This window comes from Clostridioides sp. ES-S-0054-01 (assembly GCA_021561035.1).
Classification (GTDB): Bacteria; Bacillota; Clostridia; order Peptostreptococcales; family Peptostreptococcaceae; genus Clostridioides.
In genome coordinates this window covers 1481442-2404187 of sequence record CP067346.1, presented here as the reverse complement: position 1 = coordinate 2404187, position 922746 = coordinate 1481442, and the positions used below count along the sequence as shown (strand labels likewise).

The 922746-nt window shown below is 27.5% G+C and carries 793 protein-coding genes, 1 tRNA gene, 54 pseudogenes, 2 CRISPR repeat arrays, 16 riboswitches and 11 other annotated features; of the genes and pseudogenes, 437 read left to right on the top strand and 411 right to left on the bottom strand.

What is annotated here, in order from left to right; translation table 11 throughout:
* Positions 1-89: 89 nt before the first annotated feature.
* Both JJC02_11370 and JJC02_11365 read left to right on the top strand, forming a co-directional pair.
* Entirely contained in the window at positions 90-1010 is a 921-nt protein-coding gene (locus tag JJC02_11370) for a 5-bromo-4-chloroindolyl phosphate hydrolysis family protein (GenBank protein UDN53503.1), read from the top strand.
* Positions 1011-1093: 83 nt separating this feature from the next.
* Positions 1094-2251, top strand: coding sequence for a toxic anion resistance protein (locus JJC02_11365; GenBank protein UDN53502.1), 1158 nt, complete (start codon positions 1094-1096; stop codon positions 2249-2251).
* Positions 2252-2392: 141 nt separating this feature from the next.
* On the opposite strand, the gene JJC02_11360 is transcribed toward JJC02_11365, so the two are convergent.
* A complete protein-coding gene (locus JJC02_11360; protein ID UDN53501.1) occupies positions 2393-3892 on the bottom strand; it encodes an IMP dehydrogenase in 1500 nt (499 codons plus the stop codon).
* A 685-nt stretch (positions 3893-4577) separates the two neighbouring features.
* Here JJC02_11360 and JJC02_11355 point away from each other — a divergent pair.
* From JJC02_11355 to JJC02_11275, 17 genes are all read left to right on the top strand, one after another.
* Positions 4578-6002: a PTS mannitol transporter subunit IICBA gene (locus JJC02_11355; GenBank protein UDN53500.1), complete on the top strand. Its 1425-nt coding sequence runs from the start codon at positions 4578-4580 to the stop codon at positions 6000-6002.
* A gap of 34 nt (positions 6003-6036) precedes the next feature.
* Positions 6037-8166 (top strand): BglG family transcription antiterminator, encoded by a 2130-nt coding sequence (locus JJC02_11350; GenBank protein ID UDN53499.1) that lies wholly within the window; start codon positions 6037-6039, stop codon positions 8164-8166.
* Between the two features lie 29 nt (positions 8167-8195).
* Positions 8196-8618 carry a PTS sugar transporter subunit IIA gene (locus JJC02_11345; GenBank protein UDN53498.1) on the top strand — a complete coding sequence of 141 codons (423 nt, stop codon included), beginning with the start codon at positions 8196-8198 and terminating at the stop codon, positions 8616-8618.
* An 18-nt stretch (positions 8619-8636) separates the two neighbouring features.
* A complete protein-coding gene (locus tag JJC02_11340; GenBank protein ID UDN53497.1) occupies positions 8637-9788 on the top strand; it encodes a mannitol-1-phosphate 5-dehydrogenase in 1152 nt (383 codons plus the stop codon).
* 105 nt (positions 9789-9893) lie between these two features.
* A riboswitch (purine riboswitch) is annotated at positions 9894-9995 on the top strand.
* Between the two features lie 182 nt (positions 9996-10177).
* Positions 10178-10750 (top strand): xanthine phosphoribosyltransferase, encoded by a 573-nt coding sequence (locus tag JJC02_11335; GenBank protein ID UDN53496.1) that lies wholly within the window; start codon positions 10178-10180, stop codon positions 10748-10750.
* Between the two features lie 64 nt (positions 10751-10814).
* Positions 10815-11465 carry a fructose-6-phosphate aldolase gene (gene fsa, locus JJC02_11330; protein ID UDN53495.1) on the top strand — a complete coding sequence of 217 codons (651 nt, stop codon included), beginning with the start codon at positions 10815-10817 and terminating at the stop codon, positions 11463-11465.
* A 150-nt stretch (positions 11466-11615) separates the two neighbouring features.
* Positions 11616-14540, top strand: coding sequence for a sigma 54-interacting transcriptional regulator (locus JJC02_11325; GenBank protein UDN53494.1), 2925 nt, complete (start codon positions 11616-11618; stop codon positions 14538-14540).
* 614 nt (positions 14541-15154) lie between these two features.
* Positions 15155-15613, top strand: a complete 459-nt coding sequence (locus JJC02_11320) for a PTS sugar transporter subunit IIA (protein ID UDN53493.1) — start codon at positions 15155-15157, stop codon at positions 15611-15613.
* A gap of 58 nt (positions 15614-15671) precedes the next feature.
* On the top strand, positions 15672-15947 hold the full coding sequence (locus tag JJC02_11315) for a PTS sugar transporter subunit IIB (GenBank protein UDN53492.1): 276 nt from the start codon (positions 15672-15674) through the stop codon (positions 15945-15947).
* 58 nt (positions 15948-16005) lie between these two features.
* Positions 16006-17280, top strand: coding sequence for a PTS galactitol transporter subunit IIC (locus JJC02_11310; GenBank protein ID UDN53491.1), 1275 nt, complete (start codon positions 16006-16008; stop codon positions 17278-17280).
* Between the two features lie 130 nt (positions 17281-17410).
* On the top strand, positions 17411-18463 hold the full coding sequence (locus tag JJC02_11305; protein UDN53490.1) for a galactitol-1-phosphate 5-dehydrogenase: 1053 nt from the start codon (positions 17411-17413) through the stop codon (positions 18461-18463).
* A complete protein-coding gene (locus JJC02_11300; GenBank protein ID UDN53489.1) occupies positions 18463-19494 on the top strand; it encodes a zinc-binding dehydrogenase in 1032 nt (343 codons plus the stop codon). Before JJC02_11305 ends, JJC02_11300 begins: the two co-directional genes overlap by 1 nt.
* 90 nt (positions 19495-19584) lie before the next feature.
* Entirely contained in the window at positions 19585-20397 is an 813-nt protein-coding gene (locus JJC02_11295) for a transketolase (GenBank protein ID UDN53488.1), read from the top strand.
* A gap of 2 nt (positions 20398-20399) precedes the next feature.
* Positions 20400-21320 carry a transketolase family protein gene (locus tag JJC02_11290; protein ID UDN53487.1) on the top strand — a complete coding sequence of 307 codons (921 nt, stop codon included), beginning with the start codon at positions 20400-20402 and terminating at the stop codon, positions 21318-21320.
* Between the two features lie 174 nt (positions 21321-21494).
* Positions 21495-21941 carry a ribose 5-phosphate isomerase B gene (gene rpiB / locus JJC02_11285; GenBank protein ID UDN53486.1) on the top strand — a complete coding sequence of 149 codons (447 nt, stop codon included), beginning with the start codon at positions 21495-21497 and terminating at the stop codon, positions 21939-21941.
* Positions 21942-21972: 31 nt separating this feature from the next.
* Complete coding sequence (locus JJC02_11280; GenBank protein ID UDN53485.1) at positions 21973-22638, top strand: ribulose-phosphate 3-epimerase; 666 nt, start codon at positions 21973-21975, stop codon at positions 22636-22638.
* A 110-nt stretch (positions 22639-22748) separates the two neighbouring features.
* A complete protein-coding gene (locus JJC02_11275) occupies positions 22749-24251 on the top strand; it encodes a phosphomannomutase/phosphoglucomutase (GenBank protein UDN53484.1) in 1503 nt (500 codons plus the stop codon).
* 596 nt (positions 24252-24847) lie between these two features.
* Here JJC02_11275 and JJC02_11270 read toward each other — a convergent pair.
* The 3 genes from JJC02_11270 to JJC02_11260 all read right to left on the bottom strand — a co-directional run bounded on the left by JJC02_11270 (position 24848) and on the right by JJC02_11260 (position 26859).
* Positions 24848-25648: a PIG-L family deacetylase gene (locus JJC02_11270; GenBank protein UDN53483.1), complete on the bottom strand. Its 801-nt coding sequence runs from the start codon at positions 25646-25648 to the stop codon at positions 24848-24850.
* A gap of 608 nt (positions 25649-26256) precedes the next feature.
* Positions 26257-26457 (bottom strand): cold-shock protein, encoded by a 201-nt coding sequence (locus JJC02_11265; protein UDN53482.1) that lies wholly within the window; start codon positions 26455-26457, stop codon positions 26257-26259.
* Positions 26458-26682: 225 nt separating this feature from the next.
* Entirely contained in the window at positions 26683-26859 is a 177-nt protein-coding gene (locus tag JJC02_11260) for a hypothetical protein (protein UDN53481.1), read from the bottom strand.
* Between the two features lie 53 nt (positions 26860-26912).
* Positions 26913-27009: riboswitch (cyclic di-GMP riboswitch) on the bottom strand.
* Positions 27010-27257: 248 nt separating this feature from the next.
* Between JJC02_11260 and JJC02_11255 the strand changes: the two genes are divergently transcribed.
* The 4 genes from JJC02_11255 to JJC02_11240 all read left to right on the top strand — a co-directional run bounded on the left by JJC02_11255 (position 27258) and on the right by JJC02_11240 (position 28826).
* Positions 27258-27464 (top strand): hypothetical protein, encoded by a 207-nt coding sequence (locus tag JJC02_11255; protein ID UDN53480.1) that lies wholly within the window; start codon positions 27258-27260, stop codon positions 27462-27464.
* 64 nt (positions 27465-27528) lie between these two features.
* Positions 27529-27759, top strand: coding sequence for a hemolysin XhlA family protein (locus JJC02_11250; protein ID UDN53479.1), 231 nt, complete (start codon positions 27529-27531; stop codon positions 27757-27759).
* Between the two features lie 15 nt (positions 27760-27774).
* On the top strand, positions 27775-28032 hold the full coding sequence (locus JJC02_11245; protein ID UDN53478.1) for a phage holin family protein: 258 nt from the start codon (positions 27775-27777) through the stop codon (positions 28030-28032).
* On the top strand, positions 28032-28826 hold the full coding sequence (locus tag JJC02_11240; GenBank protein UDN53477.1) for an N-acetylmuramoyl-L-alanine amidase: 795 nt from the start codon (positions 28032-28034) through the stop codon (positions 28824-28826). The genes JJC02_11245 and JJC02_11240 overlap by 1 nt, the downstream gene beginning before the upstream one ends.
* A gap of 41 nt (positions 28827-28867) precedes the next feature.
* Here JJC02_11240 and JJC02_11235 read toward each other — a convergent pair whose 3' ends face one another.
* The 5 genes from JJC02_11235 to JJC02_11215 all read right to left on the bottom strand — a co-directional run bounded on the left by JJC02_11235 (position 28868) and on the right by JJC02_11215 (position 31824).
* Positions 28868-29005: a cyclic lactone autoinducer peptide gene (locus JJC02_11235; GenBank protein UDN53476.1), complete on the bottom strand. Its 138-nt coding sequence runs from the start codon at positions 29003-29005 to the stop codon at positions 28868-28870.
* Position 29006: 1 nt separating this feature from the next.
* Positions 29007-29600, bottom strand: a complete 594-nt coding sequence (locus JJC02_11230; protein UDN53475.1) for an accessory gene regulator B family protein — start codon at positions 29598-29600, stop codon at positions 29007-29009.
* Positions 29593-30954 carry a sensor histidine kinase gene (locus JJC02_11225; protein UDN53474.1) on the bottom strand — a complete coding sequence of 454 codons (1362 nt, stop codon included), beginning with the start codon at positions 30952-30954 and terminating at the stop codon, positions 29593-29595. Before JJC02_11225 ends, JJC02_11230 begins: the two co-directional genes overlap by 8 nt.
* A 420-nt stretch (positions 30955-31374) precedes the next feature.
* On the bottom strand, positions 31375-31575 hold the full coding sequence (locus JJC02_11220) for a hypothetical protein (GenBank protein ID UDN53473.1): 201 nt from the start codon (positions 31573-31575) through the stop codon (positions 31375-31377).
* Between the two features lie 12 nt (positions 31576-31587).
* A complete protein-coding gene (locus tag JJC02_11215) occupies positions 31588-31824 on the bottom strand; it encodes a hypothetical protein (protein UDN56418.1) in 237 nt (78 codons plus the stop codon).
* Positions 31825-32186: 362 nt separating this feature from the next.
* On the opposite strand from JJC02_11215, the gene JJC02_11210 reads away from it, so the two are divergent.
* Together JJC02_11210 and JJC02_11205 are read left to right on the top strand one after the other, a co-directional pair.
* Complete coding sequence (locus JJC02_11210; protein ID UDN53472.1) at positions 32187-32393, top strand: helix-turn-helix domain-containing protein; 207 nt, start codon at positions 32187-32189, stop codon at positions 32391-32393.
* 118 nt (positions 32394-32511) lie between these two features.
* Positions 32512-32688: a hypothetical protein gene (locus tag JJC02_11205; protein UDN53471.1), complete on the top strand. Its 177-nt coding sequence runs from the start codon at positions 32512-32514 to the stop codon at positions 32686-32688.
* A 217-nt stretch (positions 32689-32905) separates the two neighbouring features.
* Here the strand turns inward: JJC02_11205 and JJC02_11200 are convergent, their stop codons facing one another.
* On the bottom strand, positions 32906-33082 hold the full coding sequence (locus JJC02_11200; GenBank protein UDN53470.1) for a hypothetical protein: 177 nt from the start codon (positions 33080-33082) through the stop codon (positions 32906-32908).
* Positions 33083-33136: 54 nt separating this feature from the next.
* A riboswitch (cyclic di-GMP riboswitch) is annotated at positions 33137-33233 on the bottom strand.
* A 212-nt stretch (positions 33234-33445) separates the two neighbouring features.
* On the opposite strand from JJC02_11200, the gene JJC02_11195 reads away from it, so the two are divergent.
* The 4 genes from JJC02_11195 (at position 33446) to JJC02_11180 (ending at position 37881) form a co-directional block, all read left to right on the top strand.
* Positions 33446-33823: a BlaI/MecI/CopY family transcriptional regulator gene (locus JJC02_11195; protein UDN53469.1), complete on the top strand. Its 378-nt coding sequence runs from the start codon at positions 33446-33448 to the stop codon at positions 33821-33823.
* 109 nt (positions 33824-33932) lie between these two features.
* Positions 33933-34322: a BlaI/MecI/CopY family transcriptional regulator gene (locus tag JJC02_11190; GenBank protein ID UDN53468.1), complete on the top strand. Its 390-nt coding sequence runs from the start codon at positions 33933-33935 to the stop codon at positions 34320-34322.
* Positions 34323-34917: 595 nt separating this feature from the next.
* Positions 34918-35610: a response regulator transcription factor gene (locus JJC02_11185; protein UDN53467.1), complete on the top strand. Its 693-nt coding sequence runs from the start codon at positions 34918-34920 to the stop codon at positions 35608-35610.
* Between the two features lie 195 nt (positions 35611-35805).
* Positions 35806-37881, top strand: a complete 2076-nt coding sequence (locus JJC02_11180) for a sensor histidine kinase (protein ID UDN53466.1) — start codon at positions 35806-35808, stop codon at positions 37879-37881.
* 207 nt (positions 37882-38088) lie between these two features.
* Here JJC02_11180 and JJC02_11175 read toward each other — a convergent pair whose 3' ends face one another.
* The 4 genes from JJC02_11175 to JJC02_11160 all read right to left on the bottom strand — a co-directional run bounded on the left by JJC02_11175 (position 38089) and on the right by JJC02_11160 (position 41391).
* Positions 38089-38412, bottom strand: coding sequence for an AzlD domain-containing protein (locus tag JJC02_11175; GenBank protein ID UDN53465.1), 324 nt, complete (start codon positions 38410-38412; stop codon positions 38089-38091).
* Positions 38405-39106 (bottom strand): AzlC family ABC transporter permease, encoded by a 702-nt coding sequence (locus tag JJC02_11170; GenBank protein UDN53464.1) that lies wholly within the window; start codon positions 39104-39106, stop codon positions 38405-38407. The genes JJC02_11175 and JJC02_11170 overlap by 8 nt, the downstream gene beginning before the upstream one ends.
* Positions 39107-39383: 277 nt before the next feature.
* A complete protein-coding gene (locus JJC02_11165) occupies positions 39384-40769 on the bottom strand; it encodes a PLP-dependent aminotransferase family protein (protein ID UDN53463.1) in 1386 nt (461 codons plus the stop codon).
* Positions 40770-40968: 199 nt separating this feature from the next.
* The gene (locus tag JJC02_11160) at positions 40969-41391 is read right to left on the bottom strand and encodes a DUF3284 domain-containing protein (GenBank protein UDN53462.1); all 423 of its coding nucleotides are present in this window, start codon (positions 41389-41391) and stop codon (positions 40969-40971) included.
* Positions 41392-41868: 477 nt separating this feature from the next.
* Between JJC02_11160 and JJC02_11155 the strand changes: the two genes are divergently transcribed.
* The 7 genes from JJC02_11155 (at position 41869) to JJC02_11125 (ending at position 50110) form a co-directional block, all read left to right on the top strand.
* Positions 41869-44772, top strand: a complete 2904-nt coding sequence (locus tag JJC02_11155; protein UDN53461.1) for a sigma 54-interacting transcriptional regulator — start codon at positions 41869-41871, stop codon at positions 44770-44772.
* 32 nt (positions 44773-44804) lie between these two features.
* A complete protein-coding gene (locus JJC02_11150) occupies positions 44805-45251 on the top strand; it encodes a PTS sugar transporter subunit IIA (GenBank protein ID UDN53460.1) in 447 nt (148 codons plus the stop codon).
* Positions 45252-45371: 120 nt separating this feature from the next.
* Positions 45372-45674, top strand: a complete 303-nt coding sequence (locus JJC02_11145) for a PTS sugar transporter subunit IIB (GenBank protein ID UDN53459.1) — start codon at positions 45372-45374, stop codon at positions 45672-45674.
* A gap of 183 nt (positions 45675-45857) precedes the next feature.
* The gene (locus JJC02_11140; protein UDN53458.1) at positions 45858-47264 is read left to right on the top strand and encodes a PTS galactitol transporter subunit IIC; all 1407 of its coding nucleotides are present in this window, start codon (positions 45858-45860) and stop codon (positions 47262-47264) included.
* Between the two features lie 337 nt (positions 47265-47601).
* Positions 47602-48660, top strand: coding sequence for a galactitol-1-phosphate 5-dehydrogenase (locus JJC02_11135; GenBank protein ID UDN53457.1), 1059 nt, complete (start codon positions 47602-47604; stop codon positions 48658-48660).
* Positions 48661-48758: 98 nt separating this feature from the next.
* On the top strand, positions 48759-49445 hold the full coding sequence (araD, locus tag JJC02_11130; protein ID UDN53456.1) for an L-ribulose-5-phosphate 4-epimerase: 687 nt from the start codon (positions 48759-48761) through the stop codon (positions 49443-49445).
* 17 nt (positions 49446-49462) lie between these two features.
* Positions 49463-50110, top strand: coding sequence for a class II aldolase/adducin family protein (locus JJC02_11125; protein UDN53455.1), 648 nt, complete (start codon positions 49463-49465; stop codon positions 50108-50110).
* A gap of 151 nt (positions 50111-50261) precedes the next feature.
* Here the strand turns inward: JJC02_11125 and JJC02_11120 are convergent, their stop codons facing one another.
* Positions 50262-51629, bottom strand: coding sequence for a sodium:alanine symporter family protein (locus JJC02_11120; protein UDN53454.1), 1368 nt, complete (start codon positions 51627-51629; stop codon positions 50262-50264).
* Positions 51630-51815: 186 nt separating this feature from the next.
* Positions 51816-51904: riboswitch (glycine riboswitch) on the bottom strand.
* A gap of 425 nt (positions 51905-52329) precedes the next feature.
* Here JJC02_11120 and JJC02_11115 point away from each other — a divergent pair.
* The 4 genes from JJC02_11115 to JJC02_11100 all read left to right on the top strand — a co-directional run bounded on the left by JJC02_11115 (position 52330) and on the right by JJC02_11100 (position 57149).
* Entirely contained in the window at positions 52330-54450 is a 2121-nt protein-coding gene (locus JJC02_11115) for a DNA topoisomerase III (GenBank protein UDN53453.1), read from the top strand.
* 79 nt (positions 54451-54529) lie between these two features.
* Positions 54530-55783 (top strand): flagellar protein FliS, encoded by a 1254-nt coding sequence (locus JJC02_11110; protein ID UDN53452.1) that lies wholly within the window; start codon positions 54530-54532, stop codon positions 55781-55783.
* A gap of 194 nt (positions 55784-55977) precedes the next feature.
* On the top strand, positions 55978-56295 hold the full coding sequence (locus JJC02_11105; GenBank protein ID UDN53451.1) for a transposase: 318 nt from the start codon (positions 55978-55980) through the stop codon (positions 56293-56295).
* Positions 56253-57149, top strand: a complete 897-nt coding sequence (locus JJC02_11100) for an IS3 family transposase (protein UDN56417.1) — start codon at positions 56253-56255, stop codon at positions 57147-57149. The genes JJC02_11105 and JJC02_11100 overlap by 43 nt, the downstream gene beginning before the upstream one ends.
* Before the next feature lie 86 nt (positions 57150-57235).
* On the opposite strand, the gene ytvI is transcribed toward JJC02_11100, so the two are convergent.
* Positions 57236-58297, bottom strand: a complete 1062-nt coding sequence (gene ytvI / locus JJC02_11095) for a sporulation integral membrane protein YtvI (protein UDN53450.1) — start codon at positions 58295-58297, stop codon at positions 57236-57238.
* A gap of 210 nt (positions 58298-58507) precedes the next feature.
* On the opposite strand from ytvI, the gene JJC02_11090 reads away from it, so the two are divergent.
* The 52 genes from JJC02_11090 (at position 58508) to JJC02_10835 (ending at position 127002) form a co-directional block, all read left to right on the top strand.
* Positions 58508-58759, top strand: coding sequence for a hypothetical protein (locus JJC02_11090; GenBank protein ID UDN56456.1), 252 nt, complete (start codon positions 58508-58510; stop codon positions 58757-58759).
* A 751-nt stretch (positions 58760-59510) separates the two neighbouring features.
* Positions 59511-61295, top strand: coding sequence for a group II intron reverse transcriptase/maturase (gene ltrA / locus JJC02_11085; GenBank protein ID UDN56416.1), 1785 nt, complete (start codon positions 59511-59513; stop codon positions 61293-61295).
* 699 nt (positions 61296-61994) lie between these two features.
* Entirely contained in the window at positions 61995-63521 is a 1527-nt protein-coding gene (locus JJC02_11080; GenBank protein UDN53449.1) for an FAD-dependent oxidoreductase, read from the top strand.
* A gap of 26 nt (positions 63522-63547) precedes the next feature.
* Positions 63548-64105 (top strand): hypothetical protein, encoded by a 558-nt coding sequence (locus JJC02_11075; GenBank protein UDN53448.1) that lies wholly within the window; start codon positions 63548-63550, stop codon positions 64103-64105.
* Positions 64106-64576: 471 nt separating this feature from the next.
* Positions 64577-64846 (top strand): hypothetical protein, encoded by a 270-nt coding sequence (locus JJC02_11070; GenBank protein ID UDN53447.1) that lies wholly within the window; start codon positions 64577-64579, stop codon positions 64844-64846.
* Positions 64847-65048: 202 nt separating this feature from the next.
* Positions 65049-66035: a hypothetical protein gene (locus JJC02_11065; GenBank protein ID UDN53446.1), complete on the top strand. Its 987-nt coding sequence runs from the start codon at positions 65049-65051 to the stop codon at positions 66033-66035.
* Positions 66036-66101: 66 nt separating this feature from the next.
* Entirely contained in the window at positions 66102-66308 is a 207-nt protein-coding gene (locus JJC02_11060; GenBank protein UDN53445.1) for a hypothetical protein, read from the top strand.
* Positions 66309-66324: 16 nt separating this feature from the next.
* Positions 66325-66537, top strand: coding sequence for a holin (locus tag JJC02_11055; protein ID UDN53444.1), 213 nt, complete (start codon positions 66325-66327; stop codon positions 66535-66537).
* Positions 66538-66627: 90 nt separating this feature from the next.
* The gene (locus tag JJC02_11050; protein ID UDN53443.1) at positions 66628-67626 is read left to right on the top strand and encodes a DUF5011 domain-containing protein; all 999 of its coding nucleotides are present in this window, start codon (positions 66628-66630) and stop codon (positions 67624-67626) included.
* Between the two features lie 20 nt (positions 67627-67646).
* Complete coding sequence (locus JJC02_11045) at positions 67647-68267, top strand: hypothetical protein (protein ID UDN53442.1); 621 nt, start codon at positions 67647-67649, stop codon at positions 68265-68267.
* A 21-nt stretch (positions 68268-68288) separates the two neighbouring features.
* A complete protein-coding gene (locus tag JJC02_11040) occupies positions 68289-70880 on the top strand; it encodes an Ig-like domain-containing protein (GenBank protein ID UDN53441.1) in 2592 nt (863 codons plus the stop codon).
* Positions 70881-70912: 32 nt separating this feature from the next.
* The gene (locus JJC02_11035) at positions 70913-71971 is read left to right on the top strand and encodes a hypothetical protein (GenBank protein ID UDN53440.1); all 1059 of its coding nucleotides are present in this window, start codon (positions 70913-70915) and stop codon (positions 71969-71971) included.
* Positions 71972-74866, top strand: coding sequence for a hypothetical protein (locus tag JJC02_11030; GenBank protein ID UDN53439.1), 2895 nt, complete (start codon positions 71972-71974; stop codon positions 74864-74866).
* A gap of 51 nt (positions 74867-74917) precedes the next feature.
* Positions 74918-75133, top strand: coding sequence for a hypothetical protein (locus JJC02_11025; GenBank protein ID UDN53438.1), 216 nt, complete (start codon positions 74918-74920; stop codon positions 75131-75133).
* A complete protein-coding gene (locus JJC02_11020) occupies positions 75123-76202 on the top strand; it encodes a hypothetical protein (protein UDN53437.1) in 1080 nt (359 codons plus the stop codon). The genes JJC02_11025 and JJC02_11020 overlap by 11 nt, the downstream gene beginning before the upstream one ends.
* A gap of 13 nt (positions 76203-76215) precedes the next feature.
* Positions 76216-76740, top strand: a complete 525-nt coding sequence (locus JJC02_11015; protein UDN53436.1) for a hypothetical protein — start codon at positions 76216-76218, stop codon at positions 76738-76740.
* Between the two features lie 14 nt (positions 76741-76754).
* Entirely contained in the window at positions 76755-79112 is a 2358-nt protein-coding gene (locus tag JJC02_11010; protein ID UDN53435.1) for a laminin G domain-containing protein, read from the top strand.
* A gap of 16 nt (positions 79113-79128) precedes the next feature.
* Entirely contained in the window at positions 79129-81384 is a 2256-nt protein-coding gene (locus JJC02_11005) for a hypothetical protein (GenBank protein ID UDN53434.1), read from the top strand.
* The gene (locus JJC02_11000; protein ID UDN53433.1) at positions 81377-83203 is read left to right on the top strand and encodes a hypothetical protein; all 1827 of its coding nucleotides are present in this window, start codon (positions 81377-81379) and stop codon (positions 83201-83203) included. The genes JJC02_11005 and JJC02_11000 overlap by 8 nt, the downstream gene beginning before the upstream one ends.
* A gap of 1 nt (position 83204) precedes the next feature.
* Positions 83205-84809: a discoidin domain-containing protein gene (locus tag JJC02_10995; GenBank protein UDN53432.1), complete on the top strand. Its 1605-nt coding sequence runs from the start codon at positions 83205-83207 to the stop codon at positions 84807-84809.
* Positions 84809-86305 (top strand): hypothetical protein, encoded by a 1497-nt coding sequence (locus JJC02_10990; protein UDN53431.1) that lies wholly within the window; start codon positions 84809-84811, stop codon positions 86303-86305. The genes JJC02_10995 and JJC02_10990 overlap by 1 nt, the downstream gene beginning before the upstream one ends.
* A 193-nt stretch (positions 86306-86498) precedes the next feature.
* Complete coding sequence (locus tag JJC02_10985) at positions 86499-88010, top strand: hypothetical protein (GenBank protein ID UDN53430.1); 1512 nt, start codon at positions 86499-86501, stop codon at positions 88008-88010.
* A gap of 4 nt (positions 88011-88014) precedes the next feature.
* Complete coding sequence (locus JJC02_10980; GenBank protein UDN53429.1) at positions 88015-88620, top strand: hypothetical protein; 606 nt, start codon at positions 88015-88017, stop codon at positions 88618-88620.
* A gap of 71 nt (positions 88621-88691) precedes the next feature.
* Positions 88692-90998 (top strand): phage tail protein, encoded by a 2307-nt coding sequence (locus JJC02_10975; GenBank protein UDN53428.1) that lies wholly within the window; start codon positions 88692-88694, stop codon positions 90996-90998.
* A 48-nt stretch (positions 90999-91046) separates the two neighbouring features.
* The gene (locus tag JJC02_10970; GenBank protein ID UDN53427.1) at positions 91047-91745 is read left to right on the top strand and encodes a hypothetical protein; all 699 of its coding nucleotides are present in this window, start codon (positions 91047-91049) and stop codon (positions 91743-91745) included.
* Positions 91746-91885: 140 nt separating this feature from the next.
* Positions 91886-92503, top strand: coding sequence for a hypothetical protein (locus JJC02_10965; protein UDN53426.1), 618 nt, complete (start codon positions 91886-91888; stop codon positions 92501-92503).
* Complete coding sequence (locus tag JJC02_10960; protein ID UDN53425.1) at positions 92484-93617, top strand: hypothetical protein; 1134 nt, start codon at positions 92484-92486, stop codon at positions 93615-93617. The genes JJC02_10965 and JJC02_10960 overlap by 20 nt, the downstream gene beginning before the upstream one ends.
* Before the next feature lie 21 nt (positions 93618-93638).
* On the top strand, positions 93639-94121 hold the full coding sequence (locus tag JJC02_10955; GenBank protein ID UDN53424.1) for a hypothetical protein: 483 nt from the start codon (positions 93639-93641) through the stop codon (positions 94119-94121).
* A gap of 1 nt (position 94122) precedes the next feature.
* Positions 94123-95154, top strand: coding sequence for a hypothetical protein (locus JJC02_10950; protein ID UDN53423.1), 1032 nt, complete (start codon positions 94123-94125; stop codon positions 95152-95154).
* A complete protein-coding gene (locus tag JJC02_10945) occupies positions 95147-95512 on the top strand; it encodes a hypothetical protein (GenBank protein UDN53422.1) in 366 nt (121 codons plus the stop codon). Before JJC02_10950 ends, JJC02_10945 begins: the two co-directional genes overlap by 8 nt.
* A gap of 38 nt (positions 95513-95550) precedes the next feature.
* On the top strand, positions 95551-99189 hold the full coding sequence (locus JJC02_10940) for a hypothetical protein (protein UDN53421.1): 3639 nt from the start codon (positions 95551-95553) through the stop codon (positions 99187-99189).
* Between the two features lie 11 nt (positions 99190-99200).
* Entirely contained in the window at positions 99201-99977 is a 777-nt protein-coding gene (locus JJC02_10935) for a hypothetical protein (protein ID UDN53420.1), read from the top strand.
* Positions 99970-100383, top strand: a complete 414-nt coding sequence (locus JJC02_10930) for a hypothetical protein (protein ID UDN53419.1) — start codon at positions 99970-99972, stop codon at positions 100381-100383. The genes JJC02_10935 and JJC02_10930 overlap by 8 nt, the downstream gene beginning before the upstream one ends.
* Positions 100364-101179: a baseplate J/gp47 family protein gene (locus JJC02_10925; GenBank protein ID UDN53418.1), complete on the top strand. Its 816-nt coding sequence runs from the start codon at positions 100364-100366 to the stop codon at positions 101177-101179. Before JJC02_10930 ends, JJC02_10925 begins: the two co-directional genes overlap by 20 nt.
* Positions 101180-101187: 8 nt before the next feature.
* Complete coding sequence (locus JJC02_10920) at positions 101188-101862, top strand: hypothetical protein (GenBank protein ID UDN53417.1); 675 nt, start codon at positions 101188-101190, stop codon at positions 101860-101862.
* On the top strand, positions 101863-102981 hold the full coding sequence (locus JJC02_10915) for a Low copy number virion structural protein (GenBank protein ID UDN53416.1): 1119 nt from the start codon (positions 101863-101865) through the stop codon (positions 102979-102981).
* A gap of 15 nt (positions 102982-102996) precedes the next feature.
* The gene (locus tag JJC02_10910) at positions 102997-106368 is read left to right on the top strand and encodes an Ig-like domain-containing protein (GenBank protein ID UDN53415.1); all 3372 of its coding nucleotides are present in this window, start codon (positions 102997-102999) and stop codon (positions 106366-106368) included.
* 25 nt (positions 106369-106393) lie between these two features.
* The gene (locus JJC02_10905; protein UDN53414.1) at positions 106394-110071 is read left to right on the top strand and encodes a virion structural protein; all 3678 of its coding nucleotides are present in this window, start codon (positions 106394-106396) and stop codon (positions 110069-110071) included.
* A gap of 118 nt (positions 110072-110189) precedes the next feature.
* The gene (locus JJC02_10900) at positions 110190-112421 is read left to right on the top strand and encodes a hypothetical protein (GenBank protein UDN53413.1); all 2232 of its coding nucleotides are present in this window, start codon (positions 110190-110192) and stop codon (positions 112419-112421) included.
* 218 nt (positions 112422-112639) lie between these two features.
* Positions 112640-114007 carry a hypothetical protein gene (locus JJC02_10895; GenBank protein UDN53412.1) on the top strand — a complete coding sequence of 456 codons (1368 nt, stop codon included), beginning with the start codon at positions 112640-112642 and terminating at the stop codon, positions 114005-114007.
* A gap of 8 nt (positions 114008-114015) precedes the next feature.
* Positions 114016-114501, top strand: coding sequence for a hypothetical protein (locus tag JJC02_10890; protein UDN53411.1), 486 nt, complete (start codon positions 114016-114018; stop codon positions 114499-114501).
* Between the two features lie 7 nt (positions 114502-114508).
* Positions 114509-115387: a hypothetical protein gene (locus JJC02_10885; protein ID UDN53410.1), complete on the top strand. Its 879-nt coding sequence runs from the start codon at positions 114509-114511 to the stop codon at positions 115385-115387.
* Positions 115388-115422: 35 nt separating this feature from the next.
* Positions 115423-115737 (top strand): hypothetical protein, encoded by a 315-nt coding sequence (locus tag JJC02_10880; protein UDN53409.1) that lies wholly within the window; start codon positions 115423-115425, stop codon positions 115735-115737.
* Positions 115738-115767: 30 nt separating this feature from the next.
* On the top strand, positions 115768-116097 hold the full coding sequence (locus tag JJC02_10875) for a hypothetical protein (protein UDN53408.1): 330 nt from the start codon (positions 115768-115770) through the stop codon (positions 116095-116097).
* Position 116098: 1 nt separating this feature from the next.
* A complete protein-coding gene (locus JJC02_10870) occupies positions 116099-118279 on the top strand; it encodes a virion structural protein (protein UDN53407.1) in 2181 nt (726 codons plus the stop codon).
* Between the two features lie 10 nt (positions 118280-118289).
* Positions 118290-120053, top strand: a complete 1764-nt coding sequence (locus JJC02_10865; protein ID UDN53406.1) for a virion structural protein — start codon at positions 118290-118292, stop codon at positions 120051-120053.
* A complete protein-coding gene (locus tag JJC02_10860; protein ID UDN53405.1) occupies positions 120050-122170 on the top strand; it encodes a hypothetical protein in 2121 nt (706 codons plus the stop codon). Before JJC02_10865 ends, JJC02_10860 begins: the two co-directional genes overlap by 4 nt.
* A complete protein-coding gene (locus JJC02_10855; GenBank protein UDN53404.1) occupies positions 122170-123879 on the top strand; it encodes a hypothetical protein in 1710 nt (569 codons plus the stop codon). Before JJC02_10860 ends, JJC02_10855 begins: the two co-directional genes overlap by 1 nt.
* Positions 123880-125106: a hypothetical protein gene (locus tag JJC02_10850; protein UDN53403.1), complete on the top strand. Its 1227-nt coding sequence runs from the start codon at positions 123880-123882 to the stop codon at positions 125104-125106.
* 254 nt (positions 125107-125360) lie between these two features.
* On the top strand, positions 125361-125723 hold the full coding sequence (locus JJC02_10845; GenBank protein ID UDN53402.1) for a hypothetical protein: 363 nt from the start codon (positions 125361-125363) through the stop codon (positions 125721-125723).
* 27 nt (positions 125724-125750) lie between these two features.
* Positions 125751-126011, top strand: a complete 261-nt coding sequence (locus JJC02_10840; GenBank protein UDN53401.1) for a hypothetical protein — start codon at positions 125751-125753, stop codon at positions 126009-126011.
* A 79-nt stretch (positions 126012-126090) separates the two neighbouring features.
* Positions 126091-127002, top strand: coding sequence for a sigma-70 family RNA polymerase sigma factor (locus JJC02_10835; GenBank protein UDN53400.1), 912 nt, complete (start codon positions 126091-126093; stop codon positions 127000-127002).
* Positions 127003-127064: 62 nt separating this feature from the next.
* Here JJC02_10835 and JJC02_10830 read toward each other — a convergent pair whose 3' ends face one another.
* Complete coding sequence (locus JJC02_10830) at positions 127065-127442, bottom strand: PadR family transcriptional regulator (protein UDN53399.1); 378 nt, start codon at positions 127440-127442, stop codon at positions 127065-127067.
* Positions 127443-127708: 266 nt separating this feature from the next.
* Between JJC02_10830 and JJC02_10825 the strand changes: the two genes are divergently transcribed.
* The 5 genes from JJC02_10825 to JJC02_10805 all read left to right on the top strand — a co-directional run bounded on the left by JJC02_10825 (position 127709) and on the right by JJC02_10805 (position 134506).
* On the top strand, positions 127709-128143 hold the full coding sequence (locus JJC02_10825; GenBank protein UDN53398.1) for a hypothetical protein: 435 nt from the start codon (positions 127709-127711) through the stop codon (positions 128141-128143).
* A gap of 83 nt (positions 128144-128226) precedes the next feature.
* Positions 128227-129390, top strand: a complete 1164-nt coding sequence (locus JJC02_10820; protein ID UDN53397.1) for a hypothetical protein — start codon at positions 128227-128229, stop codon at positions 129388-129390.
* A 110-nt stretch (positions 129391-129500) separates the two neighbouring features.
* Positions 129501-130643: a peptidylprolyl isomerase gene (locus JJC02_10815; protein UDN53396.1), complete on the top strand. Its 1143-nt coding sequence runs from the start codon at positions 129501-129503 to the stop codon at positions 130641-130643.
* A gap of 447 nt (positions 130644-131090) precedes the next feature.
* On the top strand, positions 131091-132482 hold the full coding sequence (locus JJC02_10810) for a peptide MFS transporter (GenBank protein ID UDN53395.1): 1392 nt from the start codon (positions 131091-131093) through the stop codon (positions 132480-132482).
* Positions 132483-132712: 230 nt separating this feature from the next.
* Positions 132713-134506 (top strand): aminopeptidase P family protein, encoded by a 1794-nt coding sequence (locus JJC02_10805; protein UDN53394.1) that lies wholly within the window; start codon positions 132713-132715, stop codon positions 134504-134506.
* Between the two features lie 176 nt (positions 134507-134682).
* On the opposite strand, the gene JJC02_10800 is transcribed toward JJC02_10805, so the two are convergent.
* A complete protein-coding gene (locus JJC02_10800) occupies positions 134683-136065 on the bottom strand; it encodes a peptide MFS transporter (protein UDN53393.1) in 1383 nt (460 codons plus the stop codon).
* A gap of 256 nt (positions 136066-136321) precedes the next feature.
* Here JJC02_10800 and JJC02_10795 point away from each other — a divergent pair, with 256 nt between their 5' ends.
* The gene (locus JJC02_10795; GenBank protein UDN53392.1) at positions 136322-136669 is read left to right on the top strand and encodes a cupin domain-containing protein; all 348 of its coding nucleotides are present in this window, start codon (positions 136322-136324) and stop codon (positions 136667-136669) included.
* Between the two features lie 17 nt (positions 136670-136686).
* A complete protein-coding gene (locus JJC02_10790) occupies positions 136687-137721 on the top strand; it encodes a hypothetical protein (protein ID UDN53391.1) in 1035 nt (344 codons plus the stop codon).
* 49 nt (positions 137722-137770) lie between these two features.
* Here the strand turns inward: JJC02_10790 and JJC02_10785 are convergent, their stop codons facing one another.
* Positions 137771-138820 (bottom strand): PTS sugar transporter subunit IIC, encoded by a 1050-nt coding sequence (locus JJC02_10785; GenBank protein ID UDN53390.1) that lies wholly within the window; start codon positions 138818-138820, stop codon positions 137771-137773.
* 275 nt (positions 138821-139095) lie between these two features.
* Between JJC02_10785 and JJC02_10780 the strand changes: the two genes are divergently transcribed.
* On the top strand, positions 139096-140631 hold the full coding sequence (locus JJC02_10780; GenBank protein UDN53389.1) for a hypothetical protein: 1536 nt from the start codon (positions 139096-139098) through the stop codon (positions 140629-140631).
* A 151-nt stretch (positions 140632-140782) separates the two neighbouring features.
* Here the strand turns inward: JJC02_10780 and JJC02_10775 are convergent, their stop codons facing one another.
* Complete coding sequence (locus JJC02_10775) at positions 140783-141340, bottom strand: amino acid racemase (GenBank protein ID UDN53388.1); 558 nt, start codon at positions 141338-141340, stop codon at positions 140783-140785.
* A gap of 125 nt (positions 141341-141465) precedes the next feature.
* Between JJC02_10775 and JJC02_10770 the strand changes: the two genes are divergently transcribed.
* The gene (locus JJC02_10770) at positions 141466-142869 is read left to right on the top strand and encodes a PLP-dependent aminotransferase family protein (GenBank protein UDN53387.1); all 1404 of its coding nucleotides are present in this window, start codon (positions 141466-141468) and stop codon (positions 142867-142869) included.
* A 379-nt stretch (positions 142870-143248) separates the two neighbouring features.
* The gene (gene eam / locus JJC02_10765) at positions 143249-144517 is read left to right on the top strand and encodes a glutamate 2,3-aminomutase (GenBank protein ID UDN53386.1); all 1269 of its coding nucleotides are present in this window, start codon (positions 143249-143251) and stop codon (positions 144515-144517) included.
* Positions 144518-144609: 92 nt separating this feature from the next.
* On the opposite strand, the gene JJC02_10760 is transcribed toward eam, so the two are convergent.
* Positions 144610-144966, bottom strand: coding sequence for a hypothetical protein (locus JJC02_10760; GenBank protein UDN53385.1), 357 nt, complete (start codon positions 144964-144966; stop codon positions 144610-144612).
* 151 nt (positions 144967-145117) lie between these two features.
* The gene (locus JJC02_10755) at positions 145118-146212 is read right to left on the bottom strand and encodes an AI-2E family transporter (GenBank protein UDN53384.1); all 1095 of its coding nucleotides are present in this window, start codon (positions 146210-146212) and stop codon (positions 145118-145120) included.
* Between the two features lie 494 nt (positions 146213-146706).
* Here JJC02_10755 and JJC02_10750 point away from each other — a divergent pair, with 494 nt between their 5' ends.
* The 24 genes from JJC02_10750 to JJC02_10635 all read left to right on the top strand — a co-directional run bounded on the left by JJC02_10750 (position 146707) and on the right by JJC02_10635 (position 177084).
* Positions 146707-150102, top strand: coding sequence for a S8 family serine peptidase (locus tag JJC02_10750; GenBank protein ID UDN53383.1), 3396 nt, complete (start codon positions 146707-146709; stop codon positions 150100-150102).
* 9 nt (positions 150103-150111) lie between these two features.
* The gene (locus JJC02_10745; GenBank protein ID UDN53382.1) at positions 150112-151785 is read left to right on the top strand and encodes a S8 family peptidase; all 1674 of its coding nucleotides are present in this window, start codon (positions 150112-150114) and stop codon (positions 151783-151785) included.
* 271 nt (positions 151786-152056) lie between these two features.
* Positions 152057-152251: a DUF3787 domain-containing protein gene (locus tag JJC02_10740; GenBank protein ID UDN53381.1), complete on the top strand. Its 195-nt coding sequence runs from the start codon at positions 152057-152059 to the stop codon at positions 152249-152251.
* Positions 152252-152466: 215 nt separating this feature from the next.
* Positions 152467-152700, top strand: a binding site (T-box leader).
* Positions 152701-152775: 75 nt separating this feature from the next.
* The gene (asnS, locus tag JJC02_10735; protein UDN53380.1) at positions 152776-154173 is read left to right on the top strand and encodes an asparagine--tRNA ligase; all 1398 of its coding nucleotides are present in this window, start codon (positions 152776-152778) and stop codon (positions 154171-154173) included.
* Between the two features lie 254 nt (positions 154174-154427).
* Positions 154428-155792: a zinc ribbon domain-containing protein gene (locus JJC02_10730; protein UDN53379.1), complete on the top strand. Its 1365-nt coding sequence runs from the start codon at positions 154428-154430 to the stop codon at positions 155790-155792.
* 21 nt (positions 155793-155813) lie between these two features.
* A complete protein-coding gene (locus tag JJC02_10725) occupies positions 155814-156302 on the top strand; it encodes a zinc ribbon domain-containing protein (protein UDN53378.1) in 489 nt (162 codons plus the stop codon).
* A 275-nt stretch (positions 156303-156577) separates the two neighbouring features.
* The gene (locus JJC02_10720) at positions 156578-157249 is read left to right on the top strand and encodes an N-acetylmannosamine-6-phosphate 2-epimerase (protein UDN53377.1); all 672 of its coding nucleotides are present in this window, start codon (positions 156578-156580) and stop codon (positions 157247-157249) included.
* 84 nt (positions 157250-157333) lie between these two features.
* Positions 157334-158200, top strand: a complete 867-nt coding sequence (locus tag JJC02_10715) for an N-acetylneuraminate lyase (GenBank protein ID UDN56415.1) — start codon at positions 157334-157336, stop codon at positions 158198-158200.
* A 32-nt stretch (positions 158201-158232) separates the two neighbouring features.
* The gene (locus tag JJC02_10710; GenBank protein ID UDN53376.1) at positions 158233-159735 is read left to right on the top strand and encodes a sodium:solute symporter; all 1503 of its coding nucleotides are present in this window, start codon (positions 158233-158235) and stop codon (positions 159733-159735) included.
* Positions 159736-159869: 134 nt separating this feature from the next.
* Positions 159870-160322 carry a YhcH/YjgK/YiaL family protein gene (locus JJC02_10705; GenBank protein UDN53375.1) on the top strand — a complete coding sequence of 151 codons (453 nt, stop codon included), beginning with the start codon at positions 159870-159872 and terminating at the stop codon, positions 160320-160322.
* A 160-nt stretch (positions 160323-160482) separates the two neighbouring features.
* Entirely contained in the window at positions 160483-161286 is an 804-nt protein-coding gene (locus tag JJC02_10700; GenBank protein ID UDN53374.1) for a hypothetical protein, read from the top strand.
* Positions 161287-161343: 57 nt separating this feature from the next.
* Positions 161344-162231, top strand: a complete 888-nt coding sequence (locus JJC02_10695) for an ROK family protein (protein UDN53373.1) — start codon at positions 161344-161346, stop codon at positions 162229-162231.
* Between the two features lie 18 nt (positions 162232-162249).
* Positions 162250-163098: a MurR/RpiR family transcriptional regulator gene (locus tag JJC02_10690; protein UDN53372.1), complete on the top strand. Its 849-nt coding sequence runs from the start codon at positions 162250-162252 to the stop codon at positions 163096-163098.
* Positions 163099-163160: 62 nt separating this feature from the next.
* Positions 163161-163850 carry a Crp/Fnr family transcriptional regulator gene (locus JJC02_10685; GenBank protein ID UDN53371.1) on the top strand — a complete coding sequence of 230 codons (690 nt, stop codon included), beginning with the start codon at positions 163161-163163 and terminating at the stop codon, positions 163848-163850.
* A gap of 393 nt (positions 163851-164243) precedes the next feature.
* Positions 164244-165251, top strand: a complete 1008-nt coding sequence (gene asrA / locus JJC02_10680; GenBank protein UDN53370.1) for an anaerobic sulfite reductase subunit AsrA — start codon at positions 164244-164246, stop codon at positions 165249-165251.
* Complete coding sequence (gene asrB, locus JJC02_10675) at positions 165252-166043, top strand: anaerobic sulfite reductase subunit AsrB (protein UDN53369.1); 792 nt, start codon at positions 165252-165254, stop codon at positions 166041-166043.
* 12 nt (positions 166044-166055) lie between these two features.
* Positions 166056-167027 carry a sulfite reductase subunit C gene (gene asrC / locus JJC02_10670; protein UDN53368.1) on the top strand — a complete coding sequence of 324 codons (972 nt, stop codon included), beginning with the start codon at positions 166056-166058 and terminating at the stop codon, positions 167025-167027.
* 57 nt (positions 167028-167084) lie between these two features.
* Positions 167085-167861, top strand: coding sequence for a formate/nitrite transporter family protein (locus tag JJC02_10665; GenBank protein ID UDN53367.1), 777 nt, complete (start codon positions 167085-167087; stop codon positions 167859-167861).
* Between the two features lie 273 nt (positions 167862-168134).
* Positions 168135-170153, top strand: coding sequence for an FUSC family protein (locus JJC02_10660; protein UDN53366.1), 2019 nt, complete (start codon positions 168135-168137; stop codon positions 170151-170153).
* A gap of 214 nt (positions 170154-170367) precedes the next feature.
* Positions 170368-171225 carry an alpha/beta hydrolase gene (locus JJC02_10655; GenBank protein ID UDN53365.1) on the top strand — a complete coding sequence of 286 codons (858 nt, stop codon included), beginning with the start codon at positions 170368-170370 and terminating at the stop codon, positions 171223-171225.
* 96 nt (positions 171226-171321) lie between these two features.
* Positions 171322-172191: a radical SAM protein gene (locus JJC02_10650; protein ID UDN53364.1), complete on the top strand. Its 870-nt coding sequence runs from the start codon at positions 171322-171324 to the stop codon at positions 172189-172191.
* Between the two features lie 353 nt (positions 172192-172544).
* Positions 172545-173804, top strand: coding sequence for an extracellular solute-binding protein (locus JJC02_10645; protein ID UDN53363.1), 1260 nt, complete (start codon positions 172545-172547; stop codon positions 173802-173804).
* Positions 173805-173819: 15 nt separating this feature from the next.
* Positions 173820-176009, top strand: a complete 2190-nt coding sequence (locus JJC02_10640) for an EAL domain-containing protein (protein UDN53362.1) — start codon at positions 173820-173822, stop codon at positions 176007-176009.
* A gap of 307 nt (positions 176010-176316) precedes the next feature.
* Positions 176317-177084 (top strand): type I 3-dehydroquinate dehydratase, encoded by a 768-nt coding sequence (locus JJC02_10635; protein ID UDN53361.1) that lies wholly within the window; start codon positions 176317-176319, stop codon positions 177082-177084.
* Positions 177085-177381: 297 nt separating this feature from the next.
* Here the strand turns inward: JJC02_10635 and JJC02_10630 are convergent, their stop codons facing one another.
* The 3 genes from JJC02_10630 to JJC02_10620 form a co-directional block, all read right to left on the bottom strand.
* A complete protein-coding gene (locus JJC02_10630) occupies positions 177382-178059 on the bottom strand; it encodes a hypothetical protein (GenBank protein ID UDN53360.1) in 678 nt (225 codons plus the stop codon).
* A 148-nt stretch (positions 178060-178207) separates the two neighbouring features.
* A complete protein-coding gene (locus JJC02_10625) occupies positions 178208-178525 on the bottom strand; it encodes a helix-turn-helix transcriptional regulator (protein ID UDN53359.1) in 318 nt (105 codons plus the stop codon).
* 21 nt (positions 178526-178546) lie between these two features.
* Entirely contained in the window at positions 178547-178885 is a 339-nt protein-coding gene (locus tag JJC02_10620; protein ID UDN53358.1) for a helix-turn-helix transcriptional regulator, read from the bottom strand.
* A gap of 688 nt (positions 178886-179573) precedes the next feature.
* Here JJC02_10620 and JJC02_10615 point away from each other — a divergent pair.
* The 7 genes and pseudogenes from JJC02_10615 (at position 179574) to JJC02_10585 (ending at position 186988) form a co-directional block, all read left to right on the top strand.
* A complete protein-coding gene (locus JJC02_10615) occupies positions 179574-180140 on the top strand; it encodes a carbonic anhydrase (GenBank protein UDN53357.1) in 567 nt (188 codons plus the stop codon).
* Positions 180141-180441: 301 nt separating this feature from the next.
* Positions 180442-180903, top strand: coding sequence for a MarR family transcriptional regulator (locus JJC02_10610; GenBank protein ID UDN53356.1), 462 nt, complete (start codon positions 180442-180444; stop codon positions 180901-180903).
* 67 nt (positions 180904-180970) lie between these two features.
* Positions 180971-183217 (top strand): ABC transporter ATP-binding protein, encoded by a 2247-nt coding sequence (locus tag JJC02_10605; protein ID UDN53355.1) that lies wholly within the window; start codon positions 180971-180973, stop codon positions 183215-183217.
* Positions 183210-185042: an ABC transporter ATP-binding protein gene (locus tag JJC02_10600; protein ID UDN53354.1), complete on the top strand. Its 1833-nt coding sequence runs from the start codon at positions 183210-183212 to the stop codon at positions 185040-185042. The genes JJC02_10605 and JJC02_10600 overlap by 8 nt, the downstream gene beginning before the upstream one ends.
* Positions 185043-185898: 856 nt before the next feature.
* Positions 185899-186165, top strand: coding sequence for a hypothetical protein (locus tag JJC02_10595; protein ID UDN53353.1), 267 nt, complete (start codon positions 185899-185901; stop codon positions 186163-186165).
* A gap of 234 nt (positions 186166-186399) precedes the next feature.
* Positions 186400-186714 (top strand): YdcP family protein, encoded by a 315-nt coding sequence (locus tag JJC02_10590; GenBank protein ID UDN53352.1) that lies wholly within the window; start codon positions 186400-186402, stop codon positions 186712-186714.
* Positions 186715-186734: 20 nt separating this feature from the next.
* A pseudogene (locus JJC02_10585) lies at positions 186735-186988 on the top strand (DUF961 family protein).
* A gap of 222 nt (positions 186989-187210) precedes the next feature.
* On the opposite strand, the pseudogene JJC02_10580 reads toward JJC02_10585, so the two are convergent.
* Positions 187211-188416 (bottom strand): annotated as a pseudogene (locus JJC02_10580) (IS256 family transposase).
* 452 nt (positions 188417-188868) lie between these two features.
* On the opposite strand from JJC02_10580, the gene JJC02_10575 reads away from it, so the two are divergent.
* The 12 genes and pseudogenes from JJC02_10575 to JJC02_10520 all read left to right on the top strand — a co-directional run bounded on the left by JJC02_10575 (position 188869) and on the right by JJC02_10520 (position 198898).
* On the top strand, positions 188869-189087 hold the full coding sequence (locus tag JJC02_10575) for a hypothetical protein (GenBank protein ID UDN53351.1): 219 nt from the start codon (positions 188869-188871) through the stop codon (positions 189085-189087).
* Positions 189024-189650 (top strand): annotated as a pseudogene (locus tag JJC02_10570) (invasion-associated protein P60). Before JJC02_10575 ends, JJC02_10570 begins: the two are co-directional and overlap by 64 nt.
* Positions 189651-189676: 26 nt before the next feature.
* A pseudogene (locus tag JJC02_10565) lies at positions 189677-190465 on the top strand (conjugal transfer protein).
* An 87-nt stretch (positions 190466-190552) separates the two neighbouring features.
* On the top strand, positions 190553-191173 hold the full coding sequence (locus JJC02_10560) for a Crp/Fnr family transcriptional regulator (protein UDN53350.1): 621 nt from the start codon (positions 190553-190555) through the stop codon (positions 191171-191173).
* 155 nt (positions 191174-191328) lie between these two features.
* The gene (locus JJC02_10555; protein ID UDN53349.1) at positions 191329-192111 is read left to right on the top strand and encodes an aminoglycoside 6-adenylyltransferase; all 783 of its coding nucleotides are present in this window, start codon (positions 191329-191331) and stop codon (positions 192109-192111) included.
* 124 nt (positions 192112-192235) lie between these two features.
* Positions 192236-192997: pseudogene (locus JJC02_10550) on the top strand (hypothetical protein).
* A gap of 103 nt (positions 192998-193100) precedes the next feature.
* Entirely contained in the window at positions 193101-194378 is a 1278-nt protein-coding gene (hflX, locus tag JJC02_10545; GenBank protein ID UDN53348.1) for a GTPase HflX, read from the top strand.
* 239 nt (positions 194379-194617) lie between these two features.
* Positions 194618-195115: a MarR family transcriptional regulator gene (locus tag JJC02_10540; GenBank protein UDN53347.1), complete on the top strand. Its 498-nt coding sequence runs from the start codon at positions 194618-194620 to the stop codon at positions 195113-195115.
* 49 nt (positions 195116-195164) lie between these two features.
* Complete coding sequence (locus JJC02_10535; protein ID UDN53346.1) at positions 195165-195689, top strand: flavodoxin; 525 nt, start codon at positions 195165-195167, stop codon at positions 195687-195689.
* A gap of 315 nt (positions 195690-196004) precedes the next feature.
* Positions 196005-197369: an aldehyde dehydrogenase gene (locus JJC02_10530; protein ID UDN53345.1), complete on the top strand. Its 1365-nt coding sequence runs from the start codon at positions 196005-196007 to the stop codon at positions 197367-197369.
* A 208-nt stretch (positions 197370-197577) separates the two neighbouring features.
* Positions 197578-197697: pseudogene (locus tag JJC02_10525) on the top strand (IS200/IS605 family transposase).
* A gap of 34 nt (positions 197698-197731) precedes the next feature.
* Entirely contained in the window at positions 197732-198898 is a 1167-nt protein-coding gene (locus tag JJC02_10520; GenBank protein ID UDN53344.1) for an AI-2E family transporter, read from the top strand.
* 474 nt (positions 198899-199372) lie between these two features.
* Here JJC02_10520 and JJC02_10515 read toward each other — a convergent pair whose 3' ends face one another.
* Positions 199373-200026 carry a TetR/AcrR family transcriptional regulator gene (locus tag JJC02_10515; GenBank protein ID UDN53343.1) on the bottom strand — a complete coding sequence of 218 codons (654 nt, stop codon included), beginning with the start codon at positions 200024-200026 and terminating at the stop codon, positions 199373-199375.
* Positions 199989-201413 carry a sodium:solute symporter family protein gene (locus tag JJC02_10510; GenBank protein UDN53342.1) on the bottom strand — a complete coding sequence of 475 codons (1425 nt, stop codon included), beginning with the start codon at positions 201411-201413 and terminating at the stop codon, positions 199989-199991. Before JJC02_10510 ends, JJC02_10515 begins: the two co-directional genes overlap by 38 nt.
* A gap of 703 nt (positions 201414-202116) precedes the next feature.
* Between JJC02_10510 and JJC02_10505 the strand changes: the two genes are divergently transcribed.
* The 7 genes from JJC02_10505 (at position 202117) to JJC02_10475 (ending at position 209520) form a co-directional block, all read left to right on the top strand.
* Entirely contained in the window at positions 202117-203490 is a 1374-nt protein-coding gene (locus tag JJC02_10505; GenBank protein ID UDN53341.1) for an MFS transporter, read from the top strand.
* 102 nt (positions 203491-203592) lie between these two features.
* Positions 203593-204696 (top strand): histidinol-phosphate transaminase, encoded by a 1104-nt coding sequence (locus tag JJC02_10500; GenBank protein UDN53340.1) that lies wholly within the window; start codon positions 203593-203595, stop codon positions 204694-204696.
* A gap of 32 nt (positions 204697-204728) precedes the next feature.
* Positions 204729-204947, top strand: a complete 219-nt coding sequence (locus JJC02_10495) for a 4Fe-4S binding protein (protein UDN53339.1) — start codon at positions 204729-204731, stop codon at positions 204945-204947.
* A 16-nt stretch (positions 204948-204963) separates the two neighbouring features.
* Positions 204964-206013: a 3-methyl-2-oxobutanoate dehydrogenase subunit VorB gene (vorB, locus tag JJC02_10490; GenBank protein ID UDN53338.1), complete on the top strand. Its 1050-nt coding sequence runs from the start codon at positions 204964-204966 to the stop codon at positions 206011-206013.
* Between the two features lies 1 nt (position 206014).
* Positions 206015-206755 carry a 2-oxoglutarate oxidoreductase gene (locus JJC02_10485; GenBank protein UDN53337.1) on the top strand — a complete coding sequence of 247 codons (741 nt, stop codon included), beginning with the start codon at positions 206015-206017 and terminating at the stop codon, positions 206753-206755.
* A gap of 2 nt (positions 206756-206757) precedes the next feature.
* Positions 206758-207297, top strand: a complete 540-nt coding sequence (locus tag JJC02_10480; GenBank protein ID UDN53336.1) for a 2-oxoacid:acceptor oxidoreductase family protein — start codon at positions 206758-206760, stop codon at positions 207295-207297.
* Between the two features lie 123 nt (positions 207298-207420).
* The gene (locus JJC02_10475; GenBank protein ID UDN53335.1) at positions 207421-209520 is read left to right on the top strand and encodes an acetate--CoA ligase family protein; all 2100 of its coding nucleotides are present in this window, start codon (positions 207421-207423) and stop codon (positions 209518-209520) included.
* A gap of 260 nt (positions 209521-209780) precedes the next feature.
* Here JJC02_10475 and JJC02_10470 read toward each other — a convergent pair whose 3' ends face one another.
* Together JJC02_10470 and JJC02_10465 are read right to left on the bottom strand one after the other, a co-directional pair.
* The gene (locus JJC02_10470) at positions 209781-210296 is read right to left on the bottom strand and encodes a ferritin (protein UDN53334.1); all 516 of its coding nucleotides are present in this window, start codon (positions 210294-210296) and stop codon (positions 209781-209783) included.
* A 91-nt stretch (positions 210297-210387) separates the two neighbouring features.
* The gene (locus tag JJC02_10465; GenBank protein ID UDN53333.1) at positions 210388-211599 is read right to left on the bottom strand and encodes an ROK family transcriptional regulator; all 1212 of its coding nucleotides are present in this window, start codon (positions 211597-211599) and stop codon (positions 210388-210390) included.
* A 668-nt stretch (positions 211600-212267) separates the two neighbouring features.
* Between JJC02_10465 and JJC02_10460 the strand changes: the two genes are divergently transcribed.
* The 12 genes and pseudogenes from JJC02_10460 to JJC02_10405 all read left to right on the top strand — a co-directional run bounded on the left by JJC02_10460 (position 212268) and on the right by JJC02_10405 (position 229112).
* Positions 212268-213710, top strand: a complete 1443-nt coding sequence (locus JJC02_10460; protein UDN53332.1) for a cell wall-binding repeat-containing protein — start codon at positions 212268-212270, stop codon at positions 213708-213710.
* Positions 213711-213878: 168 nt separating this feature from the next.
* Positions 213879-214550, top strand: a pseudogene (locus JJC02_10455) (histidinol-phosphatase HisJ family protein).
* Between the two features lie 247 nt (positions 214551-214797).
* Entirely contained in the window at positions 214798-216681 is a 1884-nt protein-coding gene (locus JJC02_10450; protein ID UDN53331.1) for an alpha-glycosidase, read from the top strand.
* Between the two features lie 225 nt (positions 216682-216906).
* Positions 216907-217587 carry a beta-phosphoglucomutase gene (gene pgmB / locus JJC02_10445; protein ID UDN53330.1) on the top strand — a complete coding sequence of 227 codons (681 nt, stop codon included), beginning with the start codon at positions 216907-216909 and terminating at the stop codon, positions 217585-217587.
* The gene (locus JJC02_10440) at positions 217584-219869 is read left to right on the top strand and encodes a glycoside hydrolase family 65 protein (GenBank protein ID UDN53329.1); all 2286 of its coding nucleotides are present in this window, start codon (positions 217584-217586) and stop codon (positions 219867-219869) included. The genes pgmB and JJC02_10440 overlap by 4 nt, the downstream gene beginning before the upstream one ends.
* Before the next feature lie 228 nt (positions 219870-220097).
* Complete coding sequence (locus JJC02_10435; protein UDN53328.1) at positions 220098-220991, top strand: glucosaminidase domain-containing protein; 894 nt, start codon at positions 220098-220100, stop codon at positions 220989-220991.
* A 47-nt stretch (positions 220992-221038) separates the two neighbouring features.
* Positions 221039-223339, top strand: coding sequence for a hypothetical protein (locus tag JJC02_10430; GenBank protein UDN53327.1), 2301 nt, complete (start codon positions 221039-221041; stop codon positions 223337-223339).
* 689 nt (positions 223340-224028) lie between these two features.
* On the top strand, positions 224029-224523 hold the full coding sequence (locus JJC02_10425) for a DUF3794 domain-containing protein (protein UDN53326.1): 495 nt from the start codon (positions 224029-224031) through the stop codon (positions 224521-224523).
* A 27-nt stretch (positions 224524-224550) separates the two neighbouring features.
* Complete coding sequence (locus JJC02_10420; protein ID UDN53325.1) at positions 224551-225498, top strand: DUF11 domain-containing protein; 948 nt, start codon at positions 224551-224553, stop codon at positions 225496-225498.
* Positions 225499-225786: 288 nt separating this feature from the next.
* Complete coding sequence (locus tag JJC02_10415) at positions 225787-226329, top strand: N-acetylmuramoyl-L-alanine amidase (protein UDN53324.1); 543 nt, start codon at positions 225787-225789, stop codon at positions 226327-226329.
* Positions 226330-226649: 320 nt separating this feature from the next.
* Positions 226650-228131: a DEAD/DEAH box helicase gene (locus JJC02_10410; GenBank protein ID UDN53323.1), complete on the top strand. Its 1482-nt coding sequence runs from the start codon at positions 226650-226652 to the stop codon at positions 228129-228131.
* 216 nt (positions 228132-228347) lie between these two features.
* Positions 228348-229112: an alpha/beta hydrolase gene (locus tag JJC02_10405; GenBank protein ID UDN53322.1), complete on the top strand. Its 765-nt coding sequence runs from the start codon at positions 228348-228350 to the stop codon at positions 229110-229112.
* A gap of 104 nt (positions 229113-229216) precedes the next feature.
* On the opposite strand, the gene JJC02_10400 is transcribed toward JJC02_10405, so the two are convergent.
* Complete coding sequence (locus JJC02_10400; GenBank protein UDN53321.1) at positions 229217-232402, bottom strand: DEAD/DEAH box helicase; 3186 nt, start codon at positions 232400-232402, stop codon at positions 229217-229219.
* Between the two features lie 597 nt (positions 232403-232999).
* Between JJC02_10400 and JJC02_10395 the strand changes: the two are divergent.
* Positions 233000-233170: pseudogene (locus JJC02_10395) on the top strand (flavodoxin family protein).
* A 127-nt stretch (positions 233171-233297) separates the two neighbouring features.
* Here the strand turns inward: JJC02_10395 and JJC02_10390 are convergent.
* Entirely contained in the window at positions 233298-234014 is a 717-nt protein-coding gene (locus JJC02_10390) for a Crp/Fnr family transcriptional regulator (protein ID UDN53320.1), read from the bottom strand.
* 164 nt (positions 234015-234178) lie between these two features.
* On the opposite strand from JJC02_10390, the gene JJC02_10385 reads away from it, so the two are divergent.
* The 5 genes from JJC02_10385 (at position 234179) to JJC02_10365 (ending at position 240117) form a co-directional block, all read left to right on the top strand.
* On the top strand, positions 234179-234904 hold the full coding sequence (locus JJC02_10385; protein UDN53319.1) for a 4Fe-4S binding protein: 726 nt from the start codon (positions 234179-234181) through the stop codon (positions 234902-234904).
* A 59-nt stretch (positions 234905-234963) separates the two neighbouring features.
* Positions 234964-236556 (top strand): hydroxylamine reductase, encoded by a 1593-nt coding sequence (hcp, locus tag JJC02_10380; protein UDN53318.1) that lies wholly within the window; start codon positions 234964-234966, stop codon positions 236554-236556.
* A gap of 293 nt (positions 236557-236849) precedes the next feature.
* Entirely contained in the window at positions 236850-237755 is a 906-nt protein-coding gene (locus JJC02_10375; protein ID UDN53317.1) for a patatin-like phospholipase family protein, read from the top strand.
* Positions 237756-237878: 123 nt separating this feature from the next.
* A complete protein-coding gene (msrA, locus tag JJC02_10370; protein UDN53316.1) occupies positions 237879-238832 on the top strand; it encodes a peptide-methionine (S)-S-oxide reductase MsrA in 954 nt (317 codons plus the stop codon).
* Between the two features lie 154 nt (positions 238833-238986).
* Positions 238987-240117 carry a helix-turn-helix domain-containing protein gene (locus tag JJC02_10365; protein UDN53315.1) on the top strand — a complete coding sequence of 377 codons (1131 nt, stop codon included), beginning with the start codon at positions 238987-238989 and terminating at the stop codon, positions 240115-240117.
* 116 nt (positions 240118-240233) lie between these two features.
* Here the strand turns inward: JJC02_10365 and JJC02_10360 are convergent, their stop codons facing one another.
* Positions 240234-241202 (bottom strand): L-lactate dehydrogenase, encoded by a 969-nt coding sequence (locus tag JJC02_10360; GenBank protein ID UDN53314.1) that lies wholly within the window; start codon positions 241200-241202, stop codon positions 240234-240236.
* A gap of 644 nt (positions 241203-241846) precedes the next feature.
* On the opposite strand from JJC02_10360, the gene JJC02_10355 reads away from it, so the two are divergent.
* The 6 genes and pseudogenes from JJC02_10355 to JJC02_10330 all read left to right on the top strand — a co-directional run bounded on the left by JJC02_10355 (position 241847) and on the right by JJC02_10330 (position 246839).
* Positions 241847-243046 (top strand): alanyl-tRNA editing protein AlaX-L, encoded by a 1200-nt coding sequence (locus JJC02_10355; GenBank protein UDN53313.1) that lies wholly within the window; start codon positions 241847-241849, stop codon positions 243044-243046.
* Positions 243047-243097: 51 nt separating this feature from the next.
* Complete coding sequence (locus tag JJC02_10350) at positions 243098-243598, top strand: GNAT family N-acetyltransferase (protein UDN53312.1); 501 nt, start codon at positions 243098-243100, stop codon at positions 243596-243598.
* A 109-nt stretch (positions 243599-243707) separates the two neighbouring features.
* Positions 243708-244025, top strand: coding sequence for a hypothetical protein (locus JJC02_10345; protein ID UDN53311.1), 318 nt, complete (start codon positions 243708-243710; stop codon positions 244023-244025).
* Between the two features lie 91 nt (positions 244026-244116).
* Positions 244117-244345, top strand: a pseudogene (locus JJC02_10340) (VanZ family protein).
* Positions 244346-244442: 97 nt separating this feature from the next.
* A complete protein-coding gene (locus tag JJC02_10335) occupies positions 244443-245231 on the top strand; it encodes a putative ABC transporter permease (GenBank protein ID UDN53310.1) in 789 nt (262 codons plus the stop codon).
* Positions 245232-245519: 288 nt separating this feature from the next.
* The gene (locus tag JJC02_10330) at positions 245520-246839 is read left to right on the top strand and encodes an aminotransferase class III-fold pyridoxal phosphate-dependent enzyme (protein ID UDN53309.1); all 1320 of its coding nucleotides are present in this window, start codon (positions 245520-245522) and stop codon (positions 246837-246839) included.
* A 74-nt stretch (positions 246840-246913) separates the two neighbouring features.
* On the opposite strand, the gene JJC02_10325 is transcribed toward JJC02_10330, so the two are convergent.
* From JJC02_10325 to JJC02_10300, 6 genes are all read right to left on the bottom strand, one after another.
* Entirely contained in the window at positions 246914-247348 is a 435-nt protein-coding gene (locus JJC02_10325) for a hypothetical protein (protein UDN53308.1), read from the bottom strand.
* Positions 247349-247438: 90 nt separating this feature from the next.
* Entirely contained in the window at positions 247439-248815 is a 1377-nt protein-coding gene (hydG, locus tag JJC02_10320) for a [FeFe] hydrogenase H-cluster radical SAM maturase HydG (GenBank protein ID UDN53307.1), read from the bottom strand.
* Positions 248816-249901, bottom strand: a complete 1086-nt coding sequence (gene hydE / locus JJC02_10315) for a [FeFe] hydrogenase H-cluster radical SAM maturase HydE (protein ID UDN53306.1) — start codon at positions 249899-249901, stop codon at positions 248816-248818.
* 36 nt (positions 249902-249937) lie between these two features.
* Entirely contained in the window at positions 249938-251146 is a 1209-nt protein-coding gene (gene hydF / locus JJC02_10310) for a [FeFe] hydrogenase H-cluster maturation GTPase HydF (protein UDN53305.1), read from the bottom strand.
* A gap of 14 nt (positions 251147-251160) precedes the next feature.
* The gene (locus JJC02_10305) at positions 251161-251412 is read right to left on the bottom strand and encodes an iron-only hydrogenase system regulator (protein UDN53304.1); all 252 of its coding nucleotides are present in this window, start codon (positions 251410-251412) and stop codon (positions 251161-251163) included.
* Positions 251413-251792: 380 nt separating this feature from the next.
* Positions 251793-252833, bottom strand: coding sequence for a M42 family metallopeptidase (locus JJC02_10300; GenBank protein UDN53303.1), 1041 nt, complete (start codon positions 252831-252833; stop codon positions 251793-251795).
* Between the two features lie 470 nt (positions 252834-253303).
* On the opposite strand from JJC02_10300, the gene JJC02_10295 reads away from it, so the two are divergent.
* From JJC02_10295 to JJC02_10265, 7 genes are all read left to right on the top strand, one after another.
* Positions 253304-254464, top strand: coding sequence for a DUF819 family protein (locus tag JJC02_10295; GenBank protein ID UDN53302.1), 1161 nt, complete (start codon positions 253304-253306; stop codon positions 254462-254464).
* Between the two features lie 342 nt (positions 254465-254806).
* Positions 254807-254968, top strand: coding sequence for a hypothetical protein (locus JJC02_10290; protein UDN53301.1), 162 nt, complete (start codon positions 254807-254809; stop codon positions 254966-254968).
* Between the two features lie 191 nt (positions 254969-255159).
* Complete coding sequence (locus tag JJC02_10285; GenBank protein UDN53300.1) at positions 255160-255789, top strand: endonuclease/exonuclease/phosphatase family protein; 630 nt, start codon at positions 255160-255162, stop codon at positions 255787-255789.
* A gap of 234 nt (positions 255790-256023) precedes the next feature.
* Positions 256024-257283, top strand: coding sequence for a VanW family protein (locus JJC02_10280; GenBank protein ID UDN53299.1), 1260 nt, complete (start codon positions 256024-256026; stop codon positions 257281-257283).
* 266 nt (positions 257284-257549) lie between these two features.
* The gene (locus JJC02_10275; protein UDN53298.1) at positions 257550-258545 is read left to right on the top strand and encodes a protein kinase; all 996 of its coding nucleotides are present in this window, start codon (positions 257550-257552) and stop codon (positions 258543-258545) included.
* A gap of 245 nt (positions 258546-258790) precedes the next feature.
* The gene (locus tag JJC02_10270; protein UDN53297.1) at positions 258791-259858 is read left to right on the top strand and encodes an RNA ligase RtcB family protein; all 1068 of its coding nucleotides are present in this window, start codon (positions 258791-258793) and stop codon (positions 259856-259858) included.
* A gap of 535 nt (positions 259859-260393) precedes the next feature.
* A complete protein-coding gene (locus tag JJC02_10265; protein ID UDN53296.1) occupies positions 260394-262310 on the top strand; it encodes an endonuclease MutS2 in 1917 nt (638 codons plus the stop codon).
* 65 nt (positions 262311-262375) lie between these two features.
* Here JJC02_10265 and ytaF read toward each other — a convergent pair whose 3' ends face one another.
* Complete coding sequence (ytaF, locus tag JJC02_10260) at positions 262376-262999, bottom strand: sporulation membrane protein YtaF (GenBank protein UDN53295.1); 624 nt, start codon at positions 262997-262999, stop codon at positions 262376-262378.
* Between the two features lie 187 nt (positions 263000-263186).
* On the opposite strand from ytaF, the gene JJC02_10255 reads away from it, so the two are divergent.
* The 16 genes from JJC02_10255 to JJC02_10180 all read left to right on the top strand — a co-directional run bounded on the left by JJC02_10255 (position 263187) and on the right by JJC02_10180 (position 278868).
* Positions 263187-263831 (top strand): helix-turn-helix domain-containing protein, encoded by a 645-nt coding sequence (locus JJC02_10255; protein ID UDN53294.1) that lies wholly within the window; start codon positions 263187-263189, stop codon positions 263829-263831.
* 189 nt (positions 263832-264020) lie between these two features.
* Positions 264021-265079 carry a potassium channel family protein gene (locus JJC02_10250; protein ID UDN53293.1) on the top strand — a complete coding sequence of 353 codons (1059 nt, stop codon included), beginning with the start codon at positions 264021-264023 and terminating at the stop codon, positions 265077-265079.
* 103 nt (positions 265080-265182) lie between these two features.
* Positions 265183-266367 carry a D-alanyl-D-alanine carboxypeptidase gene (locus JJC02_10245; GenBank protein ID UDN53292.1) on the top strand — a complete coding sequence of 395 codons (1185 nt, stop codon included), beginning with the start codon at positions 265183-265185 and terminating at the stop codon, positions 266365-266367.
* A gap of 207 nt (positions 266368-266574) precedes the next feature.
* On the top strand, positions 266575-267288 hold the full coding sequence (rpsB, locus tag JJC02_10240; GenBank protein ID UDN53291.1) for a 30S ribosomal protein S2: 714 nt from the start codon (positions 266575-266577) through the stop codon (positions 267286-267288).
* 78 nt (positions 267289-267366) lie between these two features.
* Positions 267367-268278, top strand: coding sequence for an elongation factor Ts (locus JJC02_10235; GenBank protein ID UDN53290.1), 912 nt, complete (start codon positions 267367-267369; stop codon positions 268276-268278).
* 83 nt (positions 268279-268361) lie between these two features.
* Entirely contained in the window at positions 268362-269066 is a 705-nt protein-coding gene (locus tag JJC02_10230) for a UMP kinase (GenBank protein ID UDN53289.1), read from the top strand.
* A gap of 25 nt (positions 269067-269091) precedes the next feature.
* A complete protein-coding gene (gene frr / locus JJC02_10225) occupies positions 269092-269649 on the top strand; it encodes a ribosome recycling factor (GenBank protein UDN53288.1) in 558 nt (185 codons plus the stop codon).
* Positions 269650-269651: 2 nt separating this feature from the next.
* Positions 269652-269855 carry a hypothetical protein gene (locus tag JJC02_10220; protein ID UDN53287.1) on the top strand — a complete coding sequence of 68 codons (204 nt, stop codon included), beginning with the start codon at positions 269652-269654 and terminating at the stop codon, positions 269853-269855.
* Positions 269856-269883: 28 nt separating this feature from the next.
* Complete coding sequence (locus JJC02_10215; GenBank protein ID UDN53286.1) at positions 269884-270618, top strand: isoprenyl transferase; 735 nt, start codon at positions 269884-269886, stop codon at positions 270616-270618.
* A 12-nt stretch (positions 270619-270630) separates the two neighbouring features.
* Entirely contained in the window at positions 270631-271410 is a 780-nt protein-coding gene (locus JJC02_10210; GenBank protein UDN53285.1) for a phosphatidate cytidylyltransferase, read from the top strand.
* Between the two features lie 591 nt (positions 271411-272001).
* Positions 272002-273813: a bifunctional diguanylate cyclase/phosphodiesterase gene (locus JJC02_10205; protein ID UDN53284.1), complete on the top strand. Its 1812-nt coding sequence runs from the start codon at positions 272002-272004 to the stop codon at positions 273811-273813.
* A 107-nt stretch (positions 273814-273920) separates the two neighbouring features.
* Positions 273921-274124 carry a helix-turn-helix domain-containing protein gene (locus tag JJC02_10200; GenBank protein UDN53283.1) on the top strand — a complete coding sequence of 68 codons (204 nt, stop codon included), beginning with the start codon at positions 273921-273923 and terminating at the stop codon, positions 274122-274124.
* 161 nt (positions 274125-274285) lie between these two features.
* Entirely contained in the window at positions 274286-275440 is a 1155-nt protein-coding gene (locus JJC02_10195; protein UDN53282.1) for a 1-deoxy-D-xylulose-5-phosphate reductoisomerase, read from the top strand.
* Positions 275441-275452: 12 nt separating this feature from the next.
* Positions 275453-276457 carry an RIP metalloprotease RseP gene (rseP, locus tag JJC02_10190; protein UDN53281.1) on the top strand — a complete coding sequence of 335 codons (1005 nt, stop codon included), beginning with the start codon at positions 275453-275455 and terminating at the stop codon, positions 276455-276457.
* Between the two features lie 182 nt (positions 276458-276639).
* Positions 276640-277695, top strand: coding sequence for a flavodoxin-dependent (E)-4-hydroxy-3-methylbut-2-enyl-diphosphate synthase (gene ispG, locus JJC02_10185; GenBank protein ID UDN53280.1), 1056 nt, complete (start codon positions 276640-276642; stop codon positions 277693-277695).
* Between the two features lie 348 nt (positions 277696-278043).
* Positions 278044-278868 carry a hypothetical protein gene (locus tag JJC02_10180; GenBank protein UDN53279.1) on the top strand — a complete coding sequence of 275 codons (825 nt, stop codon included), beginning with the start codon at positions 278044-278046 and terminating at the stop codon, positions 278866-278868.
* Positions 278869-279325: 457 nt separating this feature from the next.
* On the opposite strand, the gene JJC02_10175 is transcribed toward JJC02_10180, so the two are convergent.
* Entirely contained in the window at positions 279326-279502 is a 177-nt protein-coding gene (locus tag JJC02_10175) for a hypothetical protein (GenBank protein UDN53278.1), read from the bottom strand.
* Between the two features lie 53 nt (positions 279503-279555).
* Positions 279556-279651: riboswitch (cyclic di-GMP riboswitch) on the bottom strand.
* A gap of 212 nt (positions 279652-279863) precedes the next feature.
* Positions 279864-280988, bottom strand: coding sequence for a DUF3810 domain-containing protein (locus JJC02_10170; protein ID UDN53277.1), 1125 nt, complete (start codon positions 280986-280988; stop codon positions 279864-279866).
* 187 nt (positions 280989-281175) lie between these two features.
* Between JJC02_10170 and JJC02_10165 the strand changes: the two genes are divergently transcribed.
* Together JJC02_10165 and JJC02_10160 are read left to right on the top strand one after the other, a co-directional pair.
* Complete coding sequence (locus JJC02_10165; protein UDN53276.1) at positions 281176-281400, top strand: hypothetical protein; 225 nt, start codon at positions 281176-281178, stop codon at positions 281398-281400.
* 29 nt (positions 281401-281429) lie between these two features.
* Positions 281430-281600 (top strand): annotated as a pseudogene (locus tag JJC02_10160) (GNAT family N-acetyltransferase).
* 104 nt (positions 281601-281704) lie between these two features.
* Here the strand turns inward: JJC02_10160 and JJC02_10155 are convergent.
* Positions 281705-281851, bottom strand: a complete 147-nt coding sequence (locus JJC02_10155) for a hypothetical protein (GenBank protein UDN53275.1) — start codon at positions 281849-281851, stop codon at positions 281705-281707.
* Positions 281852-281989: 138 nt separating this feature from the next.
* Positions 281990-282916: an AEC family transporter gene (locus JJC02_10150; GenBank protein UDN53274.1), complete on the bottom strand. Its 927-nt coding sequence runs from the start codon at positions 282914-282916 to the stop codon at positions 281990-281992.
* Positions 282917-283105: 189 nt separating this feature from the next.
* Here JJC02_10150 and JJC02_10145 point away from each other — a divergent pair, with 189 nt between their 5' ends.
* Entirely contained in the window at positions 283106-284977 is a 1872-nt protein-coding gene (locus tag JJC02_10145) for a sel1 repeat family protein (protein UDN53273.1), read from the top strand.
* Positions 284978-285070: 93 nt separating this feature from the next.
* On the opposite strand, the gene JJC02_10140 is transcribed toward JJC02_10145, so the two are convergent.
* A complete protein-coding gene (locus tag JJC02_10140) occupies positions 285071-286006 on the bottom strand; it encodes a magnesium transporter CorA family protein (GenBank protein ID UDN53272.1) in 936 nt (311 codons plus the stop codon).
* 521 nt (positions 286007-286527) lie between these two features.
* Here JJC02_10140 and JJC02_10135 point away from each other — a divergent pair.
* The gene (locus JJC02_10135; protein ID UDN53271.1) at positions 286528-287040 is read left to right on the top strand and encodes a flavin reductase family protein; all 513 of its coding nucleotides are present in this window, start codon (positions 286528-286530) and stop codon (positions 287038-287040) included.
* Positions 287041-287200: 160 nt separating this feature from the next.
* On the opposite strand, the gene JJC02_10130 is transcribed toward JJC02_10135, so the two are convergent.
* The 3 genes from JJC02_10130 to JJC02_10120 all read right to left on the bottom strand — a co-directional run bounded on the left by JJC02_10130 (position 287201) and on the right by JJC02_10120 (position 290770).
* The gene (locus JJC02_10130; protein UDN56414.1) at positions 287201-288262 is read right to left on the bottom strand and encodes a nitronate monooxygenase; all 1062 of its coding nucleotides are present in this window, start codon (positions 288260-288262) and stop codon (positions 287201-287203) included.
* Positions 288263-288385: 123 nt separating this feature from the next.
* Positions 288386-289279 (bottom strand): homoserine kinase, encoded by an 894-nt coding sequence (locus JJC02_10125; protein UDN53270.1) that lies wholly within the window; start codon positions 289277-289279, stop codon positions 288386-288388.
* A 9-nt stretch (positions 289280-289288) separates the two neighbouring features.
* The gene (locus JJC02_10120) at positions 289289-290770 is read right to left on the bottom strand and encodes a threonine synthase (GenBank protein UDN53269.1); all 1482 of its coding nucleotides are present in this window, start codon (positions 290768-290770) and stop codon (positions 289289-289291) included.
* A 106-nt stretch (positions 290771-290876) separates the two neighbouring features.
* Positions 290877-291108 (bottom strand) — a binding site (T-box leader).
* Between the two features lie 1028 nt (positions 291109-292136).
* On the opposite strand from JJC02_10120, the gene trxB reads away from it, so the two are divergent.
* Positions 292137-293045, top strand: coding sequence for a thioredoxin-disulfide reductase (trxB, locus tag JJC02_10115; GenBank protein ID UDN53268.1), 909 nt, complete (start codon positions 292137-292139; stop codon positions 293043-293045).
* 89 nt (positions 293046-293134) lie between these two features.
* Here trxB and typA read toward each other — a convergent pair whose 3' ends face one another.
* Positions 293135-294958, bottom strand: a complete 1824-nt coding sequence (gene typA / locus JJC02_10110; GenBank protein ID UDN53267.1) for a translational GTPase TypA — start codon at positions 294956-294958, stop codon at positions 293135-293137.
* Between the two features lie 211 nt (positions 294959-295169).
* Here typA and JJC02_10105 point away from each other — a divergent pair, with 211 nt between their 5' ends.
* From JJC02_10105 to JJC02_10080, 6 genes are all read left to right on the top strand, one after another.
* On the top strand, positions 295170-295412 hold the full coding sequence (locus tag JJC02_10105; GenBank protein UDN53266.1) for a hypothetical protein: 243 nt from the start codon (positions 295170-295172) through the stop codon (positions 295410-295412).
* 147 nt (positions 295413-295559) lie between these two features.
* A complete protein-coding gene (locus tag JJC02_10100; GenBank protein ID UDN53265.1) occupies positions 295560-295751 on the top strand; it encodes a DUF1450 domain-containing protein in 192 nt (63 codons plus the stop codon).
* A gap of 290 nt (positions 295752-296041) precedes the next feature.
* Positions 296042-298543: a copper-translocating P-type ATPase gene (locus JJC02_10095; protein UDN53264.1), complete on the top strand. Its 2502-nt coding sequence runs from the start codon at positions 296042-296044 to the stop codon at positions 298541-298543.
* Positions 298544-298702: 159 nt separating this feature from the next.
* Complete coding sequence (locus JJC02_10090) at positions 298703-299371, top strand: response regulator transcription factor (GenBank protein UDN53263.1); 669 nt, start codon at positions 298703-298705, stop codon at positions 299369-299371.
* Positions 299355-300632, top strand: a complete 1278-nt coding sequence (locus JJC02_10085) for a two-component sensor histidine kinase (protein UDN53262.1) — start codon at positions 299355-299357, stop codon at positions 300630-300632. The genes JJC02_10090 and JJC02_10085 overlap by 17 nt, the downstream gene beginning before the upstream one ends.
* A 403-nt stretch (positions 300633-301035) precedes the next feature.
* Positions 301036-301257 carry a hypothetical protein gene (locus JJC02_10080; protein UDN53261.1) on the top strand — a complete coding sequence of 74 codons (222 nt, stop codon included), beginning with the start codon at positions 301036-301038 and terminating at the stop codon, positions 301255-301257.
* Positions 301258-301545: 288 nt separating this feature from the next.
* Here JJC02_10080 and JJC02_10075 read toward each other — a convergent pair whose 3' ends face one another.
* A complete protein-coding gene (locus tag JJC02_10075) occupies positions 301546-302310 on the bottom strand; it encodes a DeoR/GlpR transcriptional regulator (protein UDN53260.1) in 765 nt (254 codons plus the stop codon).
* Positions 302311-302581: 271 nt separating this feature from the next.
* Here JJC02_10075 and fsa (JJC02_10070) point away from each other — a divergent pair, with 271 nt between their 5' ends.
* Positions 302582-303256 (top strand): fructose-6-phosphate aldolase, encoded by a 675-nt coding sequence (fsa, locus tag JJC02_10070; GenBank protein UDN53259.1) that lies wholly within the window; start codon positions 302582-302584, stop codon positions 303254-303256.
* 125 nt (positions 303257-303381) lie between these two features.
* On the opposite strand, the gene JJC02_10065 is transcribed toward fsa (JJC02_10070), so the two are convergent.
* Both JJC02_10065 and JJC02_10060 read right to left on the bottom strand, forming a co-directional pair.
* Positions 303382-304776: an SLC13 family permease gene (locus JJC02_10065; GenBank protein UDN53258.1), complete on the bottom strand. Its 1395-nt coding sequence runs from the start codon at positions 304774-304776 to the stop codon at positions 303382-303384.
* Between the two features lie 62 nt (positions 304777-304838).
* Complete coding sequence (locus tag JJC02_10060) at positions 304839-306185, bottom strand: MATE family efflux transporter (protein UDN53257.1); 1347 nt, start codon at positions 306183-306185, stop codon at positions 304839-304841.
* A gap of 248 nt (positions 306186-306433) precedes the next feature.
* Positions 306434-306536: riboswitch (purine riboswitch) on the top strand.
* 92 nt (positions 306537-306628) lie between these two features.
* Here JJC02_10060 and JJC02_10055 point away from each other — a divergent pair.
* A complete protein-coding gene (locus JJC02_10055) occupies positions 306629-308005 on the top strand; it encodes an NCS2 family permease (protein ID UDN53256.1) in 1377 nt (458 codons plus the stop codon).
* Positions 308006-308101: 96 nt separating this feature from the next.
* On the opposite strand, the gene JJC02_10050 is transcribed toward JJC02_10055, so the two are convergent.
* Positions 308102-309247: a DEAD/DEAH box helicase gene (locus JJC02_10050; GenBank protein ID UDN53255.1), complete on the bottom strand. Its 1146-nt coding sequence runs from the start codon at positions 309245-309247 to the stop codon at positions 308102-308104.
* 304 nt (positions 309248-309551) lie between these two features.
* Between JJC02_10050 and JJC02_10045 the strand changes: the two genes are divergently transcribed.
* The 32 genes and pseudogenes from JJC02_10045 (at position 309552) to JJC02_09890 (ending at position 349835) form a co-directional block, all read left to right on the top strand.
* Positions 309552-310259 (top strand): ABC transporter ATP-binding protein, encoded by a 708-nt coding sequence (locus tag JJC02_10045; protein UDN53254.1) that lies wholly within the window; start codon positions 309552-309554, stop codon positions 310257-310259.
* A gap of 46 nt (positions 310260-310305) precedes the next feature.
* A complete protein-coding gene (locus JJC02_10040) occupies positions 310306-311901 on the top strand; it encodes an ABC transporter permease (GenBank protein ID UDN53253.1) in 1596 nt (531 codons plus the stop codon).
* 101 nt (positions 311902-312002) lie between these two features.
* Positions 312003-313079, top strand: a complete 1077-nt coding sequence (locus JJC02_10035; protein ID UDN53252.1) for a flippase-like domain-containing protein — start codon at positions 312003-312005, stop codon at positions 313077-313079.
* Positions 313080-313232: 153 nt separating this feature from the next.
* Positions 313233-313394 carry a DNA polymerase III gene (locus JJC02_10030; protein UDN53251.1) on the top strand — a complete coding sequence of 54 codons (162 nt, stop codon included), beginning with the start codon at positions 313233-313235 and terminating at the stop codon, positions 313392-313394.
* Positions 313395-313735: 341 nt separating this feature from the next.
* Positions 313736-315004, top strand: coding sequence for a cation:proton antiporter (locus tag JJC02_10025; protein ID UDN53250.1), 1269 nt, complete (start codon positions 313736-313738; stop codon positions 315002-315004).
* 192 nt (positions 315005-315196) lie between these two features.
* Complete coding sequence (locus tag JJC02_10020) at positions 315197-315985, top strand: FAD binding domain-containing protein (GenBank protein UDN53249.1); 789 nt, start codon at positions 315197-315199, stop codon at positions 315983-315985.
* Complete coding sequence (locus JJC02_10015; GenBank protein UDN53248.1) at positions 315985-316434, top strand: 2Fe-2S iron-sulfur cluster binding domain-containing protein; 450 nt, start codon at positions 315985-315987, stop codon at positions 316432-316434. The genes JJC02_10020 and JJC02_10015 overlap by 1 nt, the downstream gene beginning before the upstream one ends.
* Before the next feature lie 3 nt (positions 316435-316437).
* A complete protein-coding gene (locus tag JJC02_10010; GenBank protein UDN53247.1) occupies positions 316438-318702 on the top strand; it encodes a molybdopterin-dependent oxidoreductase in 2265 nt (754 codons plus the stop codon).
* A 139-nt stretch (positions 318703-318841) separates the two neighbouring features.
* Positions 318842-319150, top strand: a complete 309-nt coding sequence (locus JJC02_10005) for a hypothetical protein (protein ID UDN53246.1) — start codon at positions 318842-318844, stop codon at positions 319148-319150.
* Between the two features lie 284 nt (positions 319151-319434).
* Positions 319435-319935, top strand: a complete 501-nt coding sequence (locus tag JJC02_10000) for a QueT transporter family protein (GenBank protein UDN53245.1) — start codon at positions 319435-319437, stop codon at positions 319933-319935.
* Between the two features lie 38 nt (positions 319936-319973).
* Positions 319974-320969 carry a WYL domain-containing protein gene (locus JJC02_09995; protein ID UDN53244.1) on the top strand — a complete coding sequence of 332 codons (996 nt, stop codon included), beginning with the start codon at positions 319974-319976 and terminating at the stop codon, positions 320967-320969.
* Positions 320970-321018: 49 nt separating this feature from the next.
* Positions 321019-321741, top strand: a complete 723-nt coding sequence (locus tag JJC02_09990; protein UDN53243.1) for a cell division protein — start codon at positions 321019-321021, stop codon at positions 321739-321741.
* 28 nt (positions 321742-321769) lie between these two features.
* Positions 321770-323707 carry an AAA family ATPase gene (locus tag JJC02_09985; GenBank protein ID UDN53242.1) on the top strand — a complete coding sequence of 646 codons (1938 nt, stop codon included), beginning with the start codon at positions 321770-321772 and terminating at the stop codon, positions 323705-323707.
* Positions 323700-324968 (top strand): McrC family protein, encoded by a 1269-nt coding sequence (locus tag JJC02_09980; protein UDN53241.1) that lies wholly within the window; start codon positions 323700-323702, stop codon positions 324966-324968. The genes JJC02_09985 and JJC02_09980 overlap by 8 nt, the downstream gene beginning before the upstream one ends.
* Before the next feature lie 325 nt (positions 324969-325293).
* Positions 325294-326334 carry a sigma 54-interacting transcriptional regulator gene (locus JJC02_09975; protein UDN53240.1) on the top strand — a complete coding sequence of 347 codons (1041 nt, stop codon included), beginning with the start codon at positions 325294-325296 and terminating at the stop codon, positions 326332-326334.
* A gap of 355 nt (positions 326335-326689) precedes the next feature.
* Positions 326690-328012, top strand: coding sequence for a purine permease (locus JJC02_09970; GenBank protein UDN56413.1), 1323 nt, complete (start codon positions 326690-326692; stop codon positions 328010-328012).
* 296 nt (positions 328013-328308) lie between these two features.
* Positions 328309-329670, top strand: coding sequence for a purine/pyrimidine permease (locus JJC02_09965; GenBank protein ID UDN53239.1), 1362 nt, complete (start codon positions 328309-328311; stop codon positions 329668-329670).
* Between the two features lie 72 nt (positions 329671-329742).
* Complete coding sequence (locus JJC02_09960; GenBank protein UDN53238.1) at positions 329743-331137, top strand: amidohydrolase; 1395 nt, start codon at positions 329743-329745, stop codon at positions 331135-331137.
* 61 nt (positions 331138-331198) lie between these two features.
* A complete protein-coding gene (locus tag JJC02_09955) occupies positions 331199-331669 on the top strand; it encodes a (2Fe-2S)-binding protein (protein ID UDN53237.1) in 471 nt (156 codons plus the stop codon).
* A 2-nt stretch (positions 331670-331671) separates the two neighbouring features.
* Positions 331672-333888 (top strand): molybdopterin-dependent oxidoreductase, encoded by a 2217-nt coding sequence (locus JJC02_09950; GenBank protein UDN53236.1) that lies wholly within the window; start codon positions 331672-331674, stop codon positions 333886-333888.
* An 81-nt stretch (positions 333889-333969) separates the two neighbouring features.
* On the top strand, positions 333970-334641 hold the full coding sequence (locus JJC02_09945; protein UDN53235.1) for a flavodoxin family protein: 672 nt from the start codon (positions 333970-333972) through the stop codon (positions 334639-334641).
* Positions 334642-335010: 369 nt separating this feature from the next.
* On the top strand, positions 335011-336225 hold the full coding sequence (gene dpaL / locus JJC02_09940; protein UDN53234.1) for a diaminopropionate ammonia-lyase: 1215 nt from the start codon (positions 335011-335013) through the stop codon (positions 336223-336225).
* A gap of 125 nt (positions 336226-336350) precedes the next feature.
* Positions 336351-337538, top strand: coding sequence for a YgeY family selenium metabolism-linked hydrolase (locus JJC02_09935; protein UDN53233.1), 1188 nt, complete (start codon positions 336351-336353; stop codon positions 337536-337538).
* Positions 337539-337668: 130 nt separating this feature from the next.
* On the top strand, positions 337669-339039 hold the full coding sequence (hydA, locus tag JJC02_09930) for a dihydropyrimidinase (GenBank protein ID UDN53232.1): 1371 nt from the start codon (positions 337669-337671) through the stop codon (positions 339037-339039).
* Positions 339040-339834: 795 nt separating this feature from the next.
* Positions 339835-340953 (top strand): transposase, encoded by a 1119-nt coding sequence (locus JJC02_09925; protein ID UDN53231.1) that lies wholly within the window; start codon positions 339835-339837, stop codon positions 340951-340953.
* A 110-nt stretch (positions 340954-341063) separates the two neighbouring features.
* Positions 341064-342401, top strand: a pseudogene (locus tag JJC02_09920) (amidohydrolase).
* A gap of 73 nt (positions 342402-342474) precedes the next feature.
* The gene (locus tag JJC02_09915; protein UDN53230.1) at positions 342475-342921 is read left to right on the top strand and encodes a 2Fe-2S iron-sulfur cluster binding domain-containing protein; all 447 of its coding nucleotides are present in this window, start codon (positions 342475-342477) and stop codon (positions 342919-342921) included.
* A gap of 38 nt (positions 342922-342959) precedes the next feature.
* On the top strand, positions 342960-343754 hold the full coding sequence (locus tag JJC02_09910; GenBank protein ID UDN53229.1) for an FAD binding domain-containing protein: 795 nt from the start codon (positions 342960-342962) through the stop codon (positions 343752-343754).
* Complete coding sequence (locus tag JJC02_09905) at positions 343744-346035, top strand: molybdopterin-dependent oxidoreductase (protein ID UDN53228.1); 2292 nt, start codon at positions 343744-343746, stop codon at positions 346033-346035. The genes JJC02_09910 and JJC02_09905 overlap by 11 nt, the downstream gene beginning before the upstream one ends.
* The gene (locus tag JJC02_09900; protein ID UDN53227.1) at positions 346036-347349 is read left to right on the top strand and encodes an amidohydrolase family protein; all 1314 of its coding nucleotides are present in this window, start codon (positions 346036-346038) and stop codon (positions 347347-347349) included.
* A gap of 35 nt (positions 347350-347384) precedes the next feature.
* A complete protein-coding gene (locus JJC02_09895; protein ID UDN53226.1) occupies positions 347385-348470 on the top strand; it encodes a dihydroorotate dehydrogenase in 1086 nt (361 codons plus the stop codon).
* Positions 348471-348713: 243 nt separating this feature from the next.
* Positions 348714-349835 (top strand): hypothetical protein, encoded by a 1122-nt coding sequence (locus JJC02_09890; protein UDN53225.1) that lies wholly within the window; start codon positions 348714-348716, stop codon positions 349833-349835.
* Between the two features lie 175 nt (positions 349836-350010).
* On the opposite strand, the gene JJC02_09885 is transcribed toward JJC02_09890, so the two are convergent.
* The gene (locus JJC02_09885; GenBank protein UDN53224.1) at positions 350011-351243 is read right to left on the bottom strand and encodes an IS256 family transposase; all 1233 of its coding nucleotides are present in this window, start codon (positions 351241-351243) and stop codon (positions 350011-350013) included.
* A 1456-nt stretch (positions 351244-352699) separates the two neighbouring features.
* Between JJC02_09885 and JJC02_09880 the strand changes: the two genes are divergently transcribed.
* From JJC02_09880 to JJC02_09840, 9 genes are all read left to right on the top strand, one after another.
* The gene (locus JJC02_09880) at positions 352700-354058 is read left to right on the top strand and encodes a purine/pyrimidine permease (protein ID UDN53223.1); all 1359 of its coding nucleotides are present in this window, start codon (positions 352700-352702) and stop codon (positions 354056-354058) included.
* 105 nt (positions 354059-354163) lie between these two features.
* A complete protein-coding gene (locus tag JJC02_09875; GenBank protein ID UDN53222.1) occupies positions 354164-354952 on the top strand; it encodes an FAD binding domain-containing protein in 789 nt (262 codons plus the stop codon).
* The gene (locus JJC02_09870) at positions 354952-357258 is read left to right on the top strand and encodes a molybdopterin-dependent oxidoreductase (protein ID UDN53221.1); all 2307 of its coding nucleotides are present in this window, start codon (positions 354952-354954) and stop codon (positions 357256-357258) included. The genes JJC02_09875 and JJC02_09870 overlap by 1 nt, the downstream gene beginning before the upstream one ends.
* Before the next feature lie 138 nt (positions 357259-357396).
* Entirely contained in the window at positions 357397-358674 is a 1278-nt protein-coding gene (locus tag JJC02_09865; protein UDN53220.1) for a transposase, read from the top strand.
* A 181-nt stretch (positions 358675-358855) separates the two neighbouring features.
* Positions 358856-359575 carry a putative selenium-dependent hydroxylase accessory protein YqeC gene (gene yqeC / locus JJC02_09860; protein UDN53219.1) on the top strand — a complete coding sequence of 240 codons (720 nt, stop codon included), beginning with the start codon at positions 358856-358858 and terminating at the stop codon, positions 359573-359575.
* Between the two features lie 106 nt (positions 359576-359681).
* A complete protein-coding gene (gene mocA, locus JJC02_09855; protein UDN53218.1) occupies positions 359682-360251 on the top strand; it encodes a molybdenum cofactor cytidylyltransferase in 570 nt (189 codons plus the stop codon).
* Positions 360248-361267, top strand: a complete 1020-nt coding sequence (locus JJC02_09850; GenBank protein ID UDN53217.1) for a molybdopterin-binding protein — start codon at positions 360248-360250, stop codon at positions 361265-361267. Before mocA ends, JJC02_09850 begins: the two co-directional genes overlap by 4 nt.
* Positions 361268-361604: 337 nt before the next feature.
* Positions 361605-363230 carry an ATP-binding cassette domain-containing protein gene (locus JJC02_09845; protein ID UDN53216.1) on the top strand — a complete coding sequence of 542 codons (1626 nt, stop codon included), beginning with the start codon at positions 361605-361607 and terminating at the stop codon, positions 363228-363230.
* A 366-nt stretch (positions 363231-363596) separates the two neighbouring features.
* Positions 363597-364850 carry a cytochrome P450 gene (locus JJC02_09840; protein UDN56412.1) on the top strand — a complete coding sequence of 418 codons (1254 nt, stop codon included), beginning with the start codon at positions 363597-363599 and terminating at the stop codon, positions 364848-364850.
* A gap of 245 nt (positions 364851-365095) precedes the next feature.
* Here JJC02_09840 and JJC02_09835 read toward each other — a convergent pair whose 3' ends face one another.
* On the bottom strand, positions 365096-366208 hold the full coding sequence (locus JJC02_09835; protein UDN53215.1) for a tyrosine-type recombinase/integrase: 1113 nt from the start codon (positions 366206-366208) through the stop codon (positions 365096-365098).
* Between the two features lie 319 nt (positions 366209-366527).
* Between JJC02_09835 and JJC02_09830 the strand changes: the two genes are divergently transcribed.
* Entirely contained in the window at positions 366528-366905 is a 378-nt protein-coding gene (locus JJC02_09830; GenBank protein UDN53214.1) for a BlaI/MecI/CopY family transcriptional regulator, read from the top strand.
* A gap of 426 nt (positions 366906-367331) precedes the next feature.
* Here JJC02_09830 and JJC02_09825 read toward each other — a convergent pair whose 3' ends face one another.
* Positions 367332-367595 carry a hypothetical protein gene (locus JJC02_09825; protein ID UDN53213.1) on the bottom strand — a complete coding sequence of 88 codons (264 nt, stop codon included), beginning with the start codon at positions 367593-367595 and terminating at the stop codon, positions 367332-367334.
* A gap of 317 nt (positions 367596-367912) precedes the next feature.
* Here JJC02_09825 and JJC02_09820 point away from each other — a divergent pair, with 317 nt between their 5' ends.
* The 4 genes and pseudogenes from JJC02_09820 (at position 367913) to JJC02_09805 (ending at position 371488) form a co-directional block, all read left to right on the top strand.
* On the top strand, positions 367913-368488 hold the full coding sequence (locus tag JJC02_09820) for a hypothetical protein (GenBank protein UDN53212.1): 576 nt from the start codon (positions 367913-367915) through the stop codon (positions 368486-368488).
* 97 nt (positions 368489-368585) lie between these two features.
* A pseudogene (locus JJC02_09815) lies at positions 368586-369584 on the top strand (DUF4003 domain-containing protein).
* A gap of 339 nt (positions 369585-369923) precedes the next feature.
* The gene (locus JJC02_09810; protein ID UDN53211.1) at positions 369924-370562 is read left to right on the top strand and encodes a lactate utilization protein; all 639 of its coding nucleotides are present in this window, start codon (positions 369924-369926) and stop codon (positions 370560-370562) included.
* Positions 370563-370588: 26 nt separating this feature from the next.
* Positions 370589-371488, top strand: coding sequence for a YegS/Rv2252/BmrU family lipid kinase (locus JJC02_09805; GenBank protein UDN53210.1), 900 nt, complete (start codon positions 370589-370591; stop codon positions 371486-371488).
* A gap of 106 nt (positions 371489-371594) precedes the next feature.
* Here JJC02_09805 and JJC02_09800 read toward each other — a convergent pair whose 3' ends face one another.
* Positions 371595-373259 carry a glutamine--tRNA ligase/YqeY domain fusion protein gene (locus tag JJC02_09800; protein ID UDN53209.1) on the bottom strand — a complete coding sequence of 555 codons (1665 nt, stop codon included), beginning with the start codon at positions 373257-373259 and terminating at the stop codon, positions 371595-371597.
* A gap of 291 nt (positions 373260-373550) precedes the next feature.
* On the opposite strand from JJC02_09800, the gene JJC02_09795 reads away from it, so the two are divergent.
* The 7 genes from JJC02_09795 to JJC02_09765 all read left to right on the top strand — a co-directional run bounded on the left by JJC02_09795 (position 373551) and on the right by JJC02_09765 (position 381508).
* Entirely contained in the window at positions 373551-374264 is a 714-nt protein-coding gene (locus JJC02_09795) for a DUF2140 domain-containing protein (GenBank protein ID UDN53208.1), read from the top strand.
* A gap of 154 nt (positions 374265-374418) precedes the next feature.
* Positions 374419-374982, top strand: a complete 564-nt coding sequence (locus JJC02_09790) for a hypothetical protein (protein UDN53207.1) — start codon at positions 374419-374421, stop codon at positions 374980-374982.
* 305 nt (positions 374983-375287) lie between these two features.
* Positions 375288-376988, top strand: coding sequence for a hypothetical protein (locus JJC02_09785; protein UDN53206.1), 1701 nt, complete (start codon positions 375288-375290; stop codon positions 376986-376988).
* Positions 376989-377157: 169 nt separating this feature from the next.
* Positions 377158-377775 (top strand): hypothetical protein, encoded by a 618-nt coding sequence (locus tag JJC02_09780; protein ID UDN53205.1) that lies wholly within the window; start codon positions 377158-377160, stop codon positions 377773-377775.
* Positions 377776-378134: 359 nt separating this feature from the next.
* Positions 378135-379328 (top strand): aspartate kinase, encoded by a 1194-nt coding sequence (locus tag JJC02_09775; GenBank protein ID UDN53204.1) that lies wholly within the window; start codon positions 378135-378137, stop codon positions 379326-379328.
* Positions 379329-379345: 17 nt separating this feature from the next.
* On the top strand, positions 379346-380638 hold the full coding sequence (gene lysA, locus JJC02_09770; protein UDN53203.1) for a diaminopimelate decarboxylase: 1293 nt from the start codon (positions 379346-379348) through the stop codon (positions 380636-380638).
* A 216-nt stretch (positions 380639-380854) separates the two neighbouring features.
* Entirely contained in the window at positions 380855-381508 is a 654-nt protein-coding gene (locus JJC02_09765) for a hypothetical protein (GenBank protein ID UDN53202.1), read from the top strand.
* 157 nt (positions 381509-381665) lie between these two features.
* On the opposite strand, the gene JJC02_09760 is transcribed toward JJC02_09765, so the two are convergent.
* Positions 381666-382751 carry an AI-2E family transporter gene (locus JJC02_09760; GenBank protein ID UDN53201.1) on the bottom strand — a complete coding sequence of 362 codons (1086 nt, stop codon included), beginning with the start codon at positions 382749-382751 and terminating at the stop codon, positions 381666-381668.
* Positions 382752-382942: 191 nt separating this feature from the next.
* Here JJC02_09760 and JJC02_09755 point away from each other — a divergent pair, with 191 nt between their 5' ends.
* The 3 genes from JJC02_09755 (at position 382943) to JJC02_09745 (ending at position 385567) form a co-directional block, all read left to right on the top strand.
* Entirely contained in the window at positions 382943-383659 is a 717-nt protein-coding gene (locus tag JJC02_09755) for an rRNA pseudouridine synthase (GenBank protein UDN53200.1), read from the top strand.
* 55 nt (positions 383660-383714) lie between these two features.
* Complete coding sequence (locus tag JJC02_09750) at positions 383715-384296, top strand: class I SAM-dependent methyltransferase (GenBank protein ID UDN53199.1); 582 nt, start codon at positions 383715-383717, stop codon at positions 384294-384296.
* A gap of 398 nt (positions 384297-384694) precedes the next feature.
* A complete protein-coding gene (locus JJC02_09745) occupies positions 384695-385567 on the top strand; it encodes a MurR/RpiR family transcriptional regulator (protein UDN53198.1) in 873 nt (290 codons plus the stop codon).
* 595 nt (positions 385568-386162) lie between these two features.
* A CRISPR array of direct repeats spans positions 386163-386391; the repeat unit is 31 nt; unit sequence GGTTTTATATTAACTATATGGAATGTAAATA.
* 476 nt (positions 386392-386867) lie between these two features.
* On the opposite strand, the pseudogene JJC02_09740 reads toward JJC02_09745, so the two are convergent.
* Both JJC02_09740 and JJC02_09735 read right to left on the bottom strand, forming a co-directional pair.
* Positions 386868-386945, bottom strand: a pseudogene (locus tag JJC02_09740) (transcriptional regulator).
* Between the two features lie 609 nt (positions 386946-387554).
* Positions 387555-388253 carry an alpha/beta hydrolase gene (locus tag JJC02_09735; GenBank protein ID UDN53197.1) on the bottom strand — a complete coding sequence of 233 codons (699 nt, stop codon included), beginning with the start codon at positions 388251-388253 and terminating at the stop codon, positions 387555-387557.
* Between the two features lie 257 nt (positions 388254-388510).
* Here JJC02_09735 and JJC02_09730 point away from each other — a divergent pair, with 257 nt between their 5' ends.
* Positions 388511-389068, top strand: coding sequence for a TetR/AcrR family transcriptional regulator (locus tag JJC02_09730; GenBank protein ID UDN53196.1), 558 nt, complete (start codon positions 388511-388513; stop codon positions 389066-389068).
* A gap of 384 nt (positions 389069-389452) precedes the next feature.
* Here the strand turns inward: JJC02_09730 and JJC02_09725 are convergent, their stop codons facing one another.
* A complete protein-coding gene (locus JJC02_09725) occupies positions 389453-389926 on the bottom strand; it encodes a GNAT family N-acetyltransferase (GenBank protein ID UDN56411.1) in 474 nt (157 codons plus the stop codon).
* Between the two features lie 405 nt (positions 389927-390331).
* Positions 390332-390546, top strand: a binding site (T-box leader).
* Between the two features lie 246 nt (positions 390547-390792).
* On the opposite strand from JJC02_09725, the gene JJC02_09720 reads away from it, so the two are divergent.
* The 6 genes from JJC02_09720 to JJC02_09695 all read left to right on the top strand — a co-directional run bounded on the left by JJC02_09720 (position 390793) and on the right by JJC02_09695 (position 397069).
* Positions 390793-391827: an N-acetyl-gamma-glutamyl-phosphate reductase gene (locus JJC02_09720; GenBank protein UDN53195.1), complete on the top strand. Its 1035-nt coding sequence runs from the start codon at positions 390793-390795 to the stop codon at positions 391825-391827.
* A gap of 41 nt (positions 391828-391868) precedes the next feature.
* Positions 391869-393086: a bifunctional glutamate N-acetyltransferase/amino-acid acetyltransferase ArgJ gene (gene argJ / locus JJC02_09715; GenBank protein UDN53194.1), complete on the top strand. Its 1218-nt coding sequence runs from the start codon at positions 391869-391871 to the stop codon at positions 393084-393086.
* 14 nt (positions 393087-393100) lie between these two features.
* The gene (gene argB / locus JJC02_09710; protein ID UDN53193.1) at positions 393101-393961 is read left to right on the top strand and encodes an acetylglutamate kinase; all 861 of its coding nucleotides are present in this window, start codon (positions 393101-393103) and stop codon (positions 393959-393961) included.
* Positions 393962-394007: 46 nt separating this feature from the next.
* Positions 394008-395195, top strand: coding sequence for an aspartate aminotransferase family protein (locus JJC02_09705; GenBank protein ID UDN53192.1), 1188 nt, complete (start codon positions 394008-394010; stop codon positions 395193-395195).
* 107 nt (positions 395196-395302) lie between these two features.
* Positions 395303-396325 carry an ornithine carbamoyltransferase gene (argF, locus tag JJC02_09700; protein UDN53191.1) on the top strand — a complete coding sequence of 341 codons (1023 nt, stop codon included), beginning with the start codon at positions 395303-395305 and terminating at the stop codon, positions 396323-396325.
* Between the two features lie 126 nt (positions 396326-396451).
* Positions 396452-397069, top strand: coding sequence for a DUF4878 domain-containing protein (locus tag JJC02_09695; protein ID UDN53190.1), 618 nt, complete (start codon positions 396452-396454; stop codon positions 397067-397069).
* A gap of 190 nt (positions 397070-397259) precedes the next feature.
* Here JJC02_09695 and JJC02_09690 read toward each other — a convergent pair whose 3' ends face one another.
* The 6 genes and pseudogenes from JJC02_09690 to JJC02_09665 all read right to left on the bottom strand — a co-directional run bounded on the left by JJC02_09690 (position 397260) and on the right by JJC02_09665 (position 402148).
* Positions 397260-397958, bottom strand: a complete 699-nt coding sequence (locus JJC02_09690) for an amino acid racemase (protein UDN53189.1) — start codon at positions 397956-397958, stop codon at positions 397260-397262.
* Positions 397959-398123: 165 nt separating this feature from the next.
* Positions 398124-399341 (bottom strand): M20 family metallo-hydrolase, encoded by a 1218-nt coding sequence (locus JJC02_09685; protein ID UDN53188.1) that lies wholly within the window; start codon positions 399339-399341, stop codon positions 398124-398126.
* Between the two features lie 30 nt (positions 399342-399371).
* A pseudogene (locus JJC02_09680) lies at positions 399372-399784 on the bottom strand (GNAT family N-acetyltransferase).
* A 491-nt stretch (positions 399785-400275) separates the two neighbouring features.
* Entirely contained in the window at positions 400276-400914 is a 639-nt protein-coding gene (locus tag JJC02_09675) for an ABC-2 transporter permease (protein UDN53187.1), read from the bottom strand.
* A complete protein-coding gene (locus JJC02_09670) occupies positions 400914-401768 on the bottom strand; it encodes an ABC transporter ATP-binding protein (protein UDN53186.1) in 855 nt (284 codons plus the stop codon). The genes JJC02_09675 and JJC02_09670 overlap by 1 nt, the downstream gene beginning before the upstream one ends.
* Positions 401769-401773: 5 nt before the next feature.
* A complete protein-coding gene (locus JJC02_09665; protein ID UDN53185.1) occupies positions 401774-402148 on the bottom strand; it encodes a GntR family transcriptional regulator in 375 nt (124 codons plus the stop codon).
* Between the two features lie 423 nt (positions 402149-402571).
* Here JJC02_09665 and JJC02_09660 point away from each other — a divergent pair, with 423 nt between their 5' ends.
* The 3 genes from JJC02_09660 to clpB are packed head-to-tail and all read left to right on the top strand — an operon-like array spanning position 402572 to position 406160.
* On the top strand, positions 402572-402916 hold the full coding sequence (locus JJC02_09660) for a replication/maintenance protein RepL (protein UDN53184.1): 345 nt from the start codon (positions 402572-402574) through the stop codon (positions 402914-402916).
* A 16-nt stretch (positions 402917-402932) separates the two neighbouring features.
* Entirely contained in the window at positions 402933-403529 is a 597-nt protein-coding gene (locus JJC02_09655) for a hypothetical protein (protein UDN53183.1), read from the top strand.
* A gap of 36 nt (positions 403530-403565) precedes the next feature.
* Entirely contained in the window at positions 403566-406160 is a 2595-nt protein-coding gene (gene clpB / locus JJC02_09650) for an ATP-dependent chaperone ClpB (GenBank protein ID UDN53182.1), read from the top strand.
* Positions 406161-406374: 214 nt separating this feature from the next.
* Here clpB and JJC02_09645 read toward each other — a convergent pair whose 3' ends face one another.
* Entirely contained in the window at positions 406375-407802 is a 1428-nt protein-coding gene (locus JJC02_09645; protein ID UDN53181.1) for an MFS transporter, read from the bottom strand.
* A gap of 141 nt (positions 407803-407943) precedes the next feature.
* On the opposite strand from JJC02_09645, the gene JJC02_09640 reads away from it, so the two are divergent.
* The 3 genes from JJC02_09640 (at position 407944) to JJC02_09630 (ending at position 409978) form a co-directional block, all read left to right on the top strand.
* Complete coding sequence (locus JJC02_09640; protein ID UDN53180.1) at positions 407944-408840, top strand: AraC family transcriptional regulator; 897 nt, start codon at positions 407944-407946, stop codon at positions 408838-408840.
* Positions 408841-408976: 136 nt separating this feature from the next.
* Entirely contained in the window at positions 408977-409447 is a 471-nt protein-coding gene (locus JJC02_09635) for a methylated-DNA--[protein]-cysteine S-methyltransferase (GenBank protein UDN53179.1), read from the top strand.
* 390 nt (positions 409448-409837) lie between these two features.
* Complete coding sequence (locus tag JJC02_09630) at positions 409838-409978, top strand: hypothetical protein (GenBank protein UDN53178.1); 141 nt, start codon at positions 409838-409840, stop codon at positions 409976-409978.
* Here JJC02_09630 and JJC02_09625 read toward each other — a convergent pair.
* Entirely contained in the window at positions 409975-410346 is a 372-nt protein-coding gene (locus JJC02_09625; protein UDN53177.1) for a helix-turn-helix transcriptional regulator, read from the bottom strand. The genes JJC02_09630 and JJC02_09625 overlap by 4 nt on opposite strands.
* 545 nt (positions 410347-410891) lie before the next feature.
* Between JJC02_09625 and JJC02_09620 the strand changes: the two genes are divergently transcribed.
* Complete coding sequence (locus JJC02_09620) at positions 410892-411149, top strand: hypothetical protein (GenBank protein ID UDN53176.1); 258 nt, start codon at positions 410892-410894, stop codon at positions 411147-411149.
* Positions 411150-411257: 108 nt separating this feature from the next.
* Here JJC02_09620 and JJC02_09615 read toward each other — a convergent pair whose 3' ends face one another.
* Positions 411258-411407, bottom strand: coding sequence for a VanZ family protein (locus tag JJC02_09615; protein UDN56410.1), 150 nt, complete (start codon positions 411405-411407; stop codon positions 411258-411260).
* A 347-nt stretch (positions 411408-411754) separates the two neighbouring features.
* Here JJC02_09615 and JJC02_09610 point away from each other — a divergent pair, with 347 nt between their 5' ends.
* From JJC02_09610 to JJC02_09590, 5 genes are all read left to right on the top strand, one after another.
* A complete protein-coding gene (locus tag JJC02_09610; protein ID UDN53175.1) occupies positions 411755-412054 on the top strand; it encodes a hypothetical protein in 300 nt (99 codons plus the stop codon).
* A 321-nt stretch (positions 412055-412375) separates the two neighbouring features.
* A complete protein-coding gene (ilvD, locus tag JJC02_09605) occupies positions 412376-414031 on the top strand; it encodes a dihydroxy-acid dehydratase (protein ID UDN53174.1) in 1656 nt (551 codons plus the stop codon).
* A gap of 291 nt (positions 414032-414322) precedes the next feature.
* A complete protein-coding gene (locus JJC02_09600) occupies positions 414323-414952 on the top strand; it encodes a TetR/AcrR family transcriptional regulator (GenBank protein UDN53173.1) in 630 nt (209 codons plus the stop codon).
* Positions 414953-414977: 25 nt separating this feature from the next.
* Positions 414978-415790, top strand: coding sequence for an alpha/beta hydrolase (locus JJC02_09595; protein UDN53172.1), 813 nt, complete (start codon positions 414978-414980; stop codon positions 415788-415790).
* Between the two features lie 507 nt (positions 415791-416297).
* The gene (locus JJC02_09590; protein UDN53171.1) at positions 416298-417236 is read left to right on the top strand and encodes a S8 family peptidase; all 939 of its coding nucleotides are present in this window, start codon (positions 416298-416300) and stop codon (positions 417234-417236) included.
* Between the two features lie 606 nt (positions 417237-417842).
* Here the strand turns inward: JJC02_09590 and JJC02_09585 are convergent.
* A pseudogene (locus JJC02_09585) lies at positions 417843-418762 on the bottom strand (Rpn family recombination-promoting nuclease/putative transposase).
* Between the two features lie 752 nt (positions 418763-419514).
* On the opposite strand from JJC02_09585, the gene JJC02_09580 reads away from it, so the two are divergent.
* The 6 genes from JJC02_09580 to JJC02_09555 all read left to right on the top strand — a co-directional run bounded on the left by JJC02_09580 (position 419515) and on the right by JJC02_09555 (position 425735).
* On the top strand, positions 419515-421170 hold the full coding sequence (locus JJC02_09580) for a helix-turn-helix domain-containing protein (protein ID UDN53170.1): 1656 nt from the start codon (positions 419515-419517) through the stop codon (positions 421168-421170).
* Positions 421171-421230: 60 nt separating this feature from the next.
* Positions 421231-421983, top strand: a complete 753-nt coding sequence (locus JJC02_09575; GenBank protein ID UDN53169.1) for a TSUP family transporter — start codon at positions 421231-421233, stop codon at positions 421981-421983.
* 699 nt (positions 421984-422682) lie between these two features.
* Positions 422683-422976: a winged helix-turn-helix transcriptional regulator gene (locus JJC02_09570; GenBank protein ID UDN56409.1), complete on the top strand. Its 294-nt coding sequence runs from the start codon at positions 422683-422685 to the stop codon at positions 422974-422976.
* Positions 422957-423598, top strand: coding sequence for an SdpI family protein (locus JJC02_09565; GenBank protein ID UDN53168.1), 642 nt, complete (start codon positions 422957-422959; stop codon positions 423596-423598). Before JJC02_09570 ends, JJC02_09565 begins: the two co-directional genes overlap by 20 nt.
* Before the next feature lie 263 nt (positions 423599-423861).
* A complete protein-coding gene (locus JJC02_09560) occupies positions 423862-424026 on the top strand; it encodes a hypothetical protein (protein ID UDN53167.1) in 165 nt (54 codons plus the stop codon).
* A gap of 476 nt (positions 424027-424502) precedes the next feature.
* Positions 424503-425735, top strand: a complete 1233-nt coding sequence (locus tag JJC02_09555; GenBank protein ID UDN53166.1) for an IS256 family transposase — start codon at positions 424503-424505, stop codon at positions 425733-425735.
* A 162-nt stretch (positions 425736-425897) separates the two neighbouring features.
* Here JJC02_09555 and JJC02_09550 read toward each other — a convergent pair whose 3' ends face one another.
* Complete coding sequence (locus JJC02_09550; protein ID UDN53165.1) at positions 425898-426746, bottom strand: hypothetical protein; 849 nt, start codon at positions 426744-426746, stop codon at positions 425898-425900.
* Positions 426747-426777: 31 nt separating this feature from the next.
* Positions 426778-426966: a hypothetical protein gene (locus tag JJC02_09545; protein ID UDN53164.1), complete on the bottom strand. Its 189-nt coding sequence runs from the start codon at positions 426964-426966 to the stop codon at positions 426778-426780.
* A 330-nt stretch (positions 426967-427296) separates the two neighbouring features.
* Between JJC02_09545 and JJC02_09540 the strand changes: the two genes are divergently transcribed.
* The 3 genes from JJC02_09540 to miaB all read left to right on the top strand — a co-directional run bounded on the left by JJC02_09540 (position 427297) and on the right by miaB (position 430950).
* Positions 427297-427695: a hypothetical protein gene (locus JJC02_09540; protein ID UDN53163.1), complete on the top strand. Its 399-nt coding sequence runs from the start codon at positions 427297-427299 to the stop codon at positions 427693-427695.
* A gap of 294 nt (positions 427696-427989) precedes the next feature.
* Positions 427990-428253 (top strand) — a binding site (T-box leader).
* Positions 428254-428402: 149 nt separating this feature from the next.
* Complete coding sequence (locus JJC02_09535) at positions 428403-428954, top strand: tryptophan transporter (protein ID UDN53162.1); 552 nt, start codon at positions 428403-428405, stop codon at positions 428952-428954.
* Between the two features lie 559 nt (positions 428955-429513).
* On the top strand, positions 429514-430950 hold the full coding sequence (gene miaB / locus JJC02_09530) for a tRNA (N6-isopentenyl adenosine(37)-C2)-methylthiotransferase MiaB (protein ID UDN53161.1): 1437 nt from the start codon (positions 429514-429516) through the stop codon (positions 430948-430950).
* A gap of 281 nt (positions 430951-431231) precedes the next feature.
* Here the strand turns inward: miaB and JJC02_09525 are convergent, their stop codons facing one another.
* The 3 genes from JJC02_09525 to JJC02_09515 form a co-directional block, all read right to left on the bottom strand.
* Complete coding sequence (locus JJC02_09525) at positions 431232-431570, bottom strand: DUF3784 domain-containing protein (GenBank protein ID UDN53160.1); 339 nt, start codon at positions 431568-431570, stop codon at positions 431232-431234.
* 306 nt (positions 431571-431876) lie between these two features.
* Entirely contained in the window at positions 431877-432488 is a 612-nt protein-coding gene (locus JJC02_09520) for a CoA pyrophosphatase (protein ID UDN53159.1), read from the bottom strand.
* A 477-nt stretch (positions 432489-432965) separates the two neighbouring features.
* Complete coding sequence (locus JJC02_09515; protein ID UDN53158.1) at positions 432966-433142, bottom strand: hypothetical protein; 177 nt, start codon at positions 433140-433142, stop codon at positions 432966-432968.
* 52 nt (positions 433143-433194) lie between these two features.
* Positions 433195-433284: riboswitch (cyclic di-GMP riboswitch) on the bottom strand.
* Between the two features lie 453 nt (positions 433285-433737).
* A riboswitch (TPP riboswitch) is annotated at positions 433738-433838 on the top strand.
* Between the two features lie 129 nt (positions 433839-433967).
* Here JJC02_09515 and JJC02_09510 point away from each other — a divergent pair.
* From JJC02_09510 to JJC02_09440, 15 genes are all read left to right on the top strand, one after another.
* Positions 433968-434258 (top strand): MTH1187 family thiamine-binding protein, encoded by a 291-nt coding sequence (locus JJC02_09510; GenBank protein UDN53157.1) that lies wholly within the window; start codon positions 433968-433970, stop codon positions 434256-434258.
* On the top strand, positions 434233-435003 hold the full coding sequence (locus JJC02_09505; protein ID UDN53156.1) for an ABC transporter permease: 771 nt from the start codon (positions 434233-434235) through the stop codon (positions 435001-435003). Before JJC02_09510 ends, JJC02_09505 begins: the two co-directional genes overlap by 26 nt.
* Positions 435004-435024: 21 nt before the next feature.
* Entirely contained in the window at positions 435025-436035 is a 1011-nt protein-coding gene (locus JJC02_09500; GenBank protein UDN53155.1) for an ABC transporter substrate-binding protein, read from the top strand.
* On the top strand, positions 436004-436738 hold the full coding sequence (locus JJC02_09495) for an ABC transporter ATP-binding protein (GenBank protein ID UDN53154.1): 735 nt from the start codon (positions 436004-436006) through the stop codon (positions 436736-436738). The genes JJC02_09500 and JJC02_09495 overlap by 32 nt, the downstream gene beginning before the upstream one ends.
* Positions 436739-436901: 163 nt before the next feature.
* Positions 436902-439745: a DNA mismatch repair protein MutS gene (gene mutS / locus JJC02_09490; GenBank protein UDN53153.1), complete on the top strand. Its 2844-nt coding sequence runs from the start codon at positions 436902-436904 to the stop codon at positions 439743-439745.
* A 10-nt stretch (positions 439746-439755) separates the two neighbouring features.
* A complete protein-coding gene (mutL, locus tag JJC02_09485) occupies positions 439756-441717 on the top strand; it encodes a DNA mismatch repair endonuclease MutL (protein UDN56353.1) in 1962 nt (653 codons plus the stop codon).
* Between the two features lie 37 nt (positions 441718-441754).
* Positions 441755-442690: a tRNA (adenosine(37)-N6)-dimethylallyltransferase MiaA gene (miaA, locus tag JJC02_09480; protein UDN56408.1), complete on the top strand. Its 936-nt coding sequence runs from the start codon at positions 441755-441757 to the stop codon at positions 442688-442690.
* A 113-nt stretch (positions 442691-442803) separates the two neighbouring features.
* The gene (gene hfq, locus JJC02_09475; GenBank protein ID UDN56352.1) at positions 442804-443061 is read left to right on the top strand and encodes an RNA chaperone Hfq; all 258 of its coding nucleotides are present in this window, start codon (positions 442804-442806) and stop codon (positions 443059-443061) included.
* Positions 443062-443187: 126 nt separating this feature from the next.
* On the top strand, positions 443188-444468 hold the full coding sequence (locus JJC02_09470) for a methionine gamma-lyase family protein (protein UDN56351.1): 1281 nt from the start codon (positions 443188-443190) through the stop codon (positions 444466-444468).
* A gap of 68 nt (positions 444469-444536) precedes the next feature.
* Complete coding sequence (locus JJC02_09465) at positions 444537-445883, top strand: Sapep family Mn(2+)-dependent dipeptidase (GenBank protein UDN56350.1); 1347 nt, start codon at positions 444537-444539, stop codon at positions 445881-445883.
* A gap of 132 nt (positions 445884-446015) precedes the next feature.
* Positions 446016-447098, top strand: a complete 1083-nt coding sequence (locus tag JJC02_09460; GenBank protein UDN56349.1) for an SIR2 family protein — start codon at positions 446016-446018, stop codon at positions 447096-447098.
* 86 nt (positions 447099-447184) lie between these two features.
* A complete protein-coding gene (locus JJC02_09455) occupies positions 447185-447817 on the top strand; it encodes a cyclase family protein (protein UDN56348.1) in 633 nt (210 codons plus the stop codon).
* Positions 447818-447868: 51 nt separating this feature from the next.
* A complete protein-coding gene (locus tag JJC02_09450) occupies positions 447869-448408 on the top strand; it encodes a prolyl-tRNA synthetase associated domain-containing protein (protein ID UDN56347.1) in 540 nt (179 codons plus the stop codon).
* A 49-nt stretch (positions 448409-448457) separates the two neighbouring features.
* Positions 448458-449144, top strand: coding sequence for a DUF554 domain-containing protein (locus JJC02_09445; protein UDN56346.1), 687 nt, complete (start codon positions 448458-448460; stop codon positions 449142-449144).
* 181 nt (positions 449145-449325) lie between these two features.
* Entirely contained in the window at positions 449326-450201 is an 876-nt protein-coding gene (locus tag JJC02_09440; protein ID UDN56345.1) for a kinase, read from the top strand.
* Between the two features lie 129 nt (positions 450202-450330).
* On the opposite strand, the gene JJC02_09435 is transcribed toward JJC02_09440, so the two are convergent.
* Together JJC02_09435 and JJC02_09430 are read right to left on the bottom strand one after the other, a co-directional pair.
* On the bottom strand, positions 450331-451395 hold the full coding sequence (locus tag JJC02_09435; protein UDN56344.1) for a 4Fe-4S dicluster domain-containing protein: 1065 nt from the start codon (positions 451393-451395) through the stop codon (positions 450331-450333).
* A 413-nt stretch (positions 451396-451808) separates the two neighbouring features.
* Positions 451809-453008 (bottom strand): coenzyme F420-0:L-glutamate ligase, encoded by a 1200-nt coding sequence (locus JJC02_09430; GenBank protein ID UDN56343.1) that lies wholly within the window; start codon positions 453006-453008, stop codon positions 451809-451811.
* A gap of 118 nt (positions 453009-453126) precedes the next feature.
* On the opposite strand from JJC02_09430, the gene JJC02_09425 reads away from it, so the two are divergent.
* Positions 453127-454014: a LysR family transcriptional regulator gene (locus tag JJC02_09425; protein UDN56342.1), complete on the top strand. Its 888-nt coding sequence runs from the start codon at positions 453127-453129 to the stop codon at positions 454012-454014.
* Between the two features lie 189 nt (positions 454015-454203).
* On the top strand, positions 454204-454761 hold the full coding sequence (locus JJC02_09420) for a GNAT family N-acetyltransferase (GenBank protein ID UDN56341.1): 558 nt from the start codon (positions 454204-454206) through the stop codon (positions 454759-454761).
* 252 nt (positions 454762-455013) lie between these two features.
* Here JJC02_09420 and JJC02_09415 read toward each other — a convergent pair whose 3' ends face one another.
* Positions 455014-455874, bottom strand: a complete 861-nt coding sequence (locus JJC02_09415) for a YitT family protein (GenBank protein UDN56340.1) — start codon at positions 455872-455874, stop codon at positions 455014-455016.
* A 498-nt stretch (positions 455875-456372) separates the two neighbouring features.
* On the opposite strand from JJC02_09415, the gene JJC02_09410 reads away from it, so the two are divergent.
* The 8 genes and pseudogenes from JJC02_09410 (at position 456373) to JJC02_09375 (ending at position 464159) form a co-directional block, all read left to right on the top strand.
* A complete protein-coding gene (locus tag JJC02_09410) occupies positions 456373-457776 on the top strand; it encodes a HAMP domain-containing histidine kinase (protein ID UDN56339.1) in 1404 nt (467 codons plus the stop codon).
* A gap of 218 nt (positions 457777-457994) precedes the next feature.
* Positions 457995-459779 (top strand): annotated as a pseudogene (locus JJC02_09405) (FtsX-like permease family protein).
* Positions 459780-459817: 38 nt separating this feature from the next.
* Positions 459818-460651 (top strand): helix-turn-helix transcriptional regulator, encoded by an 834-nt coding sequence (locus JJC02_09400; GenBank protein ID UDN56338.1) that lies wholly within the window; start codon positions 459818-459820, stop codon positions 460649-460651.
* A 37-nt stretch (positions 460652-460688) separates the two neighbouring features.
* Positions 460689-461150: a glyoxalase/bleomycin resistance/dioxygenase family protein gene (locus JJC02_09395; protein ID UDN56337.1), complete on the top strand. Its 462-nt coding sequence runs from the start codon at positions 460689-460691 to the stop codon at positions 461148-461150.
* A 152-nt stretch (positions 461151-461302) separates the two neighbouring features.
* Complete coding sequence (locus tag JJC02_09390; protein UDN56336.1) at positions 461303-461728, top strand: VOC family protein; 426 nt, start codon at positions 461303-461305, stop codon at positions 461726-461728.
* Between the two features lie 452 nt (positions 461729-462180).
* Positions 462181-462501: a Fe-S cluster assembly protein HesB gene (locus JJC02_09385; GenBank protein UDN56335.1), complete on the top strand. Its 321-nt coding sequence runs from the start codon at positions 462181-462183 to the stop codon at positions 462499-462501.
* A 138-nt stretch (positions 462502-462639) separates the two neighbouring features.
* Positions 462640-463284, top strand: coding sequence for a tRNA (guanosine(46)-N7)-methyltransferase TrmB (trmB, locus tag JJC02_09380; GenBank protein UDN56334.1), 645 nt, complete (start codon positions 462640-462642; stop codon positions 463282-463284).
* Positions 463285-463412: 128 nt separating this feature from the next.
* Complete coding sequence (locus tag JJC02_09375; protein ID UDN56333.1) at positions 463413-464159, top strand: hypothetical protein; 747 nt, start codon at positions 463413-463415, stop codon at positions 464157-464159.
* Positions 464160-464291: 132 nt separating this feature from the next.
* Here JJC02_09375 and JJC02_09370 read toward each other — a convergent pair whose 3' ends face one another.
* Positions 464292-464570: a hypothetical protein gene (locus tag JJC02_09370; GenBank protein UDN56332.1), complete on the bottom strand. Its 279-nt coding sequence runs from the start codon at positions 464568-464570 to the stop codon at positions 464292-464294.
* Between the two features lie 271 nt (positions 464571-464841).
* Here JJC02_09370 and JJC02_09365 point away from each other — a divergent pair, with 271 nt between their 5' ends.
* The 12 genes and pseudogenes from JJC02_09365 to lexA all read left to right on the top strand — a co-directional run bounded on the left by JJC02_09365 (position 464842) and on the right by lexA (position 475140).
* Complete coding sequence (locus tag JJC02_09365; GenBank protein ID UDN56331.1) at positions 464842-465288, top strand: hypothetical protein; 447 nt, start codon at positions 464842-464844, stop codon at positions 465286-465288.
* Positions 465289-465558: 270 nt separating this feature from the next.
* On the top strand, positions 465559-466011 hold the full coding sequence (gene accB / locus JJC02_09360) for an acetyl-CoA carboxylase biotin carboxyl carrier protein (protein UDN56330.1): 453 nt from the start codon (positions 465559-465561) through the stop codon (positions 466009-466011).
* Positions 466012-466026: 15 nt separating this feature from the next.
* Positions 466027-467388 (top strand): acetyl-CoA carboxylase biotin carboxylase subunit, encoded by a 1362-nt coding sequence (accC, locus tag JJC02_09355; protein UDN56329.1) that lies wholly within the window; start codon positions 466027-466029, stop codon positions 467386-467388.
* 14 nt (positions 467389-467402) lie between these two features.
* Positions 467403-468257 (top strand): acetyl-CoA carboxylase carboxyltransferase subunit beta, encoded by an 855-nt coding sequence (locus tag JJC02_09350; GenBank protein UDN56328.1) that lies wholly within the window; start codon positions 467403-467405, stop codon positions 468255-468257.
* Positions 468258-468277: 20 nt separating this feature from the next.
* Positions 468278-469222 carry an acetyl-CoA carboxylase carboxyltransferase subunit alpha gene (locus JJC02_09345; GenBank protein UDN56327.1) on the top strand — a complete coding sequence of 315 codons (945 nt, stop codon included), beginning with the start codon at positions 468278-468280 and terminating at the stop codon, positions 469220-469222.
* Positions 469223-469410: 188 nt separating this feature from the next.
* Positions 469411-469671: a stage V sporulation protein S gene (locus JJC02_09340; GenBank protein ID UDN56326.1), complete on the top strand. Its 261-nt coding sequence runs from the start codon at positions 469411-469413 to the stop codon at positions 469669-469671.
* 152 nt (positions 469672-469823) lie between these two features.
* Positions 469824-470195, top strand: a complete 372-nt coding sequence (locus JJC02_09335) for an ACT domain-containing protein (protein UDN56325.1) — start codon at positions 469824-469826, stop codon at positions 470193-470195.
* Positions 470196-470224: 29 nt separating this feature from the next.
* Positions 470225-470422, top strand: a pseudogene (locus JJC02_09330) (hypothetical protein).
* Positions 470423-471069: 647 nt separating this feature from the next.
* Positions 471070-472184: pseudogene (locus JJC02_09325) on the top strand (transposase).
* A 111-nt stretch (positions 472185-472295) separates the two neighbouring features.
* Positions 472296-472943, top strand: a pseudogene (locus JJC02_09320) (hypothetical protein).
* Positions 472944-473273: 330 nt separating this feature from the next.
* A complete protein-coding gene (locus tag JJC02_09315) occupies positions 473274-474401 on the top strand; it encodes a tyrosine-type recombinase/integrase (GenBank protein ID UDN56324.1) in 1128 nt (375 codons plus the stop codon).
* A gap of 103 nt (positions 474402-474504) precedes the next feature.
* A complete protein-coding gene (lexA, locus tag JJC02_09310; protein UDN56323.1) occupies positions 474505-475140 on the top strand; it encodes a transcriptional repressor LexA in 636 nt (211 codons plus the stop codon).
* A gap of 146 nt (positions 475141-475286) precedes the next feature.
* On the opposite strand, the gene JJC02_09305 is transcribed toward lexA, so the two are convergent.
* From JJC02_09305 to JJC02_09295, 3 genes are all read right to left on the bottom strand, one after another.
* Positions 475287-476444 (bottom strand): MBL fold metallo-hydrolase, encoded by a 1158-nt coding sequence (locus tag JJC02_09305; GenBank protein ID UDN56322.1) that lies wholly within the window; start codon positions 476442-476444, stop codon positions 475287-475289.
* 328 nt (positions 476445-476772) lie between these two features.
* A complete protein-coding gene (locus JJC02_09300; GenBank protein ID UDN56321.1) occupies positions 476773-477405 on the bottom strand; it encodes an OmpA family protein in 633 nt (210 codons plus the stop codon).
* Complete coding sequence (locus JJC02_09295) at positions 477398-478756, bottom strand: hypothetical protein (GenBank protein ID UDN56320.1); 1359 nt, start codon at positions 478754-478756, stop codon at positions 477398-477400. The genes JJC02_09300 and JJC02_09295 overlap by 8 nt, the downstream gene beginning before the upstream one ends.
* Positions 478757-478925: 169 nt before the next feature.
* Between JJC02_09295 and JJC02_09290 the strand changes: the two genes are divergently transcribed.
* Positions 478926-479525 (top strand): ATP-binding cassette domain-containing protein, encoded by a 600-nt coding sequence (locus JJC02_09290; protein ID UDN56319.1) that lies wholly within the window; start codon positions 478926-478928, stop codon positions 479523-479525.
* Positions 479526-479687: 162 nt separating this feature from the next.
* Here the strand turns inward: JJC02_09290 and JJC02_09285 are convergent, their stop codons facing one another.
* The 6 genes from JJC02_09285 to JJC02_09260 all read right to left on the bottom strand — a co-directional run bounded on the left by JJC02_09285 (position 479688) and on the right by JJC02_09260 (position 487681).
* Positions 479688-480890, bottom strand: coding sequence for a pyridoxal phosphate-dependent aminotransferase (locus JJC02_09285; protein ID UDN56318.1), 1203 nt, complete (start codon positions 480888-480890; stop codon positions 479688-479690).
* A gap of 31 nt (positions 480891-480921) precedes the next feature.
* Positions 480922-482460, bottom strand: coding sequence for an AbgT family transporter (locus JJC02_09280; protein ID UDN56317.1), 1539 nt, complete (start codon positions 482458-482460; stop codon positions 480922-480924).
* Positions 482461-482500: 40 nt separating this feature from the next.
* Positions 482501-483670 carry an amidohydrolase gene (locus JJC02_09275; GenBank protein ID UDN56316.1) on the bottom strand — a complete coding sequence of 390 codons (1170 nt, stop codon included), beginning with the start codon at positions 483668-483670 and terminating at the stop codon, positions 482501-482503.
* A gap of 397 nt (positions 483671-484067) precedes the next feature.
* Positions 484068-484589, bottom strand: a complete 522-nt coding sequence (locus JJC02_09270) for a MarR family transcriptional regulator (GenBank protein UDN56315.1) — start codon at positions 484587-484589, stop codon at positions 484068-484070.
* A 138-nt stretch (positions 484590-484727) separates the two neighbouring features.
* Positions 484728-486296, bottom strand: coding sequence for a sugar hydrolase (locus JJC02_09265; protein UDN56314.1), 1569 nt, complete (start codon positions 486294-486296; stop codon positions 484728-484730).
* A 26-nt stretch (positions 486297-486322) separates the two neighbouring features.
* Positions 486323-487681 (bottom strand): MFS transporter, encoded by a 1359-nt coding sequence (locus JJC02_09260; GenBank protein UDN56313.1) that lies wholly within the window; start codon positions 487679-487681, stop codon positions 486323-486325.
* 171 nt (positions 487682-487852) lie between these two features.
* Here JJC02_09260 and JJC02_09255 point away from each other — a divergent pair, with 171 nt between their 5' ends.
* Positions 487853-488902, top strand: a complete 1050-nt coding sequence (locus tag JJC02_09255) for a helix-turn-helix domain-containing protein (protein UDN56312.1) — start codon at positions 487853-487855, stop codon at positions 488900-488902.
* Between the two features lie 194 nt (positions 488903-489096).
* On the opposite strand, the gene JJC02_09250 is transcribed toward JJC02_09255, so the two are convergent.
* From JJC02_09250 to JJC02_09155, 20 genes are all read right to left on the bottom strand, one after another.
* Positions 489097-489570, bottom strand: coding sequence for a DUF861 domain-containing protein (locus JJC02_09250; protein UDN56311.1), 474 nt, complete (start codon positions 489568-489570; stop codon positions 489097-489099).
* A gap of 1 nt (position 489571) precedes the next feature.
* The gene (gene eutH, locus JJC02_09245; GenBank protein ID UDN56310.1) at positions 489572-490663 is read right to left on the bottom strand and encodes an ethanolamine utilization protein EutH; all 1092 of its coding nucleotides are present in this window, start codon (positions 490661-490663) and stop codon (positions 489572-489574) included.
* Positions 490664-490674: 11 nt separating this feature from the next.
* Entirely contained in the window at positions 490675-491226 is a 552-nt protein-coding gene (locus JJC02_09240) for a BMC domain-containing protein (protein UDN56309.1), read from the bottom strand.
* Positions 491219-491491, bottom strand: a complete 273-nt coding sequence (locus JJC02_09235) for a EutN/CcmL family microcompartment protein (GenBank protein ID UDN56308.1) — start codon at positions 491489-491491, stop codon at positions 491219-491221. The genes JJC02_09240 and JJC02_09235 overlap by 8 nt, the downstream gene beginning before the upstream one ends.
* A gap of 12 nt (positions 491492-491503) precedes the next feature.
* Positions 491504-492229, bottom strand: a complete 726-nt coding sequence (locus tag JJC02_09230) for a TIGR02536 family ethanolamine utilization protein (GenBank protein ID UDN56307.1) — start codon at positions 492227-492229, stop codon at positions 491504-491506.
* 41 nt (positions 492230-492270) lie between these two features.
* Positions 492271-492900 (bottom strand): phosphate propanoyltransferase, encoded by a 630-nt coding sequence (locus JJC02_09225; GenBank protein ID UDN56306.1) that lies wholly within the window; start codon positions 492898-492900, stop codon positions 492271-492273.
* 12 nt (positions 492901-492912) lie between these two features.
* Positions 492913-493674 carry a cobalamin adenosyltransferase gene (locus JJC02_09220; GenBank protein ID UDN56305.1) on the bottom strand — a complete coding sequence of 254 codons (762 nt, stop codon included), beginning with the start codon at positions 493672-493674 and terminating at the stop codon, positions 492913-492915.
* Positions 493675-493800: 126 nt separating this feature from the next.
* Positions 493801-494088 carry an ethanolamine utilization microcompartment protein EutM gene (gene eutM, locus JJC02_09215; protein UDN56304.1) on the bottom strand — a complete coding sequence of 96 codons (288 nt, stop codon included), beginning with the start codon at positions 494086-494088 and terminating at the stop codon, positions 493801-493803.
* Between the two features lie 94 nt (positions 494089-494182).
* The gene (locus JJC02_09210) at positions 494183-495652 is read right to left on the bottom strand and encodes an acetaldehyde dehydrogenase (acetylating) (protein ID UDN56303.1); all 1470 of its coding nucleotides are present in this window, start codon (positions 495650-495652) and stop codon (positions 494183-494185) included.
* Positions 495653-495654: 2 nt separating this feature from the next.
* On the bottom strand, positions 495655-496362 hold the full coding sequence (locus tag JJC02_09205) for a BMC domain-containing protein (protein ID UDN56302.1): 708 nt from the start codon (positions 496360-496362) through the stop codon (positions 495655-495657).
* Between the two features lie 9 nt (positions 496363-496371).
* Complete coding sequence (gene eutL, locus JJC02_09200) at positions 496372-497025, bottom strand: ethanolamine utilization microcompartment protein EutL (GenBank protein ID UDN56301.1); 654 nt, start codon at positions 497023-497025, stop codon at positions 496372-496374.
* A gap of 19 nt (positions 497026-497044) precedes the next feature.
* Positions 497045-497926: an ethanolamine ammonia-lyase subunit EutC gene (eutC, locus tag JJC02_09195; protein UDN56300.1), complete on the bottom strand. Its 882-nt coding sequence runs from the start codon at positions 497924-497926 to the stop codon at positions 497045-497047.
* 12 nt (positions 497927-497938) lie between these two features.
* Positions 497939-499303 carry an ethanolamine ammonia-lyase subunit EutB gene (locus JJC02_09190; protein UDN56299.1) on the bottom strand — a complete coding sequence of 455 codons (1365 nt, stop codon included), beginning with the start codon at positions 499301-499303 and terminating at the stop codon, positions 497939-497941.
* 17 nt (positions 499304-499320) lie between these two features.
* Positions 499321-500754, bottom strand: a complete 1434-nt coding sequence (eutA, locus tag JJC02_09185; protein ID UDN56298.1) for an ethanolamine ammonia-lyase reactivating factor EutA — start codon at positions 500752-500754, stop codon at positions 499321-499323.
* 183 nt (positions 500755-500937) lie between these two features.
* Positions 500938-502347, bottom strand: coding sequence for a histidine kinase N-terminal domain-containing protein (locus JJC02_09180; GenBank protein ID UDN56297.1), 1410 nt, complete (start codon positions 502345-502347; stop codon positions 500938-500940).
* Positions 502340-502915, bottom strand: a complete 576-nt coding sequence (locus JJC02_09175) for a response regulator (GenBank protein ID UDN56296.1) — start codon at positions 502913-502915, stop codon at positions 502340-502342. The genes JJC02_09180 and JJC02_09175 overlap by 8 nt, the downstream gene beginning before the upstream one ends.
* Before the next feature lie 100 nt (positions 502916-503015).
* The gene (locus JJC02_09170; protein ID UDN56295.1) at positions 503016-503465 is read right to left on the bottom strand and encodes a EutP/PduV family microcompartment system protein; all 450 of its coding nucleotides are present in this window, start codon (positions 503463-503465) and stop codon (positions 503016-503018) included.
* Between the two features lie 6 nt (positions 503466-503471).
* Positions 503472-503822: a BMC domain-containing protein gene (locus JJC02_09165; GenBank protein ID UDN56294.1), complete on the bottom strand. Its 351-nt coding sequence runs from the start codon at positions 503820-503822 to the stop codon at positions 503472-503474.
* A gap of 241 nt (positions 503823-504063) precedes the next feature.
* Positions 504064-505194: an iron-containing alcohol dehydrogenase gene (locus tag JJC02_09160; protein UDN56293.1), complete on the bottom strand. Its 1131-nt coding sequence runs from the start codon at positions 505192-505194 to the stop codon at positions 504064-504066.
* Positions 505195-505352: 158 nt separating this feature from the next.
* Positions 505353-505529, bottom strand: coding sequence for a hypothetical protein (locus JJC02_09155; GenBank protein UDN56292.1), 177 nt, complete (start codon positions 505527-505529; stop codon positions 505353-505355).
* Between the two features lie 324 nt (positions 505530-505853).
* On the opposite strand from JJC02_09155, the gene JJC02_09150 reads away from it, so the two are divergent.
* Together JJC02_09150 and JJC02_09145 are read left to right on the top strand one after the other, a co-directional pair.
* A complete protein-coding gene (locus JJC02_09150; protein ID UDN56291.1) occupies positions 505854-507440 on the top strand; it encodes a recombinase family protein in 1587 nt (528 codons plus the stop codon).
* Positions 507441-507646: 206 nt separating this feature from the next.
* A complete protein-coding gene (locus JJC02_09145) occupies positions 507647-508447 on the top strand; it encodes an ABC transporter permease (GenBank protein ID UDN56290.1) in 801 nt (266 codons plus the stop codon).
* A gap of 279 nt (positions 508448-508726) precedes the next feature.
* Here the strand turns inward: JJC02_09145 and JJC02_09140 are convergent, their stop codons facing one another.
* A complete protein-coding gene (locus tag JJC02_09140) occupies positions 508727-509263 on the bottom strand; it encodes a signal peptidase II (protein ID UDN56289.1) in 537 nt (178 codons plus the stop codon).
* 976 nt (positions 509264-510239) lie between these two features.
* Between JJC02_09140 and JJC02_09135 the strand changes: the two genes are divergently transcribed.
* The 3 genes from JJC02_09135 to JJC02_09125 all read left to right on the top strand — a co-directional run bounded on the left by JJC02_09135 (position 510240) and on the right by JJC02_09125 (position 512111).
* On the top strand, positions 510240-510677 hold the full coding sequence (locus JJC02_09135) for a cytidine/deoxycytidylate deaminase family protein (protein UDN56288.1): 438 nt from the start codon (positions 510240-510242) through the stop codon (positions 510675-510677).
* A 138-nt stretch (positions 510678-510815) separates the two neighbouring features.
* Complete coding sequence (locus JJC02_09130) at positions 510816-511604, top strand: N-acetylmuramoyl-L-alanine amidase (protein ID UDN56287.1); 789 nt, start codon at positions 510816-510818, stop codon at positions 511602-511604.
* A gap of 48 nt (positions 511605-511652) precedes the next feature.
* Positions 511653-512111: a hypothetical protein gene (locus JJC02_09125; GenBank protein ID UDN56286.1), complete on the top strand. Its 459-nt coding sequence runs from the start codon at positions 511653-511655 to the stop codon at positions 512109-512111.
* A gap of 100 nt (positions 512112-512211) precedes the next feature.
* Here JJC02_09125 and JJC02_09120 read toward each other — a convergent pair whose 3' ends face one another.
* From JJC02_09120 to JJC02_09110, 3 genes are all read right to left on the bottom strand, one after another.
* Positions 512212-512562: a hypothetical protein gene (locus JJC02_09120; GenBank protein ID UDN56285.1), complete on the bottom strand. Its 351-nt coding sequence runs from the start codon at positions 512560-512562 to the stop codon at positions 512212-512214.
* Between the two features lies 1 nt (position 512563).
* Positions 512564-512947, bottom strand: coding sequence for a YtxH domain-containing protein (locus JJC02_09115; GenBank protein ID UDN56284.1), 384 nt, complete (start codon positions 512945-512947; stop codon positions 512564-512566).
* A 508-nt stretch (positions 512948-513455) separates the two neighbouring features.
* Positions 513456-513839: a hypothetical protein gene (locus JJC02_09110; protein ID UDN56283.1), complete on the bottom strand. Its 384-nt coding sequence runs from the start codon at positions 513837-513839 to the stop codon at positions 513456-513458.
* Positions 513840-514186: 347 nt separating this feature from the next.
* On the opposite strand from JJC02_09110, the gene JJC02_09105 reads away from it, so the two are divergent.
* Positions 514187-514678, top strand: a complete 492-nt coding sequence (locus tag JJC02_09105; GenBank protein UDN56282.1) for a prolyl-tRNA synthetase associated domain-containing protein — start codon at positions 514187-514189, stop codon at positions 514676-514678.
* A gap of 88 nt (positions 514679-514766) precedes the next feature.
* On the opposite strand, the gene JJC02_09100 is transcribed toward JJC02_09105, so the two are convergent.
* Entirely contained in the window at positions 514767-515501 is a 735-nt protein-coding gene (locus JJC02_09100) for a class I SAM-dependent methyltransferase (GenBank protein ID UDN56281.1), read from the bottom strand.
* A 383-nt stretch (positions 515502-515884) separates the two neighbouring features.
* On the opposite strand from JJC02_09100, the gene JJC02_09095 reads away from it, so the two are divergent.
* A complete protein-coding gene (locus JJC02_09095) occupies positions 515885-516934 on the top strand; it encodes an ABC transporter substrate-binding protein (GenBank protein ID UDN56280.1) in 1050 nt (349 codons plus the stop codon).
* A gap of 174 nt (positions 516935-517108) precedes the next feature.
* Here the strand turns inward: JJC02_09095 and JJC02_09090 are convergent, their stop codons facing one another.
* From JJC02_09090 to JJC02_08940, 31 genes and pseudogenes are all read right to left on the bottom strand, one after another.
* Complete coding sequence (locus tag JJC02_09090) at positions 517109-517456, bottom strand: cupin domain-containing protein (protein UDN56279.1); 348 nt, start codon at positions 517454-517456, stop codon at positions 517109-517111.
* 1163 nt (positions 517457-518619) lie between these two features.
* On the bottom strand, positions 518620-519369 hold the full coding sequence (locus JJC02_09085; protein UDN56278.1) for a YdcF family protein: 750 nt from the start codon (positions 519367-519369) through the stop codon (positions 518620-518622).
* A gap of 20 nt (positions 519370-519389) precedes the next feature.
* Positions 519390-522827 carry a PAS domain-containing protein gene (locus JJC02_09080; GenBank protein ID UDN56277.1) on the bottom strand — a complete coding sequence of 1146 codons (3438 nt, stop codon included), beginning with the start codon at positions 522825-522827 and terminating at the stop codon, positions 519390-519392.
* 32 nt (positions 522828-522859) lie between these two features.
* Positions 522860-524212, bottom strand: coding sequence for a bifunctional diguanylate cyclase/phosphodiesterase (locus tag JJC02_09075; GenBank protein UDN56407.1), 1353 nt, complete (start codon positions 524210-524212; stop codon positions 522860-522862).
* 961 nt (positions 524213-525173) lie between these two features.
* Positions 525174-526013, bottom strand: coding sequence for a prephenate dehydrogenase (locus JJC02_09070; protein ID UDN56276.1), 840 nt, complete (start codon positions 526011-526013; stop codon positions 525174-525176).
* A gap of 20 nt (positions 526014-526033) precedes the next feature.
* Positions 526034-526567, bottom strand: a complete 534-nt coding sequence (locus tag JJC02_09065) for a shikimate kinase (protein ID UDN56275.1) — start codon at positions 526565-526567, stop codon at positions 526034-526036.
* The gene (aroE, locus tag JJC02_09060) at positions 526557-527387 is read right to left on the bottom strand and encodes a shikimate dehydrogenase (protein UDN56274.1); all 831 of its coding nucleotides are present in this window, start codon (positions 527385-527387) and stop codon (positions 526557-526559) included. The genes JJC02_09065 and aroE overlap by 11 nt, the downstream gene beginning before the upstream one ends.
* Positions 527388-527432: 45 nt before the next feature.
* Positions 527433-528629 carry a prephenate dehydratase gene (gene pheA / locus JJC02_09055; GenBank protein UDN56273.1) on the bottom strand — a complete coding sequence of 399 codons (1197 nt, stop codon included), beginning with the start codon at positions 528627-528629 and terminating at the stop codon, positions 527433-527435.
* Between the two features lie 2 nt (positions 528630-528631).
* Complete coding sequence (aroC, locus tag JJC02_09050; GenBank protein UDN56272.1) at positions 528632-529711, bottom strand: chorismate synthase; 1080 nt, start codon at positions 529709-529711, stop codon at positions 528632-528634.
* Positions 529689-531002 carry a 3-phosphoshikimate 1-carboxyvinyltransferase gene (aroA, locus tag JJC02_09045; protein ID UDN56271.1) on the bottom strand — a complete coding sequence of 438 codons (1314 nt, stop codon included), beginning with the start codon at positions 531000-531002 and terminating at the stop codon, positions 529689-529691. Before aroA ends, aroC begins: the two co-directional genes overlap by 23 nt.
* Complete coding sequence (locus JJC02_09040) at positions 531002-532066, bottom strand: 3-dehydroquinate synthase (GenBank protein ID UDN56270.1); 1065 nt, start codon at positions 532064-532066, stop codon at positions 531002-531004. Before JJC02_09040 ends, aroA begins: the two co-directional genes overlap by 1 nt.
* A gap of 21 nt (positions 532067-532087) precedes the next feature.
* On the bottom strand, positions 532088-533101 hold the full coding sequence (aroF, locus tag JJC02_09035) for a 3-deoxy-7-phosphoheptulonate synthase (protein UDN56269.1): 1014 nt from the start codon (positions 533099-533101) through the stop codon (positions 532088-532090).
* Positions 533102-533560: 459 nt separating this feature from the next.
* Positions 533561-534517, bottom strand: coding sequence for a CorA family divalent cation transporter (locus JJC02_09030; GenBank protein ID UDN56268.1), 957 nt, complete (start codon positions 534515-534517; stop codon positions 533561-533563).
* 348 nt (positions 534518-534865) lie between these two features.
* Positions 534866-535309: pseudogene (locus JJC02_09025) on the bottom strand (two-component sensor histidine kinase).
* A 303-nt stretch (positions 535310-535612) separates the two neighbouring features.
* Positions 535613-537430 (bottom strand): ATP-dependent zinc metalloprotease FtsH, encoded by a 1818-nt coding sequence (gene ftsH, locus JJC02_09020; GenBank protein ID UDN56267.1) that lies wholly within the window; start codon positions 537428-537430, stop codon positions 535613-535615.
* Between the two features lie 30 nt (positions 537431-537460).
* Positions 537461-537904, bottom strand: a complete 444-nt coding sequence (locus JJC02_09015; protein UDN56266.1) for a MarR family transcriptional regulator — start codon at positions 537902-537904, stop codon at positions 537461-537463.
* A gap of 497 nt (positions 537905-538401) precedes the next feature.
* Complete coding sequence (gene metA, locus JJC02_09010; GenBank protein UDN56265.1) at positions 538402-539292, bottom strand: homoserine O-succinyltransferase; 891 nt, start codon at positions 539290-539292, stop codon at positions 538402-538404.
* 29 nt (positions 539293-539321) lie between these two features.
* Positions 539322-540587: an O-acetylhomoserine aminocarboxypropyltransferase/cysteine synthase gene (locus JJC02_09005; GenBank protein UDN56264.1), complete on the bottom strand. Its 1266-nt coding sequence runs from the start codon at positions 540585-540587 to the stop codon at positions 539322-539324.
* A gap of 108 nt (positions 540588-540695) precedes the next feature.
* Positions 540696-540798, bottom strand: a riboswitch (SAM riboswitch).
* Positions 540799-540851: 53 nt separating this feature from the next.
* Complete coding sequence (locus tag JJC02_09000) at positions 540852-543509, bottom strand: cation-translocating P-type ATPase (GenBank protein UDN56263.1); 2658 nt, start codon at positions 543507-543509, stop codon at positions 540852-540854.
* Positions 543510-543636: 127 nt separating this feature from the next.
* A complete protein-coding gene (gene yaaA, locus JJC02_08995) occupies positions 543637-544380 on the bottom strand; it encodes a peroxide stress protein YaaA (GenBank protein ID UDN56262.1) in 744 nt (247 codons plus the stop codon).
* 6 nt (positions 544381-544386) lie between these two features.
* On the bottom strand, positions 544387-544854 hold the full coding sequence (bcp, locus tag JJC02_08990; GenBank protein ID UDN56261.1) for a thioredoxin-dependent thiol peroxidase: 468 nt from the start codon (positions 544852-544854) through the stop codon (positions 544387-544389).
* 292 nt (positions 544855-545146) lie between these two features.
* Positions 545147-546844 carry an adenine deaminase gene (gene ade / locus JJC02_08985; protein UDN56260.1) on the bottom strand — a complete coding sequence of 566 codons (1698 nt, stop codon included), beginning with the start codon at positions 546842-546844 and terminating at the stop codon, positions 545147-545149.
* 295 nt (positions 546845-547139) lie between these two features.
* Complete coding sequence (locus JJC02_08980; GenBank protein ID UDN56259.1) at positions 547140-548294, bottom strand: arsenic efflux protein; 1155 nt, start codon at positions 548292-548294, stop codon at positions 547140-547142.
* A gap of 250 nt (positions 548295-548544) precedes the next feature.
* Entirely contained in the window at positions 548545-549384 is an 840-nt protein-coding gene (locus tag JJC02_08975) for a 4-hydroxy-3-methylbut-2-enyl diphosphate reductase (GenBank protein UDN56258.1), read from the bottom strand.
* A gap of 12 nt (positions 549385-549396) precedes the next feature.
* Positions 549397-549993, bottom strand: a complete 597-nt coding sequence (locus JJC02_08970) for a 1-acyl-sn-glycerol-3-phosphate acyltransferase (protein ID UDN56257.1) — start codon at positions 549991-549993, stop codon at positions 549397-549399.
* Positions 549994-550042: 49 nt separating this feature from the next.
* Positions 550043-550693, bottom strand: a complete 651-nt coding sequence (locus JJC02_08965) for a (d)CMP kinase (protein UDN56256.1) — start codon at positions 550691-550693, stop codon at positions 550043-550045.
* A gap of 45 nt (positions 550694-550738) precedes the next feature.
* Entirely contained in the window at positions 550739-551992 is a 1254-nt protein-coding gene (locus JJC02_08960) for an NAD(P)/FAD-dependent oxidoreductase (GenBank protein ID UDN56255.1), read from the bottom strand.
* Positions 551993-552015: 23 nt separating this feature from the next.
* Positions 552016-552657 (bottom strand): histidine phosphatase family protein, encoded by a 642-nt coding sequence (locus JJC02_08955; protein ID UDN56254.1) that lies wholly within the window; start codon positions 552655-552657, stop codon positions 552016-552018.
* 199 nt (positions 552658-552856) lie between these two features.
* On the bottom strand, positions 552857-553270 hold the full coding sequence (locus tag JJC02_08950; protein UDN56406.1) for a DUF1653 domain-containing protein: 414 nt from the start codon (positions 553268-553270) through the stop codon (positions 552857-552859).
* Positions 553271-553415: 145 nt separating this feature from the next.
* Entirely contained in the window at positions 553416-553757 is a 342-nt protein-coding gene (locus JJC02_08945) for a LytTR family transcriptional regulator (protein UDN56253.1), read from the bottom strand.
* Between the two features lie 563 nt (positions 553758-554320).
* Positions 554321-554698, bottom strand: coding sequence for a BlaI/MecI/CopY family transcriptional regulator (locus JJC02_08940; GenBank protein UDN56252.1), 378 nt, complete (start codon positions 554696-554698; stop codon positions 554321-554323).
* 339 nt (positions 554699-555037) lie between these two features.
* Between JJC02_08940 and JJC02_08935 the strand changes: the two genes are divergently transcribed.
* The gene (locus JJC02_08935; GenBank protein ID UDN56251.1) at positions 555038-555517 is read left to right on the top strand and encodes a DUF2798 domain-containing protein; all 480 of its coding nucleotides are present in this window, start codon (positions 555038-555040) and stop codon (positions 555515-555517) included.
* 145 nt (positions 555518-555662) lie between these two features.
* Here JJC02_08935 and JJC02_08930 read toward each other — a convergent pair.
* The 7 genes and pseudogenes from JJC02_08930 to JJC02_08900 form a co-directional block, all read right to left on the bottom strand.
* Positions 555663-555863 (bottom strand): annotated as a pseudogene (locus tag JJC02_08930) (pyridoxal-dependent decarboxylase).
* 106 nt (positions 555864-555969) lie between these two features.
* Positions 555970-556941, bottom strand: a complete 972-nt coding sequence (locus tag JJC02_08925) for a carbohydrate kinase (protein UDN56250.1) — start codon at positions 556939-556941, stop codon at positions 555970-555972.
* Between the two features lie 25 nt (positions 556942-556966).
* Positions 556967-558448, bottom strand: coding sequence for a sucrose-6-phosphate hydrolase (locus tag JJC02_08920; protein UDN56249.1), 1482 nt, complete (start codon positions 558446-558448; stop codon positions 556967-556969).
* 83 nt (positions 558449-558531) lie between these two features.
* On the bottom strand, positions 558532-559962 hold the full coding sequence (locus JJC02_08915) for a PTS transporter subunit EIIC (GenBank protein ID UDN56248.1): 1431 nt from the start codon (positions 559960-559962) through the stop codon (positions 558532-558534).
* 170 nt (positions 559963-560132) lie between these two features.
* Complete coding sequence (locus JJC02_08910; GenBank protein UDN56247.1) at positions 560133-561119, bottom strand: LacI family DNA-binding transcriptional regulator; 987 nt, start codon at positions 561117-561119, stop codon at positions 560133-560135.
* Between the two features lie 85 nt (positions 561120-561204).
* Positions 561205-561482: pseudogene (locus JJC02_08905) on the bottom strand (cell wall-binding repeat-containing protein).
* 50 nt (positions 561483-561532) lie between these two features.
* Positions 561533-562423 carry an MBL fold metallo-hydrolase gene (locus JJC02_08900; protein UDN56246.1) on the bottom strand — a complete coding sequence of 297 codons (891 nt, stop codon included), beginning with the start codon at positions 562421-562423 and terminating at the stop codon, positions 561533-561535.
* 148 nt (positions 562424-562571) lie between these two features.
* On the opposite strand from JJC02_08900, the gene JJC02_08895 reads away from it, so the two are divergent.
* From JJC02_08895 to JJC02_08885, 3 genes are all read left to right on the top strand, one after another.
* Complete coding sequence (locus tag JJC02_08895) at positions 562572-563432, top strand: YitT family protein (protein ID UDN56245.1); 861 nt, start codon at positions 562572-562574, stop codon at positions 563430-563432.
* Between the two features lie 408 nt (positions 563433-563840).
* Complete coding sequence (locus JJC02_08890; protein UDN56244.1) at positions 563841-564407, top strand: TerD family protein; 567 nt, start codon at positions 563841-563843, stop codon at positions 564405-564407.
* Positions 564408-564447: 40 nt separating this feature from the next.
* A complete protein-coding gene (locus tag JJC02_08885; GenBank protein ID UDN56243.1) occupies positions 564448-565029 on the top strand; it encodes a TerD family protein in 582 nt (193 codons plus the stop codon).
* A 119-nt stretch (positions 565030-565148) separates the two neighbouring features.
* On the opposite strand, the gene JJC02_08880 is transcribed toward JJC02_08885, so the two are convergent.
* A complete protein-coding gene (locus JJC02_08880; protein ID UDN56242.1) occupies positions 565149-566066 on the bottom strand; it encodes a LysR family transcriptional regulator in 918 nt (305 codons plus the stop codon).
* 129 nt (positions 566067-566195) lie between these two features.
* On the opposite strand from JJC02_08880, the gene JJC02_08875 reads away from it, so the two are divergent.
* A complete protein-coding gene (locus tag JJC02_08875; protein UDN56241.1) occupies positions 566196-567827 on the top strand; it encodes an FAD-dependent oxidoreductase in 1632 nt (543 codons plus the stop codon).
* A gap of 2 nt (positions 567828-567829) precedes the next feature.
* Positions 567830-568777 carry a (4Fe-4S)-binding protein gene (locus tag JJC02_08870; GenBank protein ID UDN56240.1) on the top strand — a complete coding sequence of 316 codons (948 nt, stop codon included), beginning with the start codon at positions 567830-567832 and terminating at the stop codon, positions 568775-568777.
* Positions 568778-569229: 452 nt separating this feature from the next.
* Here JJC02_08870 and JJC02_08865 read toward each other — a convergent pair whose 3' ends face one another.
* A complete protein-coding gene (locus JJC02_08865; protein UDN56405.1) occupies positions 569230-569598 on the bottom strand; it encodes a C-GCAxxG-C-C family protein in 369 nt (122 codons plus the stop codon).
* A gap of 480 nt (positions 569599-570078) precedes the next feature.
* On the opposite strand from JJC02_08865, the pseudogene JJC02_08860 reads away from it, so the two are divergent.
* The 5 genes and pseudogenes from JJC02_08860 to JJC02_08840 all read left to right on the top strand — a co-directional run bounded on the left by JJC02_08860 (position 570079) and on the right by JJC02_08840 (position 572920).
* A pseudogene (locus JJC02_08860) lies at positions 570079-570249 on the top strand (UDP-glucose 4-epimerase).
* A 159-nt stretch (positions 570250-570408) separates the two neighbouring features.
* Positions 570409-570756 carry a hypothetical protein gene (locus JJC02_08855; GenBank protein ID UDN56239.1) on the top strand — a complete coding sequence of 116 codons (348 nt, stop codon included), beginning with the start codon at positions 570409-570411 and terminating at the stop codon, positions 570754-570756.
* Positions 570757-570795: 39 nt separating this feature from the next.
* Positions 570796-571770: an exonuclease domain-containing protein gene (locus tag JJC02_08850; protein ID UDN56238.1), complete on the top strand. Its 975-nt coding sequence runs from the start codon at positions 570796-570798 to the stop codon at positions 571768-571770.
* Between the two features lie 107 nt (positions 571771-571877).
* Positions 571878-572537, top strand: a complete 660-nt coding sequence (locus tag JJC02_08845; GenBank protein UDN56237.1) for a DUF421 domain-containing protein — start codon at positions 571878-571880, stop codon at positions 572535-572537.
* A gap of 2 nt (positions 572538-572539) precedes the next feature.
* A complete protein-coding gene (locus JJC02_08840) occupies positions 572540-572920 on the top strand; it encodes a DUF4363 family protein (GenBank protein UDN56236.1) in 381 nt (126 codons plus the stop codon).
* A 249-nt stretch (positions 572921-573169) separates the two neighbouring features.
* Here the strand turns inward: JJC02_08840 and JJC02_08835 are convergent, their stop codons facing one another.
* From JJC02_08835 to JJC02_08740, 20 genes are all read right to left on the bottom strand, one after another.
* Positions 573170-574216, bottom strand: coding sequence for a DUF4872 domain-containing protein (locus JJC02_08835; GenBank protein UDN56235.1), 1047 nt, complete (start codon positions 574214-574216; stop codon positions 573170-573172).
* Positions 574217-574331: 115 nt separating this feature from the next.
* Positions 574332-575531, bottom strand: coding sequence for an argininosuccinate synthase (locus JJC02_08830; GenBank protein UDN56234.1), 1200 nt, complete (start codon positions 575529-575531; stop codon positions 574332-574334).
* Positions 575532-575783: 252 nt separating this feature from the next.
* Positions 575784-575991 (bottom strand) — a binding site (T-box leader).
* A 111-nt stretch (positions 575992-576102) separates the two neighbouring features.
* Complete coding sequence (gene truA / locus JJC02_08825; protein UDN56233.1) at positions 576103-576840, bottom strand: tRNA pseudouridine(38-40) synthase TruA; 738 nt, start codon at positions 576838-576840, stop codon at positions 576103-576105.
* Positions 576841-576861: 21 nt separating this feature from the next.
* The gene (locus tag JJC02_08820) at positions 576862-578295 is read right to left on the bottom strand and encodes a HAMP domain-containing histidine kinase (GenBank protein ID UDN56232.1); all 1434 of its coding nucleotides are present in this window, start codon (positions 578293-578295) and stop codon (positions 576862-576864) included.
* 2 nt (positions 578296-578297) lie between these two features.
* Complete coding sequence (locus JJC02_08815; protein UDN56231.1) at positions 578298-578996, bottom strand: response regulator transcription factor; 699 nt, start codon at positions 578994-578996, stop codon at positions 578298-578300.
* 28 nt (positions 578997-579024) lie between these two features.
* Complete coding sequence (locus JJC02_08810) at positions 579025-580413, bottom strand: hypothetical protein (protein ID UDN56230.1); 1389 nt, start codon at positions 580411-580413, stop codon at positions 579025-579027.
* Between the two features lie 136 nt (positions 580414-580549).
* Positions 580550-581698: a class I SAM-dependent RNA methyltransferase gene (locus JJC02_08805; protein UDN56229.1), complete on the bottom strand. Its 1149-nt coding sequence runs from the start codon at positions 581696-581698 to the stop codon at positions 580550-580552.
* A gap of 53 nt (positions 581699-581751) precedes the next feature.
* A complete protein-coding gene (larE, locus tag JJC02_08800) occupies positions 581752-582555 on the bottom strand; it encodes an ATP-dependent sacrificial sulfur transferase LarE (protein ID UDN56228.1) in 804 nt (267 codons plus the stop codon).
* Between the two features lie 641 nt (positions 582556-583196).
* On the bottom strand, positions 583197-583559 hold the full coding sequence (locus JJC02_08795; GenBank protein UDN56227.1) for an arsenate reductase family protein: 363 nt from the start codon (positions 583557-583559) through the stop codon (positions 583197-583199).
* 288 nt (positions 583560-583847) lie between these two features.
* A complete protein-coding gene (locus JJC02_08790; protein UDN56226.1) occupies positions 583848-584519 on the bottom strand; it encodes an amino acid ABC transporter ATP-binding protein in 672 nt (223 codons plus the stop codon).
* Between the two features lie 31 nt (positions 584520-584550).
* Complete coding sequence (locus tag JJC02_08785) at positions 584551-585162, bottom strand: amino acid ABC transporter permease (protein UDN56225.1); 612 nt, start codon at positions 585160-585162, stop codon at positions 584551-584553.
* A gap of 37 nt (positions 585163-585199) precedes the next feature.
* Complete coding sequence (locus JJC02_08780; protein UDN56224.1) at positions 585200-586003, bottom strand: amino acid ABC transporter substrate-binding protein; 804 nt, start codon at positions 586001-586003, stop codon at positions 585200-585202.
* A gap of 124 nt (positions 586004-586127) precedes the next feature.
* Positions 586128-586385, bottom strand: a binding site (T-box leader).
* 82 nt (positions 586386-586467) lie between these two features.
* Complete coding sequence (locus JJC02_08775; GenBank protein ID UDN56223.1) at positions 586468-587775, bottom strand: hypothetical protein; 1308 nt, start codon at positions 587773-587775, stop codon at positions 586468-586470.
* Positions 587776-588571: 796 nt separating this feature from the next.
* A complete protein-coding gene (locus tag JJC02_08770; GenBank protein ID UDN56222.1) occupies positions 588572-588949 on the bottom strand; it encodes a C-GCAxxG-C-C family protein in 378 nt (125 codons plus the stop codon).
* Positions 588950-589062: 113 nt separating this feature from the next.
* Positions 589063-589557: a methylated-DNA--[protein]-cysteine S-methyltransferase gene (locus tag JJC02_08765; protein UDN56221.1), complete on the bottom strand. Its 495-nt coding sequence runs from the start codon at positions 589555-589557 to the stop codon at positions 589063-589065.
* Positions 589558-589706: 149 nt separating this feature from the next.
* Positions 589707-593960 carry a 2-hydroxyacyl-CoA dehydratase gene (locus tag JJC02_08760; protein ID UDN56220.1) on the bottom strand — a complete coding sequence of 1418 codons (4254 nt, stop codon included), beginning with the start codon at positions 593958-593960 and terminating at the stop codon, positions 589707-589709.
* Between the two features lie 387 nt (positions 593961-594347).
* Positions 594348-595517 carry a hypothetical protein gene (locus JJC02_08755; protein UDN56219.1) on the bottom strand — a complete coding sequence of 390 codons (1170 nt, stop codon included), beginning with the start codon at positions 595515-595517 and terminating at the stop codon, positions 594348-594350.
* Positions 595518-595894: 377 nt separating this feature from the next.
* Positions 595895-596911 carry a type I glyceraldehyde-3-phosphate dehydrogenase gene (gene gap / locus JJC02_08750; protein ID UDN56218.1) on the bottom strand — a complete coding sequence of 339 codons (1017 nt, stop codon included), beginning with the start codon at positions 596909-596911 and terminating at the stop codon, positions 595895-595897.
* A gap of 739 nt (positions 596912-597650) precedes the next feature.
* Positions 597651-598259: an NUDIX hydrolase gene (locus tag JJC02_08745; GenBank protein ID UDN56217.1), complete on the bottom strand. Its 609-nt coding sequence runs from the start codon at positions 598257-598259 to the stop codon at positions 597651-597653.
* 73 nt (positions 598260-598332) lie between these two features.
* Positions 598333-599034, bottom strand: coding sequence for a hypothetical protein (locus JJC02_08740; protein UDN56216.1), 702 nt, complete (start codon positions 599032-599034; stop codon positions 598333-598335).
* Positions 599035-599260: 226 nt separating this feature from the next.
* On the opposite strand from JJC02_08740, the gene JJC02_08735 reads away from it, so the two are divergent.
* On the top strand, positions 599261-599527 hold the full coding sequence (locus JJC02_08735) for a DUF1294 domain-containing protein (GenBank protein UDN56215.1): 267 nt from the start codon (positions 599261-599263) through the stop codon (positions 599525-599527).
* Positions 599528-599662: 135 nt separating this feature from the next.
* Here JJC02_08735 and JJC02_08730 read toward each other — a convergent pair.
* The 9 genes and pseudogenes from JJC02_08730 to JJC02_08690 all read right to left on the bottom strand — a co-directional run bounded on the left by JJC02_08730 (position 599663) and on the right by JJC02_08690 (position 604846).
* Positions 599663-600049: pseudogene (locus JJC02_08730) on the bottom strand (YjdF family protein).
* A 509-nt stretch (positions 600050-600558) separates the two neighbouring features.
* Positions 600559-601784: pseudogene (locus JJC02_08725) on the bottom strand (RtcB family protein).
* Positions 601785-602115: 331 nt separating this feature from the next.
* Entirely contained in the window at positions 602116-602610 is a 495-nt protein-coding gene (locus JJC02_08720) for a hypothetical protein (GenBank protein UDN56214.1), read from the bottom strand.
* 49 nt (positions 602611-602659) lie between these two features.
* The gene (locus JJC02_08715) at positions 602660-603121 is read right to left on the bottom strand and encodes a pyrimidine dimer DNA glycosylase/endonuclease V (GenBank protein UDN56213.1); all 462 of its coding nucleotides are present in this window, start codon (positions 603119-603121) and stop codon (positions 602660-602662) included.
* A 49-nt stretch (positions 603122-603170) separates the two neighbouring features.
* Positions 603171-603626 (bottom strand): peptide deformylase, encoded by a 456-nt coding sequence (def, locus tag JJC02_08710; protein UDN56212.1) that lies wholly within the window; start codon positions 603624-603626, stop codon positions 603171-603173.
* Complete coding sequence (locus tag JJC02_08705; protein UDN56211.1) at positions 603607-603861, bottom strand: helix-turn-helix transcriptional regulator; 255 nt, start codon at positions 603859-603861, stop codon at positions 603607-603609. Before JJC02_08705 ends, def begins: the two co-directional genes overlap by 20 nt.
* A 96-nt stretch (positions 603862-603957) precedes the next feature.
* Positions 603958-604472 (bottom strand): annotated as a pseudogene (locus JJC02_08700) (ABC transporter permease).
* Positions 604461-604604, bottom strand: a pseudogene (locus tag JJC02_08695) (ABC transporter permease). Before JJC02_08695 ends, JJC02_08700 begins: the two co-directional pseudogenes overlap by 12 nt.
* Positions 604601-604846 (bottom strand): annotated as a pseudogene (locus tag JJC02_08690) (ABC transporter ATP-binding protein). Before JJC02_08690 ends, JJC02_08695 begins: the two co-directional pseudogenes overlap by 4 nt.
* Before the next feature lie 318 nt (positions 604847-605164).
* Between JJC02_08690 and JJC02_08685 the strand changes: the two are divergent.
* The 6 genes and pseudogenes from JJC02_08685 to JJC02_08660 all read left to right on the top strand — a co-directional run bounded on the left by JJC02_08685 (position 605165) and on the right by JJC02_08660 (position 609388).
* Positions 605165-605386: a hypothetical protein gene (locus JJC02_08685; GenBank protein ID UDN56210.1), complete on the top strand. Its 222-nt coding sequence runs from the start codon at positions 605165-605167 to the stop codon at positions 605384-605386.
* A 162-nt stretch (positions 605387-605548) separates the two neighbouring features.
* The gene (locus JJC02_08680; protein ID UDN56209.1) at positions 605549-606742 is read left to right on the top strand and encodes a 3'-5' exoribonuclease; all 1194 of its coding nucleotides are present in this window, start codon (positions 605549-605551) and stop codon (positions 606740-606742) included.
* Between the two features lie 70 nt (positions 606743-606812).
* Positions 606813-607634 (top strand): nucleotidyl transferase AbiEii/AbiGii toxin family protein, encoded by an 822-nt coding sequence (locus JJC02_08675; protein UDN56208.1) that lies wholly within the window; start codon positions 606813-606815, stop codon positions 607632-607634.
* Positions 607616-608047 carry a hypothetical protein gene (locus JJC02_08670; protein UDN56207.1) on the top strand — a complete coding sequence of 144 codons (432 nt, stop codon included), beginning with the start codon at positions 607616-607618 and terminating at the stop codon, positions 608045-608047. Before JJC02_08675 ends, JJC02_08670 begins: the two co-directional genes overlap by 19 nt.
* Positions 608048-608081: 34 nt before the next feature.
* Complete coding sequence (locus tag JJC02_08665; GenBank protein ID UDN56206.1) at positions 608082-608486, top strand: type II toxin-antitoxin system HicB family antitoxin; 405 nt, start codon at positions 608082-608084, stop codon at positions 608484-608486.
* Between the two features lie 73 nt (positions 608487-608559).
* A pseudogene (locus JJC02_08660) lies at positions 608560-609388 on the top strand (recombinase family protein).
* 43 nt (positions 609389-609431) lie between these two features.
* Here the strand turns inward: JJC02_08660 and JJC02_08655 are convergent.
* Positions 609432-609533: pseudogene (locus tag JJC02_08655) on the bottom strand (ABC transporter ATP-binding protein).
* Positions 609534-609646: 113 nt separating this feature from the next.
* Positions 609647-610237, bottom strand: a complete 591-nt coding sequence (locus tag JJC02_08650) for a TetR/AcrR family transcriptional regulator (GenBank protein UDN56205.1) — start codon at positions 610235-610237, stop codon at positions 609647-609649.
* Between the two features lie 291 nt (positions 610238-610528).
* Between JJC02_08650 and JJC02_08645 the strand changes: the two genes are divergently transcribed.
* On the top strand, positions 610529-610762 hold the full coding sequence (locus JJC02_08645) for an ATPase (protein UDN56204.1): 234 nt from the start codon (positions 610529-610531) through the stop codon (positions 610760-610762).
* Positions 610763-610988: 226 nt separating this feature from the next.
* On the opposite strand, the gene JJC02_08640 is transcribed toward JJC02_08645, so the two are convergent.
* The 5 genes and pseudogenes from JJC02_08640 to JJC02_08620 all read right to left on the bottom strand — a co-directional run bounded on the left by JJC02_08640 (position 610989) and on the right by JJC02_08620 (position 617060).
* Positions 610989-613376 carry a cell wall-binding cysteine protease Cwp13 gene (locus JJC02_08640; GenBank protein UDN56203.1) on the bottom strand — a complete coding sequence of 796 codons (2388 nt, stop codon included), beginning with the start codon at positions 613374-613376 and terminating at the stop codon, positions 610989-610991.
* Positions 613377-613568: 192 nt separating this feature from the next.
* Positions 613569-614324, bottom strand: a complete 756-nt coding sequence (locus tag JJC02_08635; GenBank protein ID UDN56202.1) for a 2-hydroxyglutaryl-CoA dehydratase — start codon at positions 614322-614324, stop codon at positions 613569-613571.
* Positions 614325-614348: 24 nt separating this feature from the next.
* Entirely contained in the window at positions 614349-615500 is a 1152-nt protein-coding gene (locus JJC02_08630) for a 2-hydroxyacyl-CoA dehydratase (protein ID UDN56201.1), read from the bottom strand.
* A 197-nt stretch (positions 615501-615697) separates the two neighbouring features.
* Positions 615698-615934 (bottom strand): annotated as a pseudogene (locus tag JJC02_08625) (EcsC family protein).
* Positions 615935-616070: 136 nt separating this feature from the next.
* Entirely contained in the window at positions 616071-617060 is a 990-nt protein-coding gene (locus JJC02_08620; GenBank protein UDN56200.1) for an adenosine deaminase, read from the bottom strand.
* A gap of 254 nt (positions 617061-617314) precedes the next feature.
* On the opposite strand from JJC02_08620, the gene JJC02_08615 reads away from it, so the two are divergent.
* Positions 617315-618568, top strand: a complete 1254-nt coding sequence (locus JJC02_08615) for a sodium:glutamate symporter (protein UDN56199.1) — start codon at positions 617315-617317, stop codon at positions 618566-618568.
* Between the two features lie 97 nt (positions 618569-618665).
* The gene (locus JJC02_08610) at positions 618666-618890 is read left to right on the top strand and encodes a ferrous iron transport protein A (protein UDN56198.1); all 225 of its coding nucleotides are present in this window, start codon (positions 618666-618668) and stop codon (positions 618888-618890) included.
* 90 nt (positions 618891-618980) lie between these two features.
* Here JJC02_08610 and grdB read toward each other — a convergent pair whose 3' ends face one another.
* The 5 genes and pseudogenes from grdB to JJC02_08585 form a co-directional block, all read right to left on the bottom strand.
* Positions 618981-620288 (bottom strand): glycine reductase complex selenoprotein B, encoded by a 1308-nt coding sequence (grdB, locus tag JJC02_08605; GenBank protein ID UDN56197.1) that lies wholly within the window; start codon positions 620286-620288, stop codon positions 618981-618983.
* 76 nt (positions 620289-620364) lie between these two features.
* Entirely contained in the window at positions 620365-621651 is a 1287-nt protein-coding gene (locus JJC02_08600; GenBank protein ID UDN56196.1) for a glycine/sarcosine/betaine reductase component B subunit, read from the bottom strand.
* A 280-nt stretch (positions 621652-621931) separates the two neighbouring features.
* A complete protein-coding gene (locus JJC02_08595) occupies positions 621932-623254 on the bottom strand; it encodes a sigma-54-dependent Fis family transcriptional regulator (GenBank protein ID UDN56195.1) in 1323 nt (440 codons plus the stop codon).
* The gene (locus JJC02_08590) at positions 623254-625248 is read right to left on the bottom strand and encodes a transporter substrate-binding domain-containing protein (protein ID UDN56194.1); all 1995 of its coding nucleotides are present in this window, start codon (positions 625246-625248) and stop codon (positions 623254-623256) included. The genes JJC02_08595 and JJC02_08590 overlap by 1 nt, the downstream gene beginning before the upstream one ends.
* An 83-nt stretch (positions 625249-625331) precedes the next feature.
* A pseudogene (locus tag JJC02_08585) lies at positions 625332-625854 on the bottom strand (hypothetical protein).
* Positions 625855-626079: 225 nt separating this feature from the next.
* Here JJC02_08585 and JJC02_08580 point away from each other — a divergent pair.
* A complete protein-coding gene (locus JJC02_08580) occupies positions 626080-626625 on the top strand; it encodes a helix-turn-helix domain-containing protein (GenBank protein UDN56193.1) in 546 nt (181 codons plus the stop codon).
* A 13-nt stretch (positions 626626-626638) separates the two neighbouring features.
* Positions 626639-626815: pseudogene (locus JJC02_08575) on the top strand (noncanonical pyrimidine nucleotidase, YjjG family).
* A 157-nt stretch (positions 626816-626972) separates the two neighbouring features.
* On the opposite strand, the gene JJC02_08570 reads toward JJC02_08575, so the two are convergent.
* The 4 genes from JJC02_08570 to JJC02_08555 all read right to left on the bottom strand — a co-directional run bounded on the left by JJC02_08570 (position 626973) and on the right by JJC02_08555 (position 630524).
* A complete protein-coding gene (locus JJC02_08570; protein UDN56192.1) occupies positions 626973-627593 on the bottom strand; it encodes a hypothetical protein in 621 nt (206 codons plus the stop codon).
* Positions 627583-628605, bottom strand: a complete 1023-nt coding sequence (locus JJC02_08565) for a methyltransferase (protein ID UDN56191.1) — start codon at positions 628603-628605, stop codon at positions 627583-627585. Before JJC02_08565 ends, JJC02_08570 begins: the two co-directional genes overlap by 11 nt.
* 1 nt (position 628606) lies before the next feature.
* Complete coding sequence (locus JJC02_08560; protein ID UDN56190.1) at positions 628607-629245, bottom strand: cobalamin-dependent protein; 639 nt, start codon at positions 629243-629245, stop codon at positions 628607-628609.
* A gap of 127 nt (positions 629246-629372) precedes the next feature.
* On the bottom strand, positions 629373-630524 hold the full coding sequence (locus JJC02_08555) for a GNAT family N-acetyltransferase (GenBank protein UDN56189.1): 1152 nt from the start codon (positions 630522-630524) through the stop codon (positions 629373-629375).
* A 421-nt stretch (positions 630525-630945) separates the two neighbouring features.
* On the opposite strand from JJC02_08555, the gene JJC02_08550 reads away from it, so the two are divergent.
* Complete coding sequence (locus JJC02_08550; GenBank protein UDN56188.1) at positions 630946-631758, top strand: Mrp/NBP35 family ATP-binding protein; 813 nt, start codon at positions 630946-630948, stop codon at positions 631756-631758.
* A gap of 89 nt (positions 631759-631847) precedes the next feature.
* On the opposite strand, the gene JJC02_08545 is transcribed toward JJC02_08550, so the two are convergent.
* From JJC02_08545 to JJC02_08515, 7 genes are all read right to left on the bottom strand, one after another.
* Positions 631848-632039, bottom strand: coding sequence for a hypothetical protein (locus tag JJC02_08545; GenBank protein UDN56187.1), 192 nt, complete (start codon positions 632037-632039; stop codon positions 631848-631850).
* Between the two features lie 230 nt (positions 632040-632269).
* Complete coding sequence (locus JJC02_08540; protein ID UDN56186.1) at positions 632270-633481, bottom strand: nitrogenase component 1; 1212 nt, start codon at positions 633479-633481, stop codon at positions 632270-632272.
* A 1-nt stretch (position 633482) separates the two neighbouring features.
* Complete coding sequence (locus tag JJC02_08535) at positions 633483-634760, bottom strand: oxalate:formate antiporter (protein ID UDN56185.1); 1278 nt, start codon at positions 634758-634760, stop codon at positions 633483-633485.
* Positions 634761-634859: 99 nt separating this feature from the next.
* A complete protein-coding gene (locus JJC02_08530) occupies positions 634860-635654 on the bottom strand; it encodes an ABC transporter ATP-binding protein (protein ID UDN56184.1) in 795 nt (264 codons plus the stop codon).
* Positions 635654-636634 (bottom strand): iron ABC transporter permease, encoded by a 981-nt coding sequence (locus JJC02_08525; protein ID UDN56183.1) that lies wholly within the window; start codon positions 636632-636634, stop codon positions 635654-635656. Before JJC02_08525 ends, JJC02_08530 begins: the two co-directional genes overlap by 1 nt.
* A 16-nt stretch (positions 636635-636650) precedes the next feature.
* Positions 636651-637541 carry an ABC transporter substrate-binding protein gene (locus JJC02_08520; protein ID UDN56182.1) on the bottom strand — a complete coding sequence of 297 codons (891 nt, stop codon included), beginning with the start codon at positions 637539-637541 and terminating at the stop codon, positions 636651-636653.
* Positions 637542-637582: 41 nt separating this feature from the next.
* The gene (locus JJC02_08515; protein ID UDN56181.1) at positions 637583-638332 is read right to left on the bottom strand and encodes an AAA family ATPase; all 750 of its coding nucleotides are present in this window, start codon (positions 638330-638332) and stop codon (positions 637583-637585) included.
* Positions 638333-638480: 148 nt separating this feature from the next.
* Between JJC02_08515 and JJC02_08510 the strand changes: the two genes are divergently transcribed.
* The 3 genes from JJC02_08510 to JJC02_08500 all read left to right on the top strand — a co-directional run bounded on the left by JJC02_08510 (position 638481) and on the right by JJC02_08500 (position 641657).
* The gene (locus JJC02_08510; GenBank protein UDN56180.1) at positions 638481-639221 is read left to right on the top strand and encodes an AraC family transcriptional regulator; all 741 of its coding nucleotides are present in this window, start codon (positions 638481-638483) and stop codon (positions 639219-639221) included.
* 308 nt (positions 639222-639529) lie between these two features.
* Positions 639530-641149: a Na/Pi cotransporter family protein gene (locus JJC02_08505; protein ID UDN56179.1), complete on the top strand. Its 1620-nt coding sequence runs from the start codon at positions 639530-639532 to the stop codon at positions 641147-641149.
* Between the two features lie 313 nt (positions 641150-641462).
* On the top strand, positions 641463-641657 hold the full coding sequence (locus JJC02_08500; GenBank protein UDN56178.1) for a peptide ABC transporter substrate-binding protein: 195 nt from the start codon (positions 641463-641465) through the stop codon (positions 641655-641657).
* Positions 641658-641891: 234 nt separating this feature from the next.
* On the opposite strand, the pseudogene JJC02_08495 reads toward JJC02_08500, so the two are convergent.
* The 3 genes and pseudogenes from JJC02_08495 to JJC02_08485 all read right to left on the bottom strand — a co-directional run bounded on the left by JJC02_08495 (position 641892) and on the right by JJC02_08485 (position 643184).
* A pseudogene (locus JJC02_08495) lies at positions 641892-642408 on the bottom strand (hypothetical protein).
* Positions 642386-642640, bottom strand: a pseudogene (locus JJC02_08490) (hypothetical protein). The pseudogenes JJC02_08495 and JJC02_08490 overlap by 23 nt, the downstream one beginning before the upstream one ends.
* A gap of 262 nt (positions 642641-642902) precedes the next feature.
* Entirely contained in the window at positions 642903-643184 is a 282-nt protein-coding gene (locus JJC02_08485) for a hypothetical protein (GenBank protein UDN56177.1), read from the bottom strand.
* A 306-nt stretch (positions 643185-643490) separates the two neighbouring features.
* Between JJC02_08485 and JJC02_08480 the strand changes: the two genes are divergently transcribed.
* The 4 genes from JJC02_08480 to JJC02_08465 all read left to right on the top strand — a co-directional run bounded on the left by JJC02_08480 (position 643491) and on the right by JJC02_08465 (position 646018).
* Positions 643491-643757, top strand: coding sequence for a DUF3795 domain-containing protein (locus JJC02_08480; GenBank protein ID UDN56176.1), 267 nt, complete (start codon positions 643491-643493; stop codon positions 643755-643757).
* A 267-nt stretch (positions 643758-644024) separates the two neighbouring features.
* Entirely contained in the window at positions 644025-644789 is a 765-nt protein-coding gene (locus JJC02_08475; protein UDN56175.1) for a 1-acyl-sn-glycerol-3-phosphate acyltransferase, read from the top strand.
* Between the two features lie 62 nt (positions 644790-644851).
* Positions 644852-645136, top strand: coding sequence for a transcriptional regulator (locus JJC02_08470; protein ID UDN56174.1), 285 nt, complete (start codon positions 644852-644854; stop codon positions 645134-645136).
* Positions 645137-645478: 342 nt separating this feature from the next.
* The gene (locus JJC02_08465; GenBank protein ID UDN56173.1) at positions 645479-646018 is read left to right on the top strand and encodes a DUF1697 domain-containing protein; all 540 of its coding nucleotides are present in this window, start codon (positions 645479-645481) and stop codon (positions 646016-646018) included.
* Between the two features lie 312 nt (positions 646019-646330).
* Here the strand turns inward: JJC02_08465 and JJC02_08460 are convergent, their stop codons facing one another.
* The 13 genes from JJC02_08460 to yfcC all read right to left on the bottom strand — a co-directional run bounded on the left by JJC02_08460 (position 646331) and on the right by yfcC (position 658900).
* On the bottom strand, positions 646331-647875 hold the full coding sequence (locus tag JJC02_08460) for a hydantoinase/oxoprolinase family protein (protein UDN56172.1): 1545 nt from the start codon (positions 647873-647875) through the stop codon (positions 646331-646333).
* 20 nt (positions 647876-647895) lie between these two features.
* The gene (locus tag JJC02_08455) at positions 647896-648975 is read right to left on the bottom strand and encodes a DUF917 domain-containing protein (GenBank protein ID UDN56171.1); all 1080 of its coding nucleotides are present in this window, start codon (positions 648973-648975) and stop codon (positions 647896-647898) included.
* 53 nt (positions 648976-649028) lie between these two features.
* Positions 649029-650318: a cytosine permease gene (locus JJC02_08450; protein UDN56170.1), complete on the bottom strand. Its 1290-nt coding sequence runs from the start codon at positions 650316-650318 to the stop codon at positions 649029-649031.
* A 163-nt stretch (positions 650319-650481) separates the two neighbouring features.
* Positions 650482-650693 (bottom strand) — a binding site (T-box leader).
* Between the two features lie 186 nt (positions 650694-650879).
* Complete coding sequence (locus JJC02_08445) at positions 650880-651101, bottom strand: hypothetical protein (protein UDN56169.1); 222 nt, start codon at positions 651099-651101, stop codon at positions 650880-650882.
* Between the two features lie 42 nt (positions 651102-651143).
* The gene (locus JJC02_08440; GenBank protein ID UDN56168.1) at positions 651144-651578 is read right to left on the bottom strand and encodes an MOSC domain-containing protein; all 435 of its coding nucleotides are present in this window, start codon (positions 651576-651578) and stop codon (positions 651144-651146) included.
* 33 nt (positions 651579-651611) lie between these two features.
* A complete protein-coding gene (gene moaC / locus JJC02_08435) occupies positions 651612-652082 on the bottom strand; it encodes a cyclic pyranopterin monophosphate synthase MoaC (protein ID UDN56167.1) in 471 nt (156 codons plus the stop codon).
* 3 nt (positions 652083-652085) lie between these two features.
* Positions 652086-653045, bottom strand: a complete 960-nt coding sequence (gene moaA / locus JJC02_08430; protein ID UDN56166.1) for a GTP 3',8-cyclase MoaA — start codon at positions 653043-653045, stop codon at positions 652086-652088.
* Between the two features lie 46 nt (positions 653046-653091).
* Positions 653092-653595: a MogA/MoaB family molybdenum cofactor biosynthesis protein gene (locus tag JJC02_08425; GenBank protein ID UDN56165.1), complete on the bottom strand. Its 504-nt coding sequence runs from the start codon at positions 653593-653595 to the stop codon at positions 653092-653094.
* A 470-nt stretch (positions 653596-654065) separates the two neighbouring features.
* Positions 654066-654404, bottom strand: coding sequence for a heavy metal-binding domain-containing protein (locus tag JJC02_08420; protein ID UDN56164.1), 339 nt, complete (start codon positions 654402-654404; stop codon positions 654066-654068).
* A 157-nt stretch (positions 654405-654561) separates the two neighbouring features.
* Positions 654562-654933: a CoA-binding protein gene (locus JJC02_08415; protein UDN56163.1), complete on the bottom strand. Its 372-nt coding sequence runs from the start codon at positions 654931-654933 to the stop codon at positions 654562-654564.
* A 47-nt stretch (positions 654934-654980) separates the two neighbouring features.
* Positions 654981-655589, bottom strand: coding sequence for a molybdenum cofactor guanylyltransferase (locus JJC02_08410; GenBank protein UDN56162.1), 609 nt, complete (start codon positions 655587-655589; stop codon positions 654981-654983).
* A gap of 24 nt (positions 655590-655613) precedes the next feature.
* Positions 655614-656981, bottom strand: a complete 1368-nt coding sequence (locus tag JJC02_08405) for a GTP pyrophosphokinase (GenBank protein ID UDN56161.1) — start codon at positions 656979-656981, stop codon at positions 655614-655616.
* Positions 656982-657505: 524 nt separating this feature from the next.
* The gene (gene yfcC, locus JJC02_08400; GenBank protein UDN56160.1) at positions 657506-658900 is read right to left on the bottom strand and encodes a putative basic amino acid antiporter YfcC; all 1395 of its coding nucleotides are present in this window, start codon (positions 658898-658900) and stop codon (positions 657506-657508) included.
* A 345-nt stretch (positions 658901-659245) separates the two neighbouring features.
* Here yfcC and JJC02_08395 point away from each other — a divergent pair, with 345 nt between their 5' ends.
* The 5 genes from JJC02_08395 (at position 659246) to JJC02_08375 (ending at position 663804) form a co-directional block, all read left to right on the top strand.
* Positions 659246-660328: an SH3 domain-containing protein gene (locus JJC02_08395; GenBank protein UDN56159.1), complete on the top strand. Its 1083-nt coding sequence runs from the start codon at positions 659246-659248 to the stop codon at positions 660326-660328.
* A 14-nt stretch (positions 660329-660342) separates the two neighbouring features.
* Complete coding sequence (locus tag JJC02_08390; GenBank protein ID UDN56158.1) at positions 660343-661017, top strand: ABC transporter ATP-binding protein; 675 nt, start codon at positions 660343-660345, stop codon at positions 661015-661017.
* Positions 661018-661029: 12 nt separating this feature from the next.
* Positions 661030-662190 carry an ABC transporter permease gene (locus JJC02_08385; GenBank protein UDN56157.1) on the top strand — a complete coding sequence of 387 codons (1161 nt, stop codon included), beginning with the start codon at positions 661030-661032 and terminating at the stop codon, positions 662188-662190.
* Positions 662191-662317: 127 nt separating this feature from the next.
* Positions 662318-662524 (top strand): hypothetical protein, encoded by a 207-nt coding sequence (locus JJC02_08380; GenBank protein ID UDN56156.1) that lies wholly within the window; start codon positions 662318-662320, stop codon positions 662522-662524.
* Between the two features lie 1049 nt (positions 662525-663573).
* Positions 663574-663804, top strand: coding sequence for a hypothetical protein (locus JJC02_08375; protein ID UDN56155.1), 231 nt, complete (start codon positions 663574-663576; stop codon positions 663802-663804).
* A gap of 132 nt (positions 663805-663936) precedes the next feature.
* On the opposite strand, the gene JJC02_08370 is transcribed toward JJC02_08375, so the two are convergent.
* The 7 genes from JJC02_08370 to recQ all read right to left on the bottom strand — a co-directional run bounded on the left by JJC02_08370 (position 663937) and on the right by recQ (position 671740).
* Positions 663937-664626: a thiamine phosphate synthase gene (locus tag JJC02_08370; GenBank protein UDN56154.1), complete on the bottom strand. Its 690-nt coding sequence runs from the start codon at positions 664624-664626 to the stop codon at positions 663937-663939.
* Positions 664627-665730 carry a 2-iminoacetate synthase ThiH gene (thiH, locus tag JJC02_08365; GenBank protein UDN56153.1) on the bottom strand — a complete coding sequence of 368 codons (1104 nt, stop codon included), beginning with the start codon at positions 665728-665730 and terminating at the stop codon, positions 664627-664629.
* A 16-nt stretch (positions 665731-665746) separates the two neighbouring features.
* On the bottom strand, positions 665747-666517 hold the full coding sequence (locus JJC02_08360; protein ID UDN56152.1) for a thiazole synthase: 771 nt from the start codon (positions 666515-666517) through the stop codon (positions 665747-665749).
* Between the two features lie 62 nt (positions 666518-666579).
* Positions 666580-667383 (bottom strand): thiamine biosynthesis protein ThiF, encoded by an 804-nt coding sequence (thiF, locus tag JJC02_08355; protein ID UDN56151.1) that lies wholly within the window; start codon positions 667381-667383, stop codon positions 666580-666582.
* The gene (thiS, locus tag JJC02_08350; GenBank protein ID UDN56150.1) at positions 667376-667570 is read right to left on the bottom strand and encodes a sulfur carrier protein ThiS; all 195 of its coding nucleotides are present in this window, start codon (positions 667568-667570) and stop codon (positions 667376-667378) included. Before thiS ends, thiF begins: the two co-directional genes overlap by 8 nt.
* Before the next feature lie 43 nt (positions 667571-667613).
* A complete protein-coding gene (thiC, locus tag JJC02_08345) occupies positions 667614-668915 on the bottom strand; it encodes a phosphomethylpyrimidine synthase ThiC (GenBank protein ID UDN56149.1) in 1302 nt (433 codons plus the stop codon).
* 141 nt (positions 668916-669056) lie between these two features.
* Positions 669057-669168, bottom strand: a riboswitch (TPP riboswitch).
* 88 nt (positions 669169-669256) lie between these two features.
* Positions 669257-671740, bottom strand: coding sequence for a DNA helicase RecQ (gene recQ, locus JJC02_08340; GenBank protein ID UDN56148.1), 2484 nt, complete (start codon positions 671738-671740; stop codon positions 669257-669259).
* Between the two features lie 187 nt (positions 671741-671927).
* Positions 671928-672049, top strand: a riboswitch (FMN riboswitch).
* Positions 672050-672180: 131 nt separating this feature from the next.
* On the opposite strand from recQ, the gene ribD reads away from it, so the two are divergent.
* From ribD to JJC02_08320, 4 genes are all read left to right on the top strand, one after another.
* Entirely contained in the window at positions 672181-673293 is a 1113-nt protein-coding gene (ribD, locus tag JJC02_08335) for a bifunctional diaminohydroxyphosphoribosylaminopyrimidine deaminase/5-amino-6-(5-phosphoribosylamino)uracil reductase RibD (protein UDN56147.1), read from the top strand.
* A 32-nt stretch (positions 673294-673325) separates the two neighbouring features.
* Positions 673326-673991, top strand: a complete 666-nt coding sequence (locus JJC02_08330) for a riboflavin synthase (protein ID UDN56146.1) — start codon at positions 673326-673328, stop codon at positions 673989-673991.
* A gap of 22 nt (positions 673992-674013) precedes the next feature.
* Positions 674014-675207, top strand: coding sequence for a bifunctional 3,4-dihydroxy-2-butanone-4-phosphate synthase/GTP cyclohydrolase II (locus JJC02_08325; GenBank protein UDN56145.1), 1194 nt, complete (start codon positions 674014-674016; stop codon positions 675205-675207).
* Between the two features lie 105 nt (positions 675208-675312).
* Positions 675313-675774 carry a 6,7-dimethyl-8-ribityllumazine synthase gene (locus JJC02_08320; protein UDN56144.1) on the top strand — a complete coding sequence of 154 codons (462 nt, stop codon included), beginning with the start codon at positions 675313-675315 and terminating at the stop codon, positions 675772-675774.
* A 255-nt stretch (positions 675775-676029) separates the two neighbouring features.
* Here JJC02_08320 and JJC02_08315 read toward each other — a convergent pair whose 3' ends face one another.
* From JJC02_08315 to JJC02_08305, 3 genes are all read right to left on the bottom strand, one after another.
* On the bottom strand, positions 676030-677229 hold the full coding sequence (locus tag JJC02_08315; protein UDN56143.1) for a pyridoxal phosphate-dependent aminotransferase: 1200 nt from the start codon (positions 677227-677229) through the stop codon (positions 676030-676032).
* Positions 677230-677318: 89 nt separating this feature from the next.
* Complete coding sequence (locus JJC02_08310; GenBank protein UDN56142.1) at positions 677319-678053, bottom strand: glucosamine-6-phosphate deaminase; 735 nt, start codon at positions 678051-678053, stop codon at positions 677319-677321.
* 43 nt (positions 678054-678096) lie between these two features.
* Complete coding sequence (locus JJC02_08305) at positions 678097-679476, bottom strand: PTS transporter subunit EIIC (GenBank protein ID UDN56141.1); 1380 nt, start codon at positions 679474-679476, stop codon at positions 678097-678099.
* A gap of 461 nt (positions 679477-679937) precedes the next feature.
* Between JJC02_08305 and JJC02_08300 the strand changes: the two genes are divergently transcribed.
* A complete protein-coding gene (locus JJC02_08300; protein UDN56140.1) occupies positions 679938-680579 on the top strand; it encodes a PAS domain-containing protein in 642 nt (213 codons plus the stop codon).
* Between the two features lie 254 nt (positions 680580-680833).
* On the opposite strand, the gene JJC02_08295 is transcribed toward JJC02_08300, so the two are convergent.
* Complete coding sequence (locus tag JJC02_08295; protein UDN56139.1) at positions 680834-682285, bottom strand: alanine:cation symporter family protein; 1452 nt, start codon at positions 682283-682285, stop codon at positions 680834-680836.
* 470 nt (positions 682286-682755) lie between these two features.
* Here JJC02_08295 and JJC02_08290 point away from each other — a divergent pair, with 470 nt between their 5' ends.
* Both JJC02_08290 and JJC02_08285 read left to right on the top strand, forming a co-directional pair.
* A complete protein-coding gene (locus tag JJC02_08290) occupies positions 682756-684021 on the top strand; it encodes an ArsB/NhaD family transporter (GenBank protein UDN56138.1) in 1266 nt (421 codons plus the stop codon).
* A gap of 36 nt (positions 684022-684057) precedes the next feature.
* Positions 684058-684513 carry a hypothetical protein gene (locus JJC02_08285; protein UDN56137.1) on the top strand — a complete coding sequence of 152 codons (456 nt, stop codon included), beginning with the start codon at positions 684058-684060 and terminating at the stop codon, positions 684511-684513.
* A 141-nt stretch (positions 684514-684654) separates the two neighbouring features.
* Here the strand turns inward: JJC02_08285 and JJC02_08280 are convergent, their stop codons facing one another.
* The 12 genes from JJC02_08280 to JJC02_08225 all read right to left on the bottom strand — a co-directional run bounded on the left by JJC02_08280 (position 684655) and on the right by JJC02_08225 (position 693583).
* Positions 684655-685026 (bottom strand): NifB/NifX family molybdenum-iron cluster-binding protein, encoded by a 372-nt coding sequence (locus JJC02_08280; GenBank protein ID UDN56136.1) that lies wholly within the window; start codon positions 685024-685026, stop codon positions 684655-684657.
* Positions 685027-685028: 2 nt separating this feature from the next.
* The gene (locus JJC02_08275; GenBank protein ID UDN56135.1) at positions 685029-685397 is read right to left on the bottom strand and encodes a winged helix-turn-helix transcriptional regulator; all 369 of its coding nucleotides are present in this window, start codon (positions 685395-685397) and stop codon (positions 685029-685031) included.
* Positions 685398-685670: 273 nt separating this feature from the next.
* Complete coding sequence (locus tag JJC02_08270) at positions 685671-686549, bottom strand: NAD(P)/FAD-dependent oxidoreductase (GenBank protein UDN56134.1); 879 nt, start codon at positions 686547-686549, stop codon at positions 685671-685673.
* Positions 686550-686565: 16 nt separating this feature from the next.
* Positions 686566-686883 (bottom strand): thioredoxin, encoded by a 318-nt coding sequence (trxA, locus tag JJC02_08265; GenBank protein ID UDN56133.1) that lies wholly within the window; start codon positions 686881-686883, stop codon positions 686566-686568.
* Positions 686884-687038: 155 nt separating this feature from the next.
* Positions 687039-688271, bottom strand: a complete 1233-nt coding sequence (locus tag JJC02_08260) for a HAMP domain-containing histidine kinase (GenBank protein ID UDN56132.1) — start codon at positions 688269-688271, stop codon at positions 687039-687041.
* Positions 688261-688932: a response regulator transcription factor gene (locus tag JJC02_08255; GenBank protein UDN56131.1), complete on the bottom strand. Its 672-nt coding sequence runs from the start codon at positions 688930-688932 to the stop codon at positions 688261-688263. The genes JJC02_08260 and JJC02_08255 overlap by 11 nt, the downstream gene beginning before the upstream one ends.
* A gap of 15 nt (positions 688933-688947) precedes the next feature.
* The gene (locus JJC02_08250; protein ID UDN56130.1) at positions 688948-689784 is read right to left on the bottom strand and encodes a hypothetical protein; all 837 of its coding nucleotides are present in this window, start codon (positions 689782-689784) and stop codon (positions 688948-688950) included.
* Between the two features lie 25 nt (positions 689785-689809).
* Positions 689810-690484 carry a DNA-binding protein gene (locus JJC02_08245; protein ID UDN56129.1) on the bottom strand — a complete coding sequence of 225 codons (675 nt, stop codon included), beginning with the start codon at positions 690482-690484 and terminating at the stop codon, positions 689810-689812.
* Between the two features lie 13 nt (positions 690485-690497).
* Positions 690498-691226, bottom strand: a complete 729-nt coding sequence (locus JJC02_08240; GenBank protein UDN56128.1) for a DNA alkylation repair protein — start codon at positions 691224-691226, stop codon at positions 690498-690500.
* Between the two features lie 126 nt (positions 691227-691352).
* The gene (locus tag JJC02_08235; protein UDN56127.1) at positions 691353-692042 is read right to left on the bottom strand and encodes a radical SAM protein; all 690 of its coding nucleotides are present in this window, start codon (positions 692040-692042) and stop codon (positions 691353-691355) included.
* A gap of 7 nt (positions 692043-692049) precedes the next feature.
* Positions 692050-692613 carry an ECF transporter S component gene (locus tag JJC02_08230; GenBank protein UDN56126.1) on the bottom strand — a complete coding sequence of 188 codons (564 nt, stop codon included), beginning with the start codon at positions 692611-692613 and terminating at the stop codon, positions 692050-692052.
* A 1-nt stretch (position 692614) separates the two neighbouring features.
* Positions 692615-693583: a nucleoside hydrolase gene (locus tag JJC02_08225; GenBank protein ID UDN56125.1), complete on the bottom strand. Its 969-nt coding sequence runs from the start codon at positions 693581-693583 to the stop codon at positions 692615-692617.
* A gap of 100 nt (positions 693584-693683) precedes the next feature.
* A riboswitch (PreQ1 riboswitch) is annotated at positions 693684-693727 on the bottom strand.
* Between the two features lie 345 nt (positions 693728-694072).
* Between JJC02_08225 and JJC02_08220 the strand changes: the two genes are divergently transcribed.
* The 6 genes from JJC02_08220 to pcp all read left to right on the top strand — a co-directional run bounded on the left by JJC02_08220 (position 694073) and on the right by pcp (position 698312).
* Positions 694073-694690, top strand: coding sequence for a TetR/AcrR family transcriptional regulator (locus JJC02_08220; GenBank protein UDN56124.1), 618 nt, complete (start codon positions 694073-694075; stop codon positions 694688-694690).
* Positions 694677-695090, top strand: a complete 414-nt coding sequence (locus JJC02_08215; protein ID UDN56123.1) for an FMN-binding protein — start codon at positions 694677-694679, stop codon at positions 695088-695090. The genes JJC02_08220 and JJC02_08215 overlap by 14 nt, the downstream gene beginning before the upstream one ends.
* Before the next feature lie 2 nt (positions 695091-695092).
* Positions 695093-695569 carry a flavodoxin domain-containing protein gene (locus JJC02_08210; GenBank protein UDN56122.1) on the top strand — a complete coding sequence of 159 codons (477 nt, stop codon included), beginning with the start codon at positions 695093-695095 and terminating at the stop codon, positions 695567-695569.
* 461 nt (positions 695570-696030) lie between these two features.
* Complete coding sequence (locus JJC02_08205; protein UDN56121.1) at positions 696031-696696, top strand: DUF969 domain-containing protein; 666 nt, start codon at positions 696031-696033, stop codon at positions 696694-696696.
* Positions 696697-696717: 21 nt separating this feature from the next.
* Positions 696718-697650 (top strand): DUF979 domain-containing protein, encoded by a 933-nt coding sequence (locus JJC02_08200; protein ID UDN56120.1) that lies wholly within the window; start codon positions 696718-696720, stop codon positions 697648-697650.
* Between the two features lie 20 nt (positions 697651-697670).
* Positions 697671-698312, top strand: coding sequence for a pyroglutamyl-peptidase I (pcp, locus tag JJC02_08195; GenBank protein UDN56119.1), 642 nt, complete (start codon positions 697671-697673; stop codon positions 698310-698312).
* 117 nt (positions 698313-698429) lie between these two features.
* On the opposite strand, the gene JJC02_08190 is transcribed toward pcp, so the two are convergent.
* Complete coding sequence (locus JJC02_08190; protein UDN56118.1) at positions 698430-698762, bottom strand: helix-turn-helix transcriptional regulator; 333 nt, start codon at positions 698760-698762, stop codon at positions 698430-698432.
* 266 nt (positions 698763-699028) lie between these two features.
* On the opposite strand from JJC02_08190, the gene JJC02_08185 reads away from it, so the two are divergent.
* On the top strand, positions 699029-699649 hold the full coding sequence (locus tag JJC02_08185) for a flavodoxin family protein (protein UDN56117.1): 621 nt from the start codon (positions 699029-699031) through the stop codon (positions 699647-699649).
* Positions 699650-700052: 403 nt separating this feature from the next.
* Here JJC02_08185 and JJC02_08180 read toward each other — a convergent pair whose 3' ends face one another.
* The 5 genes from JJC02_08180 to JJC02_08160 all read right to left on the bottom strand — a co-directional run bounded on the left by JJC02_08180 (position 700053) and on the right by JJC02_08160 (position 704998).
* A complete protein-coding gene (locus JJC02_08180) occupies positions 700053-701456 on the bottom strand; it encodes a HAMP domain-containing histidine kinase (GenBank protein ID UDN56116.1) in 1404 nt (467 codons plus the stop codon).
* A gap of 3 nt (positions 701457-701459) precedes the next feature.
* Positions 701460-702185 carry a response regulator transcription factor gene (locus tag JJC02_08175; GenBank protein UDN56115.1) on the bottom strand — a complete coding sequence of 242 codons (726 nt, stop codon included), beginning with the start codon at positions 702183-702185 and terminating at the stop codon, positions 701460-701462.
* Between the two features lie 111 nt (positions 702186-702296).
* Complete coding sequence (locus JJC02_08170) at positions 702297-703070, bottom strand: ABC transporter permease (GenBank protein ID UDN56114.1); 774 nt, start codon at positions 703068-703070, stop codon at positions 702297-702299.
* Positions 703071-703075: 5 nt separating this feature from the next.
* Positions 703076-703963, bottom strand: coding sequence for an ABC transporter ATP-binding protein (locus tag JJC02_08165; GenBank protein ID UDN56113.1), 888 nt, complete (start codon positions 703961-703963; stop codon positions 703076-703078).
* A gap of 12 nt (positions 703964-703975) precedes the next feature.
* Positions 703976-704998, bottom strand: a complete 1023-nt coding sequence (locus JJC02_08160) for a hypothetical protein (GenBank protein UDN56112.1) — start codon at positions 704996-704998, stop codon at positions 703976-703978.
* A 1117-nt stretch (positions 704999-706115) separates the two neighbouring features.
* Here JJC02_08160 and JJC02_08155 point away from each other — a divergent pair.
* The 5 genes from JJC02_08155 (at position 706116) to JJC02_08135 (ending at position 709218) form a co-directional block, all read left to right on the top strand.
* Complete coding sequence (locus tag JJC02_08155; protein ID UDN56111.1) at positions 706116-706292, top strand: hypothetical protein; 177 nt, start codon at positions 706116-706118, stop codon at positions 706290-706292.
* Positions 706293-706995: 703 nt separating this feature from the next.
* The gene (locus JJC02_08150) at positions 706996-707211 is read left to right on the top strand and encodes a GrpB family protein (GenBank protein UDN56110.1); all 216 of its coding nucleotides are present in this window, start codon (positions 706996-706998) and stop codon (positions 707209-707211) included.
* 504 nt (positions 707212-707715) lie between these two features.
* Positions 707716-708075: a DUF3796 domain-containing protein gene (locus JJC02_08145; GenBank protein ID UDN56109.1), complete on the top strand. Its 360-nt coding sequence runs from the start codon at positions 707716-707718 to the stop codon at positions 708073-708075.
* Positions 708076-708077: 2 nt separating this feature from the next.
* Positions 708078-708278: a helix-turn-helix transcriptional regulator gene (locus tag JJC02_08140; GenBank protein UDN56404.1), complete on the top strand. Its 201-nt coding sequence runs from the start codon at positions 708078-708080 to the stop codon at positions 708276-708278.
* 601 nt (positions 708279-708879) lie between these two features.
* Positions 708880-709218 (top strand): TIGR04076 family protein, encoded by a 339-nt coding sequence (locus JJC02_08135; GenBank protein UDN56108.1) that lies wholly within the window; start codon positions 708880-708882, stop codon positions 709216-709218.
* 478 nt (positions 709219-709696) lie between these two features.
* Here the strand turns inward: JJC02_08135 and JJC02_08130 are convergent, their stop codons facing one another.
* Positions 709697-710659, bottom strand: a complete 963-nt coding sequence (locus JJC02_08130) for a cysteine synthase family protein (protein UDN56107.1) — start codon at positions 710657-710659, stop codon at positions 709697-709699.
* Between the two features lie 192 nt (positions 710660-710851).
* On the opposite strand from JJC02_08130, the gene JJC02_08125 reads away from it, so the two are divergent.
* Together JJC02_08125 and JJC02_08120 are read left to right on the top strand one after the other, a co-directional pair.
* Positions 710852-711403, top strand: a complete 552-nt coding sequence (locus JJC02_08125) for a helix-turn-helix transcriptional regulator (GenBank protein UDN56106.1) — start codon at positions 710852-710854, stop codon at positions 711401-711403.
* A 682-nt stretch (positions 711404-712085) separates the two neighbouring features.
* Positions 712086-712509: direct repeats of the CRISPR family, unit length 29 nt; unit sequence ATTTACATACCACATAGTTAATATAAAAC.
* Between the two features lie 761 nt (positions 712510-713270).
* Positions 713271-714542, top strand: coding sequence for an amidohydrolase family protein (locus JJC02_08120; GenBank protein UDN56105.1), 1272 nt, complete (start codon positions 713271-713273; stop codon positions 714540-714542).
* Positions 714543-714702: 160 nt separating this feature from the next.
* Here JJC02_08120 and JJC02_08115 read toward each other — a convergent pair whose 3' ends face one another.
* The 7 genes and pseudogenes from JJC02_08115 to JJC02_08085 form a co-directional block, all read right to left on the bottom strand.
* On the bottom strand, positions 714703-714834 hold the full coding sequence (locus JJC02_08115) for a transposase (protein UDN56104.1): 132 nt from the start codon (positions 714832-714834) through the stop codon (positions 714703-714705).
* Between the two features lie 104 nt (positions 714835-714938).
* A pseudogene (locus JJC02_08110) lies at positions 714939-715034 on the bottom strand (transposase).
* A 55-nt stretch (positions 715035-715089) separates the two neighbouring features.
* Positions 715090-717447 (bottom strand): HAD-IC family P-type ATPase, encoded by a 2358-nt coding sequence (locus JJC02_08105; GenBank protein ID UDN56103.1) that lies wholly within the window; start codon positions 717445-717447, stop codon positions 715090-715092.
* 453 nt (positions 717448-717900) lie between these two features.
* Positions 717901-719358 carry an aminomethyl-transferring glycine dehydrogenase subunit GcvPB gene (gene gcvPB / locus JJC02_08100; GenBank protein UDN56102.1) on the bottom strand — a complete coding sequence of 486 codons (1458 nt, stop codon included), beginning with the start codon at positions 719356-719358 and terminating at the stop codon, positions 717901-717903.
* Positions 719358-721832, bottom strand: coding sequence for an aminomethyl-transferring glycine dehydrogenase subunit GcvPA (gene gcvPA, locus JJC02_08095; protein ID UDN56101.1), 2475 nt, complete (start codon positions 721830-721832; stop codon positions 719358-719360). The genes gcvPB and gcvPA overlap by 1 nt, the downstream gene beginning before the upstream one ends.
* Positions 721833-722040: 208 nt before the next feature.
* A riboswitch (glycine riboswitch) is annotated at positions 722041-722145 on the bottom strand.
* 470 nt (positions 722146-722615) lie between these two features.
* Positions 722616-722696: transfer RNA gene (locus JJC02_08090), tRNA-Leu, on the bottom strand.
* A gap of 109 nt (positions 722697-722805) precedes the next feature.
* Positions 722806-724536: a Na+/H+ antiporter NhaC family protein gene (locus JJC02_08085; GenBank protein UDN56100.1), complete on the bottom strand. Its 1731-nt coding sequence runs from the start codon at positions 724534-724536 to the stop codon at positions 722806-722808.
* A gap of 487 nt (positions 724537-725023) precedes the next feature.
* On the opposite strand from JJC02_08085, the gene JJC02_08080 reads away from it, so the two are divergent.
* The 3 genes from JJC02_08080 (at position 725024) to JJC02_08070 (ending at position 727821) form a co-directional block, all read left to right on the top strand.
* The gene (locus tag JJC02_08080; GenBank protein UDN56099.1) at positions 725024-726010 is read left to right on the top strand and encodes a lipoate--protein ligase; all 987 of its coding nucleotides are present in this window, start codon (positions 725024-725026) and stop codon (positions 726008-726010) included.
* A 90-nt stretch (positions 726011-726100) separates the two neighbouring features.
* Positions 726101-726205, top strand: a riboswitch (SAM riboswitch).
* 110 nt (positions 726206-726315) lie between these two features.
* Positions 726316-727119 carry a methionine-binding protein gene (locus tag JJC02_08075; protein UDN56098.1) on the top strand — a complete coding sequence of 268 codons (804 nt, stop codon included), beginning with the start codon at positions 726316-726318 and terminating at the stop codon, positions 727117-727119.
* A 102-nt stretch (positions 727120-727221) separates the two neighbouring features.
* Positions 727222-727821 (top strand): TerD family protein, encoded by a 600-nt coding sequence (locus JJC02_08070; protein ID UDN56097.1) that lies wholly within the window; start codon positions 727222-727224, stop codon positions 727819-727821.
* A gap of 69 nt (positions 727822-727890) precedes the next feature.
* On the opposite strand, the gene JJC02_08065 is transcribed toward JJC02_08070, so the two are convergent.
* The 7 genes from JJC02_08065 to JJC02_08035 form a co-directional block, all read right to left on the bottom strand.
* Positions 727891-729750 (bottom strand): EAL domain-containing protein, encoded by a 1860-nt coding sequence (locus JJC02_08065; GenBank protein ID UDN56096.1) that lies wholly within the window; start codon positions 729748-729750, stop codon positions 727891-727893.
* A gap of 445 nt (positions 729751-730195) precedes the next feature.
* Positions 730196-731164, bottom strand: coding sequence for a siderophore ABC transporter substrate-binding protein (locus JJC02_08060; protein ID UDN56095.1), 969 nt, complete (start codon positions 731162-731164; stop codon positions 730196-730198).
* Between the two features lie 90 nt (positions 731165-731254).
* The gene (locus JJC02_08055) at positions 731255-732010 is read right to left on the bottom strand and encodes an ATP-binding cassette domain-containing protein (protein UDN56094.1); all 756 of its coding nucleotides are present in this window, start codon (positions 732008-732010) and stop codon (positions 731255-731257) included.
* A complete protein-coding gene (locus JJC02_08050) occupies positions 732007-732963 on the bottom strand; it encodes an iron chelate uptake ABC transporter family permease subunit (GenBank protein ID UDN56093.1) in 957 nt (318 codons plus the stop codon). The genes JJC02_08055 and JJC02_08050 overlap by 4 nt, the downstream gene beginning before the upstream one ends.
* Positions 732953-733906, bottom strand: a complete 954-nt coding sequence (locus JJC02_08045) for an iron chelate uptake ABC transporter family permease subunit (GenBank protein UDN56092.1) — start codon at positions 733904-733906, stop codon at positions 732953-732955. Before JJC02_08045 ends, JJC02_08050 begins: the two co-directional genes overlap by 11 nt.
* A 246-nt stretch (positions 733907-734152) precedes the next feature.
* Entirely contained in the window at positions 734153-735133 is a 981-nt protein-coding gene (locus JJC02_08040; GenBank protein UDN56091.1) for a membrane dipeptidase, read from the bottom strand.
* Positions 735134-735191: 58 nt separating this feature from the next.
* The gene (locus JJC02_08035; protein ID UDN56090.1) at positions 735192-736394 is read right to left on the bottom strand and encodes a DUF819 domain-containing protein; all 1203 of its coding nucleotides are present in this window, start codon (positions 736392-736394) and stop codon (positions 735192-735194) included.
* 193 nt (positions 736395-736587) lie between these two features.
* On the opposite strand from JJC02_08035, the gene JJC02_08030 reads away from it, so the two are divergent.
* A complete protein-coding gene (locus tag JJC02_08030) occupies positions 736588-737142 on the top strand; it encodes a cupin domain-containing protein (protein UDN56089.1) in 555 nt (184 codons plus the stop codon).
* A gap of 114 nt (positions 737143-737256) precedes the next feature.
* On the opposite strand, the gene JJC02_08025 is transcribed toward JJC02_08030, so the two are convergent.
* The 12 genes from JJC02_08025 to asnB form a co-directional block, all read right to left on the bottom strand.
* On the bottom strand, positions 737257-738048 hold the full coding sequence (locus tag JJC02_08025; GenBank protein UDN56088.1) for an HAD hydrolase family protein: 792 nt from the start codon (positions 738046-738048) through the stop codon (positions 737257-737259).
* Positions 738049-738075: 27 nt separating this feature from the next.
* Positions 738076-739164, bottom strand: coding sequence for a cysteine protease StiP family protein (locus tag JJC02_08020; GenBank protein UDN56087.1), 1089 nt, complete (start codon positions 739162-739164; stop codon positions 738076-738078).
* Between the two features lie 52 nt (positions 739165-739216).
* Positions 739217-740455, bottom strand: a complete 1239-nt coding sequence (locus JJC02_08015; GenBank protein UDN56086.1) for a phosphoribosyltransferase family protein — start codon at positions 740453-740455, stop codon at positions 739217-739219.
* A complete protein-coding gene (locus tag JJC02_08010) occupies positions 740433-741509 on the bottom strand; it encodes an HpcH/HpaI aldolase/citrate lyase family protein (GenBank protein ID UDN56085.1) in 1077 nt (358 codons plus the stop codon). Before JJC02_08010 ends, JJC02_08015 begins: the two co-directional genes overlap by 23 nt.
* A 63-nt stretch (positions 741510-741572) precedes the next feature.
* The gene (locus tag JJC02_08005) at positions 741573-742709 is read right to left on the bottom strand and encodes a toxic anion resistance protein (GenBank protein ID UDN56084.1); all 1137 of its coding nucleotides are present in this window, start codon (positions 742707-742709) and stop codon (positions 741573-741575) included.
* Positions 742710-744272, bottom strand: coding sequence for a hypothetical protein (locus JJC02_08000; protein UDN56083.1), 1563 nt, complete (start codon positions 744270-744272; stop codon positions 742710-742712). It lies immediately after the preceding gene.
* Positions 744273-744358: 86 nt separating this feature from the next.
* Entirely contained in the window at positions 744359-747118 is a 2760-nt protein-coding gene (locus tag JJC02_07995; GenBank protein ID UDN56082.1) for a calcium-translocating P-type ATPase, PMCA-type, read from the bottom strand.
* Positions 747108-747737, bottom strand: a complete 630-nt coding sequence (locus JJC02_07990; GenBank protein UDN56081.1) for a TerD family protein — start codon at positions 747735-747737, stop codon at positions 747108-747110. The genes JJC02_07995 and JJC02_07990 overlap by 11 nt, the downstream gene beginning before the upstream one ends.
* Before the next feature lie 85 nt (positions 747738-747822).
* Positions 747823-748401, bottom strand: coding sequence for a TerD family protein (locus JJC02_07985; GenBank protein ID UDN56080.1), 579 nt, complete (start codon positions 748399-748401; stop codon positions 747823-747825).
* Positions 748402-748439: 38 nt separating this feature from the next.
* Positions 748440-749018, bottom strand: coding sequence for a TerD family protein (locus JJC02_07980; protein ID UDN56079.1), 579 nt, complete (start codon positions 749016-749018; stop codon positions 748440-748442).
* 543 nt (positions 749019-749561) lie between these two features.
* Positions 749562-750794: an IS256 family transposase gene (locus JJC02_07975; GenBank protein ID UDN56078.1), complete on the bottom strand. Its 1233-nt coding sequence runs from the start codon at positions 750792-750794 to the stop codon at positions 749562-749564.
* A gap of 267 nt (positions 750795-751061) precedes the next feature.
* A complete protein-coding gene (asnB, locus tag JJC02_07970) occupies positions 751062-752945 on the bottom strand; it encodes an asparagine synthase (glutamine-hydrolyzing) (GenBank protein UDN56077.1) in 1884 nt (627 codons plus the stop codon).
* 202 nt (positions 752946-753147) lie between these two features.
* On the opposite strand from asnB, the gene JJC02_07965 reads away from it, so the two are divergent.
* Positions 753148-753822 (top strand): superoxide dismutase, encoded by a 675-nt coding sequence (locus JJC02_07965; protein UDN56403.1) that lies wholly within the window; start codon positions 753148-753150, stop codon positions 753820-753822.
* A 112-nt stretch (positions 753823-753934) separates the two neighbouring features.
* Positions 753935-754471: a metal-dependent hydrolase gene (locus JJC02_07960; GenBank protein UDN56076.1), complete on the top strand. Its 537-nt coding sequence runs from the start codon at positions 753935-753937 to the stop codon at positions 754469-754471.
* Positions 754472-754834: 363 nt separating this feature from the next.
* On the opposite strand, the gene JJC02_07955 is transcribed toward JJC02_07960, so the two are convergent.
* The 10 genes and pseudogenes from JJC02_07955 to JJC02_07910 all read right to left on the bottom strand — a co-directional run bounded on the left by JJC02_07955 (position 754835) and on the right by JJC02_07910 (position 767134).
* On the bottom strand, positions 754835-755455 hold the full coding sequence (locus JJC02_07955; GenBank protein UDN56075.1) for a TVP38/TMEM64 family protein: 621 nt from the start codon (positions 755453-755455) through the stop codon (positions 754835-754837).
* 210 nt (positions 755456-755665) lie between these two features.
* A complete protein-coding gene (locus JJC02_07950) occupies positions 755666-758197 on the bottom strand; it encodes an FAD-dependent oxidoreductase (protein ID UDN56074.1) in 2532 nt (843 codons plus the stop codon).
* Between the two features lie 106 nt (positions 758198-758303).
* Entirely contained in the window at positions 758304-758921 is a 618-nt protein-coding gene (locus JJC02_07945; protein UDN56073.1) for a PepSY domain-containing protein, read from the bottom strand.
* 360 nt (positions 758922-759281) lie between these two features.
* On the bottom strand, positions 759282-760166 hold the full coding sequence (locus tag JJC02_07940) for a mechanosensitive ion channel (protein ID UDN56072.1): 885 nt from the start codon (positions 760164-760166) through the stop codon (positions 759282-759284).
* A gap of 188 nt (positions 760167-760354) precedes the next feature.
* Positions 760355-761605: an MFS transporter gene (locus JJC02_07935; GenBank protein UDN56071.1), complete on the bottom strand. Its 1251-nt coding sequence runs from the start codon at positions 761603-761605 to the stop codon at positions 760355-760357.
* A gap of 248 nt (positions 761606-761853) precedes the next feature.
* Entirely contained in the window at positions 761854-762612 is a 759-nt protein-coding gene (locus JJC02_07930; protein UDN56070.1) for an ABC transporter permease, read from the bottom strand.
* Complete coding sequence (locus tag JJC02_07925; GenBank protein ID UDN56069.1) at positions 762606-763331, bottom strand: ABC transporter ATP-binding protein; 726 nt, start codon at positions 763329-763331, stop codon at positions 762606-762608. Before JJC02_07925 ends, JJC02_07930 begins: the two co-directional genes overlap by 7 nt.
* Before the next feature lies 1 nt (position 763332).
* Positions 763333-763701 (bottom strand): GntR family transcriptional regulator, encoded by a 369-nt coding sequence (locus JJC02_07920; protein UDN56068.1) that lies wholly within the window; start codon positions 763699-763701, stop codon positions 763333-763335.
* A gap of 171 nt (positions 763702-763872) precedes the next feature.
* Positions 763873-765420: a bifunctional diguanylate cyclase/phosphodiesterase gene (locus JJC02_07915; protein ID UDN56067.1), complete on the bottom strand. Its 1548-nt coding sequence runs from the start codon at positions 765418-765420 to the stop codon at positions 763873-763875.
* Positions 765421-766104: 684 nt separating this feature from the next.
* A pseudogene (locus JJC02_07910) lies at positions 766105-767134 on the bottom strand (CPBP family intramembrane metalloprotease).
* Here JJC02_07910 and JJC02_07905 point away from each other — a divergent pair.
* From JJC02_07905 to JJC02_07895, 3 genes and pseudogenes are all read left to right on the top strand, one after another.
* Positions 767132-767956: pseudogene (locus JJC02_07905) on the top strand (IS256 family transposase). The pseudogenes JJC02_07910 and JJC02_07905 sit on opposite strands and share 3 nt — an antisense overlap.
* Positions 767940-768608 (top strand): annotated as a pseudogene (locus tag JJC02_07900) (hypothetical protein). Before JJC02_07905 ends, JJC02_07900 begins: the two co-directional pseudogenes overlap by 17 nt.
* Positions 768609-770349: 1741 nt before the next feature.
* On the top strand, positions 770350-771465 hold the full coding sequence (locus tag JJC02_07895; GenBank protein ID UDN56066.1) for an Rpn family recombination-promoting nuclease/putative transposase: 1116 nt from the start codon (positions 770350-770352) through the stop codon (positions 771463-771465).
* A 224-nt stretch (positions 771466-771689) separates the two neighbouring features.
* Here JJC02_07895 and JJC02_07890 read toward each other — a convergent pair.
* The 5 genes and pseudogenes from JJC02_07890 to JJC02_07870 all read right to left on the bottom strand — a co-directional run bounded on the left by JJC02_07890 (position 771690) and on the right by JJC02_07870 (position 774051).
* A pseudogene (locus JJC02_07890) lies at positions 771690-771937 on the bottom strand (hypothetical protein).
* Between the two features lie 322 nt (positions 771938-772259).
* Positions 772260-773081, bottom strand: coding sequence for an IS3 family transposase (locus JJC02_07885; GenBank protein ID UDN56402.1), 822 nt, complete (start codon positions 773079-773081; stop codon positions 772260-772262).
* Between the two features lie 70 nt (positions 773082-773151).
* Positions 773152-773496 (bottom strand): annotated as a pseudogene (locus JJC02_07880) (helix-turn-helix domain-containing protein).
* 151 nt (positions 773497-773647) lie between these two features.
* Positions 773648-773878: pseudogene (locus JJC02_07875) on the bottom strand (hypothetical protein).
* Positions 773874-774051, bottom strand: a pseudogene (locus JJC02_07870) (ABC transporter ATP-binding protein). Before JJC02_07870 ends, JJC02_07875 begins: the two co-directional pseudogenes overlap by 5 nt.
* Positions 774052-774302: 251 nt before the next feature.
* On the opposite strand from JJC02_07870, the gene JJC02_07865 reads away from it, so the two are divergent.
* Positions 774303-775220: a hypothetical protein gene (locus tag JJC02_07865; protein ID UDN56065.1), complete on the top strand. Its 918-nt coding sequence runs from the start codon at positions 774303-774305 to the stop codon at positions 775218-775220.
* 141 nt (positions 775221-775361) lie between these two features.
* Here the strand turns inward: JJC02_07865 and JJC02_07860 are convergent, their stop codons facing one another.
* From JJC02_07860 to JJC02_07835, 6 genes and pseudogenes are all read right to left on the bottom strand, one after another.
* Positions 775362-776543, bottom strand: coding sequence for an amidohydrolase family protein (locus JJC02_07860; protein UDN56064.1), 1182 nt, complete (start codon positions 776541-776543; stop codon positions 775362-775364).
* A gap of 360 nt (positions 776544-776903) precedes the next feature.
* Positions 776904-778172, bottom strand: coding sequence for a hypothetical protein (locus tag JJC02_07855; protein UDN56063.1), 1269 nt, complete (start codon positions 778170-778172; stop codon positions 776904-776906).
* A gap of 10 nt (positions 778173-778182) precedes the next feature.
* Positions 778183-778996 (bottom strand): annotated as a pseudogene (locus tag JJC02_07850) (hypothetical protein).
* Positions 778997-779004: 8 nt separating this feature from the next.
* Positions 779005-779595 (bottom strand): annotated as a pseudogene (locus JJC02_07845) (hypothetical protein).
* Positions 779596-779647: 52 nt separating this feature from the next.
* Positions 779648-780364 (bottom strand): annotated as a pseudogene (locus JJC02_07840) (ABC transporter ATP-binding protein).
* 72 nt (positions 780365-780436) lie between these two features.
* On the bottom strand, positions 780437-780793 hold the full coding sequence (locus JJC02_07835; protein ID UDN56062.1) for a GntR family transcriptional regulator: 357 nt from the start codon (positions 780791-780793) through the stop codon (positions 780437-780439).
* Positions 780794-781141: 348 nt separating this feature from the next.
* Between JJC02_07835 and JJC02_07830 the strand changes: the two genes are divergently transcribed.
* From JJC02_07830 to JJC02_07810, 5 genes are all read left to right on the top strand, one after another.
* On the top strand, positions 781142-781600 hold the full coding sequence (locus JJC02_07830) for a GyrI-like domain-containing protein (GenBank protein UDN56061.1): 459 nt from the start codon (positions 781142-781144) through the stop codon (positions 781598-781600).
* A gap of 3 nt (positions 781601-781603) precedes the next feature.
* Complete coding sequence (locus tag JJC02_07825) at positions 781604-782566, top strand: ABC transporter ATP-binding protein (GenBank protein UDN56060.1); 963 nt, start codon at positions 781604-781606, stop codon at positions 782564-782566.
* Positions 782560-783309 (top strand): ABC transporter permease, encoded by a 750-nt coding sequence (locus JJC02_07820; protein UDN56059.1) that lies wholly within the window; start codon positions 782560-782562, stop codon positions 783307-783309. Before JJC02_07825 ends, JJC02_07820 begins: the two co-directional genes overlap by 7 nt.
* Before the next feature lie 131 nt (positions 783310-783440).
* Positions 783441-783758: a transposase gene (locus JJC02_07815; protein UDN56058.1), complete on the top strand. Its 318-nt coding sequence runs from the start codon at positions 783441-783443 to the stop codon at positions 783756-783758.
* Complete coding sequence (locus JJC02_07810; GenBank protein ID UDN56401.1) at positions 783716-784612, top strand: IS3 family transposase; 897 nt, start codon at positions 783716-783718, stop codon at positions 784610-784612. The genes JJC02_07815 and JJC02_07810 overlap by 43 nt, the downstream gene beginning before the upstream one ends.
* 158 nt (positions 784613-784770) lie before the next feature.
* On the opposite strand, the gene JJC02_07805 is transcribed toward JJC02_07810, so the two are convergent.
* The 5 genes from JJC02_07805 to JJC02_07785 all read right to left on the bottom strand — a co-directional run bounded on the left by JJC02_07805 (position 784771) and on the right by JJC02_07785 (position 788070).
* The gene (locus JJC02_07805; GenBank protein UDN56057.1) at positions 784771-785073 is read right to left on the bottom strand and encodes a PTS sugar transporter subunit IIB; all 303 of its coding nucleotides are present in this window, start codon (positions 785071-785073) and stop codon (positions 784771-784773) included.
* A 138-nt stretch (positions 785074-785211) separates the two neighbouring features.
* On the bottom strand, positions 785212-785844 hold the full coding sequence (gene thiE / locus JJC02_07800) for a thiamine phosphate synthase (protein UDN56056.1): 633 nt from the start codon (positions 785842-785844) through the stop codon (positions 785212-785214).
* A 20-nt stretch (positions 785845-785864) separates the two neighbouring features.
* Positions 785865-786656 carry a hydroxyethylthiazole kinase gene (gene thiM / locus JJC02_07795; GenBank protein UDN56055.1) on the bottom strand — a complete coding sequence of 264 codons (792 nt, stop codon included), beginning with the start codon at positions 786654-786656 and terminating at the stop codon, positions 785865-785867.
* A gap of 23 nt (positions 786657-786679) precedes the next feature.
* Positions 786680-787474 (bottom strand): bifunctional hydroxymethylpyrimidine kinase/phosphomethylpyrimidine kinase, encoded by a 795-nt coding sequence (gene thiD / locus JJC02_07790; protein ID UDN56054.1) that lies wholly within the window; start codon positions 787472-787474, stop codon positions 786680-786682.
* A 100-nt stretch (positions 787475-787574) separates the two neighbouring features.
* A riboswitch (TPP riboswitch) is annotated at positions 787575-787667 on the bottom strand.
* 91 nt (positions 787668-787758) lie between these two features.
* Positions 787759-788070: a GIY-YIG nuclease family protein gene (locus JJC02_07785; GenBank protein UDN56053.1), complete on the bottom strand. Its 312-nt coding sequence runs from the start codon at positions 788068-788070 to the stop codon at positions 787759-787761.
* Positions 788071-788404: 334 nt separating this feature from the next.
* Here JJC02_07785 and JJC02_07780 point away from each other — a divergent pair, with 334 nt between their 5' ends.
* Positions 788405-789274 carry a methionyl aminopeptidase gene (locus tag JJC02_07780; protein UDN56052.1) on the top strand — a complete coding sequence of 290 codons (870 nt, stop codon included), beginning with the start codon at positions 788405-788407 and terminating at the stop codon, positions 789272-789274.
* 53 nt (positions 789275-789327) lie between these two features.
* Here the strand turns inward: JJC02_07780 and JJC02_07775 are convergent, their stop codons facing one another.
* The 48 genes and pseudogenes from JJC02_07775 to JJC02_07540 all read right to left on the bottom strand — a co-directional run bounded on the left by JJC02_07775 (position 789328) and on the right by JJC02_07540 (position 838727).
* Positions 789328-789516, bottom strand: coding sequence for a ferredoxin (locus JJC02_07775; protein UDN56051.1), 189 nt, complete (start codon positions 789514-789516; stop codon positions 789328-789330).
* A gap of 160 nt (positions 789517-789676) precedes the next feature.
* Complete coding sequence (gene cysE, locus JJC02_07770; GenBank protein ID UDN56050.1) at positions 789677-790267, bottom strand: serine O-acetyltransferase; 591 nt, start codon at positions 790265-790267, stop codon at positions 789677-789679.
* Positions 790268-790293: 26 nt separating this feature from the next.
* A complete protein-coding gene (gene cysK, locus JJC02_07765) occupies positions 790294-791202 on the bottom strand; it encodes a cysteine synthase A (GenBank protein UDN56049.1) in 909 nt (302 codons plus the stop codon).
* A 198-nt stretch (positions 791203-791400) separates the two neighbouring features.
* Positions 791401-791619: pseudogene (locus JJC02_07760) on the bottom strand (potassium-transporting ATPase subunit C).
* Position 791620: 1 nt separating this feature from the next.
* A pseudogene (locus tag JJC02_07755) lies at positions 791621-791739 on the bottom strand (potassium-transporting ATPase subunit KdpA).
* Between the two features lie 293 nt (positions 791740-792032).
* On the bottom strand, positions 792033-792368 hold the full coding sequence (locus JJC02_07750; GenBank protein ID UDN56462.1) for a hypothetical protein: 336 nt from the start codon (positions 792366-792368) through the stop codon (positions 792033-792035).
* The gene (locus JJC02_07745; GenBank protein ID UDN56048.1) at positions 792359-792718 is read right to left on the bottom strand and encodes a hypothetical protein; all 360 of its coding nucleotides are present in this window, start codon (positions 792716-792718) and stop codon (positions 792359-792361) included. The genes JJC02_07750 and JJC02_07745 overlap by 10 nt, the downstream gene beginning before the upstream one ends.
* Before the next feature lie 17 nt (positions 792719-792735).
* Positions 792736-792951, bottom strand: a pseudogene (gene tnpA / locus JJC02_07740) (IS200/IS605 family transposase).
* A 477-nt stretch (positions 792952-793428) separates the two neighbouring features.
* The gene (locus tag JJC02_07735; GenBank protein UDN56047.1) at positions 793429-794055 is read right to left on the bottom strand and encodes a YitT family protein; all 627 of its coding nucleotides are present in this window, start codon (positions 794053-794055) and stop codon (positions 793429-793431) included.
* A gap of 371 nt (positions 794056-794426) precedes the next feature.
* Entirely contained in the window at positions 794427-795389 is a 963-nt protein-coding gene (locus JJC02_07730) for a sugar ABC transporter substrate-binding protein (protein UDN56046.1), read from the bottom strand.
* A gap of 23 nt (positions 795390-795412) precedes the next feature.
* Complete coding sequence (locus JJC02_07725; GenBank protein ID UDN56045.1) at positions 795413-796363, bottom strand: ABC transporter permease; 951 nt, start codon at positions 796361-796363, stop codon at positions 795413-795415.
* A 22-nt stretch (positions 796364-796385) separates the two neighbouring features.
* The gene (locus tag JJC02_07720) at positions 796386-797882 is read right to left on the bottom strand and encodes a sugar ABC transporter ATP-binding protein (GenBank protein UDN56044.1); all 1497 of its coding nucleotides are present in this window, start codon (positions 797880-797882) and stop codon (positions 796386-796388) included.
* Between the two features lie 12 nt (positions 797883-797894).
* Complete coding sequence (locus JJC02_07715; protein ID UDN56043.1) at positions 797895-799079, bottom strand: hypothetical protein; 1185 nt, start codon at positions 799077-799079, stop codon at positions 797895-797897.
* Positions 799072-800022 carry an N-acetylglucosamine kinase gene (locus JJC02_07710; protein ID UDN56042.1) on the bottom strand — a complete coding sequence of 317 codons (951 nt, stop codon included), beginning with the start codon at positions 800020-800022 and terminating at the stop codon, positions 799072-799074. The genes JJC02_07715 and JJC02_07710 overlap by 8 nt, the downstream gene beginning before the upstream one ends.
* A 1-nt stretch (position 800023) precedes the next feature.
* Positions 800024-801118 carry an ROK family protein gene (locus JJC02_07705; GenBank protein UDN56041.1) on the bottom strand — a complete coding sequence of 365 codons (1095 nt, stop codon included), beginning with the start codon at positions 801116-801118 and terminating at the stop codon, positions 800024-800026.
* A gap of 437 nt (positions 801119-801555) precedes the next feature.
* The gene (gene hisD, locus JJC02_07700) at positions 801556-802821 is read right to left on the bottom strand and encodes a histidinol dehydrogenase (GenBank protein UDN56040.1); all 1266 of its coding nucleotides are present in this window, start codon (positions 802819-802821) and stop codon (positions 801556-801558) included.
* Positions 802822-803064: 243 nt separating this feature from the next.
* A complete protein-coding gene (locus tag JJC02_07695; GenBank protein UDN56039.1) occupies positions 803065-803556 on the bottom strand; it encodes a hypothetical protein in 492 nt (163 codons plus the stop codon).
* 116 nt (positions 803557-803672) lie between these two features.
* Positions 803673-804890: a homoserine dehydrogenase gene (locus JJC02_07690; GenBank protein UDN56038.1), complete on the bottom strand. Its 1218-nt coding sequence runs from the start codon at positions 804888-804890 to the stop codon at positions 803673-803675.
* Positions 804891-804974: 84 nt separating this feature from the next.
* Positions 804975-805210: a binding site (T-box leader), on the bottom strand.
* A gap of 63 nt (positions 805211-805273) precedes the next feature.
* Positions 805274-805514: a binding site (T-box leader), on the bottom strand.
* An 82-nt stretch (positions 805515-805596) separates the two neighbouring features.
* On the bottom strand, positions 805597-807453 hold the full coding sequence (locus tag JJC02_07685) for a PAS domain-containing protein (protein UDN56037.1): 1857 nt from the start codon (positions 807451-807453) through the stop codon (positions 805597-805599).
* A gap of 566 nt (positions 807454-808019) precedes the next feature.
* Complete coding sequence (locus JJC02_07680; protein UDN56036.1) at positions 808020-808859, bottom strand: YihY/virulence factor BrkB family protein; 840 nt, start codon at positions 808857-808859, stop codon at positions 808020-808022.
* A gap of 201 nt (positions 808860-809060) precedes the next feature.
* Complete coding sequence (locus tag JJC02_07675) at positions 809061-810758, bottom strand: phospho-sugar mutase (protein UDN56035.1); 1698 nt, start codon at positions 810756-810758, stop codon at positions 809061-809063.
* A gap of 62 nt (positions 810759-810820) precedes the next feature.
* Entirely contained in the window at positions 810821-811411 is a 591-nt protein-coding gene (locus JJC02_07670; GenBank protein UDN56034.1) for an SGNH/GDSL hydrolase family protein, read from the bottom strand.
* A gap of 109 nt (positions 811412-811520) precedes the next feature.
* Positions 811521-812318 carry a G5 domain-containing protein gene (locus JJC02_07665; protein ID UDN56033.1) on the bottom strand — a complete coding sequence of 266 codons (798 nt, stop codon included), beginning with the start codon at positions 812316-812318 and terminating at the stop codon, positions 811521-811523.
* Positions 812319-812959: 641 nt separating this feature from the next.
* Complete coding sequence (locus JJC02_07660) at positions 812960-814174, bottom strand: helix-turn-helix transcriptional regulator (protein UDN56032.1); 1215 nt, start codon at positions 814172-814174, stop codon at positions 812960-812962.
* A 213-nt stretch (positions 814175-814387) separates the two neighbouring features.
* Positions 814388-814528 carry a hypothetical protein gene (locus JJC02_07655; GenBank protein UDN56031.1) on the bottom strand — a complete coding sequence of 47 codons (141 nt, stop codon included), beginning with the start codon at positions 814526-814528 and terminating at the stop codon, positions 814388-814390.
* Complete coding sequence (locus tag JJC02_07650; GenBank protein UDN56030.1) at positions 814528-815487, bottom strand: alpha/beta hydrolase; 960 nt, start codon at positions 815485-815487, stop codon at positions 814528-814530. Before JJC02_07650 ends, JJC02_07655 begins: the two co-directional genes overlap by 1 nt.
* A gap of 221 nt (positions 815488-815708) precedes the next feature.
* A complete protein-coding gene (locus JJC02_07645; GenBank protein ID UDN56029.1) occupies positions 815709-817745 on the bottom strand; it encodes a thioredoxin domain-containing protein in 2037 nt (678 codons plus the stop codon).
* A 177-nt stretch (positions 817746-817922) separates the two neighbouring features.
* Positions 817923-818600, bottom strand: coding sequence for a manganese catalase family protein (locus tag JJC02_07640; GenBank protein UDN56028.1), 678 nt, complete (start codon positions 818598-818600; stop codon positions 817923-817925).
* A gap of 205 nt (positions 818601-818805) precedes the next feature.
* Positions 818806-820494, bottom strand: a complete 1689-nt coding sequence (gene ilvB / locus JJC02_07635) for a biosynthetic-type acetolactate synthase large subunit (GenBank protein UDN56027.1) — start codon at positions 820492-820494, stop codon at positions 818806-818808.
* 50 nt (positions 820495-820544) lie between these two features.
* Positions 820545-821534 (bottom strand): ketol-acid reductoisomerase, encoded by a 990-nt coding sequence (gene ilvC / locus JJC02_07630; GenBank protein UDN56026.1) that lies wholly within the window; start codon positions 821532-821534, stop codon positions 820545-820547.
* 304 nt (positions 821535-821838) lie between these two features.
* Positions 821839-822078 (bottom strand): ACT domain-containing protein, encoded by a 240-nt coding sequence (locus JJC02_07625; GenBank protein UDN56025.1) that lies wholly within the window; start codon positions 822076-822078, stop codon positions 821839-821841.
* Between the two features lie 111 nt (positions 822079-822189).
* Positions 822190-822447: a binding site (T-box leader), on the bottom strand.
* A gap of 160 nt (positions 822448-822607) precedes the next feature.
* A complete protein-coding gene (locus JJC02_07620) occupies positions 822608-823369 on the bottom strand; it encodes a M48 family metallopeptidase (GenBank protein UDN56024.1) in 762 nt (253 codons plus the stop codon).
* A 4-nt stretch (positions 823370-823373) separates the two neighbouring features.
* Positions 823374-824195, bottom strand: coding sequence for an XdhC family protein (locus tag JJC02_07615; protein ID UDN56023.1), 822 nt, complete (start codon positions 824193-824195; stop codon positions 823374-823376).
* A gap of 41 nt (positions 824196-824236) precedes the next feature.
* Positions 824237-824992 (bottom strand): annotated as a pseudogene (locus JJC02_07610) (DUF3298 domain-containing protein).
* 40 nt (positions 824993-825032) lie between these two features.
* Complete coding sequence (locus JJC02_07605) at positions 825033-825902, bottom strand: DUF3298 domain-containing protein (GenBank protein UDN56022.1); 870 nt, start codon at positions 825900-825902, stop codon at positions 825033-825035.
* Between the two features lie 11 nt (positions 825903-825913).
* Complete coding sequence (locus tag JJC02_07600; protein ID UDN56021.1) at positions 825914-826396, bottom strand: sigma-70 family RNA polymerase sigma factor; 483 nt, start codon at positions 826394-826396, stop codon at positions 825914-825916.
* Between the two features lie 51 nt (positions 826397-826447).
* Entirely contained in the window at positions 826448-827380 is a 933-nt protein-coding gene (locus tag JJC02_07595) for a peptidylprolyl isomerase (GenBank protein ID UDN56400.1), read from the bottom strand.
* A 91-nt stretch (positions 827381-827471) separates the two neighbouring features.
* On the bottom strand, positions 827472-828305 hold the full coding sequence (locus JJC02_07590; GenBank protein UDN56020.1) for a polysaccharide deacetylase: 834 nt from the start codon (positions 828303-828305) through the stop codon (positions 827472-827474).
* Between the two features lie 757 nt (positions 828306-829062).
* Positions 829063-830465 (bottom strand): annotated as a pseudogene (locus JJC02_07585) (IS3 family transposase).
* A 119-nt stretch (positions 830466-830584) separates the two neighbouring features.
* Positions 830585-831913, bottom strand: a complete 1329-nt coding sequence (locus tag JJC02_07580) for an amino acid permease (protein UDN56019.1) — start codon at positions 831911-831913, stop codon at positions 830585-830587.
* Positions 831914-832707: 794 nt separating this feature from the next.
* Entirely contained in the window at positions 832708-833376 is a 669-nt protein-coding gene (locus JJC02_07575) for a bifunctional phosphoribosyl-AMP cyclohydrolase/phosphoribosyl-ATP diphosphatase HisIE (protein ID UDN56018.1), read from the bottom strand.
* A 28-nt stretch (positions 833377-833404) separates the two neighbouring features.
* Positions 833405-834163: an imidazole glycerol phosphate synthase subunit HisF gene (gene hisF / locus JJC02_07570; protein ID UDN56017.1), complete on the bottom strand. Its 759-nt coding sequence runs from the start codon at positions 834161-834163 to the stop codon at positions 833405-833407.
* Entirely contained in the window at positions 834145-834867 is a 723-nt protein-coding gene (gene hisA, locus JJC02_07565; GenBank protein ID UDN56016.1) for a 1-(5-phosphoribosyl)-5-[(5-phosphoribosylamino)methylideneamino]imidazole-4-carboxamide isomerase, read from the bottom strand. Before hisA ends, hisF begins: the two co-directional genes overlap by 19 nt.
* The gene (gene hisH, locus JJC02_07560; protein ID UDN56015.1) at positions 834864-835469 is read right to left on the bottom strand and encodes an imidazole glycerol phosphate synthase subunit HisH; all 606 of its coding nucleotides are present in this window, start codon (positions 835467-835469) and stop codon (positions 834864-834866) included. Before hisH ends, hisA begins: the two co-directional genes overlap by 4 nt.
* Before the next feature lies 1 nt (position 835470).
* The gene (hisB, locus tag JJC02_07555; protein UDN56014.1) at positions 835471-836049 is read right to left on the bottom strand and encodes an imidazoleglycerol-phosphate dehydratase HisB; all 579 of its coding nucleotides are present in this window, start codon (positions 836047-836049) and stop codon (positions 835471-835473) included.
* 2 nt (positions 836050-836051) lie between these two features.
* The gene (gene hisC, locus JJC02_07550; protein UDN56013.1) at positions 836052-837101 is read right to left on the bottom strand and encodes a histidinol-phosphate transaminase; all 1050 of its coding nucleotides are present in this window, start codon (positions 837099-837101) and stop codon (positions 836052-836054) included.
* Positions 837102-837134: 33 nt separating this feature from the next.
* Positions 837135-837761: an ATP phosphoribosyltransferase gene (locus tag JJC02_07545; GenBank protein UDN56012.1), complete on the bottom strand. Its 627-nt coding sequence runs from the start codon at positions 837759-837761 to the stop codon at positions 837135-837137.
* 21 nt (positions 837762-837782) lie between these two features.
* Positions 837783-838727, bottom strand: a complete 945-nt coding sequence (locus JJC02_07540) for an ATP phosphoribosyltransferase regulatory subunit (protein UDN56011.1) — start codon at positions 838725-838727, stop codon at positions 837783-837785.
* A 527-nt stretch (positions 838728-839254) separates the two neighbouring features.
* Between JJC02_07540 and JJC02_07535 the strand changes: the two genes are divergently transcribed.
* Positions 839255-839431: a hypothetical protein gene (locus JJC02_07535; GenBank protein UDN56010.1), complete on the top strand. Its 177-nt coding sequence runs from the start codon at positions 839255-839257 to the stop codon at positions 839429-839431.
* Positions 839432-839595: 164 nt separating this feature from the next.
* On the opposite strand, the gene JJC02_07530 is transcribed toward JJC02_07535, so the two are convergent.
* Positions 839596-840249 carry a hemolysin III family protein gene (locus JJC02_07530; protein ID UDN56009.1) on the bottom strand — a complete coding sequence of 218 codons (654 nt, stop codon included), beginning with the start codon at positions 840247-840249 and terminating at the stop codon, positions 839596-839598.
* A gap of 160 nt (positions 840250-840409) precedes the next feature.
* Between JJC02_07530 and JJC02_07525 the strand changes: the two genes are divergently transcribed.
* The gene (locus JJC02_07525) at positions 840410-840976 is read left to right on the top strand and encodes a DUF1836 domain-containing protein (protein ID UDN56008.1); all 567 of its coding nucleotides are present in this window, start codon (positions 840410-840412) and stop codon (positions 840974-840976) included.
* A gap of 139 nt (positions 840977-841115) precedes the next feature.
* Here the strand turns inward: JJC02_07525 and JJC02_07520 are convergent, their stop codons facing one another.
* The 13 genes from JJC02_07520 to JJC02_07460 form a co-directional block, all read right to left on the bottom strand.
* Entirely contained in the window at positions 841116-841325 is a 210-nt protein-coding gene (locus tag JJC02_07520) for a hypothetical protein (protein UDN56007.1), read from the bottom strand.
* Positions 841326-841400: 75 nt separating this feature from the next.
* Entirely contained in the window at positions 841401-842054 is a 654-nt protein-coding gene (locus JJC02_07515; protein ID UDN56006.1) for an NAD(P)H-dependent oxidoreductase, read from the bottom strand.
* A 573-nt stretch (positions 842055-842627) separates the two neighbouring features.
* Entirely contained in the window at positions 842628-843821 is a 1194-nt protein-coding gene (locus tag JJC02_07510; protein ID UDN56005.1) for a phosphopentomutase, read from the bottom strand.
* A gap of 2 nt (positions 843822-843823) precedes the next feature.
* On the bottom strand, positions 843824-844993 hold the full coding sequence (locus JJC02_07505) for an alanine racemase (protein UDN56399.1): 1170 nt from the start codon (positions 844991-844993) through the stop codon (positions 843824-843826).
* Between the two features lie 31 nt (positions 844994-845024).
* The gene (locus tag JJC02_07500; GenBank protein UDN56004.1) at positions 845025-846131 is read right to left on the bottom strand and encodes an aminotransferase class V-fold PLP-dependent enzyme; all 1107 of its coding nucleotides are present in this window, start codon (positions 846129-846131) and stop codon (positions 845025-845027) included.
* Positions 846132-846142: 11 nt separating this feature from the next.
* Positions 846143-847018, bottom strand: a complete 876-nt coding sequence (locus JJC02_07495) for a phosphotriesterase-related protein (protein ID UDN56003.1) — start codon at positions 847016-847018, stop codon at positions 846143-846145.
* A gap of 32 nt (positions 847019-847050) precedes the next feature.
* Positions 847051-848097, bottom strand: coding sequence for a hypothetical protein (locus tag JJC02_07490; GenBank protein UDN56002.1), 1047 nt, complete (start codon positions 848095-848097; stop codon positions 847051-847053).
* 111 nt (positions 848098-848208) lie between these two features.
* Entirely contained in the window at positions 848209-849510 is a 1302-nt protein-coding gene (locus JJC02_07485) for a YhfT family protein (GenBank protein ID UDN56398.1), read from the bottom strand.
* A gap of 129 nt (positions 849511-849639) precedes the next feature.
* On the bottom strand, positions 849640-849999 hold the full coding sequence (locus JJC02_07480) for a DUF2620 domain-containing protein (protein ID UDN56001.1): 360 nt from the start codon (positions 849997-849999) through the stop codon (positions 849640-849642).
* A gap of 32 nt (positions 850000-850031) precedes the next feature.
* The gene (locus JJC02_07475) at positions 850032-850379 is read right to left on the bottom strand and encodes a PRD domain-containing protein (GenBank protein UDN56000.1); all 348 of its coding nucleotides are present in this window, start codon (positions 850377-850379) and stop codon (positions 850032-850034) included.
* Between the two features lie 173 nt (positions 850380-850552).
* Positions 850553-851476: a hypothetical protein gene (locus JJC02_07470; GenBank protein UDN55999.1), complete on the bottom strand. Its 924-nt coding sequence runs from the start codon at positions 851474-851476 to the stop codon at positions 850553-850555.
* A 300-nt stretch (positions 851477-851776) separates the two neighbouring features.
* Positions 851777-852817, bottom strand: coding sequence for a Fic family protein (locus tag JJC02_07465; GenBank protein UDN55998.1), 1041 nt, complete (start codon positions 852815-852817; stop codon positions 851777-851779).
* A 106-nt stretch (positions 852818-852923) separates the two neighbouring features.
* The gene (locus JJC02_07460; GenBank protein UDN55997.1) at positions 852924-854315 is read right to left on the bottom strand and encodes an MATE family efflux transporter; all 1392 of its coding nucleotides are present in this window, start codon (positions 854313-854315) and stop codon (positions 852924-852926) included.
* A 505-nt stretch (positions 854316-854820) separates the two neighbouring features.
* Here JJC02_07460 and JJC02_07455 point away from each other — a divergent pair.
* Together JJC02_07455 and JJC02_07450 are read left to right on the top strand one after the other, a co-directional pair.
* Positions 854821-856314 carry a hypothetical protein gene (locus JJC02_07455; protein UDN56397.1) on the top strand — a complete coding sequence of 498 codons (1494 nt, stop codon included), beginning with the start codon at positions 854821-854823 and terminating at the stop codon, positions 856312-856314.
* Between the two features lie 174 nt (positions 856315-856488).
* The gene (locus JJC02_07450) at positions 856489-856875 is read left to right on the top strand and encodes a hypothetical protein (protein ID UDN55996.1); all 387 of its coding nucleotides are present in this window, start codon (positions 856489-856491) and stop codon (positions 856873-856875) included.
* A 178-nt stretch (positions 856876-857053) separates the two neighbouring features.
* Here the strand turns inward: JJC02_07450 and JJC02_07445 are convergent, their stop codons facing one another.
* From JJC02_07445 to JJC02_07435, 3 genes are all read right to left on the bottom strand, one after another.
* A complete protein-coding gene (locus JJC02_07445; GenBank protein ID UDN55995.1) occupies positions 857054-859273 on the bottom strand; it encodes an EAL domain-containing protein in 2220 nt (739 codons plus the stop codon).
* A gap of 244 nt (positions 859274-859517) precedes the next feature.
* Complete coding sequence (gltA, locus tag JJC02_07440; protein ID UDN55994.1) at positions 859518-860912, bottom strand: NADPH-dependent glutamate synthase; 1395 nt, start codon at positions 860910-860912, stop codon at positions 859518-859520.
* A complete protein-coding gene (locus JJC02_07435) occupies positions 860912-861805 on the bottom strand; it encodes a sulfide/dihydroorotate dehydrogenase-like FAD/NAD-binding protein (GenBank protein ID UDN55993.1) in 894 nt (297 codons plus the stop codon). The genes gltA and JJC02_07435 overlap by 1 nt, the downstream gene beginning before the upstream one ends.
* A 619-nt stretch (positions 861806-862424) precedes the next feature.
* Here JJC02_07435 and JJC02_07430 point away from each other — a divergent pair.
* Positions 862425-863276: a sulfurtransferase gene (locus JJC02_07430; GenBank protein UDN55992.1), complete on the top strand. Its 852-nt coding sequence runs from the start codon at positions 862425-862427 to the stop codon at positions 863274-863276.
* Positions 863277-863403: 127 nt separating this feature from the next.
* Here the strand turns inward: JJC02_07430 and ggt are convergent, their stop codons facing one another.
* The 3 genes from ggt to JJC02_07415 all read right to left on the bottom strand — a co-directional run bounded on the left by ggt (position 863404) and on the right by JJC02_07415 (position 867929).
* On the bottom strand, positions 863404-865017 hold the full coding sequence (gene ggt, locus JJC02_07425) for a gamma-glutamyltransferase (GenBank protein UDN55991.1): 1614 nt from the start codon (positions 865015-865017) through the stop codon (positions 863404-863406).
* A gap of 220 nt (positions 865018-865237) precedes the next feature.
* The gene (locus JJC02_07420; protein ID UDN55990.1) at positions 865238-867175 is read right to left on the bottom strand and encodes an FtsX-like permease family protein; all 1938 of its coding nucleotides are present in this window, start codon (positions 867173-867175) and stop codon (positions 865238-865240) included.
* A complete protein-coding gene (locus JJC02_07415; GenBank protein UDN55989.1) occupies positions 867162-867929 on the bottom strand; it encodes an ABC transporter ATP-binding protein in 768 nt (255 codons plus the stop codon). Before JJC02_07415 ends, JJC02_07420 begins: the two co-directional genes overlap by 14 nt.
* A gap of 287 nt (positions 867930-868216) precedes the next feature.
* Here JJC02_07415 and JJC02_07410 point away from each other — a divergent pair, with 287 nt between their 5' ends.
* The 5 genes from JJC02_07410 to JJC02_07390 all read left to right on the top strand — a co-directional run bounded on the left by JJC02_07410 (position 868217) and on the right by JJC02_07390 (position 873176).
* On the top strand, positions 868217-868891 hold the full coding sequence (locus JJC02_07410; GenBank protein ID UDN55988.1) for a response regulator transcription factor: 675 nt from the start codon (positions 868217-868219) through the stop codon (positions 868889-868891).
* Positions 868892-868914: 23 nt separating this feature from the next.
* The gene (locus JJC02_07405; GenBank protein UDN55987.1) at positions 868915-869919 is read left to right on the top strand and encodes a sensor histidine kinase; all 1005 of its coding nucleotides are present in this window, start codon (positions 868915-868917) and stop codon (positions 869917-869919) included.
* Positions 869920-870029: 110 nt separating this feature from the next.
* A complete protein-coding gene (locus JJC02_07400) occupies positions 870030-871259 on the top strand; it encodes an efflux RND transporter periplasmic adaptor subunit (GenBank protein ID UDN55986.1) in 1230 nt (409 codons plus the stop codon).
* A gap of 7 nt (positions 871260-871266) precedes the next feature.
* Positions 871267-871941 (top strand): ABC transporter ATP-binding protein, encoded by a 675-nt coding sequence (locus JJC02_07395; protein UDN55985.1) that lies wholly within the window; start codon positions 871267-871269, stop codon positions 871939-871941.
* Positions 871942-871943: 2 nt separating this feature from the next.
* Positions 871944-873176 (top strand): ABC transporter permease, encoded by a 1233-nt coding sequence (locus tag JJC02_07390; protein ID UDN55984.1) that lies wholly within the window; start codon positions 871944-871946, stop codon positions 873174-873176.
* Between the two features lie 251 nt (positions 873177-873427).
* On the opposite strand, the gene JJC02_07385 is transcribed toward JJC02_07390, so the two are convergent.
* From JJC02_07385 to JJC02_07370, 4 genes are all read right to left on the bottom strand, one after another.
* Positions 873428-874693 (bottom strand): dihydroorotase, encoded by a 1266-nt coding sequence (locus JJC02_07385; protein ID UDN55983.1) that lies wholly within the window; start codon positions 874691-874693, stop codon positions 873428-873430.
* Positions 874694-874745: 52 nt separating this feature from the next.
* Positions 874746-875894: a DUF362 domain-containing protein gene (locus tag JJC02_07380; GenBank protein ID UDN55982.1), complete on the bottom strand. Its 1149-nt coding sequence runs from the start codon at positions 875892-875894 to the stop codon at positions 874746-874748.
* Between the two features lie 91 nt (positions 875895-875985).
* On the bottom strand, positions 875986-876531 hold the full coding sequence (locus tag JJC02_07375; GenBank protein UDN55981.1) for an NADH peroxidase: 546 nt from the start codon (positions 876529-876531) through the stop codon (positions 875986-875988).
* Positions 876532-876752: 221 nt separating this feature from the next.
* Positions 876753-877697, bottom strand: coding sequence for a DMT family transporter (locus JJC02_07370; GenBank protein ID UDN55980.1), 945 nt, complete (start codon positions 877695-877697; stop codon positions 876753-876755).
* Positions 877698-878093: 396 nt separating this feature from the next.
* Here JJC02_07370 and JJC02_07365 point away from each other — a divergent pair, with 396 nt between their 5' ends.
* Positions 878094-878975: a polysaccharide deacetylase gene (locus JJC02_07365; GenBank protein UDN55979.1), complete on the top strand. Its 882-nt coding sequence runs from the start codon at positions 878094-878096 to the stop codon at positions 878973-878975.
* A gap of 59 nt (positions 878976-879034) precedes the next feature.
* Here JJC02_07365 and JJC02_07360 read toward each other — a convergent pair whose 3' ends face one another.
* Entirely contained in the window at positions 879035-880243 is a 1209-nt protein-coding gene (locus JJC02_07360) for a tyrosine--tRNA ligase (GenBank protein ID UDN55978.1), read from the bottom strand.
* A gap of 73 nt (positions 880244-880316) precedes the next feature.
* Positions 880317-880569 (bottom strand) — a binding site (T-box leader).
* 385 nt (positions 880570-880954) lie between these two features.
* Here JJC02_07360 and JJC02_07355 point away from each other — a divergent pair.
* From JJC02_07355 to feoB (JJC02_07345), 3 genes are all read left to right on the top strand, one after another.
* Positions 880955-881395 carry a GNAT family N-acetyltransferase gene (locus JJC02_07355; protein ID UDN55977.1) on the top strand — a complete coding sequence of 147 codons (441 nt, stop codon included), beginning with the start codon at positions 880955-880957 and terminating at the stop codon, positions 881393-881395.
* Between the two features lie 326 nt (positions 881396-881721).
* On the top strand, positions 881722-881949 hold the full coding sequence (locus JJC02_07350; GenBank protein ID UDN55976.1) for a ferrous iron transport protein A: 228 nt from the start codon (positions 881722-881724) through the stop codon (positions 881947-881949).
* Between the two features lie 26 nt (positions 881950-881975).
* Complete coding sequence (gene feoB, locus JJC02_07345) at positions 881976-884096, top strand: ferrous iron transport protein B (protein UDN55975.1); 2121 nt, start codon at positions 881976-881978, stop codon at positions 884094-884096.
* 132 nt (positions 884097-884228) lie between these two features.
* Here feoB (JJC02_07345) and JJC02_07340 read toward each other — a convergent pair whose 3' ends face one another.
* The gene (locus JJC02_07340; GenBank protein ID UDN55974.1) at positions 884229-885047 is read right to left on the bottom strand and encodes a MerR family transcriptional regulator; all 819 of its coding nucleotides are present in this window, start codon (positions 885045-885047) and stop codon (positions 884229-884231) included.
* A 410-nt stretch (positions 885048-885457) separates the two neighbouring features.
* On the opposite strand from JJC02_07340, the gene JJC02_07335 reads away from it, so the two are divergent.
* From JJC02_07335 to JJC02_07320, 4 genes are all read left to right on the top strand, one after another.
* A complete protein-coding gene (locus JJC02_07335; protein ID UDN55973.1) occupies positions 885458-885640 on the top strand; it encodes a hypothetical protein in 183 nt (60 codons plus the stop codon).
* A 193-nt stretch (positions 885641-885833) separates the two neighbouring features.
* Positions 885834-885986 (top strand): hypothetical protein, encoded by a 153-nt coding sequence (locus JJC02_07330; GenBank protein UDN55972.1) that lies wholly within the window; start codon positions 885834-885836, stop codon positions 885984-885986.
* A 103-nt stretch (positions 885987-886089) separates the two neighbouring features.
* Positions 886090-887004, top strand: a complete 915-nt coding sequence (locus JJC02_07325; protein UDN55971.1) for a DUF2935 domain-containing protein — start codon at positions 886090-886092, stop codon at positions 887002-887004.
* Between the two features lie 270 nt (positions 887005-887274).
* Complete coding sequence (locus tag JJC02_07320; protein UDN55970.1) at positions 887275-887922, top strand: lactate utilization protein; 648 nt, start codon at positions 887275-887277, stop codon at positions 887920-887922.
* 196 nt (positions 887923-888118) lie between these two features.
* On the opposite strand, the gene JJC02_07315 is transcribed toward JJC02_07320, so the two are convergent.
* From JJC02_07315 to JJC02_07300, 4 genes are read right to left on the bottom strand one after another with little or no spacing between them, the layout of a single operon-like run.
* Positions 888119-888658, bottom strand: coding sequence for a hypothetical protein (locus tag JJC02_07315; protein ID UDN55969.1), 540 nt, complete (start codon positions 888656-888658; stop codon positions 888119-888121).
* Positions 888659-888662: 4 nt separating this feature from the next.
* Positions 888663-889559 (bottom strand): 4Fe-4S binding protein, encoded by an 897-nt coding sequence (locus tag JJC02_07310; protein ID UDN55968.1) that lies wholly within the window; start codon positions 889557-889559, stop codon positions 888663-888665.
* A 10-nt stretch (positions 889560-889569) separates the two neighbouring features.
* Entirely contained in the window at positions 889570-889719 is a 150-nt protein-coding gene (locus JJC02_07305) for a hypothetical protein (GenBank protein UDN55967.1), read from the bottom strand.
* Positions 889712-890296 (bottom strand): TlpA family protein disulfide reductase, encoded by a 585-nt coding sequence (locus tag JJC02_07300; GenBank protein UDN55966.1) that lies wholly within the window; start codon positions 890294-890296, stop codon positions 889712-889714. The genes JJC02_07305 and JJC02_07300 overlap by 8 nt, the downstream gene beginning before the upstream one ends.
* A 425-nt stretch (positions 890297-890721) precedes the next feature.
* Between JJC02_07300 and cdeA the strand changes: the two genes are divergently transcribed.
* Entirely contained in the window at positions 890722-892047 is a 1326-nt protein-coding gene (cdeA, locus tag JJC02_07295; protein ID UDN55965.1) for a multidrug efflux MATE transporter CdeA, read from the top strand.
* A 94-nt stretch (positions 892048-892141) separates the two neighbouring features.
* Here the strand turns inward: cdeA and JJC02_07290 are convergent, their stop codons facing one another.
* From JJC02_07290 to JJC02_07260, 7 genes are all read right to left on the bottom strand, one after another.
* Positions 892142-892936: an ABC transporter permease gene (locus tag JJC02_07290; GenBank protein UDN55964.1), complete on the bottom strand. Its 795-nt coding sequence runs from the start codon at positions 892934-892936 to the stop codon at positions 892142-892144.
* Entirely contained in the window at positions 892937-893812 is an 876-nt protein-coding gene (locus tag JJC02_07285; GenBank protein UDN55963.1) for an ABC transporter ATP-binding protein, read from the bottom strand. It abuts the gene before it with no gap.
* 3 nt (positions 893813-893815) lie between these two features.
* On the bottom strand, positions 893816-894184 hold the full coding sequence (locus JJC02_07280) for a GntR family transcriptional regulator (protein UDN55962.1): 369 nt from the start codon (positions 894182-894184) through the stop codon (positions 893816-893818).
* 181 nt (positions 894185-894365) lie between these two features.
* A complete protein-coding gene (gene deoC / locus JJC02_07275; GenBank protein UDN55961.1) occupies positions 894366-895025 on the bottom strand; it encodes a deoxyribose-phosphate aldolase in 660 nt (219 codons plus the stop codon).
* Between the two features lie 35 nt (positions 895026-895060).
* Entirely contained in the window at positions 895061-896605 is a 1545-nt protein-coding gene (murJ, locus tag JJC02_07270) for a murein biosynthesis integral membrane protein MurJ (GenBank protein ID UDN55960.1), read from the bottom strand.
* Between the two features lie 447 nt (positions 896606-897052).
* Positions 897053-897937 carry a sigma-70 family RNA polymerase sigma factor gene (locus tag JJC02_07265; GenBank protein UDN55959.1) on the bottom strand — a complete coding sequence of 295 codons (885 nt, stop codon included), beginning with the start codon at positions 897935-897937 and terminating at the stop codon, positions 897053-897055.
* Positions 897938-898227: 290 nt separating this feature from the next.
* Positions 898228-898701 carry a type I restriction enzyme HsdR N-terminal domain-containing protein gene (locus tag JJC02_07260; GenBank protein ID UDN55958.1) on the bottom strand — a complete coding sequence of 158 codons (474 nt, stop codon included), beginning with the start codon at positions 898699-898701 and terminating at the stop codon, positions 898228-898230.
* A 264-nt stretch (positions 898702-898965) separates the two neighbouring features.
* On the opposite strand from JJC02_07260, the gene JJC02_07255 reads away from it, so the two are divergent.
* Positions 898966-900141 (top strand): DUF1002 domain-containing protein, encoded by a 1176-nt coding sequence (locus JJC02_07255; protein UDN55957.1) that lies wholly within the window; start codon positions 898966-898968, stop codon positions 900139-900141.
* A gap of 80 nt (positions 900142-900221) precedes the next feature.
* Here the strand turns inward: JJC02_07255 and proC are convergent, their stop codons facing one another.
* The 8 genes from proC to JJC02_07215 form a co-directional block, all read right to left on the bottom strand.
* A complete protein-coding gene (gene proC, locus JJC02_07250; protein ID UDN55956.1) occupies positions 900222-901025 on the bottom strand; it encodes a pyrroline-5-carboxylate reductase in 804 nt (267 codons plus the stop codon).
* Between the two features lie 39 nt (positions 901026-901064).
* Complete coding sequence (locus JJC02_07245; protein UDN55955.1) at positions 901065-901649, bottom strand: helix-turn-helix transcriptional regulator; 585 nt, start codon at positions 901647-901649, stop codon at positions 901065-901067.
* Between the two features lie 986 nt (positions 901650-902635).
* Entirely contained in the window at positions 902636-903244 is a 609-nt protein-coding gene (locus tag JJC02_07240; GenBank protein ID UDN55954.1) for a DNA-3-methyladenine glycosylase, read from the bottom strand.
* Between the two features lie 106 nt (positions 903245-903350).
* Positions 903351-906089 (bottom strand): PAS domain-containing sensor histidine kinase, encoded by a 2739-nt coding sequence (locus tag JJC02_07235; protein UDN55953.1) that lies wholly within the window; start codon positions 906087-906089, stop codon positions 903351-903353.
* Positions 906090-906236: 147 nt separating this feature from the next.
* A complete protein-coding gene (locus JJC02_07230; GenBank protein UDN55952.1) occupies positions 906237-907028 on the bottom strand; it encodes a MetQ/NlpA family ABC transporter substrate-binding protein in 792 nt (263 codons plus the stop codon).
* A 37-nt stretch (positions 907029-907065) separates the two neighbouring features.
* Entirely contained in the window at positions 907066-907722 is a 657-nt protein-coding gene (locus tag JJC02_07225) for an ABC transporter permease (protein UDN55951.1), read from the bottom strand.
* Positions 907715-908680 carry a methionine ABC transporter ATP-binding protein gene (locus tag JJC02_07220; GenBank protein UDN55950.1) on the bottom strand — a complete coding sequence of 322 codons (966 nt, stop codon included), beginning with the start codon at positions 908678-908680 and terminating at the stop codon, positions 907715-907717. Before JJC02_07220 ends, JJC02_07225 begins: the two co-directional genes overlap by 8 nt.
* 105 nt (positions 908681-908785) lie before the next feature.
* Positions 908786-908892, bottom strand: a riboswitch (SAM riboswitch).
* A 286-nt stretch (positions 908893-909178) separates the two neighbouring features.
* The gene (locus JJC02_07215; protein UDN55949.1) at positions 909179-910123 is read right to left on the bottom strand and encodes a YafY family transcriptional regulator; all 945 of its coding nucleotides are present in this window, start codon (positions 910121-910123) and stop codon (positions 909179-909181) included.
* A 103-nt stretch (positions 910124-910226) separates the two neighbouring features.
* On the opposite strand from JJC02_07215, the gene JJC02_07210 reads away from it, so the two are divergent.
* Positions 910227-910694 carry a hypothetical protein gene (locus JJC02_07210; protein ID UDN55948.1) on the top strand — a complete coding sequence of 156 codons (468 nt, stop codon included), beginning with the start codon at positions 910227-910229 and terminating at the stop codon, positions 910692-910694.
* Positions 910695-910861: 167 nt separating this feature from the next.
* Here JJC02_07210 and JJC02_07205 read toward each other — a convergent pair whose 3' ends face one another.
* Positions 910862-911461: a hypothetical protein gene (locus JJC02_07205; GenBank protein UDN55947.1), complete on the bottom strand. Its 600-nt coding sequence runs from the start codon at positions 911459-911461 to the stop codon at positions 910862-910864.
* A 243-nt stretch (positions 911462-911704) separates the two neighbouring features.
* Here JJC02_07205 and JJC02_07200 point away from each other — a divergent pair, with 243 nt between their 5' ends.
* Positions 911705-912301, top strand: a complete 597-nt coding sequence (locus tag JJC02_07200; GenBank protein UDN55946.1) for a DUF3793 family protein — start codon at positions 911705-911707, stop codon at positions 912299-912301.
* A gap of 99 nt (positions 912302-912400) precedes the next feature.
* Here the strand turns inward: JJC02_07200 and JJC02_07195 are convergent, their stop codons facing one another.
* The 13 genes and pseudogenes from JJC02_07195 to JJC02_07135 form a co-directional block, all read right to left on the bottom strand.
* Positions 912401-913360 carry an NrtA/SsuA/CpmA family ABC transporter substrate-binding protein gene (locus tag JJC02_07195; GenBank protein ID UDN56396.1) on the bottom strand — a complete coding sequence of 320 codons (960 nt, stop codon included), beginning with the start codon at positions 913358-913360 and terminating at the stop codon, positions 912401-912403.
* Between the two features lie 33 nt (positions 913361-913393).
* Positions 913394-914125, bottom strand: coding sequence for an ABC transporter ATP-binding protein (locus JJC02_07190; GenBank protein UDN55945.1), 732 nt, complete (start codon positions 914123-914125; stop codon positions 913394-913396).
* On the bottom strand, positions 914118-914888 hold the full coding sequence (locus JJC02_07185) for an ABC transporter permease (GenBank protein ID UDN55944.1): 771 nt from the start codon (positions 914886-914888) through the stop codon (positions 914118-914120). The genes JJC02_07190 and JJC02_07185 overlap by 8 nt, the downstream gene beginning before the upstream one ends.
* 84 nt (positions 914889-914972) lie before the next feature.
* Entirely contained in the window at positions 914973-915683 is a 711-nt protein-coding gene (locus JJC02_07180) for an AIM24 family protein (GenBank protein UDN55943.1), read from the bottom strand.
* Between the two features lie 116 nt (positions 915684-915799).
* Positions 915800-916901, bottom strand: a pseudogene (locus JJC02_07175) (transposase).
* A gap of 81 nt (positions 916902-916982) precedes the next feature.
* A pseudogene (locus tag JJC02_07170) lies at positions 916983-917051 on the bottom strand (IS200/IS605 family transposase).
* A 799-nt stretch (positions 917052-917850) separates the two neighbouring features.
* Entirely contained in the window at positions 917851-918003 is a 153-nt protein-coding gene (locus JJC02_07165) for a FeoB-associated Cys-rich membrane protein (GenBank protein ID UDN55942.1), read from the bottom strand.
* Positions 918004-918028: 25 nt separating this feature from the next.
* A complete protein-coding gene (feoB, locus tag JJC02_07160; protein ID UDN55941.1) occupies positions 918029-920185 on the bottom strand; it encodes a ferrous iron transport protein B in 2157 nt (718 codons plus the stop codon).
* A gap of 98 nt (positions 920186-920283) precedes the next feature.
* The gene (locus JJC02_07155) at positions 920284-920505 is read right to left on the bottom strand and encodes a ferrous iron transport protein A (GenBank protein ID UDN55940.1); all 222 of its coding nucleotides are present in this window, start codon (positions 920503-920505) and stop codon (positions 920284-920286) included.
* Between the two features lie 12 nt (positions 920506-920517).
* On the bottom strand, positions 920518-920730 hold the full coding sequence (locus tag JJC02_07150) for a ferrous iron transport protein A (GenBank protein UDN55939.1): 213 nt from the start codon (positions 920728-920730) through the stop codon (positions 920518-920520).
* A 522-nt stretch (positions 920731-921252) separates the two neighbouring features.
* On the bottom strand, positions 921253-921858 hold the full coding sequence (locus JJC02_07145; protein ID UDN55938.1) for a dienelactone hydrolase family protein: 606 nt from the start codon (positions 921856-921858) through the stop codon (positions 921253-921255).
* A gap of 125 nt (positions 921859-921983) precedes the next feature.
* Complete coding sequence (locus tag JJC02_07140) at positions 921984-922412, bottom strand: CPBP family intramembrane metalloprotease (protein ID UDN56395.1); 429 nt, start codon at positions 922410-922412, stop codon at positions 921984-921986.
* A 21-nt stretch (positions 922413-922433) separates the two neighbouring features.
* Positions 922434-922691: pseudogene (locus JJC02_07135) on the bottom strand (CPBP family intramembrane metalloprotease).
* Positions 922692-922746: the final 55 nt, after the last annotated feature.

The following is a 922746-nucleotide window of genomic DNA, read 5'->3' as shown; positions in this document are numbered from 1 at the left end:
TTCAAATTCCTTGACAGTAATAAGTAAGTAATTGTATAATCAAACTGCAATATATTAATAATATTAGTAAGAATGAAAGGATATAAACTATGTACAAATCAGAAAATTTTTCCAAAAAATCTGTGTTAATAAATTCATTTTTAAGTAAATTTTTAAAAATAATTGGATGGGGTTTGGTAGGCTTATTTACGTTGTCAGCTTTAGTACTTTCAACTATTTCCATTATAATTGGGTGGGCTATAATACTTCCTATTCAAGTATGTGCAGTATTTTTAATCATAGGTGGAGTTTGTGTTTTTAAAGGTAAGAGATTAGGGGACCAAATTTCTCGTTATAAAAAATATTGTACAATTATAAATAACAGAAATATTATTCCAGTAGAACTTATTGCAGAAAGTACATCTAAATCATTAAATTTTATAATAAAAGATGTACAAAAGATGATAGACAAAAATTACTTTATAAATACTTATATTGATAAAAGAAATAATCAAATTGTGTTGACAAATGAAGCTTTCGTTCCACCAAGATATGAAGATGTAGCATATGAAGTTAAAGAAGAAGAAAAAACTGACGAGGCTAATGAAGTCGATACAATTATAACTAAAGGAATTAATTATTTAAAACAAATAAAAGAGGCTAATAAAAATATTAAATCAGAATCAATGTGTAATAAAATTGTACAAGTAGAAGATGTTACAAGTAAAATATTTGATGTTGTAAAACATGACCCATCAAAACTTACTCAAATACAAAAATTTATGGACTATTATCTTCCAACCACTTTAAAGCTCTTAAATTCATATCATACATTGGAAGGGCAAGGAATAGATAGAGAAAATATAACAACAACTATGGAAAGTATTGAAAATACAATGAGTACGATTGTAGTAGCTTTTGAAAATCAATTGGATTATCTTTTTGAAGATGAAGCAATTGACATATCTACAGATATTACTGTTTTAGAGAACATGTTAGTTCAAGAAGGATTAACGAGTGGTAAATTTTAAACAATTAATTAGCTATAAGGTATAAAAATATGTATTATATAAGGTAATCAGTACTTTATGAAGGAAGAGGAGAGAAAGATATAATGAATAATCTAGATGATATACCAGTTATGCCAACTTTGACGCTTGACCCATTTGGAGAAGAATCAAGCATTAGTGATATAAATAATTCTGACATATTGATGAAAAAGGATGAAAAAGACCCAGAAGAAGAAAAGCTATCTGAATCTGAACGTAAAATGGTGAAGGAATTTGCAGAAAAAATAGATATTACGAATACAAATATGATTTTACAATATGGAGCTGGTGCTCAAAAAAAGGTAGCAGGCTTTTCTGAAACAGCTTTAAAGAGTGTCAAAACAAGAGATTTAGGAGAAGTTGGAGATATGCTTACAAATCTGGTTACTGATTTAAAAGCATTTTCAGCAGATGAAAAAGAACAAGGTGGTTTTTTAGGAATCTTCAAAAAGGCAAATAATAAAATTGCAAATCTAAAAACTAAGTATGATAGTGCAGAAGTAAATGTAGATAAAGTAAGCAAAGAACTTCAAAAGCATCAGGTTAAAATATTGAAAGATATAGCGATGCTTGATAAGATGTATGAATTGAATTTAGCTTATTCAAAAGAACTTACTATGTATATTATAGCAGGAAAACAAAAACTAAAAGATATGAAAGAATATGAGATGCCAAAACTAAGAGAAAAAGCTCGTTTATCTGGTTCAACAGAAGATGCTCAATCTGTAAATGATATGGTTTCACTTTGTGATAGATTTGAAAAGAAGATTCATGACTTAGAATTAACTAGAATGGTATCGCTTCAGATGGCCCCGCAGATAAGATTGGTTCAAAATAGTAATAATCTAATGGCAGAAAAGATTCAATCAACTATAGTAAATACTATTCCATTATGGAAAAATCAAATAGTACTTGCCCTTGGAATTTCTCACTTAAATCAAGCTATGAAAGCACAGTGTGAAGTTAGCGATATGACAAATGAGCTTTTATTAAAGAATGCAGAAACTTTGAAGATGGGAACAATAGAAACAGCAAAAGAATCAGAAAGAGGAATTGTAGATATAGATACAATTAAGAAAACTAATCAATCTTTAATATCTACTATTGATGAGGTAGTTAAGATACAGCATGATGGTAGAATAAAGAGACAAGAGGCAGAAGTTGAGTTATCAAAAATAGAAAATGAACTTAAAAGTAAGCTTCTTGAGTTTACAGTTAAATAAAAGAGTATATTAGAAAAGGGGTGTCTCAAAATAAACTTTTTAGTTTATGAGGCACTCTTTTTGTATGAAATAAATATATTTTTATCATTTCAACAATGAAAAAGAGGCTTATCTATTTTGAGACAGCCTCTTTTATTTATATTATAAATTTCTATTATCTTTTAACATAACATCATGAGCTCCACCTTCAACTATACTAGTAGAAGATACAAGTGTAAGCTTAGCATTTTTTTGAAGTTCAGGGATGCTAAGTGCTCCACAGTTACACATAGTAGAACGAACCTTACTTAAAGAAAGAGTTACATTGTCTTTTAAAGAACCAGCATAAGGTACATAAGAGTCAACACCTTCTTCAAAAGAAAGTTTCTTATCTCCACCAAGGTCATATCTTTGCCAGTTTCTAGCACGAGCAGAACCTTCTCCCCAATACTCTTTCATGTAACTACCATTTATATTAACTTTGTTAGTTGGACTCTCATCAAAACGAGAGAAGTATCTACCAAGCATTATAAAATCTGCACCCATAGCTAAAGCTAAAGTTATATGATGGTCATAGACGATACCACCATCAGAACAAATTGGAATGTAAATACCTGTTTTTTCAAAGTATTCATCTCTAGCTTGAGCAACTTCAATTATAGAAGTAGCTTGTCCACGTCCTATACCTTTTTGTTCACGAGTTATGCATATAGAACCACCACCGATACCAACTTTAACAAAGTCAGCACCAGCTTCAGCTAGGTAAAGGAATCCTTCACGGTCAACTACATTTCCAGCTCCAACCTTAACTGTATCACCATATTTTTCACGAATGAAATCAAGAGTTATTTTTTGCCATTCAGAAAAACCTTCTGAAGAATCTATACATAAAACATCAGCACCAGCTTCAACTAAAGCAGGAACACGTTCAGCAAAATCTCTAGTATTAATACCAGCTCCAACTACGTATCTTTTAGAAGAATCTAAAAGTTCAAGTGGATTTTCTTTATGAGAAGAGTAATCTTTACGGAATACCATATACATAAGATTACCATTATCATCAAGTACAGGAAGAGAATTAAGTTTGTGGTCCCATATAATGTTGTTTGCTTCTTTTAAAGTAACATCCTTGTTAGCATAAACTATAGATGACATAGGAGTCATAAATTCACTGACCTTAGTATCTAAATCCATACGACTTATACGATAATCACGACTTGCGACAATACCTAATAATTTGCCAGTTGAAGTTCCATCTTCAGTAACAGCAACTGTAGAATGCCCAGTTTTTTCTTTTAATTCAAGTATGTCTCTTAATGTGTTATCAGGTTTAATATTTGAATCACTTACAACAAAACCAGCCTTATGGGATTTAACACGTGCTACCATAGCAGCTTCATCTTCAATAGTTTGAGAACCGTATATAAATGAAATACCACCCTCTTTAGCAAGTGCAATAGCCATCTTGTCATCAGAAACGGATTGCATAATAGCAGAAGTCAAAGGTATATTCATATAAATATCTGCTTCCTCACCCTTTTTAAATTTAGTAACAGGTGTTTTTAAACTTACATTAGCAGGTATACAATCAGTAGAAGAGAAACCTGGTACAAGAAGGTATTCACTGAAAGTATGTGATGGTGTATCAAAATAAAACGCCATTTTTTAATCACTCCTTATATTTTTATACTTTTTATAATTGATAGTATTAATTATAACTTATTCTTTAATTTTATTAAAGTATTTTGTCAAATATTGAGATTTTTGAAAAATTTAAACTATTTTAATTGAATTTGTTTAATATATATTGCCTTATAGGGTAAAGTTGTATATTAAATAATGTTTAGTATTTGATAGTAGCTAATTTGAAATTAATCTTTAGTTATTCATATATTATACTTGTATATTTTATATTGATAATATTACCATAGAGTGTATAAATCCAAAAAGTACAGATAAATTAAGTCTATATTAGTATATCCAAAAGTACCTTTAATAAATTTATTTAATTGAATTATTATTGCCTTTTCCATTAAATTTAAGTAGTTTTAAAGTAATAAAGTATTCTAATTTTGATTAGTTCTAAAATAATAATACATCCTATTCTATTAAAAAAAGATATTATAAATTTAAATATTTTATAAAAATAGTATTATTTGCATAACTAAATACTCTAAAATACTACATAAATAAAATTAAACAAAAACTAAAATGATAAATGTCATTATCTCAAGTGACATAGAAACGGTTTCTTAAAGTTGTTACTATAAAGTATAAACTCTATAATAAAAGTATAACAAAAGGGAATCATATCAATATAGAATATAATTCAAATGGAGGTAAAATTATGAGTAGTTCTAATCAATCAATAATAAAGACATCTATACAGCGAATCGGGAAATTTTTGAGTGGTATGGTAATGCCAAATATAGGAGCTTTTATAGCGTGGGGTCTTATAACAGCATTATTTATACCAACAGGATGGATGCCTAATGAAAAATTGAGTACTATAGGTGACCCAATGATAAAATACCTTTTACCACTATTGATAGCTTATACTGGTGGTAAAGCAATAGCAGGACAAAGAGGTGGCGTAATAGGTGCAGCAGCAGCTATGGGAGTAATTGTTGGAGCAGATATACCGATGTTTATCGGAGCAATGATAATGGGACCATTTGCAGGATGGGTAATTAAGAAGTTTGATAAATTTGTAGATGGGAAAATACCAACAGGATTTGAAATGTTAGTAAATAACTTTTCAATAGGTATAATAGGTATGCTTCTTGCAATATTAGGATTTTATGCAATTGGACCAGCAATAGTAGCAGGTACAGCTCTCATAGAGTCTGGAGTTCAATTTATAGTTAGCAGAAGTTTATTACCTTTAGTTTCAGTATTTATAGAGCCTGGAAAAGTATTATTCTTAAACAATGCAATAAATCATGGTATATTAGGGCCTATAGGTATAGCTGAGGCAAAAGAAGCAGGTAAATCTATAATGTTCTTATTAGAAAGTAACCCTGGACCAGGTTTAGGAGTTCTATTAGCTTATTGGATGTTTAGTAGAGGAAGTGTAAAACAATCAGCACCAGGAGCTGTAATAATACATTTCTTTGGTGGTATCCATGAAATCTACTTCCCATATATTTTAATGAATCCAGTTTTAATATTAGCTACAATAGCAGGTGGAGCAGCAGGAATATTAACTTTCTCAATATTAGGAGCTGGTCTTGTAGCAGCACCATCACCAGGAAGTATATTTGCACTTATGGCACTAGCTCCAAAGGGAGGATTACTTCCAGTGTTAGCAGGAGTTGCAGTGGCAACAGTTGTATCATTCTTAGTAGCAGCACCATTTGTTAAGAGAGCTTCAGAAAATCAAAGCGAAGAAGATAGTACTTCTTTAGAAGAAGCTAAAGCAAAAATGAGTGATATGAAATCTGTAAGTAAGAATTCTGAGAAAATTGTTGAGGAAAAACAGCTTGAAGTAAATGAAATTAAGAAGATTGTATTTGCATGTGATGCAGGAATGGGTTCTAGTGCAATGGGAGCTTCTAGATTTAAAAATAGAATAAAAAACTTAGATTTAAATATAGAAATTACAAATTCATCTGTTGACAATCTTCCAGATGATACACAAATAGTAGTAACTCATAGTACACTAGTTGAAAGAGTTTCTAAGAATAATTCAAGTGTTGAGATAGTTTCAATAAACAACTTTTTAAATGACCCAAATTTAGATGCATTATTTAAAAGATTAGAATCTAAATAAAAATAAAAAGTACCACTAATTAGGAGTGGATAATTTGAAAAAAAAGAAGATTACATCTAGACAAAAAAAGATAATACTAATGATAGTAGAAAATTCAAAGAAAAATATCCCAATAACTATTTCTGAGATTGCAGGGGAGTTGGAGCTAAGTTCAAGAACTGTACTTAGAGATATGTCTGGAATTGAAAAATGGTTTGATGAAAATGATTTTAACTTTGTAAAAAAACCAGGTGTGGGATTGATTTTAGAAGAAAATGTAGAAAATCAAAACTTTATAATTGAGTTGTTAGAAGAAGAGAAGATAGAAAAAGAATATAGCAAGGAAGAGAGAAATTTAATTATATTATCAAAGCTACTAGTTTCTAATGAGCCAGTAAAATCTTATTATTTTACAAAAATATTAAAGGTATCTGAAGGGGTGCTGAATAATGATTTTGCCTCAGCAAGTAAATGGTTGAAAAGATTTGATATTGAGCTTGTTAGAAAACCAGGGCTTGGTGTGTATCTAAAAGGTCAAGAAAAAAGCTTTAGAGAGGCATATGTAAATCTTATATATGATTCATTCAATGAAAAAGAAATACTAGATATGGTCAGAAATATAAGTGAAAATATACAGACAGATAAAGCGATAGAAATTTTAAGTGAAAATAGACTTTTAAATTTGATGGATAGGTGCATAATAAGAAAAGTTGAAAGTACATTAACAAAGAAGCTTTCAGACTTAGATGTAAATTTAGCTGATAGTGCATATATAGGGCTTGTAGTTCATATTTCATTGGCCTTACAGAGGATAAAAAATGGTGAAAATATAACTATGGACAAAGAGTTTCTAAAAGAATTATCTATGACAGAAGAGTTTAAATTAGCTCAAGAAATCGTAAAAGGTATGGAAATAGATTTTAGTATGGATATACCATTAGATGAAGTTGGATATATAACTATGCACATAAGAGGTGCAAAGCAGAGGTTATCTTCAAATCATAAAGCTTTAAACTTAGATGATATAGAAGTAATGGATATTACAAATAAGATGATAGATTTAGCTGAAGATGAATTTAAAATAAGCCTAAAAAATGACGAGAGACTGTTTAAAGACCTAGCAAATCACTTAGGACCTTCTATAAATAGATTGAACATGGGGTTAGAAATAAGAAATCCTCTTTTAGAAGAAATAAAAAGCAAGTATTCATATGCCTACAATGGTGTTGAAAAAATTTCTAGAATTATAAAAGAGAAACTAAATATAAATTCAATTCCTGAATCTGAAATAGGATATATTGCAATGCACTTTGCATCAGCCATAGAAAAAAATCTGATGATGTATACTAATATAAATATTGTTGTAGCATGTCCAACTGGAATAGGTACTTCAAGATTCTTATCAACTAAGATTGAAAACAAATTTCCCAATTTAAATATACTTGAAACCATTTCAGCTATAAATATAGATGAAGAGTATTTGAGGGAAAAAGATGTTGATTTAATTGTGTCTACAGTAGAATTAAATACAAATTTAGATTATATATGTGTAGGTCCATTTATGAGTTTAGATGACGAACAGATAATCAAGGAAAAAATAAAGTCTATAGCTCAAAATAAATTAATTAATTTAAATGTAAAAAATGATACTAAAAATAAGGATAAAGTATACGAACAGATAACAGAAAGTATGAATATAGGAAAAGATATTCTTCAATTTTTAGAGGAAATTCGATTTGAAAAATTTGAAAGTAAAGATTTAAGTGAGCTTATTGTAGACTCATCAAAAATATTTGTAAAATCTAGTGAAGATATAATATCTATAGAAGAATCTTTAAAAGAAAGATTAAAAATTTCAATTCCATATATAGAAGAATCAAAAATTCTGTTGTTACATTGTATGAATGAAAGAATAGATATTATGAAGTTAGCGATAATAAAACTAGAGAATGGAATCATGCTAGATTCAAATGAAGAAATCGACAATGTAGTTTTTATGTTACTTCCTAAAAATTCACCAAGTTATCAAAGACAAATAATGAGTGAAATAAGTGGTTCGCTAATAGATAACATAATTTTTACTAATAAAATAAATAAATTTTCTATAGAAGAGATAAGATTAGAAATAAAAGATATAGTTTTTAATTTTTATACAAACAGATTAAAAGCATTTATAGATAAATAAAATTAATATTAAAAAGGAAGGTTGATATTATGAGTAAAGTATTGAATGAGAATAATATATTTTTAGGATTAGATAGTGTTTCAAAGGAAGAAGCTATAACTTTAGCAGGAAGAAAATTAGTTGAAAATGGATATGTAAAAGAAGAATATATACCAGCAATGTTAGAAAGAGAAAAAGTAATGACTACATATATGGGAATGGGAGTTGCTATTCCACATGGTGTAAACGAAGCAAAAAAAGAAATATTATCTTCAGGAATAGTTATATTACAATTCCCTAATGGTATAGATTTTGATGGAGAAAAAGCATATTTATTAATAGGAATAGCTGGTGTTGGAGATGAACATTTAGAAATACTATCCAATATAGCAGTAGTTTTAGATGATGATTTAACAGAAAGACTAAAAAATTCAAATGACAAACAAGCTTTTATGGAAGCTTTTGCCAACTAATCTTAGGAGGAACTTAAAATGAAAAAGGCAATTCAGTTTGGAGCAGGAAATATTGGAAGAGGATTTATTGGAGGTTTATTAGTTAAATCAGGTTATCATGTAGTATTTGCTGATGTAAACGAAGAGATATTAAACTTAATAAACAAAGATAAAAAATATACTATACGCATAAGAGATGTAGAATGTATAGATGAAGTAATTGATAATATAAGTGCAGTTTCATCTATAAAAGAAGAAATAATAGATGAGATTGTAGAGGCTGAAATAATAACTACAGCAGTTGGACCTTTAGTTTTGACTAAAATAGCTTCTACAATTGCAAAAGGTATAAAGACTAGAAAAGAAAAGGGATTAACAAGTAATCTAAATATAATAGCTTGTGAAAATGCAATATATGCAAGTTCTTCTTTAAAAGAAGAGGTACTTAAGTATTTGAATAAAGAAGAAGTAGAGTATTTAGAGATGTATGTTGGTTTTCCAAATTGTTCAGTTGATAGAATAGTTCCTCCTGGTAAAAATGAAAATCCTCTTGATGTAACAGTTGAAAATTTTTATGAATGGAATGTTGAAAAGCAAGGATTTAAAGGAGAAATACCAACTATAGTTGGAATGAATTTAGCTGATAATCTTATGGCTTATATAGAACGTAAATTGTTTACACTGAATACAGGTCATGCTATAACAGCTTATATAGGATATTTAAAAGGATATAAGACTATAGAAGAAAGTATAAAAGATGAATACATCTGTGATATAGTTAAAAATGCAATGATAGAAAGTGGAGAAGGGTTAATCAAAAAATACAATTTTGATTCAGAAGCACATTATAAATATATTGATAAGATTTTAAATAGGTTTAAAAATCCGTATCTTAATGATGATGTAGTAAGAGTTGGAAGAGAGCCATTAAGAAAATTAAGTGATAAAGATAGATTGATTAAACCTTTAATGACAGCAAAATCATATGGCTTATCAGTTGACAATTTGATTCTTGGAATAGGTGCAGCACTTCATTATAACAATAGCGAGGATGCCCAAAGTGTAGAATTACAAGAGTTGATAAAGTCTAATGGAGTAAAAAAAGCTGTTGCTAAAATAGCTAATATAAACAATGATGAAGAACTTTTAAATAATATAGAAAAAAGTTATATATTTATGGAAAATTTATAAATTTACTTGAAAAAATTTAATTCTGATGAAGTATCTATAATATATTACTCTACACAGTTTGAATTATTTGTTGAATAATAGAGAATTATAATATATAATTAAAAAGAATAAATTAATATATTTACCTGTATATTTTTGATAATATGGTTCAAATGTTTCTACCAAGCTACCATTAATAGCTTGACTACAGGAGTGAAGAAGATATAGTTTATACTTATTTTAAATTATATATTAAGTTAATTACTTTGAATTTTAAGCTCCTGTCTATGATATAGACAGGAGCTTTTTTAGTATTTTAATATAAAATACTTACAAGAATAGATAGCAAAATTAGAGTAAATATAATTTTTTTATTAATATAATTTTAGAAAAGGTTAGGTGGGAGTTCAATGAAGGCTTTACAAGAAAAGATATTGAGAGAAGGTAGTGTTTCAGGAAATGATATACTAAGAGTTGATAGCTTTTTAAATCATCAAATTGATGTGGCTTTTTTAAATGAAATAGGAAGAGAGTTTAAAGAGAGATTTAAAGGAGAAAAGGTGGATAAGATATTTACAATAGAAGCTTCAGGAATAGCTATAGCATCAATCGTTTCACAGTATTTTGATAATGCACCTGTAGTATTTGCAAAAAAATCGGAATCTAAAAATTTGGATAAAGATGTATATGAAACTAATGTATATTCATTTACTAAGGCAAGAGAGTATTCGGTTAAAGTTTCTAAAAAGTATATAAACAAAGGTGAAAATATATTGATAGTGGACGATTTCTTGGCAAATGGAAGAGCTGCTCTTGGACTTAAAGATTTAATTGAGCAAGCAGATGCAAACTTAGTTGGAGTAGGAATTGTCATTGAAAAAGGTTTTCAAGCTGGAGGAGCACTTTTAAAGGCTAATGATGTAAGACTAGAGTCTTTGGCAGTAGTTGAGTCTATAGATAATGGAACTGTAAAATTTAGGTAGTTTATGATATTATATACTTGTGCTTAGCACATATTTTAATTATGTAATTATGGAGGATTTTTTTATGAGATTTTTTATAGACACAGCCAATATTGAAGAAATAAAAGAAGCAAATGATTTAGGTGTAATTTGTGGAGTGACTACCAATCCATCTCTAATAGCTAAAGAAGGTAGAGATTTTATAGAGGTAGTTAAAGAAATAAGTGAAATAGTAGATGGACCAATAAGTGCAGAAGTAATAAGTTTAGAGCATAAAGGGATGATAGAGGAAGCAGAAAAACTATCTAAGATACATAAAAATATAGTTATAAAGATACCTATGACAGCAGAAGGTCTAAAGGCAGTGAAAGTGCTGTCAAGTAAAGGTATAAAGACTAATGTTACGCTTATATTCTCTGCTGGACAAGCTCTTTTAGCTGCTAGAGCTGGGGCTACCTATGTAAGTCCTTTTGTTGGAAGATTAGATGATATATCACAAAATGGTCTTGATTTAATTGAAGAAATCGTTGATATATTTAGTGTAAATAGTATTGAGGCTCAAATAATAGTTGCTAGTGTTAGAAATCCAATACATGTTTTACAAGCTGCTAGAATGGGAGCAGATATAGCAACAGTTCCTCTTAAAGTTATAAACCAAATGATTAAGCACCCTTTGACAGACAAAGGAATAGATAGCTTTATGAAGGATTGGGAAGGTGCTTCTTTAAAATTATAATTATAAACTGTGATTATAAGTATATTAAAGAGGTTATTATGGAAATTCTAAGTAATAAGGCTAGGCTATTTTGCCTAGTCTTATTTTGGTGTATAATATATTGAAACATATTATTGAAATAGATTAATTTTTTAAGTGAGGAGGCGAAAAATGGATAAAATATTAAGAGAGATACAAAGAGAAGATAAAAAAAATCCATATACTGACCAAGAACTTGCTGAAATGTTAAATATAGCTAGGTCTGAAGTGATAACAGTTAGGAAAAAAAATAATATTTTAGATTCGAGAGAAAGAAGAAAAAAAATATTAATAAAAGATATATCAAAAATTGTAACTGAAAATCCTCAAATGTCTGAAAGAAAAATAACTGAAATATTAATAGAAAATGGATATAATATATCAAGAAGTGCAGTGTCAAAATTACTAAAAGAAGAAAATTTAAGTCAATCAAAGAGTGGGCTTAAAGATAAAGGAACAGCATCATCAGGAAAGTATGTGAAGGTAAGTAAAGTTGTAGAAGAAGATGGATTTGAAGAATTAATAGGTATAAAAGGAAGTTTAAAAGAAAAGGTAAATCTAGCTAAATCGGCAATAATGTATCCTCCTAATGGCCTTCATACTATAATATATGGAGAGACAGGTGTAGGTAAAAGTGAATTAGCTACATGTATGTATAAATATGCTGTAAAAAACAATATCAAGGAAGAAAATAGTCCATTTATAGTATTTAACTGTGCAGATTATGCAGAAAACCCTAATCTATTAATAGCTCAACTATTTGGAGTAGTAAAAGGTGCATATACAGGAGCTGATGCAAATAGAGAGGGTCTTGTAGAACAGGCTAATAATGGGATTTTATTTTTAGATGAAATTCATAGATTACCTGCTGCTGGGCAAGAAATCTTATTTTCATTAATAGATAGAGGCGAATTTAGAAGGCTAGGAGAAAGCAGTTCTAATAGAAAGGCAAATGTTCTCATAATAAGTGCTACAACAGAAAATCCAGATTCTAATTTACTTCAAACGTTTAGAAGACGTATACCAATGGTAATAAATTTACCTAATATGAGTGAAAGACCAAAGTCTGAAAGATATGAAATAATAATAAAGTTTTTTGAAAGAGAAGCAAAACGAGTAAACAAGAATTTTATAATAACTAAAGAAGTTATGTGTGCACTTATGAATTATAAGTGTACTGGAAATATAGGTCAATTAAAGAGTGATATACAAGTAACTTGTGCTAGGGCTTTTAGTAAATCGATATTTTCTAGTGATAAGGTAATTATAGATTTAGATAGTTTAAGAGATTATATCAAAAGTGGATATTATGATTGTAATTGTGAAAATGAAAAGTATTCTGAGTTTTCAGTTGAAGATATATATATAGATATTAGTGAATTGGTGAGTGGAAAAAATAGAATTTTATCTGATAATGAGATAAGTGAGATATATAATTATGCAGAAAAAGAGCTTAAGGTTCTGGAAAGTAAGTGTTTTTCAGAAGAAGAATTAAAAAATGCATTTATAGAAAAGTTAGATAAGAAGTTTAATGCTATTAAAAACAATAAAAACTTATCTGATAGAAGAAGTCGAATAGATTGGGGAGGACAATTAAAAGAGTCTACACTAGAGATAATGGATAAGGTAATTGTATTTATTAAGGAGCAGTTTAAGTATGTAAATCAAGGCTTGTATTTGGCTCTAGCAATTCACATTGAACATGCTATAGGTAGGATAAAAGATGAAAAAACTATAATAAATCCGAGTTTAGATAAAATAAAAGCATCAATGCCAATGGAATATGAGCTATCAAGATATATAATGGGTATAGTGGAAGATTTAACACAAGTAACCTTTCCAGAGGATGAACTTGGATATTTGGCCTATTATATAAATAAATTTTGTTATAATGAGGAAAGTATAAAAGATAAAGTTAAAGTAGTAATAGTTACACATGGTAAAGTTGGCATTGAAATGTCTAAAGTTGTAAATCATATTCTAGGTATAGAATGTACACTAGGTATAGAAATAGCACTTACAGATACACCATCAGAAGGTATAGAATATGTATTAGAGGAACTTCAAAAGATAGAAGCTAGAAAAGGTATCTTAGTTCTAGTTGATATGGGTTCTTTAGTAATTCTTGGTGATGAAGTTGAAAAAAGACTTGGTATTAGATGCAAAACTGTAAATAGAGTAGATACGCTATTGGCAATGGAAGCAGGAAAACTTGCTACTATTGAAGGAAAAAGTTTAGATGGTATAATAGCAGATTTAAAGAAAAATAAGAATTATGCTATGATAAATACAAATAAATTTAGTTATAGAAAAAATGAGTACGGAAAGAAAAATGTAATCATTACTTTGTGTTTGAGTGGTGTAGGTACAGCTTTAAATTTAAAAGAGCATATAGAAAAACAAATTAAGGAATATGATACTTCAATTGAAGTAAAGCCAATTGCTTTTTTAAATAATAATTTAGAAGAAGAGTTAAATGAAATTGAGGCTGAATATAATATTATTGCTGTCTGTGGAACTATTGATATAGATTATAAAAATGTACCTTTTATTTCTTATAATGAGGTACTTGGAAAAAATGGTATTAATAAGGTATTAGAGCATTTGAACAATAAACAGCAAGTTTTAAATGGTGACAATCAGTTAGATAATTTAATACATGAAGATTTGATTTTATATAATTTTGAAGGAATTTCAAAGGAATATATAATTGATACTCTTGTTTCAAAACTTGAGGAAGGAGGATATGTGGATTCGAAATATATATTGAGTGTATATAAAAGAGAAGCAATGGGAAGTGTCGTGATGGCTTCTAAGGTAGCTGTACCACATGGACTTCCGGAAAACGTTATAAAGCCTGCGATAGCAATCGCAAGATTGAATAAACCTATAGTATGGGATAATAAATTTATGGTGGATTTGGTGGTATTATTAGCACTTAAAGAAAATAATAAGAAAGAAATACGAAGTTTATTTTCAAAGATTAATGACCAGCGAACTCTAGAAATTTTATTGAATACTGAAGATAAAAATGAAATAAAAGAAATTTTAAGTTAACTAATACAGAAAAGTTAGACACAGAAGTTTATTTTATTATGAATTTAAAAATACTCTACCTTTGAGGTACTAATGGTTTAATATAAGGCTAATACTGTATAATCAAGTTTATTGATTTTATGGTGTTGGTCTTTATTTATGTATATATAAAACTAATAGATGTTTTTATATAAGTTGAATTTGTTTTACATAAATTTATTTTGTGTTAAAAATAAATTTTATTGAATAATTATATGAAATTTTTTTCATATAAAAATAAAATCAATAGAGAAAGTACGTAAAAGTAAATTGTGTTTAGATTGACTAACTTTATAAAATAACTGTTAAACATAAAAAACCATTTATAAAAAACAAAAAAATAATTTCTCTAACAAAAAAAACCACAAAAAATATAAAAAAGTATGGTTAGTTAAGTGATTAACAAGTAAAAATTAAAATAAAAATCAAAAAAAATTTATCAATGGAAGTAAGCTAAAATCCTAGAAGAGAGCATTATTTTTGGGAAAACATTTTCTTTTGTATCACAAAAAAAGCCACTTTTTGGCATACAACATGCTTTATATAAAGGCAAGAAAAAACAAGGTGTAAGACAAAGGCAATTAGGAGGTGTAAATATGGAGTTTATAAATTTTGTAAGTGATAAAGTTATAAACCTTAAAATGGACTGTAAAACAAAAGAAGATTTCTTTAAAGAAATACATGATAAAGTTTTTAAGTTAGGCTTTGTAAAAGAAGAATTTGGAGAAAAGATATTAGGAAGAGAAAATGTATTTCCAACAGGTTTAAATCTAGGCGATTATGGAGTAGCTATACCACATACAGATGCAGAATATATTAAAGAACAATTTATAGCAGTCTGTACTTTTAATGAACCAGTAGTATTTAGTTCTATGGAAGACCAAGATGAAAAAGTATCTGCAAATTTAGCTTTCGTATTAGGGCTTAATCAACCACATAGTCAATTATCTGTATTAACAGAATTGATGGAAATTATGCAAAATAAAGAATTAGTTGATAAGTTAATGAGTTCTACTGATAAAGATGAAGTTTTAAAGACAATAAAGTCTTTATAAAAATAAAAAAGTACTAAAAATAAAAAATAGAAAATAAAATTATTGGGAGGAAATAAAAATGAAAAAAATATTAGTAGCATGTGGAGCGGGAATAGCAACATCAACAGTGGTTTGTGACAAGGTAGAGAGATTAGTCAAGGAAAATAACATACAAGCAGAAGTTATACAATGTAAAATAGCTGAATGTGCCACAAAGCAAGAAGGAGCAGATTTAATAGTATCAACAACTATATTACCAACAACTTATGATATACCAGCAATAAAAGCAACAGCATATATAACTGGAGTAAATATATCAGCTTTAGATAAAAAAATATTAGATGCTTTAAAATAATCCTATCATAGATACATTGAAATAATATTTTATAAAACAGAAAAAGGAGGATTTATAAATGGATAAATTATTAGCAGTAGTACAATACATTTTAGATATGGGACCGACAGTAATACTACCAATAACAATTGTAGTACTAGGAATGATATTTAGAATTAAGTTTACAAAAGCTTTAAAGTCAGGTCTTACAATTGGTATAGGGTTTGTGGGTATAAACTTAGTTGTAAACCTATTAACATCAACACTAGGACCAGCAGCTCAAGGAATGGTTGAAAGATTTGGACTTAACTTAACAGTAATAGATGTTGGTTGGCCAACAACAGCATCAGCAACATGGGCTTCACCAGTTGCACCAATATTAATACCGGTTTGTTTATTAGTAAACTTACTATTATTATACTTCAATAAAACAAAGATATTAAACGTTGATATATGGAATTATTGGCACTTTATAGTAGCAGGTGCAGTTGGATATATAGTAACAGGAAGTTATGTTTGGGCTATATTCTGTGCTATATTAATGGAATTATTAGTACTATTTATTGCAGAAAAGACAGCAAAAAATGTTCAGGAGTTTTATGATTTGGAAGGTATAGCATTACCAACCGGTTCAACAGCTTCATTTGCGCCACTTGGATATTTAGTAGGTAAATTTGTTGAAAAGATACCAGGAATAAATAAAATACAAGCAGACCCAGACTCTATACAAAAAAGATTTGGTATATTTGGAGAACCAATGATGATGGGTATTATACTAGGTATAATACTTGGAGCACTTGCTGGATATGATGTAGCAGGAATATTCAATGTAGGTATATCAATGGGTGCAGTAATGTTACTTATGCCTAGAATGGTTAGAATATTAATGGAAGGTTTAATTCCAGTTTCAGAATCAATAAGAGATTTCTTACAAGAAAAATATGGAGACAGAGAACTGTATATAGGTCTAGATGCAGCTGTAGCAACTGGACATCCAGCAGTTATATCAACAGCTCTTATACTTGTTCCTATAACTTTATTCTTAGCAGTTATACTACCAGGAAACAAAGTTTTACCATTTGGAGACCTAGCGACAATACCATTCTATATGGCATTTATAGTGTGCTTTAGAAAAGGTAATATAGTTCAATCAGTTATAACAGGAACGATAGTAATAGCTATATCACTTTATATGGCTACAAACTTTGCAGATGTTCATACACAATTATTACAACAAGCAAATATGATGCCAAAAGGAACAACAATGGTTACGAGTATAGACACAGGTGGTAACTTGTTAAAATGGGGAATATTGAAATTATCTCAATTAGTTTCTTCACTTGGAATATTCTAACATGTAGTTAATAGAGATTACTCTTTTTTAGTAAAGTATGCGAAAATTTAACATTTAGCAGCTACTAGAAAAGAGTAATATTTTTTATAAATTTTTAAAAAATACAAAATACAAGAGGAGGAGATTTATCGTGAAAGCAGCAGTATTACATGGCACAAATGATATGAGATTTGAAGATATAGAAATAAAACCATGTGAAAGTGATGAAGTAAAAATAAAAGTTATGGCAGCAGGAATATGTGGGTCAGATCCTCCAAGAGTATTAAAACATTGGAAATATCCAGTTCCAGCTATACCAGGACATGAATTTTCTGGAGTAATTGCTGAAGTCGGTAAGGATGTAAAAAATGTAAAGGTTGGAGATAGAGTAGTTGCAATTCCTTTTATACCTTGTAATGAGTGTGAATATTGTAAAAGAGGATTATTTTCATTATGTGATGAGCATGGAATGTTAGGAGCTAAGAGTTTTGGAGCTTTTGCAGAGTATGCAAATATAAAAGCTACAAATGTACTTCCAATAGGAGATATGGATTTTGAAGATGCTGCTATGATAGAGCCACTAGCAGTTGCTATGCATGGAGTACTTAATATAGGTGTTCAAGTTGGAGACACTGTAGCCGTAATGGGTAGTGGAACAATGGGACAGTTAGTAATACAAGGACTTAAAATAGCAGGAGCAGGAACAATTATAGCAGTTGATATATCTGATAATAAATTAAGAGAATCAAAGGAATTAGGGGCTGATATAATAATCAATGCTAAAGATGTTAACCCAGTAGAAAAAATAAAAGAACTTACTGATGGAAAAGGTGTTGATATAGCTCTTGAATGTGCAGGCTCAAAAATAACTCAAGAACAATGTTTACTTATAACTAAAAAGAAAAGTAAGATAGGATTTTTAGGAATAGCATATTCAGATATAACTTTATCAGAAGAAGCATTTGAAAATATATTTAGAAAAGAACTAGAATTAAAAGGTTTCTGGAATTCTTATTCTGCACCATTCCCAGGACAAGAATGGACTAAGGGAATCAATCTAGTTAATGAAGGTAAGATAAAATTAAAAGAAATGGTGTCTCATAGATTCTCGCTTGAAGATACTTATAAAGCATTTGAAATGATAAGAGATAGAAAAGAAGAATTTAATAAAATATTAATTTTACCACAAGGGGTTGAAGAATAATGAAGGCAGTAGTTAAAACTAAACCGGGCTATGATAATGTAGAAGTCTTAGAGGTAGAAGAGCCAAAAGCTACAGGAGACAAGGTTAAAATAAAAGTAGAATATAGTGGTATATGTGGTTCAGATATACATTCATTTAAAGGTGAATATGCAAATATAAAAGTTCCAGTAACATTAGGTCATGAATTTTCTGGAATTGTTGTAGAAGTAGGAGAAGATGTTAAAAATATAAAAGTAGGAGATAGAGTTACATCAGAAACTACTTTTGAAACTTGTGAGAAATGTATATACTGTGAAACTAAAGATTATAACTTATGCCCAACTAGAAAAGGGATTGGTACTCAAATAAATGGAAGTTTTGCTGAGTATGTACTATCAAGAGAAGAGAGCATACATGTACTTCCTGAAAATGTATCTTTATTATCAGCAGCCCTTACAGAGCCACTAGCTTGTTGTGTTCACGCAGCTCTTGAAAAGACTACTATAGAAAGTTCTAATACAGTTTTAATAATAGGACCAGGACCAATTGGTTTATTATTAGCTCAAGTTGTTAAATCTCAAGGTGCTACAGTTATAATGTCTGGTGTTACAAAAGATAAAGAGAGATTAGAAATAGCTAAAAATCTTGGAGTAGATAGAACAGTAAATGTAATGGAAGAAAGTTTGGCAGATGTAGTGAATGAAATGACTGATGGAAATGGAGTAAATAAAGGATTTGATTGTTCTGGATTTATTCCAGCAGTTAATGAAGCTTTAAGACTAATTAGAAAAAAAGGGACTTTCGTACAAGTTGGAATATTTGCTAGAAAATTAAATGAAATGGACCAAGAAGCAGTAATCCAAAGAGAGTTACAATATATAGGAAGTAGGTCTCAAAAGCCGAGTTCTTGGATTACAGCATTAGATTTAATGGCAAGTGGAAAAGTAAATACAGAAGTTTTAGTTACTAGAACTGTTAGTTTAGACGAATTCAAAGAAGGTATTACAGCTTTAATGAACGGCGAAGAAATAAAAGTAGCAGTAAAATCTTAAAAAACATTTGTATTATCTTAAAAAAAATTGTAAAATCTACTGTAGGATAAAAAAATGTAAGATCTTAAAAAATAACAGGAGGAAGAAAGTATGAGCACTCTTAGAGATCATTCTAATAACATTAGAAAAAACATAATAAAAATGGTTGCAGAAGCTAAAAGCGGACATCCAGGTGGTTCATTATCAATAGCTGATATGTTGACAGTATTATATTTTGAGAAGATGAACGTATGTGTAGAAAATCCAAAAATGGCTGATAGAGATAGATTTGTTCTATCAAAAGGTCATGCAGCACCAGCTCTATATGCTACATTAGCAGAAAAAGGATTTTTCCCAGAAGAAGAATTAATAACACTAAGAAAATTTGGTTCTAAGTTACAAGGTCATCCAGACATGAAAAAAGTAGCAGGAATCGATATGTCTACTGGTTCTCTTGGTCAAGGGCTATCTGCAGCAAATGGTATGGCACTTGCAGGAAAATTAGATAACAAAGACTATACAGTGTATACTATATTAGGTGATGGAGAAATCCAAGAAGGTCAAATATGGGAAGCTGCAATGACAGCATCACATTACAAATTAGATAATTTAATTGCATTTGTTGACTTAAATGGATTACAAATAGATGGTTCTAATGAAGAAGTAATGAATGTAAATCCAGTAGACGACAAATTCAAATCTTTTGGATGGAATGTAATGGTAATAAATGGACATTCTTTTGAAGAAATAGGAAATGCAATTGATGAGGCTAAAAAAGTTACAGGAAAACCAACTGTAATAATAGCTAAAACAGTAAAAGGTAAAGGTGTTTCATTTATGGAAAATAATGCTGCATGGCATGGAACAGCTCCAAATGCAGAACAAGCAGAGCAAGCATTGAAAGATTTAGAAGGAGGTCTATAGGAATGGGAATAGCAACTAGAGAAGCTTACGGACAAGTGTTAAAAGAACTTGCAGAAAATAAAGATATAGTAGTATTAGATGCAGATTTAGGAAAAGCTACAAAAAGTATAGCATTTAAAGAAGTTGCCCCAGATAGATTTTTTGATATGGGGATAGCAGAAGGTGACATGATTGGTACAGCAGCAGGTCTTGCTACTTGTGGGAAAATACCTTTTGCAAGTACTTTTGCAATCTTTGCAGCAGGAAGAGGATATGAGCAAATAAGAAACTCTGTAGCATATCCAAATTTAAATGTTAAAATAGCAGCTACTCATGCAGGTGTAACAGTAGGTGAAGATGGTGGTAGCCATCAAGCTATAGAAGATATATCTCTAATGAGAGGTATACCAAATATGGTTGTATTAAATCCAGCAGATGCTTTAGAAGCAAGACAATCTATACTTGCATCTATTGATTATAATGGACCTGTTTATATAAGATTAGGTAGAGCTGCAACTCCTGATGTAAACAGTGAAAACTATAAATTTGAAATAGGAAAAGGAACTGTTTTAAGAGAAGGTTCTGATATAACAGTAATAGCTACAGGAATAATGGTAGCAAAAGCCTTAGAAGCAGCAGAAGAACTTGCTAAGGAAGGTGTAAATGTAGAAGTTGTTAATATGTCTACAATAAAACCATTAGATGAAGCATTAATAAAAGAAACTGCTAAGAAAACTGGAAAAGTAGTTACAGCAGAAGAACACAGTATAATAGGTGGTTTAGGTTCAGCTGTATGTGAAGCTTTAGCAGAAACTAAAGATGTAGTAGTTAGAAGAATTGGTGTTAAAGACGTATTTGGTCAATCAGGTACACCAGCTGATTTATTAAAACACTATGGATTAACTACAGAAGATATAGTAAAAAATATAAAAGAGTTATTATAGATATAAATATGTCTAAATAACAAATTGATTTGACATAAGTCAATTAAAGCTGTCTTAAAAATAGAAAGAAATTTCTACAATGGGACAGCTTTATTTTTACAATACTTTATTTTTATGGTAACTATGAAATAATATAAATACAATCAAAAAAATTATAAAAAGAGGTGTTATTCAATGAAAATATCTATTGGATGTGACCATGGTGGTTATGAATTAAAGGAATATATAAAGGAAAATTTAATAAATAAAGGTATAGAAGTTGAAGATGTGGGTACAAATTCAAAAGAAAGTGTGGATTTCCCAATATATGCAAAAAAGGTAAGCCAAAATGTTCAAAGTAAAAAATCGGATTTAGGCATACTTTGTTGTGGAACAGGAATAGGTATGTCTATAGCAGCAAATAAGTTTAAAGGAATTAGAGCAGCTGTTGTTTCTGACTGTTTTTCAGCTCAAGCTACTAGAGAACATAATAATACAAATGTACTTTGTTTAGGTGAAAGAGTTATTGGGAAAGGTTTGGCAATGAGAATTGTTGAAGAATGGTTAAATTCAAGTTATAATGGAGAAAGACATGCAAGAAGATTACAAATGATTGATGATATAGAAAAAGAAAATTTATAAATATCTAAAATTTATAATAAGGGGGAGTGTTATGTCTATTATTTGTGCTTCAATAATGTGTGCAGACCAAATGAAGTTAAAAAAGGAATTAGAAGCTCTTGAAGAAGCAGGTGTAAAATTACTTCATTGTGATGTTATGGATGGGATATTTGTTAAAAACTTGGCTATGGGACCAGAACTATTAAAGTCAATAAGTGAAAATACAACAATACCCTTAGACATTCATTTAGCCACAGAAACTCCAGATAAATATATTGATATGATGTCTTATATAAAGCCAAAATATATTTCTTTTCATGTAGAATCGAGTACAGATGTAAAAGCTGATATACAAAAGTTAAGAAATTATGGTATAGGGCCAGTTTTGGCAATAAGTCCTCAAACAAGTGTTGATAAAATAGAAGAATATATAGGTTTGGTTGAGGGTATCTTAGTAATGACAGTAAATCCAGGGTTTGCAGGTCAAAAGTTTAACCTTTCTGTATTAGATAAGTTGGATAAACTTACAGAGATACTAGAAGGTTATGATAATCCTCCATTTATAGAGGTTGATGGAAACATAAATAAGGATACTATTAAACTTATGAATGGTAAAAAAGTAGATATATATGTTGTTGGTACTTCAGCTTTATTTAATGACAAGCCTCCAATTTCATATAAAGATAAAATAAAAGAGCTAAAAGAAAGTATAAAGTAACTATGCAATAAAATTATAATATGTTTCTGTTTAATGGTGAAAAGCTTAAATAGAAACAAGAAGTTTTATAATATTTAATAAAAATTTTAGTTGAGTAAGGAGAATTTTTTATGGGAGACCTATATAAACTGCAAAATGGTACTGATATTAGAGGAATAGCGTATGAAAATGATTCTAAAGAAGTCAACCTAACTGTAGAAGAAGTAAGAAAAATAGCTAAAGCGTTTCATATTTGGCTAAAAGAAAAGACTAAGAAAGATAAAGTAACTGTTGCTGTAGGAACTGATTCTAGAATAACAGGAAGTCAATTTAGAGGTACTGTTATTGAAACTTTAACTAATGATAATTGTAATGTAATTGATTGTGAGATTGCTACGACTCCAGCTATGTTTATGACAACTATTATGGATGGATATAATTCTGATGGGTCGATTATGATTACAGCTAGTCATTTACCTTATTACTATAATGGTTTAAAATTTTTTACAGAAAATGGTGGTCTAGAAAAAACAGATATAAAAGAGATGTTGGATATAGCTGTTAAAAATGATAGTGTAGACTATGAAGAATCAGATAAAAAAGGTGAAGTTATAGCAAAAAATTTAATAGAAGATTATTCTAATTTATTGATAGATAAAATTAGAAGAGGTGTAAATTCAAGTAAAAATTATGAAAAGCCTTTTTCTGGGCTTAAGATATTGGTTGATGCAGGAAATGGAGCTGGTGGATTCTTTGCTGAAAAAGTTTTACACATACTGGGAGCAGATACAACAGGTAGTCAGTTTTTGAACCCAGACGGTATGTTCCCAAATCATATACCTAATCCTGAAAATAAAGAAGCAATGGAAAGCATATGTAAAGCTGTGTTGGATAATAAGAGCGATTTAGGAATAATATTTGATACAGATGTAGATAGAGCTGCTATTGTAGGTAAAAATGGCAAACCAATAAATAAAAATGCTCTTATAGCTGTTATATCATCAATAATACTGGAAGAACATCCAAAAACAGCTATAGTAACTGATTCTATTACTTCAGAAGGTCTTGCTAAATTCATAAATGAATTAGGAGGAAGGCATCATAGATTTAAAAGAGGATATAAAAATGTAATAAATGAAGCCATAAGATTAAATAGTGAAGGTGAAGAGTGCCATTTAGCTATAGAGACATCTGGGCATGCTGCTTTAAAAGAAAATTACTTCCTAGATGATGGGGCATATTTAATAGCTAAAATTTTAATAAAAGTAGCAAAACTATCCTTGGAAGGAAAGACTATAGAAGAATTGATAGAAAACCTTGAAGAAGCTCGAGAAGAGAAAGAAGTTAGAATAGGAATTACTAAAGAAGACTTTAGACCATATGCAGAAAATATATTAAAAGATTTAGATTCTTATGTCAGAAGTATTGATGGATGGTTTGTAGCACCAAATAATTTTGAAGGTATAAGAGTTAATTGCGATGAATCAAATGGGGATGGATGGTTTTTACTTAGAATATCACTACATGAACCATTATTAGCTTTGAATATTGAATCAAATAAAATTGGTGGAGCAGAACAAATTTATTCTAAGTTAAAACGTTTCTTAGAAAAATATGATTTAAAAGGTCTTTAGGGTAAGTAAAAAACATATATTTATATTGAAGAATGAATGTAAATTTATACCTAAGATTACAAATATTACAAAATTGTAATCTTAGGTAACAGATATGTAACTGATTATGGAAACACTATATGATATTATAAATACAGAGAGATGAAATACATGGTGAATTATAGAGAAATATAATTTAAAATGTATTAATATAACACCAAAAAAGGTATAATCAAAAAATATGTAAATATAAACCCCAACATTCAGAAAGAGACCTCTAAGGAGGTTTTTTTCTTGTCTAAATAACTTAAAAGTATGTTTTTATATTAATTAACTTTTCTGAAAGTAAGTATTACCTTAAATAAATCAGCGTCTATAATTATTTCCATGTCTGCATTTTCTAATTCGATTATATTTTGAGCAATTGATAAACCAAGACCAGAGCCGTAGAAGATTTATAGATTTAATGACAATATTTATATATATTTTAAGAGAGGATGAATTTAGATATGTGTAATAATTGGATGAGAAAAAGTAGTATAGCACAAGACAGTGCTATATCACAAAATCTCAAATAATTTCCTTATTATAACTTAAGCTAAAACAATAAATATTTATTATAAATTAGGTGTATGAAGTATAGCAGGAACATCTTTATTGCTTAATAATTCATCAAACGATTTATGGTCGGATTTATAGCCAATACCTTCTCTACATTCTAACTCATCAACAAGTTTGTATTGTTGACAGGCGTTTTTTACTTTTTCATAATCTTCAATAGAATTGGCTTTATAAACTATCTTATTATTAAAGGTTATTTTATCAGCAAATTTGGGCTTTACAAAATATTTAGCATCTTTTATTTTACCAGTATTATATAAATTTTGGATAACTGAACCATTTTTTAAATGTTGCAAATGGTCATCCAACTTATAAGTATGTGCTATATGAGTTACATTCTTAAGCTTTTCTTCAAAAAGAAGAGCGATTTTTTCCATATAATTGAAGTCAGTATTACCATTTATATTTTTTTCTGGCAATAATATTACATTCTCTTTTTTTACACCAAGTTTATCAAGAGAAGCTAAAAATTCTCTGTTTCTGTATTTTGATTTTTGTATGTCTGTGAGATTTTCATATTTTTTATATTTATTAAAAACATATATACCACACCCAGTGGATACTAAAACCACAAATACATGACTTTTTCCTCTTTCTTTTATAGCGTTTACAATAGCACTACCAGCCCACAACACTTCATCATCTTGATGCTGAACATAGAAGACAACGTAATCTTTAAATCTTCTATTACTATAATTTACATAACTGTTAAAACCGGTTAAAATCAAGCATAAAACTAGAATGATAGATAAAATTCCATATTTATTTATAGTAAATTTTTTATTTTTGAATGTCATTTAATCATCTCCCTAAAAGTTGTCTTAGTTATATTATCAAACAAAATACTAAAAATTATTTCTTAAATACTGAAAATTATAGAGTGGATTAATGGAATAAAATTTTTTTATTAATTTAAAATTAAATAAATGTTTGTATATAAAACTAATCAAAATATTAGTGATTTATAAATCAATACTTTAAAGTATTTTAAATTTAAAAACTAGCTATAAACTAAGCGATTGTAGCCTTTTTATTTTTTAAAATAATTTTATGTTTATCATATTTCATTAAAAAATAAAACTCTAATATATAAATATGTTTTAATTTTGACAACTTATAAAAAAATATTCTATCAGAATTGAATAAAAAAGAAAGTATATGTGTTTGTGAGATAGTTGAAAATTTTGATATGCTACAATTAAAATTATAATATTATTATATAGTTTAACTAAAAAGGGTATTTGTAAGTCTAAGTATATACTTTATAAAGATATTTTTGTGAGGTTTATTTTATAAAAAGTATTTAGACTAAGTATACTCTTATTGAGATTGTTTTTTTACCTCTTTCCAAAATACATCAATAAAAAAAAGACTCTTAAAAGAGTCTTTCCGAAAAATCTATATATTATAATATAGTTATATTTTCTGCTTGAGGACCTCTAGCGCCTTTAACTATATCAAAGCTTACTTTTTGACCTTCTTCTAATGATTTAAATCCTGAAGTTTGTATAGCTGAGAAATGAGCAAATACATCATCTCCACTTTCCATTGATATAAACCCAAATCCTTTTTCATTGTTAAACCATTTTACTATTCCATTATTCATTAAAAATACTCCTATTAACCTATATCAAGATATACTTGATTTACTTGTGTATTACCACAAATACTATTATATCATAGCTTAATACAAATGTCTATTTAATTATAATTTTTAGTTAACATTTTTGTTTATCTTTAGTGTTAAAATAAATTTAAATATTTTGTATTACTATATATTAATATAAATGTAGATAAAACTAAAAAGGGTTTCCTAGAAAATAAAATCTACCTAATTATACTTACTTACTAATACCATCACTTGATGCAAGCAAGATTCTACAACATTTTCTCCGTACTCTATTATAAAATCATCTAACTGTGTATCTATAAAATCACAATAATCATATGAACTGCCAATATAAGCAGTTAGCATATGTGTACATTTATCCATTTTATCTCTAAACATAATATATTTATCCCCCTAAAAAACTTTCATAAAAAACAAAAAGAAAATATCTTTTTGGCAACTGGCTGACATAACTCATAAGATATTCTATAAGTCTTAGTCCCTATAGCTTTGCGTCACTAAATTTCTCTAGCTTTGCCGATTTAGTTTTATTCTACAATTACAATAATACAATAGAATTAATTATTATTCAACATACCTGATTGAAAAATTAATAAATTTATATATGAATGTTATTTTACTCCTGAAAACAACATAATTAAAGAAAGTGGAGTAGCAGAACCAACATTATAGAAAGTTCTTTTTTTATATAAATTAAAAATAATTTCCTTTTTTAGTTATAATTTTTTTATTTTTATCTATAATAAAAAAAATTATATTATAAAGGAGATAAAAGTATGAAGAAATTTATATCAATACTAGTTTTAATTATGTTAATAAGTATATTTATTAATTACAAAACAGACAAAATGGAAGAAAATATGGAAATAGGAGATTTGAAAGGCTGTTATATCGAACACCCTACAAAACAAGGGATAGATAATTGTAATATAGCATATTTAAAAAAAACTACAAAATTTGTAGATAATTTAAGAGTAAAATAATTTACACATTTAAAGGGCTTAGATAATTTCTAAGTCCTATTTTAATACAAACAAGGAGGTTTTCATGAATGAAGAACTTTTCAAAGACAATTTGAAACGACATGAGGTAACAATAAATAAACATAATGATGAAATAGATGAATTAAAAGTAGCAAATATAGAATCTAAGGCAGAGTTAAAAGCATTGTGTGAGAATTTGAACTCACTTACAAGCATGTTGAAATGGTTGATTGGAACAATGATTACAACACTTATAGGATTCTTTATATTTGCAATACAGAGAGGAATATTTTAAGGAGGAAAATAAAAGATGGATAATTTAATAAGTTTTATACCAGAGCAGTTGCTAATTTTAGTAGCTGCTCTCTCTATTATAGGTAAAGGTTGTAAAAAATATAAACAACTAGATAATAAATATATTCCAGTAGTGTTGTTAGCACTTGGAATAGGTTTTTCAGTGTGGATGTTAGGACTAAATCCTAGTGCAGTCTTACAAGGTGTAATTTGCTGGGGTATATCAATAGGTATAAATCAAACTTACAAACAGTTAAAGGATGGTGATAAATAATGAAAATAGCAATAGTACCAGGGCATACTTTAACAGGAAAAGGAACAGGAGCAGTTGGCTATATAGATGAAGGAGAAGAAAACAGAATACTAACTGACTTAATAGTTAAATGGTTGAAACAAGGTGGAGCAACTGTATATACTGGAAAAGTAGATAAATCTAATAACTATTTAGTAGAACAATGTGAAATTGCCAATAGGCAAAATGTAGACTTAGCAGTACAAATCCATTTCAACGCAAATAAAACAACTCTAAATCCTATGGGTACAGAGACAATATACAAAATTAATAATGGTAAGGTATATGCTGAAAGAGTCAACAAAAAACTAGCAACAATGTTTAAAAATAGAGGTGCAAAATCAGATGTAAGAGGACTTTACTGGCTTAGTCATACAAAAGCCCCAGCAATATTAATTGAAACTTGTTTTGTAGACAGTAAAGCAGATACAGATTATTATATTAGACATAAAGATATAATTGCAAAGTTAATAGCAGAAGGCATTTTAAATAAAAAAATAGATAATGAGGTGAAGCAAATGTATAAGCATACAATAGTTTATGATGGAGAAGTTGACAAAATCCCTGCAACTGTAGTTGGTTGGGGTTACAATGATGGTGAAATACTGATATGTGATATAAAAGATTATGTACCAGGTCAGACACAAAATCTTTATATTGTAGGTGGAGGAGCATGTAATAAGATAGATTCTATAACTAAAGAAAAATACACAATGATAAAAGGTAATGATAGGTTTGATACACTTTATAAAGCATTAGATTTTATTGATAGATAGATTGGAAGGTAGCAACTAGAGATAGTTGCTACCTTCTTTTTTTATAATTTCTCTTTTAAACTTTTAGGCATTTGGGGTTGATTAATATACCATACTGATGTTGTATTTGCAGATATAAAGGCTATAGCTATAGCTACACCCCCAAAGAATTTCATAAACTTATATAAAATTTTATTCATATTATAACTCCTTATTTTTTATATTTATAAAGATTTGTGTAATTAATAGTAAACTTACCCAAAATAAAGCTGAGGAAATATATATAATACAGTCATAAATAGGAGAATAGATACAACCTATAAAAATTATTATTAATAGAATTGTAGATATAACTCTAGAAAAAAATTTATTTTTTTTATATCTATTTTTATCCAATGGGTTATTAATGTGGCAAACTGGAGCAAGTAAATATATACATAAAAAACTTAAAGTAGATATTAACATAACGCATAGAGGTAAAGTATTAAGTTTGTTTAATTCAATTCCCCAAAACATAGATAAAGAAAAAATGCTAATAAAAGCAATAATACATAACCTGTTACTTCTTGCATGAAATCCTCCAGAAAACTGTCTTATTGAACAAAAAGATATTAAAAATATTATAGTATAAATAACTTTATTTAATAATAAACCTATTAGTAATGATATTATAGTGTTTATACATAGAGAAAATAGGATTTGTAATCCATAGGAACATATTTCTAAATCATTTTCATGTATTATTTGTTTTGAACTAAAGAAATAGGATACTTTGTCAGAAAAAAACTTAATCATAAGATTTACTTTCTGACATTTTAATAATATCATTATTATTCGAATAAGGATTATTAAGTGGTATTAATATATTTAAAGCAAACATAGTATCTGTAAACTCTATAGTGGATGCCCCAGAGTATTTTTCTAAAGTATTTTTTATGCTTTTTATTCCTAGACCATGAAATTCTTTATTTTTTTTGCTAGTAATAAAATTCTTATTTTTTTCTATAATAGGATTTGATTTAGTATTACTAATTTTTATTACAAAAAAATTATTTATTAATCTTCCTTGTAATGAAATACTTTTGTTTCCTTCTTTTATTTTATCACAAGCTTCAATTGCATTATCTATAGCATTTGCGAATATAGAACAGACGTCTTCCTCATTTATAAAATTACATTGAGTAAAGTCTATACCAGTTATAAATCTTATTTCTTTTTTTATACAAAGTTCTTTTTTTTCTTTTAGTATAATATTAAGTGCTATGTTTCCTGTATCAAACATATTATTATATTCATCAAGCTTTTTTTCAATATTTTTTATGTAGTTTGAAGTATCATAATTATTTTTACTCATTTCTTTTATACATATAAGATGATTTTTCATATCATGATATAATTCTTTTGTTTTTATATAGTTGTTTTTTACATTTTGATAATAATTATGTTCAAGATTTGTTTTTTCTTGTAATTTTAATAATTCAAGATATTTTTTATTATCTCTTAGCATTTTTATTATACCAACAATTAATGCTATATTTGATGCTGTTAACAATAATGCCATAATCATAATATCAAATTTTGTAGAAGCAGAAATATTTATAAATGAAAAAATACATTTATAGAATATAATAAAGGATAACAAATTGCTTACTATTGGAATAGATAAATAAATTTCTTTTTTTCCAATTTTTACACTGTTAAAAGCAGTTTTATAAATAAATAACATAAAAAATAGGAATACTTTTGATATAAATAAGGATTCATATCTGTAAAAATTTTCTTCTAATAAAAGGTTCATACTATCCAAATTATTTAGAAATAATGTTAACGACATAGCTAATGCATCAATTCCTATTAATAACATCCAATATGAAAATACAACTATTAAGGATTTAGCAAAGTTGACTCTATAGTTGAATTTATAAATACTGTAGGCCGAAATAATACATATTAAAACTCTAATATTAGGGGCAATATTCAAATGAAAAATAAAAATAATAACAAAAATAGAGATTAAAAAGGAAATATTTAATTTCATTGAATTTGTTTTTATTTTACTTGTATAATCAAATACTTTTTTGCATGCCCAAATGTCTATAATAGAAGAAACAGTTGTTATAAAAAAATCTAACATAATAAAACTCTCCATAACTTAAGTGATTTTGTATAAAGTTCATTTAATAATACGAAAATAATTTGAAATTTTATAGTAATTATATCATAAAATAAGTTATAATTGGATAAAATTACTAAATATAACATATATATATATATAAATAATTTTATCTATATACATTATTATTAATATGAATAAGTAAAACTATAATATAAGTTGTAACAATAAAACGAACGAAAATTATCATGTTATAATTGTATTAGATAAATTTTTGAATATACACCAAAAGTACTCTTTTTATAAGAGTACTTATTTTTTTAAAATTCATTAAAATTATCAAGCACATTACTCAACACACCTTAAAATTGATTTAAATAGGTATTTTTCATAGAGTAAATTATATGATATAATAAAAAATAGAAGTGTATTCGCAGTACACTTCTATATCTGCAACTAAGCATTCTCATGAGAGGGAGTGTTTTTTTCATTTCTCCAGACAATATTATTTGCTTCATCAATAATTATCAAATCAACCTTATTATCTTCTAATATCTCTGTTGCAGTACAAATAAGATTATCTAAGTCAAAACTTCGAGTTATTTCTAGTTGCTTGTTATTTACAAGTCTTTTTAGTATGTAAGTTTTAAAACACATTTATATCACCCCTTAAGCACTAAGACATTCTTGCAGACATTCTTCTGCTTCTTCTAATGTAGAAAATTCATCAACGTATTGGTCGAAGTTTCTAATATATTCAGTCTTATATTTAGTGCTATTCATTTCTATAAAAGCAATAGCTTTACCATCATCATAGTAGCGACTTATTACAAAATATTTTTCTGTAGTAGATTCATTTTCTTTATCTTTTTTAAATAAGTCTTTAGCGCTGAAATTAGGTGACATACTATAATTTCCAATCCTTATGTATTCACAATTATTATAATCATTAAAACGAATTTTAGCACGTCTAACAGTATCATCTTCTTTATAAGTTATAGTTTTGTCAGTTCTTTTAATAACCTCTATAGTGAACACGCAGTCATGGTCACATACACTTCTTGTTGCATAAGTTTTGCCAACTTCAAATTTTATCATTTCCATACACTCCTTTAAACTTATTTCCTTAAATGGTTAATATTAACCTTTTAAGGTTAATTTGATGATACTATTATTTAAGAAGAAAGTCAAGTGAAATTAACTATAAAAGAGAAATATTACCCTTAACAGGTCAATTATGATAAAATAGATTATAAGGAGTTGATAACATGATTTCATATAATCGTTTATGGAAATTATTAATTGATAAAAAAATAAAGAAAATGGAATTTAAAGAAATGACAGGACTAGGAAGTTCAAGTATCAGCAAATTAAAAGAGGATAAAGTTGTCTCTATGGCTACAATAGAAAAAATATGTTTAGCATTAGATTGCAACATAGAGGATATTGTTGAGATTAAAAAAGATGAAGAATAGATATTTGATAATTGTAAAATTATGTTATAATTAAAATGCGAGAATATATCTTGCAAGAGGCTACAATCTAAGGGCGAAAGTTTTCAGAAATCACCTTCGTATGAAAGGGGGTGAGTATATGAAAACACTTATGTTTATACTTGTTATAGCGTACTATATTACTATTGTAATAAAATCTATTACAACAATAGTAAAGTCTATAACAAGATTATTTGATTCTATAAGTAGATTAAAAGAATCTTTACATAAACTAAGAAATCGTCCTGACTGCAATCAAGACGATTTCAATGAATAAATCATTACTTAAATTATTTTGAATTTAAAACTTCGCTCTAGAGCAATAGATTGTAGTTTCTTTTTTGTTTTTGATACGAATTTACATATTTATTATATCGCATTTTAAGAAAAAATAAAACTATGAATATTATAAATATATTTTAATTAATTTTTTAACATAATAATCTTCAAATGTAGATAAAACAAAAAAGGGTTCTCTAGAAAACAAAATCTATCTAATTATACTTACTTACCAATACCATAACTTGGTGCAAACAAGACTCTACTACGTTTTCTCCATACTCTAGTATAAAATCATCTAACTGTGTATCTATAAAATTACAATAATCATATGAACTACCGATATAAGCAGTCAACATATGAGTACATTTATCCATTTTATCTCTAAACATATATATTATTATCCCCCTAAAAAACTTTCATAAAAGCAAAAAGAACAATATCTTTTTGGCAACTGGCTGACATAACTCATAAGATGCTCTATAAGTCTTAGTCCCTATAGCTTTGCGTCACTAAATTTCTCTAGTTTTGCCGATTTAGTTTTATTCTACAACTAAAACAATACAATAGAATTAGCTATTATTCAACAAGATTGTTTGAAAATTGAATAAATTTATAGATATGAACGTTATTTTACTTCAAAAAACTTAGACTAAATATGTAGAATAAACGGTAAAAATTAACTGTATGAATTGGAATCAGAAGCTACTAATATTAATTTAGAAGTTTAGACAAATTTGAGGGAGTGACATAAATTGAAAGAAGAAATATTAGTAGAAAAATTATTAAGAGCAGAATTAATAGTAATGGAGTATTTATGGAAAAAGGATTCTCTAATGCCTAAAAAAGAAATTATAAAAGAAATGAAACAGATTTATGGATGGCATAAAAGTACGATAAAAATACTACTAAAAAGGTTAGTTGACAAAGGTTATTTGGCTAGAGATATTATAAAATTTCAATCTCATTATAAAATAATAATAGATAACAAAGAATATTATGCTTTTAAGAAAAAGGTACTGAAATCTAGTAAAAGCAGAAAAATAATGCGTTCTCTTACTACTACACATAAATCTATAAGTAAAGAAAAACTAGACTCATTGGAAGAATATTATAGAAATTTAGAAGAATAATCTAAAAGTGGAAAAAATTGGATGTAAATATTTAGTGTGATTCTCTTGTTTGGAAAACTTTATTAGGATAGAATTTATTTATATATGAATCGGTAAGGGGGTGTATAACATGAAAATTAGTAAATTACCTGAAGCAGAATTAAAAGTTATGAGATATATTTGGGAAACTAAAAAAGTATTAACTTCTAGAGATTTAGTTAATGCAATGGAAGAACAAAATGGATGGAACGAATCAACTACATTTACAGTTTTAAAAAGATTAGAGCGAAGGGAGTTTTTAGGCACAGAGAAAATAGGTAAACTTACACATTATAATATACTAGTAAAAGAGAAAAAATATCTAAGGTTTGAAACAAAGGAATTTTTGAAGAACATACATAAGAATTCAATTTCAAGTTTAATATCAGCATTACATAGTAAAGATGATGAAGTAGATGAAGATAAATTAATTGAACTCGAAGAACATTTTAAGAGTTTGAAAGAAAAAAATGACAAATAGATATATAATAAACAAAATGAAGGTATGAAATTATAACTTTTTCTACCTTCATTTTGTTCATTATTCTGAACATGTTAAAAAAATGAAATAGGTTTGTCCTATATTTATATAAATTTTAATAGAATATGTATGGTATATAGTAGATAAGATGTATAAAAATAGAATTTAAATAGTAGCTATTATTGTAGTGAAATAAATGCTTCTAAGTATATTCGGGTGGAAGAATGGTGGAAGAAAATTAGTGAAATGTGATTCTTCCACCATTCTTCCACCCAGAAAATAAAAACCACTCAATAAGAATTAATATACATTAATTCAGCTGAATCTAATCAAAATACTTAAATAAAAGTAATCTGAAAACACCATAATTCAAATTAATTAATTCAAATAAACTTCAATAAAGTATAAATCTTAAGAAATATTTAAGAATTAGGATAATATTTTCTTAAGATTTATATTTTATTATATACTTATAAAGGAAAGTTACAAAAATGTAAGCCAATGTAATATAACAATTTAGTCATTGTTGAGAAAGTAAGTGAAAGATATTGTATAATAGAGATAAGTATTATTATACAATAGAGGAAGTGAAAATATGTACAATATATTAGTAGTAGATGATGATAAAGAAATTGTTGATTCAATAGAAATATATCTTAAATCAGAAGGCTTTAAAATATATAAAGCATATGATGGAATAAAAGCTTTGGAAATAATAACAGAGAATGACATTCATTTAATATTAATGGATATAATGATGCCTAAATTGGATGGAATCAAAGCAACAGTAAAAATAAGAGAAGAAAGAAACATTCCAATAATTTTAATTTCAGCAAAAAGTGAAGATACAGATAAAATAATGGGACTAAATATTGGAGCTGACGATTATATAACAAAGCCTTTTAATCTATTGGAGCTTATAGCTAGGGTTAAATCAAATTTAAGGCGATATGTAACTTTAGGCAATTATGAAGACACATGTAAAGAAATTTTAAAAAGTGGAACTTTGGAGTTAAATACACTAACAAAAGAAGTAAAAATTGATGGCGAGAACATAAAAATGACTCCAATTGAGTATAAAATTATTAAACTTCTTTTAGAAAATAAAGGACGAGTTTTCTCAATAGATGAGATATACGAAAAAGTATGGAATGAGGAAAGTTTTAATTCAGAAAATACAGTAGCAGTACACATTAGGCGAATAAGAGAAAAGATTGAGATAAATCCAAAAGAACCAAGATTTTTAAAGGTGGTGTGGGGAGTTGGTTATAAGATTGAAAAATTTTAGTGGAAAAATTATAAAAGAAAAGAGTTTAATATTTAATTGTATTTTGATTTTAGTCATTTTTACATTTACACAAATGTTAGGAATTTTAATATGTTTTAATTTTTTCTCAAGCAGTTTAAGTTATTCTATGGGAATTATGCTTTTTTTGAATTTTATCTTATATAAAATACTGACAATGTAGATGAGGTGAGTAACTTGGAAAAATATAGAGCATTAAAGTTAGTTTCATTAATCATAGTATCTATCTCATTTCCATTAACTATATTGTTGGCAACAATAGGACTTGCTGAGCCTAAATACAATATACAAAAGACTTCTACGAATAGTGGAATTTTTAATATATCTGATGATTTTTATTATAGTAATATATTTGATGAAGGAACAATGTCAGATTTATTATACAATATTAAGTTATCTGTGGATAGCCAGTTAACTAGTGAAGAAAAAAGTAAATTAAATTATGAGTTTCGCCAAACAAAAAGTAAAAATATAGATTTAAGTAGTAGTACTTATGATTATAATAGAATCATGAACAATAAAAATATTGCTACTAAATATTTAGATTCTCTAAAAAATATAAAAATATACGTTATCAATACATATTCAGGAGAATTTTATACAAATACAACATATAATACTTTAGAGGATTTTAAACAAAAAACTAAGAGTTATTGTGATATAGAGATAATAAGTAATGTAGAAAAGAGCTCATATACCAAGAAAATAAATGGAGAAAAATTTGAACTGAATAATGTTAGTATGGAACTAAATGGATTTGATGAATCTTTTGAGGCATATGTATCTTTTCCAAAAGAGCCTACTATAGGAGATGGAATAGTATACACTAACTTTCAAATATTTAAACAAGCTACAGAAAAAGTAAGATTATTTTTTGTAGCTAGTTTAAGTTTAGCAATTATATGTTTATTATCTATAGTTTTGTATAGTAGAATAAAATGTGAAGCCTTAAAAAAAAATAACATATTTTTATTAATATACAATAAAATACCTATGGAATTTAATACAATATTGGTATCTATTTCAATTGCGATTTTAACTGTGTATGCTCTTAATGTATCTTATCATATTTATGTAATTATGTTAGTTTCTTTATCTTTACTGGTAGTATCAAATAATATATTTTTTATAAATGTTCAATTAAGTTATTTAGAAAATAAAATATGTATATTTAAGTCAAGTATTATAATAAGAGTGATTTTATGGTTAATAAAAACTGTAAGTGAGGTTATTAACGCTATAAAGAAAGTATCTTTAGCAAGAAAAGTTATTTTGATAGTGATAACATCTTTAGTTTTAATCATGGTAATTAGTGTTCAAAGTATAAGCATTGGATTGTTGTTTTCTATATGTATTTTTTTAGGATTTGCAGTATATATAACTAAAAGACTTTCATATCTTAGTTATGTAATAGAAGGTACAGAAAGGATAAAACAGGGAGAATTAGATTATAAGATAAAAATTACTGGGAATGATAATTTTGCGTCTTTAGCTGAAAATATAAATAATATTGGAGAAGGTCTTGATAAAGCAATAGAAGAGCAAGTAAAAAGTGAAAGAATGAAGTCTGACCTTATAACAAATGTATCTCATGATTTGAAAACTCCGCTTACTTCTATAATAAATTATGTAGATTTAATTAAAAAAGAAGAATCGATACAACCAGAATATATAAATGATTATATAAATGTGCTTGAGTCAAAGTCAAAAAGACTAAAATTATTGATAGAAGATTTATTTGAAGCTAGTAGAGTAAGTAGTGGTAATATAGAATTACAAATTAGCAAGATTGATTTAGTACAACTCTTAAGACAAAGTATAGGTGAGCTTGAAGAAAAATTATCTAAAAATAATTTATATATCAAATTAAATGTTCCAAATGATAAGGTATATATATGGGCAGATGGAAGAAGAATGTATAGAGTATTTGAAAATCTTTTATCTAATATAGCAAAATATTCTTTAGAAGAAACTAGAGTTTATATTGATATATATGACTATGGTGAAAATATAAAGGTAACTATGAAAAATATATCTTCTTATGAATTAAATTTTGACCCAAGTGAGATTATGGAAAGATTTAAAAGAGCTGATGAATCAAGGAATACTGAAGGTAGTGGATTAGGACTTGCTATTGCAAGAGACTTAGTAGATTTACAAGGTGGAAAATTCTATATAGAAATAGATGGAGATTTATTTAAAGCAAATTTAGAGTTTCAAAAATATGAAGAAGAAGTAAAAAATATGGACTGAGATAGTATTTAAGTATACATATGCTTTTGACTGTCAGAAGCTTTTATTATAAGATATTAGAACATTGACAGTAGAGGATGAAGTGTAAAAACAGAGTAACTTTAAGCCACTCTGTTTTTTTATTTAAAATCAACAATATAACAACTTAAATTAAAATTGTACACATAGTTTATAAAATAATTTATAAAATAAAACATTATCCAAATATTACATGATAATTCCAAATAAATATATAGATATCACACCTGTAACAATAGAAATACCAATAGATTTAAACTTATATGCGACAAGAAGTACAATCATAAAAGATATAATTTTAGGATTAGATATAGATAAATATAGGCTATCTCCATTAAAAAATACATCTTTAGCAGTTAAGGAAGTAAGTATTGCTACAGGAATAAATTTCATAATTTTTTTCAAAAAATCAGGCATCTCTTTTTTTGAGAAAATTAACATAGGAAGTACTCTTGGTAGATATGTAACAATATACATTCCAATTATAATAAAAAATATATAATTATTATTCATAAGATTCCTCCTTTTTACAGTAAGATTCTTCTATAAAGAAACCAATTAAAGATGCTAAAATTGATGCAACTATTACTACTAAATTACTTTTGAATAATGAATATAAAATAACAGAAATAATGATTGATGATATAAATACTACAATATAAATCTTATTTTTTATTTGAGAAACTATTAAAGCTATAAACATAGAAGTTAATATGAATCCAGAAATGGAGCTGTCTATAGATATACTTTCTCCTAAAAATGCGCCAATAAAATTAGCTAAAACTGATGAAATTAAGCAGAAGAAATTGAGATAAATAGCATTTCTATCAGACCAATTTCCAGCAGTAAATTTTTCATAATTAACTGCAAAAGTTTCATCTGTTATAGTATGGCAAAATGGCAATATAAATTTTGGACTTTTATTTTTTATGTACATGTTCAAATTAGAGCTCATTAGAAAATGTCTTAAGTTAACTATAAATGTAGTCAAAACAATAGACGTTACACTTGCACCAGTAGAAATCATTGAAGCTGCGATGAATTGAGAGCTTCCTCCAAATACTAAAGTTACCATTAGTGCTATTTGAAAAGGTGAAAGACCAGATTTTTGTAATAGTATTCCTCCTACTATACCTATAGGTATGTAACCTAAAAATATAGGAATTGAAGCAATAAAGCTTTCTCTTAATTGTTGAGTTCTTTCCACAATAAATCACTCCTTTTGTATTAAATGTATTAAAGTATTAGTAAAACAGAAAAATAGATTAATTGTATAATTGCAATCATACTTAAAAATAAATTTGGATTAATATATAAATTACTATATAAAAAAGAGATAATCTTAAACTATTATTAAATTTTATATATTTGTTATTATGATGTAATAATACATATTAATCTCTATAAACTAATTATTATCTGGTGTAGTTTTATTTTAACAACAAAAAAAAATACACACAATTAAAATATTGTGTGCAATACAATTATTTTTCCTCTTCCAATAGTCTTTTTAATAAAGTCAGACCAGCTTTAAGCTCTTCTGTACTTTCTGTAGCACATACAGCTATTCTTATTGCAGAAATAGGTTTTTCTTTTCCAACAGCAAAACGCTCAGAAGCATAAACCTGTACACCTTCTTTAAGTGCTTGTATTTCAAACTTTTCTGACATTACTCCCTCAGGCAGAACCAACCATCTAAATATACATTCTTCATTTCCTAAAAGAGTATACCCAGATAAATATTGATTAATAATCTTGTTTCTTCTTCTTGCAGACTTACGACGTGCATTAATTAATTTATCAGCTTCACCTGATGTAATCATACGATAAGCAATTTCTGTTAGAAAATAAGATTGAGATAAATTAATATTGTATAATGCACTTGATAATGCTTCTCGATACTGTTTAGGTGTAGAGATATATGCTAGCCTTAAACTAGGTGCGATAATTTTTGATAAACTCGTAATATAAATTGTTTGATTGGGTAGGTAGGAAGCTACTGGATTTAAATGTGTTTCATTAAGTAAACTATGAATAGCATCCTCAATCACAATTAAGTTGTATTTAGATGCAATGTCTGCAATCATTTTTCGACCATTTTGTGACATTATATGTGTAGTTGGGTTTTGATAATCTGGTATTATGTATAGACCTTTAATATTTTCATTTTTGCAAGCATACAATAAGCCCTCTTCACTAATTTCATTATTTTCTTGTTTAATTGGAATTAGTTGTATTCCAAGCATTTTAGCTGCTGTCTTTATTCCAGGATAAGTTAGTGGGTCTACACCTATTCTATCTCCATGTTGAAACAAACCTGCCAAAATGGCAACAATTGCATTTTGTCCACCACTTGCAGGGAGTAAGCTATCTGCTGTGGTTTCAAGCCCAGCCTTATAAATTAGTTTGGCAATAGCTTCTTTTTGCCATTTAGCGCCATCTCTTTGTCCATATTGGAATATCGTTTTAAAATCTATTTCTTTAATTATATGTTTAAATAAAGTATTCATTTCTTCTAGTGTGAAATCTGGATTCATTGTGCCCATTTCAATAAACGTAATTTTATTATTACTGGACATTAAGAATAGATTTGAACGTGTATCATAAGACACAAAAGTTCCACTTCCTGTAACTCCACTTATTAATCCTTTTTTTTCACAAATTTTAAAGGCTCTAGAGATAGTACTTACATTAACATCTAGGAAATCTGCCAATTCACGTTGGGGCGGTAATTTAGTACCAGGCAATAAAAATCCGCTGTTGATATCTTGCTCTAGTTGTTCTGCAAGAGCCTTATATAATATCTGTCCTTTTGAAGGTCTCTTTGGTTTCCAGTTCATAGGATAATTTTCAAAAGAATTAATTGGCATAAGTTTTCACCTCACGTTATTAATTTGTTTTTTTCTTTCTTTCTTATCTCGAAATGATGAAAGTCACCAATTTAATATAATAATAACAGATTTATCCAATAAATTATATAATTTAATACAATCATTAAGTCTTAAATAATATTTTAATTTTATAAATATTTTTAGATACTTTTTAAATACAATATAATCTAACTTATATCTATAAATTAATATTATTATTTTCTAACTCCATTTCTAGATTTTTTATAAATTTATTAAATTCTTCTGGTTGCCTTTTTCCAAACAATACTCTTACAAGAACTGAATTGATTTTTCCAAATACATTTCTCTCGCTTTCACTTTCAGTAAAAATAAGTTTTGTATTTTCTAAATCAATATGTACTAGTTCATATCTAGTAATAATACTTTCTCTTTTATTGCTTGTTTTTATTTCATATACTCTATTTTTTTCGAAATTAGTTATTTCAATCTTAAATCTTTTATTATTTTTTTGTTGTACAAATGTGCCTACTGCTTTTTTTTCATTAAAATTAGGAAAATTTAGTCTTGCAGATTTTGTAAATATATTAAATATGTCTTTTGCAGAATATTTTAATAAAACTTCAGTTTTAAATGTATTCATATTGTTTTCTCCTCTGTATATAAATTTAATATTTATAAATTAATTTTTAAGTTAAAATAGTATAATATGCCATATAAAATCATATTAAAACTATTTATATAGCTAAAATATTATATGTATAAGTATGTATACTATTATATAAAAATAAAATTTTAAAACAGAAAGAGTTAAAAACACAGTTTATTATAATTTTTATTGTTGAGTAGATACGTACTATTATATATGATTGAGTAAGTTTTTCAATCATAAATTTATAAAGTATTTTGCATTACAATTTAAACAAAGAATTAAATTATTTAAGATTATGAATAACTAATACATTTAGTAAATTACTAAATATACAAAATGTAAATACTTATCAAAATGTATAAATATTTATGACATCTAGTTACTTACAGGGTTTGACTAGCAAAAAATATTAAAGTAAGTATGGCATGATAGTTGCTTATATATTTATCAAGAAAGGAGTTATTAAGCATGGAGTTGAGAGATAAACTTGTAAACATCATAAATACAGAAAATAAAAAAGATCCATTAACAGATGTTCAAATAGCAAAGTTTTTAAGTACAACTAGAGAGAATATAACTAATTTGAGAAAAGAGCTTAATATAAGTAATTCAAGACAAAGAAGATATCCTTATTTAAAATCAGCAATTTCAGCAATATTACAAAAGAATAAGAATATTTCTATATCAGAAATTACAAGGGAATTGATGACAGAAGGTTTTAATATATCCAGAAGAGTTGTAGAGGAACTTTTACCTAAAGAAAGTTTAGAAATGGATGTAGTCGAGGTAACTAAAGAAGAATCGAGTGACCCATTTGAAACTTTAATAGGAAATAAAGGGAGTCTTAGAAATGCTGTAGAGCAGGCTAAATCTGCTATATTGTATCCACCCAAAGGGTTACCAACATTGATTGTTGGAGCAAGTGGAGTTGGTAAGAGTTTATTTTCTAGACATATGTATGAGTTTGCAAAGCAAAAAAAGATAATAAAAGAAAGTTCCAATTTTGTTGTATTTAATTGTGCTGATTATAGTGACAATCCACAATTATTATTGTCTTTGTTATTTGGATATAAAAAAGGTGCATTTACAGGAGCTGAATATGATACACCAGGTCTTGTAGAAGAAGCTGACGAAGGAGTTTTATTTTTAGATGAAATACATAGATTGCCTCCAAAAGGTCAAGAAATACTATTTTCTATCTTAGATAGAGGAAAATTTAGAAGATTAGGTGAAACCAATGCTGAAAGAAAAGTAAGTATTATGTTGATTGGAGCAACTACTGAAAATGTAGAAACTAATTTATTATTAACATTCAGAAGAAGAATACCAATGCTAATAACTTTGCCACCATTGCATGATAGATTACTAAAAGAGAAAATAGACCTTATATACAATATCTTTCAACAAGAGTGTAATAGAATAAACGCAAAAATATTTGTAGATAAAAATGTGATTGAAATACTTGCATTAAAAAAATTTAGTGGAAATATAGGACAATTACAAAATATGATTCAGGTTCTTTGTGCAAGAGCTTTTATGAAGTTTATAAATTCTAAAGATGAAGATAATGAATCGATAGTGGTAGTAGATATAAATGAAGTTTTAAAACTTAAAGATTCTTTTAAAGATACAGCCTTTCAAGAGGTTGAATACACAGAGATAAGAAAATATTTGAAAAATGCTATATTTATACCATTTAATTTAGAAGAATCATCAGTAAAAGGAAATCTTTTGAGTAATGAGTATATATTACCAGAAGATATATATAAAACAATTGAAAAGAAATATTATGACTTAAAGTCTCTAGATATTGAAGATATAGACATAGAGAATATTTTATGGACTTTTATTTTAAATAGATTTGCTGATTTAAAGTTCAATCCAGATAGTGATGAAGAGATTTTTTCAATGAGTGATTTAAATAGTTTTGTAAGTGATAGCTTAGTCAAACTGGTAAAAGAACTTATGAATGATATAATTGAAAAAAATATTAATTTAGAAGTAAATAAAAATATGTTTAAATATCTAGCGATACACTTAGAAGAAGCTATAAAAAGAATTAAGCTAAATCAAAAGATAATAAATGTAAATTTAGAAAAAATAAAGATTGATTTTTTAAAAGAATATGAGATTGGTAAAAGTTTTGCAATAAAAATTGAGGAATCAATTGGTATTAAGGTTCCAGATGATGAAATTGGATTTATAACGCTATATATAAAGTCAGCTCTAAAAAATGAAGTAAAAAAAGATAAAGTAGGGTTAATAATAATTTCTCATGGACGTATAGCTACAGAGACTGTAAATGTAGTTAAAGAACTTTTAGGCGTAAAATTTCCTGTAGCTATAGATATGCCTTTAGATGAAAAACCAATAAATATATACAATAAAGCAGTAGAATTGTCAAAAATAATAGACCAAGGAAAAGGCATATTATTTTTGGTCGACATTGGTTCACTTACAAACATAGGTCAAATAGTAAATAAGAGGACTAATATAAATACTAAAACTATTGATAGAGTAGACCTCTTAATGGCACTAGAAGCAGCTAGAAAAGTTTCTATGGGAGATGAAGAACTGGATGAAATCTTTTTTTCTTTGTTAAAAGATAGGATGGGATATAACTATGAATTGGAAAAACACATAGACAAATCAAATGCAATTGTAACCTTATGTCTTACTGGAGAAGGAACTGCTAAGTACATAAGTAAAACATTAGAAGAAAAGTATGATAATACTAAATGCTATCAAATGAGTGCATTGGATGAAAATCTATTTTATAAAATTGAAAATTTAAAGGAGACAAACAATATATTAGCTATTGTTGGGACAATAAATCCTAAGATACCAGGTATAAATTTTATACCATATAATAAAGAACTTTTTAAAAATTTGGATATCTATCTATCAAAATCAAAACAACAAGATGACAAACTAATTAAATCGTATGAAAGAATGCTTGATGAGGATTTAGTGATTTTTGAACCAGATATATACTTTAAAAAGGATTTATTAGAATATGTATGTTCAATTCTTATAAATAAAGAATATGTAGAAAAAGATTACTTAGACTCTGTTTTACATAGAGAAGAGATGCTTCCAACATATTCTAAAGGAGCTATAGGTGTGCCTCATGGAGATTCTTCTACTGTAAATAGTACAAGATTTGTTTTTGTCAAACTAAAGAATCCTATTGACTGGGGTGTAGGCAATGTAAATTTCATATTTATGCCAGTTTTTCAGGCTAATGATAAAGAGGTTGTTAAAAATGTTGTTGAGATATTAAAAGATGAAGAATTTATGAACAATGCCAATAAGTGTTTTAATAAAGATGATTTTAAGAAAATTATATTTGATAAATTTAAACATCTATAGCCATAGCAAAAAAATTGAGAGGAGTCAGAGTAATGAATGTAGATTTAATATCATTAGGTTTAGAATCTAATGATTATGAAAGTGTTATTGAAGAATTAGGAAATATAATGTATCAAAAAGAATATGTAAAAGACACATACATAAATGCTGTCTTGGAAAGAGAAAAGACATTACCAACAGGTCTAGATATTGGCGAAATGTGTGTTGCTATTCCACATACAGATTCAAAACATGTAAATGAATCTAATGTAGCTGTGGGCATATTGAAAAAACCCGTAAAGTTTAATTCAATGATAGACCCAAAAGATAGACTTGATGTAGAACTTGTATTTTTATTAGCAGTAAAGAATCCAGATTCACAAGTAAAACTGTTAAAAGATTTAATGTCAGTTTTTCAAAATATAAAGCTATTAAAAAATATAAAAAATGCATCGACAAAGGAAGATGTAGCTAAATTATTGGATTTTATAGAAATTTAATGTAGGCAATATTAGAAATAAAAAATTAAAATTTAAACAATCAAAGTAAGTATTATTTTATAGATAGGTTTAATCTATATAAAATAAAAATTTAGAGTATAAAATTAGGAGGAAATTATTATGAAACAATTTAATGTATTATCAGTTTGTGGTTCAGGAACAGTTACATCATCAATGGTAGCAGGTAAATTAAAAGAAGTATTAGGAAATAAGGGAATTTCTATTACTACAACAGAAGCTAGACCAACAGAAGCACTGAATTTAGCACAATCAGGAAGATTTGACTTTATAACATTTACTAGTCCACTTCAAACGGGTGATTATGGAATCCCAACTATAAATGCATTTGCTTGCTTAACTGGTATAGGAGAAGAGGCATTCTTTGAAGAAGTTTTAACTGTTATTGAAGGGATAGACAAGTAAGTTTTGTAGGTGTGAATTATAGTATTTAAATCATTGATTTAGATACTATAATAAGCCAACATTAACTAAATATTTATGAAGAAAACATTTTTATATGTTGTTATAAATTAAAAAATAATAAAAATAGTTATTTAAGAAGTATTAAATTAATCTTATAAATATTTATAAATAGGAGGATAAAAGATGTTAGAATTTATGAAATCCATAATCGATACATTTGGTTCTGCAATTATAGTTCCAATTATAATATTCATAATAGCAAAGATATTTAAAGTAACTACTAAGAAATCGTTTCTTTCTGCTGTGTATGCAGGCGTTGCTTTACAAGGTTTTACACTGATTCTAAATTCATTTACACCAATAATAACACCAGTTATCAATAGGATGGTTGATAGTACAGGAGTAAATCTACCAGTTTTTGATGTTGGCTGGCAAGCCACATCATTGGTTGCATTTTCAACAAGTGCAGGTATGATATATTTAGGTCTGGGGATATTATTACAAACAATTTTATTTTTAATAAAATGGACAGATGTATTCCAACCATCAGATTTATGGAATAACTATTCTTATATGGTATGGGGAGCAATGGTCATAGGAGTAACAGGAAATTTTCCTTTAGGTATAGCATGTATGGTTTTATTAAACTTATATAGTTTGTTAATATCAGAGTTAGTTGCAAAGAGATGGTCTAGCTATTATAGGTACCCTAATTGTACGATAATAGCCATGCATAATGTTGAGGCTTCTGTGTTTGCAGTATTTGCAGACCCTATATACAATAAATTGGGGCTAAATAAAATAAAATTAAATCCTAAAGAATTAGAGAAGAAATTAGGATTCTTAGGTGAACCAATTACTTTAGGGCTTTTTTTAGGGATGTTTATAGGTATATTAGGTAATATGACAAGGATAACTACTATGGAAGCTTGGGGAGAAATAATGAAAGTAGGTATATCTACAAGTGCTGTTATGGCAATTTTCCCTAAAGTAGCAAGTATGTTTGCTCAAGCATTTGCACCTATAACAGAATCTGCTAGAAAGATTATGCAAAAAGCTGGAAATCGTGAGTGGTACATAGCAGTAAATGATGCTGTTGGATATGGTGAACCTGCAACTCTAATATCGGGTCTTATATTAATTCCAATAATGCTTGTAATAGCTATGGTACTTCCTGGTAATAAAGTATTACCAGTTGTAGATTTATTAGCAATTCCATATATGGTGCAAGGTTTAGTTGCTATACATAATGGTAATATACCAAAGGTACTAGTTTCAGGTATAATTTGGTTTGGATTAGGATTATATATTTGTACATCTACAGCACCATTATTTACAGATATGGCTACAAATATAGGTGTAGCTATACCAGCAGGAGCAATGTTAATAACAAGTTTTAATATACTAGGAAAACCTTTGATGGGATTAGTTTTCTTTGCATTTCTAAGTGCAAATCCAATTTATATAGGTCTTGCAGTTGTAATTTACTTTGTTCTGTGGGCATTATTTAGAAAGAATAAAGCAAGTATTCTTGATTATCTAGAAAAACAAGCACTTAAAAATGTAGAAGAAGAGCCTGTAGCAGTTTAAGTTTGTAAAAATAAATAAGAATAACTAAAGGAGTTTATAATTGATTTTATATAAGTATCAGATAATACCTGAGAAATATTTAAATGAAATATAGACTTCTTTTTATTTAGATAATATTTGTAATTATAATTTGTGTATTTTTATAGTTGAGTTTTTCTGTATAGCCTGAAAACATACTCTTTTATATTTATACAGTAATGTAATTTGATTTTATAAAATGTAATCCCTATTGGCAAAAGACTTTGTATATAAGGTATTTATCTGAATACACTATTTATCTTTTGTATGGCATAGATATTGCTATATAGAAGTATATAGCATGAAAGGAGATATTTATATGGAGAATAAAATGAGAGCATCAGTATTGTATAATGTAGGTGATGTCAGATATGAAATGGTAGATATACCAGAAATAACAAATACAGAAGTGCTTGTAAATGTAAAGTATGTTGGAATATGTGGTTCAGATTTACCTAGGTCTATGGTAAGTGGTCTAAGTGGAAATACAGCATATCCATTAATTTTAGGTCATGAATTTTCTGGTGAAGTTGTTAAAATTGGAGAAAAAGTAAAACATATTAATGTAGGAGATAGAGTAGCTGTTGCACCATTAGTACCTTGTGGAGAATGTGATTATTGTAATGAAGGTAATTTTGGCTTGTGTGATGATTACAATATAATTGGAACAAGAGTAAATGGAGCATTGGCAGAGTATGTAAAAGTTCCAGAAGAACATATTTTAAAACTACCAGATACATTGGACTATGAAACTGCTGCTGGAATTGAACCAGCAACTATAGCTTATCATGGGATTTCAAAGTCTGACATTAAAGTAGGAGATAGTGTAGTTGTGTTAGGGTGTGGTCCAATAGGTCAGTTTACTATACAATGGGCAAAGGTATTTGGTGCATCTAAGATTATAGCTGTTGATATTTTTAATGAAAAGTTAGAACTTTCTAAATATCTAGGAGCAAACTATACATTGAATTCAAAAGAAGTAAATGTAATTGAAGAAATAAAAAAAATAACAAATGGTGGTGCTGATATTGTAATAGAGACTGCTGGTAGTAGATTTACACAAGAACAATCTCTACTTGTAGCAAAAAAGAGAGGTAATATAGTGTTTGTAGGTATATCACACACAGAATTACCACTTAGTGTAGAAGCTACTGAGTGTATATTACGTGGCGAACTTACTTTGAAAGGTTCTTGGAATTCATATACAAGCCCTTATCCTGGAAGAGCATGGACTGCAACATTGGATTTTATGGGAAAAGGTGATATTGTTTTTAAACCCATGATTTCACATAAAATAGGTCTTAATGAAGTTGGTGACTTTTTAAGTAAAATGAGCAAGAGAGAGATTGATTTTAATAAAATCCTAGTAGAAATATAAAAATTTAACAGACAAACTAAAAAACAATTAAATTTTATAATTACAATATTAGGAAAAATAAAAATAATTTTCTCAAATAAAATATAGGAGGAAGAAAAGTGTTAGAAAATTTAAAAAAAGAGGTATTAAAAGCAAATTTAGAATTACCTAAGAAAAGACTAATTACTTATACTTGGGGAAATGTAAGTGGGATAGATAGAGAAAAAGGATTAGTAGTGATAAAACCAAGTGGGGTAGAGTATAGTAGTATGACTGTAGAGGATATGGTTGTAGTTGATTTAGAAGGAAATGTAGTTGATGGTAAATTAAGACCTTCTTCGGATACTCCAACTCATCTAGTCTTATATAAAGAGTTTGAAGAGTTAGGGGGAATAGTACATACACATTCAAGTTGGGCGACAATCTGGGCTCAAATAGGAAAGCCTATACCATCTTGTGGGACTACTCATGCAGATTATTTTTATGGAAGTATACCATGTACCAGAAAAATGACTAGAGAAGAAATTTGCAGTGAATACGAAAAGGAAACTGGAAATGTAATTGTTGAAGAATTTATGGGAAGAAATCCAATTCATTGCCCAGGAATAATTGTGAATGACCATGGACCTTTTACATGGGGAAAAGATGCAAATGAAGCTGTGCATAATGCAGTAGTTTTAGAAGAAGTTGCAAAGATGGCTTATTATACAGAGTTAATGAGTCCTGATAATATTATGGATAAAGTGCTTATGAATAAGCATTTTTCAAGAAAGCATGGAAAAAATGCATACTATGGTCAAAAATGATTATCTGGAGGTGAATTATGCTAGAGTCTTTAAAGGTCAAAGTTGTGGAAATAGCAATTAAAGCAGAGCGTTATGGTTTATGTAAAGAAAAAGCTGGCAATTTTAGTATTAGAGATAAAGAGACTGGATATATACTTATAACACCCTCAGGTGTAGGAAGAGAAGAATTAAAAGTTGAGCATATTTGTGTATTAGATTTGGATGGAAATGTAATAGAAGTTGAAAAAGGTATTAAACCAAGTAGTGAGGTGTTGATGCATATTGAAATATACAAAGTAAGGGAAAATGTAAATGCTATATCACATACTCATTCTTTATATGCAACAGCATTTTCAGTAGCAAAGAAACCAATTATACCAATTGTATATGAATCAGTTAATTATGGTGGTTATGTAGATATTGCTCCGTATGAAAGACCGGGAACTTTAAAACTAGCTAAGAGTGTTTCAAAACTATTGCTAGATACAGATGCATGTTTACTAGAGAAACATGGACTTACAACTGTAGGTAATGATTTAGAGGAAGCATTATTAAAATCAAGATATGTAGAAGAGGTAGCAGAAATATACTATAGGTCTTTAGTTTTAAACCAGTTCAAAGAGCTTGAAGTAGTAGATGTCGATGAATTTAAATCATGGAAATACCCAGAAGAAATAAAATTTTAATCTAAATAATTTTCATTGAAAATAGTAATTAAAATATATGTACTATTTATTTCAATTACTATATTTCTGTAGATATATTTATTATATATTTTCAAAAGAATATAGAATTCCAAAGTCATATAAAATTGACTTGGAATTCTATACTTTTTATTTATACATTTTTATTTATTTGATTTTCTGGAGAGTTTATATGTTCAAAGTATTTTTTAGTTTCAGATACTATTATAGGTGATAATGCAAGTAAAGCTATCAGGTTAGGTATTGCCATAAGTCCATTTACAATATCAGCAATTATCCAAACAACTTCTAATTTTAAGAATGCACCTAATAGCACCATAGCTACAAATACAGTTCTATATCCATTCATACCTTTTACACCAAACAGGAATTCAAAACATCTTTCTCCATAATAACTCCATCCTAAAATGGTAGTAAATGCAAATAATGTCAAACTAACTGTAAGTAATATTGGTCCAAATGTAGGAATTGCTCCGTTAAAAGCTGCTTGTGTCATAACAGCTCCATTTAGGTCTGAACACCATACTCCTGAAATAACAAGAGAGAATCCAGTAAGAGTACAGATTATAATAGTATCTATAAAAGTACCCGTCATAGATATAAGACCTTGTTCTGCTGGCCATTCAGTTTTAGCAGCAGCTGCAGCTATTGGAGCACTACCTAGACCAGATTCATTTGAAAATACACCACGAGCTATACCATTCCTAATTGCCAGTGACATAGTTGCCCCCAGAAAACCACCAGTAGCAGCAGTAGGTGTAAATGCACTTTTGATTATTAACATAAAAGTTTCAGGAATTTTATTCCAAAAAGATATTAAAATGATTCCACAGATTACGACATATATAACTGCCATAAAAGGTACTATTTTAGTAGCTACATTAGATATACTTTTAAGACCTCCAAATACAACCAAAGCTACAAATACTGCTAATATAACACCTGTAATTCTAGGGTCTATTCCAAAGCTATTATTTATCGCATCTGTTATTGAATTTACTTGGGTAAAAGTTCCTATTCCTAAAAGTGCAACTAGTATACCACTTATAGCGAAAAATATTGCAAGAGGTCTCCATTTTTCCCCCATACCATTTACTATGTAGTACATTGGTCCACCAGACACTTGACCATTTTTATCTTTAGTTCTGTATTTTATTGCAAGAACACCTTCTGAATACTTAGTAGCCATTCCAAAGAATGCTGCTATCCACATCCAAAAAAGTGCACCAGGTCCACCAGCTTTGATAGCTGTAGCAACACCAACAATATTACCAGTACCAACTGTAGCAGCTAGAGCAGTACATAAGGCTGCAAAACTTGAAACATCACCACTACCTTTGTTTTCCGCAGAGAATATTAACTTAAGAGCCCTTGGAAGTTTAGCTATTTGTACAACTCCAAGTTTAGCGGTAAGTAGTATACCAGTACCAACTAGTAGTACTAGTAGGGGTGGTCCCCAAATAAAAGCATCAACTTTGTTTAAAATATCAATTAGATTCATAAAAACACCCCCTCATTTTTGCTTTACATAATCAATAGAATTTTTAATGAAGTAATTGACAGGAAATAAGTATAATTTATTAATAATTTCTAGTGTAATAAAAAAAGCTAAATCTAAAAAAGATTCAGCTCTGGATATACACTAATTAGCAACCAAAATAAAAGTATTAGTAAATACTATTTTTGGTAAATAATCCCTGTCCTTTTGCCTGAGAGATTGAGCATAAAAACCTTGCCCCTTCGGCGCCCATAATGGGTCTCTCCAGAGTTCCGTAAATTTTACAGTCCTACTTTAAAAAGTACCTGAGAGTGTTACTCCTTCGGTGTGCTATATAGCAACTCTTCTATAAAATCTTAACCGGATATTGATTTGTCATAGCTTATTGTATTAATAATATTAATATAAGTTTTTATATTTTGTCAACTAAAAAATAAAAAACAAAGAAAAAATATAAAAATGTAATCATATTTACGAATTATAAATTTATAAAGTTAAGTAATGTACGTGAAAATAAATTCTGTAATAGGCATACAAATTAGATAAAAAATAAGTTTTAAATAAAAAATAAGAAAATCTTAAATAATTAATTAGATATGATTAAATTATGGTAATATTATAGTTACGATATTAAGAAAAGTTCTATTTATTTAGATTTTAAGCGTAATATTAGATTAAGTATAAGGAAAGGAAGTATTTTTAGATGGGAAAAGTATTAGTACTGGCAGAAAAACCTTCTGTTGGAAGAGATATAGCAAAAGTTTTAGGGTCAAAAAATGAAAAAAATGGATATATAGAGGGTCCAAGGTATGTGGTAACTTGGGCTCTAGGTCATTTGGTTACACTTGCTGACCCTGAAAGTTATGGAGAAAGGTACAAATCATGGAGTTTAGAAGACTTGCCAATACTTCCTAAGCACCTGAAGACTGTTGTGATAAAAAAGAGTGGAAAACAGTTTAATACAGTTAAAGCTCAAATGAATAGAAATGATATAGATGAAATAGTTATAGCAACAGATGCAGGTCGTGAAGGAGAACTTGTGGCAAGATGGATAATAGAAAAGTCACAAGTAAAAAAAACTCTAAAGCGTCTTTGGATTTCTTCGAGTACAGACAAGGCAATAAAAGAAGGATTTGCAAAATTAAAAAATGGAAAAGAATATGAAAATTTATATTATTCAGCAGTAGCACGAGCAGAGGCTGATTGGATTATTGGAATAAATGCAACTAGGGCTTTGACGACAAAGTACAATGCACAACTTTCTTGTGGAAGGGTTCAAACTCCTACTCTTGCAATGTTACTTAAGAGAGAAGAGGAAATAAGAAATTTCAAACCTAAAGAGTATTATGGATTGGAGTTAATTGCTACAAAGGGAAATTCAGATATAAAATTTATTTGGAATGATAAAAGCAATAACTCTTCAACTTTTAGTAAAGAAAAGATAGAATCTACATTAAAAAAAGTAAAAGGTGTAGACATAAAAATATCTGACGTAAACAAGTCATATAAGAAAAAATATTCACCTGCACTTTATGATTTAACAGAATTACAAAGAGATGCAAATAAAATGTTTGGATTTTCAGCAAAAGAAACTCTATCTATAATGCAAAAACTGTATGAGCATCATAAAGTACTTACTTATCCTAGAACTGATTCTAGATATTTAACATCAGATATTGTTGGAACATTAAAAGATAGAATAAAAGCTGTAAATATTAGTGATTACTCAAAGATTTGTAGTAAATTATTAAAAAACAATATTACAGCCAATAAATCATTTGTAGACAATTCAAAGGTAACAGACCATCATGCAATAATACCAACAGAGCAGAAGGTATTTATGAGTGATTTTAGTGACAAAGAACGAAAAATATATAATCTTGTAGTAAAAAGATTTTTAGCAGTACTATCTCCTCCTTTTGAATATGAACAGACAACTATAAATGCAACTGTAGAAGGAGAAATATTTAAGGCTAAGGGAAATAAAGTAATAAATTTAGGTTGGAAGGAAATTTACAAAGATATTGAAGATGGAGATGAGTATGAAAATATACCAAATATTTTAGAAAAAGATGTACTTAAAGTTAAGGGATTAAAGATAACTTCAGGGAAAACAAATCCACCACCATACTTAAATGAGGGTACGTTATTGACAGCTATGGAGAAAAATGGTCTTGGGACAGTTGCTACAAGGGCAGATATAATAGAAAAATTATTCAATTCATTTTTAATGGAAAAGAAAAATAAAGATATATATATAACATCAAAAGGGAAACAATTATTAGATTTAGTTCCAGTAGATTTGAAGACACCAGAACTTACAGCTTCATGGGAAAAGAAATTATTGGATATTTCAAAAGGAAAACTTAGTAAAAATACATTTATAAATGACATGAAAGATTATTCAAAAGATATCGTACTAGAAGTAAAAAATAGTGATAATAAATTTAAACATGATAACTTAACTAAGAATAGATGTCCAGAGTGTGGTAAATTTATGTTAGAAGTGAATGGTAAAAAAGGTAAAATGTTGATTTGTGAAGATAGAGAGTGTAATACTAGAAAAACTATATCACAAGTAACTAATTCAAGGTGTCCTAACTGTCATAAAAAATTAGAACTTCGTGGAGAAGGTGAGGGAAGAATCTTCACTTGTAGTTGTGGGTACAGAGAAAAGCTGTCTTCTTTTAACAAGAGGAAGCAAGAAGAAAAAAAGAAGGCATCAAAAAAAGATGTTAATCAATATTTAAAAAATCAAAAGAAAAATCAAGAAACATTTAATAATCCATTTGCAGAAGCACTAGCTAAACTAAAAAATAAATAATTTTAAAGTTATTATTATATCAATTATATGTACTGATATAATATAGTGTATAATTTAGGCATGAAAGTAGGGCTGTTAAATGGATTTAAGTGATATATTTGAATACTATTGTAAAAAGTGTGAAAATACATGGAATAATTCAAGTGGTGAATTATTGGAGAACATAGAAACATATAGTAGGGATTCACAAAAAAAGAGTGAAAAAGAATTAGATAAATTGATAAATACAATATCAGTTCATTTAGAAAGGTATCCAAATGACTCTGTATTGAGAAAAATGTGGGTAAAAAAAGGCGAGATTTTCTTACAAAAGACATTAGAAAAAGAAAATATTTTTAAGTTAGAAAAAATGGATATAGAGGATAGAAAAAAATTTTTAGATATAACAAAACAGTTTATTAGAGATGTTAGAAAAATTGATGATGATTTACCTATAGGTGATATTATGCAAGCTATGAGGAATGTATGGATTTTAAATGTATTACAATTATTATTTGGTAAAGAGGTCTATTATTCAAAAGCTAACTTTGCATATAGCATGTTATATCCATATACTGATAATTATTTAGACAATACAAGCATAAATAAAACTGATAAGATTTTATTTAATAACTGGTTAGAAAAAAGGCTCTTGGGAGAACAAATTAAATCTAATAATTATCATGAAAGTAAAGTATCTCAAATGATAGATTATATTGAAAGTATCTATCCTAGAGAAAAGTTTATGGAAGTATATGAATCACTATTATTAATATTTAAAAGTCAAGTAAAGAGTTTAGAACAACAAAATAAGGAAAATCATTTGTGTAAGAAAGATTTATTATCCATTTCTATTGAAAAAGGTGGCTCGTCTGTTTTAGTAGATGGATATTTAATAAGCGGATTGATGACAAAGGAAGAAATAGAGTTTTGTATAGGCTATGGATTTTTATTACAAATATCAGATGATTTACAGGATATAAAAGAAGATTTAAAATATAATCATAAAACTGTTATGACAGAGATGGCAAAAGAAGGTACTTTAGATAAAGTTGCAAACAAACTAATAAATTTTACTATTGAGTTAATAGATGGTTTTAAAATTAACAATAAAAGTGAATCTGTAATAACTATGATAAAGAATGACTGCTTAATGTTAATTTTGTTTTCTATAGTTTATAATGCTGAATTTTTTTCTATAGAATATATAAAAGAAATAGAGAAATTTATTCCATATACAATAGATTATTCATTAAAAATTGAAGGAAAAATGAAAGAAAAATTTAGAAGTATAGATGTTTTAAATAATGAAAATGAATATAAAGAAATGATTGACATTATTTGTGCAGAGTAGAAAAAAGGGAGCGTCTCAGAATGGACTTTTTAGTTTATGAGGCACTCTTTTTGTATAAAATCAAATGTATTTTCATCATTTCACAATGAAAAAGAGGCTTATCTCTATTTTAGTATAATCCCCTTATAGTAGACATTTAAATAAAAGGCTATTATAATAGGTCTAAAAAGCGTATACTCTAAGGGGGTTTTTCTATGTCTAAAAAACACAAAAAATATAGCAAAGAACTTAAACTAAAAGCTGTAAACTTATATATAAAAGAAGGATACTCATCATACAAAATTGCTGAGATGCTGAATATAAGAAGCAAAACACAAGTTCAAAACTGGGTAAAAGATTATAAAAATAAAGGTAAAACTGCGTTTAATGATGAAACTAGGGGCAGATTTAAAAATATTAGTCTAGAAAATGATAATAGAAAATTTAAATCTGTTGAAGAAGAATTGAAGTACTTACGCATGGAGAATGAATTCTTAAAAAAGTTAAGTACCCTATTGGACAAGTCAAAGTAAGCGATAAATTTAAAACAATTAAACTTATGTCTAGGAAGTATAGTATTTCTAGTATGTGTAAGTTGATAGGTGTGTCAAGAAGCGGTTACTATAAATGGCTAAGTTATTCTAAAAAATCTTCCGATAGGGGTATCAAAGATAGAATTATTAAGGATTATATAATTGAAATACATAAAAAATATAGAGGAACTTACGGTAGAAAAAGAATTTGTACTTATTTAAATAAAATACTTGATAGCCCTATTAATCATAAGAGAGTATATAGGTTGATGAAAGAACTAGGTATTAAATCTATTATTAGAAAGAAAGTATATAGACGTAAGTTTAAATCATATGAGATATATGATAATATATTAAATCGTGAATTTAGAGCTAATCAACCATTAGAAAAAATTTGTATGGATATAACATACATACCTATCGGTAAAAAATTCTTATATATGAATGTAGCCAAAGATTTATTTAATGGTGAAATAGTGGCATATGAGATAAGTACAAAAATGGATACTAAATTAGTTAATAATACAGTAAATCAACTAATAAATATGAATTTAGCTAAAGATTGTATTTTACATACAGATCAAGGTTCACAATATACAAGTAGATCTTACTCTAAAAGGCTTAAGGATAATGGTATTATACAATCAATGTCCCGAAAGGGCAACTGCTGGGATAATGCTCCTATAGAAAGTTTTTTCAGTCATTTTAAATCTGAATTAATATATTTAATTGATACTACAGATCCAAAGAAAATGATTAGTCTAATAAATGATTATATTTATTTTTATAATAATGAAAGAATACAATTAAAAAACGGAATGAGTCCGATTGAATATCGAACTCATTGTGCGTAAAGATAGCCTTTTTTAAGTCTGTCTACTTGACAGGGACATATCCAATTTTGAGACAGCCTATTTTAAATTTAAATAAAAATGTTAAACTATTTAAATGCAGTAATAATACCATTATCATGTAAATTTTTTATGATTGTAGCTGCGATAGGGAATCCAAATAATCCGGCTATTCCAAACAGTTGAGCTCCAACAAACATACACATTAATGTTATTAAAGGATATAGACCAATTTGGTGTCCTACTACTTTTGGTTCTAATATTTGCCTAACAACGGTTATAATTATATATAGTATTAAAAGTCCTATCGCTAAGTGAATATTTCCATTAATAAGTGAGATAATCATCCAAGGTGTCAAAATACTTCCTGTCCCTAAGACTGGCAAAATATCAACAAGTGCTATGATGACAGCTATAATAAATGCATTTTCGACTTTTAGGAGGTTAAGTCCAATAAGGAGCTCTATAAATGTTACTGATAGTAGTATTGCGTAGGCTTTTAGTAGTTTTAAAAGAGCATTAATACTGCTATTTTTTATATTTATTATCATAAATTGACTTTTTTCTGGAAACTGTTTTAAGAGAAAGTTTACTATTTTTTGATAGTCAAAAGTAAAGAAAAAAGAAGCAATTAAAGTAATAATAAGTTTTAACATAAACGCAGGTGTTTTGCTTGCAATACTAGCAATAGCATTGAGTGCATTTGTTGAAACAGAAGCTACTAAGGACATCATAGATTGGCTTATATTGTCCCAACCAAGTATTAGTGCTAGGTTAACATTAGGTGTACTAGCATCTATCTTTGAAAATAAAGTGTTTAGTGTTGGTTGTATACTTGACTTATATATATCAGGAAGCCTAAAAAACATGTCACTTACACTTGCAAATATCTTCACACCAAAACTAACTAATAAAAATATACACAGTCCATAAAAGGCTAAAAGTATTACTACAGAAATAAATGTACGATTTAAATTTGTATTATGTGTAATAAGTCTTATAATAGGTCTTAAGATGGATGCAATGATAAAACTGATTACAAAAGGCATTAACAATGGTAATAAGAATTTTAATACAATATATATAATACTTGCTATTAAAACTACATATGTAAATTTAATTATAAAATTCTTTTGCTTTTGAATGTCCATAATATAAAACCTCCAATGTATTTGACATTATTCTAAATATGGTCTTTTTTACATAAAATATACTACTGTATATTGATTATAAACTATAAAGCTTCCACAAAGTAAAGAAATTATGTAAAATTTAGGTTAATTTTGCATAAAGATATACTTTTACATTTTACAACTACTAACCAAACACTAAAAAATATTTTAAATAAAGAACATAAAATTGTGATAAAATTAATTTATCGATGTTTAAAGATAGAAATCAATGAGGATGAAGTTGCAAACATAGCTCTACATATAGGAGGAGCTGTTGAAAGAGCATCTTATAATAGCAAAGATAAGGTTTTCAAAACCATAATAGTTTGTACATCAGGTATAGGTACATTAATTACTGAGTTAGTGCGACACGTTTCGCAGAAAGATAGAAATATTAAGGATGCGACAATTGAATTTATTCAATTAGAACTTATAGCTTGAAGAGTAGAATGATGGAGTAACGCCCTGAAATGCTCTCTCTAATAGTCCCCACATGCATGAGAAGTTGAATATTTGATTGTATGAAGCTGGGTAAGGCAGGTTGAAAATTGCCCTAACAGAGAATTTCATGTATTTAATGAATGAAGCTGAGGAAAGTAGCATAGAGGTATGCAATGCAATCTATAGACCGTGAGGCTACAAAATATCCATGGTGAGAATGTATTATAAGTACTGACGAACTTCCGAATGTACGGGTCCTTAGTTCTAAGTAGTAGAAATGCTACACCCTCTTGTGAGGTGTCAGTGAGGTTTAGTAAGATTTGACTTTATGAAAGACCTTATAGTGTTATAGGCACTATCAAGCTGACGGGCTTAAAGGAAGCACCTAAAGATATATGTATAGCTAAAGCTATAGGAACGTGGAAAGCTTGGAACATGGAGGAAATTCAATTCTGATGAAGTGTTGATAAGGAAAGGTATTTAACTATAACTTATCTTAATCCAAGTGATAGTGAAGCCATAGTACCAAGGAAACAGAGATAATAATCTGTGGAGGGATGGGCTTTAGTCGGAAATATTAATAATTAAAATATAATATTATTATCATAAAAGATAATTTCAAAGGTTCGAGTAAGACTAAGAGAATGTACTGTCAAATTTATTTTGATGGGACGTGACTTTGATAGATAGAAATCAAGAAGAAAAGAAAAAGGATATTCTTAGATATAATGAATATTATGGAACTCAAAAAATGTTTGATAATTTATATGCAAGAGCAGAAAGAAATGAAAATTTTTATAAACTATATGAATTAATCATAAGTGAAGAAAATATCCTTTTAGCATATAGAACAATAAAGTCAAATAAAGGTAGTACAACAAAAGGTAGCAACCCACATACAATTAAAGATATTAAGAAATGGAGTGAGGAAGAAATAATATTATATGTCAGAAAAAGACTTGTAAATTACAATCCTCAAGCCATTAGAAGAATATTTATACCAAAGCACGATGGGAAAATGCGACCATTAGGAATACCAACGATTGAAGACCGTATTATTCAACAATGTATCAAGCAAGTATTAGAACCGATATGTGAAGCAAAATTTTATAACTATAGTTTTGGATTTAGACCGAATAGAAGCGCAAAACATGCAATATCAAGATGCTATCATTTGATGCAGAGAGCAGATTTACATTATGTAGTCGATATTGATTTAAAAGGATTTTTTGATAATGTTAATCATAGTAAATTATTAAAACAAATGTATAGCTTGGGCATTAGAGATAAAAGGGTAATAAGTATTATATCAAAAATGCTAAAGTGTGAAGTTATAGGTGAAGGTATACAACAAAAAGGAACTCCACAAGGGGGGATATTATCTCCACTACTATCAAATATAGTTCTAAATGAACTTGACTGGTGGATACACTCACAGTTCTATGGTATGCCAACTAAACATAAGTATAGCTGTCAATTAGCACATTGCAGAGCACTAAAAGGAACAAATCTAAAAGAAATGCACATCGTAAGATATGCAGATGATTTTAAAATATTTTGTAGAGATTATAAAACTGCCTGTAGAATTAAAATAGCAATTACAGATTGGTTGAAAGATAGATTAACTCTTGAAATTAACCAAGATAAATCAAAAATTGTAAATTTAAGAAAGCATTATTCTGAATTTTTAGGACTTAAAATGAAAATTCACAGAAAAGGAATAAAAGACTATAATGGTAACAAAAAAGATAAGTATACAATTAAAAGCTGTATGTCAAATAAAGCAGTTAATAATCTGACAGATAAAATTAAAAGACAAATTAAAGTTATACAACACTCTGATAAACCAAAGGTTGAGTTAGCAAAGCTAAATCAAATGATTTTTGGTTATCATAATTATTATGATAGTGCTTCTCATGTTTGTAAGAGTTTTCATACTATAGAATATAATGTTCTGAAGTATATGAAAAACAGGCTTAAACCTTTTGCAACAAAAACAGGAACAAAGAATAATGTAATTGAGAAATATTATGGAGAAAGTAAAGCGATTAAATATTATTGCCAATACGCACTAATACCAATCTCATACGTAAAAACAAGACCTCCAATGCAGTTTAAACAAGAAACCTGTGATTACACAGAAAGAGGAAGAGAATTAGTTCATGATTATTTAAAACTTACAATAACAAGTAGGATAGCAGATATGATGAGATATTTCTCGAAGAATGAGAGTGTAGAATATAATGATAATAGAATATCACTATTTTCAGCACAAAATGGTCAGTGTGCAATAACAAAATGGGTTCTTAAAACTTTTCACTTCCATTGTCATCATAAAATACCAAAACATTTGGGTGGTGATGATAGCTATCAAAATCTTGTAATAATGGAAGGTAGAGTACATAAATTAATACATACAGTTGATGAAGAGTTAATAAATAAAATAGTAAAAGAACTTTCGCTAAATAAAACTCAAATTAATAAAGTAAACAAATACAGAGTACTTTGTAATCTAAATAAGATAAATGTTGCATGATAAATGAAATAATAATTTATTCTTGATAATATCTTAATATTAATTATTCAAATTATTGGTATTTCGATGGAACGCCGTATGAGCAGGAAACTCTCATGTACGGTGTGAAGTGGGGGAAAAGATGGAGATGACTTCAAAATCTTACCTATCACTATTTATAAGATAAAAATTTATATAAAAAGTGAACTTTATATGTAAAGTTCACTTTTTTGTATTTTTGATTCAATTTTTGTACCAAGTTTATTTAAATGATTTTTTTGATACTTCAATCCTAATTTTTCTCGGTTTGTGAGTATATAAGTTTTAGTACCGGTATTTATAGTCACTAATTTCTTTTTCAATGTACCCCATTTTCTAATTTTTGAAAAGGAGATATTAATCTATATATAATACGTTTTAATCATATGTCTGTTGTAATTTAAAGATTTTATATATGTATTTTGGGATATTTACAGTCTCTGTTTTTGCTGTTAGTGTTTTATCTAGCATAATAATTTAAGGTACTTAGTAATTATAATATTTTATTAAAATAATATTTTAAAATTCAGTTAGTATATATGATTAATAAATTTATTATATCTATTATGATTAAGTATATTGTTTATGATTAAGTAATGTATTTATTTTTACATTATTTATAATAAATAAACCATATGATGGGAAAACTATTATTATTTAATATGTAAAGGAGTATTTTAAATGAACGAATCATATTGGTTTTTAAATTCAAATCCAAAGGAATATAAAAAGTTAGGCGAAAATATAAAAGTAGAGTGTCTTATAGTAGGTGGAGGAATAACTGGATTGACAACTGCATATTTATTAGCAAAAGAGGGTAAAAAAGTAGCACTTGTTGAAGCTGATAAAATAGGATATGGAACTTCAGGAAGAAATACTGGTAAGGTAACTTGTCAGCATGATATATTTTATTCTAAGATAGAGAAAAAATATGGATTAGATAAAGCAAAATCATATTATAATGCAAATAATGAAGCTCTAAACTTAATTGAGCAAATAATAAAAGAGAATAATATCAAATGTGATTTTAAAAGAGAACCATCTTTTGTATTTACAGAAAAGGAAGATACTATAAAGGATATAAAGGATGAATATCGTACATGCAAGAAAATAGGAGTAGATTGTGAGTATCATGAAACTATATCAGATATTCCATTAGACATAAAGGGAGCTATTAGTTTCACTAATCAAGGTCAATTTAATCCAAAGAAGTATATTGATGGATTAGCAGAAATAGCAGTACATTTAGGTGTAAAAATATATGAAGAGACACCAGTAGTAGATTTAGAAAAAGGAAAAATATGTAGAGTTAAGACAAGAGAAAATAATATAATAGAAGCTGAAAATGTTATAATTTCATCTCATAGTCCATGGTATGATGGGTTGAATTTTTATTTTGCAAAAGAATATGCAGAACGTGCTTACTTAATGGCAGCAGTTTTAGAAAATAAATTACCAGATGGTATGTTTATAAGTATAGATGACCCATCCATAACTTTTAGACAATATAATGATGGAAATGAGAACTTACTAATTTTTGGAGGAGGAGACCATAAAGTTGGTCAAGGAGGAACTGAGAAAGAAATATTTAATGACTTAAAGCATTATGGAAAAAAGGTTTTTAAGGTAAAAGATTTTAAGTGCAAATGGTCAGCTCAAGATAATATGAGTTTTGATAATGTTCCTTATATAGGTTATATCAATAAAAGAGAAGACAATATTTATGTAGCTACAGGGTTCTCTAAATGGGGAATTACTAATGGAACTGCTGCAGGAATAATAATAAAAGATTTGATAGTAAATAATAATTCTGATTATAAAGATACTTTTAATCCATCAAGATTAGGTAGTTACTTTTCAAAAGATTTTATAAAGGAAAATGCAAATGTAGCAATAAATTATGTAAGTGGAAAATTAAAAATAGGTAGTGGAGATATGCCTAAGAACAATGGAGAAGGAAAGATTGTCAATATCGATGGGAAAAGATATGGTGTGTATAAAGACGATATGGGAGAATTTTATATTGTAGATACTACATGTACTCATTTAGGATGTGAACTTAATTTTAATAGTGAAGAAAAAACATGGGATTGTCCATGTCATGGTTCAAGATTCGATTATAAGGGAAATATACTTGAAGGACCAGCTCTTAAGCCATTAAAGCTTTATGGACATGGTGATAATGATGTTAATCCTAAGTTATTATAGAATTGTTTTAGAAAGGTAAAGTGTGTATGAATAAACTTTTAAAACCAATAACTATATTATTATATATAGTATATGTTTTCTGTGCTATATTTTTTGTTATGAATAGAGAATTTGGAAGTGTAGGATTAGTAGCAATCAGCTTAATTGGTACTTTTATACTTAGATTTTTAAATAAGCATAATGAAAGACTTTTAAGTAAAGAACTATATCTAGTTCTTGCCTTATTTATAATGTTTTCATCATTGTTAGGGACTTGTTTTAATTTTTATGATATAAATTATTATGATGATTTTTTACATCTATGGTCAGGAATAATATCTAGTATTGTAGCATTTTCCATGATTAGATATTTTTATATACAAAAAGATGTAAGTAAAATGAGCAAAATATTCTTAGTTATATTTGTATTTATGTTTAGTATGGGAGTAGCTAGTTTGTGGGAAATAGGTGAATTTTTAATGGATACTTTTATTGGCACTACTACACAAGCTGGTGGACTAGAAGATACTATGATTGATATGGTAGATGCTTTAATAGGTACAATTATAACTATTCCTTTTATAGTAAAAAAATCAAATGCATAATTTAAAATTGATTGCAATGGATTTAGTTTTATTCATATTAGATTTCAAGAAATTATATGATGAATTAAATCCATTTTTTATTCTCTGTATTTGTATAAGATATTGTATAATTTCTTATATTATGAAAATTAATTTGAAATATTTAAAAGAGTATATAATTATAAAGATAATATTTTATGTTAAATACATATATTCTACAAAAAGCGTAATATAAATTTTGTTTTTTGTTACAAAATGGAGAACTGTATAGGTATATATATAGATGATAAATATTCTTTGACGTTTGGCAAAAACTAAGTATTTTACTATTGTAATTTTAAAATTATATTTAATAATGTAAATTTTAATAAATTAAATAGTGTGATAGGTAGAATATTTTTTATACAATATTAATTTTTATGATACGAAAATTAATCATTGTATACATGTATATAAATAAATATAAAAAGTTAAATATAATAGGGGGAAAAGATGTCAAAAAAAATCAATTTAGAGAGCTGTTTTAAACATGCTATGGAAAAAGGATATAAGTATTTGGGTGTAGTTGTAAAAGTAGATGAAAATCATAGAGAGTTAATAGTAAATACAAAAAATAACTTTCAAAATAAACTTAAGTATTATAAGTTAGCTTATGATGAAAATTTGAATCATAATGTAGCAAAGGATATGAGCATAACTGACTTTACATATGGAAATACTTTAGCAGATATTGAAAATAAATTAAAAAAAAATTTTATATAAAGTAACAAATATGCTTTTTAATTTAACAAAGTATATATTATATAAGGTATATTAGCTAGTGAATGAAAAATATGTCCCATCAAAAATCCACGCAATACCAACAAATCTAATAATCCCAAATAAGCTTGTTAGCATTTAAATAATGCTAACAAGCTTAAGTATACTAATCTAAGATATTTTAAACAAGAAAGGCTTAAAGAGTATGAATAAAAGTATAAAGGAAGAAGATGTATTAAGCTATAGACCTAATCTAGAAGTAGGGAAATTTGATAATTTTGAATATAAATCAATAAAGTACACAAATGAACCTATAACAGTTAGGGATTATAAAACCAATATTTTGAAATCATTTGAAAAGTACCATCCCTCAAGCGTAGTATCAAAATTAAATAAAATTATATCATTATCAGAATCCTATTTGAGTTTGATAGAAAATGGTGCATACCAAGACAAAATTATGAAACAGTATTGTATTTCCATGACAGAAGAGGAACAAAACATACTAAAAATTGAAAATTTTAATAATTTATATGGTGACTCTAAGTTTGAAAGTTACTTAGAAATTTTAAATATAAAAAATGAATTATTGAATATAAGGAAAGTTTTCGTAATGGGGATGTATACAACTAAAAAGAATGACTATTTATTTGATGAGGTAGATTATTCGTTTATTGATAAAGTAAATCAATATGAATATGAAAAAAGTAATCATAATATAAATTATTTTTCTTTATATTATGATATTCAAATTGTATTTATTTTATTAGAATACTGTGATGATATAGAAAAAATAGTTAAAGAATTATATATGATTGAGAATAACAAAAATGAAAAGCCAATAAATTCAGAAACTCATATTATTTTAAGTAAAAAGTTTAATCTCATAAATAAAACTATGAAAAATGATTTATTTAATGATAAAAGTGTTCATGGAAATATAGATGCTTCTTTGCACAATATATTTTTAGCCAAGCATGATATAAATACATTTATAAATAATTTTATGAATTTAAGTGCTTTAAAGGATGATTTTAATTTAATTAATGAAATAAAGGAAGATAATCTAAATTACATAGAAATTAGAATTGATGAACTAATAAATTCTTGTATGTTATCTGTAATTTATAAAAAAGATATTTGTAATTCACTATGGAATAAATCAAAAATAAGAGAATTTTTTACTAAATAATTTACAATAGAGAAAGATAGTTGGTATATTCAGAAAATGAAAAGTATTAATAAGGAGGGTGAATATATGGCTGTTAAGCAAAAAAATATTAAAAAGAAAGATAAAGAAGAGCTTTATTCAAAAGCAGTAAGAATAAAATGTTGTTATTGTATTAAAAAAGAAGATTGTTTATATCAAGCAAGAAAAGAGTCTAGTGAAAGTCTAGGTTATATAACTTATTGTACATTAACTCCAAATATTCCTAAAAAACAACGTAAAAAAATAAAACGTTAGTCAAAGGAGAAAACACATGAAGAATTATTTAAAAAAGAGATTGAGAAACAGAGGATTTTGGGTTTCTCTATCAGCAATGTTGGTACTTACAATACAATCTTTTGGAGATGTTAATATATTACCGAAAAATTATTCTGATATAGTAAATTGCTTTTTAGCATTACTCACAGCACTTGGAATATTGAATGACAATTCTACAGAAAATAAGTGGTATTTAGATGATAAGTAATAGATTTTCTTAAGTAGCTAACATATTTACGTTCTAAAAAACTTTTCAAAAATATTTATAACAAAAATAAAAAACAAGGGAGATAGTATTATGATTTTTAATGATTTGAAGATACCAAGAGGGAGTTCTTTTGACCCAATGCAAGGAGTTAGATCTATAGATAATATAGACGGTGATGTGACAGAACTTGTCACAGTAGAAGGTGAAGTCAATGTGAATGTAATTGGGCAATATACTTTGAAATACTCAGCCCCAGATAAATCTGGAAATGTAACGACAGCAAATAGAATAATAACAGTTGTAGATACAGGTGCACCTATAATAAGTGGTGCTGATAATAAGACTATAAATTTATTGGAAGAACTAGACTTAAGGGATGGAGTTACAGCAATAGATGATATAGATGGAGATTTAACTGACTCTATAGTTATAGAGGGTGTAGTTGATAATACCATACCTGGAGACAATAACATTGTCTATGCTGTAGAAGATAAATCTAAAAATAAAAGTACAGTAAATAGGGTAATAACAGTTGTTGACAACATAGCACCTATATTATCTGGTGTTGAAGATTGTACTGTAGAATATGGATCAACATTTGATTCAAAAGCTGGAGTTACTGCCAATGATAATATAGATGGAGATTTAACTTCTAAGATAGTAATAGAAGGAGTGGTTAATACTTCTGTTTTAGGAGAACAAATATTAACATACAAAGTTTCAGATGTTGCAAATAATGAAGCAAGTGCTGTAAGAAAAGTCACTGTTGTTGATACTGTTAAACCAGTATTTTCAGGTATAGATGATTTAACATTAAACTTAAATGATAACTTTGATGCTCTAGAGGGTGTAACAGCTGTAGATGAAGTTGATGGAGATTTAACAGATTTGATAACTGTTGAAGGTGGGGATTTAGTTGATACATCTGTCGTAAAAGAGTATCAAGTTACTTATAAAGTATCTGATAAATCATCAAATGAAACTGTGGCAGTCAGACTAGTATCTGTAATAGATAATATACCTCCTGTATTAACTGGTGTTGAGGACAAGAATATAGAAGTAGAACCAACATCTAAAGAAGAAGTTTAATAAATAATAGAGGTGAAATTATGGGTAACTTTAATGTCGCTTATAGTGCTGGTGGTAACTTAGATAGAATAAAAAAAGTTGGAAATATAGAAGAAATAAATAATATAGAGAGTATAGATAAGATAGATAGTTTATCTGAAATAGAAAACATAGAGATTCTTAAAAATATTGAAAACTTAGAGCAAGTGAAAAATGTAGAAAAGCTTGAGTCTGTTTCTAATATAGATAACCTCAATGAAGTTAATATAGTCAATGAAATAAAAGAGATAGGAAGTATAAGAGGGTTTGCATCAAAAACACAGCCATATAATTATATGAGATTGCTAGAAGTTCCAGCACTTAGAGGAGTATTTGAAGAAGAGATAGTTTTACCTCCATCTGAAGTTGAGATTCTTGCTATATCTGTTACATGTAGTGGATATGGAGAAAATGACCACTATAATTTATATTTTAATGGACAATTGTGGTTTAAGGATTGGTACTTGGGGGAAGTAAAAGAAGGTCTTTTCTTAGGTTCATCTACATATGTATATGCAGCACCTCCAGATTCAAGAGTAGTTTTAAAATTTCATAATGATAGTGGTACTTCTAAGAAATTATGGTTTGGTATAAGAATGTTAAAAGACCCAGAACCAATTTAAAGATAGAAAGGAAAATTAAATATGTTAAGTAATGAAATAAAAGATTTTGTCTTCCATGAGTTTAAAACAGATGCAGATAGTTTTGTAAAAGATTTAGCAAATGTTTTAGCTTTAGGGAATTATACTAAAGAAGTAAAAGATATATCTGGAAATTTAATGAGAAAATCTTTGCCTTCAAAAGAGGATTGTTGGAATATAGTGTATCCAAATCCAAACTTTAAACTTATAAAAGATAGAGAAGTTTCTTCTTTTGATGAGATAAATGCAGGCGAATATGAAATAATAACTAAGGACCAAATTTCTAAAATAACTGATTCTGTTGTTGTAAGAGCTGTTACGAGACCATCTGATAGAATTACTCAGCAAACAACGAAAGTTGGTTCTGATGAAATTTCAAAATATGGGCTTCTGGATAATGATATAGAAGAAAATACAGTTATGTATCTGGAAGTGTACTTTCCAAAATATTTATGTGATACAGAATTGGATGACCCCACTCAACAACGAGATGGAAAAACTGTACCAAAAGTTGTAAATCTAAAAACTGGTGTAAAAGATGCACAAGCTAGAAACTATCACAACTGCTATATGAGAATTTTTGATAATCCAAATAAGGATTATTCTGGACCAGCAGAAAATGTTATAGATATGGTAACTGGTGATATATCTGAATTTAATTCTGCTTCATCTGAATGGTGTAAACTATCTTGGTTTACAGATTTTGATGAAAAATTTAAATCAGAACTTGGTATAACTGGTTCAGATGCTCTTTTAAGAATACCTATTACATCTTCTTTAAATAATAAAACTAAAATAAGAGTACTTGCTAATATACATCCAAATAGAGTACTTATAAATGTGACAGGTAATCCAAATGTAGATTATGAGGACAATAGATATTTGGTTGGTCAAGCATATATAGGTTCTATTGACAGTTTTGATTTTGCTAAAAAGGACATAGCTGGAAATTTTGGTATATTTACAACTTCTTCATCTGTACCTTCTATACCAAAGTTTAATATCAAATATAGTGAGCCTTTTAATGGAGTTAATATACTTGGAACTGATGGTGGCAAAACATCAGGAAAGAGTGTTATATCAAATGCAGGGTCTAAGTCAGCATGGGTAAATATAGGTACATTCCCTTGGTTAAATAATTCACTACTTAGTACTAGACCAGTAGATACTGTAATAAAATATACCTATAATAGGAGAGATGTACCAAGAGATTTTGAAGCAAATATTGCAGGTGGTAAAACGACTATATATGAACCTAGTTTACAAATTACAATAGGTGCTTCTGTAAACAATGAATTTGTATCTGAGTTTGGATTAATGAATCCAAACGTAAAATATTATAACGGATATGGAACATATTGTATTACAACTAATGCAAGAACATCTATATCAAGGGAAAGAGTTACTTTTCCATCTGAATTGCCAATAACTATAGATAAACCAATAGTAAAAGATATGACAGTAGAAGTTCAGGTAACTTATAATGAACAAGACCTATACAACTATATTAGAAGATATGTAGCACAAAATGATGGAAAAGGTCTTTTAAATGACTTAAGCTACTATATCTATGGTTCACAAGATGGAATGGTTGAAAGACCAATTTATTTTTATCTAGGTTTTGATGAAGTAGAAGAAAGAACTACCCAAGAAGGTGGTTCAAATAGAGATAAGTATGGAAATCTCATAGATATAAAATACCATCAAACTTATGGTGTACATACAGCAAATGGAACAACAGATTTTGCAATGTATAAAACAGACTCTGCTGACTATTTCCAAAGTCACTATTTTATGTTCTCATCAACAGAGCAATTCATGAAAAAACATATGTATGGTAAATCAGTTTATACAAACGAATACTTTGCAGATAGAATAAAAATTGTGCATAGTGCAGAAGGTGTTCGCGGAGCTTTATCAGGTATGATAGTGATAGATGCTGAATCACTTTTCCCATTTGATGAATTAATAGTAAATAAAACTTTTGAGAAGTACGAAGATAAACCAGAAGAAACATACATATACCTTCCACTAACTACTCCTTATACTCCTTTTGCAAATTCTCCAAATGAAAGATACGGTGTGGGAATATTAAAAGAACTTAAATACAATGAAAGTAATGATGATTCTAAGTGTGAAGCTGCATTAAGAGAAATACAAGATATGTATAAAGATATTTATTCTTGTACAAATAATGAAGAATCAGTTTATTTTGCTGATAAAACGAATAATGGATTAGAGATAACATGGGATTCTTCTGATACGAATATAGTGAGTTTTTCTAAAGGAGCAGATGTTGAAGAACCTACAATAGAATTAAAAATAACTCCTGAAAATCCAACTTTAGCAGTTGGAGAAAAAAAATCTCTTTCTTTACTTGAAGGAGAAGAAATAGTAGTAGATGATAAAGTAGTTTGGACTTCATCAAATGAAAGTATAGTTACTGTTTCTCAAAAGGGAGAATTAGCAGGGATAAAAATAGGTGGAGCCGTTATAACTGTTAGATATAAAAGTAGAAAAGTTCAAACTGAAGTAAATGTAAATTCTACAGATGAATTGGACGAATCAGATTCACAAGAAGAACCTGTTATATAAAATATGATGAGAAATAGAAAGGATGAATATTAATGTTAGGTATAATTAATAGACCAGATTTCTATGAAGGAGATAAGGAAATCTATTTATCTGCTAATGTAAAATCTGGAGAAGTCTCTAAAACTAAAAAATTTAAGGTGCTTGTAAAAGCATCGAAGCGAACTGATTTACAAAGTGTTCTAGAGGATATAGGAAACATATCTATACCAAATATAGTTACAGAAAATCTGACATTTATACAAAAAGGTAGTTGTGGTTCAACTATAGTATGGTCGTCTTCTAGCCCAAATATAATAGGTCAATCAGGAAAAGTAACAAGACCCGTATTTGGTGAACAAGATGCAAAAGTTACTATAAACGTCATTGTGTCAAAGGGAAGTGTAAGTAGAAGTAAAGACTTTAAAGTTACAGTACCAGCATGGACCCAAGAAGGTGAAGTTGAATCTGCAGCCAATGCAATAACTTGGGAACTTATTAGAAATAAAAATACTGATATAAATAAGGTTACAACTGACTTAATACTTCCAACTACAATAGGAAATGAAATAGCGATAACATGGACTACAAGCAATTCTACTTGTTTGAGTGATAAGGGAGTAGTTACTAGACCTGCATATAAAGATGGTGATAGTATTGTATCTGTTACAGCAACACTTACTAAAGGCGAACTTACATCTACAAAAACTATAACTAATATTAGAATACTTAAACAAGAACCTACTAATCAAGAAAAAGTAGATGATTTTGTAAAAACTTTTGACTTTGCTTCATATATTGCACCAAATAAATCATTAACAGAACTTAGTGATAACTTTACATTGCCTGCTAAAGTTGAAAATATGTTATTGACTTTTTCGGCACTTGATAATGAAGGTGAAGATTTAACATCAGCAAATATAAAATTAGAGCTTGATAGTCAGTCTCTTTCTTATAAAGCCACAATAGTGAGACCTAGTTCTAGCACTGGTGACTTCAGTTTTAATTTAAAAATTGAAGCTAAAATCACTGTTTTATCAGGAGAAGAAACTTCAGAAGAAGTTAAGGCTTCTAAGATATATTCAGCTAAGATATTAGCTATAATTGAAGAATAGATGATTGCAACTTTTAAGTTTAGCACTGGCGTTTTCGTCAGTGCTAATTTTAAATATAATCTTTCTGGTGATGAAAATGCTATAGGTTTATTTTATAAGGTAGAATGTGAACATACAAAAAGTAGTATAGATAATACTTTGTTGATGTTAAAGAATGACGGAAAGTCAATGTGTATTAGTAAAAAACAGAAAACTTTTATAAAAAGTAAGAAGTCTTTACGACAACCATCAGTTGTTAGTATCTATATAAATAAAATATATGAAAAGCTATATGATAGAAATATTAGTGAATATATAAGTAGCTATAAAGATTGTAAGAGGTTTAGAAATTCTAATAATACATTAAAGTATCTAAGTAGAGAAGATCAATATTTAGATAAATCAATTATAGAGCATATGATATTTGTAGAATATAAAAACACTAGAGATAAAATACAAATAAATAAAGATTATAATACGCTTCAGACTAATCAAAATACCTTATTTTTCCAAGATAATACAGCTGAAGTAAGCAATGTTGATAAATATCTAAAAAATTATGACTATGGAGATATGATAGATACACCAAGTAAACAAGTTTTTGGAGATACTATAGCTATAAACATAAGTGACACGGAAAATGATACATATATATTTGATTTTGAAAAAAATGTAAGAGATTTAGATAAAAAAGTAAATGTAAATGATTTTATAAACGTTGAGAGTTCAATAAATAATAAAATATTTGTAGAAAAGCCTAAATTAGTTGAAGGCTATATTAAGAACTTATCCATAGATTTACAAAATCTTATAAAGGATGGAGATTTGAGAAAGATTTCTGTGGAAGAAAATAAAACGTCTACATCAAATTCTTCAGCTAATGCATATATTAATTTGCCTTATTTTATTGATATAACAAACGTACCAGAGGTTTTAATAAATGATAACATAAAACTACGAAATAGTTTTAATAATAAAATACTTATAGAAGATAAAAAATATTTATCAAAGGGATATTCAGGTAAAATACAAACATTTTTAGAATCTAAATATAATTTATATAAAGGTGAAGATTATATGGAGCCATATTATTTACTAGATAGTATTGAAAAAAATATAGATGGTAGTCTTCATATTATAGATAATATTAAAAATTTTACACATGAAGGTTCAAATATTCAAATATATGAGATACTTGATAGTTATGATTTTGTAAAGGGGAAACCTACATTTAACTTATATAATTTAGATGTAAGTATAGGAATGTCTGACAACCGAAAAATTTATATTTCTAGTATAGACTTATTTTCAAAATACTACAACCCAAAGTTTGATTTTAAAAATGATGAATATAACTTATTAATGTCAAAGTCTAATAATAAGGAAACCTCTATAACTGAACATAAGTTATCTGGAGAATATAATGAGGGTAATTTATCTACTATTGACCTAACTATATATCCAGATTATCTTTTAAAGCCGTCATTATATGTATCTGAAAACTATGTATATAAACTATTAGAAAGTGGCAAATATAGACTCTTAATAAATAAAGAATTTGAAAAAGGAACAATACAAAAAAATGACTTTAAAATAGATTATGATTATAATCTGATAAATTTTTATAAAGAGGGGAATTTGTTAAATGTTTTAGGTCATATAGATGAGCTATATAAATACAATAGTAATCTTTATAATATGTATCAAATTCAATTTGGAATAATAAAAAAAATCAAGGGTGTATCATCTAATGAATCGCCAATTGAATTAAAACTTTCAAAGTTACCTACATATAAAAATGATGATGGTTATTTTGGAGTTGCGACAGAATATTTTCCTGAATTCGTAGTAATAGACGGAAGTGAAGACGAATTGATTCTTCCCAAAAATGGTTTTGATTATAACATATATAAAGATACGATATTTGGTGATAACCTCATAATAATAGATAAGGACAAGTATGTAAAAAAATACACACAGGCAGGAAATCAAATAATTGAATTGCCTATAGAAAATCCAGTTGATTATTTTGCAAATATAGCAATAGATGTTATAAATATTGATGTTTCTGTTATGAAGTATGTTCTTGATACACTATACAATCAATGGAGGCATAATATTTACAGATATGCTGGGATAGAACCTGAAAAAGCCATAAAAGATTTATTAGATTCAACAATGAAATATATAGGTGAAAAATACTATTGGGATAGATGCAAAATACCACATCTTGAAAGAACCTTAAAACTTTTCCTATGGTATTCAGAAATGAGTATATTGTGCAATTCAGAGTATGAAGTTGTATATATAAGAGAAGATTGTGAGATTGATTATTCTAATAAAACATTAGGAAATTTAGAAAAAAATATATTATATATTGATAACTTAGAATTGACAGATGACTTTGTTTTATCAAGTAAAGAAAAAGGTGTAAATTCCAAGTTAAAATTTAAAGTTAATCAAGAATTTGATTTACAGCTAAAATTTAAAGCCTATATGGAAAATAGTGGTGTGCTAGAGATACATATAGGGGAAGATATTTATACATTTTTAGGAGATGAAAAACCATCTCATAATATAGATTTAAAAATTCCAAAAGAAGTTAAGGAAGTAGAAATTTTGTTTTTTTATGATAATGAGGAATCTTTTATAGATATAGCAGTTTTTAAAATAAAAGATATGTTCAATAAATCCGTTAATATAAAGTATCTTGGAAAGCTTGGTAAAACAAACAAAACTGTAGAGTATTTGATAGATATGCTAACCATTGCAGGTGAGTCGATAGAAGATACACAAGTTAAATTAGGAATTCAAAATTCAGTACAAGTTGCATATGCACTTGATACATTTAAGGATTACATGTTTAAGCATCATGATAATAAAGAAAAAGGGAAGCGAAGGGTAATTAAGAAATAACAAATAAAAATTACTAAATAACTATCAAAATAAAGGAAGGGAAGAAATCTTATGGTAAATTATCAAATTCAATATAAAGAAAAAGTAAATCAAAATGAATTATCTGGACCACCAAATGAAGCAAATGAATTTTGGAGGGTGGTATGTGACATGCCAACTTTACAATCAGCAATAGCAACTACTAAATCACTAGTGAAAAAATACGGGTATGAAAATTTTCAGATATGTAAAGTAACTAGTATAAGGGTTGAAGTTCATGCAGAGTAAAAAAAAATTGAATAAAATATCTACAGGACATATATTTAGTGAGGAATTTAATGGTACAATGAATCCTCTATGGGATATATTTCCAAGTGACAACAATAGAATCACCTTTACAGGTGATTCTATTAAAATACTTGAAAATACTGATAAAACAGAATTATTGATACCATCTCCAAAAGATTCTGGATACGTATTTCAAACACATATAAGATATGAACCAAAAGAATCTAATAATGGTGGATGTATAGTTAAGTCTATTACTGAAAATTACATAGAATGTGAATTATCAGCAGAAATCGAACCAATATATTATTCATATTTAAAAGTAATGTATTCTGATAACTTTGTATTAAATCTTAGAGCATCAAAAGATGGATTAAATTGGGAAGATTTTGGAAGTACAAAATTACTTGATTCTAATTCTATAGGATATTATCTAAATGACAATAAAAATGCATTAGAAATATTTAATTGCGAAATGTATAAGAGTAATTTTATAACTATTATAGGAATTGACAAAACACAAAGTATTAAAATATATGATGAAAATAATAAAGAAATAGTTACAAATGTAGATATGAAATATACTGAAGATTCTGTTGTTATTGATTTATCATCAAAACTTTTTCCAATAAATAATGTAAGGATAGAAGTTGAAAGTGGAGGTAGATTATCTGACACTATAACTATAGACAAGTTATACGGTGGAGATGTGTATTCATTTGAACCAGAAATTAGGTTTATTGTCAATGAAGCTAATATGGATAATGGTGATTTTGATTTAGGGCTAGTACAAGGTAAAGAGAGAGTTTATGAGTTACAGGTAGTAAATGAAGGTAATTTTACTAAAACTGGAATTTTAAAAATAGTTGGAGTTTCTAGTTATGATAAGGGCGATAGTATGGCTTATTTGATGCCATATGGGGATTCAAGTGGAAGCTCTGAATTGTCTAAAGAGCTAGAGATTAGTTTATTGTCTGGAACTACAACTAAGTTTCTAATTAAGATAATAAAGGATTCTAGTTGTATAACAATTGATGACAAATATAGTTTTAATATTATATTCATGTAAGGTGGTAGGTGAGATGGGTGTAAGAATAAAAAGATATGGAAAAACAGAATATTTAAATGACCATAATCAATTAAAGAATACGGATATAGAAAATCAACATCCAATAAAAGCTATTACTGGATTGAATAAAAAATTAGATAATATAGAGAACAATATAAGTATTAATATAGATAATATAAGAAGTAACAGAAATGATATAGATATTATTAATAAGATGATAGAAAATGGAGAAATCGGTAGTGGAGGTTCTGGTGGTGGAGCTGATATAACTCCACTAGTTGAAAGAGTAAAAGTATTAGAACAAAATGTAGTTATATTAAATAATAATAATTTAGAATTAAAAGAGTTCGTGGTTAATGTATTGAATGAAGTAAATCGATTAGAAGATGAGCTTATAAAAACAAAACTTATTGTAGATGAGTATCATAAAAATACCAATTTGAATAAAAATAGTTTTACTGATGCTTTGATAAATGATGACTATATACAAAATCTAATTGGTTGTAAGATTGATATAAATAATGACAATGTAAGGTAAAGTGAGGTGATAATATGCAAGGAATTGATAAATACACTTTAGTGTACTTAAAAGCAGAAGATTTCACTGACAGCAGTTTTAATAATATAGAGATAACTTCTGGAGGTGCTCAAATTATAGATGATGGTTGTTTTGGAAAATGTTTTAACTTCACAAATGTAAATCAACGATTGAGAGTTCCAGATGGTTCATATAAATTAAATGATGAATGGACTATAGATTTTAGATTATATATGAATTCACTGAGTACTCCTACGACCTTTGATATTCTAGGTAAAGGATACTATCAAGGTGGAGTTAATAATGGATTTGTTATTAGAATAGAAAATAATGGTTTAATTAGTATTATGTTAACCAATAACTCAACAGTAAGAAAACGATTAAATACTTCAACTCAAGCTATAAAGGTTAATACTTGGCAACATGTATGTTTTATGTACAAAAATTATAATTTAAGCATTTATATTGATGGAAAATTCGCATGTTCTTTTATTGATTATGAAACAGATATAAATGGTACAGGTAGAGATTTAATCTTAGGTGGAGGATGGGAAACTGATTTCACTAGGTATTCAAACCATAGAATAAATGAATTTAGAATTTCTAATGTAGCAAGATGGACAGAAGATTTTAAATTACCAACAGAACCGTATGATTATTCTCCTAATATTGAGGTAGTGGAGCAAACCGAACATCATATAAGTTTTAATGTATTATCAAATACAACTACTATAAATAAAGTTAAAATTTATATAAACAATGAATTAGAAAAAGAGTATATTGATATTTTTGAAAATTTAATATTTGATATTATATATGATGAAAAATATCTAATTGGAGAAAATGAAATAAAATTTGTTATTGAATACAATGATACTAAAAGTGTAGAAGAAAAAGTATATCATCACAGACAAGGGATTGATGAAAATACAGTATTCTTTTTAAATGGAACAGAAGTAGTTGATAGTAGTTATAATCCAAAAGTTATAAATAACAATGGAGTGACAATGTCTGATGGTGGTAAATTTGATAAATTCTATAATATGAAATCTGGATATTTACAAATACAAAATTTTAATCCTCATTTTAGAAATTTTTCAATAGAGTTTTATTTGAAGTTTAATGATAATAGTACACAAGATATATTATTTGATACTAGAGTTTCTTCTTTTAACAAAGGATATTTAATTTATACAGAATCTAAAAAATTAACATTCTACCTTAGTTCCTCTTCATATTCTTCTATAGATTATTCAAACTTCGATAAAAGTGTTTACCATCATTTCGCTTTTGAAATTAAAGACTACAAATATATAAAGATTTATCATAATGGTATACTTAAAAAAATAGATACTTTATCTGAGATACCACAAGAACATGCAAGCAACAACATATATATGTCAAAAAGATGTGATGGAGGTAATTATCGTTTTACTAATGAATTAAGCATGTTTAGAATTTCTAAAGTGAATATATACAATGAAAATTTTACACCAACAAATATTCTATATTGTTACGAACCTATATTGAAGGCAAACCAAGCATCTGAAAATCAATTAATATTATCAATAAATGATAAATCGAATGTAATGAATAAGCTTGAAATTTTTGTAAATGGAACATTAAAAGAAACTATAGTAGATAATTTCAATAACATTTCTTTCAATTTATTGTTAAACGATTATAATGATGGTTTTAATGAATTTGAGTTATTAATGACATTTAACAATATTAAGCGTATTATAAAAAGATTTAAAATTTATAAAGATAAAGAAAGTCTAATACTTACAAGTAAATATTTTGAGGTAAAGAAGATTTTATTTGATAAAACATATACTCACTTTAAACCTTTATTTTTAAGTAATGGTAGTGTTAATGTTTTATATTCAACAAATGATAATGAATTTACATACTGTGATATTAATAGTTTTACACAAATAAATTCAAATAACATAAGATTAATGTTTTTAATGGATTCAGATGCTGTAATTGAAGCTTATAAAATTTATCTAAAGGATTGTATTGATACAACTAACATTAACTTTAATGAAGTTTTGCCTCCACCAAATAATATAGATAAATTTCCAGTAACTGGTGGTGGAGGGCTTAGTAAAGAATTATTTGATGTTATAAAGCGTAATTTTGATATTTTAAACAATAAAATAATAGAAGAACAAAAATATATAAAATATATAAATGATAGAATTATTTCAGTAGAAGATAAAGTGTATGATATTGAATTTGATGTAGATGAGTATCATAAGAATTCTGATTTAAAATGTAATCGATTAACTGACACTCTTATTGATGATAGGTATATAAAACAATTAATAGATTGTAAATTATATGTTGATAGTGACAATGTCAAATAAAAAAGAAGGTGGATAAATGGCTACAGTTGGCGAATCATTGCTACAACCAGAAGAAGGATGGAAAAGAATTGATAATATTAACAATAGTTTTAAATATATAGGATTATGGAAAAAAGACACAAATACAGGTCTTTATAATAACACAGGAATGTTCATACCAGAAAATGCTACTGTAGAAGAAGTAAATTCAAGTTATATCAAATTTGCTTTTTATGGCTCAAAAATAAGAATTTTTCATTCTAGATATCCCAGTCATTCCTCTAATATAAAATGTACTATAGATGATATTAAATATGAAATTTATTCTATTCATGGAGAAACTATAAGGCAATATCTTGCTTTTGAAAAAATAAATTTAGAAAAGAAAACTCATATAGTAAGGATTGAAAGCAATGATAGTGTTAGGTTTGATTTTGATTGTATAGATATAGATGTAGATGGATACATGGTGGAACAAATTGAAACCAAACTAACGAAAAAATCTACATTAGAATCTATGGAAATAGGAGATATAATTCCTTGCAGATATACAGCTCCTATTCCTGGAAAGGTAGGATATTTTTCAGAACTTGGAATTTGTAATTGTGAAGGAATAGATGTAGATACTTCATCAGATACACCAGATGGAAAGTTTTATTTTATAAAGGTTGATGGTAATAAGTTTATCGCTGATAGAAATATTCAATCATCTATTTCATGGAATGAATTAAATAAAAGTAAATTAACTTGTAAAATGTTTTCTCCAAATGCTTTAGTATTTAATGGATTTAATGGAAGTTTATCGTATGTAAGTATACCTATATCAAAAATTAAAACAATTAATGAAATAGCAATAAAGATAAAAGTATATAAAGAAGACTGGACAGTAGGAACAGAAGATAGATTTTTTAGCTGTACAGAAGGTGGAGGTTATGCATTTTGTTATGTACCAAAAGATAGATACCTTAGACTAGAGATTGCTACAAATTCTTCAGATTATTCAACTTTATATTTTATTACTGGATTTAATATTGATTTATCTAATAATGGATGGAAAACTTTTTACATATCATATAATGGAGAATCAGTTAAAATATATGATGGAGCAATTTTAAAATTGGATAAAAACCTAAACGGAGCTATTATATATGGAAGTACAGATCATCTTGTATTAGGTAGTGAACCAGGAAGAGGGGTTTCTGTAGACGAAGGTTATCGATTAAATGCAAAAATATCAGAGTTTGCAATATGGGATAAAGCAATAGACCCAGTAACTATAGAAGAAAATCTAACTGGTAATGAAGAAAACCTAATTTGCCTATTTAAATCTAATTATGCAATTGGAGACAAGCTTTATGATTTATCACCAACTAAAAATAACGCAACTATTAGTAATTGTGTAAAAGAATATGATTATATTAATGACTATTATTATACTATTCCAAATGGAGGTATAGCGTATAATGATGATATAACTGTGTCTTTTCCAAAGACAGCTTTAAAATCAAATGAAGATGATGACTATATTTTAGAACAAAGTTCAACATACAGTACAGGATTTCTTGCGTATTTAGCTTTCAACAAAACAAACATAGATTCTGATGACTGTTGGCATAGTAATTCTGAAGATAATCCATATATTAAAGTATCATCAAAAAAAGGTAAAATACAAGCTTCTGGCTTTAGGTTAACTAACAGAGATTGCCCTCGTTCTATTCAACCTCCATCTACTTGTACTGTATATGGGAGTAACGATAATGAAACTTTTGTAAAAATATATGAAGCATTAAATTTACCTTCAGATAACAAAGCTACCTCTTATCATTACTTTAATTCAAAAGTTGAATATTTAAGTTATAGATTTAGTTTTAAACCTGTAGGGTTATATGTGGCTATAGGTGAATTAGAAATGTTCAAAGAATACGAATATAAAAATACATCTTTAAGTTTAATTAATAAAAATAAAGGTGGTTGGCCAATAGAAAATGATTGGGACAAATACATAAGAAATAGTGATTTAAAAGAAAAGATAATAGCAGGTGATAATGACATATGGAACTATCACGATATAGCTTCTTTATGTAAAGAGAAAGTTATTACAGGATTAAAAGATATTAACAATGAAAATATAGAACCCGCAAATGGAAATATATTAATACCAGTTCGTGGTAAAATTGAAGATATTGATGATTTGTCAGCAAAAAGATTTAATATATGTTTATCTTCATCTGTTGCTAAAAATACAGGATTTAGACCTACGTTAATTACAGAGGTAGGTGGAAAAAATGGCTAATATAGGAAGTACTTTACCACAACCAGAGCAAGGATGGAAAAGGTATGACAATACAGATAGCAGAATAAAATATATAAATAAGTGGACTATGTATAATGATACTACAACTGCTTATAACAATACAGGATGTATTACAAATTATAGACATGGTGAAAATGGTATATTAGAATTTAGATTTACTGGTCCAAAGATAAGATTAATAGTTCCTGGGTCTGATGCTTCTCATACTAATAAATGTACTGTAGAAATAGATGGAGAGAAGTTTATAGCTAGTCAATGTACACCAAGTCTTGTGCATCCTAATTACATTTATCAAATGTTATTTTTTGAAAAATTTGATTTAACTGATAGTATTCATACAGTTAAATTATATATAGAACCTGGAACTCCACCACCTCCAAGTGCTCCTTATGGAGATAACTACTTAAGCTTAGATTCAATTGATATTGATACAAATGGACAATTACTACATTACAAATTAGAAGAAAATAAAATAATTAATGATATTCAAATTGGAGAATATATATCTTGTGATTATATTTATGATAATGGATTTTCAAATTTTGGCGATGGAAAAACATTAACTTTTATTTGTGTTAAAAATAATTTCAATCAACATATCTTAATTTCTGACATAGTAATACCAAACTTGAGCTTTGATGAAATAAATGACAAAGGTTTTATTTATGGAAAAAAATTGGATAATCATCCATATAAAGGTTACTCATGTATTATAAAATCAATCACAGATAGTCCATATAATGACAGTTACTTACATTCAGAGTATGATAAATTCATTTTAAATAGTAGTTTGAATAATTTAATTACTTCTGGAGATAAAGATATATGGCATCATAATTTGTCATCTATAACTGACACCTTTTCTGCTTCAGACAATATGAAAGTAACAGTTAGAGGAGGTATAAGCTCAAATTCATATAATGTGGTAAATACATCTACTAAAAGTGACACAATTGGATTTAGACCAGTTTTAATTATGAATAATATATATTTATATCCAGAGTTTAATATTGATTATACTTTTGGAGAATGGAATGGGATTATAAGTATAACAAATATATTATTAGATAAAACAATAGAAGTATCAAAAATAAAAGTGAAAATAACAAATAAAAATAATACAGAGATATTATATACAGATTTATTAAGTGTAAATGAAGGTAATTTAAATTTAAATATAAGCAATGTTGGCTTGCTAAATGGACTGAATATACTAGAAATCATTATAGAAGATGAAAATGGATATGTTTCAAATCCTAAGACTATAAAAGTCTTTAAACACAATAAAGGTCTTATTCAATATTATAAAATAATTTTAACTGATAATATATCATTTGATAAATCATATAAAAATATGAAAGTTAAATTGAAATCTACAGGTTCAATTATTGGAATTTATACTATAGATAATATTAATTACAACGTTTTTGACATAAATTCTATTTTTAACATAAATTCTAATAATATTAATTTGTTACTATTAATGGACAAAGATACTATTTTAAATGCATATAAACTAATTTGTGAAGACATTGAAACCATTAATTTTGATAATATTGAATTAAAGCCACTACCTCCATATGATGAAGGAAATTCTGGCTCGATAGATAAAGAAGAGGTAGTAAAAATAATAAACGAAACTGTCAATTCAAAACTCGATTTAATAAATAAAAATCTAAATATATCTAATTTAAAAATTCAACTAAAATATGATAAAGAATTAAATCTTTCAGCTAACTATACATCTAATTATTATATAGATGCCAAGCTTGATACAGTAGAAAGAGAAGGTGAATAGTATGGCTAGTATTGGAGATTCCCTTCCTCAACCAGAGGAAGGCTGGAAGAGGTACAATGATGATTTTATAAATATATTCTACTCTGAATTGTATAAAAGAGTTCCTATAAGTTCATGTTATGGTGGAATGGGTACATATGTTAAAAATGTTCCTTATGATGAAACAGATATTAATTTTAGTTTTATTGGTTCAAAAGTAAGAATAATGTGTGACGTATGTAGCGATAGGTCTGATTTAATTGATATTAATCTTGATGGTAAAGTTGAACAATTTAGCACAAGAACTGGTAACGCTATGAATTTTTCTAAAATAGTATATGAAAAATTAGACCTAGATAATAAACTACATAATATTAAAATATCAATAAATAAAAATAGTGTTGTTGTTTATTTATTCTTTGACTGTATAGATATAGATGAAAGTGGACATATATTGTCACCAATAGAATATAAATTGACACAACGAACATCAATAGAAGATATGGAGATAGGAGATATAATATCTTGTAGATATACTGCTTCTATTGCTGGGGAAGTAGGAAGTTTTTCAGAGTTAGGAATTTGTAACTGTGAGGAAATCCCTAGGGATGTATCAAGTGCAACTCCAGATGGAAAATTCTTTTTTATTAAAGTAGATGATAATAAGTTAATAGCAGATAGAAACATACAAAACAATATATCTTGGAATCAGACTAATGGTAATTTAGATTTTTTATGGAAGGAAAAGGTATTTCCTTTAAGCACATGTGAAAGTGACGAAACAGAAGAATATATTTTAAAAGCAAGTAGTGTGTTTGCAGAATGTTATCCTTTTTATGCATTTGATGATTATATTAATAGTATGTGGCATAGTAATCCTGGATATCCTCAAACAGTACAGGTTACATTCAAAAAGAAACATCAAATTATAAATTTTTATAAAATAACAATAAGAAATAATTATATGATACAAGCTCCTGCAAAATGGACAATTGAAGGTAGTAATGATGAAACAATATGGAATATTTTACACAATGGGTCAATCAATGCATCTCCTAGCCCAGGACAGGTTTTTTATTTCAATTTTAATAATGAAACTGAATATAAACATTATAGAATCAAAATAACAGATTCTTATTCTACAACAAGTCATGTTGCTATAGCAGAAATAGAATATTTTTATATAAAAAAAGATGGAAAGATATGTTTGCCAGATGGTGGAGTAGCCTACAATGATGATATAACTGTATCTTTTTCAAAGAAAGCTTTAATATCAAAAGATAAAAACTCATTTTCAAGTTCAACGAATAAGAACCAAGGTGGTTGGCCAACCGTTAATGATTGGGATACATATATATGGAAAAGTAATTTGAATGGAAAGGTAGAGTCTGGTGACAATAACATATGGAATTATAAATATGTTGCATCTTTAACCAATAACATTGCGATTTTATCAGTTGTAGATGTAACTGGAACAAGACCAGATGGAACCTCAGTTGCTGTTAGAGGATATAATGATAAATACGTAAATGATAGTAGTCCTAAAAGGTTTGGCATAATAAATAATGCCTATACGGCTTCTAATGTGGGATTTAGACCAATGTTAGTTATAGGTGGTGATATATAATGGCTATTATAGGCGAAAGATTACCAGAACCAGAAGTAGGCTGGAAAAGATATGATGAATCAAATATACGAGCTATAATAAAGGGTTCTTTTTGGGGAAAAGAAGTTCATAATGCTTTTTATGGAGGCTCCAGTATTTGGCTTAAAAGTGTTGACAGTAGCTACAAATTTAAATTTTATGGAAATAAATTTAGACTTATATCAGATAGAAATACAAATAGACCTAAAGATAATACTAAATTAATAATAGATGGAGTTGAACACATTTGTAATACATATGGACAAACAAGTGGTCAAATACTTCTCATTGATGTAGTTAATTTAGACAATTCTATACATGATGTTATAATATCTCCAGTTAAAGAGGGTCTTGCAACTATTGACTGTATAGACATAAATAAAGATGGATATATTATTGATTTACCTTTAGAAAAAAATAGAATTATTAATAAAATAAAAGTTGGAGAATACATTCCATGTAATTACACTTACAATAATGGTTTCACAGATTTTTATAGTGGGACAGATATGAATTTTATTTGCGTAAATCATACAGATATAGAATCGTTTTTGATATCTGATAAAGTTTTTCCTAATTTATCTTTTGATGAAATAAATCAAAAAGGATTTATATATGGTAATGAATTAGATAATCAGCCTTACAAAAATGATGTATTAATCGTACGTTCGTTAACTGGAGGTGTTAATAATAATGGACTATCTGAATATGATAAATATATTGTAAGTTCAGATTTAAATGGTCTAATAACACCAGGAGATAAAACTATCTGGAATTGGGATATTTGTAGTATCACAAGTTCTATATCAGCATCTGATAATTATAAAATAATAACTAGAGGCTATTCTAGTGTTACAAACTATTCAACGAATAATACTTTCAACAATAAAGGTCCTACTTTTGGTTTCAGACCAGTACTTATTATTAAACATCTATATGCTTCTCCATCATTTGAAATAAATCAATTTGGAAAATTTGGTAATTGTTTTAATATAACAAATATAAATTTAGATATTTCAATAAAAATACCTAAAGTCATAGTTAAAATAACGAATATAAATAATTTACATACTTTAATTTCTACTGAATTAATAGATGTTGTAAATGGTTCTTTAAGTGTAGAGTACGTGTTTGATAAGAATGATTTTATATTAAATAAGACAAATGTACTAGAGGTTACTTTAACTGATGAAAACAACATTTACACATCTATAAAAATAAGTTCATTTCCTATTGAAGATAAGTTATTTATTTTTAATAATTCGATAACATCTACTATAATTGAAAATAAATATAATAAAGGCAGAATGATTGTCTCTGCTAATATTAAAAATAATTATATTATATTACACTTAAATAATAATAATTACATTGAGATAAATCTTGAAGAGTATGTCAGCTTAAATCAAAATACTAAGTTAAAATTTTTATTAGATAAAGATTCTGATTTAACGTCTTATGGATTGGCATTTATATAAGAAGTTATCAACATCAAAATGAATGAAATTTTAAATGAGAAAATAATTATTATGGATAATAAATAAAATTTAAACTAAAATGTACAAAATAAATATAAGTAACAGTATATTAAATAATGTCAAGATACATAGTGTATTTAACTAATCTTAAAGAATCATAACAAATAAAGATGATTAAAGGAAAGAAATAACCATGGACACATCAAAAAAGCTATTTAATGAACAAGAATTTTATGGTAAAAATATTTATCTATTAGGAACTTCAGAATTTGGACCAGTAAACACTCCAATAAAAATAAACTCAATTTCTCACATGAATTCAAATTTTGGCAAAAAAGGTTCTTTAGTTGAAGCGTATAAAATTATAAAAGAATCTAAATTAGACTGTAAAGTTTATCTATGTAAAGTTACAGGAGCACATGCAGAAATTTATTTAGATGTAAAATGTGCTAATGGTGAAGTAGTAAAAAATTGCATACATATTAAATCAAAGCATGCAAATGAAATATATAATGATATAGAAATAATAGTAAATCAAGATGGCTTACAGGTAATCTATCCAAAAAGTTTGGGAGATTATATACTAAAATATCCATATGAAAATTATCCTACCTTGTATGATTTATCAGAAGCTATAAATAAAGATTCTCAAAAACTAAAAGGTATGATAATTTGTAGTGTTTATTGCGATTCTTATATGAAAACAAAGGAATCTATAAGTGAAGTAAATCAAGGTATGCATAAACTTAGTGGAGGATATAGTGGATTAGACCTTGATAAAAACATAATGTACAATAACTTAGACAGTACATACACTGTTTTGGAAGGACTTGATATAGATATTATTATGCCTTTAGGAGTGTATTATGATGATACATTTACAGATGACAGAGAAAAAATAGATAAATATTATGACCTAACTAGGGAATATCTAACCATTAAGAATGGAGAAAGATACTTAACTTTTTATGAACAATTACTGAATTTCTGTAGGATTCAAATGAAAACAGGTATTATAACTCATGGTGTCATTGGACTTAATTTAACTAATGAGATTTGGATAGATGAGAAAGAGTATATTAGTGTACTGGAATGTTTCAAAAAAGTGAATGAAGTATCAAAATTTAATAAAAATTATGAACAATTGGTAAGTGTAGTGGTTGGGGATGTATATACCACATATGGTACTAATATTGTAAATTCAAGTATTGTATATGCTCCTCTTATAGCAAGTTTAGATATCATAGAAACTACCACAAATAAGGAAATTCCAGAATCATTTTCACTATTTAATACGTTTGATATTTCAACAATAAAAAAAATGACTGAGCTTGGATATGTATCGTTTAGATTTAGTCAGCTAATCAGAAGAGTAGTCGTATCAAATGGAATCACAATGAGTAAACATACTGAATATAAGTATTTATGTAATGTAAGAATGATTCAGTTGACTATGTGCTATATAAAAAAAATGCTATATTCTCATATAGGTGAAAATATAGATGCTTTGTTATCATCTGGATATTTGAAAGAAAACTTAATACAATTGTTAGATGAATTAAGAGATAAAGAAATTATAAGTGAATATATAATAAATGAATTGTCTAAACATAAGTCCGGAGAATTATTTTTAGATTTGAGTTTAAAGACTATATATATGTTAGAGTATGTTAGAACCTATAGTGGATTGAGTATAGGTAGGTGAAAAAATGGATACAGAATTTATGGAAAATAATAAAAATAGACTTATAAATGAAGAACACATTGACAACTTTGAAAAAATAGAAAGAATGTTAGAATATATTTTGAAAATAGAATTAGAGGATGATTGGGGAGTAATTTCTTTTGATACAATAAAAAAAGATGAAACAGATAAAATTGTACTGCCACAGATAAATTATAGTGTAAAATTAAGAGAAATATCTAAAGGAAAAAGTCATAAACCAATATTAACTGATGTAATTGATGAATTAGATGAAAATCAAGAAAAAACAGGTAAGGTAATTAAAGTATATAGACAAAGTTTTGATTGTATACTAGAATTTAGATTTCTAGCTAAAACACAAAGAGAATGTAGAAGACTTATGGAGGATTTTGAGGATATAATAGTGTCTTATACAGGATTTCTCAAGAAAAAAGGTCTTGGTGAGATTTTCTTTTTAAAAGAGATAGCAACTAAAGATAGTATAGGTTTTGATAAAAATGTTTCAGTCAAAATATCTGAATATTTTATACGATTAGAGAAAGTAAAGACTTTGAATGTGAATAAATTAAAAAATATAGAAATGAAATTTTCTGTAAAGGATAGAATTTAACCAGGAATAACGTAAATTTTACTTGGTATAAAATCTATAACATCTACAAGATTTAAAGGGGGAAAACCTTTATGGCAAACTTAGGAAATATGTATCCTAATCTTCCAGGAATGTTAGTTGAATTTAAGGATGGTGGTTCTGCACTTAGATTTGGCTCAGATGAATACAATACTGATAGTATGCTGTTACTTGGTACAGCAGTTGATGGACCAGTAATGGAGCCAGTAGCTATAGATGATTCTTCTATAGAATTGCTCTTTGGTTCAGATATTAATTTAAATGGAATCCCAAATGGTTCAACGTTAGTTCACGCATATAAGCAAGCTAGAGATGCTGGATGTCAAGATATAAGGGTGATGAGGGTATCTGGTACATGTGCAACATCAAGTATAAGTGCACCATCACAAGTTATTGAAAAAAATAAGAAAATAGATGAGGATTTATCCATTGTTCATGGATGTGAGAAAACTGATATAAAACTAAGTGGAAAAGGGATTGTTGCAAGTTCTATTAGAGTGTATGTAAAAGGAACAGAACTATTATCTGGATTTGCATATAATGAATCTATTAAGAGTATATCAATAGAAAAAAATGCTTGTGATGCAGGGGTACCTATTTCAGTAGCTTATAGCTATAGATACTGGGTTGAACAGAAACCAGAATACTTAACTTTGAATAAAGATAAAAAGATTTTTTTATCTAATATCCCAAATGGAGCTGCTATAGTGGCTACTTATGATGGTAAACCTATAAATGATGATATGGAAATGAATGATAATGTCATAACAATACCATCTTTAGAGGAGGGAGAAAAGGTAGCTGTAGGTTATAGAATAGAAGTTGTTGGAGAAGAAATAGAAACTCAAACAGACGGAAATGCTTTTATGACTGCTACATCAAGTCAAAAACTACTTTTAAGTAATACTCCAGTAGATGGAACACTTATATTGTATGTTGGTGGAAGTAAGGTATTGGATTTGAATTCTTTTTCAGTAGATAAGAAATCAAAGACTATAACTCTTAAAAAAGAATGTTTTCAAATGGGACAAGTAGTATCAGTAAGCTATTATATGCCAGTTAAAGAGAATATAGAAAGAAAAATAAGATTAAAGTCTAGGTTTGCTGGCGATATATATAATTTAGGTCAAGTGAAAGTAGAAGATTTGAGAGACACTTTTGGCAATTATATAGGAAAATATGTGAAAATCATTAAGCCAGAGTCTAAAATGAGTATTGGAGAAGAACCTTTGATATTATCAACTCTCGACTGCTTAACTTTTGGAGAGTTAGTAGATGCAATAAATAATTTACAAACAACATATTTTGCAGAAACGGATACACCAGAAGTACTTACAAAAGACCTGATAAAATCAGCTACGTATTTTATAGGTGGTTCTAATGGTTTAGGTATGAGTAAGGAAGATATGTTTAAGGCATTGTCAGGAGAAAGAGATAGAAATGGATACATAGTAAAACAAGGTGCTTATCAGTTGCTTGAAAATTATAATGTAGATTGGATAGTACCTTTAGGTATTTATGCTGATGATAAATTATTTGACAGACATCAAGACTTTGCATATGAACTTGCTTTATTTTGTGCAGTGTTATCTTATAGAAATAAATCTACATATGGCGTAATATCAATGAATCCATTAAAAGACACATCTTTGTCAGGTGTTCAATCACACTCTAAATATTTAACACAATATAATAATGAGTTTTTAATGAAGGATGATAAAGGCTCTATAATTACTGATGGACAAGGAAACTGTATAGACCTTGGAAAATTTATATCAGTAGTTGCAGGGCCTACACCTATAGTTGAACATAAGGTGAGCTCACTTAGAGAAGGAAATCCAGCAGTACTTTATGCTGCTCTAAATACAAGTATTTTGACACACTCATCTCCAACAAATAAGGTATTAAGTGGTGTAAAATCATTAAAGTACTCTTTTTCAAATGCACAATTAAATGATATAACAGGAAACAAATTTGTTTCATTCAATTCTAAAAAGTTAAATGGTAGAACTTGTTTAAATAAAGTTTTTGTAGTAGATGCTCCAACATCTGCAAAGAAAGATAGTGTATATTCAAAATTATCTACATTAAAGGTTATGAGAGCAGTAACTGATAATATAAGAGAAGTGGCAGACCCATTTATAGGGGAAGCAAATACAATAGAACAAAGAAATGCATTAAGTGCAACAATTGCAAAGAGATTAGATACACTACTATTACAAGGGGCTATATTAGATTACAGTTTTAATCTAATAGCAACACAACAAGATTTAATATTAGGACAGGCTAAGTTAGAAGTTGGCATAGTAGCACCACAAGAACTTAGAAAAATAACCACTATAGTAGGGTTAAAAAAATAAAAATGGAGGAGAACATCCATTTAGATTTAATAGTTAGGAGATACTGTTATGGCAAGTACGAATATAAACACACTAACATCATTTTCTGGAGCTGATTTAGTTGTAAGCTTTGCAAATCAAGTTATTGGGGAATTACAAAAAATATCATGGGGTATAGAACGTGAAAAAAAACCAGTATACACATTAGGAAGTCCCGATGCACGAAGCTTTTCAAGGGGGAAAAGAGAGATTAAAGGGTCATTAGTATTTGCTATGTTCGACCAAGATTCTCTAATTAAATCTATGAAAAGCATTTTAAAATCATCAGAGTCTACAATATTTACAACGTCAGGGAATTTAGCTATAACTGAAGAGGAAAACTTTATAAATGCAGTAGAAATGTTGAAGTGGAATGTGACGGCACAAGATGCTATAAATTTAAGTAGGAATATGGATAGTAAGTCTAAGTATAATGAAAATAATTCTAAAGTAAGTGATGAAGACTTTAAAATACCTAATGGATTTAGTCCAATAAGAGATAGTAGAATAGTTTATTTAGATTCTTTGCCACCATTTGATATAACAATGACTTTTGGAAATGAACAAGGTCAATGTGCATTTCAAAAAATATATGATGTTGATATAATAGACGAATCTAGTGAGGTGTCTATTGATACAATCGTTTTAGAGAAAAAGTTAAATTATAGAGCTAGAAAAATATCACCACTTATACAAGGTGTATATTCAAAAGAAGAAAAGTTAAAATAAGTGATAAAGTCAAATATGTAAATAGATAAAAGAGGAAAATTAAAAGGTCTCATGTAGTTAAATGCTTGCAAGTATATTTTGCTTATTCAAAAACTACATGGGGTTTTTCCAAATATAAATAAAAAGAGAGGTAGAGTAAAATGGATTTAGACAATACTTTTTACAAGGCATTTTCAAGTACAGATTCTCTTGCATTTGTTTTATTTCCAGAATCTAAACCAATTCTTTTAGGTAGTTTGACAAGTATATCATACTCAATTCAAAGAAATAAAAAGCCAGTAGCATCAATAGGAAGTACACAGGTATCTGGATATACTCGAGGACCTAAGATGATTTCTGGAAAAATGGAATTTGTTTTAATAAATCAGAATCTAATAAGTGAATTGACAAGTAAGGTTTCAGTTTTATCTAATAAAAAGAAGATTAGCTCAGATGAATTGCCCTTATTTGATGTAATGATAGTATCCTTAAATGAATATAAATACGTCACACAGATGATGATATATGGCATAGATATTACTAATGATAGCCAAATTATTTCTATTAATGATGTTTTTATAAAAAATAAAATTTACTTTGTAGCAACAGATTTGAATGATTTTGCAGGTTTACCAAGTAATAAAACAGTACAAAATACTGTAAGTAATTCAAATATATTCTCAAATTCAATATTTTCTTATGATTTTACTATTGAAGGATATGAACACTCTAAAAAAAGTAATTTGAAAGGCGTTAGTTATGACAAATTTAAACTTTAATAGTGCAAATAAAAAAGAAACTAAAAAGAGAGATTATAGTACATATAAAGAAGAATTTTATGGTAGCTCTGATGTATTGATTTATATAAATGGAAAACATAATAAACAAATAGCTGCAATAAAATTTTATGTAAAAGAACAAAGTAAACCTATTTATGGATATACATCTAATACATTTGATGATATAGCTGTGGGAAATAGGATAGTATCAGGTTATATAAAAGTTCCTGTAAGCAATGCTTTAAAAAATACATCTAATTCCTTAGAACAAGATATAAATACTTGTGATAAGTCTATTTTAAATAAAGAAGAAAAAATATCTATACCAGATTGGATATATGGATATGATTTAAGAGGTCTAAATGATAAATATATATGTAGAGAAGATAACAATATCTTATATAAAAATCAATGTAATATAGATGATAATGATGTTTCATTTCTTTATGATAAGTCTCTATTTTATGTTGATTTTGGAAGTAAATATGACATTAGAGTACATTCTGTACAAACAGCTTTGGTATATATGGGGTATATGTATGAAGAACGAAGCTTTAGTGAATTAAAATACGGTTATTATTGTGTGTGTACATTTGATATGGTTAAAGCTTTTCAAAAAGAAAATAAGATTATACCGACAGGAAGGTTATGTGAAAAAACTTGGAATTTAATATTTAAAAAATTATATTCTAATTATAATATTATCATTTTGAAGAATAATGAAAAAGAAATCTGCATTAAAGATAAACAAGAAGAAAATCAGTATAAATCAGGTTGTAATTTAAAAGCTATAAATTCTTTTATTTGTGATGAACTAGAATGCGATTATAACTTAATAGATAGTTTAATATATGATTGTAATTATGCAGAAGATAGTCAGAAATCAGACTTAGAAAATTCAGACTACCAACTTTCTTTTAATCCTAATAATATAAATACACTTAGGAAAAGTAATTTTTCTATAAGTCTTATATATGGAGAAAAAAAAGAAAAATATCGAAAAATTATTGGAGTAACGCCTATATCAGTAAGCCAAGAAATAGATACAACAGGAAATCCTGTGTATGATATATATGAATTCATAGCAAAAGATGTAATTGAAATTAACAGCTAAATAAGGTCTGGAGGGGATTAAATGAATTATGATGAAAAAGAAATAGAATTATTGGCAAAACAAGCTAAGTTGGACTTAGAATCTCAATATGGAAAAAATATAGATGAAATTGATTTATACGCAGATGTTTTTAGTGATGAGAGTAAAAGTGAAGAACTGAAAAATTTAGGATTAGAAGATATTCCTTTATTTGAAAATGGTCCAGGAACAATTCAAGTACAAGCATGGAAAAAGAAATGGTCTGGTTATGATATATATATGATTGATATTTTAAAAAAGAGATTTATATTTAGAACTATTAACAGATTTGAATATAAGCAATTATTATCTCTTCAAAATATTGACACTTTACAACGTGAAGAAATTATATGCAAAACTGTGACATTATGGCCAGAAGAGTATGATTGGAAAGATACTACTAATGCAGGTTTACCAACTTCATATTCTGAAGTAATTATGGAAAAATCAGGCTTTACAAAAGATTTTATAATAGAGGTAATATAGTATGCTTTTAATAGAAGATATTATGAATATAAAAGAAAAAACTGGTTATAAAAAATTAATTCATATTAAATTTGGTACACATGAATATATATTTAAATTAATTAATCTTAATACATATATAAAAGCTAACCTTGTTTTTGATACATATGAAGAATTTAATGATTTTATATGTCAATCTGCATTAATATATCCTAAAGAATTCGTTTTTTCAAAAAGTCCAATAGCAGGATTAACAGATGAAATTTCTAAAAGAATAATTCATGAATCTCACATTTTAGATGAAAGTTCAATAATAGATTATTTTGAGGAAAGTAGAAGCAAACTTAATACTTTTTTAGAACAGAGTAAATTATTTGTAAAAGCAGCATTTCCAGAGATTTCTCTTAAAGAAATACGAGATTGGGATTATGAGAAGCTTATGGAAATGACAGCTAAGTCTGAATATATTCTTAAACTGAGAGGTGTAGATGTAAATCTTGAATATGACAAAGATTATCTAAATAATAAATCTAATAAAGAATATATTAATAGTAACAATAATATAAAATCTAAAGATTATCATTTAGATTCCAATAACCTTACAAATACAAGATGGGATAGACCAGAAAAACTAAAAGTATTGGAGAATAAAAATATACAGAAGTTGAATATGGAAACTGAGCGTATAAGCTGGGATTTTATAAAAATAGGGAATAAAAATGATAAAGATAATGTTATCAATTCAAGGGATATAAATGATAAAAATAGAAATTCTACGAAAAATAAAGATGATATTATAAATAGTAATAATATAAGAAATTCTAAAATAAGCAATTTTCGTATTAATGAAAATTTGAAAGACTATAATAATAACATATCAAAAATTCATTTAGAAATAAGAAGTATTTTAAATAGAGCAGGATATAAAAATATTGACATAAATTATATTTTAGGTGGAAAAGATTCTAATATAGATTTGAATTTTTATGAAAATAGACTTGAAAAATTTAAAATGAAGATGCTAAAAATGATTGGAGATATTATAGATGAATAATGTACATAATATTGAAGAAAAATTTTATGAAGAATATAAAAATTTTTTATTAGGGAGAAGAATAAAAGCTAAGGCAACTTTTAATAATATTAAATCTAAAGTAAATGAAGAATATGATAACTTAGAAAGTAAAGATAACACAATAGAAGATGATATTTTGATAAATAACAATGAAGCATTAAACATGAAAATTTCTGCTCAATCTCCTTTAGATATTGATATAGATTATGGTGAAAAAATTATAAAAAATTTATTTAAAAATATAAAAAATTTAAATATAAGAACTACAATACAAGATGATAGAAAAGATATAACAAATGAGGAAATTGAAAATGTAATATCTAAGATAATTTTGTAAATTTATAAAAGTACTTATGAACTAAAGAGGGTGAATTTATGAATAATGAGTCTAATAAGAGTTCAAATCAATCATATTATGGGGCTGTTGCTCAGGAAATAACTGATAGGGATAGTCAAGAAATAGTCAATATACTATATAGAGAATCAACACTTAGAAACTTAGATGGTAAGTATAAACCTTTAAGCTATTACGAATATATTCAATATGAACATAGGCTTAAATATAAAGATAATATTGACAATATTTTTAGAATAGGAGATTGTTGTTTTGAAATACCTCCAGAGTATATAAGTATAACTTCTATTAATGATAGTGAGAGTTTAGATGAGGATAGATTGTCAAATATAGGGCAATCTAAAAAACAGAATATAAGAAAAGAAATATTTGTAGACTTAATGATAAATGGTATAAATCAAGTTAATGGGTATCAAGTTGAATCACCATTTGACTTCAAATATTATGTAGATGGATTAAGAAATTTAATTTGTCAGTTTAAATACACTCCATTTGTTCCAATTGAGTGTAAAGTTGTAAATGATGCAAATAATATAAACAATGTAGCTTTAAAAAGCATGTCCGTTGAAACTGTAGAAGGTTTTTCAGAGAGTCTAAGGGTTAAAATAATTATGGAAGAATTTAATGTTAAGCCTTATTTTAATAGAAATGATGTTTCATTGGATAATCATATAGATTGGGATTTGTACAGATTTTACACTCAAAAAAATCTTGAAAATTCTAACTTATCAAATCTTAAAAAGATAAAGTCGGTAAACTTCACTGGTAAATTTAAATTTAAAAAATTACACTTAAAAAATATCGATTTTAGTAAAATAAAGAGCAAAACTACTATAATGGATGAAATTTACTTTGATGAAATATTGAGTAATGAAGAAAATGTATATCTTACATATATCAATTTTAATTTAAATAACATATTTTCTAATATAAAACTGAATAATGGTGAAACACCAACAAAACAATACATGGGATTTAATAAAATTGACTTTATCTTTGAATTTAAAACTAGTGATGAGAGTATAATAAAAAAATTCAATAAATTAAATAGTAAAAATACAGATATTATAAAAGTAGAAAATGAACTTGTAAATCTGACTGGAACAGAGTACATGACTATAAAAGATGTTCAAATAGATACTGTTTTTGGATTTCCTGGACTGTATAATATAACCATTAAATGTAGAAGTTATGATATAGATAAAATCCAAAAGATGAAACCAATAGGGTTTAGACCATTCAATGAAATTAAGGAAACATATGAATATAATGAAATTCCTGAGGGGAGGCTAGGTACAGAAGAAGACTTTATAGATTATACATCTAAAGGTATAGATAATAAAACTATGCAAGATGTTTGTGCTAACAATAAACTTATGTATTTAGAAATGTATCCAAATCTCAGTTTACCAAAGTACGACGAAATAGACAATGCTATGCAAAAGATAAGAGATTTTAGATTTAAAAATGGAGTTAAACAAACGTCTCTCATAAAATATCCTAGAACAGATATTGTTATGTATGAAATAGGGGGAAATGAAAAATATAATGGTTTTGTTGAGCCAGATTTTTATATTATATACCCTGTTAAATTTGAATGTAATAAAATTAATACACAGCTAGAAACCATTAAACCTGACATAGTTGTAGAACCAGAATATAAATATGGATACGAACCACAAAGTATAAGTACATTAGGCAATGAATTTAAAGAAGAGCTACTTTGTAATGAGTACTTAATATTTAAAAATGAAAATTTTAATCAAATACATGGTAATGATATTGGAACATTTAATATTAAACGAGTAAAACCAAAACAATCTTTTAAAGAGCTTCCTGAAAATAATCCAAATACAGTTGTAGAAAATATGTTAATTGATGAATTTTTATATTCACAAAAAGGAACCCTCATTAAAGCATTTCCAAATTTTATATTTATGTTATGTGATGAGGCTACAGATTGTTTTGATGGTCAAAAAAGTTGGACAAATTACTACATATATAAATCTGTTATGGAGATAAAAGTATCACAAGATGTTGATTCTCCTATATCAAGTGCAAAAATAGTTATTTCTAATAGTAATAATGAAAAAAATTTAGATGATAATAGTGTTTGTACAAAAAATGATACTCTAAATATATTCAATAAAAATCAGTTTGTAACAGCAGAATTTTTAAAAGGATATAAAGAAGAGTCAAAATATGAAATTAATTTAAAAATAGTAGAAAACAGAAATAAATTAGATAGTCAAGAAGTTTTAAAAGAAGGAACTAGAGTACATATTCGCATGGGGTATGGTTCAAATCCTTCAAAATATCCAATTGTGTTTAATGGAACTATAGTTGAAATAAATATTTTAAAAGACACTATTTTAATAGAGGCAAAGTCAGATGGATTAGAGCTTACAGATAAATATCTCGATGAAAAAATGAATTTTCTAGGTGACAATATAGATTTAAAGAAAGATGCAAGTAATATAATATTAGATTTAATTAGTAAGAGAAACTTTAAAACAAAATATCAAAATATTGAATACAATGAAAAAAATTTTAAGAGTAGGTATGGTGTAGAGCATTTTGGTATGTATGATTTTAATTCTATAGAAACTTATGGAGCAATTCAAAGTGACATATCTAAAAATATATATCTAAGTAATTATAAAGGAATATATCTCGGTGATATTCAGAGTATTGATTATATAAGTGAATCAATTTATGAGTTTTTACCAATAGGTAAAAAGATATGGGATATATGTAAAATGAGTGAAAAATCTATGCCTGAGTTTGTGGTATATCCAAGACCATTCTTGTTTGAACATAGATTGTTTTTTGGCTTGCCTGTTTGGATGTATAAATTTAATACAAATAAGATAAAAAGTGATGTATATGAGTATTCTAAAGCTTTTTCACAAATGCATATAGTAGATTTTTATGACTCAATTATAAATAATAATATAATTATAGATAATAACAATTTGTTAACAAATGCAAGAGGCGTTTATAATGTATTAGGAAATCTAGAATCCACACCTTTTATAATAAGTGATTGTAATATAAAATGGTCAAATCAGAAGCTCAAAGTATTAGATAATTCAAGGATACAAAATTTTAATATATTTTCTAATTTAGAGGATGAAAATTTAAAATACAGAGAATTATATGCAAACAACAGACATATGTCCATAAGAAACTGTATATCAGAAATTCAAAACTCGTGGAAAGAAGCTTATGATGGAGATTTGATTATTACAGGAAAACCACAAGTAAATGTATATGATTTAATAGCAATTAATGATTTACTTGGAGAAGTATCAGGTGTATGTTTAGCAAAGAGAGTAACACATTCTTTAAATATGAAAACTGAATTTACAACATCAGTTACACCAGGTTTATTGACTGCAAATTCATTAAAATATAGTGGTATGAGTAATGTACTAAAATCATGTAATAAAATATTGTTTTCTATATCAAACATATTAAATAATGAAAGGTTAGTAAATTCAGATAATACAACTAATATTTCTAAACTAACAAGATTAGATAATTATGAGACACTAAACAATATGCTTACTGCACAATATGAAATGTTTAATTATAAAAACTCTATAATCATATATCCATTATATAAAAATTCATATATGAAGCTTAATCTAAAATAGGAGGGAATCATATGAAGCTTAAAGATAAATTAATAGATAACATAGTAGATCCATATTCAAAAACAATATTTACAACTTCTATAGGTAAAGTAATAGATTTTAATATATGTAAAAATACAGCAGATATATATGTAGAGAACTTAAAAGGGAATAGTGCAACCTTTTCCAATGTACCTATTCAAAATATAGGGGAAGGAGTTCAACTATCACCATTAGAAAAAGGTGATAAAGTCTATATACAATTTAATAATGATTCTGTGTTTCAACCTAAGATAACAGGAATGGTGGATGAATCATATAAATGTCTATCAAAAAAAAGACGAAATCACATTAGAAAAGGATGCCTTTTATCAAATATAAAGAGAGACTCAAGAAAAATAACTAAGAAAATGAGCGAGACCTGGCTAGATTACAACAATAAAGATAAATTAAAATATAAAGATTTTATGGATAAAAATCCTATTGATAGTGTTGTAGAAAAAATAGAAAAAAAAGGATTTTTTGGAGGTAAAGAAGTTGGTGTATATCATCCTAAAAAATCTTCTATTGTAAAATTGAGAGATGATAGCAGTATAGATATATTTACAGCAACTAATGTTGGGCTAAGGATAAATGCTGAAAATAAAACTATAGAAATTTTTGGAGATTTTTCTGCTAAATCGGAAAACTGGTCGGTAATATCAAATAATATAAATATATGTGCTGAGGATAAGATTATTTTATCTGGAAGTGAGATAGTTATTGATACAAAAAAGATAAAGATAAATGGAGTAGATAAAAATGTTTGATTTTTGTATAACAGATAGTGGAGAACTTATATATGATAATAATTCCAATAATTTGTTATACTTAAATTCAGATGATTTACTTAGACAAAAATGTATTTGTAGAATAAAATCTGTAACAAAAGATTGGTTTAATGTGGACTATATAGGTTCAGATATAGAAAAGTTTTTAGGGACATTAAATAATAAAAACACCTTAGATTTAATTATAGAATCTATTGAAAATGCCTTATTTTATGATGAGTTAGTTGAAAAAAATAGTTTGTTTTTTATACCTAAAATATACAGCGATAAGCTAGAATTATTAATTTTTATAAAAGAAAGAAGAAGTAACAATCCAATTGTTATTAACATGGAAATTGATGTAGTTAGTGGGGTGAAAATTAAGTATGATATTAATACACAATAAAAATTTTGAATCTCTGGTCAAGGAAACGGAAGTGGAACTAAATAAAATTGGATTTGACACAAGTCCTGGCTCTATAGCTAAACTTTTTTCTGATATAATAAATAAAAATATATCAGAATTTTATGATGTACTTACAATGAGCCATCTTCAAGCTTTTGTAACTACTGCTACAGGTAGATTTTTAAATGCTATAGGTATATTAGTTGGATGTAAAAGATTGTTTGAAGAATCGGATGAGGATTATAGAAAAAGAATTACTCATCAGACATTAACCTTGGCTAAGGCAAATGAAACTTCCATAAGATTAGCTGTTTTAAGCATAGAAGGTATAAAGGATGTAATATTAAAAAGATACTCTCATGGACCAGGTAGTATGACTATCATACCAATAACTGAAAATATAAATGATGAAGATTTACTTTTGAATGTAAGAGAAGCCTTATTGGATATAACATCATTTGGAGAAAAGGTCATAGTAAAGTTACCTAATTTTAAATATGTAAAGTTAAATATAGGTTTGGTATTTTCTCCCTATATAGATGAAATAGAGAAACAATCTATAAGAGTATCTGTAAGAGAAGAAATGATAAGCTATATAAATTCAATAAACATAGGAGAATCACTATTTATAAATGAATTGACTCAAAGAATCATGCAAGTTAGTGATTCTATACTAACGTATTCTTGTAACAGTATTAAGATAAACAATAAAAATTGTTTATTAATTAATCATGATTGCAGATGGGATGAGAAATTTATTGTTTCTCCAGATGAGGATTCTGTAGTAATTATATAGGTGACATAATGACTGAAAACGTATATTTGGAATTAATAAAGAGTGTTGTAGCAATTACAACTGCAATTATCACTGTAGTTGGAGCTTACTTAGGTAGAAAAAAATATAAGATAAAGAATAAAGAACAGTATAGAGCTACAAATAATAAATTAATGCTGTATTCACATCCCATATTTAAAAAAATAGAACTAAATAAAAATATTATAAAAATACATTTTACACTTGAAAATAAGGGAAAAGAGGCTGTTTTTAAAGAAATACTGATTAATCATATGAATATATTTAAGGTTCATGCTTTAAAATTATGTAAAAAGGTAGATTATGGAAAGATAGTAGATACAGATGAATTATATACAGAGAGTGTTTATACATTAAATAATATTATTGCTGATTTGAAAAGTTTTTATAAAGATAATAATTGCTATTCACAAGAAGAAGTAAACGTACTTGATATAGTAATGGATAAGTATAATCATTGGAATTCAGATAGGCAGCATGAAATAGTTGCTAGGATTCAAGAAATTTGTGTATCTGCCTTTTATCCAGATATATACACTAAGTCTATAACAGTATTTGACACATTTCTATTTGTAATGAATGATATTATGTTTGATGCAAATAAAACATTAAATAATTTAAATGGAGATTTAGTAGGGCTTAGGTTTAGAGGAGTGATTATCTAAATGAAAGAAAGTGATTTTGCAAGATATACAGAAAAAATAAGGTCAATGCTTCCTTTTTGGTTTGAAATGAAGAAAAAATCCAACAAATCTATTGGGATTGAGTTTTTAAATATATTTGGCATGGAGTTGGATGAAATAGAAGAAATGCTACTTTATGCTTCAAAGCAAATGTATATTGAGTCAGCAGATGAGGAATTTATTGATTTGGTATATAAAGTTTTATTACCAAGCAACTTTAACATAAATAATATTTCTATGGTGTATACAAATCAACTTATACTTGAAAGAAGTTGGGACCTGTATACTTTTTTTGGAATAAAGAAAAATGAAAAAAATTTAGAAAATAACATAAGACAGCCAGATTATTATTTTATTGATGAAAAGAAAAAAGTAATTTATGTTAGAGAGCCATATGATAAAGAAGGAGATTTACCTTTTGGGAAAATAAAAATAAAGTGTATTAATAAAGAATTTTTATTTGAGTTGAGTTTACATCATGTATGGAATTTTTTTGATGAATTTGGTTCTTTGGTAGGATGTTCTAGACTTAAAGGAGAAAAGAATCATGATTATAAGCTTAGAATTCTTGATGTTTTTAAAAATCCAGCTAGTTCGACAAAAAGAGGTCTTGCTAATGGAATTGCAAGAGAGCTTGGGATTAGAGAAGTAAAAGAATGGAAGGATATGAGTGAAGATTTTATTATATCTGAAAAGATGGTTTTGATAAATACTATATCAATAGACAACAATCTAATAGATTTAGATGATGTATATATCACTTCTAGAGGAGAAATTCTTTTAAAGGGAAATCCTGATAAAAAAAATAAATCAGTAGTTATTTCCTTTATAAAGAGTCTTGAAATGTATCAACTAGTAGATATAAACAATAAAAAATTAAATATAGAATTATATAATTCAGATGCAACCCCAACCAATCTATTAATTGATTATGTAACAAAAATAAAAGAGGATACTTCAACTTTCTGGAATGATTTTAGGTATGATGAAGATACCTGGGTAAAGGAAGACGAAGATTATAATAATAGTTTTTCATTTTTACCAACCTTTCTTGATGCCAGTATAAAAGGATTTTCAAAATATGGATATTATAAAAAGTAGATTGGAGGTGAAAAAATGGAAGAAGGTAAAAATATAATTATGCAAGAAAATGAAATGCTGAGTTATACTAATTTTAAATTGCCAGAAAGAGTAGAAATAGTTCCATATCTAAATACTAACATAGCAAGTAGAATGAAAGCATTTCAGTCTGGAATAGGAGATTATAATGATTGTAAGTTATATAAATCAGAAGATACTACATATAAAAAGACATTTAAACTATTAAATAAAATATACGGAATAAGAGCAAGTAACAAAGTGAAATACAACACTATAAAATTTTATTATAGATATAAGATGGAAGCAAAAACTAATTATATAACTTATGATTCTAAAGTAAGTATTAGAGTAAGTGCAAGAGAAGTATCTCCAATTAGGGAAAAAATTGAAGGAGAGCCATTTGGACCAACCTATACATCTGAACTAGCTTTAGACTATCTATTTGATGAGTATACTCAAGTGGCAGATATTTACTTATATAGTTTGATACCAGAGTTAAAAAATAAAGATTATTCAAAGAGATATAAATTTGATATAGAAATTTATGATATAAAAGGGCCAGTAAAAATATATTCATATACACATGGATATAGGGATTTTTTAGAAGATAATGAAACTGATGATAAGGTTGAATTTACTGAGTATGGTTATTTTGACCATAAGGTATGCATAAAAGCTATAGAGGTTACAAGGCAAAAAGAATATATTGAGATATTTCCCCCACTAGAATATGATTCACTTGTTGGAGCTATAAATGGAGATTTTCAGGTATCAGAAAATGGGAAAAAGGATATGGTAGATACAGCTCCAGCTTTTGAAGCTTCTACTGATGTTTATGATAGAAAATATTATTGTATCATAGAAAAATTTAGCCCGGAAGAAGCATGTGTTTTATATGAATTTGAAAATCAAGTAGACGAAGAGGATTATACTCTAATCAATGGAGATAAAATAAAATTTTATTCAGATTCTATAATTGCAGATTCGACTGAATACAAAGAGTTTTTGGGGCAAGTTGATAGAGGGGAATTCATAATTGATGATAATAGAAAACATACTTATGTATATGGTCTTACAGAATTTAGTTTAAATTCGAATGAGTATAAGAGGTTTGAGCTTGTAGTAGAAGCAAGTATAAGTGATGTGGTGATTTTAGATTACCCAAAGGTGCTTACTATAAGGTATGGGCATATTGATGATATTATAATTGTATCTTTAAGAACATTGCAAAATGCTTTAGCACGTTGGTGTCCAAGCATACATAATGGATATTACTATTATAATCAAGATGAGTATTATTTATATAATAAATGCAATATGAATGGTCAAGAGAAAATATTACAGGATAGCTTTAATAAGTCTAGGATATTAATAAAGATTACTTTGAGTGTATCAGAACCAACAGGAAAAATTGAAAAATATGATATTAGAAAAGTTAATAAAAAAGACTTATTACTTGATAGTTCAAAATTTTTCTATAAAGATAATATGCTGTGGGCAAAACCAATAAAATATTATAACGATTATTATTATGATTTTCTTGATGAATATATTTATGAAACAACACCTTTTTTATTTGACAAAAAACCTACATCCATTCAGGAAATATCATGGATACAAAAATCCAGTCTATTTAGTACTGTAGATGTATATTATGTAGGTCATAACGATATTTATGGAGAATGGATGCAACCTGTTAAATTGATTTATGGAGAACCCCTTCCTCAAAATTTAATACTATGCAAAGTATTTAAATTAAGATTTGTACTTAAACCATCCAAAATGCCTAAACTACAACATCGAGAACTAATTTATGAATGTGAATCTGATTGGAGAAATTTTATTGATTCTTTCCTGAGTTTTAATTTTTATTATAGAGAAGAAGTATTGATGCCATTATCAAATAATTCTATTTCAGTATCTATAACTAATATAATGGATTTAGGAGATACAGTAGAAAAAACAGAGAATTTAAAATATGTAATGCCATCAATGAAATTTGATGGAAGTGTAGAATTTTATATACAGGATGATAATGTACTTACTAATTTAGAGGGAAAACTAAATTCAGACAAATGGATTCAAGTAGAAAATAATACTAAGATTGAGGCTAAGAGATTTGTGAGGTTTAAAATTGTTTTAAAAGAGAGAGCAAAGCTATACAGTTTAAACCTAAAAGTTGGGAGATATGAGTATACAGGAATGAATTTAGAAATGTTTGTACCTGCAATAGGGGATATACGAGTTAAAGCCACTTATAATCCTACAGAATACTCCTCTAAATATGAAAATATAACATCATATAATCTACCATATGACACTCAATCACATACAATTATAAAAAATATTGAGGAATATGCAGAGGTAGTTGCAAAAGCAAATGATTTTAAAATAGAAAATATAAAAAGTATAAAATTTACCAAAGTAGATGTATATTCTGAAGAATATAATATTTTATATGATGGTGGAGATAAAATAACTAAAAAACCATTAAATGCACAATCATTATATTTATCTCAAAATGATTTTATATCAGAATTAGATCAAGATGGAATAATATTTAAGGTTCCCTATACTAAAACTATAAGAATGTCTCCTATACCACAACAATATTCACCTATTATTATCTATGAAATTGGAATAGAAGAACCATATACTCAAGTATTTTTTATAAGTAAAACAGGAGAATATTCACTTGAAAATGAAGAAAAATTTGAATCTCTTGGATTTAAAACTTTATACTTACAAAACATAGATATAGATGAGACAACAATATCTATTACAGTAAATGATGTATTAATGAAGGACTATACTATTAAAAATAATGTTATAGTTTTTGAAAAAGAAGTACCTAAGGGAAGTATAATAAATGTTAGATACAAAATTAAGAACTCTTTTATAGCTTTATATGACTATGAAAAAGATGAAGTTGAAATAAAGCTACATAAATTTGAAGAAAAATACCCAACTAAGGTGAAGGTCTATTTTGAAACTCATAAAACATCTTCACTAAAAGAATTAAAGCATATATCATTAAATCCAATCTACAACACCCTATACAATGGATATATATACATATCAGATTATACCTTAGAACCTTACTTTTTAAAAATATACTCAGAAACCAACTTTATATTTGCCAATGGAAAAGATGATATAAGCATCTTAATATCAGTAACAGATAAGTATAATAATCCAATTGAAGGTGCTTCTGTAAACGTAGAATCTGCTCTTGGTACAATAGAAAAAGTAAATGATAGAACTGATATTAATGGAATAATTGCATGTATTTATACGAGTTGGACAGGCGATTGTGTAGACGTTATAAAAGCAATTGCCAATGAAAATGCTAAAGATGAAATCAATATAGTGAATAGAAAAATATAGATAAGTTACAAAAGGGGAATGTTTTATGGATATTAATAAACTGAAAACATTAAATTATAAGATTACAAATGGGTCTAATCTTCAAGGAGCTATTTTAATAAAAGAGGGGCAAATAAATTCTTTAGGAGATGCATATAAAAAAGGTTCTATTGAAGAAGAGACTTTTTTAAAATTAGCTGGGGATGTTACTTTTAGTATTTCAAACAATATAATTTATTTTAATTATTATGCAAGTGATTTATACATAGGAGAAGACTCTTTTGACTTTATTGTGAAATTAGAAAATGGAATTACATACATTCAAACGGTAGATATTTTAATTGAGCAAAAGATAGTACCTATAAATGCAAAAGAAAGATTTATAGAAATATATTTTGATAATGAACAAGATGATAGAGTAAATGTAAATATATCAAGCAATGTTGACCAATCTATAGAGTTACCAACCACAGTAGTCTATAGTTCAACAGATAAAGAATTTAACATTGATAAATGTGTTGAAACTAATGATGCTATAAATAATTTTAGTGAAATACCATACCCTTTATATGATTGTAAGGTTGAGATAGTGACTAAGGTTAAGAATGATACAGTAAATAATGGGGCAAGTATAAAAGTAATTGATAATGCAAATATATCATTTATAAAGAACAAGAAGTTTTTAGGGGATGAATATGGAAAAATTATATTTAAAAACTTTGTAAATAGGGAATATAATATCGATTCACCTACAAGAGAAATAGTTTATATAGTTTGGCATGCAAGAACAATCACAACTGAATATAATCCCAAAGATGATATTATAGTAAATCAAAGACCTGATGTAAGTACGCCTGATTTTAAATTACCTATTATAGATTATCCACAAGCACCAAAATATGAACCTGTTTTGGAAAAAGAAGAATATATATCTGGAGATTTATTTTCCAATACAAAAGTACATAAGGAATTTGATAATAAAGGTAATAAATCTATCAAACTTGGAAGAAGTGTTCCAAATGGAGCAGTAAATTTAGCCTATTATTATAATACAACGGCATCACTAGATGATACTGTTTCTGTAATAGAAACAAATACAAATAATGTAACATTGCATTTTGTTGAGGATTGGATTCACAAAAGAAATTTAGCTACTAAAAACGAAGATTATTTTCCAGAGACTATTGAATTTGATGGTGAAAAAGGTACGGAATTAGAAGGATATTGGGGGATTTTATACAGAGATTTTGTTATGTGGGATGAATCTACTGTCACTGATTTCAAGCCAGAACATAAAGTTCAACATGAGGAATTTAAAGGACTATTAGCAAAAAGAGTGCCTATAGATAAGATATACAATGATGGTGATAAATATGGTGTTTTAAATTTGACAAATTCTATATTCGAAGCTGTAAATTTTGTGGAAACTGATAATGAATTGATTGATTATAATCCCAAAACTTATAACGCATATACACGATATGAAGGTTTGGTTAGAAAATTAAAGGTATTATATAATGGGTCAGCTAAATACAGCGGTGTTGTAAATAAAAAAGATGAGATATCAAATTTGTATCCAGAGCAGGCAAGAGAAATAATAATGTATCCAGATGAAAGTGGTCTTTTGCATAGAATTGATGGAGAATATTTGGTAGATGACGATTTGTTTTATATAACAAATAAATTTAAGGACAATGTTCCCTTGTATTACAAGTATAAGTTAAAGTACAAAATTTATGATAATGTTGGATTAGACGTAAATGGTGTGTATAATTCAGAAAATATAAGCCTTATTTCAGGAAATAATTATCCAATAGATGAAAATAAATTTAAGTATAAGGTCTTTGTAGAAAAAACTAAATATGAAAATATATATGATGCATATATATATACATCATTTATTCCAACTATAGAAAATCCCATATATGTTATGTATGATGGATTGACAGAAGAAGCCTATGGAAAAGATAGTGTAAATCCTTTAGAAATTAAAGCAGGTATACTTGAAAAAATAAGTCCAGTTCAATGTTGTGATTTAGAGTCGTATAAAGTAAATAGGCTTCAAGGTATAACCAATAAGTCTTCTATAGAAGTGTTTGAATATGAAATATTAGAGGATAAAAGAGCCAAAATAAAAATTGAATATATTATAATGGCTGACAATTTAGAAATAGAACCTATTACAAAGGAAATAATAAATAAAAAGTATGCATTATATTCAGAACTCGATAGTTTTAAGAATGAAGATATGATTATATCTGAAAAGGATACAAATGGATATATGACAGCAAGAGATATATTTATGAAGTATTCATCTGATGAAGATAGAGACAAAATAAATGCAAACTCAACTTTTAGAGTTAAATACAATATTCAAAATTTAGATACTATGTATTCAAAGGATAAAACTTTGATATATACAGCATCAGATGGAAATGGATTTATATATGGGAGAACATATGAAGATACTGGATTTCCTGAGCAAGATTCAAGTATAATTGGAAATAATAAAAATACTAGAACCTTAGATAAAGATTCGATATATAAGTCAGCTAATGGAAAAGTTTATAAGGGATATTCAGTAGTATGTAGAAACATAAATCAAATTATTGTAGGAACGCCTCTAGAAAAAGAGCCTTTAAAAGGATGGTTTCCAACTGTTAAATATGCTTATTTCAGTAAAAAATATGAAAGAATTGATAAAACAATAGAACTTATATATTCTATACCAGAATACGATTTACAGATATTTGGAAAATATGGAAAACCATACATTGATATATCTGAAGAAAAAGGAAGTTTTGTTGGAAACAATACTATTAAAGTAAAAAATACTCCAATGTATATAAAAGTTGATAGTAGCTGGAGACCAACTAACTTAAGAGTTTATAAAATATTAAGTGATAAAAGTAAAAAAGAACTTGAAATCAAAGGATTTAATTTCAAGTATGGATTTATAGAAATTAATGATTCAGTAAGTGATAATGATAAAATACTAGTAGATTATACTTATGAAGAAAAAAATCTTCATTATAGAGGTTATTATAAAAATCAAGATAAAGACAGTAAAATTATAGATTTAAATTTAAATCCAAATATGTATAGTTTTTATACAGATACTTCAAATGAGCTAAATGAAATGAGAAATTCATATGATTTATTCAATCGAACAATTCATTTCTTTTTAAAACCAATGAGAATAATAGATAGGGGTACAGGTGATATTCTAAAAGACAACTATTTTTGTGTATACCATAAGTTTGATAATCAAGAAGCCTTAGAACCATTTGATTTACATATAGGTAGAATTTTTGTAAGACATCATACCTCATTAAAGTCTACAAATCTAATAGATACTAGATTAAGAGGTGGAGGTATTATCAAAGAAATGGAAGATAGACTTCGCAGAGATTTAGAGCCTGAAAGTGATTATTATTTAGATATTGGTACACTTGATGGTAAACCATATCAAGAAAATTCTGTAATTATAGTAAGAATAGATAATAAGCTACTTTATAAAAATGGGGGAAGATTTTCTGAAGAAGATATTAAAAATGCTGTTCAGAAATGGGCTGCCTATGGTAGTTATCCTATTATTGAATTTGTAGATGTAATAGGAGATGAGGAGTTACCTCAGACTAGCATAGAAGTCAGTAAAAACATAGATAATCAAAAGCATGTTAGACCAAGTATATGGATAGAAAATGTGAACTACAATATATAACATATTTTAATATTCATAAAAAATATATTTAAATGAAACTCGTTAAAAAATAATTAAATTAAAAGGTTAGTAAATATAACTTTAAAAATGTATTACTAGATTAAATGAGGTGATTTTATTGGGTGTTTTACCTTCAGCAACACTACTTACAAATGAATTGAAATTACATGATTTTAAAGGTGTTAAATTATCCGTTACGTTTGGAGATGCTGATTTAAATGATGGATATTCATATGCAAAAATGAATTTTAGAGCAAGTGATATTAAATTTGATTGGTGGATAGATAAACCAAGATTAAATATTATAACAAGTGAACTAACTTTAAATGATAAAAAAGTTTGGAGTGAATTAAATCAAGGTCCTAATAGTGGATTAAATGCAGATTGCCTAGATGGATATCATGCTGTTGATTTTAAAGACAGACTAGGATACAACCATTTTAAACATGCTGTAATGGTTTCTAATAAAAGATATATTAAAATAGCCACATTTACTCCAAGAAGAGTTGGAAATGCACCTGATTTTTCTACAGATGGTAAGCTTCCATATCAAGGTATATTTGCAAATAGTATAGTGGCTAAAATGAAGAATGAAGATTATATTGATGAATTTGTTAAATCTACATCTGATTACATAGATTACACAAAGCCTAATATAGGGAAATTTGACCATACTGATATGATGACAGAAGGGATTTATAACTCACTATTTAGAGGTTCTATAACTTTTCTTAAAGAGAATAGTCCAACTACTATGGATATTCATATTGGTTTGTTTGAAGATCCTACAAACAAAAATAAAGATGGATGGACTTGTACGAGTAAGTTTTTTTATGTATCATCACATGATGAAAAATTACCATTTCTAAATGAGGATTTATCCTATGAAGAAACTTTAATAAAAGAAGATAGATTAAGAACACAAGAAAATAATGTTGTAAATAGTCATTTAAACAACAATACAGAAGATAAAGAAAAAGACCCTATAGAAAAGTTAAATATAGAAGAAAGTATTTCAACGTATTCAAGTATAACACCACCAAGTGAAAATCATGCGCATGAAAGACCTCTTGATTTAAGTGGTTATAAGACTCCTCCAGACCCTAGCAAAAATGACTATAAAGCAGAACAATTTCCACCATATAAACATGAAGGAGATAGTTATCAAAGAGATATAGATGTATTGAGACTGTATCATGTGAAGTCAGATTCTACTACAGTTGATGGTGTGGAAATAGTTACTCATAAGTTTGAATTATACTTAGCTATAGATGAAAAAACGGAAGTACATATACAACCATATATGTCTAGTTCTTGTATAGTTCATCAGTATCAAAATCCAGTTACAATATCTGGACTTCCTGAAACAAATCATTTTATAAAACCAAAGTCAATTTATGATAATAGATACTCTCATATTAGGCATAGACATTATGATTATGAGTCTAGATTGGACAAGATTGATAATGAGGTAGAAGAAATTTGGGATACTTTTGATTATTATGTCGTAATAGCTCAAGGAAGTGATAATGCTAGAAAAATTCTTATGACAGATGATAATGGAAATGTTTTTTGCTCAAATGATAATATGGAAAGACATACTGATTATAGGAGAAATGGTTCAAGAGTTTTAGTTAGTGATACAAATAAGTGTATTAGTGAAAGTTCAGTTACAACTAGAGAACTTGCCCAACTTAAAGAAGTGAGAGCTAATGTTCAAGAACAGTTAGATGAACTAAGAGATGATATTGATGATATAAAAAGAGACATAATGGATATAGAAAATGAAATTAAAAATATTAAAAAAGATTATGTCAAAAGACGAGGGGATTCTATGTATGGAGATTTAACCATGATTCAAAATTCTAAGATAGTTATAACTGATGAAGGAGATAGAAAAATATCATTACGTGGAGACGTTAAGGATACTAAATATCCTGATAGTGATGGAGAGATTGATCATTTTTGTTTATATGATGAAGCTATTGAGTATACAGGTCATGATGGTAATAAGAGGAATGGTAGACGAATATTATCATATAGACCTCAAGATGGAAATGGTGGATGTGTGTGGTTTTTCAATAACGCTATTCGTTTTGGAGATGGAACTGGTCTGCCAGGTCCTAGACTTATACTATCTTTTTGTCCCCCTGGAGATTATAAACCATTTAAAAAACCTAAAGTAGGTGATATATGGATAAAACATATATTGGATACAACAACAGAAGATAAAGATAAGGAGAATGCTAAATACCCTATAGGTCTTTATGTTTGTACTAAAAGTGATGGTAAGACAACTATTGATGATAAATATCTAGCAGAATGGACTCCAATAGCACAAAAAAAATAGTAAGTATACTAGGGTAAAGGGATTGTTTTAATTAAAATTGAAACAATCCCTTTTATAGTAATCGTATATATTATTTATGGCAAACTTAAATTGCAAGATTTATTTGTATAAAAAATTGATAATATAATAAAAAATGTTGAACAAATTCGAGTATAAGCAAGGTATATTAAGAGTGAAAGTAATTTTACAAGAATAAAATAGAAAAGAGGTGAGCTTATTTGGAACATCCCAAGATAAATATATGCAAATCTATAGAAGGAAACTTACTGCACTATATTTATAGATTTAAAAATATTTCATCAGAAACAGAAATAGAAGAGTACATAAATAATCAAGACCCAATTATAGAAATACTAGAAGAAAATGCTGATATAGAATCGACTAACATTAAAGATTTTTTACTTAGTAGAAATGATTTTCCAAAAGGATATAATGGATATACTGAATTTACGCTACCATTTGAAATAGTAATTCCTTTTAAAAAATTAATTGTAAATTTAAAAAATGATTTATCATCAGTACCTCAAGAAAAAATAGAAATACAATTAAGTTCATATCAAACTATAGCAAGAATTTTATTTAAGAAAAGAACTGATTATAATGAATATGAAACATATAGGACTATAACAGAACAATATGAGATTGACGATATAATAAAGATTAGAAATAATAATGGATTTCTAATAAAAAAATGTAATGTGGAATACAATAAAGTCACATTAGATTTTTCTATAGATATAGTTACACATATAGATATACATGCACATGGAGTATTTGACCCAGTGGTGTCTACAATAGAAGGCAAAACTTACACATTATTTTATCAGAAAAAAGAAAGACAAAAAAATAAATATGAGTATAGAGTAATAAGTAAATTTCCAGATGGATATATAACAGAACTATCAAATGTAGGAGTTTGTGAATTATCTGAAAGCCCAGACGAAATAATTCAAGTATTAGAAGTAAAAGAAGATGACATTAAAATAACCAAGTGGAAAGAGATAAAGAGAGAAAAAGTCTCAAAAGATATAAATATCAATAAAGATGATTTATATAGTAAAGTAATAAATACTATAGCTAGCCAAGAAATACATTCAGATGATTCCACTCTAATAACTGATGGAATAAGGTATGTAAAAGTACCAAATATATGGCATAAGGATAAAAGAGAATTATTTTATAGAAAACCTAGAGTTTTTAGAATGAAAAATATATACAAAACTATATCAACAGACTATTGTAAACCGATAGTGTTTCAAGGTAAATTTGAAATATTAATTGATAAAATGATTATTTATAGAAAAGATGTAACAAATTTAAGTACAGATGAGCAGAAAAAAGCAGTCGATATAGCAGATGAAAATGCTACAATATTTAAAACATACATAAGGCAAGGTGGCAAATACTATAATGAATACATAAATAATATAGAAGATAATGAGACAGTTGAGATAGTTGTATTAAATTCTAGATATCCACTTTTATCAATAAAAGACTACTGCTTGTACTCAAATAAGTACAACTACACTATATATTTATATGATGAGAAAGGAAATATATCAGACCCAGTAGTGGCTGTATTATAGGTGTACATATGTATGATAATATCAATAGTCCTACAAAAATATATACAGAAAATACAATAACTTTTTCAAGAATAAAGAGTTTAAAATGTATAAGTTACAAATTATATGTAAATGAAAAAATAGGAGAAAAGTGGCAAAGTTATTTATTAGCTGAAATACCAAATCCAAAGGTTGAAGTTCTATTAAATGAAAGTAAGGTGCTAGAGTACAATTCAAATCAAAAGTGGGATGTATCTAAGGAGATAAGTGAGATAGTAAGTAAATCTATAAGAGTTAGTGTAAATAGTGTAGAGTTAAGTAGAAATAGTTATACATTTAATTCTAAGTTTAAAATTTTATATATTCATGTAGAGCTATCTCCTACAGATTTTATTGAGATACAGTATCAGGTTGATAGGATAAAATACGTGCATAAAACTTTAAATAAATGTGAGTACAGTGTAATACCTGTTTTTAAGAAACAATACTTGACAGGGCAACACTCTTTATTATAGGTGAGTTATGAGTGAAAAATTTACTAAGATTTCAAGAAAAAATATAATAGATAAACTATATACTGATGAAGAGATAATTAAAAGTTCATCTGAAAAGGATATATCTTATTATTCAGATAATTTGTTTTTTGATAGAATTTTATTTAATTTTGATAATAATAGATATGCAAATTCCTTATTTATAAATGAATTTAAAAATAAGGACTATTCTGATGTCCTAAATAGCACAAATATAAAGTTTGATTTTGATAAAACTTGTATATATTTAAGCGAGGGTGACAGTTTTGGAGAATACAATTCAGTTGATATTTATACGCATGAACATAAAAGTTCATCTTTGAATAATTTTTTTCTGCTTGTAGACCAAGATATACCAAAAGGGTCAGAAGTAATATATTATCTAATAACTGATAAAGAAGAAGCATTTCAGATAAGAGCAAATAATACTGTACCGTATACGATACAAAAAGAGGAAGATATACCTAAAACCGTAAAAATAAGAGCTAAGATATGGTCAAATCTGGCAGGAGAATCACCTAAAATTAATGCAATAGCCCTTCTCTATAATGATGATTTTACAGAGGCTCAAATGGGGTTAATTAATCCTGATTTAGGAAGACTTCCAAATACTGAATATCCAGATTTAAATGATGTAACAACAATATTAAGAGATCCTAAAAATAATGATAAGTTGATAAAAGTAAGTAATGCTACTGAAGATGTTTTACTTAATTATAGTGAAGAAGGAGATTTAGATACTATAAATATTTATGAAACTGTATCAGGGGAGAAAAAAGAGGATATTTATCTTATATATGATGATTATGAAAATAGTGATAAAGAAGTTGAAAAAGTCTTAATGCAGGTTATAAGCAAGAAAAAATAGTAATGTATACAGACAATATGGTGAGTTGGTGAAATATGAGAATACAACAGAAAAAAGACAACATTTATGTGAAAGGTCTAGACAAGGTTGATGCATATCTAATAAATGTAATTCAGAGATATTTTGAATATGATGGTAAAAAAGTATTAGGTTCTAAAGAACAAATTATAGATGAGGTTATACAAAGAGTTAAAGAAGATTTAATACTAGCTCAAATTCAAGATTTATTGGAAGAGTTTTTATTAAAAAAGGGAATATCATTTGAGGAAAATAAAGTGATAATAACTAATAAAGATTTAATAGTTATAAATGGTCAAATAAGAGAAGATAAAAATACTGAAGGAACATAAAACCACAAAATAAGCAGAGGAGGAAACTTTATGCAAGATTTTGAAGAAGAGAAGTACACTATTTCAAAAGAAAGTTTGGAAGGATATACTATGGAAAGTGGTGTTATTATAGGAAAAAAATTAACTAGAGAATTAGAATTAATGGATGAAAATATGTATGAAGTTTATAAGTTATCTTTGTGGATTAAACTGATAAAGGAAGGAATTAGACCAATTAAATGGAACAAATCAGAGTGGAATGGTACTAGAATAGAATTTGAAATAATGAAAACTAAAGAAGATGTACAAATGGCTATCAATGAGTTAATTAATATACTTAATAAATGTTATGAAAAGTATAAATTAAAGGTTGGAATATAATATGTTAGATACGACATTGAATATAAGTAAAGTAAAAGATGAGATTATAGAAAAAGTTGTAAGTGAAATAGTATCAAACTGTTCAACTGATGAGGAAAGAGCTATTTTAGAAAATGAATTTAAGATGAAAATTAGGAATAATACATTAATAACAAGTTTAGATGAACATGAGACAAATATTAACTCTCAATCAATTAACAAGACTATGAATGAACTATACATAGATTTACTGACCAGTTTTAGTGTAGTTAACTCAATGACTGAATTGATATCAAAACATGATAGTATGAGTATGTCATACATAAATAGTATAAAAACAAAGATAAATCAAATAAAAGATAAATTAGAGAGTTGTAGATACTCTACTTCATTTAAACATATGTCTAAATTTATAATAGATAGGTTTAGAAATTCAAATAATTTTGATAAAAGCAGAAATCTTCAAAAAGATAGATATGGTCAATGGATACTAGAAAAGTGTTATGTTAATTTTGATGAAAAGGAAAACAGACTGACATTACCATTTTTAAAACGGGATAACATGTTGAGATATGACAATAAAGTATCTACAGCATGTTTAAATTATAGATTTCAGCTTGGTGAAGGATTTATACAATCTGACAATAATAAAACCTCTCTTGAAAATGCTATAGATGGAAATCCAACATCATTTTGGAGTGATACAATACTGTCAGATGCTCCATTAAGTGTTTCGTTTGAAAGTAATAAACCACAGGTTATATATGTAAGAGATAATTATTTTTATGGAATAGATTCTGGTGCAGTTTGTGACCTTGAACTTAACTTTGAATCTATCAATAAAATAAACGAGATAAATCTTGTTCCATTTACAAAATATCCTATTGACATAGTAGCTATAAGATATAAAATGACAGATGATGAAGATGAGGCGTTGATAGAATTAGTAACACCAGATAATAAGGATAAAACATTAAAAAGTGTTTTTACTAGAGATAAAGTTACATTTAGGTTTCCAGATATAATATGTAAGAGAATATACATATTATTTACACAGAAACATTATATAAGAGAAACATATGTATATAATCCAACTGAAATAAGTAAAAGTTTACTTTGGTTTAATAATAAAAATGACAGAAAAGAAAAAGTGACTAAAGCTGTATTTAAACCAGTGTATTATGATAGAGAATTGGCTAATTCTCTATGGCAACAAATGAATGATAGAATATTATCCTATTCTTATGATGAGTTACTGTCTATAATAGTTGGAAATGACAAGTTGAATCATAAGGTATTAAAGTATGAATACAACTATGGTTTGTATGATATAGGATGTTATAATAATCATTTTGATAGAACAGGTATTTATATAAGTAAACCCGTAAATCTAAATTCAAATATAAAAAGTATACATATAGTAACTGACGAACTACATCCTAAAAATTCATTTGGTAAAACTGTTACTGATATAGAGTATTATATTACTGCATCTGATAATCCAGATACTAAAGATTGGATTCCTATATTTCCAATGAATAAGGATATTATAGAATCCGAACTTCTATTTATCACAGGGAGTACTAGAGCTTACTTTAGATTTGAGGCAGAAACTATTTATAAAGTAATGAAAGATGGAGAAGAGATACCTTTAAATAGTGAAGAGTTTTATATACATAAGAATCCAAAAACTGGATTTTTTTACTGTATTCAAATATTTAACTATGATTATAATGCAGTATATAGTATAAGTTATAAGCCTGTTGCTGGTAGTGATTCTGTAGATTTTTCATCAAAGTTAGAAACAACTATAGAATCTTTTAATGGAAAAAATACATCAAGCTTTGAACTTAAATATAGACCATTCACAGAATCTACTGTTGATTATTGTGATGTAAAGGTTGTAGATATATCAACTAGTAATATTAACTGTGAAATAGAAACTTTAAACGTAACAGATATATCAGAAAATGGTAATAGTTATAAGAATTTTAATAATTTAGATGACAAACTTCAATTTTATATATTTGAGAATTCAATTTATTTTAATAAAGAGATAGAAAGTAAATATATTATAGATATATCATATAAGCATTTAGTATCAAAAATAAAACTAAAAGCACTATTTAGAAGAAACACAGTTAAAGACGTATGGCTAACACCTGCTTTAAAAGAAATAAAATATATGATAGATACATTTTAAAGGTGATAATATGAATAATTATAAATATAAAAAGCCAAGTATATTGTTTGAAGAAAGAATTAAAATTCTAATAGAGGATTTAAATAAAAATTTTGGTTCTGGGAAAATAAAGACGAAAACAGAATATCTTTACGAATTTAAAAATATGATTATCGATTTTTACAATAAACTTGGAAAACCATCATTTAAATTCAATAGGGCAGTATATATACCATCATTTTCAGACTATAGTGATATGTTAAAAAAAGCTAAATATGATATGCATATCTTAATATGTAGCTATGAGGAAATAGAAAATAACTTACAAATATATTTTAAAGATGTTAAAGAAGAGACTGGTATATTAATGAACAAACTAAACCATATAGAAATAGAGATAAATGAACTAGATAAAAAAGTGGACTCGTTGAAAACTGTCAGTAATATAATTTATTCAGATGATTTTATAAAAATTAGTAATAGAAATAACTTAAATAATGCTTCTTGTAATGTGTTAAGTGGAGCATTAACACTAGCAACAATATCAAGTAAATGTGTAAATGACAATATAAATGTACAAGTTTTAGATACATCAAATGGTTTCCCTGGAAATACACATGAAATATATCCATCTTATAATAAAATAAAATACATTGGAGAAGATGATTCTCACATATATTTATCAGATATGTTAGATGGAAATGATGACACTTGGTTTGAGTTTGAAATGTATAACTTAGAAGACGATGTAAAAATAAAAACTGCAATGGTTGGGTTTAAGTATAAAGAAGGTATAAGTTGGATAAATGATGATAGTATTTTAAAATTACATTTTAAGATTTCTTTGGATATACCTGTCAATATAAATTGGTTTAAAATTTATGGCATATCAAGACCAAATGTTAATCTACATAATCCTATAATAAAAAGGATAATTGTAAGAGATAAGTATGAAAATGTTCAAATATTACATCTAAATCAATACCTAGATGAAGAAAATACAATAACCTTTAAATCAAGTATAGTTAAAGAAATTATAGTTGAATTAGAACAAGAAGACAGCAATTTTACTAAAGTATGTAGAGAGTATTTTTTAAATATAAATCCAACTAGGATTCCATATTTTTTTTATGATAATGAGAAAGATTATGTACAATTTGATAAGCCTCAAAAAAGTATAGAGATGATAGGACTTAAGTACAATCATGATGATAAAAATATAATTTATCCATCTACAAAATCAACTGATAATTTTTTAACAAAAGAGTATATAAAATCTCAATTATTTTATAAAAAGATAAGTGAAGATAATTATAAATTTCAATACGAAGGAGTAAATGCAAAGAGATATGTTATAGGTATAAAAAATATTGAACTTAAATATAAAGTTTATGATAAATATGGAGTATATCTATCACAAAAATTTTTATCAACTGAAAGTATAAGGTCAATTACTTTAAATTCTAAAGATTACATACCTAAAAGATTTGTGGAATATTTGGACCAAAACAAAAAAATTGATGATTATATTAAATACTATATAAGTTTTGATGATGGTTCAGTATGGACTAGAATAAGACCAAGACATAGGACTGAATATGGTTCTTGTACAATAGCCATAAACAGTAATATATCAACTATAAATAGAAATAAAAATCTTACATATGTTGATATGCTTAATGATGTTAATGAATTTAGATTGAAAATAGAGTTATATAGACCAGAGGAAATAATTGATGAGTCACCTATAGTATATAGTTACAGTATAGATGTAGGTTCGGAGGAAATTATATGATGAACATTCAAGAGTATCAATTAAAAATTAAAGAAGAAGAGATAATAAAAAGACTTTTGAATAATGGAGATTTAGTAACTTTTTATGAAGTGAATAAGTTTATAAGTGAGTTTTTTGAAAAAAAAATAATTGGATTACCTTATTTTAAGCCAATTACATTATTACCATATCAAAATTCGGATAAAGAACAATTTAATACTATGTTTGAAAATATAGAATATGATTTGAAATCTATTTATGAAGTACATAACCATCAAGTAGACTCTTCTATAGAAACTGTAAGTAAGTATGATTTAGAAATGATAAACATATATAATGAAGCAAATAAGATTATTGCTTATTCAGAAATAGCAAATGAGTTTTCAAGCAAAAAAAAGTCTTATTATCCTTATGTTATAACTTTTAATACACTTGAAGATACAAACACTATAAACTTAGTAAAAAATAATATACCTAAGTCAACTTGTGAAATAGATTACAATACATCTACCCTTAGAAATGAACTTCATTCAATTCCGGATGACAAAATAGATTTGAGTAAGTCAAATTTGAAAATATTATCAAATGGGCAAGAGATAAGTACAAATACAAATTTGATATTAAACGAGGCTCTTAATGAAAGTATATCATTGAATATAACGCCAATTAAAAATGAAGTTCAAATAATTACTATAGACTTAGAATTGGATAATATCAAAACAATATCTAGAATTGAACTTAGTGGTTATTCACTACAGGATACCGTTATAACATTATTACTTTCTTCTGACAACAAGAACTTTAAAGAGAAGTTTAAATGCAATGGAGAAAAAAATAATATATGGAGATTTAACAAGGAAGATGTTTTATCAATTAAATTTATAATTGAAAAATACGAAATTGACCAAGAAGAAATAGATAACTTAGGTTCATTATTTGTATTAAATAATATTTCACTTTATAATGACAAATATTCTAAAACTAGTGTGTATACAAGCAATAAAATCAATATTGATGAACCTATATCAAATATAACATTAAATCCAAAAAATAAAATACCACCGATGACAAACATATCGTATTTCGTAGGTATAGAAGATAAGAATAATAGTGTAGAATGGAAGAGTATAAAGCCAGGTATAGCTTTAGACTTAAATCTCTTATATAAAGAAGAAAAGCTACTTAATTACTATACATCTGATTTATTTGGAAAGCGTGATTTTGATATAGAGTTAAAAAATTTTTTGTTTTATGTACAACAACTTCCAGAGTATGTAAACTTAAATTCTATTGAAATGAGAACTGGACATTCTCAATGGATGATTGAAAGGTTAGATGTAAGTGATAAATATAATCAAGAATATCCAAGTTCCTTAAAGGTATCTATAAACGATTATGCAAAACATAGAGTTACTGGAATAGCACCAATGGATGCAAATACTATGGAGATAATGTGCAAAAGTGTATGGAATTATATAGTAATGAGTCAATATGTTAATTGTCTTGAAGAGACTGTAATAGAAAATAAATATTTTAGCTTTGAAAAGGACAAGGAAGTGTTTGATGTAATTGTACTTGTGAATGGAAGACAAGTATTTAAAAAGGATAATACATATGCATTTAAGTTAAAAAAAGGAGAAAACAAAGTTCAAATAATGTTTTTACTTGGTAAATTAGATTTATCAGAACCAGTAAAAACCATCAAGCATAATTTTAATTTAATGTCTAATAGTGATTCTATATTTGCTGGTTCAAAGATGGAAAGAGTAACATATAATTCTTTAGTGAAAGATATAAGTGCTCATTCTCTTAAATATTATGCAATAAAATCTACAGATAATATAGACAGTATAGTTGTAAAATTTGACCCCAATTATATGATTAGTCCAAATGACCCTGTGAATATTGAATCAAAAGAAAAAAAGATTCCTCAATATCAAAGACCAGACATAAAAATTAATACAGCTGAATATTTTAGAATATTTGTAAAATATAAACATATGTTACCATCAACAATTGAAAAGTTAAAATCTATGGATGGTAATAGTTTAATAAGATGTAGAGTAATGGCTAAATTGTCTACTTCAGATATATCTGTCACTCCTGTAATCAATAATATAAAGGTGGTGGCTGAATAATGTCTATAACATTATATACGAAATCATCTGATAAAGAAAATAAAGTTAGTTTAAGATGGGAGAATACATCAAGTTCACCATATTTGTACAGAGTATTTAGAAAAAAAATAGGAGATGATTTTGGCAATTCTGTTGATGAAGTATTTCAGCCTATTTCTGTATGTGAACTAGAAAAATTAGAAAGTGACATAAAGGTATTAAATATACATCCAAATATAGGAGAAGAAATTAGTTTTAAATGTTATAGGGGTATTACATGGAGTATTAAGAAGTCAGCTTCTTTAAAAAAATGGATGGAAGAGCCTTGCAAAGAGGATACAAGAGGATATGGTCTTGGTAAAATAAATGTAACTCCTGTATCAAATAGAGAATTTTGTGAAAATCCAGATAGTTTGTTGAGAGACAGTAATGGTATGTATGTTTATGATGTGATAGTTATAGGATTCTCTAGTGGTGAAGATTACACAAATGAAAATAAATTAAACAAAATGGCATTAGATGCTATATTTGAATTTATGAACACAAATAGAAGTGTTATTGTAAGTCATGATTTAATTTCCTCTATATTTAGAGAAGATGAAAGTTTAAATAGATTAAGAGAATTTTTTAATATAAAAGTTGGAAAATGGAAGGAAGATAATATATTTTTTGATGAAGGTCATGGATTTACAAGTGCTGTATGGGGGAATGAAGTAGTTATAAATAAATCAGATTCAGTTACATTATATCCTTGGAATATAGGAAATAATGAAGAAAAGATAAAAATATCATACACTCATACTACATCAAACTTTGCATATGGAGATATATGGTTTAATATAATACCACAAAAAACAGAAGGGAACTCAAATTGGTCTGTTTCACAAGAAAATGCATCCTCATATTATCTTACGACATGGAACAATACTGCTATGATTCAAATAGGACACAATATAAATGATATTGAAGATATTGAGGAATGTGAGAAGAAAATATTGGCAAATACTATTTTTAGAATGAAACAATTGACTGAAAATATGTCTATTGAAGACAAGCCTGGGGACACGTCTATTCCAATTAAGCCAAGTATAACAAATCAGTATACTACTGAAGATAGGAAAGTCATTTTGGAGTATACTTCTATGGATACAGGAAGTATATACCAATATTATGTAGAAGGAATAGATTTAAGTACAAAGGTAGTAACTGAATCAAATGTAGCTACAACAATCGTTACTACAGGTATCAAAGATTACAATTGGTGTTTACATCCTGTAGAAAGTGATATTAATCCAATTATTTTAAATAATCCATCTATTATATACAATAAAACTCAAAGAGAAACAATTATGACACAACCTTTACAAAAAGGATATTATATGTTTAGGATTTATACAACTGATTATTCAGGTAATAAATCTAAAGTAGAAACTAAGATTTTTCATGTAGATGGTAAAGCAGGTGAAACTTCAAATAGGGTATTAGATGAAATTCCAAATGCTGTCAAGTTTAATAATAGGTATAGAGGTCCACAAGAAAGTTGTAAGATAAGTTCAATGTATCATCAAGTGTATTATAATATAAGAAAATTAAGTGACAAGATAGATAGATTAGATGTAATGAAAGAAGAAGTGCTTATAGATTCAAGTTATAGTTATGGAAGCTTTATAGATATAATTGGCAATATACAAGAAGAAATAGACATATTGTATGATGTAAGGGGGGATTAGATGGATAGAGTTGTTATTAATAATTTGCCAGTAGCAAATAGAAATGATTTTGGATATAAAGCAATAAATACAAGTTCAATGCATAATGATAATCAAAACAATATGCTAAATGATATACTAGATTTATTTAATAAAACTAATGAGATAGAACGTATGTTAAATAATAATATAAATTTAATAAAACTTGAAAATGCTCAGTTGGAAGCTGTAAACTCAAACTTAATACAAAAGTATAATCAGTTGTTAAATAAGTATATTGATATACAAAAATCTAATAAATTAAGAAAAAAAATAATACTACCCCAAGATTGTAAGTCTGATGAGAGTACATTTGGAGCTATAATAAATAACATAACATCAGATATAACTATAAGACCCTCAAAAAAGATTTCAAAATTAGCTGTTTTTGATGACGTATCAAATTTCATGTTTATTCCAAAAAGTCTTGTAGTTAAGACAAAAACTACTAGTTTTGGTGTTATATCAGAACAAGACAATGATGTATATGCTCCTTTTTCTAAAGATAATAATTTATATTGGACAAAAAGAGTAGTTACAAGTAATTCTGTAGATTTTTTGGATACAGAGTATGAGATTAATCTTCCAGAAGATATTATGACCACATCAGAAATGAATGAAATATATATACATCCATTTTTATGTAGTGTAAAAAATGTATACATAAGATTTGGTGATTCTAGTTATTGGGAAGAAATAGAGGGAATTGAATATCATTCAGCAATAACACGAAATAATTCAACAAATGAATTTTTAAATTCAGTTAGAGCATTCAGAATAAACTTTCCTAATAAAAAGGTTAATCAAATAAAGATAGTTTTAAGAAGTTATAATTATGAAGAATGTGAAACAAATCTAAGAACTTTTATTTACGGTATAAAATCTTTAGGAGCATATATAAATTACTATAATAATTACAAAGCTTCTACATTTAGTTTTAAATGTAATATTGATGAGAAGAGAGATGTAATGATTACAGGTATAACTCCGCACTTTAATAATAGCAGTGATAGTGGAAAGTATTCCGAAGACTTCATATTTGATGTATATTATGAAGATAAAGGAGAATATTACCATAAAATAGTAGATACTTTTCCATTTAAACCTCCTGCAAAAAATTTGATGTTTAAATGTAGAATAGGAGAAACTTATAGTGAAATAAATATAAAAAGTATAGATATAAACTATACTTATTGTGGCGAAGACTAGTAGTATTTTTAAGTTTGAATGACTGTATTTAATATTTTGCATATGATATAATTAGTAGTACAAATTTGGAGGTGGTACTTTTGATAGCATTAGTGTGAGGTTTATAATAAAATATTTTTAAATTTTGTCTTTATAAAAGACTTTTTTTTGTTTCTTAATTGTCGATTGTGACAAGTGACCTATATACTCTTATGCTTAGATTTATTATTGAAATAGTGGGTAGAGTGATATTGAAAAATTAGGAGGTGAAAACTATGCATTTATTATACAAAAATAAAAGTGAAATTAAAACAGTAACTAAAATTGTAAATATTATTTTTAAAATTATTGATGAGTTAAAATTATTTATCAATAACGTATTGATATACAATATAAATAAAGATGAGTTAAGATATTATTTCTTGAAATTTGATTTACATAATAAAAACTTGTTATTTAATATAAAGCTCTACAATTCAATTACGAAGACAGTCGTTATAAAAAGTTATGTATTAACAGATTTAATAAGAGACTGTGAAACTAAAAAAATAGAATTAAAATTGAACTATGATATAAAAAATATGATATTAAAATCAAAAGAGAATATACATAAAGATATTACGGAAATTTATATATAATTTTATTAAATTCATGGGAGGATTAATATGAATTTTACTATTTATAAAGATATAGATAATTATGTCACAAGAGAAAATAGCGTCCCAAAGCCACCAGAAAAAGGAGAGATAATGATATGTCAAATATGTAATAAGCCAATAATGCCAGAACACTTTTCTATAGATGAATATAAAAGAAAGAGAGAATTTAAGTGGCATATACATCCAAAATGCTTTGAATACATAGATAAACTAGCAGATAAATCAGTTCCTGGTCTACTTAATGAAAGAAAATGTTTATTTAAGTAAATATTTTCTTATATAAATGTATAGTTTTATAATCTTAATAGATAAGAAGTAATAATATAATGCTAAGAAGGTATATAATATGAAGAAAAAAATAACTTATAAAAATAATTTGCAAAAGTATGGAATGAGTGAATATCAAAAAATACATGATTTGGTATATGAATTACAAGCTGGTTCAAAAGATGCAGCACAAGAACTAATTAATTCGTTTAGAACAATGTTAAATAAGTATATTTCTTTAATAGTGTATGGACAATATTCTATAGAAGATTACTCAATAAGAAGTTTTATTAAATTATTTGTAGAAGAAGAAAATGAACGATTGAAATTAAATTCATATTTTGTTAATGGTCATGGTCAAAGGGTTGCAGATAAGACTGTTGCAAAAATAGTTGGTATATTTTCAAATAATGATAAAGAAGACATACAACAGGAGATATGTGCTATTTTTTTATCGATGTGCCATAAATATAAAGATACAAAGCCGTCTTTTCACAATTATATCAAGAGAAATTTTCATTATTATGTTTTTAGACATTTAGAAAAATTATCTAAAGACCCAATAGCAAGAGGTCTGTATTATCAGAAAAAAATATGTAAGATATATGATTCTGACCAACAATTACCTATAGAAGAAACTATTTGTGATAAAAATGCACAAAAAGAAATAGACGAAGTGCTCGATTATGTCGAGCTTTTTTATAATCTACAGTTGTCGATTGCAATAATTGAAAAAGATATGGTTATAAATATATATGATGATGAATTTTTAAATAATAATTGGATTAATGGAATTACATGCTCTAATATATTTAAAAATCTTACAATATTTGAAAGACGGATACTAGTAATGTGGTATATGGAGGATAATACTGATTCAGAAATAGCAGAGATGTTTGGGTTTTGCAGAGGTACAATAAATAAAAAAAGAGCTTGTGCAAAATCTAAATTGAAAAAAGCTGTTAGATTGATTAATTGCTTAAGTGAATGAGAATTATTACTGCTATGAAATTTAGACCACTCTAACAACTTGAAGAGTGGTCTTATTGAGGATTATTCTAATTCATTTGCAATAGTATTATAAAAATTTGCTGATTCTATTAGCATCTGTTTAAAGTCTGTAGACCTTTCATTGTAGTAGATTCTTCCTTTTTCAGTTATCTTATAGAGTTTTTTACGTTCTTTTTTAGTTGCAACTTCAATAAGACCTTTTGTAAGCATTTTTTCTATTATTGGATACATAGTTCCATTGCTAGGTTTCCAAGATAAATTAAAACTACCTATATAATCTGTAACTTCCTTTCCATAAACACAACCGTCTTTTTTTATCATTAAATTTAACGTGTACAGCTCTAAAAATATGCCACTAGAAAATTTATTGTCATTTTCTTTTGTATTTACCGCTTTCATACCCATTGTCGAATATTTCATATGTTTTCTCCTTTTAAATATTATTTTTATAAATTCTGATAGAGTTATTAATAGACAATTTACATGATAAATAATTTACATTATGTATTTGAATAATATAATTGAATCTACACTATGAATTTTGGCTTATATATTTTATATAATTTTTACATGTACTTGATTATTATTATATAACATCAAACAGTCGCAAACAACAATTAATAAGTTATAAGATATTTACTTTTATGCTATAAATAAAATTTTAAATAAAGGAATGGTGAATAAATATGTGTAATACAAATATACAAGAAGAAACTATTTTAGAACAAATAAAAAAGATAAATGAAGAAGACAACAAAATTGTTACTAATATAGTAGATAATTTTATAAATAAGATTTATGATGAAATTAATAATAATGAAAACTTTAGTTTAAAACATGGTTTTTTAATTGTAGGAAAATTATTAGTTATTTTAGCACAATCATTATGTGATAATGAAGAACATTTTTCGAAGGAATGTGATGAAGCAAAAGACATGGTTTTAAACAAGATTATGGAGGCTATTATGCCAAAAGTTGATTGTGGAAAAGTTATTGATGAAGATTTTGACATAGAAAATTTATCAATAAGAAGAATAATGCTTGCACTTGGTATAGCCATAGATTACATTATGTGGAAAACTGATTTAGCAAAAAACTATCAAGAAAATAATATTAAGTAGCTATATACTAAATAAGAATTTTGACAAAGTAATATTTTATATGGCAATATAAAGAGTATAGAAAGTATTAGGAGGAACATTGAGTGTTAAAAAAGTTATTTGGTATTATGAAAAAAAGACAAAAAGTTGATGAAGCAAAAGAAGAAGGTGAAATAATATTAAAAAATGGAGAAGGATTATATAAAGAAGAGTTTATTGAAGAAGAAAAGATATTAATTGATAAAAAAGGAATTGTAAATAAAGAAGATAAAGTTTTAGAACAAGAAACATTCCTATATAATGAAGATGACAAAATGCTAGTTAATAAAGATATAGCATGTTGTAATAAAAGCGAGAATTCATATATAAAAGAAATAAATATTAATGCTGATAATAAAACATTGAATAAAATGGAAACAGTAATGATTGATAAATACATAGATGATGAAGATATAGTAGAAAAAATAATAGATAAAGATTTATTAATTAATGAAGAAACTATAGAATTATATGAAAAAGAAATATTTATTACTGAAGAAAAGATGAGTATACATAAAAAAGAAGTGTCGATTGAAAATAAAGAAGCAGATTTAAAAAAATTTGAAGAAAAACAGATAAAAGAAACGAGTGAATACTTAACAGAAGAAGATTTAGATTATATAAAAGAAATAAAAATAAAAAGGGGTAAAAGTATAAAAGCAATAAACTTGTATACTAAAGAAGAGCAGATTTTCGATACTCATATACAGTGTAGTAAAACCCTTAAAATACCATTAGGATATATAAGAGAAAATTTAAAATATGGATATATGGATTACTTTGGAGATGCAATAAACTATTTAAGTAAAGTGTTAAATGTGGAAGAGTACTGTAAAAATGAATGGAGCTATTTAGAAAATAATAAATCTCCATCTGAGATATTTAATATTCTCAATGATAAAATATTTAGTACAAGACTTTCTGATAAAAAGAGAAATGAAATTTTGACCAATGATAAAATTGAAGCATTAAAAATGAATTATAAATTTGAATGTATTGACGTAGAATATGATGAATATTTTAAAAAATATAAGTCTATAATCAAAAGAGGTGGAAAGAAAAAGATTGAACTAGTAAATAAAAAAGGTGAAGTATTAGAGATATTTAAGTCTTTAGAAGAATGTTCTATTTATTTACAAAAAGAAAAAAATGAAGTTATACAGATGTTAAAGTATGGAGATACAAAAGTAGGAAGAAATTTTATAAGATATAGTTTGAGAAATATTTAACTTCATTTTAAATTCATGAGAGTTTCATTTCTGATTCACACATTTAATATTATTTTAATGTAAAATAATAAAAGTGAAGTATTGTACAATCAAAATTAAGGAGGATATTAATGTCTGAAGAAAAAAATCCAAAAGAAAATCCATTAGATGAAATTAAAAAATCAGATAATGTAAGTTCTAAAAAAGATGATGTGTCAGATGAAAAGAATACTGATAACAAAATTAAAAAAAGAGAGGTAAAACTAAATAACAAAACACTTAAAGCAGTTATAGCAATTGTTGCAGTAGGAGCTATATGTTTAGGTGGAGGTTATATTTTTGGCAAAGAAGCTGGAAGAAAATTGCCTGCTACTTCAAAACGCTATAATAGCAATGAAGTAGTGGCTACTATTGGGGATAAAAAAATAACAGGTGAAATGTTAAGAAAGAGAATGGAGCCATTATTTTATTTAAATGCAAAAACTACTATGACTGATGATGAAATACGTTCATATGAATCAAATATGATTGAGACTATGATTACATCTGATATATTATCCTCTGAAGCAGCAAAAGAGAAAATAAGTATAACTGATGACGAATTGGATGCTCAGTATAATAATTTAATGACTAGTATAGAATCTGCAATGGGGATGACTAAAGAAGAGTTTTTAAAACAGTTTGATTTGACTGAAAAATATATAAAAGATGATATGAAAAAAGAACTAGTAGCATCAAAATATTTAAATGAAAAAGCAAAAGTTACTGATAAAGAAGCAGAGAGTTATTATAATAAAAACAAGAGCAATTATTTACAAGTTAGAGCCTCACATATCTTAATAAAAACTGTTAATGATAAAGGTAAACAAGTTAGTGATAGTAAAAAAGCTGAACTTAAGAAAGAAGCTGAGGAAATACTTAAAAAAGCCCAAGCTGGGGAAGATTTTGCTACTCTAGCCAAAAAATATTCTGAAGATAGTAGTGCAGAATCAGGTGGAGATTTAGGTTTCTTTGGTAAAGGTCAGATGGTGGAATCTTTTGAAAAAGCAGCATTTGCATTGAAAAAAGGAGAAACATCTAACAAACTTGTAGAAAGTGATTATGGATATCATATAATTAAGAAAACCGATGAAAAATATCAATCATTTGAAGAGATAAAATCCGATTTAGTAAGTAGTCTAACATCAGAAAAACAAAACCTACTTATACAAAATCTAAAAGAAAAGTATAATGTTAAAATTACGGATAAATATCAAATGAAAGCTAAAGAATAGATGAAATCAATTTATTAAAAAAAAAGAAAAATTTGCTATATGGATAAAAGCTATTTTTGCTCTCAAAATAGAGAGTCTAAAATAGCTTTTATTATTTTGTAGTAAAATCCATTTATATATATGAATTGATAAAGAAATAACATGCAAAAAAACGTTAATAAAAAATATTTTAAATTTGAATTATTTAAATAAAAATTAAAAAAATAAGCAAAAAGAATTAAAGGTTTAAGATATGGTTTAAATATATGTATATTAACATTTTTGACTGAAGATACTAAAAAAATAATATTTTTCATAATTTTAAAAAATATAATAAAGAAATGAAAATACTGTTGATAACCTATTGAGTAAACATAAGAAAGATGATATTATAAGTATGTACTAAAATGATTAAAGCAATTTTAGTACTAAATTTAATTATAAAAACAATAAGGGGGGCGTTTTTTTATGTCAAATACAGAAAGCGTATCTAAAAAAGGTGGTCATCCGAAGAGTTTTTGGCTTATTTGCATGACAATTTTATGGGAAAGATTTAGTTATTATGGTTTAACAGCTTTATTGGTATTATTTTTTACAGCAAGTGTAGCTCAAGGTGGTTTAGGTCTTTCTACTCAAGAAGCGACATCTATGTATGGATTATTTACAGGTCTTATATATCTTACACCATTAGTTGGTGGTTGGCTAGCAGATAAAGTTTTAGGTCAACAAAAATGTATTTCTATAGGTGCACTTTTAATAGCAATAGGTGACTTCGTATTATTTGCTTCATCTACATCTATTTCAATGGTTTGGGTAGGCCTATCAATAATCATTTTAGGAAATGGTTTTTTTAAATCAAGTTGTTCAAATATAGTTGGGGATATATACCCTAAAACTGATGTGTCAAGAAAAGATGCAGCATACAGTTTATTCTATATGGCAGTAAATGTAGGTGCATTTATAGCTCCAATAATATGTGGATTACTTTCTGACAATATATTTGCAGTAAGGGGAGCAAGTGGAGATATAGTATCTTATGGATATAAGATGGCATTTTTAATCTGTGGTATAGGTATGATGTTAGGTATGGTTATATTTACACTTTTTGCACCAAAATTATTAAATGAAGTTGGAAAATATCCTGTGACTAAAGGCAATAAAGGTGAAAAAATTGAGTATGGACCACTTACTAAGTTGGAGAAAAATAGGATAATAGCAATGGTTGTTTTATTTTTATTTGTGGTCTTATTCTGGACAGCATACTATCAAACACAAAGTTCGTTTATGATTTATGTAAGGGATAATGTAAATAGAACTCTATTTGGATTTGAAATGCCAGTAGCATGGCTTACATCACTAAATGCTATATTATGTGTTGCTTTATGCCCAGTATTAGCTGCCCTATGGGTTAAATTATCTAATACAAAAAGAGGTGATTTCTCTATTCCAGTTAAAATGGGATTAGGAATGATAATAATGGGTGTTGGTTTTATAGTTATGGTATTTGCTACATTATCTAATGGTCCAGATGGAATGGTAAAGGCTAGTATATTGTTTATAGTGCTGACTTATATATTTACAACAGTAGGTGAATTATTCTTATCTCCTATAGGACTTGCGATGTTTAATAAATTAGCTCCAGCTAAGTATGCTACATTATCTATGGGAGCATGGTATCTAACAAGTTTTTTTGCAAGCTTATTATCAGGAAAGATTGCTGGTTTTACAGCCACACTTGGTTTTCTACAGATATTTGGAGGAATAGCAGTTATCTTAATAATATTTGGCTTAATATTATTGGGAATAAGAAATATATTAACAAAATTAATGGCTATGGATTTACTAACAAAAGAAGAATAATTCATGTTGAATTAGTATAAATATAAGGAAATTACATTTAAATATAAAATAAAATGTAATTTCCTATTTAATTATGAAAAAAGCTTTATGTAGATAGATATTATAATTAAAATTATAATTATTAAAATTAGAGTATATAAGATTTATATAAATTATATGAAAAATATTTATGTAATAAGTTTTACATACTTATATATTTAGTTATTTTATTATTTTAAGGAGGTCTTGTTGTGAATATAAAAGATAGATTAAGTGAATTAAGAAGACTTATGGAAGAAAAAAATATAGATGCCTACATGATTCCATCTTCTGATAATCATCAAAGTGAATATGTAGGAGATTACTTCAAATCAAGAGAATTTATATCAGGATTTAATGGTTCAGCTGGTACAGTTATTGTTACTAAAGATGAAGCTGGATTGTGGACAGATGGAAGATATTTTATACAGGCAGAGTCTCAACTAGAAGGAAGTACAATAAAATTATTCAAAATGGGGCAAGAAGGTTGCCCAACTACAGATGAATATTTGTATACAAATATTCCTGAAGGTGGAACTTTAGGCTTTGATGGTAGAGTTATATCTGCTAGAGAAGGAGCTACATTAGCTGAAAAATTATCTAAAAAAGGTATAAAGATAGAATATCAATATGATTTAATAGATAGTATATGGACAGATAGACCTGCTTTATCGGATAGTAAAGCGTTTTTATTGGATGTTAAATACTGTGGAGAAAGTTTTAGCTCAAAGTTAGCTAGATTAAGAGAAAAAATGAGTGAAAAAGGTACTTCTACTCATGTAATAACTACTCTTGATGATATAGCATGGCTATTTAACATAAGAGGTGGAGATGTTAAATATAATCCGGTTGTACTTTCTTATGCAGTAATAACTTTAAAAGAAGTATATCTGTTTGTTGATGAAAGCAAATTAAATGAAGAAATATTAAATGAACTAGCTAAAGAAAATGTTCAAATAAAGCCATATAATGATGTGTATGAGTTTGTAAAAAATATAGACAAAGCTGAAAAAGTTTTAGTGGATGGAACTAAGCTTAGCTATACAATTTACAATAATATACCTTGTGAAGTTGAGAAGGTTGATGGATTCAACCCAGTAATGTTCTTTAAAGCTCAAAAAAATGAGATAGAATTAGAAAACATAAGAAATTCACATGTAAAAGATGGTGTAGCTTTCACTAAATTTATGTACTGGTTAAAGAAAAATGTAGGTAAAATGGAAATCACTGAGATAAGTGCTACTCAAAAATTAGAGGACTTAAGAAGAGAGCAAGAAGGTTTCTTTGAGCCAAGTTTCAACACAATTGCTGCGTATAAAGAACATGCTGCAATGATGCACTATAGTGCAACTCCAGAGTCAAATTATAAATTAGAAGCAGAAGGATTATTTTTGGTGGATTCAGGTGGACAATATTATGATGGAACTACTGATATAACTAGAACTACAGTTTTAGGACCTATAAGTGATGAATTAAAACTACACTTTACTTCTGTAGCAAGAGGAATGATAAATCTTTCTAAAGTTAAGTTTTTGCATGGTTGTAGAGGATATAACTTAGACATATTATCTAGAAGTTGTATGTGGAATATGGGAATTGATTATCAATGTGGAACTGGACACGGTATAGGATTTGTGTTAAATGTTCACGAAGCTCCAAATGGATTTAGATGGAGAGTAGTACCTGAAAGATTTGATAGTGCAGTTCTTGAAGAAGGAATGGTAACTACTAATGAACCAGGTATATATATAGAAGGTTCTCATGGTATAAGAACAGAGAATGAAATCGTAGTTAGAAAAGCTGAAAAGAATTTCTATGGTCAATTTATGGAATTTGAAGTTGTTACATTAGCTCCTATTGACTTAGATGGTATAGTTCCAGAATTAATGAATCAAGATGAAAAAGATTATTTAAACTGGTATCATAAACTAGTTTATGATAAAATATCTCCTTTCTTAACTGATGAAGAAAGAGAATGGTTAAAAGTTTATACTAGAGCTATATAGTTTGTAACTGGATATAATAAAAAGAGTGTGTCTCAAAATGAACTTTTTAGTTTATGAGGCACACTCTTTTGTATGAAATAAAATATATTTTTATCATTTCAACAATGAAAAAGAAGCTTATCTCTATTTTGAGATAGCCCCTTTTATTATATTTTTTATTAAGTTTAGAAAAAATTTTAATTTGATAATTCTACTAATTTTTTATTCATTGTAAGTAGTATAAATCCAAATATCAATAAAAATGATGGTATCACTATGAATACTTGTAACATACCAAGTTGGTCTATAATAGCTTGAGTATAACCAGACAATTTATTTGCTGCAAATTTACCTAAAAACCAAACACCCATTAGGAATGAAATATACTTTTCAGGAGAAAGTTTATTCACCATGCCATATCCAACTGGAGAAAAGCAAATTTCTCCTATACTTTGGAATGTTAAAAATCCAACTACCCAAAATACACTTGCCTTATGAATTGAATTAGGGTCTGTTCCTGTCTGTATAACTGCTACTATCATAAATAAAAATGCTATAGCCAATAGTATAAAACCTAAGCTCATCTTTTTAGGTACACTTAAATCACCTTTTTTAGTTTGAGATAATTTTACCCATACTAGAGCAGATATAGGTCCAAGAATGACACAAAGGAGACCATTGTATGAATCTATCCATGAAGTAGGGATTTGAAAATTGCCAACAGTAAGATTTATGTGTTCCTTTGTATAGAGTGCAATAGACATAGAGGCTTGGTTATATGCTATCCAAAAAAATACTGTAAAGAAAGCTAATACCAATATTACTATTATTCTTTTTTTCTCAATCAAAGTTAATGGCTTTGAAGCGAGCATTTTCTTATATTCCAGTGATTTTTTTATAGATTCTCTCCCATTACTGGATTCATTATTTAAAGGTTTATAAAACTTTTTATTACCAAATACAAAGAAGAATAAACCTATTAGAACTGTAATTGATGAAAATAAGAATACATATCTATACCCATACATGCTTATAGATGCTCCACTTTTTACAGCTAACCATTCATTAGCAACTAAACCACATATTAAAGGTCCAAATAAAGTACCTAGATTAGTAGCCATATATGTAATAGAGAAAGCTCCATCTTTTCTTGGGTCATCATTGGTATATAAATTTCCAACCAGAGTATGTAAGTTTCCTTTATAAAAACCTATTCCTAATCCAGATAAGAATATCATAATGTTTATATCCATCTTACTATTTGCTATGTATCCTAAAAAATAACCAATTGAAACCATTATCATTCCAAGTATGATACAGTTTTTAGGACCTAGAAATCTGTCACTGACCCATCCACCAATAACTGGAGAGAAATAAGTCCATGCTAAAAAAGATGCAAGCATTGATGCGGATTCTGCTGGTGTTAACCCTAAACCACCTTTGGAGACTTGTTCAGCTAAAAATAATAATAATACCAATTTCATACCATAGTATGCAAGTCCCACAAAAGTGAATATTGAACAGCAGAAATATAAATCTTTAGGTTGTTTAAGTTTTTCTTGAGTTTTTAAAACTGACATATGTCGAGAACCTCCAGATAAATAATTTAACAAAATTTTACCATACTATATGAGTATATGTTTTTTTCATAGGGACGTCAACTTATGAGATAATTTAATTAAGTCGAAATATATGTAAAAATAGTATCATTTTTGTATATTCAGTAATATTTTTTTATGATAATATATGTTATTATTATATTAAAATACAAACATATTATGGAAAGGATATGCCAATTTAGCAGTTCAATTGATTGTTTGGCAGGTGAGATGAGCTATGATAAGAAAAAAATCTGAATTACAAGTAGAAGTAAAAGAAAATTTAAATGGTGGTATTGGAAAGGTTAAGCTTGAAAACATAGTAAAAAATGAAGAGCTTAAGGGAAAAGGAAGATTATTTAAAAGAATAGCTTTACCAGTAGGAAGTTCAATTGGTGTGCATGACCATACAACAGATTTTGAAGTATATTATATACTAAAGGGAAGAGGTAAAGTATTTGACAATGGGGAATTTGTAGAAGTAAATGAGGGTGATGTAGTGTATACAGCTGATGGTGAAAAACATTCTATAGAGAATATAGGAGAAGAAGAACTTGAGTTTGTAGCACTAGTTTTATATATGTAAAATATGGAGGAAGAGTCATGACAGGCAAGATAGAAGAAATTAGGGACAAGATAAATAGATTTTGCAACTCCAATTTAAATCAAGAATACAAAGATATAAGTTTTAAGATTTTGCAAAACCTTTTAGATAATAATAAAGAGATAATTTATTCTTCTAGAGCTGATATATGGTCTTCAGCTATACTAAATATAGTTTTAGAGCAAAATCTTTTGTATAATAAGAAGCATCCGCTACATATAACAAAAAAAGAATTTTCAAAACAAATAGGTGTTTCTTTAAACACTATAAATAATAAATCGTCTTTGATAAAGGATGCTTGTAGTATTGACTTTTTAAATCAAGATACTATAGCTATTTCTAATGTAGAATTTTGGGTAAAAGAGACGAATTCTAAGTCAAAGTCTATAGATTTAGATTTAGAAAAGAAGAAAATATTGTATAAAAGATATATTAAGTTATCACAAGATGCTAATAGTGATATTGAATCAATTAGGTATATGGAGGAAGCTGTAAATATAGGAAAAAGTATGATTACTAAAGAAGATAAAGAACTTGGATTTTGGAAAGGTTTATCTACTAGAGCCTATATGATAGCACTTGAATCTCTTGCTAGGAAATTAGAAAGTATTAATAATTTAAAGGAATCCAAAAAAGTATTGGAATATTTAATAGAAATTAATCCTAGTGATGAGCAAGGAATAAGATATAAATTATTAAATATATTAATTAGATTAAATGATAGGACTTCAATAAATAAATTATTTGAACTTTATAAAGAAGAAAAATCTGCTACATGGATGTACAGTAAAGCTCTTTATTACTTTAAAAATAAAAGTATGTTTTTGGCAAATGATTCTATTAAGATTGCTAGAAGTAAAAATAAGTATGTTGGATTGTATTTATTAGACTGGCGAAATGCTTTTGGTAGAGAATTTGTTACAGAAGAAGAAAAGGCAGAAGCTGTATATTACTATGATGAAAACATAGTGATTTGGAATGAAGTCAAAGGTTCTATGGATTGGTTATTAAAAAAAATGTTGGAATTTTCATAAAAAAAAACTACTCCTTACTTTTATATAAGTAAAAGGAGTAGTTTTTAATTTATACATCTAGTTTTAAATCTTCTGGCTTTATTAAACCTTTTTTTCTCATAAATTTTGAAATCAACAAAGTTACAATAGCAGGAAGTATAAAGTTAAGTAAAAATATACCAACCCACATAGATATACCTCCTTTTCCAGCACTTTGCATAGCAGTCACTGTTCCAAATTGTCCAACCAATCCACAAGTACCCATACCAGAACCAATAGGGATATTTTCCATTTTGAATATTGTTGTAGATAATGGTCCAAGTAATATTGAAGCTACCGTCGGTGGTATCCAAATTTTCCAATTTTTTATTATATTAGGGACTTGTAACATAGAGGTACCAAGACCTTGTGCCACAAGACCACCAACTCCATTTTCTCTAAAGCTCATAACAGCAAAACCTATCATTTGACAGCAACAACCTACAGTTGCTGCTCCACCAGCAAGACCACCCAAACTTAGCACCATACAAATAGCTGCACTACTAATAGGTAATGTAAGAGCTATTCCAACAAGTGCAGAGACTAGAGCTCCCATTATTATAGGTTGCATAGTTGTAGCTTGCATTATTATATTTCCAAATGAAGTCATAAATGCTGAAACAGCTGGACCAATAAACTCAGCTACAAGCACTCCAATTAGTATTGTTACAGCAGGTGTAACCAATATATCTACTTTTGTTTCTTTTGAAACCAATTTTCCAACTTCTACTGCAAAAAGTGTAGCAATAAATGCTCCAACAGGTCCTCCTAATTCGTTACCACAAGCTCCAACAAGTGCACAAGAAAATAGTACAAGAGGAGGTGCTTGAAGTCCATATGCAATAGCCACTGCTATGGCTGGACCTGTAACTTGTTTAGCAATAGGACTTATAACTTCAGTAAAAAGAGAAATATTGAAGTTATCTCCTAATGTATTAAAAATTGTTCCAATTAAAAGGGAAGAAAAAAGACCAAGTGCCATATAACTTAGTGCATCAATAAGATACCTTTGAACAGAAATTTCAATGTTTTTTCTTTTAACAAATGACTTGAAATTTCTTTTTTTGTAATTGATTTCCAATTCAAAATCCTCCTCATATAATATAAGTATAAATTTCTTTTGAATTAATTATATAACTTTTCAGCTGACAAGACAAATGTTGTTTCACTAAAATTAGACTATTGTAATAGTAAGAAATTAACAGTAATTTTAGTTTTAAATTTTAAATTTATGGTTTATAATTAATATAGGGATATTCTGAAATATAATAATTTTCCAGTTTATCCCAATATTTAACTTAGGTAGATTGCTTACAAAACAAATGATTATATATTAGGCTAAAAGGAAGTGGATAGATGAGATTTGTAGAAAATAAGAAATACAGAAAAATTGCCATAATTATATCTATTCCTATATTGCTTGTTGCGCAGTACTACCTTTTTAAATTTGGAATACTTAGACCAATGGTAAAGGGAGTAGAAATCGAAATTGTAGATGGGGAATATGTTAAAGATATAGATAAATATGTAGTAAAATTAAATGAAACAGTTACTTTGTCTACTGGTGAATATATTAAGGTTCCTTCATATGCTAAAGAGCCAAATATTTGGTTTAATGTGTTGGATAATTCAGGAACTTTGAAAATAGATGGAAATAAGATGACAGCATTAAAGGTTGGGTATTCTTCTGTGGGTATTATGAAAAATTCAAGAGTATTAAAAAAGGCTACCATAAAAGTAGTAGACCCAAAGGTAGAGTCACTAGATATGGAGATTAATGGAGATTTAAGACATGTTGGTGATAGTGCTACTATAGAAAGCACAGTAGAAGTTGATTATGATAAGTTTAAAAAATCATATAAACCAATTTATAAGAGCAGTAATGAAAATGTTTTAAAAATCAAAGGAAATAAAGTAAGTGCAGTTGGAGTTGGGAAGGCCACAATATATGCTAAGTGTGGAAATAAAGAAGTTGAGAGAACCTTTAGAATTCAAGCTAGAGTTGCTGAAATAAATATGAATGATATAAAAATAGAGGTTGACCAAAATGAAAAACTAAAACCAGATATAATAACTTCTCCACCTGGTTTAGAACCACCAAAAATATATTATGAGTTAGTAGATTCAAAATTACCTGTAGAAAGAGCAATAAGTCTAGGTAGTGATGGAAATGTAGTAGGACTTAGAGAAGGTAAAGATAGAGTAAGGATAACTTGTGGAGATAAATCTAAAATAATAACAGTAACAGTAGTCAAAGAAACTATAACTAATGACTATATACAAAATTTAGTTGGTTCGCATAAAATAGTAAATAATAAAGTCATTATTAAACTTGAGTGGGATTATATGAAAGGTGTCTTTGATTATGATATATATCTTAAAGACAAATTGTCAGGAGAATCATTTAAGAAATTTAAATCTATAACTATAAATGAAAGTGATTTGGGAAAATCACAAAAGGTATATGCTACTATAGAAGTAGATATGAAGGATAATCAAAATGTAGATTTTGATATTTATGTTGTAGGTAAAAAGGATTCAGACACAACTAAACCAAGTAATATAATAAATATTAATAATGGAAATGGAAGCTCAAATAATGATAATAATATTCAAGATATGAAAGTTGAAAATATATCGGCTAATGTTGATAGAGATAATAATGTTATTAGAGTTAACTGGAGTAGTGTATCTCATAAGGATTGTACTTACAGTATATATGTGAAAAATAATACTAATGGAGAAGGAGAATTTACTTTATATCAAAGTGATATACAAGGTAATGAGCATACTATAAGTATTCCTGAAGGAGATTTAAATCTAGATATTTATGTTGTTGCAAATTCGGATGGAAAAAACTCTCAAAATAGTGATGTTATAAATGTAAGATAGATTTGTGCACAAATTAAGAGTATCAATTTTGTGATTTATTGGAAAATTAAACCTAAAAAAGAGGATAGTATGAGGAGAATCATACTATCCTTATTTATATAGGGGTTTCAAATTTTCAGTTTAAAAAGTATTTTTTATTATTAATATCGTTTTAAATTGACTTTAATGCAGCTTCTATTGCATATATTAGGGTTGTATCAAACAGTGGGATAGAAGTGTCATTTTGAAATATTGTATTGTTTACTATTATACGGTCCTCTTCATTTGGAATTAAAACCTCAATCCCATTATTAATAATTATCTTTTTATAAAAATCTTGTTCCATTGTATATTTAGTACTCAATAAAGCTACTTTTTTTACTCCTTTTTCTTTCAATACTTCAGCAGTTACATTTGCTATGTTTAGTAATGGAATATGTATATTTTCTTGTATTTTATCTGCTACCTTATGCATAGTATTAGTACATATAACAATAAAATCTGCCCCTGCACCTTGTAATTTAATTGCAGCATCAGATAGAATTTTAGCACTTTTTTCCCAATTTCCACTAGACTGGCATTCTTCAATTTCTTGAAAATCTACACTGTAAAGTATACATTTAGAAGAATGTAGTCCACCTAATCTTTCTTTTATTACTGTATTAATAACCTGGTAATATGTAATGGTACTTTCCCAACTCATACCACCAATTAAGCCTATAGTCTTCATATTTATACCTCTCTTATTCTGTTTATTTTGAAATAGCTATTTACAAATACAAGTATAGCATTTAAAATATAAGCATACAATAATAAAATTGTATGGAGGACAATTATATTAAAAGGAGTAATTATATGCCAATAAATTCATTTGAAAACTATCCTATGACATGGAAACCAAAATTAAATAATCGAAAACCACCGATATATAAAACTTTGGCAATGTTATTGGAAGAAGATATTAAAATGGGAAATTTAAATCCTGGAGATAAGTTACCACCACAACGAGAATTAGCAGATTTTCTGGATTTAAATTTAAGTACAATAACACGTGCATTTAAGCTTTGTGAAGAAAAAGGGTTAATATGTGCAAAAGTGGGAAAAGGAACTTTCATTTCTTCTGATGTAAATGTAAGTAATACATTGTTATATCAAACAGAATCAAAAGATATAATTGAACTAGGTACAGTACACCCTCCATACGAACAAAATACATATATTATTGATTTTATTAAAAATGTATTAAAACAGCCAGAAATGGATAGATTTTTGCAATACATGTCTCCTTCTGGTACATATATGCAAAAAAAATCAATTGCAAAATGGATAGAAAGAAATAATGTATATACTAGTGAAGAAAATATAATACTATCTACAGGAGGACAGAATGCTATATGTGCAACTTTACTGGGACTATTTAAAGCTGGTGATAGGATTGCTACAGATTCTTTGAGTTTTTCTGGAATTAAATCAATAGCTAAAATGATAGGCATTCAATTGATTCCAATTCCACAGGAAAATAATGAAATGTCAATTGAATCTCTTGAAAGTTATTGTAAAAATGAAAATATAAAAGGTATATATCTTATACCAGACTATCATAACCCAACAACACATTCTATGTCTAATTTGTCTCGCAAAAAAATAGCAGAGATAGCAAAGAAGTATAATATAATAATTATTGAAGATGCAATAAATAGTATTCTTAGACCTAATATACAAACCCCTATATTTTCTTTAGCTAGCAACAATACTGTATATATTTTTAGTACATCTAAGTTTTTATGTGCTGGTCTTAGAATAGCATTTGTAGTTGCTCCAAAACACTATATAGAAAACTTAGAAAAGGCACTATATAATATGAATCTAATGGTTTCTCCATTTACTGCAGAAATAGTACACCGTTTACTGTATTCTCCTATTATAGATAAAATTATAGAAGAGAAAAAAGATGCTATTGTAGAAAGAAATAAAGTTGCTGATAAAATTTTATCAGACTATAATTTAATTGGTGATAAAAATTGTAGTTTTCGTTGGTTACTTCTTCCTGATGAATTAGATGGAAAGTCATTTGAAATATGTGCAAAAAAACTAGGAGTTCAAGTATACTGTGCCGAACGTTTTTCAGTAGGAAATTCTACTGTACCAAAAGCAGTTCGTATTTGTGTAACAGCTCCAAAAGATGTAGAGGAATTGGAAAAAGGGCTGAATATAATAAAGTCACTTCTTAAGAGTCAGAGCTATTTCACTATGATTTAATTAAATAAATAAAAAAGCGGAGAAATTTATTATAATAAACCTCCGCTTTTATTATTTAATAAAATACTTTAATTTCTATTAAAGTTTTAACTTGAATAATCTTGAAAACATAATCGTTTTATGATAAAATAATTCTTAAAAATAGAAAAAATTAATCATTTGTTAAAAAAAATGCATAATATATTGTAATTTATTGACGAAAGCGTAAAAGTTTTCACAAATGCATAAAATAATAGAAAAAATGCAAAAATTGATTTAATTTCATTTGTTACAAAATCTATATGGCAAAATTAAATCTGCCTATCAGAATGATATAAATATTTCAGAAAGGAGGATGCTATCAAATGATATAAGTAATTAATGTTGATAGCAAAAAATTATGAATGAACAAACTAGAATATCCTTAGAGAGAGCTGCTGAACTAAAATCAAAAATTGATGATTATATTCAGGCTAGAAAAACGATTAACAGAGGTCTTGAAAAAGAAGAAGAGATAAATAAACGAAAACAGAAAATATTAGGTATACTAAATGGAACAGAAGAAGATTGGAATAACTATAAATGGCAATTATCAAATAGAATAACAGATGTAGATACTTTATCAAAGATTATAACTCTAACTAAAAAAGAAAAAGAATATATAAAAGAGGTCGGTACTCAATTTAGATGGGCAATATCTCCATATTATTTGAGTTTGATAGACCCAGAAGATATATGTGACCCAATAAAATTACTGTCCATACCAACACATATAGAACTGGAAGATGAACAAGATGACTTAGACCCCATGGGAGAAGAGTACACTAATCCAGCTGGATGTATAACTAGAAGATACCCAGATAGATTAATAATAAATGTAACAAATGAGTGTGCTATGTACTGTAGACACTGTCAAAGAAGAAGAAATATTGGGCAACAAGATTCTCATAAGTCAAAAGCTATTATCCAAGAATCTATAGACTATATTAGAGAAAATGAAGAAATAAGAGATGTGCTAGTGACAGGAGGAGATGCTCTTACATTAAAAGATGATTATTTAGAATGGATTCTTAGTCAACTTAAAGAAATACCACATATTGATTATGTTAGATTAGGAACTAGAACTCTTGTTACAATGCCACAAAGAATCACAGATGAATTTTGTAATATGCTAAAAAAATATCATCCTATATATATAAATACGCATTTTAATCATCCAATGGAAATAACTAAAGAATCTAAGGAAGCGTGTGAAAAACTAGCAAATGCAGGAATTCCATTAGGAAATCAAGCAGTATTATTAAATGGTATAAATAATGATAAGTTTGTAATGAGATGCTTGAATCAAGAATTATTAAAAATAAGAGTAAAACCTTATTATATATTCCAAAGTAAACATGTAAAGGGAACAAAACATTTCAATACATCAGTGGATGATGGTCTTGAAATCATGGAGTATTTAAGAGGATATACATCAGGAATGGCGATACCAACATATATAGTGAATGCTCCAAAAGGAGGAGGAAAGACTCCTTTGCTTCCACAGTATCTTGTATCAAAAGGAACAGATTATGTTATGCTTAGAACATGGGAAGGTAAAGTTATAAAAATGGAAGATGAACCTGCTGTAGATATAAAGAAACTTATAAAAGAGCAGGCACAGGATTAAAAAATAGTTAAAGTGTGGAAAAAGAAACAACTTTAAAATAAAAACAAAATGGATGACAAATTTATACCAAATTTGCATCCATTTTTTATTAGTTATTTATTATTTTGTTGTTGATTAACTAATTCAAGATATCCACTTGGGTGGAAGTAATATATCTCAGAAGTATTTTCATTTATAAAGTAACCAATGTCACCATCTGCATCTGGTAAAAATACATAACCATTAAGATTTTTAGCTTTTAATGCTTCAAAGTTGCTAGCATTTCCTTGATATATGTAATCAACTTTATTGTTGTATTTTACTAAAAGTTCTTTAGCTTGTTCTTGAGTCAATTTAGTATTTTGGTTTACAGGAACATTCTTTTGAGAATCGGCATAAGAAGATTCATTTACTGGTGCAGTTAATAACAAACAAGATAAAACTAATAAAGATATAAGTGCTTTTTTCATACTAAAACCCTCTTTCGTATTTTAATTATATAAGATTCATTACTTAATAATATTGTATGTTTCCTATAATTAAATATTACCATTAAAGAGAATAATATTACAGTTACACAGCTGTAACCTTTGATTACAAAATCGTAATTAAATTATGTTTTTATTCCATTTGTATTTTATCATGTCTACGATTTACAAATTCACAGAAATATATCTTTATGACACCCATTACAGGAGCGGATAGAATCATACCAGGTATACCAAAGAATCCTCCACCAACAGTAACTGCTAGTATTGTAAAAAATGGGCTAAGACCTAGTTGTCCACCTACAATTTTTGGTTCTATAAATGTAACTTCAACTTGTTGAATTATTATTAAATAAATCAAAGAAGTTAAAGCAGTTGTTGGATTATAGAATAAATTGATTATTACAACTGGTGCCATACCTATTACTGGACCAAAATATGGAACCATATTCATGATACCCATAAGTGTACCAAATAATAGTGCATATTCAGATTTCAAAAAGTAAAGACCAATTCCAGAAAGTAATCCAACGATAAAAGAATCTAGAATTTTACCTGTAAAGTACTTACCAATATTTAAGTTCAAACTCTGGCACAATTCTATTATAAAATCTCCATATTTTTTACCTAAAGAAATGTAAATTACTTTCTTTGTAAATAGTAAGAACTTTTCTTTTTCTAATAATATATAGAAACAAATTATAAAGCCTAAAAGAAATTGTACTATAAATTTTCCTACAGAAAAAGTAGTACTGAATATCCCACCAAGTGAGCCAATAAGTAAGTTACTAAACTTAGGCATTACGCTCATAATTTTGTCACCGTATTCTTTTAATGTATTAGGGTCTACTGATTGTAAACTTTTACCTAAATCAAATAAAAACTGCTCTGTTTTATCTATATATGTAGGAACTTGAGTTACTAAATCAGCCAAACTGTTTACTATGGATGGTACTGTAAATAATATAAAAGATACTAGTATGATTATGAGTACACCATAAGTAAGGAGTAACGAATGTATTCTCTTAAAGTTTAGTTTACTTTCCAAAAGTTTTACTAGTGGATTGAATATATATGCTAGTATAAATGCTATTATAAATGGTGTTAGTAGTGACATTAATAGACTTATCACCCCAAAGAAATATTTGTAGTTATCGATAAGCTTAATCAAGATATATGAAACAACTACAGTAAATACAATATTTAAATAAATTTTTTTATCTTGCAAAATGACACAACCTTTCTTATATTTGTTAAATTTAGATATACTTAAATTTAAGTTCAAGTTAATATTTATAGCTTATTATACAATAAAAAGCAGTATTAATATAGTATGATTAATATAAAATTATAAATACATGAAAGCTTTATATTTATGATAAAAATTAAGTACATTATGTTTACTTATAACTTAAATTGAAAAAAGTGATATTTTTTATTAAAGTAAGTTTTTTGTAATATAAATTTTGAGTAAAAAGCCATCTTTCATTGTTTTTAAAAATATACATTTCATTTAATTATGACAAATAAATGTAAAATTTAAAGATTTTAGAGGTGATTTTATTTAGGTATATAATTTTAAGAGTAATGATATACAAATATACTGTATTATTATAAATATCTCTATTATAAATTGCATGATTGAACTTTAAAAATTATATACTCTGATACATTTTAGAACTATAGAAAACATATACATTAATAATAATTTTAAAAATCGAGGTGATTATAATAAATTATGAATTAATTGTAAAATATAATGGAGATATATTGAGATTAGAACAAGAATTAGGTGTATCAGTAGAGATACTTAATCCATCATATGCAATAATAACATCAAGTAATGAAGAAGATATAAATGCACTTTTAACTTATCCAGAAATTGAATTTATAGAAAAACCTTTTATATTACAAACGCAGGATGTACAAAGTTTTTCAAGTACAGGAATAACAGGTTTTAAAAATAGAACTGGCTTAACTGGAAAAGGAACTATAATTGGTATAATCGATTCGGGTATAGATTATACTCTACCTGTATTTAGAGATAGTGATGGAAGGTCTAAAATATTATATTATTGGGACCAGTCTATTCAAGGAAATCCACCAGAAGGTTTTAGAGAAGGTACATTGTATACTAATGAAGATATAAATAATGCTATAGCTGGAAATATGTATATACCGATTTCAACAACTAGTTTACATGGTACACACGTTGGAGGCATTTGTGCAACCATTGCAAGTGATGCTAGGATAATAGTGGTAAGAGTAGGGAATATACAGACAGATGTTTTTTCGAGAAGTACAGAGTTTATGAGGGCAATTAAATTCATTTTAGACAGAGCATTAGAATTAAGAATGCCTGTTACATTAAATATAAGTTATGGAAGTAATGAAGGTTCACATAGAGGAACATCCTTATTTGAACAATATATAGATGATATGTGTTTGTTTTGGAAAAACAATATAGTTATAGCAGCTGGAAATAACGCAGATAAAGGTGGTCATAAAAGGATTAGACTTCAAAATAATACTACAGAGGAAGTTGAGTTTGTAGTTGGAGAAGGAGAACGTATATTAAATGTAAACATATGGCCAGATTTTGTTGATGATTTTAGTGTACATTTAGTAAATCCATCAAATAATCAAACACAATCAATTTCTCTAACTTCAGGTGAAATAAGAAATACTTTGGGGGAAACCAGAATAACAGGTTATTTTTATCCTATAGCTCCATATTCTCTTACAAGAAGAGTTACTTTACAATTGAGTTCAAATACACAGATAACCCCTGGTTTATGGAGAATTGTATTTGAACCAATAGACATAGTAACTGGTAATGTAAACATATACTTACCAACTTCTGAAGGATTAAATAGAAATACAAGGTTTCTAATTCCTACTCAAGAACTTACTGTAACAGTTCCTGGGACAGCAAGTAGAGTTATAACAGTGGGTAGTTTCAATTCAAGAACAGACATAGTATCTATATTTTCTGGAGAAGGAGATACACAATTAGGTGTATTTAAACCAGATTTATTAGCTCCAGGTGAAAATATAATATCTTTTTTACCAGGAGGTACAAGTGGAGCATTAACTGGAACAAGTATGGCTACTCCTCATGTCACAGGAGTTTGTTCTTTGTTTATGGAATGGGGAATTGTAAATGGAAATGATTTGTTTTTGTATTCTCAGAAATTAAGAGCATTACTTTTAAGAGGGGCAAGGAGATTGAGCAATCAATCTTATCCAAATAATTCATCAGGCTTTGGATTTTTAGATTTATCAGATATAGATTTATACACTCTATCTAGTATAAATCAGGACTTAGAAGCAGAAGACCTTGAATATAGAAGTACTAAAAAGTTATTTAAAGGTGAAGAAAATAATTATAAAGCTATAGATGGTTACAATACGAACACAAAAGATGAAATTAGACAAGAGAGTTTTTATCATGAGTATATGAAGAGACAAACAGGGACTTTGGCAGGAATAAATATAATTCATACTCCTGAATTTGAAAGTGAGTTAAATGCTCTAGGTATGGGTTTTGATTTTTTTAAATTGAGTGATTCTCTAGGTATATTGCCTATAAATGCTGATGATTACAATAGTATACAAAGGATACTAGAACTTCCATCAATTATAAGGTCAGAATCAACTATAAAAATGTCTTTGCTTGGAGAGATTAATCAAGGTACTTTTGGAGGTGTAGTTGCAACAGAAGAAATAGGTGTAAATTTCTTTAAAAATAATCCAAATATTACTATAACGGGTAGAGGTACCATTATAGCAATTGCAGATACAGGAATAGACTATTTACACAGAGATTTTATTTATCCAGATGGAACTTCAAAAATACTATATTTGTGGGACCAAACAAAAGATGGAAATCCACCAGAAGGTTTTTATATTGGAACAGAATATACACGAGAAGATATAAATAGAGCTATTGCAAATAATGACCCTAGTCTATCTCAAGATGAAGTTGGTCAAGGAACTATGTTAAGTGGTATATGTGCAGGGCTTGGAAATGTAAATAGTGAATATGCAGGTATAGCAGAAGAGGCTGAACTTATAATAATAAAACTTGCTAAGATAGATGGTTTTTATAATAATGCAATGTTGTTTGCTGCATCTCAGTACGCATATAAAAAAGCTTTTGAACTTGGAAGACCAATAGTTGTAAATGTATCTTTGGGTAGTAGTAGTTTGGTTGGTTTAACTAATAGAAGTAATAGTGAAAAAGCATTTTTTACTAGAGGGCTATGTCTAATAGCAGGAGCAGGAAATGAGGGAAATACTCAAACACATACATCTGGTAGGATACCACCCACAGGTTTTGTTGATATTGAGTTGGAGTTAAATGAAGATGAAGAAGAAGTATCATTAGAACTTTGGTTAAATAAGCCAGATAAGGCAGATGTAATAATAATATCACCTTCAGGTGAGGAAAGTAAAAGTGTTGGTGTATCAAGTTATAATAGGATTACAGGTTTATTTGATTTAGAAGGAACTGAGTATTTTATAACGTATGTATATCCAACTACTTTTTCAGGTCAGCAGTTTACGAATATTACTTTGAGAAATGCTAAAAGAGGAGTATGGAAAGTTAGGTTAATTGGAGTTTATATTATAAATGGAATATACAATTTATACCTGCCAAACAGAGTGTTTTTAAAAAGTGGAACTAGATTTAGACAGGTTGATCCTTTTTATACTATAAATTATCCTGCTGTTCAGGATGATTTAATAACTGTAGGAGCCTATAATACTATTAATAATAGTTTATGGCAAAGTTCATCAAGAGGTCCAACTATTGAAGATAGATTGAAGCCAGATTTAGTAGCACCAGGAGTTAGTATAATAGCAGCTTACCCTGGAAATAGGTATGCAACCATAACAGGGACAGCAGCAGCAAGTGCACATGTATCAGGTGCAGCAGCAATGTATTTTCAATATACTTTTGTTGACGGTAGATATCCAAATCAAGCATATGTTCAAAAACTAAAAACATTTCTGCAAGCTGGAGCTAAAAAAGATTCAAATACAGTATATCCAAACACAAGCGTTGGATATGGAGCTTTGGATGTTAGAGGCATGTTTGATGTTTTAAGGTAGGAGGGTTTTATGGAAAAATCTTATTGTATAATTTATCAAGGTGATATAGAAACTGCACTTCAAGAAAATGGAATAAATAGGTATATGGTCTTAAATAGTCAGCTTGCAGTAATATATGTACCTATAGATTTTGATGAAACTATTTTAAATAATATATTGCAAGTTGCTTGGTGGGAAGAATCTGCTCCAATGAGCAGTCTAATTGATATAACTAATAATGTAGATAATGGAGAAACTATTACAACAGCAGCTGAAACTGAGTATATCTATGAAAATCCATATAATGATATAACAGGAAGAGGAATTTTATTGGCAGTTATAGATTCTGGTATAGATTATTTGCATCCTGACTTTATAAATGCCGATGGAACCAGTAAAGTTTTATATTTATGGGACCAAGAAGCAAATACAAATTCGCCTCCGGAAGGTTTTATTTTTGGAAGTGAATTTACAAGAAGTGAGTTAAATACAGCCATAAATAGAAATGATAGAAGTTTAAGTCAAGATAATATAGGAACTGGAACTTTAGCTTCCGGTATACTGGTTGGAAATGGAAGAGTAAACTCACAGTATAGAGGTATTGCTACAGAATCAGATTTAATAGTGGTGAAATTAAAATCATATATTGGTACTTATTATGCTGGAAGGATAAATTACAGTGTTTCAGATTTTTTAGCAGCTATAACATATGTTACTAATATAGCACGAACAGAAAATAAGCCTCTGATAATAAATTTGACCATTGGAGTTAAGTCAGGTGCTGTAGCAACTACCTCAATATTAGATACATTTAATATATTGAGCAGTGCTGGTGTAGTAGTAGTGAGTGGTGCAGGAAATCAAGGGAATACAGATATTCATTATTCTGGAAGTTTTAGCCGTGTAGGTGAGGTTCAAGATGTAATAATACAAGATGGAGATGACTATGCACTTGATATAACTTTAAATACGAATGGCCCAGATAAAATAGGAGCACAAATAATATCTCCTTCAGGTGAAGTCAGTCATGATATAAGATATTCTCCAGATTTTTATATATATAGAGGAAAATTTAATTTAGAAAATACTACTTATGCAATGCGATTTATTTATCCTTATATTACTTCTGGAAAAGAAAATCTGGAGATGAGATTAAGAGATATAAAGCCTGGTGTATGGACTTTAAGATTAACTTCAGAACTTGTAATCGGAGGAGGATATGACATATACTTGCCAAATAAAAACTTGATAGCTCAAGATACAAGATTTTTAGACCCTGATTCAATAGCTACGATAACTATGTATGCTGCTAGTGATGATGTAATTACAGTTGGTGCATTTAATAATAAGACTGATAGTATGTGGATTGGTTCTTCAAAAGGACCAATTAGAGGGAGAGGAATTAAGCCAGATATAGTAGCTCCAGGTGTAGATATAATATCTACATATAAAAATGGAACATATAATACATGTACAGGTACAGGAGTGAGTAGTTCTATAGTAACTGGCGTTTTAGCTTTATTAATGGAATACTTAGAAAAACAAGATAATATACCGAGATTAGCACTCTTTACGCAAGTTTTAAAAACGTATTTGATATTGGGAGCTACAAAACTTGATATATATACATATCCAAATGTATCACAGGGATATGGAATTTTAAATTTAAAAAATACAATTCAACAGATAGCAAATACTCTATAAATAAAAAATAATATAAAATTATACTTTATAAATAGTTTGATTTCATTATAAAATCTATATAGTCAAAAAATGGCATTAGAAATCAATACGAAAATTAAAAATACAGTTCTATATTATTTGTATATGAGATAAACATTTTGTATACAAATAGATATAAATTAAGTTTTAAAAACATATATTATTTATTAAAAAATCATTATAACTTTGACTTATGAATTTAATTTGAAAAATTGTTAAAACTATTACAAAATAAATAATAGAGGTGATAGTTTTGGAAAATAAAAAAGCAAGAGCATTAAAAGGTAGAGATAATAAAAGACTTAGAAGTCCACTTTTAGTTGGAAATGAGTCAACAGCAGCATGGGCTGATGTTGAAAAATTAAAACCTCATAGTAAAGTTTCAGTACCTTCACTTAAGGGTGTTGAAGAAGCAAAAGATTGGGTTGATAATGGAAGTAAGTTATAAAATTTTAAAAATTCAGTAACGAAGATGAGTATTTATTGTGATTATGTAGAGTAGTGTTGTTTTAAATAATTGAATCTAATTTGATAAACATGATACTACTCTACTTTTTTATAAATACTCATATTATAAATGGCAATCAATATCAATTATATAAACTTATTGACTAAAAATTTATAAATTGGTATAATTTTGTTAATTAGCGGAAATAATAGAAGATAAATACTGTGAAGAGAAGAGTAGATATAAAATGTAGTTTTAGCGAGTTGAGGATGGTGAAAGCTCAATACGAGGTTTATGTTGAAGAACATCTTGGAGTTTCTAATCGAAAGCTTATTTAGTAAGTAGAATTAGACGGAAGGCACCGTTATAGGCTTTAAGCATTGCTTAACTAAGAGGTCATTATGACAACTAGGGTGGTACCGCGAAAGTAATAGTCTTTCGTCCCTTTATATAGGGATGAAGGGCTTTTTTTATTGAAATTATACTTAGAAGAAAATAATACAATTATACTAGGAGGATTTAAAATGCAAAAGGAATTTATAACAGTAAAAGAATTGTACAGAGATAAAGAGCAGTACATAGGGAAAACTGTAAAAGTAGCTGGATGGATAAGGACATCTAGAGTATCTAAGAACTTTGGATTTATAGAGTTAAATGATGGAAGTTTCTTTAAAAATATGCAGATAGTATTTGATGAGAAAGTAGAAAATTTTAAAGAGGTAGGAAAATTACCAATAAGCTCATCTATACTTGTAGAGGGAGAATTGGTATCTACAGAAGGAGCTAAGCAACCAGTAGAAATACATGCAAAAAGTATAGTTGTGGAAGGAGAATCAGATAGTTCATATCCACTACAAAAGAAGAGACATACACTTGAATATTTAAGAACAATAGCACATTTAAGACCAAGAAGTAATACTTTTTCAGCTGTATTTAGAGTAAGATCAATAGCTGCATATGCAATACACAAGTTTTTCCAAGAAAGAAACTTTGTATATGCACATTCTCCAATCATCACAGGTAGTGACTGTGAAGGTGCAGGAGAAATGTTTAGAATAACAACTATGGATTTAAATGATATTCCAAAAACAGAAGATGGCAAAATAGACTATACTCAAGATTTTTTTGGAAAAGAAGCTAATTTAACGGTTAGTGGTCAATTAAATGCTGAAATAATGGCACTTTCTTTTAGAAATGTTTATACTTTTGGACCTACATTTAGAGCAGAAAATTCTTATACGGGAAGACATGCTTCAGAATTCTGGATGATAGAGCCAGAGATAGTTTTTGCAGACCTTGAAGATAACATGGAACTTGCAGAAGATATGATAAAATATGTTATAAGCTATGTTTTAGAAAATGCTCCTGAAGAAATGGAATTCTTTAATAGTTTTATAGATAAAGGATTATTAGAAAGATTAAACAAGATAGTAAATTCTGAATTTATTAGAATAACATATACTAAAGCAGTGGAGTTATTGATTGAATCAGGTCATGAATTTGAGTATCCTGTTGAGTGGGGATGTGACCTTCAAACTGAGCATGAAAGATATATAACAGAGCAAATATATAATTGTCCAGTTTTTGTTACAGATTATCCAAAAGATATAAAAGCTTTCTACATGAGAATGAATGAAGATGGAAAAACTGTTAGAGCAATGGATTTATTAGTTCCTGGAGTTGGAGAAATCGTAGGAGGTTCTCAAAGAGAAGAAAGAGAAGATGTGTTGTTAGATAGAATTCATGAAATGGGATTAAGAGAAGAAGATTATTGGTGGTACTTAGAACTTAGAAAATTTGGTACTGCTACTCACTCTGGATTTGGTCTTGGATTTGAAAGAATAATTATGTATATGACAGGTATGTCTAACATAAGAGACGTTATACCTTTCCCAAGAACTCCTAAAAATGCTGAGTTTTAATAATTATATATAATACAACCATAAAAAATAACTTGTATATTATCTAGTTTAGATATATGCAAGTTATTTTTATTGTACTTATAAATATATAATTTGATTACTTTTATTTTGCGATATTGTATAATTTTTTAGTAAAATGCAACACAAACAATAAACAAATAAAATAGATAAATATATCCAATTAAGGTATAATTAAGTTTTATATGATATAGTTATACTTGATAATTTACAATAGTAAAACTTGGAGGGCAAAAATGAGTGAAAAAAAAATAAATAATATGAATTATTCACATAATAATTATTCCAAAACGACAGGTGAACCAACTAGAAAAATAAAAAATAGTCACTTAACTCTTAAAAATAAAGAAGAAAAAATCTGTTCTAGTTGCAATAAAGAAAATAATACAAAGGATAATTACTGTAAATTTTGTGGAAATGAGCTTTATGAAATAGCATCATTAAGACCACTTGAAACAAAACTAGACTTGAAATCTAAAATAAAAGAGCTTTCATATCATGCAAATACAAGAGGAATATTTTTAACAACATTTACAACTATATTTATATTATTTATTATTGCACTGATATTTAAAGCTATTATAACTATTCAATTTAATGATATTAGTTATTTGATAAATCCAGCACATATAATCCTAGCTCTTAACTTAGGTCAAATTAGTGTATCTATGTCTACCATGATGGGCTCTGGGTTTATAAATGCTAATATAGGGTTATTGATATTACTTATAATTCCTATTTTAGGATTAATAATATCAAACTTAGTTTTTATGAGAAAAAGATGCATAGATTCAAAAACTGTATTAGCAAATTCTCTTGGAGTTGGAATTCTTTATGGATTAGTTTTAGCTATTTTATCTATTTTTACTAATGTAAAAACTAGTTCACATAGTATGTTAGAATATGGATATGCATTAGAATATAGTTATGAATTTTTTAGTGTTCTTTTAAATGGATTTGTATTAGGATTTATATGTACATACATAACTACTTATAAAAAAAGTTATGAAAAGGAAAATATGTACATGTCTCTTTTTTCAAATTCTATAAAAATATTTATATTAGGATATGTTTTAGTATTAGCAATACTATTTGTACTGACTATATCTGATAGTAGTTACTTAAATGAATTAGATATGAGTAGTTACTCAAATGGAGCGAATTTATTTACTATACTACCACAAATAGCCAGTTATATGTGGGCTTTTGCAAATGGAATTTCAGTGACTATAATAAATTCAACAGTGTCAATATTTAGTTTAGGTTCATCATCTTTATTTGGAGATACTAAATTAATGTTTTATGCAATGGGAGCTTTGTCTGTGTTAATACTATTATTAAATGGATATAAATTAAGATTTAAGTATAGTACAGATAATGTCAAGCCTGTAATAGTGTTTAGTGTGTATTATGCATTTTTAATGGGGATGTTGGCTTTGTTTAGCACCTTTATACTTGATAGTAATATTAATTTTTTTAATACAACCAGTTATGGAACAACTTTAATAATGCAATTTAAAGTATTTCAAACTATTATAATTTCATTTGTATATAGTTTTGTGATATCTTTATTAGGATATAAGCTGAACTCAGCTGATTAAATATGATTGGAGGGAACTTCTATGGAAAATAATAATAATACAGTAGATGATAAATTTTCTAAAGTTAAGAAAAGCTTTGGTAATGGAAAATTTAAAGTTGAATTATATAAAGAGAAATCCAAGTTAAATAGAGAGATTGATGATATTCAAGAAAAGAAAGCTAAGATATTCTTGGAAATGGGAATATTAACATATCAAAAAATTAGAGAAGATTCTATTGATGATGAGAGTTTTGATAAGTTATGTGATGAATTATTAGAACTTGATAAGATAATCTATGAAAAAAATATGGAAATTAATGAAATAGAAACTGCAGAGAGTAATGTAATCTGTGAATGTGGTTATGTTGGAGGTATAAATGATAAATATTGTGCTGAATGTGGTAAAAAGTTTGAGTTAGATAATGAATATGATGATTTTATAGTTTGTGGATATTGTGAAAGCGAAATAGATTCAGAGTCTGAATTTTGTCCATGTTGTGGCAGAAAAATTATAATGGATTTAGAATAATGTTGGAAAACCTATGTATTGTGTACATGGGTTTTTTTATTGAAATTATCGATATATAGTATTTATAAAAGCATCTATATGAAATGAAAATAAATACCGAAAAAATGAAATAAAATTTCTTTTGTATATAAAAAATGAGCTTATATCTGGAATAAACTGGTAAAAAAATAGAAATAAGAAAAAAATATGAAAAAATATTGCAAAGAAAAAGTTTTCATGTTATTATTAATACATAAATCAAGAAAATAAATTTCAGAAATGAGGTAATTGAAAAAATGCTAGATAAGGTAAAGGGAAGATTAATAGTATCATGCCAAGCTTTAGAAAATGAACCTCTTCATAGCCCTTTTATAATGGGTAGAATGGCTAAGGCTGCTATGGAAGGTGGAGCTGTTGGAATTAGAGCTCAAGGAGTTGAAGATATTATTGAGATAAAAAAAGTTACCGGACTTCCTGTTATAGGTATTATAAAGATAAATTATGAAGATTCAGATATATATATAACACCAACTAAAAAAGAAGTTGATGAGCTTTTGACAACAGGATGTGAAATGATAGCTTTAGATGCTACTAATAGAGTTAGACCAAATAATGAAGATTTAAAAGAAATTATAAAGTATATAAAAGAAAATGGTGTTCTAGTAATGGCAGATATTTCAAATTATGATGAAGCTATTAAAGCACAAGAATACGGTGTAGATTGCGTTTCAACTACACTATCTGGGTATACTCCATATACGAAAACATTAGAAGGTCCAGACTTTGTATTAATGGAAAGATTAGTTAAAGATTTAGAAATACCTGTAATAGCAGAAGGAAAGGTAAACACTCCTCAAGATTTAAAAAAGGTTTTTGAACTGGGAGTTCATTCATCAGTTGTAGGTTCAGCAATAACAAGACCACAATTAATAACAGAAAAATTTGTTAAAGCAATTGAAAGTAATTAAAATTTAATTTATAAATTAAAAATTTATTATATTTAACTATACTTGAAAATTAAAATTGGAGGTAAAGATATGAGAACAACAGATATGAAGGGAATTTATTCAGCATTATTAGTTTCATTTGATAAGGAAGGAAATATAAATGAAAAAGGGTTAAGACAAATAATTAGACATAATATAGATATTTGTAAAGTAGATGGTCTTTATGTAGGAGGTAGTACAGGAGAAAACTTCATGCTTTCAACTGATGAGAAGAAAAGAATCTTTGAAATAGCTAAGGATGAAGTGAAAGAAGAAATAAAATTAATAGCTCAAGTTGGTTCAGTTAATTTAAAAGAAGCAGTAGAACTTGCTAAATTTACAACTGATTTAGGATATGATGCTATAAGTGCTGTTACACCTTTTTACTATAAATTTGATTTTGAAGAAATAAAACACTATTACAACACAATAATAAATTCTGTAGATAATAGATTAATAATATACTCTATACCATTTTTAACTGGTGTTGACATGAGTTTAGACCAGTTTGGTGAATTATTTGAAAATGAAAAAATAATAGGTGTTAAGTTTACAGCAGCAGATTTCTATTTATTAGAAAGAATGAGAAAAACATTCCCAAATAAATTAATATTTGCAGGATTTGATGAAATGATGCTACCAGCTACAGTTTTAGGTGTAGACGGAGCAATTGGTTCTACATTTAATGTAAACGGTATCAGAGCTAGACAAATATTTGAATTAACTAAAAATGAAAAAATATCAGAAGCACTTGAAGTACAACATGTGACTAATGATTTAATAACAGATATATTAGGAAATGGTTTATATCAAACAATTAAATTACTACTTGAAGAACAAGGTGTCGAAGCTGGATACTGTAGACAACCTATGAAAGAAGCAACTGATGAAATGAAATCAAGAGCAAAAGAAATATACAGAAAGTATTTTTAATAAAGTGCTTTTAGTATGGGAGGATTAATCAAATGGTAGGATTTACTTGGATAGATTTTGCAATACTGGTAGTTTACTTATTGGCAGTTTTATTTGCAGGATTGTTATTTTCAAAAAAAGAGATGAAGGGAAAAGAGTTCTTTAAAGGTGATGGAACTATTCCATGGTGGGTTACATCAGTATCAATATTTGCCACATTATTAAGTCCAATATCGTTTTTATCATTAGCAGGTAATTCTTATGGTGGAACTTGGATTTTATGGTTTGCACAGTTAGGTATGTTTATAGCTATACCTTTAACAATAAAATTTTTCTTACCTCTGTATAGTAGGTTAGAAATAGATACAGCTTATGAGTATTTAGAAATGAGATATGAAAGCAAAGGTCTTAGAGTACTTGGAGCTTTAATGTTTATAATATATCAAATAGGACGTATGTCTATCATAATGTATCTTCCATCAGTGGTTCTAGCTGGCCTTACAGGAATACCTGTAAATGTATTGATAGTAGTTATGGGTGTAATAGCAATAATTTATTCATATACAGGTGGATTAAAAGCTGTTTTGTGGACCGACTTTATACAAGGTATGGTACTAATAGTAGGTGTTACAGGTACATTATTCTATTTAATAGCAAGTATAAATGGTGGTTTTGGAACGGTAATGGATACTCTTACAACTGGACACAAGTTCTTAGCTACTAATGAAGTTATGTTTGATAAAAATATACTATCTACAAGTGCCTTTATAATATTTATTGGGGCTGGCCTTAATACTTTTTCATCATATGTATCAAGCCAAGATATAGTTCAAAGGTTTACTACGACAACTGACATAAAGCAACTTAACAAAATGACATATGGAAATGGTGTTTTATCAATGGGGCTTGCAACAGTATTTTACCTAATAGGAACTTGTTTATTTATATACTATACTCAAAACCCAGATTTAGCTCAAACAGTTCAACAAGACCAAGTATTTGCATCATATATAGCTTACGAATTACCAGTAGGTATAACAGGAATATTACTTGCAGCGATATATGCAGCTTCTCAATCAACTTTGTCGACAGGGCTTAACTCAGTTGCTACAAGTTGGACTTTAGATATACAAACTATCATAACAAAAGATATAAGTATGGAAAAACAAACTAAGATAGCACAATATATATCATTAGGTGTAGGTATACTTTCTATAGTTGTTGCAATAGTCCTAGCAAATGGAGAAATAAAATCGGCATATGAATGGTTCAATAGTTTTATGGGTCTAGTTTTAGGTGTTTTAGCAGGAATATTTGTGCTTGGTGCATTTTGTAAAAAAGCAACTAAGTTGGGAGCATATGTTGGATTCATAGTCTCAGCAATTTTAGTTGTTTACCTAAAATACCGTATGCCAGAAGTAACTTCTTGGGCGTATTCTTTAATAACAATAACTACTTCTGTAGTGGTAGGTACAATATTTAGTGCAATAGAAGCTAAGGTTAAAGCAAAAGAATCTTTACCAAAAGCTGAGACTACTGTTTATTATGAAAAATAATATAAGATTTAAATGATAAATTGTCTTATAGAGTGATTATATAAATAATTTAGTTACTCTATAAGACTGTATAATAGACTTTATATATAAAAATATAAAAATAGACTTTATAATTATATAGGGAGATAGTGTTTATGATATTTGGAAATATAAATCATAGTAAGACATATTCAACATTACATGAAGATTTACTTAGATGTTTTAAATATGCTAAAGAGAATTCATTGATAGATTATGAAAAAGGTACTTATACAATAGATAGTGATGATATTTTTGTAAATATTGTAGAGTATAAAACTTGTGAAAAAGAAGAAAGATTCTGGGAAGCTCATAAGAAGTATATAGATGTTCATTTGATGCTTGACGGGTGTGAACGAATAGACATAAATTTTATAGAAAATTTAGAACAAAAAATATATGAAGAAGAGGGAGATTTTTTACCTCTTGATGGTAAAAACAATGGATATGTTGAACTTAGAAAAGGTGATTTTTTAGTTTGTTATCCAGAAGATGCTCATATGACAGCGATAAAAGTTTTAGAAAAAGAAAATATTAAAAAAGCTATTTTTAAGGTTTTGGTTAGATAATGAGAATTTATATAACCACTAGGGCTGAAAATAGTGATTTAACTTTCAGCGATTAGTGAGATTTCGTAAATTTTAGTTAGATTACTATTTTCAGCCCTAGTTTTTTATAAGATAAATTGAAAATAGTTAAAAGCTTAAAATTTTGTAAAGGAGTTAACTTATGGAAAATATAGATGTATTCTTATTAATAGGACAAAGTAATGCTAGAGGATTGGGAAATCCAAAAGAGAGCATCATTCCAAATGAAAATTGTTTTGAATATTTGAGTACTGATGAAATTATAAATATGAGATGTGAGCTAGAGACTTCAGAAGGTGATGGTACTATAGCACCTGCATTTTCAAATGAATGGAATAAGCTTACTGGTAATAAAGTTTGTTTTATTCACAATGCAAAAGATGGTTCAAGAATAAAAAATTGGAATCATGATAATAACTGGTTTCTAAATGATGCTATAGAAAAATTTAATGCAGGATGTAGTACCTTAAGTAAACATTATAATATAGAAAATAAATATGTCATTTGGATTCAAGGTGAAAGTGATGCAAAATATGGCAGTGATGCCTTGTACTATAAAGAAAGTCTAAAAAAAATTGCGTATAGACTTAAAGAAGAGTGTATGATTGACAAAATGTTTGTAAGTCTAACTGGTTATTGGCTTGGAGAAGATGAATATTTTATTAGAACAAGACGAATTGCAGCAGCACAGGAGTCTGCTTGTAATGAATGTGATGTATTGTGTGTAGGAAGCAAAATTGCTATGCAATTTCATGATAAAGGGTTAACTATTGATGATGTTCATTATACTCAAGAAGGTCTTAATATATTAGGAAAAGACTTATGTAAAAATATTTATAAATATCATACAACTAAGGAAAAAAAACTATTAAATGATACAATAGATTTATCAGAAGCTAGAAAATATATATGTGAATTGGAAAAGATAAATAAAAAATTTGTGTAATATAAGAATTTAAGTGGTGTTATCAATTTATAAAAATAATTTGTATGGAGATATATTATGAAAAATTACGTTTGTATAGATGTTGGAGGTACTTCAATAAAATATGGATTTATTAGAGAAGATGGATTAATAATTGATAAATCAAGTCTAGATACTGAAGCAAAAGAAAAAGGTGGAGAAGGAATATTATCTAAAATAAAACAGATAGTAAAAAAATATATAAAAGAAAATGAAATAAGTGGTATATGTATATCAACTGCAGGTATGGTTGACCCAGTTGAAGGTAAGATAATATTTGCATTAGAAGAGTTAATTCCAAACTATAAGGGTATGGAGTTAAAAAAAGAGGTGGAAAAAGAGTTTAATATAAAATGTGAAGTTGAAAATGATGTTAATTGTGCTGGACTTGGTGAAATGTGGCTTGGAGCAGGTAAAAGTGCAACATCTTCTATATGTTTAACAATAGGTACTGGAATTGGTGGATGTGTTATAATAAATAATAAACTGATAAATGGGTTTAGTAATAGTGCTGGCGAAGTAGGGTATATGAATATAAATGGAAGTTCTTTTCAAGAATTAGCGTCTACTAGTAGTTTAATTAAAAAAGTAGCAAAAATAAAGAATTTAAATGAAAATGATTTAAATGGAAAAATAATTTTTGATTTGGCAAAGAATAATGATGAAGATTGTTTAAAAGAACTCGATAATATGATAAAATCATTAGCAGTTGGAATTGCAAATATATGTTATGTAATAAATCCAGAAGTAGTAATTTTAGGTGGTGGAATTATGGCACAAGAAAAGTTCCTCAAACCAAAAATAGACAAAGCATTAAAGGAGGTTCTTATAGACAGAATTTACAAAAATACTAATGTAGAATTTGCAAAGAGACAAAATGATGCAGGAATGCTTGGAGCATTATATAATTTTTTGAACAAAATATAAAGAATAGAAGGGTTTTTAATGAGTATTTTAGAACAATTGGAATCACCAACTTTTAAAGTCACAAAATCAGATAAATTATTGATAGCTTATATAAAAGAAAATATAGAAGATGTATTTTATAAGCCAATATCACAAATAGCTAAAGAGAGCAATATTGGTGAAGCAACTATAACTAGATTTGTAAAAAAAATGAATTTTAATGGATTGCAGGATTTTAAAGTTACTTTAGCGCAAGAGATATCAACCATCAATAAAAAGAACATTATAAACAAAAACATACAAAATGATGAGCCAGCTTTGGATACAGCAAAGAAACTTTTAAGCTCAAATATAACCACTTTAGAGAATACTGTAGAGATAATTAATAGTGCTGATGTTCATGATTGTGCAAGGCTTATAATAAATGCAAAGAAAGTTTACTTTATAGGTATTGGATATTCTGGTATAATAGCACAGGATTCAAACTATAAATTTATGAGAATAGGACTTAATTGTGTAAGTTTTGATAGTAGTCATACGATGATAATGATGTCTTCCATAATGGAAGAGGGAGATTTAATAGTGGCAATTTCACATTCTGGTGAAACTGCGGAAATTATAAAAACTGTAAAACTTGCAAGAGCTAATAATGCTAAAATTATATCGATTACTGAAAATAAAAATTCTGAGTTAAAGGATATTTCAGATGTACACTTATCTTATGTATCAGGAGAAACTGTACTAGAGACTGGTTCAGTATCTTCTAAATTAGCACAATTTTTCATTATTGATTTAGTATATACACAGGTAGTAAAAGAACTTTCTAATAAAGCTATTGAAAGAAAAATTAAGACTACAAATGCTATAAAATTGTTTAAAAATGAATAAAATAAGAAATTTGTAATGTTTTATAGAGCTTTCTTAAAAATTTAGGAATGGAGAGATATTATATGTCTAAATTAAAAGATTATAATATTGATAAATTAATGATTTTTAATAATTTATGTACTAAAACGAAGAATCAACTTAAGGAAAAAGCTAAACTAAAAAGATTACAAAAGAAAGAAATTTTATTTTATGAAAAAGATAGCTTAGACAGTGTTTATATACTTTTAGAAGGAAAGGTATCTATTTTTAAGATAAGTGAAAATGGTGAGAGAAAGGTAATTTTCATTTTAAATACTGGTGAAATCATAAATGATATTACCTTTGACTCTTCTAAAAATTCTACTGTTGGATGTGAGGCATTTGAAAACTCAATTATAGCTTATTACAGTATTGAAGAATTCTTAGAAATTATGCAAAGTGATTTTCAACTTACAAAAGATATTATTTCTTATATGGAAAGAAGAATAAGACGTTTATATAGGCAGTTAAAAAATTCTATATCTATAAAAGTAGATAAAAAACTTGCAGCAAAATTATATAGATTAAGTAAAGAATTTGGGATTTGTTGTGGAGAATGGACTTTACTAAATGTAAATATTACAGTTACATATTTAGCTGATATGCTTGGTTGTAAAAGAGAGACTGTTTCCAGAATGATAAAAGTATTGCAAAAAGAAGAACTTATTAAGATTGACAATAAAGGTTTTTATGTTAAAGAAATTGAGTTATCAAGATACTTTAAAAATAATTAATTATGCTTAAGTAAGGGTATTATTAGAATTTTAATTAAATAAAAATATTATTAAAAGAATCTATTTATAGATTCTTTTTTATTATTTAATTTACTAATCTTTGTCTTAACTTTATTAAATCATATAAAAAAGCAAATAAGGTTCTTTATTATTTATTCAAAAAATTAAGTAAATGATGGGTTTATTGTATTTAATAATTGTATTTAAGTGATTAGATTTACAATAGAATAATATAAATAATAAAAAATATTAATAGAATTTATTAAACTTTATTAATATTTTTTTATTATTTTTAAAACTGTGATAATTATCACAGAAGTATAGAAAATAAAGTGTTAAGATTTAAACAAGATAACAAGTAAGTAAAACTAAAATATAAGAAAGGTGATAAAAATGAAATTAAAGTTAGATTCATCTAAATTCAATGAAGGTCTGAATTATCTAAAAAAAGACTACAAGATATTCGCACCAGTTTTAATACCATTTAAAGGTACTTTTTCAGATACTGATATTATAAGATACAAGGAGGTAAACTCTTTCGAAGAAATGGAGTTTGCCAAGAAAGCAAATTTTTCACCAAAAGAAGTTGTACTCCCAATAAATCAAGTATTATTTTATTTTACTGAAAAAGAGTTTAAGGAAAGCGATTTAGACAATAAAAAAATTTTAATTTTCTTAAGAGCTTGTGACATAAATGGGATAAAAAGACTTGATGAAATATATTTAAATAATGGCGAAGAAAAAGATTATTTTTATAAAAATATTAGGGATAAAGTAAAATTTGCACTTGTAGGATGTAGGGAAAGTTTTAGAAACTGTTTTTGTGTAAGTATGGCTTCTAATAAAACTGATAATTATTCAATTGGACTAAATATAGAAGGAGAGACTTTATATTTAGATATAAAAGATAGTGAATTTGAAGTATTTAATGGGGAAGTAACTGAATTTAATGTTAATTATGTAACTGATAATTTAATATCTGTAGATGTACCAGAAAATATTGATTCAAATGAGATGATAGGAAATTCAATATGGGATGAATATGATACAAGATGTATCGGATGTGGTAGATGTAATTTTGTATGTCCAACATGTTCATGTTTTACAATGCAGGATATTTTCTATAAGGAAAATGAAAATGTAGGTGAGAGAAGAAGAGTTTGGGCTTCTTGTCAAGTAGATGGATATACAGATATAGCAGGTGGGAATTCTTTTAGAAAAAAACAAGGTGAAAGAATGAGATTTAAAACTATGCATAAAATACATGATTTTAAAAAAAGATTCGGATATCATATGTGTGTTGGTTGTGGGAGATGTGATGATGCCTGTCCACAATACATATCATTTTCAAAGTGTATAGAAAAAATAAATGATTTAGTAACTAGTAAGGAGGAAATATAAATGAACTCATATATACCAGTAAGTGCAAAAATACTAGATATAGTTAAACATACTGATAAAGAATGGACTTTTAGAGTGAACTGCGATACAAAAGGGGTATTACCTGGAAAGTTCTATGAGATATCTATACCTAAATATGGTGAAAGCCCAATATCAGTATCAGGATATGGAGAAGATTATGTTGACTTTACAATAAGAAATGTAGGAAAAGTAACTAGTGAGTTGTTTAATTATAAAGAAGGAGATTCTTTTTTTATAAGAGGTCCTTATGGAAATGGATTTGATGTATCTCTTTACGAAGGAAGAGAAATTGTAGTAGTAGCAGGAGGAAGTGCATTGGCTCCTGTAAGAGGAATAGTTGAATATTTTTACAATAATGAAGAAAAATGCGAAAAGTTTAAGCTAATAGTCGGATTTAAATCACCAAAAGATGTTTTATTTGCAGATGATTTAAAGAGATGGAGTGAAAAACTTGATATTTTAGTTACTGTAGACGGAGCAGATGAAGGATATAGTGGAAATGTAGGATTAGTAACAAAATACATACCAGAATTGGACATAAAAGATATAAATAATACTTCTATAGTTGTAGTTGGACCTCCAATGATGATGAAATTTACAGTAGGAGAATTTTTAAAAAGAGATTTAGATGAAAAGAATATTTGGGTTTCTTATGAAAGAAAGATGTGTTGCGGAATAGGTAAATGTGGACACTGTAAGATGGATGATACTTATATATGTTTAGATGGACCAGTATTTGATTATTCATATGCTAAAAATCTTATTGATTAGGGGGCGAAGTTTGTGATAAGAGATTTAAATACCAAAAAAGTAATGAAAAATGCTTACAGGATTACAAAAACAAAATATGAGACTTCTTTAAGAGTTAGAGTGCCTGGTGGGCTTATTGACCCTGAGAGTTTAACTATAGTTTCCAAAATTGCAAGTGAATATGGTAATGGCCAGATACACATAACCACAAGACAGGGCTTTGAAATATTAGGAATAGACATGGAAAATATAGAAGAAATAAATAAAATTATACAACCTGTTATTGAAAAAATGAATATAAATCAAAGTGAGAAAAATGCAGGTTATCCAGCAGCAGGTACAAGAAATATAGCAGCGTGTATAGGAAATAAAGTCTGTCCAAAAGCTCAATATAATACAACTGAATTTGCTAAAAGAATAGAAAAAGCTATATTTCCAAATGATTTGCATTTTAAAGTAGCTTTAACTGGATGTCCAAATGATTGTATAAAAGCTAGAATGAATGACTTTGGAATTATTGGCATGGCTTTACCAATATATGAAAAAGATAGATGTGTAAATTGTGGGGCATGTGTAAAAAAGTGTTCTAAAATATCTGTTGGGGCATTAAAAACAGAAAATAATAAAGTTGTAAGAGATGGAGATAAGTGTATAGGCTGTGGAGAGTGTGTGCTAAATTGCCCAACAAATGCATGGACTAGAGATGAGAAAAAATACTATAGATTAGCTATAATGGGTAGAACAGGAAAGAAAAATCCTAGACTAGCAGAAGATTTTCTTTTATGGGTAGATGAGAATAGTATAATAAAGATAATACTTAATACTTACAAATATGTAGAAAAGTATATAGATAAAGATGCACCAGGAGGAAAAGAACATATAGGATATATAATTGATAGAACAGGATTTATGGAATTTAAAAAATGGGCACTTGAGGGTGTTGAACTTCCAGAAACAACTAAAATGCATGAAAACATATATTGGAGTGGAGTTAAATATCTATAAATTGAGTAAAACGTATATTTAAATAAATTAAAAATTTAATAGAAGGAAGAGGGAATTATGCATAAAGAGACTTTGGATAAATTAACTAATGCAGCTATAAATAAAATAAATTTATTAAACACGAGTAAAGTAAAATATTTAGTATCTTCTGCGTTTGCAGGACTTTATGTAGGTATAGGTATACTTTTGATATTTACTATTGGAGGACTTTTGACTGATGCAGGTTCACCTATGACTAAGATAGTAATGGGATTATCATTTGCAATAGCACTTAGTTTAGTTATAATGACAGGAACAGAATTATTTACTGGAAATAATATGGTTATGTCTGCTGGTATGTTAAATAAAGGTGTAAGTATAAAAGATACTTCTAAGATATGGATATACAGTTGGGTAGGAAATTTAATCGGAGCTTTGATTTTAGGGCTTATATTTGTAGGAACTGGTCTAGTAGACAAAGGACCTATAGCTGAATTTTTTGCCAATACAGCAGCTAGTAAAGCATCCATGCCATTTACAGCTCTTTTCTTTAGAGGGATTTTATGTAATATTCTAGTATGTGTATCAGTATTGTGTTCGTTTAGAACTAATAGTGATACTGCAAAAATAATTATGATATTCTTATGTTTATTTGCTTTTATAACATCAGGTTTTGAGCATAGTGTAGCAAATATGACAATTTATAGTGTTTCATTATTTTCACCAGCAATAACTACAGTTACTATTGGAGGAGCTATTTATAATTTAGTAGCTGTGACACTTGGAAATATTGTTGGAGGAGCTTTATTTATGGGACTTGGAACTTATATATTAGGCAAAGAAAAACTTAACTAAATTTATTGTATAAATTATATAACTCTCTTAATAAATACAGTTTTAGTATTGTTGAGAGAGTTATTTTTATTTTTTGAAAAAATATTTGAAAGAAAAAACATATGGGAGCATACGAAGTTATATAACTAATATATATAATAAAATATGTTAAAATAAGAACTATATAATGGAAAGTATAAATAAAAGTTAAAGTCCTACCGTAAAAAAGGTCATTTTGAATAAGACAATAAATATGATAAAATTGGTCTTGTTGAAATTTTTAGGGGGGATATGATGACAAAAAAACTAGTAATATCAAAAACAAAATTGTTTATTTTTATAATAGCATTTATTTCTATATTTATATACCTATTTGGAAGTAAAAACACACTTATAGGTGTAGGTATAGTAACGGCTATGTTAACACTATTAGAAAGAGATTTAACTATTTCTCCAATTAAAAATTTACTAAAGTATTTAGCAATAAATATAATTTTGGGAGTACTATCATTTTTTGCAGTACAAAATATGTATTTAGGAGTTTTATTAAATTTTATAGCATTATTTATAATAGGATATGTATTTAGTTATGAATTAAAAAGAGCAGTATATGTACCTTTTGGTCTAATGTATATATTTATGGTAAGCATACCTGTAGGAATAAGTGAACTTCCTATGAGATTATCAGCTTTAGCTATTGGAGCAGTTGTAATAATGATTGCTCAGTTTGTTATGAATAGAAATAGAATGAGAAAGGTTGGAGATAAAGAGCTAATATCTATATGTGATGAATTATTAGAAAAAATTAGTCTTTTAAAAAACATTATCAATGATGATAATTCTATAAGTAAATCTAATATGCGAAAAATAGATAGCTGTAATTATAGAATAAATTCTATATCGAAAAATTTAAAAATGGTTATTTTTGATAATAGAAAAGATGACTTTTATATCAGTATTAAAGGCATAGATATAATAAATATTTTATTTTCATTAGAAAGAATAAATTTAATCCTGGAAAGATATAAAAAGGATAGTAAGGAATTTGAGGATGAAGATATAAAAAATATATTAGAAGAAAGTAACATAAATAGTAAATCAGATGTTCTAGCTGTAGCAACCAAAGAAGTAAATTATATTAAGATGTGTTTAGAAAATAAAGATACAATAACTGATAAAGAAATATTGGGATTTAGAGACTATGTTATTGCTCAAGATACTAAAAATATAAATTTAAAAGAAATTTATAGTGTGTTGGAAAATTTATATGAGTTTTTAGTAGATTATAAAAAAGTAAAATCAAGAGATGAAAAGAGAGCTGAAAGAAAATCAAAGGTACCTCGTGAATTTAAAAGACTATCAATATATAAGAAAAACTTTAATTTAAATTCTATAAGATTTACTTATGCAGTAAAGATTGCTTTAGCTACAGCTATAGCTGGTTTTATTATGGATTATTTCCATTTAAGAGATGGAAGGTGGATAATGTTAACTGTGTTTTCATTGACACAACCTTATGCAGAAAATTGTATACAAAGGTCTAGAAAAAGAATAGAAGGTACATTTATAGGAGCTATAATATTTATTGTATTATTTTCAATAATAAAAGATAGTACATTAAGGTCGTTAATAGTTCTTTTAGCAGGATATATAAACTCTTATGTAGTTGACTATAGGAAGTTAATAGTATGCGTAACTGTTTCAGCTCTTGGTTCAGCAGTAGTTATGGGAGACCCAAATGTTTTAACAATAAACAGAATTTCATACGTAGCATTGGGAGCAATTATTGCATTAATAGTAAATAAGTTTATATTACCATATGATGCTAAAACAGGTTATCAACATGTTATAGACATGTATAAAGGAATAGTTAAAAATATAATTGATGAAGTCAATAATTCTATAGAAAATATAGCTGATGTTTACTATATAAAGAATTTATTATTGGTACCATCACTTATTGAAGATAGACTTATGCTGATAAATGCCATATATAAAGATAAACATCAAGAAGATTTCTTAGAAAATCAGAAACTACTAATAAGTAATATGTATAATCTATATATAAATGTTAAGAAAAATAAAATAAAAGATGAAGATGTTGAAAAAATATTGAGAGATACTAATTATATTTCAAATTACAGTGCAGATAAGTATGATGAGGGAAGAATAGTAATTTTAGAGAGTATTGTAAATACTAAAAGTCTAGGTGATAAGATAATATGTCTAAACTTACTACAAACTTTAAATGGTGTCAAAGAAATGTATAGAATAAGTAATATAGCTAGAGTTTCAATAGAAGAAGCTGCCTAGATATTAAACTATAGAATAGCCATATATTTAAAATAAAGTATATGGCTATTTATTTTATAAAATATTAAAAGAAAATAATATATAAAAAACAAAAAACATAGATTTATGAATTTTATATGAAAATAGTTAAAATATTGATTTTTTTCATTGGTTGAAAAAACAATTTACTTAGGATAAACTATAATAGTATTCAAATATTATGGGGGTTAGATTTATGAGTAAAGATGTAAAGGTAAAGCGTGATAAGAAATATGATACATTTAGTATAACTATGGAACTTGAGAGACCTTTACTTTATGATGAGGTTGAAAACAAAGATGATAAAAATAATAATAGAGAATTTAACATAAAGAATAAGATATTTAAGGGAATAGGTATACTATTTGTATTGATTTTGCTTGTTTTTTTCATATGGATAAACAAAACATATGAACCTCAAAAGCTAGCAAAAGAAGCTCTAGTCAGTGATAGTAAGATTGAAGTAACTGCAAATGAAAATATTTCATTTACACCAAAAGGAAGAAAAGTTTCTAAAGGTTTAATTTTCTATCCGGGTGCTAAGGTAGAAATAGAATCTTATGCACCACTTGCCAGAAAAATAGCAGAAAGTGGATATGAGGTTGTAATCGTAAAGATGCCACTTAATTTAGCTATACTTGGAACTAATAAAGCGCAGAAAGTTATGGATTCTTACAACAATATAGAACATTGGGTAATAGGAGGGCATTCATTAGGAGGAGTTGCAGCATCAAATTTTGCACGTGATAATAAATTAATTGATGGAGTTGTATTTTTAGCTTCTTATCCAATGGGGGATGAGCTGAAACAGTTAGGAAAAAAAGTTATATCTATCTGGGGGAGTAAAGATGGTGTAGTAAATTTTAAAAGTCTTGTGGAATCAAAACAAAAACTTCCTAATGATACAACTTATGTTGAGATTGAAGGAGGAAATCATGCGCAATTTGGAGATTATGGAAAACAAAAGGGAGATAATGATGCTATTATAAGTCAAGAAAAACAACTTAACATTACTGTCAATAGTATTATTAAATTTTTAAAGAATATATCTTAAACTAAGATTTAAAGAATATAATTTTATGAGGTATTATTTTAAGTAAGTGTTAATAATATAATAGAATGAAGATTTGATTACAAGGGGGATTTTAATATGGAATATGATATGCCACTTTATAGACCACCAAGTGAGGCTTATAGTCTTATAATACAAGTAACACTTGGATGTTCTCACAACAAATGTACATTTTGTAGTATGTACAAATCTAAAAAATTTAAAATAAAACCACTAGAAGTAATAAAAAATGAAATTGATATATTTAGAAGACATTATAAACATGTAGAAAGAATATTCTTAGCAGATGGAGATGCACTTATAATACCGATGGAGAAATTAAGAGACATCATTTTATATATAAAAGAAATTTTTCCAGAGTGTGAAAGAATTACTATGTATGGTTCTCCTAAATCTATAGAGAAAAAATCTGATGATGAGCTTAAAGAGTTAAGAAAACTTGGTGTTAAGATGATTTATCTAGGGCTTGAAAGTGGAAGTAATGAAGTATTAGAAGATATTAAAAAAGGATTTAATAGTGAACAATTAATAAAAGTTGGTAGAAAAGTTAAAAAAAGTGGTATTAAATTATCAGCCACTGTAATAGCAGGTCTTGGAGGAACTAAAAAAACACATCAGCATGCAATTGATACAGGAAAAATGCTAGGAGCAATTTCGCCAGATTATGTAGGTGTACTTAGTTTAATGGTAGAACCTAATACTGAACTTTACGATTTACTTAAAGAAGGAAAGTTTACCGTATTGGAAGATAAAGCCGTGTTGCAAGAGATTAAAGAGATGATAAAAAATATAGATGCTAATGAAAAAGTTGTATTTAGAAGCAATCATGCCTCAAATTATGTAAATTTAAAGGGGACATTACCCAACGATAAACAACGTCTAATTGACGAAATTGATTATTATTTAAGTAGTCTAAAACTAAAAAGAGAAGAATATAGAAGATTGTAAATTTTAATCTTATCAGTATATAAACATATAAATAAAATATTGCAAAATAAAAATAGAGTGACTTCATAAAGTTACTCTATTTTTATTTTGCAATGTTATCTAGCCTATCCATACATCATTTCCAATTGTAATATTTCCTTTATTATCTCAAGCATCTGTTATGTGGTTGAGATATAGTACCTAGTCTTCAAAAAAGATAGGAAATATATAAGTAGAATTTGATTTCATTTTATCACTTTCAAATTACTTGTCTTGTTCACTTTAGGAGTTAAAAAAGTTGATTTCTAAATAAGCAAATGATAAAATAAAAACAGAATATTTTGGGATTGTTATAATTATGAGGATGTGGTGAAATGAAATTAAATACTATAGTTAAGAGTGTAATTATTCTTTCTCTGTTAATAATGTGTGTTGGCTGTCAAAATAATAAAGCAACTAATATAGTGATTGACAATAATGATGATGACATTATTGATTTAAGAGTTTTTGGATTTAAAAATGAAGCGATTAATGTTGTAGCGATTGAGGAGATTTTGCAGGATTATATGGCAAAACATCCAAATGTTAAGATTAATTATGAGAGTGTTAAAGGAGTAGAGTATTATAATGTTTTAGAAAAAAGATTAAATTCAAATAATCATGATGATATTTTTATGATAGATGAAGAGCATTTGCAAAAGTTAAAAGATAAAGGATACTTTGAAGATTTATCTAAGTTGTCTACTATTAATAATTTTAGTAAAAAATCTTTAGAGCAAATGAAAGAAGACAATGGAAAGATTTATTATGTTCCTTCTACAATATCTGCTTTTGGACTTTATTGTAATATGGATATCTTAAATAAACATCATCAAAAAGTACCTCAAAATGAAAAAGAATTTATGGAAGTATGTCAATATTTTGTTGACAAAGGAATAACACCAATTATAGCTAACAATGACATTTCTTTGAAAACAATAGCTATAGGAAAGTCTTTATACCCACTCTATCAAGCAGATAATAGTCATGAACTTATTAAACATATTAATAAGAACCCTGAAGTTTTATCCGATTATATGAAAACTGGATACGAATTTGTAGAGAAAATAATTAAAAACAAGTTTATTGATGCAACAAAAACATTGAAAACAGAAAAAACGAAAGATGACTTAATTCAATTTGAAAAAGGAGAAAATCCTTTTATGTTGACAGGGGCCTGGGCTTCGGTACGAGTTCAAAATGATGCACCAAATTTAAACTTTGAAGTTCATTCATATCCAATCTTAAAAGAGGGGTCTATGCTTGTCACGAATATAGATACAAGGTTATGTGTTAATGCTAAGGGAAAACATGTAGAAGAAGCAAAAAAGTTTATTGAATATATTACACAGGATAATATCATGTGGAAATTTGTAAATAGTCAATCTTCTTTTAGCCCATTAAAAGAGTTAAGAATTGCTGATGATAAAACAATTAAACCACTCAGTCTATATATTAATGATAAAGATGCTATTTTAGGTACAGATTCGCGTATTCAATATCCAATTTGGTCATTAACTCGTGAAGGAGTACAAAAACTGATGAAAGGTGAGGACATTGAATCTGCATTAAATATTATAAAGGACTCTAAATAGTCGGGAGAGATTATCATGAAAAATAAGCCAATAATAATTATATGTAGTATTCTTGCTATAGGAATAGTTGGAATGACTATGCTGACTTATGTTAATTTTGTGCGTGGTTCATTATGGGAAAAATCTGTTTATGATATTCTAGAATCTACTACAGCAGAACAGAAATCTTTTAAACTTTACGTAGAAAAAGATGTTGAAAACCTTACAAGTATATTGAAAGGCGTGTCTTTTGAAGATGAGGAAGTGAAAATATCAATTCTTCAGAAGTTAGAATTAGAGGGTATAAATTATGTATATGTGAATTTGAAAGAAAAAACTTTCATTAACAATAGTGATAAAGAACAATTGCCGGATGAAGAAGTTGAGAAACTCAAAGCATTTCAATCTGATAAAGGTATTATAAAACCTTATTTTAATCGTAATACAGGAGTAAAGATGGTGGCAGTTTACGTTAAATCAGGAGATGAGTTGATTATTAAAGAGACGCGTGCTGATTATATTGCTGAGCAGTTTTCTTTATCATTTTATAATGACTTAGGATTCTCTTATATTGTTGATGATACAGGAAATGTTTTAATAAGAGCTAATCATAAAAATGCAAATAGAACAATGCAGAATCTCTTTGATATTATAGACCTAGAGGGAAATGATAAAAAAACTGTTAAATCATTTGAGGATGCATTGTTGAATCACCAAAAAGGATATGCTTTATTTAATTATCATGATGATGCAAACGTATTTTGTTATGTACCAGTGGGTGATATAGATGGTTGGTATATTGTCTCCATTATTCAAAATGATGTCATTATGACACAAGCTAATCATATCATTATATTTACTATCATACTATCTTTAATTATTATAGGAGCTATAGGGTGTATAGTATTTATTTATAGACATGATAATAGAAAGCATAAAAACGAAATTATGTATTTAGCATATTATGATACCTTAACTAATTTATATAACTATCAGAAATTCAAAGAAGAAGGTAATAAAAAAATTAAAGATAATAGTAAAAATTGGGCAGTCATCTATATAGATATTGCAGGATTTAAGATTATTAATGATTTAAATGGATATAAGTATGGAGATAAAATTTTAAAAAGTTTAGCAGGTATATTAAGTGATTCTATTCCATACCAAGGAATCACTTGCCATATGACTGCTGACAAATTCTTATTGATGTGTGACTATAAAGAAAAACAGGACTTAGTTGATTTATGTGCAAAGATATATCAAAAATTCTATCTTGCTCTTAAAAGTGATGGAATTGAAAAAGAGAGAGTTATGAAGTTTGGAATTTGTTGCTTAGAAGATATGATAGAAATAAAAAATATCGATAGATTAATTGATGGTAGTCATCTTGCCTTAACAGAGGTTAATATGAATCGTAAGGATTATTATTGTTTCTATAATTATACAATGAGAGAACGTATAATGGAAGAAGCAGCTATTGAATCAAAAATGGAAAAAGCTTTAGAAAATAAAGAATTTACATTGTATCTACAACCTAAATACAACGTTCAAGGTAGCCATATATTAGGAGCTGAAGCTCTTGTTAGGTGGATAGATAAGAGTGGTAACATGGTAATGCCAGGCGATTTTATTCCTATCTTTGAAAAGAATGGATTTATATTAAAGTTAGATGAGTATGTGTTTGAAAGTGTTTGTGAACATCTTGCAGGTCGTATAAAAAAACAATTACCTGTTGTTTCTGTATCAATTAATATTTCACGTTTACATTTTTATCAAGCAGATTTTTTAGAAAGATATTTGAACATTAAAAACAAATATCGAATACCTGATTATTTACTAGAATTAGAAGTTACTGAAAATATTTTATTGGAAGACATGAAGAAAGTACAAGAAGCTATTGTGGAATTACAAAGTAATGGTTTTATTTGTTCAATAGATGATTTTGGTAGTGGATATTCTTCATTAAATGCATTAAAAAATTTATCTTTTGATGTAATTAAATTAGACAAACTTTTCTTGGATAATACCAATAATACAGAGAGAAGTGAAGAAATTATTAAATCTATTATTAATATGGCTAAACAGATTAACATAAAAACAGTTGCAGAAGGTATTGAAACAAATGAACAGTTAGAGTTCTTGAAAAAAACAGATTGTGATATGATTCAAGGATATATTTTCTCAAGACCATTACCAATTCATGAATTTGAAAAATTATTAAACTAAAATATGATAATTATTTTATAATTTATTGTAGATGAGAATTTATTATTTAAAAATCATTTTTCTAGTGTAATTGTAATGACAATTATGATTTAATTGATATGTAAGCGATTGTTCTCCTTAATTGTAGAGTGCAATCGCTTACTTTATTTACTTTATTAAACTTTTTGAATATATATAATATAACGTTTATTGTTTTAAGAATAAATATTATTTTGGAGATAGTATTATTACAATATACAATATTTTTACAGTATAATGATATTATGAAGTAAAGAGAATATAGAGGTTTATATATGTGGAGGGAAGCATGAAAAAAATAGTACAAATAAAAAATATTATTATAGGAGAGGGTATACCTAAAATTTGTGTGCCAATTATGGGAAAAAGTAAAGCCGAAATTCTAGAAGAAGTTGAAGGTCTAAAAGAAGTTTGCTTGGATATTGTAGAATGGCGTGTTGACTTTTTTGAAGATGTAGAAGATGTTCTAAAGGTTAAAGAGGTGCTTTATGAATTAAGAAGATATATACCAGATATACCTTTATTATTTACATTTAGAAGCAAAGTAGAAGGTGGAGAAAAATTAATATCAAAAGATTATTATATTACCTTAAATAAAGAAGCTTCTAATACAGGATTAATAGATTTAATAGATATAGAATTATTTACAGGAGATAAAGTTGTAGATGAAATAGTTGATTTTGCTCATAAAAAAGAAGTGAAGGTAGTCATCTCTAATCATGATTTCAATAAAACGCCCCCAAAAGAAGAAATTATATCTCGTTTATGTAGGATGCAAGAATTAGGAGCAGATTTACCTAAGATAGCTGTTATGCCTCAAAGTAAAAAAGATGTGTTAGTATTACTCACAGCTACAAATGAGATGGTTCAAATATATGCAGATAGACCAATAATAACTATGTCTATGTCAGGAATAGGAGTTATAAGTCGATTGTGTGGAGAAATATTTGGTTCTTCTTTGACTTTTGGAGCAGTTAAAAAGATTTCTGCACCAGGTCAAGTATCAGTTAAAGAGTTAAGTTCAGTACTTAACTTATTACACAATAGTATTACTTGATTAGATACTATATAAAGTAGTAACATTAAGTATTAACTGGTTTGATATTATGTAAAATATAACATTGTTAATGATTATTTCTTATTTTTTAGTTAAAATATCAATCAATATAGATTGTTTTAAAGATAGTCAATTAAAAGTAGATATTTTAAGATTTTTATAAATTAATCATGGCATATTTGAAATATGCCATTAAAAACCTGAAAAATTTTAAATTACAAATGATACACTAATATTTTTTGCTATTTATAATCAGTTAAATATCTATAATGATTATATTTTTTATGATTACTTATACTAAAAATTATATATGTAATACAAGATAATTACTCTATTTTTTACATATTGAACATTACAACATTTATATCTATCATCATCAATTACACTAGAATGTATAGGGTATTTATTTTCTTTTAACCAATATTTTTGCATATTCTTTGTCCAGGATTTTGGAAATTTAAATACCTTTTTATTTATTACAACATCTTCATCTTCAAAAATATTAACTTCTCTTTCAATTTTTATCTTTCTATTATATATCTTATTGATAGAATTTTTATCAAGTTCTATATCTCTGTACATATCAGGGCAATAACAATAGACATAAGTTCTATTTTTTCGATGTTTAAATTTTACAAATTTTTCTATACTGAGTTCCAATTTTTCTTTATCATCTTTTATAAATTTAATATCTTCTATATTGTCACTTGAAAAAATTTCTGACAATCTTAGTGTATCTACAGTTTCTCTAATTATTTGTTTTTTATAATAGCAAAACTCATTTCTTAAAGCAAGATTTAATTTATTAAGTATATGATTATTCTTATATTTAAATATTTTGATTTTTTCTAATCCAATCTTGTCTTTAAATCTTAACTTTTCATATTTACAAGTTATCTTTCTAAAAAGAATATACTCTACATCAATATATTTTTTTGCAATCTTAAATTTATCGCTACCTTCAATCACAATCATAGCCTATCTCCAATCGTTTTATATTAAAATAAGGCCATAGAACATGGTCTAATAGTACTAATTAGCACTATAAGACAATGTTAACACAAAAAGACAAAAAAAGGTTATTTATTTCAAATAACCTTTTTTTTATATAAAATATAAAGAATTATATTTTATTCTTTTTTATGATATCTATAATCTGTGATATCAGATTTAGCTCTCTTGAATTTAAGTCTTTTAATTCTTCATTTATATCATTTTCTAAATATATCTTTCCGTTGGAAGTAATATCTTTTATAAGAACATCTGCAGATATATTTAATACACTTACAAATTTTATGAATGTTTTAAGACTTGGATTCTTTTTACCACTTTCGATTTGAGTTATATACCAAGGCGATACTCCAACCATATTTGCAAACTCCTTTGAAGTTAAATTTGCTTTTTTACGTTCTTCTTTAAGTCTTTTACCTATATAATTCATTATTGTCACTATTTCCCTCGCTTATATTTCTTTGTATTTAATGATGCACTTTATTAACTCTAACATTGCAATTTGTTCTTTTTCAGTTAATTTATTAATCATTTCATAACATTCTAAAGGTACAGAGTTATCAACGCCTTCTGTTGTAATAATATTTGCAAATAACACTTCAAGTGGTATATCTAAAGCAGTAGCGATTTTCATTATAATATTGATAGATGTATTTGTCTCAGCTCTTTCAATCTGACCAATATATGTTGGATGTAAACCTGCTTTTTCTGCTAGAAATTCTTGACTATATCCCAATTTTGTTCTATAGACTTTTATTCTATCTCCTATTATTTTTCCTATATTTGCCAATTATTATCCCTCCACTTTAGATTATATTCATAGTTTAAGTTGTTTTATATAGACTATTTATACTTTTTTAGTCTAAATATAGACTATATATGTTTTTATACTGGAATAAGTGCTATTTATTTTTGTATAGTCTGTATCTACAATAAACAAATATGGATAAATCATATTTTTAATTAGACAAATATTTTTCATAATTTCATAGCCATACTACAATAATAAAACGAATTAATAATATGTTAATTATAGCATTTTTTATTACAATTACATATTAGATATGTAGAATATATTTTGAAAATTTGAAAAATTTTAGATTTCATATGTTGAATAACCAATGTAGCTAGAAAATTTTTTAATAAGTATTTCAAGTTTAGTTATTATATTAGTAAGGTAGATATTTTTAAATCTAATCATATAGAAGTGAAATAAAAAAGTAATTATAGGGTAAAATTTTTATAATAAAATTTTGAAAAAATATAATTAGATAAATAATGAAAATAGATAATACTAGTTTAGATTATAAAAAAATAAATATACAAATACTTATAAACATAAGTTATATGTAAGATTTATAGTAGATTAATAATTTTATAAAAATATTTAATAAATATAAATTAAATTATATATGTATATATTGCAGTTCAATAGTGATATAATAATAAAAAAATTTTTAAAGAAAGTGAGATTACATATGAGAAAACTTGAAGAGATACTAGAGTATAATAAATCATTTATAGAGAACAAAGAATATGAACAATATGTGACATCAAAACATCCAAACAAAAAAACAGTAGTCTTATCTTGTATGGATACAAGATTAACTGAACTTTTGCCTAAAGCTATGAATTTGAAAAATGGAGATGTTAAACTAATAAAAAACGCAGGAGCTACCATAATGCATCCTTTTGGAAGTATTATGAGAAGTGTTCTAGTTGCAATTTACGAATTTGATGTAGATGAGGTTATAGTTGTAGGACATCATGGATGTGGTATGTGTAATGTTGATACAGATAAATTACTTGGCAAAATTTTAGATAGGGGAATATCTAAAGATGTAATACTTACACTTCGTAGTGCTGGAATTGATACAAAACAATGGTTACATGGATTTGATTCTGCAGAAGAGTCTGTAAAAGATAGTGTTGATTTAATAAAAGGACACCCTTTAATTCCAGATAGTATTATTGTACATGGTCTAATTATATCACCAGAAACTGGAAAATTAGATGTTATTGTAAATGGATATGGAGATAAATAGAGTATTATAGTCTTATATAAGCAAGGTACTGTTAGATAAGATGTTGTTTCAAAATTTATTTTGGAACAACTTTTTTATTTGAAAACATATGAAAAGGTTTGTTTTAAGCTTTGCAATAAAAATATAAGTAGTTGACTAATTAAAAACCTTACTATTATTTATTAAAATTATAATTATATAATGCAAAAATGTTTATTAAATGAAATTTATATGAATTTTTATAAATATATTGAAAAAATGTATATGGTATAGTAAAATAATGATTAGCCGACTAAGTAATATAAAAATAAGGAGGGCAAGTATGAATAGCAATTCTGAAGAAAAATTGAATGATGTTTTCTTGCAATTAATGCGTATATATTTTATAAGAACTCATTTTTATTTTGATAAATTAGGCTTATATCATGGTCAGCCACAAATACTTTTTTCTTTAAAGATGAAAAATGGGCAAAGTCAAAAGGAATTAGCAGATAAAAGGAAAGTAAAAGCATCTACAACTACAGTTATGATAAAGAGGATGGAAAAGTCTGGACTTGTAGAAAGAAAGCAAGATGAAAAGGACCAAAGAGTATCTAGAATTTTTTTGACAGATAAAGGCTTAGAAATATGTAATAAGGTTGAGGAATTTAACAAGGAATTAGAAAGAGAATTCTTTTTAGGATTTAGTGAAGAAGAAAAAATAGTACTTAGAAGACTCCTAATGCAAGTGCGAGATAATTTAAAAGCAGGATGTCATAAGCATGAAGATGAAAAATACTTTTAAAGTTTGAAATAATATTTTTCAATTTAATGTTATTAGACTAATTAATATTACAGAAGGGAAGAAATGTATGTTTAAATTAATTAAATATTTAAAGAAATCGGCATTATCAATAGCAATAATAGTCTGCCTATTGGTAATTCAAGCGGTATGTGATCTTTCTTTACCAGAGTACACATCCAATATAGTAAATGTAGGTATACAACAAGGTGGAGTAGAAAATTCTGTTCCATCTGTCATTAGAGAGGGAGAACTAGATAAAATTACTTTATTTATGGATAAAAGTAGTAAGGATAAAGTACTAGATAATTATACTTTATTGAATAAGGAAGATTATGCTAAGTATAAAGATAAGTATCCAGGTCTAAAAGATGAATCTCTTTATGAGTTAAATATTAAAGATAAAGACACTATAGATGATTTAAATATTATTTTTGGTAAAGCTATTTTAATAGTATCAGGGCTTGAAGGTGATAGTAAAGAAGTAAAAGCTATGAAAGCTCAACTAATGAGCAAACTTCCACCACAAGCTACTCAAGGTGGGGATATTGATATATTTAAATTGTTATCAGCAATGCCAAAAGAGCAGTTAGATACATTGACTAAAGAGATGAACAAAGGCTTTGAAGGTATGCCAGAGAGTATGATAACACAAAGCTCAGTATCATATGTAAAGTCAGAGTATGAGAAAATAGGTATTGATACAGAGAAAACTCAAAATAGTTATATATTATTTACTGGGGCTAAAATGCTTGGTATAGCTATGATTAGTATGGTAGCCACAATAACAGTAGGATTTTTAGCAGCAAGAGTAGCAGCAAGTGTAGGTAGAAATTTAAGAAGTGGAGTCTTTAGAAAAGTTATGTCATTTTCAAATACTGAAATGAATGAGTTTTCTACAGCTTCATTAATTACTCGTAGTACAAATGATATTCAACAGATACAAATGTTGATGGTTATGTTGCTTAGAATAGTATTCTATGCACCCATAATGGCTATAGGTGGAGTAATAAAGGTTTTAAACACAAATACTTCAATGGCATGGATTATAGCAGTAGCAGTAGTTGCTATTTTATCATTAATTGTAGTGTTGTTCTCAGTAGTTATGCCTAAGTTCAAACTAGTTCAAAAGCTTGTTGATAAGTTAAACTTAGTAAGTCGTGAAATAATTACTGGTATTCCAGTTATCAGAGCTTTTAGTACTGAAAAACACGAAGAAGAAAGATTTGATGAAGCAAATAAAAATTTAACTAAAACAAATCTTTTCGTAAATAGAGTTATGACATGTATGATGCCTGCTATGATGCTTGTAATGAACCTTATAACAGTTCTTATAGTTTGGAGAGGTGCATATAGTGTTGATTCTGGAGCAATGCAAGTTGGAGATATGATGGCATTTATACAATATACAATGCAAATAATAATGTCATTCTTAATGATATCAATGGTATCTATCATGCTTCCAAGAGCGTCTGTTTCAGCTACACGTATAGATGAAGTACTAGTATCAAATATAAGCATTAAAGACCCAGAAAAATCAGAGGCACAAGAGTTTAGAGAAGATAAAAAAGGTCTTGTTGAATTTAAAAATGTTTCATTCATGTATCCAGATGCAGAAGAACCTATATTAACAAATATATCTTTTACAGCAAAACCAGGGGAAACAACTGCTTTTATAGGAAGTACTGGTAGTGGTAAGTCAACTCTTATAAATTTAATTCCTCGTTTCTTTGATGTTACTGAGGGAGAAATATTACTTGGTGGAGTTAATATAAAAAATGTTTCTCAACATGATTTAAGAGAAAAAATTGGATATGTACCTCAAAAGGGAGTATTGTTTTCAGGTACTATAGAATCCAACTTAAAATATGGTAGAAAAGACGCAACAGATGAAGAAATGAGAACAGCAGCTGAAATAGCTCAAGCTACAGAATTTATCAATTCTAAACCAGAAGCTTTTAAAACTGAAATTTCTCAAGGTGGAACAAATGTATCTGGAGGTCAAAAACAAAGACTTTCTATCGCAAGAGCAATAGCAAAAAATCCAGAAGTTTATATATTTGATGATAGTTTTTCAGCACTTGATTTAAAAACTGATGCAGCTCTTCGTAAGGCTTTAAAATCAAAAACTGCTGAAAGTACAGTACTAATAGTTGCACAAAGAATTAGCACTATCTTAAATGCAGAACAAATAATTGTTTTAAATGAAGGCGAAATAGTTGGAATAGGAACACATAAAGAGCTTCTAAAAAATTGCGAAGTTTATGAGCAAATAGCTTTATCACAACTTTCAAAGGAGGAGCTAGCTAATGAGTAGAATGGGAAAAGGCCCTATGGGAAAATCTATGGGAGCAGGGCAAAAAGCAAATGATTTTAAAGGAACTATGCGAAAACTAATTGCATATTTATCTAAGTTTAAAATATCAATAATTTTGGTAATTGTATTTGCTATTGGGAGTGCATCATTTTCTATAGTAGGTCCAAAAATCTTAGGTAAGGCAACTACAAAGATATTTGAAGGATTAGTAAGCAAAGTTTCTGGAGGAAATGTAGGTGTAGATTTTAATTCAATTGGAAAAATCTTAGCATTTTTACTTTTCCTTTATTTGATAAGTGCATTATTCTCTTTTGTGCAAGGATTCATAATGAGTGGAATTTCCCAAAAAGTATCCTATAATTTAAGAAAAGAGATTTCGGTAAAATTGGATAGATTACCAATGAAATATTTTGATACTAAGACACATGGTGAAATATTATCAAGAATTACGAATGATATAGATACCTTAAGTCAAAGTTTGAATCAAAGTATGACACAACTTATAACATCAGTGACAACTATGATAGGTGTTTTGATAATGATGTTATCTATAAGTGGGATTATGACACTGGTAGCAATTTTAATATTGCCAATATCAATGTTTGTAATTTCAAGAATAGTAAAGAAATCACAAAAATACTTTAGGTCTCAACAAGAATATTTAGGAAATGTAAATGGTCAAGTTGAAGAAACTTATAGTGGTCAAACAATAGTAAAAGCATTTAATCGTGAAGATGAGGTAATTGAAGAGTTTGATAAATTAAATGATAGTTTGTATAATTCAGCATGGAAATCTCAATTTTTATCAGGTATAATGCAACCACTTATGATGTTTATTGGAAACTTAGGTTATGTAATGGTATCAATCTTAGGAGGTTGGCTAGCAATTAAGAAAACAATTGAGGTTGGGGATATACAGTCATTTATACAATATGTAAGAAACTTTACACAACCTATGACTCAACTTGCACAGGTTGCTAATTTACTACAATCAACAGCAGCAGCCTCTGAAAGAGTATTTGAGTTTTTAGAAGAGGAAGAAGAAGAGCAAATTGCTGAAAATGCAGTTTCAATAGATGGTTTAGAAGGCAAAATTGATTTTGAAAATGTCAACTTTGGATATAACCCAAACAAGACTATAATAAATGATTTTTCAGTAAATGTTAAACCAGGTCAAAAAGTTGCCATTGTTGGGCCTACAGGAGCAGGGAAGACTACAATAGTTAAACTTTTGATGAGATTTTATGATGTTAATAGTGGTTCAATATTGATTGATGGTCATAATATTAAAGATTTCAATCGTAGTGAACTTAGAGAAATGTTTGGTATGGTTCTCCAAGATACATGGTTATTTAGTGGTTCTATTATGGAAAACATAAGATACGGTAAGCTTAATGCTACAGATGAAGAAGTTATAGAGGCTGCTAAATCTGCACATGTTCATAGATTTATCAAGACATTACCAGATGGATATAATATGAAATTAAATGAAGAAGCAAGTAACGTTTCTCAAGGTCAAAAACAATTATTAACTATAGCTCGTGCTATTTTAGCTGACCCTAAAATCTTAATATTGGATGAAGCTACAAGTTCTGTAGATACTAGAACAGAAGTACTGATTCAAAAGGCTATGGATAATCTTATGGAAGGTAGAACAAGTTTTGTTATAGCCCACAGATTATCAACTATACGTGATGCTGATATGATTCTTGTAATGAATGATGGAGATATAGTTGAACAAGGAAATCATGAGGAACTTCTAAAAGAAGGTGGATTCTATGCTAATCTTTACAATTCTCAATTTGAAGAAGATGAAGCAATGTAACAGAAAACTTTCTTGGTATAGGAGTATCATTAATAAGATAAATTAAATAGATAAGGGGCTGTCTCAAGATAGAGGAGCAAGCCTCTTTTTTATTGTTGAAATGATGAAAATATATTTAATTTCATGCGAAAAAGAGTTTTTTATGAACTAAGAAATTCATTTTGAGACACCCACTTATCTATTATTTTATGTCTTTACAAAGTGTGTATTTTATTATAATGTATAATAATGAAAATATTGGAGGTGATTATCAAAATGTATATTTAATCTTATTCTTTAAATTTTATTATGGATAAAATTTAATTTTAATAGTTGATAATTATATTAAAGTATATATTTATATTGATTTTATTAATCATGTAAAAAACTACTTAAATTTAAGAATTGGGTTAAATATAAAATGATAATTACATATGAGTTAATTGAACTGATGTATTTTTAATATATATTTAGAATTTTAATCCTTCTTATGATATAAGTAGCTTGTTTTGTATACTTAGATTTGTAAGGTGTTCCTTTTCTATTTGCAGGCGTTCTTAATTGAGCGTCTTTTTTCATGCAAAATTACTATGAAAGGAAATACTATGAAAACAAAATCGAAAAGTATATTAAGAAAATTAACAACCTATATCATGGTTTTAGTAACTGTCTGCGGTACGTTTTTAACAAACCCTACCTCTGTTTCAGCTAGTGAATTGGTTCTAAACGAACCGACTGAATATAGTTATACAGGAGTAAGCCCACACTTAGGTTATGCAATCACGCACAATCCAATTTATGTATGGTAAACAGTCATGATACGCTGCCATCATGGAACAATCAAGAAGTACAAGTAACAGTTGGCGATAGTATTACGTTGACAGATTCTAACGGTGTTCTAAGTGGTATGGCTTTAGAATCTAACAACACAAACGCTACTTTACAACAAAATGGAAATACCATCACAATTACACCTAGTGCAAGTTCAAATGATGGTTCTATCACTTATCGTAAAGTACCTCAAAGTGAGGTTGGTACTTCTATTGTTTATACAAAACCGCAACATCAAACCCTTGTTGAGTTTCACTTAGAAAGTTCAAAGCAAGCTACTGTTAAGGTTGATGTTATCCTATCTTTGCATTAGGTCTTGTGTTATCTGTAAGTGCATTAAGCGCTCTATACTTCCGACGTAAAAAAGCAAAAGCTGAATAATAGAAAGCTAGACGCAAGGATCACGACAAGACATTGACGTACCTTGCGTTTTTCTATGGAAAGGAATAGCTTATGCACTCGATACGTTCCCCAACAAGAACAACCTTAACAATAAAACATTACAATTTAATCTAAAACACATTCAAGAAAGAACGAGGTAAAATATATGGAGTTAAAACACGTAATACCCAACATGGAAAAAACATTTGGACAATTAGAATATGCTGGCGAGGGTAAAGTTGAACAGCGAAGAATCAATGGAAAACCTACCATTCTCTCACGAAGCTATAACCTTTATTCTGATATTCAAAGAGTGGACGATATTATCGTTATTCTTCCAGCCGAAGCTGGCGAAAAGCATTTTGAAATCGAGCAAAAAGTAAAATTAGTAAACCCACGTATTACAGCAGAGGGCTACAAAATCGGAACTCGTGGATTCACAAACTACATCATGTATGCTGACGATATCGTCAAGGCATAAGAAAGGACAGGTAATTAAACCTGAGATTAGCTGAAGGAGTCGTAATTGAAAAAGAAAAAACATTTGGAGATTTGAAGTTTTCCGCTCTACGTAGAGAGGTCAAGATTGTTGATGATGAGGGTAATATAACCGAAACCCTATTGCTGACACGGTGGCTACTGCCACATTTCAAGGTGCAGATGTAGAGTGGTATATCAAAGCCGAAGATATCATCTTGAAAAGACCAGCACAAAACCAGCAAGCCGACCAGAAACAGAATCATGATAAGAAATAGTTAGCCTATGAGAAAACTATTTCAGTATCGGAGACTGTAAATTAATTTGTGCTTTTAAAGATAATTTCTACTTTATAGCAACAATTATTTATTTACTATTAATATTTCCCAATATATGAATTTTATTCTAATAAATTGTAAAAAATATATACTGGGATATTTTTAAATATTTTTGTAAACCATATATATTATGGCAAATTTTTAGAATATGATTTTTTAAAATTATATTCTATTATCAAAGAATATAGATAACTGATTATATATACTATCCCAGTTTCTATATCTCATAGTCCATTTTTTCATCACATTTTCACTTGCTAAGAACAATATTTTTAATAGTGAATCATCTGATGGAAAAGTGGACTTTGTTTTTGTGACTTTTCTAAACTGTCTATTAAGTCCTTCAATTATATTTGTAGTGTACATTATAGTCCTTATTTCTTCAGGAAAACTAAAAAATGGTGCTATAACATCCCAGTTATTTCTCCAAATTTTAATTGCCGAAGGATACTGTTTACCCCATTTTTCATCTATTTTATCTAAAGCCGATGAGGCTTCTTGTTCATTAACTGCTTTATATACAGATTTAAAATCACTTATTAATGCTTTTGAATCTTTGTATGAAACATATTTAAAAGTATTTCTTATCTGATGGATTATACATTTTTGTATTATAGAATTAGGATAACTTGCGGCTATCGCCTCTTTGAAGCCATTTAATCCATCAACACTAAAAATTAGTACATCTTTAACACCTCTATTTTTTAAATCGGTTAAAACACTATACCAAAACTTTGAAGTTTCGTTTTCACCTATCCATATTCCTAAAATATCTTTGAAACCATCCTTATTTACTCCTAGAACTACATATGCAGCTTTATTTTTTATTTTTCCATCATCTCTTACTTTGTAATGAATTGCATCCATAAATACAAAAGGATAAACTTGTTCAAGAGGTCTATTTTGCCACTCTTTAGCTCTTTGAATTATAACATTTGTTATATTACTTACTTGATCAGCTGAAATTTCTATACCGTATAAATCTAATATCTGGTCATGTATATCTCTTGTTGACATACCTCTTGCATAAAGTGATATTATTTTTTCTTCGATTCCTGAAATATCTCTAATATTTTTAGGAACGACTACTGGGTTAAAGTCATTATCTCTGTCTCTTGGAACGTCTAGTTGTAAATCTCCAAATTGTGATTTTACAGTTTTTTTGCTATATCCATTTCTTCTATTAGTTGTATTCTTGTTATGGCTGTCGCCCTTTTAATAACCTAGCTCTAATGCCATTTCTTGTTCTAACATCTCTTGTAGTATATCTTTGAACATATCTCTTAGATAGCTACTTATATCTCCAGATTTTATAAATTCTCCATCTGATATAATTTCTTTGACTAATTGTTTTCTTAAAGTATTCATAAAAAATCTCCTTTACGACATTTGATTATATTTAAATCATTGCCATAAAGAAGATTTTTATTAACCTTGAAGCACAAATTATTTTACATTACCCAGTATCGTGGAAAAAAGATAAAGCAAAGTGACAAGCATTTGCTGTCTAACTTCTTTACTGTTTCAATGGTTACCTTATTCTCTTGTGTCATGATACCTTTTCATTTAAGGTCGCTTATGGCTGTGAATTGGGAAACGGTCACACTTGATGATTTTATCAATCAACTACAAACTCTGTACTTCTTAGGTAGTGTAATCACTGCCCTTTTTGTATGCCTTATTGTGGCTTTTCTTTATTACTACTATAAGATTGATAACATCAAACAGTTAGAACACAGACAAAAGAGCGAATCAGTCATTTTCCTAAGATGTACTACTATCTCAAAGATGGGCTTATTCACATCAATGTTGAAATCACTATGGGAAAGTATCAAGACCAACTTTTACAGCTTGAAAATAAGCTAGAAACTGGTTTGTATTGTGAACTTGTGGATAAGGAATTAAAGGATTCCTATATTGAGTACACCTTGCTTTATGATACTATCGCTAGTCGTATTCAGATTGATGAAGCAACGGCTGTGATATTAATACTGTCATTCAGTCTTACAACTATGGCGGTGGCTTCATCAATTATGTAGCTAGCAATGGAAAGAAATACAGCTATGAACTGGCAGAATCTTTTTCAAAGGATAAAGCTGGTGGTGTAAAGGTTGATTACCAAAATCCTATCGCAATCCCTATAAATGGTGGTTGGAGATACAACTACGGAAATCAGTTCTATGTATTACTTGTTTCACAATACCTTACACCAGTCCAGTTTGATGATGAAACTGTGCAAGCAATTATGAATGAAGCACTGAAATATGAGGGTTACCCTTATGTCTTTGGTGGTTCTTCTCCCTCTACTTCATTTGATTGTAGCGGATTGACACAATGGAGTTATGCCGTAGCTGGGATTCAACTTCCTAGAGTTGCACAAGCTCAATATGACGCAACACAGCATATCCCCTTATCCGAATCCAAAGCTGGAGATTTAGTCTTTTTCCACTCGACCTATGACGCTGGTAGTTATGTGACGCACGTTGGAATCTATGTTGGTAATAACCAAATGTACCATGCAGGGAATCCGATTGGATATACCAACCTTACCGACAGTTATTGGCAAGCTCATTTAATTGGAGCTGGACGCATTATCAAATAGAAAGGAATTTATTATTGATAGGAAGTATGAGCTTTGGAATTTATAAGAACTTTACAGCCATTGATATGCACACCGTTCATGAAAAAGAAATCATTGAGAAACAGGTTGTTTATACGAATAGCATTGAGAGTTTTGTAGAATCCTTTAGCAAGGAATATTTTTCATGGCAACAGTCGCAAGATTCACAGGACAAACGAATTGAACGTTTGAAGAATTATCTGACTGAAAACCTACAACAGTTGAATACTGAAATGGTTCGCTCGGATATTCCTACTAGTTCTATTGTCAACAGCTTTCAAGTATGGAGTGTGACACAGAACAATGAAAATGCCTATGATGTACTCTTTTCAGTAGGACAACAGATTTCAGAGGGCGAGAACAAAAAGAATATCGCTTCCACCTATACTGTTACTGTCTATGTAGATGAAGTAGGCAATATGGTAATTATTAAGAACCCTACCATTGACAGCAAGCCACAAAAGGTAAGCTATGAGCCTGTACTTTCTGATAGTGACTAAACGTTGGACGCAAATACAACAGAGGAAATTAATAGTTTCCTAGACACATTCTTCAAGCTCTATCCTACTGCAACAGAAAAAGAGCTATCTTACTATGTAAGTAATCAAGCACTTGATGTAATTAATAAAGATTATGTATTTGTGGAACTTGTGAATCCTGTTTATACACAAGTTAACAATCAAGTGACCGCTATTGTAACAGTGAAATACCTTGATAAGGAAACCAAAGTTACACAGCTTTCCCAGTTTGAGCTTACTTTGCAGAAAAATGACAACTGGAAAATAATAATGGAATAGTTTCTATGTAAATATATTTTTACTATCTTACCTAACTAATTGAAAGATGATATAATTTAATCAAAGATTTGGTAAGGAGGGATGAATATGCATTTAATTGATTTTATGAATGAAGATATTAAAAAGAAGCTTGTTAAAAAAACGTATAAAAAGAAAGAGACTATTCTTTTTGCTGAGCAAGAAAATGAATATGTAATTCTTATGATTGACGGTATTGCAGAAGCATTCATCTTAAATGTGAAAGGAAACATCTCAACTATTCATCTTTATAGAAGTGGTAGTTTTTTTGGAGAAATGGAACAATTTAATGATGGGAAAAAACCCGTTGAAATTGTCGCTTTCACAGATTGTAATGTATATAAACTTCATAGAGATGATTTTTTAAACTGGTTAAGGGGAGATTTTGAAGCTACAAAATTTCTGATTCGAGAAATATCTAGTAAATTAGTTGTAAATGCTGAATTAATTGAAGAATTATCATCTTTAAGTGTTAAAGAACGACTTCTGAGGTGTATATCCTTACACTATTATAGAAGTGAATTAAATCTGCTTACCAAAAAACAGCTTGCTAGCGAAGTAAACGCTCCAATTAGAAGCATTAATCGTGCTATAAATGAATGTGTACAAGAACATCTAATTGCTTATGAAAACAAAAGATTTAGTGTAATTAATCAGCGAGAGGTATTAAAGAATCTTCCTACAACATAAGTATAATTTCAAAAAAGTATTGGATAATAATTATTCAATACTTTTTTATTTCGGGTCAATTGACCTATTTTTTTTTATTTCTTCATTATATAATACTCGTATGCATAATTATGTTGGATTGATAGCTAATAAAAGAAAGTGAGAGGTGTTATATTATGACTAAAACACAACAGGAAATGATACAAAACGTATTAGAATTTTCAAAAAGAGATAGTAGGATAATAGGACTTGCAATTAGCGGTTCTTATATCACAAAATCGTTAGATGAATATTCTGATTTGGATTTTCTGATTGTAGCAGATGATAAATCCTATGAAGAAGTTATCGAAGAGAGATTACTTATTGTGGAACAGTTTGGAACATTAGTTTCTGCTTTTACTGGCGAACACGTTGGAGAACCTCGATTGATAATTTCCCTCTATGATTCCCCTGTTCTTCATGTTGATTTTAAGTTTACAACCTTAGATGGTTTACTAGATAGGGTTGAAGATTCAGCTATTCTCTATGAAGAAAACAACTGCATAACAGAAATTTATTCTAAAAAAGAAGCATACTTCCCAACTCCAGACTTACAGTGGATTGAAGATAGATTTTGGATTTGGGTTCATTACGCTTGCACTAAGATTGGACGTAGAGAACTATTTGAAACAATTGATTTTTTATCTTTTTTAAGACAATCAGTACTTGCCCCATTAATACAGCTTCTCTTAGGTAAATTACCTCGTGGAGTTAGAAAAATTGAATTGGACGCACCCCAATATATTGAAGCATTAGAAAAGACGGTTGCTACCCATGAATATGAAAGCTGTGTTAATGCATTGCAGGCTACTATCAACCTGTATCTTGAGTTAAGAGAGGAATTATCACAAAGTCCTATTGTCCGAAAGGTTGAAGCTGAAAGGGTTGCATTACAGTATTTTCAAGATTTAATCAAATAAACCCAAAGTAAAAAAATATTGAATAGTAAATATTCAGTGTTTTTTCATTTTTGGTCAAATGACCTAGATTAGTTGTTGTAACCATTCTATAATTATTTTGAAAGTAACAGTATGGAGGATAACTATGAGTGATATTTTAAGTAGAATTACAAATAAAATTGGGGATAAGAATATAGTTGATAAGTTATCAGCTCTATCAAAATCAGATTTGAACTCACTTCTATTAGAAGTGTTTGATAGACAAGCAAATACTTTAACTGCAACTGATATTCTAAAGTCATACCAACTAAATAGATTTACTATCCCTAGCAGTATAGATCCAGAAGAAATTCATACTTTGGAATCAAAATTATTGAGAAAAGCATTCAATATGGATATCAAGACGATTATGCTTTCTCCCTCTGCTCCATTAGGTAGCTGTAGCGTTTTTGGCTCCGTAGATCAATATAACGTAGTAAGTGCTTTACGAGGGACAGAAACACTTGCAGACCCCTCAAATATGTTGGCAATAATTATTGCTGATAAATTAAAAAGAAAAGAAGAAAATAATACCATACCTATCCACATGGCTACTACTGCTAGGGCAATAAGAGCACAAAATTTTGTAGGTAAAGATTTATATTCACATTTTGGCTTATATTGTATGGTTTCATCTGGTATAGATACAGGGTCTTACACTTGTGAAAAAATGTTGTTAGAAAAGCACTTAAACTATTATAAAGATATATTAAGTGAAATAGAAAATGTTCGTTTCTCTATTATTCTACGCAAAAGAAACGGATACAAAGATAATGACGGATTTTTCGACAGAATGGTTGAAACTATCAAACTTATTTTTCCTAATATAGAGTTATCAATTCATAATAATGATGTTGATAATAATTATTGTCATTTAAGGATAAGTTAGAAAATAGAATTCTTGATGAATTTAATTATAGAGCCATAATCTCGTGTTATATATTAAATAAAAAGTAGCAGATAAGGAGAGTATGGATATGGCGAAAAAAGGGATAATAGTAGGATTAAACATAAATAATAAATCTGAGGATTTTAATGAACTGATGATTGAGCTTGAAAACTTATGTTCAGCATGTGATATTGAGGTTGCTGGAAGTATAACTCAAAATGCAAAGCAGGTTAATAGAGTGTATTACATTGGCACAGGTAAAGTTGATGAATTATTAAACTTAATAAAGAAGGAAAATGCAGAGATTGTTATATTTTACAATGAACTTTCTACATCACAACTAAAAAATCTTGAAGAAAAGCTTAATTGTGAAATTATAGATAGAACAGCATTGATACTTGATATATTTGCAAAGAGAGCAAAAACTAGAGAAGCTAAACTTCAAGTAGAAGTGGCAAGTTTAAAATATATGTTGCCAAGACTTATAGGTTCAAATGAAAATTTAGGGCGTCAAAGTGGTGGTGTTGGTACTAAAAATAGAGGTTATGGTGAGAAAAAGTTAGAACTTGACCGTAGAAGAATAGAAGAAAAGATAACATCTTTAAATAGGGAATTAAATGATTTAAAATTCCAAAGAGAAACTCAAAGAAGTCTGAGAAGAAAATCAAATCTTCCAAATGTAGCTCTAGTTGGATATACAAATGCTGGTAAATCTTCAATAATGAATAAATTAGTAGATACATTTAAAAACTCTGAAGAAAAGAAAGTATTTGAGAAAAACATGTTATTTGCTACACTGGAAACTTCTGTTAGAAATATAGTTATTTCAAATAACAAAGAATTTTTATTATCTGATACTGTTGGATTTGTAAGTAATCTACCTCATGATTTAGTAAAAGCATTTAGGTCAACATTAGAAGAAGCATGTGAGGCAGATATATTATTACATGTTATTGATATTTCAAATCCAGGCTATAAAAGTCATATTAAAGTAACAGAAGATACTTTAAAACAAATAGGTGCAGATGATATACCTCTGATACATGTTTATAATAAAATTGATTTAATTGATAAAGACGTATTAGATAAGATTGTAGATAATATCGACAAAGAAGGTATATTTGTTTCAGTTAAAAAAGATATAAATATAGATAGAATGATAAAGTGTATTTGTGATAGTATATTTAAAGATTATATAAGATGTAGCTTCTTAATTCCATATGACAAAGGTCATATAGTTTCTTATTTTAATGAGAATACAAGTGTTATAAGTATGGAATACAGAGAAGAGGGAACTTTTTTAGATGTAGAATGTGGAAATATAGAATATAATAAGTATAAAAAGTATGTTTTAGAGTAAGTTCTAAAAAATTGTTGTAACTTAAAATACATTTAATGTCTGATTTTATAATGAATTATAACATGATTGTAAAATATGATTGCATGAAACGGTATAGTTATTAAGCTATGCCGTTTTGTAATTTATAATAAAAAATAAATTCATTGACATAAAGGTAACTAGTTACTATAATAAAAGGTAACTAGTTACTATTTATATTTTTTAAAAATTAAAATTTACTATAAAGAGGGGGGATAATAATGGATATGGAAACTTTAATGAAAAAATTTATGATAGATGATGAAAGTAGAAAACAAGCTATATTTACAAATATATTTGTAATGCAAAATAAACTTCAAACTACCTGTGATAAATTAGACCCAGAGCTAACAATGAAACAATGGTTACTTTTGGCAATTACTACTTCTGTAGATGAAACTCTTACATTAACTAAACTTGGAGATCTTATGGGATGTTCAAGACAAAATGTAAAAAAGTTAGCTATTGCTTTAGAAAATAAAGGTTTTGTACAAATTGACCAAAATGAAAAGGATTCAAGAGCTGCTAGTCTTTTAGTAAAAGATAAAGTAAATGAGTATTCTGAAAAAGTGAGAGATATGCAGAAAGAAATATTGGATATTCTATTTAAAGATTTTACAGAACAAGAAGTGGAACAATTATTTTTTGGAATGATAAAACTAAATACAGGAATTGAAAATATAAAAAAGTATATAAAAAATAATGAACTTGAAAAATAGGTGAGTGTCAAATCAACTTTGTATGACATAAAATAAGGAGGTAAATTATATGAAAAATACAGTAGTGATTTATAAGAGTAAATATGGTTCAACAAAAAAATATGCTAAATGGCTTTCAGAACTGTTGGATTGCGACATTTTTGAAATTAAGAATATCAATATAGAAAAAGTTATGAAATATGATACAATTATCTTAGGAGGAGGACTTTATGCTTGTAATATAGCAGGAATTTCTTTCTTTAAAAAAAATTATAAAGAATTACAGAAAAAGAATCTAGTAGTATTTGGTGTAGGGGCTACTCCATATAATGATGAAGTAATAAAGACCTTAAGAGAAGTAAACTTTAAGGGAGAATTAGATAATATTCCTTGTTTTTATTGTCGTGGGGCATGGGATGAAACAAAAATGTCTTTGTTAGACCGTACTCTTTGTAGCTTTTTTAAAAAATCTATAGCTAAAAAAGAACGTCAAGGTCTTAAACCAGTAGAAGCACCTTTATTGTCTGGAGAAGCTTTTGATTGGTGTAATAAAGAAAATTTAGAACCAATACTTGATTATGTAAAAAAACTTTAAGTGGTATATATTTATAGTCATTTATCATCTAAAATTAAACTCCATAGAAATTGATTAGAAGTTATCTATAAAATAATATTGTTATTAAAGGTGGATAATTTAAGTGTTTCAATAAGATTTATAATTTGAAAAAGTATTGATTTTAAAAGAAATTATTTTATAAGCTTACTTATATTTAATAAGGGGGCTTTTTTTATTGGAAGATTTATGTTATATTGAGGTGAATTTATTATGACATAAAAATAATGTTAATATAAATTTAAATCTTTATCTAAAAATGTAATAGTATAATTTTAAAAGAAAGGATTTTTAATTATGGAGATAAATGAGCTAGTGATGGTGCAAAGAAAATATTATAATACAGGTAAAACAAGAGATATATCGTTTCGTCTAGAACAGTTAAAGAAACTTAAGTCAGTTGTATTGCAAAATGAAGAAAAAATACTTTTGGCACTTAAGAAAGATTTAAATAAATCGGATTTTGAAGGTTTTATGACCGAGGTAGGTATGTTTTACAGTGAATTAGATTTTGCTATAAAAAATATAAGAAAATGGAGCAAAATAAAAAGAGTTAGTTCAGGTATGGTTAACTTTCCATCTATATCTAAAATTATTCCGCAACCTTATGGTGTTACGCTCATAATGTCACCTTGGAATTATCCATTCCAATTAGCACTTATACCATTAGTTTGGTCATTGGCAGCAGGGAATTGTGTTATATTGAAGCCTTCTGAATATTCTGTATCAACATCTAGTATAGTTAAAGATATAATTGAAAATGCTTTTTCAAAAGAATATATTGCAGTTGTTCAAGGAAGTCAAGAAGAAAGTGAAAAGTTATTATTAGAAAGATTTGATTATATATTTTTTACAGGAAGTACTAATGTTGGTAGAATAGTCATGAAATCAGCATCAGAGCATTTGACTCCTATAACTTTAGAACTTGGAGGAAAAAGCCCTTGTATTATCTTAAAAGATGCAGATATAGACCTTACTGCCAAAAGACTTACTTGGGGAAAACTAATAAATGCAGGACAAACATGTGTAGCCCCAGATTATATCTTAGTGCATGAAGATAGAAAAGAAGAGTTAATAGAAAAAATAAAGTATTATATTAATAAGTATTTTGGAGATAATCCATGTAATAATGAACAATTTCCTAAAATCATAAATGAAAAACATTTCAATCGTATATTATCTCTTATTGATAATGACAAAGTAGTCTATGGTGGAAATTTTAATAAGGAAATATTAAAGATAGAGCCAACTATAGTAGACAATACTAATTGGGATGATGATATAATGAAGGAAGAGATATTTGGACCTATATTTCCCATTCTAAGCTATAAAGATTTAGATGAAGTAGTAAAAGAAATTATACAAAGACCAAACCCATTAGCTCTTTATATTTTTACAAAAAATAAGCATTTAGAAAATAAACTTTTAGAAATGATTCCAGCAGGTGGATGTTGTATAAATGATACAATTATTCATATAGCTACGAATTACTTACCTTTTGGTGGTGTTGGCGAAAGTGGTATGGGTTCATATCATGGAAAAGCTGGATTTGATACATTTACTCATTATAAGAGCGTGTTAAAAAAATTAAATTTGGATGTTCCTATTAGATATGCTCCATATGATAATAAATTAATTAAGATTCTTAAAAAGATAATGTAGGGTGTATTGTAGAAAAATAAATATAAATAAAATTGAGCGTTTTTATTCTGAATGTATTTTATTTTTAACCTATAAGGCGAAATTCCTCTTTATTACTGTAGGAGGTGGAGGATGTAAGCCTAACCGATAAGTTATTTTTTTACTTGATTTTCATAGAAATGTATCCTATTATTAATTAAGTAGTAAAAATTAAGAGGAAATAATTACAATGAAATTAGATAGTAATAATCATTCAGTATTCTTGCTAAATGCTTATAAATCAACATCAAGTACAAGAATAAAGAATGAGTTTCTGCGTATTCTTAAATATCTATGGAAAGAATATTTCAAAAGGCACTGTTTATAGAAATAAGGAGGAAAAAATGAAAATTAATTGGAATACAAAGTACACAACAATAGCAATTTACACATTTATAATAGCTGCTTGTAGTATCATATTTTATCTAGTATCATCACAAATTGATGTATTTTCTAATAATTTAGATGCTATATTTACGACTTTACAGCCTTTTATAATAGGATTTGCTATTGCATATCTTCTTAATTTTATTTTAAAATTTTATGAAGATAGAGTTTTTATAAAAAGTGAGAAATTAAAAAGCTTAAAACAAAAATCAAAAAGAGGATTGGGTCTTTTATTAACATATGCAACAGCTGCATTGATACTTTACTTATTTATGTATTTCGTATTACCTCAAGTAATTGAGAGTATTATTGGACTAGCAAATGATATACCGATGTATGTAAATAATGCAACTAAGCTTATTGATAAATTAATGATTGATTTAAATCTTGATGAACAATATTTTAGTTTGGCAGTAGACAAATGGAATGAGTTTGTTGCATACATCATAAAATTTGTAACAGATTTAATACCAATATTAGGAAACATATTAAAGAATGTAGCTTCTAGTATATGGAACATTGTATTAGGACTAATTGTTTCAGTATACTTACTAATTGATAAGGAAAAATTTTATGGATTAAGTAAAAAAATAACTTATGCGTTATTTACAGAAACACAAGCTTCTAGAATTTTAGAGTTAACTCATAGAAGTAACTATACATTTGGAAGATTCCTAGGTGGCAAGATATTAGATTCATTCATTATAGGTATTTTAACATTTGTGATACTTACATTAGTTAAAATGCCATATGCATTATTAATATCAGTTATAATTGGTATTACAAATATTATCCCTTTCTTTGGACCTTTATTTGGAGCAATACCATCTACAATAATAGTATTGTTTGTTTCTCCTATAAAAGCTTTATGGTTATTGTTGATTATATTAATAATACAACAAATAGATGGAAATATTATAGGACCTAAAATACTAGGAGATTCAATTGGTATATCTGCATTTTGGATTTTATTCTCATTATTGGTTGCAGGAAAGCTATTAGGTTTTATTGGCATGGTTATAGGAGTTCCTATGTTTGCTGTAATTTATTCTATAATTAAAGATATTATTGAGGGTAAATTGGATAAGAAGGGATTACCAACAGATACTTCTGATTATATGTAGACAAAAACATATGTTATTTTTAGTTAAAAATATATAAGTTAAGAAATATTTAAAGCACTGAGAAAACTAAACTCTTGGTGCTTTTTAGATATAAAATTATTATAGAAGAGGTGTTTTTTGTGGCATTTATAGAATGTAAATTTAAATCTAAATATACAGTTATTTCATGGTTTAGAAGATGACCAAAGCTCATGGATTAGATATACTAATATAGAACATTATGCTAAAAATAAAAATATAGCTCTCGTAATACCAAGAGTAGAAACGAGTTTTTATATAGGTATGGTTTATGGACATAAATATTTCACTTTTGTAAGTGAGGAATTACCTAAATTTGTTAGAGCTATATTTCCTTTATCAGAATAATCAGATATTCAAGGAATATGAAGAGTCTTTAAATATAGTAAAGACTGAAATCCTAAAATCCAATTACGATTTTAAAATTTCAGTCTCTAAGAATCCGATAAAATTTTATTAAGTTCTTATGCGAGTTATTATTGGAGTGAAGTTATCAACTATATCTATATAGTATTTGCTCAGCTCTTCTAAAATATCTTCGCATAAATCAGTGCTATGACCAAGGTTAATGAGAAATTGTTTTGTAAAATACTTTATTACAGCTTGAGAAGATATATCGTACTTGTGTGAAATATAAACCCTAATTATTTCAGGTTTCATAGCAAGTATACCAATACAAGAAAGTATTAACTCATCATGTTCTATAGATTCTTTATCATTAACATATCTTTTCATGACCATTTCAGTTACACTTCGTTGATAGCTTAAGATAGCTTCTTCATAAGCTATATCCAAATAAAAATTTCTATATGCTTCATTTTTTAGAAGGAAGCAAAGGTCAGCATTCATAGCAAGAAAGAACATCATCATAGTACCTTCTTCATGATAGTTATAGATTAAAGACTGCATTTCATTTCTTATATCTTCATATATTATAGCTCCTATTTCGCTTTTACTTGAGAAGTAATAGCTTATTAGACCTAAATTTGTATTGGCTCTTTCTGCAATTTGCCTAGTTGTTGTCTTATGATAACCTTGTTCAAAAAATAATTCTCTAGCAGCCCTTATAATACTAGCTTTTGTTTCTTTGCCTTTTTCTGATTTTGACATATTTACTGTATATACCTCTCTTTTCAATCTTTTTTGAAAATTTGCTAACTATAAATATTGTAATAGAACCACCTATTATAGGAACTAAAATTCTGTCAGATACAGTAAGAATTCCAATCATATTTAAGAATGCCAATATAACACTTACTGTAACAGCATATATAGCCCCCTTTTTTGTAGCACCTTTCCAGCAAAGACCAATTACAAATGGTGCAAATATTACACCTGTACATAGTGGAGCTGGCCAAAATAACAATTCTAATAAACTATCAAATTTAAGCGCTATAATTGCACCTATTATAGCTGTAAAAGCTGATGCAACTTGAGAATACTTTAGAGTATTTTTCAAATCATTAAATTCTATATTAGGGTGTAACAATTTGTTATAAATATCTCTTGATATGATAGCACTCATTGAGGTCATTAATGAATCGGCAGTAGACATTATGGCAGCTAGTATAGCAGCTAAGAATAATACAGAGATTAATGGTGGTAAGGTAGTTGATATCATTTGAGGTAAAACCTGGACAGATGATATGTTTGGAAATAAACTACCACCAATAGCTCCAATTATTCCTATAGGGAAGGCAAGAAATAATAGTATAAATCCTGCAATTACACTACTTTTAACTGCATTTTTAGCATTATCAGCACATTGATATCTTAAAAAACTTTCATAAGAAAATATCGAGCCTAAAACTAATGGTAAAACTGTATACATAAAATCACTAATTGACTTATCTCCTGGAAAGAATGGTTCTTTTACCATTGATTGTAACATAAGTAAAGGGTTGTCGCCAACTAATTTTAAGCTTATATAAGCCACTATTGGCAAAAACACTATACAAATAGCAAGTTGAATAAATGCTGATACTGCAACTCCCCACATTCCTGATGTATAAGTATATATAATGATGACTATAACTCCTATAATTACTGCTATATCATAAGGGATACCAAATGCAGTAGATACAGAACCAAAAGAAATTAATTGACTGCCCATAATGGCTAGTATTGATATTGGTGTTACAAGACTCTGATAAGCTCTTAAAAATACACTATGACCATACCTAGTTTCAATATAATCAGCAGGTGTTATATCACAAGATAAGTTTCTTAATTTTCCTGCAAAAAATGCATTTATAAAGCAAGCTAAAGCTGCACCTATAGTAGAATACATGCCAACCCACAGTCCTCTTTCAGCTCCCCATTGAACTCCACCAACTAAGCACCCCCCTCCAAAAGATGTAGCAGCAATAGTTGCAGCTAGTATGGGTAAAGGAAGATTTCTACCTGCAATTAGGAAATCGGATGCTGTTTTAACTTTTTTTGAAAAATAAAAACCAATCCATATGTATATTGCGCACGTAACAATTAAAAGTAACATAGTCTCTTCTCCTTTATAAAATATTTTAATAAAATATATAAAATATATTTAAAATATATTTTATGTAAAAGTAGCACGATATTTATTTTATTGGCTTTAGGTTAGTATAGCTATAATAATTTATGATGTTAGATGGAAATTATATAAAAGAAAAAATTGAAAATTCTGAAATTTATAAATGTATTGATGTTCATCTGATAGATTCTTTTTTGTAATTGTAACACGCTTTTATTTTTAAATCAATAGTACATGTATAAAAATAAAAGGGATTTAAAGAAGAAAAAATATTTTCAATATCTAGATATAGTATGAAAATATCTTAAATAAATTATTCTTGAATAAAATTATAAAAATTTAAAATTACTAGAAATATGATAAAATAATTTAAAATATGTATTTTGATGACTTTTTGAAGCAGTAAAATGATAAAAAACAAATCTAAATTAAGTTTAAATAGATTTTCAGTTAATTTTAATAGTAAAAAATAAAATCTAAAAAGTGTTTGACAATTAATAATTTTGAGAATATAATTAAAATAAAATTATACACATATAAAAATTTTACGCTAAATCAAGGAAGATATATTTAGGATTTGGAATATAAATTATTATACGTGAATAATAAAAAGTAATCAGATTTTATAAGGGAGGGGTAGATGTGAGTAGTCAAGAAAGGAAACCTTATATCAAATTTTAGAGATGATATGAGAGACCCTAAGAAAAGAGCAATATACACATATTCAAGTTCTATAAACCTAGCGTACAATTTTATAGGTTATTTTGTATCAACCGTGACAAATATCTTTTTAACTGATGTAGCAAAACTTGGTGTAATTATGGCAGGTGGTATGCAAATTGTACAATCTTTTATAAAAATTGCTGTAGCTCCTATAACGGGTACAGTATTTGACAAACAACCATTCAAAAAAGGAAAATATTATCCATGGCTTAGATATGCACCAGCAACGTTAGCATTAACATATGGGATATTTTTCATAGTTCCATTAATGAAAATAAGTCCAGCATTACTTTTACCTTTAATGACAGCTTTATTATTAATAGCATCTTGTGCTCAGCAAGTAGTTTTCACTATAATTTATGCTATTTACCCTGTGGTTGCTAAGACACCTAGAGACAGAGTTATAGGTTCAACTACTACTAATATATTCAAAGAAGTTGGTAAATTCTTAGTAGGTTTTTCATATCCGTTATTATTAGTTTTATTTGCAGATGTATTAGGTGGAGAAGGAATGGGTTATTTAGGTACATATTTATTCTTTGCAGTAGGGTGTCTTTTAGTATTTTGGTTTTCTTCAACAGAGATAATAAAATCTGGTGCAGAAGAAGAAGTTCTTCAAAAAGAAGAAAAGCCAAAAATTAAAGCAAGTGAAATGGCAAAAGCACTATTTACTAATGTACCACTTATGATGGCATTTTGTTTAGAGTTTCTTATATGTATAAGATCTATAGGTTTAGGACCTTTGGCTCCATATTATTTTAAATATGTAATAGAAGACGAACGTGGATTAGCAGTATTTTTATCAATAATGCCTTTGGTAAGTGTAGCATTCATGTTTTTCGCACCAGTATTTATAAAAATCTGTAGAGAGCAAAAACTAGCCTCAATAATTTCTTTTTCTATCTGTGCATTATGCCACTTATTGGTTGTATGGACTCCTTGGGGAAAAACTACTTTAGGTGTAACTATGTTGCTGGCAATTGGAGGAGGTTTTTCAAATGTAGTATCAATAATAAATCTTAACTTCTTTGCTGGTTCTTGTGATTATGGGCATTGGAAATCAGGAAAAGATTTACCTGGTTTAAGTATGTCACTGTATCCAGTTGCAATACAAGTAGGAGTATTACTTGCAACTACTATAAGAACAGTCTTGATGAATTCAATGGGATATCAAGCTGATATAGTAGTTACAGAGGCAGTTAAAACAGGTTTTATAAATATGATTTCTTATTCTATGGCAATACCTTTAATAATAGCTGTTGTTATAGCAATACTATATCCAGTGAGTGACAAGAAATTAAATCAAATAAGAGAAGAATTAAATCAAAGAAATGCTTAGTTAAAAGAAAGTTTAGTAGATGATTAATTTAAGTTATTAAAGTAAGTAGACGCAATAGCGTTTATATAAATGAAAATACATATACAGAGGGGGCTTTTAAAAATGATAGAAAAATTATTGAGAAATACAGTAAAAGAATTACATCAATATGTTCCAGGTGAACCAATAGAAAAAGTTAAGGAAAAATATGGTGTAAAAGAAATAATAAAATTAGCTTCAAATGAAAATCCTCTAGGTCCATCACCAAAAGCAATGGAAGCTATGACTTATATGTTAAAACAAGGTCAACTTTATCCAGAACCAGAAGCTAATGAACTTAGAAGAAAATTAGCTGAAAAATTAGATTTAAGACCAGAAAATTTTATTGTTGCTAATGGTGCGGACAACGTTATTACACTAATAGGTGAAGCTTTTATAAATAGAGGGGATGAAGTTATATACTGTAACCCAACATTCCCATCATATAGAACTGCAACTATAAAAAATGAAGGGATACCAGTAGATGTACCTTTAACAGAAGATTATAAGTATGATTTACAAGGTATACTAGATAAGATTACAGATAAGACAAAATTAATATGTGTGTGCAATCCTAATAATCCAACAGGAACAATTGTAGATGATAAAGAGTTAGAAGAATTTTTAAAGAAAGTCCCTGAAAATATTATAACTATATTGGATGAAGCATATATAGAATTTTTAACAGTGCCTAATTATGTAGATGGACTTAAGTATGTAAGAGAAAATTACAATGTTATAGTAACAAGAACTTTCTCTAAAATATATGGTCTTGCAGGGCTTAGAGTAGGGTATGGTATTGCTAAAGACGAAATAATAAGAACTTTATTTACAGTAAAAGAGCCTTTCTCTGCAAACCGTATTGCTATAAGTGGAGCAACAGCAGCACTTGATGATGAAGAATTTATAAAAGAAACGTATGACTTGAATAGAGTTGGAATGGCTTACTTTAAAGAAGAGTTTACAAAAATGGGATTTGATGTTGTGGATTCACAATCAAACTTCCTTTATGTAGATATGAAAACAGATATACCTAAGCTATTTGAAGAGTTGAAAAAAAGAGGTTTTATAATAAGACCAAGTGCTACACATGCACGTGTAAGTATTGGAACTATGGAGGAAAATAAGAAATTTGTAGCAGTTTTAAAGGAAATATTAAATATTAAAGAAGAAACAAGTATTGGATAATAGATAGGAATATTACGAAATGGGGGGTAGATATGAGCTTAAAAATAAACGCAGATAGATGTAAAAGTTGTGGATATTGCGTTATATCTTGTAAAAAGGGAGCATTAAAAATATCAAACAATATAAATAAAGAAGGATATGCTCATGTAGAGGTTGATGAAAGTAAATGCATACTTTGTGGAATTTGCTACCAAGTGTGTCCAGATAATGTTTTTGAAATAATTAAAGAAGAAGCATGTCAAGAAGCTTAGAAGGAGTTGGGATAATATGAAGAAGATGTGGAAGGGGAACCACGCCATTGCAGAAGCAGCTCTAAGAGGTGGTTGTGAATTTTATGCAGGATATCCAATTACACCACAAACAGAGGTAATGGAATTTTTATCACATAGAATGTCTGAACTTGGAAGAACTTTTATACAATCCGAAAATGAGATGGCTGCTATATATATGGTATATGGAGCATATGCAAGTGGAATGAGGTCTATGACGAGTTCTTCAGGACCAGGAATATCTTTAAAACAAGAAGGAATCTCGTATTTATGTGCAAATCACTACCCTTGTGTAATAGTAAATGTGCAGAGATGGGGTTCTGGTCTTGGTTCGTTGGATTCAGCACAGACGGACTATCTAAGAGATACTAGAGGGGGAGGAAATGGAGATTATCACTTGATAGTTTATGCACCAAACAGTATTCAAGAGACTGTAGATTTAATGTATAATTCATTTGATGTAGCAGAGAAATATAGAGTGCCTGTTGAAATTTTAACAGAAGCAGCTTTAGGTCAAATGATGGAACCAGTAGAGTTTCCAGAGTTTAAGAAAAGAGAAGAAGATTTAGGTTGGACTTACGATGGAAGTAATAGAGACCATGCAAAAGTTGCAGATAACCAAAAGTCAGCCTTTTGTATGGAAAAGCGTATGAGAATAACTGAAAATGAACAACGATGGGAAGATTATCAAGTCGAAGATGCAGAATATGTGTTTGTAGCATTCGGTATACCATCAAGAACAACTATGAATGCTGTTATAAGACTTAGAGAACAAGGTGAAAAAGTTGGAATAGTAAGACCAATAACAGTATGGCCTTTCCCATATAAAGCATTTGAAAAGGTAAACAAGGATGTAAAAGGATTTATATCAGTAGAATCAACAGATACAGGTCAGTTAGTAGAAGACGTTGCTTTAGCTTCAAAGAAAGTATGTAAAGAAAATGTACCTGTGTATGGTCTATTTAGTGGAAATCATATACCAAAAACATTGCAAGTAATGGACACTTATAGCAAAATAAAATCTGGTGAAATCAAGGAGGTGTTCTAATATGGTTGCAGAAAAATTAACACCTAGCGTTGTTTCAATACCAAACAAATTTTGCCCAGGTTGTGGTCATGGAATAGTAAATCGTATAATAGCAGAGGTAATAGAAGAACATGGATATGAAAAAAATCATGTATTGACTTTAGGAGTTGGCTGTGTTTGTAATATGAATTTTAGCTGGAATGGAGACAAAATGCAAACTGCACATGGTAGAGCTTCTTCTACAGCTATAGGAATCAAAGTAGCACGTCCAGAAACATTAGTAATGACTTATCAAGGTGATGGAGATGCTTATGTTATAGGTCTTTCTGAAACTTTAAATACTGCATACAGAAATCATAATGTGACTGTATTTGTAATAAATAACAACAACTTTGCAATGACTGGTGGACAAATGTCATGGACTACTATGCCAGGTCAAGTTACAACAACAAGTGTAAATGGAAGAGATATAAAGACTACTGGTAGTCCACTAAAAGTTCCTGAAATGGTGGCAAGTTTCTTTGATGTAGCTTATGTAGCAAGAGGTTCAGTTCATAGTCCAAAGGAAATAATTAATCTAAAAAAATATATAAAAAATGCAATAGAAGCTCAATTAAATGGAGAGGGATATTCATTAGTTGAAATATTAGCACCTTGTCCAACTAACTGGGGTGTATCACTAGAGAAATCTATCAAATGGATTGAAGAAGAAATTGTGCCATATTATACTCTTGGCGAATTTAAGCAAAGGGATGGTGAATAGTTATGGAAAAAGAGTTAGTATTTGCAGGATTTGGTGGTCAAGGAGTTTTAACTCTTGGTTTAATTGTAGCTGAGTCAGCACTTGAATTAGGAAAACAAGTAACTTGGATGCCTGCATATGGTCCAACTATGAGGGGTGGAAAAGCATATAGTGTAGTAAAGTTTTCTGATGAAAGTATAGGTGGACCTGACATGGAAGAAATAGATGTCTTAGTGGCAATGAATAAGCCATCTTTAGATTATATAAATTTAGTTAAAGAAGGTGGAACAGTAGTTATTAATACATCTACAATAGATGAGAATGTAGCATTGAGAGAAGATATAAGTGTAGTTAAAATAAATTGTCAAGAATTAGCTCAAAGAGTAAATAATCCAAAAGCAGCAAATATAGTAGTCCTTGGAGCGTTAATTGCTAAGACTGGATTATTTGAAAAAGAATTAGCTTTAAAAACTATGTGTGATTTCTTTGAGGAAAAAGGAAAAGGAAAATTTAATGTTCAAAATGAAGCAGCATTCATGGAAGGATATAATAACGCTATTTGATAAATTACCCTTATCTTAAGTGATTTATCTCAAGATTTAACAACCTTTAGTGCCAAGAGAAACTTCATCTTGAGATAAAATTCACTTAAAATCATAACTATAAACATATAGGAGAGTGAATTTATGAGTTTGGAAAAACTTATTAGACCAAAAAGTATCGCTATAGTAGGAGTGACTGATAAACTTGGTTTTGGCAGAAGTGCAGCACTTAGTATAGTAAAAAGTAAAGATACAGATAGAGTATATTATGTTAATCCAAAAAGAGAAGAATTGTTTGGAAGAAAATGTTATAAAACGATACAAGATGTTCCAGAAGTAGTAGATTGTGTAGTAGTATGTACACCTAGAAATGTAGTTTTGTCTGTATTAAAAGACTCTGGAGAATTAGGGACAAAGGCAGCTGTAGTATATGCTAGTGGATTTGCAGAGGAAGGTACAGAAGAAGGAATAGATTTAGAAAATCAACTTATAGAAATATCAAATACATATGATATGAAAATATTGGGTCCAAACTGTATGGGATTGATAAATTGTATAGATAAAGTTAATCTATGGGCAGGAGGTTGTAAATGGGATTTAGATACTAAAAAGCCTGGTATAGGAATTGTAGGGCAAAGTGGTTTTATAACTGCAGAGATTGTTTCAAGTGATTATTTTAATATATCTTATGGCTTTTCAACAGGAAATGGAAATATAGTTACATTAGAAGATGCAGTAGATTTCCTCACAGATGATGATTATGCATCAGTAATAGCTATCTACCTTGAAGGTTTAAAAAATCCACAAAAGTTTATAGATGCTCTAAAAAGAGCTGCTCAAAAAAGAAAACCAGTAATAATCTTGAAGTCAGGAAGGTCAGAAAAAGGAGCTATTTCTGCTGCTTCTCATACAGGAAACTTAGCTGGTTCAAGTAAGGCTTTTAAAAGTATTTTTGAAAAATATGGAGTAATTTCTGTGGAAAACTTAGAACAATTTATGTGCTTAGCACAAGCTTTTAGTGTTCTAGATGGTAACTTACCTACAAATTCTAATTTTGCAGCAATAAACTTCTCAGGAGGAGAAAATACTATTTGTGCAGATTTAGCAGAAGAAAATGGTGTAGAACTTGCAGAAATATCTTCTGAAACTAAAGAAGAAATGAAAAAATATCTTCCGGGATTTGCAACACCTAAAAATCCACTAGATGCTACAACAGCATTGTTCCACGAAAAGGATATGATAGTAGGTCTATTACATACCTTTGAAAAGGATGATAGTGTTGGATTTACTATGGTAGGTGCTAATATAAGGGATGAAGAAAATGAAATGCATGAAACACTTTGTCAAGCTGTAAGTGAAGCTAGAGAACAAGGATTGAAAAAGCCTGTGTTTGCAGTTCCTACACTTGAAGGAAATAGATATTTAGATTATAGAACTAGATTAGAAAACAATCAAGTGCCTATAATGTCATCAGTTGGAACTACATTTACTTGTTTTAATAAAATGGCTAAGTTTATAGATTATGATTATTCAAAGAGAACTTTGGAATTTAAATATGTCAAGAAAAGAGAGTTAAATAATGTAGTAGCATTATCAGAATTAGATAGTAAGATTGAGATGAAGAAATATGGAGTACCAGTACCAAGGCAAGGCAATGCAAAAAGTATTGACGAATTAGATGAAATCTTAAAATATATTAAATATCCTGTTGTTTTAAAAATAAATTCTTCTGAAATATTACACAAATCTGATGTTGGAGGGGTTAAAATAGGAATTAAGAATAGAGATGAGGCAGTAGATGCATATAATGAGATTTTAACTAATGTAAAAAAAGCAAAACCAGATGCTAATATTGAAGGTATACTAGTTCAAGAAATGGTAGAAAGTGGTATAGAAATTATTATTGGTATAACTAATGATGACCAATTTGGTCCGATGTTATTAGTTGGTTTAGGAGGAGTATTTGTAGAAGTATTTAAAGATACTACTTTATATCCATTGCCTATAAATCACGATGAAGCTATCATGATGCTTAAAAAATTAAAATCATTTAAGCTTTTAAATGGCTATAGAGGAAGTGAACCTTGCGATATTGATGCTCTTGCAGATATGATGGTTAAGTTAGGAAAATATGCTTATGAAAATAAGGATAAAGTCAAGGAAATAGATTTAAATCCAGTGTTTGTATATCCTAAAGGAAAAGGCGTATGTGCAGTAGACGCCTTAACAGTTAAATATAAATAGTTTATAGGTTTTGGTATTAAACCATAATTAAAGCACCGACTGAAAATCGCATTTTGTAAGTTAGATAGTGTGATTTTCGGTCACCCAAAATTTAATTTAAAAATATTTTAAAGTATAGTTTTAAGTTTGATTGTGAAATAGTACTGTATAAACAATAAAATACTGCATATAAAACGAATAATAAAAAGTGTTTTAATGAGAAGAATCAATTTTGATTTTCATTAAAACACCTTCTTTATTGTATTAAAAACTTTTAAACATTATATTGTAACAGGTGGATTTGTTGGAGCTGTATATGTACGATTAGCAAATTCTTGGTCAACAAAGAATAGACCACCCTCTCCAGCAAGTTTAACACGCTTTATATTGTCTTCACAATTTGTTTCTTCTTCTGCTTGTTCAGATATAAACCAAAGTAAGAATTGAGAAGTTCTAAAGTCTGACTCAGAGTTTGCTACAGCTGCTAAATTGTTTATTAAAGCTGTAACCTTTTTTTCATGAGCTAACGTACGCTCAAGAATATCCATTGCAGAAGTAAAGTCTGAGTCTGGCATTGGGATAGCATCAAGTTGAACCTTTCCTCCTACATTATGTAAGTATTTGTAAAAAAACATAGCATGGTCTGTCTCTTCCTTATACTGAACATAAAACCAATTAGAAAATCCTTTAAGCCCTTCTGCTTCAAGATAAGAAGACATAGAAAGGTAAAGATACGCAGAATATAATTCATGGTTAATCTGCTCATTAAGTAATTTTTCCATTTTAGCTGAAATCATTTTTATACCTCCAAATTTTAAATGTTCTTATAAAATATAATAATATTAAATGGAAAAATATTCAATAAAAGTGTTTAAATATTTTACATATTTAATAAAAATTTATACTACCATTAAAAAAATTATAACTGACAATGGCTATAGAGCCGATTAATGGTGCATTTGCTCCAAAATTTGAATGTCTTACACTTATTTTTTTATATTTAGAAAAACTTGCTGAAGCAGTCAATTTTTTTAATAATGTATTTTCTATAAATGTACCAGGTACATTAAAGTCATAGCCTATTATTATAGAGCTACAATCAATCAATGTAAGTGTATTAACCAGTGCATATGATACATATGTACAAAATTCATCAAGCAAAAACATAGCAAGACTATCTTTATTATTTGCCTCATCTATCAACTTGACTAAAGAAAAGTCTTTACAGTTAATTAATGGAGAGTTTGAATAAATATGGCTCAATGATTCAATTCTTTTAATTAGATTACTAGCACTTGTGTAATAATCTAAACATCCATTGTTACCACAACTACATAATGGTCCACTAAAATTAATTGATGTATGTCCTATTTCTCCGCTTTGTCCTAGGTTACCAGTATGAAGCTTATTTTCTAGCACTAGACCAGCACCAATACCATTCATTATGTGTAGGTATATATAATTTGATATATTTTTACCTAAACCATACATTTTTTCTGCTAATGCACCTGAATTAGCATCATTTATCAAAAATATTGGCAAATCAGACATTTCTTTTATAAAATCTACTATATTTAGATTTGATACATCTCCAAAGTCTGGAGGATTTAGTATAGTACCATTTATATCATCTACTGGACCTATTGAAGAAATACCGATTCCAATTATCTCTCTCTTATTGATTTTCATTATCTTAGTAAACATTCTCTTTATTATATCTTTTAAGACATCATTTGATAGATATTTAGGGTAAGTTTCAGAAAGTTGTTTTACAATATTACCTTTCAAGTCTGAAATAATTACCTTACATATATTTCTTCTTATTAGAATTCCACAAATACAGGGTGATATATTAGAAATATCTAATAAAATAGGTTTACGACCTGATGAATGTGCATTTAAAGTTGATGATTCTATTTCCCTAATCATGTTTTCATTAATAAGTTCAGTAACCAGATTTGATAAGGTCATTTTAGTAAGACCTGTAGATTTAGCTAAATCAACTCTGGACATAGGTGTATTTGTAGAAAGTAATTTCAATATTATTAACTTATTTTTAATTTTTACATCTTTTATATTAGAACCTTGCTTGTTACTCATCGTAATCTCCTTAAATAAAGTTAAGTGTTTTATTTTCAAGGATACTATCACCTTATAATAGAGTAATATTTTTTTACTTGAAAATATCATTAATTAGAATATATCACATTATATATCATAAAACACATAAAAAATATGTTAGAATTAAATTAAAAGTAAAAAAGTAGATTGATATATAAATAAATAGCAAATACTTAATCAAAAAAAGATAATAATAACAGTTATTTTGACCAAGAAACTACTACTTCAAACATTACCTTAAGTAGTTAAGTGGATGGTAGTTCACACATAATAAACTTGATGTAAGATATGTTTTTAATAATATTGATAAAAGATTTACTTAAAACAAATAGATTATGTAAATCTGTAATTTATTTATTGTATACAATAAAATTTCATTTTGTAAAATATTAAAATAAATATGGAATATATATATCTATTTTTATTACAAATTGTTACTAAATATATGTACAATAGAATGAAAATCTATTAAATTGTAACTAAAATGTAAATTTTTCCTTTAATCTATTCAATATTATGGAAACTTTTTGTAATTTATGATATAATAAATATATAATTATTAAATTATAATAAATGACTATAGCGTAGATGTACTACTATGCTATAGTCATTTTTGGATTAAACTTGATATATCAAGGGGGAAGAATATGAGAACAATTAAAAGAGTTTTAGCATTAGGCTTAACATTAGCTATATTTCTAATAAATGTACCTAATGTAAATGCATTAACATCAGATACAATTAAAGGTAACAATATATATGAGACAGCTGGATTAATAGCAGATAAAAAGAATTATGATACAGCAATCATGGTAAATATGGATAATTCTATAGCGGATGGTCTTTCAGCAAGTGGTCTTGCAGGTGCTGTTGATGCTCCAATTTTGCTTGCACAAAAAAATAAAATACCAAATGAAACAAAACAAAGATTAAAAAATGTTAAAAAAATATACATAATAGGTAAAGAATTATCAATAAGTAAGTCAGTAGAAACTGAACTGAAAAACACAGGAGCACAAGTAACTAGGTTGGGTGGAGATGATAGAATAAAGACTAGTTATAGTGTTGCTAAAGAGGTAAGTGGTATTAAAAAAGTTGATGAAGTGATATTAACTAATGCATATAAAGGAGAAGCAGATACAATAAGTGCTGCACCTGTGTCAGTAAGAGATGTAGCTCCTATAGTACTTACAGATGGGAAGAGTGTGCCTTTTTCAACAAGCAATGTAAAAACATATGCAGTAGGTGGAAGTATCTCTATGAGCACTAGTTTGGTTAATAAAACTAATGCTAAAAGACTTGGTGGTTCAGATAGATATGATACAAATAAGAAGGTTATAAAAGAATTTTATCCAGATGCGTCAGAATTTTATTTAAGTGATGGATATGATTTAGTAAATGCACTTACAGGTTCTACAATTGCTAAGGAAAATCCAATTGTATTGGTGTCAGAAAGTAGTGATAGGTCTATATTAGCAGGAGCAGATAAGATTACTCGATTAGGTTCAATAAGTGATAGTGTGTATAATAAGTGTGTTTCTGCTGCACAGAATAATGGAGATTCATCTACAAAAGGTGAAACACAGACTAGAGATGAGACAAGCATATTAGGTAAACCAACAGCTAGTTTAGACGCTTGCTTAAAATGGGCTAAATCTAAAAAAGCTAATGATTTATTTATAGAGTTAATACCAATATTATATGATACTGCTGTTCAGGAAGGTGTAAATCCTGTCTTAGCAGTAGCTCAATCTGCAAAAGAAACTGGTTTTTGTAATTTTGGTGGAGTATTAGACGCATCATTTAAAAATCCTTGTGGTCTTAAGACTACAGAAGGTGGTTCTGATACTGACAAGAATGCACATTCAAGATTTGACACTTGGGAAGAAGGAATACTAGCTCAAATTCAGCATTTATGTTTATATGCAGGACAAGATGGTTATCCACTTTCAAATCCAGTAGACCCTAGACATGAAAAGTCTTTATTTGGGAAAGCTAAGACAGTTGAAAGTCTTTCTAATAATTGGGCTGGAGGACAATATGGACAAGATTTAGTTAGGATGATGGGAGAAATCGAGTCATTAAAGTAATTGAAGTATGTAAAAGCTAGGTTAAGGAGAAGTATCTTTAATGATTTTCTAAAATCAAAAATAGGTGCTTCTCTTTTTTTTAAAAATAAAAGTATGTAAATAAAATTTAACCATTATAATTTTCTTTTAACAAATGTATACAATAAACTTGTTGTATAATTAAGATAGATAAATTATAACGACTATGTTCCAGTATTTAATAAGTTTAAAGAAAAATATAAAAAGGACATAGAGTTATTACTAGGTGTTGAAGTTGGTTATAGAAAACATCTAAAAAATGAAATAGAAGAAATAATAAATTCTAATCCTTTTGATTTTATATTGTGTTCAACTCATACAATTGATAATGTACCTGTTCCATCAAAGGTGTATTTTAAAGGGCTTAGCAAAGAAGATGCATATTATAAATATTTTAATAGCATACTTGAAACTAATCGTGAATTTGGAGATTACAATATATATGGGCATTTGGATTATATATCTAGGTATGGAATATATTCAGATAATAGAGTTATATACAATGATTTTAAAGATGTTATTGATGAGGTTTTGAAGTCAATAATCAATAATGGAAGTGGTATAGAGCTAAATACTTCTGGTTATAGATATGGACTAAATGCTATACATCCAAATGAAGATATATTAAAAAGATATAAAGAACTTGGAGGATTTATAGTTACTGTAGGTTCTGATTCTCATAGAGTAGAAGATATATGTAAAGATTTTGATGTGGCCTATGATATGCTTAAGTATCTTGATTTTAAATATGTATCTTTATTTAAAGAAAGAGAAACTTATTTTATCAACATAGAAAAAGTTAAATCTAACAATATAGCTTAGAGTGTGTTTTGAAGTAAATTAATGGATAACCAAAAAGTTAATAGTTATAGTATTGTATCCTCTAGAAAAATACTAGAGGTTTTTATTTTACAAAAATAACTAAAGGGAATTAAATTTAAATAAGATTGTTTATTTTAAATTGAATAGTTATTGTTAATATATTTTACTATTATATATTTTTATTGTGATATAATAGTAAAATATATTAACCTATCTTTAAATTATTATAAAGGAGGGAAAAATTAAATTGTCTAATAAAAATAAAGAGAGTATAACTTTAAGCAATCAAATCATAGAAAAAAATCAAAGAAATTTAACAAAAGAAGCCATATTACATATACCAATGAGCAATTATGCATATGGTTATGATAAAGAAACATTACATATAAGACTTAGGACTAAAAAAAATGAAGTGAAAAGAGTAAGTTTGAGGATAGGAGACCAATATGTGTGGGATAAAGGTGGTGCAGGAGGAGGGAATCTAAATGCATCTGGAATTGGTTGGTCTGGTGGAACAAATATAACAATGGATAAAGAGGCAGAAACAGAATTATTTGATTATTGGATAGCTAAGTGCAAACCTTTGAATAAACGTTCAAGATATGGTTTTATAATAGAAGGTCAAGGAGAAAAGATTTTATTTACAGAAAAAAGAATAATAGAGTTAGGAAATGAAAATGATGAAAAAGAACTGTGTGAAATAAGTAATTTTTTTGGATACCCATATTTAAACTATATAGATATACCTAAAGTACCAAGTTGGGTCAAGGAGACTATTTGGTATCAGATATTTCCAGATAGATTTGCAAATGGTAACCCATCTATAAATCCAGTAGGAGTGGATGAATGGGGAGCTATTCCAACAAGAGATAATTTTACTGGTGGAGATTTAAAAGGTGTGATAGAACATTTAGATTATTTGAGTGATTTAGGAATAAATGGAATTTACTTTTGCCCCATTACAGTTGGAAAAACAAATCATAGATATGATACGATAGATTATATGGAGATAGACCCCGCATTAGGAGATAAAGAGACTTTAAAAAAACTAATAGAAGAAGCGCATAAGAGAAATATAAAAATAATGTTGGATGCTGTTTTTAATCATATAGGATATTATTCTAAACAGTGGCAAGATGTAGTTAAAAATAAGGAAAATTCCCGATATAAAGAGTGGTTTTATATAAAAGATATGAGTAAAATTGATATTCCAATAGAAGAAATAGATGAAAAAAATATACCTTACGAAACCTTTGGATGTGAAAAATATATGCCTAAACTTAACACAGAAAATTCAGAAGTAATAGAATATTTATTGCGTGTAGGTAAATACTGGATAAAGGAATTTGACATAGATGCGTGGAGATTGGATGTCTCAAATGAAGTGGACCATGTTTTTTGGAGGAAGTTTAGAGAAGAGATTAAGAAAATAAAACCAGATACATACATATTAGGAGAAATATGGCATGGTAGTTTACCGTGGTTGATGGGTGACCAATTTGATTCAGTTATGAATTATGTAATGTATGAAGCTATGAAAAAATTCTTTTGCACAAATGAGATAAATGCTGAAGAATTTAAATACATGATAAATGATGTAATGGTAAGTTATCCAATACAAGTTAATGAAGTTATTTTTAATTTGCTTGGAAGTCATGATACTACAAGAATATTGAACTATGCTGATGGAAATGTTGATAAATTTAAACTTGCATACCTATTTATGTTTGTACAATCAGGGAGTCCTTGTATATATTATGGTGATGAAATTGGAATGGAAGGAGAACTAAGTTTAATATCTGAAGGACAAAGAAAGTGTATGGAATGGAATGAAGAAAAGTGGAATAAGGATATATTTAATTTTATGAAGAAGATTGTTAAGCTTCGTAAAGAAAATGGAGAACTTAGGTCTATATCGAATGAATGGTTACTAGCAGATAAAGAAAATGGAACAATTATATTAAAGAAAGAATCAATTTCTATAATAATAAATAATTCATCTAAAGATGTAATTTTAACATTGCCAGATTATTTAGCAAATAGAAAAGCAAAAGATTTATATGAAGAAAAAATAGTAGATTTAAAAGAAGAAATAATATTAGAAAAATACAAGTTTATCATTTTAAAATAATACAAAAATGTATTTACTTTAGATTTCATGATAAATTGCTATACTGTTTTAAATAAATCTTTATGAACTATAAAAAATTATAGTGTGCAAGAAAGTGAAATGTAAGTAAATTTTAAGTTAAAGACTGAATTAGACTAGATAACTTTATAAATAATATCTTAAATACAAGATAGAAAATAGATTGATTATTAGTCTAAAAAATTCTTTCAGAGAAAGGAAATAAGAATGATTGAAGCATTTATATTTGATTTAGATGGTGTAATTACAGATACTGCATATTATCACTATATGGCTTGGAAAAAACTGGCACACAAGGTTGGTATAGATATAGATACAAAATTTAATGAATCTTTAAAAGGTATAGGTAGAATGGAATCACTGGATAGGATATTAGAATTTGGAAACAAAAAATATTTATTTTCAGAAGAAGAAAAGCTGGAAATGGCTGAAGAAAAAAATAATTATTATGTATCGTTAATAAATGACATAACTTCAAATGATATTTTGCCAGGTATAGAAGACTTGTTAATTGATATAAAATTTAATAATATAAAGATAGGTTTATCTTCTGCAAGCAAGAATGCAACAAATGTATTAAATCATTTGGGTATAAGTAATAAATTTGATTTTATAGCTGATGCAGCAAAATGTAAGAATAACAAACCACATCCAGATATATTTCTTATGTCAGCTAAAGGGCTTGATGTAAATCCACAAAATTGTATAGGGATAGAAGATGCAAGTGCAGGTATAGACGCTATAAACTCAGCTAATATGTTTTCTATTGGTGTTGGAAATTATAAAAATTTAAATAAAGCAAATTTAGTTGTAGATTCAACAAATCAATTAAAGTTTGAATATATACAAGAAAAGTATAATGAGTATATAGTTAGGAGAATTATATGAAATGTTTATTTAATAATATAGATGAATGGAAGATTATACAAGATAAGATTGAAATCAAAGAAAATAGATTAGCAGAATCCATAATGAGTACAGGTAATGGTTATATGGGTATGAGGGGAAACTATGAGGAAAATTATAGTGGAGACACACATAAGGGGTCTTATATAGCTGGAGTATGGTTTCCAGATAAAACTCGTGTTGGATGGTGGAAAAATGGATACCCAGAATACTTTGGTAAAATTCCTAATTCAGTCAACTATATAGGTGTAAGAATTTTTATAGATGATGTAGAATTAGATTTAGTAAAATGTAAAGTAGAAGATTTTTATAGAGAATTAGATATGAAAAATGGTACTTTAAATCGTAGGTTTATCGTAAATATAAATGATAAAAAATTTGAAGCTAAGATTACTAGATTTTTAAGTATATCTGTTAAGGAACTAGCAGTAATTAAATACAGTATAAAAGCATTAAATTCTAATGCTAAAATAAAATTTATACCATATTTAGATTCAAATATAAAAAATGAAGATTCAAATTATGAGGAAGAATTTTGGAATGGAATTTCTTCAAATTCTTTAGAATATAAAGGAAGTATTATTTCGCGAACAAAGGAAAATGCATTTAATACACCAGTGTTCACTGTGGGTGCAATGATGTATATTAAGACAAATGGTGAAGTAGAAGCTATATCTCATAAGAGCGATTATAATTACTGTGAAAATTCAATAACAATGGATGTTTTAAAAAATGAAGTTGCAAGTATAGAAAAATATGTATCTATAACTTCAACTAGAGATTATAAAGAAAGTGAGCTATTAAGAAAATGTGACGATATTTTAAATAGAGAAGTATCTAAAAGCTATGATGATATATTGAATGAACACACAAAGTTGTGGAATAAAAGATGGGAAAGTGCAGATGTAAAAATAAATGGAGACAAAAGTAGCCAACAAGGTATACGATATAATTTATTTCAATTATTTTCAACATATTATGGAGAAGATTCACGATTAAATATAGGTCCAAAAGGATTTACTGGCGAAAAGTATGGAGGAGCTACTTATTGGGATACAGAAGCGTTTTGTGTTCCAGTATATCTTGGTATAGCAGATAAGAAGGTAACTAGAAATCTTTTAGAATATAGGTACAATCAGTTAGCACAGGCAAAGGATAATGCAAAAAAACTAGGGCTTAAAGGTGCTTTATATCCAATGGTTACGTTTGATGGAGTAGAATGTCATAATGAATGGGAGATAACATTTGAGGAAATCCACCGAAATGGAAGTATAGTATATGCAATATATAACTATACAAATTATACAGGTGACTTTGAATATATAAAAGAAAAGGGAATAGATGTAATAATAGAAATAGCTAGATTTTGGGCAAGTAGAGTTCATTTGTCTACGAAAAAAGATTTGTATATGATACATGGAGTTACAGGACCTAACGAATTTGAAAACAATATCAATAATAATTGGTATACTAACTATATAGCTAAATGGTGTTTAGATTATGCTGTAGAAAATATCTTACGATTAGAAAAAGAGTATAATGAGTGTATTGACAGAAATAGTGTGACTAGGGAAGAAATTGAGTTTTGGAAAATAATATCAAAAAAGATGTATTTGCCATATGATGAGGAATTACAAATAATAATTCAAAACGATAATTTTTTAGATAAAGAATTTATAGAAGTAAAAGATTTACCAAGAGAAAATCTTCCTCTTAATCAAAATTGGTCTTGGGATAAGATTCTTAGGTCGTGTTTTATAAAGCAAGCAGATGTATTACAGGGAATTTACTATTTTGGAAATAGATTCACTAAAGAAGAGAAAAAGAGAAATTTTGACTTCTATGAAAAATATACTGTTCATGAATCTTCTTTATCTTCAAGTATTTATTCTATTATTGCCTCTGAAATAGATAACTTAGAAAAGGCTTATGAATTATACTCAAGAACAGCTAGGCTTGACTTAGATAATTACAATAATGATACAAATGATGGACTTCATATAACTTCTATGTCTGGTTCATGGCTTTCCATTGTACATGGATTTGCAGGTATGAGAACGTGGGATGAAACACTATCTTTTGACCCTAAGTTGCCCAAAGAATGGAAAAATTATTCTTTCAATATAAACTATAGAGATAATATTATTAATGTAGATGTATGTAGTAATTTAATTAAAATAGAAAATTTAAAAGGTAAACCAATAAAAATTATTGTATATGGTAAAAAATATATATTAGAAAAATATATAAAAATTGATAAATAGACTTAATAATATTTTTATTATGTAAATAGTTAAAATAAGTTTATCTAATTATGAATTTATTTTAACTATTTTTTTGTTTAATAGAAAACTATATATTATAACAATAATCGTTCTTTTAATTAAATATATTTCATAAATCTTCATAAAATCTTCAGAATTTCGTAAAGAATATGTCACAAAAGTAAGATATATTGTAGTCAGCAGATAATATAAGGGAGGACAATATTTATGAAGAATAAAAAATTCATTGTTATAATACTGATAATATCAATTTTAATAGGTGTATTAGTGAAGGAATATTCATCTAGAGAGATAAGTAAGGATGATATAAATGTCAGTAAGTATATAAAATATTCTGATTTAGCAAGCAAAAACAATGTACAAGTTAACTGGAAGTATGTAGCGTCCATTGTTGCTGTGTTAAATAAAAATAACTTAAAAAATGTTAAGGATTCACAGATAGAAGAAGTATCGGATTTATTTGTTAAGAATTTTTCTAAAAATAATAAAGTAAATAAGTTAAGTGATGTTTTGAATGAGTTAGAATTTAATAATAGACAAAAAAGATTGGTTGATAATTATATAGACAACCTTAATGATTATGGTATAAAACCAGAAAGATTGAAGTCTGATACACAATATATGAAGTTTATCGACGAAATTAAAACAGAAGCTATACAAAATTATAAAGATTATAAAATACTTCCATCTATAACTATTGCACAAGCTATAATAGAGTCTAGCTGGGGTAAGTCAACTTTGGCAAAACAATATAATAATCTATTTGGTATAAAGGCTGATGCTTATTGGAAAGGTAAGTCAGTGACTTTAGAAACAAAAGAACACTTAGATACAATTATAGATGATAAATTTAGAATATATGATGATAAAAACGAATCTATAAAAGACCATGCAAAATTTTTAGCCACAAATAAAAGATATAAAACTAATGGCGTGTTTGATGCAAACACGTATATATATCAAGCTAAAGCATTAGAAAAGGCAGGTTATAGTACTGCAAAGGATGAAAATGGAAATAGTATATATGCAGCTCGTCTAATAGAACTAATTCAACAATACAATCTTCAATTAATAGATAGTGAAATTCAAAGTGAAATGTAACTTTGACGTAACATAAGGATGATATATTTATCGAGGAGGTGGCTTTTATGAAAAAAATAGTCTCGATATTTATAAGTTGCATGGTTGTTGTAACTATTATTACTGGATGTAGTAGTGGTGAGGTAGATAATATCAAATCATCCATGTACAATGTTAAAAATTTGGATTTTAGTTTTGAAGTGAAACCTGAAACCTTTGAGGTATCAGTTGAATCTGATGGTTCAAAAGAAAAGATATCTGAACCATTAAAAGAAAGGAAGGTATCAAATTTCAAAAAGACAAAAACAGAAGTATCATGGACATATCCTGATGAAAACATAGACATAAATATAAAAAAAGAGGACAATTATTTAGATGTAAACATTAAATCTAATTTAGAAAAAGAATCTAGTTTTAATTGGCCTAAGGTCGAAGGTGAAAGTTATGTACTACCACTTTATGAAGGTAAGTTTATACCAAGTAATGATAAGTATTGGAAAGAACATTTAAATGAGTCCACTTATAATGTTATAGAATCTTTTTCAATGCAATTCTTTGCAGTGAATAAAGCAAAATATTCTGTGCTCTATATTATTGAAAATGAATTCAACAATGAAATTGAATTTAGTTCTAAAGATAAGATTAATTTTACATTTAAACACGAATATCCAAGTATCAATAAAAATAAAGAGTATGGGTTTAAAATATATCTGACTAATAAGAATATTACAGATATAGCAAAAACTTATAAAACTTATATAGTTGATAAAGGAGAGTTTAAAACATTAGAAGAAAAATCTAAAGAAAACAAAAATATTGAAAAACTTTATGGAGCACCACAGATTTATTTTGGAGATAAATCTATAATCACAATAAATGATATTAAATGGAATAAACTAAAAGAAAACTTACCAGATAATTTGATTGATTGGATGAAAGAACTTTTAAGTAGGAAATCTGATGATAGTGAATTTATAGAAGTGATTAATCAGATAGAAACTCAAGATTATATAGATAAATATCAAAGGAATCAAATAGTACAAGCATTTAATGAAGTTATGCAGATGAATACTTTTTATAATGATAAAGTTTTTGACAGCAAGGATAAAGATATAAAAAAAGTATTACAAAAAGGTATATCTAAATTAAGTAGAGTAGAACTTATAGAGTTTAATAAGAAGTTATTAAAATCAAAATTGGGTGATAATGTAAATGATGTTGCTACATGGGCAAAGTATAATACAATTGATGTAATTAATGATATTAATAAATCTGGAATTAAAAATGCGTGGATAGGATTTGATGATATGGAGGAAGGTTATATATCTTTAGAGATGGTTAAGAGAGCTAATGATTTGGGTTATCTCGTAGGACCATATGATTCATATCATTCTATACACAAGCCAGGGGAAGAAAAATGGAGTACGGCGTCATTTGAGGATAAATCTCTATATGAAAATGCTACTATAGAAAATAAAAAAGGTGAAAAAGAAACTGGATTCCAAGGAGAAGGAAGAAAATTAAATCCTACATTGTCTTTACCAAGTGTGAAAGAGAGAGTACAAAGTATATTGGATGAAGGATATGAGTTTAATTCTTGGTTTATAGATTGTGATGCTACAGGTGAAATCTATGATGACTATTCTTCAAATCATATAACAACTCAAGCACAGGATTTAAAGGCTAGACTTGAGAGAATGTCATATATAAGAGATAATGCAAATATGGTTATAGGTTCAGAAGGTGGAAATGATTTTTCAAGTAGTACCATAGCATTTGCACATGGGCTTGAGACACCAGCATTTGCTTGGGTAGATAAAGATATGAGTAAGAATAAAGAAAGCGAATATTATGTTGGTAAATACTATTCTCCAACAGGAGGAGTACCAGAAGTATTTTCAAAGCAGATACCTGTAAAAGAAAAATATAAAAAAATATTTATAGACCCAGCTTATTCTCTACCCTTATTTAGATTAGTTTATAATGATTCTGTTGTATCTTCTCATCAGTGGTTATGGGGAACTTTTAAAATTAAGGATGAAGTTGGAAGTAGAATGATGAGAGAAGTATTGTATAATACACCACCTATGTATTATATAGATAGAACTGAATGGGAAAAACACAAAGATGAAATAATTTCTCATAATAAAATATGGTCAGAATTTAATAAAAAGGCTATTAAAAGGGAGATGACAGACTTTAAATTTATTTCTAAGGATAGATTAGTTCAAATGACTGAATATGGAGAAGATTTAAAGGTAGTAGCCAATTTCTCTCAAAAGGATGTTAAGTATAAGGACGAAGTTATAAAAGCAAATTCTCTGGTAATATATGATGACAATAATAAAATAGTATATAAACCAGAATAGTAGGTTTAATGGAAATAAAGAGGGTTTAGATTTTAAGTAAAAAATAATATGATAATTTATTTAGTTTGTATTAAAATAGTGACTATATTAATCTGGATAATTAATATGGTCACTATTATTTATAGTTTTTTAGTATAAATAAGCTTTAAATTTTTTAAGGAGGTATTTATGAGAGTCCAACGATTACTTGGATTACTTTGTATTCTTACCAATATTGATAAAATCACAGTTCAATAACTGGTAGATAGATTTGATGTATTTAAGCGAACTATTTTCAGAGATTTAGATATGCTAAATTGTGCAGGAATTCAAATTGTATCCTATCTTGGAACTGGAGTATCAGTCATGCAAGGTATAATGTCAATAAAGATGGATAATATCCTAGTTTTGGCATTGAAAGTGAGATAGATTTTGCATTTATAGAACACTTCTTTTTTAAAATGACTGACCGGCAGTCTATTGAATTATAATAAACTATATTTAAAAAGTCAATAGAATATATAGAGAGTTATACATAATGAAAAATTCTAAGATACATTTTTATTATTAAATAGAAATCAATACATATAAAAAATTTACTATACCTTAAAAATAGATAACAACTAGATGCTGAATAATCAAAAATGGGTAATTTAGGATAGTTTTTATGAATAGTATTAATATATAGGTATAGGGAGATTGATGTAATTATGTATGAAAATAATAAGGTAATATATAATTTTGAAAGATGTGAAAGACTAGAGAATACTTTTTATTCATCTCAATTTAACACATATAAAAATTTTAAGTTGATTTCTAAGAAATATGTAATAAATTCATTGGAAGCATCTGTTTGTAGTGTAAAGGTTCATAATATGAGTCTGATTGATACTATGAAAAGTGTATCCTTAGAAGATGAACAAATGACAGGAAAGAAGTTGATTTTAGTTGGAGATATAAATACTGATGTAATACTAAATTATGTAGGTAATAAGAAAAATCGAAATTCTAATAAAAAAAATATACTTAAATTAAAAATACCCTTTAGTACATTTATACAAATGCCTAGAAAAATAGAAAATAAAGATAAAATTAATTTAAAGTATCTTATACAGGACATGACATCATCTATTTTAGATGATAATAATTTATTTATTAGTGTGACTGCAATTATAAGTTATGATAATAATTTTAAAATAGAGTAATTTTTAAGTTATAGAAAGGTGGATGCAATGAGAATAACAAGAACTACTTTTAATGATGTATTTTCAAATGATGTAAATGGAAGCATTTTAAAAGTAGAAAAATATGTTGATAAAAAGTGTGCATCTGTATTTGATATTTTGACCTATACTGTTATTGTTAAAAATACGAGTAGGTACAAAACTGGAAATATATTTTTTAAAGATTATATTTCTAAATATATAGAGTTTATAAGTAATACTGTAAAAGTTAATGGTATTATAAAACGTGGTTTAGACCCACAACAAGGTTTTTACATAGGGAGAATAGATGCAAGTTGTAATAAAATAATATCTTTTAAAAGTGTAGTTTTGCCAAATTCAGCATATGGAGTTATAAAGAATAATGCTAATATATACTATTACTACAAGTGTAATCTAGATAAATTCCCAACAAGGATATCAATAGAAAGCAATAGAGTTTATACTAATGTAAATAAAAGCGTATTTAAGCAATTGAATATAAGTAATACTTTAAAGATGCCTAAAAATTTAAAGGATATATTAAAAGTAAATATAAATAGTAAAATACTTGATGTTAAACCTATGAAAAATCCTATAGACAAAGGAAATGATTTGAAACTATGCGACTTGATAGTTTTTGGGAGTGTAGAGGTTGAAATAGACTATAGTTGTAAAAATCGGAGTAAGTTTAAAATAGTAAATAAGCTTAATAATATTCAGAAATATAAAGATTATAGCAATGACATACAAAATAATAACGAAAATATAAGCGATTATAAAAAGCAAACAAGTTTTAGTGATAATAAAGTAAAAAAGTTAATGAAAACTTTTGGATTTTCCTGTTTCATTTGTTCACCAGTTGGAATTGTCTATGGAGATATGAAAAACATAAATATAAAAACTGAACATACATCAATAAATAAATTAAATCCAGGTGAATTATTTATAAATACATCACTTTTATTATATTATTAGTTATTTAAATCTAAAACTTAAGATTATTAAACTAGCATTTGATTAAATGAAACTAGATATTGATATATGTATTGTATATATAAATGATTAATTAAATAATTATAAATAATAAGAACAGTATAATATTTAAAAAATGTAGATTTATGATAAAATAAGACAAATATGTTAAAAAAATGATAATCACGGAGAACTTTTGCCTTCTCAAATTAATATATTATTATTAGTAATAACTTTAAAATTATATTACTATTATATAAAAATTGGCTTAAAAGAAGGTGAAAAAAGTAAATGAAAATATGCATAACAGTAGGTCATAGTATACTAAAAGGTGGTAAAAGTACAGGTGTAAGTGGTATAGTTGATGAATACAATTATAACAAAAAATTAGCTCCTATGTTAGCTGAGATGCTTATAAGTCAAGGTAATACAGTAGATGTAATAATTTGTCCAGAAAGACACTTTATGTCAGAAAGAGAAGAATTTTTCTATAGAGTTCCAAAAGTAAATAGTGGCAAATACGATTTATTAGTAGAGCTACATTTAAATAAAGGTGATGGAACAAAATTTGGTACAGAAGTTCTTTATTATGGTAATGAAGGGTTAGAATATGCTAAAAGAGTATCTAATAGACTTGGAGAATTATTTGAAAATAGAGGAGCTAAAAAAAGAGAAAATTTATATATATTGAGAAATACAAATCCGGTTGCAATACAGATTGAAAGTTTTTTCTGTGATAATGTAAATGATTGTAACAAAGCAAATGAAGCAGGTTATGATTATATAGCACGATTGATTACAGAAGGTATATTGAATAAAGATATAGATATGTGAGATTATGGTGATTTAGGTGTTGATTAATACCTTTTTATTTTAGATACAAACTAAAACACAGTATATTAGTATAATTTTAAAAGATATATTAGTTTAGTTAGATAAAAGAAATGCTCCCTTAAAATGTTGATTTATCAGTATATTTAAGGGGGTATTTAAATTCAAAAATTTAATCATTTTTGCACGAAACTGTATATTTATATAATATCTATTTTTATGTTTAGTATAATAAATAACATAAAAATATTGAAATCTTGTATTATAATAATATAATGTAGAAAAATATAAGAGATAAAATAAATATAACAAGGTGGTAAGAAATGAAGTATACATTTGAAAGTTTTAATTTAAATGATAAGATACTTAAGTCATTGAAGAATTTAGAATATAATATACCTTCTAGAGTACAAATAGAGGTTATTCCAAATTTGTTAAATGGTCAAAACATAGCAGTGAAGTCAAAAACAGGGAGTGGGAAAACAGCAAGCTTTGCAATCCCTGTATGTGAGAGCATAGATGTGGAGTACAATAATATTCAGGCACTTATAGTAGTTCCAACAAGAGAATTAGCTCTACAGGTAAAAGATGAGATATCAGGAATAGGGAGATTAAAGAAGGTGAGATGTAGCGCTATCTTTGGTAAACAACCTATAAAAGAACAAATAGCACAATTAAAGCAAAGGGTTCATATTGTTGTAGCTACTCCAGGTAGAATAATTGACCATATAAATAAAGGCACTATTAATTTGGACAATATAAGGTATTTAGTGATAGACGAAGCTGATAAAATGTTTAATAGAGGTTTTGTTGAACAAATGGAAGAAATATTATCGAGTTTGCCTAAAGAGAAAACAATAGGACTCTTTTCAGCTACAATGAGCGAAGAGATAAAGTATATATGTGAAAAATATATACCAAATTATAACATTATAAATATAAATGAAAATAATGAGAAAGCAAAGCAAATAGATGATAGAATAATAAAAGTAAATGAAAGAGATAAGTATATAATTTTAAAAGAGTTAATATACAGTGAAAATCCAAAGAGTGTAATAATTTTTTGTAATACTAGAGAAAAAGTATCTAGATTATATAATAGAATGAGTAAAGATGGTTTTTTAGTAAGGCAGTTACATGCTGATTTATCACAAGAAAAAAGAATATTTGTAATTAAAGACTTTAAAGATTTAAAATTTAATGTGTTAGTTAGCAGTGATGTAGCATCTAGAGGAATACATATTGATGATATTTCTTTAGTTGTAAACTATGATGTACCTTATGATAAGGAAAATTACATACATAGAATTGGGAGAACTGGAAGAAAAGGAAGTAGTGGAAAGGCTATTACTATAGTAGATGCATGGGATGAAAAATATATAGAGGGTATAGAAGAATATATAGGATATAAAATATATGAAATACCTACAATAGAGAAAAGTAGAATTATATCAGGTAAAAGGTTGTTTGAAGAATATTCAAAAAAACTTTTAAGAGAAGCTTTAAAAAGAAAGAAAGTCAGTAAAAGTTGTCAAAAATACGAAGATGCTAAACTAAATTTAGAAGATGAAGTTGTAAGATTATATTTAAATGCTGGGAAAAAGAAGAAAATAAGAGTTTTGGATATAGTTGGAGCATTTAGTAACCTAAAAGAAATTACTAATGATGATATAGGCGTAATAGAAGTTCAAGATTTGTGTTCATATGTAGATATATTAAATTATAAAGGAGATTTAATATTAAAAAAATATAAGGAAATACCTATAAAGAAAAAAATGGTTAAGGTAAAGAGAGATATGAGGTAGTTGAAGTTAAGATTGTGAATTAAATTTAACAAAATAAATTAATTTTGTATTTTTTAAAATTATTATGTTACAAAACTTAAAAAAGTAAGTCATAAAGTGACAAAAAGAGTTATTGATTTTGAAAAAGCTTTAAGCTATAATGACCTTAAAGGTTTATAACAATATTAACTATGAATATAAGTTATAAATATATAAAAATATTGGAGGAGGGAACATATGTCATATTTTACCTATAATGACAAAAAATGCTACTATAATGAAATAGGAGATGGTACACCATTACTTTTTTTACATGGTAATACTGCTTCTTCTAAGATGTTTAATGAAGTAGTTGATTTTTATAAAGACGAATATAAAGTAATATTAATAGATTTTGTAGGTCATGGTCAATCTCAAATAGTGGATAAATTCTCTGCAGATTTATGGTTTGATGAGGCTATGCAAGTTATATGCTTTTTAGAAAAAATGAATTATAAAAAAGTAAATATAATTGGAAGTAGTGGAGGAGCTCTTGTAGCATTAAATGTTGCCCTTGAAAGACCTGACTTAGTTAATAAAGTAATAGCAGATAGCTTTGAAGGGGAAGTTCCTCTAGAACCATTTGTAAAAAATGTGAAGACAGAGCGTGAAGAATCAAAACAAGATGCTAATGCAAAAGCTTTTTATATTTATAATCACGGAGAAAACTGGGAGAAAGTTGTGGATAATGATACAGAAGCTATTTTTGAACACTATAAAACTATAGGTAAATTCTTTCATAAACCTCTAGAAACTATGCAACCAGATGTACTTTTAACAGGAAGTAGAGAAGATGAGTTTGTATCTTTAGTATCTCCTGATTTTTTTGAAAATACTTTTTCATCACTTCTTAAAAAAATTAAAAATGGTAAAATGCACTTGTTTGATAAAGGTGGTCATCCAGCTATTTTATCAAATGGATTAGATTTTTCAGATGTAGCAAAGAAATTTTTAAAAGAATAATTTAGTAATACTATTATTTAAAGTTTTAGGATTTACATAAAATGTAGCTTATCTATATAAATTTTAGAATAAATTTATATAGATAAGCTATAAGATTAAATACTTTAATTAAATAAATCTATTATCTCATCATCAGACAAACTTTTCAATACACTTTCATTAGAAAGTTCTCCATTTATAAACTGATTTATAAGTTCTTTTTTACTTTCTTGTAATTTTATTATTTTTTCTTCTATAGTTCCTTTAGCAATTAATTTTATAACTTGTACTGAATTTTTCTGACCAAATCTATGAGCCCTATCACTAGCTTGATTTTCTACTGATGGGTTCCACCACGGATCAAAGTGAATTACCATATCAGCAGATGTAAGGTTTAAACCAGTTCCACCTGCTTTTAGAGATATTAAAAAAACTTTTTTATCCATACTTTTATTAAATGTATCTACAAGTTCAAGCCTTTCTTTAGCATTAGTTTTACCATCAATATAATGATATTCAATTTTGTATTTATCAAGTTGTTTACTTATGTTTTTAAGTACAGAGGTAAATTGTGAAAACAGTAATATCTTGTGGTTTTCATTTATACCATCCCTAAGTATTTCTAGACACGTTTCAATTTTTGAACTTTTTTTACTGTAATCTTTTACTACTATACTTGGGTCTAAACAAAGTTGTCTTAGCTTTGTTAAGTAAGAAAAGATAACTATTTTATCTTTCTTTAGATTTTTATCTTTTATTTTCTCTTGTATATCTTTTGCATATACACTATATATTTTTTTCTGTTCTTTATTTAACTCTACAAAAAAGTTTTTCTCAATTTTATCTGGAAGTTCTTTCATCACTTGTTTTTTGCTTCTTCTAAGAATAAAAGGTTTTATTAGTTTTTTCAAATTTTCAACATTATCTTCTTTATTTATGAATAACTCTTGAAACTTTGCTTTAGTATATAAATAACCAGGCATTATAAAATCGAATATAGACCATAATTCTAGCAGATTATTTTCTATAGGTGTACCAGTAAGTGCAAATTTATTTTCTGCATTTATATTTTTTACAGACTCCGTTACTAAAGCTACTGGATTTTTAATATTCTGAGCTTCATCTATGATACAATAATCAAACTTTATTTCACTATATTTCTCCAAATCATTTCTAAGAGTTCCATATGTTGTAAGTATTACATCAAAATTTTCTAACTCCATAAGATATTTTTCTCTATCTCTTTTACTTCCATGTATCAATAAAACTTTTATATCTGGAGCAAATTTTTCCAATTCATTTTTCCAATTATAAATAAGCGATGTGGGTGTAACAATAAGGCTTTTTTTATTGGATAATGATAATAAAAATGCAATAGTCTGTATTGTTTTACCAAGACCCATTTCATCAGCTAATATACCACCAAATTTATAATAATCTAAAACTTTAAACCAATTAAAACCATTTATTTGGTAGTCACGAAGGTCTGCTTTTAAATTGTTTGGAATATCTAAATTTATACTATCAAAACTTCTAAATTTTTCACAAATACTATCTAATTCTTTTTTGCCATCTATAAACTTTAATTTTTTACCTTTTATCATATCATTTATATATAGAGCTTTATTATTATGAATCTTGTTATTTTTTGACTTACCAATTATATCTAGATTTTCAACTAATTCAAAAAAATCTTTTGTTTCTTTTTCTGATAAATCTATAAAGTTTCCATCTTTAAGCTTATAAAAAGTACGTTTTTCTTGAAGAGCTTTTAAAATAGCTTTGTACTCTTTTGGATTTATATCAGATATATTAAAATTAAATTCTAGATAATTTTGATTAGTTTGATTAATTGAAGCTTGAATTGATGAAGAATTATATATCTTTTTCAATTTAAACTTTTCAGAATAATATATATCTCCAAATTCTTTTAAAGATTCTAATTGTGAATCTAAAAATGTAAATAGGTCATAATCACTTCCTTTAAATACATAACTGTTATTTTCTTTTACAAATTGCGAAGAAGTTATTTTATTTTCAATTTTAGTTTCTTTTTGTGTATTGGGAAGTATGAATTTTTTCCCTTCATTGTCATATATATACTTTACATCACAATATATATTGTCATCAATCATATCAAAATAGAACTCAGCTTTAAAATCTTTTGTTATATTATTTTTTATGTTGTCGTCCAAATAAACTTCTTGAGCTATTGATTTTAACCTAGGAACTAATAATCCTAAAACATCTTTAGAATCTTCTTTATCAAATTTCAATTCTTTAGATTTTGATAGTACTTGATAAATTTTTGAATAATCATGAGCTTTTTTATGTGATAGTAAGTAGATATTATCATCATATAAAAGTACATCATTTTTTCTAGTAAGTGGAACTGGTAGTGAATCTTGAGAAGATAAGACTATTTTATCTTCTATATTTTTTAAATTAAATTTTACTGGCAAAGTATCATTTAATATTTTTGGATGGTATTCTTTTTTAGAAAAAATAAGTGTAAAGTCTTTGTATTTAATAGCATTTAAAAACTGTTTTAAAGAACTTGCATTTATCTCCATAAATTTCTTTGAATATGATGAAGAAAAGTTGTATGAAAGATTTGTACCATACTCTTCTATAATATCTACTAATTTTTCATCTTCATCGGCAAAATAATGAATGTTGGGGTTGTAAGTAAATTTTTTTCCAAAATCTAATTCATATCCGTTAAGTTTTGAGTATGCAAATTCAGTGATGTTTTTTAAAATGTACATTTTATCAATTCCAATTTTAAATTCGGCAATTGCTTTATTTGAATCAACATTTATTAATACATCTAAATTAACTCTTTCTCTTTTAGTATTATCTAAAAAAGAAAGCAGTTGCTTACTTAAATCTAAGTTGGTTTTAGAATTAGTATTAGAAATTTTATCCTTATTATCACCTAATATGTCTATTAAAATAGGAGGAACATCTTTTTTATTTTTTATTTGTTTTAAGCTTTTTATCACAATAGCAACTATATGTTTACATATGAAAATTCTTTGATTTACACCCTTTGATTGACAATCAGCACAGCTACAATCATTTTCAATTATCTTAAAGTATCTTATATCTATAGTTATTGAACTAAAATAAAAGCTATAATTATCTTCAGAATTGACTCCACCACGAAATGTCAACAAATTATTTTGTAGGTCATCAATATCTATGTCTATATAATCAACCAATTGATTGGTGTAGTATTTTACACCTCTTGACCATCTTGATGGTTCTGTATTTCTTCTTATTAATTTATATATCATATCTATTTTCATATTATTCACCTTACCTCATTGTATATATTATAATCTAAATACATTCAATTTACACTCTAAATTTAAGAATAAAATTAAGGTAGATATGAATAGTATTTATCTATTATAAGATATATGTAAATAACAATTTACTATTAGGTTTTTCTTGAATTATCCTATAAGCTATGAGTGAAAAATGATTATATAAACAAATTATTAGTAAATATAAAATTTTATTATTAAAAATATTCTTGGGAATTACAATACATAAAATATAAAGCATGATATTTGAATAAAAAGAATGTATAATAAGTATAGTAATTTATATTTATTATTAGGAAAGAAAAATATTGATATGGATAGTTATATGTAGCTTAAAGCTAAAATACCATGTAAGGAAACTGGTATAGAAATAAAAACACCTCTAAAGAGAATTGGGAAAAGGGGTAAAGGCAAATTTAAGCCAATATCATAGGATGAGGCTTATAGAGAAATAGCAGAAAAATTAAATAGAGATTTAATTACAATATAAAATGTAAATAAAACAAGTACAAAGTATTTTCTGATGAAGTATATAAAATATACTGTTAGAATAAAGTGTGTTTTAGGTTAAATTTAGAAAAATATTTTAGATATACTGCAAAACATTTAAAGGGCATGGGATTAAATCACTACAAAACTATAGTTGTAACCAGAGCATTTGAAAGGAATTCAACTAAAAAAAATTTTAAGGTATTAAAAAAGGCTTACAAACTTGGAATAAAAATAGCCATTGATATTAATAAATAGATAAAATTTTACTTTATAGCATAGTTAAAGGAGTATTAATTGTTAATACTCCTTTAACTATGCTATAAAGGTTTCTAGAAAGTAATTAATAAAGACAATATTATTTGAATATGAATGTTATATGAGCCTAAATATCTAACTTGTTTTGAAAACAAAAGATTTCAAACTTATTTTTATTAAAAGATAACAGACCTTCATCCCTCATCTTTCCAAGTTCTCTTGACATAGAACTTCTGTCAACACACAAAAAATCAGCCATTTCATTTCTTGAAAAAGGAATTGTAAATTTGTGGCTATCTGTTTGTTCTATCTGTTTTGAAAAATACATAAGTAATTTCTCACGAGTTGTTTTACGAGAAAGTAATTCTATTTTATTGTGAAGCAAAATATTTTTTTCAGCTATTAATTGTAGCATGTTTTCAACAAGTCTATTGTGAAATATACATGTAGATGAACAAATACTAGTTACATTTTTAAACTTTATAAATAAAACTTCACAAGAAGATGTTGTGGTCACTGTAACATTGCTTTTATGTAGTCTAGTACATGCAAATACCTCTCCAAATAAATCTCCAGGCAAGAGTTCAGCTACAATATTCCTATTACCTTCGATATCTTCTTTTATTATATGTGCACTTCCTTTAAGCATAATTCCTATTGAAGTAACTTCGCTTCCAACAGAGAATATTATACCATCTTTTGGGTAAATCTTATCTACAACACCTAAACATTCTAACATTGCTTCAAGTTCATCACTTTTAATTCCTTCAAATAGAGGAATTTTTTTTAGTAGGTCTATATGTTTTTCTAAAATTTTTTTCAAATAATCACTTCCCTGTTGCATATGCAACCGATAATTTATTTTTATTGTACTATACTAAGTTTATAAAAGCAAGGAGATATAAAAACCTTGCTATAAGAAATTTGAAATAAAAAGATGTAAGTCTTAAAAATAAATGTATAAGAAATCAATATTTTAAATTAAAAAAATTTTATGAGGTGATATAAATGATGAGAAAAATAATTAAAATTGATGAGAAAAAATGTAATGGTTGTGGACTATGTGTTGAAGCTTGTCATGAAGAAGCTATAGGAATGGTAAATGGAAAAGCAAAACTTTTAAGAGATGATTATTGTGATGGTTTAGGTGATTGTCTACCAACTTGTCCAACAAATGCAATTTCATTTGAGTATAGAGAAGCAGCAGAATATGACGAAGCTGCAGTAAAAGCAAATATGGAAGCAAAGAAAGCACAAAAGAAAAATTTAGCATGTGGATGTCCAGGCTCTCAATCTAAGTCAATAAATAGAGACGTTTCAAATAGTACAGCTGTAAACAATGATGTAGTAGAGATAAAAGGTTCTCAACTTAATCAATGGCCAGTACAAATAAAATTAGTACCGGCTAATGCGTCATATTTAAAGAATGCAAGTCTTTTAATAGCAGCAGACTGTACAGCATATGCATATGGAAACTTTCATAATAAATTTATGAAAAATAAGGTAACATTAATTGGATGCCCTAAACTTGATGAAGTTGACTATGCTGAAAAACTTACAGAGATTTTAAAAGAAAATGATATTAAAAATATAGTAGTAACACGTATGGAAGTTCCTTGCTGTGGTGGTATAGTAAATGCTGTTAAGACAGCTCTACAAAATAGTGGAAAAATGATACCATGGCAAATAGTTACTATATCTGTAGATGGAAAAATTGTGGATGGAGAAATTTAGTTAAGCGAATTACAGAAAAGTCTAATAAATTTTAATAAATAAAAAGGGAGGAATAAAAAATGGAAAAAATGTTTTGTTTTCAATGTGAACAAACAGCAGGAGGTAAAGGTTGTACTATAAACGGAGTTTGTGGTAAAAAAGGGGGGACAGCTAACTTACAAGATGAACTTACAGGGGTGTTGATTGGTCTTTCAAGAGCAACTATTGGAAATAAGAATAGACCAACAAGTGAAACAGATAAAGTTATGATAGAGGGATTATTTACTACTATAACAAATGTAAGTTTTGATGATGAAGCTATAAAAAGACAAATTGAAAAAACTGAGATAGAAAAAAATAAACTTGTACCTAGATGTTCGGATTGTTCAACAACTTGTAATAGAAATGATAACTATGATATGAAGAATTTGTGGAATGATAATGAAGATATACGTTCCCTAAAATCATTAATCTTATTTGGATTAAGAGGTATGGCTGCCTATGCATATCATGCAATGGTACTTGGTTATACAGACAAATACGTAAATGAATTTTTCTATGAAGGATTAATAGCAGTTGGAGGGGACTTATCTATTGACGAGCTTTTAGGTTTGGTTATGAAAACTGGAGAAATAAACTTAAAATGTATGGAATTACTTGATAGAGCAAATACTGAAACTTATGGAACACCAGAACCAACTCAGGTACCTATGAAAATCGAAAAAGGTCCATTTATCGTAGTTACAGGACATGACCTTTATGATTTACACAAATTATTAGAACAAACAAAAGATAAAGGTATAAATATATATACTCATGGTGAGTTATTACCAGCACATGCATATCCAAAATTAAAAGAATATAAACATCTAAAAGGTAACTTTGGTACAGCATGGCAAAATCAACAGAAAGAGTTTGACAATATTCCTGCTCCAATACTATTTACAACAAATTGTTTAATGCCTGTTAAAGATAGTTATAGAGATAGAGTATTTACTACAGAAGTAGTTGCTTATCCAGGTATGGTTCATATTGATGAAGATAAAGATTTTTCTAGCGTAATAGAAAAAGCTTTTGAACTTGGAGGATATAAAGAAGATGTTCATATGACTGGTATTAATGGAGGAGATACATTAACTACTGGTTTTGCAAGAGGTACAGTTTCATCTGTACAAGACAAAGTAGTAGATGCTGTAAAGAGTGGAGCTATAAGACACTTTTTATTGGTTGGAGGTTGCGATGGTGCAAAACCTGGAAGAAATTATTACACTGAATTTGTAAAGCAAGCTCCTAAAGATACTGTTATATTAACACTTGCATGTGGAAAATATAGATTTAATGATTTAGACCTTGGAGAGATAGGTGGTTTACCTCGTTTAATGGATATGGGACAATGTAATGATGCTTATAGTGCAATCAAAGTGGCAGTTTCATTGGCAAATGCTTTTGAATGTGGAGTAAATGATTTACCTCTTAGCATGGTACTATCATGGTATGAACAGAAAGCTGTTTGTATACTTCTTACATTGCTTCATTTAGGTATCAAAAATATCTATATAGGTCCTTCTTTACCAGCATTTTTATCTAAAAATGTATTAGATATATTGGTAGATAAATTTGCATTGACACCTATATCTACTCCTGAAGAAGATATGAAGAAGATTTTAGGGTAAAGAAGATAACTATATCTAAAAATAAATATATTTATAGTTAAAATATTTTTAAGTAATTGAAAAATAAACCTGCTTTTAGATATTCTTTTCAAGAAGCTTTGCATTAAATTTATAATACTTAGATATATAATACCTTATAAGTTTTATTTTAAGTATTACAAATTTGCATAGAACTTAAATATTAAAATAGGAACATTGTAATATGTAATTTGCATAAAATATATATACTATAGTGAAATTATTTTGACTAAAATTTAAAATGTATAAGGTGGTTTATGTGGGGGTATATATATATGAAAAATTCTAATTTTAATATATTGGCATTTGATGGTGGTGGATTAAAAGGAGCATTGAGTATATCCATACTTGAGAGGATAGTAAAAGAGTATCCAAACCTATTAAATAATATAAATATGTTTGGAGGTACATCTACAGGAAGTCTAATTGCATTAGGGCTTGCATATGGTGTAAGCCCTAAAGAGATAAAAGAATTTTATTCAATCGAAAATTCAAAGCATATTTTTAATAAAAGTTATACAGAAATACTTAGACCAAAGTATGAAAACAAAAACTTAAAAGAAATTTTACTGAGTATATTTCCAGAAGAACTAGAATTAAAAGATTTAAATAAATTAGTAATGATACCAAGTTTTTATATAGGAAATGAAGAAAGTTCATGGAAACCAGTATTTTATAACAATATGCCAAATTCTCTTACAAAGACTAGTAAAGTTGTAGATGTAGCGATGGCAAGTAGTGCTGCTCCAGTGTTTTTTCCAACATATAATTGCCATGTTGATGGAGGAATAATAGCAACTGACCCAAGTTTAGCGTGTATAATTCATGCCATTGACAGTGGACTTAAGCTTAAAAATACAAGACTTTTTTCGATAGGAACTGGATATGTATATAATAGTATAAAGGCAGATACTACTGAATGGGGAGCTATTGACTGGATAATTAATAAAGAACCCGAGTTACCCATTATATCTATTACATTAGAAGGGAATTCTCAAATGAGTCAGTTGTTTTCTCAAAAACTTCTTGGAGATAATTACTATAGACTAAATCCTAAGATGGAAAAAGATGTAGCTATGGATGATTGTGACGCGTTAGAATATTTGACATCTTTAGGAGAACATTGTGATATAAAAGATGCTTTTGGATGGATAAATAAAAAGAGTTTTTATAGAAATTAGATTCAATTTGCTATTATATTTGTACACATTATTTAATTGATTAGGTAAAAATAATAAAATACAGATTATTAAATTACTTCTTAGGGAATAAATAAAGTATACTTTATTTAAGGAGTGATGAAAATGATAAAACTTGCTACTTTTGCAGGTGGATGTTTTTGGTGTATGGTAAAACCTTTTGATAAGTATGATGGAGTTATTAAGGTAATTTCTGGATATACAGGCGGTCATATTGAAAATCCTACATATCAAGATGTATGTTCGGGAACAACTGGTCATGTTGAAGCTATTCAAATAACTTATGATGATGATATAATAAGTTATGATGAGCTCCTGAATATATTTTGGAAACAGATTAATCCTACAGATGATGGTGGACAATTTGGTGACAGGGGAACTCAATATAAGACTGCCATATTCTATCATGATGAAGAACAAAAGAATATAGCTTTAAAGTCAAAAGAACATTTGGAAAATAGTAAAATATTTGATAGTAAAATAGTCACTGATATAATTCCAGCAACTAAATTCTATGAAGCAGAAGAAAATCATCAGGATTATTATAAAAAAAGACCATTAAACTATAATATGTATTATAAAGGGTCAGGTAGATATAATTTTGTAAAAAGTCACTGGGATGGAAACAATATAAACAGGGAAGAATTAAAAAAGATTTTAACTCCTATACAATTTGAAGTCACTCAAAATGATATGACAGAGGTACCTTTTGAAAATGAATACTATGATAATGACAAAGAAGGAATTTATGTTGATATTGTAAGTGGAGAAGTTTTATTTTCTTCAAAAGATAAATTTGATGCTGGATGTGGGTGGCCAAGTTTTTCAAAGCCCGTTATAGATAAATCTATCATTGAGAGAAGTGATTTCTCACAAGGTATGTATAGAATTGAGGTAAGAAGTGCTAAAGGAAATTCTCATTTAGGTCATGTATTTGATGATGGACCAAAAGAACTTGGAGGATTAAGATATTGTATAAATTCTGCTTCTCTTAGATTTATACCTAAAGAAGATATGGAATCGTTAGGATATGGAGAATATCTAAAACTTTTTAAGTAATTAGAACTATTTATTGTAAACTTAGCAAAGGGTGAAAATATAAGAAAATATTTTCACCTTTTGTTTTTTTGTCAATAATATGATAAATTATTAATTGTAATCTTATAATTTATATCAATAGATTAAGAATTTAATTTTGAAAGAGAGAAAATAAATGAATTTAAAAGAATTTAATGGAAAGAGATTAAAATCAGCTAGAATATTTAGAGCAAAGACGATAGAACAATTATCTAAGGAAACTAAAATAAATAAAAAGGATTTAAAAGCTTTTGAAGAAAATAAGTATGTTCCAAATATGGAAAATACATTAAAATTATCTAATATATTAAATTTCCCAAAAGAGTATTTTTATAGAAATGAAAATATAAATGTAGTTGTAGAGGATATCCACTTTAATCCTCAATCTAAGCTACCTAGAATAGAAGAAATTTCTTACAGGGAAAAAATAATTATAATCCATAAAATATATTCGTTTATGGAAAGTTATATTAAGTTTCCAAAAGAAAATTTGCCAAATAAAAAAATAATGTCAGATATTAATATAAATGATATAGAATCTCTTGCATGTAGGACTAGAGAATTTTGGGATTTAAATAATAGTCCAATAGTAAATATGGTAAATCTGTTAGAGTCTAAAGGAATTATAATATCAGGTATGAATATAGACAGAAAAGGGGCAACAATTTTTACTCAAAAACAGAGAATTAATAAAGAAGCTAAATATCTAATATCTCTTGGTAATGATAAAAAATCAGCATCAATTAGAAATTATAATTTGGCATATGAGTTTGGTTATATAATAGCAAGTGAATTAAGAATAGCAAGTAAGCAATTTTCAGAAGATGAGTATGCTTGTGCATTTTTATTGCCAAAAGAAAGTTTTTTAGAAGATTTGATTCATCCAGACGATTTGGACTACTATGTAGAACTAAAGAAAAAGTGGATTGTGCCTATATCTGCTATGATTTTTAGAGCGTATAATCTAGGCAAAATAAATTACAAAAAATACAATTATCTTTTGAATGAGATGGATAAAAAGGGATGGTTAAGAGAAGAACCACTAGATAAAATGAAAAGTTCAAGCCCAACGTATTTAAAAAGAGCAGTTGAATTATTGATAGAAAATAAAATAATGAGTGTAAATAGTATAGTATCAAGTTTAGAGGAATTTGGAATAAATCTTTATACAGAAGACTTAGAATTATTGATGGGATTAAAAAAAGGATTCTTATCTAAAAATATAAATAAAAAAAGTAAAGTTATAAAATTTGATGGTAAAAAATAGGTTGATATTTTGGTATTAAAGTTAAAAGCAGGTATAAATGATTTAAACTTAACTTGGTTAAAAGTTTTTTGTTATGAGCAATTTACCTGCTTTTAGTGCAAAAAATAATCTTGAATCTAAAGTGTTTTTGAAAGTGCAATATGCTCTCTTAAAACAGAGCAAGATTTACTAAATTCATTTTGCTCATCTTCAGTCATATTGATTTCAATAATCTCTTCAATACCATCTTTTCCTATAACACAAGGAACACCTGCAAATACATTTTTTTCATTATATTGACCTTCCAATAATGTAGAAACTGGCAGAACTTTTTTCTCATTGTGTAGTATAGCTTTTACAATTTCTACTAAAGCAGTGCCTATCCCAAATTCTGTACAATCTTTACCATTTATTATACTTATTCCTGTTTTTTTATTTTTTTCAACTATTGATTGTAAGTCTAAATTGCTATAAGTATTTGGATTATCCTTTATCATATCCAAGATTGGCTTACCACCAATTGAAACATGAGACCAAGGAATCATTTGAGAATCTCCATGTTCACCCATAGAATAAGCTTGAATTGATTGTTGAGCTATTTTAGTTTCTTCAGATAAAAGTCTTCTAAGTCTTGTTGAATCTAGAGCTGTACCAGTTCCAATAACTTTATTTTTAGGAAAGCCAGATTTTTCCCAAATATAATTTGTAACTACATCAACAGGATTAGATATGACTACAAATATACCATCAAAACCAGAATCAACTATAGGTTTTATTATAGATTTTATCATTCCAATGGTTGGTCTTAGTAAGTCTAATCTAGTTGTGTTTTGTCTACGTAAAGGTCCTTCTGAAGAGTCTGCAACACTTATTACTACTATGTCAGAATCTTTACAATCGGCAAAAGTTCCTTTTTCTATATGTATTTTATGTGGCAGATATGAAACTGCATCAGCTAAATCTAAAGCTTGAGCTTTTGCCTTAGATTCATCTATATCAATCATAAAGAGTTCATCACAAACTCCTTGAGTTATCAAACTGAATCCACAATGAGAACCAACATGTCCTGAACCTACAATAGATATTTTTCTTGGCTTTATTGCCATTTTAAATCACTCCCCTTAAGATAACGATACATTTATAAGAATATTATATATTATAAAAAGATAGCGTATAAACTCTATAAATTTATATAAATACTTTATGTTTTTATAATTTTCTTATAAAGTTTTATAAAATATTAGTTACTGTTTTTTATGTGTTTTAATATTCTATTATTTCAGAAAATTTATTTAATATGATTTTATACTAAAATTTTTAAAAAAGCAATGTTAATATACCTTATACTAATGAATATTAAGGGAATAAACACATACTAAAAATTATTAATAAGTATTATTTTATTGATATTTAGAAAATTTAATATTAGAAAAGTAATGTATATTTCAAAACTATTAATAATAGACGAGATTAGTAAAACAGATTAAATTTAGTTTGCAAGTTTAATCTGTTTCAATACATTTTTTATGTTGTAAGAAAACGTATAAGTATGTACATTTGTAAAATATCGAAATAATATACGATTATAAATTTGTTAACATTAATATCTATATGTTAAAATATAGTATAAGATTGTTAGTGAAGAATAGGATGAGTTCTATTTTAGTTCACTTAAATTAAAGTTAGATTAAGATTTATATATTAAAAAATTAAAGTAGTTTAGAACTAAGGAAATGGAGAAAGAGTTATAATGGAAAAGTTATACTATACAGACCAGTATATAAAAGATTTTACAGCAGAAATAGTTGAAATAAGAGAAGTAGAAAATAAGTTTCATGTTTTATTAGATAAGACAGCGTTTTTCCCTGGTGGAGGAGGTCAGTTTGCAGACTTAGGAAAAATAGACAACTATGATGTAATAAGTGTATATGAAGAGGGAAAAAAAGTATACCATGTATTAGATAAAAAACCAATAAAGATACATAGAGTAAAATGTAGTATTGATTGGGATAGAAGAGAAGATGGTATGCATCAACACTTTGGACAACATGTATTATCAGGATGTTTTTTTAAGACTTTCAATGCAAATACAACAGGTTTTCATCTAGGAAGTGAGTATAGTACAGTAGATATAGAAGGAAATTTAGATGAGGATAAAATTAGAGAGATAGAGTTGCTTTCTAATGAAATTATTCGTCAGAATATACAAGTAGAGACATTACTTCCAACGAAAAAAGAATTGAAAAAGATTTGGTTAAGACGTGATTTGCCAAATACTGATGAAGAAATAAGAGTAGTAAAAATAGGGGATTTAGACACGAATGCATGTTGTGGAGTACACCCAAAATCAACTGGTGAATTGAGAATGATAAAAATAAAGAAATGGGAAAAACATAAATCGAGTACAAGGATAGAATTTTTGGCAGGTAAAAGGGCAGTGGATGAAGTATTAAAAAGGGATGTATATTTAACTAAAATATGCAGATATTTGAGTTGTAGTGAAGAAGATGCTATAAATGGTATCGTAAATCTAAATAGTAAAGTGGAAGAGGCTCTAAGTAAAAAAAGGAGACTTGAAGAAGTAGTAGCTACATATCAGGTTAAAGAAATGCTTGAAAATGCAAATAAGATTGGTAATATCGCAGTTATTAAAAAAATTTATGATGATGAAGATTTGAAATATGTAAATAAGATAGCAAATAAAATTACAGAAGATGAAGATAATATTGCATTATTAGCTGTTAAATTTGAAGATAAAATAAATTTAGTTTTTGCATGTTCTAAAAATTTAAAAGATATTAATATGGGAGTTTTATTAAAGGATGCAATAAGTCTTATAGATGGTAAAGGTGGAGGAAGTAAGGTATTAGCTCAAGGGGGTGGAAAGAATAATGGAAATTTAGAAGCTACACTTGACTATGCATTTATGAAGATAGAAAAAACTCTATAAATATATTGTATAAAAAACATCAATAGATAAAATAGATATGGGGGAATAAATATGGAACAACAAAAGGATTACATAGAGCTATATGAAAATGAAGAATTAATAGAGATAAGAGAAGCTCGTATGGATGATTTGGATATAATAGCAAAATTTAATTATAATTTAGCTAGAGAAACTGAAGGAAAAGAGCTTGATATGGATATCTTGACTAAAGGTGTAAAAGCATTATTGTTGGATGAGAGAAAAGGAAAATATTATGTATATACAGTATTTGATAAAGTTGTTGCACAGATTATGTATACATATGAGTGGAGCGATTGGAGAAATGGAAATTTCCTTTGGATTCAGAGTGTATATGTAGAGAAGGAATATAGAAGAAAAGGTATCTTTAATTATTTATTTAATTATATAAAGAATATATGCGATAAAGATGAAAACATTGTTGGAATGAGATTATATGTGGAAAAAGAAAATATAAATGCAAAATCAATATATGAGTCTTTAAATATGTATGAATGTGATTATAATATGTATGAATATGAGGTAATACGTTAGTAATATAAATTTATAATATTATTGTATTGATGTTATAAAATATTGAGTATATTGATAATCATGTGAAATAAATTGGATATTATAATTAGAATTTTTAGGGGGTATAAAAATGGACGTTTTAAAAGGAATGTTTTATGTATTTTTATTTTTAGATTTAGTATCAATATTCTCTTTCTTTTTTAACAAAGGAAAAATAGCATCTAATAAAATTGTGTTTAATGCAATAGGGGTACTTACATTTGTACTTTGTTTTATGCTTTTTAGCTATTATCCTAATAATAATCTTATTGGCAAATTTATTGCATTTTTATTTTTTATATTTGGAATCGCAGGAGTTATGTTGAAAGAAAAAAAATTTTTATATGCTAGGCTTCTTTTAACTTTAGTTATTGTTTTTTCTACACTAAGATTGTTCATTATTCAATAAATTGTATTTGTATGAAGCTTTGTTAAAGTCTGCACATTTAAGTGTAGACTTTTTTGTATTTTTACTTAAAAGTTAAGGAATATTTATTCCCATGGGAATTTTTTCCCTATAGTATTTAAAAATTTAAATAAAAAACTATAGTTATAGCAATTATACTTGTTAGTGTAGGATTTGAATCAATACAATATATTCTTGCTCTTGGAAGTAGTAATATAGACGATATTATTTTAAACTTATTAGGTGACATAATTGGAATTACTATTTACATAAATATGAATAAATTATTTCCTAATGATATTAGAAAAATTAAGCAGAAATAAAAGAATAACAAATATAAAAAACGAAAAAACTATTTCTATAATTATTTTTACATTATGCATAAAATAAGATAACTTAGTGAAGGAGTAGAGATAAATTATGGAAATAATAAAGTATATCTTATACTTTTTTATATATTCTTTTTTAGGATGGGCAGTAGAAAGTATAGGATGTTCCATAGCAAGTAAAAGAATAATCAATAGAGGGTTTTTAAATGGTCCAATATGCCCTGTTTATGGTTTTGGAGCAGTGATTGTGATATCACTATTGGGAAGATTTAATAATATAATTATAGTATTTCTATTAGGCATGATTTTAACCACAATACTAGAGTATTTTACAGGATTTATTTTAGAAACCTTATTTCATGCAAAATGGTGGGATTATTCTGACAGAAAATTCAATATAAAGGGTAGAGTATGTTTAAAAAATGCAATATACTTTGGTATAATGTCTGTTTTAATAATAAAGTTCATACATCCATTTGTAAAGTATTTTGTAGGTATGATTCCATATAGAATATTAATTTCAATGGCTATAATTACAACACTTTGGACTATACTTGATTTAATTGTTACTATTATGACACTTAAAAAGTTAGATATAAAGTTAAACTTACTAGACGATATAATTTCAGACCTTAATGATATAAATGTAAAGTTGGATAAATTTGATAGAGAAGAGATACAAGCTTTATTTAAAACAATAAATAATAATGAATTAGAAGCTAGAGAAAAAATAAATACAATAAACAGTAAATTAGACCGTATAAAGTCCAATGTTATTTTACAAAAAAGAGTTATAAAAGCTTTTCCATATATAAAACATAAAAAACAACAAGAGCAATTAGAGTATTTTAAAACGATTATTAATGAGAATAAAAGATAATTATAAAATTTAATAAAAAATAGAATAATGGTATTTATAAGATAATTTTCAATGGACTCTATAAAAACAGAATAGAGTCCTTATTTTTTTGAAAAATAATGTTTATTTGATGAAAGTAAAATATATTGTTTCTGAATAACAAATATTTTGAAAATTATAAAAACATATATTGACAATTTGTGCCGAAGATAATAACATTAATTATATAAAGAATTTTATATGAGAATATCTTTATAAATCGCAATAATTTTAAAACATAAATTTATTTAAAGAAGGGATGATTTGCCAATGAGCGAAATAACTAGTCAAATGATAAGTATAGAAGAAAAAAAGTATGTTGCTAAAACTCAAAAAATACCTTACTACCCAGTAGCATTTAAATCAGGTGATGGTGCTATGTTATATGATTATGAAGGTAATGAATATGTAGATTTTTTAGCAAGTGCAGGTTCTGCGAATGTAGGTCATGGTAATAAGGAAATCTCACAGGCAGTTAAAGAACAAATGGATGATATCACACAATATACACTTGCATATTTCCATAGTGATCCTCCTGTAAAGTTAGCTGAGAAGCTTGTGGAGATAGCCCCTGGAGATAATGATAAAAAAGTACTATACAGTGCAACCGGTTCTGCTTGTATAGATGCTGCTATAAAACTAGCAAGAGGGTATACTGGAAGAACAAAGATAATATCTATGTGTGAATCTTATCATGGAAGTACTTATGGTGCTATATCTATATCTGCATTAAGTACAAATATGAGAAGAAAAATGGGTCCATTGTTATCAGAGGTTTATCACTTCCATTACCCTGATAAAAATAGAACAGCTAAAGAATGTTTAGATGAGATAGAATATGCTTTTGAACACTATCTACCAGCAGAAGAAGTAGCTGCAGTATTTATAGAACCAATAGCAGGAGATGCAGGAATAATAGTGCCTCCAGTAGAGTGGGTACAGGGATTAAGTAGAATATGTAAAGATAATGGAATATTGCTTATAAGTGATGAAATACAACAAGGTATGGGAAGAACAGGTAAGTGGTTTGGTATAGAAAATTTTGGTGTTGAGGCAGACCTTATAGTTCTTGGAAAATCTGTTGGAGGTGGATTACCTTTAGGAGCAGTTGTTGGAAGAACTGAGATAATGCAAAGTCTTGATGCACCAGCACATCTATTTACTTTAGCTGGAAATACAACAGTATGTGTAGCTGCCTTAAAATCTATAGAGATAATTGAAAAAGAAAACTTACTTCAAAAGAGTATAGAAATGGGAAATTATATTAAAGCGGGATTTGAAAAGTTAAAAGAGAAATACGATATAATTGGAGAAATAAGAGGTCTGGGATTATCTATAGGAGTTGACATAGTTAAAGGTAAAGGTTCTAACGAAAAAAATCCAGATGCTACAACTAAGATATGTTATAGATGTATACAAACTGGTTTAATAATGATATTCTTAGGGCAATCTACTTTAAGAGTACAACCTCCTTTGGTAATAACTAAAGAACAAGTAGATAAAGCAATGAGCATCATAGATTCTGCAATAGATGATTATTTAAATGGTAGAATTGGTGATGAAGTATATGAAGTAACTCAAGGTTGGTAAAATAAATATTAAATAAAAATAAGAGTTATCTCAGTTTTAGAAAGTAATTTCTGAAATGAGATAACTCTTTTAAGTTACCCACAAGTAAGAAGATTATTTGGTTCATTAAAGGTCATGTTTCGGGTGTCATTCTTGTGAGTATCAGAAACAGTATTACGAGAATAGTTACCTTTGTTCGTATTATCTGTTAATTTAGTTATAATTAATATTGCCAAAAGAATAAAAATTACTGTGTATAAAGCAATAACATATGGTTTTCTTTTATACTTGTATTTGTTGTTAAAAAAAGAATTCCCATAACTATTTTTATTTACTTTATATTTTTTGATGTTTGTATTCTTTTTCTTGTTACTTTTCTTTTTACCATCCTTTTTTCTATTTTTAGGGTAAGGAATGACTTTATGTGTATTATCAAGTTTGGTGTTTTTATTTTTTTGAATATTGTTTTCCAGGATAGCTTTCTTTTCTCCAAATTGAATAGTTTTATTGGTATTGTTGTTATCTTTCAATGTTAATCTCCCTCCCTTAAACTTTCCCTTTAGATAATATTACTACTAACCCATGGAATATACAATAAATAATATATAAGTAATAAAATTTTATAGGTATAAATCTCTCTCTCCACGTTCTAAGGCAGTCATATTGTTAGATACTATGTTTCTTATATCTTCTCTTTCTATCTTAGCTATTTCCTCTGAGATAAGTTTTTTGCCCATAGTTTTAAGTTCTTCATCTCCATAGTCAATCAGAAATTCATTTAATGTAGTAAGAGCATTTGGTGTACAGACATTATGGATTTGTCGACTTTTAGCTAAGCTCATAAATCTATCGCCAGTTCTACCCTTGCGATAACAAGCTGTACAATAGCTAGGTATATATCCATCAGTAATTAATTCTTTAAGCACTTCTACAGGGCTTCTATGGTCTCCAACTTCAAATTGTTCTGTGTTGTCACCATCTTCGTATGCTTTATATCCTCCAACACCTGTTAGAGAACCTGCACTAATTTGTGATACACCGTATTTTAACAATTCATTTCTCATTTCGGCAGTTTCTCTAGTGGACATTATGATTCCAGTAAAAGGAACAGCTAATCTAGTTATAGCTACTATTTTTTTGAACATATCATCAGAAACTAAGTGAGGAAAATCTTCTAAGCTCATGCCCTCAGCTTTTTTTAATCTAGGGAAAGATATAGTATGGAAACCTACACCAAATTTTTCCTCTAAGTGCTCGTTGTGCATCATAAGCCCTAGAACTTCAAATTTAGGGTCAGATAAACCAAATAAAACTCCTGCACCAACATCATCAACACCAGCTTCCATAGCTCTGTCAAAAGCTGTTAAATGGTAATAGTAGTCATTTTTTATAGATTGACCATGCATTTTTATAAATGTTGGCTTATGATAAGTTTCTTGGAATAATATATAAGTTCCTATTCCTTTTTCTTTTAGTAACTTATACTCATCTACACTTGTAGCCGCTATGTTAACGTTTACCCTTCTTATATTTCCATTTTCGTTATACGTTGAATAAATTGCATCTAAGCAATCTAGGATATAATTTATATCACAATTCTTAGGGTCTTCACCAGCTTCTAGAGCAAGTCTTTTATGACCCATTTTTTCTAATATTTTAACCTCTTCTTTTATTTCGTCCATAGTAAGTTTTTTTCTTTTAAATTTGTTGCATTTACTGAAACCACAGTAAACACATTCATTCACACAGTAGTTTGATACATAAAGAGGGGCAAATAAAACCACTCTATTACCATATATTTCATTTTTTATTTGCCCAGCTATACTAAATAATCTATCTAATTGTTTTTTATCTTCTACTTCGAGAAGTATAGCTATATCTTTATAACTAAGTTTTTCCCTTTTATCAGCCTTATCAAGTACATTTTCAATATCATCATAAGTTGAATTTTTTGCATCCTTTAATAAAGAATTAATAAGTTCATGGTTTATGAACATTTACAAACGCCTCCATTCAATATTATCACCGCGAGAATAGTCGACCTTAAGTCCTAATGACTTGATGTTTTCTTCTAAACTTTGGTGATATTCACAAGCTTCTTGACCAGTAAAGGCTTTGTTATCGTAAAGAGAATATTGTTTTCTAAATTCTTGAGGAGAAAGGTTTGGCATAATTACATTACAGCCAGCTAAAAGACCTGCATTTCTACCACTAGGGTTTATAGATGCAAGAGCTGTTGTAGCAGGTAATAAAACTTTTGGAAGTAGAAGTCTTGTAATTGAAAGCATAAGTAATGTCTTTTCTAAATCTCCATGTTTATAATCCTTAAATATTGTATCATGGTGTGGAATAAAAGGTCCTATTCCAACCATATGAGGATTTAATTCTTTTAGGTATAATAAGTCACGAACAAGGTCATCATTGCTCTGAAATGGTGAATCGACCATAAATCCAGCACCTACTTGATAACCAATTTCCTTAAGGTGTTTTAGGCATTCTTTTCTAGTACTAAGCTTAATGTTTGGCGGATGTAATTTTTTATAATGACTGTCTGTAGCAGTTTCATGTCTTAAAAGATATCTATCAGCACCACATGAAAAGTATTTTTTATACGAGTCATAACTCTTTTCTCCTAGTGATAGGGTTATGGCACAATCCTCATATTTATTTTTTATGCTTGAAATAATTTCACATATTTTATCATCAGTAAAATATGTATCTTCACCACCTTGCAAAACAAATGTTCTGTATCCTATTTTATAACCTATATCACAACATTCAAGTATTTCATCAAGTGAAAGCCTGTATCTTATGATATTTTTATTGGAAGATTGTATTCCACAATAGTAGCAATTGTTTTTACAATAGTTTGTAAGTTCTATAAGTCCTCTCAAGTAGACTCTATTTCCATAATGTTTATTTCTCATGTCGCTAGCTTGTTTATAAAGATAGTTTCTTAAATTTTGTTCAAAGTTATATTCTTCATTGTCGATATTTTCTATTAAATATAGTAGTTCATCAAAACTTAATGAATTAATGCTGTAAAGTTTATCTATAAAGTATTTAATCTTATTCTTAGTCATATTCCAAATATGTAATTATTAAATATAGTTAAATTTTTAGTAATTGAAAAGTTCAAGCGATCTTTCCAAAATACCTTTTACATATGCTATTAAGATACCATAGTTTACAATAGGTACATTGAAAGATTTTGCCTTTTCAATTCTAGATAACATTCCAACTCTATTCATCATACAAGCTCCACAGTGAACTACAAGGGCATATTTATTTATATCTTCAGTGAATGATATTCCAGAACTAAATTCAAAACTAATATTTTTACCAGTTTTCTTTCTAATCATATTAGGTATTTTTACTGTTCCAATATCATCAGTCTGTCTGTGATGAGTACATCCTTCGGCCATCAAGACTTTATCACCATCTTTTAAATTTTCTAAAGCGTAAGCGCCATTAATCAATTCTTTAAGGTCTCCCTTTTGTCTAGCAAATAATATAGAAAAAGATGTAAGAGGAATATCTTTTGGAGTATCTTTATCTACTTGTGGAAATACTTGAGAGTCAGTAATAACAAGCTTAGGTTTTTTACCCAAATTAGATAGAGTTTCTTTTAAACTATCTTCTTTTGTAACTATAGAAATTGCCCCATTATCCAAAACATCTCTTATAACTTGCTGTTGAGGAAGTATAAGTCTACCTTTTGGAGCTGCTTTATCTATTGGAACAACTAAAACAACTAAATCATTTGGCTCAATTAAATCTGATACCAATCTAAATTCAGTGCTATCTTTAGGTAAAACTCTTATTATTTCATTTTTTAAATCTTCAATCCCAATTTTATCTGTTGATGAGACAGAAACAACTGGACATTTAACTTTATTTTTAGCTAGGTTCAAAATTTCTGATTGATTCTCAATTGTATCAATCTTGTTAAGAATTAAAATATGAGGTATATTCTTATCATTAAACTTTTCAATTAGTGATAAATCTTCTTTTGATATACCAATTTGGCAATCCACTACTAGTAAAGCTATATCTGTCTTTTCTAAAACATCAAGTGATTTACTTATTCTAAGTTCACCAAGCTCACCAATGTCATCAAGACCGGCAGTATCTATAAGAACACAAGGTCCTATAGGAAGGATTTCCATTGGTCTAAATACTGGGTCTGTAGTAGTTCCAGCAATATCTGAGACTATTGCAGCACTTTGATTTGTTATAGCGTTTATTATGCTAGATTTACCTGCATTTCTTTTGCCAAAGAGACCTATATGTACTCTTATTGATTGTGGAGTAGAATTTAGACTCATTTGTACTCACCACCTTAAATTTCTTTTTTTGATATACTAGTTTTTACAGATACGTGAGGTATATTTCCCAATTTACCAGTCAAACTATTAATAGTGTCCATTTCGCCAACAACTGCTATGCATACGATTGATACGCCTTCTTTTTCGCAAGGAATTCCCATTCTTCCTTTAATAATACCTTTAAAACCTGATACAACATCATTGAATTTAATCTGACATTCTTTTGGTTCTTCCAAAATAGCACTTATAACTGCAACCTTTTTCATAAATATCCTCCTAACGCAGAAAATATGTCTCAAACAAATCCAAAATCAAAAAACTTTTCTTTGTAAAGAAAAGTTTCTACAAAAGAAAAGTCATTAATTACACAAGTATAATGTGCTATATTAAACTATTTCCTTACAGATTAGATAACTCTTTTCTGGTAGGTTTAGCTTGTAAAAATTTAATTTAACAACAATTAACTAAAGAAAATTTTTACACAATTTATATAAATTATAATAAAAATTAACTAAAGAAAATTGAAGCTACTTATATAATAGTAGTAAATTGAAATTAAGTCTATATAAAAACCAATTTTTGTATAAAAATAAAAATTAAAGTTGGTTATTTGTTAAGAATTGACTTTGATAAAATATATAATTAATTATTCTTTAAGCATATAATTTATAAGTAGTTTTAGTGTATTCTCAATAGCTTCTATATGTGTTCTTTCATAGTGGTGACTATTGTTTGTTCCAGGACCAACACATGCTATTTGAACATCTTCTCCCCAACGAATAGCTTCTGAAGCATCTGAACCGTAGAAAGTAAATACATCAACAGCGTAGTCTAAATTATTGTCTTGTGCAACATCGACAAGTTTGTTTCTTAAATTAAAATCATATAATGATAAATTATCTTTTGCAACTATAGTTACACCATGTTCACTAGATGTTTGACTTGGTCCAGTAGGTGCTATATCTATTGCTACAAATTCTTTTGTTTTTTCAGGTAAACATTTAGACACACCATGCCCAATTTCTTCATAATTACTTATATAAAAGTTAGTAGTATGTTTAGGTGTTAAATTATTTTCCTTAAAATATCTACATATTTCAAGAACCATTGCCACAGCTGATTTATTATCTATATATCTAGATTTTATAAAACCAGATTCTGTAGCTTCAAAGCGATGGTCTAGACACACAAAATCCCCAACACTTATTCCTAAATCTAATACATCTTGCTTTGTAAATACTTTTTCATCAAGTCTAATAATCATTGTTTCTTCATTTCTTTCAGTTGCAGCTTTTGTTTGACCATATATATGAGTAGAAGCATATTTAAATACAACACTTCCTCTAATTTTTTTACCTTTTCTAGTTATAACAGTGCAGTTTTCTCCTTCTATAGCATTCCAACATCCACCACCAACTTTATGATACTTAAGAGTACCATCAGATGATATTTCTTTTACCATAGCTCCAAGTGTATCCATATGTGCAGATATTGTTATTTGATTTAAATCATCTTCACCAGGAAGAGTAGCTATAAGCGCACCTTTTTTTGTAAGAATAGTATCAAGACCTAAATCCTCAAAATCTTTTTTACTTTCTAAAACTGCATTTTCAGTATACCCAGCTGGGCTTGGAATGTCCAAATATTTTTTCATTAAATTTATAGTATTAGTTAAATTTAAATTCATATTATTTCCTCCTAAATAAATATATTCATACAAATTATAACATAAATACGAATGTTCTGAAAACTAAAATTGAAAGAAAAAAATCTAAACGTATTTAAAAAAAAGTATATAAAATAAATTTAATTTACATCATGTAGATTTAAAGTGAAAATAGTTTGATTTAATAATTAATAGGAATAAATACAAAACAAAATAGATAAATAATAAAATATTTAGTTTAATTATCTTTACAAATAAAAATTTTAGTAATAAAATAATTGTTGAAAAAGATTTTAAATTCAGATTATTCATATCTAAAGTAATTAATTTGTAGACCTTTATTAATATATGTAAATATTTAGTCATATATGTATTTAATTAGTATGATTTAGGTAAAAATATTTATTTTAATTGTTTATTGTCTGAAAAAAGTCTTTACTTAGGAATCATAAAAAATCAAATTAATTAGGAAAAGAAAGGGTGTGTATAATGTGATTGAGAATGGATTTGTATATTGTAGTTTCTTGATTGTATTCGTAGGTGTAATTTTCTTTATGGTTGATAAATTAAAATGGAAGGTATTTGATGTTATTAATCCAATGCTTTTAATATATTTAGGCTCAGCTATACTTGCATCATTCGGTTTATTTGCACAAAATGAAGATGTTGGAACGTATCAAAATATAATAACAGTAAATTTCCTTCCATTAATGTTGGTGTTCTTATTAATTCAATGTGATTTAAGAAAAATATTAAAGATGGGGCCTAAAATGTTACTATCATTTTTCTGTGCTACATTTACATTTATGCTTGGATTTGTTATAGCATTCATAATTTTTAAAGGCTCAATGGGTGCAGATTCATGGAAAATTCTTGGAGCAGCATCTGGTTCATGGATAGGTGGCTCATCAAATATGATTGCAGCAGCTAATGCTCTAGGAGTTGCAGAAGAAGGTCTTAGTTATGCGATACTTATGGGTTCTATAGGATATACAGTATGGATGTCTATTTGTCTAATGTCTGTAAAGTTTGGAGCTAGATTTAACAAATGGACAAAGTGTGATACAAGTTTTATAGATGAGGTTACATCAAAACTTGAAAAAGAAAATAGTGACAATACATCACCTACATTTGTAGAACTTATGATTTTACTTTCTGTTGGGTTTGGAGTTGCAGCTTTCGCACAAATTGTATCTAAAATACTTCCAACTTCAGGTATACTTAATGAAACTATGTGGGTAGTACTTGTTGCATCTACAGTGTCAATATTATTAGGTATGACAAAAGTATCAAAGCTTAAGGGAAGTACACTGGTAGGAAATGTGTTTATGTATGTACTTCTTGCAGCTACAGGTAGTAAAGCAAATTTCTTTGGATTATCAGAAGCACCTGTTTACATAATGTTTGGATTAGTAGTAGTTTTTGTACATGCGATTTCATTTATAGGGCTTGCAAAACTATTTAAACTTGATTTATTTACCTGTGAGGTAGGAAGTATAGCTAATATAGGTGGGGTAACAACAGCTCCTATGATTGCTGGGGTTCATAATCCTGTATTAATACCAGTAGGTGTACTTATGGGGCTTTTAGGAAATATTATAGGTACTTATTGTGCTCTTATGGTAACTCAAATACTACATATGTTAGCTTAATAAAAATATGGTATAAAATTAATAATTTAAGTAAGAAAAGTCATTTTAATTTAAGCATAAGCTTTTATTGAAATGGCTTTTTTTGTTTGACAAGATAATTTATTTCAAGAAGATATTTTGACATATTTAGTGTATAATATTGTAAAATTTACCAAAATCGAGATATATTTAATTTTTGTATTGAATCGAACATCTGTATGGTGTATAATAAATATACAGAACGAATGTTTGCAGAACGGGTGTTTTTTGAATTTATTTTAATAATTTATGAATATATATCATAATGCATAAATATATTTAAATATAAAGATTAAAAAGAATTTAAAGGAGTGTTGATAACTTATGATAATTCCATCAAGAAGAATACAAGATATAACATTAACAAATTTAAAAAATGGTGAAGTAACTTTAATTGAATTGGATGAAATATACAAGAAGATGGGATTTTTATTTGTTGTTAGTGAAGGCAAATTGAAAAAGATAAAAAAGGAGAATCATCATTAGAAATGGATGAAATAATAAATATTATAATAATTTATAAAACCTAACTTATGTAGAATATAAATACTTAAGTTAGGTTTTTTTGTGATAAAGTTTATAAGTATTTGATTTTATAAGATAAGTAATGGTTTAAGTGAAAAGTAAATAAGTTTAAACTTTAATAAGTATTATATTGCATAAGAGGTGATATTATTATGAAAATAGTAACCTACAATATTCATAAAGGTATGGATTCAAATAATAGATTAACTCTAACTAAAATGGGACTATATTTAAAACAGTTGGATTGTGATGTAATTTGTTTACAAGAAGTATTATATCCTCAATTTCTAGCTTTAAAAGCTGTTTTAAATATGGATGGTGTCTTTGCTACAAATGTAAAAAAAGTAAATATGATATATGGTATTTGTACATTTACAAAATTTAAGATGCTAAACAGTAACCATTTTTTCTTAACTAGTAAAAAAGAGCAACGGGGAGCACTTTGTATAACTATAAATGCATATGGAAGAATTATAAATATAATAAATACTCACTTGGGTCTTGATAGACAGGAGAGAGCAAAACAATTGGACGAAATAATGGACTATAGAAACAGATTAGTGGGGACAGTTGTTTTGTGTGGTGATTTCAATGAGAAAAATGTCTTTTTAAGTATGTTTAATGATATGGCCATTTCACTAAACAAGTCTTATTTACCCACATTTGAAAAATCAAACTCTAGAATAGATTACATTTTTGTCAATAAAAATACTGAAATAAAAGGATATACAGTAGAAAAAATTTACTTGTCTGACCATTATCCTGTGATAGGTTACATTTAAATTTCAACATAAATAAAATTAATTATTATAAAATCAACAATTTTTTTATTAAGAAATAATGAAAATATAATAAAAAATATCAAAAATAAAACTAATTATAAAACATAAATTTACAATAAAGTTACATTTGATTAAATTCCTTGTTTAAAAAAAGCTATTCAAATATAATCTAAAGTAGTTTTGAAGTGGAAACTCTATCATGCAAAATTAAGAGTGTTAAAATGAGGTGAAGTTATGGGCAGAAGTGCAACAAGGGTTTCAAGATTAGGAAAAGAAAAAAAGAGAAATATTATAATAGTATTAGCAATTTTAGTTGTAGCTATAGGAGGATTTACTTATTTTTTTAACAACAGATTTCTGTATAATGGGAAAATCGCTAAAAATGTGTATATAGAAGGAGTAAATGTATCTGATATGACTAAACAAGAAGCATTAAAGGCTATAACAGATAAGTATACTCCAGAAGATTTAAATCTTAGCTATGATGGGAAAAAATATACGATATCTCCAAAAGATATTGATTTAAGATATAATACAGAAGAAGTTGTGAAAAATGCATATGAGACTACAAAAAAAGGGTCTTACTTTCAAAACTTAAAAAAATATATTGATATAAGAATAAATAAACTAGCTCTAAAAATAGAATCCAGTTATGATGAGGCAAAGCTTAGTTCTAAAGTATCTTCTATAGCAGACAGTATTAATGTCAAAATGAAAAATGCATCTATTAGTGTTGGAAGTGGAGGATTGAATTACACAGACTCTGTCGTGGGAAGAGAGTTTGATTTAGCAGCAAATAAAGAATCTATATATGATATGATAAAAAATAAAGAGCATAAATCTTTAGAACTTAAAGTAAATCTTCAAAAACCAGATATAACAACTGAACAAGTAAAAGCTGTGAATTCTGTTATAGGTCAATATTCAACTACTTATTCTCAGGCCGTAGAAGGTAGGTCATATAATGTAGGTTTATCGGCAAGAAAAACTAGTGATGTATTATTAATGCCAGGTGAAGAATTTTCATATAATAAACTTACAGGACCTAGTAATAAAGCAAATGGTTATAAAGATGCACCAGTTATAGTTTATGGTAAGCTAGAACAAGCAGCAGGAGGAGGTGTTTGCCAAACATCTTCAACAATTTATAATGCTGCTCTTCTTTCAGGGATGGAGATAACTCAAGTTACAAACCATTCATCCGCATCTACTTATGTACCTAGAGGAAGAGATGCTACTGTGAGCGACGGGGGATTAAACTTAAAGTTTAAAAATCCATATAATCATCCTGTATATATTAAAAATTATGCAGGTGGAGGAAGTGTATCATCAGTAATCTATGGTAATTCTGGTGACAAACCGAATATATCCATAGAAGTAAAACAAACTGGGCAAAATAAGTATTCTACATATCGAATATTTAAAGATTCAAGTGGAAAGGCCATAAAAAAAGAACATATATCAAATAGTTCTTATAAAGAACTGAAAAAATAAATAATTTTTTTAAGTGATATTTATAATATAAAAACGAGGCTGTATCAAAATAGAGATAAGCCTCTTTTTCATTGTTAAAATGATGAAAATATATTTGATTTAATACAAAAAAGAGTGCTTAATGAACTAAAAAGTTCATTTTCAGATACCATCATTTTTTTGTATAAAATTATCATTAATAGTTCTTGTTTTAACATTACAATCATTAATATATAGAAAATATTCCTATATATTGGTATAATTGTAAATAGATTTAGTTATATAAAATGTATGAGGAGGTGACATGGTTGAATTTTATAGGCAATAGATATGAGGTAGTAAATTCTGATGACGTTTTAGAAATTAACAAAATCTATAAGGCTAGAGATGTTTTTTACAAAAAAAATGTGCTAATAAAAGTCATAAAGCACAATGATTATATCTGTGAGGATTTTGTTTCAAATTTAATTGATGAAAGTACTACTTTAGATGAGATAAACTCTCCTTATATACTAAAAATAATAGATGTTGGAATTCATTGTACAGAAGAAGCAACATTGTATTATGTTGTAAGTGAAGACTTTAATGGTATCGGATTAGATGAATTAATTTTAGGTAATTATCTTCATTTAGAAGCAATCGTAAATATAATGATACAAGTTTTAAAAGCTTTAGAAATGATACATAGGAATCATTCATATCATGGTAGTTTAAAATCAAGTAGTATAATAGTAGATACAGAATATAATATCAAAATTTGTGATTTTGGAATTACAAAAGCAAATAATGGGGTTAATACAAGAAGCTATGGGAACAGAAAATATTTATGTCCACATCAACTATGTATAAATTATACCGATAAAGAGAGTGATTTTTTTGCGACAGGTCTTATTCTATTTGAATCTATATTTAAAAAATTACCTTTTGGAGAATCAAATTCAGAAGAAAAAATGTTACAATCTATTGATAAGGGATTAGATTGGAATAGTATAAAAGCAATTAATGGAAATACAGAACTTATAAATGTTATAAAAAGGCTTCTTGGAAGAAATAATAAGTATACTAGAGCCAATGATATTATTATTGATTTAAGTAAAGTAATGTATGAAAAAGCATATATAGAAGTTGAAGATGAGAAAGAGGAAGAACAGAAACAAGACAAAGTTATACAGGTTAAAAAAGAATATAAAAGTAAAATGAGAAAAAAATTACATAAAAAACTTGTTGTTGCCGGTCTAGCTATAGTCATGATTTCGATGATTATTATTAGTTCCATAATATAAAAATTGTATATTAAGTATTTTAAAATCAATGTCTATAAATGATATACATAGAAATTTTAGTGTAGTCTTAAATTATGAAAGGAAGTGGTTATTATGTTAACAAAAAATAATGAGGTACTAAATGTCTAGGAGTATTTTAACAAATAGCCACCTGCTTTTACAGTTTAGAATAAAAAAGCTGTGGCTAAAGGTTACAGCTTTTTGCTACTTTTTAAAGGCAGGAGCATACTAAAAAGGAGCAAAACATGAGTAAAATAACAATTATAGCAAGTAATAAATGTTGGATTGAAGATATAGCAAGGAAACAACTTGAAGATATTTCAAAGTTAAATGGAATTTTAAGAGTAGTAGGATTACCTGACTTACATGCAGGTAAAATACCTGTGGGTTTAGCAGTTGAAACTAGAAATATTATTTATCCACATATAATTGGAAATGATATAGGCTGTGGAATGACTTTATTTAAAACTGGAGTTTTAAAAAAGAAATTTAAAAAAGATAGATGGATTAAGTCTCTTGGCAAGATTAAAGACTTGTCTGATGTAGAAATAACAAATATATATAAAGAAGAATGCCCAATCTTAAACCTAGGAACTATAGGAAGTGGAAATCATTTTGTAGAAATCCAATGTATAAGTGAAGTTTATAATAAAGAAAAATTTGAACAGTTAAAATTTTCATCTGATGATGTTATGATGTTAGTTCACTGTGGGTCAAGAAATTATGGAGAAACTATTCTAAAAAAATTTTATGATAAAAATGGGCTTGAAGTTGAAAGTGATAAAGCAGTAGATTATATTAAAAGTCATGATAATGCTTTAATCTGGGCAGAGCGTAATCGTGAAGCTATCAGTAAAAAAATTATGCAATCAATAGGTATATCTGGAGATATTGAAAAAATATTATCTATAAATCATAATTTTATAGAAAAAAGAGAAGACAAATTTATACATAGAAAAGGTGCTGTTTCAAGCGAAAGAGGAGCTGTGATTATACCAGGTTCAAGAGGCAGTCTATCATATATAGTTATGCCTACTGAAAATACAGAGATATCTTTATATTCTCTATCACATGGAGCAGGCAGAAAATGGTCTCGTTCAATTTGTAAATCTCGTCTTAAAAATAAGTATAATAAAGATACTATAAAGCAAACTAAATTTAAAAGTCAGATTCTATGTAATGATGTAAATTTATTATTTCAAGAAGCTCCAGAGGCGTATAAAAATATAGAGCAAATTATTGAAAGTTTGATAGAATATGAACTTATTCAAGTAGTGGCAACCATGAAGCCATTGATTACTTATAAAGGATAATTTTTAAAGTTAAAAAAGATTAAAATTATATTATAAATAGCTAATTTTTTGGAACATTTAAAAGTGTTTTATTATTATTAGCTATTTTTTTATTTTGTAGAGATGATAATTTATAGAGCTAAACTATTTGATATATAATGATTACAAAGTTAGACTCTATTGGAAACTGCATATACATGAATTGATGACAATATAAGTGATTCCAAAATATAAATGAAAGTATAAACTTATTTTCGCTATAAAAATTTTCACTGTACAAAAACATTAATGATATTATTTTTATTGACACAAATATATAATTTATGGAATAATATTAGAAGCACTGGTATAAGTGTTTAAATAAGAATAGAAAAGGAGAAGTGTTTTATGAAAAAAATACTAACATTAATGAGTCCGGAGTTAAACTTCTTAATAAATAAGGAGTTTGATATATAATAACTCCTTATTTATTAAGTTGTTCGCAAAATAACTATTATCAAAGTAAATGATATGGTGATTTAAAAGACAATGACTTATAAATAAAGGAGAAAAAATAATGAATAGTAATACATTTGAAAGATTACAACTAAATGAAGTTAAAGAATTAATAAAAATACATTGTGTAAGTTCGCTAGGAAAAAATTTAATAGATAAATTAACTCCTAGTGGCAATATTGGAGTAGTAAGAAGAAAGTTAGCAGAAAATAAAGAAGCTAGAAAGATAATTGAAAATAGTAATCACATACCACTTGAAGGGTTGTTTAATGCAGGTTCTACAATAGATAAAATTGAAAAAGGAATGATAATAGAACCTATTGAACTTGTAAATATTGAAGATTTTTTAAGAGGTTGTAGGAAGATGAAAGCTTTTATGTTAGAAAAAGAATTTTATTCACCTACATTAAGTTCTTATGCTTTAAACATAACAGAATGTAAAAATATAGAAGATGAGATAAATTACTGTATAAAATCTAATAAAGTTGATTCTAATGCGAGTAAAGAATTAAAAAAAGTAAGACGAAATATAGAAATTACAGAAGGAAAGATAAAAGATAGATTAAATAAATTTATAACATCAACTGTAAATAAAAAGTATATACAAGAGTTTATAATAAGTAAAAGAAATGATAGATATGTAATACCAATTAAATCTTCTTATAAAAATGAAGTTGATGGTACTATATTAGATACATCATCAAAAGGAAATACTGTATTTATTGAACCTATTAGTATTTCAAATTTAAGTACAGAGTTAACTATGTTAAAAGCTGATGAAACTATTGAAGAATACAAAATATTATCTTATTTAACAGAACTTATATTTGAGAAGATAAGTCAGATAAAATTAAATATAGAAATACTTTCTGAATACGATATGGTATTTGCAAAAGCCAAGTATAGTCAAAAAATAAAAGGAATTACTCCGAAAATAAATAATAATGGCTATATAAAAATAATTAAAGGTAAACATCCACTTCTAACAGGAGATGTAGTACCTTTAGATTTTGAAATAGGCAAAAACTATAGAAGTCTTATAATAACAGGTCCTAATGCAGGAGGAAAAACTGTAACCCTTAAGACTGTTGGACTATTAACTTTAATGGTTCAATGTGGATTTGATATTTCTGCAAAAGAAGGCAGTGAATTTAGTGTATTTGAAAAAGTTTTTGTAGATATAGGGGATAATCAAAGTATTGAAAATGCCTTGAGTACTTTTTCATCACACATAAAAAATATTGCAGAGATTATGAATTTATCAAATAATTCCACTCTTGTTCTGTTTGATGAAATAGGAAGTGGAACTGAACCTAATGAAGGAGCTGGATTAGCAATATCATTGTTAGAAGAATTTTATAAAATGGGATGTATAACAATAGCATCAACTCATTATGGAGAGATAAAAAAGTTTGCTACATTGCATCCAGAGTTTGAAAATGCTGGTATGATGTTTGATAAAGAAACTTTAGAACCCATGTATAAGTTAACTATAGGAAAATCTGAAGATAGTAATGCCCTTTTTATTTCTAAAAAAATGGGAATAAAAAATAGAGTTTTAGAGAGGGCTAAAGAATATATAATTGATAGAAGCTACAATTTAGATTTAGTTAAAAGAAGTAAGTTACAATCTAGTGTTGAAGATAAAGATAGTTCTGAAGTCATTTTAAACTATACAGATTATAATGTAGGGGATAAAGTAAAATTATTAGATGAAGATGATTTTGGAGTTGTATATAAGCCAATAGACAAGTTTAATAATGTAGAAGTATTATTTAAAGATAATTTTATTTCAGTAAACATAAAAAGATTACAACTTAGCATAAAAGCATCAGAATTATATCCAGAAGGATATGATTTGGATACATTGTTTACTAGTTTTGAAGATAGAAAATTAGAAAAAGATATTCAGAGAGGTTCGAAGAAAGCTCTTAAAAAGATTCAGAAAGAAATTAGACAGAATAGAAAACAAATATAAAAAGCACAAAAGGAAGCAATCTAAAGAGAAAATTTTATCTTTAGATTGCTTCTTTATTAACATAATTAACATATTTTCATAAATCCAATTACTAACAAGATTAAACCACTTAACCAAGATAAATTTAAATTTACATTTTTAACAAACATATTTCCTAGTAAACAACCAAATAATACTGCAATTACATTTGATATTAAAGAAAATAGAATAACTTGTATATAATTTACACCTACAAGACCACTACCAAAACCGATAGCTAATCCATCTAAACTTAAAGCAATTGCAAGTGTAAATGCTTCAGCAGATTTAAGTACTTTAGATTTACTTGTATCCAAGGTATCAGGTTCAATACTTACATTAAAATTTAATTTGAGGTCTAACATATTAAAGTTATAATCTTTTGAGTGTATAGATTTTTTCTTAAAATAAGATTTAAAAAAGCTTTCAATTAGTCTAGTACTTCCTAATAAAAATAAGATAAAGAAACATATTAACATTGTTATATTTTGAGGTAAGAAGTCTCTAACTATTGTACCTGCAAAAAGTGATATTGCCAAAATAGCTGAACAAACTACACTAATAATTATATTTGAATATAAAGGAACTTTAACTTTATTTACGCCATATCCAAAGCTTGTTACAAAGGCATCTATACAAAGAGAAGTAACTAATAAAATTGATTCAATCACAGTAGATTAACATCCTTTCTCTTAAATTTTGTACTTATATTAGTTATAGTATTGTAAAAATGGATAAATTGTTACAGATAATCCAATAGATTGTTGATAAAATTTCAACATCATACAACACCTAAATAACAAAAAAATCATATTATATAATAATATAAAACCAATCATAATAAAGTAGGTGAAAATAATGGAGCAACAAAACAAGGTTGGGAATTTCGGTGATTTGTTGAAGATTTTATTAGAAGAAAAAGAATTATCAATGGGGGAATTGAGTAAAAAAAGTGGAATTGATAAATCTACTATATCTCGTATAGCTAATAATAAACAAAAACCAAATATAAATCATTTAGAAAAGATGGCAATACATTTGAATATTAATCTAGAAGAATTATTAAAAGCTTCAGGATATGAATTTAGAAACAATAATAATCAAATATTTAATACGGATAGTGATTTTAGTAATTTTGATGATGTTCTTGGATTTGCAAACTTAATCAATGATAAGAATTTTAATGGAAATATTGAAAAAGAGTTAAGTAAGTGTAAATTATATGTCCAAACAGATGAAGGTAAAAAATTACTTTTTGATAATTTTAATAAAAAAATAGATTCTATTGAAAAACAAGGTCAATTTACAGATAGATTAAGAGAAATGTATGCTGACTTTTGTACAGAGGGACTTACAATAAAGAAATATTTATTGATTGGAAGTATGCTACTTTACTTTGTTATATCGACAGATGTGATTCCAGATTTTGTATTTCCAATAGGGTTTATGGATGATTTAGTAGCGTTAAATATAGTTACAAAATTACTTAAAAATGATAAGTAGTTTTAGAATCATATTTAATATGTAAAGAAATGAAAGTATATATAAAATTTATTATTTTTTATAAGAAACAGATTAAAAGTTTAAAACGAATAATTTAACATATATTTTGTAATTATTTAAGTATATAAAATAAAATAATATCCAAACTAATACAAAATAGTAATAATTGTTTTGTACTGGAGGATATTTATGAATTGTAAATGGATATCTAAAATAGATGAGAGAAAAAAATGTCATAGAGAGGCAGATTCTTCTGGATATTGTATCTTTCATAAAGAAAATAAATCTGATGAAGAGATACAGCTGATGATGGATACTCTTTATAAAGAAGAGATATGTGAATTTAACGGATTTGTGTTTGAAAATGAATTCAATGCGGAAGAAATCTTAACTTATGATTATGATGTGTTAAATTTTTCTGAAGCTATGTTTAAACAGAAAGCAAATTTTAAAAAGTATATTTTTAAAAAGAATGCTATTTTTGATTATACAGAATTTAAAGAGCAGGTATTTTTTAATGGTTGTGTATTTTTAGGAAATTGTTATTTTAATAAAACGAAATTTAATAAAGAGCATATAAATGATATTATATTCGAAAAAGTAAAATTTAAAGGACCTGATTTAGTGGTAAATAAAGTAGAAAATTTTCCACGAATGGATGGAATAATTTTTAGTATGTGTACAAAATTTGTGCTGAAAAATGTAGACTACGAAAAAGGTGAGTATAAACATGGAAAAATAAATTACAGGATAGCTAGAAACCAAGCAACAAAAATTGGAGAATACGAGAGGATAGGACATTATTATTATAAGGAAAGGATTTATAGCAGTAAAATAATGAAACGCTCTGAATATCCTACATTCAGTGATTATTTAGTTGAAAAATTTTTTGATCAAATAGCACGCTATACTACAGGCTATGGAGAAAAACCATGGAAGATATTATTTATTATTATAGCTATAATAAGCATTTTTGCTTTACTATACCTATTTGTAGATATAGAAAGTTCAAATAGTACACTTGTAGCTTTAAATATAAATAACATATCTGATTACTCATTGAGTGAAATTTTAAAAATGTATATAGACTTATGGTATTTTAGTATGGCTACATTTAGTACAGTAGGATATGGAGATATGGTTGCTACAGGTTTGATTGGTAAAGTTTTAGTAGGAGTAGAAGTATTTTTTGGAGTTACAATAGGAGCGATTTGGGCATCTGTGATTATTAAGAGAATGCTAAAATAATATCTGTGTAAATATGGATAGGTATTAATTACTAGATATAAATTGGACTAAATAGGGAAAATTTAAATATAAATATACTTAATAATCCAAGAAGGTGAAAAATTTGAAAAATGCACTAAAAAAAATTATAGCATTAGCCATGATTCTAGTTTTTATAATACCAAATTATTCATATGCAGATGAAAAATCTGTAGACAAATATTCAAAAACATCTATACTTATAGACCAAGAAACAGGTAGAGTTTTATATAGTAAAGAACCTGATATGAAAGTACCATTAGCTAGCTTAAGTAAGATGATGACTTTTTTACTTGCAATAGAAGCTATTGAAAATAAAGAAGTAAAAGAAACTGATAAAATAAAAATAGACAAATCTATTGCATCAGTAAAAGGGTCGAGTTATAAACTTAAAGATGGTGAAGAAGTGCCACTTATAGAACTTATGAGAGGTCTTATGATTGTATCAGGAAATGATGCGGCAATTGCTATAGCAAAACATATTTGTAAATCGAAGGAAGCATTTGTGGATAGAATGAATAAAAAAGCAAAAGAAATAGGAATGACTAATACGCATTTTCTAAATCCAAATGGTCTTCCAATATACGATTTAAGTAATCCAAAAAAACCAGCAAAAGAAAATATATCTACTGCAAAAGATATAGCTATTCTTGGAAAATACATGTTTGACCATTATGAAAAACAAGTAACAGCTATAACTGATATGGAGACATATACGAATTCAGATAGAAGCTTTGAAAAAAGCAATACAAATGCATTATTAAGAATTATACCAGAAGTAGATGGTATAAAAACTGGATATACTGGTAATGCTGGATATTGCTTATCATTTTCTATGGTTGTAAATAAAAATGAGAAAAATGAGAAAAAACGTAGAGTAATAGGAGTTGTATTGGGTACTAATCATAAAAATAAAAGAACATCTGCTTCTTTAGCACTACTGAAATATGGGAAAGAAAATTTCAATATGAAAAAAGTAATTGATAAAGATAGCTTTATTGGTAAGAAATATATAAAAGGAATGAAAGAGTTGGAGGTTACCTTAAAAGCAAAGGATGAACTTTATACAATATTAAAAGATGATGAAAGTATAAAATCGGAAGTTAAAATTAAAAATATAGAGTATCCTGTTAAAAAAGGCGATACTATGGGTACTATAAAATACTATACTAATTCAGGTGACTTACTTGGAAGTGTAGATATAGTAAGTAATAATAATGTAGATAATCTACCATTAAAAACAAAATTAAAAATGAAATTTGCAAATTAAATTCAAAAAAATGGTATAAAATATACAAAAAAATATAAAAATAGAAAATATGGAAAAAATATTGTTATTTTTTCACCTCTATGATATACTACTAGAGGTGAAAAAATAAAATAAATCACACACAGCATTGGGATCCTTAAAAGGTGCCTATTACATGGTTTTTTAGGGAGAAGATCAAGCTGGAGGTATAAAACCAGGAGGTAAGATATGTCAGTAATATCAATGAAACAATTATTAGAAGCAGGTGTTCATTTTGGTCATCAAACAAGAAGATGGAATCCTAAAATGGCTAAGTATATATTCACAGAGAGAAATGGAATATATATAATCGACTTACAAAAAACAGTTAAAAAGGTTGAAGAAGCTTACAAGTTTACTAAAGAAGTAGCTGAAACAGGAAAGCCAATCTTATTCGTAGGAACTAAAAAACAAGCTCAAGATGCGATAAAAGATGAAGCTGAAAGATGTGGAATGTACTTTGTTAATGAAAGATGGTTAGGTGGAATGTTAACAAACCACAAAACTATAAAAACTAGAATAAATAAATTAAGAGAATTAGAAAAAATGGAAGAAGAAGGTGTATTTAATGTTCTTCCTAAAAAAGAAGTTATAAAATTAAGAGCTGAAAAAGAAAAACTAGAAAAATACTTAGGTGGAATAAAAGACATGCCTGAATTACCAGGTGCAATGTTCGTAGTTGACCCAAGAAAAGAAAACATAGCTATTCAAGAAGCTCACAGATTAGGTATACCAGTAGTTGGTATAGTTGATACTAACTGTGACCCAGAGCAATTAGACTTTGCTATACCAGGAAATGATGATGCTATAAGAGCCGTAAAATTAATAACTGGTGCTATGGCAACAGCTGTAATTGAAGGTAGACAAGGTGCTGAAGAAGAAGTAGCTGAAGACCAAGAATAATAATTTGACAATTAAATGGTAAGGGTCGCCCTTACCATTTATAATATGGAATAGAATAAGTAGGAGGAAACTTAAAAAATGGCTAATATAACTGCTCAAATGGTAAAAGAGTTAAGAGAAAGTACAGGCGCAGGAATGATGGACTGCAAGAAAGCTTTACAAGAAGCTGAAGGAAATATGGAAAAAGCAGTAGATTTATTAAGAGAAAAAGGATTATCAAAAGCTGCTAAAAAAGCTGGTAGAGTTGCTGCTGAAGGTCTAGTTGCAATAGAAATTAACGATGATAATACAGTTGCTTCTATGGTAGAAGTTAACTCAGAAACAGATTTCGTTGCTAAAAACGAAGACTTCAAAGTGTTCGTTAAAGATGCTGCTTGTATGGCATTAGCTACTGATAAAGAAGATATAGCTTCTTTATTAGGTGAAACTCATAAAGAGGGAATAACTTTACAAGAAGTTTTAAATAATAGAGTTGCAAAAATAGGTGAAAAATTAGACTTTAGAAGATTTGCTAAAGTTGTAACTAATGGACAAGTTGCTGGATACATTCACGGTGGTGGAAAAATAGGTGTTCTTGTTGAAATGGAAACAGAAGCTAGAGATGCTAAAGTTTTAGAATTAGGTAAAGATGTAGCTATGCAAGTTGCTGCTATGAATCCTAAGTATGTTTCAAGAGATGAAGTAGATGCTGAATACATAGCACATGAAACAGAAGTATTAACTCAACAAGCTTTAAATGAAGGAAAGCCAGCTAATATAGTTGAAAAAATGGTTAAAGGAAGATTAGAAAAAGAATTAAAAGAGGTTTGTTTATTAGAGCAAACTTTCGTTAAAAATCCAGATATAACTGTTAAACAATTAGTTGCTGATGTTGCTAAAGCAGTAGGTTCTGATATAAAAGTTGTTAAAGTTGTGAGATTCGAAGTTGGTGAAGGTATACAAAAGAGAGAAGAAAACTTTGCAGAAGAAGTTGCTAAGCAACTTAAGTAATAACCAAAGAGAGAACACGCAGGTGTTCTCTTTTTTAAAAAATAGAAAAAATGGATATAAAGGACTGAAATAGGAGGTTTCTGATGGATAAACCAATGTACAAAAGGGTATTGTTAAAATTAAGTGGAGAAGCATTAGCAGGAGAAAGAGGTTTTGGTATAAATAATGATGTAGTTAATGATATTGCTATTGCTATAAAAAAAATACAAGAAATAGGTGTTGAAGTAGCTGTAGTAGTAGGTGGAGGAAACTTCTGGAGAGGTAGAACTAGTGAAGGAATGGATAGAACTACTGCTGACTATATAGGAATGTTAGCTACAGTTATGAATGCAATGGCGCTACAGGATGCGCTAGAAAATATAGATGTTGCCACAAGAGTTCAAACTGCTATAGACATGAGACAAATTGCAGAACCATATATAAGAAGAAGAGCAGTTAGACACTTAGAAAAGGAAAGAGTTGTTATATTTGGTGCAGGAACAGGAAACCCTTACTTTACAACAGATACAACTGCAGCTTTACGTGCTGCTGAAATGGAAGCAGAAGTTATCTTGTTAGCTAAAAATGTTGACGCAGTATATGACAAGGATCCAAAAGTACATGCAGATGCTAAGAAATTTACAGAATTAAGCTACATGGAAGTTATACAGAAAGAATTAAAAGTAATGGACTCTACAGCTACATCTTTATGTATGGATAATAAAATTCCAATAAAGGTATTTGAGCTTACAACAGAGAATATAATAAGAGCAGTAAAAGGCGAAAATATAGGAACTACTGTAAAATAATGAAGAATGAAGGAGGAGTAAAATTATGAAACTAGAAATACATAAGCAGTTAGAAGAGAAAATGAATGGGACAATTGATGCCTTAAAGTTTGAATTTGGAACTATAAGAGCAGGAAGAGCTAATGCACAAATGCTAGACAAAATAAGGGTTGATTATTATGGAACTCCAACTCCAATAAATCAAATTGGTGCTATATCTGTACCAGAGCCAAGAATATTAATGATATCTCCTTGGGATAAATCTGCTATGCACGAAATAGAAAAAGCTATAGCTAACTCAGACTTAGGATTAAATCCATCAAATGATGGTGAAGTTATAAGACTTTCTGTACCTGCTTTAACAGAAGAAAGAAGAAAAGAATTAGCTAAAAAAGCTAGTAAAGCTGCAGAGGAGTTTAAAGTTAGAATAAGAAATGAAAGAAGAGACGCCAATGAGAAAATTAAAAAGATGGAAAAAGGCGGAGAATTAACTGAAGATGAATTAAAGAAAGCACAAGATGAAGTTCAAAAAATGACTGATAAATTTATAAAAGAGATAGATACATTATTATCTAAAAAAGAAAAGGATATAATGGAGGTATAATATTGAAAAAATATTATAGCCTTTTAGGTCTTCATGTGGATGAGGTAAAACAATATTTTGATGAACAAGATATAAATTATACCGTAAAATCTATTGAAGGTAAAAAGGATAAAGATAAACTTGTAGTTCCTAGAGTTATAAAAATATCTGAGATAGGTGATAGTGTAGAACTGATAATCACATACTTTTCTGACTCCTTAATTTAAGGAGTCAGAACAATATTGGAGGCAAAATATGAATAACAACATTATATATGACATAGACTTAAATAACATACCTACTCATATTGCTATTATAATGGATGGAAATGGAAGATGGGCAAAATCTAGATTCCTTCCAAGAACTGCAGGACATAAGGCTGGAGTAGAAACTATAAGAGATATAGTAAAAGAATGCTCAAAATTAGGTGTTAAGCACTTAACATTATATGCGTTTTCAACAGAAAACTGGAAAAGACCGAAACTTGAAGTTGACACACTTATGAACTTATTATCTACATACTTAAGAAATGAAATAGCTGAACTTCACCAAAACAATGTAAAAGTAACTGCTATAGGAGATATAAGTGCTTTACCAAAAACTTGTATAAGAGAATTAAACTCAGCTAGGGAAATGACAAAAAACAATACAGGAGTTAACTTAAATTTAGCATTAAACTACGGAAGTAGAGCAGATATAAAAAATGCTCTTATAGATATATTAAAAAATTGTGAAAGTGGTAAAATAGATATAAACAATATTGATGAAGATATTATAAAAAACTATTTAAGCACAAAGTCTATACCAGATCCAGACTTAGTAATAAGAACAAGTGGTGAACAAAGATTGAGTAACTTTTTACTTTGGGAAGTTGCTTATTCTGAGTTTTACTTTACTGATATACATTGGCCTGATTTTAAAAAAGAAGAACTACAGAAGGCTATATACGTATATCAAAAAAGGGATAGAAGATTTGGAGGACTTAAGTAAGGAGATTATTTTATGCTTACAAGAATTATTGCTTCACTAGCTCTGGTTCCATTATTTCTATTTGTTGTATATGGAGGGATTCCTCTATATATAGCTGAGACAGCAATAGTTTATATTGCATTACATGAGTTTTATAAGGCATTTAAAATAAAAGATGTACATCCAATATTCATTATGGGATATTTATTTTCTGTTTATTTAGCTGTAAAAAATATTTTTAATTTACCATTGGAATATACTTATGCAGTGATTTTTATTTTATTTTTAGCAAGTATAATTTATATGTTGATGGGCAAAAAAAATGTTATAGATGTTTCGATTACATTTTTAGGAATTTTTTATATAGGAGTATTTTTAGATTTTATAGTTATAACTATAAATGGATTTGAAAAAGGTAGTATCTATGTATGGCTTATATTTGTTATATCTTTTATGACAGATATATTTGCATATTTTAGTGGTTATTTACTTGGAAAACATAAGTTAATTCCTAAAGTCAGTCCTAAAAAGACTATAGAAGGAGCTATTGGAGGAATAATAGGAAGTACACTTTGTTGTATTTTATTTGGATATTTATTTGGCATTGATTTGCTTCAATTGGCGATAATAGGAAGTATAGGAAGTGTAATAGCTCAGTTAGGAGATTTATTTGCATCTTCTATAAAGAGATATGTAGGGATAAAGGATTATGGAAAAATAATACCTGGTCATGGGGGTATATTAGATAGATTCGATAGTGTTATATTAGTTGCACCTTTTGTATATAGTACGATTAAATTTTTTATTAGATAAAGATTGGTTTGGATTTAAAAGAGCAGTCTATAATTGCTAGTAATGAAAATAGCTATGTAACTTTTAAAAGCAGAGAGATTCTGCAGTTATTAGTTACATAGCTATTTTCATTGCTTGATAATCATTTATAAATTTTATTTTTATAAATAATTAATAAGAGATAAGTAGATTATTGTTACTATTGTATAAATATTAGGTATAATTTAAGTAATATCTCAAAAAAAAAGGAAGATATTTCTATAATATGATAAAATAAATTCAAAGAGTTAATTTCTAGGTAAATAGTACTTTAATTATTTATTAAAATAGATTAGATATTCCATCTTTGATGTTATTGAGTTGGTGATTAAATTTAGAATAGACTAATATTTAAAAATAATTTTTGACTTAGGTCATGATTTATTATTTTTATGAGTTATATCATCATGCAGATAGTGCTTTATACAGAGCAAAAGAAGAAGGAAAAAATACATATTATATGTTTTCTATCTAAAAATAAAATTTGTACTATTAACGATTTGTCAATCTTAGGCATATAAATGATTGGATATTTGTAAATTATATAGACATATTATAATCGAGGTAACAATAATGAAGAAAAAATATGATTTTTTAATTTATGCTGTTGTTTGGATAGTTGTTATTATTATTTTTATATTTTCTCTATACCATAGTATAGAACATATTAAAATCATAAATTATACTGGTATTATTCGCAGTGAAACTCAAAAAGTTGTTAAGCAAGAATTAAACAATAAAAGAAATGATAACTTGATAAGGAAACTAGATAGCATTTTAATAGAGTTGAGAACAGGTAATGGAAAAAATGGATTGCAAAGGTGTGACAATAAGGAATTTCAAGAAAAATTAATTCAAATGGATGCTATGTGGAAATCTATGAAAAAAGAAATTATAAAAGTTAGAAATGGTGGTTCTGGTTGTAAATTATACGAATTGAGTGAAGTGTATTCTTCGTTATCTAATCAAGTTGTTTTTATATCTGAAAAACATTCTGACATAAAATTGCATTCTTTCGCCACTATATTATTTATCTATCTTATAATTTCAACAATAATTCTCTTAATTTGGGAATGTTACAATAAAAGAAAATTTGATAGGATATTTTATACTGATAATTTGACAAAAATAAAAAACCAAGTTGCATTTGAAAATCGAGCTATTGAAATTTTACATCATGCATATAATGGAGAGTATGTGCTATTAAATATTGATATTGACAATTTTAAATATATTAATGATACACATGGATATGAATATGGAGATAAAGTTTTAATAATAGTTGCAAATACACTCTCCAAAACTTTTAATACTAAAGAAACTTGTGCAAGAGTTGGTTCAGATAATTTTGTAATACTTGCAAAATATAGAGATTCTCTCTTAGATGAGATTAGTAAGATTCTGACTGAGGCCATAATATCTGAATTAAATATGAATGTAACTCAAACTATATCTTATTGTATAGGTGCATATCTAGTTGAAGTTGATAAATTGGATTATAAATCTATTAATTCTATAATGGATAAGGCAAATATTGCACATAAGGTAAGTAAAAAGAGAGGGATTTCCTCTACAGTGTGGTATAATGAAAATCTGCTAAAGCAGTTACAAATGGAAAATAATATTTATAATCATATGTACAAAGCACTAGAAAATGAAGAATTCCATATGTATTTGCAACCAAAATTTCAAATATCTTCTTTAAATGTTGTGAGTGCAGAAGCACTTGTACGATGGATTTCTCCAGAGTTTGGTTTTTTGTCACCAGATCAATTCATTCCATTGTTTGAAAAAAGTGGATTTATTATTGATTTAGATTTTTATATGTTAAAGAAAGCATGTTCGTTTATAAAAAAAACATTTATGAAAAAGAATCAATATACTTATCCTATTGCAGTTAATTTTTCAAGAGTTACTATTTACCAAAATGATTTTTACCAAAGATTTTTAGATGTTGTTAGAGAATATGAAATCCCTTTTAAGTATATAGAAATAGAGCTAACTGAAAGTGCTTTTAATGAAATATCTGAGTCGGTTATTTCAATTTTAGATAAACTTAGAAAGTTGGGATTTTTAATTTCTATGGATGATTTTGGTTCAGGATACTCTTCATTAAGTCTTTTGTGTTCTTTATCGATTAATGGTTTGAAGTTAGATAAAAGTTTACTTAAAAAAACCTTTAATCGAGAGAAAGTATATAGTATTATTCAATGTATTATCGAAATGTCACATAGTATAGATATGTCTGTTGTATGTGAAGGTATTGAAACTAAAGAGGACTTAGATTTTTTAAAGACAATTAAATGTGATGTGGGACAGGGATTTTATTTCTCTAAACCCATAGAAGAAAAAGAATTTTTTAATAAATATGTAATTGAAAAATAATATAATGATTTTTTCTACTAATTCGTGCATTGAATTATTTATCTAAATAGATGAAAATTTTCCAAAATAGATAAAATGTGATAGAATATATTTTGCGAGGTGATAATATGATTTCATACGCTCCATTATGGAAATTATTAATTGATAGAAAAATAAAGAAAATGGAATTTGTAAATATATCAGGTATAAGTATTTCTGTTTTAGGTAGATTAGGAAATGATAAATCTGTTTCTATGGATACAATGGAAAAGATATGTCTAGCACTAGATTGTAAAATAGAGGATGTTGTTGAAATAAAAAGAGACATCTAGGGATACTAAAACATTTTATAATACTTTATAAAATACAGAAACCATAGATTGGTTTTGTTTATAGGATGCTATATGAAATTTCTATGAATAGTAAAAATAATTGTTTTAGTAGTGTTATAATGTTCTGATGGGGTATATTTATTATTAGAAAGGATTATTATATGAAAAAGATATCAATTTTAGGTTCTACAGGCTCTATAGGTAAACAAACTTTGGATGTAGTTAGAGAAAATAGAGATAAGTTTGAGATAGTAGCAATATCAGCTAATAGTAATATTGAGTTATTACTAGAACAAATAGTAGAGTTTAAACCTAAATATGTAACAGTTTTTGAGGAAGACAAAGCATTAAAATTAAAAGAAATTTTGTCAAAAAATATAGAAATAGAAGTTTTAACAGGTATGGAAGGATTAAAAATAATATCATCACTTGATGAAGTTGATGTACTTTTAACCGCTGTTGTGGGAATGATAGGGTTAGTTCCAACTCTTTGTGCTATAAGGAAGGGAATAGACATAGCATTAGCGAATAAAGAAACGTTAGTAACTGCTGGAGAACTTGTAATGAGAGAGGCAGAAAAATATAATGTAAATATTCTCCCTGTCGATAGTGAACATAGTGCTATATTTCAATGTCTAAATGGAGAAAATAAAAAAAACATAGAAAAGATAATACTTACAGCATCCGGTGGTCCTTTTCGAGGAAAGAAAAAAAATGAGCTTATAAATATGACTAAAAATGAAGCTTTAAAGCATCCAAATTGGAGTATGGGAAGAAAGATAAGTATAGATTCTTCAACACTTATGAATAAAGGTCTTGAGGTTATAGAAGCTAAGTGGCTGTTTGGAGTAGGACAAGAAAATATAGATGTAGTAGTTCATCCACAAAGTATAATCCATTCAATGATACAGTATACAGATAGCTCAATAATAGCACAATTAGGATGTCCAGATATGAGACTGCCAATACAGTATGCTCTTACATATCCAGATAGAATGGAAAGTAGCTTTGAAAGAATGAATTTTTCAAAATTTAGTACTTTAACTTTTGAAGAACCAGATTTGGAAACTTTTCCATGTTTAAAATTGGCTTATGAATGTTTAAAAATGGGAGGAACTTATTCTTCTGTTTTAAATTCAGCAAATGAAGTTTTAGTAAGTGAATTTTTAGAGGATAAAATTGGTTTCTATGACATACCATATTACATAGAGAAAACTTTAGAAGTTCATAGTAGCATAAGTAAACCAACATTAGAGGAAATTTTAGAAACAGATAGATGGAGTAGAGCTTATGTTGCAAATCTGATAAAAAAATAGGAAGGTGAATTTATGACTATAATAGCTGCATTAATACTATTTAGTATAATTGTATTAATACATGAGTTAGGACATTTTATATTTGCAAAAAGAAGTGGTATCAAAGTAAATGAGTTTTCTATAGGTATGGGACCTAAGATATATAGTGTAAAAAAAGATACTGAGTATTCTATAAGGGCTCTACCGATTGGTGGATATGTCAGTATGGAAGGTGAAGATGAAGAACAAATAAGTCCAAATTCTTTTGGAAATAAATCTATATTACAAAGATTTAGTACTATTGTAGCAGGACCAATATTTAATATAATATTAGCAGCAATACTTTTGGTACCAGTATTTTTGTATATAGGTTCTCCAACAACTAAATTAGGAAAGATAATGCCAGATACTCCTGCACAGGCGGTAGGACTTCAAGTAGGAGATAAGATAAATAAAATTAATGGTAATTCTGTTAAGACTTGGGATGAAGTTGCAAATATAATAAACACTTCTTCTGGTGGAGAATTAAAACTTAGTATAACTAGAGACGGAAGTGATAAAGTTGTAAATGTAACACCTAAAAATAACAATGGAAAGTATGAAATAGGAATTCAACCACAAAGAGAAAAAGATTTTTTTGGTTCAATAGTAAATGCTTGTAAAACTACTGTAGATATGACAAAACAGATGCTGACATTCTTAGGTCAAATGATTACAGGGCATGTCCCAGGAGGAATTGGAAATGCCGTAGCAGGTCCAGTAGGTGTTATTGGTATGGTATCAGATGCAGCTCGTACGGGCATCATAAATGTAGTATATTTAGCTGTTGTCATAAGTTTAAACCTAGGTATAGTAAATCTATTGCCAATACCAGCACTTGATGGATGGAGAATACTTATGTTATTATTAGAAGCTATTAGAGGTGGTAAAAAACTCGACCCAAATAAAGAAGGCATGATAAATGTTGTTGGTTTTGGAGCCTTAATGCTATTTATGCTTTTTATCACATATAAAGATATATTAAGATTATTTCAGTAATTTAGTTTTTTAGAGAGTTTAAGAAAAGGGGCTATGTAGTTTTAAATGAGAATAAATTAATTTTAATGTATGAAATTTATTCTTATTTAACTATATAGCTTTTTAATTTATAATATACATGTAGATTATAATGTTTTAATATTTTAATAGATTTAATATAAAATAATATATAGAGGTGGAATATGAGTTACGAGAGAAGAAAGACTAGAGAAGTAAGTGTGGGCAATGTAAAAATAGGAGGAGAAAATCCTATAAGTATACAATCTATGACAAACACTGATACAAGAGATACAGATGCCACAATAGCTCAAATAAAGAGACTAGAGGAAGCTGGTTGTGATATAGTTAGAATTGCTGTTCCTGATATTAAAGCTGCTAAAAATATAAGAAAGATAAAGTCTAGTATAAATATACCAATTATTGCCGATATACATTTTGACTATAAGTTAGCTCTTGAAGCTATAGAACAAGGTGTGGATGGTATTAGGATAAATCCTGGTAATATCGGAAGTATAGAAAAAGTTAAGATGGTAGTTGAGAAATGTAAGGAAAGAAATTTAAAAATTAGAATTGGAGTTAATGGTGGTTCTTTAGAAAAAGAACTCTTAAAAAAGTATGGCTCTGCAACTGCTGAAGCATTAGTTGAAAGTGCAATGGGACATATTAAGATTCTTGAAGATTTAGATTTTCATAATATAGTTATATCTCTAAAATCATCTGATATTTATAAAACTGTTGATGCATATGAATTAATATCAAAAAAAGTTGATTATCCTCTTCATGTTGGGATTACGGAATCTGGAAGTATCTATAAAGGGACAATAAAGTCTTCTATAGGAGTAGGGGCACTTCTTCTTAAAGGAATTGGAGATACTGTTAGAATATCTTTAACAGGTGACCCTGTTGAAGAGGTTTTTGTTGGCAAACAGATTTTAAGAAGTTTGGGACTTTTGAATGATAAAATTAAGGTTATATCATGCCCTACATGCGGTAGATGTAATATAGATTTAATTAGTGTTGTAAATGAGGTTGAAGAAAAGATTGGTAGTATGGAAAAAGATATCACTGTTGCAATTATGGGCTGTGCTGTAAACGGACCTGGTGAGGCTAGAGAAGCAGACATAGGTATTGCTGGTGGTAAAGGTGAAGGTCTTTTATTTAAAAAAGGTGAAATAGTAAGAATGATTGATGGTGACAAATTAGTTGATGAGTTGCTAGAAGAGATTGAAAAGTTATAGTATACAATCGAGATATTATTAATTGACTAGATTTTTAAATACTTTTAGACTAGGTTTTATCTATAGTATTTAATCATCTGGTCATTTTTAATTTTATAAAGTTCACTAAATTTAATAAATCTACATTCTGATTTAATGATACATGTATGATTTAAATTTTAGTTTTGAGTTATAAAAATTAAAAAAATATTTAATATAATGAAAGTTTCCATCAATAGTATTGAAATTTGATTGAAACTATGATAAGATATAGTTACTAGAATTATTGGTAGATTATGTTAACATAAATATTAATGTTTTTGGGAAATTGTTTTATTAGAAATTAAATAGAAGAAGGGGTGAAGAACTGTGAGATATAAAAAAATGTCTAGTTTACCTATTTTAGTTGTTGCCTTATTGATTACTGGAACGACAACAACATTTTCTCTTAATACAACCAATTCAGAAAGAACAAGTGTATACTTAGCAAGCACAGAAAGTACTGTCACAAATAAAATCTCAGATGTTTCAAATAGTAAAGGTCTTGTTTATAATGAAAATATTCCATTATTTATAAATAATAGCAAGATACAGTATGATGATACTCCGTATCATTGGCCTAGCAATGTTATAAACTTAACAAATATCAGTAAAAAGGCGATTATGGATTATGAAATTACATGTTTAGCATATGATAAAAATGGAAAACCACTTGAGCTATACTGGGATGCTCGAAATGTAGCAACAAACGGTGAAGTAGGAAGTGTTGGATTTAGCCCAGATGGTGTAGACTATGGCATTGTTGCAGGTATATCTCCTGTGTCTCCAAAATCATACTCACATACTTATAGAAAAATGCAACAACAACCACCAAAGGACATAATAAATATGTTTGAAAAACAACAAGGTAAGGCGTGGGTAGAAAAATGGTTGAAAGAATGGCAGCAAATGGAGAAAGAATATGCAAAGAAAAATGCAATAGTTCCAGGTAAGAATCAAAATGATGCTTCTCTATTGTTTGATAAATGGAAACAATCAACTGGAGAGCATGATGTAAAGTACATCATATCCTGTGTAAAACAAGTAACATTTAGCGATGGTAGTGTATGGAAAAATTCAGCATACGAGAATTGGTTGAAAAGCTTTCAAGGGAAAGCAGTGGCTACTAGCGTATTAGAAAATTACTATAAGTAATATTTAATGATAGTAAAATTAAGTATGAATTTAACTAATGTTAATCTAGCTAAATATAAACTGCTTTGTTTGAAAATGCCAGTGTTACAAAGACATTTTTATTGTGACAAAATGGCTTATATGCAGAAGATTATAGGCATGTGTCATGTTTTGATACATGCTTTTTTATTTTGAATATATACTTTCTATAAATTTAGGATTTTTAGTTATGTAATTTTATATATACATTTTTAGTTTTTTACATAGATAGTGAAATAATGTGATAGTTTTGCGTTTTAAAAATCTTAGTTAAGATATTTATTAAAAAAGATAATAGAAATGTTTGCAATAGAATAGTTAAAGGTGAAAATGTTATACAGATAGTATAAGAAAGATTAGTATTATTTAATTTTGATAAAAGAATAATTTGATAAAAGTAGATAAAACTAAAAATGGTTTTCTAGAAAATAAAATCTATCTAATTATATTTACTTACCAAGACCATTACTTGATGTAAGCATTTTTCTACTATACTTTCTCCATACTCTAGTATAAAATCATCCAATTGTGTATCTATAAAACTGCAATAATCATACGAACTACCAATATAAGCAGTTAGTATATGTGTACATCTATCCATTTTATCTCCAAACATATATCATTTATCCCCCTAAAAAACTTACATAAAAAACAAAAAGAAAATATCCTTTTGGCAACTGGCTAACATAACTTATAAGAATCTTATAAGCCTTAGTCCCTATAGCTTTGCGTCACTAAATTTCTCTAGTTTTGCCGATTTAGTTTTATTCTACACTTACATAATACAATAGAATGAATTATTATTCAACACACTTATTTGAAAATTAAATAAGTTTAGGAATATGAATTTGATTTTGCAGAAAAAATAGATGTACTTTCAAATTATATGAGATTGATTGGGGCTAAATAATTTATTTAAATAAAAAATAGCTGATTTAATACCAACTGTATATAAATAGAGTCTTGAATTGTATCACTTAGTTATATGGATATAATTCATAATAAGTTAGCAATAAATCAACCATTTTACTATAACTCTGAGTACCTTCAGCAACACCATTAGCTTTTAAGTAAGAGTTGTTAAACTCATTAGAAATTTCATCAATTTTACCTTCATATTTTTGCCAAAATTCACTTTCATTTTTTAAATCTCTACGGACAGAATCTGAAATACCAGTAGAAATAGCAACATAGGCATTATAATCAACCTTACTTAAAGCAGAAGCAGTATGATTTAGAGCTAAAATATAACCAGAATAGTTAAAATCAATATCAGGATGTTTTATAGAAGTAAGATACGCTATAAAATTAGCCTCATCTTCACTAGCAAATCCCCTTTGATGTGCCATTTCATGCTCAACTGTACAAGGAATATACAAATCAGGTATTGCTACATTTACATTTGCCTCACCTGTAAAAGGAAAGTATATGCCAGTTATTCCTGTATAGCACATGAGATTTGATGAAATAATATACTTAGGTTTAGAATAACTGCCACTAACACTAGGTAATATATCAAAGACATTATCATATCCTAGTTGGGCTCTATTTATGACACCCTTGTAATCTGTATTAGATTTTACAATGCCATTTTTATCTTGTAATGTGAGTTTTCTAGTTTCATTTGCTTTAGTTACAAGGAATTTATATAATTTAGTAAGTTCTTTAACACTATGTTGTTTTGATTGGATAGAAGTATTGTTTTCTAAGTTATATTTATTTATAAGTGTATTTTCAAGTGGAATCCTATTATAGTTTATTCCCCAAAGCACTACAAAAAGAAAGTAGACTATTGATACAATAGATAATATATTTAAAATAGAATTCTTTAGAAATGTATTTAATTTTTTGTTCTCATTAAGAATTGTAGATAAAGTAGAACATAAAAATAAGAAGATAGATATAACTATTATGTAAATTGTAATTTCATAGAGAGAAAATGGAAAAATTCCTGAGACTTTACTCAATATTTGTACAATTATTTTATCTATAAATTGAGAGTAATATTTTTCAATAATATTTGGAACTTTGCTGGCTATAAAATTTAAAAGCAAAGCAAGAGGAAAAAGAATTAAAGAAAAACATTTTGTTTTTTTGCTCATGTTTCACCTCGTATACACTAGTTTATATAAACATATTATATATCAATTGAAGATAGATTGCAAAATAAGTATAAATATATCCATTTATAACTTTATACTAAATAAATGATAAGTTATAATATATTAATATGAATATATATATAGCTAATAATAGAAAATATTAATTATATAAGGAGTAGATAAAAATATGATAATAAAACTTACTAAAGACAATTTCAATTTTAGGTTTAAACAATATGAAGGGATGTTTTTTCATGCGGAAGTAACTGAAGAAGATGAGTCAATTAGATACAAAATAACTAAGGATAAAGAAGGTACAGAGTTAAAAGAATTTGGAAGTACACATATAAAAGATAACATGATATATGTGCCTCAAATAGAAGCATACATAGATTTAAACAGTATAAAATAAAGCTTGTAAAGTTTTAAGTAAAAATAAAGATTATGTTAGATAGAGTAGGATTAGAAGTAATTGTGGACAATGAAAAAGGATTGAACTTATACAAAAAGTTAGACTTTGAAATAGAGGACATTAAAAAATATGTTGTAATCAGAGATGGAAAATTTGAAGATGTTTATACTATAGGAAGATATAATAAAAATTTAATCTAAAGAAGCTAATAGAGAAGTAGAATAGAATATCTTTAATAAATAGTTTTCATTAAAGATATTCTATTTTACTTCTCTATTGTATTAAAAAACTTATTTTTAAATGTTTAAAAAAACATTCTATATACAAATAAAATTATTAGCAATATCAAAGCTATTTTAAAAGCTAAACTAGCAACAGTTTTGATAATTTTTACAGAAACACCTATAGCAACTATAGCAAATACTATTTTAAAGAGTAAATCTATATCCATATTTAAGCCTCCTATTCTATAATACATATAGATATTATTGACAAATATCTAGGAAAAAATTCCATCAATATACTACAATAAAATGTTTATATTTGTAATTTATTGAATATGTTATTATATAATACATAAAAAAATAAATCAAGCTAATAATAAAATACTTATAAAAGGTATAGATATAACTGAAAATAGTGTTGTAAAAAACACACATTGTGAAGCCAGTGTTATATTAGAGTCATATTGATTAGCCATTATAGCAGTATTTGCAGCAGCAGGCATGGAAGAAATTACTACTGGTATAGCTAAAATCATCTTATCATCTATCCATCCTTTTAGAATAAAATATACAATTACGGGAAGTATCAATAATCTTATAAAAGTAACTATATATAACTTTTTGTTTACAAAGCAATAGAGAGCTGAAGAATTAGCAAGTAAGCTTCCAATGATAATCATGGATATTGGTGTAGTTATATTTCCCAACATCTTAAGTGGTTCATTTATAAATTGGGGTAATCTAAGTCCTGTCACAAATAAAAAAATTCCAATAACAATAGCTATTGTAGCAGGGCTTATAAGTGATTTTATTGAAAAACCTTTATTTGTGCTACCTTTAGATAAAAGGTAAATTCCTAAAGTAAAAGAAAATAAATTAAAAGGTAAATTGAATATTGCAGTATAGAATATAGCTTCATGACCCAGAACTGCCTCAATTACAGGATAACCCATAAAGGCAACATTTGAAAAGACAACTATATACTGATATATTCCCAAATCTTTTTTATCATTACATTTTAAAATGTATTTTAATAAAAATGCAATTACAATTGAAACTATATACATAATCAAAGATGTAAATAATAACAATAGTATTTTTTGTATCATCTTATTATCGAAGTTAATTTGCATTGAACTAATTATCATTGATGGTAAAAAAACTGTCATTGTCAAAGTTGAAAGTTTAGATGTACAGTGCTCATCTAATAAGTTGAATTTTCTGACAAAATATCCAACTAAAATAATTATAAATAAAACTGCAACTTGAATAAAAATATTGCTGAAATTCATAAAATGTCCCCCCTATATATACATTATATACCAATTGCATAATAAAATCTAATGATTATAAAATTTAAAATTTAATGTTACAATATAGTGACAAAAGGTAAAAATTCAATATTATAGCATTAATTATAGATTATAATGTATAATAATGTTTGAGAGAATATATTTTATAAAATGGGTAGGTAGCGAATAATGAAAAATACAAAATTTTCTATAAAAAAAATAAAAAATATATCTAATGACCCGAAAGTCGTACATACTAAAGGTGCTCTTCTTGAAAAGATGGGTAAGACAGAAAGTGCAATAGAATTGTACAAGAGTGCTGCATTAGATAATTATGTGAAATCTCAATATACTTTGGGAAATATATATGAAAGTAAAAAACAATTTAAAGAAGCAGAAAAGTGGTATTCAATGGCATATAAAAGTGGAAGTGAGGACGCTGCTTTTGATTTAGGCAATATGTATTATAAATTAGATGGTTATGAGTATGCTATATATTGGTATGAAAAGATAGCAAATTTAGGTTATTTACAAGCACAAAACAATTTAGGTGTATGTCATTTTAAAATGAAAGATTTTATAAGATGTGAAAAATGGTTAAAAGCAGCAGCAGACAATAATTTAGGTAAAGCTTGTTTTAATTTAGGAGTATTATACACTTTTTTGGAGAAGGATGATGAAGCATACGAATATTATAAAAAAGGTTCTGTGCTTTTAGACGATGATGCAAAATATAATTTAGCAATATTAAATGGAAAAAAGAAAGATAATAAATCAACAGTAAGTTTATATAAACAATTGTATAAGTCAGGTCATATGAAAGGTTGCTTTAACTTGGGTATGATTATGGAAATAAATGATAATCTAGAAGAAGCAGAAAAGTATTATAAAAAGAGTGCCGATAGAGATGATGTAAAGTCTGAGTATAGACTTGCATATGTATATGATAGAAAAGAAGAATTGGGAGATGCAATCTATTATTATGAGAAAGCAATACAAAAAAATCATACACTTTCTAAATATAGACTTGCTAATTTATATAATAGGGAAAATGAGATAGAAAAAGCAAAAACTTATTATAAAATGGCAGCTGAAGATGATATAACAGAGGCAAAAAATAATCTAGCTGGTATATATTTTGAAGAAAAAGACTATGAAAATGCTATTAGGTATTATGAAGATGCCATAGCTGTTGGATGTAAAAGTTCTCTTGAAAATCTTGGGGATTTATATTATAAAAATCAAGATATAGAAAAAGCGATTTCGTATTATTCAAGAATTCCAAATAACGTATCTTGTCAAATAAAATTAGGAAATATTTATGAAGATTTAAATAATATCGAAGAAGCTATAAGTTGGTATAAGAAAGCATCTGAAAATGGAGATACTAGGTCTAGCTATAGATTGGGGTGTATATATGAAAATCTAGGAAATACAAAAAATGCTAGAAAGTATTTTGAAATGGCAAGTAGCAAAAGTCATATGAATGCTCGTATACATCTAGGTAGAATTTATTTTAGAGAAGGTAAGTTGGAAGAGTCTAAAATGATGTTTGATACACCTGCTAATGAGAATAATGTGTATGCCCAACATATGGTAGGATTAATTTATGATATCTTCTATAAAGATTATGTAAATTCTAAATTTTGGTATGAAAAAGCTAGGTCACAAGGTTGTGTTGAATCGATATATAATTTAGGGCAAATTTATTTAAAGTTAAATGATGACGTAGAAGCTGAGAAATATTATAAAGAAGGTATTAAATATGGAAGTAAGAAGTGTGAGTATATGCTTGCGGGTCTTTATTATAAAAAAAGTCTAGATATGTATACTTCTTTGGCAAATGAAGAATACGATAATTGTGGAGAGATAGTAGAAGGTTTTCCTAATTTAAATATAGACTTCGATGAAGTATTAATTCCTCCATTTAAATTACAAGAAGAGGAAATAGATGAAGAAGAGTATGTACCAATTTATATACTAAATATAAAAGAAAGTTTAGATTCAATGTTAGAAGGACTTGAAACTGAAATGATTATAGATGAAGAATATGATAACTAAAAAAGCATTGTAAGATTATATAAATTTAAATATATAAAAGCCATTAGAATAAATGAAAATCAATTAATTCTAATGGCTTCTTTTATTAATCTTTTATAATAACTTGTTTCTTGACATGAAAAATGTAATCACTATACATATTATAGAGGTAATAAGAAGTATTATCCAAAATCCATTTGGGTTATTAGAAAATGGCATGTTGATAACATTCATACCAAAGAATCCTGATATTATTGTAGGTATTGAGAAAATTAGTGTGACCACTGTTAAAATTTGCATAACATTATTCTGATTATTACTTATAATTGCGCTGAAAGCATCCATAATTCTACTCAATATATCTCCATATATTTTAGCCATATCAAGAGCTTGTCTATTTTCGACTATAACATCTTCTAATAGGTCTTCATCATCTGGATATTTCTTAATGCCAGCAGTTCTAACCATTTTGTTTAAAACAAGTTCATTAGCTTTTAGTGATGTAGAGAAGTATACCAAAGACTTTTCTAATTCCAATAATTGAACCAATTCTTTGTTTTTCATTGATTTGTAAATTTCTCGCTCTATTATGATTGTCATTTTATTTATTTTTCTTAAGTAATGCAAGTAATAAGCTGCATTTTTGTGAAGAATTTGAAGCAAAAAGCGAGTCTTTTTAAATGTAAAAAAATCTTTAATATGACCAACTATAAAGTCGTTTAAAATCTTAGTTTGTGCATCGCAAACTGTTACAATAGCTTCTTTAGTTAGTATAATACCTAAGGGTATTGTAGTATAATGAGAAGAATTAGAGTCACTTTCGTCTACTGGTATATCTATAAGTATAAGAGTATGATTGTCTTCAACATCTATTCTTGAGCGTTCTTCTTCATCTAGTGCAGATTCTATGCTTTCTACATCTATATTTAATAAATTAGAAATTTCGTTGATTTCACTATGATTAGGTTCAACAAGATTTATCCAACAGCCATCTTCAAAAAAACTAAGTTTCTCTAATTTTGAATCTATAGTTTTGTAATATCTTATCATGGCAACACATCCTTTATTCAGTTTTATATAAATCTCATCATTTAATAGTATCTATTAATTAACTAATTTATATAACTGAATATATGTATTAGTTTTAATTTTAGATATTATTAAGTGATGAAAATGTAAAAAATTCTCTCCGCAACGGACTAGTATCCATTGCCCATCACTCTCCTTATTCATTATTTTATATATGCCTATTTACGCAATTCGTATTTTAAGCACTCTTTAATATAATACCTTTTCCAAGTATATAAATCAAGTTTTGATTTGATTAAATAATATTTTTGCCATAATTTACATATAAAATATACAAGTTATATTTAATTTAAATAAAGAATATATATATTATGAGTGAAATTAGTAAATATATTAAAAAAATAAGGATGTATCTATGTATTTACTTATTTGTAATAATATATTTAAAAAAGTGCATTTTATTTTCAAAACTGAATTTCATTTATAATTTATAACGAAAATAAAAGGGCATAAATATAAGAGAATGAGAGGTTATCAGAGATATGAGTGATTTTAAAGAAATTTTGGCAGAAGAGATTAAGAATAATCCATTTGGATTGATAGGTAAAGATTGGACACTTATAACTGCAGAAAATGAAGGAAAAGTAAATACAATGACTGCCAGCTGGGGAGGGCTTGGAGTTATGTGGGGAAAAGATGTTGTTTTTGTAGTAATAAGACCACAGCGTTATACTAAGGAATTTATAGATAATACAGATAAATTTTCTTTGACTTTTTTTGATGAAGATTTTCGCAAAGAGCTTTCATATTGTGGGAAAGTATCTGGTAGAGAAGAGGATAAGGTATCACAGATTGGATTTAATATAGAACACTTAAATAATACACCTTATTTTAAAGAAGCTAAGATGGCTATTATATGCAAAAAAATGTATAGTCAGAAACTTGAACCTAAATGTTTTATTGCTGAGGGCATAGATGGAAGATGGTATCCACAAAAGGATTACCATACTTTATATATAGCTGAAATAACCAATGTACTTGTAAAAGAAGATTAGATAGAAGATTAATATATTAATATTACATTTAATTAAATAAAACATCTATAAAAAGAGGTTGACACAAAAAAGCTAAGGAAGTAAATATGTTAATAAAGATTAATAAATAACGTATTTAAACTCCTTAGCTTGATAAAATTTTAATTTACCATTCTTTAAATTATAATTCAGAAATTAATTCATTGATAACATCTTCAACAGTACTTAATTTATCAATTTTATAGGCATCATTTCCACAAAATAAAAGTGAATTTTCAACATCTCCTTTAACTGCATTGATTAGAGCTTGAGAAATACAGTAAGGTGTTTCTTTTGGATTACAAGGAATCAAACAATTATAGCATTTCTTTATTTCTGGACGATTTATCTTAACTTCTTCTATAAATTTGTTTCTTATAGCACGTCCAGGAAGACCTACAGGGCTTTTAACTATGTGAACATCTTCTTCACTAGCATTTATGTATGCCATTTTAAAGTTCTCATGTGCATCACATTCATAAGTAGCAACAAATCTTGTACCAACTTGTACACCACCTGCACCCATGTCTATATATTTTTTAACATCACTACTAGAAGTTATACCACCAGCAGCAACGACTGGGATGTTTCTACCAAATTTTTCTCCATAGGTATTTGCAACTTTTAAAATTTCAACAAATTCCTTATCATAGTCTATAGAATCTATGTTATCAAGTTCCTCATTAGAGTATCCAAGGTGACCACCAGCTTTTGGACCTTCGACAACTATTAAGTCAGCAGTAGTTTTCTCTTTTCTATCCCACATTTTTAAAATTACACTAGCAGCTTTTGAAGTTGAAACTATGGGTGCTATTTTTACATTACTTCCTTTTACTAATGATGGTAGTTTGTTAGGTAATCCAGCTCCAGATATTATAAGGTCTACACCAGCTTTAACAGCTTCTTTTACGTATGTTTCATATTCTTTCATAGCTACCATAAAATTAATACCAATAATACCACCATTTGAGATTTCTTTAGCTCTAGAAATATGTTTTTTTATAGCTCTTAAATTTGCATTTATAGTGTTAGTTTCAAAATCTTCTTCGTCATATCCAATTTGAACTCCAGAAATTACGCCAACACCACCAAGCTTAGCAACTGCACCAGCTAGTGATGATCTAGATATACCAACGCCCATTCCACCTTGAATTATAGGAACTTTTGCAACTAAATCTCTAATTATTAACTCTTTTATGATAATCCCTCCTCAATGTAAACATGTTTAAAGAACTAGATTATAATACTTAATATTATTACCTAGTCCTAATTATTATACTACAAATTATAATAAAAGAGTAGTTATATTTTGTACATGGGACGATAATTATATGATATTTAAAACAGCTCCATTAGAATCACAACATAACTCTTTTATTTCCCAATCAGATTTTAATTTTGATAGATAATACTTCATATTATCTACAAAACCATCATCATTTTCCTTTATTAAAGACATTATAGTAGGTCCAGCTCCACTTAAAAATACTCCAATACTATTTAATTGTTCAGATTTTTTAACAATATCATTGTAATTTTCAATTAGAGTTCCTCTATAATCTTGATGCAATTTATCTTGACAAGCTACTTTAAGAAGGTCAAAGTTTTTGTTTAGTAGAGCAGATACTAGTAAAGCAACTCTACTGACATTGAATATACCATCAGAATATGGTATTTTCTTTGGTAAAATACCTCTAGCTTTTTCAGTTGATAGCTTAAAATTAGGTATCATTGCACAAAATTTAAGTTCATTAGGAATTTTTATAATATCATAGTGTATATTCTCATTATCAGTAACAGATACAATCATATTTCCTAAAATAGCAGGAGCAACATTATCTGGGTGACCTTCTATTTCTGAAGCTATACTTAGTAATTGAGTCTTATTTAAATTAGAATTTGATAGAGCATTTGCAGCTATAACACCAGCTACTATACAAGATGCACTACTGCCAAGACCTCTACATATAGGTACATCGCTTTGGATTTTTATTTTGATACCAGTAGGTATTTTTTCTGGCTTAACTCTATCAAAAAAGTACTTCATAGATGTATAAACTAAATTATTTTCATTTTTGTAAGCATCTTCACAACCTTCTATTTCAAGACCACTTTCAATTTCTTCAACATAAAATTTATTGTATATATTTAATGCAATTCCAAGACAATCAAATCCTGGACCTATATTAGCACTTGTTGCAGGAACTATAATCTCTAACATAACAATCACCTATACCTTTAAGAATTTTTTTATAGCTAGTTTTAATTCATCTTTTTCACAAATATCTTTATGTAGTATTTCAGCATCTTTAAGATTTTTAATAGGTTTTGGTATATCTATTTTAGAAATACTTGATAATCTGTCAATTATAGCAAAGTCATCAAGGTTTTTAAAATCACAGTCTATAGATTTTAGAACATTTTCAGAAAACTTGAATGGACTTGCAGTACTTACAATAACAGTTTTTGTGTTATCAGAAGTTTCTTTTTTATACTTTTCGTAACAATTGTATGCAACAGCAGTATGAGTATCTATCAAATAATTATAATTTTTAAACACATTATTTATCGTGTTTTTAACTTCTTCTTCATTTGAATATTCTCCATAGAATGAAACTAAATTTTTTTCCATATCCTCATTTATCTTGTAGACTCCCTTATCATTAAGGTCTAATAGCAATTTATTTACAATATCAGTATTTTTATTTGATATTTCAAACAGTAAGCGTTCTAAATTACTAGAAATTAATATATCCATAGAAGGAGAAGTAGTCAATTTTAATGCTCTATTTTTATCATATACACCAGTTTTAAAGAAATCATAAAGAACATTGTTATCATTTGATGCACATATCAATTTGTTTATTGGAAGACCCATTTGTTTAGCATAATATCCAGCTAGAATATTACCAAAATTACCAGTTGGGACAACAAAATTTATTTTATCATTTAACTGTATCTCACCATTATCAACTAATTTCATATATGAATAAAAATAGTATGCAACTTGTGGAAGAAGTCTTCCTATATTAATTGAATTTGCGGAAGATAATATATAATTATTATCCAATAATTTTTGATTAAATTCCTTATCAGAAAAAATTTTCTTTACACCTGATTGTGCATCATCAAAATTTCCTTTTATACCAATTACATATGTATTTTTTCCAGTTTGAGTTTTCATTTGAAGTTTTTGTACTGGACTTACACCATCTTCTGGGAAGAATACAATTATCTTTATTTTATCTATATCTTTAAATCCTTCAAGAGCAGCCTTTCCTGTATCTCCAGATGTGGCAGTAAGAATCACAACATCTTTCTCTAAATTATCTTTCTTGATAGATGTTTTAAGAAGATGAGGCATTATAGTAAGTGCCATATCTTTAAACGCTAAAGTTGGACCGTGGTATAGTTCTAAGAAATAAGTATCATTTACTTTATTTAATGGAGCTATACTAGTGCAATCAAACTTTTCGTCATATGCATTTTCTATACAATTTTTAATTTCATCTTCAGTAAAATCACATAAAAATTTACTAAGTACAAAAAATGCTATCTGAGAATACGTTAAATTTACTAAATTTATAAGTTCATTTTTTACATTTGGAAATTTACTTGGGACATAAAGACCACCATCATTTGAGATTCCTTTTATTATTGCTTGTGATGCAGTTACTTTTTCTTCGGTGCCTCTCGTACTTGAATAATACATTTTTTATAACCCTCCATATATTTTAAATTTTTAATTAGCTAATTAAGTTAGATACAGAATACTTTAAAAACTGAATTTGGATAATAAAAAAAGACCCTCATCCCTAAAAAGGGACGAGAATCTGTTTCCCGCGGTTCCACCCAAATTGATTTTAAAAAATCCACTTGATACTTTAACGCAAGTAATAAAAACGTCTATTCCTACTAAAATCATTAAGATAACTTCAGATAGAAGCTCCTAGGTAGTTTTCAACCTTTCTAGTTAGGGAAACATTTCAGCTAGTAGTTTCCTTCTCTGGTAACCGATTCAGATTTACTCTTCCTAATCAATGCCTTTCAATATTCTTAATATTATTAATTATTCTAGATTATAAAACAGACAAAGTCAAGTATTAATATAAAAATTTGGAAAAAATATTTTTTAAAGTGGAAAAAAATATAATCAAATTGGGTATTAGAAAAATATTTTTTTAACTTTTTTAAAAGCTTAAAAGGTTAGAATTTCGTAGTGATGAAGCTGTTTTTAATAAAAGTAATCAAAAGATAACTGTTACATATCTGTAATATTACAATCTTATACTACACTATATTACAAAAAAAGTTTACAAAACTTTAATTTGAAAAATGTAATTATATGGTATATCATATAAATATAAGTAAATAGTGTTAATATTTAAACTATTAATAATAATTGGTTTAATAAAATTATATAATTAATAATGTTTAATTTGAAGAAATTATTAGTGTAAAACTACATATATGTTCAAATTAAATTCATAAATATTTCACATAATAGTAGTATACTGTAAACAAAAGGAGGTATTAAATATGGGAATAGTATTTATAACAGTAGCATTAGTTTTGGTTATGTATGGACTTTCAATTCTGTCATATATATCAGAAAGCAATATATTAGAAGACACTGTAAATGATAACCAATAAGGTTTTAAATTATATAAATAAGTGAGAACTGTAAATAAAAGTTAAATTTTATTTGCAGTTTTTTTATATATATGTAAAATAAAGTAAACTAATAAAAAATAATCCTCAATATTTAAATAACGGGTTATTAAAATTCTTAAGAGCTATCGGAAAAAATGGGTTTTGTTCAAGAAGATAATTTGAAGAATATGTTTTTTAGGAGATAATAATCAACCAATTTGGAAAGGTACATTCATATACTCAAAACTAAATAGAAAAAATAGACAAATTGAAGTTTATTTAACTTAGTTAAGAGAAGTAAATTACTTTTGTCAATTAACAAAAAATAATGTTTTATTTATAGTATATATGGATAATAATAGTAAAGTATAATAATAATGAGAATAATATATAAGAAATAATAATATAAAGAGAGGTAAAACGTTATGGTAGATATCATTGTAATTGGTGCTGGACCAGCAGGTTTAACTTCAGCAATTTATGCTATGAGAGCAGGATTAAGCGTTACAGTATTTGAAAAAAATATTTATGGAGGGCAAGTTGCAAGTACATCTGAGGTGGAAAATTATCCAGCAGTTCAAAAGATTTCTGGAGTAGAATTTTCTAATAATATATATAATCAAGCAGTTGCTCAAGGTGTTGATATTCAGTTTGATGAAGTTGAAGAGATAAATTTAGAGGGAAAAGTAAAGGTTGTAAAGACCTCTTCGGGAGAACATAAAGCAAAGGCTGTTATTCTTGCAAATGGAGTTGAAAGACGTAAATTAGGTTGTGTAGGAGAACAAGAATTTACAGGTAGAGGAGTATCTTACTGTGCAACATGTGATGGAGCATTTTTTAAAGATAAAGAAGTAGCCATAGTAGGTGGAGGTAATACTGCACTAGAAGATGCTTTGTTTTTAGCCAATAATTGTACAAAAGTGTATTTAATTCACAGAAGAGATAGTTTTAGAGGTGAAGAAGTATTGGAGAAATCTGTGAAAGCAAGAAAGAATATTGAGATACTTTACAGTCATAGTGTAGAAAAAATTGAAGGGGAAAAGACTGTATCAAAAATAGAAGTAAAAAATTTAAAGACCGAAGAAAAAAGAACTATAGATGTTAGTGGTATTTTTATTGCTATAGGTCTTAAACCTAATAATAAAATGTTTGAAAATGTTCTTGATTTGGATGAAGGTGGATATATAGTTTCAGATGAGTCTTGTACAACATCAATAGAAGGTGTATATGTAGCAGGAGATAGTAGAACTAAGTTTTTGCGTCAAATAATAACAGCAGCATCAGATGGAGCTATTGCAGCCGTTCAAGCAGCTAACTATATAAATGTTGAATAGTATAAATTTCAAATAAAAATAGCCATATAAACTGAAATCATCTTTCAGTATTATATGGTTATTTTGCTAACTAGAGGTAAATATATGTTTTATTTACCTTGTCTAGACTTGTTATATCTTAATCTATCATGTTCATTTAAGAATCTTTTTCTAAGTCTTATAGAATCAGGTGTAATTTCAACTAATTCATCATCTTCTATAAATTCTAGAGCCTCTTCAAGAGTAAATATTCTAGGAGGAGATAATTTTATAGCATCATCTGAACCAGAAGCACGTACATTACTCATTTTCTTGTTTTTACAAGGGTTGACTACCATATCATCTTTTCTAGAATTCATACCAATTATCATACCTTCGTAAACTTCTACACCAGGGTCTACGAACATTACAGCTCTATCACTTAAAGCATTAAGAGAATATCCCATAGTAACACCAGGTCCTTGGGCTATTAAAACACCATTTCCTCTTGAAGGTATTTCTCCTTTGAATTCTTCAAATTTTTCAAATGAACGAACTAAAGTACCTTCTCCACGAGTAGCGTTTATAAATTCACTTCTATATCCTAAAAGACCACGAGTAGGTGCCAAGAATTCTATTTTTACATAGTCTCCTTCTATTGACATAGATTCCATCATACCTTTTCTCATATTTAATTCATTTATAATAGTACCAGAGTAAACTTCAGGACAGTTTACGACAACTCTCTCTATTGGTTCCATTAGTTTTCCATCTTCTTTATGCATTAAAACTTCAGGTTTAGAAACACCAACTTCATAACCCTCACGTCTCATATTTTCAAGTAGTATAGATAAGTGAAGCTCTCCACGTCCAGAAACTTTGTATCCATCAGTAGTATCAAGAGGTTCAACTTTAAGACCAACATTTACTTCAAGTTCCTTTTCAAGTCTGTCTTTCAAATGTCTAGTTGTAACGAATTTTCCACTTTTTCCAACGAATGGAGAGTCATTTACTAAGAAGTTCATAGAAAGAGTAGGCTCTTCTATTTTTATCATCTCCATAGGTAATGGGCTATCTAAATCGCATATAGTTTCACCTATAGATATATCAGGTATACCAGCTATAACAACTATTTCTCCACTAGTAGCTTCATCAACTTCAACTTGTTTTAAACCTTCATACACAGAAAGTTTTGATACTTTTCCCTTAGATACAACAGAATCTTCTCTACATATAGCAACTTGTGTATTGTTTTTAAGAGTACCTTTGTAAATTCTACCTATACCAAGTCTACCTACATAATCATCATATGCAAGAGCTGATATTTGGAACTGTAGAGGTTCATTATCGTAATCAGGATAAGCTTCAACGTGATTTACAATAGTTTTAAATAGAGGAGAAAGGTCTTCACTATCATCATCCATTTCAAGTTTAGCAATACCTTGTTTAGCAATACCATATATTATAGGGAATTCGCATTGCTCATCTGTAGCATTTAAGTCTACAAATAAATCAAAAACTTCATTAACTACTTCTTCCGCTCTCTGGTCTTTTTTATCAATCTTGTTTATAAATAATATTGGTTTTAAACCGAACTCTAAAGATTTTTGTAAAACGAATCTAGTTTGAGGCATTGGACCTTCACTAGCATCAACTAATAAAATAACTGTGTCAACAGTTTTCATGACACGTTCAACTTCAGAAGAAAAGTCGCTGTGTCCTGGAGTATCAACTATATTTATTTTGTAATCTTCATAGTTTATTGCACAGTTTTTTGAATATATAGTTATGCCTCTTTCTTTTTCAAGGTCGTTGCTGTCCATAACGCAGTCTTTAACTACTTCGTTCTTTCTAAAAACACCACTTTGAGAAAGGAAAGCATCAACCAATGTTGATTTTCCAGCATCAACGTGGGCTATAACTGCGATATTTATAATTTTATGTTTTTGTGACATTTTTGTTGCTCCCTTCGATTAAAATAACTTATTAATTATAGCACAATATATTATTAGGTACAAGGAGGAATATATTAAATTGTATTAATGTAGTTTAAATTGGACAAAAATGTTAGTTTTGTATGTAGAATTTATTCTGTTTAAAAAAAAATTTTAGACAAATAATAATCTTAATAGATGAAAATATTAATAAAATAGTAAAGGATGATATATGTTGGAAGTAACCAAAATAATAATTAAATATTTTGCAAGTGAAAGTGATATTTTCGTAAAAGAAGAAGTTTGTAATTTTGACGAACTTCTTAAGTGGTCTCATAAATTTATTGAAGGTAAAAAGATAGAAGATGTTTTATATATAAAGTCTAAAGAAAACTATAAAGTAAATGTGATTAAGTCTTTAGAAATTAAGGAATTGGAAATAGTAAGAAAACAACAGATACCACCATACATGTAATATTAATAGTATATAAAATTAATTTACAATGTTTATAATAGGATAAATATGGAATATATGGTAATAATTTATATTAAAAAAACTTTTATAAAGATTATATTTGGGTATATAAGTATTAACTAGACATTAATTAGGAGGAACTTAAATATGATAAGAGTATGTCCAAACTGTTCAAATGTGGATGTAAATAAGTTAAAAACTTTGGTTGGAGAAGAAAATGTAAAGACTGGTTGTATAGGTCAGTGTAGAGCATTTAAAAAAGAAGCCGTTGGAATAATAGACAATGAGCTTGAAATAAAGGAAACAGAAGCAGAATTCTTTGAAGCATGTAAAGAATAAATTATAAATAAAATATAAATTATAATAAATAGAGTATGTAAATTGTATAAGTATCAAACAATTTATATGCTCTATTTTTATGTATATATTTAATTATGGGTATACTTTTTTAGTAAATACAAATAAATATAACTAATACATTTATTTATTAAAAAAATATTGATTAAGTATACCTATAGGGGGTATAATAAAAATATAGATTTCTAAATATATAATTTATCAATATTACATATCAAAATAAAACGTTACAAATTAGTTGAAAATATATTAAAAGAAAGGAAGATTTTATTATGAGTTCAAATAAAGTGGTAGAGAGTTATAAAATTACAGGTATGACATGTGCAGCTTGTGCAAAGGCAGTAGAGAGAGTAACTAAGAAAATGGATGGAGTATATGACCAAAGTGTAAATATAGCTACTGAAAAACTAAAAATAGAATATGACAATTCTAAGGTTAGTTTTGATGATATAAAGCAGGTTGTAGAAAAAGCAGGATATGGAATAATAAAGGAAGAAAGTAATAAAAAAATTGATATGAAAATTGATGGAATGACATGTGCAGCTTGTGCAAAAGCTGTAGAGAGAGTAGTAAAAAAATTAGATGGAGTAGAAAGTATTAGTGTGAATATTGCAACAGATAAAGCTAATATAGACTATGACCCATCAAAAGTAAAATTATCTCAAATAAAAGCAGCTATTGAAAAAGCTGGGTATAAACCAATAGAAGAGGTAAGAAATAAAGTTGATGTGGATGAAGATAAATTGAGAAAAGAAAGAGAAATGAAGTCTTTATTTGTTAAATTCATAGTTGCAATAGTATTTGCAGTGCCTTTGTTTTATATAGCAATGGGACCTATGATAATAAAGCCTATAGGGCCATGGCCTTTGCCAGAAATTATAAATCCCATGACAAATACTTTTAATTATGCATTGGTTCAGTTAATTTTAGTAATACCAGTAATGATAGCTGGATATAAATTTTATATAAATGGATTCAAAGCACTTTTTTCTTTAAGCCCCAATATGGATTCTTTAGTTGCAATAGGAACATTAGCAGCATTTTTATATAGCTTATACACAACAATGCAAATAGCAAATGGACAAATTCAAGGTATGCATCATCATCAGTTGTATTATGAAAGTGCAGGAATAATAATAGCACTTATTTTACTTGGTAAATATTTAGAATCAAAATCAAAAGGAAAAACATCAGAAGCAATTAAAAAGCTTATGGGACTACAACCTAAAACTGCAATAGTGTTAGTTGATGGTAAAGAAGTTGAAACTCCTATAGAAGAAGTAGAGATAGGAGATATACTATTAGTAAAACCAGGGACTAAAATACCAGTAGATGGAGTTGTAATAGAAGGATATACATCAGTTGATGAATCAATGCTTACTGGTGAAAGTATACCAGTAGAAAAGAATGTTGGAAGCAAAGTGACAGGAGCTAGTATCAATAAAAATGGTGTTATTAAGTTTAAGGCTGAAAAAATTGGTGGAGATACTGCTCTTGCTCAAATAATAAAGTTAGTTGAAGATGCACAAGGTACAAAAGCACCTATTGCTAAACTTGCTGATACTGTATCTGGATATTTTGTACCAATAGTAATTGCAATAGCTGTAGTTGCATCATTATTGTGGTTTTTAATAGGAGGAAAAGATATAGTATTTGTACTTACTATATTTATATCAGTACTGGTAATTGCTTGTCCTTGTGCATTAGGATTAGCAACACCAACTGCCATAATGGTTGGAACTGGAAAGGGAGCAGAAAATGGAATATTGATAAAAGGAGGAGAGGCACTAGAATCTGCACATAAAGTAAATACAGTAATATTTGATAAAACAGGTACTATAACAGAAGGAAAGCCAAAAGTAACAGATATAGTATTAAATAATAATGTGAAAGAAGAATATCTTATTAAGATTGCTTCAAGTGCAGAAAAAGGCTCAGAACATCCTCTTGGAGAAGCAATAGTTAAGTATGGAGAAGAAAAGAATATAAAATTTGAGAAAGTTGATAATTTTAAAGCTATACCAGGTGCTGGTATACAGGTTACTATTAATAATGAAAGTATATTGCTTGGAAATAGAAAGCTTATGAATGACAATAATATAAAGCTTGGGGATTTAGAAGAAAAATCAAATGTATTGGCAAGCCAAGGTAAGACACCTATGTATATAGCTGTAGATGGAAATCTATCAGGCATAATAGCAGTTGCAGATGTAGTTAAAGAAAGCAGTAAAAAAGCAATACAAATACTTCATGATATGGGAATAAAAGTTGCAATGGTAACTGGAGATAATGTAAAAACTGCAAATGCTATAGCAAATCAAGTAGGTATAGACATGGTTTTGGCAGAGGTTTTACCAGAAGATAAATCAAAAGAAGTTGAAAAACTACAAAATCAAGGTAAGTTTGTTGCAATGGTAGGAGATGGAATAAATGATGCTCCAGCCCTTGCAAAAGCAGATATAGGGATAGCAATAGGAAGTGGAACAGATGTAGCTATTGAGTCTGCGGATATAGTACTTATGAAGAGTGACTTAATTGATGTTCCAACGTCAATTAAACTTAGCCATGAAACTATAAAAAATATAAAACAAAACCTATTTTGGGCATTTGGATATAATACGATTGGTATACCTGTAGCAGCTGGATTATTGTATATATTTGGAGGACCTCTATTAAATCCCATGATTGCAGCAGCAGCCATGAGCTTAAGTTCAGTTTCAGTCGTTTCAAATGCACTTAGACTTAAAAACTTCAAGGCTTATAAGAGAGATTAGATTAATAAATTAAATAAAATGTATTCAAAAGAGCTATCTTTAAATTAAAAGGATTAATTTACAAATTAAGATAGCTCTTTTTTCATGTAAAATTCACAACAATAAGATAAAATATAAGTAATATATGAAATTTTAAATAAAATAGAAAGGATTGATAGAATGAATTCGTCAATACTTGTAATTGAAGATGATTCAAATATACAAGAGTTAATATCAGAATTTTTAAGTGCAGAAGGTTATCAAGTTGATACAGCAAATGATGGGCTGGAAGGTATACAAAAGTTTAAGCAAGGAAGTTATGACTTAGTGATATTAGATATAATGATGCCAAATCTAGATGGTTATGGAGTTTGTAAAATGATAAGAAAGTCATCAAGTGTTCCAATTATATTTTTGACTGCTTTGAATGATGAAGGAGACCAACTTAAAGGGTTTGATTTAGAATGTGATGACTATATAACAAAACCATTTTCATTTAATCTTCTTATAAAAAGAGTAGAAGCAATTTTAAGGCGAAGCAATAAGACTATAAATGACAAATTTATAGTTTTTGAAAAATTAAAGTTAGATTTAAACACATATATCGCAGAGATAGATGGAGAACCTATAGAACTTACACTGAAAGAGTTTAATATATTAAAAGCTTTGATAGAAAAGTATCCACAGGTTATAACTAGAGAAGGTCTTTTGGATAGTATATGGGGTTACGATTATTATGGCGATACTAGGATTGTTGATGCACATATAAAAAATATAAGAAAAAAAATATCATTACCATATATTAAAACTGTAAAAGGAATAGGATATACACTTGAGAAGGATATTTGATAAATGGGAAAAATTAAGTATAAAGTATAAGTTATTTTCAATAACGACATCATTATTAATAGCATTAGCCTTAATAATATATCTAATTTTATATTTTTTATTGCCATCATATTATCATGAGTATAAAATTGAGTCTCTTCAAGAAAGCTTAAAGTCTTTGGTAGATAATTCAATTCATTTTGATACATATATTTTAGAAGAAAGACTTTATTATATGGCTAAAGACCAAAATTTGGCTATTTTATTAAAGGATAGTCAAGGAAAAATTGTATATGGTAAAAATGAAGTAGTTATTTTAAGATATAGTAAGTACATGATTAATAGTCTTGAGGATGAGTATAGAACATCTATACCCATATATACTAAAGATTCAAAAGATGGACCATATATCTTAGAACTCGTTATGCCATTACAGCCAATTGACGAAGCAAACGAAGTTATAAGAAAATTAATGCCATATATTATATCAATAGCAATATTGATAGCGATTATTGGAGCATATATATATTCAATCGTGATAACAAAACCTCTTATAAACATAATAGAGAGTGAGAGAGAACAGGAATATAGAAGAAAAGATTTTGTTGCTACAATATCACATGAGCTAAAAACTCCAATAACCATAATAAGTGGTCAAATTGAAGGTATGATTTACAATGTAGGTAAGTATAAGGATAGGGATACTTATCTGAAAAAATCGTATGAATGTACACAAGAATTAAAAGATTTGGTAAATGAGATGATACAGGTTTCAAAATCAGAAATACTTGAAAAAGATTTGAAGTTGGTATCAATAAATATAAGTGAACTATTAAATAGACTTGTAAAAAGACAAATATTTTTAATAGAAGAAAAACATATGAAAACTATTTTAAAAATAGAAGAAAAGCTAGAAATTAAAGCAGACCAAGAGAGGATAACTAAGGCAATTAATAATATAATAAATAATGCCATAAAATATTCTCCTGAAGAATCAGAGCTTATAATTAGGCTCTATGATAAAAATAAACGAGTAAATAAAAGGATTTACAATCAAAGAGTAGTTTTAGAAATTGAAAATACTGGTGTAACTATAGGGAAACGTTATTTAGAAGAGATATTTAACCCATTTTATAGAATAGAAAAATCTCGTTCAAGAAAAACTGGAGGAAGTGGACTAGGACTTTATATAGTCAGTCAAATCTTTAAAAGTCATGGGTTTGATTATAGCATAAAAAATAAAGAAAATTCTGTAGTATTCACAGTCGAATTTAAAAATTAACTTAACTATATAAATAATATATAACTTTCAATAATAGTTCATTTTAAAATCACAAAAAATTCATACTAAAAATGTATTATGTAAATATAAAGAAGATTTAAACCATGAAATACACCAAACTATAATGATGAGATTTCCTTACATCCTCCATATAAGTCATCATTATAGTAACCCAACAATTAAGTTACTGTGAATTTAAAAAATAACACCAAGCGTATAATCTATGCTTAGTGTTATTTTTATTTTGAAATAAAAAATATCTAACTTATTGAAATGTATGGATTTAGATAGTCTTAAATTATATTTAAGGATTTAAAAATTATAATTGATATTACAAATAAATATATGTACTTTGGGAAAAATAAATATAGCAAGTATCATATTTACAGAGGAGGTAGTTTTGATGGACAGATTAAAAAGAGATATGAAAAATATGAAAGAAGATTTAAAAGAAGGCGTTAAAAAGACAGCTTATGTTATGAAAAATACTGCTGAGGATTTAAAAGATGATGCACAAGGTGCTATGGTAAACTTAGAAATGAAAAAAGATGAGATGATGGAAAGATATGAACAAAAGAAATTTTCTAAAGAATTAGAAAAGCAAATGAAAAATGAAATGAAATAAGATTTTATTTATGAATAACGCATTGTTGTACTCATATAAAAAGTAGCTAGTATTATTAAATGGTTTATTTAAGGAAATAGACTTTCTAAAAATAACTGTATTATATTTAGAAAGTCTATTTCAAATTAGTTTTAATGAATAGACATAAGTATAAAATAAATATTATAGAGCTAAATTTTTAAGAATAGACGCAAAGATAAAATAAATATTATAGAACTAAGTTTTTAAGAATAGCTATCAAATAAAGACTTATATTTACAAGAAATTCTATAAAATATATAATTAAGCTTATAAAACATTTACGTTAAATTCTGATAGAATATCTACTATATCAGGAGTAGGAGTTTTTTCTGTAATTATAGAACTAATATCTTCTAAATGAGCAAATTTGAAATTTCCATCAAATTTAAATTTTTTATCTTCCATAACTATAAACACCTTTTTACTTGAATTTATTATAGCTTTTTTTGTCAGACCATCTTCAATTTCAAAAGTTGTAAGTGAAGAGTTGAATACATCCACTCCACAACTACCCATAAAAGTCTTATCAAATTTATATTTAGATATAAACTCTATAGTTGGAGTACCGACAAAACCATCTAGACTGAGATTTAATAAACCTCCAGTGGAAATTATATTTAAATTATTTGGTTTTGAAGTAACTACATTTAGTATGTCCAACATATTTGTAACAAGTGTTACTTTTTTATTACTTTCAGCTAATAACTTTGCAAGCAAGATATTAATTGTAGAGATGTCTAAAAAAATAGTTTCTCTATCTGCAATTAAATTAAATGCTTTTTCTGCTATTATTTTCTTTGTCGGGATATTAATTTCTTTTCTATCTTTTGTGTCCTGATTTTCTAGAGTTTCTCTTGCTAATACAGCTCCTCCATAAATTCTTCGTATTGAAGAGATTTTTTCTATATTTTTCAAATCTTTTCTGATACAATCTTCTGTAACATTAAACTTAGAACTGAGCTCTTTTACAGTAACTCTACCTTCTTTTTTTAGGATATTTAATATAGCTTGAATTCTTTCTTCTGCAAACATTTTCTACCTCTTTTCCCAATATAGTATTATAGTAAATATTATAAGATAAAATACAATATATCAACTATTTTAACATGAAATACAAAATTAATTTAATATAAAAAGTATGTTTTTTTTAATCATCTATTTAGAATTTAATAAATAAAGAAATTATAAAATTAAATAGAAAACTAAAACAATAATAAAGAAGAAAAAACAATAACAAAATATTGAAAATAATACCAAATAAATATATAATAAGAATAAATAAAGATTAAAGGGGGATATTTTAATGCAACTAATCTTAGATACAGGTAATGTGGAGGAAATTAAGGAGTTATGTACTTGCTTACCAATAGATGGTGTAACTACAAATCCAAGTATTATTTCAAAAGAAAAAAAGAATTTTGAGCAACTTATAAGTGAAATTGGTGAAATTATAGGTGAAGATATGCCTATACATGCTCAGGTGTTAAGTACAAAGTATGAAGAAATATTAGAAGAAGCATTATATATAAGTAGCTTGAGAAAAAATATATATGTAAAAATACCTGTAACGCAAGATGGTTTAAGAGCTATAAAAGACCTTCATAAAAAAGGAATAAAAATAACTGCTACTGCAATATTTACAGCTCATCAAGGATTTCTAGCGGCAAAGGCTGGAGCAAATTATATTGCACCTTATGTAAATAGACTTGATAATATATCTGGGGATGGGGTATCTATGGTTTCAGAACTTATAAAAATAATAGATACTTATAAAATGGATACAAAAGTACTTGCAGCAAGTTTTAAAAATGCACAACAGGTTATAGAATTAATGCAACATGGAGTGCATAGTGTTACAGTACCTTATGATATTTGTAAATCTATGATGAATCATCCATTAACTGATTGGAGTGTAGATAAATTTATAGAGGATTGGGAGAATACTTTTGGAAAAGGAAGTAAAACAAATAATATTTAGTATTATTATAAAAGAGTAGCCTTATGTTTAACTTATAAATTGATTTATATAAAAAGCTGAAAATATGAATTAACTTAAGATAATAACTTAAATTATTAAAAAGAAAATTCATATTTTCAGCTTTTTTAAATTTCTAGACCTATAAATCTCCACCAAGGGAATGTTATACATATTATTATGAAATAAGTTAAAGGAATCAAAGTTAAGCCATATTTGAAAATAACATTGCTATTGTATAGATTTTCACCATGTCCAACCATTATTGTAGCATGATGAAATGGTAATATGTATTGTATACTTACTATAATGTAGACAAATAGGCATAAAGTAATACTATTTTCCCTTAGTATGTGCAAACTTCCAAGTAATGGTATTACTACAGATGATGTAGTGACAGCACTTCCAAGACATATATTCAAGATTATTGTGAGAGTTATCAAAAATAATATCGAAATAATTTCTGAAGAGTTTGGTATAAACTTTATTAAATAATTCCCCATTATGTCTACAACTCCAGAATACTTTAATACTCCTCCAATTGAAAATGCTGCTATGAAAAAAATAAGTACTTTCCAATTTATTTCTTTTAAAGTGCTAAATCCAATTATTTTTCTTAGCAATAAAAGAAGTACACAAATTGACATTATAATTAATGTATTTATGTTATGTAGAAATTGAGTTAAAAACATAAAAAACATTATTCCTAGGCATAAAAATACGTGTTTTTGTTCTTTGTTTAGTAAATTAAATTCTTTTTTTAAATTAGAATATGAAAACTGAGGTTTATTAATATCAAGATTTTCATGAGAAACAAATTTTATTGAATACAACTCTTTTTTAAAGACAAAGATAAATAAAAAATAAGTTATAAAACAAGTAATTATAGTTGGAACAGACATGTAAAAAGCCCATTGACCCCAATTTATATTACAGTTTCCAAGTTCTAGTACAACATAGTTTAGAAGAGTGTCTCCATTTACAAAAAACATTGATGTAAAGGTGGAGGCTGTAAATATGCTAAATAAAAGTATAGATTTTGAATCTTCAGTTATTTGTTGTTCTTTTAAAAATTCTTTGTAAAAAGCAGACACAAGAATAACCCTTGGAAATGGTTGTGGGATAAAAAATATTAAAAGTATACCTAAAGTATATGATAAAAGAATCATTTTTTTAGGGGTATTTACAGTATTTAAAATAAGTTTTTCAGAAATAATTTTTGCAACACCTGTTTTTGTAACTGCATTAGTAATTATATATGCAAGAATTATTATATAAAAATTTTCTGTAAATAAAAATTGTAAAATAACATTTATTGGTGCAATGTTAAAAATAAAAGCTAGAATTACAAAAAACAATGCAACCACAGTTTTTTCAGCAGAGTCTATGGCCCATATCAAGATAGTCAAAAAAGATAAGCAGATAGAAAATTTTATATTGAAACTGTAATTAAGAGATAAGTAGAGAATTATGGTAGCTATAACAGTCATATAAAATTGTTTTGGCTTAAGAATAATACCCATTTTTATATTCACCTCCATAATTTATTATATCATAATGAAGGTGAATACATTTTATAAAAAGCTTATTCATTGATTCTATGATTTACAATAGCTTTAGTTTTCCAACGCCCTTTCTTATAGTAAATAACTGTAACAATAAGACCTAAAGTCCAACCAAAAGGAATACCCATCCAAATTCCATCTGTTCCAAAAAATCTAGAAAGCATATAAGAAGCTGGAATTCTTCCAAGCCATAAAGATACTATGGAACTTATAAGGGCAAACATAGAGTCACCAGCACCTTTCATTGCACTTGAAAGTACAAAAGAGGTACCAATAAATAAGAAAAAAGGTCCTATTATAAATAAGTAAGAAGAGCCAATTTTAATGACATCTTTATCAGTATTAAATAAAGCAATTAGATTTTCTCTAAACAATAAAATTAAGGCAACAACTATGAATGCTAAAATTAAAGCCATTTTTATGGATTCTCGAATTCCTTTTTTAACCCTTTCTTTTTCACCAGCACCTATATTTTGAGCGACAAAAGTAGAAACAGCAGAACCGAGATTCATGATAGGTAAGCTTATAAAATTTTCTATTCTAAGACCAGCTCCAAAAGCTGCCATAGCAGATGTCCCATAACTATTAACTAAAAATTGAAGAGCCATATTTCCAATTGAAAATAACATTTGTTGAATTCCACTTGGAAGCCCTAATCTAAGCCCATCTTTAAAGATTTTATTATCGTATACAATTCCTTTGATTTTGAATTTAAGCACTTCATGTTTTTTGTTTAAATAGATTATACTGATTATAAATGATACTGCTTGAGCCATTATAGTAGCAAGTGCAACTCCCTCAACACCCATTTTTAGTACTACAATAAAAGCTAAATCTAAAACTATATTTAGAATTGTAGCTATTATTAAAAAATAGAGTGGAGTTACTGAATCTCCAAGCCCTCTAAGTATCGCACTCACTGAATTGTATCCAGCAGAAAATAGTATTCCGCCAAATATTATAGTAAGATATAATTTTGATTGGGCAAAGACTGACTCTGGTGTATTCATAAGCTTAAGCATGGGTCCACCAAATATTATTCCAAGAACACTTATTAATATAGAACCAATAAATAAAAGTATATATGTGGTATCAATGGTTGCTTTTACTTTTTTTAAATCTCCTGAGCCATAAAATTGTGACACTAAAATAGAAAATCCAAGGCTAATACCCATAAGCATTGCTACTAATAAAAACATTATAGGGTTAGCTCCAGAGACTGCTGCCATTGCTTCTTTTCCAATAAATCTACCAACTATAATACTATCAGCTGTATTGTATAGTTGTTGAAATAAACTGCCAATAAGCATGGGCATGGCAAAAAAGAATATGGATTTTCCCTCATGATCTATAGTTAAATCTTTCACTTTATTCCTCCAAATAAAAAATTTATTAATTTATTATAATATAATCTTAACATAAATTTTATATTCAAACTATAAATAAATTGTATCAAAGCATAATATATTTTTTAAAAATGTAAAGAATATAATTATAATTTGAATTGAGTAAATCAATGTTTAATATAATCGAATATTAATACGAAATCAATATAATATATACGTATATATTGACAAAATTAACTATATAAATTAAAATAATATTCGTAAATAAAAATCATGTTTTTTATTGTATAACATATAATTTTGACAATATGGGTCATAAGTTTCTACCGGAATACCGTAAATATTCTGACTATGTATACTATAATTCAGTTAATTAAATATTTAATTAACTGAATCATGAAGGATACGGCTCAGCTTATCAACTACTGTGCCGTTTTTTGTAAAATTTAATAGGAGGTGTTGTTATGCAAACAACAAACAGTAGTACTATGCAGAAACTTTTTCCAATTTTAACTAATAAAAATGTTGACATGAAGAAGGAAGTAATTGCAGGAGTAACTACTTTTTTAACTATGGCTTATATAATAGCTGTAAATCCAAATATTTTGTCTGAAACAGGTATGCCAGCAGGTGCACTTGTTACAGGTACATGTTTAGCAGCAGCATTTGGATGTATTTTAATGGGTGTAGTTGCCAACCTTCCTTTTGCTTTAGCATCGGGTATGGGTCTTAATGCATTTTTTGCATATACAGTAGTTTTACAAATGGGTGTTCCTTGGGGAGTAGCTCTTACAGCAGTATTTGTAGAAGGTATTATTTTTATAGTATTATCAGTAAGTGGAGTTCGTGAGGCTGTTGTAAATGCAATACCAAGAAATATGAAACTAGCTGTTACAGGTGGTATTGGGATATTTATTGCACTTATAGGTTTAGTTAATAGCGGAATTGTCATTGGAGACCAAGCCACTCTTATTAAAATGGGTAAATTTACACCAGCAGTAATAATAACTTGTATAGGATTAATAATTATTGCTGTATTAGATAAAAAAAGAGTTAAAGGTTCTATACTTTTTGGAATAGTAGTAAGTTCATTACTTGCTTGGGCATTTGCTTTTATGAATCCAGAGTATGCACAAAAATTAGGTATATATTTACCTGGTGGAATATTTAAATTTGAAAGTTTAGCACCAATAGCAGGTAAAATAGATTTAGGATATGTACTACATCCAACAAACATAGGTGGTTTTTTAGTAGTAGTTTGCACATTTTTATTTGTTGATTTTTTTGATACAGTAGGTACATTAGTAGGTGTTTGTTCTAAAGCAAACATGCTAGATGAAAAAGGGAATGTTCCTAATGTAGGTAGAGCTTTACTTACAGATGCAGTTGCAACTACAGTTGGTGCAGGACTTGGAGTATCTACAGTTACAACTTATGTTGAGAGTTCAACAGGAGTTATCGCAGGTGGAAGAACTGGATGGACAGCAGTAACAGTTGGAATTTTGTTCTTAGCTGCAATGTTTTTCTCTCCTGTATTTATAGCAATTCCATCATGTGCTACAGCTCCAGCTTTAATATATGTTGGATACTTAATGCTTGGTACAGTTAAGGACATAGAGTTTGATAATATAACTGAAGGTGTTCCAGCTTTTGTTACTATTGCTTGTATGGCATTAACATATAGTATAGGTGATGGTTTAACTTTAGGTATATTAACTTATGTTTTCGTAAATGTATTTTATAATATATTTGGAACTAAAAAGGCAGAAGATAAAAAACATGTTTCTATGGTAATGATTGTTCTGGCTATACTATTTATAATAAAACTTTGGCTATTATAATAGATATTATTTAAAATTTTAATTTAATATAAAGTAAAGAGCTGTAATTTCTAATCTATTTTAATGATAAATTACAGCTCTTTCGTATTTGTTATATTATTTAATAATGTCTATTAGTTTTCCATTTTGTAAAGCTTTAGGTGTGATTGTTATATTGAATTCTTTTTGTAAATCTTTTATAATGTCTAATTCTTTTTTTGTTATTATTGAGATTGTGTTACCATTTCGATTTCCTCTAGCAGTTCGACCGCATCTATGCAGATATTCGTTTTTACTTTTTGGAAAATCCAAGTTAAAAACATGACTTACATCTACTATGTCAAGTCCACGAGCAGATAAATCAGTTGTAATTAAAATCTTTGCTTTCCCAAGTTTAAATTTATTTATTGCATTTTTCCTATCTTCTTTTGCCATGTTTCCAAAAATTCCTATTGCTTTGTAATTATGATAATTTAGTTTTGATACTAGAACTTCTATATTTTTTTCATTATTTACAAATACGATAGCTCTTTTTGGATTTGTAGCAGATAATGTTTTTCTAAGAAAAGTAAACTTATCCCTTATATCACCTAATAAATATGAGTGACTTATGTTAGGATTTATTTGTGATTTTTCCATTGTTTTTATTATTTCAAATTCTTTCATAAGTTTATCACAAATTTTTATAGTGCTATCAGTAAGACTTGCAGAACAGCCTATAATTTGTCTATCTCTTAATGTAGTTTTTATTATGTCTTCTATACAAGTTATGTTTTTTCCATTCAATAGATTGTCCACTTCATCTAAAACAATGGTTTTTATATTATGTGATTTTAACTTCTTTTGTTTTATCAAGTCTAAAACTCTTCCACAAGAGCCAATTACTATGTGTGGTTTTACTGCTTTTATATTTTTTATTTGTTTTTGTATATTGACCTCTCCAATTAAAGCTAAAGAAGTAACAGAGATTTCTGCATTTTTAGCCAACAATTCAACTTGATTTGTAATCTGCATTACTAATTCATGCGTAGGTGCAAGTATAAGAGCTTGTGTTTCTCTTTTTGATGTATCAATTTTTTCAAATATAGGTAAAAGGTACGCTAGTGTTTTTCCTGTTCCAGTCTGTGAATTAATCAATAAATCCTTATTTTGCATTATATTTCCTATAACAAGTGACTGAACTTCTGTTGGAGAAGTTATGTCTTGTTTTTTAAGTCCATCTATTAGAGTGGAACTTATTTTTAGCTGTTCAAATGTATTCATATTTTGCTCCTTATATTTAATAATTATAGTCAACTATTTTTTATTATACATTGTTTAGGCAAATTGAACTATATATTCTTTTATAATTATGTTTGACACACTCCCCATAGCTAAAACAAGGGGATTCTTGGTGGCTAAGAATTAATAATAAGTTCTACCAGTTGGTTTGTGTTTTTTAGCTTTATATTTCTGATAACTTTGTATTTTATAAATTTTTAAAAGAAACAAATAAAAGTTGTAATTATTTGATATTTGTTATATATTATATATAACAAATATCAAAACTATAATATGGAGGGAAATTATGTTAAAGGTAATCAATGTATCTAAATCATATAAAAATAAAAAAGTAGTAAATAGCATCTCATTTGATGTAAATGATGGAGAACTTTTTGGATTTATAGGTCATAATGGAGCAGGTAAAACTACTACTATTAAAGCAATTGTTGGGATACACGATTTTGAAGAGGGAGAGATACTAATAAATTCTAAATCTATAAAAAAACAGCCTGTTGAATGTAAAAAGGAAATGGCATATATACCTGATAATCCAGACTTATACGAATCACTAACTGGCATACAATATCTTAATTTTATAGCAGATATATTTGAAGTTGCTAAAGATAAAAGAGAAAATTTAATAAAATATTACTCAAATAAGTTTGAACTTAATAAAGCATTAGGAGATTTAATATCTTCATATTCACATGGTATGAAACAAAAATTAGCTATAATTTCGGCTTTGGTACACAGCCCGAAAATTTTAATTCTTGATGAACCTTTTGTAGGTCTTGACCCAAAAGCTTCATTCATATTGAAGGAAATTATGAGGGAATTTTGTGACAAAGGTGGTTGTATATTTTTCTCAACACACGTTTTAGAAGTTGCTGAGAAAATTTGTGATAAGATTGCCATAATAAAAGATGGAAATATAATTGCTTATGGAACTACAGAAGAAGTTAAGGGAAGTAATTCACTTGAAAGTATCTTTATGGAATTAATAGAAAAATAAAATGTTTTTTATACAATATAGTGTCTAAAGTGAGGAATGATAAAATATGAGCAATCTAAGTATATTAATAAAAACTAATATAATAAATGAATTTAAATTAAATGCATTAAAAAAAGCTGATGATAGAGAAAAACAAAAAATAATGGGAATGATACTTTCAGCTTTTATCATAGCAGGGTTATTAATTTTTTATGTAACGAGTTTAAGTCTTTCTTTAGTTGATATCTTAAAGCAAACAAATCAGACGGAAATGCTACTGATATTTGGTTTTGGATTATCGACACTAACAACTATTGTTACATCATTATATAAAACATCATCATATCTATTTCAAGCAAAAGATTTAGACATTTTGAATAGTTTACCTATAAAAGAATCTACAGTACTAGCAAGTAAGATATTAATGTTGGTTGGAGCAAACTATTTATTTTCTTCAATATGTATGATTATACCAGCAGTGGTTTACTTTTTAAATTCTGATGTAAGTATAACCTATTTCCCTTATTTGATATTGCTATTTTTAGCTTTACCACTATTACCAATAGTTGCTTCATCAATAATTTTTATATTTATAGGACAGATATCATCAAAAATAAAATACAAAAATTTAGTATTAATCATAGGTAGTATTATATTGATGTTGCTTTATACTCTACTCATGTCAAGACTTAATTCTATATCAGTTGAGATGTTAAAGAATAGTGTGTCTATTTTAGAGTCGATTAGAAAAATATATCCACCTATATATTATTTTGTTGATGCTCTTAAAACAGGAAGTGTAGTTTCATTTTTAATATTTATAGCAATTTCGATAATACCATTTTTTATGTTTGTAACTCTATTTGCAAAAAAATTTAAAAATATAAATGCTAGGATGAGTGAAGGATATAAGTCAAAAAGTTATGAGTTTAAGAGTCAAAAAACTTCAAGACCTTCAAAAGCCCTATTGAAAAAGGAATTTAAGAGATATACTTCTTCATTTATATACCTTTTAAATTCATCTGCCAGTCTGTTATTTTTGATAGTAGGTACAGTTTTAATATTATTATTTGGAGTAGATAAAATCGGTGAGTTACTAAAATTGAATATAGATTTTAATTTTATAAAAATACAATTATTAGGAGTATTCTTCCTTATAATAGTAATGAATTGTACAACATACTGTTCAATTTCTCTTGAAGGAAAAAATTTATGGATACTGAAATCTTCTCCAATAGATGAAAGAGAAATATTTTGGTCAAAAATATTGATGAATTTTTTATTGAATGCACCATTATCTATTTTATGTTTAATATTAGTATCTATAAGACTAGACTTTGGAATTCAGTTTATTATTGTATCAATCTGTTTACTTATAAGTTTTTCAATGTTTATAGCCTTGATGGGATTATTATTAAATTTATTATATCCAAATCTTGATTGGAAAAATGAAGTGGCTGTGGTAAAGAGAAGTGCAAGTATGATAATTACAATATTAGTATCATTAGCTTATGTAGTTATACTTGGAGGTATATATATATTACTTGGAATTTCGTTTTTAAATATATATATTATTTTAGTAAGTATACTTACATTAATATTAGATTTTATGATATGGAGAATTATTTCTACTAAAGGAGTAAAAATATTTAAAGATTTATAGATGTATTTATGTCAAATAAAGACTTATTTTTTTAGTATTGCAAAGAATATGTTAAGTAGTATACTATGTATAGTGATATGAAAAAATTTAGGAGAAAATAAATGAGAAAATTATCCAAAAGAGAGAAAGATTTTATTCAATATGGATTTTTACTATTTTTGATATGTATTACTACTTATTTAGTATTAACTACTTTAGATGTAAAACTAATACCTAAAGTTATAAGACAAGTAAATAAAAATTATATATTCCTTGGTATATTAATAATTATAGTATATATGCTAATTGAAGCTGTTGTAACTAATTTGATAATAAATGCAGTTCAAAAAACAAAAGTAAAATTTATTGGTATTAAAATGGCTACAATGGGATTTTACTATAACTTAGTTACTCCATTTGCATCTGGAAGTCAACCAATGCAAATATATGCACTTACAAAATATGATGTGAGTCTTAGCAAATCAGTGGCTATAGTTACTAATAAGACTGTAGTATTTCAAAGTACAGTTACCGCATTTTGTGGAATTTTAATTTTGCTAAATAAGTCATTGCTAATGGCTCAAGTACATTCTGTAAGAGTTTTGATAACTGTTGGAATGATTATGAATGTAAGTATGTTGTTAGGTGGACTACTAATAGTATTTAGTCCAAAACAAGTAAAAATGGTAGCAGAAGTTTTGATTAATTTTTTATCTAAATTTAAAACCTTTAAATTTTTAGATTCAAAACGTGACAGAGTAAATCATTATGTTGATGATTATAATTATTCTATAAAAATATTTATTAAAAATGTGAGAGTTCTAGTTTTAAGTATATTACTTACTATGTTACAATTAATAGCGTATTTTAGTATAGTCTATTGTGTTTATAAAGCTTCAAATTTAAAAGGAATATCATATATACATGTAATGACACTACAGGTGTTTTTATATATGGCAATATCACCAGTTCCAACACCAGGAAATGTTGGGGCTAATGAGGTTACATTTTTTACTATGTTCTCCAATGTAATTCCAAAAGAATTATTGGGGTATTCAGTACTCCTATATAGTGGGTTTGTATACTATTTTATATTAATAATTTCAGGGATATTTACATTTAGGACGCATTATACATTAAATTCTTGGAAAAAGGAAGATAAAATAAATTCTAATTTAGATGAAGTTATTGAAAATTGAATTAACAAAATAATTAGGGAAATTCTATATATAAATATAGTGTTAGATAAGCTGTATTATATTAAGATATTTCCCTTTTTTGATTAAAATTATAGAAATTTGAAATAATAAGTAATAAATAGAAAAATTTATATTGTTTTGGAAGGAGAAAGCATGAAACAAGATAAAAAAAATGAAAAACAAAGTAGGATTTCTAAAATAAAACAAAGTACTGATAATAAACTTGAAATAGCTCAAGAGTTACATCCAAGTAAAAATATAGGAAATATGCTTGGATATAGAATAGATAAGAAAAAAATGAATCGACCAAGTTAATGAAAATATTGAAAATAGTACATTTTAAAAAATATATATAATGAAATGTATTATTGTTAAATTTAAACTTATTTTAATAGAAGAAAAAGTCGAAAAATATCTAAAAAAGATATGAATATAAATAATATTAATATATATATACTATAAACTTGACAAAATCAACCTTTTAATTACTAGTAAAAAATAGCAAAATTATATAAGCGTTATTTAATTGTCAAAAATGAAGGGTAAATTGCATATGCTAAAAAATATGATTGATAACATTTATTTGTGTGCTATAATTATATAGGAAAACAATAAGTATATTGCATAATGTATGCATATTGGGAGGAGAGACTGACATGGAATCATCTATACACACAATTGCTAGTAATAATTTATTGATAATTTTTGCTATTGTAAGTATAACTGGAATAATTTGTAGTAAACTTAGTGAAATAATAAAAGTTCCAGATGTAGTGCTATTTTTACTTGTAGGTATTTTAATAGGACCATCCTTTTTAAAATTTATAGATATTCGTGGTTTTCAAATAGAAAATCAACTAATACTTACATTTGGTTCTGCATTTATTTTATATTTAGGAGGAAAAGAAATAAGTTTAAAAGTGTTGAGAAATGTAAAGATATCTGTATTCTTACTAGCTACTTTAGGAGTTGTGATATCTGCTTTTATAATGCAACAAGTGATAGGATTTACTTTTGGAATAAGCACAATGACTGCTTTATTAGCAGGAACTATAATAGCATCAACAGACCCAGCTACTCTTGTACCTATATTTAATCAGGTAAGGATAAAGGATAGGGTAAAGCAAACTGTAATAAGTGAGTCAGCTTTTAATGATGCAACAGGAGCTATACTAACATCAGCAGTGTTAGCTGTAATTTTATCAAATAAATTTTCATTAAGTGAAAATGTTTATGAATTGGGGACAATGGTTATTGTCGGAGTTGTAGTTGGTTTAATTACAGGAATACTGCTTTTGAAATTGGTTAATGATAAACCTTATGGAATATTCAAAGATTTTGCACCAATAATATCTGTTATTTCAGTTGTAGTTGCGTATGAATTATCTACAAAATTAGGTGGAAGTGGATATATGTCTTGCTTTATTGTAGGTATAATAACTGGTAATAAGAAAAACTTTAAAATTTGGTTAAGCCAAAAATCTTATGATGCAGATTTTTATGTTGCTGAAACTTTAGGTACTATTTGTCGTATGGCAATATTTATAATATTGGGTAGCCAAGTTAATTTAGCTCAATTAGGTAAATATTTTATACCTTCTGTAATTACAGTATTAGTCTTAATGTTCATAGCAAGACCACTTTGCGTTTTAGTTTGTACACTTGTAGATAGAGAAGCAAAGTGGAGTAAAAGTGAAATATTATTTATGATGTGGGTAAGGGAAACTGGTGTAATACCAGCAGCACTTTGTGGTATTATTTCAGCAATGAAAGTTCCTGGATATGAAGTAATTTCATCAGTAGTATTCATGACTATACTAATTACATTAGTAATACAAGGAAGCACTACAAAATTGGTAGCTAAAAAACTTGGATTATTAGAAGAAGAAGTGATAAATATAAGTGAAAAAGTATCAACTTTTTAAGATTTTGCTTTAAATAATAAATATTAATGGCTATTTTAATATTGTCTAATGATAATTATTGAAATAGTCCTTTTTTATGTATAAGTAATTTACAGAATTTACATATTAAACATATTTATTATCAAAATTTGTTGAAGCTATGATATAATTAGTTGTATTTAAAATAAGAATAGCAAATAAGGGAGGAAATTTATGTTTACGGTTATGGATATTGTACAACCAGATACAGTAGAAGAAGCGTACTCAATTTTAAATAAAAGAAAAACTAATCAGGTGATTGGTGGAAGTGCTTTTTTAAGAATGGGGAAAAAAAGAATAGGAACAGGAATAGAATTATCTAACTTAAACTTAGATTATATAAAAGAAGATGAAGATTATGTTGAGATTGGCTCTATGACTACTTTTAGAGCATTAGAAACAAGTTTGGTAATAAAAAATAATTTTGGAAGAATAATAGAAGATTCAGTTAAAGATATAATAGGTATTCAGTTTAGAAATGTAGTAACAGTTGGTGCAACAGTATTTTCTAAATATGGTTTTTCTGACTTGATAGTAGCATTGCTTTCATTGGATACGGAAGTAGAATTATATAAGACTGGAAGAATTAGTCTTGAAGAGTTTCTAAATAGAGATTATGAGAAAGATTTACTTATTAAGATATACATAAAGAAGACAAATAAGAGTGCTTCTTATAAATCACTTAGAAATGCAAAGAGTGATTATCCAATCTTAAATGTATCTGTATCAAAAAACATGAAACAATTTAAGTTATGTGTAGGAGCAAGACCTCAGAAAGCTACGATTGCAAAACAAGCTAGTGAATTTCTATCTAATAATGAAATCAACGAAATTAATATAGATAAAGCAGTAGAAATAGCATCAGAAGAATTAACTTTTGGTTCTAATATGAGAGCATCTAGGGATTATAGAAAAGCTATGAGTAAAGTACTTTTAAAAAGAGCTATAATGGAGGTTATTTAATGTTAGTGAAGATTAATATAAATGGGAAGAAAAAAAGTGTCGATATAGAACCAGAAGAATATTTGGTTGATACTTTGAGAAAAGTTGGTAATTTAAGTGTGAAAAGAGGTTGTGACACAGGATGTTGTGGTCTCTGTACAGTTTTAATTGACAAGAAACCTACATTATCTTGTGCAACATTGACATTGAGAGCTTTAAATAAAGAAATAACTACAATTGAAGGTTTAGAAAATGAAGTTAAAGAATTTAGTGAAGTTTTGGTAAAAGAGGGAGCTGAGCAATGTGGTTTCTGTTCTCCTGGTTTTATACTTACTGTACTTGCAATGAAGGATGAACTTGAAAATCCTACAGATGAAGAAATAAAGCATTATCTTACAGGAAATCTATGTAGATGTACAGGGTATATGGGACAGTTAAGAGCTATCAAAACTTATCTGGAGGTAAAATAGAATATGAATATAGTTGGAAAAGGAATCAAAAAAATAGACGGAATGAGTATCACAACAGGAAAACCTGTATATACAGATGATTTATCGGCAAAAGATGCTTTGATAGTAAAGATACTTAGAAGTCCTCACGCTTATGCAAAGATAAAAGATATAGATACATCAAGGGCAGAAATGGTTGATGGTGTTGAATGTATTTTAACATATAAAGATGTACCAAAATCTAGATTCACACTTGCTGGTCAGACGTATCCAGAGCCATCTCCATATGATAGATTAATTCTTGAAGATGTTGTAAGATATGTAGGTGATGAAGTAGCCATAGTAGCAGCTGTAGATGAAAAGACTGCAATTAAAGCCATGAATCTTATCAAAGTAAAATATGAAGTACTTACACCTGTTTTGGATTTTGAAGAGGCAATAGGAAATAAAGTTGTGGTACATGATGAAGATAGACATTGTAACTTTGATATAGGTATGCAAAGAGAAAAGAATATAGTATCACATCATGATTATACAAAAGGAGATGTGGAAAAAGTATTAAGTAATTGTGATATAGTGATTGAAGAAACTTATTATACTCAAGCTCAAGCACATGCAATGATGGAAACGTATAGAGCGTACAATTATTTAGACCATACTGGAAGATTGGTTGTAGTAAGTTCAACTCAAATACCATTTCATGTGAAAAGACATTTATCTCGTGCTTTAGAGCTACCAGCTAGTAAAATTAGGGTTATAAAACCTAGAATTGGTGGCGGGTTTGGTGGTAAACAAACGGCATGTGTTGAGATTTTTTCGGCAATTGTAACTTTAAAAACAGGTAAACCAGCTAAAATAATTTATGATAGAAAAGAAACTTTTAATTGTTCAACAAGTAGACATGCAATGAGATTAAAGGTTAGGTTAGGTGCTACTAATGATGGAATAATAAAAGCTATAGATATAAATGCACTTTCTGATACAGGAGCATATGGAGAGCATGCATCTACAACTATTGGTTTGGTTGGAGAAAAAACTTTACCAATGTACAATAAAGTTGAAGCAACAAGATTTATTGCAGATGTAGTGTATACTAATAAGATGCCAGCGGGAGCACTTAGAGGGTATGGAGCATCTCAAGGATGTTTTGCTGTTGAATCAACTATAAATATGCTTGCTGATAAATTAAAAATGGACCCAACTGATTTAAGGTTAAAAAATGTGGTAACACAAGGTGAAACTACATTTGCATATGGGAAAACTTTAAATAGTGTAGATTTAGTAAAATGTATAAATAAAGGCAAAGAGCTTATTGGATGGAATGAAAAATATCCTTGTAAACATCTTGAGAATGGAAAAGTTAGAAGTGTAGGTATGGCAATTACTATGCAAGGTTCTGGTATAGAAGGACTTGATAAGTCTTCAGCTGAAATAAAATTGAATGACTGTGGAGATTATACACTTATGATAGGTTCTACCGATATGGGTACAGGAAGTGATACAATTTTAGCTCAAATGGCTGCTGAAGTTCTTGAGACAAGTATTGAAAATATAACAGTTATATCAGCTGATACTGACTTAGTTCCATATGACCCAGGTTCATATGCTTCAAGCACTACTTATGTAACAGGTATGGCAGTAGTTAAGGCAGCTCAAGATTTAAGAGAAAAAATAATTTCTGCTGGAGCAACTAAACTAGGTGTTGATAAGGATGAAGTAGAATTTGATGGTGCAAAGTTAACTAGTAAAAAAGGTAGTACGTTACTATTTGATATAGCAGTAGATTCTACAATCGGACCAGATACTAATCAATTGATAGGTATTGCTTCTCATGGTAGCCCTGTATCGCCACCACCTTTTATAGCCGGTTTTGCAGAAACTGAAATTGACAAAGAAACTGGGAAAGTTGATTTAGTAAATTATGTGGCTGTAGTAGATTGTGGAACAGTTATAAATAAAAATCTAGCTAAGATACAAGTTGAAGGTGGAATTGTTCAAGGGATTGGAATGGCATTATTTGAAGAAGTTAGATATACAGAAAAAGGAAGCATGGATACAAATACATTTATGCAATATAAGATTCCAGCTAGATGTGATATTGGAAATGTTAAAGTAGATTTTGTTGAAACTTATGAGCCAACAGGGCCATTTGGTGCTAAATCTGTTGGAGAAGTTGTTATAAATACACCTTTACCAGCGATACAAGAAGCTGTGTTTAATGGAAGTGGTGTGAGAATAAATACACTTCCTATTACACCTGAAAAAGTTTTTATGGCAATGAATAAATAATTACTTATAAAATTTTAGGCTAGTTTTACATGTTAAACAACCAGTTATGTCATACCTGTTGAAAGATATTTAATAAGTAGTTATTATAATATTATGAAATTTACTTATAAAGTACAAAATTAACTAAGGGGATGATGTTTTGGCTGGAAATCTAAATAATATGAGAGCAGTAAATAATTTTAGAGGAGATAAGAACATTTTAGAATGTTTAGTCAGCTTTGAGGGTCGTTCAATAAGTCAGAGAAAAGTGAAGGTATTTTTTAAAGAAAAACAAAATCAAATAGAAATTGATTTTGCAGAAGAAGAAATTTCTAAAATAGTTGAAAATGTTGTTCTAAATACATCATATCAGGAAATGTTATACGATGAAATAGAGAAACAACTAGAGATTGATTGTATAGGTACTTGGATGATATTATCTAAATTAAAAGACGGTAGAGTTCACTGATTTTAAAATAAATTATTAGAGCCTAATTTTAAGGCTCTTTTTTACTGTTTTTTATCAACAATAGAAAATTTATTTTTAGTTTGTATATAATTGTAATATCATATATTTCATATATAGAAAATTGAGCTTATATGTATTATATTGTATAATGTAAATTGAATTAGTAAAATAGTTCGTTAAAATAAATTGTTTGTATAAAATAACTGTTTAAGTTTATAGATTTTGTATAAAATAAAGTTATGTTATTAATTTTTTAGAAATAAAACTTTTACTAGGAGACAGATATGAGAAAAAACAGTATTAATATAGCACTAACTGCAGCTGTTACAGCAATCTATGCAGTTTTGACATTATCATTGGGATTCATAAGTTATGGTCCAATACAATTTAGGGTGGCAGAGATTATGATGCTTTTGGCATTTTTAGATAAAGGATATATAGTAGGTCTTACATTAGGTTGTTTTTTAGCAAATGTAATAGGACCATATGGTGTACCTGATATAATCTTTGGAACATTAGCCACATTTATAAGTGCAGGTCTGATTTATATTACTAGAAAGTTAGGTAGGCAAAATAAAATCACTTTAATTATAGCTTCTATATGGCCTACTATTATAAATTCGATTGTGGTTGGGCTAATGTTAAATATATTCTTTGGGCTTCCATTAATTTTATCTATGATACAGGTAGGTTTTGGAGAATTTGTAGTAGTAACAATTATAGGAGTACCATTTTTTTGTTTTTTAATGAAAAAATATAAAAATATTATTAATATTAAATTTTAAATAATATATAGTTACTTAATTGATTGAGAGTATTATTAATGAAAAGAGGTGTTTATTTGTCAAAAGAAAAAAGATTGACTGATGTTTGGACGTATATTAATGATAGACAAAAGTTTACAATAAAAGAGCTGTCAGAGGAATTTAATCTTTCAACTAAAACTATCCAGCGATATTTAATAGAACTAAATAAAATGGGACTTCCAATTCAGACAGAGAAAGGTAGAAATGGAGGGTATAGAGTACTAAATAATAGCTATATACCTCCTGTTGTATTTACAGAAAAAGAGGTTATGACTATACTATTTGCACTTAAGTCACTTCAGATTTATAATTATAAATTAATGGAAATAGAAATTAATTCTATAATGAGAAAAGTCAGTTATGAGCGTAAGAGCAATATAAGAATAGGCATAGAAAATATGAAAAGGTACATTGGATTTGTAGCTAATGATGAAGCTGTTAAAAGTAGTGATGTGGCTGAGTTTTTTAGAGCTTCCTCAGAGTCTCTAATTTTAAATATTAAGTATAAGTTTGGCAATCAAGTTTTGGAAAAAAATATATGTCCTATAGGTATATATTTAAATAAAGGAACATGGTTTTCACCAGTATATGATTATAAAAGTGATAAAATTATCTTAATTCGTATAGATAAGATAATTGAGATTAAAAAAGTAGGTGAAAGCAAAGAAGTACATATAAGTTTGAACGAGTGGTTAGAAACAGCATATAGTAATTTATATGAAAGTATATTAAGTATTAAAAAAATTGGTGAAACTATTTGCCTAAATGTATTATTAACTAAAGAAGGTGTTTCTAAAATAAAGAGTAGTTCTTATGATTTAGATATAAAGCTGAATGAAGATGGCAGTGGAGTAATTAACACATTCATAAAACATGAAGAAATAGATTGGTATGTTTCTATTTTATTTTCACTTGGAAGTGATGCTAAAGTTATGGAGCCAAAGTTTATTAATAAGTTGCTTTATGATAAGGCAGATGAGTTAAGATATTTTTATGAAGAAAATATGGTATAATATTTAGAAATGTTGAAATTAAATAATTATTAAGGAGATATATATTATAATGGAAAATTTTAATAAGAATGCTAAGATAATTGGTATTGGAGTTGAGGGTATTAATATAATAAATGAAATAGAAGAAAAAATAAAAGCAAATATGGATATAGAAAAAATAAATATAAGTCAAGATATAGAAAAAGAATATGTTAGAAGTCTTTTAGATGGAGTGGATATATTATTTTTAGTATATTCATCCGAAGATAAACAGATTAGAGAGATTATAAAAGCTGTTTCATATATGTCGAATGAAAGAAGAATCTTATCTATAGGAATGGATTGTTCAGAAAAAGAAAATAAAGAAGATTTAGAGCTTGGAAGAGAATTTAAAATCAATAGTGACAGTGTATTTAAATTTGTTGATTTAATGAATATCATGATAGAGTCTATTTCGGATTCCTGTATGATAAATATAGATATAACTGATTTAAAAGAAGCTATTTTAGGAGATAAAGGAATTAAGTATTCTTTTGAAGAATTTGAAGATACAAGGGGATATAGTGAAATGGCTGATATTTTATTTGACAGAATGGAATATATCGGTGAAGAATTTATAAGTAAAAAAGGAATTATATTTGTTGAAGGAAATCCAAAATTTTCTATAATGGAATTGAATGATTTAATAAATAATATTCAGAGCAAGATAGAAGAGAGTTATGAAGTAATATTTTCTTTATATCTAAATGAAAATTTAGATGGAAACATTAAAGTAGGTTTATTGTATAATTAGTATATTTTAGATATTAAGGAGAGCATACATGTCTGAAAATATAGGAGTTAAAGAGTATTGGTTAATGGAAGAATTTTTTTATCAGGAAACAGACACGCCACAGATTTTTAGAGAAGAAAGTATAATTGCACTTGGATTTGATATAAAAATAAATTTAAAAAAAGTATTCAGTATGGGAAAAAAATCAGAAAAGTATATTAATGAGAATTGTAATGACAAAGATTTTATAAAAAAGTTTATGTCGATTAAAAAAGGAGATTATTTTTTATATAAAGCATATCAAAATATAGAAGAAAAAGTTAAATGTAATGTGTCTATTGGTATGGTTGAAGAAAATTTTGAGAATGGATATGAATTAAGTCATATTTTAGGACATACACTACCAGTAAAATGGATGCATAATTTTGATATAGTTTCAAGTTGTAAAGTATATACAAGTGAATTTTATAAATTAAATAATAGTGAGATTAGCTCGTACTTAGAAATTATTAAGTTACAAGATAAGAAATCACTGAGAAAAAGAATAGTAGAAGAAAGTGACAATAATAAATGGTATTTAAAAAACTATTATTATAAAAATGTAGATAAATGTGTAGATGATGAAGAATTATTTATTCAACCTACTAATCTAGAGCAGTTGGAATACTTAAAAAATATAAATGCAGATGATTATATCTTATTATATAATAGTGAGAAAGTAATATGTGAAAATGACCATACAATGAAGAGTCTATTTGGTGTATGTCAAGTTATGGAAGGATTCGATAAGGAGAAAATAAGTACTTTGGAGGGAGGATACTTTTTTCCTGTTAAGTGGATAGAGTATGAAAAGGAGAATATAGATGGAAATGCGTGGGTTGTATTTGAAAACAATAGTTTAGTTGAAAAGTATGTAAAAAGATTTACCAATAAAATGCCCTTAAATACTATACTTTATGGTCCACCAGGGACTGGTAAAACATACAATACAAAGCAAATGGTTTATAATCTAGTAAATGAAACTAGCTTAAAAAACAGGGATTATACAGGTTATTCAGATTATAAAAACAATGTAGAATTTTGTACATTTCATCAATCATATGGATATGAGGAATTTATAGAGGGCCTTAAGTCTGATGGTGAAGGAAATTTTAAACCAGAAGATGGAATATTAAAGGATATATCCATAGAAGCATGTTATGATGCATTGAAATTTGAAAAAAAATTGAAGCTTGAGTTAGAAAAAGATAGCTTGACTTTAGAAGCTATAAAAACGAGAAAAAAGAAACTAGTATTAGAAAATATAGAATCTAGTGATAGTTTTAATTTTGAAGAATCAGAAAACTATGTTTTAATAATAGATGAAATTAATAGAGGTAATATATCTAAAATATTTGGTGAGTTAATAACATTATTGGAAGATGATAAAAGGCTCACTAAATCAAATCAGACCATTGTCAAATTACCATATTCAAAAGAAAAATTTTCTTTACCTCCAAATTTGTATATAGTTGGAACTATGAACACATCAGATAAATCAATAGCACTCTTAGATATAGCTTTAAGAAGAAGGTTTAATTTCGAAGAAATTATGCCAGATTATGATTTATTGCCTGTTATAGGTGATATAGATATTAGAAAAATGCTATCTACAATTAACAAAAGAATAGAGTTTTTATATGATAGAGACCATGTCATTGGACAAGCTTATTTACTTAGTGTAGAAAATATTAATGATATAGTAGTAGTATTTAGAAGTAAAATAATACCACTTCTTCAAGAGTATTTTTATTATGATTCAGAGAAAGTGGGTATGGTTTTGGGGGGAATTGGAAGAAATGAAAAAGATAAATACATTGTTTACAAAGAAGAACTTATAGCTTCTGAATTATTTAAAAATAATAATACATCAATAATGGAGAGTAAAGTTAACTATTGTATAAAACAAAACATATCTAGTGAGGAGTTAAAAAATATATATGAGTAAAAATATATATGTTAAAGAAACTTACGAATGGATAAGAGTAGGTAATGGTGCAAATGAGCTTACAGAAATTGAATATGAAAAATTGCTTAAATATCTAGAGAACAATAATAATGTATTAAAGAGTAATATAATAGATATTAAATACAAAAAACTTAGATTCATAAACTATGTAGGTATTATATGTTTTGAAAATGTAATACTTGAAATACTTCCTAAATTGTCATTAAGTGATAATCTTGTAAAAGACAGAGAAATGTTACTACAGATGCTTTCTACATGCAATAAAATTCCAATTATAATGAACGAAAAAATAAGATTGAGTTTGAAAAATTATAATCTCCTAAATTTTTTTGTTATGTATTTTATTGAGAGCATGCAAACACAGATGAAGAGAGGAATTCATTTTGAATATATAAATAAAATAGAGAACTTGAATGTTATAAGGGGCAAAATATTATTAAGTACATATGCAAGAGAAAAACAAATTTCTCCAATGAAAATAAAATGTGAGTATGATGAATATAGTGAAAATAATTTCTTAAATCAAGTTCTTAAAAAAGCATGTGTATCTATTTTATGTAGAATAAATGATAATTTAATTCAAGGGAAAATTAAAAAAATTTTAAGTTATTTTCAAAATGTAGATTTAATTTATGTAGATAGAGAAAAATTATTAGATTATAAATTTTATAAAAATAATGATAGATTTAAAGATTGTTATTTACTAGCTAGACTTATACTTTTAAATTTATCTATGGATAACAGTCAAAACAATCAAGATGCATTTTCTATATTATTTGAAATAAATACTTTGTATGAAGAATATATAGGAGTTTTAATAAAAAGTATATGGGATAATTCATTTAGAGAGACGTACATACAAGATAAGAGTAAATTTCTCTTAAAAAATGAACAAACAGGGAAGAAAAATTTTAATTTAAGACCAGATATAGTTTTATATGACTTAAAAAATGAATATGAAATTATAATTGACACTAAATGGAAAGCTATTGAAGTAGATTCAAATGTTTTTTACAGGTCAAGTGATATATATCAGATGTATGCATATATAACAACATATGAAAATGCAAAAAGATGTATATTATTATATCCCTGTATTCAAAAAGATAAAAATTATAGTTCTTGGAAATTATCAGAATCATTTAAGGGTAAGTTTATAGAAGCAAAAACTGTGAGATTAGATGATATAAAAAACACAAAAAATGATTTGAAAAAGATAATTTTTAATTATAAATTTTAAAAATAAGAATTTTAAAATTTATAAAAGTAATTTTATACAGATATAAAAATTTTTAATAGTAAAAAAATTTTAAAGAATTTAAATTAAAATTTTTGAAAATTATTTCTATATAAAATATGGCATTGTAATTGCTTATTTAATAGAGGATTCTTGTAAAATGAAAGAAGTATATCTACTAAATTGAAACTAAGTAGATATACTTTTTATTAAGTATTGTTTTAAAAATAATATTATTAAATTATAACTAAGCTTTTCTATTATGATATAATGAAATAGATAATGTGAATGATTATTATATAGAATACTTATTTGGAGTTGATATTTTATGGACAAACACAGTGATTCAGTAATGTATGGTGGAATGGAAGTATACAATATTTGGGGAACAACAACAGTAGACTCTATAATTGGAGAGTCTGATGTAATGCTTGCTCTTAAAGATAGAATTTGCAAAATTGGAAATAGCGATTCTACTGTAGCTATAACTGGAGAAAGTGGCACTGGAAAAGAGTTAATAGCAAGAGCCATTCATCTCGCAGGAAACAGAGGGAATAAAACATTCGTTGCTATAAACTGTGCTGCTATACCAGAGCCTTTACTAGAAAGTGAACTTTTTGGGTATACAAAAGGAGCTTTTAGTGGAGCAGATTCAAAAGGTAAAATTGGTAAATTTGAATTGGCCAATGGAGGGGTAGTATTTTTAGATGAGATAGGAGATATGCCAATTCAACTGCAATCAAAGCTATTGAGAGTACTACAGGAAAAGAAGTTTACGAGAATAGGTTCAAATGAACTAATTGATATAGATGTTAGAATCATATCAGCTACTAATAGAGATTTATTTGAGTTGGTTAAGGAAAATAAATTTAGAGAAGACTTATACTATAGATTAAATGTAATACCTTTAGAGGTACCTCCACTTAGAGAAAGAGGAGACGATATACAAATATTAATAAACAATTTTATAGACAAATATTCTAGAAAGATGAAGAAAAACGTGTACCATATAGAACCAGATGTAGAACAAATGTTACTTAAATATCCTTGGCCAGGGAATATTAGAGAGTTGGAAAATACTATAGAACTTGCCTTAAATCTTCTTGAAGAAGATGGGATAATACATAAAGGTATAATAAACAGAAAGATAATTGAATATTTTAAGTTAAATAATATAAATATAAAACTGCTTGAGGAAAATGATTATGAGATAAGTATGGAACAAGACATACTTACGCTTGAAGAATTTGAAAGAGCGTATATAAAGAAAGTATTAAAATTTTATGGAAATGATACTAAATCTAAAAAACTAGCTGCTAAAAAACTTGGAATATCGCTAGCTACATTGTATAGAAAAATAGATGTATAATAATTAGACTTTTTATTCTCAATTCTAAAATTTGAAATTATAAAATTGATAAAAAACACTTAGAAAACTATTATCTAAGTGTTTTTTTGTGTAATAGTATTTTATTATCCAAAAATAAAAAAAATTTAAAAGAATTTAAAAAAATAAATGTTTTAACAAATTATCAAATACTAACAAATATAATAAAAATTATATATGTAAAAGAATTTTGTTAAAAATTTGGCATTATAATTGCTTCATATTGAATTAAGATGACAAAATAAAAAAAGAAAGGATGTTGTGTGAGATAATAATAACTGTCATTAAAAAATAGTTGGGAGTGATAACCTTGAGTAAATATCAAAAGAATATTTCTATGTTTGATATTGATGGAAGGCCACCAATTTTAAAGTGTTTACCACTATCAATGCAACATATATTGGCAATGATAGTTGGGACTGTTACAGTACCTATAGTAGTAGGAGGAGCTGTGGGTGTTAGCCCTACACAAATAACACTTTTGGTGCAATATGCATTAATAATAGCTGGCATATCGACACTTATACAACTATATCCAATAGGAAATATTGGTTCAAGATTGCCTATAATTTTTGGAGTTGGTTTTACTTATGTACCAACACTTGTAGCAGTCGGAGGAAATTATGGATTAGCAAGCATTTTGGGTGCACAATTAATAGGGGGAGTGGCTATAGTATTAATAGGGGTATTCATAAAAAAGATAAGAAAATTTTTTCCGAATATAGTTGCAGGAACCGTAGTTTTTACAATTGGATTATCTTTGTATCCTATAGCAATAAATTATATGGCAGGTGGTGTAAATAGCCCTACTTATGGCTCCATGCAAAATTGGGCAGTAGCAGCTATAACACTAGTGGTAGTTATAGGTCTTAGTCAATTTGCAAAAGGATATGCAAAATTGGCAGCAATATTTTTGGGAATTATAGTTGGATATTGTGTATCTTTAGCTTTGGGTATAATAAATTTTGACCCTATTAGAGAGGCAGCTTGGTTTGCAGTACCTAAACCACTTGAATTTGGAATGGAATTTGATATGCCTGTAATAATATCGGTAGTAATTGTAAGTATAATCAATGCTGTTCAAGCAATTGGTGATTTATCAGCTACTACAATGGGAGGTATGGATAGGAATATCACGGACAAGGAATTATCAAGTGGAGTAATAGGAAGTGGAATTTGTACTATGATAGGAGCTTTGTTTGGAGGTTTGCCACCATCATCATATAGCCAAAACGTGGGAATGGTAGCTATGAACAAAGTAATAAGTAGATTTGTGCTCGGAATGGCTGGTATATTTATGTTATTGTCGGGGTTTGTACCTAAATTTGGTGCATTAATGACTACTATACCATATTCTGTTTTAGGAGGAGCTACAATATCTATATTTAGTATGATAACAATGACAGGGATAAAGTTAATTATTACAGAAGAGTTGTCATCAAGAAATATTACTATTGTTGGTTTGGCAATTGCTTTAGGAATGGGAATAACATCAGTCCCAGCAGCCCAAGAGGCATTTCCTTCATTTGTAAAATTGGTATTTGGAGAATCTCCAATAGTAATTGCTACACTAGTTGCATTCGTTTTAAATCTAATAATACCAAATAAAAGTCTAGAGGATGAAGCTAAAGAAAGAGCTGTTATGGAAGAGACTAATTAAGACATAATAATTTGAAAGGGTTGTTTAAATCATTTATTATGAGATTGTTAGATTGTTTTTGATAGCTATTCATTTTAATAAAAAATTTAGCAAATAAATATATACCAGGCAATTAATGTTTATTCAAATAGGAAATCGGGGAGGGAATATTTGCAAGTTTGTTAATTTTTTATAAAAATAGCTCAGTTTAGCTGTGTTTATCGGTTGAGCAATAAATTCATGGTCATAAAAATATTTATAGAAAATAATTATAAAAATATTTAGTCAAGATATTTATGTATGGGAGGATTTATTTTATGAAAACACGTAATACTTCAAAATATGATGTCGATGGGATACCACCACTAAAGGAATCAATACCTTTAGCTTTGCAACATCTATTGGCAATGATAGTAGGAAATATGGTACCTGCGATATTAATAGCAAACGTGGTAGGACTTAACCAGGGGCAAGCAACAATGTTGATTCAGGGCTCTATGTTAGCAGCAGGTTTGGCAACATTTTTACAATTATATCCAATACCTTTATTTAAAGGATTTAAGTTAGGCTCAAGATTACCTGTAATGATGGGAATGAGTTATGTATTTTTAGGAGCATGTCTTTCAGTAGCAGCTAAAGATGGTTTAGCCGCTCTATTCGGGGCACAGATTGCTGCTGGGGTAATCGTATTCTTTGTAGGATTTGGAGTTAAGAAAATTAGACATATATTCACTTCAATAGTTTCTGGAACTATAATAGCATGTATGGGACTTGGATTATTTGCAACAGCTATAAAGAATTTAGCTGGCGGAGAAGGTGCACAAACGTTTGGAAATCCAATAAACTTTGCAGTGGGAATTATAGTTGCTTTTGTAATAATAATGATAAACAAATACGGTAAAGGTCTAGTAAAAAATTCTTCAATATTAATAGGAATATTAGTAGGTTATGCTATATCTTTAGTTTTAGGATTAGTTGATTTCTCAGCAGTTCAAGGAGCATCTATAGTATCTTTACCAACACCAGCAGCTTTTGGATTGGAGTTTAGACCAGAGTTAATAGTAATGTTTACTATTATTTACATAATAGGTATAGCTGATATGATGGGTGCATGTACAATAGCTACAATAGGAGCAATGGATAGAGAGGTAACTGATGAAGAGTTATCATCAGTTGTTTTAGGAAATTCTGTAACTTCTATAATTTCGTCATTATTTGCAGCTCTTCCAACTGGAGTATTTAGCCAAAATACAGTAATTGTATCTATGAATAAAGTTACAAGTAGATTTGTAATAGCACTAGGTGCACTTGTATTATTACTAGCAGGAATATCTCCAGCACTAGGAGCAATAATGACAACTATACCATCTTGTGTTGTTGGAGGAGCAACTTTAGTAGTGTTCTCGTCAATAGCAATGTCTGGTTTTTCTATTATGAGTATGGATGGATTTACTGAAGAAAACAATCTTATAGCAGGTGTATCTATAGCAACAAGTATAGGTCTTACAACTGCTCCACAAGTTTTAGACCAATTTCCAGCAACAGTTGGAACTGTCCTTGGAGGTTCAAGTATAGTTTCTGGAGCAATAATAGCTATATTACTTCAAACATTATTTAAATTAAAGTCAAGTAAAAATGCTGAAAACGTTACTTCAAACTTTGAGGAAAATATTGGATAAATGTATTAGATATAATATGAGAAAGCTATATGATAAAATGTTGTAATGAAAGTATTCGAAGGGGGATTTAAGATGATTGATATACTAATAAAAAATGCAATAATTGTTACAGTTAATAAAGATAGAGAAGTCATATTCGATGGAGCAATAGCTATTCAAGGTGATAGAATAGTGGATATAGGAAATACCGCTGATATTGAACCTAAGTATCTCAATGCTAAAAAGATTATAGATGCTAATGGAAAAGTGATATTCCCTGGTTTTATAAATACTCATAATCACCTATTCCAAGTATTATTAAAAGGTTTAGGCGATGATATGGCACTGCACGAGTGGTTAAATACAATGATGTTTCCATCAGCAAAATTCTTAACAGAACAAGATACTTATGATGCTGCAATGCTTGGATGTATGGAAGGTTTAAAAAGTGGTATAACTACAATGGTTGATTATATGCATACACATAATAGACCAGGGCTTACAGATGGAATAGTAAAAGCATATAAAGATTTAGGTATAAGAGGAGTTGTAGGTAGAGGCTGTATAGATTTAGGTATTCATAAAGAACTTATAGAAGATGTGGAAACGGTTGAAAAAGATTTGAGAAGAGTATTTGAAAAATATCATAATTCAGAAAACGGAAGAATAAAAATCTGTGTAGCACCTTCTTCAATGTGGGCTATATCTGAAGAAATGGGTAAAATGCTTTGGAATATAGTTAAAGAATATGATTCGTATTTTACAGTTCATATATCTGAAACAGAATTTGCAAGAACAGCAACAAAGGATATACATGGAGAAATCGATATAAAATTGCTTGAAAAATGGGGTATAGTAGGTCCAGAAGTTGTAGCAGTACATTGTGTATGTATAACTGATGAGGACATGGAAATGCTTAAAAAGTATGATATAAAAGTTTCTCATAATGTAGCAAGCAATATGTATCTTGCCTCTGGTGTTGCACCTGTTCCAGAAATGTTAAAAAAAGGCATAAATGTAAGTTTAGGTCTTGATGGTGCAGCAAGTAATAATGCACAAGATATGGTAGAGCTTATGAAACTAACAGCTTTACAACATAAAGTAAATAATTGTGACCCTCTTGCAATTTCTGCAGAGAAAGTTCTTGAAATGGCGACAATAGAGGGAGCAAGAACTCTTAGAATGGAAGACGAAATAGGTTCTTTGGAGATTGGAAAAAAAGCTGACTTAGTAATATTTAATTCAATGCTTTCTCCAAAATCAATACCTCTTCACAATCCTGTATCAACTTTGGTATACTCAGCTAGTATGCATAATGTAGAAAGTGTTTTAGTTGATGGAAATATAGTGCTTGAAGATGGAAAAGTAACTACAATCGAAAGTGAAGAACAAGTATTATTGAATGCACAACATGCAGCAGAAGAATTATGTAAGAGAGCTAATGTAACTAATAGAATGGAAGGACATAAGTGGAATAGCTTATACTAATATTAAAATGAGATTGTAATAATATTCTATTACAACATTAGTTTATCTGTAGGAGGAGAAAATGGAAAAAATAAAATTAAATATTAATGATTACATGTATGAAGTAGAAGTTGAAAAGAATGAAACTCTTTTACATGTACTTCGTGAAAAATTAAATCTAACTGGAGCGAAACAAGGTTGTAATAGTGGCAGTTGCGGAGCATGTAAAGTTTTGGTAGATGGTGTTGACATAAAATCTTGTAAACTTCTTGCAATAAACTGTGAAGGTAAAGTTATATACACTATAGAAAGTTTTGCTAATGGGGAAAATCTTCATCCAATACAAGAAGCTTTTATAGAGGTTGGAGCTGTACAATGTGGATATTGTACTCCTGGTATGATTATAACAACACAAGCTCTTTTAAATAGAAATGCATCTCCTAATGAGGATGAAATTAGAGAGGCTTTTAAGGAAAATCTCTGTAGATGCACAGGATATGTAAAAATTATAGAAGCTGTAAAATTATCTGCAGCTAGATTAGGGGGTAGATAATTATGGAAAAGGTAATAGGAAAATCATACCCTCTAAAAGATGCAGCTTTAAAAGTTACTGGTCAAATGAAATATGTGGCTGATATGAAACCACAAAATGTACTTCATGCTAAAATGCTTTTAAGCCCTGTAGCACATGCAAAGATAAAAAGTATAGATACAAGTGAAGCTGAGAAAGTAGTGGGTGTTAGAGCTATAGCCACTCATCTTAATACATCACAAAGAAAATACAATGGTTCTTTAAGATTTTATGAGCATAATATACCTGAAAATGAAGTTGTTTTTTCAGATACAGTTAGATTTGTTGGTGACCGTGTTGCAGCAGTTGCAGCGGAAACACTAGAAATAGCAGAAAAAGCTGTAAAACTTATAAAGGTTGAATATGAAGAGTTACCAGCTGTATTTACTATACAAGATGCAATAAAAGAAGATGCCATATGTATACATGGAGATTCAAACATAGTTTCACAAAATAATATAAATGGAGGAGATGTAGAAAAAGGCTTCAAAGAATGTGACTATATATTTGAAGATGAATACTCTACTCCAGCGATACATCATAGTGCAATAGAGACTCATAGTGTAATTGCACACTATGATTATAATGATAAATTAACTGTACATACACCTTGCCAAAATACATTTGGATTTAGAATAATATTGTCTCAAATTTTTGGGATGTCGTTAAATAAAGTAAGAGTTATAAGACCTGCTATTGGAGGTTCATTTGGTGGAAAATTAGAACTTACAATTGAACCAGTAGCAGCTGCACTGTCAAAAATGACGAGAAGACCAGTTAAAATGGTTCTCACAAGAAAAGAATCTATGATATCAACAAGAACTCGTCATGGGTCTTTTGTAAAATTAAAAACTGGTGTAAATAAAGATGGAGAAGTAATAGCACAAGATATAAAAATATACACAAATACAGGAGCATATGCATCAAGTGCTTTAAATGTTATAGGAGCACTTAGTCATAAAGTGTTTAAAGTTTATAAAATACCAAATATAAAGTTTACTGGAATGCCTGTATATACAAATACACCAATTGCAGGAGCTATGAGAGGCTATGGTTCACCTCAAATATTTATGGCTCAACAAGCTCAATTTGCAAAGATAGCTAAGGAAATAGGGATGGATTTGGTTGACTTCCAAAATAAAAATGCTGTAGAACCAGATGATGTTGATATAATTTTCCATGGTTCTCTTGGAAATCCTAGAGTATTGGATTGTATAGAGCAAGGCAAGAAGATGTTTAAGTGGGATGAGAAGAAAAAACTTCCAAAAGAAGAAGGAAAGTATTTAAGAGGTATAGGTATGGCAATAGGTGCACATGGTAATGGAGTTTTTGGTGCACATAGAGATGTTGTCACATTGACTCTTAAATTAAATGAAGATGGTACATTGACACTACTTACAGGAGCACATGATATGGGTAATGGTGTTGTAACTATGCAAACAATGATGGTAGCTGAAGTTTTAGGAATAACACCTGATAAAGTTGATACATTTGAAACTGATACTGATGCATGTACATTCAACCTTGGTGACTATGCAAGTAGAGGGGTATTTGTAGAAGGTGGAGGAGCTAAAAAGACAGCAGAAAAATTAAAGACACTTATATTAGAAGAAGCAGAAAAATTACTTGAAACATCAAAAGAAGAGTTATATCTAGATGGTGGATATGTAATTAGTAAACTTAATGAAAATATAAAAGCATCGCTTTCTGATGTTGCAGTATATAGTCAAAGTAAATCATTAAGAGAGTTAACTGTTGTTGAAGACTATTCTTCACCAGCTGGACGTACTTCTTATGGTGTACATTTTGCTGAAGTCTTAGTAGATAAAGAAACTAAGGATATAAAAGTAGTTGATTTTGTAGCTGTACATGATGTTGGTAGAGTTATAAATCCTCTAAATTTAGAAGGTCAATTAGAAGGTGGAATTCATATGGGTCTAGGATATGCACTTAGTGAAGAGTTGGCATTTGATGAGCAAGGTAGACCTAAGGCTACTGATTTTAAAACGTATAAATTATTTAGAACTGTAGATATGCCAAAGTGTCAAATTGCATTTGTAAATGGTTATGAAAAAGCTGGACCTTTTGGTGGTAAAAGTATTGGAGAATGTGCTGTTGTGCCAGTTGCACCAGCTGTCGCAAATGCAGTATATAATGCAACTGATGTAGAAATACATTCATTACCAATAAAATTAAAATAATAGAAGTTAAAGTAGAAATAACAATTTATTGTATTTGTAAATGATAATAAAAATAGATTTATTTGATGAGGAGATATTGCTATGGCAAAGATATTAGGTATTTGTGGAAGTCCACGTAAAGGAGCAACAGAATATGCAGTATTAGAAGCTTTGAAAGAAGCAGAAACTATACCTGGTATAGAAACAGAGTATTGGTCAGTTAGAGGGAAAAAAATAAGCCCTTGTGTACATTGTGATGCATGTATAAGAAAAGAAACTATGTGTATCATAAAAGATGATATACAAGAATTAGAGCAAAAAATATTGGAGGCAGATGGAATTATAGTAGGTTCTCCGGTTTATGATATGAATATAACTGCTCAACTTACAGCAGTATTTAATAGACTTCGTCCAATGTATTTAGTTCATCCAGGAAAACTTCAAAATAAGATTGGGGCAGCTATAACTACTGGTGGAACTAGATATGGTGGTCAAGAACTTACAAAACTTCCTATAATAAATTTCTTCCTAATGCATGAAATGTTAGTATCTGGAGGTTTAGGTGGATGCTATATAGGTGGTACAATATGGAGTAAAGATGGAAAAGCAAAAGGTGCCCAAGAGGACGAGACAGGTATGGATACTGTAAGAAGACTTGGAAAAGGTGCTGCAGAAGCTGTTATGGTTTCTAAGTTTGGTCTTGAAAAATGGAATGTTGTAAAAGAAGAGTTAAATGTTAAAAAGGATGAGAAATCTCCTCTTAGAGACCACTAGAAACTTATTTTATTATTGATTATTAGATGTATAAAAATAGTGATGTAATCTGTTATTGCATCACTATTTTATGTTTTAGTTTAGATTTTGTAAGTTTTATATTAAAAAATATACAGACAAAGTGTTTTAAGATTTATTTTTAAATTTTAAAAATGAGAATTAAAAAGTGAGAAGATAAAAAAGGTTTTTCAATTATTAAATTCTGTAGACATTGTATCAGTCAAAGACAGAAGAGCAAAAACAATAAAAGCATTGCAATTTCTATATTAAACAACCATAGAAAAATATCCAATATATATTTAGTGTTGGCATGTTAATTGCTAACATATTAAAGTATAAAAATTTAACAATAATTTGGAGGTATTTTAGATGTTAAAAGAGATTAAATGGAAAGTAAATAATTTGCCAAAGGGCGATAAGGAAAATTGTATCAAATTTTTAAATGAAGAAGAAATAACGAAGGTTAGAAACTTTCATAAAAGCTTTCCTCAATATAAAGAAACTCCACTAGTAAATCTAGAAGGTTTAGCAAAAAAATTAGGTGTTGCAGGAGTATATGTAAAAGATGAATCTTATAGATTTGGATTAAATGCATTTAAAGTTTTAGGCGGTTCTTATTCTATGGGTAAATATTTAGCTCAAAGATTAGATACAGATATATCTGAATTAGGATATGATAAATTGACTTCAGATGAAATAAAAGAGAAATTAGGAGAAATAACTTTCTTTACAGCTACAGATGGAAATCATGGTAGAGGAGTTGCTTGGACAGCTAATAAATTAGGTCAAAAATCTGTTGTATTAATGCCAAAAGGTTCTTCTGAATTTAGATTAAATAAAATTAAAGGAGAAGGAGCAGATGCTAGTATAACAGACTTAAACTATGATGATGCAGTAAGATTAGCTAATGATTATGCAGAAGCTGATGACCATGGAGTAATGGTTCAAGATACAGCATGGGACGGATATGAAGAAATACCAGCATGGATAATGCAAGGATATGGAACTATGGCTCAAGAAGCTATAGAGCAATTAAAAGAGTATGGAGTAGATAGACCAACACACGTGTTTGTGCAAGCAGGAGTTGGTTCACTTGCTGGTGCAGTACAAGGATATATTGCTTCAATATATGATGAATGCCCAATAACAGTAGTAGTAGAGGCTGATGAAGCTGACTGTTACTATAAATCAGCAGAAGCAGGAGATGGAAAGCCAAGATTTGTTGGAGGAGATATGCCAACTATAATGGCAGGGCTTGCTTGTGGAGAACCAAATACTATAGGGTTTGAAGTATTAAAAAATCATGCAGCAGCATTTGTTTCAGCACCAGACTGGGTTTCTGCTAAAGGTATGAGAACATTAGGTAATCCTTTAAATGGTGATGAGAAGGTAATCTCTGGAGAGTCAGGAGCAGTTACAACTGGTCTTTTAATAGCAGCTATGGAAAGAGACGATTTAAAAGAGTTAAGAAAAGATTTAAAATTAGATGAAAATTCAAGAATACTTTTAATAAGTACAGAAGGAGATACTGACCCTGATAAATACAGAAGTATAGTTTGGGATGGAGAGTATCCAAGTATATAAGTAATTACTAAAATGTAATTATTAAATATTGGTTTACATATTTAGAAGATATATAAATTCTAAAATTTAGAAAATATATAACATATAAAATACATACATTGTAAAAAATCTAGGGGGATAATGAAATGTTAAACGAACAAAGAAAGCAAGAAGTAACTGAAATATGTCAAAAATTAATTCAAAATCCTAGTTCTTCTGGAAACGAAGAAGGAGTTGTAAAAGCAATAGAAGAGTCTTTTGAAAGGTTAGGTTTTGATAGCTGGTCAAGAGATAAATATGGAAATATAGTAGGATGTATAAAAGGAAACAAACCAGGTAAAAAAATATTATTTGATGGACATATAGACACAGTTCCAGTTCCAGATGAAAGTAAATGGAGCGTTCCTCCTTTTGAAGGAAGAATAGTAGATGGAAAGATATATGGTAGAGGAACTTCTGACATGAAAGGTCAATATACAGCAATGATGTCAGCAGTTGCATACTTTGCAAAAGATACTAACAAAGATTTTGAAGGTGAATTATACGTAGCAGGAGTTGTTCACGAAGAAATATTCGAAGGAGTTTCAGCTAGAGAAATAAGTAAGGCTGTTCAACCTGATTATGTTGTAATAGGTGAATCTTCAGAATTAAATTTAAAGATTGGTCAAAGAGGTAGAGGAGAAATAGTAGTAGAGACTTTTGGTAAACCAGCTCACTCTGCTAATCCAGAAAAAGGTGTAAATGCAGTTTACAAAATGGCTAATGTAATCCAAAAGATACAACAATTAGTACCTCCAACTCATCCAGTTTTAGGTGATGGAATACTAGTTTTAACAGATATAAAGTCTTCTCCATATCCAGGAGCTTCAGTAGTGCCAGATTACTGTAAAGCAACTTTTGACAGAAGATTATTAGTTGGAGAAACAAGAGAAGGAGTATTAGCTCCAATACAAGCATTACTAGATGAAATGATGAAAGAAGATAAAGAATTAAATGCAAAAGTTTCTTATGCAGTTGAAAAAGCTGATTGTTACACAGGAAATACTATAGAGAGTGAAAGATTTTTCCCAGGTTGGTTATATGATGAAGAAGATGAATTTGTTCAAGCAGCATATAAAGGATTAAAAGAAGCTGGAATAGATTCAGAAATAACTCAATACTCATTCTGTACAAATGGAAGCCACTATGCAGGTGAGGCTGGAATAAAAACTATAGGATTTGGTCCTTCTAAAGAAAATCTTGCTCATACAATAGATGAGTATATAGAACAAGAACAATTATTTATAGGAACAGAAGGTTACTATGGAATATTAAAATCTGTATATGGAAAATAATAGTTAGTTCACAATAAATTATTTAAATATATTCTAGAGGTGCTGGATATAGCACCTTTAGAAAATACAATTTTAAATAAGATTATGATATTTAGAAAATACTTTAAATCTTAAAAGTTAGGAGGTATATATGGGAACAATACTAAGAGGTGGAACTATAATTACCTCTGATAAGACTTATATAAGTGATTTAAGGATAGAAGATGAAAAGATAGTTGAAATAGGAAATGATTTAAAAATAAATGATGATAAGGTCATTGATGCTACAGGTAGAATTGTAATTCCTGGTGGAATAGATACACATACTCATTTTGATATGAATGCAGGCTCTATCACAACTGCTGATAATTTTGAAACAGGAACAAGAGCAGCTATAGCTGGAGGAACTACTACAATATTAGATTTTGCAGAAGCTAGTGAAGGTGAAAATCTACTACAAGGTGTAGAAACATATCATAAAAAAGCAAGCGGAAATTGCTATTGTGATTATGGATTTCATATGACAATTACATGTTTAGATAAAGATACATTTAATCATATGGAAAAGCTTATTTCAGATGGCATAGTATCTTTCAAGATGTATATGGCATATGATGGCATGAAAGTAGATGATGGAACAATATACAAGGTTTTAAAGAAAGCTAAAGACTTAGGTTGTATAGTTGAATTTCATTGTGAAAATGGCGATTTACTAGATGTATTGATAGAAGAAAATGTACAAAATGGTAATTTAGGAGCAAAATATCATCCACTTACAAGACCTAATATAGTTGAAAAAGAATCTGTTTCTAGACTTGCTGACATAACTCAATTATCTAATTCAAAATCTTATGTAGTACATCTAAGTTGTAAAGAGTCACTTGAAACTGTGAAAATTGCTAGAGAAAAAAATATAGATGTGATAGTAGAAACATGTCCACAGTATCTATTATTGGAAGATAATTTATATGATAAGGATGGATTTGAAGGTGCTAAATATGTAATGTCTCCTCCTTTAAGAAAAAAAGAAGATATAAGTTATCTTTGGGAAGGATTAGCTAATGGGGATATTCAAACAGTTGGCACAGACCATTGTTCATTTAATTTTAAGGGGCAAAAAGATTTGGGAATTGATGATTTTAGTAAGATACCAAATGGAGCACCTGGTGTTGAACACAGATTAGCCCTTTTATATACATATGGAGTCTTAGAAAATAGAATAAGTGCAAATAAGTTTGTGGAAGTTACCTCTACAAATGCTGCAAAAATATTTGGAATGTATCCTAAAAAAGGTGAGATAGCTGTAGGAAGTGATGCAGATATAGTCATTTTAAATACTAATAAAGAAGAAACAATTAGTTATAAAACTCAAAAACAAAATGTAGATTATACTCCATATGAGGGTTTTAAGATTAAATGTAAAGTTGAAGATGTATTTTTGAGAGGAAACCATGTAGTACAAAGTTGTAATATTAAAGAACAGCCAACAGGACAATATATTAAAAGAAAAATTATTAAATAATGCGGGGGGAAATAAGAATGATGGATATACTTATTAAGAATGCCATAATAGTAACTGTGAATAAAGAGAGAGAAGTTATTTTTGATTAAAAAATAGTTACGCACACTTGTGACTTTAGTCATGAGTTAGTAGCTAAAATAGTCAGCATATAGGGAAACTTATATGTAGAGATAGGATAGAACCTATCCAATACTACTTGAATTGCTAAAAACCCCTAAAGCTAACCAAACTAAAACATAAGGATGAAATAAACCTAAGTGTGAAAGTTACGAAAGTAGAAAAAATTGGTTAGATGGTATAAGGTTAAATCCTAAGTACTTTAAAATGGGCAATCAGCAGGTAAGCTCTGAATAGGAGAAACTTCAACGACTATTCCTCTTGAGGGAAGTACACTACAAGCTATCGGTAGTGGAAGTGGGTAGACCTTAACGGATAATGCCGAAGGATAAGATATAGTCTGTGCTTGCATGAAAGTGTAAGAAGTTCATAAGAGAACTGCATAGGTAGTAGCGAACTTATGTGAACGACAACCTCAAAAATGATAAAAGTTAAGACTTACGGTTCTTACATATGTTATTTAAAAATAAATATAAAAACCTTCGAAATAATTGTTTTAAATAATTACGTTTGTTAATATTAGTATGGGTGATGAAAATGGAAGTGAATCAGATATGTATATTTAGTACAATACTATATAGTATAGTATGTAAAATATAGACATTCAGTATTAACATAATCTATTAACCAGTATTAACATAATCTATTAACATAATCAGAAAAAACAATTAAAGTGAGGTGATAGTAGTGGAAAAAGCTTATAAGTTTAGAATGTATCCAAATAAAAAACAGCAAGAGTTAATTAACAAAACTTTTGGATGCTGTAGATTTGTATATAATAAGTATCTTGCTAAAAGAATAGAAGTTTATAAAAATGATAAAGAAACTTTTACTTATAAACAGTGCAGTTCTGATTTGACCAATTTAAAAAAAGAATTAAAGTGGCTTAAAGAACCTGACAAATTTTCACTACAAAATGCCTTAAAAGATTTAGAAAACGCATATGAAAAATTCTTTAAAGGAAAGGCAGGATTTCCTAAATTTAAATCAAAGAAAACTAATAGATTCTCATATAAAACGAACTTTACAAATGGAAACATTATGTACTTTAGTCAATATATAAAATTACCTAAACTTGGTATGGTTAAAGTAAGGGATAAACAAGTCCCTCAAGGGAGAATACTTAATGCTACTATATCTAAAGAACCAAGTGGTAGATATTATGTATCACTATGCTGTACTGATGTAGATATTGAAGCATTTGAAAATACTAATAATCAGATAGGTCTAGATTTAGGAATTAAAGAATTTTGTATCTCAAGTTGTGGACAATTTATAGAAAATCCTAAGTATCTTAAGAAGTCATTAAGAAAACTTGCTAAATTACAAAGAGAATTATCGAGAAAAACAATCGGTAGTTTAAATAGAAATAAAGCAAGATTAAAAGTTTCTAGATTTCAAGAACATATAGCTAATCAAAGGAAGGATTTTCTACAAAAACTATCTACTAAACTAATAAAAAAGAATGATATTATTTGCATAGAAGATTTACAAGTAAAGAACATGATTAAAAATCGTAAACTATCTCTCTCTATTTCTGATGTATCGTGGTCAGAATTTGTTCGTCAATTAGAATACAAGGCTAATTGGCATGATAGACAAATTGTAAAGGTAGGTAAGTTCTTTGCAAGTTCACAAATATGCAATAAATGTGGGTACAAAAACGAGGAAGTTAAGAACTTAAATGTAAGAGAATGGATTTGTCCTTGTTGTAATGAAACTCACGATAGAGATATAAATGCAAGTATAAATATATTAAAAGAAGGATTAAGACTAATAACAGTTCAAAATAGATAGCATATGTAAGAACCGTAGGAACTACGGGGATAGCCTGTGGAGAATACATATTTTAGTATGCAAAATTCTATGAAGCAGGAACCCTGTGACTTTAGTCATGGGAGGTTCAGGGGGCATTAGTAGTAAAAGATAACAAGATTGCTGATATTGGGAACTCTAAAGAAATAGAAAGTAAATATACAGATGTTAAAAAAGTGATAGATGCTAAAGGTAAAGTTTTATTCCCAGGTTTTATAAATACACATACTCATTTATTCCAAACTTTATTAAAAGGATTGGGAGATGATATGGTACTTAAAGATTGGTTAGAAACTATGACGTTTCCAGCAGCTAACTATTTAGAAGCAAAAGATACTTATGATGCTGCAATGCTTGGATGTATTGAAGGTCTTAGAAGTGGTATAACAACAATGGTTGACTATATGTATCCTCACAGCAAACCAGGTCTTTGTGATGGAATAATAGATGCTTATAAAGAATTAGGAATAAGAGGAATACTTGGAAGAGGATGTATGAATACAGGAGCTCAATTTGGAGTTCATCCTGGAATAATGCAAGATGTAGAAACAGTTGAAAAAGATGTAAGAAGATTATTTGAAAAACACCATAATACAGAAAATGGAAGAATCAAAATAGGAGTAGCTCCAGCAGCAATATGGTCAAATTCTCAAGAAATGCTTGAGATGTTATGGAGAATAACAAAAGAATATGATGATGCTTTATTTACAGTACATATATCAGAAACTCCTTTTGATAGAGAAGCAGCAAAAGAATTGCATGGTCAATATGACATAGATGTTTTAGAGAAATTAGGAATACTTGGACCAAATGTGCTTATGGTACATTGTGTATATTTAACTGAAAAAGATATGGAACTTGCTAAAAAATATGATATGAAAGTGTCTCATAATACAGCAAGTAATATGTACTTATCTTCAGGTGTTGCGCCAGTGCCAGAAATGCTTAAAAAAGGAATAACAGTTAGTTTAGGTGTAGATGGAGCTGCTAGTAATAACTCTCAAGATATGCTTGAGCTTATGAAATTGACAGCACTTCAACATAAAGTTAATAAGTGTGACCCATTAGCAATGTCAGCAGAAAAAGTTCTTGAGTTGGCAACTATAGATGGAGCAAGAGCTATTGGAATGGAAGATGAGATAGGTTCATTAGAGATAGGTAAAAAAGCTGATTTACTAATATTCAATCCAATGCTTTCTCCAAAAGCAATACCTATGCATAATCCAGTATCTACATTAGTATATTCTTCTAGCATGAAAAATATAGAGAGTGTTATAGTAGATGGAAATATAATAATGGAAGATTCAAAAATATTAACAACTGATGAAGAAAAAGCATTGAAAGATGCTCAAGATACAGCTGAGAGACTTTGTGTAAGAGGGACTATAAAGAATAGAATGGAAGGTCATAAATGGAATAGCCTTTACTAATAAATGTGATTTTATTTATAAAGAAGTATAGTAAAAACTTTAGCTTAAAAATATGAGTTTTGAGGTGATTTATTTGATTATCAAATGTACTATAAATAATAAAGAAAAAGAATTAAGTATAAGACCAGATGACTTTTTAGCAGATACATTAAGAGAAAATGGATATGTAAGCGTTAAAAAAGGCTGTGATACAGGTTCATGTGGTTTGTGTACAGTAATGGTAAATGACAAGGCAGTGCTTTCTTGCAACTATCTTACTGCTAGAGTAGATGGTCAGCATATCACAACACTTGAAGGTGTCTTGGATGAAGCAAAGAAATTTGGGGATTTTCTTGCAGATGAAGGAGCTGACCAATGTGGATTTTGTGCTCCTGGATTTATAATGATGGTCTTAGCTATGAAAAGAGAGCTTCAAAATCCAACAGAAGAAGAAGTTATAGATTATGTAAATGGTAATCTTTGTAGATGTACAGGATATAAAGGTCAATTAAGAGCAATACATAAATATTTGAACACTTAAACTTTTAAGTGAAAATTAAATTGATATGGGGAGAGAATATGATAACTATAAAGGAATATGTAGTTCCAAAAAGTTTAGATGAAGCTTATGAACTGCTAATATCAAGAAAAAACAACATAATACTTGGAGGCTGCGGATTTTTAAAACTAGGTAGTAAAAATATTGGTTCAGCAATAGATTTAAAAGACTTAGCTTTAGATTATATAAATGAAACTGATGATAGCATATTAATTGGAGCAGATACAAGTTTAAGAACTTTAGAATTAAATAAGGTTATTAAAAATTACTGTAATGGAGTAATTTCAAACGCTGTTTCTAATATAGTAGGAGTTCAATTTAGAAGTGGAGCTAGAGTAGGAGCTAGCGTATTTGCTAAGTATGGATTTTCAGATTTAATACCTTCATTACTAGTAGTAGATGCAAAGGTTAAGTTATATAAAAAAGGGGTTATGAACTTAGCTGATTTTTTAGAAAGTGAGCTTGAAAAAGATATATTAATAGAAATTATATTACCTAAAAAGGATGCTATAGGTGTATTTGATTCTATAAGAAAATGTACAGGTGATTTTGCAGTATTAAATGGAGCAATGTTAAAAGAAGGAAATACTTATAAAATTGCAATAGGAGCTAGACCAAGAAGAGCAAAAATTGCCTATAAAGCAAGTGAAATACTAAGTTTAGAAAATGATATAGAAAAAGCTAGCGAAGTATCAAGTGAAGAACTTTCATTTGGAAGCAATATAAGAGGAAGTAAAGAATATAGAAAAGATATGGCAAAAGCCTTAGTAGTGAGAATGTATAATAGTATTGGGGGTGAGTGTGATGGTAAATAAAGAGGTAAGAAAAATAGATAGTGAAGCCATTGTTACTGGAAAACCAATATATACAGAAGATTTAATTTTTCATAAGGATGTTTTAACTATTAAGCTTCTTAGAAGTCCACATGCTTTTGCTAAGATAAAAAACATCGATATAAAAAATGCATTAAAAGTAAAAGGTGTAGTAGATATATTCACTTATAAAGATGTTCCAAATTATAGATATTCAATGGTTGGAGAGTCATATCCAGAAGCATCACCTCATGACCAGCTAATACTTGAAGATATAGTTAGATATGTAGGAGATGAAGTTGCTATAATAGCTGCTGAAGATGAAAGGTCTGCCATTAAAGCTATGAAACTTATAAAAGTTGAATATGAAGTAATGACTCCAATATTGGATGCAAGGGAATCAGAAGGAAATAAAATTTTGATACATGAAGAAGATGATTTATTTTGTCCATTTGACTTTGGATTAGATGCTACAAAAAACATAGTATCAAGAGAGAAAATGGGTAAAGGAGATGTAGAAAAAGAGTTTAAAGAGAGTGATGTAATAGTAGAACAATCTTATATGACTCAATCACAAGCACATTGTATGATGGAGACTCATAGAGCTTATACGTATATAGATACAAATGGTAGACTAGTAGTAACTTCTGCAAATCAATCAGCTTATCATATGAGAAGACAGGTTTCTAGAGCATTGGGAATACCTCTTTCAAAGGTAAGAGTAATAAAACCAAGAATAGGTGGAGGTTTTGGTGGAAAAAACATAGCTGTAACAGAGATATATGCGTCATTTGTAACTTGGATGACGAAAAGACCAGCAAAACTTGTTTATACTAGGGAAGAAACTTTTGCAATGACTAACACTAGACATCAGATGTTTTTTGATATAAAGGTTGGGGCAGATAGAGAAGGAAACATAAAAGCTATAGATATGAAAGCATTAAACAATACAGGTGCTTATGGTGATAATGGACCTTCTGTTTGCTCTGAATCAGGGCATAATGTACTTCCAACATATAATAATGTACCTGCAATAAAATTTGATGGAAGAACTGTATATACTAATTTAGTTCCAGGGGGAGCATTGAGAGGATATGGAGCAACTCAAGGTACGTTTGCACTTGATTGTGCAATCGATGAATTAGCACATAAACTTAACATGGACCCAACAGAAATAAAGTTGAAGAATATTATAAAAAAGCAAACTGAAGGCGGAATAATGAATTTTCCAATAAGAAGTTGTGCACTTGATGAATGCATAATTAGAGGTAAAAAACTTATTGGATGGGATGAAAAATATCCTGTCAGGGATATTGGAAACAATAAGGTAAGAGCTGTTGGAATGTCTGTGGGAACTCATGGTTCTGGTATAGCTAACATAGATATGGCAATAGTAAATATGAGAATGGACGAAGATGGTACTTATAAGTTGTTTTCTGGGTCTTCAGACTTAGGAACTGGTTCTGACACAATACTTGCACAAATAGCTGCAAAAGCATTGAATACATCTATTGACAGAATTTCCGTTTATACAGGAGATACAGATATGTGTCCATATGATACTGGTGCATATGCTTCTTGTACTACTTATGTAACTGGAAATGCTACAATAAAATCTGCTGAAAGTTTAAAACAGAAGATATTAAAAGTAGCACAGAAGAAACTCAATTTACCAATAGATGATTTAATACTATATGAAGACAGAGTTTGTTATAGTGAGGATGTAGAGAAATTTGTTTTATTAAGTGAATTAGGAAGAGAATCTGTTGGTGGTGGAAATCAAGAGGTTTTATATTCATCTGAATCTTATGGTATACAAGAAAGTGCTAAGCCATTCTTAGCAGGATTTGCTGAAATCGAGTTAGATAAAACAACAGGTGAGTTTAAAGTAATAAATTATGCTTGTTCTACTGATTGTGGTACAGTTATGAATCCTGCACTTGCTAGAATACAAGTTGAAGGTGGTGTAACTCAAGGTATAGGGCTTGCAATGTATGAAGACCCTAGACATGGTTCTGATGGAAAACTTCAGACTTCTAATCTATTGCAATACAAAGTTCCAACAAAAAAAGATATAGGAAATATATTTGTTGACTTTGTAGATAATTATGACCCAACAGGTCCATATGGGGCTAAATCTTTAGGGGAAATAGTTATTCATACACCTGCACCAGCAATAGCAAATGCAATATACAATGCCACAGGAGTCCGTATAAGAGAACTTCCTATAACTTCTGAGAAAGTTTATATGGCTATGAAAAAATTAAATCAGGGAGGTAAATAAATGATTGCTATAAAAAGTAAATACTTAATATCTTCTGCTGATGAAATATATACAAATTATGCTGTTGTAGTAGAAAATGACATTATAAAAGATATATTACCAAATGAAGAAGTTGAAATAAAATACAAAAATATTGAAGAAATAATAGATAAATCAGATGCTATAGTAATGCCAGGATTTGTAAATGGTCATATGCATCAATATGGAGTACTTTCTAGAGGAATACCAGCAAATGTACATTTTACTGATTTTGAGGGCTTCTTAAATGACTATTGGTGGCCATTTATAGAAAATAGAATAGGATTAAAAGAAGTAAAGGCGACAACTAAAGCATCAGCGATAGAACTTATAGAATCTGGTGTAGTAGCTTTTTGTGATACCTTAGAAGCTCCAAACACAGAGGTAGGAACTTTAATTGAGCAAGGTAAAATACTAGAAGAGATAGGGATGAAAGCGATTTTATCCCTGGAAAGCTGTGAGAGAATAAGCTATGAAAATGGACTTAGATGCTTAGATGAAAATTCTAATTTGATAAAGTGGAGCAGAGAAAATAGTAAATTAATAAATGGAATAATGTGTACTCATACAAGTTTTACATGTTCGGATAAATTTATTAAGAAAGCTAAAGATGAAGCAAAAAAATTAGATGCACCAATGCAATTCCATTTATGTGAGAGTATTTATGAACCAAACTATGCTGAAAAATATTTTGGTAAAAAAGCAGTTGACCACTATAATGATTTAGATATATTGGATGAAACTGTATTAGCCTCTCAGTGTGTAAAAGTGAGTGATGAAGAGATAGATATATTAAAAGAAAAAGGCGTAAAAGTGGTTCATATGCCTCTTAGTAACTGTGAAGTAGGTGGAGGTTTTTCTCCAGTACCAAAAATGATTAAAAAAGGCATAAAAGTAGCACTGGGTACTGATGGATATATAAATGATTTTTTTGAAGTTATGAGAGGTGCATTTTTAATGCATAAATCAGTTGAAGAAGATGCATCAGTAATGCCAGCAAATTTAGTATTTAAGATGGCAACAGAACATGGTGCTTATGTGTTAGGTCTTCAAAATTCTGGCAAAATAATAGCTGGTAATAAGGCTGATATAATAGTTATGGAAGATGAATTTAAAACTCCTATTACTCTTGATAATATATTTGACCAGATAGTAGTTCAAGGTAAAAAAGAATTTATATCAAATGTATACATAGATGGTAGACATATTTTAAAAGAAAAACAGTTAGTTGATTTAGATAAAAAGGCTATTATTAAAGAAATGAAAGAAGTTGCTTGTGAATTTTGGAAGTTTTAATGAATGTAAATATATATGAAAAGGGGAAGCAGATAATGTATAATTTTTTAGGTAAAGAATTAAAATCACCACTTATAATAGGTTCAGGCCCATTGACATATAGTGCAGCTGGATGTAAGATATTAAGCGATGCAGGAGCAGGGGCAGTTGTTACTAAGACTATAAGAAAAGAAAGAGCTATAAATCCAGCACCACATATGGTTAGAAATACAGCTAATGCTCTTTTAAATAATGAGAAATGGACAGATTTTGAGCCAGAGCAATGGATAGATTTTGAAATACCACAAATGAAAAGAGATGGGACTGTCTGTATAGCTTCAGTAGGTCATACGATTGAAGAAAGTAGTGAGTTAGTAGAAAAAGTTGCAAATGCAGGAGCTGACTTTATTGAATTAGTGTCTTATGACTATAGAGATTTGATACCAATGCTTAAAGATGCAAAGAAGAGAGTAAATATACCAGTAATAGTTAAACTTCCTCCTATGATAGATGAAATAGGAGATTTTGCTAAAAAATTAGAAGAAGCAGGAGCAGATGCAATAACTGCTTGTGATTCTGTAGGACCAGCATTTAGAATAGATATAGAAACAGGGCAACCTTTATTAGGGGGAAATGGAATAGGCTATTTAAGTGGAGAAACTATTAAACCAATAACTTTACAAAGAATATATGAAATAAAAAAACAGGTTAATATACCGATAATTGGATTAGGCGGATGTGTAAGTGGAGATGATGCCTTAGAAATGATTATGGCAGGTGCTGACTTTGTTGGTATATGTTCAGTAGTAATTTTAAAAGGTGCACAAGTAATATCTAAAATACATGATGATTTAAAATCTAATCTTAATAGATTAGGTTATAACACTATAGAAAATGCTTGCGGTATAGTACATAATCATATGGGAGATGTAAATGAAAGACTTAGTTTTGAATTTACTTATGATGAAGAAAAATGTACTAAATGTAAGATGTGTGAGAGAGTTTGTGCATATCAAGCAAGAAAATTAAATGATAATATGGAATTGAATGAAGAAGAGTGTAGATATTGTGGTCTTTGTATATCAGTTTGCAAACCAAAAGCACTTGGAAGAAAAATTTCATGTTCAGAGTTGAATGTATAGATTATCTTATAAAAATAAAACTTTAGATAAAAATAAGAAGGGCTATCTCAAAATAGAGATAAGCCTTTTTTATTATTGCCCTCCTCTTTGTTTATTTGTAATTATTTTAGATATTAATTAGTTTTGAAGCAATCAAGTATGCTAATTTTTCTTAATTAAAATTTTAATAATTCTTATATAGATGTTAACATTGTATAGCATTTGTATAAAATGTTATAATAATTAATAGGGATGGTGATGCAAGTGCAAGAGAAGATTTTAGAATTATTATATACTATAAATGAAGATGTAGTTAGTATAAAAAATGATATGTCAGAAGTAAAACAGGAAATAAATGTGTTAAAAGAAGATATGTCAGAAGTAAAACAAGAGATAAATATAATGAAAGAAGATATGTCAGAAGTAAAACAAGAGATAAATGTGTTAAAAGAAGATATGTCAGAAGTAAGACAAGAGATAAATATAATGAAAGAAGACATGTCAGAAGTAAAACAAGAGATAAATGTGTTAAAAGAAGATATGTCAGAAGTAAGACAAGAAATAACTGTAATGAAAGAAGACATGTCAGAAGTAAAACAAGAGATAAATGTGTTAAAAGAAGATATGTCAGAAGTAAGACAAGAAATAACTGTAATGAAAGAAGATATGTCAGAGGTAAAACAAGAAATAACTGTAATGAAAGAAGATATGTCAGAGGTAAAACAAGAGATAACTGTAATGAAAGAAGATATGTCAGAGGTAAAACAAGAGATAACTGTAATGAAAGAAGATATGTCAGAAGTAAAACAAGAGATAACTGTAATGAAAGAAGATATGTCAGAAGTAAAACAAGAGATAACTGTAATGAAAGAAGATATGTCAGAGGTAAAACAAGAGATAACTGTAATGAAAGAAGATATGTCAGAGGTAAAACAAGAGATAACTGTAATGAAAGAAGATATGTCAGAAGTAAGACAAGAAATAACTGTAATGAAAGAAGATGTCTCTGAAGTTAAATCAGAAATAAACTTTATGCAAGAGAAAATAAATAATATTAATGAAGATATGAATGGAATTAAGGAAGAAGTAGCCATAGCAAACGAAAAATTATATGGAATTGAAGTTAAAATTGATAGTCTAGAAAGTGAAGATAAATCAATGAAAGAGATACAGGTAGAACAGAATAATATTTTAGGAAGTTTATTACATAATTCTGAAATAAATAAAGCTACTCATGATAATATGGAACATAACATAGCATATATAAAAGGAGATACTAATGCTATAAAAGAGGATGTAGCTGAAATAAGAAGAGATTTGAATTTAGTAGAGTTAGCCACTAGTAAAAATTGGAGTGATATTGTCAAGCTAAAATCAGTAAAATAGAGAATGTATATAGATTTGTGTAAATATATATTTTTGCTATTAAATATTACTGGAAATTTTCAATTCTAGTAATATTTTTTTATTATCAGGAAATACTAATAATGGTATTTTATACACATTTATTGTATGTTAAATTTAGGTTTTTATACACTAAATGTACCATTTTTCAAAAAAATTATATTATATAATTTTTAGGAATTCTATCTCCAAACATTATTGTAAGTTGACCTAATGTAGCTGACCAATTTTGATTTGGAGAGTTCCATTTCTCAATAATTTTCATAGTTGATAGGTATAATGATTTTCTAAGTGACTCATCTGTAGGAAATACTGTTCTGACTTTAGTATATTTTCTAAGTTGCCTATTAAAACCTTCCAGTGCATTTGTAGTATATATAATTCTTCTAATATCTTCTGGGTATGCAAAGAATGTTGATAAATTACTCCAATTATTATACCAAGAATCTATTACTACTGAATATTTTTGATACCATTTTTCCTTCAAGGAATCCAAGTTCAAGAGTGCTGTTTCTTCATTAAATGCCTTGTAAACTGATTTTAAATCTTTCATAAATTCTTTTTGGTCTTTTGATGCTATATATTTAAAACTATTTCTAATTTGATGAACTATACAGGTTTGTATACTTACATCTGGATATACCGTTTTTATTGCTTCTGGAAGTCCTTTTAGACCATCCATACAGGCAATCAATATATCTTCAAGCCCTCTATTTCTAAGGTCATTGCAGACTGATAACCAAAACTTAGCACCTTCGGCTTCACCTATCCAAATACCTAGAATATCTTTTTTTCCAGTCATATCTAAAGCCATACATATATATGCAGCTTTAGAAACTATTTTATTATCATCTCTTACCTTAAAATGCATAGCATCCATATATACAATTGGATAAACTGATTCTAAAGTTCTACTTTGCCATTCGGCGGCAGCCTCCACAACCTTGTCGGTTATTTTAGATATCATTGATGGTGATACATCTATTCCATACAGCTCTTCCATTTCTGATTGAATATCTCTTACACTCATGCCACATGCATAAAGACCAATTATTTTTTTATCTAGTTCATTGCAAACCGTTTCATATTTTTTTACAACCTTCGGCTCAAACTCAGCATTTCTATCTCTTGGTATATCTAAATTTACCTCTCCAAAACTGCTACTTACATTTTTAGAACTATATCCATTTCGATAATTTTTATCACACATATCTTTTCTTTCATATTTATTTCTACCTAAATGCTCCTCCATTTCTGCATCTAATAGTTGCTGAATAACATCTTTGAATAGTTTTTGCATAAGGCCATTTTTCCCAACCACATCTTCCATTGTCTTGCATTTTTTAACTTCTGTTTGATAATCAACATCTGGAACAATTATATCTTTCATTTTCAAAACCTCCAAAATTTTTTATATGAATATTATTCCAAATTTACCAATTTTGTATACCAAAAAGACTATAGGTAAATTTGTTTTTACACAAATCTACTTACAGCCCCGTAAAATAGCATTTTTATTCACTAATTTATCATCCACAAACTAAGAATCTTATACAAAAGAATTTATAGTATTCTTACTATTTATTATAAATTTTAAAAATGAAAATAAAAAATTGAGAAAAGACCGTTAAAAAATTATTTTTTGGTCTTTTTTTTATTTAATATAATTGATTTATAAAAATAAAACTTAAAATTTAAATGATAAAATGTGATAGAACGTTTGAAATAAGTAAAATTTTATCAATAAAAACATAAAAATTTTATGCTATGTAAATGTATACAAATATTGGCACTAAAATTGCTTTATAAAAATTATAAATGGTAATATGAATAAAATTTTTACTATAAAAATAATATTGCTATTTTACTTATAGATATTAATATCTATAAATAGATAGAAACTTGTATATTTTATGTTGCAGATACAAATATAGTAAAGGAGAGTACGCTGGTACAACTGAGATACATAGCTTATTAAGTTTTTCTGTCTTATGAGAATTATATTATAAAATATTCATAAATATTTTGAGTTTAAATTAAAAAATTATTTAATGCTTAGATTAATTGCTATTTAATTAATTTAATAACAAAAACAGTGAAAGAGTAAATAATATTATTTACAGGGGGTAAAGCAAAGTATATTAAATAAACTGTACTTTTAGCCCCGTACATAGAGAAATCTATGTAGGACACAACTTTAAAACCAGTAAATCCTAAAGCCTTGCAACTACAATAAAAGATAGAAAGAAACTTTTATGAATGTGGTGAAAACCAGAAACAATAGTGAGGATGGTATACGGTGAGAGCCTAAGTACTTAAGAATGGACATTTGGTCGCCAAGCCTAGAAATAGGAAGGTCAAACGACTATCTCGAGAGAGAGTACACTATAAGCGATTGATAGTGGAAACGGGTTGCTCTTAACAGGTAATGCTGAAGATGAAGAAATAGTCTACGCTCATATGAAAGTATGAGGTCACTAAATTTAAAGTGACATCTATAAAGTAGCGTTTATAGGTAAATGTTTAAAACTTGAAGAATATAAATACTTATGAAAACTTATAACTTATAATGATTAAGATTGAAAGATTTAAACTAGATTAAATTTACTATAAAAAATTTATAGCTATAATACTCTTATGTTTGTAAAACATTGTATATAACATATACAAAATGAAAGAATAAGTTTACTTGTTAATAATTAAATTTATTGTACCTGTTTTTTGAGGTCAAAAACTTAAATATATACTGGAGTATAGTAAAGATTTATGAACGTCATTAGTTTAATATATTAGATTTTTAAGTATTTATATAATTCAATAAGTTTTATGTAACGGGAGTTTTTATTATGAAAGCAAAAAGTACATCAAAATTTGAATTAGACGGAATACCACCACTAAAGGAGGCAATTCCTTTAGGGTTACAACACTTAATGGCAATGGTAATAGGAAGTTGTTTACCTGCTATATTGGTTGCAAATGCAGCTGGACTTAATCATAAGATGTCAACGTTATTGATTCAAGCAGCATTAATTTTTGCAGGATTATCAACTTTATTACAATTATATCCAATACCTTTATTTAAAGGATTTAAATTGGGGGGAGGAATACCAGTTATAATGGGAGCTACAGCTATGTTTATAGGAGCTGGGGTATCTGTTGCAGGTAAGTATGGACTACCAGTCTTATTTGGTTCTCAAATAGTAGCTGGTATAGTAATAATTATAATTGGTTTTGGTCTTAGAAAAATACGATTTATATTTACTCCAGTCGTATCTGGAACGATAGTTGCATGTATGGGTCTTGGTCTTTTTCCAATAGCTATAAAAAACTTAGCTGGAGGTGTAGGCAATGAAACTTTTGGGAATCCAATTAATTTTATAGTTGGAATATCTGTATCTCTTATGATACTAGGATTAAATAAGTATGGAAAAGGATTATTTAAAGATGCGTCAATATTAGTTAGCATAATTTTTGGATACATTTTATCACTAATGTTAGGAATAGTAAATTTTTCTTCAATTCGAGAGTTTACTTTGATTGCACTTCCAAAACCACTTGCTTTTGGTCTAGATATAAGACTTGAAGTTGTAGTAATGTTTTCAATAATATATTTGGTTGAGATAGCTGATATTATGGGGGCTTGTACACTTTCGGCAGTAGGAGGGCTTAATAGACAAGTAACAGACGAGGAACTTTCTTCTGCTGTCTTAGGAAATGGAGTACTGTCTACAATAGGTGCATTATTTTCTGCAACTCCAATGGGGATGTTTGGTCAAAATTCTGCAATCGTTTCCAATACAAAGGTTGTAAGTAAATTTGTATTAGCTATTGGGGGAATTGGACTATTTTTGGCAGGAATATCGCCTTTATTAGCTAATTTAATCAGAACAATTCCTCCTTGTGTGGTTGGGGGAGCAACACTTGTTATATTTTCAACTCTTACAACATCTGGTTTAAGACTTGTTAGTATGGATGGATTCAATCAAGAAAATAGCATGATATTAGGTCTTTCTATGGCTTCTGGTATTGGATTTATGGTAGCTCCTCAAGTCCTTGAAAAATTTCCAAAGTTTATAGAAACGTTACTTGCAGATTCAAGTGTAGTTTCAGGAGCTATGGTAGCAATAATAATTCAAGCTTTATATATGGTAAAATTTCATAAAAATAAGAATGATAAGATTGAGGACAAAAATGAAAATTTATAATGTAAATAGTTAATATATGCGAATTAAACCTATTAAAGTTATAGGTATAAATTAAAAGATTTATTAAAATTTCTGGGTTTAATAACCTAATGATAGGGGGATAAGATGATTACTATAAAAGAATATTCAGTTCCGCAGAGTTTAGAAGAAGCATATAAAATTTTAACTTCTAAAAAAAATAATGTTATTTTAGGTGGATGCGGATTTATAAAATTAAGCAATAAAAATATAGGAACAGCTATAGATTTAAAAGATATAAATCTAAACTATATAAAAGAAGATGAAAAAAATATTTTGATAGGTGCAGATACTTCTCTTAGAAGTTTGGAAATCGATAAAACTATTAAAAATTACTGTAGTGGAATACTTTCAAAAGCTGTTTCTCATATAGTTGGCGTTCAATTTAGACAAGGTGCTAGAATTGGTGCAAGTGTATTTTCAAAGTATGGTTTTTCTGATTTAATACCAGCACTTCTGGTTGTCGGGGCTAAGGTAAGATTATATAATAGAGGAATATTGGAGTTAAGTGAGTTTTTAGATAGTGAATTAAGTAAAGATATATTGGTTGAAGTGATACTACCAAAAAGAGATGCAATAGCCGTTTTTGATTCAATAAGAAAATGTACAGGAGATTTTTCTGTATTAAATTCAGCGATGCTAAAAGAAAATGATGCTTACAAAATAGCAATTGGTGCAAGACCTCAAAAAGCTAGATTAGCACTTGAAGCAAGTAGCATATTAAGTAAAGAAAAAGATATAGATAAGGCATCTACTATTGCAAGTAAGGAATTGACTTATGGAAGCAATATGAGAGCTAGTAGAGAGTACAGAATGGACATGGCAAGTGCATTAGTTAAAAGGATGTATAATGCTATTGAGGGAGGGAATAGATAATGATTAATAAGGGGATAAGAAAGATAGATAGTACAGCAATTGTTACAGGAAAACCTCTATATACTGAAGACCTTATTATGCATAAAGATGTTTTGACATTAAAATTGCTTAGAAGCCCACATGCTCATGCTAAGATAAAGAATATAGATACATCAAGAGCCGAAAAAATTCCAGGGGTTGTGGGTATTTATACGTATAAAGATGTACCACAAGTCAGATATTGTGTTCCAGGTCAAACAGAGCCAGAAGCATCTCCTTATGATAGAGTTTTGCTTGAAGATACAGTTAGATTTGTTGGGGATGAAGTAGCTTTAGTCGCAGCTGAAGATGAAAAAACAGCACTTAAAGCCTTAAAAATGATAAAGGTAGACTATGAAGTCTTAGAGCCTGTGTTTAATGCAAGAGAGGCAGAAGGAAATGAAGTTGTTATACATCCAGAAAAAGACATAGTAGAGCCATACCCTTTTGGATTAGATGCAAAAAATAATATAGTGTCAAAGGAATTTTTTGAATTTGGTGATGTCGAAGCTAAATTTAAAGAAAGTGATTTTGTTGTTGAATCCTCATATAAGACGCAAAGTCAATCACATTGCATGATGGAAACTCATAGGTCATATTCATACAAAGATATAAATGATAGAATCGTTGTAGTTTCATCATTACAATCACCACACAATGTAAAGAGAATACTTAGAAAAGTGTTGGGTATTCCTTCTTCAAAAATAAGAGTAATAAAACCTAGAATAGGTGGTGGATTTGGAGGAAAGAATATAGCGGCTACAGATATATTCACTGCATTTGTTACTATGAAAACTGGTAGACCAGCAAAATTTGTATTTACAAGAAGTGAAACTTTTGTAGGTTCTAATAGTAGACATGAAATGTTTTTTGATGTTAGAGTTGGTGCAGATAAAGAAGGAAATTTAAAGGCAATAGAGTTAAAGTCATTAAACAATACAGGTGCTTACGGCGGGAATGGTGTGTCTGTTTCTTCAGAATCTGGACACAATACCTTGCCAATATATAATGATATTGATGCTGTTAGATTTGATGCTAGAACAGTATATACTAATAGGATACCAGCAGGAGCACTTAGAGGATATGGTGCTACACAGGGAATATTTGCAATAGATAGTGCTATTGATGAATTAGCACATAAGATTGGAATGGACCCACTTGAATTTAGAATTAAAAATATAATAGATAGATATACTAACGGAAAAGCAGCTGAAAACGAAATATTAAGTTGTGAGTTGAAACAATGTATAGAAAAGGGTAAGAAATTAATTAATTGGGATGATAAATATCCATGTAAAGATATAGGAAATAACAAAGTAAGAGCAGTAGGTATGGCAGTGGCAAATCATGGTTCTGGTATACCACGTGTAGATATGGCAACAGTAACTATAAGAATGGATGAAGATGGCACATACAAGCTATTATCTGGTCTTGCTGATTTAGGTCAAGGAGCTGATACAATTCAAGCACAAATTGCTGCTGAAGCTTTAAATACTACTGTAGATAGAATATCTATTTACACAGGTGATTCAGATTTGTGTCCATACGATACAGGAGCATTTGCTTCTTGTACGACAACGGTTACAGGAAATGCAACAATAAAGACAGCAAATAAATTAAAAGAGATATTGCTTTCAGTAGCAGAATCAAAGCTAGGATTTAAAAAAGAAGATTTAGAGTTGGGAAAAGACAGAGTTTTTGTTAAAAACGATAATAGTAAGTTTGTGTTATTAGAGGAATTGGGTAGAGAATCAGTTGGAGGTATAGGATTTGCTAGTGATGATGTACCAGTAGTTTTGGAAGCAACAGAATCCTTTGGTATGTTAAAAAAAATAAAACCATTTATAGCAGGATTTGCAGAGATAGAATTAGATAAAAGTACAGGTGAATATAAGGTAATAAATTTTGCATGTGTACCTGATTGTGGAACAGTTATAAATCCAACTCTGGCTAGAATACAAGTAGAAGGTGGAGTAATGATGGGGATAGGATTTGCAATGTATGAGGACCCTAGATTTGATAAAGATGGAAGATTGTTAACAGATAGTTTCTTACAGTATAAAGTTCCTACAAAAAAAGAAGTGGGAAATATATTGGTAGATTTTGCTGATAATTTCGACCCAGGAGGTCCTTATGGTGCTAAATCATTAGGCGAAATAGTTATACATACACCAGCACCAGCTATAGCAAATGCAATATTTAATGCTACTGGAGTTCGTATGAGAGAGCTTCCTATGACTTTTGAAAAAGTTTATATGGGTATTAAAAATAATAATAAACAATTATAATAAGTGAACTGGTATATAAAAATATGTAACTTTAAATTATTTTGTAAAATAAAGTAATTAAATGGACATTATATATGGTGTTTTGTAAAAATACCGTATATAATGTCTAGTAGAGTATATTCTAAAGGAGGTGAGTTCATGCCAAATAGAATAAAAAATATACACTATGGAACTCAGAGACAACAATTAAAAAACTTAACTAAAAAAGAATATCAAGCTCTACGAGAGATGTGCTTCTTAGCTAAGAACTTATATAATGTTGGTACATATAATGTCAGAAAGCATTATTTTAATCAAGGAGAACATCTCAATTATGAAGCCAATTATCATGTATGTAAAGGAAATGAGAATTATAAGCTTCTCAATAGTAATATAGCACAACAAATATTAAAAGAGGTTGATAGTTCATTTAAGTCATTTTTTGGGTTAATTAAATTAGCAAAAGAAGGAAAATATGATTTTAGAGGGATAAAGTCACCTAAATATTTGGATAAGGATGGGTTTTTTAGTATAATAATAGGTCAAATAAGAATTAAAGGAGATGGTACTCTAAATGTACCCATGTCTCCAGCGTTTAAAAAATTATATGGAAAAGTAAGCATAAAAGTTCCCCAAAATATATTAGAGAAAAAAATTAAAGAAATAAGAATAATACCTAAACATAAGGCTAGGTTCTTTGAAATTCAGTATTGTTATGAGATACCGAAATCAGAGGAAGTTTCAAATCAAAAAAATGCACTAGCTATAGACTTAGGTTTAGAAAACTTATGTACATGTGTTACCAATTTAGGTGATAGTTTTATCATAGATGGAAAAAGGCTCAAATCTGTGAATCAGTGGGCAAACAAACAGAATGATAAGATAGAGGCCTTAAAATTGAAAAAGAATATAACTGCAATTACAAGAAAACAATTTAAGGTTTGGAATAAGAGAAATAATCAAGTTAAAGACTATGTAAATAAAACTTGTTTTTACATAATTGATTATTGTGTAAAAAATAATATTGGTAATTTAATTGTAGGATATAATGCTAAGTTGGAAAAAAGTGATAATATGGAGAGGAAAATATATAGAAATTTTATAAGAATTCCATTTGGAGAGATAAAAGGAAAATTAGAATATCTGTGTAAAATAAAAAATATCAATTTTATTAGGCAGGAAGAAAGCTATACCAGTAAATCTGATTTTTTTGCTGATGATTTTCTACCTGATATAAATGTGGACAATGTGAAAAAATATGACTTTAAAGGGGAAAGAATAACACGTGGTCAGTACAAATCTAGTATTGGAATAGTTATAAATGCAGATGTAAATGCGAGTCTTAATATATTAAAAAAATCACAAGTAGTTAATTTATCTAATTTGCAGAATAATCCTCAAATATTAAAGCAACCACAAAGAGTAAGAATATCTTAATTATATTTAAAAGATAAACTGATAGCGTAAGCTTACAGCTTAGCGGCGAATTGGATCCGCCTTGTTGTTTACAACAGAATCTATTTACTTTCGAGTTTATGGAATTTCAAAAATCACTTTTACTAAAAAGGTTTAGCTATAAAAATTAAGAAATTATAAACTAGTTATAAGAGGTGAAAGTGTGGAACTGTCAAATATAATAGAAAAGAATGAAATAATAACTGTAGTTGGAGCAGGAGGAAAAACTTCATTTATAAACTATTTTGCAGATTTTTATAGAGATAAATTGAAAGTTCTCCTTACAACAACAACTAAAATATATGTACCAAGTGATTATGATAATATAATTATGACAATAGATGGAACTATTATTCCATCTATTTGTCATGGAATAACAGTCTGTGGTAGCTATATAAATAATGAAAATAAAGTAGTAGGTATTGATTCTTATATTTTGGATGAAATTGTAGACCAATTTGATTTAGCTTTAATAGAGGGAGATGGTTCAAAGAGAAAAAAACTTAAAGGTTGGAATGCTAAAGAACCGATAGTATACCATAAAACTACGAAAACTATAGGTATATTAGATATAACATCATTTGGAATGAATATTAATGAAGAGAATATACACAGAGTAGATATATTTAAAAAAATAGCAAATTTAGATACATGTAGTATTAGTAGCTCTACAGTAAGTCTAGAAAACTTAAAAAATATAGTATTAAATCCAAATGGATTATTTAAAAATTATTCTGGAAAAAGAGTATTATTTATTAATAAAGTTGAAAATGAAAAATATAAAAATTTAGCTATAAAATTAATAAAAAATATTAAGAAGTATGAAAGCGGAATAGAGATATTTTATGGAAGTATAAAACAAAAATTTTGTGTAAGATATTGAAGTATTAAAATAGTTTATATGATATTATATATATAGATAATATCAATAGTGATACTATAAAAATCATAGAACTATCAATATATTATAAATACTAAGGATGATATATATGATAAATGCAGTGATAATGGCATCAGGTTTTGCCAGAAGAATGGGAGCAAATAAGCTTTTATTAGATTATAAAGGCTGTTCTATAATAGAACATGTATTTAAAGCAGTTAGTAAGACTAATTTTCATCAAGTTGTAGTGGTAAGTCAATATGAAGAGGTTTTGTTATTGTGTAATAAATATGGTTTTGAATATATAGATAATAAAAATGCAAATATAGGTCAAAGTGAATCTATAAAATTGGGAGTTTTAAATAGCTCAAAATGTGATGGTTATATGTTCTTTGTAGGAGACCAGCCATTTATTGATAACTTATATATAGATAAAATTATAAACACTTTTAAATTAGATAGAGATTTTATAGTAATTCCAAGATACAAGGATATATGTGGAAATCCAGTTATATTCCCATATAGTAAAAGAGAAGAACTATTAGAACTTAAAGAAGATGAAAAAGGTAAAACTATTTTAAAAAGTTCATCAAAAATAAAGTACGTAGAAGTTCCTAAAGAAATGTTATTTGATATTGATACAAAAATGGACTACGAAAGAATTGGGGGTAAATTATGAAGCTAATAAAAACTATAGATGCTGTTGGACAAGTTTTATGTCATGACATAACTCAAATAATACCTGGAGAATTTAAAGGAAGAAAATTTAAAAAGGGTCACGTAGTAAAAGAAGAAGATATTCCAGTTTTATTATCTCTTGGTAAAGATAATTTGTATGTATGGGAAAAATCAGAAGGAATGATTCATGAAAATGAAGGTGCATTGTTTTTAAAAGAACTAACTGCTGGAGAAAATTTGGATTTTAGTGAAATAAAAGAAGGAAAGATAGACTTTATAGCAGCATGTGATGGTCTTTTAAAGATAGATGTTGATGCACTTTTTGATTTGAATTGTGTTGGCGAAATAATGATGGCTACTCTTCATAATAATTTTATAGTAAATAAAGGTTTAAAAGTAGCTGGAACAAGAGTGATACCTTTAGTTATAGATGAGAAAAAATTAGAAGATGCAAAAAAGGTAGTTGGTAATAGAAAAATAGTAAATGTAGTTCCTTTTAAACCTAAAAAAGTAGGGATTGTTACTACTGGAAATGAAGTATTCTATAGCAGAATTGTTGATAAATTTGGACCAGTAATAGAAGAAAAAGTGAAAGGTTTTGGTTGTGAAGTTATAGGACAGACTATATGTCCAGATGATAAAGAAATTATAAAAAATGCAATAAAGGAATTTATAAGTCAAGGAGCAGAACTTATCTGTTGTACTGGTGGTATGAGTGTAGACCCAGATGATGTTACGCCAACAGCCATAAAAGAAACTGGAGCTGATTTAGTAACATATGGGTCACCGATATTACCAGGAGCTATGTTTTTACTTGCTTATTATGGAGAAGTTCCAATTATGGGTATACCAGGGTGTGCAATGTATCATAAAACTACAGTATTTGATATAGTTTTATCTAGAATTTTGATTGATGAAAAACTTGATAAGTATGATATAGCTAAATACGGTCATGGTGGTCTTTGTATGAACTGTGATGTATGTACTTACCCAGCATGTAATTTTGCTAAAATATAAATCTATTAAAAAAGAGTATTTACAAATTAAGTACTCTTTTTAAATATGAAACAAAATAAACAAATGATATTTTAAGAAAAGTATAATTTATTTAGAAGTTGTAATAACTTATTTTCAATATGTAAAAGAATGAATAAAGTTGCAATTTGATTTCTTTATAAGTATAATATAATAGATTGTTAATTTTTATAAATTTACAATTTTTAGTATTATTTTAATAAATATTTCACAACTTTAGTATAAAAAATATACTATTTACGTGATAATAGATAATAAAAATGTTATCAAAATTTTATGATAAAATAAATTATGAGCAAAAAGAAAGGAAAATATATTAATGTTACAAGTTACAGGTGTTGGACTTAGATTTGGTGATAAGGAACTATTTAAAGATGTCAACTTAAAATTCACTAAAGGTAATTGCTACGGAATAATAGGAGCCAATGGTGCGGGAAAATCTACTTTTTTAAAAATATTATCAGGAGAAATAGAACCAAATACAGGTAGTATATCTATAACTGATAAAGAAAGAATGTCAGTTTTAAAACAGGACCACTTTGAATATGAAGAAGAAACTGTTTTAAACGTTGTTATAAGAGGTCATGAGAGACTTTGGAACATAATGAAAGAAAAAGATGAACTATATATGAAGGAAGATTTTAACGAAGAAGATGGGATAAAAGCTGCTGAACTTGAAGGTGAATTTGCAGAACTTGACGGATGGGATGCAGAAACTAACGCTGAGAAAATACTTATGGGTCTTGGTATAACTAAAGATATGCATTACAAACAAATGAAAGAATTAGTTGGTGGAGAAAAGGTTAAGGTATTGCTAGCACAATCACTTTTTGGTAAGCCTGAAATACTATTAATGGACGAGCCTACAAACCACTTGGATTTTAAATCAATAAACTGGTTAAATAATTTTATAATGGATTTAGAAGAATCTATAGTTATAATAGTATCACATGATAGACATTTCCTAAATCAAATATGTACTAATATAGTTGATGTAGACTTTGGTAAAATACAAATGTATGTTGGAAACTATGATTTCTGGTATGAGTCAAGTCAATTAGCTTTACAACTTGCTAAGGACCAAAATAAAAAGACTGAAGAAAAGATAGCTCAATTAAAGGAATTCATAGCTAGATTTAGTTCTAATGCATCAAAGGCTAAGCAAGCTACATCAAGAAAGAAACAGCTAGAAAAATTAGAAGTTGAAGATATACAACCATCTAGAAGAAGATATCCATATGTAGGATTTACACCTGCAAGAGAAATTGGGAATGAAGTTTTAGAAGTACACAATTTAACTAAAACTATAGATGGAGTTAAGGTTCTTGATAATGTATCATTTAGATTGGATAGAGATGATAAAGTAGTGTTTATGGGTGATGAAATAGCTACTACTGCACTTTTTAACATAGTTATGGGAGAGCTTGAACCAGACAGTGGAGAATATAAATGGGGAGTAACTACTTCTCAAGATTATCTTCCAAAGAATCATAATAAGTTTTTTGACGGAGTAGAATATTCTTTAGTTGACTGGCTTAGACAGTTCTCTGAAGAAAAAAGTGAAAGCTTTATAAGAGGATTTTTAGGTAGAATGCTATTCTCTGGTGAAGAAGCGTTAAAAGAAGCTCAAGTTATATCTGGAGGAGAAAAGGTTAGATGTATGCTTAGTAAGCTGATGCTTTCAAATGCAAATGTACTTGTACTAGATGACCCTACTAATCACCTAGACCTAGAAAGTATAACTTCTGTTAATAAAGGTCTTGAAAAGTTCCCAGGAGTGCTTTTATTTACTTCTCATGACCATGAGTTTATATCTACTATAGCAAATAGAATTATAGAGATAACTCCAAATGGAATAATGGATAGAAAGATGGATTTTGACGAGTATTTAGAAAGTAAGGAAATACAAGACCAATTAGCTAAAATGTATGGAAAAGATAAATAAATTACTCTAGTTATTAATCTTGAATTTAATATAGAACCCGTTTAAAAGTATCTTACATGTTATATAAGCTAGAAAGTTATATATTGATTTTCTAGCTTATAAAAAATAACAAGGAGGTACTTTTTTTATGAAATTAAAAGATGCAATAGAGGAGTTTTTATTAGAACTAGATATAAGAGGAGCAAGTGGTACAATTACATGGTCTACTAAATAAATTAAACTGTAGAAGTATTATATATGATGATATAGATAATAATAAAAATGGTGTAGAATTATTGTTCTAAAAAAGTATTTTAGAAGAGATAATTATGTTAAAGTAACCTAACTCTAGAGTTAACAAGAAAAGGAGAGCATAGTAGTATGTCAATTAAGAAACAAGTTCCATATGATGAAGGCTTAGATAACACTCTTAATTTATTACATGAGGGATATTTATTTATTAAAAACAGAGTTAGTCAGTATCAATCTGATATATTTGAGACTCACCTACTTGGACAAAAAGTGATTTGCATGACTGGAGAAGAGGCTGCAAAAATTTTTTATGATTCAGAACTTTTTTATAGAAATGGTGCAACACCTAAAAGAGTACAAAAAACATTATTTGGAGTTGGAGCTATTCAATCTATGGATGGAGAAGCTCATATTCATAGAAAGCGTTTATTCATGTCATTGATGACTTCATCACATCAAAATCAACTTGCTAAACTTACAATGGAGAAGCTTAAAAATTCTATTAAAATTTGGGAAAATGAAGAGCAGATTATTATTTTTGATGAACTAAATGAAATATTATGTAGAGTAGCCTGTCAATGGGCTGGAGTTCCATTAAAAGAATCTGAAACCAAAAAATTAGCAAAAGAATTTAGTTCAATGATTGATGCATTTGGTGCTGTTGGGATTAGGCACTTGAAAGGAAGACGATTTAGAACTAAATCAGAAGAGTGGATAAAAGATATCATAGAAAAGGTACGGTTAGGCGAGATTAAAGCAGAAGAAGGAACAGCACTTCATGCTATAGCTTTTTATAGAGATTTGAATGGAAATCAGTTAGATAGTCATATGGCTGGAGTAGAGCTTATTAATGTACTACGTCCTATTGTTGCTATTTCAACCTTTATTACATTTTCAGCTTTAGCACTACATGAGTATCCAGAATGTAGGGAGAAACTCTTAACTAGAGATAGTAATGAACTTAAAATGTTTGTACAGGAGGTTAGACGCTACTATCCATTTACACCTCTTTTAGGTGCAAGAGTTAAGAAAGACTTTATCTGGAATAAGTGTGAATTTAAAGAAGGAACACTTGTGATACTTGATGTTTATGGTATGAATCATGACCCTAGAATATGGAATAATCCTGATAATTTTTTGCCAGAACGTTTTAGAGAGAGAAAGGATAACTTGTTTGATTTTATTCCTCAAGGTGGAGGAAATCCTGCTAAAGGACATCGATGTCCAGGAGAAGGGATTACTATCGAAATCATGAAGTCTAGTTTGGATTTTCTCGTAAATAAGATTGAATATGATGTGCCAAATCAGAACCTAAATTATAATCTAAGCAGGATACCTACGCTTCCTGAAAGTAAATTTATAATAAATAATATTAGAAGAAAGATTTAAAATTGTAACTAAATAGTGCAAATAAGTGTAGTTTATCCTAGCGATTCTATGGTTTGTAAAATTAGAATAGTTTTAAGGTATTAGTATAAAAGTAAGAAAAAATTATAGAATAGTGAATGTCTCCAAATCAAAATTGTTCCTCTACATTGGGTAAACTTACAATAAAGTTTGGAGACATAGTACTCAAAAATTATAATTTTAGATTGCAATTATAATAGTTAAAAAGTCTAAATTCAAATATAGTGTTAATTAGCGTTAAATAGACTTTCAGAAATTTTGTCAGAAGCTTCTTTATCCATTTCCTTAAGTACATGAGAATAAATATTTAAAGTAGTATTTATATTTGAGTGTCCAACTCTTTCAGATATAACCTTTATCGGTACTTTAGAATTTATGAGTAAAGTAACATGTGAATGTCTTAAATCATGAAATCTAATATGAGGTAAGTCATTCTTTTCTAAAAATCTTTTAAATCTTTTACTCATAACGTCTTCAGCAATAGGTTCACATTTCTTATTAAAAAACAACAAATTACTATTATTTCTAATAGAAGATTTTAATAAATTTTTATTCTGTTTTATTTTATATTCTTTTAATAAAGACATTAATTCTTTTGGAGCAGATATTTTTCTTATAGAGTTTTCTGTCTTTGGTTCCTTGAGAATTACAGAACCATTAATTCGTGAAGTTATCTTATTTACTGTTATTGTATTTTCTTCAAAATCAATACTATCCCAAGTTAGACCTAAAATTTCTGAAATTCTAAGACCTAATCCAATGGCCAAATTAATAGGTAATTCCATATCTGTATTTTTTACTAATTCTAATAATTTTATCATTTGTTCTCTATCATAAATTTCATTTTTAAATTTTTTATACCTTGGAGTTTCTATATTATCCATAACATTTTCTTTTATTAATTTGAGCCTATAAGCTCTTTTTATTGCAAGTTTCAATATATTTATATGAATCTTAATTGACTGAGGATTTAGTTTATAAGAAAGTTTATCTATGTAATTTTGTATGTGAATAGGATGTAAGTCTTGTATTTTATATTTCCCAATAGATGGATTAATATAATTCTTACAGATACTAACATAGCTATTGTATGTAGATAAAGATATATTTTCACTATATTTATTTAGAAAATCTAATAGAAATTCTGAGACTGTAATTTCATTTGGAACTAAAAAACCTTCCTTATATAAGCTTTCTTTTACCTCATTTAATCTTTTACTTGCTTCTCTTTTTTTATCAAAAGTACCCATATTTTTTTGTTTTCTTTTGCCTGTTTCTTCATCTATAAATTCCAGGTAAACAATATAATTTTTATTTCTTTTTCTAATAAATGCATTCATATACAACCCACCAATCAAAATTTTATACATTTATTATAACATATATATACTTAAAAATAGTTTTTGAAATAGAGCTACATTCATTTTAATATATTGTATATATTTATTACAAAAATGTATATATTACGTCAAATATTAGAATTTTAATTTAATAATCTGTTATACTTATATAAAAGATACTTATTTTTATATTAATAGATTGTGTGTTTGATTTATATTAATAAAATTGGATTGGATATTTTAAATAAAACCTTTGACTCTAAAAGTCTATTAATATAGTATTTAATTATGTAGAAGTTTGAGAGGAGTGTAAAATCATATGACTATTACTAAGATACCACCAGCAGAATTAAAAGTCATGAAATTTATTTGGAGTTCAGATTTTACTGTAGCATCAAAAGATGTAATTGAAGCTATGGAAAAACTATATGATTGGAAGCAAACTACAACACTAACACTTTTATCAAGATTAGTAAATAAGCAATTCTTAAGTGCGAGAAAGATTGATAGACATACACATTATACAGTTCTTATTGAAGAAGAAGAGTATTTACATTTTGAAACAAAAACTTTTTTAGATAATATGCATGGAAGTTCTATTGAGAGTTTTATGAAATCTTTGTTCAAGAAGGGGGTAAATGAAAAAGAATTGAATTCTGTTGAAAAGTGGGTTAAAGATATTAAAAAAGATGAATAATTTGGTGTAATTAATTATCATAAAATAAATAGTTTTTACAATAATTGGTCAAATAAATCAAATATAAAGTTTTATGTAAAATTTGTAATTTTTTATTAGTATTTTTATCTTACTATTATAATATTAACACAATAAGTTTGATATAAAATCAAACCTATTAGAATTTAGTTTATATTAGATTTGTGGTTAATATTATTCTAACTTGGCATTGTATACGAATTTAAAAGTAAAATTTTTTGTATGTTAATCATGTAAATTAATTATTTTAGATACAAAAGGCATAATTTTATTTTTGTTTTAATTATTTTTAGAGTAAGGTCAGTATACAATAGATTGTATTAAATATGTTTATATTTATAAATTTGAGATATATTAATAATTATTAAAATAAAAAAGTTCCTAGTTTTTAGGAACTTTTTTATTTGCTTAATACAAAGTGTGAGTTTTTGCCTCGGCAATAGCTCTTGCTGTACTTTTAGGTTTTTCAGTATTTTCTTTTTTATAAAATTTAATCACTTCTTCTAAGTCTTTATTTTCAATGTTATTTTTTTTGTTTTCAAGAATATAATTTATAATTGATTCATTTATTAAATCTGTCAAAATCTTATTTTCATCATTAGTCATCTTAGATATTTCTTGTAATAAAATTTCATTAACTTTTACTGTAATTTGTTTTGTATTTTTTATCATATTAACCACCTCTTGAAAAAATTATATCACCTCAAAAAAATAAATTCAATATGTTTTAAAATTATAGAATTTTAATTCTTAAATTCTAAAAAATAGAAAAATTAAATAAAAGCAGTTTTAGGTCTTAACAGATTAATAAAATATATTTAATGATAAAAGCTTTACTCTATATAATTCTAAGATAAAGGATTTATAAGTGCTTAAGGTGAATTAAATATAAGACAACTTCTTAAAGCAAATGGGTGTGGTATTTAAATCTAAATGTAGACATATAATATTAAATATGCTAATATATCAAAATAATAAGGGGGGAATTTATGAAGCTTAAAGAAGCATTGATTACATGTGTTGTATGTAGTGTATGTTTAACTCCGCTATTAGTAAATGGAGAAACAAAAATAGATGCAGAGCATTGTAAAGAATCTATAGTAAATATAGATACTATAGTAAAGTCAGGTAAAAGCTTTAACTCCAAGTATAATCAAGGTATGGAAGACTATAAAAATAGTGATGAGTATAAGTTAAAAGTACAACAGGAAAAACTACAAAATCAGTTAGGTATTAAAATAAAAAAGTTAGTACCTATAACTTTTGAAGTTAGTTATTACACAAGCCTTAATCAAGAAAATGGATATGGAGCGATAACTGCTACAGGAGATGATTTAGAAGATGGTTTTGTAGCAAACAATCACTTGAGTTTTGGAACTAAGATTATTGTAGATGGAAAATTAAAAACTGTTATGGATAGGGGGTCTAGTAAGTATTTTAGTAATTCTAATGCGATAGATGTATTTGTGCCTAAATGGAGTAATGAAAGTGAATCAGAGTACTATGATAGAGTTAATAATATGGGAAGGCATTACAAAAAAGGCTACATTATTGTTGAAGAATGATGTTCTTTGAAGTAATATTTATTGATTGTAGTATTTAACATATATATAATAAATATAAAACTATTAGTACAATGAGATATATTACTAGGAGGGCAATATGGAACAATCTTTTATAAATGGAAAAGTAAACTTATTAATAGAAAATTACAAAGTATTAAATGAAGTTAAAGGTTCTTGGCAAATGGGATTGATACAACATAGTTGTGCACTTGCATTTACCCTTAAGAACAAGATAATAAGCCCTAGACTAATAGAAGAACGAATAGAGCTTATTAAAAAAAATACTGGTTTATTCTCTAATTTTAGAGGATATAATATGTTTTATATGGCAACACTACTTTCATTTGAATCAAATCCAGAAAGTAGTTTTAAGATGATTTTAGATATATACAAAGAACTTAAAAGTGTAAAGTTTTGAGGCGATACATATTTACCATTTACAGCATCAATAGTTTATGAAAATAGAGAGAAAATGGATTATCTTACATGTATATCAAAAATGAAAATAATATATGACTACATGAGGAAAAAACATCCATTTCTAACTTCTAGTGATGACTATTGTAATATAGCACTTATTGCAATTCATTCAAAAAATTTAGACGAAGATTTAGAACACATAGAAAAATGTTATGAATTTCTAAATGAAAATGGTTTTTATAAAGGAAATGATTTACAAGCATTATCCCAAATTCTTTTGTTTAGTGATGATAGAACTATGCTTAAATGTAAAAAGACTATTGAACTTAAAAAAGCATTTAAAGAAAATGATTGTAAAATGAATTATTATGGATATCCAATAATAGGAGCAATTTCATTATTAGATTATAGAGAAGATGAAATAATAGAAAAGATAAAAAATGTTTCAAATAAACTGAAAGAAGAAAAAGGCTTTGGAAATTGGTCTTTAGGAAAAAGTAATAGAGTAATGATTAGTTCTGCTATTGTAGCTTCAATTTATGCAGATTTGATACAAAATGAGAATAATATAGGCTCTATAACTAATAATATATTTTTAAATATTGTTGTTGCTATTCAAATTGCATGTGTAATGGCAGCAACAAGTGCAGCTATAGCATCTTCTTCATCAAATTAATAAGATTTATTGAAGTTGGATATATTAAATTTAATAATACAATTTATATGTTTAAAAAGAATATAGTATTACATTTAAATTAACTGTGATATTCTATAACATTAAACATATAATTAATATATAGATTTTAGGCAATATATAATACTACATACAATATAGGGAAAGTAGAATAGTACATCTACTTTCCTTTTTTGATTGAGTAAGTTATTTTGGAAAAAATTATGGAAAACTATTTAAGTTTTATATTGTATTTTTTTTTAGATGTACTAAAATAAACTTATAAAGAGAATAAAGTTTATAAATAATTAAGTACATATTAAAAATAAGGGGGAAGTTAAAATGGATCAAAATTTAAATTGGCTTAATGAAAAAAGAATAGAAAAAACAATAAAATCTCTAGAAAACAATAATATGAAAGGGTATTTAGTAAGTAATAAAGAAGAGCTTCTTAAAAAAATTGAAGAAATAGTTAAAGAGGGCTCTCTAGTAGGATGTGGAGGTTCTATGACCTTATTTGAAACAGGAGTGATTGATTTTATAAGAGAAAAATATGATTTTCTTGATAGATATGCAAAAGGTATCAAACCAGAAGAAATGAAAGAAATATACAGAAAATCATTTTCTGCAGATGCTTATTTTACAAGTACTAATGCAATAACAGAGAGTGGAGAGCTTTACAATGTAGATGGAAATGGGAATAGAGTAGCTGCTATGATATATGGACCTGATAAAGTAATAGTTATAGCAGGAGTAAATAAAATAGTTAAAGATGTAGACGAAGCTATAAAAAGAACAAAAACAATAGCTGCTCCAGCGAATTGTAAAAGATTGAGTACAAATACTGGATGTAAGACTACTGGTATATGTATAGACTGCTCAAGTCCAGGAAGAATATGCTGTAGTTATACGCTTATAAAAAGACAATTAACACCAGAAAGAATACATGTGATTTTTTTAAATGAAGATTTTGGATACTAAAAGAATAAAATGAGTAAGGAGAAATAATGAAAAAAGTAAAACTTATATACAATCCTAATTCAGGTGAAAAAAAGATATTATCAAATTTAGACACTATTATAGAATTATATCAGGAACAAAATTATTTATTGATACCCTATAGATTGACTATTAAAGAACCTCTAAAGAATGCATTTAAGGAAGTGGATAGTTCTTATGAGTACATATTGATAGCTGGTGGTGATGGTACTGTAGATTTAGTAGTAAATGCAATGAAAGAATTAGACATAAGAACTCCAATTGGAATTTTGCCTACAGGAACTGCAAATGATTTTTCAAATGCTCTTCAAATTTCATTTGATATAAAAGAAGCTATAAATGAAATCATAAATTCAAAACCTAAGAAAATAGACATAGGGAAAGTCAATAATAAGTACTTTATAAATGTTGCAAGTGCTGGTATGTTTACGGATGTATCACAAAGGATAAATACAGACTTAAAAAATTCATTTGGAAGAATTTCTTATTATATAAAGGGAATAGAAGAAGCATTGTATATGAGGAAATTTAAGATAAAAGTATCTTCTGAGGAAATGTATTATGATGGAGATATGTATCTTATGTTGATTTTTAATGGCAAAACAGCAGGAAATATAAATCTAGCATATAAGGCTGAAATAGATGATGGATATCTAGATGTAATTATTTTTAAAGGAATGCCAATACCAAAATCAATACCAGTTTTGATAAGTGTGCTTAGAGGTGATTATTTAGATCAATATAATGGAAATGAAATACTATACTTTAAAACTAAAAAGCTATATATAGAATGTGAAGATTCCCTTATAACAGATATTGATGGAGAAAAAGGACCAGACTTTCCTCTTAGCATAGAATGCATAAAAGATGGAATAGAAGTTATGGGAATCTGTAGCGAAAAAAGTTAATCATTTAAAGTAAATGATGAAGACTAAAATAAAAAATTACTTCTAACTAAGGTTATTTATAGTAGAAGTAATTTATATTTTAAGTCTTCATTTTTTGATTGTAAGATTATTTAGTCGGTTTAAAAGAGCTTTTTAGAGGAACTATTCTATTAAACACAAATTTTTCATCAGTTGTATATTTATTGTCTATACTAAAGAATCCATTTCTAACAAATTGGAATTTATCAAAAGGTTTAGCATCTTTTATCTGTGTAGGTTCAACGAAACCTTGTAATATTTCCAATGAATTAGGATTTATTTGTTCTAAGAAATGTTTACCTTCATTTTCAGGTATATCATCAAGGATTAATGGTTCAAATAATCTGAACTCACATGGTATAGCTGATTTAGCATCAACCCAATGTATTGTAGATTTTACTTTACGACCTGTAAAGCCAGAGCCACTCTTAGTTTCAGGGTCGTAAGTACCATGTATTTCAACTACATTTCCATTTTCATCCTTAATTACATCAGTACATTTTACAAAATAAGCACCTTTTAAACGGACTTCATTTCCTGGGAAAAATCTGAAATATTTCTTAACAGGTTCTTCCATAAAATCATCCTGTTCTATATACAATTCTCTAGAGAAAGGAACTAATCTCTTTCCTTGAGATTCATCTTTAGCATTATTCTCTATTTCAAGCATTTCAATCTTATCTTCTGGGTAATTAGTTATAATAAGTTTTAAAGGTCTTAAAATTCCCATAGTAAGAGGAGCCTTTGGTTGTAAATTTTCTCTTAGGAAATAATCAAGCATTTGACTATCTACTGTAGAGTTAACTTTTGATACTCCTATTTCACTACAGAAATTGCGTAATGCTTCTGCAGTATATCCCCTACGTCTGATTCCGGATATAGTAGGAACACGAGGGTCATCCCAAGCATCAACAATACCTTCATCTACAAGTTGTTTTAATTTTCTTTTACTCATGACAGTATTATTTATATTAAGTCTAGCAAATTCTATTTGTCTAGGTACGTTTTCCATTTCACATTCTTTAATAAACCAATCATAAAGAGGTCTTTGGTCTTCAAACTCTAAAGTACATATAGAGTGAGTTATTCCTTCAATTGCATCTTCAATTGGATGAGCAAAAGCATACATAGGATATATGCACCATTTATCTCCTGTATTGTGATGTGTTGAATGAGATATTCTATATATAATTGGGTCCCTAAGGTTTATATTTGGAGAAGACATATCTATTTTAGCTCTTAATGTTTTTTCACCATCTTTAAATTCACCATTTTTCATTCTTTCAAATAAATCAAGGTTTTCTTCAATAGTTCTATTTCTGTGAGGACTTTCTTTTCCTGGTTCAGTTAGAGTACCACGATACTCTCTCATTTCTTCTTGTGTCAAGTCACATACATAAGCTTTACCTTTTTTTATTAGTATTAAAGCTCTTTTGTACATTTCATCAAAGTAGTTAGATGCAAAATTTAATTCGTTCCAATCAAATCCTAACCACTTGACATCTTCTTTTATGGATTCTACATATTCAACATCTTCTTTTAATGGATTTGTATCATCAAATCTTAAATTAGCTTTTCCATTAAACTCCTTAGCTAATCCAAAATTAAGACATATGCTTTTTGCATGACCAATATGTAAATATCCGTTTGGCTCAGGTGGAAAACGAGTTATTATACTGTCATGTTTTCCTGTTTCTAGGTCATTTATAATAATGTTTTTTATAAAGTTAGATGAGTTCGTTTCATTTGACATATTTTATACCTCCTATTTAATTTGATTATAATACAGAACACTACACTGTATTGCATAATATTAATTTTAATCCAAGATTAGAAAAAAATAAAGGTGTAATTAAGAGTATTATGCAAAATATTAACTTTTATACTAAAAACATGTTTTTACAGTTTATTTACAAAAAATGAGATTGGTTGAATTAATCTTTAAAAGACTGTATTATAGTATGTATATTGTTAAGAATATTATGTGAAGTTAGTTATCTAAATTTATTTTAAATCTGTTGACAGATTTATAAAGGAGACGATTATGGGAAAGGTTGCAAAGATTTTATTAAGTTTAATTGTTATTGTTCTAGTATTTGCAGGTATTGTTGTATATATCTTGACACCAAAAGAGAGATATGATGTTAGTTCGCAAAATAATAAAATCATAGATGAAGAATACTTATCAAAAGGCTCATATATAAATTCTATGGAAGTAGTAAAAAATCCGCTTAGAATGGTTGGAAAAGTATCTGTTTCAGAGGAAGAGTTTAAAAATTTAATATATACATTGATGCAAAAGCATGACATTAAGGAACTTGAAAATAATTTTGTTGAAATGAAAGATGGTAAAATAAAGGTAGCAGGACCATATAAGGTTTTTGGTTTGATAAATAGTCAGTATGAACTTGAATTGAGACCTACTTTAAGCGATGAAAATTTAGTTGTGAGTCTTGAAAATGTAAAACTTGGAAAATTCAAGATAAGTGATAAAGTGTTGGAAAAAATATTAAATAACTACAATAAAAAAGTTCCATTTGAGGTTAATGGAAATAAGATTAGCTTAGAAAAAAGTTATCTTTATCCAGTAACACTTAAAAATATATCTATAAAAAAAGGAAATGTTGATTTGGATATGGAAGTAGAAATAGATTTAAAATCGCAAATAAATGGAGCATTAGGATATTTAAAGGACTCTGGAAGGGTTCAGGATATACTAAATCATTTGATTAATTTAAAGAAAACGTCTGTTGGTTAAAAATATAGAACATTTATACTTTTATTATATTTTATATAATGTTAAAACACTTCAAAATCAAAATTTGTAAAACAACATTTATTATGTTAGAATATTTTATGGCATTAAATTGTAAGTGTATAATATTATCTAATTACTAGATTGGGGGGAAATGATGAATAAAGTCTATATTGTAACAACATATACAGGAACTGTATTATCTTACTTAATAAGGAATATAAGTAAAAAATTGTATACACATGTGTCAATATCACTAAATGAAAATCTAAAACCAATGTATTCTTTTGGAAGATTAAATCCAAGGAATCCATTTATTGGAGGGTTTGTTGAAGAAAATATAAATCAAGGATTATATGCTATAAGAAAAAACACTGTGTGTAGGGTATATTCATTAGAAGTAAATAATTTACAATATGAAAATCTATATAAAAATATAAAATTAATTAGTGATTATAGAGAAGATTACTATTACGATATAATGGCATTAATATATTTGCCAATGAATATTCATAGACAATCTGAATATAAATATGTATGTTCAAATTTTGTTGCTGATATGTTAGAAAAAAGTGAGATAGACATTTTAAATAAACAAGCATTTGAAGTAACACCAAATGATTTTTATAATTTATCTGGTTTAACCTTAGAATATGAAGGTTTATTATCAGAATATAATTCTAGACAACATTCTTATGTATCAAAAATTGCAAACATCTAAAAACTTATTTTAGAGTTTTTCATATAAAAAAATATTGTTAGATAATTAGGCTGAAGATAGTAGTTTAACTTCGAGAGAATTAAGAATTCGTAAATCTTAGTTAGAATACTTTCTTCAGTCTTTAAATTTCTATTATTATTTGTATTTTTATAGTATTTTTGGATATATATATTAGATATAATTAAATAAACAGAAGTATAAATATATAAAGATATCTTAACACATAATAAATATGATAAATATTTATTTTTTGTAAATATATGGATATAATAGTAATAATAACATTTTGTAGAGAGGAGTATTAAATGAAACGATATCTTAAAACATATGGAGTTGCATTAATAGTTGTAGTAATTTATGCATTTATTAAATTACCTGTACTAAGATTAGATTTCACATCTTTATTTTCAGTAGGAATAATTTTCTTTGTTGTAGCAGGGATACTAGATATGATGTTAGATAGAAATGAAAGAGCATCTAAAATTGCTAAGTATAATTTTTCAATAGCAATAGCTTTACTTGTGTATATTGTAGTAGTTCCTTTTATAACTTCTACACCTGTATTTCATGCAAAATCATATAAAGAACTATTGGGAAAAGTAACTGAAAGTAAATTCACTGATGACATTAGTCCTGTCAGTGTAAATGACATTCGTCTTGTAGATGAAGATATGGCCATGAAATTGGGTGACAAAAAACTTGGAGAAGTTCCAGCAATAGGTAGTGTGTCAAAATTAGGAAAATTCCATATACAAAATGTGGATGGAGAGTTGTACTGGGTAGCACCTCTTGTTCATAGAGACATAATTAAATGGATAACATCTCTAAGTGGGACAAGTGGTTATGTAAAAGTATCAGCTAGTAATCCTCAAGACGTTCAATTGGTTCAAGAAATAGATGGAAAGCCAATAAAGATAGTTTACCAACCAGAAGCTTACTTACATCAAGATTTACAAAGACATTTATACATACATGGTATTGTAAATGCTGGCATGACAGATTTCACTCTTGAAATAAATGATGAAGGAAGACCTTATTGGGTTGTAAGTTTATATGAACATAAAATTGGTTATGGAGGAGCAAATGCTACAGGAATAGCCACTGTTGATGCAGAAACTGGAAAAATAAAGGTTTATGATGTTAAGAACACACCTAAATGGGTGGATAGAATCCAGCCACAAAACTTTATAACAGACCAGATTAAAGACTGGGGTGTTTATGTTAATGGATTTTTAAATTCTGTTATATCAGAAAAGGGAGTTTTAGTACCAACAGAAGGTACATCGTTAGTTTATGGTAATGATAATAGGTCTTATTGGTATACGGGTATAACATCTTCAGGTGGAGATGAATCTACAATTGGATTTATGTTAGTCGACTCTAGAACAAAAGAGGCTAGATTGTATAAACAGCCAGGAGCTACTGAAACGGCTGCAATGAAATCAGCTGAGGGTAATGTTCAAGAAAAGAATTATGAAGCTACATTCCCTGTAATGTATAATATATTGGGTCAGCCAACATATGTATCATCATTAAAAGATAAGGCTGGTCTTGTTAAGAGAGTTGCATTTGTATCTGTTGAAGATTATAATGTACTTGGAATAGGTGAAGATAAGAACGAAGCATTAAGAAACTATAAAGATTCACTAGAATCTAAAGGTAATGATTTAAAACTTGATAATGATTTAAAAGATGAGGTAATAGAAGGTACAGTGACAAGAATAAGCCCAGATGTACGAGGCGGAAATACTAATTATTATGTAACTTTAGATTCAAATAAAGAGATAATATTCAAGGCTACTTCAAAAGTATCTAGCGAATTACCACTGACTCAAGTTGGAGATAAAGTTAAAATATCGTATTCAAAAGAAGAATCTGGTGTAATTGAAATGTCAGAATTTGATAACCTAAATATTGCAAACTTTGAAGATAAAAAAGCAAAAGAAGGAACAGAAACTGATGAAAATACGGGTTCTCAAGATTCTGAAAATCAAGGTAATGTATAGTTTAAATAAAAAAATTGATAATAGTATTTAGTATGTTAATAGCTAATTTTTATAGAATTTATTTCTATAAAAATTAGCTATTTTATTTTAATTCTTTGTAAATTTAATATCATAAAATTAATATAATATTAGTACAACTTTGCAAATAATACTTCAAGGAGAATGTACTATGACTAATATGGAAAAAGAGATATTACTTTTAATTAGCAGGGTTAGATGTGTTACAGAATCTCAATTTAGAAAAATTTATGGAGAGCAAAAGAGATACAATAAAAAAAATTTCAAAAAAACTTTGAGAAAAATGTGTAGTGAATATACACTAAAAAAATATCCTTGTGATGTGGATTATTATAATTATAAAGACCTCTCTTATGTATACTATTTAAATGGTAGCAAGCTTTTTAAGGGAGATGATTTAATAAAGGCTCTAGTAGGGTCAGAGTTAGTTGTTAGAATCAATACTGCAGGTTGTGATGTAAAAAGATTTTACCGAAATGTTAGTGTAGATGATGTGAAATACGATTTATTTATTGAATATACAGACCAATTTGGTAGTATAAAGCAAGTTTTAGTCGACGTTGATTTAAATAATGAAATAGACATTTCTAAATATGAAAATCTTTCTAAAAAAATAGATAAATCTACAATTCCGTTTTTTAAAGTGCCAAATGTTTTGGTAGTTACACCAGATAACTTATCTGAATTAAATGATTTAGAGAGATATGATAATGAGTACAGTATAAATTTTATAGATTTAGGATTAAATAAACTATTTAATTGTATATAAGTTAATTTTAAAAAGAAGACTAGCGATTTGCCACATTTTGTAAAATAATTGTTGCAATATTATATAGAGTGTGATAAAACTATATTAATAAATTAATTAAAAATAATGAGCCTAGGGTAGAGGTAGCTGTATTCAATAGTATTCAATAGGAGCTGGTAAGTGTTGATAATTGATGAAAGGGTCTATAGCCGAAGAAATTTTGTTGACGAACGAATTTTCTGGACTTATGCAGAATATGCATAAGGCTGTCACTTTTAAAGTGGTGAGCTACAAGGTTACTTGGTCTATGAAATTTACACGTCCAAAGTATACCTTTGGGCGTTTTTATTTATCAAAATTTAGTTTGAGGGGGAAAAAGCATGAGTATAATTGTCCAAAAATACGGTGGAAGTTCAGTAGCAGATACTGACAAAATAAAATTAATTGCAGAAAATATAATAGAACGAAGAAAAGAAAATCCACAAATGGTAATAGTTGTGTCTGCCATGGGAAAATCCACTGATGAATATATAAATTTAGCAAAAGAATTAAGTAATGAACCTAGTAAGAGGGAATTGGATGCTTTGATGTCTACTGGCGAAATGATTTCAGCATCTTTATTATCAATAGCATTAAATGCACTTGGTTGTAAAGCTATAAGCTATAATGCTTATCAGTTAAATATAAAAACGAGTGGTCTTCATGGAAAGTCTCAAATTGATGATATAAACATAAAAAGAATTAAAAATAGCTTAGATGAAGGAAATGTCGTGATAGTAACTGGATTTCAAGGAATCAATGAAGATGGCGATGTAACTACTCTTGGAAGAGGTGGTTCAGATACATCTGCTGTAGCTCTTGCGGTTAAATTAAATGGAAAATGTGAGATATATACAGATGTTGATGGGATTTACTTTACAGACCCAAGAAAATATTCAAGGGCTAGTAAACTTGATGAGATTGAATATGAAGAAATGCTTGAACTAGCAAGTTTAGGTGCACAAGTAATGCATTCAAGAAGTATAGAACTTGCACAAAAATATGGTGTTGAAATCTATGTTGGACGTGCATGTGGTGCAGTAAAAGGAACGTATATAAGAGGGGGAAAATACATGAAATTAGAGGATAAAGTAATAACAGGGTTAGCTACTAGTGATGATGATAGTTCTATAACAATAAAAGATTTTAAAACAGAAAATATATCTAGTTTATTTGAGGATATAGCAACTATGGGTATAAGTGTAGATATGATAAGCCAAACTGCACCTATTTTAGATAAGATAAGTGTATCATTTACAGTTCCAAAAGAAGAATTAGGAGAATGTAAAAAGATAGTATCTAAATATACAGATGAAGAACATGTAGTAATTGATAATAATATTACTAAATTCTCTTTAGTAGGTCTTGGCATGAAAAATACTTCTGGAGTTGCTGCTAAAGTATTTAAGATATTCAATGAAAATGGTATAATGATAAAACTTATAACTACATCAGAAATTCGTATAACTTGTGCTATAAATTCTGATGATAAACAAGTAGCTATAGAGAAAATAGCAGAAGTATTTAATATATAAAATTTGGGGAGGCTATTATGAAACTTCATGGAACTATGACCGTAAATAATAATGAATTATATATTGGAGGAGTAAGTTGTTTAGAGCTTAGTAAAAAATATCAAACTCCACTTTATGTATTTGATGAAGCTTTAGTGAGACAAAATTGTAGAGAATATATAGAATATTTTAAAGCCAAAGAAGGAAAAAATAAGGTTGCTTATGCGGGGAAAGCTTTTTTACCTCTTTATATGTGCAATCTTATAAATGAAGAACAAATGTGTCTAGATGTAGTTTCAGGAGGAGAATTATATACAGCTTATAAATCAAATTTTCCTATGGAAAAAGTTTTCTTCCATGGAAATAATAAGACTAAAGAAGAAATAAACATGGGATTAGATTTAGGTGTAGGTAAATTTGTAGTGGATAATTTTTATGAGTTAGACTTGATTGAAGCGTTATGTGAAGATAAAGGTAAAACTCAAGAGATATATTTTAGAATAACTCCTGGTATAGAAGCTCATACACATGATTATATAAAAACTGGACAGATAGACTCTAAATTTGGATTTGCTTTAGTAAATGGAGATTTATTTAGAGCAATAGAAAAGTTAAGTGAATATAAAAATATTAAACTTGTGGGTCTTCATGCTCATATAGGTTCACAAATATTTGATGTAGAACCATACATAGATACAGTAGATATAATGATGAACTTAGTAAAAGAAATAAAAGAAAAATTCAACATACAATTAGCAGAAATTGACCTAGGTGGAGGAGTTGGAGTTTATTATAGTGAAGGAGATAAACCTAAAACTATAAAAGAATTCTGTGAAACTATAATCATTAAAGCAGAAAATTCATGTAAAGAGCTTGGAATAGAAGTGCCTACATTAGTAATAGAGCCAGGAAGGTCAATAGTTGCAAATGCAGGAAGTACATTATATACAGTAGGTTCGATAAAGGATATAAAAGATGTTAGAGTTTATGTAAGTGTAGATGGCGGTATGACAGACAATGTAAGACCTTCGTTGTACCAAGCTAGTTATGAATGTAGTATTGTGAATAAAATTAACCATGAGACTATGAATCATGTAACAATAGCTGGAAAATGTTGTGAAAGTGGGGATATATTAATTGGAGATATAAATATAATGGACATTAAAAGCGGAGATATACTTATAACAACATCAACTGGTGCATATGGATATTCAATGTCTTCAAATTATAATAAAATACCAAGAGCAGCAGTAGTGTCAGTGTTTGATGGAAATGATAAGCTAATTTGTAAGAGACAAAGCTATGAAGACTTATTAGCTTTAGAGATATAAAATAAAGAAGTATATAATAAAAATTAAATATTAAAGTTTATTACTAGCAGATTTGCTAAGATATGTATCTCTAAATTAATTTTTAGTTTGTTGTATCATTCTTAGTATATCTGCTTATTTTTCGCTTTACTAGCAAATTTCTTGTAATAAATATAAAATATTTTAAAAACTTTCTAATTATGATAAAATTTAAAGTATATGACAAGGAGGGATTTAATGAGAGGAAGAGTAATTTTATTAATATCGATATTATCTATATTTCTTGTAGGATGTTCATTTAATAAAAAAGATGAAATAAATTTAGTAGAGCAGGGAAAAACATATTTAGAAAAACATGACTATAAAAAAGCTATGGAATCATTATCCTCTGCATTAGAAGAAGATAATACTAATGAGAATGCAAGAGCTATGTATATGCAAGCTATGAGAATGTCAAACATGACTGAGTTTGAAGAATTAAAAAATTATGAGGATGCGATTAAGGAACTTAAACTTATAGAAAAAATAAAAAATGGTTCATCTGCTATTAAAGAAGAGGCAACTAAAAAGAAAGAAGAATTAACTAAATTAGAAAAAGAACAAAATGAAGCAGAAGAACAAAGAAAGAAAAAGGCAAAAGATACGGCGGGAGAAGATAGGTATAGAGTAGAATCAGATGCAAGGAAATCTTCTTATAGTGAAAGTAATAAGAATAATAAATCTAGTTCTAAAAATAGCAATAAAAAGTCAAAAGGCGATAAGCCTGATAATAACAATTCTTCTCAAACTCAAGAAAAGCCAAATAGTAGTAATCCAACTCCAGTACCAACTCCACAAGATACTAGTGGTGGTTCAGATAATAGTGGAAATTCTCAAAACTCAAATAATTAATAAATATAAAATGTCTACATGCATTTAATGAACAAAATATATATTATAAAAAATATCTCTTAGCAAGTTTTCTTACTAAGAGATATTTTTTTGAGAAATAATTTAACAAATAACAGTCAATTTTTAAACTAAAAATTAAAATCACAGTATATATAAGCTATTGTAAGCGATTATCTATATATTTATCGACGTAAGTTTTTACGACAGCAGCTATTGGTACTGAAAGAAAAACTCCTATAAAACCAAATAGAGATTGACCTATTAAAATAGCAGAAATTACCCATATAGCTCCTATACCAACCTGATTACCCATAACTTTTGGCTCTATAAAATTTCCATCTAATTGTTGCAATATAAATATAAATACAATGACCCATATAGTTTTTTGAGGGCTATATAATATTGTCATGGCTATCGGAGGGATTGCACCAATAAAAGGACCAAAATAAGGTATTATATTACCTAAGAATATTATTGAAGCTAAAAATAAAGCATTTTCTATTCGGATAACAAATTGAAATCCTAAAAATGCAATTATACCAATAATAAGAGAGTCTAATATTCTACCAAGCAAATAATCATAGAAAATATCATGAGTAGTTCTAAAAAATTCTATAATGTTATCTGCTTTGTTTCTAGCAGTAGAAGAGTATAGGAATCTCTTAAATCCCAATGCGATTTTTTCTTTGTCATATATAATATATATAGATAGTATAAACCCCATTGTCATATTAAATAACATAGAGGATATGCTAAGTGTATAGATTAAGACGTTTTTAGGAATTCTACTAATAAAATTACTTGCTTCTTTTAATACATTATCTAAACTATATTGTATATGAGGAATTAAAGCTTTTAGAAAATCTATGTTTGACATATTTTTTTCTATAAAATTGTTCATATAATCAGTATACATAGGCATTTCATTTATCAATCTATTTAATGTATTGGCTATTGATGGAATTAACAACCTAATGGCAAAAGCTAAAATAATACCTATAAATATATAAGATAAAAAAATGGCTAAAAGCCTATGTGTTTTGAATTTTATTTCAAAGAGCATTACAAGTGGATTTAAAAGTAAAGCAAGTAAAATAGCTAGAAAAAATGGGCTAAAAAACTTTAAGAATCCTTCAATGCTAGATATAAAATCTGATGGAGTATTAATAAATTTAAAAAATAAAATTCCAATAAACACGACTATTAAATAATACTTTATATTTTCTTTTGAAATAATAATCACTTCCTTAAAATAGTGTTTAGTCAGCTATTACATATTAATAGTATGTGAAAAGAAATTACAATTATTTAGGAAAATTAAATAATTTTTTAGCTTGTTTTTAATTAAGGTCTAGTATAGTATAATAATGTAGCAAAATTAACATTGATAAAAATATTAAATAACATATAATTTAGGATAAGGAAGGATTATGTATGAGAATTAATAAGTATATAGCTTCTTGTGGAATTGCATCTAGAAGAAAATCAGAAGAAATAATTCTTGAAGGAAGAATAAAAGTAAATGGAAGTGTAGTAAAAGAGTTGTCTTTTAATATTGATGAAGAAAAAGATATAGTAGAATTTGATAATAAAAAAGTAAAGCCAAGTGAAAATTATATTTATATAGTATTAAATAAACCAGAGGGATATATAACTACAGTAAAAGACCAGTTTAACAGACCAAGTGTAATAGATATACTTAAAGATGTGAAGGAAAGAGTATATCCAATAGGGCGATTAGACTATGAAACTAGTGGGTTATTAATACTTACTAATGATGGCGATTTGACATACAAACTTACTCATCCAAAACATGAAATTGATAAAACGTATGTGGCAAGTGTGAAGGGGATTATAAGTAATGATGAAATAAGAAAATTCGAAACAGGATTAAAAATAGAAGATTACACAACAGCACCTGCCAAGATAAGAGTAACTAAAGAAAATAAAGAAAAGAATTATTCAGTGTGTGAAATAACTATACATGAGGGTAGAAATAGACAAGTAAGAAAAATGTGTAAAGCTATAAATCATCCAGTTTTAAATTTAAGAAGGATTTCTGTAGGGAAAATAGTATTAAAAGACACAAAAATTGGAGAATACAGATACTTAACAGAAGATGAAATAAAATATTTAAAATCAATAAAATAAGATAAAAATAAACTAAAAAAATGAAATAAAGTTAATGGTAGGGAGAAATGGTATTATGGCATATGCAAAATATTTAACTAAAATTACAGATATAAATAAATTTTATTTAGAAAATATTATAAATGAAGGTGATATAGTAATTGATGCTACTATGGGAAATGGGCATGACACAAGGTATTTAGCTGAAAAGGTTGGGGAAGAAGGCTTTGTATATGCTTTTGATATACAAGAGGAAGCGATAAAGTCTACAAGAAAGAAATTAGAGAAAGAAGGATATACAGACAGAGTAAAATTGATATTTGATGGGCATGAAAATATGAATAAATATATAAAAGAAAAAGTTTCATGTGTTTTATTTAACTTGGGGTATCTCCCAAGAGCAAAACATTCAATTATAACCAAACCAGATACAACTTTAAAGGCTATAAAATTGAGTTTAGAAATGTTAAAAGAAAATGGAGTAATAAGCATTGCCATATATACAGGGCATGATGGAGGTCAAGAGGAAAAAGATTGTATATATAACCTTGTCAATAATTTAAATCAAGATGAATTTAATGTTTTAGAATCCAAGTTTTTAAATCAAGTCAATAACCCACCACAATTGATTTTAATTGAAAAGAAAAAATCACAATAAATACTAAAAAACTTGACAAGATTCTATTAAGAGTTAATATATATATTGTGACCTACTAAAAATACTTTAAATAATAAGTATATGATAACTTACTTTCAAAATAAAATATACACTTAAATATGCATAATAAGATGGATAACTTTTAAATGAGTAAAAATTGAAAAATTTAAAAGAAATATTGGATAAATATTAAAAAATGCAAGAAAAGATGGTATAATAAATTTAATCAAAAATACTATGTGAAGTATAAGGTACAGAAAAGTTAGAATTTTATGAGTTTAAGAAGCTATAATAAAAACTAAGATGAAATTGAGATAAAAAATAAAGTAATAAAATTTTTAGAGAAAAAGGCAGTGTTAATAAAAACAAAATAGTTTAATAACTAAAAGGAGAAAAAAATGGAAGAAACAAATGAAATGAAGGACAGTAAACATTTGATATCAAATATACAATCTCAATATACGAGATTGAGTAAAGGACAAAAACTTATAGCGCAATATATTTTAAATAATTATGATAAAGTTGCATTTATGACTGCATGCAAATTGGGTGAAACTGTAGGAGTAAGTGAATCTACAGTTGTAAGATTTGCAAATGCCTTAGGTTATAGTGGATATCCTAAATTACAAGCTGCACTTCAAGAACTCATAAAAAATAAACTAACTACAGTACAAAGAGTTGAAATGGCAAATGATTATTCAGATGATTTCGCAATATTGAACAAAGTTTTAAAGAGTGATATAGATAATATAAGATCTACATTAGAAGAAATTGACGAAAGAGCATTTAAAGAAGCTTCTAATAAACTTTTAAAAGCGAGAAAAATATATATACTTGGAATGAGAAGTTCTTTTGTAGTAGCTCAATATTTAGGTTTCTACTTAGATATAATACTTGACAATGTTCATATAATTAGAATGGATATGGGAGATGCTTTTGAGCAGATTGTAAGAATAAATGAAGAAGATGTTATAGTTGCGATTAGTTTCCCTCGTTATTCGAAGAAATCTTATCAAATTGTCAATTATGCCAAGGAAAAAGGAGCTCATGTAATATCATTAACAGATAGCTTATTTGCACCAGTAGCATCACTTGCAGATAATACTCTTTTAGTTAAAAGTAATATGGCTTCGTTTGTAGATTCTCTAGTTCCAGCTCTTAGTATTTCAAATGCTCTTGCTATATCTGTTGGGATGAAGGAAAAAGAAGATATTAAACAACACTTTGATGATTTAGAGCAAATTTGGAAAAAATATTCTGTGTATGAGTAAAATTTGTATATTAATAAGTATTGTTGATTATTAAAAGGTTCAAATATAGCGATGTTTGGACAAAAGTATTATAAAATAACTGACTGACATTTAACTGACAAAACCATTTTTTAGGTTTAATTGACAGTCAGTTTTTTTATGTAAATAATATTTTGCTTAAATTGTCAGAAGTCTTTTTATCCGTTTCTTCTAAATGAGAATACCTATACATAGTTATTTTTATTTAAGATAACTTTTTGTTGTGCGTATATGTTTTACAGAAAAGAAGATAATTATAATTATATTAAATATTTTAGAAACCTAAAAAGAAAAAGGTATTATTGGAATAGAGAGTATAGTTAAGCATTTACAAACATATAGATGCTCTTACTTTGCTAAATTATCCCATTTTTATTTTATAATGTGAGTTTTATGATATAATAAAAATATAGAAGTTTTGCAGTGAGCGATTTTTGAGATAAAGTAGGGCATAACAGTTGAAATATAAAGCTTTGAGAGCATATGATAACTGTTATCAATTGCACTATTGCTCGCTCACTGCAAATTTAAGAGGATGGTATATGTATAAGCGTTGGAAATACTCAATTTATTTTGGGGTTTTATATTAACTATATGGAATGTAAATACAAATGAATCTGCAAATATAGTTGTACTACTTAATGGTTTTATATTAACTATATGGAATGTAAATAGATATTTCAAGCTCTTTTGCACTTTGAGATAAGTTACGTTTTATATTAACTATATGGAATGTAAATACTTTTCTAATTTTTTTATATTTCTTTCTAGAGTAGGTTTTATATTAACTATATGGAATGTAAATGTTTTACTGCTGGATAATAGAAGTTTCTTCTCATTGAATAAAGATTTAATCACTTTATATTTATCTTAATTCTGGGATAGTTTAATTATTATTCTCTAGTTGTAATTTGTGTTTCATGATTTTAAAATTTTCAATTCCAATTTTATCTCGTCTAATTGAGTTAACTTACCTTTTTGATTTTCTAATCAATCCATTTTTCTTTATATTTAAGAATCCATATTCTAATTTTATTGTATAGAACAAAATGTTTTTCTGCTATTAAATTAAACTCTTTAGAAAAATGTAATTCAACTGTTTTGATTTTTTATTCTAATGATACCTTAATTTTGGACATAATAAAACTCTACTAGAGTTAGATAGTTTTACATATTTTAACTGTATCTTAAAGGGATATAATTCAATAAAAGGAGTGCTTTTGAACAAACTTTTTTTATCTTTTTTATCTTCTACAGATTTAAGTATATCACCTGTCTGGCACTATAGAGCTTTGCAAATTTCGTTTAGAGTAGTAAATAGAATAGCTTTTGCTTTTCCAGTTTCTGAAATTGATAAATTTCTTTTTTGAACCTTTTTATATTTTCAAGTATAAATGGGGAGTATTTAGTACCATTAATTATAAATATCAAGAATAAAATGACTATAAGATAGTCGGAAAAATATAGTATTCTTGCAATTAAAGTAATTACTTTATCAGAACTGAAATCATATAAAAACATAGGTATCATGCATAAGAAAATTATCGAAATAAATGATGATAACAATAAAACTATATAGTATATTTAAAATTTAAGAGTTAATATTTATATAATAGATGTTTTATAGTTAATTTTGTTAGATTTTATTTGATACTATATCTTAATGACACAATAAATATGTATATATTAATAGAGAATGAAAGATTGAATTTTGTAGATAACTATAATTTATTGATAGTGATAAATAAAAGTTATACAGCTTTATAGAAGAAAGAGAGTTGTACAATATTACATCTCTCTTTTTTCTATTCTGATTAATCATTAAAGACTTCTTAATGTTCTGTATACTTTCAGGTTCTGTAACAATGACTGATTTGTTATTTATGTAACTATTTTAATAATACTAAAATAAAGTTAATTAAATAAGTATTTATAAACAATGTAATTATAGTAATAATATAATTATTTTTTATTTAACTAAAGTATTTAGCCATTCATATAATGTATTTAATTCTTGTGGTGTGTTAAACCAATGTTTACCATTTTCCATAATAGTAAGGTTGCAATTAAACTTTTCTATAAATTTCTCTACAACGCTGATTTCAGTAAGTTCATCATACCTACCATATAATATTTTTGTTGGTACATTCCATTGAGTGATAGGATGTTGTTTTGCATATTGTAGATATTCCCATGAAAGAGTATGCCCAAATGAAGTTGGGATAATTAGTTCATGTTTAAGTTGCTCTTCTGATACATTTGCCCAAAGCATCATATTTGAAATAAGCTGTTGCATATCAAGAATTGGAGATACAAAAATACACTCCTCTAAGTTCTCTTTTTCAAAACTCAACATACTAAACCATGCTCCAATACTATTTGCATATAACGAAATTTGATTCCAGTGGCACTTTGTATATTCCATAATTGATACTAGTTCTGGGACAACATGCCATGGATTAAATGAATTTTTTTCTTCTTTACGTTCTCCATGTTCAGGTAAATCAATACTTAAAACTTGCCATTCATGGGGAACAACAATATTAGCAAAATCTTCAGCCTCCTCTTTATTACCACATTGTCCATGTATGTAAATGTATAATTTACTTGAAGGATTTCCCCAAAGGATTGAAGGAACTCCATGAATTTTGAAATATTTTTTTTCCATAAAAATCTCCTCTCAGTTTGATATATTAGTGATTGTTATATTAATCAAACTCTAAAATAAAATTGTAATATATAATTTAATATAATACTAATGATATTAGTTTTAATACTAATTTAATTAGTATTATATGATATTAGTATTAAATTGTCAAGATTTTATGATAGTATAAAGAATTTTATAAATTACAATGATTGACGAAACTAATTAGATTAGCTAAACTAATAAGGTAATTAATTTTAAATGAAAGAGGGAGAATAATGCGTGTTAGTAGAGAAATGGTTATACAAGCTGCATCAGATATAGCTAATAAAGATGGGCTTAACAAGGTTTCTTTAAAAGTTATTGCAGAAAATCTAGGCATACGTACACCATCTTTGTACAATCATATAGAAAGTCTGGATGACTTATTGCTTGAAGTAGCTCATAAAGGAATGAGAGAGATGAATAATCAGATGACAAAGGTGGCTATTGGCAATTTTGGAGATACAGCTATAAAATGTATAAGTATTGCATATTTTAACTTTATAATTGCTCATCCTGGTGTTTATGAAACTATTCAGTGGGCTACTTGGCATGGAAATAATGAAACATTAGAAATCTTTGATGAATATAAATCCTTATTAGAAAAACTTATTCTTTCTTGTAATCTAAAGACAAAGAATACAGGTGAAGTATTAAACCTAATAATGAGTGTACTTCATGGTTATTCGACTTTGCAACTTGGGAAATCACTTTTGAATAAAGAAGAAGCTATAAAAGGTTTAATTGATTCTATTGATACTGTGTTATTAGGTATTCATAAAAAATACGATTAAGTAGGTAAATCAACTACTCTAATGCGTTTATTGAACACCTTTTTGTAAGGTATACAAATTAAAATTCCATCATAAAAATTTCATCATTTGTATTAAAGGAAAAGCCACAGGACAGCAGTGTATTTCAAGAAAATTTATTTTTCAATGAACAATCGTGCTTATAAAGAGGAGATATAAAGAGAAAACGCATGATTTAAGTTTAATAATTGAATTGATTTATATATTAGTCAAAAAAGATATCAAGAATAAATCAGAGTTTCATATTAATAATGTTTTTAAAGTATATTATTAAAAAAATAAAAAAGATAGTATTATTTTTAAATCTTAATTTAAAAGCAAAGTCATTATAAAATATTTAAGAGACTTTGCTTTTTATTTGATTTATTATATTAACAATTTCATAGGTGTAAAACGTATACCATCAGCAATTTGCTCAACAGCAGTATCTTTAAATCCTAATTTGTGATAAATTTCAACAGCATAAGGTGATGAATTCACAGTTATTTCAGTTAAATCAGTTTTATTAAAAGTACAATATTCCATACCTGTAGCCATCAGTTTTTTTGCAATACCACGTTTATGATAGTTTTTATCTACAAATAACATACATATATGATTTAAGTCTCTAATGGCTAAGGTTCCAATTAACTTTTCACAATCAAAACAACCCCAAAATAAGAGTGATTTTTCTTTGACTTTTTCAATAATAGAGTTATATTCTATAAATTTATGAAATGTCTTAATTCCTTCATTACAATAATCTGGAGATTCAAATTCTTCAAACACGTTCCAGATTAAGTCTAATGCATTTTTAATATCATCTTCTTTTAATTCTCTTATTAAGTATTCTTTAAACATCATAAACAGCACCTCTATTATTAAAATTTTTAATTATAATTATATACCTTAAATAAATTTAATTCAATACAATTTGTTTTATAAATTTAGAATATTATGATAACATATAATTTATATATAGTGTAGTTGAACCATAGAATGTATTTAATTATATATACAATTTAATAATTCCAATAAGTTTAACCAAAAAGAGATATAGATATTGTATTTTGAAATTATATTATTTTATAATGTAACATATTTTAGGCATTTCTTAAATTGACAAATGATAATATAAAAATTATATTGCAATTTAGATACAAAATGGTGGAAATTAACCATATAGAAAATATTTCCAAAAATTTATAAATTATATTGACAAAGTTAAAAAAATAAACTATTATATAAAACAATAAGAAAATAAATTAAAATTCTATGAAAAAGAGAGTAGCATAAAACTAATTGATAGAGAGCTGGGAATGGTGGAAGCCTAGTAATGAATTTTATTGTGAATAGAGCTTTGGAGAAGATTACCAGAATTAATAGTATGGTAATTGGTGAGTCTCGCCTTAAGAGATTAGAGTGGGTAAGATTATCTTATCAATTAGAGTGGTAACGCGGGTGTATAATTCGTCTCTTGGTCTTTGACCAAGAGGCTTTTTTAATTTTAAACATGCATTTGTAGATACTTTTTAATTTGATTATTAAAGATTATTGTAATTTTACCAATAAGAGTGGTACCGCGGAAAATCGCCTCTTAGTATTTATAATACTAAGGGGTTTTTTGTTTTAATTGGAAGGTTTTAATTTGTATATTATCAAATGATTATCATATAATAAAAAATAGAAATTTGAGATTATTTGAATATAAAAATGGAGGGAACAAGATGAGTAAAATAAAAGTTGGAGTTATTGGTGCAACTGGATATGTTGGAGCAGAACTGATTAGATTATTAATAAATCATGATAAAGTCGAAGTGACAGCAATAGGTTCAAATTCGTATGTGGGAAAAGATATAGTTGAGATATATCCAAGTATAGGATATAAAAATAGCATGATATGTATAGAAAATGAAAAAGTTATTGATATGTGTGATGTTGTGTTTACTGCTCTTCCACATGGAGTTAGTGAAAAGTTCGCAATAAAAGCAATTGAATCAAAAAAGAAAGTTATAGATTTAGGTGCTGATTTTAGGATAAAAGATGAAGAAATATATAGTAAATGGTATGGAGTATCTTTTATAGATAAAATCTTACATAAAAAAGCTGTATATGGATTAAGTGAAATATACAAAGATGATATAAAAGACGCAGATATAATTGCAAATCCTGGATGTTATCCAACTAGTATTTCTTTACCATTGATGCCATTATTAAGTTCTAAATTGATAAAAAACAATAATATAATAATTGATTCTAAATCCGGTCTTACGGGAGCTGGTAGAGAATTATCAATTAGTAGTCACTTTACTGAGGTTAATGAAAATATAACTGCATATAAAATAGGGAAACACAGACATACTCCAGAAATAGAACAAAATTTAAGTGAATCCTGTAAAGAAAAAGTAAATGTAGTTTTTACACCAAATCTAATTCCAGTAAATAGGGGAATACTATCAACTATATATTGCACAAAAGAAGATAATATTTCTATAAATGACATACATGGGAAATTAACTGATTATTATGAATTTAAAGAATTTATAGAAGTTCTACCTTTAGACAATGTAGCCTCTTTAAAGAATGTTAGGTTCTCAAATAAATGTGTAATATCATTGCATGAAAATGGAGATACATTGATAATCTGTTCAGCTATAGACAATATGATTAAGGGAGCAGCAGGACAAGCTATACAAAACATGAATATAATGTTTGGTATTGATGAAAATACAGGTTTAAAAAATATTTCACCATCATTTTAGGAATGAAAAAATACTAAACTCATATAATTAGGAGGATAAATATGGAAATTATAAAGGGTGGAGTTACAGTTTCAGAAGGATTTTTTGCTTCAGGAATTCACTGTGGCTTGAGAAAAAATAAAGAAAAAAGAGACTTAGCTTTGGTTTATTCAGATGTCTTATGTGATGCAGCGGCAGTAGTTACTCAAAATAAAGTAAAGGGAAATCCTGTTTATGTTACACAGGAACACATTAAAAATGGAAAAGCACAAGCTATTATAGTAAATAGTGCTAATGCTAACACATTTAATGGAAAAGAAGGACTTATAAATGCTTATAAAATGGCTAAATTCACCAGTGATAAATTAAATATTAAAGAAAATGATGTTTTAGTTGCATCTACAGGTGTTATAGGAAAGCCATTAAATATAGATGTAATAGAAGAAAATATGGATGAGTTAGTGAACAGTCTAAGTAAACAAGGCCATATCGGAGCAAGAGAAGCGATTATGACAACTGATATTATAAAAAAAGAAATAGCAGTAGCAATAATGTATGGAGATAAAAAAATAACTATTGGAGGTATGGCAAAAGGTTCTGGTATGATACATCCGAATATGGCAACAACTTTAGGATTTATAACTACAGATGCAAATATTGATGGAGTTTTGTTAAAAGAAGCTTTAAAAATTGCTGTCGATAAAAGTTTTAATAGAGTTAGCGTAGATGGAGATACAAGTACTAATGATATGGTAATGATTCTAGCAAATGGAAAAGCAAAAAACGATAGAATAAACAAAAAAGATGAGCATTATCAAGTATTCTTGAGTGCACTTACATATGTTTGTATAGAGCTTGCTAAACTTGTTGCAAAGGATGGAGAAGGATGTACAAAATTAATTGAATGTTATATAAATGGAGCATTAAGTGAAGAACATGCAGTAAAATTAGCAAAAACAGTAATATCTTCTTCACTAGTAAAGACAGCTGTATTTGGAGCTGATGCGAATTGGGGCAGAATATTGTGCGCTTTAGGTTATGCAGGTGAAGAAATAGACATGGAAAAAGTAGATATTATTTTTGAGAGCATGAAGGGATATATTGAAGTATGCAAAAATGGAAATGGATTAGATTTTAATGAAGAAAAAGCAAAAAAAATTCTTGAAGATGACGAAATAAGTATATTAGTAGATTTAAATATGGGGAATTCTAGGGGAAATGCATGGGGATGTGATTTAAGCTATGATTATGTAAGAATAAATGGAAGTTATAGAAATTAGGAGGAAATACTTTAATGATTAATATAGAAAAAGCAAATACACTTATAGAAGCTTTACCATATATAGAAAAACATCAGGGAAAGACTATTGTAGTTAAGTATGGTGGAAGTGCAATGAAAAAAGATGGTCTAAAAGAATCTGTTATGGAAGACCTTGTGCTAATGAGTTATGTTGGAATCAATATAGTTTTAGTACATGGTGGAGGGGCAGAAATCAATAAAATGCTAGCAAAAGTGGATATAGAAAGTAAATTTGTAAATGGTCTTAGATATACAGATGAAGAGACTATGGAAATTGTAAAAATGGTACTTGCTGGGAAAGTGAATAAAGACCTAGTAAATAAAATACATACAAAAGGTGGAAAAGCAGTAGGGCTTTGTGGAATAGATAATAATATGCTTTTATGTGACCCATATAAGAACTATGAACTTGGGTTTGTAGGAGAAATCAAAAAAGTAAATGTTGAGCTTATAGAATCTTGTCTAAAGTCAGGTTATATTTCGGTAATTGCAACTATAGGTGTTGGAGATGATGGAGAGACTTATAATATAAATGGGGATACAGCAGCTTCTGCTATAGCTAAAGAGTTAAATGCAGACAAATTGATACTTCTTACAGATGTGCCTGGATTATTAAGAGAACCAGATGAAGAAAAATCATTAATAACAGAAGTTATATTAGAAGATATCGACAAATTATTTGAAGAAGGTATAATTATTGGAGGTATGATACCTAAAATACAGAGCTGTGTAGATGCTTTAAATAATGGAGTAAATAGAGTACATATTTTGGATGGAAGAGTTCCGCATTCTATAATAACAGAGCTATTTACTGATAGTGGAATAGGTACACTAATAAGAAAAGAAAATGAATAATAAGTAAAATATAATAAAATTACAAATTTAAGAGGAGATAATAAAAATGAATAACAACAGTACAATTTCAAAATGGAATGAATACTTTATAGACACATATAACCAACCTAATTTTGTTATAGATTATGGTGAAGGAAGTTGTTTTTTTGATACTAATGGTAATAAATATATAGATTTTACAAGTGGATATGGAGTATCTTCTCTTGGATATAGCAATAATAATTTAAAAAATGCTCTAAAGGAGCAAGTGGACAAATTATTACATACTTCAAATCTATATTTTAATGAGCCGGTGTTGTGTGCAGGAGAGAAAATAATCAATGCAAGTGGAATGGATAAAATATATTTCTGTAATTCTGGAACAGAAGCAAATGAAACAGCGTTTAAAATAGCAAGAAAGTATAGTAGTGATAAATATGGTAAGGATAGAGGAACTATTATAAGTTTGAAAGATTCTTTTCATGGTAGAACAATGATGTCTTTAATGGCAACTGGTATGGATAAATATCATAAGTACTTTTATCCACTTCCCGAAGGTTTTAAATACATAGAAAGAAATAATATTGAAGATTTAAAAAATAATCTTGATTCGACAGTTTGTGCAATAATTCTTGAAGCAATTCAAGGTGAAGGTGGAGTTAATATTCTTGAAAAAGATTATGTTTTGGAACTAGTAAAAATATGCAAAGAAAAGGACATCGTAGTGATTTTTGATGAAGTCCAATGCGGTATAGGAAGAACTGGTAAACTTTTTGGATATGAATATTTTGATGTAAAACCAGATATAGTTACAGTAGCAAAAGGATTAGGAGCAGGAATACCAGTAGGCGGAGTATTAGTAAATGAAAATCTTTCAAAAGTACTAGGAAAAGGAGACCAAGGTACAACGTTTGGAGGTAATTTATTAGCTATGGTGGCAGCTTCAGTTGTATTAGATGAGGTGTCTAAAGACGGTTTTTATAATGAAGTATTAGAAAAAGGAGATTATATAAGAAAATCTATTGAAAATTTTAATAGTAAAGTTGTACTAAAGACAAAAGGTATTGGCTTAATGATAGGAATTAAAACCAATATCGAATCTAGTATTATAGAAGAGAAAGCTAGAAAAAAAGGATTGCTTATTTTGACTGCTGGCAAAAATGTATTGAGATTTTTACCACCATTAACAATCAGTTATAAAGAAATAGATGAGGCTCTTGAAATTCTAAAAGATATATTACTAAAAATTAACTAAATATTCAAAAATATACGATTAAAGACAAGAATTCAAAGTAAATAAAAAAGTAAAGTGCTAACAAGTTTAATTGAGTTTAAAAAGTTTATAAAAAGGGGCGAATTAATATGAATAATATAAGTTTAAAAGGGAAGAGTTTTTTGACACTAAAGGATTTTACAAAAGAGGAGATTAGATATTTATTAACTTTATCTAGTTATTTAAAAACTAAGAAAAAGGTTGGTATAAAGGGTGATTTATTACAAGGAAAAAATATAGCTTTATTGTTTGAGAAAACATCAACAAGAACTAGATGTTCATTTGAAGTAGCGGCTCATGACGAAGGTGCACATGTAACTTATCTAGGTCCTAATGACTGTCATATGGGTAAAAAAGAGTCTGTATCTGATACAGCAAAAGTTCTAGGAAAATTCTATGATGGAATAGAATTTAGAGGATTTAAACAAGAAACAGTTGAAAGTTTAGCAAAATATTCTGGTGTACCTGTTTGGAATGGACTTACAGATGAATATCATCCAACGCAAATCCTTGCAGACTTTTTAACAGTAATTGAAAATGTAGATAAAGATTTGAATAAAGTTAAATTTGTATATGTCGGTGATGCTAGAAATAACATGGGAAACTCCCTGATGATAGGATGTGCTAAAATGGGAATTGATTTCGTAGCACTTGCACCTAAGGAACTTTGGCCAAATGAAGAATTAGTTAAGGCTATGAAGGAAATAGCTAAGAAATCTAAGGGAGATATAATGTTGACTGAAAGTATTGATGATGTTAAAGGTGCAGATGTTATATATACAGATGTATGGGTTTCTATGGGAGAAGAAGAGCAATATGAGACGAGAATAAATCAACTTAAGGATTATCAAGTAAATATGGATATGATAAAGAAAACTGAAAATGAAAATGTTATATTTTTACACTGCCTTCCAGCATTCCATGACTTAGAAACTAAAGTTGCTCAAGAAATTTATGAAAAGTTTGGATTATCAGAGCTAGAGGTTACAGACGAGGTATTTAATTCAAAATATTCAAAGGTATTTGAAGAAGCTGAAAATAGAATGCATACAATAAAAGCTGTTATGGTTTCTACTATGATTGATGTAAATATGAACAATAATTTAATATAGATATAATTTAAGCTAAATTTTGCTTTAATGAAAATTTATAAAATATTTTAAATATATCATTCAAAAACTCTCATTATATGTTAAAATAACTTATGTATCAACAAATTAAGAGGGAGGGTTTGAGATATGAAAAAAATCATATTAGTTTTAACAACTTTTTTATTGGCAATATCTTTAACAGCATGTTCAAGTGCAAAACCAGAAGATACAATAGATAGTTTTTTTAGCAGTGCAAAGAAGTTTGACTTTGAAGGCATGAATAAGGTAATGGAAAATAATGACGAGAAATATAAAGATGTATTAAAAGAACTAGACACAAAAGACCCAAATGCACAGTATGTTTTAGATTATCTAAAACAGAATGCATCTAAAATCACATATACAATAAAAGATAGTGAGATTAAAGATAATAAGGCTACAATAAAAGTAGAGTGTAAATTTGTAGATTCAACACCATTACTTAAAGAGATAGTAGCTGAAGCATTTACAAAGATGCTTGGTATGAGTTTTTCAGGGCAAGACTTAACTGATGAGAAAACAACTGAAATGCTAGTATCAATTATGAAAGAAAAACAAAAAAGTGTTAAAGAGACTTATGTAACAAAAACTGTAGAGTTTGAATGTTCTAAAAAAGATAACAAATGGATAATAAGTTCAGCTAATGATGCAGTAGCTGATGTATTATTATCTAATCTTGTTACAGCAGGACGAGATTTATCTAATTCTATGGGTACTATTCAATAGTATAAACTTAAGTGCAATAAATATAAAAATATTTAAAAAGGATACCAGTATTGGTATCCTTTTCTATTAAAATACTATAATACATGGTTAAATTTTATATCATCAAGGAACTATAATATAAAACTATAGGTTTATATTTTTTTAACTAAACAAATACATGTATATTTTCTAAAATATAGTATCTAAAAATTTATTTAACTAGTTTTAGATATTTGTTGATAGTTGCTTTAGCTAAACATTTTGATGAATCAATAATATTAATTGAAGAATGAGATTTTTCGAAAACTACATTTAAGTCGGTACAAGCAATTATTACATTTTCAATAGATTCTTTTTTCACATCTTCAATAAGTTCATTCCAAATATCAATATTATATGGATTTCCTTTATCTGTTTTTATACTTTGAATAAGAGTATTTAATTTTGTCTGCCATTCATCTTTAAATATAAACTCATGCCCATTATGTAGTATGCCATCTTGATAAATTTTAGATTCAAATGTTGAATTAGTTGAAAAAAGAGTTACTTTTTGTGGGATAATAGGAAGTTTCTTAACTGTTTCTTCTACAATATTTAACAAAGGTATATTAATTGATTTTTTTAATTCTTTAAAGTATATATGTGCTGAATTACATGGCATAGCAATAAAACTTACTCCAATTGATTCAAGTTTTTGTAACCCATCAATAATAGTTTTTTTCATAAGTTCGTGATTTATTGGACGGTCAATATAAAATGGAGTAGGTAATGAATATATCATCATCTTTGGGAACTCATCATCATATTTTGCACCATACTGAAATTGACATTCATCAATAACTAAATCCATAAAGGGAGCAGTTGACCTTGGACCCATTCCAGCTAAAATTCCAATTAATTTTTCATTCATAAAAATTATCTCCTTAAATATATATTTTTGTATTAGGTATAAAATATCAAAACTTATTCTATAAGAGTATAAAAGTCTGTTTTTATAATAGATAATATTATACAATTATATAGTATAAGGTTAGTAGTGATAATATGTTTTTACTTGTATATTTTTGATATAAAATTATTTTAAATCGAGATTATCTAATATTTTTAGAAATATTTTTATAGCAGTATCTAAGTCATCTACAGAAACACTTTCATCAGGATTATGACTTATACCTCCAGAACATCTTATAAACACCATTCCAATGTCAGTTATATTGTCCATTTCTTGAGCATCATGACCAGCTCCACTATAAATATAAAAAGGATTAAGATTTAAATCTATAAAACTTTTTTCTATAGTTTTAGTTATTTTATTGGAACATGGTACAGGGACATTTTCAAAAGAAAGTTCACTTTCATAATTAAGTTTTCTATTCTCACATATATGAGATATTTCGTTGAATATCTTTTCTATTGAGCTATCAAGAACTTCTTGAGAACAAGAACGTACATCAAGAGTAAATTCCACCCTTTCAGGTACGACATTTGATGAAGATGGATAGAAATTCATCTTTCCAACAGTAGCAACTAAATTAGTAGTCATTTTAGCTATTTTTTCAATGGCTAATACACATTCACAGGCACAGCATCCAGCATCAAATCTCATATTCATTGGTAGTGTACCAGCATGTCCAGATTTACCATGTACTGATATTTTAAAACTTTTGAATCCTGTAATACTTGATACAATTCCAGCAGGAAGTGATTCATTTTCTAAAACAGGTCCTTGTTCGATATGAAATTCTAAATATGCATCTATATCTTTTCTAGGATGTAAATTTATTAAGTTTTTAGTATTAAACCCAAACTTTGTTATAGCTTCTTCAAGTGTAATTCCATTTTCATCAACAGATTTAAGAAGATCTTCTTTAAAAGTACCAGCAAAAACTTTACTTCCCATTAAAGAAGTTTCAAACCTAGTTCCTTCCTCTTCAGCAAAAGCAACTAGCTTAATATTGAAAGGATAAGACTTATTATTATGTTTTGCTTCTTCAAGTCCAACTAGAGGAACTATTATACCCAACATACCATCAAATATACCTCCACATTTTACACTATCTTGATGAGATGCAACTACTAATGTGGGAGCATTTGGAAAACTTGATTTATATGTACCTATAACATTTCCAATGTCATCAATTTCAATATCAAGATTCAAATCTTTCATCCACGAACTAATTAAATCAATAGATTTTTTATGTTCTTCAGTTAATATAAGTCTTGTAAGACCATTCGTTGTTGAACTTATTTTTCCTAGTGTTTGCAGATAATCCATACATTTTTTTCCTAGCATATTTACCTCCTAAAGATATAATTTTCATTACTATAGTAGTTTTGTAAAATAATATCTCCTTCCAGTTATAGGATAATTTTCAAGTGAAAATACTTTATGGTATCCAAATTTCTCATAAAATTTAGGTGCTTGAAAACTGAATGTATCTAAAAAAGCATATTTACAACCTCGTTCTTTAGCAATTTTTTCAGCATTATATAAAAGTTGACTTCCAGCACCTTTACATCTAAGCTTCTCACTAAACCATAAGTATTTTATAAAAAGCCAATTACCATGAGTAACACCTATAAAACCTGCAATAATTTGACCTGTTTTATCTCGATATATATTCCCAAATCCACTGGATTTTTATCTTCAAGTCTAGTAAGATTATATTTTAATAATCCTTGAAAAATAGTATTTTCATCTTGTTTTTCTATTTTTTCTGTAATTTCTAATTCCATATTTGAATTATCTCCTTGTATAATCTTTTATCTATTGCTGTTTTTAAGAAAATCAGTTGAAAGAATATAGTTTAATATTATTCTAATAGGTATTTATGTTGATGTCAAACTAAGAATACTGATTCTTAACTTTAATATTGTTGATATTAAAATTTTAAAAATTAAGATATAGTTTAAGTTAATTAAAAGAAATTCTCGATAAATTTAGTAATCTTAAATCATTGAATATTAAAATAAGTTAATTTACTATATAAGGACTATTTTTAGATGTTATCTTGTTTTTATGCTCAATAATATTGTTAGCAATTAAATTTATAAACTGATTATATTGTATAAATAAATCTATAAAGTAATAGAGCGTTATTAAAGATAAGTAATAAAATAATAAATACCTAGTAGAGATTAATAAAAAAAATAAAATACTATCAAAAAAGATTTGATAGCATTTCACTTAAAATACTTAAATACAAAAACATATTATACAGTACATTTTATACTTCTTTTTTACTATAGATTTTTGATGAGATAAAATACGAAATCACAAATAGAACAATAGCAATAAATGGAAGAGAATATACTAGTGTATTAAGTATAATTTCTATAGAAAGAGGTGAACTAGTACTTTCTAAAATGTTTTTAAAAACCAATAAAACTAGTGTTGGAACTAAAAAGCATAAAATCATTAACAAACGGGCTTTTTCTGTACCAAATTTATAAATAAGTGGTAGGATAAGGCTACCAAAACATACTGAAACTGATAAGATTAATGCATTAATAAGTAGAGTTTCACCTAATACAAGTGTATGTTTAAAATAACCAATAATGACACTAACGATAAGTGAAACAAGGATACCTATAAAGCTAAATATTAACATAGTTAAATATTTACTTAATACAATATCATTACGTTTAATTGGCATTGTAAGTACATAACTATCCCATTTATTTAAATCATCATATGAAAATGTTGAAACAATCATTATAGTACATAAAACTATAATAACACCCATAAAATTATTAACATTTCCATCTCCAAAAGAAGACATAAGTCCAAACATAATGATGAATAAAAATATAAACTTTACATTTCCCTTTAAATTAAGTAAATCTTTCAAAATTAGACCTTTCATTATTTATCACCTCTCACATAAAATAACATAATTTCTTCTATAGACGCATTATCAACAATAAAGTTTGGATGTCTTGAGATAAATCTATATTTATCTTTAAGAAGTACCTCATATCCAAATTGGCTTTTACGATAATATGAATAATCTTCTTTTGTAAGATTATCAAAGTCACTAGGCTTACATTTTAAAATTCCCATAGTATCAATTAATTCATCCTTATTTTCACTAAATACAATTTTTCCTTTATGTATAAAGGTAATATAGTCTGCTATTTTATCTAAATCACTTGTAATATGTGAAGATAAAATAATAGAGTGTTCTTCATCTTGTATAAAATCTAAAAATATATCTAGTATTTCTTCACGAACAATAGGGTCAAGAGAACTAGTTGCTTCATCTAGTATTAATAGTTTTGGCTTATGTGATAATGCTACAGCAATACTAAGTTTCATTTTATTACCCTTTGAAAACTCTTTGATTAGTTTATTGTCTGGGACTCTCAATTTTTTTAAATAGTCTTTGAATAATGTGTGACTCCAATTTTTATAGATTTTACTCATGATTTTTGAAACATGGTCAGTGTTTAAATTTTCGTGAAAGTTACTTCCCTCAAACACAACACCAATTTGTTCTTTAATTTCTTTTTCATTTTTTTTATTATCAAGACCAAAGATTTCTATGTTTCCACTATCATAAGAAATTAAATTTAAAATTGCTTTTAATGTGGTTGTTTTTCCCGCACCATTTTCACCTACAAATCCCATTACACTCCCTTTTGGTACTGAAAAAGATACATCTTGTAGGCTAAAATCCTTATAAGATTTGTTTAAATTTTTTATATTTATTGCATCCATACTTATTATTCTCCTTTATATAATAAAAATAAAATATCTTTTAATTCGTCATATGTAATATCACTACTTTTGGCTATATCAACTGATTTTTGTAGGTATTCTTCAATTAAACGAAATTGTTCTTCTTTGACAAAGTCCATGTTTTTACTAGATACAAAACTACCTTTACCAGTAACTGTCTCAATAAATCCATCTCGTTCTAAATCGCTATATGCTCGCTTTGTAGTAATTACACTTATTCTAAGTTCCTTTGCCAACAATCTCATACTTGGAAGAGCTGATCCTTCTGGTAACTCTCCGCTTATAATCATACTTTTAATTTGTGTAGTAATCTGTTCATATATTGGCTTTCCACTCGAATTACTAATAACTATATTCAACAAGACACCTCCTTAAAGTGTATATATAGTATATACACATTATATAAATATATATATAATATGTCAACTGATTTTAGAAAAAAACTGATTGGAAATATTGTACATTTGATAAATGTATTTTATAAAAGACTCACTTATTAAATAAGTTCAAATTTTTTTAAAAAAATTTATAAATATTATTCAAAAATCCTACCAATAAATTGGAAATACTAAATTAAAAAAGTATTAAAGTTTATCTTACAGCTAAATAAAAGTTTACTTAAGAAATAAACTTTTTGTATTTTCAGTTTTGACATACATGTTTTTTTATAATATATTTATATTATCAATTAGAGATAAGGAGAGTGAGAAGAGATATTTAACTTAGATAAGACATTAAAAAAAGATTTAAATCAGGAATACACAGAGAGTAAAAGTTTAGTTATGAATAAAAGTAAGTACATGAATGTTTGCTTTAAGAACTATATTAAAGTAGTAGAAGGAATGTATACTAAGAGAGACTTAATTCCATTAAAATTGATAAACTCTATGGATAAAAATAATAAGATTAGAAAAACGTTATATGAATTATCTTGTGAATTTGAATATCCAAAAACTTCTTTATCTTCATTGTTTACAGAACTGAAAAAAATGGATTTTTTACAAAGAGTGAAAAATGGTGAGTATATGATAAATCCACATATAGCATATAAGGGTAGTAGAGCTGATAAAGAAAGTTTATTAACAGAATATAATCAGATAAAAAGACCTAATAAGGTTAGTAAATAAGGAAGAAGGTTTTTATATGAGTTTAAAACTTGATAGAAATGTTCTACAGTGGTTTGATTATGTATTTGAGAATGAAAAAACTAGTTTAAGACATTACAATTTTAATTGTACGTTAAAGGAGATTAGTTCTACTAGTTTGAATAAAGTAGCTTTTATACTAGAAAAAAATAACTCTAAGTACTGGAAGCTTTATTTTGAAATACCAGCTGAAGTTACTTTAAAACTTAAACAAAACATTCATCCTTTATTTAGGGAATATATATACGAACAAATATCACTGTATAACAATAATCAAATTTACAATTTTGTAAATTCAAACATATTAAAAGTGTTTAATAATATTGCTATTTATCAATATAATATTTTAGAAAATCTATACACTATTGATTTTAAAAGGAGCTTTATAGATAAATGTCAGTATTTATTAATAGGTGAAAAAAGACTTATAGATGAAGACTTATATTTAATAGCAAAATCAAAAGAAGTATTCGATTTTTTTAATTCAGATGGAACGTTTAATCTAACTTTGAGTTTCGATATACAAAAAAATGAGAATTTACTTGATAGTCTTTTAGAGCTTAGAAAATCAATAATTATAAATGAGAGAATTTAATTTATTTGGATATAATATTAAAATGGAGGGATTTATATGGACGTAGAAAAAATGACTTTAAGAGTTCAAAAAAGTTTAAATGAGGCTTATAATGAAGCAGTAAAAAATCATAACCAACAAGTAGATGTAATTCATCTTTTTTCAGCACTTATTAATCAAGAAGATGGATTAATACCAAATATAATCGAAAAAATGAATATATCAATTGATTCTTTGAGAAATACTGTGAACTTTGAAATTGATAAGCTTCCAAAAGTATATGGAGAAGGTGCTGACTCACAAGGAGTATCAGCTACTAGAAAAATAAATGAGGTGCTTATAAAGGCAGAGAGTATTTCTAAAGAATTTAAAGATTCATATATAAGTGTAGAGCATGTTATGCTTGCAATGATGGAAACAGAATCAAAATCAGCTGTTGGTAAAATATTAAAGCAATATAATATAAATAAAAATGACTTTTTAAATATTTTATCACAAGTGAGAGGAAGTCAAAGAGTAGAAACACAAGACCCAGAAGGAACATATGATGCACTTGCTAGATATGGAACAAACTTAGTAGATTTAGCTAAGAAAAATAAATTAGACCCTGTAATTGGAAGAGATGAAGAAATAAGAAGAATTATAAGAATTTTATCAAGAAGAACTAAAAATAATCCTGTATTAATTGGTGAGCCAGGTGTAGGTAAAACTGCAATTGTAGAAGGTTTAGCAGAGAGAATAGTAAGAGGAGATGTGCCAGAAGGGTTAAAAGATAAAATTGTATTTTCACTTGATATGGGTGCTTTAATTGCTGGTGCAAAATATAGAGGTGAATTTGAAGAAAGATTAAAGGCAGTCTTAAAAGAAGTTCAGAGTTCTGATGGAAAAATTATACTATTTATAGATGAGATTCATACTATAGTTGGAGCTGGTAAAACAGAAGGTTCAATGGATGCAGGTAATCTTATTAAACCTATGCTTGCAAGAGGTGAATTAAACTGTATTGGTGCAACTACTTTTGATGAATATAGAAAGTATATAGAAAAAGATAAGGCACTTGAAAGACGTTTTCAGCCTGTAATTGCAGAGGAACCTACTGTTGAAGATACAATATCTATACTTAGAGGTTTAAAAGAAAGATTTGAGATACATCATGGAGTAAGAATACATGATAATGCTATTGTAGCAGCAGCGAAACTTTCTCATAGATATATACAAGATAGATTTTTACCAGATAAAGCAATTGATTTAATTGATGAAGCTGGAGCTATGATTCGTAGTGAAATAGATTCATTACCAACAGAATTAGATGTTGTTAGAAGAAAGTTGTTTACATTAGAAACTGAAAGAGAAGCATTACTTAAAGAAAATGATGATAAAAGTAAATCAAGATTGGATGATATTCAAAAAGAAATAGCAGAGTTAAAATCTAAAAATGATGAAATGACAGCCAAATATGAAAAAGAAAAGAGTCAAATATTAGATATTAAAAACTTAAAGGCTCAATTAGATGAAGCTAAAGGTAAAGCTGAAAAGTATGAGAGAGAATATGATTTTAACAAAGCAGCAGAGGTTAAATATGGTGAAATACCTAAATTAGAAGAACAAATAAAGCAGTACGAAGAAAATATGAACGATGGTTCTGAAAATTCTCTTTTAAAAGAAGAAGTTACTGAAGAAGAAATATCTAGTATTGTATCAAAGTGGACAGGCATACCAGTAACTAAGCTAGTTGAAGGAGAAAGAGAAAAATTACTTAAACTAGAAGATGAACTTCATAAAAGAGTTATTGGACAAGATGAAGCAGTTACAGCAGTTTCAAATGCAGTAATACGTGCAAGAGCAGGGTTAAAAGATGAAAGAAAACCAATTGGTTCATTTATTTTCTTAGGACCTACAGGTGTTGGTAAAACTGAACTTGCAAAAACTCTTGCTAGAAATTTATTCGATAGTGAAGACAATATAATTAGAATTGATATGTCTGAATACATGGAAAAACATGCTGTATCAAGATTGGTTGGGCCTCCTCCAGGATATGTGGGATATGAAGAAGGTGGTCAACTTACAGAAGCAGTTAGACGTTCTCCTTACTCTGTAATACTATTTGATGAGATAGAAAAAGCACATGAGGATGTATTTAATATGTTTTTACAGATATTGGATGATGGTAGGCTTACTGATAATAAAGGTAAGACTGTGGACTTCAAAAACACTCTTATAATAATGACTTCTAATATAGGAAGTAATTATCTATTAGAAGCAGGAGGAAATATAACAGAGACTACCAACAATTTAGTAATGAACGAAATGAAGCATAGATTTAAACCTGAGTTTTTAAATAGAGTAGATGATATTATAATGTTTAAGCCTCTAGACCAAGAAAATATCAAGAAAATTATAGATATATTTATGAAAGATTTAAAAAATAGATTGAAAGAAAAAAATATTACTATTGAGGTTACAAATTCAGCTAAAGATGTTATGGTGAGAGAAGGGTATGACCCTGTATATGGAGCAAGACCTCTTAAAAGATATATAGGAAATACATTAGAAACTGTAATTGCAAAGAAACTTATTGCTGGAGATGTGTACAATGGATGTACTATAGTTATAGATGGAAAAGATGAAAATATTGAAGTTTTAGTTAAGTAATGAAAAAAGGAGCAGGGTATAATATATCAAATATTTTACTCTGCTTCTTTTAATTTATAAACTATAATAAGATACATGTTTTGCCGAACTAATAAAAATATTGTTAAATCAATATATACAAACTAAATCTGATTCAAAGTAAGTATTTTAATAAGCTTTCTATAATATATTTATATTTTTAAGATAGTCATAAATTTAAGATAATTGTAAAAAATTATTGCTTATTTTTATCAGGTCTAAATAAATAAAAACCAATTAATATTGCACCTATTAAACAAAGAAGTGTAATAATGATATAAACATTTCTCATTCCAAATACAAATATTTTATCATTACCAATTATATAATCGTTAACCCTATACCCAGCTTTAATACTCATAAAATTATATAAAAGTGTTGTAGAAATGGTAATACCTATAACTTGCCCTAAATTTCTTACAAGGGAATTTATACTTCCGACAATTCCCAATTTACTTTTAGGACAATTTGACATTATCAGAGCATTATTGGCAGGTTGAAATATAGCTTGTCCTATTGATATTATTGATACAGAAATAACGAATAAAATAAGGATAGAACTCTCTTTCAATCTTGACATTAAGAAAAATCCAAAACTCATAACAATAAGACCAATTAAAATAATTTTTTCTGACTTAATTTTATCTGATATATTCCCAAATATAGGTGAAAAAATGGCTAAAATCAAAGGGGATAATATCATAAATAAACCTGCATGCATTGGGGAAAGCTTCATAGTATTTTGTAAATAAAATGGAATTAAAATACTAGATGATGCAATACAAATGAATGATGAAAGAGCACAAATTAAATTCAATGAAAATTTAAAATTTCTAAAAATTTCAAGGTCGAGAAGTGGTTGGGTATGTTTTTTTTCTAATATCAAAAATAATATAATAAAAATAATTGATAGTAATAGTGCAATTAATATATATGGATTTAGTAATCCTGTTTGTTGAGCACTAATTAGAGCACTAAAAAATAATGTTGTCCCTAAAAATTGAAGTATAGCACCAAGCTTATCCATCTTTTCTGAAGATTTTTTACTATTTGGAAGAAATTTTGTATTTAGAAGGATTACAATAATACCTATTGGAATATTTATAAAGAATATAACATTCCAATCAAATATTGATAAAATAAATCCTCCTACAGATGGTCCAACCATATTACCAATGGCAACTGCAGTAACTAAAATTCCTAGGGCTTTTCCTCTGCTTTCTTTTGGAAACAGTTCTGTGATAATTCCATGATTATTTGCCATGTAAGCAGAAGCACCTATTCCTTGAATAAAACGGCAAACTATAAGCAAAGTGAAAGAATTACTTAATCCACATAATAGTGAAGCTAATGTAAAAAGAATAGTGCCTGCTTGAAATATTCTGGATTTACCAATAATATCTCCAAGTCTTCCAAAAAATAATAGTGTTGAACAAATAATAATTGAGTAACTTGCTATTACCCATTCAATAGATGCTAGAGATACATTTAGTTTACTTGCTAGAACTGGAAGAGCAACATTTATAATACTAGAATCTAATGTTGCCATAAAAGTCATGGCAATGACTACAAATAAAACTGTCATTCTTTTTTTATTTTCATCTTTTTTAAAAGATTTTGTCATTTTTATTACCTCCTTATTATAATGACTGACATTACGTTAATGTTTACAAGAATAGTTACATTTTATATAATATCGATATGAAATAATAAATACAATAACGATATTGCTTATAATTAGCACTATTTTGATAAGAGGTAAATAATGAATGATAAAAACACATATTTTGACAGAAAAGGTCAAGAAAACTTTATAGATATTTTTTTTAAGGATGACATTAAAAAGGGAGCAAATTTTAAAAGACATTGGCATGAGCATCTACAAGTATATTATTTTGTTGATGGTATGGCATATCTTGAATGTGGATTGAATAATTTTAAGATAGTGTCTGGAAATATTGCAATAGCAAATAGTAATGAATTACATTATTTAGAAAGCCTATCAGATAATTTAAAGTTCTATATTATTCGTATTGAACCCACATTCCTTTTTAGCAATCAAGTTGATTTGTTACAAACTAAATACTTAGCACCATTAGCTCTAAACCATATTGTATTTGATAATTTAATTCAAAATGATTATCTTATTTTAAAATGTATTAAAACTATACTTTATGAATATAACAATAAAGAAATTGGATATGAGTTATCTATAAAAGCTAATATCTATCAATTGATAGTGTTATTACTAAGAAGTCATGTCTATAAAATATTTTCTGAAAATGAATTTATAGAAAGAAAGCATTCTTTAGAAAAATTTGAATGTATATTTGATTTTATAGAAGAAAAATATATGGATAAAATTACATTAAAAGAACTTGCTAGTCATGTGAACTTGAGTATACCCCATTTTTGTAGAACATTTAAGCAAATAACAGGTAAGACTACAGTCGATTTTATAAATGGAATCAGGCTTGATAAAGCTATATATTATTTAAATAAAACAGATTTAAATATGACAGAAATTGCTATGAAATGTGGTTTTGATAGCATAAATTATTTTAGTCGTTTATTTAAAAAGAATTATAATATATCTCCAACTCAGTATAGACATGAACATAGAGATACTAGTAATGTTTTTTTAAAAGACAATATAAAATAACTCATAAGTATACTTTATAGGAAATATATATTTTTGAATATTTGAGTTTTTTTAATAAACATTAATAAAATATAAGATATAAAAGAGTAATATTACTTATATAATTGGAAATATAAATGAGAAGGAGATAATGTCTATGAAAAATATATTTTACTATGAAACTAAAATTGGAAAAATAGGAATAGCAGAAAAAAATAATTATATTACAAATCTGTTTTTTGGAACGTCTGGATTAGATTCTGAAAGATATTTAGCCAAAGAAACAAAAATTATAAAAGAAGCAAGTAAACAGCTAAAAGAATATTTAGATGGATATAGAAAAGAGTTTGATTTACCGCTACAGTTGTCAGGTGGTGGGTTTAGTAAAAAGGTTTGGAATGAACTCTGTAAAATTCCATATGGTGAAACAAAGACTTATATAGAACTAGCAAATATAATTAATAATCCTAAATCATATAGAGCAGTAGGAATGGCTAACAGCAAAAATCCTATTTCTATTTTTATACCTTGTCATAGGCTTGTAGGTTCTAATGGTAGTTTAAGAGGTTATTTAGGAGGAATAAAGATAAAAGAATATTTATTAAAACTTGAAAAAGAAAATAAATAATCTAAACATATAATAAATAAAAGTTTAAAAATAATGATTTTTATAGAAAATTTAAATCCATCCTAAAGAATTAAAAGAACGTCAAATGAATATAAAAAAATTATATGTTTATAAAAAATTTTATAATAAAAATCACCCTGAAAAATATATAAAAATGGAAAAAATATACAAGATTCTACAATAATAGATTTTTTTGTTATTATTACGAGTTTTTTATTGCAACTGTAGAATAAAAGTATTATTATATAATTAAGATAATTATCTAGGAAAATTTTGGATAATCAAAATATATTTTATAAAATCAAAATATAATTACATAAACTTTATTAAAAATTTGTTGAGAATTTCTAACTAGCATTAAGAACGTAAGTTTGTTGGGGGATGGTATATGTGGAAAAGTCAAATACTGCTGTTACAAAAAAAGAAAAAATTGAAGATATAGGAATGAAATTAGAACATTTATTGAGTGAAGATATTGCTTTTTATGAATTATTACTTGAGATTTTGTATAAAGAAAAAGAAGAGAATTAATTCTCTTCTTTAAGGAATCTTTTTATATAGGCATTATCAATCATTTTTTCTATAGCCTCTCTATCTTCTTTTTCAAGAGAATATATTTTCTCTAAAAGCTGTTTTGTTTTTTCACTTACGGATAAGTTCTCTATGATTAATTTATCTTCTTTGCTTATTTTTGTATTCTCATTTACGCCTAATAAATAATCTGTTGATGTTTTCAGTGCTCTTGCTAATCTCACTATTATTTCACTTTTAGGTTCTCTCAAATTATTTTCATAACGTGATAAGCTAGCCTCAGTTATACCAACTTTAGTAGCAAGTTCTTTTTGATTTATATCTAATTCTTTTCGTAGATTTGCTATTCTATCTCCTAAACTTTCCATATGTACATCACTCCTTACCGAAATTATAAGTTATTTTGATAAAAAGTAAAATAAAATTACCAAAAATATAAAAAAAAAAGATTAAAATAAGAAAATATATTGAAAATTACCATTTGTATATGTATAATATGAATTATACAAATGGTAATTGATTGAGAGGTGATATGTTGAAAATAAAAAACTGAATTAAGTTAGTAAATATATATAAATTGTTGAATATTTTTAATCGAGATATAAACAATACATATAAGAATTTTTGATAATAAAATTACCAAATGTATAAAATAATTCAATAGAATTGATAATTTGATGCTTTATATAGATGATATAATTCAGTTATAATAGCTCAAAATGTGGTTTAGCAATAAAGCAAAGTATTATTAAAATAGTATTATTTAAGATAAGTTTTTATTAGATATGTAATTAATAGAGGTAATCGTATTGAAAAATGAAATAATAAGTTTAAAAATTAAATAATCTATAAATAAATTATATAATATTACTTTTTAGAAATTAAAATGGATTAAGTAAATGGAGGAATTGATATGGTAATAATTAGAAGCCAAGATAAAACTAATTTAATGAAGGCAAACCGAATTAAAATAAATGGTGGTCAAGTGTATGTAGTATTTGAAAATAGCATTGATACTATAAAAATAGGAGATTATGAAAGTAACAAAAGAGCTATACAAGTATTGGATAATATACAAAACTTTATTGAAAATGGAACAAAATATGATTATATAACATCTAATAAAATTAGATACAATATCAATAAAATATTTCAGATGCCAATTAAGTAGTGAGTGTGTATTTTATGTTTAAGAACTAAAGCCCACTTTCTTTTATACAGTATGAAAGAGGGCTTTACATATTTATAAATATTGAAATATATTTGTTTTATCGGTAAATTATTTAATAAGGTATATAATGGACCAATTAAATAATAGGAATTCTCCTAAAACAGCACCTAATGTGTTCATCATTAAATCATCAATATATGTAGCTCTGAAATTAAATAATTGACAGAATTCAATTGCTAATGAAAAACTTAATCCAATTAGTTACACATTGATAATATTTCTAAAATTTCTCCAAATTAAAGTTAGTAATACTATACTTTCCTATATCCCATTATCCCATATGCTCCCAATACCAGCTTTACTGAGTGCTAAAAAAATATATGCTTTAGTACTATCTTTATATTAGACTGTAAGCTTTAAAAATCTTTTAATAAAATATTAAAAATTTATTAACTTATAAAAATATATTATTAATACTAAAAAAATATAGATAACCAAATTTTCTACAAATATATATAGATGTATAAAAAATTTTATCGTATGTATAAATATTATAAATATATGGAAATAATAATAGTATATTTTGGTAAAGTAGGAGGATTTTTATGAAATGGATTAAATGGTATAGTATTACATGCATATGTATTTTTACAGTAGTAGCTTTTTATATGTTTATAATTCCTAGTAAAACAAAAACGATTGATACTTCATCTGCATATAGTTTTATTGAAAAGAAAGTGCCAAGTAGTGCTGTATATCAAGGGTATAAAAAGAATCCAGTTAATGGTACTACTACAATTTATTACAGCTATAACAATTCAACTCATATAGTTAGATTATCACATCCTGAAGACTATTCAAGGGAGATTAACTGGAATAAAGTTTCAAATATTAGATTTGATTAATCTGTAATATTTATAAAAGTCTAGATTTCTAGGGTAAGTATTTTGTAACCTTATTCATAGTTGAGCACTTTCTATTATAGAAGTGCTTCTTCTGATTTAGAGCATAAAAAATATTAATGAGCAATTTGTAAAATATATTAATTTGTAAAATATATTGAAAAGATAATTATATAATATGATTGTGTAATATATTGATAAAAATCGTAATAATTTTTCATTAATATATGCTAATATTTTTTTACCTTTTTCGTAATTAATTAATAGAAAAATATATTATAATAATATTATGAAAATTTTAAAAAGTAAGAGAGAGGTAATATTATGAGAAGTGATATAAAAAAAGGAATAGAAGGAGCTCCAAAGAGAGCGTTAATGTATGGAATGGGTCTTACTAAAGAAGAAATTGAAAGACCATTAATAGGTATAGTAAATGCGCAAAATGAGGTGATTCCTGGTCATCTTCATCTTGATGAAATAGCAGAAGCTGTAAAAAATGGAGTGAGAATGAGTGGTGGTTTGCCATTAGAATTTCCTGCTATAGGAGTATGTGATGGTATAGCTATGGGACATGTAGGAATGAATTATTCACTTGCTTCAAGAGAATTAATAGCAGATTCAATAGAATCTATGGCTATGGCACATGGTTTTGATGCTTTAGTACTTATACCTAATTGTGATAAGATAGTGCCGGGGATGTTAATGGCGGCTGCAAGACTTAATATACCAAGTATTGTTGTAAGTGGAGGACCTATGCTTCCAGGTAAAAAAAATGGAAAAGTGTATGATTTTAATTCTGCAATGGAAGGTGTTGGAGCCTGTAAAGATGGAACAATAAGTGAAGAACAATTAGAAGAACTAGCTATTAGTTCTTGTCCTGGATGTGGTTCATGTTCTGGACTTTTCACAGCAAATAGCATGAATTGTTTAACAGAAGCCTTAGGTATGGGTATACCATATAATGGTACTGCTGCATCGCATTCTGGAGAAAGAAAAAGAATAGCAAAATATGCAGGTATGTATGTTATGGAGTTGCTTAAGAACGACATAAAACCTAGAGATATTTTAACAGTAGATGCTTTTAAAAATGCTATAACTGTAGATATGGCAATGGCTGGTTCTACAAATACAGTACTTCACTTACCTGCAATAGCTTATGAATCAGGAATAGAGCTTAACTTAGATTTTTTTGATGAAATAAGTGAAAAAACTCCTTGTTTAACAAAACTAAGTCCAAGTGGAAAACATCATATTGAAGATTTACATATGGCAGGAGGAATACCAGCTATAATGAATGAACTTTCAAAGATAAAAGGAATAAATTTAGACTGTAAAACTGTAACAGGTAATACTATAGGAGAAAATATAAGAAATTGTGAAATAGAAAATGAAGAAGTAATACATACATTAAAAAATCCATATAGTAACCAAGGTGGGCTTGCAATATTGAAAGGAAATCTTGCTCTAAATGGAGCTGTTGTAAAAAAGTCAGCAGTTGCAGAAGAAATGTTAGTTCATGAAGGACCAGCAAGAGTTTTTAATTCAGAAGAAGAAGCTGTAAATGCTATCTTTGGTAAAAAAATAAACAAAGGTGATGTTATAGTCATAAGATATGAAGGTCCAAAGGGCGGTCCAGGAATGAAAGAAATGTTATCTCCTACATCAGCAGTTGCAGGAATGGGACTTGATAAGCATGTGGCACTTCTTACTGATGGTCGTTTTTCAGGAGCAACTAGAGGCGCGTCTATAGGTCATATTTCTCCAGAAGCTATGGAGGGTGGTTTAATCGGACTAGTTGAAGAAGGAGATATAATTTCTATAAATATACCAGACAAAAAATTAGAGTTAAAAGTAGATGAAGTTGAAATAGAAAATAGAAAATTAAAATTTGAACCTTTAGAACCGAAAATAAAGCATGGATACTTAAGTAGATATGCTAAACTAGTAACATCAGCAAATACAGGAGCAGTCTTAAAATAGTGGACTATATTTACGAAAATTAGAAAAAGTTAATAAAATATTAATTGGATATCTTAGGTGTCGTAGCACTAATGAGATATCCTTTTTATTTAAAATAAAAACACAGCAAAACCTTGATTATCTCTGAAAACAATGTATCTCTATTAAAGGAATATGAGTACAACATAGAGATGTATCTTGTCAACACTATTGAGGTAATATAAATTTTTAAAGGGCAGTTAATTCTTGACAGAATAAATATTAAAATGTATAATAAAAAAACAAACAGACAATCTGTTTATAGGAGGAAATATGAATAGAGAAGAAAAAAGTAAAAATAGTAAAGAAAAAATTATTCAATCGGCATTTTCACTATTTTCGTCTAAAGGATATGATTCAACATCTACACAAGATATTATCAATTTATCTGGTCTATCCAGAGGTGCAATGTATCATCACTTTAAAACTAAAGAAGATATACTGAGAAGTGTTACAAAAGAACTTTACTCACAAATGAATAATTTTTTAGAAAATCTTGTTGCTGATAATACCCTTACAGCAAATGAAAAAATAATAAAATTTGTTGTTCATAGTGCGAATGATTATACACATAGAAAAATGGTACATTGTAGCTGGTTAGAAAAAATACCATTCGCTTTAATAGAGGAAGTTCGTAATCTCAATAATGTAGTTGCACCCAATATTGCTAAGATAATTAAACAAGGTGTTGAAAATAAAGAATTTTCTTGTGAATATCCACAGGAATTAGCTGAAATGCTCGTTTTTAGTATTGACATTTTACTTGACCCTGTATTATTTAAACGTGAATACAGTGAAGTGTGTAATAGGTTGGATTTTTTACTGTTCATGTTAAAAAAAATGGATATTTCTCTAATTGATGAGTGTGGTATTCAAAAATTTAAGAATTTATTAAAACAATGATAATAGGAAAAGTGAGGAATAGACTATGTTTTATAATGCAAAAAGTTGTCAAATGATGATAGGCAGTAATACAGTGAACTATATTGAGTTTGGTAGTGGTAAGAAGACACTAATTATTTTGCCAGGATTAGGGGATGGTTTATTTCCTTTACATGGAAAAATACAGGCAATTGCTTTTGCTTTTAAATATAAGCAATTTGCAAAAGATTATAAGGTTTATATGTTCAGTAGAAAAAATCAAATTACAGAAAAATATTCTACAAGGGATATGGCTAAAGATCAAGCAGATATAATGAAAAAACTTGGAATTATGAAAGCGGAAGTAATGGGTGTTTCCCAAGGTGGAATGATAGCTCAATATCTGGCAATTGATTATCCTGATTTAGTTGAGAAACTTGTGTTGACAGTTACTTCTTCTAAGCAAAATGACACTATCCAAAACGTTATTTGTAGTTGGATTGATATGGCTAAGAAGCAGAATTACAATGGTTTAATGATTGACACAGCAAACAAATCCTATTCTGAAAGATATTTAAAAAAATACCGATTATTTATTCCTCTTTTAGGAAAAGTAGGTAAACCAAAGGATTTCAAACGATTTATTATTCAAGCGACTTCTTGCATAGAACATAATGCCTTTTCAGAATTAAATAAAATAACGTGTCCAACCCTAATTATAGGTGGTGCTAACGATAAAATTGTTGGAAATAAAGCTTCTTTTTATTTAGCAGAAAAAATTAAAAGAAGCGAAATATTTATCTATGAGGGATTGGGACACGCCACATATGAAGAAGCACAGGATTTCAACGAAAGAGTTTTAGAGTTTTTAAATAAGTAAATACCTTTGTTAAAAATATACATATAAACGTTGGAAATTTAATATGGAAAATGGAAACATGAAAAGATACTGGACTGGTATTTTTACTATACACAACCAGTTTCTGATGTATTATCTGCTATAAACTCAAATATAGCTTTTGTGTGGTGGTGCATTGGTAAATCACCTATACAAACAGAGGAATTTTGTAAATACAGATTATACCAACATTTGTTAACTTATGAAAAGATAATCAAAATTTTTATGAGCTTTTTATATAAAAAATATAATGTTTGTATACAAAACTATTAAAGACATTCTAGTAAATTTTGTATATACAAGCAAACATGTATTTTTTAATATAGTTATCTAAATATTATTTTATATACAATAAAATATGACTCCTAAAAATAAAAAATATATCATAAATATAAATAAGTAGATATAGGTTTTAATTTGATTTATAAACCTGTTATAAAATAAAATTTATAATTTTTATAAGCAATAGAATTTTTAGGAGGATATATGATGAATAAAAGAATGAAACTAATTCCATATGAAATAAATGAGAGTCCAAGAAGTACAAAAAATAAGTTTCCATATGGAATAAAACAAATGAATGCTAGAGGAATGTGGGATGAAGGTTATACTGGTAAAAATATTGTAGTTGGTATAATAGATACAGGCTGTGATATATCCCATCCTCTTTTAAAAGGCAAAATAATTGGTGGAGCAAACTTTAGTGATGACAGTAATGGAAATAAAAATATATATGAGGATTTTAATGGGCATGGAACTCATGTGGCGGGAATTATAGCTGCATCTAATTATAATAATGAGGTTATGGGAGTAGCTCCCGATTGTAAATTATTAATAGCAAAGGCATTAAATAAAGATGGTATTGGAACATATCAAAGTATAATTAATGCCATTAATTTTGCTGTAAACAACAAGGTTGATATTATATCTATGTCTCTTGGAGGAAACAAAGATGATAAAAATTTGAAAAATGCTGTCATGCAAGCAGTAAAAAATAATATTTCTGTAGTATGTGCAGCAGGTAATAATGGAGATGGAGATTCTAGTACAAGTGAGTATAGTTATCCAGCCAGTTATGCTGAGGTAATAGAGGTAGGTGCAATAAATGAAAACTATTTAGTTGAGAAGTTTAGTAATTCAAATACTACAATAGATTTGGTGGCTCCAGGAAGAAATATTATATCAACTTATATGGATAATAAACTTGCTATTATGAGTGGTACTAGTATGAGCGCACCATATGTATCAGGGTCACTAGCGCTAATTAAAGAATGGGCAAGAGAGGAGTTTGAAAGAGATTTAGATGAAGCTGAACTGTATGCACAATTAATAAAATGTACAAGAGCACTTGGAATACCTAGAACAGAACAAGGAAATGGATACTTATATTTAAATCTTTATAAATATAAGAATAATAGCAAAAGATAATTTCTAATTTAATGATAAAATAGTTATATTATATATAGTTGAGATAAATAATATAAATTATTTAGGTGTAGAATCTTATATATATTTATAAAGATATTGAATAATAAAGTTTATAGACATGTTAGGGAATTAGAGTTGTAAAATAAATATACGATATTATAGATAGCACATCTGAAAAAGGTGTGTTTTTCTATGTATTTATACATATAAAAAGACCTTTAAGATAATTTAGAATAGATATAAAAGTACTATAAGTTAAAAACTTTCTTATGAAAGATTAGAAATACAATATAATGTTGTGGTACAAATAAAGTAATATAAAATACAAATGATAAACATTATCAATAAGCGTTGGATTTCAAAAATAATTATGATATTCTATATTTAGAAAAACAAAGAGATTTTAAATAAAGGAATCTTTTATTTTTTAGATGTTAGTTACTAACTATTGATTAATCCCTTGTCCTTTACACCTTTCACTACGACGGACTTCATCTTCAAGTGATTTTTGCATCTCAATATTTATATAATTATTTTCTTCATCTTCAGCTAATTTATTATTGATTTTATAGAAAAAACATTAGCTAGATAGCTAATGTTTTTAGATTAATTGTTATTATAAATCTCTTTAATTTCATCTTCACTTAAATCAAAATCATCAAATTTGCTTAATATATCATTTAATTTAAAACCATTCTTTTTTAACATTACAATTAACTTATGATCTTTTCTTCTAGCTTCTTCTCTTTTACCTTTTTCAATACCTTCATTAAAAATTTCTTCCTTGAAGTTTCTACTTTTATTCATAATATATGCACCTCTTTTCAGATTTAATAAATATTCTTCATTTCTTCCTAGATCTTTTAACCTATCTAAAGCTTTCCTAATAACATAGTCATTATTAGCTATAATCCTAACATCTAAATTAGAAGGATTGCTAATGAGTTTTCCCCATAATAGGATTCTATTTACTATATTATTGTGTCTACTAATCTTAGGAAGCTCTACAAAGTACAATGCTGTTTTTTTTGAATAAATATCTGGGTGACCATCCATGCTTAATCTCATGCAGTTTATATAATCATCTATTTGATTATATTTTACATGATTTAGTATATGTATTCCAATTGTTTTTCCAATTTCTTTATATTCTTTACCTTCTTCTAATTTTCTACCATGTACACGACTAAGGTAATATTCAGCCCTTTCTAAAAAATCATCTTCAAGTGCTCTTTGCATCTCAATATTTATATGATTATTTTCTTCATCTTCAGCTAAAATATCAAGTCTAGGTCTTTTCTCACCAATGTAATTAATCGTTGGATCAGTTTCAACTCGGATTATTTTTTTTATTTGAGTAAAAGGTTTAATGTTTCTATTAGCATGTGGAGCATCTTTGAGAATATCATTTATAAAATTTACAAGTAAATCGTAATCCATTCTCTGTCCTTTTCTTCAACTATAGTTCGTTTATACTCTTTTGATGTTTTAATAATCTTAGATTTTTCTTCTAATTTTTCTCTCATATCAACACCTCTTTTTTTATTATATCAATTTTTTCTTAATTAATCTCTTTTTTATATATAATTACCTCCCTTATTATTTAATTGACTAATGAATGCAATTTATTTTTTTATTTACTTAAAATAGCTTATTTTTTCTTTATTTGAATAATATGGGATAGATTTACTTTTTTTGAAAAAATATTTTAATATATTAGGCCCTACTATACTTTAATATAAATATTTTTGGAGTATAAAAGTAAAAAAGCTGAATAAAGAAATGAATTCTTAAAACAGGACTAATTTATTTATATTGGTAAACTACCATTTGTTTTAAGTATATTATTTTGTAGACTCAAGTTTCTTAATCCATCTATTTGATATAGAATCTATATTCTTAGATAATAGAATATAATTTTTAAAAATCATATCCCAAAAATTTACTATAATATATATGGTTTCCAAAAATAATTAGAAATATCCCAGCATCTATTTTTTTACTTATATCATTCTTTCCTTTTTCCACTTCAAATAATAAGACTTCAACCTAACTTGAAGTCAATACTTTTTATTGACTATTATATAAAGTATTTTTATAATGTTCTTATTCATATAAAATTTTAGGGAGGTAAAAATATGAAATATTCCATAATTGATGCATCAAAAATAACAAATATTTCTCCATATGTTATTTGATTTAATGAAAATTGATGGTGATGATATTATTTTAACATAATAAAGAAAAAATATTTAGACAAAAACTAAGAGGTGAGTTTATGGAGTATTTTAGTGAGTCAGATAATGAGGTACAACGATTTGATTGGGGAGAGGTTACATGGATACACGAACCATCAAAAACACAATTTAATAGACTTAGTGCTGGGATTGTAAGATTTTTTCCAGGGAACTGTCAAGAAAAGCATTTTCATTTAAGTGAAGAACAACTTTTTTATGTAATTCAGGGAGAAGGAATACAAATAGTTGATGGCAAAAAGGTCAATATAAGGGAGACATCTATAGTTTATTGTCCACCATGTTCAGAACATGAAATTATAAACACTGGTAAAATCGATTTAGTAATATTAATCACTTATGTTCCTCATAAATTTTCAAGCTTGAGACAAATACCTATCATATTTTCTGAAAACACTATACAAGAGTTAATTAATGTAAATATAATTGAAAATCTTGCAAATCAAATATCTAATATATTGAAGCTTAGAATATCTGTATATGATTCAAAACACAAAAAAATATTTGAGACTAAGAAAGAAAACAAATTTTGCGATATTTGTAAAGGTATAAAAATGTGCACTAAAAAGCTTGTTAAAAGTATAAATAATGATAACTTTGCAAAAGTGTATCATTGTGAGTATGGTGTTTCCAGTTTAGAGATACCTATAGTATTAGAAGAAAATATAGTTGGATATATAGAATGTGGCAATTTTATAGTATATAAGTCTATTGATATAGATAAAAATTTATCTGAATTATCAAGTAGTTCAGAGATTGACATAAAATACATAAACAAAATTTACAATGAATTTCCATTAAATCCTAAAAGTAGATTATATGTATTAAAAGAAAATTTATTAATGATGTCTGAATTTATTCAGGAAATAGCTAGGAGAAATTTCTTTGAAAATCAACTTAGTATAAAAGATGAGGAAATATTGAAGAATAGAAAAGAAAATATAAGGCTTGAAGAAGCACTTAAAAAAGCAAATAGTAGATTATTAGAAGAAGAGTACATTATTAATCCGATATATATGTTCAATAATGCTTTAAAAGAATATCCTTTTGAATTAGAACTTTATATTGAAAAAGAAATTAAAAATATGAACTTAGAAGGTGTTTATAATCTAATAGATACAAAGAAATTAATATATAATGATGTTAGAGGTATTATTCAGGAAATGATATTTGTATTGTCTAGAACAGCACTTAGAGATTTAGGAGATTTAAAACTTATATCTTATTTAAGAAATAAATACAATAAAAAAATATCACTTGTAAACAGTGATGAAGATTTATGGGATGTGTTATTTGAATTTTCCAAGGAATGCATTGATAAGAATAGAACATTTTGGAGAAAAGATAAGGGAAATCTGATTGAAAATATAAACGAATATATACAAAAATATTATAAAGAAAATATAAATTTGAATAGTATATCAGAGGTCTTTTTTATAAGCCCAAATTACTTGAGTTCTATTTTTAATGAAAAAAATAAAGTTTCAATAACTGAGTATATAAATCTTCTTAGGATAGAAGAATCTAAAAAATATCTGTTAGATAGAAGCGTGAGTATTAGTGATATTTGTAAGAAAGTAGGTTTTAATAATAGTAGTTATTTTTCACAAATATTTAAGAAGTTTAATAATATAACTCCAAATGAATATAGAAAGAATATGCTAGATAATAAACCTTAAATAAGATTATATAAGATATATATTGTAAGAAAAATTGGAAGAGAGTGATGGAGGAATTTTATGTTTGCAATTATTTTTTTATGTATAGGGGGATTTTTAGCTGCTTTTGTAGATTCTATAGCAGGAGGGGGAGGACTTATAAGCATGCCTGTTCTTATGGCAATTGGAGTGCCAGTGCATCTTGCTATTGGTACAAATAAATTTGCAGCATCAGCAGGGTGTATAAGTAGTGCTTATAGATACACAAAGTCTGGAAAAACAAATAATGACCTTTTAAAAAAATTAGTACCATTTACTATTATTGGTAGTATTTTAGGTGTGAGATGTGTGCTATCAATAAGTGAAGATATATTAAATGTTTTAGTTGTAGTAATGATTTTAATAGTGGCTATTTACACCTTTGTTTCTAAAAATTTAGGGCAAGAAGATAATTTCGAATCTATTAATAAGAAAAATTTAAGATTAGGAATGTTTATGGCTCTTATAATGGGTTTTTATGATGGTTTTTTTGGTCCAGGTACAGGTACTTTTTTAACTTTTGGATTTATAAAAATATATGGATATGATTTTTTACATGCTTCTGCAAATACAAAAATATTAAACTTAACAAGTAATATAACTTCATTGTTATTATTCATGATAAATGGTCAAGTAGATTATAAGATTGCTATAGTGTTTGCATTAGTAATGATAATAGGCGCTTATATAGGTGCTAAAGTTGCTATAAAGAAAGGTTCAAAGATGATAAAACCAATATTTTTAATAATGGCATTGTTTATGGTCATAAAATTGGTATATCAAACATTACTTTAGTTTATTGAGCTTTTAATTTTTATAATCAATTGTAGAACTTTTAGACTTAACCTAATTATATAGTTTTATAAAAATTCTAGTTATCTTCTAATGTAGTTCATATATAATACACATATAAATTGTAATATTATAATAGAAGAATTATATATCATAAAAATATAACTTTGATTTATGTATATTAAATATATAATAATTTGTGGGAGGAATGTTTATGAACATATCAAGAAGAGCTATGAAGATAATTGAGCTGGCACAAAAAATTGCTAATAAAAGAGGTGTAACAGTACAAGACGCTTGGAATGATGCGATAAGAGAATATAAAGAAAAATATGAATATGTTGCATAATGATATGCGTGATATTTTAAATATAGGAAAAATACAAAATAAAAGAGAGTGTCTCAAAATGAACTTTTTAGTTCATGAGTCATTCTTTTTTGTATGAAATCAAATATATTTTTATCATTTCACCAATGAAAAAGAGGCTTATCTTGAGACAACAACTTTTGTTAAATTAAAAAATTTAGATAAAATAAGAATTGAATAAAATCAACTTAAGTAAATTGGAAATACTCATATGAAAATTTTCAATAACTATTTAGAAATAATTATTTAGAAATTTTTCTAAATAGCTATTGAAATAAAATTAGAATTATGTTATATTCTATTTAGATGAAATTCTAAATAGCGAGGTGATGGTGTTGGGGTTTCCAGAAACATTCAAAGCTCTTTCAGACCCTATAAGAAGAGAAATATTGGTTATGCTGAGGGAGAATAAAAAGTCAGCAGGAGAAATTAGTGAAAAATTTAATATGACAAATGCTACAATTTCTTATCATCTATCTCAACTAAAAAAAGCAGGACTCATATTTGAGACAAAGTATAAAAACTTTATTTTCTATGAAATAAACATTTCAGTTTTCGAAGAGGTTATGCTTTGGTTTTCACAATTTATGGAGAAGGGAGAAAAAGATAATGAAAAAAGCGATAAATAAACAATTTGTTTTATCTACTTTAATATGTTTTATACCATTTATTATATCAATCTATTTTTATAATAGATTACCAAATGAAGTTGCAATTCATTTTGATAATTATGGAAATCCAAATAATTATGCTCCAAAGGTTATAGCAGCTTTTGGTGTACCATTTTTAATGCTATGTGTCCATTTATATACATGGTTTAGACTTGAAAATGAACCTAAAAAAGCTAGTTTTTCAAACGTTATGCAACATTTATCAAAATGGGGAGTTGCTATACTTTCAGTCATTTTACAAATAATGATGGTTTTGTATTCAACAGGAATTAGTTTGGATTTTAATTTTTATACAGGGTTGGTTTTAGGCATATTAGTTATTTTATTTGGAAATTATCTTCCTAAATGTAAGAGAAATTATTCTATGGGAATAATTTCACCATGGGCTCTTAATGATGAAGAAAATTGGAATAAGACACATCGTTTAGCTGGATGGATTTGGATTATTGGTGGGATATTATTAATTATTAATGCTTTTATTAGCATCCCTTTTTATAATATCTTTGTAATCTTTGCAATTGTAATACTACCATTTATATATTCTTATTTACTATATAGAGTTTCAATTAGAAATAACTAATATAATCAATTACTATCATAATATTTGGATAAATAGAATACATTTCAGAGCTAAAATATATAAAGAAATTTATTAATATACTTATTTTAGCTCTGAGTTTATTTATAGAGTAGAATAAACTGTTTTTGTTAAGAATTTTGAAAGTAAAATCAGACTAAAAAATAAAGGCACTAATTTGTCTAACGTTTATTGGTGAAAAATAAATATATAGAAGTTATAATAAATATATAAATAAATATATAAAAATATATGAGAGGTGTTATATGTTTGGTAAACCAAAAGAAAGTGTTAGATATCTAGACTTCAATGATGTAGCAGAAAAGTTTGGAGAAAAAAAGGCTGTTGCAATTTTTGATGCTATAGCTGGAAAAAAATCTAAAGAACATATTATTAAAGATATAGAAAAATTAGTGAAAAATGAAGTTTAGATATATTATAATGTTTAGATTATGTATTATAGAAATCGTGTGATTTAGTTGACTTTATACGTATAGTGTAGAGTACTTATCAAATAATATCTAGATGTAGCGATGTGAATTTAGTCAATATATTATTAATAATATAATTGAAAAATTATTAAGATTAGCAAATTAAATTTTTATAACTAAGTTTTAACAGTTATATTTTTAAATTTAAATAAAAAACTTATTGTTATAGATTAATATTTATATAGCAATAAGTCTTTATAATTTAAAATTGTAATTAGTTTTGTAAAAATTATGATTTAGCAATGAATTATATGTAAAAATACTTTAGAGAGTTAAAACTTGAATAGTTATTTTAGATTATTTTTTGGGGCTGTAAGTAGATTTGTGTAAAAACAAATTTACCTATAGTCTTTTTGGTATACAAAATTGGTAAATTTGGAATAATATTCATATAAAAAATTTTGGAGGTTTTGAAAATGAAAGATATAATTGTTCCAGATGTTGATTATCAAACAGAAGTTAAAAAATGCAAGACAATGGAAGATGTGGTTGGGAAAAATGGCCTTATGCAAAAACTATTCAAAGATGTTATTCAGCAACTATTAGATGCAGAAATGGAGGAGCATTTAGGTAGAAATAAATATGAAAGAAAAGATATGTGTGATAAAAATTATCGAAATGGATATAGTTCTAAAAATGTAAGTAGCAGTTTTGGAGAGGTAAATTTAGATATACCAAGAGATAGAAATGCTGAGTTTGAGCCGAAGGTTGTAAAAAAATATGAAACGGTTTGTAATGAACTAGATAAAAAAATAATTGGTCTTTATGCATGTGGCATGAGTGTAAGAGATATTCAATCAGAAATGGAAGAGCTGTATGGAATAGATGTATCACCATCAATGATATCTAAAATAACCGACAAGGTTGTGGAGGCTGCCGCCGAATGGCAAAGTAGAACTTTAGAATCAGTTTATCCAATTGTATATATGGATGCTATGCATTTTAAGGTAAGAGATGATAATAAAATAGTTTCTAAAGCTGCATATATATGTATGGCTTTAGATATGACTGGAAAAAAAGATATTCTAGGTATTTGGATAGGTGAAGCCGAAGGTGCTAAGTTTTGGTTATCAGTCTGCAATGACCTTAGAAATAGAGGGCTTGAAGATATATTGATTGCCTGTATGGATGGTCTAAAAGGACTTCCAGAAGCAATAAAAACGGTATATCCAGATGTAAGTATACAAACCTGTATAGTTCATCAAATTAGAAATAGTTTTAAATATATAGCATCAAAAGACCAAAAAGAATTTATGAAAGATTTAAAATCAGTTTACAAGGCATTTAATGAAGAAACAGCACTCTTGAACTTGGATTCCTTGAAGGAAAAATGGTATCAAAAATATTCAGTAGTAATAGATTCTTGGTATAATAATTGGAGTAATTTATCAACATTCTTTGCATACCCAGAAGATATTAGAAGAATTATATATACTACAAATGCACTGGAAGGTTTTAATAGGCAACTTAGAAAATATACTAAAGTCAGAACAGTATTTCCTACAGATGAGTCACTTAGAAAATCATTATACCTATCAACTATGAAAATTATTGAGAAATGGAACTCTCCAAATCAAAATTGGTCAGCTACATTAGGTCAACTTACAATAATGTTTGGAGATAGAATTCCTAAAAATTATATAATATAATTTTTTTGAAAAATGGTACATTTAGTGTATAAAAACCTAAATTTAACATACAATAAATGTGTATAAAATACCATTATTAGTATTTCCTGATAATAAAAAAATATTACTAGAATTGAAAATTTCCAGTAATATTTAATAGCAAAAATATATATTTACACAAATCTATATACATTCTCTATTTTTTAGTGTATTGAGATTAAGTTTTGAATCTTCATTATCTTTATTAAAATATAACGCTTTATTAAAACATTGCTGAGCTTCATCAAATCTTTTATGAAACATGAGTATAACTCCTTTTAAGTTATACACATTACTTGCATTTTTTTTATAGTCAGAATCCTTTTTATCTAGATACTTTAAAGAGTTATTAATTGAATCTAAAGCATTGTATGTTGCATCTGAATAATCAGGATATCCATCGAAACGCATATAATTACATGCCTGTGCATAATAAAGATTTGAGTCAGTAGGATTAATACCAATAGCTTTTTTTAGTATGACTTCAACTTCTTTAAAGGTTTTTAGTTCAAAATCATCAAGTTTAAGTTGGGCAAAATCCATACTATTAATACCAAATTCTTTTTTGAAATCTTCATAGAACAAGAGCTTGTATTTATTATTTTCAACTACAAAGTATCTATTTACCTTTAAAGAATCATCTTTTTTATAAAGAAGATTTTTTATTTCAAAAGTTTCTTCTAATTTAACCACATTTTTATACTTTTTTCCATCATAGTTATAAGTTTCTATAGTTTTTTCTTTATCTATTTTATAACTAATTATTCTTTTTGTTTTAATTAAAATATTTTGAAATTCTTCAAGATTATCCAGACTAATTTTTTTCTTGCTATCTTTGCTTAATAAACTATATGCTGTTTCATAGTCACCAGAGTTCATTCTATCAATATATTTTTTTGCTACTTCAGTAGCACTTTCTTTTGGAGAACATCCCACTGCAGATATTACAATTGATAATGTTAAGAGTAAAGTTATGCCTTTAGTAATATTCATAATGTAATCACCTATAATTAAATTTTATTAATTATATTTTAGCATCAAATATTGAATAAGTCATCAGCTTTAATAACCAACTTATCAGTTTATTTTCTCTTTCTTTTAAATCATTACTATTAAATTTTTCTAATTTAATTTCACCAACAATCATACTATCAGACATAAATAATACTCTTTCTGTTTTTGATGCTACTTTGGCATCATGAGTTACAAGCATAATAGTTGTTCCTAATTTATTAACATTTATAAGAATATCAATTACTTCATTTGTTAGCTTGGAGTTAAGTGAAACTGTAGGTTCATCTCCTTGTTAAGTTAAAATATATTGATGGAATATGGGCAGAAGTTGAAGTAGGTTTAATTTGTATTTTGTGTACTAAGTATCATAATTTAGTATTACTTAAAAAAAATTTAATAAAAGATAAAGTCTATAGAATAAAAATAATATTAAAGATAAGAAAATATATAAGAGATTTGAAAATTTTTGTAATTTTTAATTTAATATATTATAATAAACTAGACATAAGTTTTTATGAGGGAGGAAAATATGAAAGAAAAGAAAAAGATGATTGGAGTAGTTATATCTTTTTTACTTATAATCAGCATTATAAATCCATTACAAGCTGAAGCAGAAGTTATTACTGATTCTAGTGTATATATTTCTTCAACACAAGAGAATTATATATCTAATAACACTAGATTTAAAACTATTAAATCTAAAACTAAACACAAACGTAGTAAATTTAGTAAAAGTAGAGTGAAATTAAAAAAAAGAACTATAAGAACTAAAACATATGGACATGGAATTCTAAATAAACACAAAAGACAAGGTATAAGAAGATACAATATTTTATCAAAATTGGTACTTTCAATAATAGTTATGTTTATTGTTATAGTTTTAGTTATACTAATACTTGTTAAAAGAAAAAAGAAGAAATTTTATTAAATACAATAATAAAAATTATATAGTTGTTTTATGTGATTTTGTTGTATTATATACAATATTGATTATTACATCAAGATTCATTAACTGAACTGACAGAGGGAGAATTAGAGTAAAAAAAAGACTATTAAAGGAATTGTTTATAGAATTTTGGATGTGAAAAGAAATGCATAAGCTAATTTACTATGTTTTAGAAAAAATAGATTATAAAATATATTTTTAAATTTATAAAAACATATTGACATTTTTTAGGAAAAATAATATTATTATTTCAACGCCAAAATTTAATAAAGTAAATTAAATCCTATGACAAGGAAGAGTAGTCGAATTTAGGTTCAGTATAGAGAGCTGAGGATGGTGGAATCTTAGCAAGAAAAAATTTGATGAATGGCCCTTAGAGGAGTAAATTGAAATCATAGTTTTGAGAGTAGACTTTATCGTCAGTCGCACGTTACAGCGAATAAGGTATGTAAGTACTTGATAATGAGATATATAAAAATTTGATTTTATATTAATTTTTATATAATTTAGGTGGCAACGCGGATAATCTCCGTCCTATTAGTTTAGGACGGAGTTTTTTATTTTATTGAAAACTTAAAATATAGAGGGTGGTGAGAAAGATGTTATGAATTTCCAAAGTTAAAGATGATGATATAGTAAATTGGCAAAAAAATAAATTGAAAATTAAAAAAACAGGAGGAACTACAAAAATGAAAACAAATACAAAAAAACTAACTTTAAATGCAATACTTTTAGCGATGGGATTATTGATACATCAAATTACACCAGCTATAGGATTACCAATGAAACCAGATATACCACTAGCAATGTTATTTGTAATATTAGTTTTAAATAGAGATGATTATAAAACTTGTTTAATAGCAGGCATAGTAACTGGAATATTTACAGCACTTACATCAAGTTTCCCAGGAGGTCAAATTCCTAATGTAATAGATAAAACTCTTACAGCAAATGTAGTATTTTTATTAATGAGCATTAGTTATAAAATGCCTTTTATAAAAAGATTAGCTAAGAAGACACAAGATACTATAGTAGTTGCAATAATAATGCCAGTAGGAACACTTGTAAGTGGAACAATTTTTTTATTAGCAGCTCAGGCTATAGTTGGTCTTCCAGGTGCTTCATTCACAGCTTTATTTTTAGCAGTAGTATTGCCAGCTGTTTTAATAAATTTAGTTGCAGGAATATTTTTATTCAAGATTGTTAGTTTATCAATAAGAAGAGTTAGTTATCAAGCTTAAATATGAAATAATACTTTTATAGGATATATAAATTCGAATATAATTTAGCAATGTCTAAATGTAACAAATGGAATTGGAGATATTAATACTGGATTGTTAAAGATGATTCTAAGCCAACTACAAAGACTATAAAAGCTGGTATGTATGGCTAAGAATGGTAAGTTTGGAAGTGATATGAAGTTAGAAATGACAGCTTAGGTGATGTAGATGGAATAGTTACTAGTGATGTTTTCTCAGGAAGTAGATATAATAACAGTTGAGGAAGGACAACATTTAATATTAAAAATTGTTATTTGATTGAGAATGAATAGATTTTATTATATTCAAGAGTAAATTGTGTATTCTAATATAAGAAAGGTGTTTTAAACTAAAATTTAAAACATCTTTTTTACTGTTATGATAAGGAATATCTATTTTTATTTTTTAGAAATATACTATATTTAAATTATTAAATTTATCATCAAAACATATGTAGAAAAATAATATCTTTAAAAGATTTTTCTTATTTGATATAATTAAGGTTATGTGTAATATAAGAAATTAACTAGGAGGAATAGACGTGAGCAAAAGAAAACAAGTAACAATACCTATAGAGAAAATACAAGAACAAGATAAATATATAGAACAAATACACAGACAAAACGAAGAATACTTCAACAGAACAGGAAAGAGGAAACTCGTGTTTACTCAAACATTTGGATGCCAAATGAATGAACATGATTCAGAAAAATTATGTTCAATGCTAGAAGAAATGGGATACCAAATGTCAATGATGGCTGAAGAAAGTGATTTAATAATATATAACACATGTGCAGTCAGAGAAAATGCAGAGCTAAAAGTATATGGCAACTTAGGACAATTAAAACATCTAAAAGGAAAAAATCCAAATATGAAAATAGCTGTATGTGGGTGTATGATGCAACAGCCACATGTTGTAGAAGAACTAAGAAAAAAATATAAACATGTAGACCTTATATTTGGAACACATAATCTATATAAATTTCCACAATTACTTACAGAATCAATGAATTCTGACAAAATGTTAGTAGATGTATGGGATGTAGATGGAGAGGTAATAGAAGGTCTTAGAAGTAATAGAAAATTTGAACTAAAAGCGTTTGTAAATATAATGTATGGATGCAATAATTTCTGTACGTATTGTATAGTTCCATATACAAGAGGAAGAGAAAGAAGTAGAACTCCTGAAGATATAATTAATGAAATAAAAGAACTTGTAGCAAATGGAACGAAAGAAATAACTTTACTTGGACAAAATGTTGACTCTTATGGTAAGACACTTGAAAATCCAGTTACATTTGCAGAACTTCTAAGAAAAGTAAATGAGATAGAAGGAATTGAAAGAGTTAGATTTATGACATCTCATCCAAAAGATATATCTGATGAAGTAATATACGCAATTAGAGATTGTGATAAGGTATGTGAATTTTTACACTTACCAATACAATGTGGAAGCAGTAGTCTTTTGAAAAAAATGAATAGACATTATACAAAAGAATATTATTTAGAAATAATAGAAAAGGCTAAAAAAGAAGTACCAGACATTGCTTTTTCAACAGATTTAATGATAGGTTTTCCAGGAGAAACAGAAGAAGATTTATTGGATACTTTAGATGTAGTTGAAAAAGTTAGATATGATTCAGCCTTTACATTTATTTATTCCAAAAGACAGGGAACACCTGCTGCTAAAATGGAAAATCAAATACCAGAAGAAATAAAACATGAGAGATTTAATAGAGTGTTAGAAGCTGTAAATAGGATTTCAGCAGATATAAATAATGGATATAAAAATAGAATAGTTGAAGTTTTAGTTGAAGGAAGAAGTAAAAATAATGAGAATAAATTTGCTGGTAGAACTAGACAAAATAAACTTGTAAATTTCGAAGGCGGAAATGATGATTTAATTGGGAAATTAGTTATGGTTAGAATTACTGAACCTAGAACTTTTTCATTAAATGGAGTACTAATAAATGATTAATATTGTACAATATAATAAAATTATGTAAACTTATTAAAATAGATGTACTATAAAACAAAATATATTAAATTTTAAAAACATACATTACATATGTTATGTTAATTTCAGTTTTATCATAAATAAATTTGATATAAAATGTAAATTGATGGTACATCTATTTTTATTTTATCAAGTTTTACCTAACTATATATTAGTATTTCCTTATTATATACTAATATATTATAGAATAAACATAAAAAAGTAGTTAATCTTTCATAATTAACTGCTTAGCCTACTAAATATTATTTTTTACATTTCTTATTAGAGTAATAGATATTGAAAACCACACTAGCAAGTGTAACGATTATAAATATCACAACAAATGGAAACATTTCTTTTTCATCCATTTGTCCACTTTCTACTCTATAACCAAGAAATGCCATAATAAACAACATTATAGATACAATAAAAATAACAATGCTAGAACTTCTACATAATTTTTTCTTATCATATCTAGCTTTATCTTTATCACTCATAGTATTATAACCTGCTAATAGCATACTTGCTTTTCCATTAAATAACAATATACTTAAAATGAAAAAGGCAATTGCGAATATAACTATAAATCCTACTGCAAACATTATAAGCATCTCCATATATTTTGACTTACAATTTACTAACTTATTTTATTTTACCATAAACATACATTAAAATCATTTATTTCATATCTTAACTTTATTAGATATATTATTATGCTATAATTTATCTATAGTGTGATAATAATACTTAGTATTTACCTTGAAATTGTATTGGTAATTATGTAATAATAACTGGACAATAATCAAATAAAAAAATGTGAAACATAATTTCTTGTATTTTTTAGAATTATTACATTTTAAAATTAGAAAAACTTGTTATTTAAAAATTTGAATGTTTACTTACAAGTATTATTCTGATAAGAAATTTAAAAAGTTTTCTAGTATTTTTGCTGTCATACCCCATATTACATAATCTTTATATTTATAGAATAGAATAGGGTAACTTCCACTTTCAAATTTATAATCTTTTTGGTTTGGGATTGAACCATAAGGTAGATTTTCATCAGGAAAAACTTTTACAGTATTATTATAAGTATTTGGAGGATTTTCTAAAAGATATTTTATAGGCACCAAAAAAGTATGGTCAACTTCATCTTTATTTATATTTAAATTATTAATGTTTTTTATATATCCTAAATACGGATGTATAATAAATTTTACAGGTGTTATAAGTAGGTCTAGACTAGATATGATTTCTATATTGTCATTAAAAGTACCTAGTTCTTCACAAGTTTCTCTGATAGCAGCATCATATGGAGTTTCGTTTGATTCTATTTTACCTCCTGGAAAAGAAATCTCGTTAGGTTGATGTTTTAAATTTTTTGAGCGAACTTCAAATAATATATGATGTATGTTATTTATCTCTACTATTGGAACTAAAACAGATGCCCTTTTCATATTTTTATATCCGTTTATATATGGCTTGTAATCTTTGAACTTATTTTTAATATCGTTTATCATTTTTTCCTCCTGAAATAATATTATTAAAAATTGCATAATTGAGTTTTAACAATAATATATATAATTATGATTTATCTAATTTAAGATATAGTAACTATCTATATTATTATATAATATAATGATAAATATATATTAACAAATAATAAAAAAATTAATTTAATTGTATATAAGTTCTCTGTAAGGTATAGGTATTACGTTTGTACAAGATATGTTCCTAAAAGTCCATTGGCATTTGCTGTAACCGGTTCTTCTAAAGTACCAATAGCAGGTCTCCAAGAATGGAATATTAATCTATTAAACGTGGAAATCATTAGAATCTATATTATTAGAATTGTATAATTGGTGTAAATAGTATATGAGATAAACTAAACTGTTTATTTCATAAAAAGTAGACAATAAAGATTACTTTAATTGTTTATTTATGCATTACAAAACGTAGATAAAACTAAAAAGGATTTTCTAGAAAATAAAATTTCTTTAATTGTATCTGCTTACCAATACCATTACTTGATGCAAACAAGATTCTACTACATTCTCTCCGTATTCTAGTATAAAATCATTTAATTGTGTGTCTATAAAATTGCAGTAATCGTATGAACTGCATATATATGCAGTTAGTATATGTGTACATCTATCCATTTTATCTATAAACATATATCATTTATCCCCCTAAAAAACTTTCATAAAAACAAAAAGAAAATATCTTTTTGGCAACTGGCTGACATAACTCATTTTGTAAGTCTTAGTCCCTATAGCTTTGCGTCACTAAATTTCTCTAGTTTTGCCTATTTAGTTTTATTCTACAATTACAATGATATAGGAAAACGTTTCATTTTTCAAGTTACATATTAAAAAATTTAAAAATTTAAAAAATATTTTATTTCTTAAAAATAAATTAGGTAAAATAATTATATTATATAATTTATATATAAATTAGAATAAGAGACTTTTATTATTAGTTTAAGTTAAGATAGTCTAATAAAATAAAATTTAACAAAGATAAATATCTTCTATAAATTTGGTATAGTTATAATGAAATAAAAAAATTCACTATAAAATTTTATATCTATGGAAAATTATTAAAATTTAATTAAATTTTAATAATTTGCAAGAAGTATATATGAATAGAATTAGATTTTCATGAAAAAGTGTCATTTTGCATTAGATATTTTCAAATGGATAAAATATCTAATATGAATAAAAAATTTGTTAAAATATGATAAGTGTAGTATAATCAAGTAGAAAAGATATAATATATTTGGGGAGCTAATATGCTGAGAGGAGATTTTATCTCGACCCTTTGAACCTGTTTGGATAATGCCAGTGTAGGGAGACTAGTAAAGATAAAAATAAGTCTTATCCTATTTTGGATAAGACTTTTATTTTACTTAGATATATTGTGTTTTTAGTAGTAAAATTTTAATATAAATAATAAAATATACCTAGTAGGTATTAATTATTTTAAAAGGAGTGATTTAAATGGTAATCGCAGACATAGCAGTAATGCCACTAAGACCTTACAAAGGTGAAGAAGAAATGTATAAAGTAGTAGATGCTTGTATTGCTGAAATTGAAAAGAATGGTCTTAAATGTGAAATAGGGGCAATGAGCACTACTGTTGAAGGTGATTTTGATGAAGTTTTTGAGTTATTAAAAAAGGTACATAAAATCCCTTTTAACCTTGGATGTGAAAGAGTTATAACAGTAGCTAGAGTAGATGAAAAAGCTGGGGGCTTGACTATAGATGAAAAACTTAGAAATCATAGATAAAGCCAAAGACAGTATATATCCAATAGCAACATTTTTGTTTATACTTATTATTTGGCAATCTATGGTAGAGGTTTTAGAAGTTCCACAATATATATTACCAACGCCAGTAGATATACTTAATGTATTTTTTAAAGATTCCCAAAATTTATCTATGCATGCTGTAGTTACTATAGGAGAGGCAATTCTTGGTTTTATAGTTGCAATTATAATATCATTGATAATTGGAATATTGATGGACTTTGTGTTGATAATAAAAAAATGTCTTTATCCTATTATGTTGGTTACTCAGATGATACCTACAATAATTATAGCTCCACTTTTTATGATATGGTTTGGATTTGGGACAATGCCAAAAGTATTGATGGTAACGCTTACTTGTTTTTTTCCTATATTAATAAGTTTTGTAGATGGTATTGAGAATATTGATAAAGATTATTTAAATTTATTTAAGACTATGAATTCAAATAAATTTAATACATTCATTCACCTTAAATTTCCTATGGCAATGGATAAATTTTTTTCTGGGCTTAAAATATCTGCAACTTATGCTGTAATGGCAGCAACTGTTGCAGAATGGCTAGGTGGAACAAAAGGTCTTGGCGTTTATATGCTTAGGTCAAAAAGCGCATATGCACTTGATAAAGTATTTGCATCTACTATATTAGTAGTTATATTTAGTTTAATATTTGTAGGAATTGTACAGGCTGTAAAAAAGGTTGTTATAAGGTATAGATTAACAGATTAAAAGTATTTGAGGGAGGCAATTATGAATTTTAAAAAATTAGGAATATTAGGTTTAGTAAGTGCTTTTACATTGGCAACAATAACTGGATGTTCTTCAAATAATAAAGACAAAAGTAATGATAAAGATACTTCTTCTAAAAAAGTAACTATGGTACTTGATTGGACACCAAATACAAATCATACTGGATTATTTGTAGCACTTGATAAAGGTTATTACAAAGAAGAAGGTCTAGATGTTGAAATAGTACAACCACCCGAAAGTGGAGCTGAGACTTTAGTAGCAACAGGGAAGGCTGACTTTGGTATAAGCTATCAAGAACAAGTTACTTATGCAAAGACTAGTGAAGACCCTCTTCCAATAAAAGCTGTAGCAACTGTTATACAGCATAATACTTCTGGATTTGCATCACCAAAAGAAAAAAATATCACTACAGCTAAGGATTTTGAAGGAAAAACTTATGGTGGTTGGGGTTCTCCATCAGAAGAAGCTGTTTTTAAAGCAGTTATGAAGAAAAATGGAGCTGATTTTAATAAGTTAAAAATAGTCAATACTGGTCAAGATGATTTCTTTGCAGCTATGAAAACTGTAGATTTTGCATGGATATTCGAAGGCTGGGATGCAGTTAAGGCTGATTTAATTGGATATGACTTAAACTTTATACCAGTAAAAGATTTAGATGAGAGATTAGATTATTATACACCTCTTATAATTTCTAATGAAACTGTGCTTAAGGATAATCCAGAGCTTACTAAAAAGTTTTTAAAAGCTACAACAAAAGGTTATGAATATGCAATAAAAAATCCAGAAGAAGCAGTAAAAATTTTAGTAAAACATGCACCAGAAGTAGATGAAAAACTAGCATTAAAGAGTCAAGAATATTTAGCAAGCAAGTACAAAGATGACTCACCACGATGGGGAGAAATGAAAGATAGTGTATGGAATAACTATACATCATTCTTAAAAGAATATAAATTAATAGATAAGGATATGAAGGCAAGTGATGCTTACACAAATGAATTCTTACCACAATAAAAAAGTAAAAATATCTATAGAAAATGTATCAAAAGTCTATAAAGATATTAAAGTTTTAAAAGATATAAGTATTGAAGTTTATGAAGGTGAATTTGTTTCTATATTAGGACCAAGTGGATGTGGAAAAAGCACTATCTTTAATATTATAACTAAACTTACAGATTATAATAGTGGCAAGGTGGATGTAAATGGTAAATATAGCTATATGTATCAAAAAGATTTACTCTTGCCGTATAAAACTATAATAGATAATGTGTCACTACCACTAGTTTTAAAAAAAGAAAAAAAGAGCAAAGCAAGGGAGTTGGTAAAACCTTATTTTGAAGTGTTTGGACTAAATGGATATGAAGATAAATATCCCTCAGAACTTTCTGGAGGAATGAAACAGAGGGCTAATTTTTTGAGAACTTTTGTAAACTCTAATGACATAATGCTTTTAGATGAACCTTTTGGCGCACTTGATTCATTAACTAAAACATCTATGCAAAAATGGCTTTTAGATGTTAAGAAAAAAGTAAATTCAACGATACTTCTTATAACTCATGATATTGATGAAGCTATAATGCTATCAAACAGAATTTATGTTATTTCAAAAAAACCATCAATAGTAAAAAAAGAATTTATTATAGATAGTAGAAATTTAAATGAAGATAATCTTGAAAATATCATTAAACTTAAAAAAGAAATAATATCTTTATTGTAAAAATAATATATATTTTTATTTAATAAGTATTAAACCTAGCAATCCAAAATGCGAGTATACATTTTGGATTGTTTTTAGTTATACGTCAAAATTTTATATATTATGTTAATAATAATCATCTACTATGATATAATATTTAATTAGAAAAGAAGGAGGTTTGATAATGCAAATAGATATGAATAAATTAACTCCTATGATGAAACAGTATCTTGAAGTAAAAAATAGATATAAAGACTGTATACTGTTTTTTAGACTGGGAGATTTTTATGAAATGTTTTTTGAAGATGCATTAGTAGCTTCAAAAGCTCTTGAAATAGCATTGACAGGAAAAGCTTGTGGTTTAGAAGAACGTGCTCCTATGTGTGGTGTTCCTTTCCACTCAGCCAATTCATATATATCAAAATTAGTTGAAAATGGATATAAAGTAGCAATAGGTGAACAAATGGAAGACCCATCTACAGCAAAAGGAATTGTTAGAAGAGAGGTTATAAGAGTCATCACTCCTGGAACAGTTTTAGATGGAAATTTACTTGAAAATAAAAAGAATAATTATTTGTTATCTTTATATAAGGATGGTACTAATATAGGTCTAACTTATGTTGACATAAGTACGGGAGAAACTAATGCAACATGTTTAAATGAAGATAAAGTCATTGAAGAAATTGCAAAAATCCATCCAACAGAAATAATTATAAATGATTTAGACTTTATAGAAAAGCTTAGAGATATAGCTACTGTAAGTAATATATACATAAATGAAAGTTTTAGCGATAACTATTTGGATATAAACATATTAAGAGAATATTTTCCGGATGTTTACCTGCAAAAACTAAAGTTTGATGACAAAGGTCTCATAAAGTCAAGCTTATCAATTCTTCTGAATTATATATACAATACTCAAAAACAAATAACATCTAACATTAATAATATAAATATATACAATTCATCAGAATATATGGTTTTAGATATGTTTACTAGGACTAATTTAGAACTTACTCAAACTATAAGAGGTAATAAGAAAAAAGGTTCATTATTGCATGTCCTTGATAAAACTTCTACAGCAATGGGAGGTAGACTTTTAAGAAAATATGTAGAAGAACCTTTGATAAACAAATCTAAAATTGAAAATAGATTGGATGTAATAGAAGAAATAAAAGATGACTTTATATTGAGAGAAGACTTAAACGATATACTTAAAAATATATACGATATAGAAAGAATATGTGGAAAGATAGCGTTTGAAAGAGTAACACCAAAAGAGTTAATTCACTTAAAAAATTCAGTAGAAAAGTTACCTAATTTAAAAGACACAATAGATTTATCAAATGCAAAAATCCTAAAAGAGTATGTTTCAGAAATGGATAAGTTGGATGATATATACAATTTAATAGATGAAGCTATCCTAGAAGAACCTACAATAACAATAAAAGATGGAAATATAATTAAATCAGAGTTTAGTGATGAACTTAAGGAATTGAGAGAGATTTCTAAGAACGGAGCGTTTCTTGTAAAAGAAATAGAAAACAGGGAAAGAGAAAAAACAGGAGTTAAATCATTAAAAATAGGATTTAACAAAGTGTTTGGATATTATATAGAAATAACAAAAGCCAACTTTAAACAGGCAAAGCTAGATGAAACATATATAAGAAAGCAAACACTTAGTAATGCAGAAAGATATATAACTCCAGAACTAAAGGAAATAGAAGAAAAGATATTACATGCTGAGGAAAAAATTAAATCTTTAGAATACGATATATTTGTAGAGATAAGAGATACTATATACAAAAACATAGACAGAATACAAAAAGTAGCTAAGACTATAGCTAATATAGATGTTTTTGTATCTCTTGCAACAGTTGCACACATAAATAACTATGTAAAACCAGCAATAAATGAAAATAATAAGCTTGATATAAGAAATGGTAGACATCCTGTTGTCGAAAATATAGTGGGTGAGGAAAATTTCGTTCCAAACGACACGTATCTAAATAGTGGAGAAAATATTATTAACATAATAACTGGTCCTAATATGTCTGGTAAATCAACATATATGAGACAAACTGCTATAATAGCGCTTATGGCACATATAGGTTCATTTGTACCAGCAGAGTACGCTGATATTCCAATATTAGACAGAATATTTACAAGAGTTGGGGCTAGTGACGATTTGTCTCAAGGTCAATCTACTTTTATGGTAGAGATGAACGAAGTATCTCTTATATTAAAAAATGCAACAGAGAGAAGTTTAGTTATATTAGATGAAATAGGTCGTGGGACTAGTACCTATGATGGTATAAGTTTAGCATGGTCAATAGTGGAATATATTCAAAAGAATATTAGATGCAAGACATTATTTGCAACACATTATCATGAACTTACCGATTTGGAAGAAGAGTTTAAAGAGGTTAAGAATTATTCAATAGCAGTCAAAGAAGATGGGGAAGGAATAATATTTTTAAGAAAAATAATTCCTCAAGGAGCAGACAAGAGTTATGGAATATATGTTGCTAAATTAGCTAAATTACCAGATGAAGTTATAGAAAGAGCAAAATATATACTTAAAGACTTAGAAAAAAATCATGTTTACAATAGTGTTGCAATAAATGGAGATAAAGAAAAAACTAATATAATTAATAGGAATTTAGATGAAGAATTAGTTAAGGTAAATCAAAGTAATTTTAAGAATAAATATGAAACTCTAAAAATAGAACATGAACTTATAGTAAAAGACTATAAACATATAAAAAAAGATTATGATAAATTAAATTCTAAATTCAAAGTATTAAATGATGAAATTACTTTAATGAAACAAAATGATGATAAAGAAAAAGCTAATAAAGAGGATTCTGTAAAAGAAGTAGCCTTAACTCAAATTTCTTTTGATAGTGTAAATAGAGATATACTAGCAGAAGAGATTCTAAATCTGGATATCTTAAATATGACTCCATTAGATGCTATAAATTCTCTCTATAATCTTCAGAAAAAAGCGAAAGAAATAAAATCTTAGAGGTGTAAAAATGAAAAGTATAATTAACATCCTAGATGATTTGACTATAAATAAGATAGCAGCAGGTGAAGTTGTAGAAAGACCTTCTTCTGTAGTAAAAGAACTTATTGAAAACTCCATTGATGCAGGTGCAAATAAAATCTCTATAGATATAGTTGATGGAGGAAAAAGTTTAATTAAAATTACAGATAATGGAACAGGAATACCTTCAAGTGAAGTTGAAAAATCATTTTTAAGACATGCTACTAGTAAAATTAAAAAAATTGATGATTTGTATGATTTGTATTCTCTTGGTTTTAGAGGAGAAGCATTGGCATCTATTTCAGCTGTATCAAAATTAGAGATGACTACTAAAACCAAAGATGAAATAATAGGAACTAAAATATATGTTGAAGGTGGCAAAATAATATCAAAAGAGCCAATAGGTTCTACTAATGGGACTACAATCATTATAAAGGATATTTTCTTTAATACACCAGCAAGACAGAAATTTTTAAAATCTACTCATGCAGAAACTATAAATATAAGTGATTTGATAAATAAACTTGCAATAGGTAATCCAAACATTCAATTTAAATATACAAATAACAATAAACAGATGCTAAATACTCCAGGAGATGGAAAGCTTGTAAACACCATTAGAAGTATATATGGAAAAGAAATAACTGAAAATATAATAGATGTAGAGTTTAAATGTAATCACTTTAAAATGAATGGATATATAGGGAATAACAATATATACCGTTCTAACAAAAACTTACAACATATCTATATAAATAAAAGATTTGTAAAAAGTAAAATAATCATAGATGCAATAACAGAAAGTTATAAATCTATAATTCCAATAGGTAAACATGCAGTATGCTTCTTGAATATAGAAGTAGACCCATCATGTATAGATGTAAATATACATCCCAATAAACTTGAAATTAAATTTGAAAAAGAACAAGAAGTATATATAGAACTTAGAGATTTTTTAAAGGTTAAGTTAATACACTCAAATCTTATTGGAAAATATGCCACTTATAAGGATAAAAAAACACAACCTAGAATTGCTATTAATAATAGAGAAAAAAGTACAGATTATGAATTAAGAAATAATAATTTATTAGAATCTAATCCTCAAAATAATAATATGGTTAAAGGTAAGGATGAGGTTATTGAAGTTGTTACTTTATCGAGTGAAAAACCAATAAATGAATTTCAATCTGTAAGTGAGGTCTTAAATGCAAGTGTAGAAGACAAAAATATTAATTATCTAAGTGAAAATAGTGTAAATAACAATATACAAGAAGAATTTCAAGTTGATGGAATTAGAAATGAAGGAAACTATTATTTGGGAGATTGTATTAGGGATAGTGAAGAAGAATACTTATGTAGTTCAAAACGTAAATTTTCTTTATATGGGTATTCTGTAATTGGAGTTGTATTTAATACTTATATAGTTTTGAGCAAAAATGATTGTATGTATTTGTTGGACCAACACGCTGCACATGAAAGAATATTGTATGAAAGATATATGGAAAAGTTCTATAGACAGGATATTAATATGCAAATACTTTTAGACCCAGTGGTGATTGAAGTATCAAATGTAGATATGCTTCAAATTGAAAATAACTTAGAGTTATTTATGAAATTTGGTTTTGAATTAGAAGTCTTTGGCAATAATCATATAATGGTAAGATGTGTTCCTACTATATTTGGAGTACCTGAAACTGAAAAATTTATACTTCAAATAATTGATAATATAGAAGAGATTACAAGCAATTATGATTTAAAAGGAGAGCGGTTTGCATCTATGGCATGTAGGTCTGCTATAAAAGCAAATGATAAAATATATGATATTGAAATAAAAAGTCTATTAGAACAGCTAGAAAAGTGTGAGAACCCATTTACATGTCCTCATGGAAGACCTATAATGGTCGAAATATCTAAGACAGAAATAGAAAAAATGTTTAAAAGGATTATGTAAAATATTTGGATATTTAAAATATATGGAAAGGAATGTTATGAAAAAAATACCACTTATAATACTTACAGGTCCAACTGCTGTTGGAAAGACAGATTTGTCAATAAAATTAGCAAAAGATATGGATGCAGAGATAATTTCAGCTGATTCTATGCAAATATATAAATATATGGATATTGGAAGTGCAAAAGTTACAGAGGAAGAGATGCAAGGAGTAAAGCATTATCTTATAGATGAAGTTAAACCTGACTATCCATTTTCAGTTTCAGAGTTTCAACAAAGAGCAAAAAAATATATATATGAAATAAATGAAAAGGGAAAATGTGTTTTAGTGACTGGAGGTACAGGACTTTATTTAAATTCTTTAATATATAATATGGATTTTGCAAAATCTGATGCCAATAATGAATTAAGGGAAGAACTTCAAAATCAGCTTGCTGAAAAAGGAATAGATTACATGCATAATAGATTGAAATCGCTTGATGAAGAAGCTGCTAATAGAATTCATAAGAACAATACTAAAAGAGTTATAAGGGCACTTGAAGTTTGTCTAAGCGGTAAGAAAATGAATGACTTTTCAAGTGATTTAAAATTTAATGAAGAATATGAACCTATAATAATAGTATTAAATAGAAATAGAGAACATTTATATGAAAGAATAAATATGAGAGTTGACATCATGCTTAAAAATGGGTTGGTTGAAGAAGTCAAAAAACTTTTAAGTATGGGATTTAAAAAAGATATGGTATCTATGCAAGGTATAGGCTATAAAGAGATATTGAAATATCTAGATGGAGAATATACATACGAAGAAGCTATTGAAATAATCAAAAGAGATTCTAGAAGGTATGCAAAGCGTCAGATAACTTGGTTTAAAAGATATGAAACAGCAAAATGGTTTGATTTAGACCAATATGAAAATATAGACGAATTAAAAAATGAAATAATCTTATATATTAAAGATTCTATAAAATAATATATAAATTTTTAAGTATACAACTTAATATTGAAAATTTGTTATAACTTATATAGAATATAAGGTAGGAATATTTTAGAAGTTCAATTTAATCTTGGGAGGGTACAAATCTAATGAAAAATACAGTTTTAAATTTACAAGATTTGTTTTTAAATAACGCAAGGAAAGAAAGAATACCTGTTACTATATATTTAGTCAATGGAGTGCAAGTTAAAGGGCTTGTAAAAGGATTTGATAGTTATATAATATTAATAGAAGGTGATAATAGACAACAAAACATGATTTATAAACATGCTGTTTCAACTATACAACCTGGGAAGTATATTAATCTAACAAATCAAAACCAAAATAATAATAATAACAACAGATAGATGACTAATTTAATTTAAGATGATTGAGAGGAGACTTATACTAACTTATAAACTATAATTTATTTGTTTTAGTAAAATAGTCTCCTTTACATGTTTAAATAAAATAATAAAGAGACAGGTGATAAAATGCTTAATGAGACAAAAGAATTATTAAAAGACTACTATGGAATAGATGATGATACTTTTAAACTGTCACAAGAAGTAATGGAAGATATAAAAGATAAGTTTGAAGAAATAAAAGAAATAAGAGAGTATAATCAATATAAAGTTTTAAAAGCTATGCAAGAATCTAAACTAAGTGATATGCACTTTAACTGGACTACAGGATATGGATATAATGATATTGGGCGTGAAAAAATAGAGGAAATTTATTCTAAAGTTTTTAATACAGAAGATGCTCTTGTAAGACCAATAATTGTAAATGGTACACATGCACTTACTTTATGTATACAAGGGATAGTCAGACCAGGAGATGAAATTTTATCTGTTACTGGTAGACCATACGATACTTTAGAGGGCGTTATAGGTATAAGAGAAGAAAAAGGTTCATTAAAAGAATATGGTGTTACATATGATGATGTAGATTTTTTAGAAAATGGAAATTTAGACTTAGAAGGAATTAAAAATAAAATAAATGATAGAACTAAACTTGTTATGATACAAAGGTCAAAAGGATATTCTTGGAGAAAATCACTTTCAATTGGTGATATAAAAGAAGCTATTGATGTAATAAAGTCTGTCAAACCAGAAGTTATAGTAATGGTTGACAATTGTTATGGTGAGTTTTTAGATACTAAAGAGCCTACTGATGTTGGAGCAGATGTTATGGCTGGTTCTTTAATAAAAAATCCTGGTGGTGGGCTTGCATTGACAGGTGGATATATAGCTGGTAGAAAAGATTTAATTGAACTTATATCTTATAGAATGACTTCTCCTGGAATAGGAAAAGAATGTGGTCTTACTTTTGGAACTACTAGAAATGTACTTCAAGGATTTTTCTTAGCACCTTATATAGTATCTCAAGCTGTGATGGGAGCTATCTTTTGTTCAAGAGCTTTTGAAAAATTAGGCTATGATGTATTACCAAAATACGATGATTTGAGAAGTGATATTATTCAATGTATTAGACTTAATAATGCTGATGAAGTAATAAGTTTTTGTGAAGGTATACAAGAAGCTGCACCAGTTGATTCTTATGTAAAACCTGTTCCTTGGGACATGCCTGGATATGAAAGTGAAGTCATAATGGCAGCAGGAGCCTTTATCCAGGGTTCTTCTATAGAGTTAAGTGCAGATGCTCCAATAAGACCTCCCTATAACGTTTATTTCCAGGGTGGGCTTACATTTGACCATTCAAAAATGGGGACTTTGAAAGCAATTGAATTTATAAAAAAACTAAAAAAATAAGCATATTTTTTTTTTAAAAGGTCAAAATATTTATTAGTATATTATGATGAAAATTAAAGGGTGATAATATGAAAGAGCAAATTAAAGAAAAAGTAAATTCTCTACAAGATGAAATGATTTCTTCAATACAAGAAAGTGTAAAAATACCTAGTGTTATATCTGAAGCAACTGAAAATTGTCCATTTGGTGAGAATATAGATAAAGCTTTAAGAGGCATATTAGATTTATGTAAATCTCTAGGCTTTAATACAGTATATAAAGATGGATATTATGGATATGCAGAAATAGGACAAGGTGAAAAAATGATAGGTATACTTGGTCATGTTGATGTAGTTCCAGAAGGTGATTTAGAAAGCTGGAATTATCCTCCTTTTGAAGCCGTTTTAGAAGATGGTAAATTATATGGAAGAGGGACACAGGATGATAAAGGACCTACAATATCAGCAATTTATGCAGTAAAAGCTCTTATGGATTTAAATGTAGACTTTAATAAAAGAATAAGATTCATTTTTGGGGCTGATGAAGAAAATCTTTGGAGATGTATAAATAAATATAAAGAAAATAATGAAGAAATACCAAACTATGGATTTACTCCAGATTCTAGATTCCCAATAACAAATGCAGAAAAAGGACTTTTACAAGTTCATTTAACTTGTGCTAGCAAAAGTGATATAGAATTATCAGTTGGAAAGGCTCTAAATGCAGTTCCAGGAAAAGCAATCTATAGTGGAAAATACTCTGATAAATTAAAAAAAGAACTTGATAAATTAAATTTTGAATATACTGTTGAAGGTAATAAAATCTGTATAATAGGAAAAAGTGTCCATTCAGCAGCAAGTGATACTGGTATAAATGCAGTGGCAAGACTTTGTATAGCTCTTAATAATATAGGTATTGATTCTAATATAATTAAATTTTTAGCAGAGGCTATTGGTGAAGATGCTAATGGAAATAATATAATTCCTAACTGTAAGGATGATGTATCAGGTAAACTAACAGTAAACATAGGTAGAGTAACCATTGATAGTGAAAAAGAATTTGCAGGAATAGATGTAAGAATTCCAGTAACATACAAAAAAGATGATTTTGTAAAAGAATTAAAGAAAATGACAGATAAATACAATTTAACCTATGAGGAATATGATTTCTTGGATTCAATCTACGTTCCAGAAGATACGCTTCTTGTTAAGACACTTAGAAAAGTATATGAAGAAGAAACTGGTCTTGATGGAACACCACTTTCATCTGGAGGAGCAACTTACGCAAGAGCTTTAGATAATTGTGTTGCATTTGGAGCTATTTTTCCAGGAAAACCAGAAACAGAACACCAAGCTAATGAATACTTAATAGTAGAGGATATTGTAAAGGCTGCTCAAATATATGCTCTTTCTATTTATGAATTATTAAAGATTTAATATAATATAAGGCTGTCTTGTAATAGGATTTTTTCTAGTAGGAGACAGCTTTATTGTTGTATCATAAAATAAATGATATGAATATTTAATAGATATAAAAATAATAGTAATATTTATATTAGGAGGAACTATATGAAAATAGCCATATTTTTGGGAGCAGGAGCTTCAGCAGCGGAAAATCTACCTATTCAAAATGAGCTGTTTAGCGAATATTTTAAAAAGCTAAATCCTACAAACTGTAATACTGATATGAATAGAGAATTATATATTTTCTTTAAACAGATGTTCAAAATTGATATAGTAAAAGATGATATAGATAATGCAAATTTTCCTACCTTTGAAGAAGTTTTAGGGCTTTTGGATTTAGCAGAACAAAGAAAAGAAGCATTTAGAAATTTTGGACTAGAAAATCTAAATAACAAAAGTGATAGTATACGTTTTTTAAGACAATATTTAATACTATTAATGGCTGAAGCAATTCATAATACACCTAGAACAGATAATAAATATCACAAACTTTTGGTTGAAAATCTTTTGGAAAATGATTTGCTTCTTGATACTACTTTTATTAGTGCAAATTATGATATACATATAGACAATACAGTTACGGGTTTAAGAGATAAGAATGATTTGCCAATTATGCTTGATTATGGCGTGGAGTTTACAAATTTTAAAGAAGAGTTAAATTGGAGAAAACCAAAAGAACCATTAATAAAATTATACAAGATACATGGGTCATTAAATTGGCTTTATTGCCCTATTTGTAATAGTGTAACTCTTACACCACACGAAGGTGGTGTCATGAAACTTATCAAAAATAGTTCAGAAACAAAATGTTTAGAGTGTGGTGAATTAACAGAACCTATTATAGTGCCACCAACATATTTTAAGAATATGTCGAACATATTTTTAAGTAATGTTTGGAATGAAACAGAAAAAACTTTAAGAGATACTGACCTTTTAATATTCTGTGGATATTCATTTCCTGAAGCTGATATGCACATAAAATACATGTTAAAAAGAGTTCAAACAAATAGAAAAAAATCTCCACTTAAGATAATGGTTTTTAATAATCATTTACAAAAACAAATAATTACTTTAAAGAAAGAAGAAGAAAGGTATAAACGTTTTTTAGGCGAAGATGTTATATTTACTAATAATTCTTTTCAAGATTTTTCAGTAAATCCCTTGAAGTTTATAAAAAATATATACTAGTGTGGTATATAATGGAATAAAATCTGATAGAAATAAAATGAATTTAGGTATATAATAGAAAATAAAAACATAGGGGGTATATAAAAATGAAGGTTTTTGATTTAACTCATGTTACACATAACGACATGCCTGTATATGCAGAGCCTAACAGACCAGATATCAAGAAAGTAGCTATTATTGAAGAAAATGGTTATCAAGAAACATTAATTAGTGTATTTTCTCACAACGGAACTCATATGGATTCACCAAGACATATGTATACTAAAGGTGATACCCTAGATAAGTTGGATATAGAAAATTTTGTTGGTAAAGCTTATGTATTGGAGCTTGAAAAGGGAAATAAGAATATAGAATTAGAATATCTAAAAAAATACGAAGATGAAATAAAAAATAGTGATTTTATAATATTTAAATCAGGTTGGTCAAAGTTTTGGGATAAAAAACAGTACTATGTAGACTATCCTACATTAACAGAAGAAGCTGCAAGTTATATAGCTAATACTAAGATAAAAGGTATAGGTATAGACATGTTATCAGTGGATAGATATGATACATCAATTTTTAAAGTGCATCATATTTTATTTGAAAAAGGAAAAATAATCATAGAAAATCTTACAAATTTAGAAAATGTTCCAGAAAAATTCCTATTTATAGCAGCTCCATTTAAGTATAATGACGCTGATGGTGCTCCGGTAAGAGCAATGGCTATTGTAGAGTAATATCTTAAAGAGGTATAGAAATAACAAAGTGTTTAAGGAGAAAAGAGAAATATGAGTAATTTGAAAGATAAAATTATAAAAGAGCAAGATGAAAATGAAGTGAGAATAAATGAAACTAAAATATATAGCGTTTTGGATAAATTAAATATTGAATATGATGTAGTAGAACATGAAGCTGTATATACGGCAGAGCAATTAGTAATTTTAGACGAAATAACAAAAGGGTGTCAATGTAAAAATTTATTTTTAAGAAATGCTAAAGGAAATAAGTATTACCTTATTGTAGTTAAAGGAGAAAAACAGGTCGATTTAAACTCACTTAAAGATAAGATAGGAAGTTCTAGATTATCATTTGCTTCACCTGAAAGATTATACAATGTACTTAAAATTCTTCCAGGAAGTGTAAATCCTTTTTCATTGATAAATGACACAGAAAGAAAAGTAGAGCTTTACATAGACAAGGATGTAATTAAAGAAGATTACTTAAATTTTCATCCTAATATAAATACTAAAACTGTAAATATATCTAGAAAAGGTTTTGAAGAATTTTTAGAATATTTAAAATATCCACTCCAAAGTATTGACATTTAAATTTTAATAATTGAAGTAAATTTTAATTAGCTAATCGAGGGGAGAAAAAATGTTTGGAGTAATAGTAAATAGTCTAGCAATTGCAGGTGGATGTATAGTAGGTCTTATAATTAAAGGTGGATTGCCTCAAAGAGTAAGTGATACTATAATGAATGGAATTGCCTTATGTGTATTGTACATTGGTATATCAGGAGCATTAGAGGGAAAAAATACATTAGTAACAATAATATCCATAGCTGTAGGTGCTTTGATAGGAGAATTAATAGATATTGACAAATGGGTAAATAAGTTGGGTGCTTTTTTACAAAGTAAATTTTCTAAAGGAAATAAAAAAGATTCTATCGCAGAGGGTTTTATATCATCTAGTTTATTATTTTGTATAGGCGCTATGGCAGTAGTTGGGTCATTAGAAAGTGGTCTTACAGGAAGTCACGATACTTTATTTGTAAAATCCGTTATAGATGGGATAGCTTCAGTTATATTTACTGCTTCTTTAGGTATAGGCGTAATGTTTTCTGCAATATCTGTATTTTTGTATGAAGGTATTATATGTATGGGAGCATCATTTTTAAATGGATTTTTAAGTGAGCCTGTAGTCACAGAAATGACAGCAGCTGGAAGTTTATTGATTATAGGTCTTGGTTTAAATGTACTTAAATTGACAAATATAAAAGTAGCAAATTTGTTGCCAGCTATATTTATACCAATATTATTTGGCACATTTGGAATAATTTAAACAATAATAATCTAAAATTTGTCTAAATTTTTTAGAAACTTTAGACAAATTTTTTATTTAGAAGGAGAATAGCTTTTATCATCAAATTAATAATTATAGTATAAATAAGTTTAATATTATGATTATAAAGTTTATATTAAATTTATTTTATTGATGAAACTAATGGGGAGGTTAAAACTCAATGATTACTTTTGATGTAAATGGAGCTATTATCAGATTTGATGATACAAAAAATAATTATAATAAGATAAGGAAAATCTTTAAATTATATGCTTTAGAAATTTCTAAAAACTTTGAAAGAGAGTGTCTGAATAGTTTTCAAAATCTAAAGCAAATATCTGATAGAGGTTTAAGTCTAGGAGAAAAATATATAGAGGAATCTTTTAAGAAGGGCATTGAGACTATAGTGAGTTTTGGAATTATAACTATAGACATCGATACCTTTAAAAGTGTTTATTGTGAAAAATATTTAGACTTCAAGAGACTTTTTAATAATTTGAATAAAACCTTTATTATACCAAATAAAAATAAAAAAAATGGTCATGCTAGTTTTTTAGAAATAGAATCAACAGTAAAGAAAATGAGCAATTATTTATACAATGATTGTTTTAAAATTCATTATGCTGTTGTAGATGCCCTTATAGAAAATCGAATAACTGAGGTACATTCTTATATTGATGAAGAATCTATAAAAAAATCTAATGCCTTATTTAATAATTATAAAGATGGTTTTATTGGTAAGGCTGATGAATGCAAAGTCGTAAAACAAATAATAACTTTAAATCCATATAGGGAAGATGTATACGAATTTTTGGTAAAAGAAGATGGAGATTTTAGTAAGGAAATTGAGAGATTAACTGAATTTTTAGGCTATGATATAAAAGAATATAAAGCATCATTAATGGATATCTACATAAATGAGTTAATGGAGAGCGATGAAAATGATGTTGAAAATGCAAAAGAAAAGATAGAAAAATATGCTAAATATATTGGATGCAGTGATGAGAATTTATATGTAGCAAGAGTTAATGCTATATATACTTTTGCAAATGCATAATTTGGACACTTATTACACACAACATTCTGGTTAAAAATTAAGTGGAAAATTTGACCTTTGAAACTCAAACTTAATAAAGAATCTGTCCTAGAATTTATTATCATAGGACAGATTCTTTATTAAATAAAATTATTTTAACCAAGAAGGATTTCCAGGTATAAATATTCGTTTACCAAATTTTGAAGTATACTCATCTAAAGCTTTTTCAATAAGCTCGTTATTACCCTTAAAAGAAGTGGTATTTTTTATAGTTTCAAGATTTTGGCTAAATGGGCAAGCAGATATACACATACCACAATCTGTACCTAAATATCTCCATTTAATATAGCATGTCTCATGTTCAATTACCCAATTATATTTTCCATCATCACTAATTTTAATATCATTAGAAAGTGAATGAGAAGGGCAGTTAAAAGAGCATTTTTTACATACCTTACAAAAATCTTCTAGTCCAAAATCAACATATTCATCTTCTAATAGAGGAATATCTGTAGTAACAACACCTAATCTAAGTCTAGAGCCATAATCTTTATTTGTAAGTATAGCATTTCTTCCTATATCCCCCAAGCCAGCATCACGAGCTATAAAAACAGGCATTACTAAATAATTAGCATCCATATGATTTCTAGCATCATATCCCAAGTTTCTTATATAGTAACTTAAAATCATACCGACGATAGATGCATCTACATAACACTTTGATGTTTCTATAACTTCACATATCATTGGAGCTCTATTTATCATTTCTTTATCCATCTCACATCCAAATACAATTGCATACTTGTGAGTTAGATTAACTTCTTCACCATAATTTTCTTCATGTCTACCCCTATTTGTATAAATATGATAGTCTCTTAATTTAGTTATACCAACTACAGAAGCTCCATATTGTTTTGCAAGACCCTTTATTTTTTTTGCCATTGACTTTGCATCTACATCTACTTTAGTATCAGAAACTTTTCCTTCACATAAAGATTTGATGTCAGATAGAAAATCAAATGCACTACTTGCCATTGGAGAGTTTAATTCGTTGTAAGTCATTGTTCCTTCACTACATAAATTTGGTCTATTTCTTATACTATCATCAATTTCTTTTTTGTCAGGATTTTTCTTATAATAGTCATTGTAAGCATTGCTGTCCTTTTTATAATTTGCCCTTGCAAACATAGTATTTCTCTCATCAACCCTTTTCAATTCTATTCCCCCTAGTAAAAATATATTTAAAAAATATAACACTATTGTTGTATAATTTAATTATATAGGAACAACGTTATATTTTCAATTTAAGTGTAATTTAGGCGTATTGAATTTTTAGCTAAATTTTTAAGTGAAAGTGGTATACCTATTATAACTAATGATAACCTAGAATCAATTAAAATGTTTTATAAAATATACTCCCAAAATGAGTAATCCTAGGGCATAAGTAAGATTTAGAATTATATAAATTTCTAATAATCTTGTTTAAATTATCTAAATATATCTTATCTAGGAACATTAAATAAACCTCTCAATAGATATAACTTGAAGAGTCGTATCTATTAAGAGGTTTTAACAAATTTTCAAGTTAATCTATTTAACCTAAAAAATTTAACTCTAATTAAAATATACTATTTTGTATAGTTATCGAAATATCCTTGTATGTAAATAATAGGAGTCCCCTTATCTCCACTTCCAGATGTTAAATCTGCTAAAGAACCTATAAGGTCTGTTAATCTTCTTGGAGTAGTACCTTGAGAAACCATGTTTCCTGTTAAATCATCAGATTTATTATCTTTTTCAACTATGTATTTTGAAATTGCTTCTTTTAACTCATCACCAGATAAGTCAGCAAAATCATTATCTGCTAAGTATTTTAATTTTACTTCGTTTGGAGTTCCCTCTAGCCCTTTTGTGTAAGCAGGAGATACTACTGGGTCAGCTAACTCCCATATTTTTCCTACAGGGTCTTTAAAAGCTCCATCTCCATAAACCATTACTTCTACATTTTTCCCTGTGATTTCTTTTATATCACCTTGGATTTTGTTTACAACTTCATCACAATTTATAGGGAATAATTTTACTGTTTCTTCTGTAGCTTTGTTTGAACCTAAAAGTCCATATTGGTCATTATAACCACTACCATCTACACTTGTTGTCATTATATCATCAAGTGAATATACTTTTTTAGCTCCATTTTGTCTTAAAATTCTCTTTGTTCTTTGTCTTGTATGTATATCACAAGTTAAAATACTTGTTGTATAGTCGAGAATAGTCTTTGGATTATTAGCAAATATTATTTCTACTTCTGCACCACAATCCTTGATTAAATTCTTATAATAATCAACATAATCTACACCAGTAAATGTGTGTTTGTTATACCCAAATAGCTCTCTATATTTTTCTTCTGTTAAAACATCTGACCAAGGATTTATTCCCTTATCATCAAGCTCATCAATGCTTATTAAGTGGTTTCCAACTTCATCAGAAGGGTAGCTTAACATTAATACAACTTTTCTACATCCTTTTGCAATCCCTTTTAAACATATAGCAAAACGATTTCTACTTAAAATTGGGAATATAACACCAACAGTGTCCTCTTCAAATTTATCTTTTATATCTTTTGCAATATTGTCAACATGGGCATAATTTCCCTGTGCTCTAGCTACAACAGCTTCTGTAACTGCAATTACATCTTTATCTCTAACTTCAAAGTTTTCACTTTTTGATGCATTTAAAACAGAATCAACAACTATTTTAACTAAGTCATCCCCTTGTCTTATAATAGGAGCTCTAACCCCTCTTGAAACAGTTCCAACTAATCTATCCATTATCTAAAATCCTCCTAAAGAATTAATATTGTCATATTAGTACCATGTATATTATAATTCAAATATGATTATAAGTAAAATAAATAATACTAATATTTGACATAAGGAGTAATTATATATGAATATAAAACTTGAATTATATAAGGTTTTTAACGCAGTTGTAAATAATAAGAGTTTTTCTCTTGCTGCTAAAGAATTGTTTATGTCACAGCCAGCTGTAAGTCAGTCAATAAAACAATTAGAAGAACAATTAGATACTTTGTTGTTTTATAGAAATAATAAAGGTGTAAAATTAACTCCAGAGGGAAAAATTCTAAGTGAACATGTCAATACTGCATTAAAGTTAATAGCATCAGGAGAGGACAGAATAAATAAATTTAAAAAATTAGAATATGGTTCTCTAAAAATAGGAGTAGGAGATACAGCTGCACGTTTTTTCTTATTAAAATATTTAGAAATTTTTCATAAGAAGTATCCACACATACATGTATCTACAATAAATAGAACGAGTAGAGAACTTATATCGTTACTCAAAGATGGGAATATAGATATAGCAATTATAAACATGCCAATAGAAGATGATACACTAAATATTGTTGAATGTATTGAAATACATGATATATTTGTGTGTGCAAATGATTACATAGAATACAAAGATAAAAAAATATCACTAGAAGAATTAAATACATTGCCCTTAATAATGCTAGAAAATAAAGCAAATTCAAGATTTTATGTAAATGAATATTTTTTATCAAAAGGTATAAAACTAAACCCAGATATAGAATTGGGTTCTCATGAATTACTTTTAGAATTTGCGTATATAAATCTTGGTGTATCTTGTGTTATAGAAGAATTTAGCGTAGATTATCTGGAAAACGGAAAATTATTTAAATTGGATATAAAAGAGCCAATACCTAAGAGAAATATAGGTTACTGTCATTTAAAAGATATATCCTTGTCCTTAGCAACAAAAGAATTTTTAAGTATGATATCTAGCAATATATAAATTATAATACATATTTTACAAGTAGATTAATATAAAAATAGAGATAAGTTAGTAAGTTTAAAAGATTCATATAATAACTAGTTTTTATTAAAAATAAAAATAAGGTTAATTTGAGAACATTTATATAATTAATATCGTATTTTAAATATGAACAGTGTATTTAGATTAATGTATAAAGGGGGATTAGAAATGTCTGATTCTGAATATCCTCAAATGAAAACCTTAGAAACTAGAAATTGTATATTAAGACCTGCATCATTAGATGATGTTGAAGATTTTTTTGACTGTTATAAAAATAAAATAGTAGTAAAACATTTACCATTTAGTGAGCATAAATCTTTAGAAGATACAAGAAAATTTATAAAATCCTTTTTTCTAAATCCATATAAAAAAGGAAAAATTGGACACTTTGCTATAGTATATAAAAGAGATAATAAAGTTATTGGAAATATGGGGTTTAATAATATAAATCCTAAAGCATTGGAAGCAGAAATAGGTATATGTATAAATCCAAACTATTGGGGACATGATTTTGCTACTGAGATAACCAAGAGAGTAATACAGTATGGATTTAAAGAACTAAACTTAAATAAAATAATTGCAATAACCTATGAAGAAAACCAAAATTCTACAAAATCATTAGATTTATTAGGATTTAAATTCACAGGAAAATATATCAAAAAAATTCATGCTGGAAACATTGTAAAAAATATTCCTTGTTATCAATATGAATTGAAAAAACAATAGATATAACCATTTAATATTTATGATAATTATTTAGTAATGATTGTTTTCTAAATAAAATTTCAATAAAGTGGTTGCCTCAAATGGTCGCCTCAAAATATAGATAAGCCTATTTTTGATTGTTGAAATACCTAAAATACATTTGATTTTATAAAAAAAGAGTGTCTCATTAACTTTTTAGTTCGCGAGACACTCTTTTTGAATAAATCGTATTTTAATTAAAATAGTATATATCCTTAAAGTATTAATTTTTTATTAGTTCTCTAAATTTTTAAATCCTTCTCCAAGAACTTCATGTACATCTGTAACAATAACAAATGCAGTAGGGTCAGTTCTTTTAACTAATCTCTTTAGATAAAGTTCTTGTTTTTTAGAAACTACGACTAATAGAACTTCTTTATTTTCTCTAGTGTATCCACCTTTACCATCAAGAATAGTAAGACCTCTATCAAGTTCTTCAGTTATAGCTTGTCTTAAACTTTCAGGCTCATCAGAGATAATAAAAAATGCTTTTGAATGGTCAAATCCTTCCATTATCATATCTGCTATTTTTATTAATACACAAAGTGCTATACCAGAGTAAAGAGCAGTTTCTAAACTACGATTTACTATACCAGAAGATATAACAACCATTCCATCTAAACACGACATGAATTTTGTAGCTTTTATTCCTGGGAATTTCTTACTAAGTATGAGTGCAATTAAGTCTGTTCCCCCAGTAGAAGCATCTGATTTAAACATTATTCCTAAACCTATACCAACTAAGATTCCTCCTGCAATAGAAGACAATAGTAAGTCATTAGTAAATCTTAACTTTGATAATGGGTCTGTTAATTGGACTATAGCAGAAAACACGACTGTTCCAAATAACGTTTTTAATGAATTTTTTGTACCCATAATTCTAAAAGCAAGTATTACTAATGGGACACCTATAATTAACATGATAGCTGATACTGGAAGTCCTGTAACCTTGTTTAGTACTAATGATAGACCACTAAGTCCTCCAGGAGCAATTGTATGTGGTTTTAAAAACATATTTATACCAATACTCATTGATATACAACCCAAAAATAGTCCAAGCATTTCAAGTAAAATTGGCGACTTTTGTTTTTTCATATAAACACCTCCATGAACTTGTCACAATTTAATATTATAACATATTTGCCCAGTTTATATTATATAAAATTTCTTGATATAAGTAATTTCAAGTATTTCATTATTCTTAATATTTTTGAATTTTTATATAGTGTTTTCATATCTTTACTGATGTTGTTACACTCCTATGAAGTTTTTTATATATTATAATTTTTTTATTCTTTTATAAAGTATCCCCTATAAAGATGGTTCTATGAAAATTTTCTCTATACTGTTTAACGTATATAGAGATTTTGTGTATAATTATAAGGTATTTAATGGAAAAATTTATCTTACTTTTATATGTTATCAAAAGGATTTATTAAATACAACAGACAGCTTGATAACATATAATTATATAAATATAATTTATGTAGATAGTTGTATTTTTAAATAAATTTTTACATATCAATAATTATTGTCTATTTTATATAAGCAACAATCAAACTAAAATAAAAGTTTAAGAAAAGAGTTGATTAAATGCATAAACCTAGTTATAAAACAGTATTTCATTCATACATTATTTTTTTCATGATTTTTATTTGCTTAATCCTGACAGTAATAGGTATTTTCTTATCACTTATTACTATTCAGAAACCAAATGGGGAATTTATTCGTAGTGACTGGCCGAAAAAATTTACAGAAAACTTTAATGAACAAATCGTATTTATAGATAATAAGCCACAAGTAAAACAGTCTGGGTTAGAAAAGCTTCGAGAAAATCAATTGTGGTTGCAAATTTTAGATTCTAGTGGAAATAGAGTTTATGGGTTTTTAGAACCAAAAGAGCATAAAGATTATTATTCTAATTCTGAATTATTAACATTAGCTAACCAAAATAATTCAAGTAATGGAACTGTATACTTTAATACAATTAAAAATAATAAAAATGACTATATTTATATTATATATTTTCCATTAAATATATCTAAAGTGAAGATGTTTTTTGATGGAGGTAAATTTATAGGTGGTAAATCAATTGTATTTTCAATCATAGGGATTATATTTTTAATAATTTTGATTTCTGGAATTGCTTATGGTTACTGGGTAACAAAGTGCATATCAAATATTACATCTGCTGTTAGTGATATTTCAAAACGAAGCTATCTTCCAGTTAATATTAAAGGTGTTTTTGCTGATATATATAATAGTTTAAATATTTTAAATGAAGAAATTCATAGAAGTGATGAGATACAAAATAAAACTGATATTATGAGAGAAGAGTGGATTTCAAATATAACTCATGTTTTAAAAACTCCACTTTCACCAATAAAAGGGTATGCAGAGCTTCTTACAGATAGTAGTACTAATTATTCACCTGAAAAAGTATATAAATATGCTTCAATCATGTTAAAGAATATAGAATATACAAATACACTTATAAACGATTTAAAATTAACCTATCAATTAAAAAATGGAATAATTCCTTTAAATAAAAATAAATATGATTTAGTAAGATTCTTGAAAGAATTATCCATTGATATTTTAAATTATCCAGAATATGAATCAAATATAGTTGAATTTAAGAGTAATATAGATAATATTAACTTTGATTTTGATTGTACACTATTAAAACGAGCTTTTAGTAATCTTATTGTCAATGCTTTTACATATGGAGATAAAAATACTAAAGTTTGTGTGCATATAACATTAAATGAAAGAATTGAAATCATTATATCTGATAATGGAAAAGGTATGTCAAGAGAAGAGGCATCAAATTTGTTTAATCGTTATTATAGAGGAAGCAATACAAAACAAAAAACAGAAGGAACTGGTTTAGGACTAGCAATAACGAAGCAAATTATTGAAGTTCATGGAGGAAATATATCTGTTGAAAGTATACCTGGATTAGGTAGCTCATTTTATATCATCTTTCCTATTTAATTAAGGTTAATTAAGGTCAAATAAAAAATATATTAAGGTTGATAGATTATTATATTTATATAGTAGTTTATCAATCTTTTTTATTTAAGAGGTGATTTGATTAAAAATATTATAAATAGAATGATAAAAGTATGGAGGAGTCTATTAGAGATTTAATTTAGATTAAAGCATAAAAATATTAGATTGAAATATCTTAGATAAGGGAAGAAGGTGTAAATTTGAAAATTATATTAAAGTATATTTTCACAAATATTAAAGAACGAAAAATTAGAACAGCAGTTATGTTATTGTCCCTAGTTTTATCAACAGTTTTACTTTTTGTTTCATTCTCAATTGGATTATCTTATAAAAGTGCACAAAGAAAAATGGCAAAAGGTATGTATGGTACAGCGACTATATCTGTCCAAAGTAAAAATCCAGATATATTAACCAATTTAGAAGACATACCTGATTTAAATGCTATAAAATCAAAGGTTGGTGTATTGGAAAGCTCTGCTATTTATAATAAAGGGGGATACTATGAAGAATTTAGTCTTATATCAGCAGACTTAAGTCAACTAAATAAAATCAACAAGCCACGATTAGAAAATGGCGATAGTATTACTGATTTTTCTGGTGATAAAATTATTCTTCCAAATCGCTTTACATCAAAATATAAAATAAAAAAAGGTGATTCTATTACTTTACAGATTTATGGAAAGTCTTATACTTTTCAAGTTAGTGATATTGCATCTTATGATACAGTATTTTTGAGGAATACAAGAGGTGTAAATGCACTGCTACCCAAAGAGACTCTATCAAAAATTATAAATAAAGGCAGTGGATATACAAGAGTTCTTATAGAGTCAGAAGAAGAAATTACAGAAAATCTAGTAAATAAATTATCCGAAGAACTTTCTACTGAAAAATATATGGTATCAAATACTATAAATGAAACTAAGATAATTTCAGATGCTAGACAAAAGACAATGCCTTTCTTTTTAATAAGTTTTTTTGCGTTAACCCTTAGTATATTTATCATATACAGCAGTTATAAGGTTATTACATTAGAACGTCTTCCTTTTATTGGAACATTTAGAAGTATTGGTGCCAATGAAAAAACTGTAACTCGTATATTGATGCTTGAAAGTATATTATACGGAAGTATGGGAGGATTAATTGCTATTCCTATTGGTGTAGTTGTTTTAAATTTAATGCTTCATGGGTTAGGAAATTCTCTCGAACAAGGAATATCAATTGTAGTAATATCACCCATTGGAGTGATTATATCTGTTATAGTAGCAATAATCGTTTCTTCATTTAGTGCATATATACCTGTTAAAAAAGCTAGCCATTTGCCGATAAAAAATATTGTACTAGGAACAGTAGAAGAAAAGAATGTTTCAAATCGTTCTATACTTTTTATAGGAAGTATAATGTTTATTTTATCTATTTTACTTCCAAGAATATCCCCTGAAAATACATTGTATCTAGCTGGTGGATTTTCATTACTGGGATTAATTGTAGCTACTATTGTGTTGATTCCTCTTATTACTGATATCATGTCTATAGTTTTTGAGTTTGTTTATAAAAATATTTTAGGGAATGAGGGTAAATTAGCTGCTAGAAATATGAAAAATAACAAAAATATAATACAGAATATCACTTTACTATTTATAAGTATTTCTGCAGTTATTGCAATAAGTGTTGTTGGTAACTTTGTTAAAACTTATATAACAGATGTGTTTCGTGACGCAGAATTACAAGGTTTTGCAGATGGAAAGATGAATGAAGAGTTTATTGAAGATGTTAGACATATGGATGGAATTAAAAAAATATTACCTCTTTATGTTATGAATAATGAGATTTCTGGTAATGGTGTAACATTATCAAGACTAGAGGGTACAGATAATATAAAACTATATAACTCTATGTTTGGAATCAATTATACAAATTTTGAGATAAAAAAACAAGTAATAGAAGCTTTTAATGATAAACGTTCTGTTATTTTGAATGAAGATACTCCTTTAATAAATATTCACGATAGGACAGGATATAATATATGTTAAAAAAAGAAAGTATTCATTTTATAAATAAAAATAGGTCACTTATAGTTTGTGAAGACAATTTTGTTTATCTCTTGCCTTGTATGCAATTAAAAAATTGGATATCGAATTTTACTATATCGTTTCCAAATCAAACAATAATTTCTGATAATTATACGATTATTCCTCATGGAAGTGTAACTTTGGTGTTTTTTTATGATGCCGCAGGGTTACATAGTCTATTATTTGGTCCAACTACTAAACCAAAAACAGTAGGAAATATTGCTAATAGATGTGATGTTATACTAATTATAGAATTTCAACCTGCTGGTTTTTTCCCGCTTATAGGTATACAGCAAAGTGAACTTATTGATAAAGTTGTTCCATTTTCTATAATTAATACTTCATTAGATTTAGAAATTAAAAAAATATTTAATGAATCTTTATCTATAGATAAATTGATTTTAAAGTTGGAAGAATTATTGATTTCTAATATTAAAATTGAATACTCATATGAGTTTATTTTGGCAATTCAGTTGATTATTCAAAACTATGGAAACATATCTTCACAAGAAATTTCTAAAAAAGTATTTTATAGTTCTAGGCATTTAAACAGACTCTTTAATCAGTACCTAGGGTTGAGTATGAAGTCATTTTCTCGTTTGGTACGTATTAATAAATCTATAAAACTTCTAAACAATAATAAAACTTCATTGATGTCTATATGTAATGAATTAGGATTCTATGATATACCACATTTTATTAAAGATTTTAAAATTGTCTGTGGAATAACTCCTCAAAAATACCGAGCTAATATGTCTGATTTTTACAGTGAAATTGCAAAATTTTAAGTTATAATACTTATAACAAAGAAAGGATAGTGATAAGATGAAATTTGGAGGAGTATTGCTAATTGTCAAAGACATAAATAAATCAAAAAAGTTTTATGAAGATGTTATGGAGCAAAAAATCACATTAGATTTAGGAGAACATGTATCATTTGAAAATGGATTTGGATTACAAAGTAATTATAAAGCTATAATTGGATATGATTTACCAATATATCAACAATCAAATAACTTTCAGTTGTATTTTGAGGTTAATGATATCAAACAATGGGAAAGTAAGATAAATAGAATAGGAAATATTGAATTTTTACATTATATAAAAGAATACCCATGGGGTCAAAGAACTTTTAGGTTTTATGATTTTGATAAAAATATTATAGAAATTTCAGAAAGTATGGAAAGCGTCATAAAGAGGCTTTTAAAACAAGGTTTAGCTTTAGAAGAAATTTCAAAACGCACTATGTATCCAGTTGAATTTATTACACAATTTCAACAATTATAAAATATTAAAATATATAATTTTTTCTTTATATTGCAAAAAACAAAGGCTTGGGGCATAATAGAAAAATACTTGAAATAAATTACATACTTAATGTTTGAATTTAGCTTAAAAATGAAAAGACGAAGAAATTTATACTTGGAGGTAATTACGTTATGCATGATGAACTGAAAATCAAAATGTACTCATTTACGATGGATTGCAAAGACCCACATGAATTAGCAAAATTTTATGCAGCGTTACTCAATTGGGAAATAGCATTTTATAATGAAGAATATGCATGTGTTGGTGCTCAAGGAACAAATCAGGGAACATATCCTGGTATAACATTTCAACGAAATTCTGAGTATAAACCGCCTGTGTGGCCAGAAAAACCTGAATCTCAACAGCAAATGGCTCATATGGATTTCGCTGTTAATGATTTAGAAGAAGCAGTTCAATATGCAATTCATTGTGGAGCTACAATCGCAGAGGAGCAATTTACTGATGACTGGAGAGTTATGATTGACCCAGCTGGACACCCTTTTTGCTTATGTCAGATGAAATCAATTATGGAAAGTAGCCATTTTTCATTGTTATAGATCAAAATATTGTTTATTAATTACAAAAAAGCACAACAGTATATACCGTTGTGCTTTTACTTATTATACATGAATACACTAAAAAATATAAATAGTAGAGCTTTATCAATAATGATAATTTTTAAAAAATAGTATTTTTTTATTGAATAATTTCTTAGATATTTTAAAGTATATAAATTTTGCATATATGAATTGGACATTATCAAATGTGTTATAATATTAAAACAACAAATAAAATTATTATATTTTTTAGAATAATAATTTTATTTGTTTACTAAGTTTATGATAGGGTATTTATTTAAGGTAATAAAATATTATATAAAATATTTTAAAGTCTTAGGTAATATTAGGTAGAAGTTTTAGTAAAATATGCAAAAACTAATTGATTATGTACCTTGTATGGGTATATAATAGATATTGTTTTAATAAAATATTTGAAAGGGAATGATTTGATGAAAATTACTTTACCAGAAACAGCTATTGATACTTTAAAAAGTATCTTAAAAGACAATCAAGATAAACCTAATAATATAAGAGTATACTTTGCAGGTGTTGGTTGTGGAGGTCCTTCTTTTGGATTAGCTTTAGATGAGAAAAAAGAAGATGACTTAACTTATGAAGTTGGAGAATTACAATTTGTAATGAGCTCTGATGAGTATAGTCAGTATGGAGATATAATAATAGAAGATACAGGATTTGGATTTAGAGTTATTCCTGAAAATATGAAAGATCAAGGTGGAGGAGGATGCTCTGGTTGTTCAGGGTGCCACTAAGATTAACTTTTTAGTAAGTTAAGAACTCTCTTTATAGAAATAAATTTCTATTTTAAGTGAGTTCTTTTTATTTTTTTGTGAGATAATGTATAATAAAAAATGTATTTTACTAATTTTTTATATGTAAGGAGAACTATTGTGAGAAGAAGACGAAAAAAAGGTGCAGATGAAAAACTTTTAAGTTATACAAAATATGTTTTAAGAGACGATATAGAAAAATTAAAGGGCAAGTGGAATTTGAAGTTTGGAAATGATAATCCAATACACGTTGAATTTGGAACTGGAAAAGGTAAGTTTATAACAACTTTAGCCAAACAGAATTCTGATATAAATTATATTGCTATGGAACTTAAGGAAGAAGTTCTTTTAAAAGCTGTTGAAAAAGCAGATGACTTTAATTTGAATAATATACTATTTTTATGGGGAGATGTAAGTAGTATCTTAGATTACTTTGAAGCTGAAGAATTATCGAGAATTTATATAAATTTCTGTGACCCATGGCCTAAAAATAGATGGAGTAAAAGAAGGCTCACTCATTCTAGATTTTTAGAAATGTACAATAAGGTTTTGAAAGATAATGGCGAAATTCACTTTAAAACAGATAATGAAAAATTATTCGAGTTTAGTTTAAATGAAATTGCTGCAAATAATTGGCTATTGAAGAATATTTCTCTTGATTTAGGAAATAGTGAGTATAAAAATAATGTTACAACAGAGTATGAAGACAAATTTATGTCACAAGGTATGCGAATATTTAGATGTGAAGCTAAAAAACGTAACTAGCAATATGTTTATAAGTTTAATAGTAGAAATTTATTTTAATTTATATTAATAAAGTGTACGAAAGTAGGTATATATAACAAGGAAACAGAACCCTCTCATAGAAATTAAATTACTATGATAAAAAATTTATGTGGGAGGGTACTATGAATTTAGCTAATTTAATACCATTTATTATTTCTGCAGCAGCTTTAAGTCCAATAAATTCAAATGATAAGGTTTTAAGTGAAAATCAACTTAAAGATATTTTTCCTGATGCGAATCTAAGAGCAGTTGTAAAACGATATATAAACCCAGATGAGATGACTATAAGCAATATAAAGGCTTTAGATGGAGAATTTTATGCAACTGGTGAGAGCATTTCGAATTTAAAAGGTATATCATATCTTGAAAATGTAGACAATTTTATTTTTTGGAACAATAATATAAAAGAAGTTCCTAGAGAAGCTTTAAGTCTAAAAGATATGGATTCAATCAATCTTGCCAATAATTATTTGATTGATGACGGTGTAGTAAATTCTCTTTCTCATAATGGTGTAGATGTAAATTACGATTTAAATTTTATTGATACAAAAGATAATCAGTATAAACTGGACTCTAAATATCATAATGTTGATATAGCAAAAGGTGAAAGTATTGATTTGAGAAAAATAATTACGAAGAAAATTGATAGTTATTATAAATACTGGGAAGTTACTGATAACCTTCCAAAAGATTTAGATTTTATTGTGTCTGTAAGTGATAAGAGTGTACTTTCATGTGAAGATATGATAGTTAAAGGTAATAAAACAGGTCAAGCAGTAGTAAAAGTTATATTAAGCAACAAAAATGATTTAAATACATCTCAAGAAGTTCTAATTACTGTCAATGTAAAATAATATGTAAACTTATTCAATCATTCTATTTTCAATTTAAGTGTATAATCAAAATAAAGGTTGCTAGTAACAGAACACTAATATTAGTGCTTTGTTACTAGCAACCTTATAGAAATCTATAAAAAAATAGATTATCTAAAAAATTCCATTTCTTCTGTTAGTAGCCCATATTCCTATTAAAATTATCAATGAATATATTATATACAAAACTATTCTTATATACTGGACATCTAATCCAAAAAATTCAATGTTATTCTGTGAGGTATGTAACATCACAAGGACTGCAGATATACCAATAAGCAAAGGATTGATTACTATTTGCTTATCAGTTCTTAAAATCATTATTTTACCCATCCAAATTATTGATAATATAAAAAATAAAATTTTAAGACCAAATTCTAATGTATCTACCAAAGCGAAAACATCCCTTCATTTATAATAAATTTTCAGCTCAACAAAAATATAAAACCCTATAAATAACTTTTAAGCCTGTACTAAATCTATAATAATATAACTCAATTAAGCACTATAAAACTTTACCTACATTAATATATACTACACTATACTTTAAATTTCTTAAACATAAATTAATGAAATTAACAAAATTTTATTCATAAGCATATAAAGATATATTTCACTATTTAAGTGCATATCATTATATATACAGTTTTAGGAGGTGAGGTATATGGAATCTAAATTTTTTAATTGGTACACTCAATCCTTAGGAGGAACTTTTGGCATTATATCATGTATATGCGCCTACTTAAATGGATACATGTTTGTTTATACAAATAGTGCTAGCAAATATTTTGAAAGTATAGGATTTTTGGGAATAATTTCAAGTTATACACTACTTCCACTTTGTATGCTTACTTTGGTATTTGGAGTTATATATTCTTATACTCCAGAAACATCCGACAAAAGTATTTTTAATATACCTTTTTTTACTTTAAATAAAAGATTAATACTTACTACAGTAGTTTTTGGTTTTATAGGCGCTAGAGTTTATTTTATAGTTCCTGCAATTTTAATAACTTTTAACCTATATAGCAATATTTTAATAGATAAACTAAAGTGTATACTATGTAAGAATAAAGAAAATGATACTAATTTGAAAGAAAGCGAAGTCTAAATTGCATAATATTGGTATTTGTCTTAAAAATTCCCGAGATATTAATTTGCATTCTCTTGTATTTTGCAAAAAATATTGAATTTTATTCATTTTATACTTATAATTTATATTAATAATGGAAAATTAAAACAAATATAAGTTACTGGTTGTTAATTTAAAATTAAAAATATATATTTATGTGTTGATTCTCTAGTCAGCACTTTTTCTTTTATAAATTTGTTTTTTGTGATATAATATTAGCACCAGGTAATAATACAAGGGGGTAACAACATGAACATCAATGAAATTAAGGAACTATTAAAGGTTATAGACTCAACTAACTTAGAATATGTAAAACTTGAAAATAGTGATTTAAAATTAGAAGTATCTAAAAAAGCTCAAGCTACAAATTCACCTGTTTTAAGTGTACAACAAGAATCAGTAGTAGATCTTTCCTTAGAAAAGCCAGTTATAAATGATATACCTGTCGAATCTAATGAGAATTTATCGGTAGTAGTAGCTCCTTTGATGGGGACATTCTATGATTCTCCAAGCCCAGATGCAGATAGCTTTGTTAAGGTTGGCGATGTAGTTGAAGAAGGCGATACTTTATGTATATTAGAAGCAATGAAGCTTATGAATGAGATAACAAGTGAAATTAAAGGTGAAATAATTGAAGTATTAGTTGGTAATGAAGAACTAGTAGAATATAATCAACCTTTATTTAAGATAAAACCATTGTAGTAGGAGGTATTTAAGTTGATAAAAAAAATACTAGTTGCAAATAGAGGCGATATAGCAGTTAGAATCATCAGAACGTGTAAAGAACTAGGTATAAAGACTGTTGCTATCTATTCTGAAATAGATAAAGATTGTTTTCATAGATATATAGCTGATGAATCTATTTGCATAGGACCAAACAATATAAGCAAGAGCTATAATAATATAGAAAATATAATATATCTTGCTCTTAAATTAAAGTGTGATGCTATTCATCCAGGTTTTGGATTTTTATCAGAGAATCCTGAATTTGCAAAGCAATGTGAAGAGAACAACATTATTTTTATAGGTCCAACAAGAGAACAAATGATTTTGATGGGAGATAAATCTAGAGCAAGAGAAACTATGATGGAGTTAAATATCCCTGTTGTTCCTGGTTCAGAATCTGTTTTGAAAACTAAGGAAGAAGCTTTAGAAGTTGCAAGAGAAATTGGATATCCTGTTATGATAAAAGCCTCAAGCGGAGGCGGTGGAAAAGGTATGAGAATCGTTAGAAAAGAAGAAGAGCTTTTTTCAAGTTTTGATATGGCGAGCTCAGAAGCTCTAGCAGCATTTTCTAATAGCGATTTATATATGGAAAAATTTATAGAAAATCCTAGACATATAGAAGTACAGGTATTTGGAGATAAACACTCAAATGCAATACATTTAGGTGATAGAGATTGTTCTATGCAAAGGAGAAATCAAAAAGTAATAGAAGAATCTTTAAGTCCATACCTTTCAGATGAAGAAAGACAAAAACTTCATAAAATCGCAGTAGATATAGTAAAAGGTGTAGGTTATATCGGTGCTGGTACTATTGAGTTTATAGTTGACAAAGATAAAAACTTTTATTTTATAGAGATGAATACAAGAATACAAGTTGAACATCCAGTTACAGAGATGGTAACAAATCTTGACCTTATAAAACTTCAAATATCTATAGCTAATGGGGATGAAATTCCTTTTAAACAAGAAGATATTACTTTTAGAGGTCATGCTATTGAGTGTAGAATAAATGCAGAAGATTCATCAAAGAATTTTGCTCCATCACCAGGTAAGATAGAATCATTAAATTTACCTGGAGGTTTTGGTGTTAGATTTGATACTTTTGTATATGCAGGATATACTATACCACCTTTATATGATTCTATGATAGGTAAATTAATATGTTGGGCTGAAACTAGAGAAGAATGTATAAATAGAATATATAGAGCTCTAGATGAAATTATTGTAGAAGGTATTAATACAAATGTAGAATTCCAAAAGGCACTTGTAACAAGTGAGGAGTTTAGAGAAGATACTCATCATACCAAATTTATAGAAGATGTCTTTATGAAGAAAGAATTTGCTACATTATAAGGAGTAAATAGATTATGATAAAAAAATTTTTATCATCAAAAGAATCTAAGTATGTTACGATTTCTTTAGATGACAACTTTAAAAAAAATAGTGTAGATGATAAATTTTGGACCTATTGCAAAGGTTGTGATAGTCATGTATTTAGAAAGGACATAGAAGAAAATTCATTTGTATGTCCAAAATGTTCAAGACATTATGGCTTAAGAGCAAGAAAAAGAATAAACTTATTGATTGATAAGGGAACTTTTATGGAATTTAATTCTGATGTAGAATTTCAAAATCCACTGAATTTTCCTAACTACAAAGAAAAAATAGACTCTTATAAGGAAAAAACAAACGAGTCAGAAGCTGTTGTCACAGGTTATGGAAGAATAAATGGAATTAAAACAGTTATTTGTGTAATGAATCCTGATTTTATGATGGGAAGTATGGGTTCTATTGTTGGAGAGAAAATAACTTATTCAATAGAATATGCTGCTGAAAATAATTTACCTATAATTATTTGTTCTGCTTCAGGAGGAGCTAGAATGCAAGAAGGTATGGTATCTCTTATGCAGATGGCAAAGACTTCTCAAGCACTTTCTAAACTTGAAGAAAAATCATTACCATATGTATCAGTTCTAACTGACCCTACTACTGGAGGAGTAACTGCTAGTTTTGCTATGCTTGGAGATATTATAATTTCTGAGCCAAATACCTTGATAGGTTTTGCAGGTCCAAGAGTAATAGAACAAACAATAAATCAAAAACTTCCTGAAGGATTTCAAACTTCTGAGTTTTTACTTGAAAAAGGTTTTATTGACATGATAGTAGATAGAAGAAAAATGAAGGAAGTATTATATCAAATTCTTGCTATGCACAAGAAATAGGGCATGAAGGAGGAACTGTTTTGATTGAAAATAATAGTGAAAAAATAAAGGTTTTGGAAAATGATATTAAACAATTAATAACTATTTCTGAGGCAAATAATATAGATTTAAGCGATAAAATAAATTCACTTAATGAGAAATTGGAAAAGCTTAAAGAAGATGCCTTTTCACATCTATCACCATATGAGAAGGTAATGTTAAGTAGAGATATAAAAAGACCTACGACGTTGGAATACATAGAACATATTTGTTCTAATTTTTTAGAGCTTCATGGAGATAGGCTTTTTAAAGATGACCCTTCTATAGTTGGAGGAATCGGTCAGATAGGAAGATTTAATGTCACTATAGTTGGTCACCAAAAAGGAAGAGATACAAAAGAAAATATAAAAAGAAATTTTGGAATGCCTCATCCAGAGGGATATAGAAAAGCGTTAAGACTTATGAAACAAGCTGAAAAATTTAATAGACCGATAATAACATTTATTGATACATCAGGAGCTTTTTGTGGCCTAGAAGCAGAAGAAAGAGGACAAGGAGAAGCTATTGCAAGAAACTTACTCGAAATGAGTAAACTTTCTGTTCCAGTAATCACTTTTGTAATTGGTGAAGGTGGTAGTGGAGGAGCTTTAGGTATTGGAGTGGGCAATGATGTTTGTATGTTAGAACATTCAGTTTATTCTGTAATTTCACCTGAAGGGCTTTCTAGTATTTTATTTAAAGATTCATCTAAAGCTAAAGAAGCTTGTGATGTTATGAAGCTTACAAGCAACGATTTATATGATTTAAAAATAATAGATAAGATTATAAAAGAACCTCTTGGAGGAGCACAAAAAGATATAGAAGCTGTTTCAAAGGAAATAAAAGCTTATATTTTAGAAAGATTAAATCATTATAAAGATATGGATAAAGAAGAAATTATGACTCAAAGATATAATAAATTTAGAAATATTGGAAAATGCTTATAGAATATAAAGAAATTTGTAGTTTTTTCAGCATAAAATGGTTTTAAAAAATAAAGGTTTTCTTAAAACGATTATAGAAGTATATTTTTATAAAAGTATACTTTAAATGATGATTGTAATTAGTAAATGGCAATTATGATTTAGTACTTTAGGTAATGGATACTTTAACAAATTAACAAGGAGATGTTGAAATGGAAGTACTAAAAGTTTCATCAAAATCTAATCCTAATTCTGTAGCTGGAGCCTTGGCTGGAGTACTGAGAGAACGAGGTATTGCAGAAATACAAGCTATAGGAGCTGGAGCTCTAAATCAAGCGATAAAATCAATTGCAATAGCAAGAGGTTTTGTTGCACCTAGTGGAATGGATTTAGTTTGCATTCCCGCATTTACTGATATAGAAATCGAGGGTGATAAGAAAACAGCCATTAAACTTATAATTGAACCTAGATAATATATCTCTTTATTAGAATTTAATTAAGTTTTAAAGGTTGGCTATAGAAATAGGATGCTATAGTGAACCTTTTTTGCTTTATATGTTTTATTTTATATAACTTTTAATGTATAATCTTAAGTAAACAAATAAGATTGGAGGAGATACACATTATGAAATTAAAATTATTTTTAGAAGAGTATGCAGTATGTAGATTAAGTAATGATAGTAAAATACCAACATGGATAGATACAGAAGGGTTTTACTCTATAACTAGAACTGATGATGAATTAAGTGTTGTATGCTTAAATAATAATATTCCTTCTGATGTTAAGTCAGAAAAAGAATGGAGAATACTTAAGATACTAGGTCCTTTAGATTTTTCACTTGTAGGAATTTTATCTAAGCTAAGTAGCTTATTAGCAGAAAATAAAATAAGTATATTTGCAATTTCTACATATGATACAGATTATATTTTAATAAAAGAAAAAGATATAGAAAATGCTTGTAAAATTTTAAACTGTAATGGATATGAAGTAGAGTAGTTAAATACTTTTACATGAGGCTTTAACTTATGATTTATATAGTCGAAATTTTAAAAATAAGTGTAATAAATATTTTTTGTTTTATAGGAATATTTATTGTATTTGGATTGATTTTTAGCATTACAGAAAATCTAAATAATAAATTTATCTTTTCATCTTTTGGAAAAACTGGAATTATTGTAACTGGAGCTATAGGAACGTTTGTTCATGAATTGAGTCATTTGATTAAAAAATAGCTACGCACACTCGTGACTTTAGTCATGAGTTAGTAGCTATAATAGTCAGCATATAGGGAAACCTATATGTATAGATAGGATAGAACCTATCCAATACTACTTGAATTGCTGGAAACCCCTAAAGCTAACCAAACTAAAACATAAGGATGAAATAAACCTAAGTGTGAAAGTTACGAAAGTAGAAAAAATTGATTAGATGGTATAAGGTTAAACCCTAAGTACTTTAAAATGGGCAATCAGCAGGTAAACTCCGAATAGGAGAAACTTCAACGACTATTCCTCTTGAGGGAAGTACACTACAAGTTATCGGTAGTGGAAGTGGGTAGACCTTAACGGATAATACCGAAGGATAAGATATAGTCTGTGCTTACGTGAAAGTGTAAGAAGTTCATAAGAGAACTGCATAGGTAGTAGCGAACTTATGTGAACGACAACCTCAAAAATGATAAAAGTTAAGACTTACGGTTCTTAAATATGTTATTTAAAATTAAATATAAAACCTTCTAAATAATTGTTTTAAATAATTACATTTGTTAATATTATGATAGGTGATTAATAAATTGTTCACCACAGTATTATATAATATATTAAATATGATAAAATCATTAAAAAGTGTATCAAAAAACAATTAAAGTGAGGTGATAGCAGTGGAAAAAGCTTATAAGTTTAGAATGTATCCAAATAAAAAACAACAAGAGTTAATTAACAAAACTTTTGGATGTTGTAGATTTGTATATAATAAGTATCTTGCTAAAAGAATAGAAGTTTATAAAAAAGATAAAGAAACTTTTACTTATAAACAGTGTAGTTCTGATTTGACCAATTTAAAAAAAGAATTAAATTGGCTTAAGGAACCTGACAAATTTTCACTACAAAACGCCTTAAAAGATTTAGAAAACGCATATGAAAAATTCTTTAAAGAAAAGGCAGGATTTCCTAAATTTAAATCAAAGAAAACTAATAGATTTTCATATAAAACTAACTTTACAAATGGGAACATTATGTATTGTGGTCAACATATAAAACTACCTAAACTTGGTATGGTTAAGATAAGGGATAAACAAGTACCTAAAGGTAGAATACTTAATGCTACTATATCTAAAGAACCAAGTGGTAGATATTATGTATCATTATGTTGTACTGATGTAGATATTGAAGCATTTGAAAATACTAATAATCATATAGGTTTAGATTTAGGAATTAAAGAATTTTGTATCTCAAGTTGTGGAGAATTTATAGAAAATCCTAAGTATCTTAAGAAGTCATTAAACAAACTTGCTAAATTACAAAGAGAATTATCGAGAAAGACAATCGGTAGTTTAAATAGAAATAAAGCAAGATTAAAAGTTGCAAGACTTCAAGAACATATAGCTAATCAAAGAAATGATTTTCTACAAAAACTATCTACTAAATTAATAAAAGAGAATGATATTATTTGCATAGAAGATTTACAGAGGATATGATTAGAAATCATAAACTATCTCGCTTAATTTCTGATGTATCATGGTCAGAATTTGTTCGTCAATTAGAATACAAGGCTAATTGGTATGGTAGAAAAATTGTAAAAGTAGGCAAATTCTTTGCAAGTTCACAAATATGCAATAAATGTGGGTATAAAAACGAGGAAGTTAAGAACTTAAATATAAGAGAATGGATTTGTCCTAGTTGTAATGAAACTCACGATAGAGATATAAATGCAAGTATAAATATATTAAAAGAAGGATTAAGACTAATAACAATTCAAAATAAATAACGTATGTAAGAACCGTAGGAACTACGGGGATAGCCTGTGGAGAATACATATTTTAGTATGCAAAATTCTATGAAGCAGGAACCTTGTGACTTTAGTCATGGGAGGTTCAGAATGTGTTTGATTTTCATGCATAAAATAAATTCAGTTAAGTTTTTCAGACCAATAGAAAGTAAAAATGATGGTATACTAGGATATGTAAGTCATAGCTATAAAAAAGATAATCTTTATCAAAGTATAGGAAATTTCTTTATAGGAATTGCACCTATTATAGGTGGAACAATAATGATTATTTTAATTTTTAAGATATTACTGCCAGATAGTTATATGAAAGTGACTCAAAATATAGATTTAAAGTTATATGTAAGTATGATTAATAATTTAAATATAAATGGTTTTATACACATTATTTTAGGTGATATTTCCAATTTTATAAGAATAATGTTGTTAACACCTAGTGTATATTCATTGAAGTATTTTATATTTATGTTTTTAATGTATTCTATATCTACACATATGTCACTTAGTAGTGCTGATTTAAAAAATAGCTTAAATGGTCTGAGCTTTATAGTTATAGTTATTTTTGTAATAAGTTCAATTACATACTTATTTGGATTTGATAACTTGAATATATCCAGTTTAATAGTTAAGTATAACATATTTATAAGTTTCTTTATGGCAATAGGGTTTATTTTTTCAATAGTAACTCTCATAATATCCTATATTTTAAGCTTAGTCAGCCCATTTAAAAACTTTAGTTAAATAAATACATATTTTACTAATATTTGGTTTCGTTAGAAACATATAAAAATATTATATAAAAAAGATTTTAGTAGAGCATAAAAAATTTCTCAATATATTTTAAAATATTTCTATAAATATATTGAGAAATAAAAAAAGAGTACTTAAATTAAACTAGTCTTTAAATGTGGATTTAGGGAATAGTTAGTTATAATTTCATCTAAAGCACTGCTAATCTCTTAAAAATGTAAAAAATGTAAAAAATGATTAAATTAAATATTTATACTCACTTGGTATAAATATCAAAAAATAATATAAAAGATTTATATTTTAGTTTTAGGAGGTTTAATTTTGAATAATGATAAGAAAATTATAAAAGTACATAATAAATCAGATAAACCTGACAATATTGTCATCAAAGAAAATGAACTCATAGAAAAATGTCTACTTTTGGAAAATAAACTTCCCGTGTTTATGAAGGACTATTTTATATATCTAAAAGGTTCTGTTGCAGTTTCCACACGACTTGCTTATTTAGAAGACATAAATTTTTTCTGCTCATATTTGATTGAAACCAAAGAATTAACAAATGCAGATTGTATAAAAGATATTACAGAAGATGATTTTAATAAAATAAAATCAAGAGATATAAATTTATTCTTAGGTGACTATTGTAGTAGATATTATAAAAATACAGAAAAAAATACATTAATTTTTGAAAATAACAATAGAGCTTTGGCAAGAAAAAAATCATCCATCTCTACTCTATTTAAATTCTTATACAGAAACTCTCAAATAGATAATAATATAACTGATGGGTTCAATCCAATAAAGCTTCCTAAACCCCAGCCAGATGCTATTAAGCGCCTTGAGATAGATGAAGTTGCTAAGATGCTTGAATCAGTAGAAACAGGTGAAGGTCTTACAGAAAAAGAAAAGGTATACTGGAGAAAAACTAAGTTACGTGATAAAGCTATATTGGCCTTATTTGTTACATATGGGCTTAGATTAAATGAACTTAGAGAACTCAATATCTCCTCTTTCAATTTTTCAAGAGGTGAATTTAAAATATATAGAAAGCGTGGAAAAGAAGTTTTAATGCCTATAAATCATACTTGTGAACATGTAATAAAAGACTATTTGCAAAACGAAAGAACAAGGGATGATTTATTAAATGATGAGGAAAAAGATGCTTTATTTTTATCTCTTCAAAATAAGAGAATTACAGCAAAAGCTATAAGAACACTAGTAAAAAAATATACATCTATTCCACTTGATACTACTAGAAATAATGGATATAGTCCTCACAAACTAAGAGCAACAGCTGCGACTTCTCTAATCCAAACAGGATTTTCTATATATGATGTTCAAAACTTACTTGACCACGATAATGTCACAACTACTCAGCTTTATGCAGCTCATAAGAAAAACGTAAAACGTGATATAGTTAAGAATTTTGAATGGATTGAGGACGATTAAAAATTAGGAACAAATGTTTGCAGATATAAATGGATTATGTTATAATTAAAAATATAAAGTGTATGGAAATAAAAACAAAATATGTTTGGAAATGAGTGATGTTATGTATTTAGATCTAACTGAAAAGCAAGTCTTGATATTGGAATTTATAAAGTCTCAAATCACATTAAAAGGTTATCCACCTGCTGTAAGAGAAATATGTACTGCTGTAGGATTAAGATCTACTTCAACTGTGCACTCTCATCTAAATAAACTTGAAAAACTGGGATACATAAGAAAGGACCCTACTAAACCAAGAGCTATTGAAGTTTTAGAACGTAGTAAAGTAAATGATGTTTCTGGAGCTAATCAAGAAATAATAGAACTCCCTTTAGTAGGTCAAATAACAGCTGGAGAACCCATTTTAGCTCAACAAAACATAGAGGAATACATTCCATTCCCTGCCAGTTTAGTAAAGGGCAGTAATAATTTTGTATTAAGAGTAAAAGGCGAAAGTATGATTAATGCAGGAATTTTAGATGAAGATTACGTTGTAGTAGACAAAAAAAATACAGCCTTAAATTCTCAGATAGTAGTTGCACTTATAAATGGTGAATCTGCTACAGTTAAGAGGTTTTTTAAAGAAGGAAATTTAATAAGACTTCAGCCAGAAAATGATTTTATGGAACCAATTATGCTCAATGACTCAGAAGTTGAAATTGTAGGTATTGTAACTGGTGTATTTAGAGTTATTAAATAGCTATTAAAAAATACATAAAAAAATAAGCTATTCGTATAGATAAAATGTGTTATCTATTGATTATAGCTTATTTTTTTATGTATTTATTTTATTTTTTAAATGATTTAAAGTTCAGAAGCTTTATAGATAAATTGGTTGTTTTTTTGTTATTTTCCATAACATATATCACATGGGTCATTTTTCTTACTTTCTGCAATTGTGCCTGATAATATTTTTTTACTTCTTGAAAGCCCACTACAATTTTTTGTAGAGTGATAACTCTTACCTTTTGGAGTAAAATACACTATTTCTTCTGAATTGGATGTATTTTGTTTATTTTTAAAAGAATCATTTTTACTTGTATTACTGTTTGATTTTCCATAGTTTCCATCTTCCCTAACACCTTTGTTATAACTTCCATCTTCACAACTTGTAAATACTCCATCACCTGTTGATTCAAATATTATATCTGAACATTCATCGCTTCTATGTACTTTTACTCCCATTTTTTCTAATTTATTCATTGTCTCCTGGTGTGGATGACCATATGAATTGCCCTTGCCTACTAAAAGAACTGCATATTCAGGGTCTACTTTATTCAAAAACTCTTGAGATGAACTGCTACGAGAACCATGATGAGCTACTTTTAAAAGGTCTACTTTACCAAGTTTCGGTAGTATTTCTTTTTCAGTGCCTTCTTCAGCATCACCTGTAAATAAAACTTTATCATTCCCATTAGTATATACAAGGACTAGAGATTGCTCATTAGTAGTATCTCCTCCATTTGTATTTAAAACTTCAAAATAAGAATCTTCTAAATAAAACTTATTATTTTCAAGTGGTACACTTGGAGATAAATCTTTATTTGCCAAAGCATTTATAAAATCTCTATAACTCTTTGTTTCTGCTGAGCCGTTCGATACAAAAACATTTTCTATATTGAAGTTTTTGACAACAGAATCAAGTCCACCTAAATGGTCTGCATGAGAATGGGTAGCTATAAGATATTTAATATCTTTTACACCTTGATTATTTAGATAGTCTACCATTAAATTCTCATCGTCGTTATCTCCCCCATCTATCAATGTAAAAGTTTTGCCATCTTGAATTAATATTGCATCACTATTTCCAGTGTTAATAAAATGAATTTTTACATTCTTATCGCTTGATATACTACTAGATAAAGAATCTTGATTATTTGATTGATTATTTCCGTTGTTTGATGTAGCACAACCAGTTAAATAAATTGATGTAAATACTATCAATAAAAGTATCAAAGCTTTAATTTTAGAATTTTTTTTATTTTTTATACTTCTTTCTATCACAAACTACGCCTCCATATTCACAATATACTAGTAATTATAACATGATATGCGTTTTTATGATATTTTTTTACATAATATTTTAAATAATAGATTATAGTACAATAACATAGAAAATTGACACTGTATAAGTTTTATATTATATAAAATGAAACATTTTACATCAGTAGTACCCAGTTATGCATTTTAAACGACCATTTACGTTTGATATATTGCAAACTTCTCCCAAAAACTATAATATGTTAAGTATCAACAAAAATAAATAAACTTTTTCCTTAAAGAAGGCTTAAAGCTCACACCAACTGCCTTCTTTTTTTTTACAAAAATTTAATTATTTAGTTTGATTAATATTTATTTCATATTTTAGTTCTACTCTTCTAGATGCATCTCTATTTACATTATTATCGCCATTTTTTATGAGTTCAGCTTTTGATCTTCCTATTGCGATAATATGTTTAGTCACTTTATCTTTGTATTTATAATCACCTATTTCATCTCCTACTATAAATTTGGCAACGCTATATGCTCTTCTTTGCGATAAATCTAAGTTGTATATATAACTTCCCACATCATCTGTATGACCCTCTATAACTATTTTGGATATATAATCACCATAATCCTTATAAATAGTTTCTATGTACTTTGGAACGAACATTTTTAACATTTCTTTGGCCTCTGGTTTTAAAACATCACTATCTACATCAAACATAGTTCTTTCACCAAAAGTTACTTGACCATTAGTTTTATCTACTTTCACAGGTATTCCGCTTTTTTTAAAGGTTTCCTCAACAGAAGCATTGACGTTTTTAGCTAAATCTTGTTCGACAGAACCTGAAATACTTTCTGAGCTAAATAGGATAAGAATCACAACCATCAATACAGTAGATAATAAATCTGTAAATGTTGGCCAAAAACTACTCTTTTCAAATTCTCTGTTAATAGTTCTTCTATATTTATTATTCATTTAACTCATCCTCACCTACGACCTTTATTTCTTTACCTTCTATCTCATAAATCTCCTCACTAAAAGGATTAAATACACTATCAACATCATCATTAAATAATTCTTCACTATCAAGAGGAACTTCATCGTGCATAAAAGAATTATTAAACATAACATCTAACTTATCTTGAATATCTAAAGAATTCTCAAACATTATATCCAGTTTAACTTGTAGGTCATTAGAAAAGTTTTCAATAATACTTGAAAGATTTTTTATTGAGTCATCTAATGTAAATTTTTCATCTAAAAGGATTTTTTGATTTTGAGATATTTTACTTTCATGAGTCATTAATTTAGTTAATAAATCTTGAGCACTTCTTTCATATAGAGCAAATCCTGCATTTATATTTTTTATATAATCTCTAATTTTGAACTGGCTTTCAGTCGCATTATATATATTTTTTGAAGATTCTTTTATGTCAAATAAAATCTCTTTATTTATATTATCTTGATTATCGTATTTATCAAACAACTTTACAAATTTTAGATTTAAAATATTAAACTGTTTATCTAATTTTCTTACACTCTGGTCAAATGTCTTAATAGAACTCTGAGAACCTTCTAGAAGGCTTTTTAAAGCTTCTATACCGCTGATAAATTCATCATTAAAGTCATTTAAATCTTTAGATATTTTATCAAATTTTTCAATAGCTTCTATAGACTTACTTATTTGTTTTATAGTATTTTTTACATCTTCTACTTTTAAATCCATTCTTTCTGATTTAAAATGAGTTATCTCAGATGTTAATAAATTTTCAGACTTTAACATTATTTGTATCAAAACATGTTCACAATCTTTTATCTTAGTAAAGTAACCTATAATTAGAGAAAATACAACTCCAAATATACTAGTTGTAAATGCAGTTTGCATACTACTAATAGTTGAAGGAAGTGAATTTATAATGTCTTTAGTATCAACACATAAAAGCATTGCAGAAAGCCCAACAAATGTACCTAAAACTCCAAGTAATATACTTATTGAAGATGAATTTTTTATGCTTCTAATCTTCTCTAACAATGGCAAATTATTATGCTTTAAATCAGATACAACTTCTTCTATGAATGAAGTTATATTTACGTCTGCATAAGGATTTTCTTTACTATATACATAGTAATCATCCCTTACCTTTTTATAAAACTCACTCGTTTTATAATCTCTATTGATTTCTTCTAATTTTGAACTTACAAATGAATATACTCTGTTATTTTCTAGTATTTTAAAAACAGAATATACAGTTATTGCAAGTAAAAACAATATAGTTATTGGATTAGTAAATATTGACTCTATTAAATTAGTTATTATGTTACTCAATTTTATCCCCTACCTTATAATTTATTTATCTATAATTTATACGTACAAGTTACTAAGAAAATACGTAAATAAACAAAATATTTATATTATATTTATGAAAAATGGTACAAATAGGTCATATTGTTAATAACATAATATATACGAGCTAAAAGTTATAGGGGGTGGCATAATGAATGACAACATAGTAGAAGTTAAAAATATAAATATGAACTTCTACACTAAGGAAGGCGAGCTTGAAGTATTAAAGGATATCAATTTTAACTTGAAAGAAGGAGAAATATTAACTTTGCTTGGTCCTTCTGGAAGTGGTAAATCTACAATCTTAAATATTCTTACTAATCTTTTAAAACCGACTAGTGGCGATATAAAGATTACTGGAAATATTGGATATATGTTTCAAAAAGATAATTTGCTTGAATGGAGAAATATAATGGATAATATAACTATTGGATTAGAAATTCAAAGCAAAAAAGATAAAAAATCTTTAGATAGAGTTGAAAGCCTTTTAAAGACTTATGGATTATGGGATTTTAGAAGTATGTATCCAAAAGAATTATCTGGAGGTATGAGACAAAGAGTTGCCCTTATTAGAACACTTTCTGTAAATCCAGATATTTTACTTTTAGATGAACCTTTTTCAGCTCTTGATTATCAGACTAGATTATTAGTTTGTGATGATGTTTATAGTATTATTAAAAATGAGAATAAGTCCACTATTTTAGTTACACATGATATTGGTGATGCTCTATCTATAAAAGTGCAACTTTAGAAAAAATCATTTCTAATGTAAACATCTAAGTGAAGATTATCAACAACAGTCACGCTTTGAAATTTTTTAAAATCATCCCAAAACTTTCAAAGACTATGCTCTGAAATATTTCAAAGCATAGTCTTTTTTAAATACGCAAATATATTATTTTTAGATATTACTTTATAATCCTTCAAATGCACTTCTTATTCTATTCATACATTCTTCTATAATTGGTCTAGGTGAAGCAACATTTATTCTTTCAAATCCTGCTCCTTCTTCTCCAAATATGTATCCTTCATCTAGCAATACCTTCGCCTTGTTAAACATTATATCTTCAAGCTGTTTTGCATCCAACCCATACCCTCTAAAGTCTAACCAAACTAAGTAAGTCCCTTGAGATTTTATCATTTTTACTTTAGGCATATGCTCATTAACAAAATCTTCTACATATTTAATATTGTTATCTATATACTCATTTACTTGATTCATCCAATCTTCACAATCATTATAAGCAACTTTAGTAGCAACTATTGCAAATGGATTGGGTAAGAATATGGCTAATTTAGCATCTGTTTCAAGTATCCATTTTTCTTGTAATTCTTTATTATTTATTACTATATTTGATAATTGCATACCAGCTAAGTTAAAACTCTTACTTGGAGCTGTACAAGTTATTATTCTGTCCTTATAATCAGGGCATGCTACTTCTAATGGTATGTGCTTTTCACCTTTACGAATAATATCACAGTGTATTTCATCAGATATTATCCATAAATCATATTTCTTACATATATCTACTATTTTTCTAAGCTCTTCTTTTTTCCATACCCTACCAACTGGGTTATGAGGACTACATAATATAAACACCTTATTATTTTCATCTTTAGCCAACTCTTCAAATCCATCATAATCCATAGAATAATGACCATCTTCAAACTTTAAAGGACTATTGACTACTTTTCTTTCATTATTAGTTATCTTAGCTTCAAAAGGATAGTATACAGGTTTTTCTATTATTATACCATCACCCTTTTGTGTCAATATTTGTATGAAAAAGCCTAATGCAGGTACAACCCCTGGGCTAAAGAATATATTCTCTTTTTCTATTTTCCAATCAAATCTTCTCTTAAACCATCCGCATACAGCTTCATAATAATCATCAGTTTGTTGAGAACTATATCCAAATATTTTTCTGTCTATTCTTTCATGCATTGCATTAATTATCTCAGGAGCACATGCAAAATCCATATCTGCTACCCATAGTGGTAGTGCATCTTCTGAAGACCCTGGCATAAATTGAGTCTTAAGATCATATTTAAGGCAGTTTGTTCCACTTCTATCTATTACCTCATCAAAATTGTATCTTACTTCAGTTGTTTCCATTTTCTTTCCTCCCAAAATTATTAAATGTGTTTTATAACCAAACTTGTCCACCTATTCCTACTGGTATACCTATTGTCATCCAAACTACTACTAAAACTGCAAGCACTGCAAAGTATCCTATAGTGTAAGGTATCATAGCTGAGAATATAGTTCCCATACCTGCATTTTTATCGTATTTTTGAACTGTTGCTAAAAGTATTATAAAGAATGCATTTAATGGTGATAAATGATTAGTTACAGAATCCCCTAATCTATATACAAACTGAGTAAATGCTGGATGTATGTTTAATTGCATTAACATCGGAACAAATACTGGTCCAAATATCATCCATTTTGTACTTCCACTTATAACAAATATATTTATAAATGCTACTAGCACCAAAAATAGCAGTATTATAGCTTGCGGTGGTAATGGCAATGAGTTAAGCAATGCTCCACCTTTTATAGCTAGTACCTGTGCTAGGTTAGACACTGAAAATAGTGTTAAGAACTGACCTATAACTATTGCAAGTACGATAAACGGTGTCATTGTTGCCATTGATTGACATAATATATCATTTAAGTCTTTTACAGTCTTGATTTTACCAACCTTCATTCCATACACAATCCCTGGTAAAAAGAATAGTATCACTATAAAAAACTGTAAGCAAGACATAAGTGGTGCCCCAAATATTAAAGAACCTTCTGGACTTCTTAAAAAACTATTAGCCGGTATACATAAAGCAACTAATAATGCTACGTAAGCTAACACGGTAAAACCTGCTGACTTCGCTGCTTTTGCTTGTTCTTTTGTAACCTCAAAACCTTGATTATCATCCATGCCTTCTGGCTTACCAGTATATTTACCTAATTTAGGTTCTATAAATTTAACAGTTACTATTGTTGATACTATAGCTACTATAAATGCAGACACAAATAGTGCATAATAACTAGCTAATAATGTCATATCAAACGCAGGTTGAATAGTTTGAGCTGCTGATACAGTTATTGGTGTTAGCGTAACATCCCATCCCCCAGGAATTACAGCTGTTGCAAATCCACCACCAACTGATGCAAATCCACAAAATATACCAGCTAATGGATTTCTACCTAATCCATAAAATATTGCCCCTGCAAGAGTTGGTACTAATACGAAAGCAGCATCACCAGCTTGATTAGCAAATACTCCTATAAAAGCTATTATAAATACAACCGCATTCCCCTTAACTTTTGATAAACTCATTTTTATAGCAGTTGAAAAAAATCCTGTTTTTTCACAAACCCCTGTTGCAACTGCCATAACTAGAACTACCCCCAGTACAGGGAAGTTTTGGAAGTTCTTAACAAACCCTTGCATAAATAGTACTAAACCTTCTGCACTTATTAAGTTCATAACTTCTATTAACTTGCCTGTAGCAGGGCTTGTTGCTGAAAAACCTAAAAAGCTTGCTATTGCAGATAATACTACTACTATCAATGTAATATATGTAAATAATGCTAGTGGATGTGGCATTTTATTTCCAACTCTTTCAATCCACCCTAAAAATCCTCCACCGCTTTTTTTCTTATCTTCCTTTAATGCACTTTGCATTTTTATCCCCCCATTTATAAAATTAGATTTATTTTAGTTATTATTTTTTATTTAAAAATTCAACTGCATACTTAGCCATAAATTCTAAACCTAACTTTAATGTATCTTCATCTATATTGTACTTAGGATGATGTTGTGCATATATTATTCCTTTTTCTTTGTTACCTACCCCTAGATAACAATAAAAACCGGAATACTCTTTTAATATTTCACCATAACAATCTGATGCACATATTGGCTCATAAGGATCTAACTCTAATCCATCTATATTAGAAACTACTTCTTTAGCCATCTTAACTGCTTCCTCATCATTTATAACAGGTCCTATACCTCCAGTATGAGTAACTTTCACATCCACTCCGTAAACTTGTCCAACACCCTTACTTATTTGCTTTATAGTATCAAACACTTTTTTACCTGACTCTTCAGTAAAATGTCTGTATCCACCTATTACCTCTGCACTGTTTGGAATAATATTTCCTATTGTAGTTCCTCCATGTATTGCACATGCATGTACAACACATTGTTCTAGTACACTTACATGATTAACTGGTATAGAGGATACTTTTAAAACTATATCGCAAGCTGGCTTTATCGGGTCTATACTTTGATCCGGTCTAGAACCATGACCACCTCTACCTGTTATATCTATTCTCCAACCAGAACCACCAGCCATACGAGGTCCTGGTTCAACAGAAATTTTACCAGCTTCAATATTTGACCAAACATGAGTAGCTATTAATCTATCTGGCCCTCCATTTTCCTTAAAGTACTGTATTATCTCATTGTGTCCTCCACCAACTTCCTCAGCTGCTTGGAAAACTAATAATACTCTACCTTCTAAATCTTCTTTTATATCATTTAACATATGTGCAAGTCCTAGTAACATAGCTCCATGAGCATCATGTCCACAAGAGTGCATTATTCCATCATATTCTGATTTGTATTCTACATCTGAATCTTCTTTCATTGGAAGTGCATCTATATCTCCTCTAATTGCAATTGTCTTACCTTCTTTTTTACCTTTTATCGTAGCTATTACAATATTTGGTTCAATAGATACAAAAGGTACCCCTATTTTTTGTAGTTCTTCCCTTATTCTTTGAGCTGTTCTTATTTCTTTAAAAGATAATTCTGGATACTTATGGAATTCTCTTCTCATCTGAATTACATAGTCTTCATATTTTTCACTTAATTGTTTTAAATTCATAACATCCCCCTAAAATAGTTATTATAATTTAAATATAGTTTAGCGTCTAAACTATATTTAAATAGTAGCACTACTTTTTCCCCATGTCAATATAAAACGTTTTCATTTTTGTTTTTCTCAATCATTTTAATTTTTTTCTGCATTAAGTCGATAAGTTATAGCATTTTTCTATTTATATTTCTATTTTCATATTAATCTATTGAAATTTTTTTATTTGTAACAAATTATATAATACTAGATTCTAAACATCAAAAAAGTTTAGCAGTTAAACTTTAAACCACTAAACTTTTTAATTCTATAAGTATTATATTTTATCTTCATATAATATATACTTAATCACTACCTCCATATATTAGCTATATATCATCTATTTCTTTCTATTTAGTTTCAATCTTAGCTACTCTTTTTCAGAATCATTATTTTCCTGTGGAGATTCTTCTAATAAATTAATAAACAAATCAATTACTTTATAAAAACTATCTATTTCCTCTAATGTACATTCTTTGATTAAGTATTCAAACGTTCTTGTAACATCTATGGTATCATATAGCTTATGTGCCTTACTTAACTCTACTCCTGATGTTGTCGGATATAGCAATATAGTTTTTGCATTTCCTTCTTTTTTTTCTTTAGTTATATAACCTTTTTTCTCTAATTTAGATATAGTCTGAGATATTGCACCTTTAGTTCTATTCCACATTTTAGCTAATTGAGTTGGAGTTATTCCTGGATTTTCTTCAATCGCTGTTAGCATATGCACCTCAGCCATGTTTATAAGTTCCCCAGTCCCATAATCTTTAGGCTTATTGATAAACTCATTATATAATATTACAAATTTATATAATGAGTTTGATTTCGCTTTAAGATACAAAAAAATATCATTCATACTTGCTTGCTCTTTCTTTACTATCTCTTCCATATAGCGTCTCCTTTTAAGTCACTTGTTTCTATATATGTTCTAATTGATAAGATTCTCTTTTTAGATATTATACCATATTAACTTTTATTTCAATCAATAAAGGAAACTATTGGAAAAGTTTCTTATTTATTCTGCAATCTATACAAAATATTTTCTTATAAAATAAGACGGTGTACAACTCCAGGCATGACAATAGCTGTTTATTATCCTTGAACCATAAGGAGATACAAACTTATCGTTTGGATTATATAGCTCCCAGAAACAATCAGCTCCATCCTTAACCATTTCACCCCAATAACCTCTTATACATTCAAGGGCTTTTTCTTTTCTATTATTTAATATTAAACATTCAACTAGATGATGATATGCATATGGAGTAACTATATCCACATCAGGTGGATTATTTAATAAGTTATCTAATATCTTTGTATTTGTTTCTTTATCAAATACATCAGCAAGAACACACCATATTTGAGATATCCAAGAAACTTGCTTTTCACTGCCACTTACAAAGAATCCTTGTTTTTCATCCCATAAATGATTTTTAGCACCTTGAACCACTCTGTCTATTTCATACTCAAGCTCTTCTTTTTTTTCATTATCGCCTAATATTACAGCTAACTTATGAGCTTGTTTTAAAGTATATATTAATACTCCTTGTGCCCCTGCCTGTTTGTTTAATCCCTCTTTCCAATCTAAGAAACACCACCAATCATTACTATCATAAACCACACCATTAATTCCAACTCTTTCTAAAGCTAACTGAACTTGAATGTATGCAACTTTCCATAATTCTTTTAAAACTTCCATATCCTTAGTTGCCTCATAATAGTCATATAAACATGATATAAAGAATAATGAATAGTCAAATAAAGCAGTATCATCCACTAATAATTTAGGTTCTATAAACAAACATGCTCCTACTTGACCTCTATTTTGAGTTAACCCTGCGAAAAGATATAAACATCTTTTTACTAAATCATTATTTTTAAAAGTTTCATAATTTGTTATAGCTTGTAGCCTTAAATCTCCTATCCAAAGGCGTCTATCACGTTTTGGACCATCTTCAAAAACAGTTTGCATACAATCTTGCATAGTTTTCAAAGCTATTTTATCTATTTGAATTAAGTCATCATCAATATTTGATAAATAATTTATCTCTGACATATCCACTGATGATACAAAATTACAATACACATCTTCTACTATTACTTTATACTTAGGAGATGTATCTAATACCTTTATTTCCAAATACCTAAATGCATATCTTCTTTTCATATTAATTTTATCAGGTAAAATATCTATATGCATAGTCTCTTCTTGAATCCAGCTACCACTTATACTTCCTTTGTAAGTTGAACTATCCTCTCCTATTTCACATAGTGTTTCTCCTAATTTAATTCTTAAATGGGCAGGTGCATCTGGTGGGCTACCTACTGGCTTTATTTTAAAGCTTACATATCCCACTTGGTGATTTCCAAAGTCAATACAAATGCTCTCACCCTTGCCTAAACTTATATTAGATAACTCATTTATTGATTTTGTATCTACAACTTCCCAATCATTTTTACCCATTTTAATATTAACAATTTGCTTAGGTTTAACTAATTTCTCTATAAGGTTTGGTTTTAGTCTTTCTGCTTTATCTATGAAATCTTGATTAATCTCCATTCTGAAATCTTTTATACTATTTGTAATACCAGACATATTTTTTCTCCTTAATTGCGTCACTATTATTTATTTCTCGCATCTAAATCTGCTTTTATTTTAGGATACTGCTTATCTAAGTCATAAAATTTCATAGTTATCATTGAGCATATTAAAAGTGCCATTGGAATATAAACATACATTACTTTAATTGCTACTAATGCACTTGCTGGTTGAACTTCTGCTTTAGCTATGTATCCACCCCAAGCTAGAAGTGCTCCACCTAACCCACCTGATATAGCTTGTGCGCATTTTCCTAAAAATCCATTTATTGAGTTTAATGTTCCAGTTGTATTTACCCCTGTTTTCCAAATTCCATAATCAACAGGGTCAGCTTGCATTGAGAAATATATACTTTCTTTTATTCCATAACCAAAAGCAGAAACTATAGAGCCTGCTATAATTAAACTTGTATTTAAATTAGCTATTAGTATTATTCCTAGACCTATAAATTGTACTGCTGCTGAAGTTATGTATAGATTACGTTTTCCTAATCTTTTAGCTAAAATTGGTACTAAGAAGTTTGCAAGTATTGGTACCATTGACATAATTGTAGCTACTGTTGTTGCCAAAGTTTTGCTTCCAACATTGTATGAGAAGTAATATATTAATGCACTAGATTGAATAAAGAATCCAGTCCACATGAATAATATGTTTAAAGCAAATAATTTCCAAGGTTTATTTTCTTTTAATGATTTTATAGTTTGGGATAAGGTTACATTTTCAGATTTTATTTCAACACGTTCTCTTACATTTGAGAAAGTAAATAAGAATATTGCACATCCTATAAATGCAAATAGCATCATAACTACTCTAAACCCTAGAGCTTCATCAGTTCCCCCAAACTTTGCTACCAAATTTAAAGCACTATAGCTTACTATTGTTGAACCTAAGAATCCAAAGAATTTTCTTGATGTTGATAATGCTGTTCTCTCGTTAGTGTCATCTGTTAAACTTGGTAATATTGAAGCCATTGGAATGTTTACTATAGTATAAGTTAAAGATAATCCAATATATGTAACATAAGCATAAATTAACTTTCCATTTAACGATATATCTGGAACACTAAATGCTAGTACTGAAAACAATGCAAATGGCACTGCACCAAATAGGAAATACGGTCTTGATTTACCCCAACGAGTATTTGTTTTATCTATACAATAACCAACCAATAAATCTGTAACTCCATCAATTACCCTTGTGACAATAAACATAAAACTTATTGCCACTGCACTTAATCCCATAACATCTGTGTAAAAATATAGAAGATATAACGATATCATTTGCCAAATTAAGTTGCAAGCCAAGTCAGATGACCCATAGCCTATTCTTTGACGCCAAATTCCTGGTCCATTCTTTTCATTAACAACTTCTAAAGTAGTCATTTTATAATCCTCCTTATTTTGTCGTTTTTATTATTTCTAATGACTTAATATCATTATATCCTTTAGAAAACGCTTGTACTATTGTCGTTTTTAACCAATTTAATTGATTTATTTTTATATTTATGATATTTTTATTTTATATTTAACAATCCTAAAGGTGAAGGAGATTTTATGAGTTTAACTAAATTATTTCAAAGTCTTTATATTTACAATGAATCTGAATTATTTTATAAAAATTATTATTTTGCAAAGCAAAATCCAGAATCACTAAAGCTATTTATTGATAATTTAAATGAGGATTACATAGCTAATAATAATCTAATTATTCCATATATTTATAATGAAAAGATTCCTCAACTTATGAGAGATGAAACTTATTTTGAGCATAATAGTAAGGATAACGTTATACTTATAAAACATAATCGCTACACACCTCAATTTATGCATGAGCATATATTCTTTGAAATGATTTATGTTTTATCAGGTAAGTGCCACCAGGTAATTAGTCATCATAGCATACATATGAAAGAAGGGGATATTTGTATAGTTTCACCTGGAGTAAAACATTCTATAGGAGTATTTGATGATAGTATTATTATCAATGTATTAATACGTAGGAGTACTTTTGAAGATGCTTTCTTTGATTTTTTAAGAAATAACAATTTACTTTCCTCCTTCTTTTTAAATAGTATTTATAAAGACAAGCAAAATGACTATATTCTTTTTCATACAAATGATGATAAATCAATAGAAATATCTATTTTAGAGATGTTTTCAGAATATAATAAACAAGATAGGTATTACAATAGTATACTTAATCATTTAATAATGGTGTTTTTTGCAAAGTTACTTAGAGACTATGAAGATAGTATAGAAGTTCCTGATATGACGAAGAAAGATAATTTAAAACACACAAATATTCTTACTTATATCCAAGATAATTATGTTGATATAACTTTAGAAAAACTTGCTAATGAATTCCACTTTTCTACACCTTATTGTTCTAAGATTATTAAAGAAATTACCGGTTGTAATTTTACTCAATTATTACAAAGAATTAGACTTGAAAGAGCTGAAAGTTTGTTAATTAACACAAATATTCCTATTGCTGATATTAGCAACAATGTTGGTTACCCAAATGTAGAGCATTTTATTAGATTGTTTAATAAAAAATATAATATGTCTCCTAGTAAATATAGAAAAAGCACGCCTAAAGTCTAACACTCTTCATAATTAAAAAGGGTTGTCTTAAATAGAGATAAGCTTCTTATTGTTGAAATTATGAAAATATATTTGATTTCATACAAAAAGAGTGCCTCATGAACTAAAAAGCTCAGTTTGAGACACCCCTAATTATTGATAGTTTGTGTTTTAAATTATTTATTTGATTATTATTAACTTAATTTAGTTTCTTGTTAATTTTGAGATGCCCAATCTGCTGGATATGTTACATATATAAATCTAGCATAATCAGGTACAGAAAATTGTATCTTGCTTCCTTTTGGTATAAATATTAACTCACCTGAAGAAGCAGAAACCTTTCTTCCATCTATTATTATATCTAAAGTTCCATCTATTACATAATCTATTTCATCATAGTTTAGAGTCCAGTCAAAAGTTGTTTCTTTCATTTCCATCATGCCACAGCCTAATCTTGGGCTTTCCTCTAATGTAAATAAATCTTTTGTGTAAACTACATCACTTGGGTTTCCTGTATCTAATCTATCAGACTCACTAACCTTTACAGTTGGTAATTTTATAGAAGTGATTCCACTAACATCTTTATTTCTAACAAAGTCTACAGTATCTTTAGTTCCATTTATTTTTTCTTCTATTATTTGTCTTACTAATGTTTCAATTAAATTTTTATCTATATTTGCTATATCCATCTTATGCATTCTCCTTTTTTAGTGTCTTATTTGCGATAACCATAGCTAATAATACTGCTGTTATACCACCGACTAATTTAGCAACTATCATTGGTGTTATCATATTAGCATTAAATCCTGCTGTAAATCCTAAGTGATCTCCAAATACGAATGCTGCTGATACAGAAAATGCTACGTTTATTATCTTTCCTCTATTGTCCATATCTTTCATCATACCAAACATTGGTATACAGTTGGCTAAACTTGCAACAAGCCCTGCTGCTGATACGTCATTCATTCCAAGAACTTTTCCTAAAGCCATTAATGGTTTATTAAATACCTTCGTTATAACAAATACTAATGGGAATGCTCCTGCTAAAACTATTGCTATATCTCCAACTATTTTTATACCTTCACCTATTGGTTTCATTCCAGGTATTACAACGATTCCTGTTAAAGCTTCAACTATTGCTGCAGCAAGTCCTAAAGTTATAACTATTACTACACCTTTTCCAAAATATGTGAATCCTTTTATCATAGCATTTTCAAATTTCAATAATCCAAGTGCTATAACTACTGCAAATATTATTATTGGTATTAAATTTCTAAGAACCATCATTACTTCAAATCCTGCAACTAATCCACCAACGAATGCTCCAATAGGTATTGTTATTATCCCTGCAAGTATTCCTGTTGCTAAGAATTTTTGGTCTTCTTTTTCGATTATTCCAAGTGCAACTGGTATTATAAATACTATTGTAGGTCCCATCATAGCACCTACTATTAATCCACCAAATAACCCAGCATTAGGGTCTTTGGCAAGTTCAAGTGCCAGTGGTGCACCACCCATATCATTAGCTAATAAACTTCCAGCAAACATAGCTGGGTCAGCTCCAAGCATATCAAATACTGGTACTACAACTGGTCTTAATACATTAGCAAGCACTGGAGCTAGGCATATAACACCAACCATTGCAACTGCAAGTGAACCCATTGCCATTATACCTTCTTCAAATTGTTCTCCAAGACCAAATTTGTTACCTATACATTTATCTATAGCTCCAAGTACCATGAAGACTACCATTACATAGATTATAATTTCGTTTATACTCATAATTCCCCCCATTATTTTATTAGACTTTTTATTATTTGACTGTCTACTGATGATATTACAGTCTTATATATTACTTCCTTTTCTCTTACTACATTTTCACTTTCTTTTAATGCATATTCTAGACTACTTAAATCCCCTGCTACTATATATACTAATTTTCCTCCTATAGCAAAAGATAATTGAAGTTTTACTAATACTAAGTCGCCTGATTTTAAAGTCTTATCAAGCATTTTTATTCCAGCGCATACTTTACTACTTTCGACAACGCCTATAGAGACTATATTATCTAACTCTTGGTACTTATTTTTAAATCCATCTAATATTTCTTTAGAAATTGCATTTATTACAAAGTTATCTACAATATATCCTTCTCCAAGTTTTATTCCATAGTCTACACATTCATTTACATAAGAAGTTTCTCCACCTACTATTATTAAAAATTTACCTGGACAAATACTTTTTAAGTACAATACATCAACTGAAGATTTCTTTACCATTTCGTTGGATACTTCTATACCTTTAGCAATACTTTTAAACTCTATAGCTCCTATACTTTTATTCATCAAACACCTCAAATGAATCGACTACTCCAACTATAGTTGCATCTACTGGAACATGAGCTTTTTCGATCGATTCTCTAGCTGAGGAACCTTTGGATATAAGAACTAAGTCTCCATTTCCTGCTCCTGCATTATCGGCTGCAACCATGAAGCCTTCCTTGTACGTGTCTTTAGTTTTTAAAATTTTTACAACTAAAAGTTTTTGACCACATAATTTTTCATCTTTTCTTGTGGCCCAAACATTACCTACAACTTTTCCTATATCCATAAAATTACCTCCTTACACTCTCTTTAGTTTGAGATGGTGTATTCTCATAAAATCTACAGCTAATGGTGTTATTATACTTTTTTTATTAACTAGTATGTTTTTGACCCCATTTATAGTTGGTTTTCTTAAGTCAGCTTCTGATATAAGTTTTTTATTTCTTAAATCTAAACTAAATTCATTATCTATTTTCATACTTTCTACACTGGTTAAATTTACAGTATCTTTATTTAAAACTTCTGTATTTTCTCTTTTAGAAACTATAGCACTTGATACTTCATTTTTTATACTTAACTTATTTTTAGTTATAGTATTTAAGTCTTTTATAATTTCTACACCAAATTTACACATTTCATCTTCAAATGACATAAATTTCTTATATAGTGCTTTTGGTGCAGTATCCTTATATTTTTTATATTCAATTCCTTCATCTAGGACATATACCTTTTTGCCCTTCATAATCATTTTTAGTATAAATCTTTCTTCCTCACTTGTTGAATTTCCAAGTGCTATATTTGATAATCCTCTCATACAAAGTCTTGAAACTATCACTATTTCACATTCTTTTATACTTTTATCAAATTCTACTATTTCAAATTCATCTTTTAATAAGTTAAATTTATTGTTGTCTTGTTCAAATACAATCACAGCCTTAGGTTTATTAGATACTTTTAGTTCATTACTGTTTATTTTTTTATAGATTTCTTCCATTATTAAATCTACAAGGTTATCATAATTCATATTAAATCCTCCCTAGAGGTAATCTATATAGTAGGTTAAATTTATGCTTTCTTTATTATTTTAGCAACAGTTCCCTTAGAATAACCACATGCATTGGCCTCATCATAATCTATATGCATGTAAGTTTTAAAGCTGTCACTAACTCTTATTACTACATCATCAAATGTTAAAGGTCTCTGACCCATAACTTTAGCTTCAACTATTTCTTTATCACATACATTGAATTTTTCAGCATCACTAGGAGTCATATGTATATGTCTTTTAGCAACCATTAACCCCTTGTCAAGTTCAACTTCACCATGTTGTGTTGATATTTTAATACTTAAAGTACCTTCTAAGTCTCCGCTTTGTTTTATAGGAGCTTTTAATCCAAGAGTTGAACCATCTGTTAAAGATATTTCTACCTGAGTTTCATTTCTACATGGTCCAAGTACAACTACATTTTTTATACTTCCTTTAGGACCAGTTATTGTAACTCTTTCCTTACAAGCATATTGACCTGGTTGAGATAAGTCTTTTAATTTTGTAAGAGTATATCCTTCTCCAAATAGTTTATCTACATCTTCTCTACTTAAATGAACGTGTCTTCCTGATGCTTCAACTTCTATGAATGCTTCTTTTTTAACTCTATTTATTACTTCTTCTACTATTTCATTTAATAGACTCTCCATTGTGTCCTCCAACTACTTATACTTATTAGTTCTAACTTTATATATCATTATCCAAAATACTGATGATAATCTATTAAGCGCTTTTATTAAATCTTCTCTGTGAACATTTCCATACTCACCTTTAAATGCTTCATAAGCTGCAAGTTCAACCTCTCGTGTATTACTTCTTATACTGTTTATAGCTACTACTACCTCTCCCATTTCATAACTTGGGAATTCGTGTCCTATGCCAAAATATTTTTTAGGATAGTGAGATTGTTCTCTAAGTTCTTGTGGAGTTAACCCTAAAAGTTTAAAGTCTTCTAGTTTCTCTTCCAAAACTTCACATCTCATTATATTTCTTACAAAGTCTAATACTTCTTGTAATTCCTTAACAAGTTTTGGCATACCTAGTTTTTGACAAAGAATCTGTGCTTTTAGTATTTCTGATTCAAGAGAGTCGATTTTACCTCTTAGTATTATTCTTTTATGGTCTTTAAAGACTAAAAGATTTCCATTTAATTGAGTCATATGTTCTGGTTTTTCATCTAGTTTAGCACCAAACACAGTAGTATATTTATATGTTTTCTCTTTAACTACTTCTTTTATAACTTCCTTAGGTTCATTATTTATATCTGAAAGTTTATCAACATATTTAAGTTCAATACTTCTCTCAGCTAAATAAGATTTTGCAGAAGGAGTTATTATTTGACCTTTTTCTATATAGAATTCAGTTATATTATCTTTGTTTTTTCCAAGTTTTCTTTTTACTTCATTTTCTGTTAAAACACCCATTTTATCACATCTCCTATTAGATGTATAAAAAAGACTACCTCAAAATACATTGAGTTTATTAGTAAGACTCATTTTTGAGATAGCCTCTTTTTTAATCAAAATTTAAATTTTAAAATTACTTTTATATTACTCAGCTGATACTTTTGGTAATATAGCATCTACTTCAAAGTGTGGTCTTGGTATAACATGAACTGATATTAGTTCTCCAACTCTCTCAGCAGCTGCAGCTCCTGCATCTGTAGCAGCTTTAACAGCTCCAACATCTCCTCTTACCATTACAGTAACTAATCCTCCACCTACTTGTTCTTTTCCTACTAATTGTACATTTGCAGCTTTAACCATTGCATCTGCTGCTTCTATTGCTCCTACTAATCCTTTAGTTTCTATCATTCCTAATGCGTTTGCACTTGCCATAATCTTATCCTCCAAAAATTTAATTTTATAGTTTTATATAGTTTATATTTTAGAAATTTATAGTTATAGCTATAAGTTTCATTGTTTATTTTAGTTATGCTAGTTCTTTGACTAATCTTTGAACTAGAAGATTTATTAATTCTTCTTTATCCATTGAGTCAAACATTGATTTTTCAACTTGAGATTTATCTCTTCCAAGTTCTTCTATTTCTTTGACTCCATAAGCTATTCTTTTAACATTTATTAAATCAAGTGGACCTACATTGTTTGAAGTTGAACTTCCACCTATTGCACCACAACCAAGTGTTAATGCTGGTACAAGGTTTGTTGATGCACCTATTCCTCCAAGTGCTGAAGGAGTATTCACAAGTATTCTTGATACTGGCATGTTAAGAGCAAATCTCTTTACCAACTCTTCATCATTTGCATGCATTGAGAATGTATGACCTGCACCCTCATTTAACAATATTTCTCTACATCTATTCATAATAGCCTCTACATTTTCTTCAACATAGAACGCTAGTATTGGTGTGAGTTTTTCTCTTGAATAGGCTACATTATGACCAACTTTATTTTCTCTTGCAACTAAGACCTTTGTATTTTTAGGCACATTTGTTAAATCTGCTAAATTTGCTATTACCTCAACACTCTTTCCAACTATTTGTGGATTCATAGTACCATTGGCTCTTAATATGAATTTTGCCAATCTTTCGCTTTCCTCTTCATTTAAAACATATGCACCTTGATTTTTAAGTTCTTTTAAAACAGTTTCTTCCATAGATTTTTCTATTACTATAGATTGTTCTGATGCACATATAACACCATTATCAAAAGTTTTAGAATCTATAATTCTTTTAACTGCCAACTTAACATTTGCCGATTTATCTATAAACGCTGGTCCATTTCCAGGTCCAACTCCTATAGCTGGTGTTCCCGAAGAGTAAGCAGCTCTAACCATTGCTTCTCCTCCAGTTGCCAATATTAAGTTTGTATCTTTATGTTTCATTAATTCATTCGTTCCAACTATACTTGGGTTAGTTATACATAATATTGAATCCTCTGGAGCTCCAGCCTTTATAGCTGCTTCACTTATTATATTAACTGTTTCAAGTATGCATTTTTTTGCATTTGGATGTGGAGAGAAAACTATAGTATTTCCTGCTTTTAAAGATATTATAGTTTTGTATATTACTGTTGATGTAGGGTTTGTTGAAGGTATAAGACCTGCTACAACTCCAACTGGTGTAGCTATATCTATTGTATTTGCTTCTTTATCTTCCCTAATTATTCCAATAGTTTTTGTATCTTTTAAAGTTTCATAAACTCCCATAGATGCAAAAGTATTTTTAATTACTTTATCTTCCCATTTTCCAAATCCAGTTTCTTCATTTGCCATTTTAGCTAATTTAGTAGCATTGTTAAATGCTGCATCTGCAACAGACTTCACTATTTTATCTATTTGCTCTTGGCTCATTTTAGAAAGTTTTTCTTGAGCCACTTTAGCTCTTTTTACAAGAGTTCTGACTTCTTGTATAGATACTAAATCTTTATCTAAAAGTGTCATAACTATCTATCCCCTCTGCTAAGATTTTTAACTAAGTTTATCAATTCTTCTTTTTTAAGAACATTTAAATCTTTATAAGTTATTGAAGAGTCTAATTTCTTAGCCATAGCTTTAAGTTTTTTCACGCTGTTCTTTGATAAATCATCTCTATCAAAATCAGAATTTTCTATTTTAACTTGTTCTAATACTTCTTTATTATCATTAGTATTTTCTATTTTTTCTTCATTAATTTCAGTTAAACTATTATCAACTATTTCAATTTCTTTGTTAATTTTATTTACGTCACTATATAGTTTTTCATCATTATTTTCACTATTCCCAGTGACATCTAAAATTACATTATTTTTTTCCAATAAACTTTTCGATACATTATCAGTTATTTCTAATGTAATTTCAAAGTTTTTCTCTTTATCTTCTGAAACTTCACAGACTTTAGGTTCTTTATTTTTAAATAAAGCATCTGTTACTTCATTATGGATTCTTGGTATAATATGTGATGTTCTTAATGTACCAACTCGAGAAGCTGCAATTTCACCTGCTTCTAGAGCAGATTTTACAGCACCAACGTCTCCACATATTGTTAAAGTAACAATACCCGCTCCAACCTTATCAATTCTTACAATATTAACATTTGCAGATTTCAAACAAGCATCAGAAGCTTCTATTGCAGCAACATATCCTATTACTTCTATTAAGCCTATAGCATCCATCTAACTATCCTAAAATCCTGTTGGATTGTCTGCAACTGATTTTACTGCTTCTGCAAATGCATCACATGCTGCTTTACAAGCCGATTGAGAACCTGTAAGTAATGCTCCACCAAAGTTTGTTTCAGTTGGAGGTGCAAATAATTCACACATCTTAACGTCTGCAGCCTTCATTGCTGCATCTAGAGCATACATTGCTTCAAGTGGTGGTGCTACTAAATAAGCTAATGCCTCACCTTCTCTTATTCCTGCTACCTCTGAAAGGTATGTACCTGTTCTTGATACACAGTGAGCATAATATGCTATTGAATCATCATCATTTGCACTTATAAAAGTTGCTCCATATTCTAGAAAATCAACTACTGCATTTAGACCACTTCTTACTTCAGCTGGACTTGGTCCTGCTATTATTCCTAAAACTTCACCAGCAAGTTTTGTTGAAGCATTTGCAGCACCTGCATACATTGATTTTGCATATACAACATCAACTTCTGAAGCTTTTGTTGCTTCATCAAGAGCTGTGTACGTAACATCATCACAGTCTGCAGTTATTAAACCTAAACTTTTATGATGTGATTTTAGTTCTAGTTTTTGCGCCATTTCTGGACTTATATTCGAAATTATTTTAATTCCTAGTATATTAGGACGAATTACATCGTTTTTCATATTCTACACTCCCTCGACTTTATTTAAGGTCTATTCCTGAAGCTTTTTTATCTAACATAGTTTTTATAAGTTCAGCTATATGAGCACCTGCTTCAACTGCAGTTGTTCCACCTTTGTGAATATTTGATATAACTGTTCTCTTTGCTTCTGCCATTCCTATGTATGGCTTATACGCTATATATGCTGACATTGATTCAGCCGTAACTAATCCTGGTCTTTCTCCAACCAACATACAGATAACTTCACAACCTAATTCTTCACCTAAGTGGTCCATAGCACCTACTCTACAATGTTTAACAAATAAAATTTCACTTGAGTCTATACCATACATTTTTAGACCTTGTTTTATAGCTGGTACACAGTCTTTTAAATTTGCTTCTATCGCAGCTGAACTAAGTCCATCTCCCACTAATATTAAAACCTTTTGATTTGTACCAAATTTAGATTTTATATTATTTATAGTTTCTGGAGAAAATTTTCTTCCCAAATCTGGTCTTGTTAAATATTCATCTTTATCTTTACATAAAGTTTCTACTGCAAACATATTATTTTCTTTTATAAATTCTTCATCTACATAAGAGAATACAGCGTCTTGTGCAGCAGCATGGTCTGCTCTAAATCTTAAAACTGTTTCTGTTTTATATCTAGTACCAGTTCTTCCTATACCTAATCTTGCAGGTGTTTTTGCTTTCATATCTAAATAAGCTTCTGCATCCTTAGGATTTTTTACTAGTAATTGCTTTCTTATATCAACTTCTGTTATATCATCTATACAAGCATTGTTGTCTACTACAATTTCAGTTGCTTTTTTAACAGTTTCAGATACAACATTAGTATCTAATTCTCCAACCATTTGTCCAACTAACTGTTCTACTAATGCTTTTAAATCCTTCTCATTCATACTAAATACCTCCTATCCTAATAATACAGATGCGTCTCCCGCTAACTCTGTCAACTTACCACCTTTAGAGAATCCCATCTTTTCCATCCAAGCATCAAATTCTTTTATTGCTGTTAGTCCAAACATTTCTCTAAGTGATGCTGTTTCATGGTATCCTGTTGTTTGATAGTTAAGCATAACATCATCTCCATGAGGTATTCCCATAAAATACGTACATCCTGCTGTTGTTAATAGTATAGCTAAGTTTTCCATATCATTTTGGTCAGCCTTCATATGGTTAGTGTAACAAACATCAACACCCATTGGTAATCCATGTAATTTACCCATAAAATGGTCTTCAAGCCCTGCTCTTACAACTTCTCTAGCATCATATAAGTACTCAGGTCCTATAAATCCAACAACTGTATTCACTAAGAATGGTTCATACTTTTTAGCAAATCCATAACATCTAGCTTCCATAGTAACCTGGTCTATTCCATGATGTGCTTCTGAAGATAATTCTGAACCTTGTCCAGTTTCAAAATACATAACATTAGGTCCTGTAGCTGTACCATGTTTTAAAGCTAGCTTTCTAGCTTCTTCTAGGGTATCGCCATTAAATCCAAATGCTTCATTTCCTTTTTCAGAACCTGCTATAGATTGGAAGATTAAATCTGCAGGAGCACCATTTCTTATTGCTTCCATTTGTGTAGTAACGTGTGCTAATACACATGTTTGAGTTGGTATTTGATATTTTTGTTTTACTTCTTCAAATCTCTTTAATACTTTAGTAACACTTTCAACAGAGTCATCAACTGGGTTTAATCCAAGTACTGCATCTCCTATACCAAAAGTTAAACCTTCAAGAAGCGATGCAAGTATTCCATCTGGGTCATCCGTTGGATGATTAGGCTGAAGTCTTGCTGATAATGTTCCTTGTTCTCCTATAGTTGTATTACAATGAGCAGTAACCTTTATCTTTTTAGCTGCATAAACTAAGTCCATATTTGACATTAATTTTGCAACTGCTGCTATCATTTCAGAAGTTAATCCTCTTGATATTCTTCTTATATCAAGACTTGTAGTATTTGAATCTAATATCCACTCTCTAAATTCAGATACTGTCCAATTTTTTATCTCTTCATAAACTTTTTCATTTACAGCATCTTGTATTATTCTTGTTACTTCATCTTCCTCATATGCTACTGCAGGATTATTTCTTATATCCTCCAACTTTATGTGTGATAAAACAACTTTTGCTGCTATTCTTTCTTCAGCTGATTCTGCTGCAAGACCTGCTAATTTATCTCCTGATTTTTCTTCATTAGCTTTAGCCATTACATCATATAAGCTTTTAAACTGATAAGTACGTCCAAATAATTTTGTCTTTAAAATCATTTACTTACCTCCTTCTATTAATTAAAAACTAATGTTTTTATTACCACAGGTAAAACTTTACCTTCAACTATAGGTTTTCCAATGTCGATATAGTCTCCATTTTCAACCTTGACACTGTCTATACAAACAATCTCTTTTTTATAATTTAATAATGCATAGATTGCTTGACCTAATACTTTTGCCATATCATTTTCAACGATTACTATAAAAGGTAAATCATTTTCTAGGATTTGTTGCATTCCATCTACAAAACCTTTAGCATACTCTTGTATATCTAAAAAGGTTGGATTTTTCTTTCCTATCATAGCTATAGCAACTTTCTGTAAATCATTTTCTAGCTTAAACCAGTTAAGTTTGTTTTTTATAGCTTCACTGATTTGTTTTGAAGTACCTGTTTCTTCATCAATTGACAATTTTAAAACTGGCAAGTTTTTAAGTGGAAACTTTTCGCTAGTATAAGTTATTGTACTTCCACTTACTTCAGTAGTATGAGAACCTGCTCCAACTACTGTGGCTCTTATTGTTTCCATGGATTTAACTACATTTACTTTTTTAAGGTATTCGCAATTTTTTATTGCTTGCCCCAGTAAAATTCCCAAGTCACCATATTCAAAATAATCATTTATTTCTCCATCGTAGTAAATATAATCAGCTACTCCACCAGAGAATGAAACATTTTTAATATTTTCATCTACACTTATTGACTTATTGGTTATTATAAAATCAAACAAAGGTGTCTGTTTTTTTAATCCTATGCTTTCCATTAATAAATCAACCATTATGTCAACTATTGGCTTTGTATTTTCTACTGTAGCCACTGTACCTACCTGAAGATTTAAATTATTATCTTTTATGATTTTATCTATTTTAGGTGATATATAAGTTATTTTTTTACTTATTTTATCTATCTTTATAAGCCTTCCACCTATATCCAAACACCCAGTATCAGTTACTTCTCCCCTTTTAAATGAAGCTATATTACTAGTTCCCCCACCTATGTCTATATTTACAATTGTAGTTGAATGTTCTTTTGAATAGATATGAGCTCCAGCTCCTTTTCCTGATATTATACTTTCTAAATCAGGTCCTGCTGTTGCAACAACAAAGTCTCCAGCAAATCCACTTAAAGTATGAAGTACATCATTTGCATTTTCTTTTCTAGCTGTTTCACCAGTTATTATTACTGCTCCTGTATGTATGTCCACTTTAGATATATTTGCTTTTTTATATTCATTTTCAACTATATCTTTTATCTGTTGACCGTTTATTTCATTATTTGAAATAAGAGGAGTGAAATAAACTTTACTTTTATAAATAATTTCTTTGTCTACTATACTTATTCTAGGTACCGAAAAATTTGATTCAGTATTTTCTACTATTAATTTAGAAAAAATCAACTGAGTAGTACTTGTTCCAATGTCAATACCAACACTTAATAACTCTTCTCTCATTTTCTCACCTCCTAAAATTTAAGTATGTCTTAAACAAGCAAAGAGGCTCAAAGTTATAATAAATATCTGTTAAATTGAATATATACTTATAATTTTTATAAATACATTCAACTAACTTAATCTATTAATAACCTTAAGCCTCTTTGCTCAATTAAAACTACCACTTTGTAGATGAGTTATTATTTAAATATTAATTTGTGTAGGTATAGTAATTAATACTTCTGTACCACTTTTACTACTTTTTCTACTTATACTGCCCTTTAACATTTGTGTTATATAACTATCTATTATATATGTCCCTAAACTATTTTTATTTATATTGTCACTATCAAATCCAACTCCATCATCTATAATGGCAATGTTTCTCGAATCACTATCTTTGTTTATTAATATTTGTATACTACCATATTCCCTACCAGTAAAGGCATGGTCATAACAATTTTGTAGTATTTCATTTATAACCAAAAGTATTGCTGTTGCTTTCTCTCCACTAATTTTAAAATCTTCACCTGTTATACGTATATCTATATCTTTACTAAATAAATACCCGCCTTGAATATTTGACACTAATAAATTGATACCTTCTCGTATAGATATATTATTATCCACTTCCTTAGATAATAAATAATGAGTCGAAAGTATTGCAAATACTCTGTTTATTATATTATCTAAACACTGTTTAACCTCGTCGTTTTGAGATAATCTACTTTGTTTTTTTATTATAGATATTACTGTATGAAGATTATTTTTTACCCTATGATGAGCTTCCCTTATAGCTACTGTTTTCAAAACTAATTCTTCTTCTTTTCTCTTTAAATCACTTATATCTTGTACTATTTTACAAACCTTAAATTCATCATCTTTGATGTACATGGTTTTTATTTTGAAAAACATATTACCTATTGAAACTTCATTTGTCTCATCATAATTTTCATCCATTAATATATCTTCAAATAATTTAGTCTCTATATACAAGTCGTTATAATGCATATCTTGTATATCACATTCAAATCCAAGATTTTTATATATCTCAGTTGCAATACGATTTTTAATTTTTAATTTTCCATTTTTATCAAATATGAGTATAGCTGAATTTAAATTATCAACTAAAAAATCATTATTTCCTATTAGTTTTATAAACTGATGCAAATTCTTATTTTCTTCATCTTCACTAGTGTTAAACTCATTCTTAACTTCACTACTTATATCTTTTTCAACTATTAATACTGCTAAAACTTTGTCATCCAATGTTATTGGCTGAATATTTTGTTTAACCAGTTTATATTCTTGTGTTAAAGCTTTTATATCTCTTACTCTTTCTCCTGTTTTTAAGCACTTTATAACTCCTGGTTCATTTTCAAGTAGAGCCTTTTTGCCTATAACATTTTCACAGTACACTGACTTTTCTTTAGGTCTACTATGTGCCACAACAATTGCTTCATCATCAACTTTACTTAATACATCTATAAAAACATCAGCCTCATAAAAGGAAGCCATTAAATCTAAGGATTTTGATACTTCTATAATTTTTTCAATTTCATTGTTATTTAAGTATGTTTGTGTAGTTGCTATTTTTTTTATCGTATTAGTCATCGTATCCTATTATAATCATTTTGGCAATTTCCATCATTGTAGTTCTTTTATCCATACTTAATTTTCTTATTCTAGTGTATGCTTCATCCTCAGAAATTTTAAACTCTCTTATAAGTATACCTTTTGCTCTTTCTACCAATTTTCTTTCATTCAATTTAGAATTTACCTTTTCTAAATCCTTTTTCATTTTTTCAAATTCATTCACCTTATTTAAACACATTTCTATAGTTGGTATAAGTGATTTTTCACTTGCTGTCTTTACTAAGTATCCATAAGCACCTATACTTTTGGCCTTTTCTACATATTCTTTATCTTCAAATGAAGTTAATAAAAGTACTCCACCAGCTAGATTTTCTTTACATATTATTTTGCCTGCCTTTATCCCATCAAATATTGGCATTTCTATATCCATTATAACTAAATCAGGTTTGTGTATTTTACACATTTCAACAGCTTCAAATCCATCACTTGCTTCTCCTATTATTTCATAGCCATGACTTTCTAGTATATCTTTTGTATCCATCCTTAACAGTGGTTCATCATCAACCAATAGTATTTTTTTCCCCATGTTCCTACCTCACTTAAAGATTAAATCTTCTTAGAATAGTTTATATATTTTTTATTTTATCATATTTTTATCATATTTTTGAGTAAAAAAATATTTTCCCTTAAATTTCCTCTATATTTTTAGATTTTTCTAGATATTTAAATAATTTTTCAAGTCCTATATCATCAACTGTGTCTATTTTAAAGATTTGACTTGCTCCTGCTAGTGATAGTCTTTCGTAAGCTATATTTACCTCGTTTTCAGTAGCTTTATTTATTTTAGTTATAATCCCTATTACATCTTTACAAAACATACTTGCAAAACCTGGTGCTATATAATTTTCTTCTTGTGTAGCATCATACACTATTGCTATAATTTTAGCATCTGCTGATGTTGTTATTAAGGCATTGTATAGGCTTCTATTTTCCATATACTCACCAGGAGTGTCTATTGCATTATTATAAAGTTCTACTGACTGAGTTTTTTTATATTTCAATTCTAACTGGTCTAGTTTTTGACATAAGGTAGTTTTGCCACTACCTGTCTTTCCCATAAATATTATATTCTTCATTGTACATCATGTCCTTGTTATTTTTGTAGATGAAAAGTTTAACATATTTCCTAAGACTTCTAAAACATCGTTTAACGCTGATTCTACAGAACTTACATCACCTGATATTACTACAGAACCACTAAATCTGTCTATAAAACCTAAAGATACATTTGAAGCTTTTGTGGCAACGTCTGCTGCTATTATTGATGCTTCACTTGGTGTTATTGTAAGTATTCCTATTGCATCTTTTTTATCAAGTACTAATCCTAACTTCTTATATATATCTTCATTAGGGTTAGCTATTATATGTGCTAATGTAACCTGCTTTCCAGGAACATATTCTTGAATAACTCTTTGCTTAGATTCTTCAGTCAAATTTATTCCCTGCTTTCTTTAAATATAGTTTACTAAAAAGTTATTTGCTTAAAATAAAAGAAGCTTCATAAGAATAATATTAATATTCCTAAGAAGCTCCATTGCTTTCTACATAAAGTATCACGCCTTTGTGATACTTTCATTATAGTTTTATGTTTTATATTTGTCAATATATAATTTATATTTTTAAAAACATTTTCCCTACTTGTATAATATTATGTTTACATGTAATAAAATATAGTTATTTAATATTATTTAATATGTTTATTATATCATCCTCAGTTGGAACTTTAGGATTAGTTAATGTACAAGAATCTTTTATAGCAAGTTTTGCTATTTCTCTTTCTTCGTTAGTTACATCTTCTAAACTTAATTTGCACTGTGTCAATTTAGTTGGCATATTCATTTCTTTTTGTAGTTTCTTTATTTCATTTACTAAATTTCTAACAGCTATTCTTATATTACCATTCCCAAGTCCTACTAATTCTGCTATTTGTGCATATTTTTTAGCTGTATCTGAGTAAGTTGTATTAGTATATCCTACTATTGATGAATTATATTCTATTACATGAGGAAGTAATATAGAGTTTGTTCTTCCATGTGGTATATGGAATTTTCCTCCTAATACATGTGCGATAGAATGATTTATACCAAGTGATGCTTGGTTAAATGCCATACCTGCTAAACAAGATGCATTGTGCATTTTTTCTCGAGCTTCTATATCATTTCCATCTTTATATGCTTTTATTAAGTATTTAAATACTAACTTTATGGCTTTTTCAGCTAGTGCGTCTGAGAAGTCATTAGAATTTGTAGATACATAAGCTTCTATGGCATGTGTTAATACATCCATACCTGTATCTGCTGTTATAAAGTTCGGTACAGTTTTTACAAGTTCTGGGTCTAGTATTGCCATGTCTGGAAGTAAATCATCACTTACTAATGGATACTTACATTTCTTTTGACTGTCCGTTATTACGGCAAATGATGTTACTTCTGAACCTGTTCCACTTGTTGTTGGTATTGCTATAAATTCTACTTCGTTAGTTTTTAATATTTTTTTAGAAAAATCCATTATAGATTTTGCTGCATCTATTGCAGAACCACCACCTAAAGCTATTATTACATCTGGATTTATAGATTTAAATGCTTCTATTCCCGCTACTACTATTTCTATTGGCGGGTCTGGTACTATTTCTTCAAAAACTTGATACGTTGAATTTACTAAGTTAGATGTTATTTTATCTATTGTTTTTGATTTAACCATAAATGGGTCCGTTATTATTAATACGTTTTTGTTTTTTAATTCTTGTAAAGCTTTCAGTGAACCTTCTCCAAATTTTATTCTTGTTTTAATCTCAAAGTTATTCAAATTTCTATCCTCCTTAAGTTAAATATACAAAAAAGCTCCATAGACTTTATCTATGGAGCTCCATTGCTCTTTTAACACCTCATTGTGCTATATTTAAAAATATACTATTTGATTAATATAATGTCAAGTCAATAGTATATAAAATCAATAATCAAAGCTTATGTATCAGCTTTACTTATATTTAATTCTTTTTCTAAAGTACTAAATGCTTTATCTAAAACTTCTTTAGGGTATTTTTTACCTATTATATTTACAAACCAACTAGCTTTAGCCATTTCTATTTCATTAAGTTTAGCTTCATCTTTAGGAAAAATCTCTATAACATTGATTTCCATATGCAAGCCCCCTATAAATTTTTGTTATAACTATTAGTTTCAAAGAATTATCACTTAAAATATTTAAATTTTAACTTTTTCATAGTAAACTACGATTTTATATTAATCTATGAAATTAGAGATTTGTCCTGATACAATTAAGTATCAAAATTTATTATTGATTTAAAACTTGAATAGTAAAGAAATAAAATAAATAGTCATATATTATAAAAAGTAGAATTATATAAATTTGCCTAATTAATAAATTCATTCTAATAAGTTTACTTGAAAGGCTGTATATAAATAATTTCAAATATATATCCTAATTTATAGGAGGTTTTAATTTTGAAAGCTGCAATTTATTCAAGAAAATCAAGATTTACTGGAAAAGGTGAATCTATAGAAAATCAAATACAATTATGTATGGATTATACAAAGTCTATTGGTATAAAAGATTTTTTGATATATGAAGATGAGGGTTTTAGTGGCAGTAATATAGATAGACCACAATTTAAAAAAATGATGCAGGATGCTAAAGATAAGAAATTCAATTATTTAGTTTGCTATAGATTAGATAGAATATCGAGAAATGTATCTGACTTCTCGACTTTAATAGAAAAATTAAATGAACTAAACATATCATTTATATCTATCAAAGAGCAATTTGATACTTCAACTCCAATGGGAAGAGCTATGATGTTTATATCAAGTGTATTTGCTCAACTAGAAAGAGAGACAATAGCAGAACGTATAAAAGATAATATGTATGAACTAGCTCGTAGTGGTAGATGGCTTGGGGGCAATACTCCTCATGGATTTAACAGTGAAAAAATCACATTTTTAGATGAAAATTTAAAAGAAAGAAGTATGTATAAACTTCAAGTAAATAATGAACAAATGGAGGTTGTAAAGCTAATATACAATAAATACTTAGAACTTAGGTCATTATCCAAGTTATATAAATATGTCTATCATAATGGAATAAGAGGTTCTCGTGGTGGTAAATTTGACCCTAGTTCTTTATCTAGAATACTTAGAAATCCAGCATACGTAAAAGCTAATGATAAAATTTTAGAGTATCTTAGAAATAATGGTATGGACGTTGTAGGCACTCCAGATAGAAAATGTGGAATCCTTACATATGCTAAAAATACGTCTGACTCAATAGCAGCAATTGCAAAACACCATGGAGTTATAGAACCCGAAATATGGCTTGAAGTACAAAATCAGCTAGATAAAAATCGTGATAAGACACCAAGAATAGCAACTGGAAAAACTGCTCTTTTATCTGGTCTTATAAAATGTGGTAAGTGTGGTTCTAATATGAGAATTACCTATAAAGGTAAAAAAACTGATAAAGATTTAAAATATTATTATATTTGTGGCACTAAAAAAACACTTGGTGCTGATAGTTGTAACTGCAAAAACCTTAATGGTCCATTAGTTGAAAGTTTAGTTATAGATAAAATTAAAAATTGTAAAGAGGAGTCTATCATAAGTTCATTTAATAGTAATAACATTAAAACTGATAATGTTTTTAATATTTTAAAATCTGAAACTAATTTACTTAAAAATCAAATTTTAGATAAAGAAAAGTTTATTAAAAATTTAGTTATAAAACTTGCAAAAAATACCAGTAGCAGTGCTTCTGATTATATAGTTTCTCAAATTGAGAGCTTAAATAGTGAGATTAGTATTTTAAAGGATAAGATTAATACTTTGGAATCTAGTAACGTCAATATTAATAGTGGAAGTATTAATCTTGATATTATCGTTAGTAATTTAAAGAGATTTAATGACGAAGTTGATAACGCCAGTTTAGATGATAAGAGATTGTTATTATCTACTATTATTAATTTTATCGTTTGGGATAGTAGTTTGGGAAATCTTAATATTGTTTATATGGGTGCTGAAATGGATAATTCTGTTTAGTTAAGCAATTAGTTGCACTTTTTTAGCTATAGTAGAAGCAATAAGCATATCAGATAAGGTTGCAATACTATCTAAAAGACCAGCTACCATAAAAAGTATTTATAATATTGAACTTAACATGGATGGAACAAAAACGCCTCTCAAAACACGTAAAGTTCCTGATTTTCAAAAGTATTTCGACATATTATGGAAGGAGCTAGATACACATGAGGCTTAATAAAAGATCTGAAGGATATATAAACTATGTTAAAGGTGTAAAAAGAGAAAAAAGAAATGTATTATTCTACCAGCTATTAATTCTAATCGGTTTTATTGTAGTATGGGAGCTTTTAGCTGACTTAAATGTTATAAATACATTTCTATTTAGCAAACCAAGTGATATTTACAATTTATTTATTCAATATGCATTTAGTGGTCAATTATTTAAACATATTGGAATATCTGTATATGAAACTATTCTTGGTCTTGTTATAGGGACTGTTTTAGGTATTTTGGTAGCAATTGCTCTTTGGTGGTCAGAAAAATTATCAAAAATATTGGACCCATTTTTGGTAGTTTTAAATGCTCTTCCTAAGACTGCTTTAGCTCCTATAATTATAGTTTGGGTAGGTGCTGGAATAGAAGGAATCGTCGTAACAGCAGTAACTATTTCTGTTGTTGTTACTATACTTTCAGCTTATAATTATTTTATGAATATAGATGAAGAAAAAATTAAGATGTTAAAGAGTTTTGGAGCTAGTAAGTCTCAGATATTATTTAAACTCATATTACCTGCAAATACAGGAAATTTAATAAATTTAACTAAGATTAATATTGGTATGGCATGGGTAGGTGTAATCGTTGGAGAATTTTTAGTTTCAAGATATGGAATAGGTTACTTGATAGTATATGGCTCTCAAGTATTTAAGTTAGATTTAGTAATGATGGGAGTATTTGTATTGGCTATCTGTGCTTGGGCAATGTACGCTGTAGTTAATATTATAGAAAAAATATACAATTCCAGATAAATAAAAATTTTATTTAGAATATTTCATCATGTTGCCAGCATAGCTCTATTTTGTGGGCTTTGCTGGCTTTTTATTGCATCCAATTATAACATAATACTTAAATGTAGTCATTTATTTACACCTATGCTTAAATTTCTACAAAAGAAAAGACAGTCAACTTTTTAATCAAAATTAACTGTGTTTCATATTCGATATTTTGAGCTTCTCTTGTTAGATAATCAACAGCTGAAGCGAGCCAGCCATTTGCTGTAATTAAATAGTTTACCTTGAAACTGGAATTTATCTTCTAAACTGACGATAGCAAAAATATATGTATTCTTTCATTGATATTTCTCTATTATGCAAAATTCCTATGATAACAAATATTATTTCTGCAACAGTAAGATAGCAGTCCTTTAAATCAAAAATAAAAAAGCTTGGTATCTGCAAAAAATCTAAACTTCCTCCCCAAAATACTTTATCTATCAAGCTACATATTGCCCCAGCAAGCCCACAAGATATAATTACTTTTACTGAATAGCTCGTTTGTTTATTTTTTGATTTGTAAAAAGCATATCCAGATACAATAATGAGGATAACCAAAATGTTAAACAATATCAGTACCCATAAATTAGATAGAATCCCAATAAAATTTCCACCATAAGAGAGATTTGTATTTTGAACAGGATTAAATCTTAAAAATTTTCCAATTATATCAAATTCAGAGTCCATTAAGAATAATCCTATAAGAGATTTGCTAATTTGGTCTAAGAATATTAAGCATATGACTGGAAAAACAAAAGACTTTACTTGTCTGATATTAACACCTCCTTGCAAAAATCATTCACTTTTTCCTTACTTAGTGTTGTTAAATTCCAAAAGTCATTCCGATTTATTGATTTCTCATCAATAATTATAACATGGATAAATTATAAAGTCATTTCTTTTCTAATTTCGCAGATAATACTTATTTCCACATAATTTATCAAGAATATCTTATGGAATTTCTTCCGAAACAGGCTCTTAACAAACCATGCTCCAACAAATAAGATTCTTTCATTTGCTATAATATAATTGTAAATTCTTAAAATTTTTTCTCCTAAATCCCTTAAAACTCTGTATTTATCGAGATAATCTTGATTTCTATACTATTTTTCTAATAAAAATAGATATGTCTAATAATTAAAACTGTAGAAATATTTGTAAAGGCATAAGACAAATTTACCTACAATTTTTAGTGTTTAGATTCTAAAAAAATAAAAAAAATTATAATTAAGTTCATAATTTTAAAACTTATTGAATATAATTATATGTCGGTTAAAGACGTATGAAAATAAAAGGAATTTATAAGTTATGTGTTGTATAGATACTGTATATGCAGCATGTAATAAATCTTAGCACTATTTATATTCTATACAAAAAGATATTTGAAGGGAGATTAAAAATGGGAATATTAGAGGGCGCTGCAATGATAAGAGAAATTGCAATTAAAATAGCTAAAGAAAAAGGTATTACAGAACAAAAGGCATGGCCTGAAGCTGTAAAAGAATTTAAAGAAAAATATGAACTTGTATTATAAACTTTGACTGTAAAACTGTCTCTATTTTATTGAGACAGTTTTTTATATTGTAACATTTTATATTATGACGAAATATATATATAATTTTAACTTCCTTAGAACTTTAATTTAAGGTAAAATAACTTGAAATAAATTTAATATTAATAAACTTTATTTGTCATATAAATTTGTTTTTAATGTTATTTTTAAGGTATAAATCTTATATATTAGATATAAATTTTGGAGGTATATGATTTGGATAAAAAACTTGAAAGCAGATGCTCATGGCAAGAATATTTTATGAGATTGTGTGAAACAGTAGCTGAAAGAGGTACTTGTGATAGAGCTTATGTAGGAGCTATAATTGTCAACTCTGAAAATAGAATCGTGTCTACTGGATATAACGGTAGCATTTCTGGAGATAAGCATTGTAGTGAAGTTGGTCATGAAATGAGAGATGGACACTGTATTAGAACCATTCATGCTGAACAAAATGCCCTTTATTATTGTGCAAAAGAAGGTATTTCAGTTAAAGATTGCTCTATTTATGTAACTCATTTTCCTTGTTTAAATTGTACTAAGGCTATAATTCAATCTGGAATTAAACATATATATTATAGAACTGGATATAGAATAGATGAATATGCTCTAAAATTGTTGAAATCAAGTAATGTCTTATATACAAAATTATGACTTTAATACTTCTTACTTAATATTCTATAATTTTACAAAATTGATTATAATAAAAGTATAAGATATAAAAAGAAACAAAATTCTGAGCTATGCATATATTAAATAGAAGTTAAATTTAATTGTAAAGGAGATATTAATTTGAAAGTAGTGATAATACCAGGACACACTTTAATTGGAAAAGGTACAGGAGCTGTTGGGTATATAAACGAAAGCAAAGAAACAAGAATACTGAATGACTTAATTGTTAAATGGCTTAAAATAGGTGGAGCTACTGTTTATACAGGAAGAGTTGATGAATCAAATAATCATTTAGCAGACCAGTGTGCTATAGCAAATAAACAAGAAACTGATTTAGCTGTTCAAATTCATTTTAATTCAAATGTCACAACTTCAGTTCCAGTAGGAACAGAAACAATATATAAAACTAATAGTGAAAAAACATATGCAGAAAGAGTGAATACTAAGTTAGCTACAGTATTCAAAAATAGGGGTGCAAAGTCTGATGTTAGAGGTCTTTATTGGCTTAATCATACCATTGCACCAGCAATATTAATAGAAGTATGTTTTGTAGATAGTAAAGCAGATACAGATTATTATGTTAACAATAAAGATAAAGTCGCTAAATTGATAGCAGAAGGTATATTAAACAAATCTATATCAAATTCTCAAGGAGGAGGTGGAAATAAAATGTACGAAAATGTAATCGTTTATGCAGGCGATGTTGACAAAGTGACTGCTCAAATTTTACACTGGCAATTAAAGGATTCTTTAATAGTTGAAGCATCTAGCTATAAGCAAGGTTTAGGTAAAAAGGTTTATGTTGTAGGTGGGGAAGCTAATAAACTTGTAAAAGGTGATGTCGTAATAAATGGTGCTGATAGATATGAAACTGTTAAATTAGCATTAAAACAAATAGATAAATTATAAAATTATGATTATCTTATAAAAAAATCAATAAGTTAGGACAAAGAAAAAATGATAAGAACAAAAGTTGTAGAGCTAATAGCAACAGTATGCAGAGAAAACAAACCATATAAATGGGTTGATGAAAATTATACTCCTTATGATAAAAGTGGTAAAGTTGAATTAATGTCAATAGAAGATTTAAATGAATTAATATCAAGCAGTGGAAAAGCAGATTTACTTTATAGCAGTAAATTACAAAAGCTCCTAAACGAGATTTATATAAATGAAAGTAGAGCATCTTATATGTCAGGTTGTGGATTATTTTGGAATTCGTATTGGGATGTACTTGAAGAAAAATTTGAAGAATGGTTATATAATTCTTATATCTTTTTTGATGAAGATGATGACTATTTAGAAGGAATGGAAGATTTTGAGCTTGAATGTAAAGATGTTCTTATGGATGTAATTGAAACAACAAGCATAGATATATATGTTCAAATGATAAAGAGGAATATTACCAATAATTAAAACACATAATATCAAATTAAACTAATAAAAAACGACCTTATAAATACTATTTTAAGGTCGTTTAAATTATATCTTCTAGACTTCTTTTATATTAAACATATTATTTTTTATCTAGAAAAATATTTTTAATTATAGTCAATATATCAACTATAACATCCATATTTGATTTAACACTGTCTTTAGTAACAAGAAAATCTGCTGTAACCTCAGTAACCACTTCTGTTACGTCTTTCATGTTTTCCCCTACTTCTCCAAAATTTTCTACAACACTAGGAAGATTATTTAAAGTTGCATTTATATTTTGAGTATTTTCACTTAACATAGTCCCAACATTATTTAAAATCTTATGTAGTTTAGAAAGTACAATAATTAAATAAACTAAAGCAATACACCCAAGTATAGCTAATAATACATATATTATACTTATGTTAATTGTTATTGTATTGTTCATATTATTCCTCAGTAACACTAACTGGTTCAACAATATCCATTATTTTATCTTCCTCATTAGAATTTTCAATACTCTTTTTATTATCTATATATTTTTTTATTTTTTTCTTTGATTCTATAAAGTTTCCTTTTCTATCTTCTAGCTTCTCAGATACCTTACCTTTTACATCCACAGTTTTCATATTTATTTTTTCAGCAATTTGTTGTGAAGCATCTTTTATATCTTCTCTTGTCTCTTTTCCCGATTTTGGAGCCAACAGTACTCCACTCACTGCACCAGTAACAGCTCCTAATACCACACCAGCTGTAGCAATTTTAGCTTTTTTAACTTTTTCAGCTCTTTGTTTAGCTTTTCTTTTATCCTCTATTTTCTTTGATAAACTCATATTTAATCGCTCCTTATTATAATATTTTTAAACATTATAATACATTTTTTACCATAATGATATAGTTTCTAACTAAATTTTTAAAAATCAATAAAAATTCTTTTAATTGCTCCCTATCTGCTACAATCTAAAATTTTATAAGGATTTTCTATATATTTTTATTTTATTAAATATAATATTTATCAGATATAGATGATAAATTAAATATCTTATTTGATTAAATAAGCATGGATGACTAAAAACTTTTTTAGTATAAATATACTTCAATCTTTCTGTATAAATTAAATTAGTGTTTCAAAAAACAATAAGAGAGGAATTAATCCTCTCTTTTTAATTTAATTAGACCTGGCAGGGCGGCGTATCCTGCATCTCTATTAACTACTCCATAGTAGCGTATTGGGTGCCTTTTCCAACCTCAAATCTAACTAATAAATATTTACATGTATATTTATATTATAACTTATATGATAATATTTTTCAATACTTTTGAAAATTTAATAATATTATGTTAACCATAATATTGTTTTACTCTTCCACTGTTTATTCTACTTTCTAACTTTGCTTCTTTTATAGCATACAGTGAAGAGACATATAAATAGCCTTTTTTTGTATCTAATTCTGTAGCCACTAAAATATAATCATCAATTTTTTTTATAAACTCCACGCTTTTTCTAGGTTTTTTAGGATGACTTCCTATATATTCAGGGGACTTTAGTACCATTTTTATAGTATCTATTATATCCCTAACAATATCCTTACTCAATTGACATCTATGTTTTTTCTTTATATGTTTTATAACACCAGAAGAAGCATAAATTTTACCAGTATATTCAATTCCTGCGAGTTCTGCCGTTTCTTCATCTATGATTCCAACAACTTTGTCTGTAGACATATAAAGCACATTCCTTTCTAAGATAATTTACTGTTAATACTGTAAAATTTATTAAAATTAAATATCTATATTTAAAGTATAGTTTATTCCAAAAAGAAAAGATAGTATAATATAGTTTTTTCATATATGGCTTTATATAATCTCTTTTTATATAATTTATAAATGGCAAATAAGGTTCTATTTTCAAGTTATTTTTAGAAATTGTTTAGTTTTTTAAGTTATATTAAGTATTCTTGATTTTTTATAAAAAGATAATCTACTGTTTATATTACATAAAGCGTTTTCTTTTAAAGTATTCTGTGATAATATTATTTATATATAATACAAATTTTTAATAGGAGGATAATATGAACAATCAACAGCAGGAAGTATATAAAAAATTAGATGAATTAGATATATCCTATGAAACTGTAAATCATCCACCAGTTTATACGATTGAAGAAATGGAAAAATTAAAAACATTACATATGGAATTCGTTGTAAAAAATTTATTTCTTCGTGATGCTAAGGGAAAAGAACATTTTTTAGTTGTATTAGGTAAAGACAAAAAAGCAGATTTAAAAGATATTCGTCAACAAATTGATAGTAAACCTCTTAGTTTTGCATCAGAAGAAAGACTTCAAAAATACTTGAAACTTACTAAAGGAGCTGTGACTCCTTTTGGTATATTAAATGATACCGAGGCTGTTGTAAAAGTTGTATTTGATAAAGATTTATTAAAAATGGATAAAATAGGTATACATCCCAATGATAATACTGCTACTGTATTTTTAAAGTTTGAAGATATGAAAAAGCTTATAGAACAAAATGGAAATGAAATATATTACGTTGAAGTATAATTCTAAATTGACAAAAAGGGCAAAAGCACTCAGTACTTTTGCCTACCACTAGTATAGTTACTTTCTACAATAGTTCTTTGTTTTTCATTTATTTTTTTCGTGCAGCTACAAGTAGCATCATAGGTCTGCGTAGCTCATCTTTCATCTCAGGAATTGTATCTAACAGCTTTTCTTCTGGTTGAGGCTCAATAATTTCTAGTATTTCAAACCCAGTTTTATTTAAAGTATTTAGATAAGTTGTTAGTGTTTTATGATATTTTATAACCTCTTCTCCTAGAAAATTTGACTTACGTACTCCTTCTTCAAAATATCTATCTACTGGCCAATGTAGATTATTACCATCTTTATCACAGTACCACTCTTGAGTTCCATATGCAGTAAATATAGGATGTTCAACAGAGAATACAAAGTCACCTCCGTTTGAAAGGCAACTACTTATATTTTTACATATCTCTTCAAATGATTGAATATAATGAAATGCCAAAGAGCTAATAACTACGTCAAAACTATCTTTTGGAAAATTAATATCTTCAATAGGCATACATATGTATTTTATATTATCAAATTGTGTTTTGTTTCTAGCTTCTTTTAGCATTTTTTCTGAAATGTCTATTCCAACAGCAGAATTTGCTCCATTCTCAACTGCATATTGACAATGCCATCCAAATCCACAACCTAAATCTAAAACTCGTTTTCCTTTAAAATCAGGTAACATTTTTTTAAAAATATGCCATTCTCCAGCACCTGCTAGTCCATTTATAGAACGTTCCATTTTACTGTATTTGTCAAAGAATTCATTATTATCATATTTATTCTGTTTCATATATTTTCCTCCATTTTAATTATTTTTGTTTAGTAACACTCTATTAAATACAAAAGATAAACTTTTATTATTTCACACAAAAATAATAAAAGTTTATATAAATAAATTGTTTTCATATAAATTAATCTAATTTATATTATCAACAAATTTTTTCTTTATATATAATAGGCAAAAAATGATATTATTTTAATTTTATTACCTAGCTTATAAATAATCAATATAATTTATTCAATATTACACATTACTAAAAAAACTAAACATAAAACTCAAATTTATTATTAAGTTTTTGTAGAAATATTATAAGTAGAGATAAATTTTTGTAACAACTATAATAAGTATTTAATACTATATATTATTCGTATGTCTTATGGGAGGTATTTGTTATGTTTAAAAAAATAGTCGCAATAGTAAGCTCTATCATTGTAAGCACAATATGTCTAACTGGATGTGATTTTAACTCTAATGGCAAAACAGATGAATCTTCTTCATCCAAAAATCTAGATAAAGTAACTATAGCAGAAGTTACTCATTCTGTTTTTTATGCTCCACAGTATGCTGCTATTACCAAAGGTTTCTTTGAAGATGAAGGTATAAAGATTGACCTTATAAATACTCAAGGTGCAGATAAAACTATGGCTGCTTTGATTTCAGGTGAAGCAAATGTAGGTTTAATGGGTCCTGAAGCATCTATATATGTATATAATCAAAACAAAAACGATTATGCAGTAAACTTTGCTCAATTGACTAAAAGAGATGGTAGTTTTTTAGTTGCTAGAGAAAAAATGCCTAATTTCTCTTATGAAGATTTAAAAGGAAAAGAAATATTAGGTGGTAGAAAAGGCGGAGTTCCACTAATGACTTTTGAATATGTTTTAAAAGAAAAAGGTCTTACTCTCGGAGAAAACCTAAAAGCAGGCAATGTTAATGTAAGAACTGATGTACAATTTGGTGTAATGGCTGGAGCTTTTGCAGGTGGAGAGGGTGACTTTACAACAGCATTTGAACCTACAGCAACAGCAATGGAAAAAGAAGGTAGTGGATATATAGTCACATCTATAGGAAAAGATTCTGGAGAAATACCTTTTACAGCTTACTCTACTACAAGATCATATCTGAAAAATAATAAAGATTTAATTCAGAGATTTACAAATGCTGTTTATAAAGGTCAATTATGGGTTCAACAAGCACCTAGTAAAGAAATAGCTAAAGCTATGCAACCTTTTTTTGAAGACATATCTTTAGAAGATTTAATTACAGTTGTAGATAGATATAAATCAATAGATGCATGGTCTCAAAATCCTGTATTAAAAGAAGAAGGATTAAAGAAATTAATGGCTGTTATGAAAGAGGCTAAAGAATTAGATAAGGAAGCACTTTATAAAGATATTGTAAACACTGAATTTGCTGAGACTGCCATAAAAACTATAAAATAAAACTATATTTAATTTTAACTAAAAAATTTCTTATTTAAGTAGAATATTTAATTAAAAAATCTATATAAAAGATATGAAAATATAAAAAGAGTCTTTCAAAAGACTCTTTTTATATTTTGAGATTAAAGTTTATATAATAAAATAGAAATCAAAGTACTAATTGTACTTATATATCTATCCTCTGTATTCTGCTCCAGCATTAATTTTTGTAATTTGAACAGCTATCATTTCTTCCTTGCTTCCATTAGTAATTTCATGCCACTCTCCTGTTGGTACAAAGACAGTATCACCATCTTTTACGTCGCATTCATTTTCACCAAGCTTCATTTTACCTTCTCCCTTTAGGAACACAAATATTTGCTCGCCATTAGGATGTCTATGAGCCTTAAGAACTTGGTCAGGTTTAAAATAATAAACTTCTGAAGTTATATCACTACCAGCAAATACTGGTATTTTTGGAACTGCTACATCATTATATTGAGCTAAACTTCCATCTAATAGATTCTTTTTATTTTCATGCATACTAAAAATACCTCTTTTCTATATTATAGATTTACTATTATTATTCCAATATAAGAAAATAGTATTCTCATCATGCACAATAGGAATAAAATTCTTTTATTTTTAAAACACAAAGATTATATATTTTTCTAGCTAGAGAAGTATAATCCTTATAAGATATAAAAAATTAACATAAAATAATAATTTCTAAAATTATTTTTAGATATATAAACTTTAACATGAATAAAATATATGAATATTTTTTCTAAAAAATTAAAACTATTTAGTGTGTTTAACGTTTATATAGAATAAATCATAGTAATGAATTAAAAAAGTACCACTTCATTTTAATACTGTAATTATGTTCTTTTTCTATAACATCTCTTTTTTCTATTTGTACTATCAACTTTTTAATATTTTATTATGTATGTAAAAAAACAACTTATATCATTACTTGATAAACTATCAAATAATAGCAAATGGCATAGAATACATTATTATATGCTCTTTTTTATATATCTAGTATTTTTAATGGTTTGATAAAAATAAAATGCTAATTTGTCAGTTAAATGTCAGTAATTTTTTTATTATTTTTTCATTTTTAAGATAAATTTTACCCCCACATATTTATGTTACACTTTATATTTTTAATTTAAATACGTTTATATTAATGATAAAGTTTCTCTTAAATTTTAGCATTATTGATAATAGTTTTTAAGTTTTAGATAACTTTCAATTCGCATTTTATATTGAGACTAGTTAAAATTTTTATATTGTTTATCTTAAATATTTCAACATTTAATTTACTCTAGTTGAACTTATGATTTTTATTCTAAAATAACTACCTTATATTTTAGTTTTTAAATACGTGCTATTAATTTATACGATATTTTATATCTATTTAATAAAAACAAGCTTAAAATCCATTTAAATGGATAATTCTATATTTAAGTTGAAAGACCTTTAAATTAATTAACTATATTTATATTATGTAAACTTATAATGAGTTTTACAATTTTTATTTATATTCTGAATAATCAATATAAAATTAAAATTATTTTTACATTATTTTATATTAATATTATGGATATTCAATCTATATTCATAATATCAATTTTCATAATTTCAACAATGAAAAAAGGCTTATCTCTATTTTGAGATAGCCTCTTTTTACTTATCGTTATTTAGCATCTGTCAAAAACAATTGTTTTCCATATTGCAAAAAATTCTCTTGTATAATAAGTTGGAACAAATGAAATCTTTGACTTACTAGCATAAAAAGAAATATTTTTATATCCATTTCTATTTGCTAGTATTTTACTCCTAAGAACATGAAAATCTGTCGTTATTATTTTTACTTTTATATCTTTTATTGCTTTTCCACTATGTTCTTCTATCTTTAACTTTGAATATTTAAAATTTTCATAAGTATTCGTAGATTTATCTTCTTCTATTATCCTATTCTTATCTATACCATTTTTAACGAGATAATTTTTCATAACTTTTGCCTCACTTATGTTTTCACCATTACCTTTACCACCTGATACGACCACATAACAATCGTTATTAATTTCTAGATATTTTAAAGCAGTATTTAATCTTCCCTTTAAAGTTGTACCTGGTATATTCCTTTTCACAGAAGCTCCTAAAATCAAGAGATAATTACTCTTTGATTCAATACTGTTTTTAGGATAAAAAATTATTAAACTCTCAGTAATTATGAATATTATTAGAAAGATACTACTCATTATTTTTAGCACTTTACAAAAAACCTTCTTTTCTTTAATTTTATTTTTAAAGATTTGATAAATAATTAATAGAACTCCTACAACTAAGAAAATTTCACTAAATGAAATTCTACCAAAAACCATTTTAAGATAAAAATAGTAAGTTGTAAATATTACACCTAAAACCAAACTTATACTATTTAACATATCATCAAAATCCTTTTTATTTATTTTTTGTATAAAGAAATATCTATACACTCTATAAGGCAGTTATATTCTCCTTCCATCCAATTAATCCAACTTGCTATACTGATGTTTGTACCAAAGGTATTTGTCTCCGTTTTGAATTTTGAATGTCTATTTTCTTTCAATCCCTTAATAGGACAATTATTGCAAGGACTGTTAGATTTTAATAATGCCTTGTAACAAGTTTCTCCCGATTTTATACCTAAATCTAGATTTTCTATCTTATTATTGACAATGATAAGTTCATAAGTATTTGGATTTACTATATACATATAATTATCAATAGAATCAATAACTTCTTTAAGTATTGGTTTAGATTTTTCATATTCATTTAATTCTTTTATATTGTTATCACTTATATTATTTTTAAGTTCATTCTGATAGATATAATCATCGTAAAGTGCATATTTATCTTTACCTTTGCTTTTTGCATAGTAAAGTGCCACGTCTGCTTTTCGATAAAGTTCTTTAAATATAGTTCCATGTTCTGGAACAAATGAAATTCCAACTGTGCCAGATATCTTATATGTCTTCTTATTTTCTGTATAAGAATTCCTAAATATATCACATATTTTTTCAGCCTTCTTTTTAGCATTCTCGAAAGATTGAATATTTTTTAAGAATGCTATAAACTCATCTCCACCAATACGACCCACTATATCATCTTTTCTAAATATAGGTTTTAGGTGTTTAGAAACTTCAAATAATACTTTATCTCCAAATACATGTCCTAAATTGTCATTCACAGATTTAAAATTATCTATATCAACAATTAAAAATGCATGAATTCCTGAACTTGCTTCCTCAGAATCCAAGAAATCATTAATTAACTTTTCTGTAGTACCTTTATTATATAATCCTGTAAGAGTATCTCTTTCAGCTTTTAGTTTTAATCTGATTTCTTCTTTTTTCTGATTATCAATATCTTTGACATAAGCAAGAGCTTTTATATCATTTGTAATAGAATCTTTTATTAAGTGCATTGTGCAAACAACCCAAATCATTTTATTTTCTTGATTCATTCTTCTATATTCTAATTTTATTTCAGTTACATTGTTTTTATATGCAGCTAATAAATTTTTACACAAAAATGTATTTAAAAATACTTCTTTATTATCTTTGTGGATAATACTGTTTGCTATAGTTTTTACCATTTCAGAATAGTTATTGTCAGGCTTAATTCCAAATGGTTTGTGCCAGCTTTCATTTCCTTTGATAAAAGTATCCTTTGATACATTTATTTCATAAGTTATCATTGCTTCTGACAATATCGCTGAATGATATTTACCTTCTTCATTATACCTTATCTCTGCTTCTTTTTGTTTGCTTATATCTTCCTGTATACCAATTGCCCTTACAGGATTACCATCTTCATCAAAAATAGTAGTCAAAGTAATCTTGTTCCATATATAACTTCCATCTGGAAGTTTTATCTTAACTACACAACTTGCTGTTTTTGCTCCATTTATTACATTCTCATACATATTTATAAAATCATCACTAAAATCTTTATGAATAACGCCTGATTCTACTAGAGAATATGGAACATTTTCAACAATTTTATAAATATTATATTTGTCAAGTTCTTTACTAGTATTTAAAAGCGACTTAGTTTTTATATCATACTCAAATATGGTGTTTGATGTTTGCTTTAATGCAATTCTAAATCTTTCCTCATTGATTTTAAGTTTTTGTTCTGCATTTTTCAAGTCTGTTATATCAGTTATAATCCAAATACCTTTTTTAATACCATCATCGTCAATAATAAGTCTTCCTTTTATAGAAACCCAAATAATATTACCATCTCTTCTTCTTATTCTATGTTCATATACAGCTATACCTTTTGTATTTAACTGATGTTGTATATTTTCAAGAGCCTTTTTTCTATCATCGTAGAAAATAAGATTGCATGCTTTGGATTGAAGTTCATCTTCTAACTGTTCACGCGTATATCCAATCATTGAAAGATAACCAGAATTAGTATATTTTATAGTAAAATCCTCATTAAATTCTGTTATAAGTATACCACCTAAAATATTTTCTGATACCATTTCAAGTTCTAGATTTTTTTGTTTCATTTCTTTTTCTAATTTTTTTGTTCTAGTAATATCTACAGTAACACAACAAAAATACTCTTTTCCATCAGGTTCTGTTATGAGTTCTCCCTTATCCAAAACCCATACTGTATCACCACTTTTTGTTATAACTCTGTATTCTAATTCAATAGTTTTGTTTTTGCAAACTTGTTCAGAGATTTCTCTTTTTATCCTTTTAACATCATCTTTATGTATTAAGCTATAAAAATTGTTATTAAATAATGTTTTTATTTCTTCTCTTGTATAACCGAATAAATCTATAAATCCATCACTTAAAAAATTAAACTCGCATGTTTCGCCAAGAGTACATTTTTGTACTCCTCCAGGAATGCTATTTGTAATGGATGATATTTCTTTGTTGGCTTTTAGTATATGTCTTTGAGATTTATTATTTTTATAAAATATATATATTATGAGTATAATAAACAACAAGAACACTTTAAAAATAAGAGAAAATGCTAATTGATTTATTTTATCAATATTTTTTCTTACAGTATGTTGTGGTATCACAGAAAGCACATACCAATCATTTATATCAATTGGCGTATAAGTAGCATAACCATTTTCTCCTTTGTATTCATATGACACAAAACCACTCTTGTTATTTTTTATATCTTCATATATTTTTTTATAGCTATATCCATCATCAAAAGAAGCCTTTTTAAGTATGTCATATATATTATTACTACTTGATTTAATCAACTTATTTGTATGTGAAGATTTTAGAACAAACTTCCCACTAGATTCAAATATATCTATATATCCTTCACTATTAAAACTTGTTATATCTATAAATTCAGCTAATTTATCCTTATAGTAAGAACCATATAAAATACCAATCACTTTGTTATTTTTATTAAATATAGGAGTAGCTACAGCAAAAGTATCTTTTTTATCAATTTGAGATTTTACAACTTCAGATATATTACTTTCTCCACTAATTGCTTTCTTAAAGTATTGATAATTTGACACATCGATAATTTTGCCATCACTAGTATGGCTTGTTCCATCAGGAGATACAATAGAGATTCTTTGAAAATCAGATTCTTTTGATATACTAGCTAGTAATGGAATTATTTCTGAATTATCTATAGTATCAAAGTATGAAACCATATTTGCTACATTTTTAATAAAGGATAAAGAACTATCTAATTTTATCTTTATAGCATTAGAACTTTGTAAAGATATTTTCTTTAAATTAACTTTATTATTTTCTTCTTCTTGAACATTAGTTTTAAATGCAAAATCAGAAAAAGAAATTATTGTAAATAAAAATATTAAAACAATACTCAGTACATTTTTTAAAGATTTTGCTCTTATCACTTAATCACCACCTTCCATTTAAGACTTATTGACTATATTTTATAGACTAATTTTTCAAATTCTTTAACTGGTAATGGTTTTGAAAAATAATATCCTTGAACAATATCACAATTTGCTTCTTTTAACATTTCTATTTGACTTTTTGTTTCAATTCCTTCAGCAACAACTCTTATTCCTAATTGTTTAATTAGAGAGACTATGCTTTTTATAACAATTTGACTCTTATCAGCATCTTTATCATCACTAAAAAAACCTCTATCTAATTTTATTACATTTAATGGTATATTTTTAAGCATATTTACAGAAGAATATCCCGACCCAAAATCATCCATTGAAACTATAAAACCAATATCCTGTAGATTTCTACTTACATTAAATAAAGTATCAGTATCTTCAAACATACTAGATTCAGTAATTTCAATCTCTATTAAACTATATGGTATTTTATATCTATCACATATATTTACTATTTTTGAAATGAAGTCTTCTTTTAAAAAATCAACTCTTGAGAAATTTACAGATATAGGTAGAGGTGAAATTCCTTTATCAAATAAAGACCTAATTTCTTTACAAGCTTGTTCTAATATGTACATATCAATCTTTCTAATAAATCCGTTTTTTTCAAATATAGGTATAAAATCACCTGGATATATGACTTCTTTTTCTGTATATTGCCATCTGACTAGGGCTTCACTTCCACAAAATTTATCTAATTTAATATTATATTTTGGTTGTAGATACATTACGAATTGACCATTTTCAAGAGCATACTCCATTTCTTTTTCTATCTTATCTTCAAGTAACAATTTCTCTCTTAATTTATCATTAAAAAATGCAAAGTTTACATCACGATTATTTTTTATTGAAGATTTTGCAAGCGAAGCTCTATCACTATATGCACTTACAGATAGAGCCTTATCTTTAATTTCATAAATTCCAAAAGATAAGTTTACAAGTTCATTATTTATCATAATCTTTTTTATAGTATTTATTATATCCTCTTTTGTATTATATGTTAATAATATGTTAAAATTATCAGCACTTACACGAGCAAAAGTTTCATTGCTATCAGTCAATTCATTTAAAGTATCGGCAATGTTTTTTAAGATTAAATTTCCCCTTTTATGACCATATATATCATTAATTGCTTTAAATTTATCAATATCAAATATAACCATTGCATGCTTATTATCTTGTGATGTTTTCCTCAATAAGTTTGTGACATCATATTCAAACTTTTTCCAATTGGAATAACCTGTCACAGAATCTGTATATGCTATTTTTTCTATAGTTTTTTGACTTTTTGCCTTTGAGTACAGTATATAAATTATGATGCCTAAAAATAAAAGTGAAAGTATAATCCATCCAATAATTGTAACTATCATTAATCCATTTAGTTTTTTAGATACAACCATCTTTGGAACAAAAGATGCTATAAACCAATCATTGATTTCTAGAGATGTATATGCCATATAAAATTTTTTCTCTGAATCTTTAACTTCTACTACACCTTGGTCTGATATTTTCATATTTTTAAATGTAGAAATAGATAAGAATTCAGATATAAACTCAACATTATAATCTGCTGCAATTACAGCAACTATCCTCTCTTTATTATACAATGGTACAGCGTATGTTTTAGTAAGTTTTCCAGTAGTTTTATCTATTAATGGTTTTGATATATTAGCTTTACCTCTAATAGCAAGTTTAAAATAGTCTCTATCTGAAAAATCTGTTCCAAAAACTCCTTCAGCATATCCTTTCCCATTAGGTAGAATCATTCCAATATTATTGTAATCACTGCTTTTATTATATGACTTTAACATTCTTAAAGTCTTTTCTAAATCGAAGTCATCCTCTGTTTCTAGAAGTTTAGAAATATTTTCTAATTCATTTAAATTACTTGTCAACTTGCTATTAATGGCAATTTTGCTCTCTTCACTAATTTCGGATAAATAATTTTTTGTTTCATATTCTAATACTCTATCCATATTACTTACATAACAAAATGCAAATATACTAAAAAAGAATAGTACTATAAATGCTACTGACATATTTTTTACTATTGGTCTACTTTTTTTCAAATAGCTACACCTCACCCTCCTTAGCGCTTATAATATAATTGATTCACTTTATTTTACTATTAATAGCTGTTTTTTACAATTAAGTTTTATAAATTGTTAATAAAGAGCAATTTAAATAAATATCATTTAAAGGATAATAATATTTAAGGGTACAAATATATCAATAGCATATTTAATTATATTGAATCTATAGTTACTAATATAATTAAATATACTATCGCTTATATTTATACCCATCTATATATAGCTTAAATATTCATTTTTATTTTTCTAAAGCCTCTCTTCTTATTGATGATTTTTTAAAATATTCTATCAATTTATTTTTATCATCATTGAAGATAGCATCTTTTACTAAGTTTATTTCTGATTCAAAATTTTCTATAACTTTTAGTAAATTATCTCTATTTCCTAAAAAAAGTTCACTCCATAAATCTTCATTCATATTTGCAATTCTAGTTAAGTCTCTATAGCTATCTCCAATAAATTTACCTGTATCTCTACCTTCTTCATCACTATTTATAAGAGCAACTGCCATAACATGAGGTAGCTGAGATGTAAAAGCTATAATCTCATCATGCTTTTGTGAAGTTAGCTTTTTTACTCTTTTGAATCCTATCTCTAAAACTAAATTTTCAACTAATTCTAAATTCTTTACGTTATTTCTGCCAGTTGGAGTAATTATGTAATTTGCACCATTAAAAACCTGTTCACTTGCAAAATCAATTCCCTTTTTTTCCCTACCTGCCATAGGATGACCAAATATAAAATCTATATCATCTGGAATAATTTGCAATACATCATTGATAAGTGTTTCTTTTATTCCTGTAGTATCAGTAATTATAGTTCCTTTTTTAAAAAAGCTTTTATTATTATTCAAAAAATCTACAACTAATCTAGGATATATAGATAATATAATTAAATCAGCTTTTTTAAATAACTCTTCACCTGTAGTACATCCTTTTTTTATGATTCTTGCTTTTTCTGCTTTCTTTAAAGTTTCTAAATCTACGTCTACCCCAAATACATTTTCATATCCAGCTTTTTTTAATGCTTTGGCAAAAGAGCCTCCTATCACTCCTAGTCCTACAATAACAATATTCATTATTCTTACTTCCCCCTAGATTATTTTTCTTTAAATTCAAACTTAAAATTTTCACTGATTATATTTGTAATATTATATACAGCATTATTTAATGATTTATCATTTAAAATTTCTATATCTGAGAATTTTTTATAAAGATTTATTCTCTCATTATAAAGATTATGCAATCTATCTTTTCCGTTTTTTAATAAGGGTCTTGAATTAATATTTATATCTTCTAAAATCTTTTGTACAGGTCTATCAATAAAAATTATTATACCTGTTTCTTTTAATATCTCCATATTGATATCCTTTTTTATTACACCTCCACCTGTAGATATCACTGTTTTATCACTTATAGAAAGTTCCCTACATGCTTGAGTCTCATAATCTCTAAAAATATCTTCTCCTTTTGTAAACAATTCTGCTATGCTTTTTTGGGATATTTGACTTATATAATCATCCATATCGCAAAAACTACAATTATACTCTTGAGCCAAAAGTTTACCAATTGTAGTCTTTCCACTACCTGGCATACCTATTAATATCAATTTTTGTTTTGTTTTATTTATCATAATAATTCCCCTTAAAAAATTCTAATTTTAATTCATTATATATGACATCTAAAATACTATTATCTATTTTAGTATCTTGCCAAATTTCCTGAGATTTTATTGCTTGCCCTACCAACATATACAAGCCATCACAAGTTTTTTTACCTATACTATTACCAATCCTTAAAAACTCTGTTTCTCCAGGATTGTAAATCAAATCTATTAATGTATCAAAATTTTGTATAATAGATTTTGGCACTGGTGAAATTCCTACATTAGGGTACATACCTACTGGTGTAGCATTTAATATTATATCACCTGTTATACATTTAAGTTCTTCATAGTCTATCAATATAGCTTTACTATTTAATAATTTTTTATTATCCTTTTTTCTAGTGGCAACATAAACCTTCTCTATGCCAGAATCAAGAAGATATGTAAGAGCTGCTTTAGAAGCGCCACCAGTTCCTAATATAACAGCTACTTTTCCTAGAACATCAATATTAAGCATTTTAAACATACTATCAAGACCAAAGTAATCTGTATTGTAACCATATAACATATTTTCTCTAAGTAAAATTGTATTAACTGCTCCTATACGTTTTGCCTCTGATGATATAAAATCCAGATGCTTCATAATACGCTCCTTATATGGTACGGTAACATTTACTCCTTGTATTCCCAATAATTTTATAGCACCATCTAACTTATATATATCTTCTTTTGAAATTTCAAAGTTTTTATATGCACTTTCAATATTTAGTATCTCAAATATTCTCTTGTGAATTTGAGGTGAAACACTATGAGAAAGTTTTTCACCTACTAGACCAAAAAAATTCATCTTTACACCTCCTAATAGCTACAATTAAATAAAAATTTATCTTATTTATTCAGTTTTATTTTTATATACTCCCATAAATTTAAAATATGCTGTATTATGCTTTATCAATTCTAATAAATCATATACTTTAGGGTTATATATAGAACACTCAAAATCTATATAAAAGAAATATCTCCATGAAGCGTTCTTCATAGGTCTTGATTCTATTTTTGTCATATTTATGTTATTTTCCGCAAAGTATCCAAGCACTTTATAAAGTCTTCCTGCTTCATGTTCAACAGAAAATACTACACTCATCTTGTTTGACTCTTCCTCAATGTGTATTTGATTACTGATTACCACAAACCTTGTATAGTTATTTGTAATATCATTTATACAAGGGCTTATTATTTCTAATCCATAAATACTTGCAGCTTTTTTGCTTGCAATTGCTGCTTTTGTTTTATCTTGAAGTTTTTTTACAAGTTCAGCACTTGTTGCTGTATTATTAAATGGTATTAGCTTCCAAGTACTATTTTGTTTTAAAAACTCACTACTTTGTCCTATACCTTGTGGGTGAGAATATATTTCTTTTATATCTTCAAGTTTTGTACCTTTTATCCCAATTAAATTCTGGTCTATTTTTATGCATTCTTCTCCAACTATATAAAAACCGTAGTTTTTTAATAGGTCATAAGTTTCAGAAATAGCTCCTGTGGATGAATTTTCTATGGGTATTATTCCATAGTCTATTTCTTTATTTTTAAGAGCAATAAAAACATCTTCGAATTCTTTAAATTGTTTTTTTGAAATTGTTTTTTTGAAGAATTTATTTAGTGCTTCTTCTGTAAATGAACCTGATATACCTGGAAACCCTACTAGGATATTTTTTTTATTTAATTCGCATTTCAAAGACTTATATTTATCTATATTTGACAAATCAAATTTCTTATTTGATGAATCTAGACTATATTCAATTTTCTGCTCACTATCATTACCCATTAATCTTTTTTGTAACCCTCTACTAATTTCCATTATAGAATTAAAAAATTGTATAGTTTCTTGTGAATATACTTTATTATCTAAATTATCTACAGCTCTACTTAATACTTTTTCTTCTCTATCTTTTTGAAGTATAGCAGTGTTATTTTTCATTTTATGTTTAGCAATTTCAAGAACTGTATTCATTCTCTTTTCAAATAATTGAATAAGCTCTTTATCTATATTATCAATTTCATGTCTATATCTTGTTAAATCCTCCATTATTATCGTCCTTTCATCAAATCAAAAATTCCAATAGCCGTTACTGCTTCTATTACAGGTATGGCCCTTTGAACTATACAAGGGTCATGTCTGCCTTTAATAGATAAAATATCATCTTTTTTGTATTTTATATTAACAGTGTTCTGTTGTCTACTAATTGATGGTGTTGGCTTTATTGCTACTTTGAAAATTATTGGCATTCCAGTTGTAATACCTCCAATGATTCCCCCATTATTATTTGTTTTACTCTTAACTTGAATCCCTTCATAATACATTTCATCATTACTTTGAGAACCATACATATCTGTAAGTTTAAAACCTAAACCAAACTCTACACCTTTTACAGAAGGAACAGAAAACAATAAATGTGATAGAGTAGATTCAACAGAATCAAAAAATGGATTTCCAATTCCTACATTAACACCTACCACCGCACATTCAACTATGCCACCAACTGAATCTCCTTGATTTTTTGCATCTATAATAGTATTTTTCATAGCCTCTTCCTTTGATAAATCGAGTAAAGGTAGTTCTAAAGTTTGTAAATTTGATAACTGTTGTTTTGTAATACCTACATAATCAAAACTCATATCTTCTATATTTTTAATTTTTTTTATGTGTGCACCTATCTCTATTCCTTTTTGCAATAAAATCTGTTTACATATAGCACCACAAAATACCAATGGAGCTGTTATCCTACCTGAAAAATGACCTCCTCCTCTGTAGTCATTAAATCCAGAATATCTCACATGTCCTGTGAAATCCGCATGTCCTGGTCTCATTAAATTTTTAAGCTCTCCGTAATCTTTTGAGCGAGTATCACTATTTCTTATGATTGCACATAATGGCGTTCCTGTAGTTCTTCCATTAAAATATCCACTTAGAATTTCTGGTATATCACTTTCATTTCTTGAGGTAGATATAGAATTTTTTCCAGGCGCTCTTCTCTTCATTTCTTTATCAATCTTCTCAAGGTCAAGTTCAATTCCTGAAGGAAGACCATCTATATTTATACCTATAGCATTTCCATGAGATTCTCCAAAAATGGATATTTTTAAATTATTTCCCCATATTCCACTCATCAATTCGTCCTCCTAGCATCTCAAAGTCTTTAAAAAAATGTGGATAAGACTTTGATACACACTCAAAATCTTTTAATATTATTGGTTTATCACATCTACAAGAGGCAATTGCAAGTGTCATAGCAATTCTGTGGTCTTTGTGACTCCACACCTCTACTCCACCATTTAACTTACTTACTCCTTCGATTATCAAACTATCTTCTTTCTCTTCTATATTTGCTCCAAGTTTACTTAACTCAACATTTATTGCATGAAGTCTATCGCATTCTTTAATTCTAAGTCTCCCAGCGTTAATTATTGTGGTTTTTCCTCTACTTAAAGCAGCTACTACAGATAATACAGGTATTATATCTGGACATTGAGATGCATCTATCAAAGTACTATTTAAACAATTTGCAATTCCTTTGATTTTGTTATCTTCTCTTAATATTTCCATACCCATCCTAGATAAAATCTCAATTACTTCACTATCTCCCTGAAGAGAATCTTCTCTAAGGTCCAATATACTAATATCTTCTCCTATAGCATCTGCCGATAAATAAAATGCTCCTTGAGAATAATCTCCTTCCACTTTATAATCTCTTGCTTTATAGATTTGATTTCCTTTTATAATAAATTCTTTATAGTCATTATTTATAATTTCTACTCCAAAATCTTTCATAGTTGAAATAGTCAAATCCAAATATCCTTTAGATTCCAACTCAGTTGTAATTATTATCTTTGAATCAGTCTCTAGTGTAGGTAATATAAATAATAAACCTGTTATAAACTGCGAACTTATATTTCCTTTTACTCTAAATTCATCTGGCTTAATTTTTCCTGATACAATCAAATCCAATTGATTTTCTTTATAGCTATATTCTATATTCTGTCTATCGAATATTTCATAATAAGTATCAAGTGGTCTTTTTCCAAGATTACCTCTACCTATAAATCTTTTTACACCATCAAATGCTAAAGATATAGGTACTAAAAATCTCAAAGTAGAGCCGGATTCATTACAATCTATTGTTAATTTAGGCTGATTCAACTGATTATCTCTATTTAAAATGCCTTCTTCAGAAAAAATTCCTGAAACTTCTAAAAAATCTTCTTTTCTTTCTATAATAGCTCCTAATGATGTCATAGCTCTTATAGTCGCTATAATATCATCAGAAAAATCAATATTAGAAATTCTACTTTTTCCATTGCTTAAAGATGCACAAATAACTGCCCTATGTGCCATACTCTTTGATGGTGGAATTTTTACCTCTCCAGATAATTTACTTGGATATATTTTTAGACTTCCCATTATTTTACCTCCTGAAAAAATTTAGAAGTAGTATTATATATAATACTCTCTCCAATATCCTTTAAAAGTATTATTTTTAATGTATCACCTAGATTTTTTTTATCAAGAGATATAGCATCTATTATAGATTTGCTATCACTTAATTCAATCTCATACGGTAAATTATAGTTCATTAAAATTGTTTTTATAAGTTCTGATGTACCTTTTTTTGTAACTCCTATCTTTTCACTTTCCAAAGTTATCTTATACATTCCTATACCAACGGCTTCTCCATGAGTGTATCCCGTAAAATTGTAGTGTTTCTCAATAGCATGACCTAATGTATGACCAAAGTTTAGAAGCATTCTATCTCCAAAATCTCTTTCATCAGCTTCAACTACAGTTTTTTTAATAAGGCAACATTTATGTATAATGTATTCTATATGTTGCATTACTTCTTCTCTATTTTTCAAACTTAAAAGCTTATCAAAAAAAGTTTTATCTCTTATACATCCATACTTTATAACTTCTGCCATTCCATCTCTATAGAATTTTTCTGGAAGTGATAATAATACATTTGGGTCAATAAATACAGCTTTAGGTTGATAAAAGCTTCCCACTAAGTTTTTACCCCTCTCAAGGTCAACTCCAACCTTTCCACCTACAGAACTATCAACTTGTGCTAATAGAGATGTTGGAATTTGAATAAAGTTTACACCTCTCAAAAAAGTTGCTGCTGAAAATCCACCTAAATCACCTATTACCCCTCCGCCTAAAGTAATAATCAAATCTTTTCTAGTTAACTTAAAGTCAAGTAGACTATCGTATATTTTAGGAAGAGTGTTAAATGACTTTGTTTCTTCACCTGATTTTAATACTATAGATTTAATTTCAAATCCAGATTCACTCAAATTACTTCTCACTTCATTTAAATATAATTTTGATACATTTTCGTCAGTTACAATAAAAATTTTATTCCCAGAATATATTTTTTTTATTTCTTCTCCTATATTTTCTAGTATATTTTTTTTAATAAATATATTGTAGCTATTCTCTTTTAAATTTACTAATAATTTTTTTTCCACCTTTAACCATCCTTTTATAGATTATATTTCTCTTCCAACCGCTGATGCGATAGTTTTTAATTCACTTATTAATTCATCATATTCGTTTGGTTTAATTGATTGTTTACCATCACAAAGTGCATGTGCTGGGTCATTATGAACTTCTATTATAAGACCATCTGCTCCAACTGCAATTGCTGCCTTAGATAGAGAATCAACCATCCATGATTTTCCTGCGGCATGACTTGGGTCAACTATAACTGGTAAATGACTAAGTTTCTTTACAGCTAAAATTGCACTCAAATCTAAAGTATTTCTAGTATATGTTTCAAAAGTTCTTATACCTCTTTCACAAAGAACTACATTTTCATTTCCTCCAGCCATTATATACTCTGCTGACATTAACCACTCTTCAATTGTAGCAGATAATCCTCTTTTTAAAAGTATTGTTTTATTTATTTTTCCTAATTCTTTTAACAAATCGAAGTTTTGCATGTTTCTAGCTCCAACTTGAATTACATCCACATTTTCTTCAAATATATCTATATCTTGTGTTGACATTATTTCTGTAACTATAGGAAGACCCGTTTTCTCTTTTGCTTTCTTTAATAAGTCCAATCCATCATATCTTAATCCTTGAAAAGCGTATGGTGATGTTCTTGGCTTAAATGCTCCTCCTCTCAAAAATCCTGCACCTGATTTTTTTACATCCTCAGCTATAGATACTATTTGTTCTTCTGTTTCAACAGAACAAGGTCCAGCTATCATAGCGATTTTTTTTGACCCAATCTCCATACCATTTACGTTTATGATTGAAGGTTCTGGATGAAACTTTCTATTTGCCTTTTTAAAAGGTTCTACTACATGCATAACTTTTTCAACTATCTTATTTGCTTCTATTCTTTTGGCATCTATTTTACTAGTATCCCCAACTAAACCTAAAACAGTTAATTCTGTACCATCTATGGGATTAACTTCTACTCCTTCTCTGCCAATAGCTTCTATTAACTTCCTAATCTCATTTTTATCTGCTCCTACTTTTAGTACTACTATCATTTTTACTACCTCCTAGTATTATAATTTTATATTTAAAATAAAAAAGAGAACTCACCAATGAGTTCTCTAAGATAATCTATCAAGCATTAAATCTTACATAAATATATAAAATAATTATTTTTATAAAATTTACTTATGCTCAAAGTCATTAAAACAAGGCCTCACCAGAAAGAAATTACATGTATCTTTGTAAAAGAAATAGCCAGCGCTAAAATAAAAGCCCCAGAACATAAAGTAAAAAAAGCTATAAAGTTTTGCTGTTAGTTCTTTTAATATTCCTTTCATAGTATTATCCTCCATTTTTATAATTATTGCTCTTCTTGTTTAATAATTATAGCAAAGAAAATATAATTGTCAATATTTTCTATAAATATTTTCAATTTAAAATATTTTTTATTTACTTAAATTAGTTTCTCAATTGATGTATTTTTATAAAATCAATTAAAAATAATCTGTAATTTACAATAATTTTTTTATTTTAAATATTATGATTCCAACAAAAATTATACATAACATAAAAAATAAAGTTGCTGGATATCCATAAATCCAATTTAACTCTGGCATATATCTAAAGTTCATTCCATATATACCAGTTATAATTGTAAGTGGTGCCGATATAGCTGTTAATAAGGTTAATTTTGTAATTAAGTGATTTGTTTTTTCACCTACTCTAGAAGAATAAATATCTAATAGTTTATCTGCTAACTCTCGTGTCGATAATGCGAAATTGTATAATTTGTCAATTCCAAAATCTATACCTTGAAAAGTTTCTAAATTGTACTTTTTCACATTTGAATATTTTAAATACCTTATATTCTCTTTGACTATTCTATCTCCAATATACAAAAGGGGTCTGGTATTCTTAACTATAGTCCTTGTTAATCCTCTTACATCACTTATTCTAGATACATGTTTTTTGTCAATCTTGTCCATCATCTCATCTTCTATTTGAAGAATTAACTCTTCTACCTTTTCCAAAGACTCAAAACCATTTTTTATAACTTCTCTAAAAATCAAATAGTTTATCTTAAATAGATTGATAACTGGATTTTTTTCAAGTTGAGAATTCTTCAAAATAATATTTTTTACAAATTCAAATAAAAAGTGCTCTTCATTAACTACAACCAATATAAAATTATCTGATAAATACATGTTTACTTCTTCTATAACAGCTTCTCCTTCTCTTAATTCAAATGTATTTAAGCTCAAAAAATCATAATTATCAAATAAATCAAGTTTGGTTATTTCATCAAATTTAAGACAATCATTAAAAGTTATTTCATCTATATCCAGGATTTCCTTAAGCAATTTTAAATTTTTTGGAGCACTTAATATGAGATAAGAATTTTCTGCTATATAAAATTTATCTCTAAAATCTTCAATAATATCTCTTGTATTTAAATTCAGTATATACATACATCCACTCCTAAATTTCAATTTGCACTTTAAAAATTTTCTACAATCATTACTGTAATTATTTTACACTATTTGAATAATTATTATTTAATATTTATATTAAATTTTATATAAAAATAACAACTATACTCATAAACGCTACACATATTATCAATTTATCAATTTAAAACCATTTATTCTACTACTGAATTACAATGAATATAAAAGTCTTGATATTGCATAAAAATGAAATGATGATAGTTTAATTCCTGTCCTTTTAAGATACTTACAAACTGGGATTTGTATTTGCGTATTAAGATAATAACTTAATATATTAAAAATGGAAAGGAATAATGAACACAATAAACATCCCATACTTTGTACTGCATATGCTAAAACACTTATCATTAAAGTAATCATTATTAGTTTTAGAAAATCTAATTTGCTAATTTTTAACTTTGATTTTATTGACGACTTACCCTTTTTAGGTTTATATTTAATGTTTAAAGCAAATTTATATGGAATTATGTGTATATCTATATAATCAACTTCATCAATTAATTTGTCAACTATATCTTTTTTAAACTTTTTGCTAAATTTCTTATTATTTGATTGATTTCTACCTATTACGATTTTTGTTACATTTCTTAGTTTTGCAATTCTAAGCATTTGCTCTATTATATTTTCACCATGTAAAACAATTATTTCACCACCTAATTTCTTAGCTAATTTTAGATTATTTAATTGTTTTTGTTCATCAAGGGCTAGTCTTGCTGTACTTGGAATTTCAACATATAGAGCTATCCATTTTGCAATGGAATAAGTCTTTCCTACTGCATAACCAAAGAATATTTTTAATTGTCCTCTACTTAGTCTTTCTTCTTCATTTTTAATTTTTTCTAACAGAATATCAGGGTTAGGTCTATCCATTAAAAACCTCCTTACATCTTTCATTACTATTATAATATCAATTCCAGTATAAAATTGTAGTTAAAATATATTTTTAATGATTAAGATTATGTAAAGATAGAAATATAAATAAAAAAAATATAAGTAATTATTAACTAAAAATAAAAATGCCCAATAATAGGCATTTTTATTTTTTATATAATATATTTATTTTAAGTTAAGTATCTCCATAAACTCATCACCTGTAATAGTTTCCTTTTCTAATAAGTATTCAGCAAGTTCATGCAACTTATCAATATTGTTCTCTAAAATTTCAATTGCATTCTTATGACAAGCCTTTACTATTTTAAATACTTCTTCATCTATTTTAGCAGCAGTATCTGAAGAACAAGCAAGAGAAGTATCTCCTCCTAGGTATTGATTACTTACTGTCTCAAGAGCAACCATGTCAAATTCTTCACTCATACCAAGACGAGTAACCATAGCTCTTGCAATTTTAGTAGCTTGCTCTATATCATTTGATGCCCCTGATGTACAAGTATTAAAAATAACTTCTTCAGCAGCACGACCACCTGTAAAAGTAGTTATTTTATCGATTGCTTCTTCTTTAGACATAAGCACACTTTCATCTTCTGCAACTTGCATAGTATAACCCAATGCACCTGAAGTTCTAGGTATTATAGTAATCTTATGGACAGGAGCAGAATGTTTTTGCATAGCGGCAACAAGTGCATGACCTATTTCATGATAGGCTATAATTTTCTTTTCCTTATCAGAAATTACAGCTCCTTTACGTTGGTACCCAGCAATTACAGTTTCAACAGATTCATCAAAATCTTGTTGCTCTACTATATCCCTACCTGATTTAACGGCTAAGAGTGCTGCTTCATTCACAATATTAGCAAGCTCTGCACCTGATGCTCCTGATGTAGACCTTGCAATTGCATTATAATCTATATCTGAGCTTACATTTACATTTTGAGCATGTACCTTTAAGATAGCTTCACGCCCTCCAAGGTCTGGAAGCTCAACTGGTATACGTCTATCAAACCTTCCTGGACGAAGTAATGCTTTATCAAGGCTGTCAGGTCTATTTGTAGCAGCAAGTATTACTACACCTATTCCTCCATCAAACCCATCCATCTCACTTAGCAACTGGTTTAAAGTTTGCTCACGTTCGTCATTTCCACCTAATCCACTTCCATTATCACGTTTTTTACCAATAGTATCAATTTCATCTATAAATACTATACATGGAGCTTTTTCTTTTGCTTGTTTAAATAAATCACGAATTCTAGAAGCTCCCATTCCTACAAACATCTCAACAAATTCAGAACCAGATATTGAGAAAAATGGTACATTTGCTTCTCCTGCTACAGCTTTTGCAAGAAGTGTTTTTCCTGTACCTGGAGGTCCTACTAAAAGTGCACCTTTAGGCATTTGTGCTCCTATCTTTTTATATTTTTCTGGATTGTGTAAGAAATCTACTATTTCACTTAAAGCTTCTTTTGCCTCATCTTGACCAGCCACATCATTAAATCTTTTTCCGCTTTGAGCAGATACATACATTTTGGCGTTGCTTTTTCCAAATTGCATCGCATTACCACCCATTCGCTTTTGCATCGACTTCATCATTAAATTACCAAATAGCATAAGAATACCTATAGGTATTATCCATGTAAGTAAAATACTTAGAAGAGGTGAATTTTCCTTGGGAATAACCTTAGTAAATTCTACCTTTGCATTTTTTAATCTATCTACCAATTCTGGGTCATCCATTCTACCAGTTATGTATATATTCTTATCCTTACTACTAGATGGATTTATTGCTATTCTATTGTTTTCTATCTCAACGGCTTTAACCTTCCCTGTATCCAACATTGTAAGAAACTTCCCATAGTCAATCTCAACCATTTTTTTATCCATTAAACTTGGAAATATTAAAGCATTTAAAAACATTACTACTATTATTATAACTGTATAATAATAGAGTGCAGACCTTTTTTGGGGTTTATGTTCATCCATAATTTTATTCTCCTTTAAATTATTTTTATGTTATTTGCAATCAATGTGAGTTAAAAGCTTATTTAATTTTTCTAAACCTTCTATTATATCTTCCATATCTTGCAATTTTTCACTAGTCATATTTTCAAAATAACTATCAAAAATACTACTTGAAATATTCTCTTGTATATCCAATGATTTATTTGTAACTTTTACTTTCACAATTCGCTGGTCTTCTATATCTCTTATGCGATTTAAAAAACCATTTTTTTCAAGTCTCTGACAGATTACTGATAGATTACTATTTGTCATGTTTAAGTTTTTACCTAAATCGCTTATCTTTTTCTCTCCATGTTCACATAACTCTGATAAAATCAAAGCTTGCACTGCTGTAATACCAAGTGGCTGATAAAACTTACTTAATAAAGTTGTAAACTTCATATTTATGTCTCTAGTCAACTCTAATAGCTCTTTCTTAAAACTCATCTCGTCCATACAAACGCTCCCTACGAAAATACTTTATTTTTCTAAATATTAACTTTAGGCTTAAGTTTATCCTGTAAATGAATACTTAATACTATAATGTTTAATGTATTAAATATTATAGTATTAAGTATTCATTGTCAATTACAATATTGTAACTTCAGTTGGAATTTTGTTATCTTATGGATATTTAATTTTATACAGGATGTTTTTGATAAAATTTAATAAAAAATCGATGTATATATTTTACACCGATTTCTCCATTTTTAATCTATTTTAAAAATTAAAATACAAATTTATTGATAATCTAAAGGTTTAATCTCCCATTATCATATCATGTATAAAATTAAAACTACCTTTATCTGCACCTAAAGTGATTTCCATAATATATAAAACTACTATTATAAGGTCAAATTTTTTTAAAATAAGGTATAAAGAATCATTAAGATTAACTTTATACCTATAAATCTCTATATTTTATTTAGTTAACATTTATATACTATTAAAATTTATTGTATCAAATAGTTTTTTATCCAATTTCTAAACAACAATTCTGAATGTTTTTTCCATTTTACAGCTGGCTCTTCTGAAGGGTCATCATTAATGTAGTAATTTTGAGGTATCGATATTTCATCGCCTCTATTTATATCCCTCTTATACTCTTTATCAAGAGTGTATTTATCATACTCGCTATGACCCATTACGAATACATCTCTCGAATTTGTAATTATATAAGGACCAGCTTCTTTAGAATGACTCACAATGCTCAACTCTTTATTCTCTTTTAGAGCTTCAATATTTACAGTAGTATGTCTTGAATGTGGGGCAAAAAATTCTTTTTCAAACCCATCTACTATCTTACTATTCTTATCTACTTTATGCTTAAATACTCCAAAACATTTTTGACTTAGTGGAAGTTTTTTTACATTGTAGTATTTGTAAAGACTTGCTTGAGCCGCCCAACATATATATAATGTAGATTTAGTTTTTCTTTTAGAATAATCCATAATCTCTTCTAGTTCATTCCAATAATCAACTTCTTCAAACTCCATTTGTTCAACTGGAGCTCCTGTTATTATAAGACCATCAAAGTATTCTTCTTTGGCTTCATCAAATGTTTTATAAAATTCTTTAACATATTCATTGCAACTTCTCTTACTCTCTCTTGTTGAAATTTTAATAAATTCCACAGATACATTGAATCCTGTTTTATCTATCCTTCTTAGTAAATCTAATTCTGTATCTATCTTTATAGGCATTAGATTCAGTATAGCTATCTTAGTATCTATGTTTTCTTCATATTTTAATTCCTTATTAAAATCTTCTTTGTAAATTACATCTATTCCTTCCTCTAATAATTTATTAATAACAGGTAATCCTTTTGGTAGTATTAAAGCCATATTTTTTCACTTCTCTTTCTCTTAGAATATTAGAAATTTAAAGCTTGATTTAAATCAGCTATTAAATCCTCTACATTTTCTATTCCAACTGACAATCTTATTAGTGAAGGCAATACTCCAGATGCAATTAATTGTTCTTCTGTTAATTGTCTATGAGTAGTTGAAGCTGGGTGTATAACACATGTTCTTACATCTGAAACATGCGTAACCAAAGATGCTATCTGTAGTTTTTCCACAAATTTTTTTGCATTTTCTAGCCCACCTCTTACTCCAAATGATAAAACTCCACTATACCCTTTTGATAAATATTTTTTAGCATTCTCATAATACTTGTTATCTTCAAGCCCTGGATAATTAATCCAGTCTACATTTTCATGTTTTTCTAAAAACCTAGCTATTTTAAGTGCGTTTTCACTATGTCTCTCCATTCTAAGGTGCAGTGTTTCAACATTTAAGTTAGTAAGATATGCATTAAACGGGCTTAAACAATTTCCATAATCCCTAAGTAATTGAACTCTTGCTTTAGTTGCATACGCAGCATTTCCAAATTTTTCAGTATAACTTATTCCATGGTACGTTGGGTCTGGTTCAACTAATTCTGGAAATTTTCCATTATCCCAGTTAAAGTTTCCACCGTCTACTATAATTCCCCCAACACTTGAAGCATGCCCGTCTAAATATTTTGTAGTAGAATGAGTAACTATATTTACTCCATACTTTAAAGGGTTACAAAGCACTGGAGATGCTAATGAATTATCAACTATAAATGGAACATTAATTCTCTTAGCTACATTTGCTATTTTTTCAAAATCTATAACTTCAAGAGTTGGATTTGCAAGTGTTTCTGCAAACACAACTTTAGTATTTTCATTTGCAAGTTCTGCTATCTCATCTTCACTTGAATCTAAGTCAAACGATATTAAATCTATACCAAATTTTTTAAGACTAGGTCCTAATAAATTGAATGTTCCTCCATATACTTTTGAAGAACAAAGTATGCTATCTCCTGATTTACATATATTTAAAACTGCCAACATATTTGCAGATTGACCTGATGATACAGCTACAGAAGATACTCCTCCTTCTAGTAAACTTATTTTCTCTTCAAAAGCTTGAATAGTAGGATTACTTATTCTTGAATATATATGTCCATCAACCTTTAAATCGAATAATTCAGCAAGTTGGTCTATACTGCTATATTTAAAAGTTGTACTTTGATATAAAGGTAATACTCTTGGTTCTCCATTACCTGGTTTATAATTTCCTTGCACACATATTGTCTCTTTATTATACATTTTTATATCCCCCTTAGATTTTATTAAAAAAATTAAACTATTTATCAGATGAGATTTAAAATAAATAAAGCCTGAGTATATAACTCAGGCTCTGTATAAGCTTAATTATACTCATCTCTCAGCTTTCGCCGCAGGATTTAGCACCAATGTATATAAATATACTGGTTGCCGGGTTTCATAGGGCCAGTCCCTCCACCTCTCTGGATAAGATTTATTTAATTTTTCTATGTTTTATATCTTATATATTTTTCCTAATTTTGTCAACTATTTTTTTAATTTTTTTCTTTTAATAACTTTCCCAACCTCTACTTGAACTACAGACATTACAGCTAAAACAATTGTTATAAGCCACTCTGAACTATTTAAAATAGTTAGACTAAAAGCATTTCTAAAAACAGGTACAAACAGTATTACTGCTATTAGCAATGCAGAAGTTAAAAACGAGATTAAAAGAAATGGATTTTTACCATTATTTCTATTAAACATTGAATCTGTATTTGAACGCTGGCTAAATGCTCGTAACATCTGTGAAAATGCTAATACACAAAACGCCATTGTTTGACCTACAGAATGATTTTCTATATTAAGACCAATTTTATATGCTAAAATAGTCATTATTGCCACAAATATACCTTGGGTAACAACTCTTTGTATAAGGTTTTTTTCAAACAAAGTGGTTGATTTCACTGGCTGATGCTTCATTATATTTCTGCTTGGTGGGTCAACTCCAAGAGCAAGAGCTGGAAGTGTAGCAGTTGCAAGGTTTACCCACAGAATATGAACAGCAAGAAGTGGAGTATCCCAATTTAATAGTATTGCTACAAACAGTGTAAGTATCTCTGCTATATTACCAACAAGCAAGAATTGTATAACTTTTTGTATGTTCCTATATACACGCCTACCTTCTTTTATTGCATAAGCAATTGTTGTAAAGCTATCATCCATTAAAATCATATCAGAAGAATCTTTTGCAACATCTGTACCACTTATACCCATAGCTATACCAATATCAGCAGATTTTAAGGCAGGAGAATCGTTTACACCATCCCCAGTCATTGCTGGTACTTCTCCAATTCTTTTTAAAGATTTTATTATTCTAAGTTTATCAAATGGGGACACACGAGCAAATACTGTAGTATTTTTAACAGCTTCATCTAGTTCATCATCACTTAAATTATCAAGTTCATCACCAGATATTACAGTATTTCCTTCACTCCATATTCCTAACTCATGAGCTATTGTTGTAGCAGTAACTTTATGGTCACCTGTTATCATTATGGTTCTTATACCTGCTTCTTTACAAGTACTTACTGCCTCAATTACTTCAGTTCTTGGTGGGTCAATCATACCAACCATACCTATAAATGTTAAATCATATTCTATGTTTTCACTTTCTTCTTTTGGTATAGATGAAATCTCACGCTTAGCAAAACCAAGTACACGCAATGCATCTTTAGACATTGTAAGACATAATTCGTGTATATTCTTTTTATCTAATTCAGTAATATTTCTTTCACCTTTTGATGTTAATATTCTAGTACATAAATCAAGAATTTCGTCTACTGCACCTTTTGTATAGGCAGTAATCTTTCCATCTATACTGTGAACAGTTGTCATACATTTTCTATCAGAATCAAAAGGCTGTTCAAATAAACGTGGATATTCTTCTTCAAGAGCCTCTTGATTTATTCCAAATTTGTCAGCCATAAAAATTAATGCGCCCTCTGTCGGGTCACCTAATATTTCATCAGTTTTATCTGGATTAATGCATGCATCATTACAAAGAGCACCAGCATAAACAATCTCTTTATATACTAGTGGATGTTTTTCAGATGCAGTATCTATTGACGTCACTTTCCCAGATTCAAAATCTCCATTTACAGCAATATGTGTAACAGTCATTTTGTTTAAAGTTAATGTACCAGTTTTATCGCAACATATTACTGTAGATCCTCCTAATGTTTCAACAGCAGGCAATTTTCTAATTAAAGCATTTCTTTTAGCCATACGCTGTACGCCTAAAGCCATTACAATAGTAGCTGTTGCAGGTAATCCCTCTGGAATAATTGATATGGCAAGGGAAATTGCAATCATAAACATTGGCAAGAGAGGTCTCTGATAAAATGCACCTATTGCAAATATAACAACGCATACAATAATACCTATGACACTTAATGTCTTTCCAACGGTATTAAGCTTACGTTTTATAGGAGTGTCAAAATCATCTTGTGAATCTAAAAGATGTGCTATGTTACCCACCTCTGTATCCATACCAGTTGCAACTACAACACCTACGCCTCTACCATACGTTACGATTGAAGATGTATAAGCCATATTGCTACGGTCTCCTAATACACATTCTTCAGGTAAGATTGTATCTGCATCTTTTTCTGATGGAACAGATTCTCCTGTTAAAGAAGCCTCTTGAATTTTTAAACTTGATGTTTCTATCAAACGAAGGTCTGCTGGAATCATAGCACCATCTTCTAAAAAAACAATATCTCCTACTACAAGATTACTTGCTGGAATAACACATTCTTCACCATCACGCATAACACGAGCTATAGGTGAATTCATATTTTTTAATGCTTCTAATGATATTTCAGCCTTTTTTTCTTGAACAATACCAATAATTGCATTTACTATTACAATTATTAGTATTACAAAAGCTTCTGTAAATTCGCCAAATATTAAAGACAACATTGCCGCTCCTATTAGTATGAGAACCATAGCATCTGTAATTTGACTCCAAAGCATTTGTAAGGTTGTTCTAGGGGATTTTTTCCTCAGTTCATTTAAACCACTCTTTTTAAGCCGTTTTTCCGCCTCGGTATCGGTGAGCCCCTCCTCTGATGAATCTAGACTTTCTAAAATTTCATGAGTTGCTCTTGAATGCCAAGGCATCTGTTTGTGATTTTCCATTTTGGAAGACCACTCCTTTCTTTTTTGATTTAAGAGTAATTATATTTTAAAATCAAGTTCAGTTCAATACACAATAAGTATATTTTACCTAAATTTAACAATGCCATTTAATACTTAATAAAAAATTCTACTCTTTTACAAATATGTATTCACTATTATCAGATAAGTTTTCTTGGTACTTATATCCTTCTAAGTTAAACTTTTTTAGCTCCTCAATATTTATTATCCTATTTTTTACAATGTACTTTGCCATCATACCTCTAGCCTTCTTTGCTTGTGTAGATTCCACTTTCAATATACCATTTTTGTTTACTTTAAAAGTACATGTAATATATGTATCACTATCTTTAATAAATCTTTCTATTGACTTGCTGTATTCATTTGATGAAAGATTAATGATAGCTGTTTTTTCTTTGCTTAATTCTTTATATATGCGATTTCCCCAATATTCATATAAATTCTTAAACTCACCTATCTGTAATTTTGTCTGCATTTCTAACCTATATTCATATATACTATCGTATGGTTTTACAAGCCCATACAATCCACTTATGATTCGAATACAACTATCTGCAAATTCTTCATCTTGCTTTGTAAAATTTTCTGCTTCTATATTTTTATACTGTATTCCATCATAAGTTAAGATTGCAGGGCTTCCTAATCTATCGAACTTAATGCTTTCAAATCTATTTTTATTTAACACAGCTAATTTTTCATTAATCTTCATTTTATTTTTAAAATCTTCTATGCTAAATGTATTTATATTTTTCACTATTTCTTTTGTATTATCTATAAAACAGGGCAAATTCAAATCTCTATCAAATACTTCTATATTCTTCATATTTTTAGCTGGTGATAACATTATAATCATAAATTCTTATTGCTCCTGTTTTTCCAAATATTCAAGAATCTCTTGTGCATTTGTATCTGGTTTTGCTTTTTCAAAAACTTTTTCAATAATTCCATTTTCATCTATAATATATGTCGCACGTACAACTCCAAATGCAGTTTTTCCATACATTTTTTTCTCTTTCCATACATCAAAAGCTTTTATAGCAACTAAATCAGGGTCAGAAAGTAAAATAAAAGGAAGTTCATGCTTTTCTGCAAATTTTTGATGTGATTTTATGCTATCTTTACTTATGCCAATAACTTGTACATCATCCTTTTTAAATCCATCATACGCATTTCTAAAAGCACAAGCTTGACGTGTACAACCTGGTGTGTTATCTTTAGGATAAAAATACACTACTACTTTTTTCCCCTTAAAATCTGATATACTTACTTTATTTCCATCTTTATCTTCTAGTGTAAATTCTGGTGCTTTTGTTCCTATACTCAACATAAATATCTCTCCTTTTGTTTTTATTGATAATTTTTATATTATGCTTATATTACTACCCTATAAATCTATATATAAATAAAATATTTTATTTTTTATTTATATAATTTTATAAACATATAATTTTCATATATTTATGTGCTAAAATAGGCTGAAAATAGTTTTGTTGGGATATTTGAACTTAAAATAAGGTTAAATAATAAATTAATATATTTTCATCGTTTCAACAATGAAAAAGAAACCTACCTCTATTTTGAGACAGCTCCATTTATTGTTATTTTTATAATGTCTTAATCTATATAAATTTAAATTCTTCAACATCAAACATACCTAAATCAGTAAGTCTTATTTGTGGAACAACAGGAAGTGCCATAAAAGAAAGTGTAATAAAAGGGTCTACATACTTTGGAACTCCCATTTTTCTTGCTATCTCCAACATATTATCAGTAGTTTCTTGTACTTCTTCAGCTGTAAGAGTACTAATTAATCCAGCTACTTGAAGACTTAAGTGTGCAATAACTTTTCCATTTGATACAATCACATAACCACCTTGAACCTCTTTTAAATAATTTATTGCAATTAGAATATCATCATCGTTATCTCCTGCAACTATAATGTTATGAGAATCATGAGCCACAGTAGTAGCTATTGCTCCATTTTTTATGCCAAATCCTTTTAGTGGAGCAACTGATATATTTCCAGTCATTCTATGCCTCTCAACAACACAAAGCTTAGAATACTCTTCATTTGGAACAAAATATCCATCTGAACTTGGTAGAGATTCATATAACTTATTTGTCAAAATTTGATAAGGCACAATTTCCATTACATAATTTTTTTCATTTAATTTTAACTGTATTTTTTCTTTATTAATATCTTTAAATTTAACTGTATTAAGTAATTCTTTATCTTTAATCTCATAATTGTAAGTAGAGAAAATTTCTTTTTTTACTAATTTACCATCTTTATAAACACTATCCACTTTCATTTTATCCAAATCATTCAATACAACAATGTCTGCCTTATAACCAGCACTTATTGCTCCAATTTTCTTTAACCCATATGCTCTTGCAGAATTATAAGTTGCAATTTTTATAGCCTTTATAGGTTCCATACCTAAATCAATCGCACATTTTATATTCCATCTTATGTGACCTTGTTTTTCTATGTCATCTAGGTGCTTATCATCTGTGCAAAACATAAATTCTTCAATTGGCAAATTATGCTTTAACATACCACTTACTATAGATTTTAAGTTTTTTGCTGCACTTCCTTCTCTTATTAAAATTTTTAGTCCCGCTCTCAATTTTTCATATACTTCATCAAAAGTTATACATTCATGGTCATTTTCTATTCCTGCACATACATATGTCTGAAGTGATTTTCCATTTACATTTGGTGCATGTCCATCTACCACCTTATTTTTAAAAAGCTCTAGTTTATCCAAGATTTCATTTTCAGAATTTATAACATCATTGAAACACATTACCTCTCCTAAACCTAAAATTCTAGGATTATTTATGTATCTCTCCATGTCTTTTGCACTAAATTTACCAATTCCATTAGTTTCAAAACTTGTTGCAGGTACAGATGAAGGCATCATAATATATACATTAAGTGGTATATCTTTTGTCGATTCTAATAAAAAATCTATTGCACTTGCTCCCTTTACATTAACTAACTCATGTGGGTCAGCTATGATAGTTGTTGTACCTGATTTTAATATTGTTTTTGATAGTTCAATTGGCATTACCATTGTAGATTCAATATGCATATGTGCATCAATAAAACCAGGTGATATATATTTATTTCTACAATCAATTTCTACATTGCCCTTATAATCACCAATACCAACAATAGTATCTCCTACCATTGCTATATCTCCTACTATTAGCTCTTCTGTAAATACGTTTATGATTGTCCCATTTTTAAGTACAATGTCAGCTTTCTCTCTTCCACTTGCCACATCACACTGTCTCTTTAAATTACCCATGCTTTACAACTCCTCTTAAGTTTTTATATCAATATACTAGTCGTATTACATATCATAGTTTGATTTATTAATATATATTATATATGAGTTTTAATAGAAAATATCACTTGAAATTTGTTCCATTACCAATTTAATTAAATAGAGAGAACATGAGGAATAATATTATTTCCCATGTTCTCATTAATATTTAAGTAATATTGAATTTTTTTATTTCTATATTTAATCTTCACTATTCTTACAAACAAGTTTATGTATCTTATTATTTTATCAATACTTTTTTTATTCATAATTATATTTATCCTAAAAATACATAAACTATCATACCTACAAGTATTGCTGGTATAGTAGTAATAATCATAGCCCATAAAGAAGATTTTTTATCCATTGCTAGAAGTGGGAAAAGTGCATCCCCATCTTGAGATATAGAGTTGGCTATCACTGCCCCAAGTGGTATAGTTCCCTTCAAATAAAATGACATAAGCACAATTTGTATACCGCAACCTGGAATAAGCCCAAGACCTGCACCTATAAATACACTTATTACACCTGTTGATAATACTAGCTTAACCAAGTATTCATCTCCACCTAAAATTAATATTATCAAATCGTAGATAAGATATGCAATAAAAATCCATGTAATTACAAATGATATTTCACCAACAGAATGTATCAGCATTTCTCTTAGAGAAATCTTTTTATTTTCTTCCTCTTTTTGATTAGAATTCTTAAATACCTTTTTAAAACACCACATATAAATTATTGAAAATAATATTCCAATTACTGCTATCATTTCTTCTAATGAATGTAATTTCTCAATTATAGGAAGATTAAGTCCAGAGTGAGCAAGTGACATAAATATAAAGCCGATTAATATAATTCCTATATAAATTTTATATCCTTTTCCATGTGTTATTATAAATGCAAGTCTATTTGTATTTCCATGAGATTTAGCTAGATTGTCCAAAATTATTTCATCATGTTTATGTTGTTCTTTATTCTCTTTAGAATTATTTTTACTTATATTGTATTTATCCGATTCTCTACGCTTTTTTAGCCCTAATTTTTCTTCTAGTTTAAAATAATCCACTAGTTGCCCAGTTATTATTCCTGTAATGGTACTAACTATAGTGACAAAAAAATACATTTTAATATTTGATGAAATAAGTATAAATGCAGCATCTCCCATACTAGCTATTAAACTCGCAATTATTGCCCCAAAGCTTAATTTCCCATTTATATACAATGGCATTATTGCCAAACTTCCCCCACAACCTGGTATAGCTCCAATTAAAGCACCCATTAAAGGCTGAAGTTTTCTGTTTTTTGATATGATATTAGTAAAATTTCCACTAGTTTTATAATTAATATATCCAAATAACAAAATAAAAAATCCAATCATAGAGCCTACATGTAAAAATGCCTCTTCAGAAGCAGATATTAACATTTCCATTAATTTACCTCCTATACTAATTTTGCAATAATTATATTATATTTCTTTTTCTATTGATAATCAATATCAATATTTCTTTAACTTTCTAATATTAAAAAGTGCGTATCTTATATTATTAATTTTTCGTATTAAGATACACACTTTTTAATATTAGGTTATCTATTTACCACATGTAATATGAAATCAAAGGTGGACATTATGATAAGTTCTACATCATAACAATATCCACCTGTTTTATTATCTATCAAATTTATAAATTTTCAAGGAATGTTACAACCTCTTCTATTATCCAATTAGGTGTAGATGCCCCTGCTGTAATACCTAAATTTTTATATTTTTTAAGCATTTTTACATCCAGTTCATCCTTAGTCTCTATTGCAAAAGTTGGTACTAAGTCTTCACAAACTTTTACTAACTTTTGAGTATTTGAACTATGTTTGCCTCCTATAACTATCATACAATCAACTTCTTTAGCCAGTTCTTTAGCTGACTCTTGTCTTGCTTTTGTAGCTGAACAAATTGTATCATTAAATACTATCTTCTCTAATTTATCTGATAATTTATCAACTATACTTAGATATAAATCTGGATTTATTGTAGTCTGTGCAACAAGACAATATTTTTTTGAATTATCAAACTCCATATTTTCCATTTGTTCTAAAGTCTTTATTACTATAGCTGAATTTTCACACCATCCATTTATCCCTATAACTTCTGGATGTTTCATATCTCCAATAACTATTATTTCATAGCCTTTATTATGATACTCACTTACTACTGTATGTATTTTCTTTACAAATGGACATGTAGTATCCACAATTTTTAGTTTTTTATCTTTTGCTTCTTTATATATCTTCTCAGGAACTCCATGAGACCTTATTATCATATTTTCATAGTTTGGTATTATATCAATTTCATCTACAGTCTTAAGACCTTTTTCTTCATATTTTGCTACTGCTTGTTTGTTATGAATAAGAGGACCTAAAGCATATATGCCAGAATCATTTTTTTCAACTTCGTCCCATGCCATTTTCATTGCTCTTTTTACTCCAAAACAAAAGCCAGCATTTTTTGCTATTTTTACATTCACAAGTTTACCCCCTTATTTTGAATATTTAAAGTAATTTTGTTTTATCACTTCTAAAATCTCTTGTGATATTCTTTCATGGTCATCATTACTTAATTTTTCCTTAAAATGTTCTTCAAATGATATTGGCTCTCCAATATATACAATTACTTTACTAAAAAGTTTATATTTGGATATTATTGATACTGGAACAACTTTAGACTTACTTTTTATTGTAAATACAGAAAGACCTGCCTTAGCCTTACCAAAAGAATCCCCCTTTATTCTAGTCCCTTCCGGGAATATTCCTAATACATAACCATCTCTAATTGACCTTAAAATAGTTTTTATTGTAGATACATCTGGCTTTTCTCTATTTATAGGCATAACATGCAATTTTTTTAATATAAATCCTAATGGCTTTACTTCAAATAATTCTTTTTTTGCAATTGCAGCTATTTCTCTATTTTCTATAGCCGCTGCCAAGAATATAGGGTCAAGATTGGACTTATGATTTGAAGCTATTACTATATTCCCTCTATCAGGGATATTCTGTGCACCTATAACCTCATACTTAAAAAATAATTTAGAAAAACCCTTAAAAATATTTATTGCAAATCTATAAAAATTCACGTTTATCTCCCTTCAACACTACATTATATTTTCATTCTGATACATTAAACTAAAGATTTATTTTAGACACAACTTCATACACAACCTCTTCTATAGTTTTTCCTGTAGTATCTATTTCTAATGCATCATTAGCTTTTACTAATGGAGCAAATTCTCTATTTGAATCCATTTCATCTCGTTTTATTATATCTTCAATTACTTCTTTTAAAGTAGTATTATATCCCTTATTACAAAGTTCTTTATAACGTCTACTTCCTCTTTCTTCTGGAGTAGCTACTAAAAAGAATTTATAATCTGCATTTGGGAAAACATATGAACCTATATCTCTACCATCTAATATTACTGAACTTTTTGTTCCTATTTTTCGTTGAACTTCAACCATTAACTCTCTTACTTCTTTTATCTTAGCTACATTAGAAACATTGTTACTTACTTCTATTGTTCTTATTTCTTCGTCTATAACTTCTTTATCCAAGTATATACTATTATTTTTAAAATCTATATCTGAATTTCTAGCTATTTGAATAACTTCCTTCTCATTATTGACATCAATACCACTTTTTAAACATTTATAAGTAACTGCTCTATACATAGCACCTGTATCTATATAATTTATGTTTAACTTTTTTGCTACTATCTTAGCTATTGTACTCTTTCCAGCTCCTGCTGGACCATCTACGGCTATAACTAAATTACCCATATATACACCTCTATTTATATTTAATTATTAATAAAAAAACTACATTTATACACTAATACCTGCAAGGTATCCAGTTGAAAACGCTATTTGTAAATTGTATCCACCAGTTTCTGCATCTATATCAATTACCTCACCTGTAAAAAACAAGTTCTTAATTAATTTAGATTCCATAGTAGAGGAATTAATTTCTTTAACTGAGATACCACCAGAAGTAACCATACCAGTGTTTATACCTGTAGTTCCATTACAAGTTAGCTTCATATTTTTTATATACTCAATAATTTTAATTTCATCTACCTTAGATAAATCACTTGCTTTTTTATCACTCAAAGATAATAGAGATAGTATTTCTTTTAAGAAATTTTGAGGTAGTATTTGCCTAAGATTATTTATAATATTTTTATTTGGAAATTCTCTGATTATACTAGAAATTTCATCATGACTTAAATTTGGTAAGAAATCTATATTTAATTCTACCTTTTCTTTTTCAACAATCTTATTAATATAAGAAGACATTATAAGCACACAAGGTCCTGTTATCCCAAAATGTGCAAATAACATATCCCCCGATTTTGATATTTTCTTTTTCTTAATCTTACAAGATATTTCCACATTCTTCATGGATATTCCTTGCAAATCTTTAATCCATTTTTCCTCTATTCTAAGCGGAACTAAAGCAGGATATAGTTTATTTAATGTATGTCCATGATTTTTAAGAATCTTGTACATTGAACCATCTGAACCCGTTTTTGGATAACTCACTCCTCCAGTTGATATAATAATCTTGTCTCCTAGTATCTTATCTCCATTATCTAAAATAATTCCTTTTACTAGATACTTTGACTTGTCCTTATTAAAGTCATCTTTTGGAGCAATGTCTTCAGTTATAATGTCTGCAACTTTTTTATTATACACTATCTTTACATTGTGATTGAGTAAATCTTTATTTAATACTTCTATTACTTCTATAGATTTATCATTTTTAGTATATACTTTGTGGTCATTTTCTTCTTCAATCTTATATTTTAAATTTCTACTTTCAAAATACGAAATAAGGTCTTTATTTGTAAACGTATAGAAACTACTATAAAGAAATTTTTTATTATTAACGACTTTATCAAAAAAATCTTCTATCTCCCTGTTATTGGTAAAATTGCATCTACCTCCACCAGTTGCTCTTAGCTTTCTCCCTAATTCTCCATTTCTCTCAACTAATATTACTTCATTATTATTTTTCGAAGCTACCAAAGCTGCCATCATTCCAGAGGCACCTCCACCAACTACTATAACTTTACTCATAAATTTCTCCTTATAATTGATTCCTACTCTAATGCAGAATTATTTATCTTTACATGATTTTTTATATGACTTGTATCATTCATTTTTATTATAACAGGTCCATAATCTTTAAATTCTACTATGTTTAAAGCAGTATTATCCTGCTTAATTCTATATATATTTTCCATACCTGATTCTAAAAATGACAATAACATAACTCTCAATGTAATTGAATGTGTAACAAGAATTATATTTTTATTATCATATTTTTCATTTAATTCCTTTATAAAAGCATCTACTCTTTCTTTTATAATTTTAAGAGTTTCGCCTTCTGGTATATTTACTAAGTGTGGCTCATTTCTCCATGTTGAATATATATCTGAGTAATCTTTTTGAATTTCTTTTATTAAAAGACCTTCCCAAACTCCAAATCCCATTTCTCTAAGTGCTTCAGTTTTTTGAACTTCAATATTAAGCTTATCTCCTAAAATTTGAGCTGTTTGCATTGCTCTTCCAAGGTCACTACTAAAAATATAATCAATTGGATACTTTCCAATATCTTCAGAAAGTTCTTTTGCCTGATTTATACCTTGAGGTGTAAGGTCAGAATTACCATGACCTTGCGTTTTTCCTAATAGATTCCAATCTGTTTGTCCATGTCTAACTATATAAAAAGTATTTCCCATATGTCCTCCTAATATATGCTATTTTTATTAAATGTAAATTATCACTTCTCAAAACTTAATTATATCATATAATACTTTACTTTGTTTCTATTTTATAACCTAATCTAACATATTATTTACAATAAATCTCATTTATATTTCTACAAGTTATTGTACTATTAAAGGATTTTTCTAAATTTATAAACACATCTTTCTTATATTATTTATAAACTTCTTCAAATCTGTACTTTTGAATTGGATTAACATACTTATCTGTATCTACTTTTTCTAAAAACATATCCAAAGGTCTTGCAAATATTCCTGTATCATCATATAAAGTCTTGTATAAAACTAAATCATTAGTATCTTTTTCTTTTTTATGATAAAAATTTCCATCTAAATCCATATATACATAGATATTTTCTTCTCTTTCAGTATGTCTAATAATCAACTTATATTTATTTCTATTTTGGATTAAATTTTCTCCACTGTATAGTTCACATATGTTTTCTACATTATCAATAGCTTTACTAATCCCCATTGTAGCATAATATTTTCCTTTGAAATGTTTATAGATACAAGGATATTTTAACTGTCTTTCGTTAGTACCTGAGTTATTTTTTAATTCAAGCATGTTATTATAATCTCCCATATCTCGTCTCTTTCTTTTAAAAGTATTTTATTTTGAAATAAGTTACTTGTTTTATATTTTATCATAATTTGAAATTTATTAATAATACAATAAATAAAGAGGCTGTATAAAATACAGCCTCTCAAGATTAATCTTCATAATCATATAATTTTTCTAATTTCTTTTTTAACTTCTTTTTTCTTTCTGAACCTAAAATTCTTATAAAATTATTATTCACAAAAATACAATTATTGCTTAGATAAAATTCACACTTGTCTAAATTTACAATATAGCTATTACTACATTTGAAAAAATTTTCTTCTTTTATTAGTTTTCTTATACAAGGAGCATTTTCTCCAACTTCATAATTACCATTTTCTGTATAAATCTTTGATTCATATTCTTGCTTCTCTATGTACAAAACTTCTTTGCTATTAATTGAAAAACGTTTATCCTCGTATTCAATATTAATAAAATTTTCCTCTTTCATTACCATCCCTCCAAGTACTTTTATTAATTTAATTTTAGTGTTTTTTATCAATATAATCTATCGGAAATATATGTAAGACTGGTTCATTTAAGATATTTAAAATATAATTTTTAATATTAGTTTATAAGCTTACTTTTTAACATTAATTTTTAAAGTTAAAAATACTTTTTAAAATAATATTTCTATATATAAGTATATATACCTTTAATAAAAAAACTCTTATATAAAATTATGTAAAAATATACATAAAAAAGTAAATATTAGCTTTTTATTTGAATAAATTGTATTGGGGTATATTTTGATATGGTTAAATAGAAATAATGATTTAGATTAGTAAATATTGATAGGTTATAAAATTATTTTAAATGTTAAAAGTCACTATTTAATAGGATAAGTGGTATCATTTAATTTGATACTCCTATTCCAAATATTTATAGGTACTTTACTAATTAAAACCTATTTAATATTACTTTATGAAATAGTGAGTAACTGATTAAATAATACCATTTATGGATTTTTTCAGCCATATATTAATTTAAATCTTAGAGTTTTAGACTACATAATTACTCCTCTTCTAAGTTTTTAAAATGACTTTCAAATAAATCTAATGTATCCTTATCTATGACTTCATCGTCATGTAGTGCGGAAACCAAACTCTGTAAAGAATTGTCGTGTATATTACTTAAAAAATCTTTTGTCTCAACACTTAAATACTCCTTATGTCCAACAACTATTGTATAATGAGTATATCTATCTATTTTTTCTGCATTTAAAAAATGCTTTTTAACAAGTCTTGATAAAAGTGTCAATGTAGTTGTTTGTTTCCATCCATATTTTTTTTCCATAGCTTCAATAGTTTCTTTTGATGTTACTGTATCATTTTTCCCCCAAATAAACTTCATAACTTTTAATTCTGCTTGTGGTATTTTTGAAATTGTCATAACCTTACGCCCCTCTCAAACTTTTATTAAATTAATACTATCGCAATATAGTTTTTAAGTCAAAGATTTTGTCGATAATAATATTTTCCAATTTTTACCAAGAACTATTTCTTGATATAATTTCATAACAAATTACATAATAAATCTTTATTCTACAATATAAAATTAAAATAGATAAAAAACCAATTTCTATGGATAACTATAAAAAATAAAATTTTTTTATATTCATTTAAGTCCGTTCTAAAAATAAATTTAAAATTTTAAAAATTTTACTTACGACAAAATTTTTCTTCATGTATAATCCTAATAGAAATAAATTACACTTGGAGGTAGATGAATATGCCACAAAATAGAAAAGAAAGTTTAATATTTACAGTACTTATGTGTGCTTTTATGGTCTTTTTTATGAGCGTTTATAATATTTCTATACACGATAAATTCTCATTAGATACTTTTAAAGATGCATGGTTGGATTTTCCAATTACATATATCATAGCTATGATTTTTGACTGGTTTATTGTTTCTAATATTGCAAAGAAAATAGCATTTAGTATTATAAGCCCAGATTCTAAACAAATTATAAAGGCTATTGTTATATCAAGTTGTATGGTATGTGGAATGGTTTTATGTATGTCTTTATTTGGAGCCATTAAATCAATTGGGTTTTCTAGTACACTTATCACTATATGGATTATAAATATAGTAAATAATTTTATTATTGCATTACCATTACAACTGCTAATTGCAGGACCATTAGTCAGATTTATTTTTAGAACATTGTTTCCAGAAGGCACAATTATTGAAATAGTAAATTCATAAAACAAATATAGTAAATTTACAAAACAAAATAAAGGTATAAAGAACTATTATGGCTCTCTATACCTTTTGTCACTCAAAACTATATATATTTTCATCATTATACATAAAAAATTATATATCCTAAACTAAATATTTAAAATATAATTTATTCAATGTATCCATCTCTTCTTTTATAATATTGCTTAGGAAGCTCATAACTAGAAAATAGCAGTGGAGATAAAGAATATGAGTAACTCCCAGCATTACTAATTGAAATCAAATCTCCTATATTTGCTTTTTTCAGTTTTACATTATTTGCTATTAAATCTAATGAAGTACAGAGATTTCCAACAACATTTACATATTCAAACACACACTTAAAATATTTTTAACGAAAAATACCTACCAATATTTATATCATAAATAATTTTCTTTGAAATACCATCCTCTTCAAATCCAATTACTTGTTACTACTATAAATTATTTATAAATTCAGCTATTTCTTTCTTTGTTGCATATGAATTTATAGCGCCTTTGATAGTTGTACTACGAGCTGCATAATAATTAGAAAACTCCAAATATTTATTTAATGTTTCTTGCTTCATTTCTTTTATATCATTTAATGTTATTTGGTTATCTAATAATGTGTATAAGAATGAACCTATATAAGAATCTCCTGCTCCTGTTGTATCTATTGCATTTACTTTGACCCCTTTACACATGCCTTTTACTTTTTTAGTGTATGCATCTACTCCATCTTTTCCTTTTGTATATAATACTAACTCAACACTCCCTACAAAAAGCTTATGTAGTGCATTTTCTATATCATTTTCTCCTGTTATAAATTCTAATTCTTCGTCAGATATCTTAACAATATGAGCAAAAGGTAAAAATTCTAATATTGCATTTTTACAAGACTGTTCACTATCCCATAAAGGTAACCTTATATTAGGGTCAAAACTTATTATACTATTATTCTCAAGTGCATATTCTATTGCTTTTTTGTGCGCTAATTTCATTGGACTATCTATTAAATCTACTGAACAAAAATGTAGGCTATGACAATTATCAAACCACTCTTTTTTAACTTCATCAGCTTCTAAAAGCATATCTGCACTTGGATTCCTATAAAATGAAAAATCACGATTACCATCTTCTTTTAATGATACAAAAGCAAGCCCCGTATTTGCTTTATTTGTTCTTAATACATAATTAGTATTTACATTTACTTCATTTAATACATCTATTATATAATCACCAAATGCATCTTTCCCTAACTTCGATATAAAACTTGATTTGCCTCCAAGTTTTGCTACAACAGCGCTAACATTTGCTGGAGCTCCTCCTGCTACTCTTTTAAATCCTGATACATTTTTTAATTTACAACCATTTTGATTAGGTATAAAGTCTATTAAAGCTTCTCCTATGCTAATTACTTTTTTCATCTTTTCTACCCCTTATAATATGTTTTTATAATTCAATACCTTGCTTTAATTTATATTTAGTATACTTATATTTTACTATTTTATCACTATAAACCTTTATTTGACTAGAATTTGCTTTAGCAAATATTCTACTAGTAAATACTGTTTCACCATCATTTATAAATATTTCTAAAATACTTCTATCTGCTAGTGCTTTGATATTAGTATTTTCATCAATATTTATATATTCTTTTCTATTTGTTCCATACTCAACACCGAAAACTTTTTCAAAGTTGCTCCTGTCTAAAGTTACTGTGCTTTCTACCTTATCAAATTCTAATTTTACACCTTCATCTTGTGATGCAAATAATTCTAGACCAAATTTATCACTATCAATATTTTTTATATTAATATTAAGTTCATATAAATTTTCATCATTTTCTATAATATCGATATTATCTTTTATAGTATTTTGTCCACTTGTTTCATCATATCTCAATTTAATTAATTCATCTACAGGCATTTGTAATAACTTATTATTTTTTATATTTAATTTTCTTGGAACAGTCAGACAGTGTGCCCACTTATTTTTATCTGTAGGATATAAAACTTCTCCCATTCCAGCCCATGCAAATAGTATTGTTTGTGAGTCTTTTACAAATGTTTGTGGTGCATAAAAATCAAATCCTTTTTCCATTTCTTTCATTATATCTATTTCAAATTCTAAATTATCTAAATCCATATTACCAATAGCATATACTACGTTATATATATTTTGATAATCAAATCCTTTAGGTTCTACTCCTTGTGGTGAAAATATTAATATATCTTTTCCATCTATATTAATATAATCTGGACATTCCCACATGTAACCAAAATCTTCATCTATATTTTTTACATTCAATTCTCCTTTAAAATGCCAATCTATAGAGTTTTCAGATTCATATACTATTATAGCTCCCTTTTTTTCACTTGTTTGTGCTCCAAGTAGCATAAAGTATTTAGCATTTTTTTTAAATACCTTTGGGTCTCTTACATGTCCTGTATATCCTTTTGGTATTTCACTTACTATTGGATTATTTTCATATTTAGTTATTTTGCCGTCTTTATCCATTATAGCTAAGTTTTGATATGCATATCTATCTTCTGCACTATACTTTATATTCCCTGTATAATACATGTGTAGTTTTTCATCTACTTCTATCGCATTTCCTGAATATGCTCCATGAGATTCATAACTTTTAATTGGTATTAATGCTACATCTTCTCTATTCCAATTTACAAAATCATCTGAACTTACATAAGCCCAATGCTTCATTCCATGAGTTACATCATATGGATACCATTGATAAAATACATGGTATTTACCATTATAATATGCTAATCCATTTGGGTCATTAAGTAGTCCATGTTGTGGATGTATATGAAATAGTGGTTTATATTTATCATTTAAAGATATATTTCTTAATCTATTTAATTCTTCTTTTGTCGATTCTAATATTGTTCTATATTTAGGCTCTTTGTACATACATTTATTCCTTTTCTTTTATAATTTTATATAGTCTTAAAAATCATTAATAGATAGCATTTTTTAATGCTATCTATAATTTATTAATTAACTGATTTTTTCTGTAATTTTCCAAGTAATATTGTTACTATCATAGCTACAACTATTGCTATTAAATGTGCTAATATATATTGAATATGTCCCCCACCTTGAGTAGACACTATCGCTAACCCTGGCACTGCTGTTGCTCCAAATGCCAATGCTGTTACTTTCATCATGTATATATACGCACCGCCTATTGCTCCACCTATACACCCTGCTATTAATGGATACTTATATTTTAAAGTAACTCCAAATATAGCTGGTTCTGATATTCCAAATAATACTGAAGCAAATGAAGATATTCCTATTTGACGAGCTTTTATATCTTTCCAATTTAATACTAAGTATCCTAATACAGCTCCACCTTGACCTATTAATGCTACTGACATAAGAGGCATTATAAAGTTAACTCCTGTATCTGCTATAAGTTGTGCTTCAACAGCTCCTATAACATGGTGAAGTCCTGTTATAACTATAACTTGCTGTACTCCAGCAAATATCATATATCCAAGTATTCCTAAGTTTTCAGTCGTCCATAATAAAGATGATGTTACTATGTTTGCTAAGCCTCTTCCTAATGGACCAACTACAACAAATAATAAAAATGATGCTACTATAACTGTACATATCGGCGCTAAGAATAACTTAAGCATATCATGTATTTTTGAGTTAAAGAATTTATCTAACTTAGCTACTACAAATCCCATCATAAGAGCTACTATTATTCCACCTTGGAATCCTACTAACTCAATTTTTAATCCAAATAAATCTATTATTTCTGGTACTACACTACCATTTCCTACTGCATATGCATTTGCAAGTTCTGGATGAAGCATTATAGCTCCTATTATTAGACCTAATACTGGACTTCCTCCAAATCTCATAGTTGCAGAATATACTACTAACATTGGTAATATAGTAAATATTCCTGTTGATGCTATACTTATAAATCTATTAAGCCCTGCTAATTGAGGATACATTTCTATTATTGACAATTCTCCAAATATTCCTTCTTGACCTAAAAGCCCTGTAATACCCATTAGCAATGCTGCTGCTAATAATCCCGGTATTATCTGCACAAATACATCTGATAAAGATTTTATAGCTTGTTGAAATTTGTTTTGTTTTTGAGTCGATTCAGATTTAACATCACTTAATGACATATTTTCAAATCCTGATATTTTACTAAATTCCTTATAAACATTGTTTACTATTCCTGCTCCAAATACTACTTGAAGTTGGTTTGATGCTATAAATACTCCTTTTACTCCGTCTAATTCTTCTATTGCTTTTATATTTGCTTTATCATTGCTATCTAAAACAATTCTTAATCTAGTTGCACAATGTGCTACGCCTTTTATATTTTGTTTATTCCCTATGTACTCTAATAATTGCTTTGATACTTTATTGTAATCAGTTATTTTTGCACTCATTTTGCTCTCCCTTTCGATTTTATTAAACCGGTTTCGAAACCGGTTTAATAAAAGATTATCATAAATTTATTTCGAATGCAATACTTCTTTTGAAAAAGTTTTCCTATTTTTAGAATTATAGTTCTTTTTTAATAAAAAAATACACATTACTAATATACGTAATGTGCATTCTAAGTTTTATTTATTGTACTTTCGCCTTCTATTAATTCAAATTTAATCTCCTTTAATAATGGTTCTTTTCTTTCTTCTATTAAGTTTACTATTGTATTTGCTGCTACCTTACCTGCATTTTCATTTTCAAACTTTATTGTTGTAAGTTTAGGGCTTATAATAGACAATACGTCATATCCTCCAAATCCAGCTACAGATATATCTTGTGGTATATTTTTACCTATCTTATTGATTTCTTTCATTGTTGCTATTGCTATATTATCAGTTGCACATATTATCATATCTGGATTTTCATTTTCTAACATTTCTCTACTTTTTTGTATAGATGTTTCTTGGTCAAAATCAGTATAAAATACTTTTGCATCATATCCTTTATCTTTTAAACCATTAAGTACTCCATTTTTTCTATTTAAACCAACTGATATATCATTTTCATCAACACCTAAATATACAATTTTTTTGTAATTTTTATTAGCAATATATTGACCCATTGTATACCCTGCCTCATAATCATCATTCACTATGCTATTGATACCATCAACCTTTTGTCCAACTACAACTATTGGTATATCTAACTTTTCAATTTCATTTTTATGTTCTTTAGTTATTTCAGTACCAACTAGTATTATTCCATCAACTTTTAGTCTAGCTAATTTTGATATACTATCTATTTCCGACCTTATTTTTCTACTAGTATTAATAATTAATGATGTATATTTTAACTCTTTAAGTTCTTCGTCTATTGCCATCATAATTTTAGATTTTACAAAAGAATCTAAACAAGGTGCTATAATACCAATAAAGTATGTTTTTTTAGCTCTCAGGCTTTGAGCAAATGCATTCGGCTCATATCCATGTTCATCTATTATTTTCTTTATTTTCTTTTTAGTAGAATCACTGATATCTTTATTGTTTAGATATCTTGATACAGTACTTTTAGATACTCCTGCCAAGTTAGCAATATCATTTATTGTTATTTTTTTCATAGGCTATCACCTTCTACATTTGATATATTCTATTTTATTATATTATATATTTAAAATAAAATATAGTTATTTATCCAGTCAATGCTTTTACATCTTTTTCTACTGAATTTTCAATAGTATTATAACCACCAATTATATATAATTTTTTTACAACATTAAAATTCTTATTATCTAGTCTATTTGAAGTAACTTTTGGTATTTCATTTCTTTAGTCAAAAGTATTGGTACGTTAATAGCTCCAGCTAATCCACTTGATGAAAGTTTATCAGATAGACTTTTATATACATTAGACAATATTACCGTATCATAAGTCTGTCTATCTCCTATAGGTCCTGCTGTTTCATACCTATTAATTCCTATTACAACAGTCATACTCAAATAATTCAATTGTATAATTTTAAAATTATGACTGTTTACACAGCTTTTATCATCATCTTACCGCCATCAAATATATATTCAACTATATCATTCTCATATAAATATGTTATATAAGAACGTATTGTACTTCCAACTAATACGTATTGATTAGCATCCAGCTTTACATTGTACAAATCACACATTTTTTCAATAACTTCATCAATCATAATTGGCTCACAACAAACCTTTTTAATATTATCTATTATCTCTTCCATCTTCTTCTTGTTAATATCAATTAAATTTTTTATATCTGTAGTTTTGACAGAGTGACTTGGGACAAAGAAATCTGCCTCTAACATTCTCAATTTTTCTAGTGTCTTAAATTGTGAATCTATATCTAATAGGAAGAAGAAATGATATTTAGTAATTATATTCTCTGGTGTAAGACTATCTGCAACAAACAAAACATTATCTGGAGTTCTAATACCAATCATTTCAAAATAATGACCTGGAAGAGAAATCGCTTCAAGTTCTGTGTCTACAACTTTTCCATTTGAAGGTATAATATAATCAACTTCACTTTCCTTTGCCAATAGAAACTTATTCTTCAGTGCTTTACTTGGATAACCTCCATATAGAAATACTGATTCTAATATTGGATTTTCTGTAAAATATCCTTCTATTTTAGTCGTGGCAATCTTACATTTTGTTTGATTTTTCAGATATGCATTTCCTCCTATATGGTCTGCATTTGAATGAGTGTTTATTATTAATTTAAGATTTAAATTATTCTCCTCTAACAATCTTAAAACTTGTCTAGCTGTATCCTTATTGTTTCCACTGTCAATTAAAATTACATCATTACCATCTATATATACACCTATTATTGTAGGAAGTGCAATATAATATGTATTTCCTTTTATATGTTCTAGAGTTAATTTAGCCATTTTATGACCTCCCCTTAAATTTACTTTTAATTATAGCATTTATTTTCTGAAAATTCTAATCAAATTATTTTTATAATATATTTTTATTTCTTTTATTAAAAATTGGAAAAACTATATAATATATATTATAATCTATATATAAGGAGTGATGTTATTGAAAAAAGATAGAATAACTTTTTCAGAAATTTTAATATTAATTGTAGGCTGTATATTAATGGCAATTTCCCTTAACTTATTTTTTAATCCACATGCAATTGCTGCTGGTGGTATAACTGGGCTTGGAGTTGTTTTAAATTCATTATTTGGTGTAGAACTTTGGATTGTCAATTTACTTTTAAATGTTCCATTATTCATATTTGCTTACAAAATACTTTCAAAGAAAGATTGTTTTAAAACAGTTTTAGGAATAATTTTTCTTACTATAGCACTTAAACTTACTGCAAATATGTCTACATTAGATATAACAAATGATATGTATCTTGCAATTATATCTGGTTCTATTTTAATGGGAGTTGGTCAAGGTCTTATTTTTAGAATAAATGGCTCTACAGGTGGAACTGATTTGATGGCACTCCTACTAAATAAATATTTTCCTACGTTTAGTATACCTGTTTTAATGGGTATTGTTGACTGCGTTGTAGTAGTTCTATCAGGTATAGTAAATAGACAGGTTGAAATTGCACTTTATTCAACTGTCGCCTTATACATTTTAGTAAAAGTTAGTGACTTGCTTATTGAAGGATTTAATTATTCAAAATCATTCACTATTATATCTGACCTTTCAAAAGATATAAGTAAAAAAATAATGGAAGACTTAGATAGAGGTGCAACTATCCTAAAAGGCGAAGGTGCATATACTGGAGAAAATAAGAATGTGCTTTTAGTAGTAGTTGAAAAGAAAGAAGTTGTCGAATTAAAAAAATTAGTAAAAAATGTCGACCCCAATGCATTCATTATAATTACAGATATACATGAAGCTTTAGGTAATGGATTTAAAAAAATAGAATAATTACAAAACAAACAGCAAGTATAATTAACATATATAAATGTAACTTTTTATATATTATATCATACTTGCTTTTTTTGAAATAAACAATTAAATGTATTAATTATTATTTTATATAAGTCTTTCTAGCTTTACTCTCATTTAAATAGTAACTTTAAAAATTATTCTCTCTGATTGAAATACCTACTCCATTTTGTAACAATCAAATACAAATTTAAATATTATAACACTACAAAATAATTTAAACCATATAATAGTGACATGTTTAAATTGTAAAATATTCATGTAATTATATAATAAATAATTTATAAATATAGCCAAATTAGTCTAAATACGTATATAATATATCTAACATGATTCTTATGCTTGGCACTGACAATCAAACTAAAAATATAAAAAGGAGAACTTAAAATGAGTGTTAGTTTACAAAAAGGACAAAGAGTTAGCTTAGTAAAAGACAATAATCCTGTAAAAAATTTAGTTGTAGGATTAGGATGGGATATGAATAAACTGGGTAAAAAAAACTATGACCTAGATGCATTTGCAATAGCATTGACTAACCAAGATAAAATGAGCTCTAGAGGTGACTTAGTTTATTTTGGAAATCTTAAACACCCTTCTAAAGCTATTATACATACTGGAGACAACTTAACTGGAAGAGGCGAAGGTGATGATGAACAAATAATTGTTAATTTAGATGATATACCTGAATATGTACATAAAATAATTTTTGGAGTTTCTATATACAAAGCTAAAAAAAGAGACCAAGATTTTAGTCAAATGAATAATTCTTTTATAAGACTAATTGATTCAAATTCCAAACAAGAATTATTTAAATATAATCTTCAAGAGGACTTCTCTGGTAAAGTAACAGTTTTGGCAGGGGAAATTTATCGCAGAAATGAAGAATGGAAATTTAATGCTTTAGGGCTTGGTCAAAATGAAGAACTTCGTGAATTATCTAATACATATAAATAATAATTACAATAAAAAAAATTATAACGAGGAGTTGGTTTAAATGGGTATAACTTTAGCAAAAGGACAAAAAGTAAGTTTAACAAAAACTAACCCTGGTCTAAAAAAAGTAATAGTAGGACTGGGATGGGATATTAATAAATATGATGGTGGTTTTGATTTTGATTTAGACGCTTCTGCATTTTTAACTGGAGCTGATGGTAAAGTAACAAATGATGGAGATTTTATATTCTATAATAATTTAAAACACGCTTCTGGGGCAGTTGAATATATGGGTGATAATAGAACAGGTGTTGGTGATGGTGATGATGAACAAATAAATGTGGACTTATCTAAGATACCACAAAACATTGTTAAAATATCATTTAGTGTTACTATAAATGAAGCCATTACAAGAAGACAAAATTTTGGACAAGTTGAAAATTCATATATAAGAATCTATAATGAAGAAACTAATGAAGAACTTATTAAATATGAGTTAGGGGAAGATTTTAGTATAGAAACAGCAATAGTAGTTGCAGAATTATATAGACATAATGGAGAATGGAAATTCAATGCCTTAGGCTCTGGTTTTGAAGATGGTCTTGCAGGATTATGTGGAAATTTTGGTGTTAATATAGGTTAATGCTAAGTAGTTTAAAATAATAAGGAGATTTTTTTAATTCTCTAGTAATATAATATTTAATAAAAATAAGAGCATATTAATATGCTCTTATTTTTATTAAATATTTTTACTTAGATATATTATAAATTGTTGACCCTTATACTCTTTTTTCTCATTTGTTTTTTTCCAAATTCTACTGAAATATCAAAAAATGATGAAATATTTTCTGTAAAAAACTTGCTTTTATGATATGCAATATCAAATGTTCTATGTAAGTTGATACCTTCAATATCACAAGCCCACAAAAGATGCTTTTTTAAATAATCCTCAATAAGTAATTCAGATATAACTGCAATACCAAAATTATCTACAACTGCTCTCAATATAGCTTCAGAATTATAACATGACCATCTAATATTCATTGGGATTTTTAATTCTTTTAATTGCTTTTCTAATTGTGCTCTTGTACCACTTCCTAATTCACGCATAATTAATGGTTGATTTGAAAGTTCTGAAACTTTTATAGAATCTCTTTTGTAGAATTTATGCTTATTTGAACATATAAGTACAAGATGGTCATTAATAATACTTTTTGTAATAATATCTGGATGCTTAATTTTCCCTTCTACAATTGCAATATCTAATTCACTATTGAGTAGTTTCTTTGCAATCAACCTTGTATCCTCTACAAATACTTCTGGTTCTATCAAGGGATTTACCTTATATAACTCTAATATTATTGGGCTTATTACACATGTACCAACAGTTACTGTTGCTCCAACTCTTATACGAATGTTTTTTGCACAGTGTTTCATGCAATCATTCATTTCTTCATTTACAGCTAAAAGATGCCTTCCGTATCCAAGAAGTTTTTTTCCTGCTTCTGTTAAGTATAATTTTTTTGAAATTCTATCAAATAGCTTAACTCCATACTCTTTTTCTATTTCTGAAATAACTTGACTAACTGATGACTGTGTAATATACATATTTCTTGCTACTTCACTCATTTTACCACATTCAGCAACCTTAACAAATATCTCAAGACTACGAATTGTCATATTATCACAACCTTAGCAAACATTAGTAAATGCTTATGATTTTATTAATATTTTAGTATTTTACAAATACATTGTCAAGAAGTATAATTTTAGCATAGAGTTATAAAGTAGATTGGAGTGTGGTATATTGTGAAAGTATTAATTATAGGTGGAGTTGCTGCTGGAACAAAAACTGCTGCAAAAATAAAACGTGAAATGGGTGATAATTGCTCTGTTACAATACTAAACAAAGGTGATGATATTTCTTACGCAGGTTGTGGTCTTCCATATTACGTTGGTAAGGTTATTAAAGACAAATCATCTTTAATCGTAAATACACCTGAAAGTTTTTCAAAACTGACAGGAGCAGAAATTCGTTGTGGAGTTGAAGTTACATCTATTGATAGAAATGCAAAACAAGTAACTTCGAAAACGATTTCAACAGGAGAAAAAGAAAATTTAAGCTATGACAAACTTGTAATTGCTACAGGAGCAGACCCAATAAAACCACCAATACCTGGAATTGATTTACCTGGAATATTTTTTATGCGTACTCCAAATGATGCTATAAAACTAAGAGATTCTATTGAAGATGGTATTAAGAGAGCTGTTGTTATTGGCGGAGGTTTCATTGGTCTTGAAATTGCTGAAAACCTTTCTGCAATGGGTATACGTGTAAGTGTTATTGATATGGCTGAACATGTCATGCCTGGATTTGATACTGATTTTGCTGAATATGTTGAAAATCATATGGCTGATAAAGGTATAATGATTTTTACAGGTGACCAAGTTGTAGGTATTGAAGGTGAAAATAAGGTTGAAAAACTTCGTACTAAAAATAGAGTTATTAAAACAGATTTGGTAGTCATGTCAGTTGGAATTCGTCCCAACACAGGTTTTCTAAAAGACACAGGTTTAGAATTTGCTCCTAATAACACACTTATTGCAGATGAATATATGCTTACAAATGATAAAGATATATATGTAGTTGGAGATTGTGCTTTTGTAAAAAATTCTTTAACAAATAAACCTACGTGGTCACCTATGGGGTCATCTGCAAATCATGAAGGTAGAATTTGTGCACAAAATATATCTGGAAAATCTAAAACTTACAATGGTGTTCTTGGAACAACAGTAGTAAAATTACCTGAACTCAATGTAGGAAAAACAGGTCTAAGTAAAGAAATAGCTGAAAAAGAAGGTTATAATGTTTGCTCTGTAACCATAGCTACTGATGATAAGGCTCACTATTATCCAGGTGCTTCTAATTTTATTATAAGAATGGTTGCTGAAAAAAATACAAGAAAATTATTAGGTGTTCAAGTTATGGGACCTGGAGCAGTCGATAAAATAGTAGATATCTCTGCTACTGCAATAACTTTAGGAGCTGACCTTTATTCATTAGAAAGTATGGACCTTGCATATGCACCACCTTTTTCAACTGCTATTCATCCATTTGTAGTATCAGTAAATGTTTTACAAAACAAACTAAACGGAGAACTTGATAGTGTTTTACTTGACGAAATTGAAGACTTTGACAGTTGGACTAAACTTGATGTTTCAAAAGCTCCTTCTATTCCTAGTTTGCGTTATCTTCCTGTTGGTGAAATTAATGGAGAAATTGAAGGTCTTGCTAAGGACGAAAAAATTCTTCTTATATGTGCTAAAGGTAAAAATAGCTATATGGCCCAAAATCGCTTAAGACGCTTTGGCTATACAAATACAAAAGTTCTTGAAGGCGGAATACTATTTTATCCAAATCTTAAGGTAATGGAGGAGTAATTATGAGTAATATTACAGCAGAACAAAAAAAAGAATTAAAAGGTAGAGGTTTTATACCAAGTAGGGACGGAGAACATTTTGTAGCACGTATAATAACTGTAAATGGTGTAATAAATACAGCACAAGCAAAAAAAATTACAGAAGCTGCTGAAAAATTTGGAAATGGTCAACTAGCATTTACTACTAGATTAACAGTAGAATTACCTGGTGTAAAATTTGAAGATATTGAAGCTTTAAGTGAATTTATTGCTAGTGAAAATCTAATCACAGGCGGAACTGGCTCAAGAGTTCGTCCTGTTGTAGCTTGTAAGGGTACTGTTTGTGTTCATGGTTTAACTGATACACAGGCACTTGCTGCTAAAATACATCAAGAATTTTACAAAGGTTGGTATGATGTAAAGCTACCTCATAAATTTAAAATTGGTGTTGGAGGATGCCCTAACAACTGTATTAAACCCGACTTAAACGACCTTGGAATTGTTGGTCAACGTGTACCTGATTACGACTCTGAACTTTGTGTTGGTTGTAAAAAATGTGCTGTCATAGAAGTCTGTCCTGTCAAAGCAGCTAAATTAACAGATGAAGGTAAACTTGAAATAGACAGTAATCTATGTAATAACTGTGGTAAATGTATAGAAAGTTGTAATTTTGACAGTATTGAAGAAAAAGAATCTAGTTATAAAGTATATATTGGAGGAAAATGGGGCAAATCTGTTCGTCCTGGAACACAGATTGATAGATTATTTTCAAAACAGGAACTTATGACTTTAATTGAAAAGGCAATTCTTTTATTTAGAGAACAAGGTAAAACAGGTGAACGTTTTGGAATAACTATAGACAGAATAGGTGTTGATGAATTCATAGAAATGCTTTTATCAGATGACGTTTTGGAAAGAAAAGAAGATATACTTGATGCTCCTTTACACCTTACAGGTGGAGCTCTGTGCTAATGATAAATGTTTTAATTGTATAAATAGCATTGACATATGTAAAAAAATTTAGTTAAGAATTAAAAAACTAATCAGTATAATTTGTAAAGATATACATATGTATATCTTTACAAATTATTATTTTATAATAACTATTTACTAATTCCATTTTATATAAAATACACAACAAGTAGTAATATCCGACATTGTCAAATTAATTTTAGATTGTATTAATTGAAAAGTTAACTATATTCCATTAAACTACCCCTCCAGTATTGAATAATCTTTGTTTTTTACTCATCTCATATATGTGAAAATCAACTTAAAATATTATAAATACTATACAATTGTGTTATTATCCAGTTTTATGTGTTATTATCCAGTTTTAATCTTGCCTACTACACCCAAAGTTTATTAAAAATAACATAAAAAAACAAGTATTCTATCAAATGCAAAATACTTGTTCTTTATAATTATTTTTGATTTTCTAGCATTTCATTTAAAGCATCGTATGTGAAATTTATTATTTCTTCACAACTCACTTTATTTTTCTTCAAGGATGAACATATTTCTGTGCTATATTTACCCCTTACTCTATTCATTAATTCTCTTGAGTATTTTCTTGCTATATTTTCATCTAAATTACTATTTCGTCCATTTAAATATCCTATTATAACAATAGCTGCATTTACAGCTCCACAGACACTTCCAACAGTAATTCCAACTCCCATACCACTTCCTATTGAGATTGGTATATCTGTGTTGTGTTCCTCGTTATAAGACTTTATTAATGCCTCTGCACAAGTGTATCCTTGGCTATGATATATTGATGGTCTTGTCATTTTTATACTTCCTTTCAAATTTTATTTTATATTTTTTACTACTTTTAAACATGATAATAGTACCCATATTTTATATAATATTTTTTGTATCTATAAAATCTAAAATATATTTATTATAAATAAATTTATAAATTTCTCGATTTATATTACTTTTTATTTATAAAGTTACTTTAATTTAATTCTTTATTTGATATGCTTTTATTATATATTAAATTTATTATAGTTTCTGTGACTTAGTCACACAATCTATATCTATACATAATAATTTAATCTAGTCTTTTATTATATAATATCCACTCATATATTAACTTTAAATTTTTAGACATTCACTACACTTCATTTAATTAATTCATATATTATTATTTTTAATTCTTTGTATTTAAACAAAAGATTTGATAAAATAAAAATAAGATTACATAAATTAAATCCTGAGTAGGTCATCAAATTGAAAAAAATATGATGTAGACACTATAATTATGAAGCGTTAAAAATAAAAGATATAAATCTTATATAGCAGAAAGTACAAAGGTGGATATGATGTATATTCCCGATGCACTTCAATCAATAGTAGATTTAATCGAAGATCCATCCGATAAACTTATTCATATAAATGCTTTTAATATTATTACTGCTATGAGTTTTGCTCCTGAATAAATAGTTGCTTCTATAAAAAAATGTATTCAAATAAAACTCAAAAATAAATAATAGTATTAAAAAGAAAGGAAAAGCTACTATTTTAAGTGTAATAAAAAATTTACTTAGATTTTTACTGCACTTTATATAATATAACGTAAGTAGCAGGTACTAATATTGCTAAATTTAAGAGAAATTAGAGAGGAAATAATAAAAAAATACATAGGTGATAGTTTAATTTCCGAGCTTACAGAAGAGTTAAAAAGTATACTTATAACTGATTTACAGTCTAACCCGTTTAAAAGTAATATTGAGCTCAGTATAATACCAGCAAATATAGAAATATTTAAAAAAATAGAAAATATATTGCTAGATTCTAAGGTTAATTTAAAAATGGGTTGGGAAAGAATACTTATAAATTATATCTTAAAAGATTTATTTGAATTAAATTATGAAATAAATAAAAGTTGTAATGAGCCTTTGATGTTTAGAGTCATTATATCTATTGATTCTTATGATGTTTAGACTCAATAAATAATATACTTGAGGATGTGCTTTAGACTTATGAAATACAAGTTATTTATAGATTTTGAATTTAATATATTAGATGATAATAAAAATAAACCAAAAGAATATAATGGAGCCGAATTAATCTCTATTGGAGGAGTTTTAGTAGATAATAAATTTAATATAATAGATGAATATTACTCTTTGGTTAAGCCAAGATACAATACAATACTTTCAAATAAATGTAAAAAATTAACTAAATTGAACCAATTAGATATTAATAATGCTCCTAATCTTTTATATGTTTTGGATGATTTTTATAAATGGTTTTGTAAATTTAATGATGTTACAATATATAATTGGGGTGATTTTGATATAGTTGGTCTTCTAACTTCATTCAGAGTATATAAATATACAGGTAAATGCTTAGAGTTGTTTAATATGATGATTGACATTCAACCTTTTATATCTCAACATATTACATACAATAATAGAATCTTATCTAGACAACTATCTTTACTGAATATGAAAAAGATTTTTTCTGTAAAAGGAGATATTAAACATAACTCACTTTCAGACGCTGTGGATTTAATGAACGTATGTAAATGCTTTTACTTTAACTCCGCTAAAAATGTCGATATTCTTGAAGAATTGTACAATAAATTACCTCCTCTAAAAACACCTTTATATTATATGCCCTACTTTGAAGATGAAAATTTTGAACTTAAATTTGATAAAACTCCAGAAGATATAATAATATATCTTAAACAAATATTAAACATACTAAATATAAGTAAAAAAGAAATTTATTTTAAAAAAAGAAGTGTATTAGTGAATAACTCTAAAATTATTAACTTTAAAAATCTTTCTTCTTCTTTCAAATTAATAAAGCTCAATGAATTTGAAGAATATCCTGATTTTGTCTTAAAATTAGGAGATAAAAAGAGTTTTGTTGAATCTGTTGTTAAGATAAATAAAAGCAACAGAAAATCTATAAAAAATTTAATATTAAAATTATCAGAAATACCTTAAATAGTTGAATTCAATTATTTAAGGTATTTTTGATACCTTGAATTAAAACTTTTATACAGGACATACTAACTAAGTATAAATATTTTTTAAAGGAGTAATTGATAGATATGACAGTGGTGTTAATAAGAAGTATTATATTATACATAACAGTGCTAATTGCACTTAGAGTCATGGGAAAAGGTGAAATAGCTGAAATGAACTGTTTTGATTTAGTTATAACACTCTTAATTGCAGAAGTTGCATCAGTTCCAATGGAAAATAATAATATACCAATTATAAATGGTGTTGCAGCAATAACTGGACTTGTAATTATGCAAACTCTAATTTCATTTTTATCCTTAAAAAGCAGAAAATTGAGTTCATTTTTATCAGGCAAACCTTCTGTGCTAATAGATAAGGGAAAAATTATATATAAAGAACTAAAAAATGAGAGGGTTACTATAGATGAGTTATTGGAACAACTTAGAGTTCAGGGTTACTTCAATTTAAAAGATGTACAATATGCTATTTTGGAAACTGATGGTAACCTAAGTGTCGTTCCAGCATCAACTTATAATAGTACTCCTCCAAAAGCTTTTAATCATTTACCAATTCCACTTATATTGGATGGTAGAATAATAAATAAAAATCTAGACATAGCTAAAAAGGATACTAATTGGTTGATGGGTATTTTAAAGTCTAATCACATAGAAACTTTTAAAGATGTTCTTATTTGTGTTTTAGATGAAAACGACAAAATATTTATTCAAAATAAAAAGGGTGATTAATATTGAAATCTGCAACATTTGTTATACTATGGACTATCTTATTTGTATTATTTGGATTTTACATTAATAATAAACTATATGATTTTACAGATGAATATAAAGATAACATGTCTGTTTTAGAAAAATCTATAGAAAATGAAGACTGGGAAAAAGCTCAAAAAGAGGCTGATTCCATATCTACAAGATGGGCTAAAGAAAAAAATCATTGGTACAAAGTTTTAAATCATGAATACTTTGATGAAATAGGATTAAAGTTTAATATTCTCGATAAAGCAATTTATACTGAAGATAAATTAAAATCTTTAGAAGAAGTTGAAAGTATAAAAACATATTTGGGAAATATCGTTGAAAGTGTTAAGTTTGATGTAAACTATATATTTTAATAATCTTAAATAAGGATATAGATGCAAGTAATTTATATCCTTATTTTTTGCTTCTAAATTTTCAATACTTATTATTATAAAAATGTTGACTTGACATTATCGCCTTAACTTTTCTCATCAGAAACCTGTTTTACTGTTCTTATATCTACACCTCAAAATTTGATTTTATAGCTATCAATATTTACTAATCTATTCAAGCTATATTTTAATATTACACTATTATGTAATGTTAGGGTCAATAATATATTTTTATATATCCAACATCAAGTATCCTGTTTTCATATGCTTTAAAACCTCAGAGAATAATAACGGAAGTTGCTCTGTATCATCACATTTTTGAGTTAAATAATCTATTATAATATTGGATATTTTCTCAATTATAACAGCACCTTTATCAAAAATCTGAGCTACTTGTATAAAAGAGTCGTTTTTATATTCCTCACCAATACTGTTAAGCATTCTACTCATTTTATCAAATCCACCTTTAAATTGAACAGTATCTGGTTCTTTAATTCCTTTGATTGCATTTGGAATTGTTGGTACTGTCCCAAAAAACATAACCATATTAGCTAAAATTTTATCATAATCATCTTTCTGCAATTCAGTTTTCCACTGTGGCAACTCTTTAATAAACTTTTCAAAACCTTTATATCCCAAAAATCCTTTAGATGGGTTTAAAAACATATCACGCTTTATGGAAATAGCTTCTTGAGCAATCCTATATTTATTCTTTGAAGTATTCATTCTTACTGTACAAATAGTATTTTCTTTGCTCAATCCAGGATAACTACAATTCATACTTTCACGTAATTCATCATAAGAAATATCTAATAGTTCTGTTCTTCCACAGTCATACAAATATATTCTTTCATCATCATATCCCACCATTAACACATAATGAAAAGGAATGTGTTCTTTATGATATAACTTTTTATAATATGGTAGGTAATACATATCTAAAGCTCCTAAAATAACTGGACACCCATTATCAATTTCAATTTTTGCTTTCTTTAATGCTTGCTCATATTTTTTAAACTCATAATGTTTGTATTCAAAACCCACAATTGGAGCTAAAAATTCATACATCTTTTTTGTCCTTCCATCTCCCAAAGCTACCATTCTTTTTAACTCTGCTTTATTTGTTTTCATATAACAAAACGAACCAAAACTTGATAGTAAAAAGAAAAAATCGTTTGGAAGACATTCATCTGTTTTATTTATATATAAATCTTCTATACCATTCCACATACATTCATAATCATGTGAATGATGTTTAATTTCAATTATTTTTCTCATATAACCTATCTCCTCACTATAATTGTTAGATTCAGTATAACCCTCTTACAATAAGAGAGTCAATATCTATTATATTTTAATATTACTAGGCTATTTGAGACTATAATTTATTTTATTATTTTCCTGCTTTCATAGCTCTGATTTTTAATGGTAAAGTAAATAAATTAATAAATCCTTCTGCATCTTTGTGGTCATAAAGTTCACTATTTCCAAAAGAAGATATTCCCTCATCATAAAGAGCATTTTCAGTAAATATTCCAGCAGGTTTTATATTTCCTTTGTAAAGTTTAACTTTTACTGTTCCTGTAACATTATCTTGAGTTTGCTCCATAAATGCATCTATAGACTCTCTTAATTTACAGTACCATAATCCATTGTAAATAAGTTCTCCATATTTATAAGACACCATTTGTTTGAAATGTAATGTATCTTTGTCCAAAGTAGCACTTTCTAAAATATTATGTGCTTCATAAAGAATTGTTCCTCCTGGAGTTTCATATATACCTCTTGATTTCATACCAACAAGTCTATTCTCAACTATATCTATAACACCAATCCCATGTTTACAACCCAACTCATTTAATTTATGAATCAATGCAACTGGAGATAATTCTTCACCATTTATCTTTTTAGGAACACCTTTTTCAAAGTAAACCTCTACATATTCAGCTACATCACATGCATCTTCTGGGTCTACACATTGTTTGTAAACATCTTTTTTATGTTCATTTTCTAGGTGTTCTATATCCCCACCTTCTGTTGATACATGCCAAAGGTTAGCATCTACTGAATATATTTTAGTTTTAGTTGCTGTTACCTTTATATTGTGTTTTTCAGCATAGTCTATAGCATCTTCTCTTGATTTTATATCCCACATTCTCCAAGGTGCAATAACTTTTATAGTTGGGTCAAGAGCTGCAATTGTAGCTTCAAATCTAACTTGGTCATTACCTTTTCCTGTACATCCATGACATATATATTTTGCACCTTCTTTATGAGCAACTTCAACTAATTTTTTAGCTATTATAGGTCTTGCTAAAGAAGTTCCTAATAAATATTTTCCTTCATATTTAGCTTCTGCTTTTACAGCTTTAAATATAGTTTCAGTTACAAATTCTTCACTTATATCATCCACATATGCCTTTGAAGCTCCACTTTGTAAAGCTTTTTCATAAACATCTTCCATTTTATCCTCTTGACCTACATTTCCACAAACAGCTATAACATCTATATCTTCATAATTTTCCTTTAACCAAGGTATTATGATTGATGTATCAAGTCCTCCTGAATATGCTAATACTACTTTTTCCTTCATTTTAATTCCTCCCAATCTCAAATTATGATTTTTATTTAATAGAAATTCTTAATATTGAATGACTTTTAGAATTTAGATTTACATAAAATCATTTTAATACTAAAAAAACCTCTCAGTATTTTTAAATACTAAGAGGCGAAATATCCGCGGTACCACTCTTATTGATAAACCTTAGCTAATCAATTAGTAAATGTTCAACATACTAAATAAACATTAGTAATTAAATATATTAAAAAACGCCTCTTGGAAAAACCAAGAGACGAAATATATCCGCGTTACCACTCTAATTGATAAGATAAACTTATCCACTCTTTCTCTTAAGGCGAGATTACCTACTAACATACTAAATTCAATTAGTATCCTCCAAAGTTCTTTTCACTAATATTCATTTGCTAAGCTTCCACCATCCTCAGCTCTCTATAAAACACATAGAAGTTACTCTCTTTCTCACAGGATTTAAATATAAAGTTTTATATCTCTCTTATAAAATATATAATAGTTTATTTTTCCATTTATGTCAACTATATAATTTATTTTATTTTTTATTTTAAAAAGAGTTTTATATAATTGACTAATATCTTACTTTCCAAAGACATAGCCCTTTAGCTGGTGCAGTATCTGATGACTGACTTCTATCCTTAGATTCAAGCATATACTTAATATCTTGTGGAGCTATTCTTTTTAGTCCAACATCCATCAAAGCACCTACTATTATTCTTACCATGTTATACAAAAATCCATTTCCTTCTATATATATTTCTACAATATTATCGTCTTCTTTTATATTTATTGAATAAATTTCTCTTACATTTGATTTTTTCTTAGATTTAGAAGAAGCAAAACTAGTAAAATCATGTTCTCCTATTAAATATTCACTTGCTTTTCTCATCCTATCTAAATCTAATTTTTTACTTACATGAGTAGCATATCTTCTTATAAAAGGATTGTGATATTTATTATTGTCAATTCTATACATATAAGTCTTTGATTTTACATTGTATCTTGAGTGAAATCTTTCATCAACTTCTTCAACAGCTTTTACAACTATATCTTCTGGTAAATATTCATATAAGTATTTTTGAATTTTGTCCACTGAATCCATACAATTAGTTCTAAAATTTATCACTTGTCCTCTCGCATGAGCTCCCATATCAGTTCTACCAGAACCAATTATCTCAACTGTTTCATTAGTCATTTTACTTAAGACTGTTTCAAGTTTTTCTTGTATCGTCATATTATTATCACCTAGTTTTTGATATCCTTTATATCTTGAGCCATCATATGCTACTATCATTTTTATGTTTCTCATTTTAATCCTCTTTCTAAGAATTTATGCTTGTTTAGCAAACTTATTTTTTATATTAAAAGTTATTTTTGTTCCTACATTTTTTTCACTTTCTATTTTCATTCTTCCACCATGAAGTTTTACAATTTCATTACTGATTGCTAATCCTAATCCACTACCAGCCTTATTATAATCTTCTTGGAAAAATTTATCTAACACTTTATTTAGATTTTGCTTTTCTATACCTGAACCATTATCCTCAACTGATATGGTCGTTATCTCTTCATCCTGAGAAGCTACAACTTTTATGTAACCACCTTGACTGGTAAATTTAAATGAATTTTGTATTAAATTTATAAGAACTTGTCTTAATCGGTTCTTATCTCCTTGAATATTTTCTATAAACTCATTTTCAAATTCAAATAACAGTGATATATCCTTTTCGGCTGCTTTAACTTTAAGTTGATTTACAACACCTACAACCAAGCCTTCAACATCAACTATATCAACATGAAGCTTTATCCTATCTGAAGAAAGTCTTGAAAAGTCCAACAACTCTTCAACTAGTTTTATAAGTCTTTCCGTTTCATCTTGTATGATACCTAGACCTAAGTCTAACTCTTCTCTTGTTATACTTTCATAACCTAAAGTTTCACTCCACCCCTTTATGGATGTAAGAGGAGTCCTTAGTTCATGAGATACAGAGGATATAAATTCTTCTTTTAATTTTTCACTCTTATCAATCTCATGTGCCATATGTTCAAATGTCTGTGCTAAATCACCAATTTCATCATCTACAATTTTCATTTTTTCTAATTTTATATTGTAATTTCCTACAGCCAACTCATTTGCAAATTTCTTTAACTCTCGTAATGGTTTTATAAGAGTCTCAGCAAATTTAAGACTTATTAGTATTGCTATAATAAGTATAAATATTCCCACTAATATAAGCCATGTAGCTTGCTTTAATATTGCATTATCAATAGCATCTAATGAAACTGTATATCTAACAACACCTTCTATTATATTATTTACCTTAAGTGGTAAGGAGATACTCATAACATGCTCTCCTGTATCTTGTATTCTATAGGTATATGGTGTTAAATTTTTGGTTTTTATATCTTTTAGTGCATTGTTAACGTCTTCATAATTTGCTTTTTCTTTACTTTTAAAACCATATTGGTCTAATATAATATTTTTATCCTTATCTATTATTGAAATTCCAAATTCTGAATTCTTAGTTAAGGGTTGTTTATCAAATATATTTTTTACTTTTTTCTCAAAACTTGTAGTTTCCATTGTAATAGCATTATATTCATCAGTATATTTTATTTCAGATTCAAGTAGTTGTTTGACAGAATCATAATAATAGTTTTGTATATAAAACATAAACACTCCTTCAAACAGAGTAACCATTATAATAATTATTATAAAATAGTTTTTTATTACTTTTTTTCGCAGACCTTCAAAATGTAACACTATTACTCTTCCTTTCTAAAACAGTATCCATAACCCCAAATAGTTTGTATATATTTTGGTTTTGATGGGTCATCTTCTATTTTATTTCTTATCCTTCTTATATTTACATCGACTATTTTAAAATCATATAAATAGTTAGTTCCCCACACTTCGTCTAATATCTGGTCTCTACTTAACGACTGCTTAGCATTTGATATCAGATATTTCACTATTGAAAATTCGGTTGGTGTAAGTTCAATTTCCTTTCCATTTTTAAATAATTTTCTTTTGTCTATATCAAGTATAAATGGTGGAGATACTATTTCACTTGACTTAACACTTGAATCATCCTTTGCTACTCTTCTAATAAGAGCAGAAACTCTAACTAAAAGTTCCTTTATACTAAATGGTTTTATAATATAATCGTCTGCGCCTGAAATAAATCCTTCTATTTTATCATCCTCTTGAGCTTTAGCAGTAAGCATTATTATACCTACTTGGTCAAAATTCTCCCTTATAAATTTACATACTTCTATTCCACTTATATCTGGAAGCATCACATCTAAAAGAGCTATTGTAATATCACTTTCTGTTGTCATTTTTTCTATAGCTTCTCTCCCAGTACCTGCCTCAACTATCTCGTAACCTTCTCTTTTTAAGTTTATACTGACAAAACTTCTAATCCCAATTTCATCTTCTAGTATAAGTATCTTTTCCTTCATAAAATAAAACCTCCAATTGAGTATAATATTAACCATATATTAATGAGAAATATTCTTTTAATGCGTCTATAGTAATATCTAGCTTATCCATTCCATTTGCATTGTTTATAACTAGTAAAAAAGTATATTCATCGCTCTCTTGAAGTACAATAGAATTTTGAGTACTTGTATTTTTTCTATCTTCAAGTTTGTTTTTACTCTCTACTACTATATTAAATAAATTCTTACGGTCTGAATAGTCAAAATAGTAAAATTTAAATACTGCTTTTTCTCCAACAAATTCCTGTTCAACAAGTATTTTATCAAATAAATTATTTGGAATAAATAATTTAAAATTATATTTATAATTATAATATATCTGACTTGTAAATATTAAACTCGAGTTAGCACCTTCATTTCCATTCCATCTATACCAACTTATATTTGCAGATGCCTTAGAGCTATAAGTATTTCTATTATTCCCTGTATTTCCTGCTACTATAGGTATTTCTATAATCTTATCTTTATCAACATCATCTACAGGTATATAATAAGATTTAGTAATAGTTTTATCATAATCACTAAAAGCTTTGTTAATTTTTCCATCTTTCATATAAAGTATCTGTGTAATATAGTTATTATCTTTCAATATAGGTATATCAAGTACAACGCCTTTTATAGCTGCCGAGGAATTTCCAATAGATGAAGCGACATTACCTAATGTTATATATAGTTCGCTTAAATTTTTTACATTTTCAAACTTAACATAGTCTTTGATTTTCATACTCTCATCAAAATTTGCAACACTTGCAAACATTTCATTAGTCTTATTATTCAAATGAAGCATCAATATATCTAATTTGTCATCTCCATCTATATATCCAATTTTTACTTTCATGTCATTAAAATCTTCTTTATTTTGAAGCCATGATGCATCCAAGTCATATATTTTTGTTATTTCATTATCTATTACTTTATATATATGCATATTCGTTTTGTCTTTGGATTTAATCAATAAGATAACTTCCTTATATCCATCTGAGTCCAAATCATAAAAATTAGCATATTCTATTGATTCACCATTTTCTAAAAAATGGTCTCCAAGTACGTATTTTTCTCCATTGTAACTCAAGGTTACAAACCCTACCTGACTAATATTATTGCTCAAATCTTCTTTTTGTTCAAATACTACTAATTCATCAACTCCATCGCTGTTTAAATCTACCTTATTTATTTTTCCTACTTCTTTTGTATTAGAAGGCAATATCATAGATGAATCCGGTTTTAGTAACTGGTCAATACCATCATACAATACTTTTTTTGTATCGTCATAGTCAGGTATCTTTGCTAATTGTTCTGGAGATTCAGTCTTTACATTACACCCAGTAACAAATAACATCATTAAGGCTACTACAGTAACAAGCTTTAATACTTTCATTTAACTCCTCCTAATCCTATAAATCTTTAAATTTGGTCATAAAAATCTCCTCACAATAATTAGACGTTTCAAGTCGTTATAATGTTTTACTTATTTTAATAAAACTTTATATTTTTATAAATGAATACTGTAAAACTTATTTATTATTTCTAGGAGGCTTAGGACCTGGATATTGGAAAAAGTTAGTTTTTAACATACCATTATACAATTTTCTTTTTTTATCTGCCTTTTGCCCAAACTCATATTCAAAATCTTCATAAGATGTTATCAAATAATATGACCAATTTTTTAATTTTCTAAATGCATAACCAAGCTCCTTATACAATTGTTTAACGCTATCTTTATCTTCTAACCTTTCTCCATAAGGAGGATTAGTGATTATAAATCCAAACTCATCTTCACTTTTAAATTGAGTTGCATCTCCTACATTAAATTCTATATATTCATCTACACCTGCTATTTCAGCATTTTCTCGAGCTATATCTATACATTCTGAATCTATATCATATCCATAAATCTTAAATTTAGATTCATTATCTATCTTATTAAAGGCATCTTTTCTTACATCCCACCAGATTTTTTTATCGAGAGTTCTCCATTTTTCTGATATAAATTCTCTATTTAAACCAGGTGCCATATTTATACCAATCATAGCTGCTTCAATCAATATAGTTCCAGAACCACACATTGGGTCCACTAAAACTCTACCTGCTTTCCACGGAGTTAAATAAATAAGTCCAGCAGCTAAAGTCTCTCTTATTGGGGCTTTATTTGCTTTTTCTCTATATCCTCTCTTATGCAAAGCATCTCCTGTTGTGTCTATAGAAATAGTTACTTTATCTTTGTGTATAAATACAAAGACAGGGTACTTCTCCTTATCTTCCTTAAGCAAACCATCTTCCAAATAGCTTTTCTTTAAGCTTTCTACTATAGCCTTTTTTACTATAGCTTGTACATCTGGCGTACTGTATAATTTTGATTTAATAGAAGAAGCTTTAGATATAGGAAATTGAGCTCCATAAGGTATATATCTAGACCAGTTTATTCTTTTTGTATTTTCAAATAACTCATCAAAGCTTTTTGCCTCAAATTCAGCAATTTTAAGATGTACTCTTTCAGCACATCTTAACCACATATTTGATTTTGCTATTCCAAACTCATCAGTTTTATATGTTATTCTTCCATCTTCTGTTTTTATTATTTCATATCCTAAATTAGTAATCTCTCTAGCCAGCATTTTTTCCATCCCAAAAAAACATGGCGATATTAATGTATAATTTTTCATAAAACCTCCTGTTTCCTATGTTAACTACAAAACTTATTTATTTTTCAAATAATCTACACATTTAGATTCATACTTCCCATTTTATATCCTGACATATCTAGTGTAACATATTTAAAGCCAAATATTTTTAATTTAGTGTCAACTTTATTAAAATTGTTATTTTCAAAAAACTTACCTAATTCTTCTTGTCCAACTTCTATTCTGGCTATATCTCCATGCATTCTCACTCTAAATTGAGAAAAACCTAAATCGGATAAATATTCTTCACTCTTTTCTACTATTCTTAGATTTTCATCTGTTATTTCAACTCCATAAGGAATTCTACTTGCAAGGCATGCAAATGATGGTTTATTAAAAGTCTTTAATCCCAAGATTTTTGAAAGTGACCTAATTTCATCTTTTGTCAAACTACTTTCTTTTAATGGACTAATTACTCCTAGTTCACTCAGTGCTTTAAGCCCAGGTCTATAGTCTCCTAAATCATCTATATTTGTCCCATCTACTATGTACTTTATATTATGTTCTTTTGCTACCTCTTTTATTTTAGAGAATATATATTTTTTACAATGGTAACATCTATCAACACCATTTTCTTTAAATTCTTTTAAGTCAAAGTTTTCTATGTTTAATATGATATGTTTAACACCAAAATTTTGAGTATATTGTTTAGCTTCTTCAATTTCTCTACTCGAATGCATCATTGCATGAATAGTTACAGCTATAACATTTTCACCTAATGTATCTTTTGCCACCTTAAGTAAAAAATTACTATCTACTCCTCCAGAATAAGCGACTACAACACTACCTAACTCAAGTAATTTTTCTTTTAATTTATCTAATTTTTCTTTTTCCTTCACAAAATCTACCTCCACATCTGGAAAATATGAAACATAAAACTATATATTATTTTTTACATTCTTAATGATTATAACATATAAAGCATTTATTTTATAAATTAGAATTACCTTTAAGTGTATTAATTATAATACCAAAGCATTTTTTAATCTTTATAATTTAAACATATTACTGTACTACACTATATATAAAAAATAGTGTAACATAGTAATATGTTTAAAAGTCATCAATAATTCACTATTTGCCTACATAAATCATCAAATTCTTTAATACCATTATCATTTGTAAAACTATAAATAGAGATGCAATTTACAAAATATACTTATATAAAATAAAAATTTATTCTATTTTTTGTATTAATTTGTATGAGTAAGATATTTTTTATGACAATTCCCTTATATATAAATATAATAGCACAAAACAAATGTTCATGGTTAATAATAAGTGATTTTGTAATAATTCGTTGTAATATTATACTATTTCAAATAAAATACGCAACACTATTTTTAATAAGAAGTAATATATTTATTGATATGAATTTCTTTGATTTGAATTTGCTAATTTATACCTATAAAAATTAGATTTGATATATAAATTTATAGGTGTATTAATTAATAATTTTAATCAATACACCTACATACTTCTAATCTTTTTTTAGCAAAGTACTTTTCCATACATCTTCTTTAAAACCTAGCAACACATTTTTACCATCAAAAAGTAATGGTCTTTTAATAAGCATACCATCACTTACCAATATTTCTAAAAGTTTATCATCAGATTCAGTTTTTACAACATCTTTAAGACCTAATTCTCTATATTTCATACCACTTGTATTAAAAAATTTCTTTATGTCGTATCCACTAATCTTATAAATTGATTCCAATTCCTCTTTACTAGGAGGATTTTGAACCATATCTATATCTTCAAATTCTAAGTCATTTTCCTTAAGCCAATTTTTTGCTTTTTTAACAGTAGAGCATTTTGTATATCCATATAATTTAACCATTGTATAAAACTTCCTCTCTAATTTTTTATTTTTATACCCATAATTTGTATACTATAACCAATTTATATCACAATCATTATAAGCTTTCAACATAAAAAATTATCATATTTCAAAGTAAGCATTTCTTTGCATTGTATATTTAAATAATATTTTTATTATGGATTGAATCTAACTTAAACATTCAGTATAAAATTAAATTTTAGAATAATAAAAGGGCATAGTATATTTGATTTTACTTGCCCGTTATTTATATTATAAAATTATGCCGTAATTTATATTTATAAAACCCTAAACAATTTTTTCTTTTATTTGAACATTTTCTACTATACCATCTTTTATACTTATAATTTTATCTGCAACATTATTTGAGAAGACAACATCATGTGTAATTATTAGTATAGTCATACCTTTATCTTTAAGTCTATTCATTATATTGACTACTCTTTGAATAGTATCAATATCAAGTGCAGACGTAGGTTCATCAAAACAAAGAACTTTTGGCATTAATGCACATGACCTAGCTATTGCAACTCTCTGTTGCTGTCCTCCTGACAATTCAAATGGATAGGAATTTAGTTTATCTTCTAAATCAACTAATCTTAAAAGTTCTCTAGCCCTCTCTTCAGCCTCTTTTCTAGGAACTTTAAAAACATTAACTGGAGATTCAATTATATTTTCAAGTACCGTCATATGAGGAAACAAATTAAAGTTTTGAAAAACCATACCTATTTTCCCTCGTATTTTTGTCATATCTTTCTTATTTTTTATTACCTCATTATCTATTATAATCTCTCCACTATCAAATTCTTCAAGACCATTTATGCATCTCAATATTGTGGTCTTTCCTGCACCAGACTTGCCAAGTAAAACTCCAATCTGACCTTTTTCTAATTCAAAAGAAATATCTTTAAGTACTTTATTTTTTTTAAATGATTTATTTAAGTTTTTGATTTTCAACATATAAAAAACCTCCTCCTATAATATTGTAACTTTATCTGTAATAAGAATATTTTTTTTCAAGTAATTCAAATCCCTTAGTAAGTATAGCTACAAATACAAGATATATTGCTCCTGCCTCAAATAATGGTAACAGACTTGCTTCTCTGTTCATTGCTATTTGAGATATTCTTAAAATATCATTTAATCCTAATATATATACTAAAGATGTGTCTTTCACTAATGTGATTACTTCATTTGAAATAGGTGCTAATATTCTTTTAAAAACTTGTGGAAAGATTATTCTCTTATACATAGTAAATTTATCAAATCCTAGTACTTTTGAAGCTTCATATTGTCCTCTATCTATTGACTGTATTCCACCTCTAAATATTTCTGCAAAATATGCTGCATAATTTAAGAAGAAAGCTACTATTCCAGCTGTAAATCTGTCAAATACAATTCCTAAAAGAGGTAATCCATAAAATATGACTATCATTTGTAAAAGTAAAGGTGTACCTCTCATTATCAATATATAACATTGTGTAATACCGCTTATTAATTTGTTTTTTGATAACCTTAAAAATGCAACTCCAATCCCCAATGGAATTGATACTATCAATGTTATACAAAACATTGCTATAACTATCTCTAAACCTTGTAACATGCCTTTAGTGCCCCCTTCTTAACAGCTAACTCATCTTTTATTTAAACCACTTATCATAAATTTTTTCAAAAGTTCCATCTTTTTTCATTTCTTTTAATGTTTCATTTATTTTCTCACAAAGTTCTGGATTTTCTTTAGAAGTTGCTACAACATAATCTTCTAATCCAAAATCATCTTTTAATACTTTATATTTATCTTCACCCTTTTGTCCCATATAGTATCTAATTAAAACTTCATCACCAACAACTGCACTAGTTCTACCTATCTCTAAATCTCTAAGTGCTTTATCATAAGTATCATAAAGAACTGGTGCTCCACCTTTTAAGTTATTCATAAAATCTTTATCCTTTTCCACTGCATCAAGTGCTGTTGAACCCTGTTGAGTCCCAACTTCTTTATCTTTTAAATCAGCTTTTGAATTTACTTTTGAATCACTTAGAGTAACTATTATCTGCTTATTTTGTAAATATGGCTCTGTATATGATACTATTTTCTTTCTTTCATCAGTTATAGAATATCCATTCCATAATACATCTACAGTTTTTGAATCATTTAGTTCAGTTTCCTTCATTGACCAATCTATAGGCTGGAACTTAACTTCCATTCCAAGTCTTTTAAATGTTTCTTTAGCTAAATCTACATCAAATCCTACTGTATCTCCCTTTTCATCCAAAAATCCCATTGGTACAAATGTATTATCAAATCCTACAATTACTTCTTTCTTAGATTCTTTTGAAACATCCTTATCCTTTTCAGTATCTGGTTTTGAACAACCTACTATTCCACCTAATAAACCTAACATAATTGTAAATATTCCTAATTTTTTTAATATATTTTTCATAATATTCTCCCTCTCATTTTAAATTTTTAAATATTTTGATTATTTTCAAAAAATGTATATGTTGCAATATAATTCTCTGCGCGCTTAAAAAATTATATTAAAAAACTCCCGCCTCTAGCTTCTGCTAGAGGACGGGAGTTAACTCTCGTGGTTCCACCTCTGTTTATTAATGCCTCACGACACTAACCTCTTTAAGTACAATAATTATACTCTAGCACTATAACGGGTGCAAGGATTCCGGAAAGCTCCTAATAAAGTATTTCTACTCTTTCAGAGTCCTGCTCAAAGATGTGTTCAAAGTAAAATCTATTGCTCCTCTCACCAATCGGAAACTCTCTGTTTAAGATTAACTACTTTTACTATTTCTTTTCTCAGCATTTAATGTTATTTTGAATTATTATGATATTGATTTTATAGCATAAGGCAATATTTGTCAATATATATTTTAAAATAAATATAAAAATCTAGTTCCAAGGTACAACTTCCACTTCACCATAACATCTTTCTACCAATCTATTGGAATATTCTCCTCTATAACCTAAAGTAAAAAGTAAAACAAGCTCAATATATCTCGTTCCTATTGAAATTGTATTCCAAATATCTTCAACTTCTAACACAGCTCTATGAGTTTTTCTGCTTGGATGAACTATGCTATTTCTTAAATAAATAACTAAATCCACTCCATCATCAAATTTATTTTTTATTATATTATCAAATATATTTAATTCATGTTTGCCATATGGTATCTTACATATATCAAGTAACAGTCTTATATTTCTAGATGCTAAATTACAGTCAAAAGCTTCATCTGTAAGCACCCTATTTTGTTCTACTAGAATCACATATGATAAAGTTTCAAGTGCAATTTGTACAGATATTATGTTGTTTTCCATAGTCACACTTCCAAGAGATTCTATATACCAATCAACAACACTCTTTATAGCAGAACCATAATAAAAATCTTCTAACTTTTTACACATAAGACTTATATATTTTTCCATATTATGATAATTTGAAAGTGTATCTGACCATGTTGGCACATACCTAAAAGGAGATATTTGATTTTCATTCCATATTCTATAAACTTCATTACCACTTCTATACCCTTTGCCCAAACAAAATCCTACATATCTTCCACACATAAAGCTCAAAGCTGTTGATATTCTATCTAAAAGATTTATTGTATTATTTGTTCTAAAAATTCTACCATCTTTTCTTCTAATCCTACCTATATGAGTTATTACTGCTCCAGATTTAGACTTTAACTCTGATTTGAATTCTTTTTTATAATCATACCGTTTATCTATAGTTACAATATAATCATTTATATCAAATTCAATTCTACCTGCATATACTTTATCATTGTATTTAATGAGTTTTCCAGGTATTTTATCTAGGTTTATTATATTAAAATCTACATGTTCAACATAGGAGTTTTTAGATTTTATACAGTCATCATTGATATAGCCTTCTATACTAAATTCACTTAAAATGTTTATTGTTATAGAAATAATTTTATATCCATGAACTTCAAGAATAGCATTATCATAATCCAAAGCTAAATTGTCATCTTCATTGTCTATTTCTTCAATGCAACCTATATCTGCTTTAAAATTTATCGATATTGGAGGTGTCATTTTATAATAAATTTTTCCATTACATCTATATTTTTTATCTAAATATATGCAAAACCTACCTTCATAGATACTAATATCTTCATTGATACCATAGCTTAAATACTCTGATGTTATAGCATCATCAATTTCTTTCATTTTTATTCCCACCTTTGCTTTTGTATGATAACATAGGGATTGTAGTTCTTTTTTATGTAAAACTCAATCTATTATATGATTTAATATATTATTTTCATTAATTATATACCTTAATAAATTTCTATAAAAATAGTATCATTTTAGTATCATCGTTTATTTCATACATTATGTATTTTGTTTAGATTTAATTATTTGAAAACTTAGATAGCTAACTTTCAATTTCTACAGATTATTACATTCTTTATTGTAATTATAACATAATTTTATAATTTAATATTGCCAATTTAATACCTTAGCTTTTATTCATATAGATATTATCATCCTTGTATATATATTGTCAAAGAAAACATTTAATTTACAACATATTTTATATCATATTACTCAAATTCTTATATACACCTTATCTAGTTAACACATTAACACTATTATACTTTTTCTAAAGGATTTTTAAATAAAAATGACAGTTTTGATTTATTATTTCAAAACTGCCATTTTACTGTAAATATTCCCTTTTGATATATAAAATTTTACCTTTATGTCAATGTATTTTACCTACATAAATTTTTCATAATCAATTTATCTATAAAAATTAGTACTATTGTTGTTTTATTACCTTAGTTATAAATAATTGTAACCAGAAAATCTTCAATTTTTATAGTAAATATTTGACTAATATTAGATAATGTATTTTATCATTTTCTATTTCCAAGAAATAATTCTGAAATATTATTGATTTATTGAGTATAGCCTATAAAAATAAGCTATCAAATAATTTATACTTAATAGTTTATTTTTCTTATAATTCTTTTTTTAAAGTTTCCTTTAGACTATCATATGCGAAATCCATTATTTCTCTACATGCAACTAAATCTTTTTTTAGGTCTATACATAGCTCTGAACCATACTCTTTTCTTACTGTTGTAGTTAAATCTTTAGCATATACTTTAGCTTTAGTACTTTCATCTTCATGGTTTCTTCCTTTTACATATCCAATTATTATATTTGATGCATTTACTGCACCACATAAACTAGCAACCCCACACCCTGAACCTAATCCACTTCCTAAACAAACTGGTATATCTGTATTAAATTCTTCATTATATGCTTTTATAACTGATTCTGCACAATTGAATCCCTTCTCATGATATTTTGATGCTATAACCTTATTGCACATTAAAAGTCCCCCTCAGTTTTGTAAATTAAAATAAAATTTTTACTATTTTTGTAAAAAAATACTTCTTTTTATCATTATATCAAATATTAACAATAAAAACATCTCTTTCTAAATTAACTCTGTTTTTCTAAATTTAATAATATCTCTTTCAAATCAGAATGATTCCCCATATATCCACCAATATTGTTTTTGCCAACTACTCTATGACAAGGTATTATTATTGGAATTTTATTACATTTACTTGCTTGTCCTATTGCTCTTACAGATTTTGGATTGTTTATATTTTTTGCTATATCTGAATAATACAATGTTTTTCCATATGGTATTTTTAACATTTCCCTGTAAACTGACTTTTGGAATTCAGTCCCTTCAATACGAATATTTAAATCAAAAACCTTTCTTTTCCCATTGAAGTAATCATCTATCTGACTTATTGCTTCTTTTAAATCTTCCGTGCTTTTCTTTATATCAATTCCTTTTTCAATATATTCGTTTTTTAACTTATTAAATTTTTCATCTCCTATATCTACACTAACTATAAAACCATCTTCACTCAATATGTACAAATTTCCTATTTTTGATTGGTAAACATCATATACTAAATTCATATTACTTCCCTCCTTTAATACCAGTATACATATAATTTTTTAATTAATAAAGAGTTACCCTAAAAGGTAGGATAACTCTTTTTTTATAAATATTTAATATAGAATATATTTTTAAATTCACTAACTTTTAACATATCAAAATATCAATCTTAAATATTTTTAAAAGCCTTAGAGAGCATAAGTTTTATCCTGTTAAGCTGATTTACCTCACTTGCAGAAGGGTCATAATCAATAGGTATTATATTTGCATTTTTATATAATCTCTTTAATTCTTTTATAGAACCCTTACCAATTATATGATTAGGTAAACATCCAAAAGGTTGCATACAAATAATATTTTCTACACCTTCATTTAATAATTCAACCATCTCACCTGTTAAAAGCCAACCTTCTCCAGTTTGGTTACCTAATGATACTACTGATTCTGTACTTTTTGCAACATTTTTTATGTTACCTGGAGCATAAAATCTCTCACTCTTATCAAGCGCTTTTTTGTACACTTTTTGATATATTCCAGTTATGTATATAAATGCTTCTCCTATCATTCTACTCTTTCTACTTCCTTCTAAATGAGTGTGTTTATATATAGTATTGAAAGCACAGCTTAAGAAGAAATTTGCAAGGTCTGGTACGACTGCTTCAGCACCTTCTCGCTCTAATATATCTACTAGATTATTATTTGCAATTGGATGGAATTTCACCAATATTTCTCCAACCAAGCCTACTTTTGGTTTTTTCACATCTAATATATCTAAATTATCAAATTCCTTTACTATATCTTTTACATTTTTAGTAAATACAGAAATCTTTGCCTTAACAAGAGAAGTTTTACATATATCAACCCATTTTTCATATAGAGCATTTGCACTTCCAGTAACTTTTTCATATGGTCTTACCCTATAGAGTACTTTCATCAACAAATCACCATATACAACAGACATAAAAAGTCTATTGATTAATTTTAGTGATATATTATCCATTATACCACTATCTTCTATTCCATTTACACTAAGTGCAATGACAGGAATATCTTTAAATCCAGCATCATACATAGCCTTTCTTAGGAATCCAATATAATTTGTAGCTCTACAACCTCCACCAGTCTGAGTTATAGCAACAGAAGTATTATTTAAATCATATTTACCAGATTTTAATGCTGTTATTAGCTGACCTACAACTATTATAGCTGGATAGCAGGCATCATTATTTACATATCTTAATCCTTCTTCAATTACACTACTATCTGTATCTTTTAGAACCTCTATATTATAACCACTTAAGTTCACAGCTTTTTCAAGGAATTGAAAATGTATTGGAGACATTTGTGGTGCTAATATAGTATGTTTGTTCGTTATTCGATTATTTTTAGCATACTGTATCCTATTTACATTTATATTTTTTACATCTATATTTTTATTTTCTCTTTCAAACATAGCTGCTTTTAAAGACCTCATCCTTATCTTAGCTGCACCTAAATTATTACCTTCATCAATCTTTATAATAGTATATATCTTCGATTTTTCATTAAGTATTTCTTGAACCTGATCTGTAGTTACTGCATCTAAGCCACAGCCAAATGAATTAAGTTGAACCAATTCCAAATAATTTTTATCTCTTACAAAGCTAGCTGCTTTATACAATCTTGAATGATATACCCATTGGTCTACAACTCTAAGTGGTCTTTGTATATTAGCTAAATGGCATATAGAATCTTCAGTAAGCACTGCCATATCTAAAGAATTTATAAGCTCTGGCATTCCATGATTTATTTCTGGATCTATATGATAGGGTCTCCCACATAACACAATCCCCTTCATATTTCTTTCTTTTATTTCTTTAAGTGCTCTTTCACCTGCTGCCTGTATCTCCATTTTAAATGAATTTTGCTCATCAGTAGCTTTATCAACTGCATGATTAATTTCTTCTTTAGTTATTTTTATACTAGAAAAATGTCTTGATAACTCATCATAGAGTCTCTTTTTCAATTTTTCCTTATCATTTAGACTTATAAATGGATTTATGTAGTTTATGTTCTTATTTCTTATATTCTCTACATTGTTTTTTATTACTTCAGAATACGATATTACGACAGGACAATTATAATAATTATCTGCATTTGAATCCTCTTTATTTTCATTTGTTACACTTGGGTAAAATATAGTTTTTATCCCTTTTTCAATTAAATTTTCTATATGTCCATGAACTAATTTTCCTGGATAACAAACTGTTTCAGATGCAATACTAGTTATACCAGTTTCATATAATCGTTTTGATGACCTATCTGAAAGTACAACTCTAAAACCCATATCATTGAAAAAAGTAAACCAAAATGGATAATCCTCATACATATTTAATACTCTTGGTATCCCTATTTCCCCGTTTTTTGCTTCTTCTTTTTCCAACGGTTTGTATCTAAAAATTCTATCGTACTTATACTTAAATAAATTTATGTTTTTTTTCTTTTCTAGTTCTATTTTTTTATCGCCGTAAATAGCTTCACCCTTTTCACATCTATTCCCTGAAATAAAAATTTCATTATCAGAAAACTTATTTATGGTAAGAAGGCAATGATTTGAGCATCCTTTACATCTAGTTACACTTGCTTCTAGTTTGATATTATTCAATTCTTCCTTAGATAATAGAGATGTTTGATATCCGCTTTCATACTTTTCTTTTGCTATAAGTGCTGAACCAAAAGCCCCCATAATTCCTGAAATATTAGGTCTAATTACATTTTTTCCAATTAATTTTTCAAAGCTTCTAAGCACTAAATCATTATAAAAGGTTCCACCCTGTACAACAATATTATTACCAATCTCATTTAAATCTCTAATCTTTATTACTTTAAATAAAGCATTTTTTATTACTGAATAAGATAGCCCTGCTGATATATCTCCAACACTTGCGCCTTCTTTTTGAGATTGTTTTACTCTAGAATTCATAAATACAGTACATCTTGAACCTAAATCTACAGGATTTTGAGAATAAATCCCTTCATGTGCAAACTCTTCTATTGTCATAGACAGAGAACTCGCAAATGTCTCTAAAAATGAACCACAACCTGATGAACAAGCCTCATTTAATATTATATTGTCAATTACTCCATCCTTTATTTTTAGGCACTTCATATCTTGACCACCAATATCAAGTATAAAATCTACATCTTTATTGAAAAATTTAGCAGCCTTGTAATGTGCTATAGTTTCTATCTCTCCATTATCAATTTTAAGAGCTTTCTTGATAAGACCTTCTCCATATCCAGTTACGGTTGAACTCAATATTTTAATGTCTTTTGGCAATATATCATATATTTCATTTATAACTTTGATAGTTGTTTTTAATGGGTTTCCTTCATTGCTATTATAATAAGAATATACAAGTCTTCCATCTTCATCAATGAGTGCTGCTTTAGTTGTAGTTGAACCTGCATCAATTCCTAAATAACAATTACTTTTAATTGAATTTATATCCACATAATTTATTTTTTCTTTTTCATGTCTTCTTGAAAATTCTTCATACTCATTTTTATCTTTAAATAAAGGTTCTAATAAATTTACTTCGCCATCTTCAATATTCTTTATACTATCCAATTTTTCTATCAGAGATTTTAGTTCTGTACTATCTTCATCTACTGATAATAATCCTGCCCCAATAGCAATATAAAGTTGTGCATTTTCTGGGAAAATTATGTTTTCATCTTTTAAATCCAAGACTTTTTTGAATGCTTCTCTAAGTTCAGATAGAAAGTGCAATGGACCACCTAAAAATGCAACATTTCCTTCTATTTTTCTTCCACAAGAAAGAACACTTACAGTTTGTACGACAACTGCATTGAAAATACTCATTGCTATATCAGTCTGTTTAGCACCATCATTTATAAGAGGTTGAATATCTGTTTTAGCAAAAACACCACATCTTGAAGCTATTGGATATATAACATTATACCCTTTAGCAAGCTCATTTAACCCACTGGCATCTGTCTTTAAAAGTGATGCCATTTGGTCTATGAATGCTCCAGTGCCACCTGCACATATACCATTCATTCTTTGATCTATTCCTCCACTTAGATATGTTATTTTTGCATCTTCACCTCCAAGTTCTATGACAACATCAGTTTCAGGATAGAAATACTCTATTGCTTTTGTACTAGATATAACTTCCTGAACAAATTTTATTCCTAATTTTTTTGATATTCCAATTCCACCTGAACCAGTTATTATAATAGTAGTATTTATGTTTCCCAACTTTTCATATATACCATTTAGTACTTCTTTAACTGATTTTTTCACATCAGAATAATGTCTTCTATATTCTTTATGAATTATATTATTACTATTATTAAGTACCACAACCTTCACCGTTGTAGAACCTACATCAATTCCTATATGAAATAATTCATCCATTGTATCCCTCCATATTTATATGCTTTTTTAATTTTTGTAAGTTCTATGGCTTTATTTTAAGTAAGTTATTTATAATCTTTATGACTAATATTTTTATTTTATGATTATTTTATTAATCAAATCTTACTCTACTAGGTAATTTCTAATTCTAACCTCAAATTTTAAATAAGAACATATAGTTAGTGTACTAAATTTTGTCATAAATTTCTACAGATTTTTGTTACTTTTTACATAAATATAACTTAATTCTAATATCCACTTAATGTTTATGTATTATAAATTATCTTTAATCAGAAAAAAATGGTTGTTAGTGTACAACTTTTTATTGTACACCAACAACCATTTTTTTATGTTATTTTTTATTTTAGTTAGTTATACTTATTACATTTATCCTACAAGCATAAATATAAAGTGAGCTGCTGCTCCTGCACATAAACCACCTATTGTATGAGAAAGAATAGCTTTACCTGCCAATTGCCTAGCATTTAATGCATCCATCATACCAATGTGTGTACTTAAATATCCACTCCAACACATCCCCATAGCTGTAAATACTGCTATATCATTAGGAGTTACAGCTCCTGACTTTATAAACTCTGGAACTAGAGACATTGCTGCACCAACAGCTCCTAATGAAGTTATAGGAAATGCTATTGCCTCTGGTGATGTAAACCCGAATAATGGTTCTAATATAAATCCAAGTTTATCTCCAATTACTGGAAGCAATTTTATTCCTTCATATGCGGCTCCTGTATAAACATCTTGACCTGTAACAGGGTCTGTAGATGGTCCAAAAGTTAATAACATCACCAATGTGCATACTACTAGGACTCCAGGGATTATAGCCATTCCCATGTCTACTCCCATTTTACCACCTTCAAGAATTGCATCTAAAGCTCTCTGGAATACATTTCCTTCTCTGATTTCTCTAAACTCATCCTTTTTCTCTAATATTCCTGTTTTTTTATCTTCCTCTGGATTGTATTTATAAAACTTTTTAGTAAATGTCAACATTATTCTAACACTTACGACACTACCTATAACTGCACCTAAATTACCAATTAATGCTGGAAGTACATATTCTGTTCCTTGAGAAATCATAAATGTTGTTAAGATAAGTCCCATACCAAAAGCTGTTCCTAAGTTACATAATGCTGGAACTTGATATTTTTTAAAATACTGTGTGAATGTTTTATCTTTAGCAAAAGGTATAATAGCTGGATTATCTGATAAATAAGTTGTTATAGCTCCTGCTATACTAGCACCAGGTAGTCCATATAAAGGCTTCATAAATACAGCGAAAATTTTATTAATTAATGCTATTACTCCAAACTCTGAAAGTAGTGCACTTAATGCGCCTGCAAGAACTGCCATAGCCATAATTAAGAAAACTGTCTCTAATAGTAAAGCATGTGCTGTACTCATTATTACTTTGAACATCATTCCTGCACCCATAATACTACCAACATACCCAAAGCCAACTACTAGTAATATTAGGAAAATGAAGGTTTCCATGCTTACTGCCTTAACCTGTCTCCTGTCTGTTAACTTCTCCATTTTGAATCATCCCTTCTTTTTTGTTATAAAGTTTAACAAAACCTTTTCTCTTTTTTAATTATACTTATAAATATTACTATTTGCAACTTTATTTGTCATTTTTTTATCATATTTAAAATAAAAATCAGTATTTTAATAATAAAAATTTTTCAGATTTATGCAAGTTTTCGACATCTTATCTTTCATTTTATGAAAAGTATGATTCCTTACTAAATCCATACAAACTCCTCTAACGACCTAATATACAAATATAAGTTGTAACTTGTATCTTTCACATAAAAGAAAAAAGATTATGAAAAAATTTTTCCTTCAATATTTTTCATAATCTTTTTTTAGTTTTATAGAATTTTTTTCAAAACTTTTTTAAGAGTTATGCATTATTTTAATTTTCCAGCTATATATTTTACTAAATCAATAGTTCTTGAAGAATATCCCCATTCATTATCATACCATGAAACTACTTTAACCATATTGTCTTCTATAACCATTGTGGATAGAGCATCTATAATAGATGACCTTGAATCTCCTTTATAGTCTATAGAAACAAGTGGCTTGTCACAATATCCCAAAACGCCTTTTAATTCTCCTTCAGCAGCATCTTTTAACACAGAGTTCACTTGCTCAGATGTAACGTTTTCTTTAAGTTCACACACTAAATCAACAAGTGAAACTGTTGGTGTTGGCACTCTAAGCGAAAAACCATTTAATTTTCCTTCTAATTGTGGTAATACTCTTGACACAGCTTTTGCTGCTCCTGTAGTGGTAGGTATTATAGATTCAGCCGCCGCTCTTGCTCTTCTTAAGTCTTTATGGCTCTTATCTAATATTCTTTGATCGTTAGTATATGAATGTACTGTAGTCATTAGTCCCTTTACTATACCAAATTTTTCGTCCAATACTTTAGCAAAAGGAGCTATACAATTTGTAGTACAAGATGCATTTGAAATTATATTGTGCTTTTCATTATCATATTTTTCCTCATTAACTCCGATAACTATAGTTATATCTTCGTTTTTTCCTGGAGCTGTTATAATTACTTTTTTTGCCCCTGCTTTAATATGTTTTTCTGCCTTTTCTCTTTGTGTAAATAATCCTGTCGATTCTATTACTATATCAACTCCAAGTTCCTTCCATGGTAATTCTTCTGGGTCATTATATCTTAATATTTTTATTTCTTTAGAGTTTACTACTAGTGTGTCTTCATCTTTTGCTTCTACTTCACCTCTAAAAGTTCCATAGCATGAATCATATGTAAATAAATGTGCCAAAGATTCTGTTGTTGCTCTTGCATTTATGGCTACAATTTCTATATTATCTCCTAATTCTTCTTGAGCTATTCTTAATACAGCTCTTCCTATTCTTCCAAATCCGTTCATTCCTACCTTAATTTTCATTATGAAATGTCTCCCTCCATTACTATGTTTTTACATGATTATTGTACACTAAATAAATCATTTGTTCAATACTTTTTCTTGATTAAATACTTAAATTCTATGTTTTTTTATTATCAAAAGATAATTAGTATATCATTTTTATCTATTTCAACCCCCATTTAGTGTACACTTTTTAATATAAAGAAGCTGAAGTCATTTATTTTGCTCAATGTCCCTTGGGACATATTTTGCCATCTTTTTTTGAATTTTTAAACTAGACCCATTCTTAAAAATATGATACCTTCAAGAATCTCCTCTAATTTAAAATAATAAAAATAAAATAAATTATTACTTAGTTCAAAAAATACATAGATTTTTAAAATTTACTATAATTATTATTTATATATCAATATATAAATTTTTATTACCTTGTTGTTAATTGACTCCTAGAACTGTTACTAATTGAAAACTTAAAAATATATTTTATAAATTATAAAAAAATTGCATTGGCTATTAGCATTTATACTTAACTTTGGATTTATGGGCATGTATTGTGACAAGCTCTTCTCCTATTTTACCAATAATAGTTTGATTGATTTATTTTAGGGGAAAATCTTTGAGGTGCAAAAACTAAGAGTAAGGTCACTTATTTAAAAATACAGAAAATTATACTTTACTGTATAAAAAAAGAGATTATAATTTATACAAGTAAAATAAACCTTATCATTTTACTCCTCTATATAATCTCTTTTATATATATCTATTCAAATAATTTAATTCCTAAGTTCACAAACATCTGTAAAATTAAAAATGTTTTTATATCTATCTTATGATTACTCTGTAAAATCTCTTTTGCTTCTTCTTGTGAAACCAAGATAGCTTCAATCTCTTCATCTGGTTCTAAAAATTCATCTGTTATATCACCATCACATATACAATAAACAAAAGCAACAGATTCATCACTCATTCCAGGAGACAAATATACCTTATCGCTACTTTTATTTTTTTTAATTTCTAAAAGAGTAAGTCCTGTTTCTTCTCTAAGTTCTCTTTCAACAGAAATATCTATAGATTCTCCTTCATCAACAAGACCTGCTGGTAATTCATATATATAACCATTAATAGGTACTCTAAATTGTCTTATTAAAATCAATTTTTTACTACTTTTATGAAGTCCAACTATCACAACTGCATCTACACTATCTTCTTCATTCTTCAAGTAAATACTTTTTAATTGCTCACTATTTTTTCTTGATGCTACCATCCAGACTTTATCTTCATCTAATTTGTTTTTATACTCAATTTCAAAAAGTCCTATAAACTTATTTTCAACCATTGGATTTACATTCTTTATTATAGTTTTTTTCAAATTTGCTACGACCTTTCTTTTTTTAATACCATTAAGTAAATATAATATCTTAACAAATATTCAACATGCCTTATTATATTTCCATTTCTGGGTTATCTTTATCTACAAAACCTAATTTAATTTCGCAATTAAAGATTTCCTTTAACAGTTTTGCTAGTTCTTCTCTTGCACTCATTACCTTATCTAAGTTAGCATCAGTAAAACCATCTATAGGGAAAAATATATTTTTTGAGCTATTAGTAATTTTTCCTTCCTCTCCTTGTCTCCATATCCATCTTCTAGTTTTTACCATATCTCCAACTGAATAAATTAATTCTCCTTCTTCCATTAACTCAACATCAGTTTCTCCAAATGGCACAAATTTATCCCCTTTTTTAGAAAATCTAACATATACATCATCATTTCTAAAATCCATATCATGAGCACCCATTGGAAGTAAATATTTTAAAGAAATAGAGTTTCCTAAATCCACGATAGGATTTATATGAGGGAGTTTCTTATTTTTAGCAACCCTTGTTGCCATTGCTTCTATTGAACTCATAAATTTATTAGGATTCATACCTAAACTTCTAAATGCCTCTCTATATGGTATAATTTCTTCTGATTCCTTTACTTTTTTATCTTTGAAGTAATCTTCTACTCTATCTATACTTATATCTAAAAGATTGCTTATTCTTTCGATTTCTTTAGTGTTATCTATTCCTTTTGCTACTACTACACCAAAGCATACATTTTCTAATTTATCAAAGACTTCTTTTTCTACTATAAATTTCATTTTGTCTTATCCTCCTGTTATTTTACATTATTTTCTAAATAAATTTTATCACTTTGTGTCTTATAAATATACCCCCTATTTAGTAATTGTTTAATTTTTTTAAATTTTCCAATTTATATTATACTAAATCTTATAAAATATTTTATATGTACTACTTACAAATTTAACTTTTAAAAATAAATATCTTGTTTTATAATGTATAATATATTTGTATGGAGGCAAGATTGTGAAAAACTTTATTTTAATATATTTTATAGTGATTAATTTTATTGCTTTCTTTTCAATGTATATAGATAAGAAAAGAGCAATTAAAAATAAATGGAGAGTAAAAGAAGCCACCCTTATATCTGTAGCAGTAATTGGAGGCAGTTTAGGTTCTATAATTGGAATGTATTCTTTCAGACATAAAACTAAACATATTAAATTTATATTTGGTATACCATTTATAATATTTCTACAATTATTATTAGTAAATTTTTATATTTTAAAGTAATTGAAATATAAAAATTTATTTCTTCAATAAATTGAGGTATATAAAATTTTTAATTTTATACACCTTTTTTCTAGCAATTATTAAAAAGATACATAATTATAATTAATGACCTTTATGTTTAGCTTTTCTCTTTTCTTATTTCAAATTAAATAGTCTTTCTTTTTCTTCTTCTTTCCTATCTTTAGATAGATTTTTTTTATCCTGATTTCTTTCTTCATATTGAAGCTTAAGAACATTTTGAGCCTTAGTACCTATAGTTTCTTTTTCTTGTTCTTTTTTTACTTTTCTCTACATTCTTTTGTATCCAATGTTGTCTTTGGTCACATTTTTTTCCAACTTAACACTACTAAAATCTAATGAGAAAAATCTTTTAAGTATAAATTCATATACTTCTACCTCTCTAGGTTCTGACCCAAAAACTACCCTACATGCTTCATATTTTTTACCATCTTGTCTTTCAAATACGCCTATTCAAAATGGATTTTCAAATAAGACTGTCAATTTTCTACTGATTTTTTCCATTGCTAGTTCCTCCTATTTAATTACTTTCTAAAAAACGGACAACCAAGGAGGCAGGTTACTGACAGCTCTTGCTGCGTCTGGGCTACCAACCAGACTGTGTTTTTATCTTTATAGATTATAATATTATATTTTTTAATTATACTTAATTCAACAACTTACCTAATCAATTCAATTCACCGGTTGCTTGTCTAATTCTTTTCTTTACTATTTTAAAATAGACTCTAATAATATTAGTAAACTATATTTCCTTAAACATATATTTTTTTAAAGTAAGACTATTAATGGCAATTCCATCATATATCCTAATTACAAATTTAGTAAATTCATCACATATTATACCCTTGTTTCTCAATTGTCAAGTTCCCTAAAAAAATGTTTAAAATTTACCTATATGCCTAATATAATAAAAAGCTTCTTATTGCCTAATATCTATAAGTAAGAAGTACTGTTTTTATAGTACTTCTTATGTTGTACCCTTGATAACATTGATATTTTAATATTAATTATTATTAATTTGATTTAAAATTATAAATAGGTTTCAATATTTTAATTATGTCAACTGTATCTCTTATATTTTCAATAATCTCATCAATTGGTTTGTATGCTTGAGGTGCTTCATCAATCGTATTAATATTTACACTTGTTGTAAAAATATTTTTCATAGAATCTTCATAATCTTTCATATTTATACTTCTTTTAGCTTCTCCTCTTGAAAGTATACGTCCAGCACCATGAGGTGCAGAGTTAATCCAATCTAAATTGCCTTTACCTACTCCTAATATAACACCATCTCTCATATTTATAGGAATTAATAACTTTCTACCTTCATATGCTGCTATAGCTCCTTTTCTTAATATCCGATTTTCAACTTCTATATAATTATGTATAGTTTGAAAATGTTCTAAATCATTAAATTTAAGACCTATACAATCTTCAATTATCCTCTTAGCCATTATATCTCTATTTAATTCAGCATATTTTTGTATAATATTCATATCATGAAGATAGTCTTCCATTAGTTTGCCTTCTAAATAACATAAGTCTTTTGCTATTTTAGGAATAAAGTTATGTTCTTCTTTAAGCTTTATCAATGCATCTTGAATCTCATCTTCTCTATTTTCCTTTTTATACTTTTCTATGAGCTTTTTACTATCTTCTTCAAATTCATTGTTAGTTCTAATATAATAGTCATAAGCTTTCTTCTGATAGTATTTAGCCACTCTATTTCCAAGATTTCTACTACCTGAGTGTATTATTAAATACTTATTTTTTTCATCATCTTCATCTAATTCAATGAAATGATTCCCTCCTCCAAGACTTCCAATTGCTCGATTATATTCTTCAGTTGCTTTTCCTATACCTTTTATGCAGTACAATGATTCTATTTCTTTTTTATAATTTGCCTTACTGTGTTTATTTATATTAAATCCATGAGGTATTTTTTCTCTTATAAAATCATCTATTTTTTTAAATCTAAATCAATTTTGCCTAAGTTTGCACATAAAACACCACATCCTATATCGACTCCAACAAGATTTGGAACAATTTTATCTTGTATTGTCATGACAGTACCTATTACGCATCCAGCACCTGCATGACAATCTGGCATTATTCTTATCTTAGACTTTGTCGTAAACTCCTGATTACATAATTTTATTATCTGACTTATAGTTGTACTATCTACATTATCTGTAAATATCTTTGCTTTATTACATTTTCCTTGAACCTCTAACATTAATATCAAATCCTTTTTAGCTACACATTTTTAACTACATATTAATTTTAATAACATTGATTGTTTAGAAAAATATACTCTAGATAAATTTCACATAGAAATAACTATTCAAACATTGATTTTTATATAATCAAATTTGTAATATATTAAAACTAACATAAAAGTTTGTATTTTTCAATATGTAAGCTTTTCTTATGTTATTTTATTATTATAGGTTTCAAGTTTTTATTTATTCCTTTAAAAGTATTTGTTATTTTTGTAAAACTAATCCCATAGTCATACTATCATCAGAATATGCTTCACCTTATAGTGAAAATTTTTTTATCTAAAACTAATCAAAAAAAGACATTTGTAAATCTCCTGAATTTTTTAACTTTTCCTTCATTACCTTAGAGTAACTACTTGATAGAGAATATTTATGTCTAAGCTCATTAACCATTTTATATAATTGATTTTTATACTCCCTATTAGGTGAACCTGCACTATATAGTATTGATAGCCTGTCAAATAATTCAGGGAACTCTTTTTTAACAAAGTCAAAAAAAACACCTCTAGTTATACCTCTTAAGTATAAAGTCCCAGGCAAAACATAATGTACATTATTAAGTTGTCTCTCAAGTTTTTCCACTATATTTGTTTTTACATAAATCTCTTCAAAATAATTATTGGAATTGATGTACTTATGAGAATAAATAGCATAGCAGTATTTACATCCATGCTCACATCCACGATAAATATTTAAATCCCATTTATATGGCATACTCCTTTTTAATTTATTACAAGCTATTTCACAATCTATTGGAATATATTTTACTTTCTTATACAAATAATCACCTCTTTATATATAATAATATCACGATGTTAATCTACAGTAATTAAAGCAAAATATTTCCAGACCACAATTCATACTCCTTACCATATTTACAAAGTAATATATTCCATTCATTCATGGGTATTCCTCCACATGTTGCTTTTTCTTCTAAATTATATAAGCACTGTTTTAAATACGTTCTATTATGCCAACCATTATATAAATTTTCTAAATTTAAACTATTCCCATTAGATATGTCATTTGAAAAACTGCTATTTTTCCATTTTAATATACTTGTATATTTAAGTTCATTAGGCTTATAATTTCTTTTTAACATTTCATCATGTATAGTTTTTGTATAAAATTTAAATTCATCTATACTATAATTCAACACTTTATTTACTAATAGATGGTTTGGAGTACCTTTTTTATCTATAGAACCTTTTATAGCAAGTAGTTCTCTCCACTGACTTACTAATTGATTTTTAGGTAATACATCAATTAAATCCTTATGCCATAATCTCATAATTTAACTCCTAACTATAAAATATTTTAAATTCAATATCCAATCTATCTTACAATTTTACATATTCAATAATTTTATCTGTAAAAACTATACCATTTAAATGGTCTATCTCATGACAAAGACATTTTGCCATAAGACCTGATCCTTTAATCTCTATTTTCTCACCATACTCATTTAAAGCTTGTACTGTAACTTTTTTTGGTCTTTTTAATTTTCCCCATGTTTCAGGAAAACTTAAACATCCTTCAACAACAATTTGTTCTCCTTCTTCTTTAATAATTTCCGGATTAACAAGCTTAATAAGACTGTCTCCTAAATCTATAACAACTAGTCGCTTTAATACTCCTACTTGGCATGCAGCTAATCCTCCTCCATTTGGAGTATTATACATAGTATCTGCCATGTCATTTAATATCTCTCTTATCTTATTATCTACGTTTTCTACATGCTTACTCTTTTTTCTTAAAATTTCATCATCAAATCTTCTAATCTCTCTTAGAGCCATAATATTCCCCCCTACTTATCTGTGCTCTTGATTTTCTTTCACTTTCTTCAAATAAGAATACGCTTTCAATTGGTTCATTAAAAACTCTTGAAATATCATATGCCAACCATATTGAAGGTTCATTTTTACCAGTTTCTATAGCATTTATAGCCTGTCTAGATGTCTCAACTAACCTTCCTAGTTGTTCTTGTGTCAATCCTAATTTTTCTCTTAATATCTTTATTTTATTTTTCATATATACTCCATTCATGTAATGTTAACCTTACATTTTAAATGTAACATTTTTCAACATTACTGTCAAGTTAACCTTACATTTATTCAATAAATTATCTCATTTAACTATTTTTTCACTAAACTTTTTAAATAATAGTAAAATCCATATTAATGATATAACAATTGAAATAAACATATATATAATTATTTTCCTTAATTGCCTTTGATAGCCAAAAAGTTGGTAAAAAAACAGAATATATTGCGCTTTATTTAAAATTAAAAATGGTGCTAAAATACCCATCATAAAAACACCTGATAATTTCGTAATCATCATTCCTTCTAGTTTATTTGATGATAAAGAAATTACTAATATTGATATAATAATTCCTTGTAAGAAAACTAATAAAGAAATTGATAAGTTTAACAAGAAAGGAATTTTAGTTAGAGAAAAAAATATCAGTAGAATTATTGTAATAATAAATGCTAAAATAGCTGGTATTCCAAGTCGTGAAAAAAACAACCAGTTTTGCCAAGTGGGCTTACTATTAAATATCTTGAAATACTGTCATCAATTTCTCCTAATATGACCATTGTAGAGGCAAAAAAGAACATGAAATGTGTAATAAAAGCTATTTTTTCTCTCATAAAAGTTGAAAACAGATTGATGATACAAATATATGTAATACTTAAAACAAGATATAAAAAATAAAAACCATATTTAAATTGAAACTTTATATCTCCTAAGATAAGATTTTTCATTCTCATTGTAAATGTCTCCCTGTTATCTCAATAAAAATATCATTTAATGTTGGTTCACTACTGTGTAATGATAAAAGTTTATTTTTCTTAATAAGCATATTCAAATTTTTATCATTACTAGTATTATTCAAAAAACACTCAGAAGTTTTTTCTCCATTATCAAAATAAGTATATCTGACTTCAATAGCTCCTTTTGACATAATAAAATTATGTGGTGTGTCTAATGCAGATATTTTACCATTTACAAGTACACTTTCTTTCTAATTAGTTATCATGACAATTATAATCTTTTGTAATGTAAATTTTCCCGCACTTGATGGTAATAATATATTAGTACTATATTTGTCCTCTTGAAATCATCAATAATTGTAGTGACTTCAAGGTTTATACATATATAGAATTTTCGAAAATAATAAAAAAAGATATTAATTTCATAATAGAAAAATACGACTGCCAAGGTTTCGCTTTTTCATTCGGTACGTTGGGCACTTACACATGAAATAGCTCATATAGCACTAGGTCATACTAAAAAAACAAGTATTGTAAAATTAAACTCTAGAAATAAATTGCTTGAATTAGGAGCAGGAATTTTTACAGAGTATTTGTTATGCCCAGATATAATACTATTATATTGTGATATTGCAAACCCTTATGAAATTATGTATATATGTGGAGTTAATAAAAATATTGCTTTAATACAAAATTACTATCTAGAAAAAATTAAATTTCCATATTATATGGATAACTTAGAAAACTCAATAAAAAAAAACAGTTCCATAAGTTTATAAAAAATTACTTGAAGTATAAGAAAAATTTCAATTAGTTTTTATATATCATTCGTCTTTTTCTATAATACTTTGTTTACATTTGACATGTATAGTATGAAAAAAGTAAAATATATATGTTACTATTTGTAAACAAAATATATAATAAAGTCGAGGTAAAATAATATGTTAATTGTACATTTATCTACTGGAGCAAGAAAAGGAGTAATTCTAACGCTTTCTAATGCTAAAATGAATATTCCAAAAAACGTATTACATACTGCAATAACAAAAGGTTTTAATAAAGCCATGGATACAAATTTAACTAAAAATGAAGTAATGACAAAACATTTTGTAAATATTTATGACAGAATTAAATTTTACAATAATAATAATTTTTTCAATTTAGAATACAGTATGAGCGAATATAGTTTAGAACATAAAACAGAAAACTATATCTTTTTGGAAGAAAACCTTTCTATCGCTGAAATAGATAGCAAAAACCATACTAGAATCTTATCTATAGATTTTGAAACTGCAAATTCAAAAAGATGCTCTGTTTGTAGTATCGGCTTTGTAGTTGAAGAAGATAATGAGATTTTGATAGAAAAAGAAATCTTAGTTAACCCTAATTCAGACTTTTCAAAGACCAATATTAAAATACACGGTATTACTCCAGAAGATGTTTCTAACTCTCCTAAATGGGATGAAGCTTGGAGTATTGTTGAAGAATATATAACTCCATCTACATTAGTAATAGCACACAATCTAAGAAGCATGGAATTAGCTTGTATAAGACAGGAATGTGAAAGATATAATATGGAAATGCCTAAATTCGCTGAAAAATTTAATAAAATGTCTTATGATACTTTAAAGTTAGCAAAGGATTTATTACCTGATTTAGAAAACTATAAACTATCTACTCTTGCAAAAAAATATAATATAGAATTTAATCATCATAATTCCTTAGAGGATGCAAAAACATGTTTAAAAATATTCAAAAAGTTACAAAACTCCGATACCTTTATCAAAGAATCCAATAATGACACTTTACTTAATTCTATTGATTTTGATTTTGAAGCAAATTGCAAAGACTACCCTTTGGATTGGGCATTAAAAAACAGAAAATATTTTCCTTCATTTGAAAATGTATTCCTATTTCTAAGTAATAATGATTATAATTGGGATAGCCAAAAAAATTTAATCAAAATTTTTGGAGAAGATTATAATATGAAAATTACATTTATTGACATAAGAAAAAATATCGTAGAAATAGAAAATCTAAGAACAAACAAAACTCTTAAACCCATTGAAAATAAAACTTTAGAGTTTATAATAAAAGAAATAAGAAAAAGATTTTCTCAAAAAGTTACTTGTTAAAACGTATTTAAACGTATTAATATTTTTATTATAATATAAATATAGTTAAAGAGAGGAGGGAATGATACTGTTGATTAATAATAAGTGGAGTAATAGTAACAATTTTCATGATAATAACAGCACACTAGATTATATAGAGGACTTTATCTATTGTATGAGTCATAGCAATAGTTTTAATGATATGATTTTTAAAGGCGGAATAACATTATTATGTGCATTTAAAAAATATAATTATGGTAATAGAAGATTAACAAAAGATATAAATATACATGGAACTGATTATAATAAATGGCTTAATTTCAAAAAAGATATAATAGCTTGCTCTAAGTATAGTAGATTTAAAGTAATGTATAAAGTTATAAAAGAAATAACAATAAATGAAACTACTAAAAATGAAAGTGTAACTATAGGTGTTTATAGAGCTGCGGAATTAATTACTAGATTTAGTATAGATATAAACTTTAAGTGGTCTACTTTAGACTCAGAGAAATATTCATTGGGTGGGTTAGTTACAATTAATGGATATACACCAGAACTAATATTAGTTGATAAAATACATGCTTGTGAAAGTAAACAAATTAATATAAGGTTGAAAGATTTGTTTGATGTATACTCATTAAGTTATTTAAAAGGATATAATAGCAATGATTTAGTAAGATTGTACATAGATAAATATAAAAATATATCAGAAAAAATGCCCATGTTCCAATTAGAGAACTTTAATACTTTAGAATATGGGTATAATGGGTTAAGAGGTATTGAATCTAAACCTGATTTTACAATTGTTTATAAAAGAGTAAGCAACTTTATAATTCCAATACACACATTTATAACATCAAAATCAAATAAAAATTATGTTTGGAGGGATGATAGGTGGATTTTACAGGAGTAATAAGAAACTCTTTTGATAATGTTTTACTATGCGGAGAATATGCAGGAAGCTTATTAGGAATAACTAATTTTCCAGATACTCATATAATAGCTCAATCTGCTTTTATAGATAAAGAAATTGATACAGATTATTTTACGGTGTACCCTGTTAAAAATTTAGACTTATCTTATGTAGAAGAAGTTAGAAAAGGTGTTTGGATAACAAATCCTGCAAGAACAATTTGTGATATGATAAGATATGATAGCGAGTATAGTTTTATTCAGGAAGCTCTAGACTATTACATTTTCTATAATGAGAATGAAAAAGAACATTATAATGAGGTACTTAACGTAGCTAGATATTACAATATAGAACAAAAAGTATTGGATGTTATAAGTTTTGCAAAATCTCATGATTATTATGAAGAAAATTAATATTTGTAACTAATTTTATAAAGGCGGTGAAAATATGTATAAAAATGAATATATATTTCCAGCAGTTATAGCAAAACATGATAAAGGTGACTATGAAGTTAATTTTTATGATTTTTCAAATATAATAACTTGTGGTGAGAATTTAGAAGAAGCTTTTCTTATGGCAGAAGATGCTTTAAAGTTAGAATTGTTTGACTTATATTCAGATGGTTTAGAGATTCCAGAGCCTACACAACTAAATAATATTAGTACTAAAGAAAATCAAACTGCTATATTGGTAAAAGTTAATTTAAAAGAAACAATAAAAGAATATGATAGTAAGTCAATTAAAAAAACTTTAACTATACCTTCGTGGCTAAATAAAGAAGCTGAAAAAAATAATATAAATTTTTCTCAGTTATTGCAAGAAGCTTTGAAAAATAAACTTAATATTAATTAATTCTATTTAATTGTGCTTAATGAATTTAGATTAGGCACAAGGCATACGTTGTAAGGGGGGTTCAATGGATAAAATAAAACGTGTGGCTCTTTATATACGTGTTAGTAATAAGAAGAACAAGTATTGCATGGAAATAGTATTAGAACACAGACAGAAGTTTTAGAACAATACGCAAAATATAATAATTTTATTATACTAGATAAATACATAGATGAAGGTTATTCTGCAACAAACTCAAAAAGACCTAATTTACAACGCATGATTGAAGATGTGAAAAACAACAAAATAGATTTAGTTATGATAACTAAAATTGACAGATTAAGTCGTGGTGTCAAAAATTACTATAAAATAATGGAAACGTTAGAAAAACGTAAACGTGATATGTAAATGTGGTTTTTAAAATGAGCGGTACATATTGTTTAAGCTCTGATAGAAAATCTATAAATATTATAGATGTCATGTATTTCAAACTACTAAAAAATGTAACAATACAAGGAGATTATCAGAAAAAAACTTGAAGATTTTTTATTGAAAAATGTAAGGAGATAATTAGAAGAAATTGCTTTTGGATATGAATCTAATAACAATAAAAATAATCAACTTAAAAATAAGATAAAAAAACAAATAAATAAACTTCAAGATTTATATTTTGACGACTTAATAGATAAAGAAAATTACAAGCTTAAGTATCAAAAACTTAATACACAGTTAATTAAATTAGAAAATAATAGTGAAGAAAAAAATCTACAATAAATTTTAAAAATATCAGAAGTTTTTTATAAATTAACTTCGAAGAAATATACTTTGATTTAAGTGACCAAGAAAAAAGAACCTTATGGACTAGCAATATAGATACTATAGTTATTGATGAAAATAAAAACCTTACTATAAATTTTTTATAATAATTCATTTTATTTTTTGTACTAACACATAATTACCTTATATACCTAAAAATCCTATTATTTCTCCTTTTCCTACTTTAAAATTAATATTTTGTAAAAAACCTTTGTCTGTATAACTAAATGATAAATTATCAATTTTAACCATTTCATATCATCTTTTTATTTTATTGACTATTTTAATCATATAGTCAATAAAAGTTAATTTTTTTGTTTGTTAATAATTTTTATTAAAAGTTATTAGCAAACAAAATTTGAACTCTATTCCATAAGTTGTATAACCAATCCATTTATCATTAATCTTAAAGCACTTTCAAAACAATTCCTTCCAACTTCACGCTTATATAACGTAGTAAGAAAAACTGCTCTAAACGCTCCACTAAAGCTTTCTATATCTTTATTTTTTGCATTTGGTATCCGAGATATAATCTCTTCAATTTCAAAATCATCATGTTTAAAATGCTCTTCAATCATATAATCTGGTAACTTTCGAACTAATATCTCAAATTCTCCATTTACTATGAGGTTTAAAATTGAAGTACTATCAATCATCCTATAAAATTTCATAAGTATATCTGTCAATTGTTCACATGTAATGCTTTCATCTAGTCTCTCTATTTCATATAAAAGTTCTTTCTGTATAGAATCATGCATATCTCTCAACACCTCAAAAAAGAGCAATTCTTTTGATTGAAAAAATAAATAAAAAGTTCCTTTTGGTATTTTTACTCGTTTTACAAGCTCATCAACAGTAGTCTTTCTAATACCATATTTATCCATACACAATCTTGCTTCTTCTTTAAGTCTTTTTATTATATACTCTCTTTCTTTATCAGAATATGATTTAGGCATCTTTTCTCCCCCCAGTTTGACTAAAACATTTTATATAGTCAATATATTACTTTTTTTGTTTAATGTCAATAGTTTTATTAGTATATTTAAAAATAAACTTAAAAAACTTTCGAAAATTCTGAATTTTCTATAGCATTTTTTATTATCTAGTGTTATAATTAAAATATAAATAATATATTATTCTAATTTTCATATCTATTTGCTTATTTTTTAACTTAGTTTCTAATAGAGGTAATCATATTCATCTTTTTAAATATTTCGTTTTTAATAAAAAATAAAGGAGTTGATTTTATGGCTACTACTACAAAAAACCGTTTTTACGATTATGTTCAAGAAAACTTAAACAAATACGTTGAAGTACATTCTTATTTTAGCAGTTGCCCTCTATATGGTGAAATTATAGAAGCAGACAGCTTATCAATTACACTTTGCTCAAGATATATAGACGAATCTAATCCAACTTTAAATGAAACTTACACATTATATTTACCATTAAACTCAATAATATCTATTAGAACACTATAAAAAGTTAATTAAATATGGGTTATTTATATATAAAATGTAAGATTTTCTATATAAAGTAACCCTTTTTTATGTTTTTAAACTTATATACACAAATTTAAAGCTGAAAACAAAACTTTACAATCATTGATTATCTTATTTAACAATAATTTAAAGTAATTATTTTCAGCTTTTATTGAGATTAGTTAAGTTACTAATACATACTAGTATACACTAATATTTAAGCATCTTATTTAGCACTTTTTAGTTTTACTAATTCTTTAAATGCATTTTGATTTGCTCCTCCACCAACTTGAGTTACTTTTTCTAAAGACTTATTTTTAAGAACTTCTTTTTGGCTATCGGCTAATTTATCACCAACTAAAATTACTGGTGACCCAGTTTTTGCTCCTAAAGGACCAACTGACAATCCATCTATTAAATCATTTTGATTTTTAATTCCATTTTTAACCACAAATGCATTTTTTAAGGTATCTTTTTTATAAAAATTATCTATTATCTTTGAGTTAGTTTCATCCCTACTGCTACCAGATAATCTAATTGGATTTTTCAACTTACTTTCTAGATTGTTTGATAGGGATGCTGTTCCTCCAATGATATAAGATTTCTCTATGTTTAATGAATTTAAAAATTCATCAGCTCCTTGCAATTCACTTTTTTCATTTGCAAGTATAATTGGTATATTATTTTCTGCTGCTGCTGCACCTACACTAATTGCATCAGCTAATCCCTTCACTCCATTTACAACTGCTATTTGAGATACATTCTTTATGTGACTTAGTTTTTGAGCTAATAATAAACTTGTATTATATCTATCACTTCCTGATATTCTCTCTATTGATATGTTTAAATTTTTTAGTTGCTGTTCAGTTTCTTTACTTATGGAATTTTCTCCACCTATTAAGTATACTTTTTTAGCACCTAATCTCTGTATTTCAGCTTTAGTTTTTGAATTTAAAGCTTCTTTTTGTGTCAATAATATTGGTGAATTTATAGCAGATGTAAAAGGAGTTGATGCCAATGCATCTACTATTGAATTACCATTTACTAAAACTACATTTTCTGAAGAACTAAAACCATTTTGACTAACCTTAATAGCAGTTTCATATCTATCACTACCAATTAAAGACTCATTTGGAATACTCTCACCAGAAGACTTTTCTGTAACAGCTTTTATAGTAAAGTTACATGGGTAGAAGTTGCTGTCTCTGTTTATATCAAAGAATTCTCCAGTACTATCTATAATATAACTCTCACCTAAATTAGCTTTAGCCTTAAATATATCATATCCTGGTACATTTGATTCAGAACCTATAGTTGACTCTCCATTTTTTGCTTCTATACTGACTACAACTGCTCCCTTTCCTTCTGGTATCTCAAAAGAATCAATTGGAACTGTTATGTAACCTGAATATTGGGTAGTACCTTCTTTTAACTTTTTCATATTATTTTTTTGAGGTATACTATTTACTACTGGAGCATAATATACTTCGTATTTAGCACCTATACTTTCAGTTAAAAACATTACAGATTTTAGAGTCTCATCACCTCTATTGAAATCAAACACATTTGCGGCTGTTATCTTATTTGAGACTAAAGGAACAATACTTGCATAGTCATGTTGATACATCTTTTTATCATCATTTGGTTTTTGACCACCTTTGATTGAAAAGTTATCTATATCAGACATAAGTGTCTTATCTTCATAAGATATCCAGAAATATCCATCTTCAGAATTATAATCTCCCCAGCTATTTTTTATTAGCCAAGCACCATTTTTTGATGGTTTAATCTTTGTATTAAAATTGTCTTTAGAATAGTTATCATCCCAACCTACAATTGAAATAGCATGATTTGTATTAAAACTTTTTGTTGGACAATAATATGAATTTTGGTCTTCACTTTGATATTTAATATCTTCGTAATAACTAGATGTTACTGCTCCATACTGTAATATAGCATTTTTTGTAGAATTCATATCATTACTTACACACACAGCATCTGTCACATTAAAAACAGTTGGTGCTGTATCCATATTAGTTGGTTTTGTAGCTCCTTGTGCTTTAGATACTTCACCATTATATGGAATGTCTTTTTCTAATTTAGGACCTGACCAAGATGTTAAATATCCCATAGCTTCATAATTTAAAGCACCATCCATGTCATTTACAGACCATCCATATCCACCATCTGAAGCCCACCATCTTAAATGTTCTTCTGATAAATCGTAGTCTCCATAATTATTTAACTTCAAGAAACTTTCTAAAGTTGCCATTGCAGCAAAATCCCAGCATATTCCTAAATTTTCTTGATTTTTTACTGATGTCATAAGACCTAATTTTCTAGGGTCATAAGATGTTGGAGCTGTTCTTCCTTTACTTTGAATTTGAGTACCTTCCAATTTATATGGATTTGGTATAATCCCATTATACTTTTCTGTACGTCCATTTTTAGCATCTTTTAAATATTGTTTATAAGTTTCACTGTATTCTGCCCTTTTTATCTGATTCAATGTATTGCTATTGTCAGCTGATACAGGAATTGTTAACATTACTAAAATAGATATTAAAAATAGTGCAACAAACCTTACTACTTTTTTTGAAGTAAATTTTTTCACATTTTCTCCCCCTTGCTACGAGCTAATTTTTAAAATTTTAATGTTATATATGGCTAAATATCAAGTATTTACAAATATACAATCATTTAAATCAATTATACCAAAGTTTTCCTTTAAAAATAAACAAAATAAAATAAAAAACTGAATTTATTTAAGATAAATTCAGTTTCTTATTTTATTTTTTATATATTTTTATCTAAACCCTATTACAGCAGCTCCTAAAGCTCCTATTATTTGGGTATCTTCTGCAATAAAAATTTTTTTATCCAATATTTCTTCTATCATTTTTACTAGTTCTTTACTTTTTGCAAGCCCTCCAGTAAATGCAACTTCATCTATTACCTCACCTCTTGCTAGCATCGAAGTAGATTTATTTGCAATAGATTTAAGTATCCCTGCTGCTACCTCTCCAGTAGAAATATTTTGAGCTAGAAGACTTACAATTTCAGACTCAGCAAAAACCGTACACATACTAGATATATTAACTGCTTCATGTCCTTTAGCTAATGTATCAATACTTTCTATATCACTTCCTAAAAGGTTAGAAGTAATCTCTAAAAATCGACCAGTTCCTGCAGCACATTTATCATTCATTATAAAATTAAATACATTTCCATCTCTATCTAAATTTATAACTTTACTATCTTGACCACCTACATCTAAAATAGTCCTTATGTTCTTATTTAAAAAGTAAACACCTCTAGTATGACAAGTTATTTCTGTTACTTTCTTATCAGCAAAATCCATTACTCCTCTTCCATAACCTGTACCTACTACTTTTTTTATATCTTTTTTATCAATTTCACTACTTAGCAACTCATAGACCTGTTTAGATGTACTTTTAGAGCTCCATCCAGTTGGTATAATTACTTTCTTAACAATTTTTTCACCATCAAATAGCACACCTTTTGTTGCAACTGACCCTGAATCCACTCCTATACTAAACATAGTTCCTCCTACTTTTATCTATCTCTACAACATCTCCACAAATGCTTCAAATCTAGTTCTCAATTGTTCAGTATCTGATTTTGAGTAATCGGTCTCAAGAGACATAAATGGTTTATTTTTTTCTTTTGTGACAAACTCTCTTATTCTATAGCTTTCTATATTAAATGTATGACAGGCTTGTAAAACTACATCTATTACTGCATCTACATTATATTCATCTATTATTCTATCTAATAATTCAATACGATTATCATTATTCATCATACAAGAACAACCTATATTTATATACTTTTGTGTAAGAGCATCATATACATCTTCTGTTTCTTCATCAACCAATAAATCATTCGACCTAATAGCCCCACAAAGTTCATATGCCACAACTGATGCCCCCGCATCTTCTAAAGTTTTAACTATTTTTTCGCTTATTCCACCAATAGGGGAACCTGTTATTAGTATCCTTGGTTTATCTTTTTTAACTGGACATTCGCCTTTTTTGTATCTTTCTTTCATATCATCTATAACTTTTCTTAAAGAATGTTTAAGCTCTGCACGGTCAAATTTAAAACCTGCTTGATATAAAACATTATGTAACTCAAGACCTGTAAGTGCAGATGGTTGTAATTTACCAAGTGCATAGAACTCTTTTAAAAGTTCTCTTTCTTCATTTTTATCTTTTATAGCAACTCTTATATCCTCTTCAGTTATAGTCACACCTAAAGATTTCTCAACCTCATCCTTTAATCTTACCATTTCATCCTTCCAAAGTTTATAGGCAAATTCACCTTTTGAAGTATTTGGCAAATGCATTACATATGTTGGCTTAACTTTTGCAAGCTCTTCATACATTTTTTTCTTGCCATCACAGGTAGTTTCTCCTATTAATAAATCAGAAAAATAGAAATATGGACAGGTATCTGTTATCGCATGCCCATAGCTTGATTTTATCAAAGGGCAAAGATTTCTTGGAAGTACCCTTTCTGCATCAGGTATTGGCTCTTCACTAACACCACATACTCCTACTACAGTTGCTCCAGCTGCCATTGGAATTTCAACTGGAGTAAATGTACAGAAAACTCCAACCATCTTTTTCCCACTTTCCTTAAGTTCTTTTGCATTTATAAATCCTTTTTGTCTAGCCTCATTGAAGCTATCAAATTGTTTTGGCAAATTTGACATGAAAATATTCCTCCCAATTACTCTTCTTCATAATTAAATTCGTATCTTAAAACACTAAAAACTAAATTTTTCCATTAAAATACAAACCTCTACATTAGATTCTATCATGCTTTACCTTTTATCCATAATTGTTTTTATCAATGCAAATTTAAATATATATAGATATATTGTATAACTAATTTTGCCTCTTATAATTTTTATAACTTAAGCTCTCTAATCTTCAATCTATAATCAGACACATCAGTTTCATGTAATTTGTCAATTAACTTTCCATTCACATAAAATCCTACAAATGTTCCTATTCCAGACATTAGTTTCAAAAACTTAGCTAAATCTAAATAATCTCTATATTCTTGTTGAAATGTTCTCCAATCAAAATAATTGATGTCTTCTGGTAGACTCTTTACATATCCATCCCAGTTATTCATTAATTTTTCTTTCATTCTTTAATTTCTTTTTTAGCTAATTTAATATAAGCAATGTCTTCATAAGTTTTCACATTTTTTCTCCTACTATAATATATCTTTGTTAATTTAATAAGTAGATTTAAAGTTTAAATAGTTTAATCTATTAAATTAAACTATTTAAATACTTTTTAGTTTCCTTATCTGCAAAACTAGCTTCCACTGTATTTCTATAAATTATTTTATAATCTTCTAATTCTAATTTAAAGGCATCAAATATAACATTTAACTCTGAATTTAAGCTTATATCTGATACAGTTCTATTATCAGTATTTATACTTACATGTAAATTATCTTTATAAAAATTATAAAATGGATGTGTCTCATAAGAATCTACTGTCTTAGTTTGTACATTACTAGTCGGGCATAACTCAAGTAATATTTTTTTATCTTTAACTGAATTATAAGCCCTTTTATGCTCATTAATTTTTACGCCATGACCAATTCTATCAGCCTTTAAAATATTTATAGCATCTAAAACATTTTCGCCACTTGCGGCTTCTCCTGCATGTACTGTAATTTTATATCCATATTCTCTTGCCAATTTAAAAACATCCTCATATTCCTTGCAAAACCCTTCTTTTTCTGGTCCACATAAGTCTACTGCGACAACGCCTTTATTTACAAACGATTTTCCTTCTTCAATTACTAACAATGCATCTTTTGAAGTCATTGTTCTCATACAGCCTAATATTAAATTTCCTTTTATATCATAAATACTTTCGGCTTCTCTAATTCCTTCAATTATACTCTCAATTATACTTTTAATACTCATCCCTTTTTTGGTGTGAAGCAATGGTGCAAATCTAATTTCAATATATTTTACATTTTCTTTATTTGCATCTTCCAAAAGTTCAAAAGCAATTCTTTTTAAATTTTCCTTAGATTGCATTACTTTTAAAGGCAAATCAAATTTTTCTAGATATTCATCAAGTGAAGTACAATTAAAAGAAACTTTTGCTAATTTTTTTATTTCATCAATATTATTTGAAGGTAAATCTATTTTCTCCTTAATAGCTATATCAAACATAGTTTCTACTCTAACACTTCCATCTAAATGGCAATGTAAGTCTATCTTAGGTAAATTTTTAAACATTTTATCCTCCTACTATACTTATAAATAACATTCTCAATATGTTTCTAAGTCTTATTTCTATTATATCAATATACTAAGGTTTTTCATGCTAAAAAAATTACATCTTTTTAAAATATTTTAATTTGTGATTATCTAATTATATCTACTGATTTTTTTTAATATACATTTATTAATATACATTCGATAATAAAATTCTAATACACAAGAATTTGAGTTATACAATTAAAACTTTGAATCACAAAGGAGGATTTATTTTGCTTACCATAACTTTTGATACTATACAAACTCTAACTCTATCCATATTATTTTTTTTAATTGGTAATTTGTTAAAAAATAAAATTACTTTTTTAAATAACTTCTGCATACCTGCACCAGTAATAGGAGGTCTATCATTTTGTTTTTTAAATTTATTTCTTAAATATTTTAATATAGTAGATATATCTGTAAGTGGAAGTTTAATGCCAAATTTTATAACCTTCTTTTTTACAACAATAGGACTTGAAATAAGCATAAGTCTTATAAAAAAGGGTGGGAGTGTATTATTTAGATATTGGATTTTATGTGGAGTATTGGCATTTTGCCAAAATATCTTAGCTATTACAATATCAAAAATTATAAAACTTGAACCTCTTTTAGGACTCATGTGTGGGAATGTGTCTATGGAAGGTGGTCATGGTTATTCAGCTGCATTTGGACTTACAATAGAAAACCTTGGTGTAGATGGAGCAGTTGGAGTTGGTTTATCTTCTGCAACAATAGGACTTATTATAGGTGGTATATTAGGAGCTCCTGTAGCTAGATTTTTAATAAATAAATATAAATTAAAACCCTCGTCAAATATAGACTTATCAAGTCCTAAGTATAATAGAAATCTAAAGAAATTAAGAAATAAGTTTTTTAGAAATAAGAATAGAATAAAAAACAATTACTTCTCTAAACCAATAACACCTACCGTGTTTTTGGAACAAGTTCTTCTCATATTTATTTGTATAAATACAGGAGAAATTATAAGTAGATCCTTCTATATAATGTTTAACATTCTTTTACCTTCTGTTGTAACTTGTATGTTTTCAGCTGTCATCTTTAGAAATTTGAATGACAAGATAAATATACTAAAATTAAATTTTAAACTTATAAATTTTCTAAAAGAAATTTCATTAGGAATTTTTTTGACTTTATCACTTATGAACATAGATTTATTTGAATTATCTACACTATTACCTCCTATTCTCCTAATAGTAACTTTCCAAGTAATCTTTATAATTCTATTTTCTATATTTATCTGTTTTGGGGTACTTGGAAAAGACTTTGATTCTGCCATCATAATAAGTGGTCTGATTGGACATGGAATAGGAGCTACTCCAAACGCTTTAGCAAATATGAGCTCTTTGACACAAAAATATGGTGATTCTCCAAAAGCATTTTTGGTAGTCCCGCTAGTAAGTGGATTTTTGCTAGATGCTATCAGTATTCCCTGTATATTATTTTTCATAAACATACTAAGTTAGTATGTTTATTTTTTTGTTATATATTGACAATTTACTCTTTTTGTTATATATTATAAATATAAAGTTTGATAATGATTTTCATTAGGAGGTGTTAATAATGACTGTTTACAATTTAAAACTTGGACAAAAGGGAATTATAGACAATGTAGTTGGAAATGAAAAACTTATGAAGAGACTTCTAGCTTTAGGATTAATAGATGGCACTGAGGTTGAAGTGAAAAAAATAGCTCCTCTTAATGACCCTATAGTGATTAGATTTAGAGGATTTGATTTGGCTATTAGAAAATCTGATGCAAAAAATATAAATTTAAAAAATAATTAATATATAATAATAAAAAAAGATGTTGTAAAATAAGTTTCAAAAACTATTTTATGACATCTTTTTTTATCTCAATGTTACGTTATATTTTTATTATTCAAAAACTGTTTGACCTTCTATATCTTCTGTCAATGCATTTAAAGCTTTCAAAACTATATTTCTTCTAATTTTTTTACTTTCTTCTTCTCCTAAATTAGGATTTCCAAGTGGATATGGTATTCCTACTGCTGGAACAATTCTATTAGCCCCTATTGTAAGTGATATTGGTACTACAGTACAAATATGAACAACTGCTATACCAACTCTTTCAATCTCTTTTACCATCGTTGCTCCACAACGAGTACAAGTACCTCATGTAGATGTTAAAATTACAGCATCAATATTATCTTCTAACAATTTCTTAGAAAATTCCTCACCAAATCTTTTAGAATTACCAACACTTGTTCCCGTTCCTGTAGTAGTTATAAAATAATTTGCTAATTCTCCAATTATACCTTCTTTCTCAAACTCTCTAACTACATCTAATGGCACAACCAAATTTGGATTTTCAAGGACATATGCTCTATCATAACCTCCATGTATAGTTGTAAATTCTTTATTTGACATAGAATCCATATTTGTTAAATCGTAAACTCCATATTTAGTAGCACTTGAAGATTCAATTTTATCTGGATTATCAATTGGAATTATCCCTCCAGAAGTTACTAGTGCAAGTTTTATCTTAGATAAATCTTTAATGGCCTTCGCAGGTGTAACTCTATCAAATTCAGGCATTGGATACTCAGTTTCAAAGTTTTCCCCTTTCATCTTCTTAACCAACATATCAATTGCTCTTTCAGACCCTCTAAGTTCATGGAAGAAATTTTTTCTTATTCCTCTCATTATATATCCTTCTTCTTCAGGAGACCCTATTTCCTCACCTCTAACCAATTTAAGACCTAGTTTTGCCATTATTGGAACTACCTTTCTAAGACTTGCTGCTGAATTTCCTGTAGATACTATATGCAGATCTAACTTGAACATATCTACACCTGGATTTTCTTTATACATTCCTGTAACTACAGGAATATTTAGTTCTTCTTCAACTGCCTTACAAATAATCCCACAAGCTACTCCATATCTACCTGCATTAAATGCTGGTCCTGCAATAAATAAATCAGGTCTTTCTTCTTTTATCATTTTTAAAAGTTCTTGAGTTGTACTTTCAATATTTTCACCAAAATACGTATCTCCACAAATCACAGTTGAAATTATCTCTGCATCATCATTAAATTGACTCTGAAATGCTATTCCAGGTCCTACTGCCCCAGCCCTTTTCTCTGGCGGAATATCTGCTTTTTCTTCTCCTCCTATACCAGCAAAGAAATTGTTTATATAATGAACCACTCTGATTTTACTCATCTCTTAATCCTCCAAATCACTTTATAGTTATTACATCAATGATTACACTAACAAAACTCTATATTCAAATATTTATTTAATAATATCTTGCTGTCAAATGATTATAACCATTTGCTATAGTTGACGCTATTATAATTTGTAGCTCTACGTCCATGCTTCCATCGTCATTTAAGCATCCTTTATACCCACCTATCATCATCTCAACATAATCTAAAGTTCCTATAATTTTTTCCATTGCTGGGAAATGAACCACTAGGTTTCCTTGACCACAAGAAACAACTGCATCTGCTTCTTTAGTAGCATCTGCTATAGACTGACTCTTGCCATCTTTTCCAGGAAATTCATCTGTTATCAAAACTACACTTGCTCCAACTTCGCTACATTTTCTACAGTTCATCATTAGGTCAGTATCTGGATTCCCATAACCTTCTTCTGTCACTAAAACTCCATCAACTCCTAAAAATTCTATTAGTTTGGCTACCATATCAGAGCTTCTCTCTTTATCGACTAAGAATACATTTTCATTAGTCAAAATAACACCTATAAAGTTTAAATCTTTTCCATGTCTTTTATATAAGTCATGTATAACTGGATTATTTAAATGATGAAATGTCGTAACCTTATCACATGGTGCTACACAGTTTCCAGATATTATAGCTCCATCCATTATTTCAGTTGGATACATAAATGTGGGAACTATTTGTTTAGCATCAACCCCATAATAATAGGTATCATGTAAAAGCCCTTGTGATTGTAACATATGGATATATGCTACTGTTGGAAGGTCTGGATATTCTTTTACCTGTTTTAATAATGATTTTGTCTCATATACAACTACTTCATCTGGCTCAACATCTTTTCCTGCTTCACCTACATATGCACCTATTTTTAATCCAGCAATTCTAGCTGCTTCCTCATAATCATGAGTATCTATACCATCCTTTGCTTTTAAAACAACACATATATTATTTGTTTTTGAAAAAGGTGTATATTTAGCAGTAGGACCACTCATATCAATTACACCTTCTTGAAATCCAACTATATTTCCACAAGTTACAACACAAGCTCCTAAAAGTACATGAGTTTTTCCGCTTCCTACAGTCTTCACTTTATTTATAATTCCGGGAAATATTTTACTTTCATCTCCAATTTTAACCCTAGGCTCTATTACGTCTTTAACTGGAGCTATTCTTATTGATTCACCAGGTCTTGCAAGTTCAACATTTACACTTATAATCCTTTCATCTTCTAATGCTATCTTTTCTATTTCATTGCTATTTACATATAGTACTCCATCTTTTACTTCTGTCTTTTCTCCAAATTCAATGTTTTTTATAAATATATTCCCTAGCTCTAGCTTCATATGAAAATCCCCCTTAATATATTTAATCGCAATTAAAAGTATTTATTATTACGTTTATTAATATATAAAGCATTTTCTATGCCAATTATTTAAAATATATATTCTATGTATTAATATCATAGAAATTTGAATTTTTAAATTACATCAGTATTGAATTTACCAATAATTATTGTAAATATTAATTTTTAAAGCTATAATAAAAAAGATAAACAGAAGTTTTCTGCTTATCTTTTAATATAGTTTGAGAAATTTTCTTCTCACTTAATGAGAAGTTTTTTTCTCACTTAATATTATATTCTGATATTTTGTTAGTTAATTGTCTTCTACTAATCTCCAATTTTTTAGCTGTGTTTGAAATATTATTTCCACATAAAGATAAAACCTTTTCAATATACTCACATTCAAACTCTTTTCTTATTTCTCTTAAAGGTCTAATACTTATTTTATTGTCTATATACACATTATTTGATATTAAATTTAAATTATCTTTTGATAAACTACCTTCTTCACTTAAAACTACAAGTCTATTTATTATATTTTTTAATTCTCTTATATTTCCTGGATAATTGTAATTTAATAAAAAATCCTTTACTTCCTTATCAATTGAGTATATCTTTTTATCATGTTCAATTTGATACTTATTTAAGAAAAATTCTACAAGAGTAGTTAAGTCTTCCCTTCTCTTTCTTAGTGGTGGTATAGTTATTGTTATTGTACTTATCCTATAAAAAAAATCTTCTCTTATATTTCCACTTGATATTTCTACTTTTGGTTCTTTATTCATCGCACAAATTAACCTAAAGTCAACTTTAATGGATTTATTACTTCCTATCTTCTCTATGGATTTGTCCTCAAGTGTCCTCAAAAGTTTTACTTGAACATTTAAAGGTATATCTCCTATTTCATCCAAAAATAAAGTTCCTTTATTCGAAAGTTCAAATCTGCCTTTTCTACTATCCACTGCTCCTGTAAAAGAGCCTTTTTCATGTCCAAACAGCTCAGATTCCAATAGATTTTCTGAAAAAGAGCAGCAATTTACAGGCACAAATATCTCATTCTTTCTTGGGCTTATACTATGTATATATCTAGCTAGTATATCTTTCCCTACACCAGATTCCCCCAAAATTAATATATTAACATCTTTACAAGCAGCTTTTTCTGCTATTTTTATAATATCATTAAAATCTCTATTTTTAGATTCTAAAGTAAATTCTAAATTATTTTTTTGTATAGAAACTGATGCTTTCTCCGCCTTTACTTTTTCAATTTCTTCTAATAAATTTTCAATGGGGTTACTTTTTATAAAATAAGATAGAGCTCCTCTTTTCATAGCATCAACTGCATTTTCAATACTTCCATATCCTGTAACTAATATAACTTCTATATTTCTATTAATAGATTTAATTCTATCTAATAGCTGTACTCCATCCATATTTTTCATCATAACATCAGATAAAACCAAATCATAATTCTTATCTTTTCTAATTATATTTATAGCTTCTTCACCACTTAGTGCTATATCTACAAGATAGCCATTCTTTTGTAGAATTTTTTTCATTACCGCTCCATACTCTAGCTCATCATCAACTACTAGTATTTTCATTATATAGTCACCTCTTTATTTAGTGGAATTTTTACATGAAAACAAGTTCCAATCCCCAATTTACTTTCAACACTTATATCTCCATTATTCTTTTTAATCTCGTTATAAGTAATATATAAACCTAAACCAGTTCCCTCGCCTATTGGCTTTGTAGTATAAAAAGGATTAAATATATCCTTCAGAGCATCTTCTTTTATTCCTTCACCGTTATCTTTAAAATCTATAAACAAACAATGATTTTTTACATAACAGTATATAATAATTTTTCCATCTTTATGTATTGCATCTACTGCATTAGAAATTAAATTTATAAATACATGTTTTAATGATTCTCCATTTATATAACATACTAAATTATTATCACAGTCGATTTTTATTTCAACATTCTTTAGCTGTAAGATTTTATACTGAAGTTTCACTATATTTTCAATAAAATTTCTTATATTTATATGTTCTAAATTATCATCTGATATTCTCGCAAAATTTAGCAAGTTGGTTATTATGTTACTTGCTCTGTCTACATTGCTTTCTATTGATTTTACACAATCATTTACTTCTTCTATTGTAACGTTATCTTTTAAAAGATAGCAATTGTTTCTTATTATGCCCAAAGGATTTCTTATCTCATGTGCTACTCCAGAAGCTAGTTGCCCTATAGATATCATTTTGTTTTCTCTAAGTAATTTTGCCTCTACTATTTTATCATTAGTTATGTCTTTAATAAGAACTACTATATACCCAGTATTATTTTTTTTATATTCTACAGGAAAAGTGTTTATCTTTAAAATCTTATTGTGTATTTCTATTTCTCTAGTTTTATGCGTATTTTCAGAAAAGGTATTTTCAATAATACCTTTTATCATGTTAATCAAATCTTCTATTTTATAACTTATTTCGCCTATAAAATCATATAGTACTTTGTTCGACTCTACTATATTATTATTTTCATCTACAAGCATTATTATATCTGTGATGCTATTAAAGGTTGCCTCCAAAGTTTTTTTATTTTCTATTACCTCTTCTGTTTTTCTTTTTATTTCTATCTTTAACAAATATGTATAGCTATAAAAAAAATAAATTGATATTAAAATTATACCTATAAAAAGATAAATACTAGGCGTAACTCCTCTCTCATATAATATATCATCAACTCCATTATATGTAGAGTACCATTTTTTCTTTAAGTCTTTATACACTCCATTTTTCTGAAGTTTAAAAATCCCTTTATTCAAAATACTGACCAACGCTTCATATTGTTTAGGTACAGCAAGAACTGCCTTTTTAGTATATATAGGATTACTTAAAACATTGTATTTATTTGAAAGTCCATAATTATTTATATAATATCTTAATACTGGTTCATCACCAACAACTGCATCTGCACTTCCCGATATCAAATGCTTGACTCCAGTCTTTATATCTGGAGTCAATAGAATATTTACATCTTGAACTTTTTGCTTCAAAAATTTTATAGAATAGTCACCTTCTGGAATTGCTACTGTTTTTCCCTTTAAATCCATGTAACTATTTATATCTTGAGATTTTTTATCTTTTAATATATTTGCACTCAAAGTATATATTGGGTCAGTAAATATAAATTTACTTGCCCTTTCTTTTGATGGTATCAAGTCAAAAAACTTTATACTATCATCTATTGAATTTATGAAAGATTCTTTCCACCAAGTATTTGGTTTAAAATAAAAATCTCTACCAATTTGAATTGACAGAGAATTTATTAAATCAACAATAATTCCCTTATACTGTCCATCTTCTTTACCTTTATATCTCAAAGGAGGGGAACTTTGGTCAGAGCTATAAATCAAATTCTTGTGTTTTTCTAGCCACTTTTTTTCTTCTTCTGTAAATGGAAGTGATTTCTCAATATATTCAAATACATTTAGATTATACTCCATATTTACATACATATTTGTAAGTGAAAACACCACTAAAAAAGAGTAAATAATTCCTATAATAACTATCTTTTTTTTATTCACTTTAAAACTCCAATCTTCTTTTTTACTATAATAAATTCAATATTTAATAACAAAATCCTACTTTTTTCATTAAATATTTATATTTATTGTAAAATTAATTGAATAGATGTTGAAATTGTAGTTATTACTATTCCTATCAGTGCTTCATATGGAATTAATCTAAATCTTTCTCCTATATCCATATTTATACTACTTGCACTAGTATGAAATAATGAGCCAGGTGGTAATTGCTCGAACACACTAGAGCCTGCATTTACTATTGAAGCCCCTGAAATTGGTGCTAATAATACCATCATTGAAACAGCAATCGAAAACAAAACTCTCTTTTCACCAAATATTCTTACAATCTGTTCTGATATCTTATCTACTGCCCCTGTCTTTATTAAACTTCCAGCTAATACATGATGCTAAAGCTATAAGAATTGATGGTGATATATTCATAGCTCCAGTTGTCATAAAATCTACAGTTTGTGTTATGTTTGCTCCTCCAACTAATCCTCCAATAAATGCTCCTAACATTAAACTATATACAGCTTGAAATTTTTTTATAATTAAAATAATTGCTATTAATAATCCAAATATCGCTCCAAAAGTTGTTATTTGCATAATATCACCTCCTATCATAAGTTAATTATTTTTTACTTAATTTTATTTAAATATATTTTAAGTATCCTGTATTCACTTGTCAATTATATTTTAATTTATTCAATTATATTGAACATAGTTTTTTCAAAACTTCATTATATATGTTATAATAATTTCATACTATATAATCTTTTTACTTGATTATTTTAAGTTAATATTTTTAAATTAAAAAGAGAGGATATTCATATGAATGATTTAAATTTAGGACAAAAAATAGCTGAAGTTCGAAAAAAACAAAACTTAAGTATTCGAGATTTAGCAAAACTAGCTGATGTCACACCATCATTATTAAGCCAAATAGAACGAGGTCTTGCTAATCCATCTGTAAACTCATTAAAATCTATAGCCTCTTCCCTAAACGTTCCTTTATTTACATTTTTTGTATCTGAGGTAGATAAAAAAAGCTTGATAGTAAGACATGATAGTAGAAAAAGAGTTATTTTACCTGGAAGCAAAGAAGTTGTATATGAGATTTTAATTCCAGACTACAGTGGTAATTTAGAATTTGCAATTATGGATTTATCTCCAAATACTTCTTCTTGTGTTGATAGAATTACTCATAATGGAGATGAAATTGCATATGTTCTGGAAGGAGAAGTTAAACTCTTTATGGATGATGATGAGTTTACTTTATTCAAAGGGGATAGTGTAAAGATTCCTTTAGGAACAAAACATAAATGGCAAAATGATTCAAATAGTGAAAGCAAAGTAATTTTTGCAGTCATCTTATAAAAGAATAAAACCCATGAAAACATATAAATTTATATGTTTTGATTCAGATGACATCTTGTTTGATTTTAATAAGAGTGAATCACATGCTTTTAAAATACTTCTATCTGAATTTGATTTAGAACTTAATTTCGAGAAGTGTATAAAATCATATAGAAATATAAGCGATAAACTTTGGCTTGACCTTGAAAAAATACACTTCTTGAATTGGAGAAACTACTGTAACTCTTAAAGCTATACATATTAAATATAATATTATTTTGCAATAATTTTTTTGGTTTATAGATATAAAATAACAAAAAAAATTATTGCAATTTACACATAAAACAAATCTTAATCTTAAAAGCTGGCTAAAAACATTTTCTAGGACATTTACTGCATCTTGATTCTAAATTTTCTTCATCACCCATCAAAATAAGCATTGCGACACTTTTTATGGGAGATAGTTGATGATAATCATTGATTTCTATTTCTATATTATTATATTTATTTTTTATATAGTTATAAATATCCTTTTGTCTCTCTACTTCAAAATCTTTATCTCCCGGATATATCTCATGTGATATGTTGAAGCTAGCATATTTTTCTTTTAAGCACATTTTTATTTTCTCATTAATACAGTCTAAATATACTATACCTATTTTGTCAAGTGCTAATCCTGCCATCATATTGCAAGTTTTCATATAATCATTCATCTTGATGTCAATTTTATCTCCTATTGTATATAGTATAGCAAATGCTTTTTTACATTCTTTAGGCATTTTATCAATATCAACTTCACTTATATATACCTTAATATCCAAAATATTATTTATATTTTTTATTTCTCTTTCCACGATTTCAATAATTGTATCGGGTGCTTTTCTATTTCCATACCCCAAAAACTTTAGCACAATGTTCTTATCTATAAAAATATCTTCTAAATTTATATTCTCTAAAAGATATTCATTTTCATTACTATTATAATTCATCAATATCAATCCTATCTAATTCTTTATAACTAATTCTTCCTGCCTTTATAGCTGCTTGTAAATTTTCTACTGGAGTGGTATTTAAGCAGTTACATCCAAAATCACATAAGAAATTATCGTATCCTCTCATCTTCTTTAACAGCTTTAGTGTCTCTCTTCTGATTTTATCTGGGTTAGAACGTCCAAGAAGTTTTATTGGGTCCAAGTTACCAATCAACACTATATCTCTAGGAATCATTGGAGCAATTTCTTCATAGTTTAAAATTTGGTCTAAACTTACTGCATCTATATTACAACTTAACATATTATCTAATAATTCTCTGGTGTCTCCACATATATGCATACCTTTCCAACAATCAAGTTCATCGTAAATTTTATTTAAATTTTTTACTATATATTCATCAAATCTATCTTTACTTAAGGTTACTGATGTTGGTTCTGCTATTGAAATATATTTTGCTCCTGCTTTATTTGCAGCTACGGCATATCTTCTTACCAATTCAGTTGTAAATTCCAATAGTTCTTCTACAAATTTTTTATCAGTTATTATGCATCTTAAAAGTTGTGTAGCTCCAGCTAATTGACCTGCAAGTGTAAATGGACCTTGTATCGACTCATATAGTGGTTTTTTAATATTTTTTGATATAAGTGATAAGCTTTCTATATTGAGTGGCATACGTCCACTTGTATAAGGGTCTGGAACGTCTAATTTTCTTAGTTTTTCCCTGTCAGTTATAGTATGTGTTAATACACTTGGAAAATCATAATCTGGCCTTAATGTCTCTAAACCCAGAGTTTCGCAAAATGTAATACCATCACAGAATGAGTATATAAAGTCTGATTCAAAATACTTGTCCATAGTTTTTGCTAATTCTAATTGTAAATCTACACTATCATACACTTCATATGCCTTTTTATTTATTAAAAACAGTCCATTTGTACCCATATCAGGAAGAAAAAAACCTCTATCTTCACTATTTATATATTGAAGTAAAGTCATATCTGAAAACACGTTAAACTTCACCTCCTATAAGTTTGTTTATTAATTTTACTGCTTTTGGAGCATTTGAGCTATATCCATCTGCTCCTATTTCTTCTGCAAACTCCATACTTACAGGACCACCACCAATTATTACTTTTGGTCTTTTATCTATATTAATCCTATTAAGCTCGTCTATAACTGATTTCATATTTTCCATCGTTGTTGTCATCATTGAAGATAAGCCTATTATATCCACATTGTTTTTTATAGCTTCTTCTATTATATCTTCACTTTTTCTATTTACACCTAAGTCAATAACCTTATATCCAGTGGCTTCCACCATTACCTTTACAATATTTTTTCCTATCTCATGAGTATCTCCTTCTACTACAGACATTAGAATTACTCCCTTTGATTTTTTCTTTACTTTTCCAGTTCCTTTCAAAAGATTAATCCCTTTATTTAATGCGTCTGTACATACTATAACTTCTGAAAGATAGTATTCTTTATTCTCAAATTTATCTAAAGCTCCTATCATACCTTTATTTAAACCATATTCATAAATATCTTCCACATCAATATTTTTATCTATAGCAATTTTTACTAAATTTTCTATATTGTCTACACCCATATTTAATATACATTCTGCTATATCATCAAGTATGTCCATATAATACTCATCCCTTCTAATTCCTTACAAAATTTCTTTTTTAATATCCAATAATTTCTGTTATTTAATAAGAGCTCACTTTAGGTATTAATTCTCTTTTATTTAATACAGTCTAAAAGTATAACAATTATTGATAATTTAAATTTGCAGTCCATGGAAAATCTACAGGAAATGCCTTTGTAGCAAATTCATGTATATTTTTTAGATGTTTAAATTCATTGTACTGCTCTTCATTTTTCTCAAAAAATAGTTTATTAAGCTTATCCAAACTTTCTATTACGAGTTCTTCCTCTTTGTACTTAATAATATATTTATTTTCAACTTGTTTAAATTCCATGTATTTTAATAATTTAGAATCTACATATTGATTAAAATAACTTCTTAAACTATCACATAGCTTAGTAAAGTTTATTATTTTCATAGTTCCTTGTTGGTAGTCCAAAGATTTTGTTCTATTACATTTCAACTGGTCTTTAAGATTTCTCACATGTACTTTATAATTTAAATATTCTAATCCAAATTTATTTGTAACATATTTCAATACATTTTCAACATTTACAGAATTTAACCCTATCTCAGCCACTTCTCCTACAATAGAATCCTCTTTTTTTATTGTTCTTATTATCAAGTATCCTATTACATCATTATTTTCTTTTATAAATATCTTTTTGTAATCAATCGGTCCCCAAGCAATAGTTGCTGCATGCAATAATTTTTGAAACTCATCCCTTGTTCTTATAAATCTAGTACTATTTTGATTATACAGTTCAATCATTTTATCTAAATCATCATCTTTTTCAAAATTAGTTTCATCAAATTCAACTATTTCATATGGTATTTTCACATCTTCAGGTTTTATTGTATATTGGTAGAAACTTTTTATCAAACTGCAATTTCTTCTACTGTATAAACTTCTTGTTCCTGAAATGATTACAATATCTACACCATCATAAAACATTTTTTCTTCTACTTTATCCAATATCTTAGATGAATATCCTCTCTTTTCATAATCTGGATGAGTACATACTCCACCTATGGCTGCAACCTTCACCCTACTTCCTTGAATAGATACATCTTGAATTAGATAATTTACATCAGAAACCACTTTATCATCTTCTGATATTATAATCATATTTTCTATATTATTTTTATTTAGTAAAATAGGAAATTCCTCCATCATAGTTGGTTTATGATTTCTCGATATCCTAAATACATAGTTTATTAATTCTATTACTTTATCAAATTCTTCTACTTTTGCACTTCTTGGTATTGATTCCATCTATATTCCTCCAAATATTATTTAAGATACCCAAACTCTATTACCTATAATAAAATATTTATTACTACATTTCTAATTATATCTTTTTTCTTTACAATTTTTAATTGTTTTTTTCATCAAATTTTTATAAAACATGCATCTAATTTCCAATTTCACTTATAAAATGACCAGTTATTTATAACATGTTGAAATATTTTTTATATATTTATATTATTAAGGTCTATAGGTCAATTGAAATAATCATTTCTTAAGAAGGTTATAATTCTTTTATTGCCTTCTTTTTTTATTATATACTATGAATAAATCAATAGAAAATTTTCTAAGTTACTTTTAAATAATGACTTTATTATTCAATTGTACTAAAATAGTATATGTAGGTTAAAAATAATCTAATAAATACTAAAGTTTGGAGGTAATAGATATGGCAGATTGTAATTCATGTCCATCAAAGGGAAATTGTAATAGTCAATCAAATTGTTCTATTGAAAATAACCCTAACAATAAATTTGGAAAAATAATTGGTGTTATGAGTGGGAAAGGTGGAGTTGGAAAATCAACTGTAACTGCTTTACTTGCTAATAAACTAAACAAAATGGGATATAAGGTTGGTATATTAGATTCAGATATAACTGGACCAAGTATTCCTAGACTTATGGGTGTAAAAAATGTAAAAGCTTATTCTGATGGCTCTTATATTTATCCTGTAGAAAACTCAAACAACATAAAAGTAATGTCTATAAACCTTATGATAGATGATGAAAATGAACCTGTTGTTTGGAGAGGACCTTTACTTGGAGGAGTTGTAAAGCAATTTTATACTGATGTACTTTGGGAAGAATTGGACTATTTATTAATAGATATGCCTCCTGGTACTGGTGATGTTGCATTAACAGTTATGCAATCCATACCTATAAGTGGAATAGTTATGGTTTCAGTACCTCAAGATTTAGTATCTATGATTGTATCAAAAGCTGTTAATATGGCTAAAAAAATGAACATAAATGTTCTTGGAGTTATTGAAAATATGAGTTATATCCAATGCCCTGATTGTTCTAAAAAAATCAAGTTATTTGAAGGAGAATCTACTGAAAAGTTTTTAGATGATTTAGACTTAGAGCTTTTAGGAGAGCTTCCTATGACTAAAGAAATTATAGATATTACTCATAATGGAGTTACAGAAATTAGCGACGATTTAGATTCAATATTGACTAATGTAGTTGAAAAAATTAAATAAATAAAAATTTTTATAATTTTATATTTATCAAAAAAAGAGGCTTGTATTTATTTTATAATCATACAAATAAATATAAACCTCTTTTATGTTTATCTATGTTTTAAATACACAAAATATTCTTCTATCTTGTCTTCATGCTTTACTTTTACTAGGTATTCATTATAATGAGCATTATATGGCTTAGTCATTTTGCATTCTATTACATTTTCTATGTCTTCTAATTCTAAAAGTTCTACATCCTTTAAAAATTTTCTTTCTATGAGTTCCATTAATCTTTCCATAATATATCCTCACTTCCCCTATAATTAAGATAAACTATATATCCTCTTAATACAAAGTTTACCTGTTTATTATATTATATCCAATATCTTACAGTTTCTAACATAACTCATAAATTATTTTAGCAAATAGAGATTGATTTTTTAATAAATATGCTTCTTTTTTATAAAAATTCTCCTAATAAACACTTTTTTATGTATTATATATGTATTTAATAATATTTTTTATATATTTAATACTGTATATTTAGTATTTTTTCAATTACATAAAGAATTCCTCTTAATCCTACAAAAGGAGTATATGGATATATATTTACACTTTTTAGGTTTGGATTACTTATCTGCATATCTAACTTTGAATTATGTTTCATATCGATGCTAGCACCATCTCCAAATAGTGCTAATAATTCATTCTCTTTTAAATATTCGCTTCTATCCAGTTCATCGTTCCCAATATACACAGATTTGTCATTACAATCTATATTATGTAATACATTAACCCTATCAATTTCAAGACCTAACTCCTCTAATAAGTCTCTAAACCCTAATGTGGTATCATAATCTCCAAACACAGCACATTTTTTACTTCCTTTATAAAAATAAAACTTTCTTTTTATATTAAACATATACCTTTTTATATTAGATATTTCAGCCTCATAGGTATTTTTATCTAAATCCCATGTAGTTACTTTTTGTATTTCACTTATAAATTCTTCAGTATTTTTTATTCCATAAGGTTTCTTGTATACATAAGGTATATTATATTTATCTTTCATAAAAGTTGCTGCTTTTATACCTTCTTTTCTAAGTACTATATTTAAACTTGATTTAGACGCAGTTTCTATCTCATCTATTGATGTATATGATGTAAAGGTTACATTTACTTCTTTTTTAAAAAAAACTTTCATCATTCTTTTAATTTCTTCGCAATCTGCTAAAAAATTAAATTGGTCTATAGTACATCCAACTATATTAAAACTATCCAATTTTTCACTACTTTCTTTGACTACTTCCTTTGCCAATATATAAAGAAACTCTTCCACTCCTTGGTTATAGTCATCTCTCAACCCACCTGTTGTAATTGGAATTAGTCTACAGTTTACAGATTCCCTTAAAATATTACATATCCCAATTATATCTGTCCCTATAATTGAAGATACAGATGAAGCCATTACAAAAATATACTTTGGTTTAATATTATTATCTATTTCAATTATAGCTTTCTCCAGTCTATCATAATTTCCAAAAGTAACATCACTTTCACTCATATGTGTTGAATAAATTTTAGCCTTATCTTCTCCATTTAAGCTTCCAATTGCTTCTATAGCATAATGAGTTGTGCCTGATGGTCCAAACTCTATAACACAGGCTTCATTTATTGATGATACTGTAAATATTATTCCCATTCTGTCAGAAGGATTTGGAAAATATTTATATATTTCCATCTTAGATTACTTCCTTTCTTGCAGATTTCTCTACATCAAATAATTTAATTAAGGTTTTCATTATTCCTATTGGAAGCTCAAAACCTATTTTTTGTGCATGTTCATCTAATGTTATTTGCATAAGCCCTTTCTCTCTTAATAACATTGGATTTTCATGTCCTATATAAATATCTGCATTTATATTTTCATACAAACTTCTAAGTGGAGCTATATTTGCAATTCTACTTACATATGGATTGTATCCTTTTTTTATTATATTATCTTTAAATAAACTATCTTGTTCATAAAGTTCTCTCACTTGGATAAATTCTGGAACCAGTCCTAATTCAGTTAAAAAATCGACTGTTTCAAATGCCATCATTGGTGTATTCCCATAAATCAATTTTTTACCCTCCAACAGATATCTACATTCACTCAATAATGAATTGTATCTCTGTCTCTGCTTTGATAATTCATCTTGTATATCTATGTCTAAAATTTTACAAAGTTTATTATAATTTTCTATTATAATTGATTCTTTCATATTTTTATCAAAATATACATACTCTATCCCAAACTTATTTTTCATATCTTCTGCTAAATCCAAAGCTATCATATCTGTCACTATGTTTAATTTAGCACTAGATGCATTTTTAATGTCTTTTATAGTACACTTAGATGGGATTACACAGTTTATTTTTATATCTTTTTTTACGAGCAATTTTACAAGTTCTGTATCCTCTACATTTTCTTGTCTATGACCTAATATATTGACTCCATCTTTATTTTTATAACTCTCCATAACTGATGATAGACTCTTTAAAGCTCTAGTCATCCCAAGTATATGAGAATTACAAGTATAATGCTCTGTGTTAACTGTCAAAACAGGTATTCCAATCATATCTTCCAATTCATTAGACAAAGCATTATAATCTTCGCCTATTAATTCTGGTACACATGTAGTTACTATCATTATTGCATCAAATTCATCAATTTCTGAAATATACTTTACAGCTTCTACCACTTTTTTTTCTGCACCAAAAACTATGTCCTTATCTTTTAGTACTACTGAATAAACACTATCCTTGCCAAATTGCCTATGATATGCAAAGTTTTTACTATAGTAAGTACATTCATTCGTTCCTACTATTACAAGAGCCATATTTTTTATATATGATGCAGTCAATACAACTCCAAACAATGGACAATGTGTTCCTGGAAATACAGCATATGATAAAGACTTTATATCTTTATCACAATCTATATCTTTTAATCTATTTAATACATCTAAAGTATACATATGTTTTCCTTTCTACTCTTATTATCCATGTAAACTCAAACTTATAAATTTGCATAGATAATAACCTTTGCTTTCTAATTATTTATAAATATTACATTTTCATATACTACTAGTTCTTCTACATAACATTATTGGGTGAATCCTAGGCTTTTTACTAATTGGGTCTATATCTATATCACATTTCACTTTGTAAACTTCTTTTATTATTTTTTCACTTATTACCCTATTTGGATGCCCATCTGCTACTATAGAACCATTATTCATAATAATAAGTCTATCACTGTATTTACTAGCTTGATTTATATCATGTAAAACCATAATTATAGTCATTTTAAATTTTTTATTTATATCTCTTATAAGCTCCATAAGTTCCAATTGATGTGATATATCTAGATATGTTGTTGGTTCATCTAGTAAAAGTATATCTGGTTTTTGGCAAAGAGCCATTGCCAACCATACTCTTTGTCTTTCACCTCCAGATAGATTACTCACCAACTTATCTTTATACGTTTCAAGACCTGTATTTCTCATTGCCCAAGTCACTATCTCATCATCATTCTTATTTTTGCCTTCAAAAAAACCTTTATGTGGTATTCTTCCATAATATATTAAGTCTTTTACCTTTATATCTCTTAAAGATACATTGTGTTGAGCTAATAATGCCACTTGCCTTGAAATCTCTTTATTACTCATAACTTTCATATTTTTTTTACCAATGTATATGTCACCTTGTCTGATTTTTAGAATTCTAGACAATGATTTAAGAAGTGTAGACTTTCCTGAACCATTTGGTCCTAATATAGATACTACTTCACTTTTTTTAATACTTACACTTAAGTTGTCTATGATAATCTTATCTTCATAACCTATCTTAATATTTTTTACATTGAACATTAATAACTTCCTCTCTTTCTTAATAAATATAAGAAGAATGGACCTCCTATTATGGACATGATAACGCCCACTGGAATCTCTATTGACCCACCGATTGTCCTAGCTAACGTATCTGCAATTAATAAAACTATGCTTCCTAGTATTATACTAAATGGGATTGTATATTTATGGTCACTACCAAGTAACATACGTGTTATATGTGGTACGATTAGACCTACAAAACTAATAACACCTACTATAGAAGTAGAAACTCCAGCTAAAAATATTGCCACTAATGATATTATGAACCTGCTTTTGTTTACATTAAAACCTAGATTTGTAGCTGCATCATCTCCCAATTGTAGCACATTTGCACTTCTAATAAGAAAAATTGCTCCTATCAGACCTATTATGGAATACCATATCAGCATATTTACATCAGACCATGTCTTTGTTGCCAGACTCCCATTTAACCACAACATTGCACTTTGAATTCTTTCACTATACATGGTTGATAAATACGATATCACACCACCTAATATAGTGTTTACAGCTACTCCAGCTAGTATAATTCTTTCTGGTCTAAGACCATTTTTATACGCCATTAGATATACTACTACACAAGATATAAGACCTCCTATAAAAGCAACTATTGGTAGCATACTTGTGTATTGTGGAAATAGAAGCAATATTATAATAGCAGCTACACTTGCACCAGTTGATATCCCTGTTATTCCAGGGTCTGCTAATGGGTTTTTCATAACAGCTTGTAATAATAGACCAGAAACAGCTAAATTTGCTCCAACCAATGCTGATAATATATTTCTAGGTAGTCTCATCTTATATACAATTGTAGTAACCATTGGATTATTTTCATTTATCAATGCATCAAATATTTCTCTAAGGCTTAAGTTTACACTACCTATAGTAGAAAAAAGAATTAGCAAAGCAATTACAGTTATCATACCTGTAACTATTAATAAAATTTTTTTGTTATCCATATTATTCACCTAAAGTTTATTTATCTCCATACAAGATATCTCCCAATTTATTTATTGAATCTTTAACATGTATATTTGCAGATACATTAAATATACTTGAATCTAAATCTATAACTTTCCCATTTTTTACTGCATCTAATGTAGCCCATACAGGGTTTTTATCAAAAGAATCATCAAATGCTTTTTTAGTCTCTTCAATATTTCCATGTGCAAATCTAAGTATATAATCTGGATTTTCTTTCAAAATTTGTTCTAAACTAAATTGTATATAATCTGATTCCACATTATCTGTTAGGTTATCAGCTATATTTTCAGCACCTACTGTTTTTACTAAATCTCCAAGATATGAACTTTTTGTAGCTAGCATAAAATTATTTCCACCACCAAATAAGATTGCCACTTTTGGCTTTTTATCTTGTTTCTTTGCCTTTTCTGCTACAGATTGTTCTACTCCCTCTAATTCATCTATAAGTTTTTTTGCTTCACTCTGTTTATTTATTTTTTCACCTAAATTCTCTATACTTTTAAGGAATTTTGTATATGTACCAGTCTCAAAATAAAAAGTATCTAGGTTATATTCTTTCATACTTTTTTCAACATTTTCTTTAAACATACTATCAACTATAAATACATCTGGTTTTAGAGATGCTACAATCTCTAGGTCTGGATTCATAGCCTGACCTACTTCTGGTAAGTTTTTATATTTTTCTGGTAAATCAGATTTAGTAGTTGGTATTCCTACCAATGTAGCATCCAATTTATCTAATACTTGTGTAGCTGCCACTGTAGCTGAAACCACATTTACGTTATTATTTGTCTTTTTAACCTCACCATCTGATGGCTTTGAGCATCCTGTTAATATTAATGAGCTAAACAAAAATACGGAACATAACTTTTTTAATTTCATAAAATTTCCTCCATAATAAACTTAATTTTAAACATAAATTTTTAGTTATTTTGCATAATTTTATTTGCAAGTTCTATATATACTTCTGACATTTCATTGTTTTTATCTTCTTCTATAACAGTTCGTCCATTATTCTCAGACTGCTGTACAATTTTATTTCTTGGTATGTAATGAAAAACTTCACTTTTTATTTCATCAGCCAATTTGTCAACTAATTCCCTTTCATTTTCAACGTTTTTTGCATTTAATATAAGACCTTTTAAAGAAGCATATCCCCTATTTTTAAATTGTTCTACAGCCAAAGATATATTACTTGCAGCGTACATTGACATCATTTCTCCAGAAGTTACTATGTACACGTCCTTTGCAAATCCATTTCTTATTGGCATTGAGAAACCTCCACAAACAACGTCTCCTAGAACATCATAAATTACTACATCTGGATTATATATTTCAAATGCTTTTAATTCTTCCAATTTTTCAAAAGCTGCTATTATACCTCTTCCTGCACAACCTACACCCGGAGTTGGCCCTCCAGCTTCAATACATAACACTCCCTTATAACCTTCAAACACTATATCATCAAGCTCTAGTTCTTCCTTTTTTTCTTTCATTACATCAAGAACTGTTGGTATAAATTTTCCTTTCATTAAGTTTTTTGTGGAATCAGATTTTGGGTCACACCCTATCTGCATTACCTTATATCCTAAATGAGAAAGTGCTGCCGATAAATTGGAAGTTGTTGTTGATTTTCCAATTCCTCCTTTCCCATAAATAGCTATTTTTTTCATTGACTTTCTACCTCTCTTACATCATAATATTATTTAACGAAATTAATTATCATTCGCAATAACTATTTTAATTGATATATTTTTTTAATTCTTAACTATATTTGTTTTTTTATAAAAATATTTGTATAAATTTAAATGAGGTGATTTTTTGAAAGATTTTAAAGATGATATGAAACTCATCGTCAACGATTTTTTTGACTGTTGTAATATTCCAACAAAGGTATTTAGTAAGGATTTAAAAGAGATTTGCAGTATTGGATATGACACTACTTTAGAAATATATTTCTCAAGTTTAAATATATTTAACAATATAAACAGTACAGATTTTATATCTAATAAAAATCTATCCTATATAATATTAAGTTTTTGTGATGACCTACATTTTTTAGTTATGCCTATACATAAGTTTGATGTCTCAAGTGGTTACTTCATTGTAGGTCCTTTTAAATCATGTATAAATAATGATATAGAATTTTCTAATATACCACTTAAGCCCTTATCATGTTTAGATTACATATCAAATCTTTTATCAGAAATATGCCAGGATAAAATGAAACATAAGCCAGCTCTTAGTTTTTATGTAAAGAAAACTATAGATTATATTCATAAAAACTACTCAGAAGATATAACAGTAAGCGACATATGTAATGACCTACAACTTAATAAAAGCTATTTTTGTTCTCTGTTTAAGAAAGAAAGTGGATATACTTTTACTAATTTTTTAAATAAAGTTAGAGTTGAAAAAAGTAAAAAATATCTATTAGAAAAAGATTTATCTATTTTAGATGTTGCTGTACTAGTTGGATTCAATAGTCAAAATTACTATAGCATGGTTTTTAAAAAGTTTAATAACCTTACACCAATTGAATATAAGAATATTTATAACTAAAAAATATCGTTCTAAAAAGGATGATATTTTTTACATAGTTTTTATAATTATAGTTAATTCTTTGTTAAATTAATTGTACATAAAATACTCAAAATCTAAGTTCAAGTATTTAAATTACTATATATCATAAATTTTCTAAAGTTAACAACAACTTAAAGATTTAACATTCTCTTAACGTACACTTAACAAAACATTAATATTTTTATTGACAAAATTTGTTATTCTATATTATGGAAACAATAAATTTTAGTTAATAAAGTTTATAATTCAGATAAAAAATTTATTAATTTCTTAAGGGAGGAAATATCGTGAATATAGTAATTAGCCTTATCGGTGGACTTGGACTTTTTCTTTATGGGATGAGTTTAATGGGAGAAGGTTTACAAAAATCAGCAGGAAACAAATTAAAAAAAATTATTGAACTCTTAACAAGTAATGTTGTTATGGGTGTACTGGTAGGTACAGTTGTTACAGGTATTATACAAAGTTCAAGTGCTACTACCGTTATGGTTGTAGGATTTGTAAATGCGGGTATAATGAATCTAAGTCAAGCTATTGGTGTAATAATGGGGGCAAATATAGGTACTACAGTTACAGCTCAATTAGTTTCATTTAATCTTGAAGGAATAGCACCAATTGCTCTAGGTGTAGGTATTGTATTATATTTATTTACATCAAATCAAAAAACAAAGCATTTATCTGAAATACTTATAGGTTTTGGTATATTATTTACAGGGATGGAATTTATGAAAGATGCAGTAGCTCCACTTGCTGAATATAAAGCATTTACTGATGCACTCTTATACTTTAGTAAAAATCCTATATTAGGTATATTAGCAGGATTCGCTATAACTGGTATTGTTCAAAGTTCGAGTGCATCTATGGGTATGTTAATAGCATTAGCTTCTCAAGGAATACTTCCTCTATCATCTGCTTTACCTATCCTTTATGGAGATAATATAGGTACTTGTGTCACTTCACTTATATCAAGTGTTGGTGCAAGTAGAAATGCTAGACGTGCAGCTGTAATGCATTTAAGTTTTAATATCATTGGTACAATAATATTTATGCTTGTTTTAAATAAACCTATATCAGCTATAGTTACTCATTTTGACCCAACTGATACAGCCAGACAGATAGCAAACGCACATACTTTATTTAATCTTACAAATGTTATAATACTATTACCATTTTCTAAATACATAGTTAAATTAGCAAATAAACTTATACCTATTAAAGAAACTGAATCAGAAATAGTAAATAATACTAAATACTTAGATGAAAGGATGTTTAGCACACCATCTATAGCACTTGGTAATACTGTACAAGAAGTTGTAAGAATGGGTCATAAAGCTACAAACTCTTTAGAATATTCAATTGCAGGATTTTTAAATAAGAGCAATGAAGATATTAATAAAGCTTTTGAATCAGAAAAAGTTGTCAATAAATTACAAAAAGATATATTGAACTATCTATTGAAACTTTCTAAAGAACCTCTTAGAGATGATGAACGTTTTAGAACAGATTTACTTTTTAATACTGTAAATGACATTGAAAGAGTCTCTGACCATGCAGAAAATATAGCTGAATTAGCTATGAATGTTAAGGAAATGAATATTAGTTTCTCTGATAGTGCGATAAGAGAAATATATGAAATATACAATAAGACTATTACTAATTTCAAGGATGCTTTAATAGTTTTAGATGTTAAAGATTTTGAGTTAGCAAATAAAGTTTTAGAAGTTGAAAATGAAGTAAACTACTTAGAAAAAACTTTTAGAAATTCACATATGATTAGATTAAACAACGGAAATTGTACAATTGATGCTGGTGTACTTTATCTTGACTTACTTACTAATTTAGAAAGAATTTCTGACCACTCAACAAATATAGTAAAACAAGTATTAAAACTTAAACAAAAAATATAGTGATTACTTTTGTATGTAATCCTAATTAATAAGAAATAAGAAGCTATAGATAATGCTTATATCATTTATAGCTTCTTATTTTTTATATAATACTCAAATTTTTATAGTATTCTCTTATTATTAAACAATTCCTGTCTAGAATATTCCAAATATATATGATTTATTTTATAGAACATCAATAATAACCAATATTTACTTTATTTATCTTCATTCAGCAATGTAATAAGTTTATTTTATATTTGGATACTATTATATAATCTAAATATGTTATTATATACTTGGATATTTTCATATTAATAGGAGGGATTCTACAATGATAAATTATATGGTAGAAATTATATATAACGAAAAAATAAGCGAGGTAGAAAATACATTAAAAATTGAAAATATACAATATGAATTTACTTCTCGTGATGGTTTTATATTTTTTGGTTTTTATGAGATGCTAGATGCATATAGATTTGAAACTTTATGTTCAGATGAAAGAATTCAATTTAAAAGAATATAATAAATAGAAAAAAGTACATATTGCTAGACCATTTGTTTTTTAAGCTTAGGCTATGTTTTAATGTAGCGTTGATATTATAAACAATTTTAATAATAAAAAAGTAGGGGTATCATATTGATATACTCCTACTTTTAGCTCGTATTATATTAATATTATTCATCAAAACTACCCTACAAACTGGAACTTATCATTCTTTCATAATTTTAAACTGTCATATTTAAAATATGTAAAATTCTACTTGAGTTTTGCATAAACATAATACCAATCATTATCTAATTCAAAAGTATATTTAGTAATTTCCATTTTATTTTCTTTTAATATATTAATTAAACTTTCATGTGTAAATAGTGTAAATGATAAATCACTTTCATATAAATTAACACTGTTATCTTCATTAATCTCTTAAAATAATATTTCCACTTTTAACTCTTTTTACATGCCATTTAATATCTAATAATATAAAGAGATGTATTCTTTACCTTTGTATTTTAATTTATTATAAACTGTGAAATGTTTATTTTCTAAAATTACTTTATCCATTTAATGCTAATGCAGTTGCCTGAATATCATTACCACATGCTGAATCAATAATTGAAAGTGTATCTTTGTCATATGATGATAATAATTGTACATGAGTTTCCATAAAGTCTAACTGTTTAATGCCATCAGTTGATATATCTCAATATAAAGAGTTATAAAACCAATTCATTTTAAATAAAACATAATTTTTAGTGTTTTCTGATATTTTCATCAAACAATATCCCTATTCCTCCTAATAGAGCTAATATAGAACCAAAATTTTTATATTGAGAAATAGATTGGTCTAGATAAATATTATATTGGTTAGTATCCATAGTTCCTCCATTTTGTTGAATAATATGCTCTGCACTAAATTCACCTAAACCTGTACAGCAAAACAATACTACTAACCCAATTATAAAGGCAAATATACATATTGTTAATTTAAAATCCTTATTCTACATAGTTATCCCTCTCATAAGTTAAATTTATTTGATTATTTTTACTAGATGATATATTACTCTTATTATACTATAGAACATATATTTACATCTATTTCCAAAATTGTAACCCTTATAGTTCTTATATATTTAAATTTTCACATAAAAATACACATCTATAAATTATAAATGTGTATTCTGTACCACTACTAATAATAGGTTATACTTTTTTACCAATTTCTAGTTATTTATAACTATTAAAAAATAAATTTCATATAAAATAGTTCTATTGTACGATTGAAACTTTAATAATGTCTCCATTTTTTCTCTCCAAGTGAACTACTTCTCCAGTTAAATCATAGTCAAATGCTTTGACTAATATTTCAGTAACCTTTTTACCATCTACTACATCATCTTTTCCATTAAATAAATCCAAAGCATTATTCTCAATCATTCTCTTTGCAAAATTTACAGGTAACTTTATATGTATTTTATCGCCTGTATGTGATAAGACTCTTATTCTTAAAAACTTTTCTAAATTGTTTCTTGGTGTTTGTTTTGATGCCATGCTATTAAATCACTCCCCTTTATTTTTTATTTAATAATAAATTTTATTCTTAAAAATATATTTATATGTATTTATTATGAAAGTAATACTATTATTTTCTAATTTTGGTTTATATCTATTCTTCTTCAATATATTTATTTGATGAATATCTATAATTTATGACCAATCTCATTTTATAAATGATTTTAAATCTATTTGTGGTGTTAATCCAACAACTTATATAAAAAATTTGTCCGATTTTTACAATGAAAAGTATAAATTTTGATATACAATCATATAAAATTTATATTTAAGGAGTGACTTAGAATGATAGAATCAAGATGTGGAATTTTGTGTTATGAATGTGAGTACAAGGAAAAAGTCAATTGTAAAGGATGTACATGTATTGACAAGCCTTTTTGGGGTGAAGAATGTCCTGTAAAATCCTGTTGTGAAGATAAAAACCTTACACATTGTGGTCTATGTGATGCATTTCCATGTGAAATGCTTAATCAATTTGCATATGATAAAGAACAAGGTGATGATGGAAAAAGAATTGCTCAGTGTAAAGAATGGGCTGTTGTAGCCTTATAATATAATCCCTTATTATAAAGTAAGTACTTTTAAACTGTTGTAGAACAATCTGCAACAGTTTTTATAATTAAATTTAAAGGTTATTTAATTAATTTAATAGAATATTAATCTATTGATTAGGTCTAATTACTAAAATTAGAAGTATAAAATCTTAATTTCTGTCTATTTAAAATATATGTTATAAAATGGAATTGAAATAGACTTAAATTTTGTTTTATGTTAAAATCTTTACAGTAATAAATAATTTTATTTTAAGGAGATAATTTTATGAATAATTACTTAAAATTTGCTACATATCAACTTATAGGCTTTACATCTTCCATACCTAGGCTCATTAAAATTAAAAAGAATCCTGATAAATTTAGCTTAAAAGAAAAATTTGAATTTATGCAAAAACAAGCTAGAAAATCTTTAGATATAGTAAATATAGAACTTAATATAATTGGTAAGGAGACACTACCAAAAGAACCACTTCTATTTGTTGTAAATCATTCTAGTATGCTTGATAGCTTTATACTAACAGCAAGTGTAGAAAGACCAATTGGATGTGTAATTGCAGACGAACCAGTTTGGAGAAATATACCTATATTTAAAGAATGGTCAAAATTGCTAAGATGTGTATATGTAAACAGAAAAAACAATCGAGAAGGTATAAAAAGTATTGCTGAAGCCTCTCAAAATATACTTACAGGTCAAAGTATGGCAGTATTTCCAGAAGGAGATTTAACATGGATTAAAGAACCAAATTCACTGGTTTCAGAGTTTAGAAGTGGAGCTTTAAAAATAGCATATAAAGCAAAATGCCCTATTGTTCCATTAGTAATAAAAAATTCAAAAGATACTTATGAAGGATACCAACCTATTGGTAAAATTAATTCTGTTCCTGTAGAAGTCGAATTTTTAGAACCAATTTATGACCATATCGAAAATCCTAGACTAAAGTCTTCTATACTAGGTGAAAATATAAAAAATAAAATGATAAATACAATAGAAAATTTTAGAAAATCAAATAAAACATTTAAAGAATTTTAATATTAAAATTTATTGACTAAAAAAAATTTTAATGTTAGAATTTTTTTTAAGAGGTGATTAAAGTGGCAAAAAATACAAAGCAAACAACGGTTCATATTGATGAGACGCTACTTAAAGAAGTTAAGAGAATAGGAATTAACGAAAATAAAAGTATATCCCAGATAATAAACGAATCAATAATAGATTATGTATTAGTATACAGAGAAAATGAAGATAAAGAAAAAAATGAACATGATAAGAATCTAAATGAGACAATAAATGCATTTAAAAAAGAAGAAGCAAAAAGAATTCAAGCAAAAAGTGCTACTAGAACTATAGCAGAAGCAAAAAAACGAGTTCTTTATTAAGAAAAACAAAAATCGGTACAAATTAAGCACCGATTTTTTATATTTAAAAAAGTATGTAAATTTGCATTCGGTGCAGGATGTGCAGAATATAACTTGATTAATAAAGAACTTCAAAAATATGCTGAAAACCATGAAAACTGTTATTTTGTCACAGGAGATACCTTATTTTTAAGTCCAGATGGTATCCATATTAATACGTAATCCAAAAGAAAATATATTGCTTTAGAACAGTTTACACTTGGGGAAATTACATATGAAGAAGTTTTGAAAGAATTCTAAAAGATACAAATTCCAGTTTGTGTGACAGAGAAAAATATGAATGTTTAGAGGTGAAATTATTATATGAAAAAATATATCGCATTATTAAGAGGTATCAATATAGGTGGCAAAAACAAGATAGTTATGTCTGAATTAAAAGCAAGCTTTGTAGAACTTGGTTATTCAGAAGTTTCTACATACCTTAATAGCGGCAATGTTATCTTTTTAAGTGAAGTAGATGATAGCAAGGTTCTCTCAAATACAATAGGATTGATGATAAAAAAACAGTTCGAATTGGAGATACCAGTTTTTATTATTTCACAAGAGGAGTTAGAGGATATATTAAATAATGCTCCTAATTGGTGGGGAGATAACAACAAAGAAATATATGATAACCTTATTTTTATGTTTCCTGCCTTATCTTATGACAAATTTTATGATGAGGTTGGAAATCCTAAAGAAGAGTATGAAAAAGTATATCATTATAAAAATGCCATTTTTTGGTCTTTTAGTCGTAAAGATTATCAAAAAACAAATTGGTGGTCAAAGACTGCCAGTTCAAATGTAAGCGATAAGATTACAATTCGCACAGCAAATACAGTAAGAAAAATAGTTGGAATGTGATAAAAGGCAGAAAATTCTATATAAAATAGTTTTGTATAAAAAGTATAAAATCCGGTTAATAGACAAATAGAACTATATTGTTACACAGACAAAGCGAGTCGGATTTAGAGTGGAAATATAAGGATTTGCGTGCAGTTGCACGGTGTACCTGTCAAAAGCAAACAGCCGATAAACCTGAAAAATAGGGATATATCGGCTGTTTGAAAACTTATAAGAAGATAGTCAAAAGTTATGCTGTTTTTATTGATAAAATAAGCTTAAAAATGAATCTAGAAATATTTATATGATTCTGGAAATATTTATATTTATTCTTTAAATTAAATCACCAACAACTTTTACTTTTATAAGAAGTGCATTACCAGGAAGGTATGCAAGCGGAACATCTTCTATATTTAATACTTCTATAGTATCTTCTTTAGCACCAGCTTTTAGAGCTTTATTTACAGCCTCTTTTTTTGCATCTTCTATAGCATCTTCTCTAGACATTTTATCTAAACTGTATACTTTTTCTACATCTCCACTTATTTGACCCAAAGCTGCACCAATAGCATTTGCAGCAGTATAGTGAGGAGGTCTTATAACATTACTTATACCTTTTAGTTTTTCAGGAACAATTATACTTCCTCCACCAGTTAAAACCAATTCAACATCCTCTTGACTAGTTTTCATTTGGTCTACAGCATCTTCTAGTTTTAAAACCACCTTTTTATATACCTCACTACAATACTCCTTATCTAAATTTTCAACATTACTTTTTCTATCTTCAAATGCCATATCTAGCTTTGTAACAACATCTGATAAAGTTAAAGTATCTCCACCAAATATTATTGCATCTTCAGTTATTTTATATCCTACACTTTCAGGACCTATCTTTATATTATCTTTCTCCCCTTTTACACATGTCCCACCAGCAAGACCAATAGTTAAAACATCTGGCATTCTAAAGTTTGTATGTACTCCTCCAATTGTAACTGGAATTGATGATTCTCTAGGGAATCCATTGTATAGTACACCTAAGTCACTTGTAGTTCCTCCAACATCTAGTACTATTGCATTTTTTACTTCTGATAAGAAAGAAGCCCCTCTTATAGAATTTGTTATTCCACATCCAATTGTAAAAATTGGGTATTTCATTGTATACTCTAAATTCATTAATGTTCCATCATTTTGACTAAAATATATTTGAGCATCTATACCTAAATCTTTAAGTGCTTTTTCAAATCCTAAAGATACAGCTTTTCCTACTTGAGATAATGCAGAATTTAAAATAGCTCCATTTTCTCTTTCTAATATACCTATATTGCCTATTTCATTTGATAAGGATATAGGAATATCCCCTAAAATTTCTCTAACCCACTTTGCAACTTCTTCTTCTTGTTGTTTATTTACTGGAGCAAATACTCCACTTATTGCAACACTTTCCACTTTGTCTTTTATTCTATTACAAAATTCTACAACTTCATCCTTACAAAGTTCATTTATCTTTCTACCATCGAACTCATATCCACCAGATACCAATATTGAATCTAACTCTATTTTTTCTCTTAAATCTTCTGGCCAATCTATAAAAGGAAGAATAGCAGTAGTTGCTGGTTTCCCTATTCTTATCATAGCTACATTATTAAGTCTTTTTCTTTCTACGATAGCATTTGTACAATGAGTTGTTCCAAGCATAGCATATTTTATTAAAGAATGGTCAATTTTACTTTCATCTATAACTTTTTTTAAGGCATTGTAAACACCAGTTTCAACATCTTTTGTAGTTGCTACCTTAACTGAATGAATTACTTTTAATTCCCCATCCAGTATACAAGCATCTGTATTTGTTCCTCCAACGTCAATTCCTACACGATACATCAAAATTTCCTCCTAAACTTTTATTTTCCTTGTAATTCTTCTACTGTTTTATATTCCACATCATATCCAAAGTATCCAGGTCCAACTGTCTCAATTCCTTTTTCTGTTCTCCACTTTTCATTACAAGGAAAAGCTACTACCATAACACGAGAACCATATTTTATTCTTTCTGTAGTTATTGGAAATCCAGTTTCTAAGTCTAATACTGCTATTAAATCTGGTGTAATACAAAGTGGTGTATCACCTTTTTTTGCAATTAAGTTCTCATTTTGGAATAATATGGAATACTCTCCATCATATTCATTAATCCCAGCAAAAAAGGCATGTCCTCTAGTAAATCCACCTTTTAATTCTCTTTTAATATCAATTACTTTCCCTTCAAATAATTTGTATCCATTTAATTCTTTTAGTATATTCTCAACAGCACCTTTTGAATCAGATTTATTTTCAAGTAAAAAACCTCCTATAGTTTCAGCTATTGTAAGTGTGTTACCTATAGCAGCTTTTTTAACTTGAGCTCCACTTAAATTATAGTCACTGATAGAAGAACTTCCTCCCATTTCTACAGTTAAAGTTCTAGCTAATCTTTCTGACCAAATTCCATCCACAGGATAAAGTATAGCAGAATTACCTTTTTCATCAGACATTACAGCAGGAGATGCCTCATATCCTTCAAGATAAAAAGTTACCATTTGGGCTTCAGGAAAGGCTCTACCCATGGAATCTGCATCTAATATAGGGAGCCCTTTTTTGGCAGCAACTGCTATCGGCATAAGCGAGTTTATCCCTCCTATTTCTATAGGAATTATAACATCCACTTTTCTGTTTAATAATTTCTCCATTATCTCTAAAGGTGTAGTTAATTCTACTTCTGAAAGTAATTTTTCTATTGTAATTACAGGAGAACCCATACCAGATACTGGAACTACCAAAGCATCATCATCAAGTTCATCCAAGCTTATTACTTTTACAGGACCATACTTTTTAATTGCTTGTTTTGCAACCAATTTACCTACATATGGGTCACCCCCACCTCCAGTTCCAAGCACTGCTGCACCAACTGCTATTTTATCCACACTTTCTTCTGTTAAAAATCTCATGTTACTTTCTCCTTATATTTCAAATTTATTTTATACTTTATAAACAAATTTCATTATACTGCTTCGTCTATTTCTTGCTTATTTTCTGTTGAACAGAGCACTTTTCCAATAATAGATTGTACTACAAACCCTGCTATAAATCCATCTAACGGAGCTATAGTAGTAAGAGTTATAAGTCCATATGTTGAAAGATAGGTTATTAATATACCAATTATCCAAGACACTATTGAACGTTTAACTATTGGTTTATATAATACACCTTTATCAAAACCTTTAAGTTCTTGCTTTACTATGTAATATTCCGCTGTATATACACCACCAACAGGTGCAATTACAATTCCAAGTAAATTTAAAAATCCTATAAAACCTTCATATATTCCAAATACAGCTAATAACGTTGCTACAATACCAAGAACTATAGTTAATACTTTCTCAGGAGCCTTTTTAAATACAAGAGCTATACTTAGTGATGCAGAATATACATTACTTGTATTTGTAGTCCATTGAGCTAATGTAAGTACAATTATACCTGGTATAGCAATTCCTAATGTAATAAAAATTCTCATAATATCTGAAGTTCCCATACATTTTACTAATACTATCGAAACTATTATCATAAAGGCATTTCCAAATTGTATTCCTAAAAAACTTGAAAGTGCACAATCTCTTCTACTTTTAGCCCAACGGCTTATATCAGGAGACACTATTGCACCAACTATTATTATACTCATTGACAAAGAAACTCCACCTGCAAAGGTCATAGTAGATTTCATATTATCATCAACTGGAATTCCATTAGCTCTAAAAGCTAAAAATATAGTTAACATCATAAGAACTAATAAAAATGGTACTGAATACACACTCAACTTTTCCATTGCCTTATATCCATAAATTGCAGTACTCATCATCAAGAGACCACCTATTAGGCTTAGAATCTGCATACTCACATCTAGATTAAATATATCTTTTATTATTATCTGTGCATTTTGGGCAAAGAAACCTACTTGAACTCCAAACCACCCTAATAAAGATACCCCTATAACTAGAGAAAATATTTTTGCTCCAGCTTCTCCAAATACATACTTTGTTATCATAGATGTAGATAAACTTGTAGATGAACCAACCAAAGAGCATATAGTATACAAAATTGCAGAAAAAAATGAACCAACAACTACTGACAATATTGCTTGTTTCATTGGCATACTCTGTGCCAACTCAGCCCCTAAAATAACAGATGATAAATCCACACCTATTGCTACTAAAACTGAAAACATAGCTACCCAACCACGTTTTTTATTCTCTGGAACCTGCTCCAGAGCATAGTTAATTTTTTCTTCTTCCATTTTCATCCCTCCATTTAAATCGTAAGTCCACAGACTCTAGCATATTTTACAATTTTCTAATTTATAAATTTATTAACTATCATATTTTTATACTTTTCATTTAATATATAGTTTTAAATTTTCTGAAATAAGCTTCTAAATAAAAAACGCCTCTTGGAAAAATCCAAGAGACGAATATAAATCCGTGTTACCACTCTTATTAGTAAAAATTAATTTTACTCACTCATTTTCTTAAGGCGAATTAAACCACTATTATAATACAATTACAATAGTATTCTCCAAAGTTCTTTTCACATAAATTCCAATATTAGTTCTCAGCTAAACCTAACTCTCTGTAAAATTCCTTCATGTTACTTTCTTCTTCTACGAATATATAATATTGATTTGTAGTTAATTTATGATTTATATCATAATATATATGCAATATTTTGTCAACTTAAAAAGTCAATTACTTACATTTTTTAGTTTTATATGTAATTTTTTATATTATTACTATACTTATATTATGTATTTTTTTTAATTTCATCAAATTTTATATCATATTTATATTCTTATACATCTTTATACATTACTTATACATCCATTTATTTGTATCATGAAAAATTCATTTAACATATGCTTTGTATATTTAGATAAATGTCTTTCAACACCAGACATCTCTACATACTTTCCAATAAACCATAACCAATAACCATCTGTAAACATGCCTAAACTACCTTCTAACTCTGGACCTAATATTTTCTCAAAAACATTGATAGTATCTGAATATTTTAAAAGGAACACCTTATTTGTGGCGTTCCATAGTATAATGCTTTATTAAATTTTTTATTGAATTATATCTATTGAATCTCCAACATTTATAATACCTTCCTTTATAACTTTTACAAAAATTCCCTCTCGTGGCATTACACAGTCACCTGTCAATTTTTTAATTTCACATCCATTGTGACATTTTTTCCCTATTTGAGTTACTTCAACTTCACATTGCCCTATTCTTAACTTTGTGCCAACAGGCAGGGAAAATACTTCTATTCCCTCTGTAGTTATATTTTCAGCAAAATCTCCAAATTTTAATTGGTCAAAACCTCTCATTTTCATTTTATCTATGCTTTCTTTTCCAAGTAAACTTATCTGACGATGCCAGTTCCCTGCATGTGCATCTCCAACTATCCCATGATTTATTTTTAGCTCTGCACATTGCACAGGAACTTTAACTACACCCTTTTTTTCACTTATATTTATTGATATTACTTTAGCCATATTCCCTCCAAATTTTCACCCAATATCCTTAAATTATTCAAACTTAAAATCACCTGATTTTCCACCAGTTTTCTCCACAAGATGTATATTACTTATAACCATTTTTTTATCAACTGCTTTACACATATCATAAATTGTAAGTGCTGCTAAAGAACATGCACTTAAAGCTTCCATTTCTACTCCAGTTTTTCCAAGAGATTTACAAGTTGCGAATATCCTAATAGCAGACATAGAATCATCTATATCAAATTCTAAATCACATCCAACTAATTTAATCTGATGGCACATCGGTATATTTGAAGATGTATTTTTAGCTCCCATTATACCTGCAACTTGAGCTACAGATAACACATCTCCTTTTTTTATCTGACCATTTTTTACTTTTTCTAAAGCTTCTTGACTGAGAGTAATTGTAGCTGTTGCCACAGCTGTTCTTTTAGTATCATCTTTTTCACTTATATCCACCATCTTGGCATACCCTTTTTCATTTATATGTGTTAACATTCCTTATCCTCCAATTTCATACATACGCCTATTTGTATCACTACATTTGTTTTCTATTAAATGATGCTTTTCTGGTTTTTGTTTTATTATATCTTTCATAGATTCTCTAAATAACAATGGTTTATGTAAAAATGGTTTTATATCTATTTCCTCTTTTGAATGTAGACATAATTTTATTGCACCACTAGAAGTAAGTCTAATACGATTACAAGTGTTACAAAATGAACAGCTTAACGGAGTTATAATTCCTATTCTTCCTTTAGCTCCTTTAAACATATAATATTCTGCTGTACTTTTTTCATCATTTTTAACTTTATATAAACCATATATTTTTTCAATCATTTCTTTTACATTAAAATAACCCTTTTTATAAACTCTATTAGCCTCACCTAATGGCATAAGCTCTATAAATCTTACATCGATTGGTGATTTAACTGTTAAAAACATAAAATCTTTAAGCTCATCATCATTAAACCCACTTATAGCAACGCAATTTAACTTTACTTTTATACCTAAATTTAAACAAGATTCAATTGACTTTAAGACATCTTTTAAGTTTCCACCTCTTGTTACGGATTTATACTTATATTCCTTCAAAGAGTCTAAACTTATATTTACTTTATTTAGACCACATTTTTCAAGCTCAAATATTCTATCAGAAAGCCCAATAGCATTAGTGGTCATTCCTATATTGTTTATTCCACATTCTTCTTTTGTAAATTTTATAAGTTCATTCAATTTAGGATATAAAAGAGGTTCTCCTCCAGTAAATCTAACTTTTGTTATACCTTGTTCTGCCATAGCCTTTATAATGAATTTGTAATCTTCAAAACTTAGATTTTCATTTATATAATTTTTATCAAATTTTACATCTGGTGGCATACAATAGACACACCTTAAATTACACTTATCTGTAAGTGAAATACGAAGGTAGTCTATTTTTCTTCCATACTTATCAATCATACTCTATCTACCTCTTTGTCTATTTTTTATCTATCTAGATTATATACTATTTACTTTTTTTAGTGGCACATTCTGTAGCTTCTCCTTTTAATATTTCTATGCCATGGTCTAAAACATCAATTATAAAACTTAGATTTTCAACTGCACCTTTGGGACTTCCAGGTAAATTTATTATTATAGAATTATTTCTTATTCCACTCACACCCCTACTTAGTATAGCTTTTTTGGTAATTTCTGTAGATTTCATTCTCATGTATTCGCTTAGACCTGGTATCTCTTTTTCTAACACTTCCTTAGTTGCTTCTGGAGTTATATCTCTTTTTGAAAAACCAGTTCCACCATTAGTAAGAATTAAATCTATTTTATTACCATTGCAAAGTTTTATAATATTTTCTTTTAGCATTTCCTTATCATCTTTTATAAGTACATATTCAGTAACTTTGTAAGCTCCTGTATTTTCAACAAATTCAGTTAATTTTTTTCCTGTTATATCTTCTCTTTTTCCTTCATAGCCTTTATCACTAAGTGTTACAATTGCAACATTAAACATATATTCTCACCCCTCTATACATTGATTAAGTCCCTATAAATAAAAATCTCTTTTAATAAACCCTACTATCTTTTATTCACTTTTTTCTCAGTAATATAACATATTATATTTATTTTTTTAATTATATCACCTATAATACATACATTTTTTATTATTCCAACGTTCTCAAAATGAAGATATTACTTCATAACTGTATCAAATATAAAACTAATTATATATGTAATTTATATAACGCATGTACGAGTACTTTCAATTTCTATAATTATTATAACATTGTCCATATTTTTCTCTACCAATAAAATTTTTAAAGTCTATGCCATACATTATATAATATAATTTTACTTATTTATATAATATCATCCTAATTTTATTGTCATAATAATTAAAATTCTTTCTCATATTAGTTCTTTCAAATAAAAAAAGGCATCCATAAAACTTTTAAAAGATACCTCTTTTTAACTATTTATATTTTATTTTTCAACCACATCATTATCATCTTCTAAAACAACTGCTGTTCCATAAGCAAGCATTTCTGCTGCACCTTGCATAACTGAAGCTGAAGATAGTCTAAATGCTATTACTGCGTTTGCACCTTTAGCCTCTGCATCCTCAACCATTCTACCTATGGCAATTTGTCTTGCTTCAGTAAGCATTTCATTATATCCAGTAAGTTCTCCTCCAACAAGATTTTTAAAACTCGCTCCTATATCTTTTCCAACATGTTTTGCTCTTATTGTACTACCTCTCACTAACCCTAGAACTTCTGATATCTTTTTTCCTTCTACTTTTTCTGTAGTTACTATTAACATAATATATCAACTCCTTAGTCTCCTATTTAATATATTATATCATGTAGCTCACAATTTTTTAACAAATATTGCAATTTAACGTTTTATTAACTAATTTATATTATAAAATAATATGTTTTATTAACTAATTATATTTTTATTATTAAAATACATAAATTTATCTAGTTAACTCATCATATAAACTTAAATTATATTCTATATTTAATTTTAAATCTTTAGTCTTTTTAATCATCATTTCACTAAAACTTCCTTTTTCAAACCACATATTTTGTATATCCAAAAGCTCTACTTCTTCTAAAATTACATCCATCTTGGATTGTTTGTCAATAATGGCTACAACATCAATATTGTGTGGAACGTCTTTTAAACACTCATACACGTCTATACCTTCAATAGGTTTCTTCTCTTCATCTATAGCAACAACTTTGTACATATTCTTTCTAAGTTCATCTAATATTTTATATGCTTTACTTTCTTCATCGCTATTATTTAATATTACTGCCCAAGAATCGCATTTAAGTAAATTCATAAACTCTCCTCCATATAAATCCTACTCTATTTTACAACTATAGCTAATTAAACTTTAGTTAATTTTTCATACTCATCAACAGTGTTTACATTTAAAAATAAACCTTCATCATCAAAGTATATATAGCTTTTATCTATTTTGTCTATAAAGCTTCTGAGCTTTAAATCATTTTCCCCTATACATAAAGATACTTTATTTATTATACTCTTTTTATATCCAGAACACAATGGTTGTAACTTTCCATTTGTCACTGAAATCACACTTTTGTCATTCATTTCATTAGCTATTCTTTCGACAACTTCACTGTTTAGATATGGCATATCACATGCAATTGTAACTATATCATACTTTGCATATTCAAGAGCAGTATATATACCTCCAATTGGACCAACATCTTTTACTATATCATTATAAACTCTAATATCATATTTAGAATATAATTCTTCATTATTAGATATTATTATTACTTCATCAAAATTTTTAAATACTCCTATTGCAATTTCAATAAAAAGCTTTTCATGTAGCTCTAGAAAGGCTTTATCTCTTCCCATTCTAGAATTTTTTCCTCCAGCCAAAATCACACCTGTTTTCTCTATACAAATCGCCTCCTCCAAAATAATTTTATTTAATTTATATATATTTGAAAAATGGCGCATTAGCGCCACTTCAATATTTACTTATTACTCAAAGATTTGAATAATCTTTTCTTTAAATGCATTCATAAGCTTTTCTTTTTCTTCTAAATATTCACCATAGAACTCATATTCTCTACATATACAATTTATAATTTCACTTGATGTGAAGTTTATTTTTTCAAGATTATAGTTATATAAAATTTCAACACTATCAATCTCACTTATGCTATTAAATATACAATCATACATATCTTCAATTATAAACTTACTATCTTCTTCAAATTGGCATAGTAGTTGTTCCCTATTTTCCTCTAGTAACACATTTTCTTTTATAAACTCTACAAAGTTTTCAAAGTCTTCTGTATTGTTACATGGCTCTATTTCAAATAATATTCTAAAAAACAGATTCCATGGAAATTCCGTGTTTAATCTACTTCTAAAGTGATTTCCTAGTTTTTTGCAAAATTTGTCATCAAATGTTGGTTCTCTTTCAAATTCTATTTGCTCATTGAAATCTATATCCTTGTTTACAATTTCATTCAATCTTGCAAACTCATCAAGCATAAAACTACCTAGAACGTCATCACTTATGTCCTGTTTATTAAAAGAATAGCTTAATATAGTCTCACATGGTTTTTTAAAATCCACAACAAAACCTATACTTTTGTTCATCTTTTCAGAAAAAGCATCATATACTAGTTTCGCAAATAATTTTTCAATTTCTTTTTTGCTTACTTTCATATTAAAAGACTTTCCTGAATGAAAGTTTTTATAAATACTTAAAAGCTGATTGTCTATCATAGTAAGATTATTCTTTATAGAGTCCATCATATCCTTTATAAATTTGTCAGCAAGTAAATATGTATTATTTTTATAAATTATTTTATGTTCTATTTCGCTCCAAAACACATTTACAAGAGATTTAATTTGAAGTTCAAATTTTACTTCTCTATCTAAATACGTAAAAACTCCATCTATTTTATATATTTCAAATCCATTTTTTTGCTTATTAGGTTGCCTTTCAGATAATTTTAATTTAATATTCTTATTTTCTTTATTATAGTAGTTTATTTTGTCATCTGTTTTATTAAAATACCTTCTCAAAAGCCTATATATCTTGTTTTCATCCTCAATAAATCTGCACTCAATTCTTAAACCTATTAAGTCAGAAACATTATGAACAAGATTACTTGCTTCACCATATTTTTTTAAATATCTATTTCTAATTATTTTTTCTCTTAAACTTGATTCTGATTTTATTCTAGAGGTTACATTTATATATTCTTGGTTCTTTTCATCCAAAATATTTTCAAAATACTCTTCTATTTCATCTGATATGGTTTCTAATGTTGGTGATATTGACCTCAACATATCGATAGACTCTTCAATAAAATCAAATTCTTTTAATCCCATAAATTTTTACGCTCCTATATTTAATAACTGTTAGTTATTTCAGTTCTTTATATTTAATTACACTATTATTTTAACATTTTTTCTTACCATAAGTAAGTATTCTCCAAAAACCTTCATATATATTTCAAATTAGCATTAATTTATTTAGTTTTTTTACTTTTAATTTTATTTTTTTTACTAATTTGACATATAAAACGAGAACCAATAGACTAAATGAGTACACTTCAAGAAATTGAGCGAGAAAATATACATTTGTTACGAAATTTTGTCATTTATTATATAAAAAATATTTTTTATATTATCATATGAAATAGATAAAAATAAAAAATTAATACTTAACCAAATGAAAAATATAACAATTAAAACTATGTCCAATTAGGTAATAACTCAAAACATCAGTAAATATATTTATTTCTAAATACAAAAAATAAATTACCACTAATTAGTTTAGTGGTAATTTATTGAAAATATATTATTATTTTATATAATTAATTACTAAATATCTTAAATAAAACTGTACTTAATTAAAACCCTATATATATACCTATTGTTAAAAAGACTAGAGATACAGCTGTTAAAATCAACAATATAGGCATTATAAATCTTACCCATTTTGAAAATGGAATATGAGCCACTGCAAGTGCTCCCATCAGTACTCCTGAAGTTGGAGTTATGAAGTTTGTAAGACCTACACCAAATTGATAAGCGGTTACTATCACTTGAGCTGATATATTAACTAAATCACCAAGAGGAGCAAGCACAGGTACTGTAAGTGAAGCAAGACCTGAAGATGATGGTATTAAAAATGCCAATGCAGCCTCCAAGAAGAATGATAAATATACAAATATGACCTTTGGAAGTCCACCTAAAAAAGCTGCCGCGGAATTTAATATAGTATCTATTATAAATCCATTTTGAGCGATTATTACGATTCCACGAGCTAAAGCTATGGCAAGAGCTGCTGATGCTAAATCTTTTGCTCCATCTATAAAACTTTCTGAAATTTCAATTTGAGACAATCTACCAACCAAACCAGAAAGTACACCTATCGCAGCAAAACACATTGATATTTCTGGAATATACCATCCTTGACTTAAAACACCCCAAATCATTATTGCCATCCCTATTCCAAATATAGCAAGAACAGATACTTCCTTAAAAGTAAATTCTTTTATTTCTGTTGAAGTTTGATTAAGTATTGATTTATTATTTTTATCTATCTCATATACTATTGAACTTTCAGGATTTTCCTTTACCTTTTTAGCATAGTACATGACAAATGCTATACTGATTAATATATAGGCTATAAAAATAACTACTCTGTAAGCTACTCCTGAACCAGGAGCAAGTTGAGCTAATGCCTGTGCAATACCAACTGAAAATGGATTTATTGTTGACGCTGCTGCTCCTGCTGCCGCTCCTATAAATACGATTGCTATAGCGGTTAGAGAATCATATCCTAAGGATGTCATAAGCGGAACAAATATCATATAAAATGGTAATGTCTCTTCTGCCATCCCAAATGTAGTGCCTCCAAGTCCAAATAAAATCATTGATATTGGAATTATAAGAAGTTCTTTTCCCTTAAACTTAGATATAACTGATGCTATTCCTGCTTCTATAGCTCCAGTCCTATTTACAATACCAAAAGCACCTCCAACTATTAAAACAAAACCTACAACCTCAGCTGAATCAATAAAACCTTCTATTGGTGCTTTAAAAACATCTGCAAATCCTTGAGGATTACTTTCTACATTTTGATAAGTCCCTGGTACAACTACCATTCTGCCTTCTACATCTTCTCTACTAAATTCACCACTTGGTACTATCCAAGTCAATATTGCCATTAAGACTATTAGTAAAAATATTATTGTAAAAGTGTGTGGTATAATAAATCGTTTCTTTTTACTGTCAGTCATTATAATGTCCTCCATACTTTACTAAAATTTAAATCTTTCTAGGATATTGTTTAATCTCTCTGACTAAAGTTTTCCCTTTTTACAATTTTTTATTAGCAAAGATATAAAATAAAAAAGAGTATATCTCAAAAGAGTAAACAATTCAAAATTAATTATAATAAACAATACAAATACATAAACATTAGATTAACATTAGAATGCTATGCTACTATCAAAGTTAAGAAGTAGAAATAATATCTTACATTTAAAACATAGCATTAACATTGAAATGTTATATTTGTTTAAAATAAATAAATTACTAGTATATAATTATAAAATAAATAATATTTAAGGAGGAATAAATTCATGAAAAGGCAAAAAAAATTTTTAGTTATATCAGCTGTTTCATTATGTCTATTAGGTACTTTGCAGGTATATATAAGCCAAAACAATAATATAAAAGCCGAACAGCAAAATATAATAAATGAGAATGAAACTGTAAAAGTTCAAAGAGGAAATATAAAAACAGTTGTAGAAGCAGGAGGAAAAGTTTCTTTAAGCGATAAAAATGGAACAAATTCAAATTCAATAATAATAACATTATCAACAAACCAGTATGATATATCTAAGTTACAAATAAACCAAACTGTTAATGTAAAATTAAAGGCATTTCCAGATGACAATATCATCGGTAAAATAACTGAAGTATCTAATAAAGCTAATGAAGGTAACAATCCTACATATACAATAACTGTATCAGTGGATAATCCAGTAATGGAATTAGGAGAAAATACTCATTCAAACGTGACTGTTAGAAAAGGTCCATCTAAAGAGTATATGGAAGAAAATAAAATAGAAAAAGGAGAAGTATTTTATATATTAGAAAAGAAAAATAACTGGGTCAAAATTAGATTAAAAAATAACACTGAAGGTTGGGTATCAAAAGCTACAGTTAAATCAAAAGGTTTAGAAAAAGAAAACATAAAGTCAAACATATCTAAGAAAGAGGTAATCCTTAGAAAAAGTAATTCATCAGGAAGTAAAAATCTTAGAAAATTGGTTCAAGGTGAAAAAGTTAATATAATCGATAAAAAATATAATTGGTATAAGGTCGAATTGAGTGATAAAACAACTGGATGGTTACAAGAAGAAGATTTAATATTACAAAAATTAATAGATGGTATGTCTGTAACAGGTACAATATTAGTACATGAAAGTAAAAATATATTAAAAGTACCTATATCTACAGTTCAAAAAGATGAAAAAGGTTATTATGTAACTATCGTAAAAACAAATGAAAAAAGATACATAGAGGTAGGTGAAAGTGATTCAGAAAGTATAGAGGTTACAAAAGGTCTTTCAGATGGTGAAATTGTAAGTATACAATCACCTGTAAGTTCAAATGAAAATCCAGAATCAAACCAAAATATGGATAGGCAAGTAGATTAGAGAGGTGATAATTTATGAGTAATTATGTAATACAGGCCAGAGATTTAGTTAAATCTTATAGTATAGGAACTGAAAAAATAACAATTCTAAAAAAAGTTTCATTGAATATAAAACATGGAGAATTTGTATCTATAATAGGTCCATCAGGTTCAGGAAAATCAACTTTTATGAACATTATAGGATGTCTGGATTTAGCTGAACAAGGGGAATATGTATTGGATGGTAAGAATATAACTTCTCTAAATGAAGATGAACTGAGTACAGTAAGAAATAGGACAATAGGATTTATATTTCAAAATTTCAACTTATTAAGTAAACTATCTGCTTTAGAAAATGTGGAATTACCCCTTATATATCAAGGTAAGACACCAAAAGAACAAAGAAAAATAGCATTAGATTGTCTCAGTAGAGTTGGATTAAAAGATAAAAAACACAATAAACCAAATCAATTATCTGGAGGTCAACAACAAAGGGTGGCTATAGCTAGAGCTTTAGCTACAAATCCACAGATATTATTAGCTGATGAACCAACAGGTGCGCTAGACAGTAAAACGAGTGAAGAAATAATTAATATATTAGAAGGTCTAAACAGAGAAGGTAAAACTATAGTTATAATAACTCATGACATGGACATAGCAAGAAATGCTACAAGAATGATAAGAATAAAAGATGGTGAAATTTTTGAATAGGAGGTGTCGTAGATGAACCTTTTTCCAATAATAAAGATGGCATTAAGAGAAATCAAGTCCAATAAATTGCGTTCATTTCTTACTATATTGGGTATATCGATTGGTACGGCTAGTGTAATCCTATTTGTTACTATATCTATAGGCAGTAAACAGAGTATGTATAAGAGTTTTGAATCAAAGCCCTTAGACCTTATAACTATAAGTGTGTACGGTGATAAAAAGATAAGCGAATTTGATTTGAAAGTTCTAAAAGGTAGTGCTAATGTAAAAGAAATATCACCAGAAATAAGTGAATCTGCAACTGTTAGTTATGATAAAAAAGATAGCAATAGAAATATAGTTGGAACAGATGAAAATTATGCAAAATTAAATAATCGTGAACTTCAAAGTGGAAGATTTATTATGCCAATTGACGATGATAAATCAACAAAAATAGCTGTATTAGGTAGTAAGGTTGCTAGTGATTTATTTCCATCAGGAAATGCTCTTGGAAAGACTATAAACATAAAAGCTATACCTTATAAAATTATAGGCGTATTGAATAAAATTGATGAAAGTTATGAGAGTCCAGAAGATGACAATATATATATCCCTTTTAAAACATCACAAGTTATTTTAGGTCTAAGTGATATATCTAAAATAAATGTAAAAGCTTCTTCAAATGATACTGTGAAATTATTAATGAGTGAGATAAAAACATATTTCAATAAAAAAGGTATGGGAGCAACTGACTTTTATATGTCAAGTAATAAGGAAATGCTAGAATCTATGAAGTCTATGGATGATATTATGAACTTAATGGTTGGAGCAATAGCAAGTGTATCTTTATTTGTGGCTGGTATAGGTATAATGAATATGATGCTAGTATCCGTAACAGAAAGAACTAAAGAAATAGGTATAAGAAAAGCTTTAGGATGTCCAAGAAAGTTTATATTGACTCAGTTTCTAGTAGAATCTCTCACGATAAGCTTTATAGGAAGTATAATAGGTTCCTTAATAGGTATATTTGGTTCTATGCCAATATTAAATTCTATAGGAGCTGAATCATATATAGCATGGAATGTAGTATTTGTAGCAGTAGGATTTGCAGTATTTATGGGAGTAATATTTGGTATATCACCTGCAAACAAAGCATCTAAATTACAGCCAATAGTGGCCTTAAAATCAGAATAAGAATGACCTAATCTTATAAAAAAAGATTTAATGAACAATTTTTAATAGGTTAACTTTTAATAAATACTAATTATATATAGTATAAAATTACTAGAAATACAATAAACTTAACTTAAAGGAGAAGAGTATGAAAATTAATAAAAAATTATCAATAGCAATAATAATATCTATGGTAGCAGTAACTGCAATAGGTTGTGGAGGTAACAAAGACCAATCAAATACAGAAAAAGAAAAATCTGGCATAACTCAGCAAAAAGAACAAGATGTTCCTGAAAATCTAGATTTAAAACCTGAGGATGAGGATAAATTAATAACACCTTCAACACAAAACTAAATAAGTTAAAAATCTTAATTAATAATAGTCTGAGAAAAAGCACTGTTAAATAAAAAATCTATTTCGATTATTAGCATCTTAATTATTAACTTATTCAATAATGACAATAGTATATGATACTTTTATAAATAAAAATCTAATGATTATATATAGCATTAGATTTTTATTTATCATCTATTATGGACATAAAGGTTAAAAGAAATAATAAATTATAGATGATTTATAATACTCATTAAGAATTTAATAATATACAAAACATTATTGTAAAATAATTATTATATTATTTTATTTATAAAAATTATTTTATCTAATTATTTGAGCATATCTAAAGTTAATTAAAAACTATTTTAATTCAGTTAAACATAAAAATAAAATACTTTATTTTCAAATTCAGTATAAACTCTTTTGTGTATAAAAACAGATAAATATCTAATTTTTTTTACTACTTACAAGAATATCAGTAATATTTATAAATATAATACATTTTTTTAGAGTTTTTTTGAACTTTATGGATTTTATGTATATTTGTTATCATATACATATTTATTATAACTCCTACACCAGTACCTATTGCAAGTATACTACCTTCACTTAAAATCCATATAAGAGATGTATGAGAATCAATAATTACACATATAAAAATTACATCTTAAATTTTGAATGAGAAACAAAGCAGTATAAATATAAATATTGAAAATGAAGCCAGATTATACGCTAAAATATTAAAGCATGAATATGAAAAAATAATATATATATAAAAGCTATAAATTTTTCAAATAAATCCTTTAAAAGTTCCTTTTTTAGTGTTTTTATAGTAAGCAGTACCATAACTTTATCTACTATTTAGTATTCTAATCAATCAATAAATACAACAAGATAACATCCTAAAGATAATTTTATTATTCTAAATAAGTCAGTATTGTTCAAATATAAATATATTTTAAATGAATATAATGACGATAATTTATATATCTAAAAAAGAGAACAAATAAAAGTAGACATACATCTGAATTAAAGGTGATATGTGTGAAAGTTGTAATCATTGCTTTTTGCGTAAAAAATACTTTAAAGGAAAAAGTAATAGAAGAATTGAATGTTCCAAAGTTTTAACTAAATTTAGGGAACAAAATCAAGACAATATAAAAAATGAATTAGAAATTTTACTTAGAACAAATCACTTTATTCAAGTAGAAAGAGCCTTCGGTATTACAAAACAATACTATAAATTTAAGAAATCTCTTATGTGCAAATTTCCTCAATATCAAAGTTTAAGATATTAATAAAAAAAGAAGTAATAAAGAATAACATATAAAAATTCAAAAAAGGAGTTGAGGTTAAAATTTGATTAGAAAAAATCAATTTTGAGACAACCCCTTTTTTATTTAAATTAGGAATTCAACATAATATATTTACTAATTCAACTTTTCATTATAATTTGATATGGTTTTTTTAATATTTTTAGATTTCATTATAGTTGACATTACAGCAAAATCATCACAGTATTTTAATGTTTCTTTGACATTGGATGGTAAAATTCCCCCAAGTGCAACTATTTTAATATCAGTAATCTTCTTAGCTTCTTTTAAAAACTCAATCCCTTTTGGATGTAAACCTTCTTTACATTTAGTTTCATATATATGTGATAATGTTATGTAATCTATTTTTATATTTTTATTTCTTATTAATTTTTCTAAATATTCTACTTCCTCTATTTTGTGTAAAGATAATCCCAATATTTTGTTTTTATTAAAATCATACTTATTTTCAATTAAATTCAAGAACAATTTAAAAGGAAGATGGATACCTTGACAATCCGTTTTTTCAAAGAATTCAATGTTGCTATTTATTATAAAGTTAACCTTGAATTTATTTCCACATTTTTTCTGGTTTATATTAGTTTTCAAACTTTCATTTGACATTTGCTCTTGAAAATCTATACAATTTATTTTAGTTTTTATTTCTATATATAATTTTTTTAACTCTTTATATTCTAAATCCTTTTCTCTTATTATTATATTTTCTACACCACTCAATATAGACTCTTTAATAACTTCTAAATATCGCTCTTCACTACATAACCTTCTGTTTGTTATCAAATACATTTAAAATCTTTCCCAATCTTTAAACACATGTTGATAACCAATTGAGTTTAGCATTTTCTCCACATCTTTAACAGTACTTTCATCATTTATCTTAAATTGAGCAGTATCATGTTCATCTTGAGAATGTCCTCCTACATCAGTAGATACACCTGCACTCAATTTAGTTACTCCCAGAGGTATTATATGGCTTCTCATTTCCAAATTCTCTCTAGTCGATATATTTATGGATGCATGAGGGTCAAATAGTCTCATACACACCATAGCTTGAACTAAATCAGTATCACTTATATCTACTAATTCTTCAAAACATCCTTTAAAAGGTCTCATTCTTGGTGTTGAATACGAAAGCTCAATATGAGGATATTTTGTTTTTAAGTATTTCCCATGCAATATTGTAAAGAAAGTTTCTTTTCTAAAATCATTTAACCCTAAAAGCGCACCTATTGATAAAGTTCTCATCCCTGCTTTTGCCCCTCTTTCAGGGGCATCTAATCTAAATTTATAATTTGATTTTGGTCCTTTTATATGTACCCTCTTATATATTTCCTCATCATAAGTTTCTTGGTATACTGTTAACCCTTCAACACCTTTATCTACAATATACTTATATTCCTCTACTTCCATTGGATAAACTTCTATACCTATAGAGGGAAATTTCTCTCTTAATATTTCTACAGCCTCACCTATATATTCTACACTTGAGTGAAAACTACTTTCTCCAGTCAAAACAAGTAGATGTTTAAAACCTTCTTTTGAAATTGCATCTCCCTCTTCTCTAATTTCATCCATAGTTAATTTTTTTCTTTTTATTCCACTTTTTATATTATAGCTGCAGTAAACACATTGATTAACACAATAATTTGCTATATACATTGGCGTATATAAACATACAGTTTTCCCAAAATATTGAACACTTAATTTATGTGCTTTTTGTGCCATAGCTTCTAAATGTTTTACAGCAGTTTTAGAAAGCAAATTTAATATATCAAAATCTTCAAGCTTATCTTTTGATAAACTTCTTAAAACATCATTATCAGTAACATTACTTAAATATCCATCAAAATCAAAATCCCTATATTTTTCTATTACATCATAAAAACTCATCACCAATCACCACTTTCTATAAATTCCCTAAAAAACCTGTTAAAGGAGAAGATGCGTTTGCAAACTCTGACACACTTCCTGTTTTTGCGATATATGCTTCTCTTCCTCCTTCTACAGCTAGTTTGAATGCTCTAGCCATTTGTACAGGGTCTCCTGCTGAAGCTATTGCAGTGTTGACAAGTACTGCATCAGCCCCCATTTCCATAGCCTCCATAGCTTGAGATGGCTTTCCAATACCTGCATCCACTATTATTGGTATATCCAACTCATCTATCATTATTCTTATCATTTCTTTCATTTGAAGACCTCTATTTGAACCAATTGGAGCACCAAGGGGCATAACTGCTGCTGCATTAGCTTCTATAAGTCTTCTTCCAGCATAAAGGTCTGGTGTCATATATGGAAGAACTATAAATCCTTCATCAGCAAGTATTTTTGTAGCTTTTATAGTTTCTTCATTGTCAGGAAGTAGGTATCTAGTATCTGATATTACTTCTATTTTTATAAAATCTCCACATCCCATTTTTCTAGATATTCTAGCTATTCTTACAGCTTCTTCTGCATTAGTAGCTCCTGATGTATTTGGAAGTATTGTCATTTCTTTTGGAATATATGTTAATATGTTTTCTTGTTTGTTATCTAAATCCACTCTTCTAAGTGCCATTGTTATTATTTCACTTCCACTTTCTTTTATTACCTCAGGCAATATATTATTTGAACCATATTTACCTGTTCCAACCAATAATCTGCTACTAAATTCATGCCCACCAAGTATCAATTTATCCATATTATTTCCCTCCATGTTCAATTTTTTTAATATTCAATCTTTTTTGTATCTAATTTTAATATTTACATATCTATAAGTATTTGCGTTGCCAAGTTTGCCATGTGATTTGCACAGATAGCAACTCTTGGAGCCATAAGCCCTTCACCAAATTTAGCTTCATTTACAAAATCCCCACATATATAAAACCTGTCTTTTATCTTCTTAGTAGTTATTATATTTGAATCATAATAACCTGCCATACCTGATGATGCTATTAGGTATTTATCTTTTAAATTTATTAATACATAGTTACATACCTGTGCCTTACATGAAGCATCATCAAAAGCTTCAATTATTAAGTCTGAATCTTTAATAGTGTCCATATTATGCTTGTTTAAAAAAATATCCCGTTTATTTAATTTTATAAACGGATTTATTTTTTTTATATTTGCTATCATGGCATCAGTTTTTAGTTTTCCTATATCATCTATAAAATACTGCTGTCTATTCAAGTTAGATGGTTCTACAACATCATAATCTATAAGTAAAAGTTCTCCTACTCCAATTCTAGCTAAAGAGATAGCTATATTGGAGCCAAGTCCCCCCAATCCTAATATAGCAACCTTCCCTTTTTTTAGCTTATTATGTATATTTGGAGTATGTCTAGCAATCAACAAGCTTTCCAACTCATCAAGCGACGGCTTAACTCCCTTTTGTATAAGTGTTAATTTATCATTTTCACAAAGGCGGATATCCGTTTTAATTGGATATCCATTTAACACTAATACATCGCATTTATTATTATAACTATCTCTGACTTTATAAGCAGTTGTATTTTCCTCAACATCTGTTAATAACTCATTTACAAATATTTTTATTTTAACCACCTCCAATAAAGCTAATAAGTTCTACAATATCCTCATCTTTTAATATATATGTATTGTAGTTAGATTCTTCAATTATCTCTAGATTTACTTCGACTACAACTCTATCACTCTTTAAATTGTATTTATTTAATAAATCTATAACAGTCAAATCTTCTTCAAATTTAATTTCTTTGCCATTAACCTTCACTAAACCACCTCCTCTTTTCAAATTTTTTTATTCTAGTCACAAATTATATTAAATTAAGCTCTTCATTGTTTAATATTTTTTTAACTGTTCTCATTGAGCACATTTTTCCACACATAGTACAGCTATCCTCATGAGCAGGAGTTGATTCATCTCTATATCTCTTAGCCTTTTCGGGGTCTATTGCAAGTCTAAACATCTCACACCAGTCTAAATCAGCTCTAGCTTTACTCATCTTATTATCCCATTCACGAGCACCCTTAACATTTTTAGCTATATCTCCTGCATGAGCAGCTATTTTTGCAGCTATTATGCCTTCTTTCATATCATCTAAATTAGGTAATCTTAAGTGTTCTGCTGGAGTTACATAACATAAAAAATCTACTCCTTTAGCACATGCTAAAGCCCCTCCTATTGCACTTGTTATGTGGTCATAACCTGGTGCTATATCTGTAACCAATGGTCCAAGAACATAAAAAGGTGCTCCATGGCACAATCTCTTTTCTAATACTACATTTGCTTCTATTTCATCAATAGCCATATGACCAGGACCTTCTATCATTACCTGTACATTTCTTTCCCATGCCCTTTTAGTAAGTTCCCCTAATACTACAAGTTCTTGAATTTGAACACCATCAGTAGAATCTTTTATACAACCTGGTCTACAAGCATCTCCTAGGCTCAATGTAACATCATATTCCTCACATATATCCAGTATTTTATCAAAATTAGTATAAATAGGATTTTCCTTATTATTTAATTCCATCCATGCAAATAATAAAGAACCTCCACGAGATACTATATGAGTTAATCTTTCATGATTTTTTATTTTTTGGCAAACACTTCTTGTAAGACCTGCATGTATAGTAATAAAGTCCACTCCATCAATAGCATGTTGTCTTATTACATTTAAAAATTCTTCTTCTGTTATGTCTTTTAATTCTTTTTCCAAATATCCCACTGCATCATACATAGGTACTGAACCTATCATTGCAGGTGACATTTCAACCACCTTTTCTCTAAATTCTCTAGTTTTACCATAATTACTTAAATCCATTATAGCTTCAGCTTTCATGTCTATTGCTACTCTAACTTTTTCAAGTTCTTTTTCTATATCCTTACAATCTCTTGAAATTCCTAAATTTACATTTATTTTTGTTCTTAAATTCTTACCTACACCTTCTGCACTTAAAGATTTGTGATTTTTATTAGCTGGTATAACAACTTGTCCATTTGCTATTAATTCCCTTAATTCGTTTACATCTATCTGTTCTTTTTGAGAAACGATTTCCATTTCTTTAGTTATTATGCCTTTTCTAGCAGCATCCATTTGTGTTGTATAATTCATATTACAATCCTCCAAGATTAAAGTTATAGTTTTTGAAAATAAAAAAAGTGCTTCTCCTTGTTTGGAAAGCACTCTTATAATTATATATACATTTAGACAAATTTCCCCTAATATTGAATAATTTATCTATTTATATAACAAAATTATATTAAAAAGCTTCCCTTCGCAAGCATTATCTTGATCAGGTTATTAGGGTTTGTAAGTTACGGCTTTATCTCTCAGCTAGCCAATTCTAGCGCCCCTAGCTCTAATTTTTCATTATTTTTACAAATTCAGTATAACATAGCAAAAATATTAGTTCAACACAATAATACAAATTTTATTTTTTATTATATTAAAAATTATTCTGCTATAATATTATTTTTTAAGCTTTCAAGATAAGAGTCAAGTATCACAGCCCTTATGTTTTCATACTTTATTGAATCTGGAAGTTTTCTTTTTATGTTATTTAAATTATCATAGCCTACTTTTTCGCAAACTTCTAAAATCATTTTCTTTTTATCTTCATTATAAAAATTTTCTAACCCTAATTCAAATGATATGCTATTCCCATCCCTTACATAATCATGCACATATCCAATAATGGTTGATAATGAAACTTCTATTTCTTGACTGATACTTTGTATATCTTTTCCTTGATTCAGTAAATCTAATGCTATTTCATTATTTTTTCTACTTTCTCCATCTAGTATCAACTTCCTTTTACTCTTTTTCTCCCAAATAACATTAATATCATTTTCTTTCACATATTCTTTGACTACATCCAAAATACTAGCTCCATACTTTTCAAATTTTACACCACCTATTCCAGAAATATCTTTTAATTGTTCTTCATTAAGTGGATACCTCCCACTTATTTCTTTTAAAGCCTTATTGGCTAAAACCATATATGGAGGCAATTTCTCCTTTGTTGCATACTCTTCTCTAATGACCAACAGTTTTTCATATAGAGCTTTATCGGTATTGACCTCAAGGAAGTCACTATTAGCGTTCTTCAAATCGACATTTTTTTCATTCATTTTTTTATTTATATTATTTTTTTCGATATATTCTTTAATTACTGTTTCAAAATCTCTACCATATTTTTGATATTTAATTTCTCCTACTCCAGAAATATTTAACATTTCTTCTTTATTAACTGGATAACTACTAGACATAGCTCTAAGTGTACCATCTCCAAATACCATATATGGAGCTATCCTTTCTTCACTTGCAATTGAGTGTCTAAGTTCTCTTAAAGCACTATACAACTCATCTTCTACTTCTAATGATTTTGTCATCACAATCTCTTTAAATTCTACTTTCACTTGTCCTTTTAAAACTTTCATAGACATCTCATTCAATCTTATAGTTGGAAAACTCCCTCTATTTCCATTACCTAGAGTCTCAACTAAATCTAAAAAACCATGAGAAACTAATGTGTTTATAAAATTCTTTAAGTCTTCGCTTGAATAGTCTCTCATAATGTTATATGTAGATAAAGTATTTAATCCAAGCTGTAAAATCTTTTTATTCTTAGAACCTCTAAGTACATCTACAATAGTAGTGACACCATAACTTCTTTTCATTCTAGCTACACATGAAATGACTTTTTGAGCATCTACAGTTTTATCTACTATTTCACCCTCTACTAAACAATTACTACAATTATTACAATTGTCTATATAATTTTCTCCAAAGTAATTTAATATTGCCTTTCTATAGCATGAATTACTGTAAACTAAGTCAATCATATATTGAAGCTTCTTATGTTGAAATAACTTTCTTTCAGGATTTTCAACTCCAATATCAATTAAATATTTTTGTATATGTACATCTCCTGGAGAAAATAAAAGCACACACTCACTTTTTTCTCCGTCCCTACCAGCTCTACCTATTTCTTGATAGTAATTTTCTATACTTTGAGGCATATTGTAGTGTATAACCCATCTTATATTAGGTTTATCAATACCCATTCCAAATGCATTTGTCGCTACCATTATATCCACATTATCATTTATAAAGTCTTCTTGATTTTTACTTCTTTCGTTTTTAGATAAACCTGCATGATATTTTGAAACAGACATATTTCTCTTAGATAACGCATTATATATATTTTCAACTTCCTTCCTAGTTGCAACATATATAACTCCAGACTCATTTTTATGATTTTGAATATAATCTAAAATATACTTATTTTTACTGGATGATTTTACTATATTTATTGATAAGTTCTCTCTATCAAACCCAGTTATATAGTAGTCTGGATTTTCTAAACACAATAAATTTATTATATCAGTTCTTACTTCTTCTGATGCTGTTGCAGTAAATGCTGTGATTATAGGTCTTTTAGGCAAACTCTTTATAAAATCAGAAATTCTTCTATAACTCAACCTAAAATCATGTCCCCATTGAGATACACAATGTGCTTCATCTATTGCAATTTGACTTATATTGTTATTATTTATTAGCTCAAGAAACTCCTGAACATCTAATCTTTCTGGAGCAATATAGAGTATTTTATAATTATTTTTTCTAATATTATTTAATATTTCATTAAATTCTCTACTACTTAATGAACTATTTATAAAGGTAGCACTAATCCCCATAGCTTTTAAAGCATCTACTTGGTCTTTCATAAGAGATATAAGTGGAGAAATTACTATTGTTATTCCATCTAAAATCAATGCTGGAAGCTGATAACAGATTGATTTTCCTCCTCCTGTTGGCATTATAGCTAAGACATCTTTTTTGTTTAGAATAGAGTTTATTATAGATTCTTGACCCTTTCTAAAACTTGTATATCCATAGTATTTTGATAGTATTTCTAAAAGTTTTTTATTCATATATTTCTCTCCTAATTTAAATTAATTAGACTTCTTTTCTGATTATGTTCAAATTTTTATTGTTATATTCACAATCGTGGTATTCCAAAGTTTATACACATTCTATATTATATATTAACATATATTTTCAAAAAAATAGTTTGCAAATTAAAATAATTTATGATACATTCTAAGTATAAATTTAATACTTAATCTTCGGGGTAGGGTGAAATTCCCAATCGGCGGTATAGCCCGCGAGCTAAGGTAAAACTTGGTTGATTTGGTTAAATTCCAAAGCCGACAGTAAAGTCTGGATGGAAGAAGATATTTAATGAGTGTTTTTGTAGAACAATTTTGTTGTACATTTATTTAACAGTTATTGTAGATTATTCTAAACCCTGAGGATTAACTCAGGGTTTTTTGTTTAAAAAATATCTATTTAAACAGGAGGTGTACATATTGTGAATTTTGCGAATCAAAAAGAAAAAGATATTTATTATATGAAAAAAGCCCTTGAATTAGCTAAAAATGGAGAAGGTTTTGTAAATCCAAATCCGTTAGTTGGATGTGTAATTGTTAAAGATAATTACATAATAGGCAAAGGATATCATGAGAAATTTGGCTCTAATCATGCTGAAGTAAATGCTATAAACAGTGCTAAACAAAGTCTAAAAGACTCTACTCTTTATGTAAACTTAGAACCATGTTCTCATTATGGAAAAACGCCTCCTTGTGTTGATAAAATTATCCAAAATAAGATTAAGAGAGTTGTCATATCTACATTAGACCCAAATCCACTTGTTTGTGGTAATGGAGTAAAAAAATTAAAAGATAACAACATCGATGTTACTGTGGGGATATTAGAAGAAGAATCAAGGGATTTAAACGAGGCATTTTTTTATTACATAAAAAACAAAAGACCTCTTTGTATTGTAAAATCAGCAGTAAGCCTAGATGGTAAAATTGCTACAAAGTCACTAGAATCAAAATGGATATCTAATGAATCATCAAGGTATCTAACTCATAAATACAGAAATAAGTACCAAAGTATAATGGTTGGCATAAATACAGTTTTAAATGATAATCCTTTACTGACTTGTAGGCTTAATCAAGAAAAAGTATCTCATCCTACAAGAATAGTAATAGATACACACCTAAAATTGCCAGTTAGTAGTAATTTGGTTAAGGATAAAACCAGTAAAACTATAGTTTTCACATGTTGCAAAGATAGTAAAAAATTATCTATCTTAAAAGAAAATAATGTTGAAACTATAATTTCTCCTTCAAAAAATAACTTAGTAGATTTAGAGTTTGTAATGTATAAATTAGGAGAACTAAACATTGATTCTGTTTTAGTTGAAGGTGGCGCTACTCTTAATGACAATCTCTTTAGAAATAAGTTAGTTGATAAAGTCAAATTATTTCTATCACCCAAGATTATAGGTGGTAAAGATGCACCTACATTCGTTTCTGGAGAAGGAATAAACCGCTTGTCAGATTCAACACAGTTAGTAATCAATAACGTAACCTTAATAGATGGAGATGTTTTGATAGAATCTGATGTTTTAAATTAAATTTTGTGAATACATGTATATAGGAGGTTAGAATGTTTACTGGCATAGTAGAAGAAGTTGGGATACTTAGAAAAATTACTGCTAATGGTAAGAGTGGAAAAGTAACCATACTATCAAACAAAATATTAGATGGCACAAATCTTGGAGATAGTATAGCTGTAAATGGAGTTTGTCTAACTGTTTCAAATCTTGGAAAAAATGAATTTACAGCTGATGTTATGATGGAGACAATTCGTTCCACAAATTTAGGTTCATTAAATGCAAATGACAAGGTAAATCTCGAAAGAGCTATGAGTCTTTCTTCAAGATTTGGTGGTCACATAGTAACAGGTCATGTTGATTGTAGAGGAACTATTTGCAAGTTTGAAAAAGACGAAAATGCAGTTTTAGTAAGTATACGACCTGATAAAAAACTTTTATCATCAATGATACTTAAAGGTTCTGTTGCTATTGATGGTGTAAGTTTAACCGTATCATATTTAGATGATGAAATATTTAAGGTTTCTATTATACCTCACACTAAATTTAACACTACTCTCTTGACAAAGAATGTTGGGGACTTTGTTAATTTAGAAAGTGATGTAATTGGAAAGTATGTTAATAATTTTATGGTCAACAGCTGTAAAGAATTAAATTCTAATACTAATAACTATAAATCAAATATAGATAAAGATTTTTTATTTAAAAATGGTTTTTAAAAATAATAAAGGAGTGAATTACATGTTTAATACTATTGAAGAAGCTATCGAGGATATAAAAAAAGGGAAAATGGTAATCGTGGTTGATGATGAAAGCAGAGAGAATGAAGGAGATTTATTGATGGCAGCTGAAATGGCTACTCCTGAATCAATAAATTTTATGGCTACATATGGTAGAGGTCTAATTTGTCTACCTGCTACTGAAAAGAAATTTAAAAGTTTGAATATACCTCTTATGGTTAGAGAAAATACAGATACATTTCAAACAGCATTCACTGTTACTATAGATGGTGCAGATACTCTAACTGGTATATCTGCATATGAAAGAGCTGAAACTGTAAAATTATTCTGTGATGATAATGCTACAAGTAAAGATTTCAAAACTCCTGGTCACATTTTTCCTTTAATTGCAAAAACTGGTGGAGTTCTTGTTAGAGATGGACATACAGAAGCTTCAGTAGACCTAGCTAGACTTGCAGGTTTTAAAGAGGTCGGTCTTATCTGTGAAATAATGAAAGATGATGGTACTATGGCAAGAGTTGATGATTTAATGATTTTCAAAGAAAAGCATAATTTAAAAATCATTACTATAAAAGACCTTATAGAGTATCGTAAAATAAATGAAACTACTATAGAAAAAGTATCTAGTGCTTTTCTTCCAACAAAATATGGAAATTTTGAAATCATAGGATATAGAGATATTTATTCAAATGAAGAACATATTGCCCTTACTTATGGAAATATAAATGAAGAAAATACTTTAGTTAGACTTCATTCTGAATGTTTAACAGGTGATGTGTTCCACTCTTTAAAATGTGATTGTGGATTGCAATTAGAATCTTCTATGAAGAAAATTGTAGAAAATGGAAATGGAGTTTTAATTTATATGAAACAAGAAGGTAGAGGTATTGGTCTTTTAAATAAAATTAAAGCCTATAAACTTCAAGAAGAAGGTTATGATACTGTTGAAGCAAATTTAATGCTTGGTTTTGAAGAGGATATGAGAGATTTCTATATGGCTGCTCAAATACTAAAAGATTTAAACATAAAAAGTATAAACCTTTTAAGTAATAACCCTGATAAGATAAATCAGCTGGAAAAATACGGAATAAAGATTGAAAATAGAGTCCCTATTAATGAAGAAATTAATGACTTCAATAAGCTATACCTAAAAACTAAGAAAGATAAAATGGGACATCTATTAGATATTATATAAATAAGTTTATGAAGATATTTTTCTACTGAATAATTTTTACAATTACTATTAAATAATATTATAAATATAAATCTATAACATAAAGAAAATTGGAGGAAATAAAAAATGATATATGAAGGAAAACTTATTGGAAAAGATTTAAAAATAGGTATAATAAACTCTCGTTTTAATGAATTTATAACATCAAAACTTTTATCAGGAGCTGAAGACTGCCTTTTAAGACATGATGTTTCTCCAGAAAATATAGAAGTAGTTTGGGTTCCTGGAGCTTTTGAAATTCCTCTTATTGCTCAAAAAATGGCTAAGAGTGGTAAGTATGATGCTATAATATGCTTAGGATGTGTTATAAGAGGAGCTACTTCTCATTACGATTATGTATGTAGTGAAGTCTCTAAGGGAATAGCAAAGGTCTCTTTAGACAATGAATTACCTGTTATATTTGGAATTGTAACTACAGAAAATATTGAACAAGCTATTGAAAGAGCAGGTACAAAAGCTGGAAATAAAGGTTATGATTGTGCTATGAATGCATTAGAAATGGCAAACCTATTTAAGTCTCTAGATTAAATAATATCATTAATAAATATTAAAAATTAGTGTAAAGGATACAAAATACTAAGTACCAAAGGGAGAAACTATCTTTCTTCTTTTTGGTACTTAGTATTTTTAATTTAATCATATATACATTCTTATCAAACAAATTGCATGTCCTTCTAAAATCATACATTATCCATCAAATCTACTTTTAAAAGCTTAAAATAATTACAAATATAACCCTAAACAAAAAAATTGATAACATACTCAACTCCAATTATTTTTTATTTATTGCTGCTTTTTAATTAAAGCATCTTTTATTCTATTTAATGCACCAATTACCTTACTATCGTCTTTATAGCTTCCTAAAATTATTCTCAAATGCCCTTCTCCACCTGGACCATAATTAATTCCATCGTTAATACAAACTTTAGCCTCGTCAACTAAATACTTTTGTATTTCTGATGATGTTCCAAGTTTTGATACATTTATCCAACCTAAAAATCCTGACTCCGGCATCTGCATAGATACATTAGGTATTTCATTGATTATCTTATATGCTTCTTGTCTTCTTTTATCAAAAACTCTTTCAAAATCCCTCATAAAGCTTCTATCTTTAAATGCTTCAATCGTTGCCATTTGAGCCACTGTATTAGTAGCACCTAATACTGTTACTGCTGCTCCATAGTATTTGTCCATTAATTTATCGCTACATACCATATATGCAACTCTAAATCCACTTAATCCCATACCTTTTGATGTTGAAAATATTGTTACTGTTCTTTCAAACATACCTTCTAATGAAGCTGGTGTTATTAATTCATTTTCAAAAGTAAAATCTTCAAATGCTTGGTCACATATTAATATTAAGTCATTGTCTATAATAAATTTAGCTAATTTTTCTAAAGATTCTTTATTAAATACTGTAGTTGTTGGATTATTAGGATGAGTAAGAACTACTAACTTCGTCTTATTAGTTAATCTCTTCTCAAATTCTGTTATATCTATTTGATATCCATCTGATTTCTTTAACTCTATAAATATAGGAACTCCTCCCATTAATTTAGTATTTTGTATATTATTTGGATAGCATGGTGTTGGTATAAGAACCTCATCCCCTTCATTTATAAACGGTAACATTGAGTAATAAAGCCCTGAGTCTGACCCAGGAGTTATTAATATATTTCTTTTAAAATCAACATCTAAATTATTTACTTCTTTTAATTTTTTTGCTATCTCAATTTTTAATAAATCATTACCTATAGGTGCTGTATAATGAGTTGACATATTACTTGATATCGCTAATGTAGCTGCATCTAATATATGTTTAGGTATACAGTAATCTGGGAAAAATGGATCTGCCCATCCCATTAAACTTACACCCTGCTCACCTAATTTTTGATAAGAATCGCCTACATCAGCTTTCTCTACACTTGAAAATAACCCACCCTCTAATCCTTGGAATACTTTTTTCATATGATTATACATTTTTATTCTCCTTTTTATTAAAACAAAGGTGCAAAATAAAATATTACTTTGCACCTAAATTCATTTTTAATTTTTAATTCCTCACTTATTTATATTAAATCTTTTATTTCAGATGCTGCTTCTTCATCTACTATTAATGTGAAGTTAGGATGTAATCTCAATAAAGATGATGGACATAATAAATCTAATGGTCCAAATAGTGTTTGCTTTAATATTTGAGCTTTGTGTTTTCCGTTTACTATCATTATTATATTTTTACAATGCATTATTGTTTTAGGTCCATATGTTACATAGTAATCAAATAATTTTTCTGGATCTCCACCTACAGATTTTGTTAATAGTTTAGCCATATCATCTGTTATATAAGTTGAAACAGCTCTTGTCTCTTCATCAAAAGAGTTAACTGTACCACTAAGATTTCCACAGAAGTGTCCATCCCAACCTAATCCCATTAATACCATGTCTATTCCACCATCAGCTTCTATCTTTCTATCAAAGCCTTGATAATTATTTTCATCTAACACATGTATTCTTTCTTCTGGTATTTGAGCTTCTCTAAAGTACATATTAGTTAAATTTCTTATAGTAACTCCAACCTTTTCGCCTTTTATTGGTATTTCATCGAAGTTATAATAATGTACATTTTCAAAATAAGGTTTATTCTTAACAAATTCAGTTAATATTTCGTATGTTCTTTTTGGTGTTTGACCTGCTGTTATAGAAAGGTTTATTCTTTTATCATCATTGCGGTACATATACTTTAACACCATTTGTGCTGCCACTTGGCTCATTTCTTCATAATCTTTAGTTAAATAAATTTTCATAGTAATCAATCTCCTTTTTGATATGTTAAATAATTTCTCTTTATTATAAGTTAGCGTGTGAATCTGCTGTTACATCTTCTTTAAATCCTACTATATAGGTAGCTATTGCAGATACTATAAATGCTATTATAAATGCTATTGCTACCAATCCTACATGTCCACCTTCTCCTATAAACATAGGAAGAGTTAAAAACGATGGACCTCCCATAGCAAATGCTTTACATTGGAAATATGCAGCAAATCCACCTCCTGCTGCACCACCTATAGCAGCGCATAAAAACGGTTTCTTTAATCTTAAATTAACTCCATATATTGCAGGTTCGGTAACTCCAGTTAATGCTGATATGGTAGCTGTAGCTGCTACAGCCTTCAAATCTTTATCTTTTGCTTTTAACCATACTCCAAATGCAGCTCCTGCTTGAGCCATATTTGAACTACCTGACACAGGACTTATATAGTTAAATCCATATCTTGTTATTCCATCTACTAATACAGGAACCATACCATGATGTAATCCTGTTACTACCATGAATGAATAAATTCCTCCGTAAATTAACCCTGCAAATATTCCTCCTCTTTCAAATAGGATACTTGCTCCATCGGCTATATAGTTTCCTAGTATTTGAGCTATCGGTCCAATAACAATTAATGCTATAGGAGCTGCAAATAAAATAGTTAATGCAGGTACTAATATTATCTTAAGTGCCTTTGGTGTTATTTTATCTACTCCTTTTTCTATATACGATGCAAACCAAATAGTTAGTACTATCGGAAATACACTTCCGTTATACTGGATTAGTGACATCGGAATACCGATAAAAGATATTTTAGTTAAGCCTTGTTGAATTAAATTAGTGAAGTTAGGATGTAGCATTGCTCCTGCTATTGCTACAGCAACATAAGTGTTCATTTTAAATATTTTAGCTGCTGAGTAAGCTAACATAAATGGTAAAAATGAAAATACACCATCAGATATTGTATTTAATATCATATAGGTTTCACTATCTGCAGATAAAAACTTTGATGCTACTAGTAGTGCTAATATCGCTTTTATTAGACCTGCACCCGCTAGTGCCGGAACTATAGGATTAAAAATACCTGCAATAGTATCTAATATTTTTGCAATACTATTTTGCTTACCTTCAGATATTGTTTTTTTACTATCCTTCTCAGGTATAATTCCTATAATTTCATTAAGAGTATTATACACTTGTGATACATTAGGACCTATAACAATTTGATATTGCTCACCTTTTAATACAAGACCTAGTACACCTTTTATTTTCTTTAGTTTTTCCTGATTTACCTGAGAACTATCATATACCTTTATTCTCAGTCTAGTCATACAATGTGCTGCTTCCTTAATATTTTCCTTACCACCAATACTTTCTAAAATTTCAACCACAATTTTATCTTGTGCCATCTCCCCACTCCTTTGTTATACAAAATCCAATAGAAACTTTATTCAACATGATATCAGCTAAAGCTAAAATTTATTTAGATTTACTAGCTAAACAGTATGCTAAATTAATTCCTATAGGTTAATCATAAAAATAAAATATTTTCACTTCATCGCTAAAGTATATTATTAAGCATATTTACAATTTTATTGGTGTTTAATAAATATTAATTGGAAGTCACATATTATACTAAAGAAATTCAAATCACTAGTCCTTTAATTTGTTTAATTCCTAGATACTATTTTTAATCTTTTATATATTCTATCAGTAATACGTTTGCCTTACTGTATTTTAATAATATCACTAAAATATATTTCATTCAATAGTTTTTTTTTCATTCAATTTATTATTTAACTGAAATATATTTCATTAAATTCATTTTATATGTTAATATGATATTAAGATATTTCTTAGGAGGTAACATATGACTGATAACTATATTTTCGATTCTTATAACAATCTAGTGGATGGATTATCTGCGTATTTGGGAGAAGGATATGAATTTATTTTATATAAATTTGATGGAGTACACTATTCAATAAATAAAATAGCTAATGGTAAATATAATACTGTAAAAGAAGGAGATATTATAACTGATTTTGATTTGGCACTCATTAATAAACTCGAAAATGATGCTGATAGAGATTTTATCAGTTATTTTAATAGAAACAAACTAGGTGAACCTTTAAAATCAACAGATATAGTGATAAGGGGAGTTGATAATAAAATAATCGGTCTACTCTGCATACATTTTTATCTTAATACACCACTAACAAGAATAATTGGTTCATATATTCCGGAACATAATGCTATGCAAAGTGCTCCTGTTTTAGAAAATATCGTAGAAAATACTGATGAAGTAATTTTAAAATCATACCAAGATGCAAAAGTAATTGTTGAAAATGATTCTAATATATCTAGCAGTGATAAAAATAAATCTATTGTTTCTATTTTAAATGAAAGTGGTATTTTTAAAATTAAGGATTCTGTTGTTAAAGTTGCAGATTTAATGGGATTATCAAAGAATACGATTTATATGCACTTAAGAAATTTAAATAAAAACTAAATTTGTCAGTTAATATTAATAATGAAAACTAAAAAAGAGTTTTGATTATGTTCCAAATAGGTTCGTTGGGTCTGTAAAATAAAATGTGTATATGTGGATTCCACAGTCTTTAAGTCATCATAATATTCTTGTAATTAAAAAAATATTACTGGAATTAAAAATTCCAGTAATATAAATTAATTCAATATTATATTTATATAAAGTATATACATACTCTAGTCTTTCAAAATAATTTCATAATTTTATACTATTTTTTATCCTAAATGTTCCTCAGGTAATTCACTATGCCACTCTGATACATTTTCTAGACCTTCTATTTCATCTGCAATAAATACAGGGTCTTTTATTCCTGATTTTTTTTGACTTGTATAATCTTTTAAAGCAATGAATGCATATTTTCCTAAAAGTGCTATTGCTATTAAGTTTATTATCGCCATCAATGCCATAAATAAGTCTGCTAGATTCCAAACTACATCTACTTGAGTAAGTGAACCAAATAAAACCATACCTACAACAAAAGCTCTAAATATATTAAGTTTAGTCTTACTTTCACTCATAAACTCCATATTTGATTCACCATAATAGTAATTACCAACTATAGAACTAAATGCAAATAAGAATATACAAACTGCTATAAATACATTTCCAATTGGTCCTATATGATGAGCTAAAGCTTCTTGAGCTAATTCAATTCCAGTTGCTCCACTACTACTATAACCTGAATATAATAATACCATGAATGCTGTACAACTACATATTATTATAGTATCTGTAAAAACACCTAAAGATTGAATTAGACCTTGCTTTACAGGATGAGTTACATGTGCTGTTGCAGCAGCATTAGGAGCACTACCCATACCTGCTTCATTAGAAAATAGACCTCTCTTAACTCCAGTCATTACAACTCCCATAAATGTACCAATTGCCATTCCTTTAAAGTCAAATGCACTTTCTACTATCAATGCTATAACACTTGGTATCTCTGTTATATTCATTACAACTACAGCTAAAGCAACTAATATATATAATCCTGCAAATATAGGAACTATTATTTCAGAAACTTTTGCAACCCTATGCACTCCACCAAAAATAACTATTGCAGTTAAGATTCCAAGACCTATTCCCATAGCGATTTTACTTATTCCAAATGCATTATTAAATGCAAGTGAAACAGTATTTGCTTGAACTGCATTAAATACAAAACCATAACATATAGTTATAAGTATTGAGAATAAAACACCCATCCATTTTTTATTTAGACCTTGCTCCATATAATATGCTGGTCCACCTCTAAAAGCTTGACCATTTTTAACTTTATAAATCTGAGCTAATGTACTCTCAACAAAACTTGAAGCTGAACCAATCAATGCTATAAGCCACATCCAAAATACAGCACCAGGACCTCCCGCTACTACTGCAATTGCTATTCCAGCTATATTTCCAGTTCCAACCCTTGAAGAAGTACTTATGCAAAATGCTTGAAATGAAGATATTTTTCCTTCCTTTTTTGCATTTTTATTTGCTGTACCATCACCCAGAAGTCTAAACATTTCTATAAAATATCTGAATTGTACAAAATTTGTTTTAATAGTAAAGTAAATACCAATTACAACTAACATTATAATTAAGATATAGGACCATAAGTAATTGTTTACAAATACTACTGCATTATTAATGCTAGTTAAAATACCATTGAAAAAATCCATTATATTAATTCCCCTCCCCTATTTAATCTTGTTTTCTCAATAAATCTTAAAATCAAAAAAATGAATAATTCCTTATTAAAAATTCATTAATTTAATTATAATATTTATAAAATCAAATTACAAGGCTTGAAATGAATAATCTTTTTTATATATTGCAGTTTTATATTCGAATTCAATTTTTTTATTACTTTTATAATATAGATATATTTAATATTTTATAATTATTATTAGGTACAATAAATTCTACTTTAAAGAGTATATTTTTTCGTTTGTCGTTTAATATTATTAACAGTGGAATAATTTAAAAATTTATTTAAACAATAAAAATTTTCTTTAAATTCTGTTAAGTTTTATAAAAACTTTGTTAAATAATATACTTTTATACATCCATTGAAAAAACAATAAAAAAGTAATACTATATATAGTACTAGCATTAGACACAAAATAATACAAATGGAGGTACTTATATTATGGAATTTCAACAAATAATAGCTATATGTATATTTTTAATAGTTATGGCAGCTATTATTACAGAAAAGGTAAACAGATCCGTAGCAGCTGTTGGCGGTGCACTATTAATGATAATATTCAATATACTTACACTTGATGAAGGATTAAGCCATATAGATTTCAATACTATTGGTGTATTAGTTGGTATGATGCTATTTGTAGCTGTTGTTAAAAACTCAGGACTATTTGAATACATAGCTATTTGGACTGCAAAGAAAGCTAAAGGTGACCCATGGAAGATAATGATTTGCTTTGCTATTATAACAGCTATTTTATCAGCTGTATTAGATAATGTTACAACTGTTTTACTTATTGGTCCAATGACTATAGTCATTACACAAATATTGGGACTTAATCCAGTTCCATTTTTAATAACACAGATTTTAGCTTCAAATATAGGAGGAACATCAACTCTTATAGGAGACCCTCCAAATATTATGATTGGTAGTGCTGCCAATCTTAGTTTTATGGACTTTGTAATAAATTTAGGTCCTGTTGTTATAGTAATACTTGCTATAACTATAATATGCTTTAGATTTATTTATGGAAAAGAACTTACTGTAAATGAAAAAGCTAAAAACGCAATATTAAAACTCGATGAAAAAAAATCTGTTAAAGATAAGCCTCTACTTATAAAAAGTCTTATCTTAATAGCATTCATACTTTTTGGTTTTATGTTTCACAGTACAATCCATATAGACTCTTCTGTTATAGCACTAACAGGAGCATCTATAATGCTTCTGATAGGAAAACAAGATGTAGATGAAATTATGGCAGGTATTGAATGGTCTACAATTTTATTCTTTATGGGATTGTTTGTAGTAGTAGGTGGATTAGTAGAAGTTGGCATAATAAACAAATTAGCTCAGGCATTGATTGGGCTTACAGAAGGACATCTTATATTTACAATGTTATTAATATTATGGTTATCAGCAATAGTTTCTTCTTTCTTAGATAATATTCCATTTGTTGCAACACTAATTCCTCTTATTTTGACTATGCAAGCTAAAGGAATTAATGTGATGCCATTATGGTGGGCAACATCTCTTGGAGCTTGTCTTGGAGGAAACGGAACACTAATAGGAGCATCTGCCAATGTTGTACTAGCAGGTATAGGTAATAAAAATGGTCATCCTATATCTTTCAAAGAGTATTTCAAAATAGGTTTTCCACTTATGATTATATCTATTATTATATCCACTGTTTATTTGATTATAAAATTTTAAAAAATATAGTATAATAATACTAAAGGGGATGTGTATATGAATATTAATACTGTTCAAGGTGATTCAATTGAAGTTCTTTTAAGGCAACTTGGAGCGACAAAAATATCAAAAGTAAGTAGTACCTTATATTTTATCAAGTTTGATTTAGGAGACGGTTGGGAAATATCTTATACTTATAATATTAATGCTAAAGATCAATACTTTTTACAAAGAATTGAACCATATCCTATTGGTAGAGGTCTATTTAATGATGAATATGAAATAGTATCATTTATATCAAAGGATTTAAACAAATTTCTAAATGCTAAAAATAGTAGTAACTTTAAAACATTTGTTGAAGTTACCAGAAAAGTCAACGCTATCATTGATAATGTAGAAGAACTATTTTTAAACTACAATGTAGATAGTGATGATTTAAAAACACTCAATAATGAACTTAACGACATATTAAATGATATTAACTATATAGAAAAACATACAAAAAAAATCTAAATTGTAGTAAACTTATAAACTTTAGACCTTACCAAAGGCGTTACCAAAAAATCACAAAAACCTAAATTATAAGTTTCAAAATAATATTATTAAAAGAATAAAATAGCTGATGAAATACACATTTCATCAGCTATTTTGTTTTTAATGATGTCCACATCCATCATGTGAACAAGTATGGTTTGATGGAAACTCTACTAATTTTCCATTTTTAAGTAGGTCTAAATTAGCACTTATAGTATCAGCTTCTGCTCTGTAAACTTTTATTCCCATGCCATTTAACTTAACTATAGCTCCTTGTCCTATTCCTCCAACTACTACTGCATCTACAGTTGTACCTGACAATGCTTTTAATGGTTGACATTTTCCATGTTCATGATTTAAATCTCCATTATCTAAAGATTTAACTTCTCCACTTTCTAAATCACACACAACAAAAATTGGAGCAGAACCAAAATGTCCATATGGTTTGCTGTCCAATCCTTTATTCTCTTCTACTGGTATACATACTTTCATTATTATTTCTCCCTTCTCTTACAACATTTTTTTATAGATTTACATTCTTTACTGCATCCTAGATGTATTGTATTTATATCAAATACATCTATAAAGCTTTCACTAGAATTACTTAACATAGAGTTTATAAAATCTACGCATATATTAAATGATTCTTTATTAATATGATATAAAACATAGTATCCTTCTTTATATCCTGTTATTATACCAACATCTTTTAATATTTTTATATGTTGTGAAACAGCAGAATCTGAAATCCCTAGATATTTAGAAATCCCCTTTTGACATATATTTCTCTTGGATACTAATATGAGTATGTTAAGTCTAGTTTCATCACTCAATGCTTTAAATATTTTGACCAAGTTTTCCATAAATACCTCTTTTTGATTAAGTAATTACTTAATTAAATTATAGTACTCTTAATTATATTTTTCAACCATTATTTATAAATTTTGGAATATATTATGAATAATTCTAATGTTTCACAATATAATGTTGGATTTTTTTGAATAAAAGTAATTAAATATACATTTCAAAATACTTTTAATAATAATAATTTATAAATAAAAAACTGTCTTAAAATAATCAAATTATTTCAAGACAGTTTTTTATAAATATTTTTAAAAAGTTAATGAATATAAATATTAAGCCCTCTTTAATTTATCTAAATAGTAAACAGCATTTAATGCTGCTATTTGACCTTGCCCAGCTGCTTTTATATAAGAATATGGTTTTCCAACACAATCTCCAGCAGCAAAGCATCCATCTATACTAGTCTTCATATTATTGTCAACTTTAATATGAATACCATCAATTTCTATTCCAGGAACCAATGCACTTGGAGCTGTACTATCTTTTATAACGAATACTCCATCAACTTCAATGTGGTTTTCTTTAAAAGATACTTTGTTCACAAGTTTATCTCCATCTATTTGTACTGGTCTGTCATGTATAACTTCAATAGAGTCATCTAGGTTATCCGAACTTCTCATAAGATTGTCTTTTTTGTACATAGGTATAAAATAAGTCTTTGAAGTGAGTTCACTTAAAAAATTTGCTTCTTCTTTAGATTCTTCGTTATATCCTATAACTGCTACCTTTTTATTTCTATAAAGTGGTGCATCACACGTAGCACAATAACCTACACCTCTTCCTAGAAATTCTTCTTCACCCTTGATTGGTCTAGTATACTCTACCCCAGTTGCAAGGATTACAGTAGTAGCTTCATACATATCATTTCCAGACATTATTGCAAAGTATTCTCCCATAGCATAAATATTATTTATTCTTTTATTTTCAATTGAAATATCCATACTATCTATATGTGATTTAAACTTGTCTTTTAATTCATCACCACTTATATCATAGAAACCTAAATAATTGTCTATTGAAGGAGCTTTAACAAGCTTATTACTTAAATTATCATTACCAAACATGATAATTGTTTTATTCCTTATTTTTGCATTTATAGCAGCAGATAATCCAGCTGGACCACTACCTATTATAGCTATATCATATCTCATAATACTCACCCATTTTTTATAAATATGATTTTACTTTCATTTCAATTTTGTTCTTTGGCATGAATCCAATTAAAGTTTCTACTGGTTTTCCATCTTTAAATATAATCATAGTTGGTACTGTAGACACACTAAACTGTTGAGCTATTTCTAAACTCTCATCTATATCAACTTTTACAAATCTAGCTTCATCTTTCATTTCTTCACCCAATTCTGCAAATACAGGACCTAACATATTACAAGGTCCACACCAAGTTGCAAAGAAGTCCACTACAACTACCCCTTTACTACCTTCAACAATATTTCTAAATTCAGATGTATTTATAACTTTTGCCATTTTTTAAATCCTCCTATTAAACTTTATTATCCCTATATAATTATACTATGATATTTGTAAATATAATTTTACTTTTATAAGGTGTTTTTATATTTTATTTTATACTAATTAGTATACCCATTCTTTATTTGTAAAAACAGATTTTTATTTTTTTATTATTTTAACTTTTTTGGTATTGATAATTCAAAGGTAGTTCCAATACCTATATCAGAGGTTACATTTATTTCAATAGACAAATTTAAGCTAATCATGCGTGCTATGGAAAGACCTATCCCAGAACCCTCTAAATCTTTATTTCTTACATTTTCACTTCTAAAAAATCTATCAAATATAAGAGATATCTCTTCTTTTTTTATTCCTATACCAGTATCACTTATAAGTAAAGTTACCTCATCTTCTATATCTTCTTTTAATTCTAATACTATCTCATCACCCAATTTTGTATATTTAAAAGCATTATCGATAAAAATCAATATAAGCTGTCTTAGTTTATTTTTATCTGTTATTATAATTTTATTCTTCAGTTCAGAATTAAATACAAACCTTTTTTCCTGAAATTCAGCTATATCAATATAATCTTCTGATATTTCTTCCAGTAATTTTTCTAAGTCTACTTCTTCTAAATTGATTTTGACAATGGAGTCTTCTTTAGTAAGAGACAATAAATCAGTTATCATTTTTTTAAGTCTTCTAGTCTCTTTCATTGCAGTGGCTATTGTTTCAACTTCATCATTTACTGTACTTTCTGGAGATTTCAACATACTTTCTAATTTTGATGAAACTATTGTTATTGGTGTTCTTAATTCATGAGAAGCATCCTGTATAAATTTAGCTTGATTTTTCCATGCTGTTTCTATTGGAATTAAAGCCTTTCTAGTAAGATATACAGCAACAAAGTAAGTGATTATTACAGAAATTAAGATTCCAATCATAAGAACAGATGTAAGCTGTTTTAAAGAATTCATCTCAGAATCTATATTTCTAATTATCTGTATTTGGTATCTACCTACATCCACATTTAATTCTCTAAAAGTATATCCGTTTTCTGTGTATTTAAAAAACGAATTGTTTTTATCTAGTCTTCTATCTGGAAGCAACTCATCAAAGTATTCATTTTGAGTATAGTAACTTATCCTACCATCCTCGTATACATATACCATATCTTTAGGGTCTTTGAGTCTTATTGGGTCCAAAAACGAAGTTCTTTTAAATTGAGAAACTATATATTCAAGCTCATCATTTATCTCACTATCAATTCCACTATATGTAAGCCCTCTAAAATATGAATATATAAATATAGAAAAGATTATTAAAAAGCTACCTACTACAACAATATACATTTTTATTAGATGATTTTTGGTACTAGTAAATACATTCTTATTTATCATCGAATATATATCCTACCTTACGTTTAGTTTTAATGTATTTATCATATCCATATTTACTGAGCTTTTTTCTTAGATTACTTACATATACCTCCACTATTTCAATGGTTGCATCTGAATCAATTCCCCATATTCTATCATAAATCTGTTCTTTTAATAAAATTGAACCCTTATTTAATACAAAATACTCAAGCAAGTTAAACTGTTTATTTTGAAGTTTTATTTCTTCTTTTTCAACATACACTCTTTTTTCTAATGTATCTAAATATAAAGATTTAAATTCTAATCCGTTTCTTTCTTTTATCTTCCCATTAGTTCTTAGTATAGCATACACTCTTGCTACTAATTCTTCCATATAAAAAGGTTTTGTCAAATAATCATTAGCTCCTATAGTAAATGCTTCTACTTTGTCATCTAATGCCTCTTTAGCTGTCAATATAAGTACAGGTGTATCTATATTATTAACTCGCATCTTCTTTAGAACATCAATTCCATTTATATTAGGAAGCATTAAGTCTAAAATAACTAAATCGTATATATTTTGATTCACTAAATATAAGGCTTCTTCTCCATCCTCACACTTTTCAGTTTCAAAATGTTTGCTAAGTTCTTCTACTACACTTTCTAAAAGTATCTTATTATCTTCAACTATCAAAACCTTCATAAGTATCCCCTACCTTTATTTGTCTATCTTAACTTTATGAGATTTTAAATCAATATCTACATTGGCTTTTTCTTTTATATCATCATATGTATATCCCACTATTTCAGCACTTTTTGCTTTTGTTGAACACAATATATCTATATCGATTTCTTCTGAAGCCTTTAAAATCTTATATGATGGCACACGATTTACAATTAAATATTCTCCATTTTCATTAACTTCTGCTGTCTTAAGGATAATATTTCCTAAATCTTTTGATGATGAATTTTTTACTTTTACTTGATATGTAATTCCCTCGTTTGATTCATTTACTTTTTTAAGTTCTGATGTAGATAGTACCTCATATTGACTACTATTTTCTAGCTTAATATTATTATTTCTTATATTAATAGTATTTTCTTTTAAATTAACATACACTATCTTACCCTCTGCCTCATATTCATATGCATAAACTTCTACACTCTTTACAAAAGTTTTATGCCCACACTCTATATAAGCAACTTTCCCAGGCATTAGAGTCATATCCAACAAAGCCTTACTATCTGAAGATATAATTTTTTTATTCTCATCATATTCATTATATATTAATTCAACATTCGATATATTAAATGTTGAATTATTTTCTATTTTTGTGGATGTGTCTACTTTATCACCTTCATCTATATTTATAATTTCTGATTTTCCTATATTCAACACTTTTGCATTTCCCTCATCTATTTTTACCTCATTTTTATCTTCTGCTTGAATATAAACTGAATCAGGTTGTTCTTCTTTTTCACATGCTGACAACGTAAAAATAAATATTGTTAATATAATCATTAGAAAAATTGTTTTTTTTACTATTTTATTCATATTAAGCACCTCATATAGTAGTATTTTATAGTAGATTTTTATATTTTTTCATAAATTCTTTCAATGCTTGTGTAAGTATTTGATGTTTTTCAAAACTAGAATTGCTACATAACCTTTCAAAGTCATTCCATATTTCTTTATCTATACGTATTCTAGTTGTTTTTAATTCATTTAAGGGTTCATTATCTATATGTACATCTTTTTTATTAGATACTTTTTTTGGTTTTATATTGTGGTCTTTTACCTCTAAATACCAATCATACACTTCACAAAGCTTGTCTAAATCTTCTTGAGTTATATTTATTTTTCTATCTTTTTTAGGCTTAACATTTTTTTTGGTTTTTGTGTTTTTTAAATCTGTGTCATTAAACTCAATTTGTTCGACATTTTTACTTAAAATCTTTTCATTAGAAGCCTTTTTCTTGGTGCTTACTTTTCTTATATTACTTGTATTATTCTTTTTACTTTTTTCATATTCTCTAGCTTTTTCTTCTTCCAAATTTCTATTATCTAAGTTTTCATTATAATTTAATTCGTCTTTTAATATGTATTTACCTTTTTCTGACTTATACCCTTTTTTATTTAAAAAAGTTCTTAAAGTACTTTGACTAATCTTTAAATTTTGAGCTATCTCTGCAAATTTAATTCCTTTGCTTTGAAGTTCTAAAAATTTATCAATTCTTTCCTTATTGTTATTCATTAATATTCCTCCGTCAATATCTTCTTGTCTTTCTTTTCATACTTCTTATTATATTCTTCTTTTCTAAATCTACTCTATTTGATTCAATTATTTTTTGTAGCGTTTTATTATAAGTAAAATCATCTAAATTATTGTTTTTTATATATAGAAATGTTTCTTCTTCATATTTAATAAAACAAATTGATAGCAACCATGCCATACCCATTTTAACATAATATTCTTCACTTTGTATATTATTACAGCATTCAAATATTTCCTTAATATGTTTATCATCAACATAATATATTAAAAACATAACTAATGCAAATCTAATTTCCCATGTATTCTCTGAATAAACATATTTTTTAAGTATATCATACATGCTTTCATTATATTTCTTCGTATACTTTAAGCCAGAACAAAATCCATCACAAACTGACCAATTATTGATTTTAGATATAAATCTTTTTATATAGTATAAAATTTCTTCAAAGTTACTATTTATATTGCCAATTATCATACCTTGTAGTACAACTTCTTCATAGTATGTATCCTCTGCTACTTCTAAAAATTCTTTCCAATTTCCTTTGCTTATTTCTTTTGATAACTTTCTTAAATTGGGAATTCTAATACCTATGATATTTTCTGTCCCAGGTATGAGCTTTTTGTTAAAATCTCTATATTTGATATCTTGCATAGACTTCATATATTCTAAAAATTCATTATAATCCAATTTATTCCATTTTACCCTATTAATCATCATTTATTTACTCCTTAATTCCTTTTTTCTTATTGTAACATAATACTCTAAAAAAAAAGCTTCTAAATATCAGAAGCTTTTTTTAAAACAAACTAAATTTTTTAATTTAAAATTTAAACTAAATTAATGCTAATCCCCTACACCAAAGTCTGTATTATTGTATAAAACTTCTATATTTGGATTTTCATCCAAAAATTTATACTTACTAATAAACCATTTCACTAACTCTTCATCTCTTTTTATACTAGAAGAATTATTTATAAAAACATTCACCGTTGCTTTTTCAAAAGTATTTAAGATAATCTCTATATCTTTATCTATCATCTCTTTTGTTTGCCCTTTAATTCCAACCATAATACAAGGTGAATCAAAATAGTCTTTTACATCTTGTGGAGTCTTAAATTTTGCATTTTTATTTAAAATATTATTTCTAAAATCATTGTCAAAGGTTTCAACTCCAATTTTAAATATTATGGGAATTTCAAAATACTCTCTCATTTCTTTAAGCCTGTTTTTATAAGACCAATGACTTTCTAAAAATAATTTTTTTATATTCTTTTCTTTTATAATACATTTTATTTTTTCTAAAGTATCCTTAGGTAGTTCAAAACAACTACCGGAATTTATGACCTCAAGAACTCCATATTTTCCAGTTATGTTTTTTAAAACCTCCAGATTTAATTTATTCATCTCTTCTTCTAAATCAGAATTATCATCTATATAATCGCAAAAAGAACACTTTCCCCATATACAAGGAAATCCTTTAAGCAAAACAATTTCTCTTCGATTTTTATTTGTTATCTCACTGTATCTATCCATTTTTCTCCTATCTTCCCTCAGTCAATGACACTTTTATAGTTTTTGGAACTGCATTTAATCCTAAATTCACCAAAACAACTGCTACCAATTTATCTGCATAGTCAGTAAATACCTGGGTTACAAATACACTAAAAACATCTCCTAACCCTAATACTTTCAAGATTTGTACTATGTAAGAAGAACCTGATGATGTAATACCTCCAAACAAAAAAGCTGAAATTATTGAACTTATTATAGATGTTGGAATAGCAAATAGTAGCACTCCTAAAGGAGTTTTTAAACCATTTAAAAAATTCTTTTTAAATGCTATTCCAGCAAGTAATCCCGTTGATATTTGAACTGGTGCAAAATAGAGAGAATACACATCAAACGTAATTCCACTTATTAGACTTCCAAACACACCTGTAATGACAGCGTATTTAGGTCCTAAAAGTGAGGCTATCATTATAGTTCCTATTGAGTCTAAGTATATAGGTAATCTTAATCCCATAGCTATAAAAGCACCTATTATATTTATAGAAATACCAAAAGCTATAAGTGTAATAGTTTTTACACATATCTTTCTTTTCACACTATATCACTCCTTCCACAGAATCTATAGTGTCTTCATAACCTTTAAAAAGCCTCTTTAGAAACATGTACATAAACTTCTTCTCATCAACTTCATCTAGAACAATTGCATTAGGATTTTTTTTATAGAAATCGAAAGAATCCACTATAGACTGACCCATAGCTATTCCATCTTCCACAATTTCTACATATGATTCAAACCCTTTACATATACTTCTATCTATAAAATATGCTACTGCTAGAGGGTCATTTATCACACAACCAATTATTCCCTCCTGTTCCCAATGAAAATCAATATAGAATCTAGTTATTTCAGTTATATACTTTGCTATTTTTTTATCAAGTCTATTTATAAACTCAATAATATTAGGAGTAAGTACAATTTTTCTAGTTACGTCTAAACATACCATGTGAATTTTTTTAGATAAATTCTTGTAAACATAATCTGCTCCATGTGGGTCTACCCAATAGTTAAATTCTGCTACTGGAGAGCAATTTCCATGAATTCTAAATGCCCCTCCCATAGATACAAATTCATCGAGATTTTCAAATGCTTTTTTATCTTTCATAAGTGCTTTAGCTATATTTGTAAGTGGTGCAAGTGCTATTATTGATACTTTTTCATGATTATGTAAAGTATTTATTATAAAATCTACTGCTCCATTTTTTGCCTTAGCTTCTATCACCTTTTGATAAAAATTTTCTCCAATACCATCTTCTCCATGTGTATCTTGAGCTGTTACAAGTTTTCTTTTTAGTGGTGCTTCTTCTCCTATATATACTGGGATATCTAGTGAAGAACACATTTGAAGTGTTTTTAGTGCATTTTCTGCACCTATATTTGCTGGAACATTTCCACAGCATGTGGTAATTCCAAGTACTTCTAGCTCTGGTGAGTTTAAAGCCAGAAGGATTGCCAAAGAATCATCAATTCCCGGGTCACAATCAATTATTACTTTTCTCTTTTCCATTTTTTATCCTCCTTGATTTGTGGTCGAGGAGAACTACACATCTTTTTTCCACTTTCAAAAAGGTGTGTCTAAGGGTATTAATTATATACTGCCACTATATAATTCCTTAGTTTTTTATACTTGGAGTTCTCGAACAAGTACAGATGTTAAATTATAGTTTTCGGCTCTTTATTATAGATTAGCAAAAAATTTTTAAACATCTGATTTGACAACTACAAAATAAATTTTATAGTATAAAAGAATTTATCATATTTTGATGTATTTTATTAAAGTTTGTTTAAGACTAAGAACTAACTTTAGCAAAATGTGGCACGTTTAAACCGATTATTATTATACAACAATATCTCAAATATTACAATTAATAACCTTAATTTATTATCTATAAAAATATATTAACTTATATTATAATAGTTTATTGACAACATTAAAATTAAAGCATATAATAACAATGTCAATTAAATTAACACTGTTAAGTAAAGGGGTGATTATATGAGTATTAAAGAAAGACGTAAAAATGAAAAAGCAGAAATGAAGAAAAAAATTATGGATGCTAGTATCGAAATTATTAATCAACATGGATATGAAAATTTATCAATAAGAAAAATTGCTACAAAAATAGATTATTCTCCAACTACAATTTATCTTTACTATAAAGACAAAGCAGAGATTATCAGCGATATGACCAATAAACTTTACAACAAAATAGAAAGCAATACTATTAATCTTATGCATAACTATTCATCTCTACCAATAGATAAGCAAATCATAGAAATTATGACTAACTTTATAAAAACTCTTTCTAGTGAACCAGAGATGTCAAAAGCTATTATGCATAGTAAAATGAATTTTTTATTTGCATCTGAAAATACAAATGGTACCCCTAGTAATAATGGTATAAAAATGCTTGATGAACTTCTTTCCACTGGGATTAAACAAGGAATATTTAAACAAAATATAGATAAAACTTCATGGATGCTTATAAGTGCAATATTAGGATTTGTTTTATGTATTGTTGAAAATCAGTTGTATTCTTTACATAATTTTACTCAAATTATAGAAAATTTCTTAGATATTTTGGTGGGAGGACTTTACAATGAAAACTCATAATGAAACTTATAGTAAAAAGAAAAAATCTTCAAAAATTTTGAAAATAGCAATGCTTCTATGTTTTGTATTTATATGCATTATTATTTTAATTGCAAGCAACTTAAAGCCAGAAAAGTTAGTAGTTAAAAATATAAATCTTGTCAATGTGAAAGACGGTATTTATACTGGAAGTGCTGATAGTAAACTGGTAAAAGCTACTGTATCTGTTGAAGTTAATGATGCTAGAATCCAAAATATTAGAATACTAGAACACGACACTCTTTTAGGTAAACCTGCTGAAAAAATCATAAAAGATATTATTAAGCAACAATCTTTAGAGGTAGATGCTATAACCTCTGCAACTTATAGTAGTGATACTATACGAAAAGCCGTAGAAAATGCTTTACGAAAAGGAGAATAAATATGAATACTATTATTATATATTCAAGTAAATATGGTTGTACAAAAGACTGTGCAAATATACTAAAAAATAAACTATCAGATAATGTTACTATTGTTGATATTAATGATAATAATACTAAAATTGAATTATCAGAATTTGATGCAATTATTATTGGGAGTTCCATATATGCTGGTTTAGTTTCAAAAAAAATCCGTGTACTATGTAACGATAATATAGAATTATTAAACAAAAAACAAGTTGGTATCTTCATTTGTTGTGGCTTTTCTGAACAATCAGATAAATATTTAAAATCAAATTTTCCATCATCTTTGTTAGAGAGTGCAAATGCGATTGGGATTTTTGGTGGCGAAGCTCGATTAGAAAAAATGAACTTTCTAGATAAACTTATCATGAAATCTGTTACAAAAGGTAATTATGATAACTTTAGAATATCACAGGATAAAATAGACGATTTTTTAATAAATTTTAATAACTAAAATAAAATTACTTATTTTTATAATAAACGCTTTTTATTTTCTGAGTAATATTATCAAAAATAGTCTTTAATATTTATTAAAGTTTTATTACTTTTAACAAAATACAAACTAATTCATTAGCATACATTTTATTAATTTATAATGAAAAAGCTGTAATCAACTCAAGTCTGATTACGGCTTTTTATAATCTAATATCTAATTTAAAACTACTATTTCAAATATACCTTAGCATTTAAATTATGTACTTATAAAATCAATTCATATTAGTTTAAAATATAATCATTCTTATCTAAATTCATTTGCTTAACTTTTATTTATTTTGATATTTAAAAATATCTTCTCTAATTTTCTTAAATTTTATAATAATAGTCCTATTAACGCAAATACTATAAAAAGAGTTTAATTTTATCTATTGAGTGAATTTAAGTTAAAAATATAGAGAAATGGAAGGAGAATAATTTATGATAAAACTAATTGGTATATTGATAGTCGTAATTGGCTTCATACTTAAAACCGACACATTATTTACTGTATTATTAGCAGGAATAGCAACAGGAATTGTTGCAGGGTTAGATTTTAATCAAATTTTTACAATATTAGGAGACTCTTTTGTCTCAAACAGAGGTGTATCATTATTCATATTGACATTGCCAGTAATCGGTATATTAGAAAGATATGGATTGAAACAAAGAGCTGTTTCTCTAATAGAAAAATTAAAGAGACTCACAACAGGAAAAGTACTTACTATATACATGATAGCTAGACAAATAGCTGGTGCTTTATCAATTAGAATGAGTGGTCATCCTCAGTTTGTAAGACCACTTGTTAATCCTATGGCTCAAGCCGCTGGTTTAAGTAACAGTGACGAACTAAAAGAATCTGATGAAGAAACTATAAAAGCATTATCTGCTGCATCAGAAAATTATGGAAACTTTTATGGACAAAACCTATTTGCAGGTAGTAGTGGAGTATTGCTTATAGCTTCTACTCTGACTCAATTTGGCTACAATGTAACTGGTCTTAATATTGTAAAAGCTAACACTATTATGGCAGTAATAGCACTTGTAGTAGCTACAATCCAGTTTACCTTATATGATAAAAAATTAAATAAGAGTCATAAAAAATAGATTTATTTAGGAGGAATAAAAATGCAAAATTTTATAAACATTTCATTAGAAATCTTTTACGCATTAATGGGATTTTTAATGATTGTCATAGCATATAGGTCTTTTACTACCATAAATAACAATAAGAAATATGGTACATCATTATTTTGGATACTTATATCACTACCATTCATATTGGGTAGATTGATTCCAGCCAATATAATCGGAATAATACTAATATTATCTAGCTTATTAACACTTTCTAAACAAGTTGTATTTGCAAAGCATGAAGAACCAGATGAGAATTTTGGAAAAGAACATGCAGATAAACTTAAAAACAAAATATTTATACCATCTTTAATATTAGCATTTGCTGCAGTAGTAGTAGCTATGAGCCTTTCTAATTTTGACAATTCTTCACAGTTTGCAATAGGTGTAGGTTCAGTAATCGCATTAATATCAGCTCTTATAATAACCAAAGCAAAACCTGCCACATCAGTTCAAGATGGTTCAAGATTACTTCAACAAATGGGACCTGCTAGTATGCTACCACAACTTTTAGTTGCATTAGGTGCTTTGTTTACTCAAGCTGGAGTGGGTGAAGTTATTTCAACTATGATATCTGGAGTAGTCCCTGCTGATAACAGATTATTTGGTGTTATAGCTTATGTATTGGGAATGGTTATATTTACCATGATAATGGGAAATGCATTTGCTGCATTTTCAGTCATAACGGCAGGAATTGGAATTCCTTTTGTATTGTCTCAAGGCGGAAATCCTGCTATAATTGGAGCATTAGCATTAACAGCAGGATATTGTGGCACTCTACTTACTCCAATGGCTGCTAATTTTAATATAGTTCCAGCAGCCTTACTAGAATGTAAAAATGATTATATTGTTATAAAATATCAAGCACCAGTTGCTTTGGTGTTAATTATAGCCCATATATTAGTAATGTACTTTTTAGGATTTTAATATAATTAGGAGGTAAAATAATGAAAATTTTGTTAACAGGATTTGACCCATTTGGTGGAGAACCAATAAACCCAGCTCAAGAAGCAGTTGAAAGGGTAAGTGATAATATAAATGGTGCAGAAATCGTAAAAATAACCATACCAACAGTTATGACAAAATCTGTTGAAGCTATAGATAAAGCTATCCAAAAACACAATCCAGATATAGTAATATCAGTTGGACAAGCTGGAGGTAGATTTGACATTACACCTGAGAGAGTTGCTATAAATGTAGATGATTTTAGAATAAAAGATAATGAAGGCAATCAGGTTATAGATACTGTTATAAAAGAAGATGGTGAACCTGCATATTTTTCAAAATTACCTATAAAAGCTATGGTAAAACATATGAATGAAAATAAAATTCCAGCTAGTGTTTCAAACACTGCAGGTACATTTGTCTGTAATCACGTGATGTATGGAATTCTTTATATGATAGACAAAAAATATCCTAACCTAAGGGGAGGATTTATACACATTCCATATATGACTTCACAAATAATAGACAAAAAGAACACACCATTCATGTCTTTAGAAGAAATAGTCAAAGGTTTAGAATTAGCTATAGAAGCTTGTGTCATATACAAAGAAGATATAAAAGAAATTGGTGGTGAAATTTCATAATAATTTTTTGAGCATTTCTATAAATTACAAATAAAAATTATTTATTTAAATATAGACTGTGAGTAGATTATTTAAACAATCTTACTCACAGTCTTTTTATGGTATACAGATATAAAGTTAAGGTCTATTCTTCTCTCCCCACTCACACATTGCATCTAAAATTGGAATCAGAGATTTTCCCCTTTCTGATAAACTATATTCTACCTTAGGAGGTATTTGAGGATATTCAGTACGAATAATCAAGTTATCTGCTTCTAATTCTTTTAATGATAGACTCAAAGTTTTATAGGAGATAGTATTTATATAACGCTTTAATGCATTATATCTGACAACTTCAAACTCTACAAGACAGTAGAGAATTATCATTTTATACTTGCCACTAATCAGTGAAAGTGTATAACTAAATCCTGTTTCACTTAAATCTGTATTTGAAATACAATCTATACCCATGTATTACACTCTCCTTTTGGTTAGTATTGAACAAAAATGTGCGTACTTGTTTTTAGAATAATTTATAATAAAATTATAGTGTAAGAATAATTGAAAGTCAATTTTATAATAGGAGGTGTGTCATATAGGTAAAAAAATTATTTTAAATAGGATTCCAAGATTAAATATTGGTATACAAATTGATGGTATTCATGGAAATCCTGCTTTATAAAAAATAATGTATCTTAGAAAATCTATTAAATAAAGTTCATTGGAGGAAATTTATAATGAAAGTTTTATTGATAAACGGTAGCCCAAACCAATATGGATGTACTTATACAGCACTAAATGAGATTACTAAAGTATTGAGTAAACATGATATTGAAACAGAAATATTGTATTTAGGTAAAGAAGCAATACCAGGATGTACTAGTTGCTCATCCTGTTTTGAAACTGGAAAATGTATTTGGAATGACAAAGTTAACGAATTGGTTGAAGAGCTTGATAATATTGATGGTATTATTGTTGGTTCTCCTGTTTATTTTTCTAGTGCAACTGGTCAGTTAACTTCATTTCTTGACCGTCTATTTTTCATAGCTGGAAGTCGTATGGCTACAAAACTAGGTGCTTCAATTGTATCCTGTAGACGTGGTGGTGCAACTGCAACATTTGACCAATTAAATAAATATTTTTCAATCAGCAATATGCCTATTGTATCATCACAGTATTGGAATCAGGTACATGGCTTTACACCAGAAGATGTTATGAAGGATGAAGAAGGATTGCAAACTATGCGAACTCTAGGAGAAAATATGGCATGGCTTCTTAAGTGTATCTCAGCTGGTAAAAAAGCTGGAATTAAAGAACCACAATACGAAGAAAAAGTTATGACTAATTTTATAAAATAAATAATAAAAATGCAGTAGTATTAATTAAAATAAAATCACTAATTTATAAATAAAATAAGCATAGATATGGGATAAAAAGTAATAAAACAGAGGTATTGAATTTTATATCAAACCTCTGTTTTATTATTCCACTAATAGCTAAATCACATATTCCATTATATACTTCTAAATAAGTTATAATACTACATTCTAATGTTGTTTATATACAATAACTGAATTTCTGCTCATAATTTTACTATATAATGCTATCCAAACGACGGGTTTAATTGACCTAGGACAAGCCTCGCTTTGTATTAAACATTACTTACAATCAAAAGCCCATTTATTAAGTATATTCCTAAGATATACAATATATATAGTAAACCCACTTATACCTTTTTTAAAAAAATCCATATTATATATCCTAATTTTGATTTATTTCTATAATAATTTCTGTTCCTATTCCAATTTCACTACTTACATAAATTTTACCTTTATGAATCTCTATTATTTCTTTAGAAATAGCCATACCAAGACCCGAGCCTTTATGCAACTCACCTGTATTAGTACCTCTATAGTATTTTTCAAAAATATGTTTCAAATCATTTTTGCTTATTCCAACTCCACTATCTTTTATTATAATTTCTATATTATCTTTTTTTGCAATTTCTACCTTTATAAAAGTTCCTTCGTTATTATGAACTATTGAATTAAATATAAGATTGGTTATAGCTCTTCTGAATAAGATTGAATCTACACATACTTCAATTAAATCTTCATTGCTTTCAAATTCAATATTCCTATTTTTATATCTATTGTCATTTAAAATATCAATTATTATATTTCTAACTAAACTGACTAAATTTATTTTTTTCTTGTTCAAAACTATAGTATTATTTTTTAATCGAGTAGATAAATTTAAGTCATCAACTAAATCTTTTATATACCTAGACTTATTATATATAATTTCTGTATACTCTCGTACCTCATCTTCTGCAAACTCATAATCTTTATCATTGATTATCTCTGCATACCCTTGTATAGATGCTAGAGGCGTTTTTATATCATGTGTTATATTTGCCAGCCATTCCTCTCTCAATTCTTCATTTTCTTTTCTCTCATCTTCATTTATTCTTAAAGTATCAGCTAACATGTTTATATTTTTAAAAACTTCTTCATATATACCTCTGTCTTTGAGATATAAACTATAATTTCCATTAGCCATAGTCTCAATACTCCATAGTACACTTGATATTGGCTTTGTCAGTTTTCTACTAAATAAGTATCCTACACCTAAGGCAACCATGCCATCAATTACTAATGTTATAATGATAGTTTTATTTAAAGTTTCTTTAATACTACTTTTGGAATAAGTTAAAATTATTCTTGATGTATCTCTACTAGGCATACCAACTATTATATTTAGATGTTTTTTGTTTAAATATTTTTCTAAGACAAAATTAGCATACTTTGTTTCTATATACTTGTAATTATTGACCATTTGGAAGGGTGTATATTTTTTTGGAGTTTCCTTTGGAACATTTACTCCATAAACTTCCTCTCCTGAATCATTTAAAACCTGTATCCATGAATTTGATTTTTCTAATTTATCAATTCCAATTTTAGATAGTTTAAGTTCTCCATCTTTTTCGTATAAATCTTTTTCAAAGGAACGTGCAAATTCTTCAGGATTATTTTTAGAATCTACAACTTTAAAAAAACTGTCAGTTGAAATCACATACAGTATAGATATAATATTTATAATTACTACTGATATAACTACAAACACAATTGTAAATATAAAGTTTCTAGTAATCTTCCATTTCATATTCTAATCTTCCTTTACTGCTAATTTATATCCAAGACCTTTTATTGTCAGAATATATTCAGGCTTTGAAGGATTATCCTCTAATTTTTCCCTAATTTTTCTTATATGAACCATTATAGTATTGTCAAATCCAACATAATCCTCTCCCCACACTTTATCCCATAGTTTTTCTTTACTTATAATTTGATTTTGATTATGCGCAAATAAAGATAGTATTTTTAGTTCCTTTGCAGATAATGCTATAGACTTTCCATCTTTTATAAGCTCTGCTCTACTTTCATTCAATATATATGGTCCAAACGATATAATATTTTCTTCATTGTCATCTAAATCTGTACTTTCATTTTGAGCATCACTAAAATAACTTAATCGTCTCAAATGAGCTTTAACCCTAAAAGCTACTTCCTTAGGGCTAAAAGGTTTTGTGACATAATCATCTCCTCCAATCGCTAGTCCGAGTAATTTATCTAATTCTTCAGTTTTAGCTGATAAAAATATTATTGGAGAATTGGAGGTTTTTCTTATTTCTTTACAAATATCATAACCTTCGCCATCTGGCAACATAATATCCAATATAATCAAATCAGGATTGATATTTTTAAATACTTCTAATCCTTCTTTTCTAGTTTTTGCAGTATATATGTTTTTAAGACCCTCTTTTTTTAAGACAGTTTCTAAAAGTTTTAATATCTCTACCTCGTCATCTATTATCAAAACACAATTTTCCATAAATAACCTCCTATAATAATTTACCTATATATTAGCATATATTTTATCTAAAATTCTTTTATCTTATTTTAAATTAAACTAAGGTATAGATAATATTAGTATTATTTTTAGTTAAAACCTTTTGCTTGATGTAAAATTTTTATATGTTATTTTAGTTAATACTATCATTAATATCATTGAGATTAGTATAGAAAAACCTATCAAAGTACTTGGTACGTTATACCTAACGATTTGTTGACTCATCATAATCCAATTTGGAGTTAATGACATAAATTTTATAGCTTTATCTGGTATAAAACCTACACTAAAGTATGGAACTGCCATTATCAATCCACCTAATATAAATGGAATTATAGCAGATTTAAATATAGATGAAAATGTTAAACCTATTTGTGCAAATATAAAAGAAGCAAAAATAGTAGTTAAGATAACAATTATATACATTTGTATCACTGTAAGATTTAAATTACTATCTCTAAAGTACCATAAGTTCTGAATTGATTCATTTAAATTTTTAAAGTCAAAAAAACTAAACCCTCTAATTCCTACTAATAATATAAATGAAATATTAATAATGGATAAAATTAAACCATTAGCTACTATTTTTGATAACACTGCTGATTTCTTTCCATTTTTAGTTGTATTTATTAAACCAGTCATATTAGAATCATATTCTTTAGTGTAACTTCCAGAAGTTATTATAAACATTATCAAGCCTATTAGAGGTATGGAGCCTTCTATCTTGTAAAATATGTCTGCATAAGTATCCAAAACATCAAACTTTCTAATCAGAAGAAAGCCAAAAAATAGTAAAAATAGCCAAATTATCCAAACACTCCTTGATTTTAATATTTTTATCATTTCAGCTTTAACTAAATATATCATTTCTACTATACCTCCCTTGTATCTTCCAAATCGAAATAAAACATATATACATCTTCAAATTTTGCTTGCACTGGTTGTGTATTAGTTTCTGTTGGAATATTATCTGCAACAATTCTAAGTACTATTGAATCAACATCACTTTGAATACTTATAACCTTGTACTTAGATTGAATCTTATCAATTTCACACTCATTTTTAACTTTAATATTATATACTTTATTTTCCATATAGTTTAATATTTCTCTATGTGTTCCTTTCACTAGAAGTTTTCCATTTTTAATCATTATGGTTTCTTTTGCAACTGATTCTATATCTGAGATTATATGAGTAGAAAGTATTATTATCTTATCTCTAGATATTTTTGCTATTAAATTCCTAAATCTAGCTCTTTCTTGTGGGTCAAGACCTGCTGTTGGCTCATCAAGTACTATTATCTTAGGGTCGTTTAATAAAACTTGTGCTATACCAACTCTCCTCTTCATACCTCCAGAAAATTTTCCTATAGTCTTATTTCTTACATCATAGAGTCCTACTAATTCTAATAATTCATCTATCCTACTATTTAAATCATTTCCCTTTAAACCTTTTAATGCTCCTATATACTGTAAAAATTGTTTTGCTGTAAAGTTTTTATAAACTCCAAATTCTTGTGGTAGATATCCTAAAATGTTTCTATAATCATCATCCATTTTAAATACATCTTTACCATTATAGAGAATTTGACCACAGTCAGGTTTTATCAACGTCGTTATTTGTTTCATTAAAGTGGATTTTCCTGCTCCATTTGGTCCTAAAAGACCATAAACTCCATTTTCTAAAGTTATTGTAATCTTATCATTCACTGCTTTTTTACCATATATCTTTGAAAGATTTTTTATTTCTAACTTATTCATCTTAACTCTCCTTTATTTACTCATATAATCTGACTTTATTACTAAAAAACATAATGACATAGCACCTATAAATATTGTTATCAAAAGTCCTATTGATAGATTTACAATATCTATATTTACTTTAAATATCATAATCTTACCTAGATAGTTTCCTATTATTTTATTAAAACCAAATATCAAATCATAATAATTTACAGTAGAAATGACTGAAATTAATTTTTTAGGTAATATATGAATTACTGACATTATCTTAGTTGCAGCTATAAAAAATATAAAAAAACTTATTGATGATATTGAGGATTTACTTATAAATGAGCATAATATAGCTATCATAGCCCATCCCTCAAAAATTAAAAGCTCTATACCTATATTTGATATTACATAAGTTGTTATACTTGAATTAGTTTTCAATGTAGCTATATTGTCTACTACTCTAAAAGGTTCTAAATCTCCATTAATTGGCATCCCTTGCTGTATACAAGTTATGATGAATATTCCAATTAAATAAACAGAATAAATTATTAATGGAACTAATAAAGCAACAATTATTTTAGACCTTAAGGCTTTTTCTTTCTCTTTTGATGATAGTATGATATCTCTTACTGAAGAAACTACTTCATCTATATAAATATTTGATATAATTATAGCTATAATGATTAACATCCCTACATTTATAAGTGCATTTGTAGTTCTATAATTAAATACTTTCCAGAAATTAATATCTTTATATTCATTTACATTTAGATTATTAAGTTTGTTCTTTGACATTGATTTAATGCTTTCAGAAAATTCATCTGTACCTGTTTGATTTGAAAATTGTTTTAAAAGATTAATCTTATTTTGAAACTTTTCATTACCTATATCACTATCACTTCTTATATCTTCTATATACCTTCCATCTTTATCTATATAATAATTCTCTGTTTCTAAAACAGGTTTAATAAAGATACTGATTAACAGCATTAAAATTAGTATCCCTAGAGATATAAACATACTTTTAGATTTAATCAATTTTTTTATTTCCCAATTTACCAATAGACTTCTCCTCCTAAGTTATTTTGATTACATATACATATTAAAACTCAAATCTTATATCAATATAATCCTAACCTTAAATAAAGCTTAAATTTTTGATAAATCAAAAATTTAAGCTTTATTTGTCAAAAACTAATCAAAAATGCCTTTTTAAATTTGATACTTTTATAAAGTAATCTATAATATGCTTATTTTTATTGTAACCTTTTAGTTTATCTTTTTTATAATAGGTTTGGTATACTTTTATTAGTAAGAGTAACTTTAAAATAAGTTGGTGATTATGTGAGATATATAGATATTTACACAAAATTGAAAATAAGTTTTTTAGTATCTATAAGTATGTTTATTATTGCTCTGCATTTATTGTCTTTATGGGAAACTATACAGTTTCAATTATTTTTATCCTCTTAGGTATTTTTATTGACGGAAAATTTTATCGTTGTCCGAACTGTAATCATTGTTTAGATTCAAAAATGGAACTTTTAAAGAATGGTACTTACTGTACTTATTGTGGAAAGATTATCAGATAACAATTTTATTAACTTATTTATGTTTTTATAGTCACTAATAATATTTATTTTAGATGTATTTCTCCATGTCTTGTTAGATTATAAAATTCTTTAATATACTAAAAAAAATATAAAGAATCATTATGAAAAATTCTTTATATCTCTTAAATGTCTACAAATACCTTATTTGAATTTTTTATAACATATATCTTGAAAATTTTTACTAAATAGTAAAGTGAATTTTTTTGTTCTTTTATACATAATTCCTTATCTAACACTATTTTATAATTATTCATTTAAATGAAGTTAGTTCAATGACACAACTTTAATTTAAATAGTTACATATAAATCTATTTATCCTTGAATTTTCTTTTTAAAAACTAGTCTAATTTTAGAATATTTTCTATTCTCAAACAAGCATGTTGAATAATAAAGCATCTTCTAGTATTATATACTTGTAGAATAAAACTAAATTGGTAAAACTAGGAATATTTAGTTTTATAAAGTTAAGTTATAGAAGCTAATACTAAAAAAATTTATAGTTGTGTTAATTGGTTATTAAAATACAATTTTTAATTTTTACTAAATTTTTTAGGGGGATGAATAATATGTTTATTGGAGAAATAGACAAATGTACACATATATTAACTGCTTATATCAGTAGTTCATATGATTATTGTAATTTTTTAGATACACAGTTAGATGATTTTATATCAGAATATGGAGAAACTACAGTTGAAATCTGCTTACATCAAGTTTTATTGCTAGTCAGTAGATATAATTAAATTTAAATTTTTCTAGAAAAACCTTTTTAGATTTATCTACCTTAATAAATATATAATTTTTTTGGTACTTTATAAGTAACTATAACTTCTGTTAAAGTAAAGATGTATTGGGAGTACATCTTTACTTTTTCATTGGATAAGTTAAAAACATATACCATAAAAATAAATCAACCAATATAAATTATACATTACTTAATACCTAACTTAATGTATAAGAATCATTCTATACATACATTCTGAAATCTCATCAGGTATAGTTCTAAGTTTTTACTATTTTATACATTCTCTTCATACAAATCACATACATAAAATCCCCCTAGTATGTTTAAACCATCTATAAAATAACATCAATATTTAGAATATTCAATATCAACTGCATAACTGGTCAATAAAAACGTATAACTAGACAAAATTCTTATATTTTCTTTATGTTTATCTATTGTTTTTATCAATTCAGCTATTTACAATTTATTTAAAACAATTTCTCTTGATGTTGATATTATATCTAATTTCTAAACTTATCTTGTAACTTTTAATTCTGCTTTAGGTAATTTGCTAATTTTCATGTTATTAATTAATCTCTTTAAGTATATAGAATAACTTGACAGAACTAGCGTTTGAATTTAGAGTAAAAGAAAGACTATTATTTTCATTAGATGGATAAAATGTAAGTTAACAAATCGAAATTTTGGTAGGTGATATAATGCTTGGATTAAAACGAGGTATAGTTGGATTAGTGCCTCATCAAACGATATGGCATAAAAAAGCAGAAGACATAATTATATTGTTAAAAAAATTATTAGGCGAAGTTGCCCTCGATATTCAGCATATTGGAAGCACTTCTATTTGCAGAATTCATGCAAAACCTATTATTGATATTGCCATAGGCGTTAGTACTTTGGACGATATATTATACTGACGTGAAGCAGGAACTGATTGATATTCTGTTAAAAGAAGCACAGCTTTGGAGAGTAGGTTCATCCTATTGATAAAAAAATTTAATACACCTTTATATTGAAAAAAACGGGGTTGTCTCAAAATGAACTTTTTAGTTCATGAGGCACTCTTTTTTGTATTAAATCAAATATATTTTCATCATTTCAACAATGAAAAAGAGACTTATCTCTCTATTTTGAGACAGACCCTTAATATATATTTATGCGTGTATCTAAGAAAATTATAATATTCCTTATATTTTAGTATGATAATTTTCTTTAGTTTTATTGTTACAATCTCTGCTATAGTTTTATGCATTTTTTTAATAGTAAAAACTACTCATGTTATTCTCTACATAGATAAGTAATATTTATAAAGTATTTTATATAAAATTTAATTTTTATATTGTATAATCACTATATTTTGTTATATATTCTTAACAAGAAGTTAAAAATACATCACATTTTATAATTGGGAGGAATTATTAATGAAAAATTTTAAAGAACTAAATAAACTTGGTTTTCTAGGATTCTTAGGTTTTCTGGGGATAGCTGGCATATTATATACTGGTGAAATACATACAATTAGCTTTTGTGCGTTTTTTATTTTTTTCAGATACTTTAATATCATTCCAGATGAATTATTTAAAGAAAATTTAAGAAAAGCAGCAACCCCAGCATTCTTCTTAACACTTACATCACTATCAGCATCTATGGTTATATCCATTGTTTCATATAAAATTTCTAATATAGAAAATGGACTCGGAATTAGCTTTTCTGTAGCAATGATTAGTTTTATAGGAATCTTTGCATACTTACAGCATAAAGAAGGAAAAGGATTAGAATAATGATAATTCGTTCAAGAACTAAGGAATATAGAGCAAGGTATAATATGAGCCAAGAGAAACTTGCATCATTAGTAGGAGTAAGAAGAGAAACTATAGGTAACTTAGAAAACGGAAAATATAATCCTTCATTAAAATTAGCATTTGATATTGCCAATGTATTCAACGTAAGTATAGAAGAAATCTTTGAATATATAAAGGATTAATAATTTAAAATAAATCTTTTAACTTTTTTCTTATGTCACATTTATAAGTATGTTTATTTCATATTTTATACTTGTTTTTACATTTTTCAAATTACAATATTTTTTCTATAATTTTTGATTTGACTTATTCATTATATCTCCTATTGTATTTTAATCAATTTACTGACTTAGAAAATTTTGGATTATTTATTATTATATTACCTTTATCATCAGTTGATATTGCTAAATTTTATACATAAGTAAGAATCAATGGTTATTATAAGTTTCATTAATTGATTATACTATTTTTTTATTTATTATCATTTATGAATTCCATCTATCAAAATAGAAATTGATATAAACCTATTTTAGGAAATAATACTCAGTATATTAAAAAAATTATAATTATTTCCTATTTAATAACCGAAAAACATATATAAATAAACTAGAAATTATATTGGTCAAATATGATGTATTATAGTCTTTCATGCTTATTTAATCTTCCTCATATAATAAAATCACTATACTAAACGTTAGTACTCTACTTAAAAGTAAGTACTTGTTCAAACATAAAATAAAACATATACTTATATAAATAAATATATAGGGAGATGAGACTACTATGAAAAAATGTAAGATAGAAGTGATAAAGACTACATTTCACAAAGACTTAGCAGATAAATATGGATGTGAATGTATTGGAAAATGCCCTATGCATAAAGTCGGAGAAGTATTTTTTGGAGATTTTGCTAAACCCGAAAAATTATGTGATGAAGCATGGAAAGCAATGTATCAGTACGTATTTGCTTTATCTCATAGTAATGAATTATTTTACTATGGAGATTGGATAGATAAAGAAGGTGTTGCTATATGTTCTTGTAATGATGGTCTTCGTCCTGTTATTTTTAAAATCGAGAGAACAGAAGAAGAATCTAAAATAGAATATAAACCTGTTAGATAAAAACATTATAATTTGCAACTGTTTACATCAACGCAATAGCTCTAGTATATTACTTTGTATGATTTTGCAATATTGTAATATAAAATTAGACTGTAGGTAGATTTGTATAAAAATAAATTTGCCTACAGCCCCTAAATTTTCTTTTAAATTGATTTTCACACGAATTTCTCTCATTCATACCTTTTGTACAAGTTCTAGCTATTTCACCACGTTCTAAACATAACTATAAATAGATAAACTTGCTCTATAATAATGACTTTTTCTAACTTTCCATAACTTAATCCAATAACTACAATGTATATAACCTACTGTGGCTAAAATTCATTTTTCAATATTTTTATTATTGCAGTTATACACTCTATCATTGTAAGATAAAAAGTATTTCATTTATAATTTTCAAAACTCATCTTGAAATGCCTTTTATAATTTAAATCTATATATTTAATTTAAGAACCATTCTATCATTGTTCTAATATGACTATAACGCTTCATATAAATCAGTACTCAAATACTTTAGACCACTGTCATTAAGAGTCAAAACTATATTTTTTCCTTTTTCAGTACTTTTTAATAACTTAATCGCTGCACATACATTTGCACCAGAAGAAAAACCTGCAAATACACCTTCTAGCTTAGCCAATTTTCTTGCTACATCAGTGGCTTCATCATCTGTAACTTGAATATATCCATCAATAAGTTTTTTATCTACTAGTGGCAAATCCATAGAATAACCGCCACCTTGTATTTTATGCCCTTGGTCAGTTATTTCTTTACCTGAATAAATTGCTGCTGTTTCAGGTTCAACTACATAACATTTAATAGAAGGGTTATGTTTTTTAAGTGCTTTTGAACATCCAGCAAAAGTACTACCACTTCCAAGAAAATCTACGAATACATCAATATTCCCATCTAATTGTTCCCACATTTCTTCTGCTGTATAATTTTCATGTGCATGATTACAAGCTTCTAGATTAAATTGGTCTGCTCTAAATGCATTTCTTTCTTTTGCTATTCTTTGAGCCTCAATTTCTACAAGTGCTAAATCTTCACCAGATACTTGTCCATGAACTGAACTAGGCATTTGGTCTACAAGAACTACTTCTGCACCTAAAGCTTTCATCATTCTTGCTCTTTCCATAGAATTTCCTTTTGACATACATGCTATAAATTTATATCCTTTACATGCACAAGCTATTGCTAATCCTGTTCCTGTATTACCACTTGTCAATTCCACAACTGCTTGACCTGGAACTAATAAACCTGAATTTTCTGCTTCTGTAATTATTTGTAATGCTACACGGTCCTTTTTACTAAATCCTGGATTTAAATATTCCATCTTTGCATAAATATTACCTTCAACTCCAAATTCATTCACTATTTTAGATAAACACAACATATGAGTATTACCTATAGCCTCTGTAACATTATTAAGTACACGCATTACAATTCCCCCTTAATATATATTCGTATATATCCGTTGAAAAACAACCCTTTATGGAGTATAATCTATATTACGGACGTACAGTATATTTAACGTTTATTATATTATACATTCATAAATTATAAATAACGTTAAATAAATTATACATTCGTAAATTATACTTGTCAATAATTTACATTTTAAGGAGTTAATATGAGTATTAATACTATTATTGCTAAAAATCTAAATAGATTACGTAATGAGCGTAACTTAAGTCTAGGTCAACTTGCTGAATTATCTGGTGTAAGTAAAGTCATGCTATCACAAATTGAAAAAGGTGACTCAAATCCCACAGTAAATACAATTTGGAAAATTGCAGGTGGGCTAAATGTTCCATATACTGCAATACTTGACCAACCTCAAAACGAAACTTTCATTGTTTCAAAAAATGATATAAATGTACAAGTTTCAGAAAATGAAGATTATCGTCTTTATTGTTATTATTCTAATACACCAACTAGAAACTTTGAGTTACTTCAAATGGAACTAGAAGCAGGTCATAGTTATACATCTGTTGGTCATTCCGAAAAATCACAAGAATATATTATGATTATAGAAGGTCAATTAAAATTAGAAGTAAATGATTCTATTTATCAACTTAAAGAAAATGACTCTATTTGTTTTTCAGCTAAATCAATGCATACATATCACAATCAAGGAGAAAAAGAATTGAAAACAGTGATAATAAATTATTATCCAGTTTAGATACGCTTTTTAAGAATAGGATAATAATTTTCTTACCCAAAAAGATAATTCTCATTGTTTAGGATTTATCTTTTTTATTTTCCTTATCTTTATAAATTTATTATATATCTTTACACTTTTATAAATTATGTTATAATAATCTTATGTAAAAGTTTTATATTTTTGACAAATGGAGTATGAAGTACTCCCTTTTTCTTTTTTATTGCTATGATAAACATTTATTTTAAATTAAGTGTTATCATAAAAAAATACAAAATGTCTCTTAATATGTACATTTTTCATTGTTGTAATAATGATTTTATGTATATATTTCTCACAATTGGAGTGCTTTTGCACTCTTTTTTAATTCTTTTAGATATTTTATATAGCATTTAACAGTTCATTATTTAATTCCTCTAGCTTCGTATCTAAATTAGAAGTTTTACTATTTATAATACTTTTAGATTCTTTAATTCTGATAAAAGCTTTAAGCTTCTTTGTATTAGCATAAAGATAAGTATCTTCACTTTAGTAGGTATTTTCACTACTATTAACAATTCCTAATGTATATTTATATTTAAAATTTAATTCCATCGAAAATTCGAATAGCTGTTTGTATTATTGCCATATTATTACTCTCCTTTCTTAAGTTTTTGTATAAAAAAACACCTACTATTTGAGTAAGTGTTATTTAGTGGTTTCGATTTTAAATTCACATAGTTAATGTAAAACTTTAGATACTACTGGTGTTGACACTCCTATAAACTTTATTTATATACCACTTAGTTAATATAAAACTATTATAAATGACAAGGGGAGAAGTGGCATTGTATTATTTACATACCACATAGTTAATATAAAACTTTTTTGGGGAGTATGTATTTTAATATGTGTTGTTATATTTACATACCACATAGTTAATATAAAACCTTAAGCTGATTTATTTAAACCATACGTTTTGTCAAAATTTACATACCACATAGTTAATATAAAACTTAATGTTGAGTGTATAAATACATATGAAGCTATACAATTTACATACCACATAGTTAATATAAAACAGTTTGGTGAGAAAGATGGGAAAAGTTATATTAACACATTTACATACCACATAGTTAATATAAAACCCCAAAATAAATTGAGCATTTTCAATACCTTAAATCACATAATTCTCTTAAAATTGCAGTGAGCGACCAGTAGTGTTTTTTGATACTTTATAAAAAACCTCTATAAAACAGTAATTTCAATAACTACAAACAATTTTCCAAAAAAAACGAACACTGCAAAGTTTCTATATTTTTATTATATCATAAATAGATTATTTTTGAATATTTATGTAAATTTATAATTTAATAAAAATAAATACACTTTAATTTACAAAAAAATAATTATTTATATTAAAATGAGTTAACTTAAACAAGCAAATTTAATAAAATAAATATATTCTTTAAAAAACTATTAGAAACTAATAACCTTCTATGTATAAAGATACATGAATTAAGACATGCAAATGCAAGCTTACTTCTTCTAACTGTAACCAACATAAAAATAATTTCTGAAAGATTAGGACATACAGTTATTAAAAATAGATATAAATAGATATTCTCACATTTTAGATTAAATGAATAAATAAATAACCAAGAATATAAGCACTGCTCTCTTTAAATAATATTAGTTTTATATCAGTTAACATCATGTTTTTCTTAAATGTCAGTAATATATATTAGGAAATGCTAGTAAACAACTGTATTTCACTGCTGTTTACTATTCTCTAATAGTATTTATAACTCAGATTTGATATAATAGATATGGTAAAAGTTTAATTTATAAAACAAAAATATAACTTACATATGTTAAAATCAACAAATCTAAAACTAAGGAGACTTATATGTTAAAAGCAATAAAAGGGAATATAATTTTCACAAAAACTTCAGACACCTTCACAGTATTTGAAAATAGTTACATTATACTATACAAAGGCAAAGTAAAAGGAATCTTTAAAGACATACCTGAAGAATATAATAATCTAGAAATAGTAGATTACACCGATAAACTTATAATACCTGGTATGAACGACCTTCATTGCCATGCCTCTCAATTTAAAAATCTAGGAATAGCTATGGATAAAGAACTTTTGCCATGGCTTGAAACTTATGTGTTTCCAGAAGAATCAAATTATACAGATATAGAATATGCAACAAAAATGTATAAAAAATTTGTAAAAGAAGTTTGGAAATCTGGAACAACAAGAACAGCTGTATTTGCCACAGTACATAAAGAAGCTTCTATGAAACTTATGGATATATTCAAAGAAGTTGGTATTGGAGCATATATTGGTAAAGTAAATATGGATATGAATTGCCCTGATGCTTTACTAGAGAATACTTATAAATCTATTGCTGATACAGAAGAAATTATAAATAAATACAATGATAAAGAGTCTATTGTAAAACCAATCATAACTCCTAGATTCATACCAAGTTGTACGAGTGAACTTTTAAAAGGTTTGGGAGATTTATGTTTAAAGTATAATATGCCTATACAATCACACTTATCTGAGAATTATGATGAAATTGAATGGGTTAAAAGTTTAGAACCTAAATCTAAATTTTATGGAGATGCCTATAATATGTATAATTTATTTGGTCAAACTCCTACTTTAATGGCTCACTGTGTTCATTGTTCTCAAGAAGAAATGGATTTAATGAGGGAAAATAATGTTATGGCAGTTCACTGCCCTGCTTCTAACTTTAATGTTGGTAGTGGTGCTATGCCTATTAGAAAATTCCTTGATAATCGTATTAAATTAGCCCTTGGTTCGGATATAAGCGGTGGGCATACCTTGTCAATATTTAAAGCAATAGTGTCTGCAATACAGTTATCTAAATTATATTGGGTGAACTCTGGTAAGGAACTTAACTTCTTATCTTTATCTGAAGCTTTTTATATTGCAACTAAAAGTGGAGGAAGTTTCTTTGGAAAAGTTGGTAGCTTTGAAGAAGATTATGATTTTGATGCATTAATTATTGATGATTCAGATTTAAATCACGCCAATTACTCTATACTTGAAAGACTTGAAAAATTTATCTATGTTGGTGATGACAGAAATATCATTCATAGATATGTATGTGGAAACTTAATCGAAGAACCTAATATATAATAATTTACATAATTATAACTAATAAAAGGGATTGTCTCAAAATGTGTACTGAGACCCAAAAGTTAAACTTTATACAGGAATGGAATTTTCATTCCTGTATTTTTAAATTTATGCAACTTTAGATTCATATTCAAACCTATATTTAACAGGGAATTTTTCTTTAATTCTTTTGATTAATAACTATACCATTATTTTTTAGTGAAACTTTAATTCGGCAATAGCCATATCTACCATTATGTTCTTCAAAAATAGAGACGATTTTTTCTTCTTTAGTGTTTTTATTTTTATTCATTGATGCTTTTCTTTCGTTTTAGACAGGTCATCGACATCACCATGTAAAAACTTTTGTTTTCATGTTGCTATAAGTTTACTGTTGTTCATTCAAAAATTGTTAACAACTCCATATTGTTTTGCTATTGAAACATATCCTCCTTCTCTATTTAAATAGGGCTTAACTACTTTTAATTTGAAATTAAAATCATATTTAGCCATATAGAAACACCCCCATCGTTAGATTTTTGGTCCAACAATTGGGGTGCAGTACAAATTAATTTAAATCTGGAGCTACTGTATCTAATATCTCATCCAACACGAATAACATAACTTTTATCATAATTGGCATTAATACTGCTAGTACCATAGTTATTAGAATTAATTCTCTACTCAATGCTACAAATGAGAATAATCCACCTAAAAATAGAATTCCAATAACAAATGCAATAGTCATACTTACAATTAAAAATAACCTCTCTTTATTAAATGGTAAACATTGTTGTCTTAATATTAAAAGACCACATACACCAGTTAATATCGCACACATAGTAGAAAATACACTTGAACTATAACCTAAGTATTCAACTATATTGTAAACAATAATTACATTTACTGTCACACATAGTGCTCCTGGCAATGCATTTTTTAATATATTGAGTAAAAAATTTCCTGAAATTCTACTTTTATTTGCTTCAAGAGCTAAGAAGAATGACGGTATACCAACTGTTACAGCTCCAATTAGTGATAATTGTATAGGCACGAATGGATACTGTCTACTAAAGAAAAATAATGTTAATAGCGACAAGAAGAATGAAAAAATTGTCTTTACTAAAAATAAAGAAGATGCTCTTTGAATATTATTAATCACCTTTCTTCCTTCCATAACAACTTTTGGCATTGATGCAAAATTTGAATCCAACAATACTAAATTAGAAACATTTTTAGTAACATCACTTCCAGAAGCCATAGCTATACTACAATCAGCTTCTTTAAGTGCTAAAACATCATTTACGCCATCTCCAGTCATAGCTACTGTATGATTTTGTTTTTTTAATGCTAAAATCATTTGTTTTTTCTGTTGAGGGCTTACCCTTCCAAAGACGCTGTATTTATCAACTGCCTCATATATATCATCATTATTTTTAAGTGTTGTTGCATCAATAAAATTACTAGCCGTTTTAAGACCTGCTTTTCTAGCCACTTCACTTACTGTTACTGGATTGTCTCCAGATATAATTTTTATATCTACGCCTTCATTATAAAAAAATTCTAAAGTTGCCTTAGCCTCATCTCTAATTTTGTCCAATATTAATATAAAAGCTAATGGTTTTATATCTTCAGGTATATTATTTTCTTCCATATAAGAATTACTATGAGCTAAAACTATTACCCTATTGCCTTTTTTAGAATATTTTTCAACCTCTGTTTTAAGTTCTTTATGTTTATCCTTAAAAATAAACTCAAATGCCCCTAGTAAATATGTACCTTTATCTTCAAAGGCTACTCCACTGTATTTTCTTTCTGATGAAAATGGTATTAAATTTTTAACTTTATAAGTATCTAAAATACGGTATTTATCCCTTATTGCACTTATTGTTGCATTATCATCCTTAAGGGAATTACATATATTTCCCATTATATCATCAATATCTATTTCATCCAGTATTACTACATCATCAACCTGCATTTTACCTTCTGTAATTGTGCCTGTTTTATCAAGACATAATGTATCAACTCTAGCAAGAGTCTCTACACAGTATAATTCTTGCACTAAAGTTTTATGACTTGCAAGCTTTATAGTTCCTACAGCTAGAGCAATACTTGTAAGCAATGTCAATCCCTCTGGTATCATACCATTTACAGCTGCCACAGTACCTACTACAGATGTAGTTATAGAATCTCCATTTCCAAAATGTTGTTTTACAAATAATATAATCCCTAGAGGAATAATTATTATACCTACAATTTTTAATATTGTATTTAATGAATTTCTAAGCTGAGAATTATGTTTTCTAGAAATCTTGGCATCACTAGCTATCTTATTTGCATAGTTATCTTTTCCTATATTTTCAACTCTCACAAAAGCCTCTCCAGAAACTACAAAACTACCAGAATATAAGAAATCACCTTTATTTTTTATAATAATATCAGATTCACCTGTAATTAAAGACTCATTTACCTCTAATTTTCCATCTAATACCTTTGAATCTGCACAAATTTGATTCCCTGTTTTTAAAATCATAATATCGTCTAATACTAATTCTTGTACATCAATCTCTTTTTTCTCTTCTTCCCTTATAACAGATACCTTATTTGAAACTATGACAGATAGATTGTCCAACAATCTTTTGGCTCTTATTTCTTGAATTACTCCTATAATAGTATTAATTACAGCAATAAATATAAATAAAGTATTTTTAAAAGAGCCAACTGATACCAATAGACAAACTAAAACAATATTTATAAGATTAAAAAGTGTAAATACATTATCTTTAAAAATTTGTTTATATGTTTTAGTTTTTCCATTATCAAATACATTAATTAAATTATCATCTATCCTACTTTGAAGTTGCCCACTGCTTAATCCCATATTTATATCACAATTATACCTTTTTAAATTAGCACTATCCATATTCTACTCCTTTCAACTTAACGCTTTTTTATACTTAAATCTACAGATATATTATAAAACTCCCAATTTTTATATTTTATTATTCTATAGTTTATATAATAAAATATAAATCTAAAGATTTTAATAATATAATTCTTAAGATTTCCTAAATTTTTATAAATTTCGATATATTTTAGTTAAGTTTCTCTTAAGCTAAAAGGGTAAATATAATTTTAGCAAAATAAATTTCCATAATTTTTATGAATATTGGAATCGTAATCATCATGTTAATATTCTATATAGACACTAATATAATTTAAAGCTTTAGCAGTAAATATTATATATATAAATACACAGAAAAAGGTGGGGTCTCAAAATGATTTTTTAGTTCATAAGGAACTCTTTTTGTATGAAATCAAATATATTTTCATCATTCCAACAATGAAAAAGAGACTTATCTCTATTTTTAATTATTTATCTTTGCGACCATGTAAGTATAGGTTTCTTTACTGCCCTTGCATCATCCACTCTCTTAACTAAAGTATTGTGTGGAGCAGTTTTCAATAGTTCTGGTTCTTCTTTTGCCTCCTTAGCAACATTTTTCATAGCTTCTATAAAACTATCTAATGTCTCTATGCTCTCACTTTCTGTAGGCTCTATCATAAGTGCCTCATTTATGATAAGAGGAAAATACATTGTTGGAGGATGATATCCATAATCCAGTAATCTCTTTGCTATATCTATAGTTTTTATATTTGCCTCTCCTCTTGGTAACCCACCTAATACAAACTCATGTTTACATAAGGTATCTATTGGTAATATATAGTCATCTTTTATACTCTCTTTGATATAATTTGCATTTAAAACTGCCATTTCACTAGCCTCTTTAAGCCCATCTCTTCCCATAGTTAATATATATGTGTAAGCTCTTACAAGCACTCCAAAGTTACCATAGAAGTTTTTAATTTTTCCAATAGATTTTTCTCTATCATAATTTAATACATACTTATCTTCTTGTTTTTCAATTACTGGTATTGGTAAAAAAGGTACCAATTCTTTTTTGACTCCAACAGGACCAGCTCCCGGACCCCCTCCTCCATGAGGAGTAGAAAAAGTCTTATGAAGATTAAGATGCACTACATCAAATCCCATATCTCCAGGTCTTGTTATTCCCATAATGGCATTCATATTTGCACCATCATAGTACAAGAGTCCTCCTGCTTCATGTACAAGACTTGCTATCTCTTTTATATTTTTTTCAAACAATCCAAGAGTACTTGGATTAGTAAGCATAAGAGCTGCTACTTCATCACTTAAAACTGCTTTTAACGCATCTATGTCTATAGCTCCATTTTTATCAGATGCTATCTGAATCACATCAAAGTTTGCCATAGCTGCACTTGCTGGGTTTGTTCCATGTGCAGAATCAGGAATTATTACTTTGTTTCTCTTATGGTCTCCTCTGTTTTCATGATATGCTTTTATAATCATAAGACCTGTAAATTCACCATGTGAACCTGCTGAAGGTTGTAGTGTAACTTCATCCATACCTGTAATTTCTGCAAGTCTATTTGACAAGTCATACATTAAAGAAAGAGAACCTTGTGCTGTGTATGAAGATTGGTATGGATGCATTGCAGTAAAATTTGGAAGTGCTGCCATATCTTCATTTATTTTAGGGTTATATTTCATAGTACAAGAACCTAAAGGATAAAAACCTGTGTCAACTCCAAAATTTTTATTTGATAATAGGGTATAATGTCTAACTAATTCTAATTCGCCAACTTCTGGTAAATTCAATTCACTTTGTCTAACCATACTTTGGTCAATCATATCTTCTACTTTTATATCGTCTATATCTAATTTTGGAAGCGAATATGCTTTTCTACCTTTTTTAGATATATCTATCAACAAACTATTATATTCTTTCATTATAATCCCTCCATTATTCCGACTAACTTATCTATTTCTTCTTTGCTTCTTTTTTCAGTCACACAAAGTAAAGTTGAATTTTTTAATTCTGGGTAATTGTATTCTAAATTATAACCACCTAATATATTTTCTTCTAAAAGTTTATTATTTATAGTTTCTATATTAAGATTTCCTTGCACAGTAAATTCTTTGAAAAATTTACCTTTAAATATTGGCTTATATTTTCCTGTTTGTATAAGTTTATTATAAGTATAATGTGCTTTTTCCATAGATTGCATGCCAACCTCTTTAAATCCTTCTTTCCCCATAGTAGCCATATATATTGAAGCTACAAGAGCATTTAAAGCTTGATTTGAACATATATTAGAAGTTGCTTTTTCTCTTCTTACATGTTGTTCTCTAGTTTGTAAAGTTAGCACATATGCAGTTTTTCCTTCTGTATCTAAGCTTTGCCCAACTATTCTTCCTGGCATTTTTCTAGTATACTTAGATTTACTAGCCAAAAATCCTACATAAGGTCCTCCAAAGTTAAGAGGATTTCCTAGTGATTGAGCTTCTCCAACAACAATATCTGCTCCTATCTCACCTGGTGTCTTTAAAACACCCAATGATATTGGGTCAACACTCATAATTAACATAGCCTTATTTTCATGAGTTATCTTTTCTATTTCTTCCATCTCTTCAATAATACCAAAGAAGTTAGGAGTCTGTATAAGAACACATGCTGTATCTTTATCTACTGAAGCACTTAATTTTTCTATATCCGTAGTTCCATATTCATTACAAAAATCAATTTCTACTATTTCACAATCTTTGTATTGTAGATAAGTCTTAAGTACTGATAAAGTTTCAGGATGTGTAGTTTTTGATACTACTATTTTACTTTTTCTGGTCTGATTCATAGCCATTATGCATGCTTCTATTGCAGCAGTTGCTCCATCATACATTGATGCATTTGCAATTTCCATTCCAGTAATTTCTGCAATCATAGATTGGAACTCAAACACTACTTGTAAAGTCCCTTGACTTATTTCAGCTTGATATGGAGTATATGCTGTATAAAATTCAGACCTTGAAGTTATATGTTTTATAATTGACGGTATATAATGGTCATATGCACCAGCTCCAAGAAAACAAGTCAAGTCTTCTAGACTTAAATTTTCTTCTGACAATCTCTTTAATATTTTACTTACCTCTAATTCAGACTTTCCACTTTCCAAGTTTAAATCTCTTTTTAACTTTATTTCATCTGGTATATCTGAAAATAATTCATTAACTGAATTTAATCCTACTACCTTTAACATTTTTGATTTATCTTCACTTGTGGCAGGTATATATGAAAATTTATTTTCTTCATTCAATATAGTATTATCTTTTTTATATTGTTTTTTATAAAAAGGCTTCTTAACTATCGTAGCAGGAACAACTTTTTTTCTGATTACTATACCTATTTCATTTCCTACTTTTGCATACTTAGAATCTATAATTCCCATGCCTAAAATCTTTCCTGTCGTTGGAGATGCACATCCTGTTGTTACAAAACCTACTATTTTGTCACCAATTTTTATATCGTATCCACTTCTAGGCATCCCTTTGCCTTGCATTTCAAATCCAACTAATTTTCTTTTAGCTCCTTTTTCTTTTTCTTCTGATAAAACTGTTTTTCCAATAAAGTTTTCCTTGTTTGTTTTTACAAAAATGGATAAGCCTCCTTCAATTGGAGATATATGTTCACTTATTTCATGACCATATAGAGGTAGAGCTGCTTCAAATCTCAAAGTATCTCTACAACCTAAACCAGCAGGACATATATATTTTCCTCCAGTTTTTAAAACTTCATTCCAAATTGTTTCTGTATGTTCATTTTTACAGTATATCTCAAATCCATCTTCTCCAGTATATCCTGTTCTTGAAACTAAACAAGTTAAACCACATATTTTTGTTGATGGAATTGACTTATAAAATTTTATTGATTTTAAATCTATGTCTGTAATTTTTTGAAGAATTTCTTCTGCTTTAGAACCTTGAACTGCTAATTGACCCACTTCATTAGAAATATTTTTTATATCTACATTGTATCCTTCACTTTGTTTTATTATCCATGCTACATCTTTATCTATATTTCCTGCATTTATTACTAATAAATAATCTTCTTCACCAAATTTATATATTAATAAATCATCAACTATTCCCCCATTTTCATAACACATAGGTGTATATATAATGTCATTTATCTTTAATGTACTTATATCATTTGTAACTAAGTTTTGTATAAATTTTTCTGACTCTACTCCTTTTACTTGTACCTCTCCCATATGAGATACATCAAAGATACCTGCACTTTTTCTAACCATTTCATGCTCTTTATTTATTCCCTTATATTCTAAAGGCATTTCCCAGCCAGAAAATTCAACAAGTTTTGCTCCAAGTTCTTTGTGTATATTATACAAAGGTAATCTCTTCAATTCATTCATATATAATCCTCCCTATAAATTAGACCCACTCTATTTAAGCAATTTCGATATTATGTCCTATACTTTTTCATAAAAAAAAGATATATTAACATGGAAAATAATCCTAGCCTATATATCCCTGTTTGTATACCTGAAAGATTTAATAATTTAATATTATTTTGCTTCTTCGGTGACTTATAGTATATTAACCTAAGTCTTTCCAGAGTCCCATCAACTAGCGATATCTTTGCCTGAAAGTTTCTCTAAGAATTGGCATTTCTTAAATTTCTTCTTCGGCGCCTTTTTATATAAAGGTCTCTCTCGCTAATCTCATTTGGAAATATTTATTTTCATTTTTATTGTATGAATATTTCAATTAAATGTCAACACATTATATTTATTTTTTTTTATGTATTATTTTTTTTGTTAAATTTTTATTATCAATTATATTACTTTTATATTATTAACTTTTATACATATATGTTATATATTAATGTAAAATAATATATTTATTTAATTTATTATTAATATGTCATACAAAACACTAAAAGTAAAGTTATATTGTAATTTACTATATTATGTTAAAGATATATTCATACATACAATAGAATCGTTTGCAATTTTATAAATATATTTTTAGACAACAAAAAAAGCACTTAATGTGCTTTTTTGTATTTATTAGTAAAATATTTTATAAATATATTCATATTGTATTTAACTTATCTATCAAAAAATAAAAACGGGATAGCCCACTCCGAAAGCCAGCAACCCCAGTTTTTTCCAGTACAACTAAGTACTGTAAAATGCGGATGAAGGGAGTCGAACCCCCACGCCAATGGCGCTAGATCCTAAGTCTAGTGCGTCTGCCAATTCCGCCACATCCGCTTATTACTCTTTTATTTTACTATATTTCGCTATTCTTTTCAATAACTTTTTAAAATTATCTATAAACTGATAAAACAATCATAATAAAAGGTGAAATTTATTTATATCCTTATTCTACAAGTTCAATTTCTGCTTCATCTACTCTCTTACCAATTATTTGAATGCCTACAAATATAGCAACTATAGCCACTGGCAACACTATATATATTGGCAATCCAAATCCAGCTGGTATGTATCCAAATACAACGGTAATTACTGCTGTAAATATAGCATACGGTATTTGAGTATTAACATGGTCTATATGATTACAACCAGCTCCCATTGAAGAAAGTATTGTTGTATCTGAAATAGGAGAACAATGGTCTCCAAATATTGCACCTGTTAAAACTGCACTTGTACTTACTATTACATAAGACATATCAGGATTTAGTGAGTATGCTAGTGGTATTGCAAGTGGCATAAGTATACCCATTGTTCCATAAGCTGTTCCAGTAGCAAATGATATTATTGCTCCTAAACCAAATATTAAACTTGGCAATAAAAATGGAGGTAATGAACCTGATAATAAGTGTATTAAAAATTTAGCTGTACCTAACTCTTTTATTACTGAACTCAATGACCATGCAAGTATTAATATTACACCAGTGATTACTAAACTTTTCATTCCATCTATCCAAACATCAATTGCCTCTGATATTGTAAAAATCTTTTTGACTACAGCCATTATAATAGCAACCAAACTTGCAACAAGTGCAGACTGGAATAATGCTCTAGATGCATCAGATGCACTAAATGCTTCTTTTATTGCTTCAAATGAATACGGCGAATTCGTAAATAACTGTATAAGAGCCTTATTCTCCCCTCCCATTATAGATGTATATCCACTATAATAGAATGATGTTAATGCAACTATTATTAATGTGCCTATCGGGATTATAGCATTCCATACACTCAATCTTACTCCATTTTTTGGAGCTAAATCATCTAATTCTTCTACACCTTCATCAAGGTCTGTACCAATTTTTCTACTTCTAGATTTTATCTCTGCTTTTCTCATTGGTCCAAATTCTTTTAATAATAATGCTGATAATACAATAAACACTAATATTAATATGTTATAAAATCTAAATGGTATTGTATTTAAAAATATACCAAATGCGTCAACATCTACATTTATGCTTTCAAAAGCGTCATGTATTAAACCAACTTCAAGACCTATCCATGTAGATATTATAGCTAATCCAGCAACTGGTGCTGCTGTAGCATCTATTATAAATGCCAACTTTTCTCTTGATATTTTCATCTTATCTGCAACAGGTCTCATCATAGGACCTACTATTAATGAATTTGCATAATCATCAAAGAATACTAAAAGTCCCAAAAACCATGTTATAAGCTGTGTACCTTTTGCTGATTTAGCTCTTTTAGCAAGCGCTTCAGCTATAGCCTTAGCTCCTCCCATCTTAGCAACAAGATTTATTACTCCTCCAATTACCAGAACTTGTAGTATTATTCCTGCATTCCATGGGTCTGCCAAAGATACTAAAGCTCTATCTACCAAATCTAAAAAAGCTTGTATAAATGTCGCAAAAACATTAATACCACTAGCTTTAATTATAAAACTACCAGAAATAATCCCTATAAATAATGAAATTATTACGTTTTTAGTTATAAATGCAAGTACTATAGCAACTACTGGTGGTATTAAAGTTAAGATTCCAAATTTTTCTGCATTAGCTAATGCAATAGTGTCTATATCCTCCTCTGCAAAAACCATTACTGTTGACATTATGAACATAATTGTCGTCAGAAAAATAATATTAATTTTTTTGTTCCTCATGTAAATCTCCCTCTCTTTTTAATTTTGTGAATTATACAGGGTATTATTTTCTGATAAAACTAAAAAAGCCTTGAGTGGTAAACACTCAAGGCTTAAACATTACAATACATAAACAATATTAAAAATAAATATAATATAATTCCTTAAATGATAGCTCACCACAAATAAACCTGTGACAGTTGTACACATTTTCTATGTACCCCCAGCAATATAATCTTAAAGCATCGATTATAAAACTTCGGCAATATCTCCTTTCCTAATAATTCTCTGTGCTTAACTCCTTATTAGTACTGATAGACTATTGCGCCTCTACCTTTTTATTCACTTTTATTAAACACATTTTGAGTATATATTATTTATTTAAACTTTGCAAGGTAGTTTTTAAAATTTCTAATTTAAAGGACTTTTTACACTATTGTCGAATTATAAAATTAATTGTACTAAGACTAACAAAAAAATTTTATCACTTATTGGAGGAATTACTTTAATGTTATTAATTTATAATGAAAAAACAAACCCTTATTTTAATTTAGCAATGGAAGAATATATTCTAAAAAACTTTGATGAAGACTTATTTATTTTATGGAGGAATGAACCTTCTATAATCGTTGGAAAAAATCAAAATACACTTTCTGAAATAAATTTAGAATATATAAAAGAACATTCTATACCTGTTGTTAGGAGACAATCTGGTGGTGGAGCTGTATTTCATGATTTAGGAAACATAAATTTTACATTCATAGCTTGTAATAATAATAGTTTCAGTGATTTCAGAAGATTCACTCAACCAATAATAGACTTACTTAAAACATTAGGCGTCAATGCTGAATTTTCTGGAAGAAACGACCTCCTTATAGATGGTAAGAAATTTTCTGGAAATGCTCAATATAATTACAAAAACAAAGTAATGCATCATGGCACACTTTTATTTTCATCTGAGATAAACGACCTTTCAAGTGCACTAAAAGTTAAACCTATAAAATTTGAAGGAAAGGGAATAAAATCTGTAAAATCCCGTGTAACTAATATAAGTGAACATCTACAATCTAAAATGGATATACTGGAATTTAAAGATGCAATAATGAACTATCTTTCTAAAATAAATACTGATAATACTAATTATTGTTTAAGTGAATATGATATAGAACAGATAGAAAAACTTACTAAATCAAAATATGAAACTTGGGATTGGAACTTTGGCAATTCACCAAAATATACTCTTTCAAATGAATTAAAATATTCTGGTGGAAATGTTGAATTTAATTTAAATGTTGATAAAGGCATAATAAGCACTATAAAATTTTTTGGAGATTTTTTTGGAAAACGTGATGTTTCATTTGTAGAAGATAAACTTATTGGTATAAAACATGAGGAAAATGCTTTGAGAAATATCTTAGACTCTATTGAAATAAATGATTATTTCTTAGGCGCTAATACTGATATTCTAGTTTCTGGAATTTTAGGTGTTAAATGAGTATGTTAAATATTTTAAAATATTTATAAAATTATATTTACAGATATAAAAAATCATGATAATATTTATAACATAATTAAAAATTAATACTTCTTATCCAGAGTGGTGAAGGGACTGGCCCTATGAAACCCAGCAACCAGTATATTTTATATACATTGGTGCTAAATCCTGCAGTATTATACTGAAAGATGAGTCTAAATTAGCTTTTAAAGCCTGAGTTTAAACTCAGGCTTATTTTATTTTGCAGTGTAATAAAAAGGGTATTTTATTTTTAACTAATCAATTATATTCAGGAGGGAATTTATATGAAATTCAAAAAATTATTATGTTTGTTATTATGTTTAGTATTTACCTTATCTATAGTGGGATGTTCTAAAGACAAAGGCAAAGATGATAAAAAAATAGTTGTCGGAGCTACTTTAGTCCCAGGTGGAGAATTATTAGAAGAATTAAAACCACTTATTAAAGAAAAAGGCTATACTTTAGAAATTAAAAATTTTGATGATTACATACTTCCAAACGAGGCTTTAAATAATGGAGAAATTGATGCAAATCTATTCCAACACGAACCTTATCTAAAAGAAGCAGTTAAAGCTAAAGGCTACAAAATAATGGCTGGTAAAAAACTATATGTATGTCCAGCAATACTTTACTCTTATAAGATAAAATCTGTTGATGAATTTAAAAAAGGAGATACAATTGCAATAAGCAACAATCCATCTTCTTGTTCTAAGAACCTTAGATACCTTGAAAGTATTGGTCTTTTAACTTTACCTAAAGGTAATGAATTAGTTAGCCCTAAGGATATAATAGAAAATCCAAAGGAGATACAATTCAAAGAATTAGATATTGCTCAAATTCCGTCTTCTCTTCCAGATGTAACTGCTGCATTTATAGATACTACTTATGCAGTACCTGCTGGTCTTGATGCTAAGAAAAATGGAATTTATACAGCTCCTGTAAATGATGAATATGCAAATCTTTTGGCATTTAGAACTGAAGATAAAGATAGCGAAAAAATTAAAGTTTTACAAGATGTTCTTACATCAGACAAAGCAAGAAGTATAATTGAAGAAAAGTACAAAGGTGTTGTAATTCCTATTTTTTAGTATATTTAGTATAATTTTAATATTATTATCCTAATCTTGTTGAACATTGACTTATTAAGTGCTACCATTTAAATAAATCTATGTTTATGGAGGAAGATTACTATGGCTATAGAACTAAAAAAGGGGCAAAAAATAAACCTTACAAAAAAAGAAAATAGTAATTTAGGTGAAATTTTAGTTAATTTAAATTGGAACCAAAAAATACAAAAAAAAGGTTTTTTTGGCTCTCTAAAAAGCAGTAATATAGATTTAGATTTAGGTTGCTTGTTTGAAATGAAAAATGGTGTAAAAGGTGCTGTTCAGGCGTTAGGTAATTCTTTTGGTAATTTGGAGTATCCACCTTTTGCACAATTAGATGGAGATGACCGCACAGGAAGTAATACACAGGGAGAAAATTTGAGAATAAATGGTAATAAAATAAAAGAAATAAAGAGAATACTTATTTATGCTTTTATCTATGAAGGTGTAGCTAATTGGTCTGAAGCTGATGGAATTGTAACAATCAAACAAAAACAAGATTCAGATTTAGTTGTTAAACTTGATGAACATAAAAATGGCTATAATATGTGTTCAATAGCATTGATAGAAAATGTAGATGATGAGACATTCAGTGTTGAAAAAGTAGTTAAATACTTTAAAGGACATAGAGAAATGGATACTGAGTTCAATTGGGGCTTAAAATGGGTTGCAGGAAGAAAATAAGTATATTTTATTTAAGAAACTATGAGTAAATTAGCTCATAGTCTCTTTTTTGTCTGAAAATTATTTTTTCTAACTATTATAAATAAATTCTTTATCTAATATTTCTTCAAATTCTAATATAGGCATTGGCTTATAAAAAACAAATCCTTGAACTAAATCACACCCAATATCTTTAAGGAATTCAACTTGTTCCTTACATTCAATACCTTCAGCAACAGTTGTTATATTCAGTTCCTTTAGCATATGTATAATATTTTTTATTACTATCTTCTCTTTATCTTTATCTAAACTAGACTTGAAAAACATAGAATCAAGCTTTAAAACGTCAAATGGTAAATCTTTTAAAACACTCAAAGATGAATAACCTTTTCCAAAATCATCTAGAGAACAAGTAAATCCATTTTTATGCAAGTCATGTATAATTTCTAAAAGATGTTCTTGATTCTCAAAAGCAACACTCTCAGTAAATTCAATTTCTATAGTATTTTTAGGTATACTGTATTTATTCTGTATATTGGAGTAAATTTCTACAAATTTAGTATTGTAGAATTGTATTCTAGAAACATTAACTGATATTTGAACAAAAGGTTTATTCTCATCTAATCTCTTTCTAATCCACTTACAAACTTCCTCAAAAACATACTTATCTACTAAAGCGATAAAGAAATTCTTTTCTAGAACTGGAATAAATATTTCTGGAGATATAATACCTTTATCTGGAGTCATCCAACGCACTAAAGCTTCTGCACAACTTATTTTTTGATTATGTAAATTAACTTTAGGCTGAAAATAAACTATAAATTCTCTTTTTTCAATAGCTTCATGTATTCTACTCTTGATTGTATTTTCCTCAATCATTTTTTTACGAATATTTTCATTATAAAAAGCATAATTAGTACCTGGTTTATTCTTAATAGTTTTTTGTGCAAAGTTCGCTCGATTTATTAAGTCATCTATATTTAGTTTTTCATTTACATCTTCAACACAACAAATTCCACTAACAATAGTAATACTATATTTGTTTTTAATTTCATTTGTAATATTAATCAGTTTATCATCTACAAATTGCTGTCTTATAACTAAATCCTCCTTATATGAATAGCATCTTAAAACAACAAATCTATCTGCAATTTCTCTTGCAAATATTTCATATTTTCCGATATCATTCATCATGAGATTAGCATATCGCTTCAGTATCATGTCACCATAATCATATCCAAATATATCATTAATATATTTAAAATTTTCAAAATCTATATAGAATATTGCAAATTTCTTGTCCTTATACCTATAAATATTTTGACTTGCATCCAATTTAAACTTTTCTATAGTATTTGCTCCTGTGAGTTCATCTTTATATGCAATGTTTTTTAAGTCTACATTTAATTTTTCCAATCTAATCATTTTTTTACTATACTGTATAATCAATATACTCCATGCTAATATACCTATAATAGATATAATGATTATTAAGGTCGTTAAATAATCACTTTTCTCTTTAGAAAAGTTTTCTATTTCAAACACTGTATCATTTGCAAGATAAAAAAACTCTTCACTCGTGCTTAATAATTGGCTACTGTCTCCCTTCATTCTCACTTTCTTGATTTCAATATTTAAATCTTTCCACTTTTCTTCTAGTAATAGCAAGTCCTCATTATATTTATTACAATCAGTGACTACTAAACCATATTTCCCATGCCCTCTAACCAATTCATGTAAGATTTCATCAATATATTCTATTAATTTATCATTTGGTTGATGGTTCATCTCTAATTTGGTCAAACGTTGACTAGCTCCACGAACAATACCAACATAATTAATTAGTTTCCCATAATCTCCAATATTATGAATTAATTTAATAGAAATGTAACTTATAGAAATCAATAAAATAAATAAGACTAAGGTAGCTACTCTCAAAACTCTCTTCATAAAATACCCCTATCCGCTATGTCGTTTTCCATATTTATTGTATATTTATAATTATTTTTCAAATAGAGTGCATGAAAATCCAATAAAATTTTTTATACAATTAGAATATATAAAACCTTATTTTACATAGTTCCTTTTTAGAATTTTGTTTATAAAAACTTTTTTCTAATATACAAGTTCTTATAAATTATTACTTCTTAATATAATTTACAATATTTATAATTACAAAATACCGTTTAAAATCATATAATAATGACTATATACTTATATAATTTAATTATATTTAAAAATTCTTCTTTTTGTCCAGTATAACTTTATATTTTATTAGATTTTAAATAGATTTATATTATTATAATCAATACTATTACTTAAACTATAAAAAATCAGCCACTCTAAAGTGGCTGATTAAATAAGTAATAAACAAGACATGTTTAATATAAATAATTTATTTATTGACTGCTTTTGAAGCATCATCTATCATTTTGTTTAAAGACGTTAGACCTCCATCATTTACATACCATGTTGGTGAATCTAAATATATTATATTATCATTTTTATATGCATCCATAGACTTTATTATATCATTATTTAAAACAGATTTTGCTGTTGAACTGTCCTTTACATCACTACCAGTAGCTATTCCTCTATCTATGACGAACATAACTTCTGGATTTTGTTTAGCTATATACTCAAAAGTAATATTTTGACCATGACTTGATTCTTTTATATTTTTATCTTTATTTTCAAATCCAAAACTATTATATAATATACTAAATCTTGATTCTTCGCCAAATACACTTAAATTACCTTCATTGACCATTATAGTTAAAGCATTTAAATTTTTTTCTGTTACTTTTTTATTCAAAGTATCTATTTTCTTTTCAATTTTACTAAATTCTTGATTGGCTTTTTCTTCTACTTCAAATATTTTTGCTATTTTATCTATATTATTTTTAACAGATTCTAAGTACTTCTTATCATCCTTACTTGTACTTATTGTTGGTGCTATTTTTGACAATTGCTCATAAAAATCTTCCTGTCTTCCATTTATTATAATTAAATCTGGATTTGCTGACTTTATACCTTCTAAATCTGGTTCTTTTAAGCCTCCTAAATCTGTATACTTTTCATCCTTATATTTTTCTAAAGATGCTGGTAAACTCGCCTTAGGAAGCCCTACTAAATTCTCAGCTACACCTAATGCGTCCATCGTATCTAGAGCTGAATAATCAAATACTACTACTTTTTTAGGATTTAATTTTACATCTGTTTCTCCCAAGTTATGAGTTATCTTTATGGTATCATTTGAATTCTCTGATGTTTTTGATTCATTCTTTTTACTTCCACCTAATGCAAACACTGTCACTAATCCTACTATAGCTACTGCTGCTACTATCGCTGCTTTTTTATTCATATCAATATTTCCCTCTTTCTTATTAATATTTATCTTAATCTAAAATTTTATAAAAAAAGATGTAGTAAGTTTATTTTTATATACAATATTTTAAAAATAAATACAGATTCGATTTCCATTTATATTCTTAATGTTAAAATTCATTTCATAAATATCTTCTAAAACTTTTTCATTAACTATCTCATCTGTACGACCTACTTTTTCAACTTTTCCATTTTTTAATGCAACTATATTATCTGAATAACATGATGCAAAATTTATATCATGCATTACTAACACTATAGTCTTATCTAACTCGTCACAAAGGTCTCTAAGTACCTTCATCATTTGAACTGAATGATTCATATCTAAATTATTCAGTGGTTCATCAAGTAATATGTACTCTGTATCTTGAGCTATTACCATTGCTATATAAGCTCTTTGTCTTTGACCTCCACTCAATTCATCCAAATACTTATGTTGTATATCAGTCAACTTCATATATTCTATTGCTTCATCAATATACTTTTCATCCTCTTTAGTTAGATTACCTTCACTGTATGGGAATCTTCCAAATCCAACTAATTCCCTTATTGTGAGTTTTAAAGTTATATTGTTAGACTGCTTAAGAATAGCTATTTTTTTAGCCAATTCCTTATTATTATAATTAGTCAAGCTTTTTCCTTCTATTATTACTTCTCCACTATCACCTACTATAAGTCTTGTAACTATTGACAATACAGTACTTTTCCCAGCTCCATTTGGTCCTATAAAAGATGTTATCTTTCCCTTTTCTATATTAAAAGAGACATCATCTACAACATTTTTATTCTTATATTTTTTAAATATATTTTTTATCTCTATCATCTATTTGCCCCCTTTAATAGTAATTGAATAAAGTAAATTCCTCCTATGAAATTTATTACTACACTTAAAGTTGTGTCAAATTTAAATACATGTTGTATAAAAAATTGACCTATTATCAGTGTAATCATCCCTATCAACATAGAACTCAAAATTAAATATGTATGCTTATATGTTTTAAAAATTTCTCTAGATATATTGGCAAGTAAAAGTCCTAAAAATGTCATTGGACCAATAAGTGCTGTTGATATTGAAACTAAAATTGCTATTAGTATTATCATTTTTTTAACTACTTTATCAAAATCTACACCTAAATTAATTGCTTGCTCTTTACCCAACGATAATACATCCAAATACTTTATTTCGTCACATATAAAAGGTATTGTGGCAATAATTATTATAAATGCTATTAAAAGCACATTAGTATTTATATTATTTAAACTAGCCATTATACTGGTTTGTAAAGCTAAAAATTCGTTTGGGTCTATCATTACTTGAATAAATGTTGTAACACTTTTAAATAATGTTCCAAATACCATTCCTACTAGGATTAAAAAGAAAATATTATTTTTATTCTTTTCAAATAACGTCTTATATAATAACAGTGAAGCTCCAATCATCATGGCAATATTAATAATAAAATTATAATTCTCATTTATAATCAGACTACTACTTGAACCAAATATGAATACTATTATAGTTTGAATCATTACATATAATGAATCCAAACCCAGTACACTTGGAGTCAATATTTGATTATTCGTAATTGTTTGAAACACCACAGTAGTAAATGCTATACATCCTCCACCTAATATCATAGCAAGTATTTTTGGTATTCTCTGCGATAATGCATATTCTAAATGATTCATATCTATTCTATAGATTACAAAAAGTGCTATTGATGTTAATAGTAATGCGCTCACCAAATAAATTTTTTGATTGAGACTAAGCTTCATTTACATTCCTCCTTAAAATTAAATAAAGGAATAGTATACTTCCTATAACTCCAACTGTAAGCCCTATAGATATTTCATATGGATAAATAATAATCCTTCCAAAAATGTCACATATAAGTACAAATATCGCCCCAAATAAACCAGTATACCATATACTTGCCCTTATATTATCACCCATATATAAAGATACGATATTTGGAACTATTAGACCTATAAAAGGGATATTTCCAGCTGTAACGACTACACATACTGTAACAAGTGCTACTATTATTAGACCTATATTAACAATTCTTTTGTAACTCAGACCTAAGTTTGTTGCAAAATCCATACCCATACCAACAACAGTAAATTTATTTGCATAAATATATGCTAATATTATAAGAGGTATTGTGATATATAATATCTCATAATTTCCTTTAAGTATCATAGAAAAGTCACCTTGCATCCAAGAACTTACATTTTGACTCAAATCGTATTTATATGCGATAAAATCTGTCATAGAACCTATTATATTTCCAAACATTATACCTACTAATGGTACAAAGATTATATTTTTAAATTGCAACTTCCTTATTATTTTCATAAACATAAAAGTTCCTACAAGAGAAAATACAAACGCTATTATTGTCTTTGTAAAAATAGATGCAGTTGGTACTAAAAGCATACATATTACTATACCAAATTGAGCTGCATCTATTGTAGCTCCTGTTGTAGGTGATACAAATTTATTTTTACTTATCTGCTGCATTATAAGACCTGCTATACTCATCCCTACACCAGCAATCAATATACTTATTAATCTTGGTACTCTACTCATGATAAATATCATAAGCTTATGCTGATTTTTTGCAAATATATGCATTATATTTATATCTTCAGCTCCTATAAATAAAGAAAAATAAGACAAAATTATTATTCCTATGACTAAATACCTTTTTTTCATTCTCCCTCCTTAAAAATCGCTTCTTAATTAAAATGAAAATTATTATCATTTTCATTTTTATAGTTTATCAATAATAATTATCATTGTCAATATATATATATAAATCTGTTTTTCGCATAAAAAATGTTACTAGAAATTTCTAGTAACATTAAAATCTAATTTAATAAAAAACTATAAACACTAATTTAAATATGTAAATATTATTATGTAAATATAATATTTTATAAATTTAGGTTATTTATTATATTATTTTAGTATATCTTTAAAGAGTCTATAAAAATTACCACTAGAAATTAAATCTATATCTCTTTTTTTATAACCTCTATTTTCGAGTTCTACTACTATATTATGTGCTGTATGTGTACTTTCAAGACCATCTACACTTGGAGTACTAACATTTCCAGTAAAAGAACCTATAGTCTCTTTTCCTAAGTAATCACTAAAATCAAAGCCAAAAGATACATGTTCTATACCTATAAGATTTACCATATAGTCTATATGGTCAACCAAATGTATTAAATCTTGTTTCTTAGGATTACTATTAGTAAATCCTCTAAAACTATTTATTCCTACTAATCCACCTGTATTTGAAATTTCTTTTAATTGATTATCTGTAAGGTTTCTTTTAGCATCACATAGACTCCTAGCATTAGAATGAGAAGCTATTACTGGCTTACTTACAATAGACATTAAATCCCAAAATGACTTATCATTTAAATGTGATACATCTACTATCATGCCCAATTCTTCCATCTTATTTACTGCTTTTTTACCTGTTTCAGTTAAACCACGATTTTCATCTCCTAAACATCCTGTAGCAAGTTCATTTTGCTCATTCCATGTTAATGATGCATGTCTTGCACCAACTTCTTTATAAAAATAATCTATTAAATCTATATTTTTTCCAATATGACTTAATCCTTCAAGACCAATTAAAATATTTACTTTATTTTCACTTATACCTTTATCTATATCTGAATATTTTTTTACCATATTTGTAATATCTTTCATATCTTCTATTTCATCTTTTATAGAGCTTATGATTTGTTTAACTCTTTTTTCAGGCTCTTTATCATATGGTGGGTCTATCCATATTACAAAAATAGCTCCTTCTATATTCGCTCTTTTAAAATTATCAAGATGGATTCTTCTAAATACATCTTTCTCCCCGTTAATTCTTCTTATTGTTACATCTGCCCAAGTATCTGAATGTCCATCGAAAATCATAACAACCTCCAATTAAATAAAAATCTTTCTCAAAAACAACTTTTTTATCCACGTAAAATTATATCAAAATATTTCCTACTAAAAGACCAAAATAATTACCAACTATGTATCCAAATGTACCAACTATAAGTATTGGTCCTACTAGCTTAGACCATCCTTTTGATATTGCCATAGCTGCTGCTGTTGTAGGTCCACCAATATTTGCATTAGATGCAAGAATAGCTTCTTCTAAACTAAACTTAAATATTTTGGCAACTATAAATGTAACTAACATGTTTATCAGTACCATTATTCCACAGTATAAAAGTAATAATGGTGATTTTTGAATTATTAATGGTATTGAAGCAGGAACACCTACTACAACAAAGAAGATATATATTAAAAATGTACCCAACTCCTGTGCTCCTTTTATATCGCTAAAGAAATTAGGCATAAATGTAGCAAATAACATAGTCAAAGTAGTTATTATTAGATATTGATTGCCAAATAAAGTATTTAGCATTGCTAAAAAAGGATTTGATACTGGTATTATAGCTTTGAACCAAGTTGATAATTCCACAGAGACTGCAACAATTATAAAGGCACTACCAATGGCTATTGCTATATCTTTTAAAGATATTTCTTTTCTTCCCCAGTAATTTGCTGCTATTGTTTCTCCATCAGTTACACCTATACTTTCCATCTCATCTACATGTGGATGTTTAAAACGTTTTCTAAAAAATCCAATTGATGGTATAGCTATTAAAACAAAGAAATATAATGCCATTAAAAGATTATCTGCTACAACTGTTGCTGATACTAATTCTCCTGGAGCATCAAATGCCCCTGACATAGCTGCAAAGTTTACATTTCCACCTATATAAGAACCTGTCATCATGGCTGCAACAACATTTAAATCTGGTACTACATTTTTTAATGCTAAAAATCCAATCATAGCTCCAAGCACAGTTCCTACAGAACCTACAAGAAATATTACGAGTAATCTTCCACTTTCTTTCCATATCTTTTTAATGTTACATTGATACAACAATAAAGCTATAGCTAAAGGAACAACATATCCCCATACTTGGTCATACACAACAGACTCTACTGGTATAATATTTAGATTTGATAATAACATTGCCCCTACAAGAGCTATTATTGCTCCTGACACTTTTGATGCCCAATTATACTTTTGTTCCAAATAAATACTAAATGCTGCCCATCCAGTTATAACTGCCCATAATACCCAAATATTATCAGAGCTTACAAAACTCTTCATCTTAACTACCTCCCTTTCATTAAATTAAAATATCTATATCAATATTCAATATACTGAATATTAATACTATTATAATGCATCTTTTCAGAAAATTCAATATAACAGAAAAAATACATATATTGTAAAACTTTATTTATTCTATTAATCTTTAGAAATTATATGTTATAATCATGTCTGAGGAGGTTTGTATCTAATGAATATAGATGTCGGAAGTAAAATTAGAGCTCTTAGAAAATCTAAAAATATCAGTATCTCTACTTTAGCAAAAAATTCAGATTTAAGTACAGGCTTAATAAGTCAGATTGAACGCAATATGGTTGTTCCATCAATTGTGGCAATGTGGAAAATATCAAAGGCTCTTGACATAAGTATAGGTTATTTTTTTGACGAGATTGGAAGAGAAGATTCTAATATAATAGTAAAGAAAAACAATCGAAAAAAAATAGTAACTAATGATTCTACAAAATTTTACGAACTTCTTGTTCCTAATTTATCTGGAAAAAAGATAGAATTTATACTTGTTACGCTAGATGGTCATACACAAAAAAATAATGAATTTGTGACACATGAAGGAGAAGAATGTGGCTATATAATAAAAGGAAAAATGAAGATAACACTTGGAAATAAGGAATATGTATTAGAGGAAGGAGATAGTTTTTATTTTAACAGTACTATCCCACATGTGTATGAAAATTTTGATGATGAGGAATGTATCTCAGTCTGGGCAATGACTCCACCTTCATTTTAACATATTGAGTTCTTACTTAAATATAAATTGATAAAAATCTGAAATAAATTAGTATGTCAAACTTTATTCTAACTTATTTCAGATTTTTTAGCTTATTTTTATACATGTCAGTCATTATATATTAAGTAGGCAACTTTCGTCTAAAATGTTAGCTAATATCTCTTCAGTTCCACTCATTCCACTAAAAGAACTTAATAAAAATGAATTTTCTATTTCATTTTTATTTATATCACCATGCCTTAATACATAAGCCTTATTTGAGATATTAAGCATACCATAGTCCATAATAGAATCTCCAATTGCATAAAAAGATTCTATTTCTAATTCTTTAGTCAAGTATTTTATAGCATTTTCTTTTGAAATTTCTTTTGGTATAAAATAGATTTTTCTGCCACTCACATAGAACCTCCAATTTTTTGATTCCAAGATATTTATATATTCTTTGATTGAATCCAAATTAAATTTTGAGAAATCAACAACTATATAAAAAAATGTATCTTCTGCAACTTTAAAATTAGTTATGCCATCTATATTTAAATAGTCTCTAAATTTCTCAATCATACTTTCAATGGGTTCATAGTCAGATTTTAATTTATCTATTCTTTCACTCCATGATTTGAGTATCTCATTATTTTTAAGTATAATTCCTCCATTAGAAGTTATACTCCAAGGAAAGTGAATCCCGTATTTATTAAATTCTATACGCTTAAATTGCTCCTCTGTTCTAGTAGTTGCCGGTATAAACATACCATAATATTGTATTTGCTTTATTAAATTTATAGTATCTAAAGATATATAAGATATTTCTTTTCCCCTATAAAGTTCTATATTAATATATTCACTATTAGTATTTAAAAATTTATCAGAGTAAATGATACTCCTGTCTAAATCTGAAAAAACAATCATTCAATATTCTCCTGTCTAATATATTTTCTAAACATCTTTCATATTTTTTATTATTCCACAACATTTATAAGCTTTTAAATCCATTTGTTCAACTTCAACATTTTTCTCTTTAGCTAATATGAATATATGCTCTAAAGATTTATCATTTAAGTCTTTAACAAGAATCTTATATGGAACTCTCCTAAGTAAAACTCTTGTTGTTTCTCCGACACCTGGTTTGATAAAGTTAATATCTGTTATGTTATACTTTTCCTTTATATTTAAGACATCAAAATATCCATCTCTTGTTATAATATCACTTTCCCAGTTTTCAACTTCATCAGATATATTTTTAAATTGATTTTTAAAACATTCTTCTATAGTTTCTACATAGTTTATAGACTCATCTTTATCTTTTAAATGTCTATAGAATTTAGCTCCATGGAAGTCATCTTTACCAATTAAATCATCTCTTAGTACAGTTCTACTTACCAACCCAGAAACAGTTGAATTTAAACATGCACTTGGTATTAAGAAGTCTTCTCTAATTCCATAAAGCCCTGAATATCCAGCAGGGTCAGCTAATACAGCAAGGGTTGAGTCAAAATACCTTTTAAATTTAGTATTAAGTTCATCACATGCTTTTTCAAGTTCTTTTGATATAGTTCCCTTCCCAGTCCATCCATCTAAAAATTGAATTTTTGAACTTGGATGATTCTTTACTATATATTCAATTGCATTCATATCTATTCCTTTATCTCTTATTATAGAGATTGTATAGTGAGGTAAATTTATATTATACTTACTTCTTATATATCTCTTTGCCAAAATACCAATAGGTGTTCCTGCTCTAGCAAGTGAAACTAATACTATATCATTTCCATTTTTTTTAATTATTTTTTCACACATAACTCCTATAGAAAATGCAAGCTTATCTTTATTTTCTCTTAGTTTCTCATGATATAAATTCAGATAATCTTCACTAACTTCATACTCTATTGGTATCATTTCTGAATAATGTCTGCCATTTTGTATTTTTAATTCTCTCTCTTTATTTCCTTCTTCCTCAATTAAATTTGATATATCTTTTAATAAAAAGATAACATCATCTTTAGAATATGTGCTAAAATCTCCCATATGACTCAACTCCTATCTTAAAACTGTGATATATTTATCCTGTTAAAACACTTTAGCTACAACATACTATAGTTAATTCTTTTATACTTGTCTCTTTAATTATATCAATAAATTCTAGATAAGAATTTTCACTTTTATTTAGCTCTACAAATAAATAGCACTTCGAAAAATTATGTTTATCTATATTGTAAATATAATTTTGAACATCTGTATTATAAAAACTCTTTAACATAAACTTACTTCTAATAGGATAATTATCTTTATTAATATCAATAATTGGACTTCTTGTTGTTGAATGATAGTATACATCACATTGATTTTCTTTTTCTTTTGCAAATAACATAGGTATATACATAAATTCTTCAGTACCTAAAAATAGAATCTTTTCTTTTTCATTTTTTAAAGATTCTTTACTATCCATAGTTATTTTTTTACTTTCTCTCTTAACGATTTCTTTTAATCTAGATTGTTCTCTTCTATTGATTCCAAATCTACCTGTATATTTTACATATTTCTTATTTCCAATATAATCTTCTAAATCAACATAAATATGATTTACTACTAAGTTTAATTTATCCCTTGAAATAGTGTCTGATTTGGTAATAATATAATTATCATTGTAATTTGAAATAACATCTTCATCTATATCAAATTTAAAGTTTCCTTTAAATAAATATACAAATTCTATCTTACAATCCAGTTCTTTTTCTAAACGAGTAATTTTGCTTAAATTCTCATCACTTACCCAATTAAGTATGGAACATATAGTATATTTCTTTTTAGGATAAATACTTTGAATCTTCCTAATTATATTTATACATGTATTAGCTGTGGTAATCTCATCATCAACCAATATTATCTCGTCTCCAAATTTAAAGTTATTAAGCATCTGAAAGTATAAATTTTGGTCTGTTGCATGGGAATGTTCCTCTAAAAATTCTAGATTTTCTAACTCGTCAAACTGCTCTCTAGTAGTATGAATAAATTCATAATCTCCACATAAGTAATCAAAAAAACTATGCCCAACAGCTGTACCAGTTTCAGCAAAAGCTATAACAGTACCATTTGATTCTTCCTTATTTTTTTCATTATAAATTGTAGCCATTAATTTTCCCAAATTATCCATCTCACTTGGCTTACATGCTAAATGTTTACCGAGTTTCTTTGAGATAAACAAAAAACGTCTTTTGCTATTATTTCTTATTCCTACATCTAAAAAATCATTTAGTTCTAAATTCAAGGGATTATCAATAATGTCAATCTCACAATTAAAATTTAAGCAATTCTTCATAGTCTACTCCTTTATTTAATACACCATATATTTTAGATAGAATCAATGTTTTTTTAGCCCATAAAAAATGTGGATTTGTTTCATTCATTCTCTCTCCTAATACACCCTTGCTCACACCATACTTACTGTCTGTACTATCCAGTATATCCAAAGCATCAGTAAAATCTTCATATGATACTGTAGATAGCGCTTGTACAATTTGAATTTGCATTGGATGAATTACGGTCTTTCCAATTAATCCATGATATTTATCCAATAATATTTCTTCTATATACTTGCTTCTTATATCCCTATTTGTCATATCAAAAAACTCTGATACTCCACCACTTATAGGTATATCTAACTCTGGTCTTTGAAGATATGTGATTATATCTAGTATAAATGAAGAACAAATTAAATTATTATATATAGAGAAGGTTTTGTCCCTCCTTATACCATACATCCCTAATATATCAGTTATACCTACTCTAATGCTTAATATTCTTGACTTATGTCTTAAAATAGCATTGTACAAATTAGTAAAACTAAGTTCTTTTTTTTCATTATATATAAATTCTCTTGTCTCTATTATTGGAATAACATACATATTTTTAAGATTCATAGAATCTAAAGCTTCTATACAGTTTTCAATTAACTCCGAATTTGCTTTAGGAATTAATATTCCTGTTATAGAATGACTATTTTTAATTATAATCTCTTTAATTCTCAACAGTTGCTCCACATCTTTTATTCTTACAAAAATTAATGGTATTCCATCTTTATTAGTTATACTTTCATTGCTAATATTTTTTAAAATTAGTCTAAGGTTTTCTATAGCCTCTAACTCTCCATTTACTCCAACAGCATCTTCTAAACAAATAGCTAATGGTCTAACTCCCTTAACATCTCCTACAATACTCTTATAAATCATATTATATTGAGTCGCTGGAACGTATAAAAAAGCACCAAGTGCATATTTCAACACATCTTTTTCAGTCTTAGCATTAAAGTCTTCTGGCTCCTTCAAAAAAATTCTCTCCAAATCATCTTTGCAGATATAATCGAAATATTTCAATGTCTAGCCTCCTCATATACATAGAAAGGGCCAACTTTATACAAATTAGCCCTTAATATAATACTACTTATTATAAATTATAGTCGTATTTAATTCTTCCAATCTCTTTGTATTATCCTTAATTAAAGCTCTATTATTTTCTTCTATTCTCATAGTTTCATCTATACCAGACTTGATAGTATTATACATTTTTTCCAGTGTTTCTATTTGAACAGAACTTGTTCCAGCCATTCTAGCTATTTGTGCACTTTGAGTACTTACATTTTGTGCATTTCTAAGCAATAATTCATTAGTTTTGTCATCAAGTGCCTTTAGAGATTTTGCTTGCAATTCTTGCTTTTTAAGCAATATGGCCTGAGATAAACATTGTTTAAATACTGGTAACGTTACAACAAATGCACTGTTTATTTTTCTAATTAAACCATAATTATTATGTTGCATACCTCTAAGCATAGGTATTGTTTGGATGGCTATATTTTCTGCTATTCTTAAATCATAGACTCTTTGATTTAACATATCATAAACTTTTAATAGTTCTTGATAATTAACAACATCCATTTGGTCTCCACTAGTCTCTGATTTTTGTTTAAAGAAAGGTAGTATTTCATTATCCATTTCTTCTATTGCCATTTCTCCAGCAACAATATATTTTTGAAGTTCATTATAAAACTCAAAGTTTTCATTTAGCATAGCACCTATTTGTTTGTTAGAAAGCGCTATATCTCTTTCGTACTGCTCAAGCTCAATTTGAATTTTCTCAACTTCTCCTCCTAGTGTTTCATACTTTTGAAACATCATTTCAATGGCATTATTAGCTTTTTTGAAAAGTTTTTGAACGAAATTTGGTTCCTTAGTTTCTTGAAAATCATCTAAATCAAACTTGTCCATTATTTTAGTTAAATGAACTAACATTTTAGAATTTTCTTCATTCCTATTTAATTTTATTGTATTTAAAAGGCTATCGGAAACTCTTGCTACTCCTTCAGATGCTTTCCTACCAAATTGTAAAATCGTATCTGGATTTTCTACTTCTATAAGAGACGTCAATGCCTCAACTTCCTTAGACTTTCTCAGTTCATTTTTTTTATTATTTGTATATTCCATTATATCGAAATTTTCTTCTTGAACTGCTGTAGGCAAATTATCAGCAACCTCTACAGAATTCTTATCTTTTGAAAAACTATTTATATTTATCCCCATCTAAAATCGTCTCCTCTTTCCAAAAATTTTTTTAAGTAAAGGTATATCATTTTCAAGCGAATTTAATTTAAGGTCATATACCATTTTATCCAATCTGTGTATATCAATCAATTGGTTATTTATAACATTCTCTATATTATTTTCTCCACCTGGACACAGGATGATAATATCAAATCCAATTTTACTAAGTAAAAGCATAAGAAAAAATATTTCTTTATCAAATATAATACTCTTGTACATGTATATAATCAATTTTGGATTTATAAGGGAGTAATCAAAATTATTCATCATATGAACAAATTTCTTATCCATGTGAAGTACTGTAAATAGACCTTTTATCTTATCTTCTCCACTTAAACCATTCAAAAACATACTTCCTTCTAACAATTCTTCCACTTTCTCTAAAATCATAATTTGTTGATTCAAGGCTAGTGTTGATATAGAATAATCTTTATTATTTAAAACAGAGTTTTTATCTATTACACCTTTTGAATCCAATAAAAAGGATAAACTAAAAGCTTCTCTTGTAAAAGCTTTTGAAAATCTATCTACATCTCCATTAAATTCAATAAATGTTGAACTTTCCGAATCTCTTAATAAATCTAAAAACTTAATATATTCATTCTTATCATTATATATTCCATTAATCTTAGAAAGAAAATTTGGAGCTTCTACAATAGCATCATTAAACTTAAATCCTGGTCTTAATTTAAGTGGCTGATTCCAGTATATTGATATTTCATCAACAGTTGAACTTAAAAGCAAATTTTTTATTTTTCTGTCTTGAAGTTGCCAAGGTTTTATAAATCCCGCATCATTTAACAATTCTTCACTTATACGTTTTGATGCTTCTGCTCCCACAGTAAAAGCTTTTTTTACAGAACCTTTATCTATTTTTTCCCCTAAAAGAACTCTTTCTTCAAAAGAAACTTTTGCTTCTATTATGTTGGCTTCTTCAAACTCTATATTGTATCTTTCTAATTTTAAAATATCTATATTACTCTTTGAATTTGGATTAAGATATAAAACATCAAAACCTGCCAAGTATAATATTAAGAGTAAATAAACTTCATGTTTTTTTATATCTCCATAAAATATTACTTTTGGAGTTTCATTTTTATTTATATCTAAAGCACCGATATAAATTTTTATCCATGCCATTATTTTCACTATAAAATTTTGTTTAACTCTATCATTAGTAAATTCTTTTTCTTCCTCTTTTAACACTCTGTCTATTGCTTGCTTTATTTTATAATCAATCTCTTCAAATCCCAAAATATTTATATCTACATCTTCCATGCTACTTCTATATTTCTTAAGTCCATTTTTAAAATAATTTATAATATCAAAATTACTAGGATTTGCTATAGAATCAGTGAATAAAGCAATATCTTTTTTGCTATCGATATTTTGTTTTGTCTTAAATATCTCGAGATTGTACAAAATTTCATCTTCTAAACCAATATATGAAATAAAATAACTTAGATATCCCTTTGAAGGAGTATAATTTCCTCTATCTGATTGGCTGGAGAATATTTTTTCAAATACCTTTGAGTCACCCATAACTATCCTCCCAATTTAAATGTTTATTCAGAACTGACTCAAAATACATATTTTGAGTCAGTCTGTTCTCTTCTAAAAAATTTATTTTAAACAGTTTTTTTTGGTTTTACCAGTCTTATTATACATTTTACAATTTCATTAACTACAATTACACTAGCTGCTACACATAGAACTTTTGCCCATGTCATAACATCCATAGCTACAGAGTTAAAGAAATCTTGGAATAACTGAGTAAATATTACTTGTGCAATTCCTGTCAATACTATTATTTGTAGTGCTAATTTGTTATGTGTAAAATTAGGGAAAATACTATCTGCATTAAATTCTCTACAGTTAAATGCATTAAACAATGCACTAAAAGCAAATAACGCAAACATTACTGTTCCCTTATGAGCTTCATCAACTCCTAAGAAGTTAAATGTAGATTGTAACATTAGTATTGCTGTTATATAGAATGCATTTAATACTATTGTATACACCATTGACTTAGAAATTATATTGGCTTTTCTATCAACAGGTTTTCTATTTAATACATGGTCTCTAACTGGCTCTAGACCTAATGCTAGTGCTGGTGGACCATCCATGATGATGTTTACCCATAATAATTGTATTGTAGTAAATGGCATCTCTTGTCCCATAACTTGAGATATTATAGCAACTAAAAATGCAATTACATTTACAGTTAACTGGAATTGAACGAATCTTTGGAAGTTATCATAAATTCCTCTACCCCATTTAATACCTTTTACAATAGTGCTAAAACTATCATCAGTTAAAATTATGTCTGCTGCGTTTTTAGATACCTCTGTACCAGATATACCCATAGCTATCCCGACATCTGCTTTTGAAAGTGCTGGAGCATCGTTTATACCATCACCTGTTACTGCAACAACATCTCCGCTCTTTTGTAGAGCTGAAACAATTCTCATCTTACTATCTGGCTTACTTCTTGCAACAATTGAAATACTTTGTATCTCTTGCTTTAACTCTTCATCATCTAAAGTATCTATATATGAAGCTTCAACCACTCTCATATTATTTTTTAATAAGCCTAATTCTTCACCTATAGCTCTTGCTGTATTTATATTATCTCCTGTAAGCATTTTTACAGAAACACCAGCTTTATTTGCTGTGTTTACAGACTCTATAACGTCTTTTCTAAGTGGGTCTCTTATACCAACAAAACCACTAAATACTAAATTATTTTCCATTGCACTTACATTCATAACATCACTTTCAGCAGTTACTGCTGCTTCTTCTTCAGCTTGTGAGATTTCTTTATATGCAAACCCTAAAGTTCTCATTGATTTTATTTGTAATTTCTTTATTTCTTCTAAAATCTCATGTTTTATGTTTTCAGTTAATGGAACTACATCTTTTCCTCTTTGGATATGTGAACATAACTCAAGTAAGACTTCTGGTGCTCCTTTTGATAATAGTACATGATGATTATCTTGACCTATAACAGAAGTCATTCTCTTTGAATCAGAAGTAAAAGGATTTTGAGCTACTATATTAGAATTCTTTCTAGCTTGTCTATAGTCTACGTTTTTGTAGTATAAAAGCAATGCACATTCAGTAGCACTTCCTAAATACTTAACATCACCATCATTATGCTCTATATCAGCTGTAGAATTTATCATACAGTTTTCTTCAAAATAACTATTTATTTCTTCTTCTGGACTTTCAATATATCTTCCATCAATATATGCAACTTCTACAGTCATTCTATTTTCAGTTAATGTACCAGTTTTATCTGAACATATTACAGAAACAGAACCTATAGTTTCACAAGCTTCTTTTTTAGTAACCAATGCATTTATTTTAGCCATTTTTTGCATTGTTATTGCAAGTGTCATATTTATCATAGTTGGAAGACCTTCTGGAACTGCTGCAACTATCAACGCAACACATACTGTAAATGCTGTTTTAACAGGGTCTATTGATTCTAAAAATGGTAATAGTCCAGACATATCTACATTTAATACATTCTTACTTACCATTTGAAAAACCATAAATATAAATAACAATCCTGCTACTGCACTAGATACTTTGGCTATCAAACCACCTAAATTTCCAAGTTTTATCTGTAGTGGAGTCTGCTCATCTGTTTCTGATAAGTTTTGAGCAATCTTACCCATTTCACTACTATCTCCAATTGAAGTTACAACTAGAGCTCCTCTACCATAAGCTACAAGTGTACCACCAAACACCATGTTTATCTGTTTTGCAGGTATTGGCTCTTGTACTACTACTGCTCCTTTAGATTCTATTTCTTCCATAGAAACTACTACATCACACTTTTTAGATACATCATCAGATTCTCCCGTTAACATATCTTCTCTAACCTTAAGGTTTATAGTTTCTATAAGTCTACCATCAGCAGGTACCATATCGCCAGTTTCAATATATACTATATCACCTGGTACCAATTCACTCTTAGAAATTTGATGTACTTCTCCATCTCTTAATACTTTGACTTCTATGTTTTCAGTCAACTTAGAAAGGGCCTCTGCTGCTTTCTTAGAACGACCTTCTGTAATCATACCTATTGCTATCCCTATTGCTATAGCACCTACAATCCCTATTGCATCATGAGTTTCCCCAATTACTGCACTTACTACTGCTGCAATAATCAAGATAACTATCATTGGTTCACTTAAACTTTCCTTTAAATCATCCCAAAAACTACCTTCTTCTTTTGGAGTAAATTCATTTAAACCATACTTTTCTCTTCTCACCTTGACTTCTGATTCTGATAAACCTTTTTCAGGATTAACAGATAAGTCTTTTGTCACTTCTTCTTTCTCTACATTATAATATTTGATATCATTATTAAATTCCATATGCACACTCAATCCTGTCTAAATTTTGCATTACTTCTTTAAGACCCGCATCTTTTGTTCCTTCACCTATTGCTTTAAATTGCCAACTTCCATCTTTTCTATATATAGCTCCTACTATAAGAGTAGTTTTTTCAGAATAATTATCAGATAGATTATATTTTGCTATCTCTTTCTTATTGCTTTGGTCTTCAACTCTTATATAGGCATTTTCTATCATACCAAAGTGTTGTTTTCTATCCACACAATTATATATGTTTACTACAAATAATAATTTGTGAATATTTGATGGAACTTTATCCAAATTAACTAGGATTTGTTCATCATCACCTGCACCCTCACCAGTTAGATTGTCTCCTGTATGTAAAACTGACTTACAGGCACTTTTTAAATTTCCAAAATAAATTAAATCTTTTATTCCACTTAATTTACCTTCTTGATTAAGCATAAATACAGATGCATCACAATCTATATCAGCTTGTCCTCCACCAAATAACGATTTAAAAAATCCTCCACCGGATTGTTGCACAGGGTCCCATCCTAAACCTACAAGTATGTTACTCAGTCCGGGGTTAGATTTTTTTAAATCTATTTTATCACCTTTTGATAAATTAATCGACATACTAAACCTCCACCAAATTTTATATAATATAACCTATACATTATTTGTATAGGTTATTTATATTTAATATATTATATTACTTAAATTAAACATTTAAGCCATAATTTCTACAAAGTGCTTCTAAGCCACCTTCAAATCCTGCTCCAACTGCACTAAACTTCCATTCTCCATTGTATTTATATATCTCACATACCGTAATTGCAGTTTCTATACTAAATTCTTCGCCTAAGTCATATCTTAATATTTCTTCATCATTTTCAGAATTTAAAACTCTTACATATGAGTTGCTTACTTGTCCAAAATTTTGTCTTCTTTCAGCGGCTTCATATATTGTAACAGTTACAGCTATCTTTTGTATATGCTTTGGCATTACATCTAGATTCACTAATATTTCCTCATCATCTCCATCACCTTCACCAGTTCTATTATCACCTAAGTGTTCAACTGCTCCAGATGGATGTTTTAAGTTATTATAGAATATAAAATCTTCATCTTTTTCAACTCTTTGAGATTCTCCAACCATGAAAACACTTACATCTAAATCATAGTCATAGCCACTATCAAATGAATTTGTATCCCAGCCTAGTCCAAGTTTTATATTTTTAAGACCTGGATTTCCCTTAGTTAAATCTATTTTTTGTCCTTTTTTTAATACTATAGCCATGGAAAATATCCCCCTCTAGTTTATTATTATAGTTGAAATTATAAGTTTATTCCAAAGTTTCCACATAGTGCAGCAAGACCACCTTCAAAACCAGAACCTAGTGCATTAAACTTCCATTCTCCATTGTGCTTATATATTTCAGCTACTACTATAGCTGTTTCTATACTAAAATCTTCTCCTAATTCATACTTTATTAACTCTTCATTCGTATCTTTATCTACTATTCTTATATAAGAATTGCTTACTTGTCCAAAATTTTGTCTTCTCTCTGTTGCATCATGAATTGTAACAGTAAAAGAAATCTTGCTTATTTCTCCAGGAATCTTAGATAAATCAACAACTATTTGCTCATCATCTCCATCACCTTCACCAGTTCTGTTATCACCTAGATGTTCAACTGCTCCAGAAGTATGTTTTAAATTGTTGTAAAATACAAAGTCTCCATCATTAGTAACACTTCCACTTGCTCCTGTTAAAAATGCTGCTGTATCTAAATCAAAGTCAAATCCACCATCATACTTGTTAGTGTCCCATCCTAAACCTACTAAAATATTTTTAAGACCTGGATTTCCTTTAGTCAAATCAACCTTTTGGCCTTTTGATAATGTTATACCCATAATTTATCGCTCCCTTGTTAATTTTAGCTAAACAAATCTTGCTAATTATTTATCTTTTTCTTTAATCATATTATAACATTTTTTATTCATTTGTGAATAAAACTTACTTGATATTTTTAAAATATAATTAAAAAAATGTTTATATTTCTTACTTTTTACATAGATTTTACATACTTTATTAAATGTGTAAAAGCTATGTTTAATATGTAATTATATATCATTTATATAAACAAGTACATATTTTATTTTGAAACTACAAAATTATTGTACTATATTGTTTTAAGTTGTTTTATAATAGATTATATCATCTTAATTATAGAAGAAAAAATACGATTTGTACTATTAAACCATTATGGACAAAACTTAAGAGAATGTATATAGATTTGTGTAAATATATATTTTTGCTATTAAATATTACTGGAAATTTTCAATTCTAGTAATATTTTTTTATTATCAGGAAATACTAATAATGGTATTTTATACACATTTATTGTATGTTAAATTTAGGTTTTTATACACTAAATGTACCATTTTTCAAAAAAATTATATTATATAATTTTTAGGAATTCTATCTCCAAACATTATTGTAAGTTGACCTAATGTAGCTGACCAATTTTGATTTGGAGAGTTCCATTTCTCAATAATTTTCATAGTTGATAGGTATAATGATTTTCTAAGTGACTCATCTGTAGGAAATACTGTTCTGACTTTAGTATATTTTCTAAGTTGCCTATTAAAACCTTCCAGTGCATTTGTAGTATATATAATTCTTCTAATATCTTCTGGGTATGCAAAGAATGTTGATAAATTACTCCAATTATTATACCAAGAATCTATTACTACTGAATATTTTTGATACCATTTTTCCTTCAAGGAATCCAAGTTCAAGAGTGCTGTTTCTTCATTAAATGCCTTGTAAACTGATTTTAAATCTTTCATAAATTCTTTTTGGTCTTTTGATGCTATATATTTAAAACTATTTCTAATTTGATGAACTATACAGGTTTGTATACTTACATCTGGATATACCGTTTTTATTGCTTCTGGAAGTCCTTTTAGACCATCCATACAGGCAATCAATATATCTTCAAGCCCTCTATTTCTAAGGTCATTGCAGACTGATAACCAAAACTTAGCACCTTCGGCTTCACCTATCCAAATACCTAGAATATCTTTTTTTCCAGTCATATCTAAAGCCATACATATATATGCAGCTTTAGAAACTATTTTATTATCATCTCTTACCTTAAAATGCATAGCATCCATATATACAATTGGATAAACTGATTCTAAAGTTCTACTTTGCCATTCGGCGGCAGCCTCCACAACCTTGTCGGTTATTTTAGATATCATTGATGGTGATACATCTATTCCATACAGCTCTTCCATTTCTGATTGAATATCTCTTACACTCATGCCACATGCATAAAGACCAATTATTTTTTTATCTAGTTCATTACAAACCGTTTCATATTTTTTTACAACCTTCGGCTCAAACTCAGCATTTCTATCTCTTGGTATATCTAAATTTACCTCTCCAAAACTGCTACTTACATTTTTAGAACTATATCCATTTCGATAATTTTTATCACACATATCTTTTCTTTCATATTTATTTCTACCTAAATGCTCCTCCATTTCTGCATCTAATAGTTGCTGAATAACATCTTTGAATAGTTTTTGCATAAGGCCATTTTTCCCAACCACATCTTCCATTGTCTTGCATTTTTTAACTTCTGTTTGATAATCAACATCTGGAACAATTATATCTTTCATTTTCAAAACCTCCAAAATTTTTTATATGAATATTATTCCAAATTTACCAATTTTGTATACCAAAAAGACTATAGGTAAATTTGTTTTTACACAAATCTACTTACAGCCCCAAACTTAAATTTAGCTGTAGAAAGTAGTCTTGTCAAAATATTTGCTAATAATTTTATTGAAATAATAAACTAAGCAAGCACAATCTGGTTTATACCTATTTCAAAGAGAGCGAAAGCATTCTATGCTTTCGCCCTCTGTCTAATATTTAAAACAAGATTAATACTCAATATTTTTATGCTCAATAAATAATTGGTGCCATAGACAAAATGTAAATATAGTCCATATTTTTCTTGAATTATCTCTATGACCTTTAAGATGCATATCTAAAAGTTTTATTGCATATTTTTTATCTATAAATTCATCTACATTTGAATTAGAAATAGTTTCCTTCACAATATCCCCTAGAGAATCTTTTAACCAAACTCTTATTGGAGTTGGAAATCCTAATTTTTTTCTTTGAATAACATGTTCTGGGACTATTTCTCTAAACGCCTCTCTAAGTAAAACTTTTGTATTATTCTTATTTATTTTTTGCTCCATTCTTAAATTTTTTGCTACATCAAATACATCTTTATATAAAAATGGAACTCTAAGTTCAACCTTCTCAGCTGTAGAAAGTTTACTAATTTTTTGAAGTATATCTCCTTGAAGCCATGTATTCACATCTATGTGTTGCATTTTACTTATATAATCGTAATTATTTTTTTGTGCATCTCTATACAAATTAGACAGCAGATATTCATATATATTCTTTTCTCTATACTTAAAAAAGAATCTTTTTACTTCGCTGTTTTCAAAAACCTTTGCATTTCCTATATATCTTTTTTCTAATGGTGTTGTAGCTCTATAAAGATAGTTTCTCCCCTTGATGTTGGGCATAAGTTCTGAAACTCTTCCTAATATACTTCTAATATAAGTAGGTGAGTTTACAACTGATTTCATAGTATTATATTCTTTATATATATTATATCCTCCAAATAGTTCATCTGCTCCTTCTCCAGACAATGCTACTTTAACATGTTTACCTGCCTCTTTAATTAAGAAATAAAGACCTACTTCTGAAGGGTCTGCTATGGGGTCATCCAAAGAATAAATTACATTTGGTAATGCTTTTATATATTCATCTTGTGTTATATTAATCTGGATATTCTCTATACCTAACTTATCAGCCGTTTTCTTTGCTACTTCCAATTCACTATATCCCTTAACATTAAAACCTGCAGAAAAAGATTTTATATTTGGATTAATTTGTGAAGCTACAGTGGTTATAATAGATGAATCTATTCCGCCAGACAAGAATGTTCCAATTGCTTTGTTTTCTTTCATATGATTTCTTATTGAATCTACTACTACATTTCTTACATCTTCCTCACCCACATCTCTATTGCCTAAGTGATTTTTAGTATAAAAAAATTTTGTACTACTTCTAAATTCAAGTTTGTTATATCTCTTTAAAGATAGTATTCCATTTTCTACTCTAAAATAGTTACCTGCTGGTATCAGCCTTATTCCTTGTATCATAGTATCTTCAGGAAGTACATACTGAAATGAAAAATAACTTTGTAAGCTTCTTTCATTTATATTTAAATTTTTTATATATTCAAGTATAAACTTATACTCCGAGGAAAATATTATTGCTTTTTCCTTATTTATATAATAAAGTGGTTTTATTCCAAATAAGTCTCTTGCTCCAAATATACTTTCATTTTTTCTATCATAGATTATAAAGTTAAACATTCCTTTTATCTTATGTACACAATTCTTACCAAATTCCATATAAGATGCCAATAAGATTTCGCTATCATTGCCTGTAGTAAAATTGTGTCCTTTTTTAATCAATTCTTCTTTTATTTCATGACAATTATATATATTTCCATTAAAAACAATAACTTTTCCATCCTTTTCAAATGGTTTATTTCCATAAATAACATCAATTACATTAAATCTCTCAAAATCAAAAGTTTTTTCCTCATTTTTAAACTCTATTCTACTATCAAGTCTTATATAATTTGTATTATTTACCGATTCTTTTATTTTAAATTTAATATCTTCTTTTTTAGATATATCTCCTTTATAATAAATTGAAATATTGCCATCCATATCATCAAAATTCCTTCCTGTCTTTTAGTCTTATTCTATATTTCATAGTTTTGTCTTTAGATTTAAAACTTATTCAATTTAAAATGAAATTGCTATTAAATTCTTATAAATTATCTGCTAATATTTCATATTTTTTTTATTTCTAGAAATACTATATTAGGAGGTGATTTTTATGAAGAAAAAAATATTAATACCAGTTATTATGTCTTTATTTATAATTTCACAGTGCATAACTTCATTTGCTTTTACACCTGAAAACAATAAATTTAAGGTTAAACCATTACCTTATGCATATGATGCACTTGAACCTTATATAGATAAAGAAACCATGAAATTGCATCATGATAAGCACTATCAAGCTTATGTTGATAAATTAAATACTGCTCTTGAAAAATATCCTGAGCTTTATAACTATTCTTTATGTGAATTATTGCAAAATTTAGATTCTTTACCTAAAGATATTGCTACAACAGTAAGAAATAATGCAGGTGGAGCTTATAATCATAAATTCTTTTTTGATATAATGACACCTGAAAAAACTATACCTTCTGAGTCTTTAAAAGAAGCTATTGATAGAGACTTTGGTTCTTTTGAAAAATTTAAAGAAGAGTTCCAAAAGGCTGCTTTAGACGTCTTTGGTTCTGGTTGGGCTTGGCTTGTAGCTACTAAAGATGGCAAATTATCTATTGTGACTATTCCAAACCAAGACAGCCCTGTAAGTAAAAACCTAACTCCTATAATAGGTCTTGATGTTTGGGAACATGCTTACTATTTAAAATATCAAAATAGAAGAAATGAATACATTGCTAACTGGTTTAATGTAGTCAATTGGAATGGTGCTTTAGAAAATTATAAAAATTTAAAATGTCAAGATTAATTAAATATTAAAATCCTTTTGAAAAAAACTTATGTTTGCTATATAATATAATAAAAGATAGTCTAAATTTACCAGTATTATGTTTATAGTGACGATTCAGGAGGATTTTTATATGATAAAAGAAACACATGAAAGGGGAGGATATATATTTGCACTTTTGATACTCCCCTTTATAAACAATATATATCTAGTTAAATACGATATTGCATATAAAATAGTATTAATTATAATTTATATTTATTTTGCATATTTAGGTTCTTTGTTTCCAGATATAGATATGAGAGGTTCTTATATAAGTAAAAAATTTATATTAATCTACAAGTTATTTGGAAGTAGGTTTAGACATAGAGGATTTACTCATAGTCTAATTGCCTTATTAATTATTTGCGGTTTTTTTAAATCTCTGACAATCTTCACTAACAACAATATAGTTTTCTCATGTTTGTCTAGTGGATTTATAATAGGATATTTCTCTCACATTTGCCTTGACCTTATTACTAAAGAAGGTATTGAACTGTTTTTCCCCATTACTATAAACATTTCTCTACTCCCTATAAAAACTAGCTCAAAAACAGAAAAATTCATATCTAAACTCTTAAATTTCATTGTTATTTTTTTGATTGGATATCAATTTTATATTTTACTATAATCATATTTATAACTAATAATTGACATTATTTTAGAGTAAGTATAAATAAATCTTTTATATTTTATTCTTTGTGATAAATACATACTAGTTTCATTACTGTAACAAAGAATATATCTAGAGCAATATTTAATTATATTTATAAAAAGAGCAGTCAATCTATTTCAATCAACTGCTCTTTCCATTTAAAATTTAACCTTTTAATCCTCTAAATTGTCTTCCTATATCTTAAGTTACAATATTATAAATTTCACGTAAATCTGAACAATATTCTTATACTTTCTATGGTTCATTTGTATAAGTATATTAAATTTGCGATTTAGACATTAATTAATTAATTTAAGGCAATCTTTATTTTTTATCAAACTAAATTTTTCTATCATCTTTATCATTATGGTGTTTTTTATGATGAAATTCATAATTATGATTTTCAAGGTTTCTATTGACTCTATTTCCAATTTTCCATGATAAAAACACCAATAATATAAATGATGCTATCTTTAAAGGGCTTGTTATAAAGCCTTCTATATCACTTGCCACATAGCTTATCACTATAAACATTACAAATTTTCCTGCCAACATTGCTGGCACAAAATCTTTTACATCTTTTTTACCAAAAGCTGATGCTATAGTAACTAAACAACCAGGCATAAATGGACAGGCATATGCTATAAACAATAACTTAAATCCCTGTTTATCCATCCAACTTATTGCTTTTTCAGTTTTGCTATTTCTCAACTTGTTAAAAAGCCTGCTATCATTAAATCTGCTTATTAATAAAAATAATGAGGTTGTCCCAAGTCCTGAGCCAATCCATGATAACAAACATCCAAGCAATAAGCCTTGTATTGCAGCATTTGCTGTAACTATAGCAACAAGCGGTAGGGCTGGTATAAAGCTTTCTATAAATGCACTTAACAAACCAATTATTGTGGCTAATGCCCAATAATTTTGAGTCAAATCAAGTAATTCTTGTATATACTGCATATTGCTTTTCCCCTTTTTTAACTTTAACTATTATTATATACTCTATGTTTTTATTATATACGAATCTCAAAAAATGAATCTAATATTAAAAAGTAAATAATCTATATAAATTTACAGTTAAGGTATAATTATTTTATTATATATTATAACAAAAAAGTCTTAAAATATGAATTGTCATATTTTAAGACTTTTTGTTCTAGTATATTTAAATTATAGTATATCTGACTTCATAATATCCTCAAAATCACCTTTTTCAGATATTAATCTCATCAATTTCACAGTACAACTTAAATCATTTATAAGTATAGCTCCTACCAACGAACCTTCTCTTATAAATAATTTTTTATATATTCTTTTACCTTCATCTTTTGATGAAATTTCTTTATCAAAATTTTGTATATTACCAATACTAAATACTTTTACATTCATTGCATCTAATGAAACTGGATACACATCACTTTCAAATGTCAAATTATCTCCACTTGCATTTGCCCCTGCTATTTTTCCCATTTCTACTGAAGATGGCCATATTGCTAAACTAGTATTTTCTACTTGTGCAACATCTCCACAAGCATATATATCTCTAACATTTGTCTGTAATGTCTTATCTACAACAATACCTCTATCAATTTTTACAGATGTGTCTTGAACCATTTGAGTATTTGCTCTTACACCAATTGAAAATACTACCATATCACAATCGACACTATCTCCATCTTTAAATATAACTTTTTGAGCTTTTCCATCACCTTCAATACCATCGACTGCTACACCCAATCTTACATCTATACCTGTATCTCTTACACATTGTTCTAATATTTTACTACCTTCTTTATCAAGTTGTTTTGATAATATGCTATCCATTGCTTCAACTACTACTACTTCTAATCCTTTTAATCTAAATTCCCATGCAGCTTCAAGACCCAATAAACCTCCACCAATTACTACAACTTTCTTAGATTTTTTTAGCGCTTCTTTTACACTATATAAATCTTTTATATTTCTAAGAGTAAACACATTTTCTAAATCATGACCTTTAATTGGTGGTATAAAGTTTCTACTTCCTGTAGCTATTACAAGCTTATCAAATTTAATAGCTCCATCATTTACTATAATAGTTTTATTTACTTCATCTAACTTATCTACATTTGTTCCTAATATTACTACTATATTGTTTTTGTCATACCAAGCTTTATCTTCCATATAGAAATCCGAACCAAGTTCTTCATTTATACCATCAGAAAGTGCAGGTCTATAGTAAGTTAGCTCATCTTCATTAGAAATCATAGTTATCTTACAAGTTTTATTTCTTTTTCTTATAGCATCTGCTGCATAAAAACCAGCTGCTCCATTTCCTACTATTACAAAGTATTCATCAGTATCTTTTCTAAAAGTAACTTCATCTTCTTCAACTTCTATAAATTGGTCTTCCTTAGCTCCACACACAGGGCATACACTTGGAGCGCTATCCCCTTCAAATACTTCGTTACAAATTACACATTTAAATTTCTTAGTTTTCTTTTTACTTCCAAAAGTAGAATTTAACTTATCTAGGAATTTACCTGTATAAGAGTGTAATTTATCAATCTCTTCACTTGATGGTTTAAAGTTAATGGCAAAAGGTTTTACTGCTGTCATTCTAAGCTGATTTATCCTCTCCATGGCGTTTTCTATACCTTCTCCACTCCATCCATATGAACCAAAGACTGAAGCAACTTTTCCACCATGAAGAACTGGATTTAAGGATACTAATATGTCCCATATAGGCTTTAATGCGTCTCCTAATATTGTTGGTGTTCCAAATAATACACCTTGTGATACTGCTATTTTTGCTAAAATATCTTCTTGTTTATGCTCTATTACATCAAATAAATTTACTTTATAATTGCTATTTTTTTCAATATACGATTTTATAGCTTCTGCCATAATCTTTGTATATCCATGTGCAGAAACATAACAAATTGTAACTTCTTTTTCTAACTTTATTTGTTCATTTACACTCCAGTTGTAATAAAGGTCTATAATTTTTCTAGGATTTTCAGTTAATACTGGACCATGACCTGGACATATAGTGTCTATATCTAAATCTTTTATCTTTTCTATAGCAGTTACCATAGATGGCTTAAATGGTCCCATTATACAATCATAATAGTATCTCAAAGCATCTAAATAATCCTTTTCTTCATCTTCATCAAGTGTATTTACTATCTTATCATTGCTATAATGACTACCAAATGAATCACACGTTACAAGAGTTTTGTCCTCTTTTATATATGTGTATATAGTATCTGGCCAATGAAGCATAGGTACAGAGAAGAATTCTAAAGTTTTATCCCCAATTGATAATGTATCTCCATCTGTAACTGCAACATATTCAAAGTCTTTGTTTACGATTTCCTTAAGATATTTAATTGCAGTTTCTGAAGCCACTACTTTTGCATTTTTAGCTAAACCCAAAAGCTTTTCAACACTTCCTGCATGGTCTGGTTCAGTATGACTTACAACAATATAGTCTATTTTTTCAAAATCTATATTTAAATCATTTAATCTTTCAATATAATTGTCAAAATGCTTATCTTTAACTGTCTCAAATAAAACTGTTTTTTCTGTCCCTTTTAATACATATGAATTATAAGTAGTTCCATAAGGTGTATACATAATTATGTCAAATACTCTTAAATCAGGGTCAAGCGAACCTACCCAATATAAATTTTCTTTTATTTTTAGTGATTTCAATGACATACCGTACTCCTCCTAAAATAGTTATTTAATCTTTTTATACCCTGCTTGTTATATTTTAAACAAAATTTATTCAAAAAATAAATCTTTTAAAAGTAATTTAAAACTTCTAATCTTCTTTTTCTACTTCCAATATAGTTCCTTTTTTAGAGTCTACCTTTATGTCATATTCATTTTTATCTTTATCTATTCTTATTTTATAAAAAGTAACATCTAAATCTTTATCTAAGCTCCATTCTTTAACTATGCCATTTTGTTCTTTTAATGCAATTTCCATAGCTTGTTGAGGTGTTATTATGTCACTTAAATCTAATTTTTCTTTTCTTGCAACTCCATTTAAATCTTCTGAATCCAATTTTTCTGTTTTATCTTGCAGTACATCTTTTGTATTAGCATCTATTTTCATCTTATATTCATTATTATCATCTACACCTTCAACAGTGTAAACAAATTTATTTAAATCTCTTTCAAGACTTAAATCTACTATATCAGCATCCTTGTACTTATCTTTAAATATGTTTATTGCATCTGTGTATGGTACTTTAAAATCTTGTTCCATTAAATTTTCATTATTTTTTTCATCTTTTAAAGCACTATTTGAAGCATTTGTATCTTTTTTTGTATTATTTTGTACTTGTCCTGAACCCGTAGTTGGACTCCCACTACATGCAGTTAATAAACCTGCTATAAGTATACTTACCACTAATAAATACATTTTTTTACACATAAAAATCCTCCTTAAATAATTAATTTATTCTATATTATGTCCTCTAAACTCTTTATTTACCCTTTTATATTAAAAATTCCTCCTATTTTAGTAATTTTAAAATTTATATTTATTAAAATCAAAGTTACATAAAAAATAGTACTGTCTCAAAATAGAGATAATCTTCTTTTTCATTGTTAAAATAATAAAAATATATTTGATTTCATACAAAAAGAGTGCCTCATAAACTAAAAAGTTCATTTTGAGACACCTCCATTTTTTTATATTTTTACTTATAAAATAATAATACTTATTAATTTTTTAAAAATTTTATAAATATATCTATATGATATTCTTGAATTTAAACACCATATTAAACAATTAAATTTTGTTTAATTCTTTTAACGTTAAATCCATTTTAGGATATGGAATCGTAATTCCTTCTTCATCAAACCTAACTTTAACCTCTTCTAGTAAATCAAGATAAATTGTCCAATAATCTTCTGTCTTACACCAAACTCTAGCTGCAAATTTAATAGCATTATCTCCATGTTCTACTACTCCTATAAATGGTTCTGGTTCATTTATTATTAATTTATGATTATTAACAATATCTTTAAGTACTCTTCTAACATTAAGTATATCATCTTCATATCCTACACTAAATATTAAATCAACTCGTCTAGTATTTTTTGCTGAATAGTTTATTAGACTATCATTTGATACAGAACCATTAGGTATAAGTATCTGCTTATTATCTGGAGTAACCATTTGTGTATAAAAAAGGCCTATCTGTTCAACTGTTCCTCCATGACCTGCTGCTTCTATGTAATCTCCTACTTTAAAAGGTCTAATCAAAAGTATGATAAATCCTCCAGCAAAATTTGATAAACTACCTTGTAATGCCAAACCTATTGCTACCCCTGCTGATGCTATCACAGCAGCAAAACTAGATAAACTCATTCCCCAATATTCCAGAACAACGATTATAACAACAACTTTAAGCACACTTAAAAGAAGAGACTTCAAAAACCTCCTTAAAGTTAAATCAATATCTCTTTTATCAAGTAATAACATAACATGGTTTACAAATTTTTTTATTATTTTAAATCCAATAGAAAGTATAAGTATACCTATTATAAGTTTTACTCCGCTTGTAGTTGCCCATTCTAACAGGCTTTCCATTATACCTCCCATATCAATCTTATTAATATCTAGATTATTTAAATCTAACTTGCTTATATCATCTATTTTCGTCGTATCCATAAAAAACTCCTTACCTTATATTTTAGAACCAATATTATAGTTTAAAGTTCTTATTTTCTATTTAATATAATACAATACCATTTATATATAGTAAACAAGATTTATATTCCAATTATACATCTAAAATAAATATAACCCCTTTGTTATATGCAAAAATATAATACTAAATTAAACTAATTAATAAAGCACTATAGAGTCTTGAAATCGTCATTTTTTACCCCTATATGAGATGATACTATAGTTATAATACTTAGTACTATAAATACTACAAAACCTCTTTTATATCCATCAACTATATTGTATGAATTTACTTGCAAAGAGATGGCTATAATCAAATTAATAATGCCACTTCCTATAAATTCAAAAGTATTAATAACACTAGTTGCCAGTCCAGAATAAATTTCTTTATTTTTATACTTAGCATCGTTAAAAACCTGTAGATGTGACATAACTATACATCCCATAATAAAGAATGATATTGGCAAAACTATAATTGGTGGTTTTACTTGGTATACAACTACAATTACAATCCATATAAACAAATCTATTATTGCTCCATATTTTATTATATTAAACTTACTAGAACTTATTTTAGTAAATACAAAATCCATAATTATTGAACCAAATATAAATCCATATGTAAAAAATGATACTATAAATGCAGAAAAACCCTTACTCACACCATAAACATCCATTACGTATCTTACTCCCCACAAGCTTATAAATGCACTTGTAAGACCTACAAAAGACAACATTATCATTGAATTATACCATGTTGATTTATTCTTTATAACAGACCAAATTCCCTCAATAATATTAATCTTTTCTGACTCTTTATAAGGCTCAGTATCTACATTAAATCCATACTCTCTTGGTGTATCTCTAACAATAATATACATAAAACATCCAATTACAACACCAATTATACCTATTAATAAAAATGAATTCCTCCAACCAACAAGTTCAGACAAAAACACAAGTGGAAAAGTAGCAAGAACTCCTCCTAAATTCCCTACAAATGAGAATTTAGCTGTTGCAGAAGCAAATTCTGATTTATTAAACCATCTCCCTTGAATTTTTAAAATACAAAGTAATATTACTGATGTTCCTGCCCCTACAATTACACGAGAAATATATGCTAATTCTATATTTTGAATCAAGCCAAATAAAATTGAACCTAAACTTGCCATTATTATTCCAAGACTACTAATTTTTCTTGCTCCATATTTATCAATCAAAATTCCTGCAGGTATTTGCATAAATGCATATGCATATAGGCAAAAGGATGCTATATTTGAAATTTGTATGGAATTAAAACCTAACTCATTTGCTAAATTATCTGAAACAACAGCAGTTGACATCCTTAAAAATAAGACTAAAACAAATGAAAATGTAATTATCCCCCAAACACTCCACTTAGCCTTTGTATAACTTTTCATATTTTCTCCCTCAAATCTACATATTTTTAAGTTTTCTTGATATAACTCATAAAAGCCATATTTTGATACTACTTATATTAAGTATATAGTTATTTATTACAAATTTTAACATACAATCTCATTATACAACATGTGTACATATTTAACTAGAAATAAAGATTTATTCATATTATATATATGAATTAACTATATAAATAATAAGAGCCCTCTTTAAATATTACTCAAAAGGTGGCTCTCTATAAAAACATTTATTCTAAATTTAATTTTTTATCTAATATAAATTTTGTAGCGAAAAATAATATTACTACAACTGCAATACCTCCAAGAATTGTAATCATAAAATGAGGACTTTGATAAAGATGATAATACATATTTTCATTTGGCAAAATACTTCCAAGTGCATCTCCAACAATTGATATTACTATATTTATAGCTATAAAAGAAGCAAACGCCACTATATTTCTATGTTTATTAAATTTTGGTAATTGTCCCATTGAAAGTGATGTATATAGTAACAAAATAAATGACGAATATGAAATAAACATTACTGCTACTAATAATAAAATATCTAAAAAGTTTTCAGAAATCCATTTAAAACTAGTATTAAGCAACTCTAGAATTTCAGGTAAGAGAACTCCATAAGTACTAGAAATCATAAATACTCCAAAAGTTAATACTGCAACTATAAAACTAAGTACAGCATATATAAGTGCTGTTATGCATTTAGACAATATAAGTGAACTAGTGCTAACAGGAAGAGTGAACATTAAATAACCTTCATCCCCTAAAAGATTTTTTCTAAACCTTTGAATTGTAACTACAACAGTTAAAACTCCTAATGCCATAAAAAGGCTTGTTAATATCAGTATTAATATTCCCTGTATCTGAAATGTATTTGTATTCATAAATATTCCATTAAATACAGCTACTATCAATATAGCTATATATAATGGTATGAATATTCTTCCACTTGCTTTTAACTCATATTTTAATAATTTACCTAACATTTGAATTCCTCCCTAAATAATGCATCTATAGATTTTCCTTTTTCTTCTCTTATTGATTCAACATCTCCTTGTAACACTATTTCTCCTTTTGATATGAATATTACCTCGTCACATATATTTTCTATTTCACTTATTAAATGGGTAGCAATCAGCAAAGTACTATCTTCAGAATAATTTTTTAATACAGTTTTAAGTATATATGACCTTGCAGCTGGATCAACACCTCCAATAGGTTCATCCAATATATATATACTTGCATTTCTTGACATAACTAAGATAAGTTGAACTTTTTCTTTAGTTCCTTTAGACATTGTCTTTAATCTCTCATTTACATCAATATCCAAGCTTTTAATCATTTCATTTGCCCTTCTAACATCAAAATCACTATAAAAATCATAGAAAAACTTAAGTAAATCTGATACTTTCATCCAATCATTTAAATAAGTTCTTTCTGGTAAATATGAAACTATTTTTTTAGTCTCCGCAGACGGTTTAATTCCATTTATCATAATTTCACCATTATCAGGATGTAGTAATCCATTCATTAGCTTAATCATTGTACTTTTACCACTTCCATTAGGTCCTAACAAGCCAACTATTTTTCCTTTTGGTATATTTAAGTCAATATTCTTCAAAACATTCTTAGCTCCATAACTTTTGTTCACACCTTTAAATTCAACTATTCCATCTTGATAAACATTATTTGTATTTTTATCCATTTTATAATTCCCCTTTCAGATTTTCTGTAATAAGTTTTATCATTTCATCTTTATCATATCCAAGTTTTTCTAGAGTCTCTTTTAATGTATTTATCTCCACATTAGCTATTTCCTCTTTCATAGCTTTTATTTTTTCCTTATCATCTGTTACAAATCTTCCTTTAGTTCTCTGACTATAAACTAAACCTTGTCTTTCAAGTTCTGTTAGAGCCTTTTGCATTGTATTTGGATTGACTTCAGCATCTTCTGCGAGCGCTCTCACTGTTTCTAATTTAGAGCCTATTTTAATTTCCCCTGAAATTATTTTTAACTTTAGATGTTCTACTAATTGTATATATATAGGTTTATTATTATCAAGTTCCCACTCCATGTTCATACCTCCTCATTATATTATTGTATTAATAACTTAATACAATAATATAATAATACAAACTATATGTCAATTGCTTTTTAATAAAATCATAAAAAATTTTGCAAAAAAAAATGAACACTGCATTAGAATTCATTTTTAATATAATTTACTAAATTTTTATAAGACAAATTACTTACTCTTTTGTTGAATTAGACACAATAAATATTCAAATTCTTCAATTGGCATTGGCTTTCCAAACAAATATCCTTGTGCCATATCACATTTTACTTCCTTTAAAAGTTCAAACTGTTCTTCTGTCTCAACTCCTTCTGATATCACTTTCATACCTAATTCTTTTGCCATTTCTACTACTTTAGTAACAATTATTTTACTTCTTTTACTATTATAAGTTTCCATAATAAATTTTTGGTCAAGCTTTAAAATATCCATAGGAATTTCTTTTAACATATTTAATGATGAGTATCCTGAACCAAAATCATCCATAGATATTAAAAACCCTATTTTTTTTAAATTATCCATTATATCAATTAAAATATCAAAGTTATCAAATATAATACTCTCTGTTAATTCAAGTTCTATATACTTTGCAGGTATGTTGTATTTATCAATTATATTTTTATATGTTTCTATGAAATTATTACAATATAAATGTATTCTTGAAACATTAACTGAAATGGTCACTGGATTTATACCTGCATCAATCCATTTTCTAAGGTGCATACATACTTCTTCAAGCACATATAAATCTAAATTTATAACAAAACCGTTTTTTTCAAAAAATGGTATAAATTCATTTGGAGGTATTAATCCTTTATCAGGGCTTTTCCATCTAACAAGTGCTTCTGAACCTTGTATCTCTCCTGTATTAAGTTCTATCTTAGGTTGCAAATATACAATAAATTCTTTATTTTCTAGACTTGAAAACATTGTATTTTCCATTTCTTTTTCTTTTATCTCTTGGTCATGAATCTTATTATCATAAAATGCATATGAACTTTTATGTCCTCCTTTTGCCATTTTATGAGATATATTAGCTCTATCTATGATTGAGTTAATATCTTTATCTTCTGGAAGTATAAAATATATTCCACAACTTAAAACTAGCTTATACTTTTCCTCTTGCTTATCATTAAACAAGTCTAGTTCTCGAAATATAATCTTTAACCTATTTGTTATATCTTCCTCTTTTGTATATTTCATAATTATAATAAAATTATCCGCAGATATTCTTGCAAACATTTCTTCTTCAAATATATTATTCTTAATAATCTTTGTTAAATTACGCAAAATTTCATTTCCAACTTCATATCCAAATAAATTATTTATATATTTAAATTTATCAATATCTATATATAGTAAGGCATACTTTACTTGAGTATTTTTACATAATATTTTGTTAGCATCAATTACAAATTTATCTATAGTATTTGCTCCTGTAAGGTTATCTGTATATGCTATACTTTGCAATTTAATTCTAAAATTTAATTTATCATATATTATATAGAATATAAGTATTATACATATTATAGTCATAATAAATATTATCTGTAATGCATATTTGCTAATAAACTGATTATTATACACAATAGATTTAAAGTTAGTTGCGGAGTTGTTTTTGTAGAATTTGTGTAAAGAATAGATTGGTGTTGTATTTGCAATTTGTAAAATTATACAAATAAATAAAAAAAACATCAACTTTTTTTGTAAATTCCTCATAAAAATTTCCTCCCATTAAAACACCTCTATTTGATTATATTTTATTAGCAAACAAGTACATATCAAAAGTTTCCATTTCTTGTAAAATGGATAGTTTATATTTATTTTAATTTTGTAAAATTTCCTGCTACTATAATTATAGAATGTAGCATATTAGTTGTCTTAACTATTGATTTATATATTTCATATCGGTATAATAGAAAATAAATTGGATTATTTTGGCACATAATTATCTATTAAGAGGTGCTTATTTTTCTTTAAATTATATAAAAAATTTTATTTTTATATTATAATTTTACTATTTTCTTTTCAAAACTATCCATTTTACAAGAAATGACTACTTTTCCTTAAAACACAGTATTTACAATATATTCATACTTTATTTTTCACTTTTTTCTTGTTATAATGGTTTCGACAAACCAGTTATTAATTTTTATAAATAACTTAAATAGTGCCAAAGTTAATTTTTTTAATATCTCTCATTCTACTTGATTATTTAAATATAAATTTCTAAAATAAAAACTGTTTATTGTTTCATTTATATGATGGAAATATTGTATAAATGAAACAATAAACAATTCATATAATTAAAATATATAAAATAGCACTAAAATATTTTTATATACAAAATATATTTATATACTTTAGTGATTATTAATATTTTAATATATAGTAAATTTATACTTAGTTTCTTAAAGACTTTCTATCTAGAACTCTTGCCCCTAACATAACTAATATAATACTTATTATTAAGAACTAAAACAAATTTAAGTTCATTTAAGTTCGAAAAATCAACTTAAATAATTTTATACAAGTTGGTTATATTTCCAGTTGTATAATGATTTAATATAACTGCTACACCATTGTTTAAAAAATACAATAACATTGACACAAATATTGAACCATATTTATATACATTGTATGCAAATATAATACCTAATATTGATGTTGGAATTATTCTAATAAAATTCGTATACATAATCCCAAATAGTACACTACTACATATTATAGCCAACTTAACAGACTTATTTTTATCCTTTGATTTACTAAATAAAGAAAATATAAATCTCCTAAAGAACATTTCTTCACATATAGCTGGTAATAAAGCTATTACGAGTAAATTCAGTAGAACACTATCTTTCATAAAAAGAGACTCATTTAAACTTTCAGCAACTTCCATACTTTGAGGAAATAAGAATAAAATTAGCTGTGTTATAATTATAATAAGTATATATCCACCAATCCAAAGAACAATGCTCTCTAATATATGCTTCAATTTAGTAACTTTCAAACTAAATACTTCTTTAAAATCAGCTTTAATATAATATGCAAACACTAATGGCAAAGAAATTATCATAAATTGTGTCATTATAATACCTGCCATACCAAATTTAATTTGCACTAAAGAACCAACATAAATCAATAGAACTAACCCTACTGCAATAAAATAACACCATCACTTACAGTTGCTATAGACCCTTTTTTTATGTTACATCTTTTCTCTAAGAAAAAAACTCTTGCTATTGCCAAAAAGTATTTCCTCAGAATTGAACACCTTAGACAGTAACATGATTGTCAATATAATAAAAGCTACATTTGACACTAAAACCAAAGCTATTAAATTTAAATTACTTTTGAAAGATAATACACTTTTTATAAGTAGAGACATGTCTACCATAGGTATTACAACTGTTACCCTATTTAATACTATATTTCAAGTCATCTTAAAAGTATTTACGGAATAGATATCTCTCATTCACTAATAGCTAAAATTACTGATAGAGTTATACCTTTAGCTCATGAAAATAGACCACTTGATATGATTTATCCAATTGTATTTATGGATGCTATACATTACAAAGTTAGAAATGAAGGTAGAATAATAAACAAAGCAACATATATAGATATCGGCATTAACTTAGAAGGTATAAAGGAGGTTTTAGGAATATGGATTGGAGAAAATGAAAGTTCAAAGTATTGGCTAAAGGTACTGATAGATGTTAGAAACAGAGGAGTCAAGGATATATTAATAGCTTCTGTAAATGGACTAGTTGGATTTTTTGATGCAATTGAAGCAGTATTTCCCGATACTGAAATACAAAGATGTGTTGTGCATCAAATTAGAAATACTTTAAATTATGTATCATATAAAAATAGAAAAGAATTTGCAAAAGATTTAAAGAAAGTATATGCTGCAATTACAGAAGAGGTAGCGTTAAGTCAGCTATTGCTCTTAGAGGAAAAATGGGGTAATCAATATGCGATAGCATTAAGAAGTTGGCGAAGCAATTGGAATGAGCTAGCAACATACTTTAAATATCCTCAATAGATAAGAACATTGATATATACTACAAATTCAATGGAAAGTTACAATAGATTATTAAGAAAAGTTACTAAATCGAAGTCTATTTTTCCTTCGTATGATTCTTTTCACAAATCATTATACTTAGCAATTATGGATATTTCTGAAAAATGGACTCAGAAAATTAGAAATTGGACTCAAATTTTAGCTCATTTAAATATTTGTTTTCGCTGATGAAAATACTAATGTGAAAGGACAAGATATAACCAAATATAATGAAGAAATGGTATCTAAAAACTTAGAATATTTAAGTATAGAACAATTAATAGATATTAGAGATAAAGCTATTGATAAAAATTTAGAAGGTCTTAAAGAATTGGGAGAAAATATAGTAAGAGAACGTAAAGATTCAATTTTGAATTTTGAATTCGGATTAGTTTCTTTTGTTAACAAAAACTATAGTAACTTAACAGAAAAAGAGAAATTAATAAGACAAATTAATATTGTTAACTATGAAAATTCTATAAATGATATAATGGATCCTTCAGGTTCATTCTTTGAATTAGCAAATCAGAGTTACCAAGTTAATGAGTTTATGTTAAAAAACGGAAAAAGTTATAAGATTTGGTCATATGAAGGTTTGGATTTTCTAATTGATCATTTAGAAGAATTGTGCAAATTTGTTGATTTTGATGTAAAAGATGTAATAGATATTATTGATCCTACAATAAAAATAGACCTTTCAGATAAACAACAGAAATCCTTGAATGATAAATTAAAGAAAATGTCTTCAAGCGATACCTTAAGTAAGGAAATTAAAAAAGAGATAAAAAACTGGGAAAATAATTTAAGTAATTTAAATATGAATAAAAATAATTCTAATTAATTTTTTTAAAACCAATCCTTTCTAACTATAAGTAATAATTATTAGCTTGTAAAAAAGTTCTTACTTAATGCTTATTATAAGAGTATAAAATATAAATAAATATAAACAAAAATGTGAATGTTTCAAAATTGATTATTCTCTAATCCAAACATAGGTCTTTAAAATAAAGTGTGCACCTTCCTTTTATATAGTGATATTTAATATTTTAATTATCACCATTTTTTAGAGGAATACACACTTTATTTTAAAGACCTCTTTTACATTTTAATAAGTAAATATCTATACATATTTATTTTAATTATCTACTTAATATTTTTATTATAATATATTAACATCTTAGATATAATAACTGCCAACCATTCAAGTTCAGGATTTATTCCTAAACTCACTAATATATAAAAGATAAGAATTCGCAGTACATAAGAGATAATAATTTGAATCACTTTAATCCAAAAAACATTTATAAATTTCATAACTTTACAAGGTATTTTATGATTGATTATTAATATTTTTTCCACTTTAAAGTTAGGGTAATAACTATATTTTGAAAATTTCAATTTGAAGTTGATACAATATTGTTTCCCCTTGTAATATTTTAAAACTTATTTAAATTTACTCTGAACCATGTCATTGATTCTAATATTTCTTTTTTTCATTAGTTCTTCCTCCAACAATTATAAGTCAGTATAAATTTGCAATATATTAATTAAAATAATCACAAAAATTTATACTGCTATATACATCAAAGAAGTATGAAAAAAACTTTTTTATTTTTTTAATGTATAATTTAATAAAAAATTAATAAAGGAGAGTTTTATGCTATTATTCAATACAACGTTTAACTGTATAGTATTTTTTATTGTTTTTTAAAAATAAAATTGCTTTTATATGTACATTAACTTTTTACATATTTTTAATTTCATTTATAAGTTTATTTATTTTAATAAATTCTAAATTTATGAAGTCACCAATATTAATATACTTTATCCCTACATTTTCCTTGATTGTGTACTTGTATCTTGGTACCTTTATCAATAAAATAACGCTTACATTCTTTAGTAGAAAATTTTCTGCATTAAAAAATATTGAATATAATTTCAATATTTTAAGATACCATTTAATTGTAATTTTTCTAATAATCTTTATTTATTTGAATATTAATGGATTTTTTTAGAAATAAGATTTAGATGATACCGTTTTTTTAGTGAGAAATATTTTTTTTACTATAATTCCATTGGCCATAATAGACATGAATTCTATATTTAATATAGATTCTATGTTAAATAGATGGGTTAATAAATTTGAGTCTACAAAATAATATACTTAAAAAAAATGATAGTTTACCAATATAAATAAATTAGTCCTGTTTTAAGAATTCATTTCTTTATTCAGCTTTTTACTTTTATTCCATCTTTTTCGTTACTTAGCCTTGTAAACTCCAATACATTCATAAATATATTCCCAATTACTCGTCTTTTTATACAATTGTTCTCTAGATTTACTTACTTTTATAAGCCAAAAATATTTATATTAAAGTATAGTAGGGCCTAATATATTAAAATATTTTTTCAAAAAAAGTAAATCTATCCCATATTATTCAAATAAAGAAAAAATAAGCTATTTTAAGTAAATAAAAAAATAAATTGCATTCATTAGTCAATTAAATAATAAGGGAGGTAATTATATATAAAAAAGAGATTAATTAAGAAAAAATTGATATAATAAAAAAAGAGGTGTTGATATGAGAGAAAAATTAGAAGAAAAATCTAAGATTATTAAAACATCAAAAGAGTATAAACGAACTATAGTTGAAGAAAAGGACAGAGAATGGACTAAAAAATTAAATGATATACTTAGTAGAGGTGATTTTTCTAATGAGAAGTTAGATAAAATCAAGGGTTTAATCCCAAAAGAAATATTGACTAGTGAAAATGTTGGTGAAGTTGTAACTGAAGATGGATATGTTAAGCCTGAGTATGATGAGGTATTTAAATCATTGTTTACTCTAAATAATGATTACGATTTACTTGTAAATTTTATAAATGATATTCTCAAAGATGCTCCACATGCTAATAGAAACATTAAACCTTTTACTCAAATAAAAAAAATAATCCGAGTTGAAACTGATCCAACGATTAATTACATTGGTGAGAAAAGACCTAGACTTGATATTTTAGCTGAAGATGAAGAAAATAATCATATAAATATTGAGATGCAAAAAGCACTTGAAGATGATTATTTAGAAAGGGCTGAATATTACCTTAGTCGTGTATATGGTAGAAAATTAGAAGAAGGTAAAGAATATAAAGAAATTGGAAAAACGATTGGAATACATATACTAAATCATGTAAAATATAATCAAATAGATGATTATATAAACTGCATGAGACTAAGCATGGATGGTCACCCAGATATTTATTCAAAAAAAACAGCATTGTACTTTGTAGAGCTTCCTAAGATTAGTAGACACAATAATATAGTAAATAGAATCCTATTATGGGGAAAACTCATTAGCAATCCTTCTAATTTAGATGTTAGGATTATAGCTAATAATGACTATGTTATTAGGAAAGCTTTAGATAGGTTAAAAGATCTAGGAAGAAATGAAGAATATTTATTAAATTTGAAAAGAGGTGCATATATTATGAATAAAAGTAGAAACTTCAAGGAAGAAATTTTTAATGAAGGTATTGAAAAAGGTATTGAAAAAGGTAAAAGAGAAGAAGCTAGAAGAAAAGATCATAAGTTAATTGTAATGTTAAAAAAGAATGGTTTTAAATTAAATGATATATTAAGCAAATTTGATGATTTTGATTTAAGTGAAGATGAAATTAAAGAGATTTATAATAACAATTAATCGAGTCTGGAAATATTTATGTGTATTCTTTAAATAAAAATTTATTTTTTAAGTGATAATTAAACATTTATTGGTAAGGCTATGGCTTTAAAAATCATAGCCTTATTTTGATATTTTGGGGCTATAGGTAAATTTGTTTTTACACAAATCTACTTACAGCCCCTTTTTAAAAAAACTTTATAAAGTCTTTTTTTCATATTATTCCTCCTAAAAAAGCATATCTTTTAAGTTTGATAGAACCAATGATCATATCTATAAGTATATGTTGCACCCTGAAAATTCCACTTATCCTCTATATATGATAAAACAATCCCATAATTAGTATTTATACCATCCATGTTAATTGTTATTATCTTTCAAAATTATCTGATTTTGTTTTTTCCATTGCATTTGCTGTAATAGCAAGTGGTAAAGATATTATCACAGTTGCCATCACTGTTGATAAAAGACGATTAATTCTTTTACTATTCATTTAAATCCCCCTAAATATAATAAATTTAAGGTTTTAAAATTAACCCTTTGCATATATAACGTATTTACTCTTGTTTTTTGGACACAAGTCTTAAAAAATTTATATTTTTAAAACTTATGAAAATATCACAAAGGATACTTGATTTAAGATGAACTATACCCACTGATGTAAAAGTAGTTATAAAGTACTAGTGTTAATCATTAGTACTTTTTTTATTATATTCATATAATTAATATCTATATTTTAAAGTTTACTATCTAAAAAAGAGCACGTCAAATAAAACCCTAGATATTTAAATTTTTTTAGAGCTACTTAAAATAAATTATGCTACCTCTGTACTTAAATATTTCCTAAATTCAAGTGGAGACATAGAATTTAATCTCTTTTGATATCTAAAATTATTGTAGTAATATATATAATCCTCTATTGCTTTGATTAATTGTTCGTATGTATCAAATTTCCTTAAATAGTACATTTCCACCTTTAAAATTCCCCAAAATCCTTCCATAGGAGCATTGTCAATACAACGACCAACTCTTGACATACTTTGTATCATACCTTGTGCTAAAAGTTTTGATTTAAACACCTTACTAGTATACTGAAAACCTCTATCACTATGAAAAATAGGTTTTGCATTTGGATATAGTTCTATTGACTTATCAAAAGTTTCGAACACTAAGTTATTGTTATTTGATTTTCCAATAACATATGAAATTATACTTCTATCGCCTAAATCTAGAATTGCACTTAAATAGGCCTTCGTCCCATTGGTTAATTTAAATTCAGTTACATCTGTTAACCATTTTTGAGAGGTTTTATCTGCACTAAATTTTCTACTTAATACATTTTCAGAAATTACTTCTGGTGTACATTTAACATAACTGAATTTCTTTTTTCTACAAACAGACCTTAAGCCTACGGCTCTCATTAGTCTGTATACTCTCTTGTGATTGACATTAAGTTTATACTCTCTGTTTAACTGAAGAGTCATCCTTAAAGAGCCAAAAACCCCTTTCTTTTCTTCATATATCTTAGTTATCAAAGCTGCTAGTTTAATGTTTTCAAGTTCTAAATTACTTTTATCTCGACCAAGCCATTTATAGTATCCAGAACGATTTACTTTAGCAATTTCACCTAATTGGATAAGCGAAGCTTTTTTTCACTGAATAAGGATTAAATAGCTTTATATTTATCTTCATTCTTGGATAGTGTAATTACCACCCTCTTTCTATATTTTTTAACTTTTTTAAGAATTCATTCTCCAGTTGTAATTTGTGTTTTTCTGCTTTTACAATTTTCAATTCCAACTTTATTTCATCTAATTGAGTTAACTCATCTTCTTTTTTTGCTTTACCTCTTCGGTCTTCTAAACCAACTATCCCATTTTCTTTATATTTAAGAGTCCATCTTCTAACTTGGCTGTATGAAACAAAGTATTTTTTTGCTATTAAATTGTAATTAAAATCATGTTCAATACAATCTTTAATAATTTCAACCCTTTCATCTAATGTTGTTTTTCTAGTCTCCATAAAGAGTCCTCCCTTCGGGGTTTCTTTTATCTCCATCTTTTAGAATATATCCAAAACTTTCAAGTCTTCTTTCTATATTGTCAATTATGTTATCAGCTTCTTTTTTCATAATATCCACCTACTTTTTGTTAGACTTATTTTTTTCTGTAGATTCTGCTTTTTCTATAAATTGACCGATTTCTTTCTCTAACACCTTTACTTTCTCATTAAGCTGTTTATTTTCTCCTTCTAAAGACTTAACTTTTGACCTTAAAATATTATTTTCAGCTATTAAATCTTTTACATTTAATGACTTACCATACTTTACTGCCTTACTAGTTTCATCTATCAAATCATATCCTATCTCTAAGAAATCATCTATTTTACACTCTTCTATAGTTAATATTCTATTTAGTTTTTTTACTTATACCATTTGGACCTAATATTCCAACAATTTCATATTCTACAACTTTAAATGAAACATTATTTACAGCAAAAAATTCTTTTTCTAGTTTTTACTTTCTTTAACTTTCTTATTGAACTTTTATTCTTATCGTCTTTTACAAACCTTATAAAAGACTTACAAAATTTATTTACCTCAATCATTTATTAAATTACTCCTTTCTCATTCATATGTTATATTTATATAAATATAGTATATGAACCTTTTTATACACATCTTTTTATTTTAAAATAGATTATTCATAAGAATTTATAAGCTTATCTGACAAATTATTATTTTTTATTCTTTTATAATGTCTTTTGTAACATTTTTTTACATGATAAATATAATATTACTATATAGATAAACTTAATTATCTATACATTTAAATCAAAATATAAAAGGAGTGTATTTAATGGAAAATAATAAATGTAGAGAGGACTTTAGATTTAACCAAGAATACGAAGAAGATTATATAAATACAAATGATAGATACTATAACAATTATCAAATAGCTGATAGATACTATAATTACCCAAATAAATATAAAGAACCTAAGATAGAACATTGTTGTTGTAAAAAAAGCATGAGAGAGGCATTAGAACTTTTAAGATGTGATTCTCTAAGACCTTTTATAAACTTTAATCAATTTGCTTTTATCTCCGATTTCTTTATAGTAGGTGCTAATTTGGTAGGTATAGATCTTTCAGCTCCACCAAAAGATAATTTATCTGGACTTGATGGTACTTTTGAAAGATTTTCTGCTTGTAACTGTGATTTAATAGATATAGCTGGTAGAGTATCTTATCCTATTCCAGTACCTTTAACTCTTGAAGGATTAATTGCTACTATAGGAACTGTACCAGGAGTAGCAGAATTAATTGCACTTATTGATGCAGCTCTTCCTCCTACTATAGACCTTGGAGCTATATTAGATGCAGTACTTGCTACTATAATCGATTTTATACTTGCTACATCTACTCCATTAGCTAATGTAGATTTAGCATCATTGTGTAATCTTAAAGCTGTTGCATTTGATATTACACCTGAAGATTATGAAGATTTCATAGCATATTTAAGTTACTACCTTGACAAAAAGCATTACAAAGAATGTAGTTGTAACTGCAATTGTGACGATTGTTGTTGTAATAAAGGTATCATAGATAACCTTTATATGTCCAATATAAATAATCAAGTTACTGTAGTAGCTGGTAGTTTAGTTCTAACTGGTGTTGAAGTTCTAGGAAAGAAAAATGATGTTCTAGTACTTGGAAATTCTAATGATTCAAGAATATACTTTGTATGTGTAGATTCTATAGATTACATTGCATAGAACGATTTTAAAAAGTCATATCTAAATGTAAAATAGTATGCATTTTTTAAAGTATAAAAAATTTAATTATTACTGATAAAAAAGAGTGTCTATAATTATTTAAAAATCCCTTCAGACACTCTTTTTTATTTTTCATATTACTTATCTAACTTTTTTACCAAGCTTAAATACTGCTAACACATCTGCAAGTACGTCTATATTCTCTATTGGATTTCCATTTACAACTATAACATCTGCTTTCTTTCCTTTTTCTAGAGTTCCATAATTTTTATCAATTCTTAAGAGTTCAGATGCTGTTTTTGTAGCAGCAACTATTATATCCATATTATCCATACCATAATCCGACATTAGTTTCATTTCATAATATGTTTTTCCATGTTCATTGTAAGAAGTTCCTGCATCAGAACCAACTGCAATTTTAATTCCTTTTTTGTATGCTTTTAAGAATGACTCCTTATGTGGAATAGCAACAATCTCACACTTTCTAAGAGTGGCCTCAGTTATTCCACTTTCTTTTCCTGCATTTAGAATAAAATATGGTGCAGCCACGGTTGGAACTAAGTAAGTTCCTCTTTCAAGCATCAAATCAATTATTTCATCATCTAAATAAACACCATGTTCTACAGAAGTTATTCCTGCAAGTACTGCATTTTTTATACCAGTTCTTCCTTGTGCATGTGTAGCAGTTGTTTTGCCTGCTTTTATAGCTTCATCTACAGCAGCCTTCATTTCTTCCAAAGTTAATTGTGGTGAACCTGGCTCAACTCCATCAGTTGTTACACCTCCAGTTGCCATTATCTTTACACAATCTACTCCATTTTTTAAAACTGTTCTGGCTGATTTTCTACATTCATCTACTCCATCACTTTCAATACCAAAATAGTATCCATGTCCTCCTGTCATACATATAACTGGACCTGAGGTAACTATACCAGGACCATCTATAGACCCTTTGTCTATAAGATTTTTAAGTTGTACATCTACATATTTTGGACAGCCTAAGCTTCTAATATATGTTACTCCTGAATCTAAATAAGCATCAAGCTGTTTTATTGTATTTACTACAAGCTCTACATCTGATACATTTTCATAATAAACCTTTGGGTTTCCAACTGGCTCCATTGTCAAGTGAACATGACAATTCATAATCCCTGGCATAACAGTTTTATCTAAGTAATCATACACATCATATCCGTTTAAATCTTCTCTTATATCTTCAATTTCAACTATGGTATCTCCATCAATAATTATACCCTTATTTTTCATAATACTATTTCCTGTTCCATCAATTAAATTCCCTGCTTTAATATATTTTTTGTTCATCTTAAATGTCTCCCCCTTTTTAAGTGCAATGTATTATTCATTTATTATTTCTAATATTCTAATAATTAATTTTACCACTATCCTCATTCTATTTCAAATTTAAGTGTATTAATATAAATTAAATTATGATATATAGCACAAAAACATTAAAAAATATTTTTGTATTGAAATTAAAAATAAGGTGGTGTCTCAAAATAAACTTTTTAGCTCATAAGTCACTCTTTTTTCTATGAAATCAAATATATTTTCATCATTTCAACAATAAAAAAAAGCTTATCTCTATTTTGAGACAGCCTTTTATTTATATTTTCTGTAATAAATACATATAAAAGTTCAAAGTTATAAAATTAATTTTATCACTTAATTTGCAACAAAAAATAACCTATCTTGTAAACTTACATCTCCATTTATTAGCTCAGCTTCATACAGATTCTTTTTAAGTTTCATATCAAATACTTGAAATTTTACTGGCTTAGTTCCGACTATATCAAAAACTCCTTTACTTCCTTTTAATTCTCCTGATATATTATCTTTTATACTTGAAATAGAATATATCTTATCATCCAGTAACTTAACTTTCCTAACTCCAGATAATAATTCATTATATTCTACTTTTAAATCAAGTATCTCATAATCTTCTAATTTAACCTGATTAGAATTAATATCATAAACAAGATTGATTATAGAATGACTCCTATCTGTAACTATAATATTCAATTTATTATTTTTTACAATATAATCTAATTTAGTTTTACTTAATAAACCAATCTCCTTTGGATTTGCATTCTTTTCTTTATTTAGATTATCCATAAATTTATTGCTTATATTAAATGTATTATCTTCTATATGATATATAATAAAATTAGAGTAATTATCATGTCCTTCAATATCTCCATTTGTACTTTTATTATTTACCATTTCTAAATATATTTTGCTCCCAATAGAGAATTTAATTTCATTGATATTTTGATTATATCCATTCTGTAAGCCTAAATTAAATCTATTTAATAATTTATAAGATTTATTTTTTATATCTATTTTTAATATGCAAATATTGTTGACTTTAGGGTCTGAAATATTAGTTTCACTAATTACCATATATAAATTACATTTATACATTTTATTAAACACAGTTTTCCAACTATTTTCTTTAAAATCAGATTTCTTTAAACTAATATCAAAATTTTCTTCTACACCACTTTTTAAACTTTTATTTGAAATCTTTATACAATTATTTAAATTATTAATCTCTTTCGCTAAATCAGACTCAGCAGAAACATATGCTTCTCCTATATTCAAATAATCTTTATACGTAAATTCATTTCCTTTATCATCAATAAAATCACTATATTTTTTGTCAATATTTAAATAGTCATTTCTAATTCTTGACTTAGGATTTGTATCACTTCTTATTCCATTTCTATTTATAATTACCTCTTCATAAGAAAATTTGCTTATATTAGGTGTATATGCTAAACTTACCCTGCCTATATCTTTTATATTCCCTTTTAAAGTTTTTACAGATAGTTTATCCTTATTAAAATAACTCAATATTAAAGTCATGATAATCATTAAAAAACACACTATTATAAAACATATTGTATATTTTCCTATATTTTTTGCTTTCATAACATCCCCCCTAAAAATCAATCTTCTGCTTCAAAAGTTTATTAGATATAAGACTACATACAAATATGTTTATACTTGAATATAGAACAATAAATATCTTACTGTGTTCATAAGGTACAATAAATTCTACAGAAATTATAAATAATAAAATTTCCAAAACTAAAAACAGAAAACTTACTAAAGTGCTTAGTTTACAAATAGATTTATTGATAAGAATTGATGTAAACACTATAGATACAAATCCTATCAATAAAAATATATACTCCACAAATAGTATTTCAAAGCTATATGGAAGTAACATTTTTAACTTATATATTGTTTCTTGTACAAAACCATAGCTTGCAATATTACCAAGCATATATCTAGGCAACAATTTACTTGTAATAAACAAAGTTATTGTAAATACTATTGTATAGCTATACACTAGAAATAATATATTTAATAATTTAGATATATAAATATTGATTCTATTTTTAAGGTAGCATTATTAGTGTATATATAGATTTACTCCTCCCATCAAAGTCTCTATACCAAATAAAAAAAGCATAGCAAATACATACAATTATACCAAATATAAACCATGATTCTGTAGAACTCATTATATTTCTAAAACTTGAAAAACCTGTGACATTTACCGTTTCTATTGTATTTCCTATTTTTGTTAACTGTTCGCTTTTAACGGCATTTTCTATTATGTAATTATAGTCATTTAAATTTTTTACTGTATTTAAAATTACAAAAGAACAGCAACAAATTATTATAAATATGTAATTTTTCATATTTCTTTTTAATTCAAATTCAAATAATCTCATTAAATCTTTCATTAACTCACCTACTTTATTTCAAATTCTAACTTACTGTTTGAACTGTTAAATTGTAATTCCCCTTCGTATACGACTTCCTTAGAGTTTTTATTTATTATATATAACATAGATTTATTGTCCCAAGATAATATAGAGTGTAACTTTGATGTATATACAATTATTTTATTTGAATCAATTTCAATATTTCTAATCTCTCTTTTTTCTCTATTATCTAAAACATATTTATCTTCATTTAAGTTTTTATCTACTATATTATAGGTAAGTAAATTTAACTCCGTAATTGTACTACCATCATAATCATTTGACATTACCATATATAATTTATTATCTTCTAATTTTGATTTTGCTAAGACCATTCTGCTATCAGTTTTTAATTCCATTATATTTTCCTTATTTTCTTCAAGATTATACTCAAGTAAATGAAATTTAGAACTACTATTATCACCTTTATTTAATACATTTACTAAAATATACATCTTATCCTCATATTTGCTAGCATAACTTACACCAATAGTTTCTATGTTTTGGTATTTTTCAGAAAAATAATTACTTAAATTTATACTTTTTATAGTCTGTATTTTTTTACTTTCTGGATTAATTATATAAAACCTATTGTTTCTTCTCAAATCTACATTTATTAGATATAGAAGTTTATTCATTCTTATATACCTCCCTCATCTTATCTAATATAGATTTACCTTCTCTTTCTCTTAATTCTTCTGCATTAAATGAAGTTATAATCTGCCCTTCATCAAGAATTATAACCTCATCCACTAAACCTTCTATCTCTACTATCTCATGAGTAGTTATAATAATAGCTTGATTTTCCTCCATATATTGTGCTATTACCCCTATAAACTCTTCCCTCTTAAATAAATCAATTCCTGTAAATGGTTCATCAAGTAGTATGTATTCTGGGTCTTGGCAAAATCCAAGTATCAATTTTACTCTTGCAATATTTCCTTTCGACAAATTATCAATTATTTCATCTTCATCTAATTTAAATATGTTCATCATTTCTTTTGATTTTTCTTTATTCCATTTTGAATAAAAAATTTCCATAAATTCAAATGTTTCTTTTATTGTTGTATTGCTAAAATGAGACTCTACATCTGGGACAAATGCTAGTTTATCATATATCTTATCATTTATTTTTTCTCCATCTATACGAATCTCTCCACTATCAATGTTTATAAGCCCTGCTATTGCTTTTAACATAGTTGATTTACCAACACCATTTATACCAAGTAATGCAGTTATTTTACCCTTTTATATATTAAAGCTTACATTCTTTAAAGCCTCTATCTTTATTATTTTAAGCCCTTGCATCCTTTTATATGTTTTGCTGACATTCTTTATTTCTATCATATTTACTATCCTCCATATACAATATGCTTGTAAAATAAACTTCCTAAACTAAGTTTTCTATTTGTTAAAACGCTAATATTCATCCTCTATTATCTTTAAAACTTCTTCTTTTGTAACATTTATTGCTTTCATATCTTCTATAAAAACAGATAATGATTCATTTATCAGCTCTAATTTCAAGTTTTTTAATATATTTTCATCAACCGTTACACTACTTTGATAATTTTTAAAAGTATTTATTATATTCATATCACCCATCTCCTTGTATGCTCTTTGAACCGTATTTAAATTTACTTTTAGATTAAGTGCCATTTCTCTTCTTGATGGTATTGTCTCTCCTGGTTTCAACTCTCCTATTACTATTTGTCTTTTTATATACTTTACTATTTGTAAATAAATGGGAGTTGTATTATCTAGTTCAAAATTCATGTTTCCTCCTATTCTAGTGTATTAATACGTTAATACACTTACTTGAAAAAAATACACATTCAGTTCAGACCTTATTTAATATTCTGTTAAGTGTATTATACTATTAATACACTTAATTTGTAAATACTTTTTTTATAAATTGCTTTATTTTAATTTGCTAAAATATCTAAAGTAAAGCTTAAATAATAACTTTACAAAATGGAGCATCAAATGAGAGGATATATATTTTATGTTATGTTAGACTTGAAAACAAGATAAGGTTATACATTTTCAACTAGTTAAAAATCTTATATGTATTAACGCTTAAAACTATAGTAAAAATATGAACACACATTAGGAGGTAAACAAATGAGTTATAAAATTGAAATCAAAAATATTGAATCAGTCACTGCAGCTACTATGCGTTATAATGGACCTATGACTGAAGCGACAAAGTATTTTCCAAATGTATTTAAATCTATAAAAGGGAAATCCAATGGTGCACCATTCTTTTGCTACTATGATGTCGACCAAAAAACTGGTATTGCAGAAATGGAATTATGTGTTCCAACTGCTGAAACTCCAAATCGTATGGGTATAACTGTAAAAGAATTTCCTAAAACAAAAGCTTTGTTTTTTACTCACATAGGTTCTTATAGTAATTTACCAAAAACCTATGAAATGATATTTAAATATATTCATGAAAATAATATAAAAATACAAACGCCTTGGAGAGAAGTATTTATTAAAGGTCCAGGTATGCTAATAAAAGGAAATCCAGATAATTATATTACAGAGATAATATTTCCACTTAAAGAGGAGGAATAATATATGTTAGCGATTGAAATAGACAATTTAGTAAAAGAATATAAAAATGGTGTTAAAGCTTTAAATGGTCTAAGTTTTAATGTAAATGCTGGAGAAATTTTTTCTTTACTTGGTCCTAATGGTGCTGGTAAATCTTCTCTTATCAATATTTTGACTACTTTTTACAAACCTACATCTGGAAATGTAACAATGTTTGGAAAAGATTTAGTCGATAATCCTTCTTGGATACGTACTCAAATTGCTTGTGTAGCACAACAAATCTCTATTGATGAACATCTATCTCTTATGGAGAATATGGTATTTCAAAGCAAGATGTATAAAGTAGAACCACAGATTGCAAAACAAAGAATAGAATCTTTAATTGATAAATTCGACTTATCTAATTACTTAAAATACCCTACTTCATCATATTCTGGCGGGGTAAAGCGTAGATTGGACATAGCTATGAATATGGTATCATCTCCTAAAATTCTATTTCTAGATGAGCCAACTGTTGGTATGGATGTAGATTCAAGAAAATCTATGTGGGATATGTTATTAAAAATTAGAGATGAGTATGGCACAACTATATTTCTAACTACTCATTATCTTGAAGAAGCTGAAGAATTGAGTGATAATATTTGTATTATGAAAAACGGAAAAGATTTAGCACAAGGAACACCATCCAGTTTACGTAGTTACATTAGACAAAACATACTACGTATAGCTTTTCATAATATCGAAGATATAAAAAAATATAAAGATGCAATTAAAAATATCGGTTTAGTCAAGTTTATGAGCGTACGAGAAAATTCAATTTTTATAAGTGTAAGTGATAGTAGAGTTGCTTTTACTTTGATAAATAAATGGCTTTTAGAACGTGATATACAGTTTGATGCAATAGAAATTGTGGAGCCAAGTCTAGAAGATGTATTTTTAGCATTGACAAGTTCTAAAAAAGACTTAAAGGAGGGATGGGAATGTTAAATATCTTATGGCGTAGTATGAAATGGCGTTTTAAAAATCCAATTTCATTTGTAGTTACTATATTACAACCTTTTCTTTGGCTTGTACTTTATAGCTCTATTGCAAACCAAAGTATGAATAATATGAATATCAGTAATTATACTGCTTTTATACTACCAGGTATCATTGTACTGGTTGTGTTTTCTTCATGTAGTAGTGGTGGTATCATCAACTTCATAATGAAAAACAGTGGAAGTTTCTATAGAGTCTTAATTGCACCTATTAGTAGGTATTCAATCGTCCTTGGTCAATTATTAGAAGCTATCTTAGTTTCTTTTCTAGAAGTAGCTATTTTGTGTATAGTAAGTATATTCTTTTCAGTAAGGATAGAATCTGGCATTGGTGGAATCATACTTATGATAGTACTGATATTTATGACAGCCTTTTTTTTATCAAGTCTAGCTTATTCTATAAGTTTATTATTGCCAAATGAAATAGTTTATGAAACAATTATGACTGCAATTGTACTCCCTATTTTCTTTTTAAGTTCAGCACTTTTCCCTATAGAAAATTTATCTGGAGGATTAAAAGTAGCAGTAATGCTCAATCCATTTACCCATGTTATTAATGCTTTACGTAGCTTAATATTCGGTGAAACTATTCTTATTGGAGATATACTACCTGTTATTCTATTATTCTTAATATTGTGCTGTGCAAGTTTTTCACTTGCTATGTGGAGATTAAAAAAGGAAATGGTAAGCTAAGTTTTAAATCCATAATGAAAAATAACAAAAAGAGGCTATCTCAAAATTAGTATAATCCCCTTATAGTAGACATTTAAATAAAAGGCTATTATAATAGGTCTAAAAAGCGTATACTCTAAGGGGGTTTTTCTATGTCTAAAAAACACAAAAAATATAGCAAAGAACTTAAACTAAAAGCTGTAAACTTATATATAAAAGAAGGATACTCATCATACAAAATTGCTGAGATGCTGAATATAAGAAGCAAAACACAAGTTCAAAACTGGGTAAAAGATTATAAAAATAAAGGTAAAACTGCATTTAATGATGAAACTAGGGGCAGATTTAAAAATATTAGTCTAGAAAATGATAATAGAAAATTTAAATCTGTTGAAGAAGAATTGAAGTACTTACGCATGGAGAATGAATTCTTAAAAAAGTTAAGTACCCTATTGGACAAGTCAAAGTAAGCGATAAATTTAAAACAATTAAACTTATGTCTAGGAAGTATAGTATTTCTAGTATGTGTAAGTTGATAGGTGTGTCAAGAAGCGGTTACTATAAATGGCTAAGTTATTCTAAAAAATCTTCCGATAGGGGTATCAAAGATAGAATTATTAAGGATTATATAATTGAAATACATAAAAAATATAGAGGAACTTACGGTAGAAAAAGAATTTGTACTTATTTAAATAAAATACTTGATAGCCCTATTAATCATAAGAGAGTATATAGGTTGATGAAAGAACTAGGTATTAAATCTATTATTAGAAAGAAAGTATATAGACGTAAGTTTAAATCATATGAGATATATGATAATATATTAAATCGTGAATTTAGAGCTAATCAACCATTAGAAAAAATTTGTATGGATATAACATACATACCTATCGGTAAAAAATTCTTATATATGAATGTAGCCAAAGATTTATTTAATGGTGAAATAGTGGCATATGAGATAAGTACAAAAATGGATACTAAATTAGTTAATAATACAGTAAATCAACTAATAAATATGAATTTAGCTAAAGATTGTATTTTACATACAGATCAAGGTTCACAATATACAAGTAGATCTTACTCTAAAAGGCTTAAGGATAATGGTATTATACAATCAATGTCCCGAAGGGGCAACTGCTGGGATAATGCTCCCATAGAAAGTTTTTTCAGTCATTTTAAATCTGAATTAATATATTTAATTGATACTACAGATCCAAAGAAAATGATTAGTCTAATAAATGATTATATTTATTTTTATAATAATGAAAGAATACAATTAAAAAACGGAATGAGTCCGATTGAATATCGAACTCATTGTGCGTAAAGATAGCCTTTTTTAAGTCTGTCTACTTGACAGGGACATATCCAAAATAGAGATAAGTCTCTTTTTTATTGTTAAAATGATGAAAATATATTTGATTTCATACAAAAAGAGTGCCTCATGAACTAAAAAGTTCATTTTGAGACACCCTTTTTTATTATTTATTTTAATATTTCTAAAACTGAATTTAACACAGCATGACCATTACAAGTACCATAGTTTACCATATCTATTATAGACACTGGAGCTCTATCTCCAACTATAGATTTTACGTCATCAAACATAAATCTAAGTTGTGGTCCAAGAAGTAAAATATCAAAGTTACCAAGTTCCGATTCTATATTTCCTTCTCCAACTGCCCATATTTTACAGTCTATATTTCTTTTTTTTGCATCCTTCTCCATTTTATTTACCAATAGAGTAGAAGACATACCTCCAACACATACTAACAATATCCTAATCATTCATGACTCCTTTTTAATCAAATCTACATATATCTTGATTAAAAAGTATACGTAGAAAAGTTTATCATTTATAACTGCTTAAATTTTACTCTTAGATTATATCAAATTTTCCCATTTTTTTCACTACCAATGCTAATTTTATATTTTTAATATCCACTTTTCTACTTCTTTAGATATATCTTCAGCTTTTAGTATGGCTGATATTATAGCATACCCATCACTATCTAAACATTTAAGTTTATCTACATTGTCTAATTTTATACCTCCAATTAGTACAAATGGTATATCTACTTTTTCTCTAATTTCTTTAACAGTTTCAAATGAAGCTGATTTTGCATCTAATTTAGTAGATGTCGTAAATATAGACCCTACTCCTAAATAATCTGCACCATCATTTTTTGCATGAATAGCTTCTTCTAAAGTCCTTGCTGATACACCTAGTATCTTATCGTTTCCTATAAGTTTTCTAACTTCTCTCGCATCAATGTCACTTTGACCTACATGCACTCCATCTGCATCACAGATAAGTGCTATATCCACTCTATCATTTACTATAAATTTAACTCCATATCTTTTAGTTATTTCTCTAAGCTCCATAGCTTTTTTTAAAAACTCTCTTCCAGAAGTATTTTTTTCTCTAAGTTGTACAGTTGTTATTCCAGAAACTATTGCATCTTCAATACATTTGCAAAAATCTCTCCCTTCAAGCATTTCAGAGTCAGTTACTAAGTACAACTTTAAGTATTTTTTTAAATATTCTTTATCTATCATTTTAAATCTCCTCTTACACTTTATTCATTTAAAAATTCAATACTAGAATTTTTACTTAAAGTATCTATGTCCATTTGATAAACAGCGTTCATAAGATTTTCTTTAAATGTCCCTATTGGTGGATTATTTAAATTAGCCAATTCTCCACTTAAAGACATTGTAAGAACACCCATTGTTGCTGCTTCTAATATATTATCAGTAACAGCCATAAAACTTGCAATCAAGCTAGCAGTCATACATCCAGTCCCTGTAATTCCTTTTAATTTATTAGTTCCATTGTTTATTTTATATGTACTTTTACCATTAGTTATTATATCTGTTTTCCCAGTTGCTACGATTATACATTCAAGCTTTTCAGAAACCTTTCTTATTATATCAGTAGAATCTTCTTCTTCATCAAATGAATCTACACCTTTCCCCCTTACATCAAAACCACCTATAAACTTTATTTCTGCCATATTCCCCTTAACAACATTAAATTTGACTTCATTTAAAAGTCTACTTGTAAGTTCTGCCCTAGCATTGCTTGCAAATACTCCAACTGGGTCTAATATAACAGGTTTATTGTACTTATTTGCTGCTTTTCCTGCTAATAAAAATAAATCTAACATATTTGAATTCATAGTTCCTATATTTATTACTACAGAGTTTGCTATACTTACCATTTCTTCTACTTCCTCATATGAAAAACTCATAAGAGGACTTGCTCCTATAGCTAAAGTTACATTAGCACAATCATTTATAGTTACATTATTAGTATAATGAATTACCAATGGATTTAGTTCTTTTACGTCCTTAATTAAATTATACATATTCTACCTCCAACAATTTTTTATTATTCAAATTTATAAAAATGATGTACTGGCCCTACTCCATGCCCTATATCAAAACTTCTTTTTATTGCTTCTGTTATATAGATTTTACTTAAATTTACTGCTTCTGTCATTTCATATCCTAATGCTAAATAAGATGTTATTGCAGAAGATAATGTACATCCTGTTCCATGTGTATTTTTTTTATCAATTCTTTCGCTTTTATAAACTTTAAATATATTTTTACCAACTAAAATATCCACTGCTTCTCCATCTAAATGACCTCCTTTCATAAGTACAAATTTAGGTCCAAGCTGTAGTATTTCTTTTCCTACTCTATTCATATCATCTACATTATGTATTTTTATTCCTGTAATTTCTTCTGCCTCTGGTATATTTGGTGTAATTATGTATGCAAGTGGTATCAAATGTTTAATTAAGTTTTCTTTTGCCTCTGGCTTTAATAGATAATATCCACTTTTAGATATCATCACTGGGTCTACTACCAAATATTTTGGACTGTATCTCTTTAGATTCTCAACTATTTCAAGTATAATTTCAGGGCTTGAAACCATTCCTATTTTTACAGCTTTTGGAGGTATATCTTCAAATACTGCCTCTATCTGTTTTTTTATTATTTCCTTACTTAAATCTTCTACAGCAAAAACTCCTTGAGTATTTTGTGCTGTTATGGCTGTTATTACACTCATGCCATAAGTTCCAATTGCACTAAAAGTTTTCAAATCTGCCTGAATTCCAGCTCCTCCAGATGAATCTGACCCAGCTATCGTAAGCGTTGGTATCTTATAATTGCTCATTATTTCCTCCTAAAGTTTAATTTAAATAATCTAATTAAAAAAGCCATACCTACAATAGGTATAGCTTAGAAGTCGCATATATCATAAATAATACATACTTAAGTTTTATACTAAGCTTTCCTACGCTGGTATTATCCAGATCAGGTGTAAGGGTCGGTATTCCTCTCAGCTCTTGGCTCCCCTAGCTATTTTAATTTATATATTTATAACTTCATTATATTACAATAGTATTTATTGTCAAGTTTTTACACAATATACACTCACTATAAAGCTACAATAGAGATTTATGCTAACTCTTCTAGTTCTTTTCCAATAACATAATCATATTTATTGTCAATTAAATCTATAAGTACATCTGGATTTTTTATTATAGACAATTTTTTATTTCTAGTTAATTTTTTTATATAACATTCCAGTTTCATTGCATTACTTTTTGTATTGGTTGCAAAATAAATTTCTAGTTTTTTAAATCCTTTCGCTCTTGTATACTTTGAATTAATTCCCGACTTATGTTCATTCATTCTTCTAACTATATCACTAGTATATCCAGTATATAGAGAATCATCTTTACATCTTATAATATATGTAAAATACATCTTAAATCACATCCTTAAGTTAAATATATGAATATTATATTATAAAATTGATAAGAATGCTGTTGATTTTACATAATATTTATTCTTAACAGTAATTCTAATATATATGTATAAAACATACTTCACATAGGTCTAATACTAAATTTTGGACATAATAATAATTTAACTATACCCTCTTCATAAATGATGGTAAGATGACAATTTATATTTTTAATAAAATACTATCATTAAAAGATTTCTTATTATTTATGTTATAATATTCATAATGGCTATATTTTAAAATAGTTTATGTAAACCATAATTTAAATAAATAATAGAAAAAGGATGAAGAGCTATGAAGTTGAATAGAAATGATAGTTGTTGGTGTGGAAGTACTAAAAAATATAAAAAATGCCATATGGATATGGATAATAAAATAGATTCATTTGCAAAGCTAGGTCATATTGTACCAACTCATGATATTATTAAAAATCCAAAACAAATTGAAGAAATAAAAAAGAGTGCAGTAATAAATACAAAGATTTTAGATTATATTTCAGATAAAATTGAAATTGGAATGTCTACAGAAGATATAAATAAATTGGTTCATGACTTTACAGTACAAAATGGAGCTATTCCTGCTCCACTGGACTACAATGGATTTCCTAAGAGTGTATGTACATCAATAAACAATGAAGTGTGTCATGGTATTCCTAGTAAGGACATTATCTTAAAAGATGGAGACATTATAAATGTAGATATTTCTACTATTTTTAATGGATACTATTCAGATGCTTCAAGAATGTTTATGTTAGGTAATGTTAATGAAAATGCAAAAAAACTAGTTCAAGTTACCAAAGAATGTGTTCAAAAAGGTCTTGAGGCTGCTAAACCATGGGGGTTCTTAGGCGATATAGGTGATGCTATTAACTCTTATGCAAAAAAAAATGGCTACTCTGTTGTTAGAGAAATTGGTGGGCATGGAGTTGGCTTAAGCTTTCATGAAGACCCTTTTGTAAGTTACGTATCTAAAAAAGGAACTGAGATGTTATTGGTTCCTGGAATGATATTCACAATAGAACCTATGGTAAATGAAGGAACTCACGAAATTTTTATTGATGAAGAAAATAATTGGACTATCTATACAAGAGATGGTAAATTATCTGCTCAATGGGAGTGTATGGTTTTAGTTACAGAAACAAGTGTTGAAATATTGACTGAATAAAAGACAAATGCCTATAAAAATTGAATCTTCAATTTTTATAGGCATTTGTTTTATTAATGCACATCTATTGCATCAACTGGACAGCTTTCTCTAGCTTCTGCTGCTGATTCTTCAGCATCACTTGGTACTTCGTCAACTATAACATGTGATTTCCCATCATCCTTCATATCAAATACTTCTGGACATATTGATGGACATAATCCACAACCTATGCAAGTATCTTGATTAACATTTGCTTTCATAATAAAATCCTCCTAGACGCTACAAATTTAAAATCTTGTTTATCAAAGATTGATGAACCAAAACTTTAACATTCAGTTCTTTTTTATTATGCCCTCAAATTTGAAAAAAATACCTTTTAAAAATAATTTTTATAAAGTTTATTTTATAGTTATAGCAAAGCTATATATAATATACATTGTCTAATTCATAATGCTCATAGGCTACTTCTTTTTTATTCTTTTTTACAGGTTCTAGGTTTCTTATTTTTACTATCTTTGCTGGTATACCAACAACTGTTGCATCATTAGGTACATCCTTAACAACAACCGAATTTGCACCAATTTTTGAATTTGAACCTATATTTAAAGGTCCTAGTATTTTTGTTCCAGCACCAATTAGTACATCATCACCAACAGTTGGATGTCTCTTTCCAGTATCTTTTCCTGTAGCTCCTAAAGTAGCTCCTTGATATATTGTTACCCTATTACCTACTTCAGCTGTCTCCCCAATTACAACACCCATTCCATGGTCTATCAATATACCTTCACCCATTTTAGCACCAGGATGTATTTCTATACCAGTCATAAATCTGGATATCTGGGATATTAATCTTGCTGTAAAAAGCATCTTCTTTTTATAAAGAGCATGAGCCATCCTATGCAATATCATTGCATGAACTGATGGATAAAGTAAAAAGACTTCTATCTTAGACCTAGCTGCTGGGTCATTTTTCATTATATATTCAATATCTTTATTTATTTTCTTAAACAAAGTATTCACTCCCTCAAATAAAATTATTAAAATATTCCCATCGACATATACTTATCAACTCCATCTGGAGCTACTGTAACTATCTTTTTATCTGGATACTTTTTTGCCATTTCTATAGCACCAAATATATTTGCTCCAGAAGAGATACCTACTAAAATTCCCTCTTTTGCTGCAAGTAATTTAACTGTATCAAATGCATCTTCATCATCTACTAATATTACTTCATCAACTACACTAGAATCATAATTTTCAGGAACAAAGTTAGCACCTATCCCTTGTATTTTATGAGGTCCAGTCTTGTTTTCTGATATAGCTGGAGATTTTTTTGGTTCAAGTGCAACTACTCTTATGTTTGGATTTTGTTCTTTTAAATACCTAGCAGTTCCTATTAAAGTACCACCTGTTCCTACTCCACATACAAATATATCTAAATCTTTAACATCATTCATAATTTCAACTGCTGTTGTTTTATAATGTGCGTTTGGATTATCTCTATTTTCAAATTGTTTTAAGCTTTTATAGTTTGGATTTTCTTTTAAAAGTTCATTTGCCTTTTCTATAGAACCTGCCATTCCAGCTTTACCATCTGTAAGTACCAAATTTGCTCCATAAGCCTTCATTAAATCTCTTCTCTCAACACTCATCGTTTCAGGCATCACGATTACTACTTCATATCCTTTTAATTTTCCTATCATAGATAATGCAATACCAGTGTTTCCACTAGTTGCTTCTACTAATACATCTCCCTTTTTTAGTTCTCCTCTTTTCTCTAACCCTTCTAACATTTCATAAACTGCTCTATCTTTTATACTTCCTGCTGGATTTACTTTTTCTAATTTTACATATATGTTAGAACACCCGTTAGTACAACCTAAATTATTCAGCCTTACTACAGGTGTGTTTCCTATCAACTCTAATGCGTTATTATATAACATACTATTTCCTCCTACATTCCTAAATTTATTATCAAATTGATAACGATAAATATATTATAGTATTATCATTTTGATAATGCAACCTTTTTTTGGATTTTATACTTATAATAGATTTATTCCAAATATTAGTAATATTCAAATAAAAAAGTGAAAATCATTATCGATTTTCACTCTTTAAACTTTAAGCTTTAGACTAAATCACGTATAATATTTTGTTACTAAAACTCCAAAAAGTTTTTTGGAAGTATTATCATCTACAATTTTTTGTAATTTATTTTCTGATATTCCTGACACTTTTGCTATAGCAGGTATCTGAACCTTTGCAGAGGCTGGACTTATATTAGAATCAAGTCCTAAACCTGATGCTGTAAGTAAATCTGTTGGTATATCTTCTTTTTGTACAGTTGGATTATCTTTTTGTTATATTCCAAAACATAGTGTTATCTCCTAAACCTTCAAATCCTGAACCATTATTGGCTGCTGAAGATGTAAATTCATATAATACTTGAATCCATGGAATCCAGGATTTGAAATTCCTTCAAACCCTGCTGGTACTGCTACTGAAAGACCAGAGAACATTAGTTGGTACTAACCCTCCTAAAGGAGTTAGTGTATCATGCATATTATTAACTGTACCTGTTCTGAAACTCCCACGCCTAAAGGCATGGGGTTCTTAGGTACTACATGAATTTCTATAATACTCTCAGTTACAATAAATCATAACCTACAACATATTATCACTAATCATATTCCCTAAGACTTTTATTAACAAAGTATCTGTCGACACCATTAACATTAATATTAGGCTCGTTTCTCAACCTATATAGTTTTTATATCCCCATACTAGATATTAATTTATAGCCATTTAATTTTAATTTCTTTAATCTACTTATTTCTTTATCATGTAATACTTTAAAGTTATCATATGTCTCAATACACAATTCTCTGTTGATTGATTTTAAATTTTCATTAACATTCATTATTAAAAATGCAGAATAGCAATCTCTTTGAATATCCACACCCTTATTCCATCTCTCTTTTAATTCCTTCTTATTGTACTCATCTGAAAAGTGATTATATTGACTAGCTCTACATTTAGCAGTATCTATCTTATATAATTTTTCACCATTATATTTTAACTTATTGTCTAACATAGTCAAAAACATTGATGGTGCTTTATTTGCTTACTAAAAGCATTAAAACATCTTGTGGCTATTTTCTGAGATATAGCAGAATGTAATTTATAATATTTACAAATAGGTTTAACAAAATTATGAAGTGAATACTCTGTCAAATTATATTTCTTAGTAATATCATTAAATATTTTATTTCTATCTTTACCCTTATATTTACAATTTGCTTGATACTCCTTAGATTCTATCATGTGGTTATACCTTTTAAATAGTTCTGATAAACATGAATTATATACTTTTCTATACTTATCAAAAGTATTACATATAATATCTTCTTGAAACTTTTCTGTCTTTAATTGTAATGTTAATATATAATTTGACATAATATTCACCTCACTTTCTAATATCTTGTTTTCTGATTTTCTACATATTTTTTAATAGTTTCACTACATACATTTTCTGCTGTAGATACAAAATAACTTCTAGTCCATAAACTAGGCATTTTTGATAATTCAATAAATTCTTCTCTTAATATTTTACTTGTATAACCTTTTATATTTTGCATTATATCAGAAGGACTTAAAGTTGGAAGACTATTTAAAAACATATGTGTATGTGTCAATACTTTTTATACACTATTTGTGCTATCCATCCCACACCTAAATGAGTGGGCTTTCCGCACTAGGTTGTAAATTTTTTTCAGTTTCTTTCCCACACCAGTCAGCAAGTAACTTCACGGAAACAAATCCTACAAGTAACAATGCTATCATAACTATATCCAACATTTTAGCTCCTCCATTTAATTTCTTTTACAAATTTTAGTTTTGTATTGCTACTTCATTTATCTTATCATTTTAGGTATAAAGATAGGATTAAGAAACATCTGTTACTGATTAGTATTTCGTAAATATAAAATTGAGTTTTTAAAATATACATCTAGCAACCATATTCCCAGACACTCCAACACAATTCTATATTTTAGATTTGTAAAAATCTAGATGGGATTATGCTTTCTATAAATATTTAGACACAAAAAAGGTGGCAAATTTGCCACCCCCTAATAAAATTTAAAGTTATTTAATTTATATTAACATTATGGAACTATATCATTACTCATATCCATATCCAAACTTTTACCATGATAATAAATAAAATCAATTACCTTTCCACTAATTGTAACAGCAATCAAAGAGTAAAAAATGTCAAAAGCTGATAGATAAAATAATGATAACAACAATACAATAACATCTGTTGCTAAATAAACTTGCCCTATGTTCAAAGATGTAGTCTTAGAAATTACTAATGCTAAAGCATCGTCTCCTCCTGATGCACAACCTGCTTTTACTACTATACCTACACCAGTTCCAACAGTTATACCTGCCAAAACAGTTGATAAAAGCATATTTTGTGATTGTGGTACTAGAGGTCCTATAGCTTCAAATAAGTCGTATAGCATTGAAAAAGTTATAGAAGCTACTATTGAATATATCAGGAATTTTTTACCGAAAAATTTATATCCTACTAAAAGTAGTAAACCATCTATTACAACATTTGCTATTGCTGGTTGTATATTGAATAAATTTTTTAACAGTAGTAAAATACCTAACACTCCACCTTCTGTTATGTTGTTTAAATAATAAAAATTGTAAACTCCAAATGCTAATATTGCTGAACCTAAAAATATAAGTCCAATCCTTTCTAAAAATAACCGCCTGGCCATATATATCCCTTCCTTTTTCTGAATTTATATATATTATATACAAAAGAATTGGCTTTGTATACAGCACTTTTTAAATTTTTAATTATACAAAATTTCTATATTTTTTTCAACAATTTTTTTATGTTTTTTTATGTTTTTTTAATACTCCATCTATACCATAGTAATTTCAATGCCTTAGACGTTTTCCTTTTTTCTATAAGTTTATATTAATTTTACTTATAATTTAGTATAGTTAAGGCTTTGTTTATATTAATTTTTTATTTGTTTAGAAATACTATTCAATAATTTATTACTAAATTAAATTTAAAAAAGAGTTACTTTAGAAACTATATAAAGTAACTCTGAAAATTTTATTTACTATCTATAATACTTTACCATTCACCCTTGAACTCTGAAATATTGTCCTTGTTAACTTCAACTTGTTTAATTTGTGTGACAGGTTCTACTTTTTCACCTTTAAGGAACTTAGATACTTTTTCTACGACTAATCCTCCTTCTTCAACAGCAGACATATAAGTTGTACCATCTATTAATCCATCAGTTATAGCTTTTAATCCATCTTTACTTCCACCCAAACCTATAACTTTAACTTTATCTTTAAGACCAGCATCTTTTAAAGCTTGTCCTGCTCCTGTAGCAGAGTTATCATCTTGGCATATTATAACATTAAAATCAGTTTTCTTTTGAATTAAATCTTCTGTTACTTTTAAAGCTTGTTCTTTCTCCCAATTTGAAGTTTGATTATAAACTATTTTTATATTACTATCTTTTAGTTCTTTTTCAAGCCCTTTTTTTCTTAATACTTGTGGAGTAGTTCCTGGAACACCTTCTATTAATACAGCCTTTCCACCAGCTTCTCCTAATAAGTTTTTAGCAATTTTACCTGTCAATGCTCCAGTCTCTTCCTCATTTTGTCCTATATACGTAACTAAACCTTTAAATTCTCCAGTTGGGTTACTTCCTATAGAATTTGTAAATGCTATTATAGGAACATCTGAATCATTAGCAGCTTTAACTATTCTCTCACTTACAGCAGAATCAACTCCACATAATGCAATCATATCTACCCCCTTAGCCATAAAATCTTCTGCCTGTGATAATTGTTTACTAGCATCCCATTGAGCATCTGCATATTCTACACTTACACCTAATTCTTTAGATTTTGCATCTATACCTTGTTTAGTTGCTACAAAGTAACCTGTTGAACCTGGCAGTAATACTGCTATTTTCTTCTCTCCCTCTTTTCCTTTGCTACCACTATTTGAACATCCAACTAAGCTGAATATCATAATAAGCGATAACAATAATGCTAAATGTTTCATTAACTTTTTCATAAAAAAATTCCCCCTATTCTTTTTTATCTTGAAGCAAGCTTTTTCTTGCTATAAGAATCAAACCCAACTGCTGCTAAAATTATTAATCCTTTAAATATGTACTGGAAGTATACATCTATTCCAAGAAGATTAAAACTGTTGTTTATAACACTCATAAGTAATACACCTATAACAGTTTTAAGTACAGAGCCAGAGCCTCCTGCTACTGATGTACCTCCTATTACTACAGATGCAATTGCATCCATATCGTATCCTTCACCTGCAATCGCAGTGGCAGTTCCAAGTCTTCCAGTTAGCACAATACCAGCTATCCCTGCAAGTATAGCATTAATAATAAATACTTTTATTTTATGAGAATCTACATTTATACCATTAAGTTTACTTGCCTCTTGATTACCTCCTACAGAATAAACGTATCTACCAAACTTAGTTTTATTAAGTACAATAAATGAAGCAAATACTACTATAAAGAAAATTACTACTGGTATTGGTATATTAAACAAATATCCATTTCCAATGTAATCAAGTATTGGTATATTTTCAGTAATTGGATATCCTCCTGTAAGCATCAATAGTAATCCTCTTACAATAGTGACCATAGCCATAGTAGCTATCAGTGATGGTACATTTATCTTTGCAACTACTATCCCATTGATTAATCCTATTACTGCACAAATTGCTATACCTAAAATCATAGATACAAACAAATTAGTTCCACCAGTTGCAAATTTCATTGTTATAGCACCTGCAAGAGCTGCTACTGCTCCAACTGATATATCAAAGTTTCCAGATATTATAACAAAAGTCATCCCTGCTGAAATTATTCCGATTATAGAAGATTGTCGTAAAAGATTAAGTATATTTTGTTTACCTAAAAATGATGGAGTTGCAATACTTATAGCTATACATAAAGCCAAAAAACCTAGTAACACTCCATAATCTCTTAAATTTAATTTCTCAAAAGCTTTCTTCATCTCAGTCCTCCATTTTCATTTTTTATACATTAAATATACTGTTCATTATGTCTTGAACTTTTATATTCTCATTTTTTAAATCATCTACAATAGAACCTTCTCTAGTTACTAAAATTCTATCACTTACTCTTATTACTTCCTCTAAATCAGAAGATATAAATATTACTCCTATTCCTTTACTAGAAAATTCCTTGATTGTATTGAAAATATCTTCTTTTGCAGCAATATCTATTCCTTTTGTCGGCTCATCATATATTATTAAATCTAAATCTTTCTCTAACCATTTAGAAACTACTACTTTTTGTTGATTTCCACCACTAAGCTCTTTTACCTCTTGCTTTACATCACTAACTTTTATTCCTAATTCCTTGACACCTTTTTTAGAAAACTCAATTTCTCTATTTCTATCTACAAACAAGAATTTCTTGAATTTATCAATTTGTACTGATGCTGAATTTGTATATATAGCTTGTTCTAAAATTAATCCTAGATTTTTTCTATCTTCAGGAATCAATCCTATTTTATTTTTTATAGCAACTTTAGGAGAAGTTATGTCTACTTTTTTACCATTGATAAAAATATCTCCACTATCTTTATTATCTATCCCAAATATCAAGTTTATAATTTCAGTTCTTCTTGAACCTACAAGACCTGCAAGACCTACAACTTCTCCTCTATAAACTTTAAATGAAACATTTTTTATTTTGTTAGACCAACTTATATTCTTAACTTCTAGTACTGGAGGTTCTTCATACTTTGCAAATGTATAATCCTTCTTCTCAATAAGTTTGTGATTATCGTTTCCTGTCATAAGTTGAGTTATTTTTAATTTAGTCAAATCTTTTACATCATAAGTTCCAATCATAGTCCCATTTTTCATTATACTTGCACTATCACATACTTTAAAAACTTCCTCTAATATATGAGAAATATAAACTATTGTTTTACCTTTAGACTTTAATCTACTTATTATTTTAAATAGCCCATCTTTTTCATTATTAGTAAGTGATGTTGTCGGTTCATCCATTATGATAATTTCAGAATTACACGAAACAGCTTTCATTATCTCAACCATTTGTTGATTTGCTACACTTAAATTAGAAACTACTGTATGTGGGTCTATATTAAAATCAAAATCTTCACAAATTTTCATATACTCTTCGAGCATATCTTTCTTATTTAAAAATACAATTCCTTTTAAAGTTTCTCTACCAAGGAAAACATTTTCAAGTACTGTAAGTGTTGGTATCAGGCTTAATTCTTGATAAATTATACTAATCCCATTTTCTTTAGAATGATGTGGATTTTTAAACATTATTTCATTATCAGATAAAATTACTTTACCTTTAGTTTGAGAATGGACTCCTCCTAAGATTTTAATAAGTGTAGATTTTCCTGCCCCATTAGCTCCCAAAAGAGCCCTTACTTCACCTTTTTCTAGCTCAAAATTTATCCCCTTTAAAACATCTACCTTTCCAAAACTTTTATATATTTGTTGCATTTCCAATATTTTACTCACTATATCACCTCACTAATTCCTAAACCATTTTATAATTTCATCAATATTTTCTTTTGGTGCTGATAACAAATCCCAAGATAAAACATATCCTTTTACTACTGTCTTATTTATATTTGAAATATTTTCACTTATGTATTTAGGTGTAACAGGAGCTATAATTTCTTTTTTATTTATTTCAATTCCTACATATATCTCTATATTAAGATTTTTTGTCATAAAACCGATTTCCTCTAGTACAAATTTTATAGGATATATATCTCCCTCATACTCTCTAATTCCTAAAATATCTAAGAAATTTCTTTTTACAATCTCTTTATTTTTATGTACGGATTCATCAATCATCCTTTCAAACTCAAATGGTAACCCAGCTGGAGCTTTTGTAATTCTATACATCATTGGTTTTATAAAATCTGCTACTTCTTGTAATTTTTCTAAATCTTGACCTACAAAGTAAGAAATAAAAGGCGAAAATGTATCTATACCTATTTTCAATCCTTTACTTTTAAAATAACTACTTATCTCTAGTAATGCCTTGTATATATTTTGATTTTTTGTTTCAAAAAAATCTTCCCATATTTTATTTTTAAATTTGTATTTTCCATTAACGTATTCTATTATACCAAATGGAGTATCTTCATTATTTATAACTCCATTAGACACACTATTCATTTCTATCATTAACGACTTTTTATCAATATTATTTTTTTCATATATATTTAAACAATCCTTACAAAAACAATTAAAAACACCATTTAGTTTATTCGAAAAAGAGCCATACCTTATTTTATCTAAAAAAATTCCATCAAACTCAATTTCACTAAAATAAGTACTATATATTTTCTTTATATTTTCTATATTTTTCCTATTATTTGGGCAATAAAATTCAAAATTTTCATCTTCTTGTAAAGCATAGCCCTTGACTTCCTTTCCAGTATAATCAACTAGTAAATTACTTTTTTCAAGTAATCCTACTTCTGAAAAGCATGGTAACCAAAGGTATAATTCAACATTATATTTATTTAATAGTTTTTTAGTTTCTACATATAATTCTTCATCCACACTCCAACCCATAATAACCTTTTCTACATCAATGCAGTCCAGTAATTCTAGTAACTTACATTTTATATCATTAAATTTTATTTCTTTATTTTTAAAACCCCCAGTAAAAATTTGTACTATTACTTTTTTTCTATCCATGTTTGACCCTCCTATTAGCTAATGCCATAGCAAGTCTTATACCTCCATATACGGGCTGATTTTCTTGAAGTATAAAGTTTAAATTTTTATCTATATTTTCTGTTTTTAAATTATTCATTAACATTTGAGCATATACAGTTTTATTTAACGTACCACCAGACAAAACTATATTTATTTCGCTTTTATCCCTTTTCATTGAATTAGATATTTTACTTAATATTACTTGAGCTAATTTAGACAGTTCAGTTGATGACTCTCTTAATATTTCAATAGCCAATTTGTCACCTTGTTTGGCACAATCAATCACTAATGAAGCTAAGTTTGCTATTTCAACATTATTATTTATCTCAGTAATCATATATGTAAGTTGCTCAAAACTATTTGCTCTAAAGAAATCCAAAACACAATTAAATAAGTCACTATACTCATGACATTCATCACAATAAAGTAAAACTTTCTTTAATAATTTTCTTCCTATATCATATCCAGAACCCAAATCGCTAAAATTGTATCCCCATCCACCAACTCTATATATTTCTCCATCTTCTTTAATTCCTAATATAATTGAACCTGTACCAGCTACTATTACTAGACCAGGAGCATCAGTTTGTGCATAAAAAGCTAAGACTGCATCATTTACTAGATATATTTTTTCTTTATTAATCCCAATTTTTAATATTTCATCCATTATAATCTTATAATCATTAGGAGAATCATACCCAGATATACCAAATACAGTGTACTCAATATCGTCATAATCAATATGCAAATCTTTTAATATTTTTTCAAATCCATTATTAATATTTTCATATGTTTTATGAATTCCAACTGACTTATAATTAGTTGAACCAGTGGTATGTTCTTTAAGTATGTTTCCATCTAAATCACTTACACAAAATTTAGTTTTTGTTCCTCCTCCATCTATTGAAATCAAATATTTCACATTAATATCCTCCTTTTTTATTAGATAAGGAATATTGATAGTCAGTTTCTTTTAAACACATACTAATTACTCCATTTATACTTCCTTCTCTCAATGACTCCACTTTTATTAATTTAGGAAAATTTTCTTCTTCAACACTCTTACTTACATCTTTTTCTATAAATTCCATGTCAGTCTTAGTCAATATACTGCATTGTATAATCATAGCTTGAGGATTTAAGACACATACAAGAGTTCTTACGAAATTTGATATTATAGATAAAAGTTCTTTTTTAAATTTATTATCGTTACTCTCTAAATATCTTTTTCTTAAACTCATAATATAATCTTCAAGATTTAAATTATTGTAGTTGTACTTACCAAACTCTATATTTAGGTAACTTAATTCTCCAGCAAAATTTGTATAACCTAAATATAATTCACCATTTATAACTATACCTGAGCCAATGCCATCTTCTAAATACATAAGAGCCATATTTTTATATTCGTCTTTATACTGTTTTTGATAAATTCCTATAGTAGTAATATTTGTATCGTTTTCTATAAATACTTTAGTATTGTATTTACTCTTTATTAAATTTTCTAAATTTATACCTTCCCAACTTTTTATAGTTGGTATATTTTTAACTACACCTTTTTTTACAACTCCTGGGACGCCAATCCCAATAGCTCTTATATTGTTTCCTTTTACCTTTTTGATTAAAGTATCTATAACAAAAAAAGTATCTTGGTTAACGTTTTCATACGTATCCATTCTTATATTAAATTCTTCTTGATAAATTATTTCACCTAATAAATTGGCAACTACCCCTATACAACTATTTCTATAATAATATAAAGCTATTATGTGTTCTAAGTTTGCATTTATTTCAAATAATTGAGCTCTTCTTCCTCCAGTAGATTCACTCAATCCACTTACTTTAACTTCATTTTTCAAAGCTAATTGCTCTACAATCTTATTAACTGTAGCTAAACTCAATTCAGTAATGCTTGAAATTTCTGGTTTTGTTATAGGACCCTCATTTTTTATAATATTTTTTATTAAATCTTCATTTACTTTTTTTATCGTTTGTGGTTTTCCAACTATATTTTTCATAAACAACACCTTACTTTATAAACTTTATTTATTAAGTTTAGTATAATATTTACAGGTTAAATTTGTCAATAAATTTTCAATAAAAACTTAAAATTAAATTTATCTATTGTCCGCTTCATAATTATTCTTCCTGACTAAATTTTACTGTTCCTATTCTTTTCATGACATAAATACACATATTATACTATTGACTAAAATAAAATATCGTCATACAAAACCAGTTGCAATTATCTGCCTGAATATATATAATAAAAATGTAAATTTGTCATTGAACTCAATCTTAAAAGTGGAATCAATGTTCAGTAGTATTATCCCCTCATATACAGGTATAAAAGAAACGCCGACGACCTATAAAATATAGTGTTTATTCAGGTCGGCGGCATTTTCCTATCCTTTATCTAATACGAAATCTAGATTTACAATAGCAGAATTTTATACTATTTTTTAAATCTAACCTCAGCTGCCTTTGCATGTGCATATAAGCCCTCTTCTTTTGCTAGCTTTTCAGCTACAGGTGCTAATGATTGTATAGCCTTTTCATTAAATATCTGCTTTGTACAAGTTTTTATAAAAGTTCCAACCCAAACACCACCAGTATACCTTGATGCTTTAAGTGTTGGTAATGTATGATTGGTACCTGAAACATAGTCACCAAATACCTCAGCAGAAAGATTTCCAATAAATAAAGAACCATAGTTCGTTAATCTATCACAAATATCATCATACTTATTTACTGCAACTTCTAAATGTTCTGGTGCATAAAAATTACTTATTTTAATGGCTTCCTCTATATCATCAACCAGAATTATCTCTCCATTATTTTCCCATGAACTATATGCTATATCCTTCGTTGGCAAATCTTTTAGCATAATTTCTATATTTTTTTCAACTTCTTGCGCTATTTCTAAACTATTTGTCAACAATATACCTCTTGCATTTAAATCATGCTCACATTGTGCTAATAAGTCAGCTGCAATATAAACTGGATTTGAAGTTTCATCGGCTATTATAAGAACTTCACTTGGACCAGCCACAAAATCAATTCCTACTTGACCATAGCATTGTCTTTTAGCTTCAGTTACAAACTTATTTCCTGGACCTACGATTATGTCAACTGGATTAATTTTTTCTGTACCATATGTAAACGCTGCTATAGCTTGAACTCCCCCAGTTGCATATATTTCGTCAGCCCCTGCTATATCCATGGCTACCAATGTTTTAGGATTTATATCTTCAGTATTTTTCATAGTTGGTGAACATGCCACTATTCTTTTTACTCCTGCGACTTTTGCAGGTATTATAAGCATAAGAGCTGTTGAAAACAATGGATACTGACCACCAGGAACATATGCAAGACATGACTCTATTGGAATATTAGTTTGCCCTAGGATTACACCTGGATAAATTTCCTTTTCAAAAGAGCTTTCAAAGCTTGATTTTTGAGCCTTAGCAAATTCCCTTATATTTTCAGCAGCAATCTTCAAGTTATTTATAAATTCGTCATCTACATGCTTATAAGCTTCTTTTATCTCTTCTTTAGTAATTCTAAATTCATTTCTTGTATTTCTATCAAACTTCTCATTGTATTTTTTAAGTGCAACATCTTTATCTCTTCTTATATCTTCTATTATAGAGCTTACTTGCTCTCTTAAAACTTTTTCATCTACCTTTTCTTTCGTACTTGATATTTTAATACTCTTCATTTTTTACCTCCTAGTTTTTCAATATTATTCTCATTTAAGATATATCAATAAATAAAAACTCCCACCCTCTATTAAAAGCCAGAGGATAGGAGTCTAATCATATTGTACTCGCCTCACTAACTGAGCACTATTTGTCTAATAACTATACTTATATTTCTTCTAATCATTAATGTTTTTCTGAATTTTCTCTTTATTATACATAATATGATATATTTTAACTATTGATTTGTCAATGAAATTCTTTTATTTTCTACAGCAGTTACAATTACATTTATGGCATTTATGGCAATTATTATTGTTTCCTCCATTATTTCCACTTCTTCTAGATTCACATTCCATACCTTTATCAAATAGTCTAGCAGCTTCTGCTAAAGATTCTATTCCCTCATAATTGTACTCTGAATATTCATCCCAGTATTTTTCTGCTTTTTCCCATAATTTTCTAGCTTCACATTCATATGCTAATGCTTCTTTTTTTCTTTCTGCAGATTCACAAAACGCTTCTCTAGCTTCTCTTTGTCTTCTTTCAGCTTCTCTTCTAAATTGTTCACAATTTCTAGGTCTATTTTCTCCTGAATTTGAACCTCTTCTTTCTCTACCTTCGTCATATTCTTCTCTTTCATATTCTTCTCTTTCATATTCTTCTCTATCATTTTTGAACCATTTAGCTGTAGATTCTCCTCTTTCATACCAATCTTCTGAATAACCACCATTTGCATATTTTTTATTTTCCATATAACATATCTCTCCCTTTAATTTTAATTTTTTTATGAGATGTTTTGTTTCATCTCATACTATATAGTATTAAAATATTCAAAATATGTTACATACAAACTTATATTTTTTCTTTTTTAACCTATTTTCAACATTTTATTCATTTTTTCGCAATATCCTTTATCCTTTATCAGACATAAACTGTTGTTTATTTCATATTCAGAGTCAGCATAAACCATAATAGCAAGTTCATCATCATCATTTAAAACATCGAATTTTACTAAGCAATTCTCAACTATGTCTAGAATTTCATCTTTATTACATTTTTTAAATCTAAGAAGTGCTCCACACTTTTCTCTAACTATTTTATTAACTTGTATTTTATCTTTAGTAAAAGAATCTATACTTGAAACTCTATTATCTATTATATCTATAATATCTGAATAAACTGCACTTCCTGTTGCTAAACTTCCAGCTCCTTTACCTACAAAAGAAACTTCTCCTACTGAATCTCCATTCACTATGACAGCATTAAACTCATTGTCTATTCTAGCAAGAATATTGTCTTTTTCTACTAAAACAGGTCTAACAAAAGCACTTACTTTATCGTTTTCATACTTACTTTGACCAATTAATTTTATTTTACAATTTAATTTTTTTGCATATTCAATATCTTTTTCATCTATATCTGTAATTCCTTCTAAATACACATCTTTCCAATACACTCTATTATCATAAGCTAGAGTTGATAATATTGATAGTTTTCTAGCAGCATCATACCCTAGTACATCAGACTCTGGATTTGCTTCAGCAAAACCTAATTCTTGAGCCTGTCTTAAGGCCATATCATAAGATAGATTCTCATCATACATTTTAGATAATATGAAGTTAGTAGTTCCATTTAAAATAGCATTTATACTATCTATGTTATTTCCTTCTAGTGATTCTATTATTGGTTTTAATACTGGTATACCTCCTGCAACTGAAGCTTCAAATTTGATACTTACTTTATTTTCACTGGCTAATTTTGCAAGTTCATCTCCACATTCAGCTAACAAATCTTTATTTGCTGTAACAACATGAATTTTATCATTTAACGCTTTTTTAATATAAGATAATGTTGGTTCTAAACCACCCATAACTTCAACAAGTATATCTATATCTTTATTAAATATATCATCTATATTATTAGTTATTATATTAGAGTATTTTTTTCCCTTATGTTTTTCTAAATTATTAACTAAAATTCCAACTATTTCTATGTTTCTTTTTGCTTTATTATTATCTATTATATCTATAAGTCCACTTCCTACAATTCCATATCCTAGTACTCCAATTTTTACTTTATTCTTCATTTTATTTTCCTCCTAAATTTATAATTTTCCGATTTTTTTTTATTTTCAATCTTTTATTGCAATAAAAATAGACTCATCCCTATACAAAGGGACGAGTCCATACTCGCGGTTCCACCCAATTTGATTTTATCATTTATTGATAAAATCCACTTTAGACTTTAACGCAGTTAACGGTCAGTCTTACTAAAACTTTTTAAAGCAACTTCAGACCACAGCTCCTAGGTAGTTTTCAATTTCTCAAACTTAGAAAGTCTTTCAGCCTGTGAACTTTCCTCTCTGATAGTCGAATTAAATTTACTCTTCCTATTCATCGCTTTTTTATTTTATAATTATTATAATTACTATTTATATTTTTAAATAACAAAAAACTCTCATCCTTATAACATAAGGACGAGAGTATTATTCCCGCGGTTCCACCTAATTTAGTTTTCATCTATTATGAAAACTCACTTTACACTTTAACGCAGTTAACGACTATTCTTACTAAAATCTACTGATACAGATAACTTCAGAAAGTAGCTCCTAGGTAGTTTTCAATCCCTCTAATTTAAAAAGTCTTCCAGCCGATGGACTTCTCTCTCTGGCAATCGAATTAGATTTACTCTTCCTATTCATCGCTTTTTTATTTATTATGTTGTAATTTATTTTAAACCCTTATAAATCAATTGTCAATACCTTTTTAAAATTTTATTTTTTATACTTAAACTTATAAATCCGAAAATTCTATTTCTAATTTTTTACTTAGTTCATTGCTGATTTCTCTTTTATAGTTGTATTTTTCAATATTATTTTTACTTCTAGCAGGCAATGAAACTATAAATTCGCTTCCAATACCAAGTTGACTTTTTAAAGATATACTACCCTCATGCAACTCAACCAAAGATTTTACCAATGAAAGTCCAATTCCACTTCCTTTAACTCTGTAGGAAAGTTCATTGTCAATTTGTTCAAATCTATTAAATATTTTATCTATTTTTTCTTTTGGTATACCTATGCCACTATCTGATATTTTCATATTAAATACATTATCCTTCACATATAAAAATATGTTTATTTTTCCATTTTCCTTATTGTACTTAATTCCATTAGAAAGTAAATTTAATATTATTCTTTCCAATTTTTCTGAATCAAATAGCATTGAAAATTCTTCTATTTCTGTATCAAATGTAAGCTGTATATTATTTTGACTTGCAAAGTCAGCTACAGACATGCATATATCTTCTATAAATGCAATTATGTCAGATTCTTCTGGGCTAAAATCCAAATATCCTGACTGCATTTTTGTAAAGTCTATAACATTATTTACTAACCTTAGTATTCTATTTCCATTCTGTTTTATTATACCTAAATTTCTTTTTAAAGTATCATTTGATTCTATTAAATCTGCTTCTTTTTTTTCTATAACTTGTAATGAAGATGATATTAAATTTATAGGTGTTTTGAGTTCATGAGATAAATTTGCAAAAAATTCCATTCTAGTTTTATCAATTTCCTCTTCTAGTTTTTTTCTTCTACTTATATCCCTTGCTGTTCCAATTATTCCAATGACACTTCCATAGTTATCAAAAAATGGTCTTTTTGTAATCTCAATACACTTGTTTTCCTCATTCCTATTTATATTTAATTCAAATGTAACTACTTTTTTATTTTCAACTACACCCCTATCACTTTCAAATATCTTATCTATTAAAGCTTCCTCTTCTGATATTTTGTAACTATTCTTTCCTAATAATTCTGCTTTATTCATACAAGCTAAATTCAAAAAACCTGAGTTAAATCCAATGTAATTTCCATACACATCTTTATAAAACATATTCTCTGGAATTGAATACTCTATCATTTTCATTAAATCTTTTGAGTTATAATTTTTATTACTGTATCCACTGTATATTATATTGTCTATTATCCCTATAGTACCTAAAAGTTCATCTTCATCATACAAAAAATATTTTTCAACCATAAAGAAAGTTTCTTCATATTCAAGGAGGCTTTGTAAAAATTTTTTTTTACTAGATACTCCTTCTCTATAATCATCTCCAAACAATTTGCCAGTACTCTCTCCCCATACTTCGATATCATTTTTCCCAAATATATCTTTTGTCGTTTTAATGTTGTTATTTAATATTGGTATTAAATTTTCACTGCAATCTATATATATGCCTTCTTCATCTTTAATATAGGCTACTTTATCCTTTTTATCAAGAGAATCTATTATCTGTCTATAATCAAATACAATTTTACCAAAATACAAAATTATGTATGAATCCCCTATTATCTGTTTTTTTATGTTTATCCAAGTTTTAAGTGTTGGAATGTATCTTTTTATACAATCTACCTCATCTGAGAACAACTCTTTGAAATATTTTTTAGACTTAAATACAGGCAATATATCTAATATATTTTTATCACAACTACCTTCTTCTAATCGTAGTAATTTGCCCATACCCTTACTTATATATTCAACTCGATATTCTATATCTCCTTGTCTCTTTATAATTCTACAATATAAAAAAGGTACAGGTATATTTTTTATAAAACTTACATATTTATTATGGGTATCCATATTCTAACCACTACCTCTCAATCTTATTTACACTAATACTCCTTAAGTAATTATATGACAATTTTCTATTAATTATAACATATTTTATAAGGTATACTTGTGAATAAATTTAATTTTATGTAATTTATTATTTGTTTATAATTATTTGTGTCGCTTTTTTCCAAAATCTAATTATAGTAACTTGTTCTAGTGCCTGTGGGTAATTGGAGATACAAGCACATATAAAAATACAGGACTAAATCCTGTACTATTTGAAAACACAGATATTAACTCATCAGGATCATAACCTTTATTTGGTATATTTACCATTCCAACCAATGGATATACTTATCCTTTAAAGATATAGTCTCTTCACTCTTTTGCTCTATTTAACACTTTGCTTGTCAATAGTCATCCTTTTAAAGATGATTATAAATTAAAATTATCTCATAAAATAAAATTTGTCAAGTTGTATTAAAAATAAAAAAAGCCCAGAAAAATTCTAGACTTTTTAACTTAAATGTCAATATTTTTGCATTAATTAAATTACATTTATAATATTAAGCACTATATTTTATTTTAATATATTACTTTAACATTTCATTTCTTATCTTTCTAAAATACAGTCTTGAATTTACTTCATAACCAATAACGATAGACCAACTGCTAAAATACATCCATGTCATAAGTACAATTATTTCAGCTATACTTCCATAGATTACTTCATAGTTAGCATAGTAATTTGTATAATAAGAATATAAAAATGATACTAAAAACCAAGCGAATGTAGCAAAAATAGCGCCTGGCGCAGATTCTTTAATAGTTAATCTTTTATTTGGAGTATATTTATATAAAAGTGTAAATATTACTATTATTGTTATTATACCTACAGTGTATCTTAGAATATCCCATATTTTTATGAATATCTCATCCAATCCTATAAGGTTAAAAATAAAATAACCTATTTTTTCTCCATAAACTAGAAATATCATAGATAAAAAAATAAGTACCAAAAGCATTATTGTAAATAAAAATGATATATATAGAATCTTAAAAAAAGACCTAGTTTCTTTAACTTTATAAGCTCTATTCATTCCTTTAATAAGAGCTTTTACTGCTCTTGAAAATGTCCACATAGTAAGTATAAAACTAACAGCTAAAAATTTTAGATTTCTATTGTCTATTGCAGAAACTATGATTGAAGATAATACAGCAAAAGCTCCTTCTGGCATCATATTTCTAAACAAAGCTATATATTTATTTAAATGAAGAATTGGTATATATGCTATAGAACTTATTGTAAATATCAAAAAAGGAAATATGGACAACATTAAGAAGAAAGATACTTCTGCTGACTTTGAACTTAATTCACTGTAATTGGATTTTGCAATTATATATTCAATCAATTTTTTATCTATACCAAACATAAATATCCTCTTTTCTCTCAAATTAATTTCATTATACAATACTAATTATACTCAGATTCATACCATAATATAATTATTTAAGTAAAAATAACACAAATAAAAGCTGAAAATAACAATTCTACTAACATTTCCATATTCTACTCAATGAAAGTAAATTATAATTTTCAGCTAAACAAATTATTATTATAAAATAATAATATTTTATTTTAATTTTTCAACCATGGTATCTATATACTCTTTTAAACCTTGAATCTTTTTATCTGCTTCAATATCACTAACTCCTTTTACAGCTATGTAAAATTTAAGTTTTGGTTCTGTTCCAGATGGTCTTATAGCTACCCAAGATTCATCTTCCAAAAAGTATTTTAAAACATCGGATTTAGGAAGATTATCTATACCATTTTTATAATCCTTTTTATCAACTACTTTAATACTGTTTATATAATCAATTTGATTCTCTCTAAAGTAAGATATTATTTCTTTTATCTTTTCTACACCTTCTATACCTTTTAAAGTCAAAGATATAGTCTGTTCTTTAAAAAATCCATATTTTTTATAAAGCTCTATTAAGCCTTCATATAAACTCATACCTTTTGAATAGTAAAATGCCGCCATTTCAGATATCAATAATGAAGAAACTACACCATCTTTATCTCTTGCATGAGTACCAACTAAATAACCATAACTTTCTTCATATCCAAATACATAACTTCTGTTTTTATCTTGTTCAAATAATTTTATTTTTTCACCAATAAATTTAAAACCTGTAAGAACATTTAACACATCAACATTATTTGCTTTAGCTATATCTGCTCCAAATTCTGATGTAACTATGGTTTTTATCATTGTAGAATTTTCTTTTAATTTATTATTTTCCTTTAATCCTTCTATTATATAATGTGTCAACATACCACCAATTTGATTTCCTGTAAGTAGAGCATACTCTCCTGTAGTAGTTTTTACTGCTACACCTACTCTATCACAATCTGGGTCAGTTGCTATTACGAGGTCTGCTCCTTTTTCTTTTGCAAGTAATATACCTCTATTTAAAGCTTTTTTCTCTTCTGGATTTGGATAATCAAGCCCTGCGAAATTTGGGTCTGGATTTTCTTCTTCTGGAACTACAATTATATTTTCAAAACCCACTTCTTTTAATGCTCTTCTTATTGGAATATTCCCTGTTCCACAAAGAGGTGTATAAACTATCTTAAAGCTTTTACCTACATTTTTAACTAAATCTTTTCTTATAATTTGACTTTTTACTGCTTCTATAAATTTAGTATCTTGTGATTCGTCCAACAAAACTACTAAATTTTTATTATCTTCACTCAGGGTTGGTATTATACTATAGTCATGTATACTATTTACTTTGTCTGTTATTGCATTTGCAATCTCTGGCATAACTTGTGCTCCATCTTCCCAATATACCTTATATCCATTATATTCTGGAGGATTATGACTTGCTGTTATGACTATACCAGCTATTGCATTTAAGTTTCTAACAGCAAAAGATAATTCTGGAGTAGTTCTCAAGCTATCAAATATATATGCTTTTATACCACATGCTGCCAAAGTGTTTGCAGACTCTATACAGAACTCCCTAGATTTGTGTCTATTATCATGAGCTATTACTACTCCTCTGTTTTTTTCTTCTTTTGTAGTATTTTCTAATATATAGTTTGCCAATCCAAAAGTGGCTCTTCTAACTGTATACTTATTTATTCTATTCGTTCCTGCTTCAATTATTCCTCTAAGACCAGCAGTCCCAAACTCTAAATCCTTATAGAATCTATCCTCTATCTCTTTTTCATTATTTTTTATTTTCTCCAATTCTAGTTTTGTATCTTCATCAAAATATGAACCCTTTATCCACTCTTCATAAGTTTTAGTATAATCCATAAAAGCCCTCCCTATCTTATGTATTTATTACAACTGACATATAAACAACCATTTTGATACAACTATAAATCTTCTGTATACTTATTAATTGAATTAATAAAAATATCTGCCATTATTCTATGACCTTCCTTGGTTGGATGCAATCCATCAAAATACAATTTTTTATATCCTTCTAGTTCCATATTTTTATTATATTCTGAATAAAAATCTACGAAATTAGTATTAAATGTCACACAAAATTTTTTTATCCAATAACTATATGATTCTAATTTTTGAGATACTATATTAAAATCAGTAAAACAACTCCAATCTTCTCTAACATTTGGAATATCTGGTTTTAATGGTATACCTACAATAGGTATAATATTTTTTGAATATGATTGATGTACCATAGCCATTATATTAGAATTAATAACTTCATTTCCTGCACCAGCAATAAAATCATTGGTACCACCCATTATAAAAACTATATCAGGAGAGTTTTTTACAACATCTTCATTAAATCTAACTAACATACCACTTGTTGTATCACCATTTATACCCTTATTTACTATTTCTAATCGAGTCTCTTTATTTACAATGTTTGTCCATGAATTACTTCGCGATACTCCAAATCCATATGTTAAACTGTCTCCTAAACAGACTATTTTCATCTTATCCCCCCTTAGATATATTTTTATGTTTTAAGAATAATCTAACAGTTTAGTTAATTCATATTTTATACTTTTTTATCTTTCAAGTAAAGTTATTCTATTCACTAATTTAATGTAAATATATATCTATACTTTTCCTTCCCCAATTTGAGGCTTTTCCTTCACTATTCATAAAAATATCTATTCTATTACCTTTAATTGCACCTCCACAATCTTCTGCCACAAAAGTCATACCCAACTTAGGTATATATACTTTTGTTCCATATGGTATTACACGTGGGTCAACTGCAATAACACCCCATCTTGGAGTTGTACCAGTAGATGTTATTGTATCTCCTGCATATGCAGTTGCAACCACTTTCATATGTTTACCTCCTCTTATATTTGCTCCTCTTGATGCAATTAGTACTTTTTCTTTAGTTCCATATTTTATAATTTTTGCAGTTGGCTCTTTAGATATTACTTCTTTTGATAAGACTTTTTTGACTAACTTTCCATCATGGTAAGTTAAATTATAGACTAGTTTTTTTTCTCCCTCTTTGCCTTCTTGATAAACTTTAGATTTTCCCTTTAACAAATTACTATCATTTACATGTTTTGTATCAAATGGAATTTTTTCAAACTCTTCTTTTTTACTTTTAATTACCTTAACAACTTTTATTTTCATATCATCTTTTAATTCTGTATCTAAACTCGGATTAATTTTATCTTCAGAATTATACTTCACACCCTGTTCATCCAAAAGTTCCTCAACTGTTTTTTTAAATGAAGAGACTTTTTGCTCTTTCCCTTTAACTATTAAACTTATATCTTCTTTATTTAATATAGAATATATACTTACCAAACTCATTAAAATTGATACACTTAATAAAGACAATATTATTATCCTCTTTTCTCTTTTCTCCATAATAATCTCCTTCCATGTTCAAATTTTAAATTAATATTATTCATTACAATTTTAACCTTATATTATATATGTATATTATATCTTTCCAAATTTATGTAACTTTTTTGTAACTTCTAAAAGTATTAAGATTATTTTTATACTTAGAAAATTTAACAAATATGCTGTTTTTAAATTATCAAAGCTTAATATAATAATTTTAAGTTATATGTAAACAATTATATCTCAGTCAATGAGATATAGACATAAATAAAATGGGAAAATGATTACGAACACATTCATCCACCATACCAGGAGAAATTTAATGGTCATAACCTAATTGTAATGTCTTATCCAGAAAGGTTATCTAAAATGGAATACAATAAATTTAATAAGTATTTAAGAAATAATGTAATGAGCTTCTAAATATAATTCCTATTTATTGAAATGTGTAAAATTTCATAACAATTACATAAAAGGGCTGTCTCAAAATAGAGATAAACATCTTTTTCATTGTTGAAATGATAAAAATATAACAAATCTTATTCTACTTTCATCAATTGAGGTTTCTAGTTTTGTATAATGAAAGAGATGATTCAAATTTTTATTTTAAAACACCTCCTTTTTAATTTAATTAATCTTTAAGTTATATATTAAATTTCTACTTATTCTTTATCTTTTAATAATTTTTCCATCTCTAAAATCTTTTCAATTATAGCCTTAAAAATTGCTTCTTCTCTAAGCTCATTATAGCTATCATCATTAAACATAATTAACAAGTTCGTATATATATTAAAAGTATATAAATTTTTGGACTCTACCTTATCAAAAAATCTCATTTGACTCACGTCCAAACTTTCATGTATAGGATATTTTTCTAATATTTCTTTTAGACTACATAAGGTCTTTTTTGCTTCTTCTTTCATGTTAAAAAATAAAAAAATTAAAGATAATTCCATATAATCCATATATATACTAAAAAATGCACCCTTATCTTCACTGAGCATTTTTTTTATTTCTAAAGAAAGATTTGCATACCCTAGCAACTTATTTTTTATATATTCCATTTCTTTCTCTATTGCTTTTTTATTAGAATCTCTATTCTCCAATTTTTTCTTTAATTCCTTATACTGATTTTTGTATACATTGATTATTCCTTTACAATCCATGCTTACATTGAATATATTGCTAAACAATTTATTTTGAAGTAATACTTCTGCTTCTTCCAGTCTATTTTGCTTTAAATATATCATAGCTAAATTGACACTTGTATCTCCTATTGGCTTATATATCATATTTAAGTACAACTCTGCCTTTTCATAATCATTCAACATACAATATGCATTTGATAATATAATGAGAGCTGTCTCTTTTATTTGAATATCATCTGTATTTCTTACTATATCTTCAAGAATATTTGTTGTTTCTTTTACTCTGTTATTAAGTTCACTCTTACCAAATTTATATGAATACATCTGATATAACGAGCATATCCTTAACTTTAATAAATAGCTTTTAGGATATTTCTCTATATACATATTAGAAAGTTTTTTCACAGATTCTAAGTCTTTCCTACATTCTTCTTTTGGTTCTTCTGTTGATAAATCAATTTCAATTCTAGCAAAAACTGTTTCTAATTCTTTATAAATTTTCGTTACTTCTTCTTCACTTAAATCAATCTTGTAGTTTAAAAGTTTATCAATAGATACATTGAAAAAGTCTGCTAATAATGGTAATAATTCTATATCTGGGTAAGAATTTCCACTCTCCCACTTAGATACTGCTGGTGTTGACACGCCTATAAACTTTGCCAATTGTTCTTGAGTTAAACTTCGTTCTTTTCTAAGATTTTGTATAACTTTACCTATTTTAATTTGCATATATATACCTCCATAGTACATTTGTTGTAATTTAAGTATAAAAAAAAAATATTTACTAGTAAATCGAGGGAAAGTTAACAAAATGTATGTAATTTAACCATTAGTTATATTTTAACCTAAAACCTTATTTCATTGACTTGAAATATAAAATCTATTAATTAAGTTTAAGTACAACCTAATTAATAGATTCACATTAAATAACCTTTTAAATATTTATATTATCTCTTTACTGTCACTTACTATATTTAGACTTTCAAAGAAACTTGAAATAAAATAAATTCCATATACAATGATAACAATACCTAATGTTAACAACATATTTATAATAACACCTGTCTTTGCAATAAATGGCATTATAACAAAGAATCATTTTGAAGCACTTTCTTTTCTATTTTATTATTTAGCCAACAAATTATGTCCTCAAAAACTTCTTCCTTATTTATTTCATTCAATAATTCATGTCTTCCACCTTTGTAAAGTTTGCAAGCCACATCTTTTACTCCTAACTTTATGTATCTATCCCTTAGTCTTAAGACACCTTTTCCATTTTTTCCTATAGGGTCTTTATCTCCAGATATTATGTAAATAGGTATATCAAGAGGCACCTTTTTTAAGTTTTCTTTATCCTCAATTTCTTTTAATCCTTGAACTAAATCATAAAAAAAGCCACAACTACACACTACTCCACAAAATGGGTCATTTATATATTTCTCAACTTGTTCTTTATCTCTACTTAACCAATCAAACTTAGTCTTTTTATTTCTTTTTATTATTTCTCCACCAAATATCAAGTCATTTATTTTATTACTTCTAGAATGTCTTCCATACTTTTTAATCTCACGATTAATTATCATGTGAGCAAAATTTAAGATGATTCCTTGCTTTCCATTTGAACCACATAGTATAAGACCAGATAAATTATTACTGTAATCCATTATGTATCTTTGACTTGCAAATGAACCCATGCTATGCCCAAATAGATAAATTGGTAAATCTTCGTTTTCCTTTTTTATAATATTTGTTAAAGCATACATATCCTCTACAAGACATCTAAAACCTTCTTTCTCAGCTAAATGCCCAACATTTTCTACTGTCTTTGCAGTCTTACCATGACCTCTATGGTCGTTTATATATACTATATAGCCATTTTTAGTAAGCTCCTTAGCAAAAGTCTCATACCTTTGTGCAGTTTCAGCCATTCCATGTGCAATTTGGACAACTGCCTTTGGATTTTTTATATTTTCATCCTCCCATTTATATGTATATATATCTAAACCTTCCTCTCCTTTGAAAGTGAAGTTTGTACACTTCATAATTATCCCTCCAGATTGATTTTATTTAGTATATTAATTTATATATTATATTACAAGTATTTTCAAGTCAAAATCTTTCTATAGAAATTTAAGATTTATTAATCATTCATAGAAATTATTACATAGATTAGGCGTTTTTAGGAATTCTTTTTCTGTCTTTTTACAAAAATGGAGATGATTCAAATTTTTATTTTGATACACCTCCTTTTCCACTATTCTGGTTATTCTACTTCCAAAATCATATCTTTTAGTTTTTGTAAATCATTAATTGGTTGACTACAACTATTATTTTGACACACATAATAACTAGTCTTATCATTCTTTAATTTATAGTTATTTAAAAAATCTATCTTAGTATCTTCTTCATTGTATTTCTTTACTAAAAAAGTTGTATTCGGTATAAAGTTTTCACTTATCAATTCTTTAAATGCAATTAAATCAGAATCTTCTTTCAAAATACATATAATTTCCTTAGTAGAATAAAGTTCAAACATAAATGAAAGCATATAAAAACTGTACCCTGTTGGAGAACTCTTTACATTATCTACATACAGTTTTAATTGTTTATATGATATTTCTTCAAGTTTATTATCGCCAGTAATTTTTGCAAGCCTTATAAGATTGTATAGTTGAACAGAATTTCCTGATGGAATAGCTCCATCATACAAATCTTTTGGTCTTGCTATTAAACTTTCACTATCTTTACCATATATATAAAATCCATTTTTTTCATAATCCCAAAAAAGGTTGATACAGCTTTCATTCAAATTTAACGCCTTTTCTAAATATTTCATATTAAATGTTGACTCATAAAGCTCTATATACGCCCATATTAAAAAAGCATAATCATCCAAATAAGCTAAATAATCAGAACTTCCATCTCTATATCGAGCTAACAATCTACCTGACTCATTTACAAGATTATTATTTATAAAATCAAGACACTTATTTGAATACTCTAAATACGTATCACTTTTTAAAGTGCTATATGCCTTTGCCAAGGCAACTACCATCAATGCATTCCATGATGTAAGTATCTTGTCATCTTTATGCAAAGATGTTCTTTCTTTTCTATATTCAAATACCTTTTTACTAAGATTAGCTATCTTTTCATTAGGTCTCTCATATTCTTTATTTTTTATAAGATTAGGAATACTTTTACCTTCAAAATTTCCACTACTAGTTATATCAAAATAATTATTAAAGAAAGTTCCATCTTCTTCACCCAAAACTTCAACTATTTCAAGAGGATTAAATGTATAAAATTTTCCCTCTTCACCTTCACTATCGGCATCCTGAGCTGAATAAAATCCACCCTCTTTATCCTTCATCTCTCTAATTACATAATCTATGGTTTTTATAGCAATTTCTTTATACAGCTCTTTCTTTGTTATTTTATACGCATCTAAATAAGCTATAGTAAGCATAGCATTGTCATATAACATTTTTTCAAAATGAGGAGCCAGCCATTTTTTATCAGTGGAGTATCTTGAAAAACCAAATCCAATATGATCAAACAAACCTCCTCTATACATTCCATCCAAAGTTTTTTCTACCATTTTTAATACATCTTTATCTTTTTCTATACTATAGTATTTCATTAAAAACATAAGATTTTGAGGGCTTGGAAATTTTGGTGCATTACCAAAACCGCCATACTTTTCATCATAAATAGCCTTAAATACCCTAACTGATGAACTTAACATCTCCTTTGATAAATTACCCTCTGTATTTTTCAATTCAAAATCATCCTTAAGAGCTTCTATTATTTCATCTCCAGATTTTATTAATATATCTCTACTTGTATCCCATTTTTTAGATACATTCTCTAATAAATCTATAACTCCAGGTCTATTATATCTTGAATATTTTGGGAAATATGTTCCTGCAAAAAAAGGTTTTTTATCTGGTGTCATTATTATAGTCATTGGCCATCCGCCACTACCTGTCATAGCTTGGCAAACTGTCATATATACACTATCTATATCTGGTCTTTCTTCTTTATCTACTTTTATTGCTATAAAATTTCTATTCATTATTTCAGCAACTTCTTCATCTTCAAAAGATTCTTTTTCCATAACATGACACCAATGACATGTTGAATATCCTACACTTAAAAATATTGGTTTATCTTCTTCTTTTGCTTTTTTAAAAGCTTCATCATTCCAACTATACCAGTTTATAGGATTATATGCATGCTGTAAAAGATATGGAGATTTTTCATTTATTAGATTATTTGGTTTTCTACTACTTTTCAAAATACCACCTCATTTGTTATTTTATTATATGTTTTACAATAAACAAATAGATATACACTTATAATAAGTGTATACCCATCTTTAACTATATATATTTAAGTTTTTATCTAATTAATTCTTCTAGATAAATAATTTTTTTAATATCTACTAAAACAAAACAACATAAAAAATATCAAATTATTTTTTCAAAGGTTTTTCAAAAGAAGGAGGATTAACATCTATCTTAGTATCATGATTTGGTCCTGGAGTTGATAAATCAAAATACAATTTAGAATCTTCTGTAACTCCAAAATCCCTATTTGAACCTGTATCTTTAACTTTATTTAAAGCATCTCTAAATAAAGCATTATGTGCTTCTTCTCTATTAAGTAAGAAATCTATTGTTTCTTTTACATATTTATCATCTATTTGTCTATACAAATACTCATAAACTACCTTAGCTCTTTGTTCAGAAGCTATATTTGAAAGTAAGTCAGCCACTAAATCCCCTGTAACTGTAACATAATTAGCAGTCCATGGAGCTCCTGATGAATTTATTAAGACTGGTGATAGACCAGTTAATACATGTGTTTCTATTTCACCTGTAGCAACTGCATTATAATCAACATCATGTCCATTTAATAAATTTATAGTCTGTGCTACCATTTCCATATGGCTAAGCTCTTCTGCTGCTATATCAAGAAATAAATCTTTTATTTGAGGGTCTTTTATTCTAAAACTTTGGGACAAGTATTGCATTGCTGCTTTTAACTCTCCATTTGCACCACCCAACTGTTCTTGCATTAAAACAGCATATTGAGGATTTGGTCTTTCTACTTTTACTTCTTTTAATAGTGCTTTATCGTGTTTAAACATATAAATACCTCCGTAAATTATTATTCAAAATTATTATTTACTTAAGTTGTAATATTATTCTAAATTGTATAATTAAAATTTAATAAATTCTTAATTATATATTCATTACTTTATTTACAAAGGTAAAAAACGCCAATCTATACCTAAACAGAAACTGAACATCAATAAAATTTAATAAGAATTTTATCAATATTCAGTATAAATTTTAGTTACATATCAAATTTTCAAGTGTATCATTAGGTGCTACAATAGGATAAACATCATAATCCTTATCTATATCACATTGTAAAAATACAGGTTTATTAAAATCTATTATGTCTAGAACTTTTTCTAATTCTTTCATATCAGATATCTTATATCCATCAATATTATATGCATTTACGAGTTTAATATAATCTACATTTTCATTAACGTCAGTTTGAGAGTATCTTTGATTGGAAAACAATTTCTGCCATTGTCTTACCATTCCTAATGTTCTATTATTAAGTAGTAAAATAAGTATAGGTACATTATAATTTGCAACTGTAGCTAGTTCATTACAGTTCATTCTAAAACTTCCGTCACCAGTGACTAAAACTACATTTTTATCTACATTACCAACTTTAGTTCCAATAGCTGCACCTAAACCAAAGCCCATAGTTCCTAACCCTGCTGATGTTATAAAACTTTTATTCCCTTTAAAACTCCAGTACTTAGCAGTCCACATTTGATGTTGACCAACATCAGTTACCACTACAGTAGAGTTACTTAATTTTTCATATTTCTCATTTATTTTTTTAAGTATATTTTGTGGATGAAATTCTCCCTTTTGTACCCCTTCACTCTTTCTAAATGTCTTTATCTCTTCTTTCCAATTACTATTATTCTTACTTTCAACCCTTTCAATTAGTAAACTAAGGACTAACTTCACATCTCCAACTAAAGATATATTAGATTTTATATTTTTACTTATTTCAGATGGGTCTATATCTATGTGTATTATTTTTGCATTTTTAGCAAATTCAGAACTTTTACTTATTACTCTATCACTAAATCTTGCACCTATTGCTATCACTAAATCTGAATTAGAAAGGGCTAAATTACTTTCTCTGCTTCCATGCATTCCAACCATTCCAAGAGATAATTCATTTTTCCTATCTATATTGCCAAGACCCATAAGTGTGTTTAGTACAGGTGTATCTATTTTAGTTGCAAATTTTTCAAGAATCTCCTCACTATCTGAAGACTTAACTCCTCCACCAGCATATATTACAGGTCTTTTAGATTCTTTTATGATATCTATTGCTTTATTTAAAAGCTTAACATTAGTTTCGTCATCTAGACCAAAATCACTCTTATAATTCATATAATCATCTATTTGACATAAATCATAATCCTCATCACTAAAATCCATTTCTGCTAAAAATAAATCCTTTGGAACATCTACAAGTACAGGTCCTTTTCTACCTGAATTTGCAACTTTAAAAGCTTCTTTTATTGTAGGAACTAATTCTTTAGTGTTTCTAACTAAATAATTATGTTTTGTCATAGATAATGTTGCTCCAGTTATATCAATTTCTTGAAAAGAATCTTTACCTAATAAACTTGTTGGAACTTGACCTGAGATTACAACCATAGGTGAAGAATCCATAAAGGCTGTTGCTATTCCGGTTATAGCATTTGTTGCTCCTGGACCAGATGTTGTAAAACAAACCCCCACTGTATTAGTACTTCTTGCATACCCATCTGCAGAATGAACCAGACCTTGTTCATGGGATGTCCTTATATGCCTAAAATCATCTGAATAATCGTATAGAGCATCGTAAAGAGGTATAACTGCTCCACCAGGATATCCAAATATCGTGTCAACTCCCTCTTTCTTTAAACATTCTAAAATTACCTTTGCTCCGTTCATACGCACTACTATACACCACTCTTTCCCTCAAACTAATCCATTTAATACATTTATTTTAAGAATGACATCATACTTCTTAGATTTCTACCAACTTCAGCAATTTCTGTAGTATATTCTGCTTCCCTAGTTTTTAGGAAGTTTTGACGTCCTTCTTCATTCTCTTTAATCCATGCTTTTGCAAATTTTCCATTTTGTATATCCTCTAAAACATTTTGCATACCTTGTTTTGCTGCATCAGTTATTACTCTTTTACCAGATACATAATCTCCATATTCTGCTGTATCACTTATGCTATATCTCATTCTTTCAAATCCACCTTCATATATAAGGTCGACTATTAGTTTCATTTCATGTAGACATTCAAAGTATGCTACTTCTTTTTGATAACCTGCTTCTACAAGTGTTTTATATCCCAACTTTATAAGTTCACTTATTCCACCACAAAGTACTGATTGTTCTCCAAATAAATCTGTTTCTGTTTCTTCTTTAAAAGTAGTTTCTAAAACACCTGCTCTTGTTGCTCCTATCCCTTTTGCATATGCTAAAACTGTCTCTGTAGCTTTTTTAGTGTAGTCTTGATATACTGCAAATAATGCAGGAACTCCACTTCCTTTTGTAAATACATTTCTAACTAGGTGACCAGGTCCTTTAGGAGCCACCATTACAACATCAACAAATTCTGGTGGTTGTACTTGATTATAATGTATATTGAATCCATGTGCAAATGCTAAGGTCTGACCTTCTTTTAAATTATCCCTTACACTTTCTTCATAAACTTTCTTTTGCTTTTCATCAGGCATTAACAGCATTGTCAAATCACTTTCTTTTGTAGCTTCTGCTACATTCTTAACTTCAAATCCATCTTCTTTTGCTTTTTGTGCTGATTTACTTCCATCATAAAGCCCTATCACTACATCTACACCATTATCTCTAAGATTTTGTGCATGTGCATGTCCTTGGCTTCCATAACCTAAAACTGCAACCTTTTTACTTTTTAAAACCTCTAAATCCACATCATTTTCATAATACATTTTTGCCATTTTTATTTCCTCCCAATACTTTTTCTCATTTTATGATATTTATTTTTATTAGAAATTCATACTCATTATCATTGATTTGATACTATTTAACAGATTTAATTTCTCAATTTATATAATTTAAAAATTATATTTTAGAATTTTCAGTTTTTATTAACTATGATAAACTAATTCATTAACTATAATAAACTAATAAATTCAATGATACTTGTATTTTAAATCTAAGATTTTTCTTATTTAATATTTATCTTTAGCTTTTTATTTTAAAATAGGTGTATTTATCTTTAGTTTTATAAAGCATATTTAATTAATGTCTCATCTTCTCAACAGTTATCTCTCTTACATCATGTAGTTTTTTCATATGGTTTAAGACAGAATCTAAGGATGTCTTTTCTTCATTTACTATTAATTTTATACCTGAGTTATTCATATTATCTACAGTCATACTTATTGATTGTATATCAACTTCTCTTCTTCTTAGAGTCATAGCCACTCTTAAAAAAGAATCTATTCCTTGGTTTAATTTAGCATATACAGTATTTTCCATAAAAATGCCTCCTTATTTTTATTATTTTTTATTAATTTTATATGGATTAAATTTCTTTATATCGCTTAAAATAAAAAAACTTTCATCTTTATAAGCAATATAAATATTACTTATAAGGACGAAAGTTATATTCCGCGGTACCACCTTATTTGTAGATATAAAAAATACATCTACCCCTCTTTTTTCAGGTCGGGTAATTAATTACCTTAACCTTAGCCATGTAACGTTGGCAGACGTTTGTACTTACTAAAAATATTCAGTACAAAAGCTCCAGAGTGATTACTATACTACTGTTAACACCAATTCTCAGCAACATTGGTTCTCTGTGGATAACACTATTAGTACTGTTGTCTCTGTCATTGCTTTTGCTTTTTTAATTTTATATTTCAATTCTGTTTTGTTGTTAATATAGATTATATTCCCTATTATTTACAATGTCAACGACTTTTTTTAAAATTTTCAGATTATTTATTTTTTTCGCAATAATATTTCTTTTATATTCTAAGTATATATTTTGGAATAATCGTTTTCAGATTGTTATTTTATATCCATTTATTTTTAGCCAATTTTCTTTATCTTTATAATCTGGCATAATAGATTTTACCAAATCATAGAATTTTTTAGAGTGATTCATATGTGCTAAATGGCTAAACTCATGTATTATTACATACTCAATTACATCTAGTCTTGCCATAGATATTTTTGAGTTTATATAAATATTTTTTTGAGATGTGCAACTTCCCCATCTCTTTTTTTGTTCTTTTACCTTAACGCTTGCTGGAATCAATTGATTCATTATTTCACAATTTGATTTAAGAAAATCTATTCTCTCTAAAACTATTCTTTCACTTTCCATTTTATACCAAGACTTTAAAGATTTTTTAATAAACTCTGTACTTACATCATTTGTTTGAATAATTATCTGAGATTCATCAATATTTATTCTACAGTTACTTTTTTTGACAGAATCCTCTAATAATTTTTTTATAACTAGATGGTACTCTTTACCTAAATAAAGAAATTTTTCGCCAGTTATAAACATTCTTTGTCTGTATACTTCTTCTCTATCTTCATATTTTTCTAATTTTTTAAGTATCCAGTCTCCTTTTTCAATTATTATATCTTTTATTATTTTTTTAGATATTTTAGGAGGACTTATTATAATTACTTTGCCAAATGAGTCTATTTTTATAGAAATATTTTTTCTATTTTTATAGACTAAAATTGCTTTTATTTCTTTACCTCTAAAAGTAACATTTAAAATATCAACATCTTTACTTCTTGTATTCATTAGTTTATTTTTCCTTATTAGCTCTACAATTTATAAGTTCAGCAGCTATACATACAGCTATTTCAGCTGGTGTTTGAGCATCCAATTTTATGCCTATTGGTGCATGTACTTTTGATAATTCTTCCTTTTTAAAACCTTTTTTCATAAGCTTTTCATATGTCAATCCAATTTTTGTTCTACTTCCAATCATACCTATATAACCAGAATTTCTTTTAAGAGCCCATTCTAAAGCACTTGAATCATATAAATGCCCTCTTGTTAAAATAATTATATAGCTATTTTCATCAGTTGGAAAATCTGGTATATTTTCAAAAGAATCTAAAACTATTACTTCTGAATCTGGAAACCTTTCATAATTAGCAAATTCTTCTCTATCATCTATTACTACTGTTCTAAATTCCAAAAGAGATAGTATTACAGCAACATCTCTTGAAATATGACCTCCCCCAAATATGTACGCTTTACTTGTATTCTCTTTTAGACTTCTGTTGAATTTTTCTATATTACTTTTTAATTTACTATCTATAAAATCTATTTGTATTTCTCCAGTACCTCCACATATCATTCCAAGTTTTGCTATATCAGATTTGTTTAAAGTAAATTTATACAACATTGATTCTCTATTTTTTATAACATTAATTGCATGTTTTATACATGCTGCTTCTACACTACCTCCACCTACTGAACCAAATATAGTAGCATCATTTTTTACAATCATCATTGCTCCAGTTTCACGTGGTGTTGAACCTGAGTGAGAAGTTATTGTAGCAAATGCAAAATCCTCATTATTTTCTATTAATTTTATTGCTTGTTCATATATATTCATATAATTCTCCTTACCAGTCTATCTAAAAATCTTCTATATATCTATTTTAGGTTTTCTATTACTTTATTTGGTATTACAAATTCTACTGCTCCCATATAACCAGACGCTACTTCATATTCATCAAAGCTAATTACAAGGTTTCCATTTTTATTAAAATAAAAATCTTGATACTTATCTATAGATTCAAAATCTTTCACTGGTGAATCTTTATCTTGGTCTATAAAATAAGATTTTGTATTATCTTTCTTAAATTCGATTTCTCATCTTCTCTTTTATATTATCACTTATAGCTCTAATATATCTACTATCTTTAAAAAATATTGGCAAATTTAATAGTATTTCTCTATTTTTATTAATAATGTAATGCTTTTTAGTTACAGATGAAGAAGCTTCTATCTCTTCTTTTTCCATTTCTATTGATAAAAAGTCCTTAGAATTATTTTTGACATTATAGCTTACATTTAGGTATCTATGACCTTTATTATTTTCTTTTTTCATTTTATTTTGAAATTAACTGTAAAGTTTTTCCCATCTTGTAAAAATTCATTATTTAATCTATTCTCTAAATCTTTATCTTTTAAACCTTTTATTTTAGGAATGCTAACCTTCACTTCATAATTACCTTGTTTAAAGTTGAGATTCTTAGCATTTACCATCCTTATTGTATTATTGTTTAAATGCTCCTTAGAGAAATTACCTGCAAATATAGGGTTTATATTTACCAATGATACCAATAAATATATTGAAACTATAGTACTTTTAAATATAGATTTTTTAAGTTTTTTATATGTATTCATATTGACCTACTTAATATATTTATATAAACTCCTATTCAATTTACAAATCTTTTATTACTTTATATGGTATTACAAACTCAACTGCACCCATATAACCAGGTGCTACTTCATATTCATCAAAACAAATTACAAGGTCTTCATTTTTATTAAAATAAAAATCTTGATATTTACTGATTGTTTTAAAATCTTCAACAGGTAAATCTTTTTTTTGGTCTATAAAATAGGATTTTGTATTATCCTTTTTCATTTGTTCTCTCATTTGTTCTTTTATATTATCACTGATAACTTTTATATACTTATCGTTCTTAAAAAGCATTGGCAAAGTCAAAACTATTTGTCTTTTTTTATCAATATTATAATGTACCTTACTCACATATGACGAAGCTTCTATCTCATTTTTTGTCATCTCTATTGATAGCAAATTTTTAGAATTATTTTTCACACTATAACTCAAACTTAAAGACTTATATCCTTTATTCTTTGATGATTGTATCTTATCCATTCTCTCTTGAAATTCATGATAAAGCCTTTTTCCATCTTCCATAAAACTACTGTTTAATCTTTTTTCTAAGTTTTTATCTTTTAAACCTTGTATTTTAGGAATATCAATCTCGGCTTCATAATTTTCACTTTTTAAACTATAATTTTTTATAGTTATTACTTCTACTATTGCCCCAACTATAGGTATCTTAGAAAAGTTATCTGCAAACACAGAGCTTATATTTACTAATACTGTAAATACACATACAAAAGCTATTGCAACTTTAAATCTTAATCTATTTACCTTTTTATTTTTCTCTCGATATATATTTTCTATTTTTTCATGATTTATTATAGTATCTAGTTTATTTGGTATTGGAATTTTATGATACTCCTCTTTTAACCTATTTAACCTTTCTTTGCTTGTCATTCTTTTTATCCCTACTCTTCAATTTTTAATTTTAGTTTTTTTAAAGCAGTATATAACCTAGTTTTAACAGTATTCACATTTTCATCCAATATTATTGCTACTTCTTCAATCTTTAAATCTTCAAAAAATCTTAATATTATAATAGATTTGTATTCAATAGGTAATTCTTCCAAAGCTCTTCTTAAATCCAAATCAGTATATTTATCATATTCTCCAGTCTCATCTACAAGGTCAATATCTGTCATATTACTATATTTACGGTTTTTTCTAATAAAATCTATACTCGTTCTAACTAAAATTTTATAAAACCATGTCTTCATATAATTTACTTCTTTGATATTCTCCACTGAACATAGTGCCTTATACATGGCTTCTTGAACCACATCTAAGGCATCTTCTTCATTCTTTGTATAACTATATGCAATTCTATAAAAAGAGTCCTTATTATCGATAATGTATTTCTCAACTTTCGTTCTCTTTAAACTCTTAAACATTCCTGTAAAATCTCCCTCCGATTACAGGCTAGGATTGAACTTTTAGAAATTCTATCTGTCTATTTTAGCATCTTCATTCAATTTTTTTATATGCTCAATATACTTTTCATTTAAAATAGATTCTCTTATTAAGCTCTGACACTCATTAAAACTTTTTTGTCTTTCTCTTTTATCAGTAACTTTGACTATATGATATCCATAACTAGTTTCAAATACATTTGAAACTTCATTTTTCTTTAATTTGAACACTTCTTTTGTAAACTCAGCATTTTTGTCATCCTTTGAAAAATATCCTAGCTGTCCTCCATTTTTTCCAGTTGCTTTATCATCTGAATATTTTTTAGACAAATTTTCAAAACTTTCTCCATTTTTGATTTTAGTTAATATACTATCTGCCTCTTTCTTTAAAGCTTCTTTTTTATCCTTACTTACTTCTTTTTTATTTTTGTCTAAAGTCGATATAAGTATCTGAGAAGCACTTACTTCTTCTACATTAAAATCCTTCTTATGACTTGTATAATAAGCTTCCATATCAGTATCACTTATATTTATTCTATCTTCAAAGACCTTTTTATTTTTATCTATGGCTAAATCTTTAGATATTTCTTGTTTTAAATATTCTTTATCAATACCTGCTTTGTCCATTTTTTCTTTATAACTAGCATTCAAATTCATTTTTTCTTCTAGTTCTTGATATTTTGAGTCTACTTCACTTTTACTTGGAGTTAATCCTTTATCCCTAGCCTCTTGATATAAAAGTTCATTATCCACCATAAACGATATTATAACATTTTCTAATTTATTTCTACCTTTTTTATCCAAAGTTTTTTCTAATTCATCTAAAGACTGACCATTTATATAATTATTAGTAGCAGATAAAACTGCTTTCGTTTTTTTATACTGTTCTTTTGTGATTTCCACATCATTTACTTTTGCTAAACTTTTATTGCAACCAACCATCATCAAAGATAGTATTCCGACCATTCCTATATAAAGTTTTTTATTCAATATACCTGCACCTCACTCATTTTTATTCTCAATTTTTAAAATTTCAATAAATATTCTTATATTTTAACTACTCTAAATTACGTAACCAATAATTTTTTGGTATTTGATTTTGGTCTACTGCTGCAAATTCATAACCTTCATCTGATAAGAATTTTAAAACTGAATCTAACGCCTCTGTACTTTGTTTTTTCTCATGCATTAAAACTACTAATTGGTCTTTATCTTCACCTTTTTTATTCTTAATATTACTTTTTACATTTTGTACAATTTGAGCAGAGTTTGACTTCCAGTCTTCTGTATCTAAATCCCAATCCCAAATCTTATATCCAGCATCAATTAAAGCTTGATAAGAAGCCTGTGGTGTATATGGCTTACTTCCATAGGGTATTCTTATTACTTTTGAATGTTTACCAGTTATCTTATAAAAAGTTTGGTCATTTGTATCAAATTCCTCTTTTGCTGATGTACTAGTAACATAAAGCTTATGAATATCGTGTGATACACTATGAAATCCTGCTGTATTCCCATTTTTAATTATATTTTTAACTTGCTGTGGATATTCCTTCATATTTCCATCTATCATAAAAAAAGTTGCTTTAACATTATATTTATTTAAAGTTTTTATCATCTGGTCAGTAAATTTAGACGGACCATCATCTATAGTTATGTATGCTACTTTTCCAGAACTTTTACTTGGCCCTTTGCTAACTTCCGTTGCTGTATTAGACACTATATCCGTAATAGTAGAACTTGACAACTTTATATTTCTACTAATTTCATCTTCTTTCATATTTAAAGAGCTAACGCGTATACCAAGCACTATAAAAGCCAGACACACTACAATAGCACTTAAAAGCAAATACAGTTTCTTTCTATTTATTTTTTTCTTTTTATTTCTCATAGTTCGACCTCCAATATTACTATATTTTTACATTTATATTGTTGTAGTATTTTATACCAAAAATTTACACTACATATATATAGACGTTGAACTTCGACAAAAAGTTTTACTTAATTTTTAAAATTTGTTATTTTGATGATTATTATGCTGTATAATTTCTGTATAATTGTATAGAATGTTGAAAATTGAGTATTATATAGTGTTTTTTACAATTAATTCTAGTTAAAATGTCATTTATAAGTTTTAAAATTTATGATTTTTTTATAGATTAGAAATATTAAATAAAAAATAAATACTAAAACCATGCTATATCACATTTTTAATACATATATTATATATTTATATCAGCTAATTTTTGTTATCAAATAAAAATTCCTAATCTTATTCACAAACCACTACATTAATCAGGTAATGTTTTCTATTTAATACAATATCCTATTATCTATAATGGAAAGATTTAATTTTCATAAAATTATGTATACTATTTGCTATATAAACATCACTTAGTTTGGTAAAAAAATACTTAAAAATAAAGTATTTTAAAGCAAATAATTTTTTAGATGTTTAATTTTGTATTCCAAAAATTAAACATCTAAAAAAGTGTCTCAAAATGAACTTTTTAGTTAATGAGACACTCTTTTTTGTATGAAATCAAATATATTTTTATCATTTTAACAATGAAAAAAGGCTTATCTGTACTGAGACCCAAAAGTTGGACTTTATACAGGAATGGAATTTTCATTCCTGTTTTTTTACTTTATGTAACTTTAGATTCATATTCAAGTCTATATTTAACAGGGCTACGCCAATTTAATTTTTCTTTAATTCTTTTGTTATTATAATAGTAAATATATTCTGTTATAGCTGTCTTTAATTCGTTGAAACTTTTATATGTTTTTCTATAATACATTTCTTGCTTCATTATTCCAAAGAAATTTTCCATAGGAGAATTATCAAGGCATGTACCCTTACGAGACATACTTTGAAATATTTTATTTTTCTTAAGTGTTTTGCCATACTTATTCATTTGATATGCCCAACCTTGGTCTGAGTGAAAAGTTCTTCTATAAGGACAATCTTTTGTAATATTGATGGTTTCATTTAAAGCATCACTTATTGATTTAAAATTAGGTCTATCTGAGATACTAAATGATAAAACTTCTCCATTAAACATATCTAAAAATGGATCGAGATATGCTTTTTTTATAATTAAATTTCCATTTTTATCAGTAGTATATATTTTAAATTCTGATGTATCAGTTGTTATTTTCTGATGTGGAATTGATGTTTTAAATCTTCTATTTATTTTATTATTTTTTACCTTACCAATTGTACCTTTATAGGAATTATATTTACGTAATTTACGAGAAAATGCTATGCATTTAAGTTCTAATTTTCTCATAATACGTCTAACTTTCTTTTGATTAATAAGGATACCACTATTTTTTAATGTAGCTGTAATTCGGCGATAGCCATATCTGCCATTGTGTTCTTTAAAAATAGACATGATTTTTTCTTCAATATCTTTATCTGGATTTTCAATATCAAATCTCTTCTGGCAATACATATATGTTGATTTAGGAAATTTAGTAGCTTCAAGAAGAATGGAGAGTTTAAAGTCCTTACGAAGATCATAAATTACTTTTGCTTCGTATTGTTTTTTAACCTTTCGGGAACATTCATCCCTGAAGCACGCAACTTTTTTAGAAATGCAAGCTCCGCTTTTAAAAGTTTATTTTCATATTCTAATTCTTGTTCTCTTGTTAATTTATTTTTTTCTTTAGTGTTTTTGTTTTTATTCATTGATGGTCTTCCTTTCGTTTTAGACAAGGCATCGACACCACCATGTAAAAGTTTTTGTTTCCATATTGCTATAAGTGTACTATTGTTCATTCCAAAATGGTTAGCGACTTCTTGTGCACTAGATTTAGTTGTTATCATATAGTTTATAACATCTAGCTTGAACTGTATAGTATAAAAAGTATTTTTATTTTTTCTTTTTAGTCCATCCTCTCCTAATGTATTATACGTATTAACCCATCTTTCAACTTGAGAATGGCTAGCAACTCCATATTGTTTTGCTATTGAAGCATATCCTCCTTCTCTATTTAAATAGGACTTAACTACTTTTAATTTGAAATTAAAATCGTATTTAGCCATATAGAAACACCCCAATCATTAGATTTTTAGTCCAACAATTGGGGTGCAGTACAATCTCTATTTTGAGATAGCCACTTTTATTTTTTAAATAATTATAAAGCATTTGTAAACTACTTAGACTATCTTTTTATCCCTTTAGTCATATAAGCATACACTGGTAATCCGATAACCGTTATTATAAGACCTCCTATAGATATCATAGTAGTTTTCATACCTGCAAAACATAATTGATTAACTACAACAAATATACCACTTGCTATAGCTATTATTGGAACAATCGGATATAATGGTACTTTATACTCTCTTGGTATATCTGGATGAGTCTTTCTAAGTTTCATTACTCCTATAAATGTTAATACATAGAATATCCAAGTAGCAAATACAGCTAAGTCAGTTAATAAATTAAATTGACCCGATAAAGCATATATAGATGCAATAACAGATACTAATGTTATAGCGTTTGCTGGAACTTGAGCAGAATTTAATTTAGAAAATATACTATATTTTGGTAAAGTCTTATCTGTAGCTAAAGTATATGCCACCCTTGAACCAGTTAGTAAAAATCCATTTAATGCTCCGAACACTGAAATTAATATACCTACGGATATTATTTTTCCACCTATTGAACCAAATATAACTTCAGCAACTGCTGATGCAGGAGAAGCATAATTTGCTAATTCATTAGCTGGTAATACCCAAAGATATGCTAAGTTTATTATAAAATAAACAGCCATAACAACTGATAATCCACCTATTATAGCTTTTGGAAGGTCTTTTCCAGGATTCTTCATTTCTCCAGCTAAAGTCCCAACATTCATCCATCCATCAAATGCAAATAATATAGCAATTAAAACTTGACCTAATACACTCCCTAGACTTAATCCTTCACCAACTATAGGTGTAAGTATTGGATTATCTCCACCACCTTTAATAAATCCAACAATCATTATTAAAATAAGTGGTATTAATTTACAAATTGTAGAAACTGTCTGTATAACTCCTCCAGTTTTTGAACCTAGCATATTAAGCCCTGCAACTATTACTATAATTCCAATTGCTATTGGAAGTAACAGTGATGGACTACCAATTAGCGCTGATGCTTGTTCTCCAAATATAACACCTAATGCTGCCACCATCCCAGGATAGAATAATACAGTTTGCATCCATCCAGTTAAAAAACCTAATTTTTCTCCATAAATTTCTTTTATATATACCATCATTCCACCAGTCTTTGGTATCGCAACTGATACCTCTGCAGCTGTAAGACCAGCTGTTATAGTTATCATTCCAGCTATTAACCACGCCAATATACCAAGACCTGGAGCTCCTCCAGTTAATGTATAGACTGCTTGTGGTTTAAAAAACACACCAGCTCCTATAACGGAACCAACAACAGTTGATAATGCTGCTGATACGCCAAGAGTCTTTTTTAGTTCATTACTTCCCATTTTTTCCTCCTACTTAATCCTATTTAATTTTAATTTCATAGTTAAATAATCACATATTATGCCAATATTATAGAAAAACAGTTTTATTATCTATTAAAATAAACTATACTCAACTTTTGTAATCTTTTACTTTTATTCTAGTTCAAAATATTTTAAAAAATTATAAATCCAAATGTAATAATATTTCGTAAAAGTAAATATATTTTTTATACTGTATAATATATATTGTATATTTATAACACTAAAAATACATTATAACTATTAAGTTGAAATCATTCTAAATTTTTTGCAATAAAATTTCACTATTTTTCAAAAACATTTTGACTTCTTTCTGTAACTTTCTATTCTTAATGTCTTTTACATAATAGTATGATTTTTGCTTGTTTTATAGTCTATTTTATAGTAATAAATAATTTGACAATTTATTATAACCCAATTTAAACCAGAAATCAAAACTAATATTTTATTTTTTATTTAAAAATGAAATATTATGTTTGAAAACTCCTTTTATATGTTGAAATATAAATATATTTTTTAATAAAACCCACGATTTTCATTCATATTTTTAATATAAAAATTATTTTCATATTATTATCCTTAAATATAATTAGATAATTATATTTTTTCTAAAATAAATAATGTACTACAATTATTTTATTAATAAATTATATATATAGTTAATTTTAGCAAGTAATTTAAATATTATTCTATAAATCGAAAATATAAAATAAGAAAATATACCACTTTTTATTAAAAGCGGTATATTTTCTTATTTTCCATCAATCTATCTTATTCTATTTTCTTCTTTTAAGTAATTCTTTTTTTATTTCATCAATTTCAACATCTTTTTCTATCATTAAAACCAATGTATGATATACTAAATCGCTAATTTCATAAATGAGTTCACTTTTATCTGTATTCTTTGATGCTATAATTACCTCACTGCTCTCTTCACCTATTTTTTTAAGAATCTTATCTATACCTTTTTCAAAAAGATAATTAGTGTAAGAACCTTCAACCGGATTACTTTTTCTTTCATTAATTAAATCATATAATTCTTTCAATATATTTTTTTGTACTTCAAACTCCATTTTAGCAGTATCATCAAATAAATCTCTATAAAAACAAGAATAATTTCCTGTATGACAAGCTACACCAGTTTGTTCAACAAAAAGTAGTATAGTATCTACATCACAATCATAAGACATCTTAACCACTTTTTGAGTATTACCAGACGTCTCACCTTTAACCCAAAGTTCTTGTCTACTTCTACTAAAATAGCAAGCCACTTTATCTTTTAAGGTTCTCCTTATAGCATCTTTATTCATATATGCTAACATCAGTACATCTTTACTCACTACCTCTTGAACAACAACAGGAACTAACCCTTTATCATCAAATTTTACACTTCTTATAAATTCTTCTACTTCATCACTGTATACATTGTTACATTTATTATCCATCTTTCTAATCTCCTTTTAGGTATTTAACTTATAATCTTACTTCTACACCCATGCTTTTTAAATATTTCTTTAAATCATTTATTTTTATCTCACCAAAATGAAAAACAGATGCTGCTAAAATTCCATCTACATCAGACTTTTTAACTGCCTCATAAAAATCTTCCATTTTTCCAGCACCTCCAGATGCTATGACAGGTACATTTACTAAAGAAGTTATTTTTGATAATAATTCTATATCGTATCCATTTTTCATTCCATCTTCATCCATGCTATTTACAACAATTTCTCCTGCCCCAAGTTCTACGCCTTTAACAGCCCACTCAATTGCATCCAGATTAGTCTTTTCTCTTCCACCTTTGATATATACACTCCATGAACCCTCTTCATTTTTCTTTGCATCTATCGATAAAACAACACATTGTGCTCCAAATTTTAATGAAGCTTCTCTTATTAATTCAGGATTTTTAACTGCTGATGAATTTATAGAAACTTTATCAGCACCTTTTCTTAAAATATCAGTAAAATCTTCTAATTTATTCACTCCTCCACCAACACAAAATGGTATATTTATATTTTCTGCAACTTTTGTCACAAATTCTAAGGATGTCTTTCTCTCTTCATTTGATGCAGTTATATCATAGAATACAAGTTCATCTGCGCCACAATCACTATAAAATTTTCCAAGTACTTCTGGACTGTCAACATCTACTATATCTTTGAATTTTTTTCCTTTTACAACTCTTCCATTTCTTACATCTAGACAAGGTATTATTCTTCTAGTAAGCATAATCGTTGTGCCTCCTTAAAATCTATCTTTTTATCATAAAGTGCCTTACCTATTATTGCACCATATAAGTTCATATCTTTCAGTCTTTTTACATCCTCTATAGAAGTTACTCCTCCAGAAGCAATAACATTTAATGACGTTTCCTTTGCTATTTTTTCATATATATCAAAATTTGGACCTTGCAACATCCCATCTTTTGATATATCTGTATAAACAATAGTTTGCACACCTATCTTTTCAAGTTGTTTACATAATGTTAAGGAGTCTACATTACTTAAAACTTCCCAACCTCTAACTGCTACCTTTCCATCTTTAGCATCTATAGAAACTACAATTTTATTTTTATATTCATTGACCAATTCTTCAACCAAATTTAAATTTTCAATAGCTATACTACCTAATATCACTCTAGTAACACCAGCATTTATTAAACTTTTGACTTTTTCCTTATCTCTAACTCCACCACCAACTTGAATAGGTATATCTATATTGTTTGCTATATCCTCAATTATTTTGGTATTTACACCAAATTCACTTCTAGCTCCATTTAAATCTACTATATGTATGTATTCTGCTCCTTCATTTTTCCATTTATATGCTACTTCTAATGGATTATCATAATATACATTTACTTTGTCAAACTCTCCTTGAGTGAGTCTTATACATTTATTATCTTTTATATCTATTGCTGGAAATATTATCATTTTATCATCTCCCCATATGCTCTTAATATATTTAAACCTACTTCTCCACTTTTTTCAGGATGAAATTGTATACCATATACATTACCTTTTCTAACAATAGCAGGAATTTTCTTTTCATACTCTGAAAATGCAATTAGTTCGTCATTTGATGAATTTGCATAATATGAGTGAACAAAGTATACATAGTCATCTTCGTTTATATACTTAAGTATATCATCATTTGCCTTACTAAATTTTAGATTATTCCATCCCATATGTGGCACTTTTAAACTTATATCCAGTTTATCAATACTTCCTTTTATAAGCCCTAATCCTTCATATTCTCCATACTCATAACTTTTTTCATAAAGCAACTGCATTCCTAAACATATACCTATCATAAATTTCCCCTTAGAAACATGTTGTTTTATTATCGTTATCAAGCCTAGTTTATCTAAGGCACTTATAGAATCTCTAAAAGCTCCAACTCCTGGAAGTATAAGTGAATCAGCATTCTTTATCTCATTTATATCACTAGAAATTTTAGTTTCTATTCCAGCTTTTCTGAAACCTCTAGACACAGAATCTATATTTCCAAGACCATAGTCTACTATTATATTCATTCTACAAAACCCCCTTTGAAGATACTATCTCATTAGAAACTATTTCACTACCTTCTTTTAAAGCTCTTGCAAATGCTTTAAAGATACTTTCTATCTTATGATGGTCATTTTCTCCATATAAAAGATTAATATGTAGTGTTACTCTAGATTCATTTACAAAAGCTCTGAAAAATTCTTTAAAACATTGAGTACTCATACTACCAATCATTTGAGTATCAAATTTAGCGTTAAATACAAGATATGGTCTATTGCTTATATCTATTGCTACCATTGATAGAGATTCATCCATAGGTATATAGATATTAGAATATCTTCTTATTCCTTTTTTATCACCTAGAGCATTTTTAAATGCTTCACCTATAGCTATACCTATATCTTCCACACTATGGTGGTCATCTACATATGTATCCCCTTTACAAAGCACTTTTAAATCGAACTTGCCATGAAATGCCATTAAAGTAAGCATATGGTCTAAAAATCCTATTCCAGTATCTATTTCAGATTTACCAGAGCCATCAACATTTAGTTCCACTGAAATCTGTGTTTCAAGAGTATTTCTTTCTATCCTCCAAATTCTCATACCTATTTCTCCTTTTCCAAAATGTCTCTTATAGCATCTATAAATATATCATTTTCTTCTTTATCGCCAATTGTAACTCTATAATAATTTTCTAACTTTCCACCAAATTTTCTTATTAAAACTCCTCTATCAATAAGTTTTTGTGATAAATTTTCGATTTCAGAATAAAATAATATAAAATTTGCTTGTGATTTATATGCCCTAATTCCTATACTAAGCATTTCTTTATATAAAACTTCTCTTTCCTCTTTTACTTCCTTTATATAATCCTTTACTATATCTTTATTTCTAAGTGCTCTTGTAGCAATAAAATCTGATAATGAATTTAAATTATATGGAGGTCTTACCTTTTCAACAGAATTTATTAAACTACTATTAGATAACATATATCCTGTTCTTATTCCAGCCAATCCAAATGCCTTTGACAAAGTTCTAAGAACTATTAGATTTTCATATTTAAAAACGTCACTCAACATGCTTTCTTCACCAAAATCCATATATGCTTCATCCAAAACTACTAGGCTATCAGTTGAATCTAAAAGCTTTATTATATCGTCCTTCTTTAGTATTGTTCCAGTTGGATTATTAGGATTGCATACAATTACTATCTTTGGATTATTTTCCTTCACTTTTTCAATTACATTATCTATATTTATAACTAAATTTTCATCACTTTCAACACCTATAAATTTAGAACCATTTATTTGACTATATATAGAATACATACTAAAACTTGGAGAGAAACTCAATATTACTTCATCTTTATCTACAAAAGTATGTATTATTAAATCAATTATCTCACTTGAACCGTTTCCTACTAGAAGGTTTTTCTTACTTACTCCAGAAATACTTATGTAATCTATTATAGATTCTTTTAAATCACTATAAGAATCTTCAGGATATAAATTTAAATCTATATCACTATCTGAAATCTCTTTAATAAGATACTTAAACAACTTCCTACTTCCTTCGTTTGCATCAAGTTTTACTTTACAGTTTACGTGATTTGGTTCATACCCCTTTAACTCTCTTATACTTTCTTTTTCTCTCAATTTAAACCCCTCCTTATAAATCTCAGTTGTATTTTAGTTATCGAGTCCTTCAAATAAACGAATTATATTTTGAATTTGTTCATATTTAAATCTATAACTAGCTCTATTTGATATAATTCTAGCACTTATATTGCATATATCTTCTAATATTTCAAGACCATTTGCTTTAAGTGTATTGCCAGTCTCAACAATATCTACAATTACATCTGATAGTCCTACTATTGGAGCCAGTTCTACAGAACCATTTAATTTTATTATTTCAATTTTTTGACCCTTCTCTTTAAAATACTTTTTTGCTATATTGGGATACTTTGTTGCCACTTTTAGATACTCATCTTCTCTATATATGCTATCTCCTTTTAATCCTGCTACAGCAAATTTACACTTACCAAAACCTAAATCATATATTTCATATACATCTGTCTCATTCTCTAAAATAGTATCTTTACCTGCTATACCAAGGTCAGCGACTCCTTTTTCAACGTATGTAACTACATCTGATGGTTTGACATGTATATATATGATTTTATTTTCTTCATCTTTAAAGATTAGTTTTCTTGTATCTATGTCTATACTATCTCCCAAACCCATTTTTTTTAATTTTTTAAATGATTCTCCTTCAATTCTTCCTTTTGCCAGTGCTATAGTCAAATAATCCAAAATAATCGCTCCTTTTCAATCTTATTTATATACATACTTCATTAGTTCATCAACACTTAATGTAAATCCAATAGCCGGAATTTCTTTTCCATATTCTTTAGTTAAAGAATCATATCTTCCACCACTAAGAATTTCTTTATATGAATTTGGGTAGTATCCTCTAAACATAATACCTTCATAATAGTCAAGCATTGTAACCATTGATAAATCGAATCTAGCCTTATCCAAAAAATTACATTCCTCAATTAAATTATTCACTTGCTTTAATTCTTCAAGAGCTTGCTTCATCTTATTATTACAATAGAATTTTTTTGATTTTTCAATAACGTTGTATAAATTTCCTTGTAAACTTAAAATATTTGAGAATAATTCTTTTACTTCACTCTTAATTTTTAGCTCTTCAATATATACTTTTAATTCATGAGTGTTCTTCGTATATAGTAAATTTTTAATTTGATTTTCACAATTCTTATTTAAATTTAATTCCTCTAACAAACCATGAATATACTTACTACTTCCAACCTCTAAGATAAAATTATTATTGTATTTTTCAAGTATCTTAAGAGCTAATTTTACTACTTCTCTATCTGCTTCTACAGAAGATTCTCCTAGATACTCGCAACCTATTTGTCTTATTTCTTTTATTCCAACAGTATTTTTATTTTTATATATTGACGAATTATAAAAAAGCTTAAGCTTTAAACCATCTTCCCATCTTGGTACAAGGCTTTTTATTATACTTGTAGTTATGTCAGCTCTAAGTACCATTACTTTTCCATTTACAACCTTTACCATAGATTCTTCTGGAATTTTATTGTTTATAGTTGTAAATTCATCGTATTCTTCAAACAATTGTGGCTCTATTTGAAAATATTCTTCATCTAAAAAAAGTTTATCTATTTCTTTTTTTAATTTATATCTTTTTTTAGAATAAATAACTTCATCTTCAATCCTCAAAAACTTCATCTTCTCACCCTCTTCATTAAAATTACTCTTACATTTGTAAATTTAAAACAATAAAAAACCATATAGGCTTTATACCTATATGGCTATAATTTTCTCTTAAAATTACTTCCCATCATAGATACAAGACCAATTACACTAAAAACAGGGCTTGTGTCTATGAATTAATTTCATATTACAATCCCTTTAATCTATGATGATGGTGATGATTTAATTTTGTATTTAATTTTGCTATATTTAATCTCACCATGATAATTTCCTCCCAAATAATTTTTATTAATATTCTAAATTTACAGTATTTTTATTACCATTAATAATAATATACTTTTCAAAAATTGGCAATAGTTATTTAGAAAATTGAATAAAATATTTTATATGTAACTTTTGTTTATACAGTTAAAAATTTAATCCTCACTTAAATTGGAAATTTTATGTATAAAAAATGAAATTTCGGGAAAAATTGTAATAATTTAAAAAAACTTATTAAAATATAGTATAATAAGTATATCTTAATGTAAAGGGATGATTTTATGTATAAATATGATGACTATGTGAATTTAACAAATGATTTAGATTTACCTGTAGAAATTAGAAATAAATGTGTCAGAATTGTTAGTGTTTCAGAGAATTTAGAGGATATAATTATAGTACATAAATTCAAACTATATGTAGTAAATGAAAAGTACATTAAAGGAGTCATGGAATAGACATTTTGAATGGACTATTTTTATCAAAAATTTATTATAAATAGAATTTAATATTTATAATAATAATAAGGAAACTGTCTTATTATAGAAGATATAATCTATATAAGACAGTTTCATTTTATTCATTGTAGAATTTTAGTATCAATTAATCAAATCTTTTAAAACTATAAAACATACAATAAAACTGCTAAAAAGTGAAATAAAGAGCCTATCATAATAAAAATGTGAAATATTTCATGAAATCCAAATTCAGGACTTATATTAGGTTTCTTAATTATATAAATAATCGCACCTATAGAATAAGATGTACCTTCCATAATTAATAATCTAAGACAATCCTTAGGAATTGAATTGAACGCATTTATATCGAAAACAATAGCCCAACCCATAAGTAAATATATACTCGTAGACAACCATCTAGGTGCATCCATCCAAAAGATTTTTATTATTATGCCAATAAAAGCAACTATCCATATTGCTGCAACAAATATTATGCCCTCTTTTTTTTCCATAAAATTCAGACATATTGGTGTGTAAGAGCCAGCAATCAATACATAAATCATTGCATGGTCTACTTTTCTAAAAAATAATTCTTGTTCTGGCGTTCCCTTTAAAAAATGATAATACGAACTTGCACTATATAAAGCAATTAGTGACAGTCCAAATATCGATACAGATACTATCATCAAAAGAGAAGTTTCCTGTAATGATACAGATTGAAAAACTAAAATTATAGTTGCTAAAAGAGATAAACAAGCACCTATAAAATGAGTTAAACTGCTTATTGGGTCTCTACCCTTTAAAAAAAATTGATACATTTCGTCCTCCTACAATTATGTATTTTAAAAATCACATTCATTAATATAGTTTTCATTACTATATTATATATTTAATTATACCACTTTACGTTTTTTTTACAAGTCTTAATATTGTTTTACTTTCTAATTTAGTGTATTATATATATTACGGAGGTAACATATGATGAATAATGAACTTAATACTATAATACTAGAAACACTAAATAATGCAGATATAACCTCAAATGATATTCCCTCTATTGACTTATATATGGATCAAATTATTTCTCTAATTGACAATAAGCTTTCTGCCAATAAAAGATTTGAGAGTGACAAAATTCTTACAAAAACCATGATAAATAATTACAGTAAAGAGGGATTAATCAAACCAATTAAGGGAAAAAAGTATACTAAAGAACAAATTTTACAAATGATAATTATTTATTCGCTGAAAAATACACTTACAATACAAGAAATTAAAAGAATCTTACATGGTGTGTATGAAAAAGACGATTTCAATGAAAAAGACTTAGTTGCATGTTACGAAAAATTCATATTGATAAAAGAAAATCAAAGAAAGAATATACCAAACTTTATAGAGTCTAATTTTGAAAATATCAGTATAAACCCAGAAAATAAAGATGATTTGCTGATAGCCTTACTAAGTCTAACTTCAATGGCTGACCAATTAAAAAATATTTCAGAAAAATTAGTAGATATATATTTTCCTGAGACAGCCAAAAAATAATTTTAATAAAGTAAGACTGAAAATAAATATTAAAATACAATATTACTTAAATCAATTTTTATTGTATAAAATATAATTTTCAGTCTAAATACTAATACTTTCTATTTTCAATTCTTCCAATAATCTTCATTTTAAAGTTCTACAAATTTAATTTTATTCTATTTAAGTTTTGACAATGTGAACAATTTAAATTAACTTGGATTTGTTTATATCCTATGAAAACGGCTTGTTTTAATGTACCAGTGCCATCATCTATCATAACTACATTGTCTTTTATTTCTACACAGAAATTATTTTCTTGATTACACCAATAACAATCATACTTTTCACTACTTTTTTCTTCTCGCATGATTCTCGCCTCCTTCAATATAAGTTTCTACATTAAAAGAGGTTTTTCCTTTATATTTTTGATAAAATATTATAACTAGAACTTCATATCATCTATTATACCATCTATTTTTTCAGACGCTTTTTCTATTGCACTTTGTCTTTCCTCTTCACTAGTTCCAGTTCCATCTACCAATAATTCATCAAATTTTTTAATTCCTATAAACTTCATGATACTTTCCACATAATTTAACCCTTTATTCATAACTGGTTTTAACACCCATGGTATGTGTCCACCCGAAGATTGTATATACACCATACTTCTATCAATATCATTTAAAATTCCTTGTGGTTTATCATTACCTTCAAAGGATATAGTTTTTCCATCTTGAATTATACAGTCTATATATTCTTTAAGTGGTGCTGGAAAAGATAAACTCCACATAGGTGCTGCTATTACATATACACTTGCACTCACAAATTGGTCACAAAGATTTCTAATCTTTGTAAGCTCTTTTCTATCCTTATCATCTAGATTCTTAGCATTTTCTTCACTAACTATGCTGTTTCTCTTTTCAAAGTACTGATATTCAAGTCTTGGTATATGTTCTTTATAAAGGTCTATCTCTTCAACTTCGAAATCCTTGTTTTTTTCCATAAATTTATTTATAAATTTTCTTGCTACAGTTTTACTTGAAGACAAGTCTTCAGGCTTTGAATTTACATTTATATATAATAATTTTTTCTTCATAAGCTCACTCCTAAGATTATTTTATATTATTATTTCACAAATATACCCATTCTATTCTTTTGTTGAATTATAAAATAATTATTATTGTAGAATGTAGACTTATATATTTTGATATACATAATTTCTACTTTTTTATTATTTATACTCTCACCTAAATAAGTAACACTTACATTTTCTATACTTAAAATTAATAAACTTAATAATCCTATGATAATAATCTCTTATTCCACATACTTAATATAATCATCAGTACTACAAAAACTAAGATTAAAATACATAAAAATGAGCTTATTTTTTCTGTCTATGAAAATTTAATTCAATATGATTTAGACACTTAAATTTTGAGTTAATTCAATTGCTTACTAACCACTGTATCTAAGTATCCATCCTTAAGATTTAATACAAAATTAGATATTTTAGAAAATAGTTTAACATCTGTAGCACTATAGTATATATTTTATTTTTTGTAAGCATATTAACTAAAATATAATATATTTATTTTATAAAAAAGTGTGAAGCCTCGTAATTTGTTAATTACTAAACCTCACACTTTTATTATATTTTATATTTAAACTATATACTAAATGCTCGTCCATTATCAATACCACTAAATCCAAAGTAATCTAACACTGTTGCTCCTATATCCGATAACGTACTAAGCTCTCCTATATAACCCGGCACCATATTATTTTTATATATTAAAACTGGCACTTGCTCTCTAGTGTGCTGACTATGTCCTATCAGAGGGTCATTACCATGATCAGCCATTACAATCAGTATATCTTCATCATTCATAAGTTCAATGACTTTGTTAATATTTTTATCTGATATCTTAAGAACCTCTATATACTTATCTACATCTTGTTGATGACCTGCTAAATCAGTTTCTTGAACATTTAGGCAAAAAAATCCTTCTGTATTGCCTCTAAGTTTTTCTATTAATTTCCCAAATACTTGCTCTGTATCAACACCAGGCAAACTTACTCCATAATCATTTTGTACTATGTCCGCGACTTTTCCAAATAGATATACGCCTATATTATTTTTTCCTAGTACTGTTGGCACTTGTGTATTAGAATCTACTCCATACCCTAAATGAACAACACTATATCCTCTGTTATATACGCCACTCTTAGGAGCATCAATTCCTGCATAGATTTTACTTTTTTCTACATATGCATCTAGTATATTCTGTAATGTTATACCTTCTCCTCCAAAAGTGATTACCCTTGAAGTATATACATTATCTCTAACTATTTTTCCAATTTTCTTAACATCTTCAAAACTGATTAAATCAAGCGCAGATGTAACATTATATACTTGTCCAAGATCTGTTTCCAAGTTATCTCCTATAGTTACACACTCATTTACAACTAATATTTTTACACCTTTACCATATTCTCTAACTGAATAACCATGTTTTTTTAATTCCGTTTTGACCTTATCTCTAACAAATGAAAAAGCCTCTTTTAATGGTTTTTTTGGTTTTGATCCCATTATTTCTTGATGACCATAGAACGTATCTGCCCCAAAATGCATTAAATTAGCCTTTCCGAATTTTGCAGTCTTTGAAAATTTCATATTACCAACTTCTATATTAGCAGAATTACATATACCTAACTTCTCAAGTGTAGGTAAATTTACGCTTCTATATCCTATTATATGCTTAAATGTGTTAGACCCTACATCCTTTACTCTAACTTCCTTTGTATCTTTCATCTCTCCAATTCCAAATCCATCTAAAACTATAACAATAAACCTTCCCATATTTAATATAGCTCCTTTTTTCTACCTAAGCTATCATAGATTGCTTCTAATCTAGGCGTATTCTTGCCAATACCACTGACTATCGCTACATCACTTCTTGTAACGAAGATTTGTGTTCTAAAATTCATTATTACAGTAGCCCCAACTTGATGATTTCCTTTTACTTCAAAGTAATAATCTATGTTTTCTGGATTATTATATAACGTTTCTACAATATGTTCATTGTACACATCATCCACTATTAACGCATTTTTCATATGTGACCTTCTATAGTGTCCTCCTCCATAGACATATGCTGTATTTTTAAGATTATGAGATATTTCTGATACATATAACATACATAGCTTTTCTTCTAGATTTTTTACTGAATGTAGTGGTGTACTTCCTGTAAGAGCATGACCTGGCTCACCATGAGTACCTCCATGCTTATCTATTAAGCTCATATTATATACAGATGTTAATGATGGCATATTCATTTGATTTATCTTAATATTAAATTGTGTTTCTATTATCTGTTTTGCCTTTTTAATAGTAGAAATATTATTCGTTTCTATTATACTTTGCTTCTTGCTATCAAATAAAAAACATGGAAATGCAGTAAGACCTTCGATTTCTATATACTCAAGCTTTAATAATTCCACCATAATTTCTTTAATATTATCTATTTTGAATCCACCATACTGTAACGGATATATTGTATCCTCTTCTTCAACAAATCTAATGAGTATTTTTTGTGTTGTGTTCAACTCTTTGCATACATTATTTATTTGTATTGCTTTTTCTAAAGAAAATATAGTTATTACTTCTGGTCTTACATCTTTAATTAATTTCTTTAATATGTATTTTGGAGTTTGTACTAGATGACCTACATGAGAAACTTTTACTCCATTCCTATGCATTATTAATGCTTCTTTTATATCTACTGCTACTACACCTTCATATCCTATCTCTTGCAATTTAGCTGCTATGTATGGGTTTCTTCCTATTTGCTTAGTCATTTGATATAGTTTAATTCCATATTTGCTGGCTTTTTCATATATTTTACTAGCATTTTGTATTAACATATCCATATCTATAACATAAGTATCTGGAAGTATTTTTCCCTCTTTATGTAGCTTTATAGAATAGTCTACAAGATTTTTATTATCCTTTAGTGTCTGTTTTAAGAACATTTTCTTCCCTCTCTCTGTTAAATTCATATGGTTATTTATTTATTTTTACGTTATTTATTGATTCTTCAAGTATTCTAAGTACCGTATCCTCTCCACTTCTAAGAGGATTTATTCTTATCATTTTCTTAGATAATAGGGGATTGTAGCTTCTAAAAGTTCCCGATAATCTATAAAACATGGGTACAAATTCATACTTAGATTCTGCACCTACTGGATTTGGTGCTGCACCTAACTTTTCTGCCTCCTCTAAAACTTTATCTGCAATTTCTTCTTCTAATTCCACCAATACAACCTTTGATTGTGCATTTGCGATAAATGCATTACTTACACCTTCAACTTCCTTATTTAGCAGTCTCTTGACTATATTTTCACTTACTTCAGCTTGAATTGCTAACATAACTGGAGCATATACTAGTCCTTTCAAAGAATCTATTGCTTCATGCCCTTGTACTTGAAGCCCCCCTGAGTAATTTGTCTCTATTAGTTTATTAATATATTTTTCTTTACCTACTATACACCCTATGCCTTCTGAACCTAATATTTTAAATAATGAAAAACAAGATAAGTCAGCTCCTCCTTCTACTCCAATATAGGGGACTTTCATAACTGCATAGTTATCATCTGTTATTACAGCTATATTTTCATCTACTTCTTTTATAGTTTTTATCACATCTCTAACCTCATATGAATCTTGAGGTTGTTGTCTTGTATATTGAACTATTGCACCTTTTATATCTTCATTTCCTTTTAAAACACGTTTTATATCTTCTAAATCATTAAAATCTGCCTCTACTGTGTCTATACCTAGCATATCTATGGATACACTTGTTGTTGGATATACTGGTGCTTTGTGTATAAGTACTTTATTTCCTCTTTTTATAGATGAATAAAGCGCTGTTCTTATAGACATCGTACCTGCACCTCTCACTAACATAGCTTTTTCTGAATTAAAAAACTTTGCTAGTACCTTTTCCACCTTGAGAGTCATTTTTGGTTTATTCAAACCCTTTACAACACCTAAATCACCTCTAGTTAATATTTCATCTCCCTTAAACTCCTTTGTTATTTCATCTATAAGTCTAAATTGTAACTGTGTAGCTTCCTTTAATGATATACTTTTTAACGGATAAGTTTTCATGCTGTATCTCCTTATTTAAATAATTGTTTCGGATTTTCTACTAATATCTTAGTTAGACTATTTTCTTTAACTCCACGTTCTCTTAACATAGGTATAAACGTTTCAAATAAATAATTGTATCCTATTCCACCCTTATACTTAAGGTGAGATTTTCTAGTTATATCCACTGACAATAATACTCTTTCTTCTAAATTTCGAGCTATTATTTCATACAATAAATCTACTCTTTTATTTTCGTCTAGATAATTAACTTTTCCTATAGTATCAAATTGAACATATATACCTTGGTCTATAAGTCTTAATATATAGTCTAAATCACCACTTAAATCTACATGCCCTATTACTACTTTAGACAAATCAACTCCATAATACTTAAATAGTTGAACCTGTTCCATACCATAGGTTCCTAGTGTTGTATGGGTAGTTATAGGTACACCAGTTTCCATATGGGCTATTGCAGATGCTTCAAAAACTTTTTTCTCTAAATCTGTCATACAATTTTTACTCGTACCTATTTCACCTATGATACTTGCTTTAATATCAGTATCATCTATACCTAAATCAATTTCTTTTATCATTATGTCTGCTAACTCTCTGTTTGTTTTCGAGTTAACCTCTTTCGGTAAAAATGGCTCTTTATAAAATCCTGTGGATAGTAAAAAATTAATGTTAGTTTCTTCTTGTATTTTTTTTATATAATTTAAATTTCTGCCTATACCTATATTTGTTACTTCTATTATATTCCTAACCCCACTTGCATATATTTCTCTCATCTCTTTTATAGTTTCTTCTTGACAATCTAGTTTGCAATCTTCATTTTCTTTAATTCCAGATAAATCTATATACATATGCTCATGACATAATGTAATTCCGTCTACTAGTTTCATAACTTATACTCCCTAAATAATCATAAACTCAGCTATTCTAAATCAAACACTATACTATTTTTTCTTAGCTCATAGTTATCTTTAAAATACCCTTCAAACACCTTGTTTTTACTTATGTTTTGATCAATATATCGCCCTAAATCTAGCATATTTTTTGTCATATTATTATCAAAACTATATAAAACAAACGCAGAACCTAACTCCTTATCAGGAATTGATAGACAATTTGCATTTACCATATTTAATACTCTTATTACCCCCTTATTTGCTTTTTGTTGGAGTATTCTTCCACTATCTGAAAACATACCAACAACAGAATCTCCAATTCCATATGTATCAATATTTTTCTCATAGGATATATATATTGTATTTTTCTTATTAAGCTTATTTAAATTATCAATTAATGTTTCTCTATCACTATATAAATCAATTATTTTTGTAGTAATCTCTACTCTATCAACATTAAACCTTATGTAACTTTCATCCAACCTACTTTTAATAATGTAAATTTCATACTTATTGCTGATTTCCTTTTTTTTAAACACACTAACTGCCTTCTCAAGAACATCCATACTTTGTGCTATAAATCCTATTCCTGCTTCAAAACTTATACCATCAGTAGAATTTTTTCTAAGATTTACTTTCAGTCCCATGCCTTTTGCTAAAAATGAGTATAATTGAACTGATATAGCTGGAGCTAGCACAGATCCCCCTCCATCAGTTCCTACTCCAATATCATTTATACCTAAAAGTACGTTTATTGCTGTAGCACTTGATGACCCTGTCATAAATCTACCAGTCAATGGATTTATAAGTTTTGTATCTACAGCCCTTCCTCCTACTGATTTTTCATCGATTGTATGAAATATAAATCCCTCTTTTTTTAACTTTATTAATATTTCTCTCCCTATACCTTTAGTATCTTTTACACCCATATAATATGGTTTTTTTCCTTGTTCAATCATTTCCACATAATCTAGTATTGCATCTTCATTTACACTTACTACACTTTTACCTATATTATGTATTGCCTTAATTGTTGATTTTCCATATTTCACTACTCTTAACAAGTTAATCATTATATAAACCTCAACTTACAATTTTTTATATATTAAACTTTTAAATATGGGCTGAATAAAATCTTGAGTATAAATCATACCTAAATCTTATCCCAGCCCATCTTATATTAATTATGCTATTGGTGTATATAGACCTATTACAAATAATATATTTAATAATATACCTAATACTATTACAGCTACTGGTCCTACAGCTATCTCAACCAAAGATTTTTTAGCTGTCTTATTTAAAGCATATGCACCAGCTACAAATAAGAATCCTGTTCCCGGAGCTAAGGTATTACCTGCCATCATTGAACCTGCCATGATAGCAATTTCTAAAACTTTATTCATTGCTGTTCTTACATGGTCACCAGATTTTTTTATTCCTGGGAATTTATCAAGCCCTGCAGCAGCTTTTTCTAGTAATAATACCTCTAAAAACATTACTACTGACGCTACTAGAAATGCTACTATTGGATTCCCTATTAAAATTATTCCTACTACAAATACTAGTGTTGTTCCTACTGGTCCATATACGCCTGTAGTTATTGCTGTTGTATATACAAGAGGTATAAAACCTATAGCTCTAGCAAATGCTGCAATAGATGCTTCTGTACTTTTTCCAGCACTCAATAGTTCTAATGATGTTGGATCTCCTGCAAAGAAACTTAGAGAAGTTGCTGCTGCTACAAGTCCACCCATCACTGCTATTACAAATATGTTCTTCTTTATATTTTTTAATCTTTCTGCAAATATACCGACTAAAGCCTGATTGGAATTACTTCCATCACTTTTTTCAGACATAGCAAATGCCAACATCATAAGTACACCTACCAATAAAGCCATTCCATCTGCACTTAACTTAACTGTAACATCTCCTACTGGTATAACACCATATTTTACAGTTATCTGATTTACAAGAGCTATTACTATAAATGTAATTGCTCCCTTACCAAACCCATGTTGATATCCAACAACAATTGCTGGAAATATTGAAAATGCTGCAACTACAGGTGAACCTACACTTCCTAATGCATCTAGGAAATTTACTGGTAGCATTGCAAATAAATTTACCACTATTTCAAGTCCATAAACTATGCCTACTCCATATAAAGAGCCTATAACTCCAGACAATATAGTTCCTTTTTTGGAATCTGGACACCATGTTCCTATAATATCTGACCCCAATAATATACTATGTGCCAATATTATTGGTGAGCCTATAGAAAACGGTATCCCAAATCCTATAACTAATCCAAATCCTAATGCAAAACTAGTAGCTGCTAATTCTGCACGTGTCATTCTACCTTCTATGTACTCAGGCATAATAGGTCTTAATGCATCATTAAAAGTTGCTATCCCTTTATTTACTAATATACATGACAGACCTCCTAATGAAGCTGCAACTATATACTTAAATATATTAGCCATATCAACTGTTAAGTAATATATTACTGAAAATATAATTCCTATACATACTAGTAACACAGCCTTTTTAAAAATATCATTTAAATTCTTAGTTTCCACTGTTCGTGTATCCATACAAAACACCTCCCTTTATTATCCTAAGATTTTCTCTAATATAATCTCAATTACTTGTTCTGCATGCTGTGGTGTAAATCCATAAGCTTTCTTTCCTGCCTCTATACCTTTTATGATTTCTTCTTTTGATAACATGCTTCCTGGCATTGAAGCTGTTAAACACATTGGCATACCTAATAAAGCTATAGCCATCGCTAATGCTCCACCCCCACCTGTATTACAGGCTCCAAAATAATAGTCTGCTTGTCCATTTTTCATTGCCATAGCAGCCTCCAAATCACTTTTAACTTCTATTGATACCTTACCCTTAGCTATCTCTTCTATCTTTTTAGCTATCCTATCTTTATCCATTTGTCCACCTACTACTATTTTTAACATACAATATATCCTCCCCAATATATAAATAATTTTTATTTATTACCTACTAATGTACTCAGATGTAACATCATAAATCTTACCTCATTTTCATTAAATTTAATTGGCAATTTTAAATTCATATCATCCCATAGATTCTTTGCTTGTTCATAGTTTTCATTATTTTTAATATCCTCAAACAAAAATGAATCCATTTCGTCAACAATCTTACCTTGTTGTTGTCTAGATATTGCCATTGCAAAGTGAGTAATCATCCTAGCCATATTGTCTGATTCTTTATCAAATCCTTTTGATTCCAATTGATTTATCACATAGATTAAATAGTCTTTAGTACTTTCGTCTATCATTCCTGCATGATATAACATCATAATTCTTGTTTCCATAATCCACCTCTCACTTTTTTGATTAATGTACAATTTTCTGTACTTTAAGTTTAAAAAAATATTCAATATACAGTTTTTTGTACTTTAAGTTTAAAATTTAACTTATACTGTATAGTATAATTTCTTTTTTTTTATTTGTCAAATATTTTCTAACATTTTTTGCTAATTTTCAATTAGTATCTTGGTGATAACCTGCCATCTATAACATCTTGTTGTACCTCTCTCACTTTTTTAGCATCTACAAATTTCTCAATGAATCCCTTTATTCCTAGATTATTTTTATTAATTACAATAACTGCTGTATTTGATTCTTTACTAGTATTACTTTTTAAATCTCTATGCTTTAAATGTATTTCTTTCTCTTTTATTTCATCTATAGACCATACTGCCGCATCTATTTCTTTATTTAATATTTTTGTTACAATTTGATTATATGACATATCTACAAATTCTACATCTATTCCTTCAAACTCTTTTAATGTTAGTGAATATTGGTCTATAGACCTTCTATCTACACCTACTCTCATGCCTTTCTTTATCTCGATATCATCTTGCCCTGAAAACACTAATACATGTTTATTTACATAGCTATTTTCACCTAAATCTAAAACTATTTCCATATCTTCATCAGTACTTAATATGCTTGTAGCTGCTAATTTAGATGTTATTGCAAAGTCATATCTTCCTGATTTTAAACTATTTATTCTTGTTTCTGCACCTCTCATATATGCCATAGCTATAGAAAATTCTTCCTTTTCTAGTGTTATATTCAATCCTGTGGCTAGCCCTTCATATAATTTTGAATATGGTAAAGGCATTACACCTACTATAGTGTTGTATTTTGTAAAGTTCCATAAAATTTTATAATCTACTTGTGATAAAAATGTACCTAAATGTCCCTTTCTTTCTAAAGAAATTGCACCTACCTGTTCAAAATGCTTAATTACAGATTGTATAGTTCCTCTACCAACTTTAAATTTGTTGCTATATTCATTTATAGTCTTTATTTTATCACCTACTGATAATAATATTAATTCTCTTGCTATATTTATTGTTATAAACCCATTTTTATTTAGAAAATTTTTATCTAATTGCATTTTATACTCCTTACTTTAAATATTAACTACATTCATATTGTCTGTTATTTATGTCAACATTATACCATATAATTCCATATTCCATACAAAAATAATCAATAAATAAAATTGATATTACTTAAACTGTCAAATTATTGCCCATGCTACTAATATTAAAAATGTGATTGTATCAAAATAGAGATAAGACTCTTTTTCATTATTGAAATGATAAAAATATACTTGATTTCATACAAAAAAGAGTGCCTCATGAACTAAAAAGTTCATTTTGAGACACCCACATTACAGTTATTTAAATATTTTTTAATATTTTTTCTTCCATTTTGCGCTTCTACCTCTTGCAACAACTTCTATCTTATCTTGTTTTCTTAGATTATTAAAAACTCTATTTATAGTAGGTTCTGGAATATCAGGACATAAATCTCTTATATCTTCTTTTGTAAAATATCCAAGAGTAGAATTTATTATTTTTTCTATTCTACTAGTTTTTGTCTGCCTTTTCTTATCAGATATATTTAAACTATCATCCAACTTCTCATATGCAGTCAATATTGTCTCCAAAAAATACTCAATCCACGCATTCATATCTGCTTTTTCATTGCCTATGGAAGCTTTCAAATAATTTAGATTACTATAATATTCATATGAACTATCATCAAATATTTTTCCTAAACTAATATATCTTCCAACTTCATATCCATTTTTATTTAGTAACAATAGAATAAGTACTCTCGCCATTTTTATATTACCTTCTTTGAATGGATGTATCAATATGAAATCTAACACAAATGCTGAAATTAATATTAATATATCAATTTCATCTTCCTCTACCAATATATTATAAGCTTCACATATTTCTTCTACAGCTTTTTCGACTTTATTGACACTTGAATCAATACTTATAAATTCACTAGATTTTAAATTATGTTCAATAAAATCATTATCTGACTTATAACTTCCTCCTCTAGTAGATGAAAATTTATATAAGTATCCATGAAGCTCAAGAATTGTTTGTGAACTTATTGGAATACTTTCATAAGCACTGTTAATAGTTTTTACTACATCTCTGTATTCAACAATACTTAATTCCTCTCTACTTCTAGGTGTAACTTCATTACTTATTAACTTTTCTAAATTAAAATTACTACTATCTCTTTGATTTCCAATGTGTGTAGACTCTGAACAATCTACTAAAGACTTTTTTTCTAGGCTTTCCAAAATTTCTTTTGGTTGTTTTTTGTAAAGCAGTTGTCTACCCTTATATTCATTTATCTTAGACAACATTCTAGCTACATTCATGTTTACATACATATTTTTTAATTTGCTTTTCTTTGTAAATTCCATAAAATCACTCCATAATCAGAATTTCTCTTATCCTTAACAGCGGTTTTATTTTATCATATAATCGTATTTTTTGCAATTTCTTGCTCAATTATCTGAATTTAATTTTTTATTCAGTAGTTATCTCATTTAATCTTTCATTTTCATTTAACTTTTCACTTTTAGGAGTATATCTTTTTAACTCTCTAAACACAACTATACCTGTAATTACTGTGGCTATAAAGTCAGATACTGGTTGAGCTGTCCATACACCCTGTAAACCTAAGAATGTAGGAAGAATTAGTACTGCTGGTATCAATAAAATTACTTGTCTTAAAAGGCTCAATAACATAGCCATTTTAGCTTTTCCTATAGATTGTATAAAGTTTGTTCCTGTAACTGATAAGCCTACAATTGGCAACATAAGTAGATATATTCTTAACCCATTAACAGATATATTCATAAGTTCAGGGTCTTTATTAAATATACCTATAATAGCTTCTGGGAAAAGCATAATTACTACCATACCCATACATAAAATTATGGTAGCTACTACCAGTGAACCTAAATATGCTTTTTTAACTCTATCATATTTTTCAGCTCCATAATTGAAACCTATAATAGGTTGCGCCCCTTGATTTATTCCAAAGATAGGCATTAAAAATACCATTGCAATAGAAGAAATAGTAGCCATAGCCCCTATAGCTAAATCTCCACCATGAGTTTTAAGTGCAATATTAGATATTACTTGAACTAAACTTGCTGCAAGTTGCATCGCAAATGGCGACATACCTATTGCAAACACTGCTTTTACTAGTTTTTTATCTAATTTTAGATTAGATTTACTAAATCGTAAGTTTGATTTTCCACTTATATAATATCCTATAGTTAAAATAGCTGTCAGAGCTTGAGAAGTTATTGTAGCAATTGCAGCTCCTTGTATTCCCAAATTGAATCCAAATATCAATGTCCAGTCTAAAACTATATTAGTTAAACATCCTACTATCATTATTCCTGCTGAAATTTTAGGACTACCATCAGCTCTTATTGAGTGGTTTAAAGAAAAGGAAAGAAGATTTACTACTGTACCTAATAATATAATGTTTATATATGATTTTGCATATATTAAGGTATTTTCACTTGCTCCAAACAATGTAAGTATTTTATTTGCAAATAATATTCCAAATATCATTATGATAATTCCTGTTACTACAGATAAAGTCATTGCATTTCCTATAAGTTTTCTTGCATCTTCTACTTTACCTTGCCCAAGCTTTATCGATATGGTAGTAGTAGTTCCTATACCTATCAACATTCCAAATGCAAGTATTATTGTCATTATTGGCATTGTTACACCAAGACCTGTTATTGCAAGTGGTCCAACTCCTGGTATATTTCCAATAAAAATTCTATCTACTACATTATATAAACTATTTACCAACATACCTATTATAGCTGGTATAGAATATTTAAGTAGTAATTTACTAATTCGTTCTGTTCCTAATAATTGTTGATTTTCCATCAAGTCTCCTCCTTCTTCTAATATTCAATTTTCCACATATTACAAGGGAGGTGCAAATGCCCTCCCTTAATATTAACTACTTTTTAAATATTAATTTTATATATCTATTATATACCACTTTAATCAAAAAACCAAACTTTTCTAGTATAAAATTTTTTTAACAGATAAAAATAAAGTGAATATATAGATGATATCCTTAGTAATATACCCATATTTTCTAAGTTAAAACTACTATTTAATACTTTATTTAAAAAGAATAAAGTACGAACTCGAAATAAAAATACACATGAATATCATAATAATATAAAAATTAATAAACAAATTTCATTAATAAATTTAGACATATTTTTTCCTAACTAAAATAAACCGATAAAAAAATTTTATAATATATAATTCACAACCTCAATATGAACTTGTGTCCACCTAGTTTCATAATATATAAGAGTAACTAATTAAATGGAATTAATTTATGGTTACAAAATATTATAATAAAGGAGATAAGTTAATGGACAATTGTTCAGGTAATCATTATCATAAAGGATGCAATTCATGTTGCGATTCTTGTGAATATTTTCCATGTTGTATAACTGGTCCACGAGGACCAAAAGGTGCTACCGGTCCACAAGGGCCTACTGGGGCTACTGGTCCACAAGGGCCTACTGGTCCGGGAGTAGGAGCAACTGGCCCTACTGGAAATACTGGGCCTACTGGGGCTACTGGACCTACTGGCTTTGGTATAACTGGGCCTACTGGAAATACTGGGCCTACTGGCGCCACTGGTATCACTGGACCTACTGGCGCTACTGGCTTTGGTATCACTGGGCCTACTGGAAATACTGGGCCTACTGGCGCCACTGGTATCACAGGAATTACTGGACCTACTGGAAATACTGGACCTACTGGCGCCACTGGTATCACTGGTATCACTGGACCTACTGGAAATACTGGACCTACTGGCGCCACTGGTATCACTGGACCTACTGGCGCTACTGGCTTTGGTATCACTGGGCCTACTGGAAATACTGGGCCTACTGGCGCCACTGGTATCACAGGAATTACTGGACCTACTGGAAATACTGGACCTACTGGCGCCACTGGTATCACTGGACCTACTGGCGCTACTGGCTTTGGTATCACTGGGCCTACTGGAAATACTGGGCCTACTGGCGCCACTGGTATCACAGGAATTACTGGACCTACTGGAAATACTGGACCTACTGGCGCCACTGGTATCACTGGACCTACTGGCGCTACTGGCTTTGGTATCACTGGGCCTACTGGAAATACTGGGCCTACTGGCGCCACTGGTATCACAGGAATTACTGGACCTACTGGAAATACTGGACCTACTGGCGCCACTGGTATCACTGGACCTACTGGCGCTACTGGCTTTGGTATCACTGGGCCTACTGGAAATACTGGGCCTACTGGCGCCACTGGTATCACAGGAATTACTGGACCTACTGGAAATACTGGACCTACTGGCGCCACTGGTATCACTGGACCTACTGGCGCTACTGGCTTTGGTATCACTGGGCCTACTGGAAATACTGGGCCTACTGGCGCCACTGGAGGAATATTAAGTTTTGCAGACTTTTTTGCATTAATGCCTCCTGATAATGCAGCAACAGTTGCACCTGGTATTGATGTAAGCTTTCCCCAGGATGGACCCTCTGGCGGTTCAGTTATTACACGTATAAGCCCTAGTGCATTCAACTTGTCATTAATTGGCACATATCAAATATTATTTCAAGTTGGTGTAGATGAAGCAGGACAATTAATTTTAACCCTTAATGGTGCTGATCTATTATACACTGTGGTTGGTCGAGCAACAGGTACTTCTCAAATTATAGGTATGGCACTTGTTACTACCAGTACTATTAATTCAACACTAACAGTAAGAAATCCTGCAGGTAATTCAACAGCATTAACAATTACACCTCTTGCAGGTGGAACAAGACCTGTTTCTGCACATCTTGTTATAACACAACTTTCATAAAACAAATAATGTTAAGCAAGTGAGGTAATTGTTACAAAAACATTAAAAAATAAACTTAATATTAATTCGAATATAAAAATAATAGAGCTGTCTCAAAATTGAGACAGCCTTATCTTTTGACAAAAAATAAAAAACAGATTCCTATGAACCCATAATCTATGTAACAATTGTGATATGAAAAATGGACAATTAGAATATGATTATAATGTTCAAATTGATGTTGAAAGTAATCATATAATGATTTTAGATGTTAGCAGTAACAAATCTGATGTAACTAAACTTATACCATATATTTTAGATAATATAAAAAACAATTACAATAAAGAATTTAAAAATATTGTTTGTGATTATAGATATGAAAGTGAAGAAAACTATAAGTATTTAAAAGAAAATAATTTAAATTCTTATATCAAACCATTAAATTATAAGCAAATTAAAAAGAAAATATGTACATTTTATTATATAAAAATAAATTTAAAAGGTAATAGCATGATGATACAAATAGTGGCTTTAGGGCAATATTCCAAAGAAAATAGTTATATTAAATTGATAAATATTTAAATTAACTTTATCTAATACTTAACATGTTCATTTTATATTCTCCATAATTTTTTTATTTTTACTACAATACTATAATATCGTGAATATACTGCTTTAACCATAAAAATACCCTAACAATTAGCTTACATATTTGTAAGTCAATTGTTAGGGTACCTCATAGTCTAATAGTTATTAATCATTAATCAAATTTAAAGCTTAAATGATTTTCAAATTCATCTAATGGCATAGGTTTAGCAAATAAGTATCCTTGGACTTTATCACAACCTATTTCTTTTAAGAATTCTACTTGCTCATAAGTTTCTACTCCTTCACAGATTACTTCAATATTAATTGCTTTTGCCATCTCCACTATTTTAGAAATAATAATTTTTCCACGTTTTGTATCTGTTGTTTCAATTAAAAATCCTCTATCTAATTTTAAAACATCAAAAGAAAGGTCTTTTAATAGATTTAAAGATGAATATCCTGAACCAAAGTCATCCATTGATATAAGAAATCCTATTTTTTTAATCTTTTTCATTATATTAATCAATATGTTTAAGTTATCAAATACAACACTTTCTGTTAGTTCAAGTTCGATAAACTCAGGAGATATATTGTATTTATTTATCAAATCAGTTATATTTTCTATAAAATTATCTCTGTATAAATGAACCCTAGACATATTTACAGATATTGGTACAGGAGTATATCCTTTATTTATCCACTTATTCAAGGTTTTGCATACTTCTTCAAATACGAACATATCAATATTTACAATGAAACCATTCTTTTCAAATAAAGGTATAAAATCTGCAGGTGAAATAAATCCCAGTTCTGGGCTATTCCATCTTATCAAAGCTTCTGCTCCTTTAATTTCATTTATATCATTTAGACTATACTTAGGCTGATAATGCAATATAAATTCACCTTTTTCTAGAGCTTTATTCATATTATCTTCCAATTGTTTTTCCTTATACAATCGATTCCTTGTATCTTCATTAAAAAACGAATATGAATGTTGATATTTTTCCTTTTTACTTTTTGCTGCAATATTTGCCCTATCAATTAACAAGTCAATCTTTTTAATATCATCTTTTTTAGTAACCTTATATATACCACTTGACATAACAATTTTATATTTAGATGAATTAATAGTTTTTAAATTGCAAATTTCATTATTTATCTTAGACAATCTACCTAAAAGTTTATCTTCAGTAGCACAGGAAATCAACAATATAAAATGGTCATTATCCATCCTAGCACAAATTTCATATTTATTCATATTGTTATTTAAAACCTGTGCTATATGTATTAATATCTTATTTCCTTCAGCATAACCAAACATCTCATTTATGTATTTAAATTTATTGACATCTAGTTGTACCAAGTAAAAATTATCCTGATAATAATTCTTTAAAATATACATGGAATCTTTTCTAAACTTTTCTTTGTTTTTTATTCCGCTTAAAGAATCATAATAAGCTAGCTTCTTAAGTCGTTCTATTAATTTAGCATTACTTAATTTCCACAATATCATAAATATTACTATATAAAAATACAATTTGATTATAAAATTAACTATCAGACTTTTAAAATTCTTAAATATATTACATTTTAATACTAAAGTCCAATTAGTCCACTTTATGTTCGTATATTTTATGTTATATAATCTCCAATTATCCCAAGATAAAAAATTATCTTGATGCTTTTCATTTATATTTTTTAAGGTTTTATTTTTAGTCGTTCTTATAATATTTCCTTCTAAAGTAAGTATCTTACTTTTATCATTTACATACTTTTTATTTGGATGAGAAATAATAGTATAATCTTTATCTATCATTAGAAATTTAATAGAATCATCAAAACTACTTCTATTTATTAAATTATTTACATCTTGAAAATAAAAAGAAGCAAAAATGGTTCCAACAACCTCATTATTTTTTATAATAGGTACATATATAATAAATACTTTATCACCTGTCACATTGCTAACTTCAATATCTGATACTACTACTTGCTTTGTTTTAATTGCTTTCTCAAAACTAGGCTTATCTTTTATTTGGCCAACCTTTTCCCTATATGTACTTGAAGTATTTCCTTTTGTATCCGTTATACCAATCATAAAAAGATTATATTCTTTTTGATATGGTGTTAATAATTTTCCTTTTTCAATTAAAGATGTTTCACTATTAGAAAATCTATCATCTTGACTAAGAGCTTTTAATAAAGATGTGTTTACTTTTAAATAGTCTTCAAGTTCTCTTTTTGACGCCTCAATCATATTTCTAGAAGTAACTTCCATATAATTACTTGCATACATAATAGTGCTCGTTAAATCAATCAAAACTAATAGTATTAATAAAATTAATATATGCTTAAAAGCTAACCCACCAAATACTTTTTCTTTTCTCTTCATATTAAAATACCATTAATTATACAATTTGTTTTTCTGTTACCTAAGGTTAAATTTAACAAATTTGATTTTATTCTCCACACATTACTCCCTCCTTATAAAACCTTTACTTATATATTTTATCATAATTACACAGAACTATGTTACTTAGTATCAAATATTACAATAATAACTGTTACATTATTACACAATCAAAAAAATACCAAGCTAGAAATTATATTCTAGATTGGTATTTTTAATTTACAAATTAAGCATTAACTTTTGCTTTTAAGTATTCATCTATTGAAGCTGCTGCTGTTTTTCCAGCACCCATTGCAGATATTACCGTTGCTGCTCCAGTAACAGCATCTCCACCTGCAAATACACCTTCTTTAGAAGTCTGACCATTTTCATCCGTTATTAGACATCTCTTCTTATTTATATCAAGACTCTTTGTTGTAGAAGATATTAATGGATTTGGACTTGTTCCAAGTGACATTATAACTGTATCTACATCAAGTACAAATTCAGAACCTTCTATTTCTATAGGTCTTCTTCTTCCAGAATCGTCTGGCTCCCCTAATTCCATTCTTATACAAACCATACCTTTAACATATCCATTTTCATCTACTAAAATTTCTTTAGGATTTGTTAATGTATTAAATATAATACCTTCTTCTTTTGCATGGTGAACTTCTTCAGCTCTTGCTGGAAGCTCTTTTTCACTTCTTCTATAAACTATATATGATTCTGAACCTAATCTTAGTGCAGTTCTAGCAGCGTCCATAGCAACATTTCCACCACCCACTACAGCAACTTTTTTACCAGAACTAATAGGTGTATCATAGTCATCTCTATAAGCTTTCATTAAGTTTACTCTAGTTAAAAACTCATTTGCAGAAAATACTCCATTTGCATTTTCTCCTGGTATGTTCATAAACATTGGAAGACCAGCTCCTGAACCTATGAATATAGCTTCAAATCCTTCATCTTCTATAAGTTCATCTACTGTAATTGTTTTACCAACAATTACATTAGTTTCTATTTTTACACCCAATTTTCTTATATTATCTATTTCAGGTTGAACAACAGCTTGTTTTGGAAGTCTAAATTCAGGTATTCCATAAGTTAAAACTCCACCTGGCTCATGCATTGCTTCGAAAATTGTTACATCATAACCTTTTTTAGCTAAATCACCAGCACAAGCTAGACCTGCTGGACCACTTCCTATTACTGCTACCTTTTGATTTTTCTTAGGCTCTGTATCAGATAAATTTATATCATTTTCTTTTGACCAATCTGCTACAAATCTTTCTAGTTTACCTATTGACACGGCATCTGATTTTATTCCAAGTATACACACACCTTCACATTGACTTTCTTGTGGGCATACTCTACCACAAACAGCCGGTAATGAACTGCTCTTAGCTATTACTTTAGCAGCACCTTCTATATCATCTTCTTTAATTTTTGTTATAAATCCTGGGATGTCGATTCCTACTGGACATCCACCTACACATTTTGGTTTTTTACAAGCTAGACATCTATTAGCCTCTGCTATAGCCTCTTCTTTATTATATCCTAAACATACTTCATCAAAATTTGTTGCTCTAACAGCAGGTTCTTGTTCTCTAACTGGTACTTTTACTTTTTTAGCATCCATTATTTGTTACCTCCACATCCACAATTACTATGATGATGACTATCGCCTTCTTCAAGTTTTAGCATAGCTCTTCCCTCTTGAGTCTTATACATAGATTGTCTTCTCATTGCTTGATCAAAATCAACTAAATGACCATCAAATTCAGGACCATCTACACATGCAAACTTAGTTTCATTTCCAACGCTAACTCTACAACCACCACACATACCTGTTCCATCAATCATTATTGTATTTAAACTTACTATAGTAGGTATATTTAGCTCTTTAGTTAATTGACACATAAATTTCATCATTATCATTGGTCCAATTACTATTGCTTGGTCGTATTTTTTGCCTTGATTATCAACTAAATCTTTTAATAGGTCTGTAACTCTTCCATTAAATCCATATGTACCATCATCTGTTGATACGTATACATTTTTAGCTACTTTTTTCATATCATCTTCTAATATAATTAATTCTTTAGTTCTTGCACCAATTATTACATCTACATCTAATCCATGCTCTTTAAACCATTTAACTTGTGGATACACTGGAGCAGAACCAACTCCACCAGCTACAAATAATATTTTTTTATTTTTTAATTCTTCTATATCTTCATGTATAAATTCACTTGCTTGTCCTAGTGGACCTACAAAGTCCATTACAAAATCGTTTTCTTCAAACATTGCTAACTTTTTAGTTGAAGCACCAACTGTTTGGAATACAATAATTACTGTTCCTTTTTCTCTATCATAGTCAGCTATTGTAAGAGGAATTCTTTCTCCCTTTTCGTCATTTTTAATTATTATAAATTGACCAGGTTGAGAAGATTTTGCAACTCTAGGTGCCTCTATTTCCATTAAATAAATACTATCTGTTAATTGTCTCTTACTAACTATTTTATTACTCATCTCGCTATTCTCCATTCTAACAAATATATTTTTCCCACTTTAAATTTAATTAAAAACATAAACACACAAAACTATAACTTTTTATAATACAATATTAGTCCTTGATTAAATGTTTTGTATTGGACATCCCCCCTATAGTAATTGTAACTGCCCAAATTACAAATAGTTGATATTAACAAATTTCTTTTAACTGCCAATAAAAACTAAGTCTATATTATATGTCTAATTTGTTATAGATTTAACCTAATACACATTTAAAGTATACTATATTATGCCAAATTTGTAACAAAAATTTTATAAATACATAATAAAATTTTTTTATTCAATTATTTACTTAATAAATTAACTTGGATTTTCATAATAATACTAATTTCTTTAAAAATTAAACGTGTATAAGACTTTAATCTATTGCAATATCATCTTTCATATTGTATAAAATATGCTCTTATTTTATTATATATCTAAAATTTTCAATATTCATTAATTATTTGAATTTTTATATAAAATTTTTACAATTTCTAAAGATTTATTTACTTATGTAATAAATTATAATAATATTAGCTTATAAAGTTAATAATTAATATGAATTAAAATAATATAAACATAGGAGGTACATTCTTTGAAAAACATTATTTCTGCAAAAGAACTCATATCAAAACTAGAAAAAAATGATAATCTAGTTGTAATAGATTGTAGATTTGACCTTATCAATAGAACTTATGGTATTGATTCTTATAAAAAAGGACACATAAAAGGCAGTTTCATCTTAGATATAGACAAGGATTTATCATCTCCTACAAAAGAACATGGTGGTAAAAATCCTTTACAAGACCCTTTAATATTAAAAGAAAAATTAGAAAAAATGGGTGTTGATAACGACACTACGATTGTAACTTATGATGATGGAGATTTAAATGGAGCTTGTAGATTATTTTTCCAATTAAAACACTTGGGTCTTAAAAATGTCTATGTACTAGATGGAGGAATAACATCTTTCGTGAAGGAAGGTGGAGAATTAGAAGAGAAAGTAAATGTACCAAATTGTACAGGTAAGGAGATTAAACCAAATATAAATAATGATTTGGTTGTCCCAATGGAATACGTTAAATCTAAATTATACAAAAAGGATACTGTAATAATAGATTGTCGTGCCAATGAAAGATATCAGGGTTTAGTTGAACCTGCTTACTCAAAAGCTGGTCATATACCAAGTGCAAAAAATTATTTTTGTAAGGATTTAATAAAAAGTGATTTTGAAAATGGCTCACTTAAAGACATAAAATTTTTAAAAGAATTCTTTAAAGATTTAAATAATTATGATGAAGTAATTTTATCTTGTGGTTCAGGGATATCTGCTTGTGTTAACAGTCTTGCCCTTAGAGAACTTGATATACCTCATAAGATTTATATTGGTAGCTTTAGTGACTGGATTAGTTATGACGACAATGAAATTAAAACTGGTCAAGAATAAAGCTAATAATATATAAAACCAGTATATAATACCTTAAATTTTGTAAAGGCGTTAGTCATTGTAGACTTTCGCCTTTAATTATTATTTTAGACACCCTTTAAATTCATTATATATATTTTTGATAATATTAATAAACTGCAACATGTCCATCACATCTTGATTCTGTCCCACAAATATAACTCTCTTGTTCCGTTTTAAATATTATTTGACCTCGCCCCATGTCGACAGTATTATGAATTACTTTTATTTCATGACCTTTTTCAATTAATGAATTTATTATAGGCTTTGGCATCTCTGATTCAACTTCTATTTCCTTTCCCTTTATCCACTGCCATCTTGGAGCATCTAGTGCCTCTTGAGGATTTAAGCCAAAGTCTATCATATTTGTTAGCACTTGAATATGTCCTTGTGGTTGCATAAAGGCTCCCATTACACCAAATGGCCCTATAGCTTTATCTTCTTTACCTAAAAATCCAGGTATTATAGTATGATAAGGTTTTTTAAATGGTTTTACTACATTATGGTGTTCAGGGTCTAAATTAAAATTATTACCTCTACTATGTAAAGCAATTCCAGTGTTTGGTATAACAATTCCAGAACCAAAGTTTATATAATTACTCTGTATGTATGAAACCATATTTCCATCCTTGTCTGCAGTACAAAGATATACTGTACCACCACAATACGGCTCTCCTGCAGTTGGATACAAAGCCTTTTTATTATCAATTAATAAACTTCTTTTTTTTGCATACTCTTGGCTTAGTAATTCCTGAACCTTTACTTTCATATGTTCTATATCTGTTACATAAGTTTTAGAATCTGCAAAAGCCAATTTTAAACTCTCTATAATCTTATGTATATCTTCTACATTTTCTATATTTCCTTCTATCTCCAGTTCTTTTAATATATTAAGTGCCATTAAAACTGTTATTCCATGTCCATTTGGCGGGATTTCAAATATTTTATATCCTTTATATTCTGTACTTATAGGCTCTACCCATGTTGGGTAAAAACACTCTAAATCACTCTTTCTTATAGCCCCATCAAACTTTCTAGAATATTCATCTATTTTATCAGCAAGTCTTCCTCTATAAAAACTTTCAGCCTGAGTGTTTGCTATTTCTTCTAAGGTACTCGCCTGTTCTTCACATATAAATACATCTCCAGCTTCTGGTGCTTTACCATCTTTAGAAAATGTATCAAACCATGGCTTGAACTCTTCCCCAACAAACTCTTGTTCATATAGTTCATATGATTTTTTCCATACCTTAGCTACATTAGGAGATACTACGTAACCATCTCTTGCATAGTTTATCGCTGGAGATAAGCATTCCATTAAGCTAAGTTTCCCATATTTTTTATTTAATTCTGACCAAGCCGCAGGTATTCCAGGTACAGTTACTGCTCCAAACCCATATTTTGGCATTTCTTTCATATTATTATAATTTTTTAATTCCATCTTTTCTGGAGCAAAACCACTAGAGTTTAAACCATACAAACGTTTTTCTTCCTCTATCCAAACAAGGGCATATGCATCTCCTCCAATCCCATTGCTTGTAGGTTCTACTACTGCTAATGTGGCAGCTGTTGCAACTGCTGCATCAATAGCATTTCCACCTTTTTTTAGTATTTCAAGCCCAGCTTGAGATGCTAGTGGTGTTGATGTTGCAACTGCTCCATTTTTAGCATACACGACATTTCTTATTGATGAATATTTATGTTGGTAAGCATTAAACTTCATAAATTTCAGCTCCTTGTCATTTTTTATTTAATATTTTGCTTAAATTTATTATATAACATCAGGTAATATAACTGATATAAAATATAAACTTTTTCCTATATTTAATTTCATCATTAAAAAATATCTTAATTTTAATTCTAATATTTTCTATCTTCACTTAAATAAGTCTTTTTATTCAAAAAATACATCTAATTCTTTTAAATAAAAAATAATTTATTATTTATTCTGTTATCATGTTTTGAGCATATTTTAAGGTTAAGAAATAATATATGAAGTATCCTATATAATAAATGACCAGAGTTATGATAATTGGTGCAAGTAATGACCTTGGTATAAACTTTTGTGCTATCGACATAGCAAATAAATTATGAACTGTACCTACAACTAATGGAAGTAAAAATATAGCTTTTAACTGTTTTGATATTATTTTCTCAATATCTTTATTATTTGCTCCAAGTTTTATTAACATAATATATCGTTCCTTATCATCATATATATTTGACAATTGTTTAAATAAGATTATACTACCTGTACATAAAAGAAATACTACAGATAAAAATATACCTATAAACAGCATTAGACCACTTAATTTTATCAAGTTATTATAGCTTTCAATACTTGATGTAAAATTAAAAGGATACGTAAATTCCATATTTTCATTTACTATATTTTTCAATTTTAAAGTCAAATCAAGTTCTTTTTTTTCATTTTTTAAGTCAATTAATCTTACTAATCTAGAGTTTCTATCTGATTTTAACTGATTAAATACTTTGTCTTTTACTACAATTAAATCAAACGTAGCTTGTGAATTTATTTCTGGTTCTAAGATACTTTTTTGTACTGTAAGCAAATTTATACCATTCTCACTTTTATCTTTAAGATATAAGTTTATTTTTTTAATCTCGAAGTTTTCAAAAAGGATTCTTTTATATGAATCAGAAACATAATACACATATTCCTTTGAAGCTAATTCTTCATAACCATTATTCTGATACCGTCTTAATTTTTTAAAATCACTTTCTCTAATAAAATCTACAGAAGTTCTATCTTCTCTATAACTATTTCCATTTTTATAATACATTTTAAGATTTATATCTTTGTCTATAAGTTCTATTGTCCTATCAAAGATTATCTTATTATCTTTTTTATATTTATATAATAATTTGTCAACTTCATTATTTACATGAGGATTTACTGAATTTATAGTATAACTATATTTGTAATTTTCACTTATATTCCTATCTATATCGTAATAAAGTGATATGGTAAAGCCTAGCATAGTTACACTTGTAGCTATTAATATTGCTATTACAGCCAATACACTACTATTGCTCTTTAATTTAAATCCAAGTTCAGAAAATGCAATTAAATTTTGTCCCTTATAATAAAAACTTTTTCTCTTTTTAACAACACTAACAATCATATACATTAATGATGAGAACAATAAAAAAGTTCCAGGGATTATTGTAATTAATATAAAAACTGAAAACATAATGTTTTCAGCAATAAAGTAACTAATTGACATTAAATAAGAAACAGTTATTAGTAAAACACCAAATGTACCTTTTAACTTTATAAATTTTTTAGCCCTATACTTCTCTGGAGATTTATTAAATAACTCTATAATCCTCTTATTTCTGATAACTATAGTATTTCTTATTCCAATAACTACAAATATTATTAAAAATACAACTAGTGTCTGAACTAAAGCCTTTATACTTAAATTCATCTTTACTACTATCATTTCATTCATTAATTTTACAAGCATCATAGTCATGAGCTTTGAAAATAACAAACCTAAAAATATACCTATTAATATTGCAACTATACCCATCAAAAAAGTTTCATATAAAAATATTTTTCCTATCTGATTTTTCCTCATTCCAAGTAAGCTATAAGTACCTACTTCTCGTCTACGTCTATTGAAAAAAAATGAGTTTGAATAATATATAAATAAAAAAACAAATACCACTATTACGATTGAACTCGTATTGATACTCATCCTCGTTTTCTCTCCAAGTGAACTCAAAGCTTCGTTATACTCTATGGATTTAAAACTAAAAAATACAAATACACCAAATACAATTGAAATAAAGTACATTAAGTAATTAAAAAAACTATTTTTTACATTTTGCATTGCAATTCTAAATAAAGTCATTTTTATTAACTCCTCCAATTAAGGAAACAGTATTTAATATTTTATTATAGAATTCTCTATTACTTTCTCCTTTTACAATTTCTGTAAATATTATTCCATCCTTTATAAATAGTATTCTATTGCAAAAACTTGCACTTACAGCATCATGAGTTACCATCAATATTGTTTTATTGTTATCTTCATTTAATTTTAGTAGACAATTCAACAAATCTCTAGCAGAGTTGGAATCTAATGCTCCTGTAGGTTCATCTGCAAGTACTAATGATGGTTTTGTGGCTATAGCTCTACAGACAGCACCTCTTTGCTTTTGTCCTCCTGAAACTTCGCTAGGATACTTATCTAATATCGATTCTATATTTAATTCTCTTGAAATCTCTTTTATTCTATTTTCTATTACTGACACTCTTTCATTTTTTAAAGAAAGAGGCAACATTATATTTTCTTTTATTGTAAGTGTATCCAAAAGATTAGAGTCTTGAAACACAAATCCTAGATTATCACGTCTAAAATCTGCCAATTCATTTTGCTTCATTTTAATAGTATTCTTTCCATTTATATAAATATTTCCTGATGAAGGTAAATCTATTGTAGAAATAATATTTAAAAGTGTTGATTTACCAGCACCAGATGACCCCATAATACCAACGAATTCTCCTTTATAAACCTTGAAAGTTATTCCTCTTAGAGCTTCATGTTTTAAACCTTTTCTTCCATACTCCTTTTTTATATTTTCAACAGATAATATTTCTTCCATAGTTAATAATCACCCCTTAGCACAATTAGTTATTTATCAATACTCACAAATATATTATATATATTAAAATAGCTTTTAAACATTTAATTGTATTAATTTAAAGTTACATTTTCGTAAGTATTAATTATATTTCTTCAATTTTATTGTAATTATGTTTAAAATATAATTTATCAAGTAAAATATAGTTATGTTAATATAATTATTTTAAATAATAAGGTAGAAATATTTTAACTTATCAAGTAGAATATAGTTATGTTAATATAACTATTTTGAATTAGGAGGTAATAATGTTTAAAATAATGGTAATTGAAGATGATGCCTCATTGAAAAATATCATAGCAGAATGTCTTTCTAAATGGGGACATGATGTGCATCAAATAGAAAATCTTGAAAATATAATAGAAGAGTTTAGAAACTATAAACCACAATTAGTTTTATTGGATATAAACCTTCCATTTTATGATGGCTTTCATTGGTGTAATGAAATAAGAAAAATTTCAAAAGTTCCTATAATCTTTATTTCTTCAAGAAATTCTAATATGGATGTAATAATGGGTGTAAATCTAGGTGCAGATGATTATATACAAAAACCATTTTCTATAGATGTCTTAGTAGCTAAAGTTAATGCCCTTTTAAGAAGAACTTATAATTTTATTGAGAATAATTCAAATCAGATTGTTCACAATGATGTTACTTTAGATTTATCAACTGCAACCATAAGTTATGAAGACAACACTACTCAGCTAACAAAAAATGAAATTAAAATTCTTCATGAACTTATGAAATACAAAGGTCAGATAGTAAGTAGAAATAAACTCATGAAAAAATTATGGGACAATGATTGGTTTGTAGATGATAATACATTAACTGTCAATGTAAATAGAATACGCTCAAAATTAAATGAAATTGGTCTGGAAGATTTTATAGAAACAAAAAGAGGATTGGGTTATATAATCAGTTAAAATAACTCTAAGTAGGTGAATTTATGAGATTTAAAGATTTCCTCAAAGATAAAATAGGTTTTTTAGTATACAATTTTACTTTCTTAATTTTTACAATAGCTGTTATTATATTTTCTCCTGTAGATATTTTTCTAATTGATACTATTTTATATATATTAATTGTAAATGTTGTGTTTTTATTTTTATATCTACTTATTAGCTACATCAAGAAGAATAAATTTTTAGATAATATAAAGAATGATACATTCAAAATTAATACAAGTGATATAGAATTAGCTAAATGTAAAAATGAAGAAAAAATATATTTGAACATCATCAAAAATTATCAATATCAGTGCAATAACATAATAAACAATAATATTAAGAAGTTTGAAGAAAATAAAGAGATTTTGAATATGTGGGTACATGATGTAAAAATGCCTATTGCTATAATAAAACTTATCCTCGAGCAAAATGAAAATTTAATTGATGAAAAAATTTCAGATGACCTAGATAGTGAAATATTTAGAATTGAAAACTCTGTTGAAAAAATTTTATATTTATCAAGACTTGAGGATTTTCATAAGGATTTTTTGATTCAAGAAGTAAATATCGAAAAAATTATTAGGGATATTATAAGAAAATACTCAAAGTATTTTATTTCAAAAAAAATTATTTTAAACTTAAATCATTTGAATTTTAAAGTTTTATCTGATGAAAAATGGCTCTACTTCATATTCGAGCAATTATTGAGTAATTCCCTAAAATACTCCTCATTAGGAGATAATATATCTATCTATTGCAAAAAAACCAAAAATTATTTACAATTAAGAGTGGAAGATACTGGCTGTGGTATAAAAAAAGAAGATTTAAATCGAATATTCAGTAAGGGATTTACAGGTAATAATGGAAGAAATAATTCTAAATCTACAGGGCTTGGACTTTATTTAGTAAAAGAACTTTGTGACAAACTTGGTCATAAAATTGATGTAGATTCAGAGTACAATCAATATACAAAATTTACTATTACATTCAAATGTGATTTATAGTATCTTATTATTGATAGTTTATTTTCATTAACTTATATTCAACTTCTTATAGTAATTCTATATGTACATCCCAGTATATAATAAGTAGTTTTTATAAAAAGGAGGAAGACATGTCTTTTCTAAAAAAATTTAAAAATAAAAAATTTAGAAATAACAGTTTTAAAAGTAGCAACTTTAGAAATAACAGTTTTGGAAGCAGTAGCTTCAAGTCTAAAAATAAAGGTTTTAAAAACAATCCCTTTAAAAATAAAAGATTCAAAACATATTTAGGCATAGCAATAATCATACTTTTAATTCTAGGAGTGCTTGCTTATGTTGATTCAAAAAACATTAGATTACAAGCTAAGGAAAACTTTATCGAAACATATACTATTCCTGAAAATGAAAAAATATTTATAAATGGTATGGTTATTCCTAAGCAAACTAAGGACTTCAATATATCTGGAGATTATGAGCTAAGTGATGTTAATGTTACAAATGGTCAAAAAGTAAATCAAGGAGACCTTCTTTTTACTGCCAAAAATCCAACTATAATAGCAGAAATAGATAGTTTAAAATCACAACTTAGTCAATACAAAAAACAAAAAATATCACTTTATAATATTGCTGAAAATAGAGATGCTATTGCTTCTATAAATGCTCAGATAACTGCTTTAAACTCTCAGATAACTTCTCTGGATAGAAAAGCATATGACAGAGTTACTGCTCCTTTTGATGGCACGGTATACTTAAATGACCAAACCGGAAACCCAGACCAACCAGTCTCATTTATGACTATTCAAGGTCTAGAGTTTTATATGAAAGGACAAGCAAGTGAGCAAGATTTACCTAAAATGAAGATTGACCAAATGGTTAATATATTAGTTTTCTCAACTGACCAAAAACTTACTGGTAGAATAAACTTTATATCTGATAAACCATCTACTCCAAATACTGAGATGGGAGCTCAGCAGAATACTCTATCTTATTATGATATAAACATAGCATTCGATAGTCAAGAAGGATTAGTAAATGGATTTCATCTTCAAGCATCACTTGAAGTAGCCAATTCAAGCTTTAAAATACCAACATCTTGTGTTCTTAAAGACAAAAAACACTCATATGTATTTAAGGATTTAGATGGTATTTTGAAAAAGCAAATTGTAGATATAGCAAGTCAAAATGATGATTTTGCTGTAATTAGAGGCGGTCTTGAACAAGGCGATATAGTAATAAAACACCCTACTAAAGAAATGAAAGAAGGAGACCCAGTTCAAGGCAATGGCGTAACTGCTGGCTCTAATGATGGAAATGCTACTCCAAACAAAGAAGTAGAAGAAGTTAATATGGATGTGAATTAATTTACATATGTTAATTAAATTAGAAAATATTCAAAAATATTACAAAGTAGGGAAAGATGAATTACATGTTTTAAAATCATTAAACTTAGAAATTGAATCTGGAGAATTTGTCATGATAATGGGTAAATCTGGTAGTGGTAAAACCACTTTACTTAATATTTTAGGTTTTCTAGATGTATTTGATAAAGGAAGGTATATATTTGACGGAACAAACGTAACTAATTTGAGTGAAAATGAACGTTCTGTTTTTAGAAATATTAATATTGGATTTGTTTTCCAACAATTTAATTTAATAGAAACTCTAAATGTATATCAAAATGTAGAGTTGCCTCTAATTTACAATAAAACGCTAAAAAAATCTGATAGAGAAAAAATTGTTAAAGATAAGTTAGATTCTGTTGGGCTTTTGGACAAGCTTAAACAGAAACCACTTCAATTATCTGGTGGTCAACAACAGCGTGTAGCCATTGCACGCTGCTTGGCAAATGACCCTCAAATAATCTTTGCAGATGAACCGACTGGGGCATTAGATAGTGAAACTAGCAGAGAAATTATGGAGCTTTTAACAAAGCTTAACAAACAAGGTAAGACTATAATAATGGTTACACATGATCAAGATTTAACTAAGTATGCAACTAAGGTTATACGACTTAAAGATGGTGTGTTTACTTCGGAGGTGTAATCATGAGTTTATTAAAAAATTCTTTGGCTAATTTAAAAGGTCACAAGCTTCGTGTATTTGTAGCTTTACTCTGGATTATAATAGGAATAACTTCAGTAATACTTGTTAGTTCTATAGGTAATGGATTTCAAAAAGAAATTAAGAAATCAGTTAATAATGTAAACCCTAATAAAACTACTATTTCATTTGAATCGGCTGATAACACAGGTCTTACTGATGATATGAGTATTTTTTTAAAACCATTTAATGCAAAAGACTTAGAAGAATTATCCTTTGTTGAAGGAGTAGAAAGAATAGCTCCTTCAAGAGATGGATTTAATCTTGATTCAGTTTACTCTTCACAAGCATCTTTTGACAAAAAGACTACGTATGTTGATGTTGGACCAGTAAAAAAAGATTCTAAAATAAATTTAATTTGTGGTAGAGATTTTTCTTTAGATGATGAAAAAAGAAAAGTAATTTTGCTTACATTACAAAGTACAAGTGAAATTTTTGAAAATCCAGAAGATGCCTTAGGTCATGGTATCAATATAAATGGAACTATATTTGAGATAATAGGGGTATTAGATGACTCTCAGCAAAACCAAGCTGGAGGATTCTTTGGAGGTTACCAAGATATACAGTTTACTACTTCCCTTATACCTAAAAAGGCTTTTGACACTTTAATGAGTCAAAATTCTTATTCAAATGAAATTTACCAGTTAGACTTAGTTTCTTCTAAAGGCTATAATGTAAATGAAGTTGCAAACAATGTTATAGCTAAATTATATGAGATGCACCCTGGTATCAATGGTTCTTATACTACACCAGACCCAACTGAACAGACAGCTTATCTTGAAAGCATTAATTCCAATGTAAACAAATATGTATCTATAATAACTGTAGTTGCAATGTTTGTTGGTGGCATTGGTGTAATGAATATAATGTATGTATCTGTTATGGAAAGGCAAAGAGAAATTGGTATAAGACGTGCTATTGGTGCAAAACCTAGGTCCATATTATTTCAATTTTTAGTTGAGGCTGTATTTATAACAGTATGTGGTGGAATTTTAGGAACTATAGTTGGATTTATTGCTACTAATTATGTTTCTAAATACATCGGATTTGAAGCCATTCCTAGTTTAAATAGCTTATTTTATGCTATTGTAGCTACTATATTAACTGGGGTTGTATTTGGTCTGATACCAGCCTTTAAAGCCTCTAAACTCGACCCTATAAAGGCAATTTATAAATAGACATTATATAAAGATTTATGATTTTTATATTTATTTATCTAAAACAAATTTAATATATAACGCACTATTATATATGATAGATTAAGAATTTAATCTTTTTCAAATATAGTAGTGCGTTCTTTAGTTTCTAGTCTATTATTTCTCTTATAAAATCTGTTAAAAAAGCTTCTCTTTCTCTATATCTAAATTACGTAGATTTTAACTTTTAAAACTCTTATTTCCTCAAAGTCACTATGATTCATTTTTCTAAATTAAGCGTTATATACAATCTCTCCATTACATATTGTATAATTAACCTTACCATATAGAGACTTCCCTTTAAATGGTGAATTATCAGCTTTAGAAGCAAAGCTTTCAACTGTCCACTCTTCTTCAGGGTTGAATATAACAATATCTGCTACTGCCCCTTCTTCTATAAAGCCAATATTTAAATTGTATAGTTTCGCAGGGTTTGTAGACATTTTTTCTATTAACTGCATCATGCTAAGATGGTTTTTATGCACTAAGTTTGTTATTCCAAGAGATAAAGAAGTCTCAAGCCCAATAATGCCACTTGGAGCTTTGATGAATTCTCTGTCTTTTTCTTCTTTACTATGTGGTGCATGGTCTGTTGCTATTATTTCAATAGTGCCATCATTTAATCCCTCTATAATCTTATCTCTATCCCACTTACTTCTTAGGGGTGGATTCATTTTTGCATTTGTTCCAAACTCTAATACATCTTCCTCAGTCAGTGTAAAGTGATGTGGTGAAGCCTCTGCAACTACATTTGCACCTAGATATTTTGCAAATCTAACCATATCAACAGACACACCTGAACTTATATGTTGTATATCAATCTTAGCACCAGTCTTTAGTGCCAACATACAATCTCTAGCTACCATAACATCTTCTGCAACACTTGATGCACCTTTTAATCCTAGCTCTGAAGCTATCTTCCCTGCATTCACACCTGGATTTCCAACTAAAGAAGGGTCTTCTTCATGAAAACTAAGTGGTACATTCAGCTCTTTTGCCTTAATCATTGCCTCCATAATTAGATTGCTATCCATTAAAGGTAATCCATCATCAGTAAATCCTGGTACACCAGCTTTTTTAAGAGTTTCCATATCAACTAACTCTTTCCCTTCAAAACCTTTAGTTATAGCAGCTGCTTGTAAAACATTTATACATGCATTTTTTGACTTTTCTTTAACATAATTAAAAGTATCTTCATTATCTACAATAGGATTAGTATTTGCCATACATATAACAGTTGTAAATCCACCTCTAGCGGCAGATTTAGCCCCACTTTCTATATCTTCTTTATATGTAAATCCAGGGTCTCTAAAGTGTACATGTACATCTACTAAACCTGGCGCAACTACATTACCACTAGCATCTATTACTTTTTCATATTCATCACTTTCATCAAACCTACCTATCTTATAAATTTTATTTTCTTTTATAATTAAGTCAACATTCTCATCTCTCTGACTTTTAGGGTCTATTACTCTACCATTTTTAATTAAAATCATCTTATTTCTCCTTTATATTTTTAATTTATATAGACTCATATAATATTATACATTATTTTACATACTTAAATACAAAATTACGTTTGACATCAATAGCCTTTTTAGGACAAAGTTCATGGCAACAGTAACATCTTATACATTTACTTAAGTCTATAATAGCACCCTTATCCTTTATCTCTATAGTAGTTGCAGGGCAAGCTTCCTTACATTTTCCACATTTTATACAATCTTGAAATCTAACCACAGGCTTTGGTGTTATAAGCTTTGAAATAGGTTCATTTAAAAATTTTGGTAGTTTTACGGAAAACAGTCTTAAATCTTTACTTACATTTGGAACCTTGTAATCTTTTATAATTAAATCATTTATATCTTCACCTAAAATCTCAATATCTGAAAAATCTTCTTGTATATATCCTCTCTTAATAGCACCTCTAATTGTAGCAACTCTATTTGGAAGTAAACTTATAATCTTACATGCAACAACATCTATAGCATATGGATTTTGTGATGCTAATAAGACACCTATTTCTCGAGTAGTGCCAGCTGAAGGTCCATCACCTTCCATACCTACTATCCCATCCATAATTGTCAGTGTCGGCTTTACATAGTCGCAAATATCTAAAAGTACATTTTCACAAAACAATTCTTCTGTAGGAAATCTGTAATGTATTTCTGCTTTTTTCAATCCAGCTATACATCCATATAAGTTTTTTGTACCACCAGTAAAAGTTGCCATTACATGAGTCTTTAATTTACAAAGATTTATTACGTAATCTGAATCTACTATTGGTTTAATAATATCCATATATTTGAGAACATACGCTTTTTCACTATGTATCTTAACATCTGAAACATCATAATTTAACTTAATACCCAAATCATTTGCTACCCCTTCAATTCCAGATGCCTTATAGATACTTTTAAGAGAACTTTGATTATATGGACCACCAGGGCTATCTGCTATTGTAATATCACAATTTAACTCTAAAAGCTTTTCACATACAACTCTTACAATCATAGGATGCGTGGTTGTAGCTTCTTCAGGTCTTTTTTTCATCAATAAATTTGGCTTTACAAGTACTTTACTCCCTTTTTTAACAAATTTATCAATTCCTCCAATATCTTCTAAATTTTTTTCAATAGAATCTCTTACTTTTTCATAATTGTAAGTTTTACAACTCCTAACAGATACTGACTTCATATTATTTCCATCCTTTTATCAAAACAATTTATTTGTATAATTCAAAAAAGGAGAAACAAAAGTTTCTCCTTTTAATCTATATTTTTAATTATTATTTTCCAAAATGTCTGTTTAATAATCCTAAGAATGCTTTACCATGTCTAGCTTCGTCTTTACACATTTCATGTACTGTATCATGTATAGCATCTAATCCTAATTCTTTTGCTCTCTTAGCTAATTTTAATTTTCCATCAGTCGCACCATATTCAGCGTCAACTCTAACTCTTAAGTTCTCTTTTGTATCTGCAACTACAACTTCTCCAAGAAGTTCTGCAAATTTAGCAGCATGCTCAGCTTCTTCAAAAGCTATTCTCTTATAAGCTTCTGCTACTTCTGGATAACCTTCTCTATCAGCTTGTCTACTCATTGCTAAGTACATTCCTACTTCTGTACATTCACCAGTAAAGTTAGCTCTTAATCCTTCTATTATCTCTGCATCTACACCTTGAGCTACTCCTATTCTATGCTCGTCAGCCCAAACCATTTCGCCTTTCATTTCTTCGAATTTATCAGCTCCAACTTTACATACTGGACATTGTGCTGGTGCAGCATCTCCTTCATGTATATATCCACATACTGTACAAACAAATTTTTTCATAATTAATTTCCTCCCAATTTTATATAATTAAATTTTTATTTTTAAGTTTAATAACTTGCTACAAGAATATATATACCCCCGGCTTTGTAGTTTAAACACTAAAAATAAAATTATTTCCTAATTAATTTTATCACTTTGAAACGCCAGTATCAACCAAGTTTTGATGTCAAATTTCTACATAATATATAATTTATTTGATTAATTAGGAAATAATTGTCCTATTAAACACTTTCCAACGAAGACTCTTCTGAGTCTTTAAGTTTTACTTTTTTGCTCTTTAAAAAAGATAATTTAGTTTCTGCAGTTATGACTGCAACAAATATTAAGATGCTACCAATAACCAATTTTACTGTAATAAGTTCCTTTAGAATTATTATAGAAAATATAGTACCAAATATAGCTTCTGTGGATAATATTATAGCCGTTCTAGTTCCATCAACCTTTTTTTGACATATAGTCTGAAATAAAAATCCTATTGTAGTACTAAATACAGCTAGGTACATAGTTCCCATATAACCAGATAATTCAGCTTCCATCTTTAGTTGGCCTGCAAATGTTTGAACTACTAAAGACATTAAAAACGCTACAGTAAATTGAATAGCTGTCAATGCTATTGGGTTGTTATTTTTTGCAAACTCACTTGTAAAGAATATATGAAATGCAAATCCAAATGAACATATAAGTGTTAGTAAATCTCCAAAATTAATAGAAAAATCTGCTTCTAAAGAAAGTATACCAATCCCTATAAGAGCTACTAAACTACTTATTATTCCTATCTTATCAAGTTTCCTTTTATAAAGTATAAATCCTATGAATGGAACTATTACAACATTTGCTGCTGTTATAAATGCATTCTTAGATGGTGTAGTGTACATAAGTCCAATGGTTTGTACTGTGAAGGCTAGAAATAAAAATATTCCTAAAATCCCTCCTGCTTTTAATAATTTTTTTCCCATATTAGCATGAATCTGTTTAAAAAACAGTAAATTCATAAATATAGCCGCTAAGAAAAATCTTAAAGTTATGATTTGTAGAGGTGTAAGCCCACCGTCTAATGCAAATTGGGTTGCTACAAAGCCACTTCCCCATATAATTGATATAAATATTAGTCCTATTTCTCCAAAATATTTTTTCAATAAAGCCCCCTCCTTTTTATTTTTTTGCAAAATTATAAACCCCCTAAACAGCAAGAGAGTTTTTCTATAAGCATTACTATAAATTAATATAGTAAATTTTTTCAGTATTTTAAATCTAAATTTACATGCATTTTGAGCTCAAATTTATATCCACTATTTAACAGTAATATATTAATCATTTTTTGTAAACACCTTTTTAATAAATTTTTATATTTTTTTACTTATACTAAATTTTTTTATAGATAATTTTAATATTTTATAGATAATTTTGATATTTGTGATACTTTAATATTATGCAAATAATGTCATATAAGTTACACTTTAGTTATCTTGGTTACAACTTTGTCGGTTTACTTTTTCTACTTTCTTCGATATAATTATAATATATTTTTGATACAATTCGACAAAAGGGGGAATGCTGTAATCATGGTAAAAAAAAGAAAGAATAAAACTATTGCACTTACTATAATTGTTGTAATAGTTATTGGTATTTTTTCTATGGCATGGGCGGATATGTCTAGAAAAAAAGAAATGAAAGAAACTCAGGAAAGACTTAAAGCTGAAAAATTAGAAAAAGAAAGAATTGAAAAAGAAAAAAATGAACCTATTATTGGTGCGAAAAAAGAAGCTGCAAAAGAATATGGATACGATGCAAAAATAGTTTGGGACAAACTTAGCAAATACGACTATTCAAACAATGGAGAAAAGATAGTCTTTCTTACATTTGATGATGGACCATCTACTACTAATACTCCACAAGTCCTAGATATCTTAAAGAGACATGATATTAGAGGAACTTTCTTTATTAAAGGTGATTCTCTTGAAAGAAAAGGAGCTAACGAGATTTTAAAAAGAACATTTGACGAAGGAAATGCAATAGCTCATCACTCTTATACTCATGACTACAAAAAACTATATCCTGGCAGAAGCCTAAATCTTGATACATTCGTAAATGAACTTAACAAAACTGATGAAGCTATGAAAAAAGTTTTAGGAAAGAATTTTTCCTCAAATGTAGTTAGATGCCCAGGCGGGTATATGTCATGGAAAAATATGGAACCTCTCAGAAACTACTTAAAAGAGAAAAACATGGCATCAATTGATTGGAATGCTCTAAATGCTGATGCAGAAGGTAAAAAGAAAAATGCTCAAGAGTTATTTGAACATGCAAAGAAATCTTCTGAAGGGAAAGAAATGGTCGTTCTTTTAATGCATGATACTTATGGAAAACAAGAAACAGTAAATGCATTAGACCAAATTATAACATATTTTAAAGACAATGGTTATCAGTTTAAAACTTTAATATAATAAAAAAGCAAGTTCATTGATTATACTTTTATACTCAATAAACTTGCTTTTATTTTATGCTATTTTACTAGCTCAATTTTCACAAATTTTTTCTTTCCTATTTGAATAACTAATTCACTTTCTTTTACAATAGTGCTTAAGTCCTCTACTTTTTCACCATTTACCTTTACTCCGCCTTGAGAAGCTAATCTTCTAACTTCACTCTTACTCTTAACAATTTCATTAACAACCAGCACCTCGATTAAATCGAATCCATCTTCCTTAACTTGAATTGTTTGTATATCCTCAGGTATTTGACCTTTTTGGAATACAGATTTAAATCTTTCTTCAGCTTCTCTGGCAGATTCTTCTCCATGGTATAGTGTTACTATTTCTCTTGCTAAGTTCATCTTTATATCTCTTGGATTTACTGAACCATCTTTTAACTGAGATTCTATTTTATTAACTTCATCAGGATGAACATCAGTTACTAAATTATAGTATTTAATTATAAGTTCATCAGGAATTTCCATAGATTTTTGGTACATTATACCCGCTTCTTCATCTATTCCAATATAGTTGCCTAAACTCTTACTCATTTTTTCTTTTCCATCTAATCCCTCTATTAAAGGCATCATTATTACTATTTGAGACTCCATACCAAATTCTCTTTGTAATGATCTTCCCATTAATAAGTTGAATCTTTGGTCAGTTCCACCAAGCTCTATATCTGCTTTTAATGCTATAGAATCATATGCTTGCATTAATGGGTAGAAGAACTCGTGTACTGATATTGGCATTTGTCCTTCATATCTCTTTTTAAAATCTTCTCTTTCCAACATTCTTGCAACAGTAATAGTTGCTGCTAATTTTATTACATCTTCAAAATTTAATTTAGACAACCACTCACTATTAAATCTTACAATAGTTTTTTCTTTATCTAAAACTTTAAAAATTTGCTCTTCATAAGTTTTTGCATTTGCAAGAACTTGCTCCGTTGTTAAAGCTTTTCTAGCCTTAGATTTTCCAGTTGGGTCTCCAATTTTTCCTGTAAAGTCTCCAATTATTATTACTATTTGATGACCTAAATCTTGTAACTGTTTCATCTTTCTAAGAACTACCGTATGCCCTAAATGTATATCTGGAGCACTTGGGTCTAGACCCAATTTTACTATCATAGGTTTTCCTTCTTTTTCTGATTTAATAAGCTTTTCCCTTAACTCTTTCTCATCTATTAAATCATCTACACCTTTCATAATTATTCGCATTTGCTCGTCTATCGATTTCATTTTTCATTCCTCCTAAAATATTTATATAATTTATAATCTTTATTTTTATAATAAAAAAAGCTTTCATCCTATTTAAAAGGACGAAAGCATTGCTTACGTGTTACCACCTTAGTTCATCAATATCTCACGATACTAATCTCTTAGAGTACAATTACATATACTCGTGTACTATAACGTGTACTACTCCGATATCTCTTAGTGGTTGTTATCTTTCAGAGATATTGCTCTGAGATGTATTCAAACTAAATCGATTTATTCCATTTCACCAGACTGGAACTCTCTGTTAAATAAAATCTAGCCCTACTTCTTCTCTTCATAGCATTTGTATATTCAGATTATTTCATCAATTACAAGAAATTTTTCTTAACTTACTCATAATATATTATTATTTTTATATTTTGTCAACCTTTTTTATTATTATACACATGTTTTTTTACATTATACTATTTTTTTATATTTTTTACCAATACCTAAAGCTTATTTTTCAATCAAAATATTTATTTGTTTATTAACTATATTGCTCTGATTCAATCTCTCAAAGCACGGTCTACATAAATCATAAATTTTCTAACTAAAGTTTTATTTTTAATATAGTATATCACTTTTTAAAAAGATTTTTAATAAATGTAAATTTTAATGAAAGTATTTATGTTAAAAATGATATAATATATCTTAATATTCAGTTTTTTAAGACATTAGGAGGTAATTACTATGTTTAAAATTAAACACTTTAATGATTTAAGTTTAGATGAATTTTATGAAATAGCAAAATCAAGATATGAGGTATTTGCTTGTGAACAGAAGATATTTTCGTTAAACGATTATGATGATATAGATAAAAACTGTTATCACATATTTTTAAAAGACAATGGATTGATTTGTGCTTATGCTAGAATAATTCCTAAAGAATACAGCTCTTATAATGAGGTCTCTATTGGTAGGGTTTTAGTTCTTTCTAGTCATAGAGGGAAAGGCTTAGCAAAACAAATGATGGATTGTGCTATAGATTTTATAAAGGTTAATTTACACGAAAATAATATAACTTTATCGGCACAAACTTATATAAAGAACCTTTACTTATCTTGTGGTTTTAAAGAAATATCAGAAGTATATGACGAAGCTGGCATTGAACATATTAAAATGAGATTATAGTGTTGACAAGCTAATATTGTTAATATATAATTTAAGTATAAATTATATATTGAATTGATATTTAGGTATTTGAAAATACCTTACATAGAGTCAGGAGGCTTTTGCTTTCTGATTTTTTTATTATCAAAATTCAATAATTATATGGATTCAAAATGTTAATTTTTATTCTATATTCTACTTTCCCCAAAAGTAAGAATTATACCCAACTTTGTGTGATAGGCATCTTGCCTATCTTTTTTTTGTAAAAGTAACAAGGTAGTAATATAATGCATAGTTTAGAATAAGAAGATTAGCTCAGGCTAAATTTCAAGCATGGAGGTGCTACTATGAAAAACCTTAACGATATTCAAGTGAAAAAAACTGTCAAAGTTGAAGATATATTGTCTAGTGGTAATTTAAGAGAAAGAATGTTAGCGCTTGGTCTTACTAGAGGAGCTGTTATAGATGTAGTTAGAAAAGGTCCAAAAAATAATTTAACTGTCTACAAAATCAGAGGTAGTAAGATAGCTCTACGACAAGAAGAAAGTAGCTTAATATTAGTTTCTGACATTTAAAATTTTCTAGCAGGAGGATATTAAATATGGGGTTAACACATAACTCAACTAAAATGAGTTCTTTAAAAGACATGTTTGATATAGACAACAAAGAAGACCAGTTTGTAATTGCATTGGCTGGCAATCCAAATACAGGTAAAAGTACTGTATTTAATCATCTTACAGGGCTTAGACAGCATACTGGAAACTGGCCAGGAAAAACTGTAGCTACAGCTCGTGGTAACTTTAAATATAAAAATACCGAATATGCATTAATAGATTTACCAGGAACATATTCTTTATTCGCCTTATCACAAGAAGAAATTGTGGCTCGTGATTTTATATGTTTTGGTAATCCAGATGCAGTAATAGTAGTATGTGATGCTACATGTCTTGAAAGAAATTTAAACTTAGTATTTCAAGTGATGGAACTTACAGATAAAGTTATCTTGTGTATTAATCTAATAGATGAAGCTAGAAAAAAAGGAATTACTATCGATAAAAAACTTCTAGAGGATTCTCTTGGTATTCCAGTTATTTTAACTGCTGCAAGAAATGGTTCTGGTATGGATGAACTATTGGATACTTTAAATGATGTATCTTTTGATAAATATAAATTAAATAATAAACCTGTTAGATATAGTGAAAATATAGAAAATCTAGTAAAATCAATTCAACCAGAATTGGATAATATTATGCCAAGTATAAATTCCAGATGGTTGGGTCTTAGACTTATTGATGGTGATGAAAGTATATTTGAATCTATGAGTAATTATATAGACAAAGATTCAATAGATGCTATTAATAAAGTAAAGAAAAAGATTCCAGATAATATAAATAAACAAAAAATAAGAGATGACTTTACTAAAATTAACTATGATTATGCTAAAAAACTAAGTGATGAGTGTTGTTCTAATGTTGCTAAAAATTCAACAGATAGAGAAGAAAAAGTAGATAAAATATTAACATCTAAAATATTTGGACTTCCAATAATGCTCTTATTATTAGGTACTATATTGTGGATTACTATAGAAGGTGCTAACTATCCATCCACTCTATTGTCTAATTTATTACTCGGATTTGAGCCAAGTATTTCGAGTATATTAAATAGTATTAATTGTCCATCATGGTTAAACGATATGTTGGTTTTAGGATTATATAGAACATTAGCATGGGTAATCTCTGTAATGCTACCTCCTATGGCAATATTCTTCCCTTTATTTACCTTGCTTGAGGATTTTGGATATTTGCCAAGAGTTGCATTTAACTTAGACCATCTATTTAAAAAAGCTTGTGCACATGGAAAACAATGTTTGACTATGTGTATGGGATTTGGATGTAATGCAGCTGGAGTTATTGGTTGTAGAATAATTGATTCTCCAAGGGAAAGACTTATAGCTATACTTACAAACAACTTTGTACCTTGCAATGGTCGTTTTCCTACTTTGATAGCTATATCTACAATATTTTTTAGCTCAGTTATAACTAGTTCTTTTGTATCAAGTATAGCAACTGCATTTTGCATAACTTTACTGATAATTCTAGGTGTTATAATAACGTTGTTAGTTTCTTATACTCTTTCTAAGACGCTATTAAAAGGAGTTCCATCTACATTTACATTAGAACTTCCACCTTATAGAGTTCCTCAAATAGGAAGAACTTTATATACTTCCATAATAGATAGAACAATATTTGTTTTAGGAAGAGCTGTAATGGTAGCCATACCTGCTGGTGTCATAACTTGGATATTTGCAAATATCTATATAGGAGATTTAAGCATATTATCACATATTGCAAACTTTTTAGACCCTTTAGGCAAATTAATTGGTCTTGATGGTTTTATATTGATGGCTTTTATTCTTGGATTCCCAGCAAATGAGATAGTCGTACCTATACTTTTAATGGCTTACCTAACAACTGGTTCTATGATAGAATTAGATAGCTTTAATGCTTTAGGTCAAGTTCTTAGAGAACATGGATGGACTTATTTAACAGCTTTAAATGTTATGCTGTTCAGTTTACTTCACTGGCCTTGTGCGACAACACTTTTAACAATAAAAAAAGAAACTGGAAGTTTAAAATGGACTGCCTTAGGATTCTTAATGCCTACTATACTTGCTTTTATTGTTTGTTTTTTAACAACTACAGTTTACAATTTATTTATATAATTAGTATTAACTTACATCAAACATATCCTATAGATACTATTTAAAAATTTATATACTTTATTATAAAGCATAGAGATATATTCAATGATAAGTAGAATTACTTAACATTTGAATATATCTCTATTTTAATCCTTATCTAGATACTTGGATTGAAATCTCGGTCATATAATTATCTTCATTACTTTCACAAAAAAAGTCAAGTATACTCTCTTCATATGAATTTCCAATAATTTTATATTCGTTCTCATATATATATTTTTTCAGTTTTTCATAGGATTTATATGAATCTTCATATTTTCCAATATGCTTTATACACGCATACATTCCCTCTGGCTTTATATATAACTTTTTATCCTTTATTTTTTTATCTATTTTCAAATAAAAACTTGATATGCTTAAATAGTCTCCATTTTTTATATTTTCATTGCTTACTATTACTCCCAACTCATATCCTTGATACAAATTTTTTGATTTACAATAATTGGTGAAATCTATTAATTCCATCATAAAATCATTATTACTCATATTACTCAAATCGCTTGATAAAACTAAGTATTCTTCAAGTCTTTTGGATATATAAATTTCTTCACTATCCATCTTAGAAATTCCTTCGACTGTTATATTTATTCTATTTTGCATCTTAGAACTTATCTTTCTTAATTTTCTAATTTTTTCTCTTATCTTTTTTTCTTCTTCTCTAAGCATTTTCACACAAAGTTGAGGACTTCTATTTTGTATATACTCTTTTATTTCCTCTAGACTCATTCCTATTTCTCTTAATGATTGTAATATATCTAATGTATCATATTGATAAACAGAGTAATATCTATAATTATTTTTATCTTTATATTCAGGAGAAAAAATACCTATTTTATCATAAAAAATTAATGTCTGTTTAGATATTCCACACAATTTGGCAAATTCACCTGTAGTAAAATACTGTTTTTCCAAAGTTTATCCACTCCTTATCGTCTTGTTGCCTATATAGTTACTATATTCTTTATTATTGACTAAATCAAGTAATTCTTATTTAATAAAATCAATATATTTTTAATTTTAAAGGTTAAATGTCATTTAAATCTTCATCATGTAATTTTGAGATTAGTTCTGTTAAAGTATTATTATTTAAATCACTAAAAAGTTTTAAAGCTTCTGGTTTTGTTAATCTTGTCAGCCACAATTTCTTATATTTTTTCTTTTCAAATAAAAATTTATCCAGTTTTACAATTATGGTAACCAGTTTTACATATCCACTTGTAAAGTATATCTAAGCAATATATTATACTATATAGATTTATGAATGAAATAATATCTGCTATTTACCGAATATTTTTATTTTTCGTTTTTTAGGGGGATTAGTTGTGTTTAAAGATAAGATTGATGAATGTGTTCACATAATGACTGCATATATTGCTAGTTTAAAAGAATACTATTCATTCATAGAAACTCAAATTGGTGATTTTATTAAAAAATATGGAGAAGATGTTGTAGAATTATGTCTCCATAGAGTAATGATTCTACTGTGCGAATGTGGTTTGGCATAAAATTAAATACATTAAAGCTGGGTAAGAAGAATATTATGTAAAACTCTTCTTATCCACTTTAATATACATAATTAATTTAGTCTAAATAAGTCTGTTATAAAATCAAGCTATAATTATAATAAGAAATAGGCTAATAAATCAAAATTTTTTATAATGCAACATAAATATGAAGAAAAAGAATGTAGTAAAATGATTGTTGATAACCATTAGAATCATAATAATTGTATGTATTTCAGTAATGACAATCAGCATGTGGAATTATAACATGGTTGATGAGAAAGAACCAACAATTGTAAATGACCCATTACATATGAAAATGGCAATGCTAATGGAAAAGGACTATTGATATTAGTAGCAATTGAATTTGGTTAATTTATTTATAATATACATAAATTTAAATATTACGAATAAAGTATTATAAATAGGATACTTTCTAAAGGGAGGAAATTATGATAGATAATCAAAAATATGTTATTTTATCACTAGAATTACATTTATTTTTTTCAAGAATTATGAAAGAGCACGCTCTTTTTTTAGAAGCAGGATTTACAAATAAAGATTATAATCTTGCTATGGAAGCTGACCACTACAAAAAACAGTTTGAAGACTTATTATCATACACTGTTAGTGCTAGTAATGGTATAGTTAGACCTGATATATTATATTCAGAAGAAATTGTAACTACTCTCACATTAGGTGCAGAACAAAAAACAGAAGAACTTACAGGGATAGAAATAAATCAAAATATAACTACAAGAGAATTAAATCTACAAAGTGGTGTAGACCCACAAGTTGGTCAAGACTTAGTAAATTACGTAGCTCAGCTTAACTCTGATGCAATAAGACTGCTTGATGGTCTTATTAATTTAAAAGAAAGAGTCTTAGATGGAGTACTATCATGTAATCTATTTACCTCAAACTATCCTCTACTTCTTGAGCACCTAATACATGAAGCAAACTTATACCGTTCTTATGTAATTGACCTCGAAAATAAAATAGACATTGACTCAAAAAATGCTAAAGAAATAGAATTATTCTGGGACCATATTATGATGGAACATGCTCTATTTATGAGAGGATTACTAGACCCATCTGAAGGTGAACTGATAAATACTTCAAATGAGTTTGCTATGAAATTCAATGAATTAATTAAAAAAGCAAATGAAATGATTGATACTAATATCGAAAGTATTACAGAAGAAACTCTAAATGAAACTGTTGAATTTAAAGATTTTAAAGAAGCAGGAGCATCAGGAATAGAACAATGTAAGATAAAATCTATAATATTACCTCTTTTAGCAGACCATGTTTTAAGAGAGGCTAATCATTATATTAGAATACTAGAAAGCTATAGAAATATGTAATTAAAAAATATTTTCAAAATAACTTTTATATATTTAAGTAAAGGTACATCTAAATTGTACCTTTACTTTTTATAATTATATAAAATTTAAGTATTTATTAAAAACTAACAATAACTCTTATACTAAATACATATTTATGTTATAACTATATTGTAACTATTTTCATAATTTTAGGAAAATATTAATGATAAAATTGGTTTCGTAAATCGTATAGGTTTAGTTAATATAATAGTTACAATTTTAAAATTTAAATACGGGAGTGATTTTAGCATGATAAGACAAACACCATTAGAAAAACGATACGACAAGTTAGGCCCTCATATTGTTACATCTCTTAAAAAACGTTATTTTGATGCTTATTACTGTAAAACTAGAAATGAGGCTTTGCAACAAGTTTTAGATTTAATTCCTCAAAATCATGTAGTATCGTGGGGAGGCTCTGAAACCCTTAAAGAATTGGGGATACAAACTGCTATTAGAGAAAAAGGGGTTAGAGTTATTGATAGAGATTTAGCAAAAACTCCAGAAGAAAGAATAGAAATTATGCGTCAAGCACTTCTATGCGATACTTTTTTGATGAGTAGTAATGCAATTAGTGAAGATGGACAACTCTTTAATATTGATGGAAATGGTAATCGTGTAGCTGCAATGATATTTGGTCCAAAGAATGTTATTGTTGTAGCTGGTATGAATAAAATTGTAAAAAATATTGATGATGCAATGCAAAGAACTAGAACAGTTGCATCTCCAGCAGTTGTTCAACGTTTTCAAGATGTCAATACTCCTTGTTATATTAATGGAAGCTGTATAGATTGTACAAGCCCTGAAAGCATTTGTGCATATATGGTTACCACAAGAATTAGCCGTCCAGCAAAAAAAATAAAAGTAATATTAGTAGGAGAAAATCTTGGTCTATAAAATATACATATATGTAAACAGTTCTATAAATAATAAAATCATATAAAATAACTTATCCTTAAAAGTGGTAGAATAAAATTTTCTATAAAACTTTTATTCTACCACTTTCATATTCTTTTGAATTTACCTTTCTATTTTTGATTCTAATTTATTTACATCTTTATTATTCAATACCTTAATTTTCATATTTTTTCTATTATTCATCAAGTTGTTTGTAGTAATCTTTATTGTAGTTAGCTAAATAATCTATACCACCTCCAGTAATTACATTTAACAATTTCATTGTAGATTCTTGATTAACTTTACAAGCATAATTATCATCAGATTTAACCAACTCTAATGTAATATTAAATTCTTTTTTATTTGCAGAATCAATGTCTTTCATAGTTGGATTTGGCATCATCTCTCCTAATTTAGGAGGATTCTTTTTTAGTATAGAAACCATATCAGTATTGTTAACTTTCAAATCTACAATCACTTTATCCTTATTCTTCTTTATATCTGAAATTTCCCACGTCATATTTTTACAGTACATTTTAAAGCCTTCTTTATCGTCATATATAAAATTGCCTAAACCTGATTTTGGGAAATACTTATCTACATTATCTAAATCTTGTGTCTTTATTGCATTAAACATATTGTCTACTTCACTTTTTATCTCATTGTCACTAGTACATCCAATTAATACCAATGCTGACATTGCAAGCATTATAATACACATAGTAAATTTCTTCATTAAATTATCTCTCCCTACTTTTATATCTTTTTTTATAAATATTCTTATCTTTCGAAAAAGTCGTAGTTATTGCATTGTGTGGACAAACTTTTATACATTCACCACATCTGATACAATCCAAACTATTTAAATCTTTATATACTGGTATATCAAATTTACACTTTGCTTGGCATTCTGTGCAATTCGTACATTTATATTTATCAATTTTAAATCTATATATTGAAATAGGATTAAAAAAGCTATAAATTGCTCCTAAAGGGCATATATACCTGCAAAATGGTCTATAAATCATGATTGACATCAACAATATCAATAACAAAATACTTAACTTCCAGCTAAATAAAAATCCTATTGATTCTCTTAAATTCTCATTTTCTAAAATAAGTGGTATTCCTCCCAAAAGTGTACCTGAAGGACAAATCCACTTGCAAAACCAAGGGTTTCCACCTCCTGCTACGTTTACAACAGTAATTGGCAGAATAATTACAAACATTATTAAGACTATATACTTTAGATATTTTAAATATTTATCACCATAAACTTTTTTTATCTTTACTGGAAATGGTATTTTATATAGGAAATCTTGAAAAAGTCCAAAAGGACAAAGCCAACCACAAACAAATCTACCAAAAATAGCACCAAATGCCATAAAAAAACCAACAACATAAAATGAGAATTTATACTCTCTACTTGATAGAACTGCTTGTAATGAACCTATTGGACATGCTCCAAGTGCACCTGGGCATGAATAACAATTCAATCCAGGAACACACAATTTTTTACTTTCTCCTCCATAGATAGTTCCTTCTAAAAATCCATTTACATATCCATTTGTCAATGCTGTAAATGCAACCTGAACAATAAGTCTTATATTATTGTTTATCTTAGATAATAACTTCATACCTTTTCTCCTAACCAATACCAATACATTCAAGACAAATCATAATTGCTTTAGTTAATACTATATTTGTTTCTCCACGATATACACCTAATACAATAAATAGAATACTAACTATAATGATAGAAATGCCCTTTTTATTATCTTTAATAAAGTTACTCATTGCTTTTTACCATTTTTAGTCTTTCATCTATAATTTTTTTCCACTCTTCCTTGCTATTTGCACCTGTGACTTTTTCACCTACAAAGTTTCCTTTCTTGTCTACAAAATAGCTTGTTGGAAACCCTACAATTCTCTTAAAATCAGTTTTTTTAAGCTCTTCAGATACAGTTAATTGTTGATAAGTAACACCTGACTTTTTCATAATATCTTTAACTAAGTTTTTCTCTTCATCTGAAAGACCAGTTTTAATATCAGTTCCTTCAACTTCCACAACTAACCCTTTTATAGCTACATTTGAATTATTACTTTCATATTCTTTTGATAAGGTCTCAAGTTCTGGCATTTCACCTACACATGGTCCACACCAAGTAGTCCAAACATTAATAAGGGTAAGTTCTTTACTTGAAAACATATCTTTTGTTACCTTATTTCCATCAACATCCTCCGTCTCTAAATTATTAAACCATTCACTATTATCTTTGTTTTTTTCTACTGCCTTAGATTCTTCTTTGGTACAACCAGAAATCATACCTAAAACAAAAACACATCCTAAAATTAATATAAAAAACCTTTTCATATCTCACACTCCTATAATCTATATAGTACATAAAATCTCTGATTGAAATAAAAGTAACTTATCTTCTATATTAAAATCATTATAGTTAATAAATAAGAGCCAGTTTAAAGCGAATTGTATAAAAGATATACTGTTACTAAAATATATTTCTCTGCAGACAAAATCTTATATTAATATGATAGATTGTAAATCTTAAGATTATATACATATATTTCTAAAGATTTTCTTAAGAAACAGTTAGATTTTGTTAATACAATATATCTATTTTTACTAATATAAGTTTATTAATTAGAATTATACAAATTCATTTTGATATGATTTTTTGTTGCTTTAAAGCCATTTATCTTATAGATAAAGTTTTTCTTGACTATATAGTAACTATATAGCTTATTATATATAGAGAGTAATAAAAGGAGGTAAAATTTATGGAAAATTTATTTACAAGAAAATTCACTACTTTTGAATTTCTAAAATTTGTTTCTCCTGCAATTATATCCATGATATTTATATCTTTATACACAATAATAGATGGCATCTTTGTATCAACATTAGTTGGTTCAGATGCTCTTGCTAGTATAAATATTGTACTACCTATAATTAACCTTGTTTGTGGATTTGGAATAATGATGGCAACTGGTGGAGGAGCTATCGTTTCTATACGTATGGGTGAAAATAGACAGGATGAAGCCAACTCTACATTTTCTTTTATAGTTTTGTTTTCATTGATTGTTGGGATTTTATTCACAGTAATCTCATATTTCTTCATCAAGGAAATATCTATTTTACTTGGTGCAACAGATAAGTTATTACCATATTGTATAACGTATGGTAAAGTTATGATTTTATGTACACCATTTTATATTTTAAAATTTATATTTGAATACTTTGCAAGAACTGATGGAAATTCTAAATTTAGTTTATTTCTATCAGTTATTGGTGGAATAACAAATATAATATTAGATTATGTGTTTATTAAATATTTTGGAATGGGTCTTTTAGGAGCCGCAGTTGCAACTGCTATAGGTATTATTTTAACTTGTGTTTTAGGTATTATTTACTTCATATCCAGTAAGTCTACACTAAAACTAAGAAAGCCAAAAACTGATTTTAGGCTTATAAGAGATACTATGATAAATGGTTCTTCTGAGATGGTTACAGAGTTGTCTACAGGAATTACAACATTCTTATTTAATATAGTAGCTTTAAGATTAGCAGGAGAAAATGGACTTGCTGCTCTTACCATAGTATTATATGCTCATTTTTTAATGACATCAGTCTATCTAGGATTTGCTGCTGGAGTATCTCCATTAATAAGCTACAATTTTGGTGCTGAAAATAGTGATAAGTTAAAAGAAACATTTAAACATTCTCTAAAATTTATATTTGTTTCTTCTCTTTTAGTGTTCGTTGTTGCTTTAGTTTTTGCACCATTTATTGTTAGAGTTTTTGTAAATCCAGATAACACAGTATTTAAGTTAGCCTTACAGGGATTAAAAATATTTGCATTTGCTTTTTTATTTGTTGGCATAAATATATTTGCATCAGGATTTTTTACGGCATTTCACAATGGAAAAATTTCAGCTATTATATCTTTTAGTCGTGCCTTTGTTTTTATAATCATAGGAATCATAACTCTTCCTCCTATGTTGAACCTGACTGGATTATGGCTTACAGTTCCATTTGCTGAAGTTCTAACCATATTTATATCTATTCTATTTATAAAAAAATATAAAAGTAGATATAAATATTAAAAATTAATATTTAAAATCAATATTTATTAAAAATAATAAACCTGCTTTAAAATACAAATTTATAAATTTGATTTTTGAGCAGGTTTTATTTTAGTTACAATAAGTCATTTGCATACTCTTTAATTGGTGCTTTTCTAAGTAATAAAATTATAAATATTATGCAAATAACTATAATTCCTACTTTTGTTCCTAATAAAATAAAAGGATTCTGAAATGAATAAATAATTTTTTCTAAGTACACAAGCATCTTATGCATATTTTTAGTTGCAAAATTAACTATATAAATTACCATTAATATCGGTAATCCTATCAATATAGTAATACTAGTAACTTTTCTAACTCTATATGTAAAAGCTCCAAGTAATACTCCTATAAGTCCTACACACATTTCATTTATACATATTTGCACAAAATAATTTAAATAAGTTAGTGCTATACTTGATGTTGAAGGCTCTATCAGTGCAGATATAGACGTCCAAATCATATCTCTCTTTAGTAAAACTGATAGGTCTATACTATAACCTGTCATAATTTCTATAAATAACTTTGATAAAAAAATCAAAACTATACCTAAAATAGAAATCACAAAGCTCAAAATAATTAAATCTATGACAATAGCTTTTATACAACTTTTTCTATCTGCTCTTATACTTAAAGCTCCTGAAAAGTCTTTATTTGCTATATTTACTCCATACACAAATATCAGTATAGTTATATATGTTAAAATAGGATTCACAATTGTAGATAAATTATCTTTAGATGCTTCACCAAAAATTTTGAGGATAAACACTGGCAAAATGTTTATAACAATTCCCACAATCATAAATATAATTATATACAATTTAGTATTTTTATTAAAAAATTTTATATACGGCTTTAATTCATTCAATTACAATTCCTCCTTCTTAGTCATGTTAACAAACATATCTTGTAGCCCTATATATCCTACATCAATATTTGAATTTTTAAGTACTTTTTCATCATTTTCATTAAAATCACCATAGTAAAAATAAGCAACTGTATTTCCAAATGTCTTTTTAGGCTTTATATTTTTTATACACTCTAATTTTTCTAACTCTTCTTTATTTCCAGTAATATAATGAGCTTTTTGTTTTATAACATCAATTTCTTCATCTATAATAATTTTTCCATCATTTAATATTATTACATGCTCCAATAAATCATCTATTTCATCAATCAAATGAGTTGATATTATTATTGTTCTTGGATTTTTTATATAACTATCTAAAATTATGTTATAAAACTCTTGTCTATTTACTGCATCTAAACCAATTGTCGGTTCATCAAATATAGTGATAGCTGAATTAGAACAAATACCTATTATATTTGAAAGTATGGTTTTCATACCTCTCGATAATTGTTTATACTTTTTTTTAGTATTTAAATCAAAATATTTGCATAATTCTTCTTCTAAGCTCTTGTCGTAGCTTTTATAAAAACTAGAAGAAAATTCAAATACCTGACCTACTTTAAAATCTGGACTATAAAATTCTTTTTCCCTGACAATACAAACTTCTTCTAAAACTTTTATATCTTCTTTTAGGTTCTTTCCTAATATTTCTATCTCACCTTCGTTTTGAATTAACTGATTTACCATTATATTTAATAATGTTGTTTTTCCAGCTCCATTCTTACCTAATAAACCATATATTTTATTTTTTTCAAAGTTTAAAGACATATTATTAAAAACATTTTGTTTATTAAAACTATGATATAAATTTTCTATCTTAATAGAACTATTCATATATTAATCCTCCTTGAAATTAATTATAATATCAACTAATTCGTCTCTATTTATTTCTAATTTGTTAGCTTCTTGAAGTAGATTTCTTACAAAATTATGTTTAAAATTTTCTTTTCTGGCTTCTTTTATAATAGTTTTTGCACCATCTGATACAAACATCCCTATCCCCCTCTTCTTATATAAAATATTCTTATCAACCAATATATTTATACCCTTTAATACTGTAGCTGGATTAATTTTATAAAGCTTTGAAAGCTCGGTTGTTGATGGAACCTGTTCTTCTTCTTTTATTCCATCTGACAGTATCTCATCTTCAATTGCTCGTGCTATCTGAATAAATATGGGTTCTTCATTGTTTAGTACTAATTTCATAGGTTCCTCCTTTCCACATTAGTTAGTTACTCAACTAATTAACCATATAACTTATAATATCTTGAAAAATATTATCTGTCAATACTAAATAAAAAACAGAGGGAAAATTCCCTCTGTTTTTTATTCTTTAGATTTACAATTAAATTTTAGTCTTTGTAATCCTATGCATAAGTTAAAAACTTTAATAGTCTGTTGTATTCTCATTTTTTAATATTTTACATATTGAGCTAGTTCCTAGTCTTCCGGCTCCTGCCTCTATAAATTTCTCTGCATCAGAAATTGATTTAACGCCTCCTGCAGCCTTTATTTTTACATTTTTTCCAATATGCTCTTTCATAAGCTTTATATCTTCTAAAGTAGCTCCACCTGTTCCCATTCCAGTAGATGTTTTTATAAAGTCTGCACCTGACATTGTCACTATTTCACACATCTTTACTTTTTCACCTTCATCTAAATAACATGTCTCTATAATGACTTTTAATAATTTATCTCCTATAACTTTTTTTATTTCTCTTATCTCATTTTCTATATTATCGTAATCTTTATTTTTTATATCTGAAATATTTACAACCATATCAACTTCATCTGCTCCATTTTCAACAGCATCTTTTGCTTCAAATACTTTTGTTGCAGTAGTTTGGTATCCTAGAGGAAATCCTATCACTGTGCATATTTTTATTTTGCCTTTTAGATATTCTGATGCTCTTTTTACATATGATGGTGGTATACAAACTGATGCTACACTCATATTTACAGCTTCATCACATAAGATTTTAATATCTTCCCATGTAGTTGTAGCTTTTAAAATAGTATGGTCTACCGTTTTTAATATATGTTTCATAAAATCCTCCTAAGTGTATAATTAATATAATTAAATTACTTTTTTAAATGCAGTTTTCTTTTTGCAATATTTAGTATCATATCAACTTCTTCAACTTTAAAAATAGTCATTAGTAATGTATAAATTCCACCTCCAACTACAACTGAAATAGTTAATGATACAAATTCATTAAATGTTCCTACTCCCAAAATTTCAAATATAAATTTATACATAAAGTATGTTAAAACACCCATAATCAAAGATGCAACTAAAGATTTCAAAGTTGCTTTTATTATTTTATCTTGCCCAAAATATCCAACCTTCCTTTCTAGATTCAAGAAAAGTAACAATATACATGCAATTGATGATGAACTAGTTGCAAGTGCAAGACCACCATGAGCCATTGGTTTTATTAAAATCAAATCTAATACTATATTTACACCAACAGATATAATTCCATTTACCATAGGTGTTTTTGTATCTTGTAATGAATAAAAAACCTTTCCTAAAATATCTCTTAAACCAAATGCAGTCATCCCAACTGCATAAAAAATTAAGGCAGTTGCTGTCATTTGGGTTGCCCTAGCATCAAAAGCACCTCTCTCAAAAATGATTCTAACAACAGGAGTTGCAAAGAAAATAGAAGCAACTGAAATGGGAATCATGGAAATTATTATCATATTTATACTAGATTTAACTGAACTAGTAAATTTCTTTTGATTATTTTCTGCACTTAACTTTGATAGCATTGGATACATAACAGATACTATTGAAGCTGTAAATGTCCCTGTAACAAAGCCATTTAATCTATCTGCATAAGTAAGTGCTGGAATACTACCTTTCACTAATGTTGAGGCTAAGGTTGTATCCACCAATGAATTCACTTGATTAACAGCAACACCTATAAATACTGGTGAAAGTAATGCTAGTAATTTAATAAGGCTATCATCTTTAAAATTCAAGTAGTATAAGTATTTGTAGTTCGTTTTTCTAACAAAAAACATGTAAAAAAGTAGCTGAACTACAATAGCAAGCACAGCAGCAAGTGGAAGTGTGTATGGTCCAAATACAGTACTTAGCATTATTGAAATAATGATTATTATATTATAAGGTATACTCCCAAACCCAACTACAATAAAGTTCTCTTTAATTTGTAAAAATGCTGACATAACGCTAGTAATACCTATAAATATTATTCCTATTATTAATATTTTAGTAAACTTTACAGTAAGTAAAAACCTCTCTCCCTCAAACCCTATAGCAAATATACTTACAAGTTGCTTTGAGAAAATAACACCTAGTATAGCAACAACTATACATATACCAACTATTATATTTAAAACATTGTTTAAAAACTTTAGTGCTTGTTTTTCACCTTGTTTACTAATTATATCTTGATACATTGGAATAAAAGTAGTAACTATAGCAGTACCTATTGCTGCAAATATAATATTTGGTATATTCATAGCTGTCAAATAACTTTCTGTATATAAGCCTGTGCCATAAATTGATGATAGTACTAATTCTCTACCCATACCAAGAATTTTAGAGATTATAGTAACTATCATCAAATAAAAAGTTGCTTTAGCTACCTTGCTCATTTTATCACTCCACTTCTAACATACTTCTTTTTAATCAAGTAAAATTTAGTTCATTAGATATAATTCTATTAACTAATTTAACTTATTAGCCTTATAAAAGTATAATTAACACCTATTTCTTAATATATCACAAACTACATTATTCTTCATATTTTTTTGTTTCTACAATAATTTCTGCATCCTTATAATACAAATTCTACATATTCAATTATATTTAAAAAAATGGAGTTGTCACTTAATATTTGTAAAACCAATAATATCTAAAATTAATAATATAAAATAAACTTTATCATCTTTTTTAAATTATATTCTAACATATTTTGTCCATATTGAGAAATTTTACTAAACTATTATTTCCAATAATTCTATTTTTAGATACATCACTTAAAATGACAGCACACTCATAAAATATAAGTGTGCTGTTTATATATAACATATTTAAAAATATCAATAAAAATTCTTTAATTGTTTTAACTTACTTGGATGTCTTAATTTTCTTATTGCTTTAGCTTCTATTTGTCTTATTCGTTCTCTAGTAACACCAAATACCTTCCCAATCTGTTCTAGTGTTTTAGGGTCATCATCATCAATTCCAAATCTCATTCTTAAAACTTTCTGTTCTTGCTCTCCAAGACCTGTAAGCAATTCTTCTATTTTTTCTTTTAAATTATGTTGTTCAACTTCATGTATTACAACATCCTTAAAATCAGCGTCTGATGGTATAAATTCAACTAAACTACTATCCTCATCTTCTTTTAATGGAGTATCCAAAGATACAACATTTTTATCTCGTCTTAATAATTCCAATACTTTGTCAACTTCTAGACCACATGCATCAGCAATCTCATCTACAGTTGGCTCTCTCAATAATAAATTTAAAAGTTCTTGTTTCTTTTTCTTTACAAAATTTATTCTCTGATGAAGATGTATAGGTATCCTAATAGTATTTTCGCAATCATCAATATATCTTGTTATACTTTGTTTTATCCACCAAGTTGCATAAGTGCTAAATTTGTATCCTTTTTTATAATCGTACTTTTCTACAGCTTTTATAAGTCCTATATTCCCTGCTTGAATTAAATCTAACATATCAATACTGTCTCTTTTATACCTCTTTGCTATACTCACTACCAACCTATAATTTGAATTTATAAATTTTTCCTTTGCTACTGAAGATGAGTTGATTATTTCCTTAGCCAGCTCTACCTCTTCTCCTGCTGACAACATTTTGTATTCCTCGATTTCCTTTAAATACATTTTCATAGCATTTGATACATTTGATGAACCCACACAAATATAATTTTCATAATTATTTTCTTTTTTAGTATCCATAATCAAACCCCTTCTATTCATAGAATTTGCTAAAACAAAAATAAATAATTTAAATCTACATAATCTACAATTACATAATATCCCCTTCTTCAAATGAATTGTTTTGTATATTATGTATACAAAGTTATAAAAACTATACTTATAATATTATTCTACTTCTAACAGCAATATCCTCCTTATATATATAATTTATTTTATTATATCTTGTTATATTCTTAGTTTTTAGAATGATATATGTCTAAAAAAAGACTGTTTACTAAACAGTCTTTTTTAATATATATGCTCGATATTTAATTTTCATGATGATTACATCCACATCCACAATTTTCATCGTGGTGATGATGCTCTTCTAAATCTTTTATCTGTTGTTCCATTTCATTAAACTCTTTTACCATTATATCATAAGTTGGAAGAGCTGCCTCCGTATCGTATTCTTCACCTCTCCAATCAGCGTACATCATAGCATCTCCATTAGTTAAAACCAGTCTACCTGACATAGTTATATTATCCACTTCTTCTAAAAATTCTATTTGTTTTTGTAAAACTTCCCCTTCTAACTCCACATCTTCATCTAAACATTGCACTATCATCACAGGTGCATAATAATCTTCTTCATCTTTAACATTTACAACAATATCTAAAATTCCTTCTGCACCTTCTTCAAATTCTGCCAACTCAACATTTGTATCAATCATATCCTGAGGTACTAATAAATCTTCTATTAAATATTTTATTACTCTATCTTTTACTAATTCCTTTGACATTTATTTTTCTCCTTCCGACTCTATAACATTATCATAATCATTTCTATATTATAGTATACTACATTAATTGTTTTTTCAATCTCTTATAAAAATTATTTTTTTATTATCTTCCTTATATTCCCTTTTTTATTACAAAGTTGTAATCGCATTGATTTAAAAAATAGTTTATATTTAGTATAATAGAAATGTAGCACATATTTTTATTCAATGTATTATAAAAAATAGATTGAAAATGTAATGTATGTTAAATCTAGGAGGAATATTATGAAGTTTAAAAAACAAATTAGTTCTATTATTGTATCTACTATGCTTGTACTTGGAAGTATGAATCTTTCTTATGCAGACGGTACAAATGTAGTTACACTTGGAGCTAACTTATCAGAATCTCAAAAGCAACAAATGCTTAATTACTTTGGAGTAAAAAAAGACCAAGTCTTAGTTTTAGATGTAACAAATGCAGAAGAAAGACAATACTTACAAGGTGTTGCAACAGAAGGTCAACTTGGAAAAGTTACTATATCTTGTTCATATGTTGAACCTACTAAAAAAGGAAATGGAATTAATGTTAAAACAGCAAATTTAACTTGGGTAACTAGCTCAATGATTGCTTCAACACTTACAACAGCTGGTCTTGAAGATGCAAATGTTATTGCTGCTGCTCCATATCCTGTAAGTGGTACTGGTGCATTAACAGGAATCATGAAGGCATTTGAGGATGCTTCAGGAAAGAAACTTGATGAAACAAAGAAAGAAATTGCTTCTGAAGAATTGGTAGTTACAGGTGATTTAGGAGATGATATAGGTCAAGAAAAAGCAACAGGTGTAATGAATGATATAAAAACAGAAATTGTAAAGAATGGTACAAAGGATACCAATCAAATAGCAAATACAATAAATAATGTTGTAAATAATTACAATATTACTATTACACCAGAACAAAAAGAACAAATTGAAGGTGTAATGAAAAAAATAGCTGACCAAGATTATGATTATAATAACATGAAAAATACATTAGATAATGTATCTGATAATGTAAATGAGCAATTAAAGAAATTAGGTGAAAGTGTTAAGGGTTCTGGCATAATAGATACTATTGGTGGATGGTTTAGTGGAATAGGAGACTGGTTCTCTGGTTTATTCTCAGGTGGAGATAAAAAAGATTTAGGAATCTTAAATAACACTAATGATGAGTCTCTTGGCTCTAATGCTGTAATAAACTCTACAGAAGGTGTTCAAATAAATCCACAAAATAATAGTGATTCTAATAGTGATAGTGATACAGCTAACTCAGAAAATAACAATCAAAGTAATGACGAAAATAAAGATAGCTCTCAACCAAATGAAAATGACACAACAAATAATTCAGAAAATCAATCAAATAATAATGACTCAGCTGGTTTTTTTGAAAAAATAAAAAATTGGTTATCAAGCTTATTTTAGAAATTAAGCAAATAAAAAGAATTGCCTAAAATGGAAATTTTCTATAAAAGGCAATTCTCTTTATTTTTAATAAATTTTTATTACTCACTCATCTTTTTAGATTTTTCTATGCATGCACATATTGCTTTTATCACAGAAGCTCTAAAACCTTCTTCTTCAAGTACTTTAACTGCCTCTATAGTAGTTCCACCAGGTGAACATACCATATCTTTTAACTCACCAGGATGTTTTCCTGTCTCAAGTACCATTTTTGCAGAGCCCATAACTGCCTGTGATGCAAATTTATATGCTTGTTGTCGTGGCATTCCTGCAATTACTGCTGCATCTGCTATAGCTTCTATAAATAAAAATACATATGCTGGTGCAGAACCACTTGCACCAATTACAGCTTCTATGAGATATTCTGGCACTACCTCAGTATTTCCAAAAGAATTAAATATTTCTGTAACCGCTTCTAAATCTCCATCGTTTATATTTTTATTTATGGAAATGGAAGACATAGCTTCATTTATAAGAGCTGGAGTATTTGGCATAGTTCTAACTATTTTTTTATCTCCCCCTATAATTGACTCTATATCTTTTATAGATTTTCCTGCTGCTATTGTAACTATAATTTTATTGTCATCTATAAAGTCTTTTATGTCCTCTAAAATATCATCATATATATCTGGCTTAACAGCCACAATTACTATATCAGAGGTTCTAGTTACTTCCTTTGAATCTTTTGTAATATTTATTCCAAAATTTGCATGTATTCTATCAAGAGTTTCTTGACTATATGCTGATGCTATAACCATATTAGGTTCAACTAATCTTGAATTTACTATTCCCCCTATCATAGCACTTGCCATATTTCCTGCACCTATGAATCCAATTTTTCTCACTTTAGTACCTCCTTATTAACTGATAGGAATAGTTAAAATTTAAGCTTCTTTAACTGCATCAGATTTCTCAAATGGATTTGGAATACTTACAACCAAAATTTTCACTAATTTATTAGTATAGTTAACCCAATTATGATTGTTCTTTTCACTATTATAATGTATTGTGTCCCCTGGATACATGTCTATTTGCTCATCCCCCAAAAACACTGTAAGAGTACCCTCTAATACATATACAAACTCCTCACCATTATGTACGTAACAACAAATTTCCTCACTGCTCTTACTTGGAAGAATCTCAATTAATCTTGGTAGCATTGTTTTTTCCTTTAAACTAGATGATAAATGATAATGTATAAATGTTGAATTTTCTACATCAAATACCTCTTTCTCATAACTTCTTAATACAGCTCTTTTATGCTCTTTTGGTTTCATAAAAAAATAAGTTAATTCTACATCTAGTACACTTGCTATTTTTCCTAAGGAATCTGTTGCTACACTTGTTAATCCTCTTTCAAGTTGTGATAAAAAACCAATTGATAGGTTTGTTTTTTCACTCATATCTTTCAGTGTCATTTGCTTTTGAGTTCTAAGTTGCTTTATTTTTGCTCCTATATCCTTATTCAAAACCATCACCCCTAAATAATTTTAATTTTTTCATAATATAAATACAAAAATATAAATATAGGTATTGACCTATCTTTATTTCATATTTTTAAACTTTTATAAGTATTACTATAATTTATTAATATTTTTTTGTCTATATTTTAAGATTATTTACGATTTATTTTTCACATATTTTTATTTACTTTTACCAACTAAATATACACTTTTTATAAGCATTTATTCTCTATATAATAAAATTTAAATTATTTATATGAATTAATATATTATTAAAATCATTTATAATAACATATTAATCCTATTAATATACTTTAATCTAATCAATATATCTAAATTATATTCTATATGTTGCATTTTTCTTTCGCTTTAATTATTAGAAATTCAAATTATTATCTTATTATTTCTACACATTCTTACATACTTTAGTACAATTATAACATAATTTTACAATTTAATGACATCTATTCAATGTCTTTTTTTACTCTGAAACATATTTTATTTTAGAGTTTAATATTATATATATTTTTTAGATACAGTCTTATCAATTTTTAGATTGTCAAGAATTATTGAAGTGCTTTACATATATTTAAATTTCATCTTCTAATTTCTCATTTAACAGGAATTGCTTATGATAAAAAATATGATAATATCTCAATAATATTTTCTTAAATATATCTATATTCTAAATATAATTTCTTTTTTTGTCAAAATTTCTTCATTCTTTAATAATTAATTTATTACTTATAAAATAAACTAATTATCTATACAAATTTTATTATTTTTAATAAAAGGCAAAAAAAAATTAATTTTTATAGCTCATTTCGCCAAAATATATCTTTATTTATATTAGCAAAATAATTATATATTTATTAAGAATATATTTGTAATTCTATAAGGTTATTTTTATTAAACTAAAAATTCTACAAAAAAATAAGATATATATCTATAAAACACTTTCCTATAGATACATATCTCAGCTATATCAAAATTTATTCTATATAAAAACGCCATAAAAAATCTTTTGCTTCTTCTGCATAATCTATATTTATACGCTTACTAGTTTTTATATCTAACTCATCTTTACTAAATACTTTTTTTCCTTCATCATTGTAATAAAAATCACTTATATATAATTCTTCACCCATTATACTCTTGCTATTTAGACTTCTATCTATTTTTAAAGCCTTACAAAGTTTTCCTGGTCCATTAGTAATATTTTTTATTTGATATTTACTCAACTCACTATAGGCTTTATTGTATCTATTTATAGATATCTCATCTAGAGAAGTTATAGGCTCTACTCCTCTTATCAACACACATTCTGGTACATTTTCTACATTTGCTGATAAATTTAAGCAGTTATACATACCATAAATTAAATAAACATATATATGTCCACCATCTAAATATAATGGCTTAGTTCTATCTGTTTTTTTATCACCATATACATGTGCTCCTTTGTCGTTTACACCCATATATGCTTCTGTCTCTATGATTTTAGTAACAATTACTTTATGTTCATATTTCCTTATTAAATATTTGCCTAATATTGATTTGGCTAAATCAATTCCATTTTTCCTAAAAAAATCCTTTTCCAAAATTTCACCTCCTAAAATTTATTTGCAATGAATTAAATACAGCTAAAGTAATAAATAAAACTAACTCTTATTAATCTGATATACATACAATAAATTCCAACATTTATTATTTATATATATCAAAAAATTCTATCTCAAATTTTTCGATATTATCATTGTAATCTGAATTGTCATATACTTCTTCAACAACTTCTTTAATTGGGAATATAATTTTTACATCAGTTCCTTCTCCTACCTTACTATCTATGTAAATCTTGCCATTTTGAATTTCAATCAACGACTTTGTAAGGCACAGCCCTATACCACTTCCAAATTCATTTGATATCCCACTGTTTTCAATTTGTTTAAATCGATTAAATATATCATTTAATTTTTCTTTGTCTATACCTACTCCAGTATCTTTTATAATTATCTCTACAGTTTCCTCCTTTTTATATATACCGACAAGAATTTCTCCCCCTTCTAAAGTAAATTTTATAGCATTTGATAATATATTTAGTATTATTCTTTCTATAGATTCTGGGTCAAGCCCTACCAGTACAGTTTCTTCATCCGTATCAAAAATCAAATCTATTCCTTTAGACTTAGCATAACTACTAATAGATGCAACTATTCTTTCTGTTATGTCAATAATATCAAAATTAACTGCTTTAATCTTGTATATATCTGACTTAACTTGAGAAATATTTATTATATTATCTATTAATCTCAATAATCTAAACATATTTTGTTTGGTTATTTTTATATGTTCTTTTAGTATATCCTGAAAATCAATTATTTTTCCTTTTTTATAAAGATTTTCAACAAGTTGAACTGAACTATATATATTATTTAAAGGTGTCTTAAGTTCATGAGATATATTAGCATAAAACTCCATCTTCATTTGGTCATACTGTCTTTGTTTTATTAATGCTTTCTTAAGTCTTTCAGACTCTCTTTGCACACTTAAATCCTTAATAATTCTCACTCTACTTCTTTTTTGTCCAAAGTACAATGTTCTTGATATCATTTTTACTTCTTTGATATGATTATTTTCATTTACTATATGGATACTCTTATCTCTTTCTCCTATATTTAAATTGTTTATGTATTTTTTTACTAATACATTTCTATATTTTTGTGTTGTAGCTCCTAATACATCACTAGAAATTCCGAACAACTCTCTGAAGGCTCTATTCGTATATAGAACTCTTGATGTACTTAAATCTTCAAGAAAAATAGCCTCTGGTATAGCATCCAGTAATTTTTCGTATATTATTTTTTGTTCGTTTACTGTTCTAAGGATATTTATCTCTTTAGTTATATCTCTAAATGTAAGCAATTTAAATAGTTTATTATCTGACCAATAGTCTCCAACTCTAACTTCTTCAACATGTTCTTCACCTTCTGAATCAGACATCACAAAATTAACTATACAATTTGCTGTGTCATTGTAACTTACTATTTCAGCTTTCTTTTCTTGTGTTAGATTTAATCTTTTAAATTCCCTATTATCAAAAAAGTCTATGTTAAAAGTTTCAAAATATTGTTCTAATGTCATATCTACTAAATCACTTGAAATACATTTAAAACTTTTTTCATATTTCTTATTTATACTTATTACCTTATTCTTCTTTATACCACCTTCAGCACTTCTTACAAGTATAGGAGATGGAATATTTAGTATAATGTTTTTATAATCTTTATTTATATTTCTTATTTCTTCGTCTAGTTTGATTTCATTTGTAATATCATTTAAACTTATTAAGTAATTGCTTTCGTCTTTATTATTACTTAAACTTAATAAATAGATTTTGTCATTTAATTCTACTAGTTTATCAATTATACTTATATCATTGTCAAATTTCTTTAATTTTTCAGCAACTTTTTCATCATCTTTTATAAAAGTTAATATTTTATAATAATTTTTCATGTCTTTTGAAAATTCATCTTTAAATTTATTATTTGTGTAACTTATATTAAAATCATAATCTGTTACTATCCATACATTTGGTATTGTATCAAGAGCTTGTCTAAGTAGCTCTTTTCTCTGGTCTATGTAGTTTTTTAATGTTCGTTGTATAATCATATCCTTTTCTATTGCTAAATTTATCTTTCCTAATTGCTCTGACTTTTTACTTAATTTTTTATTTATTGAATCAAGCTCATAATATGGATATACTACTCTATTACTAAGACTGTATACATATACATAATACGTATGGTTACATAATAATAAATATATTACTCCTATTAATCTATCTGAATCTACTATACTAATCTTAGAAATTGCTACAAATCCTATAATAGTTATAAAAAAAACAAAGTACGCTAAATCTTTTATCAACTTATAGTGCTCAATCTTACTATCAAGTTTATTCAACAAATATAACAAATTAAACAAAGATATGGCAACATTAATTAATACAATAATCATATTCCAGTTAATATTACTAAAAATATTTCTTATACAGTAATCTAATATCACAAAAGCACTATAAAAAATTAGTACTGGGCTTATTCTTAATTTTTTCACTTTAGAAATGGTTAAGTATATAAAAGTAGACATATTAATTATACTCAAATTTAGCAACACAATTTGGTATTTTTGAATTTTTAAATTCACTACTCCTAAAATACTTACAAAAACTAATACAAGACATCCTACTTTCAATATATTTATAAATTCATCTGTTTTAAAGCTACTTATATAAACTATAGAATATCCAAATATCCAAAGTAAAATTATTCTATACATATTTATAGAAACTGTATACAAATTTATATTTAAAAGTGCAATAACCAAAAATACCCCATTAGCTATTATATAGACCTTATTCTTACTTAAAGTTCCTTTAGATTCCATATTCCCCACCACTTCTTCATTTTTATATAGTTTTACCTATAAATATGTTACCACAATTCTTCCAAAAAATTTGTCACTTTCTAGTTATAAAAAAAAATGAGTAAACATTTTTAATTTTACTCATTTTATAGATTTTGTGTATTCAATTTAGAATGCTGGAACTATACTTCCTTTATATTCCTCTTGTATAAATTTTTTAACTTCTTTACTATTCATAGCCTCCGATAAAGCTTTAATCTTATCACTATCTTTATTATTTTCTCTACAAGCTATTATATTTACATATGGAGAATCACTTGATTCTATTATTATTGCATCCTTAGTAGGATTTAGGTTAGCTGTTAAAGCGTAATTAGAATTTATTACTGCTCCGTCAACATCTTTTAATACTGTTGGTAATTGTTCTGCATTCATTTCTTTTATTTGTATATTTTTAGGATTTTTAGTTATATCTTTTTTAGTTATAAGTTCTCCATCTTTTGCTTCTATTAATTTATTTTTTACTAATAATTTAAGTGCTCTAGCTCCATTAGTTGCATCATTTGGCACAGCTATAACAGCTCCATCTTTTATTTCATCTAATGACTTAACTTTTTCTGAATAGAATCCCATTGGCTCTATATGAACTTTAGATGTATACGTAAGTTTATATCCTTTCTCCTTCACAGTTTCCTCTAAAAATGGAATATGTTGAAAGAAGTTAGCATCCAAAGACCCTTCATCTAAAGATGTATTTGGAAGTACATAATCGTTAAATACTTTTACTTCTAAATCATATCCTTTTTCTTTTAACAAAGGTTTTGCAACTTCCAATATCTTTGCATGTGGATTTGACGAAGCTCCTACTAGTATTTTTTTATCCTCTTTGTTTGAACATCCTACTGCTGATATTGCTATTGCTGACACCAATGCTACTGACAATAATTTCTTTAATTTCATTTTTTACTTCCCCCTCTTTAAAATGTTTATGATTAAGTTATTTTAGTTTCTTATAAGCCAGATTTCCTACTCCTTGGATTATCTGAACTAATATTACAAGTGCTATTACTGTATACACCATTACTGCTGTATCAAATCTTTGATATCCATAAATAAGTGCTATATTACCTAGTCCTCCAGCTCCTACTGCACCTGCCATAGCTGTATAACCAAGTATAGATATTATTGATAATGTAATTCCAGATACTATTGAAGGCATAGCTTCCTTTATCATAACCTTAAAAACTATTTGTCTTTTTGTAGCTCCAAAAGATTTTGCTGCTTCTATCAATCCTTTATCAACTTCATTTAATGAGCTTTCTATAATTCTAGCAATAAATGGTGCTGCACCAATAGTTATTGGCACTATTGCAGCAGTTTCTCCTATACTTGTTCCAACGATTAATCTAGTGATTGGAATCATTGCAACTATAAGTATCATAAATGGGAAACTTCTAAATATATTTACTATAAATCCTAAAGCACTATTTATTGTGCTATTTGGTTTTAATCCATCTGGTTTTGTAACTACTAATATGATTGCTAATATAAACCCTAATATTGTTGCCACTATAGTTGGTACTATAACCATATACAAAGTTTGTAACAATGCACTTGGAAATAGTGTTGTTAAAAAATCAATTAAACTATTCATTTATCATTTCCTCCCATCTTATGCCCTTACTAGTCAGATATTGTTTTACTTGCTCTCCACTTTTATCTGAAATGTTTATAATAAGTGAGCCTAGAATATCATCTTTAAATTGTTCTAATTTACCAAATATTATAGACACATCTATATTTAGTTCTCTTGCCATAGTCGTAATAATAGCTTCATTAGAAATATCTTTAGGGAATAGTATTTTTATATTTGTTCCCTTTGGTAATATTATACTTTCTTCACCTATTAATTTTCTAAGTCCTTTAGTATTTCTTAAGAATATTTCTTCTGTATCTCCTACCTCTAAAACTTCTCCATTTTCCATTATTGCTACTCTTCCACAAATCTGCTTTATAACCTCCATTTGATGAGTTACAACTATTATTGTTATTCCCAAATTTTTATTTATATCTTCAAGCAACGAAAGAATTGATTTTGTAGTATTTGGGTCTAATGCTGAAGTTGCTTCGTCACAAAGAAGCACCTGTGGATTTAGTGCTAAAGCTCTAGCAATTGCAACTCTTTGTTTTTGACCACCACTTAGATTTCTAGGCTTATCATTTTTCTTTTCAGATATTCCAACTACTTCTAATAACTCTAGAACTCTTTTTTTGATTTCTGCCTTTGAATATCCAAAACATTCTAATGGCAATGCTACATTATCAAATACAGTTTTTCTTTCAAGCAATGAAAAGTGTTGAAAAATCATTCCTAACTCTTTTCTTAAATCTCTCATTTGCTTTTCACTCAATGCCTTTACTTCCTTACCAGAAACAAGTACATTACCTTCTTGATATTCTTCTAATCCATTTATACATCTAAGTAGTGTTGATTTTCCTGCACCACTATGACCTATTATTCCAAAAATTTCTCCAGATTCTATTTCAATACTTACATCTTTAAGCACTTGAATCTTTCCATAATACTTATTAACATTTTTTATGCTAATCATAAAATTTCCTCCCATATATTCTGCTTAGTTTTTATGTTTATCCTCGCTTATGTATTACAACAAAATAAAAGCCCGAGTATAAACTCAGGCTTAGAAAGCTATTTATACTCATCTATCAACTATATTAGTTGCAGGATTTAGCACCAATGTATATAAAATATACTGGTTGCCGGGTTTCAAAGGGCCAGTCCCTCCACCACTCTTGATAAGACGTTATTTAATTTAATTCTATTATCATTTGTTGCTATGTTATATATAATATATTCAATAATAGTATTTGTCAATAAATTTATTTAAATTTTTTATTTTTATTATCGTTAAATAACTATTTTTAATTAGTTTTCTAGCTCCTAACACTTTATATTTTAATGTACATATAACTACAAAATATCATTATAAGAAATATATTAAATAATATTAATCTATCTAAATCACTTGTAAAATAAATTAAAAAAATTAACATTTTTCCAAACTCTATTCTATCTTAAATAAAATAATTTAAAAACAATGATGATTGTATAGCTCCAACACTTTAGATTTTATCAAAGATTTGAGTTCTATTGGTTCTATTATTGTAGCATTTTTCCCAAAAGTTAAAAAATATTCAGCCACCCAATCAAGTGTGGATTTTGGTATACGCATATCTATGTATCCACCTTTAGGCAAAATTTTCAATCCTCTTGCCAACAAAAACTCTGTTTCACAACGTTTTACTCCCTCATCTGTCAAATTAATTTTAATATGATAATCTGTACCTACTTCCATATTCTTAAGATAATCATGTATAGAAGATAAAACCTTATATTTTTTATTTGATAAGTTTTCTATACTCAAAATCTTCACAATTCTATCTACACGAAATTCCTTAATAGACTCTGATTTTATACAGTAGGCTGGACAATACCAAAGTCCATTCATGGCATACAAACCAATAGGAATAATGGTACGTATACTATTTTTTTGCTTTGATGAATATTCAATTTTAATTGTAGAATCATTCATTACTATATTGAACAATTCCTTCAATAATGGTGTTGAGCAATGCCTATCTGGTGTCCAAAAAACAAATTTACGTCTCATATTCTCAATATTATATTGAATATCATTTGGTATACAATTTAAAATTTTCTTTAAAGCAGAAATAGTTTCTTGCTCAAATGGTAAATCATTATAATATTCTAGTGACTGATATGCAAAGAATATAGATTTTATCTCACTTTCTGAAAATGTAATCGGTGGAAGCATACGTTCTTTGAGTACATGATATCCTCCAGCTGCTCCAACTTTTGAATATAATGGAAATCCAATACTCTCCAGCACCTGTAAATCTCTTAGTATAGTACGTTTTGATACAGAAAATTCTTCTGCTAATTCTCCTGCTGTAAAATTTCTTTTTGCATTTATTGTTATCATCAGTTCAATTAAACGTTCAGCTCTTGACATGTTTACACTCCTAATTTCAATATAGTGACAATAATTGTCACTATTCTATGGTAAGATATTCTTACATTTAAATCAATAACAATAAAGAAGGGACTGATATTTTATGGAAAATAACATGATTAAGGCTGATGATATTATCAATTATTGTCTATCAAACTTAGATGATGTTGTATTAATGAATAGTTGGGGGGAACGAGCAATCTATTACAATCCTAATGGTGTTTTAAAACGAGGAGTATACGTTCTTACCATTAAAGAAAAAGACAGTAATAATGATAAAGGTTCATTGGTTAATCGTCCAAATGTATACCGTGTGAACATAGGATTAAAAAAAGAAACTTTTATTGAAATGTTTGGATATATTCCAAAACGTCCAGGTGTTGCGCAAATAGTCGATATGGATTTTGATTTTACATCCTTGGATACAGTCATGCCACATCCTATTTACGCATGGATGGGATGGGTATGCGTCCTAAGCCCTACTGAAAAGACATTTGAGAACTTTAAAACTTTAATAGGAGAATCTTACAATTTTGCAAAACAAAAATTTAAAAAGAGAAAAAACAAGTAAAACATAAGAAAATAACCTCTAAATAAATCATAATGAAAATATTGAGATTACAAGATAAAAATAAGCATCTTGATAACATATAAAAAAGCGAAGCCAAAAAATATACTATTTACAAGGCTTCGCTATATTTAAAGTATTTATTTTTAATTTTGAGACTATTTATTCTATTATTTTTTATTATTTCCTGTTATTCCTAATCTATCATTCATATCTTTTATCATTTTTCTAAAACCACTGCCTATATCGTTTCCAACGTCTTCAGTTCCATGAACTAGTTTCATAAAGTCATTTTGACCTTTTTTCATATCTTCATCAGATACATTATCTAATTTTTCTATTCTTTCATCTATATCTTTTACTAATCTTTCACCTTCAGCAATTAGGTCATCATTCATTCTTTTTAACTCTGTATCCTCTGTTTTACCATCTTTTTTAAGAGATGTTACAAATGATTGTATTTTATCTCTACTATCCTTATATGCAGCCTTTACATCACTTAGATATTTTTCATTTCCTGGATATTCTTTATCTTTAAACTGATTATTTATACTTTCTGGAGTATCATAAATAGAATATCTATTTAGTCCTGCTATATAATCATTATAGCTTGTTGAATAATAATTCATATATCCTTCATTATTATTTACAGATTCATTAGAATTTTTTCCTGCATTTTCACTTGGTTTTTCATTATCTCTAGCACATGCAGTTATTCCTATAGCTAGTACTAATGCTAATCCTACAAATAAAGTTCTTTTTAGTTTCATTTTTATTACCCTCCTAAATCTTTTATACTACAAAAATTTTAATAATTTTCTTTCTTAATTTAGTATTTCTATATTTTTATTTTTTATTTACTAAAATTAAACAATTTATAATTTATTTTTTTGGAAATCATAATAAATGAATAATTAAATAAAAAAATATAATTTTGTTATTGATACTGATTATCATTCATAGTATAATCTAATTACTTGATATTAATTTTCATTTGAAGGAGGTTATCTTTTATGTCTTATTGTAATTCACAATTTTGTTGTAAAAATAAAATTGAATCATCATATATAAAATGGCTTTTAGAAGTTTTAGGTCCAGTTTTTTTAGGGTCTAAACCTGCTGAAATAATAAATATTTCATTTACTGATGTAAATAGAGAGGAAAAAATTAATGATATTTACAAATATCTATATAAATGTAAAAAAATAGATTTTGTGGTTATTGATAAAGAAAAAAAGGGATTAAAAATATTATTTGTAAACAAAAAAGCATTATCAGAAAAATTAAAATGTAAAAAAACAGTAAATTTTTTAAAGTTTTTAGGATACAAGCAAAATATGAATGTTAATGCTTATTTAGAACATTTAATAGATAAGCTTAAGAGTGATATTTTTCCTGATGAAATAGGTATTTTTTTAGGATATCCTCTTAAGGATGTAATTGGATTTATGGGATATAGTAATTATGAAGTTTCTATGATTAAATATTGGAAGGTTTATGGTGACACAAAACAATCAGAAGACACATATTCCAAATTTTTACTTCATCGTAAAAAAATGAGAAAATTACTAGACTACATAAGTGTAGATAAAATAGTAAGTTGTTTTTAAATTGTATTTTTATATATAATAATTAAAATACACCCTTTTTACTATACAGTTTCAATAATAAATAAGGGTGTATTTTCTACTTTAACATTTTAAAATATTTTAATTTTGATTGTATAACATATCTTTAATATTTATTTTCTTTTCTTGCATTCCATTAGACATCAAGAACTCCTGTGTATCTTCTAATTCTTTTATATCCTTATCTGTTATTTTAGAACTAAAGTCATACCAAGAATACATTTCTTTTGTTTCATCTAAAGATAAACCAACTTCTTTAGATACAACATCCATCACTTCGTCCTCGTTTTCATTCATATATTTTAAAGTTTCTTCATGAACCTTCATAAATCTTTTTACTAACTCAGGATATTTTTCAGCAAAATCATCACTTACAGCAGTAACTATTATTCCACTTACTAATCCTTCTCCATTTACAATCATTTTAGCGCCTGAATTTATTGTTTTCAATGCCACTGGACCTGCAAGCATTGCTACATCAGCACTTTTACTTTCTAATGCAGAAGCAGCACTAGGAATATCCATATTTACATATTCAACATCATCTATAGTATATCCTTCCTTAGCAAGTGCGGCAATCAATAATTGATGAAGTATAGTCCCTTTTGGCCCTACAATTTTTTTACCTTTTAAGTCTTTTATAGATTTAATATTTTCATTATTAGTTATAAGCATATATCCTTTTGGTGAACGACTATAAATATTCGTAATTTTAAGACCAACGCCATTTGAAGCAGCTATTATTGCAGATGTTCCCCCAAGTGCATGTAAAAAATCTAACTCACCTGATGCTAGTGCTTGAGTTTGCTCTGGCCCTGTTGTCAATTCATGGAAATTAACTTTTATATTGTCCTTTTTAAATTCCTTTCCAAATAAATCATCCTTTTTTTCTAATATGCTAGGAACATTAAGTGGTGATTTCACATAAGTTAGATTTATTTCCTTAGGTAAACTAACCTCTTTTTTTGCAGGTGCATCTTTCTTATCATTTGTTGTTGAACATCCAACAGTCCCAACCAACACCATTATTAAAGATGTCATTACTGCTAAAATCTTTTTGTTTTTTTTAATCAATTAAAACTCCCCCAATTCCCTTAATATTTCTTTTTTCAAACTTATATAATAGTTTTTAGTTAAATCTCTATTATATTCATCTTCGACACTAAACTGTTTAATCCTTTTATTTTTACTAAAAACAATTATTTTCTTTGCTATTTCCATAGCTTCTTCAATATTGTGAGTTACAAATACTACACCTTTTTTAGTATTTTTATGGATATTTACAACTTCTTTTTGCATTTTTCTTCTTGTGAAGTAATCTAGTGCTGCAAATGGCTCGTCCATTAGCAAAATATCTGGATTAAAGGAAAGTGCTCTTGCTATACTTACTCTATGAGCCATTCCTCCTGATAATTCATTTGGATATGAGTTTTTAAATTTTTCAAGCTTCATCATTTTTAAATACTGGTCTAAATCAACTTTATTTCTATTATCTTTTTCAGTATGTAAAAGGATATTTTCACTTACATTCAGCCATGGCATAAGTCTACTTTCTTGAAATACTACCCCTACTTTTGGAATACATTTTTTATCATTATTAAAAAAATACACATTTCCACTAGTAGCATTTTCAAGACCTGCTAAAATTCTAAGTAAAGTTGTCTTTCCGCATCCACTTTCGCCTAATATAACAGTTATCTCTTCACTAGATATATTTAAAGATACATTACCAAGAACTAAATGCTCTTTATTATCAACTAAATATTTCTTGTGTATATTCTCTAGCAAAAATCCATTTCTAACCATTTAAATCAACCTGCTTCCCTTTACTAAATTTTACTATTGCCTTTGAAAATAGATAATCTGAAAGTATACCTAAAAATCCAATAACAAAAATTCCTACCAACACAACATCAGTTCTAGACATATCTTTCCCATCAGAAATCAAATATCCTAGCCCTGAAGAAGCTGCAATAAGCTCTGCTCCAATTATAGCTCTAAAACTATACCCAAGCCCTAAACTAAGTCCAACAACAATATCTAACATAGAATTAGGAATTATTATTTTATAAAAAATTCTCTTTCTAGATAAATTAAAAGATTTACCTACTTCTATTAATTTATTGTCACAATTTTTTATACCTTTCAATGTATTTAAAAATATTGGAAAAAAGGATGCCAAAATAATAATTATAATTTTAGATTCTTCACCTATACCAAACCATAAAATAAGCATTGGCACCAAAGCTAGTGGAGGTGTACTTCGCATAAATTCAAATAATGGTTTGAAATATTCATACATTTTTTTATTTACCCCAAATACAACTCCAAGTGGTATAGCCATCAATGAACTTATTAAAAAACCTATTAATATTCTTCTTACACTGGCATAAACATTTAAGAAAATAGAACCATCATATATCATTTTTATAAAAGTATCTAAGACTATTTCAGGAGGTGGCAGAATATAGCTACTCCATATGCCCAAAACACATACTATCTTCCATAAAATTAAAATTATTAAAAAAATATAATATCCTTTGAACCTTTTATGAATTTTCTCAAACATATAAAACTCCTTTTAACATATGTATCCCTGCTACCCTTTTTATTTTTTAATATCTTAAATAATAATTAAGCTATATCATAAGATTTAATCTATGCCAAGTCTTAATCCACCTGAACTCATTCTATCAGAAGGTGTAGAATCTGTTTTTAAGCCAGACAATCTTTCAGATGGCTGTATAATGACTATTTGTCCAGGTTCAACAAATTCCATATGATAAGATTCCCCTGAAGTCTGACCAATAAAAGTCTTCCATGATAGTTTTGATACTTTAGGATATGGTTCTCTTCCAGTCCAAGCTACTAATGCATCTGGGTCAACACAACAAGGTCCTTCAAGAATTAGAGGATTACCATCTGTTATTATAGCAACATCTTGATTTTGACCTGTTTTATTTACTAAATGTGTAGTAAAAAGACCTTTTTGAGATATTACCCCTGAGCCAATCAATTTTACACTGTAATTTAATTGTTCAGAAAATGCCAATAAGTTTTCACTCTCAACATAAATGGAATCACCTGGGTCAATTGATATTACATCTACGTGGTAAGCATTTTGAGCTAGGTAAATTTCACCTTCACCTTCAACCACCATTATTGGCATTTGTTCTCCTGTCAATGACCTCTGAACATGACCTAATAACGCTCTTCCTAATCCACCACCATTACTTGGACCTAACAGCAATTTTTCAAAATTAAAATTTCCTTTAAATGCTACCATAGCACCTTTTTTTGCAAAAAATTTACCACTTCCCCTTGCTATACACACAAGCTCGTTTGTAACATCAAATTTAAACATAATATTCACTCATATTGCTTAATTTAGCAATAATTCCTCCTAATCATATATTTATATATAATTATACAGTAAAATTACAGCATAGTCTAACCTACTTCAAATATGAAATTTATTATTTATATAAATCTTAATCCTTCTTTTAATATATTTATACTTGCATTTATATCTCTATCGTGAGTTTCATTACAACTAGGACAAATCCATTCTCTTATATTTAAGTTCTTCACTTCCTTGTTTTTGTACCCACATTTATTGCATATTTGTGAACTTGCAAAGAATTTACCTATCTTTACAATTTGTCTACCATGCCAATTAGCCTTATATTCTAATTGACGAACAAATTCTGACCACGACACATCAGAAATAGAGAGAGATAGTTTACGATTTTTAATCATGTTCTTTACTTGTAAATCTTCTATGCAAATAATATCATTCTCTTTTATTAATTTAGTAGATAGTTTTGTAGAAAATCCTTCCTTTGATTAGCTATATGTTCTTGAAGTCTTGCAACTTTTAATCTTGCTTTATTTCTATTTAAACTACCGATTGTTTTTCTCGATAATTCTCTTTGTAATTTAGAAAGTTTTCTTAATGACTTCTTAAGATACTTAGGATTTTCTATAAATTCTCCACAACTTGAGATACAAAATTCTTTAATTCCTAAATCTAAACCTATCTGATTATTAGTATTTTCAAATGCTTCAATATCTACATCAGTACAGCATAATGATACATAATATTTACCACTTGGTTCTTTAGATATAGTAGCATTAAGTATTCTACCTTGAGGTACTTGTTTATCCCTTATCTTAACCATACCAAGTTTAGGTAGTTTTATATGTTGACCACAATACATAATGTTTCCATTTGTAAAGTTAGTTTTATATGAAAATCTATTAATTTTCTTTGATTTAAATTTAGGAAATCCTGCCTTTTCTTTAAAGAATTTTTCATATGCGTTTTCTAAATCTTTTAAGGCGTTTTGTAGTGAAAATTTGTCAGGTTCTTTAAGCCACTTTAATTCTTTTTTAAATTGGTCAAATCAGAACTGCACTGTTTATAAGTAAAAGTTTCTTTATCATTTTTATAAACTTCTATTCTTTTAGCAAGATATTTATTATATACAAATCTACAACATCCAAAAGTTTTGTTAATTAACTCTTGCTGTTTTTTATTTGGATACATTCTAAACTTATAAGCTTTTTCCACTACTATCACCTCACTTTACCTGTTTTTTCTGATTAATTAATATATTTTCTTATCTGCTCCCCTGTATTTTATGATACAGTAGCAACTAAATATATTAATTAAATCTTCTTCAATTTCATTTGTTAATACTGGAAGTCTATATTTTACACACCATGCTATATGGTATTGTACTAAATATACATATCTGGGTCACTTCAATTTTTCATCACCCATCCTAATATTAACAAGTGCAATTTTTTAAACAAGTATTTTAAAGAATTTTATATTTATTTTTAAATAACATATACAAGAACCGTAAATCTTAAATTTTATCATTTTTTGAGGTTGTCGTTCACATAAGTCCGCTACTACCTATGCAGTTCTCTTATGAACTTCTTACACTTTCATGTAAGCACAGACTATATCTTATCCTTCGGCATTATCCGTTAAGGTCTACCCACTTCCAATACCAATAGCTTGTAGTGTACTTCCCTCAAGAGGAATAGTCGTTGAAGTTTCTCCTATTCGGAGCTTACCTGCTGATTGCCCATTTTAAAGTACTTAGGGTTTAACCTTATACCATCTAACCAATTTTTTCTACTTTCGTAACTTTCACACTTAGGTTTATTTCATCCTTATGTTTTAGTTTGATTAGCTTTAGGGTTTTTAGCAATTCAAGTAGTATTGATAGGTTCTATCCTATCTCTACATATAAGTTTCCCTATATGCTGACTATTTTAGCTACTAACTCATGACTAAAGTCACAAGTGTGTGTAGCTATTTTTTAATCAAATTTAAACATAATATTCACTCATATTGCTTAATTTAGCAATAATTCCTCCTAATCATATATTTATATATAATTATACAGTAAAATTACAACATAGTCTAACCTACTTCAAACATGAAATTTGTTATTATATAAAATAAGAACCTGATAATAAAGCAATTTAAACTTTTTATCAGGCTCTTATCCTATTTATCTCTTAGCGCTATGACAATTCTTACTACTTGAGCATCCAGAACAACCACATCCACAACTGCTACCATTCTTTTTTAAATTTTTAACCATATGCATTACAGCTAATACCATTAATACTACTACAACAGCTGCTATAACAAATGTAGCCATATTCATCACTCCTTATTTATACGAATTAATTTTTCATATAACTTAATTTACCGATTTTTTCTTTTTTCATATTTCTATTTGAATAAGTTAAAACTGCAAATACCACTGCTACTGCTATAATTATAGATATTATTGCCCCAGCAATACTTCCTCCAGTACCTAGAACTAAACTTCCAACTTGATTGATAAGAAGAGCAACTATATATGCTGTTAAAGTCTGGAATCCTAATGTAATCCATGTCCATTTCCAAGAACCCATTTCTCTTTTTATAGCTCCAATAGCTGCAAAGCAAGGTGCACAAAGCATATTGAATGCCATAAATGCAAACGCACTAGCTACTGTAAACATACTTGCAACTGAACCAAGAAGTGCTGGGTCTTGCTCTGTTGCATCTGATATACCAAATAAAACTCCAAACGTTCCAACTACATTTTCCTTAGCTACTAGACCTGTAACTGTTGCTACTGATGATTGCCAGTTTCCAAATCCAAGAGGTGCAAATATTGGTGCAACTATATTTCCTAAACTAGCTAATATACTATCTCCAGCATCTACCATTTGTAATGACCAGTTAAATGATTGTAAGAACCAAATTACTCCACAAGCTACAAATATAATTGTTCCTGCCTTTATTATAAATGCTTTTCCTCTATCCCACATGTGTATTAAAACACCTTTTGCACTTGGAATATGATATTGAGGTAATTCCATAACAAATGGAGATGGTTCTCCTGAAAATAAACTAGTTCTCTTTAATATAATTCCGCAGATGATTATCATTACAATACCTAAGAAATACATTGATGGAGCTACCCATGAAGCACCTCCAAATAATGCTCCTGCAAATAATGCTATTATTGGAATCTTTGCTCCACATGGAATGAATGTAGTTAACATAATAGTCATTTTTCTATCTCTATCATTCTCTATAGTTCGAGTTGACATAACTCCTGGAACTCCACAACCTGAACTTATAAGCATTGGTATAAATGATTTTCCTGAAAGACCAAACTTACGGAAAATCCTATCCATTATAAAAGCTACTCGTGACATGTATCCACAGTCTTCTAGTATTGATAATAGTAAGAATAAAAGCATAATTTGTGGTACAAATCCTAATACTGCTCCAACTCCACCAATCAGACCATCAACTACAAGTCCTTGTAACCACTCTGCTACATTTAAAGAAGCTAGAAAATTACTCACATTTCCTTGAATAATTTCTCCAAACAGTACATCATTTGTCCAATCAGTTGCTATAGTGCCCAACGAACTTACTGCGATATAGTAAACTCCCCACATTATAAGTGCAAAAATAGGTAATGCTAGTATACGATTTGTTACAATCTTATCTATCTTATCTGATACAGTTTCCTTACCTTTTCTATTCTTCTTTATTATATTCGAAATTATTGAACTAATAAATTCGTAACGATTGGCTGTTATTATACTTTCACTATCATCGTCCAATTCATCTTCACAATTTATAGTTATTTCTTCAATGCTATTCAATATTGTTTTAGAAATGCCAAGTTTTTGTATAACATTTTCATCTCTTTCAAACAGCTTTATAGCTAACCAGCGTGTTTCCACATCTATATATGGAGTCTTTTCTTCTATTATTTTTTCAATTTTTTCTATTGCTTCCTTACTTTTATCAACAAAAGGTAATTTGAAATGTAATTTATTGTTACTACTTGCAATTTCAACTGCCTTTTCAGCAGCCTCCATAATTCCTTGACCTTTAACTGCTGTTACTTCTACTACTGGGCAACCTATAATCTCAGATAGTTTTTTAATATTTATTTTATCACCATTCTTGTTGACAATATCCATCATATTAAGAGCTATAACAGTCGGTATCCCTAATTCTAAAACTTGAGTTGTAAGATATAAATTTCTCTCTATATTTGACGCATCTACAATATTTATTACTGCATCTGGCTTATCATCTAACATAAAATTACGTGTAACTACTTCTTCTAATGTATATGGAGATAAAGAATAAATACCTGGTAAATCTACTATTTCTACATCTTTATTTCCTTTTAATTTTCCACCCTTTTTTTCAACTGTGACTCCTGGCCAGTTCCCAACATATTGTGATGAACCTGTAAGCCCATTGAACATCGTTGTCTTACCACAGTTTGGATTTCCTATGAGACCTATTTTTATTGACATTTCCATTCCTCCCATTACTATTTAAGTACATAACTATTTATGATATAGAAAATCATTCTCACTATATAATTACATTAATCCTACTCTAATTAATTTTATTATTCCACAATAATTTTTTCTGCATCTGATTTACGAATTGATAGTTCATAATCTCTGACTGTTATTTCAATTGGGTCTCCAAGAGGGGCTACTTTTCTTATAAATACATCAACTCCCCTTGTAATTCCCATATCCATTATACGTCTTCTTGTGGCTCCTTCTCCCTCTAACTTCTTGACTTTTACAGTCTCGCCACATTTAATATCTTTTAGTCTGTTCATCTTATTACCTCCCTATATTATTATTCTACTTGCCATTTTTTTATCTAATGCAACTCTAGTATCTTTTACATCTATTATTAAATTCCCATCTATCTTAGAAATTATTTTAACATTTGTGCCTACTACAAAACCTATACTATTTAAAAAAGTTCTTGTCTTATCACTTCCTGAAATTTTCTTTATAACTACTTCTTCACCTGTATTTGATAACATCAATGGCATCATATAATATTCCTCCTCTTAAACCAATTTAAATTTACAAACAACTTCTATCTTATATATAAATCACAATTTCTTAAATTTTAACTTGTTAAAATAATTACCTATCTTTTTCCTTATTCTTACAATTCCTAATTTTGATTTAAGTCTATCACAATAGTATATTTTTTGCAAGTGATTATTGTATTCTTTTGATTTTTTTTCTCATTTGGTTTATTATATTAATAAAATCTATAAAAATTCATACTGCTATCCTATATATTTTGAGATTTCTCTTAGATGCTCATAACCATATTCTGTATAAGAATGCTCTTTTGATAAAGACATTATTCTATAGTAATGATTTTTTTCTTTTCAATGTAATTGAATATTAATCTAATCCAATCAAAAAAACGTAATTAATTCTATGATTCTACTGACTATATCTATCTCAAAAAATATAATGACACTACTAATATTTTTTAACATTAGTAGTGTCATTATGTTTTTTAAATTGATTAAATCTTCTATATTTTATAATAAAACATATTAGTCTAAACATTTAGATAGAAAATTTTTTTCTTTAATATTAAACACTTCTGTTTGAGCATTAGAATAGTTTTTTGAATATGTATCAATAAAACCATGATTTGCGTCTAAAATTTCAATTTGAATATTTTGTCTTCTAGAAAGTTGGGAAGAAACATAATCAACATCGAATGAATCGTATTTTGCAAACACTAGCAAAATAGGACATGTTGGAATTACATCCATATAATCTCTAATTCGGGAGCCATAACAACAAATTATACCATCACATAAAGAATTTTCACTACATCTCCATGCAATAGTTGCACCTACACTATACCCAACTACAAATACATGTTTATACTCCGATTTTAAACCATTTATAAGTTTTTCTACTTTTTTATAAATATCAAACCTAACATTATTTATAAAAAAATCATATGCTTCTTGAGCTTTTGAGTATGAAAAAACTCTTTTTTCTCCTAAGAGTTCTGGACAAAACACATCATACCCACCTTTATAATACTTTTGACAAACATCTTTTATAAAATTATTAACTCCATAAATTTCATGCAGTACAACAATAGCTATATTGCTTTTATGTACATACTTAATCAGATTGTCCACCGCCTGTCGATATTTTTTACATTTAGTTTAATGTATTCTTTTAAGTATGTCAATTTACTATCTCTAAAATTTGACTTATAAAATAATCCGTTTCTTACGATAAACTTTCTGCAAAGTAAAATTGACTAAGTAGTAAAAATCAACATTCCTGTACCAATATTATACAAGATATGCAGTAGGCATGACCCCCACAGGCAATTAGTTTTTCGATATACTAAATCACATGAAAAGTGAAGTAATATAAGGCATATCACATAAAATCCAGATAGAATTGCAAATGAAAGATATCCATTTAAAAACCATTTTACAGGGTAATGCGTAGATACAAAAAGAAAAGAATTAATACAAGATGAAAGTACACTATTTTTTATTAATCCAGTTAACCTTGTTTGAATATACCCTCTAAAAACAATTTCTTCTGAAATAGCAGAAACAATAAATGTAACAACTATAAAAACAGTAGGTAATTCAAAATCAACTTTTTTTCCTTGCATAATTCCATCTGTTAAAATAACGAAAATTACGAGTACAGTAGCACCAAAAACTCCATACAAAAGACCTTTATTTAAATTTCGCATTGTAATCCCAATCGTATTTAGTTTTTCCTTCGAAAGTAGTACAAATCCCAGTCCTATAAGTAAAATCAAGATTGACAATATCATTTGTGAGTTAGTTAAAATTGTTGAACTTAAATTTGTTGTATACAAATAACCTTGGAAAAACAATAGTAACATGGATATCAAATAAATAAATATTGCTTTTACTCCATCATTTTTAGAATAATTCTTACATAACAAAGCATATTCTTTATCTTCAAATACAGTTTTAAACACTATAAATCCCCCTTTTTAATTAAATTTTTATTTATTTCTCATATTTTATCATAAA

Coding starts and splice junctions, on each gene's coding strand:
- JJC02_11370 (UDN53503.1), top strand. CDS start 90: ATGTACAAATCAGAAAATTTTTCCAAAAAATCTGTGTTAATAAATTCA.
- JJC02_11365 (UDN53502.1), top strand. CDS start 1,094: ATGAATAATCTAGATGATATACCAGTTATGCCAACTTTGACGCTTGAC.
- JJC02_11360 (UDN53501.1), bottom strand. CDS start 3,892: ATGGCGTTTTATTTTGATACACCATCACATACTTTCAGTGAATACCTT.
- JJC02_11355 (UDN53500.1), top strand. CDS start 4,578: ATGAGTAGTTCTAATCAATCAATAATAAAGACATCTATACAGCGAATC.
- JJC02_11345 (UDN53498.1), top strand. CDS start 8,196: ATGAGTAAAGTATTGAATGAGAATAATATATTTTTAGGATTAGATAGT.
- JJC02_11340 (UDN53497.1), top strand. CDS start 8,637: ATGAAAAAGGCAATTCAGTTTGGAGCAGGAAATATTGGAAGAGGATTT.
- JJC02_11335 (UDN53496.1), top strand. CDS start 10,178: ATGAAGGCTTTACAAGAAAAGATATTGAGAGAAGGTAGTGTTTCAGGA.
- fsa (UDN53495.1), top strand. CDS start 10,815: ATGAGATTTTTTATAGACACAGCCAATATTGAAGAAATAAAAGAAGCA.
- JJC02_11325 (UDN53494.1), top strand. CDS start 11,616: ATGGATAAAATATTAAGAGAGATACAAAGAGAAGATAAAAAAAATCCA.
- JJC02_11320 (UDN53493.1), top strand. CDS start 15,155: ATGGAGTTTATAAATTTTGTAAGTGATAAAGTTATAAACCTTAAAATG.
- JJC02_11315 (UDN53492.1), top strand. CDS start 15,672: ATGAAAAAAATATTAGTAGCATGTGGAGCGGGAATAGCAACATCAACA.
- JJC02_11310 (UDN53491.1), top strand. CDS start 16,006: ATGGATAAATTATTAGCAGTAGTACAATACATTTTAGATATGGGACCG.
- JJC02_11300 (UDN53489.1), top strand. CDS start 18,463: ATGAAGGCAGTAGTTAAAACTAAACCGGGCTATGATAATGTAGAAGTC.
- JJC02_11295 (UDN53488.1), top strand. CDS start 19,585: ATGAGCACTCTTAGAGATCATTCTAATAACATTAGAAAAAACATAATA.
- JJC02_11290 (UDN53487.1), top strand. CDS start 20,400: ATGGGAATAGCAACTAGAGAAGCTTACGGACAAGTGTTAAAAGAACTT.
- rpiB (UDN53486.1), top strand. CDS start 21,495: ATGAAAATATCTATTGGATGTGACCATGGTGGTTATGAATTAAAGGAA.
- JJC02_11280 (UDN53485.1), top strand. CDS start 21,973: ATGTCTATTATTTGTGCTTCAATAATGTGTGCAGACCAAATGAAGTTA.
- JJC02_11275 (UDN53484.1), top strand. CDS start 22,749: ATGGGAGACCTATATAAACTGCAAAATGGTACTGATATTAGAGGAATA.
- JJC02_11270 (UDN53483.1), bottom strand. CDS start 25,648: ATGACATTCAAAAATAAAAAATTTACTATAAATAAATATGGAATTTTA.
- JJC02_11265 (UDN53482.1), bottom strand. CDS start 26,457: ATGAATAATGGAATAGTAAAATGGTTTAACAATGAAAAAGGATTTGGG.
- JJC02_11260 (UDN53481.1), bottom strand. CDS start 26,859: ATGTTTAGAGATAAAATGGATAAATGTACACATATGCTAACTGCTTAT.
- JJC02_11255 (UDN53480.1), top strand. CDS start 27,258: ATGAAGAAATTTATATCAATACTAGTTTTAATTATGTTAATAAGTATA.
- JJC02_11250 (UDN53479.1), top strand. CDS start 27,529: ATGAATGAAGAACTTTTCAAAGACAATTTGAAACGACATGAGGTAACA.
- JJC02_11245 (UDN53478.1), top strand. CDS start 27,775: ATGGATAATTTAATAAGTTTTATACCAGAGCAGTTGCTAATTTTAGTA.
- JJC02_11240 (UDN53477.1), top strand. CDS start 28,032: ATGAAAATAGCAATAGTACCAGGGCATACTTTAACAGGAAAAGGAACA.
- JJC02_11235 (UDN53476.1), bottom strand. CDS start 29,005: ATGAATAAAATTTTATATAAGTTTATGAAATTCTTTGGGGGTGTAGCT.
- JJC02_11230 (UDN53475.1), bottom strand. CDS start 29,600: ATGATTAAGTTTTTTTCTGACAAAGTATCCTATTTCTTTAGTTCAAAA.
- JJC02_11225 (UDN53474.1), bottom strand. CDS start 30,954: ATGGAGAGTTTTATTATGTTAGATTTTTTTATAACAACTGTTTCTTCT.
- JJC02_11220 (UDN53473.1), bottom strand. CDS start 31,575: ATGTGTTTTAAAACTTACATACTAAAAAGACTTGTAAATAACAAGCAA.
- JJC02_11215 (UDN56418.1), bottom strand. CDS start 31,824: ATGTCACCTAATTTCAGCGCTAAAGACTTATTTAAAAAAGATAAAGAA.
- JJC02_11210 (UDN53472.1), top strand. CDS start 32,187: ATGATTTCATATAATCGTTTATGGAAATTATTAATTGATAAAAAAATA.
- JJC02_11205 (UDN53471.1), top strand. CDS start 32,512: ATGAAAACACTTATGTTTATACTTGTTATAGCGTACTATATTACTATT.
- JJC02_11200 (UDN53470.1), bottom strand. CDS start 33,082: ATGTTTAGAGATAAAATGGATAAATGTACTCATATGTTGACTGCTTAT.
- JJC02_11190 (UDN53468.1), top strand. CDS start 33,933: ATGAAAATTAGTAAATTACCTGAAGCAGAATTAAAAGTTATGAGATAT.
- JJC02_11185 (UDN53467.1), top strand. CDS start 34,918: ATGTACAATATATTAGTAGTAGATGATGATAAAGAAATTGTTGATTCA.
- JJC02_11175 (UDN53465.1), bottom strand. CDS start 38,412: ATGAATAATAATTATATATTTTTTATTATAATTGGAATGTATATTGTT.
- JJC02_11165 (UDN53463.1), bottom strand. CDS start 40,769: ATGCCAATTAATTCTTTTGAAAATTATCCTATGAACTGGAAACCAAAG.
- JJC02_11160 (UDN53462.1), bottom strand. CDS start 41,391: ATGAATACATTTAAAACTGAAGTTTTATTAAAATATTCTGCAAAAGAC.
- JJC02_11155 (UDN53461.1), top strand. CDS start 41,869: ATGGAGTTGAGAGATAAACTTGTAAACATCATAAATACAGAAAATAAA.
- JJC02_11150 (UDN53460.1), top strand. CDS start 44,805: ATGAATGTAGATTTAATATCATTAGGTTTAGAATCTAATGATTATGAA.
- JJC02_11145 (UDN53459.1), top strand. CDS start 45,372: ATGAAACAATTTAATGTATTATCAGTTTGTGGTTCAGGAACAGTTACA.
- JJC02_11140 (UDN53458.1), top strand. CDS start 45,858: ATGTTAGAATTTATGAAATCCATAATCGATACATTTGGTTCTGCAATT.
- JJC02_11135 (UDN53457.1), top strand. CDS start 47,602: ATGGAGAATAAAATGAGAGCATCAGTATTGTATAATGTAGGTGATGTC.
- JJC02_11125 (UDN53455.1), top strand. CDS start 49,463: ATGCTAGAGTCTTTAAAGGTCAAAGTTGTGGAAATAGCAATTAAAGCA.
- JJC02_11120 (UDN53454.1), bottom strand. CDS start 51,629: ATGAATCTAATTGATATTTTAAACAAAGTTGATGCTTTTATTTGGGGA.
- JJC02_11115 (UDN53453.1), top strand. CDS start 52,330: ATGGGAAAAGTATTAGTACTGGCAGAAAAACCTTCTGTTGGAAGAGAT.
- JJC02_11110 (UDN53452.1), top strand. CDS start 54,530: ATGGATTTAAGTGATATATTTGAATACTATTGTAAAAAGTGTGAAAAT.
- JJC02_11105 (UDN53451.1), top strand. CDS start 55,978: ATGTCTAAAAAACACAAAAAATATAGCAAAGAACTTAAACTAAAAGCT.
- ytvI (UDN53450.1), bottom strand. CDS start 58,297: ATGGACATTCAAAAGCAAAAGAATTTTATAATTAAATTTACATATGTA.
- ltrA (UDN56416.1), top strand. CDS start 59,511: ATGTTTGATAATTTATATGCAAGAGCAGAAAGAAATGAAAATTTTTAT.
- JJC02_11080 (UDN53449.1), top strand. CDS start 61,995: ATGAACGAATCATATTGGTTTTTAAATTCAAATCCAAAGGAATATAAA.
- JJC02_11075 (UDN53448.1), top strand. CDS start 63,548: ATGAATAAACTTTTAAAACCAATAACTATATTATTATATATAGTATAT.
- JJC02_11070 (UDN53447.1), top strand. CDS start 64,577: ATGTCAAAAAAAATCAATTTAGAGAGCTGTTTTAAACATGCTATGGAA.
- JJC02_11065 (UDN53446.1), top strand. CDS start 65,049: ATGAATAAAAGTATAAAGGAAGAAGATGTATTAAGCTATAGACCTAAT.
- JJC02_11060 (UDN53445.1), top strand. CDS start 66,102: ATGGCTGTTAAGCAAAAAAATATTAAAAAGAAAGATAAAGAAGAGCTT.
- JJC02_11055 (UDN53444.1), top strand. CDS start 66,325: ATGAAGAATTATTTAAAAAAGAGATTGAGAAACAGAGGATTTTGGGTT.
- JJC02_11050 (UDN53443.1), top strand. CDS start 66,628: ATGATTTTTAATGATTTGAAGATACCAAGAGGGAGTTCTTTTGACCCA.
- JJC02_11045 (UDN53442.1), top strand. CDS start 67,647: ATGGGTAACTTTAATGTCGCTTATAGTGCTGGTGGTAACTTAGATAGA.
- JJC02_11040 (UDN53441.1), top strand. CDS start 68,289: ATGTTAAGTAATGAAATAAAAGATTTTGTCTTCCATGAGTTTAAAACA.
- JJC02_11035 (UDN53440.1), top strand. CDS start 70,913: ATGTTAGGTATAATTAATAGACCAGATTTCTATGAAGGAGATAAGGAA.
- JJC02_11030 (UDN53439.1), top strand. CDS start 71,972: ATGATTGCAACTTTTAAGTTTAGCACTGGCGTTTTCGTCAGTGCTAAT.
- JJC02_11025 (UDN53438.1), top strand. CDS start 74,918: ATGGTAAATTATCAAATTCAATATAAAGAAAAAGTAAATCAAAATGAA.
- JJC02_11020 (UDN53437.1), top strand. CDS start 75,123: ATGCAGAGTAAAAAAAAATTGAATAAAATATCTACAGGACATATATTT.
- JJC02_11015 (UDN53436.1), top strand. CDS start 76,216: ATGGGTGTAAGAATAAAAAGATATGGAAAAACAGAATATTTAAATGAC.
- JJC02_11010 (UDN53435.1), top strand. CDS start 76,755: ATGCAAGGAATTGATAAATACACTTTAGTGTACTTAAAAGCAGAAGAT.
- JJC02_11005 (UDN53434.1), top strand. CDS start 79,129: ATGGCTACAGTTGGCGAATCATTGCTACAACCAGAAGAAGGATGGAAA.
- JJC02_11000 (UDN53433.1), top strand. CDS start 81,377: ATGGCTAATATAGGAAGTACTTTACCACAACCAGAGCAAGGATGGAAA.
- JJC02_10995 (UDN53432.1), top strand. CDS start 83,205: ATGGCTAGTATTGGAGATTCCCTTCCTCAACCAGAGGAAGGCTGGAAG.
- JJC02_10990 (UDN53431.1), top strand. CDS start 84,809: ATGGCTATTATAGGCGAAAGATTACCAGAACCAGAAGTAGGCTGGAAA.
- JJC02_10985 (UDN53430.1), top strand. CDS start 86,499: ATGGACACATCAAAAAAGCTATTTAATGAACAAGAATTTTATGGTAAA.
- JJC02_10980 (UDN53429.1), top strand. CDS start 88,015: ATGGATACAGAATTTATGGAAAATAATAAAAATAGACTTATAAATGAA.
- JJC02_10975 (UDN53428.1), top strand. CDS start 88,692: ATGGCAAACTTAGGAAATATGTATCCTAATCTTCCAGGAATGTTAGTT.
- JJC02_10970 (UDN53427.1), top strand. CDS start 91,047: ATGGCAAGTACGAATATAAACACACTAACATCATTTTCTGGAGCTGAT.
- JJC02_10965 (UDN53426.1), top strand. CDS start 91,886: ATGGATTTAGACAATACTTTTTACAAGGCATTTTCAAGTACAGATTCT.
- JJC02_10960 (UDN53425.1), top strand. CDS start 92,484: ATGACAAATTTAAACTTTAATAGTGCAAATAAAAAAGAAACTAAAAAG.
- JJC02_10955 (UDN53424.1), top strand. CDS start 93,639: ATGAATTATGATGAAAAAGAAATAGAATTATTGGCAAAACAAGCTAAG.
- JJC02_10950 (UDN53423.1), top strand. CDS start 94,123: ATGCTTTTAATAGAAGATATTATGAATATAAAAGAAAAAACTGGTTAT.
- JJC02_10945 (UDN53422.1), top strand. CDS start 95,147: ATGAATAATGTACATAATATTGAAGAAAAATTTTATGAAGAATATAAA.
- JJC02_10940 (UDN53421.1), top strand. CDS start 95,551: ATGAATAATGAGTCTAATAAGAGTTCAAATCAATCATATTATGGGGCT.
- JJC02_10935 (UDN53420.1), top strand. CDS start 99,201: ATGAAGCTTAAAGATAAATTAATAGATAACATAGTAGATCCATATTCA.
- JJC02_10930 (UDN53419.1), top strand. CDS start 99,970: ATGTTTGATTTTTGTATAACAGATAGTGGAGAACTTATATATGATAAT.
- JJC02_10925 (UDN53418.1), top strand. CDS start 100,364: ATGATATTAATACACAATAAAAATTTTGAATCTCTGGTCAAGGAAACG.
- JJC02_10920 (UDN53417.1), top strand. CDS start 101,188: ATGACTGAAAACGTATATTTGGAATTAATAAAGAGTGTTGTAGCAATT.
- JJC02_10915 (UDN53416.1), top strand. CDS start 101,863: ATGAAAGAAAGTGATTTTGCAAGATATACAGAAAAAATAAGGTCAATG.
- JJC02_10910 (UDN53415.1), top strand. CDS start 102,997: ATGGAAGAAGGTAAAAATATAATTATGCAAGAAAATGAAATGCTGAGT.
- JJC02_10905 (UDN53414.1), top strand. CDS start 106,394: ATGGATATTAATAAACTGAAAACATTAAATTATAAGATTACAAATGGG.
- JJC02_10890 (UDN53411.1), top strand. CDS start 114,016: ATGTATGATAATATCAATAGTCCTACAAAAATATATACAGAAAATACA.
- JJC02_10885 (UDN53410.1), top strand. CDS start 114,509: ATGAGTGAAAAATTTACTAAGATTTCAAGAAAAAATATAATAGATAAA.
- JJC02_10880 (UDN53409.1), top strand. CDS start 115,423: ATGAGAATACAACAGAAAAAAGACAACATTTATGTGAAAGGTCTAGAC.
- JJC02_10875 (UDN53408.1), top strand. CDS start 115,768: ATGCAAGATTTTGAAGAAGAGAAGTACACTATTTCAAAAGAAAGTTTG.
- JJC02_10870 (UDN53407.1), top strand. CDS start 116,099: ATGTTAGATACGACATTGAATATAAGTAAAGTAAAAGATGAGATTATA.
- JJC02_10865 (UDN53406.1), top strand. CDS start 118,290: ATGAATAATTATAAATATAAAAAGCCAAGTATATTGTTTGAAGAAAGA.
- JJC02_10860 (UDN53405.1), top strand. CDS start 120,050: ATGATGAACATTCAAGAGTATCAATTAAAAATTAAAGAAGAAGAGATA.
- JJC02_10855 (UDN53404.1), top strand. CDS start 122,170: ATGTCTATAACATTATATACGAAATCATCTGATAAAGAAAATAAAGTT.
- JJC02_10850 (UDN53403.1), top strand. CDS start 123,880: ATGGATAGAGTTGTTATTAATAATTTGCCAGTAGCAAATAGAAATGAT.
- JJC02_10845 (UDN53402.1), top strand. CDS start 125,361: ATGCATTTATTATACAAAAATAAAAGTGAAATTAAAACAGTAACTAAA.
- JJC02_10840 (UDN53401.1), top strand. CDS start 125,751: ATGAATTTTACTATTTATAAAGATATAGATAATTATGTCACAAGAGAA.
- JJC02_10835 (UDN53400.1), top strand. CDS start 126,091: ATGAAGAAAAAAATAACTTATAAAAATAATTTGCAAAAGTATGGAATG.
- JJC02_10830 (UDN53399.1), bottom strand. CDS start 127,442: ATGAAATATTCGACAATGGGTATGAAAGCGGTAAATACAAAAGAAAAT.
- JJC02_10825 (UDN53398.1), top strand. CDS start 127,709: ATGTGTAATACAAATATACAAGAAGAAACTATTTTAGAACAAATAAAA.
- JJC02_10815 (UDN53396.1), top strand. CDS start 129,501: ATGTCTGAAGAAAAAAATCCAAAAGAAAATCCATTAGATGAAATTAAA.
- JJC02_10810 (UDN53395.1), top strand. CDS start 131,091: ATGTCAAATACAGAAAGCGTATCTAAAAAAGGTGGTCATCCGAAGAGT.
- JJC02_10800 (UDN53393.1), bottom strand. CDS start 136,065: ATGTCAGTTTTAAAAACTCAAGAAAAACTTAAACAACCTAAAGATTTA.
- JJC02_10795 (UDN53392.1), top strand. CDS start 136,322: ATGATAAGAAAAAAATCTGAATTACAAGTAGAAGTAAAAGAAAATTTA.
- JJC02_10790 (UDN53391.1), top strand. CDS start 136,687: ATGACAGGCAAGATAGAAGAAATTAGGGACAAGATAAATAGATTTTGC.
- JJC02_10780 (UDN53389.1), top strand. CDS start 139,096: ATGAGATTTGTAGAAAATAAGAAATACAGAAAAATTGCCATAATTATA.
- JJC02_10775 (UDN53388.1), bottom strand. CDS start 141,340: ATGAAGACTATAGGCTTAATTGGTGGTATGAGTTGGGAAAGTACCATT.
- JJC02_10770 (UDN53387.1), top strand. CDS start 141,466: ATGCCAATAAATTCATTTGAAAACTATCCTATGACATGGAAACCAAAA.
- eam (UDN53386.1), top strand. CDS start 143,249: ATGAATGAACAAACTAGAATATCCTTAGAGAGAGCTGCTGAACTAAAA.
- JJC02_10760 (UDN53385.1), bottom strand. CDS start 144,966: ATGAAAAAAGCACTTATATCTTTATTAGTTTTATCTTGTTTGTTATTA.
- JJC02_10745 (UDN53382.1), top strand. CDS start 150,112: ATGGAAAAATCTTATTGTATAATTTATCAAGGTGATATAGAAACTGCA.
- asnS (UDN53380.1), top strand. CDS start 152,776: ATGCAAAAGGAATTTATAACAGTAAAAGAATTGTACAGAGATAAAGAG.
- JJC02_10730 (UDN53379.1), top strand. CDS start 154,428: ATGAGTGAAAAAAAAATAAATAATATGAATTATTCACATAATAATTAT.
- JJC02_10725 (UDN53378.1), top strand. CDS start 155,814: ATGGAAAATAATAATAATACAGTAGATGATAAATTTTCTAAAGTTAAG.
- JJC02_10720 (UDN53377.1), top strand. CDS start 156,578: ATGCTAGATAAGGTAAAGGGAAGATTAATAGTATCATGCCAAGCTTTA.
- JJC02_10715 (UDN56415.1), top strand. CDS start 157,334: ATGAAGGGAATTTATTCAGCATTATTAGTTTCATTTGATAAGGAAGGA.
- JJC02_10710 (UDN53376.1), top strand. CDS start 158,233: ATGGTAGGATTTACTTGGATAGATTTTGCAATACTGGTAGTTTACTTA.
- JJC02_10705 (UDN53375.1), top strand. CDS start 159,870: ATGATATTTGGAAATATAAATCATAGTAAGACATATTCAACATTACAT.
- JJC02_10700 (UDN53374.1), top strand. CDS start 160,483: ATGGAAAATATAGATGTATTCTTATTAATAGGACAAAGTAATGCTAGA.
- JJC02_10695 (UDN53373.1), top strand. CDS start 161,344: ATGAAAAATTACGTTTGTATAGATGTTGGAGGTACTTCAATAAAATAT.
- JJC02_10690 (UDN53372.1), top strand. CDS start 162,250: ATGAGTATTTTAGAACAATTGGAATCACCAACTTTTAAAGTCACAAAA.
- JJC02_10685 (UDN53371.1), top strand. CDS start 163,161: ATGTCTAAATTAAAAGATTATAATATTGATAAATTAATGATTTTTAAT.
- asrA (UDN53370.1), top strand. CDS start 164,244: ATGAAATTAAAGTTAGATTCATCTAAATTCAATGAAGGTCTGAATTAT.
- asrB (UDN53369.1), top strand. CDS start 165,252: ATGAACTCATATATACCAGTAAGTGCAAAAATACTAGATATAGTTAAA.
- JJC02_10665 (UDN53367.1), top strand. CDS start 167,085: ATGCATAAAGAGACTTTGGATAAATTAACTAATGCAGCTATAAATAAA.
- JJC02_10660 (UDN53366.1), top strand. CDS start 168,135: ATGACAAAAAAACTAGTAATATCAAAAACAAAATTGTTTATTTTTATA.
- JJC02_10655 (UDN53365.1), top strand. CDS start 170,368: ATGAGTAAAGATGTAAAGGTAAAGCGTGATAAGAAATATGATACATTT.
- JJC02_10650 (UDN53364.1), top strand. CDS start 171,322: ATGGAATATGATATGCCACTTTATAGACCACCAAGTGAGGCTTATAGT.
- JJC02_10645 (UDN53363.1), top strand. CDS start 172,545: ATGAAATTAAATACTATAGTTAAGAGTGTAATTATTCTTTCTCTGTTA.
- JJC02_10640 (UDN53362.1), top strand. CDS start 173,820: ATGAAAAATAAGCCAATAATAATTATATGTAGTATTCTTGCTATAGGA.
- JJC02_10635 (UDN53361.1), top strand. CDS start 176,317: ATGAAAAAAATAGTACAAATAAAAAATATTATTATAGGAGAGGGTATA.
- JJC02_10630 (UDN53360.1), bottom strand. CDS start 178,059: ATGATTGTGATTGAAGGTAGCGATAAATTTAAGATTGCAAAAAAATAT.
- JJC02_10625 (UDN53359.1), bottom strand. CDS start 178,525: ATGAATTATATAGGTAAAAGACTTAAAGAAGAACGTAAAAAAGCAAAT.
- JJC02_10615 (UDN53357.1), top strand. CDS start 179,574: ATGAGAAAACTTGAAGAGATACTAGAGTATAATAAATCATTTATAGAG.
- JJC02_10610 (UDN53356.1), top strand. CDS start 180,442: ATGAATAGCAATTCTGAAGAAAAATTGAATGATGTTTTCTTGCAATTA.
- JJC02_10605 (UDN53355.1), top strand. CDS start 180,971: ATGTTTAAATTAATTAAATATTTAAAGAAATCGGCATTATCAATAGCA.
- JJC02_10600 (UDN53354.1), top strand. CDS start 183,210: ATGAGTAGAATGGGAAAAGGCCCTATGGGAAAATCTATGGGAGCAGGG.
- JJC02_10590 (UDN53352.1), top strand. CDS start 186,400: ATGGAGTTAAAACACGTAATACCCAACATGGAAAAAACATTTGGACAA.
- JJC02_10575 (UDN53351.1), top strand. CDS start 188,869: ATGGGAAAGTATCAAGACCAACTTTTACAGCTTGAAAATAAGCTAGAA.
- JJC02_10560 (UDN53350.1), top strand. CDS start 190,553: ATGCATTTAATTGATTTTATGAATGAAGATATTAAAAAGAAGCTTGTT.
- JJC02_10555 (UDN53349.1), top strand. CDS start 191,329: ATGACTAAAACACAACAGGAAATGATACAAAACGTATTAGAATTTTCA.
- hflX (UDN53348.1), top strand. CDS start 193,101: ATGGATATGGCGAAAAAAGGGATAATAGTAGGATTAAACATAAATAAT.
- JJC02_10540 (UDN53347.1), top strand. CDS start 194,618: ATGGATATGGAAACTTTAATGAAAAAATTTATGATAGATGATGAAAGT.
- JJC02_10535 (UDN53346.1), top strand. CDS start 195,165: ATGAAAAATACAGTAGTGATTTATAAGAGTAAATATGGTTCAACAAAA.
- JJC02_10530 (UDN53345.1), top strand. CDS start 196,005: ATGGAGATAAATGAGCTAGTGATGGTGCAAAGAAAATATTATAATACA.
- JJC02_10520 (UDN53344.1), top strand. CDS start 197,732: ATGAAAATTAATTGGAATACAAAGTACACAACAATAGCAATTTACACA.
- JJC02_10515 (UDN53343.1), bottom strand. CDS start 200,026: ATGTCAAAATCAGAAAAAGGCAAAGAAACAAAAGCTAGTATTATAAGG.
- JJC02_10510 (UDN53342.1), bottom strand. CDS start 201,413: ATGTTACTTTTAATTGTTACGTGCGCAATATACATATGGATTGGTTTT.
- JJC02_10505 (UDN53341.1), top strand. CDS start 202,117: ATGAGAGACCCTAAGAAAAGAGCAATATACACATATTCAAGTTCTATA.
- JJC02_10500 (UDN53340.1), top strand. CDS start 203,593: ATGATAGAAAAATTATTGAGAAATACAGTAAAAGAATTACATCAATAT.
- JJC02_10495 (UDN53339.1), top strand. CDS start 204,729: ATGAGCTTAAAAATAAACGCAGATAGATGTAAAAGTTGTGGATATTGC.
- vorB (UDN53338.1), top strand. CDS start 204,964: ATGAAGAAGATGTGGAAGGGGAACCACGCCATTGCAGAAGCAGCTCTA.
- JJC02_10485 (UDN53337.1), top strand. CDS start 206,015: ATGGTTGCAGAAAAATTAACACCTAGCGTTGTTTCAATACCAAACAAA.
- JJC02_10480 (UDN53336.1), top strand. CDS start 206,758: ATGGAAAAAGAGTTAGTATTTGCAGGATTTGGTGGTCAAGGAGTTTTA.
- JJC02_10475 (UDN53335.1), top strand. CDS start 207,421: ATGAGTTTGGAAAAACTTATTAGACCAAAAAGTATCGCTATAGTAGGA.
- JJC02_10470 (UDN53334.1), bottom strand. CDS start 210,296: ATGATTTCAGCTAAAATGGAAAAATTACTTAATGAGCAGATTAACCAT.
- JJC02_10465 (UDN53333.1), bottom strand. CDS start 211,599: ATGAGTAACAAGCAAGGTTCTAATATAAAAGATGTAAAAATTAAAAAT.
- JJC02_10460 (UDN53332.1), top strand. CDS start 212,268: ATGAGAACAATTAAAAGAGTTTTAGCATTAGGCTTAACATTAGCTATA.
- pgmB (UDN53330.1), top strand. CDS start 216,907: ATGATTGAAGCATTTATATTTGATTTAGATGGTGTAATTACAGATACT.
- JJC02_10440 (UDN53329.1), top strand. CDS start 217,584: ATGAAATGTTTATTTAATAATATAGATGAATGGAAGATTATACAAGAT.
- JJC02_10435 (UDN53328.1), top strand. CDS start 220,098: ATGAAGAATAAAAAATTCATTGTTATAATACTGATAATATCAATTTTA.
- JJC02_10430 (UDN53327.1), top strand. CDS start 221,039: ATGAAAAAAATAGTCTCGATATTTATAAGTTGCATGGTTGTTGTAACT.
- JJC02_10425 (UDN53326.1), top strand. CDS start 224,029: ATGTATGAAAATAATAAGGTAATATATAATTTTGAAAGATGTGAAAGA.
- JJC02_10420 (UDN53325.1), top strand. CDS start 224,551: ATGAGAATAACAAGAACTACTTTTAATGATGTATTTTCAAATGATGTA.
- JJC02_10415 (UDN53324.1), top strand. CDS start 225,787: ATGAAAATATGCATAACAGTAGGTCATAGTATACTAAAAGGTGGTAAA.
- JJC02_10410 (UDN53323.1), top strand. CDS start 226,650: ATGAAGTATACATTTGAAAGTTTTAATTTAAATGATAAGATACTTAAG.
- JJC02_10405 (UDN53322.1), top strand. CDS start 228,348: ATGTCATATTTTACCTATAATGACAAAAAATGCTACTATAATGAAATA.
- JJC02_10400 (UDN53321.1), bottom strand. CDS start 232,402: ATGAAAATAGATATGATATATAAATTAATAAGAAGAAATACAGAACCA.
- JJC02_10390 (UDN53320.1), bottom strand. CDS start 234,014: ATGCAACAGGGAAGTGATTATTTGAAAAAAATTTTAGAAAAACATATA.
- JJC02_10385 (UDN53319.1), top strand. CDS start 234,179: ATGATGAGAAAAATAATTAAAATTGATGAGAAAAAATGTAATGGTTGT.
- hcp (UDN53318.1), top strand. CDS start 234,964: ATGGAAAAAATGTTTTGTTTTCAATGTGAACAAACAGCAGGAGGTAAA.
- JJC02_10375 (UDN53317.1), top strand. CDS start 236,850: ATGAAAAATTCTAATTTTAATATATTGGCATTTGATGGTGGTGGATTA.
- msrA (UDN53316.1), top strand. CDS start 237,879: ATGATAAAACTTGCTACTTTTGCAGGTGGATGTTTTTGGTGTATGGTA.
- JJC02_10365 (UDN53315.1), top strand. CDS start 238,987: ATGAATTTAAAAGAATTTAATGGAAAGAGATTAAAATCAGCTAGAATA.
- JJC02_10360 (UDN53314.1), bottom strand. CDS start 241,202: ATGGCAATAAAGCCAAGAAAAATATCTATTGTAGGTTCAGGACATGTT.
- JJC02_10355 (UDN53313.1), top strand. CDS start 241,847: ATGGAAAAGTTATACTATACAGACCAGTATATAAAAGATTTTACAGCA.
- JJC02_10350 (UDN53312.1), top strand. CDS start 243,098: ATGGAACAACAAAAGGATTACATAGAGCTATATGAAAATGAAGAATTA.
- JJC02_10345 (UDN53311.1), top strand. CDS start 243,708: ATGGACGTTTTAAAAGGAATGTTTTATGTATTTTTATTTTTAGATTTA.
- JJC02_10335 (UDN53310.1), top strand. CDS start 244,443: ATGGAAATAATAAAGTATATCTTATACTTTTTTATATATTCTTTTTTA.
- JJC02_10330 (UDN53309.1), top strand. CDS start 245,520: ATGAGCGAAATAACTAGTCAAATGATAAGTATAGAAGAAAAAAAGTAT.
- hydG (UDN53307.1), bottom strand. CDS start 248,815: ATGTTCATAAACCATGAACTTATTAATTCTTTATTAAAGGATGCAAAA.
- hydE (UDN53306.1), bottom strand. CDS start 249,901: ATGACTAAGAATAAGATTAAATACTTTATAGATAAACTTTACAGCATT.
- hydF (UDN53305.1), bottom strand. CDS start 251,146: ATGAGTCTAAATTCTACTCCACAATCAATAAGAGTACATATAGGTCTC.
- JJC02_10305 (UDN53304.1), bottom strand. CDS start 251,412: ATGAAAAAGGTTGCAGTTATAAGTGCTATTTTGGAAGAACCAAAAGAA.
- JJC02_10300 (UDN53303.1), bottom strand. CDS start 252,833: ATGAATTTAAATTTAACTAATACTATAAATTTAATGAAAAAATATTTG.
- JJC02_10290 (UDN53301.1), top strand. CDS start 254,807: ATGATAATTCCATCAAGAAGAATACAAGATATAACATTAACAAATTTA.
- JJC02_10285 (UDN53300.1), top strand. CDS start 255,160: ATGAAAATAGTAACCTACAATATTCATAAAGGTATGGATTCAAATAAT.
- JJC02_10280 (UDN53299.1), top strand. CDS start 256,024: ATGGGCAGAAGTGCAACAAGGGTTTCAAGATTAGGAAAAGAAAAAAAG.
- JJC02_10275 (UDN53298.1), top strand. CDS start 257,550: ATGTATGAGGAGGTGACATGGTTGAATTTTATAGGCAATAGATATGAG.
- JJC02_10270 (UDN53297.1), top strand. CDS start 258,791: ATGAGTAAAATAACAATTATAGCAAGTAATAAATGTTGGATTGAAGAT.
- JJC02_10265 (UDN53296.1), top strand. CDS start 260,394: ATGAATAGTAATACATTTGAAAGATTACAACTAAATGAAGTTAAAGAA.
- JJC02_10255 (UDN53294.1), top strand. CDS start 263,187: ATGGAGCAACAAAACAAGGTTGGGAATTTCGGTGATTTGTTGAAGATT.
- JJC02_10250 (UDN53293.1), top strand. CDS start 264,021: ATGAATTGTAAATGGATATCTAAAATAGATGAGAGAAAAAAATGTCAT.
- rpsB (UDN53291.1), top strand. CDS start 266,575: ATGTCAGTAATATCAATGAAACAATTATTAGAAGCAGGTGTTCATTTT.
- JJC02_10235 (UDN53290.1), top strand. CDS start 267,367: ATGGCTAATATAACTGCTCAAATGGTAAAAGAGTTAAGAGAAAGTACA.
- JJC02_10230 (UDN53289.1), top strand. CDS start 268,362: ATGGATAAACCAATGTACAAAAGGGTATTGTTAAAATTAAGTGGAGAA.
- frr (UDN53288.1), top strand. CDS start 269,092: ATGAAACTAGAAATACATAAGCAGTTAGAAGAGAAAATGAATGGGACA.
- JJC02_10215 (UDN53286.1), top strand. CDS start 269,884: ATGAATAACAACATTATATATGACATAGACTTAAATAACATACCTACT.
- JJC02_10210 (UDN53285.1), top strand. CDS start 270,631: ATGCTTACAAGAATTATTGCTTCACTAGCTCTGGTTCCATTATTTCTA.
- JJC02_10205 (UDN53284.1), top strand. CDS start 272,002: ATGAAGAAAAAATATGATTTTTTAATTTATGCTGTTGTTTGGATAGTT.
- JJC02_10200 (UDN53283.1), top strand. CDS start 273,921: ATGATTTCATACGCTCCATTATGGAAATTATTAATTGATAGAAAAATA.
- JJC02_10195 (UDN53282.1), top strand. CDS start 274,286: ATGAAAAAGATATCAATTTTAGGTTCTACAGGCTCTATAGGTAAACAA.
- rseP (UDN53281.1), top strand. CDS start 275,453: ATGACTATAATAGCTGCATTAATACTATTTAGTATAATTGTATTAATA.
- ispG (UDN53280.1), top strand. CDS start 276,640: ATGAGTTACGAGAGAAGAAAGACTAGAGAAGTAAGTGTGGGCAATGTA.
- JJC02_10175 (UDN53278.1), bottom strand. CDS start 279,502: ATGTTTGGAGATAAAATGGATAGATGTACACATATACTAACTGCTTAT.
- JJC02_10170 (UDN53277.1), bottom strand. CDS start 280,988: ATGAGCAAAAAAACAAAATGTTTTTCTTTAATTCTTTTTCCTCTTGCT.
- JJC02_10165 (UDN53276.1), top strand. CDS start 281,176: ATGATAATAAAACTTACTAAAGACAATTTCAATTTTAGGTTTAAACAA.
- JJC02_10155 (UDN53275.1), bottom strand. CDS start 281,851: ATGGATATAGATTTACTCTTTAAAATAGTATTTGCTATAGTTGCTATA.
- JJC02_10150 (UDN53274.1), bottom strand. CDS start 282,916: ATGAATTTCAGCAATATTTTTATTCAAGTTGCAGTTTTATTTATAATT.
- JJC02_10145 (UDN53273.1), top strand. CDS start 283,106: ATGAAAAATACAAAATTTTCTATAAAAAAAATAAAAAATATATCTAAT.
- JJC02_10140 (UDN53272.1), bottom strand. CDS start 286,006: ATGATAAGATATTACAAAACTATAGATTCAAAATTAGAGAAACTTAGT.
- JJC02_10135 (UDN53271.1), top strand. CDS start 286,528: ATGAGTGATTTTAAAGAAATTTTGGCAGAAGAGATTAAGAATAATCCA.
- JJC02_10125 (UDN53270.1), bottom strand. CDS start 289,279: ATGTTAGAGATTATAGTTCCTGCAACAAGTGCTAATATAGGTCCAGGA.
- JJC02_10120 (UDN53269.1), bottom strand. CDS start 290,770: ATGTATTATTCAAGTACGAGAGGCACCGAAGAAAAAGTAACTGCATCA.
- trxB (UDN53268.1), top strand. CDS start 292,137: ATGGTAGATATCATTGTAATTGGTGCTGGACCAGCAGGTTTAACTTCA.
- typA (UDN53267.1), bottom strand. CDS start 294,958: ATGTCACAAAAACATAAAATTATAAATATCGCAGTTATAGCCCACGTT.
- JJC02_10105 (UDN53266.1), top strand. CDS start 295,170: ATGTTGGAAGTAACCAAAATAATAATTAAATATTTTGCAAGTGAAAGT.
- JJC02_10100 (UDN53265.1), top strand. CDS start 295,560: ATGATAAGAGTATGTCCAAACTGTTCAAATGTGGATGTAAATAAGTTA.
- JJC02_10095 (UDN53264.1), top strand. CDS start 296,042: ATGAGTTCAAATAAAGTGGTAGAGAGTTATAAAATTACAGGTATGACA.
- JJC02_10090 (UDN53263.1), top strand. CDS start 298,703: ATGAATTCGTCAATACTTGTAATTGAAGATGATTCAAATATACAAGAG.
- JJC02_10080 (UDN53261.1), top strand. CDS start 301,036: ATGGACAGATTAAAAAGAGATATGAAAAATATGAAAGAAGATTTAAAA.
- JJC02_10075 (UDN53260.1), bottom strand. CDS start 302,310: ATGTTTGCAGAAGAAAGAATTCAAGCTATATTAAATATCCTAAAAAAA.
- fsa (UDN53259.1), top strand. CDS start 302,582: ATGCAACTAATCTTAGATACAGGTAATGTGGAGGAAATTAAGGAGTTA.
- JJC02_10065 (UDN53258.1), bottom strand. CDS start 304,776: ATGGGTATTATTCTTAAGCCAAAACAATTTTATATGACTGTTATAGCT.
- JJC02_10055 (UDN53256.1), top strand. CDS start 306,629: ATGCAAACAACAAACAGTAGTACTATGCAGAAACTTTTTCCAATTTTA.
- JJC02_10050 (UDN53255.1), bottom strand. CDS start 309,247: ATGAATACATTTGAACAGCTAAAAATAAGTTCCACTCTAATAGATGGA.
- JJC02_10045 (UDN53254.1), top strand. CDS start 309,552: ATGTTAAAGGTAATCAATGTATCTAAATCATATAAAAATAAAAAAGTA.
- JJC02_10040 (UDN53253.1), top strand. CDS start 310,306: ATGAGCAATCTAAGTATATTAATAAAAACTAATATAATAAATGAATTT.
- JJC02_10035 (UDN53252.1), top strand. CDS start 312,003: ATGAGAAAATTATCCAAAAGAGAGAAAGATTTTATTCAATATGGATTT.
- JJC02_10030 (UDN53251.1), top strand. CDS start 313,233: ATGAAACAAGATAAAAAAAATGAAAAACAAAGTAGGATTTCTAAAATA.
- JJC02_10025 (UDN53250.1), top strand. CDS start 313,736: ATGGAATCATCTATACACACAATTGCTAGTAATAATTTATTGATAATT.
- JJC02_10020 (UDN53249.1), top strand. CDS start 315,197: ATGTTTACGGTTATGGATATTGTACAACCAGATACAGTAGAAGAAGCG.
- JJC02_10015 (UDN53248.1), top strand. CDS start 315,985: ATGTTAGTGAAGATTAATATAAATGGGAAGAAAAAAAGTGTCGATATA.
- JJC02_10010 (UDN53247.1), top strand. CDS start 316,438: ATGAATATAGTTGGAAAAGGAATCAAAAAAATAGACGGAATGAGTATC.
- JJC02_10000 (UDN53245.1), top strand. CDS start 319,435: ATGAGAAAAAACAGTATTAATATAGCACTAACTGCAGCTGTTACAGCA.
- JJC02_09995 (UDN53244.1), top strand. CDS start 319,974: ATGAAAAGAGGTGTTTATTTGTCAAAAGAAAAAAGATTGACTGATGTT.
- JJC02_09990 (UDN53243.1), top strand. CDS start 321,019: ATGGAAAATTTTAATAAGAATGCTAAGATAATTGGTATTGGAGTTGAG.
- JJC02_09985 (UDN53242.1), top strand. CDS start 321,770: ATGTCTGAAAATATAGGAGTTAAAGAGTATTGGTTAATGGAAGAATTT.
- JJC02_09980 (UDN53241.1), top strand. CDS start 323,700: ATGAGTAAAAATATATATGTTAAAGAAACTTACGAATGGATAAGAGTA.
- JJC02_09975 (UDN53240.1), top strand. CDS start 325,294: ATGGACAAACACAGTGATTCAGTAATGTATGGTGGAATGGAAGTATAC.
- JJC02_09970 (UDN56413.1), top strand. CDS start 326,690: ATGTTTGATATTGATGGAAGGCCACCAATTTTAAAGTGTTTACCACTA.
- JJC02_09965 (UDN53239.1), top strand. CDS start 328,309: ATGAAAACACGTAATACTTCAAAATATGATGTCGATGGGATACCACCA.
- JJC02_09960 (UDN53238.1), top strand. CDS start 329,743: ATGATTGATATACTAATAAAAAATGCAATAATTGTTACAGTTAATAAA.
- JJC02_09955 (UDN53237.1), top strand. CDS start 331,199: ATGGAAAAAATAAAATTAAATATTAATGATTACATGTATGAAGTAGAA.
- JJC02_09950 (UDN53236.1), top strand. CDS start 331,672: ATGGAAAAGGTAATAGGAAAATCATACCCTCTAAAAGATGCAGCTTTA.
- JJC02_09945 (UDN53235.1), top strand. CDS start 333,970: ATGGCAAAGATATTAGGTATTTGTGGAAGTCCACGTAAAGGAGCAACA.
- dpaL (UDN53234.1), top strand. CDS start 335,011: ATGTTAAAAGAGATTAAATGGAAAGTAAATAATTTGCCAAAGGGCGAT.
- JJC02_09935 (UDN53233.1), top strand. CDS start 336,351: ATGTTAAACGAACAAAGAAAGCAAGAAGTAACTGAAATATGTCAAAAA.
- hydA (UDN53232.1), top strand. CDS start 337,669: ATGGGAACAATACTAAGAGGTGGAACTATAATTACCTCTGATAAGACT.
- JJC02_09910 (UDN53229.1), top strand. CDS start 342,960: ATGATAACTATAAAGGAATATGTAGTTCCAAAAAGTTTAGATGAAGCT.
- JJC02_09905 (UDN53228.1), top strand. CDS start 343,744: ATGGTAAATAAAGAGGTAAGAAAAATAGATAGTGAAGCCATTGTTACT.
- JJC02_09900 (UDN53227.1), top strand. CDS start 346,036: ATGATTGCTATAAAAAGTAAATACTTAATATCTTCTGCTGATGAAATA.
- JJC02_09895 (UDN53226.1), top strand. CDS start 347,385: ATGTATAATTTTTTAGGTAAAGAATTAAAATCACCACTTATAATAGGT.
- JJC02_09885 (UDN53224.1), bottom strand. CDS start 351,243: ATGAAAGATATAATTGTTCCAGATGTTGATTATCAAACAGAAGTTAAA.
- JJC02_09880 (UDN53223.1), top strand. CDS start 352,700: ATGAAAGCAAAAAGTACATCAAAATTTGAATTAGACGGAATACCACCA.
- JJC02_09875 (UDN53222.1), top strand. CDS start 354,164: ATGATTACTATAAAAGAATATTCAGTTCCGCAGAGTTTAGAAGAAGCA.
- JJC02_09870 (UDN53221.1), top strand. CDS start 354,952: ATGATTAATAAGGGGATAAGAAAGATAGATAGTACAGCAATTGTTACA.
- JJC02_09865 (UDN53220.1), top strand. CDS start 357,397: ATGCCAAATAGAATAAAAAATATACACTATGGAACTCAGAGACAACAA.
- mocA (UDN53218.1), top strand. CDS start 359,682: ATGATAAATGCAGTGATAATGGCATCAGGTTTTGCCAGAAGAATGGGA.
- JJC02_09850 (UDN53217.1), top strand. CDS start 360,248: ATGAAGCTAATAAAAACTATAGATGCTGTTGGACAAGTTTTATGTCAT.
- JJC02_09845 (UDN53216.1), top strand. CDS start 361,605: ATGTTACAAGTTACAGGTGTTGGACTTAGATTTGGTGATAAGGAACTA.
- JJC02_09835 (UDN53215.1), bottom strand. CDS start 366,208: ATGAATGCATTTATTAGAAAAAGAAATAAAAATTATATTGTTTACCTG.
- JJC02_09830 (UDN53214.1), top strand. CDS start 366,528: ATGACTATTACTAAGATACCACCAGCAGAATTAAAAGTCATGAAATTT.
- JJC02_09825 (UDN53213.1), bottom strand. CDS start 367,595: ATGATAAAAAATACAAAACAAATTACAGTAAAAGTTAATGAAATTTTA.
- JJC02_09820 (UDN53212.1), top strand. CDS start 367,913: ATGAAGCTTAAAGAAGCATTGATTACATGTGTTGTATGTAGTGTATGT.
- JJC02_09810 (UDN53211.1), top strand. CDS start 369,924: ATGGATCAAAATTTAAATTGGCTTAATGAAAAAAGAATAGAAAAAACA.
- JJC02_09805 (UDN53210.1), top strand. CDS start 370,589: ATGAAAAAAGTAAAACTTATATACAATCCTAATTCAGGTGAAAAAAAG.
- JJC02_09800 (UDN53209.1), bottom strand. CDS start 373,259: ATGTCAAATGAAACGAACTCATCTAACTTTATAAAAAACATTATTATA.
- JJC02_09795 (UDN53208.1), top strand. CDS start 373,551: ATGGGAAAGGTTGCAAAGATTTTATTAAGTTTAATTGTTATTGTTCTA.
- JJC02_09790 (UDN53207.1), top strand. CDS start 374,419: ATGAATAAAGTCTATATTGTAACAACATATACAGGAACTGTATTATCT.
- JJC02_09785 (UDN53206.1), top strand. CDS start 375,288: ATGAAACGATATCTTAAAACATATGGAGTTGCATTAATAGTTGTAGTA.
- JJC02_09780 (UDN53205.1), top strand. CDS start 377,158: ATGACTAATATGGAAAAAGAGATATTACTTTTAATTAGCAGGGTTAGA.
- JJC02_09775 (UDN53204.1), top strand. CDS start 378,135: ATGAGTATAATTGTCCAAAAATACGGTGGAAGTTCAGTAGCAGATACT.
- lysA (UDN53203.1), top strand. CDS start 379,346: ATGAAACTTCATGGAACTATGACCGTAAATAATAATGAATTATATATT.
- JJC02_09765 (UDN53202.1), top strand. CDS start 380,855: ATGAGAGGAAGAGTAATTTTATTAATATCGATATTATCTATATTTCTT.
- JJC02_09755 (UDN53200.1), top strand. CDS start 382,943: ATGAGAATTAATAAGTATATAGCTTCTTGTGGAATTGCATCTAGAAGA.
- JJC02_09750 (UDN53199.1), top strand. CDS start 383,715: ATGGCATATGCAAAATATTTAACTAAAATTACAGATATAAATAAATTT.
- JJC02_09745 (UDN53198.1), top strand. CDS start 384,695: ATGGAAGAAACAAATGAAATGAAGGACAGTAAACATTTGATATCAAAT.
- JJC02_09735 (UDN53197.1), bottom strand. CDS start 388,253: ATGGAAAAAAAATATTTCAAAATTCATGGAGTTCCTTCAATCCTTTGG.
- JJC02_09730 (UDN53196.1), top strand. CDS start 388,511: ATGCGTGTTAGTAGAGAAATGGTTATACAAGCTGCATCAGATATAGCT.
- JJC02_09725 (UDN56411.1), bottom strand. CDS start 389,926: ATGTTTAAAGAATACTTAATAAGAGAATTAAAAGAAGATGATATTAAA.
- JJC02_09720 (UDN53195.1), top strand. CDS start 390,793: ATGAGTAAAATAAAAGTTGGAGTTATTGGTGCAACTGGATATGTTGGA.
- argJ (UDN53194.1), top strand. CDS start 391,869: ATGGAAATTATAAAGGGTGGAGTTACAGTTTCAGAAGGATTTTTTGCT.
- argB (UDN53193.1), top strand. CDS start 393,101: ATGATTAATATAGAAAAAGCAAATACACTTATAGAAGCTTTACCATAT.
- JJC02_09705 (UDN53192.1), top strand. CDS start 394,008: ATGAATAACAACAGTACAATTTCAAAATGGAATGAATACTTTATAGAC.
- argF (UDN53191.1), top strand. CDS start 395,303: ATGAATAATATAAGTTTAAAAGGGAAGAGTTTTTTGACACTAAAGGAT.
- JJC02_09695 (UDN53190.1), top strand. CDS start 396,452: ATGAAAAAAATCATATTAGTTTTAACAACTTTTTTATTGGCAATATCT.
- JJC02_09690 (UDN53189.1), bottom strand. CDS start 397,958: ATGAATGAAAAATTAATTGGAATTTTAGCTGGAATGGGTCCAAGGTCA.
- JJC02_09685 (UDN53188.1), bottom strand. CDS start 399,341: ATGCTAGGAAAAAAATGTATGGATTATCTGCAAACACTAGGAAAAATA.
- JJC02_09675 (UDN53187.1), bottom strand. CDS start 400,914: ATGAAAGGTCTAATTTTGAAAGATTTACTTAATTTAAAGGGAAATGTA.
- JJC02_09670 (UDN53186.1), bottom strand. CDS start 401,768: ATGGATGCAATAAATATAAAAAATTTAAACAAATCTTATAAGGATTTT.
- JJC02_09660 (UDN53184.1), top strand. CDS start 402,572: ATGAATAAAAGTAAGTACATGAATGTTTGCTTTAAGAACTATATTAAA.
- JJC02_09655 (UDN53183.1), top strand. CDS start 402,933: ATGAGTTTAAAACTTGATAGAAATGTTCTACAGTGGTTTGATTATGTA.
- clpB (UDN53182.1), top strand. CDS start 403,566: ATGGACGTAGAAAAAATGACTTTAAGAGTTCAAAAAAGTTTAAATGAG.
- JJC02_09645 (UDN53181.1), bottom strand. CDS start 407,802: ATGACAAAATCTTTTAAAAAAGATGAAAATAAAAAAAGAATGACAGTT.
- JJC02_09640 (UDN53180.1), top strand. CDS start 407,944: ATGAATGATAAAAACACATATTTTGACAGAAAAGGTCAAGAAAACTTT.
- JJC02_09635 (UDN53179.1), top strand. CDS start 408,977: ATGAAAAATATATTTTACTATGAAACTAAAATTGGAAAAATAGGAATA.
- JJC02_09625 (UDN53177.1), bottom strand. CDS start 410,346: ATGGAAAGTTTAGGAGATAGAATAGCAAATCTACGAAAAGAATTAGAT.
- JJC02_09620 (UDN53176.1), top strand. CDS start 410,892: ATGGTAATAATTAGAAGCCAAGATAAAACTAATTTAATGAAGGCAAAC.
- JJC02_09610 (UDN53175.1), top strand. CDS start 411,755: ATGAAATGGATTAAATGGTATAGTATTACATGCATATGTATTTTTACA.
- ilvD (UDN53174.1), top strand. CDS start 412,376: ATGAGAAGTGATATAAAAAAAGGAATAGAAGGAGCTCCAAAGAGAGCG.
- JJC02_09600 (UDN53173.1), top strand. CDS start 414,323: ATGAATAGAGAAGAAAAAAGTAAAAATAGTAAAGAAAAAATTATTCAA.
- JJC02_09595 (UDN53172.1), top strand. CDS start 414,978: ATGTTTTATAATGCAAAAAGTTGTCAAATGATGATAGGCAGTAATACA.
- JJC02_09590 (UDN53171.1), top strand. CDS start 416,298: ATGAATAAAAGAATGAAACTAATTCCATATGAAATAAATGAGAGTCCA.
- JJC02_09580 (UDN53170.1), top strand. CDS start 419,515: ATGGAGTATTTTAGTGAGTCAGATAATGAGGTACAACGATTTGATTGG.
- JJC02_09575 (UDN53169.1), top strand. CDS start 421,231: ATGTTTGCAATTATTTTTTTATGTATAGGGGGATTTTTAGCTGCTTTT.
- JJC02_09565 (UDN53168.1), top strand. CDS start 422,957: ATGAAAAAAGCGATAAATAAACAATTTGTTTTATCTACTTTAATATGT.
- JJC02_09560 (UDN53167.1), top strand. CDS start 423,862: ATGTTTGGTAAACCAAAAGAAAGTGTTAGATATCTAGACTTCAATGAT.
- JJC02_09555 (UDN53166.1), top strand. CDS start 424,503: ATGAAAGATATAATTGTTCCAGATGTTGATTATCAAACAGAAGTTAAA.
- JJC02_09550 (UDN53165.1), bottom strand. CDS start 426,746: ATGAATATTACTAAAGGCATAACTTTACTCTTAACATTATCAATTGTA.
- JJC02_09545 (UDN53164.1), bottom strand. CDS start 426,966: ATGCTTGTAACTCATGATGCCAAAGTAGCATCAAAAACAGAAAGAGTA.
- JJC02_09540 (UDN53163.1), top strand. CDS start 427,297: ATGAAAGAAAAGAAAAAGATGATTGGAGTAGTTATATCTTTTTTACTT.
- JJC02_09535 (UDN53162.1), top strand. CDS start 428,403: ATGAAAACAAATACAAAAAAACTAACTTTAAATGCAATACTTTTAGCG.
- JJC02_09525 (UDN53160.1), bottom strand. CDS start 431,570: ATGTTTGCAGTAGGATTTATAGTTATATTCGCAATTGCCTTTTTCATT.
- JJC02_09520 (UDN53159.1), bottom strand. CDS start 432,488: ATGATAAACGATATTAAAAATAAGTTCAAAGATTACAAGCCATATATA.
- JJC02_09515 (UDN53158.1), bottom strand. CDS start 433,142: ATGTTTATAGATAAAATGGATAGATGTACACATATACTAACTGCATAT.
- JJC02_09510 (UDN53157.1), top strand. CDS start 433,968: ATGGTAATCGCAGACATAGCAGTAATGCCACTAAGACCTTACAAAGGT.
- JJC02_09505 (UDN53156.1), top strand. CDS start 434,233: ATGAAAAACTTAGAAATCATAGATAAAGCCAAAGACAGTATATATCCA.
- JJC02_09500 (UDN53155.1), top strand. CDS start 435,025: ATGAATTTTAAAAAATTAGGAATATTAGGTTTAGTAAGTGCTTTTACA.
- JJC02_09495 (UDN53154.1), top strand. CDS start 436,004: ATGCTTACACAAATGAATTCTTACCACAATAAAAAAGTAAAAATATCT.
- mutS (UDN53153.1), top strand. CDS start 436,902: ATGCAAATAGATATGAATAAATTAACTCCTATGATGAAACAGTATCTT.
- mutL (UDN56353.1), top strand. CDS start 439,756: ATGAAAAGTATAATTAACATCCTAGATGATTTGACTATAAATAAGATA.
- miaA (UDN56408.1), top strand. CDS start 441,755: ATGAAAAAAATACCACTTATAATACTTACAGGTCCAACTGCTGTTGGA.
- hfq (UDN56352.1), top strand. CDS start 442,804: ATGAAAAATACAGTTTTAAATTTACAAGATTTGTTTTTAAATAACGCA.
- JJC02_09470 (UDN56351.1), top strand. CDS start 443,188: ATGCTTAATGAGACAAAAGAATTATTAAAAGACTACTATGGAATAGAT.
- JJC02_09465 (UDN56350.1), top strand. CDS start 444,537: ATGAAAGAGCAAATTAAAGAAAAAGTAAATTCTCTACAAGATGAAATG.
- JJC02_09460 (UDN56349.1), top strand. CDS start 446,016: ATGAAAATAGCCATATTTTTGGGAGCAGGAGCTTCAGCAGCGGAAAAT.
- JJC02_09455 (UDN56348.1), top strand. CDS start 447,185: ATGAAGGTTTTTGATTTAACTCATGTTACACATAACGACATGCCTGTA.
- JJC02_09450 (UDN56347.1), top strand. CDS start 447,869: ATGAGTAATTTGAAAGATAAAATTATAAAAGAGCAAGATGAAAATGAA.
- JJC02_09445 (UDN56346.1), top strand. CDS start 448,458: ATGTTTGGAGTAATAGTAAATAGTCTAGCAATTGCAGGTGGATGTATA.
- JJC02_09440 (UDN56345.1), top strand. CDS start 449,326: ATGATTACTTTTGATGTAAATGGAGCTATTATCAGATTTGATGATACA.
- JJC02_09430 (UDN56343.1), bottom strand. CDS start 453,008: ATGGATAGATTAGTTGGAACTGTTTCAAGAGGGGTTAGAGCTCCTATT.
- JJC02_09425 (UDN56342.1), top strand. CDS start 453,127: ATGAATATAAAACTTGAATTATATAAGGTTTTTAACGCAGTTGTAAAT.
- JJC02_09420 (UDN56341.1), top strand. CDS start 454,204: ATGTCTGATTCTGAATATCCTCAAATGAAAACCTTAGAAACTAGAAAT.
- JJC02_09415 (UDN56340.1), bottom strand. CDS start 455,874: ATGAAAAAACAAAAGTCGCCAATTTTACTTGAAATGCTTGGACTATTT.
- JJC02_09410 (UDN56339.1), top strand. CDS start 456,373: ATGCATAAACCTAGTTATAAAACAGTATTTCATTCATACATTATTTTT.
- JJC02_09400 (UDN56338.1), top strand. CDS start 459,818: ATGTTAAAAAAAGAAAGTATTCATTTTATAAATAAAAATAGGTCACTT.
- JJC02_09395 (UDN56337.1), top strand. CDS start 460,689: ATGAAATTTGGAGGAGTATTGCTAATTGTCAAAGACATAAATAAATCA.
- JJC02_09390 (UDN56336.1), top strand. CDS start 461,303: ATGCATGATGAACTGAAAATCAAAATGTACTCATTTACGATGGATTGC.
- JJC02_09385 (UDN56335.1), top strand. CDS start 462,181: ATGAAAATTACTTTACCAGAAACAGCTATTGATACTTTAAAAAGTATC.
- JJC02_09375 (UDN56333.1), top strand. CDS start 463,413: ATGTGGGAGGGTACTATGAATTTAGCTAATTTAATACCATTTATTATT.
- JJC02_09365 (UDN56331.1), top strand. CDS start 464,842: ATGGAATCTAAATTTTTTAATTGGTACACTCAATCCTTAGGAGGAACT.
- accB (UDN56330.1), top strand. CDS start 465,559: ATGAACATCAATGAAATTAAGGAACTATTAAAGGTTATAGACTCAACT.
- JJC02_09350 (UDN56328.1), top strand. CDS start 467,403: ATGATAAAAAAATTTTTATCATCAAAAGAATCTAAGTATGTTACGATT.
- JJC02_09340 (UDN56326.1), top strand. CDS start 469,411: ATGGAAGTACTAAAAGTTTCATCAAAATCTAATCCTAATTCTGTAGCT.
- JJC02_09335 (UDN56325.1), top strand. CDS start 469,824: ATGAAATTAAAATTATTTTTAGAAGAGTATGCAGTATGTAGATTAAGT.
- lexA (UDN56323.1), top strand. CDS start 474,505: ATGTATTTAGATCTAACTGAAAAGCAAGTCTTGATATTGGAATTTATA.
- JJC02_09300 (UDN56321.1), bottom strand. CDS start 477,405: ATGAATAATAAATATAGAAGAACTATTAACAGAGAATTTGAAAAGAGT.
- JJC02_09290 (UDN56319.1), top strand. CDS start 478,926: ATGAATGACAACATAGTAGAAGTTAAAAATATAAATATGAACTTCTAC.
- JJC02_09285 (UDN56318.1), bottom strand. CDS start 480,890: ATGGAAACAACTGAAGTAAGATACAATTTTGATGAGGTAATAGATAGA.
- JJC02_09280 (UDN56317.1), bottom strand. CDS start 482,460: ATGCAAAGTGCATTAAAGGAAGATAAGAAAAAAAGCGGTGGAGGATTT.
- JJC02_09275 (UDN56316.1), bottom strand. CDS start 483,670: ATGAATTTAAAACAATTAAGTGAAAAATATGAAGACTATGTAATTCAG.
- JJC02_09270 (UDN56315.1), bottom strand. CDS start 484,589: ATGGAAGAGATAGTAAAGAAAGAGCAAGCAAGTATGAATGATATTTTT.
- JJC02_09265 (UDN56314.1), bottom strand. CDS start 486,296: ATGTCTGGTATTACAAATAGTATAAAAGATTTCAGAATGGAGATTAAT.
- JJC02_09260 (UDN56313.1), bottom strand. CDS start 487,681: ATGACTACTTTAGAAGTTGTTAATGAAAAGAATGGACCAGGAATTTGG.
- JJC02_09255 (UDN56312.1), top strand. CDS start 487,853: ATGAGTTTAACTAAATTATTTCAAAGTCTTTATATTTACAATGAATCT.
- JJC02_09250 (UDN56311.1), bottom strand. CDS start 489,570: ATGGATATAGCAAATATAGATAAAAATTTAATTGAAACATTAGTAAGA.
- eutH (UDN56310.1), bottom strand. CDS start 490,663: ATGAGTATAAACGAAATTATAATCTATGTAATGGTAGTCTTCATGGTA.
- JJC02_09240 (UDN56309.1), bottom strand. CDS start 491,226: ATGAATAAAAGTATAGGAGCTATAGAGTTTAAAAGTATTGCTAAAGGT.
- JJC02_09235 (UDN56308.1), bottom strand. CDS start 491,491: ATGGATATAGGAAAAGTTGTAGGTAATGTTTGGGCCACAAGAAAAGAT.
- JJC02_09230 (UDN56307.1), bottom strand. CDS start 492,229: ATGAATTATGATAACCTTGTAGATTTAATAATGGAAGAAATCTATAAA.
- JJC02_09225 (UDN56306.1), bottom strand. CDS start 492,900: ATGGAGAGTCTATTAAATGAAATAGTAGAAGAAGTAATAAATAGAGTT.
- JJC02_09220 (UDN56305.1), bottom strand. CDS start 493,674: ATGGGTGTTTTAACAGAAAATGAAGTAAAAAGAAAACTTGGAAAAAAC.
- eutM (UDN56304.1), bottom strand. CDS start 494,088: ATGGCAAGTGCAAACGCATTAGGAATGATAGAAACTAAAGGATTAGTA.
- JJC02_09210 (UDN56303.1), bottom strand. CDS start 495,652: ATGACACTTTTAGATAAAGATTTAGTATCTATACAAGAAGTCAGAACT.
- JJC02_09205 (UDN56302.1), bottom strand. CDS start 496,362: ATGGATGCTATAGGCTTAATAGAAGTAATAGGATATGTTGCTGCAATA.
- eutL (UDN56301.1), bottom strand. CDS start 497,025: ATGAAAAACGATGTAATTCGTCCTAATATACTAGGAATTAAAATAATT.
- eutC (UDN56300.1), bottom strand. CDS start 497,926: ATGAATGAGAAGGATTTAAAAGCATTAGTAGAACAGTTAGTTGGACAA.
- JJC02_09190 (UDN56299.1), bottom strand. CDS start 499,303: ATGATTTTAAAGACAAAATTATTTGGACGTACTTATCAGTTTAAAAGC.
- eutA (UDN56298.1), bottom strand. CDS start 500,754: ATGAGAGAAGAGTTATTAAGTGTTGGTATTGACATTGGAACAAGTACT.
- JJC02_09180 (UDN56297.1), bottom strand. CDS start 502,347: ATGACTAATACGATAAAAAAAATAGCAACTACACAAACATACTTAAAT.
- JJC02_09175 (UDN56296.1), bottom strand. CDS start 502,915: ATGGGGAAAAAAATACTATTGGTTGATGATGAACCACTGTTAAGGATG.
- JJC02_09170 (UDN56295.1), bottom strand. CDS start 503,465: ATGAAGAATATAATATTTATGGGAAAGACAGGTAGTGGCAAAACTACC.
- JJC02_09155 (UDN56292.1), bottom strand. CDS start 505,529: ATGGAAATCAATGTTATAGAGATTTTTCCTAAAGATGAAGCTAAACTT.
- JJC02_09145 (UDN56290.1), top strand. CDS start 507,647: ATGAGGCTTAATAAAAGATCTGAAGGATATATAAACTATGTTAAAGGT.
- JJC02_09125 (UDN56286.1), top strand. CDS start 511,653: ATGATAAGAACAAAAGTTGTAGAGCTAATAGCAACAGTATGCAGAGAA.
- JJC02_09120 (UDN56285.1), bottom strand. CDS start 512,562: ATGAACAATACAATAACAATTAACATAAGTATAATATATGTATTATTA.
- JJC02_09115 (UDN56284.1), bottom strand. CDS start 512,947: ATGAGTTTATCAAAGAAAATAGAGGATAAAAGAAAAGCTAAACAAAGA.
- JJC02_09110 (UDN56283.1), bottom strand. CDS start 513,839: ATGTCTACAGACAAAGTTGTTGGAATCATAGATGAAGAAACGGCAGAA.
- JJC02_09105 (UDN56282.1), top strand. CDS start 514,187: ATGAACAATCAACAGCAGGAAGTATATAAAAAATTAGATGAATTAGAT.
- JJC02_09100 (UDN56281.1), bottom strand. CDS start 515,501: ATGAAACAGAATAAATATGATAATAATGAATTCTTTGACAAATACAGT.
- JJC02_09095 (UDN56280.1), top strand. CDS start 515,885: ATGTTTAAAAAAATAGTCGCAATAGTAAGCTCTATCATTGTAAGCACA.
- JJC02_09090 (UDN56279.1), bottom strand. CDS start 517,456: ATGCATGAAAATAAAAAGAATCTATTAGATGGAAGTTTAGCTCAATAT.
- JJC02_09085 (UDN56278.1), bottom strand. CDS start 519,369: ATGTTAAATAGTATAAGTTTGGTTTTAGGTGTAATATTTACAACTTAC.
- JJC02_09075 (UDN56407.1), bottom strand. CDS start 524,212: ATGATAGTTACAATTATTGGATGGATTATACTTTCACTTTTATTTTTA.
- JJC02_09070 (UDN56276.1), bottom strand. CDS start 526,013: ATGAATATTGTTATTGTAGGACTAGGAGTGATAGGAGGCTCTTTTGCC.
- JJC02_09065 (UDN56275.1), bottom strand. CDS start 526,567: ATGATAAATAAAACAAAACAAAAATTGATATTAATAGGTATGCCAGGT.
- aroE (UDN56274.1), bottom strand. CDS start 527,387: ATGAATTTTTTTGGTCTAGTAGGTGAAAAACTTTCTCATAGTGTTTCA.
- pheA (UDN56273.1), bottom strand. CDS start 528,629: ATGGAGGATTTAACAAGATATAGACATGAAATTGATAATATAGATAAA.
- aroC (UDN56272.1), bottom strand. CDS start 529,711: ATGAGTGGAATATGGGGAAATAATTTAAAAATATCCATTTTTGGAGAA.
- aroA (UDN56271.1), bottom strand. CDS start 531,002: ATGGGAAGTCTAAAAATATATCCAAGTAAATTATCTGGAGAGGTAAAA.
- aroF (UDN56269.1), bottom strand. CDS start 533,101: ATGATAGTAGTACTAAAAGTAGGAGCAGATAAAAATGAGATTAGGAAG.
- JJC02_09030 (UDN56268.1), bottom strand. CDS start 534,517: ATGTATATACTGAATTTAAATACAAGAGATATTATTGAAGATTTTAGA.
- ftsH (UDN56267.1), bottom strand. CDS start 537,430: ATGGATGAACATAAACCCCAAAAAAGGTCTGCACTCTATTATTATACA.
- JJC02_09015 (UDN56266.1), bottom strand. CDS start 537,904: ATGGACGAGATGAGTTTTAAGAAAGAGCTATTAGAGTTGACTAGAGAC.
- metA (UDN56265.1), bottom strand. CDS start 539,292: ATGGCTTTAATACTACCAAAAGGATTACCTGTTATTAATAAATTATTA.
- JJC02_09005 (UDN56264.1), bottom strand. CDS start 540,587: ATGTATAATAAAGAGACAATATGTGTGCAAGGAAATTATAAACCAGGT.
- JJC02_09000 (UDN56263.1), bottom strand. CDS start 543,509: ATGGAAAATCACAAACAGATGCCTTGGCATTCAAGAGCAACTCATGAA.
- yaaA (UDN56262.1), bottom strand. CDS start 544,380: ATGATTATAATGTTATCACCAGCTAAAAATATGAAGAATATAGAAGTA.
- bcp (UDN56261.1), bottom strand. CDS start 544,854: ATGTTGAGTATAGGAACAAAAGCACCAGAATTTACACTAGAAGATAAA.
- ade (UDN56260.1), bottom strand. CDS start 546,844: ATGGGTAATTTAAAGAGACAGTGTGATGTGGCAAGTGGAAGAGAGAAA.
- JJC02_08980 (UDN56259.1), bottom strand. CDS start 548,294: ATGGAAATGTTAATATCTGCTTCTGAAGAGGCATTTTTACATGTAGGC.
- JJC02_08965 (UDN56256.1), bottom strand. CDS start 550,693: ATGGGTAATTTAGTTATAGCCGTAGATGGTCCAGCAGGAGCTGGAAAG.
- JJC02_08960 (UDN56255.1), bottom strand. CDS start 551,992: ATGAGTAAAGTTATAGTAGTTGGTGGAGGTGCCTCTGGAATGATGGCA.
- JJC02_08955 (UDN56254.1), bottom strand. CDS start 552,657: ATGGGAAATACTTTTTATATAGTTAGACATGGACAAACAGATTGGAAT.
- JJC02_08950 (UDN56406.1), bottom strand. CDS start 553,270: ATGCTTGAATTAAAAAATAACTCAGGTACTAACGAAAGACAGTTAAAA.
- JJC02_08945 (UDN56253.1), bottom strand. CDS start 553,757: ATGAAAGAGGAAAATTTTATTAATATTGAATACGAGGATAAACGTTTT.
- JJC02_08940 (UDN56252.1), bottom strand. CDS start 554,698: ATGACAATTTCAAAAATACCACAAGCAGAATTAAAAGTTATGAAGTTT.
- JJC02_08935 (UDN56251.1), top strand. CDS start 555,038: ATGCCACAAAATAGAAAAGAAAGTTTAATATTTACAGTACTTATGTGT.
- JJC02_08925 (UDN56250.1), bottom strand. CDS start 556,941: ATGAAAAAAGTAATTAGCATAGGAGAAGCTTTAATAGACTTTATACCT.
- JJC02_08920 (UDN56249.1), bottom strand. CDS start 558,448: ATGTACAAAGAGCCTAAATATAGAACAATATTAGAATCGACAAAAGAA.
- JJC02_08915 (UDN56248.1), bottom strand. CDS start 559,962: ATGAGTGCAAAAATAACTGATTACAATAAAGTATCAAAGCAATTATTA.
- JJC02_08910 (UDN56247.1), bottom strand. CDS start 561,119: ATGAAAAAAATAACAATAAATGATATTGCTAACTTGGCAGGAGTATCT.
- JJC02_08900 (UDN56246.1), bottom strand. CDS start 562,423: ATGGCTAAATTAACTCTAGAACATATAAAAGGAAATACATATTATATT.
- JJC02_08895 (UDN56245.1), top strand. CDS start 562,572: ATGTTATTGAAAAAAGATAGAATAACTTTTTCAGAAATTTTAATATTA.
- JJC02_08890 (UDN56244.1), top strand. CDS start 563,841: ATGAGTGTTAGTTTACAAAAAGGACAAAGAGTTAGCTTAGTAAAAGAC.
- JJC02_08885 (UDN56243.1), top strand. CDS start 564,448: ATGGGTATAACTTTAGCAAAAGGACAAAAAGTAAGTTTAACAAAAACT.
- JJC02_08880 (UDN56242.1), bottom strand. CDS start 566,066: ATGACAATTCGTAGTCTTGAGATATTTGTTAAGGTTGCTGAATGTGGT.
- JJC02_08870 (UDN56240.1), top strand. CDS start 567,830: ATGAGTAATATTACAGCAGAACAAAAAAAAGAATTAAAAGGTAGAGGT.
- JJC02_08865 (UDN56405.1), bottom strand. CDS start 569,598: ATGACAAGACCATCAATATATCATAGCCAAGGATACACTTGTGCAGAG.
- JJC02_08850 (UDN56238.1), top strand. CDS start 570,796: ATGAAATACAAGTTATTTATAGATTTTGAATTTAATATATTAGATGAT.
- JJC02_08845 (UDN56237.1), top strand. CDS start 571,878: ATGACAGTGGTGTTAATAAGAAGTATTATATTATACATAACAGTGCTA.
- JJC02_08835 (UDN56235.1), bottom strand. CDS start 574,216: ATGAGAAAAATAATTGAAATTAAACATCATTCACATGATTATGAATGT.
- JJC02_08830 (UDN56234.1), bottom strand. CDS start 575,531: ATGAAGGAAAAAGTAGTATTAGCATATTCAGGAGGACTTGATACATCA.
- truA (UDN56233.1), bottom strand. CDS start 576,840: ATGAGAAACATAAAAATGATAGTAGCATATGATGGCTCAAGATATAAA.
- JJC02_08815 (UDN56231.1), bottom strand. CDS start 578,996: ATGAAGGAAAAGATACTTATACTAGAAGATGAAATTGGGATTAGAAGT.
- JJC02_08810 (UDN56230.1), bottom strand. CDS start 580,413: ATGAAAGTATTAAAGCTTGTTACTGTAGTAGCCTTAATGATGTTATTT.
- JJC02_08805 (UDN56229.1), bottom strand. CDS start 581,698: ATGAAAAATTATACATTAATATCGCCATGTTTTTTTGGGATGGAAAAA.
- JJC02_08795 (UDN56227.1), bottom strand. CDS start 583,559: ATGGTTAAATTATATGGATATACAAAATGCTCTACTGTTAAAAAAGCA.
- JJC02_08790 (UDN56226.1), bottom strand. CDS start 584,519: ATGTTGAAAATCAAAAACTTAAATAAATCATTTAAAAAAAATAAAGTA.
- JJC02_08785 (UDN56225.1), bottom strand. CDS start 585,162: ATGTTACAAGGTTTAGAGATAGTTATAGCAATGTTTTGTATAACATTG.
- JJC02_08780 (UDN56224.1), bottom strand. CDS start 586,003: ATGAAAAATATATTAAAAAAATTAGGAATATTTACAATTATGTTAGGT.
- JJC02_08775 (UDN56223.1), bottom strand. CDS start 587,775: ATGAAAGAAATTGATGATGCTATAACATCAGAGTATTTAAGCTATGGT.
- JJC02_08770 (UDN56222.1), bottom strand. CDS start 588,949: ATGTGCAATAAGGTTATAGCATCAAAATATCATGAGAAGGGATTCAAT.
- JJC02_08765 (UDN56221.1), bottom strand. CDS start 589,557: ATGAATTTAGTATATGATGTTTACCAATCAAAAATAGGAAATTTGTAC.
- JJC02_08760 (UDN56220.1), bottom strand. CDS start 593,960: ATGGATGAATTATTTCATATAGGAATTGATGTAGGTTCTACAACGGTG.
- JJC02_08755 (UDN56219.1), bottom strand. CDS start 595,517: ATGGAGAAGTTAACAGACAGGAGACAGGTTAAGGCAGTAAGCATGGAA.
- gap (UDN56218.1), bottom strand. CDS start 596,911: ATGAAAATTAAGGTAGGAATGAACGGATTTGGAAGAATAGGAAGAGCT.
- JJC02_08740 (UDN56216.1), bottom strand. CDS start 599,034: ATGAAATTTATAGTAGAAAAAGAAGTCTTTGATAAATTAGAAAATGTA.
- JJC02_08715 (UDN56213.1), bottom strand. CDS start 603,121: ATGAGATTATGGCATAAGGATTTAATTGATGTATTACCTAAAAATCAA.
- def (UDN56212.1), bottom strand. CDS start 603,626: ATGGCTCTAAGAGAGATTAGAAGATTTGATGATGAAATTTTAAGAAAA.
- JJC02_08705 (UDN56211.1), bottom strand. CDS start 603,861: ATGAAAAATAAAATAAAGATATTAAGAGAAAAATTAGGATTGACACAA.
- JJC02_08680 (UDN56209.1), top strand. CDS start 605,549: ATGTTAATTGTACATTTATCTACTGGAGCAAGAAAAGGAGTAATTCTA.
- JJC02_08665 (UDN56206.1), top strand. CDS start 608,082: ATGTATAAAAATGAATATATATTTCCAGCAGTTATAGCAAAACATGAT.
- JJC02_08650 (UDN56205.1), bottom strand. CDS start 610,237: ATGCCTAAATCATATTCTGATAAAGAAAGAGAGTATATAATAAAAAGA.
- JJC02_08645 (UDN56204.1), top strand. CDS start 610,529: ATGGCTACTACTACAAAAAACCGTTTTTACGATTATGTTCAAGAAAAC.
- JJC02_08635 (UDN56202.1), bottom strand. CDS start 614,324: ATGTTTAGTATAGGAGTGGATTCAGGGTCAGTTGCAACAAAAGGTGTG.
- JJC02_08630 (UDN56201.1), bottom strand. CDS start 615,500: ATGTCAAATTTGCCAAAACAATTTGATAGCTTCAATGAGGCTAGACAA.
- JJC02_08620 (UDN56200.1), bottom strand. CDS start 617,060: ATGTTTAAAAATTTACCTAAGATAGACTTACATTGCCATTTAGATGGA.
- JJC02_08610 (UDN56198.1), top strand. CDS start 618,666: ATGACTGTTTACAATTTAAAACTTGGACAAAAGGGAATTATAGACAAT.
- JJC02_08600 (UDN56196.1), bottom strand. CDS start 621,651: ATGAAGCTAGAGCTAGGGAATATATTTATAAAAAACATTGAATTTGGA.
- JJC02_08595 (UDN56195.1), bottom strand. CDS start 623,254: ATGAAAATACTAGTAGTTGATGATGAGCTAGAGTATGGAGCGGTAATG.
- JJC02_08580 (UDN56193.1), top strand. CDS start 626,080: ATGAATGATTTAAATTTAGGACAAAAAATAGCTGAAGTTCGAAAAAAA.
- JJC02_08570 (UDN56192.1), bottom strand. CDS start 627,593: ATGAATTATAATAGTAATGAAAATGAATATCTTTTAGAGAATATAAAT.
- JJC02_08560 (UDN56190.1), bottom strand. CDS start 629,245: ATGGACATACTTGATGATATAGCAGAATGTATATTAAATATGGGTGTA.
- JJC02_08555 (UDN56189.1), bottom strand. CDS start 630,524: ATGGAATCAATACCAAGAAGTGCAAAAGTAGAAGAATTTGATAAAGTA.
- JJC02_08550 (UDN56188.1), top strand. CDS start 630,946: ATGGCAGATTGTAATTCATGTCCATCAAAGGGAAATTGTAATAGTCAA.
- JJC02_08545 (UDN56187.1), bottom strand. CDS start 632,039: ATGGAAAGATTAATGGAACTCATAGAAAGAAAATTTTTAAAGGATGTA.
- JJC02_08540 (UDN56186.1), bottom strand. CDS start 633,481: ATGGAAATATATAAATATTTTCCAAATCCTTCTGACAGAATGGGAATA.
- JJC02_08535 (UDN56185.1), bottom strand. CDS start 634,760: ATGTATACTTTAGATGTATTAAATAGATTAAAAGATATAGATTGTGAT.
- JJC02_08530 (UDN56184.1), bottom strand. CDS start 635,654: ATGTTCAATGTAAAAAATATTAAGATAGGTTATGAAGATAAGATTATC.
- JJC02_08525 (UDN56183.1), bottom strand. CDS start 636,634: ATGGATAACAAAAAAATTTTATTAATAGTTACAGGTATGATAACTGTA.
- JJC02_08520 (UDN56182.1), bottom strand. CDS start 637,541: ATGAAATTAAAAAAGTTATGTTCCGTATTTTTGTTTAGCTCATTAATA.
- JJC02_08515 (UDN56181.1), bottom strand. CDS start 638,332: ATGAAAAAAATAGCTATTTATGGGAAAGGAGGAATTGGAAAATCAACA.
- JJC02_08500 (UDN56178.1), top strand. CDS start 641,463: ATGATAAATTATATGGTAGAAATTATATATAACGAAAAAATAAGCGAG.
- JJC02_08485 (UDN56177.1), bottom strand. CDS start 643,184: ATGGCATCAAAACAAACACCAAGAAACAATTTAGAAAAGTTTTTAAGA.
- JJC02_08480 (UDN56176.1), top strand. CDS start 643,491: ATGATAGAATCAAGATGTGGAATTTTGTGTTATGAATGTGAGTACAAG.
- JJC02_08475 (UDN56175.1), top strand. CDS start 644,025: ATGAATAATTACTTAAAATTTGCTACATATCAACTTATAGGCTTTACA.
- JJC02_08465 (UDN56173.1), top strand. CDS start 645,479: ATGAAAAAATATATCGCATTATTAAGAGGTATCAATATAGGTGGCAAA.
- JJC02_08460 (UDN56172.1), bottom strand. CDS start 647,875: ATGTATCGTGTAGGAATTGACGTTGGAGGAACAAATACAGATGCTTGT.
- JJC02_08455 (UDN56171.1), bottom strand. CDS start 648,975: ATGAGATTTTTAACAGAAGAAAGTGTGGATAAAATAGCAGTTGGTGCA.
- JJC02_08450 (UDN56170.1), bottom strand. CDS start 650,318: ATGGAAGAAGAAAAAATTAACTATGCTCTGGAGCAGGTTCCAGAGAAT.
- JJC02_08440 (UDN56168.1), bottom strand. CDS start 651,578: ATGGCTAAAGTAATATCAATAAATATAAGTGAAAAAAAGGGTGTAGTT.
- moaC (UDN56167.1), bottom strand. CDS start 652,082: ATGTTAACACATATAAATGAAAAAGGGTATGCCAAGATGGTGGATATA.
- moaA (UDN56166.1), bottom strand. CDS start 653,045: ATGATTGATAAGTATGGAAGAAAAATAGACTACCTTCGTATTTCACTT.
- JJC02_08425 (UDN56165.1), bottom strand. CDS start 653,595: ATGTTTAATGTTGCAATTGTAACACTTAGTGATAAAGGCTATGAAGGA.
- JJC02_08420 (UDN56164.1), bottom strand. CDS start 654,404: ATGTTAATAGTAACTACAGAAAAAGTAGAAGGAAAAAAGATATCAGAA.
- JJC02_08415 (UDN56163.1), bottom strand. CDS start 654,933: ATGAATTTACTTAAATGCGATTCTTGGGCAGTAATATTAAATAATAGC.
- JJC02_08410 (UDN56162.1), bottom strand. CDS start 655,589: ATGCGCCATTTTTCAAATATATATAAATTAAATAAAATTATTTTGGAG.
- JJC02_08405 (UDN56161.1), bottom strand. CDS start 656,981: ATGGGATTAAAAGAATTTGATTTTATTGAAGAGTCTATCGATATGTTG.
- yfcC (UDN56160.1), bottom strand. CDS start 658,900: ATGACTGACAGTAAAAAGAAACGATTTATTATACCACACACTTTTACA.
- JJC02_08395 (UDN56159.1), top strand. CDS start 659,246: ATGAAAAGGCAAAAAAAATTTTTAGTTATATCAGCTGTTTCATTATGT.
- JJC02_08390 (UDN56158.1), top strand. CDS start 660,343: ATGAGTAATTATGTAATACAGGCCAGAGATTTAGTTAAATCTTATAGT.
- JJC02_08385 (UDN56157.1), top strand. CDS start 661,030: ATGAACCTTTTTCCAATAATAAAGATGGCATTAAGAGAAATCAAGTCC.
- JJC02_08380 (UDN56156.1), top strand. CDS start 662,318: ATGAAAATTAATAAAAAATTATCAATAGCAATAATAATATCTATGGTA.
- JJC02_08370 (UDN56154.1), bottom strand. CDS start 664,626: ATGTATTTGATAACAAACAGAAGGTTATGTAGTGAAGAGCGATATTTA.
- thiH (UDN56153.1), bottom strand. CDS start 665,730: ATGAGTTTTTATGATGTAATAGAAAAATATAGGGATTTTGATTTTGAT.
- JJC02_08360 (UDN56152.1), bottom strand. CDS start 666,517: ATGGATAAATTGATACTTGGTGGGCATGAATTTAGTAGCAGATTATTG.
- thiC (UDN56149.1), bottom strand. CDS start 668,915: ATGAATTATACAACACAAATGGATGCTGCTAGAAAAGGCATAATAACT.
- recQ (UDN56148.1), bottom strand. CDS start 671,740: ATGAATAAAAAACTTTTAGAAATACTATCAAAATACTATGGATATACA.
- JJC02_08330 (UDN56146.1), top strand. CDS start 673,326: ATGTTTACTGGCATAGTAGAAGAAGTTGGGATACTTAGAAAAATTACT.
- JJC02_08325 (UDN56145.1), top strand. CDS start 674,014: ATGTTTAATACTATTGAAGAAGCTATCGAGGATATAAAAAAAGGGAAA.
- JJC02_08320 (UDN56144.1), top strand. CDS start 675,313: ATGATATATGAAGGAAAACTTATTGGAAAAGATTTAAAAATAGGTATA.
- JJC02_08315 (UDN56143.1), bottom strand. CDS start 677,229: ATGTATAATCATATGAAAAAAGTATTCCAAGGATTAGAGGGTGGGTTA.
- JJC02_08310 (UDN56142.1), bottom strand. CDS start 678,053: ATGAAAATTTATTTAACTAAAGATTATGAAGAAATGAGCCAAGTGGCA.
- JJC02_08305 (UDN56141.1), bottom strand. CDS start 679,476: ATGGCACAAGATAAAATTGTGGTTGAAATTTTAGAAAGTATTGGTGGT.
- JJC02_08300 (UDN56140.1), top strand. CDS start 679,938: ATGACTGATAACTATATTTTCGATTCTTATAACAATCTAGTGGATGGA.
- JJC02_08295 (UDN56139.1), bottom strand. CDS start 682,285: ATGGATTTTTTCAATGGTATTTTAACTAGCATTAATAATGCAGTAGTA.
- JJC02_08290 (UDN56138.1), top strand. CDS start 682,756: ATGGAATTTCAACAAATAATAGCTATATGTATATTTTTAATAGTTATG.
- JJC02_08285 (UDN56137.1), top strand. CDS start 684,058: ATGAATATTAATACTGTTCAAGGTGATTCAATTGAAGTTCTTTTAAGG.
- JJC02_08280 (UDN56136.1), bottom strand. CDS start 685,026: ATGAAAGTATGTATACCAGTAGAAGAGAATAAAGGATTGGACAGCAAA.
- JJC02_08275 (UDN56135.1), bottom strand. CDS start 685,397: ATGGAAAACTTGGTCAAAATATTTAAAGCATTGAGTGATGAAACTAGA.
- JJC02_08270 (UDN56134.1), bottom strand. CDS start 686,549: ATGAGATATGATATAGCTATAATAGGTAGTGGTCCAGCTGGATTATCT.
- trxA (UDN56133.1), bottom strand. CDS start 686,883: ATGGCAAAAGTTATAAATACATCTGAATTTAGAAATATTGTTGAAGGT.
- JJC02_08260 (UDN56132.1), bottom strand. CDS start 688,271: ATGATAAATAAGAATGTATTTACTAGTACCAAAAATCATCTAATAAAA.
- JJC02_08255 (UDN56131.1), bottom strand. CDS start 688,932: ATGAAGGTTTTGATAGTTGAAGATAATAAGATACTTTTAGAAAGTGTA.
- JJC02_08250 (UDN56130.1), bottom strand. CDS start 689,784: ATGAATAAAATAGTAAAAAAAACAATTTTTCTAATGATTATATTAACA.
- JJC02_08245 (UDN56129.1), bottom strand. CDS start 690,484: ATGAATAACAATAAGGAAAGAATTGATAAATTTTTAGAACTTCAAAGC.
- JJC02_08240 (UDN56128.1), bottom strand. CDS start 691,226: ATGATGATTAATAGGGTAAAATGGAATAAATTGGATTATAATGAATTT.
- JJC02_08235 (UDN56127.1), bottom strand. CDS start 692,042: ATGGATAGATACAGTGAGATAACAAATAAAAATCGAAGAGAAATTGTT.
- JJC02_08225 (UDN56125.1), bottom strand. CDS start 693,583: ATGGAAAAGAGAAAAGTAATAATTGATTGTGACCCGGGAATTGATGAT.
- JJC02_08220 (UDN56124.1), top strand. CDS start 694,073: ATGAGTATTAAAGAAAGACGTAAAAATGAAAAAGCAGAAATGAAGAAA.
- JJC02_08215 (UDN56123.1), top strand. CDS start 694,677: ATGAAAACTCATAATGAAACTTATAGTAAAAAGAAAAAATCTTCAAAA.
- JJC02_08210 (UDN56122.1), top strand. CDS start 695,093: ATGAATACTATTATTATATATTCAAGTAAATATGGTTGTACAAAAGAC.
- JJC02_08205 (UDN56121.1), top strand. CDS start 696,031: ATGATAAAACTAATTGGTATATTGATAGTCGTAATTGGCTTCATACTT.
- JJC02_08200 (UDN56120.1), top strand. CDS start 696,718: ATGCAAAATTTTATAAACATTTCATTAGAAATCTTTTACGCATTAATG.
- pcp (UDN56119.1), top strand. CDS start 697,671: ATGAAAATTTTGTTAACAGGATTTGACCCATTTGGTGGAGAACCAATA.
- JJC02_08190 (UDN56118.1), bottom strand. CDS start 698,762: ATGGGTATAGATTGTATTTCAAATACAGATTTAAGTGAAACAGGATTT.
- JJC02_08185 (UDN56117.1), top strand. CDS start 699,029: ATGAAAGTTTTATTGATAAACGGTAGCCCAAACCAATATGGATGTACT.
- JJC02_08180 (UDN56116.1), bottom strand. CDS start 701,456: ATGAAATGGAAGATTACTAGAAACTTTATATTTACAATTGTGTTTGTA.
- JJC02_08175 (UDN56115.1), bottom strand. CDS start 702,185: ATGGAAAATTGTGTTTTGATAATAGATGACGAGGTAGAGATATTAAAA.
- JJC02_08170 (UDN56114.1), bottom strand. CDS start 703,070: ATGATATATTTAGTTAAAGCTGAAATGATAAAAATATTAAAATCAAGG.
- JJC02_08165 (UDN56113.1), bottom strand. CDS start 703,963: ATGAATAAGTTAGAAATAAAAAATCTTTCAAAGATATATGGTAAAAAA.
- JJC02_08155 (UDN56111.1), top strand. CDS start 706,116: ATGTTTATTGGAGAAATAGACAAATGTACACATATATTAACTGCTTAT.
- JJC02_08150 (UDN56110.1), top strand. CDS start 706,996: ATGCTTGGATTAAAACGAGGTATAGTTGGATTAGTGCCTCATCAAACG.
- JJC02_08145 (UDN56109.1), top strand. CDS start 707,716: ATGAAAAATTTTAAAGAACTAAATAAACTTGGTTTTCTAGGATTCTTA.
- JJC02_08135 (UDN56108.1), top strand. CDS start 708,880: ATGAAAAAATGTAAGATAGAAGTGATAAAGACTACATTTCACAAAGAC.
- JJC02_08130 (UDN56107.1), bottom strand. CDS start 710,659: ATGCGTGTACTTAATAATGTTACAGAGGCTATAGGTAATACTCATATG.
- JJC02_08125 (UDN56106.1), top strand. CDS start 710,852: ATGAGTATTAATACTATTATTGCTAAAAATCTAAATAGATTACGTAAT.
- JJC02_08120 (UDN56105.1), top strand. CDS start 713,271: ATGTTAAAAGCAATAAAAGGGAATATAATTTTCACAAAAACTTCAGAC.
- JJC02_08115 (UDN56104.1), bottom strand. CDS start 714,834: ATGAATAAAAATAAAAACACTAAAGAAGAAAAAATCGTCTCTATTTTT.
- JJC02_08105 (UDN56103.1), bottom strand. CDS start 717,447: ATGGATAGTGCTAATTTAAAAAGGTATAATTGTGATATAAATATGGGA.
- gcvPB (UDN56102.1), bottom strand. CDS start 719,358: ATGAAAGAATATAATAGTTTGTTGATAGATATATCTAAAAAAGGTAGA.
- gcvPA (UDN56101.1), bottom strand. CDS start 721,832: ATGAATGAATTGAAGAGATTACCTTTGTATAATATACACAAAGAACTT.
- JJC02_08085 (UDN56100.1), bottom strand. CDS start 724,536: ATGAGGAACAAAAAAATTAATATTATTTTTCTGACGACAATTATGTTC.
- JJC02_08080 (UDN56099.1), top strand. CDS start 725,024: ATGTTATTAATTTATAATGAAAAAACAAACCCTTATTTTAATTTAGCA.
- JJC02_08075 (UDN56098.1), top strand. CDS start 726,316: ATGAAATTCAAAAAATTATTATGTTTGTTATTATGTTTAGTATTTACC.
- JJC02_08070 (UDN56097.1), top strand. CDS start 727,222: ATGGCTATAGAACTAAAAAAGGGGCAAAAAATAAACCTTACAAAAAAA.
- JJC02_08065 (UDN56096.1), bottom strand. CDS start 729,750: ATGAAGAGAGTTTTGAGAGTAGCTACCTTAGTCTTATTTATTTTATTG.
- JJC02_08060 (UDN56095.1), bottom strand. CDS start 731,164: ATGAATAAAAAAGCAGCGATAGTAGCAGCAGTAGCTATAGTAGGATTA.
- JJC02_08055 (UDN56094.1), bottom strand. CDS start 732,010: ATGATAGAGATAAAAAATATATTTAAAAAATATAAGAATAAAAATGTT.
- JJC02_08050 (UDN56093.1), bottom strand. CDS start 732,963: ATGAAGCTTAGTCTCAATCAAAAAATTTATTTGGTGAGCGCATTACTA.
- JJC02_08045 (UDN56092.1), bottom strand. CDS start 733,906: ATGAAAAAAAGGTATTTAGTCATAGGAATAATAATTTTGTCTTATTTT.
- JJC02_08040 (UDN56091.1), bottom strand. CDS start 735,133: ATGATTTTCGATGGACATTCAGATACTTGGGCAGATGTAACAATAAGA.
- JJC02_08035 (UDN56090.1), bottom strand. CDS start 736,394: ATGAAGAGTTTTGTAAGCTCTGATAATATTTGGGTATTATGGGCAGTT.
- JJC02_08030 (UDN56089.1), top strand. CDS start 736,588: ATGAATATAGATGTCGGAAGTAAAATTAGAGCTCTTAGAAAATCTAAA.
- JJC02_08025 (UDN56088.1), bottom strand. CDS start 738,048: ATGATTGTTTTTTCAGATTTAGACAGGAGTATCATTTACTCTGATAAA.
- JJC02_08020 (UDN56087.1), bottom strand. CDS start 739,164: ATGGGAGATTTTAGCACATATTCTAAAGATGATGTTATCTTTTTATTA.
- JJC02_08015 (UDN56086.1), bottom strand. CDS start 740,455: ATGAAGAATTGCTTAAATTTTAATTGTGAGATTGACATTATTGATAAT.
- JJC02_08005 (UDN56084.1), bottom strand. CDS start 742,709: ATGGGGATAAATATAAATAGTTTTTCAAAAGATAAGAATTCTGTAGAG.
- JJC02_08000 (UDN56083.1), bottom strand. CDS start 744,272: ATGGGTGACTCAAAGGTATTTGAAAAAATATTCTCCAGCCAATCAGAT.
- JJC02_07995 (UDN56082.1), bottom strand. CDS start 747,118: ATGGAATTTAATAATGATATCAAATATTATAATGTAGAGAAAGAAGAA.
- JJC02_07990 (UDN56081.1), bottom strand. CDS start 747,737: ATGTCGATTAATTTATCAAAAGGTGATAAAATAGATTTAAAAAAATCT.
- JJC02_07985 (UDN56080.1), bottom strand. CDS start 748,401: ATGGCTATAGTATTAAAAAAAGGACAAAAAATAGATTTAACTAAGGGA.
- JJC02_07980 (UDN56079.1), bottom strand. CDS start 749,018: ATGGGTATAACATTATCAAAAGGCCAAAAGGTTGATTTGACTAAAGGA.
- JJC02_07975 (UDN56078.1), bottom strand. CDS start 750,794: ATGAAAGATATAATTGTTCCAGATGTTGATTATCAAACAGAAGTTAAA.
- asnB (UDN56077.1), bottom strand. CDS start 752,945: ATGGATGGCAATATTTCAATTTATTATAAAGGAGATATATCTAAAAAA.
- JJC02_07965 (UDN56403.1), top strand. CDS start 753,148: ATGTCTTTATTTATAATTTCACAGTGCATAACTTCATTTGCTTTTACA.
- JJC02_07960 (UDN56076.1), top strand. CDS start 753,935: ATGATAAAAGAAACACATGAAAGGGGAGGATATATATTTGCACTTTTG.
- JJC02_07955 (UDN56075.1), bottom strand. CDS start 755,455: ATGCAGTATATACAAGAATTACTTGATTTGACTCAAAATTATTGGGCA.
- JJC02_07950 (UDN56074.1), bottom strand. CDS start 758,197: ATGTCATTGAAATCACTAAAAATAAAAGAAAATTTATATTGGGTAGGT.
- JJC02_07945 (UDN56073.1), bottom strand. CDS start 758,921: ATGTGTAAAAAAATGTATTTATTAGTGGTAAGTATACTTATAGCAGGT.
- JJC02_07940 (UDN56072.1), bottom strand. CDS start 760,166: ATGGATACGACGAAAATAGATGATATAAGCAAGTTAGATTTAAATAAT.
- JJC02_07935 (UDN56071.1), bottom strand. CDS start 761,605: ATGAAAAGTTATACAAAGGCTAAGTGGAGTGTTTGGGGGATAATTACA.
- JJC02_07930 (UDN56070.1), bottom strand. CDS start 762,612: ATGTTAGGTAAATTATTAAAATATGAGTTAAAAGCAAGTGGAAGAATA.
- JJC02_07925 (UDN56069.1), bottom strand. CDS start 763,331: ATGGATAAAAATACAAATAATGTTTATCAAGATGGAATAGTTGAATTT.
- JJC02_07920 (UDN56068.1), bottom strand. CDS start 763,701: ATGGAGTGGGAACTTGATAATAATAAACCTATATATATACAATTAGTA.
- JJC02_07915 (UDN56067.1), bottom strand. CDS start 765,420: ATGAGGAATTTACAAAAAAAGTTGATGTTTTTTTTATTTATTTGTATA.
- JJC02_07895 (UDN56066.1), top strand. CDS start 770,350: ATGAGAGAAAAATTAGAAGAAAAATCTAAGATTATTAAAACATCAAAA.
- JJC02_07865 (UDN56065.1), top strand. CDS start 774,303: ATGGAAAATAATAAATGTAGAGAGGACTTTAGATTTAACCAAGAATAC.
- JJC02_07860 (UDN56064.1), bottom strand. CDS start 776,543: ATGAACAAAAAATATATTAAAGCAGGGAATTTAATTGATGGAACAGGA.
- JJC02_07855 (UDN56063.1), bottom strand. CDS start 778,172: ATGAAAGCAAAAAATATAGGAAAATATACAATATGTTTTATAATAGTG.
- JJC02_07835 (UDN56062.1), bottom strand. CDS start 780,793: ATGAATTTTGAACTAGATAATACAACTCCCATTTATTTACAAATAGTA.
- JJC02_07830 (UDN56061.1), top strand. CDS start 781,142: ATGAGTTATAAAATTGAAATCAAAAATATTGAATCAGTCACTGCAGCT.
- JJC02_07825 (UDN56060.1), top strand. CDS start 781,604: ATGTTAGCGATTGAAATAGACAATTTAGTAAAAGAATATAAAAATGGT.
- JJC02_07820 (UDN56059.1), top strand. CDS start 782,560: ATGTTAAATATCTTATGGCGTAGTATGAAATGGCGTTTTAAAAATCCA.
- JJC02_07815 (UDN56058.1), top strand. CDS start 783,441: ATGTCTAAAAAACACAAAAAATATAGCAAAGAACTTAAACTAAAAGCT.
- JJC02_07805 (UDN56057.1), bottom strand. CDS start 785,073: ATGATTAGGATATTGTTAGTATGTGTTGGAGGTATGTCTTCTACTCTA.
- thiE (UDN56056.1), bottom strand. CDS start 785,844: ATGATAGATAAAGAATATTTAAAAAAATACTTAAAGTTGTACTTAGTA.
- thiM (UDN56055.1), bottom strand. CDS start 786,656: ATGTATAATTTAATTAAGGACGTAAAAGAACTAAATCCATTGGTAATT.
- thiD (UDN56054.1), bottom strand. CDS start 787,474: ATGAGCAATTATAAGATACCAACGCTTACGATAGCTGGGTCAGATTCA.
- JJC02_07785 (UDN56053.1), bottom strand. CDS start 788,070: ATGTATTTTACATATATTATAAGATGTAAAGATGATTCTCTATATACT.
- JJC02_07780 (UDN56052.1), top strand. CDS start 788,405: ATGAAGTTGAATAGAAATGATAGTTGTTGGTGTGGAAGTACTAAAAAA.
- JJC02_07775 (UDN56051.1), bottom strand. CDS start 789,516: ATGAAAGCAAATGTTAATCAAGATACTTGCATAGGTTGTGGATTATGT.
- cysK (UDN56049.1), bottom strand. CDS start 791,202: ATGTTATATAATAACGCATTAGAGTTGATAGGAAACACACCTGTAGTA.
- JJC02_07750 (UDN56462.1), bottom strand. CDS start 792,368: ATGTTTTTGACTATGTTAGACAATAAGTTAAAATATAATGGTGAAAAA.
- JJC02_07745 (UDN56048.1), bottom strand. CDS start 792,718: ATGTCAAATTATATATTAACATTACAATTAAAGACAGAAAAGTTTCAA.
- JJC02_07735 (UDN56047.1), bottom strand. CDS start 794,055: ATGGCCAGGCGGTTATTTTTAGAAAGGATTGGACTTATATTTTTAGGT.
- JJC02_07730 (UDN56046.1), bottom strand. CDS start 795,389: ATGAAAAAGTTAATGAAACATTTAGCATTATTGTTATCGCTTATTATG.
- JJC02_07725 (UDN56045.1), bottom strand. CDS start 796,363: ATGAAGAAAGCTTTTGAGAAATTAAATTTAAGAGATTATGGAGTGTTA.
- JJC02_07715 (UDN56043.1), bottom strand. CDS start 799,079: ATGGATAGAAAAAAAGTAATAGTACAAATTTTTACTGGGGGTTTTAAA.
- JJC02_07705 (UDN56041.1), bottom strand. CDS start 801,118: ATGAAAAATATAGTTGGAAAACCACAAACGATAAAAAAAGTAAATGAA.
- hisD (UDN56040.1), bottom strand. CDS start 802,821: ATGAAGAGTATTAAAATATCAAGTACGAAAGAAAAGGTAGATGAAAAA.
- JJC02_07695 (UDN56039.1), bottom strand. CDS start 803,556: ATGGAAAATAAAAAATATGCAAATGGTGGTTATTCAGAAGATTGGTAT.
- JJC02_07690 (UDN56038.1), bottom strand. CDS start 804,890: ATGAAGAATAAAGTAAAAATTGGAGTACTAGGATATGGAATTGTAGGA.
- JJC02_07685 (UDN56037.1), bottom strand. CDS start 807,453: ATGGATACCCATAATAAATATGTAAGTTTTATAAAAAATATACCTGTA.
- JJC02_07680 (UDN56036.1), bottom strand. CDS start 808,859: ATGTTTGGTATAGATAAAAAATTGATTGAATATATAATTGCAAAATCC.
- JJC02_07675 (UDN56035.1), bottom strand. CDS start 810,758: ATGGATTATACTAAAACTTATGAAGAGTGGATAAAGGGTTCATATTTT.
- JJC02_07670 (UDN56034.1), bottom strand. CDS start 811,411: ATGAAAATAGTCTGTTTAGGAGACAGTTTAACATATGGATTTGGAGTA.
- JJC02_07665 (UDN56033.1), bottom strand. CDS start 812,318: ATGGAGAAAAGAGAAAAGAGGATAATAATATTGTCTTTATTAAGTGTA.
- JJC02_07660 (UDN56032.1), bottom strand. CDS start 814,174: ATGCAAATTAAAATAGGTAAAGTTATACAAAATCTTAGAAAAGAACGA.
- JJC02_07655 (UDN56031.1), bottom strand. CDS start 814,528: ATGCCATTTATTGCAAAGACAGGTGTTATTATAAATATGTTGTTAACA.
- JJC02_07650 (UDN56030.1), bottom strand. CDS start 815,487: ATGAAGTGTACAAACTTCACTTTCAAAGGAGAGGAAGGTTTAGATATA.
- JJC02_07640 (UDN56028.1), bottom strand. CDS start 818,600: ATGTTTAAACACGATAAAGCACTATTAAAAGAAGTAAAAGTAGAAAGA.
- ilvB (UDN56027.1), bottom strand. CDS start 820,494: ATGAACGGAGCAAAGGTAATTTTAGAATGTTTAAAGAAAGAGGGAGTT.
- ilvC (UDN56026.1), bottom strand. CDS start 821,534: ATGGCAAAAATGTATTATGAAAATGATGTGGATTTAGAGGTTTTAAAA.
- JJC02_07625 (UDN56025.1), bottom strand. CDS start 822,078: ATGGAAAATACTGTATATGCTAAATTAAACCAAGGAATAGATTCTTTT.
- JJC02_07620 (UDN56024.1), bottom strand. CDS start 823,369: ATGAATACAAGAAGTAAAGATGTTGATATTTTAAATGTTACTTTTAGA.
- JJC02_07615 (UDN56023.1), bottom strand. CDS start 824,195: ATGAATATATATGAACAAGCAATAAAATTAATAGAAAATAATGAGGAT.
- JJC02_07605 (UDN56022.1), bottom strand. CDS start 825,902: ATGACAAGCAAAGAAAGGTTAAATAGGTTAAAAGAGGAGTATCATAAA.
- JJC02_07600 (UDN56021.1), bottom strand. CDS start 826,396: ATGTTTAAGAGTTTAAAGAGAACGAAAGTTGAGAAATACATTATCGAT.
- JJC02_07595 (UDN56400.1), bottom strand. CDS start 827,380: ATGGTCGGAATACTATCTTTGATGATGGTTGGTTGCAATAAAAGTTTA.
- JJC02_07590 (UDN56020.1), bottom strand. CDS start 828,305: ATGAGAAATAAAAAGAAAAAAATAAATAGAAAGAAACTGTATTTGCTT.
- JJC02_07580 (UDN56019.1), bottom strand. CDS start 831,913: ATGGGAAGTAATGAACTAAAAAAGACTCTTGGCGTATCAGCAGCATTA.
- JJC02_07575 (UDN56018.1), bottom strand. CDS start 833,376: ATGGATAATAAATGTAACAATGTATACAGTGATGAAGTAGAAGAATTT.
- hisF (UDN56017.1), bottom strand. CDS start 834,163: ATGCTTACTAGAAGAATAATACCTTGTCTAGATGTAAGAAATGGAAGA.
- hisA (UDN56016.1), bottom strand. CDS start 834,867: ATGATAATATTTCCAGCAATAGATATAAAAGATAATAAATGTATAAGA.
- hisH (UDN56015.1), bottom strand. CDS start 835,469: ATGAATATAATAGTAGACTATGGTCTTGGAAATATAGATTCTGTGTCT.
- hisB (UDN56014.1), bottom strand. CDS start 836,049: ATGAGAATTTGGAGGATAGAAAGAAATACTCTTGAAACACAGATTTCA.
- JJC02_07540 (UDN56011.1), bottom strand. CDS start 838,727: ATGAAGTTTTTGAGGATTGAAGATGAAGTTATTTATTCTAAAAAAAGA.
- JJC02_07535 (UDN56010.1), top strand. CDS start 839,255: ATGTATAAATATGATGACTATGTGAATTTAACAAATGATTTAGATTTA.
- JJC02_07530 (UDN56009.1), bottom strand. CDS start 840,249: ATGTATCAATTTTTTTTAAAGGGTAGAGACCCAATAAGCAGTTTAACT.
- JJC02_07525 (UDN56008.1), top strand. CDS start 840,410: ATGATGAATAATGAACTTAATACTATAATACTAGAAACACTAAATAAT.
- JJC02_07520 (UDN56007.1), bottom strand. CDS start 841,325: ATGCGAGAAGAAAAAAGTAGTGAAAAGTATGATTGTTATTGGTGTAAT.
- JJC02_07515 (UDN56006.1), bottom strand. CDS start 842,054: ATGAAGAAAAAATTATTATATATAAATGTAAATTCAAAGCCTGAAGAC.
- JJC02_07510 (UDN56005.1), bottom strand. CDS start 843,821: ATGGGAAGGTTTATTGTTATAGTTTTAGATGGATTTGGAATTGGAGAG.
- JJC02_07505 (UDN56399.1), bottom strand. CDS start 844,993: ATGTTCTTAAAACAGACACTAAAGGATAATAAAAATCTTGTAGACTAT.
- JJC02_07500 (UDN56004.1), bottom strand. CDS start 846,131: ATGAAAACTTATCCGTTAAAAAGTATATCATTAAAGGAAGCTACACAG.
- JJC02_07495 (UDN56003.1), bottom strand. CDS start 847,018: ATGAAACTAGTAGACGGAATTACATTATGTCATGAGCATATGTATATA.
- JJC02_07490 (UDN56002.1), bottom strand. CDS start 848,097: ATGATTAACTTGTTAAGAGTAGTGAAATATGGAAAATCAACAATTAAG.
- JJC02_07485 (UDN56398.1), bottom strand. CDS start 849,510: ATGGCTAATATATTTAAGTATATAGTTGCAGCTTCATTAGGAGGTCTG.
- JJC02_07480 (UDN56001.1), bottom strand. CDS start 849,999: ATGTTAAAAATAGTAGTAGGTGGACAAATGGATAAAGATAGGATAGCT.
- JJC02_07475 (UDN56000.1), bottom strand. CDS start 850,379: ATGGAAACAAGAATTATGATGTTATATCATGCAGGAATGATAGACGAA.
- JJC02_07470 (UDN55999.1), bottom strand. CDS start 851,476: ATGCAATTAGATAAAAATTTTCTAAATAAAAATGGGTTTATAACAATA.
- JJC02_07465 (UDN55998.1), bottom strand. CDS start 852,817: ATGGAATTTACAAAGAAAAGCAAATTAAAAAATATGTATGTAAACATG.
- JJC02_07460 (UDN55997.1), bottom strand. CDS start 854,315: ATGGAAAATCAACAATTATTAGGAACAGAACGAATTAGTAAATTACTA.
- JJC02_07455 (UDN56397.1), top strand. CDS start 854,821: ATGGACAATTGTTCAGGTAATCATTATCATAAAGGATGCAATTCATGT.
- JJC02_07450 (UDN55996.1), top strand. CDS start 856,489: ATGAAAAATGGACAATTAGAATATGATTATAATGTTCAAATTGATGTT.
- JJC02_07445 (UDN55995.1), bottom strand. CDS start 859,273: ATGAAGAGAAAAGAAAAAGTATTTGGTGGGTTAGCTTTTAAGCATATA.
- gltA (UDN55994.1), bottom strand. CDS start 860,912: ATGGATGCTAAAAAAGTAAAAGTACCAGTTAGAGAACAAGAACCTGCT.
- JJC02_07435 (UDN55993.1), bottom strand. CDS start 861,805: ATGAGTAATAAAATAGTTAGTAAGAGACAATTAACAGATAGTATTTAT.
- ggt (UDN55991.1), bottom strand. CDS start 865,017: ATGAAGTTTAATGCTTACCAACATAAATATTCATCAATAAGAAATGTC.
- JJC02_07420 (UDN55990.1), bottom strand. CDS start 867,175: ATGACTTTATTTAGAATTGCAATGCAAAATGTAAAAAATAGTTTTTTT.
- JJC02_07415 (UDN55989.1), bottom strand. CDS start 867,929: ATGGAAGAAATATTATCTGTTGAAAATATAAAAAAGGAGTATGGAAGA.
- JJC02_07410 (UDN55988.1), top strand. CDS start 868,217: ATGTTTAAAATAATGGTAATTGAAGATGATGCCTCATTGAAAAATATC.
- JJC02_07405 (UDN55987.1), top strand. CDS start 868,915: ATGAGATTTAAAGATTTCCTCAAAGATAAAATAGGTTTTTTAGTATAC.
- JJC02_07400 (UDN55986.1), top strand. CDS start 870,030: ATGTCTTTTCTAAAAAAATTTAAAAATAAAAAATTTAGAAATAACAGT.
- JJC02_07395 (UDN55985.1), top strand. CDS start 871,267: ATGTTAATTAAATTAGAAAATATTCAAAAATATTACAAAGTAGGGAAA.
- JJC02_07390 (UDN55984.1), top strand. CDS start 871,944: ATGAGTTTATTAAAAAATTCTTTGGCTAATTTAAAAGGTCACAAGCTT.
- JJC02_07385 (UDN55983.1), bottom strand. CDS start 874,693: ATGATTTTAATTAAAAATGGTAGAGTAATAGACCCTAAAAGTCAGAGA.
- JJC02_07380 (UDN55982.1), bottom strand. CDS start 875,894: ATGAAGTCAGTATCTGTTAGGAGTTGTAAAACTTACAATTATGAAAAA.
- JJC02_07375 (UDN55981.1), bottom strand. CDS start 876,531: ATGAAAAAATTTGTTTGTACAGTATGTGGATATATACATGAAGGAGAT.
- JJC02_07365 (UDN55979.1), top strand. CDS start 878,094: ATGGTAAAAAAAAGAAAGAATAAAACTATTGCACTTACTATAATTGTT.
- JJC02_07360 (UDN55978.1), bottom strand. CDS start 880,243: ATGAAATCGATAGACGAGCAAATGCGAATAATTATGAAAGGTGTAGAT.
- JJC02_07355 (UDN55977.1), top strand. CDS start 880,955: ATGTTTAAAATTAAACACTTTAATGATTTAAGTTTAGATGAATTTTAT.
- JJC02_07350 (UDN55976.1), top strand. CDS start 881,722: ATGAAAAACCTTAACGATATTCAAGTGAAAAAAACTGTCAAAGTTGAA.
- feoB (UDN55975.1), top strand. CDS start 881,976: ATGGGGTTAACACATAACTCAACTAAAATGAGTTCTTTAAAAGACATG.
- JJC02_07325 (UDN55971.1), top strand. CDS start 886,090: ATGATAGATAATCAAAAATATGTTATTTTATCACTAGAATTACATTTA.
- JJC02_07320 (UDN55970.1), top strand. CDS start 887,275: ATGATAAGACAAACACCATTAGAAAAACGATACGACAAGTTAGGCCCT.
- JJC02_07315 (UDN55969.1), bottom strand. CDS start 888,658: ATGAAGAAATTTACTATGTGTATTATAATGCTTGCAATGTCAGCATTG.
- JJC02_07310 (UDN55968.1), bottom strand. CDS start 889,559: ATGAAGTTATTATCTAAGATAAACAATAATATAAGACTTATTGTTCAG.
- JJC02_07305 (UDN55967.1), bottom strand. CDS start 889,719: ATGAGTAACTTTATTAAAGATAATAAAAAGGGCATTTCTATCATTATA.
- JJC02_07300 (UDN55966.1), bottom strand. CDS start 890,296: ATGAAAAGGTTTTTTATATTAATTTTAGGATGTGTTTTTGTTTTAGGT.
- cdeA (UDN55965.1), top strand. CDS start 890,722: ATGGAAAATTTATTTACAAGAAAATTCACTACTTTTGAATTTCTAAAA.
- JJC02_07285 (UDN55963.1), bottom strand. CDS start 893,812: ATGAATAGTTCTATTAAGATAGAAAATTTATATCATAGTTTTAATAAA.
- JJC02_07280 (UDN55962.1), bottom strand. CDS start 894,184: ATGAAATTAGTACTAAACAATGAAGAACCCATATTTATTCAGATAGCA.
- deoC (UDN55961.1), bottom strand. CDS start 895,025: ATGAAACATATATTAAAAACGGTAGACCATACTATTTTAAAAGCTACA.
- murJ (UDN55960.1), bottom strand. CDS start 896,605: ATGAGCAAGGTAGCTAAAGCAACTTTTTATTTGATGATAGTTACTATA.
- JJC02_07265 (UDN55959.1), bottom strand. CDS start 897,937: ATGGATACTAAAAAAGAAAATAATTATGAAAATTATATTTGTGTGGGT.
- JJC02_07260 (UDN55958.1), bottom strand. CDS start 898,701: ATGTCAAAGGAATTAGTAAAAGATAGAGTAATAAAATATTTAATAGAA.
- JJC02_07255 (UDN55957.1), top strand. CDS start 898,966: ATGAAGTTTAAAAAACAAATTAGTTCTATTATTGTATCTACTATGCTT.
- JJC02_07235 (UDN55953.1), bottom strand. CDS start 906,089: ATGGAATCTAAAGGAACTTTAAGTAAGAATAAGGTCTATATAATAGCT.
- JJC02_07230 (UDN55952.1), bottom strand. CDS start 907,028: ATGAAATTAAAGAAATTATTGTCAGTAGCATTGGTGTCAGCAATAGCA.
- JJC02_07225 (UDN55951.1), bottom strand. CDS start 907,722: ATGAATAGTTTAATTGATTTTTTAACAACACTATTTCCAAGTGCATTG.
- JJC02_07220 (UDN55950.1), bottom strand. CDS start 908,680: ATGATTAGCATAAAAAATGTTAATAAGTATTATGGAAAGATTCAAGTG.
- JJC02_07215 (UDN55949.1), bottom strand. CDS start 910,123: ATGTCAAGAGCTGAACGTTTAATTGAACTGATGATAACAATAAATGCA.
- JJC02_07210 (UDN55948.1), top strand. CDS start 910,227: ATGGAAAATAACATGATTAAGGCTGATGATATTATCAATTATTGTCTA.
- JJC02_07205 (UDN55947.1), bottom strand. CDS start 911,461: ATGAAACTAAAAAGAACTTTATTTGTAGGATTAGCATTAGTACTAGCT.
- JJC02_07200 (UDN55946.1), top strand. CDS start 911,705: ATGTCTTATTGTAATTCACAATTTTGTTGTAAAAATAAAATTGAATCA.
- JJC02_07195 (UDN56396.1), bottom strand. CDS start 913,360: ATGACATCTTTAATAATGGTGTTGGTTGGGACTGTTGGATGTTCAACA.
- JJC02_07190 (UDN55945.1), bottom strand. CDS start 914,125: ATGGTTAGAAATGGATTTTTGCTAGAGAATATACACAAGAAATATTTA.
- JJC02_07185 (UDN55944.1), bottom strand. CDS start 914,888: ATGTTTGAGAAAATTCATAAAAGGTTCAAAGGATATTATATTTTTTTA.
- JJC02_07180 (UDN55943.1), bottom strand. CDS start 915,683: ATGTTTAAATTTGATGTTACAAACGAGCTTGTGTGTATAGCAAGGGGA.
- JJC02_07165 (UDN55942.1), bottom strand. CDS start 918,003: ATGGCTACATTTGTTATAGCAGCTGTTGTAGTAGTATTAATGGTATTA.
- feoB (UDN55941.1), bottom strand. CDS start 920,185: ATGTCAATAAAAATAGGTCTCATAGGAAATCCAAACTGTGGTAAGACA.
- JJC02_07155 (UDN55940.1), bottom strand. CDS start 920,505: ATGAACAGACTAAAAGATATTAAATGTGGCGAGACTGTAAAAGTCAAG.
- JJC02_07150 (UDN55939.1), bottom strand. CDS start 920,730: ATGATGCCATTGATGTTATCAAATACAGGTGAAGAAGTAGTTATAAAG.